Source organism: Bradyrhizobium sp. NC92 (assembly GCF_025200865.1).
Classification (GTDB): domain Bacteria; phylum Pseudomonadota; class Alphaproteobacteria; order Rhizobiales; family Xanthobacteraceae; genus Bradyrhizobium.
In genome coordinates, this window is sequence record NZ_CP104171.1 from 2716172 (window position 1) to 3638917 (window position 922746).

A 922746-nucleotide genomic window follows, 5' to 3' on the forward strand; every position below is an offset into this window, starting at 1 on the left:
CGCTTTGCGGGCCTTGAAGCGTCTTAGCAGGGACAGATTCCGAGCCTATATAGCTGGGATCATCCACCTCCGGATCATCCCATGGCGCCCGTATCCATTCTCCTCAACATCCTCTGGATCCTCATCGGCGGCGCCTGGATGGCGTTCGGCTGGTTGATTGCGGCGATCGTCATGGCGATCACCATCATCGGCCTGCCCTGGGCGCGGGCGGCGTTCAACATCGCCGTCTACACGCTGCTGCCGTTCGGCTCGAAAGCGGTCAGCCGCTACGACGTGACCGGTGTCGAGGACATCGGCACCGGCCCGCTCGGGGTGATCGGCAACATCGTCTGGTTCGTGCTCGCCGGCTGGTGGCTGGCGCTCGGCCACCTCGTGACCGCGCTCGTTCTCGCCGTCACCATCATCGGCATCCCCTTCGCCTGGGCGCATCTCAAGCTCGCCGGCATCGCGCTCTGGCCGATCGGCAAGGTGATCGTGCCGGCATAGGGCGAACGCGGTAGGATGGGTAGAGCGCCAGCGAAACCCAACATCTGCTCTCGGATGATGAAACATGATCGGTTTCGCTTCGCCGGGATGTCCCGAGCACTGCGAGACCGCGAAGGCATGTTTGTTGACAAGGCCGGCCATTCTCGTGCGCTGGACGCAGCGCAGCGCTCCCCCGGCGATGCGGAGCATCGTCCGGTTCAGCGATGCGCTGCAGAGCCGGGGCCCATGTCACGGCACATGTGCTCTGTCGCTCCTCGGTCCCGGACGCGCTGCAACGCTAAGGGGCGTTGCAGCGGGACAAGAAATCTTCGCCCTGCCGCGCCGCCACCAACTTCATCTTGCACTGCGGCAGAAAAATATCGCACACTCCGCCGGACCGGGCCGCCAAGGGCGCGAGCAGGGGAGCGAGCCATGTCCCTCCAGACCGTAACATCCGACGCCACTGAGCTTCGCCCCAACCGCCCTGAGGATGTTCAGGCGATGGAGGCCGATGCCCGGCTGCGGGACGACATCCGCCTGCTCGGGCGCATTCTCGGTGACACCGTGCGCGATCAGGAGGGCGCCGAATTGTTCGACCTGGTCGAGCGCATCCGCCAGACCTCGATCCGGTTCCACCGCGACGAGGACCGGCTCGCCCGCCGCGAGCTCGAGCAGATCCTCGACAGCATGTCGACCTCCGAGACGGTGCGGATCGTCCGCGCCTTCAGCTATTTCTCCCACCTTGCCAACATCGCCGAGGACCAGAACAACATCCGCCAGATGCGCGCGCGCAGCGCGGCCAAGAATGGCGGCTCCGGCGTGCTGGCGGAGACACTGGCGCACGCCAAGGCGGCGGGCATTGGTCCCGACCAGCTCCGCAGCTTCTTCAAGACCGCGCTGGTCAGCCCGGTGCTGACCGCGCACCCGACCGAGGTCCGCCGCAAGAGCACCATGGACCGCGAGATGGAGATCGCAGCCCTGCTCGACCGCCGCGAGCGTGTCGCCATGACCGCGGAGGAGGCCGATGCCGGCGACGAGCAGCTGCGCCGCGAGGTGCTGACGCTGTGGCAGACCAATCTCTTGCGCCGAACCAAGCTCACCGTGTTGGACGAGGTCGCCAACGGCCTGTCGTTCTACGACTACACCTTCCTGCGCGAGGTGCCGCGGCTCGTCAACGCGCTGGAGGACCGGCTTGAGGAGGGCGGCGAGGCGGCCGCGAGCGAGCTTGCCTCGTTCCTGCGGATGGGCAGCTGGATCGGCGGCGATCGCGACGGCAACCCCTTCGTCACCGCCGACGTGATGCGCGGCACGCTGCGGCTGCAGTCGAGCCGGGTGATGCAGTTCTATCTGAACGAGCTGCACGTGCTCGGCGCCGAGCTGTCGATCGCAGCCCATCTCGCCGACGTCTCGGAGGAGCTGCGCAATTTGGCGGAGCGCTCGCCGGACACCTCGCCGCATCGGAGCGGGGAGCCCTATCGCCTCGCGGTCTCAGGCATCTATGCCCGGCTCACCGCGACGGCTGAAAAGCTCGAAGTCGAGATCACGCGCCGGCCGGTCGGCAAGGCGGCGCCTTACGAGAGCGTCAGGGAGCTGCAGGCCGATCTCGACGTGCTGCATCGCTCGCTGATCTCCAACAATGCCCGCGTCATCGCCCGCGGCCGGCTGCGGCTGCTCCGCCGCGCGGTGGACTGCTTCGGCTTTCACCTCGCCCGGCTCGACATCCGCCAGAATTCGGCGGTGCACGAGCGCACCATCGCCGAGCTGATCGACGCCGCCAACCCCGGCATGTCCTATCTCGCGCTCGGCGAGGAGGCCCGCATCTCGCTGCTGACCAACGAGCTGCGCTCGACGCGCGCGCTGGTCTCTCCTTTCGTCAAATACAGCGACGAGACCATGGGCGAGCTCAACGTGTTCCATGCCGCCGCGGAAGCGCATGCGAAGTTCGGCTCGGACGCCATTCCCCAATGCATCATCTCGATGTGCAAGGGCATGTCCGACATGCTCGAGGTCGCCGTGCTCTTGAAGGAGGTCGGCCTCGTCCATCCCTCCGGCCGCAGCGCCATCAACATCGTGCCGCTGTTCGAGACCATCGAGGATCTGCAGGCCTCGAGCAGCATCATGGATCGCATGCTGTCGCTGCACGATTACCGTCGCCTCGTCGACAGCCGCGGCAGCGTACAGGAGGTCATGCTCGGCTATTCCGACTCGAACAAGGACGGCGGCTTCGTCACCTCGGGCTGGGAGCTCTACAAGGCCGAGATCGGCCTCGTCGAAGTCTTCGAGCGCCATCACGTGCGCTTGCGCCTGTTCCACGGCCGCGGCGGCTCTGTCGGACGCGGCGGCGGGCCGAGCTATGACGCCATCGTCGCCCAGCCCGGCGGCGCCGTGAATGGCCAGATCCGCATCACCGAGCAGGGCGAGATCATCTCGTCGAAATATTCCAACGCCGAGGTCGGCCGCAACAATCTAGAGATTCTCGCCGCGGCGACGCTGGAGGCGAGCCTCCTGCATCCGCGCCAGAGCGCACCGCGCCGCGAATATCTGACGGCGATGGACGAATTGTCGAACCTCGCCTTCAAGGCCTATCGCGGCCTCGTCTACGAAACCGAAGGCTTCGTCGATTACTTCTGGTCGTCCACCGTCATCAACGAGATCGCCACGCTCAACATCGGCAGCCGTCCGGCCTCGCGCAAGAAGACCCGCGCGATCGAGGACCTCCGCGCCATTCCATGGGTGTTCTCCTGGGCGCAATGCCGCCTGATGCTGCCCGGCTGGTACGGCTTCGGCAGCGCGGTCGAGCAGTGGATCGCGGAGCATCCCGATAAGGGCATGCCGTTCCTGAAAGAACTCTACAAGGAATGGCCGTTCTTCCGCATGCTGCTGTCGAACATGGACATGGTGCTCGCCAAGAGCTCGATCGCGATCGCCTCGCGCTATGCCGAGCTCGTGCCCGACGAGGCCTTGCGCGAAAAAATCTTCGGCCGCATCCGCCGCGAATGGCATTCCTGCATCGAGACACTCTTGGACATCATGGGCCAGGACCGGCTGCTGCAGGGCAACCCGCTGCTGGAGCGCTCCGTGCGCCACCGCTTTCCTTATCTCGATCCGCTCAACCACGTGCAGGTCGAACTCTTGAAAGAGCATCGCGCGCAGAACCCGGACGAGCAGGTGCTGCGCGGGATCCAGCTGACGATCAACGGGATCTCGGCGGGGTTGCGGAATACGGGGTAGCTGCAACGTCGTTCCGGGGCGCCCGAAGGGCGAACCCGGAACCTCGACGTCACCAACTCACGGCTTCATCGCGCCCTGCACGCTGGTGTAGACGGCATAAAGCGATGTCGAGCCGCAAATATAGAGTCTGTTGCGCTGCTGGCCGCCGAAGCACAGGTTTGCCACGGTCTCGGGAATGTGGATCTTGCCGAGCAATTCGCCCGAGGACGTATAGCAGCGCACGCCGTCTTCGTTCGGATCGCCCCAACCGACCGAGCACCAGACCCGCCCCTCGGTGTCACAGCGAACGCCGTCGGTGATGCCGGGCTTCGGCATGTCTGCAAAGACCTTGCTGTTGGAGACCTTGCCTGCCGCGACGTCGAGGTCGAACACGCGGATATGCGAAGGATTGTCCGGCCCGTCGGTGAACCCGGTGTCGCAGACGTAGAGCTTCTTCTCGTCGGGTGAGATGGCAAGCCCGTTGGGCTCGACAAAATCGTCGACCACGACCTTGACCTCTCCGGACTTCGGATCGACGCGGTAGACGTTCTTCTTGTCCTGCTCGGGGTCGGCCTTGATCCCCTCATAGAAACCGCCGATGCCGTAAGCGGGATCGGTGAACCAGATCGCGCCATCGGCGGTTACGACCGCATCGTTCGGGGAGTTCAGCCGCTTGCCGTTGTACTTGTCGGCAATGATCGTGATCGAGCCGTCGAGCTCGGTCCGCGTCACACGCCTGCCGCTATGCTCGCAGGTGATCAGGCGTCCCTCGCGATCGATCGTGTTGCCGTTCGAGTTCATCGACGGCTGGCGATAGACGCTGAGGTGACCGTCGTCCTCGCAGAAACGCATGATGCGGTTGTTCGGAATGTCGCTGAACAGCACGTATCGCCCGGCTGCGAAATAGACGGGCCCCTCGGCCCAGCGGAAGCCGGTTGCGACACGCTCGACCGCCATGGTGCCGGCGAAGGCCGGAAAGCCGGAAGGACCGAAAGTCGGCGGTCCCTTCTTGGCCGATTCCAGATGAGAGTCGGGGTAGCGGCTGCCCGGCAATGGTCCGAGCGGCAGCGGCGCCGTCGATCTCGTCGGTGCGCCGGTCTGGCCGAGGGGCGCGACGGAAGCCGCCAAGGCTCCGTTCAAGGCTCCGTTCATGGTGACGCCCGTCGCCGCGACTGCGGCGGCAGCGCCCTTCAACAGCGTGCGGCGCGCGAGAGAGGGCTCGCTGCTATTTGCGGGAATGGTCAGTGGTTTTGTCATGGTTGCCTCCCGATTTTTTTTATTGGGAGCAAACCATCCGCCCGCAATCGGGCGTAAAGCGGGCGATCTCCGGCTGGACAACCGGAGATCGCAATGCAGCAAAGGCAGGGATCGGTTACACCGGATCCCAGGTGAAGATGTCGGCGGAGCGGTCGAGCTTGTAGAACGAGCCCTTCAGCGCCGGCATGCCGTGTTCCGCAATCGACTGCGGCGTCCAGCCTTCGCTCCGCTGCACCGAGCGGATCGGGCGGTTCTGGCTGAACAGGAAGATCTCGTTCATGCGCACGCCGAAGATCTGGCCGGTGACGTCCTTGGCGGAATCGCCGAGCAGATAGCCGCAGAGGGGGGCGATCTTCTCCGGGCCCATCTGCTTGATTTTCTCGACGCGCGCCTTCTCGGCGTCGGTCTCGGTCGGGATGGTGCCGATCATGCGCGTCCAGGCGAACGGCGAGACGCAATTGGAGCGGACGTTGAAGCGGCCCATGTCGAGCGCGATCGACTTCGACAGCCCGACGATGCCGAGCTTGGCCGCCGCGTAGTTGGCTTGGCCGAAATTGCCGATCAGGCCCGAGGTCGAGGTGAAGTGCACGAACGAGCCCGACTCCTGCTCGCGGAAGATGCGCGCCGCGGCGTGGCTGACGTAGAACGAGCCCATCAGATGCACCTTGATGACGGCCTCGAAGGCTTCCACGCTCATCTTGTGGAAGATCATGTCGCGCAGGATGCCGGCATTGTTGACGACGCCGTCGAGCCGGCCGAAATGATCGGTCGCGGTCTTCACGATCTTGCTGGCGGGAATAGCTTCCGCGACGCTTTCGAAATTGGCGACCGCCGTGCCGCCGCGCTTCTTGATCTCCTCGACCACCTCCTCGGCGGGCGCCGCGTTCGCGCCCGCGCCGTCGGCAGCTCCGCCGGGATCGTTGACGACGACCTTGGCGCCCTCGGCCGCGCACAAGAGCGCAATCTCGCGCCCGATGCCGCGCCCTGCGCCGGTGACGATGATGACCTTGTCTTGCAGTGATTTGCTCATGTGGGTTCTCCTGTTTTCTTACCTCGCCCCGCTTGCGGGGAGAGGTCGAATTCGAGCAAAGCTCGAATTCGGGTGAGGGGGACTCTCCGCGAGTCTGGTGTATGTGGATGCAGCCCCTCACCCCAACCCTCTCCCCGTAAGAACGGGGAGAGGGAGAGGCGAGCAGCCATTACCTCTCGTTCGTGAACACGATCGTGCCACTCGCCGCGAACATGCCGCCGACGCCGTGGCACACCGAAATCTTCGCGTTCGGCACCTGCGCCGGCGCGATCCCGCGCATCTGGCGCACGCTCTCCTGCAGCGCGTACATGCCGTACATGCCCGAATGCATGTAGCTCAATCCGCCGCCGTTGGTGTTGAGCGGCAGCTTGGCCCCAGGCCGCGTGTTGCCGTCGGCGATGAATTGGCCGGTTTCTTCGTACGGCATGAAGCCGAGATCGCCGAGGCCGAACAGCGGCAGATGCGCGAATGCGTCGTAGATCATGAGATGATCGACGTCCCCGTGCGCGATGCCGGCCTCCTTGAAGGCCAGCGGCCCCGCCGTCTTGAACGCACGCGAGGAGTTGAACGTCTCCATCTGGCTGACCATCGGCGTCTCAACGCTCTCGCCGGTGCCCATGATGTAGACCGGCTTCCGCGGAAAATCCCTGGCGCGGTCGGCCGAGGTCAGGATCAGCGCGCCGCCGCCGTCGGTGACGAGGCAGCACTGCAGCAGCCGGAACGGATAGGCGATCATGCGCGAGTTGAGGACATCGGCAACCGTGATCGGATCCTTCATCATCGCCCGCGGATTCTTCGCCGCCCATTCCCGCTGCACCACCGCCACCGAAGCCAATTGCTCGTGGGTGATGCCGTAGGTCTTCATGAAGCGCAGCACGGGAATCGGGAACATGCTGGGCGGGCCGTAGACGCCGTAGGGCGCCTCGAACTGACCGTTGAGGCTGTCGGCCGGCGTCGAGCGCGGCAATTTGCCGATCATCGACTTGCCGCTCTCGGCGTGGGTGATCAGCACCGTCTTGCAGAGACCCGCCTCGATCGCCGCCGCCGCGTGCCGGACGTGCAGCATGAAGGAGCAGCCGCCGACCGAGGTGCCGTCCACCCAGGTCGGCTTGATGCCGAGATAATGGCAGACCTGCTGCGGCGTTTCGACCGCGGTGGCAAAGCCGTCGATGTCGGAGAGCTTCAGCCCGGCGTCGGCAATGGCGTTGAGCGCGGCGTCCGCATGCAGCTGGAGCTGCGAGGCGTTGGGGATGACACCGAGCTCGGTGGTCTCGGCTGCGCCGACGACGGCAACCTGGTTCTTGCGCATGGTCTACCCCTTCGCCGGACGGAAGACGGGAAGGGTGATCTTGTCGTCGAGCTCCTGGAACGCGACCTCGAGCTTCATGTCGAGCTCGAGTGCCTCGGGGGTCTGCGGGCAGTCGATGATGTTGCTCATCATCCGCTGGCCTTCGTCGAGCTCGACCACCGCGATGGCGTAAGGCGGCGTGAAGCCCGGTGCCGCGGGCCGGTGGTTGATCACGTAGCTGTAGAGAAAGCCCTTGCCGCTCGCCTTGAAGATGCTGACCTTGCGCGAGGCGCAGGAGGGGCAGAACGGGCGCGGCGGGAAGTAGACATGGGCGCAGGCATCGCAGCGCTGCAGGCGCAATTCGCCGGCCTTGGTGCCGTCCCAGAAATGCTGGGTTTCCGGCGTCGGTTTCGGTCGCGCGCGCTGCGGTTCGGCCATGTTGGCGGCTCCTCCCAAGAGTCTCCCGAGCGACAGGCCTCGCGCCCGCCGGTTTCGAACTTGATGCGACAATCGACCATGGCGCGTCAACGGTCCAGCAATGCGCATGCATGCCATCATGCGCACAATGCTTGTGTCGAGCTGAGTCAGCGCTATAGATTGCGCGCGAATATTCCGTGAGACAGACATGCCCGATTTTCCGACACTGGCGCAGCTCGCCGATGACCTCGAAAGCGGCCGCACCACCTCCCGCAAGTTGGTAGAGGCCTGCCTCGCCAGGATCGCCGACCCCGCCGGCGAAGGCCAGCGCGCCTTCATCCACGTCGACAAGGACGCCGCGCTCGCGGCGGCCGACGCGATGGATGCCTTGCGCAAGGCCAAGGCGGCGCCGTCGCGCTATGCCGGCATCCCGATCTCGATCAAGGATCTGTTCGACATCAAGGGCCAGGTGACGCGCGCCGGCTCGCGCGCGCTCGATGACTCAGCCCCGGCCGAGCACGATGCCGCGACGGTGGCGCGGCTGCGCGGGGCCGGCTTCGTCGTCATCGGCCGCACCAACATGACCGAGTTCGCCTATTCCGGTATCGGCATCAATCCGCATTATGGCACGCCGAAGGGGGCCTGGAACCGGTCCGAGGGCCACGTGCCCGGCGGCTCGTCGGCCGGCGCGGCGGTGTCCGTGCTCGACGGCATGGCGCATGGCGCGCTGGGCACCGACACCGGCGGCTCCTGCCGGATTCCGGCCGCCTTCAACGGCATCGTCGGCTACAAGCCGACGCAGCGGCGCGTGCCGCTCGACGGCTCGGTGCCGCTGTCGTTCTCGCTCGACAGCATCGGGCCGCTGGCACGATCGGTCAGTTGCTGTGCCATACTCGATGCCGTGCTCGCGGGCGAGCCGATCGTCACGTTGAGGCCGCGGCCGATCCAGGGCATGCGTCTCGCGGTGCCCACCACGATCGCGCTCGACGATCTCGACGCAGAGGTGGCCAAGACCTTCGAGCGCGCGCTGAAGACGTTGTCCGATCACGGCGCCATCATCGAGCGGATCGAGATGGCGGAGTTCCACGACGTCGGCCCGATGAATGCCAAGGGCGGCTTCGCGGCCTCCGAGAGCTATGCCTGGCACCGCTATCTCATCACGGCCAAGGGCGACGTCTACGATCCCAGGGTCGCCGTGCGCATCATGCGCGGCGAGGCGCAGAGCGCGGCCGACTACATCGACCTGCTCAACGAACGCCGCTCGCTGATCGCGCGCGTCAACGCGCGCATCGCGCCCTATGATGCCCTGGTGCTGCCGACCACCGCCAATACGCCGCCGAAGATCGCAGATCTTGCCGACGACAAGGCGTTCACCACCGAGAACCTGCGCGCGCTGCGCAATTGCACCCTCATCAACATGATCGACGGCTGCGCCATCTCGCTGCCCGCACATCGCGCAGGCGATGTCCCGGTCGGCCTGATGCTGGCGGGCGCGGGTGGCTCGGACCGTCGTATCTTTGAACTTGCTGCCGGCATGGAGGCCGTCATTCGTGTTTGATCTCACTTTCACCGTCGATGCCCAGGACACCACCACGCCGCTGACGCTGGCGATCGACCAGCTGGTCATCGCCGGCTGGACCGGCCGCGACACGGTCGCGCGCGACAAGCACATCGCCGAGCTGGAGGAGATGGGCATCGCCCGCCCGGCCTCGACGCCGATCTACTACCGCGCCTCGGCGCGGCGGTTGACCCAGGAAGACAGCATCGAATGCACCGGTGGCGATTCCTCCGGCGAGGTCGAGTTCGTGCTGATCGGCTGGCAGGGCCGCATCTTCGTCGGCTGCGGCTCCGATCACACCGACCGCAAGGTCGAGGCCTACAGCGTCACGGTCTCCAAGCAGATGTGCGACAAGCCGGTTGCCTCGACGCTCTGGGATCTAGAGGACGTGATCGGCCATTGGGACAAGATGATCCTGCGCTCCTACGCCACCATCAAGGGCGAGCGTGTGCTCTACCAGGAGGGCACGCTGGATGCGATGTTGCCGGTCGCTGACCTCATCGCGGGCGGCTTTGACGGCGGCAAGTTCCCCGACGGCAGCGCCATGTTCGGCGGCACCTTCGCCGCCAAGGGCGGCATCCGCCCGGCGGATCGCTTCGACTTCGAGCTGGAGGATCCCGTGCTGAAGCGGACGATCCGGCACGGGTATGACGTGGTGACGCTTCCGGTGAGGGGGTAGGTCACTCCACACGAGCGGCGGGGGATAGTCGCTTCACAAGCGACGGTCTCGTAGGGTGGGCAAAGCGAAGCGTGCCCACGTCTTGCGAAGGCGTGGGCACGGCGCAAGAGCGCCTTTGCCCACCCTACGAGATCTCTCCTCCGTCATTGCGAGGAGCCCTTGCGACGAAGCAATCCAGACTGTCTCCGCGTAGAGATTCTGGATTGCTTCGCTTCGCTCGCAATGACGGGGAGATAGTCATCGGAAATCGGGTGGCGGAGGGCGAGTCTGCTTTGCGAAGGTCGCAGCCATGACAGCAACAGCACGCAAATCGCCCCAGAAGCCATCCGCCGACCTCGCCGCCCACGTCGATGCCTTCGACTGGCCCCAAATCACCGCCGAGCTCGACACCCAGGGCTGCGCCGTCCTGAAGAACCTGCTGACGCCGGACCAATGCCGCGCCATCGCCGCGCTCTACCCGGACGATGCGCACTTCCGCAGCCGCATCGTCATGGGCCGCCATGGCTTTGGTCGCGGCGAGTACAAGTACTTTTCCTATCCGCTGCCCGATCTGATCGCGCAGCTCCGCCCCGCGCTCTACCAGCATCTTCAAGCCGTCGCCAATCGCTGGAACGAGGCGATGGGGATCGACATCCGCTATCCCGCCACACACGAGACGTTCCTGAAACGCTGCCACGACGCCGGGCAGGCGCGGCCGACGCCGCTGCTGCTGCAATATGAGGCCGGCGACTACAACTGCCTGCACCAGGACCTCTATGGCGAGCACGTGTTCCCGCTCCAGGTTGCGATCCTGCTCTCCGAGCCCGGACGCGATTTCACCGGCGGCGAGTTCGTGCTGACCGAGCAGCGCCCGCGCATGCAGTCGCGGGCCGAGGTGGTGCCGCTGATGCAGGGCGATGCGGTCGCCTTCGCTGTGCATCATCGCCCGGTGCAGGGGACACGCGGCACCTACCGCGTTAATCTCCGCCACGGCGTCAGCCGGATCAGGTCCGGCCAGCGCCACACGCTGGGTGTGATTTTCCACGATGCCAAATGAGCGCTGCGATTGACGGGTGATTTGTTCGACAGCGTCGCCGAGGCGCAGCCGCAGCGCGAGGCGATCGCCGACGGCGCCGTGCTGCTGCGCGGCTTCGTCAAGCCGATCGAGAGCGGGCTGATCGACGCGGTGCGCGCCATCGTGGCGCAGTCGCCGTTCCGGCGGATGACGACGCCGGGCGGCCATCAGATGTCGGTGGCCATGACCAATTGCGGCGAGCGCGGCTGGATCACCGATCACACCGGTTACCGCTACGACCCCATCGATCCGCGCACCGCTGCGCCATGGCCGGCGATGCCGCCGCTGTTTTGCGATCTCGCCCGCCGCGCCGCGGAGCAGGGCGGCTTTGAAGGCTTTGCCCCCGATGCCTGCCTCGTCAATTGCTACGAGCCGGGCACGCGGCTGTCGCTGCATCAGGACAAGGACGAGCTGGATTATTCCGCGCCGATCGTCTCTGTCTCGCTCGGCCTGCCCGCGACCTTCCTGTTCGGCGGCCTCGCGCGCAGCGACAAGCCGCGCCGCTTCCGCCTCGTCCATGGCGACGTGGTGGTCTGGGGCGGGGCCAGCAGGCTCGCCTATCACGGCGTCGCGCCGCTCGCCGACGGCGAGCATCCGCTGCTCGGCCGGAAGCGGATCAATCTGACTTTCCGCAGGACGCGCTGACGCGTTTCCTTCTCCCCTTGTGGGAGAAGGTGCCTTCCCGAAGGGAAGGCGGATGAGGGGTCTCGATCCGCGGAGACAGACCCCTCATCCGTCTCGCTGCCGCTTCGCGTCAGCGATCCACCTTCTCCCACAAGGGGAGAAGGGAAGAGTCCCGGAACGACGACGCTTCGTTTAAGGCTTCGGCGGGTGAATGAAAGCCCACGGGCTGACTTCGGAATCCCTGGGCACCTCGACGGAAATCAGCACCGGCCCGCCGTGGCCGAGCGCCTTCTCCATTGCCGCCCTGAACTGCTCCGGCGCGGTGACGCGCGCAGCAGTCACGCCAAAGGACTCCGCGAGCTTGACGAAATCCGGATTGACGAGATCGGAGGCCACGACGCGGCCGTCGAAGCGTTCGCGCTGGTCGCGGCGGACATTGCCATAGGCGTTGTTGTTGAACACCAGCGTCACCACGCCGATGTTGAACTGCACCGCGGTGGCAAGCTCCTGCACGCCGAACATGAAGCCGCCGTCGCCGGTGATGGCGACGACAGGCTTGTCGGGATTGGCGACCTTGGCGCCGAGCGCAGTCGGAAAGCCCGAGCCGAGCGTGCCCTGGTAGCCCGAGGTGATGAAGGTGCGCGGCTGGTAGACCGGAAAGCCGTACCAGGAGGCGAAGCCGACCTGCGACAGTTCGTCGGTGACGATTGCGTCCGCCGGCAGCACCTCGCGCAGGATGTTGAGATAGGCCATCTGCGGCTGGACGCGCTGGATCTCGGCTTGCGCTGCTGCGGTGGCCTCGCGAATGTCTTCGCGTCGGCTGCGGCTCTTGGCGTAGCCGGCCTTCTTCACGGCCGCGACGAGATCGGCCGTACCGGCCTTGGCATCGGCGACAATTGCAACATCGGCGGCGAGCCGGCGCATCTCGGCCGGATCGATGTCGATGCGAATGGATTTCAGGCCGCTCGGTTGATAGGGCCAGCGGAAGCCGGAGGCCGGCAGCTCAGCGCGCGTGCCGATCGCGATCATCAGATCGGTCTTCGGCCACAGCCTGTACGCCGCGGCCATGGTGAGCCCGAGCTCATGCGCATTGGAGACGATGCCGCGGCCACTGCGGAAGGCGACCACCGGCGCATCGATCATCTCGGCGAGCTCGAGGATCTCCTCACCCGCTTCGATCGCGCCGCTGCCGACGAAGATCATCGGCGCCTTGCTCGCCTTGATCAGCGCTGCCGCCTGCTTGATCATATCAGGATCGGGCTGCGGCGCCGACAGCGGCTCCAGCACCTGCGCAGGCACTGTTGCCGCGCGCTGCGTGAAGACGTCCCAGGGCATCTCGACCGAGGCGGGACCGCGCCGCCCCGACATCATCTCCTGGAACGCGCGCGACACGATTGTCGGCGCGTTGCTGGGATGTTCGATCCGCTCGGCCCATTTCACATAGGTGCGCAAGGTCGCGAGCTGGTCCGGCATCTCGTGCAGATGGCCGCGGCCCTTGCCGAGAAATTGCGTCGGCACCTGGCCAGTCACGCAGAGCACCGGCTCGTTGCAGCCGAAGGCGGTGAGCAGCGCCGCGCTGGCGTTGAGCACGCCCGGGCCGGGCACCACGCTGAACACGCCGGGCCTGCCGCTGGCGCGCGCGTAGCCGAACGCCATGTAGCCGCAGGCCTGCTCGTGTCGTGCGCCGATCACCTTGAGCTGGGCCTGATGGAAGGCGTCGAACAGGCCGTAGACCTGCGCGCCGGGCAGGCCGAACACGGTGTCGACGCCGTGGGCGACAAGCCCGCTTACGATCGCTTCGCCGCCGGTGAGGGTGGTCATTTTGGCACTTCCATTTCGGTTGTTGGTCAGGCCTCGTCGACGACGCCGTTGCGCAAAGAGCCGATGCCCTCGGCCGCAACTTCGATCACGTCGCCCGGCTTCAAATATCGCGGTGGATCGAACCGCGCACCGGCGCCGGTCGGCGTCCCCGTGACGATCACGTCGCCGGGAACGAGCGTTGCGAAGGTCGAGATATAGCTGATGAGGTAGCGGAACGAAAACATCAGCCGGCTGGTGCGGTCGTCCTGCCTGAGCTCACCGTTGACATGCGTGGTGAGGCGGATGTCGGCGATCTGGGACTCCTTCGTGTAGGGCACCAGCCACGGACCGAGGCTGCCGCTGGAATCGAAGTTCTTGCCCTGCGTGACGTTGAACTTGGCGTGGCGCAGCCAGTCGCGCACCGAGCCTTCGTTGCAGAGCGTGAGCGCGGCGATATGGTCGAGCGCGCTGCTTTCGGGGATATGCCGGCCCTGCTTGCCGATCACCAGCACGATCTCGCCCTCATAGTCGAGCTGCGCGGAGGCACGCGGGCGCACCAGCGGCGTGTCGTGGCCGACGAAGGAGCGGGGCGAGCGCATGAACATGCTCGGATATTTCGGCGCCTCCTGCCCGTCCTTGTACTCGGCATTGCGATCGGGATAGTTGACGCCGATGCAGATGATCTTCTCCGGCGCGGGGATCGGCGGCAGCCAGCTGATCTCGGTGAGCGCGTGATCCGGCGTGCGGCCGGCGGCCTCTTCGGCAAAGCTGATGAGCTTGCCCGCAGCGATCACCTCGCGCAGCGTCGGATAGGTCTTGGCATAGCGGGCGGAGAGATCGACGATGCCGCCCTCCAGGACGGCGCCATAGCCGACATCACCCTTGACGGAAAAAGTGGCGAGACGAGGCAGCTTCATCAGTCCGCCACCAGCACATCGGCCACGAATTTCGGCTCGCGCACAGCCTGGCCCGTGAAGGGCGAGCCCTGCTCGAACCAGGAGCGCGGGGCAGGGGCGCCCCACAGCGTCTGGCGGCGCGGATCGCGCAGCGACCAGCGCAGCGGCTCGTGGTCGTGATCCCCCGTGAAATAATCGCTGGTGTAGAGCTCGAGGCGGTGCCCGTCGGGATCGCGCACATAGAGGAAGAACGCGTTCGAGATGCCGTGGCGCCCCGGGCCGCGCTCGATGTTCTTCACAAAGCCTTGCGAGGCCATGACGTCGCAGAGATGGATGATGTTCATCGCCGTCGGCGTCCAATAGGCGAAATGGTGCAACCGCGGGCCCTTGCCGTTGGTGATCGCAAAATCGTGGACGTTGCCCTTGCGGTGCATCCAGGCCGCGGCGATGCGTCCATTCGGCCCGTCCTCCTCGGCATATTCGGTGAGGCGGAAGCCGAGCCGGGCGTAGAATTCCATCGTGTCCTGCACTTCGGCGGCGAAGACGTTGAAATGGTCGAGCCGCTGCGGGTGGCAGCCCCGGTAGAGGTCGTAGCGGCGCAAGAGATGCGGCCGCCGCTCCATGGCAGCATAGAGCTCGATCTGGAAGCCGAAGGGGTCGGTGAATTGCAGCGTGCGGCCCTGGAACGGCTGATCGACGAAGGCGTAGGAAAGGCCGGTCTCGGACAGGAAAGCGGCGGCCTTGTCGAGATCCTTGTCGTTGCCGACCTTGAAGCCGAGCCGGGCGCAAGCCGGCACGGCTGCCTTGCGCAGCACCAGCGAGTGATGCTGATGCTCCTCGGCCGCGCGCAGGTAGACGGCGTTATCGTCGGCGTCCTCGACATGGAGGCCGACAATGGTCTCGTAGAACGCGCGGCTCAGCTTCAAATCGGTGACGTCGAGCACGACGTGGCTGGAGCGGATGATGTTGAACGGCGGCTCGAAGACGTGTTGCGGTACGGGCATGTGCGTTTCCCCTCGGTTCTGTCATTCCGGGGCGGCTCGCAGAGCCGAGCCCGGAATCCATCGCGCAGCAGAGTTGGTGGATGAATGGATTCCGGGCTCGCGCTCCGCGCGCCCCGGAATGACAATCAAATCCCCAGCTTCTGAATCTTGTGCGTGCCCCGCGCCAGCGAGACGTGCTTGGTTTCCATGTAGAAGTCGAACGAGTAATCGCCGCCGTCGCGGCCGATGCCTGAAGCCTTCATGCCGCCGAACGGCGTCGGCAGATGGCGGACGTTCTCCGAGTTCAGCCAGATCATGCCGGCCTCCAGCGCGTCGGCAACGCGCAAGGCACGGCCGACGTCGTTGGTCCAGACATAGCCTGTCAGGCCATAGCGGATGTCGTTGGCGATCTCGACGGCGTCCTTCTCGTCCTTGAAGGACAGCACGGTGAGGAACGGGCCGAACACCTCCTCCTGCGCCACGCGCATCTTGCCGTGCGCGCCGGTCACCAAGGTGGGCTCGACATAATGCCCGCCACCCGGCCCGTCATAGGCCTTGCCGCCGACCGCGATCGTGGCGCCGTCCTGGCGCGCGACGTCGAAATAGGAGCAGACCTTTGCCAGATGCCGCTCGTGGATCAGCGGCCCGATCTCGGTGGCGGGATCGAGGGGATGGCCGACCCTCAGCGCCTTCACCCGTGCGGTCAGCTTCTCCACGAACTTGTCCGCGATGCTCTGCTGGATCAGCAGCCGGCTCGATGAGGTGCAGCGCTCGCCGTTGAGCGAGTAGATCATGAACACGACGGCGTCGAGCGCGCGGTCGAGATCGGCGTCGTCGAACACGATCACCGGGTTCTTGCCGCCGAGCTCGAAATGCACGCGCTTCAAGGTCGGCGCGCCCTGCATCATGATGGCCGAGCCCGTCGCGCTCTCGCCGACGAAGCCGATCGCCTTGATGGCGGGATGCTCGGTCAGCGCCTTGCCCGCTTCCTCGCCAAAGCCGTGCACGGTGTTGAGCACGCCGTCGGGAACGCCGGCGTCCTTGACGAGCTTCGCCAGGATAGAGGCCGTCACCGGCGACCATTCGGCCGGCTTGTGCACGACGGTGCAGCCGGCGGCCAGCGCCGGGGCGATCTTCCAGGTCGAGAGCATGAACGGCGTGTTCCACGGCGTGATCACGCCGACGGGACCGATCGGCACGCGCGTGGAGACGTTCCAGTGCTCGTCGCTCGGCGTGTTGAGGCCGTCGCGTGCCTCGCTGCATTTGTCGGCGAAGAAGCGGAAATTCTCCGCGGCGCGGATCGCGGCCTTGGCCATGAAGCGATAGGCCTGGCCGGTGTCGATGCATTCGAGCACCGCGATGTCGTCGGCATTGTCCTCGATCGCGTCGGCCACCCGATGCAGCAGCTTCTTCCGCATCGCCGGCCCCATGTCGCGCCAGGACTTGAACGCGAGCGCCGCCGCGGTCGCCGCCGCGTCGATATCCTCGGCATTGCCCCGCGCGACGCTGGCGAGCACGGCACCATCGACCGGCGATCTGGTCTCGAAGGTCTCGCCTGAGATCGAGGCGACGGTCTTGCCGTCGATCATGTGGCCGATGCCGTCCGCGCGCAGAGTCTTCAGCAGCGGCGCGACGCGGTCGCGGTTAGCCTGGAATAGATCGGCTTTCGGCGTGGGCTTATCCATGAGCGGCCTCCGCTTTCAGGGCGTCGTGAATATTGTTGCGCTTCCAGCTGGTGTCCTTGTCGTTGATCTGCATGTCGAACGACAGAGCGAACTTGCTGGCGGCGAAGACGGGGTCGAGATGCTTCGAGAGCGCCTGAAAAACATGCTCGCCGGCTTTCTGGCGGGTGGGAAGGTCGCGGCCCTCGCCGATGCGCAGCACCATGTCCAGGAACCCGTAGTCCTGCCGCGCATCCGCGATCGCATAATGCTCGCACCTGACAGCGCGAACGCGGATGCCGCCGAGCGGGAAGATGCCGGTCTCGCTGGCTGCCTTGCGCACGACCTCGCATACCGCGGCGATGTCGAGGCGGCCGTCGAGATTGGCCGAATATTCGATGGTGAAATGCGGCATCGCGGTTTCACTCCCTGTCGTCTTTCGTTTACGCGAAGTAGCAGCTCACCGAGCCGTAGGCGCCATAATCGGCCTGGATTGTGTCGCCCTTGCGGGTCTCGATCGGACGGATGAACGAGCCGGCGAGCACAACCTGGCCCGGTTCGAGCGCCAGCCCAAGCGGCGCGATCTTGTTGGCAAGCCACGCCACGGCGGTCGCAGGATGATTGAGCACGCCGGCGGCAAGGCCCGTCTCTTCCAGCTGGCCGTTCTTGAAGCACAGCGCGCCGATCCAGCGCAGGTCAGCATCGAGCGGGCGGATCGGCCGCCCGCCGAGCACGATGCCGGCATTCGCCGCATTGTCGGCGATGGTGTCGAAGATCTTGCGCGTCGCCTTGGTCTTGGGATCGACGCGCTCGATGCGCGTATCCAGGATCTCCAGCGCCGGCACCACGAAGTCGGTGGCGTTGAGCACGTCGAATAGCGTGCAGTCGGGCCCTGAAAGGCGCTTGCTCATGACGAAGGCGAGCTCGGCTTCGACGCGCGTCGCGATGAAGCGCTCGGTCGGCACCAATCCGCCATCGGCGAAGAACATGTCGTCGAGCAGCACACCGGAATCCGGCTCGTCAATGCCAAGCGCGCTCTGCATCGCCTTCGAGGTCAGGCCGATCTTGTGGCCTTTGACCAACCGCCCCTCGGCGATCTTGACGTCGACCCAGGCCTTCTGAATCGCGTAGGCGTCCGCGATGGTGATGTCGGGGAAGTCTTGCGAGAGCTGCCGGATCTGCGTGCGGGTTTTCTCCGCCTGGTGCAGACGCCTCGCGCAAGCCTGGATATCGTCGTTGGAAAGCGCCATCCGTGATCTTACAAATCGTGGTGCCGCGAGATACTTAACATGTTAAGTGAATGCGTCAAACACAAATTCGACTTGCTGCACTGCAAACGTTTTGCGGCTTGAAAGGGCGTCATGACCAAGAAATCCGCCGATCCCGCCAACGGTCACCCGCCGGCCGCGCGCCAGGTGCCGATGCGCGATTTTTCGCGCTCGCTGCCGATGTCGTTGCTGCGGGCCCGGGAAGCGGTGATGCGGCAGTTTCGTCCCTCGCTGCGCGAGCACGGCCTGACCGAGCAGCAATGGCGCATCCTGCGGGCGCTGGCGGCGATCGAGGCGGTCGAGGTCACGGAACTCGCGCGCACCGCGTTCCTGCTCGGGCCGAGCCTGTCGCGCATCCTGCGCGATCTCGAGGCCCGCAACCTGATCGAGCGAAAGACCGCGAAAGCCGATCAGCGCCGCAGCATGGTCTCGATCTCGAAGGAAGGGCTGAAGCTGATGGCGTCGGTCGCGCCGACGTCGGAGGCGATCTATGCCGAGATCACGCGGCGCTTTGGCGCCCGCAAGCTCGCCGAATTGCAGGAGATGCTCGGCGAGCTCGAACGGAGCCTTGCGGAGCTCGGAGGCGCGGACGAGACAATAGCCGAGGAGTGAAACCAGATATGCGTGCGTGCGCGGCGAGAGCCATGGACATTCACGCTTTTTTTCGCTCAAAGTGCGGCCCAACCCGATCCGCGGCGAGTGAGAGCAACAGGGAAGGAAAGGCAACGTGGCGAATAAAGTCAAAGAGATCTGGAAGTCGGGCAAGGCCGTCGTCAACGCGTGGCTTGCCATACCCTCCGGCTTCTCGGCCGAGATGATCGCGCAATGCGGCTTCGACAGCGTCACGGTCGACATGCAGCACGGGGTGCAGGACTATCTCTCGATGGTGCAGTGCTTCCAGGCCATGGACAAGCATCCAATCACCCCGATGGTCCGCGTGCCCTGGAACGAGCCCGGCATCATCGGCAAGGTGCTCGACGGCGGCGCCTATGGCGTGATCTGCCCGATGGTCAACACGCCGCAGGAAGCCCGGAACCTGGTCTCCTATTCGAAATATCCGCCCAAGGGCGTGCGCTCCAACGGTCCGATCCGCGCCGGCATGTACGGCACCGCGGGTTCGTACCAGAAGACGGCCAACGACGAGATCGTGCTGCTGCCGATGATGGAGACGCGGACTGCCGTCGAGAACATGGAAGCGATCCTCGACGTCGAAGGCATCGACGGCGTCTATATCGGCCCGTCCGATCTCGGCTTCTCCTACGGCCTCGAGCCCAAGCTCGACCGCAGCGAGCCCGAGATCCTCGCGATCTACGAGAAGATTATCAAGGAATGCAGCAAGCGCGGCCTCAACCCGGGCATTCATTGCAGCGGCGCCGAAGGCGCGGCGCGCGCCATCAACATGGGCTTCAAGCTGGTGACGCTGTCCAACGAAGTCGGCCTGATGACGACCTACGCCAAGATGCAGGTGAACGCGACCCGCAAGGATTCGGGCGGTAAGGCTTGAGCTCTTTCCCTCTCCCCGTTCTTACGGGGAGAGGGTCAGGGTGAGGGGCCTCTCTCAACACGACTAATCTAACGATCGAACGCGCGGCTTGCCCCTCACCCGGATCGCTGCGCGATCCGACCTCTCCCCGTAAGAACGGGGAGAGGTGAAGTAAGAGACCCAAGGAGACTCGCATGATCATCAGCCCCGTCATCCGCCTGCATCCCGATGATGGCGTGGTGATCGCGCGCGCGAGCCTGCCGCCGGGAACATTGGTCGCCGACGGCGTGAGCACGGTCGATCGCATCCCCTCCGGCCACAAGGTCGCGATCAAGCCGATCGCGGTAGGAGAGCCGATCAGGCGCTACGGTCAGATCATCGGCTTTGCCACGCAAGCGATCGCGCCGGGCCAGCACGTGCACGTGCAGAACTGCGGCATGGGTGATTTCTCGAAGGACTATGCCTATTGCGTCGACGTCAAGCCGACGCCGAACTTCGACCTGCCGGCGACCTTCGAAGGCATCCGCCGTCCGGACGGCCGCGTCGCCACGCGCAACTATATCGGCATCCTCACCTCGGTGAATTGCAGCGCGCATGTCGCGAGCCTCGTCGCCGACGTCTTCAAGAAGAATCCGTTCACCGGCGACAATCCGCTCGCCGACTTCCCCAACGTCGACGGCGTGGTCGCGCTGACCCACAAGACCGGCTGCGGCATGACGCAGAACGAGCCGCTGGCATTGCTCCGCCGCACGCTCGGCGGCTATGCGCGGCACGTCAATTTCTCCCACGTCATCGTGCTCGGCCTCGGCTGCGAGGTGAACCAGATCGGCGGCCTGATGGAAGAGCAGAAGCTCGCCGGACGCCTGCGCGCGATGGACATCCAGGAGGTCGGCGGCACCCGCAAGACGGTCGAAGCCGGCATCGCCTTCGTGCGCGAGGCGCTGACTGACGCCAACAAGGTCAAGCGCGAGACGGTGCCGGCGAGCGAGCTCACCGTGGCGCTGCAATGCGGCGGCTCGGACGGCTATTCCGGCGTATCGGCCAATCCCGCGCTCGGCGCGGCCAGCGACCTCATCGTGCGCCACGGCGGCACCGTGATCCTGTCGGAGACGCCGGAGACCTACGGCGCCGAGCACCTGCTCACGCGCCGCGCCGTCAGCCGCGAGGTCGGCGAGAAGCTGGTCGATCTGATGCGCTGGTGGGACGAATACACGACGCGCGAGGGCGCCGAGATGAACGCCAATCCCAGCCCCGGCAACAAGGCCGGCGGCCTCACCACGATTCTGGAGAAGTCGCTCGGCGCGATGGCGAAGGCCGGCACCACCAACCTCGTCGAGGTGCTGCGCTACGCCGAGCCCGTCACCAAGAAGGGATTCGTGTTCATGGACACGCCCGGCTACGACCCCGTGGCCGCGACCGGCCAGGTCGCAGGCGGTGCCAATCTGGTCTGCTTCACCACGGGCCGCGGCAGCGTGTTCGGCTGCAAGCCGGCGCCCTCGATCAAGCTCGCCACCAACACGCCCATGTACAAGCGCATGGAAGAGGACATGGACGTCAATTGCGGCACCATCCTCGAAGGCGAGGAGAGCGTCGAACAATGCGGCCAGCGCATCTTCGAGCTCATCCTCAAGACCGCCTCGGGCCAGCCCACCAAGAGCGAGAGCTTTGATTTCGGCGGCGCCGAGTTCGCGCCCTGGGTGCTGGGCGCGACGATGTAATGGTGCTGATGCACCTCGCTGCAGGATGCCGACACCTACGTACTCATACGTAGGTGTCGTATGACCGCAGGAGTTTCCGCGGTCACTCGGGATTAACATTTCGCACCGTATTCGTGAGGTGCGGGCTACCCTTCGAGGGCACTGCCCTTCGACAGGATTCGTCAACGATGACGCATGCGATACGGCCGACTGGCGTGGAAAATCTCCTCGGCGAGGAGGAGCTGATCGTGTCCAAGACCGATCTCAAGGGCCGCATCACCTACGCCAACGACGTCTTCATCCGGATGGCGAAATATTCTTACGCCGAGCTGATGGGCGCGCCCCACAGCCTGATCCGCCATCCCGACATGCCGCGCGCCGTCTTCAAGCTGCTCTGGGACACGCTGCAGTCCAAGCAGGAGATCTTCGCCTACGTCGTCAACCTGGCGAAGGACGGCAGTCATTACTGGGTGTTCGCCCACGTCACGCCGACGTTCGACGAGCGCGGCAACATCGTCGGCTATCACTCCAACCGTCGCAAGCCGGATCCCGCGCAGATCGAGCGCATCAAGCCGATCTACAAGACGCTGTGCGCCGAAGAGGCGCGGCATGCCAATGCCAAGGAGGGCATGCAGGCAAGCTTCGAGGCGATGATCGGGCTGCTCAAGCAACAGGGTGTCGGTTACGATGAATTTGTGCTCTCTCTCTAAGGCGCAGGGAGCGACCGCGCTCGCGTGTGGTCTTGCCGTCGTCGCGTTCGTTCTCTCTCTTCTCGGCATGACCGGGATCACGAGTGCCGCTCTGCTTGGCGCGACGATCGCCCTCTCCGGCTATGCCGTCTGGTGTCAGCACCGCACCGCGGTCGCCGTCGACGAGGTCGCCGATGTGTGCCGCAAGGCGGCGGGCGGCGATCTCGAGGCGCGCATCCTCAGCGAGCGGCAGGCCGGGCGGATCGGGGCGATCCAGAAATCCGTCAACGACATGCTCGACATCACCGATGCGTTCCAGCGCGAAGCCTCGGCCTCGATGGAGTATGCCAGCCACGGCAAGCATTTCCGCAAGATCCTGGCGCGCGGATTACCGGGCTCGTTCCGCCGCTCGGCCACCGTCATCAATGCCGGCACCGACAGCCTCGGCCGCAGGGTCGTCGAGATCGCGGATCTCGCCAGGCAGTTCGGCACGCATCTCGACCAGGTTGCGGGCACGCTGATGGGCGCCGCGACCGATCTCGAATCCGACGCCGGCCAGATGGCGGCGGCGGCGGAGAAGACCAGCCTGCAGACCTCCGGCGTGCTCTCTGCCTCCGACCAGGCCTCGCGCAACGTTGCCACCGTCGCCAGCGCCGCCGAGCAGCTCGCATCGTCGATCGCCGAGATCAACCGCCAGGTGGCCGGCTCGACCGCGAGCACGGGGCGGGCGGTGAACGAAGCCAATCGCGCCGGCAGCGAGATCCGGAGCCTTGCGGACGCCGCGATGCAGATCGGCGACGTCGTCAAGCTGATCAGCGAGATCGCCTCGCAGACCAACCTGCTCGCGCTCAACGCCACCATCGAGGCGGCCCGCGCAGGGGAGGCCGGCCGCGGGTTCGCGGTGGTGGCCTCCGAGGTCAAGAGCCTCGCCAACCAGACCGCCAAGGCGACCGAGGAGATCAGCGCCAAGGTCGGCGAGATGCAACAATCGACCACCAATTCGGTCGCGGCCGTCGAGGCGATCGCGCAGACCATCGCCGAGATCAACGGCATCACCGCCTCAATCGCGGCCTCGATCGAGCAGCAGGGGGCGGCGACGCGCGAGATCGCCCGCAACGTTCACGAAGCCTCCGCCGGCACCTCGCAGGTGTCCTCCAACGTCACAGGCATCAGCGAAGCCGCTGCCGACACCGGCCGCGTCGCTGTTCGCGTCAACCACGCCTCCGAGCGCGTCCACGGCGAAGTCGAGATACTCCGCCGCGAGGTGACCCAGTTCTTGCAGCGGTTGACGTCCGCGGCGTAACGCGCTCTCTCTTTCCCTCTCCCCTTGCGGGAGAGGGTGGCTCGCCGCGAAGCGGCGAGACGGGTGAGGGGTCTCTTTCCTCACGACCGATCTTGCGACTGGAGAGATACCCCTCATCCGGCGCTTCGCGCCACCTTCTCCCGCAAGGGGAGAAGGAAGAAAGGCGCCCACAATCACCCGCCCCGCATCTTACCTAGGCACCCTGTGCCCGTTGTTAGTGCTTGATCGCGCTGTCCTCAGGTGTTCTGCTCAAAAAAGCTGCTGGAGCACCGCATACCGTGTCGATCTACGTCGCGCTACACCACGTCACGCACTACAAATACGACCGCCCGATCGACCTTGGTCCGCAGACCATCCGCCTGCGGCCGGCGCCGCATACCCGCACGCCGATCCTGAGCTATTCGCTCAAGGTCACGCCTTCAAATCATTTCGTGAACTGGCAGCAGGACCCGCAGGGCAACTGGCTGGCGCGCTACGTCTTTCCGGAGAAGACCACCGAGCTGAAATTCGAGGTCGACTTCACGGCGCAGATGACCGTGGTCAACCCGTTCGACTTCTTCGTCGAGCCCTATGCCGACAGCTTTCCGTTCGACTATCCCAAGGATTTGAAGACGGAGCTCGCGCCGTACCTCGAGACCATCAAGCCCGATCGCCTGTTCGCCAAGTTCCTCGATACGATCCCGCACGAGGCCCCGAACACCGTCAATTTCCTGGTCGACCTCAACCGCGAGATCCAGAAGAAGGTCCGCTACATCATCCGCATGGAGCCGGGCGTGCAGACGCCGGAGGAGACGCTTGTCTCCGGCGCAGGCTCATGCCGCGATTCCGCGTGGCTGCTGATCCAGACCGTGCGCCATCTCGGGCTCGCCGCCCGCTTCGTCTCCGGCTATCTGGTCCAGATCCGTCCCGACATCGATCCGATCGAGGGACCACCGGAAGTCGAGAACGATTTTACCGATCTGCACGCCTGGGCCGAGGTCTATCTGCCCGGGGCAGGCTGGATCGGGTTCGACGCGACCTCGGGCATGCTCGCAGGCGAGGGACACATCCCGGTCGCTGCCACGCCGCACTACCGTTCGGCGGCGCCGATCTCGGGAGGGGCCGGCTTTGCCGAGGTCGAGTTCTCCTTCGACATGAGCGTGAAGCGCATCCGCGAGGCGCCGCGCATCACAAAGCCGTTCTCCGACGAATCCTGGGCGCGGCTCAACGATCTCGGCGAGCAGGTCGATGGCGATCTCGCCGCTGATGACGTGCGGCTCACCATGGGCGGCGAGCCGACCTTCGTCTCGGTCGACGATCTCGAGGCGGGCGAGTGGAACACGGAAGCCGTCGGCCCGACCAAGCGCGCGCTCGGCGACCATCTGATCCGCCGTCTGCGCACGCGCTTCGCGCCGGGCGGCCTTTTGCATTACGGCCAGGGCAAATGGTATCCCGGCGAGAGCCTGCCGCGCTGGGCGTTTGGCCTGTACTGGCGCAAGGACGGCGTGCCGATCTGGAAGAATTCCGACCTCATCGCCAAGATCGAGAATCCGCGCCGTGCCGAGGTGAAGGACGCCGAGGCCTTCATGGAAGGCGCGGCGGCCCGGCTCGGCCTCGATGCCGGCTACATCATGCCGGCTTATGAGGACACCGCGTACTGGCTCCAGAAGGAGGCCGAGCTTCCCGTCAACGTCGATCCCTCCGATTCCAAATTATCCGATCCGGAAGCCCGCGCGCGGATGGCACGCGTGTTCAACGAGGGTCTCAACGCACCGCGTGGCTTCGTGCTGCCGGTGCAGCGCTGGAACGCGCCGCCGCGCTGGCGCAGCGAGCGGTGGCAACTCCGGCGCAACCATCTGTTCCTGATGCCCGGCGATTCGCCTCTCGGTTTGCGCCTGCCGATTGGGTCGCTCGGTTACGTCCCGCCCAACCAATATCCCTACATCGTCGAGCAGGACCCGATGGAGGCGCGGGACAAGCTGCCGGTGTTCACGCTCGCCGCGCGTCCGGAATCCCCGCCGCGGGCCGCGCCTGAGCATCTCAACACCTCCGTCCCGGTGCGCACCGCGATGTCGGTCGAAGTCCGCGACGGCGTGCTCTGCGCCTTCATGCCGCCGGTCGAGCGCATCGAGGACTATCTCGAGCTCGTTGCCGCGCTCGAAGCCACCGCGGAGGAGATGCAGCTTCCCGTCCATGTCGAGGGTTATCCGCCTCCGTTCGATCCGCGCATCGAGGTGATCAAGGTGACGCCCGATCCTGGAGTCATCGAGATCAACATCCAGCCGGCGAAGAGCTGGCGCGATGCGGTCGAGATCACCACCGGTCTCTACGAGGATGCGGCCAAGGTGCGGCTCGGCGCCAACCGCTTCCTGGTCGACGGCCGCCACACCGGCACCGGTGGCGGCAATCACGTCGTGGTCGGCGGCTCTTCTCCGCAGGATTCGCCGTTCCTGCGCCGGCCCGATCTCCTGAAGAGCCTGGTGCTGTATTGGCAGCGCCATCCCGCGCTGTCCTACTTCTTCTCCGGCCTGTTCATCGGGCCGACCAGCCAGGCGCCGCGCATCGACGAGGCGCGCCATGACAGCATCTACGAGCTCGAGATCGCGCTCTCGCACGTGCCGCCGCCGGGCTATCAGACGCCGCTGTGGTTGGTGGACCGGCTGTTCCGGCATCTGCTCGTCGACATCACCGGCAACACCCACCGCGCCGAGATCTGCATCGACAAGCTCTATTCGCCGGAGGGGCCCACGGGGCGACTCGGCCTCGTCGAATTCCGCGCGCTCGAAATGCCGCCGGACCCGCGCATGTCGCTGGCACAGCAGCTCCTGATCCGCGCGCTGATCGCCAAGTTCTGGCGCGAATCGCTGAGCGGCAAGTTCGTGCGCTGGGGCACCGCGCTGCACGACCGCTTCATGCTGCCGCATTTCATCTGGGACGATTTTCTCGACGTGCTCGGCGAGCTCAAGCAATCGGGCTATCCGTTCGAGCCGGAATGGTATCTGGCCCAGCTCGAATTCCGCTTCCCCGCTTTCGGCCGCGTCCATCATGGCGGCGTGACGCTGGAATTGCGCCAGGCGCTGGAGCCTTGGCACGTGCTCGGCGAGGAGGGCTCGGCCGGCGGCACCGTGCGCTATGTCGACAGCTCGGTCGAGCGGCTCCAGGTCAAGGCCGAAGGCTTCGTCGAGGGCCGCCACGTCGTCACCTGCAACGGGCGCCGCCTGCCGATGACCCCGACCGGCCGCTCCGGCGAGGCCGTGGCCGCCGTCCGCTTCAAGGCCTGGCAGCCGGCATCCGGCCTGCACCCGACCATCCCCGTCCACGCGCCGCTGACCTTCGACCTGATCGATACCTGGAACGGCCGCTCGCTCGGCGGCTGCGTCTACCACGTCGCCCATCCCGGTGGGCGCAACTACGACACCAAGCCGGTCAACACCTACGAGGCCGAGGCCCGGCGGCTGGCGCGCTTCCAGGACCACGGCCACACCCCGGGGCCGATGCAGCCGCCGCCCGAGGAACGCACAAATGAGTTTCCGCTGACCCTCGACTTGCGGACCCCGCTCCTGCAATGAGTATGATGGTGGGGCAGGGAGAGGCGCATGGCCGAGGGCGCAGCCGAGCAGGACGACAAGGCGGGAAAGGCGCAAGGCCAACGTGAAGGCCAGCGCCGCCTCGCGCAATGGGTCCGCGACTATAGCCGGCTGCCGGGTATCCCCGACGAGTTCTTGAGCCCGGACGGCAGCCCGCGCGCGGTCTGGAGCCGCTTCTTCGACGCCTTCGGCGCGCTGGCGCCCGACGAGATCGAGCGGCGCTTCGGCATGGCCGACCGTCACTTGCGCGAGGCCGGCGTCACCTACCGCGCGCCCGGCGACAGCGCCGACCGGCCCTGGTCGCTCAGCCACCTGCCGCTTCTGATCGATGAAGCCGACTGGCAGCAGCTCTGCGCCGGCATCACCCAGCGCGCCGAGCTGCTCGAGCGCGTGCTGCGCGACATCTATGGCGAGGGGCGCCTCGTGGCGGAAGGCGCGCTCCCGGCTGCGGCGATCGCCGGCAGTCCCGAATATCTCCGTCCCGTCTGCGGCGTGCCGCCGCCGGGCGGACGCTATCTGTCGATCTATGCCGCCGATGTCGGCCGCGGGCCCGACGGCCGCTGGTGGGTGCTCGGCGACCGCACCCAGGCGCCATCAGGCGCGGGCTACGCGCTGGAAAATCGCCTGGTGCTGTCGCGCGCCTTCTCCGATCTCTACAAGTCGATGAACGTGCCGCGTGTCGCGCCGTTCTTCGAGGCGTTCCGCGACAGTCTTCGCGCGCGCGCCGATCGCGACGAGCCGCGCATCGGCGTGCTCACTCCCGGCAGCTTCAGCGAGACCTATTTCGAGCATGCGACGCTGGCGCGCTATCTCGGCTTCCTGCTGGTCGAGGGCGACGACCTCGCGGTCAGCGACAACCGCGTCCACATCCGTACCGTCGCCGGCCTGAAGCGGCTGGATGTGCTCTTGCGCCGGGTCGATTCCAACTCGCTCGATCCGCTCGAGCTCGATGCCTCCTCGCATCTCGGGGTGCCCGGCCTGATCGACGTCTTGCGCAAGGACGGCGTCGTCGTCGCCAACATGCCGGGCTCGGGCGTCTTGGAGGCGCGGGCGCTGCTCGGCTTCCTGCCGGCGCTGAGCCGCCGCCTGCTCGGCGAAGACCTCAAGATGCCGCACATCGCGACCTGGTGGTGCGGCCAGCGCAACGCGCGCGACGAAGTGCTGGCCCGGCTCGACGAAGTTGCGATCGAAGGCGCCTATCGCCGCGGCGTTCCCGGCTTCGGCTCCAGCGGTCCGGTGCTCGCGAGCGAGCTCGACGCCGGCGACCGGCAGCGCCTGATCGATGCGATCAGCGCGCGCGGCATGGATTATGTCGGCCAGGAGGTGGTGCGGCTCTCGACCATGCCGGTGTGGGAGCAGGGCCAGATCACGCCGCGCCCCTTCGTGCTGCGCGTGTTTGCCGCCGCCACACCGGACGGCTGGGCCATCATGCCCGGCGGCTTCTGCCGAATCGCCGAGCAGCCGGACGCGCGCGCGGTGTCGATGGGCGACGGCGCGCGCGCCGCCGACGTCTGGGTCGTCTCCAACAAGCAGGTCGCGACCGCGACGCTTCTGCCCGCGACGGACAAGGTTCGCATCCGCCGCATCGCCGGCGTGCTGCCGAGCCGCGCCGCCGACAATCTGTTCTGGCTCGGCCGCTACCTCGAGCGCGCCGAGGCGACGCTGCGCCTGGTGCGTGCGCTTGGTTCGCCGAGCGGGCCCAACAAGGGCACGGCGGCCTCGGCGCAATCGGCCGAACGCATCCAGCGCCTGCTGGTGGCCTGGGGCGCGGTCTCGCAATCCTCGCGCACGGCCGCGGGGCGCATCGTCGCCGAAGCGCTGCAGAGCGCGGAGCGTTTCGGCTCGGCCCTGTCGCTGGTGCGCGCGGCGCAGCGCACCGCGACCTCCTTGCGCGAGCGGCTGTCGCCCGATGCCTGGCAGGTGATCACGGAAATGGCCGAGCGTCTCGCCTACGAGGTCGAGGACGACGACAGCGTGCTGAGCGCGGCCGAGCTGACCTTGCAGGAGCTGGCGAGCTTCGCAGGCCTTGCGCAGGAGAACATGAACCGCGCCGCCGGCTGGCGGTTCCTCGACATCGGCCGCCGCGTCGAGCGCGCCATCAACACCACGCGCTTCACGCGCCAGTTCGCCTATGACGAGGCCGGCGATGAGGATCTCGACATCCTGCTGACGCTGGTGGACTGCCAGATCACCTACCGCTCGCGCTATCTGCTGGCGCCGATCCTGGCCCCGGTGCGCGACCTCGCGGTGCTCGACGGCTACAATCCGCGTTCGGTGGCGTTTCAGGTGACGACGCTGAACGAGCACATTGCCGCGCTGCCGAGCCTGAAGGAGCACGGCCTGATCGAGAAGCCGCAGCGTCTCGCCGTGGCGATGCAGGCGATGCTCGCGACCGCGGAGGCCGAGAAGCTCGAGGTCAAGACGCTGTTCGCGCTGGAGCAGGATCTGCTCAGCCTCGCCGAGGCGATCGGGCAGCACTACTTCCCGCATGGCCCCAATGCCGCCCGGCCGGAAAAGCTGACGGGGTTGGCGTGATCTACGACATCCGTCACGTCACCACCTATGAGTACGAGAATCCCGTCAGCTTCGCCCGCTGCACGCTGCGGCTGGAGCCCAGAAGCGGCGGCGGCCAGGAGCTGATCTCGCACGAGGTCGAGATCCATCCCCGCCCGTCCGAGCGCAACGTGCGGCGCGACTTCTTCGGCACGCTGACCGAGAGCGTGGTGATCGAAGCCGCGCATCGCAACCTGCGCATCGACTCGCGCTCGCGGGTTTCGATCTCGCGCCGGCCGCCGGCGCGCGATGCGGTCAGCCCGCCCTGGGAGAGCATTCGCGACATCGCGTTCGAAGCAACCAGCCTCGGGCCGTCCTCGCCGGTCGGCTATGTCTTTGCCAGCCCCCTGGTGCCGGTGCTGCGCCCGGTCAGCGCCTATGCCGGGATGAGCTTTCCGCCCGGCGCGGGCATCCTCACCGGCGCCGTCGACCTGATGCGACGCATCCGCGGCGAATTCCGTTACGATCCCAAGGCGACCGTGATCTCGACGCCGCTCGACGAGGTCTTCGACAAGCGTCACGGCGTCTGCCAGGACTTTGCCCATGTCATGATTGCCGGGCTGCGCGGGCTCGGCCTGCCCGCGGCCTATGTCAGCGGCTATTTGCGCACCATTCCGCCGCCGGGCCAGCCGCGGCTGCAAGGTGCCGACGCCACCCACGCCTGGGTGTCGCTGTGGTGCGGGGCCGAGCTCGGCTGGATCGATCTCGATCCGACCAACGATCTCCTCATCGGCAACGATCACATCGTGCTCGCAATGGGGCGCGATTTTTCCGACGTCTCGCCGGTCGACGGCATCATCGTCGGCTCGCCCAAGCAGAAGCTCGCCGTCGCCGTCGACGTGCTGCAGGTGGAGTAGCCGGCCCGCGCGTCCAATTCCCTGCGGTGCCGCGCCCCGAGCGGCGGCAGCGGCTTTCCGGCTGCTTTGGGTTGTGTTAAACTGTGGCCGCAACCGTGATGTTGCGCAGCGAAACGGCGCGGTATTTTCGTATTTTCGTCCCCGACGTTTGGTTACCCGGCCCAAGATGGGCTATGCTCCCCGCTGCGTCGAGGACAAGAATGAGACGTCGGGAGACGGCATGGGACACCAGCGGCGGACGGGGCTGCATCCATGATAACCTTACCGAGACTGGCGGCCGAATCCCTGGAGGAATTCCTCGGCAAGTTCCTGCGTCGCCGGTTCGATGAAACTGCCGCGAGCATCGTGGAGAGTGCGACCCGCACCGCGATGGAGTGTATCGGCAACAGCGATGCGCTCTATCACAACATCGAGCATACGATGCTGGTGACGCTGGCAGCCCAGGCGATCCTCCGCGGCCGAAGTCTTCATACCCATCTGTCGGCCGAGGATTACGTCCACGTCCTGATCGCCTGCCTCGCTCACGACATCGGCTATGTGCGAGGCCTGTTCGAGGAGGACGATGAGGACGGCTTTCTGGTCGACGCGGCCGGCACCAAGGTTTCCCTGCCGCGGGGTGCATCCGACGCCAGCCTGATGATGTATCACGTCGATCGATCGAAATTGTACGTGACGCGGCGACTGCGGCATATTCCGGGACTCGATCCGGAACGCGTCGCCCGTGCCATCGAAGGCACAAGGTTCCCCGCTCAGCAGGGCCAGGACTATGACGACGAAGCTTCGATCCTGCGTGCGGCCGACTTCATCGGCCAGCTCGGCGATCCCAATTATCTGCGCAAGGCCAACGCGCTCTATTACGAGTTCGAGGAGGTCGGCATCAACCGCCAACTCGGCTACGACTCGCCCGCCGACATCGTGAACCGCTACCCGCAATTCTATTGGAACAGCGTCGCACCGCACATCCAGACCGAGATCGGCTATCTCAACAAGACCGAGATTGGCCGGCAATGGATCGCCAATCTCTACAGCAACGTGTTCCGCGCCGAACGCGACATCTCGCTGTCCGGTCCGCAGAAGTAGATCGGGCTCTCGTAGCCCGGATAAAGCGAAATCCGGGATTCGCGGATGCTCGCGGCGCGGCTTGCGCTGCGCTCCATCCACGTGGCCCCAACGCCGTGAGCAAATCATGCAACAAAAAACCGTCACCACGGATATCCTCGAGATCGCCTATCGCGAATACGGTGCGCCGGACGGCTGGTCCTGCATCATGGGGCACGGCTTTCCCTATGACGTGAACGCCTATGCCGAGACCGCGCCGATCCTCGCCGCAGCTGGCGCACGCGTGCTGGTGCCCTGGCTGCGCGGCTATGGGCCGACGCGTTTCCGTTCCACTGCAACGCTGCGCTCCGGCGAGCAGGCGGCTCTTGGCGCCGATCTTCTGGCCTTCATGGATGCGCTTCGTATCGAGCGCGCAATCGTCGGCGGCTATGATTGGGGAGGGCGCGCCGCCTGCGTGATCTCGGCGCTCCATCCGGAGCGCGTGATCGGTCTCGTCTCCGGCAATTCCTACAACATCCAGAACATCGCCCGATCCATGGAGCCGGCTTCGCCACCGGAGGAGGCGGCGCTCTGGTATCAATATCTCTTCCACAACGAGCGCGGCCGCCGCGCGCTGGAGCGCAACCGCCGCGGCTTTGCGCGTCAGCTCTGGACGATGTGGTCGCCGAAATGGACATTCGACGACGCGACGTTCGAGACGAGCGCTGCATCGTTCGACAATCCTGACTTCGTCGACGTCGTGATCCACTCCTACCGCCACCGTTATGCGCTGGTGGCGGGCGATCCCGCCTATGCGGGAATAGAGGCAAAGCTCGCCGCGCAGCCGCCGATCCGTGTCCCGACGATTGCGATCGACGGCGACAGCGACGGCGTCAATCCCGGCACCGCCCACCACGCGGGCAAGTTCGAGGGATTTTTCGAGCGCCGCGTCTTCACCGATGCCGGTCACAACCTGCCGCAGGAGCGGCCCGCCGAATGGGCGCAGGCCGTGATCGACGTCCGGAAAGCGGCTGCGTCATAGGCAGCGCCGACGCGCCTTCGGCGCTCCTCACCTGAGGCCATGGCGCGCCGGCGCCGGGCCAACGACCCCGTTCGCCAAATTTCCCTGATCTGCGGGAACCTTTTCCGATTGCAGCCGTCCAAGCTGTGGGCCGGCTTCCATAGGCGGGCTCGTTGCAGGGAGGATCTTGATGAAGTCATCAGTGCGCAAGCTGGAACGTGTCGCGGTGGCGCAGGCGCCGTCCGATCGGCCGGACAAAGCGGAGGTCGAGCAGGCGATCCGGACCATGATCCGCTGGGCCGGCGATGATCCGGCGCGCGACGGTTTGCGCGAGACACCTGATCGCGTCGCACGCGCTTTCGAGGAGTATTTTTCCGGATACGCGCAGGACCCGACGGAGATCCTGCAGAAGACCTTCGAGGAGATCGAAGGCTATGACGAGATGATCGTGCTGCGCGGCGTTCGCTTCGAGAGCCATTGCGAGCACCACATGGCGCCGATCGTCGGTCGCGCCTGGGTCGCCTATATTCCGCAGGGGCGCGTCGTCGGCATCAGCAAGCTTGCGCGCGTGGTGGACGTCTACGCGAAAAGGCTTCAGATCCAGGAGAAGATGACCGCGCAGATCGCCAACACCATCAACGACGTGCTCAAGCCCGAAGGCGTCGGCGTCATCATCAAGGCGACGCATCATTGCATGACCACGCGCGGTGCGCACAAGCCCGGGACCGATCTCGTCACCAGCCGCATGCTGGGTGTGTTCCGCGACAATGCGCTGACGCGCCAGGAACTGCTGGGGCTCGCCAATTCGGACGATTGACCCCGCGCGCGCAAGGAGGCGTTTGCCATGGCCGAAGACAACAAGCCGAGCGGACCCGACCTGAGCAAAGGCGTGTCGCTGACCGCGTTCAAGGATGGCAAATTGCTCGGTCACGTCGGCGAGGACGACGTTCTGCTGGTGCAAGCCGGCGGCGAGATCTTTGCGATCGAGCCGGCCTGCAGCCATTATCATGGCCCGCTTGCCGACGGCTTGGTGGTGGGCGACAGCATCCGCTGTCCCTGGCATCATGCCTGCTTCTCCTTGCGCACGGGCGAAGCCAGTCGTCCGCCGGCATTGAATGCGCTGGCGGTGTGGGAGGTCGAGCGCGATCGGGACAACATCATCGTTCGGCGCAAGCGCGAGGCACCGAAGCCGCCGGCTGCACATCGCAGCGCGGCAACGCCCGACAAATTCGTCATTGTCGGCGGCGGTGCTGCCGGCTTCGCTGCCGCCGAGACGCTCCGGCGTGAGGGTTTTGCCGGCGCCATCACCATGCTCAGCAATGACGGCGCGATGCCGGTCGACCGGCCCAACCTGTCCAAGGACTACCTCGCGGGCAACGCGCCGGAGGACTGGTTGCCGTTGCGCGGCGAGGATTATTACCGGGACGCCGGTATCGATCTCAGGCTCAACACCGACGTCGCTGCCATCGGTCTCAAGACGCGCAGTGTGACGCTGGGCAATGGCGACAAGCTCCCATTCGACCGGCTGCTGCTCGCGACCGGCGCCGAGCCGGTCAAGCTGCAGATTCCGGGCGCGGACCAGCCGCATGTTCACACCCTGCGGACCGTCGCCGACAGCCGCGCCATCATCAAGGCCGCAGGGAGTGCGAGGCGCGCGCTGGTGATCGGCGCCAGCTTCATCGGCCTCGAAGTCGCCGCCTCCTTGCGGGCGCGCAAGATCGAGGTGCACGTGGTCGCGCCGGAGGAACGGCCGATGCAGAAGGTGCTCGGCGCCGAGATGGGCGACTTCGTCCGGTCGCTGCACGAAGAGAACGGCGTGATCTTCCACCTGAAGGACGCCGTCGACCATCTCGATGGCCTGCGCGCGACGCTGAAAAGCGGCGCCGTCATCGAGGCCGACCTCGTCGTCGTCGGCATCGGCGTCAAGCCGCGCCTTGCGCTCGCCGAGCAGGCGGGGCTGGCGGCTGATCGTGGCGTCAGCGTGAGTGAATATCTGGAGACCAGTGTATCCGGCATCTTCGCGGCCGGCGACATTGCCCGCTGGCCTGACTCGCACTCGCGGCAGACCATCCGCGTCGAGCATTGGGTGGTGGCGGAGCGGCAGGGGCAGACCGCGGCGCGCAACATGCTCGGCAGGCGCGAGCGCTTCGATGCGGTGCCGTTCTTCTGGAGCCAGCACTACGACGTGCCGATCAACTATGTCGGCCACGCCGAAAACTTCGACGACATCGCGATCGACGGCAGTATTTCGGGAAGGGACTGCCTGCTGAAGTACCGCAAGGGCGGTCGCGTGCTTGCCGTCGCTTCAATTTATCGCGATCTCGACAATCTCAAGGCCGAGCTCGAAATGGAGCGGCCACGCGGCTGACGCGCCGAATTCGATCTTGATTTGTGTCAACGTTGCCGCAGGTGGGGGCTGCTCTACTGACTGTCGTCCCGGCATGGGGCGTGCTATCCTGGCGCGTGCCCGCGGGCTTCGCATGCAGGAGTGGCCCATGACAAGTGCTTCGGATGCGTCCCGTCATCCCGGTCTCGGCTCGGGTATCTCTGCGCTACACGGCAAATGGGGCTGGATCGTTGCGCTCGGCGTCGTCTATCTCATCGCCGGCTTCGTTGCGCTCGGCAGCATGGTCATGGCGACGGTGGCGAGCGTGATCGTGGTCGGCGCCATGATGATCGTCGCCGGCGTGACGGAGATCATCGGCGCATTCCAGATGAAGAGCTGGGGCAAGTTTCTGATCTGGGCCTTGCTCGGCGTGCTCTATGTCGTCGCCGGCTTCCTGACCTTCGCGAACCCGCTATTCGCGGCAGTCCTGCTGACGTTGTTCCTGGGCGCGTCGCTGATCGCCTCGGGCGTGGTCCGGCTGTTTCTCGCCTTCAGCATGAAGCGCGAGAGCCCGTGGGTCTGGGTCGCGCTCTCGGGCGCCATCACGCTGCTGCTCGGCCTCCTGATCGTGGCGCGCTGGCCGGTGAACAGCGTCTATATCCTCGGCCTGTTTCTCGGTATCGATCTGATGATGGCCGGCGCCGGCTGGATCAGCCTGGGCTTTGCCTTGAAGCGGCGCGGCTAAAGCATGATCCGGAAAAGTGCGAAGCGGTTTTCCGGAAAGATCATGCGTAAACAACAACCTAAAGCGCGACGATGGTTCATCCCAATCTCATCGCGCTTTAGCGCAACGCCATCAGCAACTCGACGCAAGACCCTCTTGCGGAACTCCGCTGAGCTGAACGTGCTGACAACAAGCAGCACGCCGCGCGATCGTCTCGCGCGGCGATGTTCACCCGGGGAGAAACCATGAAAGCCGCTTTGGCCCTGGCCGCAGCGCTGGCTGCCGCCTGCTTGTCCGACCCTGTCTCGGCGCAAAAATCCTACGGCCCCGGGGTCAGCGACACCGAGATCAAGATCGGCAACACCATGCCCTATAGCGGCCCGGCCTCGCCGCTCAGCATCACGGGACGGGTGATCTCCGCCTATTTCGACGAGATCAACGAGAAGGGCGGCGTCAATGGCCGCAAGCTCAACCTGATCTCGCTCGACGACGCCTTCTCGCCGCCCAAGACCATGGAAGCCGCGCGGCGCCTCGTCGAAGGCGACGGCGTCGCCTTCATCTTCGCCACCATGGGCACCGCGCCGAGCTCGGCGATCGCAAAATATCTCAACAGCAACAAGGTGCCGCAGATCTTCCTGATCAGCTCGGCTTCGAAGTGGAACGATCCCGCCAACATGCCCTGGTCGATCGCGCTGCCCTGGGCGCCGAACTACACCAGCGAGGCCGCGATCGACATCGCCTATGCCCGCGCCAAGAACCCGAATGCGCGCTTTGCGGTGCTCTACCAGAACGACGACGCCGGCAAGGAATATCTTCGCGGCGTCAAGGAGGCGCTCGGTGCCGACGCCGACAAGGCGATCGCGATGGCGTCGAGCTTCGAGGTCGCCGACCCCACCGTCGATTCCCAGGTGCTGACGCTCGCCAACACCAAGGCCGACGTCTTCATGATCTATTCGGTGACGCCGCGCGCCTGCGCGCAGGCGATCCGCAAGGCGCACGAGGTCGGCTGGCAGCCGACGCGCTTCCTGGCCAGCGGTTGCGCCAACAAGGCCACCGTGATGGTGCCGGCGGGGCTCGAGGCCGGCAAGGGGGTGCTGTCGCTCGGCGCGCTGAAGCCGTTCGTCGAGGCACCGAAGGACGATCCGGCGATGGCGGCCTATATCGACTTCATGAAGAAGCGCCTGCCCAATGCCGACATCAACAACGTCGCCGGCCTCTACGGCTACACCGTCGCCGAGGCGCTGGTGGTGCTGCTGAAGCAATGCAAGGACAATCTGACGCGCGAGAACATCATGGCGCAGGCGGCGAACCTGAAAAATGTGCCGCTGTCGCTTCTGATGCCCGGCATCACCCTCAACACCACGCCGCAGGATTTCCGCCCGATCAAGGACGGCTACATGCTCCAGTTCGACGGCAATGACTGGGTGGTGGCGAGCGAGCTGTTGCGGGGGACGTGAGGCGGGGGCTCTCACCGCGAACTCGGAATCGTAGAATCGTAGGGTGGGCAAAGGCGCCCTTGCGCCGTGCCCACCATCTATCAATGATTGTCGAGAGAATGCGTGGGCACGCTTCGCTTTGCCCACCCTGCAGGACTGAAGGGGACGTGAGGGGCGGCCGAGGAGGCGGTGCTCCCTCTCCCCTTGCGGGAGAGGGTGGATGCGCGAAGCGCAGCCGGGTGAGGGGTCTCTCTCCTCACGAACGTTGTCGCCGACGGAGAGAACCCCTCATCCGGCGCTTCGCGCCACCTTCTCCCGCAAGGGGAGAAGGAAGAAGGAGACCCATCATGGACTTTCAGCACTCCGCCCGTTCCTTGGAGCTCCAGGAGCGCGTCCGCCAGTTCATGCGCGCCCATGTCGAGCCGGTCGAGGATCTCTATTACGAGCAGGTCAAGCCGGAGGCCGCGCGCTACAAGACGCCGCCTGTGCTGCAGGAGTTGAAGCGGCTGGCGCGCGAGCAGGGGCTGTGGAATCTGTTCCTGTCCGGCGAGCACGGGCAAGGCCTTAACAACACTGGTCTGACCAACCTCGAATACGCGCCGGTGAAGGAGATCATGGGACGCATCCTCTGGGCGCCTGAAGTCTTCAACTGCTCGGCGCCCGATGTCGGCAACATGGAGGTGCTCGCAAACTACGGCACCAAGACGCAGCAGGAGCGTTGGCTGAAGCCGCTTCTGGAGGGGCGGATCCGCTCCGGCTTCTCGATGACGGAGCCGCAGGTCGCCTCCAGCGACGCCACCAACATCCAGTGCGAGATCAAGCGCGACGGCGACGACTACGTGATCAACGGCCGCAAATGGTTCACCTCGGGCGCGATGAACGAGGATTGCGAGATCCTGATCGTGATGGGCAAGACTGCTCCGGACCATCCCGACCGCCATCGCCAGCAATCCATGATCCTGGTGCCGAAGAATACGCGTGGGGTGCGCATCGTCCGCGACATGCTCACCTACGGCTATGACGATGCGCCCGTCGGCCATCCCGAGATCGTCTATGACGACGTCCGCGTGCCCGCCGAGAACCTTTTGCTCGGCGAGGGCCGTGGCTTCGAGATCGCGCAAGGCCGGCTCGGTCCCGGCCGCATTCATCACTGCATGCGCCTGATCGGCTGCGCCCAGCGCGCGCTGGAATTGATGTGCCAGCGCGCGGTCTCGCGCGTCGCCTTCGGCAAGCCGCTCGCAGAGCAGGGCTCGGTGCGCGAGGACATCGCGCATTCCTTCTGCGAGATCTCACAGGCGCGGCTGCTCACCTTGCAGGCCGCCGACAGGATGGACCGCGAGGGCAACAAGGCCGCGCGCGATCTGATCGCCGCGGCCAAGATCGTGGTCCCCAGCATGGCCGCCCGCGTCATCGATCGTGCCATCCAGATCCATGGCGCCGCCGGCGTGTCGCAGGACACGTTCCTGGCGCGCGCTTACGTCTACGCCCGCTTCATCCGCATCGGCGACGGCCCGGACCAGGTGCACCTCGCCGCGGTCGGCAAGGAGCTGATCAGGCGCGGCGGGGCGATGGCGGGGTAGAGGTGACGTCCTGCGCCAGGATCTGCGCATAGAGGAATGCATTGGACCCGGGCAAGGATTGCGCTTTTCGCTTGTGGCCCATCTCGGACATAGGGACGCGGCTTCGGACATCGGATTGGTTGTCCATTCTCACTAGCTGTGTCGCCGCAAAGTGCTAGGCTTCGGACATGGATGGGCCTTTCCTCCGCGGTGCTCAATGAGACGACGCGAGTTCATGGGGCTGATCGGCGGCGCGGCGGCGACGTGGCCGCTCGGAGCGCGTGCGCAGCAACCGGCAAGGTGGCGCTACAGGGTAGGCTATCTCGCGAGCGCGTCGCGGGAGCAAACACTTCGTAATGTTGGAGCCTTCGAAGCGGGCCTGCGGAGCCTTGGCTACCGCGCTGGCGAGAATGTCGTCATCGAGTACCGCTTTGCCGACGGAGACATGGGGCGGCTGGCGGCGCTTGCCACCGAGGTGGTCGGGCTCGGCGTGGACGTCATCGTGTCCGGGACCAATGCGACCACGGTTGCAGCCATGAAGGCGACCCGGACGGTCCCGATCGTGATGGCCAACAGTGCTGAGCCTGTCAGTGCCGGACTTGTCGCCAGTCTGGCGCGCCCGGGTGGCAATGTCACTGGGTTCAGCTCGGAGCCCGGCGATGAGATCAACGGCAAGCGGCTCGAATTTCTGAAGGACACTCTGCCGAACCTCTCGCGTGTGGGCGTTCTGTGGAATCCGGACTTTGCGCCCAATCAGGACCGGCTGGCGTCGCTGCGGGAAGCTGCCCAAGCGCTGGGGTTGACGCTTGTCGCGGCCGAGGCGCGCGGCCCGGACATGCTTGAACAAGCGTTTGCGACAATGGTGAGGGAACGCGCTCAGGTGCTCGTCGTGTTGAGCGATGGAGTACTGTTCAACCACCGCGGTCTGGTTGGCGTCATGGCCGTCAGAAATCAGCTGCCTGCAATCTCTGCGGTGAGAGAATACGCGGAAGCGGGGCTTCCTCTTGAGCTACGGGACTGATTTGCCAGATCAGTTTCGCCGGTCTGCAATCCTTGTCGACAAGATTCTCAAGGGTACGAAACCTGGCGATCTGCCGGTTGAACGGCCGATCAAGTACGAACTTGTTATAAACCTCCAGACCGCCAAGGCACTCGACATCAACATGCCACCGACCCTGCTGACGCGGGCCGATGTCGTGATCGAGTAGGCACTCTGATGTCGCTTATTGGCCCTTCGCGTCAGTTGGGGCGGTGCTGCAACATGCCCGTAGCCGTGGGCGAGGCGGAGGGGTCGGGATCAGGTACACCGGCGCGATGAATTTCTGGCGAACATCCCGGGATCGTTGCCCATATGCTAGACTGCCGATAGCGAGGATTTGCAAGGTCGCAGCGGCATGAGACGGCGCGAGTTCATCAAGGCCTTCGGCAGCGCGGCGCTCGCGTTTCCGCTTCCGGCTAGGGCGCAAAAATCCGCGATACCGGTGCTTGGCTCTCTGAATCGCCCGAGCCCGGGGACGGAGGCGTTCGGCACCGCGTTCCGTCGCGGTCTCAAGCAGATGGGATTTGTCGAAGGCCAGAACCTTCTGATTGAAGGGCGTTGGCCCAACCCCAACGAAGACTTGCGAGAGGCCGCGGCCGAGCTCGTGCGGAAGCAGGTCGCCGTGATCTTTACGGCCGACAATGGCGGAGCGCTGGCCGCCAAGGCGGCGACCTCGCAAATTCCGATCGTGTTTGTCGTGGGTCTAGATCCCGTTGCCATGGGTCTCGTCGCCACCATCAACCGCCCAGGCGGCAACGCCACGGGCGTATCGTTCCAGGTGAGTGCATTGGAGCCGAAGCGGTTCGAATTGCTGCGTGCACTATTGCCGGCGGCTTCCCTGATCGGAGTGCTGGTCAACCCGGACAATCCGAACGCAGATCCAAGTGCCGTGCGCCTGGCCGCATCTGCCTCGGGGCTGCAGCTGCTCGTTATGGAAGCTCGCAGTCTCGCCGAGGTGGAAAGCGCATTCGCGCAACTGGTTCAACGCGGAGCGAATGCGCTGCTCGTGACCTCCGATCGCCTGTTCAATCTGGAGCGTCGTCAGCTGGTGGATTTCGCGGCGCGAGCCGGCATTCCGACCATCTACCCTTGGCGCGACTTTGCCGATGCTGGCGGCCTGATGAGCTATGGTAACAGTCTCACGGACGCTTTTCGGCAGGGCGGGCTGTATGTTGGCCGCATCCTCAGGGGTGACAAGCCGGCCAGTCTGCCCATCTGGCAGCCCACCAGGTTCGAGTTCGTGATCAACCTCAAAACGGCAAAGGCAATGGGCCTCGACATCCCGCCGGCTCTGCTGGCGTTTGCCGACGAGGTGATCGAGTGATCGTCTCACGATCGTCGAACCGCTTGGGGGTGATGCAGCGCTTCAGATCACTGTAGCACAATAGTAACCAATACTGGCCGAGAGTGACCCTGCACGCCATGGCAGGTTCACCCAGGTGAAAGAGCATAGATCGCTTTCGCGCGAGATAACGTCTGCTGCCGACGTCGCGGGCAGCGCTCGCGCCCCCGATATGCCGGCAAGCCGTTTCCGCATGAGCCTGCGTTGGCTGATCGTTGCGGCGCTCCTCCTGGCCGCCTTGCTCGTCCAGATCCCCATCGTTCTGAACCCGGATTTGGCCTGTCTGCTGACGGAAGGCGAGCAGGTCCTGGATGGGCGCAAGCCCGGCGTCGACCTCCTGGAGCTGAATCCGCCCCTGTCGGTCTATCTGTACATGCCGGCATCGATGCTGGCTCGAACGACCGGCATTGCGCCTGAGCTCATCGTGATCATCCTGATCCTGGTCGAAATCGTCGTCGCGCTTCTGATCATTGATCGTGCCGCTGCGGCAGCGAGGCTGGGGGCTGACGAGCGGATCGTCGCAACCTGCCTGTTCGCGTTCTTGTTCGCGATACTTCCGAGCGGCGTCTTCGGACAGCGTGAGCACATCGCCGTCATTGCGCTGACCCCTTTCGTCGCCGTCACGGCGATCCGCTGGCGCGGCCTCAGCCCCGGACCGGTGGCGGTCGTGGCAGGACTTGGCGCCGGGCTGGCCTTGAGCATCAAGCCCCACCTCGCCCTGGTAATAGGGCTTCCGGTCGTCCTTGCGGTCTTCCGCCAGCGCTCGCTCAGGCCGTTGTTCTCTCCGGAAGCGATGACGGCGGCTGCTGTCGTCATCGGCTACGGAGCGATCCTCGTCATCGTCTTCCCCGCTTATCTGTTCGACTATGCGCCGATGGTCTCTGCCGCCTATCTGCCGCTGCGGATGAATCTGGGCGATCTGTTGTCCTTTCCGGCCACGGTGATGGCCGGATCCATCGTGTTTCTCGGCCTGCTGGCCCCGCACGAGTTCAAGATCGGGGGCAACGCGACCCCGTGGCTGGCCGCGGCGCTCGGCGGCGCTGCGAGTTTCGTTCTCCAGGGCAAGCATTGGACCTACACGGCGTTTGCGATCTGCGTCTTTGCGATCGCCGCGCCGCTGCTCCATGCGCGCGTGAGGACGATGCGGATGCCGGTCATGATCGTCGGCCTTGCTTCCGTTGCGCTCATCGCCTACTGCCTGTCCTTGCAGGTCCGGCCGTTTCCGCCGCTCAAGGAGCGCATCCAGGCTCTCGCAACGCATCCGCGGCTGATCACGATCGGCGATCACATCGCGCTGGGGCATCCGCTCGTCCGTGAGGTCAACGGGACCTGGGTGGGCAGCTCCTGCGTGCAGCTATTGGCGGCCGGCGCGATGATGCTCCAGAAGACTACGCAGCCAACCCAAGGCGAGCGCGCAAGACTGGACAGCATCATCGATTTCGAGCGACGGCACTTGCTCGCGGACCTGCGCGCCGGTCGACCGGATGTGATCCTCGTGGATACCCAGCTGCTGAGCGCGGTCCCGTTCGACTGGCTGGCCTGGGCGAGGTCCGATCCCGAGCTCGAGGCGGAGCTAAGTCGCTACCGCGAAGTCGAGGATGCCGGCGGCCGCGTCCGGATCCTGGTCGCTCGATCGGGTTCGGAGCGGTAACAACCCGTTCGGTTGTGCGCCGGCCGCGGCACGGGCGCCACGCTCGCCATGCTGACATCATGCCAGTGTTTTGCCCGACGAGTCAAAATCGATTCGTAAAAACAGCAAGCTTTGACGCCCGGCCGCCAAGCCATTGAAAAGCCTGACCCCGTCTACTGGGCATGGGGTTGTTTTCGCAGTTTTTTGTTGGGGCGACCGCTTTCGCCGCGGTGGTCCAGCCGCTACCCCGCCCTGGCGATGCGGCCGTCCGCCGACCCCGCACGCAGGTTCTGGAAGAACGTCTCCACCTCGCGCGACAGCGTCTGCGCCGTCTCGGTCAGGCTGCTGGCTGCGGTCAGCACCGAAGCCGCCGCCGTATCGGTCTCGCCGATGGCATCGCGCAGCGAGGTGATGTTCGCAACCAGCGTCTCGTTGCCTTGGGCGGCGCTTTGCGCATTGGAGGAGATCTCGCGTGTGGCCTGGTCCTGCTGACTGACGGCGCCGGCAATCGCCGACGTGACCTCGTTGATCTCGCGCACGGCCCCGCCGATCTCGCGCACGGCGTCGACCGCGTTGCGGGTCGAGGCCTGGATCATCGCGACGTTCTCGCTGATCTCGGCGGTGGCCTTGGCGGTCTGACCTGCGAGCGCCTTCACCTCGTGGGCGACGACGGCAAAGCCGCGGCCGGCATCGCCGGCGCGCGCCGCCTCGATGGTGGCGTTCAGCGCGAGCAAATTGGTCTGCTCGGCGATCGCCTGGATCAAATTGAGCACGCCGTCGATGCGTTGGGTGGCCGCAGCGAGGCTCTCGATCTCGGAGATCGACTTCTCGGTGCGCTGGCCGGTCTGCTCGACCGCACCGGCGCTCTGCCGCACCTGGCGGCCGATTTCCACCACCGAGGCCGAAAGCTCCTCGGCCGCGCCCGCGACCGCCGTGACGTTGTGCGAGGCCTGCTCGGTCGCGTTCGCCGCGCTGCCGGCGCGGCTGCTCGCATCCGCAGTGACCCGCGTGATGGTCTGCGCGGTCTCGCGCATGACCGAGGCGTTGTCGCTGAGGCCGCGCATGATCGCGCCGATCGCCTCGCGAAATTGCTCGACGGACCGCTCGACGTGGCGGGCGCGCTCCTCACGTGCGGCGGCGTCTTGCGATACCTGCGAGGCGAGGTTGCGGTTGCGCCCCATCGCGTCCTGGAACACCTGGATGGCGCGGGCCAGCGCGCCGATCTCGTCGGCGCGGTTGGAGTGCGGCACCACGACATTTTCGGCGCCGTCGGCGACCTGCTTGATGGTGGCCGTGATCGCGGCGAGCGGCCGGGCGATCGAGCGGGCGATGATGACGATGCCGACGACGACGAGGGCGAGCGCGACGCCGCCGAGGCAGGTGAGGACGAACGAAAATGTGCGGTTGGTCTCGGTCTGCTGCGCGATCTGCCTGCCGCGCTCGGCATAGACCTTGGACAGCGCCTCGAGGTCCTTGTTCAGCGCCGAGCGCACGCTGCGATTGGCGTCGTTGTCGCCCCATTCGCGGCCCGCGGCCGCGTTGATCTCGACGCCGCGGCGCACCAGCTCCTTGCGGAACTCGACGAACTGCTCGATGCGCTTCTTGAACGTGGCGAACTGCTCGGCATCGTCGGCCTTGACGATGGTCTCCCAGCGCTTCACGACGTCGAGGATCTGGGCGTTGAACTTGAGCAGGCCGTTACCGTATTTCTTCACCACGGCCGGCTCGGTCGACATGTAGACGCCGCGCGATTCCATCACCACCGCATAGACTAGCGAGTTGACCCGCTCGACGTTCAGCGCGGCGGCATTGGCGGTCTCGATCGCGCCTGCGAGGTCGGCGCTGCGGCGGCTGTTGTAGTCCGACAATATCGCGATCGCCGCCGTGAGCAGCGCGAACAGCGCGAAGATCGCATAGAGCTTGCCGGCAAGCGTGAAGCGGCCTGCCGGCTTGGCGGCATTCCCAGATCGGTCGGATGTCATGATATTCAGGGGCCCGGATTGGCCTGGAGCGGCCGGTGAGCGGGGTTGGGTAAATTGATGCAAAACTATGCAGAACGAAAATGGATACGGCGTTAACGCAGCTCCGGGGAGCCCCCGTCCCTGGTCAAAGGAAAGGCAAGTCATTTCAGCGTCTTGATCCCTGGGTTTAGTTTCAGGATAGTCCTTCGGGATAGTCCTGGAGTCGGCCGTTGGCCGAGCAACCCCGGAGAGACCCTTGGTCTACCGCCACAGCATCAACGCCACGACCTACAGCTTCCCTGATCTGCGCGACCTGCTCGCCAAGGCGACACCCCCGCGCTCCGGCGATCGGCTGGCCGGAATTGCCGCTGCCAGCTCCGAGCAGATGATCGCGGCGCGGATGGCGCTCGCCGATGTGCCGCTCGGCCAATTCCTGCAGGAAGCCGTCGTTCCCTACGAGACCGACGAGGTCACCCGCCTCGTCATCGACAGCCATGACGCCAAGGCGTTTGCGCCGGTGGCATCGCTGACGGTCGGCGCCTTCCGCGACTGGCTGCTGTCGGACGCCGCAACGCCCGACATGTTGAAGCGGCTGGCGCCCGGCATCACCCCCGAGATGGCGGCCGCGGTGTCGAAGCTGATGCGCAACCAGGATCTGATCCTGGTGGCGCGGAAATGCGAGGTCACCACCGCCTTTCGCAACACCATCGGCCTGAAGGGGCGGATGAGCACACGCCTGCAGCCGAACCATCCGTTCGACGACGCCAGGGGCATCACCGCCTCGATCCTCGACGGCATCCTGCTGGGGGCGGGCGATGCCTGCATCGGCATCAATCCGGCGAGCGACGATCCCGCAATCATCGGGCAATTGCTGCGGCTGCTCGACGAGATCATCGCGCGGCTGCAAATCCCGACGCAGGGCTGCGTCCTGACCCATGTCACGACGACGCTGTCACTGATCGGGCAGGGCGTGCCGGTCGACCTCGTCTTCCAATCGGTCGCAGGCACCGAGGCTGCCAACCGCAGCTTCGGCATCGACCTTGCGCTTCTGAAGGAGGCGCACGAGGCGGGGCGATCGCTGCGGCGCGGCACCGAAGGGCAGAACGTGATGTATTTCGAGACCGGCCAGGGCTCGGCGCTGTCGGCGGGCGCCCATCACGGCGTCGACCAGCAGACCTGCGAGGCGCGCGCCTATGCGGTCGCCCGCGCCTTCGCCCCGCTGCTGGTCAACAGCGTGGTCGGCTTCATCGGCCCGGAATATCTCTATGACGGCAAGGAAATCATCCGCGCCGGGCTGGAGGATCATTTCTGCGGCAAGCTGCTCGGCCTGCCGCTCGGCATCGACATCTGCTACACCAACCACGCCGAGGCGGACCAGGACGACATGGACAATCTGCTGACGCTGCTCGCCGCCGCCGGCGTCACCTTCATCATGGGCGTTCCGGGTGCCGACGACGTCATGCTGAACTACCAGTCGACGTCTTTTCACGACGCGCTCTATGTCCGGGACGTCTTTGGTTTGCGCCGCGCGCCGGAATTCGACGACTGGCTGGCGCGGTCGGGCATCACCGGCGGCGATTTCCGGATTGCGGCCGATGCAGGCCTGCTGCCCGATTTTGCCTCGCGTCTGATCGCGTAAGGCGGCACTAAGCGTCAAACTTTCTCCTTTGGGGAAACCGTCGGCGCTGCCCGGAATTGTGCTTGTGCCACAATGTTGAGAAATTCCGGCGACAGCATTACGCTATGTGTCTGGCTGGCAATTTCCGCAACCAGGTCGTGGCGGGGGAGCTTTGATGCGAGCTGAAAGTAACGGAACGTCCCGGCGGATTCTCTGCGTGTTTCCGCGCTACACCTCGTCCTTCGGCACGTTCGAGCATTCCTATCCCCTGACCGATGGCGTCCGCGCCTTCATGCCGCCGCAGGGGCTGTTGCTGATCTCCGCCTATCTGCCGCATGACTGGCAGGTCAAATTCGTCGACGAGAACCTCCGCCGCACCACGAGGGAGGAGTTCGAATGGGCGGAAGCCGTCTTCGTCAGCGGCATGCACATCCAGCGCCAGCAGATGAACGACATCTGCCGCCGCGCCCATGAGTTCGATCTGCCGGTCGCGCTCGGCGGTCCCTCCGTCAGCGCCTGCCCCGACTATTATCCGTCCTTCGACTATCTGCATGTTGGCGAGCTGGGCGATGCCACCAACCAGCTGATCGAGATCCTGTCGCGCGACACCTCGCGGCCCGAACAGCAGGTCGTGCTCACGACCAAGGACCGCGTGCCGATGACGGAGTTTCCGATCCCGGCCTATGAGCTCGCCGAGGTCAAGAAATACTTCCTCGGCAGCATCCAGTATTCCAGCGGCTGTCCCTATCAGTGCGAGTTCTGCGACATCCCCGGCCTTTACGGCCGCAATCCACGCATCAAGACGCCGCAGCAGATCATCGCCGAGCTCGACCGCCTGCGCGAATGCGGCATGACCGATACGGTCTATTTCGTCGACGACAATTTCATCGGCAACCGCAAGGCGGCCATGGACCTGCTGCCGCACCTGATCGAGTGGCAGAAGCGGACCGGCTATGTCGTCCGGCTGGCCTGCGAAGCCACGCTCAACATCGCCAAGCGCCCCGAGATCCTCGAGAAGATGCGCGAGGCCTATTTCATCACCATCTTCTGCGGCATCGAGACGCCCGATCCCGACGCGCTGAAGGCGATGCAGAAGGACCACAACATGATGGTCCCGATCCTGGAGGGCGTGCGCACCATCAACTCCTACGGCATGGAGGTGGTCTCGGGCATCATCATGGGGCTCGACACCGACAAGCCGAACACCTCGGAGGCTTTGCTCGCCTTCGTCGAGGAGTCCCGGATTCCGCTGCTCACCATCAACCTGCTGCAGGCGCTGCCGAAGACGCCGCTATGGGACCGGCTGGAGCGCGAGGGGCGCCTAGTCGATGACGACAGCCGCGATTCAAACGTCGACTTCCTGTTGCCCTATGACGAGGTCGTCGCGTCCTGGAAGCACGCCATGGCGGTCGCTTACGCGCCCGAGAAGGTTTACGCGCGCTTTCAGCATCAATGCGACAACGTCTATGTGCACCGCCTGAAGATGCCGGTGCCGGACGAGATGAAGACCTGGCGGAACATCCGGCGCGGCCTCGTCATGCTGCGCAACATATTCTGGAAGGTCGGCGTGCTCGGCGACTACAAGCGCGTATTCTGGAAGTTCGCGCTGGGGCGCATCAAGCGAGGCGATCTCGAAGGCCTGATCGGCTGCACGCTGATCGCGCACCACCTCATCACCTTTGCGCGCGCGGCCTCCAGCGGCAAGCAGAACGCTTCGAACTACTCGATCCGCCTGCGCGAGGCCGCCGTTCCCGCCGAATGATGCCACATGTCTGATCCGGCCCCGCCGCGCCGCCCCGTCCTCGATCTGCGGGCGTTCACGCCGGCGCGCGTCGCGCTCGGGCGTAGTGGCGCGAGTCTGCCGACGAGGGCGCTGCTCGATTTCACGCTGGACCATGCCCGTGCGCGCGATGCCGTGCATGCGGTCTTCGATACGCCGCGTCTGATCGCCGATCTCGACGCGCTCGGTCTTGCGGTGACCGAGGTGAGGAGCCGGGCGGTCGATCGCAGCGACTATCTGCGGCGGCCGGATCTGGGACGACAGCTCGAGCCCGACTCGGCGCAGCGTCTGGCACGAAGCGTCTCGGCGCCGTGCCAGCTCGCTGTCGTGATCGGAGACGGCCTGTGCGCAGCGGCGGTCCACAGCCATGCGGCGATCGTAGTAGGGCGCCTGTTGCAATTGCTTGCCGAGGGCGATGCTGTTGCGGTCGGCCATGTCGTCGTCGCCTCGGGCGCGCGCGTTGCGCTCGGCGACGAGATCGGCGCCATTCTCGGCGCGCGCATGGTTCTGATGCTGATCGGCGAGCGGCCCGGCCTGTCCGCGCCCGACAGCCTCGGCGCTTATCTGACCTTCGCGCCGCAGCCCGGTCGCACCGATGCCGAGCGCAATTGCGTCTCGAACATCCACCACGCCGGGTTGAGCCATGACGAGGCGGCGTTCAAGATCGCCTGGCTGGTTCGCGAGGGGCTGGCCCGGGAGGTCACCGGCGTCGCGTTGAAGGACGAGAGCGCAGATCGCGCGCCGCGCCAAATTGGCACATTCTCGCCGGGATAACCGGGGACCGGGCCCGAAATCGCCGCATCTTGATCGATTTGCCCACACTTCGCCTGCTTGCGAGAGGGGTGACTGACCTGCTAAACCCCCTCGCGGCGATTTTCCGCGCATTTTCAAGGGGCAAGCCTCCCATTGGTATGGCGTTTTTAAGCCGTTCGCGGGGCGCAATAAGCTCACAGGCCGAGCCGATTTAGGAACTGGACAAGGCATGCTCGAAAAGCACAGCGAGAGTGAGGTTCATGTCGACAAGGTCGAGCAGGGACCTGCGTCCTCCATCGCCTTCGGGCTGGAGCGTCTCGGGCTGATCGCCGTCCGGGCCCCGATCGTCTCCTGCATCGTCCTGCTCGCGCTGATTGTCGGCGCGGTGTTCGGCATCTACCGGATCAAGATCGACGATTCGCTGTCGCAGCTGTTCCGCTCCGACAGCCGGGAATTCCGCCAGTATGAAGAGGTGACCAAGAAGTTCCCGGCGGAGGAGTTCGACGTCCTCGTCGTGGTCGAGGGCAAGGCCCTGCTGGAGCGGAACAACCTGGAGAAGCTGCGCGACTTCGTCACCGACCTGCAGCTGGTCGAAGGCACGCGCGGCCTCGTCTCGCTGTTCTCGGCGCGCCAGGCGCCGGCCCCCGGGAAGCTGCCGGCGGCGCTGTTCCCGGCCGAGCTGCCCGAGGGCGCGGCCTATGACAAGTTCATCGAGACCGTCAAGAACAACGAGATCATCCGCGGCAAGCTGTTGTCCGAGGACGGCACGCTGGCGCTGATCGTGCTGTCGCTCGATCCCGAAGTGGTCGGCTCCAACAAGCTGACCAAGACCGTCGGCGACATCCGCGCGCTGATGAAGGAAGATCTCGGCGACACCGGGCTCAACGTCCAGCTCTCGGGCGTGCCGGTGATGCAGCTCGAGATCCGCAACGCGGTCGAGCGCGACGGGCTGACCTACAACATCCTCGGCATTCTCGCCGGCTGCATCATCGCCATCATCTTCTTCCGCAAGATCTCGTTCATGATCGCGGCGGCATTCCCGCCGATGATCGCGATTCTGCTGGCGCTCGGCGCGCTCGGCTGGGCCAATTTCAACCTCAACATGTTCCTGAACGTGATGACGCCGCTCATCATGGTCATCAGCTTCTCGGACTCGATGCAGCTGACCTTCGCCGCGCGCGACCGGCTGATCGCTGGCCAGGACAAGTTCACCGCGTTCAAGAACGCGGTGCTGGTGGTGGGGCCGGCCTGCGTGCTGACGCACGGCACCGCCGGCATCTCCTTCATTGCGCTGCAATTCTCCGACTCCGACCTGATCCGCAAGTTCGGCGAGGCTGGGCTTGCCGCCACCATCATCGCGCTGGTCGCGGTGCTGTCGCTGGTGCCCGTTTTCGGCGTGCTGTTCGTGCGCAACGAGAAGGTCTTCGCGGTCAAGTTCCAGGGGGCCGATGCCGGCGTCCAGGCGCTGCGCAATTTCTGCTACTGGATCGCGGTCCGCATGGTCGGCCGGCCCGGCCTGTTCAGCCTGATCGCGGTGCTGTTCGTCGGCGGCCTCGGCGTCATCTATGCCAATCTGGAGCCGCGCTACCGGCTCGCCGACCAGGTGCCAGACAAGCGCCAGGCGGTCGCCGCCAGCGACCGGCTCGATGCCAAGCTCACCGGCGCCAATCCGGTCAACGTGCTGATCGTGTTCCCCAAGGGTGAAACGCTCTATTCACCGCAGACGCTCCAGACCATCGCTGAAGTCCACGCGACGGTCGAGAAGGCCGCGGGCGTCGGCAACGTCTGGTCGCTGGAGACGCTGCGCCGCTGGCTGGCGGAAAAGGCCGGCAGTGCCGACGTCGCGACGCTGAAGGAATATGTCAGCGTCATTCCCGAGCATCTGGTGCGTCGCTTCATCGACGCCGAGCAGGACGCCGTCGTCGTCGCCGGCCGCGTGCCGGACAAGGATTCCAGCCAGCTCCTGCCGATCGTCGACAAGCTCGATACCGAGCTCGATGCTGTCCGCAAGAAGCATCCGGGATACGAGGTCGCGGTGACGGGTCTCGCTGCGATTGCGGCGCGCAACTCGGCCAACATGATCGAGAAGCTGAACCGCGGCCTCACCGTCGAATTCGCGCTGGTCGCGATCTTCATCGGCCTCGCCTTCCGCTCCTGGGTCGTGATGTTCGCCTGCATCCTACCGGGCATCTTCCCGGTGGTGATGTCGGGCACGGTGCTGTGGGCGATGGGCGAGGGACTGCAATTCGCCAGCGTCGTCGCGCTCACCGTCTCGTTCGGCCTGGGGCTGAGCGCCACCATCCACTTCCTCAATCGGCTGAGGCTGGAGAGCAAGCCGGGCGTCGGCTCGGCGCTCGCGGTGGAGCGGGCGACCGTGCTGGTGGGACCGGCGCTGATCCTGACCACGGTGGTCTTGGCCTGCGGCCTCGTCGTCACCGTGTTCTCCGACCTGCCGTCGCTGCGGCTGTTCGGCTGGCTCAGCGCCTTCTCGATGGTGATGGCGCTGGTCGCCGACCTCTTCATCCTCCGGCCGACGGCGATGTGGCTGATCAACCTGCACGACAAGCTGCAGGGCACGGACAAGCCGGCGATCTGAGTGTGGGGCGGCAGACGCCGCCTCGCGCTCACGCCTCGACGCGGACGATTCCGTAGGGGTTGAACTTGAAGTCGTCCTCGGCGTAGTCCTGCTCCCGCGACAGCGTCAGCTTGCGGTCGCGCAACGTCGCCTCGACGCCGTGCTCGGCCATGGCGTTGGCGATCTCTTCCATCAGCATCACCGCGGACCATTCGTTGCCGCGCGATTTCGCGACATAGACCTCCGGCAGGCCGACGAGGTGATAGCCGACGGTCTCGTAATAGCGGTCGCCGGCGAGCGGGCGCTTGGCGAAGGCAAGACGACAGGCCTTGGTGACGGCGGGGGTCATGCGCAGGCCCTGGCTGGTGATGGAGCCCTTGCGCGCCTGGTCCATGAGACTTCGCCACCGCGCGAGGCCGTGGGCGACGCCGGCGCTTTCGCCTTTTGCGGCAACGGCGCCCGCGTCGAACATCTCGTCCACGATCTGCAGCGCGGCGGCCGAGTAGGCGGCCGTCTTCTGCTGAGCCATCGGCGGGCTCCGCAGGTAGAGGACCGATTTGTGGTTGGCCACGGCCGCTTCGTCGGACGCGGACCATGCCTTCGGGAAGACGCGGTCCCAGCACACGCCGAACGACCGCTCCATGCGCGGATCGGGCTTTCCTTGCGAATAGGTGCGGTCGATCTCGAAGCCGAAATCGGCAATCGTTTTGGCCACCGCCTTCGGCGGATGCAGCAGGCTTTCATTCTTGCCGAGGAAGCAGAGCACGTGACGCGGCTTCACGGACGAAGGCTGCATGTTCGCTCCCTGCTCACTGGCGAAGGCGCGGCTGGCCACGAACAGCCCGGCGGCTTTCAGCAGATGTCTGCGGATCGGGTCCATCTCAGCAAATCCAGCCGCGCAAGTTCATGTCAGCAAAAAGCCCCCGGCTCGCAGAACCGGGGGCATGTTCCTCGTTGCGGACGAAGAGCCTTCAGCCCTTCGTCATGGTGATGTTGACGCCGCGGATCTCGCCCTTGGACGAGATCTGCACGGTCTGCTTGGTGCCGTTGGTGCGCAGCGACAGATTGGCGGCAAAGCCGTTGGCCTCGACGAAGACCTCGATCTGGCCGCCACCGGCGGTGCCCTGGAGGTTGCCGAAGATGTTGCGGCTGGACTCGCTCCAGTTGCCGGAGATGCGGTCGCCCTGGCTCGTCACGTCGCTGGTCAGGTCGAACTTGTAGCTGTCGGAGGCGCAGTGCAGCGCCTGCTTCAGACTGAGGCCGCTGCCGGCGACCTTGTAATCCGCCTTGCAGCGGATGCGCTCGGTGGAGCCGTCGGACAACGACACCGTGCCGGTGCCGCTCCATGCGCCGTCGAAACCGGCGAACGGTCCGGACGACTGAGCATGGCTTGCCGTAACCGAAAAGAGCAGCGCCGCCCCGATGCCGGCCGCCGTGATTGCCAGTCCAGATCGCCCAAAGAATTTCATCGCAAATATCCCGTTTTGGAACGACGTTCGCTCATCATTGAGAACGTCTCGCCACATCGAAAGTTTAGTGCTCCGAGCAAGTCGCAGGTTCAAAGCCCGGCGGCCAGAGACGGCGGTTCACGCAGCCCCGCCGCGCTTCAGGGCCGCGATTTGCCGCGTTTCGGCATGTTTGCGGCGACCAAGGGCGGGCGAAGAGATGCAGCGCGGCAACAGGTCTGCATTAAAACGCAGCGCTTCCGAATTATGATGTAGTATCAACCCCTTACATCTGCGATTGAAAATGCGGGGAAGACCTGTTTGGCGGGTGCGGCGCCAATTTGGCCGCATTTGCCAGTGCTTGTGCCTTCTCTGAGGCCGCTACAAGCGGCGACTTGCCATCAGAACAATCCGTTCCGGTCATCCGCCCTGTGCAGTCCGGGATCGGTGCGATTCTGCCGTCAGAATGAAGGAATACAATGCGTAATCTTCTCGTCGCTCTCACCCTGCTGTCGGCCTCCCTTTCGACAGCGGCGTTCGCCCAGCAAGGGCGAGGCACGGACGCCGAGCAGAAGGCCTGCACCCGCGATGTGCAGAAGTTCTGCCGTCCGGTCATCGACCAGGGCGATTTCACGATCCTGGCTTGCCTCAAGGAGAACCGGGCCAAGATCTCGCAGGCCTGCGACCAGGTCCTGAAGAACCACAATCAATAAACTCGGCCATTGGCCCCCAAGGCGGCCCTCGGCCGCTTTTTCCGGGCGCGATCCGCGAAGGGGCGGCCGTCGACGGACAGGATTGGTTTTGCGGCCGTATTCCCCTATATGGGGGCCGCGGCGGCATCGCCGGCATGAGCCCGCGCGAGCGAAGAAGCCCTTCCTGTCCAACCGATTGTAAACCAGCCCCTCGATGACCTCTGCGAGCGAATTGCGATCCGGCAAGGGTGACCGCGACGAGAATTTTCCCGTCGCGTCCTGGATCATTCATCCGCGTCATCGCGCCCTGATCCTGGCCTATTACAATTTCGTCCGCACCGCCGACGACATTGCCGACCACGCCACGCTGCCCGCCGACCAGAAGCTCGCTTATCTCGACCTGCTCGAGGCGGAACTGCTCGGCAAGGGCGACACCCAGCCTGAGGCCGTCAGCCTGCGCCGCGCGCTGGCCGAGCGCGGCATGCCGCCGCGCCACGCGCTCGACGTGCTGATCGCGTTCCGCATGGACGTGACCAAGCTGCGCTACGAGACCTGGGACGAGGTCATCCATTATTGCCGCTACTCGGCGATGCCGGTCGGCCGCTTCATGCTCGACGTTCACGGCGAGAGCACCTCGACCTGGGCCGCCTCGGACGCGCTCTGCGCAGGCTTGCAGATCAACAATCACCTGCAGGATTGCGGCAAGGATTTCCGCGAGCTCAACCGCGTCTATCTGCCGCGCGATGCGCTGGCAGCACACGGCGCCTCGGTCGAGCAGCTCGGCCTTGCGCAATCGCCGCCGGCGATGCTCGCCTGCCTGCAATCGCTCGCCGCGCGCAACGAGGCACTGCTCGAGGAGGGCAGGTCGCTCGCTGCGGAAATCCGCGATTTCCGTCTCGGCGTCGACGTCTCCGTCATCCAGGCCTATGCCGACCGCATCGTGCGCCTGCTCAAGGTCCGCGACCCCCTGCGCGAGCGCGTGCATCTGAACAAGTTCGAGCTGCTCGCCTTCAGCCTCGCCGGGATGATCGGCGAAGTCGGCCGCCGTGCGGTCGGCCGCAAGGCCATTTCCAGACCGGGGACTGCCCATGACGCTTGAGGCGACCACGCCCGGCGCCAATTACGGCTCGACCGCATCCGGCAGCTCGTTCTATGCCGCGATGCGCATCCTGCCGCGTGACCAGCGCGACGCGATGTTCCAGATCTACAGCTTCTGCCGCCAGGTCGACGACATCGCCGATTCCGACGGCCCGCGCGAGGAGCGGCTCGCAGCACTTCAGGAATGGCGCAACGACATCGACGCGCTCTATCAGGGCCATCCGCCGCCGCGGCTGAAGGACTACGTCGCCTCGGTGAAGACGTTCGGGCTCAAGCGAGAGGATTTCCTCGCCATCGTCGACGGCATGGAGATGGACGTGCCGCAGGATATCCGCGCGCCCGACATGGCGACGCTGGATCTGTATTGCGACCGCGTCGCCAGCGCCGTGGGGCGGCTGTCGGTGCGGGTGTTCGGCATGCCCGAGGAAGACGGCATTCTGCTCGCGCACCATCTCGGCCGCGCGCTGCAGCTCACCAACATCCTGCGCGACATCGACGAGGACGCCGGCCTCGGCCGGCTCTATCTGCCGCGCGAGGCGCTGCTGCATGCCGGCATCACCTCCAACGATCCGAACCGCGTGATCGCCGAGCGCGCACTGCCGAAAGTCTGCCTGCCGCTGGCGCAGCGCGCCAAGGTGCATTTCGAGAAGTCGGACGAGATCATGAACCGCAACAGGCGCCGCGCCGTGCGAGCGCCGCGGATCATGTCGAAATACTATCATTCCATTCTGGACCTCCTGATCGCGCGTGGCTTCTCCGCGCCACGCGCGCCGGTGCGTGTGTCGAAGATCACACGGATCCTGATCCTGCTCCGTTACGCTTTCGTCTGATGCAAAACACAGCTCACATCATCGGTGCTGGAATTTCCGGCCTCTCCGCCGCCGTGCGGCTCGCCAATGCCGGCTTCAAGGTCGCCGTGCACGAGGCGACGCACCAGGCCGGCGGCCGCTGCCGGTCCTATTTCGACGGTGCGACCAATCTCACCATCGACAACGGCAATCATCTGCTGCTGTCGGGCAACAGCCATGCGCGTGCCTATGCGCGCGCGATCGGCACCGAGGCGGGCCTCGTCGGCCCGGAGCGCGCGCAATTTCCCTTCGTCGACATCAAGACCGGGCAGCGCTGGCAGATCGATCTCGGCGACGGCCGCTGGCCGACCTGGGTGCTCGACGAAGGCCGCCGCGTGCCTGACACCGGCCTTTCCGATTATCTCAAGCTAGCGCCGCTGATCTGGGCGTCGGAGGAGACGCTGGTCGGCAAGTCGATTCCGACCGAGGGCATCCTTTATCAGCGCCTGGTGCAGCCGCTGCTGCTCGCCGCGCTCAACGTCGATCCGCCTGAAGGCTCGGCCGGGCTTGCCGGCGCGATCGTGCGCGAAACGCTGCTTGCGGGCGGGCAGGCCTGTCGTCCCCTGATCGCGCGCGATGGCCTCAGCGCCGTGCTGATCGAGCCCGCCGTGACGTTTCTGCAGGAACGTGGTCACACCGTTCAGCTCGGCCATGAGCTGCGCTCGTTCGTCAGCACGGACGGCAAGGTGACCGCGCTGAATTTCGGCGGCGAGGATTTGATCCAGCTCGGTGCGGGCGATGTCGTCGTGATGGCGGTGCCGCCGCGCGCGGCCGCCAGCCTGTTGCCGGGGCTGAAGACGCCGACCGAATTCCGCGCCATCGTCAACGCGCATTTCCGCTTTGAGCCGCCGCCCGGCTCGGCGCCGATCCTCGGTGTGATCGGCGGCATTGTGGAATGGCTGTTCGCGTTCCCGAATCGGCTCTCGGTGACCATCAGCAACGGCGACCGGCTCGTCGACATGCCGCGCGAGGAACTCGCGCAGGCGATCTGGAACGACGTCTGCGAGGCGGGCGGTGTCTCCGGCGAGCTGCCTCCTTGGCAGATCGTGCGCGAGCGCCGCGCCACATTTGCGGCGACGCCGGCCCAGAATGCCCTGCGTCCGGGGCCGGTCACTGCGCTGAAAAACCTGTTCCTCGCCGGCGACTGGACTGCTACGGGATTGCCAGCAACCATCGAGGGATCGGTCCGGTCGGGTGACCGCGCCGCCGATCTGGTTCTGGCCGCCAAAGGATCCTGAAAGGCGGCCTGACGGGCAAATGTCCCGGTCAACTTTCAATCGACTATCGGAGCAATCGAGCGACATGGATTCCGTGACCGCGACCAGCCGCGAAGCTTTGGAATCGAGCATTGCGTCGGCGACCCAGGGCGTCCTCGGCTTCCAGCAATCCGACGGCCATTGGGTGTTCGAGCTCGAGGCCGACTGCACGATTCCGGCCGAGTACATCCTGCTGCGCCACTATCTCGCCGAGCCGGTCGACACCGTGCTCGAGGCCAAGATCGGCAACTACCTGCGCCGCGTTCAAGGCGCTCATGGCGGCTGGCCGCTGGTGCATGACGGCGAGTTCGACATGAGCGCCAGCGTGAAGGCGTACTTCGCGCTGAAGATGATCGGCGACTCCGTCGACGCGCCGCACATGGTGCGTGCGCGCGAGGCGATCCACGCCCGCGGCGGCGCGATCAACAGCAACGTCTTTACCCGCTTCCTGCTCGCGACCTTCGGCGTCGTGACCTGGCGCGCGGTGCCGGTGCTGCCGATCGAGATCGTGCTGCTGCCGTTCTGGTCGCCGTTCCACCTCAACAAGATTTCCTACTGGGCGCGCACCACCATGGTGCCGCTGATGGTGATCGCCGCGCTGAAGCCGCGCGCGAGGAATCCGAAGGGCGTCGGCATCGACGAATTGTTCCTGCAGGACCCGCGCTCGATCGGCATGACCGCCAAGGCGCCGCATCAGAGCATGGCCTGGTTTCTGTTGTTTCGTTCGCTGGACGCGATCCTGCGCGTGATCGAGCCGCTGTTTCCCAAGAGCCTGCGCAAGCGCGCGATCGACGCCGCGCTCGCCTTCACCGAGGAGCGGCTCAACGGCGAGGACGGCATGGGCGCGATCTATCCGCCCATGGCCAACATCGTCATGATGTACGACGCGCTCGGCAAGGACGAGAACTTCCCGCCGCGCGCGATCACGCGCCGGGGCATCGACAAGCTGCTCGTGATCAAGGGCGACGAGGCCTATTGCCAGCCTTGCGTCTCGCCGGTCTGGGACACGACGCTGACCGCGCACGCGCTGCTGGAAGCCGGCGGCGACAAGGCGGTGCCGGCGGCGAAGCAGGGCCTCGACTGGCTGATCCCGAGGCAGGAGCTCGCGGTAAAGGGCGACTGGGCGGTGAAGCGGCCCGACGTCCGCCCGGGCGGCTGGGCCTTCCAGTACAACAATGCCCACTACCCCGATCTCGACGACACGGCCGTGGTCGTGATGTCGATGGACCGCATGCGCCGGGAGCACGGTGCGGCCGGCTATGACGAGGCGATCGCCCGCGGCCGGGAGTGGATCGAGGGCATGCAGAGCGACGACGGCGGCTGGGCCGCCTTCGACGTCAACAACCTCGAATATTACCTGAACAACATCCCGTTCTCGGACCATGGCGCGCTGCTCGATCCGCCGACCGAGGACGTCACCGCGCGCTGCATCTCGATGCTGGCCCAACTCGGCGAGACCGCAAAGACCAGCAAGCACGTCGCCGCCGGCGTCGCGTACCTGCGGAAGACCCAGCACCCCGAGGGGTCCTGGTACGGCCGCTGGGGCATGAACTTCATCTATGGAACCTGGTCGGTGCTGTGTGCCCTCAACATGGCCGGCGTCGACCACAAGGACCCCATGATCCGCAAGGCGGCCGCCTGGCTGGCCTCGATCCAGAACGACGACGGCGGCTGGGGCGAGGACGCCGTGAGCTACCGGCTCGACTACAAGGGCTGGGAGGCCGCCCCCTCGACCGCCTCGCAAACGGCATGGGCCTTGCTTGCCCTGATGGCGGCAGGCGAGGTTGATCACCCGGCCGTCGCCCGCGGGGTGGAGTACCTGATTGCAACACAGAACGAAAAAGGACTGTGGGACGAGCAGCGGTACACCGCCACAGGCTTCCCCCGCGTGTTCTATCTACGTTATCATGGTTACCCAAAGTTCTTTCCGCTGTGGGCATTGGCGCGGTATCGGAACTTGCGGAACACCAACAGCAGGGTGGTAGGGGTCGGAATGTGACTTTGGGGACGGGGGACTTTGTTACCGCGGGTAATGCCATCGACCCGCGGCCGATACTGATCGTGACTGGACTGGTGCAGGAGGCCCGCATTGCGGCCGGGCCTGGCATGGCGGTCATTTGTTCATCCAGCAGCCCGACCCAGTTGCGGGCGCTTCTGACGGTGGTGGACCCAGAGACGATTCGCGGCGTGATCTCGTTCGGCGTGGCCGGCGGGCTCGATCCGAGCTTGCGCTCTGGCGACGTCGTGCTGGCGACCGAAGTGCTCTCCGGCGACGCCCGCTGGGCTGCCGGCTTGTCGCTCGGTGACGACCTGATCGAGCGCCTGACCTCCGGCCGCCGCCGCGTCGTGCGCGGCAGCCTCGCCGGGGCCGAGGAAGTGGTCACGAAGCGGTCCTGCAAGGCAGCGCTGCACTCCGAGACCGGGGCCGCCGCCGTCGACATGGAAAGCCACATCGCCGCCGCCTACGCCGCCGAGGCCGGGCTGCCTTTCGCCGCGGTCCGCGTCATCAGCGACCCCGCCCACCGCGCGCTGCCGGCGCTCGCCCGCGCCGCGATCAAGCCGAACGGCCAGATCGACCTCGCCGCCGTGCTGCGCGGCATCGTGCGCAATCCGGCGACGCTGCATGCCCTGGTCTCGACCGGCATCGACTTCAACCGCGCGCTGCGGTCTTTGCGTGGCTGCCGCGATTATCTGATCGGGACGGAGCTGATCGAGAGCGAGGAGTTGGTGTCGAAGGCGGCGTGAGCGGGTTCTTCGAGTTGGCAAGACAAAACAGCCCGGTCGTCTGACCGGGCCTTTTGTTTTGAGCTGCCCGATCCCCGTCGCGGGCGAGTGGCGTCCTTCCACTCAGCACGCAACGACAGCGATAGGCTCGCAGGAGCTCAACGCGGCTGGTCAAAATGCCCGTCGGGCAAAACAGCGCGGACCTCGTCAATCCCTTCCTGCAAAAATATTCCACTTTCCCGAATTTCGGATTTGTGGCATAGGACGCTCATCCCGGTCCTGCCAGAGGGGCGCTTCGCGATCGTCACGAGATGCGGGTCGGGGTGCGGTGGACGCGGCAGCGCCGGCGCGAAAGGCGATGACAGGGCGGGCATCCGTGAGTCATGCGCGACGCGTACGACACGGCGCCGTCAAAGCGGCCAGGCTGGATCTCTGGGGCGAGCACACGCGAGCCCCCGATGCTTCCTGAAGGGCCGTCCGCGGACGGAGAAGTCGTGTGGTCCCGACGCCCGGGGTTCTGGCGTCAAGTCTTGCGGTGATGCGGCGGCCCGACCGGGTGTGCACATCGATCAGCCGCGACGACGACGGGGGCAATAGTGCAACGCTCCCCGAGGAGAGCACGAAGGACACCGTTAAAACCAACCGCGCAGGGAAGGCCGGGCGATCGGCAACACCTGTGATCCACCCCGTGTGCATTTTTGTTGCGCACGGATTGCGGGTGCCGCCGGCGCCCGGTCTTCCCTGCGCCCTCTGGTCTTCAAAGGGACGCGAACGAGACGCATAGCCCGGGCGAACGCACCGCGGGAATGCGAAGGTGTGTCTGCGATGGACAGCGCGAATGGCAAGAGCAAGCTGCTGCCGCACTCTCCGTCATTGCGAGCGCAGCGAAGCAATCCAGAACTGTCTCCGCGGAAAGATTCTGGATTGCTTCGCTGCGCTCGCAATGACGCTGGGGCTGATAGCGTGCCTCCAAGCCGCACGGACCCTGCCCAAAGAAAAAAGCCCGGTCGCGCTGGCGGCCGGGCTTTCGTCGTGAGGTCTGATCGTGCGGCGTTTTACGCCGCCGTCGAAGCCTTCTGCGCGGCCTTGGCCTGCGCGGCGGCGGCTTCGTCCTTGCGGATCTCCGACAGCTTCTTCTGGACCTGCTCGGAGAAGATGTACTGCGCCGGGCGCTGCTTGGAGAGGTCGATCTCCGGCGCCATCGGGCCACTGGTCCGCACGCCGCGCAGCGCCACCCACATCGCCTTCAGCGGGTTGTTGAGGGCTGCGGTCGCGGCCGTCGGCTCGTAGCCGCAATGGGCCATGCAGTCGGCACACTTCTCGTACTTGCCGGTGCCGTAGGAATCCCAGTCGGTGGTCTCCATCAGCTCCTTGAAGGTCTTCGCGTAGCCTTCACCGAGCAAATAGCAGGGCTTCTGCCAGCCGAAGATGTTGCGCGCGGGCATGCCCCACGGCGTGCACTCGTATTCCTGGTTGCCGGCGAGGAAGTCCAGGAACAGGCCGGAATGCATGAAATTCCACTTCTTGCCCTTGCCCATCGCAAAGACGTCGCGGAACAGCTTCTTGGTCTTGGTGCGGTTGAGGAAGTGCTCCTGGTCCGGGGCGCGCTCATAGGCGTACCCCGGGGACATCGAGACGCCGACACCGAGCTCGGTGGTGAGGTCGAGGAATTTGGCGATCTCCTCGGCCGGATGGCCGTCGAAGATGGTGGCGTTGACGTTGACGGTGAAGCCGCGCGCCTTGGCCGCCTTGATCGCCGACACCGCGCGGTCGAACACGCCCTTCTGCGAGACCGCCTTGTCGTGGTGGTCACGCAGGCCGTCGAGATGTACCGAGAAGAACAGATAGGGCGAGGGCTCGAACAGATCGAGCTTCTTCTCCAGCAGCAGCGCGTTGGTGCAGAGCGAGACGAACTTCTTGCGCGCCACGAGGCCGCGCACGATCTCGCCGATCTCCTTGTGGATCAGCGGCTCGCCGCCGGGAATGGCGACCATCGGCGCGCCGCATTCGTCGGCCGCGTCCCAGCACTCCTGCGCCGTCATGCGGCGGTTGAGGATCGCATCGGGATAATCGATCTTGCCGCAGCCGACGCAGGCGAGGTTGCAGCGGAACAGCGGCTCCAGCATCAGCACGAGCGGATAGCGCTTGCGGCCAAGCAGTTTCTGCTTGAGCAAATAGCCGCCGATACGCATTTCCTTGAAGAACGGGATAGCCATTACAGGTTTCTTTCTGGGCTTTTCAATTCGGGTGGGTCAGCTCGCGGCCAATTGGGCCGGAAGCCGGAATTCGATGTTTTCCTCGCGGCCCGGCAACACCGAGACCTTCACCGGTCCGATCCGCCGCATCGCTTCGATCACGTCATCCACGAGTACCTCGGGCGCCGAAGCGCCGGCCGTGACGCCGACGGTCCTGGCATCCTTCAACCACTCCGGATTGAGCTCGCTGCCGTCGGCAATCAAATAACTCGCGACGCCGGCCTCAGTGCCGATTTCGCGGAGCCGGTTCGAGTTCGAGCTGTTGGCAGCGCCCACCACCAAGATCACGTCGACCAGCTTGCTCAAGTCCCTTACCGCAGATTGGCGGTTCTGTGTCGCATAGCAGATATCCCGGATATCCGGACCTTGAATGTCTGTAAAGCGGGCTTGAAGGGCGGCGATGATGTCCTTGGTGTCGTCGACCGACAGGGTGGTCTGGGTGATGTAGGCCACTGGCGTATCCGCCGGCAGGGTCAGCGCCTTAACCTCTTCAACCCTTTGGACAAGCTGCACCGGCCCCGGGACCTGGCCCATCGTGCCCTCGACCTCGGGGTGGCCGGCATGGCCGATCAGGATCAGGGTGCGGCCCTTGCCGATGTAGCGCTTCCCCTGATTGTGAACTTTCGTGACCAGCGGGCAGGTGGCATTGAGCACCGGAAGGTCGCGCGCGGCGGCCTCTTCCTCGACGCTGCGGGCCACGCCATGGGCGCTGAACACCGTTACCGCCTTCGGCGGAACCTCGGAGAGTTCCTCGACGAAGATGGCGCCTTTGTTCTTCAGGCTCTCGACGACGTATTTGTTATGCACGATCTCATGGCGCACGTAGACCGGCGGGCCGTACTTCTCCAGCGCCCGTTCCACGATCTCGATTGCACGCACCACGCCCGCGCAGAAGCCGCGCGGTTGCGCCAGATAAACTTCCATGGAACGCCCATCACGCAAGTTGCACCCATCCGCCCCGTGAGTCCCCAAGCGGCACTCCGATACTGACCAATGGGTTGCAATATCCGCACCATTGGTTCGCGCCTGCGGTAACTACCCACCCCTGTCGGGGCTCCGGCGCATGGAGGCGCAGTACTTTGTGTCAAAAAATCGGCGGGAGGGGAAGGTGGAACCGCAGAAGAGGGTTTCTGAGGTATTATAATAGGGCATCCAATGTGCCCACGTGCGCGACATTCCTGCGTAGTCCTTCGTCACTTTCCCGCCTCAACTCCCCGGCTATACCGGCGGCCCGCATGATTTTGCCACGGACCCCGCCGTTTACCCTCGAACCTTCGGGCGGCGAGAACCACCCAAAACAGCAATAGGTTTCGCCCGGGAACTCCGATAAACAGCGGGCGTTTCCGGCAAGCTGATAACCGCAGAAAGAAAAGAAGTGCTGCAAAGCGTCGTCGTTGCCATCGTCAGGGCCTGCACCCGGTTTGCCTCCCTCGTCGTCGTTCTCGGGCTCCTGCTGTCGGTGGGGGCGGGCTATTACGCTGCGCGTCACTTCGCCATCAACACCGACATCAACTCGCTCATTTCCCAGAATCTCGACTGGCGCAAGCGTGACCAGCAATTCGACAAGGCGTTCGACCAGAATGAAACGATCCTTGCCGTGGTCGAGGCGCGGACTCCTGAAATGGCGAGCGCAGCGGCAGACGCGCTCTATGCCAGGCTGAAGGACGACAAGACCAACTTCCAGTCGCTGCAACAGCTGGGCAGCGGCGAGTTCTTCGAAAAGAACGGCCTGTTGTTCCTGCCGACCGAAGAGGTCGGCAAGATCACGAGCCAGTTCGAATCCGCAGCGCCCCTGATCGAGATCATGGCCGGCGATCCCTCGATCCGCGGCCTGACCGGCGCGCTGGAGACCGGGCTTGCCGGCGTCAAGCGCGGCCAGGTCAAGCTCGACAGCACCGAGCGGCCCTTCAACCTGATCGCGCAGACGGTCGAGACCGTGCTCAACAAGGGCAACGCCAGCTTCTCATGGCGCGAGCTCGTCAGCGACGAGCCGCTCAAGGATTCGGACAAGCGCACCTTCATCGAGTTCAAGCCGATTCTCGACTACAACGCGCTGGAGCCCGGCAAGGATGCCACCGACGCGATCCGCAAGGCCGCTGCGGATCTGGATTTTACTGGCAAATACCAGGCGCGGGTGCGGCTGACCGGCCCTGTGCCGATCGCCAACGAGGAATACGCCACCGTTCAGGAGGGCGCGGTCGTCAACGGCGTCGGCACGGTTCTCGTCGTGCTGGTCATCCTGTGGCTCGCGCTGCATTCGTCGAAGATCATCTTCGCCGTGTTCGTCAATCTGTTCGTCGGCCTCGCGATCACGACCGCGGCCGGCCTGATGATGGTCGGATCGTTCAATCTGCTGTCGATCGCGTTCGCTGTGCTGTTCGTCGGCCTCGGCGTCGATTTCGGCATCCAGTACAGCGTCCGCTACCGCTCGGAGCGCTACAAGCACGACGATCTCGCGGGTGCGCTGGTGCTGGCCGCCAAGCGCTCGGCGGTGCCGCTGTCGCTGGCGGCGATGGCGACGGCTGCCGGTTTCCTCTGCTTCATGCCGACCGACTACAAGGGCATCGCCGAGCTCGGCCAGATCGCCGGCGTCGGCATGCTGGTGGCGTTCATCTCGTCGATTACCGTTCTGCCAGCCATGCTGAAGCTGCTGAACCCGCCGGGCGAGCCGGAGCCAGTCGGCTACGCCTTCCTCGCGCCGCTCGACCATTTCCTGGAGAAGCATCGGGTGCTGATCGTCGGCGGCACTCTGCTGCTCGCGCTCGGCGGCCTGCCGCTGCTCTACTTCATGAAGTTCGACTTCAACCCGATGAACCTGCGCAATCCGCACGCCGAGTCGATCGCCACCTTCCTCGATTTGCGCAAGGATCCGAACACCGGCGCCAATGCCGTCAACGTGATGACGACGTCGGAAGAGCAGGCGAGGCAGGTCGAGGCGAAGCTGGAGAAGGTGCCCGAGGTGCTCAGGGTGATGTCGCTCGACAGCTTCGTGCCGCAGGACCAGCCGCCGAAGCTGAAGCTGCTCGCGCAGGGCGCCAAGGTGCTGAATCCCGCGCTCAACCCCGATCAGATCGACGCCGCGCCGACGGACCAGGAGAATGTCGAAGCGCTGAAATCCTCGGTCGACAATCTGCGCCGCACGGCGGGCGAGGCGAAGGGCCCGGGCGCTGTCGCCTCGCGCCGTCTTGCCAACGCGCTCGAAAAACTCGCCAATGGCGACGAGGCCACGCGCAACAAGGCGCAGGACGTGTTCGTCGCGCCATTGAAGATCGTGTTCGACCAGCTCAGGAACGCGATGCAGGCAGGTCCCGTCACCCTGAGCTCGCTGCCGCCCGATCTCGTCAGCGCCTGGAAGAGCAAGGACGGTGTGATCCGCGTCGAGGCGCTGCCCAAGGGTGATCCCAACGACAACGATACGCTGCGCAAATTCGCAGCGGCGGTGCTCCAGGCCGAGCCGACTGCGATCGGCGGGCCGGTCTCGATCCTGAAATCCGGCGACACCGTGGTGAAGGCGTTCATCCACGCCGGCATCTATGCACTGCTGGTGATCGGGCTCCTGCTGTGGATCACGCTCCGCCGCTTCGTCGACGTGCTGATGACGCTGGTGCCGCTTCTGGTTGCCGGTGCGGTGACGCTCGAGATCTGCGTGTTGATCGGCCTGCCGCTGAACTTCGCCAACATCGTCGCGTTTCCGCTGCTGCTCGGCGTCGGCGTCGCCTTCAAGATCTATTATGTCGTGGCCTGGCGCTCGGGCAGGACAAACCTGCTCCAGACCAGCCTGACGCGCGCGATCTTTTTCAGCGCGCTGACGACGGCGACCGCGTTCGGCAGCCTGTGGCTGTCGAGCCATCCCGGCACGTCCAGCATGGGCAAGCTGCTGGCCCTCTCGCTGGTGACGACGCTCGCCGCCGTGCTGCTGTTCCAGCCGGCCCTAATGGGCAAACCCCGCAATCTCAGGGAGTAGGCAGATGTCGCCGACGGGGTCGGCGGCGCCCTTCTGACCGGGCTTGGCTGCGCCGGCGGCCTTGGGAGCTGCGGGCGCAGGCGTGGTGGTGCCGCCCGTGGCTTGGGCTGCCTGGGCCCCTTGCCCCGCTTGCGGCTTCGGCGCAGTGCCGCTGGATTTCGCCGCGCCCTTGGCCATGGCGTTGGCAGGGCTGGAAGGGATCGGCGGGCCGACCCGGGTCCAGGTTTCGCCGCCGCAGAGGAAGCCCATGACGCAGCCCTTGATCTCGAGCTGGTCGGGGCCGGCCGGCGTGATCGTCGCGCTGTAGAGCTGACCGTCCTTGGCGTTGTAGACCTGTCCTTCCCACTGATCGACGCCGGGCTTCTTCTTCATGTCGATCAGGGTTGCCATGCCGAGCGTCGGCCTGTTCTTTTTCGAGGCATCCGGATTGTTCTCGTCGCGCCCGCCAGGCTGTTTTTCCCAGGAAACCGCGCCCCACATGCTGCCGTAGCATTGGGCGACGCGAATGTTGGCAACGCCGTCGGCGACCCGCCAGTCGCCGGTCGGATCCGCGCCGAGCGCGGGCGTCAGGCCGGCGTAACCGCCAGCCAGTATTAGTCCGGTGTAAAGGGCCAAACGCATGTGTGTTCCTTGGCAGTGCAACATGGTCTAAAGCTGTGCTTGCGAAGATGGTCCGAAAAAGGGCAAAAGGCCGCACAGACCGTTTTCAGTAACGGTCCGTTTTCAGTTGACGAGACGGCCCTCAACCGAAGTATGTAGCGGATGCACAGCCCAAATCCAGACATGTCTCAGCTATTCGCGGACCGTCAGGCCCAGCGCAGCACCCTGCATAACCGGTATCTGAACGAGCAGTTCGTTCGGGTGCTCAAGACCATCGGCTACGATGTCGGCTTCCAGAAGGGGCAGGGGCAGTACCTCTACGACCGCGAAGGCGCGCGCTATCTCGACCTGTTGTCCGGCTTTGGCGTGTTTGCGATCGGGCGCAATCATCCCGTCATGCGCGAGGCGCTCAAGAGCGTGCTCGATGCCGACCTGCCCAACCTCGTCCAATTCGACGTCTCGACGCTCGCCGGTGTGCTGGCCGAGCGCCTCCTGAAATACGTTCCCTATCTCGACAAGGCGTTCTTCGCCAATTCCGGCGCGGAATGCGTCGAGGCTGCGATCAAGTTCGCGCGCGGCGCGACGGGGCGTCCCGGCATCGTCTATTGCGCGCACGGCTATCACGGGTTGACCTACGGCGCGCTGTCGCTGACCGGCGACGCCAATTTCCGCACCGGCTTCGAGCCGCTGCTGCCGGGCTGCACCCCGATCCCGTTCAACGACCTGGCCGCGCTGGAAAAGGCGCTGGCCTCGCGCGAGGTCGCGGCCTTCGTCGTCGAGCCGATCCAGGGCAAGGGCGTCAACATGCCCACCGACGAGTTCCTGCCCGGGGCGGCCGCGCTCTGCAAGAAATACGGCACGCTGTTCGTCGCCGACGAGATCCAGACCGGCATGGGCCGCACCGGCCGCTTCCTCGCGGTCGAGCACTGGAACGTCGAGCCCGACATGGTGCTGCTGTCGAAGTCGCTGTCGGGCGGCCACGTGCCGGTCGGCGCCGTGCTGACGCGCAAGAGCATCTTCGACAAGATCTTCAACCAGATGGACCGCGCGGTGGTGCACGGCTCCACCTTCTCCAAGAACGACCTTGCGATGGCCGCGGGCGTCGCCACGCTCGACGTCATGGAATCGGAGAAGCTGATCGATGCGGCCGCCAAGCGCGGCGCCGAGCTGCGCCTCGCGCTGACGCGCATGGTGCCGGGCTACGAGCTGCTCAAGGAAGTCCGCGGCAAGGGCCTGATGATCGGCGTCGAGTTCGGCCCGCCGAAGTCGCTGCGCCTGCGGGCCTCCTGGAACGTGCTGGAGACCGCCAACAAGGGCCTGTTCTGCCAGCTCATCACCGTGCCGCTGTTCAAGGATCACAAGATCCTGACGCAAGTCGCCGGCCACGGCAGCCACACCATCAAGCTGCTGCCGCCGCTCACCATCACCGAGGAAGACTGCACCTGGATCGAGCGCGCCTTCGACGACGTCATCGCCGGCAGCCACAAGGTCCCCGGCGCGATCTGGTCGCTCGGCAAGACGCTGGTGGACAACGCGGTGCGAAGGTCGGCCTGATCTCTTTGCCGAGCCATCTCGGCATTCGTCTTTGCGAGCGAAGCGAAGCAATCCAGGCTGTCTTCCGCGGAGGCAGCCTGTATTGCTTCGTCGCTTCGCTCCTCGCAATGATGCTGGCCCAATCTACCCCTCCACGTTCGCCTTCATTGCCGCCTCGAACTTGTCGACGAATTCGGCAAGTTCGTCGGCGCCGAGATCGCTGACGGCCCAGAAGTTCAGGCCGCGGCCGCCCCAGCGGCGGCAGTTGAAGCCCTGCATGGTCTGGGTCTTCGGCGGCCGATGCTCGGTGCTCGAAGTTTGCGACACGAACAGATTGATCACGTGTTGCCGGCGCCGGTAGACCACGGCGCCGATGGCGCGGGCGTCGATATAGTCGAGCCGGCCGCCGACCAGCGTAAAACCTTGCGCGGTGAGGTCGATCACCGGTGGTGCGACGTCGAGCTTGCCGTTGAACCAGGGCTTGACGGTGTGCTGGTCGGTCGAGACCACGTCGGTGAGATGGCCGGCCTGGAGCGAGCGCAGATGCGCGGAGACGACCTCAGACAGAATGCGCTGCTGGTCATCCTGGCGCAGCACCACCGCGACGATTCCGGTGGCGGCGAGCGCGGAGACGGCCGAGCCCATCGCAAATCCGCGCAGCACGGCGCGGCGGCTCGGCTGCTGGCGCTGCGGCTCAGGCAACGAGGCTTCGATGCGAGCGCGCAGGCTTGCCGGCGCGGTGTAGCGCAAATTGGTACCTGCGAGCACGCGCTGCATCTCGCGCTGCGCCGCGAACTCCGCGGCGCAGGCCGGGCAGCTCGCGATATGGGCCTCGACCTCGCGCGCGTGGCCGGCATCGAGCTCGTTGTCGAGCAGCGCGTGAAGCAGGATCCTTGCTTCGTCGCAGGTCATTTCGCTTGCTCCTCTTCCGTCCAGGCCGCGCGCAGCAGGGCGCGGGCGCGGGCGAGGCGGGACATCACGGTGCCGACGGGGACGCCGACGGCCTCGGCGATTTCACGATAGGACAGGTTGTTGATCTCACGCAGGACGAAGGTTTCCTTGAACGGCTCGGCGAGCGCGTCGATCAGCTTGCGGATTGCGCCGGCATCGCGGCTCCGCAGTACTTCAGTCTCGGGGCTCGCCTCGGTCTCCCGCCAGAGCGGCGTCTGCTCGGCGGCACCTAGCGTATCCTCGATCGCGCTGGGCCGGTTCGCGCGACGCACATATTCGGCGTTGCAGACGTTGCGCAGGATCGCGAACAGCCAGGGCTTCATCGCAGGCCCCCGGTAGCTGTCGAAATGCTTCAGCGCGCGCAGATAGCACTCCTGCACCGCGTCCTCGGCGTCAGAGGCATCGCGCAGCAGGTAGCGTGCGAGCGTGTAGACGTCGTCGAGATAGGGCAGCGCTGCCTCGCGGAAGCGCTGTGCGTTCTGCACATCGTCGGTGGCGGGCATCGCTCCTCGCTTTGCCTCTGGTTCTTCTTTTGCCTTGACCGCGGGCGCATGCGCCCGGCCGGCGTGGGACCACCGGCCGGGCACGACGTTGATGCCTTGGTTGAAGACGTTACTCAACCTTGATCATCCCCGTCATGTGCGGGTGCAGCGAACAAAAATACTTGTAGTCGCCCGCATTGGTGAAGGTGAAGGAGAACTTGTCGTCGGTATCAAGGGTCTTGGACCTGAACTTGCCGGCAGAGACGATGGTGTGCGGGATATCGTCCCGGTTGGTCCAGGTCACGGTGGTGCCGACCTTGATCTTGAGCTCGGCCGGCTGGAACACGAAATTGTCGATGTGCACGTCCAGGTCGTCGGCGCGGGCTTTTGTTGCGGGCAACAGGATGGCGGCGGCCAAAGCGAGACCGAGGTCGACACCGAAGTCGCGGCGATTGAGAGTCTTCATTGTCAGCTTCCGTTCAGCCTTAGCCCTGCAGCGGCGTGTCGATGATCGCGAGCCGCTGCTCGTTCTGCTTGAAGTTGATGCTGGCTACCCCAAGCATGGAGCGCAGCCTTGCGTCCTCGACCTTCATCGGACCGGGCGAGGGCGCGGCCCCCGGCGCCGGCTGCGGGAAGGCGGTCGAGCGCGCGGTGTGGAAGGTGACGTTGCCCTCGACCTTCTGCATCACCTGATGAATGTGCCCGTTCAGCACGGTGACCGAGCCAAAGCCCTTGACGTATTCCAGCGCGCGGCCGCCGTCCTCGGTGCCCCAACCCCATTGCGGATAGACGGTCCAGAGCGGGATGTGCGCGAACAGCACGATCGGCGTCGATTTCGACTTGCCGCGCAGATCGTCCTCGAGCCAGGCGAGCTGCTCGGCGCCGAGATTGCCCAGGCCCCCGGCCTTGAGGTCGACCACGTTGACGAGGCCGATCAAGTGCACGCCGCCGGCGTCGAACGAGTACCAGCCGTGACCTTTGGTGCCGCGGCCGTAGCGTTCGCGATAGAGCTTCACCTCCTCATCGATGAAATCATGCTCGCCGGGCACGTAATGCACGTCGAGCTTGGTCTGCGAGATGATGCGCTCGGCATTGTCGAACTCGGCGGCTTTCGACAGATGCGTGATGTCGCCGGTGTGGATCATGAACGACGGCTTTGCAGGCATCGCGTTGATCTTGTTCACGGCCTCTTCCAGCGTGCCGAGCGCGTTGGGGTTGGCCGGCTTGTCGAAGCCGACATGGCTGTCGCTGATCTGGAGGAAGCTCATGCCGGGCGCGGCCGCGGTTGCAGCTTGCGCCGAATCGATGATGCCGAGCGAGCGCGGCACGCCGCCCGTGACGGTCCAGAGCACCCCGGTGCCGGCCCAGGTCATGCATTCCAGCACCTTGCGGCGGCTGACGCCGTCGTCCCCGTGATTGTCTCCGCTCATCGCGCCTCTCCACGTCGCCCGGAATTGGGCTTCGGGGAGGTGATCGGGGGAGGGAGGGACTTATTCCCGGATGGGATGACGATTTCGTGAGTGCAGTCTCGTGTCCCGGACAAGGCGCAGCGCCGCTTGGCGCTGCGCCGCAGAGCCGGGACCCAGGGCCGCAATGGGTCCCGGCTCAGCGTCGCACCGCTTCGCGCTGCGCGCGTCCGGGACACGATAGCGTCTACTTCGCATCCTCCAGGATCATGGTCGCACCCTTCTCCGCGATCATCGCGGTCGGCGTGTTGGTGTTGCCCGACGTAATCGTCGGCATGATCGAGGCATCGACGATGCGCAAGCCGTCAAGGCCATAGAAGCGCAGGCGCTCATCCACTACCGCCATCGGGTCGTTTGCCGTGCCCATCTTCGCGGTGCCGACGGGGTGGAAAATGGTGGTGCCGATGTCGCCGGCGGCCTTTGCCAGCGAGGCGTCGTCATCGCCGACCGTCGGCCCCGGCAGATATTCGCTGGGCCGGTATTTTGCCAGCGCCTTCTGCCGCATCAGGCGGCGCGTGGTGCGGATGGCGTCCGCGGCGACCTGGCGGTCGTCGTCCGTCGACAGGTAGCTCGGCGCGATGATCGGCTTCTCCTCAGGCGTTGCCGAACGAAGCCGAACGGTGCCGCGCGAGGTCGGCTGCAGATTGCAGGCACTGACGGTGATCGCAGGGAAGCGATGCAGGGGATCGCCGAACTTGTCGAGCGACAGCGGCTGCACGTGGAACTGGATGTTGGCGCGGGCGCGCGTCGCATCGGAGCGCGTGAAGATGCCGAGCTGCGAGGGTGCCATGGTCAGCGGACCGCGGCGGCGGAAGGCGTAGTCGAGCCCCATCAGGCCGCGGCGGAACAGATTGTAATAGGTCTCGTTCAGCGTGCGCACGCCCTCGACCTTGTAGATCGCGCGTTGCTGGAGATGGTCTTGGAGATTGCGCCCGACGCCGGGCTTGTCCATGACGATGTCGATGCCGAGCGGCGACAGCCAGTCGGCAGGGCCGATGCCGGAGCGATGCAGCACCTGCACCGAGCCGATGGAGCCTGCCGAGAGCACCACCTCGCGCTTCGCGCGCGCCTCGATGATCTCGCCGTTCTGGATGAAGCGCACGCCGACGGCGCGGCCCTGCTCGATGATGAGGCGGTCGACCAGCACGTGCTTCTCGAGCCGCAGGTTCGGACGGTTGAGCGCGGGCTTGAGGAAGCCGCGCGCCGACGACCAGCGCCGGCCGCGCTTCTGGTTGACATGGAAATAGCTGGTGCCTTCGTTGTCGCCGGTGTTGAAATCCGGGATGCGCTTGATGCCCATCTCCTCGGCCGCGTCACCGACGGCATCGAGAACAGCCCATGACAGCCGCGGCGCCTCGATGCGCCAACCGCCCCCGGCGCCGTGATGCTCGCTGGCGCCAAGGAAGTGGTCCTCGAGGCGCTTGAACAGCGGCAGCACGTCGTCATAGCCCCAGCCGGTCAGGCCAAGCTGGCGCCAGTGATCGTAGTCGGCAGCCTGTCCGCGCATCGAGATCATGGCGTTGATCGCCGAGCAGCCGCCGATCACCTTGCCGCGCGGATAGGCCAGCGAACGGCCGTTCAGGCCGGGCTCGGCCTCGGTCTTGAACATCCAGTCCGAACGCGGATTGCCGATGGCGAAGAGATAGCCGACCGGAATGTGGAACCAGATCCAATTGTCGTCGCCGCCGGCTTCCAGGATGAGGACGCGGTTGTTGCGATCAGCTGACAGCCGGTTCGCGATGATACAGCCTGCCGTACCGGCTCCGACGACAATGTAGTCAAACTCACCTTCAAGCCGCCTCGGCATTCTGCTTCCACCCGAATGGTCTCTTTGCGTTCGTCTAATAGGCCGACGCAGCCGATCGGGACAAGCCCGGCCATGCCGGGTGAACAGGGCTAGACCCCGATTGCCGGCGGTTGGGTGGACCGACGCTTGCATGGTAGACAGTCCTGTATTTCCAACCAGCTCGAGACCTTCCATGCCCATCGTGAACCGCGTCGCCGACCTTCAACCCGATATCCAGGCTTGGCGGCGGGACATCCATCAGCATCCCGAGCTGCTGTACGATGTCCACCGCACCGCAGCATTCGTTGCGGACCGGCTGCGGGAGTTCGGCTGCGATGAGGTCGTGACCGGCCTCGGCCAGACCGGCGTTGTCGGCGTGATCAAGGGCAACAAGCCGGCCGGCGAGGGGCTCAAGGTGATCGGCATGCGTGCCGACATGGACGCGCTGCCGGTCGAGGAGCAGACCAATCTGCCTTACGCCTCCAAGACACCCGGCAAGATGCACGCCTGCGGTCATGACGGCCACACCGCGATGCTGCTCGGGGCGGCCCGCTATCTCGCCGAGACGCGCAATTTTGCCGGCGATGCCGTGGTGATCTTCCAGCCCGCCGAGGAGGGCGGCGCCGGCGGCGCGGCCATGGTCAAGGACGGCCTGATGGAGCGCTTCGGCATCGAGCAGGTCTACGGCATGCACAACGGCCCAGGCATCCCGGTCGGCTCGTTCGCGATCCGGCCAGGCCCCATCATGGCGGCGACCGACGAGGTCGACATTATGATCGAAGGCCTCGGCGGCCACGCCGCGCGTCCGCACAAATGCGTCGATTCCGTGCTGGTCGGCGCGCAGGTAATCACGGCCCTGCAGTCGATCGTCTCCCGCAGCGTCGATCCCCTGGAATCGGCGGTGATCTCGATCTGCGAGTTCCACGCCGGCAACGCCCGCAACGTCATTCCGCAGACCGCGACGCTGAGAGGCACCATCCGTACGCTGACGCCGGAGGTGCGCAAGCTGGTCGAGAAGCGCGTGCATGAGGTCGTGGCGGGCGTGGCGCAGATCACCGGCGCCAAGATCGACCTGCACTACAAGCGCAACTATCCCGTCGTGAACAACCATGCCGCGGAAACCGAGGTGGCACGGCGCATCGCCACGCAGGTCGCGGGCGAGTCCCATGTGCACGAGATGGCGCCGCTGATGGGCGGCGAGGATTTCGCCTACATGCTGGAAGCGCGGCCCGGCGCCTTCATCTTCTGCGGCAACGGCGACAGCGCCGGCCTGCATCACCCCGCCTACAATTTCAACGACGAGGCGATCGTCTACGGCACGTCCTATTGGGTGAAGCTGGTCGAGGAGCAGCTCGCGGCGTCGTAGCTTTTCGTCACCTCGCCCCGCTTGCGGGGAGAGGTCGGCGCGAAGCGCCGGGTGAGGGGGACTCTCCGCGAGTCCATCTGTCACTATTTTCTCGGATGAAGCCCCTCACCCCAGCTCTCTCCCCGTAAAAACGGGGAGAGGGAGAGGCTCTCAGAACATCCGCGAGAAGATCACATAGAGCGTCGCCGACAGCATGATCGCGCAGGGCAGCGTCAGCACCCAGGCCATCAGCAGGTTGCGGATCGTCGACCATTGCAGGCCCGAACCGTTCGCCGCCATGGTGCCGGCGACGCCCGACGACAGCACATGCGTGGTGGAGACCGGAAGGCCGAACACGTCGGCCGCGCCGATCGTGGCGGCGGCCACGAGCTCGGCGGACGCTCCTTGCGCGTAGGTGAGATGGCTCTTGCCGATCTTCTCGCCGACCGTGATGACGATGCGCTTCCATCCGATCATGGTGCCGAGGCCGAGCGCGATGGCGACCGCGATCTTCACCCAGTTCGGGATGAACTTCGTGGCGGCATCGAGCGATCCCTTGTAGGCGTTCAGCGTCGCGATCTCCTCCTTGGTGAGATCGTTCTCCTTGTCCTTCATCAGGAAGCGGATCGCTTCGGAGGTCATGTACATGTCGTTGCGGGTGTTGCCGACGGCTTCCGCGGGCACCTTGTTCAGCGTGCCATATTTGGCGACCTGGTCGCCGACGTCCTTCACCAGCACGGCAAGCGAGGGATAGGTGCCCTCGTTGATGTGGCGCAGCGTGATGTACTGCGTCACGGCGGGGCGGGGATCGCCGATGATGCTGTGGCCGGCGCCCTTCGCCGAGATCACCTTGGCGGCGGCATCGGAGGTCTTCTGGAACTGGACGACCTGCGATTCCGGCAGCGCGCGGTTGAGCGCGTAGGCCGTCGGTACGGTGCCGATCAGGATCAGCATGATCAGGCCCATGCCCTTCTGGCCGTCGTTCGAGCCGTGCGCGAAGCTGACGCCGGTGCACGTCGCGATCAAGAGGCCGCGGATCCACAGCGGCGGCGCCTTGTTGCCCTCCGGCGCGGAATAGAGCGCCGGGTTGCGCACGATGAACTTGAGCAGGAGCAACAGCGTGGCGGCGCAGATGAAGCCGAACAGGGGCGACAGCAGCAGCGCGTAGCCGATCTCGGTCGCCTTGGTCCAGTCCACGCCCGAGGTGCCGTCGCGGCCGCGCATGACGGCGTTGGCGACGCCGACGCCGATGATCGAGCCGATCAGCGTATGCGAGGAGGAGGCGGGCAGGCCGAAAAACCAGGTGCCGAGATTCCACAGGATGGCGGCGATCAGCAGCGCGAACACCATGGCAAAACCGGCGCTGGAGCCGACCTGGAGGATCAGCTCGACCGGCAGCAGCGAGACGATGCCGAAGGCGACCGCGCCGGAGGACAGGAGCACGCCGAGGAAGTTGAAGAAGCCCGACCACATCACCGCGACTTCGGCCGGCAGCGAATGGGTGTAGATCACGGTCGCCACCGCATTGGCGGTGTCGTGGAAGCCGTTGACGAATTCGAAGCCCAGCGCGATCAGGAGCGCGACGAACAGGAGGATGTAGGGCAGGTAGGTCGTGACCCGCGCGCCGGTGGCATTGACGTCGACATAGATGCTGTAAGCGACGAACAGCAGGCCCGCGGCGAGGATGCCGAAGAACAGGATCATCGTCAGCGGATTGAAGCCCTTGTCGAGATTTGGCCGCGAGGCCGGCTGGACGGGCGCGGGATCTGCTACCGCGCGGTCGAATGCAACATCGGTCATGTCTGGACGCCCCTTAACTTTCAGGTCAAGGCATTGTCCGCGATGGATTTGAAGCCTGGATGACAACCGAGGCGCGAAAGCCGTTTTCCTGCAAGTATGCCGTTGTCCTGCCAGTGCTTAGGCGGCGCGTGCGGCCTTTTTCTGCAAGCCGGCGGCGATCTTCAGATCCTCGACAAAGCGTCGATACTCCAGCACCTTGGCTTCGGGATCGGGCAGCCGCAGCAGATAGGACGGATGCACCGTCACGAGCGCCTTGCGCCCGTCGGGAAGATCGATCAACCGGCCGCGGTTCTTGCCGATGGGAGTGATCTTGCCGAACACGCTCTGCGCGGCAGTTGCGCCCATCGCCACGATAAGATCGGGCTGGATTGCCGAAACTTCCCGCTCATACCATTGCCGGCACGCCCGGATCTCCGGGGTGTTCGGCTTCTGGTGCAGGCGGATCTTTCCGCGCGGCACGAATTTGAAGTGCTTCACCGCGTTGGTGACATAGACCTTCTTGCGGTCGACGCCGGCCTCCTCCAGCGCGCGGTCGAGCATCTGCCCGGCCGGGCCGACGAAGGGGTGACCGGCGAGGTCTTCCTTGTCGCCGGGCTGCTCGCCGACCAGCATGATGTTGGCATTCTTCGGGCCTTCGCCGAACACGGTCTGCGTCGCGTCCTTGTACAGATGGCAGGCGCGGCAATGCGCGGCCTCCTCGCGGAGCGTTTCGAGATCGTCGGCAGCTGGCTTGCGTTTCATCGGAGCCTCCGGCCGCTTCTGAGGCTTATGCGGATCGGTTGCGGCATTGGCGATCATGGCACCGGTCATGCGTTCGGCGTCCTCGATCAAGGGCTTAATGATCGAAGCCTCGGGCAGGTTCCTCCAATATTTCTTCGGCATCTCGGCCTGCATCGCCTTCACCTTGAGCCGGGCCGGATTGAAGATGCTGGCGTAGTAATGCCGCCAGGTTTCCTCGAGACGGTCTTCGCCCGGCGCCTCGCTCTTGCTGACGCCCGGCGTGAACGAGAGCGCATGGCCGTCCCAATGCGCGCAGAGGTCCGGGGTCAGGATCGACCAGGGCATGTCGGCAAAGCGCTTGGCGAAGAACGGCGCGGCGAGCTCGACGATATGATGCTCCGGCTCGAACCAGGCGACGTAATGCGCCTGGCGTTCCCGGCCGATCTCGCGGAAGCGGACGAAGGCATGCATCTTGTGCTCGTCGCGATAGACCGCTTTCGCCATGGAAGTGACGCGCGCGACATCAGGATCGGTCGCGACCTCGATGAGATCGTGGTTGTCCTTCAGCCGGAACAGCAAGCGATAGAGGATCGCAAAGCGCTCGCCGTCGCGGTGCAGGATCGCCGCCTTGGCGAGCTCGACGAATTTGCCTGATACGTTGAAGGTACCGTCGTTCACCTCGAGGATCGGAGACGGCGCGGGGGACGCGAACAACTCGGCTTCGCCGCCTTGCACGGTCCAGGTGACGTCGCTGGGCGGCACGTGGTGAAGCACGAGGCTGCGCGCGGCATTGCGCCAGCCGTCGAAATCGGTTTCGGTGTCGAGGGTGATGTACTGCATCAGAAGCCAAATCCCAGTTGCGTTGCCTTCGGCTTGAACCGTTCGATCAGCCCGGCGGAATCGAGACGATGCGATGAGGGGCGGTGATCGCTGAGGACGATGAACGGCAGCGCCTTGTTGCGTGGCACATGCAGCCGCGCGAGATCGGCGAGGCGGATCGTGGTGGTGCGCCTTGTTGCGATGATGCGGTCGACCGTCCTGGTGCCGAAGCCCGGAACGCGCAGCAGTTCCTCACGGCTGGCGCGGTTGACGTCGAGCGGGAAGCGGTCGCGGTGGCGCAGCGCCCAGGCGAGCTTGGGATCGATGTCGAGCGGCAGCATCGCGCTGTCGTCGACGATCTCGCCGACGTCGAAGCCGTAGAACCGCATCAGCCAGTCGGCCTGGTAGAGCCGGTGCTCGCGCAGCAGCGGCGGCGCGCGCAGGGGCAGTGCGCGGCTGGCATCGGGGATCGGGCTGAAGGCGGAGTAATAGACGCGCCGCAGCCGGTAGGCGCCGTAAAGGTTGGCGCTGGTGTGGAGAATGGTGTGATCGGAGGCGCTATCTGCGCCGACGATCATCTGCGTACTTTGGCCTGCGGGCGCGAAGCGCTGCGGCTTGGCCTTTGTTTTCGTTGTGCGGTTCTCCTCGGCCTCGTCCAGCTTCAGCCGCAGCCGGCCCATGGTGCGGCGGATCGCGCGCACGTCCTTCTCCGGCGCGAATTGCTGCAGGCTCGTCTCCTCAGGCATCTCGATGTTGATCGAAAGGCGGTCGGCATATTTGCCCGCCTCCGCGATCAGCGCGTCGTCGGCCTCGGGAATGGTCTTGAGATGGATGTAGCCGCGGAAGTGATGCTCCTCGCGCAGTTTGCGCGCGACGCTCACCACTTGCTCCATCGTGTAGTCGGGGCTGCGGATGATGCCGGAGGAGAGAAACAGGCCCTCGATGTAGTTGCGCCGGTAGAAGTCGAGCGTGAGCTTGACCAATTCGTCGATGGTGAAGCGGGCGCGTGCTACGTTCGAGGACGCGCGGTTGACGCAATAGAGGCAATCGTAATTGCAGGCGTTGGTCAGCAGCACCTTGAGCAGGGAGATGCAGCGTCCGTCCGGCGCGTAGGAATGGCAGATGCCCATGCCTGGCGCGGTCGAGCCCATGCCCTTGCCGTCGCTGGAATCCCGCTTCTCGGTGCCGCTGGAGGCGCAGGATGCGTCGTATTTGGCGGCATCCGCCAGAATCTCCAGTTTGCGTTGCACGTCCATTTGGAAATCCCTTTGATTCAACTCATGAATCCGACAGCGCGCCAATTCGATTGACTCTTCGAGCACCGTTAGCTTTATATTAGAACATATCATGAACAAATGAGCCAGCCGTTGGTTCTTCTTTTGAAGACCACGGCACCAATTCCTGAAGGAGCGGCGAGCATGAGCGGCGCACGCATCAGCGCGCTTGCGACCTTGCGCAGCCAGATCGAGCGCATCGAGACGGCGGAGGTCGTGCATCAACACGATCGCGTCGCGCTCGGCCACAGCGAGGCCGACAGCGCGCTGAAGGGCGGGCTCGCGCGCGCGGCAATCCACGAGGTGTTTTGCGAGGGGCGCCAGGGCGCGGCCGCGACGGGCTTTGTCATGGGGCTTGCGGGACGCGTGAGCGCGCGTCGGCCGCTGCTGTGGGTGCGACAGGATTTTTCGGAGCTCGAAGCCGGTGCGCTGTCGATGAGCGGGCTTGCCGAACTCGGCCTCGATCCGCGCCGTGTCGTGATGGTGCGCGCGGCCGATGTCGAGAGCGCGTTGCGCACCTCGGCGGATGCGCTCGCCTGCGATGCGCTCGGCGCCGTCATGCTCGAGCTCTGGGGCGAGACCAGACAGTTCGATCTCGTGGCAAGCCGCAAGTTGACGCTGGCCGCGCAAGGCTCGGGCGTTACCGGCCTCTTGCTGCGGATGGCGGCGCAGCCGCTGCCTTCGACCGCGGAAACACGATGGATGCTGCGGGCGGCGCATTCGCCGCCGGGCTCGGTGTGGAGTGCCTGGGGCGCGCCGGTGTTCGATGCCGAACTCTTGCGCAATCGTCATGGCCCATGCGGCCGGTGGATCATGGAATGGAATTGTGATGAGTGCCAGTTCAGTGAACCGTCGACGTATCCTCAGCCTGTGGCTGCCGCGCCTGCCCATCGACAGGATCCAGCGGTTCTTCAACAGCGCCGGGTTGGGTAAGACCAATCATGAGCCTGATATCGTCGTCATCAAGGACAACAATGCGCTGGTGATCCATGCGCTGGACGAGGCCGCCGAGCGCCTCGGCCTGTATATCGGCCAGCCGCTCGCCAATGCGCGGGCGATGTGTCCGGACCTGCGTGTGTTCGACGCCGACCCTGTCGCTGATGCCAAGACGCTCAGCGATATCGCCGACTGGTGCGATCGTTTCACGCCGCTGGTGGCGCTCGATGCGCCGCACGGGCTGTTTCTTGACATCACCGGCTGCGCCCATCTGTTCGGCGGTGAGGCCGCGCTGCTCAAGACGCTGGTCCGCGCGCTCGGCCGGCAAGGCTTTGCCGTCAGCGCGGCGATCGCCGGCACCTCGATCTGCGCCCGCACGCTGACGCGGCAGGCATCCGGCACCATCGTTGCCGATGGCGGCGAGGCGGAGGCGATCAGGTCGTTTCCAGTCTCCGCGCTCGGTGCAGGTGAAGCCAACACCACCGGTCTGCGTCGCGCCGGGCTGAAGACCATCGGCGATGTCGCATCGCGCAGCGCCTCCGAGATCACGGCGCGGTTCGGCGCGCGCTTCTCCACGCTGCTCGCCCATGCACTGGGGCAGGGCGATGCGCCGATTAGCCCGCGAAAACCGCTGCCCGATTACATTGTGGAAAAACGCTTTGCCGAGCCGATCGCGACCGACACCATGATCGCGATGACGCTGTCGCGGCTGGCCGACACGCTTGTTACGTCCATGGAGAAGCAGGGCAAAGGCGCACGGCGACTTGAAGCGGCATTCTTCCGCACCGATGGCGTGGTGCGCACGATCACGGTCGAAACCGGACGTCCCGTAACGCGAAGCGCCGTGATCGACCGCCTGTTCCGCGAGCGGCTCGATGCACTCGCAGATCCCCTCGATCCCGGCTTCGGCTTCGACATGGTGCGGTTGTCGGCGAGCCGCACCGAGACCGTGGTGCAGGAGCAGCGCGATCTCGATGCCCATGTCCACGACAATGACGAGCTCGCCGCGCTGATCGACCGCATCGCCGCGCGCATCGGGGGAAAACGCGTCGTCGTGCACCTGCCTGAGGATACTCATATCCCCGAAAGCGCGGTGCTGGCCGCATCGGCGCAGCATCATCTCACCGCCGCCATGCAGGCGGAATGGCCTGTTCGTACCGAGAGCGAGCCGCCGCTGCGTCCCTTGCGGCTGTTCGACAAGCCGGAGCCGATCAAGGTGCCGTTCGCGACCGTGCCCGATGGCCCGCCGCATCAATTCACCTGGCGCCGCGCGCTGCATGCGGTGGTGCGGGTGGAGGGCCCCGAGCGCATCGCGATGGAATGGTGGCGGCAGGACGGCAAGCAGCTGACGCGGGATTATTTCCGCATCGAGGATGCCGAGGGCCTGCGCTTCTGGATCTTTCGCGACGGTCTCTATGAAGGCGAGGTGTTCGACGGTGACGGCAAGCCTGCGTCTCCCGGCTGGTATGTGCACGGTCTCTTCGCATGAACACGCTTGGCTATGCCGAGATCGGCATCACCACCAACTTCTCCTTCCTGCGCGGCGGCTCGGATCCGCGTGCCTATGTGCATCAGGCCAGCGCTCTGGGAATTCCGGTGATCGGCATCGCCGACCACAACACGCTCGCCGGCGTGGTGCGTGCCTGGAACGAGCTCGACAATGACGAGGTGCTGCACAAGCCGAAACTGTTGATCGGCGCCCGCATCGTCTTCATGGATGGCACGCCCGACATCCTGGTCTATCCACGCGATCGCGCCGCCTATGGCCGGCTGTGTCAGCTCCTCACGAGGGGCAAGCGCGGCGACGACATCACGCGGATCGAGAAAGGCGAGTGCCGTCTCACCTTCGCCGATCTCCTGGAATTCTCGCAAGGCCAGCTCCTGATCCTGACGCTGCCGCATCGTTTCGAGCCGGCGCAGGCGCTGGATGTTCTCGCAAAGCTTAGGGATAGCCGTGCCGAGGGCGTGTGGCTGGCGGCGAGCCTGCTCTATCGCGGCGACGACAGGCGGCGCCTCTCGCGGCTCGATGATCTCGCCGCAAAGGCCAAGGTGCCGCTGCTCGCGACCAACGAGGTGCTGTATCACGATCCTCGCCGCCGTCCGCTTCAGGACGTGCTGACCTGCATCCGGGAAAAGACCACGATCGAGGCGATTGGACGGAAGCTCGAAGCCAATGCCGAGCGCTTCCTGAAGACGCCGCGCGAAATGGCGCGGCTGTTCCGCGATTTTCCCGAGGCGATCGCAGAGACCATGCGCTTTGCGGACGCAATCGAGTTCTCGCTCGATCAGCTCAAGTACCAATATCCCGACGAGCCGGTACCGCCGGGCAAGACCGCGCAGGGGCATCTGGAGGACCTGACCTGGGCGGGCGTCGACAAATATTTCGGCGGCAAGATCGACGACAAGCTGCGCGCGACCTTGAACAAGGAGCTCGCGCTGATCGCCGAGCTGAAATACGCGCATTACTTCCTCACCGTGCACGACATCGTCCACTACGCGCGCAGCCAGAACATTTTGTGCCAGGGCCGCGGTTCGGCAGCGAACTCGGCCGTGTGTTACGTGCTCGGCGTCACCTCGGTCGACCCGACCAAGGTCGATCTGTTGTTCGAACGCTTCATCTCCAAGGAGCGGCTGGAGCCGCCCGACATCGACGTCGATTTCGAGCATTCGCGCCGCGAGGAGGTGATGCAATATGTCTATCGGCGCTACGGCCGCCACCGCGCCGCGATCATCGCCACCGTCATTCATTATCGCCCGCGCAGCGCCATCCGCGACGTCGGCAAGGCGCTGGGCCTGAGCGAGGACGTCACCGCCGCGCTCGCCGACACCGTCTGGGGCAGCTGGGGCAAGGGCCTCAACGACATGCAGGTCCGCCAGGCCGGGCTCGATCCGCAAAATCCCATGATCAACCTCGCGGTCGAGCTTGCGACCGAGCTGATCGAATTCCCGCGTCACCTGTCCCAGCATGTCGGCGGCTATGTACTGACGCAGGACCGGCTCGACACCTATGTGCCGATCGGCAATGCCGCGATGGACGATCGCACCTTCATCGAATGGGACAAGGACGACGTCGACGCGCTTCATATGATGAAGGTCGACGTGCTCGCGCTGGGCATGCTGACCTGCATCAGGAAATGTTTCGATCTCATCGACCAGCACAAGGGCGAGCGTTTTGTGCTTGCGAGCGTTCCCCAAGACGATCCCAACGTCTACGACATGCTGTGCCGCGGGGAATCGCTTGGCGTGTTCCAGGTCGAGAGCCGCGCGCAGATGAACATGCTGCCGCGGCTGAAGCCGCGCACCTTCTACGATCTCGTCATCGAGGTCGCGATCGTGCGCCCCGGGCCGATCCAGGGCGACATGGTGCATCCCTACTTGCGGCGGCGGAACGGGCTGGAAAAGGTGAGCTATCCGTCTCCGTCGCCGGACCATGGCGACAAGGACGAGCTTTACAAGGTGCTGCACAAGACGCTCGGTGTCCCGCTGTTCCAGGAGCAGGCGATGCGCATTGCGATCGAGGCCGCGCACTTCACCTCCGAGGAAGCCAACGGCCTGCGCCGCTCGATGGCGACCTTCCGCAACGTCGGCACCATCGGCCAGTACGAGGAGAAGCTGATCGGCAACATGGTCGCCCGCGGCTACGATCCCAATTTCGCCAAAAGCTGTTTTGACCAGATCAAGGGATTTGGCTCCTACGGCTTTCCGGAGAGCCATGCCGCGAGCTTTGCACAGCTGGTCTACATTTCGTCGTGGCTGAAGCACTATCATCCCGACGCCTTCTGCTGCGGTCTGTTGAACTCGCAGCCGATGGGCTTTTATGCGCCGGCGCAGATCGTCGGCGATGCCCGCAAGAACGGCGTCGAGGTGCGCGACATCGACGTGTCCTACAGCTTTGCGCAGAACACGCTGGAAAATACGGATGGCAAATACTGTGCCGTGCGCCTCGGCTTCCGCCAGATCGATGGATTCCACTGGCTGGACGAGGACGAGGAGAGGCTGAAGCGCTCCCAGCTGTCATTCCGAGACTTACCTGAAGAACTTTCCGTGATTGAGCCGGTCTTGCCGCAGGCTCCGTACACCTCTCCCCAAAGGGGAGAGGTCGATTTGCTCCTCGCGATGCGAAGCATCGTCGAGTGCAAATCGGGTGAGGGGGTTCAGGTCCCTCGTGAGACCGTACCCCTCACCCGCGCCTTCGGCGCGACCTCTCCCTATGGGAGAGGTGTAGCACCGCCGATGCCTCAGCAGGACTGGGCCGACCGCATCGTCGCCGCGCGCAACCGCCGGCCCTTCACCTCGCTGGAAGATTTCGCCCGCGACACCGGCCTGCCCAAGCGCGCGCTGATCCTCTTGGCGGATGCCGATGCGTTCCGCTCGCTCGGGCTCGATCGCCGCGAGGCGTTGTGGCAGGTGCGGCGGCTGCCCGACGACGTGCCGCTGCCGCTGTTCGAAGCGGCCACCGCGCGCGAGCAGCCGGACGAAGGCGCAAAACCGCTGCCGGTGATGCCGCCCGCCGAGCAGGTGGTCGCGGACTACCAGACCATCCGCCTGTCGCTGAAGGGCCATCCGATGGAATTCCTGCGCGAGATGTTGACGCGCGAGCGTATCGTCGCCTGCAAGGAGATCAGCCATGAGAACGAGCGGCGCCGCGTCCGCTGCGCCGGTGTGGTCCTGGTGCGGCAGCGGCCGGGCAGCGCCAGCGGCGTCGTGTTCATGACGCTGGAGGACGAAACCGGCATCGCCAATGTCGTGGTGTGGCCCAAGATCATGGAGCAGTACCGGAAAGAGGTGATGGGCGCGCGCCTCATCCTGGTCGAGGGCTACATCCAGAGCAGCCCGGAGAAGGTGACGCATCTCATCGCCCAGCGCATGGTCGACCGCTCGCAGGATCTGGTCGGATTGGCCAACGATGCGCTAAGCCGCAAACATCCGGTGCCCGCAGGCGCCACCGTCGTGGAGCCACTCAACGAAGACCCCCGCGCCCTCGCGGACATGCCCGCGCAAAAAGTCCGTCACCCCCGCAACATCCGCATCCTGCCGCCGTCGCGGGATTTTCATTGAGCGTCGTAAGGCGAGCTGCCCACCACGCCGTCATTGCGAGCGCAGCGAAGCAATCCAGACTGTCCCCGCGGAAAGATGCTGGAATGCTTCGCTACGCTCGCAATGACGAGTTTGCTGACGCGATCGCGCGCCACACTCTCAGCTGCCGTAGGGTGGGCAAAGGCGCGTAAGCGCCGTGCCCACCTTCTGGGATCTCGTCGCGAAAGCGGTGGGCACGCTTCGCTTTGCCCACCCTCCAAGTTCGTCGATGATGATGCCGCCCCTCAAAAATTCACCCGGTTCGAGATCGCACCATCCACGACGAGATTCGAGCCCGTGGTGAATCCCGACACCGGGCTTGCCAGAAACACCGCCGCGTTCGCGATCTCCTGCGGCGTCGCCATGCGGCCGGTCGGGTTGCGCTTCATCGCGTCCTGGTACCGCTCCGGCATGTTCTTCTCGATCATCTCCCAGACGCCGCCCTTGAAATAGACAGTGCCGGGTGACACGACATTCACGCGAATCTTCTTCTTCGCGTATTGCCGCGCCAGTCCCTTGGCCATGTGGATCAGCGCGGCCTTGATTGGGCCGTAGGAGCCGGCCGCGTCCGCCTGCGCCGCGGCGATCGACGAGACGATCACGAAGGCCGCATCGCCGCCTTCGGCGCCGCTTGCCTCGAGGGACGGCCGGGCGGCCTCGAAGGCGTGCACGGCGCCGAGCACGTCGAGCCGGAAATTCTGCTCCCAGGATGCGGGATCGTGCCCTTGCGCCATTGCGCCGGCATTGGAAAACAGCAAGTCGATGCCGCCGAGCGCTTTCCCAGCCGTCTCGATCCAGCTTTTCAGCGCCGCGCCGTCGGTGACGTCGACCGTGCCGCCGGTGGCGTTGATGCCGCTCGCCTTCAACTCCGCGACGGTTGCCGCAACCTGATCGGCGTTGCGCGCGCACACCGCGACATTGGCACCTTCACCGGCCAGCGTCGCCGCAATCGCCCGTCCGATGCCGCGCGTGCCGCCGAGCACGACGGCGTTCTTGCCCTTGAGACCGAGATCCATTGTTGGCTCCTTTTTGGTGGTCGCAGGGACTGTAGCTGTTTCGAGAGACGCCCAGAAGCCCCCACGTCGTCATTGCGAGCGCAGCGAAGCAATCCAGATTGCATCCGCAGAAACAGTCTGGATTGCTTCGTCGCAAGGGCTCCTCGCAATGACGCGGAGAGACGTGGGACTCCTCACTCCGGCGCAGCCCCCACCGGCGGGCCACCGGGCGGGCGGTGCAGGAAGGTCAGCGAGGCATAGGCGCCGGCCCAGGAGCCGATCGCGGCGAAGGCGACATAGAAGGCGTTTTCGGTGTAGCTGATCACGGCGTAAGAGGAGAGCAGGTACCAGACCGCGCTCCAGTTCGCGGCGGGGATGCGCTTGCGCGCGATCACGGCCGAGGTGAACATGACATAGACTGCGTCGGTGGCCGCTGTCGCGATGAACACGGCACCTGCGATGAGGGGATCGATGGCGGCCATTGCATTCCCTTATGTGCTGATGGATGGTCGCGAAACTACAGCATGATCCGGAAGAATGTGCAGCGGTTTTCCGACGCGACAAACGCGGAACGCGCTTGTGCAGAGATCATGCTCAACTGCAAGGGAGAGAAGTGGCCATGCAAAGCCCCGCCGATATTCTCAAGGATATCTGGACCTCCGCCGGTGGCGATCAGGCCGCGCTCGGCCGCGTGCGGCTGACCGGCGAGGAGCCGCAAATCCCGTCCTCGTTTCGCGTTGCCGTCGCCGGCCAGACCACGATCGCGGCGGCCGGCCTTGCCGCCGCCGAGATATGGAAGCTGCGCAGCGGCGAGGCGCAGGACGTCTCCGTCGACATGCGCCATGCCGTCGCCGAATGCCGTTCCGAGCGTTATCTGCGCCGCGACGACAAGCCGCCGCCACCGGCCTGGGACGCCATCGCCGGCGTCTACAGAACCGGCGATGGCCGCTTCGTTCGCTGCCACACCAACTTTCCGCATCACCGCGACGCCGTCTGCAAGGTGCTCGATTGCGAGCCCGAGCGCGAGAAAGTACAGGCCGCATTGATGCAGTGGAAGGGCGAGGATTTCGAAAGCGCGGCCTATGCCGCGGGCGGCGTCGTCGCCTTGATGCGCTCCTACGACGAATGGTCCGCGCACCCGCAGGCGCGCTCCCTCGCGCAATTGCCGCTGCTCTCGATCGAGAAGATCGGTGAGGCGCCGCCAAAGCCGTGGCCAAAAGGCGATCGTCCGCTCTCAGGTCTTCGCGTGCTCGATCTTTCCCGCGTCATCGCCGGCCCCGTCGCCGGCCGCACGCTCGCTGCGCACGGTGCGGACGTGCTGCTGGTGTCAGGACCGGATCTGCCCGCGATCGACTGGCTCACCATCGACACCGGCCGCGGCAAGCTCACCACCTTCATCGAACTGAAGAGCGAGGCCGGCAGGGCGCAGCTGCGCGGGCTGTTGAAGGACGCCGACATCTTCTCGCAAGGCTATCGTCCGCGCGCGCTCGCCGCGCTCGGCTTTGCGCCGGAGCACGCAGCGCAGATCAATCCCGGCATCGTCTATGTCACGCTGTCGGCCTATGGCCACGCCGGCCCCTGGGCCGAGCGGCGCGGCTTCGACTCCCTGGTGCAGACCACGACGGGCTTCAACCATGCCGAAGGTCAGGCCGCCGGCATCGATGGCCCCAAGGAATTGCCGGCACAGATGCTCGACCACGCCACCGGTTATCTGATGGCGTTCGGCGCGATGATGGCCAAGGCACGCCAGGTGCGCGAAGGCGGCAGCTGGCACGTGCGCGTATCGCTGGCGCAGACGGGGCGCTGGCTGTGGAATCTCGGCCGGCTCGAGGGCGGATTGAATACCCCGGATACTACGGGAGAGGCCGTACATGCTGCGTTCATAGAACGCATGCAATCTGGCTTCGGCACGTTGAAGGCGGTGCAGCATTCCGCACTGCTGTCGAAGACGCCGGCGCAATGGAGCCGTCCGGCGATGCCGCTCGGCAGTCATCCGGCGCACTGGCCGGCGCGAAGCTGACATGAAGCTGACGTGTCGCAAAATTTTAACGCAAACGGAAAGGGGCGAGGCGTTTTTTAGGTTGTTTGAACTCCCAATTCGGCACTATTAGCGCGATCGATCAGGCCGTCATTTGCCGAGATCGTCGCAGACACGACCGGGCCCCATGGTAGTTGAGAATACCAAGCGATTGCAGGTGCTTACAAAACAACGGGTGATCGCATCCGTAGTTTTACTAGCTCTCGCCGGCGCCGGTGCCGGAGCGTACGGCTTCTTCTCTTCGGGGGCGAAGGAAAAGAAGCACTCCGAAATCTCCAGCCAGTCGCGCAGGAATGCGCAGACCTTCACGCCGACGCCGTCCGAATGGGCGACGCTGACGATCGAGCCGGTCGCCGCCAGGAGCTTCCGCGCCGAGTATGTCACCGAGGGCAAGGTCGCAGTCGACGAGGACCGCTCGACCCCGGTGTTCTCGCCCTATGCAGGCCGTGTCACCAAGCTGCTCGCAAAGCCGGGCGAGACGCTGAAGCAAGGTCAACCGCTGTTTACGATCGAGGCCGCCGACACCGTGCAGGCCCAGAACGATTTCATCGCGGCGATGACCTCGCAGAACAAGGCGAAGTCGGCGCTCGAGCTTTCCGACATCCAGTTCAAGCGCGCCAAGGACCTCTACGAGGGCCACGCCATTCCGCTGAAGGATTACCAGCAGGCGGAAGCGGCCCAGGTGCAGGCGCGCAACGACATGCGCTCTTCGGTGACGGCGCTGGAAGCCGCGCGCAACAAGCTGCGCATCCTCGGCTTCACCGACGAGGCGATCAGGACGTTCCAGGAAAAAGGCGTCATCGATCGGGAGATCACGATCTATTCGCCGATCTCCGGCACGGTCGTGCAGCGCAAGATCGGCCCGGGCCAATACGTCAATTCCGGCGCGAGCGATCCGGTCTTCGTAGTCGGCGACCTCTCCACGGTCTGGCTCACCGCCTTCGTGCGCGAGAGCGATGCGGCCGCGGTGTGCATCGGGCAGGACATCACCGTCAACGTGATGGCGCTGCCGGGCCGTCCGTTCAGCGCCAAGATCAATTACGTTGCCGCCGCGATCGACCCCGCCACCCGCCGCCTGCTGGTCCGCGCCACGATCGACAACAAGGACGGGCTGCTCAAGCCGGAAATGTTCGCGAACGTCACGATCTATTCGGCCGGCGACCGCGCCGCGCCGGCGGTGCCGAAGCAGGCGCTGATCTACGAGGCCGACAAGGTCCGCCTCTGGGTCGCGCGTGAGGACAAGTCGGTCGAGCTGCGCCAGATCAAGACCGGTCTCATCAACGGCAATCTCGTCGAGGTCACCAGCAATCTGAAGCCCGGCGAGCAGATCGTCACCAAAGGCAGTCTGTTCATCGACCGCGCGGCGTCCGGCAGCTGATCGACGACCCAAGAAAATTGAAGACCTGAATGGATCGTCTCGTTGCCCTTGCCGTCAACCGGCGTTTCCTGATGGTCGGCATGTTCGCCGCCGTGCTGATCGGCGGACTGATCGCGTTCAACCGGCTCAACATCGAGGCCTATCCCGATCCGACCCCGCCGATGGTCGACATCGTGACGCAGAGCCCGGGGCTATCGGCGGAGGAGATCGAGCGCTACATCACGATCCCGATCGAGACCCAGGTGGCGGGCCTGAAGAACATCACGACCATCCGCACCATCTCGCTCTACGGTCTGTCCGACGTCAAAATCCAGTTCTCCTTCGCCTATACCTATGACGAGGCGCTGCAGCAGGTGCTGAATCGCCTGGCGCAGCTCGCCCCGCTGCCCGGCAACGTCCAGCCGCAGATCTCGCCGCTCAGCCCGATCGGCGAGATCTTCCGCTATCGTCTCGTCGGCCCGCCGAACTACAGCGTGCTCGACCTCAAGACCATCCAGGACTGGATGCTGCAGCGCCGCTTCCGCGCGGTGCCCGGCGTGATCGACGTCACCGGCTGGGGCGGCAGGAGCAAGACCTACGAGATTCAGGTCGACTTCAACAAGCTGGTCGCCAACGGCCTGACGCTGCCGCAACTGCTCCAGGCGGTCGGCAATTCCAACGTCAATGTCGGCGGCAACACCGTCAATATCGGCCAGCAATCCGCCGTGGTGCGCGGCGTCGGCCTGATCCGCTCGATCGACGACCTCGCCAACACCATGGTGGCGCAGACAGGCGGCAATCCGGTGCTGGTCAAGGACGTCGCCACCGTCACGGTCGGCCAGAAGCCACATCTCGGCATTGCCGGCCTCGACGATTCCGACGACATCGTGCAGGGCATCGTGCTGATGCGGCGCGGCGAGCAGAGCTCGCCGACCATCAAGCGCGTCCACGAACTCGTCCAGCAGATCAACAACTCCAGCATCCTGCCGCCCGGCGTGCGCATCGAGCGCATCTACGACCGCGGCGACCTCATCGAGCTCACCACCCACACCGTGCTGCACAACATGGTGATCGGCATCCTGCTGATCGTGCTGTTGCAGTGGATCTTCCTCGGCGATCTCCGCAGCGCGCTGATCGTCGGCGCCACCATCCCGTTCGCGCTGTTCTTCGCCGTCATCATCCTGGTGCTGCGCGGGGAATCGGCCAACCTCCTGTCGGTCGGCGCGATCGATTTCGGCCTGATCGTCGATGCCACCGTGATCATGGTTGAGGCGATCTTCCGCCGCCTGACGCAAACGACACCGATGTCGGAATCCGAGCATATGTCCCCCGAAACGCTGTTCGGCATGAAGAGCCATGCCATCCTCAGCGCGGCCGCCGACGTCTCGCGATCGATCTTCTTCGCCGCCGCGATCATCATCGCGGCCTTCCTGCCGCTGTTCACGCTGTCAGGCGTCGAGGGCAACATCTTCGGCCCGATGGCGCGCACCTATGCCTACGCGCTGGCCGGCGGCCTCCTTGCCACCTTCACCGTCACGCCCGCGCTGTCCGCAATCATCCTGCCCGCGCATGTCGAGGAGACCGAGACGAAGGTGATGCTGATCCTGCACCGGCTGTACTCGCCGTTGCTGAATTGGGCGGTCGCCAATCGCAGCATCGTCCTCGGCGGTGCGGTCGGCCTCGTGCTGATGACGGTGGCGCTCGCCCGGCTGCTCGGCCTCGAATTCCTGCCGAAGCTGGAGGAGGGCAATCTCTGGATCCGTGCCACGCTGCCGCCGACCATCTCGCTCCAGGAAGGCAACAGCTACGTCAACGAGATGCGCAAGGTGATCCGGGCCCGGCCCGAGGTCGAATCCGTCGTATCGCAACACGGCCGTCCCGACGACGGCACCGACGCCGCCGGCTTCTTCAACGCCGAGTTCTTCGCGCCGCTCAAGCCCGTGAGCCAATGGCCCGGCACCCGCGACAAGGAAGAGCTGACCGCGCAATTGCTCAAGCAGCTCGACGATCGCTTCCCCGGCGTCGAGTTCAACTTCTCGCAATATCTCCAGGACAACGTCTCCGAAGCCGTCTCCGGCGTGAAGGGCGAGAACTCGATCAAGCTGTTCGGCAGCGACCTCCAGGCGCTCACCGACACCGCCAACAAGATCAAGCAGGTGCTGTCGACCGTGCAGGGCGTCACCGACCTTGCGGTGTTCACCTCGCTCGGGCAGCCGACCGTTCAGATCGACATCGACCGCGCCAAGGCCGCGCGTTACGGCCTTGCGCCGGGCGACATCAACGCCACCATCAAGGTCGCGATCGGCGGCGACACCGCCGGCGACCTCTATGAGCCCGGAAGCGACCGCCACTTCCCGATCATCGTCCGCCTCGCGCCGGAATATCGCCGCAGCGCCGAGGCGATCCAGAACTTGCGGATCGGCGCGCCCGGGCCGAACGGCACCGTCACGCAGATCCCCTTGAGCGAGGTCGCGACCATCAGCCTCGTCTCCGGCGCTGCCTACATCTATCGCGAGCAGCAGGAGCGTTATCTGCCGATCAAGTTCTCGGTGCGCGAACGCGATCTCGGCAGCGCGATCCGCGAGGCGCAGGACAAGATCGCCGCGCAGGTGCAGCTGCCGCCGGGCTCGCACATGGAATGGGTCGGCGAGTTCGGCAATCTCCAGGACGCGATCCGGCGGCTCTCGATCGTGGTGCCGATCTCGCTGGCACTGATCGGCGTGCTGCTCTGGTTCAACTTCGGTTCGATGACGGACACGCTGCTCGCGATGAGCGTGATCCCGATGGCGATCTTCGGCGGCGTGCTGGGCCTCTTGATCTCGGGCACCGCATTCAGCGTCTCGGCGGCGATCGGCTTCATCGCGCTGTTCGGCATCGCCGTGATGGACGGCATCATCATCCTGTCGCAGTTCAACCAGCTGATCGAAGAGGGCATGGACCGCATGAGCGCGGTGGTGCGCACCGGCGAGCTGCAGCTCCGGCCCGTGCTGATGACCTGCGTCGTCGCAGGCGTCGGCCTTCTTCCGGCGGCGCTGTCGGAAGGCATCGGCTCGCAGGTGCAGAAGCCGCTCGCGGTCGTTGTCGTCACCGGCATGATGCTGGCGCCGGTCGTGATCCTGGTGACCTTGCCGGTCCTGATCTCCTTCTTCTCGCGCCGCGCGCGCTGATCGTCAGAACCCGTAGAGCCGCGCCGGATTGTCGACCAGGATCTTCTTGCGCACCTCGGCATCCGGCGCCCACACCGGAAGCTGGTTGAGCAGGCGGCCGTCATCGATCTGATAGAGCGGCGCGATGTCGGTGGGCTTGCGTCCCTCGACGCGGCTCGAATCCGGATGCGGCCAGTCGGTGCCCCAGACGATGCGGTCGGCATTGGCTGCGATCAGCGCGCGGGCATAGGGCACCATGTCCTGATAGTCGGGCGCGAGCTTCGACGAGCGATAGGCACCGGAGATCTTCACATGGGCCTTGCCGGACTTCACCAGCGCGACGAGATCGGAGAAGCCCGGCTGCTCCAGCCCGAGCGAAGCCTCGAGGCCGCCGAAATGGTCGAATACGACCGGCACCGGCGCCGTCTCGACGAGGTCCTTGATCGCCGAGATCATGGCCAGCGTGGTGTAGAGCTGCACGTGCCAGCCGCGCGCCTTCATGCGCTCGACGGCGGCGGTGAAGCGCGGCCGGCCGACATTGGGATCGTTGACGCCGCCGGTCGCCAGATTGAGGCGGATGCCGCGGAAGCCGTCCTGGTGCATCGTATCGAGCGCGCTCTCCGGCGTCTTGTCGTCGATCACGGCGACGCCGCGCGCGGTCGCGCCGCGCGCCTTCATGCCGAACAGCGTGGAGGAATTGTCGGTGCCGTAGACGCTCGGCGTCACGATCACCACGCGCTCGATATGCAGCGCCTTGTGCAGTGCGGCCATTTCTTCCGGCGAAGCCGGCTCCGGCGTATAGACGCGTCCGGCGAAGAACGGAAACTTTTCGACATCGCCATGAATGTGGGTATGGCAGTCGCAGGCATGCGCCGGGACGTCGAAATTGATCGGCGTCGCGGGCTGCGCCGCGCGGGCATGGGCTTTGCTGGTCATGGCTACTCCGGCCGCAAGGGAGGCAAGCAGGACGCTGCGTCGGCTGAGCATGGTTTCTCTCCCGGTTATTTTTTTGTAGGCGGGTGGAAGAAGAATATCACATCAGCCGGGCAACCGCTCCGCTTCGCTGCATAGCTGCTCGACGAGACCAGCAAGCGGACGTGAGCCGTCCACGCGCACGACCGGGCAGGGCAGGCCCGAGAGCCACGCTTCATGCTTGGCGAGACTGCGGCCTTCGCGATCGCCGGCTTCGTAATGGGATGCCCATTCGACGAAGTCTTCGGTTTCGCCATGGCGCCAGCCGCCTGGCGCGACGGCATCAGCGCCGAAATGGGCGGCCTCGCGGGTGCGCAACCGCTTCATCCGGATCTCGCGCGGCGCGGTCACGAAGACGACCAGGTCGAAGAAACGAGCTCCTCACCCCAGCCGGTGACGGATCCGCTCAGCACCCAGTCGAGGCGCGGCAAGAACATCTCGCGCATCAGGCGCAGGCGGTCGGCGGCGGGGCGGGTCGTCTGATAGGGCGGCACGGTCGGCAGCCAGAAATAATCGTCGCTGTCGTGATGCGGCAGCGCCAGCTGGTCCGCGAGCGCGCGACCGATCGTGGTCACGCCGGAGCCCGAGGCTCCCATCAGATGGATGCGGCGGCTTTTCATCGGCATCCACCAGAGAGATTTGAAGGCTACTGCCCCGACGGCGTGCGCAGGCCGTGCCAGGCGTCGCGGACCTGGTGGTAGTGCACCTCGGGCAGGTAATCCGGCGTGTTCAGGTTCAGCGTCTTGACGTCGAGATGGCCGATGGCGCTGAGCAGCGTGTAGGAGGCGATCACGCGGTCGCGTTGCGCGCCGATCAGGCGGGCCTTGGCCTGGATCAGATCGGCCTGCGAGTTCAGAACGTCCACCGTCGTGCGCTGGCCGCCCGCAGCCTCGCGCTGTACGCCCTGCAGCGCGACGGTGGCCGCCTTCACCTCGGATTCGGAGGCCGAGACCGTGATCTTGGCGCCTTCATTGGCGACCCAGGCGCTGACCGCCGCCGTGCGCGCCTGGTTGCGCACCTGGTCGAGCACGAGGCGGCTCTGCGCCGTGATCTCCTTGGCCTGCCGGGTCTGCGCCGCGGCCTGGCCGCCGTCGTAGATCGGCGCGGTGACGTTGGCGACGATCGAGGCCTGGTCCTCGGCGAAGGTGCCGAGCGTCGGGTCGTTGTTACGGCTCTTGCTGGCGCTGCCCTGGATGGTCGCGCTCGGCAGCAGCGTGCCTTCGGCGATGCGGATGTTGGTGGAGGCGACATCGACATCGAAACTGGCGGCCATCACCGCCGGATGCTGGCGGATCGCCATCGTCATGGCGTCCTCGCGACTCTTCGGCAGATAACGGTCGACGGCCTCGGCAGGCCTGAGCTGCGAGGGCGCATTGCCGATCACTTGCGCATAGGTGGCCTGGCTGACCGCAAGCGCGACCTCGGCCGCGTTGAGATCGGCAAGGCCACGATTGAGGCGGGCTTCGGCCTGCGCGGTGTCGGTCGGCGTGACGTCGCCGGCATTGAGGCGGCGCTGGGTGACGGCGAGCGTCTCGCGCAGGAAGGCGACGTTGGAGCGCTGCGCCTCGACCAGCGACTGGTTGGCGAGAACGTTGGTGTAGGCCGTGACCGCATCGAGCAGCACGCCCTGGCCGACATTGCGCAGCGCTTCACGGCCCGACTGGACCTGGAGCTCGGCGGCCCGCACGCCGTTGGCAGTGCGGAAGCCGTTGAACAGGCTCTGCGTCACGGTGACGCCGATGATCCAGGGCTTCAGATTGCCGGTCTGGATGGTGTTGTCGGGCAACAGATTGCGGACCGATTGCAGCCCGGCGCTGAGGCTCGCCACGATCTGCGGCCGGTAGCCGGCGAGCGCCTGCGGCACGTTCTCGTCGGTGGCGCGCTGGCGAGCGCGCTCGGCATTGAGCTGCGGATTGCTCTGGTAGGCTTTTGCCAATGCTTCCGGCAGGGCTTCGGCCGATGCCGTCGCGGGCAGGGCGCAAGAGAGCGCCAGCGTGGTCCATGTCGCAAGCACAGGACCCGCGCCCGATCGACGTCGCGTCCCTCCGCGACCAGCTCTGGCGGTACGCCCAATCATGTATTCCCGCTTAACCCCGGCTGTCCGCCCCCGCCGACGATGGCCTCTTAACTGTTTAGCCAGCCGAGGTCCCGCAGGCAAACTGCCGCGGGGGAAACCCCCATGTATTCCGTGCTTGTTGCAGGCGCGTCACAGGATGTATGCGGCAAAGCGCCAGTGCCTTACACCAGCCTGACCGGTTTGTGCGCTACCGGTTTTTGTTCATCGGCTTGCGCTTCTCGATGAACGCCGCCATGCCCTCCGAGCGGTCCTCGAGCGCGAAGGTCGAATGGAACAGGTTGCGCTCGACGCTCATGCCTTCGGAGAGCGTGGTCTCGAAGGCGCGGTTCACCGCTTCCTTGGCCATCGCGGCCGCGGGGCGCGACATCGCGGCGATCTTCTCGGCGGCCGCCATGACCTCGTCCATCAGCTTGTCGGCGGGTACGATGCGGCTGACGAGGCCGGAGCGCTCGGCTTCCGCCGCGTCCATCATCCGGCCGGTGAGGCAGAGGTCCATGGCCTTGGACTTGCCGATCGCGCGTGTCAGCCGCTGGGTACCGCCGATACCTGGAATGGTGCCGAGCGTGATCTCGGGCTGGCCGAACTTCGCGGTGTCGGCGGCGATGATGAAATCGCACATCATGGCGAGCTCGCAGCCCCCGCCGAGCGCGTAGCCCGCGACCGCGGCGATGGTCGGCTTGCGGCAGCGCGCGATGCGGTCGCCGCCGATCGCGGCGAAATCCTCGGAGAACATGTCGATGAAGCCCTTGGGCTGCATCTCCTTGATGTCGGCGCCGGCGGCAAAGGCCTTCTCGTTGCCGGTCACGACGATGCAGCCGATGGCGTCATCGGCCTCGAGATCGTCGACCGCCGCGGCGATCTCGCGGAAGACGCCGAACGAGAGCGCGTTGAGCATCTTTGGCCGGTTCAGCTTGACGATGCCGACCGCACCGATGCTCTCGACGATGATGTGTTCGAACGTGCTCATGCTCCACCCACGCTTTTGATTGAGTGGGCAATGTGCCCGCTGGCGCGGATGCCTTCAAGGGGGCCGGACGCGGGACGCGCGCGGCGTGCGTCCCGCGGAACAGCCAATCAGGCCATGAACATGCGCGCGGCGGAGGCCAGGGTCAGCAATGTGCCGACGCCGATGAAGATCTTGCCGATCAGGGAGCTCTGGTCCCAGGCCGAGCTCTGCTGGGCGCTGGCCATCACCGGCGCCGGCCGTGGCTGCGCCTCGATCGCCGCGATCACCGTCTTCTGCGGCGGCGGGTTCTCCTGCAGGGCGCGATCGATGTCGTTGAGCTGATCGGGCGCGACGACCTGGTTTTCCGGGTTCTCAGCGTTGGTATTATCGGCGGCTGCCTGGACGTTGTCGTTGGCGCGGTTCGTCATCGCGGAGACGGCTGCGGCAGTCGGCGTCTCAGCGACGAGCTGCGCATTGGCGTTGGCGACCCCCGGGGGCATCTGGCTCGCGGCCGGCACCTGACTGTCGGTCTTGTCGTTCCTGGCCTCGTCGGCCTTGGCCGCCCCGTCCTTCTTGTCGGCCTTGTCGTCGGATTTCTGCACCGTCTTCTTGCTGTCGGTGCGGCGCGAGTCATGGCGCCGGGGCTTGGCCGTATCGGCCCCTTTGTCCACGCTCTCCGATCTGTTGCCGGCGGCCGAGTTCGGCGCCGCCTGTGCGACGCCCCCGGACAGCAAGACAAGCCCGGCCAAACCGATCAGGGCCGCGCGCGCGCTGGTTTTCATCATGTCGACGATCTCCCCAATTCCGCCCGTCCCGGCAGCGAACAGAGACCCCGGGGCGTGACGACAGCGCGGCAAAAAATGGGAATCTTCGGGCAACACCCGCCAAAAACGCGGCAAATCCCCTCCCGCAGCCACCCGCCCGATGCAGGACGCACCGATCGGTGTTATGAGCCGTCGCAGATGTTTGCGGCCGCATCGGTCGCGCGGCCCGAATCTCGATCACGAATTCGTGATATGCTCGGTGCCCGCGTAACAAATTGAAAGAGCGGCCGAATTGCATGGTGAGGGGCGCGGGTGCGCGGACGTGAGGACGAATGGACCGGCCTGATGCGGTCGGCCATGGCCGGCGATGATGCCGCGTATCATCGCCTGTTGAAGGCAGTCACGCCGGTGCTGCGGGCCGCCGCGAGGCGTGGCCTGGCGCGGGCGGGTCAGCCCCCCGACCAGGCCGAGGATATCGTGCAGGAGATTCTGTTGGCGGTGCATCTGAAGCGGCATACCTGGGACAGCGAAGCGCCTTTCGCGCCCTGGCTGTTTGCGATCGGCCGCAACAAGCTGATCGATGCTCTCCGCCGGCGCGGCAGGCGCGTGTTCGTCAACATCGACGATTTCGCCGAGACGCTGCCGGGCGAAGCGCCGCAGGAGACCGCTTCGGCCGGCGAGGTCGCCGCCCAGCTCGGAACCCTGCCGCAGCGTCAGCGCGACGTGCTGCAGTCGATCGCGGTCGAGGCCGCCTCGATCAAGGATACCGCGGCAAAGTTGTCGATGAGCGAGGGCGCGGTCCGGGTCGCGCTGCATCGCGGACTTGCGGCGCTGACGGCCAAACTGCGGGACCATTGATCATGGACACCGATCAACTCATTCGCTCGCTTGCGGTCGACAACGCGCACCGCGCCCCACGGGTCGGCGCCGTGCTGACCATGGCGCTGCTGGTGGCCGCGCCCTTGTCGATCCTGATCTTCGCGACGTTCCTCGGTATGCGCGCCGACGTGATGAGCGCCATGCGCAATCCGTTCTTCGACATGAAGTTCGCGGTGACCCTGTCGCTCGCAATCCCCGCCATCATCGTCAGCCTGCATTTGTCGCGTCCCGAAGCCCTGCTGCGCGGCTGGGGCTGGCTGCTGCTGCTTCCCGTCGGGCTGCTCGCGGTGGCGATCGGCAGTGAGGCGATGATGGCGCCAGCCATGCCGATGACGATGCGCCTGATGGGCAAGAACTCCAGGGTGTGCCTGGTCGCGATCCCCGCGATGTCGCTGCCGCTGCTTGCGGGGGCGCTGTTCGGCCTGCGCCACGGCGCGCCGTCCCGCCCCGCGCTCGCCGGAGCGCTCGCCGGGCTGGTGTCGGCCGGACTTGCGGCGACCCTCTATGCCTCGCACTGCACCGACGATTCCCCGCTGTTCGTCGCGACCTGGTACACGCTCGCGACCGCGCTGGTGACGGCGATCGGCGCGGCGGTGGGATCGAGGGTGTTGCGGTACTAGCCGCGCCTGCTTCAGGCCACCGTCGTCGCATTCTGCATGCGGTGGAAGCGCAGGACCTGTTGTGCGGTCGATGCGCGCAGGCTCTCGTAGGTGTCGCGCAGCTTCAGCATGTCGGTCTGCGACCCGCCGGAGAGCTTCTCGCGCATGGCGATGATCGCGCGCACGCTCGGCCATTGCATGCCCGCGACCTTGGCGAGGATCATCACGCCCTCGGTACGGCTTTCGATCATCATGGTCTCGGCGGTCTCGACCGCAACGCCCGCGAGCGCCGCGAGCCCGGCATTGGTCTCGTCGAACTTGCCTTGTTCGGCGAAGGTCGTGATCTGGAGCTCGTTGAGACGGCCGTCCTCGTGCAGCGACTTCACCAGCGCGCGAGCCATGTCTGTCTGCTTCGTCCTCGCAACGGCGCGAACCCGGTGGGCCGCTTCCTCGACGGCTCTCGACACCTCGTCCGCGAGCTCAGGATGTGCGGCCGCGAGCTTCCTGTGCACACTCGAGGATGCCTTGGCGACCAGCCTCAGATAGTGATGGCGCGGCAGGTCGGGCCGCAGGCCGATGCAGCCGGCGAGGTCGTCGTCGCGCTCGGCGCGGACGACGAGGTCGGCGAGACTCTCCTCGGACAATTGCGCGCCCGGATTGCCGACGGTCGACTGCACCACGTCCTCGTCGCCCCGCGCCACCAGCACGTCGGTCAGGGCCTCCGACAGCGTCCGCCGCAGCGAGATCGCCTTGAGATGCGCCTGGCCCCTGGTGCGCGCGATCTCGATCAGTGTCGCCTCGTCCAGTCGTTCCGACTTCGACAGCACGGGGCCGGAGACCTCGATGATCTCGTCGAGCGCGAGCGTGCGGATGATCTGCGGGGGCGCAGCCGCGATCGGTGCGAGCCGTTCGGCGAGCAGCGCCCTGGCCGACGTCTCGATCTGCTCGACCAGGCACTGGAACACGTCGTCGAACACGCGGATGTGGTCGTCGGAATAGTCGACCGCGTTGCCGACGAAGAGGTCGGTGACGCGGCGCAGCGTCTCCACCCGGCGCGCGACGGTGCCGTGCGAGAGGGCAGCCTGCAATTCCTCGATCAGGTTTTCGGATGGTCTTGCGGAATTGGATCTCATTGCCCTGTCCTGGAGCGTTCGGGCCGGCGGCGGCTTCTGCCGCACCGGAGGAAAATGGGTCGGTCAGCTCGTTGCAATGCAGTTGCGCCCTTGCGCCTTGGCGGAATAGAGCGCGCTGTCGGCGCGCGCGAGAAACGTGTCGGCAGTATCGGCGTCGCGCAGCGTCACGACGCCCGCGGAAATGGTCACCCGCATGCCCGGAGAGAATGCGCTCCAGTCCAGATCGGCGACGATGCCGCGCAGGCGCTCGAGCACGCGGCGCGCGACGTCGCCCGACGTGTCCGGCAGCAGCAGCAGAAATTCCTCGCCGCCGTAGCGGCCGAAACTGTCGGTCGGCCGGGTGTTGGCGAAAATGGTGATCGCGAAGGTGCGCAGCACCTCATCGCCAATGGGGTGGCCGTAAGCGTCGTTGATGCGCTTGAACCAGTCGAGATCGATCAGGGCGATCGCGCAAGGCGTGGATGCCTGCCGCGAGTTTTCGATCTCGGCGTCGAGAAGCCGCATGATGCAGCGGCGGTTGTACGAGCCGGTGAGCTCGTCGAGCTCGGCCAGTTCCTCGATGCGCCGATAGGCGGCCTTCAATTCGATGCTGCGCCGGTACAGGATCTTGCGTAGCGTGGCGCCGAACAGGCCGAGGAAGGCGCACTGGCCGATCACCAGCACGAAGCAGAGCATCGAGGCGGTTCGCTGCAGCCGGGTCGCGACCGGCAGTCCGATCGGCAGATCCAATCCGAGGAAAACCAAGGTGAGCCCGCAGGTGGCAAGGCCCCAGGTGACCATTGCCTGGCTCGACGTCATGCGCAGCGTGCCGAACGCGAAGATCAGAAACAACACGGCGAGGAACGCGACCCCGACCGTCGGCACCGCGAGCAGGAACACCAGTTGCAGCGCCATATGCGCCGAGATCTGATAGACGGTGAGGTAATGATCCTCGAAGCGGTCGCCGAAACCGGCTTCCGACAGCACCGTGAACGTCCCGATGATCAGGAGGCCGCCGAGCCAGAACAGCGACGGAACGCCGATGGAGATCGTCCCGTCATAGGCGTAGAGCAGCAGGACCGAGGCGCCCAGCGAGTAGCTTGCGACCTGGCCGATATACATCTGGCGGCGCTGCCGGGCCCGGCGTGCCCTGACCTCGGGAGCTGTCGTCTCGGACGCGAGGACGAGATCCGCGACCTCTGCGGCATTCCTCTCCGGAAAGGACGTCGCGGCCGTGCTCATGGTCCCGCCAATGGTGGATGTCAGCGTAAAAACCTACGTGGCAAGCCTTTAGGTTTGGTATCCTTTGAAATCGAATCCGAACCGTGCAGCGCGGAACAAGGCGATAAGCCAGTGTGAGATTTTTACCGGCGATCAGGTATCGTGTGCGCTGCGGTCGAGCCGAAGCAGCGCTTGGCGCGACAAAGGTGGTGCAGGGCTGCTATGGAACCGGTGAGGCCGGGCCGCCTGTACCCCGGACAGGGCATTCCGCAGGGAAATTCGCAGTATTATGGTACCGATTCGGACTTGCGACGCTGACCACCGCGGGTGGGACGAGAAAAAAGCCTGTATGTGGGGTAGCTCACACAGGCCCCCGTATGAGTGCGGTAGGTTGAACAATTTTGCCCCCCACGTCGAACCGTCCGCCGCATCGACTCGACCAACTTTGCGAGACGGCCATTGAGCGCGACACAGGCGGCTTCGGACGAGATCCTGATCGCCAGGATCGCTCAAGGTGACCGGCTTGCCATGCAGGTGCTGTACGGGCGGCACCATGTCAGGGTTTACAGGTTCGGACTGAGGCTCGTGCGGGACGAGCAGGCGGCGGAAGACCTCATCAGCGAGGTGTTTCTCGACGTCTGGCGTCAAGCCGGCAAGTTCGAGGGCCGATCCGCCGTTTCCACCTGGCTGCTGGCAATCACCCGATTCAAGGCCCTGTCTGCGCTCCGGCGCAGGAAGGATTTCGAGCTGGACGAAGACGCCGCCAACGCGATCGAGGATACGTCCGACGATCCGGAAACGGTGGTGCAGAAGAAGGATACCAGTGAGGCGTTGCGGGAGTGTCTGACGGGCCTTTCGCCGGATCACCGGGAAATCGTCGATCTCGTCTACTACCACGAGAAGTCCGTGGAAGAGGTGGCCGAAATCGTCGGGATACCGGAGAACACTGTGAAGACGCGCTTGTTCTACGCGCGCAAGAAACTGGCCGAACTGCTGAAGGCAGCCGGCGTTGAGCGAGGCTGGCCATGATGGCTTTGAGCAAGAAGATGCTGGAGCAAGAGCCCAGTGAAATTGAACTGCTGCTGCCCTGGCACGCTGCCGGCACGCTGAACGCGCGCGATGCGCGCCGTGTCGAGGAAGCGCTGGGGCGCGATCCCGAGCTCGCCAGGCAATATGCCGCGATCCGCGCCGAGTACGAAGAGACCATCCACCTGAACGAGAGCTTGGGGGCGCCGTCGGCGCGCGCGATGCAGAAGCTGTTCGCTGCGATCGACGCAGAGCCGGCCCGGGCGAGCGGCTCGCTGCCGCTGTCGGCGCGCATCTCGACCTTCTTCGCGAGCCTGTCGCCGCGCACGCTGGCCTGGTCGGCGAGCCTCGGCGCCGTCGCGCTCGTGCTGCAGGCCGGCATCATCGGCGCCGTGCTGATGAAGAAGCAGCCGGCGACCTTCCAGACCGCCTCGCTCTCGACCAGTGCGCCGATCACACGCGAGCTTGGCAGCGCGGCCGCACCGGCGCGTGCGCTGGTGCGCTTCACGCCCGAGGCGCGCGTCGCCGACATCACCGCGCTGCTCGACAGCTACCAGGCTTCGATCATCGGCGATGCCAAGGGCGGCATGTTCCGCCTCCAGTTCGACAAGGCGATGAGCCAGGACGAGCTCGCTTCGCTGCTCGGCAGGATGCAGCGCGAGAAGTTCGTCAACCTCGCCGTCGCGGCGCCGTAGGCGCGCCGCTGAACCGATGACGGGCAAATCCGAGAGCTGGGTGCGCACCGGGATCCGCGCTTCATCCGTCGGCGTTGCCTTTTTGGTCGCCTCCTGTCTCGGCGTCGAGGTTGCGCAGGCGCAGGCGATCATGCGCACCCCCACGATCAGTGTGCCCTCGCGCACGCCGACCATCTCTCCCAACATCACCCCGCGGGTCAGCCCGAACATCGCTGCGCGCGCGGTAAGCGTCGACCGCGGCCCGCGGACGATGGCGACCATTCCGCGTACCACGACGTCGCGCATCCGCCCGACGACGCCGGTGCTGCCCTACGCGCGTTACTCGCCGAACCTCTATCCGGCCTGCACCGCGCCCTACCGTGCTGCCGACGGCGAATGCCTGGCGCAGCCGAACGCGGGCGGCGAGGGCACCGGAAAACCTGGCAAGAAGAGCGCCGGCAAGGGGCGCGGCAACGATACGCCGGTCGCGCTGACCTCGCGCAGCTTCGCAGGCGAATTCGTCGCCGAGATCGACGGCGTGCTGTCGACCGCCGAGGCCGACGAGCTGGCGCGTCGCCACGGCCTGACCCGCCTCGCTTCCGAGAATTTCCCGCTGATCGGAGCCACGTTCGGCCTGTTCCGCATTGCCGATGGCCGGCCCTACGAAACCGTGCGGCGCGAGTTCGCGGCCGACGGCAGCGTGCGCTCGCTGCAGCCGAACTTCCGCTACGTGCTCCAGGACCAGAAATCGGCTGCCACGACCGAGGGCGATCCTGCGCAATATGCGCTGGCAAAGCTCCGCCTGCCGCAGGCGCATACGCTGGCGCACGGGGCCAACGTCACGATCGCCGTGATCGATTCCGGCGTCGACGCCCGGCATCCCGAGCTCGCCAATTCCATCGCCGACAATTTCGACGCCCTCGGCAGTGCCGAAGGACCGCACGTCCATGGTACCGGCATCGCCGGGGCGATCGCGGCCCATGCCCGTCTGATGGGCAGCGCGCCCGAGGCCCGCATCATCGCCATCCGGGCCTTCGGCGGTGCCAATGGCGGCGCCGAGAGCTCGTCCTACATCATCCTGCGTTCCCTGAATTACGCCGCCGAGCACGGCGCGCAGATCGTCAATATGAGCTTTGCCGGTCCGAAGGACGCGGTCATCGAGCGCGCGATCGCCGCGACGGCCGCGCGAGGTCTCGTGCTGATCGCGGCCGCCGGCAATGCCGGCGCGAAATCGCCGCCGCTCTATCCGGCCGCCAACCCCAACGTGATTGCAGTCAGCGCGACGGATCAGCAGGACAGGCTGTTCGCCGCCTCCAACCGCGGCAACTACATCGCCGTCGCGGCCCCCGGCGTCGACATCTTCCTGCCGGCACCCGACGGCAAGTACCAGATGACGTCGGGAACCTCGTTCTCCGCCGCCTATGTCTCCGGCGTCGCGGCGCTGCTGCTCGAGCGCAATTACGCACTCAAGCCGGAAGCGCTGCGCATGACACTGGTGAAGACCGCGCGCGACCTCGGCTCACCCGGGCGTGACGACCTCTTCGGCGACGGTCAGGCCGACGCGTTTGCCGCCGTCATGGCTATTCCCGTCGACAGCGCGACGCCGGTCGCTGCTGCCTCGGGTACAACAAAACGTGAAGATGCCGACAAGCGTCGCGACGAGCCCGGCATTCGCGCGATCGAACAGCCCTCGCTGTCGAGCGCAGCCGATAAAGCCGCGATTTCTCAGGCAGATAGGCCGGCGACGCGATAGTCGCTGCGACAACTTTGCGCGCGCGCCGATGGTCAAAAAATCAGACCCCGCATTGAACGTTGAGCCCGCTGCCACGACCAACTGATGTGGGAGCGGTCATCCCTCCCCATCAGTCATATCAGGCGCGAGCGCCCATCCACCCCAAGCGCCCATATGGCTCGACCCGTCCGGTTGTCCCCCCGGACGGGTCTTTTCTTTTCAGAGCGTTTTTGACCGAAGTGGATGCCGGTTCGCGTGAGGAAAAACGCGTCAAAACAGGAATCTGGCGTCCGATCTTTTGAAGCTTCGCTTCCGTTCAGCTTGCGGTTGAAGGTCGCCGCGGCGTCGGTCGCCGCCGCGCGCGCGGCGCGCCGCAACTCCGTTATGCTTGTGCGAAGCTTGACTCGAAAACACAGCAATTCTCCGCACGACTACGGTGTTTGACGACCAATGCCGCGTCGTTGCTGGACAAGTCAAAACTTTTCCACAAAATATTCATGTCGCGTCTAAATTGATTCGTGTGCGTTGCGTCCCCCGCGTCCGTGTTTTCTCCTGACGGGCTGGTTCATGACACATCGCCAAGAGTTCGTTCGCGACGCGGCTGGCAGCCGCCAAATCGCGGCGCGCTGGTGCGCTCTCGCCGAGCAGCGCCTGCAACATCTCTCCGAGATGTTCGAGACTGGCCGCTGGCGCCGTTATCATTCCGAGATCGCGTTCCTCGAAAACATCCAGGAGGCCAAGCGCGCCGTCCAGACCTGGCGCGCGCTTGCGACCGGCGGGGACGTCGCCGAGGCGGCCGCGAGCGTGACGCCGGCATTCGGTTGGTCGCCGGCGACGATGCCCCGCATGGCGCCGCGCGAGCAGGCGCAGACCGTGCAGCCCAAGACCTTGCAGCCCAAGGCCGTTCATATCGCTCCCGAGACCGCCACGCCGGTCAGGCTCGATCCGAAGCCCGACGTGCTCGCGGAGATCACCGAAGCCCCGATCGCGCCGCTTGCCATGCCGGTGGCTTGGCCGTCGTTCACCGCGCCTGCCGAGATGCCGCCGCTCAAGGCTCCCGCTGCGAAGGCACCGTTCACCGCACCTGCCGTGAGATCGCCGCGCGCGGAGCCGGCCGCAACCGCGCCATTCACCGCGCCGGAAGTGAGGCCGCCGGTGCCTGCCGCGCAGCCGCCGAGGACGGCGCCTGCAGCGATGGCGGCCCTCCTGCCGCAGTTCGCTCCGCCCGCCGAGGAAATCGTCGCCGCCCCCGAGCGCGTCGTCGAATTCACCTTCAGCCTCGACGGCCTGGAAGCGAAATACCCGCTGCTGCGGAACGCGTTCTAACGCTCCGTCGCGAGGGCAAAACGGGAGGCAGCCGCACCTGTCGCTCCGTCATCCTGAGGTGCGAGGCATGGGACGCAGTGCGTCCCATGAGGAGCCTCGAAGGATGCAGGGCCCGGCCGTCAACCACGCCTACCTTCGCACCGCATTGCCGCCGACCAGCAGCTGCGCGAAGCGTTGTGCGCCGTCGGCCGACAGGTCCGACGTCACCGCACGGGCGTGATCGAGGCCGACCACGGCACCGCGCGGCGTCTCGGAGATCATGTTGTTGTTGACGAGCGCGGTGCCGGCGCCCGGCACCACGGAGACGCCGACGCCGGCCAGCGCCTTGCGGATCACGTTGCCCGTGATCGCGACATCGCGCAGATATCTGCCCCAGCCGGCGACGATGCCGTAGGACGGCGCGTTCTCGATGACGTTGCCGGTCACCGAGGAGTCCGCCTCGATGTAGATGCCGACGCCGGCATCGTCGTCAGGCGCGGTGCCGATCGGCCGCTTCGGGACCAGGTTGCGGATGATGTTGCCCTGGACCACCGCGATGCGGCCGCCCTCGTTGAAATTGCAGACGGAGACGCCGACGGCCGCGCCGTCGACAATGTTGTTGGCGATCACGGCGGCTTCGAACGCGAATTCGGAATAGAGCGCGACCTCGCGCACGTCGCTGACGCTGTTGCCCGTGATATGGATGTTCGAGGCCGAGTTGCCGCGCACAGCCGAATAGTCGCAATTCCTGATGCGGTTGCCGCGCACGATCACATTGCCGGCGCGAAAGGCGTTGATGGCATTGCCGTATTGGCCCGAGCCGCCGGGGCCGGCCTTGATGTTCTCGATGCGGTTGTCGGCGACCAGCGTGCCGTCATCGCCGATCGCATTGCGCAAGATCTCGATTCCGTTGTCGTTGGTGCCGAGAATCGTGTTGCGGGAGACACAGAGGCCCCTGGCGTCGAACGACACAACCGCCGTCACCGCGATGCCGGTGAAGATATTGCCGGAGATGTCGCCCGCGACCTGCTCGAGCCAGATGCCGCTGCCGCCCGAGCTCGTGATCTCGCAATCGGTGATGCGCACATCGCGCCCGCCGAGGACGTGGATCAGGCCGCGCCGTGTCGGCAGCGCAATGCCGCCGCCGTCGAAGGTGATGCCGGTGATGCCGATCGCATCGGAGCCGTCGCTCTGGATCGCCGCGGCCCCGCCGGTGAAGACGAGCTTGGTCGCGCCGCGCACGCCGATCAGCTGCGCGCCGTTCGGCAGCCGCAACAGGCCGGTCCGGTACACGCCCGGTGGCAAGGCGAGCGGCATTTGCGCGCGCGCGGCCTCGTCGATGGCGCGCTGCAGCGCGCGTGTTTGATCCTCGCTGCTGCCGGGCCGCACACCGTATTGCGTGGCATCGCGGCCGAGCATCGACGTCAGCGGCGCGGCGCGCGCGGCGTCAACAGGCATGGCGAGGGCACCGGCAATGCCGGCGGTCGAAGCCCCGATGAGATGACGGCGATTGAGGTCCATGACGCGTCCTCCGGCGGACGCGGGGGTCCGCAGCGGTTTCGTAGCTCAGCAGGGCGAGGACCGTGAGGATTGTTGGCGGTAGGGTTAAATGTTTACGCAAGAGACGGTGCCGTAGGGTGGGCAAAGCGTAGCGTGCCCACCATTGTCCGCGCCCAAGCGATGCATGGTGGGCACGGCGCTGCGCGCCTTTGCCCACCCTACGAGACTGTGAATCTTTTGTACCGCGCGTCAGACGAATGTGATTCTCTGGGCAGACTGATCTGCTGGAGAGGATGATGGCTGACGACGGACTTTTTGGTGAATTGCCGGAGCAGTCGGCACGAACCGAAGCGGTGCCGCAAGGCGCACCTCGGCTGCGCGAGCCTGTGCGCAATCAGGTCGAATTGCGAGCGGTCGATATCGACAGCCTGATCGGGCAGGATCATCCAGCGCGGGTGATCTGGGCTTATGTCGAAGGGCTGGACCTGAGCGAGCTGGAAGATCGCGTCAAGGCACGGGAAAACAGGCCGGGCCATCCGGCGCCATCGCCACGGTTGTTGCTGGCGCTTTGGCTGTACGCCGCGAGCGATGCCGTTGGCAGCGCGCGGGCGCTGGACCGGCTCTGCGACAGCCACGACGTCTACCGCTGGCTCTGCGGTGGCGTGTCGTTGAACCATCACGGGCTGTCGGACTTCCGGGTCGGCTGTGCCGACTTGCTCGACCGTTTGCTGGTTGAACATCTGGTGGCCCTGAACGAGGCAGGGCTGGTCGATCTGGAGAAGCTGACCCAGGACGGGGTGCGGATACGAGCGAATGCCGGGACCGGATCTTTCCGGCGGGAGGCGACGCTGGATCGGCAGATGGCGCAGGCCGAGGCCATTGTGGAAGAGCTCAAGCGCGAGGTCGATGCGGACCCGGAAGCCAGCAATCGGCGGATCCGGGCCGCCAAAGAGCGGGCGGCGCGCGAACGCAGCGAGCGGGTGCAAGCCGCGCAGGCCGCGCTGGCCGAGATCAAGCGCAAGCGAAAACAGCTCGACGACAAGGGCGGCAATGGCAAGAAGCCGAAGGAGCCTCGGGCCTCCACCACCGACCCGCAGGCCAGGGTGATGAAGATGGCCGATGCCGGCTTCCGTCCGGCCTATAATGTGCAGGTGGCTAGCGCGGCTGGCGAACTGATCGTGGTCGCGATCGATGTCGACAACAGCGGCTCAGATCGTGGCTTGATGCGCCCGATGCTGGAGCGAACGCGCGCTCGGCTGAAGCGCTTGCCACGCCGCTACCTCGCCGATGGCGGGTTCTGCACTGGCGACGACATCGAATGGGCGCATGGCGAGGGCATCGAGGTTACTGTCCACCGCCCCAATCCAGGAGCGGTGTCGATCCCTTCTTACCCCGGAGCAGCGACGGTCCTGGCATAGCGGCCTGGCGTGCTCGCATGGCCAGCGAAGCCGGCAAGGCACAGTACCAGGCCCGTACCATCTGCGAATGCATCCATGCCCGCTGGCGCAACTGGGACCTCAGGCAACTGACCGTGCGCGGCATCGAGAAGGTCCGTGCCGTCGTGCTATGGTACGCCCTCACCAACAACATCCTGCAAGGGCATCGTCTCGCAAAAGCATAGATAACCAACAGCCTGACGCCGCCGGCTTCCCCCATCAAGGGGCGATACCACCCCTTGATGCCGAAGCCGAAACAAAACGAATTGGCTCACAGGCTCTACGAGACCGGTATGTTCCGCGCCTTCCGTGCCAATTGCACCATCTCCATCAGCATCGCTTCCCCCGCATCCACCAGCTCCTCCAACGTGATGCGGGCTGCGCCCTTGCGGCGAACGGCGCCGCTGCGCGCAAGCAGGGGAATGTGGATGAACGCCGCGAGCTGCGGCCCGCCCGCCTTCACGTGCTCGATCGCGCGCCAGCTCAGGTAGTTGCAGAGATAGGCGCCGGCATCGCGCGAGGGGCGCGCGTCGATGCCGGTGAGGCGCGCGGCGCGCAGCAGCCTTGCCGTGTGCGGGCCAAACATCATCGCGTCCGCATGGCCGGCGATGCCGCGCTTTGCCGAGCGGGTGTTGGCGGCATCGGGCCAGAGCATGGTGACCGCGTTGCGCGCCCGCGTCTCGATGCGCAGGTAAGGCGTGCGTGCGGCGAGGCCGAACATCAGCAGCGCGTCGGGTTTTTGCGCAGCGAGCATTTCAGGCAATTGGCGGTCGACCGCGGCATAGGTGACCGGGAAGATGTGGCTCGATAGCGCGACATCGTCGAGCGCGGGCCGGCGCAATTGCGCCAGCCGCGCCACCAGCGGCTGGGTCGGATTATAGGGCGCGCCGGGAAACGGACCGAAGCCGGTGAGGAGAATGCGGAGCTTGTCGCTCATTGCAGCAACTCCAGGATCTGCTCGGCGGCGAGTGCCGGCGTGAGATGGCCATCGGCGACCTCGGCCTCGATCTTGCGGACTTTCGTTCGCACCGACGCCTCGCTGCGCAGCCGCGCCAGCATGCGCTGTTCCAGCATCGACCACATCCACTTCACCTGCTGATCGCGTCGCCGCGCGGCGAAATCGCCGGACGCATTCATGGCCTTGCGGTGATCCAGAACCTTCTGCCAGATCCTTGCGATGCCGTCGCCGGTCAGCGCCGAATAGGTCTCGACCGGCGGATGCCAATGCTCCGATCGCGGCGCCAAGATATGCAGCGCGCCGCGGTAGTCGGCAGCGGTGATCTTGGCGCGCTTGAGATTGTCGCCGTCGGCCTTGTTGATCGCGATCATGTCGGCGAGCTCGACCAGGCCCTTCTTGATGCCCTGCAGCTCGTCGCCGCCGCCCGGCAGCATGAGGGCAAGGAAGAAGTCGGTCATGTCGCAGACGGCGGTCTCGGACTGGCCGATGCCGACGGTCTCGACCAGCACGACGCCGAAGCCGGCGGCCTCGCACAGCAGCATCGCCTCGCGCGTCTTCGCCGCAACGCCGCCGAGCGTGCCGGAGGAGGGCGAGGGGCGGATGAAGGCGTCGTTCGCGGCCGACAGCCGCGCCATCCGGGTCTTGTCGCCGAGGATCGAGCCGCCGCTGCGCGCCGAGGACGGATCGACCGCGAGCACCGCGACCTTGTGGCCCTGTTCAATCAGATACGTACCCAGCGCATCGATCGTGGTGGATTTGCCGACGCCGGGCGAGCCCGTGATGCCGACGCGGAACGCCTTGCCGGTGTCGGGCAGCAGCATCTGCACCAGCTCGCGCGCCAGCGCTTGGTGGTCGCCGCGCCGGCTCTCCACCAGCGTGATCGCCCGCGCAAGCGCCGCGCGGCTGCCGGTGCGGAGGTCGCGGGCGAGGGATTTGATGTCGATGGATTTGGGAGTGGTCATCGTTGCTTTCGCGTCCAGCCGCTAGCGGCCTGACATGCGAACGTGTCTCTCAGCGCAGGATTTCAACGGTGGAAGGTGTGTTTGAATGATATCCCAAACGATCTCGGCCTTCGTCATATGATAGGCATGACGCAGAAGATTTCCAAAGTCGATCATCTTGCGCCAGTCGATTCCAGGCTCCGTTCGCTTGACCTCATCCGGGATGAATCTCGATGCCTCGCAGATGATCTCGAGAAGCCGTTCGATTGCGAGGCGGGAGGTCTTTTCGGAGACAAATTGATCGAATGTGAGGCCCTTCGTGACGCTTTCGATGTCCGATATGGCTTCCAGAATGTCGAGTAGCCGGTCTTCGACGGTCGGCGGCATTCAGAAGACCTCGATCAGATCGTCCGCGATCCGCTCGGCCATGCGCGGCTTCAGCAAGTCGCGCATCGATACCTGCACTCGAACGCCGACATGATCCTCGATCAGGTGTAGGACCTCAAAATAGTCGAACCGCGGCGCTTCCTCGCGCGAGGTCGTTTCGACCAACACGTCGAGGTCACTGTCCGGCCGCGCGTCACCGCGGGCACGCGATCCGAAGATGTGCAGCCGTTTCACGCCCGCAGCCCTCAAGGCGGGAGCAAGCTCTCGGAGCTTCCCGATGAGAGTTTGGAGTGGAATGTCTGCGACATCGGTCATGGCCGGATATTAGCACAGGGCAGCCGCCCGGCCCAGCGATACGGAGACAGTTCTGCTGACCCGGCCGGGGGCAGGCGAGGCCCGCGCCCGGGCGATATCACCGGGTCGTTGCGGCGACCGTCTGCGCTGGTTTCACCTTGCGCCAGACCCACACCATCACCGGCCACAGCAGTGCGCCGATCGCCATGGCAGCGAGGATGGCCGCGACCGGACGCTCGAAGAACGGCAAAATGCTGCCGTCCGACTTGATCAGCGAGGTGACGAAGGCCTGCTCGACCATGGTGCCCATGACGATGCCGAGCACCATCGCGGCGACCGGATAACCGTTCGCCTCCATGACATAGCCGATCACGCCGAAGGCGGCGACGGTGACGACGCCGAACATGTTGTTGCCGATCGCGAACGAGCCGACCGCGCAGCACAGCATGATGATCGGCATGATGGCCGAGCGCGGCGCCAGCAGGATGTAAGCCGCGATGCGGATCATGGCGATGCCAAGCGGGATCATCATGATGTTCGCGATGATGAACATCAGATAGATCGCGTACATGCTCGACGCCTTCTCGGTGAACAGCGTCGGGCCGGGATTGAGCCCCTTCATATAGAGCACGCCGATCGCGATCGCGGCGATGGTGTCGCCGGGAATGCCGAACAGCAGCGAAGGCACCCAGCCCGACGCGATGCTGGCATTGTTGCTGGCGCCGGCCTCGACCAGGCCCTCGACGTGGCCGGTGCCGAACTTTTCCGGCTCCTTGGAGAAGCGCTTCGACATCGCATAGGAGACCCAGGCGGCCATGTCGGCGCCGGCGCCGGGCAGTACGCCGATGATGATGCCGACGATGTTCCCGCGCGTCATCTGCCAGTGATAGAGCTTGGTCAGTCTCCACTGGCCGGCCATGATGCTCCCGAATTTTCGTCGCGGCAGGGGTGGTGGTTCCGGCGTCAGCATCGCGCGCATCACCTGCGCCACCGCGAACACGCCGACGAGGGCCGGGATCGGCTCGATGCCGCCGAACAGATCGGTGAGGCCGAAGGTGAAGCGCGGGATGCCGCCGGGATTCTCGATGCCGATGCAGGAGACGAGCAGGCCGATGAACATGCCGGCGATCGCCTTCACCGGCGAGGAACGCGCCACCAGGGTGGCGCACATCAGGCCGAGCAGCGCCAGCCAGAAATATTCGAAGGTCGAGAACGACAATGCGATCTCGGCCAGCGGCGGCGCCAGGATCATCAGCGACAGCACGCCGGCGATGCCGCCGACGGCGGAGAACCAGACGCCGGCCCCTAGCGCCAGCTCGGCCTGGCCCTTGCGCGTCATGGCGTAGGCCTCGTCCGCATAGGCGGCGGAGGCGGGCGTGCCCGGGATGCGCAGCAGCGCGCCGGGAATGTCGCCGGAGAAGATCGCCATCGAGGAGGCCGCGACGATGGTCGCGATCGCCGCGATCGGCGACAGATAGAAGGTGACGGGGACGAGCAGGGCGGTCGCCATCGTCGCCGACAGGCCCGGCAGCGAGCCGATCACGAGGCCGTACACGGAGGCCGCGATCATCGCGATGATGACCTCCCAGGTGGAGATCAGCGCGAAGGCATCAATCAGGGTCTTCAGCATGGGATTACCAGGGCGTCGGCAACAGGCCGGCGGGAAGCGGCACGCGGAGCAGCTTGCCGAAGATGAGGTGAATGGCGAACGGCGAGAGCATCGCGAGCGGCAGCGCCAGCTTCCACTTGGCTCCGAGCGCGGTGGAGGTCACGTAGACCATGATCGCCGCGGTGATGATGAAGCCGAGCCGGTCGGCGGCAACGACGTAGAACAGCAGCAGCGCCGGTGGCAGCAGCGCGCGCAGGCCGTAGAGCTTGCTCTGCGGCGGCGGGGCTGCCGCTTGGCCGTCCTCGAACGGCACCAGCTCTTCCTCCTCCTCGAAGGAATGGCCGATGCCGAACACGATCGCGAGCCCGCACAGCGCAAGGCCGCAGCCGATCACCAGCGGAAATACGTTGGGGCCGACCGGCTGCCCCGGCACCGGCGGCAGAATGTAGCCGCCATAGGCGGCAGCCGCGCCGAGCACGACGAGAAACGATCCCGTGACGGAGTCGGGAAGACGCATGAGGAGGGCCCTGTGAGAGATGTTCTGCCTCGCGCGCGGCGGGGCTATCGAATATGCACTCCGTCATTGCGAGCGTAGCGAAGCAATCCAGAGTCGTTCTGCGGAGGGATTCTGGATTGCTTCGCTGCGCTCGCAATGACGATGTGGCAAGAGCTCAGTCCTTCACGCCTTGCTCAGGCCCGCGGCCTTCATCGCCTCGCCCATCTGGGCATCGCCCTTGTCCATGAAGCCCGCGAAGTGGGCCGCATCGCCCCACACGGTGCCGAAGCCGCGATTGCTCATGAAATCCTTGAACTCGGCAGAGTCGTAGACCTTCTTCAGCGCCGCGGTGAGCTTCGTTGCGATCTCCGGCGGCAGATTTTTCGGCCCGGCAATGCCGCGCCAGGCGCCGGTTGCGTAGTCGATGCCCATGGCCTCCTTCAGCGTCGGCACATCCTTGAACACCGGGTTGCGCGCGGGCGCCATGATGGCGAGGCTCCTGGCCTTGCCGGCCTCGATGATCGCGCGCGCCTCCGGCACCGAGCAGGTGGTGAGGTCGAGACCGCCGGCGGCGAGATCCTGCATCGCGGGTGCTGCGCCATTCGACGGCACCCAGGCGACCTGGTTGGCAGGCAGGCCCATCGCCTGCATCCAGCCGACCAGCGCCAGATGCCAGATGCCGCCCTGGCCGGTGCCGGACGCCTTGAACTTGCCGGGAGGCGCCGCCTTGATCGCGTCGGCGAGCTCCTTGACCGTCTTGTAGGGCGAGGAGGAGGAGACCTGGATGCCGGGCGGATCCTCGTTCATCAGCGCCAGCGGCGTGTAGCTCTTCGGCGTCAGGTCGGTGAGCCCTTGCCAGTGCATCATCGAGATTTCGACCGTGAGCATGCCGATGGTGTAGCCGTCGGGCTGCGCGGTCGCGATCGCGCTGTGGCCGACCACGCCGGAGCCGCCGGTGCGGTTGACCACGTTGAACGGCTGGCCGAGGTCCTTCTCCAGCAGCGCCGCGACGATGCGCGCGGTGGCATCGGTGCCGCCGCCGGCGCCCCAGGGCACGATCACGGTGACCGGCCGGGCCGGATAGGCTTGCGCAAGTGCGGGCTTGAAGCCGAAAGCGGCGGATGCCGCGGCTGCGGCGGTGGAAGCCGCAAAGGTGCGGCGCGAAATCTTGGACATTGAATGCCTCCCAGCGGCGCCTGTGATGTCGGGCGCTCTTGTCAACGCCGGCATTCTAGTCGGCTTTGCGTCGCCGCCGCAAGGTAGCGCTACCAACTGGACGCGCCATGTTGTGAAGAGCAGACGGCCGATCGAATGGGTGGTCGGAAATCGGGTGGGTTTTGTCCGCGCGCGAAGCCAACTTCAGCGCGTAACGAAAAACCAAAGGCAAGCCATCGATGACCCAAGCCTATTACAGCGCCGTGCTGGACCACCCGCTGAACGACGTCTGGTCGCTGATCCGCGATTTCAACAACTACCCCGCTTATATCGACGGGGTGAGCGAGAGCGAGATCGAAGATGACAAGCGCGGCGATGAAGTCGGCGCCATCAGGCGTTTCTGCTATCTCGGAAACTGGATCCGCCAGCGCTTGGTCGATCACTCGGACCGGCAGCACACTCTCACTTATGCCGCTCTCGAAGCGATACCATACCCGCAAGACGACGGCGGTCCGAGTCCGGCGCCGACGCGCTATCAAGGCACCATGCATCTGCGTCCGATCGTCGAAGGCGACCGTACCCTCATCGAATGGTCGGTCGCGCTCGAAACCGAAGCTGCGGATGCCGAGCGCTGGAAAGCCCTGTTTGCCGCCTGGATTCCTGATTGGACGAATTCACTGGCACGGACACTGGCCCGGACCCGTCCGCGATCCAGCTAAAGCATAATCTCGAAAAGTGTGAACCGGTTTTCCGAAGGGATCACGCTCAAACAAGGACCTAACGCGCGATTACGATTCGTCCAAATCTCATCGCGCTTTAGAAGATATCGACCGCGAGGCTACTCCGCCGCCTCGCTATGCCCCAGCCGGGCGTTCAGCTTGCGGATCAGTTCCTCGGCGGCGTCTGCGATCACCGTGCCGGGCGGGAAGATCGCCTCGGCGCCGGCGGCGTAGAGCGCGTCATAATCCTGAGGCGGCACCACGCCGCCGACGATGATCATGATGTCGTCGCGCCCCTGCTTCTTCAGCGCGGCCTTCAGCTCCGGCACGGCGGTGAGGTGGGCGGCGGCCAGCGAGGAGACGCCGAGGATGTGCACGTCGTTCTCGACCGCCTGCCGCGCGGCTTCGTCGGCAGTGGCAAACAGCGGCCCGATGTCGACGTCGAAGCCGATATCGGCGAAGGCCGACGCAATCACCTTCTGGCCGCGGTCATGGCCGTCCTGGCCGATCTTGGCGACCAGGATGCGCGGGCGGCGGCCCTCGGCCTCCTCGAAGGCGTCGATCAGCGCCTGAACCTTCTCGACCTGGGTGCCCATGCTGGACGCCTCCCGCTTGTAGACGCCGGTGATGGACTTGATCTCGGCGCGGTGCCGGCCGAACACCTTCTCCATCGCGTCGGAGATCTCGCCGACGGTCGCCTTGGCGCGCGCGGCGTCGATCGCGAGCGCCAGCAGGTTGCCGTTGCCTTCGCCGGCCGAGCGCGTCAGCGCGGCGAGGGCGGCATCGACCTCCTGCTGGTTGCGTTCGGCCTTCAGCCGCTTGAGCTTGTCGATCTGAAGCCGGCGGACATTGGTGTTGTCGACCTTCAGGATCTCGATTTTGTCCTCGTCGGTCGGCTTGTACTTGTTGACGCCGATCACCGCCTGCTTGCCGGCGTCGATCCGCGCTTGCGTCTTGGCCGAGGCCTCCTCGATGCGCAGCTTCGGCACGCCGGCTTCGATCGCCTTCGCCATGCCGCCGAGCTCCTCGATCTCCTGGATATGGTCCCACGCCTTGGCGGCGAGGTCGCGCGTGAGCCGCTCGACATAATGCGAGCCGCCCCAGGGATCGATGATGCGGGTGGTGCCGCTCTCCTGCTGCAGGAACAGCTGGGTGTTGCGGGCGATGCGCGCCGAGAAGTCGGTCGGCAGCGCCAGCGCTTCGTCGAGCGCGTTGGTGTGCAGCGATTGGGTATGGCCTTGCGTCGCCGCCATCGCCTCCACGGTGGTACGCATCACGTTGTTGAAGACGTCCTGCGCGGTCAGCGACCATCCCGAGGTCTGGCTATGCGTGCGCAGCGACAGCGAGCGCGGGTCCTTGGGGCCAAACGGCTTGAGCAGCTTCGCCCAGAGCAGGCGCGCCGCGCGCAGCTTGGCGACCTCCATGAAGAAGTTCATGCCGATCGCCCAGAAGAACGACAGGCGCGGCGCGAAGCGGTCGACGTCGAGCCCCGCGGCAAGACCGGCGCGCAGATATTCGACGCCGTCCGCGAGCGTATAAGCGAGCTCGAGATCCTGCGTCGCGCCGGCCTCCTGCATGTGATAGCCGGAGATCGAAATGGAATTGTACTTCGGCATCCTCGTGGAGGTGTAGGCGAAGATATCCGAGATGATCCGCATCGAGGGCGCCGGCGGATAGATGTAGGTGTTGCGCACCATGAACTCTTTCAGAATGTCGTTCTGAATGGTGCCCGACAGCTTCTCCGGCGGCACGCCCTGTTCCTCGGCGGCGGCGACGTAGAGCGCGAGGATCGGCAGCACCGCGCCGTTCATGGTCATGGACACGCTCATCTGATCGAGCGGAATCCCGGCAAACAGCGTGCGCATGTCGTAGATGGAATCGATGGCCACGCCGGCCATACCGACATCGCCGCCGACGCGCGGATGGTCAGAGTCGTAGCCGCGATGGGTGGCAAGATCGAAGGCGACCGAGAGACCCTTTTGCCCGGCCGCCAGGTTGCGGCGGTAGAACGCGTTGGAATCCTCCGCCGTGGAGAAGCCGGCATATTGCCTGACGGTCCAGGGCTGGTTGACATACATGGTCGGGTAGGGACCGCGCAGATAGGGCGCGATGCCCGGATAGGTTTCGAGGAAATCGAGCCCGGCGACATCAGCCTCGCCATAAGCGGGCTTCACCAGAATGCCCTCCGGCGTCAGCCACGGCTCGGCGCTGCCCGCAGGCGCAGCGACGGTTGGCCGCTCAAAGGCAATGTCGGCGAAATTCGGAATGCGGCTCATGGCTTCAACCATATCGTAAGCTCAATCATGATCCGGATGCTGATGGCTGACGATGGTCGCCATCTTCTCCGGTCCGTAATTCTGCTGCGTGGTCTGGCTCGGCAGATTGGCGATGCCGACCACCCAGCCGAGGCGGGATTCGGTGCCATATTGCCGGGTCGGCACCACGTGGTCCGGTCGGTCGAAGGCGCCGGTCATGATCTCGATGCGCGGGCCATCGATGCGGCGGAAGCTCAGGGGCGTGCCGCAGGCGGCGCAGAAATCGCGCATCGCGATCGACGAAGATTGGAACGCCGACGGCGTGCCCTTGGTCCAGGCAAAGTCCGTCTTCTCGATATCGGCGAAGGAGGCAAACGGCGCGCCGCTGGCCTTCTGGCACATCCGGCAGTGGCAGATCGAAATCTTGTTCGGCGACGCCGTCAGCGCAAAGCGCACGGCGCCGCATTGGCAGCCACCGGTGAGAACGGGTTTGCTGGTCTCGGTCATGCCATTTCCATCCGTCGATAGGCGTCTTGCAACGTGACAACCGCATCACCCCCGGCGAAGACAAAACCCGTGACGCCGGCGGCCCGCAGCGCCGCCTCGGCCTCAGCCGGGCGGCCTGCCAGATAGATATGTCGCCCGCCGCTCGATTGCAGGGCCCTTGCCGCAGCTTCGGCGTGTTCCGCATAGACCTTGTCGCTGGAACACAGACAGGCCAGCTCGGCGCCGGAGGCCTTGAAGGCCGCGGCCAGCTTGGCCGGATCGGCAAAGCCCTCGCTGTCGACCGCCTGGATGCCGCCGGCCTCGAAGAAGCTCTTGGCGAACGTCGCGCGCGCGGTGAAATCGGCGGGCGTGCCGAGATTGGCCAGGAACACCTTTGGCCGTGCGCCCCGCGCCTTCAACATCGCGTCGGATTTGTCGCGCAGCGCCTCGAACGGTTCCGCGAGACGGATCGGCGCCAGCGCCTCGAACTTGTATGTCTGTTCGCCATAGGGCGGAAGCGCAATCGGCGTTGCCTTCAGGACAGTGGCTTCGCTCTCCTGCAGGTTCGGAAACTCGCTGGCGCCGGTCAGCACGTCGCGGCGCTTCGCGATATTGGCCTCGCGCGCCTTCCGCGTGGCCGCGACCTTGCTCTGGAACACACCCTGCTGAAGCGCGGCGAAGGCGCCACCGGATTTCTCGCTCTCCTGGAATAGCGCCCAGGCCGCTTCGCACAGCTGCGCCGTCAGCGTCTCGATCCCGCCGGCGCCCGCCGCAGGATCGCTGACCTTGGCGAGGTTGCTTTCTTCCAGCAGCAAAAGCTGGGTGTTGCGCGCCACGCGCCGTGCGAACGGATCGGGCAGGCCGAGCGCCAGCGTGTGCGGCAGCACGGTGATGGCGTTGGCGCCGGCGAGCCCCGCGGCGAAGGTCGCCACGGTCGCGCGCAGCATGTTCACGTAGGGATCGCGCTGCGTCAGCATGCGCCAGGACGTATCGGCGGCGATGAACAGCGGTTTCGGCGCGAGCCCGCAAGCGGTCTCGATGCGCGCCCACAACAGCCGCAGCGCGCGGAATTTGGCCATGGTCAGGAATTGGTCGGCATCAGCGGCGAGCCGCGCATAGACCATGCCCTGCGCGGTTTCCAGCGGAATGCCCGCGCCTTCGATCGCGCGCAGATAAGCGACGCCGCAGGCGAGCACGAAAGCGAGCTCCTGCACTTCCGAACCACCGGCATCATGGATCACGCGGCCGTCGGCGGAGGCGAACGGCCCCCTGAAGCCGAGCCCGGCGAGGCCCTTGATGGCGCCCGTGATCGCGGGGGCAATTTCGTCCCAGGTATAGGGGCTGTGGCCCCACACTGCGCCAGCCGCGAGCGGATCGAGCCCGAAGCGGATGTTGCAGGCGGCAGGATCGAGGCCGTTGCTCTTCACATATTCCGCGACATGGATCGCCGCCATCCGCGATTGCGGTCCGATCTCGAGCTCGATGCCGATCCCGGCGTCGAGATGAATGTCCTTCAGGACCTTTGCAACCGCGTCGGCCGAAGGTTCCAGGCCGAAACCGCGCGCGCCATTGGCGCCGGCGAGCACCAGCGCAAGCCCGGTTGCACCGTTCTCCAGATCCTGCAGCGCCTGCGCATTTGCGAGCGCCGCATCGGGATGGTCGATCCGCTGGATGATCTGCCACGGCGCGGCCGGCAGCCGGCCCACCACCGGCGTAACGCCCTTCGCACGCGGATAGAGCGGTTCGATCTTGATGCCGTCATAGGTCTTGCCGACCAGCTTCTCGAACGGCGCGCCCTTCAGCACGCCGTCGACCAGCTTGCGCCAGTCCTCAGGCGTAGCCTTGGGAAAATCCGCCGCCAGCGGCAGGTCGTCAGTCACGGAGGTCATGCGGCGCGGGGCTCCCGAACGTCTTGTTATTCGCAGGCGAAATTGCCACGGCGGACCGTTCCTGCAAACGGTTGTTTTTGGTTAACCGGTATCCGGAAGCCGCTCAATGCCTTGCGTCGAGACGCTGGCGAGCCCGTCACGCACACGAATGCCCGAGATCACGCGGTCCGGTGCGATTTCGGCCAGCGGCACCAGCACGAAGGCGCGCTCGAACAGGCGCGGATGCGGCAGCGTCAGGTCGGGCTTCTGCAAGGAGACATCGTCGTAGGCGATCATGTCGAGATCGAGCGTGCGCGGGCCCCAGCGCCGCGCCTTGGTGCGCGTACGGCCGAATTTCTGCTCGACTTTCTGCAGCACGAACAATAGCGCGTGCGGATCGAGACTGGTCTCGATCTCGATGCAGGCATTGATGAAGGGATCCTGGTTCTCGTCGCCCCAGGGCGGGGTCGTATAGTCGGACGAGCGCGCGATCAGCGCCGCCTGTGCCATGCCGCAGGTGTGCGCGATCGCCTTTTTGAACGTCGCGCGGACATCGCCGACATTGCCGCCGAGTGCGATCAGCACGCTCGCCATATTAGGGGTGCCGCGAGCGTGTCAGCACGATACCGACATCGTCGAAGATCGCGGCGATCGGCGCATGCGGCTTGTGCACCGTGACCTTCACGGCGCGGATGCGCGGGAAGTGCGACAGGATCGCATCAGCCACTGCGCCCGCCGCGCGCTCCAGGAGCTTGTAATTGGTATTCTTGAACGCCGCCGTCGTAGTCGCCACGACTTCAGCGTACGACACCGTGTCGGCGAGCCGGTCGCTGCGCGCAGGCTCCGACAGGTCGGTATAGAGCTCGAGATCGATGACGAAACGCTGACCGACCTCGGTTTCGTGATCCATGACGCCGTGACGGGCATGGATCGACAGGCCGGTGACGAAGATCGTATCGGTCATTGCTCGCTCTCGATGGCATGCGCCACCCGCAGGGCCTGCAGGGTTTCGGCGACGTCATGGGTCCGGATGATCTTGGCACCGCGCTGCGCGGCGATCAGATGCGCCGCGATCGAGCCGGCGAGCCGCTCCGAGGGCTCCGACGGCGACACCGTGGCGATGAAGCGTTTTCGCGAGGCGCCGACCAGGATCGGCAGGCCGAACATGTCGAGCTCGCGCAAGCGCGCCAGCGCGGTCATGCTCTGCTCGGCGGTCTTGCCGAAGCCGATCCCGGGATCGAGCACGATCTTGTCGCGCGCGATGCCGGCTTTTGCGGCAAGGTCCAGCGAGCGCAGGAAGAACGTCTTGATGTCCGCGACGATGTCGATGGCGGGATCGACGCTGTCGCGGTTGTGCATGACGATCACGGGCACGCCCCTGGCGGCGATCAGCGGCGCCATCTCGGCGTCGCGTTGCAGGCCCCAGACGTCGTTGGCGATCGCCGCGCCCTGGTCGAGCGCGAAGGCCACCACCTCCGCCTTCATGCTGTCGATCGAGACGGGCACGCCGAGTGCCACGACGTCCGACAGCACCGGCTTCAGCCGCGCGAGCTCCTCCGCCGCCGTGACCGGCCGGGCGCCCTGGTAGGGCCGGGTGGATTCGGCGCCGATATCGATGATGTCGACGCCGGCGGCGATCATCGCCCGCGCCCGCTCCAGCGCCTGCGCGGGCGCGATGAACTCGCCGCCGTCGGAGAAGGAATCCGGGGTGATGTTGAGCACGCCCATCACCGCAGGAAGCGGCCGGCCCACGAGCGTCCGCAGCGCGTCGATCCCGGCCGAGCCGGCCGGCGGGACGGAAGGGGAGGGCGAGGCATTCATGCGGCCCGCTTTGCGCGGTCGCGAAGAGGGTGTCAAGCCGGGATTGAGGGCGATTCGCGGCCATTCCGATGCGCACAGACGGCCGAGAGGACGCGATGTTCTTGCCCACACTCCGTCATTGCGAGCGCAGCGAAGCAATCCAGACTGTCACCGCGGAAAGATTCTGGATTGCTTCGCTGCGCTCGCAATGACGATCTGGGAGCAGTGATGCCCCACCTCTCCAGCTTGGCCCGCAGACCTAATACGTAATCTTCGGCGGCAGCTTCTTGGCCTTGGCGATGATGTCGCCGACCGACTTCTCGGAAGGCAGGAGGCGGACGAGCTTCTTCTTCTCGTTGGCCTCGCGCATGCTCTGCGCCAGTCTCGCCGGATTTCGATAGGCGAGCTCGCGCACGGTGGTGACGCCGGCGGCGCGGACGAGCCCGACCTTGGCCCTGCCCATGCCGGGGATGCGCATGTAGTCGGAGACGTTGGCCCATTCCAGCAATTGCTGCTCGCTGATGCCGGTCTTGGCCGAAAGCGCCTTGCGGCCCTTCACCGTGGAGGCCGCCTCGAGCAGCGCGTCCGTGGTGCGGATTCCTTGCGCCTTCAGCTTGTTGGCGGCAAAGGCCGGCAGGCCCTCAATCTCGGAGATCGGATATGTCATGATGCTCGATATGAAAAGCGTCGCTCAGGCGAACTGGCTGAGGCCCGGCGTCCCCGCAATGATCTTGCCCATCTGATCCGCTCCGATTTTGTCTCGCCCGTAGCGGAAAAGTTCACGGGAGACGTTTTGAATCTCGGACACGCCGAGCCCGAGGCTCATCAGGCGCGTGCCGACGGCCATCAAGCCGCCGCCCATCAGCCGCGACAGGGCGCCACCGCTCTTGGACGCTTCGATCGCGGCTTCCGCTCCGGGGATCTGATCGATCAGGGCCTGCACGCTGTCGGAAGGACCCTCGTTGCGAAGGAAGGCCAGGATGATGCCGACGGTCTTTTCAGCGACAGCACCATCTATGCTGGCGTTTGTCGCCAGCCGTCCGATCAGCTCGTCCATAAGACCCGCCCCTCAGCCGGTTTACATTCCGGAATATTGCTTTCGAAAACGATCTTGAGCCGGTGTGACGTGAAATACAAGCGATGAACGCATGCGCCGTCGCGAACGCGCGAAAAGTGTTGCCGCCGTGCAAGAGCCTAGAACGAATCGGCAAAAAATTGCCGCGTTGCGAACGCCGCGTTCCGACTTTCGGCTGATCTCGCCCATCGGTGTCCGACAATGTCGCATGCGCAGGAGCCGCTGAACCGATTTAATCGGCGCGCGAGATGCGTTAAACTACGGAACTGGTGCATTTGAGTTTCAATACGCGAAACTCGGCAGAGAGATCAGAGAGAATAATGACCGCACAGGACAGCAAGCTCGGCGATACCGACGCCAAGATCTTCGTCGGCAAGGGAGACGAGCAGGCCTGGCTGACGCTTGCGCTCGCCAATCGCCACGGCCTCGTCACGGGTGCAACCGGAACCGGCAAGACCGTGTCGCTGCAAGTGATGGCGGAAGGATTTGCACGCGCCGGTGTTCCGGTCTTCGCGGCCGACATCAAGGGCGACCTCGCCGGGATCTGCCAGATCGGCGAACCCAAGGACTTCATCGTCAAGCGCGCCACAGAAATGGGGCTGAGATTCCAGCCCGATCAGTTCTCGACGGTGTTCTGGGACGTATTCGGCGAGCAGGGCCACCCCGTGCGCGCGACCGTCACGGAAATGGGGCCGCTTCTGCTCGCGCGCATGCTCGATCTGAACGACGTGCAGGAAGGCGTGCTCAACGTCGCCTTCCGCGTCGCCGACGACAACGGCCTGACCTTGATGGACATGAAGGATCTGCGGGCGCTGCTCGACGCCATCGTGCCCGACAGCGGAAAGAAGGCTGCGGACGCGGAGCAGGACCCGCTCGCCGCCATCCGCAAGGCCGCTCAGGGGTTCGGCAACGTCACCAAGGCGACCGTCGGCACCATCCAGCGCCAGCTCCTGGTGCTGGAGAACCAGGGCGGCACCAAATTCTTCGGCGAGCCGGCGCTGACGCTCAAGGACTTCATGAAGACCGACAGCGACGGCCGTGGCATGGTCAACATCCTGGTCGCCGACAAGCTGCTCCAGAACCCGAGGCTATACGCGACCTTCCTGCTCTGGATGTTGTCGGAGCTGTTCGAGGAGCTGCCCGAAGCCGGCGATCTGCCCAAGCCGAAGCTGGTGTTCTTCTTCGACGAAGCGCATCTGTTGTTCAATGACGCGCCCAAGGCGCTGATGGACAAGATCGAGCAGGTGGTCCGCCTGATCCGCTCCAAGGGCGTCGGCGTCTACTTCGTGACGCAAAATCCGATCGACGTGCCCGACCGCGTGCTCGGACAATTGGGCAACCGGGTGCAGCACGCTTTGCGCGCCTTCACCCCGCGCGACCAGAAGGCGGTCGCCGCTGCGGCGCAGACCTTCCGGCCCAACCCGAGGCTCGACACCGCAAAGGTGATCACGGAGCTCGGCAAGGGCGAGGCGCTGGTGTCCTTCCTCGAGGGCAACGGCACGCCTTCGATGGTGGAGCGGGTGATGATCCGGCCGCCGTCCGCCCGCATCGGACCGATCACGCCGGACGAGCGCAAGGCGATCATGGCGGCAAGCCCGGTGAAGGGCAAATATGACACGGCCGTCGATGCCGAGTCCGCCTACGAGATGATACAGAAGCGCATCGCCGGCACGGCGGCGACCGCCGATGGCCCCGCGGGCGGAGGCGGCGGTGGCGTTCTCGGCCAGATCGGCTCGATCGTCGGCACCATCTTCGGCACCAACGTCAAGCGAGGCCGTCTGTCGACCGGCCAGGTCATCGCCCGCGACGTGACGCGATCGGTCACCAACCAGGTGATCGGCGGGATGGCCGCCAATCTCGGCAAGTCGATCGGCGGTCAGCTCGGCGGCTCGATCGGCCGCACGCTGGTCCGCGGTGCGCTCGGCGGATTGCTGCGGCGGTAGGCAGAACGCCCCACGGCAAGGCAATCGATCGACCGCTCCCGCGATCTGGGAGGGCCGAAGGTCACACATTCAGGTGAGGGGACTCTCCAAGCCCTTGCCGGTCTGCTACGTCCTGTGTCATCGCCGCTCAGGACCGCACCGTGACCACGTCCTCCCCGTTAGCCAAGCCTGACCTGCCAAGACGCCCGTCGTTGCGGGCGCCGCTGGATCTGCTTTTTCTGTTCTGCTGCATCCTCCTGGCCGCCGACGTGCTCGTTCCCGAGATTTTCGGACGCGGCAAGACCAAGGACTATTCGCTCTGGTACTGGGCTGGACAGCAGGTCTTGCAGGGTGAGCCGCTCTATCCTGCCGCGCCCGAGGACTATTTCGATTTCATCTATCCGCCGCTGCCGGCGATCCTGCTGGCGATCCCGAGCTGGTTCGGCAAGATCCCGCTCTATGTCGTCCTGTCGATCCTGAACGCCGTGGCGTGGTGGTGCACCGGGGCGCTCTCCCAGGTCATGACCGGCTCGGGCCGCGCGCCGGGTCGGTGGCTGGAGGCGCTGCCGGTCGTCGTCACCGTGTCCTTCGTGTTCGACATGTTCGACCTCGGCCAGCCGAACCTCGTGCTGCTGGCGATGATGCTCTACGGCTTCTGGAGCCTGCGGCATCAACGGTCGTGGCTCGCCGGCTTCATGTTCGCACTCGCCATCGCCATCAAGGTGTTTCCAGTCGCAGTGCTGCCTTATCTGGCGTGGCGGCGCAAATGGGCCGCCCTTGTCAGCACGATCGTCTTCACCGGCATACTTCTCTACCTCGTGCCGGCGCCGATCCGCGGCTTCGAGCGCAACGCCGCCGAGCTTGCGAAATGGTACCAGGGCATGGTCGGGACGAGCTCGGAAAAAGGCTTTGGCCAGCGTGGCGAGCAGAACTGGTCGTGGGTCAACCAATCCCTGATTGCCGTCACGCATCGCCTGGTGCGGCCGATCAACTACAATCAGGACGATCCCAAGAAGCCGCCGCGCACCATGAACGTCATCGACGTCGACTACAGGACGGCGAACTGGATCGTGCTCGCGCTGTCGGCGCTGCTCGGGCTCGGCTTCGTCGCAATCATGCCGCGGCAAGCGCGGCGAACGGCGCGCTCGGATGCCGAGGAGCTCGGCATCCTGTTCTGCCTCATGACGGTGGCCTCGCCTCTGGCCCGGCAATACTACTTCATGTGGCTGTTCTTCCCGATGACGGTGTTGATGCATCGCGCCGCCTTCGACGAGCGAGCGCATGTGCGCCTGGGAACCTGGCTCGCGCTGGGTGCCGCCGGCATCCTCATGCTGCTGTCGTTGCCGTGGTTTCCCATTGTCATCCAGGCCTGGGGCAACAACCTCGCTGCGACCGTAGTCCTCGCAGGGTGCCTCGCCTGGCACATCCGGCATCCGCCGCTTGCGGCTAGCCCCGAGGCCGCGCCGGCGTTAGAACCCGGGACCTCGTGAGACCCAACAACCAGGATAGCAATCATGGCCAACGCGCAGCTCCAATCCGTGCTCGACCACATCGACAAGGATTTCGACAACAGCCTGGAGCGCCTGTTCTCGTTGTTGCGGATCAAGTCGATTTCGGCCGATCCCGCCTTCGCCGATGATTGCAAGGCTGCCGCCGAGCATCTCGCCAAGGACATCGCCAGCCTCGGTGTGGCCACCGAGGTGAGGCCGACCGCGGGCCATCCCGCCGTCGTCGGCAGGACCGGCGCGGGCGGACGGCCGCACGTGCTGTTCTACGGCCATTACGACGTGCAGCCGGTCGACCCGCTCGATCTCTGGCACCGTCCGCCGTTCGAGCCCGTCGTCACCGATCATGCCGATGGCCGCAAGATCATCGTCGCGCGCGGCGCCGAGGACGACAAGGGCCAGGTGATGACGTTCGTCGAGGCCTGCCGTGCCTGGAAGAAGGTGACGGGCTCGCTGCCGGTCGACGTCACCTTCCTGATCGAGGGCGAGGAGGAGGTCGGCTCGAAGAACTTCGTGCCCTTCATCGAGGCCAACAAGGACGAGTTCAAGGCCGACTACGTGCTGGTGTGCGACACCGGCATGTGGGATCCGAGCACGCCGGCGATCACGACCTCGCTGCGCGGCCTGCTCTATGAAGAGCTGAAGATCACCGCCGCCAATCGCGATCTGCATTCCGGCGTGTTCGGCGGCACCGCGATGAACCCGATCCGCCTGCTCACGAAGATCCTGGGCGGCCTGTTCGACGATGACAACCGCATCACCATTCCCGGCTTCTATGACGGCGTGAAGGACACGCCGCCCGACATCCTGGCGCAGTGGAAGAAGCTCGATTTCACGCCCGAGACCTTTCTCAAGCCGATCGGGCTGTCGCTCCCGGCTGGCGAGAAGGGCAGGCTGCTGGTCGAGCAGGCCTCGACGCGTCCGACCTGCGACGTCAACGGCATCTGGGGCGGCTATATCGGCGAGGGCTCCAAGACCGTGATTCCCTCACATGCCTCGGCCAAAGTCTCGTTCCGTCTGGTCCAGGGCCAGGACCCGCAAAAGATCCGCAAGGCCTTCCGTGATTACGTGACGGCGCGCATTCCCGGCGACTGCAAGGTCGAGTTCGGCGACCATTCCGCCGCGCCCGCGGTCGCGCTCGACTGGACCATGAAGCCGCTTGCCGCCGCCAGCAAGGCGCTGACGGAGGAATGGGGCAAGGAGACCGTGCTGATGGGCTCCGGCGCCTCGATCCCGATCGTCGCCGACTTCAAGCGCACGCTCGGCCTCGACTCGCTGCTGGTGGGGTTTGGCCTCGACGACGACAACATCCACTCGCCCAACGAGAAATACGACCTGAAGAGCTTCCAGAAAGGGATCCGCTCCTGGGCTCGCATCCTCGCCGCGCTGGCGGAGGTGAAATAGGCACGGTGCCGTAGGGTGGGCAAAGGCGCAAAAGCGCCGTGCCCACCATCTCCCAGTGATTAGGAAGGAAGAAGACGTGGGCACGCTTCCCCTTCGCTCTTCGAGCTACGGCGGACAAGTCGCTTTGCCCACCCTCCGAGAGCTTCATTCGCTACGAAGATTCTCTCATCGTCATTGCGAGCGAAGCGAAGCAATCCAGAAATCCCTCCACGGAAACAGTCTGGATTGCTTCGTCGCAAGGGCTCCTCGCAATGACGAGCGGAGAGGTCGCCACACCAAATAAAAACGCCGCCCGGGATTGGGCGGCGTTTCATTCCAAAAATGCGTAGAGGTCCGTTGAGTGCTACTCTACGCCAAATCTGGAAAATCTCAAGACCTGTAGCCGGGATTGACGCGGTCGAGCTTGCGCAGCAAGGGCGGCCACACGAGGTTGTTCGCGCGCAGCTCGGCGCGGTCGCGGTTGGATAACAGCTCGGTGTTCTTCTCGATCGCGATCTCCTCGACCGGATAGACCGGCGTGCCCAGTGCGCGCGTGCGCACCTGCATCGAGCAGGCGCGTTCGAGGTGGTACATGCGCTCGAAAGCGGAAGCGACCGAGCGGCCGACCGTCAGCGTGCCGTGATTGCGCAGGAGCATGTGGTTGTGGTCGCCGAGATCCTTCTGCAGCCGCGGCCGCTCCTCGTGGTCGAGCGCGATGCCTTCATAGTCGTGATAGGCGAGGTCGTGGGTGACGAGCTGGGCGGTCTGGTTCAGCGGCAGCAGCCCTTCCGCGCTGCTCGACACCGCGGTGCCGTCGAGGGTGTGGAGATGCAGCACGCAGATGGCGTCTTCGCGCACCTCGTGGATTGCCGAATGGATGGTAAAGCCGGCGGGGTTGATGCTGTACTCGCTCTCGGAGAGCTGGTTGCCGTGCAGATCGACCTTGACGAGGCTGGAGGCCGTGATTTCCTCGAACATCAGCCCGTAGGGATTGATGAGGAAGTGATGGTCGGGGCCGGGCACGCGCGCGGAGATGTGGGTGTCGACCAGATCGTCCCAGCCGTACAGCGCGACCAGGCGATAGCAGGCGGCGAGATTGACCCGTTGCTGCCACTCCGCCTCCGTCATGTTGGAGGGCACTTCCCTCACGCGGGCTTCTGCTGGCGACATGGCTGATCTCTCCGAACGTCGTTGTTGCGGGAAGCGAGCGTAGTCGCGGGTGAGGCTGGCGGCAAGGCGCAAGGAGCGTGGCTGTCGCGCGTAGCCCGCATGGAGCGAAGCGGAATGCGGGGCAGCTCGCACGACGCCACAGGTCCCCGGATTACGCTTCGGTCCATCCCATCTACGGAAACGGAGAATAATCCTACGGCGCCGGGATCGAGAGCAGGCTGGAAATGCCGCGGCCGCGGATGTCGTAGACGCGGGCGAACACCACGTCGTCGCGCTTGATCTCGACCATGACCGGCGCCGTGAGGCCCTTGCAGTAGAACTCGCCGAGCGTCATGGCGAAATCGGCGGCATTGGAATCCCAGCCGATGGTGAAGTCCGGCCCGAGCGCGACCTGGGCCGGGCGCTGCGGTCCGCACACCGCGACCTTCCATTTGCGGTTGCTCGGTGGCACTTCCTGGCGCTCGACGAGCTGCTCGCGCAATCCGTCCGAGGCCTGCTTCAAGGCGAGACCCCAATAGTCCAGCATGAAGCGGTCGTCGGCGCCGCGCACCGTGCCCGCGATGTGGTTGAAGTGCGTGTACTGGTAGGGGTGCAGCCGGATCATCTCGGCGAGCGACAGCGCGAGGCCGAAGCAGAAGGTGGCGAGCACGACCGGCTGCCAGGTGCGGTGGTTGGCGCGCAGGCGCTCCATGGTCCAGGCGAAGGCGACGCCGCCGAGCACCGCCATCGGCGGGATCACGAAGACGAAATGGCGGATGCCGTTGTAGAGCGCCGGGCGCTTCACCATCGCGATCGCGAGCGGCAGCGTCGCAGCCAGCGTCAGCATCAGGAGGATGGTCTTGCGGCGCGCCGGAACCTCGCGCCGCGGCAGCATGGCGAAGGTGCTGACGATGGCACCACCCATCAGCACCAGCATCACCTCGGGCAGCTGCAGCGCGAACAGCGTCGGCAGATACGACCAGGGCATGTCGGGCACCGACACGATCGCGCCGTCGAACATCTCCTTCCATGGCTTCTCGAAGAAATGCGAGAAGTAGGTCAGCGCCTCGAAGGGATTGCCGGGCTCCATGATCGACCACGGCCAGATCAGGCCCATCACGAGGTAGCCGAGCACGAGGCCGGGCAGCAGCACATAGACGACATGGGCGAAGCGGCGAACCGACTCGCGCAGACCTTCGCTGCGCAATTCCTCCAGGAGCAGCGGCATGAACCCGACCGTGGCGTAGACCAAAGCGAGCCCGCCGAGAACGCGGCAGCCGAGCGAGAGGCCGGCCCCCAGGCCGACGATCAGGATCGTGCGCGGCGACGGCTGCGGATATTCCTCGGCGAGCCGCACGAGGCCGAGCATCAGGATGATCATGGCGACCGCGAAGGGCGCATCCTTCGGGTTCATGAACATGTGGCCGTAGAAGATCGGGCAGAGCGCGAGCAGGAGCAGCGCGGCGAGGCCTGCGAGCGGTCCGCCGATGCGGCGGCCGAGCCGCCACGTCACGGCAAGCCCGATCACGCCGACGATGGCACCGACCAGGCGGCGCGTCTCGAACAGCTCGAGCGGAATGACCTTGTGCAGCAGGGCCGCGACCATGTCGAAGCCGCCGCCATACATGTAGAGATTGGCGAAGGAGAGCGCCGCGGTATCCTTGAAGCCGGAACCGAACATGCGCAGCAGCAGGTCGGCGTATTCGGCGTGGGTGTAGTCGTCCCAGCCGAGCCCGTAATCGCGGAAGGTCAAGCCTGCAATGACGGCGACCGCGGCCAGCACCAGCATGGCGAGATCGTCGCAAGTCCGCTCGACCGAGCGCCGTGAAGGCGTGTCGATCGCCGAAGTCGTGATGGATGTCATGGCTATCGGTGCCCCGGAATCCCCTCTTGGCCCTGCTGGTGCGCGCGGGCCTCAACCCCGGACTCCCTATAGCGCAGTTCCATTACCAAGTAATTGGGCATTATGGCTAAATTCCTGATGCGACGCAGCAATTCCGGTTGGCACCAATTCCGATGACTTGAGAGCAGCTCTAGCAGTAGCGAGCCGCAGCTGAAGGGAATGTGAATAAGTCCCTGATTTCCTTCCCTTTAGGAACACCGCCCAGAATTGGCCGTTGGCGTGGAACAGCGTATGACGGTATCGTGGCGTAGCGGTTCTCGCGTGCAGATGCGCGGCCGGGGGTGAGTTCGATGAATTTGGCATTGCTGATCGTGGGGATTTGCGCCGTCCTGGCGGGTCTCCTCGCGATCATTTTCGGCATGACGATCAGGGAATTCAGTCTCGGTGGGACTCTCATAATCTCCGGCACCATTGGCGTCTGCTCCGGAATGTTACTGGTCGGCCTGCGTCTGGTGCTGCTCGAGCTCAAGGGCCTCGCGCGCCGGCTGGCCGGTGCGGTCGCGCCATCCGAGGTTCGGGTCAGGCCCGTGCTGCCGGGTCTCGCCGCGCCTGGCGCAGTCGCGCCCGAGTCGGTGTCCGCTGCGGCGGTGAGAGCCGAGCCGGCGCCGCCGCCACCGCCCGCAAGTCCGCCGCCGTGGCAGAGCGAAGCTGCTGCGCGCGAGCGTCCGCGTGCCGAGGCACCGCAGCAGGAACCGGAAGCACCGACACCACCTGCCGCTCCGGAAGCGCCGCGCCGGCGCAACCTGCTGTTCGCCTCGACCTCGCGCAAGGAACGCGAGCGCGCCGAGGCGAAATCCGGTGAAGCTGCGCCGCCGCCTGTGGAGCCCAGTGAGGCCCCGAACCTTCCGCCAGCGAGCTTTGACGTGGCCTGGCCGAAGCCGGACCGTACGCGCCCGCCAGAACCGCCGGCCGCCCCGCGCCGTCCGCCGCCGCCGCGCTCGCCGTCGACCTTCGCGGAGACCGCTCCGGCGCCGGCGCCCGAGCCGCCGCCACCCGTGGAGTCCGCACCACCCGTGACGGTGCTCAAGTCCGGCGTCGTCGATGGCATGGCCTATTCGCTCTATTCCGATGGTTCCATCGAGGCGCAGATGCCGGAGGGCATGATGCGCTTTGCCTCGATCGACGAGCTCCGCGCCCATCTCGACCAGCGCGGTTGAGGCGCCGGCGTTCAAGTAGAGCGGCGCCCTTCACCAGTAATCAGCGCATCGCCCTCAGTCGTCGTGTTTCAGCCGAATGTATTCTTGACAGGGAATACTTCGGTGTCGTCAATCCCGTGACCACAAGCGGGAGAAGGGGGGCGCATGTCGGATGCGGGGGCGAAGAATTTCATCGAGCTGACCGCGAGCATCGTGTCGGCCTATCTCAGCAACAATCCGACGCCGGCGGCCGAGATTCCGAACCTGATCAATCAGGTGCACGGCGCCTTGGTGCGGGTCTCGTCAGGCCGCACCGAAACCGCGCCGCTGGAGCCGGCCAAGCCGGCCGTGTCGCTGAAGAAGTCGATCGCGCCCGATTATCTCGTGTGCCTCGAAGACGGCAAGCGCTTCAAGTCGCTGAAGCGCCATCTGCGCACGCAGTACAACATGACGCCGGAGCAATACCGCGAGAAGTGGGGCTTGCCGGCCGACTATCCGATGGTGGCCCCGAACTATGCGGTGGCGCGCTCGCAGCTCGCCAAGCAGATGGGTCTCGGGCAGCAGCAGCGGAAGCGGAAGTAGTCGGGGGATATTGTAGGGTGGGCAAAGCAAAGCGTGCCCACCAGCTCCAGCGCAATCGAAGAAAAATGGTGGGCACGGCGCAAGGGCGCCTTTGCCCACCTTACGGCGCTCCTCACGCGAGGGGGCGTTCTTTACGAAACTTCCGCGAGCGCTTCTCTCGCGTCGGTCTTGATGCGCTCGACCATCGAGCGCAGGCCGTTGGATCGCTGCGGCGTCAGATGGTCGCGAAAGCCGAACTCGTTGAACACGGCGATCGCGTCGGTATCGAGGATCTCCCGCGGCGTGCGGCCCGAATACAGCGCGAGCACGATCGCGACCAGCCCGCGCACGATGTGGGCGTCGCTGTCGCCGCGATATCTCAGGACCGGCTCGCCATTGCCGCGGTCGACCAACTTCTGCAGCCAGACCTGGCTGACGCAGCCCTGCACCTTGTTCTCGGCCGAGTGTTCCGCCTCCGGCATCGGTTCCAGAGTGCGGCCGAGCTCGATGACGTACCGGTAGCGGTCGTCCCACTCGTCCAGAAGCTCGAAATTGTCCCTGATGTCGTCGATCGTCGTCATATCGGCCCACAGTTCCTGTTAAGGCCAATATAGAGACGCGAAGCCCTGAAATCGATAGGGTTTGGACGCTAATTCGCCGGCCCTGGTCCGCGCCATTCGAGCGCAAGATCATCCTGGGTCAGGGTATCGCGCGGCGCCTCGTTCGCGGCAAGATCGCCTTCGCCGGCCAGCGCGATCGAGCCGGTATGGTCGGGCGCCTTCTTGTTCTCGTTCTTGCTGCCGTCGTTCTTGTCGTTGGTGATCTGCTCTTTCTTGTCGTTGATGATCTGATAGAGCTTCTTCGCGCCGTCCTGGGCGCGCTGGCCGATGATGGTCGCGGCCTGGCCGCCGACCTCGCAGGCCGCCGGCTGGCGCTTGCAGAACTGGGTCATGTCGGAAACGGCCGCGGTCGCGGCCTGCACCGCATCGGCGGCGCCGATCTGCGGCAGCTTGTCCGATTCGGGCGTCTTGTCCCGCGGCAGGAGCACCAGCACCAGCCCGAGCCAGAATGTGATGCGGAGCAGAAAGCGCATCTTATCGACCTGTCCGTTAGAGTCCGCCCGCGGCGATCTCCCGCGGATGTCGGACCTAGCAACCCTCGATAAATCGCAAGTGATTGCCTTGAGCTTAATTCGCGGAAAATTGACGCAAGAATCTTTGGAAGCGACGTTCCGGTGAATTTTCAGTTGACGCCCGCGCCCGTGGTTTTGCTGGCCGTCCCGCATCCACCAATTCGAAACCATGCGGAGCAAGTGAAACCCTGTGTTCACCATCCGCAGCGAAGACGTCGCCAAATCGTCTAAAAAGCTCCGCGATAACGCGGTGTCCGGCCGCGCGCTGTGCCGCCTTAGCACTCGTTTAAGGTCGCTCTGACACGGTGGCGCAACGACAAGGAGGCGTTCCGGCGCGTCTTCTCAAGACGATTGAGCCGAAGCGCGAGACCCGTGACAGCTTTGAGTATCATCCGCGATTGTCTCGATGCACTGCTGCATCCCTCCGCGCGCTACGATGCGCTGACGCGCGCGCGCCATCGCGCCTTCATGGCACCGCGGCTGCTCGGCAGCCTCGCCGCCTTTGCCGCATTCCCGGTCTATCTCGCCATGCGCGGCGCGCCGAGCGCGATCGAGGTCGCGGCCTTCGCCTGGCTGATCGCGCCGATCATGTTGTCCTGGTTCCTGTCACGCACCGGCCGCTACGAGGGTGCGCATGTGCTGTCGTCGCTGGCGCTCGCCGGCCTGATCATGGCCGTCGCGGTCACGACGGGCGGCATCGAATCCTTCGCCGCGGTCTGGCTGGTCGTAGTTCCGCTCGAAGCTGCGCTGTCGGCTTCGCGCCGCGTCGCGGCTTTCGCCTCGCTGCTCGCGCTGTCCTGCGCCGGAATGCTGATCCTGGTCAGCCAGCTCGGCTGGCTGCCCGTGGCGGAGCCGAGCGCGGCCGAGCGCGGCGTGCTGATGGCGTTCGGCGTTGCCTCGGCTACTCTCTATGCCGCGGGCCTCGCCTTCGGCGCGGAATCGCTTGCGCGCACCAGCGTCGCGCTGCTGTCGCGCGAGGAGGAGCGCTATCGCCTGCTCGCGCGCAACATGAGCGACGTCATCTCACGGCATCAGCGCAACGGCGCGGTGCAGTTCATCTCGCCGGCCGCCGAGACCATGCTCGGCATGCAGGTGGCGCAACTGCTCGGCCACGGCCTGTTCGACCGCGTCCATGTCGCCGATCGGCCGGCTTATCTCACCGCGTTGTCGGATGCGGCGCGCGGCGAGGTGCGCAGCGTCGAGTTCCGGTTGCGGCGCGAGCCCGTCTCCGAGCGCGGTCAGGTCGATTTCATCTGGGTCGAGATGCGCTGCCGTCCGCTCGACCAGGACAGGGCGCGTGACGTCACGTGCGAAGCCGAAGTCGTCGCCGTGATGCGCGACGTCACCGACCGCAAGCTTTTCGAGCAGGCACTGGACCAGGCGCGCAGCGCCGCCGAGGCGGCCGATGCCGCCAAGACGCGCTTCCTCGCCACCATGAGCCACGAGCTGCGCACGCCGCTCAACGCCATCATCGGCTTCTCCGAGATGATCGCGCAGGAGCAGAGCCTGATGCTGGGTGCGGCCCAGCGCAAGGAATACGCCCAGCTGATCAACGATTCCGGCCAGCACCTGCTGTCGGTCGTCAACGGCATCCTGGACATGTCGAAGATGGAATCGGGCACTTTCGAGATCGCGTCCGAGCCGTTCGCGCCGCGCGCCTCGCTGCTCCATTGCTGCAATCTGCTGGCGCTGAAGGCGCGGGAGAACGGCATCGACCTGATCACCGACGCGCCGCAGGACCTGCCCGTCATGACCGGCGACCCCAGGGCTTTCAAGCAGATCGTGCTCAACCTCGTCGCCAACGCCATCAAGTTCACCGAGCGCGGCGGCCAGGTCTGCGTCTCTGCCGCGGTGTCCGGCTCGCAGCTGACGCTGCGCATCAGCGACACCGGCGTCGGCATCGCGCCCGACGATCTCAAGCGCATCGGCGCGCCGTTCTTCCAGACCGGCACGACCTATCAGCGCCGTCACGAGGGCACCGGCCTTGGACTTTCGATCGTGAAGAGCCTCGTGGCGTTGCATCTCGGCGAATTGACGGTACAAAGCCGGTTGGGCGAGGGCACGGCGGTCACCGTCAAGCTGCCGCTCGTCTACACGCCGCCGCAAGTCAAGCCGGCCGAGCGCAAGATCGCGACGCTGACGCCGGCGCTGCGCCAGGATATTCAAGACCAAGCTCACGACCAGTCCCAGGACCAACCTCAGGATCAACCCGCTCTGGTGAAGAAAAGTGCCTAAGAAGTCTGCCAAGGACGAAGCCGCTCCGCGCCGCCGTGGCGCCAAGGCCGCGGTCATCGATGTCGAGACCGAGCGCAACCTCGTGATGCGCGTGCTGCTGCACAGCCCCAAGGATACGCTGGCCGGTCTCGTCGCCGTCGCCGCGATCGCCGCGATCGTCGCCAATGCGCTGTTCCTCCAGACCGGCCGGCACCCCGCGCCGATGTTCGGCACGGTGATCAATCTTCCCGCGCCGTCCTCCGTGCCGCTGTCGAACCCGTTGCCGCGTCCGCGCCCCGTCGGCGCCGATACCTCGCCGCTCGAGCCGCGCGCGACCGAGTTCCGCGTCGAGCCCAAGCCTGCTGAGCCCAAGCCTGCCGAGTCCAAGCCTGCCGAGCGTGCCGCCGAGAAGGCGACCGAAAGGCCGGTCGAGGCGACCGCCTCGACGCGCTCCAACGATCCGATGACCAATCTGGTCAAGGCGACGACCTCGACGCCGCCGGCGGCCGTGCGTCCGCCGGCGCCGATCCCGGCGCAAAGCCCGGCCGCGCGGCGCATTGCCGGCGTGCAGCGTGCGCTGTCCGAATATGGCTACGGCAATTTGAAGATCACGGGCAGCATGAGCAGCGAGACCCAGTCCGCGATCCAGAAATTCGAGCGCGAGCACAAGATGCAGGTCACCGGTCAGGTCTCCGACCGCCTGCTGCGCGAGCTCGCCGCTGCGATCGGCCACCCCGTCGAATAAGCGCCAGGCCGGCGCAGAGGCACAATCCCAAGCGCGCCCTCGGTGCCTCCGCGCGGCGGGATGTCGCTACAATTGACTTCAGATTATTTTGTAGTTACAAAATAATCTTGTGAAGATCGTTTGGGACGAGCCAAAGCGCCGAGCCAATCTCGACAAGCACGGGATGGATTTCGCAGATCTCAACGAGACCTTCTTCGACAATGCTTTGGTTTTGGCCACCCATGGCAGTCGCTGGCGCGCGATCGGCATCAACATTCGTGGCGTGATCTCGGTGATCTTCGCGACCCGTGGAGCTGAGGGCGTCAGCATCGTCAGCATGCGTCCTGCCAGCAGGAAGGAAAGGAGGCTCTATGAAGAAAACCGTCGCTAAGAAGGGTTACACCGCACGGGACATGCGTGCTGTGAGCGACAATCCGGAATGGACCAAGGGCGACTTTGCCAGGGCCAAGACTTTCGATGAGGTTTTCCCGGGCATGCGGAAGGGACGCGGTCCCAATAGAGCCCCGACGAAACAACAGGTGACCTTGCGCCTGAGTCCGGCCGTGCTCGATCACTTCAAGGCGGAAGGTCCGGGTTGGCAGAGCAGGATCGACGAAGAGCTGGTCAAGGTGGTGAAGCGCAAGCGCACCTCTGCCGCAGGTTAGCTCATGCGTTTGAAATCCAACATTTGGGTCGCGGCCTACTTGCGGCGCTGCCAGACCGAGGGCGTGTTCGGCGCCGTGCGGCGTCGCGGTGCCGAGGAGGCGGGCGCGGTGTTCGTCAAGGTGTCGCTGCTCGACGGCAATGCGATGCTGTATGCGCCGGCGCCGCAGACCGTCTATGACGACGGCCGGCCCATCGATCGCTTCTTCGTGCCCGTCGCGCCGCAGCCTCTGCCGGAGCACACGATCGAGGAGCGGCTGACCAAGGAAATCCGGTTCGATCCGGACGCCTGGATCGTCGAGACCGAGGATCGCGCCGGGCGGCATTTTCTGGAATTGGCGAAGGCTTAGCGCCAACCGTCATTGCGAGGAGCGAAGCGACGAAGCAATCCGGAAGCTCTCTGCGGAGGGACTCTGGATTGCTTCGCTACGCTCGCAATGACGCGCTTGGGGCAGGCGTCGCGCACTCTCCATCCAATGTCGCTGCGTCTGAAGGCCGGCCTTATCGCTCCGACGACCCGCCGGTCCCGGTCTTCACCCCGGGCGCCGAGCCCGGCTGCACGCCGGGGCGCGTCTGGCTTGCGCCGGCACGGGCGCGCTGGCGTTCGCCGTCGTGTAGCGCGGATTGATACTTCGCGCGGGTGACGGCGAGCGTCGAGCCGCGCCAGGCCGCCAGCATCACCAGCGCCGATCGCTCGGGGAGGCGGTCGTAGAGCCGCGACAACCGGTACACCGTGTTCACGGACGTTCCGATCTCCGGCTTGAAGAACAACAGGATGCGCTGGAACACCGGGCTCGGCATGTCGAGCGCGCGCGCGGCGATCGCAAGCGCCTCGCCGCCGGCATCGTCGACGATCTGGGCTGCGACGCGCGAGGGCAGGATCAGGCTGTCGCCGAGCTCGAAGGTGAAGTTTTCGACATCGCCCGCGATCGCCGCCATCTCCAGGATCTGGATCGCGCGCTTGGCGCGCACGGTCGGAATCCGGGGGGCGGCCTTCAGCGGGGTCTGCGCCAGATTGTGCAGGATCAGCGCGCGCTCGGAGGCTCCGGCGCGAAAGAACATGTCGTGGATCTCGGCCGCCTCTTTCGGCTGCATCGCCATGTTGGCGGCCATGCGCTGCTCGGCCTCGGTCGGCACGCGCGCGGATGCGGGCGTGCGCGGCGGAGCGGGGATCTCCCGGGCCAATGGAACCCTGCGGCCTTCCTGGGCCGCGACCAGGCCGAGCTTCTGCAGGATCGGGACGGGCGTCTGCGGATAGACCGCGAGCCGCGCCTTGACGGCCGCGCGCGTCGCATCGTCGACCTGGTCGATCAGCCGCGTGGCGAGCTCGACGAACTGCCGCTGCTCGTCGTCGCTGTGGGTGCTCGTCTGGACGTAAAGGTCGGTCAGCACGCGCAGCAGCGTCGGACGGACGTCGACACCTTCGCGACGGGACAGGGTCATCAGCCCGTCGAATTCGGGAAACAGCGACTTGGTCATGGAGGCGTACGCAACTCGGGAAAGAGACTTGGGGGCGAGCCTAGCGCAGGTTCTTTTAAAGCCTCGTTAAGGAAAACGATGCGTGAAGCCGGCCCTGCAAATTCAGCAATTGTCGTGCCGCAACGGGACGGCGCGGTCCGTGCGCTTACGGTCGAAGGGGCGCGTTTACACCCCGTTAACCATGAACTGATCTTAATGAAATGCATGTTGCAGGGGCGCGTTCGGTCGCGCGGCAATTGAAGAGAGCTGACATGGGGACCATCATCGAATTTCCGGCCGGTCGCCGGGTGGGCTCGTCGGGGGATGTCGCTCCGCGCGCGGACATGGGAACGGTCGTGATTCTTCCCGTGATCCGTATCGAGCGTGAGGCGGACGAAACCAGTGGCGATCGCGGGCCGGAGCAGGGCACAGCGCCGGGGCGCCGTCGTCGCCGCCGCTGACATCCGGCTTCATGCAATGCCGGGCTCCATCCGCCAGATCCGGCCTGTCCTATCGGCCGTCCTGCTCACGCTGCTGGGCGCCTCGCTCGCGGCGTGCAGCGGCGGCGACTTCGGCCGCACCCGCGAGAGCATGCGCAGCGACGACATGCATCGCTGGCTCGGTGCGGAGGTCACCTCCAGCGTCGGCCTGAAGCCCTCGCAATTCCAGCTCACCGACGAAGAGCGCCAGCTTCGCGATCTCGCCTATCCCATGATCGAGCCGCCGCTGTCGCGCCCGGCATGGAAGAGCGTGTTCGGCGATTACAAGGCGCTGCCCTCGCCCTGGCGGCAGAAGATCGTGTTCGACCGCACCATGTACGGGCGCACGCTGATCGACGAGCCGCACCGCTCGCATTCCTCGCGCTATGCGCAGCTGATCGAGGACGTGCGCAACGACATCACCCGCTTCGAGCCGTTCTTCGCCAGCGCGATCCGCGTCATCGATCTCGACAGGAAGCGCGATGCCAGCATGGCGCGCGTCTCCGCGCTCTCGCCGAGGGAGAGGGACGATGCGGTCGCGCGCATGCAGGAGAACTCGCTGATCGTGCAATGGGTGCAGCAGTGCCTGGAGCAGCGCGTCTCGTCCTACCGCTGGGCGCTGGAGCGCCTGGTGATCCAGGCCCCCGACGGCATGGCCGCCGATGCCGACCGCCTGATCGGCGAGCTCGCCGCCCAGACCGCCAACCCGCCGGTCGCAGGCCAGCCGCCTTACGGCCGCGCGGTGATCTCGAAGGGCTGAGCGCCGGTCCTCACGCCTGCCAGTTCCGCCGGGACGGTGCTGCCGCACGCGCGCCCGCCGCGGGCCTCGCGGTTCAGCATAATGGGCGAATCGCCCCGATTGGCGCTTGTTCTCCCCGGCCGTAGCGATAGGATTGCGCTGTTACACCAAGTCATTTTGCACGAAGGTCTTTTGCGATGAGCAGCAATTCCGGGATGCGGCTTGAGGTCCGTCGAAATTCCACACTTGCGCGAAAACTGCCAATTCTTGCCATTCTCTTCGGATCAGCCGGCCCGGCCGCCGCGCTGACCCAGGAGGCCGCGCTCGAGAACTGCCGGATGACGGTCGGCAAGCCGATCGTGCAAGCCTGCATGCAGGCACAAGGCGGCCGCAAGGCCGGTGCCGATATCGAGGGTTGCCGCGCCAAGGCCAAGCCGCAGGTCAAGGCCTGCGTGATGGCGGCTCTCAACGCCGCCAATGGCCGGGCCAATGTCGCCGTCGAGCTGCCGAAGGAAGCGGCGCCGAAGCTGGAGCCCGGCACCGCACTGCCGAAGGGCTTCATCGCGCCGCCCCGCACCATCGCCGACATCACGGCGATCCTCGATAGCGAGAAGCCGAACGAGAAGTTGATCGTGCAGCTGAAAGCGGACGCCGATTCCACGCCAAAGGGCAAGGAATCGCGCGAAGATCTCGCGCAGTTCTATTTCGATCGAGCCAATGCGCGTGCGCAGCTTGGTCGGCTTGCTGAATCCATTGCGGATGCCAGCAAGGCCGTCGAGGTCGGACGCGGCGCCGTCGAGCCTCGGCTGATGGGCCGCATGCAGCAGCTCCTCTCGCTGCAATACGCCGCAGCCGGCGACCCAAAGCGGTCGATGGATGTGATTCAGAAGTTGTTGCGTGAGACCGCCACCCAGCCTGGCGCAAAAGGATACCAATTGAGCGCCAACCGGTCCGTTGTCGGCAACCTCGTCCAGATGGGCGATGTCGCCCAGGCGGAAGCCTATCTGCGTCGCACACAGGCCGCAATCCAGGAGGCGCGCACCAGCGGTCTTCCGGGGTGGCGCACCTCCTATGCGCGCTTCGGGCAGAACTGGGAAGGGGAGCTCGAAGCGACCAGGGCGATGATCTTCGAAGCGCGCGGGCAGTTCGCGGAGGCCGAGGCTGCCTATCGCGTGGCCGAGCAGCGCAAGCGGGCCGGCATGAAGGGCGTGATGGAGTCGGACAATCCCCCGGCGGAAACCGTCTTCCTGCAGTCGATCGACAACCTGGTGCTCAGCCAGGCCCGCATGAAGGCGCGACAAGGCCGGCTCGCCGAAGCCGAGGTCGACGCCCGTCGCGCTCTGCTGGCGCGACTGAAGGACACCGGCAAGTACAATCCGGTGACGCCGCGCTACGTCATGGGCCTCGCGGGCATTTTGGTCGAAGAGGGCCGCTACGAAGAAGCCGAGCAGCTCGGCCGCGTGGCCCTGGAGATCAACAAGACCGTCGGTGTTCCCGACGATTCTCAATCCACCGTGCAATGGCTGTCGCAACTGGCCGGCATCCTGGCGCTCCAGCGCAAGACGCCGGAAGCCAACGCGATGTACGCGGCGATCGACAAGGCGATTGCGAATTGGGAGCCGCAGCGCCGCCAGGTGTTCGAGCTCAATCCGTCGCGCATTCTCTCGCTCTACGCCTCCGGCCAGCTCGAGGCCGGCATCGCTGCGGCCGAGCAATTGGTGAAGAAGCAGGTCGGCCGCGTCGGCGAAAATCATTTCGATGCCGCCTCGGCGCGCGGCACGCTGGCGGTCGGTCTGATGCGGGCGCGGCGCGATGCCGAGGCGATCCGCGAGTTCAAGGCCGCCATCCCGATCATGATGGCGAGTGCGCGGGAAAATGCCGACGACGAGAACACTACCGTGGTCGCCGCGCGCAGCCAGCGCCTGCAGAGCATCGTTGAAAGCTATTTCGTGCTGCTTGCACGTACCGAAGCCGCAAGCGGCGGGGTCGGCGAGGAGACCTTCAGTCTCGCGGACGCCATCCGCGGCCGCTCGGTTCAGCAGGCTCTGGCGGCATCGAGCGCGCGGGCGGCCGCCAAGGATCCGGCGCTGGCCGATCTCGTCCGCAAGGAGCAGGACCTGACCAAGCAGGTCAACGCGCAACTTGGAACGCTCAACAACGTGCTGGCGCTTCCGTCCACCGAGCGGGACGAGAAGGGCGTGCAGCAGATCCAGGCCTCGATCGCCGCCTTGCGCACCGAGCGCGACAAGGCGCGCCAGGAGATCAAACAGAAGTTTCCGGTCTACGCCGATCTCGTCTCTCCCAAGCCGCCCAGCGTCGCCGAAATCCGCACGACGCTCGCCGACGGGGAGGCGATGCTGTCGTTCTATTTCGGCCAGAGCGGCAGTTTCGTCTGGGCCGTGCCGAAATCGGGCCCGGTGGCGTTCGCGGCGGTCAACGCCAGGATCGGCGACATCGAGACCAAGATCCGCAAGCTGCGCGAAGCGCTCGAGCCGCAGGCGGCGATGATCTCGGACATTCCGCCGTTCGATCTCAAGCTGGGCCACGAGCTCTACGAGCTGCTGCTGAAGCCGGTCGAGAGCGGATGGAAGCCGGCCAAGAACCTGATCGTCGTGACCAACGGCGCTCTCGGGCTTCTGCCGCTGTCCCTGTTGCCGACGGCACCGGCGGAGGTGGCCGCGGACGAGGACCCGCTCTTCGTCGGTTATCGCAACGTACCGTGGCTGGCGCGAAGCCATGCCGTGTCGACGGTGCCCTCGGCCGCGGCGCTGCGCACGCTGCGGCAATTGCCGCCGGGCAAGCCCGGTCGCGGCGACCTCGTGGCCTTTGGCGATCCTTATTTCAACCGCGAGCAGCAGGCCGAGGCGGAAGGCGGCGGAGAGAAGATTCAGGTCGCCGACGCCGGCGGCAACATCACGCGCGGCGGTCCGCTGAAGCGGCGCAACAGTCCCAAGCTCGAAGGCGTCGACAGCGCCGAGCTCGGTCTGCTGCCCCGTTTGCCCGACACCGCCGACGAGTTGAAATCGATCGCGCTGGCACTGCAGGCGGACCCCTCGAAGGTGTTGTTCCTCGGCAAGAGCGCGACCGAGAGCGCGGTTAAGACCATGAACCTGTCCGGCTTCAGGATCCTGGCCTTTGCCACCCATGGGCTCGTCCCGGGCGAGCTGAACGGGCTGACGCAGCCGGCACTCGCTCTGTCGTCGCCGACGGTGACGGGCGAGGGCGGTGACGGCCTCCTGACCATGGAGGAGATCCTCGGCCTCAAGCTGGATGCGGACTGGGTCGTCCTGTCGGCCTGCAATACCGGGGCCGGCGCCGGCGCCGGGGCAGAGGCCGCATCCGGGCTGGGGCGCGCCTTCTTCTACGCCGGAACGCGCGCACTGCTGGTGACGAACTGGTCGGTGCATTCGCAGTCGGCGCGGCAATTGGTGACTGACCTGTTCAAGCGGCAGGCCGACGATCCCAAGCTGTCGCGCAGCGAGGCGCTGCGCCAGGCGGCAATGGCCCTCGTCGACGGTCCGGGTTATCTCAACAGCGAAGGCAAGACCGAGTTCGCCTATGCGCATCCGCTGTTTTGGGCGCCGTACACGATCATCGGCGATGGCGGCTTGCGGTGATGAGACGGGAAGGAGGGCAGGGGAAATGAAGCGGAATGTCTTGCTCGGAATTGTGGCTGCAGCTTTGCTGGTCTCGGCGCCATCGCGTGCCACGCTGTTGATCACGGAGGAGGAAGCCAAGCTGCCGCCTCCCAAGGGAGCGGTTGCCGTCGAACAGCGCGGCATCCTGCGTGGCCCGAAGGTCGAGTTCGTCTCGCCGGGCGACGCGGCGAGCTCGCCGCTGCGGCTGGTGTTGAAATTTCAGTCCTATGGCGGGGCAAAGGTCGACCCGAACTCGGTCAAGGTGATCTTCCTCCGCACGCCTAACGTCGACCTGACTCCCAGGGTGAAGCCCTTCGTGCAGGCTGATGGCATCAACATGCAGGATGCGGAGCTGCCGCCCGGCGAATACACGGTGCGCGTCGATATCAAGGACAGCGATGGCCGGCCAGGCACGGCCGTCTTCACTCTGAAGGTCGCGCCCAAGTGACCTTTGCCCAAGTGATCTGCCCTTACTGCCGGTCCGAAAGTGCCGAGGGCGCGCTGGTTTGCGCCTCGTGCGGGCGCGACATCGCCGTTCCCGCCACGCTGCTTGCCGAGCGCGACGATCTCTTGCGCAAGCGCGAGGATCTGCGCGATGAACTGAAACGGGCCAGAGACGAGATCGAAGCGATCATGAGACGAAGGAAGTCGCGCTAGCGATGGAGTGCCCGTTCTGCGCCGAGACGATCAAGGACGAAGCCATCGCGTGCAAGCATTGTTCGCGGGACCTGCGCGTCGTGCGGCCGACGCTTCTCGAGATCGACGAGATCGTTGCGGAGCTGGACAAGCTCAGGCGCGATCTCGATCGCGTCAACGTCCGTCTCGAGCGCTACAACAATCCGTTGCGCTATTACGGAACGCATGCGGTGCTCTACGTTGCGATTCCGTCCCTGCTGCTGGTGATCGCGCATGTGCTCGTGACCATCGCCTTCAACCTGTCGCCGATCCCGCTTCGGATCGCGTCGATCGCCGTGCCGCTCCTGTTCGGATTCGTCGCCTATCGGCTGCACCGGGTCTACATCCTCGCGGCATTCGTGCTCGCGTTTCTCACCGCGAGTGTCAGCATCCTGGCGATGCTGACGATCACCGGGATCCACGATCATGTCCCGATCCTTCCAACGGTATGGATCGAATGGCGGGAGGTGTTCGAATATGGCGCCAGTATCCTGCTCGCCTTCGTCTCGGGTAACATTCTCAGCGTCGTGATCTTCCAGATATTGCCGCGCGTGCTGACCCAGGGCGGCAAGCCGAACGCGTTCGCCTTCCGCATGGCGCGTCTGCTGGGGCAGCATGTCGGGGAGGAGCAGCTGCGCCGCCGCGCCCGCTTGATCCAGGACCTGATGCAGACCGTCGGGCCACTGGTCGGCGTTGCCGCGACCGCTGTCGGCTCGATCTATGCGGGCTTGAAGGGCTTGCTGGGATAGCTGACCTTCCGACGCGCGCTTGCAGGCCTATCGCGCTTCCACCACTTCGCCGTCTTCCTTCACGAAGCGGCCGAGCGGATTGTCCAGGAGATCGATCACGGCTTCCGACGGCCGGCACAAGCGCGTGCCCTTTGGCGTCACCACGATCGGACGATTGATGAGGATGGGATGGGCGAGCATGAGATCGAGCAGCTCGTCGTCGCTCCATTTGGGATCGTCTAGCCCGAGCTCCTTGTAGGGCGTTCCCTTCTCGCGCAGCAGCGCGCGGACCGTAATGCCCATGGTCGCGACCAGCTCCTTGAGCTCGTCCCGCGAGGGCGGCGTCTTGAGATATTCGACCACGACGGGCTCGGTGCCGCTCTGCCGGATCATCGCCAGCGTGTTGCGCGAGGTGCCGCAGGCGGGGTTGTGATAGATCGTGACGGTCATCGACTTGTCTCCGTGATTGCAACCGAGGCGGACGCGCGTGAGCGTCCGAGCAGCCAGTTCATCAGCAGCATGCCGGCGAACGCTCCGCACAACTCGGCAATGACGAAGCCGGGCAGGTCGGCGGGACGAATGCCTGAGAACGTGTTGGTCAGGGACCTCGCAATGGCCACGGCCGGATTGGCAAACGAGGTGGAGGCCGTGAACCAATAAGCCGCGGTGATGTAGAGGCCCACCAGCCAAGGCACGGCCGTCCGCTGAAACCGGATGCCGGCCAGGATCGTCGCAACCAGCCCGAACGCGGCCACCGCTTCGGCAAACCATTGCGGCCCTCCGGTTCGGACCTTCGTCGAGAGTTCGAGCAGCGGCAGCCCGAACATCAGATGCGCCGCCACCGTTCCCGCGATCCCGCCAGCGATCTGCGCGACAATATAGAACGCAGCCTCGTGTCCCGGCAGCTCGCGCTGGCCGGTGAAGACGAGCGTCACCGCGGGATTGAAGTGTGCGCCGGAGATCGGGCCGAGCACCGTGATCAGGACGACCAGGATGGCGCCGGTCGGCAAGGTGTTGCAGAGCAGCGCCAGCGCGACGTCCTTGGTCAGTGTTTCCGCCATGATGCCGGAGCCGACCACGGTGGCGACGAGAATGCCTGTGCCGAGCGCTTCGGCTGCGAGGCGCCGCGACAGATCGAAACTGTCCATCAGCCGGCCTTCGGCGTCAAATCGGTTGCACCTTCGGAGCGGCCGATTTCGCGCAGCTTGGTGCCGAGCGAAAGCTTGTCGATGCTCCTCAGCGGGAGGTTCACGAATGTAGCGATGCGGTTTCTCAGATAACGAAACGCGGTGACGAATGCCGCCTGTTTATCCAGTTCTGAACCCTCTGCCGCGGCAGGATCCTCGATGCCCCAATGCGCCGTCATCGGCTGGCCCGGCCAGATCGGACACGCCTCACCCGCTGCGTTGTCGCAGACGGTGAAGACGAAATCCATCACCGGCGCATCCGGAGCGGCAAACTCCAGCCAGCTTTTCGAGCGCATTCCCTCGGCGGGGTAGCCCATGTGTTCCAGCGTGCGCAATGCCAGCGGATGGACTGCGCCTTTCGGGGTGCTGCCGGCGGAGAAGGACTGAAAGCGGCCGCCGCCGTCCTTGCGCAGGATCGACTCAGCCAAGATCGATCGCGCCGAGTTGCCGGTGCATAGGAACAAGACGTTGAACCTGTGATCAGACACGGCTTCGCTCCTTTCGTTTTGGCGAGCAGCACGATTGCAAAGTCTCGACGACGGGGTCGCAAACTTCCGGCCGTCCGCCGCAGCAATCGCGCAGCAGGAAGAGCGCGACGTCGCGAAATTCACCGAGATTGGCGCGGTAGACGATCGAGCGGCTGTGCCGCTCGGAAGACACGAGGCGGGCGCGGCTGAGAACCGACAGATGCGCCGACAGCGTGTTTTGCGGGACCTCCAGCAGACGCGCGAGGTCGCCGGCTGCAAGACCTTCAGGTTCGTGCCTGACCAGCGTCCGGAACGCCTCCAGACGGGTCGGTTGAGACAGCGCGGCGAGCGCCAGGACGGCTTGTTCTTTTTCCATATATCCAGATTTATGGAATTATTGAGGCCGAGTCAATCTGGAAAACCTCCGGCGGCCACGACGTGAGTCGTAATTTCGAATATTCTAGAAATACCGTTTGACACTCGATGTGCAGGCGCGCATCATGGCGTTCATGAAGATCGACGACGCAGCAGCACGCCTGGAAGCCCTCGGAAATCGGACCCGCCTGCAGATTTACCGTGCGCTGGTTCGGGCCGGGCATGCGGGCATGCCGGTCGGCCGCCTGCAGGACAAGCTGAAGATTCCGGCCTCGACGCTGTCGCACCACATCAAGACCCTGGTCTCGGTCGGACTGGTCGGTCAGAGCAGGGAATCGACGACCCTGATCTGTCGCGCCAATTTCGACGCCATGCGGGGGCTGGTCGATTTTCTGGTCTCGGAGTGCTGTGCGGAAGAAGCGGGGTGTAGGGATACCCAGACCGCAGCCTGAATCATTTGGTCAGTTATTCCATAATTCTAGAAGGATGGAGCATACGAAATGGACAAGACGGTAGCGATCATCGGGGCGGGCCCGGTCGGCCTCGCAGCCGCCGCTCATGTGCTCGAACGCGGCATGTCCCCTGTGGTGCTCGAAGCTGGACCGGAGGCCGGGCATGCGGTGCGGCATTGGCAGCATGTCCAGCTCTTCTCGCCGTGGGAATACAATGTCGACAAGGCGGCGGCGCGCCTGCTTGCGCCGACTGGATGGAATTCGCCGGACCCGAGCTCCTATCCGACCGGCGGCGAACTGATCGATCACTATCTCGCGCCGCTGGCAACGCGAACGCCATTGCGCGAGACGATCCGGACCTCGAGCCGTGTCACGGCGATCAGCCGCGCCGGCTTCGACAAGGCGAAGACGAAGGGGCGGGGCCAAGCGCCGTTCGAAATCCGCTACCAGAACGGCAAAGGCGACGAGCTGCTGCGCGCCGATGCCGTCATCGACGTCTCCGGCACGTGGTTCTCGCCCAATCCCGCCGGCAGCAACGGCCTGCCGGCGTTCGGCGAACGCGAATGCGCCGGCCGCATCGTCTATGGCATGCCGGCTGTGAGCGGCGCCGCTCGCGGCAGATATGCGGGCAAGACCGTGGCCGTGCTCGGTGCCGGCCATTCCGCCCTGGGCACGCTGATCGATCTCGCGCAGCTCGCCGAGGAGGCGCCCGGCACCAGGCCCGTTTGCCTGTTGCGCGGCGACGATCCGGCAAAGGCTTTTGGCGGCGGCCGCAACGACAAGCTTGCCGCGCGCGGCGAGCTGGGGGCAACCTTTGCCGCGCTCGTGACCACCGGAAGGATTGCGGTCGAGACCGGCTTCGCTGTCACCGATATTTCGGAGTTCGAAGGCCGCCTCAGGATTTCGGCAGGCGCCGGCCCTGCTGCGCGGAGTGTGGTTGCCGATGAGCTGGTGGTGTCGACTGGCTTCCGGCCCGATCTCTCGTTCCTGTCCGAGCTGAGGCTGCGGCTCGATCCGGCGATCGAGGCGCCCCTCGCGCTCGCGCCGCTCATCGACCCCAACGAGCATAGTTGCGGAACCGTGCGGCCTCACGGCGCGCGCGAGCTGGCACATGATGAGCCGGGCTTCTATCTGGCTGGCATGAAGTCCTACGGCCGCGCGCCGACCTTCCTGATGATGACCGGATACGAGCAGGTCCGCTCGATCGTTGCGGACATTGCCGGCGACCAGGAGGCTGCGGCACGGGTCGAGCTCGTGCTGCCGGAGACCGGCGTCTGCACACGCGGTGGCGTGGAGTCCACCGGCGCGGCAGGATGCTGCGGTGGTCCGCCCAAGGCCGAACCCTCGGCCTGCTGTGCCGCCGATGAATCCGCGAAGAAGGCGGGCGGTGTGGGGTGCGGTTGCTCATGAGCCGAGGCACTGCGGGCCCGCTCACCGTCGTCGTCGCGCTCGGCACCGCGCAGACCATCGCGTGGGCGTCGAGCTACTATCTTCCTGCGATCCTGGCCGCGCCGATTGCGGGCGATCTCGGTCTTGCGCCGACTTACGTGTTCGCAGCGCTGTCGGGCGCGCTCATCATCTCCGGCCTGCTTGGCCCGAGAGTTGGGCATGCCATCGATACGTTCGGTGGGCGCAGCATGCTTGCCGTCTCGAACCTCGTTTTCGCGGCGGGCTTGCTGCTGCTGTCCATGTCCTATGGCGTAGCGGTGCTGATCACAGCCTGGATCCTGCTCGGGATCGGCATGGGCATGGGCCTCTATGAAGCCGCGTTCGCGACGCTTGCGCGTATTTACGGCGCCAATGCGCGACGATCGATCACCGGCATCACCCTGATCGCCGGTTTCGCCAGCACACTCGGCTGGCCGCTCACGACGTGGCTCGCCACGGAATACGGCTGGCGCGCCGCCTGCCAGCTATGGGCGGTGATCCACATCGGTCTTGCCTTGCCGCTCAACCTTTCGCTGCCCCGTGCCGCTCCATTGCATCAGGAGGCCGGACCGAGCACGGGCGCAAGCCGGCAATCCGGCCGCCAGAGCGAAACCTTCGCAATGATGCTGCTGGCGTACATGTTTGCGGCCGCGAGTTTTGTCAGCTCCGGCGTCTCGGCCATTCTGCCCACCATGCTGGTTGCGTTCGGCGCCACGCCGGCACAGGCGTTGTTGGCAGGAGCATTGGTCGGGCCGGCGCAGGTCGGCGCCCGCCTTCTGGAAGCAGGATGGCTTGGCCGGTTTCATCCGCTGCTGTCGGCGAGGCTCGCCATGCTCATGAATCCGATCGGCGTGCTTGCGCTGGTCGCAGGCGGCCCTTTGCTCGCACCGGCCTTCACGGTGCTGTATGGCGCGGGTAACGGCATCATCACCATTGCCCGTGGTACGCTGCCGTTGGCGCTGTTTGGGCCGGTCGGGTTCGGCAGGCGTGTCGGGATGATTTCGCTGCCTTCCAGGGCAACGGGCGCTTTCGCGCCCCTTGCGCTGGGACTGATGGTGGAGCATCTCGGCAGCAGCGCGCTCTGGATCAGCGCCCTGGCCTCGGTCTCTGCGTTCTTCGCCCTTCTGCTGCTTCGTGGGGATCAGACGGCATGAGTCCCTGTCCGAGGGGAGGAGAACATTCGTAGCTTGCGCGGCTGGCCGCTGATTGCGGTGATGTGTATCGGCCAGCTCGGCAATCTGCTGCCGCACGTGACGTTGTCCGCAAATCTCGCCCAGCATCTGATGCCGGCGTGGGGGTTGTCGGCCGCCGAGGGCGGGATGATGGCGAGCGGCTATGCGTTTGGCTACATGCTGGCGGTGCCCGTGCTCACGACGCTGACCGATCGCATCGACGCACGGCTCGTGCTCCTCTGCGGCTCTGTCGTCAGCGGAGTAGCGACCGTTGCGTTCGGTATCTTCGCGCAAGGGTTCTGGTCGGGGACCATCATCTGGTCGCTCGCCGGCCTTGGTTTTGCCGGTGCCTACATGCCCGGGCTCAAGGCACTGACGGACCGGTTGCCCGCCGGCGACAGCTCGCGAGCGGTCACGCTCTACACGTCGAGCTTCTCGGTGGGCGTCGGCCTGTCGTTCCTGATCGCGCAAGTCCTCGCCGACGGCTGGGGATGGCGGACCGCGTTTTACGTGACCGGCATCGGCCCCATCGCGATGGTGGTCGCGTGTCTTTTGATCGAGAGCCGCAGTCCCGCTCCAAGAACAGGACGCCTTTTGAACTTCGCGCCCGTTTTCGCCAACCGCGAGGCGCTCGGCTACATCTTCGGCTACGGCGCGCACTGCTTCGAGCTCTACGGCATTCGCACCTGGCTGGTCGGCTTCTGGACCTACGTCGTCGCGCATCAGGGCGCGCCCTCGTGGCTGAGCCCGGTCCTGATGAGCTTCTGTTTTGCAGTGATCTCCATGCCCGCCAGCATCCTCGGCAACGAGGCCGCACTGAAGTTCGGGCGACATCGGGCGATCACCGTGGTGATGATCGCTTCGGCCTGCGTTGCGCTCGTCATCGGCCTGAATGCGACGGCTCCGGCATGGGTGCTGGCGCTGCTGCTGGTGATCTATGGCCTGACGGTGCCGGCGGATTCCGGTGCGTTGACGGCCGGCATGTCGGCTGCAGCTGTCTCGGAGCATCGCGGCGCGCCCCTGGCCCTGCATTCGACCGTCGGGTTCGGCCTGTCGGCGATCGGAGCGTGGGGAACCGGGGTTGCCCTCGATGCCGCTGGCGGTCCGCAGAGTGCAGAGGGCTGGTTGCTGGCCTTCACCGTGCTCGCGACCGGGATCGCACTCGGCCCGCTCGCGTTGATATGGTCGCGGACGGCTCGGTCCGACGAGCTGGTATCGAGGTCGCAATAGGCGAGCAGGATGCGGGCGATCGGGCTGACAGGGATCCGAGCCTTGCTCACGAATGCTTGACCCGGATCAAAGAATGCTTTCGGCCGCAGACTATGTTACTCAGGCTGCATTGCGGGTTCCAAAGGGTATCCAAAAGGTTAAAGCACGTCTGATGCGGATCGTTCGGACCATCCTGGCACTCGCCATCGCCATATCCCTGGCGATGCTGCCGGCTGGTGCGTCCGCTTCCAGCCTTACGATGTCGTCGGGTAATATGCAGGCGGCCATGCCGGTCGGCGGCGACGGCGACATGTCGATGGACGATTGTTGTCCCGACATGAAGGGAACGGGCTCCGACAGCAGCTACAAGTGCGGGATGGGCTTCTGCTGTGTCGGCGGTACCGTTGCACTTGCGGACATTCGTCCCCTGGCTTTCGAATTCCTTGCCGTCGCGGCAGCGGAAGCGGCTATTCCCGCCGATCAGGTCGTCGCCTCCCGCGGCGGCAGTCCTCCCTTCCGGCCTCCTCGAATCTGATCTCCGTAAAAGACGCGCGCGGGCACGCCCCGCGCGACGACGGCTGATGTGCGCGTTCCTGCGTCACGGTCGAGATCAATTCATGAGGACAGGACAATGCTTTCCAAATTCAGCACTGCGGCTGTTGCCGCCACCCTTTCGCTTGCCGCCTCGGCCGCGTTGGCGGGCGCCGGCGACTATGCTTTCGAGCCGATCAATCCCGAGATGAAGAAGGGCGACGACGTCACGCTCGCCGTTCGTTTGACCAACAAGCAGACCGGCAAGCCGGTGCCGGACGCCGTCATCTTCAAGACGCGCGTGGACATGGCGCCGGACGGCATGGCCGAGATGGAATCGGCGGTCGCACCGCTGCCGTCCAAGGAGCCGGGCGTCTACGCCTTTAGGACGGACCTGCCGATGGCCGGCCGCTATCAGCTCACGCTCTCGGCGAAGGTGCAGGGTGAGGCCGAGACGGTCACGGGCAAGGTCGTCGTCAAGGCGATCAAGTGAGCTTTCGGGCGCCGCCGGATGGCGCCCGAACTTCTCTTTCCCATTCACATGGACGCGCTCTGAGCGCGCGAATTCAACCATGAAGACGTTGCGTCTCTTGACTGCTCTCGCTCTCGGCGGCGGCCTCGCCCTTGGCGCGTACTGGTCCTCGAACGAGGGGCGCTGGTCGGTCCATGCCGAAGTGACCCCGGCTGCGGCGCCAGCGGACCGGACTCCGCTCTACTATCGCGATCCCAGTGGCGCGCCGCTCTGGTCCGCCGGGCCAAAGAAGGATGACCGCGGGCGGGACTATCTGCCGGTCTACGATGACGACAAGGCCGCCCAGGCAGAGCCGAGACCAGCGCAGGTGGCTTCATCGCGCAAGATTCTCTACTACCGCAATCCCATGGGCTTGCCCGACACCTCGCCGGTGCCGAAGAAGGACCCGATGGGGATGAACTATGTCCCCGTCTACGAAGGCGACGACGTCGATGATGGCTCGGTGAAGCTGTCGTCCGGCAAGATCCAGCGCAGCGGCGTGAAGTCCGAGCCGGTCGCGCGGCGATCGGTCCGTGCCCTGGTCAAGGCACCCGGTACGATCCAATTGGACGAGCGCCGCGTCTCGGTGATCGCGATGCGCGCCGAGAGCTTCGTGCAGAAGATCGCGGACGTCACCACCGGCACCCGCGTCAAGGCGGGCCAGCCGCTGATGGAGATCTACAGCTCGGCGGTCGCCTCCGCGGCGGCCGAATATCTCGCGACCATCACCTCCAAGACCGTCGGCGGTGTCGAAATGTACGGCCGCGGCTCGCGGCAACGGCTGGTCAATCTCGACGTCCCCGAGCGGGTGATCGCCGAGATGGAGAAAACGCATGTCGCGCCCGTCACCATCCATTGGTCGGCGCCGCGCGACGGGATCGTGCTCGAGCGCAACGCGATCGAAGGCATGCGCGCCAATCCCGGCGACGTGCTGTTCCGCATCGCCGACACCTCGCTGGTCTGGGCGCTGGTCGACGTCGCCGAGCGCGATCTCGGCAACATCGCGGTCGGGCAGTCCGTTGCGGTGCGCGCGCGCAGCTTCCCCGGCCGCAGCTTCACCGGCAAGATCGCGGTGATCTATCCGCAGGTGAACCGCGAAACCCGGACGGTACGCGTCCGCATCGAGCTCGCCAATCCCGAGGCGGTGCTGCTGCCGGACATGTATGTCGATGCCGACGTCGATACGGCAGATGGCGCGCCCGTCCTGGCGATCCAGGACAGCGCGGTGCTCGACACCGGCACGCGGCAGGCCGTCCTCGTCGACAAAGGGGACGGGCGCTTCGAGCCGCGGGAGGTGAAGCTCGGCCGTCGCGGCGGCGGCTTGATCGAGGTCCGGGATGGCCTTGCCGAAGGCGAAGCGGTGGTCACGTCCGCCAACTTCCTGATCGATGCGGAAAGCAACCTGAAGGCCGCGCTGAAAGGCTTTGCCGCGGCTGCGCCTCAAGCCTCCGACGCCGGCCATGCGACGGGAGAGCATAAATGATCGCCCGCATCATCGCCTGGTCTACGCGCAACCTGCTGCTGGTGTTGTTCGGCACCGGCTTTGCGGCTGCCGCCGGCCTCTACGCGCTGCTTCATCTGCCGCTCGACGCGATCCCCGACCTCTCGGATACCCAGGTCATCGTCTACACCGAATATCCCGGCCAGGCGCCGCAGGTGATCGAGGACCAGGTCACCTATCCCCTGACGACGGCGATGCTGACCGTGCCGAAATCGAAGGTGGTGCGCGGCTTCTCCTTCTTCGGCGTGTCGTTCGTCTACGTGATCTTCGAGGACGGCACCGACATCTATTGGGCGCGCTCGCGCGTGATGGAGTTTTTGAACAGCGCCACGTCGCGGCTTCCCGCCGGCGTCACACCGACCATCGGGCCCGATGCGACCGGCGTCGGCTGGGTCTACCAATACGCCGTGATGTCGAAAGAATTGAACCTCGCCGACACGCGCACCATCCAGGACTGGAATCTGAAATTTGCGCTGGCCAAGGCCGAAGGCGTCGCCGAGGTCGCCAGCATCGGCGGCTTCGTCAAGCAGTACAACGTGGTGCTCGACCCGCAGCGCATGCGCGACCGCGGCATCAGCATGCAGAAAATCCGGGAGGCGATCCGCGCCAGCAATTCCGACGTCGGCGGCCGCACGGTCGAGCTGTCGGAATTCGAATACGTCATTCGCGGCAAGGGCTACATCAAGGGCATCAACGATCTCGGCAACATCGTCCTGAAGACGAGCAACGGCACGCCGGTGCTGCTGCGGGACGTCGCCAATGTCGAGCTCGGACCCGACGAGCGGCGCGGCATCGCCGAGCTGAACGGCGAGGGCGAGGTCGCAAGCGGCATCGTGCTGCAGCGCTTCGGCGTCAACGCGCTCGACGTCATCGAAAACGTCAGGAAGCGCCTCAAGGAGATCGCGAGCAGCCTGCCGAAATCGGTGGAGATCGTCCCGGTCTACGACCGCTCGGGCCTGATCTATGCGGCGATCGACACGCTCAAGCACACCTTGTTCGAGGAGAGCATCGTGGTCGCGCTCGTCTGCATCGTGTTCCTGCTCCATGTCCGCAGCGCGCTGGTCGCGATCCTGATGCTGCCGGTCGGCGTGCTGATGGCGTTCGGCGCCATGAAGCTGCTGGGCCTCGGATCCAACATCATGAGCCTCGGGGGCATCGCGATCGCGATCGGCGCCATGGTGGATGCCGCGATCGTCATGATCGAGAACGCGCACAAGCACCTCGAGCGCGCCGAGCCCGGTCAGTCGCGCGTCCAGATCCTGATCGATGCGGCATCCGAGGTCGGCCCGGCGTTGTTCTTCAGCCTGCTCATCATCACCGTCTCGTTCATGCCGATCTTCACGCTGGAATCGCAGGAGGGGAGGCTGTTCAGCCCGCTGGCCTTCACCAAGACCTTCGCGATGGCTGCCGCGGCCCTGCTGTCAATCACTCTAGTGCCGGCACTGATGGTGATCTTCGTTCGCGGCAGGATCGTTCCCGAGAGCAGGAACGTCATCAACCGCTTCCTGATCTTTATCTACCGGCCGGTCATCAAGGGCGTGCTGCGCGCCAAGACGCTGGTGATCCTCGCCTCGCTCGTCGTGCTCGCCGTCACGATCTGGCCGGCGCGGCAGCTCGGCACCGAGTTCATGCCGACGCTGAACGAGGGCACGCTGCTCTACATGCCGACCACGCTGCCCGGCATCTCCGTGACGAAAGCGGCCGAGCTGATGCAGACGCAGGACCGCATCATCAAGTCGTTCCCGGAGGTCGAATCGGTTTACGGCAAGGCGGGGCGGGCGGCGACCGCGACCGATCCGGCGCCCACCGAGATGTTCGAGACGGTGGTCAGCCTGAAGCCGAAGGAGCTTTGGCGCCCTGGCGTCACCATCGACAGCCTGATCGCGGAGATGGACAAGGCGCTGCAGTTTCCGGGCGTCTCAAACGCCTGGACCATGCCGATCAAGGCGCGCATCGACATGCTGTCCACCGGCATCCGCACCCCCGTCGGCGTCAAGGTGATGGGCACCGACCTCGTCGAGATCGACCGGCTGGCGAAGCAGGTCGAACGCGTGATCAAGGCGGTCCCGGGCACCGCATCGGCCTACGCCGAGCGCGGCATCGGCGGCTATTATCTCGAGATCGTCCCGGATCGCGAGGCGCTCGCCCGCTACGGCATCCTGATCCAGGACGTTCAGGACACCATCGCGGCCGCGCTCGGCGGCCAGACCGTCACGACGACGGTGGAGGGGCGGCAGCGGTTCACGGTGAACATGCGCTATCCGCGCGACCTGCGCGACAATCCCAAGGCGATCGCCAGCGATATCCTGGTGCCGATGCCCGCAGGCGGCGCGGTGCCGCTCGGCGAGGTCGCGAAGGTCGAGCCGGCGCGAGGACCGACCTCGATCCGGACCGAGAACGGCCAGCTCGCGACCTACGTCTACGTCGACATCCGCGATCGCGACATCGGCAGCTACGTCGCCGACGCGCAACGCGCCGTGACTGACAGCATCCAGTTCCCGCCCGGATATTACGTGGTCTGGAGCGGCCAGTACGAATATCTCCAGCGCGCCGCGGCACGCCTGAAGATCGTGGTGCCGGTGACGCTGACGATCATCTTCCTGCTGCTGTACCTGAATTTCAGGGCCATGACCGAAACCCTCATCGTCATGCTGTCGCTGCCCTTCGCGCTGGTCGGCGGCATCTGGATGATGTGGTGGCTCGGCTTCAATTTGTCGGTCGCCGTCGCCGTCGGCTTCATCGCGCTCGCCGGCGTCGCCGCCGAGACCGGCGTCGTGATGCTGATCTACCTCGAGCATGCCCTGGCCGAGATGAAGGCGACGTGCCGCGCCGAGGGCAGGGGCTTCACCCGGCAGGATGTCCACGAGGCCATCATGGTGGGCGCGGTCGAGCGCGTGCGTCCCAAGATGATGACGGTCGTCGCCATCATGGCGGGCCTGCTGCCGATCATGTGGAGCACCGGAACCGGGTCGGAGATCATGCAGCGGATCGCGGTGCCGATGATTGGCGGCATGATATCGTCGACGCTGCTGACGCTGATCGTGATCCCCGCGATCTTCGGATCGGTGAAGGGCGTCCGCTTGCCGCCCAAGCGCGAGGACAAGGCGCCATCGACCGAGACGCCAAAGCCGATCGGCGCCAGATTGCGCGTCGTGGAGCCGGCCGGATGACACGAGCCATGATGCACGATCATGTGTTGAAGCTCTGGAGTGACAGCGAAAGGAATCCGAAGATGAAGCAACGCGCCTGTTTGATGACCCGCCGGTCGCTTGTCGGGCTGATCGCCGCGGCCGCTCTTGCAAGGCCGGCCGCGGCGGCGCCCGACGCAGCCACACTCACGGTGCACCGTGATCCGAGCTGCGGCTGCTGCGCCGGCTGGGTGCAGCATCTGCGGGATGCAGGATTTACCGTAGAGGTGGAGGAGACCCCCGACCTCGACCCGATCCGGGCTCGTCTCGGCATCCCATCGAACCTGGTGGCCTGTCATACGGCAGAGGTCGCCGGTTATGTCGTCGAGGGGCACGTGCCGGCTGCGGCCGTGCGGCGCCTTCTCTCCGAGCGTCCCAACGCGAAGGGACTCGCCGTGCCGGGCATGCCGGTGGGCTCGCCCGGGATGGAAGGCGGCACGCCGCAGCGTTACGAGGTCGTGCTGTTCGGTGCCGATGGCCAAAGCCGTTCATGCGCTTCATCGGCTCGCAGGCGATTGATTGAGGGTGCTGCGCGATGCCTAGCCGCCGCTATGGCTGTGGAGGATAGCGCTCGAACGCCGGCAGTTCGTGCGCATGCTCCATCCAGCGCAGGCGCTCGGCGACCTGGATCTGCATCGTGGCAGGCACGGCCTCGGGATCGTCGTAGGTCGCGCTCTGGATGTCGATAATCCCCGGCATCATGTTGGTATTGACGTAGAACAGTCCGGTTCCGCAGTCGCCGCAAAAGTGCCGCCGCCCGTGTTCCGAGGAGCGGTAAACCTTCGGCTCGCCCTTGGTCACCTTGACGGCGCTGTCCGGGTACATCGTCCAGCCGACGACCGGAGCCCCGGCATGAAGCCGGCAATCGCGGCAGTGACAAAGCGCGTGCACGATCACCTCGCCCTCGACCTCGTAACGGATTGCGCCGCAGTGACAGCCGCCCGTGATGGTGCTCATGCGTTCCTCCGATCGAAGTCGAGTTTTCAGATCGATAACTCTCGCGCCTTTTGGCTTCAACAACGCAGTCAGCTCGCGATTGCGTCGTACTGTCGCCTGACAGCTGCTGCCATTCCCGACGAGCGCGACCAGGCTATCTTCGCGCCCGTGTGCTCTCAGGTAGCCGCAGGCGTTGCCTCACCGTCCGCGCGATCGCCGCCGGCGCTTCCTCGGGGATCGCAAAGCACGAGCTCGCGTTGATCTCGCAGAGCACATAGGTGTCCGCGCCGGTCGCATCTTTCGGCCCGTACAGGAAGTCCGCGTCCCAGATCACCGGCAATGACGCCTCATCGATGCCGAGCGTTGCCATCATCTGCGGCGTCCATTCGTCCTCCATCGACCGTCGCAGCCCCTGGAATTGCGGAGCATCGGGCCCGTGCATGATCCGCGGCCCGGGCTGCGCCTCGGGCGTATCAGGTCCCTCCGGCGGCGGCGGGATCAGCGCCTTGATCTTCTGGTGTCCGAAGCCGGCGACTTTGGCGCCGCTCATGTAGCAGCGGATCATGCCGTCGGGCAGGCGCGGCTGAAACGCCTGGTCGATGATGCAGCCGCCCCAGCCGAAATAGGGCTCGCACCGGGCGAACAGGGCGTCCATCGGCATGTCCTCCGGCATGCTGCCGCGCTGCGCATGCAGCACGCGAACCATGCCGTCCGTGCCGGGCAGCGCCTCCACCTTCCAGACGCCCTGGCCGCCATTGCCGCGGTTCTGCTTCAGCACGCGTGGGCCGCTGGCACGAAGGTTCGCCGGAAACTGGCCGCGGAAGCTTGCCGCGGTGTCGTAGCGATGCGTGTCGGCGCCCCAGCCCAGATGCCGTGTCCGGTAGAGCACTTCCTTGACGCCCATCTTCAGGATGACGTCCGGATGCGCGCTCACCCATGGTCCTTGCGCTGCGACGTCGCGCAGCAGGGCGTCGAGATCGGCGCGGGTCTTGCCTTGATGGATCGGATCGACCCAGACCAGCACGCCGTCGGCTGTGAGCAATTGTTCGCGGACCGCGCCCGCAAAGCTCTCGTCGTAGATCGCTGGGAAGGCGTCGATGCCCGCGGCGGCGAGCGCTTCGAAGACGCGGACGAAGCGGCTGTTCTGCGCCGTCGCCTCGCGCCGCGCGGCAACGTCGCCGCGCGAGAGGATGGCTATGGTTCGGAGGGGAGGGGAATGACGTTCGGTGTCCATGCGCAAGCTCCACGTATTTGCGTGCTGCGCAGAGCTTGGACCTGGGTCTCACGGGGAGTCTGCATCGTCCCCGTCAGGACAATGTATGTGAAACCGCCTCGTCGTTTCAAGATGGCAGGTGGCGGGTTCCTTCGCAGGGTGAACTCTTCGTGACGTGGCGCGGTCGTGCGTCGGTTGACAGTGCGGTCTTCCGGGTTTCTAGTCGGCGCGACGGGGATGTGCGATCTCCCCGCGAGGCGACATGCCCAAGCATCGCGTCCTGATCACCAAGGGCGCAGCATGTCATCACACCGCAGCTCCATTCCACAATCCTCCCGACTTGCCAGGATCGGCCGCCGCATCGCCATGGCATGCGCCTCGGCGGCGAGTCCGCTGCGTCTGGCGGAACGGCCGGAGCCGGCCCCACATATCCGGCGTCACCTGGGGCAGGGACACACCCAGAGCTCAAGGGAGCTGATCCATGCATAAGACTGTTTCCGCACTGATCGGCGTCGCTGCCTGCTTCATCACGAGCGCTCACGCGCAGGGCATCGACTGGCAAAAGGTCGATGAGACACTGGGGCGAAAGCCGATGGTTGCGGACGATGTCCATCGCTACGGCTTTCCGCGCACCGATCTCACCGTGACTTTGGATGGTGTCACGATCAAGCCGGCGCTGGCGCTTGGCGGCTGGCTCGCGTTCAAGCCCGCGCATGGCGGAACCATGGTCATGGGTGACCTCGTGCTGCTCGAGACCGAGGTCAACCCTGTGATGGCGAAGATGATTGCGAGCGGTCTCGAGATCACCGCCGTGCACAACCATCTGCTGCGCGCAAGCCCGGCGACCTTCTACATGCACGTCGCCGGACATGGCGACCCGGTCAAGCTGGCGTCGGCAATCCATGATGCCCTCGCCGAAAGCAAGACGCCCCTGACGGTCGCCGCGGCAGCGAACTCGCCCTCCATCGATCTCGACACGGCGAAGCTCGATCAATTCATCGGCGTCAAGGGGCAGGCCAATGGCGGCGTCTACCAGTTCAACGTCAAACGGCGAGACCCTGTCTCCGAAGACGGCATGCTGCTGACGCCGGTCGGTGCGATGGGCGTCGCGACCGCCATCAATTTCCAGCCGACCGGCGGCGGAAAGGCGGCCATCACGGGCGACTTCGTCCTGACCAGCGACGAGGTGAATCCGGTCATCGTGGCGCTGCGGACACATGGCATCGAGGTGACGGCGCTGCACAGCCACATGCTGAACGAACAGCCGCGACTCTTTTTCATGCACTTCTGGGCCAACGACGACGCGGTCAAGCTTGCCGAAGGCTTGCGTGCGGCGATCGAGAAGACCGCCAGCAGCAAGAGCTGAGCCAAGGCATAGAAAATGCAGCGTGAGGCGTTTCAATGATCGAATGTCAGAGGTTGGGACAGCCGACGATGCGCGCCGCTTTGGCCTTTCGGTCGCGGCCGTCTGCATGGGCCAGTCTCGTCCTGGCGCTTATGCTGGCTTTGCTGATGGGAGGGAACGCCATGGCCGAAACCCTGAATTTCGACAACGCTCCTGCTGGAACGGCGCCGGCAGGCTGGACTCTCACGATGACCGGCAAGGGTGAACCGAAATGGACCGTCGAGGCGGAGCCCACGGCGCCGAGCAAGCCCAACGTCCTCAAGCAATCCGGACGGGCGACTTTTCCCGTCGCCATCAAGAGCGATACCAACATCCGCAACGGCTTCGTTGAAGTGAAGTTCAAGGCGGTGTCCGGGTCCGAGGATCGCGCCGCGGGAATCATCTGGCGTGCCAAGGACGCCGACAATTATTACGTCGTCCGGGCCAACGCGCTGGAGAACAACGTGGTGCTCTACAAGACGATCAAGGGCATACGAAGTTCGCTGGAGATCGTCGGACGCAAGGGTGGCTACGGCGTCAACACGCCGGTGCCATCCGGGCAATGGCACGCGCTGCGTTGCGACTTCGCGGGAAATCGGTTCAAGGTGACGTTTGACGGAAAGCCATTGTTCGAGGTTGAGGACGCCACAATCACGGACGCCGGCATGATCGGCCTGTGGACCAAGGCAGATAGCGTGACCTTGTTCGATGATCTGACATATGGTGAGACCAAATAGAAATTGTCCACCTCTGTCGGAGATGACCATGAGCTTTCGCCGTCTGTCGGTCGCGACGATGCTGCTGGCTGCGTTTGTCGGCCCAATGCGGGCGGAAGAGACTCTCGTCACCTACAAGTCGCTGAGTCCGGAGCTGGCGCTCGATCTCGCGCGTGCCGCGTTGGATAGCTGCCGCAGCCGTGGATATCAGGTTGCCGTCGCCGTCGTCGATCGCTTCGGTATCACGCAAGTGATGCTGCGCGATCGCTTCGCTGGCTCTCACACGCCCTCGACGGCATCCGGCAAGGCGTGGACGGCGGCGTCGTTCAAAACCAGCACGACCGAACTGAACGCGATCAGCCAGCCCGGCATGATGCAGTCAGGCATTCGTAGTCTTCCCGGAGCCGTCATCATAGGCGGAGGGCTGATCGTCGAAGCCGGCGGCTCTCTGGTCGGAGCGGTCGGCGTTTCCGGCGCTCCGGGCGGTGACGCGGACGAAGCGTGCGCGAAAGCCGGGATCGAGGCCATTCGCGACAAGCTGGAGTTTTGAGGGGCGAAGGATTTCAGATCATCCGCTAAGTATACGTGTCCGTCTGCAACGCGATCGAGAACCCGTCGCCGATCGCGGCATTGATTGGCACGTCTCGCAATCCCGCTGGCGCCTTCTGCCGCTGCCAACGCTGTTCCTGAAATCTAAGACACCTGCGAGACCAGCGAGCGGCCTGATCGCTCCGCCAACCGCAGACCAAGGAACAGACCATGCAAGCATCCCCACTATCCCGTCGATCCGCCATCTTCCTGCTGATGGCAACCCTGAACATCGGACTGATGCCGATGGCGCACGGCGAGGCGCCGGTCCCCGATGCGATCGTCGGGACATGGGAGGCGGACGACGGCACCGTGAAGCTCGACATGTTCAAGGCCGGCGCAGAATTCCAAGCGCGCATGCTCTACGGCAACGAGATCGTGGAGGCTGACAACGTCACCTTTAAGAAGGACGCCAAGAACCCCGACCCGACTCTACGTGCGCGGTCGCTCAAGAACATCGTCTTCATCACCGGTTTGCGTTGGGAAGGCGGCGAGTGGAGCGGCGGCACGATCTATGACGCCTCGTCGGGGCGCACCTACAACTGCAAGGCCACAGTCAAGGACGGCAAGATGCATCTGCGAGGCTATCTCGGCCTGCCGGCGATGGGACAAACCCGCACATTCCACCGCGTCCGCGGATAGCGGTCTTCCGCCAATACCGAACCGTTCTGCCGAAGCGCGGTCGCCCGAACCGCGCTTTTTTCTTGCGAGACCGGCAGCTTGAGCGGTCGCCAGGATTGGCGCGTTGTGCAAGTCTATTGGCGCGCTTGGTCAGTCAATCCCTACCGAGGAGGCGGCAGGATAAGGACCGGAACGAAGAGAGGTTGATATGTTCGACAGATCGAAAAGAACAGCGCTCGTCACCGGAGCCTCCTCCGGCATGGGCAAGGAAATCGCACGGCGTCTGATCAAGGACGGCTTTCAGGTCTTCGTCGCCGCGCGGCACGTCGACAAGATGGATGACCTCGTCAGGCTCGGGGCGAGGTCCCTGCGTATGGACATATCGAGCGAGGCCGACATCCAGGCCGCGGTCGATGCCATCCTGCGCGAGGTGGACGGGGTCGATGTGCTCGTCAACAACGCCGGCTTCGGCCTCTACGGTCCCGTCGAGGAGGTCGGCATCGACGAGGCGCGTTACCAGTTCGAGGTGAACCTGTTCGGCGCCGCCCGCCTGACGCAGCTCCTGCTGCCGAAGATGCGTGAGAAGCGCGCGGGCACGATCGTCAACATCACCTCGATGGGCGGCAAGATCTACACGCTCCTGGGCGCCTGGTACCACGCGACCAAGCATGCGCTGGAAGGCTGGTCCGACTGCCTGCGGCTTGAACTGGCGCCATTCGGCATCAAGGTCGTCGTCGTCGAGCCCGGCCTGATCGAGACGGGATTCGGCGATGTGGTCGCCAATGGCCTGCTCAAACGATCGGGTGAAGGCCCTTACGCCAAACTGACCCAGGCGGTCGCGAAATCGACCCGTGAAGCCTATGGACAGGGACGCGGCACCAATCCGAGCGTCATCGCCGAAATCGTGTCGAGGGCGGTGACGGAGCCGAAGCCGCGCACGCGTTACGTTGCGGGCAAATATGCGCTTCCCATGATCAAGATTCGCGAATGGTTCGGCGATCGCATGTTCGATCGCGTCATCATGAGCCAGATGCGCGCTAAGGTTCAGTCATGAGCGGAACGGCGGCGGACAGGTGCAAGATTCCCCGGGCCTTTTGGCAGGCCGTTGAACATATCGGCGTGCCGCCGGCCGTGCTGTTGCGGCAGGCGAAGCTGCCGGCGACCTTGCACCTGAACGATCAGGGGCAGGTCACCACGGTGCAATATTTTGCGCTCTGGCGAGCGCTGGAGGAGCTGAAGCCGGAGCCGGGGCTCGGCTTGATGCTGGTGCAGAGCGTCGAGACGGCGGTGCATCCGCCGTCGAGCCTCGCTGCGTTCTATGCAAGGGACTATCGCGATGGACTGAACCGCCTCGCGCGCTTCAAGCGGTTGTGCTCGCCCGAGCAGCTGCACGTCGACGATGGCAAGGACGAGTGCGTCGTCACGACGGAGTGGCCGTACGCAACCGAGTCGGAGCCCGCGATTTCGATCGACGTGACCTTCGCATCATTGGTCGAACTCGGGCGCCGCGGGACGGGACAGCATCTGACACCGAAGCGGGTGGAGCTGGTTCGTCCTCGCCCCAAGAACGACGTCCACCACACATATTTCGAATGCCAAATCCGCTATGGCGCGGCGCGGAACCTGCTGGTCCTGAAATCTGCCGACCTCGATCGTCCGTTTTCCGGACACAACAAGGAGCTGCTCGAGATCCTGACGCCGGCCTTGGCGTCGGCCTTGGGCGAGCTGGAGGCGCGCAGCTGAAGGTCGTCCTCAAGCGGAGCCTTGCGAGCGGGCGGCCGGAATTGTCAGACGTCGCGCGCGATCTCGGCTTGAGCGAGCGGACCCTTCAGCGCCGCATCACCGAGGAAGGTACGAGCTTCCGCGAGCTCCTCGTCGAGGCGCGTCAGGAGCTCGGGCGGCAGCTTCTGTCGGATCCGACGGCTGACATCGACGAGGTCGCCTGCCTTCTGGGTTATCAGGACGCAAGCTCGTTCTATCGCGCTTTCCGGTACTGGGAAGGCGTGACGCCGAGCCGCTGGCGCGAGCTGCACGGCAGCAAGATTCACTGACCGCTGCGGCGTCTTTTTGGCGTCTCCGGCAACTTCGTTGGCGCACCTCGCCAATGCCGATCCTGACCGGCGAGGATAGGACTTGCCGAGTAAGCCCAACTCAATCGATCGAGGATATCGCATGTCTGGCAAAGTCTGGTTCATCACCGGGGCATCCCGCGGCTTTGGCCGCGTCTGGGCGGAGGCCGCCCTCAAGCGCGGCGACAACGTGGCTGCCACCGCCCGCGTTCTGGCTGACGTGGCCGATCTTTCGGAAGTCTACGGCGATGCCGTGCTGCCGATCGCCCTGGACGTGACCGATGCCCATGCGGTGCAGAATGCCGTGACCCGGGCTCACGCGCATTTCGGACGGCTGGACGTCGTGCTCAACAACGCCGGCTACGCGCTGGTCGGGGCGATCGAAGAGGCACACGAGGCCGATGTCCGTGCTGAGTTCGACACCAATTTCTTCGGTACCCTCCGCGTCATCCAGGCCGCGCTCCCCTTGCTGCGACGGCAGGGCAGCGGCCACATCATCGGCGTGTCCAGCGTTGCGGGCATCGTCGCCGGGCCCATCACCGGGTTCTACAACGCCTCGAAATTCGCCATCGAAGCTCTCCATGAAAGCCTGGCCCAGGAGGTCAAGGGTTTCGGGTTGAAAGTCACGCTGCTCGAGCCTGGCGCCTATGCGACGGGGTTCGCCAGCACGGCCTCGCTCAGGATCGCGCCCGTCATCAACGCCTACAGCAACACGCGGGCGGAGGTGTTTGCCGCCGGCGCCAAGCTGGATTTTGGTGAGCCGGAGGCGACGGCCGATGCGATCCTGAAGATCGTCGACGCCGAGAATCCGCCATTGCGGTTCTTTGTCGGAACCGAAGGTCTGCCGCGCGCCCGGGCCGCCTATGCCGATCGCCTCGCGATGTGGGAAGCGTGGGAACCCCTTTCCAGCGCGGCTCAGGGCGAGGCCCGGCAACACAACATCGCATCGTAGTCGCACCAGCCCTTTCCGGACAGGATCGCTCCCTTCGCCAGCGGGAAACAGAGGATCGCAATGAACGCGACCGCAGTTGCAGACTTCTTCCAGTTCTTCCGCTCGTACCTGTCCAACCCCTGGCAGGTCTCCGCCATCGCGCCATCGGGCCAGTCACTGGCGCGCCTGATGACGCAGGAGATCGTGCCCGGGACCGGGCCGGTGATCGAGCTCGGGCCGGGCACCGGGATCTTCACCAAGGCGTTGCTCCGGCACGGCGTCGCGGAGCGTGACCTGTTGCTGATCGAATACGGTTCGGATTTCGTCCGCCTGTTGCAGGAGCGCTTCCCGAGAGCGCGCGTGCTCTGGATGGATGCGCGCCAGCTAAGTCAGTACGAGCCGTTCATGGCGCCAGCCGCGGCCGTCGTCAGCGGCCTTCCGCTCCTGTCGATGTCGCCGCGCAAGGTGATCGCGATCCTGACGGGCGCCTTCCGCCACATGCAGGAGGGCGGCACACTCTATCAGTTCACCTACGGACCGCGCTGCCCGGTGCCCCGGCCCATCCTCGACCGTCTCGGGTTGAAGGCGAGCCTGGTCGGGCGAACCGCGCTTAATATTCCGCCGGCATCGGTTTATCGGATCCGTCGGCGACGGCAGTTGCAATCGCAGGCCGGAACGCCTTATGCCTGAGGCCGTCTCACTCGTGCCGCCAGATTTTCACTGCCGAAATAACCAGGATCACAGCCAATCCCGGCAGAAGAATCGAATTCGGGACTACGCCGAGAAGCAGGCCGCCAATGAATGTGCCGGTGATGGATCCAATCGCCATTGCAAGCATGAACCGCCAATTCGCGCGCAGCACCGAAAAGCTCTGATCGCGACTATAGCGCGCAAATCCCACCAGCATTGTCGGCAGGCTCACCGCGAGTGAGAGGCTGCCTGCCAGCTTCACGTCCGCGCCGAACAACAGGATCAGGGTGGGGATCAGGAATTCCCCTCCGGCAACGCCGAGCAACGATGCCACGATCCCGATCGTAAAGCCCGCTGCGATGCCCGCGACGATCAGGCTCGCGCCGGTCAGCGCCGGTGTGGTCGCGGCCTCGTTGCCGTGTGCGAACAGAAGCATGCCCGCGATCACGAGCAGCAGGACGGCAATGATCCTGTACAGCGTCCCGGACTCGAGACGCGTCGCCCAGGACGCCCCGGCGTAGGCGCCGACAAGGCTGCCCGCCAGCAGGTTCAAGATGATCGGCCAATGGGCATGTATCTCGTCGAACGGAACGGCGCCTGCGCGAAACGGCAGCGCACTCGCCACCACGATCAGGCTCGTCGCCTTGTTGAGAACCACGGCTTCAAGGCCGCGAAACCTGAATAGACTGATGAGCAGCGGCAGCCGAAATTCCGCGCCACCAAGACCAATGAGGCCGCCCAGAGTGCCGATGATTGCGCCCGAGCCGAACGCGGCGGAATTGTTTCGCATGGACACGACAGAAAAATGCGCCAATGCGCAAAATCAAGCTTGCCCGTAATCCGTCGTGGCGGGGAGCTTCACACCTGCTTACGGCAGGGCGTGGGGCTGAGCTAAAGCGTAGTCCAGAATTTTGCGTGTTGCAAACGCGCATTGATTTGGCTTCAGAGAACCACTGTCGAAGCATGGCGCTCCGTGCTCCCCCAAATGAAAACACCCGCGACGGATGGCTCCGCGCGGGTGTGACGAACTCTCGATGATGCCAGTATGACCCTGTTTTGCCCGACGAGTCAAAGAGCGGCGCACGCACGGCCAGCAGCCTCAATATCACCGATCCGAAGAGCGTAATGATTTCAACACCCCCGCTACTGTGCATGGGGTTGTTTTCGCACTTTTGTTCTAGCTCGCCGAAACGGCCGCGCTCACCGCCGTCCGCGCGGCGCCTCGGCCTTGGCTGGCGGCTCGGTCTGCGGAGCGCAGGTCGCAGCTTGAAGCGAGCCTTGCGCCTGCTGCATCAGGCCGGGCTCGGGGGCGAGCGCCTTCATCAGGATCAGGCCGGTCGTGGTTGGGGAATCGATGATCAGGCGGTCGGCCGCGGTGACCTCTTCGTCCTCCGGCAGCTCGTTGTGCTGCGCCTCCGTCATCAGGTCGAGCTCGATCACCTTGCGGCCCGCGGAGCGGTCGTTGATGGCGTAATAGGCGATCTCGTTGCGGGTGTAGAACGACACCGAGGTGTAGGCCTGGCTCACCGGCACCGTCAGCTTGATCGGCCCGCCCGACAGGTCATAGCGGCAGATTGCCAGCGCGAAGGCCGGATCCATGAACGGCATCGGCGAATTGTTGGGATCGGCGAGAGGAAGCTGGGTGACGGCGTTCACCCTGGTCATCGGCGTCAGCCGCGAATAGGCATCCTGGGTGGCGATCCGCGGCAGCGCCAGCACGCTGACGAGATGGACCACGAGGCCCAGCACCACGCCGGCAACGATGGTGAAGACGAGCCGGATCATGAGCAGCCCACCGTTGTGATGCTCGGCATCGGCGCATCGCGCTGGGTGCGCGTCGCAACGCCGACCGGCGTGTCGTAGAGACGCAGCATCAATGCGTAACGCTCGATGCCGCCGGTCGGCAGCCAGTTGCCGGCGCGCGAGCGCGAGGCGATCCGGATCTCGAACGAGCCGTCGGACGAGCGCACGATCTCCTGGCTGGTGAAGCCGTAGCGCTGCAGCGAGTTGGCGACGAGGTGGCCCTTGCGGTCGTAGAGCGTCAGCGTCCAGAACCGCGCCGGCGGCGTCACGCCGGACACGATCACGTCGCAGCGGCCGTCGAGCGCCTTCTTCTTGTCGTCAGTGGTGGCGGTGAAGGCGACGCCGTCGCCGGTGCCGATCGGCAGCTCGCCGTTGCGGACGATGGTGGCGCGCGAATAGGGGTCGACGTCGGCGGTGCCGGTGCGCGGCCGCGCGGTCCAGGCGCCGATGGTCAGCGCGCCGATCTCGGTGCCGCGCGTCGTGGTCATCCACGTCGCGCCGACGCCGACGACTGTCGCAAGAAGAAGCGCCGTCAATGTGATCAGGATCAGCCGCACGGGTTTCGATCAGTTCTTGCGCGGGGCGGAGGTGTTGGCGTTCTCTTCCGCATAGTTCTGCGGGAAGGCGAGCGCGCTCGTCGACGAGGACGGCTTGCCGTCATTTGCCGTCGACTTGTTCGCAGCCTTGGCCGCATCATCCAGCAGCTTCTCGACGCGCACCAGGATGTCGGCGCCGCGCTTGGTCAGCACCGGCGGCGGACCGGGCTTGGTCTCCAGAACCTTCGGCGCCGCACTGGCGTGCGCGGCCATCGGCTGCGGCGGCAGCTTCTGGCCCATGCCGATGCCGGGGATTTCCCGGACCTCGACGCCCTGATGCGCGGCGAGCATGATGTCGTGCCAGGTCTGCGCCGGCAGTGAGCCGCCGGTCATGCGGTTGGTCGGCGAGTAATCGTCGTTGCCGTACCACACTGCGCAGGTGAAATTGCCGGTGTAGCCGACGAACCAGGCATCGCGATACGCATTGGTCGTGCCGGTCTTTCCCGCCGTCGGAATGCCGTCCAGCGCGGCGCGCCGCGCGGTGCCTTCGCTCACGACGTGGCTCATCATGCCGGCCATGTCGGCGGCGACGGAGGCGGGGATCGCCTGCCGCGGCTTCGGTCCGTCGCGGTCCCAGCGCCAGACCAGGTCGCCGGCGCCGGTGCGCACTTCGAGCACCGAATGCGGCGTCACCGCCTTGCCGCGGTTGGGGAAGGTCGCGTAGGCCACCGCATGCTCGAGCACGGTGACTTCGTCCGAGCCGATCGGCAGCGAGGGCGTGTCGGGCAGCGGCGCCTTGAGGCCGAAGCGGCGCGCGACCTCGACGATCTTGGCGCGGCCGACCTTGGCCGGGTTCGGCGCCTTCGGCTCGCTCTTCCGGCCAATCTCGATCGACAGCTTCACCGGCACGACGTTGATCGAGCGGGTGATCGCCTGCGTCAGCGTCACTGAGCCGGAATAAGAATGGCCATAGTTCTGCGGGCACCAATTGCCGATGCAGACCGGACCGTCGACCACGACCGAGTTCGGCGTGTAGCCGTTCAGCAGCGCCGTGGTGTAGACGTAAGGCTTGAACGAGGAGCCCGGCTGGCGATAGGCATCGGTGGCGCGGTTGAACTGGCTGGCGCCGTAGTCGCGGCCGCCGACCATGGCGCGGATGCCGCCGTCGAGATCGGCGACGACGGTCGCCGCCTGCGTCGCGTGATAGTCGCGGCCGAACTGGCGCAGCTGGTTCTCGACCGCGTCTTCCGCCGCCTTCTGCACGTTGGTGTCGATCGCGGTGCGGACGACGAAGACGCGCTCGGTGTAGGACTTCGGGAAGGTGTCGACCAGCTTGCGCATCTCGTCGAAGGCGTAGTCGAGATAATAGTTCGGCGAGGCCTCGTCGCGGCGGTCGACTGCGAAGGCCGGGTTGCGGCGGGCGCCGAACACCTGGCCCTCGGTCATGAAGCCGGCATCGACGAGGTTGTCGAGCACGACGTTGGCGCGGGCGCGGGCGGCGGGCAGGTTGATGTGCGGGGCATACTTCGTCGGCGCCTTGAACAGGCCGGCGAGCATCGCCGCTTCCGCCAGCGTCACGTCGCGTGCGGACTTGTTGAAGTAGAAATGCGCCGCGCCGTCGACGCCGAAAGTGCCGCCGCCCATATAGGCGCGGTCGAGATAGAGCTTGAGGATCTCGTTCTTGGTCAGGCGCCATTCCAGCCAGATCGCGAGGAAGGCCTCGTTGACCTTGCGCTCGATGGTGCGCTCGTTGCTCAGGAACAGGTTCTTGGCGAGCTGCTGGGTGATCGAGGAGCCGCCCTGGCGCACGCCGCCGGCTTGCGCGTTGGTGACGAGCGCGCGCGCGGTGCCGGCGATGTCGATGCCGAAATGCTCGTAGAAGCGGCGGTCCTCGGTCGCCAGCGTCGCCTTGATCAGGACGTCCGGAAAGTCTTCCAGCGGAATGGAGTCGTTGTGCTTGATGCCGCGGCTGCCGATCGGATTGCCGTAGCGGTCGAGGAACGTCACCGCGAGGTCGGACTTCTTCAGCCAGTCCTCGTCGGCGGTCTCGCGGAAGGCGGGAATGGCGAGGGTGAGCATCACGACCAGGCCGCCGAGCCCGAGGGTTGCGGCCTCCGACAGCGGCTCGATGAATACCCAGCGCTTCCACCGCCCGACATAGAAGCGGTCCATGAAGGTCGAGTAGCGCTCGTAGAGCTCGCGGATACCCTTGGCCGAGGAGAACAGCGAGGAGTCGATGCGCGCATCGAGATCCAGGAAGAAATTCCGGATCCTCTGTTTCCAATGCGGTGGTATGATCTGGCGCACCTAGAACCCTTGAGGCTTGCTTCGAAAGCGTTCAAGCACCCGGCCGGGGCGGCATCGAGACGTCTTGCGGGAATGTTGCGGCAAACCCAAGGCGCCCGGCCAGCATCCGAGGGACTTGCTGTTCCTTCTAGCCGAGCGGGCCCCATAAACCAATGGTCACGCTCGCGATTTTGAACAACAGGCCTAATTGACCCCGGTTCATTACGGGCCTCAAAGGGGCCTCGCTTGCACCCTTGCCGCCGCGCGCCCTAGATGGCGTTGCCGTAGCTCTTTCGAACCGTTGTTGAGGCGCATGACCGCAGCTCCCAAACGACCTTCCGGACAGGAAGGATTCTTCTGGAAAACCAAGACGTTGGAACAGATGTCGGGGGCCGAATGGGAAAGCCTGTGCGACGGCTGCGGCCGCTGCTGCCTGAACAAGCTCGAGGACGAGGACACCGGACAGATCTACTTCACCCATATCGGCTGCAAGCTGCTCGATGGGATGAGCTGCGCCTGCAAGGACTATCCGAATCGCTCCGACAAGGTTCCGGACTGCGTCCGCCTGACCCCGGCCAATGTCCGCACCCTGAACTGGCTGCCGCCGAGCTGCGGCTACAAGCTCGTCGCCGAAGGGCGCGACCTCTATTGGTGGCATCCGCTGGTTTCGGGTGACCCCAACACCGTGCACGAAGCCGGCGTCTCCGTGCGCGGCCGCGTCGAGGGCAGCGAGGAGGAGGTCCCGGACGAGGAGCTCGAGGACCACATCGTGCACTGGCCGGCGACCTTGCCGAAACGGGCGCGTCTGAAGAAGCGACCTTGAATAGCTGTGCGTAGAGGTCGCACGGAGATACGCTTCACATTCAAGGGTTGAGGTGATATTCTGGTTGTAGATTTTGATCTGGATATACTTAGGTTGTTTGAATGATTGAGGTACCCTAGAATTTTTGGGGGGCCGATGAATACTGATCCGGTTGATCCGATACCGACGGACGACGAGAACAAGCCACTAGAACCAACCACTGCGCTTTGCCTTTCCGGCGGAGGATATCGCGCGATGGTGTTTCATATCGGCGTCCTGTGGCGGCTATACGAAACGGGACTGCTGCAGAACATCGAGCGCATATCGAGCGTTTCCGGCGGGTCGATCACTGCTGGCATGTTGGCGCTGGCGTGGCCCGAGCTCAGCTTCAAACCTGGCAGCATCAACAGCGATTTCATTCCGAAATTTGTCGCGCCGTTGCGCACCTTCGCCGGCGTCACGATCGATGCCGAGTCGGTGATCCTGGGGGCGCTGTTGCCTGGCAGCATCGGTGATCGTATCGCCGAGGCGTACGACGATCACCTGTTTCACGGCAAGACACTGCAGGACATGCCTGACGAGCCGCGCTTCGTAATCAATGCAACGAACGTGCAATCAGGCGCGCTCTGGCGTTTCATGAAGCCTTATATGCGCGACTACCGCGTCGGCGAGGTGAAGAATCCCGAAATTCCGCTGGCGCAAGCCGTGGCGGCTTCCTCCGCTTTTCCCCCGGTCCTCTCTCCATTTGAATTGCGTCTCAAGGACAGCGATTTCGTGCCCGGTACGGGACTAGACCTGCAGCGGCCTCCATTTACCACGCGCGTCGTTCTCAGCGATGGCGGCGTCTACGACAATCTCGGCCTCGAGACGGCATGGAAGCGCCACCAGACGGTTCTGGTCAGCGATGCCGGCGGCAAGATAGAGGCTGAAGAGCAACCGGAGACGGATTGGCCGCGGCATTCCTACCGCGTCCTCAATCTGATCGACAATCAGGTGCGTTCGCTGCGCAAGCGGCAGGTCATCGACTCCTTCAAGTCGGGAACGCGCAAGGGCGCCTATTGGGGCATCCGCACCGACATCGCGGACTACGGGCTGGCCGATGCTCTGCCGTGTCCTTTCGAGCGTACGTTGCAACTTGCGGAGGTGCCGACACGTCTGAAACGGCTGGACGCGACGACGCAGGAAAGATTGATCAACTGGGGCTACGCCGTGTGTGATGCGGCCCTGCGCAAGCATGTTGCGGCGGTCAGGCCAGCGCCTGCCTTTCCCTATCCGCAGTCTGGTGTCTGAGGAAGACGACAATGGCGGATGACAAGGGGCGTAAGCGGCGCGCAAAACCGCAAAGCGGCACACCCAAAAGCCGCGGGCCGACTTGGCCGGTCTCGGCCGACGGAAGACCCAAGCAGTTCTCTATTCCGCCCGAAGTGGTCGAACACATCCTCCTGGGTCCCCGCGACGACAGGCGCGTGCTGCAGGACTCGCCGCTGCTCGGCGATGTCTGGGCGGCTTACGCTCTCGATCCGGGCATCGCCCAGGACGTTCTGATTACGCCGCACAAAAATGCGACCGCGGTGAGCGTGGCCCGTACCATCGCAGGCGCGCTGAAACTGCCGGTGGAATCTGCCCCGCCTGGCCGGCCTCCAACAAAGGCCAAGGTCGCCTATTTGCAGGGGCTCGTCGGTGCGCGGCTCTATTTCGACCAGGTGCTCCGCATCCTGGTACCGCGGACACAATGGTGGCGCGAGCCGAAGGTGGCCGAAAGGATCGAAAGCGTAGATGCCGGCGACAATCAGGGGACGATCAAAAAGCTGCTCCAGCAAGGGCCGAGGAGGTCCAACGCGCCGCGCGAACGCACATTGGACAATGCCACGTCGCTCCAAAGGTATATCGCGCTTGCCGGATTGATCTACTGGATTTGCAAGCTGGAACGTCCCGTCGGTTGGGACGAACCGCTTGAGCCACTGACCTTTGAGCAGGCATTGGAACGATACCGGGACTACGCCGACGAGATTCTCTCCGGCATGTTCGCACTTTATGAGGTAGTCAAGGCGGACGAGAACGTTCGGCAGGAGAACGACATCGTCGATGCCAGGAGCGAGCCGGCGGAAGAAAGACCAGCTTGTATTTTCCAGGTATCGCTCAACCGATCGGCCGTTCCCGCGCTCGATCGGTCGGTGCCTGCGGTCAAGGCCGACGCTGCGAGGTCGCTGTTCAACGTCCAGTGCAAGAATATCGTTTGGGCAGTTCTTGATTCCGGTATTCAGAACAATCACGACGCGTTCATGACGTCCGGCGAGAAGCCGGCGTCGCGTGTCAGGAAAATCTTCGACTTCACGAATATTCGCGAGATCGTTAGCAGTGAGACGGGTGACGTCGATGCTCAAACCCGCGAGAAGCTGATCCGAGCGTCCGGGCTCCCTGAAGCCGAGGTGGACGTCAGCCTGGAGAAGATTGCCGAAGACTTCGAGAAGGAGCGCCCCATCAACTGGGCGACCGTCGAAAGGCTGATCACGGTCAAGAGGCCGGATCCAAACGACAAGTCTGAAAAGCTGCCCAGTTCGCACGGGACCCACGTTGCGGGAATCATCGGAGCGGACCAGAAGGACGGCAAATACGCTGGCGGCATGTGCCCGGACATCGGACTCTACGATTTCCGCGTGCTGGGTGCGAGCCTGGAGGAGACCGAGTTCGCCGTCATTGCTGCCATGCAATACATCCGTTACGTCAACGAGCGGCATAACTACATCACGATTCACGGCGCGAATCTCAGCCTCTCAATTCCGCACAACGTGCGCAATTTTGCATGTGGGCGGACGCCGATTTGCAACGAATGCGAACGTTTGGTCGAAAGCGGAGTGGTGGTCGTGGCCGCAGCAGGCAATCGCGGCTTTCAGAAATTCGAAACGAAGGATGGTCCGTTCGAAAATTATGCCGCCTTCAGTATCACCGATCCCGGAAATGCCGACGGCGTCATCACCGTTGGATCGACCCACGGGAATTGGCCGCATACATACGGAGTCAGCTTCTTCTCGAGCCGCGGTCCGACCGGCGATGGCCGCGCGAAGCCGGATCTCGTCGCGCCCGGTGAGCGGATTCTATCGACCGTTCCGAATGATGATTGGGCTCCGGAATCGGGCACCAGCATGGCGGCTCCCATGGTTAGCGGAGCCGCGGCGATGCTGCTCGCCCGATACGAAGAGCTGATCGGGCAACCGCGCCGAGTCAAACGCATCCTGTGCGACAGCGCGACGGATCTTGGCCGCGAGCGCAGCTTTCAGGGGCACGGCATGCTCGACGTGTTGCGGGCACTTCAATCGATCTGAGGAGGAATGCGATGCATTTTAGCCTTGACGTCTTGCGCGCCCGCAAGGGCGATTGCCTGATCCTTCATTTCGGAACAGCTGACGATCCGCACCTGATGCTGATCGATGGAGGACCTGCCAAGGTCTATAAGCCACATCTGGCGCCGAGAATCGCGCAGATTCACCGTTCGCGCGAATTGGAGCCGAATGATCCCTTGCCGATAGACGTTGTGATGGTCAGTCACATCGACGACGATCACATTAGGGGCATTCTCGAACTAACGGCGGATCAGCTGGGGAACAGTCCCGATCTCCGTCTCAAGGTCGCCAGCTTGTGGCACAACAGCTTTGACGATCTGCTCACGACTGCGCCTGAAGAACTGTTGTCCGGGTTTGGGCCGGCGTCATTCGAGGCAGGCACTGCGCGAAGGCCGGATTTTGACTCAATCGAGCCCGACGAAGAATCCGACGAGGAAGAGGTGCATCAGACAGTGGATGTTCTCGCCGGCATATCGCAGGGCCGTCAATTGCGTGATGATCGGGAAGTGTTGCAGCGACGCTCGGCGGCGCGTCGGCAGTGGAAACTGAACCACAAATTCGACGGCGAGCTGATCCTCGCGACCGAGGATACGGACGCGGTCATGTTGGATGGTGGCCTCAAGATGACCGTGGCCGGACCGATGCAGCCGGAATTGCTGGCCCTACAGGAAGCCCATGACAAATGGCTGCGGGAGCAAAAGCATGGGAAGAAAAGCCCGGAAGCAATGCTGGCGGCATTCGTCGACAAGTCGGTGCCCAATCTCTCCAGCATCGTCGTTTTGGCCGAAATGGGCGGCAAGTGCATGCTGCTGACCGGCGACGCGCGTGGTGACAAGGTCTTGGAGGGACTTGAGCTGGCCAGGTTGCTTGCCCCCGGAAAGACGCGCCACGTCAATCTTCTCAAGGTGCCGCATCACGGCAGCTCCAACAATCTGGAGCAGGTCTTTTTCGAGCGCCTGCCTGCCGACCACTACGTCTTCTCGGGTGATGGCGAACACGGCAATCCCGAACGTGAGACGCTGGAGATGCTGCTGAAAGCGCGGGGCGTTGACGCCGAATACACGATCCACCTAACCTATCCGATTGACGAGATAGATATCGAGCGCCAAGCCGACTGGGAAAAGGAGCAGGCCAAGGAGAAGGCGCGCAAGAAGAAGAATCCGGCGACCAAGAAGCCGGTCCGAGAAAACTGGTCGCCGGAAAAGCACAGCCTCGGCGCTCTGTTCCAGAGCAATCCCAAGTTCGGCAAGAAGGTGGTCATCGTTGATCCTGGCAAACCACATCTGATCAACTTGCTGGACCCCATCAAGCTTTAGTGGGCTCGGGGGCGCTCAGGCTCCAAGCAATACCTCAATACGGCCCCGCTCTGTCGACCCCGGAACCGCGAGGATGCATCGGCGGGATGCACCCATGCGCCGCGGTGCCTGCCTGGGAAGAACTTTCCTCTCTACATTGTCTGCATAGAACGAATCCTTCGCGGCGTTGCGCCGCGTCACGACGTCCGATCGAGATGAACAAGTTCGACCGGCAGAGCAATTCTGCCGACATCCAGGCCTTGCCCGACGATATTGCCGAAGAGCTGTCCCGCCTGCCGAGCGAGGTCATCAGCGTCGACGACGCGCCGTCGATCGCCCCGCCAGTGCCGCTGAGCTCCGACGAGGTCCGCACCATCGTCATCAGCCTGATGCTGACGATGTTCCTGGCAGCCCTCGACCAGACCATCGTGGCGACCGCGCTGCCGACCATCGGACGCCAGTTCCAGGACGTCTCCAATCTCTCCTGGGTGATCACCGCCTATCTGCTCGCCTCGACCGCGGTCGCGCCGGTGTTCGGCACGCTCAGCGACATCTACGGCCGCCGCGTCATGATCATCATCTCGCTCAGCCTGTTCGTCGCGGGCTCGGTGCTGTGCGCGATCGCGCCGAACATGCCGATGCTGATCCTGGCACGCGGGCTTCAGGGCCTCGGTGGCGGCGGCATCATGCCGGTGGTGCAGACCGTGATCTCCGACGTCGTGAGCCCGCGCGAGCGCGGGCAGTATCAGGCCTATTTCTCCAGCGTCTGGATGGTCGGCGGCATCCTCGGCCCGGTCATCGGCGGCGTGTTCGCCGAGCATCTGCACTGGTCGATGATCTTCTGGATCAACCTGCCGCTTGCGGCCGCAGCGCTCGCATTGCTGCTGCCCAAGATGAGCAAGATCCCGGTGTTCCATCGCAAGCGCAAGGTCGACTGGCTCGGCGGCGTCTTGCTGATGGCCGCCGCCGTGGTCTTCATGCTGGTGCTGACCTGGGGCGGCACGCGCTATCCCTGGCTGTCGCCGACGGTGCTGGCGATGGTGGGCGGCGCCGTCGCGCTCGCGGTGAGCTTCGTGTGGCACGCCCGGCGGGCCGACGAGCCGTTCCTGCCGCTGCCCTTGCTGACGGGATCGGTGGCGCCGTTCGCGCTGACCGCCGGCGGCTGCGGGCTCGGTGCGATCACCGGCCTCACCGTGCAGCTGCCGCTTTATTACGAGCAGGTCTACCATTTGAGCGCCAGCGAGGCGGGGCTTGCGCTGATCCCGCTCGCGGCGGTCTCGACCGTTGGCGCCGCCGTCGCCGGCCGCACCATGGCGCGGGCCAAGCACTATAAGCGCGTCGCCATCATCGGCACGTCCTGGGCCGCGCTGTGCGGCCTCGGCCTCACGGTCACCACCTTGCCGCTGTGGGGGCTGCTGCTGCTGATGGCCGCGTTCGCGCTCGGTCTCGGCACGACTTTCCCGGTCTGCGTGGTCTCGCTGCAGAACTCGGTCGCGCGTCCGCAAGTCGGCACCATCACCGGCGCGATGAACTTCTTCCGCTCGCTGATGTCCTCGTTCACGGTGGCGGCCTTCGCGGCGATCCTGCTCATCGCCCTCGGCACCGACATCCCGCTCGCCGGCGAGCACCATGCCGCAGGCAGCGTAGCGATTCCCGCCGACGACATGCGGCATGCGTTCCGCTACGTGTTCGGCGCCGCCACCGCACTGATGACGATAGCCGCGCTGTGCCTGATCGCGATGGAGGAGCGCCCGCTGGCCGGCCCCTCGGCCAAGCAACCCGTCGAGATGGCCGAGTAAGGCTCAGCGGCCTGCGTCCGGGAAGCCGCTCTTCCGCGGCAGCCGGATCGTGAACTCCGTGAACGCACCGAGCTCCGTTGCGACGTCGATCGTGCCGCCGTGCTGCTTCACGACGATGTCGTGGGTCATCGACAGCCCGAGACCGGTGCCTTCGCCGGCCGGTTTGGTGGTGAAGAACGGATTGAACATCTTCTCCTTCACGTCGTCGGCAATGCCGGTGCCATTGTCACGAATGGAGATCTCGATCTGGTCGCCGCGGTCGCGCGTCGCGGCGGTCACCATCGGCTCGTAGCCGGCGGCGCCGTCGGCCTTGCGCCGGGTGACCGCGTGGAAGCCGTTCGAGATCAGGTTCAGGAGCACGCGGGTGATCTCCTGCGGAAACATTTCGGCGTGTCCGGCCGCCGGATCGAGCTCGCGCTTCAGCGTCACGTGGAATCCCGGCTTCTCGGCGCGTGCGCCGTGATAGGCGAGGTTGAGGCTTTCCTCGACCAGCGCGTTGATGTCGCTCAGCCCATGCTCGCCGCCGCCTTCGCGCGAATGCAGCAGCATGTTCTTGACGATGGAATCGGCGCGGCGGCCGTGCTGCACGATCTTGCCGAGGTTGTTCTGCAGAAGCCCCGTCAGCTCGTCGACCTCGCTGCGGACGTTCTCGGGGAGGGGGACCGGCGCGAGCGCCTCGTTCAGCTCCTCGGTCAGCTCGGCAGACAGCGAGGCAAAATTGTTGACGAAGTTGAGCGGGTTCTTGATCTCGTGCGCGATGCCGGCCGTGAGCTGGCCCAGTGATGCCAGCTTCTCGGTCTGGATCAGCCGGTCCTGCGCGGCGCGCAGATCGTCGAGCGATTGGGCAAGCTCGCTGGTGCGGGTCGCAACTTCGTTGAACAGGCGGGTATTCTCGACCGCGATCACGGCCTGGTCGGCAAAGGTCTTGAGCAGGTTGATGGCCTTGTCCGGGAAATGACCGGGCTCCCGCCGCGTCACGGCGATGGTGCCGATCGCAACGCCGTCGCGCAGCATCGGCACCACCAGGATGCTGCGATAACCGCGCGTTCGCGCCAGCTCCTTCATGGCCTCGGTAAGACCAGGCTCGTTCTGCATGTCGCTGCGGAAGGCAAACTCGCCGCTCGTCGCCACGCGGCTGTGAATGCCCGACGATGACAAGGGTGTCGGAAATGAGCTCAGCAGATCCGCATTGCCGGCCTCATTGGCGGTCGTGAAGGCGGCCAGATGCAGCATGCCGTCGACGACGCGGGTGACGGTGGAGGAATGCGCTCCGATCAGCGCCTTGGCGCTGTCGGAAATGGCCTGGAACACCGGCGTGACATCGGACGGTGAAGCCGCGATCACCTTGAGAATGTCGGCAGTCGCAGTCTGACGTTCCAGTGCTTCCCTGGTCGCGTTGAACAGGCTGACATTCTTGATCGCGATCACGGCCTGGTCGGCGAAAGTCTGCAGCAGGCGCACATGATGCTCGGCGAAGTTGCCGGTCGCGCGTCGCGTCGCGATGATGATGCCGATGGCCTCGCCTTCGCTCATCAAGGGCGCAAACAGCATGCTGCGATAGCCGCGGACGCGCGCGATGTCGCGCGCGGCGGGCTCGAGCTCGGTGTCGGGCAATTGCGCCGCGGCACCATTGGCCACGAGCTGATAGGGCGGGAATTGCGCGAACCGCACCGGAAACGAGGCCTGGAGCACGCGATCGCCGGTCGGATCGGTCGGGGTGAATGCCGCGAGGTGCGCGGCGCCGTCGATATAGCGCAGCACCGCGGTGGAGAAGCCGCCGATCAGCCGGTTGGCATTGGTCGCGATCGCCTCGAACACCGGCTGCACGTCGGACGGGGAGGCCGCCATCACCTTCAGGATGTCGGCCGTCGCGGTCTGGCGCTCGAGCGCCTCTCTCGTCTCGTTGAACAGACGTGCATTCTCGATCGCGATCACGGCCTGGTCGGCGAAGGTCTGCAGCAGCTGGACCAGGTCGGGCGCGAATGCGCCCGTTACGGCGCGCGTGACGCTGATCATGCCGACCGGCGCGCCCCGGTTCATCAGCGGCATGAACAGCACACTGCGGAAGCCGCGCAGCCGCGCCAGCTCCCGGTTCAGTTCCGGAACGTCGGCAGCCTCGCTGTCGGGAAACTGGATCGTCTCGCCCTCGCGCACGAGGGCAAAAGTCGGGAAGTCCGTGATCTTGCGCGGGAACGACGCCTTCAGCCCTGCGTCCGCCTCCGGGCTGGTCGGCGTGAACGCCACGAGGTGCAGTTCGTCGCCAATGAACTGAAGCACGGTGGCGGAGAAGCCGCCGAGCAGGCGCTTCGCGCTGGAGGCGACCGCCGCAAAGACCGGCCGCGCATCGGACGGCGAGGCCGCGATGGTGCGCAGGATCTCGGCGCTGGCGCTCTGGCGATCCCGCGCAGTCGCAAGCTCAGCGCGCAGCTGCGCATTCTCGGCCGCGGCCGACTGCAATTGGCGTTCGAGTTCCTCGATGTCGTGCGAAAGCGTGGTCATTCCTCATCCAGCTTGATGCCGCGACGTGCGCGGCACCGGGCCGGATTATCACATCTTTCGCGGCCGGAGCCAGCGCTCGCAGCCATGCCCCCCCACCGGCCCGCCTCACGTCCCCGGCCGCGACACCTCGGTCTCCTTGGCTGTGATGAACTCCAGCAGCACCGGGACGCCCTCCCTCGTCTTCTGGATGCCGCGCTTGATCGCGGGCACGATGTCCTCCGGCCGCGTCACCCGCTCGCCATGGCCGCCGAAGGCGCGCGCCATCGCGGCGTAGTCGCCGGAGATGTCGGTCGAGCGATATTTTTCGGTCGAGATCGGCATCACCTTCAGCTCGATCGCCATCGAGAAATTGTTGAGCAGGATCGACATGATCGGGATGCGCTCGCGCACCGCGGTCTCGAAATCCATGCCGGTGAAGCCGATCGCAGCATCGCCCCAGACGTTGATGCAAAGCTTGTCGGGCCTTGCCAGCTTGGCGCCCATCGCAAGACCCAGGCCATAGCCGAGCTGCGTCGTCTTGCCCCAGCCGAGATAGGTGAGGGGCTTTACTGCTTTCCAGAACGGCGAGAGCTGGTCGCGCGGACTGCCGGCATCGTGGGTGATGATCGTATTCTCGATATCCACGGTGTGCTGCAAGTCCCACAGCACGCGATAGGGGCTGAGCGGCGCGTCATTGCTGGTCAGCTTCGGCATCCATTTCGCCAACCATTCCTTGTGCGAGGCCGCGATCTCGGCCGCGATCGCCGATGCATCGCGATCCGCAGTGACGGTCTTGCCGATCTCCTCCAGCAGCGCGTCGAGCACGAGGCCGGCATCGCCGACCAGACCGATCTTCGCTTCCACATCCTTGTTGAGATGATTGGGATCGAGCGTCGAATGAATGATGGTCTTGCCCTTCGGCATCGCGATGCCGAAATTGGTCTCGGTGAAGGAGCAGCCGATGCCGAAGATGACGTCGGCCTCGGCCAGAAACTTCGGCACCGCGCGCGGCACTGCGAGGCCGCCGGAGCCGAGCGACAGCGGATGCGTCTCCGGAAACGATGATTTGCCCCCTAAGCTCGTGGTGACGGGGATCGCCAGCCGCTCGGCGAGCCGTTTCAGCTGCGGCCAGGCCTGCGCATAATGCACGCCCTGGCCGGCATAGATCACCGGCCGTTTTGCATTCACCAGCAGGCCGGCGGCGTCCTTGACGTGAACGGGGTCGGCGCCGTAGCGGGTGCGCAGCACCGGCGTGTAGTTCAGCGGCTCCGGCACCTCCTCGTTCCACATGTCCGAGGGGATCTCGACGATCACGGGTCCGCCGCGGCCGTTCTTCAGCTTGGTGAAGGCGCGGCGGAAGATGTTGGCGACTTCGGTCGCGAGGACGATCGGCTCGGACGATTTCGCGAACGGCTTCATCGCCTCGCTGGAATTGAAGTTCGGCTCGATATGCGCCAGCCTGCGCTGATAGCCCATCGGCAGCACCAGCACGGGGACCGATTCGCCGAAGCATTGCGCGACGCCGCCCATCGCATTCTCCGCGCCCGGCCCGTGCTGCATGCAGAAGGCGCCGATGCTGCGCCCCGACGTCACCCGCGAGATCGCGTCCGCCATGTGGATGCCGACGCGCTCCTGCCGCACCATCACGGGCCGGATCTCGGCCTTGGCCGCGTGCTCGATCAGATGGTTGACCGGATAGCCGCAGAGGATCTCGATGCCCTCGCGCCTCATGATTTCCGCAATGGCGGTGCCGAGCTTCATGGCGTCTCTCTCCCTGGCAAGGCCGGTTGATCCGGCTTGTTGCGAAGAGAGGATCAGGAATTTCCGGAAGCGTAAAGCGCGCGCGGCGAGCGTGGCGGTAGGCCAGCTATGCGTCGCGAGCGTGCACCGGCTCCATCCTGTGATGGTCGCCGTAGCCGCGCGCGGTCGGCCGCACGCGCTGCAGCAGATGCGTGGCCGCAAGCAGATCCGGCGTCTCGAAGCCCTCGGTGAACTCGCCATAGATCGGCGTGAGCAACCGGACAGCCTTGGATCTGCGGCCGGTCGCGATCCAGTGTGCCGCGAGATCGGTCGCGATCCGCAACTGGAATGTCATCGCGCCGATTGCGCGCGCTTCGGCCAGTGCTTGCTGCAGCCGCTTTTCGGCGCGCAGCGGCTCGCCCGCCTGGAGAAGGATCGCGGCGTCAACCCGCTGGAGCTCCGCGCGGCACCAGCGCTCGCCCTGGCGTTCCTGATGCTCGATCGCCCGGGTGATGGCCTGGCGCGCTTCGGCTATCTGTCCCTGCTTCAGATAGACGCGGGCGAGGACCGCAAGATAGCTGCCGATCCGCATCAAGAACCGGCATTCGATCAGCTCGTCGATCGCACCGCGAATTTCCTCCACCGCGCGTGGATCGCCCCTGAGGTCGCTAAGGCAGGCGGAGAAATAGCGCTCGACCGGAACCCAGCGTGAGATGCGCTCGCGTTCAAGGTTGCGGCGCAGTCGCTCAGTGTAGCCTGCGAGCGCGTCCAGATTGCCGGTTTCGAGCGCGACGGGAAGTGCGGCGAGCCCGAGTGCGTTCGACTGCGACACCCAATGGCCACTGCGATCAGCGGCGTCGACGGCGTCCTTGGCCAGCCTCGCCGCGTAGTCGGCTTGTCCTTGCATCCACGCCACGAACGGCAGGTTGAAGCGGACGGTGATGAACCGGTAGACTTCGTTCGCATCCTTGCGCGAACGGCTCTCTGCCAGCGAATAAGTCGCCGCGAGGCGATCGAGAACCGGGCGGCTCTTGCTCAACTCGCCGGCAAAAGCGCGGGCCCAGGCGAGTGCCCGATCGGCTTCGGACGTTGCGGTGAGGTCGCGGTCGCGGTCGGCAAGCTCCGTTGCTTCCTCGAGATAAGTCGTGGCGCGCGGCACCTCGCCAATCTGCAACAGGTAGAAGCCGAAGCCGACCAGCGCCCGCTGCTGATATTCGATGTTGCCGGCCCGCCTTGCAAAGAGGATGGCATCGAGCCAGGCAATCTCGTTCTCGTTCGACATTTTGCGGGCGTAGAATAGGCTCCATCCAAGGGCGCAGGCGAGTTTTGTCTTCGACAGATCGTCGCACGGGACGGTCTTGGCCAATGCGAGCGCATCCGCCAATCGCGCCTGCGCTTCCGACAGGATCGACGTTTCCGACCACAAGGTGATCGCCGCAACCGTGAGCCTGATCCCGAGCACGGGATCGCCGTGCTCGCCGAATGCCCATGAAAGAGCGGCGCGCAAATCGGCGATGCGGCCAAGGTAACGCTGTGTCCAATCGGCCGGCTCGCGCCATTTCCACTCCTCCTCGGACTGCTCGAACAGCGTGAGGACACGTTGCGCATGACGGCGCAGCGCCTGGTCGCAGGCAGGATCGGCCCGGCGCCGCTCGCCGGCGTAGCGGCACGTGCTGTCGAGCAGGCGATAGCGAAGGCTCGCGCCATGTGCCTGCGCGCTCAAGAGCGACTTGGCAACGAGACTGCCAAGGCCGGTGACGACGTCGACCGGCGTGAGTCCTGCCGCCTCGGCGACGAAGACCGCGTCCTCAACCTCGAACGCGTCACTGAACACCGAGAGCAGGCCGAACAGTCTGGCTTCGCGCTGCGGCAGCAGCCTGAAGCTCCAGTCGATCGTCGCCATCAGCGTTTCATGGCGCGGCGGCGCGCCATCGGCGGCGGGGGCACGAAAACCCAGATTCTGGTCGAGCAACTCCACCAATTGGCGAGGATTGAACCTGCCGATTTGGGCTGCCGCCAATTCGATGGCCAGCGGGAGGCCGTCGAGCGAGTGGCAGATTGCGGCGACGGCCTCGCAATCATCGTCGACGAATTGGTAGTCCGCCCATTCGGCGGCGCGGCTGACGAACAGCTGCACTGCCGGAAACCTGACGGCTTGATCGGCGGTCAGGGCGTGGCCGGGTTTTGGTGAGACCAGCGAGCCGAGCCGGACCACATGCTCGGTGGCGGTGCCGAGCGGTTCTCGGCTCGTCGCAAGCAGCCTCGACGGCGATGTGTCAGCCATGAATCTGCTGGCGAAGATCGTCGCGGCCGGCAGGACGTGCTCGCAATTGTCCAGAATGACCAGCATCTGCCGCGGTCTCAGATAGTCGATGGCCGCAGCCAGGCTGTTGTCCGGATTGCCCCTGATGCCGAGGGCCGTCACCAGAGCGGCGCCGAACAGCGTCGGGTCGGAGATCGTTGCGAGATCGACGAAGCACACGCCGTCGCGGCACTGTGGCGAAAATGCCTGGGCTACAGCCAAGGCAACCGTCGTCTTGCCGATTCCTCCTGCGCCAACCAGAGTCACATGCCTGTTGCCGGTCAACCGACCCGTGATTTCGTCGATTTCCGCTTCACGACCGACGATGCCGCGCAGCAATGGCGGATTGGACGAGGGGAGCGGTTCGGCGAGCGCAAGATCGTCCTCGACCTCGCCGATGCTGATCTGCACCTCCGCGATGAACTTGTATCCGCGGCGTGCCACGGTCGCGATGTAGACGGGCTCGATCTGGGTATCTCCCAGCGAACGCCGCAAGCTCCACATGTTGACCTTGAGATTGCTGTCGTGGAGGAAGGTGCCCGGCCAAGCGGCCGCCATCAGCTCATTCTTGCTGACCAGCTCGCCGCAGCGTTGCACCAGCAGCTGCAAAAGCTCGAATGCGCGTCCACCCAGCTTGACGGGGCGCCCTTTGAGAAGAAGCAACTGGCGGCGGGGGACGAGTCGAAAAGGGCCGAAGCAGTAGGTGAGCTCCCGCCGGTCTGTGCCCCGTTGTCGTATCTCCGTGGCAGCCCGCATTGCTCATTGCCAATCGATCGAACCGATCGACCGTAATTATCATGCACTGCAATATTTTTGAAGAGAGCGGTTCCGAATTCGTACGATTTGCCGCAGGACAATTGCGACAAAACGCTCGCGCGGGACGGTTCGGCTATTTCTTGGGCTTGCCAAGAGTGGCCATGCGCATGATTTCGACACCGCCGTCGGCAAGTTCCGGAAGCTTGGCGAACCAATCCTTCACATAGGGCATCGCGTTGTGTGCGTCGAAATCGGCCTGGCTGGCGAACACTTCGTAAAAGATGAAGTGGCCGGGCTTGGCGCGGTCTTCCTGCAGGAAATAGACCAGGTTCTTGGGATCGCTGCGGACCAGGTCGATCAGCGGCAAGGTGGCGGCGCGCAGCATGTCTTCTTTTCCAGGCTTGGCGCGCACCTGCGCCACCACGGAATATGCACCCTCCGGGATCTCCTGATAGTGCACGCGCGGCGTTTCCTGAGCCACGGCCGGAAGCGTCGCCGGCGCCGTAGCGGCGGCGATCAGCAGGGCGGCAAGCGAGTTGCGGACGAGAGTTTGCATGGTGAAGTCCTTCTAGCGCACGATGGTCTGTTGCCGTTTTGCCAAGGCCTCGCTGAAGCGCTTCTTGACGGGACCGAGCGCCTTGACGAACTCGAGCTGCTCGCCCTCCGGTCCCTTGCAGTAGATCAGCTCCCAACCGTTCGAGGGTTCGGCGGTCACCCGGTTCGTGTTGCTGCTGCGGGGAGCGGCCTTGCGATCCGCTTCCGTCATGACGCGGACGGTGCGGTTCGCTCTCACCTGCGTCATGCCGCGGCGTGCCGATTCCGCTTCGAGATCGGCAATGAACTTGTTGAAGTCGACATCGTCGCGAACATAGAAGCAGATATGCATCATGCGCGGGAAAGCAGGGCTCATGTGCTCCACCGGTTCGGCGAAGCTCTTCGCGCTGCCCATGGGCTGATCAGCCTCGCGATATTGCAGCAGCTCCAGCACCATGTTGTCGAACTGGATGAAGCGGACATCGAGCCGCTGTGCTCCGCTTCGCAAGTCGGGCACGCCGATGGTTCGCGGATTGACCCCGCGTGCGTTCGCCTCGATCTCCTGGTCGGCCAGCAGCGTGTTCTGCACCCCGTCGCCCTGGAAGTCGCCGTGCCGGAACACCTCGGTGCCGCCAAGCACCTCCGTGTAGAACTGGTAGGCCCGTTCCATGTTCTGGACCGTCAGCCCGAAATGCTGGACGCCCTGCAGTCGCGCGCCGAGCGGCGCCTCGTCGCGCTCGGCGTCCTGTGTCGCGGCCCGTGCGTCGATTGCCGTGCCGGCGACGAGGCCCGTGACGACGGCTGCGCCGGCGGTCTGGAGCAGGGCGCGGCGATCCATGTCGGTGGCGTTGTCGGTTTCTGTCATGTCGCTCTCCTTGCTCGTTCGGTGGATTGGTCTGCGTTGTCCTGCCGGCGGGAGCAGTGCTCGGCCGGGGTGAACCTGCCGCGCCCTCGGGCTTTCAATCGGCGGCGGGAAGCGGGGCTGCGGGGCTGACCAGCCCCTCGGCGCGGAGCTCGCGCCAGAAATCCGCCGGGATGGCCTCCTCGAGCGCAGCGCGATCCTCGGCGATGCGGCCCGGGCGGCTCGCACCGGGAATGACGGCCGCGACCACCGGATGGGCGAGCGCGAACTGCAGGCCGGCCGCCTTCATGCTGATGCCATAGCGGTCTGCGATCGCTTTGATCCGCGCCACCTTCTGGAGGATTTCGGGAGGCGCCGGCGCATATTCGAAGTTCGGGCCGCCAACGAGTGCGCCGGAACTGTAGGGTCCGCCGACGACGATCGCGAGCTCGTGCTCCGCGACCACCGGCATCACCCGCTGCAGCGCCCTTGCGTGGTCGAGCAGCGTGTATCGGCCCGCCAGCAGAAAGCCGTCCGGGCGCGGCTCGTCCAGCGCGAGCAGCAACTCGATCGGCTCGACCCGGTTGACACCGAGTCCCCACGCCTTGATCACGCCCTCGTCGCGCAGCCGGTCGAGCGCTCTAAAGGCGCCCTTGCGGGCGCTTTCGAACACCGAGAGCCACTCGTCACCGTAGAAATCCTGCGCAACGTCGTGCACGAAGGCGACGTCGATGTGGGAGATCGCGAGCCGCTTCAGGCTGTCCTCGATCGAGCGCATCGTTCCGTCCCGGGAATAGTCGTTCACGATCCGGTTCGGGCGTCCGTGTCTGAAGACGCCGCCCTTCTCGCCGAGATCGCGGGCATCGACATCCTCGATCTCGTCCAGGATCAGGCGGCCGACCTTGGTGCTGACGACATAGTCGCTGCGCGGCCGGCCGGCGAGCGCGGCGCCGATGCGGATCTCGGCAAGACCCGCGCCGTAGAACGGCGCGGTGTCGAAATAGCGGATGCCGTCGTCCCAGGCCGCATTTACCGTCGCGAGCGCTTCCTGCTCCGGGATGTCGCGGAACATGTTGCCGAGCGGGGCCGCGCCGAACCCCAGTTTTCCCGGCAGAATATCCTTCAGGGCCATGTTGCAAGTCCTTGTCTGCGGCAGGAAAGTCCGTCGGTGTGCGGCGCAGCCGATCTCAGTCGGTCGCGGACGTGTCCGCGCTTCTGATGAAGGCCGCGACCTCGCGCGGATGCGACAGCATCACCGCGTGGCTGCTTTTGATCTCCGTCACCTTCGCGCCCGAGCGCTTGGCCATGGTGCGCAGCAAGCTCGGAGGGATAATGTGATCCTCCATCGTCACCATGTAATAGGTCGGCTTCGTCTTCCAGGCCACGCGCTCGACCTTGGTCTGCACCGCCTGCAATCCAAACGGCAATTGCGCCGCAGCCATGAAGCGGGTCGTGGCCGGGTCGACACCGGCGGCGAAGGAGCTCGGGAATTTATCGCGCTCGACGAAGAGATAATTGCCCTCAGTGACCAGCGGGCCCTTGTGCTCGCCGGGCGGCACGGGTGCTTCCGACAGCGAGCTGACCGACTCCCCGACATCGGGCGCATATGCCGCGAGATAGACGAGGCTGCGAACCTTCGGATTGTCGCCGGCCTCCGTGATCACCATTCCGCCATAGGAATGGCCGACGAGAATGACGGGATGCCGCGCCCTGGCAATCACGCGTTCGGTCTCCGCGACGTCGTCACGAAGCGAGATCGTCGGCTGCTGCACGACGAGCACCTCATAGCCGGCCTTCGAGAGAATGTCGTAGGTGTCCTTCCAGCCCGATCCGTCGACGAACGCGCCGTGGACGAGGACGATGGATACGGTCCTCTCGGCCGCGACGGCGGCGGAGGCCGTTGCGATCGACATTGCAGCAAGCGCAAAGATAAGCGACTTCATAACAGGCTCCGATCTCGATACGGCGACATTGCCGTTGATGCGCCTTTCACTAGCGCACGCCCGCATTGCGGTATTTCCGATTCCTGCGCGATGACGTACGCATCTTGCTGAGGTGCGCCGAGATCAGCTTTCGAAGCCGAACACGCCCGGCTCCAAGCCTTTGCATTGCCTGGCTTTTACCTCTTTTAACCGCGCCGCCTCTGGACTCTGCCAACGAGGCTTGTGAGTAATTCACGATCGGCGTGGCAGCGACCGGGCTGCAATTCACCACCGGATGGAATGATCGCTCGCGCGATACGGGGCCGGGATTCGCCGCAACGAAGCGGAGGTCGTGATGGCGCTCGTGACGCATGGAGATCAGAAGTACGAGAACAGCGAGAAGCTCGCGCAGGCCAGTGATTGGCCAGGGCTGAGCATCGAGCATCGCAAGTTCGAGGCTGGCCGTCAGGCAACGCCCGTTCCCATCTGCACCGAGCTCGTCATGCTGTTGTCGGGCGGCGGGATGGTGTGCCGCGCCGGCAACGGCGAAGTGCAGAAAAGCCTGGCAAGGCCGGGGATGAGTTATCTCGTGCCCGTGGGGACGCAGGAGAGCCATCTCGAGCTTTCCGACCGCATGGAATGTCTTCATCTCTATCTGCCGCCGGCGTTGCTCGACCACAGCGCACTTGCGGATTTCGACATCGATCCGACGAAGGTCGAGATCGCCTACGCCCACGGCCTGGCGGACCAGGTGCTCTTCCACATCTGCTCGCCGCTTCGCGATCTGCTCCATCGCCCGCGCCAGCCGACCGACGCGCTGTTCGTCGAAGGGATCCAGGTCGCCCTCGCGGCGCATCTTCTTGGCAATTACACGATCGACCGTTGGCGCGCGCCCGACAAATCGCCGGCGCTCGACCCGCGGCGCCTCCAGCGCGTGCTGGACTATGTCGAGGCTTCTCTCGGCAGCGATGTCAGGCTCGAGGATCTGGCGGCCCAGGCCTGCCTCAGCCCCTATCATTTTTCCCGGCTGTTTCGCGAAGCGACCGGACTGTCACCGCACCGTTACGTCACCGATCGCCGCGTCCACGCCGCGCGACAGGAGCTCGCGCGTGACCGCTTGTCTCTGGTCGAGATTGCCCTGGAGTTCGGTTTCGGCTCGCAGGCCAATTTCACGCGCGTATTCCGCAAGGCCGCAAATCTCACGCCGGGGCAGTATCGCGAATTGTGCTGCGGCCAGGCCGACGTGAAACCCGATTACGTCGAAAAGCCATTTCGCACGGATTGCGCATGATTCCGCAGGATTCGGGAATACGGCTCACCGTGCATCGGGCAGTGCTGTTGCAGCGACCAGGCAGGCGAAGGACACATCGACATGATCGAGCTCACGGTGAACGGGATCAAGCGCCAGGTCGACGTCGTTCCCGAGATGCCCCTGTTGTGGGTGCTGCGTGACGAGCTCGGCATCACCAGTGCCAAATACGGCTGCGGGGTCGCGCAATGCGGTGCCTGCACCGTTCACATCGACGGCAGGGCGGTGCGGTCCTGCCAGTCCCATATCGGCGAGGTCGCGGGCAAATCGGTCGTCACGCTCGAAGGACTGCACAACAAGGACCAAAATCCGGTCCTGCAGGCCTGGATCGCACATCAAGTGCCGCAATGCGGCTACTGCCAGACCGGTCAGATCATGCAGGCCATCTCGCTTCTTGCATCGATCCCCAAACCGACGGACGAGCAGATCAATCAGGCGATGTCCGGCAATCTCTGCCGCTGCGGCACCTATCCGCGGATTCGTGCGGCAATCCATGCGGCTGCGGCCAACAAGATGGCGGAGAAGTGAGATGGGCCAGATGCAGGCCTTTTCGCGTCGGGCTTTCGTTTTCGGCTCTGCTGTCGTCGCCGGCGGCATCGCTTTCGGTGCCTATGGTCGGGCCGAAGCGGCCGCGACGAGCGCCGATGGCAATCCGCTGGCCGCCGGCCTCGGCCCGAATTCGGTAACCTTCAATCCATGGGTCGAGATCAGCCCCGACAAGATCACGTTGATCGCGCAACACGCCGACATCGGCCAGGGTGTCGGCTCGGTGCAGCCGATCATGATCGCCGAAGAGATGGATCTCGACCCCGGCCAGTTCGAAATCCGGTTCGCTGAACCAAGCCCCGCCTATTTCAACACGGGCTTCGCCGACGAGTTCGCGCCGTTCGTGGCCGCGGACCAAAGCCCTGCTGCGGAGGAGGCGCGCGCGGCCACGCTCGAATGGCTGCGCAAGTCCGGCCTGCAAATGACGGGTGGATCGAGCTCGATTCCGGACACGTATCAAAAGCTGCGCGTCGCCGGTGCGGTCGCGCGCGAGACGCTCAAGGCCGCCGCGGCCAGACGTACGGGCGTCGCGGTGGCCGACCTTCGCACGCAATCAGGCCATGTGATCCTGCCCAACGGGACCAAGATCGCCTATGTCGCACTCGCGGCGGAGGCATCGAAAATTCCGCCGGTGCTCGATGCGCAGCCGCGCGATCCGTCCAGCTGGCGCATGCTCGGCAAGCCGATGATGCGGCTCGACGTCCGCGCGAAGGTGATGGGCGAGCTGAAGTTCGGCATCGACCTGAAAACGGACGGCATGCTGTATGCTTCCGTCAAGCTAAATCCCAACAAGGGGCAGCCGCTGAAATCGTACGACGCCAGCAAGGCGCAGTCGATGCCGGGGGTCAGGAAGATCCTCGAAATCAAGAACGGCGTCGCGGTGATCGCCACGAACAGCTGGTACGCGATGAGGGCGGTCGACGCCATCGCTTGCGAGTGGGCGCCCTCGGCCTATCCCGCCGAGCAGGCCGACCATTGGAAGGTTCTGGAATCCTCCTTCAAGCCCGAGTTTCTCGGCAAGGAGTGGCGGAAGATCGGCGATATTGACACCGGCCTGAAGACCGGCAGGCTCGTCGAAGCCGAATATCGCGCGCCCTATGTGGCGCATCAGCCGCTCGAGCCGCTGAACGGGATCGGCCTCGTCACCGACAAGGGCATGGAGATCTGGGTCGGCCATCAGAGCCCACGCTTCGTGCAATGGGTCGCGGCGACTGCGATCGGCCTCAAGCCGGAACAGATCACCTTCCACAATCAATGGACCGGCGGAAGCTTTGGCCACCGTCTCGAGTACGAGAACGTCCGCGTTCTCGCCGAGATCGCCAATCAGATGAAGGGCACGCCGATCAAGCTCGTGTTCTCGCGCGAAGAGGATTTCCTCCAGGACATTCCGCGGCAGATCGCGATCGCCCGGCACCGCGGCAGCATCGACAAGGGCAAGATCCTCGCTGCCGACCTGCAGCTGGCCTCGACGGCGCCGCTCAAGGGACTGCTCGAGCGTTCGGGCACGCCCTCGAAGGATCCGGATGGGCAATTGGCCGCCGGCCTGTGGAACGTCTACTACGACATTTCCAATTTCCGGGCCACCAGCTACGAGGCGCAGGGCTTGTCGCCAAGCACCACATGGCGCTCGGTCGGCGCTTCGACATCCGGTTTCTTCACCGAGAGCTTCATCGACGAATTGATCCATGTGGCGGGTCTCGATCCGATGAAGGCGCGCATCGCGATGTGCACCGTGCCGCATTATCGCAAGGTGCTGGAGACCGTCGCGCAGATGTCGGACTGGAAGGGACCGCTCGGGAACGGCCGTGGCCGCGGCGTCGCTTTCGTCGAGTCGTTCGGGACACCGGTCGCCGAGGTCGTCGAGGTGACGGCGACGGACCGCGGCATCAGGATCGACAAGGTCTGGGTCGCGGTCGACGTCGGCAAGGTGATCGATCCCGTGAATTTCGAGAACCAGGTGCAGGGTGGCGTCGTCTGGGGACTCGGCCACGCCATCAATTGCGAGCTCACTTATTCAAAAGGCGCGGCGCAGCAGACCAACTATAACCACCATGAGGCGATGCGGATCTACCAATGCCCGGTCATCGAAGTTCGCGGGCTCGAGAACGACCCGAAGGTGAGGGGCGTCGGAGAGCCGCCGGTGCCACCCGCCGCGCCAGCGCTCGCCAACGCGATCTTCGCGGCGACCGGAAAGCGCATCCGTGAAATGCCGTTCAACAAGTTCATCGATTTCGTGTGAGACGCGCCATGCAGAGATCTCTGATCGCGTTCGTCCTGGCAGCTTCGGCCGTCGCGGCCCTCACCGGGATCGTCGCGGCCAAGGACGAGGCCGCCAAGGACGTGCTGCCGTCCGGCAGCGTCAGTCGCGCCGAGGGGCTGGAGGCGTGGAAGCGGATTGAGGCCGTCGTGACACATCCACGGTGTGCCAATTGCCATGTCGACGCCAAGGCCATCCCGATCTGGACGCCGGCCGGCGAAACCAAGCCCCGCCTGCATGGCATGAACATCCACGGCGGCGAGAGCCGCATCGGCACGGAAGCCATTCCGTGCTCGACCTGTCACATGACCTCCACCCAGGCGAACGAGCCGGCGCCGTCGCCGCCGCGCGCCGGCATCGACTGGCAGCTGGCCCCGGTGGCTTTCATCTGGTTCGGCAAGAGCGGTGCCGAGATCTGTGCGCAGTTGAAGGATCCCAAGCGCAATGGCGGTCGCGACGCCGCCGGTCTCGTCGGGCACTTGCGGCACGATGCGTCGCTGAGTGGCTTCATCCCGCGCGGCTGGGCGCCTGGGGCCGGCCGCTCGACGCCGCCGGGCACCTTCGAGGATCACGTCAAGGACATGGCCTTGTGGGGCGCGGCCGGGCAGCCCTGTCCGAACTGATGCGTTCTCCGCGTCGCGGAAGCGCGATCACACACACAGCGTCATCGAAAGGAGAAAACCGTGACCCAACATGTCCTCTTCATTGTCACCAACGCAGCCGTGATCGGTCCGCATAGTCGCAAGACCGGCTTCTTTTTCGCCGAGGTCGCCCATCCTTTCGAGGTGCTCGACAAGGCTGGGGTCGCAGTGGAGTTCGCGTCCCCGGCCGGGGGGTGGACGCCTTACGATGCGTACGACGAGAAAGATGCCGCTCAGAAGGAGTTTCTCGCGAGCAAAGCCTTTCGCCGCTTGAATCACAGTCGCAAATTGTCCGAGGTGGACGCCGCCGACTACGACGCCATCCTGGTGCCCGGCGGTCTTGGGCCCATGGTGGACATCCAGCGCAATGCTGCGGTCCAGAGTGCCATCGTGCGTGCCTGGAGCACTGGCAAGCTCGTCGCCGCTGTCTGTCACGGACCGTGCGCGCTGCTTGGCGTTGACCTTGGCGATGGCGTCCCTTTCGTGCGCGGCAAGAAGCTCACGTCCTTCTCGAAGAAGGAAGAGTACGACTACGCCCGCGATGACGTGCCTTACGAGCTTGAGGACGCGTTGAGGGCAGAGGGTGCCGAGTACTCGTCCGCAGCCAACTGGCAACCTCACGTCGTCGTCGATGGCCGGCTCATCACGGGGCAGAACCCCGCGTCGGCCGGAGCGCTGGGAATAGAGTTGCTGGCCGCCCTCAAGGATAGGAGCAGCGCCGCGAAGATTTGAAGATTCGCAAGTGTGGAATTCGAGAGGGATGGGCTCCGCATCTGAAGCCGCGCTTACCCTCTCATGGGGAGCCATCGAATGACGCAATCGCCATCCAAGATCACCGCTATCCTGGTTGCTCGCCCGGGCAAGTCCGCTGAACTCAGCGCATTGCTTGTCGGCATGGCACCGCCTTCCAGGGCTGAGCCCGGCAACCTGCGTTGGGATGTCTGGCGCGACATATCGAACGAAGATCGCTACGTTCTCGACGAGCTGTACCGCGATGTTGCGGCCGTCGAAGCTCACCGAGCCTCGCCGCATTACCAGGCCTACCTGGCCAAAATTCCCGAGCTGGCTGATCGGACGGCCGTGGTCTTGGAAGCGCTCGAGGTTGGAGACAGGTGAACGGCGTCGGCGAACCTTCGAAGTAGCCGCATCCCTATTTGCAGTAGGGCTATCGCTTTTGGGAATTTTTCCCCGCTGCCATCCTTCGAGACGCCCGCTTTAGGCGGGCTCCTCAGGATGAGGGCGGAGTGCGCGGCAGCAGGTTCAACGAGCACTCATGTGATTCGCCTCATCCTGAGGAGGCGCGCAAGCGCCGTCTCGAAGGACGAGGCGTGCGCGCAGACCGCCGCCACAAGTCATATGCGATTGCCCTGCTATTTGCAGTTCTGGCAGATCATCAGCTTTCGCTTCAACGCCTCATCTTCCTGATCGAGGCCATTTGCATCTGGATTGGACCTGGCGTCCCTTGCTGCGCGTGAACGCATAGGTGGCGCCACGCGGCTCGGGGTGTCAACGTCATCGACGGTGCCGACGCTGAAGCCATCGTAGTCGGCGGCCGGATTCGGCATCGGTTGAGGCCCGCCAATCACGGAAGGCTCTCTGCTGGACGCCGCCGGCGGAGCTCTGTTCGTCGTCACCCGCGCGGGCTTGGCGGCACCCGGGCGTGGCGGCGATGCATCGGGCGGAGCAAGCGAAACCGGCGGCGCGGCCGAAGTCTGGCCTCGCGCGCTGTCGTGCGACCACGCGACGACAAACACGAGGCCGAGAGCCAGGAGCGTCACGTTTCTCATCCGCATCCTCTCGGCAGCGCTGGTTGATCGATTGACGGCACGGCTCGTCGAGCCCGCTCCGCCGAAGATATCAGCACTCACAGGGCGGTCAAAGCGCCGTAGCCTGGATGGAGCGAAGCGCAATCCGGGGTGTTGTCGTGAACCAGGAACAGATGCTGTTGGCCCAGATCATGGCCCGCAAGTCCGGCAGGCACGGGCCAGCCGCTGCGCAGGCCGTTGGCCGGCGGTTACTTCATCGCCGTGCTGACTGAGTTGAACTTGTTGTTGAGCAGCGCAGCGCCCGTGCTGTTGACGATGGTCACGATTGCCAGGGCGATCCCCGCGGCGATCAGGCCGTACTCGATTGCGGTTGCGGCATTCTCATCGGCAAGAAAGGACCTAACCAGACGCATTGCCAACTCCTGTTCATCCGATCCGATGGAAGGTCGCGTCGTTATCGGACTTGCAAATCGATCGAATAAGTCTTCGTGCGCGCCAAATGAACCGAGCGAGGGCGATCGCACCCTATCTCCTACGACGGCATTCATTAAATTAAGGTTCCGTGGTTCCGTCCAAATGAAGTCAAATCGGCCGCCCGGCGCGGGCATTGCCCTCCGTGCTGTGGCCCTTAACCGATTGTTGAGCCTGTTCGTCAACGAACAGGCAAGGACATCTCGATCGCGCTCATCCGCGCCGGCCGTCCGCATTCAGCGCCCGCAACATCGCGATGCGCGCGAACATCACCCAGCCGCCGCCGGTCTCGGCCGCATTGATCAAGGTCTCGATCGCGGTCTGCCAATGCGCCTCGTGCTGGGCGTCCTCGGGCAGCTGCATGATGTAGTCGGCGGCCTCTTGAAGCGTGAGCAGCTTGCGCTTGTTGCTTACGCGAACGGGATCGTCGAACGCCGTCGACCAGGGCATGTCAGGCCGGCCGATCGGCGAGGAGAGACATCACGGCGCGATCTGCGGGGTGTGATGCTGTTAGCCGGCCTTCTTTGCCCGCGCGGGGGCCCGTACCGGCTTGTCGGCGGCCTTCTTCGGCGTGGTCGCAGCCTTGGCCGCAGCGTCCTTGCCGCCCTTGCCTGATATCGGCAGCAGCATCTCGCGCTGGCCCTCGACGCGCTTCTTCGGCTTCTTGGCCTTGGCGCTTTCCTTGGCCGTGTCCCTGGCGACCTTCGCCGCGGGAGCAGCCTCCTTCTCGCTCGCGATGCTCTTCTTCAGCGCGTCCATCAGGCTGATGACGTTGCCGCCGGTCTTCGGTGCGGCCTTGGCGGTGATCGGCATGCCGCTGCGCTTCTTGTTGATGAGATCGATCAGAGCGGACTCGTAATGATCCTCGAACAGCTCGGGCTCGAACGCGCCGGACTTCTTCTCGACGATGTGCTTGGCAAGGTCGAGCATGTCCCTCGTCAGCTTCACGTCCTGGATGTCGTCGAAATATTCCTTCTCGCTGCGGACCTCGTAGGGGTAGCGCAGCAGCGTGCCCATCAGCCCGTTCTCGAGCGGCTCCAGCGCGATGATGTGCTCGCGGTTGGTCAGCACCACGCGGCCGATCGCGACCTTGTCCATGCTGCGGATGGTCTCGCGGATCACGGCATAGGCGTCGTGGCCGACCTTGCCGTCCGGCACGAGGTAGTAGGGGCGGATCAGATAGCGGTTGTCGATGTCGGCCTTGGGCACGAACTCGTCGATCTCGATCGTGTGGGTGGAGTCGAGCGCGATGTCGTCCAGCTCGTCCTTGGTGACCTCGATATACGTGTCGGTGTCGACCTTGTAGCCCTTGACGATGTCCTCGGAAGTCACCTCGTCGCCGGTCTCGACGTCGACCTTGAGGTACTTGATACGGTGGCCGGTCTTGCGGTTGATCTGGTTGAACGAGACCTTCTCGGTATCCGAAGTGGCCGGATAGAGCGCGACCGGGCAGGTCACGAGAGACAGACGCAGAAAACCCTTCCAATTGGCGCGGGGGGCCATGGGCTACTCCAGACGCAACAGAGGACAAGCCCTGAAGATACCATCGCCCAGTTGCGAATCATAGCAAGCGCCGACGCGGAATCTTGCAACGGCGTTAATCGTCGCCTGCACCGCGTCGTCTGGCGGGCCCATGGCCCGGAACATCGCCCGAGATGACGCGTTGCCCCGGCAGTTCATCGCCGCGAGGAGGTCGCGGCCATCCGACGCGACAGCCACAGATTGAGGTCACCATGGCAACCACGCGAGAGCAGAACCGGATCGTCGAAACTCCGACCGAGGCGCGCCAGGGCGAGCCTGGGCCTTCGGTGGCGGCGCTGCTCGCCATCTCGACCGGGCTTGCGATCCTGATCCTCGCCGTCGTCTGGTTCGTGTTCTTCCGGACCTGACGGCCGGCAAGGCACGCCGGCACCTTCCGGCTCGCCGCGCGATGCGGCACCTTGCGCCCACCATGCCGCCGGCTCCTCCGGCGGCATGGTGGGCGCAGTCGCATTTACGCGCGGCAGGTCGTATATGACCAAAAAGTAACGTCGGCCGGTTCCCCGCGTTCATATTCGGTTCACGCCGGAATTGCTCATCTCTGGCGGTGTTCAACTCGCCTGTTCTGGCAGCCCATCTTTGGAGAGAAGCGTGCGCCTGCTCGTTGTTGAGGACGACCCCGATCTCAATCGCCAGCTCACCAAGGCGCTGACCGACGCCGGCTATGTCGTCGATCGGGCCTTCGACGGGGAGGAGGGGCACTATCTGGGCGACAACGAGCCGTATGACGCCGTGGTGCTCGATATCGGCCTGCCCAAGAAGGACGGCATCTCAGTGCTGGAGGCCTGGCGCCGCAACGGCCGCACCATGCCGGTCCTGATCCTCACCGCACGCGACCGCTGGAGCGACAAGGTGCAGGGCTTCGATGCCGGCGCCGACGATTACGTGGCAAAACCGTTCCATCTGGAGGAGGTGCTGGCGCGCATCCGCGCCCTGCTGCGCCGCTCCACCGGCCATGCCCAGAGCGAATTGACCTGCGGCCCGGTTACGCTCGACACCCGGACCGGCCGGGTCAGCGTCTCCGGCAATCCCGTCAAGATGACCTCGCACGAATATCGGCTTCTGGCCTACCTGATGCACCATTCCGGGCGGGTGGTCTCGCGCACCGAGCTCGTCGAGCATCTCTACGACCAGGATTTCGACCGCGACTCCAACACCATCGAGGTGTTCGTCGGCCGCATCCGCAAGAAGCTCGACGTCGACATCATCCAGACCGTCCGCGGCCTCGGTTATCTCCTGACTCCGCCGCCGGCGCCGGGCGCTTGAGGCGTTCTCGGGCTTGACGGCAGGCCGAACAGGGCCCTTGGTCCGGTCATGACGTCCGACCACCTGCCATCCTGCGTCGCCCGGGATCATTCCGATGGCCGCTAGTTCGCTTGCGAACCGACTGTTCCTGTCGGCGACCGCCTGGCTCGTGGTGATCCTGGCCATCACAGGAATCGTGCTGTCGTCGGTCTACAAGAACGCCACCGAGCGCGCCTTCGACCGCCGGCTCAATCTCTATCTGCGCACTCTCATCGCCGAGGTCGCCACCCCCGACGAGCCGCCGGACCGCCAGTTCCAGTCGCTCGGCGAGCCGCTGTTCGAGCTGCCGCTGTCCGGCTGGTACTGGCAGATCACCCGCACCGACACCGAAAAGCCGGAAGTGCGCTCCTCGCGCTCGCTCTGGGACAAGAAGCTGCCGAAGCTGGAAGAGCAGGGCGCCGAGCTCACCGCCGCCGGCATCCGCCTCGCTTACGTCGACGGGCCGGAAGGGCAGAATCTGCGCATGGTGGAACGGCCGGTCGATCTCGGCGCCGACGGCAAATTTCTGGTCAGCGTCGCCGGGGACGACACCGAGATCTTCGACGAGACGCGCAGCTTCGACTACTACCTCGGCGGCACCTTCACCGCGCTCGGCATCGTGCTGCTGCTGACGACCGTGTTCCAGGTCCGCTTCGGCCTCGCGCCGCTCAAGCGCATCTCGGAATCGATCGCCGACATCCGCTCCGGGCGGGCGGAACGGCTCGAGGGTGAATTCCCGGTCGAGATCGCGCCGCTCGCGCGCGAGACCAACGCGCTGATCGACGCCAATCGCGAGATCGTCGAGCGCGCGCGCACCCATGTCGGCAATCTCGCTCATGCGATCAAGACGCCGCTCTCGGTGATCGTCAACGAAGCCAGCGCGCATGCGGCCGATCCATTCGCGGAGAAGGTGATGGAGCAGGCGGATGTGATGCGCGACCAGGTCGCCCATCATCTGGAGCGCGCCCGCATCGCGGCACGGGTCTCGGTGGTTGCGACCGTGACGGAGGTGGCGCCCGCCATCGAGGCGCTGCGGCGGACCATGGAGAAGATCCATCGCGACCGCGGCATCGTGGTCGAAGCCAAGGCCGATCCGTCCGCCAGGTTCCGGGGCGAGCGGCAGGATCTGGAGGAGATGGTCGGCAATCTCGTCGACAACGCCTGCAAATGGGCGGCCTCGCGCGTCTTCATCGAGGTCCTCGTCGAGCCGCCCCCCAAGGCCGGCGCCGGCCCGCGTTTGCGGGTCATCGTCGATGACGACGGCCGCGGCCTGTCGGAAGCGGAGCGCGCCCAGGTCGCCCGGCGCGGGCAGCGCCTCGACGAATCCAAGCCGGGGTCGGGGCTGGGACTGTCAATCGTGACCGACCTCGCCGCCCTCTATGGCGGCAGCCTTTCGCTCGGCAGCGCGCCGACTGGGGGCCTGCGCGCCGAGCTGGTTCTTCCCGGCCTATAATCCCTTGTTTCGACGACAGTTTCCGGCATGGCCGACGCTCCTCCAGGGAAAAGCGGGGGCATTCGAGGCGGCTTCCTAAACGGCTTCTTAAGTGGGGACCTCCTATGATCGTGCCGGACCCATCCCATGTCCGCCATTTTACCGTGCATTACCCGGGCGCATGAGCCAGACATCGATCGAGCGGCTGAGGGAATATCTCGCGCAGCTCCCGCCGCAGTCGCAGGCGCTGCTGATGCGGGAGTTCGAGCGTGCGCTGGAGCGCGGCCAGGACACGGCGGTGGCCACCCTCGTGCTCGAGCAGCTGCGCAAGATCGTCCGCAAGAGCGAGGCCGAGGAGGCTTTGCCGCCGCGTACGGACGATCTGTCGCGGCTGTTGTTCCAGGTGTTGGAGCCGTTCCTGGTCGAGGCGGGCACTCCTGTCAGGGCCGGGCAGATTCGCCGCTCCTCGCTGCAGCCGATCTGGCAGTGGCTTGGCCGAGACGGCGCACCGGCCAAGGTGAACGAGTTCGAGGCGGCGCTGGCGCGCATGCCGGCGGACAGTGCAGGGCAGGTCGAGGCCCTGGCGCAGAAGCTTCAGGCCGTGGCGGCGGATGCCATCTTCGAGCTGACGGGGCCGGGCGGCGGCGACAAGTCGCGGGCGCTTGCCCGGGTCGGCCCGCCCAACGTGATCGAGGATCTCTATTCGATCGGTGCGGTGCTCCAGGTCCGGGACGCCATCGCGACGTTGAACGAGAAATTGCCGCGCACCTTGCGGGCCTTTGGGGATTCCCAGATCGCCTCGGTGACGTCGGCGCTCAACATTCCGGCGCTTCAGACGCCGCAGATGCTGCCTTTCGCCTTGTCGATCGTCGTGCAGCGCATGACCGCGCCCTGGCAGATCATCCGCCTTGCGGTCAAGATAGCGGCATCCGACGACGAGATCCGCGTCGCGGCGACGCCCTACGGTATCGCCGTCACGATGGCCTTGCATGATCTGTCCTGCGTTGCCGCGATCCTGCGCATGGACATCAAGCGCGGCCATTTCGACAATGTCGCCGGCAATCTCAAGACGCTGCACGACGGCGTGCGCGGCCTCCGCACCGAGCTCGACCTGCGCAACGATTCCGCCTGGGGCAAGCAATTGACCTCGATCCGGGCCGACATCTCCAATGCGCTGCAATCCGAGATCGACAGCGTGCCCGGCCGCGTCCGCCGCATCCTGCGCCAGCGTCCCGAAAAGGACATTCCGCCGGGCGCGCGGATCGACAGCACCGAAGTCGAGGAGACGGTGGCGCTGATCGATTTCGTCGCGACTTGCCGCAACTATGCGAGCGAGCTTGCGATCAACGAGGTGACGCTGCGCACCTATTCCGATCTCCAGCAATATGTGGAACGCTCGACCGAGCAGTTGGTGCAGTCGCTGCGCGCCGCCGATCACAAGGTCCGCACCTATCGGCAGCAGCAGGTGCAGGCCGCGATCCGCTTCTGCCAGGTGCTGTTCGGCGACGACTATGCCTCGTTGATGAGCCGGGCCGCGGAAAACGCACTCACGGGCGAGCGCAAATCGTCGCGCGCGGGTTGATCAGCGCGCATCTTTTTTTGATCACAATTTGAGGTTGACGACACATGTGGCGCGCCCTACGCTCCCGCCGCAAGTCCGGGGAATTTCTATCTGTGGGCGCATGAAACCCGTTATCAGCTCGATCGAAATTGAGAACCGCGTCATCGTGGCCAAGTATCAAAGGCTGATGGTTGGGGCCAAGGTGGTGCTGGTCGAGAAGGCCAGCGATCGGCAGCTGCCTGAGACCATCACGAGGGTTGCATCGAGGGTTCCGGTCGGAGCGCTGCGCATCAGATTGCCCGATGCGATCAAGCCGGGAACATACTTCCTGAAGGCCTTCGACGGGCACGGCGAGCACGCCGCCCAAAGTGTCGACTTCGAGATCGGCTAAGCCGTTGGATTTTCACCCTTTCGGGACGACGTGCGGGTCGCGCCGAATTGACAATTGTCAATTGCCGCATCCTCCGGCCGTGGTGTAAAGGCACCTATAGGCGCGGTTCGGGCGCCGCCGGAAGCTTGCCAGATGACGCTATGGTTCGTGTTCGCGCTGATGACGGTCGCGGCGATTTTCGCCGTGCTCTGGCCGCTTGGCCGCACCAGCCGCGCGCAAGATCAGGGCAGCGAGGTCGCGGTCTACAAGGACCAGCTGGCTGAGATCGAGCGTGATCTGGCCGCAGGGTTGATCTTGGCGCCCGAAGCCGAGGCTGCGCGCGTCGAGATCAGCCGCAGGCTGCTTGCGGCGGCGGCCAGCGAGCCGGCAACGGCGCCGATGTCGAACCTCAAATGGCGCCGCGCGGCGGCCGTGCTGGCGCTTGCCGGCCTGCCGCTCGTTGCGATCGGCGTCTACATGCCGCTCGGCTCCCCCCGGCTGCAGGACTTCCCCCTCGCGCAGCGGGAGCGCGGGTCCGGCATGGCGCAGTCGCTCGAGAACCTCGTCGTGCAGGTCGAGCAGCATCTGGAAAAGAATCCGACGGACGGTCGCGGCTGGAACGTGCTCGCGCCGGTTCTGGAGCGGCTCGGCCGCTTCGACGACGCGGTGCGCGCCTATCGCAACTCGCTCACCTACAATGGCGAGAGCGCGGAGCGCCGGTCCGATCTCGGCGAAGCGATATCGGCCGCCGCCGGCGGCGTGGTGACCGCGGAGGCCAAGGCCGAATTCGAGCGCGCACGCGGCTTGAACGCCGACGACCCCAAGGCGAATTATTTCCTGGGTCTTGCCGCCGAGCAGGATGGGCGCAAGGAGGATGCGGCCAATATCTGGCGCGCGCTGCTTGCGAAAGCGCCTGCGGACGCACCGTGGCGTGCCCTGGTGCAGTCCTCGCTGGCGCGAGTCGGTGGGGGCGGCACGATGCCCGCGCTGTCCGACGAGACGGTTGCTGCCTCCAAGGACATGGCCGAAGTCGATCGCAATGCCATGGTGCGCGGCATGGTCGATCGTCTGGCGACGCGGCTGAAGCAGAACGGCGACGATGTCGAAGGCTGGCTGCGTCTGGTGCGCGCCTATCTGGTGATGGGCGAGCGGGACAAGGCAATGGGGGCGTCGGTCGATGCCCGGCAGGCGGTTGCCAGCAACGCCGAGCGGCTGCGCCAGCTCAACGAAGGTCTGAGGACTCTCGGGATCGGCGGTTGACGATTTCGGGACGAGAGATGCGGAGAACGGATACGCCATGACGCGCAAGCAGCGACGTATGACCATTATCGGCGGATCGCTCGCCGTGCTCGCGCTCGCGGCCGCGCTGGTGCTCAACGCGCTGCGCGACTCCATCGTGTTCTTCTCGACCCCGACCATGGTCGCCGAGAAGCATGTCGAGCCCGGCAAGCGGTTTCGCCTTGGCGGCCTGGTGCAGCCCGGCTCGCTCCAGCGCGGCGACAATCTCGCGGTGACGTTCGAGGTCGCCGACGGCAACGCCAAGCTGCCGGTCGCCTACAAGGGCATTCTGCCCGACCTGTTCCGCGAAGGGCAGGGCATCGTCGCCGAAGGCGCGCTCGACGCCAACGGCGTGTTCAAGGCCGATACCGTGCTTGCCAAGCACGATGAGACCTACATGCCCAAGGACGTCGCCGATGCCCTGAAGAAGCAGGGGCACTGGAAGGACGATTACGGCGCCCAAGGCTCTGGTACCCAAGCCTCTGGTACCCAAGCCTCCGGTGCCAGGCCCGCGGCGACCGCGCAGGGCAATCCGCAGGGAGCGGTGCGGTGATCGCAGAGTCCGGACATTACGCGCTGGTGCTGGCACTCGCTCTGGCCCTGATCCAGTCCATCGTGCCGCTGATCGGCGCGCGCCTCGGCGACGCCGCCCTGATGAACGTGGCGCGCTCGACCGCGCTGGCGCAGCTGCTGTTCGTCGGCGCCTCGTTCACGGCGCTGGTGATGCTGCACGTGTATTCGGATTTCTCGGTCGCCAACGTCTACGAGAATTCCCACTCCATGAAGCCGCTGCTCTACAAGATCACCGGCGTGTGGGGAAACCATGAAGGCTCGATGCTGCTGTGGGTGTCGATCCTCGCGCTGTTCGGCGGATTGGTCGCAGGCTTCGGCAACAATCTGCCGCTGTCGCTGCGCGCGCACGTGCTGGCCGTACAGGCCTGGGTCGCCAGCGCCTTCTATCTGTTCATCCTGATGACGTCGAACCCGTTCCTGCGCATCGCCAGCCCGCCGATCGAAGGTCGCGACCTCAACCCGGTGCTTCAGGACATCGGCCTCGCCGTGCATCCGCCGATGCTCTATCTCGGCTATGTCGGCTTCTCGATCTCGTTCTCATTCGCCATTGCGGCGCTGATGGAGGGCCGGATCGATGCGGCCTGGGCGCGCTGGGTGCGGCCCTGGACGCTGGTCGCCTGGATCTTCCTGACCCTCGGCATCGCCATGGGCTCGTACTGGGCCTATTACGAGCTCGGCTGGGGCGGCTGGTGGTTCTGGGATCCGGTCGAGAACGCTTCGCTAATGCCCTGGCTCGCCGGCACCGCGCTCTTGCATTCGGCGCTGGTGATGGAGAAGCGCAACGCGCTGAAGGTCTGGACCATCCTGCTTTCGATCCTGACCTTCTCGCTGTCGCTGCTCGGCACCTTCCTGGTGCGCTCGGGCGTCATCACCTCGGTGCACGCCTTCGCGACTGATCCGACCCGCGGCGTGTTCATCCTCTTGATCCTGTGCCTGTTCATCGGCGGCAGCCTGTCGCTGTTCGCGGGCCGCGCCACCTCGCTGAAGCAGGGCGGCCTGTTCGCGCCGATCTCGCGTGAGGGCGCGCTGGTGCTGAACAATCTCCTGCTCACCGTGGCCTGTGCGGTGGTGCTGTTCGGCACGCTCTATCCGCTGGCGATGGAGATGCTCGCCGATTTCAAGATGTCGGTCGGCGCGCCCTTCTACAATCTCACCTTCGCGCCGCTGTTCGCGCTGCTGCTGCTCGCGGTGCCGTTCGGGCCGATGCTGGCGTGGAAACGCGGCGACCTGCTCGGCGTGATGCAGCGCCTGCTCGCGGCCGGCGTTGCCGGGCTGGTCGTGGTCGCCATCGTCTGGGCCTGGGTGCGGGGCGGCAGCGCGTTGGCGCCGCTCGCGATCGGGCTCGGCGTCTTCGTCATTGCCGGCGCCGTCACCGACCTCGTCGAACGGACGGGCCTGGTGCGCCTGCCGTTCGCAACGGTGCTGCACCGGGCGCGCGGCCTGCCACGCTCGGCCTGGGGCACCGCATTCGCGCATGCCGGCCTCGGCGTCGCGCTGATCGGGATCGTCTGCGAGACCACCTGGAACAGCGAATACATCGCGACCATGAAGCCGAACGACGTCGCCCACGTCGCCGGCTACGACCTGAAGCTCGACGGGCTGTTTCAACGCCAGGGCCCGAATTACCGCGAGATGATCGCCGAGTTCAAGATCAGCCGCGATGGCGAGGTGGTTACGGTGATGACGCCGTCCAAGCGCAGCTTCACCACGCGCGGCTCCTCGACCACCGAGGCGGCGCTGCTGACGCGCGGCGCGAGCCAGCTTTACGTCTCGCTCGGCGATGCCACCACCGAAGGCGCCATCGCCGTGCGCATCTATCACAAGCCGTTGGTCCTCTTGATCTGGTGGGGGCCGGTGCTGATGGCGTTCGGCGGCGTGCTCTCGCTCTCCGACCGCCGCCTGCGGGTCGGCGCGCCGAAGCCGGCACGGGCCAAGCAGCGCCTGCAGCCCGCGGAATGATCCGATGCGCTGGATGATGGCCGCGTTCATCGCGCTGCTGCTGGCTTTGCCGGCGGCCCACGCGGTGCAGCCCGACGAGATCATGTCGGACCCGGTGAAGGAATCGCGCGCGCGCGAATTGTCGCGCGAGCTTCGCTGCATGGTCTGCCAGAACCAGTCGATCGACGATTCCGATGCGCCGCTGGCACGCGACCTGCGCCTGCTGGTGCGCGAGCGCATCGCGGCCGGCGACAGCAATTCGCAGGTGCTCGACTTCCTGGTGGCGCGCTACGGCGAGTTCGTGCTGCTCAAGCCGCGCTTCGAGCGGCAGACCCTGCTGCTGTGGCTGCTCGGGCCGGTGCTGCTGCTTGGCGGCGGCCTGGCGCTGTGGCTGCAAATCCGCCGTCGCGCGCGAAGCGGTGTGGACGTACCGGCCCCGCCGCTCACGCCCGACGAACAGGCGCGGCTCGCGGCCTTGATGTCGGACGAACCAAGTCGTCCTGAAACCAAGTCGTCCTGAAGCCAAATCGTCCTGAAGCCGTCGAGCTACGTGGTGCCACGTAGGCCGCGGCAGCGGCTGCGTGGTTCATGCTAAATTGACCTTTGTCTGGAAGCTTGTCGCGAGATCTGATTCCAGCGCCTGAGTCCCCCGATGTTCGCGAACAGCAATCTGACGATCCGCTTCCTGGTCGGCGCCGTCGTCGCTGCTTTATTGTTCCTGCTTGGCATCGGCGGCGGCACCGGCTTCATCGCGGTGCTCTATCTCAACAACGAGATCACCAGCCTGTCCTCGGACTTCGCCGCACTGAGCGGCCCTGCGCGCGACCATGCCATGCAGATCTACCAGCAGGCGCAGACCGCGTTCTTCTATTTCCTGGTCGCCTGCGGCGTGATCGCCGTCGTCGCTTTCGCGATCTGCTTCACCACCTGGTTCGCCGTGCGCAACGGCATCCTCAATCCCCTGGCGGCTATCGTCCATGCCATGCGCGAGGTTGCCGATCAGAAATTCGACACCTCCGTTCCGGGGCTTGGCCGTAGCAACGAGATCGGCCTGCTTGCCGGTGCGCTGGAGGTGTTCAAGACCAACGGCATCGAGCGGCGCCGCCTCTCCGAGCAGCAACTGCATGAAGCGCAGCATCAGGCCGAGCGGTCGAAATTCCTCGATAACAGGATCAAGCGCTTCAACGATCTCGTCGCCAGCGTGGTCGCCAGCGTGGCGTCATCGGCCGTGCATCTGAAGACCAACGCGGAGACGCTGTCGCGGACCGCCAACGACACCAGCACCAAGGCCAATGCGGTGGCGAGCGCTGCGGGTCAGGCCAGCGCCAGCGTGCAGACGGTCGCAGGCTCTGCCGAGGAGATGACGAATTCGATCGGCACGATCAGCCGCCGCGTCACGGACGCGACCCAGCGCGCCGAAGGCGCCGCAAGCCAGGCCGAGAAGAGCCGCGATACCATTCACACGCTGTCGGATGCCGCCGAAAAGATCGGCGAGGTCGTCCAGCTCGTGCAGGCGATCGCATCGCAGACCAATCTCCTGGCGCTCAACGCCACCATCGAGGCGGCACGGGCCGGCGAAGCGGGCAAGGGATTTGCGGTGGTCGCCTCGGAAGTGAAGAATTTGGCGCATCAGACCAGCAAGGCGACGGAGGAGATCACCTCGCATGTCGCCAGCATTCAGGGCATCACCGCGGAGACCCGCGGCGCGATTGACGGCATTTCCAAGACGCTGTCGGAGATCTCGTCCATCATGTCGGGCATCGAGATCGATACCGCCCAGCAGCGCAACGCCACGCAGGAGATCACGCGCAGCGCCCAGGACGCCGCGCGCGGAACCCTCGACGTCTCCAACCATATCGTCCAGATCACCTCTACCTCCGCCGAAACCGGCCGCATGGCGGCCGAGGCCAGGGATTCGGCGGTCGATCTGTCGCAGCAGGCCGAGACCTTGAAGCGCGAAGTCGACGAGTTCATCGTCAGTGTCAGGGCGAGCTGAGGGGAGAAATCGCGCCCGCCGCTTAGTCAGCGGAACTCGATTAAGTTCCTGTAAGACCATGATTTTCGGCCTGTGCTAAACTGCCGCATCCGCTTCGTCCGTTCATTACGAAAGTTTAACCCCGCCGCCAGCGCGCGGTAAGGCGGGAGTCCCCATCTTCAGGTCCGCAAGGTGCCGACATCCGGCATCAAAAGGAATTCAGGGCCCTGGAGATTTCTGCATGAACGATCGTATCGACCTCTCGAACCTCCCGTCCTACCGGCAGCCGCGCCGGTCGGTGTTTTCCGCGCGCAAGTTCGCGCTGATGGCCTCGGTCGTCGCCGGTCTCGGCGCGGCCGTCTATGGCTTCAGCCCGTCGACGTCGCCGGCCGACCTGTTTTCCAGCCCGGCGCATGCGCAGGTCAACAACGAGGTCCGCAAGGTCGAGCGTCCCATCGGCTTTGCCGACATCGTCGAGCGCGTGAAGCCCTCGGTGATCTCGGTCAAGGTCAACATCAAGGAGAAGACCGCCAGCAACGATGACGGCGACGATTCGTCCTCGCCGTTCCAGCCGGGCTCGCCGATGGAGCGTTTCTTCCGCCGCTTCGGCGGTCCGGATGGCATTCCAGGCCTGAAGGGCGGCGGTCGTGGCCGCGTCGTGCAGGGCCAGGGCTCCGGCTTCTTCATCTCGGCTGACGGCTATGCCGTGACCAACAACCACGTGGTCGACGGCGCCGACAAGGTCGAGGTCACCACCGACGATGGCAAGACCTACACCGCCAAGGTGATCGGCACCGACCAGCGCACCGACCTCGCGCTGATCAAGGTCGAGGGCAGCACCAACTTCCCGTTCGCCAAGCTTGCGGATAGCAAGCCGCGGATCGGCGACTGGGTGCTCGCGGTCGGCAATCCCTTCGGTCTCGGCGGCACCGTGACCGCGGGCATCGTCTCCGCCAGCGGCCGCGACATCGGCAACGGCCCGTATGACGATTTCATCCAGATCGACGCGCCCGTGAACAAGGGCAATTCCGGCGGTCCTGCGTTCGACACCAACGGCGAGGTGATGGGCGTCAACACCGCGATCTACTCGCCCTCCGGCGGCAGCGTCGGCATCGCGTTCTCGATTCCGGCCAACACGGTCAAGAGCGTGGTCGCGCAGCTCAAGGACAAGGGCTCGGTCAGCCGCGGCTGGATCGGCGTGCAGATCCAGCCCGTCACGTCCGACATCGCCGACAGCCTCGGCATGAAGAAGGCCGAAGGCGCGCTGGTGGCGGAGCCGCAGGCGAACGGTCCGGCGGCCAAGGCCGGCATCGAGTCCGGCGACGTGATCACGGCGGTCAACGGCGAACCCGTCAAGGATGCCCGCGAGCTCGCCCGTACCATCGGCGGCATGGCGCCCGGCGCGTCCGTGAAGCTCAACGTGCTGCACAAGGGCCAGGACAAGGTCATCAACCTCACCCTCGGCCAGCTGCCGAACACGGTCGAGGCCAAGGCCGACACCGACAATGACAGCGGCAAGGGCGCCAGCAAGGGCACCGACGTGCCGAAGCTCGGCATGACCGTTGCGCCCGCCAATTCCGTGGCCGGCGCCGGCAAGGAAGGCGTCGTGGTCACCGAGGTCGATCCGAAGAGCGCCGCGGCCGAACGCGGCTTCAAGGAAGGCGACGTGATCCTCGAGGTCGGCGGCAAGAGCGTGGCGACCGCCGGCGAAGTCCGCGACGCCATCAACGCGGCGCGGACCGACAACAAGAACAGCGTCCTGATGCGCGTGAAGAGCGGCGGCCAGTCGCGCTTCGTCGCGGTGCCCCTCGCCAAGGGCTGAGGCCTTCAGGAGGCCCACGAGATGAAGGGTGTCGCCGGCATCAGTCGCCCCCGCCGTCGGCGCCCTTCGGGGAAGCAGCGCAAAGCTGGCTTCCCTCATCTACCTTCCGGTGGAATTACGCCCCCCTCCGTCGGAAGGCCTAGGGCGGTGAGGTCCCCCCAGCTTCACCGCCCGCCTTTTTCCCGCTTCGAGCTTCTCCCGCTCGGCTTGCATGCGATTGCCGCCCGCGCCATGTTTAGAGAAGGTTGACCTCCTTGATCGCCGCCGAACGCACGATGCGCCTCCTCATCATCGAAGACGACCGCGAATCCGCCGACTACCTGGCCAAGGCGTTTCGCGAGGTCGGACACATCGCCGACCACGCCGCCGACGGCGAGGAAGGCCTCGCCATGGCCGAGAACGGCGAGTACGACGTGCTGGTGGTCGACCGCATGCTGCCCAAGCGCGACGGCCTGTCCCTGATCGGCGCCTTGCGCGACAAGGGCAACACGACGCCGGTGCTGATTCTCTCCGCGCTCGGGCAGGTCGATGACCGCATCAAGGGCCTGCGCGCCGGCGGCGACGATTATCTGCCAAAACCCTATTCCTTCGCCGAGCTCTTGGCCCGCGTCGAAGTGCTGTCGCGCCGCCGCGGCGGTCCCGCCGAAGAGACGCTCTATCGTGTCGGTGATCTCGAACTCGATCGGCTCTCGCATCGCGTCGCCCGCGGCAAGGACGAGCTGACGCTGCAACCGCGCGAATTCCGCCTGCTCGAATATTTGATGAAGCACGCCGGCCAGGTGGTGACGCGCACCATGCTGCTGGAGAACGTCTGGGATTATCATTTCGATCCGCAGACCAACGTCATCGACGTGCACATCTCGCGGCTGCGCTCCAAGATCGACAAGGGTTTTGAGCGGCCGCTGCTGCACACGATCCGCGGCGCGGGATATATGATCCGTGACGGCATTCGGTAAACTCGTCCGCACCACGGCGTTCCGGCTGACGCTGGTCTATCTGCTGCTGTTCGCGATGTTCGCGGCTTCGCTGCTGGCCTATTTCGCCTGGAACACGCGGCGGCTGATCACCGAGGAGATCACGCAGACGGTCAATGCCGAGACCTCGGAGATCAACGAGATCTACGGCCGCGGCGGCATGGTTCGCCTGGTGCGCACGATCGAGTACCGCGCACTGCGGCCGGGCGCCAACCTCTACCTCGTGACCACGCCGACGGGCCAGGCGATTGCCGGCAATGTCGGCTCGCTGGCGCCGGGGGTATTGGCGACGCGCGGCTGGTCGGAGACGGCCTACCGGCGGATCGAGGACAGTGATGACCGCGATCATCGCGCGCTGGTTCGCGTCACCGAATTGGAGAACGGCTTCCGGCTTCTGATCGGCCGCGACCTTGCCGAGCGGCGGCGCCTGTTCGGCATCGTCGCCAAGGCGGCGCAGTTTTCGGTGCTGATCGTCGTCGTGCTCGGCCTCGGCGGCGGCATCTTCGTCGCACGGCGGGTGCTGAGGCGCATCGACGCGATGACCGGCACGGCGCAGCGCATCATGACGGGCGATCTCAGCGAGCGCCTGCCCGTGGGGCGCAGCGGCGACGAGATCGACCGCCTCGCCGAGAACCTCAACGCCATGCTGGAGCGGATCGAGGCGCTGATGGCGGGGCTGAAGGAGGTTTCCGACAACATCGCCCACGACCTCAAGACGCCGCTGACGCGGCTGCGCAACCGCGCCGAGGAGGCGCTGGCGAAATCGGGCTGCGAGGCGGATTATCGCGCCGCGCTGGAGCGGACCATCGAGGAGTCCGACGGGCTGATCCGGACCTTCAACGCGCTTCTGATGATCGCGCGGGCGGAATCCGGACAAGCGCGGGGCAACATGGACGACTTCGACGCCGCGGAGGTCGCGGAGGGCATCCACGAGCTCTACGAGCCGCTCGCCGAGGACGACGGCATGACCTTGAAGGTCAGGTGCGAGCCGACACCGGTTCATGCCAATCGCGAGCTGATCAGCCAGGCGCTCGCCAATCTCGTCGAGAACGCGATCAAATACGGCAAGCCCGCGGCACAGGCCGCGGGAACCGTGGTCAGCATGGACGCAAGGCAAATCACGATCGAGGCGAGGCGCGATGGCGACCACGTGCTGCTCAGCGTCACCGATCGTGGTCCGGGGATCCCCGAAGCGGATCGCAAGCACGTCATCGAGCGATTCGTGCGGCTGGAGGCCAGCCGCACGCTGCCGGGCTCGGGCCTCGGCCTCAGCCTCGCCTCGGCGGTTGCGACGTTGCACGGCGGCGAATTGCGCTTGGGCGATGCCCATCCCGGCCTCGTCGCCACGCTCGTGCTGCCGGCGCGCGCGGGTGCCGGCGACAGGGTTGCTCCGCCAATACCGGATGTGCCACAGAAGGTGGCATGAACCACTCCGCGCCGGGAAACGCGGACAAGCATGGTGAGAGGCTGGCCGCACGCTTCGCGGAGGCTCCCCATATTGCCGCTTCCGCAACCGACGAACGCCGTTTCGAAAGCTGGCTGGCTGAGCTCGAGCCGGCACAATCGGCCCGTCTCGAAACGCACCTGGGCCATCCCTTCGCCCGCGACATCCTCGCCGGGATCGCGGAATTTTCACCCTATCTGTTCGATCTCGTGCGCGCCGATGCCTTGCGCCTGATCCGGCTGCTCGACTGCGATCCGGATGTGCATCTGGCGGCGCTGGTCGCGGAGGCGCGCAGCGCGGTGCTCGCGGCCTCGGATGAGGCCGAGGTGATGCGGCTGCTCCGCCGCATGAAGGCGGAAGCTGCGCTCCTGATCGCGCTGTGCGACATCGGCGGTGTCTGGCCGGTGATGCGGGTGACGGCGGCACTGACCGATGTCGCGGTGTCCTCGGTGCAGGCGGCGCTGCAATATCTGCTGCGGCAGGAAGCCGCACGCGGCAAGCTCTCACCGCCCAATCCCGAAGCACCCGAAGAGGGCTGCGGCCTGATCGTGCTCGCGATGGGCAAGATGGGCGCGGGCGAGCTGAACTATTCCAGCGACATCGATCTCATCGTGTTCTTCGATCCCGATGCGACGACCCTCGCGCCCGATATCGAACCGCAGCCGTTCTTTGTCCGCGTGACGCAAGGCATGGCGCGCATCCTGCAGCAGCGCACCTATGACGGTTACGTCTTCCGCGTCGATCTGCGGCTGCGGCCCGACCCGTCCTCGACGCAGGTGGCGATCTCGCGGGACGCCGCGCTGAACTATTACGAGCGGGAAGGGCGCACCTGGGAGCGCGCCGCGATGATCAAGGCGCGGGCCTGTGCCGGCGATCCCAGGGCGGGCGAGGCGCTGCTCGCCGAGATCGCGCCGTTCGTCTGGCGCAAGCATCTCGATTTCGCAGCGCTTGCCGACGTGCACGACATGAAGCGGCAGATGCAGACCTATCGCGGCCAGAGCGAGGTCGCGGTGGAGGGCCACAACGTCAAGGTCGGGCGCGGCGGCATTCGTGAGATCGAGTTCTTCGCGCAGACCCAGCAATTGATCGCCGGCGGCCGCCATCCGGACTTGCGGGTTCGGCCGACGCTGAAGGCGCTCGACGTGCTCGCTTCCAGCAACTGGATCACTGCGGCGGCGCGCGACGAGCTGACGATCGCCTACGAATTCCTGCGCCGGGTCGAGCATCGCCTGCAGATGATCGCCGACGAGCAGACCCACACGCTGCCCGAGGACAAGCAGGCGGTCGAGCGCTTCGCATGGTTCTTCGGATATCAGAATCGCGAGGCCTTTGCGCGCGACCTCTTGCACCAGCTCCAGATCGTCCAGGGCCACTACGAAAAACTGTTCGAGGGCGACGACCCCACCGGCACGGCCAAGCTGCCGGCGCTCGACTACGGTGCGGGCCCCGACGATCCGCGCCTGCTGCAGCACCTGGCGGCGCTCGGCTTCAAGAAGCCGGCCGCCGTCGCGCAGACGGTGCGCGACTGGATCACGGGCGACTATCGCGTCTTCCGCGTTGAGGCGACGCGAAGCGCCTTCGTCGAGTTCGTGCCGGCCCTGATCGACGGCCTTGCCCATGCCGAAGAGCCGGATCGCGCCGTCGTTTCGTTCGATCACTTCCTCGGGGCGCTGCAGCGGGGTGGCCGGCTGATCACGCTGCTCGGCCAGAACCGCGATCTCGTCGCGCTGGTGGCGCTGGTGCTGGGAGCAGCGCCCCGGCTCGGCGACATGCTGGCGCGGCAGCCTCAGCTCATGGACGGCCTGATCGATCCGCGCTTCTTTGGGGCCATGCCCGACAGGCAGGAATTGTCGGGGCGGCTCGCGACAACGGTGCAGGACGCCGGTTCATACGAGGAGTTCCTCGATCGCCTGCGCCTGTTCGGGCAGGAGAGCCTGTTCCTGATCGGCACGCGCATTCTCTCCGGCACCGTCTCGGCGCAGCAGGCGAGCACGGCCTTCGCCGACGTCGCGGAGGGAATCGTCCACACCGTGCACGGCCTCGTCGCCGACCGCTTTGCCGCCCAGCACGGCCGGATCAAGGGCCAGGAGACCGCGATCATCGCGATGGGCCGGCTCGGCAGCCGCGAGATGACGGCCTCGTCCGATCTCGACCTGATCCTGCTCTACGATTTCGACAGCGACAATCCTGACTCCGATGGGACGAAATCGCTGCAGGGTGCGCATTATTTTGCGCGGCTGACCCAGCGCCTGATCAGCGCTTTCACGACGCGCACCAATTACGGCGTGCTCTACGAGATTGACATGCGGCTGCGGCCCTCGGGACGCGCGGGCCCGGTGGCCTCGAGCCTCACCTCGTTCGCGGACTATCAAGCCGACGAGGCCTGGACCTGGGAGCACATGGCGCTGACGCGTGCGCGCGTGGTGTCGGCGTCGCCCGAATTCCGGGAACGGATCGAGCGCGTCATCCGCGATGTCCTGACTCGCCGCCGCGACCCCGCCATCACCGCCAACGACGTCGCCGACATGCGGCGCGCGATCGCGCAGGAGAAGGGCGAGGCCGATTGCTGGGATCTCAAGCACGCCGCCGGCGGCATGGTCGATATCGATTTCATCGCGCAATACCTCCAGCTCGTGCATGCGCACGACAAGCCGGAGATCCTCGACGTCAGCACCGTGCAGGTGCTGGAGAATGCCTGCAGGATCGGCGTGCTCGCGCAATCGGAGACGGAGATCCTGCGGGCTGCGGCGCGGCTCTATCACGACCTCACCCAGATCCTGCGGCTCTGCGTCAGCGAGCGCTTCAAGCCGGAAACCGCCGGCACCGACCTGCAGCGCGTCATGGCGCGCGCCGGCGACGCGCCGGATTTCTCCTCGCTCGAGGCACGGGTGAAGGAGACGCAAAGCGAGGTGCGGCGCGTGTTCAGGGCGCTGCTGGAAGGGTCATAGCCTGCTTCAGCGCGGTAATGGCCTCGCGCACGTTGGGCTCCAGGCCGACGCCGCCCGCATCGAGATGGGCGAAGATCGCGCGCTTCATGCGGGGATCCCAGAACTTCCTGATGTGCTCGGCAATACCAGGCACGTCCTTGTCATGGCCCTGGCTGCCGAAGAACTTGCCGATCTGGTTGGCCATGTAGATCAGGCGGTCAGGCGACATCGGCAACCTCCGTGGCATGGCGCACGACGATCCGGCCGCCATGCGAAAACACTTCGAACCCGTCCTGGCGGGCAATGGCGATCAGCGTGATGCCGGCGGCCTCCGCCGTGCGCACCGCGAGTGCGGTCGGCGCGGATACGGCGACCATCACCGGCGCGCCGATCGCGGCGGTCTTCTGCACCATCTCGACCGAGACGCGGCTCGTCAGCAGCACCATGCCGCCGCGCGGCTCGTTGCGGCTGCGGGCGAGGGCGCCAGCGAGCTTGTCGAGCGCGTTGTGGCGGCCGACATCCTCGCGCAGCGCGACGATGTTGCCTGTAGGAGACCAGAACGCGGCGGCGTGAACGGCGCGCGTCTGCAGATTGATCGATTGCAGCGGCGCGATGGCCTGCATCGCCGCCATGACCTGCTCGGGCGTGAAGGTCTGCCCGTTCGGGACGATCGCCGCGGGCCGCACCGCTTCGGCGATGGACTCGACGCCGCAGATGCCGCAGCCGGTGGGACCTGCGATGTGGCGGCGGCGCTGGTTGATGTGCGCGGCATCTTCCGACGCGAGCCACATGCGCAGCTCGATGCCGTCGTCGAGGCGGACCATTTCGAGTGATTTGATGTCGTCGACCGACTTGACGATGCCTTCGCTCACGCTGAAGCCGATCGCAAAATCCTCCAGGTTCTGCGGCGTCCCCATCATGACGGCATAGGTGCCGCCATTATAGGTGAGCGCCAGCGGCGTCTCCTCGGGAACGAAACGCGTTCCTTCGGAGGCTGCGCCGTTGCGCCAGATGTCGCGATCGATGGCCTGGACTGCTACGTGCATGCGCCTTACTCCGCGGCTTCGGCCGGCACGATGCGACGGGATTGGCGCGCCTGTGCATCATAGGCCTTCTGCCAGTCGGACGGGCCATTCGAGGGCGAGACTTGCACCGCCGTGACCTTGTACTCGGGGCAGTTGGTTGCCCAGTCCGAATAGTCGGTGGTGATGACGTTGGCCTGCGTGTCCGGATGGTGGAAGGTGGTGTAGACGACGCCCGGCGCGACGCGGTCGGTGATTTCCGCGCGCAGCGTGGTCTCGCCGGCGCGGCTCTTCAGCCGCACCCAGTCACCGTCGCGCACGCCGCGCTGCTCGGCATCATGCGGGTGGATTTCGAGGCGGTCCTGGGCGTGCCAGACCACGTTCTCGGTGCGCCTTGTCTGCGCGCCGACATTGTACTGGCTGAGGATGCGGCCCGTGGTGAGCAACAGCGGATAGCGCGGGCCGGTGCGCTCGTCGGTCGCGACATATTCGGTGACGACGAACTTGCCCTTGCCGCGGACGAAGCCGTCGATATGCATCACCGGCGTGCCCTCGGGCGCCTTGTCGTTGCAGGGCCATTGCACCGAGCCGAGCTCGTCGAGCCTGGCATAGGAGACGCCGGCGAAGGTCGGCGTCAACGCCGCGATCTCGTCCATGATCTCGGAAGGGTGGCTGTAGTTCATCTCGAAGCCCATCGCCTTGGCAAGGCCGATGGTGACCTCCCAATCGGCCAGGCCGTTCTTCGGCGTCATCACCTTGCGGACGCGCTGGATGCGGCGCTCGGCGTTGGTGAAGGTGCCGTCCTTCTCGAGGAAGCTCGAGCCGGGCAGGAAGACGTGGGCGTAGTTCGCGGTCTCGTTCAGGAAGAGGTCGTGGACGATGACGCATTCCATCGCCGACAGCGCCGCGACCACGTGGCTGGTGTTGGGATCGGACTGTAGGATGTCCTCGCCCTGAACGTAGATCCCCATGAAGGTGCCTTCGACCGCGGCATCGAACATGTTGGGGATGCGCAGACCCGGCTCGGGGTTGAGCTTGACGTTCCACAGCGCCTCGAACTGGTCGCGCACGGCATCGCCCGAGACGTGGCGATAGCCGGGCAACTCGTGCGGGAACGAGCCCATGTCGCAGGAGCCCTGCACGTTGTTCTGGCCGCGCAGCGGGTTCACGCCGACGCCAGGACGGCCGATATTGCCCGTTGCCATCGCAAGGTTCGCGATCGCGATCACCGTGGTCGAGCCCTGGCTGTGCTCGGTGACGCCGAGGCCGTAATAGATCGCACCGTTGCCGCCGGTGGCGTAGATGCGGGCAGCTTCGCGCAGGTCTTTCGGATCGACGCCGGTGAGGATGGCGGTGGCTTCGGGGCTGTTGTTCGGCTGGGCGACGAAGGTGGCCCATTCCTCGAACTCGCTCCAGTCGCAGCGCTCGCGCACGAAGGCTTCGTTGACGAGCCCTTCGGTGACGATGACATGCGCCAGCGCGGTCATGACTGCGACGTTGGTGCCGGGCATCAGGGGCAGGTGCAGCGCCTTCACATGCGGCGATTCCACCATCTCGGTGCGGCGCGGATCGATCACGATCAGCTTGGCGCCCTGGCGCAGCCGCTTCTTCAGGCGCGAGGCGAACACCGGATGGGCCGAGGCCGGGTTGGCGCCGATGACGACAACGACATCGGTGTCCTCGACCGAGTCGAAATCCTGCGTGCCGGCGGAGGTGCCGAAGGTGGTGGCGAGCCCATAGCCGGTCGGCGAGTGGCAGACGCGGGCGCAGGTATCGACATTGTTGTTGCCGAAGCCGGCGCGGATCAGCTTCTGCACCAGATAGGTCTCTTCGTTGGTGCAGCGCGAGGAGGTGATGCCGCCGATGGCGTCGCGGCCGTATGTCTTCTGGATGCCGCGCATCCTGGCGGCGGCAAACGAGAACGCCGCGTCCCAGGACACTTCGCGCCAGGGATCCTCGATCCGCTCGCGGATCATGGGCTTGAGGATGCGCTCCTTGTGGTTGGTGTAACCCCAGGCGAAACGGCCCTTGACGCAGGAATGCCCGCGATTGGCCTTGCCGTCCTTGTAGGGCACCATGCGCACCACTTCCTCGCCGCGCATCTCCGCCTTGAAGGCACAGCCGACGCCGCAATAGGCGCAGGTGGTGACGACGGAGTGCTCGGGCTGGCCGATCTCGATCACCGACTTCTCGGTCAGCGTCGCAGTCGGGCAGGCCTGCACGCAGGCGCCGCAGGAGACACATTCGGAGCCCAGAAAACTTTCGCTCATGCCGGGCGAGACGCGGCTGTCGAAGCCGCGGCCGGAGATGGTCAGCGCGAAGGTGCCTTGCACCTCCTCGCAGGCGCGGACGCAGCGCGAGCAGACGATGCACTTGGAGGGATCATAGGTGAAGTACGGGTTGGACTCGTCCTTCGGCATCCAGTGGTCGTTGTCGCAGCCGTGGGACTTGCCAGGTGTTTTGGCGAAGACGTGGTTCTCGCCCTCATAGCCGTAGCGCACGTCGCGCAGGCCGACGGCGCCGGCCATGTCCTGCAATTCGCAATCGCCGTTGGCGCCGCAGGTGAGGCAGTCGAGTGGATGGTCGGAGATGTAGAGCTCCATCACGCCTTTGCGCAGCTTCTTGAGCCGCTCGGTCTGGGTGTGCACGACGAGGCCGTTCATCACAGGCGTGGTGCAGGAGGCCGGCGTGCCGGCGCGGCCCTCGATCTCGACGAGGCAGAGCCGGCAGGAGCCGTACGCGTCCACCATGTCGGTCGCGCAGAGCTTCGGGATCTGGTGGCCCGCATCCATCGCGGCGCGCATGATCGAGGTGCCCTCAGCCACCGTGACCTCTCTGCCGTCGATGGTCAGCGTCACCATCGTCGTGGATTTGGAGCGCGGCGTGCCGTAGTCGATTTCTTCGATCAGAGACATCGTCGTTCTCCTATTCCGCGGCCTGCAGCGTGGTTGGGATGGGTGCGAAATCCTCCCGGAAGTGCTTCAATGCGCTGAGCACGGGGTAGGGCGTGAAGCCGCCGAGCGCACAGAGCGAGCCGAATTTCATGGTGTTGCAGAGGTCCTCGACCAGCGCGATGTTTTCCTGGACGCGCTCGCCTCTCATGATCTTCTCGATGGTCTCGACGCCGCGGGTCGAGCCGATCCGGCACGGCGTGCACTTGCCGCAGGATTCGACGGCGCAGAACTCCATGGCGAAGCGCGCCTGCCTGCGCATGTCGACGCTGTCGTCGAACACGACGATGCCGCCATGGCCGATCAGGCCGTCGCGTGCGGCGAAGGCCTCGTAGTCGAAGGGGGTGTCGAACAGAGCGCGCGGGAAATAGGCGCCCAGCGGACCGCCGACCTGCACCGCGCGGACCGGGCGGCCGGTGAAGGTGCCGCCGCCGATGTCATCGACGAGCTCGCCGAGCGTCACACCGAATGCCGTCTCGAACAGGCCGCCGTAGCGGATGTTGCCGGCGAGCTGGATCGGCATCGTCCCGCGCGAGCGACCCATGCCGAAATCGGCATAGGTCCTGGCGCCCTCGGAGAGGATGAAGGGGATCGCGGCAAACGACAGCACGTTGTTGATGACGGTCGGCTTGCCGAACAGGCCGTGATGCGCCGGCAGCGGCGGTTTTGCACGCACGATGCCGCGGCGGCCTTCGAGGCTCTCCAGCAGCGAGGTCTCCTCGCCGCAGACATAGGCGCCGGCGCCGACGCGGACTTCGAGATCGAAGGTTTGCTTCGAGCCGCCGATCTTGTCGCCGAGATAGCCGCCGCGCTTCGCAACCAGAATGGCGGCGTTCATCGCTTCTACGGCGTGCGGATATTCGCTGCGGATGTAGATATAGCCCTTGGTCGCGCCGACAGTGAGACCGGCGATGGTCATGCCCTCGATCACCAGGAAGGGATCGCCTTCCATGATCATGCGGTCGGCGAAAGTGCCGCTGTCGCCTTCGTCGGCGTTGCAGACGATGAACTTGCGGTCGGCCTTGGCCTGCGCGACGGTCTTCCACTTGATGCCGGTCGGAAAGCCCGCGCCGCCGCGGCCGCGCAGGCCCGATGCGGTGACTTCGGTGAGGACCGCATCCGAGCCAAGCGACAGAGCCCGCGCGAGGCCCTTGTAGCCGCCATGGGCGCGGTAGTCGTCGAGCGAGCGCGGATCGATCACGCCGCAACGGGCGAAGGTGAGGCGGGTCTGGCGCTTCAGCCAGGGGATCTCGTCGGTGGCCCCTAGCCGCAACAGATGCGGCGTGTTGCGGGCGAGCGTGTCGAGCAGCGAGGGCACGTCGGCCGCGGTGACGGGGCCGAAGGCGATGCGTCCCTGCGGCGTTGCGACCTCGACCAGCGGCTCCAGCCAGTACATTCCGCGCGAGCCGGTCCTGACGATCTCGACGGCAACACCATGCTTGGCGGCGGCCTGCTCCAGCGCCAGGGCGACCTCGTCGGCACCGACGGCGACCGCGCCGGCATCACGTGAGACGTAGACACGCATGCTCATCGCTGCGCCTCCGCAACCAGTGCATCGAGGCGCTTCTGGTCGAGCCGGCCGATCAGGCGGCCGTCGAGCATCGCGGACGGCGCGGTCGCGCAGAGGCCAAGGCAGTAGATCGGTTCCAGCGTGACGCGATCGTCGGCCGTGGTGTTGCCGAGCGACACGCCGAGCTTCGCCTCGGCCCGCGCAGCCAGCGCATCGCCGCCGGCAGCCTGGCAGGCCTCGGCGCGGCACAGCTTCAGAACGTGACGGCCGGCCGGTTTGTGTCGGAAGTCATGATAGAAGGTGAACACGCCATGCACCTCGGCGCGCGACAGGTTGAGCGCTTGCGCCACCATGGGAATCGCCGCCTCCGGCACATGGCCGAACGCCTCCTGAAGCGCGTGCAGGATGACGAGCGTCGCGCCCTCCTGGCCGGCATGTTCGGCGATGATCTCGGCGCCGCGCGTCTCGTTCCAAGGCTCAAAAACCGCTGTCATACTTCGTTCTCAACCAGAGCGTTTCCTTCGCCGCAAACTAGTTGGAATCATTCGCAGATCAATAAAGCTGTCCCGTGCTGCGATTGCGGATTCCGATCGATTTGCAACCGCGATTGATCGATACGGATTGGTAATGAAAGTTGGATCGGCTGCCGGTTTTTACGTGTTGGTGCAGGCCCGGCGTGCTAACTTGCATGCCACGATGGAATTCGAGGGGACGACCGGTTGATTGACAAGCTTGAGCTATTGCTGGCGTTGGCCAAGGAGCGACATTTCGGACGCGCGGCCGAAGCCTGCGGCGTAACGCAACCGACGATGTCGACCGGGCTCAAGCAGCTCGAGGAAATTCTCGGCGTGATGCTGGTCCAGCGCGGCTCGCGCTTTCAGGGATTTACCCCCGAAGGCGAGCGGGCGCTCGACTGGGCGCGGCGGATCGTCGGCGATGCCCGCGCGATGCGCGACGAGATCAACGGGCTGAAGCAGCAGCTCTCCGGCGAGATCCGCATCGCGGCGATCCCGACCGTGCTCGGCATGGTCGCCGCGCTGACGACGCCGTTCCGCGCCAAGCATCCCGAGGTGCGCTTTCGCATCCAGTCCACCACCTCGTCCGAGGTGCTGGGGCTGCTCGAAAATCTCGAGGTCGATGCGGGGCTGACCTATATCGAGAACGAGCCGATCGGCAAGGTGCGCACCATCCCGCTCTACAACGAGAGCTATCGCCTGCTCACCGCGCCGGACGCGATGTTCGGCGACCGCGAGACGGTGACCTGGACCGAGGTCGGGCAGGTGCCACTGTGCCTCTTGACGCCCGACATGCAGAACCGCCGCATCATCGACCGCGCGCTGCGATCGGTCGGTGCGGAGGCGACACCGACGCTGACGTCGAACTCGCTGCTGGTGCTGTTCACGCACGTCAAGACGGGGCGCTGGGCGAGCGTGATGCCGGCGAAGCTCGCCGAGACGCTCGGTCTGTCCGACACCGTGCGGTCGATTCCGATCGTCGATCCCGAGGTCAATTACAGCATCGGCATGGTGGTCCCGCAGCGCGATCCCATGACGCCGCTGATCGCAGCTTTGGTCAACGTCGCGCGGGAAGTGGCGCCGACGCTGCAATTGTAGGATTCAAGCCGCAGCCGATATCCCCGACGCCGCCTTGATCGCATCGCGCGGCAGGGTCACGCGCACGACGGTGCCGACGTCGATCTTCGAGCGCAGGCGCATCGAGCCGCCATGGAGCTGCGCCAGCGAGCGGGCGATGGCAAGGCCGAGGCCCGAGCCGTGATAGGTCTTGGTGAGCTGGCTCTCGACCTGCTCGAAGGGACGCCCGAGCCGCGCCAGCGAATGCGGCGCGATGCCGATGCCGGTGTCGGCGATCATCAGCACGATCCTGTCGTCGAGCTGCCGGCTGCGCACCACGACGCGTCCGCCGTCGGGCGTGAACTTCACGGCGTTGGAGAGCAGGTTGACGATGATCTGCTTGGTGGCGCGTCGGTCGGCGACGACCGAGATGGATTTTGCGATGTCGGCATCCAGCGTCAGGTGCTTGTCCTGTGCGCGGCCGGTGACGACCCGCAAGGATTCGGCCAGCGTCTGCGCGAGGTCGAGCTCTTCCATGTCGAGCTTCATGCGGCCGGCCTCGATCTTGGACATGTCGAGGATGTCGTTGATGACCTCGAGCAGATAATGGCCGCTGGTCAGGATGTCCTGGCAGTATTCCTGGTACTTCTCGCTGCCGAGCTCGCCGAACATGCCCGAGCCCATGATCTCGGAGAAGCCGATGATGGCATTGAGCGGCGTGCGCAGCTCGTGGCTCATATTGGCGAGGAATTTCGACTTGGTCTGGTTGGCTTCCTCGGCGCGGGTCTTCTCGCGCTGATATTTCTCGGCGAGGTCGGCGAGTTCGACCGCCTGGCGCTCCAGCGCGGCCTGCGAGCGCTTGAGGTCGATGACGGTGGCGCGCAGGCGCAGATCGTTGTCGACCAGCTTCTGCTCGTGCTCCTTGATGCGGGTGATGTCGGTGCCGACCGAGACGTAGCCGCCATCCTTGGTGCGGCGCTCGCTGATGTGCAGCCAGCTGCCGTCGTCGAGCTGCGCCTCGAAGGTACGTGCGCCCGGGCCTTGGGCCGCAGTCTCGTTGTGGCGGGTGCGCACCTCCGGCATGCGGCCGACCTCGAGCACGGTCTCGTAGGAGGTGCCGGGGATGACGGCGGTGTCCGGCAGCTTGTGCAGGCGCTGGAAGTGCGAGTTGCAGAGCACCAGGCGGTCGCTCGCATCCCACAGCACGAAGGCCTCCGGAATGGTCTCGATCGCGTCGCGCAGGCGAAGATCGGCTTCCACGGTCTTTTCGGCAAGGCTCTTCTGCTCGGTGATGTCGACCGCGATTCCGATCAGGTGCACGCTGGAATCCGTGGCGCCGCGGGTCTTCTCGCAGCGGACGCGGAGCCAGATCCAGTGGCCGTCGACATGCTGCATGCGGAAGGTCTGGTCGATGTGGTCGATCTTCTCGGAGATGAGCTGGTCGGCAATCTCGAACAGGTCGATGTCGTCGGACTTCACCAGCGCGTTGACCTCGCCGAAGGTGAGGAGCTCGTGACGGCCGTCGAGGCCGAGCATCGAGAACATCGACTGCGACCAGAAGATCCGGCCGCGCGACAGGTCCCAGTCCCACAGCCCGCAGCGGCCGCGGTTGAGCGCGGTGTCGATGCGGCCGCGCACGGCGTCGTTGATGAGATCGCCTTCGCGGGCGCGGGTCGACTGCCAGTGGAAGGCGAAGCCGAGGATCAGGACGACGAAGCCCGTGGTCGCCGACAGCGTCACCGAGAGCGCGGCGTCCGAGCCCCAGATCGGCTCGTTGCGCTCCTGGATCACGGTGACGAAGCCGGGCAGCGACTTGATCTGCCGCGATGTCGCCATCGCCGCGTTGCCGCTCGGCAGCGTCATGTCGGCGATGTTGCCGTCGCGCGGCGGCGCCGCGATCAGCTGCGCGGTCGTGATCGCATCGAGCAGGCGGTCGTTGCCTGAGGGGTCGCTGTCGGCCGGGATGCGGGCGAGGATGCGGCGGTCGATGCCGGCGGAGGTGACGATGACGTGGCGGCCGGAGGCCGTGGCCCAGGACGGAATGAGATCGGGCAGCAGCGTCGGCAGGCTCTCGATGTTCCTGAGCCGCTCCTGACGAACCGAGGTGAGGCGGTCGATGCGCTCGGCGAGCAGGTCGGCGAGCGCCGAAATGTCGTGGCGGACCACCAGTCGCTTCTGGCGCGTCTGATCGACCACCTGCACGAACGCGCCGAGGCAGATCGTGATCAGGAAGGCGATGATGAGCGTCGGCACGGCGCGGCGCAGCGCCGGCTCCGCGATCAGGAGCCGGTGATAGGCAGGTTTCGCGATCGATTGCGCCAATCCTTTGATCGAATCGGATTGGACGCACGCGCTCGCGGCGTCTGCGCGCGACATGCCTTCGGCCCCCTGAAAACCAGCTTGCAACTGAAGTCCGGAAGCAGCCCCACATCGCTTCCGAATCACACCGATTTGAATCCAGTTTTCGCGGGCTGTCGAGAGTCAACGAATCGTTAACGCGAAATTATTCTTATCCAACGCGCAGTTTGTGCATCGCGCGTCCGCAAACTCACGGACGCGAGGAGTCCGAAACGAGAACGTGTGACTCGCCGCGCATTCTTCGTCACGCACGCGGCGGCTCGGCGTGGCTGATGACGCGCTTCACGCTCGGGAACGCGCGCCGCAGCGCGCGCTCGATCGCGTCGACATGCTCGTGCACCTTGATCACGCTCATCGACGGTGCCGCGCGGCAGTGGAAGTTGACGATCTCGCCGGCGTCGGTGTTGCGGACCCGCACATTGTGGATGTCGTGGATCTCGCCTTCGCCGGCGAACTCGGCCAGCGCGGCGGCGATGGTCTGCACCCTCTCGGGCGCGGCATCGACGCCGAACGGCAGTTCCGGTTCCAAGGGCTCGATGTGAACGTCGACCTCGACGTCCTCGCCGAACTCCTCCTGGATGTTGCGCTCCAGCGTGTTGGCGACGTCGTGGGCGGCCTCGAGTGCCATGTCGGCATCGACCTCGAGGTCGATGCTGACGATCAGCTTGGCGCCCAGATCGTGCACCGTGACGTGGTGGACGGCGAGGGCGGAATTGCGCGCGATCACCATGATGCGGTCGCGCACGGTTTCGTTGTCGCGCGCGACGGGCACTGCGGCGAAGGTGAGGTCGGCATCGCCGAAAGCCTTGGCGACGGCGGCCTGCGCGTTGCGCTTGATGTCCTCGACGCGGTCGATCGGATAGGTTCGCGGCACCTTCGCGATGGTGTCGATGAACGTGGTCGCTCCGACCATGCGCACGCGCAAGCGTTCGACGTCGATCACACCAGGCACGCCGCGGATCGCGGCTGTGGCCTTCTCCTGCGCGCCTTCGGGCGCGCGATCGACCAGCGTCTGCACGGTCGAGCCGGCCATGCGCAGGCCGAGCGCTGCGATCATCACGGCAACCGCTGCGGCAGCCGCGGCGTCGCCCCACCAGAAGCCGAGCCCGGCCAGGATCAGGCCCACGATCACGGCGCAGGAGCCCATCACGTCGGAGGCGAAATGCAGCGCGTCCGCCGCCAGTGCCTGGCTCCGGGTCTCGCGCGCGGCGCGGTGCAGGGCGCGGGCGCGCCAGAGATTGACGACGATGTCGATCACCAGCACCACGAACGGCACGGCCGAGATGGTCGGCGGCGGGGTTCCCTCGCGCAGCCGGCTATAGGCCTCGACCAGGATGCCGCCCGCGAGCACGTAGAGCAGGGCCGTGACCCCGAGCGCGGAGACGCTTTCCAGCTTGCCGTGGCCGTAATGGTGCTCCTCGTCGGCGGGCTTGTCGGAGACCCGCACCACCGCCCAGGTGATGATGGTCGCAACCAGGTCGATCGAGGAATGCAGGGCCTCGGAGATCAGCGCCAGCGAGCCGATCGCGATCCCGACCACGAATTTGGCCGCCGCCATGCCGCCGCTGGCGAAGATCGAGATGGCCGCGACCGAGGTCTTGTTGTGCTGGGAGGTCATGGCGGGGATTTAGCAGCCCATGGCTGAACATCAAGCGCCGATCCACAGCTGTAGTCGCGAGTGAGTTGCAGGAGCGAAGCTATTGCGAATGCTTCTGAATTGAATGGTGGCTCCCTGCCACGAGCGCCCGGTCTGGTAGGGTGGGCAAAGCGCAGCGTGCCCACCTTGCGAAATAATCCGGAAAGAGCGGTGGGCACGGCGCTCTGCGCCTTTGCCCACCCTACGAGACCGAGACTGGATCGACGGTTACGGCACCGTCACCACGATCTTCCCCAGATGCTTGTTCGCCTCCATGTGTGCGAACGCCTGGTCGATGTCGCCGAACGCGAACACCTTGTCGATCGGCAGTTGCAGCTTGCGCGATTCCACCGCGCCCCAGATGTCCTTGCGGACCTCGGCAAAGATCTCGCGGACCTCCTCGATCGTGCGGGTGCGGAAGGTGACGCCGACATAGTCGATGCGGCGGGCCGCGTGCAGGTCGAAATTGAAGTCGGCGTGGGTGCCGCCGAGCCGGCCGACATTGACGATGCGACCCTTCACCTTGGTTGCGGCGAGGTTCTGATTGGCGACCTTGCCCGAGACCTGGTCGACGATGAGGTCGACGCCTTCGCCGTTCGTCGCCTTCAGCACCTCGTCCACCCATTTCGGATCGGAGCTGTCGACGGCGAGGTCGGCGCCATATTCCTTCAGCCGGCCGCGGCGAGTGGCGTCGGTGGACGAGCCGATCACGAGTTTTGCGCCTTTGAGCCTGGCAATCTGCATCGCCATCAGGCCGACGCCGGAGCTCGCACCTTGGATCAGCACGCTCTGTCCTGCCTGCACGCCGCCAACGGTGACGACGGCGTTGTGCATGGTCGCGAGCGCGACGGGGAGGGTGGCGGCCTCCTCGAAATTCATGTTCGAGGGCGCATGGAACAGCCGGCCGTGATCGGCCAGCGTATACTCGGCGAAGGCCGCGCCGCCCGAGCCCATGATGCGGTCGCCGATCTTCACGCCCTTCGCGTCGGGCCCGAGCTCGGCAACCTCGCCGGCCCATTCCATGCCGAGCACGGTGCCGACGCCGCCGGCCGCGCCATGGGCGTGGCCCTTGCGCATGCCGGTGTCGGCGCGGTTGAGGCCACAGGCGCGGACGCGGACGAGCACCTGCGTGCCCTTCGGCTTCGTTTGAGCGACGTCGGAAATCCTCGCGCCTTCAGGGCCGTAGACGTAGGCTTTCATGCAATACTCTCACGTGTTGCAGTGATTATTCCGCTGCTTCGCGTTGTTGCTGAACGATCATCCCCTCCAGCCGGCTGCGAATGATCGCCTCCGCCTCGCGCACGATGCGGGAGACGAGTTCGGCACAGCTCGGGATGTCCTGGATCAGGCCCTGCACCTGGCCGGCCGACCAGATGCCTTCGTCGGAATTGCCGGTAGCATAGACCATCTTGCCGCGGGCGCCGGCAACCAGCTCGCGGATATCCTCGAACTTGGCGCCTTCCTTCTCCATCGCGACGACCTTGGTCGAGACGGCGTTCTTGGCCACGCGCGAGGTGTTGCGCATGGTGCGGAAGATCAGCTCGGTCTCGCGCTCGTCATTGGCGACGATCTTCTCCTTGATGGACTGGTGGATCGGGCTCTCCCTGGTGGCCATGAAGCGGGTGCCCATGTTGATGCCCTCGGCTCCCAGCGCCAGCGCCGCGACGAGGCCGCGGGCATCTGCGAAGCCGCCCGAGGCGATCATCGGGATCTTGATCTTGTTGGCAGCGGCCGGGATCAGGATCAGGCCGGGCGTGTCGTCCTCGCCGGGATGGCCGGCGCATTCGAAGCCGTCGATCGAGATGGCGTCGACGCCCATCCGCTCGGCCGAGAGGGCGTGACGGACGCTGGTGCATTTGTGCACGACCTTGACGCCGTGCCTTTTGAACTCGTCGACGTGCTCCTGCGGCTTGTTGCCGGCGGTCTCGACCACCGTGATGCCGCTCTCGATGATCGCGGCGCGGTACTCGGCATAGGGCGGCGGCTTGATCGCCGGCAGGATGGTGAGGTTGACGCCGAACGGCTTGTCGGTCAGGTCGCGGCAGCGCGCGATCTCCTTGGTCAGGTCCTCCGGCGTCGGCTGGGTCAGCGCCGTGATGAAGCCGAGCGCGCCGGCATTGGCGACCGCCGCCACCAGCTCGGCCCGTCCGACCCATTGCATGCCGCCCTGAACGATCGGGTGCTGGACGCCGACGAGCCTGGTGAACCGTGTCTGCAACATGATCTGTTTCCCCCTCGCCCGGCGTGGCGCTCTGTTATCCATTGACTGGCGGCGAGGATGCCGCCGGGGGTGGGAAAAGTCTATTGCGCCGCCGGGCGGGGCGACCATGCGGAAGGCGAGGAGATTCCGCAGGGCGGACAATTGGCGTGCGCTGCTGTCTGCACAAGCCTTTGCTCAAGACACCGTCGTCATGCCCCGGCTTGACCGGGGCATCCAGTACGCCGCGGTGTCTCGGCTCTAGCCTCGCGGTCTCTGGAATACTGGATTGCCCGCCTACGCGGGCAATGACACCGAGTATGGGGCGAGGAGCTACTTCGCCGACAACCGCACCATCTGGCGCCCGCCGTTGATTTCCTTGAGGCTGTTGACGAAGTTTTCCGGGCGTTGCCAGCGATGGGGCACCTTCAATCCCATGAACTCCGCGATGTCGCCGATGAAGCCGGTGCAGTTCACGGTCTCGGCGTTCCAGACCGGAGAGCTGGCCTGCAACTCCTTGATGTAGGCGAACACACGCTTGGCGTCGGCTTCGTTCAGGTAGACCCGATAGCTCGCGGTCAGATATTCCGGATCGAGATCGCCGTAGCTGGCACCCGTCTCGGATGGCACAAAGGTGATGTGACCGAGCACGTAGGCGAGCGTGTCGCCGGCCGGCGTCAAGCCCGCAACCTCGACGGCCTTCTCGCTGGTCTTGCCGTACCAGACGAAGGCATGGCCCCAGCTCGCGGCCGTGCGGGCGCGGAAGTCGACATAGTAGGGGCCTCTCTCCGCACGCGCGACGGAGCGCCGCGTCGATTGCGGCTGAGGCCGCGCGGCGGCGTCGGTCGTAGCAAGCGCGTTCGCATCGGCAACGCGCCTGTCGGCTTCGTGAGCCGAGGCCGAGGGCGTCGTGCACGAGAGCATAGCCGCAAGCGCGAAGCCCGCGAGGATGCAGGATCCCGATCGACCAGCTTTGTTCGTCACGTTATTCCCCCTCGACCATCGGCCGCAAATGTCTCGCGCGGACTTCGCCGCGCGTCAGTAGCGCGCCGCGACCGGGCCCGGCGCCTTGCCGATCGGGGCCTTTCCAACCGGGCTCTTGCCAATTGGCATCTTGCCGATCGGTGCTTGCTCGGCCGGGTAGACCGGCACGGGCTGGCGGCGCGGCAGATCCGCGGCGTTCGCGGCCGTCGCAAGAGCAAGCGTGGCACCCAGAGCAAATACAATCTTCTTCACAGCGATACCCCTAGAAGGTTTGGTCCAAACACGGTCATGCCGTGCCCCCAGACACGCCTCCCAAAAGGGCGACCGAATGCGTCCAAGTTGCGGCGCGCACGGGACATGTTGGCGGCATTGATCGGGCGCGCGGAGATGTGATGTGTCTGGATGTTTCCGGGGGCGGGTCGACGCTGCGGCCTACGAAAGCGTCACCCGATCCGGTTCAGGCTGTTCCTGATCGTCGCGAAGATGCCGCCGATGTCCTTGCGAAGTGCATCGAGCGCGTTGAAATTCTCGAAGACGCGGGCGAGGCGGTCTTCGACTTCGCGCTTGCTTCTGGTCAGCATGTCGACGCGCGAGGCCAGCGTCATGCCGGCGTTCGCCTCGATCTCGCCGACGGTTTTTTCCAGGAGATCGCGGGTGGCGCCGACCTCGGCGATCATGGCCTCGATGCCGAACACCGGCGCCTTGAGCGGGATGAGGTCGGCCTGCGACTTCGACAGCTCGGCCTTGAAGGCGTTCAGCGTCGCCAGCGTCTCCTGCAGCGCGCCGAGGCGCTGGCGCGACTGGAGCACGAAATCGTTCAGCGCGTTCTGGCGGTCGGCCAGCGTCTTGCCGTCCGCATCTGTCTCGACATCGGCGAGCGCGCGTTCGAGCTCGACCCGGCGCTGGCTGAGCTCCTCGAAATCGAGCCGGATTCCTTTCAAGACGTTGAAATTGTCGTCGATGCGGGCGAGGCGCTGCTCGATCACGATCTTGTTCTGCGACAGCGTCTCCACGCGGGTGGGAAGCGGCGCCTCGCCGCCGGTCTCGAGCTCGTCGATGCTTTTTTCGAGGCGGTCATGGCTGAGGCTAAGCTCGCCGATCAAGGCATTGATGCCGGTATCGGTCGAGCGCAGTGGCGCCAGCTCCGCGTGAGATTTCGCCAGATCCTCCTTGTACCGGTTCAGGGTCGCAAACGTCTCCTGGACCGCGCTCACCCGTGTCAGCAGTCCTGAGACGTCGCGTGCGATGTCCTTGAGCCGGTCGGCGAGGTTGTTCTTGCGGTCGTCGGTCTCGAGGTCGTGCAGGGCGCGCTCGAGCTGGTTCTGGCGGTCGCGGATCTCGGTGAAGACGGGCTCGACCGCACGGCGCTGCTCGGCGACCTTGCCGACCATCTCGCGCAGCGCCTGCTGGCGGCGGCGGATTTCGGCGAGCTGGTCGTGCATGTCGGTGGATTCGTTGCGGCCTTGCTGGAGCAGGGCGCGCCGCTCGGTCTCGCCCAGCTTGTCGTGGAGGGCTGAAACCGCTTCCCGGGGATCGCTCTCGATCAAATGCTGGACGGTGGCATCGAGGTGGTTTTGCAGGGCGTGGGCGACCACGACGTCCTCGCGGGTCCTCCTGAGGCGATCGCGGAGCGTCTTCAGGCTGCGGTCCTGCCGCGAGAGCCGCCAGGCGGAGCCGGCGATCAGGGCCAGGGCAAGGACAGGGATGGCGCCGGTGGCAATGCGCTGCGGCACGGACAGGCCTGCGAACCAGGCGGGCAGGTGGGCAATGTCGTAACCGAACGCCTGCTGGGCAAAGACTGCGATGACGGCGAGCAGGGCGATCCAGGCAACCAGGAAAAACAGCCACATCGTGAATTCCTCACGCCGGCGCACTCCTGTGTTGCTATTGAAGAGCGGAACCGAGATCAAGAGGCCGGGGCGACGCGGGACGTTTGTGGCCAAACGATCCACAGCCGGCTCGGGCTCGGCGGCGCACGGGGAGAAGCCGGATTATCCGAAATTCGGCTTGGTGCTGACGGGGGCCGCTGGCTCGCCCGGGGGCGCGCAGCACCGGGATCCCGTCAACGCCAGGCGCTGCGGAAAGATGCGAGGTGGCGCGCACGTCGCTCTGCCGGCCCGCTTGCACCCAGGCCAGCCGCGAGCGCCAAGACGAACCAACGTGCTCTGGGCTATTGCTTCCCGAGCAGGTTCGACCGGATCTTGTCGGCGAACCAGACCACGAAGATCGCGGCGAACGAGAGAGCGAAGTACAGGGCCGTCCACAAAAGCGCGTTGCCGGCATTCGTCATTGCGTCCTCCCTTGCATCAGAAATCAATTTTGCCGGGGAGGATAGCGTTGGCCGCGACGGCCGATTTGCGCCGGATCAATTTTGCTGCGCTGCGGCGGCGAAAGATTACAGTCGAAACTCGTTGGTGAGCTCGCCGATGCCGTCGATCGCGACGGTCACACTGTTCACGGGCTCCTTCATCACGCCGACGCCGACAGAGGTACCCACCGCGATGAGGTCGCCGGGCAGCAAGGTCATGTCGTGGGAGATCCTGCTCACCAGCTCCTGCGCGCTGAAGATCATGTCCGAGATCGGGTAGTTCTGTCGCTCCGCGCCGTTGAGGATGGTGCGCACCGTGAGTTTTGCGGGATCGAGACCGGTCGCGATCACAGGGCCGAACGGGCCGTAATCGTCGATGCCCTTGGCACGGGCCCATTGCGGGAAGGTGGGGTCGCGCGTCAGGATGTCGTTGGCGGTGATGTCGTTGACGCAGGTGTAGCCGAAGATGAAGCCATCGGCCTCATCAGGCGAGACGTGCGCGCAGGTCTTGCCGATGACGATGCCGAGCTCGCCCTCGTAGGTCGTCTTGCCGTCGTAGTAGGAGGGGCGGCGGATCACGGCGCCGGGTGCGGCGATGCTGGTGGTGGCCTTGAGCAGGTAGAGCGGCTCCGGCGGTTCGGGCTGGTTCAGCTTGGCCGCGAGCGCATGGAAATTATTCCAGAGCGCGACGATCTTGCTGGGCACGCAGGGCGCAAGCAGCTCGACCTCCGACAGCGCGAGTGTCTTGCCGGTGCTGGCATTGCGGCCGAACATCTCGCCCTCGTGCAGGCTGATGCCCGATGACGTCAGCGTGCCGAAGCCCGTGGTGCCGGCATGGCGGAAGCGCAGCCATTTGGTCGCGGTTGCCATCACGCCACCGCCAGTGCGCGCGGATCAGCCGGCGTCGAGACGCCGTCATAGAGGCCGGCGATGCGGGCGCGCTGGGTCACCATCGCCAGCACCGAGTCGAGCGCAGGCGTCGGGATGCCGGTGAGCCTGCCCATCTCCTGCACGACGGTGACGAGCGGATCGATCTCCATCGGGCGGCCGCGCTCGAGATCCTGCAGCATCGAGGTCTTGTGGGCACCGACCTTGCGGGCACCCTCGATGCGGCGCTCGACGTCGACGCGGAACTTGACGCCGAAGGTCTCGGCGATGGCTTGCGTCTCCACCATGATCGCGCGCGACAGCGCGCGCGTGGCGGGATCGGTGCAGATCACGTCGAGCGTGGCATGGGTCAGCGCGCTGATCGGGTTGAAGCAGACATTGCCCCAGAGCTTCAGCCAGATCTCGTCGCGGATGCGGTCGAGCACGGGGGCTTTCAGGCCGGCCGCGACGAAGAGATCGGCGAGCCGCTGCACGTCGGAGGTGATCTCGCCCGAGGGCTCGCCGAGCGGAAAGTTGTTGCCGTAGACGTGGCGGATCACGCCGGGCGCCTCGATCTCGGTGGCGGGATAGACAATGCAGCCGATGGCGCGCTCGGCCCCCAGCTCGCGCCACTGCCGTCCGCCGGGGTCGATGCTCTCCAGCGTCGAGTTCTCGTATTGGCCGCCGTGCTTGTAGAAGTACCAGTAGGGGATACCGTTGACCGCGGTGACGATGCGGGTGTGGGGCCCGAGCAGCGGCTGCATCTTCTCGATCACGCCGGTGATCGAATGCGCCTTCAGCGTGATGATGATGAAGTCCTGCACGCCGAGTTCGGTGGGATCATCAGTGCAACGCGGATGAACGGTGTGCTTTTCCTCGCCCGCGAGCAGCGTCAGGCCGCGCTCGCGCATGGCGGCAAGGTGCGCGCCGCGCGCGATCAGGCCGACGTCGGCGCCCGCGCGCGCGAGCTGAGCTCCGAGATATCCGCCGATCGCGCCGGCGCCGTAGATGCAGATCTTCATGAAATCCTCGCGGGACCAATTTGGTAGTTGGGTGGATCGATCGGGCCATAGGCTCCCTGCACCTCTCCCGCTTGCGGGAGAGGTCGACGTGCTCGAGAGCGCGGCGGGTGAGGGCTCTATCCTCGTGGGGAGTCTCGCTGGCGGAGACAGCCCGCTCCCCAACCCTCTCCCGCAAGCGGGAGAGGGGGCAGCTCTTCCGTGACTGAAAGTAGGGCGAGCTCTTTTAGGCTGCCGCTTGCGGCGTACCGTTGAGCGCCTCGTCCATCGCAGCGGCGATGTCGCGCATGCTGATGACGGAGACGAGGCTGTAATCGTCGATGACCGGCAAATGGCGGATGTGATGACGGTTCATCAGATGCCGGACCTGCTCGATCGTATCCGAGGAGCTGCAGGACACCAGCTGCTGCACCGAGACCAGCTGGGAAACCTTGACGTTGACGGCGCCCGCGCCGTGCTCGGCGACGGCGCGCACCACGTCACGCTCGGTGAACATGCCGACCGCGGTGTTGCCCTCGGAGCGGACCACGTCCTTGACCACCAGCGCGCTGATATTGTTGGCGCGCATCAGCTTGGCCGCGATCCCCACCGTTTCGTTCATACGCACCGTGACAACGCGCGGCGTCTTCTTGCGCAGAATGTCTCCGACCAGCATTGCAACCTCCCTGGGGTGAACGTTGGGAGAAGTGTGGTATACATAATGCCAATCGTCAAGCGCTGGTTTTGGCTGATCCGAAAAATCTTGCGACAGGAATGCTGACGTTTACATCCAGCAAAAAGAAAGGGGCGCATTGCTGCGCCCCTTAGCAAGCCTTGCAAAATGCGCGGCTTAGGCCGTCTCGGTCTTGGCCGTGCCGGTCGCGGCCTCAGTGTGCTCGGCTTCCTTGCCGAGGATGAAGGCGCGGCGCAGCGGCTTGATCACGAACAGCGCCGTCAGCGCCGCCGTTGCGTTCAACGCCACCGCGACCACGAACACGGCCTTCCAGCCATAGGCGGTCGAGATCACGCTCGCGAGCGGGACGAGCAGGGAGGCCGTGCCCTTGGCGGTGTAGAGCATGCCGTTGTTGGTGGTTGCGAACTTCGCACCGAAGGTGTCGCCGCAGGTTGCGGGGAATAGCGAGTAGATCTCGCCGAACACGCCGAAATAGACCGCGGTCGCCAGCACGAAGACGACAGGCACGTGGCCATAGGCCGAAAGCGTCAGCAGCATCAAGGCGGCGGTGCCGAAGGCGATGAACATCGTGGGCTCGCGGCCGATCGTGTCGGAGACCCAGCCGAAGAAGGGGCGCCCGAATCCGTCGAGGATGCGGTCGAGCGAGATCGCGAAGGTCAGCGCCGCCATCTGGAAGCCGGCGAGTGTCACCGGCGTGTCGGCGATCCCAAAGTCGTGCGCGATCGGGGCGATCTGCGCCGCAGTCATCAGTCCGCCGGAAGCCACCATGACGAAGACGAGATACATCACCCAGAAAACAGGGCTGCGCAGCACTTGCGGCGGGGTGAAGTCGATCTTGGTCTGCGGCAGGTTGAGCTGCTTCTTCTTCGGCGGGATGGAGAGGCGCGGCGGCTGGACGAAGAAGGCGAGCGCGAACACGACGAGGCCCTGGCCGATGCCGAAGGTGAGGAAGGCGTGCTGATAGCCGCTCGAGACGATCATGCTCGCGATCGGCACGATCGTGATCGCGGCACCCGCGCCGAAGCCGGCGGCGGTCGCACCCGCCGCGAGGCCGCGGCGGTCGGGAAACCATTTCAGCGCGTTGCCGACGCAGGTGCCGTACACTGCGCCCGCGCCCATGCCGCCGATGATCGCAGCACTGTAGAGCAGGGTGAGGCTGTCGGCGTAGGCGTTGAGGATCCAGGACAGCGCGATCATCACGCCGCCGAACATGATGACGATGCGCGGGCCGTATCTGTCGACGAACCAAGCCTCGACCGGCACCAGCCAGGTCTCGGTGACGACGAAGACGGTGAAGGCGAGCTGGATCGCGGCGCGCCCCCAATGATGGGCGGCGTCGATCGGATCGACGAACAGCGTCCAGCCATATTGCAGATTGGCGATCATCGCCATGCAGACGATGCCCATGCCGAGCTGGAGCCAGCGGAAACCGGTGCGAAGAGGCGCGGCGGTGACGACGCCGTCCGGGCTGGAAATCATCGAGAACCTCCCAACGCGCCCGTTTGGTCGCGCATCAGTTTGCCAAGATGACCTGATGTCGCAAATGTTGTGGCTTATCGTCGCAGGCGCGGGGCGGAGATTGGTATACCATATTCCAGTTTGCAAGCCCTATCTTGGTTCCCTTTCCACAAAATGCGCGGGTCTGCCTGACTCCTACGGGAGCGCGGGATCTTTGCGTCCAAACGAAAACGCCCGGCCGTTGAGGCCGGGCGGTGGTGTTTGGAAGCCGCTGTTTGGGGCGGGTCAGATCGTCGATTTGGCGACCACGACCTTGCGCCAGGGCTTGAGCACGGCGATCGCCAGCAGCGAAGCCAGGATGTTGGCGCCGGCCGCGATGATGAACACGCTGTCCCAGGTGCCCGACGACTGCTGCATGTAGTTGGCGATCGGCACCAACAGCGCGGCGGTGCCCTTCGCGGTGTAGAGCAGGCCGGCATTGGTGGTCGCGAACTTGGCGCCGAACGTGTCGGTGCAGGTCGAGGGGAACAGCGAGTAGATCTCACCCCAGGCGAAGAACACGAAGCCCGAGAGCAGCACGAACCAGACCGGATCGTGACCCCAGAGATAGAGCATCCAGATGCCGAAACCTTCCATGCCGAAGGCGATGAACATCGTGTTCTCGCGGCCGATCATGTCGGAGATCCAGCCGAAGAACGGACGCGTCAGGCCGTTGAGCACGCGGTCGATCGTGGCCGCGAAGGTCACCGCCGTCATCGTCACCGCCATCAGCGTCACCGGCACGCTGTCGACCTTCCAGTCAACCGCGATCGGCTTCAGGTTCGCGGTGACCATCAGTCCACCCGCGCCGACGATCACGAACATGAAGTACATCAACCAGAAGATCGGCTGGCGCAGCACTTCGGTCGGCTGATAGTTGCGCCGGGTCTGGATGATATTGGCATTCGCCACCACGTTCGGGACCTGACCCGCTTTTGGCGCGAGCAGGAAGAAGGCGAGGATGCAGATGATGATGCCTTGCCCAAGGCCGAAATACAGAAAGGTGGTCTGGAATCCGCTGTCCTTGATCATCGCCTGGATCGGCGCGACGGTCAGCGCAGAGCCTGCGCCGAAGCCGGCCGCCGTGATGCCGGCCGCAAGACCGCGCTTGTCCGGAAACCATTTCAGCGCGTTGCCGACGCAGGTGCCGTAGACGCCGCCGGCGCCGATGCCTGCGATGATCATGCCGAGGTAGTAGCCGTTGAGCGAGGTCGCCTGCGCGTTGATCGCCCAGCCGATGGCGCAGAGCACGCCGCCGACCAGCACGACGATGCGCGGGCCGTATTTGTCGACGAACCATCCCTCGATCGGCACCAGCCAGGTCTCGAACAGGACGAAGAGCGTGAAGGCCCATTGGATCGAGGCGCGATCCCAGCCGAACTTCTTCTGGATGTCGGGGACGAAGAACGTCCAGCCATATTGATAATTGGCGATCATCACCATCGCCGCCACACCGATTGCCAATTGCGCCCAGCGATAGGCATCGCTTACGCGTGCGGCACTAGGGGCCGCTGCCGACTGCACCATGTCCGTCATCAAAAACCCTCCCGAACGCGCCGATCATTTTTATGCATGCGCTGGCGGGCATCCTGGTATGCAATATGCCAAGATTCAAGCTGGGATGGGAGGGTGCGGCGAAATAACGCGGGCTTGTTCACATGCGCCAGGAGGGCATGATTGTAAAGCCCCGATCGCGCTCGGCGGACGGCGGCGATGCAGCTTGTCCAAGATAAATCGTTGGTTTTGCGTTGCTTTTTCTTGGTTCAGCGATACCGCAGGACGCTATTGAAAGCTTATGCGCTCGGAGATTTTTCCACGCCTGCATTGGTCGCGTCCGCCGACGCGCAGTCCGTGGCGGCGGCGCAATTCCTGGAATTCTATATTCCAGAATTCTGGAGTGCGGCAATTTGGCGTTCGCGCCGATGCAGTTTACGCAGATCCCGGCCTTACGCCATCGACGTGCGGAGCCGGCTGTAGCCTTCCTGGATCGCGGACCAGAACAGGGCGACCAGGCCGAGCGCCATGATGGTGCTGACGAGGCCGTTGGAGAAGAACACCCCGAGCGAGCCTTGCGAGCCAAGCAGCGATTGGCGGAATGCTTCCTCCGCCTTGTCGCCGAGCACGATGGCGAGCACCAGCGGTGCGAGCGGATAATTGCACTTCTTCAGGAGATAGCCGAGCACCCCGAACACCAGCATCAGCATCACGTCGAAGGTGCTGTTGTGCACCGAGTAGGCGCCGATCGCGCAGAGCACCAGGATCAGCGGCGCGATGATGCCGAAGGGCACGCGCAGGATCGCGGCGAAGATCGGCACGCAGGTCAGCACGACGATGAGGCCGGCGAGATTGCCGAGATACATCGAGGCGATCAGGCCCCAGACGAATTCCTTCTGCTCCACGAACAACATGGGGCCGGGCTGCAGGCCCCAGATCAACAATCCGCCGAGCAGCACGGCGGCGGTCGGCGAGCCGGGCACGCCGAGCGACAGCATCGGCAGCAGCGCCGAGGTGCCGGCGGCATGTGCGGCCGTCTCCGGCGCGATCACGCCCTCGATCTCGCCCTTGCCGAAATTGTTGCCGCGTCGCGCCAGGCGCTTGGCGATGCCGTAGCTCATGAAGGAGGCGGGCGTGGCGCCGGCGGGCGTGACGCCCATCCAGCAGCCGATCAGGCAGGACCGCAGCGAGGTCATCCAATAGGCGGGCAGCTCGCGCCAGGTCTGCAGCACGACGCGAAGGTTGATGCTGGCATTGCCGCCGCGGAATGCCAGTCCTTCCTCCATGGTCAGCAGGATCTCGCCGATGCCGAACAGGCCGATCACGGCGATCAGGAAGTCGAAGCCGTTGAGCAGCTCGGTGACGCCGAAGGTCAGCCGCAACTGCCCGGTGATCGAATCGAGGCCGACCGCCGCGAGCGCAAAGCCCATCATCATCGCCGCGATGGTCTTGAACGGCGGCTCCTTGCTGAGGCCGACGAAGGAGCAGAAGGCGAGGAAGTACACCGCGAACTTCTCCGCCGGACCAAATCGCAGCGCAAAGCCCGCGACCAGGGGCGCCACCAGCGTGATCATGATGACGGCAAACAGCGCGCCGACGAAGGACGAGGTGAAGGCAGCCGTCAGGGCTTCGCCGGGCTTGCCCTGCTGGGCCATCGGATAGCCGTCGAAGGTGGTCGCCACCGACCATGGCTCACCCGGTATGTTGAACAGGATCGAGGTGATGGCGCCGCCGAACAATGCGCCCCAATAGATGCAGGACAGCATGATGATCGCCGATGTCGGCGGCATGCTGAAGGTGAGAGGAAGCAGGATCGCGACGCCGTTGGCGCCCCCTAGTCCCGGCAGCACGCCGATGATGACCCCGAGCGTGATGCCGATCACCATCAGCATGATGTTGTAGGGCTGCAGGGCGACCGCGAAGCCGTGAAACAGGTTGGCCAACTCTTCCATGTCAAAACGTCCTGCAGCAGCAATTGAATGAATGCGTAGCTCTTACAGACCGAGCCATTCCTCGAGCGGCCCCTTGGGCAGCGGGACAAGAAACCAGCGCTCGAAAACGAGATAGGTCACGACGGGCATGCCGACCGCCACTGCGACGACTGTCAGCCAGCGATAGCCGCCGAGCCAGCGCATGAACCAGGCGATGAACACCATCGAGGCGACGTAGAGGCCGATGAACGGCATTGAGCCGACATAGATCGCCGTCGGCACGACGACGCTCATGACCTGGCGCAGCTGCCCCCATTCCGTGAATAGCCGGCCATCGTCGTCGCGCCGCGCATGCCAGAGGTTGATGGCGCTTGCAACGACGATGGCGCTGCCGACATAGAAGGGGAAGAACCCGGCGCGCGGCCCCTCCGCGCCCCAGTTGATGCCGGCCTTCAGGCTGCCGACGATCACGATCAGGCCGAACACGCCGATCAGCAGCGCCGTGCCGATTTCCAGCGTCTTGTGTGCGGGGCCGGACTCGGATCCGGATCGTTCAGTCATGAGCCCTCCAGGCGGAATCGCAGTGCTGCGCAGTCGAGGAGACGGCCGGAAGCAGCGTCCTCAGCCGTCATCGATGTCGCGGGTCAATTCGCGGATCAATTTCCCGGCGCGAGGAAGCCGGCTTCCTTCATCAGGCCTTCGTGGCGCTTCTCCTCCGCCTCGACCCACTTGGCGTAGTCGGCGCCGGTCAGGAAGGTCGTGTTGAAGGCGCCGCTCTTCATGAACTCCTGCCATTCCGGCGTCGCGCGGACCTTCTTGAACAGCTCGACATAATATTCGATCTGGTCCTTCGTGGCCTTGGGCGACATGAAGATGCCGCGTAGCATGAGATATTCCATAGCCAGGCCCTGCGACTTGCAGGTCGGAATGTCCTTCCAGGCCTTGCCGTCGGCGATCGGCTCGTCATAGGCCATCGGCTGGGCGTCGAAGACGCAAAGCGGACGGAGCTTGCCGCCGCGCCATTGCGCCACCGCCTCGATCGGGTTGTTGACGGTCGAATCGACGTGGTTGCCGACGAGCTGGACCGCGACCTCGCCGCCGCCCTTGTAGGGGATGTAGGTGAACTTGGCGTCGATCGCCTTCTCGATGCCGACCGTGATGATCTGGTCTTCCTGCTTCGAGCCGGTGCCGCCCATCTTGAACGAGCCGCTTGGCGCCTTCTTCGCGGCTTCGACGTAGTCCTTGACGCTGTTGTAGGGCTTCTCGGCATTGACCCAGAGCACGAACTCGTCGAGCGCCAGCATCGCGACCGGGGTCAAATCCTTCCAGTTGAACGGGATGCCCGTCGCCAGCGGCGTCGTGAACAGGTTCGAGAGCGTGATGATGATCTTGTGCGGATTGCCCGACGAGGTCTTCACGTCGAGGAAACCTTCGCCACCCGCACCGCCGGCCTTGTTGATGACGACAAGCGGCTGTTTCATCAGATTGTGCTTGGTGACGATGCCCTGGATGGTGCGCGCCATCTGATCGGCACCGCCGCCGGTGCCCGCGGGCACGATGAACTCGACCGGACGGACCGGCTCCCAGGCAGCCCGGCTTGCGGTGCTGCTCGCGCATGACATCGCGATTGCCGCCAAAGCGACATTCAGAACGAATGGCTTCATCTGTTTCTCTCCCTGTCGAACCCTCAACGCAGCCGCTCTTTGTCGGCTTGCGTCAGCCCATCTCGATTCAAATGCCTGGTGTCACCCATGGTGCCGATTCTCCCATGGCAGTCCCGGTAGAAACTCTATGAGCAGGGACAACGCGCGGCATCCGCTCCTTTCGGCTAAGCCTCGGCCAGGGTTCGTGCAAATGTGCCCCTCGGCTGCTTCCGCTGCGCTACGTCGTCCCCCGCCTTACACCTTTGATTGTTCAATTGGGCTTGCTGGTCGAATGGTATGCGAGATGCCAAGGGGCAAACAATCGGATCGGCGGGCACGTCGGTGGACGAATCGTCGCAGCTGGGGTCGCGCGGAGGCAGCGCGTAAAACGAAAATGGCCCCGACGTGCGGGGCCATTTAATCCAAACAATTGGGTCTCGGGTGGTCTGCGGTCCCGCCGTTGGGCGGGGCCGCCAAGCTGTCTTACAGGCCGAAACGCGGCAGGTCGCCATTGTGGTTCGAGATCTCGGCGCTTGCCAGCAGGAACCGATCGACCGCGGCCATGAACCGGGCGAACAGCGAGGAGGAGGAGGGGGCGAAAGCGACGGAGGCGGTCTTTGACATCGGAATTCCCTTTCTTGAGACGGTCAGCCTTGCTGTCTCATTTCTAGGGCAATCTATGTATACCAGATGCCAGTGTCCATGCCCGTGGTTGCATAGCAGCATGCAGCCTATCGCATTGCAGCATAATAGTGGGTTAAAGGGTCCGGTTCGGACATAAAGTTGCCGATGCGGACACACGGCTGCGCCTTTCTTGAACAAACGGGCACTAAAGCCGGCTGAAAAAGCGGTCCGAGAGGGGCGACCTGGCCCTAGGCGGTCCGGGTTCCGGCCGTGCTGCAATGCCAGGGCCCTTGGCATGGTCATGCAAAGCCGCTAGTGGTCCGCCCCCTTATCCAATCCTCCCTCAGAGTGGTTCATGTCGAGCGCCTCGCCCGCCGTCTCGATCGGCATCGATTTTGGGACCAGCAATACGGTCGTTGCGCTGGCGGCGGACGACCGCCGGGTCGAGGCCATTCGCTTCGACCATGGCGGGCAGCGCCACAGCGTCTACGTGTCGGCCCTGTGCTTCTGGGAGGATCGGCCGGGCGCCGGCGCCCAGGCCGAGGGCGGGCCGTGGGCGATCGAGCAGTTTCTCGAAGGGCGCCACGTCTATCGCTTCCTGCAATCGTTCAAGACCTTCGCGGCGAGCTCCAGCTTCAATACCACGCAGGTGTTCCGGCAGCGCTACAAGTTCGAGGACATCCTGGCGGCTTTCCTGCGCACGCTGGCGCGCCACGGCGGGGCCAAGTTCGGCTTCGAGGCGGCCAACATCACGGTCGGTCGCCCGGTGCGCTTTGCCGGCGGCAATCCCGACGAGGCGCTGGCGATGCAGCGCTACCGCGCCGCGTTCGAGCGCTTGGGCGCGGGCCATGCGCGCTATGTCTACGAGCCCGTGGGCGCGGCATTCTCCTTCGCCCGCAGGCTGGAGCGCGATGCCACCGTGCTGGTCGCCGATTTCGGCGGCGGCACCAGCGATTTCTCCGTGATGCGTTTCTCGCGCGCGGGCGGCGTGCTTCGCGCCGAGCCGCTCGGCCACGCCGGCATCGGCGTTGCCGGCGACACCTTCGACTATCGCATCGTCGATCACATCGTCTCGCCGCGGCTCGGCAAGGGTTCCAGCTTCCGCTCCTTCGACAAGGTGCTGCCGGTTCCGACCGGCCACTACACCAACCTCGCGCGCTGGCATCAGCTGGCGATGATGAAGAGCAACGGCGATCTGCGCGAGCTCCGCGAGCTCCAGCGCACCGCGCTGAAGCCGCAGCTGCTCGAGGATTTCATCACCATCGTCGATCTCGACCTCGGCTTTGCGCTGTACCGCGCGGTGTCCGACGCCAAGGTCGCGCTGTCGGCGCAGGACGAGGTGGACTTCCGCTTCAAGGGCGGCGGCGTCGACATCGGCGCGGCCATCACGCGCAAGAAATTCGAAGCCTGGATTGCAGACGACATCGCCCGGCTCGGCGCCACCGTCGACAAGGTGCTGGCCGAGGCCCGTATCGCCTCGCGCGAGGTGGAGAAGGTGTTTCTGACCGGCGGCACCTCGTTCGTGCCCGCGGTCCGGAAATTGTTCGCCGACCGCTTCGGCAACGAGCGGCTGATGTCGGGCGACCAGTTCGAGTCGATCGCCTACGGCCTTGCGCTGATCGGGCACAGTCCGGATCCGGACAGGTGGACCGCGGACGGCGAGCTCAAGCGGAAGGCGGGCGCGTAACGATCATTCGTCATTGCGAGCGAACCGAAGCAATCCAGACTCGTTCTGCAGAGGGACTCTGGATTGCTTCGCTTCGCTCGCAATGACGACGTGGGTAGAGCGGCGCATCTGACCGAACAGCCGTAGGGTGGGCAAAGGCGCGCTCTTCGCGCGCCGTGCCCACCATCTTTGAGAGGTTTAGAGAGCGTTGGTGGGCACGCTGCGCTTTGCCCACCCTACGATGCTGATGTCGTTGCTACTGGTTGATCTCCGGCTCGACCAGCCGCGCCAGATTCCGCAGCGACTCCTGCCAGCCGAGATAGCAGGCCTCGACGGGAATGACGTCGGGCAGGCCCGACTGCGTGATCTCGACCTCGGTGCCGACCGAGACCTTCTTCAGGCTCACGGTCACCTCGATCAGGCCCGGCAGGTTCGGGTCGTCGAACTTGTCGGTGTAGCGGAGGCGCTCGCCGGGCACGAGCTCGACGAATTCGCCGCCGAACGAATGGCCGTTGCCGGTCGTGAAATTCCGGAACGACATCTTGAACGTGCCCCCGACCTTGGGCTCGAAATGATGCACCGTGCAGGTAAAGCCGTTCGGCGGAAGCCATTTCGCCATCGCGTCCGCTTCCAGGAAGGCGCGATAGACCTTCTGCGGGCTGGTGGCGAGAACGCGGTGCAGGCGGACGGTATTGGGCATGGTTGTTATCCCTAGTGATTGATGGGCCCGAGTTGGCCTCTATGGCCCATTCATGTCACGAGGACGACGGGCAAGCCGCCGATCCGACAGGTGGTTTGGATTTTTTTTGGTGCCCTGTCCGCTAGACGGCTGCGACATCCTGCGGTGTCATCGTGAATGCCAGCCTGTAGCGGCCAGTGATGAAATTCTCGCGGGCCCCGGCTGCCTGAAGCGATGACGCCGAAAACTGGCCGGCGATCACGTCCTCGACCACATCGGCATCGTAATCCGATAGCAGCACGATCCAGTCGGCGGTGCTGTCCTTGCCGCGGATCTGCTGTTCGGTGGTGGGCGCACTCGTCCGGGGTGTGTCGGTGAGGAGGAGGTGGGCACCGGTCAGCCCCCGCTTCTGCGCCAACGCGCCGAGCATGTCCGAAAGGTGCGCCTGCAGCGCCGCCTCCCGTCCGGCCTCCGGCGATAGCCTGATGGTGGCCAGCGAAGTCGCCACACCCCCGCCAAAGCTGGCGACGATCCGGCACTGGCTGCGGATCATGCCGAGATGATGCGGCATCATCTTCGTCGACAATGGCGTCGGCGCGTTGAGCCGGTCGAGATAGCCTTTCGATGTGAGGACGTCGTAATGCTCGAGTTCATAGAGCACGAAAAAGCCTTCGGCGTCGGTCGTGCTGGTCCATCGCGACCCGCGCCGAAAGCCTGGAATGCTCATCCGCTCGGGAAAGTGCTCATGCGAATGCCAGTCGCCGAACTCGGTGCGCTGCTCGGGGTGAACGCTCCACCACATCGCAACGGCGGCCTTGCCGAGCAGTGACATGCTGATCTCCCTCTCGTTGTCCGGCAGATTGCTTCAGGATGCGCTCCCGATCAATCAGCCACAATTCCGCTATCCTGCGCCGGCTACCCTGACGCGGGAGAACCTCGCTCTCGTCAAAGTGCCTTTCCAGTTCTGGCGATCGCAGTTCGGCGGACCCGGCGTCGGCGACGGTTCGGGCAACGCACGCGTTGCTGAAAGCTTGCCGGGTAAGTCTGACATTCACGTCGTGCCGGCCGGCCACTATGCGTTCCTCGCACCGTGTTCGGCCGATCTCGCTGCGGCCGTTCCGCGCATCTGCACCGATGTGCCGGCAGGCTTCGACAGGGCCGGATTTCACCGCGAGTTCAACGCGGCGGTGGTGGGGTACTTTCATCAACAGCTCGCCGGTGGAGTTCAGTGAGCATCGGGCATTCGCGAGGAGCGAGGATGAGGCGACTTGGCTCGGTAATCGGCTGACGCGCTGTCGATGACATTTCGCCGTGCTTTCCCCGCTGGCCGGCGGCGCTCGGCAGGCAGCCAAACGCGCCTCTCCATCCCGCGCGGCTCACAAGCGACCTCAGAGGCCACCTATGCGCCGAACATGCCGTATGGCGCGGTGAGCGAACTGTAGGACGGACTCTTGATGATATTGTGCAGGTTCCTGCGGCGAGCGCCCATATTGCCGCCATCGTAGAGCGGGAAGCACATCGCATCATTCATCAATTCCGCCAGCGGGTGCATGTCGGTGTAGCTGTCGACACCGACCAGCCGCATGGCGTCATAGACGACATCGACGCAGGTTTCCGAGCAGAACACTTTCGTCATCACGGCAAGTTCGTGCTCCCTGCCTTTGGACAGGTCGAATTGCTGGCAGGCCTTCCAGGTCAGGTACCGGCAGGCCTCGATCTTCATCTTCATGTCGGCCAGCATGTAGCCCACCGTGGAATATTCGATGATCGGATGCGGCCCGGAGCGGGCATCCTTCCGCGCGAACGCGACCGCATGGTCGAACGCGGCGCGCATGACCCCGACGCAGGCGGCTCCGATCAGCGCCGCAGTCCACGCAAAATTGGTCGAGACGATCTCGATCCCGTCTCCCGGCTTGCCGATGATATTGCCGGCGGGAACGCGGACATTCTCGAACTTCATTCGCGGCGAGATCGTAGCCCGATGCCCGGCCGTATCCAGAATCCCCGTCACCTTGACGCCCGGCGTGCTGCCCGGAACCATGATCACGGCCAGCGAGTCCTGTGCGCCCTTGCTCGGATCGGTCCGGCAGACCACTGCGAAGAGATGGCAATTCTTGCCATCCCAGCCGGTGCCGTTGGTGGTGTAGTGCTTTTCACCGTTGATCACCCACTCATCGCCTTCGCGGATGGCGAAGGTCTTCACGCCGAAGCGCGGATCCGGGGCATCGAAATTCGCGCCACCCGTCACCTCGGTGAAGGCGAGTGCGCCGAGCAGGGATCCGTCCTGGATGAAATCGGGAAGCAGGCGCTGCTTCTGCTCCTCGGTCCCGAACATGATGACGGGCCTGACGCAAAGGCCGGTTCCGAGCATCGCACTGGGAACGTTGACGTCGACGACGCACAACTCTTCCGCCGCAAGCGAGAAATCGAGCGTCGAAACGTCGGTGCCGCCGACCTCCTTGGGAAACAATCCCTTCACGAAACCGGCGTCGACGCCCATCTTGTGGAACGGCCTGATCGCATAGAAGCGGTCATCCGGCTTGGCGTAGTTGCGAATGGTCGCTCGGACGTCCTTGAGAGCTGTTTGCGCGAAGGCACGCGCGCCGTCACGAAGCGCGATCTGATCTTCGCTGAGCCTGAAGTCGATTGCCATGGCGATCTCTCCCCGCGAGAAATGAATGCGCGCCGAAGCTAACGCCACGGCGGCGTTCGATCTTGGCTGGGAGTGACGAAAGAGTTGACCTGGAGTGCACTTCTCGCGGGATCGCGCGGGACGTCGCCGGAATCTATTCCTGCCGTTGCCTCAGTCGATATGCGCGCGGCGAAGCTCCGAAGCGCTGGCGGAAACTTCGGTTGAAATGGGAGATGTCGTTGAAACCCCAGCGGTATGCGACATCGGAGATCCGCGATTGCGCTGAAATATCGAGATCGCCTGCGCAACGGAGCAGTCGGCGCTCCAGCACGACTTGGCCGAACGATCTGCCCTTTTCCTCGAAGATCCGATGAAGATAACGAACGGAAATCCCGAAATGCGCGGCAACGGACGATGCCGATAGCCCGGCATCGGCCAAATTCGTTTCGACGAACTTCACGATGGCCGCGTAGAGGGCGCGTTGCGCGGATCGGCGCTGCCCAATCCGCGTCGCCTCGGTGGCACCGAGGGACAGTGCAGCCAGGTTGACCACATCGGCCGCGAGCGGCTCGATGGCCTCCGATGGCAGCTCGGCCACGCGCATTGCGATCGATTTCAGGAATCCGATCGTGATCTCGCCCAGTGCCTGATCACCTGACACGCATATGCCGGTCGAACAGTCGGGCGTCTGCAGCAACGGCCGCAACATGTGGCGCGGGATACGAAATGAGAATACGTTCCAGTCGTCCATGAAGTCGAGGAAGTAGGGCCGCGTCGAATCCACGATCGCAAACTGGTTCGGGCCGACGATCGTTTCCCGGCCTTCGGTCTCGTAACGGCATCGGCCGCTCAATTGAAGATTGAGGAAATAGACCTCTTGCGGCGACCTGCGGATTTCCGCCTCGTCACGGATGACGTGGTGCGCTTTGGACTGGACCGTCGTCACGTTGATGGTTGACAGCGGATGCGCGGTGACGCGACTGGGAAAGCGGCCTCTGTTATGGTCTCGAGGCCGCTCCGGTCTCAGCGTCACGAAGGCTTCGCAGAGGACCTCGCGCCAATAGACGAACTGTTCGTGGTCGGGCAACTCTTCGGTGTTCCAGACTTTCATCGACCACCTCTCTCGGCGCGATGGTTCATCGACAAGCAAAGCCAGTGCCATTCCAGTGGGGTTGCGGCCGCTTCGTTTCTTCTGATCGCCAACGGCTCATCCGAGCCATGACGCGGTCGAAGCTGGCGTGTCGCTCAAGTGTAGTCCGAGCGCCCGTTGTGCCGGAGCCGGCAGCCCCGGACGCTTCACCAGCGTAAAGGCCGCGCGGCCAACGGGCAGAGGACCCCGACGAGAAGAAACGCGGGCACGAGGCTAGGCCCGGGCCAATCCCCGCTCAAGGGCAAATCGACGGCAGAACAGCGAGCGCTCCCCGTTCAACGCTACCGCTTCAACTTCCCGGAGAATCGGCGAAGAGTTCGCGCCCCGTTCGCCCGCCTCCACTGGATCAACTCCAGTGGGTTTGACTTACGCTCGTCAGCGGAGATCGCTGAGCACCCGGTCCAGGTGTTCCGTCATGTCGGAGCTCTCAGGCCAGGAGAGTTCAGCCATGCCTCGATCTCGATGGCCGTCTCGTCCTGCCGTACCCTTCGTAGCAGCCTTTCGCGATGCTGACCGGGAGGAAGCAAGTGGGCTTCATCTCGCGAGCGTCTGGCGTCGTCTGTCAGACGTTGCTTGAGACTTTCGGTTCGCTTGATGTCGTTTTGACGCCGTCCCATGGCGCTGCTCCATGCTGGAGGAGGCGGGAGCGCTATGCGTTCTCATCACCGGTAGATGCCACGAGCCGGGCGGTGATGACGAAGTCTACCACAGATCGCGAGAGGATCGATCATTTAGACTTGTCATCTGCCTGGAACTCCGGAGGAGATCATCGCCGTGTCGAAGTGACGCGCGCGCTTTGTGACGATCTCGTCTGGCACTTGCGCCAGAGATCAGGAGGCGAATCCTCAAACGCGAAAACGTTCCACCGCAGGCGGGCGCAATTATATACGGCTCGAGCCTTGTAAGTGCTCGCGATGAGGTATACCTTCAACCTATTCGTTCAGCCGCTGTGCTTGTTGAATGCGCCTGCGGGCTCCTTTTCCAGAGACATCGACGAATTGAATCGATCTGCGTGAACGTCACGCGGAATGCGCCCGTGCGCGCTTTGGAGAAGAGAATGACGACAGGTACTGTGAAGTGGTTCAACGGCCAGAAGGGCTTTGGATTCATTCAACCCGACGACGGCGGCAATGACGTGTTCGTTCACATCAGCGCGGTCGAACGGGCTGGTCTTGCGGGTCTCGCCGAGGGCCAGAAAGTCAACTTCGAGACCAAGACCGATAAAATGCGGGGCAAGGTCAGCGCAGAGAATCTCTCGCTGGCTTGAGCTCTGTACGGCCGTTTCACGGATGTACTGAAACGGCTATGTGACCCGCTCGATCGTAAGGGATTGAGCGGGTTCTATCCGTTGCCGAGTAGGCGAAAGACGAGCGCGACCCGATGAGCGCCAGGAAATCGGCCGAACCGTCTCCCGAATCCATCGCGCGATCCGAGCGTCAACGCTTGGCCGCCGAAGAGGGCGCGCGGGCGATCGCCGATGTCGAAAGGCGCGCTGTCGATATCCGCAGCAACATGGCGCGGCTGCGCGAGCTGCGTGAGGCCAAGGAAGCAGCCGAGCAAGCAGCCAAGCAAGCAGCCGATGCCAGTTTTCGCGCATCGGCGCCTGCACCGAAGAAGCGCACGAGGAAATTGCCGAGATAGCCGAATTCGACAGTGCAGACGATGGATCTGAAAGGGGCCGTTCACATGCGAATGAGTGCAAGTCGTGCCTAGGATCAAACCGGACGGCGGCGGCACAATCACCTTCTTTCTTGCGCTCGGCGCGGGCCGACAGCTGTGCCGTCTTGCGACGACCTTCCAGACGCAGAAGCAGGCCTTCAGCTACCTTCAGAAATATCGGACGGAGTTCGAGCGCATCGCGCGGGCGCGGCTGGCTTCCGGGGAGCTCGAGGACGGGGTCATCGTGCTCTCGATGCTCTGAAGCTTACCAAGGTCGGTCTCTCTTCGTCCACAGAGATTGCCTGGCCGTGTCAAAGTAATAACGCGGGCACCGGCAATCCCTTATCTGCGACGATTTCCCTGCTCGGCCTCTCGCGCCAGCCGTTCCGCTTTCAGGCGTTCGCGATTTTCGTGATGGGATTGTTGCGCCTTTGCATAGTCGGTCATCGGCTTCTTGGTCTCGACCGGCTTGAATGCCTTGTTGGCCTCCCGCAGAGCCCGGGACGCGGGATGATCTCTCGTCATGTCGACCTCGATGTCGGCGTAGGGGAACGCGGCTCGAAACACGCCCGAGCCGGCGTGTCCAGCTCGCGAGCCGGTAGCGTTAGACTTGTCGTCGGATGGCCGGCTGCGCTCCGAGCGTGCGCCGGTGCAGGAGACAACGAGGCGCAACCCGGTCGGTTCCAATTAGGCGGCTTCAATTCGGCATTGATGCTTGCTCGGCTCGCACTGACTCGCCTGGCGACCATGGCATAATACCCCTGTTTTGCCCGACGGGTCAGGATTTTTTTCGTCGAATCAGAAATCCCGTTGCGTGCCAATGGGATGGCTACTGTGCATGGGGTTGTTTTCCGAGTTTTGATTTCGAGCCTGCGGCTGCACGCCTTCCCAAGCAAAAAGGGCCGCCCCTTCGGGCGGCCCTTTCGTCTCGTGCAATGTGGGGCCGCTTACTCCGCGGCCTGCTTCTGCGGCGGGTCGAGCGCGCCGGATTTGTGGATCTCGGCGACCTGGTGATCGCTGAAGCCGAGCACCGAGCGCAGGATCTCGTCGGTGTGCTCGCCGAGCAGCGGCGAGCGGGTCACGTCCGCCGGCGAGTCCGACAGCTTGATCGGGTTGCCGACCGAGACGTACTTGCCGCGGGTGGGGTGATCGACCTCGACCACGGTGCCGGTGGCGCGCAGCGACTGGTCTTCGGCGATCTCCTTCATCGACAGGATCGGGCCGCAGGGGATGTCGTCCTTGTTGAGGATCTCCATCGCCTCGAACTTGGACTTCGTCATCGTCCATTGTTCGATGCGGGCGAAGATCTCGTTGAGGCGCGGCAGGCGGGCGGCCGGCTTGGCGTAATTCGGATCGGTCTTCCAGGTGGGCTCGCCGATCACGTCGCAGATCTTCTCCCAGACCGGGGCCTGGGTGATGAAATAGATGTAGGCGTTGGGATCGGTCTCCCAGCCCTTGCACTTCAGGATGCGGCCGGGCTGGCCGCCGCCGGAATCGTTGCCGGCGCGCGGCACGGCATCGCCGAACGGCACGCCTTCGCCGAACTGGCTGTATTCCTTGAGCGGGCCGTGGGCGAGGCGCTGCTGGTCGCGCAGCTTGACGCGGCAGAGGTTGAGCACGCCGTCCTGCATCGCGGCGGTGACGCGCTGGCCCTTGCCGCTGTGGGTGCGCTGATAGAGCGCGGTGACGATGCCGAGCGCGAGGTGCAGGCCGGTGCCGGAATCGCCGATCTGCGCGCCGGTCACGAGCGGCAGGCCGTCGCGGAAGCCGGTGGTGGAGGCGGCGCCGCCGGTGCACTGCGCGACGTTCTCATAGACCTTGCAGTCTTCGTACGGTCCGGGGCCAAAACCCTTGATCGAGGCGACGATCATCTTCGGGTTGATCGCCTGGATCTTCTCCCAGGGGAAGCCCATGCGGTCGAGCACGCCGGGGCCGAAATTCTCCACCAGCACGTCGCACTTCTTGATCAGCTCGGTCAGGACTTCCTTGCCCTTGGGGTTCTTGGTGTCGAGCGTGATCGAGCGCTTGTTGTGGTTGAGCATGGTGAAATACAGGCTGTCCACGTTCGGGATGTCCTGCAGCTGGCCGCGGGTGATGTCACCCACGCCCGGGCGTTCCACCTTGATCACGTCGGCGCCGAACCATGCCAGCAACTGCGTGCAGGTCGGTCCGGACTGGACGTGGGTGAAGTCGAGAATGCGAACGCCCTCGAGCGCTTTGGTCATCATATTGCTCCGTACTCTGTCTGCCCCTGCTAACCACAGGGAATAAGGGTTGAAGGGGTGGACTTACTTCTTCTTCTGCAGGACGCTCTGCGGATTGAGGTTGCCGATGCGGCCGCTCTCCGAGCCTGCGGCCGGATCGATCACCGCGTTGATGAGCGTCGGCTTGCCGGACTTCATGGCGTCGTTGACGGCACGCTTCAGTTCGTCCGGCGAAGTCGCGTTGACGCCGACGCCGCCGAAGGCTTCCATCATCTTGTCGTAACGTGCGCCCTTGACGAACACGGTCGTCGCCGGATCGTCGTTGGCGCCGTTGACGTCGGTGCCGCGATAGATGCCGTCATTGTTGAAGATGACGACGCAGATCGGAAGGTTGTAGCGGCAGATGGTCTCGACCTCCATGCCGGAGAAGCCGAACGCGGAGTCGCCTTCCACCGCAAGCACGGGATGGCCGGTCTCGAGCGTGGCCGCGATCGCCTGGCCCATGCCGATGCCCATCACGCCCCAGGTGCCGACGTCGAGACGCTTGCGGGGCTTGTACATGTCGATGACGCCGCGGGCGAGGTCGAGCGTGTTGGCGCCTTCGTTGACGAGGATCGCCTCGGGATAGTCCTTGATGACGTTCTTCAAGACGCCGAGCGCGCCGTGATAATCCATCGGCGATTTGTTGTTCATGAGCTTCGGCGCCATCTTGGCGACGTTCTCTTCGCGCTTGGTCGAGACGGCCTTGGTCCATTCGGTGGGCGGCGCGGTCCAGCCGGAGCCCATCGCCTGGTTGAAGGCGGAGACCACCGAGCCGATGTCGCCGACGACGGGCGCGACGATCTCGACGTTGGAGTCCATCTCCTTCGGCTCGATGTCGACCTGGATGAACTTCTTCGGCGTTTCGCCCCAGCTCTTGCCCTTGCCGTGCGACAGCAGCCAGTTCAGCCGCGCGCCGATCAGCATGACGACGTCGGACTCCTTCAGCACGGTCGAGCGGGCGGCGCCGGCGCATTGCGGATGGGTGTCGGGCAGCAGGCCCTTGGCCATGCTCATGGGCAGGAACGGCACGCCGCTCTTCTCGACGAAGCTCTTGATCTCCTCGTCGGCCTGCGCGTAGGCCGCGCCCTTGCCGAGGATAATGAGCGGACGCTTGGCGCCCTTGAGCACGTCGAGCGCGCGCTTGACCGAAGCGGGCGAGGGGAGCTGCGCGGGCGCAGCATCAATCACCTTGACCAGCGACTTCTGGCCGGCCTCGGCGTTCATCACCTGGCCGAACAGCTTTGCCGGCAGGTCGAGATAGACGCCGCCCGGACGGCCCGAGACCGCCGCGCGGATGGCGCGGGCGAAGCCGATGCCGATGTCCTGGGCGTGCAGCACGCGATAGGCCGCCTTGCACAGCGGCTTGGCGATCGCGAGCTGGTCCATCTCCTCGTAATCGCCCTGCTGGAGGTCGACGATCTCGCGCTCGGAAGAGCCCGAGACCAGGATCATCGGATAGCAATTGGTGGTGGCGTGGGCGAGGGCGGTGAGACCGTTGAGGAAGCCGGGCGCCGACACCGTGAGGCAGACGCCGGGCTTCTTGGTGAGATAGCCGGCGATGCCTGCGGCGTAGCCGGCGTTCTGCTCGTGACGGAAGGAGATCACGCGAATACCGGCGGCCTGCGCCATGCGACCCAGATCCGTGATCGGGATGCCCGGCACATTATAGATGGTGTTGATGCCGTTCAGCTTGAGCGCGTCGATGACGAGATGGAAGCCATCCGTCAGTTCCTGCTCGGTGCCCGGTGCTTCGGACTTGGTCGCGGTATTCAGCATGGGCCTTGTCTCCCTGGTCTCAAGGTCGTTGGGGCGAATTGTTCGCCCTTCTGGTGAACGTTGCTAAGCGAAGAGTTACGTAAACAGTTCTTGGCCGTGCGCTTCGACGTAAGCGGCAAGGCCGAGGGTGTGATCGCGGGCGCGCTTCTCGGCGAGCTCGGTGTCGCGCGCCTCCAGCGCTTCGATGATGCCGAGATGCTCGGGCAGTGACGTCGCGGTGCGGTCCTTGCGTCCGATGGTCAGCTGGCGATAGCCACGCACGTGCAAGAGCAGGTCGTTGGTGAGATCGACCAGCACCGGCGATTCCGACAGCGAGATCAGAGCCTGGTGGAAGGCGATGTTGGCGCGCGAATATTCCTCGACGTGATCCTCGGGCAGGCGGTCCTTGCCGAAATCCTTGAAATAGTCGCGCAGCGCCGTGATGTCCTTCTTCCGCGCGGTGGTGGTGATGAGCCGCGCCGCCATGCTCTCCAGCGCCGCCCAGGCGCGGATCATGTCGACGATCTCACTCTTGGTCCGGCGCACCACCATGATGCCGCGGCGCGGAACCGTCTTCACGAAACCGTCCTGCTCGAGCATCGCGATGGCTTCGCGGATCGGGGTGCGACTGACGCCGAGACGTTCGGACAGCGCGCGCTCGTCGAGCATCACCGGCTCGGGCGTCGAATAGATGTCCATCTTGAGGATGGCTTCCTTCAAGGCGTCATACGCCTTGTTCTTGAAGCTGCTCTCCGGGGCAATACGAACGATTGCGATGTCTGCCTCGGCCATGTTCGGCAACGCCTTGGTTGGTTTCCGTAGTGACACGACGAATCTCCTCCAGTGGGAGTCGTCTTTTACAGGAATATTAACGGGAAAGTTTTTGGCATACCACATGCCAGAATGTCAAGCTGCCTATTTTTTGCGGCGTTCTGGGGCGTGCACCAGCTTGACAAGTTGGCTTCTGGCATACCAAATGCCATCGCCAGCCATTTTTGATCCAAGCCGGCGGAGTAGTCTTGGCTTTATGCCACTCCGTTCCGCCGCATGGAACAGAGCGCGGCGAATGGCAAGCATCACGGGCAGCCGCAAACTCGCGCGCGCTTTGAAAAGAACGAACTCAGGTCAAGGGAGAAGCCACATGTCCAATTCCAAAGATGCCGTCCGCAAGGTGCTTGACCAGGTCAAGGCGGACAACCGCACCAGCCTGACGGCGCCGGAAGGCAAGCTGGTCTGCGACGCCTACGGCATTCCGGTGCCGAAGGAGGGCGTGGCCAAGTCGGCGGGCGAGGCCGGCAAGATGGCTTCGTCCATGGGCTTCCCGGTGGTGATGAAGATCGTCTCGCCGGACATTCTCCACAAGACCGAAGCCGGCGGCGTCATCGTCGGCCTCAAGACGGCTGAAGAGGCCGAGAAGGCCTACGAGACCATTCTCGGCAACGCCAAGAAGTACAAGGCCGATGCCAAGATCGAAGGCGTCCAGGTCCAGCAGATGCTGGCCGGCGGCACCGAGGTCATCGTCGGCTCGATCACCGACGGCTCGTTCGGCAAGCTGGTCGCCTTCGGCCTCGGCGGCGTGCTCGTCGAGGTGCTCAAGGACATCACGTTCCGCCTTGCGCCTGCCACAAAGGAGGACGCGCTCTCAATGCTCGACGGCATCCAGGCGCATGAGATCCTCAAGGGTGTGCGCGGCGGCGAGCCGGTGAACCGCAACGCGCTCGCCGATGTCATCGTCAAGGTCTCGCAGCTCGTCACCGATTTTCCCGAGATTGTCGAGCTCGACCTCAACCCAGTGTTCGCAACCGCGAAGGGGGCCACGGCCGCCGACGTCCGTATTGTCGTCGACTTCGCTTATGTGCCGAAGCCGAAGCCGCGTCCGACCGAAGAGATCGTCGCGGCGATGAACCGCATCATGCAGCCGAAGGCTGTCGCCGTGGTCGGCGCCTCCGCGGAGGACGGCAAGATCGGCAATTCCGTGATGAAGAACCTCATCAACGGCGGCTACAAGGGCGAGATCTATCCGATCCATCCCAAGGCCGCCGAGATCCTCGGCTACAAGGCCTACAAGAGCGTCAAGGACGTGCCTGCCGTGATCGACGTCGCGGTGTTCGCGATCCCGGCGAAATTCGTCGCCGCCGCGCTGGCCGAATGCGGCGAGAAGAAGATCCCGGGCGCTGTGCTCATCCCGTCGGGCTTCGCTGAAGCCGGCGCGCCTGAGCTGCAGGCCGAGATCGTCGAGGTCGGCAAGAAGTACGACATCCGCCTGATGGGGCCGAACATCTACGGCTTCTATTATACGCCCGCCAATCTCTGCGCGACCTTCTGCACCGCCTATGACGTCAAGGGCCATGCGGCGCTGTCGTCGCAGTCGGGCGGCATCGGCATGGCCATCATCGGCTTCTCGCGCTCGGCCAAGATGGGCGTCTCCGCGATCGTCGGCCTCGGCAACAAGTCCGACATCGATGAGGACGATCTGCTCGCCTTCTTCGAGCAGGACCCGAACACCAATCTGATCGCGCAGCATTGCGAAGACCTCAAGGACGGCCGCGCCTTCGCGGAAGCCGCCAAGCGCGTCTCCAAGAAGAAGCCTGTCGTGGTGCTCAAGGCCGGCCGCACCTCGGCTGGCGCGAAGGCGGCATCGTCCCACACCGGCGCGCTCGCCGGCAACGACCGCATCTATGAGGACGTGTTCAAGCAATCCGGTGTGATCCGTGCCCGCTCACTTCGCCAGCTGCTCGAATTCGCCCGCGGCGTGCCGGTGCTGCCGACGCCGAAGGGCGAGAACGTGCTCATCATCACCGGTGCCGGCGGTTCGGGCGTGCTACTGTCGGACTCCTGCGTCGACAACGGCCTGTCGCTGATGTCGATGCCGCCGGATCTCGATGCGGCCTTCCGCAAGTTCATCCCGCCGTTTGGAGCTGCCGGTAATCCCGTGGATATCACCGGCGGCGAGCCGCCGATCACCTATGTCAACACCGTGAAGCTCGGGCTGTCGGATGAGCGCATCCACGCGCTGATCCTCGGCTATTGGCACACCATCGTCACCCCGCCGATGGTGTTCGCCCGCAACATGGTCGAGGTGAAGAAGGAGATGGAGGCCAAGGGTTTTGTGAAGCCGATGGTCGCCTCTCTCGCCGGCGACGTCGAGGTCGAGGAAGCCGCCGAATATCTCTACCAGAACGGCATCCCGGCCTACGCCTATTCGACCGAGCTGCCGGTCGAGGTCCTCGGCGCCAAGTACAAGTGGGCGCGCGGGGCAGGGCTGCTCTGAGCTTGCGTTCGCCTCTCCCCGCTTGCGGGGAGAGGTCGGAATTTGCGCAGCAAATTCCGGGTGAGGGGGACTCTCAACGAGTCTGTCTCTCACCGTCTTTGTGGAGATAGCCCCTCACCCCCGCCCTCTCCCCGTAAGAACGGGGAGAGGGAGAAGAGGCGGCTCGCGTCTTGTCTGATTGGCAAATGCAGGTCGCGATGAGCAAGAACGTGATCCGGCGCAAATCGTTCGAGCCTAAATCGGCCGCGGAGGCTGATAACGAGGGCCGCGACGGTGGCGTGCAGTCGGTCGACCGCGCGCTGTCGATCATCGAGACGCTGGCCGAGGACGACGAAGGTTATCGTCTCAGCGATCTCGCGATCCGCACCGGCCTGTCGGCGTCCACCGTGCACCGGCTTCTCGCAACGCTCGAAAGTCGCCGTTTCGTGCAGTTCGACCGTGGCGAGTCCAAATGGCACGTCGGCGTGCGCAGCTTCACGGTTGGCGCCAGCTTTGCGCGGCGACGCAATTTCTCCGCACAGGCCATTCCATATTTGCGCAAGCTGCGCGATCTCACCCGCGAGACGGCCAATCTCGCCGTGGTCGACGATGAGTTCATCATCGTGCTGACCCGCATGGAAAGCCGCGAGATCATGCGCTCGCTCACCAAGGTCGGCGGCCGCGTCCCCATGGTGACCTCCGGCGTCGGCAAAGCGGTGCTCGCAACCTATTCAGACGAGGACGTCGGCGCCGTCATCCGCCATCACGGCATGCCCCGCCTGACCGAGAAGTCGATCGTGCGCCCGAGCGACCTGTTCAGGGAGCTCGAGAAAATCCGCAAGCAGGGCTTTGCCGTCGACGATGAGGAGGCGCAGATCGGCCTGCGCTGCGTCGCGGCGGTGGTATACAACGCGTTGGCCGAACCGCTTGCCGCGATCTCCGTATCCGGCATGACCAGTCGGGTCACCGACGAGCGGTTGCCGGAGATCGGACAAATCGTCCGGGAAGTGGCGGCCGAACTGACGGCTGCGCTCGGTGGGGTCATCCCGGCGCCCCGCTGACCAAAAACCCTGAGGCATGTCACTGGACAGCATCGGCCGTTTTGGTTGATATGCGACCAAACGACACAATGCGGCGAACGTCCGCATGAGCCCTGGAGATGCCCCCATGTTCCGATTTCCCGCGCGCCTTGTCGGCGCAGCCGTCGCGTTCACCCTGGCGGCAGCCAATCCGGGCTTTGCCCAGCAGCTCGAGCTCAAGCTGATGGCGCCGGCGGCTCCGGGCGGAGGCTGGGACCAGACCGCGCGCTCGATGCAACAGGCGCTGGTGGCTGCGGGCATCGCCCGCAGCGTGCAGGTCACCAACGTTCCCGGTGCAGGCGGCAGTGTCGGCATCGCGCAGTTCGTCAATGGCGCCAAGGGTGACGGCAACCAGATGATGGTCAACGGCTTCGTCATGGTCGGCGCGCTCGCCATGAACAAGTCGCCGGTGACGCTGGAGCAGGTGACGCCGATCGCGCGCCTCACCGAGGAAATCCAGGTGATCGTGGTTCCCGCGAATTCGCCGATCAAAAATGCGCAGGATCTGGCCGCGGCGGTGAAGGCCGATATCGCCAAGGTCACTTTCGCCGGCGGCTCGGCCGGCGGCGTCGACCATGTGATGGCGGCCTTGTTCGCCGGCGCGGTCGGCGCCGACGCCAAGAAGATCAACTACATCCCGTTCTCCGGCGGCGGCGAGTCGCTCGCGGCGATTCTCGGCGGCAAGGTCACCGCAGGCATTTCGGGCCTCAGCGAATATGAAGGGCAGATCAAGTCCGGCAAGCTGCGTGCGATCGGCGTGACCTCGGAGAAGCGAATCGCAGGCAGCGATCTCCCGACCTTCAAGGAGCAGGGCATCGACCTCGTAATCGCCAATTGGCGTTCGGTGGTCGCGCCTCCCGGCATCACGCCGGAGCAGCGCAAGACTTTGAGCGATGCGGTCGAGAAGATGGTGAAGTCTGACGCCTGGAAGGAGATCCTCAAGCAGAAGGGCTGGGAGGATGCCTATCTCGGCGGCGACGCCTTCGCCGACTTCCTGAAGAAGGAAACGGCCCGCGTCACCGACGTGTTGAAATCGGTCGGCTTGGTCAAGTCATGATCTCAGGCGATCCCGTCCAGCCGCCGCGGCGCGTCGACCGTGCCGGTCTCGTCATCGCGGCATTGCTTGCGGTGCTCGCCGTCGTGCTGGTCTGGGACGCGCGCGGCCTGCAATCTGCGGCGATGTACGGGATGGGACCGGAGGCGATGCCGGTCGTGGTCGCCAGCGGCCTTGGGCTGCTTGCGATCGGCAACTTCATCGACGCGCTGCGCGGCAATCTGCCGGCACGCGAGAGCGCCGATCCCGTGCCTGTGGTTCTGATCCTCGTCGGGCTTGCGCTGCTGATCGCCATCATCGGCATTGGCGGCGGCTTCATCCTGGCGACCTCGGCGCTGTTCGTGACGACCTCGGCGGCCTTCGGACGCCGTGCCATCCTCATTGACGCCATCATCGCCCTCGTGATGTCGACCCTCATTTACCTGGCGTTCGACCGGTTGTTGACGCTGAGCCTGCCTGCCGGCCCACTGGAGCGACTGCTGTGATGGATACCTTTGCCGCGCTGGCTCACGGCATGGCGGTCGCCGTCCAGCCGATGAACCTGCTTTACGCGCTGATCGGCGTGTTCCTCGGCACGGCCGTGGGCGTGCTGCCCGGCATCGGCCCGGCACTGACGGTCGCGCTGCTGCTGCCGGTGACCTACAAGCTCGACCCCGGCGGCTCGCTGATCATGTTCGCCGGCATTTATTACGGCGGCATGTATGGCGGCTCGACCACCGCGATCCTGATCAACACGCCCGGCGAGAGTGCCTCGATGGCCACCGCGCTTGAAGGCAACAAGATGGCCAAGGCGGGCCGCGGCGGGCCGGCGCTCGCGACCTCCGCAATCGGCTCCTTCGTCGCCGGCACCATCGCCACCATTGGCCTGGCTTTCCTCGCACCATGGCTGGTCGATGTCGCCGTACGCTTCGGCCCCGAGGATTACTTCGCGCTGATGTGCGTCGCCTTCGTCACGGTGTCGGCGACCTTCGGCGATTCCCCGATCCGCGGCCTGACCAGCCTGTTCATCGGTCTGACGCTCGGCCTCGTCGGCATCGACAAGCTGACGGGTCAGGCGCGGCTTGCATTCGGCGTCCCCGAACTGCTCGATGGCGTTGAAGTCACAACGCTTGCCGTCGGCCTGTTCGCGGTGGGCGAGGCGCTTTATGTCGCATCGCGCCGCCACCACACCGAAGAGAAGCTGGAGCCGGTGCGCGGCTCGCTGTGGATGACCAAGGAGGACTGGAAGCGGTCCTGGAAGCCATGGCTGCGCGGGACCATGTTCGGCTTCCCGATCGGTGCGCTGCCGGCAGGCGGCGCGGAGATCCCGACCTTCCTGTCCTATTCGACCGAGAAGCGGCTGACGAAGCACCCCGAAGAGTTCGGCAAGGGCGCGATCGAAGGCGTCGCCGGCCCCGAGGCCGCCAACAACGCTTCCGCAGCCGGCACGCTGGTGCCGCTCTTGACGCTGGGCCTGCCGACTTCGGCCACCGCCGCGATGATGCTGGCGGGCTTCCAGCAATATGGCCTCAACCCGGGCCCGCTGCTGTTCGCCGAGCGGCCTGACCTCGTATGGGGCCTGATCGCCAGCCTCTTCATCGCCAACATGATGCTGCTGGTGCTCAACCTGCCGCTGGTCGGCCTGTGGGTGCGGCTGCTCGCGATCCCGCAGCCCTGGCTCTATGCCGGCATCCTCGTGTTCGCGACCATGGGCACCATCGCGGCAAAGCCGTCGGTGGTGGAATTGTCGATGCTCGCCGGTTTCGGCGTGCTCGGCTTCCTGATGCGCCGGTTCGATTTCCCGATCGCGCCCGTCGTCGTCGGCCTGATCCTCGGCCCGATTGCCGAGAGCCAGCTGCGCCGCGCGCTCGCCATCAGCCTCGGCGATCCCATGACGCTGCTGCAGAGCCCGATTTCGGCAACGCTTCTCGGCGTCGCGCTGATCGCGCTGGTGGCGCCCTTTGTGCTGAAGGGGTTGGGACGGTTCAAGGCAAACGAGGACTAGGGCGTGTACTCATAAGTCATGTCGGCTCCTGAGGCTGAGCGGAAATCTCTGATCGGCGAGAGCATTGGTGACACTGAGCCGAAGTCGGATTGCGGCAGCCGCGCATCCATTGCCGGCGGAGTTGCCCAAGCCGTTGGCATCGTTCCTAGGCGGCGCGAACGTAGCCGTAGCGCAGGTTCGACGGTTGCTTCGAAGCTTGCGTGTACTCGTTCTTGAGCGCCGCGAGGCGGTCCTCGGAAAAGGCCGGCATCCTGGTATTCTCAGCCGCCTTCAGCTTGATCTTGTAGAATCTGGTTGCGTTGCCCGCGAAGATCAGCTGCTTGGTAGCGCTGTTGGCATCGCCAAGCGCCGCAAAGCCGTACTTCCTCTGCATGTCCTCGGGGATTTCGAGCCGGCGCAGCGCCTCGATCTGCCACTGTGGTGAGCCGTACCAGACCGAGTCGGTGCCCCACATGACGTGGTCAACACCCATCCCCTTTATCAGCGTGCCGATCAGCGCGGCGCAGAACTTCGGATGCGCGACCGCCGAGTTGGCAAAGGACGTGCCGAGCTCGGCATAGACGTTGGCGACGCCGAACTTCTGCGGGACTTCCGCGAGATCGGTGGCCCACTGGATACGGCCGGTCTGTTCGAAATCCGCCCACGCGTGATCAGGTAGTTCGAGGAACGGCCGCAGCGCCGAGTGATAGATCACGAAGTTCATCTGCGGCCAATCCTTCGCGGCTTTTCCGATGTCCCACGCCGTTGCGTATTCCCAGACGCCGGCGAACGACTTCTCATAATCGGGCGGCAGCAACCCCTTGTGGATACACAGCGTGTTGATGCCGGCCTTCACTGCTTTATCGTAGAACGGATACATCACCTGCTCGTCGTCGAGCCGCCATGGGAACTTCGAGGGCGCCAGCGGATCGCCAATCGTGTAGGACTTCCAGGAATCCGGTTTGTAGACTTCGATTGCCTTGTCCACCTCGTCCATCCAGCCGGGTTGCTTGGGAGTGATGACGCTGTGCGCCAGCAGGCGGCGCGAACCGGCGAAGTCGTTGATCAGTTCTCGCGCCTTGACGATCTGCTCATTGGACAGCAGCCACCAACTCGGGTCGTCGAAGGGCGCGCCGCTCAGGAGCGCCATGTTGGTGTCGCTGTCGTAGTAGATCTCTTTCACATAGTTTTGGAACTTGTAGCGGGCTAGCGAAGAGACGCCTTCCTCCTTCATCTTCGGATTCCAGTGCTGGCTCGCAAAGTCCGCCAGCCCCAACAGCTCCTTATGATCGAAGTCGTCCCGCACGAAATGAGTCTGGACGTCGAAGATGAATTGGCCTGCAAGGCTCTGCGCGCGGGCCAGCATCAGCTCGGGTTCGCGGGCTTCAGCGGGCGCGACCCGGAAAACATTGCCGTAGATGTCGTTCATGGCGAGGAAAGCTGCTGCCATGCCGCAGCTCGTGTGTAAGAACTGCCTGCGGCTCAAGCCGAGGTGTCTGCCGTTAACATCAGCGAGCTCGTTGATCCGTGCCTCGACTTTCTTTTGCGTATCGCTCTGCGGGGGCGGGAGATACTCGCCATTGGAAACAATCTGGGTCGGGATAGGCGTTGCCGCCGATGCCGCCTCCGCGCCCGCGACGAGACGCTGTTCTCGCTCACTAAGCCAGGTGCTCATTGTTCTCCTCCCCGTTTGTTGGCCGACCGTGGCAGGCGGGCATGAGACGCGTATGGCTACTCCCAATCAGTTGGCAGGACCGACTAGGCGTACCTCTCCGGTTCAGCTACGCATGAAGCCATCACGCGCCCGAAGCCTAGGCGAATCTCTGCATCGCCTTGCTCCTGCGAGAGCGGCCGGCATACCCGAGAAACCACTTGCAGTTGTGGGTATCCCCGCTGATTCAATGCTCAAACTTCTATTCGCGCAACCAATGTGAATCGACAGTCACGCTGTCCCAACGCCGCATCACTCTTTCATCTGATCAATCTTTCATTTGATCGATTTCAGCCGAAGTGAAAGGCTCGTTTCTCAAATGGACTGCGTCGGCTCATGTCCCCGAGCCGAACACCGCAGCAGCGGCTGCCATCTCGACTCTCTGCCGGAGATCCTCATAGGTGGCTGCGTTAACTGCTGCTTTTGGACCCTGGCTGTGTGAAAAGCCGCGAGTCGGTTACGATTCCTCCGTTTCCTAATGGGGGGATACGGATGGGACGCTTCGTTGAAGGCGCGGACAGATCCCAGCTGACGCTCTTGCCGGAATGTCTGGAGGATTGGGTAGACGAGGGCAACGCGGTCCATGTGATCGACGTGTTTGTCGAGGCGCTCGACCTGCATGGAATGGGAGTGAGCGTGTGATCGCCAAGGAGACGGGCCGGCCTTCCTATCATCCGGCAGTCCTTCTGAAGCTTTACATCTACGGTTATCTCAATCGGGTGCAATCCAGTCGCCGCCTGGAACGTGAGGCGTGCCGCAATATCGAGGTGATGTGGCTGATCGGCCGCCTGGCTCCCGATCATAAGACGATCGCCGATTTCCGGAAGGACAATGGTGCGGCGCTTCGGAAGGTTTGTGCGAAGTTCGTTGCGCTATGCCGGCAAATGGGCCTGTTGCAGACCCCAAGCGTCGCAATCGATGGCAGCAAGTTCAAGGCAGTGAACAACCGCGATCGCAACTTCACACATGCCAAGATGGCGAGGCGGATGGCGCAAATCGAGGAAAGCGTCGGGCGATATCTGCGTCAACTGGATAGCGCCGATCGGCAGGAGCCATCGGAAGCGATCAGCATCAAGACACCGAGGATCAAGGAAAAGATCGCTCGACTGAAGCAGGAGATGAGCCGCCTGGAAGTGCTTGACGCGCAGATGCGCAAGACGCCGGATCAACAGATATCGCTGACCGATCCGGATGCCCGTTCGATGGCCACCAGCGGACGCGGATCGGGTGTCGTCGGCTACAATGTCCAGGTCGCGGTGGACACCGAACACCATCTGATTGTTACGCATGAGGTCATAAACGTCGGCAATGACCGTGGGCAGCTTGCTCGGATGTCGAAGCAAGCCAAAGAAGTGCTCGAAGTGGACAAACTCGAGGCGGTCGCCGACCGTGGCTACTTCGACGGAGAGGAGATATTGGCCTGCGAAGAGGCTGGCGTTGTAGTCACGCTGCCCAAGCCCATGACGTCGAACGCCAAGGCGGAGGGTCGGTTCGGCAAACAGGACTTCGCCTACCTGTCTGATGAGGACGTCTACCGCTGCCCGTCCGATCAACTGCTGCCCTATCGCTATACCAACATCGAGCATGGAATGACGCTGCGCCGTTACTGGTCGACAGCAGCGTGCCAAGGCTGCGCAATCAAGAGCCAATGTACGCCATCCAAGGAGCGCCGCATCACTCGTTGGGAGCATGAACATGTAGTCGAGGAGGTCCAGAGACGGCTCGATTCCAATCCCAAAGCCATGCGGACGCGGCGCGAGACGGTCGAGCATCCCTTCGGCACGATCAAAGCCCGTATGGGTGCGACCCACTTCCTGATGAAGCGCTTACGGAATGTTGCCGCTGAGATGGCGCTGCATGTTCTCGCTTATAACCTCACGCGGGTGATGAACATCGTCGGCAAACCGCGCCTGATTGCAGCCATCCGCGCCGCCTGAAGCCCGGAAAGTGCGTCCAAAAGCGCAATACCGCGTCGCGATACCTACTTTGGCCGGTCATTGGACGATCCGACGCGAGAACATCGGCCGCCTGCAATGATTGGCGACCCACGGCCGCGTGCCGACCATCCGTTTGCACACAGCCAAGACCCATAGCCGACCTCAACGCGCAGTGTTCGAATAGCGCATCCGAGATGGACCAATTCAGCGCTTGAGTCGCTGCGCCGGCGGGTCATTGACCAGCGCTTTTGACCCGTTACGGACGTTGGCTGGGAGATCCTCACCGCATTGGGCCGCAGCCCGGTCAGAAGGATGCGCATCCGGCGATGCTATTCGAGCATCGTGCCCGCCGGCTTTACCCGGACGCGCCGAAACGGCTAGCATCGCCTCGTTTCATCTACCGGATCGGCAGATCGAAAACGCGAGATGGCGCTGTACCCGTAGAGAAGATCTTCTCGAGTTCGAGCCGCATGGTGTCGTGGCATTCGCACGCCACCGCAGCGAGCCGCGATGAGTCGATCTCGATTTCGCCTCGCCGCTCAGATCTGATCGCTCCGGAAGCGCGCAGATTGCGCATCAGGAGCGTCACCGTCGTTCGTCGCACACCCAACATCTGCGAAAGCGCGTCCTGCGTGAGGGGCAGGACGTCGTGGTTGATGCGGTCGTGAAGTTGAAGCAGCCAGCGTGCCATACGCGCTTGGACCGGATGCAGTGCATTGCAAGCCCCGCCCAATTGAAACTGTATCAGCACCGCCTTGAAGTGAAGCTGGACTACGTGGCGGATCGCGGGACTCCGGCTGAAAGCGGCATGGAATCGCGCCGCGGGGATCCGCGAGGCCGTCCCCGCGGCACGAACGATAGTCGTAACGGCCGCAGGGGACGGTCCCAGCACGGAAAGAGTGCCCACTGCCCCCTCGCGCCCTATTGCGGCGCTGGCGACCGTCTGCCCATTCGCCATGTCGACCATCACCGAAACGGCGCCACTGTGAGGGAAGAGGACGTGCTCGGTATGATCCCCCACCCGCGAGACGACCTCTTCCCGATCGAGGGTTACCATCTGTAGGTCGGGTGCCAAAAGATCGAGATCAGCGATCGGCAGTGCTGACAGAAGCCGGTTGCCAACTTCGCTTACAAGCATCACTGCAGCCCGATGCGAACGGTCCGCCCCATCGCATTTCGAGCGACAAACGGCAACAGCCTCAAACTTTGTTTGAATTCGCCTGTGCGTGTCGCCTCGAAATCCAATTCAGATGCGAAAGCTCTTAATCGCAAAAATGAAACTCCAAGCAGGCGAATTCTGCTGGTGCAGGATCATTCAACTAGATCCGGGCGCCACGCGCAGACAATTGCAAAATGGGTATGGGTAACATCATAAGGGTTCCAGTTTCGGCGCGTGGCAAACGCCACAATCAGTGATGCGTAAATTGGGGCGATTGCGCCGCAAGCTGGTTCCCGTTGAGCCCTCGAGCTCAAGCTTGGCACCGCTTGCAAAGGGGCGACCAAGCCGCCGCATCTGCGACTTACCTCAGTGGGTAGTTGGGGGCCCGATGCCTCAAGTACGTCGGGGGCCCTTTCGGCCCTCAGCTCTGCGAGAGAACAAGGCCTCAGGTTTGGCGGCTTTAAAATCGATAAGCGCAGCATGGCAGGCGAACGCAATTGGCGCATTGGCGGCGTCTAGGCAAAGTCCGGTTATGGCCCATCGGCGCCTTCAACGTTGTGCACTGTTGAGAGACGAGCCGACATCTGGCGCGCCCAAACTCAGCGTATGATTTTTAAGCACATGCCCTAGCGGAAATTAAGAAGGCGGAGCGCGTCTGCCTAATGCGTAAGCACCGGTGACGTATTATTTGAGTTGCTCTCGCCGCCAGCGGCGGCAACCATCGCGGCGCTGTCCATTCCCACGCGAGAGCCCCGATGACCAAGCTCACCCGCTTCTCCGTCGCGCCGCTGCACAGCATGACGCGGCGTCTGGCTGACGTCGCCTCGGCGCGTGTGACGCCGGATCTCGTCATCACGGGCGCGCGCGTGCTCTCGACCTATTCCGAGCGTATCCATCCGGGGCGGGAGGTCTGGATCTCAGGCGGCCGCATCGCGGCGGTGAAGCCGGCCGGTACAGCGAAGAAGGCGTGGGGCGATGTTCCGCTTTATGACGCGGCCGGCGGCATCATCGCGCCGGGCCTCGTCGATCCGCACATTCACATCGAATCCTCGATGGTGACGGCCTGTGCCTATGCCGAGGCCGCGCTGCTCAACGGCACCACGACGATCTTCTGCGACAGCCACGAGATCGGCAACGTCATGGACGTCGCCGGTGTGGAGGCGATGCTGGAAGATGCGCGCGAGGCGCCGCTCTCGATCTTCCTGACCGTGCCGAGCACCGTTCCTGCGACCTCGGCTGAGCTGGAGACGGCGGGCGGCGACCTCACGCCGGACAAGATCGCCGGCCTTTTCGACCGCTGGCCCGAAGCGGTGGCGCTTGGCGAGAAGATGGATTTCGTGCCCGTCACGATGGGTGACGAGCGCAGCCACGCCATCCTCGCCGCCGCCTTGAAGCGGGGGCGTCCCGTGTCCGGCCATGTCTACGGCCGCGAATTCGTCGCGGCTTATGCGGCATCCGGCGTCACCGACACCCACGAGGCGATCGACCGCGACATTGCCGATGACTTGCTCGATGCCGGCGTCTGGGTGTTTTTGCGCGGGGGACCGCCGACCACGCCGTGGCATTCGCTGCCGCAAGCGATCCGGACGATCACCGAGCTCGGGGCTTCGCACAAGCGCACCGCCGTGTGCACGGACGACCGTGACGCCGACGATCTCCTGCTGTTCGGCCTCGACTGGGTGGTGCGCGAAGCCGTGAAGGCGGGGATGTCGCCGGAGCAGGCCTGGTCGATGGGCTCGCTGCATGGCGCGACCCGCTTCGGCATGGAGGGCGATATCGGCGGCCTCGGCGGCGGCCGCCGCGCCGATCTCGTGCTCATGGACGATCAGCTCAAGCCGCAATGCACCTGGTATGGCGGCGAGCTCGTGGTCGAGCGCGGCAAGATCACGTCGCGTCTCGATCGGGCGCTGTCGCAGCGCTATCAATATCCGAGGGCAGCCTATGCGACCGTCAAGCTGCCGCAGACGATGAAGCTGACGCCGGAATTGCCGGCCAAGGCCTGCACCGTCAACGCCATCAGGACCGCGCTTCCCGGCATCACGCTGATCCACGAGAAGGTCGCGATCGAGCCGGCCAAGGACTGGCCGTCGCTGTTCGCGCGCTATGGCCTCTGCTTCGTCGCGGTGGTCGAGCGCCACGGCAAGTCCGCCGGCAATGTCGCCCACGGCCTTCTCAAGGATTTCGGCCTGAAGCGCGGCGCGGTCGCTTCCAGCGTCGGGCACGACAGCCACAACCTCATCGTCGCCGGCACCAACGAGGCCGACATGCAGGTCGCGATTGCAGCGATTAGGGAGCAGCAGGGGGGCGTTTGCGTCGTCGCCGATAGCGAGGTGAGGGCGCTGGTTCCGCTGCCGATCGCAGGACTCCTGTCCGACAAGCGCGTCACCGAAGTGGCTGAAGAGGTCAAGGCGTTGAAGAAGGAATGGGCCGAGGCCGGCTGCACCATCCCTTACATGGGCTTCAATTTGATTCCGCTATCGGTCATTCCGGAAATTCGCATCACCGACAAGGGCCTCGTGCTGGTGCCGCAGATGGAGCTGGCGCCGCTGTTCGAGTGAGGCGGCTTTCACGCGTCTCACGGTCTAACTGGTTGAGAGCACCGCGATTTTTTCCGCGGCTGCCGCATCGTGGAAAATAAAATCGATCTCGTTGAGATCGCATCCTGCGCATCTGATGATCCCCTCGCTGACTTGAACCCGAGCGAGGTCCGATATGGCGAAGATGCGAGCTGTCGATGCGGCCGTGCGTATCCTGGAGAAGGAAGGTATCTCGACGGCCTTCGGAGTTCCCGGCGCTGCGATCAATCCGCTTTACTCGGCGCTGAAGAAGCGCGGATCGATCCGTCACATCCTGGCGCGCCATGTCGAGGGCGCTTCGCACATGGCCGAGGGCTATACGCGCGCCAAGGCCGGCAACATCGGGGTCTGCATCGGCACCTCCGGGCCGGCCGGCACCGACATGATCACCGGACTCTATTCGGCGATCGCCGATTCCATCCCGATCCTCTGCATTACCGGGCAGGCGCCGCGCGCGCGGCTCTACAAGGAGGATTTTCAGGCGGTTGACATCGAGTCGATCGCAAAGCCTGTCACGAAGTGGGCGGTGACCGTGCGCGAGCCGGCGCTGGTGCCGCGCGTATTCAGCCAGGCCTTCCATGTGATGCGCTCAGGGAGGCCGGGGCCGGTGCTGATCGACATGCCGCTCGACGTGCAGCTCGCCGAGATCGAGTTCGACGACGAGACCTATGAGCCGCTGCCGGTCTACAAGCCCGCCGCGACGCGCAAGCAGGTCGAGAAGGCGCTCGAGATGCTCAACACCGCCGAGCGGCCGCTGATCGTGGCAGGCGGCGGCATCATCAACGCCGACGCCTCTGACCTGCTGGTCGAGTTCGCCGAGATCGCCAACGTGCCGGTGGTGCCGACGCTGATGGGATGGGGCGCGATCCCTGACGATCACGTGCTGATGGCCGGCATGGTCGGGCTTCAGACCAGCCACCGCTATGGCAACGCCACCCTGCTGGAATCCGACTTCGTGCTCGGCATCGGCAACCGCTGGGCCAACCGCCACACCGGCTCGGTCGAGACCTACACCAAGGGTCGCAAATTCGTTCACGTGGACATCGAGCCGACGCAGATCGGGCGTGTGTTCAATCCCGATCTCGGCATCGTCTCGGACGCCAAGGCCGCGCTCGAGCTGTTCGTCGCCGTCGCCAGGGAGTGGCGGCGGTCGGGCAGGCTCCGCGAGCGCCAGGCGTGGCCCGCTTCCTGCCGCGACCGCAAGAAGACGATGCTGCGCAAGAGCCATTTCGACAACGTTCCGATCAAGCCGCAGCGCGTCTATGAGGAAATGAACAAGGCATTCGGCCGCGACACCACCTATGTTACGGTGATCGGCCTGTCGCAGATCGCCGGCGCGCAATTCCTCGGCGTCTACAAGCCCCGCAACTGGATCAATGCAGGGCAGGCGGGGCCGCTCGGGTGGACGCTGCCGGCCGCGCTCGGCGTGCGCGCGGCGTGTCCGGAGCGCGAGATCGTCGCGCTGTCGGGAGACTACGACTTCCAGTTCCTGATCGAGGAGCTCGCGGTCGGCGCGCAGTTCAATCTGCCCTACATCCACGTCGTCGTGAACAATTCCTATCTCGGCCTGATCCGCCAGGCCCAGCGCGGCTTCGATATGGACTATCACGTCCAGCTCTCCTTCGAGAACATCAACGCGCCCGAGATCGGCGTCTACGGCGTCGACCATGTCGCGGTCGCTGAAGGTCTCGGCTGCAAGGCCATCCGCGTCACCGACCCGAAGGACACGCAAGCGGCGTTTGTGACCGCCCGCGAATTGATGGCGAAGCACCGCGTGCCAGTCGTGGTCGAGTTCATCCTCGAACGGGTCACCAACATCGCCATGGGCACGGAGATCGACAACATCGTGGAGTTCGAGGAGGTGCTGGACCTTCCGCTCGACGAAGTCGAGACCACGCGCGTGCTGCAGCCGGCGGAATAGGGGAAGAAGCACCATGCCGAAGTTTGCCGCCAACCTTACCATGCTCTTCAACGAGATGCCGTTCCTCGACCGCTTCGCGGCGGCGAAGGCGGCGGGGTTTGCCGGGGTCGAATATCTCTTCCCCTATGATTTCGACAAGGCGCAGCTGCGCGAGCAGCTCGAGGCCCACGGGCTGACGCAGGTGCTGCACAATCTCCCCGCTGGCAACTGGGCCGGCGGCGAGCGCGGCATTGCGATCCTGCCCGACCGCACCGCCGAATTCCGCGATGGCGTGTTCCGCGCCATTGATTATGCCAAGGCGCTCGATTGCGAGCAGCTCAACTGTCTCGTCGGCATCGCGCCTGTTGATGCCGATCCGCGCGAGCTTCAGGAGACGCTGGTCGGGAATCTGCGTTTTGCGGCTTCGACGCTGGCGCGGGAGAACATCAAGCTGCTGGTCGAGCCCATCAACACGCTCGACATTCCCGGCTTCTTCCTCAACGGCACCGAGCAGGCGGTGCAGCTGATCTCCGAGGTGAGGTCGAACAACCTCTTCATCCAGTACGACATCTACCACATGCAGATCATGGAGGGCGACCTCGCCCGCACCATGCAGGAATACCTGCCTCAGATCGCCCACGTCCAGCTGGCCGACAATCCCGGCCGCCATGAGCCTGGCACCGGCGAGATCAACTATCCCTTCCTGTTCCGCCACCTCGACGCGATCGGCTATCGCGGCTGGATCGGCTGCGAATACAAGCCGCGCACGACGACGCTGGAAGGCCTGTCCTGGCACGCGGCACAGACGTTTGAGACCTGAGGAAACGCAAACATGACCAATATCGGCTTCATCGGACTCGGCACCATGGGGCGGCCGATGGCCGGCCATCTCCTGGCCGCGGGTCATCGCGTTTTCCTGCATGACATTGCGCCGATCGCGCCGGATCTGATGTCCGCGGGCGGCATCGCCTGCACGTCGTCCAGGAAGGTCGCAGAGCAGGCGGACGCGGTCATCATCATGGTGCCGGATACGCCGCATGTGGAGGCCGCGCTGTTCGGCAAGGACGGTGTCGCCAGCGGCATCTCCAAGGGCAAGATCGTCGTCGACATGAGCTCGATCTCGCCGCTGGCGACGAAGGAGTTCGCGAAGAAGATCGAGGCGCTCGGCGCCGACTATCTCGACGCGCCGGTGTCGGGAGGGGAAGTCGGCGCGAAAGCTGCGAGCCTCACCATCATGGTCGGCGGGCCGGAGCGGGCCTTTGGCATCATGAAGCCGATCTTCGACAAGTTGGGCAAGAACGTCACCCATGTCGGCGCCAACGGCGACGGACAGACGACGAAGGTCGCCAACCAGATCATCGTCGCGCTCACCATCGAAGCTGTGAGCGAGGCGCTGTTGTTCGCATCCAAGGCAGGTGCGAATCCCGCGCTGGTGCGCAAGGCGCTGATGGGCGGCTTTGCCTCCTCGCGCATTCTGGAGGTGCATGGCGAGCGCATGGTGAAGCGCAATTTCGATCCGGGCTTCCGCATCGAGCTGCACCAGAAGGATCTCAATCTCGCGCTCGAAGGCGCTCGCTCACTCGGCCTGTCGCTGCCGAGCACGGCCGTGGCGCAGCAATTGTTCTCGTCCTGTACCGCACATGGCGGCAAAGCATGGGATCATTCGGCGATGGTTCGGGCGCTGGAACTGATGGCCGGCCACGAGATCGCAGCTAGCTGAACTGTTACGCCGTAACAGTCTCCAGATGCGGGGTGACTTTCGCCGCAGGGGAACCGGAACAATGATCTGGCCCCGCGGTTGAAGGCGCAGGACAATCACTGGAGACAAAACACCATGAAAACCCGTCTTGCGATTACGTTGGCTGCAGCGTCGCTGCTGGCGTCGAGCGCAGCCTTTGCCCAGTCGACGACCGAACAAGGCGCCAGGGACGGCGCGCGTGCGGGGGGCGACATCGGCGGCCCGATCGGAGCGATGGTCGGCGGCACCGTGGGTGCAGCCGTCGGCGCCGGTCTTGAAATTCCGAATGCGGTCCTGGGCGGAATTCCGCGCAGCGACTCCGTCGTAGTCCACGAGCGCGTCGTGGTCGGCGAGCCCCTGCCACCCACCGTGGTGCTCCGCCCGGTGCCGAATTACACCGAGTATCGCTATGCGGTCGTGAACGATCGCCGCGTGATCGTCGAGCCGCGCACGCGCCGCGTGGTCAAGATCATCGACTGATTGACGCAATCCTCTGTGCTGAGCAGGGCCCTGCGGAGTGTCACTCCGCGGGGCCTTCGCTTGCCACGGCGGAGCTGGTGCAAAAGCGCGAGAGCAGCCGGTCGGCCGTGGCGGCGAGCGCAAAGCCGAGGCAGGCGGTGGCGGCGTCGACCAGATAATCCTCCAGCCGCGCATGGCGGCCGGGTGCCCAAAATTGCATCAGCTCGAGCACGCCGATCAGGATGACCGCAGCCGCCGCAATCAGCAGACGCCGGCGTGGATAGGCGAGGCCGAAGGCCAACCCCACCATGATGAAGGCAAGCGCATGTTCGCCGTCCTGACCGAGGGTGGAACGGGGGCGAAGGCCGGGAGGACCGAGAGTGGCGAACGTAACGGCAGCGGCGAGCAGCCAGGCAAAGGTACGAATGAAAAGCGACATCTGGGTCGCTTAGCACGAATTTGGTCGGGTTGTCGCGAGGCTCGTATCAGATCGCCGTGTAGTTAATGACAAAATGTTAAAGCGGATCGCGCACGCCAAGGCCATGCATGAAACGTTCCCGGATCTGCACGGGGTCGCGACGGGTGGTGCCTACGCCGGGCTTGTCGTCGATCCTGACCGCGATCAGGCAGGGCTCGGAGGCCGCCATCGCATCGTCGACCAGTCGCTCGAAATCCTCCTCGTCCGCGGCCCAGGCGCTGCTCGCGAGACCGCAGCCGATGGCGATGGCGACGATGTCGGCGACGCTGGCTGCCGGTGTCGGCTGCGCGCCGGTGATCTGGTAGATGCCGTTGTCCATCACGATCATCGTGAGGTTTTTTGGCTTCAGAGCCGCGATCGTCGAGAGCGCGCCGAGCTGCATCAATAGCGAGCCGTCGCCTTCGAGCGCGAAGACGCGGCGGTCGGGCTGTGCCAGCGCCACGCCGAGCGCGATCGGGAAGGCGAGGCCCATGCTGCCCAGCATGTAGAAATTCTGCGGCCGGTGGCCGGCGGCCCAGAGGTCGAAATTGGTGTTGCCGATGCCGCCGATCACGGCTTCCTCGTGCTCGAGCTTTGCGATCAGCCGCGAGGTCACGTCGAACCGGTTCATCACCTTGGTATTGCCAGTGTTCATCGCCGGCCTCACTTGTCGAAGACCTTGCCGCCCGTGAGCAGCGGGTTGAGGATCAACGCCACCGGTGCCTGTGTGGTGACAGCCTGCCTGATCGAGCGGTCGGTGATGAATTCGAGCTCGTCGAGCCGGGTGATGGTGTGGTGCTCCAGCGCCAGCGAATCCAGCACCGGTCGCATGGTGCGGCAGACCAGCGACTGGCCGTAGTTGAACTCGCCGAGCGTGCCGCGCTCGGAGACGAACATGATCAGCGGAATCTGGTAGGGCACTGCGAGCGAGGCCAGCACGTTGGCGAGCGTGGCAAAGCCGGAGGTCTGCATCAGCACCGCGCCGCGCCGTCCGCCCATCCAGGCGCCGGAGACGATGCCGACGGCCTCTTCCTCGCGGGCGGTCGCGAAGGTGGTGAAGAAGGGATCGGCGTGCAGGTTCTTGATCAGCGGCGTGAGCACGCGGTCAGGCACGTAAGGAATCAGGCTGATCTCGTTCCGCTTCAACGTTTGCAGGACGATGCCGTGCCAGCTTCCGTCGCGGCTCCCCTGCGTCTGCTGTTCCGCAATCGCCATTGCGCTCTCCCTGCGGCCGCACATGCTTCTTGGTTCTGGCCGTCGCGGCAGTCTGCCGAACTTGACGCGAACAGCGGGATTGTCAACATGTCCGCGCCGTCACCATGATCTGCGCCAGCAGGCCTGCCGTGGCCGGCACCGCCATGGCATAAGCGGCGATAACCAGAACACGGGGGGGCACGGGCGGGCGCGCATCGCGCTGACCTTGCGGCTCTCCCTCGCAAGAGCCGGAAGGGTCCTGATGTCCGTCAACAACAAGCGCGTCGTCTACTCCAATTACTTGGCCAATCCGATCTATATCGACATCCTGAAGGCGCGGCCCGACGTGCGGCTCGATCGCATCGAGAACGCAAGCCCCGAGGACGTCTATGGGCCGCTCCTTGGCGCTGCCCACGTCTACCAGGTCGGTGCCGCCCGCGATGAGCTCGCCCCGCATTTCCATGTCGATGCCGCCTTCCTGAAGCGCACGCCGAACTTGCTGCTGGTCTCCAGCAACGGTGCCGGCTTCGACCCGGTCGACGTCGAGGCCTGCACGGCCGCCGGGGTCGTGGTCGTCAACCAGTCCGGCGGCAATGCCCATTCGGTCGCAGAGCACGCGCTGGCGATGATGCTGACGCTGTCCAAGCGCATCATCCAGTCGGATCGCCGGCTGCGCCGCGAGCGCGACGTCAACCGCAACGATCTCGTCGGCAACGAGGTCGAGCACAAGACCGTCGGCATCATCGGCCTCGGTAATGTCGGCCGGCGCATCGCCGCATTGTGCAAGGGTCTGCTCGGCATGACGGTGCTGGCCTACGATCCCTATTTGTCGGCCGAGGTGATGGCCGAGCGGGGCGGGGAGAAGGTCGAGCTCGACGAGCTCTTGCGCCGCGCCGATTTCGTCTCGATCTCCTGCCCTCTCAATAAAGGCAGCCGCAACATGATCAGCACGCGCGAATTCGCGCTGATGCAGCCGCATGCCTATTTCATCACCACCGCGCGCGGCTTCATCCACGACGAGGATGCACTGCTGCAGGCTCTGCGCGACAAGCGCATCGCCGGGGCCGGCCTCGACGTCTGGTCCAAGGAGCCGCCGCCGCCGGAGCATCCGCTGCTCCAGCTCGACAACGTGCTGGCGAGCCCACACACCGCAGGCGTCACCATCGAGGCGCGCCAGAATATGGGCCGGATCGCCGCCGAGCAGGTGCTGGATGTGCTCGACGGCAAGCGCCCGCCGCGCATCATCAACCCCGAAGCCTGGCCGCGCTATGCGGAACGTTTCAAGCAGGCCTTCGGGGTGACGCCGGGGTAGGGGCGCACCAAGCGCTCTGGATGATGGCCGGGAACTGAGCCCCGGCCTTGATCCGCGTCAAAATCTCCTTTCCCCGTCCGGCCTAAATGGGACTAGAGTGCCGGCGGGCAGGCAGGGAGGTCCCATGTCAACTTATGTCGTCAGGTTCATGAAGGACGTGCTCGGCGAATACGGCCGGCAGTGCGAGGTCTGCCAGGGCACGCTCGAGATCGACGCCGCCGACGAGGACGAGGCCAGGGAACGTGCGAAAGCGAGGTTCTGCAAGGACCAGGCGTTGCACCACTGGTCGCTGCATGCCGACCGCATCCATGTCAAAGCGGCCGACTTCCCGTCGTAGGGCCTAACGCCCGGGTGCCGTGACAGGCGGGGGCGTCGTCGTCCCCGCGCCGAGCGAGCGTTGCACCATGACGGTGTCGGACCAGCGGCCGTGGCGATAGGCAACGCCGCTGAGCAGGCCGGCGCGCGCGAAGCCAAACCGCTCGTGCAGCGCCAGCGAGGGCGCGTTGTCGGCATCGATATAGCCGATCATCTGGCGAAAGCCGGCCGCCGCGCAGGCGTCGATCAATTCTTGCAGCAACAGCCGTCCGACCCCGCGGCCGAGATGGGCGTGGTGGACATAGATCGAGTGCTTGGCGGCGTAGCGATAGGCCGGCCGCTTGCGGAACAGCACGGCATAGGCATAGCCGACGACCTCGCCGCGCCAGGTCGCGACCAGATGCGGCAGGCGGGTCTGCTTCAGGTTCTTGCGCCGGTCGCGCAGATCGTCCGGCTCCGGCGCACCGGTTCCCTCGACATCGCGCGGCACGCCATTGCGGACGTGATGGCGGTAGATCGCCAGCATCGCCTCGACGTCGCTCTCGCGTGAGGTGCGCACCAGGACCGCTTCGTCGCTCGCGCGCGCAGCTGTCTCGTTCATCGGCACCTACTCGGTCACGACATAAGTGTAGAGCCCGATGCGCCCGTTCGCGTCGACCTCCTTGTAGACGCCCTGGATCTCGACGTCGAAGCCCGGGAATGTGTTGAAGCAGGTCTCGAACATCTTGAGATAATCGATCATGGGCTTGGCCCGTTCCGTCAGTCGCTCGCCGGGCACGATGGTGGCAATGCCGGGCGGGTAGACCACGAAGGGCGTGGTCGCGATACGGCCGGCGATCGCCTCGATCGGGAGGTAGTCGACGTCGTTCTTGAACAGATAGCGCGCGGCATCGCGGGGCGACATCGCGATCTCGGGCATATGCTCGGGCATGAACTGCCGGGCCTGGAGCGCGCTGACATCGGCGGCGCGGAAGAAACGGTGCATCTCGCCGCAGAGGTCGCGCAGCCGCGCGCCGGCGTAGCGCGCCTGCCGCCGCTGATAGAATTCGGGGATGACATCGGCCAGCAGCGCATTGTCGTCATGCAGCCTCTTGAACGCGACGAGGCCGGAGATCAGCGTGCCCGCCTTGCTCGCCTCGACGCCGGGCGTCAGCAGGAAAAGCAGGGAGTTGAGGTCGTTCTTTTCTGGGACGATGCGGTTCTCGCGCAGATATTGCGCGACGACCGGCGCGGGAATGCCGTGCTCGGCATAGGCCCCGGTCGTACGATCGAATCCGGGGGTGAGCAGCGTCAGCTTGTTCGGATCGGTCATGGCAAAGCCTTCCGCGAGATCGGGAAAGCCGTGCCAGTTGGTATCCGGAGAGAGCTGCCACAGCGCGGGATTGGTGGCGAGCTCGTCGGTCGAGAGGGTCTCCCAGGCGACGTTATGCGCCGCGCCGGGGCGGCTGACATCGGCAATGGCGACGCGATCGGGAACGAACGGCTCGAAGAACCAGCGGCGATCCGGATTCTGCTCCTTCTCCTCGAACTCCCGGCGCATCGCCCGGATCTTCTTGCGCAGCTCGATGCCGAGCCGGATCGTGTCATCCCACAGCACTTCGCCGGAGCGGCCCTTCATCATCTGCGCGCCGACGTCGAGCGAGGCGAACAGCGGGTAGAACGGCGAAGTCGAGGCGTGCTGCATGAAGCTCTCGTTGAAACGGCGGTGCTCGACGCGACGCTTCTGGCCGCGGATGTGGCGATCCTTGATGTGGATCTGCGAGGCCTGCGAGAAGCTTGCTAGCTGCTTGTGGGTCGACTGCGTCGCGATGATGCCGGGGGCGTCGGGCGGAAGATTTGCCAGTCCCATGGCGAAGCGGCCGGCATAGAGCGGGTGGAATTTCATGAAACCGGCCCAGGCCTCGTCGAACAGGATATAATCGCAGAGATGGCCGATGCGTTTGATGATCATCTCGGCGCTGTGGATCGAGCCGTCATAGGTGCACTGCTCGACCACAGCGACGCGGAACGGCCGCTCCCTGCGCCAGGCGTCGCGGTCGTTCACCAGGGGATGGTTGCGGATGGCCTCGCGCAGAGCCTTCTCGTCGAGCCTGTCCCAGCGCATCGGGCCGATCAGCCCCCAGGCGTTGCGGACGGTCGGCACATAGACCGGGATGCCGCCATTGATCATCAGCGCGCCGTGATGGGCGGCCTTGTGGTTGTTGCGGTCGAACAGCACGAGGTCGCCGTCGGTGACGAGGGCGCCCAGCGCGACCTTGTTCGAAGTCGAGGTGCCGTTGAGCACGAAATAGGTCTTTTCCGCGCCGAAGATCGCCGCCGCTTCCTTCTGCGCCTTCAGCGCCGGGCCCTCATGGGTGAGGAGGTCGCCGAGGTCGAGCACGGAATTGTCGAGGTCGTCGCGGAACACGGATTCGCCGAGATGCTCGACGAACACGCGCCCGATCGGGCTGCGATTGTAGAACACGCCGCCATTGTGGCCCGGGCAGGTCCAGAGCTGGTTGCCTTCCTCGGCATAGTCGACCAGCGCGCCGAAGAAGGGCGTCTTCAGCGTCTCGGCATATTGCTTGAGCCGGCTGATCAGGTTCTTGGCGATGAAGGTCGGCGTCTCCTCGGAGAGGAAGACATAGCCGTCGATGAAGTCGAGCACTTCGACCGGCAGGTCCTCGAACCGCTTGCGACGGATCAGGAGAATGATTGGGAAGTCGAGGCCGCGGCGGCGCATCAGGTTGATCAGCGCCGAGGTTTTTCCCTCAAGCCCTTTCTTGCCCCAGTCCACCACCATGCAGCCGATCGCGGCATCGGTCTGCACCGCCATCTCGGCATCCTCCAGCTTGCGGGCGCGGACTACCTCGAAGCCGGAGCGTTGGATTTCCTCGATGATCTGGTTGAAGCGGACGCCTTCGAGATCGTCGGCGTCGAACACAGGTGCGGCGAACAGGAAGTTGAAGCGTTTGAAATAGTCCATGTCGGATCCCGAATGTGCAGGAAGATACAGCTCTCGACACATTCGATGACATTTGGATGACATGCCCGAGTGCTGCGACAGGGTTAGCCTGCCGCCTCACTCCAGCAGCTTGTCCAGCGTAATCGGGAAGCGCCGGATGCGCTTGCCGGTGGCATGATAGACGGCGTTCGCAATCGCGGCCGGCACGCCGACGGTGCCGATTTCGCCGAGCCCCTTGATGCCCAACCGGTTGATGCGGTCGTCGGGCTCGTCGACGAAAATGACGTCAATGTCGTGGACGTCGGCGTTCACGGGAATGTGGTATTCGGCGATGTTCGCGTTCATGATGCGGCCGAAGCGGTGATCCATCACCGTCTCCTCGTGCAGCGCCATTCCAATTCCCCAGACTACCCCGCCCATGATCTGGCTGCGGCCCGTCTTGGTGTTCAGGATGCGTCCAGCCGCGACCGCACTCACGATCCGGGTGACGCGAATGACGCCGAGCTCTTCATCGATCTTGACCTCGACGAACACGGCCGAATGGGTGTTGCGCGCGTGCGACTTGTCCTCGGGGAACTCGTTCAGCTTCTCCTTCTCGATCCGCTCGACCTTGCCATGGCGCATCGCATCAGCAATCGAAACTGAGCGGCTGCGGTCGGCGGCCTTAGCAACCGTGCCGTCGAGGAGAATAATGTCTGGCACATCGACCCCGGCAAGCGGCGAGGCAGGCATCGCCTTGGCGTATCGCGCTAGCTCGCGGCGAATCTCTTCGGCTGCTCCCAGCACGGCGTGCGCGCTCGAGGCGGCCATCCATGAGCCGCCTTCCACCGGTGCCTGCGGCAGGCTCGAGTCCGCGAGCTTGACGCTGATGTTCTCGATCGGCAGCCCGAGGGCATCGGCCGCGACCTGCGCCACGATGGTGTAGGTGCCGGTGCCGATATCGGACGCGGCGCAGGAGACCTCGGCATGGCCGTTGGCCGTCAGCACGATGCGGACGGCGACCGGCATCTGCAGCGCTTCCCATACACCTGTCGCCATGCCCCAGCCGACCAGTTCCTTGCCGTCGCGCATGGAGCGCGGTGCCGGATTGCGCCTGCTCCAGCCGAACGCCTCCGCGCCGCGGGCGTAGCATTCGCGCAACTGCTTGCTGGTGTAAGGGAGGTCTTCGGTCTGGTCGCGATCCGAATAGCACTTCAGGCGCAATTCGAGCGGATCGAGCTTCAGCGCGACGGACAATTCGTCCATGGCGCATTCGAGCGCGCACACGCCCGTTGCCGCACCCGGTGCGCGCATGTCGCAGGGCGTCGAGACGTCGAGGTCGACCAGCTTGTGGGAATAGTGGCTGTTGGGGCTCTTGTAGAGCTGCTCGGCCCAGCCGGTGTCATTGCGAGAGAAATCCTCGTAGCGGGAGGTCACGGCAATCGCTTCATGGCTGACCGCATCGAGGGTGCCGTCCGGCTTTGCGCCGAGCGCAAGGCGCTCGATTGTCATGGGACGATAGCCCAGGCCATACATCTGCTGCCGCGTCAGCACGACGCGAACAGATCGCTTCAGTGCGAGCGCGGCAAGGGTTGCCAGCACGACCTGGTGTTGCGGCCGCAGGCCTGAGCCGAAGGCGCCGCCGACGTACGGCGAGATCACGCGGATGTCGTCGGGCTTCTTGCCGAAAACGCCGCAGAGAAACTTCTGGACGTTCTGGACGCCTTGCGTCTTGTCGTAGACCGTAAGCCCGCCACTGCCGTCCCAGACCGCCGTCGTCGCATAGAGCTCCATCGGATTGTGGTGCTCGCTCGGAATGACGTAGTCCGCCTCGTGGCGCACGGCCGCGCGCGTCAGGGCTGCTGCCGCATCACCACGCGGCTTGTGCGGCTGATCCACTTTGGAAGCCTTGCCGCGTTCGGATTCGAGATCGGTCGCAAACGCCTCCTGCTCATATTCGACGCGAACACGGGTTGCGGCGAACTTGGCGGTCTCCCAGTCCACCGCGACGACCAGTGCGATCGGCTGGCCGTTGAACTTGATCCTGTCGTCATAGAGCGGACGGAAGGGCGAGCCCTTCTCCGGCGCCACCTCATCCTTCCAGGCTTCGTCCTTGTCGGCGAGGGGCGGCCGATGTGCAGGGGTGAGCACGTCGACCACGCCCTTCACCTTCAGAGCCTCGCTGGTGTCGAGACGAGCGATGCGCCCGCGCGCGATGGCGGCCTCGACAACGAAGCCGTGAAGAAGACCTTCTGCTGCGAATTCGCCGGCATATTTGGCGGCCCCGGTGACCTTGGCCCGGCCGTCGACGCGCGACGTTGGTGTTCCGACATAGGCGTTCATCGGGACCTCATGCGATCTTCTTGTAAGCTTGTGACTGCGGTGTGGCGCTTGCGGCCTGCATCAGCGCACGCAGGACGGCTCGGCGCGCCAGCTCGATTTTGAATCCATTATGGGAGCGGGCAGTCGCTCCCTGCAGCAGCAGGTCGGCGGCGCGCCCGAAATGATCCGGTGTTGCCGCCTGGCCGCGCAATGCGGCTTCGGCCTCGAGGCTTCGCCAGGGCTTGTGAGCCACGCCGCCCAGCGCAAGGCGCGCTTCGCCGATTGCGTTGCCCTCCAGTTCGAGCGCGGCCGCGACGGAAACCAGAGCAAAGGCGTAGGAGAGCCGGTCGCGGATCTTCAGATAGCTGTAGTTTCGGGCAAAGCCGTGCGGCGGCAGCTCGATGGCGGTAATGATCTCGCCGCTGCCGAGATTGGTATCGAGATGAGGCTTGTCATCGGGAAGCCGATGGAAATCCGTCAGCGCGATGGTGCGCTGCCCCGAGGGGCCTGCGATGTGCACGAGCGCGCCGAGCGCGGCCAGCGCCACGCTCATGTCGGATGGATTGGTCGCGATGCAGGACGTGCTGGTGCCGAGGATGGCGTGGTTGCGGTTGAGGCCGTCGATGGCCGAGCAGCCCGTGCCGGGGGTTCGCTTGTTGCACGGCGTCGTGGTGTCATAGAAGTAGGGGCAGCGCGTTCGTTGCATCAGATTGCCGCCGACCGAGGCCATGTTGCGCAATTGCGCGGAGGCGCCGGCCAGGATGGCGCTGGCAAGCAGGGGATAGCGCTGCTCGATCGACGGATGGTAGGCGAGGTCCGAATTCGGCACCAAGGCGCCGATACGCAGGCCGCCGTCGGCGGTCTCCGCGAAGTCGCGGAGCGGCAAGCGGGAAATGTCGATCAGCCGGGAGGGCTGTTCGACATTCTCCTTCATCAGGTCGATCAGGTTGGTGCCGCCGGCAATCAGCTTCGCGCCGGGATCGGCGGCGAGCAGGCGGATGGCGTCGGCCACGTCGCTTGCGCGGGAATATTGGAAGTTGTTCATGACCGGCTCATTGCCTGCTCGATCGCAGCCACGATGTTGGGGTAGGCACCGCAGCGACAGAGGTTTCCGCTCATCAGCTCCCGGATCTCGTCCGCATCGCGCGCACGGCCTTCGGCCAACAGGCCCGCGGCGGAGCAAATCTGTCCCGGCGTGCAATAGCCGCACTGAAAGGCATCGTGGTCGATGAAGGCCTGTTGCAGGGGATGCAGCGCGCCGTCCGCGGCCAAGCCTTCGATCGTCGTGATCTCAGCGCCATCCTTCATGACGGCGAGGGTGAGACAGGAATTGACCCGTCTTCCGTCGACCAGCACGGTACAGGCACCGCATTGGCCGTGATCGCAGCCTTTCTTGCTGCCGGTCAGCTCCAGGCGATCACGCAGCGCATCCAGAAGCGTGGTCCAAGGCACGACTTCGAGCGCATACCTTTCGCCATTAACGACGAGGTTGATCGGAATGCGTTCGGGGATCGTAAGGTCGGCCATGGTCGGTTTCCCTGCGGAAAGGCCGAGTCGGGCAAATTGGGCAAGTGACGCGAGAATGCGTTGCCGCCGCTGGCCAATAGCGCCCAACGGATGAGGAGTTGCTTGGTTCCTGACCGGTTCTCCCGATCTGGATCGACGAGATCAGCGCTTCGTCTCGCCGAACACGACGGTCGGCACCGCGCGGTTAACGATCTCGCGCAGCGCGAAGCTCGATTGCACCCGCGCCACGCGTGGCAGGCGGGACAGCTCGGTGCGATGGATGCGCTCGAAATCCTGGATGTCGCGGGCGAGCACGATGAGGATGTAGTCGTCCGTCCCCGACATCAGGAAGCAGCGCACGACAGAGGGACATTTCGTCACCTCTGCCTCGAATGCCTTCAGCGCCTCGTCGCTCTGGCTTTCCAGCGCGATGCGAACCAGCACCGTGGTGGTAAGGCCGAACTGGCCGAGGTCGAGCGCGGCCTGGTAAGCCTGGATGTAGCCGTCATCCTCCAGCGCCTTCTGCCGCCGCGCCAGCGCCGTGCTCGACAAGCCGATCTTGTTGGCAAGCTCGGTGTGGCTGGCTCGCGCATTGGTCGTGAGTTCCGCGAGGATGGCGAGGTCTTTCCGGTCGAGGGCCAAGGTTTCGTTTCCAGCGCCAAAGGACGTTTTCGCGCCTGAAACCGGCGCGGGTGCCGCCAAGGTAGCGGATATTTGCACGAAACCAAACCGACGCTCTCGCTACGATCAACAATGGAATCAAAGCATTGGCGAAGGAGAGCAAGATGCGCGTCGGGGTGCCGAAGGAGATCAAGGTGCAGGAATATCGCGTCGGGCTCACCCCAGGGGCGGTCCGCGAATATGTCGCCGCCGGGCACCAGGTGATGGTCGAGAGCGGCGCCGGCAGCGGCATCGGTGCGTCCGACGAGGTGTACCGGCGGGCTGGGGCGTCCATTGCCGAGACGGCTCGCGAGATCTTTGCAAAGTCCGACATGATCGTGAAGGTGAAGGAGCCGCAGAAGAGCGAATGGGCTCAGCTTCGCGAAGGCCAGATCCTTTTTACCTATCTTCATCTTGCGCCGGATCCCGAGCAGGCCAAGGGCCTGCTTGCTTCCGGCTGCACCGCAATCGCCTATGAAACCGTCACGGACGCGAGTGGTCACCTCCCGCTGCTCGCCCCGATGAGCGAAGTCGCCGGCCGCCTCGCCATCGAGGCCGCCGGCGCCGCCCTCAAGCGCTCGGCCGGCGGCCGCGGTCTGCTGCTGGGCGGCGTGCCCGGCGTGCAGCCGGCTCGCGTCGTCGTCCTCGGCGGCGGCGTGGTCGGGACGCAGGCGGCGCGCATGGCCGCCGGCTTAGGTGCCGAAGTCACCGTGATCGACCGCTCGATTCCGCGCCTGCGCGAACTGGACGATCTCTTCGTCGGACGCGTGCGCACCCGCTTCTCGACCATCGAGGCGGTCGAGGACGAGGTGTTCGCCGCCGACGTCGTCATCGGTGCAGTGCTGGTGCCCGGCGCCAGCGCGCCGAAGCTCGTCACGCGCGCGATGCTGAAATCGATGCGGCCGGGAGCCGTGCTGGTCGACGTCGCGATCGACCAGGGCGGCTGCTTCGAGACCTCGCACCCGACCACGCACGCGGAGCCGACCTACGAGGTCGACGGCGTCGTGCACTATTGCGTCGCCAACATGCCGGGAGCGGTGCCGGTGACCTCGAGCCAGGCCCTGAACAACGCGACGCTGCCGTTCGGCCTGATGCTCGCGAACAAGGGCTTTGCGGCGGTCCTGGAGAATCCGCATCTGCGCAACGGGCTCAACGTGCATCGCGGCCGGGTGACGAACAAGGCGGTGGCGGAGAGTCTGGGGCTGGAGTTTGCGCCAGTAGAGAGCGGGCTGGCGGCTTAGCGAGATGGGCTACCGCCAATGCGGTGCCATCAACCGACTGGAAGATGGCGCTGCCGCCTTGCCCCGGGCCGGGAAGCCTGGCGCGGGAAGGGCGTTGTGACTGGAGTGGCGGTATCCAAATCGGCGGGAAGAAGAAAACTATTGCCGCGGTCCTGTCAGGAGGAAGGAGTTTCCCCTTACGAGGGCAAAAACGCCAATCGCTTCCATTGCTGTTTGGAGCCGAAACGACGACATTTGCGCCAGAAATTGGTGGATCGGCAGCCATGGAACGCACTGGATTTGAGCCCTTCGGCGAGCAACTGGTGTCCGCAACGGACACACAGCCGAAGTCTCGTGCGTCGAAGCTCCTGCTGCGGGCCGGCACCACCCTGTTCTGGTCGCTGGTCGCCGGCATCGTGCTGGCCCGTGCCGTCTTCTTCGAGCCGGGCATCTATGACGGCTTCAGCCGCGTCGCCTCGCTGGCCAAGAACCTGATCTTCTGAGGCCGCTTATTCCGGGCCGAGGACAGAACTTCTCTCGGTCCTGATATGTCGAAAACATATTTCCCAATTGGGTCGCACTGCGTATAAATCTTTCTCCTTCGGGAGAGATTTGTGTCGCAGAATCAAGCATCCAGCCCGGCCGATTCCAAGCCGGCCACCGCCGCGAGCCGTATTGCGGCGCTGATCCCGGGCATTCTCCTCTGTATCGCCGTGGCCGGTGTGTCGGCCCTGCTCGAGCGGGCCGAACTGGGCGTGTTCGAGCATCCCTATGTCGAGGCGCTGGTCATGGCGATCCTGCTCGGCATGGCGGTGCGCAGCTTCTGGAAGCCGGCCCCGCGCTGGCAGGCGGGTATCGCCTTCAGCGCCAAGCAGCTGCTCGAGGTCGCGGTCATGCTGCTCGGGGCCTCCATCAGCTTCGCTGCGATCGCGGCTTCCGGCATTGCGCTGCTCGCCTCCATTGCCGCGGTCGTCGTGGTCGCGCTCTGCGTCTCCTTCGGCCTCAGCCGGCTGCTCGGCCTGTCGACGCGGCTGTCGATCCTGATCGCCTGCGGCAACTCGATCTGCGGCAATTCCGCCATCGCCGCGGTGGCCCCCATCGTCGGCGCAAGCAACGACGAGATTGCATCCTCGATCTCCTTCACGGCGATCCTTGGCGTGATGATGGTGCTGGGCCTGCCGCTGCTGATCCCGCTGCTGCAATTGTCCGCAACGCAGTACGGCATCCTCGCCGGGCTCACCGTCTACGCGGTGCCGCAGGTGCTTGCCGCCACGGTGCCGGCAGGCCTCGTCTCGACCCAGATCGGCACGCTGGTGAAGCTGATGCGCGTCCTGATGCTCGGGCCGGTCGTTGTCGGCCTGTCGCTGGTCGCCTCGCGCTGGCAGAGCGATGCCCGGAAGACCAGCGTCGGCTTCTTCCGCCTGGTCCCCTGGTTCATCCTCGGCTTCCTTGCGCTTGCGACCCTGCGCTCGCTGGAGATCGTGCCGGCCACGGTGGTCGGCCCCGTGACGAAGATCACCGGCTTTCTCACGGTGGTCTCGATGGCAGCCCTCGGCCTTGGCGTCGACGTGCGCGTGCTCGCCAATGTCGGCGGCCGGGTGACGGCCGCCGTGACGCTGTCGCTGATGCTGCTGCTGGGGATCAGCATCGCACTGGTGCACTGGTTCAAATGATCATGGCATAGGGTGGGCAGAGGCGCGTAAGCGCCGTGCCCACCAGTTCTATAACAGACGGAGAATGGTGGGCACGCTTTCGCTTTGCCCACCTACGAGACCGTCAATGCTGCGAGCGGGAAGCTAAATCACGTCCGCCAGCGAATGGCCCTGCAGCTCGATGTTCAGCCCCTGCATGCCCATGTCGTTGATCTCGCCGCCCATCGCCTTCAGGCTCTCTTCGCGAATCAGCGACATCAGCCCGCGGCGGAGCGCCAAAAACTCCGACGACATCATCATCGATTGCTGACGCGGCCGCTCCAGCGGAATCGGGATCTCCGCCTTGATCGAACCGGGCCGCGCGGTCATGCAGTACACGCGGTCGGAGAGGAAGATCGCCTCGTCGATGTCGTGGGTGACGAACAAGACCGAGATCTTCAACCGCTGCCACATGTTGGTAAGGATCTGCTGCATGATGACGCGCGTCTGCGCATCGAGGGCGCCGAACGGCTCATCCAGTAGCAGCACCTTCGGTCCCGTAGCCAGCGCGCGGACGATGCCGACGCGCTGCTTCATGCCGCCGGAGAGCTTTTCCGGATAGTGCTTTTCGAACACCTCCAGACCCGCGAGCCCCAAGAGCGTGCGCGCCGCCCGCTCGCGCTGCGATCGCGGCATGCCGCGCATCTTCAGCCCGAACTCGACGTTCTCCCGCACCGTCTTCCAGGGAAACAGTGAATATTGCTGGAACACCATGCCGCGCTCGGCGCTAGGGCCGTTCACGCGCTCGCCGTCGACCGTCACGATGCCGGTAGTCGGCTTGAGGAAGCCGGCGACGGCGTTGAGAAGCGTCGATTTTCCACAACCGGAAGGACCGACGATCGAGACGAACTCGCCCGGCTTCACATGGATCTGCGTGTCAGTCACGGCCTGGACCGCTCCCTCGATCGTCTCGTAGGCGAGGGAGAAGTTTTTGACCTCAATGTGGCCCTTCGGCGGACTCGCAACTAATTCGCTCATGTCGATCTCCACGGCATTACCAGCTTCCCTGCACCCCGGATCAGCAGGCTCGATCCGAGCCCGAGCACCCCGATCGCGATCATGCCGAGGGCGATGTCGGCGTACTGGACCAGCGAATAGGCCTCCCACGTGAAATAGCCGATGCCGTATTGGCCCGAGATCATCTCGGCGGCGATCAGCGAGACCCAGGCGACGCCCATGCCGACAGTAAGGCCGGTGAAGATGTGAGGCAGCGATGCCGGAAAATACACTTCGCGGAAGATCGAGCGCTCGCGCGCGCCGAGGCATTGCGCGGCGCGCACCAGCACGGGGTCGACCAGCGACATGCCGTGCAACGTGTTGACCAGGATCGGGAAGAACGAGCCGAGGAAGGTAATGAAGACGATGCTCTGCTCGTTGGTCGGCCACAGCATGATCGCCATCGGCACCCAGGCGATCGCCGGAATCGGCCGCAGCACCTCCGCGACCGGGAAGATTACCTCATGAACCAGCTTGAAGCGGCCCATGATGAGGCCGAGCGGCACGCCGATGATCGCCGCCAGCGAGAAGCCGATGAAGATGCGCCGGCAGCTGAGCAGGATGTGCATCAGGAATTTGGGATCGTGGATCGCCTTGGTGAAGCTCGCATAGACCGCGAGCGGCGAGGGCACGTTGGTGAAGCGCACGAAGAACACGACGCGATAGGTCGTGAGCAGGTGCCAGACCAGCAGGAACGCGAACAGCGAAATCACGCCGATCGCGGCCGCGCGCAGACCTGACCGATTGAGCCGGTACCAGCGCAAGGCGAGTGTGTCGAAGGACGGCGGCGTCGTAGGCGGGGTGATGGCAGCGGGCGAGGAGCCCGCCTCTGCAAGTGCTGTTGCCGGCATGCTGTCCTCGGGAGGTCTGACGAGGGCGGGGCTGCTCACGTCTTGCCTCCGACTGCGGCCTTTAGGGCGTCGTCGAAGCCGAGCACCTTACCGCTGATCTTGGCGGCATAGGCTTCGGCATCCTTCTTCAGCAGGAACGGGGCGAGTTCGCCATTGCCGACCGCAAAGAAGGCCTGATCGGCGAACAGCTTGATGCCGCGCGTGGTGTCGAAGACGTAGGCGACGTTGATCTTTTTGCCCTTGGCCTTGTAGTCGGCATAGGCACCGAGTGTGCAACTCGCGGACGAGAACGGCAAGATACCGGCGTCATCGACCCAGACCTCGCCGGCCTTGCGGGGATCCGCGATCGGCTTCTTGCAGAAACCATCTTCACCCGAAATTTCATAGTTCTTGGTGCTCGCAAGCTGCGCATCATAGTCGAGCTTCATATCGGCATAGGCTTTGCGGATGTAGCTGTCGTCGACCCATTTCTTCGGATCGAACTCCTTCATGCGGCCGAGATTCTGCAGCACCTTGACGTCGGTCGTGGCCGCATCGATCAGCGCCGGCTTGATGGTGGGATCAGTGGTCATGTTGCCGCTGGGGCCGAGGAAGATGTAGACGACTTCCTTGCTGATGCCGGTCCATTCCTGGATCTTTTCCGCGGCGAGCTTGGGATCGTCGCGCAGCCACTGATTGGCAGCGATCAGCGCCTTGAAGTAGGCGACGACGACCTCCGGATATTTTTGGGCGAAGTCGGTGCGAACCACGATGCCGTGGAAGGTCGGCAAGTTCGTCTCGACACCGTCGAAGATCTTTCGCGCGAAGCCGCGGAACGGCAGCAATTCCGCAAAGGGGACGAAATCGGCATGCCCGTCAATCTTCTTCTCCTGCAGATTGGTTGAGCCCACTTCCGGGCTCTGGCTGACGAGCTGGAAGAAGTCAGATGCGTAGCCGCGATCCTGCATAGCCTTCAGCACCATGCCGTGCGCGGCGGAGCCGAAGGGAACGCTGACCAACTTGCCCTTGAGATCGGCGAGGTCGTAATAGGGCGAGTCCTTGTGGACGACGAGGCCGTTGCCTGAGCCGGACAGGCTGTAGGCGGCGATGCCGATCAGGCGGCTCTTGCTCTCGGGGTTACTCTCGAAAGTGAAGCCGTTCACGATCAGCGGATAGTCGCCCATCATGCCGATCTGCAGCTTGTTAGCCATCATCGCGTTGGTGACGGGCGGACCTGAGGTGAAGTTCTGCCACTCCAGCTCGAACTTGATGTTGGCGTATTTGCCGTCCTTCGGCAGGTATTTTTCCAGCAGACGCAACTGGCGGATGACGACCCCGGCGGTCACCGTGTTGGTTGTGGTGTCCTGGGTTCCGATGCCGAGCGTGACGGTTTCCGCGGCGGCCGGCTGCGCGGTGAGAAGCGCCAGCGACGTCACTGACATCGCGATCGAGAGCGTGGGAAGATGGCGGACCATTCTCATCCTCTTTCGGTTGGATGTGCTGTGGTTGCCATGATTGGTTGAGGGCACCGGCAGGGCAAATCCGGAATGACGACAGCGGTCGATTAGTTGCCCGGAAAAGGTGATTGCATACTCCTTGAGCAGTTCTGCACTATAAAGCCGCTTGCCTGTGCATCGGTCTTCGCTGCAAATTCTCCTAGTCGGATGCGTGACCGCGCATCTCCTCCAGCACGTCGGTACGGCAGACGACGATCTGCGACCGCTTGGTCAACACGATTCCCTTCTCTTGCATGCGCTTCAGGCTGATCGTGACCCATTGCCTGGTGGCGCCGACCATGTGGGCGATGTCGGCGTGGGTGAAGGCGGCGGCGATGACGGTGCCGTCAGCATCCTCGACGCCGTAAAGCTCAACGAGGTGCAACAACAGATGCGCGAGGCGTTGGGTGATCGAGCGCGTGCCCAGCATCTGCGCGAGCGCCGAATAGCACTTCCCCTTGAACGTGAGGCCCTCGATCAGGCCGATCGCGAGGTTCGGGATCTCTGCGGCAAGCGACCGCAATTCCTTTCCGGGCAAGTGCACGACGCTGCAATTGCTGGAGGCGACGCCGGACCATTGATGCACGGTGCCTTCGAACACTTCGGGGCCGCCGACGAAATTGCCGACGTGCCAATAGGCGAGCGTGATCTCGCGCCCGAGCGGCGAGGTGTAGAACACGCGAATGCGGCCGCTCTCGATTAGCCAGATGCCGTCATGCTTGCCGCCCTGGCTGAACAGCGTCTGGCCGCGGTTCAGAACTTTTCGCCGCCCCTGCTTCAGCACCAATTCGCGCTCGTGCGGCGAGAGCTTGTCCATCAGCGCCGGCGGACCGCCAATCCATTGCTGGTTCTCGGTGAGCAGCAGGGAGGAACTGCCTGCAGGCCGGGCTGCTGGGGGAGCGGCCCCACGAACCACATTCGCCGCCTGCAACATTGTCTGCCTCCGGAACGTTCAAATCGTTCTAAAGAGGAGCAATGTCCGTGCCAGATTTACTCCGGCGTCATCGCCCGGCTTGGTCGGGCGACCCGGTATTCCAGAGACTTCATTGCGATACGGAGAGGCCGCGGCATACCGACTTCCCCGCCTTCGCGGGGAATGACAGCGGAGTTTGTGGAGCGGCCCGTAGCCCCTACCGCCCAGCCAGACTGAGCAAATACGGCTTCGGATATATCCCCCGGTTGTGCCCATCCGAAAACGAGATGTTCAGACCATAGCCGAGATCGCCGATCCCGGTGATCGCAATCCCGGGAAACGCCTCCGGGAAGCGGCCGTCGAAACGGGCGCGGGTGCAGTGGGCGCATTTGCATGAGAGGCGGAGTTTCTCGGCGGGCACGCTGAGCGCGCCGTCCTGCGTGGTGCGGACGAGAAGGGCGGCGAGATCGGCGCTGGCTTCATAGTTGGCAACGGTCGGTGCCACCAAGGTCATGGTCATGACGAACCTCCGACTTCTATCTATGCCGGCACCGGCGCGGCGAATAGCAACTAATTGCCGGCGCCGGCATGACCGCGTGCCTGGTCTTCGATCACCACGCGCGAAATGTGAAACTAATCGACCGGGAATTTCACTTCTGAATTGCCGGGCCCCCCTCTCTCCATGACCTTGTCGTCATCGACAAGGAGAGACCATGAGTTCATTTCAGAAGGAAACGGTTTTGTCAGTCAGGCATTGGACCGACTCCCTGTTCAGCTTCACCGCGACGCGCGATCCCGGCTTTCGTTTCCAGAACGGCCAGTTCGCGATGATCGGACTGGAGGTCGAGGGCAAGCCGTTGATGCGGGCCTACAGCATGGCCAGCGCCAATCACGAGGAGGCGCTCGAGTTTTTCTCGATCAAGGTACAGGATGGCCCGTTGACCTCGCGCCTGCAGAAGATCAGGGAGGGCGACATCATCCTGGTCGGCCGCAAAGCGACGGGCACGCTGATCACCGGCAATCTCATTCCGGGAAAGCGCCTGCTGCTGCTCTCGACCGGAACCGGCCTTGCCCCCTTCGCCAGCCTGATCAAGGACCCGGATGTCTATGAGAACTACGAGACCATCGTGCTCGCTCATGGCTGCCGGCAGGTCTCCGAACTCGCTTACGGCGAGCGCCTCGTCGAAGGTCTGCGCGATCACGAATTCTTCGGGCCACTGATCCGCGACAAGCTCGTCTACTATCCGACCGTCACCCGCGAGCCGTTCCGCAACCGCGGCCGCATCACCGACCTGATCGCCTCGAACCAGCTGTTCGACGATATCGGTCAGTCCGCCCTCGATATCGGGACCGACCGCATCATGCTGTGCGGCAGCCCGGCGATGCTCGAGGAACTCCACGCGATGTTCTCCGCGCGCGGCTTCGTCGAGGGCAACCACAGCCAGCCCGGCCATTTCGTGATTGAAAAGGCTTTTGTCGAGCGCTGAGGCCAAATCGCTGTCCGGCGACAACTAATTGCTATCGCCGGACATCCACCTGAACAAATCTGATGCACAGGCGCCGCGGGTCGGCGAACCAGGAGCAAGTGATGTCACTAGATCAGATCGTCGACGGACTTTCGGAGGTTTCCTGCGATGTGCTCGTGATCGGCGGCGGCACGGCCGGCCCGATGGCGGCGCTGAAGGCGAAGCTGAAAAACCCGAAGGCCAACGTCGTTCTGCTCGAAAAGGCCAATGTCAAGCGCTCCGGCGCGATCTCGATGGGGATGGACGGGCTGAACAATGCCGTCATTCCCGGTTACGCCACGCCGGAGCAGTACACCAAGGAAATCACTATTGCTAATGACGGCATCGTCGACCAGAAGGCGGTCTATAAATACGCGCAGAATTGCTACAAGATCATCGAAGAGCTGGACAGCTTCGGCATCCGCTTTCTGAAGAACGAGAACGGTGACTACGCGGTCAAGAAGGTGCACCACATCGGCACCTATGTGCTGCCGATGCCGAACGGCGAAACCGTGAAGAAGGCGCTGTACCGCCAGCTCCGCCGCGCGCGCATCCTCATTTCCAACCGCTACATGGCGACGCGGCTGCTCAAGTCGACCGACGGCCGGATTGCCGGTGCCATCAGCGTCAACACCCGCACTGCCGAGATCCTGGTGATCAAGGCCAAGGCCGTGATCCTCTGCATGGGCGCCGCCGGTCGGCTCGGTCTGCCGACCTCCGGCTACATGTTCGGCACCTACGAGAACGCCGCCAATTCCGGCGACGGCTACGCCATGGCCTATCACGCCGGCGCAGCGCTCGCGAACCTCGAATGCTTCCAGATCAACCCCCTGATCAAGGACTATAATGGGCCCGCCTGCGCCTATGTCGCTGGTCCCTTCGGCGCCTACACGGCGAACAATGAGGGATCGCGCTTCATCGAATGCGACTACTGGTCCGGCCAGATGATGCTGGAGTTCTACAACGAGCTGCTGTCAGGCAAGGGCCCGGTGTTCCTCCAGCTCAGGCATCTCCATCCCGACACCATTTCCGAGATCGAGTCCACGCTGCACAAGGTCGAGCGTCCGACGCGCGGCCTGTTCCAGCAGGGGCGCGGGGTCGACTACCGCAGCGAGTCCATCGAGATGCACATCTCCGAGATCGGCTTCTGCTCCGGGCATAGCGCCTCAGGCGTGTTCGTTGACGACAATGCCCGTACCACAGTGCCCGGCCTCTATGCCGCCGGCGACATGGCGAGCGTCCCGCACAATTATATGCTTGGCGCCTTCACCAACGGCTCGGTCGCCGGCATCGACGCGATGGAGTACGCCGACAGCCAAGACTTCGCGGAGTTTGACGCGGCCGACGTCGCGATGGAGCGCGAGCGCGTGATGGCGCCGACCAAGCGTGAGGACGGCATTCCGCCGAACCAAATCGAGTACAAGACCCGCCGCTTGGTCAACGACTATCTCCAGCCGCCGAAAGTCACGCGCAAGTACGAGCTCGGCATGCGCCGGCTCGCTGAGGCGAGGGACGACATGCAAGAGCGCATGATCGCGCGCAATGCGCACGAATTGCTCCGCGCGCTCGAGGTGCAATCGATCATGGACTGCGCCGATATGGCCGCGCACGCTTCGCTCTACCGCGAGGAGAGCCGCTGGGGACTCTATCACTGGCGCACGGATTTCCCGGAGAAGGACAACGAGAACTGGTTCTGTCACACGCTGCTCTCCAAGCGGGACGGCAAGATGACCAGCGAGAAGCGGGCGGTCGAGCCCTACGTCGTGCCGATCGCGGACGACGAGAAGGACCTCTACGACAAGCAGCGCATTCGCGCCTCCGCCTGACCACCAGAACACAGCAATAGGAGACATCAAATGCCTCTCGCGTCCTATCAGACATCGGTTCCGGTGGTCGTCGACGATGCCAAATGCATCGCGGACAAGGGCTGCACGGTGTGCGTCGACGTCTGCCCGCTCGACGTGCTGCGCATCAGCGACATGACCAAAAAAGCTTACATGGCCTATGATGAGTGCTGGTACTGCATGCCCTGCGAAGCGGATTGTCCGACCGGCGCCGTCACCGTCAACATTCCCTATCTGTTGAGGTGAGCATGTCGAGCCCGTTCGAAGCCTACGACGACCTTGAAGATGCAGACGAGCGGCTGCAGGCCGCCGATCCCGCCGAGCGCCGCGTCGCCATCATCGCGCTCGGCCATTCCGGAGACCCGGCCGCGGTCGCTCATCTCGCCGACATGGTCGCCGATCCCGATGCCGGCGTGCGCCAGCAGGTCGCGATGGCGCTCGGGGAGTTCGACGGGCCGGAGGCGGCAAGCGCGCTGGTCAAACTGCTGGTCGATCCCGAGAGGATCGTCGCGGCGGCTGCGGCCGACAGCATGGCTGAATTCAAGGATCCCGCCTGCGCCGACGCGATCCTGCCGCTGATCAGGCATACCCACGCCTTCGTCCGCATGGGCGCTCTGCGCGCACTGAAGGAACTGCGCCGCAGGGATACACTCAAGCCCGCTCTGGAAGCACTCCAGGACACCGACGCCGCCGTACGTGTGCAGGCGATCGGCGTGATCGGCTTCCTCAAGCTGGAGGAATCGATTCCGGCGCTGACCGCGCTGATCAACGATCCCGATGCCCATGTGCGCCGCGCCGCCGTGAGTGCGCTAGCCTTTTCTCAGATGAAGCCGGCGGCAGAGACCATCACCCGCGCGCTGAAGGATCCGGATTGGATGGTCCGTGAGATGGCCGCGGAGACGCTGGGTCTGAACGTGAACGGTGCAATCGCGGCTGATCAGCTCGTCGCTTGTCTCGCGGACGAGTTTTGGCAGGTGCGGCTCAAGGCGATCCGCAGCCTTGGAAAGATGAAGATCGAGCGCGCGGTGCGGCCGATTGGTAGTTGCATCAATCACGACCAGGCGAACCTACGCAAAGAGGCCGCCGCCGCGCTAGGCGAGATTGCCCATCCCGACGGCGAGGCATTCCTCGCCGTAATCGCCGATGATCCTGATCCCGATGTCCGTAAGAATGCGCGCTGGGCACTGCACCAGATTGCGGCACGAAAGGCGCGGGCAGGGGCATAATTGCACGGCGGGTCGCCGCTCTGGACTTCCCCCGCCAGACGTTTATTGGTCTTCGCCAACGGGAACGGCCGCTGCGAACGCGGCCGATCCCTAAAAACAGCGAGGACGCGGCCATGACGACATTGACGGTAAAAGACCTTCTCCCCGAGGACGGCACGCGGGGAACATTGGCTGGCCGCGTCTGGCTGCCGCAGGTGAATGGGCCGGCCGTGGTCGCCGTGCGCGACGACGGCGTGTTCGACGTCACTGCGAAGTTTCCGACCATCAGCGCGCTCTGCGAGGCGGACGATCCCGCCAAGGCGCTTGCCGCCACCAAGGGCGAGCGCATCGGTGATCTCGAGGCGATCGTGGCCAACACCCCGCCGGACCGTCGCGATCCCCAAAAACCCTGGCTGCTCGCGCCCGTCGATCTCCAGACGTTGAAGGCCGCCGGCGTCACCTTCGCGATCTCGATGCTGGAACGTGTCATCGAAGAGCGCGCCAAGGGCAATCCGGCCTCGGCCGAAGCGATCCGGAAAGAAGTGACGCGCCTGATCGGCGACGATCTGTCGAAGCTCAAGCCGGGATCGGACCAGGCGATGCACCTGAAGCAGGTGCTGATCGATCAGAACGCCTGGAGCCAATATCTCGAGGTCGGCATTGGTCCGGATGCCGAGGTCTTCACCAAGGCGCCCACCTTGTCGTCGGTCGGCACCGGCATGGACGCCGGCCTGCATCCGAAATCGACCTGGAACAATCCCGAGCCCGAGCTGGTGCTGTTCGTCTCGAGCCGCGGCAAGATCGTCGGCGGCGCGCTCGGCAACGACGTGAACCTGCGCGACTTCGAGGGTCGCTCGGCGCTGCTGTTGTCGAAGGCCAAGGACAACAACGCGTCCTGTTCGATCGGCCCGCTGCTGCGTCTGTTCGACGACACCTTCACGCTCGACGACGCGCGCAGGCTGGACATCAGCCTGAACGTCACGGGCACGGACGGTTTCGTTCTCGACGGCCATTCCTCGATCAGCAAGATCAGCCGCGATCCGACCGATCTCGTCGCGCAGACCATCGGCAAGGTGCATCAATATCCCGATGGCTTCGTGCTGTTCCTCGGCACCATGTTCGCGCCCGTGAAAGATCGCGATGCGCCGGGGCAGGGATTCACCCACAAGCGCGATGACATCGTCACGATCGCGGCGCCTCAGCTCGGCAAGCTCGTCAACCGCATGCGCACCAGCGACGAGTGCGAGCCCTGGACGTTCGGCATCGGCGCGCTGATGAAGAACCTGGCGCAACGGAAGCTGATTTAGCGCTGCTGCCCTTAGCCTCCCGCAAGCGGGCGAAGGTCGCATCTTCGCCGCGCTGACAGCTGAAGCTCAAACGAGCCCGCCTTACTTTTTTCATCTCCTCGTTGCATGAGGGGAACAAAATCGCGCTGAGCGTGTCATAATCAGCTCGCCGCCACCTACCTGCGTTTTCCTCCAAATAGTAAAATAATATGACTAGTCGGAACTCCACTTCCGTGAAATAGTGCCCAGCGCTGGCCCGAAGGCCGGCCTGTGGGTGCCATGATACCAATGGGCGCCCCGGATAACATCTTGGGAGACACGCCTGATGACCCCTAAAGCCCTCTTTGCGGCCAGCGCCATGGCCGCCTTGTTGCTCGCGACCCCGGCCAGCGCCGGCGAGCTCACCATCGGCTTCTCGCAGATCGGATCGGAATCCGGCTGGCGCGCGGCCGAGACGTCCGTGTCCAAGCAGGAAGCTGCCAAGCGGAAGGTCAACCTCAAGATCGCCGACGCCCAGCAGAAGCAGGAGAACCAGATCAAGGCGATCCGCTCCTTCATCGCGCAGAATGTCGATGCGATCTTCCTCGCGCCTGTCGTCTCGACGGGATGGGATTCGGTGCTGAAGGAAGCCAAGGAGGCCAAGATCCCGGTCGTGCTGCTCGACCGCGACATCGATCCCTCCGGCAAGGAGCTCTATCTCACCGCCGTCACCTCCGACAGCGTGCATGAAGGAGAGGTCGCCGGCGACTGGCTGGCGAAGACGGTCGGCAACAAGGCCTGCAACATCGTCGAATTGCAGGGCACGGTCGGCGCCAGCGTCGCGGCCAACCGCAAGAAGGGCTTCGACACTGCGATTGCCAAGCACGCGAACCTGAAGGTTGTGCGCAGCCAGACCGGCGACTTCACCCGCGCCAAGGGCAAGGAGGTGATGGAGAGCTTCATCAAGGCCGAAGGCGGCGGCAAGTCGATCTGCGCGGTCTATGCCCACAACGACGACATGATGGTGGGCGCGATCCAGGCGATGAAGGAAGCCGGCCTCAAGCCCGGCAAGGAGATCCTCACCGTCTCGATCGACGCGGTGCCCGACATCTTCAAGGCGATGGCCGCGGGCGAAGCCAACGCCACAGTCGAATTGACGCCGAACATGGCCGGCCCCGCGCTCGATGCCATCGCGGCGTTCAAGGACAAGGGTACGGTGCCACCGAAATGGATCCAGACCGAGTCGAAGCTCTATACCGCCGCCGATGATCCGCAGAAGATCTACGACAGCAAGAAGGGCCTCGGTTACTGAGGTGGGCTCCGCCGGACCGCGTCTTGCGGTCCGGCACCCCCTTTCAAAACCGCTGCGCGAACGAGTAGGCTTGGCGTCCGCGCTGTCCGCGGGCGCCGGTGGGAGTGACGTCGCGATGGAAAACAGCCTTGATCCTGCTCTGCCGCTGCTGGAGGTGCGCGGGATCAGCAAGAGCTTTGGTGCGGTGCGCGCGTTGCAGGAGGTCGACTTCACGCTGCGCGCCGGTGAGATTCATGCGCTGCTCGGCGAGAACGGCGCCGGCAAGTCCACGCTGATCAAGGTCGTCACCGGCGTGTTTCCGCGCGATGTCGGCATCGTCAGGCTCGGCGGTGAGGAGATCGCGCCGCGCTCGGCCAAGGCAGCACTCGCAGCGGGCATCGCGACCGTCTACCAGGAGGTCAACTTGCTGCCGAACCTTTCGGTGGCGCAGAACCTGTTCCTCGACCGCCAGCCGATGCGTTTCGGCATCGTGCGCGAAGGCGAGATGCGGCGCCGCGCCAAGGCTCTGCTCGCGGATTTCGGCCTCGACATCGACGTCGCCGCGCCGCTCGGCAATTATTCGGTGGCGATTCAGCACGTCACCGCGATTGCGCGCGCGGTGGATCTCTCCGCCCGGGTGCTGATCCTGGACGAGCCGACCGCGAGCCTCGACCGGCACGAGGTCGAGATTCTCTTCCGTATCATGCGCCAGCTCGCGGGGCGCGGCATCGGCATCGTCTTCGTCAGCCACTTCCTCGACCAGGTCTACGAGATCTCCGACCGCATCACCGTGCTGCGTAACGGCCGCCTCGTCGGCGAGCGCGAGACCGCCTCGCTGCCGCGGCTGGAATTGATCCGGATGATGCTCGGCCGCGAGCTGGCGGAAACCACCGCGCGGGCGGCGACGCGTGAGCGCCAGGCCGGCGAGGTGTGTGCGAGCTTCGAGAGTTACGGAAAGGCCGGCTATGTCGCGCCGTTCGATCTCGAGCTGCGTCACGGCGAGGTGGTCGGTCTGGCCGGGCTGCTCGGCTCAGGCCGCACCGAGACGGCGCGGCTGGTGTTCGGCGCCGAGCGCGCGGATCGTGGGCAGGCGAGGGTGGCGGGCGCAGCCGTTCGGCTGCAGTCGCCGCGCGACGGCGTTCGTCACGGCTTTGGCTATTGCCCGGAGGAGCGCAAGACCGACGGCATCGTCGCCGAGCTCAGCGTGCGCGAGAACATCGTGCTCGCGCTCCAGGCCAAGCGCGGGCTGCATCGGCCGCTGTCGCGCCGCGAGCAGGACGAGATCGCGCGCCGTTACGTCAAGATGCTCGACATCCGCCCGCCCGATCCGGAGCGCCCGGTCGGCCTGCTCTCCGGCGGCAACCAGCAAAAAGTGCTGCTGGCGCGCTGGCTCGCGACCTCGCCGCGGCTGCTCGTGCTGGACGAGCCGACCCGCGGCATCGATGTCGGCGCGCATGCCGAGATCATCCGCCTGATCCGCGAGCTCTGCGACGACGGGCTTTCGCTGCTCGTCATCTCCTCCGAACTGGATGAGATCGTTACGTATTCCGATCGCGTGGTCGTGCTGCGCGACCGCGCCCATGTCGAGGAGCTCAAGGGCGAGGCGATCGACGTCGGCAACATTCTCGCCGCCATTGCCGCCGATAGCGTCGCTGTTGCGCTTGAGGCCCACACATGACAGCGCTGTTGCCGCGCCGCGGCCTTGCCCAGATCCTGGCGCTGATCGTCATCCTCGCGGTCGATCGCGTGGTTTCGCCGCAATTCTTCGACCTGCGCCTGCAGGATGGCCGTCTGTTCGGCAGCCTTATCGACGTGCTCAACCGCGGCACGCCGGTGGCGCTGCTCTCCCTCGGCATGGTGTTGGTGATCGCGACGCGCGGCATCGATCTGTCGGTCGGTGCCGTGATGGCGATCTGCGGTGCGATCGCCGCGAGCCTAGCCGACAGTCATAGTCTCCCGATCGTGCTGGCGGCTGCGCTTGCGGCGGGCCTCGTCTGCGGCCTCTGGAACGGCTTTCTCGTCGCCGTGCTCGGCATGCAGCCGATCGTGGCGACCTTGATCCTGATGGTCGCGGGGCGCGGCATCGCCCAGCTCATCACCGAAGGACGCATCGTGACGTTCTCCTCGCCGGATCTGGTGTGGCTCGGCAATGGCTCGGTGCTCGGCCTGCCGGTGCCGGTCGTGATTGCGTTGGGCATGCTCATCCTCACCGGCGCGGTCGTGCGTGGCTCCGCGCTAGGTCTCCTGATCGAGGCAACCGGCGGCAACGCGCGGGCGAGCGAGCTCGCCGGCGTCGGCACACGCGCAATGATTTTGGCCGTCTACGTCTGGTGCGGCGTCTGCGCCGCGCTCGCCGGCGTGATCGCGGCGGCCGACATCATGGGTGCAGACGCCAACAATGCCGGCCTCTGGCTCGAGCTCGATGCGATCCTCGCCGTGGTGATCGGCGGCACCTCGCTGTTCGGCGGCCGATTCAGTCTCGTGCTGGCCGTGCTGGGTGCGCTGATCATCCAGACCATGAACACCGGCATCCTGCTGTCGGGCTACCCGCCGGAGTTCAATCTGCTGGTCAAGGCGGTGGTGGTGCTCGCGGTGCTGCTGCTGCAATCGCCGAAATTCTCCGGTCTCGCCGGAATCGCCACGTGGCTGCGGAGGGCCAAAGCATGAAAGGCCTGCCGCCCGTCCTGATCACGGCGATCGTGCTCGTTGCGGCCTTTGCGCTCTGCGCCATGCAATTCCCCAACATCGCCTCCACCCGCGTGGTCGGCAATCTGCTCACCGACAATGCCTTCCTGGGGATCGTCGCGACCGGCATGACGTTCGTGATCATCTCCGGCGGCATCGACCTCTCGGTCGGCTCGGTGATCGGCTTCACCACCGTATTCGTCGCGCTGGCTATCGAGCGCTGGGGCGTCCCGCCGCTGGTCGCTTTCGTCGCCATCCTCGCGCTCTCGGCGGCGTTTGGCGCGGCGATGGGCGCCGTCATCCACGTCTTCGATCTGCCACCTTTCATCGTGACGCTGGCCGGCATGTTCCTGGCGCGCGGCGCGAGCTTCCTGCTGTCGACCGAATCGGTGCCGATCAACGCGCCGATCTATTCGACGGTGTCAGATTTTGCACTGCGGATGCCCGGCGGCGGCCGGCTGACGGCCATCGCGATCATCATGCTCCTGATCGTGATCGGCGGCGCCCTGCTGCTGCATCTCACCCGGTTCGGCGCCAACGTCTATGCGCTCGGCGGCAGCCGGGCCACCGCGAGCCTGATGGGCGTTGCCGTCGGCAAGATGACGATCAAGATCTACATGCTGTCGAGCCTGCTCGCGGGGCTCGCCGGGATCGTCTTCTCTTTCTACACCAGCGCCGGCTATTCGCTCTCCGCCGTCGGCGTCGAGCTCGACAGCATCGCCGCCGTTGTGATCGGCGGCACGCTGCTCACCGGCGGCCAGGGCTCGGTGGTCGGAACATTCCTCGGCGTGCTCATCCAGGGCCTGATCCAGACCTACATCAATTTCGACGGCACGCTGTCGAGCTGGTGGACCAAGATCGCGACCGGCGTGCTTCTGTTCGCCTTCATCGCCCTGCAACAGGGGCTGGTCACGCTTGCGCGCCGGCCGGCGGTGAAACATATGGGAGCGGCGTCATGACCTCGCGGATCGTCGTTATCCCGACGCGGCGGGCCCACTCCAACCATGCGGAGGTGGCGCGTTCGATCGGCGTCGACATCATCGCCGGCCGCTATGCGGAAGGCACGCGCCTGCCTGGTGATGCCGAGATGATCGCGATGTTCGGTGTGTCGCGGCCGGTGCTGCGCGAGAGCGTGAAGACGCTGGTCGCCAAGGGCCTGCTCACCACCAAGGCGCGGGTCGGCACGGTCGTGCGCGAGCGCGGCGCCTGGAACATGTTCGACGCGGACGTGCTGGCCTGGCACCTCGACGCCGGCATCGACAAGCGCTTCCTCAACGACCTCGCCGAGATCCGTCTGGCGGTCGAACCGCGCGCGGCGATGCTGGCGGCCACGCAGCGGTCCGCGGAGGACATCAGCGAGCTTCGCCGCTGCATGGATCGCATGCGGCGTGAAGCCTCCGACTCGGTCGGCTTTGCCGATGCCGATCTCGCGCTTCACGTTGGTGTGGCGCGCGCCTCCGGCAATCTATTCATGCGCTCGGTCGGGCATGTCATCGAAGCAGCGCTGCGTGCATCGTTCCTGCTCAGCGCCCCGGTCGAAACCGAGGACCGCGAGACGGTGCTGCTGTGGCATCAGAGGATCGTCGATGCCATCGTCGCGGGCGATGCCGACGCCGCATCCGAGGCCATGGTCTATGTCATTCACAATGGCATGCGCCGCCACGACAGTACGGTGATCGAGACCGCCCCGGCCGATCCGCTGCCATCGACCGATACCGGAGAACAAGCGTGACAGACCTTCGCATCGCCATCGTCGGCTTCGGCAAGATCGCGCGGGACCAGCATGTGGCGGCGATCGCCGCCACACCGGGTGCAATGCTCGCCGCCGTGGCCAGCCGCAATGCCTCGCTACCGAGGGTGCCGCATTTTGCAACCATCGAGGAATTGCTTCAGAAGGGGCCGCCGATCGACGCCGTCTCGCTCTGCACGCCGCCGCAGGTGCGACGGGTCCAGGCCGCGGCGGCGCTCGCCGCCGGCAAGCATGTCATGCTGGAGAAGCCGCCGGGCACCGGGGTTGCCGAGCTTGATCCGTTGATTGCGATGGCGGCGGGTGCGAAGCGGACATTGTTTGCGACCTGGCATTCGCGCTCTGCGCCGGCGGTCGAGCCGGCCCGGCAATGGCTCGCCGAGCGGTGCATCAACTCGGTGCACATCAGCTGGAAGGAGGATGTCCGCGTCTGGCATCCCGGGCAGGGCTGGATCTGGGAGCCGGGCGGCCTCGGCGTGTTCGATCCCGGCATCAATGCGCTGTCGATCCTGACCAGGATTCTGCCGAAGCCCGTGTTCGTCACCGCGGCCGAGCTGGCCTTTCCCGCCAACTGCCAGGCGCCGATCGCGGCCAACCTGAACCTGACGGATATCAGCGGCCTGCCCGTGACTGCCGAGTTCGACTTCCGCCAGACCGGGCCGCAGAGCTGGGATATCCTCGTCGAGACCGATCAGGGCCGGCTGACGCTATCAAGCGGTGGCGCGCGCATGGCCGTCGACGGCAAGGTGCTTGCCGAAGGACCTGATCAGGAATATCGCGGACTCTACCGGCGCTTCGTCGAGCTTGCAGCGGCCGGCGCAAGTGACGTCGATCTGACGCCGCTCCGTCTCGTCGCCGACGCCTTCCTGCTCGGCAAGCGCACGATCGTCGAACCGTTTGTGGATTGAGCATGGCCGCATCAACAATCACAAGAGACGTCTTCGGGACGCTGCCCGACGGCCGCAAGGTCGAGCGCGTCGCGCTGCGTGGGGAGGGCGGTTTCGAGGCGCGTATCATCAGCCACGGCGCGGTGCTGCAAGCGCTGATCGCGCCGGATGCCAACGGCGGATACGATGACATCGTGCTTGGCCATGATGTCTTCGCGGGCTATCTCGCCGAACGGAAGTTTCTGGGTGCTACCGTCGGCCGCTATGCCAACCGCATCGCCAAGGGACAATTTTCGTTTCAAGGCGGGACGGTGCAGCTTCCCGTCAATAACGGTCCGAATGCGCTGCACGGCGGGCTCGAGGGTTTTGATCGCAAGCTCTGGGAGATCGCGGACATCGACGAGGGCGCCGAGCCCGCGGTGACGCTCACCTATGTCAGCCCGCATGGCGAGGAGAATTATCCGGGTAAGCTCGACGTCCGCGTGACCTATCGCATCACCGGTCCGACCGAGCTGTCGTTGCTGATGGAAGCGCGGACCGACCGGCCGACCATCGTCAATCTGACCAACCACAGCTTCTTCAATCTCGAGGGTGCGACGTCAGGTACGTCCATTCTCGATCACAGCCTGATGGTCGCGGCCGAGCAGTTCCTCGCCATCGATCCCACCGCAATTCCGCTGCCGGAGCCGCCGCGCAGCGTTGCCGGCACGCCGTTCGATTTCCGCAATCCGCGGCCGGTGGGCGAGCGCATCCGCGAGAGCGACCCGCAATTGCGAAACGGCAGGGGCTACGACCACACCTATTGCCTCGGCCGCGACGGCAAGCTTGCGCTCGCGGCGCGGCTGGAGGCGCCGCTCTCCGGGCGCATCATGGAGCTGCTCACCGATCAGCCCGGACTTCAGGTCTATTCCGGCAATTATCTCGACGGGACGATGGCGGGCAAAGGCGGCAAGCTGATCCGGCAATCGGACGCCATGTGCCTGGAGCCGCATATCTGGCCCGACGCTCCGAACCGGCCGGACTTTCCGAGCCCGCGCCTCGATCCCGGCGGGGTCTATCGCCATCACACGGTCTATCGCTTTTCGGTGAGGTCGCCATGATGGAGCAAGTGCCAACGACTGTCCTCTCGGACCATCCTTGCCATCTCGGCGAAGGTCCGACCTATGACGTGACCACTAACACGGCCTGGTGGTTCGACATTCGCGAAGGCAAGCTGTTCGAGGCGCAACTCGGCAGCGGTTCTGTCCGCATCCACGCGCTCGGCCGGATGGCGAGCGCGCTCGGGCGCATCGACGCCGAGCGGCAGCTGATCGTCGCCGAAGACGGCCTCTACATCCGCAAGCTCGCTGATGGTGCGATGACGCTGTTCTGTCCACTCGAAGCGGACAATCCGGCGACGCGCTCGAACGATTGCCGCGTGCATCAATCGGGTACGTTCTGGATCGGCACCATGGGCAAGAAAGCCGAGCCGAAGGCGGGCGCGATCTACGCGTTTCATCGCGGCAAGATCTCGACCCTGTTTCCCGGCATCAGCATTCCCAATTCGATCTGCTTCTCGCCTGACGGCGCCACTGGCTACTTCACCGACACCCCGCGCGCGGTGCTCTATGCCGTGCCGCTGAACCCCGCGACCGGCCTGCCGCGCGGCGAGCCGGAGGTGCTGCTGCGCCACAGCGGCATCGGCGGTCTCGACGGCTCGGTGTGCGACGCCGACGGGCAGATCTGGAATGCGTGCTGGGGCGCGAGCCGGATCGATGTCTATTCGCCGCAGGGCGAGCGCCTGCGGTCACTCAGCGTGCCGGCGAAGCAGGCGAGCTGCCCCGCCTTCGTCGGCCCCGACCTGTCGCGCCTGCTCGTCACGTCGGCCTGGCAGGACATGGACGCGACGGCACGCGCCGCCGATCCGCAAGCCGGCTGCACCTTTCTGCTCGAAGCAACCGCGCGCGGGCGCGCGGAACCCGACGTCAAGCTCGCATAGGAGGCCCAAGCCGTACACCACCGTCGTTCTCGACACTACGAAGAAAGTCTGACACCCAAAGGGAGTGAAACATGCTGAAACTGAAGACGACATTTCTCGCGCTGGCGCTGGCCAGTGCCGCTACGATGGCCACGGGCGTCGCTGCCTTCGCCCAGAAGGCGACGGTCGGCATCGCCATGCCGACGAAATCTTCGGCGCGCTGGATCGACGACGGCAACAACATGGTGAAGGTGCTGAAGGAGCGCGGCTACAACACCGACCTGCAATATGCCGAGGACGATATCCCGAACCAGCTCTCCCAGGTCGAGAACATGGTGACCAAGGGCGCCAAGGCGCTGGTGATCGCCGCGATCGACGGCACCACCTTGTCCGACGTGCTCAAGCAGGCGAAAGCGAAAGGCATCACCGTCATCGCCTATGACCGCCTGATCCGCGGCACACCCAACGTCGACTATTACGCGACCTTCGACAATTTCCAGGTCGGCGTGCTCCAGGCAGAGTCGATCGTGCAAGGTCTTGGCCTGAAGGACGGCAAGGGTCCCTTCAACATCGAGCTGTTCGGCGGCTCGCCCGACGACAACAATGCCTACTTCTTCTACAACGGCGCCATGAGCGTGCTGAAGCCGTATATCGACAGCGGCAAGCTCGTCGTCGTGTCCGGCCAGATGGGCATGGATAAGGTCGCGACCCTGCGCTGGGACGGCGCCACCGCGCAGGCCCGCATGGACAACCTGCTCAGCGCCTACTACGGCAACAAGAAGGTCAACGCCGTGCTGTCGCCCTATGACGGCCTCTCGATCGGCATCATCTCTTCGCTGAAGGGCGTCGGATACGGCAGTGCCGGCCAGCCGATGCCCATCATCTCGGGCCAGGACGCCGAAGTGCCTTCGATCAAGGCCATGCTGCGCGGCGATCAGTATTCGACCATCTTCAAGGACACCCGCGACCTCGCCAAGGTGACCGCTGACATGGTCGACGCCGCGCTCGCCGGCAAGGAGGTCACCGTCAACGACACCAAGACCTACGAGAACGGCGTCAAGACCGTGCCGTCCTACCTGCTCAAGCCGGTGGTGGTCTACAAGGACAATTGGGAGAAGGTGCTGGTCGACAGCGGTTACTACAAGAAGTCGCAGTTCCAGTAAGACTCTCTCTTTCCCCTCTCCCCGCTTGCGGGGAGAGGGTTAGGATGAGGGGCCTCTTTCCATGCGGGCAGTGGTTGCTATGCACTCCGTCATTGCGAGCGCAGCGAAGCAATCCAGTCTGCCACCGCGGAAATAGTCTGGATCGCTTCGCTGCGCTCGCAATGACGATGTGGATGCAGCGATATCATTCTACCTCTCCCCGCACGCGGAGAGAGGCAAAGTAAAGCAAGGGACACCAAAGCCATGACCGCCATGCTGGAGATGCGCAACGTCAGCAAGAGCTTTGCCGGCGTGCAGGCGCTGCGCGACGTCAACTTCTCGGTTCGCGCCGGGCAGATCCATGCGCTCGTCGGCGAGAATGGCGCCGGCAAGTCGACGCTGATGAAGGTGCTCAGCGGGGTCTATCCGCACGGCAGCTACGAGGGTACCATCGTCTTCGACGGCGAGGAGCGGCGCTTTCGCGACATCAACGATTCCGAGGCGTTGGGCATCATCATCATCCATCAGGAGCTGGCGCTGATCCCGCTGATGTCGATTGCGGAGAACATCTTCCTGTCGCATCCGCCGTCGAAGCTAGGGGTGATCGATCGCGACGAGGTCTACCGGCGCACGCGCGAGCTGCTGGCGCAGGTCGGCCTGAAGGAATCCCCGGATACGCTGATCACCGATCTCGGCGTCGGCAAGCAGCAGCTGGTCGAGATCGCCAAGGCGCTGTCCAAGCGGGTACGGATGCTGATCCTGGACGAGCCGACCGCGAGCCTCAACGAGGCCGACAGCGCCGCGCTGCTCGATCGCCTGATGGCGTTCCGCGAGCAGGGCATCGGCTCGATCCTGATCTCGCACAAGCTGAACGAGGTCGCCAAGGTCGCCGACCACATCACCGTGCTGCGCGACGGCCGCACGGTGGACAGCATCGATTGCCATGCCGAGCCGATCCAGGAAGACCGCATCATCCGCAGCATGGTCAATCGCGATATGGCGCACCGTTTCCCGGAGCGCAATGTGAAGATCGGCGAGCCGGTGCTCGACGTCGAGAACTGGTCGGTCTATCATCCCATCCATCCCGAGCGGCAGGTGATCAAGAACGTCAGTTTCGGCGTCAGGCGCGGCGAGGTCGTGGGCATTGCCGGCCTGATGGGGGCAGGGCGTACCGAGTTTGCCATGAGCCTGTTCGGCCGCTCCTGGGGCACCAATGTCAGCGGCATTATCCGGCTCGAAGGCCGTGAGATCGCGCTGCCAAGCGTCGCCGCCGCGATCGACGCCGGTCTTGCCTACGTCACCGAGGACCGCAAGCAGCTCGGCCTAATCCTCGCCGACGACGTCCGCAAGAACATCACGCTGGCGAGCCTCGACCAGGTCGCACCTAGCAGGGTGATCGACGACATCGCCGAGCTCAAGGTCGCCAGCGACTACCGCAACCGGATGCGCATCCGCTGCTCCGACGTCTACCAGGAGACCGGCCAGCTCTCCGGCGGCAACCAGCAGAAGGTCGTACTATCGAAATGGCTGATGACCGACCCCAAGGTCCTGATCCTGGACGAGCCGACAAGAGGTATCGACGTCGGTGCCAAATATGAGATTTACTGTATCATCAACGAGCTTGCGGAAGCCGGCCGCGGCGTCGTGGTGATCTCCTCGGAGATGCCCGAGCTGCTCGGCATCTGCGACCGCATCTGCGTCATGAACGACGGCGCTTTCGTCGGCGAGTTCAAGGGCTCGGAGGCGACACAGGAAAAGATCATGCGCGCCATCATGCGCAACGAACGAAGCATTGGGAACGCCGCGCCCGCGGCCGCGGAGATGGGAGGATCGCAGCCATGACCGACAAGACGGTTTCGCTGCCCGAGGAGCGCCGGCACGGCAGCTTCATCAAGAACAATTTGCGCAATTACGGCATGTTGATGTCGCTGGTTGCGATCATGCTGTTCTTCCAGGTCGTGACCGGCGGCACGCTGCTGCAGCCGCTCAACCTCACCAACCTGGTGCTGCAGAACAGCTACATCGTCATCATGGCGCTGGGCATGCTGCTGGTCATCGTCACCGGCCATATCGACCTCTCGGTCGGTTCGGTCGCGGGCTTCATCGGTGCCGTGGCGGCCTTGCTGATGGTGACCTACAAGGTCGATTACACGCTCGCCTTCCTCGCTTGCCTCGCGCTCGGCGCCGCCATCGGTGCGGCGCAGGGTTATTGGGTGGCCTATTTCAAGATTCCGTCCTTCATCGTGACGTTGGCGGGCATGCTGGTCTTCAAGGGCCTGGCGCTCGCGGTGTTGCAGGGCCAGTCGCTCGGCCCGTTCCCGGCGACTTTCCAGAAACTGTCGTCCGGTTTCATTCCCGAATTGCTGCCCGAGGCCGGCACGCTGCATCCGACATCCATGCTGATCGGCGCCTTGCTCGCGCTCGGGCTGGTCTATGCCAGTGCCAAGGGAAGGTCGCGCGAACAGTCGCATGGCATCGAGGTCGAGCCCTATGCGTTCTTCCTCGGCAAGAGCGTTGTGCTGGCCTGCGCGGTGCTCTACTTCACCTATCTGATCGCGACCTATCGCGGCCTGCCCAACGTGCTGGTGATCATGAGTATCCTGATCGCGCTGTACGGCTTCGTCACCCGCCGCACCGTGATCGGCCGGCAGATCTACGCCGTCGGCGGCAACGCCAAGGCGGCGAGCCTGTCGGGCATCAAGACGGAGCGGCTGACCTTCCTCACCTTCGTCAACATGGGCGTGCTCGCCGCGCTTGCCGGCCTCGTCTTCGCCGCGCGCCTCAACACGGCAACTCCAAAGGCCGGCCTCGGCTTCGAGCTCGACGTCATCGCCGCCTGCTTCATCGGCGGCGCCTCGGCCTATGGCGGCGTCGGGCGGGTCGGCGGTGCCGTGGTCGGCGCCATGATCATGGGCGTGATGAACAACGGCATGTCCATCCTCGGCATCGGCATCGACTATCAGCAGGTCATCAAGGGCCTGGTGCTGCTGGGTGCCGTGTGCATCGACGTGTACAATCAGCGGCGATAGGCGGTCTCGTAGGGTGGGCAAAGGCGAACGCGCCGTGCCCACCAATCGCTAACGCTTTGGCCATCTCACTCCACCCCGCTCGCGCCGCGCTCATCCTCAGGATTGCATCACAGGAACCAGCCCGTAGCGCAGCATCGTTTCCTTCATTTTGGCCGGATCAGGCGAGCCGGCCGATAGCAGGCCCGCCATGTCCCTGAAGTATTGCGGACCGAGTACGCCGGGGCTGAGGATGCACAGGCAGGTTGCCGGTCGGGGCGAACGGTTGATGAAGCCGTGCACCACGCCGCGCTTGATGTACAGACTTTCGCCCGGCGCGACGTCAATGTCCTTTGCTTCGATCCGCCAGGTCGAGATGCCGCTGAGTCCATAGATCGTTTCGTCCCAGCGATCGTGATAGTGCGGAATCGGCATGCGCGCGTTCGGCTGCAATGTCATCTCGAACAGATCGAGGCCGCCGGCGGTCTCGTCCTTGCTCTGTAGAAATGTCAGCTGCAGCGCGCCAAGGTTGATGATCTCAGGCATGGCCAACTCATCCAATCGTGGAGCGCAATATTAGCGCACGACGTCAAGAAGCCAAAACCGAGGAATGGAACTGTCTGACACCACGAACAGCAAGTGCTTCCTGCTGTGCAGCATCGTAATGACGCCCTGCATGGCGCTCGGGGCGCGGGCCGCTACTGCGTCGTGAACAGCACCGTCGCGATCGCGACGGAGAGGCTCACGGCCGAGACCGTTGCCACGGTCGACAAGACCCCCATGCGCCTGAGCGCGATGGCAAACGCGATGATGATGGGGGTCGCAGTCATCAGCCCGATTTGTGCATCACTCATGTGATCGTTCGCCAGTCCTGGGAACCCAGCGCCGGTTCGTACCGCGAGCCGGCCGGCCGGACGTTGCGTCGGCGCAAACAAGGGCTCTGGCGATCCCCAGTTTGTCCGCCGACAAATTCGGAACCGAGAAGCCGGGCTAAGTCTGGCCGGTGTCATGGTCCGGAAAGACGATGTCGACGACCGAGTGCGAACAACAGGAAACCGGCTGGGGAATTCTGCAAGATCTCCCCGGCGATCCCATGATCTGGGTGCTGATCTTCAGCGAGCTCGTCGCCTTCGGCCTGTTCCTCGGCGCCTTTTCGGTCGCCCGTGCGATCCACCCGGCTGTGTTCGCGGCCGGGCAGGCCGCGCTCAATTCGAATCTCGCAGGCCTCAACACCGTCGTGCTGGTATCCAGCGGCTGGGCGGCGGCAAGAGCCACGAAGGCTGCGCGCGCCGGAGAACGGCAGGTGGCGCGATCCTGGATTGTCGGCGCCATCGTGCTCGGCGGTCTCTTCATCGCGATCAAGCTTGCCGAATATGCCGAAGAAATTGGAGGCGGGGTCGGGCTCGAAACCAGCCCGTTCTTCACGCTCTACTTCCTGCTGACCGGCTTTCATCTTCTGCATGTCGGCCTCGGCATCGTCATTCTCGCCGTGGTCTGCCGCCGCGCCGAAATATCAGGCATCGAGACGGGAACGGCCTTCTGGCACATGGTCGATCTGGTCTGGATCGTCATGTTTCCCATTCTCTACCTGGTGAGATGACGATGCCGGATCGCATCGACATCACCTGGATCGTGCTGATCGGCATCGCGCTCGCGACCATCCTGCTGCCGCCGCTGATGCCGCGGGCGCTGCTCGGCAATGCGCTGCTGCTCGCCTTCGCAGCGCTCAAGGGGCACCGCATCGCGCTCGATTTCATGGATCTTCGCGTCGTGCCCGGGCTCTGGCGCGGTCTCGTCGTGAGCTGGATCCTGATCGTGCTGCTGCTTGCCTGGCTCGCCTCGGCCGTCGCCGCCCTGATCTGACGCGCTCATTGCGCCCTGACAAAGAACGTGCCGGGCAAAGCGGCAATAAATCACACCATCGCATGTCTTCGGAATCAAACCGGAAAGGATTGGCAATGGCTGAACGCCTGACCAAGTCGGCCGCTCGGAACGTCTTCTACGGCGGCTCGGCCTTCTTCTTTGCGATCTTCATAGGGCTGACGGCGCACAGCCATTACTACATGGCCACGTCCTCCACGGACGCGACGATGCTGACGTCGTCGGTCGCCCGCGGCAAGCACGTCTGGGAAAAGAACTCCTGCATCAACTGCCACACGCTGCTGGGCGAGGGCGCCTATTTCGCCCCTGAGGTTGGCAATGTCTGGGATCGCTGGGGCGGCAACGAGGACCCGGCCGCCGCACGTGAGACGCTGAAGGCCTGGATGCAATCGCAGCCCTCCGGCGCGCCGGGTCGTCGGCAGATGCCGCAATTCAACCTGACCGACCCGGAACTCGACGATCTCGCCGACTTCCTGCAGTGGACCAGCAAGATCAAGCGCCAGGAATGGCCGCCGAACAAGGCTGGCTGAGTGCCTTCCTCTTTCCAGACAGAGAGAACCCGAGATGAAATACCAAACCCAGAAAGTCGCGATGCTGTATTTCTACGGCGCGTTGACGCTGTTCCTGGCCCAGGTCCTGTTCGGTCTTGTCGCCGGAACCATCTACGTCCTGCCCAACACGCTGTCGGCCCTCCTGCCGTTCAACATCGTCAGGATGATCCACACCAACGCACTGATCGTGTGGTCGTTGATCGGCTTCATGGGCGCGACCTATTACTTGCTGCCTGAGGAAACCGAGACCGAGCTTTACAGCCCGCTGCTCGCCAAGATCCAGTTCTGGATGTTCTTCGGCGCTGCGGGCGTGGCCGTGGTCGGCTATCTCTTCCACTACCACGAGGGCCGCGAATTCCTCGAGCAACCCTTCATCATCAAGGTCGGCATCGTCGTGGTCTGCCTGATGTTCCTGTTCAACGTCACCATGACGGCGCTGAAGGGCCGCAAGACGACGATCACCAACATCCTGCTGTTCGGACTGTGGGGCGTTGCGATCTTCTTCCTGTTCGCCTTCTACAACCCGGCGAACCTCGCGGTCGACAAGATGTATTGGTGGTACGTCGTGCATCTTTGGGTCGAGGGCGTTTGGGAGCTGATCATGGCCTCCGTGCTCGCCTATCTCATGATCAAGCTCAACGGCATCGATCGCGAGGTGGTGGAGAAGTGGCTCTACGTCATCATTGGGCTGGCGCTGTTCTCGGGCATTCTCGGCACTGGCCATCATTTCTACTGGATCGGCGCGCCCGGCTACTGGCAGTGGATCGGCTCGCTGTTCTCCACGCTGGAGGTCGCGCCGTTCTTCACGATGGTGATCTTCACTGTACAGATGACCTGGAAGGCCGGCCGCAAGCACCCGAACCGCGCTGCGCTGTTGTGGTCGGTCGGCTGCTCGGTGATGGCATTCCTCGGCGCCGGTGTGTGGGGCTTCCTGCACACGTTGTCCTCGGTGAACTATTACACCCACGGCACGCAGGTCACCGCCGCGCACGGCCATCTCGCCTTCTTCGGTGCCTATGTGATGCTGAACCTGTCCGTGATGGCTTATGCGATCCCGCAGCTCAAGGGACGTGCGCCCTACAACCAGTGGCTCTCCATGGCGAGCTTCTGGATCATGTGCACGGCCATGATGGTGATGACCTTCGCGCTGACCTTCGCTGGCGTGGTCCAGGTTCACCTCCAGCGCGTGCTCGGCCAAGGTTACATGGACGTGCAGGACCAGCTTTCGATGTTCTACTGGGTCCGGCTCGGGTCCGGCGTGTTCGTCGCCATCTCCGCACTGATGTTCGTGTGGGCCGTGCTGGTGCCCGGCCGCGCCAGGCAGCCCGTCATCCCCGGCGCGTTGCAGCCGGCCGAATGAGCGTAAAGGCGGCCGCGGTTCGCCGCGGCCGTCATCTCGATGCGAATTGCGGAGAATGATTATGAAAGCTGCCCTTCAGGCCGTTACCGCGCCGGCGCTGCCGGCCTATGTCGCAAGCGGCAATGAATGCGCGCTGTTCGAGCACGCCTGGCGGCACCAGCTGCCGGTGCTGCTGAAGGGACCGACCGGCTGCGGCAAGACGCGCTTTGTTGCGCATATGGCGGCGCGGTTGGGATTGCCGCTGCACACCGTCGCCTGCCACGACGATCTCACCGCGGCCGATCTCACCGGCCGCCATCTGCTCAGGGGCGGCGATACGGTGTGGAGTGACGGCCCGTTGACGCGGGCGGTGCGCGAGGGCGGCATCTGCTATCTCGACGAGGTCGTGGAGGCGCGCAAGGATGTCACGGTCGTGCTGCATCCCCTGACTGACGATCGCCGCATCCTGCCTCTGGAGCGCATCGGCGAGGAGCTTTCCGCACCGAACAGCTTCATGCTCGTCGTGTCCTACAATCCCGGTTACCAGACGCTGCTGAAGGCGCTCAAGCCGTCGACGCGCCAGCGCTTCGTCGCCATCGAGTTCGGCTTTCTGCCGCCGGAGCAAGAGATTGCGGTGGTCGCCGCCGAGAGCGGACTATCGCCGGAGCGCGTGCGGCCGCTGGTCGGGCTGGCTGGCCGGCTGCGCGCGCTGAAGGGGCACGACCTGGAGGAGGGCGTCTCGACTCGGCTCGTGGTCTATTGCGCGACCCTGATCGCGGCCGGCATGCCGCTTGCGGATGCCGTGCTCGCGGGCATGATCGAGCCGCTGACCGACGATGCCGACGTCAAGGCGGCGCTTCTCGACGTCGCGCGCGCGATGATCGGCTGAGGTACGACCATGCTCGATTTCCTCGAACTGGAGGAGACGGTCGGCCGCGCCTGGCACCGCGTGGTCGGCGGCACCGCCAGCTATCCGGTTCATGCCGAACATGCGGTTTCCCTTGCAGAAGTGAGGAGCCGCCTCGCGGTAATGTTCCGCGCGCTGGGCGGCGAGGCGGGCGTGCAGATCGCGAGCGCCCGTGCGCGCAAGTCCGGGCACCGGCTCGGTTGGCGGCAACGCATCGGTCTCGGTGACGAGCGCATCGAGCAGCCGGGCCGCGACGCCGCGACCATCTTCCTGCCGGACAGCATCGGGATTTTCGCCGACCGCGAACTCAATGCAAGCCTCTATCGTTGGCTCGCGGCATGGTTCGCGGTTGCGCCGGTCGAGGCGATCGCCGAGACCGATCCGCTCCGGCGCGATCTGCTCGTGCTGCGCCGCGCCGCTGAAACCGCGGTCTTCGTGCTGACCCAGTTTCCCGGGCTTGTCGCCGACTACGCGCAGCTTGCCGCCGCGACCGCAGCGGCGCGGCCCCGGCGTCCCCTGCCGCGCATCGAGCAGGAGATCGAGCAGATTATTCTCGCCCTGCTCGGCGCGGAACCTGCACCAGCAGGGAAACTGTGGTCGGCGATGATGGGGAATGGACCGCTGCCGGGCAAGTCTCCGCCGGGCTATCGTCCGATTCTGCCATGCCCAGTCTGGGGCGATTGCTGGACCCGCGAGCTGTCGCCTACGCATGCGGGAGAGGATGAGTGCGCTGGCAGTGCGGAGGTCGCGAGCGAGGACAATCGCAAGCGCTTTGCCGTCCGCGAGCGCGAGGACGGAGCCAATCGCCGCGATCCCTTCGTGCTCAATCGTTTCGAAAAGATCCTGGCGATGGCCGAGATGGTCAATGTCGATCGCCCCTCGGATGACAGCGAGGACGAGGACGCCCAGAAGGCGGCCGACGATCTCGAGGAGATCACGCTCAGCCGCCGCGGCAAGCCGGCGAGCCGGTTCAAGTTCGATCTCGACCTGCCGCCGGAAGCGCTCGATGCATCGCCGCTGACTGCGGATTTGACCTATCCCGAATGGGACTATCGCAGCCGCTCCTATCTGCCCGATCATTGCCGCGTGCTCGCATCTGCCGCGTCTGAAGCCGGTGAAAGCTGGACGCCTGACGAGACCATGCGCCGGCACATGCGCCAGGTGCGCCGCCGCTTCGAGGTCCTGCGGCCGCGCCATGAATTGATGCGGGCCCAGGCCGACGGACATGACCTCGACCTCGACGCGCTGGTGCGCGCGCGATGCGACCTCCGCGCCGGCAGCAGCAGCGGTCTTGATCGTGTCCACGTTGCGATGCGCCCGCAAGGGCACGATCTCGCCGTCACCCTGCTGGTCGACGTCTCACTCTCCACGGACGCCTGGCTTGATGGTTACCGCGTGCTCGACGTCGAGAAGGAGGCGCTACTCGTGCTTGCCCACGGCCTATCCGCCTGCGGCGATCACCACAGCATCCTGACCTTCACCTCGCGTCGGCGGTCCTGGGTGCGGCTCGAGACGGTCAAGGCGTTCGGCGAGCCGATGAGCGGCGTGGTCGAGCGCCGCATCGGCGCACTCAAGCCCGGCTACTACACGCGGATCGGCGCGGCGGTCCGCCATGCCGCCGCCGAGCTTGCACGCCAGCCGCAGCGCAAGAAGCTGCTGCTCGTCCTCACCGACGGCAAGCCGAACGACGTCGATCATTATGAGGGGCGCTTTGCGGTCGAAGACACCAGGAGGTCTGTGCAGGAAGCGCGCCTATTCGGGATGGTGGTGTTCGGCGTGACGATCGACGCGGCGGCGCAATCCTATTTTCCGACGCTGTTCGGGCGAAGCGGCTATGCGATCGTCGGCAACATCAAGCGATTGCCCGCGGCGCTGCCGGCGATCTACCGGCAGGTGGCGCACTGATGCGGGAACGCCACGGCGCCGTGTTCTCGGCTGAACTATTGCTCATAGCGTGGGTATATGATCGAATGGCCGGATGGACCAGGGCCGGCCAAACCCCGATCTGATCATCTTCGACTGCGACGGCGTGCTCGTCGACAGCGAGCTCTTGAGCTGCCGCTGCCTGTCCGAGGTCTTGGCTGAATTCGGTCTTTTGCTCAGCGAGGAGCAGGCGCTCGAACTGTTTCTCGGACGCAGCACCACGGCGATCGAGCAGCACTATCGCGATCTCAGTCAGGTCGTGCCAGATGGCTTCCTGCCGCGATTGAAGTCGCATGTGCTGGAGACGTTCGCCGCATCGCTCGCGCCGATCCCCGGGGTGGAGGCGGTGATCTCGGCGCTGACCGTGCCGTTCTGCGTGGCCTCGTCCAGCGACCTCGATCGCGTGTCGCTCTCGCTCGACGTCACCGGTCTTCGGGGATATTTCGGCGACCGGATCTACACTGCGCAGATGGTCAGGCACGGCAAGCCGGCGCCCGATCTCTTTCTTCATGCCGCCGAGAGCATGCGCACACCGCCCACACGCACGCTGGTGATCGAGGACAGCGTCAGCGGGGTGCAAGCGGGCAAGGCCGCCGGCATGACCGTCTGGGGATTTGTCGGCGGCGGCCATTATCGCAGCCGCGATGGCTGCGCTATATTGACCGCGGCCGGAGCCGATCGGGTCTTCGCGCGCATGAGCGATTTCTGGGAGATGTGAGCCCGCATGGCCGCCGAGAACGACAAGTCGAGACTCGACGACGCCGCGCGCGCCGGTTGGCTCTATTTCATTGCCGGCCACACCCAGGACGAGATCGCAAAGATGCTCCAGGTCTCGCGCGCCTCGGCGCAGCGGCTGGTCTCGCTGTGCCTCGCCGAGCGGCTCATCACCTTCCGGCTCGAACATCCCATCGCGGCCTGCATGGAGCTGGCGGCGCGTTTGAAGCAGCGGTTCGACCTCGTCCATTGCGAGGTGGTGCCGGCAGATCCTGCCGCGCCACAGGCCACGGCGGGCATTGCCGAGCGCTGCGCCAATCTGCTCGATTCCACCCTGCGCTCGGAGACGCCTGTCATCGTCGCGCTCGGGACCGGCCGGGCGGTGCGCGCCGCGGTCGAGCGCGTCACGCCGATCGAGCGGCCCAATCACCAGATCGTCTCGCTGGTCGGCAACATTTCCGCCGACGGCTCGGCGAGCTTCTACGACACCGTCGGCCGGCTCGCCGACCGCACCGGCGCGCGGCACTATCCGATGCCGCTGCCGTTCCTGATGTCGTCGGAGGACGAGCGCAACAGGATGGTGCGCATCGAGCCGATCGCGAAGGTGAAAGCGGTCGCAGCTAAAGCGGATTTGCGCCTCGTCGGCATCGGCCAGATGGACCAGAAGGCGCAGGTGCACGTCGACGGCTTCGTCACCCGCGACGAATTGTTCGAGATGATGCGCCTGGGTGCGATCGGCGAGATCACCGGTTGGGCCTATGATGCCAAGGGGCGCCTGCTCAAGGCCGGCACCAACAAGCGCCTCACCAGCATCCCGCCGGAAGTGCCGGCGAAAACCACGACGATCGGCGCGGCGGTCGGCGCGGCCAAAGTGACGGCGATCGCGGCGGCACTGAATGGCGGCCTGATCAACGGCCTGATCACCGACGAAGCGACGGCCAGGGCGATTCTGGAGCGGTAGGACGGTTCGCGCGGCAATAGACACTGCGCTCCCTCTCCCGCTTGCGGGAGAGGGCTGGGGAGAGGGTGTCTCCTCGGTGGGACTCTTCAAGAGAAGAGAGCCCTCACCCGTATCGCATCTGCGATGCGATACGACCTCTCCCGCAAGCGGGAGAGGTGAGCAAGCCGCGGCGTTCGTTCCCAACAATGCCGTCGCTTCCGCCTGGGTCCTTCCACCCTCCCGCACTGCAGCACTCATAAGTTGCGCAAACACCCGCGCGCGTGCTTGACAACTGACGCGCCCCCGTTGAACATACGCCCAACGCGTGGGCATATGCTCAAAACGCGAATTGAGGGGAGGTCACCGTGAAACATGTCCTGGGCGCCGTCTGCGGCGCGTCTGTCCTGCTGGCCGTCCCTGCGATGGCCGAAACGACCCTGACCATCGCCACCGTCAACAATGGCGACATGATCCGCATGCAGGGGTTGACGGGCGAGTTCACCAAGAAGAACCCCGACATCACCGTGAAGTGGGTGACGCTGGAGGAGAACGTGCTGCGCCAGCGCGTCACCACCGACATCGCCACCAAGGGCGGCCAGTTCGACGTGCTCACCATCGGCACCTACGAGGTGCCGATCTGGGCCAAGAAGGGCTGGCTGGTGCCGCTCGCCAATCTCGGTGCCGATTACGACGTCGCCGACCTTCTGCCCAAGATCAAGGACGCGGTCTCCGCCGACGGCAAGCTCTACGCCGCGCCATTCTACGGCGAGAGCTCGATGGTGATGTACCGCACCGATCTGTTCGAGAAGGCCGGCCTGAAGATGCCGGAAAAGCCGAGCTGGGACTTCGTGATCGACGCCGCCAAGAAGCTGACGGACAAGAGTGCCGGCACCTACGGCATCTGCCTGCGCGGCAAGGCGGGCTGGGGCGAGAACATGGCGTTCCTCTCGGCGATGGCCAATTCCTACGGCGCGCGCTGGTTCGACGAGAACTGGCAGCCCCAGTTCAATACGCCGGAATGGAAGACGACGCTCACGACCTATGTGAACCTGATGAAGGAAGCCGGCCCTCCCGGCGCGAGCTCCAACGGCTTCAACGAGAATCTGGCGCTGTTCAACGCCGGAAAATGCGCGATGTGGATCGACGCCACGGTCGCGGCGTCCTTCGTCACCAACCCCAAGGACTCCAAGGTTGCCGACAAGGTCGGCTTCGCGCTCGCGCCCAACACCGGGCTCGGCAAGAACGCCAACTGGTTGTGGGCCTGGAATCTCGCGATTCCCGCCGGCTCCAAGAAGACGGAAGCCGCCGAGAAGTTCATCGCCTGGGCGACCAGCAAGGACTACACCAAGCTGGTGGCGTCGAAGGAGGGCTGGGCCAACGTGCCGCCGGGTACGCGCACCTCGCTCTACCAGAACGATGAGTACCTGAAGGTCGCGCCGTTCGCGAAACTGACGCTGGCCTCGATCGACGCCGCCGATCCCAACAAGCCGACGGTGAAGCCCGTTCCTTACGTCGGCGTGCAATACGCCGCGATCCCTGAATTCCAGGGCATCGGCACGCAAGTGGGCCAGCAGTTCTCGGCGGCGCTTGCGGGATCGATGACCGTCGATGCAGCGCTCACGGCTGCGCAGTCTGCTACCGAGCGCGAGATGAAGCGCGCCGGCTACATCAAGTGAACCCGAGCTCTCCCTGAGCTCAAACTTGCGGCCATCCATCCTTGCTGGATGGCCGTCTTCTTCCTCCGAGCGGAGCGCCAAGAAATGGCAACCCGGCAGACGCAGTTTCTTGCGCGGTCGCTCCTGACCCCCGCCGTCGGGCTGCTGTTCATCTGGATGATCGTCCCGCTGGCGCTGACGATCTATTTCTCGACGCTGCACTACAGCCTGCTCGATCCCGGTTCGGAATCGTTCGTCGGCCTCGAAAACTTCCGCTACTTCCTCACCGATCCCGCTTTTCTGGCCTCGCTCCAAAACACGCTGGTGCTGGTCGGCTCGGTGCTGGCGCTGACGATCCTGCTCGGCATTCCGCTGGCGCTGCTGATGGACCAACCCGTGATCGGCCGCAATTTCGTCCGGCTGATGGTGATTGCGCCGTTCTTCGTGATGCCGACGGTGAGCGCGCTGGTCTGGAAGAACCTGTTGATGCATCCGGTGTCCGGGCTGTTCGCCTGGCTCGCCTCGCTGTTCGGCCTGACGCCGATCGATTGGTTCAACGACGTGCCGCTGTTTGCGGTGATCCTGATCGTGACCTGGCAATGGCTGCCGTTCGCGACGCTGATCCTGCTGACGGCGCTGCAATCGCTCGACGAGGAGCAAAAGGAGGCCGCCGAGATGGACGGCGCGAGCGCCATCTCGACCTTCATCTACATCACGCTGCCGCACCTGGCGCGTCCCATCACCGTGGTGATCCTGATCGAGACCATCTTCCTGCTCACGGTGTTCGCCGAGATCTTCGTCACCACGGGCGGCGGGCCCGGCCTGCAGACCACCAACATCGCCTTCCTGATCTATTCCCAGGCGCTGATCCAGTTCGACGTCGGCAGCGCCTCCGCGGGCGGTCTCGTCGCGGTGGTGATCGCCAACGTCGTCGCCTTCTTCCTCGTCCGCATCGTCGGCCGCAATCTGGAGGCTTGAAGCATGGCGCGGATGGCGACGAGACAACGGGTGGTCATCTCGACGATCGGAGCCTGGCTGTTCGGCTTCCTGATCTTCTTTCCGATCCTGTGGATGGGGTTGGCGAGCTTCAAGACCGAGCTTGAGGCCTTCGCGATCCCGCCATCCTTCCTGTTCTTCCACTGGACCACGGAAAACTACGCGACGGTGCAGGAGCGCAGCGATTATCTGCACCACGCGATGAACTCGATCATCATCGCCGGCGGCTCGACGCTCATTGCGCTGTTGATCGCCATTCCCGCGGCCTGGTCGATGGCGTTCTCGCCGACCAAGCGCACCAAGGACGTCCTGCTCTGGATGCTCTCGACCAAGATGATGCCGCCGGTCGGCGTGCTGGTACCGATCTACCTGATTTACAAGAGCTTCGGCCTGCTCGATTCCCGCATCGGCCTCGTCTTCATCCTGTGCCTCGGCAACCTGCCGATCGTGATCTGGATGCTCTTCACCTATTTCAAGGAGATCCCGCGCGACATCCTCGAAGCCGCGCGCATGGACGGGGCCACGATCGGCCGCGAGCTCGTCTACGTGCTGACGCCGATGGCGATCCCGGGGCTGGCGTCCACGCTTCTGCTCAATCTGATCCTGGCCTGGAACGAGGCGTTCTGGACGCTGAACCTGTCCACCTCGAGCGCTGCGCCGCTGACCACGTTCATCGCATCCTATTCCAGCCCCGAAGGGCTGTTCTGGGCAAAGCTGTCGGCGGCCTCGACGCTGGCGATCGCGCCCATTCTCGTCCTCGGTTGGTTCAGCCAGAAGCAACTCGTGCGCGGGCTCACCTTCGGTGCGGTGAAGTAGAGGGGATCATGGGTCAGATCACACTTCAGGGCGTGCAAAAGTCCTTCGGCCCCGTGCACATCATCAAGGGCGCCGACCTCGACATTGCCGACGGCTCCTTCGTCGTGTTCGTCGGTCCCTCCGGCTGCGGCAAGACCACGCTGCTGAGGCTGATCGCGGGGCTCGAGGACGTCAGCGGCGGCAAGATCCTGATCGACGGCAAGAACGTCGTCGATACGCCGCCCGCCAAGCGCGGGCTGTCGATGGTGTTCCAGTCCTACGCGCTCTATCCGCATATGAGCGTGCGCGGCAATATCGGCTTCGGCCTGAAGATGGCGGGCTTGCGGAAGGACGAGATCAACCGCAAGGTCGAGGCGGCCGCCGCGACCCTGAACCTCACGCCCTACCTCGACCGCAAGCCACGCGAGCTCTCCGGCGGCCAGCGCCAGCGCGTCGCGATCGGCCGCGCCATCGTCCGAGAGCCAAAGGCATTCCTGTTCGATGAGCCGCTCTCCAACCTCGACGCCGCGTTGCGCGTGCAGATGCGCATCGAGGTGACGCGGCTGCAGAAGCAGCTCGGCACCACCGCGATCTACGTCACCCACGACCAGGTCGAGGCCATGACCATGGCCGACAAGATCGTCGTGCTCAACGGCGGCAAGATCGAGCAATATGGCTCGCCGCTGGAGCTCTATGAACGGCCCGCCAATCTCTTCGTCGCCGGCTTCATCGGCTCGCCCAAGATGAACTTCGTCACCGGCGAGCCCGCCTTGCAGAAGGGGGCAGCGACGATCGGCGTCCGGCCGGAGCATCTGAAGATCGAGCGCGACGGCGGCGGAGGCTGGCAGGGCACCATTGCGGTGGCCGAGCATCTCGGCAGTGACACCTTCCTCTACGTCGATGCCGGCGCGCTCGGCATGCTGACGGCGCGCTACGTCGGCGAATTGAGCCTGCATGCCGGCGACCGGGTGTCGCTGATGCCGGACCCAGCGCGCATCCACCGCTTCGACGAGAGCGGCAACGCTCTTCGGGGCTGACAAGAAACGGCAAGAAAACGGAAAGACGATCATGTATCTGGAAAAGTTCAGGCTGAGCGGCAAGACCGCGTTCATCACCGGCGGCGGGCAGGGCATTGGCCTCGCCTGCGCGGAGGCGCTGGCGGAGGCCGGCGCGAAGGTCATCATCGGCGACCGCGACGGCAAGGTCGCCGATAGCGCAAAAGCCAGCCTGAAGGCGAAGGGCTATGACACCGAGACCGCAATCATGGACGTCACCGACACCAAACGCGTGGCCGAGGTGGCAAATGATCTCGTCGCCCGCCATGGCAAGGTCGACATCCTCGTCAACAATGCCGGCATCGCGCGCAGCGAGACGCCGGCCGAGACCGTCACCGACGAGCACTGGCTCAACGTCATCGACGTCAATCTCAACGGCACCTTCTGGTGCTGCCGCGAGTTCGGCAAGCACATGCTCAAGGCGAAGAGCGGCGCCATCGTCAATGTCGGCTCGATGAGCGGCTTCATCGTCAATAAGCCGCAGGAGCAGTGCTTCTACAACGCCTCCAAGGCCGCGGTGCACCATCTGACCAAGTCGCTGGCCGCCGAATGGGGCGCGCGCGGCATCCGCGTCAACGCGGTGGCCCCGACCTATATCGAGACGCCGCTCAACGCCTTCGTGAAGAGCAATCCGAAGATGTACGACGCCTGGATCGGTGGAACCCCGATGGCGCGGATGGGGCAGGTCGAGGAGATCGCCTCCGTCGTCCTGTTCCTCTCATCCGAGGCCGCGAGCCTGATGACCGGCAGCATCGTGCTGGTGGATGGCGGCTACACTTGCTGGTAGGCTTACGTCAAAACGGACGGAAAGCGACCGGGAGCGACAATGCCGCGAGCGTATATCGGCGTCGACGTGGGGACCACGAGCACGCGGGCAGGGGTGTTTGACGAGGCCGGCACACTGCTCGCGACGGCCCGGCATCCGATCAGGATCTGGCACGAGGCCGGCGATATCGTCGAGCAGTCGTCGGAAGACATCTGGAAGGCCTGTGTCAAATCGGTGCGGGCGGCGATGGCGGAAGCTGCCGTCGTCCCCGACAGCATTGGCGGCATCGGTTTCGACGCCACCTGTTCCCTCGTGGTGCTCGATCCGCAAGGCGAGCCGCTCACCGTCAGTGCGTCCGGCGAGGCGCAGCGCAACGTCATCGTCTGGATGGATCACCGCGCCACGGCCGAGGCGCGGCTGATCAACGAGACCGAGGACGCCGTGCTGCGCTATGTCGGCGGCTCGATCTCGCCGGAGATGGAGATGCCGAAACTGCTCTGGCTGAAGCGGCATCTGCGCGCGAGCTTCAATGCCGCCGGTCACTTCTTCGATCTGGCAGACTATCTGACCTGGCGCGCGACCGGGGCGCTGCAGCGCTCGACCTGCACCGTCACCTGCAAATGGAACTATCTCGCCCATGACGGCGGCGGCTGGAGCGCGCCGTTCTTCAAGCGCATTGGCCTGTCGGACTTCGTCACCGAACAATACGCGCGCATCGGCACCGAGATCGTTGCGCCCGGTACGCGCCTCGGCGCCGGGCTCACGCCGGCAGCAGCAGTCGAGCTCGGCCTCGCTCCGGGCATCCCGGTCGGCGCCTCCCTGATCGACGCCCATGCCGGCGGCATCGGCGCGATCGGTGGCCGCGACGGATCGGGGGGCGCGAGCGATGTCAGCGACCGTCTCGCCTACATCATGGGAACGTCGGCCTGCATCATGGCGACGACGAAGGAGCCGTGCTTCGTGCCGGGCGTGTGGGGCCCCTATTATTCCGGCATGGTGCCGGAGTTCTGGCTCAACGAAGGCGGGCAGTCCGCCGCGGGCGCTGCGATCGATCATCTCCTCAAGTCGCATCCTGGCCATGGCGAGGCGAGCGCGGCGGCGCGCAGTGAGGGCCTCGATCTCATCGATTTCCTCGAGCGCCGCATCATCGCGCGCGCCGGCGATGCCAGCGGCGCCGCGCTGCTGGCGCGCGACGTCCACGTGCTCCCGGAATTCATCGGCAATCGCTCGCCTTATGCCGACCCTGACACGCGCGCGGTGATCGCGGGCCTCGATCTCGACACCGACATCGCCTCGATGGAACGGCTGTTCGTTGCCGGTCTCTGCGGTCTTGCCTATGGTCTCGCCGAGGTGATCGAGGCGTTTGCCGCGCATGGGGTCCGCTCCAGCATCATGATCATGGGCGGCGGCGCCAGCCGCAGCCCGCTAGTTCGCCAAATCATGGCGGATACCACCGGCCTCACGGTTGCGTTGCCGCAAACGAAAGAGCCGGTCCTGCTGGGCGCCGCGATGCTCGGGGCGGTCGCTGGCGGCGCCTATGCCTCGATCGGCGAGACCATGGCAAAAATGTCGGCGCTGGGGCGCAAGAGCGAGCCGACCGCGCCCGACATGGCCGCATTTCACACCCGCAAGCGCGAGGTCTACAAGCTGCTGCGCGAGGTCGATCGCGGCAGCCGCGCGGCGATGAGCAGTGTCGCGAGAGGTTGAAAGACATGCTGATTGCCTGCGGCGATGCGCTGATCGATTTCGTGCCGACGCGAAACGTCGACGGACGCGAGGCCGTGATGCCCGCGGTCGGCGGCTCCTGCCTGAATGTCGCGATCGGCATGGCGCGGCTGGGTGCGCCGACCGGCTTTGTCGGCGGCATCTCGACCGACCTGTTCGGGCGCATGATCGCCGACCATGCCACCGCATCGAACGTCGCGCTCGATCTCGCCACCCGCAGCGACCACCAGACCACGCTCGCCTTTGTCCGTATTATCGCAGGCGAATCGCACTACGCCTTCTACGACGCCGAGACTGCGACGCGGAGCTGGACGTACCGGCGCGGGTCCATTCCGTTCGATACGATCGAGGCCGTCCATATCGGCTCGACCACGCTGGTCAACGACCTGGGTGCGGCCGAGACCAAGGCGCTGATTGCAGACGCGCGGGCGTCGACCACGATCTCCTTCGATCCGAACTGCCGACCGAACCTCGTCAAGGACAAGCCCGCGTATCTCGCTAGCATGGCCGAGTTCGCCGGAAGCGCCGATCTCATCAAGATGTCGGACGTCGATTTCGCCTATCTGTTCGGCGAGGAGCCTTGTCAGCAGCGCGCGAACACATTGCTGGCGCAGGGCACGAGCCTTGTCGTCATCACCCGCGGCAACAACGGCGCCATCGCCTGGCATGCGCGAGCAGGCCAGATTGAAGTCGCTGCGCCCAAGGTCGAGGTGGCCGACACGATTGGCGCTGGCGACAGCTTTCAGGCGGCGCTGCTGTTCGCCCTGTACAAGCAGGGCCGCATCGCCCGGCCGCGATTGAAGGACATCGGCGCGGACGAGCTCCGCCGTGCGCTGTCCTTTGCGGCCAATTGTGCCGGCCTGACCTGCACGCGTCCGGGTGCCGATCCGCCCTGGAGCCACGAGATCCATTGGAGCTGGTAGTCCGCGTCACATCCGCGCGACGGCCTTCTCGGCACATTTCAGGAAGGTTCCGATCAGCGGACTTTGCGAGTCCCGCCGCCAACAGACTGCAACGTCGAGGGAGTCGGCGACGTCACGCAGGGGTCTGAACACGACTCCGCGTGGCGCGCCGAGCTGTGCGCAGGCCGGCAGGATGGCGAGACCTTCACCGGCCAGGACCAGGCTCATCGCCGAATGCACCGTCTCCACCCGGCTGGCGATCGGCATCACCACTTGGTGCCGACGCAACAAGGGGACGACCGCCGAGGAGGCGGGTCCATGGTCCGGATGCGGCAGTGCGATCAGCGGACAGCCCTGCAGCCGGGCCATCGGCACGGAGCTCAAGCGGGCGAGGGGCGAGCGGATCGGCATGGCGAGCATGAAAGGCTGTGCCCCGATCTTTGCCACCTGGATCTCGGGATGATTGATTGCGGGCATGCACAGCGCGACCGTGACGCTGCGGTCGAGCACGCGGGCCTCGCGCGTCGAGGCGCTGAGTTCGGCGAAGCTGAGGTCGACGCCGGGAACCGCGCGGCGCAGTTCGGGGATGAGCCGCGGCAGCATCGCATTCGCCAGCACGAACATGTAGCCCACCGACAACCGGCCGCGCCGTCCCGAAGCAACCGCGCGCGCGGCTTCGGCGCCGTCGGCCGCCAGCGCCAGCGCTTCGCTGGCGCGCGCCAGCAACGCCTGGCCCGCCTCGGTCAGATCCATGCCTCGGGTGCCGCGGCGGAACAGCGGCGCGCCGATCTCGGCCTCGAGCTTGCGGATCTGGACCGAGAGCGGCGGCTGCGCCATCCGGAGCCGCTCGGCGGCCTTGCCGATGCTGCGCGCCTCGGCGACGGCGACGAAATAGCGGAGCCGGCGAAGATCCATTGGCATACCGAGAGCGTATGGGTTGGCCACAAAAATCGTATTGGACGGCGAGTTAACAAAACTGTCATTCTCGCTGTCAATGTCTTCGGGCCAATGGCGGCCCGCTTCGGAGCGAGATGTGACGATGAACGGCGATCCCTGTCTGTTGTCCGCAACCGAGCTGCGCGGTCTCATTGCGGCAAGGCGGATATCGCCGGTCGAGCTCACCCGCGCCGTACTTGCCCGCGCCGAGGCGCGCCAGCCCGAATTGAATTGCTTCATCACTCTGTGCGGTGACGAGGCGATCGCAGCGGCGCGCGACGCCGAGCGCAAGGTGATGGCGGGCGAACCGCTCGGCCTGCTGCACGGCATCCCCGTCACCGTCAAGGACATCGTCAACACCAAGGGCGTCAAGACGACCTTTGGCGCTGTTCCCTACAAGAACAATGTGCCGACCGAGGATGCCGTCGCCGTCGCACGGTTGCGCAGCGCAGGCGCGATCCTGATCGGCAAGACCACGACGCCTGAGTTCGGCAGCAAGTGCCTCACCGATTCACCTTTGTTCGGTCGGACCCGCAATGCGTGGGACGCCTGCCGTTCCTCCGGAGGCTCCAGCGGTGGCGCGGCGGTCGCTGTCGCCAGCGGCATCGCTCCGCTGGCGATTGCTACCGACGGCGGCGGCTCGACGCGCATTCCGGCGGCCTGCAACGGCGTGGTGGGCCTGAAGCAGAGCAACGGCGTGATCCCGCACAGCCAGGCCCTCGACGTCTTCGGCAACCAGACCTATGTCACGCCGACCACCCGTACCGTCGCCGACACCGCGTTGATGATGCAGGCGATGGCGGGCGAAGATCCTATCGATCCCTGGTCGATCGGCGTGCCCGTGCCTGACTTCATCGGCATCGCCGCACCGCGCGGCGATTTGCGCGGGATAAGGATTCTGTACTGCCTGACGCCGCCGGGCCGTCCGGTCTCCGCCGAAGTCGCCGCCAGTTTCAAGGCGAGCCTCGACCGGCTGGCCGGATTAGGGGCCGAGCTCGAGGAATTCTCCGGCGAGGGCTTCGACATCGAGCCGATCTGGCGCGCCATCAACCACACCGTCTGGCGCACGCGCTTTGCCAAGCTTGCGGCCGAGCATGGGGGCGAGCTGAGCGAGGCTTTTCTCAAGCAGCTCGCGCTCGCCGGCGAAGTCAGCGGCGTCGATTATCAGGAGGCGATGTTCGCGCGCACCGCGTTGTTCCGCCGCGTGCAATCGCTGCTTGCGCGCGGTCACCTCCTGGCGATGCCGACCCTGTCGCGCACCGCGTTGCCGATCAAGCAGGACCTGTTCGGCAGCATCGAGATCGATGGCAGGCACTACGACAGCGTCCGGCCGCATTGGTTCCCCTGGACCATGCCGTTCAACATGACCGGCCATCCCGCGATCAGCCTTCCCTCGGGTTTTGCCCGCGACGGGCTGCCGATCGGGCTTCAGCTGGTCGGCCGTTTCCGGGCCGATGCGGAATTGCTGCGCGTGAGCGCACTGTTCGAGGCGTCAAGCGATCTTCTGTCCCGCTGGCCGGCTTGAGGAGATGGGCGTGCAGCAAAGAGCTTGCTTAAGGCGTCCGGACATGTTGATCGTGGCGTTGGTGAGCCCTGAAGCCGAGCGCGCATGAGCGTCTTTGTCCTCCGACGTCTGTTGACCCTGCTGGCGACGCTGGTCGGCGCATCGCTGATCATCTTCCTGGTGCTCGACGCGCTGCCCGGCAACGCGGCGCAAATGCTGATGGGTGCCGACGCTTCGCCGGACGCGGTCCGCGCGCTCACCGTCAAGCTCGGGCTCGACCAGCCGCTGGCCGTTCGCTACGTGCAATGGATCAAGGGCCTCCTCGTCGGCGATCTCGGCAATTCCTACGTCTACGGCACCCCGGTCGCCAGCCTGATCGCGGAGCGGCTGGTGCTGACCATTCCGCTCGCGATCATGGCGATGACGATCACGGTGACGCTGGCGCTCTCCGCCGGCATCTACACCGCCGCCAATCACAACAAGCTCGGCGACGTCGGCGTGATGTCGCTGACGCAAGTTGGCATCGCGCTGCCGAACTTCTGGTTCGCGATTCTCCTGGTGCTGTTGTTCTCGGTGCGGCTGCAATGGCTCTCGGCAGGCGGCTTCGCCGGCTGGGAGGACGGCATCTGGCCGGGGATCAAGTCGCTGCTGCTGCCGGCGATCTCGCTCGCGGTGGTGCAGGCCGCGATCCTCGCGCGCGTCACGCGCTCGGCCGTGCTCGAAGTGCTGCGCGAAGACTTCGTCCGCACCGCGCGCGCAAAGGGCCTCGGCAAGCGCGAGGTGCTGTGGAGCCACGTGCTGCGCAATGCCATGATCCCCGTGATGACGGTGATGGGGCTGCAATTCGCCAATCTGCTCGCCGGCACCATCGTGATCGAGAACGTGTTCTACCTGCCGGGCCTCGGCCGCCTGATCTTCCAGTCGATCGCCAACCGCGACCTGATCGTGGTGCGCAATTGCGTGATGCTGCTCGCCGCGATGGTCGTGATCGTCAACTTCGTGGTCGATGTGCTCTATGCCTTCATCGATCCCCGCATCAAGGTGCACGACCTGTGAGCGCGCCCATCACCATCGACGCGCCCGTCGCAACGCGTCCGATGCCGGCGCGCACGTTCTGGCGCCGCGCGCTGCGCCACCGCAGCTTCGTCCTCGGTGGCGCGCTCAGCCTTCTGGTGCTGGCTTCGGCATTGGTGTCGCTGGTATGGACGCCGTGGTCGCCCTATGAGATCGATATCGCCGCAAAGCTCCGCCCGCCCTCGGCGGCGCATTGGCTCGGCACCGATTCCTTCGGCCGCGACATCGTCTCGCTGCTGCTTGCCGGCGCCCGATCCACCATCATGGTCGGTGTCATCGCCGTCAGCATCGGTCTCACCTTCGGCGTCACGCTGGGCCTGATCGCCTCGGCCCGGCGCGGCTGGACGGAGGAGATCATCATGCGCTTCTCCGATTTCACCTTCGCCTTTCCGGCTGTGCTGTCCGCGATCATGCTCGCCGCCGTGGTGGGGCCGGGCATGGTGACCTCGATCGTCGCGATCGGCATCTTTCAGATCCCGACGTTGACTCGGCTGACGCGCGGCTCGGCCAATGCGATCTGGGCGCGCGAATTCGTGCTTGCGGCACGCGCGGCGGGCAAGGGGCGCTTCCGCATCACCATCGAGCATGTGCTGCCGAATATTCTGTCGATCCTGATCGTGCAGGTTACCATCCAGTTCGCGCTCGCCATTCTCGCGGAGGCCGCTTTGTCCTATCTCGGCCTCGGCACGCAGCCGCCGCAGCCGTCCTGGGGACGGATGCTGAACGATGCGCAGACGTTGCTGTTCCAGTCGCCGATGCTCGCGGTCTATCCGGGTGCTGCGATCGCAATCTCCGTGCTCGGCCTCAACCTGCTCGGCGACGGACTGCGCGACCTGCTCGATCCCCGGCTGGCGCGGGAGCGATGACGATGGCGGAGCGCTCCAACATGCCGCTGATCGAAGTCGACAATCTCGGCGTTCGCCTCAACACCAGCCGTGGGCCGGCGCAGGCCGTGCGCGGTGTCAGCTTTGCGCTGAAGCGCGGCGAGACGCTTGGGCTCGTCGGCGAGTCCGGCTGCGGCAAGTCGGTCACGGCGTTGTCGTTGATGGGGCTGCTGCCGGACAGTGCCGTCGTCACCGGCAGCATCAAGCTGGACGGCGACGAGCTCGTCGGACTTGCGGATGCCGATTACTGCCGCCTGCGCGGCAACCGCATCAGCATGATTTTCCAGGAGCCGATGACTGCGCTCAACCCGATGCACACGATCGGCAACCAGGTCGCCGAGCCGCTGCGGCGTCACAAGAAATATTCGGCGGCGCAGGCGCGCAAAGAGGCGATCGCCTTGCTCGACCGCGTCGGGCTGCCTGACCCCGCACGTCGTGTCGATGCCTATCCGCACCAGTTCTCCGGCGGCCAGCGTCAGCGCATCACCATCGCGATGGCGCTTGCCTGCGAGCCGGACCTGTTGATCGCGGACGAGCCGACCACCGCGCTCGACGTCACCATCCAGGGTCAGATCCTGGATCTCATCGACGACCTCGTCGAGGAGCGCGGCATGTCGATGATCCTGATCTCGCACGATCTCGGCGTCATCGCCGAGAACGTCCAGCGCATGATGGTGATGTATGGCGGCACCGTCGTCGAGAGCGGGCCGACCAACGAAGTCTTCCGTCGCATGGGCCATCCCTACACGCAGGGCCTGTTCCGTGCCCGGCCCAAGCTCGGCGCGCGCAAGGGGACGCGGCTGAAGACGATCTCGGGCACGGTGCCGGAACTCGCCGATCTGCCGTCCGGCTGCACCTTCTCCGATCGCTGTCCGCTCGTGATCGAACAGTGCCGCGCCGCGCTGCCGCCGATGGTGGGTGTCGGACCCGGCCATTTTGCGCGCTGCATCCGAACGGACGTGTCGATGGCCGAACGCGTCGGAGCGCTGACCGCATGAGCACCGCGCCGCTTCTCGACGTCCGGGATCTCGAACAGCGCTACACGCTGCCGCGCGAGAGCCTGTTCCGACCGCCGGGGCAGGTGCGCGCGCTCAACGGTGTCAGCGTGCAGGTCCAGGCCGGCAAGAGCCTTGGCATCGTCGGCGAGTCCGGCTCCGGCAAGTCCACCTTCGCGCGCGTCGTGATGGCGCTGGAGCGGCCCACGTCAGGGCAGGTCGCACTGCTCGGGCGTGATCTCAATCGCCTGCCGGCCGACGAGCTGCGCCGCGCCCGGCGCGATTTCCAGATGGTGTTCCAGGACCCCTATGGCTCGCTCGATCCGCGCCAGACCATCGCGCGGATCGTCGCCGAGCCGCTGACCGTGCTGGAAGGTGCCGTCCGCACCACGTTCCGCGACCGGGTCGCAGCGGTGTTGCGCCAGGTCGGCTTGCGCGATGCGGACATGGAAAAATATCCGCACGAATTCTCCGGCGGCCAGCGCCAGCGCATCGCCATTGCGCGTGCGCTGATCACCCAGCCGAAGCTGATCGTCGCCGACGAGCCGGTCTCCGCGCTCGACGTATCGGTGCAGGCCCAGGTGCTGAACCTGATGCAGGACCTCCAGGAGCAGTTCGGCCTAAGCTACATCCTGATCAGCCACGATCTCGCCGTGGTCGACTATCTCTGCGACGAGGTCGCGGTGATGTATCTCGGCCGCATCGTCGAGCAGGGGCGGCCGGAGGATTTGTTCGAGCGCGGCGCCCATCCCTATACGCGGGCGCTGCTGGATGCGGTGCCGCGGGCGCGTGCCGGGGGTGGCCGGCGCCGGCGCGGGGCCCAGGCGATCGCCTCGCAATCGGCGGCGACGGCCGGATGCCCCTATGCCGCGCGCTGCGCCCTTGCCGACCAGCATTGCCGCGAGGTTCCGCCTGCGTTACGCAAGGTGGGCGAGGGACACCTTGCCGCCTGCCACAAGGCCGAGGCCGTGATGGCGTTGCCGCAGGCGGCCATGGAAGGTTAGTGTCCGGGGCAGGATTGGCGTTAAGCTGGAAACAGGATTGGCCGGGGAGTTTGCGCATGTTCAGGAAACTATCGATCGTCGCCTTTGCCGCTGCGCTCGTCGCGGCGCCTTTGCCGGTGTTGGCGCAGAGCAAGAAGGACAGCGTCGTCATGGCGATGGCGCTGGAGCCGCCGGGGCTCGACCCCACCAACGCCGCCGCGGCCGCGATCGCCGAGGTCACGCTCTACAACATCTACGAGACCCTGACCAAGATCAACGAGGACGGCTCGGTCTCGCCGCTGCTGGCCGAGAGCTGGACCGCTTCGCCCGATCTGAAGACCTATACGTTCAAGCTGCGCAAGGGCGTCAAATTCCACAATGGCGAAGCGTTCGATTCCGCGGCGGTGAAGTTCTCGTTCGAGCGCAACGCGGCGCCGACCAGCACCAACAAGGACAAGAGCCTGTACCAGGCCTTCGAGAAGGTCGAGACGCCCGACGCCGACACCGTCGTGATCACCGTGAAATATTCCGAGCCGAACCTGCCGTTCCTGCTCGGCCAGGCGGGCGGCTCGATCGTCGAGCCGAAGAGCGCGGGTACCAATGTCACGCAGCCGGTCGGCACCGGACCGTACCAGCTTGGCGGCTGGGCCAAGGGCTCTTCGATCACGCTGAACAAATGGGCCGACTACCGCAACGCCTCCGCGATCAAGCTGTCCAAGGTGACGATCCGCTTCATCTCCGATCCGGCGGCGCAGGTGGCGGCGCTGCTGTCGGGCGACGTCGATGCATTCCCGCGCGTCGCCGCGGCGCGCGCCTTGGCACAGTTCAAGGCCGATCCGCGCTTCAACGTCCAGGTCGGCGGCTCCCGGGCCAAGACCATCGTTGCGATCAACCACCGCAAGAAGCCGCTCGACGATGTCCGCGTCCGCCGCGCCATCCTTGCCGCGATCGACCGCAAAGCCATGATCGACGGCGCCGTCGACGGCTTCGGCACGCCGATCGGCAGCTTCTACGTGCCGGGCGCGCTCGGCTATGTCGACACCACCGGCATCAACCCCTACGATCCGGAGAAAGCCAAGAAGCTGCTCGCTGAAGCCGGCGTCACCACGCCGCTCGAATTGTCGCTCAAGCTGCCACCGCCGTCCTATGCGCGGCAGGGCGGGGAGATCGCCGCGGCGCAGCTCGCCAAGGTCGGCATCGTCGCCAAGATCGAGAATGTCGAGTGGGCGCAATGGCTGTCGCAGGTGTTCGCCGGCAATGGCCCGCACAATTTCGATCTGACCATCGTCAGCCACGTCGAGCCGTTCGACCTCGTCAAGGTCACGGAGCAGGACTACTACCTCGGCTACAACAACGAGGCCTTCAACGCGCTCTACAAGCAGATCGTCTCGACGCCGGACGAGGCCGCCCGCGCAAAGCTGCTCGGCGACGCCCAGCGCATGCTCGCCACCGACGCGGTCTCCGCCTACCTGTACCAGCCGCAGCTCATCACCATCACAGCCAAGAAGCTGAAGGGCGTCTGGAAGGACGTCCCACAGTTCGAGAACGACTTCTCCACGTGGTATTGGGAGTAAGGCGGCGTCCGTTGCCGTGTCCTCTCCACGCGTTGGAGAGGACAGCGCCAAACAAAAACCTGAAAAACAACCCCATGCACAGTAGCAGGGGTCAGTTGTTTCAATGGTTTGCACGTCGCGCCTGTGCGATCGAGGCGGTGCGCCTGAAAGTTGACCCGTCGGGCAAAACACTGGCATGATGGCATCGTCGCGGTCTCGTGGTCAGGGACGCGCCGCAAGGCGAGACAGCCGTGAAGAAGCCATCCCGCCGCGATGCCGGCATTGCCGCGGCGGCCGTCCGCACCGAGGCGCCGATCTCCCCAAAGCTTGATCATGCAAGGCTCGATCATGCGTCGATGAGCGATATCGCTCATGCCTTGGCCGATGGGCATGTCACTGCCGCGGCGCTGGTCAAAACCTATCTCGCGCGCATCCAAGCCTACGACCGCGGCGGGCCCAAGCTCAACGCGGTACGCGCGCTCAATCCCGACGCGCTCGCGATCGCAGGCAGACTCGACGGCGTCAAGCCGTCGGCCAAGCGGCCGCTGGCCGGCATCCCGATCCTGGTGAAGGACAACATCGCGACCGGCGACGCGCAGCCGACCACGGTGGGCGCGCTGGCGCTGGAAGGCGCGCGTGCGCGGATGATGCGACGCTCGTCAAGCTGCTGCGCGAGGCCGGTGCGGTGATCCTCGGCAAGGCGAACCTGACCGAATTTTCCAACATGATCGCGGTCGACATGCCCGCCGGCTATTCGTCGCTGGGCGGTCAGGTGAAGAACCCCTATGCGCCGGCGCTGGCCGACGATCACGGCATCCCCGTCGTGTCCCCGGGAGGCTCGAGCGCGGGTTCGGCGGTCGCGGTGGCGGCAGGTCTGTGCGCGGCCTCGATCGGCACGGAGACCTCGGGCTCGCTGCTGTTTCCCGCCAGCCAGAACGGCCTCGTCACCGTGAAGCCGACCGTCGGGCTGATCAGCCGATCCGGCATCGTGCCGATCGCGCACAGCCAGGATACCGCCGGGCCGATGACGCGGACCGTGCGCGACGCGGCGCTGCTGCTGAACGTGCTGGCGGCCAAAGACCCGCTCGATCCCGCGACGCAGAAGCAGCGGCGGCCGGACGATTACGCGGACGGCCTTGCCGCCGACGCCATGAAAGGCGCGCGCATCGGCGTGCCGAGCGACCCCGCCGATCCCCTGAACGATTGCTTTTACGGCAAGCTGCTGCCCAACAGGGTCAAGCTGATGGCCGAAGCGATCCAGGTGCTGGAGGATCTCGGCGCCGTCATCGTGCGTGCCAGCATGCCGACGCCCGGCTGGATCGGCGGGCCCGGCACGACCATGGCCGTGCTCAACCGCAATCCGCTGAGCGCCCACAAAGGCACGATCGCCCGACCGCCGGTCGTCTTCCTCTACGAAATGAAGCACGACCTCAATCTGTATCTGAAGGAGTGGGCGACCAACACCGGCATCAAGACCATGACCGACATCGTCGCCTTCAACGAGGCGAACGCGCACAGGGCGCTGCGTTTCGGCCAGGACCACTTTCTCGCCGCGGAGATGACCAGGGGCGATCTCAGCGAGCGCGAGTACAAATCCGCACGCGCCATGGACCTGCTCTCGGCCAAGACGCGCGGCATGGATGCCTATATGAGCCGACACAAGCTCGACGCCGTCCTGTTCGCCGGCGCATACGGCGCCGCAATTGCCGCCAAGGCGGGTTATCCCAGCGTCATGGTGCCGGGCGGGTTCGTTTCGGGGACAGATGACGGCAAGGATACGCCCGACTATCCGTTCGGCGTCACCTTCGCAGGCCGCGCCTGGAGCGAGCACAAGCTGCTGCGCTTGGCCTACGCCTTTGAACAGGCCTCCGCCAAGCGCAAGCCGCCGCCCGGCCTGCCGGCGCTTTAGAGTGCACTGTGGGTGCGCCGCTCTGGCATGTGCTGACAAATCCGCTGTCTGTTCTCGCAGATGCAGCGGACGCGCCGTCCTGCCCTGGGGAGGGCGCTTTGTGACCTGAAGCGGAAGCCAGCCCTAGTCGGCGGGCGGCCCTTCATGCTTTGATTTGCTGTGCTCTGAAACTGGAGGACCACACTCGTGATGTCGGCAGCGTGCACGCGTCTTGGGATCGAACTTCCTATCATTCAAGCCCCAATGGGCGGAGCGGTCGGTCCCGCTCTGGCTGCAGCAGTGAGCAATGCCGGTGGGCTGGGCACCTTGGCTTTATGGGGAGCGGACATAGAAACGTTGCGTCGGCAAATTCGCGAAACTCAAGCCCTTACAAGCAAGCCATTCGCCGTCAATTTAAACCTAGAGTTCGCGCAAGGAGAGCGCCTTGACGCTTGCCTGCAGGAGCGCGTGCCGATTATCTCCTTCTTCTGGCGCGAACCCTCGGCGCTTGTGGCCCGTGCGAAGGCGGGCGGCGCTGTCGTACTTCATACGGTTGGCACCGCCGAAGACGCGCGCCGAGCAGTAGAATGCGGGGTTGACATCGTCGTTGCACAAGGATGGGAGGCAGGTGGCCATGTGCGTGGGAAGGTCGCGACGATGGCACTTGTACCCGCAGTGGTCGATGCTGTTGGCCGTGTCCCAGTCATAGCCGCGGGAGGCATTGCGGATGGTCGTGGACTTGCCGCTGCCTTGGCGCTCGGCGCTTCGGGGGTCTGGATCGGGACCCGTTTCCTCGCGAGCACTGAAGTGGAAATTCATCCCCATTATCGCGAGCGATTATTTCGAGCAACAGAAGACGATACCGTTTATCTCGAAGAGCTATTTGACATCGGATGGCCAAAGGCTCCTCACCGTGTATTGCGCAACAGCACTGTCGCGGCTTGGGAAGCGGCCGGGCGTCCAGTTTCGGGAAAGCGGCCGGGTGAGGGCGAGGTCGTCGCCACCTCGAAATCTCGTGGCCCAATCGTCCGTTATCGATCCTATACACCAGCAGCCGATGCCGAGGGTGACATCGATGCACTATCGCTCTGGGCCGGGCAGAGCGTTGCGCTCGTCCATAAGACACAGCCTGCAGCGGAGATCGTGCAGGAGATTTTTGACGAAGCTCAGGCTATCTTAGGTCGGCTAAGCAACGCCCGTTAAGCTTCAGTGAATTGCCATGTCCGCTTCTAGCCCTTAGCCGAACCGGGCTGAGGCATTTGCTATGTCGGCTAAGGGAGCCAGAGCGGACGCGGGCTAGAGCTTGCCCGACCGCCGCTTGTGACCCTGGCTGTGTGAAAAGCCGCGAGTCGGTTACGATTCCTCCGTTTCCTAATGGGGGGATACGGATGGGACGCTTCGTTGAAGGCGCGGACAGATCCCAGCTGACGCTCTTGCCGGAATGTCTGGAGGATTGGGTAGACGAGGGCAACGCGGTCCATGTGATCGACGTGTTTGTCGAGGCGCTCGACCTGCATGGAATGGGATTTGAGCGTGTGATCGCCAAGGAGACGGGCCGGCCTTCCTATCATCCGGCAGTCCTTCTGAAGCTTTACATCTACGGTTATCTCAATCGGGTGCAATCCAGTCGCCGCCTGGAACGTGAGGCGTGCCGCAATATCGAGGTGATGTGGCTGATCGGCCGCCTGGCTCCCGATCATAAGACGATCGCCGATTTCCGGAAGGACAATGGTGCGGCGCTTCGGAAGGTTTGTGCGAAGTTCGTTGCGCTATGCCGGCAAATGGGCCTGTTGCAGACCCCAAGCGTCGCAATCGATGGCAGCAAGTTCAAGGCAGTGAACAACCGCGATCGCAACTTCACACATGCCAAGATGGCGAGGCGGATGGCGCAGATCGAGGAAAGCGTCGGGCGATATCTGCGTCAACTGGATAGCGCCGATCGGCAGGAGCCATCGGAAGCGATCAGCATCAAGACAACGAGGATTAAGGAAAAGATCGCTCGACTGAAGCAGGAGATGGGCCGCCTGGAAGTGCTCGATGCGCAGATGCGCAAGACGCCGGATCAACAGATATCGCTGACCGATCCGGATGCCCGTTCGATGGCCACCAGTGGACGCGGATCGGGTGTCGTCGGCTACAATGTCCAGGTCGCGGTGGACACCGAACACCATCTGATTGTTACGCATGAGGTCATAAACGTCGGCAATGACCGTGGGCAGCTTGCTCGGATGTCGAAGCAAGCCAAAGAAGTGCTCGAAGTGGACAAACTCGAGGCGGTCGCCGACCGTGGCTACTTCGACGGAGAGGAGATATTGGCCTGCAAAGAGGCTGGCGTTGCAGTCACGCTGCCCAAGCCCATGACGTCGAACGCCAAGGCGGAGGGTCGGTTCGGCAAACAGGACTTCGCCTATCTACCTGACGAGGACGTCTACCGCTGCCCGTCCGGCCAGGTGCTGCCCTATCGCTATACCAACATCGAGCATGGAATGACGCTGCGCCGTTACTGGTCGACAGCAGCGTGCCAAGGCTGCGCAATCAAGAGCCAATGTACGCCGTCCAAGGAGCGCCGCATCACACGCTGGGAGCATGAGCATGTGGTCGAGGAGGTCCAGAGAAGGCTCGATTCCGACCCCGACGCCATGCGGAGGCGGCGCGAGACGGTCGAGCATCCCTTCGGCACGATCAAGGCCCGTATGGGGGCGACCCACTTCCTGATGAAGCGCCTACGGAACGTCGCCGCCGAAATGGCGCTGCATGTTCTCGCCTATAACCTCACACGGGTGATGAACATCGTCGGCAAACCGCGCCTGATTGCAGCCATCCGCGCCGCCTGAAGCCCGGAAAGTGCGTCCAAAAGCGCAATACCGCGTCGCGATACCTACTTTGGCCGGTCATTGGACGATCCGACGCGAGAACATCGGCCGCCTGCAATGATTGGCGACCCACGGCCGCGTGCCGACCATCCGTTTGCACACAGCCAAGACCCGAAGCTGACCCAGGCCGGCTCTCCGGCGTGATCCTTATCGCTTTTGCTCACTAGGCTGAGGAAGCGACCTAACCGTTCCCTGGGTAGGAGCGGAACACTTGGACTGAACGTACATTAATCAGCATGAACGACCAATTCAGGAAATTTGGCGTCATGGGTATCGAGCGTATGCACTCGCCTCACTACTGGGAGATGCGAGCGGAGGAGTTTCGGGCGAAGGCGGACAACTGCGAGCATCCTGAGACAAGGAAAAGCTTGCGTAACGTCGCTAAGACCTATGAGGAGCTCGCGCGCCGGGCGGAGCAGGTCCGCACCCTGCGAGACGTAGCAGAGCAGCCAGTTAGGAACTCCGGCAACTAGTGCGGCACTGCTTGTCTCGCCGCGCGTCGGTGGGCAGAGGGGCCGCTCGCCGGATTGGCTATCTTGATGGTGCGACCTTGTAGTTGCCGCTGTTCAAACGTGTGGCAGGGAAGCTTGCGCGATCATGGCCGGATTGAAGGGAAGAACCTGATCATTGACTACTGATCGCCTGTCGCGATTAGACCTACTCTCTGAGCGCCAGGTGCGAGACGCAGGCAAGGCTCGCCGATGCACCTACCTGTTAGACCAGTCCTGACGCTCTTGGATGGCGCGTTCCAACTTGGTGGCGAGCCCCAATAGGTTCGAGGAGAGATCAGCAAACAACTCCTTCTTCGACTGGTCGGCTGCGTGGCGTCTGCTGATAAGCGCGCACTCCTCCGCTTCGGTGAGGAGTTTTTCTAGGTGGGTTTGCATGTCGTGCATGGCTGTAGCCTTGCGGCACTAACGTGCTTGCGCCAGCGTGTCGCGGCACTGACGTCCCTCAATCTTCAATGAGCCGCCGGGTTGGCCGTTCCTAAAGCGAATGTGGGTATTGGCCAATTCGGCTGCTTTTGAGTAGTTCCTGGATAGTTCCGTGTGCGGAACGAAATAAACCGTTTGCCTTGTCTTCTTCCTAGCTCCACTTTGTTCCATCACTGAGTGGTCCGAGACCACTATCGGTGTGTGTGAACGCCAGTTGCGCTCCGCTTAACTTACCAATGGAGCAGCGCCATGATAGAGCGCCGTCGCTTCAAGCAGAGCCATTCTCTCGAAGAACGGCTTCGTCAGGAAGCCAATCGGCTGCGCGACGAGGCGAAGTCTCTGCCGCGCGGCCCCGAGCGCGAGCAACTTCCGCGGAAGGCCCGCCAGGCCGAAACCGGTTCGCATATGAGCGAGTGGTTGACCTCGCCCGGCAAACTCCGTCAGAAGGCGCGTACTGGTTTGGAAAACGCCAAGCGCTTTCGGGACAAGGCCGCCGAAGCTTTACAGATGGCCGATCAAGTCGGCAATGAGTCTAGGCGCGAAACATTACAACATATCGCCAAGAGCTATAGCTCGGTCGCACAAGGTCTAGAAGATATCGCAAGTTCGGATGCCTATTCCAGCGGAATGAGACCTCCAATGTGCTCTGGGTGCGGGACTATCATGAAGTGGTCCCGCTCCCAATTGGTGAAAGATGGTCCGACAATGCGTCACGTCTTTCTTTGCGTCGCATGTGGAAGTAGTATCGAGACTGAAGCCGACATTGAGAGGTCGCGCTGACGGCGGGTCATTCCACCAGCACTTCCGCTGTTGGCCGCTAGCTGACTTCTATCTCAAGAATCGGAATGTCGGCTGTTCGGCCGAAACCCGACCAAGGTCGGGGAGCGCGGCGATACCCGCTTGTGAACAATGCGGACATTCGCTAGCAGGATCTAGAGCCGGTTGTTTGCCCATTCTTGCTCGCCGTCTTGCCACAAGGTGGTAGGCTGCAGGCGCCGATGATGTGGTTCCTAGCGGGGGCTCAATGAGGCGGCGGGAGTTGATCCTGGTGTTGGGAGCCGCGGTGGCCTTGCCGGCGACCGGCCTTGCGCAACAGAAGAAGGTCTTTCGCATCGGCTATCTAAGCGCCCCCACCCGGGAATCAGTCCAGCGTCCGCTCCAGGCGTTCTTGCGGAGGCTGCGCGAACTGGGTTGGGTTGAAGGCGAGAACTTCATCATTGAATATCGATGGGCTGAGGGAAACATCGACTGGTTGCCCGAGCTTGCAAGGGAGCTGGTGGCGCTCAACGTAGACCTGATCGTTGCACCGGCCACCTCAGCGGTCTTGGCGGCAAAAAGCGCGACCAGCCGAATTCCGATCGTCATGACTTTCCCGACCGATCCCGTGAAGCTGGGACTCATTTCCAGCCTTAGCGAGCCCGGTGGAAACGTCACCGGGACGACCGCCTCGGTAGGCATGGAAATTATCGGCAAACTTCTGGAAATTCTGAAGCAGGCCGCCCCTCACATCACCGCAGTTGCGGTCCTTGGCAACCCGGCCGACGTGGGTCTTGCATTACAGATGGAGGAGCTTCAGATCGCCGCGCACTCGTTGAACATTCGCCTTCAATTGTTCGAAGCGCGAGGTCCTGAAGAGTTTGACCATGCGTTTGCCGAGATGGCGCGGGCCCGCATGGATGGCCTTGCAATTATGACATCTCCTTTCACGCCCCATCGCGCCAAACTCGCCGAACTTGCGATAGCGGCGCGATTGCCGGTCATAACCTTCCTCCGGGAGTTCACTGAGGCCGGCACCCTGATGAGCTATGGGGTGAACATGTCCGATTTCATCGGGCGTGCTGCGGTCTATGTCGACCGCATTCTCAAAGGCGCACGCCCCGCCGACCTCCCGGTGGAGCAGCCCACAAAGTTCGAACTGATGATCAACCTAAGGACCGCGAAAGCGATCGGCCTCTCCGTGCCGCCGGGGCTGCTTGCCCGCGCTGATGAGGTGATCGAATAGGGGCGCAATTGCTGCAGCGCATGAGTCCGCTGTTGGCCCATCGGCGAAGTGGTGGCACCTCGCCAGGAGGTCCGCTCACCGAGGCATAGCGGACCAGATTTGCTCACGTTTGAGTTCTTCGCACTTTGACCCAACTCGGACATCGGACCGCGGCGAAGCCGGTTTCATCCCTACCAAAACGCTGGCCTCAGTCATATGATGCCGTCGTCTGCGGTTGAGGTAGGTATGAGGCGCCGGGATTTGCTTGGTGCTCTTGCTGGTCTGGTGGCCGTGCGGCCGGTAACGGGCCGCGCGCAGCAATCCCCTCGATTGCCAACCATCGGGTTCTTGGGTCAGAGCACCCCTTCGGTCGAGCGCCAACGGCTTGCTGCATTCTTGAAGCGACTGAGTGAACTCGGATGGATCGAGGGGCGAACCGTCGTGATTGAGTATGCGTGGGGCGAAGGAAACAGTGAACGCTTCGCTAAATTTGCGACGGATTTCGTTCGGCTTAGAGTCGATGTCATTGTAACCTCGGGGACCGCAAACGTTATCGCGGCGATGCAGGCAACCTCGGTTATTCCGATCGTGTTCGCGGTGGCGGGAGACCCAGTTGCAAACAAACTGGTTGCGAGTTTGGCGAAACCCGGCGGCAACGTCACGGGCCTCTCGACGGTAGCAACCGATCTTGCCGGCAAGCGCCTAGAACTTTTGCGCGAGGCCATTCCAAGTCTTCGGCGTTTGGCAGCTATTGGGAACATTGGCAATTCCTTGTCTGCACTGGAGCTTAGTGAGGTGCAAGCGGCGGCGGCGAGGCTTGGTCTTGAGACCGACATCCTCACAATTCGTCAAGCAGAGGACATCCCGTCTGCCTTCGAGGCGCTAAAAGGTGGTGCAGCGGCATTGTATATAGTTGCCGATCCGCTTGTGAATACCCACCGCGATCAGATCCAGACTTTAGCAATGGGAGCGCGACTGCCAACAATCTACAACGCCAGAGAGCACGTCGAAGCGGGTGGCCTCATGTCTTATGGGCCGAATTTTACGGATTTGTATCGCCGCGCTGCCGAATACGTCGACAGGATTTTGCGTGGAGCAAAACCCGCTAATCTTCCGGTGGAGCAGCCGGCCAAGTTCGACTTCGTCGTAAACTTGAGGACCGCCAAGGCCCTCGGCCTAGCTTTGCTGCCGTCGATGCTTGCCCGCGCCGATGAAGTGATCGAATAGAGCTGTTGTTTGCTGCGGTGCATGAGTCCGTTCATGGCCCATCGCTTCCGTTAGGGCGTAGCGACGAGTTGTCCGGAAACCGGGGTAAACCGGAAGCGCCCGACCGCTGGGCAAATCGAATGAGCCAGTTTCTGTGGGTGCCGAAAGCGATCATCCGAGTGCAAAGACGTCCGCACGTTCGATGATCAGATCGCGGAACAGTCGCGCCCGGTGTGACATCCATTGCGGGTCGGGATAGACGACATGCATGGGCAGCGGCGGCACGACGAAGTCGGGCAGCACATGGACGAGACGGCCGGCCGCGATGTGCTCGACGGTACACCAGTTCGGCAGCACGGCGACGCCGATCCCCTCCAATGCAGCCAACGTCATCACGTCCGCATCGTCGCAGGTCATCGCCGGCGCGATATCCACGACGTAACGGCCGGTTTCGGATTCGAACGTCCACTGATTCTTCTGCGACAGGCGCGAGTAGGTGACGCAGGGCATGCGGCGCAGTTGATCCGGCAGCGAGGGCACCTGATGACGCGCGAGCAGCGCGGGCGCCGCCACCAGCCGGCGTTTGATGGTGCCCACCCGCCGCGCCACCAACGAACTCGAATTGAGGCTGCCGATCCGTATCGCAAGCTCGGTCCCGGTTTCGATGAGGTCGACAAACTGTTCCGTAAAACTGACGTCCAGCCGGACATCGGGATAGCGGCGGGTGTATTCGGCGAAGATCTCACGGAAGAAGAAGCGGCCGAACGACGTCGGCACCGTCATCCGCAACGTCCCTGACGGATTGCCGATCCGGCTCTGCGTCGGAGCGCCGGCGCTCTCCAGCAGCGCGACGATGTCCTTGGCGTACTTCAACACGCGGTCGGCTTCCGGGGTCGGCCGCACCTTGCGCGTGGTGCGCACGAACAGCCGGCAGCGAAACTCGGCTTCCAGCAGCGCGATCCGCTTGCTGATCGCCGGCTGCCCCAGACCGAGATCCTCGGCGGCCTGGGTGAAACTGCCTGCCTCCATGACTCGGATGAAGGTCTGCAGCGCCTCGATCCGGTCCATTCATTCCTCGCCGGAATTTATAATATTCTCACCATTCCATATACGGCATGGCTGGTCCGGTCTAGCTTTCCTGCGTTCAGGGGAGGAAGGCGAATGAGCAAATCGATCGGCATTCTCGGGGCCGGCATCGGCGGCCTGCATCTGGCACTCTACCTGCAGAAGCAGGGCATCGCGGCAACCGTGCTGACGGACCGCGCCCCGGAGCAGTATGCGGCGACACGGCTGATGAACACCGTCGCGCATCACAGCGTCACCATCGCGCGCGAGAACGAACTCGGCGTGAACCACTGGGACGATCCCCAATTGGTCTATCACCACCACGATCATTACTTCAATTTCCCGGACGGTGGGCTCCTGTTCCGCGGTGCATTTCGGCGGCCGAGCCGCGCGGTGGATTATCGGATCTACTTGCCGGCACTGATGAAGGACTTCGAGGATCGTGGAGGTCGGATCGAATATGCCAGCATTCAGGATGACGACATCCCCGCGCTGGTCTCGCGCTTCGACCTTCTCGTCGTCTCCACCGGCAAAGGCGCCCTCGGGCGCATGTTCGCTCACCGGCCCGAACTCTCTCCGTACAGTCGGCCACAGCGCCTGCTTTGTGTCGGCCTGTACGACGGCGTCGATCACGGCAGCCCGGATGGCGACGATCCGCGCGGCGTCACACTGTCCGTCTCGCCCGGCCATGGCGAGATGATCGTCATTCCCACGCTGACCTTCGGCGGCATGAAAACGGCGCTGTTGATGGAAAACATTCCCGGCGGCGACATGGCCGACCTGGTCTCGCTCAGCTACGATGCCAACCCGGCAGCATTCCGCCAGACCCTTCTGGACAAGCTGGAAAAGCATCATCCGCACACCTACGACCGGATCGACACGCACCGCTTCGGGCTGGCCCAGCCGCTCGACCTGCTGCAAGGCGCGGTGGTGCCGACGGTGCGGCAGTCCTGGGTGGCTTTCGACGGCGACAAGCTTGCGATTGCCTTGGGCGACGTTCACTCCGTCGTCGATCCCTTGATGGGCCAGGGCGCCAACATGGCCTCATATGCGGCCTTCGAACTCGGCAAAGCGATCGTCGAGGCGGTGGCATTCGATGCGCGCTTCGTCGAGGACGTCGACCGCGCACGCGAGAACCGCGTGCTTGCCGCTGCCCGCTGGACCAACATGATGCTGCAGCCGCCGTCAGAGGCCATGGGCCGGCTGATTTTCGCCATGTCGCAGGACCGGGAGCTTTGCGACGAGTTCACCGAGAACTTCAATTATCCGGAGCGCCAGTGGGATCGTCTGGCGAGCGACAAGCGCATCCACGCCTGGATCGAAAGCCGCGGCAAGATCGCCGCCTGACGCCGAACCGCCGTGCGAAATCAGTTCCGCTCCCAGGCGGTTGGCTGAACCATGTCTGAGAGGAATACCGATGCACTGCCTGACGGTTCTCTACCCGAGGCCCGACGATCCGTCGGCCTTCAGGGCCTATTACGTCGAAAAGCACGTACCCTTGGCAGCGACACTCCCCGGTCTGGTGCGTCACCATTACGCTTTTCCCCAACAACTCGGACCGGGAGAGGCGCCTTTCTGCATCTTCCAGGCCTTCTTCCCCGACGCTGCTGCGATGGACGCGGCGCTCGGCTCAAGCATCGGCCGAAAGGTCGCAGCCGACGTGCCGAACTATTCGCCCAGGGGTGCGACGCTCTGCCATTTCGAGATCGAAGGCGCGTAATGGGCCATCATGCCGAACCGGCCGGTTTTCGGGCAGCCGCATCGCGGTTCGCGACGGGCATTACAATCGTCGCAACCGTCGACCAGGATGGCGCGCCGCTCGGCATGACCGCCAACAGCTTCACGACCATTTCGGCGAATCCGCCGACTGTGCTTGTCTCTCTCATGCACGGGCGGACGTGGCAGGCTGTGGCCAGGTCCGGCATCTATTCGGTCAATGTCCTGCATGCGGAAGACGCTGCGCTCTGCGCGCACTTTGCCGGAAGGCCTTTGTTGCGCGACGCTCCGCCGCTCGTCCCGCGCCAAGGATTCTTCGTGCTCCCGCAGGCAATCGCGTAGTTCGCCTGCGAGGTGGTCCAATCGATCGATATCGCTGACCACACGCTCTTCATCGGCGCGGTGCGCTGGTGCCGGCACAACGAGGGAGCGCCTCTCGCGTTCTACGCCAGCCGTCTTCGAAGGGGCGTGGGGATGGAAATCTCTTCCGCGGATAGTGTTGCCTATCCCGGTGACGGATGGTGGACCTAGATTTATGTTGTTGCGCCAGGAGCATTTGAGAGCCTTCGCTGCGGCCATCCTTCGAGACGCCCGCTTTGGCGGGCTCCTCAGGATGAGGACGGAGTGCGTGGCTGCAGTTCTAGCAGGCACCGACGCTGATGAGCCTCATCCTGAGGAGGCGCGTAAGCGCCGTCTCGAAGGACGAGGCGTGCGCACCGGTCGCCGCCACGATTCATATGCCGTAGCAGCTATACCTTCCGCCGCCGAACACAACCCAGTGCATTGCAGATGATCCGCGCGACCGCAATCGCTCCAAGATTCTGCACATCGCGCTCGGGAACGAATTCGACGACATCCAGGCCGACTATTCTGGACTTTGCCGCGACACCCCGTATGAGGTCGACCACGTCGAAATAGGACAGGCCGCCGGGCTGTGGGACGAGCACGCCCGGGATGACCGATGGATCGAGACCGTCGCAATCGATGGTCATCAGGCACTCGGCGTCATCCTCGATCGCGTCGAGCACGCTTGCGATCCCGTGATGCTGGACATGCCTTGCCGTAAAGATCTTCGCGCCCCAGGCCTTTGCATCATCGAATTCGGCACGACCGGAGCCGCCGACGCCGCGCAAGCCGACCTGCACGATGCGCTTCACCCAGGGCAATTCGCTGGCGCGCCGCATCGTGCTGGAGAAGGTATAGCCCGATCCGTTTCGCTGATCCCGCCAATCAAGATGGGCGTCGATCTGCACGATCGTCAGTCCCTTGCTGCCCTGGAATGCCTCGAAGAAAGGGATGGGGACGGAGTCATCACCGCCCAGCAGGATCGGAACGGCGCCAACCGAAAGGACGGCTTGCGCGGCTGCTCTGATCGCATCACGGTTGCTCTGCGGAGTCATTGGGTCGGTCGGCACGTTTCCGCCGTCCAAGACCCTCGTTTTGCTGGAATCGAGCAACTCGGCGTCCTGGTCAAAATCCCAACGGGTGAGATCGCTCTCGTAGTGACGCAGCGCGCGGCGGATGACGTCCGGCGCTTTTGCGGCATGGCTGGTCTGACCCGCAAGGTATGGGGTGGCATCCGACGCGCCGAACAGGATCGCGCCGGCCGCCGGCGGTGCGGTGGTCAAGTCGCAGGCCTCAACACCCAGGAAAGTCGTCATGTCGGGATGCACTACGCGTATCCATGGATCACCCGCGCGTCCGTCAACGTGCATCGCTCGGCCGTGTTCCGGTCGGTATCTCCGATGTCCCCTGGAAGCATCGGTGAGCGGCGTGAATATTGCTGTCACGTAGAGGTCTTGAACGTTTGGAACTCTCATGCGTTAGCGGATGAGGGACATGCACCATCCGGCATGACGATGCGGCCACGGAGTTCGGTTCTTGCTCAGGCTTTACAGGTGGCCGTCCGACGACTGGCACGGCATCGGCGCGGAAATGCCCTCTGAGATCATCTGGGCCGATCTCCTGAACGGCACCGACGAGGAAAAGCAGTTCGTCGAGCGGCTGCTCGGCATCCGCATTCCCTCGGAAGACTCGCTCAGCGAGATCGAGGCGTCGAGCCGCCTGATCTTCGATCGCGGCACGCTCTATCTCAGCTCGCCGGCGGTGCGGGTCACGGAGGCCAACGAGGCCGAGATCACGCCGGTGGGCTTCGTCATCGGTCCGCACGTGCTGGTGACGGTGCGCTTTGCCGAGCTGCCGATCTTCGACGACATCGGCAAGCGCGTCGGCTCCGATGACAGCCTGGAGAACGGCATGTGCGTGTTCGTCAGCCTGCTCGAGGCCATGATCGATCGCGGCGCCGATGTCCTGGAGCATCTCGGCGCCAAGGTCGATCAGCTTTCGCGCGGGGTCTTCAAGGGCGGGCTGGTGCGCACCCAGCGCCCGGTGCGCTCCAGCCGCAGGATGCGCGAGGCCCTGGAGAATGTCGGCGAGCTGGCCGAGCGCCTCGCCAAGGCGCGCGATGTCCTGCTCGGGGTGGGCCGCATCGCCGCGTTTGCCGGCGACGTCGGCAGCGAGTGGATCACGGCGTCGTCGAAGAAGCGCCTCGAGGCCGTGTCCAAGGACGTCGTCTCGCTCAGCGACTACGAGACGCGACTATCGGACAAGATCCAGCTGCTGCTCGACGCCGTGCTCGGCTTCATCAACATCCAGCAGAACGAGCTGTTCAAGATCCTGACGATCGTGTCGGTCGTCGGCGTGCCGCCGACGATCATGGTCGGCATCTGGGGCATGAACTTCAAGCACATGCCCGAGCTGGACTGGAGCTTCGGCTATCCGCTGGCCTGGCTCGCGGTCATCGCCAGCGGCGTGCTGCCGCTGATCTGGTTCAAGCGGCGCGGCTGGTTCGAGTGATGGCAGCGGCGCATCGTTCGAACGATGCGCCGCTGCTTGATCATGCGGCCTTGGCCTCGACGCTGCCGATCCAGTCGCGGGCGAGCGTCACGTCGGCTTGCGACAATTGATGGCCCGCCGGCAGCACCTTGTGGGTGACGCTCGCACTTGCCTGCGACAGCAGCGCGGCGAGCCGCGCCGAATTGCTCGCCGGCACGATTGGATCAGCCTGGCCCGAGAGCAGCAGTATCGGCTTGTTGCCAAGATCAGCCTTGGGCGGATCGGACAACGGCACCATCGCGCGAAGCAGGATCGCGCCTGCAAGCGCGTCCGGCTGCAGCAGCAACAGCGCCGCCGCGATGTTGGCGCCGTTGGAGAACCCGACCGCGATCGGCGCGGCGATGCCGTAGCGTTGCCGTGCCTCCGCGACGAAGTCGCCGAGCTCGTTCGCGCGACGGCGTACGTCCTCCTCGTCGAACACGCCTTCGGCGAGGCGGCGGAAGAAGCGCGGCATGCCGTGCTCGAGCACGCGGCCGCGTGGCGAGAGCAGGGCAGAGCCGGGCGAGATCATCTTGCCGAGGCCGAGCAGGTCGTTCTCGTCGCCGCCGGTGCCGTGCAACAGCAGCAGCGGAGGGGAGCCCGCGCTGGCCGCGGGCTCGAAACGATGGATGAATGCAGTCTCGGTCATGACACGGTCTCTTCCAGGCTAGGCAGCACGCCCTCGATCTGCTTGCGATGCTGCTCGAGGAAGCTTGGCAGCTTCAGGTCACGCCCCAGCGTCGCGACCGGCTCGTCGACGGCGAAGCCGGGGATGTCGGTCGCGATCTCGAACAGCACGCCGCCGGGCTCACGGAAATAGATCGAGCGGAAGTAGTTGCGGTCGCGCTGCTCGGTCGGGTGCAGGCCGTGATTGCTCACGAGCTTTTGCGCCATCTGGCCCTGCTCGGCGTCATCGGCCGCGCGGAAGGCGATGTGATGCACCGAGCCGCCGCCCTGGTGCCCGCGCAGGAAGCCCTTGGCTTCGTAGATGTCGACCACGCTGCCTTCGGCATCGCCCGGCGCCTTGAAGCGGATCACCGAGCCCTCGCGCCCGGTCTCCTTGAAGCCGAACACGTCGGCGAGGACGGCTGCCGTCTTCGCCGCGCTGTCGAGCAGCAGGGTCACGCCATGGAAGCCGCGGATCGCATGCTCGGCCGGCACGTCGCCATTGCTCCAGCCCGGCTCGTTCTCGGCACCGGGGACGCCGACCAGCGCGAGCGCCATGCCATCAGGATCGGTGAACGGCAGCACGGACTCGCCAAAACGCTTCTCCAGCGCCTCGTACGCGATGCCCTTCTCGGTGAAGCGCTGGGTCCAATAGCCGAGCGAGCGCTGCGGCACGCGAAAGGCGGTCTGGTGGGTCTCGCCGACGCCGCGGCGCCCGGCCGAGACCCCGGCCCACGGAAAGAAGGTCAGGATGGTGCCGGGGCGGCCGGTCTCGTCGCCGTAATAGAAGTGGTAGGTGCCGGGATCGTCGAAATTGACCGTCTTCTTGACGAAGCGCAGGCCGAGATCCCGGGTGTAGAAGCCGAAATTGCGGATGGGATCGCCGGCAATCGCGGTGACATGGTGCAGTCCAGACATTGTCGTCCTCCAGATTCGGGGAGCGGTCTTGCTCTGGCCGGAAATATCGTTCCGCTTTGGATTGGAGACAATCCATGCAAATATGACGGCTATGTCTACGATTTGGAAACAATCGACGAGGCGACCCCTTGGATAAGCTCGGCAGCCTCCGGGCCTTCGTAAAGGTGGTGGAATGCGGCAGCTTTGCCGAGGCCGGCCGGCAGCTGCGGCTGTCGCGCTCGGCGATCAGCAAGTACATCGCCGACCTCGAGGAGAGCCTCGGCGTCCAGCTCTTGAACCGCACCACAAGGCACGCGAGCCCGACCGAGAACGGCCAGCGCTATTTCGAGCGCGCGGTCGTGATCCTCTCGGAGATCGAGGCGGCGGACCAGGCGGTGACGCAGGCGCAATCGGCGCCGCGGGGGCTGCTCCGCGTCAACGCGCCGATGTCGTTCGGCACGATGCGGCTCGGGCCGGTGCTCGCCGATTTCATGGCGCGTTACCCGGAGCTTCAGCTCCAGATCGTGCTCAGCGACGATCTGCTCGATCCCGTGCAGGACGGCTTTGACGTGACGTTGCGGATCGCGGAGCTGGAATCGTCCAGCCTGATCGCGCGCAAGATCATGCCGGTGGCGCGCATGATCTGCGCCTCGCCGGATTACCTGGCGCGCCACGGCACGCCAAAACATCCGCAGGATCTGCGCGAACATGCTTCGCTGACCTACGGCTTCCTGCTCACAGGCAATCAGTGGAAGCTCACAGGCAGCGACGGCGACCACTGGATCCAGCCGGCCTGGTCGCTCTGCGTCAACAATGCAGAGGTGCTGCGCGACGTCGCGATCAAGGGCCGGGGCCTGGCACTGCTGCCGGAGTTCATCGCCGCCGATGCGTTGCGGAAGGGCGAGCTGCGGACGGTGCTGGATGACTATTCCGCACCGCCGCTAGCGCTCTATGCGGTCTATCCGCCGACCCGGCACCTGTCAGTGAAGGTGCGGCTGCTCATCGATTTCCTGGTGGAGCGGTTTGGGCGGGACGTGGACGAAGCCGGCGGGCGCAAAGCGACGACCCGCTAGAGGGAAGAGGTCAGTGGTGTTGCCGCAAAGCGCGAGACGGGTCGAGCTTGGGCCAGATGCCAGGAGCGTTCGAAGCAGGTTTTGATCAGCTCGATCAGATCGCCCGTGTCGACTCAACTGAGAGTCCCGCATAGTTGGCTGGACACTATTATACCGCAGCGAAAACCTGAACTTTCTTCCGCTCGCTCGGACTCATACTTGCGTCCCGCGCGCCTTAGGACCAGAGAGCTTCAGCCGCTGCCGGGGCGTCGCCGAGGGCTCTCTTCCATGCCGCAGCGAAAAGCGGCGGCACGATGTGTAGCTCGCCGGCACTTCTCGACTTGATTTCAACAAGCGCAGGAGGAGCCTATGCGGAAGTCTCTCACCTTTCTCCTTTCCGGGCTGGCATTGGCGGTCGCGGCGTCACCCGCCTTAGCCGGCGAGCGGGTGCTTGAGTTCAAGCTGATCACGAAGCCGATCGACCTCAAGGTCATCGAGGCCGCAAACGTCGAAGGACAGACGGTTGTGTCTGGTAAGTTCTTTGGGGTTGCCGTCTTCAGCGATGGCCGCATCGGAGTGAAAGAGTTCGTGAATACTTCGGACCTGCTTAAAGGGTCGGGTCCCTTCTTCGGCTATAGCACTTACACGTTCGAGGAGGGCTCGATCACGGCGCGCTACACTGGTTCGGCCAAAGATGGAAAATCAACGGGCGAATACACGATCCTATCGGGCACAGGTGCTTATGCGAACGCCACGGGTACGGGAACAATCGAAAGCGCGCCGAACCCGTTCAAAGGCGTCAACCTGCTAAATATAAAGCTCGTCGTTAAAACGTCGGGCTCATGACAGCGCAATGGTCACAGGTTTCCGGCACGAAGGAAGTTGATTCCTCGTGTGGGTGTTGGCCCGGCCGGCGGCACATTGCTGGCCGGGCGACCCGCTCAAGACCGATTGGAGTCGGAAGATTGATCCTGTTGACCAGCTGACTGGAGACAGTCCGCAGCCCGTGCCTCAGCGCTGATCTGCTGCGGCGACGGTGTCACGGGCGGGCGCCGTCGCCCCACGGGTCTTGATCGTAGGCCTGCAGGATGCGCACAAAATCAGCCATGCTGGATTGATCTTGGTGTTCGGCTTCAGCCGCAACCTGAGCATTGGATGCAGGCTGGCTCCCTTGCCAAAACCGCGTGAGGAGATTGGCGATGTTTCTCATGGCGTACTCTCAGCAGCCAAATGTGACGGTCGACGCCAGGGTCTCGAAGCAGCATGCTGCCGCTCGATCAGGAGAAAGGCCGGCGGGCGCTACGCCACCGGACTTGTCCTGCAACTGCCGGCTCGCGGGGCCGGTTCCGTTGCGTCTCATTCTGCGTTGGTAGATAGCAAGAGCACCTGGTCATCGCCATTGTGCGGGGGTATGACGTGACCATACTGACGTAGGTCAGACGCCATGGCGAATTTGGCTGCTGTCGAGGGATAGCGGGCTCTGGTAAGCCGTCCGCTCTGCAGATTTATGGACTCGCGCTAGCCGAGCAAGCGCTGCTCGGCGGGGCGGAGCAGATCGTCAAGCGCGCTCATCGACGCTTCCCGCAGCGCGGCGAGTTCGCGAGCGGCAGTCGGGCATTCCTGCAGCGGCATCGCGGGCGCGGCTTCCTCGACCTCGCGGCAGCGCTCGAACAGGCGGACGAGGCCGAGCGCGCTTGCCGCGCTGCCGAGCTGATGCGCGGATCGCGCGAGCTGCTTGTGATCGCCGGCCGCCGCGGCCGTGGCGATGTCGTCGATCAGTCGCTCGCCCGTCTGCTGGAGAAGCTGCTGGAGCTTGTCGATTTGCGTCGCGCCCAGCAGCTCCCGCTGGTCGTCGAGGAAAACCCGATCGATCAGTTCGTGGGCCGCGAGTTGCGCGGCTGCCGGCTCGACTGCCTGATCATCCTCGATCGCCTCGCGTAGCGCGTTGATCAGGATCGGCTTGCTCACGACCTTGGCGATGCCAGCGCCCGCGAGCCGATCGCGGGCACTGCGCGAGACGTCGGCGGTCACGGCGACGAGGCGCGGCATCTTGGCAAGACCGAGCTCGCCGATCCGCGAGGCGGCCTCGACGCCGTCCATGTCGGGCATGTGCAGGTCCATCAGGATGACGTCGAAGGCCTGATCGCGGGCGAGCTCGATGGCGGAGGCGCCGTTCCTCGCGATCGTGGCGTGGTGGCCGAGCCGGTGCAGGATGGCTGCGCCGACCTCGCAATTGACGGGGTCATCGTCGACCAGGAGCACGCGGAGCTGCCGCGACGGCGGCGCAAGCGCGCCTTGCGCTACGCTGTTTCCGGCAAGACCGAGCGGCACTTGGAGCGTGAACGTGCTGCCCGCGCCGGGCGCGCTCTCGACCTTGAGCTCGCCGCGCATCAGGCGGGTGAGGCGGCGCGCGATCGCAAGGCCAAGGCCGGTGCCGCCGAACCGCCGCGCGATGCTGTCGTCGGCCTGGACGAAATCCTCGAAGATCCGCTCGTGCAACTCGGGCGCGATGCCGATGCCGGTGTCGCGAACATTGATGCGCAGCAGGAGGTGATCGTCGCGCCGCTCGGCCGCCGCGCTCACGCCGATGCCGCCGCTCGGGGTGAACTTGATCGCGTTGCCGATCAGGTTGAGCAGGATGCGATTGAGCCTGACGGGATCGCCATGCGCGGCGGTGTCGACCGTCGCATCGCAGGCGAGGTCGAAGCGCAGGCCCTTGTCCAGGGCTTGCGGGCGCATCAGGTCGACGGCGGCTTCGATGAGCTGGTCGAGACGGAAGTCGCGCGTCTCCAGAATTTCCGTGCTCGCTTCGAGGCGCGCATATTCCAGCACTGCATCGACCAGCGCGATCAGCGTTTCGCCCGACGCCGCCGCGGTGGCGAGGTGGCGGCGCTGGGCCTCGCTGAGGCTGCCGTCGTCCAACAATTGCAGCACCCCCATGACGCCGTTGAGCGGCGTGCGCAGCTCGTGGCTGACGACGGCTAGGAAGCGCGACTTGGTCTCGTTGGCCGCCACCGCCGCGCTGCGCGCGCGCTCGGCGGCGTCGTGCTCGGCGAGCGCGTGGTCGCGCGCCTTTTCCAGCTCGGAGGTGCGCTCGATCACCTTGCGCTCGAGCGTGGCGTAGGATTCGCGCAAATGCGCCGCCATGCGGTTGAACTGCTCGCCGAGCGCCTCCAGCTCGTCGCCGGTCTTGATCGCGAGCCGCGAGTTGAGGTCGCCGCTGCCGATCCGCTTGGCTCCTTGGGTCAGCAACTGGATCGGCACGGTCATGCGCCGGCTGAGAACCAGCGAGACCAACACCGCACCGGCCAGCAGGATGACGAGGAGGAAGGTCGAGCGGCCGATCGAGGCGTAGATCGGCGCGTAGGCTTCGGTGAGCGGCAGCTCGACGAACACCAGCCAGCCGAGCGAAGGCACCGTCGCATAGGTCGACAGCACCCGTTGGCCGGACAGATCCTCCTTGACGAGGCCGCCCGAAGGCGGCCCGACGCCGTCGAGCGCGGCGCGGACGTCGGCATGGCCGGAGAGATCGCTGCGCTGGAGCGCCCGCCACAAATCGGGATGCGCGATCAAGACGCCCTTGCGGTCGACCACATAGGCCTTGCCGGTGTTGCCGACCCTGATCCCGGCGACCAGGTCCCAGATGAAGCGCAGATTGACCTCGGCGACGATCACATCGGGAGCGCGGCCGGTGCCGCGCGTGGCGAGCGTCATGAACGGTTCGGTGTCGCCGAAGAAGTAGACCGGTCCGTAATAGGCCCGGCTGTCATTGGCGCCGCGGAAGGCGGGCGTCGTGGAGAGATCGATCTTGCTGCCGATCCTGTCGGCGACACGGCGCGACACACGCACCTGCTCGCGGCCCTGCGCGTCGAGCTGGGCGATCTCGGCGATCGCGGGCGAGAGGCGCAGGAGGCGGATGGCGTTCAGCCGCTCGTCCTCGTTGGTCGAGAGCTCCGGCGGCAGGCGCGCAAGCCACCTGATCTGGTTCTCGATCTGGCCGATGAACTGGCCGATCTGAATGGCTGCGGAGGCGGCCTGCTCGCGCTGGGTCGCCGCCAGCAGCTGCTTCTGCTCGCGATAGGAGAACCAGACGTCGAAGCCGGTGTTGATGGCGAGCGCGGCAAAGGCGAGGGCGACGATCGAGTAGAGATATTTCCTGAACAACCGGCCGGGAGGCGTCCGCGAAGGTCCCTGGTCGACCGGCTCGTTCACTCGCGGATCTCGTCGGCGCGCGCGAGCAGCGTGAATGGGATCGTCAAGCCGAGCGTGCGGGCGACCGTGCGGTTGATCAAGAGCTCGTATTTGCGCGGCGATTGCACCGGAAGATCCCCGGCCTTGGTGCCGCGCAGGATGAGATCGACATAATCGGCCGAGCGCACCTCGAGCGTCGGTCCATAGCTCATCAGCCCGCCGGCATCCATGAAGTAATGGAACGGATAGATCATGGGCACGCGGTATTTGGCGGCTGCCGTGACGACCGCCTGCCGGTTGACCACGAGAAAGCTGTCGACCAGCGCAAGCATCGCCGCCTTGGGCGATTCGGAGAAGCGCCTGATGGCGTCATCGATCTCCGTCGGCGCGTTGACGGGGGCGGGCACCGCGGACACGCCGGACACTGCGGCCTCCTGCTCAATCGAGTCGAGAAAGAAGCGCCCGCCGCGCGGCGTGGTCGCCGGGTTGAACAGGACGCCGACGCGCGCGACGTCGGGCACGGCCTCGCGGATCAGCTGGAGCCATTTGCCGCCCATCTCGGCGGTGCTGTTGGTGAAGCCGGTGACGTTGCCGCCGGGATGCGCCAGGCTTTCGACGAAGCCGTTGCCGACCGGATCGTTGGCGGTCGCAAACACGACCGGGATGGTCTTGGTGGCGGCAAGCACGGCGGCGGTCTCGACCGTCGACCCGGTCAGGATCACGTCCGGCCTGAGGTCGAGCAATTCCTGGACGGCCGTCTTCAGCCTGTCCGGTGCGCCGAAGGTCGAACGAAGCTCGAGGCGGAAGTTGACGCCTTCAACCCAGCCGCGCTGGCGCAAGCCGGCGACGAGGTTGCCCAGGCGAGAGCTCGCGCTGTCGATCATGCCGCGTCTGGTCAGCTCGTCGTCGAGCGGCAATGCGGTGAGCGAGGCGACGATCCGCATGCGATCGGTCGTTGTGCCGAGCGCGATCCAGCCCGCGACCGATGCACCTGCAAGGCGAAGGACATCGCGGCGGGCAACCGCCGGCACAGTGTGGGCAGGAGCGCGCCGCTCGATCATGAAATGCTTCGCAAGATTTTCCCCGGGCGGTTGCATAACGCGAAAGGCTGGTGACCACAATTGATCAAAAAATGCGCTTGTGAATGTTCATTCGCAGCGTTTGGCAGCCCGATACCGTATGCCTTTGCTGCCAAGGAGTCGCTGTTTCGAATCTCGTCTTCTCCGTGACTCTTGTAACGCCTTGCGGCGCTGCAACAATTTCCGTCCGGCTGCGACGACGGTTCGGGGAAGCCGGTTTCGCTGCTGCTGATTTTTGAAGCGTTGTTTCAGGTTTTTCGAAGGTTTTCGATGCGCAGAATCTATCTCATTCCGGCCCTCGTCGGCCTGCTCACCTCCGTTGCAGTCGGGCCGGTCGCGGCCCAGGGCGCCGTGCCGAAGCAGAAGGCGGCGCCGGCGCCCAAGGCCAGTGCTGCCGGGACGCCGGTTGCTGCCGGTGCGACATCTGCGGTTGCAGCCGAGACGCCAGTCGCCGACGACAAGATCAAGGCGATCGATGGCTTCCGCTCGGCCAAGTTCGGCATGAACGAGGCCGACGTGCGCGCGGCGATGACCAAGGATTTCAACGCCAAGCCCGACGCCATCAGGTCACAGGACAACGCGTCCGAGCTGACGCACAGCATTCTGCTGTCCGTTCCGGAGCTGCTGCCGAACGGCGGCACCGCCGAGCTCTCCTACGTGCTCGGCTACAAGTCGAAGTCGCTGATCCAGGTCGGCGCGGTCTGGTCGAAGGGGACCGACACCGCGATGACGCCGGAGAAGCTCTTCTCCAACGCCAATATCCTGCGCGCCCATTTCATGGGCGAGGGCTTCAAGCCCGACTCCATCGCGGTCAACATGCCCGTCGCCGGCGGCATCGTGATGTTCCGCGGCAGCGACGCCAAGGATCGCTCGGTGATCCTGCTGCTCCAGGGCACGTTCGAGACCAAGGAGAGCAACCGCGTGCTGACGCCGACCAGCCTGCTGCTGTTCTACGTCGCCGACGCCAAGAGCCCCGACATCTTCAAGCTTCCGCCCGGCCAGTTCTGATGCCGGACGATCGCGACATTCTCCCACCCGGTCGTGGATCGGCGCCAATGCCGATGAAGAGGATCTGAAATGCGCGGGCTATCTGCGAGGCGAGACACTGACGAACGGGGCCTGCGCGGACTTGCGCAGTTCCGCTCGATGTCGCTGCTCTGCGCGATGCAGATGGTCTTCCTGCCGGTGTACAGCGTCCGCGTGCAGGCGCAGACCGCGAACGTCATCGTTCCCGACGGACGGACTGGAACCAGCCTTCAGACCTCCGGCAGCGTCACCAATGTCACGACGTCGACGGTCTCGGGCAACAATGCCTTCAACTCGTTCTCGCAGTTCAGCGTCGGGCAGGGCAACACCGTCAATCTGCAACTGCCGACCGGCACGCAGAACCTCGTCAACATCGTTCGCAACGCGCCAGTCTACATCAACGGCACGCTGAATTCCTACATGAACGGCGCGATCGGCGGTAACGTCTACTTCGCCGATCCCAAGGGGTTCGTGGTCGGCCGCAGCGGCGTGGTCAATGTCGGCAGCCTCAACGTCTCGACTCCGACGCGCGAGTTCACCGACAGTCTGATCGGTCCCGGAGGCGCGATCAACGGCACGGCCGTCGGCAATCTCATGGCGGGCTCGTTCCCGGTCTCGCCGGACGGCAACATCCGCATCTACGGCCGGATCAACGCTCAGGACGGCGTGCGCCTGACCGGGCAGAACGTCTATGTTGGCGGCGCCAGCCAGCGCGACATCGCCAATCTCGACCATGCCGCCAAGTTCGCGGCCTCGGTCAACTCCAAGGGCCTGCGCAGCGCCAGCGCCATCACGGTGAGCAACGGCTCGATCCATATCGGTGCCGTCAACAACGCCAGGGTCAACGGCCGGCTGACCGCGCGCAGCAAGACCACGACGCCGAGCAACATCACGGTGCAGGCCGGCAACAACATCGATATCGGCAGGAACGCCAGGCTGAATATCGCGGGCAAGTCCGGCGATGCCGGCGAGATCCGCCTGAAGGCGGCGCAGAACCTGACCGTGGCGGGCGGGGCCAGGTTCAACGCCAGCGCGAAGACCGGCAATGCGGGCCTAGTCGATTTCAGCGCGAACGGCGTCATCGACGTCGGCCGCGGCGTTGCCGTCAACCTTGCCGCACCGAACGGCAAGGCCGGCACGCTGCTGTTCGATCCGATCGACCTGGTGGTCGGCGACGCCAGCCAAGGCGACACCGGCGTGACGCTCTCGAACAGCTCGATCGCGAATGCGCTCGCCGGGCTCAGTGCCGGCGCCGACTACCTCATCCAGGCGGACAATTCGATCACGCTTGCCGCGCATGCGGTGATCGACGCCCGCCGGCTCGATGGATCCGGCCATTCGACCGGGAACGCCAACAACGTCATCATCGACGCGCCGAATATCGATATCAGGAATGGCGCGCAGATCCTGGCCCAGTCGGTCAATTTCGGCGGGACCACCTATACCGACGGCAATGTGACGCTGAGAGCAACGGCGAGCGACATCAAGCTCTCCGGCCAGGCCACCGCGGCGACGGCAATCACCGTCGACGGCAAGATCACCGGCGGCACCGTCTCGATCACCGCGACCTCGACCGCCGTATCGAGTTTCCTTGACGGTTCGCCAGTCGGAGCCCTGGCGCTCGTCGGCTCGACGCTTGCCGGTTCGCTGCTGGGCCTCAATGGCGGCTATGTCGCCGCCAGCGCCACCGCGACCATCAACATCAACAGCCATGCCGACATCAACGGCCGTGGCGATGTCACCATTTCCGCGCATGCATCGGAAACCGCCTCGGACCCGGCGATCGCGTCCACCTTGCTCGGCAGCCTCACGCCGGTCGCGGCCGGTGTGGTTGTGGGCAAGATCGACGGGGTCGCCACGACCAACATTGCCTCGGGCGCGACGGTCAATGCCGGCGGCAACCTCGAGATCAAGGCGCTCAACGACGCCACCATTGCCATCTCTGCTCTCGCGGCATCGACGAGCGCGCAGATCGTCCCGACGGTGGCCTATTCCAAGGGATCGGTGACGACGGTCGCGAACGTCGAGAGCGGCGCGCATATCGCAGCCGGCACCGTGAACACGAGCGGCAGCACGCTGAAGGTGCGCGCGATCAACAACAATTCCTTCTCGACCAGCGCAACGTCGGTTGCGGCACCCGGATTAGGGGCGAGCGGCGCCGTCGGCGGTGCGTTCGCCATCAGCGACATCACGACGTCAGTGACCGCCACGCTCGGCGCATCGCTCGGAACCGATACCGCTCACCGGATGAACGGTTCCGTACTGGTCGAGGCGACGTCCGACACGACCAGCAATTCCACGATGGCGTCGTCCATCGCGGGCCTGCCGGCGCTGATCGCGGCGATCGAGAGAGGACTGCGCGCCGTCACCGCACCGACGTCGATCATCCAGGACCACATGTCCTCGCTGGTGCCGCTGAACTTCAATTTCAAGGCCGCAGGTGCGCTCTCGCTGGCCAACAGCACCCAGAGCGCGACCGCTGCGATCGCGCAGAATCCGAGCGGCGGCGCGCCGAGCATCTATGCCAGCGGCAACGTCGCCGTCGCCAGCAACGTCATCGATCGCGGCGTTCGCAGCAATGCGACGGCCAGCGCGATCACCAAGGACGTGGTGTCGGGCGAGAGCACGGCCATCAGCGCGGCAGTCGCCTGGGGCAATTTCACCCACAATTCGAACGCCTATGTCGGCAGCGGTACGCTGATCAACGCGGCGAACATCGCGGTCGATGCCACCACCGAACAGCCCATCACCAACACCTGGCTGAAATGGGACGGGTTAGGTGCGACTCTGAGCCATCTCAACGGCAGTCTCGGCGTCGGCGGCAACATTCTGACCAGCTACGCCAATGCGACGGCGGACGCCGGCGACACGATCGGCATCGCCGGTTCGCTGAACCATTTCGTCGTGAACAACAACACGACGGCGTGGGTCGCGGGTGGTGCGAGCCTCACGGCGACATGCACGAGCGCGACCTGCGGCAGCAGCTGGGCGGCCGGGATGGACAATGGTGACGTCCACACCTACAACGCCAGCATCCAGGTGGCGGCAACCACGACCATGGCGTCGATCGACGCTGCCGGCAATGTCGGCACGCTCGGCTTCCTGACCGGCAACACCTCGGGCGGCTCCTCTGTCGGTGGTGCGCTCAATCTCGTCCAGTTCAACACCAATACCATCGCCGGCGTTTCGGACCGCGCGACGCTCCGCGCGGCGGACGACATCGCCGTCAACGCGATCACCTCCGACCAGTTCGTTGCCGTCGCGCCGTCGTCCGGCAAGGCCGCGGGCGCGCTGGCGCTGAACGGCATTACCTCGCTCGGTTTCCTGAACAACACGACGCATGCGTCGATCTCGAGCCAGGCAACCGTCTATGCCCCGACCGTCGGCATCCTGGCGCAGCAGGATCTGTCGGTCGTGACGCTGTCCGGGGCGATGAGCCGGAATGGGGGCGGCGGCTCCGCAGTCGGATTGTCGGTGGCCTATCTCGGAGCCAATACCGACACCGCCGCCTATATCGGCGACAACCATTCCGACATCCGCCCAGGCGTGTTCAGCGCTAACGATCCGTTCGCCGGCACGAGCGGCGGGAGCGGCGCGGTCAATGTCGACAATCTCACGATCAGCGCGACCACCTCCGGGCGCATCACCGCCGCCGCCGTCGCGGCATCGATCTCCGGGCCGGCCGCATCCAGCTTCTCCGACAAGGCGAGCGCTGCCGGGGCCGGCGCGACCGGAGGGGCCACCAGCGTTACGACGGCCGCGAGCAAGATCGGCTCGACGTCGGGATCGAGCACCGACGGCTTCAGCATCGATCTCGCCGGAAGCTCCTCGGTGAGCGACGTCTCGCTCGGCACCAGCGCCTATATCAGGAACACGACGGTCAACAAGTACACCACGGCCACCGCTGTCACGACCAATACGATCGTCCAGGCGCTCAACGACACCATTCTCAGCAACGGTTCGGGCTCTGCGGCGCTCAACCTGGCCGGAGCGTCCGGTCAGGGCGCTGCGATCGGCGGCGCCATCGCGGCGGCGATGTCCAACAATACGACGCTCGCCTATATCTACGGCACCACCGTGAACAACCAGAGTTCGGTGACGGTGCAGGCGCTCAACGGCGGCTCGGAGACCGTCGTCGCCATCGGCATTGCGGGATCGAAATCCAACGCGGCCTCGCTGTCGGCTTCCGTCGGCATCATCACCGACAGTGCCAACGCCTATATCGAGAGCTCGACGATCACGGGGCAGTCCTCCGGCGTCAACCGCGCGCTCGAGGTCGATGCTTACCAGACCACGAACGTCGCGATCGGCGGCGGTTCGCTCTATATATCGGGTGGCCAGGCCGGCGTGGGCATCGGGCTGACCTATGCTTCGATCGGCGATCCCACCGGCGGAAACGCGACCGACGCGCACATCCGCAGCAGCTCGATCTCGAACTACGACACCCTGCTGGTGATGGCCGACAGCGCCAGCGTGATTGCGGCCGGTGCGGCGTCGGGCGGGGCGGGGTCCAACGGGCTTGCCGGCGCGGTCGTGGTCAGCGAGATCACGCCGACCACGACGGCCTATATCAGCAGCGGCGCGACGGTGAACATCAACGTCGGCCGCGTGACGGTGCTGGCGGACAGCGGCGCCGTGTCGGCGCTGGATACGGCGCTCGGCAACCTCGTCAAGAAGTCGAACAACAATCATCTCGCCACGGACACCTGCACGGTCGCCGGCGGCACGGGCGGGCAGAATTGCATCGACTTCAGCGCGGCTGCGCTCAATGACGGCACGGGCAACGGTCCGGGCGCCAGCATCGTTTCCGTTGCGGGCCTGATCCAGGCCGGCAAGAACAATGTCGGCGCCTCGATCGTCTACAACACGATCGCAACGACGCATTCGGCCTCCATCGCCAACGTCCTGATGTCGGCGGGCAGCAACGGCAATGTCAGTGTGAGCGCGGTCGATTCCTCGAAGATCCAGGCGGTCACGATCGGCTTTGGTCTTGCGACCGGTCAGTTCGCGGGCGTCGGCGGCACCACGATCAGCAGCATCTCCAACACTGTTTCGGCGGCCATCGGCAACAGCCAGTCGAGCACGACGCAATCGAGCGTCACGGCCAGGAACGTGTCCGTCACCGCGACGGATAACTCCAGCATCACCGGAACCGCCGCGGTCGCGGGCGCCTCGACGCAAGGCAGCGCCGCGGGCCTGGCGCTCGTCAACAGCAGCATCGCCAACACTGTCAGCGCCGGCGTCACCGGCTCCAAGCTGACCGCCTCGGGCAACGTCGCGATCGGTGCGAACTCGAACGCCAGCATCTCGACGGTTGCCGTCGGCGTCGCGATGTCCTCGCAGGTGGGGTTGGCAGGCTCGGTCGCCACCAATCTGATGGGCACCAACGTCACCGCCAGCATCACCGCGGCCGGCACCAACGGCATCAACGGCGCTGACGTCACCGCTACCAACAATGTCGGCGTGATCGCCGGCAACAACGACAAGGCGGCCGTGTTCGCCGGCGCCTTGTCGATCAGCAAGGGTGCGGCTGGCATTGCCGGCTCGCTGGTGACCAACCAGATCACCGGGACCACGGCGGCCTATATCAGCGGGGTGAACACCAAGGCCGATGCGCTCGGAACCAGCTCGACCGACACGCTGGCGGTCAACAACGGCACACTGGTCCATGCTTTCGATCTCGGCGCCGCCCATGCCCCGACCGACACGACACCTGATCTCTCGGAGAACCAGGACACCGTGCGCGGCCTTGCCGTCGTCGCGAGTTCGCACCAAGCCGTGGTGACCAACGTCGCCTCGCTTGCCGCGAGCAGCGGCATCGCCATCATGATCAACCCGATCACCAACGTGATGAGCGGGGCGACGAGAGCGTATATCGACAGCGCCGCCATCGACACGCGCCTGACCTCGTCGACACTGGCGCCGCAGATCGTGGTCGCCGCGTCGAGCTTCTCCTATTCCGGCGCGTTCGGCGCCGGCATCGTGCCGCCCACCGGCAATGGCGGCGGCGGCGCCACCGTCATCAGCACGACGATGTCGCGCAGCACCTTCGCCACCATCACCAATGCCACGGTCGGAGGGGTGCAGTCGTCGAGCCCGACCGTCGGTGCGGTCACCGTGAAAGCCAATGCCGAGCAGGATGCGTCCTCGATCGCCGTCGGGTTCAACACCGGCTCGGTCGGGTTGAACGTGTTCCAGGCGACGACGGAAGCCTATGTCGACGGCGGCGCGCTGACGGCGGCATCGCTGACGGTGAACGCCAACAACAACACCGGCATCTTCTCCGCGAACGGCTCGGGCGCCTACGGCAGCCAGGCCGCGATCGGCGCGGCCTTCCTGGTGCAGGTCTCCTCGAACCGGACCGAGGCCTATGTCGGCGACGAATTCGCCTATCATGGCGGCACGACGCCGCACACGACCGCGCTCAACCTGAGCGGCGCGCTCGACGTCCAGGCCAAGACCAAGAACCGCTTCGAGGCCTATGCGATCGGCGGCGCGCTCTCGACGGGAACGGCCGCGATCGCCGGCATGGCGAATATCGAGATCGCCAACAACACCACCATCGCCGGCGTCTACGACACCACGCTGCAATCGGTGACCGGCGGTGCGGCCGGAGCGGTCACCATCAACGCCAACGAGGACGTGGCGATCAAGGAGATCGCCGGCGCGCTCGCGGTCGGCGCCAGCGGGGCAGGGGTCGGCGTCGGAGCCGCGGCCAACGTCATCGTCTTCAAGAGCCAGACCATCGCGGAAAGCCGCAACAGCAATCTGAATTCGTCCGGCGCGATCAACGTCGATGCGCTCAGCACCAAGGAAGTGCTGTCCTACGCCGTGACGGCCGGCATCGGCGGCAGTGTCGGCATCGGTGCGACCGTCGGTGTCATCATCATCGGCACCAATACCGCCGACCCCGATACGCAGGGGCAGCAGACCGGTCAGCTCAACCAGAATGGCAACGGCACGATCGCCGCGGTGAACGCGAGGACCAGCACCGCGCAGGGCAGCAACGCCGTCGCGAGCGCGACGGCCGGCAATCCCAACAGCGCCAACGTGACGTCGACCTACAACGTCAGCAGCGTGCTCACCGGCGGCAATGACGGCGTCACCGCGCAGATCGCCGGCGGCAATGTCACGGGCACGCAGGTCAATGTCGGTGCCACCAGCGCCAATGCAGCCAAGATGTACCTGCTCGGCGCCGGCTTTGCGAAAAACGTCGGCATCGGTGCCGGCATCGGCTACACCAGCGTCAACAGCAGCGTGCTCGCTAATCTGAGCGCGATCGTGTCCGCGCCGTCCGTGACGGTTGCAGCGGTCGGCGGGGATGCCAACACCGGACCTTATGCCGGCAAGACCATCGACACCGAGGCGATCGCGGGCGGCGCGGCGCTTTACTTCGGCGCCCAGGCCGCGGTGGCGTTCGGCAACGTCGCCAACACCGTGACGGCCCAGCTCGGCGGCCAGGTCACCGGCACGGGCGGCACCGGCGTCGCCGTCATGGCGCAGGACTCCACGACCCAGGTCGTCTTCACGGGCGGCGTCACTGCCGGAGCCGCGGCGGTCGGCGCCTCGGTCGCGACGGCCGGACGGTCGAGCTCGGTCGCGGCGAAGGTCCTGGACAACGCCACGGTCAATGCCTCGACGCTGGCGGTGGGCGCGGCTGGAGCCGGCACGTTGTCGACGACCGCAACGGCGCTCGGCGGCGGCATCCTCGCCGGCGTCGGCGCGGACGCTGAGGCGCACGAAAATTCGAGCGTGACCGCCGAGATCGGCACTGGTTCCTCGATCACCACGTCCGCGACCGGTGTCGGCACCCTGGTGACGGCATCGATCACGCCCAATCTGTCGAGCGAGGCGATCGGCGTCTCGGTGGGAGGCGGTGCGGTCGGCGTCGCGATCGCCCAGTCGACGGTCGGAGCCACCGTAACGGCCGATGTCGGCGACAACACCGTCTTCTCGGGCGGCGCGCTGGGCGTGACCGCGATGGCGCTCGTCCCAATCATCGGTACGCAGACCAACACCGACGGAACCACGACGACGATCTATGGCACGACGACCTACGCCAAGGCGCTCGCCGGTGGCGGCGGCTCGCTGATCGGCGCGCAGGGCAGCTTGGCGAGGGCGTCGGAGAACGCGACGGTCAGCGCCTATGGCGGAGTCGGGATCCGGCTTCCCAATGCCGACGTGGTCATCGCCGCCGAGAACGACAGCGCCCAATATGCGGAAGCGACCGGCCTTTCGACCGGGTTCCTGGCGCTGGGTGCGACCGTCGCGCAGACGTCCTCGAACGCGCACACCTACGCCTATCTCGGCGCGCCCGCGGACATGGATAGCCTGAACCATGCCGACTACACCGGCATCCTTCAGATCACCGCCACGGGCAAGGATACCAACGTCTCCAACGCGACGGTCGGTGCGGGCGGCACCTACGCCGGCGCCGCGGCGGTCGCCACGACCAGCTCGACCGCGGTCACCAATGCGCGGTTCGACGGCGGTACGTCCGACGACACGCTCTATTTCGGCGGCCTCAGCGTCAAGGCCACGCACACCACCAACTATGCGGCCAACGGCGACGCCTACCAGGCGTCCACGGCCGGCGTCTCCGCCGGCAAGGCGCAGAATGACGTCACCTCGACCACCACCGCCGAGATCGGAACGCATCTGATCATCAACACGGATGGCGGCGATATCGTCGTCATCTCCAGCGACATCGTGAACCAGGCCGGCGGCGGCGCGCGTTCGGGCTCCGGCGGCTCGTTCTCGGGTGCGGCTGCGCTGAGCGATTCCCATGTCACCCAGACCGTCACCACCAATATCGGCGCCGGGACGATCCTGAGCCTCAACGGTGACCCGCGCACGTCGACGGGCGTGATCGACATCGAGGCCTACAACACGCTGAACACCAGGGACACGGCGAGCCTCGCCACGGCCAGCTTCTTCGCCGGCGGCGGCGCCGTGTCCAACATGACGGCGAACGCCACGCTCGCCGTCAACATCCATGCCCGGGAGCTGTTCAGCGTCGGCAAGATCTTCATCGGCACGGCTGCGAAGATGGCCGCGTCCAACAACGCCAACGCCAGTCTCTACGGCGCGATCGCGGGCGTCGGTGCCAGCACCAACACCTGGGTCCACGCCGACCAGGACGTCACCGTCGACAGCGGCACGACGATCCAGGCCTGGCGCGACATCAACATCTTCGCCGGCATGTCGGGCGACACCATCACCTTCAGCAGCATCCAGGCCACGGCGACGACGGTCGTCTACAACAACACCGCCATTCCGATCTCGACCCTCTACCGCGGCACGGCCAATGCGGGCGGCGACAGCAGCCTGACGCTGGCTGACGGCTCGCGCGTGCTCGGCGTGCGCGACATCTATCTGGGCGCGACGCAGGGGCAGGTCACCGCGTCCGGCAACGGCAGCAATTACAATCCGTACCTCGACATCTTCAGCGCCAAGAACAGCGACAACCACAGCCACACCAGCGGAACCGGCGACGTCGCGCTCAACGGCCTTGTGGTGGCGGGCATCAACAGCGACGTGCTCATCACGATCGATCTCGGTGCAAGCGCGCCGACTCTGAGCACGACGAGCCCGTACTCGTCGCTGTCATCCACGCTCGAATACGTCGCCGACGTCGATCATTTCAGCCCGGTAAAGAGCTGGAACCACCAGACGGTGCAGTACACGATCGTCGGCGGGTTCAATCCGTACCAGAACATCGTCAACCAGCTCGGCACGCTGACCGGCCTGACCGATACGCAAATCCGGACCGCGCTGGCGGCGTCGACGTCCACACATCCCGCCACAATGACGCCGTCCGGGGCCGATCCGACCGGCGACATCCAGCGTCAGATCAACGCTTTGATCCAGCAGGCACCATACACCTCCGATGCCGGCGGCAACGCCTTCGCCTTCGGCGACATGCTGGCGTCAGCAGGCAATGTCTCGATCCTGGCGCAGAAGCTGACCGGAAACAGCCTCGCCGGTCATTCGGCGCCAGCGGTCATCGCGCGAGGCTCGCCCATGATCAAGGTCGAGAACCGCGGCCTCGACTTCATGGACTTTGCGAACCTCACGGTTACCACTGTGACCGGCGGCAACATCACCTACCGCCAGATCGACCATGTCGACCCGGATTCGCACTCCAACGTGACCTTCACCGCCACGCCGAGCGCAACGCCGATCATCGACATCTCTGCGACTTACAACCGGGTCGATCCCAGCACCGGGCTTGGCGTCGACGACAACGGCAACCAGCTGACCCGCAAGCCCGACATCTATTTCGATGGCATCGTCAGCAACGAGAACGGTCTGCTCAAGATCACCAGCCAACTCGGCAGCGTCGTGGCGTCGCAGTCGCTCAATGCCGCGACCATCCAGATGGTGGCGCCAAACGGCTCGTTCATCTTCCTCGGCGGCATCGGCAGCTTCTACAATTCCAACCACGACGTCACCGCGCAATGGGCCGGCGTCCAGTACAAGCCGGCGAGCAACGACACGCTGACGGCCGTGATGGCAGCGGCGACCTTCCTCGGGGCCTATGGCGATTACGCCTACAGCCCGCATATCGGCGCGGGCGGCAATCACCCGTATTTCTACTACTGCTGCGTCGACGGCAACACGGGCGTTCAGCAAACGGCCGCCAACAGCACGGTCTTCACCGCGCGCATGCTGATGACCTATTACGACGGCCTGTCGCTCTATTCGGCGATTTTCCTGCCGACGGGTAACGGGACGCCCAACGGAGGCGGCGGCAGCGTGGGCAGCACCGCCACGCTCGCGGCGATGGAAGGGCCGACGGTCCAACCGATCGTCACCGCGCCGTGGGAGCGCAACACCTATGCCGGCCAGGGCGTCTTCAGCAACACAACCCGCGACGTGACCATTACTAACCCCGACGGTTCGACCTCGACCCGCACCTACACGTATTACTCACCGTTCAATTGTGATGGTTGCGGAACCTATTTCCAGGTCGTCAATATCCAGAATGATGTGATCACGCCGAGGACCGCGAACACCAACGCCATCACGAACTGGGCCTCAACCACGCCCTCGGGATACCAGAATCCCGCGAACGCGCCCTTCATCCTCGGACGGGCGATCATCATCTCGGCGGGTGTCATCAACGTCAACGGCCTGATCCAGAGCGGCACGAGCAGCAATTACTCGATCGACATCGGCAGCGGCGCGTTGTCCGCCATCAACGACCTAAAGGGCAACAGCGCGGCCTTCGCCCAGGCGCAGGCCAACGCGCGGAACGGCAGCTATTACGACATCACGGCCGCCGCCGCGCCGCTGGTGAGCAGCGATATCAAAATCGGAGTGCGGTACAACGCGCTGACCGACCAGATCCTCGTCAATGGCGTGGTGCAGGGCTCGGGCGGCTACGTTTATCTGAACGGCAAGATCATCTCGACCTCGACCGACGGCACGCCTCAGGGCACGATCGCGGTCAAGGGCGGTGCCGGCTCGATCACGGTCAACAATTCGACCGGGCTCCAGCTCGTCACCAACACCATCAACACCGGCGTCAGCGCGCCCAGCGTGATCCAGATCGTCGATCAGCTCCAGCAGCAGACGACCTGGTACGTCTACAATCCCTCCGCTGCGGGCAGTCAGCAGGTGTCGACGTACCGGACGGCCGGCGTCAACGCGAGCGCGTACACCGGCTCGATGCTGGCCGGCATGAGCGGCACAGCGGGCATCCAGTACACCGTGAAGCCCAACATGTACTACCAGTGGGTCGACACGGCGACGCTCGATCGTCCGGTGACCAGCACGCAATTCGACTACGGCTGGCACTACACGCCGAATGCGGCGACCGGCGAGAACTGGACCCGCACCATCAGCCTGGTCGAGAACGTGATGCAAGCCACGGGCGGGGGCGGCAACACCGGCCAATTGCAGACTGCGAACTTCCAGGAAGTGGTCACGGCGACCGGCAGCTATCATAACGCCGGCTACAACACCGGGGCTGGCAAGTGCTGCGGCGCGGACGCTCATTTCGACTGGTTTCAGCAGATCTACGATCACCTGACGTTGACGCTGACCAACACGGTCAAGGCGTCGAACCCGATCAACATCCAGTTCAGCGGCGGCGGTGCGAGCACGGTCAATGTCAGCTCGAACTCCGGCATCGTCATCAACGGGCCGATCAACAATCTTTCGGGGTCGACGACGGTGATCGCCACCGGCGCCAATTCGGCCATCACGTCCGGGGCGAATGCGAACAACCCGATGATCTCGGGCAAGAACGTGACGCTGCGGGCCGATGGCGGCATTGGTTCGATCGGCGCAAACGGTGTTCCCGTCCAGGTGCAGGTCTACGGCGGCAACCTGACCGCCACCTCGATCGATCGCGACATCGCGATCGCGGCGGTCGGCTCGCTCTCGATCAACCAGGTCGCCGTCAATTCGGGCGTCTCCGGCCGCGCGCCGCAGGGCAGCGTCTTCATCTCCGCGACCGGCGACATCAACTCGGCGGCCGCTTACAACGTCGCCACCCCGGTCGTGATCGGCAAGAATGTCGAGATCAACTCCAGTGCCGGCGCGATCGGCGCGACCAGCGCCGTCGTCAACGGCGCGTCCACGCTGACCAACATCAACCCCCTGGTGATCCAGGCGACGGGCACCACGCAGACCGACGGCACCGTCGATGGCGGTGTTCTCGACAGCGCTTCGGCCACCGGCACCTACATCGTCCAGTCCAAGGGCGATCTGCGCCTCGGCACGGTGCAGTCGACCGGCGGCCCGGTCTTCCTCGAAGCCGCCGGCTCCGACGGCAACCAGGCCAGCATCCTCAACGGCCGGGCGGCGGTCGGTCTCACCCCGGCGCAGAGCCAGCATCTGCAGGGCGTCTGGGCCAGCCTTGACCTGCTCAGCGGCAACGCCGCCACCAACGCCGTCAACAGCTACCAGTCCATGGTGACCTCGGCCTATAACGACTACTTCCAGCTCAAGAACATCGCATTCCCGAACGGCAGCACCTACGCTCCGACCTCGGTGGGGCAGACGGTGCTGCGGGCGCAGGTGGCGGCCAAGCTCGGCATCGATCCCGCCAGCGTCACGGCGACGCAGATGAAGACCGAGGCCACGACGCGGTTCCTGCGGGATCAGTTCCTGCTCGGCCAGATCACCACCGACCAGCTCAAGAGCTCGCTGACGACCTTGCTCGGCAGCGCGCCCACGGATCCACTGGGGACGCTGTTCGGCAGCTCGCTGTCGTCGACCCTGTTCACCAAGCTGTTCGAGGGCGTCTCGACGGCCAATCAGCGCCTTCCCAGCAACGCGGCGCTGCAGACGGCGCTGAACGCCTACAATGCGAGCTACACCTATACGCTCGCGTCGACCGAACGGGTCTACGGCATCATCACCGCGGGCTCGCAGTGGACGCAGAGCCAACTCGCCTACACGGTGTCGTCGTCGGCCGTCGGCGCGGCTCCGCCGCCGATCGACGACAATGTCATCGCGAACGTCAGCGCCAACCAGATCATGCTCTATGCGCCGCGCGGTTCGGTCGGCAATTCGGCCGCGCCCCAGACCTTCACCTTCACCAGCGTGGATTCCTCGTCGCTGACGCCGGAGCAGAGGGGCTTGCTCGCGACGGCCGGTCCCGGCCAGCTCACCGTCGGCGCGGTCACGAATCCCACGACCCACGTCACGACCTATACGGTCAGCCTGTCGCAGCAGAACCTCGTCGTGGTCGACAACCCGATCGCGATCTCGGCCAAGGCGCTGACCAACATCTATCTCGGCAGCAAGAACAGCCTCGCGCTCGGCGGCGTCACCGCAAACTACGGCCCGATCACGGCCGCGCAGGCCAACGGCATCGAGGTGACCGGCCGCGGCGACGTCAAGCTCGACGCCGTGAACAGCCTTTCCGCCAATGCGGGCGGGGCCGTGATCTCGGGCGATATCGCCAACCTGACCCTGATCGCCGAGCGCGGCAATGTCGGCGCGCCCGGGGCCGCCGGAAGCAATCCCGCAGCCAACGCCAACGCGCTCCAGATCGCGTTTGCCGACCCTGGCAACGACCAGCTCGACCAGGTCTCGTCGGCACAGGGCATCTATGTGAGACAGACCACCGGCGATCTCATCCTCGGCAACATCGCTGCCGGCAATGCGATCCAGCTCGCCGCGACCGGCAGCATCTACGCCGAGGCGGGCTTCACGGACCGCTCTGCGATCCACATCCTTGGCACCGACCTCGATCTGCGCGCCGGCGGCAGCATTGGCTTCAACGGGTCAACCTTCCAGCCGCTGCAGATGAACATCTCCGGCGCGGTGACCGGCTCGGCGATCGGCGATCTCAGCATCCTCGCCGTGACCGGCGATCTCGCGGTCGGCACGAGCGGCCCCTATGGGGCGCTGACGGCTGGCGGTGCGCTGACGCTGAACGTGGGGCGCGGTGCGCTCACCATCAACACCAGCATCACCAGCGGCGGCCTGATGCAGCTGCTCGCCAACCGCGGCATGACCTTTGCGGCCGGCACCAGCGCGGCGCCGGTGGTTGCGACCAGCAGCTCCGATGGTGTCACGTTCGTCGCGGCGACGCTGTCGATGGGCGCCTATTCGGCCATCCATGCGGCCGGACTGATCTCGGTGACCACCACGGGTGATGCGACGATCGGCCAGCTGAACTCGTCGCTGTCCTACGCGGCGGCCTCGAACGCGCCCTCGATCATCGTCACCGCCGGCGGCGTCGCCTCGCTCGGCGCGATCGTCGACAATGGCGACGGCCGGACCAAGTTCGTCGCCTCCGGCGCGGGCGCCGAGGTGTCGCTGAGCGCATCGAACGGCATCGGCAACGCGACCAGCCGGTTCATTCTCAGTGCCGCGCGGCTGTCGGCGAGCACGAGCGCCGGCGACATCTACGTCAAGGTTCTCACCGACACCGAGGCGAGCCTGTTGTCGGCAGTGAAGGGCAGCGTGGACATTATCGGCACCGGTGGCCTGACGCTCGATCAGGTGCTGGCGGGCACGGCAACCGGTGCGAGCGGCAGGTTCAGCGCGGTCGCGAACAACGGCAGCATCGTCATCGGCACCGCCTATAGCAGCGGCTCGCAGACGATCCACGCGACCCAGAATGTGACGTTCAAATCGCTCGCGGCAACCGGCAATAGCGGCGATGCCGGCAACATCAACGTCACCGCCGATAGCGGCTTCATCCTGGCGCAGACGGTGACCTCGGGCGGCGCGACCACGCTGGGCTCGGTTTCGGCCCGTGGCTCGGCGACGCTGCTGGCCGCCACGACCATCACCGGCAACACGCTCGCCGCCACGACCGGCTCGGGGCTGCTGACGGCCAACGGCGGTCCCATCAGCTGGAACGCGCTCAGTGTCGGCACGACGCTGGGTGCAACGGCGAGCCAGGGCAGCATCACCTTCCAGACCGCGCAGAGCGGCGGCACGCAGACGATCCATGCGCGCGACAACGTCACCTTCAACGCACTGACGGCGACCGGCATCACTGGCGACGCCGGCAACATCAACGTCACCGCCGACAACGGCTTCATCCTGGCGCAGACGGTGATCTCGGGCGGCGTGCCGACACAGGGCTCGGTTTCGGCCCACGGCTCGGCGCGGCTGATCGCGGCGGGCACCAACACCGGCCATAACCTCACGGCCTCGACCGGCAATGCAGTCCTCAGCGGCACGGTCGTTCACTGGGACAATCTCAATGTCGGCGGCACGCTCGACGTCACCGCGACAGCCGGAGCGATCACCGTCGGCACTGCTGTCAGCGGCGGCACGCAGACCCTGCACGCCGTGAACGACATCGTCTTCAGCCAGCTCACCACGACCGGCATCCCTGGCGATTTCGGCGACATCGACCTGCGCTCCGATACGGGTGCGATCCGCGGCGGATCGATCTCCGCCAACGGCGACACGCATTTCGTCTCGGCGGGCCCGGTCTCGCTCGACAGGATTAGCGGCAGGACCATCAAGATGACCTCGCCAGGTGACCTGACCATCGGCTGGGTCAGCGTCGTGAAGGAGCTCGACCTCGCGGCGGATACGATCAACGTCAAGGGCGAGCAGATCCGCTCGACGCCGGCAATCCCGCTGGTCATGAACATCACCGGCTATAACGGCGGCGTCGCGAGGTCCGCCGACGTCTCGATCGATCCAGACCACATCATTATCAACCAGTTCAGGGTGGTAGATGCGACCTTCTGGACCGATGCGCCGGCTGTCTCGATCCTGAACGGCTACGTGCCGGGCCAGCTCATGCTCACCACGGCCACCCAGCAGATACTCCTGAACAACCGCACGCCGGCGCCGTCCAATTGGCCGACGCTCCAGCTCTACCAGCCGGGCGGCGTGTTCACGATGAGCCAGGCCGGCAATGCCAATGTCAGCAATGCCTATGTGGTGTTCTATACCGGCGACGTCTCGGCGACGGTGACCAATTACGGGCCGAGTCACGCCTGCTGCAACGTCTTCACCGGCGCCAGCATGGTGCGCAACATCTCGGTCGACGGCGAGGGCAACCAGAGCATCGAGACCTGGCTCGCCAAGAAGGACGGGGGCACATTCTACCTGCTCGGCCTCTCCGGCCAGGCGCGGCTCGACGCGCTGCTGACGCCCCGGCCGGTCGAGGCGGTCGGGTCCGGCCCCGCCGTCAACATCGAAGGGCTCAGCGACATGCGCAAGCTGCGCCAGAAGGGACAGCGCGCGGGACGTCCGGGCTGGAAGGATGCGGCGATCGAAACAGTGAAGCCGGCAATCGGTCGCCTGGCGGAGGCATGGTGACGGGCTTGGGCATGCGGATTCTGCGGGCAGCATTGGCGGTCGTGCTGATAGCATCGTGCATCGCCTCCGCGCGTGCCCAGTCGATCAATCCCGGCGCGATCCAGCAGGACATTGACCGGCAGCGCCGGCAGCTCGAGCAGCAGAGCGCGCCGCCCAAGCTCACCGGGCCCGCAGTGATCGGCGGCGAGCGGGAGAAGTCCCAGCTCCTCAAGCCGGGTGGGCCGAAGTTCCGGCTGCGCAAGGTCACGTTCGACGAGTCCAAGTTCATCACGCCGGCGGAGCTCGACGAGATCGCGAAGAAATATGTCGGCAAGGATGTCGACATCGCCGCGCTGCTGCAGCTCGTCGCCGACATCAATGCCATCTATGTCGCGCGCGGCATCGTCACGGGCATCGCGACGCTGCCGGAGCAGGACGCCAAGGGCGGCATCGTCCGCGTCAAGCTGACCGAGGGCCGGCTCCAGAAGACGACCGTCGAGGGTAACAAGCAGACCCGCACCGATTTCATCCTCGATCGCGTGAAGGAGCCCGAAGGCGAGGTGCTCGACGTTCCCAAGCTCAACCGCGACGTGATCTGGTTCAACCGGACCAACGACGTGCAGATCAAGGCGCTGCTGCAGCCCGGCTCGAGCTTCGGCTTGACCGACCTCCAGTTCGCGGTGATCGAGCCGCCGGTCGACACCTGGCAGCTCTTCGTCGACAATCAGGGCGTGGAGAACACCGGGCGCTGGGAAGGCGGCACCTTCTACAAGCGACACGGCCTGTTCGGTGTCGACGACCGCCTGACCTTCTATGGCGTCCGCTCCGACGGCAATCTCAACGGCAATGTCGCCTACAGCATTCCCTTCAATCCCTGGGGCGGGCGTGTCGGCGTCAGCTACACCGAAGGCAAGATCAAGATCATCCAGGGGCCGTTCGTCGCGCTCGACGTCACCGGACGCTCGAGCCAGGCGTCGGTCAATCTCAGCCAGCCGGTCTGGGTGACCCAGGACTGGCTGGTGCTGCTCAACGCCGCCTTGACCGAGGGCAAGACCGTCAGCCGCTTTGCCACCGTCGCCGTCACCGACGATCATTACGACAAGACCACGGCGGGCGTCTCGGTGACCAAGTCCGGCAATACCTATTCGATCACGGTCTCGCCGGCGGTGAACTACATCGCGTGGCATGACTATGTGCTCGGCAACAACCGCGCGTTCAACACCTATACCGGCTCGCTGATCGCGACCAGCGCCGCGGGGCCCGCGAACTTCAGCGCCAACGTGCTGGCGAGCTGGCAGTACACGCAGGAGAAGCTGCTGCCGGGCGATCAGATTTTTTCGATCGGCGGTCCGACCACCGTGCGTGGCTATCCCTCCAGCGCGGCGTCCGGCGACAGCGGCTATTATTTCAACGCCGAGCTGCACTACAACTGGTCGCAATGGTTGAGGGGTTTCGACACCTACGTCTTCACCGACTGGGGGGCGGTGTATTCGACCTTCCCCGGCGTCACCGAAATGGCCTCGGTCGGCGTCGGCTTCTCCTGGACCTACGCGCCGTTCATGACCTTCGAGGCCAATTACGCGACGCCGCTGAAGATGGCGGTCTCGACCCAGAACCATTACGAGGCCTATGGCCGCGTCATCTTCCGGCCGCTGCTGATGTTCCAGAAGCCGGAAAGCCCCGCGCCGGTGGCGGCGGTGGCCGGCAGGAGCAAGTCGTAGCGGCGGCCTGACGCTTTTTCCCCGTCATTGCGAGCCACACTCTCTCACCACCGTCATTGCGAGGAGCCCTTGCGACGAAGCAATCCAGCCCCTTTCTGCGGAGAGATTCTGGATTGATTCGCTTCCCTCGCAATGACGGAGGATGGATCGACTGCTGGTCTCTGCCCGGGGCGCGATCCGCTTAGCGCAGCAGCGTAAACTCCTCCGCGCCGCGCCGGTGCTCCCATTTCGCCTGCTCCAGCTCGGGCTGGTCACATTCGGCTTCCGGATAGCCGACACAGAGATAGGCGATGAATTTCCAGGTTTCAGGCACATCGAGGATGGCGTGAATGCGATCCGGATTGAGGATCGAGACCCAGCCGATGCCGATGCTCTCGGCGCGGGCGGCGAGCCACATCGCGGTGATGGCGGCGACCACGGAATATTCGGTCGTCTCCGGCATGGTCGCGCGCCCGAGGCCGTGGCCGATGTCGCTGGCCTTGTCGGCAAACACGGCGAGGTGGCCGGGGGCCTGTTCAAGGCCCGACAGTTTCAGCGTGGCGTAGCGGGCCGCGCGTTCGCCGGAATAGCAATTCAGCGCGTCGGTGTTGCACGCCTTGAAATCATCGGTGACCGCCCGGCGCCGCGTGGCATCGTTGACGACGACGAAGCGCCAGGGCTGGCTGAGGCCGACCGATGGTGAGAGGCAGGCTGTCTCGATCAGGCGATCGATCGCCCCCCCCGGCAATGGATCGCTGCGGAAGCGGCGCACGTCGCGGCGCCACACGAACAGCTCGCGCAAGTGCTGGCGGAAGGTATCGTCGAACTCGACCATGAGGTCATCGCCCCATCTGGAAGGACGCGGCCACCAGCAGGATCAGGATCTCGCCCGTCTGCTCGAACGCGCCGAGAATGTCGCCGGTCTGCCCGCCGATCTGGCGGATGGCAAGCCGCGCCAGCATCAGGCCGGCCAGCGACAGCAGGATCAGGCCGACCAGCGCCTTGCCCGGCCCCAACGCCAGGGCAAGCGCGAGCGTTCCAAGCGCGAAGGCGATCGCCACGCTGCGGCCGGGCGGTGCCCCGGCGCCGGCCGATAAACCGTCAGGCCGCGCCGGCGGCACCAGCAACATGAAGGCGGGCACGCCGGCGCGGGCAGCAACGTGCGCCGCGCACAATGCGAGCGTGACGGCCCATGGATTTGCGATCGTGGCAAGCGCGCTCCAGCGCAGACCGAACGACAGGATCAGTGCGCAGACACCATAGGTCCCGATCCGGCTGTCGCGCATGATCTCGAGCTTGCGCTCGCGCGTGCGGCCGCCGCCAAGTCCGTCAGCGGTGTCGGCAAGTCCGTCCTCGTGCAGCGCGCCGGTGATGAGAGCGGTCGTGGCCAGCACGAGCAAAGCGGCAAGGCTCGGCGTCAGTCCGAGGCGAATGGCGATCTTGTAAGTGAGGGCGCCGGCGAGGCCGACCAGCAGTCCCGCGACCGGCAGCGCCCAGGTCGCGCGCGCGATCGCGCCGTCACCGGCGGGCTTCGAAGATGCCACCGGGAGGATCGTCACGAACGATGTCGCCATCCTGAGATCGGCCAAGATGTCTTTGAGCAGCTCGGCGCGCGGGATCATTTCAGCTTCATCGGCAGGCCGGCGACGACGAACTCGACCTCGTCGGCGACACCGGCAATGATCTGGTTCATGATCCCGGCGGCATCGCGGAAGCTGCGCGCCAGCGCATTGTCGGGCACGATGCCGAGGCCGACCTCGTTGGTGACGAGGACGACCGGGCTCTTGAGATTGAAGAGGGTCGCGGCAAGCGCGTTCACCTCGTGCTCCCAGTTGCGCCCGGCATGCATCAGGTTGGAAAGCCAGAGTGTCAGGCAATCCACCAGCCTTGCGCCGCCGCCATCGGTTGCGCGCAGCGCGGGCACGAGATCGAGCGGCACCTCGCGCTCGATCCAATCGGTTCCGCGGCGCGCGCGGTGTCTTGCAATGCGTTCCTGCATTTCGCCGTCGAGCGCCTCGGCCGTCGCGATGTAGACGGGCTGGCCGGCAAAGCTGCGCGCGCGCGCTTCCGCCCGGGTGCTCTTGCCCGATCGCGCCCCGCCGGTGATCAGAATGACGGCCATGAAGGTCTCCTGCGATGAGCACTAATCATCAAACGCGGCCAAAGACAAAGCCGAAATCAGGCGGCGAGGGGCTTGCGCTCGGCCGCCGTCTTGCGCAACAGGGGCGGGACAGGAGACCGATGTGGACTTTGCGGGCGCGATGGTGGTGGCGATGGCGGTGGATGCCCTTCTGGGCTGGCCGGCATGGCTGTTCGCGCGGATCGGCCATCCCGTCACCTGGCTCGGCCGGCTGATTGCTGCCATCGACACCGCCTGGAATCGCGCGTCCGATCCGCCGGCATTGCGTCGAGCCGCCGGCGTCGCCGGCGCGCTTGCGGTGATCGCGCTCTCCGCTGCGCTCGGTTGGGCGCTTCAAGCGCTGTTGCCTTCGGGCTGGATCCAGATCGTGCTGATTGGCATCATGGCCTGGCCATTGGTCGCGCTGCGCTCGCTGCATGATCATGTGGCTGCCGTCGCCACGCCCTTGCTGGCCGGCGATGTCGCCGCCGCGCGCGATGCCGTCTCACGCATCGTCGGCCGTGATCCCGCAGCGCTTGATGAAGCCGGCATCGCGCGCGCGGCGATCGAGAGCCTTGCCGAAAACGCCTCCGACGGCATCGTCGCGCCGGTTTTCTGGGGCGCGCTATTCGGCTTGCCCGGGATCCTCGGCTACAAGGCCATCAACACGCTGGACTCCATGATCGGTCACCGCAGTGAACGGCATGAAGCCTTCGGCTGGGCGGCGGCGTGCATCGACGATGTCGCCAATTTCATTCCAGCGCGGCTGACCGGATTCCTCTTCGTGCTGCTGGCGCCGCAGCGGTCGGAGGCGCTGGCGTGCATGACGCGCGATGCGCGCCGTCATCGCTCGCCGAATGCCGGCTGGCCGGAAGCGGCCATGGCGGGCGGACTCGGTGTGCGGCTCAGCGGTCCCCGCATCTATCACGGCAGTCCGACCGACGAGCCCTGGCTGAACGAAGGTGCGCGCGATCCGCGCGCCGCCGACATCGCGGAGGCGCTGACCGTCTACCGTCGTGCCATGTCGCTGGTCGCAGGCCTGCTTGCGATCCTGGCCTTCGCGTGAAAGAACGGGGCATGCGTGAGCACGGCGGAAATCTGGACCTGGCCCAGCAGCGTTTTGGCGGACGCGCGGAGGATTGGATCGACCTGTCGACGGGCATCAACCGCTTGCCATATCCCGTGGGCGAGGTGAGCGCGCGCGCGTGGAGCGCGCTGCCCTCGCGTGCCGAGATCGAGGCCCTGCATCGGGCCGGCCAGCAGGCCTATCGCACGAGCGCCCCGGTCGTTGCGATGGGCGGTGCACAGGCCGCCATCCAATTGCTGCCGCAGCTTGCGGTGCCAGGGCGCGCGCGCATCCTTGCACCGACCTACAACGAATATGCCGGCGTCCTGTCGGCCGCGGGCTGGGATGTCCAGGAGGCTGCGGAGCTCGATGCGCTCGCGGGTGCGGACCTCGCCATCGTGGTCAATCCCAACAATCCCGACGGTCGACGTCATGCGCCGAAGGACTTGCTGGCATTGCTCCGGCGCGTCGGCCACCTCGTCATCGACGAGAGCTTTGCCGATGCCGATCCGCAATTGTCGCTTGCGCCCGACGCGGATCGGCCGGGACTATTGGTGCTGCGGTCCTTTGGAAAGTTTTATGGGTTGGCCGGCCTGCGGCTCGGCTTCGCACTTGGTGATGCCGCCGATATCGACAGGCTTGCCGCGATGTCGGGCCCATGGCCTGTTTCAGGCGCGGCGATCGAAATCGGCTGCCGAGCCTTGCGCGATAAGGCCTGGGCCGAGGCGACGTCGGCGCGGCTCGCGCGCGACTGTCGTCGTCTCGACGCGATGGCGCATTCGCAAGGCTGGCGGCTGATCGGCGGCACACCGCTGTTCCGCTTGTACGAAACGCCTGACGCGCAGACCGCGCAAGAGAGGCTCGCGCGCGCCCACATCTGGTCCCGTGTCTTCGCGCAACAGCCCACATGGCTGCGCCTCGGGCTTCCCGGCAGGGAAGCCGAATGGACGCGCCTGGCCGAGGCCCTAGCGCGCTAGCGCGAGCAGGCCTTCGACGTCGAGATGGACTTCGATGTGATCGGCCAGCGCCTCGAGCGCGCTTTCGACCCGGTCGTGATAGGGTTCCTCGCCTGCGGGAATGTCGAGCTTGGCGAGGTATGCCTTGCGGAAATCATCCGACGTGAACAGGCCGTGCAGATAGCTTCCCTGCACGCGTCCGTCGCGCGAGATGGCGCCTTCGGGCTCGCCGCCCAGCTTCGCGAAGGGGCGGGCGCGATCCGGGCCGTCGGTGCGGCCGATGTGAATCTCGTAGGCCTGGATCGGCTGATCCGTCGCGGCGTGCACGGCCGCAACGCGCGTGAGGGTTTTTTGCGGGCTCATCACCGTCTCGACATCGAGAAGCCCGAGGCCCGGCGTGTCGCCCGCAGGTCCCTCGATGCCCTCGGGATCGGCGACGCTGCGGCCCAGCATCTGATAGCCACCGCAGAGGCCGAGCACATGGCCGCCCCTGCGGTGATGCGCGAGGAGATCGATGTCCCAGCCTTGCGCGCGCAGGAAGGCGAGGTCGCCGCGGGTGGATTTGGAACCGGGGATGATAACGAGGCGCACGTCGCCCGGGATTGCTTCGCCTGGGCGCACCATTACGAGATCGACGCCCGGTTCGAGCTTGAGAGGATCGAGATCGTCAAAATTGGCGATCCGCGACAGTGCGAGACAGGCGATCTTGCATTGACCGGGCTTGCGTGCGTCGCGCAGGCCGAGCGCATCCTCGGCCGGCAGCTCGCCGGCACGCGCGAACCAGGGCAGCACGCCAAGACCGCGCCATGCGGTCTTTTGCTCGATCAGCCTGTAACCGTCGTCGAACAGCGTGGGGTCGCCGCGGAACTTGTTGATGACGAAGCCGGAGATCATCGCGGCGTCGTCGGGATCGATCACCGTCTTGATGCCCACCAGTTGGGCAATGACCCCGCCGCGATCGATGTCGCCCACCAGCACGACCGGCACATCCGCCTTGCGGGCAAAGCCCATATTGGCGATGTCGGACTTGCGCAAATTCACCTCGGCCGGACTGCCGGCGCCCTCGACCAGCACCAGATCGGCCCGCGCCTTCAGCCGTTCAAAGCTCGCCAGCACCGCGCCCATCAGCGACGGCTTCATCGCCGCGTATTCGCGCGCGCGTGCGGTCGCGATGCGCTTGCCATGGACCACGACTTGCGCGCCGACATCGGTCTCGGGCTTGAGCAGCACCGGGTTCATGTCGGTGTGCGGCTCGACACCTGCGGCGAGCGCCTGCAATGCCTGGGCGCGGCCAATCTCGCCGCCATCGACGGTGACGGCGGCGTTGTTCGACATGTTCTGCGGCTTGAACGGCAGCACCCGCAGACCACGGCGCGTGAAGGCGCGCGCGAGGCCGGCGACGATGAGCGACTTGCCCACGTCCGAGCCGGCCCCCTGGATCATCAATGCGCGTGCCATCGTGCCTTCAGAACTCGACGCCGGCCTGCGCCTTGATGCCGGAACGGAACGGATGCTTGACCAGCGTCATCTCGGTGACGAGGTCGGCGATCTCGATCAGCTCGTCCTTGGCGTTGCGCCCGGTGAGCACGACATGCGTCATCGGCGGCTTCTGCGTCGTCAGGAACTCCACCACCTCGGCGATGTCGAGATAGTCGTAGCGGAGCGCGATGTTGATCTCGTCGAGCACGACCATACGCAAGTTCGCGTCAAGGATCAGCTCCTTGGCTTTCTCCCAGCCGGCGCGTGCGGCGGCGATGTCGCGGGCACGGTCCTGCGTCTCCCAGGTAAAACCTTCGCCCATGGCGTGGAACTGGCAGAGATCGCCGAAATGGCCGGTGAGCAGGCGCCGTTCGCCGGTATCCCAGGCGCCCTTGATGAATTGCACCACCGCGCAAGGGAAGCCATGCGCGACGCAGCGGACGATCATGCCGAAGGCCGAGGAGGATTTTCCCTTGCCCGCGCCGGTATGGACGATGATCAGGCCCTTTTCGCCGCTCTTGGTCGCCATGATCTTGTCGCGGGCGGCCTTCTTCTTCGCCATTTTCTGGGCGTGCCTGATGTCGGTATCCTCGGCTGATTGGGTATCCGGTTCAGACGTCATGGGACCCGGTCCTTCGGCTTGACAAGTGGCGGCCACCGGCAAATGGTGGCCCGGCGTTGGTTCCTGTCCTATGACAGGCGAAGAGGGAATGCGATAGGGTCCGAATCGGCAAGATTTGGATCCAAACTGCAGCCGCCCCCGCGACCGTGACCGGAGAGATGCCCGAAGCCACTGATTCCTTTTGGAATCGGGAAGGCGGGGATCGAAGGGCCAAAACCCTGCTCCGCAAGCCGGGAGACCTGCCAGCGCGGACGAGTTTTGGACCGGCGGACGGGGTGTTCCGCGACGGGGAAGCGGGCCTTCAGGAGAATGGTCCGTGCGCCTCATCGCCTCCCGCTGTTATCTGGAAGAGGCGATGACCGTCACACTTCATGTCTGCATCACCTGCCGCGCCGGCCAGACGCTGGGCGAGGGCGAGACGACGCCCGGCAAGCGCCTGCACGGCGCGATCCTCGAGGCCGGCGTGCCGGAGGGCGTCAACGTGGTTCCCGTCGAATGCCTGTCGGCCTGCAGCCAGGGCTGCTCGGTCGCGCTCAGCGCGCCCGGCCGCTGGTCCTATGTCTATGGCCGCCTGTCCGATGCGAATGCGCAGGACGTGGTCGCAGGCGCCGCTGCCTACGCGGCCGCGCCCGATGGCATCGTGCCCTGGCGCAGCCGACCCGAAATCTTCCGCAAGCAGTCGCTTGCCCGCATTCCCCCCATTGCCGTCGTGCCGGAGGCCGCTGAATGAACTCGCTCGCAAAAGTCCCGGTTACGGTGGTCACCGGTTTCCTCGGCTCCGGCAAGACGACGCTGATCCAGCATCTGCTCAGCAATGCCGGCGGCAAGAAGCTCGCAGTGCTCGTCAACGAGTTCGGCAGCGAGGGCGTCGACGGCGAGATCCTGAAATCCTGCGCCGATGCGAACTGCCCGGAGGAGAACATCGTCGAGCTCGCCAATGGCTGCATCTGCTGCACGGTGGCCGATGATTTCATTCCGACGATGGAGCAATTGCTGGCGCGGCCGGTGCGGCCCGATCACATCCTGATCGAGACCTCCGGCCTGGCATTGCCGAAGCCGCTCTTGAAGGCGTTCGACTGGCCGGAGATCCGCTCGCGCATCACGGTCGACGGCGTGATTGCGCTGGCCGACGCCGAGGCTGTCGCGGCCGGCCGCTTCGCGCCGGATCCGGCTGCGGTCGAAGCGCAGCGCGCGGCGGACGAAAATCTCGATCACGAGACGCCGCTGTCGGAGGTGTTCGAGGATCAGATCGCCTGTGCCGACATCGTGCTGCTGACCAAGGCCGACCTTGCGGGCACCGCGGGCATCGAAGCCGCAAAGGCGGCGATCACCGCCGAGATGTCGCGCCGCGTGCCGATGCTGCCGGTCACAGACGGCGCGATCGATGCGCGCGTCATTCTCGGGCTCGGTGCGGCGGCCGAGAACGATCTCGCCGCGCGCCCCTCGCATCATGACGGCGAGGAAGAGCACGAGCATGATGATTTCGCCTCCGTCGTGATCGACCTTCCGGAGGTGGCGGATATCGAGGCGCTGGTCGCATCGGTGCAGAAGCTGGCGCGCGAGCAGAACGTGCTGCGGGCCAAGGGCTACATCGCGGTCGCGGGCAAGCCGATGCGCCTGTTGCTGCAGGCGGTCGGTGAGCGCGTGCGCCACCAGTTCGACAAGCCATGGGGCGCGGGTCACAGGCAGTCCAAGCTCGTCGTGATCGGCGAGCACGGCGATATCGACGAGTCCGCCATCAAGGCAGGATTGGGAGTCTGATGCACGTCGTCTTCCGCGAGAGCCGCGGTCTCGAGGAGACCGCGACGCCAAGAGACATCGGCCAGGACCCGGCCGATCTCGTGGTGCTCTCGTATTCGGATTCCGACCTTGCCGCGTTTGCGGCCGGCTGGCGGCGCGGCCGAGGCAGCCTGCCGTCGCTGCGGCTCGCCAATCTCGCCGAGCTGCGTCATCCGCTGTCGGTCGACACCTATATCGAGCGCACGCTGTCGCAGGCGCGCGGCATATTGGTGCGCCTGATCGGCGGGGAATCCTATTGGGCGTACGGGCTTGCGGCGCTCCAGCAACTCGCGAAGGAGCATAACATCGTGCTCGCCGCGCTGCCGGCGGACGGCCGCGACGACACGCGGTTGGATGCGTACTCGACCCTGCCGGTCTCGACGCTGCGTCGGCTCAAGGTGCTCTGCGACACCGGCGGTCCGGTCGCCGCGCAAGCCGCGATCGCGCAGCTCGCGCTCGCCTCGGGGCTCTACGCCGGACCTGTCATTGGCGAGATGACCGTGCCCGATATGGGATTCTATGATCCCGCGCGCGGCGTCATTGCCGCGCCGTCGGGCGGCGAGGGGAAGCCGCACGCGCTCGTGACGTTCTATCGCTCCTATGTCACGGCCGCCGATACCGGGCCGGTCGACGCCTTGATTGCCGCGCTGCGCGAGAAAGGATTTGACGCCTACGGCGTGTTCGTCACCTCGCTGAAGGCGCCAGGCGTTGCCGACTGGCTGCGCGCGCATCTGGCGCAACATCCTGCGGCGGCGATCGTCAATGCGACGGCGTTTTCGGCCTTGGGCGATGACGGCACGACGCCATTCGATGCCGCGTCCTGTCCGGTGTTCCAGGTCGCGCTCTCGACGGCGCGGCGCGAGGATTGGGCGGAATCGCTGCGCGGCCTGTCGCCCGGCGATCTGGCAATGCATGTGGTCCTGCCCGAAGTCGACGGCCGCCTGTTCGCGGGCGTGGTGAGCTTCAAATCGGCGGCAGAGCGCGATCCCGATCTGCAGTTCTTGCATCTGGCGCACAGGCCCGACGAAGAGCGCGTCAACGCCGTTGCCGCGCGCGTTGCGGCTTGGCGGCGCCTCGCGGAGAAGCCGATCAGTGAGAAGCGGTTGGCGGTCGTGCTTTCGAACTATCCGGGCCGGCCGCACCAGATCGCGCACGCCGTTGGTCTCGATGCGCTGGCGTCGGTCGAGGCGTTTATTTCCGATGTCGCGGAGCTCGGCTTCGACGTTGCGCCGGTGGATGCGCTCGGCGAGAGACTGTTGAAGCAGAGCTTGAATTGGAGCGTCGCGGATTATCGGGCGGCGCTCTCGTGTCTCCCGCAATCCTTGCAGGACGATCTTGCGCGCGCCTGGGGCGCGCCGGATGACGATCCGAGCTGCCGCGATGGCGTATTCCATTTCGCCGGCATCGCGTGCGGCCGGTCAATCATCGCGGTCCAGCCCGAGCGCGGCGATGCGGCCTCGCGCGATGCCGACTATCACGATCTCGCCCGCACGCCGCGCCACGCCTATGTCGCGTTCTATCTCTGGCTCAGGCAGCAGGGCTGCGATGCCGTCGTGCATGTGGGCGCACATGGCACGCTGGAATGGCTGCCGGGTAAATCCGTGGCGCTGTCGCAAGCGTGCTGGCCGGAAGCGCTGATCGGCGATCTCCCCGTCGTCTATCCCTTCATCGTCAACGATCCCGGCGAGGCCGCGCAGGCCAAGCGGCGCATCGGCGCGGTCACGATCGGCCATCTGCCGCCGCCACTTGAGACATCCGCGGCGCCGGAAGCTTTGCGCCGGCTCGAACGGCTGCTCGACGAATATTCGACCGCCGATGGTCTCGATCCCGCCCGCCGCCAGCGGTTGATCGCGGCGATCCGCGACGAGGCCCGTTCGGCGGGCCTCGAAGAGGATCTCGGCCTGGATGCATCGGCCGCGCCGGCCGAAGCGATTCCGCGGATCGATCGCTTCGTTTGCGACCTCAAGGAGAGCCAGTTCGGCGACGGCCTGCACGTGTTCGGCCGCGGCGCCTGCGGCGAAGCGGAGCGGGATGCGTTGCGTGCCGCGCTCGCCGGACAGCGCGTTGCACCGGGACCATCGGGCTCGCCCTATCGGGGGCGACAGGACGTGCTGCCGACGGGGCGCAATCTCTTCGCCGTCGACCCGCGCGCGGTGCCGACGCCGTCGGCGCATGCGCAAGGCATCAAGCTTGCTGAAGAGCTGCTGCGTCGTCACTTGCAGGATCACGGCGACTGGCCGAAAGGGCTCGTGGTCGACCTCTGGGGCTCGGCGACGATGCGTACCGCCGGTGAGCAGTTTGCGATGGCGCTGCATCTGGCCGGCCTTGCGCCGCGCTGGGATCATGCGTCCGGCCGCGTCACCGGCTACGACATCATCGCGCCGGCCGAGCTCTGCCGTCCGCGCATCGACGTCACGCTGCGCGTATCCGGCCTGTTCCGCGATGTCTTCGCGGGTCTGGCGCAATTGTTCGAAGCCGCCTCCGAAGCGCTTGCGTCGCGAGAAGAGGAGGGTGAGGAGAATCCGTATCGCCACCGCGCGTCCCGCGTGTTCGCGCCGCGGCCCGGACAATACGGCGTCGGGCTCTCGGCTATCCCGGATGCGTTCACGCCGGAGACGCGCGAGGCCGCCGGCGAAGCCTGGCTGTCGGCGTCGTCCTGGGCGTTCTCTGCCGATGGCGCGATGCAGCCGGATCGCGCAGGTATCGAACAGCGTCTCACGTCCGCCGACGCTTTTGTCCATGTCCAGGACTTGCCCGAAACCGATCTGCTGCTCGCCGCCGATTATGCCGCGCATGAGGCAGGTGTCGCTGCGGCAGCCGCGCATCTCGGCGCAGGCGCGCCGTCGCTCTATCACCTCGATGCGACACGGCCCGGCGAGCCGCATGCGCGCACGCTGACGGAGGAGATCTCACGGGTCGTCCGGGCACGCGCGGCCAATCCGGCCTGGATCGCCGGCATGATGCGCCATGGCTTTCGCGGCGCCGCCGAGATCACCGCGACGCTGGAGCACATGGCGGCGTTCGCGCATCTCGCTGGCGCCGTGCCGCCGCATCTGTTCGACCTCTATTACGACGCGACACTCGGCAACGACGACGTCCGCGCCTTCATGGCGCACGAAAATCCGGCGGCGCTCGCCGCAATGGAAAACTGCTTCACGCACCTGCACGAAGCCTCGCTCTGGCGAACCCGCCGCAATTCGATTGCAGCGGCGCTAAAGGAGGCGTCATGAGCGCGGCCACAGTCAAGGGCTGGTGTCCCGGCGCGCTGCGCCCGATGCAATCGGGCGACGGGCTCGTGGTGCGCGTGCGTCCGTTCGGCGGGCGCCTTGAAGCGCCGCAAATCTCCGGGCTTGCGGAACTCGCCGAGCGCTTCGGCAATGGTCTGGTCGACGTCACGAGCCGGGCCAATCTGCAGATCAGGGGTGTCAAAGAGGACGGCCATCGGCCGTTGCTCGACGGTCTTGCGCGACTGGCACTGCTAGATCCCGACGCCGACATCGAAGCCAGGCGCAACGTCCTGGTGACGCCGTTCTGGAGCAGCGGCGACGAAACACAGTCGCTTGCGGCGGAGCTCGAGGAGGCGCTTGTCCATTCCGGCCTTGCGCTTCCCACCAAGTTCGGCTTCGCCATCGATGACGGACGGTCGCGCGTTCTCGCCGGGGATTCCGCCGACATCCGCATCGAGCGCGACCGCTCGGGCGGTCTCCTCGTGCGGGCCGACGGCGCCAAGCTCGGCCGCTCCGTCGATCGCGGCCAGGCTGTGAGCGCGGCGCTGGCGCTCGCAAGCTGGTTCATCATCTCCGGCGGTGCGAAGGACGGGCGCGGGCGCATGGCAGCCCACGTCGCATCCGGTGCCGTGTTGCCTCAATCGTTGCGCGGCGAGACCGAGCCGGCCCCCGTGATGGCCGCGGTGCGGCCCGGGCCCTATCCGCAAGGCGCGATGGTCGGTGTCGCGTTCGGGCAGATGCTGCACGCGACACTTCATCAATTCTCTGCCTGCGGCCATGCGCTGCGCATGACCCCCTGGCGGATGGTGCTCAGTGAGGGCAAGCGCGAGATGCCGAGCGGGGCGGGGCTCATCACCGAGCCCTATGACCCGGCGCTGCGCGTCATCGCCTGCAGCGGCGCGCCGCGCTGCCGCGAAGCCCATGCCGATACGCGCGCGCTGGCAGCAGCGCTGGCGCCGCGCATCGCCGCCGATGCGCGGCTGCACGTCTCCGGCTGCGGCAAGGGCTGCGCCCATTCCGGCGCGGCTGCGGTCACGCTGATTGCGACGCGTGCCGGGTTCGATCTCGTGCGCGACGGCTCGACCCGCGACGCGCCGATCCTGCGCGGGCTGAACGGCGCCGACATCGTCAGGGATCCCTCCATCCTGGTCGGAGGGAACTGATGCCGCACACCTACGAGACCGATGGCGCGGCGATCTACCGGCAATCTTTTGCGACCATCCGGGCCGAGGCCGATCTTGCGCGCTTCACGCCGGACGAGGAGCAGGTCGTGGTGCGGATGATCCATGCCGCCGGCATGGTCGGTCTGGAAGCGTATATCCGCTTCACGCCTGACATGGCGACTGCCGCGCGCGCGGCTTTGCAGAAGGGCGCGCCGATCCTGTGCGACGCGCGCATGGTCTCCGAAGGCATTACGCGCGCAAGACTTCCCGCCGCTAATGCCGTGATCTGCACGCTCGGCGATCCCGCCGTGCACGCGCTGGCCTTGTCCATGCGCAACACGCGCTCGGCCGCGGCGCTGGAACTATGGCGACCGTATCTTAACGGCGCGATCGTCGCGATCGGCAATGCGCCGACCGCGCTGTTTCATCTGCTCAACATGCTGGAGGATCGCGACTGTCCGCGGCCGGCAGCGATCATCGGCTGTCCTGTCGGCTTCGTCGGCGCGGCCGAGTCCAAGGCCGCGCTGATGGCCGATCCGCCGGCGCCGGCGCTGACCGTCGACGGCCGCCTCGGCGGCTCCGCCATCACGGTTGCTGCCGTGAACGCGCTTGCGAGCCGGAGCGAATAGAGATGGGACGCATCATCTGCTGCGGTCTCGGCCCCGGTGATCCCGACTTGATGAGCGTGCGTGCCGATCGCACGGTGCGTGGCGCCAGCCACGTCGCCTATTTCCGCAAGAAGGGCAGGCCGGGTCAGGCGCGGCGCATCGTCGAGGGCATGCTGGCGGGCGGCGTCACCGAATATCCGATGGAGTATCCGGTCACGACGGAGATCGCCTTCGACAGCCCCGAATATGTCCAGCTGCTCGCTGGCTTCTACGACGAATGGGCCGAGCGCCTGGCGCGGCTGTCGCGCGCCGTCGACGTCGTCGTGCTCTGCGAGGGCGATCCATATTTCTATGGATCGTTCATGCATCTGCACACGCGCCTGCAGGGCCGCGTCGAGATCGAGGTGATCGCCGGCATTCCCGGGATGGTCGGTTGCTGGAACGGGGTCGGCCAGCCGATTGCGCTCGGTGACGACGTCACGACGGTGCTGATGGGGACGCTCCCCGAGGCCGAGCTCGAACGGCGCATGCGCGATTCCGATGCGCTGGTCGTCATGAAGACCGGCCGCAATCTCGCAAAAGTGCGCCGCGCGCTCGTATCCGCCGGGCGGCTGGATGATGCCTGGCTGGTCGAGCGCGGCACTATGCCGGGCGAGCGGGTGGCGCGGCTCGCCGAGATCGATGCGGCCGATTGTCCCTATTTCGCGATCGTGCTCGTGCACGGCAAGGGCCGGCATCTGGACGCCGCCGAATGACAGGCACGCTCACCATCGCGGGCCTCGGGCCGGGCAGCGACGCGTTGGTGACGCCCGAGGTCACGGCCGCGCTCGCGACGGCGACCGATATTCTGGGTTATGCGCCCTATGTTTCGCGCGTGCCGCCGCGGCCTGGGCTCACCCTGCATCCCTCCGACAATCGCGAAGAGCTGCAACGTGCGAGCGAAGCCCTGCGGCTTGCCGCCGAAGGCGGGCAGGTCGTGGTCGTCTCCTCCGGCGATCCCGGCGTGTTCGCGATGGCCTCGGCCGTGTTCGAGGCGCTCGAACGGGCGCCGCAATGGCGGGATCTGCCGATCCGGGTGCTGCCGGGCGTCACCGCGATGCTGGCGGCGGCGGCACGCGCCGGCGCGCCGCTCGGCCATGATTTCTGCGCGATCAACCTTTCCGACAACCTCAAGCCCTGGGCGGTGATCGAGAAACGCCTGCGCCTTGCGGCGGAAGCCGATTTTGCCATCGCGATGTACAATCCGCGCTCGGCAAGCCGGCCGGAAGGATTCGGCCGGGCGCTGGCAGTGCTTCGCGAGGCGGGCTGCGGCGAGCGTCTCGTGATCTTCGCGCGCGCGATCAGTGCGGCTGACGAGAAGATCGTGACCGTTACGCTGAAAGAGGCGCGGCCCGAGATGGCCGACATGCGCACGCTGGTGATCGTCGGCAATTCGCAGACACGCCGTGTCGGCCGCTGGGTCTATGCGCCGAGGCGGGCAGAATGACCGAGCCATTGCATCACGTCACTGACGCGCTCGGCCCGTCGGCGCTCGGGCAGCTCTGGTCGCGAGATCATGATTACGGGAAGGCCGAGCCCGCGGGCCGCATCGATCTTGGCGCGCGCGCCGTCGCCGCCGGAATTGCGGGCGACGATCCAGCCGATGCCGCGTGTGCGCAGCATGTTCAGCTCGCCGTCGAAGGTGAACGGGCCGCGCGACACGATCACATCGGCCGCGAAGGGCAGGGGCGCGTCGGGCGGATCGACGAAGCGCAGCGTGTAGGCGTGCTGCGGCTTCGTCGCGAATGGCGCAATGTGCTGGCGGCCGATGGCGAGGAACACGTTTGCAGCGGCGTCAGGCAGCGCGGCGACGGCAGCGTTGACATCCGCCACCTCGATCCAGGTGTCGGCGGGTGCCTTGATCCAGGGCGCGCGCTCCAGGGCAAGCAACGGCGTGCCGGTTTCCGCGCACGCCTCGACGGCGTTGCGACTCATTTCTGCGGCGAAGGGATGCGTCGCATCGATCACATGGGTGATGCCTTCGCGGCGGATGTAGTCGGCCAGCCCGCTCACGCCACCAAAACCGCCGATGCGGGTCGGCAGCGGTTGATCGGCCGGCGCGCGGGTGCGGCCGCCATAGGAATAGACGGCGTCGATGCCGGCGCGCGCGATCTCCGCGGCGAGCAGGCTCGCATCGGCCGTTCCGCCCAGAACGAGGGCGCGAATCATGAGTGAACCCTGGCTGACCATCATCGGTATCGGCGAAGATGGCCTTGCCGGGCTGTCGGAGGCAAGCCGAAAGGCGCTTGCCAAGGCCGAAACCGTGTTCGGCGGCGAGCGCCATCTCGCGCTTGCCGAGGTTGGCAGCCGCGGCCGGCCGTGGCCGGTGCCGTTCGATGCGAATGTCGTGCTGAGCTGCCGCGGCCGACCGACGGTGGTGCTCGCCTCCGGCGATCCGTTCTGGCACGGCGCCGGCGCTACTCTCGCCGAGAAGCTCAATGCCAATGAGTGGATCGCGCACCCCGCGCCATCGACCTTCTCCCTCGCCGCGGCGCGGTTGGGCTGGCGGCTCGAATCCGCCGTTTGCCTCGGCCTTCATGCCGCGCCGTTCGAACGGCTTGTACCCCATCTGGCGGATGGCGCGCGGATCATCTGTCTCGTGCGAGACGGCAAGGCCGCCGTTGATCTCGCGAGATGGCTGACGGAGCGCGGATGGGGTGTTTCGCTATTCTGGACCCTCGCCGCGCTTGGCGGACCCCATGAAAAGGTGCGCAAGTTTCACGCGGAGACCTATACGCGCGTTTCCGCCGAAAGCCTCGTTGCTGTCGCGCTGGAGGCAAGAGGGGCGAACGGTCTCTCTCGCAGTTCGGGACTACCAGATGTTCTCTTTGCTCACGACGGTCAGATCACCAAGCGGCCGATGCGCGCCTTGGCGCTCTCGGCACTCGGTCCATGCCCTGGCAGGAGGTTGTGGGACATCGGTGCGGGCTCGGGGTCGATCTCGGTAGAATGGGCATTGGGGGGCGGGTCAGCGATTGCCGTCGAAGCGCGCGAGGATCGCGCCGCCAACATCCGCAGCAATGCGGAAGCGTTCGGGGTGGAACACAAGATCACGGTTGTTGCGGGCACCGCGCCCGACGCGCTCGCTCCGCTGGACCGGCCGGATGCTGTGTTCGTCGGGGGCGGCTTCGATATCGCGATGTTCGAAGCTGTCTGGTCGCGGATTACGCCCGGCACGCGGTTCGTCGCCCATGCCGTGACGTTGGAGACGGAAGCGCTGCTCGGCCAGCTGCATCAACAGCATGGCGGCGAGTTGATGCGGGTCGAGATCGCGCATGCCGCTCCGCTCGGCCGTTACCGCGCGTGGGAGGCGACGCGGCCAGTGGTGCAATGGAGTACGGTCCGATGAAGGTCGCCGGACTCGGATTCAAGAAAAATGTGACGCTGGCCTCGTTACGGGAGGCGCTTGTTGCGGCCGGCGGTCCCGACGGTCTCGCGGCCGTGGCAACCGTCGGCGACAAGGCCGATGCAGAGGCGCTGCAGCAGCTCGCGCGGGAGTGTGGCGTTCCGATCAAGGCTGTCTCGGCCGACGCGTTGGCCGGTATTGATACGCCGACGCAGTCGCAGCGGATCACCGAAGGGTTCGGCACGGGATCGGTCGCCGAGGCCGTGGCGCTCGCCGCGGTCGGACCTCGTGCCCGTCTGATCGCGACGCGCGTGGTCTCGCAGGATCGCACCGCGACCGCCGCGATTGCCGAAGGAGACGGCCCATGACGGTGCATTTCATCGGCGCCGGCCCGGGCGCGCCTGACTTGCTGACCTTGCGCGGCCGCGATCTGATCGCGGCCTGTCCGGTCTGCCTCTATGCCGGCTCGCTGGTGCCGGAGGGCGTGCTGGCGCATTGCCCGCCGGGAGCGCGCATCGTCAACACCGCGCCCATGTCGCTCGACGAGATCATCGCGGAGATCGCCGCCGCGCATGCGGACGGCCAAGACGTCGCGCGGCTGCATTCCGGCGATCTCTCGATCTGGTCCGCGATGGGCGAGCAGCTCCGCCGTTTGCGCGCGCTTGGGATTCCCTTCACAGTGACACCCGGCGTTCCCTCATTCTCGGCTGCCGCAGCGGCACTGGAAACCGAGCTGACGCTGCCCGGTCTTGCTCAGACGGTCGTGCTGACGCGCACGCCAGGTCGAGCCAGCGCGATGCCCGAAGGCGAGAAGCTCGCCGCGTTCGCTGCGACCGGCGCGGTGCTCGCGATTCACCTGTCGATCCATCTGCTCGACCAGGTCGTCGCCGAGCTGACGCCGCATTACGGCGCGGATTGCCCGGTCGCGATCGTCTGGCGCGCGAGCTGGCCGGAGCAGCGCATCGTGCGCGCGACGCTGGCAACGCTCGATGCGGCCGTGGGCAGCGAGATGGAGCGCACCGCGCTGATCCTGATCGGCAAGACGCTTGGCGCTGCGGATTTCGACGAGAGCCGCCTCTATGCCGCCGACTACGACCGCCGCTATCGCCCGGTCGGTGCCGAGCCGCGCTTTCCGGAGGCGTCGTGATGCCGGCTGCGCTCGTCATCTCCGCGCCGGCCTCCGGCGTCGGCAAGACCACGCTGACGCTGGCGCTCGCCCGCGCCTGGCGCCATCGCGGACTGAACGTGCAGTGCTTCAAGAGCGGGCCAGACTATATCGATCCCGCCTTCCACGCCGCCGCTACGGGACGCGCCTCTGTCAACGTCGATAGCTGGGCGATGGATCGAACGACGATCGCGCATCTCGTCAGCCGCGGCACGGACGCCGACATTGTCCTCGCCGAAGGCTCGATGGGCCTGTTCGACGGCGTCGCCGCACGCGGCGTCTCCGGCACCGGAGCGACCGCTGACATTGCGGAGATGCTGGGCTGGCCGGTGGTTCTTGTGATCGATCCCTCCGGCCAGGCGCAGACCGCGGCAGCGATCGCCACAGGCCTTCGCGATTACCGCGCCGGCGTGCGCCTCGCGGGCGTCGTGCTCAACCGCGTCGCCAGCCCGCGCCACGAGGATCTGGTGCGGCGCGCGCTGAACGAGGCCGGCATCACCGTGTTCGGCGCGCTGCCGCGCCATGCCGAGATCAGCCTGCCGAAGCGGCATCTCGGCCTCGTGCAGGCCGAGGAGCAGGCCGAGATCGGCAAGCTGATCGACGAGGCCGCGCGCTTCGTTGCCGAGCACGTCGATCTCGATGCGGTGCTCAACTCGGCGGGCAAATGGTCGCCGCAAGCTGCGGCGAACGATATGAGCGTAACGCCGCCCGGCCAGCGCATCGCGCTGGCCCGCGATGCGGCATTCTCCTTCGTCTATCCGCACATGCTGGAAGCCTGGCGCGCGGCGGGCGCCGAGATCGTGCCGTTCTCGCCGCTGGCCGACGAAGCGCCCGATGCGAGCGCCGACGTGTGCTGGCTGCCAGGCGGCTATCCCGAGCTGCATGCCGGAAAGATCGCGGCCAATGCGCGCTTTCGCAGCTCCTTGCGCGCTTTCGCCGAGACACGGCCCGTGCATGGCGAATGCGGAGGCTATATGGTGCTGGGCACAGGCCTCACCGACGCCGACGGTATCAGCCATGAGTTGACGGGGCTGCTCGGCCTGGAGACCAGCTTTGCCAAGCGCCGCATGCATCTCGGCTATCGTCTGGCCGAACTCGCCGCGCCGATGCCGGGGCATCGGCCGGGTGCGCGCCTGCGCGGCCACGAGTTCCACTATTCGACCATCCTCACCCAGCCCGATACGCCGCTCGCGGTCGTGCACGACGCCACCGGCACAGTCATTGCAGAGACCGGCTCGCGCCGTGGCCATGCCACCGGCACGTTCTTCCATCTGATCGCGGAGGACCGGTGAGCGGTTTTGTCTCTTTCGTCTCCGCCGGCCCCGGCGACCCCGAGCTCCTCACGGTGAAGGGCGCCGCGCGGCTGCGCGAGGCCGATGTCGTGCTCTATGACGACCTTGCCTCCGGCGCGATCCTCGATCTCGCCCGGCCCGGTGCCAATCTCGTCGCGGTGGGAAAGCGGGCCGGGCGTCCTTCGACCAAGCAGCACCACGTCAACCGTCTCCTGGTCGACTACGCCGCAACCGGCGCGCGCGTGGTGCGCCTCAAGTCCGGCGATGCCGGCATTTTCGGCCGGCTCGAGGAGGAGCTGGAAACACTGCGCGAAGCCGGCATCGGCTACGAGATCGTTCCCGGCGTCACATCCGCTTGTGTCGCCGCCGCCGAGGCCGGCATTCCCTTGACCCGGCGGCATACCTCCCGCCGGGTGCAGTTCATCACCGGTGCTGATGTCACCGGCGAGTTGCCGCCCAATTTGAATTGGGCCGCGCTGGCTGATCCCGAGGCCACGACCGTGGTCTATATGGGCCGGCGCACCTTTCCGGCGCTTGCCGCAAAATTGATCGCGCACGGTCTCGCCCCCAGCACCCCGGCGCTGTTCGCCGAATCTCTCGGGCGTCCCGACGAACGGCTGGTCCGTACCACGATTGCCGAGCTTGCCGAGCAGCTTGGCCGCGGCGGCGCCGCTTCCACCGCCGCCGTGATCCTGTTCGGCGCGCTGGCGGGAGAATATCCGGCATGACGGCTCCGGCAGCGGTTCGCCCCTTGACGCCCGCAATGCGAAAGGGGCACACAAGAGCGGCATGGTGCTCGACGCGGCGCAAAGCGCCGGAGCATAATCGGGAATGGGGATGGGCGGACCCAGTTGCGGCGCCCAAAACCCCAGCCGCCCCCGCGACTGTAAGCGGTGAGGGGCTCCGAACCGCCACTGGACCGCAAGGTCCGGGAAGGCCGGAGAACCCAGTGAACCGCGAGCCAGGAGACCGGCCGTGCACGTATTGAGGCCAAGGCCGTCGGGTGTGACGGCAGGAAGGAATTGAGCCATGCATATCGAACCCGGCGTCGTGACGGGCGCCAAGCTCGTGTTGAGTTACGCAACCGGCATCGCCGCAGGTGGCATTGCCTTGAAGCTTGCGGCCGAGACCGTGCGCGAGCAGGGCGTCGTGTCGTTCGCGGCGCGGACGCTCGCCACCACCGGCCTCGTCTTCACCTTCTTCGAGATCCTGCCGCACTTCCCGGTCGGCGTCTCCGAGGTGCACTTCATTCTCGGCTCGACACTGTTCCTGCTGTTCGGCGCGGCTCCCGCGGCGTTCGGCCTTGCGCTCGGCCTGCTGCTCCAGGGCGTTTTCTTCGAGCCGGCCGACCTGCCGCAATATGGCATGAATGTCACGACGCTGCTGGTGCCGCTGTTCGCGATCCAGGCAATCGCTGCCCGGATCATTTCGCGCAACAGCGCCTATGTTGATTTGAAGTATCGGCAGGCGCTGGCGCTTTCGACGACCTACCAGGCCGGCGTGATCGCCTGGGTGGCGTTCTGGGCGCTTTATGGTTCCGGTTTCGCCATGAGCAACCTCGCCAGCATCGCGACGTTCGCGGCGTCCTATGCACTGGTCATCGTGATCGAGCCGCTGGCCGATCTTGCCGTGCTGGCGCTGGCGAAGTCTCTGCGTGGTGTCACCGCGCCTGGCCTCGTCACGCCTCGCCTGCACAACGCGGCTTAAGAGACAAGGGGCGGCCGTCATGGTCGCCCCGTACGCCCGATGCTCACGCTCTCCCTGATAGGCATCGGTTGCGGCGATCCCGAGCAGCTCACGCGCGCCGCGACCCGCGCCATCAACGCGGCCGATCTCGTCCTGATCCCGCGCAAGGGGAGCGCAAAATCCGATCTCGCCGATCTCAGGCGGACGATTTGCGCGGATGTGCTGACCAACGACAAGACCGTTATCGCCGAGTTCGATCTTCCGGTGCGGGATGCCGGTGAAGCTGATTACCGCAAGGGCGTGGACGATTGGCACGATGCGGTTGCCGCGACCTGGTCGCAGACGATCGCAGATCATCTCGGGATCGAAGGCAAGGTCGCGCTGCTGATCTGGGGCGACCCGTCGCTCTACGATTCCTCGCTGCGCATTGCGCGGCGATTGAATCCGTTGCCGACAATCGAAGTCGTGCCCGGCATCACCTCGATCCAGGCGCTGTGTGCGGCGCATGCGCTGCCGCTCAACGATATCGGCGAGCCCTTTCTGGTCACGACGGGCCGGCGCTTGCGCGAGGGAGGCTGGCCGCAGGGCGTCGACACGGTGGTCGTGATGCTCGACGGCGGCACGGCGTTCCAGTCGCTCGATCCGGCTGGGCTTCACATCTGGTGGGGGGCCTATCTCGGCATGGCCGATCAGATCCTCATGTCCGGTGCGCTCACCGAAGTGGGTTCGCGCATTGCCGCCGCGAGGCAGGACGCACGTGAGCGGCACGGCTGGATCATGGACAGCTACATTCTCAAACGCAGGCGTTGAGCGAGTCAGCATGCTTCCCGAATGGGTCACCCAGAACTGCCCCGAAATCTCCGCGGTCCATCGCGTGGCGGCCGTTGCGCGGCAGGCGCAACTGACGAAGCCGACGGGCGCGCTCGGCCGGCTGGAGCAGCTCGCGATCGAGCTTGCGGGCCTGCAGGCCACCGAGCAGCCGCGCGCCGCGCGCGTCCCGATCATCATCTTCGCGGGCGACCACGGCATCGTCGGACAGGGGGTGTCGGCCTATCCGCAAGCCGTCACCATCGCGATGATGGCGAATTTTGCCTCCGGAGGCGCCGCGATCTCGGTGCTGGCGCGCGAGCTGGGTTCGAGCCTCGAGGTCGTCGATGCCGGTACGCTGTCCGAGGTGCAGATGGCCGGAATCGTCACCGACAAGCCGCGCGGCGGCACGCGCGATTTCAGTGCCGAGGCCGCGCTCACCCCGGCGGAATTGGTCTTCGCCTTTGAGGCCGGCCAGCGCGCGGTGGCGCGCGCCGAGGCCGGCCGGCCTGATCTCTTGATCTTTGGCGAGATGGGGATCGGCAACACCACGACGTCAGCTGCGATTGCTGCGAGCCTGCTCGGTGTGAGCGCCGAAGAGATCGCCGGCAGCGGCACCGGCGTCGATGCGGCCGGCCGCGTACACAAGGCGCGGGTGATCGATGCGGCGATCGCACGCCATCGCGTCGCCGGAGCCTCGGTCGAGACAATCCTGTGCGCGGTCGGCGGCCTCGAAATCGCGGCGATCTCGGGCGCCATCATCGCGGCCGCGCAACGCCGCATTCCCGTATTGATCGACGGCTTCATCGTCTCGGTGGCGGCGCTGGCGGCGGCGCGGCTCAATCCCTCCTGCCAGCCGTTCCTGTTGCCCTCGCATCAATCGGCGGAGCAAGGACATCGGCTGGTGTTGCGCGCGCTGAACGTGCAGCCGCTGATCAGCCTCGATCTCAGGCTCGGCGAGGGATCGGGCGCCGCCATTGCGCTGCCGCTGGTGCGCTCGGCCTGCGCACTTCACAACGGCATGGCGACCTTTGCGCAGGCCAATGTGCCGGACCGGTCTAGCTGATCCGCTGATTGACCGAGACGACGCGCCAGCCGCTGGCGAGCCGGTCGATCCGGGTCAGCGACAACGGATCGATCACGAAGCGCAACGCCGCTTCCGGTGCGAGATCGAGCGCGATGCAGAGCGCGGCGCGGATCGTGCCGGAATGGACGACCAGCGCTGCGGAGCCTGCGCCGATCCGCGACAGGCCGAGGCGGACGCGGGCGACCTGATCCGCAAAGCTTTCGCCGTTCGGCGGCCGTCCGCGCGCCGGATCGCGCCAGAACTGCGCGTAGGCCTCGCCGCCGGTCGCGGCGAGCTCGTCATGCCGATGGCCGGTCCAATCGCCGAAATCCTGCTCGCGGAATTCGCTGACCAGCTCTGGTTCCAGCCCCAGCGCGCGCGCCGTCTCGACCGTGCGCCGCGACGGGCTGGCATAGCTTGCGACATCCGCGGGCAAGCGCTGCTTGAGAGCCACCAATGCCGCGTGATCGCCGAGATTGGCCGGCGCATCGGCTGCATGGATCGTCCCGGCTACGCCCGCGACAACCGCGTGCCGTATCAACCAGAGGAAGGTCTCGCCTTCCATGCTCATCTCCAAGGAAGCTTGTGCGGTCGCCACGACGCCGCAACTGGGACATTGACTCTGTCTTGGTGGTAATCCTAGATGCTCGCGACGGTTTTCCCGAGAGGGAATGAAAAGGGAATGCGGTGCGGGGAAAATTGTCCCCAATGCCGCGGCTGCCCCCGCAACTGTGAGCGGTGAATCCTTCGTCACGAGCCACTGGGTCCTCGGTCCCGGGAAGGCGACGAAGAGGTCACGACCCGCGAGCCAGGAGACCTGCCGTCAGCCGTGGTCACACGCGAAGATGTCGGTCGGGGAGTACAGACATTCGGCTTCATCGGACGGCTGCAAGGCCAAAAGGTGAGACCTCGTTCGCTGTGACGTGCCACTGACGTCATACCGAGGTTTGTACCGTGTCTTCCATCCGTATCGCACGACCGCGCCGCGTCCTGCTGGTTTCCGCCGCGTTCACGTCCTTCGCCGTTCTCGATCCGCCTGCCGCTCTGGCGCAGCAGGTCCGAGAGCCGCTGCCACCCGTCGAGGTCTCGCCCGCCCAGGCGCGCAAGCCGGCCAGACCGGCAGCAGGAGAGGCGGCGAGCGCGCGCCGCGCGGCAGCGCGCAGGCCGGCGGCGGTATCGGCAGCGCCAAAACCCGTCATGCCGGATCTGACGGCGCAAACGCCGCTCAACACCAATGCCGTTGCCGAAAGCGCTTCGCGGCTCGGCCTGACGGTGCGGCAGACGCCCGCGACCGTCGAGGTGATCTCGGCCGAAACCATGCGCGAGCAGGGCTATCGCACCGTGTCCGAGGTGGCGCAGGGCGCCGTCGGCGTCACCTCCGGCGACAACCCGGCCGAACCTTCCGCCTTCTCGATGCGCGGCTTCACCAACAGCCAGATCAACACGCTCTACAACGGCATCAAGATCGGTCCGCAGAACATGACCTCGCGGATCGTCGACACCGCCAATCTGGAGGCCGTGGAATTCCTCAAAGGACCGGCCTCGCTGATCTCGGGCGAGGGTGCCGCGGGAGGCGCCATCAACTTCGTCACCAAGCAACCGCACACGGGAGCGATCCGCAACGAGGCAAATTTCTCCTGGGATTCGCTGAATTCGTTCCGGGCCCATTACGGCTCAGGCGGCAGCACCAATGTGCAAGGGCTGGACTATCGCTTCGACATCAGCCGTTCCACGCTCAACGGCTTTGCCGACGACACCAACGTCAAGACGTTCGGCACGTCCGGCCAGCTCAATTACCGGGTCTCCGACAGCCTCAAGATCTGGGGTGCGGTCGAGTATCGCGAAGACCGCTCGAAGGCCTATTGGGGCGCGCCGCTGGTGCCGGTCGCCTTCAGCGGTTCGCATGCGACGACGGGGATCGTCTCCGGCAATTACGTCTCGAATTACAACGGTACCAATCTCGGTGCCGTCACAATCGACGACCGCACCTTCAACACCAATTACAACGTTCTCGATAACCGCAACGTGGCGCAGGAAGTGTGGCTGCGCGGCGGCTTCGAGCTGAAGCTCGCGCCTGACCTCACGCTGAAAAGTCAGGCCTATGGCTATGGCGCCGAACGGACCTGGTTCAACAACGAGATCGAGGCATTCAACTCCACCACGAACCTGGTCGATCGCGAGCGCTTCTATGTCGCCCATAGCCAGCGGCTGGTCGGCAACATCACCGACCTGATCTGGGACACCAACATCGCAGGATTCGACAACCGGTTGGTCACGACGCTCTCGTCGAGCTATCTCGATTTCGTCAGGCCCGGCGCGGCAAACTTTCCCGGAGATTCCGTTTCGCTGGTCGATCCCAACCGCGGCTTCTACGGCCTGCTCACGACACAGCAGCAGACCGCGCGCATCGACAACGAAGCGTTGTCGTTCGAGGACCGGTTGAAGCTGACGCGCAGCTTCGCGTTGATCGGGGGCCTGCGTGTCGAGCACATCGGACTCGACCGTAACTCGACCGACAAGGCCGGGCTGGAGAAGGCAGGCTTTCCGTACACCAAAGACTGGGCGCCGGTGACGGGCCGCATTGGCTACACCTGGGAGGCCGTGCCCGGCCTGACCTTCTTCAGCCAGTACGCCACCGGGGCCGACGTCGCAGCCAACAACATCTTCCTGCTGTTGCCGACCCAGCCACTGGACCTGACGACGTCGCGAACCTACGAGACCGGCGTCAAGCATCTGTTCTGGGACAATAGGGCGGAGTGGTCGTTCTCGGCCTACGACATCCTGCGCAAGAACGTCTATGCGGCGGCCGGCGGGCAGGCGCTCAATATCGCCGGGCGGCAGGAGTCCAAGGGCGTCGAGCTTGCCGCCTCGGTGCGGCCGATCGAGCCGCTTCGGTTGTGGGGCAACATCGCCTATGTCGATGCGCGCTATGCCGACTACAATTTCGTCGGTGGCTCGTTCTCCGGCAATACGCCGCCGAACGTACCGCGAATCGTGGCCAATGCCGGCGCATCGTACCGGTTCTTCACGCCCTGGCCTGTGGAGCTCGGCATGACCGGCCGTCATGTCGGCGACCGCTACAACACCGACGCGAACGTCGTGACGATGAAGGCCTACACCGTGGCCGACGTCTACGCCTTCGTCGATATCCCCAAGGCCGTGTTCAATGCGGTCGACCAGGCCCGCCTGACTTTCCGCGTCCGCAACATCACCGACAAGCGCTATGCGATCTGGGGCGATCCGTTCTATCCCGACCAGATCCTCCTGGGCGCGCCGCGCACCTACGAGGTCTCGGCCGCGTTCAAATGGTGAGGCCTTGAGCGCATGATGGGCGCGATCGTCCTCTCGCATCGCTGGCTCGGGATCGCGTTCTGCCTGCTGTTCGCGATGTGGTTCGCGAGCGGGATCGTGATGCACTTCGTCCCGTTTCCGTCGCTGACGGAAGCGGAGCGATTTGCCGGGCTCGCGCCGCTGGACCGTGGCGGGACAACGATCTCGGTCGCGGACGCCGTTGCTGCGAGCGGAATCACCGACGGGACGCGTGTTCGGCTGATCCAGCGCAGTGATGGACCGGTCTACGTCGTCTCGGGCCCCGCAGGTTCGCGAGCGGTCCGCGCCTCCGATAGAGGAGACGCATCGGTGACGTCCGCCGATGTCGCGCTCACCATCGTGCAGGGCTATTCCCGTCAGCGCGGGCTCGACGCGCCACGCGCCGCGATCGTCGCGCGGTCGGACCACGATCAATGGAGCGTGCCGAACGGTTTTGATCGCCATCGCCCCTTGTTTCGCGCCGCTCTCGGCGATGCCCCTGGAACGGAGGTCTACGTTTCGTCGCTGACCGGGGAGGTCGTCCTGGATACGACGCGCAGTGAGCGCGCGTGGAACTGGGCCGGCAGCGTGCTGCACTGGATCTATCCGACGGTTCTGCGCAGCAGCTGGGCGGTGTGGGATCGCGTGGTCTGGACGCTGTCGCTGCTGGCCCTGATTGCGGCATTGCTTGGCGCGGTGCTCGGAATCGTGCGGATCAGGTTTCGCAAGGGCCAAATCTCCTCGCCTTACCGTGGCTGGCATGCGCTGCATCACCTGATCGGCCTCGCGGCGACGCTGTTCGTGCTGAGCTGGATCTTCAGCGGCTGGCTCTCGATGGATCACGGCCGCCTGTTCTCGCGCGGGCAATTGACGCCGGCAGAGGCGGGCGTGGTCGATGCCGCCCCGGATTGGCGAGACGCTTCACCGCTCGATCTGCCGCCAATATCGCCGTCGGTGCGCGAGGTCGAATGGTTCGCCTTCGGCGGCAGGGTCTATCGGCGCGATCGGCTCGCGCTCGGCCACCAGACTCTGATCCGGGCAGGGGGCGCGCCGCGCGACCGACAGGCGGCATACCTGGATATGCAGGAGATCGGCAATCTGACGGCGCGCCTTGGCGCCGGCTGTGGCGCACCATTCCTGCTCGCCGACAACAACGACTATCCGGCGCAGTCCGCTATTCCCGGGGCTCCTGTCTACCGCACGACCTGCGGCGATCTCTGGTTCGATGTCGATGCTGCCGATGGCAAGGTGCTGCAAAGACTGGACCCGTCGCGGCGCGTCTATCGCTGGCTCTACAGTGCGCTGCACACGCTTGATTTCCCGATTCTGCTGGCTCACGCGCGGCTGCGTGACGCTCTCATTGTCGGCCTCTGTACGCTCGGACTGATGTTCTCCATCACCGGCGTCGTCATCGGATGGCGACGCTTGCGGGCGTCGCTGGCATCCTGAGGCCGGTGACGTCCTCGCTTACTGACCGTACAATAAAGAGAGGCTGAGCCGACCTGCGTGCATAGCTCCTGGTCAGCCCTCTCCCCCGCACCGCAGATTGATCGCCTGCAAATTAGACAAACGGACTTGCGCAATCCGATTGCAGTGCAACGGGCGCTCCCATTTGTGTCGAAGATTCCAAGGGTGCGCTGCACATTTCTGGCTTCGTATGCTTCTGCTCTCTGCGCGAGCAGCGCTGCACCAAAACGTGCAGCCGATGGTGCGCCGCGCAATGTCGGCGGCTTGCTGGCTCGGTGGTTTGCGACAACTCCGACCCTATCCCGCGGCCATCGCTCTGTCGCACGCTCGCCCGTGATGGCATGACAGGGAATGACGATGAGCGTGCTCGCTTTGGCATTGGATGCGGCAATGGCCGGGAAGGACCTGGCGTCCGGTCCGGACGTCACGCGTAGCTGACTGTGCAGATGAGCTACTCCGACAATCACTGGGAGGTCGGCACCGATATCGGTGGCACCTTCACCGACATCATCGCCATCCGGCGCGATTCCGCGGAAGCGCGAATTGCGAAGGTGCCGTCGCGCCCCGACGCTCCGGTGCAGGCGATGCTGGAGGCGATCGAGGCGGTGGGCCTGCGCAAGAGCGAGGTCAAGCGCTTCGTCCACGGCACCACGCGCGTGACCAACGCGATCGTCGAGAATCGGCTGCCGAAGGTGGCGCTGGTCGCGACCGAAGGCTTCGCCGACGTGCTCGAGATCGCCCGCTATCGCCGGCGCGACCTCTACCGGCTCGACATTCCGCCGAAATCGCCGCCTTTGGTGCCGCCTGAAAGATGCTTCGGGCTCGCCGAGCGCCTCGATCATGAGGGGCGAGTGTTGAAGGCGCTCGAGGAAGCCGAGATCGAGCGCCTGGTGGCGTGGCTGAAAGGGACCGGCGTTCAGAGCGTCGCGGTCGCACTCCTTCACGCCTATGCCAATCCGGTGCATGAAAAGATGCTGGGCGAGCGGCTCAAGGGCCTCGTCGCCCATGTCTCGCTCTCGCACGAGGTCAATCCCGAGGCACGCGAATATGAGCGGACCTCGGCGACCGTGTTCAACGCGGCCGCGATGCCGATCGCGGTGGAATATCTCAGCGAGCTGGAGCAGCGGCTGCCGATCGGGGCCGGCCTGCAGGTGTTTCACTCCGCCGGCGCCATGGTCCCGATTTCGGCGGTGAAGCGGCGTCCGCTGGTGATGGCGATGTCAGGGCCGGCGGCGGGCGTCTCGGCGTCGGTCAGCATCGCGCGCCAGCTCGGCTGCTCGCGCATGTTGACCTTCGACATGGGCGGCACCACGACGGACGTGTGCCTGATCGTCGACGGCCAGGCCGAAATGACCGACGGCCGCATGCTCGGTGACAAGCCGCTGCGCCAGCCGATGCTGGCGGTGCACTCGATCGGTGCGGGCGGCGGATCGATCGTGCGCAACGGTCCCGGCGGGCTGACGGTCGGGCCCGAGAGCGCCGGCTCCGAGCCGGGCCCGGCCTGCTATGGCCGTGGCGGCACGGAGCCCACCATCACCGATGCCAATGCCGTGCTCGGCTATCTCAATCCCGAGACCAAGCTTGGCGATCGCATCGGCATCGACATCGAGAGCGCCAAGCGTGTCATCGCGCCAATTGCGCACGCACTCGGACTGAGCCTGACCGAAACGGCGCTCGGCATCATCAAGGTCGCGAACGCGACCATGGCCCGCGCGCTCCGCCGCGTCACGGTCGAGCGCGGCATCGACGGGCGCGACTGCACGCTGCTGGCCTTCGGCGGCGGCGGCCCGATGCATGCCGCGGGCCTCGCCGATCTCTACGGGATTGCGGAGGTCGTCGTGCCCAGTGCCTCGAGTGCGTTCTCGGCCCTGGGCTGCCTCACCGCCGATTTCAGCTTCCTGCAGCAGCAGACCCTTCGCGCTGCCCTCGACGGCATCGATCTCGCCCGCGCCTCGGAGCGGATCGACACCCTGATTGCCGATGCCTCGGCGCCGCTTCTCGCCAACAATGTTGCAAGAGCGGAGATCCAGGTCGAGCTGGTGGCCTTGATGCGCTATGCGGCGCAGAATGACGCCATTCCGGTATCGTTCACGCTGCCGCTCGACGTCGCCCGGCTGAAGCAGGACTTTCTGACGCGGCATCACGAGCTGTTCGGCTATGCGACCGGTGAGCCCTGCGTCATCGAATCCGTGCGGGTGCAGGCGTGTCGCCCTTCGACGACCATTGTCAGTCGGCCGGCGACCGCGGCGAGGGCGGTGTCTACGGGCACGCGCACCTGCTCGTTCGACGGCTTCCATGACATCGCAACCGCGATCGTCGACCGCGCCTCGCTCACCGAGACCATCAATGGTCCCGGTATCATCGAAGACGCCTGGTCGACCGTGGTGGTGCCGCCGGGCTGGCAGGCAAGGCCAGATAGCGCGGGCAATTTGTTCCTGACGCGGGGAGCAGCATGAAGCTCGATCCGTTCGTCGTCGAGGTTATCAGGCACGGGCTCTCCGCGGCGGCCGAAGAGATGAGCCTGGTGATGACGCGCTCGGCGCGCTCGCCGCTTTTGCGCGAGGCCGGCGACCTTTCGTCAGCGATCACCGACGGCTACGGCGGCCTGGTCGGGCAGGGCCGCGACATTCCGATCCATCTCGGCGCGATGGCCTACACCATCCCCGAACTCCTGAAGGTGATGCCGCGCGATGGCCTGAACGACGGCGACGTCGTCATCTACAATATCGGCGCGCTCGGCGGCAATCATCTCAATGACGTCAAGGTCGTGCGGCCCGTCTTCTTCGACGGCGAGATCGTGGCTTTCGCGGTCAGCCTCGCCCATTGGCCTGATATCGGCGGCACCTGGCCCGGCAGTTATTTCGCCAAGGCGGTCGACACGTTCCAGGAGGCGATGCGGATTCCGCCGGTACTGATCGCAACCGCAGCCGGCCTCAACACGCCGATCGTGCAGTTGCTCAAAGCCAACGTTCGCGATGCCGAATCCTGCGAGGGCGACTTGCTCGCCCAGATCGCGGCGACCAAGGCTGGCGAGAAGCGCATCGTCGAGCTCTGCCGCGAGCATGGCAAGGCGGTCTTCATGGCGGCGCAGTCGCGCCTGCACGATCTCTCCGAAATCGAGATGCGGGAAGCGCTGCGCGACTTGCCGGATGGCGTCTACGAGGGTGAGGATTATCTCGACGACGGCAGCGCAAACAATGCGCCGGCGCGGATCCATGTGAAGATCACCATTCGCGGGAATGAAGCGACCTTCGATCTCTCCGGAAGCTGCGATCGGGTCTCCAATTTCTGCAACACGACGCCGTTCATGGCGCGCTCGGCGGTGGCCTATGCCGCGCGCATCATGAGCGGGCGCGACATGCAGCAGAATGCCGGCGCGCTGCGGCCGCTGACCATCATCACGCGCCCGGGCTCGATCCTCGAGCCCGGCTGGACCGCCTCAGTTGCCGCCGGCAATCACGAGACCTCCATGCGCATCGTCGATGCGATCTTTCGCGCCATGCAGGACACCATTCCCGAGCGCCTGTCGGCGGGCGGGGCGACCACCGCGGGCGTGCTATTCTTCGCCGAGCCGCGGCCGAACGGGTCGTGGAAGATGCTGTACGAGGTCCATGGCGGCGGCGAAGGCGCGCGGCACGATCGAGCCGGTACCTCCGCCACCCGGGTGCATCTGTCCAACACCTCGAACACGCCGGTGGAGGTGATCGAGGCGAATTACTCGATCCGGCTGGAGCAGCAGGCCATCCGCCGGAATTCCGGCGGCGCGGGCGCGCATCGCGGTGGGGACGGCTCCGTCCGCACCTACCGCATCCTGGCGCCATCGATGCACCTGACCACCTGCATCGAACGCATGGTGATGGCGCCTTGGGGCATGCAGGGCGGCTATCCCGGCAAGGCCTGCTGCATCTCGCTGGTCCGGCAGGGCCAAAACGTCGCCATCGACGGCAAGTCGAACCTGGTGTTGCAGCAAGGTGATCTCGTCACGATCGAGATGTGCGGTGGCGGCGGCTACGGCGCTGCGGCTGTGGAGTGAGGCATTGGCGATGAGCAGATTGTTGCGAACCGGGCTGAATGCGGGCGAGGCCGCACCGATGGCCGTGGTCGGCGGCGAGGGCGTCTACTTTCACCTTGCGGACGGCCGCAAGCTGATCGACGGCAGCAACACCGGCGGCGGTCTCGGCCACCGCCATCCCGCTATGGTGGAGGCGGTCCGCCGCGCGGCGGATACGCCCGTCGTCAACGAAGGGTGGACCTGGGTTGGCCGCGAGCAGGCCGCCGGCGATCTGATGGCCACCGCCTTCAAGGGCGAAGAGGATTGGGTCGGCGCGGTGCGCTTCTGCATCAGCGGCAGCGAGGCCAACGACATGGCGCTGTCGCTGTGCCAGGCGCTGACGCAGCGCTCCGCGCTGGCAACGCGCGAGCGCGCCTATCACGGCATCACCGGCCTGTCGCGCAGCATGACGGTGCAGCCGCAATGGCACGGCGGCCTCGCGGTGCACGCCGGCGGCTCAAAATTGCCGGCACCGATGGCACCGGTGCGGATTCTCCCGGCGCCGAATGGCGCGATCTATGGCGCGCCGGCCAACAACGCGCCGCCCAGCGAATATCTGGCTGACGCGCCGCGCCTCTTGTCGGACACGGCAGCGACGATCATCGACTACACGCAAGGCGGCATCTATTACGACGGCGCCTATCAGGACGAGGTCGCGCGCTGCGCGCGAGAGGCCGGTTCGTACTGGATCGCGGACGAGGTCGTCACCGGCGCAGGCCGCGCGGGCCGCTGGTTCGCATTCCAGGGCGCGCAGAGCCGCCCCGACATCGTGACGCTCGGCAAATCGCTGGGCGGCGGGGCGGCGGCGGTCGCCGCGGTGGTGGTGTCCAAGGACATCGTCGAGCGGCTCAAGGGCACGAGCTGGCAGAATTACGGCACGTTGCGCGGCCATCCGATCAGCATGGCTGCGGTGAGCGCCTATCTGAAGGTCGTCAGCGACGACAAGATTTTGGAGCACGTCGCGGGCCTCGAAAGGCTGTTTGCGCGGCGCCTGCTGGCGATCGCGCAAAGGCATCCGAGCGTGCAGCGCGTGGCGGGGCAGGGGCTGCACTGGACGGTCGAGCTGCATGGCCCGGATTGGCGCACCTGGCATGCCGACACCACGGAGGTGCCGATCGCCTCGCGCGTCGCGGAGCGCGCGCTGGAGGCCGGCGCGGTGATCGGCACCAGCGGCGAGCAGACCTCGCTGTTCCTGGCACCGCCTCTGATCATCTCCGAGCGCGAGGCTAACCAGCTTCTGGACGCGCTCGACCACGGTCTCGATGTCGCTGACGAGGAGCACGGGTGAGCCACACAACGTCCCTGAGGTCACCGGCCTGGCCGGCGGACGAGCCCTGGCATCTCGCGATGCCGGAGGGGACGCTTTACGACGCGCTGGCGCGTGCTGCACGTGAACGTCCCTCGCATCCGGCGACGGTGTTCTACGGCGCTAGCCTGAGCTACGCCGAGCTGCGCGACCGGGTCGATGCCATGGCCGGCTTCCTGCAAGGCGTTTGCGGCATCAAGCGCGGCGACCGCGTCATGATCGCGCTGCAGAACTCGCCACAATATGTCGTCGCCTATTACGCGGTGATGCGGGCGGACGCCGTGCTCGTACCGGTCAATCCCATGAACAAGACCGCCGAGATCGCGTATCTCGCTGCGGACAGCGGCGCCAGGGTCGCGATCATCGGCAGCGAGCTGAGCGATGTGGTTGCGCCACTGGTCGGCGAGGCCATCACGCATGCAATCGTCGCGCAATATCGCGACGAGGTTCCAGCCGCCACGCCCTACACGCTGCCGCTGTGCGTGACCGACGCGCCGTCGGAAGTGCCGTCGTCGCCGGGCTGGTATTCGTGGTCGCCCGCGATCACGCAACGCCTGCAGCCGGGTGCGATGGAGGCGGGGCCGGACGATCTCATGATCCTGCCCTACACGTCCGGGACGACAGGCAAGCCCAAGGCTTGCATGCATACCCATCGTAGCGCGCTGTTCACCGCCGTCTTGCAGGCGCGCTGGTACGGGCTCGACGGCAGCGACGTGATGACCGGCTTCATGCCGCTGTTCCATGTCGCGGGCATGCAGGGCTCGATGAATGCCGCCATCGTCGCCGGCGCCACGCTGCTGCTGATGGCGCGCTGGGACAAGGATCTGCTCCCCGACCTGTTCGAGACCTATGGCGTCACGTTCTGGAACGCCGCGCCGACCATGATCGTGGATGTGCTCGCCAGCGCCAGTTTCCGCGAAAAATGCTTTGCCAAGCTCAAGGTGCTGACTGGCGGCGGCGCGGCGATGCCGACCGCGGTCGCCGAACGGCTCAAGGGGCGGTTCGGCCTGGATTTCGTCGAGGGTTACGGCATGACCGAGACGATGTCCCCGACGCACCTCAATCCGATGGCCGCACCCAAGCGGCAATGCCTCGGCATCGCCGTGCACGAGACCGACGCCAGGGTGATCGATCCCGAAAGCCTGATCGAGCTCGACGACCACGTGGTCGGCGAGATCATCGTGCATGGGCCGCAGGTGCTGCAGGGTTACTGGAACAGGCCGCAGGCGGATACTGAGGCCTTCATCGAACGCGACGGCAAGCGGTTCCTGCGCACCGGCGATCTCGGCTACCGCGATGCCGACGGTTATTTCTTCGCCGTCGACCGCCTGAAGCGGATGATCAATGTCAGCGGTTTCAAGGTGTGGCCGGCCGAGGTCGAGGCGGCGATGTACCAGAACCGCGCCATCCGGGAATGCTGCATCATTTCAGCGCCGGACGGCTATCGCGGTGAGACCGTAAAGGCGCTGGTGGTGCTCGATGACGCCGCGCGCGCGACGACTTCGGCCGATGATATCGTCGGCTGGGCACGCGGCGCGATGGCAAGCTACAAGGCGCCGCGCGCCGTCGTTTTCGTCGAGTCCCTGCCGCGCACCGCCAGCAACAAAATCAACTGGCGGCTGTTGCAGGATGCCGAATGGGGGCGGACGGCATGAAAGCTGCTTGGCTGGAATATCGGCACGGAGCCGCGTTATGCTCGGCGCGGCGGAAGATCCCACGAGCCGACCCTTCCCCCCAGACATCACCAGGAACTCGCTGATGCGCATCGTCAATGTCGCCGCCGCCCAGATGGGCCCGATCCAGAAAGCCGACAGCCGCGAGGCCGTGGTCAAGCGCATGGTCGCGCTGATGGACGAGGCGAAAGCGAAGGGCGCCGACCTGATCGTCTATCCCGAGCTGGCGCTGACGACGTTTTTCCCGCGCTGGTACGTCGAGGACCGCGCCGAGTTCGACATCTGGTTCGAACGCGAGATGCCGAACGCGGCAACCAGGCCGCTGTTCGAGCGCGCGGCGCAGCACGGAATGGCGATGAATTTCGGCTATGCCGAGCTGACCCCGGAAGGTCATCATTTCAACACCGCGATCCTGACCGACAAAACCGGCAAGATCGTCGGCAAATACCGCAAGGTCCATCTGCCGGGCCATGTGGAATACGACACCAAGCGCTCGCATCAGCACCTGGAGAAGCGCTATTTCGAGCCGGGCGATCTCGGCTTCAATGTCTGGCGCGAGCTCGGCGGCATCATCGGCATGGCGATCTGCAATGATCGCCGCTGGCCCGAGACCTATCGCGTCATGGGCCTGCAGGGCGTCGAGATGGTGCTGATCGGCTACAACACGCCGTCGGTAAATGCGGAGAAGAGTGAGGAGGGCGTCGAGAAGCGCCTGTTCCACAATCGCCTCTCGGTGCAGGCCGGCGCCTATCAGAACGCGACCTGGGTGGTCGCGGTCGCCAAGGCCGGCAATGAGGACGGTCACCCGCTGTTCGGCGGCAGCCTGATCGTCGATCCCAATGGCGAGATCGTGGCCGAGGCGAAGACAGACGATGACGAGGTTCTGGTTCACGCCTGCGACCTCGACGCCACCACCTTCGGCAAGACCACGATCTTCGATTTCGCCCGGCATCGCCGCATCGAGCATTACGGCCTGATCACCAGCCAGACCGGCGCGGTGCCGCCGCCGGAGAACTGACGCCGATGGCTGACAAGGGCATCTCCCTGCGTGAGCTCGATCCGCGCGATCGCTACAAGCTGCTTTGCGGCGTGGTGGTGCCGCGGCCGATCGCGCTGGTGACCACGCTGGACGAGACCGGGGCGGTGAATGCCGCGCCGTTCAGCTTCTTCAACGTGTTCTCCGAAAGCCCGGCCTTGATCGTGCTCGGGCTCCAGCACAAGCCGGACCACTCGCCGAAGGACACCACTCGCAACATCCATCGCGACGGCGAATTCGTGGTGCATATGGTGGACGAGGCGCTGTCGGTCGCGATGAACGACTGCGCGGTCGATTTCCCCTCAGGCGACAGCGAGGTCGCCGCGACGGGCCTGGCGACGCTTCCCTGCGTGGACGTGAAGGTGCCGCGCCTCGCTGCGGCGCCGTTCGCGCTGGAATGCCGGCGCCATGTCGTGCTGACCTTCTCGCCCGATCGCGAGCTCCTGGTCGGCGAGGTCTTGCGGGTTCACGCCCGCGAGGGCCTGGTCGATACCGCCAACATGTACGTCGATCTCGACGCCTATCGGCCGATCGGCCGCATGTTCGGCAACCTCTACACCACCCAGCGGGACACGTTTGCCCTGGTCCGCGAGAGCCATGCGCAATGGCTCGCGCGCCAGGAAACCAAAGAGCTGAAGGACGCCTAGTGGGCCGAGAACCGCACCGTACCCAGCGCCATGGTGACGGCCGCCTGTGTCGGATCGATCACGGCAATGCGCAGCTCGTCTTCCAGCGCACGGCGGTGGCGGGCCATGCCGGCGCAGCCCATCACGATGGCGCGGGCACCGTCCTCGTCGCGCAGCGCGCGGCCGACCTCGATCATCTTGGCGAGCGTGCCTTCACCGGAAGCGGTTTCGGCGACGCTCATGTTCAGTGGCCGCTCGCCGGAAAAGCGGTCGGTCAGGCCCATCTGCCTGAGATAGCGCATGTGCCGCGGAATCGACCGCTGCGCGATGGCGATGACGCCGAAGGTCTCCGCGCGGGAAAGCGCCGTCAGCACGCCACACTCGGCAATGCCGAACACCGGCCGGTCGGTGCCTTCACGGCAGACCTGGAGCCCGGGATCGCTGTAGCAGGCGATGACGAAGGCGGCCGAGCTGTTGTCGCTTTCGACCAGCTTCCGCAAAGGTATCGCAACGCTATCGGCGTCCGCCTGGCTTTCGATGCCGAACGGACCCTCGGCCAGCGTCTGGCAGACCACTTCGGGTCCGCCTTCGAAATCGAGCGGCTTCAACGCATCCTCCAGCCCCTGCGTGACCTTGTGGTTGGAGTTCGGGTTGATGACGAGAATGCGCGGCCGGGACATGATGATCTTCCTGCGAATTTTAGCGAACGTGCCTTGAGCCTATCACGGAGTGCCTCATGACTGAACCCGCTTACGACCTGATCATCCGCGGCGGCCGCGTCGCCACCACGACCGACGTCTTCGAGGCCGACGTCGCCATCTCCGGCGAGACCATCGCGGCGATCGGCCGCGGGCTTCCGCCCGCAAAGCGCGAAATCGACGCCCGCGGCAAGCTGGTGCTGCCCGGCGGCGTCGACAGCCACGCCCATATCGAGCAGCTCTCGGCCGCCGGCATCATGAACGCCGATACGTTCGAGAGCGCCACCGTCTCTGCCGCCTTCGGCGGCACCACCACGGTGATCCCGTTCGCGGCTCAGCATGTCGGCATGAAGCTGCCGCAGGTCGTCGAGGATTATCACGCCCTGGCGAAGAAGGGTGCGGTGATCGACTACGCCTTTCACATGATCATTGCGGACGCGACCAAGGAGACGGTCGAGGAGCACATTCCCGCGCTGGTGAAGCAGGGCCATGCCTCGATCAAGATCTTCATGACCTACGACCGCCTCAAGGTCGACGACGAGCCGCTGCTCGACATCCTGCTCGCTGCGCGTCAGTCGGGTGCGATGCTGTGTGCCCACGCCGAGAACCACGGCATCATCGCCTGGATGGTGAAGCGGCTGCTGTCGCGCGGCTACAGCATGCCGAAATACCACGCCGTCAGCCACGCCCGCGTCTCGGAAGCGGAAGCCTTCACCCGGCTGATTGGCATGGCGGCGCTGATCGACCAGCCGATCATGATCTTCCATGTCTCGACAGCCGAGGGTGCCAAGGTGATCCGCGACTCGCGCGGGCAGGGGCTCAAGGTCTTCGCCGAGACCTGCCCGCAATATCTGTTCCTGACCGCTGCGGATCTCGACAAGCCGGGTGCTGAGGGCGCGAAGTGGATGTGCAGCCCGCCGCCGCGCACGCATGCCGACCAGGAGGCGCTGTGGCAGGCGCTCTCGCTCGGTGATCTCCAGACCATCTCGTCGGACCACGCGCCGTATCGCTATGACGAGACCGGCAAGTTGCGCGCCGGTCCCAATCCCAACTTCAAGCAGGTTGCCAACGGCCTCCCGGGCCTGGAGCTGCGGCTGCCGCTGTTGTTCGACGCGATGGTGTCGAAGGGACGGCTCGGCCTGGAAAAATTCGTCGAGCTGACCGCGACGGCGCCGGCAAAGATCTACAATCTGCATCCGCGCAAGGGCTCGATCGCCGTCGGCGCCGATGCCGATATCGCGATCTGGGATCCCAACCGCGAGGTCACCATCGCCGACGAGATGATGCACGATCTCGCCGGCTACACGCCGTTCGCGGGCCGCCAGCTGAAGGGCTGGCCGGTCTCGGTGCTCTCGCGCGGCCGCGTGATCATCGAGGGCGACAAGTGTCTTGCGCGCGCCGGCAGCGGAAAATTCCTGGCGCGCAGCGGCGGCGAGGCGGCCAGGCCGACCGGCCGGCTCGTTGCCGACATGGATCCGGAGCGGAATTTTGGAGCCAAGCTGCTGTGATGGTGGATCGCGCGCGATGAAGATCGTCATCTTCGGCGGCACCGGTTTTGTCGGCCTCAATCTGGCCGAGGTGCTGCTCGCGCGTGGGCACGAGGTGACGCTGTATGATCGTGCACCGTTGCCGCCATCCGCGCAGCGATCTCTTGCCGACTACGGCGCACGGCTCAAAGCGGTGCAGGGCGATGTCACCGACGCAGACACCATCGATGCCCTTATCGCAAAGGGCTGCGATGCGATCGTGCTGGGCGCCGCGGTGACCGCCGGGGATGACCTCGAAAGGGCATCGACCGCGCGCGTTCTCGAGATCAACGTCATGGCCCAGATCCCGATCCTGCAAGCCGCGATCCGCCATGGCGTTCGCCGCGTCGTCAATCTGTCGTCGGCCTCGGCCTATGGCGCGGCGGGTGCGCGGGTCGACATTCTCGACGAGGAAACGCCCTGCGATCCCGTCTCGTTCTACGCCATCAGCAAGTTCACTTCGGAACGATCGGTGGCACGGCACGCCGAACTTTTTGGCGGTGATTTCCTGAGTGTGCGGTTGACTGCGGTCTTCGGGCCGTGGGAGCGCCCCGGTTCCGTGCGCGATACGCCGAGCCTCCAATATCAGATATTGGCCGCATTCGCTCGCGGCGAGCCGGCCATCATGCCGGAGCCGGGTCTACGAGACTGGACTTACGCGCCGGACGCTGCCGAAGCCGTCGCGATTCTGGTCGAAGCCGAGCGCACTCGTCACCGGCTGTACAACATTTCGAACGGCGGGGCGTGGCCCGCATTGCAATGGGGCGAGGCGTTCGCAGCGTTGCATCCCGGCCTGGAGTGCCGGCTCGCGGCGCCGGGAGAGAAGACGGCCATCAAGCTGCACGGGCCCTATCGCGCGCCGCTGTCGGTGACGCGAATGGCCGACGAATTCGGTTGGCGCGCGCGGTTCGGCTGCGCCGAGTCCGCTGCCGCGATGAGCGCCTGGCTGAAGCAGCACAAGGAGTGGATCTGAGATGCGGCTGAATGGGCGCACCGCCATCATCACCGGCGCGGGCTCGGGCATCGGCCGCGCCAGCGCAAAACTGTTCGCGGAGGAGGGCGCGCGCCTTGCCCTGGTCGATCGTGATGCCGCTGGCCTCGAGGACACGCTGGGGCTGCTGAGCGAGGCAACGATGCATGTCGGCGACGTCGGCGATGCCGCATTCGCCGAGACGGTCGTCGGCGACGTCGTGGCCCGGCACGGCCGGCTTGACATCCTGATGACGGCAGCCGGCTTCTCCTGTGGCGGCACGGTGCTGACGACGAACCTGGATGACTGGGATGCGGTGTTCCGCGCCAATGTCGGCGGCACCTGGCTGTGGGCGCGGGCCGCGGTGCCGCAGATGCAGCGGCAGAACAGCGGCTCGATCATCACGCTGGCCTCGCAACTCGCCATTGCCGGCGGCAAGGGCAACAGCGCCTATATCGCGGCCAAGGGCGCGATCATCAGCCTGACCCGGACCATGGCGGTGGACTTCGCCACCGACGGCATCCGTGTCAACGCGATCGCGCCTGGCGCGATCGACACGCCGATGCTTCGCCGCAGCTTTGCCCGCCACGCGAATCCGGACGAAGTGCGCGAAGCCTCGCGCAACCGGCACGCCATGAAGCGGTTCGGCCAGGCCGAGGAGATCGCGCAGACCGCGCTGCATCTCGCCAGCGACGCCTCTTCGTTCACGACCGGCACCGTGATGGTGGTCGACGGAGGCTGGCTCGCGGCATGAGTGAGGCGCTCACCCAGCTCGAAGCCGATATTCGCGCCGATCTCTCCAGGATCGCGCATCCCGGCGCTGCCTGGCTCGATCCCAAAACGGGACCCGATGGCAAGCCGGCGCTGGATGTCCTCATCATCGGCGCCGGCCAGTCCGGCATCGCCATCGGCTTCGGCCTGCTGCGCTCGCGCGTCAGCAACATTCTGCTGATCGACAAGGCCGAGGAGGGGAAGGAGGGCCCGTGGCTCACCTACGCCCGGATGCCGACATTGCGCAGCCCGAAGGACTATACCGGGCCCGATCTCGATATCCCCAGCCTGACGTACCAATCCTGGCACGAGGCCCGCTTCGGCAAGGCGAGCTGGCAGGAGCTCGGCCTGATCGCGCGGGAGCATTGGGCAGAGTACCTGCTCTGGCTGCGGCGCACGGTCGGCCTGCCGGTGCGCAATGCTTGTGGGCTGCTGGAGATCGCGCCGGCGGCTGGCGGCCTTCTTGCTGCGCGCGTGAAACGGGCAGGAGGGGACGAAACGCTCTATGCCCGCAAGATCGTGCTCGCGACGGGGCAGGAGGGCATGGGCGATTGGATGATCCCGGAGCAGCTAGCGCATCTGCCGGCGAGCTCCGTTGCAACCGTTGCCGACGACATCGATTTCGAAAGCCTGCGCGGCAAGCGCGTCGCCGTCATCGGTGCCGGCGCCTCCGCTTTCGATAATGCGGCGACTGCGCTGGAAGCCGGAGCCGCCGAGGTGCACCTGCTGTGCCGCCGTGCGCAGATCCAGGTCATCCAGCCCTATCGTTGGCTGACCTTTCGCGGCTTCCTGCGCCATCTCAGCGATCTCGACGATGCCTGGCGCTGGCGCTTCATGCGCAAGATCCTCGAAATGCGCGAGGGATTTCCGCAACCGACCTATGACCGCTGCGCGCGTCACGCCAATTTCATCTTGCACGAGGGCGCGCCGGTCGAAGCCGCGCGCAAGACCGGCAAAGGCGTTGAACTCCAGACGCCACGCGGAGCCATCACGGCCGATTTCGTCATCTGCGGTACCGGCATCGACATGGACTTTGCCGGTCGCGGCGAACTCGCCAATTTCGCCGGCAACATCGCCATCTGGACCGACCGCTACCAGCCGCCGGAAGACGAACGCAACGAACGGCTCGGCCGCTTTCCCTATCTTGCCGACGACTATTCCTTCACCGAGCGCGTGCCGGGAACGACGCCGTGGATCTCCGACGTCCATCTCTTCGCCATCGCCTCCACCATGAGCTTCGGTCCGTCGGGATCGTCGATCAACGCGATGACGACCGCTGTTCCAAAGCTCGTTCACGGCCTGACGCGCGGCCTGTTCCGCGCCGATGTCGAACGGCACTGGGCTTCGCTCAGCGCCTATGACATGCCGCAGGCCGTGGTTGCGCGGCCGGCGCGAAAAATGGGGGAATCGCTGTGATCATCCATGCGCCGCCGCGACGATGCGTCCCCAAAAACGCGCGGTGAGACTGGCGCGCAACTTGCTTCTTTTTGAACCTGCCTTGCTGGCGTTCTGGTTCGAAATTCAGGGAAAAACCAATGCGTTTTGTGTCTTTCAGGTTGGCGTCGTCGGTCCTCGCCACCACCGCGCTGTTGCTCATCGCCGCCGCGCCTTCGCAGGCGCAAACCCGGGCCGAGACCTTGCGCTACGTCACCGGCGCCTCCGTCAACACGCTCGATCCCAACATTCCCGGTTCGACGCGCGAATCCTTCGCGCTGAGCATGAGCACCTATGACCGGCTGGTGGCATTCGGCCGCAAGCAGCTCAACGGCAAATGGGTGTTCGACCTCGATACGATCACCGGCGAGCTCGCCGAATCCTATGACGTCAGTCCCGACGGCCTGAAGATCACTTTCCGCCTGCGCAAGGATGCAAAATTCCAGGACGGCTCGCCCGTCACCGCCGAGGACGTGAAGTGGTCGCTCGACCGCTGCGTCACCGCGCCGATCCTCGGCAAGGCGCAGCTGCTGACGGGCTCGCTGACGTCAGCCGATCAGTTCAAGGTGATCGATCCCCTCACCATCGAGGTGACGCTGCCAAAACCGGACAAGCTTGCGCTGCCTAATCTTGCCACCGTCTATCCGATGATCATCAACTCGAAAGTGGCAAAAGAGCACGCGACGGCTGACGACCCCTGGGCCACGGCCTGGCTGAAGGAGCACACTGCCGGTAGCGGCGCCTATGCGGTCGAAAGCTTCAAGCCCGGCGAGCAGGTGATTCTCAAGCGCGACGAGAGCTGGAACCGCGGCTCGGCCAACAAGCCCGCGTTCTTCAAGCGCATCATCGTGCAGTCGGTGCCGGAGCCGGCGACGCGCGCGAACCTCGTCGAACGCGGCGATGCCGATCTCGTGCTCGACCTGCAGGCGAGCGACGTGCAGTCGCTGGAGGCCAAGGGCAAGCTCAAGGTGATCTCGACGCCGCAATACAACGCGGTCACCTTCGTCTCGATGAACAACCAGATCCCGCCCTTCGACAACGTCAATGTTCGCCGCGCCATCGCTTCCGCGCTGCCCTATGACGACATGTTCAAGGCCGCTCTGTTCGGCCGGGGGGCGCCCCTGTTTGGCGCGACCTGGGCGGACGGCAAGCCGGCGAACGGCATCTATCCGTTCCAGCAGCCGCTGAAGCTCGATCTCGACAAGGCCAGGGAGTACCTCAAAGCCGCTGGTCTTCCCGAGGGCTTCTCGACCACCTTCAGCTTCAACGTCGGCCAGGCCTCGACAGCCGAGCCGATGGCCGCCCTCGTCAAGGAGTCGCTTGGCAAGATCGGTATCAAGGTCGACATCCAGAAGCTGCCGGACGCACAGATGTCGACGCAGATCAACGAGAAGAAGCTGCCGTTCTTCACCGAAGGTATCGTCGCCTGGCTGCCGTCGACCGACTATTTCTACCGCAACTTCTACACCGGCAGTCAGCGCTGGAATTACAGCTCGATCAACAACCCCGACCTTGCGGCGATTGCGCAGGAGGCGCGCTTTGAGCCGGATAAGGCCAAGTACGAGGAAGCCGGCCGCAAGCTCAACGCGATGCATTTCGACCTGATGCCGCAAATCATGCTGTGGCAACCCAATCAGGACGCGGTGATGGCGCCGTCGATCGAAGGCTACACTTACGAGTTCCATCGCCAGGTGGATTATCGCGATGTCAGCCGCAAGTGACATCAGCGGCCAGCAGGGACACTGAATGGTGACGACCGGTCTTGGTGCAACGATGGTGCGGGCGGGCAGGCGGCTCTTGTCGTCGCTGCCGGCGCTGTTCGGTGTGCTGGTCTTCACCTTCCTCTTGATGCGCGTCCTGCCCGGCGACCCCGCGGTGTTCTTCGCCTCGGGGCCCAATGCCGGCAAGGAGGAGATCGAGCAGATCCGCAAGCAGATGGGGCTCGACAAATCCGTGCCGGAGCAGCTCGTGTTCTATCTCTCCGACATCGGCCACGGCAATCTCGGCCGCTCGATGATGACCGGCCAGCCGGTGCTGAAGGACCTCCGCGAGCGGCTGCCGGCCTCCCTGGAGCTCACCTTCACCGCACTCCTGATCGCGCTGATCGCGGCGGTGCCGCTCGGCGTCATCGCGGCGCTGCGGCCGGGATCGATCATCGATCACGGCGTGCGGCTGTTCTGCGCGCTCGGCGTCTGCGTGCCGACCTTCGTCTCGGGCCTGCTGTTGATCTACGTCTTCTATTATCTGCTCGGGCTTGCGCCTGATCCGACCGGGCGGATCGACGTCTTCACCTCGCTGCCGCCGCAGCGCACCGGCTTCCTCTCGATCGATTTCCTGCTCGCCGGTGACGTTGAGGGCTGGTGGGCGGCCTGCAGGCAATTGATCCTGCCGGCGGTGAGCATGGCGCTGTTCGTGATCGCGCCGCTGGCGCGGATCACGCGCGCCTCGATGCTGGTCTCGCTCGGCAGCGATTTCGTGCGCACCGCGCGCTCGGTCGGATTGTCCTGGCGCAAGGTCGTCGTCACCTATGCGCTCCGCAACGCGATCCTGCCCGTCATCACCATCGCCGGCATCGTGTTCTCGACCATGCTGGGCGCCAATGTGCTGGTGGAGAAAGTGTTCTCCTGGCCGGGCGTGGCCTCCTATGCGCTCGACGCGTTGCTGTCGTCCGACTATGCGCCGGTGCAGGGCTTCGTGCTGCTGATGGCCAGCCTGTTCGTGCTGGTCAATCTCGTCGTGGACATCTGCTACGGCATCGCCGATCCCAGGGTGTCGATCGAATGACTAGCGCCACACTTCGCCATTCGGTCTGGATTTTGCGCGGCAATCCGCTGACGGCGGTGGCCGCGGCCGGGGTGACGCTGTTCGTCCTGGTCGCGATCTTTGGTCCCTGGATCGTGCCCGATGATCCCGTGGTCTCGAACGTGTCGGAGGCGCTGTTGCCGCCGAGCGCCGCGCATCTCGCCGGCACCGACCAACTCGGGCGCGACGTGTTCAGCCGTCTCATCATCGCCGCGCGGCTCGACCTTGCCATCGCAGTCTCCGCGGTCGGCATCTCCTTCGTGATCGGGGCCGTCGTCGGTTCGTTCTGCGGCTATGCCGGCGGCAAGCTCGATCGCGCCGTCGGCCGCTTCGTCGACGTGATGATGGCGTTTCCGCTGTTCGTACTGGCGATGGCGATGGTCGCCGCCCTCGGCAACCGGATCGAGAACATCGTGATCGCTACCGCGATCATCAATCTTCCTTTCTACATCCGCTTCGCACGCGCCGAGGTCAATGTCCGGCGCAATGTCGGCTGGGTCGAGGCTGCGCGCGCCTGCGGCGAGAGCCATTTCTCAGTGGTGCTGCGCTTCCTGCTGCCGAACATCCTGCCGGCGATGGCGGTGCAGATCTCGCTCAATCTGGGTTGGGCCATTCTCAACGCCGCCGGCCTGTCCTTCATCGGCCTCGGCGTGAAGCCGCCGACGCCGGAATGGGGCATCATGGTCGCGGAAGGGGCGCGCTTCATCTCGACCGGACGCTGGTGGCTGGTGGCCTTTCCGGGCCTTGCGCTGATGCTGGCAGTGCTGTGCTTCAATCTCCTCGGCGACGGAATGCGGGACATTCTCGACCCCCGGATGCGCACATGAGCGAGGACCTGCTCAGGATCGACGACCTCCACGTCGCGTTCTCGACGCGGCGGGGCATTGTGGAGGCCGTGCGCGGCGTGACGCTCACCGTCAAGGCCGGCGAGATGCTCGGCCTCGTCGGCGAGAGCGGCTCGGGCAAGTCGGTCACCGGCTTTGCGACGACGCGGCTGCTGGATGCCGCCGGCCGCGTCACCGGCGGCAAGATCCTGTTTCGCGGGCAGGACGTCACCAAGCTCCGCGGCGATGATCTGCGACAGTTGCAGGGCGCCGCAATGTCGATGATCTTCCAGAACCCGCGGGCGGCGCTAAATCCGATCCGTGCGATCGGCCTGCAGATCGCGGACGCGATCCTCACCCACAAGCGTATCTCGAAAGAGGCCGCGCGCGCCGAGGCGCTGGAGTTGCTGCGCGCGGTCCAGATCCGCGATCCCGAGGCGCGGATGACCGCTTATCCGCACGAGCTTTCCGGCGGCATGTGCCAGCGCGTCATGATCGCGATCGCGATCTCCTGCAATCCTGCGCTGTTGATCGCGGACGAGCCGACCACCGGCCTCGATGTCACCACGCAGAAGGTGGTGATGGATCTCCTGGCAGACATTGCCGCCGCGCGTGGCATGGCGACGATCCTGATCACGCATGACCTCGGCCTCGCGGCGCGCTATTGCCGCCGCATCGCCGTGATGGAGCGCGGCCGCATCGTCGAGGAGGCGAGCCCCAGCACGCTCTTCGGCGCGCCGCAGCACGCCTATACGAGGCGCCTGGTTGCGGCATCGCCGACGGCGACGTCACGGATCGAAGATCTCGTGACGGAGGAGGAGCGCGAGCGTTATACGGCCGTTCTCGGCAAGCCACGGCAGGAGTCCGCACACGGGACACCGCCATTGCTGGAAGTGCGCAAGCTCGCCAAGCGGTTCGATCAGGGCTCTGCCGCGGTGGCCGACTTCTCGATGACGATGGCCGGCGGCGAGAGCGTCGGTCTCGTCGGCGAATCCGGCTCCGGCAAGAGCACGACCTCGCGGATGATCTGCCGCCTGATCGATCCGAGCGAAGGCGACATCGTGTTCGACGGGCAGTCGATCGGCCACGTGGCGGCGCGCGATTTCCACCGCTCGCCCCTGCGCAAAGACATCCAGATGGTCTTTCAGGACCCGAACGAGAGTCTCAACCCGCGCTTCACGGCGTTCGATTGCATTGCCCATCCCTTGATGCGGCTCGACGGCATGCGCGCGGGCGAGGGGCTGCGCAAACGGGTGGAGGAATGCGCCGAGCGGGTGGGACTGCCGGTCGATCTGTTGCCGCGGTTTCCGCATCAGCTCTCGGGCGGTCAGAAAGCCCGCGTCGGCATTGCCCGCGCCATCGCCTGCCGGCCGCGGCTTCTGGTGCTGGACGAGCCGACCGCCGCGCTCGACGTCTCGGTGCAGGCGGTTGTGCTGCAGCTGCTCGATCGCCTCAGGCGTGAAAACGACATTGCACTGCTGTTCGTCAGCCACGATCTCAACGTCGTGCGCATGCTGTGTGACCGCACCATCGTGCTGCGCAACGGCGGCATCGTGGAGCAGGGCGAGAGCCGGGCCCTGTTCGATAATCCGAAGACCGACTACACGCGCAAGTTGGTCGAGGCGATTCCGCATTTCGAGGCCGGGCCGGTCCTGGCGGTCGCTCTTTGAGGCCGGGATCAGCCCAAATGGCGGTGAGATCCCACTGGCGATGGCGCATTTAGTGGCATACCATTTGCTTGCAAATGGGCTCGGTTTCACTTGCCCTTTGCCAATGAACAGCTGGCATCACGGCATTACTGGGAGGACTTCATGGATCGCAGGACGGTATTGAAGGGGTTGGCGGGCGCGGGCGGTCTGGCATTGACAGGCGGCCTGTCGGCCCCGGCGATCGCTCAGGGCGCCGCGGCCCGCACCCTGCGTTTCGTGCCGCAGGCCAATCTCGCCAATTTCGACCCGATCTGGGGCACGCAATATGTCGTGCGCAATGCCGCCGCGATGGTCTGGGACACGCTCTACGGCATCGATTCCTCGCTGAAGCCGCAACGCCAGATGGTCGAGTCCGAGGAGGTGACCGACGACGGCACGACCTGGACGTTCAAGCTGCGCTCCGGGCTCAAGTTCCACGATGGCGAGCCGGTGCTCAGCAAGGACGTCGTGGCAAGCTTGACGCGCTGGTCGGCGCGCGACCCGATGGGTCTGATGATCAAGGCGCTGCAGCAGGAGCTGACCGCGGTCGACGATCGCACATTCAAATGGGTGCTCAAGCAGCCCTTCCCGAAGATGCTCTACGCGCTGGCCAAGAACAACTCGCCTTGCGGCTTCATCATGCCCGAGCGCATCGCGCAGACCGATCCGTTCAAGCAGATCACCGACTATGTCGGCTCCGGGCCGATGAAGTTCGTCAAGGGCGAATGGGTGCCGGGCGCGAAGGCGGTGTTCGAGAAATTTGCGGACTACGTGCCGCGGCAGGAGAAGGCGTCCTGGCTCGCGGGCGGCAAGCAGATGCAGCTTGATCGCATCGAATGGATCGTGATGCCGGATCCGGCCACGGCCGCCGCTGCCTTGCAGAACGGCGAGGTCGATTGGTGGGAAAACCCGATTGCCGACCTCGTGCCTGTTCTGAAGAAGAACAAGAACATCAGCGTCGACATCGGCGATCCGCTGGGCAATATCGGCTCGTTCCGGATGAATCATCTGTTCGCGCCGTTCAACGACGTGCGGGCGCGGCGTGCCGTGCTGATGGCGCTCAGCCAGGAAGACTATATGCGCGCGATCGTCGGCGACGACACCGCTCTCTGGAAGCCGCTGCCCGGCTTCTTCACGCCGGAGACGCCGCTCTACAGCGAAGTCGGTGGCGAGATCCTGAAGGGCAAGCGCGATTTCGATGCGGCCAAGAAGCTGCTCGCCGAGAGCGGCTATTCCGGCCAGCCGGTGACCTGCATCGTGGCGCAGGATCAGCCGATCACCAAGGCAATGGGTGACGTCACCGCGGACCTGCTCAAGAAGCTCGGCATGAATGTCGATTTCGTCGCCACCGATTGGGGCACGGTCGGCTCCCGTCGCGCGCAGAAGACGCCGCCGGGACAGGGCGGCTGGAACATGTTCCACACCTGGCATGCCGGCGCGGACTGCATCAATCCGGCTCCCTACACCGCCATCCGCGCCAACGGCGACAAGGCCTGGTTCGGCTGGCCGAACAGCCCCGGCACCGAGAAGGAGGTCGCGTCCTGGTTCGAGGCCAAGAGCCTCGACGAGGAGAAGGCTGCCATCGGTCGCCTCAACAAGGCGGCGCTCGACGACGTGGTCTACGCGCCCACGGGCTTCTTCCTGAGCTACACCGCCTGGCGCAAGAACGTCTCCGGCGTCACCAAGGGGCCGCTGCCGTTCTTCTGGGGCGTGTCGAAATCTGCATGATCGTGCGCTGAAGCAAGATGCTCTCCTACATCCTCCGTCGCATCGTCGCGACCTTGCCGGTCATGGCAATCGTCGCGCTGTTCGTGTTCAGCCTGCTTTACATCGCGCCCGGCGATCCGGCCGTGGTGATCGCCGGCGATCAGGCAAGCCCGGAGGATGTGGAGCGCATCCGCCAGAGCCTCGGGCTGGACCGGCCCTTCCTGGTCCAGTTCGGAAGCTGGGTCTGGCGCATCCTGCACGGCGATCTCGGCACCTCGATCTTCACCAACCTGCCGGTCTCGGCGATGATCGGGCAGCGTCTCGGCCCGACGCTGTCGCTGATGATCGTCACGCTGCTGCTGACGGTCGTGGTGGCGGTGCCGCTCGGGGTGGTGGCGGCATGGAAGGCCGGCAGCCTGATCGATCGCGTCATCATGGGCTTTGCCGTGTTCGGATTCTCGCTGCCCGTCTTCGTGGTCGGCTACATGCTCGCCTACATCTTCGCGCTGGAGCTGGAATGGCTGCCGGTGCAGGGCTACACGCCGCTCAGCTCCGGCTTCTGGCCGTGGCTCGAGAACCTGATCCTGCCGGCGGTCGCGCTCGGCTGCGTCTATATCGCGCTGGTCGCCCGCATCACGCGGGCAGCCATGCTCGAAGTGCTGCAGCAGGACTATATCCGCACCGCCAAGGCCAAGGGCCTCGGGCAGGGCGGCATCCTGTTCATCCACGCCCTGAAGAACGCGGCGGTGCCGATCGTCACCGTGATCGGGATCGGCATCGCGCTCCTGATCGGCGGCGCGGTCGTCACCGAGAGCGTGTTCGCGATCCCCGGCCTCGGCCGCCTCACCATCGATGCCATCCTGCGCCGCGACTATCCGGTGATCCAGGGCATCGTGCTGCTGTTCAGCTTCGTCTACGTCCTCGTCAATCTGATGATCGACGTCGTCTACACGCTCGTTGACCCGAGGATCCGCTATTGACCGACACCACCGTCAATCCGCAATCGCTTCCGGCCGGCCTCGTCCTTGCGCCGCAACTGCCCGAGATCCTGCGGCCGGTCAGGATTCGGCGCGGCTTCGTCGGCCTCCTGCGCGGCCATCCGACGGTCGCGATCGGCGGCGCATTGCTGCTGACGCTGGTGCTGATCGCGGTCTTTGCGCCTTACCTCGGCACGGTCGACCCGACCGCGCTTGCGCCCGCCAAGCGCACCCGCGCGCCGTCGGCCGATTTCTGGTTCGGCACCGACGTGCTCGGCCGCGACATCTATTCGCGCGTGCTGTTCGGCGCACGCGTCTCGCTCACGGTCGGCCTGTCGGTCGCGATCTTCGCGTCGGCGATCGGCCTTGCCATCGGCATGGTCTCCGGCTTCATTCGCTGGGCCGATGGCATCCTGATGCGGTTCATGGACGGGCTGATGTCGATCCCGCCGATCCTGCTGGCGATCGCGCTGATGGCGCTGACGCGCGGCAGCGTCGGCAACGTCATCCTGGCAATCACCGTGGCCGAGATCCCGCGCGTCTCGCGCCTCGTCCGCAGCGTCGTGCTGTCCTTGCGCGAACAGCCCTATGTGGACGCGGCGGTGGCCTGCGGCACCCGCACACCGATGATCATCCTGCGCCATATCCTGCCCAACACCGTTGCGCCGATGCTGGTGCAGGCGACCTATATCTGCGCCAGCGCCATGATCACGGAGGCGATCCTGTCCTTCATCGGCGCCGGCACGCCGCCGACCATCCCGTCCTGGGGCAACATCATGGCCGAGGGCCGTGCGCTCTGGCAGGTGAAGCCCTACATCGTGTTCTTCCCGGCGGCGTTCCTGTCTGTCACCGTGCTCGCCGTGAATCTGCTCGGCGACGGCCTTCGCGATGCGCTCGATCCGCGCATGGCCAAGAGCCTGTGATGTTGCCTCTGATGGATCGAGGCTGATCGCGATGGCTTTGCTCGAAGTCGAGAACCTCCAGACCCATTTCCGCACGCCCGGCGGCATCAACCGCGCGGTCGACGGGGTGTCCTTCCATGTCAACGAGGGCGAGACGCTCGCCATCGTCGGTGAGTCCGGCTGCGGCAAGTCGGTGACGTCGATGTCCCTGATGCGGCTGATCCCGGAGCCGCCGGGCCGGATCGCAGGCAGCATCCGCTTCGCGGGCAGGGATCTCCTGAAGCTGTCCGACCGCGAGATGCGCGCGATCCGCGGCAACGACATCTCGATGATCTTTCAGGAACCGATGACGAGCCTCAACCCGGTGCTCACCGTCGGCCGCCAGATCCGCGAGACCTTGATGATCCATCAGGGCCTCGACAAGCAGGCGGCGGAGGCGCACGCGGTCGAGATGCTGACACTGGTCGGCATTCCCGAGCCGAAACGGCGCGTCGGCGAATATCCGCACCAGCTGTCCGGCGGCATGCGCCAGCGCGTGATGATCGCGGTGGCGCTGGCCTGCAATCCGAAGCTTCTGATTGCGGACGAGCCGACCACCGCGCTCGACGTGACGATTCAGGCGCAGATCCTCAAGCTGATGCTGGATCTGAAGCGTCGGGTCGGTGCCGCCATCATCCTGATCACGCACGATCTCGGCGTCGTCGCCGAGATCGCCGAGCGCGTCATGGTGATGTATGCCGGCCGCAAGGTCGAGGAGGCGCCGGTGGCGGAGCTGTTCCGTTCCCCGCGCCATCCTTATACGCAAGGCCTGCTTGGCGCGGTACCGAAGCTCGGCTCCTCGCTCGCGGGCACCGCGACCCGCCTCGCCGAGATTCCCGGGCAGGTGCCTGACCTGCGCAAGCCCATCACCGGCTGCGTCTTCGCCGGCCGCTGCGCGCTCGCGACCGACCTCTGCCGGCAATATGCGCCGGGACTGGAAGAGAAGGGCCCGCGCCACGTCGCCGCCTGCCACTACGCTGCCAAGGGAGCTGTTGCGGCATGAGTCCTCCGCTGCTCCAGGTCAACGACCTCAAGAAGCATTTTCCGATCAACAAGGGCCTCTTCGGGCGGCAAACCGAATTCGTCTATGCGGTCGACGGCGTGTCGTTCGAGATCGCGCGCGGCGAGACCTTGTCGCTGGTCGGCGAGTCCGGCTGCGGCAAGTCGACGGTCGGCCGCGCCATCCTGCGGTTGTTCGAGATCACCTCGGGGCAGGTCATCCTCGACGGCCAGAGGATCGACGACGCCGCACCGAGCACGATGCGCCAGATGCGCCGCCGCGTGCAGGTCGTGTTCCAGGATCCGTTCTCGAGCCTCAATCCGCGCATGCGCGTGCGCGACATTCTCGCCGAGCCGATCCGCAATTTCGGCCTCGCGAAGTCCGCGGAGGACCTCGAGGTCCGCGTCACGTCGCTGATGGACACGGTGCGCCTGCCGCGCGAGGCGCTGAACCGCAGGCCGCACGAATTCTCCGGCGGCCAGCGTCAGCGCATCGGTATTGCGCGGGCGCTCGCGGCCGAGCCCGAGCTGATCGTGTGCGACGAGGCGGTCTCCGCGCTCGACGTTTCAGTCAAGGCGCAGATCGTCAATCTGCTGCAGGATCTCCAGCGCGAGTTCGGCCTCGCGCTGCTGTTCATCAGCCACGATCTCGCCATCGTCGAGCACATGACTCACCGCGTGGCGGTGATGTATCTCGGCAAGATCGTCGAGGTGGCACCGCGCCGCGAGATCTTTGCCGCGCCGAGGCACCCCTATACCAAGGCGCTGCTCTCGGCCGTGCCGCTGCCGGAGCCCGGAGCCCAGCGCAATCCCATCATCCTCAAGGGCGACGTGCCGAGCCCGATCAACCCGCCGAAGGGGTGTCGCTTTCATACCCGGTGTCCCTTCGTCTTCGATCGTTGCCGGACCGAGGAGCCGACGCTGCGCGCGATAGGACCCGAGCAGTGGGTGGCCTGTCACCTCGAAGAGCCGCCGCAGGGGCTCATCCCTGCCGGCGCAGGAAGCCCGTGATCGTCACCTTTTCCCAGATGCCGGCCGCGGCAAAGGGATCTGCACGGTTGAAGGCTTCGACCTCGGCGCGGCCAGGAGCCTCGATCAGGAACAGGCTGCCGATCATGGTCTGGCCATCGTCGGAGACCAGCGGTCCCGACATCACGATCTTGACGCCCAAGCGCGAGGTGTCGCTGAGGAAGGCCTTGTGGGCATCGTAGTTGGCGAGCCGGGTCGGCAACGCGTCGGCGCGATCGACGGCGTGAATGGCGAACAGCATCGTGTCTCCGTTTCTTGCGTCAGTTCTTGGGACGGCCGCGGGCTGCGGCCGTCCAGGCTTGTTGTGATCGGGTCGTCTACTTCGCGCTGAGCTTGCCGGCGTCCTCGAAGGTCGGACAGGTCCGCTGCTCCAGCGGCACGTCGAACGGCCCAAAATTGTCCTTGGTGATCACGGTCGGCTTCAGCACGATCTCGCTGATCACGGGCTGGTTCCGTAGCGACCGGATCGCCATCATGGTGCCGAGGCAGCCTTGCGCAAATCCGTTGTAGTCGCCGCTCGCCAGCAGCTTCCCGGACTTGATCGCGTCGATCGCCTCCTTGGTGCCGTTGATGCCGATCACCTGCGCCTTGCGGTTGGCGCCGTCGAGCGCCTCGATCGCGCCGACTGCCATGGCGTCGTTGGCGGCGAGCACGCCGTCGATCTGCGAATTCGACTGCATCAAATTCTCCATGACCTGGAGCGCCTGGAGCCGCTGATAGTTGCCTGGCTGCGAGGCCAAGAGCTTGGCGCCGGGAGCCTCCTTCAACGCGTCGTTGAAGCCGCGCACGCGGTCGACATTGGTCAGCGAGCCCTTGACGCCCTCGATGATGACGATGTTGCCCTTGCCGCCGAGCGTCTTGAGCAGGAAGCGCGCGGTCTCCAGTCCAAGGCTGTAATCGTCGGCGCCGACGAAGGACAGGAACTTGCCGCCGGCAGAGCGATCGGTGATGTTGACGACCGGGATCTTCGCTTCGTTGATCTTCTCGACCCCCGGCACCATCGCCTTGTAGTCGACCGGCGTGAACACGATCGCGCTCGGCTTCTTCACGACGACGTCCTCGATCTGGCTGAGCTGCTCGGGAATCGAGTCCGGCTTGGTCGGGATGTATTGCAGCGTCTTCGCGTTCAGCGTCTTCGCCATGTTGTCGGCGCCGACCCGCACCGTCTGGAAGAACGGATTGGTCTGGTTCTTGGTGAAGACGGCGATGGTCTCGCCGTCGGCACGTGCCCCAGTCGTGAACGCCGCCGCCATCAGCAGCGGCAGCGCCAGATAGCCCAGTCCTTGTTTCATGTTGCCTCCATCCCTCATTTTGCTTGTTGGATTGCTAGAACTCATTGCGCGCGGCGGCGGGTCTTCATGTCGAGCCAGACGGCGAGAATGACGATGACGCCGGTGACGAGCGGCTGCCAATTGGCGCTGACCGACAGCAGGTTCATGCCGTTCAGCACCAGGGTCAGGATCAGCGCGCCGATGAATGTGCCGAACACGGTGCCGACGCCGCCGAACAGCGAGGTGCCGCCGATCAGCACGGCCGCGATCGCCGGCAGCGTCAGGCTCTCGCCGATGTCGGCCTCGGCCGAATTGAGCCGCGACAGGAAGATGATCGAGGCAAGACCCGCCATGGTGCCCGATACCGCGTAGACCAGCAGCAGGCGCCGCGCGACCGGAATGCCGGAGAGCCTCGCCGCGACCGGATTGGCGCCGATCGCATAGATCTCCTGGCCCCAGATCGTGCGCTGGGCGAAGAACGTCCCGATCCCGAGGAACACCAGCAGCAGGTAGACCGGGATCGGCAGGCCGAACAGATAGCCACTGCCGATCTGGCGGAAGCCGGCCGGGAAGCCGTGCAGGGTCTCGCCCGCCATGTACCAATAGGTGAGACCGTTCAGCACCCAGAGCATGCCGTAGGTGGCGATGAAGGAGGGGATGCGCAGCGCTGTGACCATGACGCCGTTGAGCAGGCCAACGATGCCGCCGCACGCAAGGCCGGTGAGGATGCCGAGCGCCGGCGAGCCGGTCTTGTGGATCACGGTCCCCGCGATACAGGCCGACAGCGCGACATTGGCGCCGACGGAGAGATCGAGGCCGGCGGTCAGCACCACCAGTGTCAGGCCGGAGGCGATGAAGAAGGTCAGGCTCGCCTGCCTCAGCACGTTGAGGATGTTGCCGAGGCTGAGGAAGGAATCGCTGAGCACGGCGAGGACGGCGCAGATCAGGAAAGCCGCGAGCAGGCGATAGAACAGCTGGACCGCGTCCTGCGACAGGAAGGAACGGGGCGGCGCGATGGCGCCCTTGGTGATATCGGTCATGTGCGGCTCCTGAGGCCGTCGAGGAACAGGGCAACGATGACGAGCACACCGACGCTGGCGACCTGCACCGAGGAGGGCAGCGAGATCAGGTTCAGCCCATTCCGCAACACGCCGACGGAGAGAACCCCGAGCAGCGTGCCAAGCAGCCAGCCATTGCCGCGCTCGAACGAGGTGCCGCCGACGGCGACGGCCGCGATGGCATCGAACTCCAGCCCGAGACCGGCGGTGGGGTGGCCGGAATTCATGCGTGCGGTCATCAAGAGGCCGGCGATGCCGGCCATGGCGCCGCCGATCGCATAGACCGCAATCAGCAGCTTGTTGGGCGAGAGGCCGGCATAGCGCAGCGCCTCGCGGTTGCCGCCGAGGGCGAAGATATAGGTGCCGAAGCGGGTGTGATAGAGCAGGCCGTGAAAGGCAGCGTAGGTCACCAGCGCCATCACGATCGGCACGGGAATGCCGAGCAGCGTCGCCGAATAGATGTCGCGCACGCTGTGGGGAATGCCGACCACGCTCTGGCCGTCGCTGACGATCAGCGACAGGCCTTGCGCCATGCCGAGCGTGCCGAGCGTCGCGACAAAGGGCGGAATGCCGAGGATAGCGACCAGCCACCCGTTGGCAACGCCAAAGGCCGCGCCGACCAGAAGGCCGGCGCCAAGGCCCAGCAGCATCGATTTGGTCGCCAGCGACACGATCGCGACGCAGAGCGAGGTCAGCGTCAGCACCGCGCCCATCGACAGGTCCAGCCCCTCCGTCATGATGATCAGCGTCATCGGCAGCGCGAGCATGGTCAGGATGGTCGACTGCACCAGCACGTTGGAGAGGTTGGCGACCGACAGGAAGCCGGGCGCGATCGCGCTGAACAGCGCGATCAGCAGTACCAGCACGATGGCAACGCCGGGAATGCGCTGCAGCGGATTGGGTTGGGCGACGACCGCGGCTTCACGCATGATGCATCCCCAGTCGCACGATGTTCTCCTCGGTCAATTCGTTGCGGGGCAGGTGGCCGGCGATGCGCCCCTCGCGCATCACATAGGCGCGATCGCAGACATGGCAGATCTCGACCTGCTCGGACGAGATCATCAACGCCGCCGCGCCTTCCGCGACGAGGCGGTCGATCAACGCGAAGATCTCGGACTTGGCGCCGATGTCGATGCCGCGCGTCGGCTCATCGAAGATGAAGAGTTTCGAGCCGGCCGCGAGCCATTTGCCGATCACGACCTTCTGCTGGTTGCCGCCCGAGAGCAGGCCGACGGTCTGGCGTGCGCTCGGTGTCGCGACGCGGAGCTGTCGGATCAGGCCGTCGGCGGTACGCTGGGCCGAGCGTTGGTCGAACAGCCCACTCGGGAACAGCTTCCTCAGCGCCGACACCACCAGATTGTCGCTGACGGATCGCAGCAGCGCGAGGCCTTCGCTCTTGCGGCTCTCCGGGATCAGCGCGATGCCGCGGCGGGCGGCGAGATCCGGCTCGCCGGAAATGCTCTTGCCCTCGAAGATGATCTCGCCCGATGTCACGGGATCGGCGCCGAAGATCGCGCGCGCGACCTCGCTGCGGCCGGAGCCGACCAGCCCGCACAGGCCGACGATCTCGCCCCGGCGCACCTCGATGTTGATGTCGGAGATGCCGGTCGGCGCGCTCAGGCCCTTGACCTGCAGCAACACCTCGCCGGGCTTGTCGGCAAAATGGCGCGGGTAGGTCATGTCGACGTTGCGGCCGACCATCATGCGGACAAGCTGGTCCGGCGTGACGTCGGCGGGCCGGACACCATCGATGCGGCGGCCGTCGCGCAGCACGGTGATGCGATCGCCGAGCGCGAACACTTCGGCCATACGGTGGGAGATGTAGACGATCGAGACGCCGTCCGCCTTCAGCCGCGCGATCGATGCGAACAAGAGCTCGGTCTCGCGGTCGGACAGCGCAGCAGTCGGCTCGTCCATGACCAGGATGCGGGCGTTCTGGCTGATCGCCTTGGCGATCTCGACCATCTGCTGCTGCGCGACGCCGAGCTTGTCGACGGTGGTGGAGGGATCGATGTCGAAGCCGATGGTGTTGAGCACGCGTCTGGCGTCGGCCAATATCTTGCGGCGGTCGATGGTGCCGGGGATGCGGCCCTTCGGTTCGCGCCCCAAAAAGATATTCTGGGCGATGTCGAGATGGGGAACCAGCGAGAATTCCTGGAAGATGACGGCAATGCCGAGCTTCTGCGCATCCGCGGTCGAGGAGATCGCGACCTTCTCGCCCTTGTGGTAGAATTCGCCGGCGTCGGCGCGATAGGCGCCGCACAGCACCTTCATCAGGCTCGATTTGCCGGCGCCGTTCTCGCCCAGCAGCATGTGGACCTCGCCGGGGTAGACGGCAAAGGACACGTCGTCCAGCGCCTTGACGCCGGGAAATTCCTTGCTGATGCCGCGCAGCTCCAGCAGCGGCGTGGGTGAGGTGACCTCGATCGGAAGCGCGTCGCTCATGCTTTGGCTCCGCCAGCAAAGATCTTTCCGGGGTTCATCAATCCGGCGGGATCGAGCGCCGTCTTGATCGATCGCATCACGTCCACGGCCTCGCCGAGCTCATCGGAGAGATAATCGATCTTGCCGAGCCCGATGCCGTGCTCGCCGGTGCAGGTGCCGTCCATGGCAATGGCGCGCGCGACCATGCGGGCCTGCAGCGCCTTGGCGCCTTCGGCCTCCTCCGGCTTTGTCGGGTCGATCAGGATCAGCATGTGGAAATTGCCGTCACCGACATGGCCGACGATCGGTGCGGTGAAACCGTGCGCGTCCGCATCGCGCCGCGTCTCGGTCAGGCATTCCGCCAGCCGTGAGATCGGCACGCAGACGTCGGTGATCACCGCGCGTGCGCCGGGCCGCAGGCCGAGGCCGGCATAGAGCGTGTTGTCGCGGGCGTGCCAGAGCCGGCTGCGGTCTTCCTGTGCCTTGGCCCAGGCAAAGCCATGGCCGCCGTGGTCGGCCGCGATCGCCTGCGCGGCCTCGGCCTGTTCGGCGACCGATGTCTCCGAGCCATGGAATTCGAAGAACAGGGTGGGCGCCTCGCGATAGCCGAGCTTGGCGTAGGCGTTGATGCCGCGCATCATGACGTCGTCGAGCAGCTCGATGCGCGCCACGGGGATCGCGGACTGGATCACGGAGATCGCGGTGTCGACGGCGTCGTGCAGGGTGTCGAAGCTGCAGGCTGCCGCCGAGATCGCCTGCGGCACCGGATGGACCTTCAGCGTGATCTCCGTGATGATGCCGAGCGTGCCTTCCGCGCCGACGAACATGCGCGTCAAATCATACCCGGCCGCCGATTTGCGCGCGCGCCTGGCGGTGCGAATGATGCGCCCGTCGGCCAGCACGACCTCGAGCGCCATGACGTTGTCCTTCATGGTGCCGTAGCGCACCGCCATCGTGCCCGAGGCGCGGGTCGAGGTCATGCCGCCGATCGAAGCGTCGGCGCCCGGATCGATCGGGAAGAACAGGCCGGTGTTGCGCAGCTCCGCATTGAGCTGCTTGCGGGTGATGCCGGGCTGCACCACGACGTCCATGTCGCTGTCGTGCAGGCTGAGCACCTTGTTCATGCGCGCGAAGTCGAAGCAGACGCCGCCGGCGACCGCGGCCGCATTGCCCTCGAGCGAGGTCCCGGCGCCGAACGGGACAATCGGCATGCCCGCGCTCGCGCAGAGCTTGACGATTTCGGCGACCTCCTGCGTGGTCTCGGGGAAGACCACGATATCGGGCGGCAGGTTCTGATAATGCGACTCGCTCTGCCCGTGCTGATCGAGCACGCCGCGCGCGACGCTCACGCGCGGGCCGATCATGCCGGTGAGGCGATCGGCCAATGTGCCCGTGCTGACCCGCGGTCCCATCCTCAGCTCCCGTCCCTGTTTTACGGACTCTTGTTGGTCCGTCGTTGAGCTTAAGCGGCTCTTGCGCTGCTTGCGACCTGCTTCAGGCCGAAATCATAGTTGAGATGAAAATAGTCGCGCTCCACCATGCGACCATCCGGCGCACGGCCCGCGGGATGCCGGACGAATTCGCGGATCAGACTGTCCTTGACGCCGAACACCACGTCGCTGTCGAGATATTGGTCGCCGGCAACGAAGACGTGCGTCACCAGTTGCTCGAAACCGGGCGCTGAGATCATGAAGTGTACGTGCGCCGGGCGCCAGGGATGGCGTCCCTGCACCTCCAGCATCTCGCCGACCGGTCCGTCATGCGGAATGGGGTAGGCGGCCGGCTTGATCGACCAAAAATGGAAGCGGCCGTTGGCGTCGGTGTGGAAGCAGGCGCGCATCGCGAGATCGCCGATCTTGTCGAGCTGCTGGACGTCGTAGTAGCCGTCGTCGTCGGAATGCCAGACGTCCACGATGGCGCCGGCCAGCGGCTTTCCGTCCACGGTCGAGACCGAGCCGGTGACCAGCATCGGATCGCCTTCCATCGACCCGGAGATGTCAGCGCCGCTGTCCTTCTCCGGCGCGGCCTGGACGAAAAACGGGCCGAGCACCGTGGTCTCGGTCGCGCCTTCCGGCACCGGATGGTTGATGGCGTCGACCAGCATGGAGACGCCGAGCGTGTCCGACAGCAGGATGAATTCCTGACGCTTGTCGTTGCACATGTGCCCGGTGCGGGTCAGGAAGTCGATGCCGTATTCCCATTCCTTCTGGGTCGGCCGCACCTCGCGGACGAACGCGTGAAGGTGACGCACCAGCGCCTCGCTGACCTGCTTGATGCGTGGATCGGTCGCGCCCGCGATCCGCTCCAGCACCGCGTCCGTGATCGTGTTCTCGTTGAAGTTACGCATGTCGGTCTCCGTTGATCACAGCTTCGGCTCGCCGAGGCCGGACAGCCGCTCGAGATGCTTGACGGTCGCAATGAAGTCGGTGTCGCCGTCGCCCTGGGCGACCAGCGAGCCATAGGTCTCGCGCACTTGCGCGGCGAGCTGCAGCGGCACGCCGACGGCGTGGCCGGCGCCCAGGATCAGATCGAGATCCTTGGCCATCTGCTTGCAGGAGAAGGTGGACTCGAAGTCGCGGGTCCGCAGCGGCGCAGTCTTGTACTTGACCATGGGTGAGGCCACCGCGCTGTCGTCGAGCACCTTCAAAATGTCCTGCCAGGCGATGCCGCCCTTGCGCGCCAGCGCCAGGCTCTCCGCCATCATCGCCGCCGACACCGCGATCATCAGATTGACCGAGAGTTTTGCGTAGCGCGCTTCCTCGGCGGGGCCGAGATAGGTCTGGGCGCGGGTGAAAGCTGCGAACAGCGGCGTTGCGCGCTCGAACGCGTCCGTCGGTCCCGACACGAAACAGGTCAGCGCGCCGGTGTGAACGATGCTGGCATTGCCGGACACCGGCGAGCGCAGATAGGCAATGCCGTGCGCCTCTGCGACGGCCGCAACCTCAGCCGAGGCTGCGACGCTGACGGTGCTGGTTTCGATCAAGACGGCACCGGGGGCCATCGCGGCGATCAGGCCGGCGGGGCCGAGCAACGCGCCGCGCAAAGCGGCGTCGTCGGGCAGGGAGGTGATCACGGCGGCCTTGCCGCTCACGGCCTCGGCCGGCGAGGCGGCGATCGCAACGCCCTGCGCGCGTGCGTCGCTGATCCGCGCCGCGCTCTGGTCGAACGCGGTGACGGTGTAGCCGGCCTTGGCGACGAGCACCGACATCGGCAGGCCCATCTTGCCGATCCCGATGAAAGCAACTGTTTTCAGAACGTCAGTCATTCGTCTTGTCCATTGGCGCCTTCAGGCGGCGCGTCCTTGTCGTTCGATGTCTTGCACCAGCCGCCGGCCGGATTGCGCCAGCAGCTCCTTCTTCGTCTCGAGTCCCCCGACCAGCAGCCGGCCATTGCGTTTCTTCCAGGCGCCGCCGATCATGACGGCCTCGATGTTGGCGAGGCTCGTCTGCATCACGACGGTCGCGACAGGATCGTGCACCGGATGAAGATTGAGATCGGAGGCGTTGATGATCACGAGGTCGGCGCGCTTGCCCGGCGTCAGCGATCCGATCTGGTGCTCGCGGCCGAGCATGCGGGCGCCTTCCGTCGTGATCCAGCGCAGCGCTTCCCGGATCGGAATCGTGGTCGTTGCCGGGATGGTGCCGCTGGTCTTGCGCGACTCGGCGTTGTCGAGCGCCCGCTGCATCGACAGCGCAACGCGCGCGGCGGAGAGCAGATCGCCCGCCAGCACGGATTCCAGATCAATGCCGATGGTCGGCCGCACGCCGCGCTTCAGAAGGCGTCCGGTGATCGGAAAGCCATGGCCCTGGATCATCTCGTTCTCGGGCGTGACCGAGAAGGACACACCGAGATCGACGAGACGATCGAGCAGATCATCCGGCAGATCATTGCCATGGACGATATTGACGCCGGGGCCGACGAGGCCGGCCTCGAGCAGCTTCTCCCAGCCGCCAGGCGTCTTGGCTGGACCGCCGCCCTGATGCATCGAGGCGGTCAAGTTCAGCTCCCGCGCCAGGCGGAAATCGTGCATGGCGACGTCGAGCGTCGAATAGTGGGGACCGAGAATGGCGAGCCCGAGCGTGACGAGGCCGTCGCGGTCGGCGAGGGGGCCCGCCAGCAGCCGCTCGACCTCGCGGCGCGGATGCGGCACTTCCGAGAAATGCGGCTCGCCCGGCTTCGGCTCGGGTTTCGGCGAGCCATGGAAGAACGCGGCGCGGATGCCGCTTTCGATCAGGCCGCGCACGGCGGCGTCGGTATGATCGGGCGTCGGGTTGTTGTGGCACCAGTCGACCAGCGTGGTGATGCCGTGATTGATCTGGTTCAGCGCGCGGACGAGGGTCGCGATGTAGATGTCGTCGGGCCGGAACACGGTCGCGAGGCCCGCATGCATGCGGCGGAAATATTCCAGCAACGTCCAGTTCGCGGCAAAGCCGCGCAAGCCCGTCTGCCAGGTGTGCATATGCGCGTTGATCAGGCCTGGAATGACGATGCGGCCCACGCCGTCGACGACCTCGGTGTCGGCTCCAACGTCGATCGACGGACGCACATCGACGATCCGGCCGCCCTCGACCAGCACATCGCCGGTCAGGAGATCGCCGATCGCGTCATCCATGCTGATGACAATGGCCGATCTGATCAGCGTGCGCCGCATTGCCTTACGCCGCCGCTTTGACGGCGCTTGGCGGCTCGCCGGCGAAGGCGCGCGCAATCAAGTCGCGAATGGCGCCACGCTCGAGCGGGCGCGGGTTCCAATAGGCATTGGTGACGGCGAGATCGGCGGCCTTGTCGATTCCGCTCTCGGGCATGCCGACATCGCGTAGTGCCAGCTTCGCACCAAGCCCCTTGGCGAGATCGTAAAGTCCCTGCGATGCATCGGCCGCACCGGTTGCGCGCGAGATGCGCGCCATCGCATCGGGCACGGCCGGTGCGTTGTAGGCCAGCGCGTGCGGGAGCACGATGGTATGCGTTTCGGCGTGCGGCAGGTCGAACGTGCCGCCGAGCGTGTGGCAGAGCTTGTGATGCAGCGCCATGCCGACGGTGCCGAGGCAGACACCGCACAGCCAGGCGCCATAAAGGGCTTCGGTGCGGGCCTCGCGATCGTCGCTTTTGGCGGCAATGGCGGGCAGGGCACGCGCCAGCGCGCGGATGCCTTCTTCGGCCATCAGCGACGTCACGGGATTGGCATCGCGCGCGTAGAGTGCCTCCACCGCATGCGCGATCGCATTGATGCCGGATGTTGCGGCGAGAGCCGCCGGCAGCGTCAGCGTCAAGTCGACGTCGTAGATCACGGTCTCCGGCAGCACGGCCGCATCGCGCACCGTGGTCTTCAGCCCGTTCTCGGTCTGGCCGACGATCGGCGTCATCTCCGAGCCGGCATAGGTGGTGGGGATGCAGAGCTGGTTCACACCGGTGCGCAAGGCCAGCGCCTTGCCTAGTCCGGTGGTCGAGCCGCCGCCGAGCGAGACGACGCAATCGGCCTCGCATGCCTTCATCGCCGCGAGCGCGCGTTCCGTGACCTCGACCGGCGTGTGCATGGTGGCGCCGGGAAAGATGCCGGCATAGAGCGGACCGAGCGCGGCCCCCAAGCTCTTGCCCTGCGCTTCCTGCTGCGGCGTCGTCAGCACCAGCGCACGCTCACCCCCGAGCCGCTCGACCTCTGCCTTGGCGTTAGCCAACGTTCCGCTGCCGAACACGACGCGGCAGGGCAGGTTTTCGAAGGTGAACGAACCGATCATGCGCCGGTCTCTTTGATGGGATAATCGACCTGGAAGCGCCCGATCCGCAAGTCGCCCAGCGCCTCGCGCACGCGCAGATGTTCCGGGTGGTTGGCGTAGGCGGCCAGCGCCGCCTGGTCGGTGAATTCGGAGAACAGCACGACGTCGCAGGCGTAATCGACCGCGCTGACGTCCATGCCGACTTCGATATGGGTGAGGCCGTCGATCCGGCCCTTGAGGCCCTCGAACAGGGTCTTGACCTTGAGCCGGGCGGCGGAGCGCTCCTCGGGGCTCTCCCCGCGCAGCCGCCACATCACGATGTGCCTGATCGGGCCCGACATTTCCTGATTTCCTCGCCTGCAATGGTGCTTTGTTGGCGCCATTTTGCCTTGCAGAAAACGGAAATAAAGGTCAAAATTTGTAAGTCTCTTTTCCTGTTTTCGCAAAAATGGACCGGCTCCTCCAACTCGAGGTCTTCTCCAAAACCGCTGAGCTCGGCAGCCTTTCCAAGGCCGCCGAAATCCTGCGGATGTCGAACGCGGCCGCGAGCCGCCATCTCAGTGCGCTGGAGGAGCGGCTGGCGGTCCGGCTGATCGAGCGCAACACGCGCCGGCAATGGCTGACCGAAGCCGGGCAGGAGCTCTTGCAGCGTTGCAGCACGCTCCTGAACGAGCTCGCCGAAGCCGAGGACGCCGTCTCCGACCGCGCGTTGTCGCCGAAGGGCATGCTGCGCGTGACGTCTTCGCTGTCCTTCGCGATGATCTATCTCGCGCCGATGCTGCCCGCCTTCCGCGCGCTCTATCCCAATCTCAGCGTGCAGATCATCAGCGCAAACCGCTACCCCGACTTCATCGAAGCCGGCATCGACGTCGCGATCCGGACCCGGGAGCACGAGCCGGATTCCAACATCATCGTCCGCCGCATCGGCCAGATGCACCGCGTGCTTGCGGCGGCTCCGTCCTATCTGGAGAAGCACGGCCGGCCCGAGCATCCCGCCGATCTCGCCCGTCACAACATGCTGATCTACAACCTCGCCAATGATCCATACTCGCTGCGGTTGAGCCAGGGCAGCACGACGCAGACGATCCGGATCGCGCCGACGCTCGACAGCAATGACGGCCAGATCATCTGCGGTGCAGCGCGCGCCGGGCTCGGCATCCTGATCCAGCCGCTCTATATCGTGCAGGGCGATATTGCGGCCGGCCGGCTGGTGCCTGTCCTGAGGGATTGGCAGCTGCCGTTGCTCACCATGAACATCGCCTATCAAAATCGGGTCAGGCTGCCCGCCAAGATCAGGGTGTTCTCCGATTTCCTCGTGAGCTACATCCGGGAGCATTCGGAGCCGGGGATCTGGATCGACGCGGCGAAGTGAGCGGGAAGCATTCATGTATCTCGGCATCGATCTCGGCACGTCGGCGGTCAAGACGGTTCTCGTCGACGATGCCCAGCGCGTGATTGCAAGCGAGAGCCGGGCGCTCGTGACCGTCTCGCCGCGATCGGGATATTCCGAGCAGGATCCGGCGCAGTGGATCGATGCGACCTTTGCCACGCTGGATGCCCTCAAGGCGTCGCACGCCGATGCGTTGGCGGCGGTCCAAGGCATCGGACTGTCCGGCCAGATGCATGGCGCCACGCTGCTCGATAAGAGCTCGAGGCCGCTGCGGCCCTGCATCCTCTGGAACGACGGACGATCGGCCAACGAGTGCCGTATCCTGGAGCAACGCTGGCCCGCCTTGCGCGCGGTGACGGGCAACAAGGCGATGCCCGGCTTCACCGCGCCAAAACTGCTCTGGATCGCCGCGCACGAGCCCGAGATCTTTGCGGCGACGAAGCTCGTTCTGCTGCCAAAGGCCTATCTGCGCCTTGTGCTGTCGGGCGAGGCCGTCGAGGATGTCTCGGATGCTTCGGGATCGCTGTGGCTCGACGCGGCGCGCCGCGATTGGTCGGACGCAGCACTGGAAGCGACCGGCTTGTCACGCGCGCACATGCCGCGCCTGGTCGAGGGATGCGCGCCCGCAACCACGCTGCGCAGCGAGCTCGCGCGCCGCTGGGGCATGGTCAGGCAGCCGGTGATCGCGGGCGGTGCCGGCGACAATCCGGCGGGCGCCGTCGGTATCGGCGCAATCCGGCCGGGAGCGGCATTCGTCTCCCTGGGAACCTCGGGTGCCCTCATGGCCCCGACCGACAGGATCGCCGCCAATCCCGATCGCGTCGTGCATACGTTCTGCCACGCCATTCCCGGCATGTGGATTCAGGCCGGCGCGATCCTCTCGGCCGCCTCCTGCCTCGCCTGGCTCGCGCGCCTGTTCGGCGCCACCGAGGCGGAACTGCTGGCGCCGCTTGCAGCGCGACCGCGGGCACCGTCGCCCGTGAGCTTCCTGCCTTATCTCGCCGGCGAGCGGACGCCGCACGACGATCCCGTCGTGCGCGGCATGCTGGATGGCCTCAGTCATGGCACCGATCGCGCGGCGATCGTGCAGGCGGTGCTCGAAGGCGTTGCCTTCGCGCTTGCCGATTGCCGCGATGCGCTCGCGGATGCCGGCCTTGAGATCGCGGAAGCCGATGTGATTGGTGGTGGTTCACGCTCGGCCTTCTGGCTCGCGGTGCTGGCGAACGTGCTCAATGTTCCAGTCCATCGCTTTGCCGGAGGCGAGACCGGCGCCGCGTTCGGTGCGGCGAGATTGGGGCGGCTTGCTGTCACGGGTGAGGCAATCGGTGACGTATGCATGCGGCCGCAGCGCATCGAAACATTCGAGCCCGACGCTGCACTGGTTGATGCCTACGTCGAACGGCTTCCCGCCTGGCGCGAACTGTATCGGCCGCGCCACTAGCTGGCCCAATCTGGTTTGCATACTTCGGTATACTCGCCTTCGGTATTGCCCTGCGTCACCGCTTTTGTTTAATGACCAAACCGCGTTGCCGAGAAACGAGACGCGGGTGGGAAACGCATTGTGCGCCGGGAGGCACGATGAACGATCCGATCCTCGAGATGCGCGGGGTCTCAAAGACCTTCTTCGGCATCAAGGCGCTGCGGGCGGTCGATCTCACCGTCTATCCCGGTGAAATTCACGCCCTGATGGGTGAGAACGGCGCCGGTAAGTCGACGCTGATGAAGATCCTGTCCGGCGCCTACCGGCCCGATCCGGGCGGCGAGATCCGCATCGAGGGCAGGGCGGTGCGGATCGAAGGCCCGCTCGGCGGCCGCGCGGCGGGCATCTCCATCATCTACCAGGAGCTGTCGCTCGCTCCCAATCTCAGCGTTGCCGAGAACATCTATCTGGGCCGGGAGATGTCGCGCTCGGGCTTGCTGGCGCGCGGCGCCATGCGCGAGGGCGTCGGCCCGATCCTGAAACGACTGGGCGCCGACTTCCTGCCCTCGACGCTGGTGGCGCATCTGTCCATGGGCCAGCGGCAGCTGGTCGAGATCGCGCGTGCGCTGCATGTCAGATCAAAGATTCTCATCATGGACGAGCCGACCACCTCCTTGTCGGCCGCCGAAAGCGAGCGGCTGTTCGCGCTGATCCGCCAGCTTCGCGCCGAGGGGCTTGCCATCATCTACATCTCGCATCGCATGGACGAGGTCTACGCGCTCGGCGACCGCGTCACCGTGCTGCGCGACGGCCGCTTGGTCGGCTCGCTCGACAAGCCCGAAATTCGCGCCGACACCATCGTGCGACTGATGGTCGGTCGCGACGTCTCCTCGTTCTACAAGAAGGACCATGATCCGGAGGCGGGGCGGGGGCATCCCGTGCTCGCGGCGATCGACATGGCCGATGGCCAGCGCGTCAAGGGCTGCTCGCTCACCGTGCATGCAGGTGAGGTGGTCGGCCTCGCCGGCCTGATCGGCGCCGGCCGCACCGAGCTTGCCCATCTCATCATCGGTGCGTCGCCGAAAACCTCGGGCCGGCTCGAGCTGGAGGGGCGTCCGGTCGATATCCGCACGCCGGGCGAGGCGCTCGAGGCCGGTATCGCCTATCTCACGGAAGACAGGAAGGCGCTCGGCCTGTTTCTCGACATGTCGTGTCTGGACAACATCAACCTCGCCGTGCTCGGCCGCGATGCGAAGCTCGGCTGGTTTCTTGATCGCGACAAGGCACGCGAGCGCGCCGACCGCGCCTTTGCGGGCCTCAGCATTCGCGCCACCAATGCCGGCGTTCCCGCCGGCGGCCTGTCAGGCGGCAACCAGCAGAAGGTGCTGCTGTCGCGGCTACTCGCCATCGCACCGAAGGTCCTGATTCTCGACGAGCCGACGCGCGGCGTCGATGTCGGTGCCAAGTCTGAAATCTATTCGATCATCGACAATCTCGCTAAGGCCGGCACCGCGATCCTCGTCATCTCATCCGATCTGCCCGAGATCATCGGCATCTGCGACCGCGTCGTCGTGATGCGTGCGGGGCACATCGCCGGCGAGGTCACCCGCGGCCCGAATTCGCCGCTGGCGCAGGAAGACATCATGGGGCTAGCCACGGGGATGGAGCATCTCGATGCCTGACAATGGTGGTGTGGGGGCGAAGCCGGCATCGACCACGACCAACGGCGCTGCCGCAGAAACAAGGCGCCAGCGGATGCGGATGCTGATCAGTGCGCTGGGCATGTTGCCGGTGCTGCTGATCCTCTGCATCGGCTTCAACGTGCTGTCCGAAGGCCGCTTCTTCACCGGACAAAATCTCGGCATCGTATTGCAGCAGGCCGCTGTGAACACCGTGCTCGCCGCCGGCATGACCTTTGTCATCCTCACCGGCGGCATCGACCTGTCGGTCGGCTCGATCCTGGCGGCCTCCGCAATGGCGGGATTGACGCTCTCCAAGCTGCCGGAGCTCGGGATGCTGTGGCTGCCGGCCGCGCTGCTCACCGGCCTCGGCTTCGGAATCGTCAACGGCGCGCTGATTGCGCTGCTTCGCCTGCCGCCTTTCATCGTCACGCTCGGCTCGCTCACCGCGGTGCGCGGCCTGGCGCGGCTGCTCGGGGCCGACACCACCGTGTTCAATCCCTCCATTCCCTATGCCTTCATCGGCAACGGCTCGCTGACGCTCGTTCCCGGCGTCGCGTCGATCCCGTGGCTCTCGGTGATCGCCTTGCTCGTCATTCTCGTCTCCTGGCTGGTGCTGCGTCGGACCGTGCTCGGAGTGCATATCTATGCAGTGGGGGGAAACGAGAGCGCAGCGCGGCTGGCCGGCATCAAGGTCTGGGCCGTCCTGATCTTCGTCTACGGCATCTCCGGACTTTTCGCCGGGCTCGGCGGTGGCATGCAGGCGGCGCGCCTCTATGCGGCCAACGGCCTCCAGCTCGGCCAGTCCTATGAGCTCGATGCGATCACCGCCGTGATCCTCGGCGGCACCTCGTTCGTCGGCGGCATCGGCTCGATCTGGGGCACGCTGGTCGGCGCACTGATCATCGCCGTGCTGTCCAACGGCCTCATCCTCATCGGCGTCTCCGACATCTGGCAATATGTGATCAAGGGCCTGGTGATCATCGGCGCCGTGGCGCTGGACCGCTACCGGCTGCAAGGCTCCGCGAGAACGTGAGAGGCCGGGCGCGCAACGATGTGCGCATGGCGTGATACGAAATTCCGTTGCGGCAACTGGTCTGCCGCGCCGGGGACGAAGACAGACCAGGGAGGAAGTCCATGTTGAAGACGATCATGCTCGCCGGCGCCGCCATCGCGCTTGCCCTGACCACCACACCATCCTTCGCCAAGGAGCTCAAGTCGATCGGCGTCTCGCTGGGATCGATGGGCAACCCGTTCTTCGTCGCGCTGTCGAAGGGCGCCGAGTTCGAGGCCAAGAAGACCAATCCCAACGTGAAGATCACGGCCGTCGGTTTCGAATACGACCTCGGCAAGCAGGTCACCCAGATCGACAATTTCATCGCCGCCGGCGTCGACCTGATCCTGCTCAATCCCGGCGATCCCAAGGCGATCGGGCCGGCCATCAAGAAGGCGCAAGCCGCGGGCATCGTCGTTGTCGCGGTCGACACCGCGGCTGAGGGTGCCGATGCCACCGTGACCACGAACAACGTGCAGGCCGGCGAGATCTCCTGCCAGTACATCGTCGACAAATTGGGCGGCAAGGGTGACGTCATCATCGAGAACGGGCCACAGGTCTCCGCCGTCATCGACCGTGTCGTCGGCTGCAAGAATGTCTTCTCGAAAAATCCCGGCATCAAGGTGTTGTCCAGCGACCAGGACGGCAAGGGCTCGCGCGAGGGCGGTCTCACCGTCGCGCAGGGCTATCTGACCCGCTTCCCCAAGATCGACGCCATCTTCGCTATCAACGATCCGCAGGCGATCGGCACCGACCTTGCGGCGCGCCAGCAGAACCGCAGCGGCATGATCATCACGGCGGTCGACGGCGCGCCCGATATCGAGGCCGCGCTGAAAGATCCGCAGTCGCCGCAGATCCAGGCTTCTGCTTCGCAGGACCCGTTCTTCATGGCGCGGCGCGCGGTGCAGGTCGGCGTCGGCATTCTCAACGGCCAGAAGCCGGCCTCGACCGTCGAGCTGCTGCCGTCAAAGCTCGTGACCAGGGACAACGTCGCCGAGTACAAGGGCTGGACCTCGGATCGCTCCCAGTAAGGCATCGTCCGCTGCTGGAGACGTTCGAAGCATGAGAGATGACGGGCGGCGGTTCGATCGCGCCGCCCGCCGCCGATACCCTGCGTGCTCACCGGTAGTACGCAGCGATGCCTGTGCTAGCTTTCCACGATCTCGATCGGTCGATTCGGAAAGCAGATCCGGTGAAATCCAGGACGTCAGGCACGGCGTGGCGGCATGCCAATATCGGCCGCCTGCTCAATAACGCGGTGCGGCGCTTCGAAGGCCGTGTGCTCGAATTGATGAGCGAGCGGGGCCACGACGAGACGCGCATCGCCCATGTCAGCCTCACGCGCAATCTCGACGTGGAGGGGACGCGGCTCACCGAGCTCGCCCGCCGCGCCTCCATGAGCAAGCAGGCAATGGGCGAGCTGGTCGATCAATGCGCCGAGCTCGGCCTCGTCGATCGCATCGCCGATCCGACCGACCGGCGCGCGCGCATCGTCATGTTCACGCCCACGGGGCGCAAATGGCTCGATGCGTTCCGCGATGCCGTCGACGTCGCCGAGCGGGAGATGCGCGCCGAGCTCGGCAAGGGCACGATGGACGCGATCCTGAAGGGGCTCGCGGCGTATGGCACGGAGTTCGATACGCTCGACGATCCCGATTAGTCAGGCAGCTTGACGAAATCGTCAGGTAACCTTACCATGCAAGATGATGCTGGCAGGGAGAAGCGTCTTGGAAACTCGTCTGACGGCCACGGTGCTCATCGTGGGCGGGGGCCCTTGTGGGCTGATGCTGGCGAACGAGCTCGGCCGCCGCGGGGTGTCCGCGATCCTGGTCGATGAAAAGCCGGGCACGGCCTTCAATCCGCAAGCCAATGCGACGCAGGCGCGCTCGATGGAGCACTATCGACGGCTGGGCTTTGCCGACGAGATCAGACGCGAAGGTCTGCCCGCGGACTACCCGACCGACGTTGCCTATTTCACGCGCTATACCGGTTACGAGCTGGCGCGGTTCGCGCTGCCGTCGGCGTCGCGGGCGGGCGAGCTGATCAAGGGCCTGTCGGGCTCCTGGAGCGCGGCCGAGCTGCCGCATCGGGTCTCGCAGAAATATGTCGAGGCGGTGCTGCGCCGCCACGCCGAACGGCTCCCCGGCATCAAGCTCAACTACGGTCACCGGCTGATCGGCTACACCGAAAGCGATGACGGTATCGTCGGCGAGGTCGAATGTCTCGACGATGGCAGCCGCTTCCGGATCGGCGCCGACTTCCTGGTCGGGGCGGACGGGCCGCGCTCCATGGTTCGCCAATCGCTCGGGATCGTCTATGGCGGCGAGACCGGGACGCAGCGCGATTTCATGGGCGGCCGCATGCTGGCGGTCTATCTCCGCTCGCCCGACTTCTACGCACGCGTCCCCCACGCGAAAGCGTGGATGTACAATTGCTTCAACGGCGACCGCCGCGCCTTCATGGCCTCGGTGAACGGCCGTGATGAATTTGCGTTCCACACGCAGCTGCGGCCGGGCGAGGACGAAAGTGCGATCACGATCAACCAGGCTAAAGCCGCGTTCCAGCGCGCCTGCGGTGCGCCGATCGATTGCGAAGTTCTGTCCTTCCTGACCTGGACCGCCGGTCACGCACTGGTCGCGAACGGGATGCAGCGGGGCAGGGTCTTCCTCGGCGGCGACGCGGCGCATCTGTTCACGCCGACCGGCGGGCTCGGCTACAACACCGCGATCGAGGATGCGGTCAATCTCGGCTGGAAGCTCGCAAGCGTCGTCCAGGGCGTGAGCCCGGCGGCACTGCTCGGCAGCTACGAGGTCGAGCGGCGTCCGGTAGCGCTCCGCAACACCGATTATGCGCGGCGCTTCGCCGATTCGCTCGGCCTCTTCGCGCCGGCGCCGGAGATCGAGGATGCGACGGACGCCGGCCACGAAGCGCGGCGGATCGCGGGCGCCTATCTCGATCAGCACGCCCGCGCCGAGTTCAACATCCCCGGCGTCACCTTTGGCGGGCGCTACGACGGCTCGCCGATCATCGTCCCCGACGGCAGCGAGCCGCCGCCGGATGCCGCCAACGTCTACATTCCCACCGCCTGTCCCGGCGGCCGCGCACCGCATGCGTGGCTGGACGACGGCATGTCGCTGTATGACCTGTTCGGATTCGAATGGACGCTGCTTCAGTTTGGGGACGTGATGTCGGCCCATGGGTCATTCGCTGAGACGATCCGCGCGATCGGGGCCGATGTAAAGCTCGTCACGCTGCCCAGATCGTTGCGCGATCTCTACGAGGCGGATCTCGCCCTGATACGTCCCGACCAGATCGTGGCTTGGCGCGGCAGCGCATCGCAGGCCGGGACGATCGCACGCGTGCTCGGCCGCGCACTCGCGCGCGGTGCACGCGAAGACGCCGGGCTAGCAAGCGGCAGCTAGCGCGCGGTGGAGGGATTGGTTCGCGCAGGCGAGGCGGCCGACGGAATTGCGCTCGCGAAGAGACTGGTCTTGGGTTGGACGCGCGATCCGTCGATCAGCTCGAGGCGACCGCAGCGGTTCAGGGTATGCAGCTTCCTGCCGGGCCATGCCGGTCCGGGCTTCAGAGCATGGCGGACGATCTGCTTGAATGCCGTCGGCGACAGTTCGACCACTTCCGCCAGGGCAAGCGCTGCGCCGTATCCGTCGGTACAGTCCTGGACCGGTCGCCACAGCTTGTTATCGAGTGTGACGAAGTTTCCTGCCGGCCGCGTGCTTGCACGGTCGATCAGGACGGGATTGCTGGCGTGGGGCAACCAGGGCCCCAAGAGTCGATCGGCGTGGTAGATCGCCAGCGAATCCGAATAGCCAGCCGTTCCGTCGCGCCAGGCGCCAAACAGATAATACAGGCCGTTGTGGCGCGTGATCGTGACGTCGGCCAGCTCGAGGCCGGAAAGGAGCGTTGCGTATCGCTCCCATTTGTCCGGAAACCGAACACATTTGTAGAGGGCGACGTCCCCGCGGGTCGAGCTCTCCGGGATCATCCAGAGCTCGCCATCGTCCTCGATCACGAACGGATAGGAGAGGTGACAGGGCTCCTCGAGCACCGGCATCACCTCGCCGACTGGCCCCGCGTCGGCGAACTCGATCGCCGAGATGATGCCTTTTCCGACGCGGTGATCGAGATCCTCGAAGAAGACGAAGGTCCGGCCCTGCCAGGTGACGGGAAAGGGATCGGCATAGAAGTGGTTTCCAGGATCTCTCAGAACGTTCCAGCCTGGACCTGACAGGTCTCCGGTCTGCCAGACGCCCGCGCCATCGTTGAAGCGCCATCCGATATGCCAATGCGGGGCATAGCAGCAGAGCCGATAGAGCTCCTTGGCGATCGATACGGCAAGGCCGCGCGCGACGTAGCCAACCGCGCCGCGTCGCGAGCCAATTCCAGCGGGGTGCGGCAGCTGCGGCACGATGCGCGGCCTTCCCGACAGGATCGCCGCCAGCATGGTCAGAGTCCGCGCCATGATCGTTTCGAGCCCACCGCTGAGGCCTGCGGCAATCTCTCCGGACGGATGGCCGCGGTCGAGGACTGAGCCGTCGATCTCGTTGACGATCTCGATCACTGGCAGGTCGCCGGCGAGGATGGTGGCGAGTGCGGCATTTTCACCGGCGACGCCGTTGAACAGCGGCCGGAGATACAGCCGGGCAGGGCTGGCCGGATCGCGTGGGGCACTCGTGAAATCGACGATCACGTCGGCCGTGCCGACGCTGGCGCGTGCTGGTTCGGAGCCGATCGTCAGCCTGTCGGCGCCGCTGTGCTTGCCCCTGTGCAACACCAGGCGCTCGAGCTCGAACAGGGCATCGAGACCCGCCGGCCGTGACTCCGCCGTTGCCGTCCATGCAACTTGCACCGGCACGTCCCGGCCGTCGACCGACAGCGTCCTGCGGTCCATCCAGCGTCGCGCGTACTCACGTTCACAGCGAAACTCGATGATCATGTCGAGCCAATCTGTTCCAGCGAATCAGGTCAAACGACCTGGTCGAGAATTCGGATGTATTCCTCGACCATGGCATCTACCGAATAGCGCAGCCGCAGGCCTTTGGCGTTTTGTCGCAGGTCGTCGCGCAATTGCGTGTCGGTCAGCAGCCTCGAGACGGACGCGGAGAGCTGCGCATGATCGGAGGCATCGACGAAGAGTGCAGTTGGTCTGCCTTCGTAGGACAGCACTTCGCGCAGGACGGGAAGATCGGTCACGACGGAGGGAACACCGGCGTTGGCGGCCTCGACGGCAGCCAGACCGAAGGTCTCGGCCTGGGTCGGAAAGACGAACACGTCGAGACAGGCGAGGAAGTCCGCCATCCGGCCGGGAGGAATCTCCCCGAGCAAATGCAGACGGTCCGAGACGTTCAAGTCGTTCGCCAGTTGCCTCAGCCGGGCCTCGTCGGCTCCCTGGCCGGCGAGCGCGAGATGCCAGGACGGTTGATCCGGCAGCAGACGTATCGCCAGATCGAGCCGCTTGTGCGGATGCAGCCGTGCGGCGCAGCCAAGCAGGACGCGATCCGGCGGCAGATTGAATCGCTGCCGCGCCGCCTCCTTCGACAGGGTGAGGGCCTTGTCGTCGAAGCCGTGCGGCACATGCACCATGCGCGACCGGTAGGCCGCGAGGTAGCGCGAATATTCGCGCTCCATGTCCCGCGAATTGAGCGTGATGCAATCGAAGAAGCCGAGGCTGCCCATGGCGATGTCGGCGGTGCGGACCGGCCAGCTCATCGCCAGCGCGGATGAAACCTGATTGGCGACGACCGGTGCACGGCTGACGAGGCGCGTGACGCCGGCGCCGATGACGTTGCCGAAATGCTGGAACGTCAGGACGGCGTCGGGCCTGGTGGATCTGATGTGGCGGCCGAGCGTCCACAGCATCCGCAGCAGCGCCAGCGGATTGCCCGGCCGGCTTGGCGCGCAGTAGAGCGTATCGGGCGGCTCGTCGAAGGAGTCCGATTTGCGGAAGAAGAACAGGTTGGTGACCCGGTAACCGCGCGCGGTCAGGCCGGCGCCGAGCAGCCGGGAGATCTCCTGTGCACCGGCGTTCTCGGCCTGGGTTTGTGCGAGAAGCACGTGAAGTTTTCGCCCATCGCCGTCCGGCCGCGCAGGTGCCGTCGCGCTCGTCTCGCCCAAGTCCTTGTTCGGCTGATAGTGGAGCACGGATCCCGACCCGCTAAAGAAAGGAAATCTTCACCTTCTTAACTCCGTACCTATCATGCGGGCGTCTCGCGGACACCGACTTGCAACAAACGGAGTTAATGCGAGGCTATGGCGACGACGTCGTTCGCGCAGCATTTCCGCTGGTTCCCGGCTGGCGCACAGCGGGCGCGTTAACCAATCGGTCCTGCGCGGATGACCCGAGCGGCACGTGACACCTAATCACGTGATTCCGCGCTGCGAACTGCGTAGTTGCCGCGCCTCGATGCAGGGAAGCGCAACAGCACGAGAACGGAAGGATCGACCCCGCTTCGCCGGCGACAGAGGACGTTCAGCGCAATCGTCGCGAGCGCGAGCGACACGGTCGTCGAAATCGCCGCGCCAAGCACGCCGAGGAAGGGGATGAGGACGAGAAATCCGACGAGCCGCAGCGCGACGCTGGCGGCGACAACCGGCACATAGATTCGTTCATGGCCGGTCAGCTGCAGGATCGCAGCCGACGGGCCGCCCGCTGCCTGGATGGCGGTTCCGATTGCGAGCACGATCAGGACCGAATGCTGCTCGGCGAAATGAGGTCCGAACAGGTTGAGGAGATAGGGGCCGCCGATCCAGATCGTGGCGAGACCGGCGACGACGCAGAGCGCAGTCACTTCCGCCATCAAGCGCGAGGTCCGCTCGAACTCCCTGTGGTTCTTGCTGAAATACAGCGACGGGAGCCGGCGCGCCCCGAACGTGTAAAGTGCCGCGGAAACCATGGCGAAAATGTTGGCGAGGCGCGAGGCGGCAAAGTAGATTCCTGCGGTCGTCGGATCCAGCATCCAGTAGACCAGAATGACGTCGAGATATTGGTTGGCGACTTCCAGGATCGATGCGATCCAGAAGTGCAGGGCACTCGATCGCCAGCGTGACGTCTCGGAGCGCGCCGGCGTACTGCGCAGATCCGGCAGCACGCGGGCGACGGATACGATCTGCGCAACAAGGCCGGCCGACATGGCGACCGTCATCGCCGCGAACATCTCGGCCGGATCGAGTTGGCGATGGGCGAGCAGCATGACGAGCAGGAACAAGACGACGATGGCCCGCCAGAGGAACTCGCGGTTTCCTTCACCCATGAGAATGCTGACCAGCGAGCGCGCGATCTGGCTGCCGAGCATCAATCCGGCATTGACCGCCGTGTAGGCCGACACCGCGAGGATCAGCACCCACCAGTCGCCTCTCATGCTCGCGGCGATCGCGATGCCGCCGATCACGATCAGCATTGCGAGCGAGGTGATCTTCAAGCTCGATTGGAGGACGCCTTTGGTAAGGTCCGGCCTTTCGCCGACCTGATATTCGTTCAGGAATCGCACCAGCAAGGATTCCTGGCCGACCAGTCCCACGACGGCCGCGATCTGCGCCACCGAAAGCCAGGTCGCAAAGATGCCGAAGCCGTCAGGCGACATCGTCCGCGCCGCCAGCGAGAACAATGCGAACGCGAGCACGCCGCTGCCAACCTTGAGCAGGATGGTCCCGACGACACCGCGCGTGACGTCGCGCCGCATGAACTGGAGGATGGATGCGATCATGGAAGGGTTAAGGGGCTGCGCTCCCCTGACGGGACATGTTCCGATACCGGCGGCAACCTAGCATGTCGAGAAATCGCGAGTGTTAATGGACGAGCTGGGGGATTTCGGCGGTCGCGGCGATATCGCGGTGATGCCATTGCTTCGTTCTGGAACATCGCCGTCTCCATTGTCCTGGTTCTGCAAGTTCAGGCCCGCGCGACTGCCGGCATTTGTAGCGCATCGACGACCGAGAAGACGAGATCTGGCGCTCGCGCGCGGAATGGATTCGATGCAGCAAGACGCGTGCCGCGGCGAGGCAGCGAACTCGGCGCGTCCGGTCGTTAACCTCAATCTCAGGAAATGTTCGCACTCGGCCCTGCGATGCGACATCAGGCGAGAGAATTGCACTGCAGACGTCGTTAATCGTGGGAGCCGGAGCCATGACGAGACCCGTGACCGAGCCAGTCGATGGAGGCGAGAGCGCGGCCATCGATTCGGACGTCGCCATCGTCGGTGGCGGCCTTGCGGGATCGCTTGCGGCGGCCGTGCTGGCGCGGGCAGGGCATCGCGTCGCGCTCGTCGACAAGCGGGCGGTCTATCCGGACGAGTTCCGGGTCGAGAAGATCGGCGGCCATCAGCTGGAATTGCTCCGCAAGCTCGGCTTCCTCGACGCACTCGGAGATGTCGCGTGCCGATATGATCAAGTGCTCAACATCCGCGAGGGCAAGGTGGTCGATGTCAGCGTCGGCCAGGCCTACGGATTTCCCTATGCCGATCTCGTCGCCATGGCGCGTCGCCAGATTCCCGATCCCGCCAGTCTGATCGTCGACGAGGTCACGGCGATCGGTCCTAGCGACGACGTCCAGCATGTCGAGCTGGCCTCTGGACGGCGCGTGAGGGCGCGCCTCGTCGTTCTGGCCACGGGCATGGCGGGAGTCCTGGGCTACAAGCTCGGCATCAGGCGGCGCGTGCTGGCCGAGCGCCATTCGGTGTCGTTCGGCTTCACGATCGCTCGCAAGGATGGCACCCCGTTCGATTTCGAGGCGCTGACCTGTTACGGCGAGCGCACGGCGGATGGCATCGACTATCTCAGCCTGTTTCCCGTCCGCGCCGGAATGCGAGCCAATCTCTTCATGTTCCGCGATCCGACCGATCCGATCATGCGCGAGTTGCGCCGCGAGCCGGAAGCGACAGTCTTGCGTCTGCTGCCGGGGTTGCGGAGCTACCTCGGCGATTTCCGTGTGACCGATCGGGTCCAGAACTGGGTGATGGACCTGACCGTCGTCGAGGGGCATCTCCAGCCCGGAATCGTGCTCATCGGGGATGCGTTCCAGACCAATTGTCCCGCGGCCGGAACGGGTGTCGCCCGCCTGCTGGTGGACGTCGATCGTCTTTGCACCGAATATGTGCCGCAATGGCTCATGACCGCAGGCATGGGCCTGGACAAGATCTCGCAGTTCTATGCCGATCGCGACAAGATCGCGGCGGATCAGCAGTCGCTGAAGATGGCACGCTTCCGCCAGGCGCTGACTTCGCGCAACGATATCGGCTGGGACGTGCGACGACGGTTGCACTTCTTGCGGCGCAGTCTTGCACACCGCGTCGATCAGATGCACCCGGGCTGGCTTGGGCGTGTCCGCGGCGCATTGCGCGCCTGAGCTCTAGGGCCCCCGTCCGTCAGCGCGTCGGCCTCGGAGTGTGGGCAGGCTGAACCTTCAGATCCGAGAGCCGCTTGGCCGCCAGCTTGAGCCAGGGCGCCTGCTTCAGCCCGAAGAGCGCGATGGCGCCTACGGCGCTGCCAGCCTGCGTGACCTCCCACACCGGCGAAGGCTGTGCGCCGAACGATTTCTTGTATGGCTCGTCGCCGATGGTGAAGTCGAGCATCTGATCTCCGCGCTCGATACAATCCCGCGCCACCTGTTCGAACATCAGCGCGCCGATGGACTGGCTCTTGTAACCGGCAATGTCGAAGGCGCTCATGATGACGAGGAAGCTGCCGCGGTGGCACAATCCGAGCACGGCGGCGATCACTTCGCCGTCCATCTTCATGGCATAGAGGCGGACGAAGGAGCCGAGGCCGCGAAGGGCGACGTCGGAATAGAAGCCGTAATATTCGGGACGCTGCAGCAGGTCTCCGTCGCCTTGTGCGTGAAAGCGCGGGCCGCGAAACTTCCTCATCACGTCCATCGCCTCGAGCACGGCGGCGCTGTCGCCGCAGCATGCGAAGCTCAGCGCCCCCTTCTTCTGCAGCTGACGAGACTTCTTTGCGAGCTCCTTCTGGTAGGAGCGATCCATCGCGCTGGCCCGCCATTGCTCGTACGGCGCGACCAGAACCGTGGCGTAGGCATTGGTGTTCATCGAGACGCGGCGGGACGTGGCAAGGAGGTCTTCGATCGGAAGCCGTCCGTCGGGCAGCTTGGCCATTCGGAGCAGATCGAAGGGGCGGACAAGGCGGCGAATCTGCGCGCATGCAGCCGCATCCTGGAGCAATCGTGAGAACACGTCCGGGCTGCAAACCGGTGCCAGATAGTCGGAAACGCGGAGGTCGGCGAACTCGACGGTTCGTATCGGACCGCGCCGGATCCGAAGCAGGGGCAGCACCATCGCAAGGGCGCCGGTGTCGCGGTGGCGCACCACGACGACCAGAGCTGTTGCGCCCGTTTCAGGCGCGAGCCTGGCGTAGAGGCTATGCAACCAGACCGGATGCTGGAACGCTGTGGCAGCCGAGCGATCGAATAGCTCGGCGTAGTCCGGAGACAGAAAGTCGAACGACGGCTCGATGGCGATGTCGAAGGTGTTGCTGAGCTTGTTCATGAGCAATCAAGAAAACCGGGTCATTCGCGAGCGTTGCTCGAACCGTAGCTGCGCTTATAGCAAGGGCGTTACAGGTCAGACACCGGTATCGTGCGATTTGCGCCAATGCGTTCAACCATGCTGGTATGGTTACCAAATGCTTAAGACGCGTGGAGGCCGCCTCGCACGACGCTATCGTCCGCATAGCGCAGGGATCTCTGATCCTCAGCTGCAGGCTATGCTTCGCTAGGTCGAACTCGTGCCCTTCGCTCCCATCCTCAACTAGATCGGGTTCAAGCGCGAGTGAGGACCTATCAGAGGCGCACCCCGGTGGTCGCAAACGCCTGCGCGGCGGGCTCCTGCATGCGATTGAGGACCACCATCCCGGCAAGCGCGATCACGACGGCCGCGACGCAGCCAAGCAAAAAAGCCTTCATCCTCAGCCTCCCTCGATTGGACCAGGCCATCTATATGACAGGGCTTGCGGCGAGCAAGCCGGTCGCGGCGATCGCCGTTCGAGCGGAGGATTCCGCGAGCTCGCTGTTGCGCTGCACGATTCGGAACGGATGCAGGTCTTGCAAGTTCTCTGCAAGCCTGGTGAGCGCATCGGAGGCCTTGCGTGAAGTTACCGAGAACGATCCTGTGCTTCGCAGCACTTTGCTTTGTCGAGGGTGCGCTGGCCCAGCCCGCCCAACCCAACTCGTCGGCGCCGCAAACGCCTCCCGAAGACAAGGGCCAGCTCCAGCCGCAAGGTTGGACGGGCCCGATCAATACCGGTTCGGGTGGCGCGCCGCCCGAAAGTCCCCAGGGCCAGAGTCCCCCTGGAATGCAGGCCGCGCCGGAGGGCTCGTCCAAGACCACGACGGCACCGGCCAAGTAGCCCGTTTCAGGATATTCATTTCCGGTGCCTCTTCTGGCAATCTCGAAAGGGTGAATGTCAGCAGGCGGCCAGGAATGAACAGATCAGCTCTGTGCACGAAGGTGGCCGCAGTGCTGTGGGCCCTCTTTGCCGCATCGTCGGTGCAGGCCGACATGGTCGGGCACGGCGGCCCGATACGGTCTCTCGCCATTTCACCCGATGGCGACAGCCTTCTGTCCGGCAGCTTCGACACGGCCGTGATCCGCTGGTCGCTCAAGACGGATACTGCCGAGCAAGTGCTGCGGTATCATGCCGACGGCGTCAATGCCGTCGCGTTTCTCAAAGACAGCCGCATGATCACGGCCGGTGCCGATGCGCGCATTGCGGTATGGACGGCGGGGCGGCCGGAGCCGGACCGGGTGCTGGAGGGACATGTCGCACCCCTCGCGGCGCTCGCGGTATCGCCCGATGGGACGCTTCTCGCATCGGCGTCATGGGACCGGACGGTGCGGCTCTGGTCGCTGTCGGACGGCACATCCCGCGTGCTCGAAGGGCATACGCAGAACGTCAACGGCGTCGCTTTCCTGCCCGACGGCAGGCCCGTCAGCGTCGGCTACGATCTTGCGCTGCGCATCTGGCGTTTGCCGGATGGCCAGCCTGACATCGTGACGTTGCCGGCGCCACTGAACGCGGTGGCTGTCGCGCCGGATGGTGAAATCGTCACAGGCGCCGTCGATGGCAAGCTGCGCATGCTGACTGCGGACGGCAAGGTCAGCGGCGAGGTCTCGGCCGGTCCGACGCCGGTGGTGGCCTTGGCCATGTCGGCGGATGGCGCGCTGATCGCTGCGGCCGGCATCGGCGGCACAGTGGCGATCATCGATCGCAAGTCGCGCAAGCTGCTGCGCACGCTGGTTGGGCCCGGTCTGCCGGTGTGGGCGGCCGCCTTCCTTCCCGATCGCGAGACACTGATGACGGGTGGTGCGGACGGCAGGATCAGGCGCTGGAATGCGCGCACCGGCGATCCCATCGGGTCAAGTCTGATCGGCACACCGGCCGATCCGCTCGCCGCCTACGCCGGAGATCATGGCGCCGATGTGTTTCGGGCGTGTGTTGCCTGCCACACGCTCTCGGACAAGGAGGTCCAGCGTGCGGGTCCCACGCTTGCGGGACTCTACGGCCGCAAGATTGCTTCGCTGCCGGGATATCGCTTCTCCGATGCGCTGAAGACGATGGACATCGTCTGGACGCCGGAAACCGTCGCGAAATTGTTCGAAATCGGGCCGAATGCCTACACCCCCGGCACGAAGATGCCGGAGCAGCGCATCGGCTCGGCCGAGGACCGGCGCGCGCTGACCGAGTTTCTGGGCCGCGCGACCTCGCGCTAACATCCGCTCAGATCGAGTCCCAATTGTCCATCGGGAAATCCCTCATTTCCGGATGCGCCTTGAGGATCTGAATGACGTCGATCGTGGGGTGCTCCCTGAGCGCTTCCGCCACGCAATGGTTGACGTATTTGCGGCGCGACAGCCACGCGATCTTCTTGCCCTTGGCTTCGGCCTTGCAGGCGACGATTGCCTGCTTCACGGCCACTTTCTGCGCCTTGGTCAGCGGAGGCGCGGCAGCTTCGGCCGCTCCGCCGGCGATGGCGATGAAGATCATGGACGTCGACAGAGCTGTGATCAAACGAGACATGGTGATGCTTCCTGGTTTCCGACCCTGCGAAGATGTCTGTTCGTCTTGTTTAGTCCTTGCCGTTGCGTTCGCGGAGATAATCATCCGTCGTTCGCGGCGGCGTTCGTTCCGGAACGCCCTTGAACGGATCGAATTGTTGTTCGCTCATGACCACGACGCGGCAGTCTGCGCACATCCTGAGCGCCTCGATCCGCTTGTCGCCGGCCGGGTACATCCAGTGCCGGCCTTCGAGCTTGGCCGCGATGCGGTCGATCGTGCTCTTGACGCCGAAGGGCGTGCCGCAGCGGACACAGCGCGCGGGCTCCTCTTCCTTGATCGCAGCGGCGGGCGCGCGCGCCGCGCGGAAATCGATCTGCGGCTTGAGGCTGATGACCTTTTCCGGACAGGTGCTCTGGCACAGGCCGCACTGCACGCAGGCGTCCTCGATGAATTTCAGCACCGGCCGCTCGGGATCGTCGCGCAGTGCGCCGGTCGGGCAGGCCGAGACGCAGGAAAGGCACAGCGTGCAGCCATCGGTGTCGACGGCGATTGCGCCGACCGGCGCACCTTGCGGCAGCGCGATGACGTCGACCGGTTGCGGCGCCAGCCGATGCAGCTCGCTGAGGGCGAACCGCAAGAGATCGCGCCGCTTGCCGACGGTCTTGAAGGTTGCCGGCGTCGCGACCGCAGTGAGCGCGCCGATATCGGTCAAATGCTGGCCGAGCGCGTCGGGATCATCGGTTTCGATGGCGGCAAGGCGACGGCCCGCAAATCCAAGGCCGCCGAGGATCGCATCGGCCATCGCGATCGTCTGCGTCAATCCGGTCACGTCGTGGCGCGGCTTGCCACGGAGCAGGAAGCGCACGGCGGAGACGCCATAGGCGAAGGCGCCGACGATCGCCTCCAGCCCGACCTGCGTGAGCTCGTTGACGGCAAAGGGAAGCACGTTTGCCGGCAGGCCGTCGCCATGCCGCGCGAGTGCGTCGATCAGCGGCGTGCCGTGCGGGCTGTCATGAAAGAGCAGCACCGCATCCGCGCCACCGGCCTCGCGATAGGCGAGCAGCATGGCGCGAAGTCTCTGGAGCTGCGTATCGGCGGGCGGCAGCGCGTAGGAGACCGCGCTGGTTGGGCAGGCCGCCGCGCATTGGCCGCAGCCCGCGCAGATGTTCGGATCGATGGCGACATGATCGCCGACCGGCGTGATCGCCCCGGTCGGGCAAAGATCGAGACAGCGATGGCAGCCCGTGCGCTTCGAGCGCGAATGGGCGCAAAGCGCAGGCGCAACCTCGACATATCTGGGCTTGTCGAAGCTGCCGACGAGATCGCGCGCGGTCAGCACGGCGCGCAGCACCGCGGCGGGATCTTTCGCGTCGGCGCGGAGATAGCCGTCACGCAGGTCGTGGGCGGGAAACAGTGGCGGACCGCCGGAAAGATCGAGCACGATATCGCAGCGCGAGGTGACGCCGCTTCGCGGCGGTTCGAATACGAAGCGATCGCGCGAGGAGGGGCGGGGACGCGCATAGTCGTCGATTGCAAGCTCGAACGCGCCGAAATGTCCCTTCGCGGAGCGGATCGTGCCCTTCACGATCGGGAACACCGTTGCCGCCGGCGGAACTGTGTCATCGAGCTGCTTCAGCATCACCGTGACGTCGAGGTGATCGGCAAGCAGGCGGCCGGCCTCGATCGCGGCCTCATCGCGCCCGTAGATCAGGATGACGCCCTCGCTCGACAAGGTGACGAGCGGATAGTCCGGGGCGGGGATGGCGGCGGATGCGAGCAGGGCAGCCATTTTTGGCCCGGCGCGCGCGCCGCCGCGCGACCAGCCGGCGGTTTCGCGGATATTGACGAAGCTGATCGCGTCAGGCCGCTCGCCGGCCTCCTCCGAAAACTGCGCTGCCTGCTGCGTGCAGGCGACCGTCAACACGCCTTCTGTCGCGGCCATCTTGCGGAATGATTCGAGCTCCGCTCCGCAGAGGTGGCGAAAGCTCTTGACCTCACAATTCGGGCATCCGCGCCGGATCGCAGCCACGTCGAGGGGCATCGTGTCTTCGCACGAACAGATCAGGACGGTCTTCGACGGCTGCTCCAGGTTAAACCCTCCGCCCATTCGGACGCCGACGACGGACTCGCGCCGGCCCTTCGCCTCGTATAGACATTATCCATCGGGAAGAAAAGGAAAGCGGAGGACGGCCTGCCGTCGATCCCAGTGAGCCATGTTTCCGCGGCGGAACCGATCCACCTGCCGCCGCCTTTCACATTGGTGCGGTTGCGCGAGAGCGGCGACGCTTTTGCCCATGCATGCCGCATCGCACCGGAGAGGGGCGCCGGAACGCTCGTCTATATCGGCCGCTTTGACCTCGCCGAGTTCGCCGTGGTGCTCGAGCCGGCCGAGCCGTTGCGCAGCGCGCGGCGCGCGTTCTACGCCGGCATGGTTGCGCTCACGGATGCGCTTCGCGCCTACGCGCCGCCGAGCAAGCCGATCACGATCGGCTGGCCGGATGCGGTCAGGATCGACGGGGGGCTGGTCGGCGGCGGACGGTTGGGCTGGCTTTCCGGAGCTGACGAGGACGCGCCGCCGCCCTGGCTGGTGTTCGGCGCCATGATACGAACGGTTGCCATGAACGATGATGATCCAGGCGTCCACCCGCTGGCCTCGGCGCTCGACCAGGAAGGCTTTGGCGAGGCGGGCGCAGCGCAGATCACCGAGAGCTTCGCCCGGCACCTGATGCTGGCGCTGGACGGCTGGCGGGTCGACGGCTTTGACAGTGTCGCACGCGACTACCTCACCCGGATGCCGCGTGAAAGGCAGACGGTGCAGCGCATCGATGATCGCGGCGACCTCCTGACGCGCCGCGTCGGGACGGAGAGGATCGAACGGAGCGACCTCGTCCGGGCGCTCGCGGGCCCGTCCTGGCTCGATCCGGCCCTCGGAGGACCGCGCCTGTGAAGCTCCTGCGTACCATCGCGCTCGATCCCTCCGACACCTTCGTGTTCGACGTGGCGGCAGAGCCGGGCGAATGGGCCGTCTCCGGCGCTTTCCGCTTCTGGGATTGCGGTGGCGCGAAGCTCGAGGGCAAGGCACGCGCGGCGTTTCGCGGCGGTTTCCTCGGGGTGCAATCCTGGGGCTGGTCGACGTTGGCGCAGATCGTTCCGGCGACGGCAGACGATTACCACGGCCTCGTCGATCTCCTGGCGAGGCAACTCGTCGATCGTTTCGGCGCGCCGGACATGGCGGCGGCGAAAACGGCCGCGGAAGAGGAGGTCGCTTTCGCGCAGTCGCTCTGCAGCCATCCCATCAGCTCGCTTATTGCAGTGCACCGCACGTCAAGCGACGGTGAGGTCCGCGAGTCGTTCCGCCGGCTGCAGCTCCGGGAGGGGCAGGGGCATAGCAAGGCGTTCTCGTTCATGGAGATGGAGGACGACGTCCAGCCGGACGGCCATCTCAAGCTTGCGGATCTGGGCCGGGAGCCGACCGACAGATGAATGATTTCTGGATCGCCTGTGGTCATCACCTGCTCGATCGAGACGAGGGCGGCGGGCTGCGTGTCACGGACGAATTTCTCAAAGCCTATTTTGCCCGTCCCGAGCTGATGCCGCCGGACGAGGCGTGCCCGGTCGAACGCCGGCTGCATCGCGAATTGCTCGCCGACCCGCGCCAGGCGGTCAGCGCCGCCGAGATCGCCGCGATCCTCGATGCGGATGCCCGGGAGAATTGGCAGTTCGTGCTGGCGTTCCGCGATCTTCTGCTGCGGCATCCGACGCTCGAAGCCGCCTATCTTGCCTGGGTGCGCTCAGGGGCGAACGATCTGCCGCCGCTGTTCGTCAACCAGCTCGTCCACGTCATCCTGCGCAACGCGCTCGATGGCTGCGACGACCCGTTCGTGCTGCGCGCGGCCGAATTGTTCTTCCGGACCCAGCGCGTCCTGCCGCATGAGCACGCTTTGTTGCTGGGCGACGAGGAGGTCGTCGGCGGCCGGAGCCCGACCCCGGTGCTCTCGCTGATGTCGATGCTGGGCGCCACCACCGATGCGGTGGTGGAGGTGCTGGGCGAGGAGAATTCGGAGGAATACTGGCACCGTAGCGATCAGTTCGACATGGCTCTCGACCTGACCGCGGACGGCCGCGGACCTGTAGCGCTGGCGCAGGCGATGACGCGCTGGGTCGCCCATCTGCTCGGCATCGATGTCGTGATCGAGCCGCTACGGGCGCTGCACGAGGCAAAGCTGGCGTGGTATGTCGGGCTCGATGCCGATGCCACGAGGCTCGGCGACCGTCTGTGGCACGGCGAAGAGCTCGGCGAGCGCGAGGCCGATCGTGTGCTCGCGCTGTTCCGGCTGACGTTTGCGGATTCCGGCCGTGCCCTCGACGAGGTCGGGGATGAACCGGTCTACCTGATCCTGTCGATGACGGCGGATCAGAAGCTCCGGATGAAGCCACAGAATCTGCTGACCGGGCTGCCGGTGAAGCGCCGGGAGATGGCGACATGAGCCCTGCGGCATTGCCGTCCCTCTCGATTGCCGTCGGCGTCGTGGTCGAGCGGCGCAAGGCCGACTCGCCTTGGGTCGATTTCATCTGGCGCGGAATTGCCGTCCTGCCGGACGAGCCGTCGACGCAACCCTGGACCGTGCTTCGCGAGCAGGACGGCACGACCCTGTTCTATGCCGGAAGCGCGACGATCGATCTCTATCCGTCGGAAACGGCGCGCTATCGCGACAATCTCGCCTCCGGCCGTCCGAGCATTTGGATCGTGCTGTCACCCTCGGAGGGCGCCTGGCCCTATGCCGTCACCGCAGTGACCGCCGATCCCGCCGAGGGCGAAGGCTATACCGAAGCCGCCGACAATCTCGTCGAGGCCGCGCCGATGCCGGAGGTGCTGCGCGAAGCGATTGAAAGCTTCGTGGCCGAGCACCATGTCGAGCGGGAATTCGTCAAGCGCAAGCGGCGCCGCGCCGACCCGGAGGCGCTGGCGCGGCGCGAACATGAAGGCGGACAGGAATGAGTGAGGAGGACTTCCTTGCGCGTTGGTCCCGCCGCAAACAGCAATCGCGAGCGGAGCCGGCGAAGCCTGCCGCGGCGCAGCCCGCGTCGCCATCGGAAACCAAAGGGGACGAGACGGAACTCGATCTGTCGAGTCTGCCGTCGATCGACGAAATCAATGCCGCCACCGACATCACGGCCTTCCTCGCCAAGGGGATTCCTCGCGACTTGAGCCGTGCGGCTCTTCGCCGCGCTTGGGCGACCGATCCCGCGATTCGCGACTTCGTCGGGCTTGCGGAGAATGCATGGGACTTCAACGACCCAACGGCGATGCCGGGCTTTGGCCCGCTGGATTGCTCCTCGGAGGAGCTGGCAGCACTGGTCGATCGCATTGTCGGCGGCGTCCGGGAGGCGGCCCAGTCTCTCGCCGAGGGATCGATCGAAACGGGAAATTCTCCGGCGGAATCGTATCAAGCCGATGCGGGACTTGCTGCCAATGTCGTTGAGCCGCCGGATGAGACGGAGCAGCAGGCAATCGCTGCTGCAGTGCAACCGCCAGTGGGTGAAACATCTGCGATTTCTGCGGAACCTGTCAGGTCCCGAACGCATGGCGGTGCACTGCCGCGCTGAACCACGACCAAAGGCTATAGGTACAGGCTATGCCAGGCGATTGACCGTTGCTGGAACCGAGATTACGCTGCCTACTGCTTTGTAACAAAAGCGATAATCAAGCAGACGGGACTTGGATGGGAGGTCCACGTGCGTGATGACGGACTTGATCGCGCGATCGATGCTGCGGGCGGCATCGCTCAGCTTGCACGCAAAATAGGCATCAGTCAGCCGTCCGTGTCGAATTGGACCCGTGTGCCCGCACAACGGGTGGTTGCGGTCGAGATGGCGACCGGCGTTTCCCGAAACGATCTGCGGCCCGATCTTTACGGCGAGCAAGCCGGCTCCGCCGAGCTCGTCGATCCCATCGACGCGGCGCGCGCGCGCGAATACGCGCTGCTGGCGGTGCTGCTGTCTGCGCCTCCGTCGAAGCGTCTGCTCGATCAACTCGCCGCGTTGAGCGGTGACGCGACGCCGCTCGGGCGCGCGCATGCGGCGCTCGCCGACGTCGCCTCGAGCGCCGTCCCGGCCAAAGTCGAGCGGGAATATTTCGACCTGTTCGTCGGGCTCGGCCGTGGCGAATTGCTGCCCTATGCCTCCTATTATCTCACGGGCTTTCTCAACGAACGGCCCTTGTCGCGCTTGCGCGGCGACCTGATGACGCTCGGCATCGAGCGTATCGCCAACAATTCCGAACCCGAAGATCACGCCGCCATCCTGTGCGAGATCATGTCGGGTCTTGCCGATGGCCGCTTCGATGCCGCGCCCGAGGCGCAGCGTGCCTTCTTCGAAAAGCATGTTTCGCCCTGGATGGGGCGGCTGTTCGCCGACATGGAGAACGCGGGAGATGCCCGTTTCTATCGCGCAGTCGGTGCGCTCGGCCGCACCTTCATCGAAATCGAGACGGAAGCATTCACATTCGCCAGCTGACCGAGGCGCTTCGGTCCGGGAGAGATGCGATGAGTGACGAGACGAAAGCAAAGGTCGGACGCCGCGATTTCCTTCGCAAGGTCGGCTTGGGCACGGCCGGTGTCGGCGCGACGCTTGCGACGCCCTTGGTCGGGCCTGCCCAGGCCGACAGCGAAACCAACGATGACAAGCGCAAGGCGCGCTACAAGGAATCCGATCACGTCAAGACGTTCTACCGCGTCAACCGTTATCCGGCTTGAGAGGGGAGGCTGCCCGTGCTTATCAAGCGAACACACCAGCGTTCCGATCGCCGAGGTTCCGTGGCCGAATCCCTTGCGGGCCAAGGCGGGGGACTTGATCGCCGCACATTCCTGCGAAAGTCGGGCCTTGCCGGCGGCGCGCTCGCCGCGCTCGGGGCCATGCCGGTCGGCAACGTGCGCAAGGCGGAGGCGGCCGCAGCCGGCCCGCTCGCGGCCGGCGCCACCGTCAAGAAGAGCATCTGTACCCATTGCGCCGTGGGCTGCACGGTGACGGCGGAAGTGCTCAACGGCGTCTGGATTGGGCAGGAGCCGAGCTGGGATTCGCCGATCAACCGCGGCTCGCATTGCGCCAAGGGCGCGTCAGTGCGCGAGCTCGTGCACAGCGATCGCCGCCTGCGCTATCCGATGAAGCTGGTGAACGGGCAGTGGACGCGCGTGTCGTGGGACACGGCGGTGAACGAGATCGGCGACAAGCTGCTGCAGGTTCGCGAGAAGTCGGGCAGCGATTCCGTCTATTGGCTGGGCTCGGCCAAGATGACCAACGAAGGGGCCTACCTGTTCCGCAAGTTCGGCGCGTTCTGGGGCACCAACAACACCGATCACCAGGCGCGGATTTGCCACTCCACCACCGTCACCGGCGTCGCCAATACCTGGGGCTATGGCGCGATGACGAACAGCATCAACGACATGCGCAACTCCAAGACGATGCTGTTCATCGGCAGCAACGCGGCGGAAGCGCATCCCGTCAGCATGCAGCACCTGCTCGAATCCAAGGAGATCAACAAGGCGAATTTCATCGTCTTCGATCCGCGTCTGACCCGCACCGCGGCACATGCCACCGAATATGTCCGGATCCGTCCCGGCACCGACATTCCCGTGCTCTACGGCATGATGTGGCACATCCTGAAGAACGGCTGGGAGGACAAGGAATTCATTGCCCAGCGCGTCTACGGTTTCGACGACCTGCGCAAGGAGGTCGAGAAATGGAATCCGCAGGAGGTCGAGCGCGTCACCGGCGTGCCCGCCGCGCAGCTCGAGCGCGTCGCCAAGACGTTCGCGACGGTCAAGCCCGCGACCATCATCTGGTGCATGGGCCAGACCCAGCACACGGTCGGCACCGCCAACGTGAGGGCGAGCTGCATCGCGCTGCTGATGACGGGCAACGTCGGCAAGGCCGGGGCCGGCGCCAACATTCTGCGCGGCCATGACAACGTGCAGGGCGCGACCGACGTCGGCCTCGATATCGTGACGTTGCCGTTCTACTACGGCCTCGCGGAGGGCGCCTGGAAGCACTGGTCCCGGGTCTGGGAGGTCGATTACGACTATCTCGTCTCCCGCTTCGACGAGAAGAAGCAGATGGAGACGCCAGGCATCCCGCTCACGCGGTGGTTCGATGCCGCGCTGTTGCCCAAGGCCGACGTCGCGCAGAAGGACAACGTCAAGGCCGTGTTCGTGCAAGGCCACGCCAGCAACAGCATCACGCGCATTCCCGAATCGCTGAAGGGCCTGAAGGCGCTGGAACTGCTGGTGATCGCGGATCCGCACCCGACCACCTGGGCGGCCCTGGCGGTCGAGGCCGGGCGCAAGGACGGCGTCTATATCCTGCCCGTGGCCACGCAGTTCGAATGCACGGGATCGCGCGTCGCCTCCAACCGCTCGATGCAGTGGGGCGAGCAGATCGTCAAGCCGATCTTCGAATCCAAGGACGACCTCGAGATCATCTATCTGATGGCGAAGAAGTTCGGCTTCGCCGACAAGATGTTCAAGAACATCAAGGTCGAGAACAATCTTCCTGTCGCCGAGGACGTGCTGCGCGAGATCAACCGTGGAAGCTGGTCGACCGGTTATTGCGGCCAGTCGCCGGAGCGCATCAAGGCGCACATGAAGAACCAGCACAAGTTCGACCTGGTGACGATGCGCGCACCCAAGGACGATCCGGAAGTCGGCGGCGATTATTACGGCCTGCCTTGGCCGTGCTGGGGCGCGCCCGAGGTGAAGCATCCCGGCTCGCCGCTGCTCTACAACAACGATCTGCACGTCATGGACGGCGGCGGCGCATTCCGCCCGCGCTTCGGCATCGAACGCGAGGAGAAGCTGCCGGACGGCACGACGCGCAAGGTGAGCCTGCTCGCCGACAAGTCCTTCTCCAAGGGCTCGGAGATCGAGGACGGCTATCCCGAGTTCACGCTGGCAAGCCTGAAGAAGCTCGGTTGGGACAAGGATCTCACCGAGGCTGAAATGGCGACGATCCAGCGGGTCAACTCGGCCAATCCGGATGCGGTGTCCTGGGCGCTCGACCTCTCCGGCGGCATCCAGCGCGTCGCGCTGAAGCATGGCTGCGTGCCGTTCGGCAACGGCAAGGCGCGCATGAATGCGTTCGGTCTGCCGGATCCGATCCCGGTGCATCGCGAGCCGATCTACACGCCGCGCGTCGACCTCGTCGAGAAATATCCGACCTTGCCCGACGCCAAGCAGTTCCGCCTGCCCAACATCGGCTTCTCGGTGCAGAAGGCGGCGGTGGAGAAGGGGATCGCCAAGCAGTTCCCGCTGATCCTGTCCTCCGGGCGTCTCGTCGAATACGAAGGCGGCGGCGAGGAAACCCGCACCAATCCGTGGCTCGCCGAATTGCAGCAGGACATGTTCATCGAGATCAGCCCGGCCGATGCCGCCGATCGCGGCATCAAGGACGGCGGCTGGGTCTGGGTGAGCGGCGCCGAGAACAATTCCCGTGCCCGGATGAAGGCGCTGGTGACCGAACGCGTCGGCAAGGGCGTCGCCTGGATGCCGTTCCATTTCGGCGGCTGGCTCGGCGGCAACGACCTGCGCAAGAACTATCCCGCCGGCACCGATCCGATCGTGCTGGGCGAGAGCGCCAACACGATCACGAGCTACGGCTACGATCCTGCAACGGGCATGCAGGAGCCGAAGGTCACGCTTTGTCAGATCGTCGCAGCCTGAGAGGAGCACGCACATGGCTCGGATGAAATTTCTCTGCGACGCTGATCGCTGCATCGAGTGCAACGCCTGCGTCACCGCCTGCAAGAACGAGCACGAGGTGCCCTGGGGCATCAACCGGCGGCGCGTCGTCACCATCAACGACGGCAAGCCGGGCGAGCGCTCGATCTCGATGGCCTGCATGCACTGCACGGACGCGCCCTGCGCGGCCGTGTGTCCGGTGAACTGCTTCTACACCACGGCCGATGCGGTGGTGCTGCACTCCAAGGACCTCTGCATCGGTTGCGGCTATTGCTTCTACGCCTGTCCGTTCGGCGCGCCGCAATATCCGAAGGTCGGAAACTTCGGCTCGCGCGGCAAGATGGACAAATGCACCTATTGCGCCGGCGGCCCGGAGGCCGACGGCAGCAAGGAGGAATACGAGAAATACGGTGCGAACCGGCTGGCCGAAGGCAAGCTGCCGCTGTGTGCCGAGATGTGCTCGACCAAGTCCTTGCTTGCCGGCGACGGCGAGATCATCGCGCAGATTTACAAGGAGCGCGTCATGAAGCGCGGCTACGGCTCGGGTGCGTGGGGCTGGAAGACCGCATATCGCGAGACAATCGAGTCCTGACGTGGGCAGCTGACGGGCGCGCAAGACCGGGGAGGACGTGATGGCGTCGTTTGGAAGGTTCGTTCGTCTGGCGCTGGGCGCCTGGGCGCTGCTTTTGTTGGTGAACATGGCGCCCGCGAGCGCTCAGCAGGTCAACCCGACCGCGAGCTCGGTCAAGGAGCAGCAGCTCCTGCAGGAGCTCAACCGGATCCAGGGCCGCGTCAGTATTCCCGATCAGCGCTCCGGCGTGCTCGAGCAGCCGCAGGGACGGGAATGGCGGGAATTCCGCAATGTGACGCTGCGCTGGATCGGCGGCATCGCCATCCTCGGCGCGATCGCGGCCGTCGTGATCTTCTATCTCACCGTCGGGATGGTGCGTCTCGAAGCCGGACGGTCCGGCCGCACCATCGTGCGCTTCAACGCCTTCGAGCGGTTCGTGCACTGGCTGACGGCGACCTGCTTCATCGTGCTGGCCATTTCCGGGCTGAACATCACGTTCGGCCGGCCGCTCTTGCTGCCGCTGATCGGTTTCGAAGCGTTCTCGGAATGGTCGCAATGGGCCAAGTACGCGCACAATTATCTGAGCTTCCCGTTCACTCTCGGCGTCGTCCTGATCTTCCTGATGTGGATCGGCGGCAATATCCCGAACAAGGTGGATATCGAATGGGCCAAGCGCGGCGGCGGGCTGATCGGACATGACCATCCGCCGGCTTACCGCTTCAACGGCGGCCAGAAGATGATCTACTGGATCGTCGTGATCGGCGGCGCACTGGTCGCAGCGTCGGGCTACGCCCTGATGTTCCCGTTCTACGGCACGGGGATCGAGGGCATGCAAATGGCCCAGATCGTTCACTCCATCGTGGCGGTCCTGTTCGTCGCGGCGATGATCGGGCACATCTATATCGGCACGATCGGCATGGAAGGCGCGTTCGAGGCCATGGGCTCGGGCGAAGTCGACGTCAACTGGGCCCGCGAGCACCATAGCCTCTGGCTCGACGAGCAGAAGGCGCGAACGGGGCCGAACGACGGGCAGCCGCAACCCGCGACCGCAGCGGCCGAATAGGCGGTTCTTGCGCGGACGGGCCGGGCTTAGCGCGCCGGCTCTTTCGCAAACAAGACGGAGCGGTCCTGCAGCTCCTGCTCGGGAAGCTTGTCGGCCTTTCCTGTCTGCATGTCTTGAATGGACGCCATGCCGGGCTGACCGAAATGAGGCACGGCCTGCGGCCTGAACACGCTGTTGGCCGCACCGGCGAGAAGCATGGCTGCAATAAGCGAGAGCATGAGGAGTTTCATGCGCGTCTCCGTCTGCCATCTCCACCCGGCACGATGAATACATCCGGATCGTCAAACCCGATGTGAGCCGCTTCACAACGATCGGTTCCACTTGTGTGGAGACAGAGCCTGTTCTGGAAGCCGAATTCTTCCATCAGGCCAGCCATTTGGCTCCCATTCCGTCGGCTCGTCAGGCGTCACCGCGCAACTGGTCCGGCTCTTGCTCTTGCCAGTATGAGAGATTTTGATAAACCTCATACCGTAAAGGCGGGCGAATGGAACGAGCAGCGATGCGGACTTTGCGGGCGATCGAGCCCGGAACGGTGGCGCTGCTCGGCGGGCTCGTCGCCGCCAACCTCGCCGCATGGGCCTGGGCCTTCACGCTGTTCGGTGAGCGGCCGACGGTGATGGCGACCGCCTTGCTGGCCTGGGTGTTCGGCCTGCGCCACGCCGTCGATGCCGACCACATTGCCGCGATCGACAACGTCGTGCGCAAGCTGATGCATGCCGGTGAGACGCCGCGCAGCGTCGGCCTCTATTTCGCGCTCGGCCATTCCACCGTGGTCGTGATGGCGACCATGCTGCTGGCACTGGGCGTCGTGACCTTTGGCGGCGACAGCCTGCTCAAGGAGGTCGGCGGTCTCATCGGCACCTCGGTCTCGGCGCTGTTCCTGCTCGCGGTTGCCGCGATCAATCTCGTCATTTTCGCCGGCCTGTGGCGGACGTTTCGCGCGGCGCGGGAGCAGGGCGTTCACGACGCTGCGCAGCTCGATGCGCTGCTTGCCGGCCGCGGCGTGCTGGCGCGGCTGCTCGGCCCGATGTTCCGCCTGGTGACGAAGCCGTGGCACATGTACCCGCTCGGCTTCCTGTTCGGCCTCGGCTTCGACACCGCGACCGAGATCAGCCTGCTCAGCATTTCCGCCAGCGAAGCCGCGCGCGGTGCCTCGCTCGCCGACGTGCTGGTTTTCCCCGCGCTGTTCGCTGCAGGCATGGCGCTGGTCGACACGGCCGATTCGGCACTGATGGTGAGCGCCTATCGCTGGGCCTTCGTCGATCCCCTGCGCAAGCTCTGGTACAATCTCACGATCACCGGCGCCTCCGTCGCGGTCGCGCTGTTCATCGGTGGGATCGAGGCGCTCGGCCTGATCAGCGATCGGCTCGGCCTCTCCGGCGGCGCATGGGCGCTGGTCGAGGACCTCAACGAGTCGCTTGCCAATGTCGGCTTTGTCGTGATCGCGCTGTTCGCGGCCGCATGGCTCGTCTCGGTCGTGCTCTATCGCCGCATGTTCGCGAACGGCCGTCGCCGCGCCGGCACCAAGGTTCTGGAATGCACTGATGCGACCGAGGCGGCCTAGGCTGCCCGACCTACGCGACCGTTCGAGCGACGTCTTACGACTGCTCGGACATCGTCAGCCGGGCGCGTGCGGGTTGGCGCGTCCTGCGCGCGGCAATGGCCGGCACGAGCGTGGGCGGTTCCCCGGCGAGGCGGAGCGCAAAATAGGCAATGGTCGCCTGAAGCCCGTCCTTCAGCGCCACCTTCGGACGCCATCCCAGGATCTTCTCGGCGGCATCGATCACAGGCTTGCGTCGCCTGGGATCGTCCTTCGGCAGGGGCTCGAAGCGCAGCGGGGAGGCCGATTCGGTGCATGCCAGCACTTCACGGGCGATCGCCTCGATCGTGACCTCGTGCGGATTGCCGAGATTGCACGGACCACTGACCGAGGCGGGGCTCTCCATCAGGAGCTGTAGTCCCCGCACCAGATCGTCGACGAAGCAGAAGCTGCGGGTTTGCGTGCCCTGGCCGTAGATCGTGATCGGCTCTCCGCGCAGCGCCTGCACGATGAAGTTGGAGACGACGCGGCCGTCATTCTCGAGCATGCGCGGCCCGTAGGTGTTGAAGATGCGCGCGACCTTGATCTCCGTCCCGTGCATACGCCGGTAGTCGAACATCAGCGTCTCCGCGGCGCGCTTGCCCTCGTCGTAGCAGGCCCGCGGCCCGATCGGGTTGACGTTGCCGAGATAGGATTCCGGCTGCGGATGCACTTCCGGGTCGCCGTAGACCTCGCTGGTTGAGGCCTGAAGGATCCGGGAGCCCTTCTGCCGCGCCAGTTCGAGCAGGTTGATCGAGCCGAGCACACAGGTCTTCATCGTCGCGACCGGATCGACTTGATAGTGGCGGGGCGAAGCCGGACAGGCGAGGCTGTAGATCCGGTCGATCTCGCCCTCAATCTCGATGGGATCGCGCACGTCATGCTCGATGAAGCGGAAGTTCGGATGATTGAGCAGGGGCCGGATGTTGTCGGTGGTTCCCGTGAACAAATTGTCCAGGCAGATCACCATGCTGCCGCGTTGCAGGAGCGCGTCGCAGAGATGCGATCCGATGAAGCCGGCGCCGCCGGCGACCAGGACCGTCGGCGAGCGGCGGGACGCTTGGATGCGGGTCTGGAGCGTCATGATGTGGCCTTTCAGAGTTGGGCGACCTGCATGGGGCGAACGACGGGGAGTGGCGCCGTCTTGCGGCGGCGCCGCGCGGCTGCCTCGGCGTAGTAAGTCTCCAGCTGCCGCGCGCGATGGTCGGGCGTGTGATCGGCCAGAACCCGCCGCCGCGCGTTATGGGCGATCGTGCGCCGTTGTTGTTCCGGCATGTCGCGCAGGATCTCGACGACCTCGCGCGGGCTGGTTGCCAGCAGGATTTCCTTCGACGGCGCGAAGATCGTCTCGATCCCCGGCCAGCGGTCCGAGATCACGGGCGTGCCGCAGGCGGCGGCTTCGAACAGCCGGACGCTCGGGGAGAAGCCCAGCGCCTTCATGTCGGCGCGGGTGGCGTTCAGCGTGAAACGCTGCGCCGCGTAGAACTCCGGGTGCTGCTTGGGCGAGAGGTGCTCGATCCGTGCGACGTTGGCGGGCCAGGCGATATCGTCCGGATATTGCGCGCCGGCGACGACGAATTGATCCGACGGCAGCGTGCGCGCGGGTGCAAGCAGCAGCTCGTCGAGAACGGGCTGCCGGTCCTCGCTGTAGGTCCCGAGATAGCCGAGCGCCCATTTCGGCTGCGCCTGCTTCGGTGCGTAGGTCTCCGCATCCGCGCTGCAATAAAGCACGCGCGCGAGCGGACTGCCGTAGCTCTGCTCGATCATGCCGGGCACCGGTCCGCCGGTGAAGGAGAGATAGAGATCGAAGCGCGGGATCATTGCCGCCGAAAGATAGTCGAGGCCTTGCTCCAGCCGCGCCAGGGTAACAGGCGTGTCGATGTCGTAGAACGCCGTCACGCCCCTCGCATGGGTCGTGGTCCATTCGGCGATCGCGATGCCGTCGGGAACATAGGAGCCGATGATGACCAGATCGGCGTCGCGGATCAGCTTGCCGAACTGGCGCGGAACATCCTTCAAGGATTGGTACAGTTCGACCGTCCAGGCAGCGGGCTTGGTCAGGTCGCGGTGGTCCCGATACCAGGGCACGTCCCGCTCCAGGAACGTGACGCTGTGACCTCGTCGCGCCAGCGCTTCGATCAGGGCGCGGTAGGTCGTCGCATGACCGTTGCCCCAGGACGAAGTGACCGAAAGACCGATGGCGACGATGGAGAGGTTCATTCTGCTACCTCGATTCGGGAGCTGTTGGCGACGAAGAGATCGTTGAACTGACGGGCGCGCTGCCGATAGGTGTGCTGGCTGAGGATGCGTGCGCGGGCGCGGCGGGCGATCGACCGGGCTCGCTCCGGATCGAGCGCCGCGAGGTGCTCTGCCACCTCGGCCCCGCCAGCGGCGACCAGCACCTCGCGGCCGGGTTCGAGGAAATGATCGATGCCGGCCCATTGGTCGGTGATCAGGCAGGCGCCGGCGCCGATCGCTTCGAACACACGCGTTGGCGGGGAGAAACCGTAGCGCGCCATGCTGTCGCGATTGACGTTGAGCGTGGCGAGCCCGGAGCCGAAGAACGCGTTGTGATCGGCGGTGCCGACATGGCCGACCTTGCGCAGATTGGCGGAGGCGTCCTTGTCGTCCCAGCCGGAGCCGCCGAGCACGAACGACTTTTCGGGCAGGCGGCGTGCAATGTCGAGGAAGAAATGCTCGACGCGCTTCTCGCGGTCAGGCAGGCGGTTCGCCAGCAGGCTGAGATCGCAGGCGAAGCGCGGATTGGGCGGCGAGGGAAAATGCGTGGCCGGATCGAGCGCGTTGTAGATCGGCACGCAGTCCCGCGCGCCCATCGATCGATACGCGGATACGACGGGCTCGCCGCCGCCATAGGTCAGGACCATGTCGTAGCAGGGGATCGCGCGACGCAGATGATGCTGCGGATCGCTTTCCATCGCCTCGAGCGTGGCGGGAGCATCGACGTCCCAATAGATCCGCGTCAGCCGCGAGGGCAGCTCGGCGACGGCGTTCTCCAGCTCGAGATCAAAGACGCCGACGCCGCTGGCCTTGACCAGCATGTCGGCCGATTGTGCGGCGGTGTCGAGCGAGCGGCGCCAGCCGTCCGCGGTCGCGGGATAGACGACCACCCTGGCCCAATCCGGCTCGTCGATGTCGCGATGCGACTGGCGCTCGAAGGCGTCCGGTTCGTAGAAGGTGACCTCGTGGCCAAGCGCTGCGATCTCCTTCAGCATGCCGCGATAGTAGGTGGCGGCGCCATTCCAGTAGGACGAGACGAGGCTGGATCCGAAGAAGCAGATCTTCATGCAACGGCTCCGATGTCGTGCTGAGGCCGTGCCGAACGACCCGAATCCCTGATGTCGGTGACGATGTCGATGAGCTGCTCGGCGCGGTGGCGGCAGGTATGACGATCCCTGATGACCTTCAGGCCGGTCGCCACCATCGCGGCAGAGAATTGGGGATCGTCGATGACAGTCCGAAGCGCCTGCTTCATCTGCGCGCCATCGGCAACGCTGAGATAGGCGCTCTCGGGGAACAGGCCTTCCGTATCCGACCAGGGCGCCGAGACCAGGGGAATGCCGCAGGCCAGCGCCTCGAACACGCGGATGGTTGGGATGCCCGGAAGCAGGGCGACGTAAGGTCCGCGCGGCACATGGATGGTCGCACGCGCGCCGGCGAAGGCGACGGGGGCCCAGTGCGCCGGCAGCCAGCCACCATAGCGGATGCCTGCGCTCCTGATGGTGTGAAGTGCGCCATCTGAATAACGGACGCCATGGACGCTGGCGCGCAGCTTCAGCTCCGCCACGGGCGTGACCAGGAACTCATTCAGCTCGGCGCTGCGCTCGCCGTCGCCCCAATTGCCGATCCAGACCAGATCGTCGGTGCGCTCGACCTGCGGCAGCGGATGATACAACGCGACATCGGCGGCCTCGTGCCAGGTGAAGACCCGGTCGGCCCAGCCGAGCTTCAGATAGATCTGCCGAAGCACCTCGCCGAAAGCGAGCACGCCATCGAATCCGTCGAGATCGAATTGCGCAAGCTCCTCAGGTGCGCTGACCGCGCGGTGATGGGTGTCGTGAAACAGCAGGGTGAAGGACGCGTCTTGCGCCCGCCTGCGCCCGATCTGCGCGATGAGGTCGGGCGAATTCCATTCGTGCACGATGACGAGATCGGCGCCGTCAAGCGCCCGCGCGAGATCGAGGCCGGTATCGTAGCGGCGGATGTCGATGCCGGAAAAGAGCACGGGAATGTCCTCCATGGCATGACTGCCGCCTTCGCGGATCGCGTTCAGCCGGCTCCAGCCGTCGATGGGTTCGAACACGACGACCTCGTGTCCGAGCGCATGGAGCTCGCGCGCATAGCCACGGAGGAAATGCGCGTTGCCGTTGTTCCAGCAGGAGGTGAAGGCATGGTAGAACAGGACGCATTTCATGCGCGCACCTCGATCTGGCTGGCCGCCGCGCTCGTCCGGCTGGATGCGATCAGGTCCTGGTAGAGCCCGAGATAAGCGCTCGTCATGCGCGTCAAGGAATAGGTCAGGGATTGCTCGTAGGCAGCGCGCTGCAGCTTTGCTCGACCCCTATCGTCAGCGCAAAGCTCTGCCAGTGTCCGATGCAGCGCGACGCTGTCGGCGGGATCGACGAACAAGGCGGCGCCGCGCCACAATTCCCGGAACGTCGGGATGTCGGACAGGACCAGCGCGCAGCCCGCGGCGGCGGCTTCCAGCACCGAAAGGCCGAACGGTTCATAGAGTGCGGGGCTGACGAAGATCGCTGCATGCTGCAAGCGCGTCTCCAGCGCCCCGTGCGGCAGCTCTCCGAGCCAGGTGACGTCAGCTGACAGACGTGCATCGCTAGGACCAGCCACCTCGACCGGCCAATCCAGCCCGGGCGCGGCGGTGGCGAGCGCTTCGATGTTCTTGGCACGATCCCACAGCCGTCCCGCCGCGAAAATCACGCCCTGCTTCCGTCCAGAAGGGGCGCGTGGCGCAATTCCGTTCCAGATCACCGTGCCGCGCGATCGCGGCTGATAGATCGCCGTCATGTCGTCGTGGAAGGCCCGGCTCGGACAGACCCAGGCCTGCGTGATGTCGAGCGCCGCGGCAACCCGTTCGCTGTAGCGGCGCCATCTGGGTTCGCCGAGCCAGGCCGTATCGTGGCAGGCGAGCGCCCAGGAGTTCACGCAGGAATGCGCCACCAGCACGGTCGGGGCGTGCCAGGCAAAGGTCGCCTCGCGAAAGCTGTTCAGATGCACGACATCAGGCACCAATCTGGCTTCGAGGTTCGCAAGCACGCGCCTTGCGTCGGAGACGTTCCGCCCCTCCGGGTCCTGCCATTCGAGTGCGAGGTCCGTCTCGATCAGGTGCACGCTGGTCTCACGCAGCATCTGACGCTGATCGACACGCGCCCGCGGGCCCAGCGTCACGAGCGTGACGTCGGCCCCGGACGCAGCGAGACTGGCGGCAAGGGCGCAGGAATAGGTCCAGACGCCGCCGACCGTGTCGGTCGTCATCATGATCCTGATGTCGGCGCCACGGCTCATGAGGCCACCTGGAGTTCGAGGGTGTCGAGCGGGACCGGGCGATCGTTCTGCACGTCGCTGAACTGGTCGAACATCGCGAGATAGTGCTGGTGCGCGCGCTCCCAGGCGACATCGTCAGGCTCGCCCCAGAGCTTCCGGTAGTCGGGCGAGCCGGGATAGGGATAGAGCGGCACCGGATCGTTGGCCCAGACGCCGGCATCCTGCATCGTGCGGCGCCAGCGCTGCACCACGGGATCGTCGTCCTCGGGCACCTCGATCAGATTGGCCTGCACGAAGGGGACGTGGCGGCGGGCTTCGACCAGCCGGTCGGCGAGCTGATCCGTCGTCATCTTGCAGTTCTTGGCCAGGGCCGCGCGCCCTTCCACGGTGAGGCTCTCGATGCCGGCTTCGATCGAGACGCAGCCGGCGCGCCCGAGCAGGGCGAGAGTGTCGGGCTTCCACAAATCGATCCGCGTCTGCACGCCGAACTTCAGCCCGCGCGTGGTCAGGCCCTCCAGGAGCTCGCGATTGGGAAGAAAGATCTCGTCGATGAAGTAGACGTACTCGATGCCGTGACGGCGCAGACGATCGATCTCGTCGAGAATCATGGCGGGCGGCCGCTTCCGGTAGGCGTTGCGGAAATTCTCCTTGGCGCAGAACGTGCAATTGTACGGACAGCCGCGTGAGGCCTCCACCTCGGCGCCCGGCGCCATCGGCTCGGCCTCAAAGCGGTGATGATGGTGATGGTGACGCCGGATCATCTCGTCCGGCCAATCGAGCACGGGCTGATCGCCGAACGCGACCGCCTGTGGGCCGCCATTGACCCGGAGTGAAGCACCGTCGTCGAAGCACAGGCCGGGAAAGTCCCGTTCGCCATTGGCGAGCCGCAGCAGCGACGCCTCGCACTCACCCATCACGACGATGTCGACGCCGAGCTTCTTCAGGGCGGTCTTCGGCGTGGTCGAACCATGCGGGCCGACCGCGATCAGGGTCGGCGCGAGGTCCCGCGCCGCGATGGCGAGCTGCTGCGGCACACGCAGCTCGGGCGGCGCGCAGCGCCAGAACAGATAGGTCGGTGCGGTGGTGAAGACGATCTGGTCGGGACCAAAGGCGCGCAGCTCGGCCTCGATCTCAGGGAGGGAGAGATCGTACATATGCGCATCGAGCAGCAGCGTGTTGTGGCCCGCCGCCTTCAGATAATGCTCGGAGATGCCGAGCTCGAGTGGCAGGTGAGGCGAGCGGCAGCCGAAATAGATGCTGCCCGAAAAATCCCAGTTGGGATTGATGAGGGCGACCCGCGTCATGCCAGAGCCTCGCTTCTGTCCTGTGATCCGAAGCGACTGTCGAGCCAGGTGTGGAGTGAGCGCAGGCCGTCGGCGAGGGGCATTTGCGGCGTCCAGCCGAGCGCGGTCGCGAGCGCCCGCGTGTCGGTCACGTACCAGGGCTGATCGCCCGGCCGCCAGTCCGCAAAGCGATAGCTCACCTTGCGGCCCGTCAGCTCGGTGATTTGGTCGATCAACTCGAGCAGGCTGACCGCATTCGCCGGACCGCCGCCGAGATTGAAGACGCGCCCGCGGGCCAGCGCGATGTGGTCGAGCGCCGCGAGCCAGGCGCTCACCGCGTCCGACACGTGCAGCGCGTCGCGGACCTGCTTGCCGTCGCCGTAGATCGTCAGCGGATTGCCGCTGATGGCGCTGAGCAGGAAGTGCGCGATCCAGCCCTGATCCTCGGTGCCGAATTGCCGCGGCCCGTAGATGCAGCTCATGCGCATCACCACGGTCTGCAGCCCGAACACCCGGGCATAGTCGTGCACGTATTGATCGGCGGTGCCCTTGGAGCAACCATAGGGGCTGTAGAAATCCAGCGGCGCGTTCTCCGAAATGCCCCCGGCGAGCAGATCATTGACCGGCGTGTAGCGGCGGTCGGTGGGCGCGATCTCGCTGTCCTCGATCAGGCGCCCATAGACCTTGTTGGTCGAGGCAAAGATCACCGGGGCCGAAGCGTTGTGCAGGCGAACGGCTTCCAGCACGTTCAGCGTGCCGCGCGCATTGATCTCGAAGTCGGCCGAGGGATCGCTGACGCTGTCGGTCACCGCGACCTGGGCTGCGAGGTGCAGCACGGCCCGCGCCTCGCGCACGGCGTCGATCACCGGAATCGGGTCGCGGATATCGGCCACAGTGATCGCGACCCGGTCGCCATGCCGGGATTTCAGCCATTGCGCGTTCTCGCGCACGCCGGCGCGGGCGAGATTGTCCAGCACCAGAACGCGATCGCCCCGCTCGGCGAGACGGTCGGCGAGATTGCAGCCGATGAAGCCGCAGCCGCCGGTGACCAGGACGGGTCTGTTGTCTTGCTCACTCATCACGCGACCAACCCTCGTTGCAGCAGCTCACGGGTCGCCCGTTCTGCCTGATCGTCGGCGATCTGGTCAGCGAGGTAGCCGGCGAGCTCTTCAAGGCCGTCCTTGAACGCGACATGCGGCTCGAAGCCGAGCAGGTCGCGTGATTTGCCGATATCGGCGAAGCAGTGCCGGATGTCGCCGGCACGGTATTTCCGCGTGATCTCTGGATCGATCTCGCGCCGTCCCATCACCTGCGCCAGATCTTCGGCCACCGACAGAATGGTGCGGCTCTGGCCCGAACCGACGTTGAAGACGTCCTGGGCGTGGTCGGATTCGAGCGCCATGCGGCAGGCGCGGGCGACGTCGTGCACGTGGACGAAATCGCGCCGCTGCAGGCCGTCTTCGAAGACGAGCGGCGGCCGGCCGTTGAGCAGCCGCGCGGCGAAGATGGCCAGCACGCCGGTATACGGATTCGACAGCGCTTGCCGCGGACCGAACACGTTGAAGAAGCGCATGCCGACGGTCGGAATGCCGTAGGCCTTGCCTGTGATCAGGCACATGCGCTCCTGCGCATATTTGTTCAGGGCGTAGATCGAGCTCAGCGACGGCTGCTTGGTCTCAGGGGTGGGCACGGGATCGAGCGCATGGCCTGCATGATCCCGCAATTCCCACTCGCCCTTGCGAAGCTGCTCGATCGGTCGTTCGTCGCCGGCGACGACGCTTCCAACGGCATCACGATACAGGCCTTCGCCGTAGATGCTCATCGAGGATGCCACCACCAGCCGTGCGACCGGTCGCTTGGCGAGCGCCTGCAGCAGCACGGCGGTGCCAAGCTCGTTCGTCCTGACGTAGGGCTCGATGTCGTACATGCTCTGGCCGACGCCGACGGCGGAGGCGAGATGCAGGACCATGTCGGCGCCGCGCAAGGCCTGTTCGACCGCGGCGGCATCGGTGACGTCGCCGACCACGAGCTCGGCGTCGTCGGCGAGATAGACGGGCCGCTGACGGTTGCCGCCATGGACCTGCGGAGAGAGATTGTCGAGAAGGCGGACCTCGTAGCCGGCCGCAAGCAGCACGTCCGCCGTATGCGAACCGATGAATCCCGCGCCCCCAGTGATCAATACTCGCGTCATTCACCGCTCCGTGCCGCATGGGACCGATCCGTTCGGACCGGCCGATGATGAGAGTTGAAGCGCGCTTTGCTCGGTCGGGCGACCTGCGCGCCAGTCACGTCTGGGAATTAGAAGCGGTGCTAGGAATGTTCGTTCCTGCGAAACCTACAAACGAAAAGTTCTCTAACCTGGATCAATAACCCAGGTGAATCCCGGCTAGAAATGCGCGCCATGAAGCGACGCCGGCAGGTCGAGATGTCTTGCAACGGTCGCGCCGATGTCGGCAAAGCCGGCGCGCCGGCCGATCGGAGACGTCGATTGTGCGGCCCACGTCAGGATCGGGACCTGCTCACGCGTGTGATCGGTGCCGTTCCAGGTCGGATCGCAGCCATGATCGGCGGTGATGATCAGGAGATCGTCGCTTCGCAGCCGGCTCAGCAGCTCGGGTAGGCGGGCGTCGAAGGCTTCAAGCGCCGCGGCGTAGCCCGCTACGTCGCGACGGTGGCCGTAGAGCGTGTCGAAATCGATGAAGTTCGCGAACAGCAGCCCGCCTTCTGCAAGGCCTGCCAGCCCATCGAGCGTGGCATCGAAAAGCGCCGCATTGCCGTCGCCGCGCAGGTTTCGCCCGGTGCCGCGATGAGCGAAGATGTCGTCGATCTTGCCGATCGTCACGATCTCGCGGCCGGCAGTTTCTGCAAGGTCGAGGATGGTTCGCTCGGGCGGCGGGACCGAGAAATCGCGCCGGTGGGAGCTGCGCTTGAAGCTGTCCGCGCTCGTTCCGACGAACGGACGCGCGATGACGCGGCCGATGTTGAGGGGATCGACCAGCCGCCTCGCGACCGCGCAGACGTCGTAGAGCCGCTCGAGCCCGAACGTCTCCTCGTGCGCCGCGATCTGGAACACGCTGTCGGCCGAGGTGTAGCAGATCGGCTCGCCACTGCGCATGTGGCGTTCGCCGAATTCGGCGATGATGTCGGTGCCGGAAGCATGGCAGTTGCCGAGGATGCCGGGCAGTCCGCCTTGTTCGCACAGCTTCGTTACGAGATCGCGCGGAAAGCAGGGTTGGATCTTAGGAAAATAGCCCCAATCGAACGCGACAGGCACGCCGGCGATCTCCCAATGGCCTGATGGCGTGTCCTTGCCCCTCGAGATCTCGCTGGCGCAGCCATAGCGCGCATGTTGTGTCCGGCCGTCGAGCCCGGGCGGGATCCGGCCCGTGGAGAGGCGGCAGGCCTCGCCAAGGCCCTGCGCCACGAGGTTGGGCAGGCGCAGCGGGCCCTCCCGTTGCGGACCATTGGCACGGCCGGCCATGCACGCATCCGCGATGTGGCCGACGGTGTCGGCACCCTCGTCGCCGTAATTGACAGCGTCGGGCGCCGCGCCGATTCCGACGGAATCCATCACCAGGATCAGGGCACGCATGTCGGCTCCCTGATCGGTGGAGAGGCGCCAATGGAGGCGGCGGGACCGGTCTTGGTGCAATAGCGCTCGATCATCTTCGCGCAGAAGTCGGCGAACTCGTTGACGTCGAGCGGCGGGCTGGTGTGATGCGGTTCGAGACCGCGGTGCTCCGGCGTGAAGCAGAACGTCACGGTGACCTCGAACTCGGCCAGCGCATCCATCTGGCGGTCGAACCAGTCCAGCGCGTTGGGACGGAAGCTGTCGGCCCATGACAGCCCGGTCCGCAAGTGCCTCACGCCGAAGCGGCGCATCCAGCGCACGGCGTCATCGAGGCGATGGTCCTCGAAGTGAAACCACTGGCACAGGCCCATGTCGGCGGCATATTGCCCGAACAGCTCCGCGGCGGCTTTCGGCGTTCCATCCTCGCGCAGCAGGCCCATGTGGAAATGCCGGTAGTAGGAGGACCCTTCGGCTTCCTTGTGCCGGGTGGTCGCCTCCCAGGCCGAAGGCAGGTCATAGAGGCTGTACCAATGGATGCGCGGCGCGCGGCCGATCAGGAGCTCGGCGGTGCGCGACAGGCCCCACGCCTGAACCTCCTCGGCGCCGAACGAGGAGACGCCGACCTCGGTCACCCAGACCGGGAGCGAGGTGACGGCCCTGATCTCCTCGATCTTGGCCGGCCATTCTCCGATCAGCCATAAATTCCAGTCGAGCGGAAAGCCGTGCACGGCGACGGCGTCGACGTGATCGAGCACGCCGCGCGCCTGCATGTTGCGCATGAAGGACGGGTCGATCGGCGAGATGCCACCGAGCACGCGCGGCAAGGTCGGATGTGCACTGCGGATGGCCTTTCCGGCCGCGAGCGCCAGGTTGGCGAACATCGCCCAGTCCGGGTCGATCAGGATGTCCCAATGCGACTTGTTGTTGGGCTCGTTCCAGATCTTGGCCGCCTCGATCATCGGCCCGCCTCCCGTGACGGATAGACCGGCCCGTCAGCCTGCGGCCGCGTCGTGCGCTTGCACAGGTAGACTTCCTCCTCGGGATGGGCCGCGATGGCAAAGCCGGCGCTGCGCAGCATGGCCTCGACGCAGGCGCGATTGGGCACCCACCAATTGGTGGGGTCGTCGGCATATTTGTGCTCGATGAAGTGCAGCTTCGGGTAGCCGGAGGAACCGAACTGGTCGGTGGTCCAGAAGTCGTAGTTCTTCTCGATCGCATCGACGTGGCTGTCGCCGCGCTGCATCGACTGGAACAGCAGGAGATCGCCGGCGACATGCTCATGGATCAGGTCCAGCGCCAGCAGCGGGTGTCGCAGATGATAGAGCACGCCCATGAAGATCACGAGGTCGAATTGTTCACGGAGCTGCCCGACATCATAGGCCGACATCTTGCGAAATTCGATCCTGAGCCCGTTGACCTCGGCCGCGAAGCGGGCCTGGGCCAGATATTCCTCGTCGGTGTCGAGGCCGAGCACGCGCTCGGCGCCGCGCCGTTTCATCTCCATGGCGTAGAAGCCGGCATTGCAGCCGATATCGAGCACGGTCTTGCCTTCGAGCCGGTCCGGGATGATGCCGGAGAAGCGCTGCCACTTCACATTGGGATAGTCGCCGAGAAAGTGCGACGGCGCGGTCGGCACGCCCTGGAGGTCGAGATTGTGAAACCATGGCCCCAGCGCATCGACACGCTGGCGGATTTCCTCACGGGAGAGGGCGCCTATGGTCATGCAATCGCTCCGTTGTTGACTATGACAGGTCGGGCCCCGTCCGATGAGGCGTGGGCCCGCGACTTGGAGCGGCCCTCGGCGCTCTCGGCAAGCAGGGCCATCGCCGTGCGATAGCCGTCGATGGTGCCGACATCGACGTAGGATTCGCCGGCCTTGACGCCGATGCCGTTGCCGCCGGCCGCAAGATAGGCGTTGACCAGCGTCCCGAAATATTCGTCGCCGCGTTCGCGTGCGTGCCACAGCGACTGCAGCTGGCGGAAGCCGTGCGCCGACATCTTGAAAGCACCCCAGATCCAGCGCGAGGCTGCATTCGGCTGCTTGACCTGGATCTCCGTCACCTGCTCGCCGTCCAGCACGACCGCATCGAAGAATTCGGGATGCTCGACCGGGAACAGCAGGAACGAGAGGTCTGCGTCGGGCAGGGACTGCAGGGCCGCCTTGGGAAACCAGACCGTGTCGGGCAGGCCGACCATGACATCCTCGTGCTGCCCGACGACGGTGCTTGCCCTGAACACGGCGTCGCACAGGCCGGAGGCTTCGGGCTGCACCACATAGGCGAGCTCGGCGCTGCCGTAATGGTCGCCGAAATATTCGAGGATGTCGGACTTGCCCGGCGAGATCACGAAGCAGATCTTGTCGGCGCCGCCGAGGATGAGGCGCTCCAGCAGATATTCGGAGACGGCACAGGGACGGTCGATACCGTCGTCGCGCCGGCTGCCGACCGGCAGCAATTCCTTCGAGAAGGCAAGCGGCTGGATTCGGCTGCCGCGGCCCGCGGCCGGAACGATGCCCCACATAATCAGGCCTCCTCGATTTGTTGCCGGCTGATGCGGCTCGACGTTATCTGCTCGAGCATCGAGATCAGTTCACGCGCCCGCTTGTCGGATGTGTGCTGGTCCATGGTGCGGTCGTACGCGCGCCGGGCCATGCGCCTGAGCTCGGCGTCCGGCATCGCCAGCGCGGCGAGCGCGTCGTGCTCGTCGCGTGCGATCAGGATCTCCTCTCCGGGCGCGAAGAAGTCCGCTATGCCGGGCCAGTCGTCGCTCAGCAGCGGAGCACCGCAGGCCGCGGCCTCGAACAGCCGGCCGGACGGGCACCAGCCCATCTCCGCCATGGCCCGGCGGGTGACGTTGAGCGTTAGCCGCGACGAGGCAAAAAACGGTGCGTGCTCGGACGGCGGCAGGTGCCGCACGAAATAGATGTTGGGCGACCACGGGAAATCGTTCGGATATTGCGCGCCGCCGATCAGGAAGCGGAGGTCCTGGCGCGCCCGCGCGGGCGCGACGAAAAGTGTCTCGAGCGTGCGCTGGCGATCTTCGGAGTAGGTGCCGAGATAGGACAAATCGGCGCGATAATGCGGCTGCGGCATGACCGGATGGTGGATATCTGTGTCGACATGCCCATAAAGCGGCCGGGTGTCGCCCGCGCCGAGCCTAGTGCGGAATTCATCCGCAACGTGAGGTCCGCCGGTGAAGCTGAGCACCAGCTCAAAATCCTGCAGGCCGCGCGGACCGATATAGGGGACGGGCTCGCCGGCGTCGAGCTTTGCCAGCGTGATCGGCGTATCGAGGTCGTAGAACACGGGAACAGCACGACCTTCGAAGAGGATCAGCTCGGTCGCGGCAATCGCATCGGGACAATAGGAAGTCACGATCGCAACGTCGGCATCACGGATTTCGGCGCTTGCCGCCTGCCGCACATCGTCCCAGTTCGCGAACAGCCGGAGCGCGCCGCCCGGCAGTTCATGGAGATCCCGGGCACCGGCATAATAGGGAACGTCGCGCTCGAAGAAGACGATACTGTGCCCCGACCGCGCGAGATGCTTGCAGAGGCCGCGCCACAAGGTGGCGTGACCGTTGCCCCAGGACGAGGAGATTGTCAGGCCGAAGATGACGATCTTCACGCCGGCACCCGCTGGTTGATCCCGGTGATCTTCATGCCGCGGCTGTCGGCGCGGAGCGTGCTGATGCTGGCAGGATCGATCTCGATCGAAAGAAACTGGTCGAGCGGCGTGCGCGAATAGTGCAGGAGCGCGGCGCGGATCGGCTCGGCGTGGCTGACGAGGACGGCGGCACCGAGATTGCGATCGCCACGCAGCTGCTCCAGATGAGCGACCACGCGGTTCTGAAGCGACCGCATGGTCTCGCCGCCGGGCGGGCGGCTCGTGCCGCGTCGCCCGTTCCAGCGCGACCATCGACGATCCGGCGCCAGGTCGTCGAACGATCGTCCGGTCCATTCGCCATAATCGAGCTCGTCGAGGGCGGGGACGATCTCCACCGGCAGCCTGAAATGCGCGCCGAGGATGCAGGCCGATTGCACGCAGCGCCGTTGCGGGCTGGACTGAATGAGCGATGGCCGCGGCGCGATGGTGCCGGCGCAGCGTGCCATCTCCTCACAGCCGAGATCGCTGAGCTCGACGCCTCTCATCCGGCCGCACAGGATGCGGCCGAGCAAGGCATGATGACCGTGCCGGACGAGATGGATGATCCCAGCCATCACGCAAGCGCCTTGTCGTCGATGAAGGCGCGTGTCCGCCGTCCGGCCTCTTCGTCGGTGAACTGCTGCGGCGGCGATTTCATGAAATAGCTGGAAGGGCCGGTCAGCGCTCCGGCCTGGCCGCGGTCCATGGCGAGCTTGGCACAACGCACCGCGTCGATCACGACGCCGGCCGAGTTCGGGGAGTCCCAGACCTCGAGCTTGACCTCGGCGCTCAAGGGAACGCCGCCGAACGTCGTTCCCTCCAGGCGGATGAAGGCGAGCTTGCGGTCGGTGAGCCATGGCACGTGGTCGCTCGGTCCGACATGGATGTTGTCGGGGTCCATGGGGACGTCGAACTGGCTGGTTACGGCCTGGGTCTTGGAGATCTTCTTCGAGGCCAGCCGCTCCCGCTCGAGCATGTTCTTGAAATCGGTGTTGCCGCCGACATTGAGCTGGTAGGTGCGGTCGAGCCGCACGCCGCGGTCACGGAACAGATTGGCGAGCACGCGATGCAGGATGGTGGCACCGACCTGGCTCTTGATGTCGTCGCCGACGATCGGCAGGCCGGCCTCCTCGAAGCGCCGCCGCCATTCCGGATTCGAGGCGATGAAGACCGGAATGCAATTGACGTAGCCGCAGCCGGCCTCGATGGCGCGCGCCGCATACCACTCGCTGGCGCGCTGCGAGCCGACCGGAAGATAGGATACCAGAACGTCGGTGCGGGACATCGCCAGCACTTCGGACACGTCGGCCTCCGGCACGTCCGCAACCGGAACGTCGCCTGTAAGATATTGGCCGATGCCGTCCAGGACCGGACCGCGCTGCACGATCACGCCTGTCGGCGCGACGTCGGAGAAGCGGTGCGTGTTGTTGGGCGCCGCGAAGATCGCATCGGCGACGTCGCGGCCGACCTTGTTGGCATTGACGTCGAAGGCCGACGCGATCTGGATGTCGCTGATATGGTAACCGCCGAGGTCCGCATTCATCAGTCCCGGGACCGGCTCGTTCGACTTGGCGTTCCGGTAGTAGGTGAGGCCCTGGACGAAGGAGCTCGCGCAATTGCCGACGCCGACGAGTCCGACGCGCACGCGGCGCCTGTCTTGAAGACGAGAATGCATGGAATGAAGCCCTCCGGAAACACGCGGCGTCGGTGCAAGAGTCGGTGCAAGAGTCGGTGTAAGTACGTCGGCGAACGTGCGGAAGGTATGTTCGTTCCTGGAAAGGAGATGCGAGCGGCAGGGCTTGGGCGATTCATCGCGACAAAATGCGACGTGCTTAACATGGGATAGATTCCCGAACCGCCAACCGGGAACGAACAGCTTTCATGATGAAGATGAAGAAGATGATGCTCGCCTCGCACGACCGCTTCGAATCTGCCGCGAAGAACCAATCATTCCGGCCCGCGTTTGTCGGCCAATGGTTCGGTGCGGTACGGGCTCATCGCCCGGTTCGTCAAAGAGAGGTGACATGACGTCGACGGCGCCCGGTTGCTGGGCGGAGGCGATCAGGGCGGGCGATTTCGCGCGCGCCTGGATGATCAACGATCGTGATCTGCTGGAGATCGCACATCCGCCGAAGCACACCGGTCCGCGCCATCTCCAGCGCATCTGGCGCGGCGAGGACCTCAAGGACAAGCACGTGCTGGTGCGCTGCTATCACGGGCTCGGCGACACCATCCAGTTCCTGCGCTTCATGAGCCCGCTTCGTGCGATTGCGCGCAGCGTGACCCTGTGGTGTCAACCCGAGCTGCTGCCGCTGCTCGAGGGCGCGGCCGGCGTCGATCGTGCGATCCCGCTGCATGATGGTGCGCCCGAGATCGCTTTCGAGGTCGACATCGAGATCATGGAGGTGCCGCACGCCATCCGAGCGCGCCGCGATCAGGTCGAGATGCGCGGGCCTTACCTGGCGCTGCCTCCACTTGCCGTTCCGCCGCCCCGAAGAGGACAAGGTCTGGCCGTCGGCCTGGTCTGGAAGGTCGGTGAGTGGGACAAGCGGCGGGAGGTGCCGGCCGCCTTGTTGCGCAATCTCGCAGGGTTCGGCGTCACGCTCCATTCGCTCCAGCGCGGCGCCAGCACCGAAGAGCTTGCGGCGGTCGGGGCGCGGGACGTCAGCACGCCCGACATCACAGCTCTCGGCCATCGCCTGCGGCAGCTCGATCTCGTCGTATGTGTCGATACCATGGTCGCACACCTTGCGGGCGCGCTTGGATGCGAGGCCTGGGTCTTGCTTCATGCCGATTGCGACTGGCGCTGGCCTCCATCCGGCGCGCGCTCGTTCTGGTATCCGAGCCTGCGCCTGTTTCACCAAAGACGGCCGGGCGATTGGGGCCATGTCGTCGCCGAAGTCCGCGACGCGCTGCGGGCGCGCCTCGAAGCAGGTCGAGCCACTGCGGCGACGTGATTTCCAGACCATTATTTCCAAGACATTGCTGAGGAACGAGCGTCGCGCACGCGCTTTGGAGCAACGTCCTCGCGAGGGAAAGACGCTCATGCAAAGTTCCGACGCCGCTGTGTCGACCGCCAGCCTGTCGCGGGTGACGGACGATATCTGGATCCTGGACGACAAGCCAATCAGCGCCGCCGGCCTGAAACTGCCCGTGCGGATGACCGTCATCCGCTTGTCGAATGGCGACCTCGTGCTGCATTCGCCGGTGCGTTATTCGCCCGCTCTGCGCCGGGAGCTGGAGCGGCTGGGCTCGATCAGGTACCTGCTGGCGCCGAATATCGCGCATTGGATGTTTCTGCCTGAATGGCAAAGGCAGCTGCCGCAGGCCGCGATCTTTGCCGCGCGCGGCCTTGCGGCGCGCGGGCAGGTGCGGGCGACCGGCATCCGTATCGATCGCGAAATTGGAGACACGACGCCGGAGGAGTGGGCCGCCGACCTCCAAACATCGTCGGTGAATGCTCCGATGTTCTCCGAGGTCGAGCTGTTCGACCGGCGGAGCGGAACACTGGTTCTGACCGATCTCGTGCAGAACCTCGATCCCCGCCACCTCAGCGCGTCGAATGCGGCGGCGGCGAACCTGCTCGGCATTGCCAAGCCGGACGGCAAGGCCCCGGTCTATCTGCGGCTGCTGCTGCGGCTCGGTGGCCGTTCGGCGCAGGCTGCGGCCCCGCGGCTCGTCAAGCTGGCTCCGGAGCGGGTGATCTTTGCGCATGGCGACTGGTTCGAAACCCAGGGAACGGCGCGCCTGCGGCGATCCCTGCGCTGGCTGCTTCCGGCGGAGGTCTCGGGACGCGTGCAGGGGCAGACGGCCGGCACGCGCGTCGTCATCACCGGCGCCTCCAGTGGAATCGGGCGTGCCGCGGCGCTGGCCTTTGCCCGCGAGGGCGCAAGCGTGGTCCTCGCGGCGCGCCGCGGCGAGGTCTTGATGCGCCTTGCTGCCGAATGTGAGGCGCTCGGAGGCCGTGCTCTGGCCGTGCCGACCGACGTCACTGACGCGCAGGCGATGCAGCGTCTAGCCGGTGCGGCGGACGAGGCCTTCGGCGGCATCGACGTCTGGATCAACAACGCCGGCACCGGCGTGTTCGGGGCCTATCAGGATGCGGATATCGCGCTCCATCGCCGCACCATCGAGGTCAATCTGCTCGGCACCATGCATGGCGCGTTCGCGGTGCTTCCGATCTTCCTCCGCCAGAACCGTGGTGTCCTGATCAACAACATCTCGCTCGGCGGCTGGGCGCCGACGCCGTTTGCCGCAGCCTACACCGCCAGCAAGTTCGGCCTGCGCGGCTTCACCGCAAGCTTGCGTCAGGAGCTCCGGGCTCATCCCGACATTCATGTCTGCGGCGTCTTCCCATCCATCGTCGATACGCCGGGCTTCGTCCACGGCGCCAACGCCTCCGGACGACGGCTCGATCCTGGTCCGCTGCTCTATCAATCCGAGGACGTGGCCGAGACTTTCCTGCGCCTCGCCCACGCGCCTCGTGACGAGGTGGCGGTGGGGTGGCCGGCGCGCGCCGGACAATTGGCCTATGCGATGGCCCCTGAGATCACCGAGAATATCCTGGGAGCTGCATTCCGCTGGCTGCTGTCGCGCGCGCGTCCCGCCGCAAGGAACGAAGGCACCTTGCTCGAAGCGGGTCCGCAGGGCACGTCCGTCGACGGCGGCTGGCTGCTGCGGAAGCAAGTTCCGCCCGCCGCTGTGCTCAGCAAGGGGCTCGTGTTGCTCGGGATCGCTGCCGGCCTGGCGATCGCGGCATCGAGGGCTGGCCGTCCGTACCGCCCCCGCGCGCGGACGCGGCGGCGCCGCGCGTGAGGCCGCCGCTCGTCTGTTGCCGTCGCTCCGGCAAGGCATAGGCCCTGACGCAATCGCCGAGCCTGGTGCCGAACGAGCCGTGGCCTCCGTCCACCGTCACGACGTATTGTCTGCTGGACCGCAGATGGCTCCCACGCCGGAACGAAGCTTCGAGACCGGGCGTTCCTGCGGGAAAAGCTGAGGGCCAGACGTGCCGCGCTATCATTTTGATTTGGTGGATTCTAAACCCGTGGCAGACGAAGGAGGTGCCGAGTTGCCGGATGACATGCAGGCCCTGGACGTCGCCGAAGAAATTGCGCGGCGTCTGCTCGCGCAGCGTCCCGAGCTCAAGGGCCGTCACTTCGCGATCCTCGTCACCAACGAGGATGGTGAGGAAATCGGCCGGGTGCCGTTGGACGTAATGCACTGAAGCGATGATCTGACATGACGTTCAGGATTGGGGTGATCGCCGACACGCATGGGCTGCTGAGGCCCGAGGCGGAGCGCTGTCTCGCCGGCGTCTCGCACATCATCCACGCCGGCGACATCGGCGCCCAGGCTGTGATGGACGGGCTTGGCCGCATCGCGCCCGTCACCGCGATCAGAGGAAATGTGGACCGGGGCGCGTGGGCTGAACGCTTTCCTGAAACGCAAACGCTGCGCCTCGGCGGCCGCAGCTTCTACGTCCTGCACGATCTCAACGGGCTGGCGATCGATCCTGCCGAGCTCGGCATCGACGTCGTGGTCTCAGGGCATTCCCACCGGGTGCGGATCGAGACCAGGGAAGGCGTGCTCTATCTGAATCCGGGCAGTGCAGGGAAGCGACGCTTCAAGCTGCCGATTACGCTGGCAACGCTCGACCTCGAGCCGGGCGGGCCGCTGCGGCCCGTCATTCATGATCTCGACAGGATCTGACTGCCGCAGACTGCCAGCGGCCGCTGCCTAGTGCGTCTTCGATTTCTGCCAACGCTCAAGGTCCACCGGCGGCCGTTTCGGATCGATCTGGTCCTTCTCGGGATTGCCTTGCCACGGCTTGTTCGTTTGCCGGTGCGTCGGCATGTCCGTCTGCTGGCGCGGATCGTCAAGCGGTGTCTCTCGCGGGTCGTTTTCAGTTGCCTTTGGCATATGCGTCCCTGTCGACAAAGCGTTGTGCCACCGCCCTTTAAATAACCCAGGCGGCGGCAGGGTGTTCCTTGCGTGGATGAGGCGCCGCTGCGCAAAACAGGAACCATGGCCGCGGCGCTCGCTTATCGAACGCGAGTTGGAGGCGCTTGATGGGAAAGAAGCAATTTGCCGCTCTGCCGTTTCGTCTGGACAAGTCCGAGCTGCGGGTGATGCTGATCACGACCAGGCGCAAGCGCCGGTGGAGCGTCCCAAAGGGATCGCCGATGCGCAACAAGGAGCCGCACCTGACGGCAGCGCTCGAGGCCTATGAGGAGGCGGGCCTGGTCGGTGTCGTGGCAACGCGCGCCTTGGGCAGCTTCAAGCACCGCAAGCGAAAGGGCGATCGCAAGCGGACCATGAACGTTGCCGTCTTCCCCATGAAGGTGCACGGGCGCGAGCGCTGGTGGCCCGAGAAGGGAGAGCGGGAAGCCATCTGGGTCTCGCCCAAGACGGCGGCCCGCCTGGTGCACAAGGCGCAGCTCCGGCGCCTGATCGCCCGCTTCGCAGCGCAGACGGTGCGCGAGGCATCCTCGCCGACGAGCCGGTGAGGGTAGTCAGCCTTAGGAACGCCTCACGCGCCCGGTCATTCAAAGCTTGATGGACCAACAAACGACAGGGCTCATATCCGAGGAGCATCGCCCCGCCCGACGGCATGGCTGCCGATGACGGTCTCAGGCAGCTGCTGCGCGACATTCGCGAGCGGCTAGGCGGCAAGACAGCGGGCAGCTCGGGTCCCGACACCGACAGACATCACTAAAAGCGTGATGAGATCAGGTTCGATTGCGACAAGGTAAGTGCGCTCCCTCTCCCGCAAGCGGGAGAGGTTGCACCGAGCCCGTGGCAAATGATTCAACCTAAAGCCATTCCGCTTTAGGGCCGCCGCACGCTGCAGATCTCGTTCGGGACTGGCGTGAGGCTTGCGGCATATTGCATGTCCAGAAAGCCGGCGCACCAGCGCTGCGCCATGGCTGTCTCAGACAGATCGAAGGATTTTTCCGGCCCGGCTTCCTCGCGGCCCGGGCGGTAGCTCAGGAGATGGACCTCGTCGTCGTAGTGGAGGTCCTGGAGCTCGGCGCGGAGCTGACGGGCTTCGAGAGCGTAGCCGAGGCGCTGGAAGGTCTGATTGCCGAAGGTCAGGTCACTCTTGCGCTCCGACGCGGCCTCGAGCCCGTCAGGGACCTTGCCGTCGCGCGGAAACAGATCGACCACATAGAGGCGGAGCGGGCCTGCAGTTTCGAGGATCGGGTCGAACGGCGCGTTCAGCGAGAACCCGCCGTCGACGAGCCAGCGGCCGGCGATCTGCACCGGAGCGAATTCAGGGAGAAACCCGCAGCTGGCCACGATATGGTCCATTTCGATCCGCTCCGACGCGGTGTCGAACAACACGGCATCGCCGCTCTCGACGTCGGTGGCGCAGATCGTGACGCGCGGATCGCCGCCGTTCAGACGTCCGAAATCGATCAAGCGCTGCAGGCGTTCGCGGGTCGGGCCGAGATCGTAGAGGCCGCCGTAGTGAGAAGCCGGAATCGGGAGGCGGGGATGGAAGAATCCCGAATGGCCCAGCACGCGCGTACTGATCGAGCTCAGCCACGCGAACGTATGGCGGCTCGCGTTCGGCACGTCGGTTGGACTGCTTGGCGCATGCCAATAGCTGCGTAAATTCCGCAGCCGGTCGTCGCGCGCGCTCCCCGCGATCAACGCAGCCGTGATGGCTCCTGCCGACGAACCGGTCACCCAGTCGATCGGCAGCCGAAGCGAAGCGAGTGCTTCAAACACACCGCCATGATAGGCGCCGAGGCCGAGACCGCCCGAGAACGCGACGGCGGAGAGAGGGCGCTCGGCTGCGCTCGCGCCGCCCGGTCCAGCTGCACGGTCGGTCAAGACGAGCGGCAGTTGCCGGTCGGTTGGTCGGGCCGATCACCGGTAACTCCTGTAACGGCGCCCGCAGGCGTAGCGAGGATTGATCGCGAGAGCGGCGGCGAGCAATCGACATTCATCTCAAGTCTCCAATTCCGACATTGAACGCGGCTCTTGATGCGGTGTTCCAAAGGCTCAAGCGATGGATTTTCCGCTGTAAGGGGCATTGCTGGCGGACGTCCCGGCCATTCTTGGCTCGCTGGCTCATCGTTTTCGGCGAAGTCGATCGCTGATCGCGAGCGAACGGCACGCGGCTACTCGGGCAGGGGCGTGTCGGCGATGTCCATCAGCGCGCCGAGGCCTTGGCGGAGGCGCCGCGTCGCGATGCTGTCGTTCGCAAGGCCAAACACCACCAGCGAGCGCGCGGTCACCGCGTAAGCATGCCCGAACTCGAACTCGGCCATCGGCGCGTCGGGACGATTGGTGTCGATCAGGCCGAGCCAGCTGCGTCCGTCGGTGACTTCCGGCAGGGTGAAATTCACGACGTCATGGTGCGCGTTGTAGACCAGCAGCATGGTCGCATCCGAGCCGCGGCGCTTGATGCCGGTCTCCTGCGCGCGGCCGTCGAGCAGCATGCCGAAGCATTTGGCATTGCCGTCCTGCCATTGCTCCGTCGTCATCTCCTCGCCCGATGGCGACAGCCAGGTCACGTCCTTGACGTCGAGCTCCTCGTTGTGCGAGCCGACCAGGAAGCGGCTGCGGTAGAGGATCGGAAACGCCTTGCGGGTGGCGATCAGCTTGCGCACGAACTCGCGCAAGCTGCGGCCGTTCGCGGTGATGCCCATCCAGTTGAGCCAGGTGGTCTCGTTGTCCTGGGCGTACGCGTTGTTGTTGCCGTTCTGGGTGTGCCCGAACTCGTCGCCCGCGAACAGCATCGGCGTGCCGTGGGACAGCAGCATCGTTGCCAGCAGATTCCGCTTCTGGCGCTGGCGCAAGGCGATGATCTCCGGGTCGGTGGTCGGCCCTTCGACGCCACAGTTCCAGGAATGGTTGTTGCTGTGACCGTCGCGATTGTCCTCGCCATTCGCCTCGTTGTGCTTGTCGTTGTACGAGACGAGGTCGTTGAGGTTGAAGCCGTCATGGGCGGTGACGAAGTTGACGCTGGCCCAAGGCCGGCGTCCGCGCTTGTTGAAGAGGTCGCCGGAGCCGGAGACGCGCTTGGCAAAGTCGGCCAGCGTGCCCGGATCGCCCTTCCAGAAGGCGCGCGCGGTATCCCTGAACTTGTCGTTCCACTCGGCCCAGCCCGGCGGAAACTGACCGACCTGGTAGCCACCGGGCCCGACGTCCCAGGGCTCCGCGATCAGCTTGACGCTGGAGAGCACGGGATCCTGGCGGCAGGCGTCGAGGAAGCCGCCGCCTTCATCGAAGCCATAGGGTTCGCGCGCCAGAATGGTGGCGAGATCGAAACGGAAGCCGTCGACCCGCATCTCGGTCGCCCAGTAACGCAAGGAATCGGCGACGAGTTGCAGCACACGCTGATGCGAGAGATTGACGGTGTTTCCGGTGCCGGTGTCGTTGATGTAGTAGCGCTTCTTGTCCGGCAGCAGGCGGTAATAGCTGGCGTTGTCGATGCCCTTGAACGACAGGGTCGGGCCGAGCTCGTTGCCTTCCGCGGTGTGATTGTACACGACGTCGAGAATGATCTCGATGCCATGGGCATGAAACTGGTTGACCGTGGCCTTGAACTCGTTCGCAGACGTCGCCTTCAGGTAGCGCGGATCAGGAGCGAAGAAGGCGATGGAATTGTAGCCCCAGTAATTGCGCAGGCCTTTCTCGACCAGATAGCTGTCGTCGACGAAGGCATGGATCGGCAGCAGCTCGGCGCTGGTGATGCCGAGCGAGCGCAAGTAAGCCGGGATTTCCGAATGTGCGAGCCCCGAGAACGTGCCGCGGTCGGCTTCCGGCACCAGCGGATGCAGCTGGGTGAAGCCCTTGACGTGCATCTCGTAGAAGATCGTGCGTTCCCACGGCACTTCCGGCTTGCGCGCCATGCCCCAGGTAAAGGCGGGATCGATGACGCGGCATTTCTGCATCAAGGGCGCGCTGTCGCGTTCGTCGTAGGAGAGGTCCTTGTCGGCGTGATCCAGCCGGTAGCCGAACAGCTCCGGTCCCCAGCGGAGCTGGCCGACCAGCTGCCTGGCGTAGGGATCGAGCACGAGCTTGTTGGGATTGAAGCGGTGGCCGGCGTCGGGCTCGTAAGGGCCGTGGACGCGGTAGCCGTAGACGGTGCCGGGGCGGGCGGAGGGCAGATAGCCGTGCCAGACCTCGTCGGTATATTCGGGAAGCTCGATGCGCTCGAGCTCGGTTTCGCCGGCATCGTCGAACAGGCAGAGCTCGACCTTGGTGGCATGGGCTGAGAACAGCGCGAAATTGACGCCGAGGCCATCCCAGGTGGCGCCGAGCGGGAAGGGTCTGCCTTCGGTGATCCGGGTGCGGCGCAGGCGCGAGGCCGTCCGCGTCAGGGTCTCGTCTGAATGTGCTGGCTGGTCCATCTCTGCCCCCGAATTTCTGCCCCCGAATTGCCCGTCAGGATATCGGCGCAGTCGCGGCAATGGGCTCCACGTCGGCCGGCTTGGACAGCACGTTGGCTTTCTGCAGAGCCGATTCCTTGCTGATGGCCGGAATGGAGTTGCCGATGCGCCCGACGATCGCGATCAGCTCGGCGTCCGACAGTCCGAGCCGTTTCTTGACGAGGCGTACCTGGGTGCGGTCGGTCAGGTCGAGCTTGTTACGGATCGGTTGCGGCTTCGGGCGGCGCATGGCGACAGCTCCTGTTGGAACGGTAACCGTCGCGCTGCTGATTCCGTTCCCGTCGCGTTGCAAATGTCCGGCGTCGGCGCCGTGGAGGAACGAACGCGTGCGGCTCCGCTTTGTCGCCCCGACGCGCGCAAGCGATCTTGGAGCGCGCCGAGGGGGCATGCGGCGAAAGGCGACGGGCTTGAATCAAAGACTGGGAAAGGCCGAGCAAAGTCGGCGCCATGGTCCTCAGATCGTCGATCAAGGGGTCTCGTTCAACTTGTGGGCGCCGACGGCGCGATCCGTCGAGCTGCTCGAAATCGGCCAGCCGCCACGGAAGATGCCGCGCGATGCGGACGGCTGGTGTCAGCTGCTCAGCCGGACCGCGCGCGCCGGCACGCGCTATCAGTTCAGGATCGACGAAGATCTCCTCGTCCCTGATCCCGCCTCGTGCTTCCAGCCGGACGACGTCGGCGCGCCGAGCGAGGTGATCGATACGGCCGCGTTGAGGGACTCGGTGCTCTATCCGGGCCGTCCCTGGGCGGAAGCCGTGATCTACGAGCTGCATGTCGGCACGTTCAGCGACGAGGGGACCTATGCCGGCGTCGAGAAGAAGTTGCCCTATCTTCGCGATCTCGGCATCACCGCCATCGAGCTGATGCCGCTCAACGACGTCCCCGGACGGCACAATTGGGGCTATGACGGCGTGCTCCTGGACGCGCCGAATGCCCGCTACGGCCGGCCGGAGGATCTCAAGCGGCTGCTGCGGGCCGCGCATGCGCTCGACATCATGGTCTATCTCGACGTCGTCTATAACCATTTCGGGCCGCAGCTGAACTATCTGCATCTCTATGCGGAGAACTTTTTCAATCCGCGCCACACCACTGGATGGGGCCCCGCGGTCAACCTCGAAGGAGCCGACGGCGCGTTCGTGCGCGGATTTCTGATCGAGAATGCCCTGATGTGGCTGCGCGACTATGGGTTCGACGGATTGCGGTTCGATGCCGTTCATGCGCTGAAGGACGATTCGAAGCGTCATTTCCTGGTCGAGCTCGCCGAGACCCTGCGCAGTCAGCTGGCGGGCCGGCGCGTTCATCTGATGCTGGAGAACGAGGCCAATCAGGCGCACCTGCTCGCGCGGTCACAGGGACGCGCGACGTACTACGACGCGCAATGGGGCGACGATTTTCACAACGCGCTCCACGTCCTGCTCACCGGCGAGGACGAAGGCTATTACCGGGCGTTTGCAGACACGCCGCTCCAACATCTGGCGCGATCCCTGACCGAGGGCTTTGCCTATCAGGGCGAGGTCTTTCCCCTGCACCAGGCGCCGCGCGGCGAGCCGAGCGCGCACCTGCCGCCCGAAGCGACCATCTTCTTCGCCCAGAACCACGACCAGGTCGGCAACCGCGCCTTCGGCGAACGGCTGTCCCGGTTGGTCGGTCCGGACAGGCTGGAGCTGGCCCTCGCCCTGGTTCTGCTCAGCCCGCATATTCCGATGCTGTTCATGGGCGAGGAAGCGGCAGCCCAAACGCCCTTCCTGTTCTTCGCCGACTGGACCGGCGAAGCTGCCGAACTGACAAGGGAGGGCCGCCGCAGGGAGTTTTCGCACTTCAAGGCGTTCGCGACGCCCGAAACGCGCGCCAATATCCCCGACCCGTGCGACGAAAGAACCTTCCTCGCCTCCAAGCTGGACTGGACCAGCATCGACCAGTCGCCTTTCGCCACAAGGTTCCGGGCGCTCACGACGCAGCTATTGACGATGCGGCGCGAGAAGATCGTGCCGCTGATCAAACGCGGGTTCGTTTCGGCGCAGCGACAGCTGCTGGGCACCGATCCCCGCATGGGCGGCGTGGATGTACGCTGGGAGACCGAGCAGGGCGACGTGCTGCAGATCGTCGCCAATTTCGCCGACCACGAACTCCCGATGACCTCGCTGGTCGACGGCGAGAGCCTGTGGCGATTGCGACCTCATGTCGCCGGAGGGCTTGGGCCCGGCGACATGATCGTGAGGCTTGGACGGAAGCGCTGACGAGAGACGAGGTCAGCGGGCTATCCGCCGGCCCGGCTCGCGACGGCCGGTGTGGGCGAGGTCGCGAACTTGCCGAGCCCGAGGTAGACGAGGCCGGCCACACCGATCCCGAACAGCCAGCTGAGATCGGCGCCGCCGAGCAGATTGATCGAGATCGGTCCCTGCAGCGCGCCGACGAGGCCGTCCTGCACCAGCCATCCGGCAACGAGGCCGGCGAAGAACGCGATCATGCCGGCCCAGTTGATATCGCCATAGGCGCTGGTCTCCGGCGAGCGATAGAGCTCGGCCACCTCGATCTTGCCCTTGCGCTTGATGAAGAAGTCGGCGAGCACCACGCCGGCCCACGGGCTCATCCACAACAGCAGGCTGATCATCCAATTGTCGAACGCCTTCGCGAACGACGGCGCGAAGATGAAGTAGAGGGTGCCCAGATAGCCGGCGATGCCGACGATGACGGTAAGCCAAAAGCGCGAGAGTTTCAGCCCCGCGCTCAGCGCCGCCAAGGTCGCCGAATAGACGTTGAGGATGTTGGTGGCGATCGGGCCATGCAGCACCATCAAGAGCACGAGGATGCTGACGGGACCGCCGAACACCGCGCTCACCATCTTGGCGGGATCGGTATCCAGCGTCGTCGAGGCGATGGTCGCGCCGAGGATGCCGAGCCAGACCGTCGGCACGAACATGCCGACATAGCTGTACCAGAACACGGCTTTCGACGGCGTCGAGCGCGGCACGAAGCGCGAATAGTCGGAGGCCCAGGTGACCCAGGAAATTCCCCAGCCGACGCCGATTGCGGTCATCAGCAGCGTCAGCATCGCCAGATGCGCGCCGGGCGGCAGCGAGGTGGTCAGGCCCCAGTTGACGACGCCGGGCCGCGTCCAGGCCAGCACGCTCATCAGCACCATGATGGCGATGGTCGGCGGCACCGTGTATTTCTCGAAGGTGCGGATCGCGTAGAAGCCGTAGACGCCGATCAGCACCTGCACCGCCATCACCAGCGTGATGACGATCATCTCGACCAGCCAGGTGTCGGGCACGCCGAACTGGCCGAGGATGCCCATCGAGACCTTGACCGGGAAGTAGGTGTTGACGCCGATCCAGCCCAGCGTCATCAGGAACATCAGGATGCTCGGCAGGTAGGCGCCGCGGACGCCGAAGGCGGACCGGCTCAGCACCATCTGGTTGACGCCGGTCTTGTGCCCCATCACCGTGAAGGTGGCGAAGATCGCGCAGCCCACGATGTTGCCGACCACGATGACCGCGATCGTCTCCATCAGGCCGAGCTTGAGGATGATGCCGAGCGCGCCGAGCGCCCAGTTCACCGGCGCGATGTTGGCGCCGGCCCAGATCCACATCTGCTGCGGCCCGGTCGAGTCCCGGTCCGCGTCGGGAATTGGCTCGATGCTGTGAATATCAGCGCGAAGTTCGGAATCCGTCATGACATCCCCCAATACGAAGCACGCTTCGCATCATCGCAGCATAAATCGTGCCATGGGTTGCGGGGCGGCCGGGCAGGGCACGTTCGGATGCCGGATGCAACGAGGCTCGCCTCGGATGCGACTGCGTTTTCAAGCGCGGGCGATGCTGACGCGCCGACGTGCTGCGTCACACCCGACCTGACGCCTGATGGTCGCGATCGATGCACGGCCGGGCAGCGGTACGATGATAAATTGAGCAGCCCAACTCAAAAGCGCAGCACGCGCCTCTAGTCGAATAGGGCAGCGGCGCTGTCGCGACTGGGGTTGCCGGCCACGATGCGCTGCATCATCTCGATGAAGAGCGCCTGTTCCCGCTGGCTCAAATCGCCGAGCGTGGCGCGATGCGCCCGCCGTGCCGCGCCCTCGATTCTGATCAGCAGCGCGGCGCCGGCGGGCGTCAGGCGGCACAATCGCGCGCGCCGATCGTCCTTGTTCACCGCGCGCTCGACCAGGTTCCGCGCGGCGAGCCGCTTCAATGCGCCTGTCGTCGTGGTGCGATCGAGCGCGATATCGGCCGCCAAAGTGGTCTGGTCGGCGGTTTCGCGCACCGCCAGCGCCGAGAGCAGGCTGTATTGCAGCGGGGTGACCTCGAATTCGCCGCAGGCTTCCTGAAACAGCGCGACGTGAATCTGATGCAAGCGCCGGATCAAATAGCCGGGCCGTTCCGACAATGGCCAGGGGCGGTGCTTGCCCCCGCTGCGACTTTTCCTGGCTTGCCGCAATGCACGCTCTCCCAACCCCAAACCCTTCGCGCTTAGCTCGATTCGAACGCGCTCGCCACAACAGGATCATGGCACGAAGCTTGCTTTTATCCAAATGCGAAGCATGCTTCGTAATTCGAGAGCGGGGCAACCGCCTGCGCGAGAGCCTTAAGGAGAGCGCCATGTCCGTCACTGCCAGCTTCGATCTTCTGCTGCGAGGTGGCCGCGTGATCTGTCCGGCCTCCGGCGTCGATGGCCTCAAGGACGTCGCCATCCGCAATGGCAAGGTCGCGGCGGTCGCATCCGACATTCTGCCGACCAGCGCGAAGGAGATCGTCGATGTCAGCGGCAAGCTGGTGCTGCCTGGGCTGATCGACACCCACGCCCACGTCTATCAATATGTCTCCGGCCGCTTCGGCATGAACCCCGACATGGTCGGCGTGCAGTCCGGCGTGACGACGCTCGTCGATCAGGGCGGTCCGTCCTGCATGACGCTGCCGGGCTTCCGCCATTTCATCGCGGAAGCCTCTGCCTCGCGCGTCTATGCGTTTATCTCCGCCTATCTCGTCGGCGGCCTCGAGGGACATTTCTATCCGCAGCTCTACAGCCCCGACGGCGTCGACATCGATGCCACCGTCAAGGCGGCGACCGCCAATCTCGATCTCGTGCGCGGCATCAAGGCCCATGCCGAGATCGGCGGCTTCGCGCGCTGGGGCATTCGCGTCATCGAGATGGCAGCCGAGATCGGCAAGCGCGCCGACCTGCCGGTCTATGTGCATTTCGGCCAGCTCTGGGGCCTGCCCGAGAGCGGCGCCAATGGCGAGGACGCCGACACCATCCTCACCCGCGTGATCCCGCTCTTGCGCGAAGGCGACATCCTCGCTCATCCCTTCACGCGCCATCCCGGCGGCTTCGTCAATCGTGAGGGTGAGGTGCATCCGGTGATCCAGGCCGCGCTCGACCGCGGCCTCAAGGTCGATGTCGGCCATGGCAGCCACTTCTCCTATCGGCTTGCGAAGAAGGCGATCGCCGCCGGCATCATTCCGACCACGCTCGGCGCCGACATCCACGGCTACAACACCCATGTGCCCGCGCCGGCGGGAACGCCGGACCAGCACGAGGACGACGAGAACCATCCCTTCGCCGGCCAGGCCAAGTTCAGCCTGGTCCAGGCGATGAGCTCGATGATGGCGCTCGGCCTGTCGTTGGAGCAGGTCGTGCCGATGGTCACCGCCAATCCCGCAAAGATGCTCGGCCGCAGCGGGGAGATCGGCGCGCTCAAGGTCGGCATGGACGCCGACGTCTCCGTGCTCACCGAGCAGAATGGCCGCTTCGTCCTCAAGGACAACGAGAAGAACGAGGTGATTGCCGAGCGCCTGCTGCAGCCGGCCTTCTGCCTGCGCGCCGGCACGCGCTACGACGCGGTCGCACCGATCCTGCCGCAAGCCGTCGCGGCATAAGGCCGGGCCGTGAAGGAGGGCGCGGGGGTGCGCAACGAGCGGGAATTTCCGTCTAGCAGATCCGGGCAGGGCGTGGGCGCGCGGCTGCCACGCAAGGAGGACGACCGCCTGATGCGCGGCCGCGGCCAGTATGTCGGCGACGTCAGGCTCGCCGGCCTTCAGGATGTCGCCTTCGTGCGCAGCCCGCTGGCGCATGCGCGCATCCGCGGCATCCATGTGCCGGAGCGTTATCGCGGCAGCGCCTTCACGGCAGCCGATCTCGTCGGCATCAAGCCGATCCGCGCGGTGTCGGGACTTCCGGGCTTCAATATCTCCGAGCAGCCGGTGCTGGCGACCGGCAAGGTGCGCCAGGTCGGCGAGCTCGTCGCGATGTGCCTCGCGCCGACGCGCGCCGAGGCCGAGGATATCGCGGCCTCCGTGACGCTCGATCTGGAGGAGCTGCCGGCAATCTATGACATGCTGAAGGCGCGCGAGCCCGGCTCGGCGCTGGTGCACGAGCATTGGGGCGACAACGTCTTCCTGGAGACCAACTACGAAGTCGACATCTCCGCCGCGCTCGACGCGCCGATCAAGGTGACGCGCGAGATCTCGACCGCGCGGCAATGCATGTCGCCGCTGGAAGGCCGCGGCGTGGTCGCGACCTTCGACAAGAGGCTCGACCAGCTAACGCTGCATTCGGCGGCGCAGATGCCGCACATTACGCGCAGCGGCCTTGCCGAATGCCTCGGCATGGAGGAGGGCCAGATCCGCGTGATCTCGCCCGATGTGGGCGGCGGTTTCGGTCACAAGGGCATTCTGCTGCCCGAAGAAGTCTGCCTGTCCTGGCTGACCATGCACTGCGGCCATCCGGTGCGCTGGCTGGAAGACCGCCGCGAGCACCTCGTCGCCAGCTCCAATTGCCGCGAGCACCACTACAGGATCACGGTCTATGCTGACAGCGACGGCAGCTTGCGCGGCATCGACTGCGAAGCGACCGTGGATTCCGGCGCGTACTCGTCCTATCCGTTCTCCGCCTGCCTGGAGGCCGCGCAGGTCGCGAGCATCCTGCCGGGACCCTACAAGATGCCGGCCTATCGCTGCCGCACCTTCTCGGTCGCCACCAACAAATGCCCGATCCTGCCCTATCGCGGCGTCGCGCGCACCGGCGTCTGCTTTGCGCTGGAATTGATGCTGGACCTCGTAGCGGCGGAAGCCGGTCTCGAGCCCGGCGAGGTGCGGCTGCGCAATCTTGTGCGCCCCGAGCAGATGCCGTTCGACAACATCACCAGGAAGCATTTCGACAGCGGCGATTATCCGGAAGCGATGCGCCGCGCGCTCGCGGCCATCGATATCGACGCCCTCCGCGCCAGGCAAAAGCAGGGCGAGGCCGACGGCCGCCGCATCGGCGTCGGTGTCTCCATCTATTGCGAGCAGGCCGCGCACGGCACCTCGGTCTATTCCGGCTGGGGCATCCCGATGGTGCCGGGCCACGAGCAGGCCTCGGCTCGCCTGACGCCCGACGGCGGCCTCGAACTGCGCGTCGGCGTGCACTCGCACGGGCAGGGCATGGAGACGACGCTTGCCCAGGTCGCGCACGAGATCCTCGGCGTGGATGTTGCCAAGGTCCGCATCATCCTCGGCGACACCGCCATGACGCCCTATTCGACCGGCACCTGGGGCTCGCGCTCGATGGTGATGGCGGGTGGTGCGGTCGCGACCGCCTGCCGCGAGCTCGGCGAACGTGCCCGCCGCATCGGCGCGAAACTCCTGCAGCACGATCCGGCCTCCGTGGTGTTGCAGAATGGCGAGGTGCGCGGCGTCAACGGCAGTGTCAGCCTGAAGGCGATCGCCCATACCTGGTACCGCCGCCCGCAGGACCTGCCGGCAGACGTCGATCCCGGCGGGCTGGAGGTGACGCAGGGCTACAAGCCCGTGCGCGACAGCGGCACCTTCAGCTATGCCGCGCATGCCGCCGTCGTCGCGGTTGATCCCGATCTCGGCGAGATCGAGATCCTCGACTACGTGATCGTCGAGGACGGCGGCGTGCTGGTCAATCCGCTTGTGGTCGACGGCCAGATCTTTGGCGGCCTCGCGCAAGGCATCGGCACCGCGCTTTACGAGGAGATGCCGTTCGACGCCTCCGGTCAGCCGCTGGCAACGACGCTCGCAGATTACCTGCTGCCCGGCCCGACCGAGGTCCCGGCCGCGCGCCTCGACCACATGGAGACGCCGTCGCCCTATACGCAATTCGGGGTGAAAGGCATCGGCGAGGGCGGCGCTATCGCGCCGCCGGCCGCGATCGCCAATGCCGTCAACGACGCGCTGCGCCCGCTCGGCGTCGAGCTGATGCAGTCTCCGATCACGCCGCATCGGATCGTCGCGGCGGTGCTTGCTGCGCGTGCGGCTGAGAGGAGCGCGGCATGAAACCGGCGCCCTTCGCTTACGAACGCCCGCGTGATCTCGATGCCGCGCTGTCGGTGCTCGCCGCAAGCAATGGATCGACAAAAATCATCGCCGGCGGACAGTCGCTCGGTCCCATGCTCAATCTGCGGCTGGTGCAGCCGGAGCTGATCGTCGACATCTCCGGTCTTGCCGAGCTCAAGCGCGCAGAGGTCTCCGGCGATGAGCTCGTGCTCGGCGCGCTCGTCACCCATGCCGATATCGAGGACGGGCGCACCGCCGACGTGACGCGCGGCGCGATGCGTGGCGTCGCAGCCAATATTGCGTACCGCGCCGTGCGCAACCGCGGCACCATCGGCGGCTCGCTCAGCCATGCCGATCCTGCCGCGGACTGGATTTCGGCGCTGGCGGCCCTGGGCGCACGCGTGACGCTGCGCAGCCTTGCCGGTGCGCGCACGATGGCGGTCGAAGCGTTTGTGGTCGGTGCGCTGGAGTCGGCGCTGCACGCCGGCGAGATCGTCGAGGCGGTCCATGTGCCGGCGCGCACGGCTTCGTCCCATTGGGGTTATGCCAAAAGCTGCCGCAAGACCGGCGAGTTCGCCCATGCGATCGGCGCGGTGCTGGTCGATCACGCCGGCGCGACTGCTCGTGTCGTGATCGGTGCGATCGACACGGCGCCGATCGTCATGACCGATGTGGCCGCGCTGTTCGGCGGACGGATTGCCGACGACTACAAGCAACGTTTCGATGCAAGGGTTGCCGACGCGGCTCTGGCCAGGGCCGGCATCGACGATGCCGCGCAGCGCCACATCCATGTCAGCGTGCTCAAGCGCGCGGTCCAGGAGGCCGCGGCATGACCACGATCGCGCTTCAGGTCAATCGCCGCGCGGTGGAGCTGCCCGCCGAGCCGCGCACCAGCTTGGCTGATTTCGTCCGCGACAAGCTCGATCTCACCGGCACGCATCTCGGCTGCGAGCACGGGGTCTGCGGCGCCTGCACCGTGCTGCTCGACGGCGTGCCGGCGCGCTCCTGCATCACCTATGCGGCAGCCTGTGAGGGCGCCGATGTCACCACCATCGAAGGCCTCGACGAGGACGAGATCACCACCGAGTTGCGCGCCGCCTTCACCCGCGAGCACGCGTTGCAATGCGGCTATTGCACGCCCGGCATGCTGGTCTCGGCGCGCGACCTGGTGCTGCGTCTGCCCGACGCCGACGAGCGCCGCATCCGCGTCGGCCTCAGCGGCAATCTCTGTCGCTGCACCGGCTATGTCGGCATCGTGCGCGCGGTGCAGTCCGTGATCGAGGCAAGGCGCGCGCGCAACGTCGCGCCGGTGGCGGATGGCGGCCGGACAGTCCTTGGTCCTGCGGGATCGGACCGAGCTGCATCCGGTCGAAGCGATCCGCGGCCGGCGCAGCAGGCGTTGGCTCCAGCATCGGAGAGTGCCGCGCCCGGCAGCATCCCCGACTTCATCCCGGCGACCGTTCTCGATCAGCGTTTCACGCTGCCGCATCCGCCGGCCAAGGTGTTCGCGCTGTTCGACGACATCGCAGGCATCGCCGCCTGCCTTCCCGGCGTATCGCTGAAATCGCCGCCAAGGCCGGAGCGCGTGGAAGGCTTGATCCGCGTCAGGCTCGGGCCGATCGCAGCAAGCTTCGAGGGCGCCGCTCGCGTCGAGCGCGATCCCGCAACGCTGTCTGGCCGCATCGTCGGCATCGGCACCGACCAGCGCAGCCATTCGGCAACGCAAGGTGAGATCCGCTATCGCCTGCTTGCGCGCGAAGACGGCGCGGCGACGGCCGTCGAGCTGTCGATCGGCTACACGCTCACGGGAATGCTGGCGCAGGTCGGCCGCCCAGGCTTGGTGCGCGATCTCGCCCGCCGTCTGGTCGCGGACTTCGCCGCCAATCTCGACCGCCACATGTCCGGCATGCCTTCCGGGCAGGCGGCCGCGGCAGAGCTTAGTGGCTGGTCGATTGTCTCGGATGTTTTGCGAGCCCGGCTCGCACGCATGTTTGGCCGCGCCTTCAACCGAAAAGGTGGCGCGGAATGATCGGCGCGCCGGCGCCGCGGACTGAGCCTGGACTGCCATAACAATCAACAGCGTGGGATTTGGAGAGACAGCATGACACGAACACTCGGACTGGTTCCGGCTATCGCGCTGGCGACGGCCTTGTTCGGCGGCGCCGCGGGGGCGCAGACCATCAAGATCGGCGTCAACGAGCCGCTCACCGGCGCTTTCGCCGCGTCCGGCACTTACGTCGTCAACGGTGCCAGGATCGCCGCCGACGAGATCAACGCCAAGGGCGGCATCCTCGGCAAGAAGATCGAGCTCGTCATCGAGGACAACAAGAGCAACCCGACGGAGGCCGCCGCCGTTGCCGAAAAACTCATCACCAGCGACAAGGTGCCGGTCCTGATGGGCGCCTGGGGCTCGAGCCTGACGCTCGCGGTGATGCCGAAGCTGATGGAATACGAGACGCCGATGGTGGTGGAGACCTCGTCCTCCGGCAAGATCACGACGACGGGCAATCCCTTCATCTTCCGCATCTCGCCGCCGTCGGCGGTGGAGGCGGCCGCGTTCAAGGGCATCGTCGACAAGCTCGCGCTCAAGAAGGTCGACTTCCTCGTCATCAACAACGATTGGGGGCGCGGCACCGCCGAGGACTTCAGCAAGATGATGAAGGACAAGGGCATCACCATTGGCCTCGTCGAGACCATGGATCAGGGCGCGCAGGACATGAGCGCGCAGCTCTCCAAGATCAAGAGCTCGGACTCAGAGACCGTGATCGTCACCACCGCCGTCGACCAGCTGACCCTGATCTTCAAGCAGGCCGCTGCGCTCGGCCTGAAGAAGCGCATCATCACCACCGGCGGCTCGCAGAACCCGGACCAGATCATCGCGCAAGCCGGCGCTGCCGCCAACGGCACCATGCATCTGACGACGTTCCTGCCCTGGTTCCCGGACAAGACGCCGAACCCGGAAGCCACCAACTATTTCATCGCGGAATGGAAGAAGCGCGGCTTCGAGTTCGCCGGCTGCACCGAGAGTTTTCGCGGCTATGACGGCATCCGCACCGTGGCGGCCGCGATCGAGAAGGCCGGCAAGGCCGAGCCCGCCGCGATCAAGGCGGCGCTCTGGAACATCAACATCAAGGGGCTGAACGGCGACATCGTGTTCCGCAAGTCGGGCCCCGAAGGCAAGGAAAGCGGTCAGAGCCAGCCGAACGTCTATCTCATCGAGATCAGCGACGGCAAGGTCGAGATGAAGACGCTCTAGAGCGGATGAGATTAGGTTCGACGCAGCGATCAAGGAGGTGCGCCACCTCTCCCGCTTGCGGGAGAGGGTTGGGGAGAGGGTGTCTCCGCAATGGGACTTTCCCCTAGGGGAGAAAGCCCTCACCCGCGCCTTCGGCGCGACCTCTCCCGCAAGCGGGAGAGGTGAAGGAGCCGCCGCAGTCATCGATCCAACCTAAAGCCATTCAGCTTTAGCATCGATCAATCCCGGGCGAGGGCGGCACGTTGCGGCCCTCGCCGGCATCCAGAAATTCAGGGACCAGCCTTGAGCGAATTCCTCCAGCATCTGATCAACATGCTCGTGCTCGGCGGCACCTATGCGCTGCTGGGCATCGGGCTGACCTTGATCTTCGGCATCATGAACGTCGTGAACTTCACGCACGGCGTGCTCTACACGTTCGGCGCCTACATCATGTTCATCGTGGTGCAGCAGCTCGGGCTCAACTTCTTTCTGGCGCTCCCCATCGCCGTGCTGGCCGGATGGCTGCTGGGTGCGGCGATCGAATTGACCTTGCTGCGTCCGCTGCGCGGCTCCGACATCGACACCACCATGCTGGTGATGATCGGTGCCTGGATCGCGATGCAGTCGGGCACGCTGTGGATCTGGGGCGGGGTCGCCAAATCGGTGACGACGCCATTCCCGGAGGCGCCGCTGGTCCTCGGCCCGGTCTCCGTTTCATGGCTGCGCCTGTTCGTGCTCGCCGCCGCGGCCATGTTGATCCTGGTGACGTATCTGCTCATCAACAAGACCAGCCTCGGCCGCGCGATGCGGGCGACCTTCCAGGATCACGACACGGCCTCGCTCATGGGCGTCAACGTCGACATGATTTACACCTCGACCTTCGCGATCGGCTCCAGCCTGGCCGCCGCCGCGGGCGCGCTGCTCGGGCCGGTCTACGTGATCTTCCCGCAGATGGGCGATCTCGCCGCGGTGAAGGCGTTCGCCATCGTCATCCTCGGCGGCCTCGGCAGCATCACCGGCGCGGTGATCGGCGGCTTCATCCTGGCGCTGGCCGAAGAGCTCGGCGCCGGCTACGTCTCGTCAGGCTATCGCGATGCCATGGGCTTTCTGATCATCATCGCGGTGCTGATCTTCCGGCCGACCGGCCTGTTCGCACGCGCGGAGCGCGTCGGATGAGGGCGATCGTCACCATTCTCGCCGTCGCGGCGCTTGCCTCGGTGCCGCTCTGGCTGCGCGATCCTTATCTCCTGAACGCGCTGATCACGACCGGGATCTTCGTCATCGGCGCGATGAGCCTCAACCTGCTGCTCGGCTTCACCGGCCAGCTCAGCCTCGGCCACATCGCCTTCTTCGGCATTGGTGCCTATGTCAGCGCGCTGACATCGCTCGGCTTCGACATCGGCCTGCCCGGAGGTTTTCGCCTGGTTCACACGCCCTGGCCGCCGATCATAGGCTTCGTGCTGGCGATCCTGATTGCGGGATTGTGCGGCTATTTCGTCGGCCTGTTGTCGTTCCGCGTCCGCGGCGCCTATTTCGTCATTGTGACGATCTCCTTTGCCGAGGTGGTCCGGCTGGTCGCGCTGAACTGGGTCGAGCTGACGCAGGGCCCGTTGGCGCTGACCAACATCCCCTCCATCGCGCTGCCGCTGCCCGGCTTTGGCGAGCTGACGCTGCGCACGAAATTCCACAACTACTATCTCGTCCTGGTTGTCGCGCTCATCGCCTATCTCCTGATCGCGCGCCTCGTTTATTCCCATTTCGGCCGCTCGATGCGTGGCTTGATGGAGAACGAAACGCTCGCCGTCTCCGTCGGCATTGACGTGACCAGGACGCTGACGATTGCCGCGGTGATCTCCGCCGCGATCGCGGGTGCGGCAGGCAGCCTCTATGCGCACTACATCCGGATCATCGACCCCGAAGTGTTCGCCTTCATCAACACCGTCACCATGGTGATCATGGTCATCAGCGGCGGCAAGGGCTCGCTGGCGGGGCCCGTCGTGGGCGGCCTGATCTTCGGGCTTCTGCCGGTCGCGCTTCGTCCGGTCATGGCGCCGGAGGCGCAATGGATCGCCTATGGCGGCGTGCTGATCGCGATCCTGTTCGTGCTGCCGCGCGGCATCGTGCCGTCGCTGGCGCAGCGGTTGACCCGACAACGGAGCGGGACGGCGGCGCTGGCACCGGTCGCGCTCAGTGAAACCAGCGCCAAGGAGTCGGCCTGATGACGGCGCGCAGCATCGCCATGACCATCGATCAAGTCGCGGTGCGCTTCGGCGGACTGGTCGCGATCTCCGACATGAGCTTTGACGTCGGCGAGGGCGAGATCGTCAGCCTGATCGGGCCGAACGGCGCCGGCAAGACCACCGCCTTCAACGTCATGACCGGATTCCTGACGCCGAGCGCGGGCCGCGTCACCTATCGCAACACTGCGCTCGCCGGATTGAAGCCGCATGAGATCGCCGATCTAGGCCTGATCCGCACCTTCCAGCGCACCAGCGTATTCCCGAACGACACCGTCTACGACAACCTCCTGATCGGCCTGCACCGGCAGGGTCGGGTTCGGCTGCTCGACGCCATCCTCGGCCTGCCAGGCGCACGCGCCTCGGAGCGCCGCTTACGGCAGCGGGCGAGCGAGCTGCTCGAATGGGTCGGGCTCGAACGCCGCGTCCACGATGCCGCTGGCTCGCTGTCCTACGGCGAGCAGCGTCTCGTTGGCGTCGCGCTGGCGCTTGCAGCCGAGCCGTCGATGCTGCTGCTCGACGAGCCCGTCTCCGGCATGAACGCCTCGGAGACGCACCGCTTCGTCGAATTGATCCGCAGCATTCGCGACCGCGGCATCACCATCCTGCTGGTCGAGCACGACATGCCGATGGTGATGACGGTCTCGGATCGCATCGTGGTGCTCAACTATGGCCGCATCATCGCCGAAGGGACACCGGAGGTGATCCGCAACGATCCCGCGGTCATCGAAGCCTATCTCGGACATGGAGCGGGGCGTGCTTGAGATCCGCGACATGGTCTGCACCTACGGCGGCGTCACCGCGCTGCGCGGCATCTCGCTCGACGTGAAGGCCGGCCAGCTGGTCGCCCTGATCGGCGCCAACGGCGCCGGCAAGAGCACGACGCTGCGCGCGATTTCCGGCCTGGTGCCGCCGCGCTCGGGCCAGATGAAATTCGAGGGCATCGACATCACCGGCGCGAGGCCGCCGCGCGTGCTGGCGAGCGGCATCGCGCATTGCCCGGAAGGGCGGCGCGTGTTTCCGCATATGAGCGTCGAGGAAAATCTCGACATGGGGGCCTACCTCCGTCGTGGTTCGGGCGAGATCGCGGCTGACCGCGACCGCATCTACACGGAATTTCCGCGGCTCGCCGAGCGGCGCCGGCAGGCGGCGGGCACGCTGTCGGGCGGCGAGCAGCAGATGCTTGCGATCGGGCGCGCGCTGATGTCGCGGCCGCGGCTGATCATGTTCGACGAGCCCTCGCTCGGGCTCGCGCCCAACATCGTCGAGCGCACCTTTGCGATCATCCGCGGCATTCGCGATGCCGGCACCACGGTGCTGCTGGTGGAGCAGAATGCCTTCGCCGCGCTCGAGATGTGCGACCATGCCTATCTGCTCGAGAACGGCCGCATCGTGCTGTCGGGCGCCGGCACCGAGCTGATCGCGAACGAGCATGTGCGCAAGGCCTATCTCGGTGGCTGACGACGCCGGGTGGATTGCCGTCTGCGACCTCGACCGGCTGAAGGCGGAGACGATCGTCGGCGTTCCCGGGTGCGACCTGCTCGTGATCTGGAACGAGGGCGATGTCGTCGCCTGCGAACGTGCATGCCCGCATGAACAGGCTGATCTGGCCTTGGGGCAGGTGAGCACGGGGCGGCTGTATTGCCCGCGTCACGCGGCATCGTTCGATTTGCGCGATGGCGCGATCACCGCGGGATGGCCGAGTCCGCCGTTGCGGCTTTATCCGGCGCGGATCAAGGGCGAGAAAATCTGGATTGAGCTGCAGGAGTGGCAGCCGGGGCGATGATGACATCATGCCCCCGTTTTGCCCGACGAGTCAAAGCGGTCACGACGGTGTCGATGGGCCTTCGAAAAATGTCCCTTTGCAAACAACGGCATCGCTACTGTGCATGGGGTTGTTTTCGCGAGTCTTAGTCCAGCAGCCGCCGCGCGGCCTCCACCAGGACACCGTCCGGCCGGCGCAGCGCCTCGAGAATGGTGAAATGGTCGGCGCCTTCGACCGAGATGAGCTTGCCCGGCGCTCCCTCCGCCACGCGCTTGTCGAAGAGATTGATTGAATCGCAAACGAGCGCCGGCAGCTCGCTGCTGCCATAGGCGATGTCGAGGCGCTTCCGGGTGACGGGCAGGCGCAGCGGCGACAGCGTGGCGATCTCCTCGTCGGTCAGCTTCAGCGCATCGTTCAACCCGGTATCGCGGATCGGCGCGAGATCGTAGACGCCCGAGAGCGCCAGCCCCGCATGGACCCGCGGATGGTCCAGCGCCATCGCAGCAAGATGGGCGCCGGCGGACCAGCCCGACAGCACGACCGGTCCGGCAACGCCATAGGACGCGCCGTGCGCCGCGAGCCAGTCGAGTGCGCGCGGGATCTCGCCGACGATGTCGGTGAGGGACACCTCGGGCGCCAGCGAATAGCCGGGGATCGCAACCGACCAGCCATGCGCGGCGACGCCTTCGACCAGCATGGCGAACAGCTCGCGCGAATTGCGCTGCCAGTAGCCGCCATGCAGGAACACCAGGCAGGGCGCATCAGGCTTGGCGGCCGGATAGATGTCGATCTTGTTGTTGGCCCGCTCGCCATAGGGCAGGTCGAGATGGGACTTCAGCGTGCTCCGCATCCGGCTTGAAGCCTCATTGCGCTCGGCGATCAGGGCCGGGCTGTTCTTGACGGCGGCGTTGTTGTCATAGGCCGCGCTGCGCTCCGCCCGGGACAGCTCGGACCAGTGGTCGCGAGGGTCGAGCGGCCGAATTGTCGAATGAGCGTTCTCAACCATGGGAGTCTCCGTTTGCGTCAGGCACTACGCTCGCAAGATCGCTTCGATCTCTTGCGCGGCTGCGAGGAGCGAGCGGTCTTGTCCGCGCGCCGCGATGATCTGAAGGCCGAAGGGAAGCCCGCGCTGATCCGTTCCGCACGGAATCGAGATCGCCGGCAGGCGGGCATGATTGACGAAGGGCGTGAACACCGCGTGGGCCCGCGGGCTTGCGGCTTTTCCACCGATCATATCAGGGCCGAGCTGCGTCAGCGGCCAGGCGACGCACGGGACGGTCGGCGCCAGCAGCAGGTCGGTCTCAGCGAAGAACGCCGCAAAGGTATTGGCGATCGCGGTGCTCGCGAGCAGCGCTGCCGCAACGTCGGCACCCGACCAGGAGAGACCTCGCTCGATCTGCTTGGCGATGTCAGGATCGAAGACAGCCGGATCCTTGCGGAAGGTGTCGCCATGGAGCGCCGCGAGACCGGCATGCTGCAGCGGCATGATGGCGTCCTCCGCGGCGCCTGCCGGCCAAACGGGATCGCGTTGGGTGATGCGCAGACCTGCGGCGGAAAGCCGGTCAACGGCGGCGGCGAGGCCATTCGCGACGACGTCGTCGATCGCGACGTCGAGACCAAGGCGCGGCGAGAATGCGATGCGCTGACCGCCGATGTCTTTGGCTTGCTGCGCCACGACGGCAGAATCCGGATCGCGCGGATCGGCGCCGACCATGGCCTCGAACGCCAGCGCGATGTCGGTCGCATCGGATGCGATCGGCGCGGTGACGGAGAGGCCAAAGAACGGCTCGGCGAAACCTGGCCCATAGGGGATCGCGCCACAGGACGGCTTGAAGCCGGCGACCCCGACATGGGCCGGTGGCCTGCGGCTGGAGCCGCCCGCATCGGTGCCGATCGCGAGCGGCACCAGGCCGGCCGCAACGGCCGCGGCCGGGCCGCCCGACGAGCCGCCCGGCGTCAGTGCGGGATCGAGCGGATGTCGCGTCGGCCCGTATAGCTGTGAGGTGGTGACGCCCTTGCAGGCGAACTCGGATGTCGCGCCGATGCCGACGACGACGGCACCAGCTTTGCGCAGCCGCTCGACCGCGATGGCATCGCGCGGCGCGATGAAGTCGGCGAACAGGCGCGAACCCTGCGTCACGCGCCAGCCGCCGACCCAGATGTTGTCCTTGACGATCACGGGAACGCCGGCGAGCGGCATGATCTCGCCCATACGCAGGCGAGCATCGACCGCTGCGGCATCGTCGAGCGTGCGTGCAGGATCGATCGTGACGACCGCGTTCAAGGCCTTGGCGACCTCGATGCGGCCGAGCGCGGCTTTCGCGGTCGCGACGGCACTCGTCCGCCCGGCGCTGACGTCGGCAGCGATCTCGCGCGCGCTATTCTTCGGCTTTGTCATGGCCTCCCCAGATCAACGCCAATGTGCCGCCGAGCGCAAGGCACGCCAGGGCGAAGAACGCCATGCCGAGGCTGGCCACGCCATCCAGGATCGACACCAGCGCCGGCGCCGCAAGGAGGCCCACATAGGATGCGGTCAGCACCGCGCCGGTGGTCTCGCCGATCCGCTCCTGCGGGGCGAGGCGGGCGATCTCGGCGATGAAGACGCCGTTCCAGCCCGACGCCGTCAGGCCAAACAATGCGGCAACGATGAATTGCCCGTTGCGGCCGAGCGATGCGCCATTGAGGCCCAGCAGCGCGGCGCAGAAGGCCATGCCGAGGCCGATGACGACGAGCACGGCGCGGGAGGCGTCGAGGCGCATGGCAACATAGCCCCAGCCGAGCCGGCCGACGAGGCCGCCGGCTTGTGCGCAGGCGAGCGCCATGCCGGCCTCGATATGGCTGAGGCCGAGCTCGCGCGTGCCGAGCGTGACGAACACCGTGTTGAGCGATACCTGCATCGCACTGAACGGCATCGAGGCCAGCGCCAGCATCGCGATCCGCCGGTCCGCAATCACCAGCGCCAGCCGCGCGCGGAGATCGAGCTTCGGCGGCGGGGCGACCTTGCCAGCATAGGTCGGCCGCAACCATTCGAACAGCAAGATCGCCAGCAGCGCCACGGCAGCTACGGCCGCATAGCACCATGCCGGTCCGAACGCGATGGCGATTGCGGGCAGGGCCAGCGAGCCACAGACCGCGCCGATCTGGTTGCCGGTCTGGCGCACCGAGAACACGAAGGCGCGCCGCTCGGCGGTCACGAGCCGCGCCAGCAGCGCCGCGCTCGCCGGCGTCTCGGGCCCCATGGCAAGGCCGATGCAGAGGCCTGCCGCCAGCAGGGCGGCGCTCGTTCCGAGCGAAGCCAGTGCCATGCCGACGGCGATGGCCGCCGCGCACAGGCTCGCGATCCGCAGCGAGCCAACCCGCGCGATGAAGCCGCCGCCCCAGAACGAGGCGGGGATGCCGACCGCGAACACCGCGCAGGAGAACATCGAGAGCTGCCAGACCTCGATCTGGGCGCGCGGGGCGACCACGCCGGGCGCGAACAAGGCCAGCGCCACGAGGGCCTGAAGCCCGGTCATCGCCCCCAAAGCAGGCAACAGAGCCGGCAGCAGCGCGGGCGCTGGCCGAGCGGCCGTGTTTCCGTCTACCATGGCGGCGTGCTCATGGGAGGAACATTGTGGCAGGCGGTATTTCCATTCACGCGGTCGATGTGGCGAGCGGACGGCCCGCGCAGGGCCTGCGCGTCGAGATCTGGCGGATCGATCCGGAGTCCCAGCGCATCGCCGACGGGCGGCTCGGCGCAAACGGCGTGCTCGATCATGCCGTCGCGCAAGGCACAGGCGTCACGGCTGGCGAGTACGAGGTGCTGTTTCATCTCGGCGAGTTCTTTGGCGAGCACGACGGCTTCCTCACCGTGACGCCGTTCCGCTTTCGCATCAAGAACGTTGACGAGCATTTTCATCTGCCGCTGAAATTCACGCGCTGGGGCTATTCGCTGTTCCGCGGCGCCTGATCAGTTGGTGAGCCGACGCGACAGGCCGGTGACGCGCTCCATGAGTGCGACCAGCGCGACGGTGGCGATGATCAGCACGCCTGAGAGGGCCGCAATGGTGACATCCAGCTTGCCTTCGAGATCCTGCCACATCCGGATCGGCAGCATGTCGGTGGCGGCATCGCGCAGGAACAGCGACACCGGCACGTTGTCGAAGGACGACATGAAGGCGATGAAGGCGCCGGCGATGATGCCTGGCCGGATCAGCGGCAGCACGATGCGGCGGAACGTGTAGAGGCGGCTCGCGCCGAGCACGGCCGAGCTTTCAAGCAGGGTCGGCTCGAGCTGGGCGAGCGCCGCGACCGTGTTGCGCACGACATAGGGCACGCAGACCACGGTGTGGCCGATCACCAGCGTCAGCGGCGACACCGGCAGGCCAACCAGCGAGAACAGCATCAACGCGGCGAGGCCGAAGGCGAGGGCGGGGAGCACCAGCGGCGACATGAACAGGGAATCGAGCAGCCGCGCCGACAGCGTCCGTGACCGTGAGATCGCAAGCGCCGCGGCGACGCCGAGAGCGACGGACAGGCCGGTCGCCCATAGCGCCACGATCAGGCTGTTCTTGGCCGCGAAATGCAGCTGCCAGGCATTCCACAGCTCGACGTACCAGCGCAGCGAATAGCCGGGCGGCGGAAAGCGCAGCGAGAAGCCGCTAGTGAAGGAGACGATCAGCACTACCAGCGACGGTGCGATGATGATGAGAAGCGCGATCACCGCGATCACGGTCATGACGAGCTCGAAGCTGATCGCCTCGAGCGTGCGCTTGCGACCGCTCATCATGCGCCTCCATAGCCGCGCGACATGCGGCCGAGCGTGGTGAACACCGAGACGACCGCGAGCACGGCGAGCAGGAAGATGATCGAGATCGCGGCCGCGAACGGCCAGTTCTGCAACGTCGAGGCCTGCTGGTAGAGATACATCGGCATGAACAGCATCTGGCCACCGCCGATCAGCGACTGGGTGATGAAGGCGGTGATCGCGGCGGCATAGGTCAGCGTGCAGCCGGCGATGACGCCCGGCAGCGACAGCGGCAGCACGATCCGGAAGAAGGTGCGCCAGCTTCCGGCGCCGAGCGAGCAGGAGGCATCGTCGAGATTGGGATCGATGCGGCCGAGCGCGGTGATCAGCGGCAGCGTCATCAAGGGCATCTGCACCTGCGCCAGCGCGATCACCACGCCGAACTGGGTGTAGAGCAGTTTCAGCGGGGTATCGATCAGGCCGAGCGATTGCAGCGTTGCATTGATGATGCCTTGGCGCCCCAGGATGACGATCCAGGCGAAGGTGCGCACCACGACGCTGGTCAGAAGCGGCAGCAGCACGATCAGGATGATGATGGTCTGAAGCTTTGGCCCGACCCGCTGATACAGCCAGGCGATGGGAAAGCCGAGCACGAGGCAGACGGCAGTCACCTCCGCGCCCAGCAGCAGCGTCGAGCCGAGCACGCCAAGGCTGAAGGGGTCGGTGAGGAAGTGCAGGTATTGGCCGAGCCCCCAATGGAGCCCGGCCGTGTCGTTGTGCAGCGAGAGCCAGAACAGTTGCAGCAGCGGCGCGACGAAGAAGACCAGGAAGAACAGCGCCAGCGGCGCTGCCAATCCCATTCCGTAGGACGTCACGTCCCGTGATGCCGGCGCTGCGCCCATAGCTCAGATCTTGATCTCGCGGTTGAAGCGTTCGATCCAGGCCGAGCGCTGCTCGTTGATCTTCTTCCAGTCCTGGAACACGAACTTCTTCTTCAGCTCGGCCGTGTCCTTGGCCAGCACACGCGCGATCTCGCCGCCCATCGTCACCTTGGAATTGGTCGGCACGATCAGATAGGGCGGGTTCATCAGCGTGGTCTGCACCTCCGGCGTCAGCGCCGCCTCGATCAGCTTGAAGGCGAGCTCGCGGTTCGGCGAATTCTTGACGATGTGGATCGTGGTCTTGAAGGCGATCGCGCCTTCCTTCGGCGCCACGAACTCGACCGGCACGCCGCGCGCCTTCAGGATCTGGATGGCGTTGAAATTGCCGGGCGAGATGTCGATCTGGCCCTGCTGGAACAAGGTGGCGAGCGCGCCGGGATTGGCGGCGACCGCGGCGAGGTTGGGCTTGAGCTCCTCCAGCGCCTTGAAGCCGGGATCGACATTGGCCTCCGAGCCGCCGCGCATCTTGGCGATCTCGACCAGCCAGCCGGTGCCGAGCGTCGAGTTGAGGTTGGTGATGCCGACGCGGCCCTTGAACTCCGGCTTCCAGAGATCGGCCCAGGAGGTTGGCGGCGTCTTGACCGCTTCCGGATTGTAGGTGAGGCCGACGACCTGGAAGAACGGTGCAGGGCCCATCGGCTCCTGCGCCTCGGCGATCAGGTCTTTGTAGTACGCGCTCTTCTCGACCGGATAGGGCTCGACCAGATCCTGGCCGACGGCGACGAGGGCGGGGCCGGGATCGTGCAGCATGACGTCGATCGGCGGATTTGCTTTCGCCGCGTTGACCTTGGCGATCTGGTCGACCGAGAGCATGGGATCGAGCACCATCGCGGCATCCGCATTGGCTTTGCGGAACGCGGGCACCAGCACGGCCTTGTGCGCTTCCTCCCAGCTTCCGGTGAAGGTCGCAAACACCAGCGGCCGCGCCTGGGCGAAGCTCAGGCCGGGAAACGCCTTCATGGCCCCGAGTGTGAGCGCCGTGGTCAGCAGGCTTCTGCGGTTCATGATCATGTCAAACTCCCCTCTGGACTGGATCTAAAGCGTTCTGGACTGGATCTAAAGCGTTGCGGGAAAGGCATTGGCGAGCGATGGGGCAAGCGGTGCGAGGCGCACCGCCGCGCCGTTCTCCAAAGCTCGCGTCTCGCCGATGCGTGCCTGAGAAACCTTGACGCCGGACCCGTCGGCCGTGGTGACCTCGTGCACGACGGTGGCGCCGAGCGGCAGCGACATGCCGACGACGCCGGCAAAGCCGGTCTCGTCGCCGACGAATTGCAGATGCTCGGGGCGGATGCAGACGGTGACGCGGCCGCCTTCGCTGAGTGCACCGCCCGCGGGCCGTGCGATGATCTCCGCGCCGGCATCGAGACGCACCTTGGCAGCAGTGCGGTCCGCCGAGACCACGACACCGGGCATGCGGTTGGTGGAGCCGACGAAGGTGTTGACGAATAGCGTCTGCGGACGGTCATAGACGTCCGATGGCGAGCCGAACTGCTCGAGCTTGCCATGGCTCAGCACGGCGACACGATCGGCCATCGACAGCGCTTCTTCTTGGTCGTGCGTCACGATCAGCGTGGTGATGCCGGAGACGCGCTGCAGCCGCTTGACCTCGATCTGCATGTCCAGCCGCAAATTCTTGTCGAGCGCGGCGAAGGGTTCGTCGAGCAGCAGGATCGACGGCTTGATCGCGAGCGCGCGGGCGAGCGCCACGCGCTGCTGCTGGCCACCGGAGAGCTGCCGCGGCAGCCGCTCGGCCATCGCGGGCAATTGCACCAGCTCCAGCAGGCGCTGTGCCTCGCGCTGGCGCGTCGCCTTGTCGATGCCGCGGGCGGCGAGGCCGTAGGCGACGTTCTCGCTGATCGACAGGTGCGGGAACAGCGCGTAGTTCTGGAACACGATGCCGACCGCGCGCTTGTTCGGCGGCAGCGCATCGACGATGTCATCGCCGATGATGATCCGCCCTTGCGTCTGCGCGATGAAGCCGGCGATGATGCGCAGGAGCGTGGTCTTGCCGCAGCCGGAGGGGCCCAGCAGGGCGATGATCTCGCCGCCCTTGATGTCGAGATTGATGTTCTCGACCGCAAGCGCGCCACTCGGATACCGGTGGGTGACCGCATCGACGACGAGCGATCGGCCGCTTGGCGCATCAGCCATGGTGTTGCCTCCCGTTGCCCCCAATGAGAAAGCAAGTCTCGTGCCCGCACCTGTCGCTTTTCGGCGAGCGTTTTGGCATGGTGGCCCCATGACATCGGACCGATCGATCTGCGACCTCACGGCCACCGAGCTTGCCCGCACCATTGCGAGGGGCGAAGTATCCTCGCGTGAGGCCGTCGAAGCGCATCTGGCGCGGATTGCGAGCCTCGATCCGCAATTGGCGGCCTTCGTGACGGTTGATGCGGACGGCGCCCGCCGCGCTGCGCGGATGTGCGATGCGGCCTCCGCGCCGGTCGGCCCGCTGCACGGCGTGCCGATAGGCATCAAGGACCTCACCGACACTGCGGGACTTGCGACGACTTACGGATCGGTGCTGTTCCGCGATCACGTCCCGGCCGAGGATGATCTCGTTGTGGCGCGGCTGCGGCGCGCCGGCGCGATCATTCTGGGCAAGACCAACACGCCGGAGTTCGGCTTCGGCGCGGTCTGCACCAACAGATTGCGCGGACCGACACGCAATCCGTTCGATCCCGCGCTGACCTCCGGCGGATCGTCCGGCGGCTCTGCCGTCGCGGTCGCATCCGGCATGGTGCCGCTGGCGCATGGCACCGATTTCGGCGGCTCGGTGCGCACGCCCGCCAGTTTCTGCGGCGTCGCCTCGATCCGGCCGACGCCCGGCCGCATCCCGTCGCCGCGCCGGCCGCTCGGCTGGGACATGCTGGCGACCCACGGCTTCCTCGCCCGTGGTGTCGATGATCTCGAACTCGCGTTGTCGGTCTGCGCTGGAGGCGATGCGGATGATCCGCTCTCGCTCGGCAGCGCCGGTGATGATCCACCCATCGCTGGCCGTCCCCGGATTGCCGTCACGCCCGATTTCGGTGTCGCGCCCGTTGCACACGAGGTTCGTGTGCGCTTCGCTGCGGCTTGCGAGTCGCTCGCGCGTGTTGCCGATGTCGTGCCGTCCTCGCCCGATTGCAGCGGCGCCATCGAAGCCTTCCGCACCTTGCGAGCCGCGCACATCGCGAACAGCTATGGCGAGTTGCTGAGGACGCGGCGTTCTGAGCTCACGCCGACGGTGATCTGGAACATCGAGGCCGGCGCAAATCTTTCCGCGCAGGACTACCTCACCGCCGAGCGGCGTCGCACCGCGATCTATCGCAGCTTTCGCGAGCTGTTCACTGTTACCGATTTCCTGGTCGCGCCGGCTGCGTCGGTCTTTCCCTGGCCGAATGAGATCAGCGACGTCACTGCCATCGATGGGGCCGCGCTCGAGACGCCGATCGACTATCTCGCCGTCACCTTCATCGTGTCGCTGGTCGGTTTCCCGGTCCTGACCTTGCCGGCGCCGCGCGGGGTGAATGAGCTGCCCTTCGGCATCCAGATCATCGCGCCGCCGCGATGCGAATCCCGCTTGTTTGCCTTCGGCCGCATGCTCGAGAACGAACTGGAGTTTTTGCATCGCCGGCCGCCTCTCTAATCAGCTGTCGCGATGCTCGAGCCGGGCGGCGAGCGCATCGGCAAGGCCCATGGTCGGCTTGGCGGCGGGCCGGCGGAACGTGCCGGCGCTCGCCTTGCGCAGACGCAGCGCATGCAGCGCCTCGGCTTGCTTCACTGACGCTATGACCTGATCGACCACGGGGACGGGGATACGGTCGGCGACGCGCTCGGCAAGGCCCGAGAGCGGGGCGCCGGCAAAGATCAGCACATCGGCCTCGTCCTCGACGATGGCGCGCCGGGCGAGCTCGACCAGTACGTCCTCTTTCTCGGTGCCGACCTCGGAGATCGCCTGAAACGGCGTATCCAGCATGCGGATGCCGGCGCAGCGCTCCCACAGGCCGTGGGCGCGGACGCATTCCTCGTACCAGGGCCCTAGCGCCTGAGCGAAGGTGACGATGGCAAAGCGGCGTCCAGCCATGCACGCGGTCAGCATCGCCGCCTCCGCCATGCCGACCACGGGAATGTCGAAGCTCTCGCGCGCGGCGAACAGGCCGGGGTCTCCGAACGCCGCGATGATCGCGGCGTCGACCTTCCTGGACTGCTCGGCCAGCATTTCCAGCGCGATGGCGCCGCCGATCTGCGCCTCCGTGCGGGTCGCGATATAGGGCACGCCGCGGGTCGCGGTGCAGGGGATCAGCTCGGTGCCTTCTGAGGCCGCGCGCTGCCCGACCTCCAGCATCAGCTGCGTCACCTCGGTGCTGGTGTTGGGGTTGAGCAGCAGCAGCTTCATGGTTCAGGCCGCCGTCCGCTTGGCGTGAGAGGCGGCGAGGACTTCCAGCAGCGCCGTGCCGGTGCGCGCGACATGCGCGCCGAGCAGGCGGCCGGCCGCTTCGCCGTCGCGCGCTTCGAGGGCGGCGAGGATGTCGGCGTGCTCGTCGACCGAATTGCTCCAGCGCCTGTCGGCGCCGAGCGCGAGATAGCGCGCGCGCTCGGCTCGGGAGATCAGCGTCTCGTGCGCCTCGCGCAGCGGCGTGTTGCGCGCCATGCGGACGATGGTGTTGTGGATCTCGCCGTTGAGTGCGAAATAATCGTCGAGCTTGCCGTTGCGGTGATGACCTTCCATCCGGGTCTGCAGCGTGCGCAGGCGGGCGAGATCGCGCTCGGTGGCGCGCTCCGCGGCAAGCTCGGCGGCGAGCCGCTCGATGCCGGCGAGGGCCTCGAACAATTCCGAGATGCCGTCGACCGCGATATCGGCAATGCGCGGGCTGCGGTTGGGACGCAGCTCGATCAACCCTTCCGCCGCCAGCACCTTCATCGCCTCGCGCAAGGGGGTGCGCGATACGCCGAGCTCCTTCGACAGCTTCGTCTCCTGGGTCTGCGAGCCCGGCGGCAGCTCGCCGCGAATGATCATCGTCCGCATCCGCGCGGCGGCGCGCTCATGCAGTCCCATTCGCTTGAGCTTGGGCGACTTTCGCCCCGGGTTCGGTTCGGATTTCTGCTGCACGAGAGATTTCCTGCTTGCAACTCATCCTAGCCATCCCGAGCCGAAGGCGATGCCCAAATAGGCGACGTATGTGGCTTAAAACAAATGCATATCGAACAAATTGCATGCAGTATGCAAATTGCGGGTTGCGCGCACCACGGGGGATGCCGATGATCGTTTCGAGGGAGCGTTCATGCGCTCCACGGCAACGGAGCGATCGTGACCGATGTAGTCTTGCGCAAACGCCTTGGCATGATCACGCCGTCCTCCAACTCGGTGCTCGAGCCCGTCACCAGCGCCATGCTGGCCGGTGTCTCCGGCATCACCGCACATTTCTCGCGCTTCCGCGTCACCGAGATCGCGCTCGATGCCGCCGCGCTGAGCCAGTTCGATGCCTCGGTGATGTTGCCGGCGGCTGATCTGCTGGCGGATGCCAAGGTCGACGCGATCGCCTGGAATGGCACGTCCGCAAGCTGGCTCGGCATCGGCCGCGACCGCAGCCTGTGCGAGGCGATCACGGCGCGCACGAATGTTCCGGCAACGACATCGACGCTGGCCTGCATCGATGCGGCCCGCGCGCTCGGCGCGAGGCGCATCGGCCTGGTCTCGCCCTATACCGACGACGTGCAGCGGCGCATTGCCGACGTCTGGGCCGAGGAGGGGATCACCCCGCATGCCGAGCGGCATCTCGGCTTGCGCGACAACTTTTCCTTTGGCGAGGTCGCGCCGGCGTCGATCGCAGGCATGATCCGGGCGGTGGCGGCGGAGGGGGCTGACGCCATCGTCATTCTCTGCACCAATCTCGATGGTGCGGCGCTTGCGGCCACGCTGGAGCGGGAGCTGGACATCGCCCTGCTCGATTCGGTCGCGGTGACGCTGTGGCGGACCCTCGGCCTCGCGGGCGGAGATGTGACGGTCCTTGCGCAATGGGGGCGGATCTTCCACACAATGCCAAAGATCAAGTGACGGAGACATCAGTGACGCAGCTCGACCTCGCCATCCGCGGCGGCACCATCGTGACGGCCAGCGACGAGTTTCGCGCCGATATCGGCATTCGCGACGGCCGCATCGTCAGCATCGCCGATCGTATCGAGGGCGCGGCCCGCGAGATGGATGCGACGGGTCTATTGGCGCTGCCGGGCGGCATCGACAGCCACGTGCATATCTCGCAGCCTTCGGGCCCCGACGTGGTGATGGCCGACGACTTCGCCTCGGCGACGCGCGCGGCGGCGGCCGGCGGCAACACCATGGTGCTGCCCTTCGCGCTGCAGGAGAAGGGCACCTCGCTGCGCAGCTGTGTCGAGAACTATCGCAAGCTCGCTGAAGGTGAGTGCTACATCGACACCGCCTTCCATCTCATCATCTCCGATCCGACTGCCGTGGTGCTCGGGCAGGAGCTGCCGGCGCTGGTCAAGGACGGCTACACCTCGTTCAAGGTGTTCATGACCTATGACGACCTCGTGCTCAGCGACAAGCAGCTGCTCGAAGTGTTCGACGTCGCGCGCCGCGAGGAGGCGCTGGTCATGGTCCATTGCGAGGGCTACGACGCCATCCGCTTCCTCACCAGCAAGCTGGAGCGCGAAGGTCATATCGCGCCGTACTATCACGGCACCTCGCGGCCGCAGGCGGTCGAGCGCGAGGCGACGCACCGTGCCATCAGTCATGCCGAGGTGATCGGCGTTCCCATCATGATCGTGCACGTCTCCGGACGCGAGGCGATGGAGCAGGTGCGCTGGGCCCAGCAGCGCGGCCTGCCCGTTCACGCCGAGACCTGCCCGCAATACATCACGTTGACGGCCGATGACATGAAGGGCCTCAACATGGACATCACGGGCGCGAAATATGTCTGCTCGCCGCCGCCGCGCGATGTCGAGAGCCAGGAGGCGATCTGGGAAGGCATCGCTTCGGGCGTGTTCCAGACTTTCTCGTCCGATCACTGCCCGTTCCGCTACGACGATCCCAAGGGCAAGCTGACGCCGAACGCCCGCACCTCGTTCCGCTGGGTGCCGAACGGCATTCCCGGCGTCGAGACGCGGCTGCCGATCCTGTTCTCTGAAGGCGTCTCGAAGGGCCGCATCACCCTGCAGAAGTTCGTCGAGCTGACGGCGACCAACCACGCCCGCATCTACGGCCTCTATCCGCGCAAGGGCTCGATCGGCGTCGGTTTCGATGCCGACATCGTTCTCTGGGATCCCAAGTTGAAGAAGCCCATCCGGCAGGCCGATCTGCATCACGGCGCGGACTACACGCCCTGGGAAGGTTTCGAGGTCACGGGATGGCCGGTGACGACGATCGCCAGGGGAGAGGTCGTCTGCAGCCAGGGCCGCATCGTCGGCAGCAAAGGCGCAGGCCAGGTGCTGAGCCGGGGCAAATCGAGCCTGATCTGATCCGGCGCGCCAAGCCGCCATCGCGCTTCCAAAGCGCGATGAGATTGGGATTGATTTGCTGCGACGACGGTAGTGGGCCCCCTCTCCCGCTTGCGGGAGAGGGTTGGGGAGAGGGTGCTTCCGCAATGGGACAATCCCCAAGAGGAGAAAGCCCTCACCCGGCGCTTCGCGCCGACCTCTCCCGCAAGCGGGAGAGGTGACCGACCCGCGGCAATCGATTCAACTAAATCGATCGCGCCTCAGAAGCTCGCGGCCATCTCAGCGAGGCGTTGATGGGCCCTTTCACGGGCGGCATCGATCGGCTGCTGCGGTCCCGTGGTTGGACCGATCAACACGAAACGGACATTGCTGATCCCGATGAAGCGCAGGATTTCCCGCAAGTAGGGCGTTGCCATATCGATGCGACCGCGGTTCATGCCGGTGGCAAAATCGCTGCCGCTGGCGATAATCACCAGCGTCGGCCGGTCCTGCAGCAGCGGGAGATATCCCTGCGATGGGTCGAACCGAAAGGTGAGGCCGGGCTGGACGATGATGTCGAACCATTGCTTGAGCTTGTAGGGAAGGCTGAAGTTCCACATCGGGGTCGAGATCAGCACGCGATCGGCGAGCGAGAAGCGCAGCGCCATTCGCTCGGCCTCGGCAAAGCTGTCGCGTTGCGCGTCGGTGAAGCCTTGAGCCTTCATACGCGCATATTTGGCCTCGACGATCGGACCGGCGAACTCAGGCATCCGCTCACGCCAGATGTCCACGACGTCAACGTCCCAATCCGGCCGGGTCTGGCGGAAGCCATCGAGAAAGACGCGCGCGCCGGCCGTCGAGACGGACTCGGCGCGCGGCGAGCAGGACAGGTGCAGGAGCTTTGCCACAGCTCATCCCAGCGCTCTAATGACGGTGTCGGCCCTGGTCACGATCGCGACGTTCTGCATGGCGAAATTGATCGAGGCGTTGTGCCAGTCGGCATTCATGGTCGAGCAGCAATCCTCGGGGACGATCATGAAATAGCCCTTGTCGGCGCCGGTCCGCGCGGTGTGCTCGATCGACATGTTGGTCCAGGCCCCGGTGTTGATGATCATGTCGCGGCCGGTCGCTTTCAGGATCGTCTCGAGGCGCGTGCCTTCCCATGCGCTCATCCGCATCTTCTCGACGACGAAATCGCCGGGTCGTGGCTCGAGGCCTGAAACCGGGGCCGCGCCCCAGCTTCCGCGCACCATCGCCTTGCTGTCGACGAGGCCTTCGAACAGCGGAGCGTTCAGCGTGACGCCGGGCGCGCCGGGCTCGACGACGAACCAGACATGGATGATGGCGACGCCGCGGGCGCGTGCGGCTTCCGCGAGGCGACGCACATTCTCCACGACGTGCTGCTGCTTGGCGTGACCGGGCGCGCCGGACTCGGCGAAAGCCCCGCCGTCCATGATGACGTCGTTCTGGAGATCCTGGATGATCATGGCGCAGCGTTGCGGATCGAGCCGCATCTCGCCCTCGGTCAGAATAGGCGCGGCTGGCGATGAGCTCGGGCTTGTTCCGCCACCGGCGCGCCGGCCGCTCATATAGGGCTCATGCCGCGGGCCGACCTTGGTCGGAATCGCATACACCGAATGCGTCGAGGTGAGGTAAAGCGTGCGGAAATCCGGCCCGCCCCAGGCGAGGTTGGCGACGAGTTCGGGCAGGCGGACCTTGCCGAGCAGTTCGCCGCGCGGCGAAAAGACCCAGACGCCGCCGGGCGCGGTAACCCAGACATTGCCGTGCTGATCGCACTTCATGCCGTCGGGCAGGCCGGGCTCGAGCTCGGACTTGATGCCGCTCGCAAACACGCGTGCATTTGACAGCGAGCCGTCGCTGTTGACGTCGAACACGCGGATCAGGGCTTGCACGGTGTCGTTGACATAAAGCAGCTTCTCGTCCGGCGAAAAGCACAGCCCGTTCGGCTGGTCGAACAAATTGCGCTCGACCACAAGCTTCGGCTCGCCGCCGGGCACGAGGCGGTAGACGCCCTGGAAGCCGAGCTGGCGCGGCCGTTCGACACCATAGACCGGCATGCGGCCATACCAGGGATCGGAGAAATAGATCGCGCCGGATGAATGCACGCAGACGTCGTTCGGGCTGTTGAGCTCCTGGCCGCCGAAATGCGAGGCCAGCACCTCGCGCCGTCCGTCCGGGCGTTCGCGAACCAGCGACGAGGTCGCGTGCTCGCAGACGATCAGATTGAGCTCGGCATCATAGGTCATGCCGTTGCATTTGTTCGACGGGCGTTTGACCTCGACGACGCCGCGCCGCGCATCCCAGCGCCGCCGCACGTCGCCCGGCATGTCCGAGAACAGCAGATAATGATCGACCGGGTGCCAGATCGGTCCTTCCGTGAAGTCGAAGCCGGTGGCGATCTGGGCGACCGGCGCATAGGGATCGATCAGGGTCTCGAACTCGCTTCGCAGGGTGACATGCGTCATCGGTCGATCCTCGACATTTCAAGCCGGGAACCAGTTGCGCTGGGGCAGCGATTGAACAATGGGGCCGGGGACCTGATCATGCAGCCGCCCCACGACATTGCCGCCTTCGATCTTGGCGGGCCGGTCGTGGACCGGGAGCAGGTAGCGCGAATTGCTGAGCAGCTTCTTGATCGCCGCCTTCTCCGCGCGCTTGGTAGTGCCATGGTTGCCGGTGGTGCGCGGCTCCCAATCGTGGATTTCATGGAAGGGCGTGACGATCTGGTCGTTGAAATCGTAGATCACGTCGCCGCAGATGGTCGCGATGCCGTCGGCGGTGTGGACGATGATGTTCATCGAGCCCTCGGTGTGCGCGTTGGCGGCGTCGCAATAGACGCCGGGCATCAGCTCGATCGGTCCGGTGATTTCGAGATCCAGGAAGCGCAGCGCGCTCTTGGTGTGCAGGCGGTCGATCAGGTGCTTGATGTCGGGCGCCGGATATTGCGGATGCATCAGGCCCGAGACGGAATATTCGAGCTCCTTGCGGTTGAGCACGACGGTCGTGTTCATCGGGAACAGATCGTCCTTGCCGGCGTGGTCGATGTGCAGATGGGTGTGACAGACGAAGCGGACGTCGCCCATGCGCACGCCGTAGCGCGCGAGCTGGTTCTCGATCATGTTCTCATGATATTGGAGCCCTCGCATGCCCAGTGTCTCCATGATCTGGTTGGAGCGATAGCCGGTGTCGACCACGACCGGATAGGGGCCGCCGAGGATCAGGAAGCCGAGGGTGAGGACGCGGCGGGTGCGGCCGCAGTCGCGGCCGAGCACCAGGAAGCTCGATTCCAGCTCGATATCGCCGTAGTCCAGGATCTTGATCTCCAGCGCCATTCGTTTCCCTCCTGTCTCGTTTCTTGTCTGTCAAAGCCGATAGACGCGCGTTGCCGTCGTCCTGAAGATCGCATCCTGCTGCTCCGCACTGAACGGGGCGGCCGCGGCGCGAAAGGCTCCGATGAGCTCGCGATAGCTGGTCCACAATTTCTCGATCGGAAAATTGGAGCCGAACAGGCAGCGCTCGGCGCCGAAGATCGCGACGGTATCGGTGAGCACGGCGGCGATATGCGCGGGATCGTTGCGGTGGATGAAGGTGCCAAGCCCGGACAGTTTCGAGACCACGTTCGGACAAGTCGCGATCCGGGCCATCCCGGCGCGCCAGGCGGCCCGTCCAGCCGGCGAGAGATCCTCGAGCATGCCGGCATGCTGGAGGATGAAGGTCACGCCGGGACAGGATTCGGCGAGCTGCGCAGCATCCGGCATCTGCGGCGTGAAGACCTGGAGGTCAAAACTCCAGCCGTAATCGGCCAGACGCGCGACGTTGCGACGGATCACGGGATCGGCGCAGAGATCCGGACGCGGCGCGAAGCGGTAGAGCGGGTTCTCGTGCCAGTGCAGCTGCATGCGCACCCCGCGCAGCAGTGGGTAGGGCTTGAGGCGGTCGAGCTGCGGGCGGACGTCGTCGGCCGCGAAATTGGCGTAGGCGACGATGGCGTGCGGCCAGCCGTGTTCGTCGGCCGTGCGCTGCACCCAGGCAGCCTCCTCCTCGAAATGCTCGGGCGCCCAGTTGGTCTGCACATAGACCGAACGAGTGACGCCGCTGCCCTCGAGATCGTCGAGATATTCCTGGATCGGATAATCGCGCCGGATCGGCTCGTACGGTCCGAAGATGCGGGGCTGCATGGGGCCGGTCAGCCAGGGCAGATCGGCCTGCCGCCAGATGTGATGATGGCCGTCGACAATACCGTTCACGCGGCTCTCCTTCCCAGTGCCAGGACGTGGGCGACGATCGATGCGCTCGATCCGCCGTCCACGAGATCGTCGACGAAGCGTTCGATCGCGACCAGCGCTTCGGTCTGCGGACGGAAGCCGGGGCCGGTCGCGAGCGGCGTCAGCCAGCTCAGGCGCCAGGCCCGCCGCGATAATTTCGCGACGGCGTCGCGAAGGGCGTCCGGCTCGCCGCGCTCGAGCCCGTCGGACACGATGATCACGGCGGCGCCGCGGGCGTAGCCGCCGAACCGTGGGACCGCCAGGAAGGCTTGCAGCGCGTCGCCGATCCGGGTGCCGCCGTCCCAGTCGCTGACCAGATGGGCCGCGGCGCTCAGCGCCTGCTCGCGGCGTTTCAGCCGCAGCACGCGGGTGACACGGGTCAGCCGCGTGCCGAAGGTGAAGACCTCGACGTTAGGCGCAGCCTGCACCAGCGCATGCGCAAGCTTCATATTCTCCTCGGTGCGGCTCTTCATCGAGCCGGAGACGTCGATCAGCAGCAAGACCTTGCGCGGCCGCTGGCGCCGCTTAATGTGGCCGAGGCGCAGGATCTCGCCGTCGCTGCGGACGCTGTCGCGCAAGGTGCGGCGGAGGTCGGCGAAGGGGCCGCGGCGCGCGCGCATGCGGCGGTGCCCGCGCCGCCGCGGCAGGCGCCGCGGGGCCTCGCGGGCCAGGCGTCGGAGGGCATCGGTCGTGGAGAGCTGCGCGAAGCGGCGCTCGACCAGCGCCTCGGCGCGCGTCGCGGTCAGACCGGACTCGTTGGCGTCGTCGGCGAGCAGGGGCTCTTCGTCGCCGCGACCTTCCTCCTGCAGGCGGACGGTCTCGTCGTCCTCGCCGTCTTCGGCGCGCTCGATCGCTTCGCTGCCGCGGAAATGCAGGTCGAACAGCCGGTCGAAAGTGGCGCGGCGCTCGGGCGGCGGGGCGAGGGTGGCGAGCGCAGACTGCCTGATATCCTCGAGCTTGCGCGGGCCCAGCAGCGCGATCGCGGCGAGGAACGCAGTGGTCTGCTCCGGCGCGACGGCGAAGCCGTTGGCGCGCAGCAACGCGACGAATGAAACAAAGGTGCGGGCGGCGCGTGGGAGCTGCAGATCGGTGCTCATGCGGTCGCCTCCGCGAGCATGGCATCGAGCCGCGGCGCGATGAAGTGCAGATCCTCTTCGTCCTTCAGCGCCACCCCGATCGAGCGCTTGAAGGCATCAGGCCAGCGCGCGCCGCCCTTGTTGAGGAGGGTCGCGGCCTCGGCCCAGTCGACGGCTTCCGCGATGCCAGGCGCCTTGCTCAGCGGTTCGCGCCGCAATCTCTCGACGGCCGCGACGACGGCGCGGGCCGTGGCTTCGGCGACGCTGGATGCGCGCATCATGATGATCCGCGCCTCCCGCTCGGCGCTGGGATAGTCGATCCAGTGATAGACGCAGCGGCGGCGCAAGGCTTCGTGCAGATCGCGGGTCCGGTTCGAGGTCAGCACGACGACCGGCCGCTCGGCGGCGCGGACCGTGCCGCGCTCGGGAATGGAGATCTGGAAGTCGGAGAGGAATTCGAGCAGGAAGGCCTCGAACTCCTGGTCGGCGCGGTCGATTTCGTCGATCAGCAGCACGGTGGAATCGGGCGCGCGCAGCGCGGCCAGCATCGGTCGTTCGATCAGGAACGTCTCGCCATAGATGTCGATGCTCTCATCGCCGGCCTGGCGGATCGCCAGCATTTGGCGCGGATAGTTCCACTCATAGAGCGCGGCAGACGCGTCGATGCCCTCGTAGCATTGCAGGCGGATCAGGCGGCGGCCGAGCACGGCGGCAATGGCTTTTGCGGCTTCCGTCTTGCCGACGCCGGGCGCACCTTCCAGCAGCAGCGGCTTGCCGAGGGCGAGTCCGAGATAGGCGGCGGTCGCGAGGCCCTCGTCGGCGAGATAATACGCTGCCCGCAGCGCCTTCTCCAGCGCCTCGGGGCTGTCGATGCCGACGATGTTGCTGCGAACCGCCACGGCCGAGCCTCTAGCGCCGCGCCTGCGGCCGCGCGCCGCCCTGGGCCTTGATTGCGCGCAGCACCTTCTCCGGCGTGATCGGCAGATCGTCGATGCGGACGCCGACCGCGTTGAAGATCGCATTCGCCACCGCCGGCAGCACCGGATTGGCGCACATCTCGCCAGGGCCTTTTCCCCCGAACGGCCCATCGGGGGCGGGACGCTCCAGCACGGCAATGTCATGCGGGCAGATATCACCGGGACCGGGCATCAGATATTCGACGAAGTCGCGGGGCCCGTGGACGGGATCGGGATAGTAGGGCTCAGGCGTCTCGTAGAGCGCGTGGCTGACGCCCATCCAGGCACCGCCGACCAGCTGCTGCTCGACCAGGCGCGGATTGAGCGCGCGGCCGAGCTCGTAGGCGGAATCCATCCGGACCATCGCGACCTCGCCGGTCTCGTCGTCGACCTCGACCTCGGCGACGAGGCAGGCATGGGCATAGCAGGTCGCCGGCGACATCTCGCCGGTTTCAGGATCGACGTCCGACAGCGGGACGAGGAAGATGCCGCGGCCCGAGATGGTCTTGCCCTGCTTGAACTGCGCGGCAATGGCGACGTCCTTGGTCGAGATCGAACGGTGCGGCGCGCCCTTGACGTGGATGTTGCCGCGCCCGTCGGTCTCGAGATCGGCGGCGTTGACCTCGAGCTCCTCGGCCGCGGCCTCCATCATCACGCCGCGCGCCTCGCGGGCGGCAGCCATCACGGCGTTGCCGACGCGATGAGTGCCGCGCGAGGCGAACGAGCCCATGCAATGCGGGCCGGTGTCGGAGTCCGCCGTGTCGACGTAGACGTCCTCGACCGGCACGCCCAGGGTCTCGGCGCAGATCTGCCGAGTCACCGATTTCATGCCCTGGCCGAGGTCGATCGAGGACAGCGCCACCGTGAACTTGCCGCTGGGATTGGAATGCACGAGCGCCTGGCTCGGATCGCCGCCGAGATTCATGCCGATGGGATAGTTGATCGACGCCATGCCGCGTCCGCGATGCCTGGCCATCTAGCGCCTCCTGGTGCCGAACACGGATGAGAACCGGGTCGCGCCGTGCGATGGTGCGGCCGGGCGCGGCGGGGGAGGAGGCGGCGCCGGCGGCGGTGGCTCGCGCGGCGGCTCCCGCGTCGTCGTAGGCGGCGCGCGGTCATAGCTCGTGCGCTGCTGCGCAGGCGCGGCCGGCCGCGCCCGCGAATCCGTCGGTGTCGGCGGGATGACGGCGCGGCTGCCGCCACCGTCCTTGCGCGAGGAGGCGCGCCTGAACTCGTCGCGGATCGGCCATTTGGCCTTCTCCGCCGCAACCTGGACGCATTCGATCAGCGCGGTGTTCTTGGCCTCCCGCCGGTGCGCCTTCATGTCGCCGTCGCGATAGGCGTTCAGAATCCGGAACTCCATCGGGTCCATGCCGACGAGGCCCGCGAGCTTGTCCATCTGGCATTCGATGGCAAAATCCATCGCGGTGACGCCGAAGCCGCGCATGGCAGTCGCCGGCGTGCGGTTGGTGAAGACGCAATAGACATCGCCATAGACGTTCGGGATGGTGTAAGGGCCCGGCAGGTGGGCGGCGCATTTCACCGCGGCATAGCTCGACAGCCGCGTATAGGCACCGCTGTCGAAAAAAGCGCGGATCTTGCGCGCGACGATGCGGCCGTCGCGCATCACGCCGTCCTTGATGTAGATGCGCTCGGCGCCCCGCGGCGGGCCGTATTGCATCTCCTCCTCGCGGCCGAATACGTAACGCACGGGACGCCCCGTCAGCATGGCGCCGAGGATCGCGAGCGGTTCGGTCAGGGTATCCACCTTGCCGCCAAAGCCGCCGCCGACGGTGCCGCCGATGAAGTGGAAGGTGTTGGAGGGCACGTCCAGGATCTTGGCGCAGGTGTCGACCGAGAAGAACAGCGCCTGCGTCGAGGTGTAGACGACGTAGCGGCCGTTGGTGTCGGGCGCGGCGATGGCGCCGTTGGTCTCGGTCGGAGCGTGCTCGATCGGCGACATCTGGTAGCGCTGCTCGAGCACGTGGTCCGCGGTTGCGAGCGCGGCATCGGCATCGCCAAAGCGCAAGCGCTGGTGATCATAGACGTCGTGATAGATGAAGGCGTTCTTCGGATAGGTCTCGTTGACCACGGGGGCGCCGGGCTTCAGCGCATCCTCGACGTCGAACACGGTCGGCAGCGGCTCGTAGTCGACCTTGACTTTTGCGATCGCCTCGAACGCCTCGCGCTCGCTGTCGGCGACGATGGCGAGGATCGGTTCGCCCTTGTAGCGGACCTTGTCGACGGCGAGCGACGGCTCGTCATCCTTGCCGAAGTTGATCAGGCTGAGCAGCGTGTTGAGATTGCGTGGGACGTCGGCGCCGCGGATGATCCGGCGCACGCCGGCCGAGCGCTCGGCCTCGGTGGTATCGATCCGGCGCAGCCTTGCATGGGCCTGGGTCGAACGAACGACCTTCAGGTGCAGCATGCCCTGCAACTGGTGATCATTGAAATAGCTGGACGTGCCCGTGATGTGGCCGAGCATGTCCTGCCGCTGCGTGCCCTTGCCGATCTCCTTCAGGTTATCGTCACGCTCGTCGGCGAAGATGTCCTTGCGCAGTTCCAGCATGGTCTGACCTCAGGCGCTGGCCCGGCCGCCCGCGGCGGCGAGGATGGCATTGATGATCGGCTCGTAGCCGGTGCAGCGGCAGATGTTGCCGGAGATCGCCTCGACCACGTCGGCCCGGCTCGGGGTGGGATTGCGGTCGAGCAGCGCCTTTGCGGCCATCAGCATGCCCGGCGTGCAATAGCCGCATTGGGCGGCAAAGTTGTCGGCGAAGGCGCGCTGCAGCGGATGCAGGTTCGGGCCTTGCTTCATGCCGTCGAGTGTCTCGACCGAGCGGTCGGCGACGGTCTCGGCGAGCGTCAGGCAGGAGAGGTGAAGCTCACCATCGATCAGGACGCTGCACGTGCCGCAACCTCCCTGGCCACAGCCGAATTTCGGCGTCATATCGCCGATCAGCTCGCGCAGCGCGACCAGCAGATTGGTGCCGCCGTCGACGAAGATCGCGACGTCGCGGCCGTTGTGGCGAAATTGCAGGGGGATCTTTGTCATGGCGAGCTATTCCTGTCCCGATAGCAGGCGCCGCAAATGCACGCCGACGATCTCGCGGCGATACCAGGCGCTGCCGAGCGCGTTGTCGGATGGCGATGTTCCTTCCGTGGCCGCAGAAGCCGCGGCTGCGATGGTCGCGGCATCCAGCGAGCGGCCCTCCAGCGCGCGCTCGGCGGCGCGGGCGCGGATCTGGGTCGGGGCCATCGAGCCCAGCGCAATCCGCGCACCCGCGATCCGTCCGCCGCTGATCGGCAGATGCGCGGCGAGCGTGATCACCGAGCCGCCCTTCGGCTTGATGCGCGCGATCTTGCGATAACGGAACGCCTCGCTGCTGGCCGGCCGCGTGCAGGACACCGACAGCACCAATGTCCCGGCCTGGCGCTCGCGCCCCTGCAGAAACTCCTCGATCGGAATATCGCGCGAGCCGAAGCCGCCTTGCACGGCGACTGTGGCATCGAGCGCCAGCAGCGCCACGGTGAAATCGCCGTAAGGGTTCGGCGCGAACAGATTGCCGCCGACCGTGCCCATGTTGCGCACGGCAGGACCGCCGATCGAGCGGGCAGGGGCATGCAGGAAGGCGAGATCGCGCTCGGCGAGCACGCGCGCGAAGGTGACGCCGGCGCCGAGCGTGATGCGCGGACCCGAGGCATCGATCCGCGTCAGTGCCTGGTCCTGCGCCCGGACGATCGTCGAGATCGATACGTCGCCTTCGTTCAGCGCGCGCATCACCAGCGTGCCGCCGCCGAGATAGCGCGCGCTACGGTCCGACGACAGCGCACCGGCCGCCTCGCTCGCATTCGTAAAGGTCTTTACCGTCACGGCCATGGCTCAAGCGGCCTCCTTCAGATGGCGGCGGATCGCTTCGAATCCGGCCTGATAGATGTCTTCGGCGACCATGTGGGTGATGCGGTCCTTGTCCTCCGGCTTCGTCGTGAATCGCGACTCCCAGTGCCAGAAGGTGCGGTCGCCGTCGGTCACCGGCAGCAGCCGGACATGGGCGACGTAGTTGAACATCGGGACCGGCGTATCGAGCAGGCAGTAGCTGAAGGTCTGCTCGAGGTCGGACAGCGCCAGCAGCTGCTCGCGCAGCTCAGAGCCGTCCTTGAGCTTGAATCGCCTGACGCAGCCGATCTTGTCCGCGGATTGCGCGCGTTCGATCGAGGAGGTCGCAACCGCCGGATGCCAGCGGTCGTGCCCGTTGAAATCGCGCAGCACGTCCCACACCGCGTCGGTCGGTGCGTTCAGGATCGTGCTCTTGACGATATGCGGCACGGCTAGCCTCCGAACACACGCTTCAGGGCGTCGAAGCCACCCTGGAATACGCCGCCGCCGATATTGCTGACGAGCTCGGTCTCCCGTTCCGGCGCGCAGTCGAATTCGGCGGTCCATTCCATGAAGGTCTGGTCGCCGTCGGTGACAGGCGTGAGCCGCAGGGTGGCGACGTAGTTCTCGACGCCCATCGGCGATTCCAGGATCGAATAGGTGCAGAACATGTCGTAGTCGGAGAGGCCGAGCAGCTTTTCGCGGATGCGGTCACCGTTGCGCAGCCGGAAATCCCTGACACAGCCGATCTTGTCGGCGGGCTCGCCGCCCTCGATCCGGCTTTCGGCGATGGCCGGATGCCAGTTCGGCAGGCCGTTGAAATCGCGTACCCGCGCCCAGACGCGGTCATTGCGGGCGTTGACGACAGTGGAGACGTAGACGCGGGCCATCGCTCAAGACCTCAGCTCTTCTTCCGCGGCCCGCGCTCGGCCGGCGGCTCGCCACCCTCGGCCGCGGGCGAGGAGGCCGCCGGCTTGTCGCCACCGCCACCACCTCCGCCGCTACCCTTGCGCGCGGCCTCCTTGATGCCCTGCATGTCGCGGGCCTCGCGGATCAGCCCCGGCATCTTTGCGAGACTGCCGCCCTCGACGCCGATGTCCGACAGGATGGAGTCGATCAGCGGCGCCTGGACGCGGTAGCGCAGGGCCGAGTCGATCACCTCGTCGGTGGCGCTGCGGCCGCCATTGCCGTTGCCGTGGCCGTTGCCATTGAGGCCGTCGACCTGGAGGATGCGGATGCCCTCGATCTTCTCCATCGGCTTGACACTCTCGCGCACGATGCCCTCGATGCGGTCGAGCAGTTTTCTGCGGAACAGCGAGTAGCGCGCCTGATCGGTCAGCACGTTCTCGGCCTCATTCAGCATGCGCTGCGCCTCCGCCTCGACCGCGGCGCGCACACGCTCGGCCTCGGCCGCGATGCGGGTCTCCTCCGCCTGTTTCTCCGCCAGCAGGACCTCGACGGTCTTGCGCCGCTTGGCGATCTCGCTCTCGCGGGCGGTGACGACGCGCTCGGCGGCTTCAGTCGCCCGGATCCGTGCCTCCTCGGCGGCGGCGCGCGCGGCGGACTCCTCCAAGGACTTCTGATGGATGGCGATGGCTTTCTCCATCAGCACCGTCTCGACGTCCTTCTCGCGATTGACCTCGAGCTTGCGCAGCTCGCGCTCGCGGCCGATGCGCGCCTCGTCGAGGCCGCGGTCGGAGGCGATGCGGGCACGCTCGACCTCCTCGCGCGCGGCGATCTCGGCTTCCTGCAGCGACTGCACGCGGGCGACCTCGAGTTGCTCGATCGCACGTCGCCGCTCGATGCGGGCGGCTTCCAGCGCCTGCTCGCGCGAGACGTCGGTGGTCTCGACCTCCTTGCGCGCGACGATCTCGGCTTGCCGGACCTGGCGGTCGGCGTCGATCCGCTCGGACTTCTTGGTCGACAGCGCGATGACGCGGTCCTCGTCCGCGATCTCGATCGCCTTCTTATGCTCGATGTTGAGCACTTCGCGCTTCTTTGAGGAATTGATGCGCTCGGCCTCGAGCGCCAGATCGACCGTGACGCGCTGCCGCTCGATGGCGTCGCGCCGCTTCAGCTCGGCGGCCTCGAGGAGGCCGGTGCGCTCGATCTCCAGCGCGCGCGTCTCGCGTTCGGCCTGGATGCGCTCGGCCGCAACCGCCTTCTCTTGGGCGATGCGGGCCGCCTCGATCGCCTCGCGCGAGGCGATATCGGCTTCTTCGACGGCGCGGTTGCGGGCGATCTCGAGCGAGCGCACGCGCTCCTCCTGCGCGATACGCGAGGCTTCCGTGGTCTCGCGCGCGGCAATGCCGGCGACGTCCAGTGCCTGATTGCGCTCGATCTCCAGCTGCCGCGTGTTCTGCTCGGCGGCGATGCGCTCGGCCGCCAGCGTCCGCTCCCGGGCGATGCGGGCGGCCTCGACCGCGCGCTGGGCCTCGATCTCGGCCTCCTGGATGGTCCGCACCTGCTGGATCTCCAGCGCGCGGGTGCGCTCGTCGGAGGAGATGCGCTCGACATTGACAATCATGGTCTGAGCGATGCGGGCTTTTTCGGTGGCTTCGCGGGCGGCAATCTCGGCCTCGTCGACCGCGCGCGTGCGCTCGATCTCACGGCGGCGCGTCTCTTCCTCGTTGGCGATGCGGGCGTCGGTGACGACGCGGTCCTGCTGGATGCGTGCCTTTTCGATGGCCTCGCGCGCGGCGATCTCGGCTTCCTCGACCGTGCGCATCCGCTCGATCTCGCGCTGGCGGACTTCGCGTTCGGAGGCGATGCGGGTGGTGTCGATCGAGCGCTGGTTGGCGATCCTTGTCTTCTCGATCTCCTCGCGCGCCAGCAGCTCCTTCTCCTCGATGGTCCGGGTCCGCTCGATCTCCTTCTGGCGGGTCTCGCGCTCCGAGGCGATGCGGGCCTCGGCGATCGCCTGCTCATTGGCGATGCGGGCGCGCTCGATGGCCTCGCGCGCGGAAATCTGCGCCTGTTCCGCCTCGGTCTCGCGCAGGGCCCGCTCGCGGGCGACTTCGGTGCGCTGAAGCGCGCGGCGCATCTCGATGTCGCGTTCCTGCTCCAGCCGCGCGGTCTCGCTCTCGCGCTCGATCTCCAGCGCCTGCCGTTCGGCTTCCAGGTTGCGGGAGCGGATCTTGATCATCGAATCCTGCTCGATGTCGTTGCGCAGCTTGCGTCTGGCCTCGATGTCCTCCATCAACCGGGTCAGGCCTTCGGCGTCGAACCGGTTCGAAGGGTTGAAGAACTCAAGGTCAGTCTGGTCGAGATCGGTGATCGCGACCGATTCCAGCTCGAGGCCGTTCTGGGCGAGAGCTTCCGCCGCTTCGGTCTTGACCCGCGCGACATAGTCGCCGCGCCGCTCGTGCATCTCCTCCATGGTCATTTCGGAGGCGACCGAGCGGATCGCGGAGATGAACTTGCCGGCCAGCAGCGCATGCAGCTGCCCGGGTTCCAGGGTGCGGCGGCCGAGCGTCGCCGCGGCGATCGAGACGGCCTCCCGGGTCGGCTGGACGCGGACGTAGAAGTCGGCCTCGATGTCGACGCGCATGCGGTCGCGGGTGATCACGGCATCCTGCTTCGAACGTACGATGCCCATCGGCAGCACGTTCATGTTGACGGGGGTGTAGTCGTGAATGAACGGCAGCACGAAGGCGCCGCCATTGATCACCACGCGTTCGCCGAGGAAGCCAGTGCGGACGAACGAGGTCTCCTTGGAGGAGCGGTGGTAGAGCCAGTTCACGATGTAAACGCCGACCACGATCACGATGATCGCGACGATCAGCCAGAGGATCAATTCACCGACCAGCATCCCTGACATCTTTCCCTCCCTCGAACCTATCAGGCGTTATCGCGCGCCGATCGCCTTGAATTGACGCACCTGTTCCGTCAGCGCCCGCTCCACCGGCAGCCGCTCCATCGAGGACGCCCCGTAGAAGCCGTGGCAATGACGGGTGTTCTTCATGATGAAATCGGCGTCCGCGGGATCGGCGATCGGGCCGCCATGCGCCAGCACCAGGATGTCCGGATTGACGCTGAGCGCGGCAGTGGCCCAGGTGTCGATCCGCGCCGGGCAGTCCTTGAGCTTTGGCGCGGTCTGCGCACCGATCGTGCCGCCGGTCGTCAGGCCCATGTGGCAGACGATGATGTCGGCGCCGGCGATCGCCATCGCCGCGGCTTCCTTCTCGCTGAACACGTAGGGCGTTGTCAGCATGTCCTTGTCGTGCGCCTTGGCGATCATGTCGATCTCGAGCGCATATGACATGCCGGTCTCTTCGAGATTGGCGCGGAAGGTACCGTCGATCAGGCCGACGGTCGGAAAGTTCTGGACGCCGGCAAACCCGAGTGCCTTGAGCTGGTCGAGAAAGACGTCCATGTCGCGGAAGGGATCGGTGCCGTTGACGCCCGCCAACACCGGGGTCTGATCGACCACGGGGAGCACTTCATTCGCCATTTCCAGCACGATGGCGTTGGCATCGCCATACGCCATCAGACCCGCGAGCGAGCCGCGCCCGGCCATGCGGTAGCGGCCGGAATTGTAGATGACGATGAGGTCGACGCCGCCGGCTTCCTCGCATTTGGCTGAGAGCCCGGTGCCGGCGCCGCCGCCGACGATCGGCTCGCCGCGCCTTGCCATGTCGCGAAACCTCTTCAGCAGCGCCGTGCGTTCAAACCTGGCCATCGGTCACCTCGCGAGTCTCCGCCGCCCACCGCTGCGCCCGAACAGGGTTTTGAACGCACTGACGATGGCAGCGGCGAAATCGGGATCGTTGATGTTCTTAGGCGTGCGAATGAGTTGGCGGTTGCCGGTCTGCCGCACGGTCCGCTCCAGCGTGCGGAACAGCGCGGCGTCGGCGTCCGGATCCCAGAACGGCTGTCCCCGCGCGTCGAGCGCGGAGACGCCGCCCTCGGGCAGGAAGAAGCGCACCGGGCCATCCATCTGGTTCAGCCGCTCGCCGATCCAGCGGCCCATGCGCTCGTTCTCTTCCACAGTGGTCCGCATCAACGTCACCTGCGGATTGTGGACGTGGAATTTGCGGCCGCGATAGCGTTCGGGAATGGTGTCGGGCGCGCCGAAATTGACCATGTCGAGCGCGCCGACCGAGCCGACATAGGGCAGGCGGCTGCGAATGATCGCGCCAAAGCGGTCTTCGGTGGCGGGGAACACGCCGCCCATCAAGAGGTCGCAGACTTCGGTCGTGGTGAGGTCGATCACGCCGGCGAGCTGGCCGGACTCGACGAGCTTCTCCATCGAGCGTCCGCCGACGCCGGTGGCATGGAACACCAGGCACTCGAAATCCTCGCGCAGGTCGCTAGCGATCTTCTGCACGGCCGGCGTGGTGACGCCGAACATGGTGATGCCGATTGCGGGCAGCCCGCCGGCTTCGCGCGCCGTTGCGGCACGCGCGTCGAGCCGCGCCTTGACCATGCCGGCGAGCGCATTGGCTCCGTTGGCAAGCACCGCGCGCGAGATCGAGTTCAGCCCCTGCACGTCGGTGACCGAGTACATCATGGTGATGTCGGCCGGACCGACATAGGGCCCGACATCGCCTGATGCGACCGAGGAGATGATCAGCTTGGGCACGCCGACCGGCAGCGCGCGCATGCCCGGGGCGACCAGCGAGGCCGCGCCCGAGCCGCCGGCCGAGATCACGCCGGCGACATTGCCCTGGCGCCGCAGCCAATTCGCAAACGCATCTGCCATTGCGGTCACCGCGGCACCACGGTCGGTGCCGAACACGGCGGAGCCACCGCGGCCGTGGTTCAGGGCGATCTCCTGCGCGGAGACATCGCAGGAAGAATGCTTGCCACTGGTCGAGACGTCGACCAGCCGCGTGCGCAGGCCGCTTTCGGCGATGATGTCGCGGATGTAGCGCAGCTCCTGGCCCTTGGTATCGAGCGTGCCGACGACCAGCACCACCGGCGGGCCCGAGGCCTGCGCCGTCACCGGCTCGCGCTTGCGCCGCGCCGTCTCGTCGAGCCGCGCGACTTGCGTCGAGAGCGTCCGCGCCGCGGCCTCGATGCGCGCGATCGGTACCGGTTGCGACCATCGCGTCGGCAGCGTCGGGTTGGAGATGTAAATCCGCACCGGCCCGTCGCGGCGGGGCACCGGCGTCGGCTTCGTTTCGGCGGCGGATGCCGCGACGTCGATCTCCGGTTCGAGCTCCGCATGAAGCCCGACGCCGAGCAGGCGCTGCTGCAGTTCGCGGTCCGCCGCAAGGCGCGCGGAGTCGATGATGCGATTGATGCGGCCGTTGACCATGATCGCGACGTTGCGCGAAATCGCGGTGGCGACGCCGATGTTCTGCTCGATGACGAGCACGGACATGTCACCGTCTTCGCCCAGCCGCAGCAGCATCTCCTCGACCTGCGCGACGATGACGGGCGCGAGGCCTTCGGTCGGCTCGTCCATGATGAGCAGATGCGGGTTGGTGAGCAGCGCGCGCGAGATCGCCAGCATCTGCTGTTCGCCGCCGGAGAGCTGGCCGCCGCCGTGATCCCGACGCTCGGCGAGCCGGGGAAAGGTGTCGTAGATGCGCTCGACGGTCCAGGCGCCTGAGCGCAGGCCGCCAGCGAGCCGCAGGTGCTCGTCGACGCTGAGCGAGCGCCACAGGCGGCGTCCCTGCGGCACATAGCCGACGCCGAGCCGCGCGATCTGGGCCGGCGGCCGCCGCGTGACATCCTCACCGCGCACGCGGATCGAGCCGCCGCTCACGCCGACCAGCCCCATGATCGCCTTGCACAGCGTGGTCTTGCCCATGCCGTTGCGGCCGACGACGGAGAACACGCCGCTCTCCAACGTGAGATCGACGCCTTGCAGCGCATGCGAGTGGCCGTAGTAGACGTCGAGGCCGCGGACCTCGAGTGCGGCACCGCTGCGGCGGACCTCATTCATGGCCGCCTCCGAGATAAAGCTCCTGCACTTCAGGGTCGGATTGAATTTCTTCCGGCAGGCCCTCCTTGAAGATGCGGCCGTTGTGCATCATCGTGACGCTCTCGACGACGCGCAGAGCAACGTCCATGTCGTGCTCGATGATGATGTAGCCGATATGGGCGGGCAGGGAGGTCAGGATCTCGATCAGCTCGGCCCGCTCCGTCGGCGACAGGCCGGCGGCCGGCTCGTCGAACAGCACGAAGCGCGGCGCGCCGGCGAGCGCGAGCGCGATTTCGAGCTGGCGCTGCTGGCCGTGCGCGAGCTCGGCCACGCGCTGGTCCTTCACGGCGGATAGATGCACAGCCTGCACGAGATTGTCGGCCGCATGCATCAGCGCATCATTCTGTCCCGGACGCAGGAACGAGAAGCGTCCGCGCGAGACGCCGCGGCAGGCGAGATAGACGTTGTCCTGTACGGTGAGGCCGGGGAACAGCGCCGAAATCTGGTAAGTGCGACGCAACCCGCGGCGGATGCGCTCATAAGGCGGGAAATGCGTCACGTCCTCGCCGAAGAAGCGGATGGTGCCGGAGGAGGGCGGGAAGTCGCCCGTGATGCAGTTGAACAGCGTGGTCTTGCCGGCACCGTTCGAGCCGAGCACGGCGCGCCGCTCGCCCGGTCGCACGGTAATGGTGACGTCGGTCAGCGCCGCGAGCGCGCCGAACAGCCGCGTCACGCCGCGCAGCTCCAGTGCAGCGCCGGCACCGACGACGGAGAGGCGTTGGGCGACGCTATCCATGGTGGCGCCCTCCGCCGGAGCGGCTCACCTCGCGCCGTTGATACTGACGCCAGCGCTGCCAGAGGCCGATGACGCCGTCCGAGGACCAGAACACGATGGCGAGGAAGCCGAGCCCGATCAGCAGGCGGAAGCGGTTGCCGTCGAGCCCGAGCCGGACCAGGAAGTCGAGCGCGAAGGTGCGTAGCAGCACGAAGATCAGCGCGCCGATGTAGGGACCGATCGGACGCGTGATGCCGCCGACCACGGCGATGATCAGCACGTCGATGCAGGCCCCGACGCTGACCGAGCCCGGCGAGATCTGGCGATAGTTCCAGACCTGCAGCACGCCGGCCAGCGCCGCGACGAAAGACGCGAAGGCATAGGCTGCGACGCGGTGCGCATTGACGTTGAAGCCGAGCGCCGCCATGCGCCGCGGATTGTCGCGCACACCCTGGAGCGCGAGGCCGAACGGGGCGCGCGAGACATATTCGACCGCGAAGTAGCAGAGCGCGGCGACCGCGAGCACGACATAATAGAAGGGGATGTCGGCGCGCCAGTTCACGCCCCAGAAGTGCGGCGTCGCCACGTTGTTGATGCCGGTATGGCCGTTGAAGATCGCCCAGTTCTGGTTGGTGAAATAGTAGAAGGCGGCGCCAATGGCGAGCGTGATCATGATGGTGTAGATGCCTTCGGTGCGCACCGCGAGCGCGCCGCCGAGGGTGCCGAAGGCGGTCGCCAGCGCCAGCGCCATCGGCACTGCGAGCCACCACGGCCAACCCAGGCTGATATTGGCGTTGCCGCTGACGCCGAACACGGCGACCATGTAGGCCGAGAAGCCCGCAATGGTGAGCTGCATCAGGCTGACCATGCCGCCATAGCCGGCGAGGAACATCAGGCTCAGCGCCATGGTGCCGAGGATCAGCGTCGTCGCGAAGATCTCGATCAGGAAGAAGCCGCTCGCGATTAGCGGCATGACCAGGAGGATGGCCGCGACGGCCCAGGCGGCGGGGTTGTTGATCTCCGGCCATGTCCGGGTCGGCCGCTGCGCCTTGGTGGCGCGGCCTACGGCGACGGGGGCTTCGTGGGCGAGCGACATCTCAGCGCCTCGCCAATAGGCCTTGCGGCCGGATCGCCAGCACCACCACCATGATCAGGAAGGTCACGACGATGGCGTAGGTCGGGATGTAGACCGAGCCGAGCTGCTCGGCGAGGCCGATGATCACCGCACCCAGCGCCGCGCCCGGGATCGAGCCCATGCCGCCCACGATCACGACGACGAGGGACGCCAGCAGGAAGCGGATGTCTTCGCCGGGCGATAAGGACTGGAATGTGCCGCCGACGACGCCGGCGATGCCCGCAAGCCCCGCGCCGAAGGCGAACACGGCGACGAAGACGAGTTGGATGCGTACGCCGGTCGCGGCGAGAATGTCGCGATCGTCGACGCCGGCGCGGACGATCATGCCGATCCGGGTGCGGTTGAGCGCGAGCCACATCGCGACGCCAATGACCACGGAGGCCGCGAAGATCACGAGCCTGACGAGCGGATATCTGAGATAGACCGGCTCGCCCGAGGATTTAATCGCCGTGACCAGCGGCAGCTCGATCGGACCGATCAGCCAGTTCGGGGTCTGGATCTGGTAGAAGTCACCGCCGCAGGCCCACAGCATGAGATCGGCAAACACGATCGACAGTCCGATCGTCACCATGGTCTGCCTGAGATCCTGGCCCTCCATCCGGCGGAACACGATCACCTGCAGCAGCACGCCGACAAAGGCGGTCAGGATAAAGGCGACGATGAAGCCGAGGATCCACGAGCCGGTCGATGTGCTGATGGCGTAGCCGACATAGCCGCCGAACAGATAGAGCGAGCCGTGCGCGAGGTTGACGTTGCGCATCAGGCCGAAGATCAGGGTGAAGCCGCTGGCGACGAGGAAGTAGAGGCCGCCAAGCGTGATGCCGTTGAACACCGCGTTGAGGAAGACGCGCTTGCGGCCGATCGCCTCTTCCAGCCCCGGCGGCCAGACCGCGAAGATCAGCCAGAGCACGACCGCAATCGCGATGATCGTAATCAGCGCCCAGGCCGGATGGCGTTCGACGAAGCGGCTCATGGCTTCACCTCGCCCCGCTTGCGGCGGAGCAATCGCATATCGGAGGTGGAGGCTCCGCAGCCCATCCTTCGAGACGCCCGCTTTGGCGGGCTCCTCAGGATGAAGGCAGAGTATGCGGCAGCAGTTTCAGCGGGCCCAATGCTGATTAGCCTCATCCTGAGGAGACCGCGGAGCGGTCGTCTTGAAGGACGAGGCGCTTGCGCAGACCCTTCCAAGCGGTCGTGTGTGATAGCTTTTGCGCGTGCGTAGAGAGGTCGCGCCGAAGGCGCGGGTTCACCGCAACCCTCTCCCCGCAAGCGGGGCGAGGGGGCATGCAAGCCGTTGCCGGCTGCTGGCCCTGCCATGGACGAACGTCCTCCCTGGACTCGCGATCCTCTTTCGGGATCGCGTTGCCGGCATCCTAGCCAGGCGGCGAGGGCGACGTTTGATCGTGAGTATCTTTTCGTGGCCTGCGCTCAGGCGCGCAAAACCTTGGCGGCGCGACGATAATCGGTCGGGGCCATCCCGACATTGGCGGCGAAGAAACGCGTGAAACCGCTCTGCGAGGAGAAGCCGAGGTCGAAGCCGATGTCGGCGATCGGCGTCTCGCTCGCCACCAGCGCTTCGAGCGCCTGTTCCATGATCAGCGTGTTGAGGTAGAGGTTCGGCGTGACGCCGGTCTGCACGCGGAACAGCCGGTAGAAATGCGGCCGCGACAGGCCGGATTCGCGCGCAATGGTGTCGAGCTCGATTTCGGCGCCTGGACTCTCCGACATCATCTTGATGCACTTGCGCACGCGAAAGTCGGTGACACCGCCTGCGCGCGGATCGCGCGCGATCTCGGCCTGCTGCCAGCTTTCGTCGTAGCAGATGTCGATCAGCCGCCTCAGCTCGGAATCCAGGCTGGAGAGCGATGGTGCGCCGCACACGAGCGCGGCGGTCCGCCTGATGTGCTTGTCGAGCGCGGGTGTACGCCTGAATTGGGTGCGGCCGAAGCGCAACCGGTCGGAGCCGGAGGCATCCGGCGCAAACCATTCGGCGTTGACGTAGAGCACGAAGAAGATCGCGCCGCCGTCGAGATCGGTTGGCAGGAAGTTGTGCGGTTCCCAGGGATTGACGGCGACGACCGACGTCTCGGTGAGATCGTAATGCCCGTCGGAGACATCGATGCATGCGGGCATGCCGCCGACATGGAAGATCAGATGACCTTCGCGATGGGCGTGGATATTGAAAGGGCGGTTCAATTGATAAACCGTCGCCCGGCCGAAGCGGCCATGGAAGACGGCGAGCGCACGGCTCATGCCTTCCCCTCCCGAACGTTCTTGTCTTTTCGGCCAGCCTTCAACAACACCGCCAAGATTGCAAGAGCGGAGAGCGACCGCGTCAGCGAGTCGCTCCCCGGTTGCGTGCCTGATGTGATGCGTCAGTACTTCTTACATTCCGGCACAGTGCGGCTCGGCAGGCCAATCTTGGAGAACACGGCCGGATCGTAGCCGAGCGTCTGGTTCACGTTCGGAATCACCTTCACGACCTTGCTGAACAGTGCGCCCTTGCCGTCGTCGACGACCTCGGTGACGAAGTTGGTACCGATCGCCTGGCGGTTGGAGTCGAGCTTGATCTTGCCGTTCGGCGCGTCGAGCTCGATCTTCGCCAGTGCTTCCTTGTACTTGGCCTGGTTGTTGGAGAGGTCGCCATTGACCTGACGCAGTGCGAGGATCAGCGCCATGGTTGAATTATAGTAGTTGGTGGCGAGCAGCGACGGGCTCGGGAAGCGCTTGTTGGGCGGGAAGGCGTCCTGATAGGCCTTCACGAACTTCTGCCAGCCCGGATCCTCCCAGGTGTCGGCCTGGCCGCTCGCCGCGATGGTGCCGATAAGGGCATTCTTGGCGTTGCCCTTCGACGACAGGATGGTCTGGTCGATCATGATGGAACCACCCATCAGATGCGCCTTGCCGCCGGCCTGCTGATACTGGTTGAGGAAGTTGACGGCATCCGCGCCGCCGAGCCCGAGATAGATGGCATCGACGTCGTCGGGCAGAGCGGCGATGACCGAGGCGAAGTCCTTCGTTCCCAGCGGCACCCATTGCCGGTTGGTGACCTGTCCGCCGGCGCCGCAGAACTCGAGCACCAGCCCGAACACCTGGGTGTAGATGAAGGAATAGTCCTCGCCGACGGTCGCGATCTTGCGATACTTCTTTTCCTCATAGGCGTATTTGCCGAGGCCGATCTGCCACTGCGCGCCGTCCATGTTGTAGCGGAAGAAGTTCGGGGCAGGGTCGACATAGGTCGTTTCCTGCGCACCGGACGCTGCATTGATGAACGTCAGCTCGGGATGGGTCTTGGCGAAATTCTTCACCGCGATGCCTTCGTCGCCGGAGAGCGGCGACAGCAGGATCTGCACCTTGTCCTGCTCAATCAGCTTGCGGACTGCGCGCACGGCCGAGTCCGGCGTCGCGTCGGTAGAGGCGACGATGAATTCGAGTTCCTTGTCGCCGACCTTCTTGCCGAGCACGTTGAGCGCGGTCTGATGGCCGCGCATGCCGTCCTCGCCGAGCACCGTGTAGGTACCTTCGAGCGTCGCGGTCACGCCCACCTTGATCTTTTCCTGGGCGATCGCCGCGCCCGAAAGAAACAGGCTGCTCAACGCGAGCAGTCCGATGCTGCATTTCGACATGTGCTCCTCCCCTGTGTCATCGCTTGTTGCCGCGACGAACCGTGCATGCCCGTGGCTCTTCAAGCCCGCGGCTTTGGAGGAAAGCTAACCGAAGTCGGATGCGCTGCACGCATCGCGGCCTCCTTCGGCTTGACTGGCAGTCTCATTTTTGAATGTTGCGGCGCGAGTGATTTCGCGGTGCAGCAGGGGCCCGCGCCGCAAAAGTGTCCCAGGCGGAAGCGAGGAGCGCGTTAACAATAATCTTCGGCGAGAAACTGGTTGATGGCGTCGAACGCCTGCAGACGGTTTTTCTCCAGGAGAACCATGTGCGTGCCTTCGCCGATCTCGATCCAGCGCCGGTATGGCGCATGTTTCAGTGAAAGGAAGAAGTCCTGCGCCGAGGCGATGGGCACGTCCTGATCCCATTCGGCGTGAACCAGCAGCACGGGGACGCGAATGTCGCCGGCATCATAGAGCCTCTTGCCGGCGGCCCAGTATTCGCGAATGTCCAGGATCGGGCCATTGACCGCACGCATGATCGCAGGCGTCTGCGCGCTGCCTAACGGGTCGGTCGCGAGCGAGATGCTGGCCCAGTGCTCGAAGCCGCCCGCCGGGATCAAGCGCGATCGTGCCGCTTCCGGCGCAGCCGAAAGCCAGCGCTCCCTGAAGTCCAGCACCGGAACCTTGCGATAGCCGCCGAGGCGCCCGCCTGCATCGATCGGAGCCGGGCCTTGCAGCAGCCAGAGCGGCGCGACCAGCGCAAGCTTGACGATCTTGTCGTTGTTGCCTGCGGTGTAAGCACCGGCCACCGAGCCGCCCCAGGACATGGCAACCAGATTGAGGCGCGCGATCTTGCGTCGCTTCAGGATGTGCGCGACGGCGCTGGCGAGGTCACGCACACCGACCTCGGTGCGCACGAGCGGTTCGGACTGCTCCGGCGGCGCGTCCATCTCGGGCGGTCGGGTTGATTGGCCGTAGCCGCGCACGTCGAGCGCGAAGACGTCGTACCCTTGGGCGGCGAGATAATCCATGAAGGAGCGGCCGCCGAGCGGCGTATCGAAGAGGCTTTCCGATGAATAGGTCGCGCCGTGCATCATCAGGATGGTTCGCTCGGCGGAGAAGGTCTCGAGCGCCGCGGGTCGCTTGTTGCGCAAGTGAAGCGAGATTCCGGCCGTGTCGCTCGGGATCATGAGATCCTCGACCACGATCTCGGGCCTGTCGGCGCGCGCATTGGCGTGCTGGTTCATGATCGTCTCCTTTCAGACGAATTGCCAGGTAAAGCGTCCTCCGGTCCGGCTGATGCGGCCGACCGATGACTGTGCGAAATGGGTGGTGAAGACGGTTGCGCCCCGCTCGGCAGCGTCCTCCAGCACGAAGGCGCGCGAGCGCAGCGCGGCCTCCGGGAATTCGCAGAAGCAGGAATTGAGCGAAGGCTCATACACCTGGAGCGGATGGTGCATGACGTCTCCGGCGAACAGCGCCTCCTCGCCGCGCGAGACGAGGCGGATGGAGGCGTGATCGACGCTGTGGCCGGGCGTCGGAACGAACGAGATGCCCTCGATCACCTCGCTTCCGTCCGCCGCGATGAGCTTGGCAAGTCCGGCCTCGATCACCGGCCGGACGCTGTCGTCATAGACGCGGTCGGCCGGCTTGCGCAGCGCGGGCCCGAGGGCCGGGGCAGGGCGGGCCGGTCCGGTCGGCTCTGTGCCTGTCGCGAGGCTCTCGCCATAGGCCTTTTCGATCGCGGAGAAGACGTAAGTCGCATTCGGGAAGGTCGGGACCCAGCGCCCGTCAATGAGGCGGGTGTTCCAGCCGACGTGGTCGGCATGCACATGCGTGAGCAGCACGTAATCGACCTGCTCCGGCGTGACACCCGCTGCGGCCAGCCGCGCCAGGAACGGCTCGTTGAGCCGGTGAAGCGGTGGAATCTCCGGCCGGTTCTTGTCATTGCCGGTGGCCGTGTCGATCAGGATCGTATGGTGCGGCGTCCTGACCAGCCAGCTGTGAATGCTTTGGATGAAGGTGCCGGTCGCAGCATCGAACGAGCCCGCCTCCAGGCGGTCGCGATGGCGCCCCAGCGCTTCCGGCTCGCCTCCTGGATAGAGCGCGTCGAACTTGAATGCGGCAAGCCGCAACTCGTCGATCCGCGTGATGGATGCTTCGCCGACTTGATAGGTCTTGGCCGCGTGAATCATCAAGATGTCCTCCACTGGACCGCGGCTTGGGGCCCTGCTTGCCCGGGCCGCGGTGTCCGTGAGGTACGAGGCGCGCCGCGCCTTGGGGAGAGCCGCGGGTTCGATAGGTCCCATCGACATCGTCGATATCGGAAGGCACGATAGGCCAGCTTTTCACGCCGCCGTTTTGGCCTTAACCCTCACATCGCGGCCCGTTCGAGCCGCGATGTGCCCTAGACGGAGGTGGCTCCGATGCAGGATGCGGAACGCGGCCGGGGTCGGCCGGCCGACGACAATGATCTCGCCGAGATCGACCTCGGTCTGTTGCTGGCTCTGGAGGCTCTCCTGCGCGAGCGGAACGTGACGCGCGCTGCCTCCCGGCTCAATATCGGGCAGCCTGCGCTGTCGGCGCGGCTGAACCGGCTGCGGCAGATCTTTGCCGATCCGCTGTTCGTGCCCGCGGCGAGCGGGCGCGGCGTGGTGCCGACGACGAGGGCTGTGGAGCTCCAGACCGAGCTTGCGGACGTGCTCGGCAAGCTCCGTCGCATGGTGGAGGGGCCGGCTGTGTTCGACCCCGCCCGGAGCCAGCGCACCTTCGTCGTTGCCATCCACGAGAACCCGGCCGTGACGCTGGCACCCGGCTTGGTGGCAAGCTTGACCGCGATGGCGGAGCGGGCGCGGCTCGCCCTCGTTCACCCCGCCCGCGATGTCGTGGATCAACTCGAAAGGGGAGAGATCGATATCCTGGTGACGGGAGCCGACCGCGCACATGGCGAGCTGATGCAGCGGCCGCTGTTCGAGGACGGCTTCCTGTCCGCACAGCGCAAAGGTCACCCCCGCGGCAACGGCCCGCTCGATCTCGACAGCTTTTGCGCGCTCGACCATCTCTTGATCTCCGCCGATGGCGGTGGCTTCTCGGGCCTCGTCGATGACGCGCTGGCCGCGCTCGGCCGCTCGCGGCGTGTCGCCGTCTCGATCCAGACCTATGCGCTGGCGCCGGTCATCCTTGCGCACAGTGACTGCATCTGCACTCTGCCGCGGCGCTTCCTGATCCGCTTCGCCCACGAGCTCGATCTCACGCCCCCGCCGCTCGATCTGCCGCCCGCTCGCATCGTCGCGCTGTGGCATCCGCGCAATCAGGAGGACAAAGGCCACGCCTGGCTTCGCGAGTGCTTGTATCAGGCGGCTGCGGCTTGATCTCGATGTGTGTCCTCACATCGAGCTGATGGCGCCCTGCTGTTTCGTTCGCCTGTCAAGGCCTCTCGGCAAAAACATTCTTCTTTACCGAAATTCGGAAATATCGTATGTGTCGGTCATCCCGGCTCATCCAGAGGGGCGATCGTGATGTCGTCATGTTCGTGAGCCGGGGCTTGCGGTGGACGCGGCAGCGTCGGGCGCGAGAGGTGCGGGCAGGGAGGGTAGTCCCCGGTGAGCCCGCGGCCGCGCGCGGACGAACGGCGCTGCTAGGTTTCGTCTCGTCTGTAAGTTTCCGGCTCTGTCGACGGAGTTGGAAAAACTGCGGCGAAATGGCGGGCCGCGCGTACGGCAAAACCGTGTGGTCCTGGCCGTCGTTGCTACGGTCAAGCCTTGGCGAATGTGACATTGGCGTCAACCGGCGTCGTGTTAGCGACTTTCGCGAAGGTGAGGGAGGCCAGAAGGAATTCGGCTCCCGGGAGAGCGCGGCATAAGCCGTCCGGCCATCGCGCAGGGAAGGCCGAGTGTTTGGCTACACCTGTATGCTGCTGTGCGGTTCTTCCTGCGTGTGCATCTTCGCGCAGCGGACCGCGGGTGCCAGTCGGCACCCGGTCTTCCCTGCGCCCTCTTGCATATGAGGGCGGCGAGACGAAGCAAAGCTCGGGCGAAATGCGCCGCGAGAACGCGAAGGCGTGTCGGACGACGAACAATTTTCCGAACCGATGAGATCACCAAGTTTGCATTCCTCGCGCCCGGTATACCCGCCTGCCGCCTTCCTGAGCTGCCGTGCCGAGATGAAATGCAGTGAGTCGAGTCATTAGTCGCGCTTATGTCGCGAATTTTTACTTCCAATTTTACTTCGCAAAATCCCGCCCATAGCCTCAAGCGCAACTGATCACATCCGCAGGGATCGCTGAAGGTCGTTGCGGCCGCTCATTGTAACCAACGAGGGTTGCCATGCTTGACAGGGATAAGGGGAATGCTGCTGCCGGCCATGCCGGAACGAAGCCGGGGGAAGCAAAAAAGCTGAGCCGCCGCACGCTGTTGAAGGGTGCCGCAGCGATTGCAGGCGCGGCCGCGGGAGCGGATGCGATCCGCGGATTCCCGACCATCTGGGCGCAGGAGATCAAGGACATCGAGCTGCGCCATGTCGGCGTCTCCTATTCGGTGGTGAAGGCGATCGGCGACCAGGCCGCCAAGGACCTCGGCTTCAAGGTGACGATGCAGAATCTCGACACCTCCGCCTCCATCAACCGCTTCATAAGCCAGCCTAATACGGTCGACATCGCCGATCTCGAGGGCTGGCAAGCCAAGCTGGCGGCGAAGCGCGGCGTGATCCAGGGCATCGAGGTCAAGAAGATCAAGGAGTTCGACAACATCCTGCCGATCTTCACCAAGGGCGAGATCGACGGCCACAAGATCCCGCGCCAGGGCATCTCGCCCTATGAGGCCATGTACATCGCCAAGCCCGACGCGACCGACCTCAATGACGGCGTCACCGAATGGGCGACCTTCCTGCCGCAGGTCTACAATGCCGATTCCATCGGCTATCGCCCCGATCTCGTCGGCCATGAAGTGACCGAGTGGAAGGACCTGATCGATTCCAAGTTCAAGGGCAAGGCCGCGATCCTCGACGTGCCCGCGATCGGCATCATGGATGCCGCGCTCTGCTTCGAGAGCGCCGGGCTGATCAAGTACGGCAACAAGGGCAACATGACCAAGGAGGAGATCGACTTCACCTGCAACAAGCTGATCGAGCTGAAGAAGCAGGGCCAGTTCCGCGCGACCTGGACCACCTTCGACCAGTCGGTGCAGCTGATGGCGGCGGGCGAGGTCATCATCCAGTCGATGTGGTCGCCGGCGGTGGCCGCCGTCCGCGTCAAGGAAATTCCCTGCGTCTACGCGCCCGTCAACGTCAAGAACGGCAAGGAAGGCTACCGCGGCTGGTGCAACGGCATGGGCCTGATGAAGCACCTCTCCGGCAAGAAGCTCGATGCCGCCTATGAATATCTCAACTGGTATCTCTCGGGCTGGCAGGGCGGCTTCGTCGCACGCTACGGCTATTACAGCCCGGTGCCCTCGACTGCGAAGAAATTCCTCACCCCGGCGGAATGGGCGTTCTGGTACGAGGGCCAGCCCGCGCCGGAGGTCGTCAACGATCCCTATGGCGTTGCGATGGAGAAGGCCGGCACCAAGCGTGACGGCGGCTCGTTCCTCGACCGCGTCAAGAACATCTCCTGCTGGAACACGCTGATGGACGAGGCCGCCTACATGAACAAGCGCTGGAACGACTTCAAGGTGGCCTGAAACCTGCTTTCCCTGACGAAAGGCGCCGGCGCGGCGACGCGCCGGCGGATCAGATCGACGTCGAGGCATTCGCCGACATGCAGCCAAGTCAAACTCATAGTCCAGCTCAAAGTCCAACTCCATCGCGATCCAATCTGGCCGGCTGGCTCTACGTCTCGCCGCTGGTCCTGGTGCTCGTGCCGTTCTTCGCGGCGCCGATCCTGGTGGTGCTGGCGGCGAGCTTCTTCGCCACCGACGGCTTTGGCGGCCTGACGCCGGGCTTCACGCTGGCGAGCTACGTCGAGGTGCTGCACTCCGCGCTGACGCTGAAGCTGTATCTGGCGACGATCAAGTTCACGGTGCTGACCTGGATCTTCACCCTGATCATCGGCTTCTTCGTTGCTTATTTCCTGGTCTTCCACGTCCGCAACCAGTTGCTGGCGATCGGCCTGTTCCTGCTCTGCACGGTGCCGTTCTGGACCTCGAACATCATCCGAATGATTTCGTGGATCCCGCTGCTCGGCAAGGAAGGCCTGATCAACCAGGTGCTGCTGGCGATGGGTATGATCCGCCAGCCGCTGGAAGTGCTGCTGTTCTCCGACCTTGCGGTGGTCATCGCCTATGTCCATCAGCTCACGATCTTCATGATCGTGCCGATCTTCAATTCCATGGCGCGGATCGACAAGAAGCTGATCGAGGCCGCGATCGACGCCGGCGCCAGCCGTTTCGACATCATGCGCCTGATCGTGGTGCCGATGTCCAAGAGCGGCATCGCGCTCGGCACCATCTTCGTGGTCTCGATCGTCATGGGCGATTTCTTCGTGGTGAAGGTGATGTCCGGCGGCGGCTCCGCCTCTGTGGTCAGCGCCTTCTACGAGGACGTCGGCGTGCTGCAATATCCGACCGCCGCAGCAAGCGCCGTGTTGCTGACGCTTGTGCTGGTCGCGATCGTCTCGCTGATCCTGCGCACCGTCGACGTCAGGCAGGAGATCACGTGATGAGCGCGGTTCTCGCCGACATGCCGGAGACGGTTGCGCCTGCAACCAGCAAGGCGATCGCGCCGAGCAAGGGCGGACGTCCCTGGACTTTCTATGTGCTGGCGGCGCTGTTCACGTTCTACGTGCTCGCGCTCTACGGGCCGATGTTCTGCATCTACATCCTGTCGTTCCAGGACATCCGCGGCGGCCTCGTCTTCCCGATGAAGGGCCAGTCGATGCACTGGTTCGTCGATCTCTTCACTCAGGTGCGCACCGGCGACGTCAAGGGCTCCTTCGACCGCTCCATCAAGCTCGCCGTCATCGTCACCATCATCACGGTGGTGGTGTCGTTCCTCGCCGGACTCGGCTTCCGCAAGCGCTTTCGCGGCGACACGTTCGTCTTCTACATGATGATCGGCAGCCTGGTCGCGCCCGGCCTCGTGCTCGGCCTCGGTACGGGCCTGTTGTTCCAGGCGCTCGGTCTGAATGCCAGCTGGTACACCTCGGCGCTCGGCGCGCAGCTGTCCTGGACGCTGCCGTTCGGCGTGCTCGTGATGTTCGCGGTGATGTCGCGCTTCAACCATGCGTGGGAGGAGGCGGCTTACGATCTCGGCGCCAGCCGCTGGCAATCGATCTGGCTGGTGATGATCCCGGTGCTGGCGCCTGGCCTCGTCGCGGTCGCGCTGTTCGGCTTCACGCTGTCCTATGACGAGTTCGCCCGCAGTCTTCAGACCGCGGGCTCACTGAACACCCTGCCGCTGGAAATCTGGAGCATGACGCTGAACGTCACATCGCCCTCGCTTTATGCGCTGGGCACCGTGACCACCGTCGTCTCCTTCATCGTGATCGGTGCCAGCCTCGGCACCATCGTGCTGATCCAGAAGAAGCGCGGCAGCCGGGCAAAGGGATAGGAATGAAGAACGATCGCGGCGATATCGAGCTGGCAGGCGTCTGCAAGAGCTTTGACGGCGTCACCAACGTCGTTGACGGCGTCAATCTGAAGATCGCAGACGGTGCCTATTGCTGCTTCATTGGCCCCTCCGGCTGCGGCAAGACCACCATCCTGCGCATGATCGCCGGCCATGAGGACCCGACGGCGGGCGAGATCGTGATCGGCGGGCAGAACGTCGTCGGCCTCGCGCCGGTGCAGCGCCGCACCGCGATGATGTTCCAGTCCTACGCGCTGTTTCCGCACCTGACGGTTCGAGAGAACATCGCCTTTGCGTTGCGCGTGCGCGGCCAGTCCAAGGCGGATCGTCTGCGCGCGGCGGATGCCATGATCGAAAAGGTCCGGCTGACGAGCTTCGCCGATCGCCTGCCGGCCCAGCTGTCCGGCGGCCAGCAGCAGCGCGTGGCGCTGGCGCGCGCGGCGATCACCGAGCCGCGCGTGCTCTTGCTCGACGAGCCGCTGTCGGCGCTCGACGAGCAGCTCCGCGTCCAGATGCGCCAGGAGCTCAGGCGGATGCAGCGGGAGCTCGGCATCACCTTCATTCACGTCACCCACACCCAGCTCGAGGCGATCGCGCTTGCGGATCTCGTCGTGGTGATGGAGCAGGGCAGGATCAAGCAGGCCGGGGCGGCGCGCGAGGTCTATGCCCATCCGCACGATCGCTATGTCGCCGAGTTCATGGGGGGCCAGAACGTGCTGTCGGGCAGGGTGGAGAAGGTGAACGGTGCGAGCTTCACGCTCGCGCAGGCCGCGCCTGATGGCATCGAGGTGCCGCTTCAGGCCCGCCCGACCGTCAGCGTCGGGGACAAGGTCGATATCGCCGTGCGACGCGACGACGTCGCGCTGGTGAGGCCCGGCAAGGCGCTGCCGCCGGGCTGTACCACGTCGCTGCCGAGCCGCGTGCTCGCGATCGAATACCAGGGCTATTTCGTCAAGGTCATGCTCGACACCGTGCCGGACGACGAGTTCGTCGCCTATGTGCCGGAAAAGACCTTCTTTGCAGATCCCTTCACCGTCGGTGATGTCGTGATGGCCACATGGGCCACCGGCAGCGCACTTCCACTCGCCTAAAGACCCGTCGCGCACAGGAGCATGACCGTGCAGATATCCTTCAACCTCAACGGACGGCCAACAAGCGTGGATGTCGAGCCGGCAACACTCGTCGCCGAGCTCCTGCGCGAGCAGCTCCATCTCACCGGCACCCATATCGGCTGCGACACCAGCCAGTGCGGCGCCTGCGTCGTGCATCTGAACGGCCTGCCGGTGAAGAGCTGCACGCTGCTCGCGCCCGCGCTCGACGGTGCGACATTGCTCACGATCGAGGGCCTGACGGGCGCCCCCGGCTCGAACCAGATGCATCCGATGCAGGAGGCCTTCCGCGAGCACCACGGGCTGCAGTGCGGCTTCTGCACACCGGGCATGCTGATGACGGCCGTCGCGCTTGCCACCGAGAAGCCGGACCTGACGGAGGCCGATGTCCGCCACGGCCTCGAAGGCAATATCTGCCGCTGCACCGGCTACCAGAACATCGTCATCTCGGTCATGGCCGGCGCTGCCGCCATGCACGCTGCCAAGGGAGAGTGACCATGGGCAATGTGATCGGCATCGGTGCAGCGCCAAAGCGGAAAGAGGACCAACGGTTCCTCACCGGCCGCGGCAACTACGTCTCCGACATCAAGCGCCCCGGCATGGCCGCCGGCGTGTTCGTGCGCTCGCCGCACGGCCATGCGGTGCTGCGCGGCATCGACAAGAGCGCGGCGCTGGCGTCGCCCGGCGTCATCGCGGTCCTGACCGGCGACGATGTCGCCGATGATGGGCTGGGCTCGTTGCCCTGCGGCTGGGGTATCACCGACGCCAAGGGCGTGCCGATGAAGGAGCCGCCGTTCCCGATGCTGGCGCAGGACAAGGTGCGGTTCGTCGGCGATCTGGTCGCTTTCGTCATCGCAGAAACGCCGGAGCAGGCCAACGCGGCGGCTGACCTGCTGCAGGTCGACTACAAGGTGCTGCCCTCCGTGGTCGGCGTGCTGGAAGCCGTCAGGCCCGACGCGCCGCAATTGTTCGACGACGTGCCGAACAACATCTGCTGCGACTGGGAGCTCGGCGACAAGGCCGCGGTCGAGTCCGCGTTCAAGAAGGCGGCGCATGTCGCCCGGCTGAGCCTCGTCAACAACCGCCTGATTGGCAATCCCATGGAGCCGCGCGCGGCCATCGCCGAATACGAGCCGGGCACGGATCGCTACACGCTGTGGACCACCAGCCAGTTCCCGCATGTCGTGCGCTTCCTGATGGGCGCGCTGGTGCTGAACATTCCCCAACACAAGCTGCGCGTGGTCGCGCCCGATGTCGGCGGCGGCTTCGGCGTCAAGCAGTTCCATTACGGCGAGGAGGCCGTGATCACCTGGGCCGCCAAGCGCGTGAGGCGGCCGGTGAAATGGGTGGCGAGCCGCTCGGAGGGCTATGTCTCCGATCGTCACGGCCGCGATCATGTCACCGAGGCCGAGCTCGCGCTCGACGAGACCGGAAAATTCCTCGCCTTCCGCGTCAACACGCTGGCCAATATGGGCGGCTATCTCTCGACCTTCGGACCGAACATCCCGACCAATCTCTATGGTCCCTTGCTCGGCGGCGTCTACACCACGCCAGCGATCTACTGCAACGTGAAGGTGGTCTTCACCAACACCGTGCCGGTCGACGCCTATCGTGGCGCCGGCCGGCCCGAGGCGACCTTCGTGCTGGAGCGCATCGTCGATGTCGCCGCCAGCGAGATGGGAATCGACCGTGTCGAGATCCGCCGCCGCAACATTATCCCGAAGGAAGCCTATCCGTATCAGACGCCGGTGCTGGTGCAGTACGATTCCGGCGATCCCATGGGCTGTCTCGACGGCGCGCTGGTCGCGGCCGACGTCAAGAATTTCGGCGTGCGCAAGGCGGCGTCCGCCAGTAAGGGCAAGTTCCGCGGGCTCGGCTACTCCACCTATGTCGAGGCCTGCGGCCTCGCGCCGTCGCGCTTCGCAGGACGTCTCGGTGCGCGCGGCGGCCTTTATGAGAGCGCCACGGTGCGGGTGCATCCGACCGGCCAGGTGACGGTGATGATCGGTACCCACAATCACGGCCAGGGCCACGAGACCACCTTCGCGCAGATCGTCTCGGACAAGCTCGGCGTTGCCTTCGAGAATGTCGACATCGTGTTCGGCGATACCGACCGCGTGCAGTTCGGCATGGGCACCTACGGCTCGCGCTCGCTGGTCGTCGGCGGCGCCGCGCTGTCGAAGGCGACCGACAAGGTGATCGTCAAGGGCAAGAAGATCGCCGCACATCTGCTCGAAGTGTCCGAGGCCGATATCCAGTTCGAGGCCGGCAAGTTTTCCGTTGCCGGCACGGACCGCATCAAGACGTTCGAGGAGATCGCGGGCGCAGCTTACGTGCCGCACAATTATCCGCTCGAGGTGCTGGAGCCCGGGCTTGAAGAGCAGGCCTATTACGACCCCGTCAACTTCACCTATCCCGGCGGCTGCCACATCGCCGAGGTCGAGGTCGATCCCGAGACGGGCACGGTAACGCTGGTGAACTATACGGCGGTGGACGACGTCGGCACGGTCATCAATCCGATGATCGTCGAGGGCCAGCTGCACGGCGGCATCGTGCAGGGCGTCGGCCAGGCGCTGTTCGAGAACGCGGTCTATGACGAAGGCTCCGGCCAGCTGCTGTCGGGCTCGCTGATGGATTACTGCATGCCGCGCGCCGACCATCTGCCGATGATGAAGGTTGCGACGCATTCGACCCTGTGCACGCACACGCCGATGGGCGTGAAAGGTTGCGGCGAGGTCGGCACCATCGGTTCGCCCGCCGCCGTCATCAATGCGGTGGTCGATGCGCTGTCGCATCTCGGTGTCACCCATGTCGACATGCCGGCGACGCCGAACCGGATCTGGCGCCTGCTGCAGAACGCGTCGCTGCCGGTCGCCGCGGAATAGGGAGGATAACAATGAAACCATTTGCCTATCAGCAGCCGGACCAGATTCCGGATGCGGCCAAGCTTCTGATCTCGATCGAGGACAGCAAGCTCGTCGCCGGCGGCATGACGCTGATCCCGACACTGAAGCAGCGGCTGGCCAGTCCGGCCGCGCTGGTCGATCTGTCGAAGCTCGGAAGCCTCAAGGGCATCACCGACGACGGCGCCACCATCACCATCGGCGCCATGACGCCGCATGCGGTGGTGGCTGCCTCGAAGCTGGTGCAGACCCAGATTCCCGGGCTCGCCGCGCTGGCCTCGATGATCGGCGATCCCGCCGTGCGCAGTCGCGGCACCATCGGCGGTTCGGTCGCAAACAACGATCCGGCCGCGGATTATCCCGCGGGCGTGCTCGGCCTCGGCGCCACCATCGTCACGAGCAAGCGCGAAATCGCGGCAGACAGGTTCTTCCTCGGCCTGTTCGAGACCGCGCTCGAGCTTGGAGAGATCATCACCGCGATCCGCTTTCCCCTGCCGGTCAAGGCGGGGTACGCGAAGTTCAAGGCGCCTGCGTCGCGTTACGCGCTGGTCGGTGTGTTCGTCGCGAAATTTGCCGATGGCGTTCGCGTGGCCGTCACTGGCGCCGGGCCCGGCGTGTTCCGCGTGCCGCCGATGGAGGCGGCGCTGTCGAGCCATTTCGATCCGTCCGCGATCGCGGCGATCAAGATCGACACTGACGGCCTCACCTCCGACATCCATGCCGAAGCCGATTACCGTGCGCATCTCGTCACGGTCATGGCCAAACGCGCCGTCGAAGCGGCGCTCAGCTAGCTCTCTTAGGGTTCATGATGACTGATGGTTCCGGCCGAACGGCCTTCCCGCCGGCGCCGAATGGCCTTGGCGCGCTCTCTGCAACTGAGATCGTGGCCGGCTACCGGCGCAAGGCATTCACGCCGCGCGATGTCGTCGACGACACCATCGCCGCGCTGGAGGTGACGAACGAAGCCTGCAACGCAATCGTGACCCCGATGTACGAGCAGGCGAGGGCGGAGGCCGATCGTCTCACCAAGGAGATGCGCGCGGGCGAAGTCATGGGGCCCCTGGCCGGCGTGCCCGTCACGATCAAGGATCTCGTCTTCGTCGCGGGCGTGCCGGCCTATGCCGGCTCGCCGATGAACAAGGCGTTCGTGCCCGAGGTCGATGCCGCCGTGGTTTCCGCGTTGAAAGCGTCCGGCGCCATCATCACCTGCAAGACCACGACGTGCGAGTCCGGCTACAAGCTCACCGCGGACAGCCCGGTCACCGGCACCACGCGAAATCCCTGGAATCCCGGCCGCACCAGCGGCGGATCGAGCGGCGGCGCGGCGGCAGGCGTTGCGGCCGGCTGCGGCCCGATCGCGATCGGCACCGACGGCGTCGGCTCGATCCGCGTGCCGTCGTCGTTCTGTGGCGTGTTCGGCCTGAAGCCGACCTTCGGGCTCGTCCCGCGCTCGCCCGGCTTCTCGCCGCCGTCCTGGGCCTCGCTCGCGCATACCGGGCCGATTACGCGTACGGTGGCAGACGCTGCGCTGACGCTGGAGATCATCGCTGCTTACGATATGCGCGATGCCGCAAGCCTTCCCGTGCCATCCCGCCGCTTCGATACCGACGCCGCAGCGCTGAACGGCATTCGCATCGCCGCCAGCGTCGATCTCGGTTATGCCGCCGTCAGTCCTGACGTGACGGCCGCATTCGGCAAGGCGCTCGCCATTCTCGATTCCTGCGGCGCGCAGGTCACCATGGATGGCCCCACGCTCGATCCCGGCATTCTGGAGCATACGCTCAAGCCGATCGCCTTCACCGAGCAGGCGGCGGCCGTTGCGAGCAAGACCACGGCCGATCTCGCCGGCTCCGAAGCCGCCTATCGCGATGTCGTCGGCGTCGGCCGGCGCTACAGCGGGACGGACTACGTCGAAGCGGGCTATCGCCGCGGGCAGGCGCGCAACGCCTTCGTCAAACTGTTCGAGCGCGTCGATGCGTTGGTGACGCCGACCGTCGCGGTGACCGCGTTCGAGGCCGGCCAGATCGGCGTCGGCAAGATCGACGGCCGCGAGGTCGACCCGCATCTCGGCTGGTCGCCCTTCACCTGGCCGATCAATCTCGCCGGGCTTCCGGCGGCGACGCTGCCGTGCGGCTTCGACCGCGACGGAATGCCGATCGGGCTTCAGATCGTCGCGCCCTGGCTCGACGAGCCCACCATCTTCCGCATCGCCGCCGCCTTCGAAGCGGCACAACCCTGGGCAAAATTCTGGCCGCAGTTGGCGCTGCGGCGCTAGGACAGCTCGATTGGCGCGCCGCGGCCGCTCAGCTCTTCATCGAGCCGTAGATAGTGCGCGAGATAATCGTGCAGCGCGGTCGCCGCTTTCGAGGTCGCGCCGCTCGACTTGTAGAGCAAGAGCTCGATCTTCGGCAGCGGAGGCAGGCCTTCGTTCGGCCCGATCTCGCGCATCGCCGGCACCAGCGCGCTGCGGCCGAGCACGGTGACGGCCATGCCGGCGAAGGCCGCGGCCTGGAGGCCGCCGACGCTTTCGCTGACGCAGGCGATGCGCCAGCGCAAATTCGCCCGCTCCAGCGTGTCGATGGCGTAGTCGCGATAGATGTTGCCTGGCGGCAGGAGCGCCAGCGGAATCGGACGCTCCTGATGTGCGGCGGACTGTTCGCCGGTCATCCACACCAATTGCTCGCGCCGCACCACCTGGCCGCCGGTGAAATCATTCATGCGGGTGACGAGCGCGATGTCGACATCGCCGCGCTTGACGAGGCCGACCAGCGGCGTCGACAGCGCGCAGTTGAGCTCGACCTGCACGCGCGGAAAGGATTTTCGGAACACGCTGAGGATCGACGGCAGCATGAACGCCGCATAGAGGTCGGGCGTGCCGAGCACGACCTGGCCCTCGATCTCCTGCGACGCCAATTGCGAGATCAGCTCGTCATGCAACCTGAGGATGGACTTGGCGTAGGTGAGAACGGTGGTGCCGTCGTCGGTCAGCGTCAGCCTGCGGCCGCCATGCTCGAACAATTGCTTGCCAGTCAGCTCCTCCAGCCGCTGCAATTGCAGCGTGATCGCCGGCTGGGTGCGGCCCAGCCGGCGCGCGGTCTCGGTGATGCTGCCGGTCTCGACCACCGAGATCAGCGACCGGAGCATGCGGATGTCGAGGCTGATGAGGTTCATGCGGCGTCCATGTCGCCCAGAATTTATGCAAGTTCCGTGCTACTGGCCGCCGAGCGGCGGTGGCCGGCACTGCGATCTGAACGCGCATCCCGGTCGGATGATAACTCATTGTAGTATCAGCGCTATCGCTTCTCCATGGCGCCCATCACGGAGCGCGAGTCCGACATCATCAGTTGATCAGACGGTTACGTGTGCGCGGTGCGTGCGCGGGGACATCAAGGCGGCGCTTGCTTGTCAATTCGTCGGCCCATCCCCACGGATCGCAAACGTCGTCGCCTTCAGCTTGGTCATGCCGAACTTGTCGAACAGCTTGTCATAGGTGCCATCAGTGCGGATCGCCGTTAGTGCCTCGGCAACGGCCTGGGCCAGCAGCTTGTCGCGGAAGGCGAAGGTGATGTCGGTGCCCGCGATGTCGCGGACCCAGATCTTGGCGATGCCCTTCTGCTCCAGCGAGTTGGCGGTCTCGTTGATGTTGAGCGCGGCTTCGAGCTGCCCGGCGCGCAGCGCCGCGGAGGTGGCGGTGACGGTGGTGAAAGTGCGCAGCTCGATCGGCTTGAGGCCCTTGGCTTCCATCGCCGTGCTGAACTCACGCGCCTTGCGCTCGGTGTAGGTCGCCGATTCCACACCGACCACGCGGCCGGCGAGGTCCTCGAATTTCTCCAGCTTCAGGCTGGAGGAGGGGTCGGTGTAGATGCTGATCGCCTGCTGGGCATAAGGCACGAGGTAAAGCATCTTGGAGCGCTCCTCGGTCCAGAACAGGCCGGTGTTGATGGCATCGAAGCGGCCAGAGCGCAGCGCCGGGATCATCGGCGGGAAGTCCATACGCAGGAACACCGGTTCGACGCAGATGCGCTTGGCGATCTCGCGGGCGAGCTCGACGTTGAGGCCCTGCAGCTCGCCTTTGTCGTCGACGTATTGCTGCGGCGGCAGCGTCGGGTTGATCGACATCTGCCATTTCGGCGCCTCGATCAGGCTCGAGGCCGGCACTTTCGGCGTGCAGGTCTGGGCTCCGGCGGCCTGCGTCAGGCCGGCCAGCAGGACGAGGGCGGAGAAGGTTTTTGCAAATCGCATCTGAATACTCCGATCAAATCGTGGATGGCAGAGGAGCCGTTCTCCGGCCCAAAGTCTTCTTCATTGTCTCGTCATGTGGCCGCCGCAGCACCGGCTTGCCGGGTCAGGATCAGCGAGATGTGGCGCGCCGCGGTCACCACCTCGTCGCGTTGGTTGAGGAGGTCGAGCGTCTCGACGACGATGCCGCGCGCGGGGTTTTTGGTCGGCCGTTTCTCGATGAAGCGGAAGCGCACCCGCAAGCGATCGCCGGCGACGATGGGACCCCTAAATTTGACCTCGTCCCAGCCGAGCGAGGCGACCGAAGTCTCCTCATAGAGCTTCAGCTCCGACTTCAACCCTTCCATCAGCGACAGGCCGTACAGGCCATGGCCGATCACCGCGGGAAAGCCGCGGGAGCGCGCATAGGCGCCATCGACATGGAGCGGATGATGATCGCGCGTGACGTCGGCGAAGGCGGCGATATCGGCCTCCGTCACGGTGTGCACGGCGGTCTCGAACTCCGCGCCGAGCGCGATATCTTCGTAGCGGAGATTGGTCGGGGCGCTCGTGTCCATGCTGGTCTCTCAGGCGACCTTCCGTGGCCGCGCCGGGAGCGCCTTGAAGCTCTGCGCAATCCCCATCGGCCCGGAGCGGAAGATGCGCGGGTCCATGTCTTTCAGTTGCGGGCTGATGCGTGGGCGAAAGCCCATATGCGCCAAAATGTCCTCCTCCAGCCGCACGCCAGGCGCGATCTCGGCGAGGGTGACGTGTCCGTTCTCCAGCTCGAACACGGCGCGCTCAGTGACGTAGCTGACGTGCTGGCCGCGCTGCGCAGCGAGTGAGGCGCTGAAGCTGATTTGGCCGACTTGCGGCACGAACTTGCGGAAAGCGCCGTCGCGCCGGATCGCGAGACGGCCGTTCTCGACGCCGATGTCGAACTTGCCGCCGGTCATGGTGCCGCTGAAGATCAGTCGCTTGGCGTTCTGCGTGATGTCGATGAAGCCGCCGGAGCCGTCGCGGCGCTCGCCGAAACGGGTGACGTTGACGTTGCCGGCTTCATCGACTTCCGCGAAGGAGAGGAAGGCGCAGGAGAGGCCGCCGCCGTCATAGAAGTCGAACTGATAGGCCTGGTCGAGAATGACGCGCGGATTGATCGCGGTGCCGAACTCGCGGGCATGACCCGGCACGCCGCCAACGACGCCGGATTCCACCGTCAGCGTGATCAGGTCGGAGATGCCTTCCTCGGCGGCGACATTGGGGATCATCGCGGAGATGCCGACGCCGAGATTGACGACGTCACGCGGGCGCAATTCGAAAGCGGCGCGGCGGGCGATCACCCGCCGCTCGGTGAGCGGATCGGGCGTGATCATCGCCTCCGGAACCCGCGTCTCGCCGCAGCGCGCTGGGTCATAGGCGGTGCCGTAGGTCTGCATCTGCTCGGGCTCGAGCACGACATGGTCGATCAGGAAGCCGGGGATCTTCACCATCTGCGGATGGATCGAGCCGCGCTTCACGATGCGCTTGACCTGGCAGATCACGGTGCCGCCGGCGTTGTGCACGGCCTGCGCAATCGACAGATCCTCGCGCGTCGTGCCCTCGTGCTCCATGCTGATATAGCCGTCCTCATCGGCCGAGGTCCCGCGGATGATGGCGACGTCGGGCGGAGCGGGGACGCGGTAGAGCAGCCAGGACTGGCCGTGCAGCTCGAGCAGGTCGACCAGCGGCGCGGTGGTGCGTTTGTTCAAGCGCCCGCCGTCCTGGCGCGGGTCCATGTAGGTGTTGAGGCCGACATGGGTGAGCACGCCGGGATGCTTGGCGGCCATGGCGCGGCAGAGCTGGCTCATCACGCCTTGCGGGAAATTGTAGGCGTCGATCAGCTCGTCGCGGACAAGGCGCATGAACGGCACCTGGAGCCCGAAATTGCCGCCGATGACGCGCGCGATCAGGCCTTCATGGGCGAGATGACAGAGGCCCTTCTCGGTCACGGCGCCGACGCCGGTGATGTTGATGAGCGTCAGATTGTGCGGGCCCTGGCCGCCAAGGAAACGCTGCTCCAGCGCATCCAGAATGGCTTCGGCGGCACCGGTGCCGCCATTGCCACCGACGATCAGCGTGTCGGCGTCGCGGATGAGGCCGGCGGCCTCTGCCGCTGTGATGATGCTCAGCATGCCCTCACGCGGCCTCCTTCTCGACCTGGCGGGCGATGATCAGCCGCTGGATCTGGTTGGTGCCTTCGTAGATCTGGGCGAGGCGGATGTCGCGGAAGATCCGCTCGATGCGGTACTCGCGCGAATAGCCGTTGCCGCCGTGGATCTGCAGCGCGTTGGAGACGTGCTTCATCGCCATGTCGGTGGTGAACAGCTTGGCCTGTGCCGCTTCCTTGGCGATTGGCTCGCCAGCATCGTGCAGGCGCGCGGCGTGATGGATCAGCAGGCGCGCAGCCGCGATGTCGGTCGACATGTCCGCGAGCATGAACTGCACCGCCTGATAGCCGATGATGGCCTGGCCGAACTGCTTGCGATCCTTGGCATAGGCGGTGGCGTCCTCGAACGCGGCCTGCGCCATGCCCAGCGCCATCGAGGCCATCATCAGCCGGCTGAAGTTGAAGTTGCTCATGGCCATCTTGAAGGCCTGGTTCTCCGGCCCCATCACGCTGTCGGCGGGCAAGCGCACGTCGGAGAAGGTGATCTGGCAGTCGTCGAGGCCGTGCATGCCGAGCAGCTCCTCGTTCTTGCCGCGCGCGATGCCGGGCAGGACGCTGTCGACGAGAAGACAGGAGATGGCGCGGTGGCCCGCGTCTGCGCCGGTGCGCGCGAACACCATGATGCGGTCGGCGACGCCGCCGAGCGTCACCCAGGCCTTGGTGCCGTTGAGCCGCCAGCCATTGCCCTCGCGTACCGCGTTGGTGCGGATACCAGCGACGTCGGAGCCGTGATCGGGCTCGGAGACGGCGGTCGCGGGAATGATGTCGCCGCTCAGAATTTTTGGGATCAGCGCCTTGTGTGCCTCGGTGCCGTGATGATCGAAGAACAGCACGGCCTCGACCGGAATCGCGAAGGCGTTGGCGACCGCGCCGGAGCAGCGCGCCAGCTCCTCCATCGCGATGCAGGCCGCCACCGCATCGAGACCGGCGCCGCCGGCGCCCTCGCGCAGGCAGATACCGAACAGGCCGAGATCGGCCATGCCCTTGTAGAGCACGCGGTCGAAGCGGTCTTCGCGATCGATCGCCGCAGCGCGCGGCAGGATCTCCGCTTCTGCGAAGCGACGGGCGGTCTCGCGCAGGGCTTTCTGGTCTTGGCTGTAGAAGCGGTCCATGGCGTGCTCCCCGTCAGTCGCTGGCGAGCTTGGAATCGTGGGAGACTTCGCTGCGGTCGCGATCGCAGAAGTAGACCGCGACGTCGTCGCCCGGCACGCCATAAGCGCTGCATACGGCGCGGGTCAGCGCGATGGCGGCAGCGCGCCGCTCGGCCTCGCTGCGGCGGAAGGCGTGGACCTTGAGCAGGATGCGCTGACCGGTGGCCTCCGCGCCGAACCTGCCGGCGTGGGCGTAGTCGTCGGGCGCAATGTTCAGGAAATAGAGCGTGACCGTATCAGCGGTGACGCCGAACGCCGACATCAGGCCGTCGGTCACCGACCGCGCCAGCGCGGCCTTGCGCTCGGATGGGACTGGCGGGGCGAGCACTTCGACATAGGGCATCGATCAGACCTTCGCGGACTTGGCTGTAGACGATTTGGATGAAGACGATTTGGACTTGCCGGATTTCGCAGGAGCTGGTGCGCCGATCTGGCGGCAGGAGTCGCGTTGGATCAGCCGCGCGCCGACGCGATATTCGCGGACGCCATCACTGCCATTGCCCCTACTATTTCCCTTGGCGTCCATGCGGTGCAGCAACCGGTCGACGGCGAGGTTGGCGAGATCGCGCGCGCCGTTGTCGACGATGCTGATGGCCGGGCGATGCCATTCGAACCACGGCATGTCCTCGTAGCAGAGCAGCGAGAGATCATCGGGAATGGCGATGTTCCGTTCCGCGGTGACGCGCAGCACGCCGAGCGTTGCCTCGTGATTGGCGACGAAGATCGCGCTGGGCGGGCGGGGGAGGTCGAGCAGCTTGCGCGCGCAGGTCGCGCCGGTTTCGGGCACGTAGTGGCCGGCATGAATCAATGTGTCGTCCCTGGCGATGCCGGCCTCGCGCAGGGCGCGGACATAGCCGGACAAGCGTTCGCGGCCGGACGTGGTGTCCTGACGGCCGACGATCAGCCCGATGCGCTTGTGCCCGAGCTCGATCAAATGACGCGTGCCCAGATAAGCGCCTTGCGGATCGTCGGCGAGCACGGTCTCGAGATCGGTCGCATCGTCGCGCCGCACCAGGCAGACGATCGGCACGTCCTTGGAGAGCGTCTCGAGCTGCGCGCCGTTCTTGCCTGTAGGCACCACGATCAAGCCATCGATGCGATGATCGACCAGCGTGGTGAGGGTGTCGCTCTCGGCTTGCGGATCGTCGCCGCCGATGCACAGAAGCATCTGATAGCCCAGCGCCTTCAGGCGCGCCTGCACCACTTCGGCCATCACCTGGAACGAGGCGTTGGTGAGATTGTGGACGAGAAGAGCAACGAGCCGCGACTGCCCGGTCTTCAATCCGCGCGCGATCGGGTTCGGCCGATAGCCGAGCTCGCGCGCGATGCGCAACAGGCGCTGCTGCGTACGTTCGCTGGTCAGGCCGGTTCCCGTCAGCGCCCGGGAAGCCGTGCTGACTGAAACGCGGGCCGCCTGTGCCACATCTTTGAGCGTGACGCTCATCCAACCTGCCGATAGACTGCAAACGATTGCAGAAACGCTATGAGCTTATTCTACACGGATCAAGCTCAAAAAATGGATGGTGTTGCCCAATGCAGAGCCATTTATGCAAACGTTTGCACAAGAACTGCGGATATTCCGCAGTCTGCCCGCGGCGTCTGGATTCACCCGAGCGCCCGGCATTACCGCGATGAAGACGTTCCGCGGCACCTACACCGTCATGATCACCCCGTTCACGGCAGCTGGCGAGGTCGATGTCGCGGCATTGCGCGCCTTCGTCGACTGGCAGATCGCGCAGGGCATCCACGGGCTGATCCCGCTCGGCTCGACCGGCGAGTTCCTGTCCATGGACGATGACGAGAAGGCGCTCGTTGCGGAAGTCGTCATTCGCCAGGCTGCGGGGCGCGTGCCGGTGCTGATCGGAACCGGCGCGGAGGACACGCGCGAGGTGGTGCGCCTCAGCCGCCGTGCCGAAAAACTGGGCGCCGACGGCGTCATGATCATTCCGCCGTTTTATTCGACGCCGACCGACGACGAACTGGTGCATCACTACAAGACGGTTGCCGATGCGATCTCGCTGCCGATCATGGTCTACAACAATCCGGCGACCGCGAATGTCGATCTCAAGCCACATCTCGTGGCGCGCATCGCCAAGATCGACAATTGTCTCTACATCAAGGAGTCGACGCTGGAGGTGACGCGGGTGCGCGACATCATCCGTCTCTGCGGCGACCGGATGACCGTGTTCGGCGGCATCCTCGGCTTCGAGTCCTTCGTCGAGGGCGCGCAGGGCTGGGTAGCCGTGGCCTCCAACGTCGTCCCGGCGGAGATGGCCCGCATCTTCAGCCTCGTGGCCGACCACGGCGCGATCAAGGAAGCGCGCGAGCTCTATCTGAAATACCTGCCGGTGATCGAATTCGTCGGCGGCCAGGCCTATGTCGCCGGCAGCAAGGCGCTGCTCAATCATATGGGTTTTGCGGCCGGCCTTCCGCGTCCGCCGCGCCTGCCGCTGCCGGCTGCGCAGGATGCGGCCGCGCGTGCCCTGGTCAAGACATTCGATCTGGTGTGGCGCGGCGCGCCGGTTGCGGCTGCTTGAGGTGTGAACGGATGAATCTGCTCGACGGCGTCAAGATCCTCAGCTTCAACCACTATCTCGCGGGGCCCCTGGCCGCACAGACGTTGGCCGATCTCGGCGCCGATGTCATCGCGGTCGAACCGATCGAGGGCGCGTTTCAGCGCAACTGGGCGGTCGCCAATCATTTCGTCGCAGGCGACAGCGTCAATCATCTGGCCACGGGGCGCAACAAGCGCAGTCTCGCCGTTGATCTCAAGCATCCCGACGGCATTGCCGCGGTGAAGAAGCTGGTCGCGACGTCAGATGTCGTGATGGAGAATTTTCGCCCGGGCACCATGGCCAAGCTCGGTCTCAGCTACGACACACTCAAGGAAATCAACCCCGGCCTGATCTATGCGGTCGCCACCGGCTTCGGATCGGAAGGACCGTACAAGGATCGCCCGGGGCAGGACCTGCTGCTTCAGGCGATGTCGGGCCTTGCGATGCGGACAGGGCGCGCGGACGGCGAGCCGACGGCGGTCGGCGCCGTCATCGTCGATCAGCATGCCGCCTCGCTCTACGCCATGAGCATCCTTGCGGCGCTGTTTGCCCGAACGAAGACCGGGAAGGGCCAGTTCGTCGAGGTCAACCTCTATCAGGCCGCGCTCGATCTCCAGGTCGAGCCGCTGACCGCTTGGCTCAACGGCGCGCCGTCGCCGACTTCGCGCGGTCCGGCCGGTATCGCGGCCTGGTTCAGCCCCGGGCCTTACGGCGTTCATGCCACGGCGGACGGTCATATGGCGATCTCCATGGCTACGCCCAGCGCGCTCGCTGTCGGGCTCGAAAACGAAGAGCTGAAGCGGTTCGGGGACACCGAGGGTTTCTCGAAGCGCGAGGAGATCACGCGGATCGTCGCTACCAGGCTGAGACAGAAATCGACGGCCGACTGGCTGCCTTCGCTCGAAGCCGCAAAGGTCTGGCACGCGCCGGTGCAGGATTATCGCGACCTCGAGTCCGATCCCCAGCTCAACCATCTCGGCGTGTTCAAGAGCGCGGAGAGTGCCGGCGGCGCGCCGATCCGGATGGTCGCGCATCCCGCGCGCTATGACGGGCAGACGCCCGAGGTGCGGCTGGTGCCGCAGCGGCTCGGTGCGCAGACGCGCGAGGTGCTAGGCGAGATCGGCTACGACGCCGCGGAGATCGACGCGATGGTTGCCGGCAAGGCCGTCGGAGTGGCGCGATGATCGATTTTTCAATCCCCGAAGAGACGCGCCTTCTGGTCGATACCGTCCGCCGCTTCGTCGAGACCGAGGTGCAGCCGCTCGAAGACGTCGTGGAGCAGACGGCCACGGTGCCGGCTGAAGCGCTTGCGGTCACCAAGGCCAAGGCACAGAAGCTCGGCCTCTATGCCATGAACATGCCGGCGGATGTCGGCGGCGGCGGGCTAACTTGCGTCGAGTATTGCCTGGTCGAGGAAGAATTCGGCAAGACGTCAGATGCGCTGATCCGCCGCGTGTTCGGCCAGGTCTATCCGATGCTGATGGCCTGCAAAGGCGATCAGGTCGAGCGCTATCTGCTGCCGACGGTGAAGGGCCACAAGATCTGCGCCATGGCGATCACCGAGCCCGGCGCCGGCTCCGATGCGGCGTCGATCAGCACCACGGCGCATCTCGACGGCGACGAATGGGTGCTCAACGGCACCAAGCACTTCATCAGCGACGGCGACATCGCCGATTACATCATCCTGATGGCGCTGACCGACAAGGAGAAGCGGGCTCGCGGTGGCATCACCCTGTTCCTGGTCGACCGAGCTACGGCCGGCTTCAAGGTCGCACGCACCCAGCCGATGATGGGCCATCGTGGCTATGGCCATGCCGAGCTGAGCTTCGAGGATTGCCGCATCCCGAAGGCGGCCGTGCTCGGCGAGGTCGGCGGCGGCTTCAAGCTGATCATGCAGAGCGTGCTCCAGATCCGGCTTGCCCATATCGGCGCACGCGCGGTCGGCATGGCGCAGCGCGCGCTGGAGATGATGCGCAGGCACGCCGGCGAGCGGCGCCAGTTCGGCCAGTTGATCGGCGATTTCCAGATGGTGCAGAAGCTGATCGCCGATTCCGCCACCGAGATTTTCGGCGTGAAGATGATGGTGATGAACGCCGCCTGGGACATCGATCAGGGCAGGGATGCGCGCGACAAGGTCTCGATGATCAAGGTCGCGGCATCCGAGATGCAGGGCCGCGTGGTCGACCGCGCCATTCAGGTGTTCGGCGGCATGGGATTCAGCAAGGATTTGCCGCTGGAGCGGATGTATCGCGACGCCCGCGTCACCCGCATCTATGACGGTACCTCCGAAATCCATCGCATGCTGGTTGCGCGCAGCACCATTAAGAACGGCCTGCAGCTTTAGGGAAGCGATCGATGTCTCACGCACCTCTCAAGCCCGGCGCCGCCTTTGTCTTTCGCAAGACCATGACGGTGGCCGAGCAGGCGATGTTCACCGGCATCAGCGGCAATCTCGGCGGTCTCTATGTCGATGCCGTCCGCGCCAAGAGAGCCGGCGCGTCGAACATGGTCGCCTTCGAGTTCGCAGTCGGCGGTCTCGCCACCACCTGTCTCAGCCAGCTCGGTGGGCCCACGCGGCGGATCGGCAGCATCGCGCTGACTTTTGCGGCGCCCGTGATCGTCGGCGACTCAGTGGAGGCCAAAGCCGAGATCGTCTCGGTCGACGGCGATGACGCGGTCTGCCGCGTCACCTGCACGCTGTCGCCCTCCGGCGCGACCGTGGTGGACGGCACTGCAACGCTGGTTCCCTTCGCGAAGGGCTGAGCCATGTACGAGCCAAAATCCTTCGACGATCTCAAGGTCAACGACAGGGTCAGCCTGAGCAAGACCATCACCGAGGCCGATGGCGCGCTCTACATCGCCGCGACCGGCGATTTCGGCCCTGTCCATGTCGACGAGGTCTATGCCGGCGCGACGCGCTTTGGCCGCAGGCTGGCGCCGGGGATCATGGTTGCGGGCCTCTGCACCAGCATCCTCACCTCTGAGCTGGTCGGCACCATCGGCGTGTCGGTGGAGGACCGGTTCTGGTTCACAGGTCCCGTGTTCTACGGCGACACGCTCACCTTCGATGTCTGGATTGCCGAGCAGCACGACGAGACCCGCACCATCATTTGGGAAGCGAGCGCCCGTAACGAGGGCGGCCTCGAAGTGCTGAAGGCGCGCGCTAGCCTGAAATTTCCGCGACGGAAACCGTCATGAGCAAGGCGAGGAAGAAACCGGATCTGCGCGGCGTCACGGTCGCGACCGTGCTGCCCTTCAGAGACGACAGCTCGATCGACTGGGACGGCTATTCCCGCGTGCTGGATTATTGCGCCTGTCAGGACGGAATCGCGGCGGTGTTCGTCAATGGCCACGCGGGTGAGGGCGGGTCGCTGTCGGACGACGAGCGTCAGGCCGTGATCGAGCGGACGCGCAAGCAGATCGGCGCCAAGCCCTTGCTGGCCGGCATCATCGCGCATTCGACCGCGGAAGCGATTCACCAGGCCCAACTCGCGGAAGCGGCCGGCGCCGATTGCGCCGTGCTGTTCCCGCCCGCGCCGCTCGGCGGCGGCGCCTCGGCGACCTCACGCGCGCCGCTGGCTTTCGTGCAGGCAGTCAGCTCCGCGATCGGAATTCCGGTCTCGATCTTCCAGTACCCACTGGCATCCGGCTTCGGCTATTCGCCGGAAACTCTCGCCAAGATCGCCGCACTCGACAGCGTCATCGCGGTCAAGGAAGGCAGCGACACCATGCTGGCCTATGACGAGAACCGGCGGGCGGTGAAGCAGGCCGATCCCTCCGTCGCGATCCTGCCGTCGAACTTCAACTGGTTCCTGCCGCAGCTCGCCGTCGGCGGCGACGGCATTCTCTCCGGCCTCGTCAGCCTCGCGCCGGATTTATTCGTAGCGCTGTGGCAGGCCTCGCTCGCAGACGACCTCAAGGCCATGCGCGCCGTCAACGAGCGGCTTTATCCGATCGTCCGCGCCATCTACGGGCCTGCGCCGATCATGGACATGCACACCCGCATGAAGGTCGGGCTGAAGGCCCTTGGCCTGATCCGCAACGCCGATCCGCGGCCGCCGCTGCTGCCGGTTCTGCCGGCGCTCTGCGATGCCATTGCAGCCACCGTCGGCGCGGCGCGCGCGGCCGGCGACATCCGCACTTAGCGTGAGGGGCAAGCCGATGCCGGACGAAGCCTTCATCCATATCGTGCGGGTCGACATCGATCCCGAGCACGAGGCTGCGTTCAACGCCTGGTACGAGCAGAAGCATTTTCCCGATCTGCTCACTTGTCCCGGCTGGCTTTCGGCCAAGCGCTTCGTCTCGGTGGGCGACGGGCCGAAATACGCCGCGATGTACGAGGTCGCGGGCAGGTGGGCGTTCGAGACGCCGGAATTCCTGAAGGTGAAGGGCTTTGGTCCGTTCGAAGCCCTGGTGAAGAACTTCATGCGCATCCAGCTCAGGCCGATGTCGGGACCGGCTTGAGCAGGTCGAAGCCGATGCTTCCTGCCGTGTCGCGAGATCCGGCCGGCCGCATCCAATAAGCGTCGAGGGGAATCCCGGGCGAGGAACTGTATCAGTCATTGGCGTCTTACTGGAGGTATCCATGGTCTCGACATTGCTTCGCTTGGGTGCGGCTGCCGCACTCGTTCTCGCATCCACGGCGGTGCATGCCGCCTGCACGCCCGCGATCACCGACGACAATCTGATCGCGCCGGGCAAATTGCAGCTCTCCATCAACCCGACCAACCCGCCGCAGCAATTCGTCGACAAGGACGGTCAGCTGCAAGGCCTCAACGTCGAGCTCGCCGCCGAGCTCGGCAAGCGGTTGTGTCTTCCCGTCGAACTCGTCCGGATGGATTTTCCGGCGATGATTCCCGCCTTGGGCGCAGCGCGCATCGACGGCGTCAATACCGGCATGTTCTGGACCGAGGAACGTTCGAAGCTGATGTACATGGTGCCGTACGCCATTCAGGCGATCTCGGTCGTGGTCGCACCCGACAGCGGCACAAAAATTGCTACCGAAAACGATCTGATCGGAAAATCATCCGCCGTCGAGGTCAGCAGCTACCAGATGAACTGGCTCAAGAAGCTCAGCGATGCCAGCGTGGCGAAAGGCGGAGCAGCCGTCGAGATGCGGACGTTCCCGACCGCGACCAACGTCATTAGCGCGCTGCTCGCGGGCCAGGTCGACAATGCGCTACTGGTCGACAGCGTGGCACGCGATCTCGTCGGCCGTGGTCGCGTGAAGGAAGTCCTGAGTGGGCTCGGCACGGCCAGGACCACGCTTGGTTTCCGCAACAAGACGGTCGCCGATACCGTCGTCAAGGCGCTCAACACGATGCGCGCCGACGGCTTTTATCAGGCGCTGTTCGACAAGTTCGGTCTGACCGCCATGCCGGCTGATCAGCCGCTTGCGATCGCCGGCCCCGGTCCGGCCTGAAACCTACGGAGACGAGCCGATGAGCCTTTTCAGTCCGACGGCCGCCGTCAGCTACTTCTTCAACTACTTCCTGATGAAGGGAGTGCTCGTCACCATCGGCTTGACGGTGGCGGCGGTCGTCGGCGGATTGATCCTCGGCATGGGCATCGCGCTATTGCGCATGTCGTCCAATCCGGTGCTTGCGGGCGCCGCGCGCTTCTACATCTGGTTCTTCCGCGGCACGCCGCTCCTGATCCAGCTCGTCGTGATCTACAGCGGCTTGCCGCAGCTCGGCATCAAGTTCAGCGTGATCACCTGCGCGCTCGTTGGCCTGATCCTCAATGAGGCGGCCTATCTCGCCGAGATCGTGCGCAGCGGTTTCATGGCGGTGTCGGCGGGGCAGCGTGAGGCGGCCTGGGCGCTCAGCCTGTCGCCCTGGGTGACGTTCCGCCGCGTGACCCTGCCGCAGGCGTTCCGGCTGATGATCCCGCCGCTCGGCAACTCCATCAACTCGCTGTTGAAGGCGACCTCGCTTGCCTCCGTGATCTCGGTCGAGGAGCTGATGCGCCGCAGCGACATGCTGATGCAGGAGCATTTCCAGATCCTCGAAGTCTATGCCGCTGCTACCGCGTATTACCTGATCCTCACCTCGGTCTGGGACGCGGTTCAGCGCCGGCTCGAAAAGCATTTCGGTCGATCGAGTGCCGCAAAAACCAGGCGGGTCGCAGCGAGCGCGCCGGTTGCACAGGCGAGTGTGGAGGCCCGGGCATGAGCGAGACATCGATGGCGAGGGCCGAAAGTGCAACAATGCAGCCGCAGCTCCGTGAGGTGCCTGCGGTCCGCATGGAGGCGGTCTACAAGCACTATGGCGACTTCACCGCGTTGAACGAGGTCGATCTCAAGGTCGCCAAGGGCGAGAAGATCGTGGTCTGCGGTCCTTCAGGCTCGGGCAAATCGACGCTTATCCGCTGCATCAACCACATCGAGAAGCACGACGAGGGTCTGATCTACGTCAACGGCGTCGAGCTCGATCATCAGCGTAAGAACATCGATGCGGTCAGGCGGGACACCGGCATGGTGTTCCAGAGCTTCAATCTGTTCCCGCACATGACGGTGCTGGAGAACTGCACTCTGGCACCGATGACCGCGAACGGGATGAGTGCGGTCGAGGCCAAGGATCTCGCCATGCATTTCCTGACCAAGGTGCGGATTCCGGACCAGGCGGAGAAATATCCCGGGCAACTCTCCGGCGGTCAGCAGCAGCGCGTCGCCATCGCACGCGCATTGTGCATGCGTCCCAAGATCATGCTGTTCGATGAGCCGACCTCCGCGCTCGACCCCGAGATGGTCAAGGAGGTGCTGGAGACTATGAAGAAGCTTGCGGAGGAGGGCATGACCATGCTGTGCGTCACGCACGAGATGGGCTTTGCCCGCGAGGTCGCCGACCGCATCGTGTTCATGAACGAGGGCAAGGTGGTCGAGCAGGCTGCGCCGGAGCAGTTCTTCAAGCATCCGAAGTCGGAACGGGCACGGACGTTCCTCGATCAGATCATCCATTAATCGGCCAAGATGCGGACATTCAACGACCGCCTACGCGGCATTCACGCCGCTACCATCGTGCCGATGACGCCCGGTTTCGAGGTCGACGAGGCGCAGCTCGCAAGCCATCTCATCTCGGTGGCATCTACGCCTGGAATCAATGGGCTCCTCGTCAACGGCCACGCCGGCGAGAACTTCGTGCTGTCGCTGGCTGAGAAGCGGCGCGTGGTGGAGCTGGCGCGTCAGCACGCGCCGAAGGACTGCCTGATCGTCTCCGGGGTCAACCATGAATCGAGCCTGGAGGCCGCGCGCGAGGCGGCTGCGCTGGAGCAGGCCGGCGCCGACGGGCTGCTGGTGTTTCCTCCCAACAGCTGGGCGCTTGGTCATGCCGATGATTGCGTGATCGAGCATCACCGCCGCATCCGCGATGCCACGACAGGGCCCTTGATGCTTTACGCCGCGCCGGTCGGCGCGGGAGCCATGGCCTACGCACAGGCGCTGCTGACGAGGCTGGTCGCCGATGCCCGCTTCGTCGCGGTGAAGGAGGGCAGCTGGGAGGTTGCGGCCTACGAACAGAACCTCAGGCTGATACGCAAGCTGCGACCGGACTTCGTCGTGCTCGGCTCGGGCGACGAGCATTTGCTGACAAGCTACATCGTCGGCTCGGCCGGTAGCCAGGTCAGCCTCGCCTGCGTCGTGCCGGAACTCGTGGTGGGCCTTTGGAGTGCTGCGGAAGCCGGCGATTGGGAGCGGGCGCGCGCCGCGCACGATAAGCTGTATCCGCTTGCCGTTGCGATCTACCGCGACCCGCCCGGAGGACGCGCGACCGTGCGCCTCAAGGCCTGCCTGAAGCTGCTCGGACGATTGTCGTGCGACGCGGCGCGGCCGCCGCAGCCGGTGGCGACACGCGGTGAGTTGCAGGCGCTCGAGCAGGCACTGCGCGTCGCCGGCGTGCTCTAAGCCGCGAAGCGGCCATCGTCGGATTTCGGACGACGAGGGAGCTATTCGCGCCGCCGAAGTTGCTTCATTGAACATTCAGTAAAGTAGTTTGCTAAACACGCGGCGAGGGCCGACCTTCCGACTCTCCTGCTGTTCGGATGGGCTGGATTGCTCCTGGCAGGCGACAGCGGCGGTCGCATTCGGCAAGTTTTCCGACGTTTTCGCTGCGACTGCGAACATCTCGCTTACACGCGAACGCCGTAAGCCTTCGCCAGACTCGCGACCAACGGGGCTTGACGATCTCCGAAATTTAGTAATACGTTTAGTGTTACAAAAAACTAAACATCACGCATCGGGCCGATGTGTGGGAGGAGCCCAAGCCATTCCGGAGCCGTCTCCGGAAGCGGTCCGTCTCGTCCTTCATTCATCGCTCCTCAAACTCGGTTTCAGGGTCTTGGCGTCGTTCCGGCAGGACGCGCCGAGCGGGTTAGATGCTTCAACGAGAGAGGAAACGGATATGCGGACATTCAATTGGTTGAGAGGCTCGGCGGCCACCACGGTTCTTGGGGTGGCGCTGCTGGGGGGATTTGGCGGAGGCGAAGCTGCGGCCCAAGGTAAGCAGCTCACGCTGTGCTGGGCGGCATGGGATCCGGCCAACGCGCTGGTCGAGCTCGGCAAGGACTTCACGAAGCAGTCCGGCATCGAGATGAAATACGAGTTCGTCCCGTGGACAAGCTATGCCGATCGCTTCCTCAATGAGCTCAACTCCCATGGCAAGCTCTGCGACCTGATCATCGGCGACAGTCAGTGGATCGGCGGCGCCGCCGAGAACAAGTGGTACGTGAAGCTCAACGATTTCTTCGACAAGGAGAAGATTTCGATGGACGACTTCGTCCCGGCGACCGTCGTCGGCTATTCGCAGTGGCCGAAGAACTCGCCGAACTATTGGGCGCTGCCGGCCATGGCGGATGCGGTCGGCTGGACTTATCGCAAGGACTGGTTCTCGCGGCCCGAAATTCAATCCGCGTTCAAGGCCAAGTACGGCCGCGACCTGGCGCCGCCGAAGACCTATGACGAGCTGAAGCAGGTCGCCGAGTTCTTCCAGGGCCGCGAGATCGACGGCAAGAAGGTCTATGGCGCCTACATCTTCACCGAGCGCGGCTCCGAAGGCATCACCATGGGCGTGACCAACGTGCTCTACAATTTCGGCTTCGCTTACGACAATCCAAAGAAGCCGTACCAGATGCAGGGCATCGTCAATTCGCCCGAGGCGACCAAGGGGCTTGAGTTCTACAAGGAGCTCTACAAGTGCTGCACGGCGCCGGGCATGACCAACGCCTACATGCAGGAGGGGCTCGACGCCTTCAAGTCCGGTCAGGTGGCGATGCAGATGAACTGGTTCGCGTTCTTCCCTGGCCTCTACAAGGATCCTAATGTCGGCGGCGACAAGATCGGCTTCTTCGTCAATCCGGCCGGCCCGAACGGACACTTCACCCAGCTCGGCGGACAGGGCATCTCGGTCGTAGCGACCTCCGATCGCAAGAACGACGCGCTGGCTTACATCAAGTGGTTTGCGCAGCCCGCCGTGCAGCAGAAGTGGTGGCAGCTCGGTGGCTACTCGGCGCTGAAGGCGGTGGTCGACGCGCCCGACTTCCCGAAGAGCGCGGCATTCGCGCCGCAATTCCTGGAATCGATGGGCATTGTCAAGGACTTCTGGGCCGAGCCGTCCTACGCGCAACTGCTGCTCGACATGCAGAAGCGGGTGCATGACTACGTCGTCGCCGACAAGGGCACGGCGCAGCAGGCGCTCGATCTCCTGGTCAAGGACTGGACCAAGGTCTTCAAGGAGCAGGGCAAGCAGGTCGCCTCGCAATAGGTCTTAGGCCTCGCCTCGACCGAAACGGTACCCCGGGGCGTATGCGCCTCGGGGAACCCGAGCCAGCCAGCCGATGGACAAGATGACCACGATCCTTCAACCCGACGATGCTACATTTCCCGGCATGAGCGAGCCCGTCAAACCTCGCACTGCGCGACCTGTCCGCGGACTGTCGGACCGGACCATCGCCTGGCTGTTCGTCGCGCCGACCATCGCGCTGTTGCTGGCGATCAACATCTTTCCGCTGGTGTGGATGATCCGGCTGTCCTTCACCAGCCTCAATCTCAGCATGTCCTATCTTCCGCTGCGCTTCGTCGGTCTCGACAATTTCACCGACATCCTCACCGACGAGGACGTCTGGTTCCGGCTGCAGACCACGGCGCAGTTCGTGATCTGGTCCGTCGCGTTTCAGGTCGTCATTGGCTTCGGCCTGGCGCTCCTGATCAACCGCCAGTTTCGCGGCCACAGCTTCTGGACCACGATCATCCTGCTGCCGATGATGCTGTCGCCGGCCGTGGTCGGCAATTTCTGGACGCTGCTGCTGCAGCCGCAGATCGGGCCATTCAACTATCTGATCAGTCTGTTCACCGGCGTGCCGCCGAGCTCGTTCAGCATGACCGGGCAGGTTTCGCTCGCACCCTGGACCATCGTGCTGGTCGACACCTGGATGTGGGCGCCCTACGTCATGCTGATCTGCCTCGCCGGGCTTCGCTCCATTCCCGACTACATCTATGAGGCGGCCGAAGTCGATCGCGCCTCGGCCTGGCGGCAGTTCTGGTCGATCACGCTGCCGATGACGGTTCCATTCCTGATGCTCGCCGTGCTGTTCCGCGCGATCGAGAATTTCAAAATGTTCGACATGGTCAATCTGTTGACGTCCGGAGGCCCGGGCTCGACCACCGAGCTCGTGTCGATCACGCTGAAGCGCGCGGCGTTCGAGAAGTGGCGCACCGGCTATTCCAGTGCGCTCGCCATCATCTTGTTCGTCACCGTGTTCGGTGCGGCGAACATATACGTGAAAGCGCTCAACAAGGTGAAGCAACGATGACCGCCGCCCTCACCAAGTCCACCGCGCACTCCATCGTCGAAGCGTCGCCGCGCGCAAAGATGGTGGCAGGTGGTCTCGTCATCCTCTACGCCGTGATCACGATCCTGCCGCTGGTCTGGATCGTCGCCACCGCCTTCAAATCTCAGAGCGATGCGATCGCATATCCGCCCAAGGTCATCTTCGAGCCGACCCTCGAAGGCTATGTGAACCTGTTCACCGTGCGCACCCGGCAGACGCCGGACTTCATCGCCAAGCTGCCGCCGCCGGAGACGTGGTACGACAAGCTCGTGCGTCAGCGCGACATGGTCATTGCCGGACCGTCGAAGGTCGTGCCGCGCTTCGTCAACTCGCTGATCATTGGGTTCGGCTCGACCTTCCTGGCCGTCTTTCTCGGCACGCTCGCGGCCTACGCTTTCTCGCGCTTTCGCATTCCACTGGCTGACGACCTTCTGTTCTTCATTCTCTCGACGCGCATGATGCCGCCCGTTGCCGTCGCAATCCCCATCTATCTGATGTACCGGCAGCTCAATCTGACCGACACCAGGCTCGGAATGATCCTGCTCTACACTGCCGTGAACGTCTCGCTCGCGGTCTGGCTGCTCAAGGGCTTCATCGACGAGATCCCGCGCGAATACGAGGAGGCCGCTCTTGTCGACGGCTACACGCGGCTGCAGGCGCTGCGCAAGGTGGTGTTGCCGCAAGCCGTCACGGGCATCGCAGCCACGGCGATCTTCTGCCTGATCTTCTCCTGGAACGAATATGCGTTCGCGGTTCTCCTGACCAGCGGCGAGGCGCAGACCATGCCGCCCTTCATCCCCTTCATCATCGGGGAGGGTGGGCAGGATTGGCCGGCCGTTGCCGCGGCCACCACCCTGTTCGTCGTGCCGATCGTCCTGTTCACCGTGTTGTTGCGCAAGCACCTGCTGCGCGGCATCACCTTCGGAGCTGTGCGCAAATGAGCGGTTCTGCTGCAGTCGCCAAAGGCGTGGTCTCTCGCTGGTTCCGACGCGGCCCCTGGGAGACGGCTGCGATGACCCTGATCAGCGGAGGCATCGTCATGCTGGTGCAACCCTGGTCGATCGATCTCTACGGCTATTCCTTCGTGACGATCCTGGCCGGCACGCTCGGCTACGTCGTCGTGAGCCATTTTCCGGAATAAGGCGGCAGACATGGCACAAATCCGCGTCGAAAACCTGCGTAAGTCGTTCGATCAGTTTACCGCCGTACAAGGCTCCAACTTTACGATCGAGGATGGCACCTTCTTTGCGATGCTCGGCCCCTCCGGTTGCGGCAAGACCACCACCTTGCGCATGATTGCGGGCCTGGAGCTGCCGACTGAAGGCAAGATCCTGCTCGACAATGAGGACGTCACCTTCCAGCGCGCATCCGCGCGCGATATCGCCTTCGTATTTCAGCTTTTCGCACTGTATCCGCACATGAACGTGGCCGAGAATATCGGCTTTCCCCTCAAGTGCCAGGGCATGGCCCGGCGCGAGATTTACCAGCGGGTGCAGGAGACAGCCAAGCTGCTGCGGATCGAGCATCTGCTGTCGAGCAAGACGTCGAAGCTGTCTGGCGGCGATCGGCAGCGGGTTGCGCTGGGCCGCGCCATGGTGCGGCGGCCAAAGGCCTTTCTGATGGACGAGCCGCTGGGCGCGCTCGATGCCGAGTTCCGTCATCTGATGTGCAGCGAGCTCCGCGACCTGCACGATCGCATCGGGGCGACCACGGTCTACGTGACGCATGACCAGCTCGAGGCGATGTCGATGGCGGATCGGATCGCGGTCATGAACCAGGGACGCGTCGAGCAGATCGGCCTGCCGCAGGAGATCTATGATCGGCCCGCGAGCATGTTCGTGGCCGATTTCATCGGCTCACCGCCGATGAATTTTCTGCGCTTCGATGCAGGTCTGCGCTCTGGCGATCGAACGATCAGCTTCCATGACACGAGCATCGCGGTGCCGGAGATCCGGGAGGATCGTGCCAGCGCCCGTATGGCACTCGGCGTTCGTCCGGAGCATATCCGCTTCGCCGACGCGGCGCCCGTCCGCGGCGAGGTGTTTGGCGCCGAGTATCTTGGGACCACGCAGATCGTCACCGTCGACACCGCGCATGGGCGCATTGCGGCGCGGTTGCCTTCCAGCGCGCCCGTGCGCATCGGCGAGCGAGTCGGCCTTGAATTCCGTTCGGAACGACTCGCCTTGTTCGACGTCGCCAGCGGCCTTGCGATACGAACGGCCAACGAGGGGAGCGCAAACCATGGCTGACGTCGCCCTACGCAACATCAGCAAGCGGTTCGGCACGGTGGCGGCGGTGCGCGAGCTCTCGCTCTCGGTGAACGACGGAGAATTCATGGTGCTGCTCGGACCGAGCGGTGCCGGCAAGACCACGACCTTGCGGCTGATCACCGGGCTCGAGACTCCCGATTCCGGCTCGGTCATGATCGACGGACGCGACGTGACGCTGGCTCCTCCGGGAGCGCGCGATATTGCCTTCGTCTTCCAGCAATATTCGCTCTATCCGCATCTCACCGTCTATGACAACCTTGCGTTCCCGTTGCGCTCGCCCGCGCGACGGATATCGGAGCCGATCATCAAGAAGCGTGTCGAGCAGACGGCGGAGTTGCTGCATATCGCGAGCAAGCTGAACAATCGCGCAACCCGACTTTCAGGCGGCGAGATGCAGCGGGTGGCAATCGGTCGTGCGCTGGTCCGCGATCCCTCGATCTATCTGATGGACGAGCCGCTGTCGTCGCTGGACGCCAAGCTCCGTGCCGAGCTTCGGCTGGAGCTGAAGCGGATCCAGCTCGAGCTTGGTGCGACCATCCTCTACGTCACCCACGATCAGGTCGAGGCCATGACGATGGCGTCCCGGATCGGGGTGATCAAGGACGGCGAGCTGCTCCAGCTCGGCAAGCCCCGGGAGATCTACGAGAGTCCGTCGTCGAGCTATGTCGCCTCGCGCCTCGGCACGCCCCAGATCAATTTCCTCCCCGCGCGGCTGTTGTCGGACGTGCCGCTGCCGCCGGGAACGGAGACTGTCGGCATCCGCACCGAGCACCTCCGCCTCGCGGCGCGCAATGGCGGGCCGATGGTCGGCCGGGTGCACCGGGTCGAGCACCTCGGCGAGCAGAATCACGTTCACCTGGACTATAAGGGAGAGATGCTGGTCACGCTTGCGGATCCGCATCAACCGCTGCATGCCGGTCAGGAGGTCGAGCTGGATCTGGTGCAACCGCTCTGCTTCGACGGCGCCGGGCAGCGCCTCCCGGCGGTTCATTAGAGGATCAAACGCGATGTCGTTGCAACCCGAGACGTTCAAATCGCTGGTCAGGGTGGCCGCAGAGCGGGTCATTGCCAGCGCGCCCGAGCTCACGAGCCTGGACCAGGCGATCGGTGACGGCGACCACGGATACAATATGAAGCGCGGGTTCGAAGCCGTGCTCGGCAAACTCGATGCGATCTCCGAACAGCCGTTCGACGAGGCTTTGAAGACGATCGGAAAGACGCTCGTGATGACGGTCGGCGGTGCTTCCGGCCCGCTTTACGGCAGCTTCTTCCTGGCCGCAGGCGAGGCCCTCTCGCACGACAAGCACCTGCCTGAGGACATCGCCGATGTCTTCGGCAGCGGCGTGAACGCCGTCTGCGCCCGCGGCCGTTCGCACGCCGGCGAAAAGACCATGCTCGACGTGCTCGTTCCCGTGCTGGAGACGCTGAAGAATGCGGCCGGCCAATCGGACCTGATCGCGCGAGTCAGCACAACGGCCGCAGAGGCGGTCGAGCGGACCGCGCCGATGCAGGCCACCAAGGGGCGGGCGTCGTTTCTCGGGCCGCGCAGCGTCGGTCACATCGACCCCGGCGCGCGCTCGAGCTGTGTTCTCGTGCAGGCGGTATGCGCGAGCCTGGAGGGAAAGCAATGACTGATGCCGTGGGAATCGTGATCGTCTCGCATTCGAAGGACATCGCCAAAGGCACCGCCGACATGGTGCGGCAGATGGTCGGCAGCGAGGTCAAGGTGGCCTTCTGCGGCGGCAATCCCGATGGCGGGCTCGGCACCAGCGTGTCGCTGATCGTCGATGCCATCAACGATGCCTGGTCGGCGAAAGGCGTCGCGATCCTCGTCGATCTCGGCGGCGCCGAAACAAACAGCGAGATGGCGGTCGAAATGCTGGAGCCGGCACGCCGCGATCTCGTTGTCGTATGCAACGCGCCGATCGTCGAGGGCGCCGTGATGGCTGCGACCGAAGCGGCGGGCGGCAGCTCGCTGGCCCAGGTCAAGGCCGTGGCCGAGGAACTCTCTGCCGACTGACGCGTCGGCGAAACGATGATGGAATAAAACGATGCTGGATAAAGCGGACGGCCAGATTATCACCGAGAATGTGCGGCTGGTGCACGCGGTTGGCATGCATGCACGCCCGGCGGTCAAGCTGACCAAGCTGGCCAAGAAGTTCCAGGCCCAGATTTCCGTCCGGGTCGCGGGCGCGGCCGAGTGGATCAATGCCAAGAGCGTGGCCAAGATCATGGCCATGCGCGCGGCTTACGGCAGCACGATCGAGATCAAGGCGTCGGGCAGCGACGCGGAGACTGCCGTCGCCGCCCTGGTCAACCTGATCGCAACAGACTTTCCGGACGAGGCGTCGTAGCATGCAGGGAAGCGCTGCCGGACTGGCTTATCGCGGCAGGACCGCCTCGATCGGCTTTGCCCACGGCCCGCTCGTCCGTGTCGATGCGGGCACGAATGGCGAGCGGATCGCAGGCTCGCTGGTCGAGGAGGCGCTCGATCTTCGCAAGGCGATCGACGCGGCGAGCGGGCAGATCGCCGAGCTCGCCGCGATCGCGGGAGGTGAGGCCGCGCAGATTCTCGAGTTCCAGGTCGCGCTGCTGGAGGATGAGGATTTCATCGAAGCGATCTTCACGGCAATAAGCGAAGGGGATGCCGCCGACGTCGCGTGGCGTTCCGCGCTCGACGAGCAGATTGCGGACTATAATTCGGCCGAGGACGAGTATCTGAAGGCGCGTTGCTCCGATCTTGCGGATCTGCGCGACCGCATCATCAGCATCTTGCGCGGAGGCGGGGGCGAGGCCCCCAAGATCCCGAGCGGTGCCGTCGTTTGCGCCGACGATCTGCCGCCCTCGCGTTTCCTGGAGATCGACTGGTCGGCCGGCGGTGGTCTTGCGCTCCTGCGCGGTAGCCCCACGAGTCATGTCGCGATGCTGGCGCGCGCGCGGGGCATCCCCATGGTCGTGCAGCTCGGCGCCGTTCCGGAGATCGGCGCGACGGCGCTGCTCGATGGCGAGGCCGCTACTCTCGAGCTCGATCCCAGCGTCGAGCAGCTCCGGCTATTCGAGAAGCGGCGCGAAATTCATCGCAAGAGCCGGGCGTCCGCGCGGGCGATCCTGCGACGGCCGACCGCATCTTGGCGCGGGGAGCGGATCAAGCTGCTCATCAACATCCAGCGCGTCGAGGATCTCGATCATGCCGACGCACAATATGCTGACGGCATTGGGTTGATGCGCACCGAGTTTCTGCTCGCCGAGCGCGGCGGCCTGCCGGACGAGGAGACGCAGTATCGCGCCTACGATGCCGTTCTGCGCTGGGCCGATCGACGCCCGGTTACCATTCGCACCTTCGATGCCGGCGGCGACAAGCCGGTACCTGGATTCACCATCGACGGTGAGGCCAATCCCTTTCTGGGCGTGCGCGGCCTGCGGCTTTGCCTCGCCCGCCCCGAGATCTTCAGCGTGCAGCTCCGCGCGCTGGCGCGTGCGGCCGTGCATGGAAATCTCAGGGTCATGTTTCCGATGGTCACGGCGCCGGACGAGTTCGAGTCCGGACGGAAGCTGTTCGCCGAAATCGTGCAGCGCTTGCAGGCCGAGGGCATTGCCGCGATGCTTCCGGAGCTGGGAATCATGGTCGAGGTCCCGGCGGCGGCCCTGGCGACCGCGACCTTCAAGGCTTCCTTCTTCTCGATCGGTTCGAACGATCTCGCGCAATATGTCTTTGCGTGCGACCGTTCCAATGGAGCTCTCGCCCCCTTGATAGACCCCTTGCATCCGGCCCTGCTCGAACTGATCGCGCGAACCGCGGAGCACGGACGCCGCACTGGCACCAGCGTCAGCCTGTGCGGCGACATGGCGGGCGATCCGCGCTGCCTGCCCGCGCTCCTGAACTGCGGCCTGCGCGAGTTGTCGGTGAATGCATCGGCGCTGGCGCAGATCAAGCAGACCATCGACCGCTTGAGCAGCGGAGGCGGGCTTGGCTGACATGGCGATCGATGAACCGGCGGAGGCCGGCGCCGTTGCGGTTTACAAGCGCATCTTCAAGGAGGTGCTCGAGAGCCGCCCGTCAGGCATGCGGTTGCGGCTGGCCCATGCCATGGGCAAGAACCGCAGCTTTGTCAGCCAGATCAGCAACCCGGCCTATCCGGTGCCGATTCCCGTGCAGCACCTGAACACGATCTTCGACGTCTGCCATTTCCCGCCGCAGGCGAAGGCGGCGTTCCTTCGCGCCTACACCCGTGCGCACCCGCGCCGGATCGGCCGCCTGACGGAGGGGGCGCATGAACGGACGCTGACGCTGCACCTGCCGGACCTCGGCAGCTCGAAGCGCAATGCGGAGCTCGATGCGCTGCTGCAGGAATTCGCGCGGCGCTTGAGTGCGATCATACGGGAAAAATGAGCGCCAAGCTCAGGGAGACGAAGCGGGGAGGAGACCATGAAAAAATTCATCAATTCGGTTGATGGCGTGCTCGCGGAGAGCCTCGACGGGTTGGCTGCGGCGCATGCCGATCTCGTGACGCTCGGGCCCGAGCGGAAGTTCGTGCGGCGCCGCGAGCTCAATTCGCGGAAGGTCGCGCTCGTATCGGGCGGCGGGAGCGGGCACGAGCCGCTGCATGCGGGCTTCGTCGGCTATGGCATGCTCGATGCGGCCTGTCCGGGACAGGTCTTTACCTCGCCGACACCGGACCAGATCGTCGAGGCGGCGCAGGCCGTTTCGGGCGAGGCCGGCGTGCTCTTCATCGTGAAGAACTATGCGGGCGATCGCATGAATTTCGAGATGGCGGCCGAGATTTCCGAGGGACACACGGCCACCATCGTCACCGACGACGACGTCGCGGTCGAGAATTCCACCCACAGCATCGGCCGCCGGGGTGTGGCCGGGACTCTGATCGTCGAGAAGATCGTCGGCGCGGCGGCCGAGAAGGGGGCCGACCTCCAAGCTTGCGTTGCACTCGGCGAGCGCGTCAACGCCCGGACGCGCTCGATGGGGGTGGCACTAACGAGTTGCACGGTTCCGGCTGCAGGCACGCCGACCTTTGTGCTCGCCGACGATGAGATGGAGGTGGGTGTCGGCATCCATGGCGAACCGGGACGCCGCCGCGTCAAGCTGGAGCGTGCCGATGCGATCGCTCTTGAGATGACCACTGCCATTGCCGGGGATCTCGACGCCCGCGAGGGCAACGAAGCCCTGCTTCTCGTCAATGGATTTGGCGGAACGCCCGCGATCGAACTCTATCTGATGTACAATGCGGCGCGGCGGATGCTCGAAAAGCGCGGCTTGCGCATCGCCCGCTCGCTGGTCGGCAGCTATGTCACCTCGCTGGACATGGCGGGGTGCTCGCTCACCGTGAGTCTGCTCGATACCGAGACCCGTGCGCTTTGGGACCATCCCGTGCGCACGGCCGCGTTGAAATGGTGACGGCGGCTGCTAACGACTGCTGATGATTTCGATCGTGCTCCGGCGGATGATTGGCTGGGGCCACGCCTCACGCATGCATCGGGAATTTTCCCGGTTCACCCTCCCTGAAACTTGCCGTGTCCTTCGGACACGGCTTCTTTTTGAGGCGGTAGAATATTTCCCTGGCCGTCCCAGGCGCGGGGTGCATAGCGGCTGAAAAGGACTCCGTGTCGGCCGAGCATCCAAATCGATCCATCTCGGTCCGCGCCGATTGCTGCTCGTGCTTGGTTCCGAGGGTCTTCATGGTCAAGTGGGCCGCGCCTGCCGGGTAGCGACAAGGAACAAGATGCCGGCGATCACGCCCAAGATCCCCGGAGATGGGACCAGCAGCAACGTCAACAATGCGAACCAGATGGTCACCGTCCAGCCGAGCCACGCCCCAGGCGTGATGCCCCTTCCGGCAAGCGTCCACTGGAGAACGCCCAGCAACATCGAGGGTATCGCAAAGCTGCCTATGCTTGCCCAGAAGACGACTGCGTTCTGCAATGATTCGATACTGGGCTGCGTGCCCTTGAGCGGCACCGCCGCCCAGAGGCCCTGGGTGACCCAATCAAGCATTTTTGGCCCTCGGAAGATGATCATGAGGATGAGGTGACCAACGCCCAGTGTGATGAGGAGTGCCGAGCCAATTCGTTGCAAAACCTTCGTTGCCATCATGGAATTCTCTGTGTGTGGGTCGCTCGCATTGTCCAGTCGGAATTTACGCGCGTGTTGGATAGTTTTGTGATGCATGAATAAAAGCACTGGCTCGCCCACATCCGGTGGACACGAAGGCGCAGCGATTGGCCTGGAATGTTGCCTCCGCGAAATGGAAGCCGAGGCGACCATGCGCCCATGCGCATTCATAGGAGATTGACTGGGCATCGATCACGGGGCGGTGGGGCGACGTGCTCCGGTTAGTTCAGCGTAGGTTTCGCGCGTTGCGCGAATGCTCGCTATTGCTGCCGCGCGCACGAGATTGTCGATCTCGGGCGGCGGCGCTTCACCGCGCGAGATGTGCGGGCGCACCCCGGCATAGGGGATGTCAATGATCGCGAATCTAGTCGCGCGTCTCAACGTGGGCGAAACCTCGCCGAATAGCCGTCGGGTTATGTCGTCCAGGACAACGTCAAACTCCTTTCCCAGGCGCCGTGCTTCGCGCTCCATATCTGGCGGCCAGCCACCTCCTACAAACTCCTCCCTCCGATGCATGATCGCGATCCGAGCACCTGTTCGATCCGACCTGACCCACTGAGGAACGAACAGACTGGCGGCGATGGCGGCCTCGTTGGGATCGTCGTGTTGGAGCGCCGCTGAAAACCCCCGGTGAAATGCCGCAATCTTACCGAGCCACAGGCGGCCCAGCAGTTCATCGCGTGATTGAAACCGGTGATAGATCGATCCGGACGGCGCCCCAAGCGCATGGGCGATCGCGGACATCGTGGCGGCGGCTATGCCAGAGTTCGCGATGATACGCGCTGCGCTATCCAGAATCTGATGTTCGGTGAACTTCGATGGCCTGGGCATCCGAATTAGATACTAGATTCTATAATTAAAAACAAGTAGAGTCGCGAACGCCGTGCAAACCAGGAGGTTACCGATGACTGTCGCCGTCACGGGCTCATTGGCAGATCAGGTCAGACACGACAGAGTTCCATGGTCGATCGGCCCTAACGCTAACTCGCGCAGTCAGCCGAATGCGTCAGAGCGCAGGGCGTCTCACGCAAGCCTTCGAGGTCACGGGCGATGACCTTGCCACCTGGCCAGCGCCCGATCGCTTCCTTTCCGCGTTTCGGGTTACTGCGCTTCGCGAAGCGCTTTCCCAGGAAACCAGACACGGTGCGATTTGAATTGAGCAGTGATGGTCGTGTCGTCGGCGAAGTAGGGCCGGATCGTTGGGGAGCGTTGCCGCGAACGATCCAGCTCAGCGACTTCCATTGCGTCACAACCTGGAGCAGTCTCGGCCACCGCTGGGAAGGCGTTGGCTTTCGGGACTTCTGCACCGCGTTCGCTTTAATTCAAGCGTGCGAAGACCAACTGGTTGTGTTCCGCGGAAGCGATGGCTACCACGCCGCTTTGCCGCTGGTCGACCTGTTGCAGCCGGAGGTGCTGCTGGCCGATCGTTTGGACGGCGCGCCGCTCCCGGTGGCCCATGGAGCGCCGCTGCGGTTGGTGGCACCGGCCCACTACGGCTACAAGAACGTCAAACATATCGAGCGAATAGAGTTCGGCGTCCATCCGCGTCGCTATCGCCCGGCAGGGCCGGGCTTCATATTCCATCCGCGGGCTCGTGTCGCGATGGAGGAGCGCGGTGTCGGGTTTCCGGGGTGGCTCCTGCGGCGTGCATATCGGCCTTTGATCGCCCCCACCATAATGCGTTGCGCGGAAGCGCTCGAAATGTATCAGGCGAAGAATCATTCGCCAACGACGTCTGAGCATACGCCGAGACAACCTGCGTCGAAGTTGAGGTCAGGCGGTCAATGACTGATAACGGCCCGACATGAACGCGTATAAAACCTAATACCCGGAAGGCCACGTGAAGTTCGTCGCCGTCACCTATGGCACCGAGGGCGATACGCGCCCCATGGCGCTGCTTTGCCGGGCACTGATGGATGCCGGCCACCGTGTCCACCTGCTGGCCGACGTCGCCACGCTCGGCTACGCCGCGGCCCTCGGTGTACCGGCAACCGGCCTCGCCGGCGACATTCGCTCCGCGCTCCGGCAGGACACGCTTGCTAAAAGCGGCGGCGGTTTCGCCGACACGGCGAGCGCATTTGCCCGCATCGCCACCGCCAGATCCGAAGCGTGGCTCCGCACCGCGGCCGCCGCTGCAGAAGACTGCGACGCCGTGGTTCTCGGCGGTCTGGCCGCCTTCGTGGGCCTTTCTGCTGCGGAGGCCTTCGGCATTCCGGCCATCGGCACCGGGCTCATCCCGATTACGCCGACGCGTGAATTCGCCTCACCATTCGTGCGCCCGGGTACTGTGCCGCGCTGGCTGAACCGGACGAGCCACAGGCTGGTCAATGCATTGCTCTGGCGCATCTTCAAAACGTCCGTCAACGCGGCCCGCGCTGCCGTGTGCGGGCTGCCGCCACGCCGCAGTGTCTGGACCGACCATCCGATGCTCTACGGCATATCCCCAAGCCTCGTGCCGCAGCCAGCCGACTGGCCACCAACCGCGCGGATCTGCGGCCAGTGGCTGGCGCCCGTGACCGACTGGTCGCCACCAGCAGCGTTGGGCGAGTTCCTCGCCGCAGGCGAGCCGCCAATTTATTTCGGTTTTGGCAGCATGGGGGGCCTGGGCGGCGCGCAGTTGATGCGCGAGGCGCTGGCGGCGCTGCGCGGTCGGCGCGCGCTGTTCTACCCCGGCTGGGGCGGCGCAGTGGCCGCCGACTTGCCTGCTAACGTCCATCTGTTGGCGGACGTGCCACATGGCTGGCTATTTCCCCGCGTGGCGTTGGCGATCCATCATGGCGGTGCCGGCACTACCCACGCCGCGGCCCGTGCCGGCGTGCCCTCGGTGGTAGTCCCATTCGCGGGCGACCAGCCTTTCTGGGCTGATCGCCTGCACAAAGCTGGCGCTGCCCCGTCGCCTGTGCCCGCCAAAAGCCTGAGTACGGATCGGCTTGCGCGCGCCATCGACGAGGCGAACAGGGACGCTCCACGCGCCAGTGCCACGGCGCTCGCCGTGTCCATCGCGCGGGAGGATGGGTTGAAGGCGGCCGCCACGGCGATCGTAACTCTGGCGCGGCGCGACGTCTCGGGATGCGGCCTTCAGTGAAAATCGATTTGTATCGCTAGTGGCAATGCCCCTCGGTGACGCATAGGTTTGTGCGCGCCAGGTTGTGTCCTGAGGTGAGGGGCGCCGGTCCGAGTTGAAAAGTCCGTTGGACCGCGGCAAACCAGACGCGATCCATTCAGCCCAGCAATGCTGATTGTCCCGCTGCCCCCGGGAAGTAGGTAAGGTCGAGCGCTGGCGGCGTCACGGCCGTCTGCGAAAGCAGGGCGTGGACCTGTCCGCGATGGTGGGCGTGATGCAGGAAGAGCTGCGACAACACGAGGGCATCTGCCTTGGCGTGCCGTCCATGCTGTTGAATGACAGGTTCCCAGCGCAGCCATCCTTATCCAAGATGACGTCGGTAGTTTCGACGATCCGCACGTCTTCCACGAAGCGGGCATCGCGGAGGCTGGAGAAATCGACGCAGACCTCATAATCGAGCGATGGAATGTTGTGCGGCTCGCCGGTCAATCGAGCGAGCCAAATTCTGTCTGTGGCCAACAGATGGTTCAGCGTGCGATGGATCGATCCAAATGCACAAGCGCGGGGGCGAAAGTATTCGGTCGGATCTAATTCGGAGCACGCGGAGTAAATCCGCTGATTGGCCCAGCCTGTCCAGCGTGCTAACGTTCGGAAGCTGTCGAACATCACTTACCCCCAAGTTGCTGAAAGCTAGCCAGATCAGACGGGGTGTGTCGAATCGATTTCCCTAATCGAGAGAGAAGCCTCGCTAATGCCCGTGCGCCGCGACCTTTCGCCGACCCATTTGCTGCGCGCTTTCTCCGTATTGGCCCGCACTCGGAATTTTGGACGGACGGCCGCGGAACTCGGACTTACCCAGAGCGCCGTAAGCCAACGAATTGCGGCGCTGGAAGCTCGTCTCGACGTCCGTCTGTTCGACCGTCAGTCGAGCGCCCTTACCAAGGCGGGCGAGGCCTACCTTGAGGCGGTCGTGCCTCTGCTTGAGCAACTGGCAGCCGCGGAGGAACGCCTCGCGTCCGATTGGTCGCGAAGTCGGAAGAACGTCGTTCGGCTAAGCATCGCGCCATCCTACGCGCGCTGCTGGTTGATGCCTCGTTTGTCAGCCCTGACCATGGAGTTGCGCGAGATCTCCCTCTACGTCCATGCCACGGACGCCCGAGTCTCCCTTGATGACGGAGAATTCGATCTCGCGATCCGTGTGCAGCCTACCAATGCGGCTGCGGGCGATCGGATGACCCGAGAGGAAGACGTATTGGTTGCGGTCGCCCCGCCGACAATGGTCAAGTCTGCTCAAGCAGATCCTTTTCAAGACACCGTTTTGTTTGATGATGACTGCGGCCTTTTGGGCGTAGCGCCCGGTCATTCCTGGCAGGAATGGTACAGTGCGACAGGATACGAACGTCGACAGACTGGTCGCATGGTTCAGTGCAGCGACGCTGGATTGATCGTGGAGGCGGTACGCAACGGTGCGGGCGCAGCGCTGGTCCGTCGTTCACTTGTCCAGGGAGACCTTGAGTCCGGCCACCTCGTTCAGGTCGGTCCTTCCGTCGCCAGCGCGGGCCAAACTGTTTTGCTGCAAAGGCCAAAGCAAAAACGAAGCAGAGCTGCTACGTCGGTTGCGCGTTGGCTCTCCGAAGAGGCCCTCAGCACCTCAACATAGCGGGGCACCTGTCGCCGATCGCGCTAGGCGACCGAACGCCTGGCTTGATCTGGATCAAGCCTCCGCGGTGGCCGCCCCGCTAGCTGCTCAGCAGCCGTCTGCCGGCCCGGAGGCAATGAGCCTTGAAGACGCTTCGTCAGCTTCTGTCCGCGGAGGACGTTGTCCAGCTCGTGATCCGGCTGGGCTTGCTCGGGCTGCTGATCTTCTGGACCTTCCTCGTGATCCGGCCGTTCGTGCCGATCCTGAGCTGGAGCGCCGTGCTGGCCGTGGCGTTTCATCCCGTCTTCGCCTGGCTCGCCCAACGCCTCGGTGGCCGGCCCCGGACAGCTTCAGCCGTTCTCACCCTGGTCACGCTGGGCACCGTCATCGGTCCCGCCGCCTGGCTCGGCCTCAGTGCAGTCGAAGGGATCCGGGACCTCGCGGGCCAGATCGGCAGTGGCGATCTCGCGCTCCAGGCCGCACCGGAGCAGATCAAGAGCTGGCCGTTGATCGGTCCTCAGCTCTACGCGATCTGGAACGAGGCCTACACGAACATCCGTGCGGCGTTGCGCGAGGTGACGCCGTACTTGAAACCGCTCGCCGGAATGATGCTGTCGTTTGCCGGTGACACCGGAATTGGAATGCTCCAATTCCTGCTGTCGGTGATCGTCGCGGGTTTTCTGCTTCCGCACGGTGCGCAGTTCGTCGCCGCGCTCCGCGGCTTCCTGTTGCGCATCGTGCCCGGCCAGAGCGAGCACTTCCTCGAGCTCGCCGGCGCCACCATACGCGCCGTCGCGCAAGGCATCATCGGCGTCGCCATCCTTCAGGCCCTGCTGGCGGGCATCGGCTTCAAGCTCGCAGAGATCCCGAGCGCGGGACTGCTCGCGCTCGTCGTGCTCCTGCTGTCGATCGTCCAGATCGGCGCCGCCCCCGTTCTTCTCCCCGTGCTGGTCTGGATCTGGATGGACAAGGACGTGACCGTCGCCGTGCTGTTGACGGTCTATCTCGTCGTGGTCGGCCTGCTCGACAACGTGCTGAAGCCGCTCCTCATGGGGCGGGGCCTGACGACGCCGACGCTCGTCATCCTGATCGGGGTCATTGGCGGTACGCTCGCGCATGGGATCATCGGCCTGTTCATTGGGCCGATCATCCTGTCGGTGGCCTGGGAGCTTTCGACCGCGTGGATGGGGATCGGCCGCGCTACGCCCGCACGCGTCGATCAGGCGACCGTTGTCGCGAAGGATGCCGTCGAGGCGCGATTGACCTAGATTGAAAGGTTGACTTCAACCCGATGATGCTCCAATTCCTTGTCGGCACGCTCGTCAGCGTGATCAATATCGGAATCCACGCGCTCGTGACGGTGGTCGCCGTCACCATCGCCCGCAGTGCCGTCCCGCGCCATACCAGGCGGCCGCGATTGCACCTGATGAGCGCCATGATCGCGGTCGCCGTCGTGTTGAAGGCCGCCCACATGCTCGAAATTCTGACATGGGCGGTGACCTATCATGTCGTGCAGGCCGCCGCCGCCGACGCGGATATGCTCTACTTTGCGTTCGTCAACTACACCACGCTCGGCTATGGCGATGTCACGCCGGTACGCGAATGGCGGCTGATCGGCCCGCTGACTGCCATGAACGGTGTTCTTCTGTTCGGCTGGTCCGCCGCCATTCTGTTCGAAGTCTTGCTCAAGTCCCTCGACCGTCTCGGGCTCACGGAAAAACCCGGTGCGGACCTGCCGCGCACCTGATACTGTCGCCTCGGTCAATCGCGACCTTACGGATCGCGAACGGCATTTCGCCGGCTCAGGACTGCAGATCGAGGCTTGCGAGCTGGTGCCGGTCGAGCAGAACGATCTGGCGTTGGGTGTTGCCGATGAAGCCGAGAACGCCGAGCTCATGCAGTCGCGACAAAGCCCGCGAGACGGTCTCCAGCGTCAGGCCGAGATAGTCGGCGATATCGCGTCGCGACATCGGAAGCGCCATGACGCCGGCGGCCGTCAGGCGCTTGTCCATTTCGAGCAGGAACGCGGCGACGCGCTCCAGGGAGGTCTTGCGGCCGAGAAGCAGCATGTGGTCTTCCGCGTGCTGGAGGTTGCTCGTGGTCATGCTGAGCAGGTTTCTGGCCACCATGGCATCGCCCTCGGCCACGGTTTCCAGGCTTTGGCGTTTGATCAGCCGCACCGTGGTGTCGACGATGGCTTCCGTCGTGAACCGATGCTCGCTGCCGTTCTCGAGCCCGAAAATGTCGCCGACGAGGTGAAATGCGCCGATTTGCCTGCGGCCGTCCGACAGCAGTTTGTAGCTTCGCACCGCACCGGACTTGACCTGGTAGACATACTCGGCCGGCTCCTTCTCGCCGTAGATCTCGGAGCCTTTTCGGTAGGAAAATTCGCTTAAATTGACCAGCGCATTTGAATGACTTGCCATGCCGAGGTCGCGGAGAGTATTGGGACGCAGCGTCGAATCCGTCGTGATGCGAACGAACATAGGCCAACTCCTCAGCTTTTCCGCCGAATTGGTCTGTCAAACGAAATACTTTGCCGAGAATGCGCCGCGCAATCCCACTCCCGCCGAAGTTGATTTTCGGCCAAGGAAGTATTCTTATCCATTGTCCCGAGGTTCATTGTACCAAAGGACAGCACTGGCGATTGCTGCGCTGGATGATAAGCCCGGCCACAGGGCGATGCGACATATTGCGAAGCAGATATTTCGACCTTCAAACGTGAAGATCGATTTGAAAAATGAGAAGGACGTCGGGCGTCCCAATTGATTTTTGGTGAGAGGTAGAGTTGCCAGGCCTTGTTCACGTTGTTGACGACGATGCGTCCTTTCGGACCGCGATCGAGCGCCGGCTGAAGCTCGCGGGATACGAGGTAGCGACCTATGCTTCCGCACTGGAGCTGCTGGACTCGCTATCGGATGAGGAGCAGGTCGGGTGTATCCTGCTCGACGTCCGGATCCCTGGCCTGAGCGGTCCGGACCTGCAGGCCCGGCTGGTCGCGTCCGGTTCGATGTTGCCCATCATCTTCCTGACCGGTCATGCCGACACGCCAACGACGGTACGTGCGATCAAGGCCGGTGCGGAAGACTTCCTGACCAAACCGGTGTCGTCCGAGCAACTGCTCGATGCCATCGAGCGGGCGCTGGCCAGTCAGCGGACGGCGCGCGCCCAAGCCAGCAGGCTCGATTTGCTTCGTCGTCATCTGGCCGCGCTGACGCAGCGCGAGCGGCAGGTGTTTGATCTGATCGTGCGCGGCCGGATCAACAAGCAGATCGCGCATGAGCTGGGGACCACAGAGCGCACGGTGAAGGCGCACCGCCATCAAGTGATGGAGAAGATGCAGGTTCGCTCGCTGGCGGAGCTCGTTTCGATCGCAGAGCGTCTCGGAATGCTCGATCCGGACGAAGGCTGACGGCTTCAGGACGGCGTGAAGTTCCCTCAATCTGCCTGTCCCAAAGGACAATGCCAAGACGTGTTGACAGTGCGCGGCGAGCTGTGTGCTATAATGCACATACACCCGCGCAAAGAACGCGGAGCGATCGTATCCAATATCCCACCGTGGTCTTCCAGAAAGGCAAGTCGCCTTGCCCCTGCGCGAGTCCGTCTTTGTCGTAGACGACGATCTGTCCATGCGTACCAGCATGGACAGGCTCCTGCGAGGACACGGCTTCGCTACCACCCTGTTCGACACGGGTAGCGCCTTGCTCGATCACGGCAGGTTCCACACCGCGATCTGCATCATCCTCGACGTCAATCTGGGTGCAAAGTCCGGCATCGAGGTGCGGCGAAGCCTGGCCGACAAGGGGATCGCGGCGCCGGTGATCTATGTCACCGGCAATGACAGCCCGGCAAACCGCGCCGCGGCGATTGCCTCAGGCTGCATCGCCTATCTGATCAAGCCCTTTGCGGCGCAGTCCTTGATCGAGTCCGTCGAGCGCGCCCGCGTCTTTTAGCTCCACGCCGGCCGTCATTCGTCGACATATTGCTCGAACGTCCTGGTCGGCGCCCCCGTGTGGGCGGAGGCAAATTGCGCCAAGGGAATCGAGGCCGTCAGGGCAAGAAGATTGGAATCGACGAGTTCGAGCAGAAGCGTCTGACCCTTTTCCATCTCCTCGACGATTGTTGGCGCCACGACGTCGGCCGCGATGCATAAATTGGTGAGACACCAGGTATAGGGAATGCGGAACGCGGCGCCATGGTCGACGGCCAATTTCGGTGATTGTTGCAGGTACATCCCGACCGGTACGAAAAGTTGCAGGCGGGCCGTGGGCGCGTCCTCCCGCTCGATCAGATCGATGCGCACGGCCGTCTGCCCGGTCGCGAACCGGCCGGTGATCGAGGTTCGGCAGAGGGTGGGCGCGCCGCCGGCCTTGAAGCACAATTTTTGCCAGCTGCCATAGCTGATGTCGTTTGCATCGCGCTGGCCGCGCGTTGCGAACTCGGGGGGCTTTTCGGATTGTGCCGCCTTGGACGAAGCGACAGCAGCGATCGTGGCGGCCCCGACTGCTGCAACAACCAGAAGGCCAGAGAGACAATCAAGAGCACGGGCCATCGCTGCAACTCCGAGATCGAGACTCAGTTCTGCGCATCGAGAAATTTGGCAACCAATGGCGACCAGAGCGGAACCGCGTCCGGCGAACCGATGAAGAAATGTCCCTCGTTGCCGAACGGCGGCATCAGGTGATATTCGGCCCGGCCGCCCGCGGCGATGAAGGCAGCGTGCATGCGCTTTGACAGGTCGGGACCGAAAAACGTGTCGTTCCCGATGTAGATCCACAGCATCGGCAAGCGCGATGTGCGGCCGAAATCGGCGGTGGCCTCGACCAGGCGGTCGGGAGCGCAATTGTTGTTCGGCTTGCCGTCGACGCGTCCACCGCGGCCCCCGGCAAAGACAATGATGGCCTTCACCTGCGGCGGGTTCATGCTCGACAGGGCGATTGCAGCCCAGCCGCCGGCGGACTGCCCGACCACGATCACGTCTGTGGGAATGATGCGCTTCTCGGCGGCCATATAGTCGATGATCCAGAGATCGACCTGGGCGATCGCAAGGCCGGCGTCATGGAAGTTCGGATTGGTGCATTTGCCGACCTTCGAGAAGAACGGCCCATAGAGCGCCCGCTCGGGGATATCGATCGCTGCTGCGCCATACCCGCTGCCGACGGGCGCCACGACGAGATAGCCTCGCCTTGCGAACCATTTGGCGGCGTCGCGAAATTCCACCAGCGGAAAAAAGCTGCGATTGGTCGGGTTGAGCGAGACACCATGGTTCATGATCACCAGCGGAAACGGTCCGTCGCCGACCGGGCGCACCAGATAGGCGAACATCGGCAGCGGCAGGGGCAGCGCCCAGATTTCCTCCTGGATGCGGACCTCGTCCCCGGCGCGCGTGGGCGATACGGCCATGAAGAGGGCGAGGAAGGTGATCGCGAGACAATGGAGCAGGGCAGGTCCGCGTCGCATCCCCCCCTCCCTCAACCTGCGTAGGTTGCGGCCACGACGATCGGGCCGAGTACCGTGAGCACGACATTGCCGACCGCGTAGGGGACGGCGACGCCGAGCACCGGTGTCTGGCTCTCGGCAACGTCGCACGCGCCGGTGACGGCGGCATCGACCGTCATCGCGCCGGCGAGCGCACCGCAGGTCACGACGGGGTTCATGCGCAGCAAATAATAGGCAACGAGCGTTCCGACCACCATCGGAACCAGCGTGACCACGATGCCCATGCCGACCAGCAACAGGCCGTGGGCCTGGATCGCCGACCATGCGGCGAGGCCGTTGCCGAGTCCGATCGCCGCGATGAAGCCGCCGAGGCCGATGTCGCTCAGGGTCTGCTGCGCCGCCGGCGGCATTGCGCCGATGCCGGGCCGGCGCGTCCGCAGCCAGCCGCAGACGAGCCCTGCGATCAGCGCGCCGCCGCCGCCACCCAGCGTCAATGCGACAGTGCCGATTTTGAAGCTGGCAAGGCCGGCCAGAAGACCCACTGCAATGCCGGCGGCGAGATAGGCGATGTCCGTGCGGTCGCTGGTATTCAGGGCGTGTCCCACGTGCGCCGTTGCGCGCGCGATATTGCTGGTGCTGCCGACCAGCGTCATGACGTCGCCGAGATAGACCCGCGTGTCGGGACCGAGAGGCACTTCGCGGCCCATGCGCCTCAGCGCACGCAGGAATACGCCGCGTGCATTGTCGCCGAGCCGGTCAACGATCTCGCGAAGTGAGCGGCCGTGCAGCTGGGGATCTTCGACGAGCACCTCGATCACGTTGCCCGGCAGGTTGCGCAGCAGCTCCTCCGCGTCGATCTCGGCCCCGAGGATCGGTTTGGCCGCGACGATCGCGGCGGTCGGACCGGCAATGACGATGTCGTCGCCGGCCTCGAGCACGGTGTCCTGCTGCGGCTTGATGTCGGCCCCGCCGCGCACGATCCGCTCCACGACCGTGCGACTGCCGATCTCCGCCTCGATGGCACCGATGGCACGACCAGCGGCGGCCGAGACGCGATAGGCGCGGGCCTGGAATTTGCGATAGGACAGGTTTTCCGTCTTTGGCGGCGCACCGCCGGCGAGCTCCGCCTCGAGTTTTTTCGCCTCCGTCTTCAGATCGATCCGCATCAGCCGGGGCGCGATGAATGGCACGAACAGGAGCGTCAGGATGTAGCCGAGCACGTAGGTCACTGCGTAGCCCGCCGCGATGTTGGCTTCCTGCTGCTTCAGCACGTCGCTCGGCAGGCCGAGCTGCGCCAGGGCGCCAGATGCGGTGCCGATCACCGAGGATTGCGTCAGCGCCCCGGCCGTCAGTCCCGCCGCTGTCCCTGTATCCAACGTGAAGACACGCGCGAAGATGAGCACCAGGACGAGCCCGGTGGCGCCGATCACCAGCGCCAGCACGACCTGCGCCAGGGTCCGCAGGCTCAGCGAAGCGAAAAATTCCGGTCCAGAACGGTAGCCGATGGTGAACACGAACAGGCTGAACAGGATCGCCCTGAGGATCGGCGGGAACGTAAAACTCCCGAGTTGTCCGATCAGCACGGCGACAATCAGGATGCAGGCGGTGGTTCCGATCGAGAAGCCGCGGATCCTGATGCGGCCGAGGATGGTGCCGATCGCGATCGCGAGCAGCAGGAAAATTTCCGGTGCGGTGGCAATGATCCACCTGACGGTTTCCATGGCATTCCCCGGCGCTTTGGCATGATTTGATTGATGGCGGCGGGGGTGTTGCTTGATCCAGATCAAGCCTTCGCGGCAACGTGGCGTCGCCTATGACGCAATGGAATGTGCGCGACAGCCCGTATTGCCGACATGAGTACCTTTGACGTCGCTGCCGGCGCGATCCGCCGCGATGAGACGGTCGAGATCGTCCTGCTGCTCGCCTTTGCCGGCGGCTATATCGACGCTTATACCTGGATCATCCACGGTGTGATGGCGAACGCCCAGACCGCAAATCTGGTCTTCCTCTGGGTCTATGCGACGGCCGGCAACTGGGCGAAGGCCTTGCACTTCGTTCCGCCAATCCTGGCTTTCGCGATCGGAATCGTGCTTGCAGCCTGGCTGCGCCGCGTCGCGGGCGAGCGGGCCAGCGCGATCAGCACATTGATCGAGATCCTGCTCTTGATAGCGATCGGTATCCTGCATAATCGGCTGCCCGATCTGGCCGGAACGCTCGGTATTTCCGCCGTGGCGGCGATGCAGGCCGCGATGTTCCTCAAGGTCGAAGGCACAGCGTGCAGCACGGTGATGATCACCGGCAATATGCGTCAGGCTATCGAGAACGTCTTCGCAGTCGCAGCAGGGGGCGCGCCACTGGGAACGCTGCGGCGTTCGGGCATCTTCTTCGCACTATGTGCCGTGTTCGGCTTCGGTGCCGCGGCCGGCGCTCTTGCCACCAAGAACATTCCCGATCTCGCGTTGGGCCTGCCCGTGGTCGCGCTGTTGATTGTGTTGCTGCGCTGCGAAGCGTCCCGCTCGGAGGACGGGCGATGAACCGCTCGATGTCCGTCAGGAGTTTCTGGGACTGGGCGCCGAACCTCGCGGCCGCCTTCGGCCATGGCTATCCCGTTGCGGGCGGCCTATCGCGATCGGCGCTGAACGACAATGCCGGCTGACGGACGCCGCTGGCACTGGTGACCTGCCCGGCGATGATCAGGCGAGTGTCGCACAACGAACGGCCTGATGTTGTCGTGTTGCGCTGCGAACGCATGGCATCGGGTCGCATAATGCATGCGACCGTTGACTTGGATCAACGGAGCGAGCAGCGCCGCACCCACCATCCCGCATTACCTTCGGTAAAAAGGATCGGGAGAGAGAGATGTCCAAAGACGCCAAGCCCGCACAGAAGCGTATCGACCAGTTCTTTTCCGGCCCTGGTGCACGGGCAGACGACTGGCGCGACCTAGTGGAAGCAGCAAAGACCTGGGCGCGCGTCGGCAATCGCACAGCCTATGACGCGGCACTGGCCGATCTTTCGATCACCGAAGAGTTTCACGGCTATCCCGGTCCGCACCTCATGGCGGCGCTGCGGGAAGCTGCGGCCGCCGGCGACGGCGCGTCATCGTTCGCCCTTGCGACGAGAATTGCCCAGGCGCTGGCGACCCGGTCCTTCCGCCAGCATGCCGGCGACTGGAACGCCAAGGACGACGGCAATGGTGACGCACCCGAACTGGTGCCGCCGGCCTTTGGCGCGCACAGCGCGCGCAGGCCGTATTTCGAGACCCTGATCGTCACCGGCGTATCATCCAGCCAATGGCCGGCGCTGGCCGCCGAATGGCGCAAGCTGCGGCGCCCGGTCGACGCATTCATCTATGAACCCGTCATCGTCGGCAGCCTGGAGGACGCCTTCTGCGCGACGATGCTCAATCCGAACATCGGAGCAGTCATCATCAACGAGGGTTTCGGCCTGCGTTCGCGCCACGATGCGCCGGTGTTGCGCTCGATCATGGCCACGGCCGGTCTCAACGACGAAACCGATGCCTCGGCGCTGCGGCTCGCCCAGATCATCAAGCGCGTCAGGCCCGAGCTCGACCTTTACATGATCTCGAACCGGGACGTGGAGGAATTGGCGGGCAATCCCGAGGCGGATGTGGTCCGCCGCATCTTCTATTCCGTTGAAGAGCTGCTGGAACTGCATCTGTCGATCCTGGAAGGCATCCAGGATCGCTACGACACCCCGTTCTTCGACAATCTCAAGAAATACGCCCAGCGTCCGATCGGCACCTTCCATGCGCTGCCGATCGCGCGCGGCAAGTCGATCTTCAAGTCCGACTGGATCCGCGACATGGGTGAGTTCTACGGCCCGAACCTGTTCCTGGCCGAAAGCAGCGCCACCACCGGCGGTCTCGACAGCATGCTGGAGCCGACCGGCAACATCAAGAAGGCGCAGGAGAAGGCGGCGAGGGCGCTCGGTGCCGATCGCGTCTTCTTCGTCACCAACGGCACCTCGACGTCGAACAAGATGGCGGTGCAGGCGCTGCTAGCGCCCGGCGACATCGCGATCGTCGACCGCAATTGCCACAAATCGCATCACTACGGCATGGTGCTGGCCGGTGCGCAGCCCCTCTACGTCGAAGCCTTCCCGATGACGGAATATTCGATGTACGGCGCGGTGCCGCTGAAGACCATCAAGCAGGCGCTGCTGGGCGCCAAGGCCGACGGCCGGCTCGACCGCGTCAAGATGGTCGACCTGACCAACTGCACCTTCGACGGCCATATCTACAACACAAGGCGGGTGATGGAGGAATGCCTCGCCATCAAGCCCGATCTGATCTTCCTCTGGGATGAAGCCTGGTTCGGCTTCGCGCGATTCTCGCCGTTCCTGCGCCGCCGCACCGGACTTGGCGCCGCCAACGAGATCGAGGCATGGATGCGCCATCCCAAGTCGGTCGAGGCCTATGAGAAGCAGCAGGCCGAGCTCGGCAAGAACCCGTCCGAGGAGGCGCTGCTCAAGACCCGCCTGATCCCGGATCCCAGACAGATCCGGCTGCGCGTCTACCAGACCAACTCGACCCACAAGTCGATGTCGGCGATCCGCCAGGGCTCGATGCTCTCGGTCAAGGACGTCGAATTCCACACCGTCGAGCAGCAGTTCAAGGAGGCGGTGTTCACCCATGCCTCGACCAGTCCGAACCAGCAGCTGATCGCCAGCCTCGACATCTCGCGGCGGCAGATGGAGCTGGAGGGCTATGGCCTCGTCGCCAATGCAATCGAGATTGCGTTCGCGATCCGCCAGGCCGTCAACAACAATCCGCTGATCTCGAAATACTTCCGCATTCTCGGTGCCGACGCCATGGTGCCGGCGCAGTATCGCCAAAGCGGCTTCACCGACTTCCTCGCCCCCGGCGTCAACTGGGCGAATACGCTGAAGAGCCTGAACGAGGACGAGTTCTGCCTCGACCCGACCCGCATGACGCTGGTGTGCGGCATGGCCGGCTATGACGGCACGCAGTTCAAGGGCATTCTCGCCAACGAGTACAACATCCAGGTCAACAAGACCTCGCGTAACTCGGTGCTGGTCCAGTCCAACATCAACAACACCCGCAGCGATGTCGCGCATCTGGTCCGCGTGCTCGCCGAGATCGCGGGCGAGATCGACCGCGGCCTTGCCCAGGGCGGTACCAATGCGCGGAAGGTCTTCGAGACACGGGTGACGAGCCTCATGAAGGATGTGCCCGACCTGCCGAACTTCTCGCATTTCCACCCGAGCTTCCGCGGCGACGCCGGCACCAAGACCAATGAAGGCGACATCCGCAGCGGCTTCTACGCGGCCTATGACGTTGCCGGCTGCGAGCACATTCGCCTCAACGATCCAGAGATCGACCGGCGGCTGAAGGCCGGTCCCGAGCTCGTCTCGGCCAACTTCGTCATTCCCTATCCGCCGGGCTTCCCGATCATGGTGCCCGGCCAGGTCATCACCCAGGAGACCATCGACTTCATGCGCAAGCTCGATGTGAAGGAGATCCATGGTTACGACGCCAAGGAAGGGCTGAAACTCGTACGGACTGAAGCCTTGGCCAAGCTCGGCAGGCCAAAGCCCAGCGCGCAGCCAAAGCTCAAGGCCGCGTCATAGGCCGGGAGGGGACGAACATGCAGGCATTTTTCGAATTCTTGCAGCAGTACCCCTATTTGCTGCTGTTCTTCGTGGTCGGTCTCGCCGTCTATATCGGCCGGGCCAGCATCAAGGGCTATGGCCTCGGCATGGTCGCTGGTGCCATCGTGGTCGGCGCGGGCCTCTCGGTCTGGGCATCCAGCTATGGCGTGAAGCTGGAGCTGAATAACTTTGCCAAGAGCCTGTTCTACTATCTCTTCATGTACGGCGTCGGCCTGCGCGTCGGTCCTTCCTTCGTCAACAGCCTGAGGGGCGACGGGATCAAGTTCCTGTTCCTCGCCGTGGTGTCGAGCGTGGTCGGCCTGGCGCTGGTCGTGATCGGTGCAAAGCTGTTCGCGCTTCCGCCCGGTGCGGCCGGCGGCATGCTGGCGGGTTCGCAGACCATGTCGGCGGCGATTGGTTCGGCCGAGCAGGCCGTCACGTCGGGCGTCGTGAAACTGCCTGCCGGGATGAAGCCAGAGGATGCCTCCGGCATGATCGCCTTGTCCTACGGTATCACCTACATTTGGGGCACCGTCGGCATCATCCTGATCTGCAAATATCTGCCGCGCTGGTGGGGCGTCGATGCCAAGGCTGCCGCGAAGCAGTATGAGCAGGAGTTCGGCGTCAAGGATCTCGAAGGCGGCGCTCTGACCGGCTACCGTCAGTTCGGTCTGCGGGCCTACCGGCTCGAAAATCCCGCGACGGTGGGGATGAGCATCGCCAAATTCCGCGCGGTCAATCCGGAATACCGGATCGTCAACGTGGGGCGTAATGGCGAGCCGCAGGGTGCTGATCCCGAGCTCGTGCTGCAGAAGGGCGATATCGTCGCGCTGGGCGGCTCGACCGAGCATCTGACCGAGAAGATGGGCCTGATCGGTCCGGAGGTCGCCGACGCCAAGACGCTCGGTATACCCATGGACCAGGCTGAAATCGTCGTCTTCAACAAGGACGTCGTCGGGCGTACTTTCGAATCCTTCCGCGACACGGCCATCGCCGGCCAGCTGCAGGTGACCAAGGTCGAACGGGGCGGCGTGCAGATCCCGGCCGGTCTCAAGACCAAGCTGGAACGCATGGACATCGTCTCGGTGGTCGGCCTGAAGTCGGCGGTCAACGAGCTCGGCGAGATGTGGGGCCGCATCGCGCGCGCCAACACCTCGACCGACCTGCTGACCCTGTCGGTCGGCATGATCATCGGCTTCCTGATCGGCATGATCGAATTCCCGGCCTTCGGCGCCAAGGTCGGCCTCGGCAATGCCGGCGGCCTGTTGCTGTCGGGCGTGATCGTGTCCTCGGTCGTGTCGCGTCTGCGCTTCTTCGGCAATACGCCGAATGCGGCGCGAAACGTGCTCGAGGATCTCGGCCTCGTCGTGTTCGTCGCGATCGTCGGCGTCAATGCCGGCGCCGGCCTGTTGGCTCAGCTCACCGGCGCGCTCGCGCTCAAGATCTTCATCGTCGGCTTCATCGCGTGCACGATCCCGCCGTTCATCGTCTGGGCGATCGGATTCCACGTCTTCAAGATCAATCCGGCGGTGCTGATGGGCGGCGTTGCCGGCGCGCGCTCGCATTCCGGCCCGTGCCGCGAGGCCGCGGTCGAGATCCAGAGCTCCGTGCCCTGGATCGGATTCCCGGTCGGCTATGCCGTCTCGGGCATCCTTCTCACCATCTTCGGCTACTTCGCCATGATCCTGGCTCAATAAGGGGAAGACACGTCATGAGAAAACTGATCTTCGGCGCCGTCCTGGTCGCCTCGCTCGCAACCGTTGCCGGCTTCAGCACGCCGACGCATGCCGATACCGGCCAGGTTGCGGTCGTCTTCACCAAGGGTGGCTTCATCGTCGGCGCCGGTGGCGGAGAGGGCGTTTTGGTCTACCGGGGCAAGAAGTATCCGTTCACGGTGTCTGGCATGAGCGTGGGGCTCACCATCGGGGCGTCGACGACGAAGTTCGTCGGTCGGGCGCTCAATCTGAAGGGGCCGGCATCCATCGAAGGCTCCTATGCCGTGGGAGGAGCGGGTGGGGCAATCGCCGCAGGTGCTGGCGCGGTTCAATTGCAGAACAGCAATGGCGTCATCCTCCAGCTCAGCGGCCCCAAGGTCGGTGCGGAAGTATCGGCTGCCGTCGGCGGCGTCACAATCCGCCTGAAATCGAGTTGAACGAGCCGCGCAGCGCGCCCGTTCACGCGCGCGCTGCAGGAGCCCGCCTCACAAAGCCTTCGTCTTGTTGATTCAAATCAAGCTCGAATCGGATCGGTACCCGACCTTATCGTCGGGTGCCTATCGCGGTCGTGCGGCGGCATCATCCAACAGCGAGTGATGGCACCCCAATCATAGGAGGAGATGCCATGCTTCGTTATCTTCTGGCTGCTCTTGCGGCCTTTGTCCTGCTCACCGTCAGCCTCATTCCCGACGATGCTTTCGCTCGTCGCGGTGGTGGCGGCTTTCATGGCGGCGGCGCCCGTGCAGGTGGCTTTCATGGCGGAGGTGTCCGCGGTGGTGCTGTTCATGCGGGCCGCATGCATGGTGGCCATCGCGTCGCCGGAGGTCCGCGCCCTGCTCATCCGATAGCCGGTCGTCCCGGCCGCTATCCAGTCGCAGGTCGTCCGGGTCGTCCGGTCGCCGGCTATCCGGGATATCGTCCTGGCTACGGCTACGGCTGGGGCCGCGCGGCCGGCGCCGCCGCAGTTGGGGCTGCAGCAGCGGGCGCTTACGGCGCTTACGGCTACTACAACAACAGCTGTTATCAGGACACCTACGGCAATTGGGTCTGCCCGCAGCAAAACCGGTATGGCTATTGAGCGATTGACGGCAAAGCGCGATGACGATTCATACTAATCGCATCGCGCTTTAGCGGCCTGATGCTGCTCAAAAGCGCTGCGCGACGAAATTCATCCCCTTGAGGCTGGTCTGGTCGTTGTAGCGTCCCTTGTCGGAGCGCTTCGGCAGCTTGATCGTGTCCTTCTTGATGCGCTTGTAGGGGATGGCGCCGAGAAGGTGGGCGATGCAGTTCAGCCGCGCCCTTCGCTTGTCGTCGGAGCGGACGATGTGCCAGGGTGCTTCCTTCGTGCTGGTCTTCTTCAGCATCAGGTCGCGTGCCCGCGAATAGTCGTACCACCGCCTGAAGGATTCCAGATCCATCGGACTGAGCTTCCACTGCCGGACCGGGTCTTCGATACGGGCCTTGAAGCGGCGCTCCTGCTCGTCCATGCCGACCTCGAGCCAGATCTTGATCAGGATGATGCCGCCGTCGATGACGTATTTCTCCATCTGTGGGCACAGGTTGAGGAAGCGCTCGTGTTCGGCGGGGGTGCAGAAGCCCATGACGTATTCGACGCCGGCGCGGTTGTACCAGCTCCGGTCGAAGATCACGATCTCGCCGCCGGCCGGAAACCGCTCCATATAGCGCTGGAAGAACAATTGCGTCTTCTCGCGGTCGGACGGCGCGGGGAGGGCGACAACCCGGAATACGCGCGGGCTGACCTTCTCGGTGATCGCCTTGATCGTGCCGCCCTTGCCGGCGGCGTCCCGGCCCTCGAACAGGATGATGATCCGGAGCTTGTTCTCCCGCACATAGTCCTGGAGGTGGCACAGCTCGACCTGCAGCTTCTCGAGCTCTTTCTCGTAATCCTTCCGCTTCATCCGCTCTGCAGCTGCGTCCTTGGCCATGCCTACCCGTCCTAATCGTCCCAGGATATGGTCACGCCGATGTCGCCGGGCACGCCGCCGGGAAAATCGATGACCTGATAGGCAATGCGATAGCCGCGCGGTTTCAGGTAATCGGTCCAGAGCTGGAAGATCTCCTTGGGGATTCCGGTCAGGGTGTTCTCCCAGCCCTTCTCCATCTGATTGATGGCGCGGCCCTTGTCCGTGCAGAGCGAGTTGGGGAAGCGATAGACCAGCACTTCCGTCAGGCCGTTTCGCACCGCGCGCTGGATGATGGTCGAGGCGAGCTTGATCTTCTCTTCCTCGGTCTTGCCCGACGGCTTGCTCAAGCGCTCGATCAGCGCACGCTTCTCGGCCTCGGCGGCGGCGGCGAGGCGGACATATTCCTCCGCCTTTTCAGCCTCCTTGAGGGCGGCTTCCTTTCGGATCTGGGCGGCGTTGGGGATGAGATCGTCTAGGCCGGGCATGGCGGGCGGCTCCTGATGGTTATCCAATCAGCACGCAGAAAACGCTAGGTCCGGCGCAAAAGCGTTCCCTTGATTCAAATCAAGCAAACGCGGACCTATCCGCACACAGTGCTGCACATGCATGTCTTGACCGGGAGAGACGCTTGAGCGACCAGCTTCATCCGATGGCCCCGCATCATCTGCCGTTCTATCTGGCGCCCGGGAGCGGGACCGACACACTGATGGTGGTGATGGGCGTATTCCTGATCGGGATCGTGCTCTGGGTCGGCACGCTCTACTGGAAACTGCACAGCCTGCCCGAGCGGATGGCGCACAAATCTCAGAAATTGCAGTTCGAGCTCGTTGCGGTGCTCGGCTTGATCTCGCTGTTCACGCATATGCATATCTTCTGGATTGCCGGACTGCTCCTTGCGTTGATCGACATCCCGGATTTCGGCACGCCGCTGCGCAGCATTGCCGGATCCGTCGAAAAGATCGCGGATGCAACGCCGGTTTCCGATGGCGGGGATGTCTTGCCCGAGGCCGCTGCGACGCCGCTTCTGCAGGATAAGCCGGGACCCGCCAAGGAGAAGGAGCACAGCCATGTTTGAGCTGATGTTCTGTTCGCTGCTGACGATCCTGCCCGATTACCTCTACCGCCGTTATGTTCAGGGCAAGCGGTTCGGCAAGGAGATCACCTTCTTCTCGATCTGGTACGAGTTGCGCTGGGGCATCACCGCCTGCCTGATGCTGACGATCTCGTTGATTACGATGATCTTCTACTTCCATCCCGCAACCTCATCCGCGACGTTGTACTTCCGCACCGTGCCGATTCTGCCCGAAGGCTCGGGCCGTGTCGCCGAGGTGAAAGTCGGGTTCAGCGCGCCGGTCAAGAAGGGCGATGTTCTGTTCACGCTCGACAGCTCGAAGCAGCAGGCTGCATTCGAGACCGCCAAGCGGAAGGTTGCAGAGGTCGATGCCGCTATGCAGACCGCACAGGCGGATGTGGTCAAGGCCGAGGCGCAGATCGGGGAGGCGAAGGCCAACTACCAGCAGGCCAAGGACGAACTCGAGGTCAAGTCCGAGCTCCAGCGCCGCAATCCGGGCATCGTTCCGCAGCGGGATATCGAAAAGCTCCAGGTCCTGGTCGACCAGCGCCAGGCGGGCGTCGACGCCGCAACGGCCGTGAAACAATCCGCATCTCTGCAGGTCTCCGTCCTGCTGCCGGCCCAAAAGGCCAGCGCCGAAGCCGCGCTCGACCAGGCTCAGGTCGATCTCGACAAGACCCTCGTACGCGCCGGCGTCGACGGGCGCGTCGAGCAGTTCCTGGTTCGCCCCGGCGACGTCGTCAACCAGCTGATGCGTCCGGCCGGCGTTCTCGTTCCGGAGGGTGCGGGCCGCAAGGCGCTCCAGGCCGGTTTCGGCCAGATCGAGGCGCAGGTGATGAAGACCGGCATGGTCGCGGAAGCGGCCTGCATCTCGAGGCCATGGGTGATCATCCCCATGGTGATCACGACAGTGCAGGACTACATCGCGGCCGGACAGTTCCGCTCCGGCGAGCAGCTCATCGATCCGCAGAATGCCGTCCGCCCCGGCACGATCCTCGTGTTTCTGGAGCCGCTCTACAAGGGCGGCCTCGACGGTGTCACGCCCGGCTCGAGCTGCATCGTCAATGCCTACACCAGCAACCACGAGGAGATCTCGGCCAAGGACACCCCGACCAGCCGGAAGATCGCGCTGCACGTCGTGGATGGCGTCGGCCTCGTGCATGCGCTGCTGCTGCGCATTCAGGCGCTGTTGCTGCCGATCCAGACACTCGTGTTGAGCGGCGGCCATTGAACGAGAGAAGCGGACGGAGCAGACTATGGGCGGGTCGTCACGCGCTGCTGAGGCCCGCCTCGGGGCTGTCCGTGCGCTGCAATCCGCGCTAAAATTGCCGGAGATCGCAGCCGGCGAAAGCTGCGGGGAGTGGAGCTGAGCGGGCGCATGTCCAGGGATGCGGTCAGGCCGGTTGCGGCTGCGTGGCTTTGTCTCGGCCTCTTGCTCGCCGCGTGCATGCTATGCGGTCCTGCGCGCGCGCAACCGGCACCGCGCAGCGAGCCCAAGCGTGTGCTGATGCTGCATTCCTTCGGGCGCGATTTCTTGCCCTGGAGCGAGTACGCACGCAGCATCAAGACCAATCTCGAGGAGCGCTCTCCTTGGCCGCTCGATATCCAGGAACATACGCTTCTTACCGCCCGGTTCATCGCGCCGGGTCCTGAGGGGCCCTTCGTCGAATATCTTGGCTCGCTGTATGAAGGGCGGCCACCTGACATCGTGATGAGCATTGGCGGGCCAGCGGCGGGATTCGTGCAAAGGCATCGCGAGAAGCTATTTCCGAAGGCGCCAATGGTCCTTACGACAGTCGAGGAACGATTGATCGACCGCTCACGCCTGACCCGGAACGACGCGGTAGTGTCAGTCCGTAACGAATTTGTCACGGCCTTCCGCAACGTTCTGCAGGTGCTGCCGGACACGCAGACGATAGCACTCGTCATTGGCGCGTCTGCGTTGGAGAAATTCTGGCTCGAAGAGGTCAAGAGGGACGTCAAGCCGCTCGAAGGCCGGGTTTCGTTCGTTTGGTACGGCGATCTGTCGTTCGAGGACATCCTGAAACGGGCATCGACGCTTCCCCCGCACACGGTTCTGTTCTGGGGGTTGATGTCGGTCGACGCGGCGGGTGTCGTTCATGATGGAAATCTCGCCCTGCATCGCCTTCAGGCCGTCGCGAACGCCCCAATTTTCTGCTTTGAGGAGTCGTTTTTCGGACGCGACATTGTCGGCGGTCCGATGCATTCAATTCCTGAACTCGGCCAAAAGACCGCCGATGCGGCACTGCGAATTCTGGGCGGGGAAGAGCCTGCAAACGTCAGAATTGAACCGATCGCATATGCCGCTCCTAAATATGATTGGCGGGAGTTGCAGCGCTGGGGCATCAGCGAGAGTCGCCTGCCGCCGGGAAGCACCATCCTGTTTCGCGAGCCGAATATCTGGCAGCGCTATCACTGGCAGATGTTGATGATCTCGGCCGTATTCCTGGTCCAGGCCGGACTCATCAGCGGGCTCCTGCACGAGCGTCGCCGCCGGCGGGTTGCCGAAGTCGAATCGCGTCAGCGGCTGACGGAACTCGCCCACGTCAACCGCTACTCGGCCGTTGGCGAGCTGACGACCTCGATCGCGCATGAACTGAACCAGCCCCTCGGATCGATTCTGACCAATGCCGAAACGGCAGAGCTCATGCTGAGGGCTGCCCAGCCCGATCTGGTCGAGCTCCAGCAGATCCTCGCCGACATCAGAAGGGACGACCAACGGGCGAGCGAGGTGATCCGCAGGCTGCGCAGCGTTTTGAAAAAGACCCCGTTCGAGGTCAAGGACATCGAGCTCAACGATACGGTGCGCGAAGCAATTGGTCTGGTGAAGGCGCTCGCCCAAGGGCGCCGGATCACGTTGAGCTATCTGCCGGTCATGGTCGACCTTCACGTCAAGGGCGATCCGGTCCAGCTTCAGCAGGTCCTCCTCAACCTGATCATCAACGCGTTGGATGCGATCTCCGATGCGGACACCGGAAAGCGGGAGGTCAGCGTCGCGACTCTGCGTGCCGGCCATCAGGCCGAAATCAGGATCAGCGATACCGGGCCTGGAATGGCCGCCTCCGACGTCGCGAACGTCTTCGATCCATTTTTTACGACGAAACCGCAAGGCATGGGCATGGGACTGGCGATCGCCAGGACCATCGTCGAGGCCCATCACGGCACGATCGCTGCTGCGAACCAGCCTGCGGGCGGCGCGCTGTTCACGATCCGGCTTCCGATCGCGCGCTGAGAGATGATGCGCGTTTCTCAGGGGCGGGCTGTCTCGACCGAAAATCCTTGTCGAATGCTCGTGCGTCCTTGCGCTGCAGCAGCCGCGACGGCCTGGTTTCGTTGATCTCGATCAACAAATGCTTGCGCCCCGGCTTGATCCTGCCGCACTGGAAGTCAGACGGAGGATGTGATGTTTCGTTGCGGCAAGACCCTGATGGCGCTGGCGCTCTTGATGGCGACTTCGGTCGCTGCAACGGCACAGACCACAACGACACCTGCAGCGCCGGCGCCGCAGGCGCAGCCTGCCAGTACGCCTGCGCCGACGGCCGAGCTCTTGAAGCCCGAGCAGCTCGAAGCCCTCGTCGCGCCGATCGCGCTTTATCCCGACGAGTTGCTCGCCAACGTACTGGCCGCCTCGACCTATCCGCTGGAAGTGGTGCAGGCCGACCGCTGGCTGAAGGAGCGCAAGAGCCTGAAGGGCGATGCGCTGAAGACGGAAGTGGAGAAGCAGGGCTGGGACGACAGCGTCAAGGCGCTGGCCAGCACCGCCGACGTCCTCGCGATGATGAGCGAGCAGCTCGACTGGACCAAGAAGCTGGGCGATGCCTTCCTCGCGCAACAGCCCGACGTGATGGACGCGATCCAGCGTCTGCGCAACAAGGCCTATGACAACAAGAAGCTCGTCACCACCAAGCAGCAGAAGGTCAGCGTCCAGTCTCAGGAAGGCAAGCAGGTCGTCGTGATCCAGCAGGCCGATCCCGCGGCGATGTACGTGCCGTATTACGACCCGGCGACGGTCTACGGCAGCTGGCCCTATGCGGAATATCCGCCCTATTATTGGGGCTACCCGTCCTATATCGGCGCCGGCATGGTCGCGGCCGGCATCGCCTTCGGCACGGCCTGGGCGATCGGACGCTGGGGCAATTACTGGGGCGGCGGCTGCAACTGGGGCAACCGCAACGTTTATGTCAACCATCGCACCACGAACATCGGCAATGGCTGGCAACACAATCCGGCACATCGCGGCGGTGTCCGCTACAACAACAGCAATGTTCAGCAGCGCTTCGGCAACAACAATCTGAAGGCCGGCGTGTCGGACCGGATGGATTTTCGCGGCCGCGACGGCAACCAGGTGCTGCGCCCCAATCAGGGTGGCGGGGACCGTGCGGGTGATCGCGGCGGTCCAGGTGATCGCGCCGGCAATCGTGGCGACCGTCCGGGCGCGGGCGATCGCCCCAGCGCAGGTACGCGCGACCGGCCCGGCGGCGGCGATCGTGCCGGTGCGGGCGATCGCGCCAAAGGTGCGAACAAGGGCGCGAGCAAGGGCGGCGGCGATCGCGCCAAGGCTGCGAACCGCGCCGGCGGCGGTGCGGCCAATCGTGGCGGCGGCGCCAATCGCGGCGGTGCCATGAACGTTTCCTCCGGCCGCTCGGCTGCCGCCGCATCCGCGCGCGGCCGCAGCAGCATGGCGAGCATGCCGCGCGGTGGCGGCGGCGGACCAAGCTTCGCCGGCCGCGGTGGCGGTGGCGGCATGGCGATGCGTGGCGGCGGTGGAGGAGGCGGCTTCCGCGGCGGTGGCGGCGGTGGCCGGCGTTCCGACATCGCGTTGAAGCATGATGTCGTCCTGCTCGGTCATCTCTCGAACGGCCTTGGCTATTATCGGTTCAGCTATATCGGCAGCGGCAAGGCCTATGTCGGCGTGATGGCGCAGGAGGTCGAGCAGGTGATGCCCGATGCCGTGACCCGCGGCAGCGACGGCTATCTGCGCGTCCATTACGAAAAACTCCGCCTGACGTTCCGCACCTATCGCGACTGGCTCGCTCGCGGCGCGAAAATTCCTGCGGAGGTGATGCCATGAGTGCTCTGAAATCGTTTAACCGTGCGCTGCTCCCCGGCGTGCTCGCGCTCGTGCTGCTCGGATCGGCCTCTCTCGCGCAGGAAACCTACAAGACACCGGAAGAGGCCGCCTCTGCCCTTGCTGCCGCGGTCAAGAGCGGCCCGAAAGACATTTTGAAGGTGCTCGGCAGGAACGCGGAGGACATCGTCTCATCCGGTGACGAGGTCGCCGACAACGATATACGTCAGCGTTTCACCTCGATGTATGACGCCAAGCATAGCATCAAGGCGGAGGGCAACAAGTCTGCCACCTTGATACTCGGGCCGGACGACTTCCCGTTCCCGATTCCGCTGGTCAACACCAGGACGGGCTGGGCGTTCGACACCGACGAGGGACGGATCGAGGTGCTGCGCCGTCGCATCGGCCGCAACGAGCTCGACGCGATCCAGACCGCGCTCGCCTTCGTCGACGCGCAAAACGAATATGCCGAAAAGGACCGCGGCGAGGGCGTCGGCGTCTACGCGCAGCGCATCGTCTCCTCGCCCGGCAAGAAGGATGGTCTGTTCTGGCGCGACGACAGTGATCCGAGCCCGCTCGGTGCGCTCGCGGCCGAAGCCTCGAAGGAGGGCTATCGCGGCGGGGACGTCGGACCTGAACCTTATCACGGCTATTACTTCCGGATTCTCAAAGGGCAGGGGCGGGACGCGCCTGGCGGCGCGCTCAACTACGTCGTCAAGGGCAAGATGATCGGCGGCTTCGCCCTGATCGCCTGGCCCGCGGAATACGGCAATTCGGGCGTCATGACCTTCCTCGTCAATCATGACGGCGTCGTCTATCAGAAGGATCTCGGCCAGCGCACCGAGTTCATCGCGCAGCGCATCACGCTGTTCGATCCCGACCAGACCTGGAAGAAGGTCGATGCCGCAAAACCCTGAGCCGCGCCTGCGCGGGCGCGCATTTCGCCTGATCGTGTTGCTTCTGCTCGCGTTCGGGCTGACCCTGCCGGCGACGCCGTCCTTCGCGCAAGCGGCCGGTCAGGTCAGAGTGAAGATCGTCAAGGCAGGCCTCCTGGTCGGCGGTGGCGCCGGCAGCGGCGTGTTGACGTACCGGGGCAAGACCTATCCCTTCAAGGTCAGCGGCCTGAGCTTCGGCGTCACGGTCGGTGCAACTTTCAGCCGTCTCGACGGCTGGGCATCCGGCATCCGGGAGGTCGGTGATTTCGCCGGCACCTACAGTTCCGTCGGCGGCGGCTTTGCGCTGGTCGGCGGTGCCAACGGTGTGCACCTCCGCAACGAAAAGGGCGTCACGATGGTGTTGCAAGGCCCGAAGGCGGGACTCGAGCTGGCGGCCAATATCAGTCAGATCACGATCGCTTTGAGGTGAAGGCTCAGGCCGGGCGCGCGGATGCAAGTGAGAGCGACAGGCGCACCGTTCTCGGATCTTCACTCCGTCCAGGCCTGAATCCCGCCTTCGCGAACACGCTGCGCATGGGCGTGTTGTCGGACAGAACCTCGGCCGTGAGCTCTCTTATGCCCTGTTCGCGCGCGATGTCTGTCAGGTGTCTCAGCAGCAGCGAGCCTACGCCGCGACCTTGCCAGGCATCCACCACGACGAAGGCCATCTCGGCCTGACCGGGCTCGACGACAACGTACCGGCCCCCGCCGATAATGGCGTATCGACCCTGTTCTTCTGCGAGAGCGGCCAGCGCAACGTGATTGCTGAAATCCACGTCCATAAAGTAGGCGCGCTCCTTCTCCGAGAAGTGCCGTTTCAAAACGAAGAACCGGCTCTGCAGCGACTGCGGGCCGGTACGCGCGATGGCAGCGAGCATATCCGCCTCGTCGCTGGCGCGAAGCGCGCGGATCTGGATCGGAGTGCCGTCCTTCAGGACGGTTTGCACGCTGTAAGTTGCAGCTTGTGACATGACGATGTTGCTCGTCCAAACCGTCCAGCCGGGTCTCATGCCTTGTGATGCAGGATAAAGGCCTCCCAAGCGTGCAGATGATCTTGACCTAGATCAACGTTCGTCCTCGCCCAGCGCCGTCAATTGGCGAGGGCGACGGAGAGGTCGAGAACATGTCCATGGACAACGTACAAATTCCGGGCGGCCCCATGTCGGGGCTGGTCGCCTCGGCAGTCGAATACCTGGTCGATGCGGGACAGCGCAGTGTCCTGTTCCTGGATATCATGCGCCGGCGCGGGGATCAGTACAGGCAGCATGTCGCGCAAACCGCGCCGCATGTTCTGCAATATGCGGCCGAATTGATCATGGACGGGCGCCAGCTCGCCGAACCCGTCAATTACGCGCTGGTACGCATCGTTCCGCCTGCCAACGTCGAGATCGACATGAGCCGGCGGCCGTTCGTCGTGGTCGATCCACGTGCGGGCCACGGCCCCGGCATCGGCGGCTTCAAGGCCGACAGCGAGATCGGGGTGGCGATGAAGGCAGGCCATCCCTGCTACTTCATCGGATTCCTGCCGGACCCGATGCCCGGTCAGACCATCGAGCGCATCGCGCGTGCCGAAGCCATCTTCATAGAAAAGGTCATGAGCCTTCACCCGGATGCCGACGGCAAGCCCTGCGTGATCGGCAATTGCCAGGCCGGATGGGCCGTCATGATCCTGGCCTCGCTGCGTCCCGAACTGTTCGGCCCGCTGATCATCGCCGGCGCGCCACTGGCCTATTGGGCCGGCGTGCACGGAAAATATCCGATGCGCTACTCGGGCGGGCTACTTGGCGGAAGCTGGCTGACGGCGCTGACGTCTGACCTCGGCGCTGGCAAGTTCGACGGCGCATGGCTGGTGCAGAACTTCGAGAACCAGAACCCTTCGAATACGCTCTGGACCAAGCAGTACAACGTCTATTCCAAGGTCGACAGCGAGGCAGATCGCTACCTCGAATTCGAGCGTTGGTGGGGCGGCCACGTCAATTTGAACGCCGAGGAGATTCAGTTCATCGTCGATGAGCTGTTCGTCGGCAATAACCTCGCCGCCGGCAACATCGAAATGTCCGATGGCCGGAAGGTTGATCTTCGCAACATCAGATCCCCGATCGTGGTGTTCTGCTCGGAGGGCGACAACATCACACCGCCGCAGCAGGCGCTGCATTGGATCCTCGATTGCTATGCCGATGTCGATGAGATCAGGGCCTACGGCCAGACCATCGTCTACACCGTGCACCAGAGCATCGGCCATCTCGGCATCTTCGTCTCCGGCGGCGTTGCCAAGAAGGAGCACGCGGAATTTTCCAGCAACATCGACCTCATCGACGTTCTGCCGCCCGGGCTCTATGAAGCAACATTCGAGGCGAAGGACGAGGAAACCGCAAGTTCGGATCTGGTCGTCGGCCAGTGGGTGATGCGATGCGAGGCACGGACGCTCGACGACATCCGCGCCATGGGCGGCAATTCGCCCGAGGACGAGCGACGCTTTGCCACCGCCAAGCGGATTTCGGAAATCAACCTGGCGGCCTATCAGAAATTCGTCCAGCCGTGGGTCAAGCGCATGGTGACACCACGGATGGCGGAATGGGCTCACAACATGCATCCGCTGCGGCTGCAATACGAGCTGTTCAGCAGCCAGAATCCCTATATGGCGGCGGTGAAATCATTGGCCGAGAAGGCCGCCGAGGAGCGCAAGCCGGTCGCTGCGGACAATCCGTTCCTGGCGTTCCAGGAGCAGATCTCGAAGCAGGTCGTTCACGCCCTCGACAGCTGGCGCGATTCACAGGAGGCACTCAGCGAAGCGATGTTCCTCAGCGTCTACGGATCCCCGGCACTCCAGGCGGCGGTCGGGATCGACCCGACGTCCACGCCGTCGCGTCGGCGTGAGATGTCCGCCGAGCATCGCGCCATGCTCGAGAGGCGAATCGCCGATCTGAAGTCGCGGATCGGTGAAGGCGGCCTCCGTGAAGCGGCGCTGCGCGCTTTGCTCTATGTCGGCTCGGCACGGGGGATGGTGGACGAGCGCAGCATCGAGGCTCTGCGCCAGGTTCGCCGGGATCATGGCGGCGCACGCATGTCGCTTGCCGAGTTCAAGATGCTGGTACGCGAGCAGTTCTTCATGCTGTTGCTCGATCGAGAATGGGCGCTCGCCGCAATACCGAAATTGCTGCCTGACGACATGAACGTTCGTCGCGCAGCATTTGAAGCGATCGAGCAGGTGCTGTCAGCCAGTGCGGATGTCACGGGCGAGCGCGCAAACCGGCTGCGGCAGATCGCTGGCCTGTTTGGCCTCGAGACCGCGGACGGTTCCGAAAGGGCGTCGAACGTTGCCCCTTTTGATCCCAAGGCGAAGGCATCGTAGCGCGAGTTGTGAGGATCGGGAGCGACATCATGTCAGCAGATGCGACGGCCACGCAGTCTCCCAGCAAGTATGATCGCCTGATCGCCGCGGCCAAGGCGATCCCGCCGACGCCGACCGTCGTCGTGCATCCCTGCGACGAGACATCCTTGCGGGGCGCCGTCGACAGCGCGTCTGCCGGCATCATCCGGCCGCTCCTGGTCGGGTCGGAGCGCAAGATCAGGGATACGGCTGCCAGGTTCGGCCTGGACATCGCGGGTTGTGAGATCGTGGATGCCGCACACAGCGACGATGCCGCCGCGAAGGGTGTCGAATTGATCCATGCCGCGCGCGGCGAATTGCTCATGAAGGGCAGCCTCCACACCGACGAGCTGATGCGGGCCGTCACGGCCAAGGTCGGGGGATTGCGGACCGACCGGCGCATCAGCCACGTTTTCGTCATGGATGTGCCGGCCTACGCCGAGACGATCTTCGTCACTGACGCCGCGATCAACATCTTCCCCGATCTGGACGCCAAGCGGGACATCATTCAGAACGCGATCGACCTCTACAATCAGGCGGGCTTCGGCAAGTCGCCGCGGGTGGCCATCCTTTCAGCAGTCGAAACCGTCACGTCGAAAATTCCCTCCACCATCGAGGCCGCGGCGCTCTGCAAGATGGCGGATCGCGGCCAGATCACGGGCGGCGTGCTCGACGGGCCGCTGGCCTTCGACAATGCGATCGACCTCGAATCGGCGCGGATCAAGGGCATCAAGTCCGAGGTGGCCGGCCGCGCTCAGATCCTGGTCGTGCCCGACCTCGAAGCGGGCAACATGCTGGCCAAGAACCTCGCCTATTTCGCCAAGGCCGACGGCGCCGGCATCGTGCTCGGCGCGCGTGTACCCGTGGTCCTGACCTCGCGTGCGGACAGCCCAAGAGCGCGGATGGCGTCCTGCGCGGTTGCTGCACTTTATGCTCACGCGCGGCGCCAGAAGGCGCCGACTATCGCGGCGTGACCGCCATGGACAGCATCCTCGTCGTCAACGCCGGCTCATCCAGCGTCAAGTTCCAGGTCTTTGCGATCGAGGGAGAGGGCATTCTGCGCCGCCTGATCAAGGGGCAGGTGGACGGCATCGGCAGCCGGCCGCGCTTGCGGGCAAGCAGGCCAGGCAACGATCCCATGGCGGATCGGGCCTATCCCATCGAGGCCATTCCGGACGTGCCGGCGGCGATGGACATCGCGGGGACATGGCTCCGGAACGAAGCGCGTATCCATCCGTTGGCGGTCGGGCATCGCGTCGTCCATGGCGGGCCTGATTATGAGCGGCCGGTTCTGATCGACCACGGCGTGGTGGCGCGGCTGGAGCGTTTCGTCACGCTGGCGCCGCTGCATCAGCCGCACAATCTGGCGCCGATCCGCTCGATCCTGGCCAATTTCCCGACGATACCGCAGGTCGCTTGCTTCGATACCGCGTTTCACCGCACCCACGGTCCACTGGCCGATCACTACGCCATCCCCCACCAGCTCCACGCTGAAGGTGTGCGGCGCTACGGCTTTCACGGGCTCTCCTATGAGTACATCTCCAGGACCCTGCCGCAGATCGCGCCAGACATCGCAAAGCGCCGGGTGATCGTCGCCCATCTCGGCAGTGGCGCGTCGATGTGCGCGATGAAAAATGGGCTGAGCGTCGAGAGCACGATGGGATTCACCGCGCTCGACGGGCTGCCGATGGGCACGCGCCCGGGCCAGCTCGATCCGGGCGTCGTGCTGTATCTGCTGTCGGAGAAGGGAATGACGGCAGCGAAGGTGCAGGATTTTCTCTATCGCGATTGCGGATTGAAGGGGCTTTCCGGGATCAGCAACGACATGCGCGAGCTGGAGGCGAGCCTCGATCCAAAAGCGAAGCTGGCGGTGGACTATTTCGTCTATCGCATCGGCCTCAATGCCGGCATGCTGGCGGCGGCGCTGCAGGGGATCGATGCCTTCGTCTTCACCGCCGGCATCGGCGAGAACTCGAGTGGCATCCGCGCACGTGTGGCGGAGCAGCTCGGCTGGCTTGGCGTGGCACTCGACCCTGCCGAGAACACGCGCCATTCGCGGCTGATATCGACAAGGACGAGTCTCGTTCCGGTCTACGTCGTCCCGACGGACGAGGAGCTCATGATCGCGCAGCACACGCTGACGCTGTTGATGAACGGCCAATCGCCCACCAGACAAGAGAGGGTGTCATGATTCCAGTATTTCCGGACAGCAAGGTCGCTCTGAAGGGGAAGAAGGGCCTCGTCGTCGGCATCGCCAACGACCAGTCGATCGCCTGGGGCTGCGCCAGGGCGTTTCGCGCCCTCGGCGCCGATCTCGCCGTCACCTATCTGAACGATCGTGCCAAGAAGCACGTCGAGCCGCTGGCGCAGGCCCTCGAAGCGCCGATCTTCCTGCCGCTCGACGTCATGGTCGAAGGCCAGACCGAGGCGGTATTCGAGCGGATCAAGTCGGAGTGGGGGCAACTCGATTTCCTGCTTCATTCGATCGCCTTCTCGCCGAAGGAAGCACTGCATGGTCGCGTGGTCGATGTCGGCCGCGACGGCTTTCTGAAGACCATGGACGTCTCCTGCTGGTCGTTCCTGCGGATGGCACATCTTGCCGAACCCCTGATGAAGAACGGCGGCACGATGTTCACCATGACCTATTACGGCAGCCAGATGGTGGTGGAGAACTACAACATCATGGGCGTCGCCAAGGCGGCGCTCGAGGCCGCGGTTCGCTATGCCGCGGCCGAGCTCGGTCCGAAGGGCATCCGCGTGCACGCGATCTCGCCAGGACCGCTAGCGACCCGCGCGGCCTCGGGCATTCCGGAGTTCGACGAACTGATGGACAAGGCGCAATCCAAGGCACCCTCGCGCAGCCTCGTCAGCATCGACGATGTAGGCAATGCCACCGCGTTTCTGGCGCTCGACGGCGCCAAGCTGATCACCGGTGGCGTGCTCTACATCGACGGCGGCTATCACATCATCGATTGAGCGCGGGTTGCCGCCGCGCTGAGCAGACCGGCGACCCATGGGCTGATGTGGCATATTGCAGGTGTTTTGCCCGACGGTGCAACCGGGCTCTGGAGCGAAAAAAGAAAACCGCAGTCAAATCAACCACATGTCTACTGTGCATGGGGTTGTTTTTCGACTTTTTGATTCACCGATAGTGCAGTGCGATCAATTCGGCCACGCAGGCCGGCTTCTTGCCGCTCTCGATCTCGATCACGAGGTGGTAGTTGACGCGCAGCCCATCCGGCGGCACGTCCTCTGCTTCCGCAATCGTGACCCGGCCGCGCAGCTTCGAGCCCGCCGGCACCGGCGCGAGATATCGGATGCGGTCAGCACCGTAGTTCAGCGTGTTGCGCAGGCCTTTCAGGCCGATGACCGAGCGGATGAATAGCGGGGCAAGGGCAAGCGAGAGCAGGCCATGGGCGATGGTCTTGCCGCCCGGCATCTCCTGCTTGGCGCGCTCCTGGTCGACATGGATCCATTGCTCGTCGCAGGTCGCCTCGGCGAACTGGTTGATGCGGTCCTGCGTGATCTCGATCCAGTCGCTGGCACCGATCTCAGTGCCGACCGCGGATTTGATCTCGTTGAAGTCGCTGAATATTCGCATGAGTTGACCCGTTTAGATCCTCATCTCCGGAACATTGTCGGGAATGGCGAGGTCGGCCTCCGTCAGCGCCAGAACCTCGCCGACGCTCAGGCCGGGCGCTGTTTCCAGCAACGTCGGCTTGCCATCGGGAAAACCGATCACGGCCATGTCCGTCACGACGAGGTCGACCGGGCGTGCCGAGGTCAGCGGCAGCGAGCATTTCGCCACGATCTTCGACTTGCCCTTGGCGGCGTGCTGCATGGCGACGATCACGCGCTTGGCGCCGGTGACGAGGTCCATTGCGCCGCCCATGCCGGGAACCATCTTGCCCGGGATCATCCAGTTGGCGAGATGGCCATGCGCATCGACCTGGAGGCCGCCGAGCACGGTGATATCGACGTGGCCGCCGCGGATCAGTCCGAACGACATCGCGCTGTCGAACGTGGAGGCGCCCGGCAGCGCGCTGATCGGGCGCCCACCGGCATCGGTGAGTGTCGGATGCGCCATGCCCTGCTCGGGGATCGGCCCGGTGCCGATCAGTCCGTTCTCTGACTGGAAGAAGACCTTCAGGTCCGACGGCACGTAATTGGCGACCAGCGTCGGAATTCCGATGCCGAGATTGACGAGATTGCCGTTCCTCAGCTCCTTGGCGACGCGCCGGGCGATGATGATCTGGGGATCCATGGTGTCACCCATTGGTGATGAGATAGTCGACGAGCGGCGCGGGGGTGACGACGTGATCGGGTGCAATCACGCCGACCGGGACGATATGCTCCGCTGTCACGATGACGGTGTCGGCCGCCATCGCCATGACCGGGTTGAAATTTCGGGACGTGAGCGCGTAGGCGAGGTTGCCGAGGTAATCGGCGAGGAAGGCGTGCACCAATGCGAATTGCGCCCGCAGCGCCGTCTCCAGCAGGAACGGCTTGCCGTCGACTTCGATCTGACGCTTGCCTTCGGCCACGAGCGTTCCGACGCCGGTCGGCGTCAGCACGCCGCCGAGACCGCATCCGCCGGCGCGAATGCGCTCGACGAAGGTGCCTTGCGGCACGAGATCGACGGCGATCTGGTTCGCCAGCATCTGCTGCTGCGCCTTCGGATTGAGGCCGATATGCGTTGCCGTCAGCTTCGACACGAGGGCCTGATCGAACAGCTTGCCGACGCCCTTGCCGGGCGTGGCCGCGTCATTCGAGATCAAGGTCAGACCTGTCTTCCTCTGGCGCACGACCTCGTCGAGCAGCCGCTCCGGCGTTCCGACTCCCATGAAGCCGCCAACCATGACGCTGGCGCCCGCCGGGATCATCGCAACGGCTTCTTCGACGGATACGGCCTTCATGATCGAAACTCCCGGTCGGCCGACGATGGCTGAAGGGCGGTAAAGTGCGGATGTTGGCGGGTGGGGGGCGGGCTCCCTTGATCTGGGTCAAGGCTTCCGGATCATTCCGCTCCGGCTGCGTCGATGCCGAAGCTTTCGAGTGTCTCGCGCCAGAGCTTGCGAACGCCGACGTGGCGCTGCTCGAGTGCCGCGCTTGCCGCAGCTCGGCATGGAGCGCGGTCGGGGCTACGCAGCCGCGCTGCACAGATTTGCTGCATGGCGATACGAATTGCAGCAATCTGCGCTGCAATAACGCGCTTCGCGGCGCTCGCGCGCAAGCATGACAGCTACATCGTCGTCGGCATGCCTGACCGCTGGTCGACACCACCAATCTCGATAGCATCTATCCGACCAATGTCGCGGCGTGCAGCTGCAGGCAGGCCGTATCGACACTTGTTTCTCGCTAGAGCTTGCTGTTCCAAATTGGCCCGTGATGGATTGGAGCGCGACCGCGGCCTTGAGACGCCGGGAGCGCCGAACTCCCCTACATCAACGAAGATCCAGAAAGAACGCTTGCAATTCCATGCGGGTCTTCAATTCCAGGGAGCATGGTCGTCAGAAATGCCTTGAGCTGCGGATACCTTGCATGTGATGTCTCATGCTCGGGCCCTTCGGGCGCGCGATGCCGACGCTGATCGTCGTCTTTGTCCGGAGCGCCGTGCTTCCGCCCTTCGTACTCTCTCGCGGAGCCGCCTCAATTGAGCCAGCAGGCTCACGAGCTTGATCTTTGTGTCACGCAGAACAGCCAGGCTGCAAACCCCACTACTCACTACAACACCCCCAAACAGGCCCTTGCCGAATTCCTGACGGAAGCTCGGATTTGTGGCGACATGCCAACAACGTCTAAGCGATGGCCGCCGGAGGCGTCGGTTCGTTTTGCGACAATGCGCGAAAATATTCTCAGGGGTTGCAATGCGTTGCAGCAGCAACGCGCTATCGGAAGGAGCATTTGGATACGCTCTCCGAAGCGCGCGCGTCATTTGCATCAGCACGTTGGCGCCGTACCAGCGGCCGCTACCGTTCTGACGATCGCCTCCTCGACCCAGGCCTCGCGGGCAAACCAGTTGTGATTGGCCCGACAGTCCGGACAAAGAGTATTGCCGAAAAACACGATGCTTCGCAGGAAAGTCTCACGATCGGATTTGATGCCGGTAGGAATCGCGCGGCCGGATTGCGGACACTTGACCATGATCATGCCCATACGAGCCTCCCTGAAACAGGCGTTTGTCGAGCAAAAGGGCCGGCCGGCTGGAGTGCGCTCTCGTCGGTGCGGGTGACTTGGGGGGCATCGCACCTGGGGTCGTTGTTCGAGCAAAGGGCAGCTTGCTCGTGACGACGCTTCTCCAACCGACCGGATTCCTGCTTGGCGAATTCTTGGGATACTGCCGGCTTTCGCCGCAATACCGAATGATGTCCGACCTCAACCGAAAGCTTCTGGAAGGCGCCAAATAATCGTCGTGTCGAAATACCCGCGACTTCGTGCGGAACGTTCCCCCTGCAACGAAACCATCAATTTCCCCTCGACGGACAGGTCAGCCAACCGGATCACTGGTGTCACTCCCCTCGGTGCAGTTCGTTAACTATTCTCTTTTTCATTTAATGTGCAAATTAAAATTGGCGTTGTCGGTCTGATTTGCGACTCTCGGCTGATTTATTTTATGCGCGGCGCGATGCATTGCCGAAGAACGTCAGTCCTTTTCTCCAGGCTTCAGCAGCCCTCATTCTCAAGTCAGTTCGGCGCGTGCTGCGCTTTACCGGTTGTGCTGAATGGTCGCACCAGGTTCAAATATGAAACAAATTTTGATTATAAGAAAAATCAGTAAATCTCGTTGTTAATTGCTGCCGATCACGTAAGCTAAAGTCGTCCAGGTTTCTTCGGCTGGAGGAGACGATGTGGGAATTAATTCTTAACGAGTACAACCTCACCTCGGAGCCGCTGCAGTTGGCTCAGATGCGCGCAGAATTGGTCAACATTGGCGAGAAGGAGCGTATTCTGAGAGAACGAAGTGCCGATCGCGAAGCTTATCGGTACCTCTTGGATGCTCATCGGTTGACCGCCAGAGCGAGCCTCCCTGGAGAGCAGGGGTTGAACATTTCTCCTCAAGACGGGGGCAAGGACGGTCAGCTCGCGGCATGACCGGCCGGATTGACGTGTCGAAGCGAGCCGGACCGGGTGGCGTGTATTCGGGTGAATGGAAATCGCAGCGTCGCAGGCCGGGCTAGATTGAATGTCGCAGGCGGCGGCCGTTCGCTTGTCGGGTGCCGCGACAACATCGCATCCCGGAGGCTGTCGCCGCCTCGCCGGCACAGGCGCGGCAGAATGGGTTCACATTGGTGGAAGGCGTGCTGGAAAGATCGTCGGCAGAGATAGAGATAGTGTTGAGACCGGCTCCGGATGCAGTATTCGCGCTGTTGGATGGCCGAGCAATGATCTTCAGCGAAGCCGGGCAGAAGATCTTTGAACTCGACCGAGTAGGGGCATTCATCTGGTGTAAATTGGGGAAAGGCGCCTCGCTGGGAGACGTTTATCGGGCGCTTGCAGCGCAAGGCATTGACGAGCACGCGGCACGCCAGTTCACGCGACAGGCCGTAGATGTCTGGATCGATCGAGCGTTGCTCGAAGTCGATTGGCGAATGCCGACCGATTGCGTCTTCTCAGCTCATCTGGGTCGGCACAAAATAAGCGTCCGGGCTGCAAATCGGGACCTCTTGAGACGGCTGCTGTCGCCATTTTGTGTTTCGGACCAGAGTGCCGGCGGCGACGGCGACATCGCGATCGAGGCAATGATGCTGGATGAGCAAGTGTTCCTGCGCGCGGAGGATTCCACCATTTCCAGATGCGAAGTCGAAGCATTGGCCCCTATGATCAAAGCTCACGTCACCGAGCGGCTTATTCGAAGCGATCGTTGGGTATTCTCCCTACATGCCGCTTCTCTCGTGAAAGACGGCATGGGCCTGCTGTTATGCGGCCATCCGGGAGCTGGAAAATCTACCCTCACGCTGCAGCTGGTGGACGCCGGATTCCGGTACGCAGGCGATGACGTCGCGCTGGTTGGCGCCGACGGAACGATCTGCGGAGTCCCGTTTGCGATCACCCTCAAGGAGGGATCGTGGGACTTACTCTCGCGACTACATGGCGATCGCTATGACGCGACGCATTGCCGCTCCGACGGCGTTCGGGTGCGGTACGTACCCATTCCGGATGCACAGAACGAAAGCTTCTCCACAGGCTGGATCATCTTCTTGAACCGGGTCGCGAGCGGGCCGGCCGAACTGACCGCAATAGATCGTTTGGACGCGATGAAGCGGCTCATCGAGAACGCATTTTCCAGCGATGGTAGACTGTCGCAGACTGGCTTTTTGGCTCTAAAGCGGATGGTCGCGGGCGCGCAATCGCTTCAACTAACCTACTGCGAGGCTGGAGAGGCTCGGCATCTGCTTAGGGAATTGTGCTATGGCAAGGCATAGCAGCGCGCTCACGAGCCTCTGCAATTGCTTGCGGGGCATGCCGCCGGTCGAAGTAGAGTGGACGTCCGTCATCGGACTTGCAAATCAGACCCTGACGACGCCGGCGCTCATCGACCTTGTCGACAAATTCGCATCGATGCTGCCGGAGGACGTCTGCGCCTATATTCGCCATATCCACCGCCGAAATGGGTTGCGCAATGACCGCCTCGTCGTTCAACTCGAAGAGGCCGTCGTTGCTCTGAATGGTCACGGCATTACGCCGGTTCTACTCAAGGGGGCATCGACACTGGCGACCGCGCCCGAGGCGCGAAGAGGCGTTCGGATTATGTCCGATCTGGACATCATGGTCATGCCGGACGACGCCAGAACGGCAGTCGCCGCGCTAAGTGGAATTGGTTACGATATTCATGAGCAGACCCCTCCCGAAAGCCGGAGATGGCATGTCGATCTGAATCGCCCGCAGGACGTCGGGTCCATCGACCTGCAAGAGGCAGCTCCAGGGCCTGCGTACCTCTACCAGAACTTCGGGCATGTGCTGAACCATTGTGTTCCTGCGCCGCTCGGACAGGCGAGCGTATATATCCCCACGCCTATCTTCCAAGCGGTCACGTTGATCGTCCACGATCAGTTTCAGGACTATGGTTATTGGCTCGGCGACCTCGACCTGCGGCACCTTGTTGAATTGCGCGATCTAAACGCTTCCGCCGAACCTCTCGATTGGGAGAAGCTGACCTCTCTTGCCTCGAGCGACTTGATGAGGAACGCGGTCGAAACTCAGCTGATCGCTCTTGCCGAGCTGCTTGGCGTCGACATTCCGCATGCGTTGCGCTCCCGACTGATTCCTCGCCTCCAGTTCATGCGACAGGTGATGCAGGCACGTTTTCCGGCTACACGCGTTCCCTTCCTCGCAATGATGGTACTGGATCTCGGAAATCATCGGAAAGCGGCACGCGGCGCCGGGCAAGCTGCTGTGCATCCGCGTGGACTGTGGTCCCTACCAAGGGTGGACACCGTGCAGTTCCTGTTGAAGGCGGCCTTCGCGGAGCGCGCAGGGAAGGTCTAGATCACAAATGCGTTCGGTCGGGCGGCAGGGCCATCAATGCTCGTGACCACCAGCATTCCGGCTCGGCGCTTCGCCGTTCTCGCGAATCCTGAACTCCTCCAGCGTGTGCCCTGATTGGAGCGCTGCGACCAACCAGCGCGGCTGTTTGCCACGCCCAGACCAAGTCTCTGTGGGCTTGAGGGGATTGAAGTATTTCGGAACGACCTTCGGGTATTTGCGACGAGGGGGCTGACTTGAGCCAGTCGTTGTCGCCCCGCCCTCCGCCCCGGCGAATTGATCCGGCTGATTGAGTTGCGCAAGGCGCTTTTCCAATTCCCGCTTTTCGGCTGTGATCTTTTCAGCAAGAATCTTCGTCAGCTCCTCGTGGAGGAGCCAAAGTTCTTCAAAATCCATGGCTTCGAGATCCTGCCTGCGCATAAGCATTCTCGTCACCGTTCGACCGGCACCTTGCGTACCTGTCTGTCACCTACGTCGAAGATCGCGGCGAACAATGGGCAGGGGAGCAAGGCTTGGTCTTCAAAATTGCCACGACAATAAATAAATAATATATTATTTAATATATATTGCGAGGATTATTTTCATGTATTTATTGCGGAGGAGAAAACCTTGCCGGAGCCTCGAAGAGAAGCATTGGAGATTCGCGACTGTCCACCGATCCGTCCTCAAGCGGCGATCACTCGGTTTATCGCGCCCTCGGCCGCAGTGGCCGATATCGAGGCGTCGAAGCTACAAATGCTGACGTTGCCGACGGGGCGGCGGAGCAGAGTGAGCTCGCGCTCCGCTTTCCGTTTAATGAGACGCCCCTCGCTTGAACCGCGTCTCGATACTCGCGCAGCGCGTGTTGTTACTGCAACCGCTATTAAATTCAGCGGATAATCACATTTTTAGTCTTGATTGGAACCGGCGACGCAGCTATGTGGAGCACCGAACTTGCCATTCGGTTCCACGTTTTTTTACACCGACCCAACCTAGCTTCTTGATTACTAGGCCGGGATTGTATTAAATGGGCGCAACCACAGGATGCCAGTATGTCGACCAAGAAGCTCGAACTAGAAGCGATGTCCCTTGATGATCTCTGGTCGCTTCATGAGGAGATTAGCGGCATTTTGTCGGATCGGATAAAGGCGGAAAAGCAGGAACTTGAGAAGCGTCTGGCGGTTCTCGGCGGCGGAATGGCTGCGTTAGCCGAAACGAGCGGGTTGGGCGTCTCTCCCAACGGCAAGCAGAGACGAAAATATCCGCGTGTACTGCCGAAATATCGTAACCCGCAAACTTCCGAAACTTGGTCGGGACGCGGCAAGCGACCGCGTTGGCTGGTTGCTGCCATGAAATCGGGCCGGCGGATCGAGGAGTTTCGCATCGGAGAGGCGGCTCCGAAGCTTCGGCAGCGGGCGTGAGAACTTGCTGCGCCACGAACTGGTGCAGCTCGGCGCCTTACGTCGAGATCGAGCCTAGTAGGCATTGCGCCCTCGCAATACTTCCATGGGAGTTCGCAACAGGATTGCGAGATCCAGTCGAATACTCCAATTGTCGATGTACCAGAGGTCGTACTGGACACGTGTTTCGACCATGACTGCTGTAGGGGTTGGGCCCCGGCACCCATGGACTTGGGCCCAGCCGGTCAATCCTGGCCTGACCCGGTGGCGGAGCGCGTAGTTTCGCACGAGCTTGTCAAATTCACTGTCGTGAGCCACGGCATGAGGACGCGGGCCCACCAGCGACATGCTGCCGTCGAGAACATTTAGGAGCTGTGGCAGTTCATCGAAGCTCGTCCGGCGCAGCCATTTGCCGACGCGGGTAACGCGTCGATCGGCGCGGTTGGCCTGGAGGATTACAGGCCCGTCCTCGAGCACATGCATGGTCCGGAATTTGCGGATCAAGAATATTCGGCCGTTGAAGCCACAGCGTTGCTGCCGAAAGAATATAGGGCCGGGAGAATCCAGCTTGATCGCGACTGCAGCCAGCGCAAGCAGCGGGGCGAGCATCGCCAGGCAGAGGCCAGCCCCCATAATGTCAATCGTCCGCTTAATCGCGCGCTCCAGCGGCGTCAGGGGGCCACGCTGGAGTTCTACACAAACGGCACTTCCAAGACTTCGCTTGGGGTGTCGAAGCAATTCGGACGTTGTGCCGACGGGCACGAAAATGATCGGGAACGGCAAAACGCGCAAATCGGCAACAAAGGCTCGCAATTCGGGCCATCGCTCCGGGTCAGCTTCCACCACCACCTGATCGAGCCGGTAGGTGCGGATGTGGTCGATGACACGGGCCGTGAGCCGCCTTCGGCAGGCAGGACCGAATCCGAACGGAGGCAAGCTGAACCTTTCTTTGACGAGATACCCGTGCATCGACAAGGTTTCGGACAATCCCACGTTCTTCGACAAGGGTTGATCGCTGATCAGGACAATATTCGTATTGGCGAACTTCCTGCCGCTCAGGGCCCTCCCGAGAAGCACCTTAACTCCCCACCGCTCACCCAAAAGTAAGCCCAGGGCCAAGACGGCGAAGAGCAGGCCTCGGTGCAGAGAGCTCTCCGGGCGGATTGCGAAGCCGAACACCGCCAAAATGAAAAGCACCGAAGACATCCAAGCCAAACAGACCGCGCGGATCTGATTTCGGAGCGCGAGGAGCTCAACCGGCTGATAAAGCCCGTAGGCCTTCAGCAGGCAAACGAGACAAACCGCGCTAACCAGCGCCAAGCCAAGCGCGTTGCCCAAGTTGGCCGCGGCTTGGCCATTCTGCGCTTGGTACAACAACGTGGAGACGATGCTCGCAAATAGGATGGTCGCAATATCAGCACCGAGCACTACGTGCTCGACCGCGTCATAACGGAGGGGCCATTTGGGCTCGGGGGATACTGTCGCTTCGGGACTGATACGATCCGTAACCTCCCGATCGGGGAAATGTCGGTTCACGAAATTCATGGCCGGGGCTCTGCGATTTAATATTAATTATTTATTAATTAAAGGGGTTTATCAAGTAAAATCCGCAGCTCCGCCTATTTAATGACGTGTGCCCCTTTGTCGCCGATCTGCGATCGTGGCTTGGGCTGAGCTCGCGGCTCTTGAGATTATCGAGAACCCATGCGGGAACTCCGCGCGTGCACCTGGTCGAGGAACGCCGGATCGAGTTCCGAAATCAGGCCCTCGAGATAGATCTTCCCATCAGCCGAGGCTGACCGGTAAGCGGTCACAAGGGCTGGCTTGAGGGCAGGCCGATGTCTAACGACGAGGCTGACGTCCCGTTTGATCAATTCACGCAGGTCAGTGTCCCGCACCATGGCATCTGCGGCGAGCGCGACCGATACGCGCAACGGAAGCAGGTCCAAATCATTCGGCGCGGTATAGTATGACATTCTGAGCATCGCTGCCGTGCTGGGCTGGGGCGAACTGTGCTTCGACGTCGCCGCGAGCAGGAGCCAAATGTCACCGCGGAGCGGCGAAGAGCGCAATGCACGAGCAAACTGGTCCGAAGTCATGGGAGGAGCCGTCCTTTGCTCGTCGGCAGCCAGAGCCGAATCCCGGGTAAAGCTTGGTCCCCCGCGGATCCATAAGTCTTCACGCGCTGCCGCGAGGGAAACCGTCTTCGACATCGCGTTCGGCCCTGCCGCTGCAGTCGAAAGAACTGACGGCAAAGACGATCTTGCACCGAAGTACCGGTCGGGGAGCGCCATCCATGCTGCCTGCACGATCAACACAATACCAAGCACCATCAGGCTAACGCGGGGCCAAATGGTGACTGACGCTGAGGTCAACCTTCGGCGAGGCGCAGGTGCTTGATTTGCAATTTGGTCGGACGTCGCTTTCGTCTCAGACGATATGGCGTCACGTTCCGCGCCGGAGAGGCTTTGACCGAAGGCCAGGCCAAAAAGCGCAGCGACCAGAAGCGATGCTCCTAAACCAAGAATTCCATGATCGGAAAACGCGAGTATCGTCACTGCAATCAAAGCGCCGGCGCCCAGCGCTGGGAAGACGTAATCGTAAGTACGTGACAGAGCACGTCTGATCAGAATAGAAGCGCAGAGCAACGCAGCAACCACCAGCGCGCAGAGAAAAGCCCACCCCATGTCTATAACGATCGTGGCGGCGGCGGTTGGCCTTTCTGGCGAGTCGCCAACTCCAGCGTCCTGGTAAATCGGCAAAAGTACCGTCGAAGCACCCGCACCGGATCCTGCCGGCGCGACGTCCTGCAGCATCCGTTCTGTTGCGGCCTGACTGCTCGTTGACAAGACGATCGTCAGATCGGTGTTCGTTCTGAAGGGAATGACCGTAGCCGTGGCAATAAAAATAATCGTGGCAGTTGCAAGGACGCCAGCAGTACCCCACAATCCCGGGAACCACCTGCGAACCGCGAACACCGAGAGCAAGATTTCTGAGCCGAGGAGCGCCGCGACGACTGCAGTTGAGTTGGCTCGAATGAGCAGCGCGGCCATGCAGATAATCATTGCGATGATCGCGGCGGACAGCGCAGGGAGCGGGCTTAGCGCAATTGTTCCTGGCCGACTGCGTCGGAGTACCTGATCGACCGCACGAATTGCCGTTGCGCAGGAGAGCAACACACCGAGCACCGCGATGGTTGAGCCGTCGGGCCCAGCCACACCGGTTATTTCCCTGCCGAACCACATGGCGGTAACGATTGTGGCTATCGACAGCAGAATATGTAGCAGTTGAGCTGCGCGATATCGGTCAAGCGCAATGGCTGCAGCAATGAGAGCTGCAGCGAGCACAGCGCAATACTGCACGAGCGACAACATGGTCGCCGTGGTGTCGACTGTGATTTTTTCAGCGAGGGGCTCGTTTAAGGTCGCCGATGCAGTTGCCCAAATGGGATTGCCGAGTTTGTCAATCGGCATCGGCACCGCCTGCAAGGCCATCCAGAGCGCCGGAGTCGCGAGTACAGCGACGAGACTAGGACGGAGCAGTCTGGCAAGCCCGAGGGAGGAGGGCGGTAGAAAGATCGCGACCATTAGCGCCGCCGTTGCGAGTACCAACGACATCAACACCCAGCCTTGCAGGCTTTCCGGCATTGCGAACGCCGCGGCAATCGCCACCAACTCGGCCAATATGACAAGCCGGACCATCATGTAAACACCGTGGTGTGGTGCGGCCACTCCGCTGGTCCCTCGGGCCAGCTAACGGGTAGGCCGCTATGAACCAGCCTCAAGAGCCAGAAAGACCATAACGGATGTAATGGCTATCATGGTAATAGTAGCTCCGATGTCCGTCATATCGAGCCATCGCCTTGGTATCGGTCTTGCTGAGAACTGCCCCAATCAGAGATTCGTGAATGTTTGGTGCCGTGTGCAGTGCGTGTTGCACTACATCAATTTTGGTCCGGCCCCATTCGACAACGAGAATGTAGCAGTCAATCAGAGATGAAGTGGCTCGAACATCCACCAACGGTGTCAAGGGCGGAAGGTCGACGATGACGTAGTCATACTCGGCCCGTAAACGGTCGAAGAGTTTGCTTATCGAGTCCGCGCAAAGAATTTCGCTGGTGTGGAGCAAAGGTCCCCGACGCACGGCGGGCAGAAATGCAAGATTGGTCGTCGGGTCCCTCCAAACAGCGTCGGCGAGCGACCGGCTACCGTTTGCAACTTCGATGATGCCGCAGGCCGCCTTGGGCGCAAAGATGCCGGTCAGCGAGGGATTCCTGAGGTCGCAATCGACGATAATGGCTCTCTTTCCGGTGTGTCCGATCAATTGCGCGAGCGAAGCTGCAATCGTGGTCTTTCCCTCATTCGGTAACGCAGAGGTAATGCCGATGACCTGGGAAGAGATTTTCGCCGGATTGTGGTCGATGGCTAGCTTGATGGAACGAATGGCCTCCGTATATCGAGATAGCGGCATCCCGACCACCGTCTGATGAATTGCGGCTGGAGACGAAGAGATCCGTCGCTGAACATCATCGTCGGTTTTCTGGAGGCGGATTGGTGGCTTGGGAGATTTGCGGGCCGGCAACAACGGGACCAAAGACAGACAAGGCAACTCCAGTACGGTTTCCACCTGTGAAGAGGTCCGAAAGACGCGGTCCATGAGGTCTCTGAGGAGCGCCAAGCCGATGCCCAGCGCGAGACCACCGAGAATGCCAAACGCCAGGATCAACCTTGTTTTCGGCTTGCTCTTGCTCGCCGGTGGCGAAGCCGGAAAAAGTACCCGCGTATCCGAGGTGGGAAACGTCTCCTGCTGTGTGGAGCCCATGTAGCGCTGAAGGAAAGTCTCGTACAAGCTATGCAGGCCCTTTGCCCTGCTTTCCAAGTCTTTGATGGTCAGCTCAGCAGAATTGACCGAACGGGACTGCGAAACGGCTTTGGATAATTGCTTTTCGATTTCTTCCTGGCGCTGTTTGGCCAGTTCGAATTCGCTTCGGCTGACCTCGGCAAGTCGCCTGACTTCGTCAAAAATGGAGACGCGGAACTCTCGCGCGCGGTTCCGGATATTGACGACTGCCAAGTGGTCACGACCGACCCTCGCGGCCAACTCGGCCTCACGTCTGGTGAGCTCCAGATATTGCTGGCGCAGCCCCGTGATGATCTGGCTGTTCAGCGCATCGGTCCCGATAGCATCCAGATTGTCTATCGAGGACGGCTTTTTCGGGTCGATGGCAAGGAGAGTTTCATAACGAGCCAACTTGGCCGTGGCTTCAGATGTCTGAGCACGTGCGGCGGCCAATCGATTGTTGATCTCCGTGATCTGCTGCTCGTCGATGGGTTTCCCACCCAGAGAAACAATGTTGTTTTGAGCCTTGTAGACGTCGACGGCACGTTGCGCGGCGAGGGCTTGGTCGCCCAGATCACGCAGCCTCTCCTGCAGCCAGCTGGTTGCCTTGCGATTGGCCTCGAATTTTGCATTGAGCTGGTCTGCAACATAAGTGTTGGCGATCGCATTCACGATCTCCGCGGCTCGAGCTGCGTTGCTCGAGCTGAAGCTGATCTCAATGACGTGGCTGTACCCGACGCGTCCAGCGGAAAGCCGACTGAGGAATGCGTCTACGAGAGTGTCCGATGGTTCGCCATTCGTCTCGAGTGGCGCATCCTTCTTCGATTTAGTCGAGGCCCAAGGCCAAACTCGTTGCCAGAGCGCCTGCAAAGAGAGGCCGGATGCACTAAAGTCCGGATCGTCGGCCAGTTTCAACTGCTCGATTACCGCAACCGCATTGGCCTTTGATCTCAGGAGCTGAAGCTGGGTGTCGATTTGACTGAGATCGAAGGCCGGCTCGGCGACGAGTGACTGCTGCTGGACAAACTGAGGCCTGGGATTGGCCAACAGGATCTGAACCTGCGCCGTATAGGTTGGAGAAACCAAACGGAGATAGAGCAGGCTGGCCGCAGTGGCGAGTACGGCAGTAACAAGGATCACGAGATACTGGCGCCGTAGAAGCCCGATGCCGAAATTGATGACGTCGGTGATTCCTCCGCCGTCTGCCTGGGCGGGTTGAGCCGGTCCGTTCACCGGCAGCCGCATCCTATCCGCATGTTGAAGATTGTTCTGAAGCATCACGTACCTGTCCGACGATTGGTCACGTTGCGGCCGCCCGCCCGCAGGCGGCATTTAAAGCGATCTGCGAGATAGTACGAATTATATACCTTATAAAAACTCACTTGCCAAATTAAATAAACAATATATTAATCGAGGCGAAGATGGAAAATGCAGGTCCTGGCGGTTTTGCTTAGGCGTGCGTTCGCGAATTCCCAAATTATTACGTGACTTACGTCTGGTCTAATGGCTTCCGCCGAAATCGTGCGACCGTTTTCGTGGTGGATTGTGAGGGTGGAAAATTAATCTCGACGGGGATTATGGTCCACCTTATCGAAGCCCGATCTGAATTGAGAGGGCAGAAGGGTACCCAATGTTGGAACTGCGATCCTTGGCGATCCCTGATGTCAAAGTCATTCGCACAGATCGGTTTTCCGACGCCCGCGGCTACTTCTCGGAGACCTTCCAGCGATCAGCGTTTGCAGAGAAGGGAATTCTCCATGACTTTGTTCAAGACAATCAGTCCAGCTCGGATCGGATCGGCACGGTGCGCGGCTTGCACTTCCAGCGGCCGCCCTTCGCCCAGGCGAAGTTGATACGGGTGTTGAGCGGGGCGATTCTGGATATTGCAGTTGACCTTCGGCGTTCATCGCCCAGCTTCGGCAAGCACATCGCGATCCAGTTGGATAGCGAAAGCGGCGAGCAGGTGTTCATTCCGAAGGGATTCGCGCACGGCTTCTGTACGCTGCAGCCCAAGACCCTCGTCTTATACAAAGTCGACCAGGTCTATGCCCCAAGTCACGACGGTGGAGTCTATTGGGCCGATTCAACGTTAGCGATCGAGTGGCCCGTGAGGCCCTCAGAAGCCCAGGTGTCGCCAAAGGACCAGGCCCTTCCTACGCTCAGCCAGCTCGGTTGCGTTTTCGACTAGTGGAGGCGGTAGTATGCGTATCTTGGTGACCGGCGGAGCGGGATTTATTGGTTCTGCGGTCTGTCGCCGTTTGGCGCTCCAGGTGGGTGCCGCAGTGATCAACATCGACAAGTTGACATACGCAGCCAACCTGACGTCGCTCGCGAGCATCGAGAGGCTGGAGACCTATGTGTTCCTGCAATCCGACATTTGCGATCGCGAGACTATGGATTGTGCGTTCGCCGACTACGAGCCGGATGCGATCATACATTTGGCCGCCGAAAGCCACGTCGACCGCTCGATTAACGGACCTCAAGCCTTCGTCAATACCAATGTGGTTGGCACCTACACGCTATTGGAGGCGGCCAGAGCCTACTACGAACGTCAACCAGCTTCGAGGCGGAAGCATTTCCGCTTCATCCACGTGTCGACGGACGAAGTCTACGGCTCATTGGGACCGGACGACTTGTTTCGAGAGGATACGCCCTACAGGCCGAGCTCGCCCTACTCGGCGAGCAAGGCCGCCTCGGACCACCTCGCGCTCGCGTGGTTTCGAACCTACGGCCTGCCCGTGATCGTGTCGAATTGCTCGAACAACTATGGGCCGTATCAGTTTCCGGAAAAGCTCATCCCGCTGACGATTCTCAATGCGATCGATCGGAAGCCTCTGCCGGTCTATGGCGACGGAAGGAATATCCGCGACTGGCTTCACGTCGATGATCATGCCGCGGGCTTGATACGACTTTTGCACCAAGGAAGGCCCGGCGAGAAGTACAATTTCGGCGGAGATGCCCAGCGATCCAACCTGGAGGTCGTCACCCGGATCTGTGACGTTGTGGATCGATTGTCTCCGGGCGCGGGGTGCAGACGTTCTCTGATTACGTTCGTGCCGGATCGTCCGGGCCATGATGCGCGCTATGCAATCGACGCATCGAAAGCACATCGCGAGCTCGGCTGGAAACCGACCAGAACCTTCGAACAGGGCCTGTTCGAAACCGTCGGATGGTATCTCAAGAACCGAGCGTGGTGGGAGCGTGCTCGCAGCGGTGTCTATGACGGCTCGCGTCTGGGTCTCCTGGCGGCCCAAGGCTGAGGTGAAGATGACAGATCGACCAATCCTCTTTGCTGGACGGAATGGTCAGCTGGCAATGTGCCTTCGTGATCTTGCCACAGTGCGCGGCTTGCCTGCGGTGGCTCTCGGGCGCCCAGAACTCGATCTAGAGAACCGGGAAGGGATCGACAAGCTCATTGCGTCGATCGGGCCGTCTGCAATCATCAACACGGCCGCCTATACGGCGGTAGATCAGGCCGAATCTGAAGCAGCGAGGGCCTTCAGCATCAATCGTGATGGCGCGGCCGCGCTGGCGGATGTCGCGTGGCAACTGAACATTCCGCTCATCCATCTGTCGACCGACTATGTCTTCGACGGTGCGAAACCGGATGCGTACGACGAAAGCGACATTCCAGCGCCGTTGAACGTCTACGGCGCTTCCAAGCTTGCCGGGGAGGCTGCTGTATTGGCAGCGCACCCGCTCGCGACCGTGATCAGATGCTCCTGGCTTTACAGTCCCTATGGCAGCAACTTCGTCCGAACGATGCTGCGGCTATGCGAGACGCAGCAGGTCGTAAGGGTTGTCAGTGACCAGCATGGTAACCCGACTTACGCGTTCGACCTTGCAGACGCCGTCCTCCGGATCGCACAACGGTCAGTAACGGACGATCGCAGGGCCACGGCCGGCATCTTTCATCTCGGTGGCCAAGGCGAGGCAAGCTGGCACGATTTTGCGCAGGCAATCTTCCACGAGTGTTCCCGTCGCGGTGCCCGGATTCGGGCGCTCGAGGCGATCACGACCGAGCAATTTCCGACCGCTGCGCGTCGACCTCGGAACTCGCGCCTTGACTCATCCAAGGCCGAACGCGTGTTCGGGATTCGCTTGGCGCCTTGGCGCCATTCACTTCAAGCTTGTCTGGACCAGCTGGTCGGAGAAGGAGAAACCGATGCTGAAGGGAATCGTGCTGGCTGGCGGCAGCGGAACGCGCCTCTATCCGATCACGCGCGTGGTCAGCAAGCAGTTGCTCCCGATCTATGACAAGCCGATGATCTACTATCCGCTGTCGACGTTGATGTTGGCAGGGATCCGCGAAATTCTGATCATCACCACGCCTTCAGACCGGTGTCAGTTCGAGCGATTGCTGGGCGACGGCAGCCAATGGGGTATCCGGCTCAGCTACGCGGAACAAACCCGACCCGCCGGTCTCGCGGACGCGTTCATTGTCGGTGCCGACTTCATCGGAAACGATCGCGTAGCGATGGTGCTTGGAGACAATATTTTCTTCGGCGACGGCCTGAGCGAATTGCTTGCCAGGGCAGCAGGTCGCGAAGAAGGCGCAACGGTTTTTGCCTATCACGTGCGAGACCCAGAACGATATGGCGTGGTCGCGTTTGATGAAGCGGACCGCCCGGTGTCGATCGAGGAGAAGCCCAAACGGCCGGCTTCGAACTGGGCGATCACGGGGCTGTATTTTTTCGACAACCGCGTCGTTCGCTACGCTCGCCGCGTCGAGCCATCGGCGCGCGGCGAGCTCGAGATTACCGATCTTCAGATGCGTTACCTTTCGGCCAATGCGCTCCACGTTGAACGCATGGGGCGGGGATTTGCGTGGCTGGATACCGGCACGGTCGAATCTCTCATCGATGCAGGGACGTTCGTGCAGACCTTGGAAAAGCGACAGGGAATGAAGATTGCCTGCCTCGAGGAGGTCGCGTTCAGGCTCGGCTTCATCAATCGCGATCAACTTCTTGCGCTGGCGCAACCGCTGGAGAAGAGCGGCTACGGCAAATATCTCAGCGAAATCATGCGACTGCCGCAATTCGTCCCGCGCTAGCGCCACTCAGTCGATATTCGAAACCGAGTTAAATTATGTGTATTGAATTGACCGCAGTTTAAAAGGCAATTAAAATATAGAGAGGCGATTATTTATTTAATCGGTATGGTCATGCTGGTTCAAAAGGCGAACGCCTTCGGCCGGGGAACTCGGTACGTTTGGGGGGAGGATATTCCAGCCCTTTGGCCGGAATCGCCGTTCGTGAGCGCTTTCGCGGGTTTCGACGCACTTGGCCTCTGGGCTCCGCGGCTCGTTGATCGGCCAGTAAGCGGATCATTCACTCCCGGGGGGGGCGCCTCGTTCTTCGAACAGACGTTTCGGACCGACTCGGGTGATCCGTCGGGCTTGCGCGGCGCTATGCCCGCTCTCTTCGCCGCACCTTCCCGGTCGCGGTTGTCTGCGCTTCTGTCTTCGACGTCTTTGACGAGCGGTCATAATGGCCTGACGCCAACGTTCTCATCTGTGGCGAACGAAGCGGCGCAGAAATCTCAATCGGTTTCCACTCCTGGCGCCACTCACTGGGTCCATCCGACTGACGGAGCCTGGAATGTCGCAACGAATTGGAGCGCCGGGCTTCCGGGGATCATCGATGCCGCGTTCCTCGATGCAGCAGGAACGTATGTCGTCACGAGCTCGGCCGGTGTCGACATTGGGAGCCTGGTCCTCGATGCAGGTGCGACGCTTTCGTTGGGGGCCGGCTCGCCGTTTGTCGTCGAAGGCGATGTGCTGAACAATGGGACAGTCGAGGTTGGAGCGTTCCTTGGCAATCGCATTACGACCGGGGAGTTTAGGGGTGACGTCAGCGGTACTGGATCTTTCGAGATTGCAGACAAGGCGATCCTGGAGATCGGAGGGTCGGTTTCCGGCCAGTTCCTGAATGGATCGTTCTCCGGCATAACCGTGTCGTTCGAAACGGGAACTGGTACGCTTGTCCTCGATCAGTCGGCCAACTTCGCCGGGTTGATCACAGCTTCATCGCCGGGAGCATCGCTTTCGCCGGGGAATCTAGTCGACCTGAGGGATCTGCCCTTCACATCGTCGATGTCGGCGACCGTCTCCTACGATAGTAGCTCGAATATCAGCACGGTGGATTTCAGCAACGGTGCGGCCAATGTCACCTTGCTGTTCTCAGGGATGGACTTGAACTGGAATTTCAAGAGCGATGGGCTGGGCGGCACCATCGTCTCCGATCCTCCGACGAATCCCACCGTATTGGAAAACCAGAAGCCAGGCACGCCGAGAAGTGTTTGGGAGATCCAGCCGGGCGACAATTCGACTCTGACCCAGGGGTTTGCGACAGCAATCAGCACCAATGTCGGGGGGACGGTCCAATTCAAGATCAACAACCTGACCGGAAATCCGAATTATCGCGTCGATGTTTACCGGCTGGGCTATTACGGTGGCAATGGTGCCAGACTGGTTACGAGCCTGCAGCATCAGGCTGCAGCCGCGGTCGTCCAACCCGCTCCCTTAAGGGACGCGTCGACCGGTCTCGTAGATGCAGGCAACTGGAGTGTAACCGATTCCTGGAGCGTGCCAACCGATGCCGCCTCGGGCGTCTACATCGCCAACGTCATCAACGGTACCGAGATTTTCCAGATTCCATTCATCATAAGGAACGATGCTTCGCACAGCGACATCGTCCTGCAGACAAGTGATCAGGATTGGCAAGCCTACAACGGTTGGGGAGGGGCCAACCTGTATTTCGGGAACGGCCCCGGCATCAATGGATCGGCCTACGCGGTCAGTTACAATCGCCCCCTCGTGACGCGCGACGGCACCGGAACCTTCTCCGAGGGGGGAGATTCCCCCTTCACGGCTGAGATCGCGGCCATCTATTGGCTCGAGCAGAACGGGTACGATGTCTCTTACATTTCTGGGATAGATGCTGCGACAAACGGCTCGTTATTGCTCAATCACAAAGTCTTCATGGACGCGGGGCATGACGAGTATTGGACCGAAGCTCAGCGCGCCAACGTAGAGGCCGCAGCGCACGCCGGCGTGAACCTTGCGTTTCTCACAGCCAACGAGATCTTTTGGAAAACGAGGTTAGCGCCCAGCATCGATGGCAGCGCGACACCCAATCGCACGCTCATTAGCTACAAGGATACGCACGCAAATGCGCTGATTGATCCGTCAGGACAGGCGACCGGAAACTTTTCCGACCCGCGGTTCGGGGCTCCTCTTCCCTCGAATCAGCTGACCGGCACATTGTTCGCGGTCAACGCGTTTCGGTACGATACGATCACGATACCGTACCCGATGACCCAATTGCGCTTCTGGCGCAATACGGCCGTCGCGCAAACCCCAGCCGGGCAGACTGCCTCGCTCGTACCTGGCTTATTGGGCGTTGAGTGGGACATCGCGCCGGACAATGGATTCCGTCCAGCCGGGTTGGTCAGTGTCTCGTCTTCCACAATCAATGTGGACGGGAAGTATCTGCTTGACTACGGCAACACTTTCGGAGCGGGCACGGCGACCCACAATCTCGTGCTGCATCGTGATCCTGTCAGTGGTGCACTGATCTTCTCGGCCGGTTCTATCAACTGGCCATGGGCGCTTGCTAGCGACCACGACGGACCGGCGACGCCTGTTGATCCGAACGTTCAGCAGGCGATGGTTAATCTTTTCGCCGACATGGGGGTTCAGCCGGCGACGCTGCAGGCGAGCTTGACTGCCGCAATCCGGTCGACAGACGCTGCGGCGCCGAACTCCAGCATCACCAATCTTTCTGCCGCCACTGTTGTCGAGGGGCAGTCGATCACGGTGACGGGGACGGCCAGCGACGCGGGTGGAAAGATTGCCGGCGTCGAAATTTCCACGGATGGTGGAACAACCTGGCACCCAACCAACAGCAATGTTGGCGCGACGAACGTGACGTGGTCATATACGTTCGTCACAGGCGCGCAGGGGACATATGGTCTCAAGACCAGGGCGGTCGACGACAGCTTGAACCTGGAAACACCTGGTGCGGGCACGACCTACACGGTCACGCCATCTTCCAACCTGACACTCTTCAGTCCGACTGATACGCCTGCGGTGATCTCAAACAGCGATTCCGGAGCAGTCGAGGTCGGCGTCAAATTCATCCCCGCTGTGTCGGGCAAGATCACCGGCATACGTTTCTACAAGGCGTCTGATAATACCGGAACTCACATCGGTGACCTCTGGACCACCAACGGGACGCTGCTTGGGAGCGCCACGTTTAGCAACGAAACAGCGAGCGGCTGGCAGCAGGTTGATTTCGCGACTCCTGTCAATGTGCAGGCGGGCGTCACGTATGTCGCTTCCTATCACACGAACACTGGCCACTATTCGTCGACCGACTACTACTTCATCGACTACGACGGCCTGACGAAAGGTGCGCTCACCGTACCTGGTAGCAGCCTCAACGGCGTCTACGCCTATGGGAGTAGCCCCGTCTTCCCCAGCAACGTTTCCTATGTCAAGGCCGCGAATTACTGGGTCGACGTCGTTTTCAGCGATTCAGGCCTGACGTCGCCGCAAGCTCACGAAGACAGCGGCTTTACAGTCAGCCAAAATGGCGTGCTGAACATTCCGGCATCGACGCTGCTTGCGAACGACACCAACCCGTCCGGGCTCGCTTTCTCCATTACCAGTGTCGGTAACCCGGCCAACGGAAGCGTAAGCTACAATTCACAGAACCAGACGGTGACCTTTACTCCCAGCGCCGGTTATGCCGGGGCGGCCAGCTTTACCTACACGATCACGGACACGAGTGGCCAAAGCGGGTCCGGCCAGGTCTCGCTCAAGGTCAACTATCCGGCCTCTGCACAGAGCCTGTTCGGCACCAATGATGCACCGAGCGCGCCTAATTCCGGCGACACCAGTCCTATCGAGGTTGGCGTCAAGTTCACCGCATCCGTGAGCGGAACGATAACCGGCCTGCGATTTTACAAGGGATCGTTGAATACCGGTCCCCATATTGCGAATCTATGGAGCTCGACCGGAGCCCTGCTTGCGACTGCCACGTTCACCAACGAGACAGCCAGCGGCTGGCAACAGGTCAGTTTTTCCAATCCCGTCGCCATCACGGCAGGGGCAACCTACGTCGCCTCCTATCACACCAACGGCAACTATTCCGGCACTCAGAACTATTTCGTGACATCGCTTGCCAATGGCCAGTTGACGGCTCCGGCTGGCGCCAACGGAGTCTACAGCTACGGATCCGGAAGCGCGTTCCCGACCAACACGTACAAATCCTCCAATTACTGGGTCGATGTCGTCTTCAACGGCTCCTCCTCGACCAGCGTGCCGCAAGCCAACGCCGACGGCGGCTTCACGGTTAGCCAAAATGGTGTGCTGAACATCCAGGCATCTGCGCTGCTGGCGAACGATACCAACCCGTCCGGGCTGGCTTTCTCGCTTACCAGTGTCGGCAATCCAGCCAATGGAAGCGTAAGCTACAATTCGCAGAACCAGACTGTGACCTTTACCCCCACCGCTGGCTATGCCGGGGCGGCGAGCTTCACCTACACGATCACGGACACGAGCGGCCAGAGCGGGTCCGGCCAGGTCTCGCTCAAGGTCAACTATCCGGTCTCCGCACAGAGCCTGTTCGGTACCACTGATGCGCCAAGCGTCCCCAACTCCGGCGATACCAGCCCGGTCGAAGTCGGGGTCAAGTTCACCGCATCGGTGAATGGGACAATAACCGGCCTGCGGTTCTACAAGGGATCGTTGAATACGGGTCCCCATATTGCCGATCTCTGGAGCTCGACCGGAACCCTGCTTGCAACTGCCACTTTCACGAACGAGACAGCCAGCGGCTGGCAGCAGGTCAACTTCTCCAATCCCGTCGCCACCACGGCAGGCGCCACCTATGTCGCGTCCTACCACACCAATGGCAATTATTCCGGTACCCAGAACTATTTTGCGACGTCGCTTACCAATGGTCAGTTGACGGCTCCGGCTGGCAGCAACGGAGTCTATGCTTACGGATCCGGAAGCACGTTCCCGACGAATACATTCAAATCCTCCAACTACTGGGTCGATGTCGTCTTCAACGGCTCCGCCGCCAGCAACAATACCCCGCCAACCGCGGTTGCTGACAGCGCGGACGCCATCGAAAAGGGTGGCATGAACAACAGCACTGGCGGTTCGCCCGCGACCGGCAACGTGCTGGCCAACGACACCGATCCCGATTCTGGGGACACCAAGACCGTCACTGCATTCAGCTTTGGCACGACCAGTGGGACGTTCCAGACGCCTCTCGCGGGCGCGCACGGCACGCTCTTGCTCACTGCCTCGGGTGCCTTCACCTACACGGTGAACGAGAACGATCAGGCCGTGCAGGCCTTGCGGCAGTCGACCAATACGCTGACCGATGTCTTCAGCTATACGATGCGGGACGCCGTGGGCGCCGCCTCGTCGACCACGCTTACTGTCACCATTCATGGTGCCAACGACGCGCCGGTACTGGCGATCCAGACTAGCAACCAGGCCGTGACCGTTGGCTCGGCGTTTTCGCTAACGTTGCCCGCCGGCACCTTTACCGATGTCGATGCCGGGGACTCGCTCACCTACAGCGCAACCGCTGGCAGTTCAGGGCTTCCGGGCTGGCTCACGTTCACTCCATCGACCCGAACCTTTACCGGCACGCCGACGTCCGCGGACGTTGGCACGTTCAGCGTCACGGTGTCCGCTGCCGATCTCGGCAACCTCACGAGCAGCGAGACATTCAATATCGCAGTTTCGGCGGTTCCTTCGACCGTGAGTCTATTCTCGAGCACCGATACTCCGGCGATCCGATCGGGGTCGGACACTTCCCAAGTCAACCTCGGGATGCAATTCACGTCGTCCGTCGCAGGCACGATTACCGGCATCAAATACTACAAGAGCGCGAATGACCCCGGAACCCATACGGGTTCGTTGTGGAGCAGCACCGGCGCGCTACTGGCGACCGCGACTTTCACCAACGAGAGCAGCAGTGGTTGGCAGACAGTCACGTTCAGCAATCCGGTGTCCATCACAGCCGGCACCACCTACGTCGCAAGCTATCACAGCAACGGCCACTACGCCTCCACCACCAGCTACTTCACTGCCGCTCGCACCAATGGGCCGCTCACGGCTCCCGCGAACGTCAACGGCCTTTATACCTATGGAACGAGCAATCTGTTCCCAACCAGTACCTATAACGCGACCAATTACTGGGTTGACGTCGTGTTCAACAGCTCCAGCGGCGGCCCCAACCGGTCACCCGTCGCCGCGAACGACAGCGGCTTCGACGCCACGCAGAACGTGCCCTTCGGGATCCCGGCCTCGGCACTGCTCGCCAACGATACCGATCCGGACGGCAATACGCTTACGATCACGGGCGCGAGCGGCGGTGTGAACGGCGTCGCCAGCTACAACGCCCAAAGTAACAGTGTGGTCTTCACACCGACGACCGGCTACACGGGGCCGGCGTCGTTCAACTACAGCATCTCCGACGGCCAAGGTGGCTCCGCCAGCGCATCCGTCGCCCTCGATGTGAATGCTGCGTCTTCAACGGCTGTGCGCCTGTTTAGCGCAAGTCAGGAGCCTAGCATTGTGGCGGCCAATGATCCTAAGTCTGTGGAGCTGGGCGTCAAATTCCAGACGTCGACCCCGGGCGATATCATCGGCGTTCGCTTCTACAAGGGGCCAACCAACACGGGCACTCACGTTGCAGATCTCTGGAGCAGCACCGGGACTTTGCTGGCAACTGCGGTCTTTACCAACGAGACGGCCGACGGCTGGCAGCAGGTCAATTTCGCCACGCCCGTGACGATCATGCCGGGAACCACCTATGTCGCCTCCTATCACACCGCCGGGAACTACGCGGCCGATCCAGGCCTGCTCGCCAACGCAATTACCAACGGACCTCTGACGGCCCCATCCTCGGGCTCGATCGGCGGCAACGGTGTGTTTGCGTACGGGACAGATAGCCTATTCCCGACCAACACCTACAACTCAACGAGCTATGGCGTTGATGTTGTTTTCAGGCCTCAGCTAGCAGCATAGGAGACGTAAAGATGCACGCCGAACTTTATACCGATGGAATCGAAGAAATTACCGTCAGCGGAACCATCGTCCGCATCGATCTGGTCAGTCTTTCACCGACAGAGCGTGACGCCAACAACGCCCCGAAGCGCGTATTTTCTCAGCGGCTGATCTTTTCGGTCGAAGCTTTCGCCAATTCGGTCGACGTGATGCAGAAGGCGCTTCAGGGCCTGGTTGATGCGGGCGTGGTCCGGCGGAACCAGCCAGCTGGATCGCAAAACGGTGCGTCGGGAGTACGTGATGCGCTGGCGCCCAACACACGGTCTCTGAATGTCTCTTCGAATTTCCGCTGAAATCGATGCCGCTGGCGGCGCGAAGGACCGGGTTGCGGACGCGCCCGCACCCGGATTGTCAACCCAGACGGCATTGGAATGCCTGTCCAAGGTATCCAGTCACCATGGCATAGATCTGCCGGTCGAGCGCTTGAAGCACGCCTATGCGGTAGCCGGCCCGCTCTCGTTGAATCTCCTGTTGCGCATGGCGAAGGATGCAGGCCTGCGCGCGAGAAGCACGAAGCTCGATTGGAGCGCACTGATTCGTCTCGGAGAGGCCTATCCTGCGCTGGCGAGGCTCGCCAATGGCAACTGGATCGCCGTCCTTGGTGCGGGGCGGCGAACTGATGGCACCGAGGTCGTCAGCATCTTCGACCCGCTCGCCGACCGCAAGCACGAGGTCTTGGTTGTCGACCGCGATCGCTTCTGTGCGCAGTGGGCCGGTGACACGATCCTGATCAAGCGCGAGCAGTTGACACAGGATAGTCGAAGGAGTTTCGGCCTCCGGTGGTTCGTGCCGGAACTGCTTCTTCAATGGCGGCTGTTCAGGGACGTCGCCATTGCCGCCATCCTGCTCTATGCGTTGGGCCTCGTCGTCCCGATCTTTTTCCAGCTCGTCATCGACAAGGTTTTGGTTCACGAGAGCTTCACCACTCTGTACGTACTCGCGGCAGGCGCGGCCGTGGCGCTCGTCTTTGACGCGATATTCGGCTTTCTGCGGCGCTACTTGCTGCTATATGCGACCAACAGAGTCGACATTCGCGTTGCGACGAAGACGTTCGGTCATCTCCTCGGGCTGCCGGTCACGTTTTTCGAACATATGGCCGCGGGGGTTCTGGTCAAGCACATGCAACAAGCGGCGCGGATCCGTGAGTTTCTGACTGGCCGCCTGTTTTTGACGACCCTCGATGCGCTCTCGTTGTTCGTCTTCCTGCCGGTCCTTGCGCTGTACAGCGTCAAATTGACTTTGATGGTCCTGGCCTTCACCGCCGCGAGCGGCGCTGTTGTCGGCCTGCTCATGGGTCCATTTCGGCGACGACTGTACGATCTATACCAAGCGGAAGGTGCGCGGCAGGCCCTCCTCGTCGAAACAGTTCACGGCATGCGCACCGTGAAATCGCTGGGGATGGAGCCAGTGCAGAGCAGGGTTTGGGATAGCCGCTGCGCGCAGTCCGTGACCATGCGATTTGGTGTCGAGAAGATTTCCGCAGGCGCCCAGGCGCTCACCGGATTTCTCGAGAAGATCATGACGCTTGGAATCATTTCTGTCGGAGCACTCGATGTCTTCGCTGGAGAAATGACCATCGGCGCCCTGGTTGCTTTCAACATGTTGGCCGGCAGGGTCTCCGGACCGCTGGTCCAGCTCGTGACCATGGTGCACGAGTACCAGGAAGTGGCTCTTGCCGTGAAAATGCTCGGCGAGGTGATGAATCAGAAGCCTGAGCGCGACGGTCGGAAAGATGGGCTGCGGCCCGACCTTGCCGGCAAAATCGAGTTCGAAAGTGTCTCTTTTCGCTACGGATCCGACGGATCGCCGGCGCTTGATGATGTCTCCTTCACCGTCGAGCCAGGATCGATCTTCGGGATCGTGGGACGGAGCGGCTCAGGCAAGACGACTCTCACCAGGCTGATTTCGGGCATGTATCCGGTGCAGCAGGGGCTCCTGCGCATCGACGGATATGACTCGAGGGAGCTCGACCTCGCGCATCTGCGCCGAAACCTTGGAATCGTCCTGCAAGATAATTTCCTGTTTCGCGGGACGGTTCGCGACAATATCGCCTGCGTGAAACGTGATGCCACTTTTGCCGAGGTCGTCGCTGCAGCGCAGCTCGCAGGCGCCGACGAGTTCATCGAACGGTTGCCGCGTGGCTTCGACACCATGCTTGAGGAAGATGCCTCGAACCTGTCCGGCGGGCAGAAGCAGCGGCTCGCGATTGCAAGAGCTCTGATCGTCAATCCAAGGATCTTGATTTTGGATGAAGCGACGAGTGCTCTCGATTCCGAAAGCGAAATGATCATCAGGCGCAATCTCCGCCGCTTGGCGGCAGGGCGTACTGTCATCATCGTCTCGCATCGGTTGTCGATGCTCACTGAAGCAAGCCAGATACTGGTGATGGACCGCGGCCGAATCGTCGATGTGGATCGCCACGACCACCTCCTGTCGAAATGCACAATTTACAGGCACTTGTGGAATCAACAGATGAAGCAGATTGCATGAGGGAGACAGGGCCATCACGCGCGGATGTGAAGCCGACCGCTCTTGTTCCGGCCAGGCCGGTCGAGCGCCGCCGCAAGCTATTCAGGCCAGGGCCGAGGCGAGCGCCAGTCATCGCCGAATTCCAGTCCGATGCCACCGAACTCGAGCAGCAAGCGCCACCGCGGCTCGCGCGTTTCACCCTTTACGGCGTACTTGCACTGATTGCTTTCGCGGTCATCTGGGCTTCCGTTTCGCAGGTGGAGATGATCGTCACGGCGCAGGGAAAACTCACCACGACGCGTCCCAACCTGGTTGTGCAGCCGTTGGAAACGTCGGTCATACGCGAGATCCACGTCAAGGCCGGTGATCGCGTCAACCGCGGCGACGTTCTGGCGACCCTCGATCCGACGTTTTCGCAGGCGGATTTCGACCAACTGCGCGGCAGAGTGGCTGGATTCGATGCGTCGATCGATCGTCTGAGCGCTGAATTGAATGGAATCGAGTACGCCGTCAAGGAGCTGACGAATTCGGATCAGATCCTGCAAGGCAAGTTGTTCTTGCAGAGGAGAGCCGCCTACGAGGCGCAGATCCAGAACTACGACGCACAGATCGCTTCCGCGCAAGCCAATCTCAAGACAGCACAGAATGAAGAGGCGGTTCTCCTTCAGCGGCTCGACACGATGCGTTCGATTGAAGCGATGCGAACCACGCTGATGGACAAAGAGGTCGGTTCGAGGCTGAACTTCCTACTGTCTCGCGATGCACGGCTCGAGGTCGAAAGCAATCTGGCGCGTGTTCGCGGCAGTATCGCCGATAGTACCCATCGGCTGGAGAAGGCACGCGCTGATCGGAAAGTATTCGCCGAGGAGTTTCGTCGCACCACCTATCAGGAACTGGTGGAGACGCTGCCGAAGCGCAATAGCGCAGCAGAGGAATTGAAGAAGGCCGAGCTTCGTCGACAGTTGATCGTCCTGCAGGCGCCGGCAGATGCCGTGGTGCTGGATATCGCGAACCGGACCGTCGGCTCGGTGGTTCGCGAAGCCGAAACGCTGTTCGTCCTGGTTCCGCGCGACGTTCCGCTTCAGGCGGAGGTCAACGTCGAGGGGCGGGATATCGGTCAGGTGACGCTCGGACAGTCGGTTCGGATCAAGTTCGAAGCGTTTCCCTTCCAGAAGTATGGAACTGCAACGGGAGAAGTCCGCGTCATCAGTCAGGATACGTTCTCGCCGGATACGAAGGCCGAAGGTGCGCGCCGCGCGCCAGCTCCCTATTACCGCGTACTGGTCGATTTGTCGGACACGCACCTTCGGCTGCCGGCTGAGCGCATCCAACTGATTCCGGGTATGGCGGTGACGGCCGAACTGAAAGTCGGCAGGCGCACCGTGATTTCGTACTTCCTTTATCCGCTGCTGCGCGGATTGGATGAAAGCATTCGAGAATACTAACCCGGCTTGGAATGGCGATCGACCATGATGATTAGTCCGAATTTTGGAGTGAAGCTCGTGGTGCCTACCGTGGAGAGTAAGCTCTCGCGAAATGCACCATTGGTGGACTACGCGCTCAAGGGGCTGGAACGTTGTTGGTTGCCTGAATACCGCCGGTGGTCGCACATCTACCATCTCGATCGACGTTCTTCACCAAACGAATCGGTACCGAGCAGCGACGTATTTTATACTCTCAATGTGCTTCTTGGAATGTCGCGCGTTGCCGAAATCCCAAGTGGCATTGATATACCCGAGATATTTCATCGCAACGTTCTGCAACTCACCAAGCTTCCTGTACGCAAGTATGCCTTCGGTATGGCGCTATGGAGCGCGGCCGAGCTCGGGCTCGAAATTCCGGACCCGGTTAAATGCGAGTTGAGAGCCATTCTTTCCGATGAATCCCGGTGGAGGAGCTTCCGTGCGCAGGATCTTGGCATGTTGCTCACGGGAGTCGTGAGTCAGGCGAGGGCAGGCGAGAACGAGTGGTGGCGCTATGCCAAGCCGCTTTATCGCCTCCTGAAGGAGCGCTTTCACAGCGAATCGGGAATATTCTTCGATGCACCGTTTGGGCTTCGTCGCCGTTTCTCGTCCTTTGCAACGCAGACCTACCTCTCGATCGCCTGTTATCAGTATGGCGAATTTTCCGGTGATGCGTCCGCACTTGTCATGGCCGATACTTGTGTGCGCAATCTGATCGCGCTTCAAGGCTCGCAAGGCGAATGGCCTTGGTTTTTCGACGCGCTGAGCGGCCGCGTCATTGACTATTACGAAGTCTATTCGGTCCATCAGTATGGAATGGCTCCGGCGCTGCTGGAATGGGCCGAGCGCTTTGGGCAGAGGCAATCGCGGGATGCCTTGGTCAAGGGATTCAACTGGGTCCTTGGGTGCAATCAACTGCGCCGGCCCATGCTCGTCCCTGAACTGAACCTGACTATCCGCTCGCAAGTTCGCAAGGGTGAATTGACAACAAGGACGCCGAGGGTGTTCCGCGCCCTCAAGAACGCCTGGCTCGGACACGGGGAGCGGCTGATCGACGCTGCGGATGTGGAAGTTCGGCTTGAGTGCCGCAGCTACGAGCTGGGCTGGATTCTGTGGTCATTCGGCCGGCGCACCGACTTGCCGGAACTGACTTACAATGTCGCCTTTGGCTGCCCCTGACAGAATTGCCGTTGCGCTAGTCTAACGATTCCAGGCTACTGCTCGCCTGCTCCGTAGGTGCGAGAGCATCGTCATGGCGCGGTGCGCCCGGACGGCACACAATACGGCAATGGCTTTGAGGCGGACGCCGCTGCCATGCAGACGGTCGCTGGTCAGCACGGTCACAGCGTTTGGCGCGAGAGATGCGAAGACGAGCAAGGCTTGCGCGAGCCAGCGCAATTGCCAAACAGGTTTGCCTTCCGCCATGTTGCGATAGTGCGCGATGTGTCGATCCCATTTGGCGTAGAGCTCCTGCAGAGAGCTCCGGGCCGGGTGGAAGACGATCATCTCGGGGGTGTATCGAAACCGAAGCCCCGCACGCAACGCACGCTCTCCCCACTCCATATCTTCGGCGACCTCGATGCCAGCAAAAGGGCCGACGCGATCGAAATCGCGGCGAAACACCGCCATGTTGCCAGTGCCGGAATAACCGTGGCGCTCAATATAGAGTTTGAAGCGATAAGCGAAGACGCTCTCGTAAGCCGCAATGGCATCGAGCTCCGCATTTTCCGCGCGCCAAATGCGAACGTCGCCCCCGAGAACTGTGCCCGCCGGCGACAAGTTGGACCATTTCACCACGCTGCTCAGCCAATCCGGATGCGCCCTGCAGTCGGCATCGATGAAGGCGAGGATCTCGCCGTTGGCCGCAGCGACGCCTGCGTTTCGCGCCGGTCCCGGACCCGGCTGCGATTCGTGCTGCAGCCGTACACCAGGATGGCCGGCAACGATGTCCGTTGGGGGCGTTGACGAGCCGTTGTCCACCACGATGACCTCGAACGCCTGACGAGGCAGGCTCTGCGCATCCAGGGTGCGCAAGCAGACTTCCAGCGCATCAGACTGGTTCAGATGCGGAATAATGACTGAAATCACTAGTTAAATCCTCTATTTAATTTGCGTTGGGTTGTGTCGTCCGTCCTCTAGCGCTGGAGCCCCGATATCCGGCTTCCAATGATGCAGTCAGTCCTATTTAAATGTTGCAATTAAATATCTCGCGCGTATTATCTAGATAATAATCTTAAATGCAAACTTAAACAGGTCGTATTTTCCGAGAGGTAACTCCAATGCGCGCCTCGTTCCTGGGATGTCCCGTCGACCTGCTGACAATGGCAGAAACCGTGGATCTTGCGCGCGGGGCCATGCACAGCCGGATAAGGCTGCAACATGTGGCGCTGAACGTCGCCAAATTCGTCAATATGAGGGCTGATCCGGTGCTCGCGGCCGACGTCGCCAACAGCGATATCGTCGGCCTGGACGGCATGGGAATCGTTTGGGGCGCTCGAGCGCTGGGGCTTCCGGCCACGTCGCGCGTCGCGGGCGTGGATCTCCTCGCCGAGTTGCTCGCAGTATGCGCGCGCGAAGGCTTCAAACCTTATTTCCTGGGAGCGACTCCCGGCGTACTGCACCAGGCGATGCAGAACGCGCGCGAGAGCCATCCCTCACTTGTCTTTGCGGGCTGGCACGACGGCTATTTCAAGCGCGAGCAGGAGAATGACGTCGTGCGGGACATCCAGTCCAGCGGCGCCGATTGCCTTTTCATCGGCATGCCGACGCCCCGGAAGGAGCGCTTTCTGGCCGCTCACCGCGACAATCTCGGCGTACCTTTCATCATGGGCGTGGGTGGTGCATTCGACGTTCTGGCAGGCACCGTTCGGCGCGCGCCGGTCCAGGTTCAGAAGCTCGGCCTCGAATGGCTGTACCGGATCTATCAAGAGCCTGGGCGGATGTGGTGGCGATACGCCAAAACGAACACGCTGTTTGCGGGCGTCCTGGCGCACGCGCTCATCAGGCAGGGGCTTCGGCACCCGCTCGGTGCGCCCGGCGCCGTTCCCCCTGGTCCGAGCCGGATCGGGGGGTGAAGCGTGCGCAAGCATTTTTTCATCCTTCTGGGAACCCGTCCGGAAGCAATCAAGCTCTTTCCGGTCATCAACCGGCTCAAGGCCGAGAAGCGTAAGGACATCTCCGTAACGATATGTGCGACCGCACAGCATCGGCAGCTGCTTGATCAAGTCCTCAAGTTGGCCAATGTGGTTCCGGATTTTGATCTCAACGTCATGACGACAAATCAGACGCTGGATCATCTGACCGCCCGGCTGCTCGGACAAGTCGGCGAGCTCCTCGAAAAAGTGAAGCCCACCAGGGTCATTGTCCAGGGCGACACCGCGACTGCTATGACGGGTGCACTGGCATCCTACTATCACCGTATACCGGTCTCGCATATCGAGGCCGGACTGCGCAGCGGCGACATCTTCGCTCCATGGCCGGAGGAGGTGAACCGCAAGATCGTCGGCTCGATCGCCGATCAACATTTTGCCCCGACAGAACGCGCCGCCCGAGCGTTGCGTTCTGAGAACGTGGCCGACGATCGCATTCACGTCACCGGAAACACGGTGGTGGACGCTCTCATCCTCGCGAAAGCGATGGTCGAATCCGATCCGGGACTGGCGTGCCGCTGGGACGGCATCAAGCAGCGTCACGGCAATCGGCGCATCATCCTGGTGACCTGCCATCGCAGGGAAAATTTCGGTGGCGGCGTGACCAACATCGTGAACGCGTTGGAGACCATCCTGCAGCGGGAGGACGTCGCCGTGGTGCTGCCCGTGCACCCGAATCCGAATGTCCGAGACCTGTTTGCGTCTCGGTTGTCGGATCACCCGCGAGTTGTCCTCATTTCTCCTCAGGAATACACGGATTTCGTGAGCCTGCTCTCGATGTCATATCTGGTTCTGACAGATTCAGGCGGCGTCCAGGAGGAGGCCCCCACCTTCGGGAAGCCGGTCCTGGTGATGCGCGAAACAACCGAGCGTCCCGAGGGCGTGGAAGCGGGAACGGCGCGCCTGGTCGGCGCCAATTACGACAGGATCGTTGCAGAGACATTTCGCCTCCTTGATGATGACGAGACCTATGCTGCCATGGCGCGTTCGCACAATCCGTTTGGTGACGGGCACGCGAGCGAGCGGATCGTGAAGGTGCTTCTCGATGCCTGAATTCCAGAAGATAAATGTCGTTGGGCTTGGTTATATCGGGCTGCCGACCGCGGCTTTGATCGCGAGCCGTGGACTGCAGGTGGTTGGCATCGATACAAACGAACGCATCGTCGACACCGTTGCGTCTGGCAAAATTCACATCGCCGAGCCCGATCTGGACGGTCTCGTCTCCAAGGTCGTGTCAAGCGGTGCGCTCACGACGTCCAGAAAGCCGCAGCCGGCCGACGTGTTCATCATCGCGGTGCCGACCCCGATCGACCACGAGCACCGTCCAGACTTGGCGAGCGTCAACGCCGCAGTCGAAAACATCATAGATCTTCTCGCGCCAGGTAATCTTGTCATTCTTGAATCGACGTCGCCGATCGGGACAACCGAAGCCATCGCAAAGCGGATCGTTGAACGCAGGCCAGAGCTGCACATAGGCGTCAACGGCAGGGACGACGGGGCGATCTACGTCGCATACTGTCCAGAACGCGTGTTGCCGGGAAGGATCCTGACCGAGCTCATCAACAATGACAGGTGCATTGGCGGGATCACGCCAACCTGCACGCGACGTGCTCAACGTTTCTACAAGATGTTCGTTCGCGGCGCTTGCGTCGGCACCACGGCGCGCGCGGCCGAGTTGGTCAAGCTGACTGAAAACGCCTTCCGCGACACCAACATAGCATTTGCCAACGAACTGTCGTTGATTTGCGACCGGTTCGACATCAACGTCTGGGAGGTGATTGATATCGCCAACCGTCATCCTCGCGTAAACGTACTGCGGCCGGGCCCTGGTGTGGGCGGGCACTGCATTGCGGTCGATCCCTGGTTCATCATTGACTCGGCGCCCGACCTCGCGCGTGTGATGCGGACAAGCCGCGACGTGAACAACGCCAAGACACGGAAGATCATCGAGCACGCAGAGGCGCTGATCGACGATCATCCCTACGCGAACGTTGCCTGTTGCGGATTGACGTTCAAGGCGAATGTCGACGACGTGCGTGAAAGCCCGGCTTTGGAGATTGCTATGCATCTCGCGGCCAAATACGGCGAACGGATCAAGGTTGTCGAACCGAATCTGCGCCGTCTGCCGTCTCAGTTGGCCGATTATCGCGTCGCATTCGTGACCATCGACGAAGCCCTGCGCAGCTGCGAAATTGCGGTCCTGCTCGTTGATCACGATGAATTCAAAATGGTGCCATTGGCCGAGCGCCGGCACCTCGACGTCATCGATACGCGAGGCATTTGGCAGGATATGCCCGCGCGCACCTAACCAACAAAATCGAAGTTTCCCGAATGGATCGAGGTCAGTATGCGAGATAGTCAGCTGGGAATCGGGGTCGTCGGCTACGGCTATTGGGGCCCCAATCTCGTTCGCAATTTCTCGATCAATCCCGCCGCCCGCGTTGTCGGCGTCAGCGACCTTGATCCAGGTAGGCTGGCCGCCATCAGGCAGCTGTACCCAGGGGTAGCGACCACCGCTCGATATGACGATCTGCTGAAGGACTCCTTGATCGACGCAATCGCCATCGCTACGCCGGTGCACACGCATTACGAGCTGGCAATGGCGGCGTTGAGAGCTGGCAAGCACGTGTTGGTCGAGAAACCACTTGCGCCGAGCGCGGAGCTGGTGTCCCGCTTAATCGACGAGGCGGACCGACGCGGATTGACGCTGATGGTCGATCATACCTTTCTCTATACTCCGGCGGTCCAGAAGATTCGTGAGCTCCTGCTGAAGAGAGAGCTCGGGGACATCTACTACTACGATAGCATACGCTCGAGCCTCGGACTGTTTCAAAGAGATGTAAACGTGATCTGGGATCTGGCGGTACACGACATCTCGATCATCCATCATATCCTCGATCAAGAGCCGGTTGCGGTCTCGGCGACGGGCTCGTGCCATGTTGTCGGTTCGCCGGAGAACATGGCCCATATCACTTTGTTCTTTGCCAACGCATGCGTGGCTCACGTCAGCGTCAACTGGCTCTCGCCTGTCAAGGTGCGGCAGACGTTCATTGGAGGCAGCAAGAAGATGATCGTCTACGACGATCTCGAGCCGACCGAGAAGGTTAAGGTCTACGACAAGGGAATTACACTCGATAGGCCTCCCGAGAGTGCACATCAGTTCCGGATCGGATATCGCGCTGGTGACATGTGGGCTCCGCATATCTCGCCCAAGGAGGCGCTGCAAACGGAGGTCGAGCATTTTGTCGACTGCGTCCGCACGGGGACGAAGCCGATTTCCAGTGGCATGTCGGGGCTGCGGGTGATCGAGGTGCTCGAAGCAGCTTCTCGTTCGATCGCCAAACAGGGCAGGCCAATCCCGATCAGGCAGTTGCCGCGTATACTACCGGAGGAGACCCGGGCCACGGCTTGATTGGCGCCTTGGCCGTGGCTGTTGGCCAGCCGAGCCCCGCGACGGAGTCTCGATGAATTCAGTGCATCGTTCGGTTCTATTTTCTGGGGTGGACCGCTATGCCGCCCTTGTGCTGTTCGTTGTCTCGACCGCGGTGCTCTCGCGTCTGCTGACGCCGAGCGAGTTCGGGGTCTTTGCGGTTGTCAACGCGCTTACCGCTATTGTCGCAGCCGCATTTCAGGAATTTGGAGGGGCGAACTACCTGATTCAGAAGCATGAGTTGTCGCGCGGAACCATTCGCACGGCGTTCACTGTGATCTTGGGGGTCTCGCTGGCAGTTGCCCTGATCCTGTTAGCCTCGGCCGACGTCGTATCGCAACTCTTTGGGCAGGACAGCCTGAGGCGAGGTATCCAGGTTTCTACGCTTAACCTTCTCCTTCTGCCGGTCTCCGGAACTTTGATCGCCTTGTTTCGCCGTGACATGCAGTTTGGGACGCTCGCGATCTGCAATCTTGCAAGCAACATGACGGTTGCGCTGGTTTCGATCGGACTGGCGGTATTGAACTTCAGCTATATGGCTCCGATCTGGGGTGGTGTGGCGGGGAGCATCGTTCTCACGGCTACGCTGCTGGGCTCCTATCAGGATTTCGGCGTGTTGCGCCCTTCGCTATCGGAATACCGCGACGTCCTCAGATTCGGTCTCTATTCCAGCGGCGTCAGTGCCATCAATATCTTCTACAACCTCGCCCCCCAGCTCTTTCTCGCAAAGATTCTCGATTTTTCTGCTGTAGGTCTCTATAGCCGGGCCACCAGCCTTACCCAGGTTTTTGACAGGCTCGTCACGCAGGTGCTGAACCCGGTCATCATGCCGGCGATCGTGACGAGGCGTGCAACCGGGGCAGATCTAAAGGGCGTATATCTGGACGCGGTCCAGCTGCTTTCCGCAGTGCAGTGGCCGTTCCTCACATTCGTAGCGATTATGGCAAAACCGATCGTTTTGATCTGGCTTGGTCAGGCTTGGCTGGAGGTCGTGCCGTTAGTGCGCATTCTCTGCCTCGCAAATCTGGCATTGTTCGCTGCGTGCCTGACTTATCCTGTGTTCCTGGCGGTTGGTGGCGTGCGTGACGCGCTTGTCTCGTCCTTCATCTCGCTGCCACCGTCGCTCCTTGCGCTCCTGGGCGCGTCCTTCTTTGGCGTGGAGGCAGTCGCGGCGTGCGCGTTGCTAACCTTGCCGTTCCAAGCGGCAGTAGCGATATACTATCTCAGTCGGCATCTTGCGCTGCGGCCGCGCGAGTTTGGCCGTGCCGTTCTGAAGAGCGGTGTCGTCACGATGGCGACCGCCTCGGGCGTAGCCGCCTGTGCGGTGTTGATCGAGACAGGAATTCTCAATTTCTTCGTCGGCCTTCTGTCAGCGTTTGTGGTCGCCGCCTTCTGCTGGGGGTGGGGACTGATCGTCACAAGGCACCCTCTGCTGCAGCACCTTCGTCAAGCGGCCGCGGGTCTCGTCGAGATGGCGCCCAGGCTGCGCCCGTCACGCTCAGTACTGTAAGGGTTTTGCCGGACTGTAGAGACAGGGAAACTGACATGCCAATAAAGGATACCCAGCTTGGTCGCGATGTCCGCATCCTGCATCCGGACCTGGTCAATCTGTATGGTTGCACCGTTGGTGACGAAAGCAGGATCGGAACTTTCGTCGAGATCCAGGCGGGGGCGGAGATCGGTGCGCGTTGCAAGATATCGTCGCACAGCTTCGTCTGCGAGGGCGTCACGATCGAGGACGAAGTGTTCATCGGTCATGGCGTGATGTTCACAAACGACAAATACCCGAAGGCAACAACCGCGGACGGTCGTCTTCAGCAGGCGTCGGACTGGACGCTTCAGCGCACTCACGTCGGCAAGGGGGCGTCCATCGGTTCGAACGCCACCATCCTCTGCGGTGTGACGATCGGAAAGGGAGCCTGCATAGGCGCGGGTGCAGTCGTGACGAAAGACGTTCCGGACGGCGCCATCGTCGCGGGAGTGCCCGCTCGGGTTCTGTCCGCAGCTGAGGAGACGGTCCTGGGTGCCCTCGGCTCATTCGAGGCGCAGCGGAAAGAGCGTCGTTAATATTCATCCCGTGCGAATTTAATGCTTGATTTAATATGATGATTATATTTAAATGTGGATATAATTTCAATCCAATCCAAGGTCTTGAATCTTGATACCCTTCCTGGATCTGAAAGCCCAATATAGCCAGATTAAGCCCGAAATCGACGCGGCTGTGGCGAGGGTCATCGGGAGCGGGCACTTTGTGCTCGGGCCTGAGGTGACGGCCTTCGAAGGACGCTTTGCGGAATATTGCCGGACTGCCCATTGCCGCGCGGTGAACAGCGGAACTTCGGCGCTTCACCTTGCCTTGCTGGCGGCGGGCGTAAGGCCCGGTGACGAAGTCATCACGGTCTCGATGACCTTCGTCGCGACGACCGCGGCCATTCTCTACAGCGGCGCCAGGCCGGTGTTCGTCGACGTCGACCCTGTGACGTGGACAATGGATCCCGGCTTGGTCGAAGCTGCGATAACGCCGCGAACCAAGGCTATCCTGCCGGTTCATCTCCACGGGTTGATGGCCGACATGGATCCCATCATGGAGATCGCGCGTCGTCACGGCCTGGTCGTCATCGAAGACGCCGCGCAGGCGCACGGCGCGGAGTATCGCGGACGTCGCGCAGGCTCGATCGGCGATCTGGGATGCTTCAGCTTTTATCCCGGCAAGAACCTTGGAGCGTTTGGCGAGGGTGGGGCGGTCGTCACTGACCGGCCTGAATTTGCACGCCGCGTGTCCCTGTTGCGGGATTGGGGGCAGGAGGCGAAGTACGACCACGTCATTGCCGGATACAACTATCGCATGGACGAAATCCAGAGCGCGGTACTGAATGTCAAGCTGGACTATATTGAGCATTGGACCGATGCACGTCGGTCGCTGGCTGAGCGATACAATGCACTGCTTTCTGGTCTTCCATTCGCGCGTCCCCAGCCGCCCCAGTACGCCCGCCACGTGTATCACGTCTATGCGGTCAGATTGGAGCGCCGCGACGACGCGCTGAAGCTATTGCGTGATGCCGGAATTGGCGCCGGGATTCACTATCCCGTCCCGGTGCATCTGCAGAGGGCGTATGCAGAACTCGGCTATCGCGCCGGTGATCTCCCCGTCACTGAGATGCTCGCGAACGACTTCCTTTCTCTTCCCATCTATCCCGAGTTGCTGCCGGAACAGGCGGCCGAGGTTGTCGGAATATTGAGGAGTGCGACGGCGCTGCAGCCTAGCGTAGCCATCAGCACCCGGTCGGAGCATCCACAAAGCTTCATGACATGGTCCCACAACAGGAGAGCGTCTTGATTGATCTCAAGGGTAAACGCGTTCTGGTCACCGGCGGGGCCGGATTCATCGGCTCCCACATCGTTGATCTGCTCTGCGACGAGGGCTGCATCGAGATTGTTGCCCTCGACAACATGATCAGAGGCCGGCCGGAAAATCTCCGGCGCGCGCTCGGGCGTGGGCCGGTGAGACTGGTTCATGGCGACATTCGCGATCGCAAGCTGATGGAAGCGTTGGTCAAGGCGGCCGATATCGTCTTCCACCAGGCCGCGCTCCGCATTACTCATTGTGCGGCCGAACCGCGTCTGGCCAAGGAGGTCATGGTGGATGCCACCTACGACCTGCTGGAACTGTGTATCAAGCACGATATTGAGAAGATCATCGCGGCCTCTTCGGCATCGGTATATGGCATGGCCGAGGAGTTTCCGACGACAGAGCGGCAGAATGCCTACAATAACCGAACTCTCTATGGGGCCGCCAAGGCGTTTAACGAAGGGCTACTGCGGGCTTTCAACGATGCATGCGGCCTCGACTATGTGGCATTCCGGTATTTCAACGTCTATGGCAGCCGGATGGACATCCACGGACGGTATACCGAGGTCTTGATCCGCTGGATGGAGCGGCTGGAAGCTGGATTGCCTCCCGTTATCTTTGGCGACGGCCGTCAGACCATGGATTTCGTTCACGTCCGCGACGTCGCGCGTGCCAACATCCTTGCCGCCAGGGCAAAGATTACCGATGAGGTCTTTAACGTCGGGAGCGGCACTGAAACAAGCCTGACCGAGCTGGCTACGGTGCTCGCGTCGGTGATGGGACACCGCGGCCTCACGCCCGAATTCGCGCCGGAGCGCTCGGTCAATCCAGTACCGCGACGTCTGGCCTCGACGGGCAAGGCAGAGCGCTTGCTGGGCTTCCGCACCACGGTTTCGCTGGAGCAGGGGCTCTCCGATCTCGTGAAATGGTGGCGATCCGAGCGCGAGCTCGCTTCGGATCATCATCGGCAGGCGGCGGCATCGTGATTCCGATCGCTGCGCCGCTACTTGCGGAGGAAGAGGCTGACGCTGCGCGCGCGGCCGTGCTGTCGGGCTGGGTGTCGCAAGGTCCGCAGGTGGCCGCGTTCGAGCGCGAGTTCGCTGCGCTTGTCGGCGCTCCGCACGCCTGTGCCGTCGCGAACTGCACGACGGCCCTGCAACTCGCCTTGGCGGCATTGGACATCGGCGCCGGCGACGAGGTGATCACGGTAAGCCACTCCTTCATCGCGACCGCAAACGTCATCCGACACCAGGGCGCCACTCCGGTTTTCATCGATATCGAGCCGGAGACATATAATCTGGATTGCGCTCGGCTGGCCGAAGCGATCTCGGATCGCACGCGTGCCGTGATCGTCGTCCATCAGATGGGCATGCCCTGTGACATGGCCGCGCTTCTGCCGATAGCGCGCCGCCACGGCATCGCCGTGATCGAAGACGCGGCCTGCGCCGCCGGATCGCAGATCCGGATGAACGGGGAATGGGAGCCGATCGGAAAGCCGCATGGAGACATTGCTTGTTTCTCCTTTCACCCGCGAAAAGTGATCACCACGGGTGAGGGGGGGATGCTCACCACGGCGAATGCCGAGCTTGACCGCAAGTTCAGGCTGCTGCGCCAGCACGGCATGAGCGTTCCGGACACGGTGCGGCACAATTCGTCGTCCGTGATCTTCGAGGAGTACGTCGTTCTGGGTTACAACTACCGAATGACGGATATGCAGGCCGCAATTGGCCGCAAACAGCTCGAGCGGCTTCCGGAGCTGGTAGCACGCCGGCGGGCCGTTGCCGCCAAATATGCCGAACAGCTCGGCAATCTGGAAGGACTGCGGTTGCCAACCGAGCCGACGTGGGCCAGATCCAACTGGCAGAGCTATTGCGTGCGTCTTCCAGATCGGCTCGACCAGCGCATCGTTATGCAACACCTCCTCGATGACGGCATCGCGACCCGGCGAGGCATCATGTGCGCCCACCGTGAGGCGCCATATTACGATGTCACGCAGGGTCAGGATCTGCGCCAATCCGAGCTCGCCCAGGATCGGGCCATTTTGCTGCCCATCTACGCACAGATGAGCGCGGAAGATACCTCGACGGTGAGTGCTGCGTTGCGGGCAGAGTTGGAGCGATGACCTCGGGGATCGCCGAGCGAAAGTCATTGCGACTTCTGGTCGTGATCGCGAGCTATGGGACTGCAAACAACGCCTACCTGGATCGGGTGATCCAGGAGTACCGGTCCATGTCGTTCGATGTGGACATCGTCATTATATCAAACATTGATAAAAGGCCCGCTGCAGACGTCGAATGCATCGTTGGCCTCCCCAACAAGAATCCGTGGTCGCTCCCCTTCGCGCACAAGGAGCAATTTGTAGCGCGAGCTGATCAGTACGACATCTTCATATATTCCGAAGACGACATCTTGATAACTGAAAAGAACATCAGAGCGTTCCTTGACGTGACTTCAGTGCTGCATGAAGACGAGGTTGCCGGGTTGATGCTCGTCGAGCAAGCTTCAAGCGGCGAACTGAATTATCCGCAGGCCCATGGCTCCTTTCATTGGGATTGCACGTCGGTAAAGATCAGGGGGGATTACTGCCTCGCCCAATTTACCAACGAGCATGCCGCTAGCTATATACTCACCCAGCAGCAGCTTGCGAGAGCGATCGCGTCCGGCGGATTCCTGGTCGGACCGCACGAAGGCAAGTACGACCTGCCTTGCACCGCTGCAACTGATCCATACACCCAGTGTGGTTTCAAGAAGCTGATACCGATTTCCAACATCGATGATTTCTCGGCCCACCATTTGCCGAACAAATATATTAACCGGCTCGGAGTCGATCGCCAGCAATTGGACGCTCAACTCTCGGTCCTGATGCAGATTGCGCGTGAGGGCAGCAATGCGGTCCCGCTATTCAGCGCCGAGACCCGGCTTTGGCATGGCATGTATTCAAAGGACTATTACGAGCCGGCCAGGGACGAAGTGTTGTCCGGTGTTCCGGAAGGCGCGGTGGTATTATCGATCGGATCATGCTCGGCTGCAAACGAGCGTCGACTCCTGGAACGAGGACACCGTGTGGTAGCTGTACCCCTCGACCCCGTGGTGGGCGGTGGCTTGGCCCAGTTCGGGGCTGAGGTCGTGTTGGGCGACGTCACGATGGCACCCGCGAAAATTGCAGCGGAACATTTCGACCGGTTGCTCTACGTTGATGTTCTGCAATTCGTCCGTGATCCGGCCTATCTGCTCAGGCTATTTTCCGGTCTCTTGGCTCCGGACGGCAAAGTGATCATCTGCGCGCCCAATCGCCCCAGCCTTCGTTACGCCTGGGAATGCGCGAAATCCGGCAAAGTCTTTCGGCCATGGGGGACGTTCGAGGCTGTAGGGATTCACGATACGACAATCGGTAGAATTCAAAGGTGGTGCGCGGAGGCCGGTCTGGTGATCGAAAAGATCGAAAGATGCGGTTCAAAAGGAACTGGTCCGATGTTGCAGCTCCTGTCGCCTATACTTGCGACAGACCTGATTGTAACCGCCAAGAGACACGAAGCGTGGAAGCCTTTCTTTCGTGGCGGGCACGAGATGGAAAGAATGGAGGTTTCCAGAAGGAGCGTCGCTCAATGAGCTTGGAGACCGCCAAAAGAATCGAAATGGGTGACATGCAGGGACACAGGGGTCCTGCGCAAGTCTCGGCTGCGAAGGACTACTATAGCCGCTCTCGCCGCGAGATACGGTCGTTGCTGCCCAGCCGCGCCTCCCGCATACTCGAAGTGGGACCTGGCGCAGGCTTCACGCTTCTGTGGCTTAAGTCGATCTACCCTGATGCCACGACGTTCGGGGTCGAACTCAATCAAGCGCTCGAGGCCGACCTGCGAGAGCATGCCGATGTCGCGATCATCGGAGACATCGACGAGTTGATATCCCGCGTAGGCAGCAAGTTTGACCTAATTCTGTTGCTTGATGTGCTTGAGCATGTCCCGGACCCAACTCGCACGCTTCAGGCGATCACCAGAAAGCTCCTCATGGACGGTGGTCGCGTGATTGTTTCTGTTCCGAATATCGCGCATCTGAGCGTGACCGTTCCGCTGCTTTTCCAACGTCGATTTGCCTACACGGATTCTGGAATTCTTGACCGCACCCATCTGAGGTTCTTTGTCGAAGACACCGCCGTTAAGCTTTTCAACGACTCAAATCTGATGGTCAAGGATGGTCTGATCACGGGCCTTGAAGGTCCAAAGTCCATGATGTTGGACCGATTGACCCTCGGCCTCCTGACCCACCACTTGGCAAAGCAATACATCATGGCGGGCGAGCTGACTGGTGGGCCTGTCGCACAGCCAAGAATAAATTGGAAGAAGAGCCGGCTGATCAGCTAGAAACACGATAGGTAAGAGGTGGACTGCCTTGCTTCCCGAAGGTGCCTAGCACGCTCCCGGGACCATCGGCTATGGGCGACCATAATCGGCGAGCTGACTTTCGGTCGCAGATCGTGAAATCGCCGAAAGAAGGACTTCCGCGTGGCGTCTGGAACATATGACGGGATCGAAGATGCTTTGTGAATCCGCGGATAGTTGTTCGCGTACTGCGGACCAATGATCTCGACGTGCGAGCACTGACTTCATGGCAGAGACGAGTTCTTCCTTATTTTTCTGTGGCCGAAATCGCATAAGACAGGAGCGATGCCAATTCGCCCTTTCGGGATCGCCGACGGGGTTCGCCACAACGAATCCGCGGCTGCCGTCCATACCGATTTGCTCACGCGCGCCTCCGACATCACTCACGATTGCGGGCAGCCCCGCGCTCAAGGCTTCCATAGAGGCCAGAGACCATCCCTCGAAAAATGAGTTTAGAACAAAGCAGTCGGCGGCGGCTAGCAGGATCGAAGGAGTCGGAAACGACTGCCGGAGGTGAATGCGGTCCTTGCAAGGCATCGTGTCGCGAAGAGTGCGCACTTGACGCGTGTACACTGCATCATCCAGGCGGCCGGCGATCAGCAGATGTGCCTTGCGATCATTCTCGGCGACCTCGGCAAAGGCCCGGACCAGGCCGTAGGCATTCTTCTGAACCGTATGACGACCGAGCGAGAGAAAGAGAAACTCGTCGTCAAGGCCTAGCCAAGCTCGGGCTTTCGAGCGGTTCACCGCCGGGCGGTGTGTCTGGTTGAACGCGTTCGGGATGGTGATGACCGCGGAATCGGGATAGGACGGATTGCCTGAAAGGTACTGGCGCCTCACGAGCTCGCTTACCGCAACAAAGCGGACAATGAACTTCGATCTCCGGCGTTCTTCCCTCCAATTCGTGCTTATGGGCGTTGGAATGCCATGGAGCGTTTCCACGACCGGAATGCGGGCAGCGCTGGCTGCCCGCAAGAGCCAACCGGGCGGATCGTGCGCGCTGATGACGTCAGGGCGGTTCGTCTCGAACCATAGACAGGCGTCGTTTGGCGAGGCGGCAACCGCTTCGGTTCCCTCCCTCTGCAAAGTTGTGAACAGTTCTCCGGCAGGCGCCGCCGATGGATGTGCGCACATAACCGTCACGCGAAATCCGAAGTGAGGGAGGCGTCTTGCAAGAAACGCGACAAATTCATCAAGCCCGCCGGCATCGAGCACGGGAGTGACGATCAGGCAGTGCACACTCCCTGGCGGTACAAGCAAGTCGTCCTGCTTCCACACGCCGCCGGTCGGAATCGAGGCGGGCGCAACCGGTGGATTCGGTGTGACGCTCTTATCGTATGGCACGAGGGGTCTGGACCAGTCGTCAACAATACCGTCACTTGCGGAAGCCAGCTGGGTGCTGATCAAAAGCTTTTTTGCGATACGTCTCACGCCTCGCGGCAGCCGCCAAGAGTTTCGTTGGGCCCAAAGTGTCACGCGTCCGCGCAAAGAGATGTCGTTTTGACTGAGGCCCATGGGTTCGAATGCCGTTGTCTCGTGCCGTCGGGGAATGGCAGTACGTCAATTAAAAATAATAATATATTGCCTTAATACAAATATCCAATTAAATGAGGGTGGTTTTATTTGGGCTGCCACTTTGGGTGTACGCGATCGTATGTCGGTTCGTGACCTGATGAACAGCCGACCTAACATCGTGCGCAACCGATTTTCTCTTGCAGGGCTCTGAGACCAACCAAACCGCTTCCCCCGGAGACCTTCATGAGTTCCGTCGATGCGATCATTCCTTGTTATCAGTATGGGCATTTCCTCAGGGAGTGCGCTGAAAGCATATTGAAGCAGTGCGGACCCGAGTTGCGCTTGCTGATCATTGATGATGCGTCCACGGATAGTACAGCCCAAGTAGCGCAAGAACTGGCCTGTTCAGATCCTCGGGTCGAGTTTCGCAGACATGCCACTAATCGCGGCCATATTGCTACCTTCAATGAGGGGATCGACTGGGCCGCTGCCGACTATATGATTTTGCTCTCCGCGGACGATTACTTAATGCCCGGCGCGATTGAGAGGTCAGTGAGGCTGATGGATGACAATCCGTCGGTCGGCCTCACGTTTGGCGGGGCGGTCGCACTCCAAGAGGGGCGGGAGGAGATCCTGGCACCGCCGGCGGAACTTGGGCCCGGAACAAGGATACTGTCTGGCCACGATTTCATCAGAATTAGCGGCGCCAGGAATATAGTGTTGGCGCCGAGCGTGGTGGTGCGAACGAGCCTGCAGAAGAAAGTGGGGGGATACTTACCCGATTTGACGCACAGCGGTGATATGGAGATGTGGCTCCGGTTCGCAGCGCATGGTCCCGTCGGGTATATCGATGCCATCCAGGCTGTGTATCGGCGACATTCAACTAACATGTCGGGCGGATATTCCGCCGAGCAAGACTTCCATCAACGCAAATTGGCGTTTGAGCGGTTTCTGGATCGCTGTGCCGCCGTGCTTCCCGACGCCGATGAGCTCAGGTTCTGGCTGATGCGCCATTTAGCGCTCGACGCGATCAGTTGTGCGAGCCGTGCCTTCAATGAGGGAGACGTTGGGTTATCGGAACGGCTCTCGGCGCTTGCGTCGAAGCTGGACCCGGAGGTTACGCGATCGCGTCGTTGGTGGCTTCTCGCCTGCAAACGGCGATTAGGATCGCGGGGATGGCAGTTGCTGCGGCCGGCAATCGAGCGGTTAAGGACGCCGTGATCGGCTCCGAGCTTCTGGGATGCGTCAAGATCGGCATTCAACGCCGATCGCAAACGGCTCACGGTGCTGCCGCGAGAACATTCTGGCGCGTTTGCCGGGTTCAAGCCTGGTACATCGAGAACTCGCGCAGCGACGCCCTGATGCCGATGCAAACTCCCCAGAATATCCAGAGGTAGTTCCAGTAATGAACCGTTAGCCCGGTGAACATGAGCATCACCACCGCGATGGTGAACGCGATGCGCAGAGTTGGCGCGCTGGGATCCTCCATGACGCCGTTGAAGCGGCGTTTTACCGGCAGGACGCTCGCCATATTTGTCAGGGCAAGAAGGAAAATCATCGGAAGTCCGAACCGGAGCGCGAATACCAGCCACACAGAATCGATGGTGGTATCGAGAATGTCGTGATTGAGTCGGTCGAACGCGTATCCGGTGAGAGGAGACTCCATGATCTTTTGGGTGGCCGCGTCCCAGATCAACATTCGAAAGTATCCCGACACTGGATCGAAGGTCAGGTGCGAGATGATCCAGCCAAGCGGGTGATTGGCGACGGCCATTATCACGACAACGATGGTAGCGAGACACATCTGGAGCGCGGACCAACGCCCGGAATATTCCTTCAGTGCCGCATTATAGAGGTAGAGCATCAGGACAATGAGACACGACAAAAGGGGCGCGGAGGACAACGACAAGAGGCAGCCGAAAACACAAAGTCCCGCCCAGAGCAGTTTTGACAACGGGCGTTGCTCCGAAAACAGAAAGATGCCGCAAGCAACGGTGCAGTAGGTGCCCAGCAGAATTGGGTGGTCAAACGTCGAGGCAGCTCTTACCCAGTACAGCCTGAAGTCGGGCGAGAGTGGCGCTTGGCCGCCGAAAGCGGCAGAAAACGCTTCTTGAACAATGAGCCGGCCCGAAAGGTTATCGAAGAGCGCCAGCAGGACGACGTAAGCAGTCACGATCCTGAATGGTTGGATGAAGCTATAGATCGCCGCCGGGCCAAAGAAGAAGCCGCGCGCCACAAGGTAGCCCCCAAGAAACTCGAGGCTCTCGGCGCCCGTCGACGAGAGCGCACTCGGGCCGCTCGTGTAGTAGGCTGCCGCGAACATCCATGTTGCCACGCCGAATGCAAGATAGTCCGAGGCGAGCATGTGACGACCGGCCCTGACTAGCCTTGCCACCGCAGGTACTATGAGGAGCAGGATTCCGATCCGCCCAATCGTCAATTTCGCATCGGCGAGGTATAGCTGGACTTGCGCCGCCGGCAGAACGAGTCCGATCAGCAGCAGCCAAGCCGGCAGCGTACTGCATCGCTCGGGAACTCTCGGAGAGGCTGTTCTCGTCAGCCCGAACTCGCCGCCTGTAACCGTGACGCTCATGAGAGGGTCGCCTTGCCCGGCGATGCGGTTTCGATCTGAGCGCGGCGTCTGTGATCGTCAGTCAAATACCACGTGAAGGTGACTGAACGCGGCGCCAGCCCCTTCACGAAGCGTCGATCCTGAAAGACGTAAGGCCGATAGCCGATGTCGGAAACGAAGTGAGAAATCTCGTCCGATGCAAATGCGCACATCAGTGCTGGTTTGTATCGGCCTAGCGTGTGTACTGATCCTCGCAGGATGTCCAGTTCGGCCCCCTGAGCGTGCACCTTGATCAGGGAGGGTGCCATCGCAAAGGAATCGAGGGTGCGACATTCGATTCTGTGTTCGCCCACGGTCAACTTGGACTGATCGAAGCGGTACATGCGGCCGGAATCGCTCAGCCATTCGGTCGCGGCCTCGCGGGAGGTGGCCGCCATACCATCGCACGCCCACCAACCGTATGATGGAACGAAGAATGTAATGGTGCCCGGCCTGGCCCCCAGCGCGTAAGGCAATACCGAGATGGACCGATCTTCGGAGAATCGAGTCTTGAGCCGCTTGGCCGAGAGGGGTTCCGGCTCGAAAGCGACGATGCTCGATTGTGGTCTAAACCTCTTGAAGGCCTGAATGCTTTGTCCGCGGTTCGCCCCGATATCGATAATCAGACCATCTGCTCTGGCGGTCCACGTGACACCCCTATACTCGGGTTTCGGGAGGTATGAGGCCGCCGCGTCCTTGAAGGCAAATCGCGCCGCCGCCACGCCGGGGATGTTTGCATATGCAAAACGGGCAAAAGGCTTCAGATTCATCAGGATAGGACCTCGGCCCCATTGCGCGGCAATCACTGCGTCAGATTAAACAAAATAAATCCAATTGCAATAAGTGGCATTTAAAGATATCGAATATATATAATAATTTAAATGTCAACGTGGAAGTTCCCATGGCGATCGGATTGAAAACAACCGAGATGGATGCCTCGTATGGATTGGCGGAAAGTCTCGTTTCCGAGGTCGCGGTGCTTATCGTTGGCTATCGCAACCCGCATGACATCGTCGAATGTCTACTGGCATTGTCCCGTGCGACCACTTCGCCGGCCTTCGACGTCTTCATTTGCGAGAATGGTGGCGAGGATGCCTATTACCACTTGGTCTCAGCTCTGGTCGGCGAGGGAGGCCCTTGCCTGCGGGGCGAAGCTCGCGGAACCGGAATAGGTGATAACATCAGCCGATTTACCGGCGTGGAGCGCCTGGTTCTGCGAGCGAGATCGTCAAATGTCTGGGTTGCGTGCGCCTCCGACAATTTTGGCTATGCCGGTGGGATAAATGCGTGGTTGCGCCCACTCTCTGCAATTCCCACTTGGCGGGCGATCTGGATCTTGAATCCAGATACCCAGCCGACCGAGTCCGCGCTGGCCGCGCTACACAAACGGGCGGAGTCCGGTCGAAAGGCAATGGTGGGCAGCACTATTCTCGACAGCCTCGATGCGGATCACGTGAGATTCCGCGGTGGGCTCTCCTGGCAGAAGCTGGCCGCGAGAGACGTTGCCATCGGCCTGGGAGACCTTCTCAATGCATCCTGCAACACCGCGGCCGTCGAAGACGCGATGGATAGCCCTTCGGGGGCATCGATGTATGTGACCCGCTGGTGCATCGAACGGATTGGTCTCATGGATGAGAGCTATTTCCTGTTTTACGAGGATATGGATTGGGGACTGCGCGCAAGACATTTGGGACTCGGTTATGCCGCCGACTCGATCGTCGTTCACAAGCGCGGCACCACGACGGGATCCGCCAAAGGTTCATCGGCCATACCGGTGCTCTCCGTTTACCTCCAGCACCGCAACTGCGTTCGCTTTGTACGCCGACATTTCCCATGGTCACTGCCTCTTAGAGTTGCGGTCTCCGTCCTTTATGCACTCAGGTTCTTACTGCAGGGAGCCCCAAGCAACAGCCGTGCAGCGATCGAAGGGCTCGTCGCTGGATTGAGAGGCGAGATGGGCCGGCCGAAGGAGCGGATGGCACAATAACGGACGCAAGGGCACCTGCGGATGCGACGGTCGATCTTCATTCAATCGCTCTTGTTGCTTTTAGTCGTGAGCGCCGGGGAAGACGACATTGTTGCGCGCGCGGCGGAGCGCGACCCGATACCCACGGCCGAATGGCCCAACCCTACGAATACGGGGGTGCGTCCGCATGTCAAGCTAACGCGTTCCGGCGACGTTGTAGCGGACCAGGCCGGCGTCACGATTTCGGGCCTCGATATTGAAGGCCGCGTCTATATCAAGGCACCGAACGTAACGCTGATCGATTCCAAGGTGACTTCCGCCTCCTTCTACATCGTGAGAATCGAGCCCGGTGTCACTGGCACAGTGATCAAGAACTGTGAGATCAACGGCGGTGGCTCCGGCAATGATGGCTCCTATGGCATAGTAGGTCAGGGTACGTTCATCGCAAACAACATCTACAATGTGGAGAACGGAATCGGTGTGTCTGGGTCTGATACGCTCATTCAGGACAACTACATTCATGATCTCCTTGCGTCCGGCTCTCCGCACTATGACGGCATTTCGATCGATGGCGGCAACGCCAACATCGTTGTCAGGCACAACACGGTCATCAACAGGCACACGCAGACATCCGCGGTCATGATCGACAATTATTTCGGACCGATCTCCAACATCGAAGTCGACGGCAACCTGCTGATGGGCGGTGGATACACGGTTTACAGCTCGGCGCAGTTCAATGGCGGATCGGTCGAGGGGGTTTCGTTCACCAAGAATCGCATGGGCAGAGGGAGGTGGGGCTATAGTTCGATTGTGAAAAACCTCCCGGTGTGGCGGGAAAACGTAGATAGCGCGACCGGGCGCACCATTGGTCCTCGGTAGATCATCTGCGGCCTCAGGTCGCCTACTTATCCACACGCCGGAACCAGAATGATCCTGGCTCCCGGCACGGTTCGCGCATCAGAACCGGACATGCGTTGTTCAGCCTAGTCTTGTGATTGCGTGCAAGCCAGTTAACTGCGCCAATGATCTCGAAATGTGCGTTGAAACTCAGGAAGGCCTCCAGGAGATATTGCTCATTCCATAGCCAGCGATCGCGAAGGAGCCATTGAGCAGGGTAATCGTGCGGCGTGAAGACGTCGTGGACATGCACGATCACGTTGGGACGGAGGAGGCCGAGTACGTGCAGGTATTCGTGCAGGACGTCGCCCTGCGGGCGAATGATGTGTGAGGAGTCGATGAAGAGAATGTCGTTCTCCCCCAGCGCCTCAAAAAGGCTGTCTGGGCAGCACTCGACCTTTCTTCTCAGGACCGTGACGCCCGCCGATTCGAGCCACGGTTGCTCAAACGGTTCAATACAGATCTGCTCGCATCGATAGCCCGGGCTGTCCCTCCCGTTCGCCTCTATCGCGAGGCGGGCCATGAGGGTCGAATTGCCACTCCCGACCTCGACGATCCGTTTGGGTTTGAAGTGACGTATCATGTTATAGAGAAATTCGGCGTCTCCAGGCTCGAACGAGCCGTTGTGGTATCCGAATTCGTCGGGTCCCTTTTGAACGGTTGGAATTTTGAGCAGTTCGTCGCGGTACTTAAATTGCTCGACCAGCTCAAGCTGTGTCGCTTCGTTTAGATCCAGTCCGGCGATTTCTCGCGGAAGATCTAGGTCGCGCTTCAGGTCTTTCGCGAGAACGATCGGCTCATAATAGTGATGCCGCACGATGGCGAACTGAAATCTGTCACAGATTGACCTCGACAAGGGAGCTCGATCACGGAGGCGACCAAGGAGGACTGCTAGTGGAGCAAAAAGTAGAACGACCGGCGTCAAGATCAGATCGAGTACTCGGTAAACGGACTCGCGGAAATAGTGCATGGATCATCACTTCCGATCTGTAGAAATGGGACAATCTTCGGCCTAGCAAGGCTCCACTTCGATGCACGAGAATATTGTGGCCCATTGCCATTCCGCCGTCCAGACCAGATCGCTCGCATGTGAGGTCGTCCAGGGCAGTGGAAAACCGGCGTCTTCACCGGGAGGGAATGGCTGTATTCTCATTCGCTACCGTGTCCCGACTACGCGGCGAGCCTCGCCTCAGCGGCGATCGATTTCCGGGCATGAGGACTCGCGCGCTTCAAGGCTACGGATACGCAACCGAATTGATCTCCCTCCAAATAGCTCCTCGACAGCCTTCGACTGCCACACCTCAGAAGAGCGCCTGTGTTCCGCTGTCCCCGGCAGAACTCTGCTGACGAGTTCGCGCGAGATCCGTCGAACGGAGAGAATCGATTCCCACCCAATCGTGGTCTGGCGGTCTTTTTGAAGCGAGCCTTTGGTGAGGTTGTTAAAAATATATATCCGCAATTAAATTGCGAAAATGCCAAGAGGCGATGAGAAGCTGCGCGCTCGTTGCCGTCTTCGAAGATAAAGGTGAATAAGTCGGCAGTGTGCTCTTGCGGCAACGCGCGAACACTCGCACTCTGCCGCGGCTTATATCGCGGTGTTACTTCGGGTTTTTTTAATCGCGTTGAATTTGGTCGCGCGTTGCACCCAAAAAATGACCCAAGTGGCGCCCCCATCTTGTCCCAAAAAAGCCCCCGCCGATGGAGCATGACACCGGCCGTGGCGCGCCTTTGGGGATGGCGCACCTGCGTGCGCTGCACGTTCGATTTAACTGCGAAGGAGAAAAATATCTTGGCAACGACGACTGCGTGGCCTGATGCTACGAACACTGGAGTGTCGGCGGGCGTGACCCTCACTCCTTACTATGGGGACCTCGTCATCAATACCGCGGGAGCCGTGATCAGCGGCCTCGACATCCATGGATCGGTCTACATCAACGCTCCGAATGTCACCTTGGAGAACTGCAAGGTCACGACGGATGCGTTCTACGCCGTGAGGGTTGCGACGGGGGTAACGGGTGCGGTGATCCAGCACAATGAGATCAATGGCGTCGGCTCGGGCAACGACGGCGACTATGGAATCATGGGTCAGGGAACGTTCATCGCCAACAACATCTACAACGTTGAGAACGGGATCGGCGTGGATGGAGGGAATACCCTCATTCAGGACAATTACATCCACGACATGATCGCATCGGGATCCCCGCACTACGACGGTATCTCGATTGACGGGAAAAACTACGACATCACGATCCGCCATAACACGGTCATTAACGACCACACTCAAACGGCAGCGATCATGATCGACAATTACTTCGGACCTGTCTCGAACGTCGTTGTCGACAACAATCTATTGTATGGTGGTGGCTACAACATCTACAGCTCGGCCCAGTTCAACGGCGGTTCGGTCACGGGGGTCTCGATCACGAACAATCACATGGGCGGAGGTTATTGGGGCCCGACCGCATTCACCGGCAACACCCCAGTTTACACCGGCAATGTGGATGACAGCGGGAGCCTTATCGCGACCCTCAACACATCGGCGAACAGCGGCTCGGGCTCGACGGCCCCAACTGTGCCGGATGCTCCCATCATCGCGTCGTTCTCGACCGACAGCGGCACCGCCGGCGACAAGATCACCAACGACAATACGATCGAGCTCAAGGGATCCGCTGCTGCCGGCAGCACCGTCAAGTTCTACGACGGTGCGACCCAGATCGGTTCGACCACTGCGGACTCGAGCGGCGCCTGGGATTACATCACAAAGGTCCTGACCGACGCCAAGCATACGCTGACCGCAACGGCAACCAGTTCGTCGGGTCAGACCAGCGTGGCGTCGTCTGCGTTGGCAATCACCGTCGATACCAAGGCTCCGACTGCACCGACCATTGCTAGCCATACGGTGAACACCGCCAATCAGGTGGTGATGTCGGGCAGTGCCGAAGCGAGCAGCGTCGTGAAGGTGTTCGACGGCACGACCCAGATCGGGACCGCGACGGCAAGCAGCACTGGCGGGTGGAGCTATACAAGCAGCGCCCTTGCGGCCGGTTCGCATAGCCTTACCGCGACGGCAACGGACGCAGCAGGCAATACCGGCGCGGCGTCCACCGCCTTCACGGCCAGCATCACCGGCACCTCCGCGCCAGCCACACCGACCTCGCCGACGTCACCCTCGTCGCCGACTGCCGGCACGGTCGTCGAGTCAGCTGGCGCCACAACTCTCGTTGAGAGCGGCGGCAAATATTACCTCAAGGGCAGCACCGGATCGGGCCCCACGCTGAAGGATAACGGTGTGGAGTTTGTGAACGGGTCGGATGGCACCTGGGCACCGATTGGTGCTGAGAAGACCGCGACGGGCTATGAGGTTGTCTGGAAGGAGGCGAGCACCGGTCAGTACACGGCGTGGAATACTGACAACAATGGCAACTACGTGTCCCATGTCGACAGCCTGACCGGCTCCACGTCGGGTGGTTCGGTGTCGGGTACGGACTCCGGCCTTAAGTCGCTCGAGACGAGCTTCCATCAGGATCTTAACGGTGATGGGCAGATCGGTACTTCTACTGCAACTACCCCGACATCGCCAACGCCGACGACTGGCAAGGTCATCGAATCGGCTGGTGTGACAAGTCTCGTTGAGAGTGGCGGCAAATACTATCTCAACGGCAGCACCGGATCGGGCCCCACGCTGAAGGACAACGGTGTGGAGTTTGTGAGCGGGTCGGATGGCACCTGGACTCCCATTGGTGCGGAGAAGACGGCGACGGGTTATCAAGTTGCCTGGAAGGAGACGAGCACCGGTCAGTACACGGCGTGGAACACCGACAACGATGGCAACTACGTCTCCCATGTCAGCTCCCTGACCGGCTCCACGGACGGTGGCTCGGTCTCGGGTACGGACTCTGGCCTCAAGACGCTGGAGACCAGCTTCCATCAGGATCTGAACAGTGACGGGCAGATCGGTACTTCCAGCGTAGCTACGTCGTCCACTGCAACCAATAGCACCGCTCCCATTGCGGGCAGTACGTTCATTGCTTCGCCGGGCAACACTACTCTGACGAGCACGTCCGGCGATGACACCTTCGTTGGCAGCAGCCAGGCCGACACTTTCGTGTTTGGCGCGAACTTCGGCAACGACGTGATCAAGGGCTTCGTTGCCCGCGGACCTGCTCACGACACGATCGAGTTCAGCAAGAGTGTGTTCGACAGTTTTGCCAGCGTTCTCTCCCACGCGACCCAGTCAGGTACCGATGTCGTGATCGCGACGGGGAGCGATACGCTTACGCTGAAGAACACCAAGGTCGGCGCGTTGACCAGCAACGACTTCCACTTCGCGTAAGGGACGGCATCCACACAGAGTAGTCTTCAACAACTGCCTTGGTGATCTCTTGGGAGATCTTCCAACAATGGCGTAGTTCAAGGGCAGCAGCCATGATTGACTTTGGACGGCGGGGGGTATTCCCCCCGCCCGCGAATCTCTATCGAATTCCACTTCTTCACATATCAGCACTCTGGACAGCCGGACGGCAGCGAGCAGAAAACGCTCAACTGCAGACGCCACAGCTGATTGGCTGGGCAAAGGACCTGCTCGAAGCGGTGCGGCAACGGATATTCGCTGGTCGACCCCGGCCAGAGGATCACTATGACGAGTCGCAGTCAGAGTTGTCCGCTTTCCTGCGGTCTTGCCGCCGGATTTTCTGGGCACTCGCGGCCTTCAGCGGCATGAGCAATCTACTCATGCTCACCGGCTCGTTCTTCATGCTGCAAGTCTATGATCGGGTGCTGCCCGGACGCAGCATACCGACTCTGGTCGCCTTGATGGCTCTGGCGACGGTGCTTTACCTGTTTCAAGGCGGGCTCGATCTCGTGCGGAGCAGGATTAGCTCCCGGGTCGGACGGTATTTCGATGAAAGTCTCGGCATTCGCATCTTCGATGCGCTTGTTCGCTTGCCTTTGAAGACCAGAGCGGATGGCGACGGCCTGCAGCCGGTGCGGGACCTCGATCAGGTCCGCAGCTTCCTGTCGAGCGGAGGGCCGACGGCGCTCTTCGATCTGCCCTGGATGCCGATCTATCTCGGCGTCTGCTTCTTCTTTCACTTCTGGATTGGCGTCACTGCGCTGGTTGGCGCGCTGGTGCTGGTCGGCATTACGATGCTCACGGAAACGCGTACCCGAGGCCCAGCGAAGGCGAGCTCGCGTCTCGCCGTTTCGCGAACTGCCCTCGCGCTCGAGGGACGGCGCAATGCCGAAGTTCTGCAGGCCATGGGCATGCGGCAACAAGCGGCCTTGCGTTGGCGGGATGTCAACGCGAAGTACCTCGCGGCCCATGAACGGGCCAGCGATGTCGCAAACGGACTCGGTGGTGCCTCGAAGATTTTCCGGGCGATCTTGCAATCGCTGGTTCTTGCCGTTGGCGCCGTCCTCGTCATCAACCAGGAATCGACGGCCGGCATCATCATTGCCGGATCGATCCTCACCGCGCGGGCCCTTGCGCCTGTCGAAATGGCCATTGCGAACTGGAAGGGATTCGTCGCCGCGCGACAATCGGGGCAACGGCTCGATCACTTGCTGAAGCTTCTGCCTCACGAGGAGGAGCGGTTGGCATTGCCTGCGCCTGTTGCAACCCTTACCGCCGAGAACCTCTATATCGGTGCTCCGAACTCCGAGAGACCCACTCTCAGCGAAGTGTCATTCCAGCTGCGCAGTGGGCAGGCGGTCGGAATCATCGGTCCGAGCGGATCCGGCAAGTCGACGCTGGCGCGTGCGCTGGTTGGGGTGTGGCCGTGTATTCGCGGCAGGATCCGGCTCGACAACGCCGCCCTCGAGCACTGGTCTTCGGACGCCCTCGGCAAGCACATCGGTTATCTGCCCCAGGACGTAGAATTGTTCGACGGCAGCATTGCGATGAACATTGCGCGCTTCGACCCGAACGCAACCGCCGCCGCTGTTCTGGAAGCCTCTCATGCCGCGGGCGCACACGAGCTCGTCCTCTCCCTGCCGGACGGGTACGGCACGAAGATCGGCGAGGGAGGGCTGGCGCTGTCGGCGGGGCAGCGGCAGCGTATCGGGCTTGCGCGCGCCTTTTACGGCAAACCCTTCCTGGTCGTGCTTGATGAGCCCTCTTCCAATCTCGATGCGGAGGGCGAGGAGGCCCTGACCGAGGCGATCCTGAACGTGCGGCGACGCGGAGGGATTGTGGCCGTTGTCGCGCATCGGCCGAAGGCGCTGGAAGGTGTGGACCATGTCTTGTGCCTCGGCGAAGGCAGAGTTCAGTCCTTCGGCAAGCGAGAGGAGGTTCTCAAGAGAGTGTTGCGGAATCCGGTACCGCTCAAGGTCGTCGCGGAAGCTCAAGGAGGCGGCCGATGAACGGTCAGGTAGCGCCGGCGTTGCAGTCGATCCAACGTTACATGATCGTCGGAATGATCATGCTCGCTCTGGTGACCTTTGGGGTCGGCGGCTGGGCGACGACGACCCAGTTGTCTGGCGCGGTCATCGCTCAGGGCGTGGTCGTGGTGGATTCGAGCGTCAAGAAGGTCCAGCACGCCACTGGCGGAATTGTGGGAGAACTGCGTGTGCGCCAGGGCGATCGGGTGAATGCAGGCGACGTTTTGATCCGCCTCGACCAGACGCAGACGCTCGCGAATGCGACGATTGTCACCAACAGCATCGATGAGCTGCTGGCGCGGCAGGCTCGTCTCGAAACCGAGCGCGATGGTGCCGAGCAGGTCGTGTTTCCCAAGGTGCTGCTCGACCGGGCCAAGGAGAGCAACTCCGAGGCGAGCCGTGCGATCACTGCGGAGCGGAAGCTGTTCGACCTCCGGCGCCAGGCAAGGAGCGGCCAGAAAGCGCAGTTGCAGGAGAAGAGCGCGCAGCTGGAAAACGAGATTAAGGGCTATATGGGGCAGTCCGAGGCCAAGCAGAAGGAAGTGGAATTCATCCGCCAGGAGCTGGAGGGCGTACGCAGCCTCTGGCAAAAGAATCTGGTGCCGATCACGCGGCTCAATTCCCTCGAGCGCGACTCCGCCCGCATCGAGGGCGAGCGCAGCCAGCTTGCAGGGATGATCGCGCAGTCGAAGGGCAAGATCTCCGAAATTGGACTCCAGATCATTCAAATCGACCAGGACCTCCGGACGGAGGTCGGCAAGGACTTGATTGAAACGCGCTCGAAACTCTCCGAGCTGGGCGAGCGCAAGACGGCGGCGGTGGATCAGTTGAATCGCGTCGATATCAGAGCGCCACAATCCGGTCGCGTCCACGAGCTCAGCGTGCATACGGTTGGGGGGGTGATCTCTCCCGGCGAGCAAATCATGCTGATCGTCCCTGATGCGGACTCGCTTGCGGTCGAGGTCAAGATCGCGCCGAAGGATATCGACCAGGTCTATGTGGGGCAGACCGCGACAATGCGCTTTGCAGCATTCAACCAGAAAACCACGCCCGAAATCGATGGCGAGGTCAGCATGGTCTCGGCAGACATCACGCAGGATCAGCGTGCCGGCACCAGCTACTACACAGGCCGCGTCCTGCTAAAGCCGGAAGAGCTGGCGAAGCTCGGCTCGGCCAAGTTGCTGCCCGGCATGCCCGTCGAGGTCTTCATCAAGACTGCAGGGCGGACCGCGCTTTCATACTTGCTCAAGCCGCTGCAGGACCAGGCGGGGCGGGCGTTCAAGGAGCGCTGAGCTCGTGCAAGATGGCAGCAGCGCTCGACTGCATGTTTTCGCAACCGGCGCCCTTTCCCTGGGCGTCGGTGTTGCGACCAGTTCCTGAAAGCAAGGCCGGACGGTCGCAAGCATGAGGGGCGGGCGTGTCGGCCCGACGCGCGCGCGTCCCAAACCGGACCCGCGTCTGCACTCCGATTTGAAGGATCCGCCGTAGCATTTGGGCGATCGGCGCGCCGTGACAAATCCGGTGGAACGAACGTGACGAGATCGCCCACCTCGCGGTCAACCCCACTAAATTGCGTACCTTTCGATCGGGCGAGCGCGGTGGTTGCCCGTTCCCTCCATGCGGGACGATGGGGCGCTCGAACGATCGTCCGCTCAGAACGTCCATTCGCTTGGCATGCAGGGTCATGGCGGCGACGAAGCCGAGTATGGAAGCTTCAGCTCCCAGAATGACGAGTAGCTCGACCGGCATGCGAATGAGGTCCTGTTCGAGAAGGCCCGTTTGGCGCGCATAATGATTTAAAGCAATGATTAAAAATATTTGGTGGCAAATAATTGTCCACCGGTGCACAGAGCGCGACTTGGGGCGCGCCGCACGTCAACGACTCTCGCCGAGAACAACTGGGCGTCGATTGAGGCCGTCTCGCTCCATCCCCTTCATTCATTCTGCTCGTCTTCCCCAGTGTCACTGCTGTGTTCTCGCGGTCGGCGGCTTATTTAATATTTATTGTCATTTAAATATATTTGAATTATAAACGATGAATTAAATTGTTTTGTGTGACTCGGCGCGCGCCGGGTGGACCCGACACGGTTTGGCGTACGGAGGGGGATCCGCAGATGCAGCGAACCTCGGGCCCGGTCATCGCGGCAGCCATAGCAATTGTGATCGGTGGCGTTCAGTGGGCGCGTGCGGCATTGCTGGTCATGCCAAGGGCCCCCCAAGCGGACCTTGCGCATATCGAGCTGGGGCGCCCCGCTCTTCCGCCCCTCACTTACACGGTGTTTTGCCTGCGCTATCACGCCGAATGTCGCCCGCGCCGCTTCTTCCGCGGCGGGCCGGTCGGGTTGACGAGGGAACGATGGGCAGAGCTGAAAGCAGTCAATCGCGCCGTGAACCGCGCCATTGTTCCGCAGCCCAATCAACTGGGCCTTGCAGGTGAGGAGTGGATCGTCAACCCCGATCGCGGTGATTGCAACGACTATGCAGTAAGCAAGCGTCACGAACTGCTGCAACGCGGCTGGCCGGCGCGGGTCCTGTTATTGAGCGAGGTGGTCACCAGTTCTGGAGATCATCACCTTGTGCTGGTGGTGCGCGCCAGGAGCGGCGATCTGGTCCTCGATAATCTGACGCCCGAGATCAAGTCCTGGTCGCAAGTGCCATACGGCTGGGTCCGCATGCAGATGCCGAGCGATAGCCGGATGTGGGCGACGATTGGCCGCCCGGGAGCTTGAGCATGCCTCCTGCCATGCCGCCGGAATCACGCTGGGCTGCGCCGGCGGGACGCCTGAGCCAAGCGTGCAAGTGCGGTGTTGGCATCGGCTCTGTCGTGCCCCGTTGACCTACACAAGTCTTTCAAGCTGCACCTTCTCCAGGCGCGCCCGCCGTCATGACGCCGCGAGGCCCAGCGCGTTGGGGGCGGCCGAGGGGTCGACCCAACGTCGGATCGTGCCGTCGTATATGTCGGCGCCGTAGAGCCAGCCGTCGGGCCCCTTCTGTAGATCTACAATGCCCGGCACGGTGTCCACCAACTGGACGGTTGCGACCTGGCGGCTCGCATTCAATGTCGCGGCGAAGATCGTTCCATTGTAGACGTCATCGAAGAACATCGTGTTCTGATTGTAGAAGTCTCCCGCGGTGATCACATGGGCATTGTCTGGCGCCCCGTGGCTGAGAGGCAGGATCGGGAACACGGCAGGCGGATCGGACAAATTGTTGCGGTTGCCATTGTTGTAGAAGGTGATCGCCTGAGCGAGATTCTGATAGCTGGCTGTTCTGTCCGGACCTTCAAAGTAGGGCCATCCGAAATTGGAGCCGGCGGGACCGGTATCGATCTCTTCCCAATTGTTCCAGCCGACGTCTCCAAGCACAGGCAGATTCGTGACGGGATCGAAGCTGAAGCGGTAGGCGTTGCGGACACCGTAGTAGAACACTTTCGATTGATTGCTGTTTGGATCGCTGGCCTGATAATACGGATTGCCCGGCGCTCCCTCACCCGTGACGGGATCGATCCGCAAGAGCTTGCCCGAGAGATTGTGGATGTCCTGGACCCGCACTGCGCGGGGATCGACGAAGTTGTACGACGTGCCATCCCCGACCGTGAGGTAGAGGTAACCGTCGGGCCCGAAATGAACGGCACCGATCGAATGCGAGTCGCTGTCGGTCGCAAGATAATCACGGATGTTCTGGTTCTGGATGCCGGACCTGTCGGGATCGTTGTCCTGCGCTCCTGTCTCGATCTGGCTCACGGGAGCCGTGATTGTGGTGCCGTTGACGATCCCGGAAGGAGCGATGCTGGGATCACCTCCGCTGTTTGCGTCGGGACGGCTGGTATAGGCCCATACGCTGTTCTTGCCGACCAGCACCACTTTACTGGCTGGATCGGCAATCATTGTGGTGGGGTCGACGGTGACTCTCACCAGACGACTGGGTCGGTTGCCGCCCCCATCGGCCGCCGCGAGACCGCTCTGGGTCGCCGTCTCGGGCGGATCATAGGTGTAGAGCAGGTAGACGTAGTGGTTACTTGCGAAATTCGGATTCACCGCGATTCCCAGCAGCCCGCGATCGCCGAAATCGTTCACTTCACTCGCGAGGTTGATGAGCGGAGTCGATCGCAATGTGCCGTTGTCCACCACGCGCACCACCCCGTCCTTCTGCGCGATCAGCATGTAGCGGCCGTCGGGCGTCCAGTCCATCGCCGCAGGCTGGTTCAGACCCGTCACCGCTGTCTCGCCCACCAGGTTGCCGAGAGCGGGGTTGTCATTATCCAGGATCTTCACTGTCGTCGTCGCCTGGGATCCGAGAGTGGCGCCCGTCGGGTTGCTCAAGGTGACGGTGAAGGTCTCGTCGTTCTCCGGAGTCGTATCATTGACGATCGGCACAGAGATGGTCTGGCTCGCCTGTCCGGCGGCAAAGGTCACCGTGCCTGATGTGGTCGTGTAATCGGATCCCGCGAGTGCGCTGCCGCTGCTCGTCGTGAAGCCGACCGTTGCTGCTTGATTGACGGGCCCGCTGCGCAGCAGCGTGATCGTCGCGGTCGGACTAGTCTCTGCAACACTCAGCACAACGTCAGCCATTGCGATTGTAGCGGGTGAGTCGTCGTCGATGATGGTCACGAGCACAGTGCGTGGAGCTCCGAGGGATCCGGAGCCGGGATTTTGAAGTCCGACAGCGAACGTTTCGTTGCCCTCGGTCAGTTGATCGTTGACGATGGGGATGGTGAAGCTCTTGGTGCTCTCTCCCGGTTGGAACACGATCTGGCCGGTGTTCGCCCGACCATTGAAGGTGGGCTGGATAAAGTCCGATCCGGCCGTCGCACTTCCGCCTGCGCCGACTTCGTTCGTCGTGTACTCAACGGTGTTTTGAGACTGGAGGTCGCCGGAGCGGGTGACGGTGACGGTGACCGTGCCGGCCGCTTCACTGACGTAGATCGTGGAAGTGTTGAGCAGAGCGATGACGTTGGACGGGGCGAACACGACGTCGCGGAAATAGTTTGCATTCTGATAGACGTTGGTGGGGAAGACGCCCGCGCTGTAGTCGAACACGCCAGCGCCGACGGGCGCGTTCAGGCCGCCGTTGCTGATGCCGGACGCGAAGCCCTGGGTGGTGGAGACGTAGTAGCTGTTGATGTTGACCGAGACCACGTAGGTCGTGCCGGCCGCGATGGTGAGCGGCGTGGCCAGCGCCTGCTGCTGCCAGCCCGATGTGCTTTCGTTGGTGAACGTGACGGTCGCCAGCTCCTGGCCCGTGGCCGACCAGATGTGGCCGACATGGGTGCCGGTCTCGTTCGAGGCCTTGTAGTACCGGATCGCCTGGATCACGCCGGACGTGTCGGCGGTGAAGCGCATCCCCAGCTCATAATCCGCCCCAATTCCGTCGGTGGCATTGGTGTTGGCCGGCGTCTGGGTGGTGAACAGGGTGGTGGTGGCACTGGCGGCTGCAACGATCGCCGTGGCCGCGCTGGTTGTGTTCTCGTTGGTGCTGAGCAGATCTGTATAGGTGGCATTCACCCGGATCCGCTTGCCGACAAGGCTGCTGTCGAGGGTGAGGCTCGCGGTCGTGGCGGACAGATTGGTCCAGGTGGTGCCGTCGGGGCTACTCTGCCAGCGATAGGTGATGTTTGCCGGGACGCCGTCGGGGTCCGTGACGCTGGCCGTCAGCGTCTGGTTCTGGGTCGCCGTGCCGTTGATCGTGACGACACCGACGTCGTTGACATTGGCCACTTTGGTGGCGGTCGCAGCGCTCACTGGGGTCTCGCTGCTGCCCAGCTGGTCCGTGTAGAAGGCGGTGACACGTACGAAGCTGCCGACCTGGGCCTGCCCGAGGGTCAGTGTGCTCGCCGTGGCGCCCGTGATGTTGCTCCACGTGGTGCCGTTCGTGCTTTGCTGCCATTGATAGGTGACGGTGGCCGGCACGCCATCGGCATCGCTCACGGTCGCGGTCAAAGTCTGGTTCTGCGTCGGGGTCCCGCCGACGCTCACCGTACCGGGGTGATTGTTGGGCGTCGAGGAGCTCGCAGCGAACACGACGTCGCGGAAATAGTTTGCATTCTGATAGACGTTGGTGGGGAAGACACCCGCGCTGTAGTCGAACACGCCAGCGCCGACGGGCGCGTTCAGGCCGCCGTTGCTGATGCCGGACGCGAAGCCCTGGGTGGTGGAGACGTAGTAGCTGTTGATGTTGACCGAGACCACGTAGGTCGTGCCGGCCGCGATGGTGAGCGGCGTGGCCAGCGCCTGCTGCTGCCAGCCCGATGTGCTTTCGTTGGTGAACGTGACGGTCGCCAGCTCCTGGCCCGTGGCCGACCAGATGTGGCCGACATGGGTGCCGGTCTCGTTCGAGGCCTTGTAGTACCGGATCGCCTGGATCACGCCGGACGTGTCGGCGGTGAAGCGCATCCCCAGCTCATAATCCGCCCCAATTCCGTCGGTGGCATTGGTGTTGGCCGGCGTCTGGGTGGTGAACAGGGTGGTGGTGGCACTGGCGGCTGCAACGATCGCCGTGGCCGCGCTGGTTGCGTTCTCGTTGGTGCTGAGCAGATCTGTATAGGTGGCATTCACCCGGATCCGCTTGCCGACAAGGCTGCCGTCGAGGGTGAGGCTCGCGGTCGTGGCGGACAGATTGGTCCAGGTGGTGCCGTCGGGGCTACTCTGCCAGCGATAGGTGATGTTTGCCGGGACGCCGTCGGGGTCCGTGACGCTGGCCGTCAGCGTCTGGTTCTGGGTCGCCGTGCCGTTGATCGTGACGACACCGACGTCGTTGACATTGGCCACTTTGGTGGCGGTCGCAGCGCTCACTGGGGTCTCGCTGCTGCCCAGCTGGTCCGTGTAGAAGGCGGTGACACGTACGAAGCTGCCGACCTGGGCTTGCCCGAGGGTCAGTGTGCCCGCCGTGGCGCCCGTGATGTTGCTCCACGTGGTGCCGTTCGTGCTTTGCTGCCATTGATAGGTGACGGTGGCCGGCACGCCATCGGCATCGCTCACGGTCGCGGTCAAAGTCTGGTTCTGCGTCGGGGTCCCGCCGACGCTCACCGTACCCGGGTGATTGTTCGGCTTCTTCGAACCGGCCGTGTACACGACGTCGCGGAAATAGTTTGCATTCTGATAGACGTTGGTGGGGAAGACACCCGCGCTGTAATCGAAGACGCCGGCGCCAACGGGCGAATTCAGGCCGCCATTGCTGATGCCCGACGCGAAGCCCTGGGTGGTGGAGACGTAGTAGCTGTTGATGTTGACCGAGACCACGTAGGTCGTGCCGGCCGCGATGGTGAGCGGCGTGGCCAGCGCCTGCTGCTGCCAGCCTGATGTGCTTTCGTTGGTGAACGTGACGGTCGCCAGCTGCTGGCCCGTGGCCGACCAGATGTGGCCGATATGGGTACCGGTCTCGTTCGCAGCCTTGTAGTACCGGATCGCCTCGATCACGCCGGAGGCATCAGCTGTGAAGCGCATCCCCAGCTCATAATCGGCCCCAGTCCCGTCGGTGGCATTGGTGTTAGCCGGCGTCTGGGTGGTGAACAAACTCGCCATTTTGTTCTCCCGCGCAGTCGAATTCCCGAACTTGGTGATTTACAAACCAAACGGCAGACAGTGCATTTAAACCAAATTAAGATTAAATGTGTCTCATTCTTTATTGCACTTGGGAAGCAGCCAGCGTGAGCAAGGATGTCAATTTCTCTTGAAGGATGTAGTCGCTGTCGGCCTCTACTCAAGAAAAGCTGGTTGGCGGGCGTCCGCTCGCTCTCAGACGAGCGGTCGCCGGGGCGGCTTTGCGAAGCGGTGCGGAGTACGCCGACAGATTGGGGTGCGAGACACCAAAAGCGGCGGTGCGCCACGTATTCCCGCGTTTTACCCTCGAGGTCCACCTTTTATGGTTCCATCCGCTTCGCGATCAGGTCGGCGAGCTCACCCAGGTTCCGCGCCGCCTCGACCTCGCCAATGCGAAAGCGGACGCGAAACTTCTGCTCGACGGCGATCACGAGCGAGATCTGCATGAGCGAGTCCCACTCATCGACATCCGCCGCCGAGAGCTCGGGCGTGGCCGCGACCTTCTCGAGGAAGATGCCGTCGAATACCTCCTGCAACTTCGCTAATACTTCAGCCTGCATCATAAGCTCTCCGGGCCACATCTATCATTGTCGAACGCAACTGATACTTTCTCACCTCCAGCTCGAACACTTTTCGGGCTGCGGAGTCTTCCGTACGCGCGAAACCAAACTCCTCGTAAATTTCCGCGACGATACCGTTCTTGGTTGTCGGAAGATAAATGCCGCGTACTGTCGTGCAACCAGCCACCTCTGCGAGCCGAAAAATCTCATTCATGATCTCGTCCTCGACCTGGCGCTTCAGCACGCGGCAGCTCATGAGCCAGGTATCGAGAACGAAGACGCCGCCCTCGATCTTTGCAATGACTACGGAGATGAGCCCGGAATCACCGAACCTATCCTCGAGCCGCATCGTGAAGCACCGGTAGTCCAGCCTTCCTAGGAGTGCCTGGATCTCAGTCTCGGACCGACGGATCGTCGTCAGGTTGAACTGGTTGCTGCGCGCGATCAGCTGGGCGATGCGGGGAACGTCGAGCGAGTCGAACTCTTTGATCGTGCCTCGCATCTCAAGCGAGGCGAGGTAGGCAGGCATGTCGGTTACGCTCGCTGCGAGCTCCGTACGTCGCCGTTCTTGCCTGTACTGCGCCGTCCGTTCGAGATCCTCCTCGGTGACGGTCCGTGGCTCGAAATGACGTCCGGCCTGGATGCGAACGATGAATTCGGCGGGGTCCGGCCCGAGGAGTACACCTGTAACCAAGGGCTGAAACTGGCGCACGATCTCGATTTCCGCCGGGTTGTCGTCGGCAAACACGAAGCTGTCCAGGCCAAGGCGGAGTTCCTCCGCGATCCTCTGCAAGTTGTCGGACTTCGGGTCCCAATTGGCTTTGAAGGCCGCGAAGTGCTCCAGCCGGAGAACCATCTCGGGATGCTTCTCGAATACCTGGATTGCGCGTGCATGGTCGTTCTTGCTGCATACCGCAAGCAGGACGCCGCGTTGGGAAAGTCCAAGCAGGTATCTCTGGAAAGCCTTGAAAGCTTCACCGCGGGGGGATGAGTCGCCAAGCTCGATTCCCTCGATACCGTCTTCCGCGATCACGCCGCCCCATAGCGTGTGATCGAGGTCGATTGCCAGGACCTTCTTGGGGCCCTGCTTCCGGGAGGCGATCAGATGGCTTAGCTCTTGCGCAATGTCGACGAGAAAGTCAGGTGAGCCGAGCTGCTTCGATTCATACCACGCTCGCGCATCCGCCGCGGCTGAGATCCCCCGGCGCGCCGAGAGGAACTCGACGTCGCAGATCTGCACTTCAGCTGGGGCCCGAAGCCCGAGCTCGAGATTGACCGCCTTTCGGAAACTCCAGTCGGTGCCAAGCGTGCGTGAACGAAACGAGCCGAGATCGAGGTCGCCGGGCAGCGCAAGGTTGGCGAGGATCGCCGCCGCACCGGAGCGCGCGGTGAAAGTCTGCGCGAGGTTGAGGAGGTGCTCGGCGGCGCGGACTGCGGCTTCGCGCTGATGTTCGACGGCATCGAGGAGCGAGCCGGAAAACCGGGAGTGGCTCGCGTTCGGCAGTATGAAGGCGAGATCCGGCCTGAAGGCGTACAGTGAGCTCGAGCCGTCAAGGATCTCCGAGACGAAATTATCGTACTCGCCGAGGAAACGTTCGCACTCGATCCCACGAATGGCCAGGAGATGTTCAACCAGTTCGTGCAACGGATAAAGGTTGTAGCCGCCTATCAGGGCGAGGCGGAGTCTTGGCTGGACGCTTTCGGGTGCATAAAGCTTCGCCTTTTTTCGAAGCGTCGACAGAAAGAGCAGCTCGGAGAAGCTCGTCGCTTGCCGCGAGCGCGCGACAAGATGCCCCCAGAACGTGGCATCGCCCGACAACGCCCGGGACTTGAGTTCGGCATCATTGATGGGCCGGTCCGGCACGGGTACTGCAGCGAGAATGGCGAGCCTCCGTCAGAACAGCGGCATCATTTGATTGTCCTTCACATTAAATGATGATAAGGTTCTGGTCAATTAAATGTATTTAAATTACACATTATTAGGGTGTAATAAATAGATGGTGGCGAATATCAGACCGAAGCCGGTGAGCCCAAGCACGCTTTCCACCAAGGCTGAGAATCTCAAGCAGCTTCCCGGAGGAAATAACCTGCTTCTCCGAGAGGTCCGGCTGGAGGACTCCGCGCAAATCATCGCTTGGCGGAATGATCCCGTTCTCGGCAAGTTCCTGACTCGCGAGAAGCTGACCTTGGCTCAGCAGGAAGAGTTTTTCCGGAAATATCAGGCGAGAGTGGACGATTACTATTTCATTGCCGAATTCAAGCGCTCGAAGAAGCCGGCTGGCAGCATCGCGCTTGCGAACCTGGATTTCGCGGCGGGACAGGGCGAAGTTGCGCGGTTGATCGTCGATCCTGGCGCGCGCCTCTTTTTGGCAGAGATATTCGACCTTTTACTCGAATTCGCGTTCGAGCAGCTGGAGCTTACGGCCGTCGTGGCCAACGTTCAAAGCAGGAATAAGGCCGCGAAGAACTTTCATATCCGCCTCGGCTTCCAGATTAAAAAGGTTGCGCCGAAAGCTTGGTGGAACGGCGACGACGTGATTACGTTTCGGATGTCGCGCGCAGACTATCCACGGCTAAAACAGGTCTGGTCGGCGCTGCTCCTCGATGCACGAGAAAGTTAACTGTCGGAGCAACCGGCCAGATTCCGTTCGACGCCGCCCGTCTCCTTTGGCCGGCAGGGAAGGGAGGAGCAGCGCATGGACTTGCGCTTTCATCACGTGGGAATGGCGTGTCGAAAGATCGCGGCGGAGCTGCCCGAGCTCGCAGTCGTTGGTTACAGTGCTGAAGGCCCCATGTTCGAGGACCCGATCCAGCAGGTTCGGATTCAGTTTGTATCAGGCGGCGGTCCGCGCCTGGAGCTCATTGAGCCGGCCGGCGCACAATCGCCGGTGGCGGGTATCTTGAAGCGCGGCAGCAAATTCTATCATCTTGCTTACGAAGCGGCTCGCTTCGACGACGCGATCGCCAGCTTCAGGGCGCAGCAGTATCTTCCTGTATCGTCACCCGCGCCGGCGGTCGCGTTCGACATGCGCCGCATAGTGTTTCTTGCCTCCGCGACGCTCACGCTCGTTGAGCTCATCGAGGCGAGGACCTAGCGCGAATTAGCGATTGATCCGGATGCTGGGGTAACGATTTGCGCGAATCCGTCAGACGAGACAGATCCGCTGCGCCGAACCCATTCAGCAGCGCGCAGGCCGCCGGCCTGCAGTCTCACGACCGGCTCGGGGCCAAGCTCCGACAGTAGAATGCCCATGTGCCCCAATCCCGGAGGCGTTGTTGGCCAAACGCCCAACCCGTTTGCTGACAATACGGTTCGATCCATGTCGCCCCAAAACTGCACGACAATGGCGCCAGCGGGCGCGCACGCAGCGAGGTGAGCTGCTTCCGGCGAACCGATGCGAGGCTCAGCCGTCGGTCTCAGCGCGACGATGATTGCGTCCCATTGGTCGCGATAGAGGGTCTGGACGTCCTCGAAGACGTCCACGCTCGCTCCGGAGCTCGCCAGACCGGAGCGAAGCGAGCCAATGAAGTCGTTGTCGCACAGCAGAGCAATGCGATTCTTGTAAACGGATAAACCGCTATCGTGCAGTTGCTTCACGCACAGCGGACCGAGAAACGAGAAGACATCGACTGACGGGTGACGTTCGTTCACGCCGACGATTGGAATTCCGCGCCGCAAGCATGCGTCCATGTCGAGGTCCTCGGAGCGAAATTCCCAGGCCTCGAACATCAAGGCGATGACGGCCTCCCTTGGCAGCTCATCAATAAGCGCGGCGGTAAGAGGCCGAAGATGGCCGCTGTTGGTTATGATGTCCGTTTGATGGAGGATATCCGGGGTGATCTGCTCCAGGATGTCGATGCGATTGGCCACACCGACCGAATCTGCGAGCTTGAGGGTCTGTTCCCTGGCCTCAGCTGAGGTGCCGTGCCGCGTAGTTTTCGTAAAGGCATAGACCTGCCTGGCTCCGGCCATCGCCGCAAGAACGGCCGTCACGGCATACGCGCCGGTCGCAGCCTCGGTGAGAACCGTTAGTTCCGAAAGGTCTAAGAGAGTTTCGGTGAGGGCGCGGCCCATCAGGGCGCCCAGACGTGGCAATGAGAAGCCTGGTCGGAAGGTGGTGTCGAAGCGAGACCGCAATTGCCCGAATGCTACACCGGCCTCGGCTCCGATCATGAACTGCCCCTCGTTCTCGCCAGTTGGGAAGTGGTCGTTTGGGCGCATGTGCCGGGACTGCTCTAGCCTCGTTTTGTGCCGAAGCGGCGGCTAAAGAGGTGCCGTATCATTTAATGTATTTAAAATTATAATAGCTCTAAGAGCGCCCTGTGCATATAAGGCGTTTGGTATAAGCTGCTTCCGAATCTCGCTTTGCGCAGGAGCTCACCTCAACGCTCTGCGCGCGACGGGAGCGTCGGCACGCGATAGCTCTTAAGATGTCGTTTGCGGGCAGACAATTTAAACGGGGATTAACATATTTAACTTGCGACGCATCCAAATCAGCTTATTTTCTATCCTCGACCATCGCAGGGATAGCGCCGATGAACCCGCTCGACTCCAACAGTGAAGACCGCCGTGAGTTCTTGAGAAGCTGCGGAAAATTTGCCGCCGTCACTCCTCCCGTGATGACGCTGCTGCTTTCGACCTCTCTGACCTCGACCGCCATCGCTAGTTCTGGCGGAAAACTTGTGCAGGGCAACAATGGCAAGGGTAACCTTGGTAGCGACGGCAGTCCTAACGGGAAAGAGGACGTTACTCGCTAAAGTGGCGCCTGCGGCCCCGGTCCCGCCACCGCCGTCCCGGTGACGGGTTGGAGGTTCAGCCGGCCCGGCGGCGCCTTTGCCCGGACGGGCGGTCAATCAGAAGGTCATTCAGCTTCTTGCCGGCTCGAAGCTGGGCTTTCAGCCATCGGGGTTGCTTACCGCGACCGGACCAAGTTTCGGACGGATTCTTGGGGTTCTGGTATTTCGGCAACACTGGAGGGTAGGGGCGCCGAGGACGTTCCCCGTTCTGGGCCGAAGCGGCCGTCCCCTCAATCTTGCGAAGCCGCTCTTCGAGCTTGGCTTTTTCCGCGGTCATCCTGCGACTAAGAACAGCAGTGACCTCATCGTAAAGTCGCCACAGCTCAGCTGTGGTCATGGATGCCCAGTCATCGTTCTCCATGGAAGCCGTCCCCACTACCTCCGAACCGAAACAGGAGGGGGGATTATCAGGTCAAACCGGGGTCCGGCAAGCACGATCCACCCGTGCCGCTGCGCCAGCGTGCAACGTGGTGGTCGGAGTTACCGGCTGGGCCCCTGCCTCCGAACCAGCGGTCGCTTTGCCCTCCGCCCCCGGACTCGTCGCCTTGGCGCAAGCAATCGCTGCTCGGCCTTCAACACGCGGCTACGTAAGTTCTGCAATTCAGTGAATTGAACGATGAGAGCCTGATGAGTTTGACGCAAAACTGCTGAAGAATACATGTGACCACCTTACTCATTGCCAACGATGCCCTCCATGACCGCTCGTTGAAGTTGCCGACGAATATGCAGCTCCAATTTGGGTGACCGGTTTTCATCGTTGCTACACACTTGGCTGCGCAACGCAGCCATTTTCCTGCTTCATTGCCCGGCTTCGCCTTGATGAATAGTATTACTTTTCCTCCTTTCAGAAGCGCGGCTTTTGAACGGTCTCGCGTTCGTCGAAATTTCGTCGAATGTTAGATTTGAATCGTGAATAGCCCAATATATCGTTGGTAATAACGGTGCCAACGAAGTTAATTGAATGTTGACCATCATGACACCTTAGCTGATCGGTGCCCCGACGACATTCTCTGGGGGAATTTGTTGATTTAATCTATCAGGCGTTGTCGAAAGTGCGTCGCTTTCGTCGAGGAGCTTGCAGCCTTGAATTTTGAGCACCGCATTCTTACGGTGCTGCGCGCAATTGCCGGTCAAGTTACCGTGGCGCAGTCGTCGAATGTTGGGCTGTCCAGGATTTGAGGCGGTGTGACGCTTTGGCCGAGCGGACTGGTCATCTTCGCGTTTCGAAGAAATTGTTGGATTAAACGGCCGCACGGGGGGTTGTTAGCGATAGGCAGGGGAAGCATGCACCGCACCAGAATTGTCATCGCGGATCGACATCCGATCGTCTTGCAAGGGATCAGGAGCGTTCTTGCGACGCAGCGTGATTTCACGATCGTTGCGTCCTGCAGCGATGGTGCAAGCTGCAATGAGGCAATCCGATTCCTTGTGCCGGACGTCGCACTTGTCGACGCTGCGCTGCCCGATGTCGGCCGGCAGCTGATCCTCGCTCGTGCGAACGATTCAGGCCCAGGACCCGCGGTAGTCTTCTTCGCCGGTGTCGCGGCCGATTGTGAGTTGCAAAGGCTGGCCTTGGAGGGCGGCTGTATCGTCCTCTCGAAGGATTCGGATGCCGAAATGCTGGTCTCAACCCTGCGGAAGGCCGCCCAGGGCCAAGCAGCGGTCTCGCCGAGCGCCCGGCCAGCCAAAGATGAGGCCTGCCCCGATGAGAAGCTCCTGACACAACTGACGGACCGGGAGCGGCAAATCATGCGGCTCGTGTCGGAGGGTCTATCGAATAAGGAGATTGGACGTCGGTTGAACCTTGCCGACGGTACGATCAAGGTCCACCTTCATCATATCTTCCAAAAGCTGGACATCAGCAATCGCACGGTTCTCGCGGCATTGGCGATTTCGCGAAACGAGCTGCATGCCGCGTCACGTGAGATGGATCTCCCTGATCTGTTGCGTCAGGATCCGGCGAGCGTGAAATGATGAGGGTGTCTGGCTTCTTCCGGAGCGTGCGCGGGGGGTTATCGTGGCGCCAGATGCCCAGCCATGTCGCTGCAGGCGTCTTCGGCCTCGGCTAACGTTCGAAAGGGCGAGCCGCCAATCTTGATTGCGGCCTGGTTTTTGTGGAGCGGACGCCAACTCGCCAAATAGCCGGCGCGTCCATGAAAGCCGGGGCCTCTCGGGCTTTCGAAGCTGATCACGAACGAGAAGCCCTCGCTAGTCGCGCTCCAGATCTCCATGTCCCGGACGGACCGATGGAATTGCAGTGGCATCGTCATGATCCGTTGCAATCGAGCTCCGCGCTCGACTTCCGTTAAAAACAAATTAATCGCATTAAATGGCGAGCGCAACTCCGAAACGGCGCCCGACAGGCAGGAGTGAGCCAGGAAGTGCAAGAACGAGCACGGAAATTGCCGACGATCAGCTGATGGCGCACGTTAAATAACGTCAGCAGCATAAAGAAATTATCGGTTGAAAGTGTATTTAATATATAATACCGTAAATAGAATTTTAAACCAAGGAGAGCGTGTTGTGACCCGGGACGGTAACGAAGATGACGACCGGCGGGCGTTTTTGAAAACCTGCGGAAGGTTTGCGGCCGTGACACCCCCAGTGATGACCCTGCTTCTGTCCACTTCCCTGACCTCGAGAGCCATTGCAAGCTCGGGGGGGCTGCATGGAGTGACGCGGAAGGACGGGAGGCAGTCGTCGTTCTTTGACAACGACCGGTCGTCCGTATCAGGGCCGGGGAGCTCCAGCGGCGGGTCATCAGGGGGCGGGGGAGCCCCTGCTGGATCATCTCGCGCCGGAGGGGTAGCCGGCGGTGGCGGATCCAGCGGTAGCGGTGGGTCTGGCGGTGGCGGAGGCAGTGCGAAAGGGCCTTTCGCAACCGGCGGCTCTGGAATTCCAAACGCAACTGGAGGGCTCGATTGCGCAGACGAAGAAAACGAGGAAAAGCGCAAGGCCGATTGCCCGGGAGCTAACACGAGGATTTCGAGTGCGACCGAGTCCGGCCGATAGCAGTCTTCTCAGCCCATGCGTGAGCCTGCGGGCCACCGCATGGCTGGCAGGGCTGGACCCTTTCTCCCTGCCTAAATGCCCGGCCGAGTGATCCCTTGTTGCGCCGCAGCAACGCGTTGGCGGATGCAGCATGCCAAATGTTTAGTGCTGTTAGTGCGATTGTGCCGCAATTGCATAGTTTTCCCGACTCGTCAGTGGGGGACTTCTCCTCAAGACGTCGATCAGGAGGCGTGTCATGAATAGCCGCGTTCGAGCGGAGGGGCCTGCCGCTATGCTTCGCGAGCGTCTCGAGGCGCTGGTCGCACAGCTCGCGGAACTTGAGAGGCTCAGAGAGCGGGTAGGTCGAGAGGAAAATCTTCAGCGCGAGCTGCGTAGGGCGGGCCGCGCCTATAACCGCGCTCGGACCGCGAATGGGCGTTCCAGCTTCGCATAGGCAAAGCTCATGCCTGTGCTGCTTAGTCGCGAGAAGTCGGGCTGTTGTGACGAGCATCCCGAGGCGAATGGGGGACGGACTTCTCGTCCATCGTTCGCTTCGGCCGGGGAGCCCGGCCGCAAAGCTGCAAAAATCTTGAACTCGCTTCTACGCAGGATTGGGTGTTTGCAGCGGCCGAGCCTCACGCGGTTTTGCCGATTGGCGAGGGTACATGCGGTGTGGTTCGCGAAAACGAACCGGTTCTAAGAGCCTGTTCCGGCTATTCGGCTGCCAGGCGAGCGGGAGGCGCTCCGCGCTGAAGGCCTATGAACGAGCCCGACCGTGCTCTGCGAGACTATTCGATCGATTCTGCGGCTCATGACCTTGTAGCATTCGCATGCCATGGCTTCGAGCCGCGGCCGATCGATTTCGAGTTGGCCACGTCGATTGGATCTTAGTGCTCTTGATGCCCGCATTGTGCTCACGACATGTGTGACGGTGGTGCGGCGGACGCCCAGCAATTCCGACAACGTTTCCTGGGTCAGCGGGAGGAGATCGCTGCCATTTGCCCGATCGTGAATGTGAAGCAGCCAGCGCGCCAGGCGGGATTCGACGGAATGTAATGCGTTGCAAGCCGCCACGTGCTGGAGTTGCGTCAGCAACGATCTCGTGAAGACCTGCACCATGGCTCCGACGGGGGCGCTGCAATGTTGCGCCGTGAGGAATTGCGCGGGCGATATTTGCAGCGCGGCCCCCGAGATGCGAACAACGGCCGTCACGGGCGAGTGGGATGCGCCAAGCGCTGTGGTCAGACCCACAGCCCCTTCATGGCCGACTATCGTCGTGGCGACCGTCTGCCCGTTCGGCAGCTCCATGATAGTGGCTATCGCGCCGCTCAGGGGGAAGAGAAGATGCTCGATCCGATCGCCTGATCGGACGAGCACCGAATCGCGCTCGATCACGATCTTCCGCAGATGAGGCGCAAGCAAAGCAAAATCCGCTGGCGGCAACGCTGCTAACAACCGATTACCAACCCTGGTCGCGTGGTCCATCATGGGATCGACCCCCGACGGATGCCCGGCGCGAGAACTCATGCCGGCTCGTCGAACTGCTCGCCTGCGTGCAGCTCAACAGCAGTTAACTGGCAACCACAGATATGGTTCCCAGGTTGAAGGCGGATGCCAATCGCACGGACGGCCTGCGCCCGCGACTCCAGCTTGCGTCAATGCAGACCTGTCGCGGACGCGCAATCAATGCTGTCGACTCGCCGACGGCAGCCTGCGCGGCGGCTGAACAGCGTCCCAGCCAACGATCATTCTCCGAACAGCTGATAGGCCGCGAGTTGTGAAGCGCGCCAGGTGCGGATCGCGAGCGCGCTCTGAAAGTCTCGTCTCAGGTCGAACAATTTCTAAGGTGGTGTTCTGGCCCCGGGACTAACAGTGTTGGAATGAAGGCCGTGACGCGTTCGAGGTGCCCACTCGAAGCCAACCAACGGCGTGGCGTCGCTGTACCGTTCGGCAAAATGAACACATTCGGCAAATGTGCACATTTCCCGCTCGAAACTAACGATTTTAGGTATGGTTAAACCAATTAAATCTCTTTCTTTATTCGATTAGTTGTATTTTAATGCCCTCACTCGGCCTCGGCTATATGCCGAAGGACATAGACGGCCGGGTCGAGGCAGGGTCCATGTTAGACACGTCTGCGAAAGAGCGGATATTCAAGCGCATCCGGCTTGTGATCGTAGACCGACAGCCGATCGTTCTGCAGGGGCTTAAGTCGGTTCTCGGGGCACAGCCGGACTTCGACGTTGTCGCGTCGTGCAGCGACGGGACAAGTTGTATCCAAGCGATCCGGAATTTGACACCCGACGTTGCACTTCTTGCCGACACCCTGCCAGATCTGACGGCATCCGAGATCCTCGCCATTGCGAAAGCTGAGCGCCTGCCCACGCGCCTGGTGTTCTTTACGGATTCCGACACGGACCACGATCTAACCTCGGCCATCGCTGCTGGCGCGTGTTATGCAATCGCGAAGTATGTCGCACCGGACGCTATGCTGCGATCACTGCGACTGATGGCGAAGCGTAGCTTTTTGGAGCAGTCCGATCTCTCGCCAACCGCAGAGGAAACTGACAGCGGCAAAAACGAGAACCTGCTGGAGCTATTGACGCCGCGCGAACGTCAAATTGTACGACTTGTGTCAGAAGGAATGTCGAACAAGGAGATCGCGCACCAGCTAAACGTTTCCGATGGAACCGTTAAAGTACACCTGCACAACATATTTCAGAAGCTTGAAATAACCAACAGGACGGTGCTCGCCACCCTCGCATTGCTACAACGCCCGTCTGGGTTCGGCATGCTCTCGCTGGCTCTCCTGGCGGTCGCCATTGCGGACGAACTCAAGGCGTCGGAGGCGAACGACCTGCTTCCGCACGACGACAGTATCGGCTCCGCAGCGGAGCATGCTGAATATGAGCTCTGGAAGCGAGCTATTCTCCGTCACGTCATCGTCGCGGACTCTGACGAAAAGCCGTCGCTCACTCAGAGAGGTGTCCTGGTCGGGGCGAGCCAAATCTCGACCGCGGCATCGGCAATAGAAGCGCTTCGCACCGCCGAGCAATCCGCAGGTTCGAAATCGTGGAAGGACTACAGTTCTGTTGGATCAAGCACGCCCGGTTCGGCCACACCTTCCCTGCGAGGAATGAACGACGCGCAGATTGGCGGTGAGTCCACCGCGGAAAATCTATTCTCGCGGCTTACATCCAATCCGACGTTGGTTCACGGAGGGTATGGTACTTTCGCCACTCTCACCGGTGCGTTGATCTACGCACTCAGCGATCCCCATTTGGCATTGCTGTCGCATGACCCGGCCAAAGCGCCGCACGACAGCTTCGTGGACGTTACCGGATACAAGGCGGCCACCAAACTGGCTGCGATCAGCAATGCCGACGATAATCATGTAGACGATTCAGTCCCGGGTTTCCGTGCGCACGATTCTCGCCTGTCTTCCGCGTTTGTGGCCGCTGAAAACGAAAGCGCCGCCGGAGAAGTGGAGACCCTCCAAAAACTTGCTGGCCTCGTGCACTTCGGTCACGATGCCGGGAGTGGCGGATATAGTGGCGATAAGCTGATGGGCGGCAACGTCGCTGAAAACGTCGTTCATCGCGACCCGACCGATTCCAATTCTACCTCTTCCGGCTTCCACTTCGCGTCTGGGCCGAGCAGGATCAATCTTGCGGCCTTCGGAGCCCTTGCCAGGCTTCATATGACAGCAGCAAGCAAGTCCATACCGCCACACACCATCGCTTGGATCTTCGACTCCGCAAGCAATGAAACGATCGTCTATGTGAATGCGACCGATCATGTTCTGAAGATCGGAGATCGCGACCTGTTGGAAATCCATCTGCAGGGGGGTGTATCCATCGCAGAATCGGATTTCGTCGGCCAGCCGACGGCCGCGGCCGCCGCTCTCACCTTGGAGCAGCTCGAAGAAGCGCTGACATCGGTGACTGCAACCGAAACTGTTCTGAGTACGGACAGTGTCCATACAGTTATCGGTACGAGGGAGAGCGCATTCGGGACCGCTGGAGTCTGGGACATTCTGGCTGATGTCGACTGGAGGACCGAATTCGCGCCGGCCCGCACAACGGAAGAGAGAGTCGATCGGGCCGACGGGTCGGCTCGAACATCACCGATCGTGCTTGCTCATGCTGCGGCGGTCACGGCAGTTGAAAGTCTTACATTTAAGAGCCAGCGGATCGATGCAGATACCGGTCCTAGCATAGCCGGTAGCGCGGGCGGCAGTAACTCACAGCATGTTCTGGAGCCATGGCCTGCAAAGGAAACGGGGGCGGAGCAGATAGAAGCTGGCTTCATACCTGGGAGTGATGTCGGTGATGAGAACGCGCATCAATCCCCGGCGTCGGACCCTTCGGGAAGGTCAGCGAAGACGGCAGAAACAGACCGCGTGGAACATGGCAATCCGGTGCATTCAACCTCTACAAACGCACCAGAAGCAGCCGAGTTTGGTGAATCGAGCCCCGCGACAGCGCACAGGGACGACCGCGAAGGGGCGCGGCACGCTCCCGAGCAAATGTCTGCAAGGGCGGGCGCCAGAGATGTGGCTGAACTGAAGTCCATGCCGGGCAATCGCGCCGGCAATGACAACGCGCATGATTCACCGGCTTCGGACGATTCGTCAGGGCCAGCGAAAACGGCCGAACCAGGCGGCCTGGACCACAGCAACCCGCACGCATCGGAGCGAGAATCTGCAAAGGCAGCCACGGAGACGGCCGAAGTGAAGTCCATGCCGGGCAATCGCGCCGGCAATGACAACGCGCATGATTCACTGGCTTCGGACGGTTCGTCAGGGCCGGCGAAAACGGCCGAACCGGGCGGCCTGGACCACAGCAACCCGCACGCGTCGGAGCGAGGGTCGGCAAAGGCAGCCACGGAGACGGCCGAAGTGAAGTTCATGCCGGGCAATCGCGCCGGCAATGACAACGCGCATGATTCAGTGGCTTCGGACGATTCGTCAGGGCCAGCGAAAACGGCCGAACCAGGCGGCCTGGACCACAGCAACCCGCACGCATCGGAGCGAGGGTCTGCAAAGGCAGCCACGGAGACGGCGAAAGTGAAGTCCATGCCGGGCAATCGCGCCGGCAATGACAACGCGCATGATTCACCGGCTTCGGACGGTTCGTCAGGGCCAGCGAAAACGGCCGAACCGGGCGGCCTGGACCACAGCAACCCGCACGCGTCGGAGCGAAGGTCGGCAAAGGCGGCCACGGAGACGGCCGAAGTGAAATCCATACCGGGCAATCGCGCCGGCAATGACAACGCGCATGATTCACCGGCTTCGGACGGTTCGTCAGGGCCAGCGAAAACGGCCGAACCAGGCGGCCTGGACCACAGCAACTCGCACGCATCGGAGCGAGGGTCGGCAAAGGCAGCCACGGAGACGGCCGAAGCCATGGCCATACCGGGCAAGGACGTTGGCAATGACAATGAGCATCATTCCTGGACTCCGGCGGATACGCCTGGGTCCGCGAAAATGGCAGAGCCCGGCGGCGTGGAGCACAGCAACGAATGGGGGCACTCGGCCTCTGCCCACGGGCCGAAAGATGACGAAAGTGCTGCAGCGGCCGGTAGCGCGGACCGAGTTGGCACGCAAAATGTCGCGGAGCCGGAGCCTGCAAAGGCGGCGGCAACCGCCGAGTTACCTGAAACTCTCTTCACATCCGAGAAGGGTGTCGGCGATGGCGACAATCATCGTGCATCGAACGCAAGCATGTCGGCAACAGCGGCCACAGCTGACCTGCAGCACAGCAATTCGGGATACAATTTACCCTCGACCTCGCCAAACGCATCAGCAGCAACCGAGATTGCCGAATCGAGCGCCACAAGAGGCGATGGCGCAGGGAACGGAAACCCGCAGCACGCTACGCAACCTGCTGCGATCGCATTAGCGGCCGCACAGCCGGCTAACGCTGCGTTCGAGACCGGCGGCGCCGATCAAGAACGGGTGTTCCGGTTCGATAGCGACGCAACTCCTTTCACTCTCATCGTCAGAGCTGAACCTAGCGAGGTCCACATTCCGCTCGATCCACACGTCCAGCCCGGTCAGGTGGCCACCTCCGATATCCTCGTCAAAATCCTCCCCAATGCACTGGACGAACATGCGGCCAACCACGGCAATAACGGTCCGCATCACGCCACTGTACCTGCGCATCATGACCTGCTGATTTGACGTGTTGCATTGTCGTCGACTCAAACCGAGCAGGACGCAGGGCCGATGTTGAACAGCCTGTTCCGTATACTGGTCTGTTGATATGCGGCCTGGATCCTTATCCGAACTATTCGCACTAGGGCTTCGATGATGAGCAGAAGGAAGCCTCTCGCATCGTGTTGCGACCGCATGGCGACCAAATTCGATGAGCCGCTCCACGGCTTCTTCGACGGAAACGGCCGTCATGATCGAAACTCCCGTCGGCCGAGATGGGCTGAAGCGCGGTAACGTGCGGATGTTGGCGATCTGGGTCAAGGCTTCCGGATCATTCCGCTCCGGCTGCGTCGATGCCTATGCTTTCGAGTGTCTCGCGCCAGAGCTTGCGAACACCGACGTGGCGCTGCTCGAGGGCCGCGCTCACCGCATCCCGGTATGGAGCAAGGTTAGGGCCTCTCAGGAACAGGATCTGCGCTTGCAGCAGCCGGCCGCTCTCGAACTCGATGCGGCGCAACGCCATGACGAAAGGATCCTGCGGATTGGCTTCGACCGGGACCAGCGCCGCCGGCCGGATAGCGGCGTGCACGGCATGGGCGAGCGTTGCGAGGTGAACCGCCTGGGCGAGGGGAGGGTCCGTGATCTCTGCGATCGGCGCAGGAAGCCAAGCGGTCTCCCAGGTCATCAGCATGTATCCCAGGGCAACATCCGGGACCCAGGAGGTGGCGCGCATCAGCAGGGAGACGATCTCGGTCTCGCGATAGAACTGCGCGTTCAATTCGGTTTGCCAAGCCACTTCAAGCCTCGCCGGCAACGCGAGGGCAAATTGCCGCGCGAGGGCACCATGCGCCGAGATCAGGAACGCCGCGACCCGCGTCTGCTGGCGCGGAGGGATGCGGCTGTCAGGATCGAGCGGGCCTAGGAAGCCGCTCATGGCATCGCTCTTCTGACCGGGATGGCACGCAGATGGTCGTAACCCTCGGGAAACGGTGTCAGCTCCCCACCGGGCTCGTCCGACGCCACCCAGACGGTCTTGTTGCCTTGCCATCGCCCAGCCAGCACGTCATCGGCGAAGCGCGCCAGCAGGTCCGCCGTCAGCGCGCCCTTCTCCAGCGTGAACGCGTGATAGGCCTTGGGAATGATCACCAAAGAGCTGTTGGGAATCTCGACACGCAAGGTTTCGTGGAGACCCCGCGGCGTGAGAAAGTCGAACTCGCCGTTGAGGATCATGGTCGGAACGGCGATCGCCGACAGCCGCGGCGTGAGCGGCTGGAAGTCGAGGAAGGATTCCATCAGGTTCTGCAGCGCGTAAACGTCGTTGACCAGCCAACCTTGCCGCTTCACGCTATCGAGCTTGTCCAGCAGCGGCTTCAGCCATTGGTCCGAGAGGTTCATGGGCAACAGGAGGTCCTGGAGGTAACTGGTGCCGCCGAGGATCAGCGCGGTCCGCAGCGCATTGCCGAGCAGCAAGAGTTGTGGCGACAGCTCCGCAAAGCAGCTCATCGGCACGAGCCCGGCCAGTCGCTTGCCCTGCTCGATCGCATATCGCAGTGCAATCAGGCCGCCAAAGCTGATCCCGCTCAGAAAAACCGGACCGTCCCCCAGCTCGTCGATCAGGAGGCGCAAGGCGGCGACCTGGTCGTCCTGGCTGATGAAGAGCCTCGGCTTGTCGGAGGCGCCCTGGCCCAGCAGATCGAAAGTCGCAACGCGAAAGCCTCGCGCGGCCAAGGCCTCGCGATAGGCGCCCCACAATTCGGAATATTGCGTCAGCCCGTTCACGAGGACATAGGCCGGCGCGCCCGCCGGCCCGTCGAGCTCATAGCGGATCCGATATGAGCCGAGGCTGAGGAAGGGCATCGCGAGGGTACTGCCGGTGTTTTGATGCCCGCGATCCTCGATCCCTCCGAACGGATTCCATTGAGTTAGATCAAACCTCCCCCGGCCGCCGCTGCCTAGCGTTTCAGAAAAATCTTCCAGGGAGGACTGCGTCATGGCCGGACAAGACGCGATGAAGCGCTGCTTCATGAGCCTGATCGTGCTGCTGCTCGGAACCGCGATCGCAACCGCACAGCCCTTCACGCGCCGTTCGTCGCAGGTGCAGCATGATGGGCTGAAGAAGACCTATGAGATCGCCAACTTCCGTCTTGGCGGCAAGTACGACCTGTCCGACCCCTCCAAATGGGAGAACGGCGGCGAGGGCGGCGTCACGCTGGAATCGCTCGGCGTCGGCAAGCTGCGCACCGCTTACATCGCCGTCGGCAACGCAAGACGTAACGCCGCCGGCGAGATCACCAATGCCATCGTGATCAACTCCTATTATTCCGGCGATTCTACCGACATGTATGAACAATGGGTCAAGGGTGCGGCGTTGTCGGGTGGCGTGCCCATCATCGGTCCGGGCCGGCCGATCGACACGGATCGTTATTATGTCATCATGGTCGATCCGCTCGGCACTTGGGGCGCGAGCAAGCCGTCCGACGGACTCGGCATCAAGTTTCCGCAATACAGCTACTACGACATGGTGCAGGCGAACTACCGCCTGCTGCGCGACGAGCTGAAGGTCGCGCGCGTCGCACTGGTGACCGGCGTCTCGATGGGCGGCACGCAGACTTACGTCTGGGGCGTGATGCATCCGGAATATGTCAGCGCCCTGATGCCGATCGGCGGCACGACGCAATCGGATGGCGACGATCCCGTCGGCAACTGGACCTTCCAGATGATGACAGCCGCGATCCAGGGCGATCCGGTCTGGCAGGCAACCAAAGGCGACTATTACAAGCTCCCAAAGGAAAAGCATCCGGTGCCTGGCGTGGCCTTCGGCTGGTCGATCCTCGGCATGACGGGTTATGACTTCGCGTTCCGTACGACCCAGAATTGGGCGGCGGTGCAGCCTGAAATCTTCTATTGGGATCCGCCGAACGAGAAGGCCGGTCTCAACGTGACCAACCGTGCCAAGCTCTACGATGCCGTCGACCTCGTCTGGCGCAACAGGGTCGGCGAGACCCACAACGTCAATCCCTATCTCGGCCGCATTCAGGCCCGCACGCTGGTGATGCACATCACCAACGACCTCTGGCTGAACTTCAAACTGGCGCAGAAGGCTGTCGATCGCGTGCCCGGCGCTGATCTCATCGCGCAGGAGAGCCCGGTCGCGCATTATGGCGTGTTCCCGATCATCAACCAGCGCAAGAACGATCCGAAGTTCGTCGCTTTCATGGATGACGTGGCGGCCCTCGATCGCGCCCAGAAGTTCGTCGACAAGAATTACCGCGTGCCCGACGTCGCCCAGACCATCGATCCCAAGAAGTCGTTCTGGAAGGCCTATGTGACCTATCCCTATCCGGTCAAATTCGGCAGTGCCAAGGACAAGAGCGGCAATTCCTGGGAAATCGGCTACATGGACGAGTATGCCGGCACCGACAAGGATCCGAAGGTGCTCGTCATCATCCACGGCAAGGGCGCGTTCGGCGGCCATTACGGCAACATCATGCAGTACGCGCTGCGCAGCGGCCTGCGCGTGATCGTGCCCGACCTGCCGCATTACGGCATGTCGGGGCCTGGCAATCTCGACAAGAACCCTGCTCGCACCATGCAGGACATGCGCGAGGTGATCTACGACCTCGTGGTCAACCAACTCGGCGTCAAGAAGGCGTACTATCTCGGCCACTCGCTCGGCGGCCAGTTCGTCGTGGGCTACGCCCTGACCTGGCCGGATGCGGTGCAGGGCCTCGCCTTGGAAGCGCCCTCCGGCCTCGAGGAATATCCGCGCGAGATCACCATCGCCAAGGACAACAAGGCGCCTCTCTTCGCCGACGGCCTCGGCCGCGACTTCGACAAGTGGAAGCAGGTCTGGGACCAGACCGGTATTCTCGCTGCGGAAAAAGCGCGGAGCGAGCAGAACATCCGCGACTTCTTCTATTTCAAGAAGCGTGATCCCGACACCGGCGTGGTGTCGGCTGCGAAGAGCGGTTACTTCTTCAGTGACAGCGAATATGCCCGCTTCCATACCGAGCAGCGTGTCGGGCTGACCAAGGGCAACCCGAAGGAGCTCGATCAATGGTGCAACGTCTTCATTTTCGACATCTACACGATCGGTGCCGAGCTCCAGCAGGATGATCCGAAGAACCTCTATGAGCGGGTCACCCAGATCAAAGCGCCGATCTTCCTGGCGTTCGGCGACAAGGAGCCGTTCATTCCGACGCCAGCGTTCAACGGGCTGACGGACCTCGGCCGCGACGTCATCACGCCGTTCATGACTCGTATGACCAATTCCGGCAACCGGCCGATGCTCAAGGTCTATCCGGAGACCGGCCACTTCATTCACACCGACAATCCAGTGGAATACGCTGCCGATGTCGTGGATTTCGTGACCAAGGGGGCGATCGACACATCATCGCCGCTCGGTACCGATCGCATGATCAAGGGCGCCGTCGTCTCTGCCCTGCCAGTGGCGCCGACTCCGCCCGGAGCGGCGCCGACGGCTGGCCTCAACAAGTAGGGCCCGGCGATGCCGAGGGTGCAGGCGGGCGAAGTCCAGCTCGGCTGGCGGGAGTGGGGAGGAGGCGACGTCACCGTCGTCTTCATCCACGGAAATCTCGCCAGCAAGGACTGGATCGAGCTCGCCGCGCCGTTGTTCCCGACCGGTCTGCGTGTGGTTGCAATCGATTGGCGCGGCTGCGGCGATAGCGACCGGCCGAAGCCGGCGGCCGACTATTCCAACTACTCCATGGCGCAGCACGCCGAGGACATGCTGGCGGCGCTCGATGCGCTTGAGATCGGCTATTGCCATCTCGCGACACATTCCACCGGCGGCATCATCGCGGCCAGGATGCTGCTCAAGCAGCCGCAGCGCTTCGGCCGTGTGTTCGCGCTCGATCCGGTGACGCCGCTCGGCATGGCCTTCAATGCCGACCAGATCGGATTGTTCAGGGCCATGATGTCGAGCAAGGAGCTGACGCGGTCCGTGATGGCGACAGCCGCTTCTTCGCTGTTTGTCCCGGAGAGCATGGGGCCGAACGTGATCCCCCGCTTTCGCGAGGGGCTAGGGGAGATCCAGGCGCTGTTCGACCGGATCATCGAACAGACCTTCGGCGTATCGGAGGGGATCTGGATAGGCACGCCGGTGAACCTGACGCGGGAGAAGGAGAGCCGTGAGTTGGAGCGCCGAATGCCCGAGATCCGGCACCCGCATCTCGTGCTGTGGGGCGAGTGCGATGGTTGGATTGCACCTGCTGACCTCCGCACCATGGCCGAAGCGATGCCGGTTTGCCGGCTGGTGATCGTGCCCGGCATCGGGCATTCGATGAATCTCGAACGCCCGGCGCTTTATGCCGGCTATTTCGGGGCGTGGTTCGGCGGACTTGCCGCGTAGCAGCCGCGCCAGAGAGGCAGTGGGATCGAGCGAACTTGAGGATGATGTTAGAAAGCGCTAGGAGGTGCAGGTAACATGCTCAAGTCGCACCTTCTTCGTCGCAGGTAAATCGTTGAGATTTCGATATAATCGCTTCTCCGTCGCCCCCATGATGGATTGGAGCGAGACCTCAAGTCTTTCAATCGGTTAGAAGGCGGCGCGTGCACGACGTGTGCACCGGGAGATCAAGAAAAATCTTGTGAGAGCCAATGTGAGCGGGGCTCCGAAGCTGGCGGGGCGCGTCTGATCAGCAGTGGGCATGGGCGCTCGCGCCACTGAGGGCGCCCGTTCCGTTAAATTAGGTAGTTTAGGGGCGCAAAGCGGACGTTCGCGACGGCGCGAAATGGCGCCGTCTAGCTGAAGCTATTGGGACAGACCCGATCTGTAGCGGCAGTGTGTATTAGCCCGCCTCAGAGATCTGCCTCAATTTGAAGATCGTGGCGCGGCAATGCGTGGTGGCCAATCGACGGATCACCGCTCCTCCAAACGGGAATGACCAAGGCGTTGCGGACTCTAAATTTTCGGCGGGGTGAGGCGCGGCTGACGTTAGTAACTACGGTTACAAGCTACAGATTTGCTCGCCGCTACGAGCGGACCCGAAGGGCAGGGCACTACGTATTGCTCAAATCGCAGAATTCGGCCGAACGCTTTCGATAGCGTTTCGATATCAACCAAGCAGACGATGGCTGCTTGCAGCGCATTGCCGAAGTCATCGGGAGTGACTGCCCCGTCTTCCGTCACCCCCGGCAAGACCCGCCGCAAACTCCTCTCCGCCATAGCGCGACGCCAGCCGTCCCGTGTTGGCAGTAGCATGGTCGCCGACGCAATACGTCTGCTGGCGCAGCTCCGCTAGCCCATTTCAATGACTGAGTTGCAGAGGGCGAGTGGATGAAGTCCGGAAAGATCGAGACAAGGCTCGTTACCTTCGAGCGGCCATAGGGGGGACGCCAAACAGGTGTCAGATAAAACCCTCGATGTATGCTCTGACCGCCCAAGTGTCCCCAACCGCGGCGGCACAGATGCCGAATGCATGGATCTCACGAGGCATTGAGCAGCTCGGGCTTTTGAGGATATCCATCATCATCGAAGAAACAGCCTCGCGTATCCGGCCGGCGCTCAGAAGCGCGAGAGCGTTTTCCTTGCTCTGTTCAAGATATTCTTCTCGCGTTAACATCGAAGCCTAGACCCAAGGCGAATGACGTAAAACAGATTGTTCTTTAGTGGCTTGGCGGTCAATCCCTTTAGAATGCCAGCGGCCGAGCCCCCGACGGATGCTGCCGCGCGATGTCTGCTTTAGGGTCAACCTGAAGAATTCAGGTCGAGCAAATTTGGTCCGCTCTGCCGTCATGAGCGGACCTCCGTCAGGCGAGGCGCGACTTCGCAGATGGGCCCAATAGGAGACATCCGCACCGCAGAGGAAGTCAAAGAACTTGCCTTCTTAGTCGCCCGTTGGGGTGATGCGAAACTCAACTACTTCGGGTAGGTCGCGCAAATGTTTTGCGAGTCGTTCGGCGTTGAGCCTGTCGCGGCTTTTGATGGTCATCCGGTACTCAAACTGCTGCCCACCTTCGCTTAATCGCGATGATAAGTTGGCAATCGTAAAACCGTGATCGCCGATCATCTTGTGGACCTCGCTTTCTCCCATCACCCGATCCCGCGCAAAACGCAGCATGTGGTGAGCATAGAACTCGCTCGGCAGTCGCGCCTCGATGAGCCTGAATAGCGCGAGCACCATGAGAGTCGCCAAAGCGCCTACGAAGGCAGCAAACCAGAACCCAATTCCAACCAAAATGCCGATAGCGGCCGTGACCCAAATGGACGCGGCCGTCGTTAGTCCCCTGACAGTCAATCCCTCTTTGAAGATGACGCCCGCGCCCAAAAAGCCGATGCCAGTCATGATGCCTTGGGCCATGCGGGTGGGGTCGGTGCGGATCGCGTCATGCTCGAGCAGGGTCATCCACTGATTTTGGTAAACCGTCACGATCATCAGAATAGAAGAGGCAATGCAGACAAGGGAATGTGTTCTAAAGCCTGCCGGACGTCCGTGAAACGTGCGCTCGAACCCGATCATCGCGCCAATCGCGAGGGCTCCGGCCACTCTGACAATAATCACCAGTTCGTCGTGACCCATGACTTAGCACCTTGGTCGACAGGGCTTACACCACCTCATGCTCATCTCGATTCAGAGCAAGCTCTCGGGCCGGCAGTCGATCAGCCACGCAACCGTTTTGCGCGTGTCCAAGCGTGCCGGAGATATCGCTTTCGAGCTTTCGGCGCATCAACTTTGAGGCCCCAAACCCTCACCACCTGCTTTGAACAGCCGGAAAGCTCCGCGATCTCTTTGTAACTCGCGAGGCCGTTCCTGAGCATGTAAAGCGCAGCGGACTTCGTAGCGTCCCAATCTGGCTTGTGCGTTTTCACCAACAGCCCATGGACAATATCCGATTTGGACAAGAAGCCCGCCTCGCGGCGGGAATTCAGCAGGCGGGAAGCAACTCAGAGCCACAGAGGCACGGCTCCTGCCGCCCAAATTAACGCTAACACACTGATCGTGCACGCCAAAGCGTATTGGCGGCCGATACCATGAGCCAATCCACAGGGAAGGTCGCTTCGCACCACAAAACGAAGTGGTCATTTCGGCCCAGCGCCTGCTCCCGGTCAGAGGCTATCTTTGCCAGCCCTGCATGATCCTGTTCGGGCCACCTTCAGAAAGCAGACCTTATGGCGCTCTGATTTAGGGTTCATCGGGGCCAACAACAGGCATCCCCGCGGCACCTTGGGAGATTTAGCCACGTTCGCCAGAACGCGAAAGGTATCACCGGCGACCTCGGCCGCTTGGCCATAGAATGATGACGCCGATGACGATCGGAGCCAGCCCAAAAGCCAAGGCCACCCAGAACATGGGTTCTTGGACGATGTAGAAGATCTCGAGCATGCGTAAGCATAGCTGCGCCTGAACACGTGGTCACGACGTGTCGGTTGGCGCCGCGACCTTCGTGGTCCTTCGATCTGCATGCGGAAAAACCCCGCCTCCAAGAGGAAGCGGGGTTTAAGTTAGAGGGAGGTACTTGCTTGGCCAGCGCGTACCCCCGCGGCAAAGCTACCACAAGACGGGTATGCATCAACAACCAGGTTGACTGCGAGAAACCTGTCGGCGCCCACCGCTCGGGCTGCGTATACAAAGGCCGCGCCCCTCATTCGTCGTGTCCAATTGCCAGGGCCCGTCAGGGGCGTCGTACTTCGAAGTATGTTTTGCCTCCGCGCTCGAAGCCCGCGCCTTCATAGAAGCGCAGGGTCGTTTCACGCTTCGAACCTGTCGCCAAATGAACCTTATAGCAATCAGCCCGCGCGGCGAGATCAAGAGCGTGGGCAAGAACCCGTCGACCCAGACCGAGCTTTCGGTATTCTGCGTGGGTGACCACATTTTCAATCACCCCATACGATCTACCGCCGCGAGACAGATTCGGCACGATCGCGAGAGTGCACGAAGAGGCGAGCAGATCTGCTGTTTGCGCGACAATCACGGTCATGAAGCTGGAAGCAAGCAGGGTCGTCCAAACGCGCTCGGCTGCTGCCGCCTCCGGTTGAGCCTCATGCGGATGAAGGTGCTGATAAAGTTTCAACACCGCAGGTAGATCGCATTGCGTGGCGGCACGGATAATGATTTCGTTCATTCAATGACCACACAGGCAGGAGTTTGCCGCCGCAGAACGAGGCGCTCACTGAGTCCGCGCGTTAACCCCGCTATTGAGGAGGTGAAGGGCCTCTTCATGAAGACCGGCAGTTGCTGAAGCTAAGACTGGGCCACCCTCCTCGGCCCTTTCCCGTCAATCCGCGTCACCACTCCGCCCGCCTTTTCGATGATCGGGATTAACGCGACGATATCGTAAGATTGGAGCGAAGGTTCGACTGCGAGGTCAATACGGCCAACAGCGACCATCGCAAAGGCATAGCATTCGCCACCGTAGCGAGTCATCCGAACCGAGGCGGCAAGGCGCTCGAAGCCCTGCTTGAGCTCACCTTGATAACGCTCAGGCGAATTCGTATGCAGGATGGCCCGCGAAAGCGTGCCGACGTCTCGGGTGGACAGTCGCTGGCGCTTACCTGCATATTCGCACCAGGCGCCATCGGACGAGGCCCAGAAACGCTCACGCGTGAAGGGCTGGCTCATCATTCCCAGTTCGGCTCGGCCATGTACGGTGAGCCCGATCAGCGTGCCCCAGACAGGAAGGCCGCAGATGAAGGGACGCGTCCCATCCACGGGGTCCAAGACCCAGCGGCAAGAACCGCTTCCGGTTAGACCGAGTTCTTCGCCCAGAATAGCATGGTCAGGATATTCGGCTTCGATCGCTGCTCGAATCGCAATCTCGGCTTGTCGGTCAGCGTCGGTCACCGGGTCGAAGTAACCCGCCCCCGTTTTGGAATCGACGGCAAGGTCGGTTCGAAAGCGTGGCAAGGTTTCGCGATCGGCGATATCTGCTAACCGATGAAGAAAATCGGCGCCCGGCAGTTTCGGCATAAAGTATCTCCAATCGTGCACACTCGCTGCCGTTGTATACGGGCAACTGTCGAATTACATCCTAAACTTGCATAATGATCCCGCTGTGATCATGAAGGTCGCCGCCGACACGCCGCTAGAGCGAGACCAAAGAATGGACCGCGTCAGGGCTGGTTGCGAGGTCAACATAACGAGGCGGTCGCCCGACTTGGCGGAATCTCACCAGTTCGCGGCGACCAGGACGCGATCGAGGAGGAAGGCGAGCCCAGCGACCAGCACGAGCGCGGAGAGCGCCGTCACCGCCCGCCGCTCCCACGCGGCGCGCCGAAACCAGAGTAGGACCGGCAGGAAAGCGGCGATCACCGCTACTTGGCCGGCTTCAACGCCGAGGTTGAACGACACGAGCGCGCCGGCCAGGGCGCCCGGGGGCAGATCGAGATCGAGCAACGCGCCGGCAAAGCCGAAGCCATGCACGAGGCCAAACGCGAAGCCCACGGCCCAGCGCCACGACGCCGTGCGTGTGAGGAAAATGTTTTCGGCCGCGACGTAAACGATCGACAGCGCGATCACCGGCTCGACGATCCAACTAGGCGGCGACGCCGCGCCGAGTACCGCCACGGCCAAGGTGATGCTGTGCGCCGCCGTGAAGGCGGTGATGACGGCGAACAAGGATCCGATTCCTCCGCCGCCCAGGACGAGGGCCAGCACGAACAGGAGGTGATCAACTCCCGTCAGGATGTGCTCGATGCCGAGCCGAAAGAAGGCGAAGACGCCGCTCCCGGCGGTAACCTCGGGCGCCGGGCTCCCGCTCGATGCTGCGACAGCGAGGCGAGCCTCGCGCCGGTCGCGTTCGAGGGTGTATTGCTGCACGCTCCCCAAGGCTTCGACACGGACAAGCGTGTGGTAGTCGTTGCCGAGCGCGTCGGACAGGTCGTCGCGCAGCAAAAGTTCGTGCGGCGGACCGGGGCAGGCGTAATCGACGATTACCACGGCGTTGGCGCGGTCTGGCGTGGGCGGCGTGACCGTCCCGGGCACCGGCTCGCACTTCACCCCGTTTGCGGAAATCGAGACTTTGCGCGCGACCAAATCGGCCAGCGTGGCGTAGCTTTCACGGCGCTGCGGCCATACGCCGGTGGCCGTCTCGGCGACGGCCGCCGCGAGCGCGTCGGGACCGAGCGTGAGGCTGTATCGGACAGTTCCGCCGGACAGGCTCACCGAGGCATAGCCCATCGATCCGGCGACGTGTCCGTGCGCTGTTCCGAGCAACAGCAGCAGGGCAAGAGCGCCCCACGGCGTCGCCCGATGGGGAGAGGCGGGCGGCGTCATCGCGCTTCCGCTCCAGTCATGACCTCGGCCCATTCGCCGCCGACGAAGCGGGACATCAGGTAGAGCCGCGGATTGCCATCGATGCGCATGTACTGGAGGTACCCCTCGGGGTTGAACTCACCGAAGCTGGCGGCAAGCACCAGATCGCCGTCCCTTCCGTAGAGCTTCACGGAGAGCCGCGGCGGGTCGAGGCCGAATGGCGCCGGATCGCTCCCCACGAGCCCTGCCGCCTCGATCTCGCGGACCGGCCCGGAATTGTGCATGATTTGAACGGCCTTGCTGACCTGAAGCCCTGCGGCGCCGATGTTGACGCCATCAGGCGTCACCCACTCAGTCTCGCCCGCACGGAGCAGGGTAACGCGCCGTGTGCCGCGGCTCAACTCCACCCGCTTGACCTCTTCGGGCACGCGCTTGAGCAAGCCCTTAGCCTCGAACCGAACGAGCTGGCGCTGCACCGGCATAGCGCCGCTCACCACCATCGCCGCGAGGTAGAGCAGCGCGAGCGCCGCGAGGACGGGATGCAGGACGTGCCGCCTCATCGCCGCCGCCACCAAACAACGAAGCCGAGCGCGATCACCAGCAGCGGCATTGCAACCACGACCATGAAGAACACCGCGTTCGACTGCCGCCCGGTCAACACGATCAGCGGAGGCACGGGGACGCGCGCGGCGACGGCAGTCGTGCGCTCCTCACGTGCCAGCCACCGGGCTACCGAGAGCAGAAGGTCGCTATTCGCCATATAGGGAAAGAACGAGTTGCTGGCGAAATCGCTGTCGCCGACGACGATGGCGCGCATGGGTTCGGCGCCGCGGTCTAGGCGCCCTTCTACGGCGACGCCCAACACGCGCGCGCCGGAGACCGGAGGGGAGGCCGCGTCCTTCTCACCGGTCGCGTCAGGCTCCACTTTGTGCGACGCCACCGGCTTCACCGGGCGCGTGTAGCTGTCGCGGCTGCTGAGCAGCAGCGGGGTGACGCGGAGGTCGCTCGCCGGTGGCAACAGCGTGATCGAACGGACGCCGGGATAGAAGGTGAGCGAGACCGAGCGCGTAACCGGATGGGGGTCGTAGCCCGTGACCGCCACGATCTCGGGGTTGGTCGAGTAGTGGCTCAACGGATCGACGACGACATCCTGCTCCGGGCGGACGCCGAGCTCGGCCACAAGCCGGGCGAGCCCGGGTTCGAGCACGAAACCCAGGTCCAGCAGGAGAAGGGCCGACCCACCGCGCCGCAGATAGGCGCGCAAGGCCGCGCTCTCAGCCGGCAGGAACGTGGTCCGCGGATTGGCTGCGATGAGGAGCGTGCAGGCGGCGGGCACGTCGCCCTCGGTGGCGAGGATGAGCTTCCGCGCTTCATAACCCTGCGCTTCGAGCGCGCGGCGCAGGCGCCCCGCGCCGTGGCCCGGCATCTCCACCACCTGCGAGCTGGCGTCGTCGTGGCTGTGGCCAGCGCCACTTTCCAGGTGCGTGTGATACTCGAAATTGTCCATCGGCAGCTCGCCGTGGCCCTCGAGGAAGCAGGCCGTAATTGCGCGCCCGCGCAATGCGCGCTGGATACCGATGGCGATCTCCGTCTCGTCCGTGCCTTGCACCAGCACCCGACGTCCCTCCGCCTCCACGACCGCGGCATTGTAGATCTGGATTGCCTTCTCGCGCGCCAGTCTCGGGTCCCGGTCTGGATCGACCGCGACGACTTTGAGCAGCGGGTTGCGCCGGGCCATGATCGCAAGGAGGTCGCGCGCGCGCCGCCCGGCGGGATCCTGCGAGCGATAAAAGTAGGTGACGGTTACCTCGCGGGAGACCTCGTCAATGGCCCGCATGGCCGCCCCTGAGGGCGTATAGACCTTCTCGCGAGTCAGGTCGAAGTGCACGTCATGCAGATGCAGCGCGACATTGGCCAGCACCGCGGCGCCGAACGCGATGAGGATGACTCCGGCCGAATAGGCCCGCCCCCGCCAGCCCGCGAGCCCGGTCTGCAGCGGCAGCCTCAGCCCGGTCGCGAACAGCACCAGGACGGCGGCGAGCCAGCCACCAGCCCAGAGCAACGCGTTCCAGTCGAGCTCCGGGTGCTCCATGGCGTCAGCGCCGGGCCAGCCCGCGCACGGCGAGGAACAGCCCGAGCAGGGTCACCGCGAGGAAGAAGCCGAAATCCGAAGCGTACATGGCGCCGAGGGCAAAGGGCTGGAAGCGCGCCAGCAGCGACAGCCCGAGCACCCAATTGTCGATCGGCGACGGCAGCAACGCGGCCCAGGCGTCAATCGCCCACAGCATCCCGAACACGCCGAGCGAAACGACCGCGGCCACGACCTGGTTGGCGGTGAGCGCGGAAACGGCAAGACCGATCGAGACTAGGGCGCCGGCGAGCAAGGTGAGGCCGAGGTAGCCGCTGTAGATCGGGCCCCAATCGGGAGTGCTGAACCGCGCCAATATCAATGAATACACCAAAGTGAGCGCGACCATCGCGAGCAGCATGCCCATCGAGGCTGCGAACTTGGCCAGCACGATGTCGCCCTCGCGCACCGGCGACGTCAGCAGCAGCTCGAGGGTGCCGCCCCGGCGTTCCTCGGCGAACTGCCGCATGGTAACGAGCGGCACGAACAGGACGAGCTGCACGGCCGCCTGAAAGAAGACGTTCACCAGCGTCGCCTGCTTGGTGGCGATGAGCGTGACGGCGAAGCCGTAGCCGTTGAGCACAAGGAAGACGGCGATGACGGCGTAAGCGATCGGCGAGACGAACAGCGCGCGCAACTCCTTGGCAACCAGGGCGAGGAACGCCGTCACTGGAGCGCTCGGCTCGCCGTTAGCCGGAGGAACAGCTCCTCCAGGTCTGAAGCCGTCTCAACGGTCTCGACGCTGGCGATGCCGGCGAGGCAGAGGACGGCGGCGACATGGGGCGCTGCGCCGGCCTCCGACACCTCCACCCGCCAGCCGGCGAGGCCGCCCTCCGGCTCCTCCCGGGTCACGCCGCCGATCCCCGCCAGGCCGGACAACGCCGCCGCGACCTCGTCCGCCCGATCGGCTCGGGCGCGGACGCGAAGCGAAGTGCCGCGCCCCGCGCCGGCCATGGGGTGGACGGTGAGCAGCCGCCCGTCGAGCAGGATCGCGACCCGATCGGCGACGCGTTCCATCTCGGCAAGGACGTGCGAGGTGACAAGGACCGCGCTGTCGCGGGCCAGAGTCCGCAGCAACCCGCGCAGCTCGATGACTTGACGCGGGTCAAGGCCGTTGGTCGGCTCGTCGAGCACCAACAACTTGGGTTCGTTCAGCACGGCCTGAGCGATTGAGACGCGCTGCCGATAGCCGCGCGACAGCCGGCCAATCACGGCGTCGCCGACCGGCTCGAGCGCGAGTCGCGCGCGGGCGGACTCGATGCCTCGGTGCAACGCATTTCCCCGCAAGCCCCGCAACCGTCCCATGAAGTGGAGAAATTCGTCCACCCTCATATGGCTGTAGAGCGGTGCGTTCTCCGGCACGTAGCCGATCCGCGCACGCGCCTGGTGTCCGTCGCGGACCACGTCGAAGCCGTCGACGCGGACAGTACCTTCGCTCGGCCGCAGATAGCCGGTTATGACGCGCAAGATGGTGGTCTTACCCGAGCCGTTGGGGCCAAGCAGGCCCACCACTTCCCGCTCGTTCACCTCGAACGAGACGCCGTCCACTGCCTGACGGCGGCCATAACGTTTGCCCAGCCGTTCGACGGAGGCGACGGCGACGCCGTGCCGCGAGCTTTCAGCCGGCGCAATGCCAAGCCCCGCCGGGGCTCGGCGCGGTCGATCGGTCAGGTGCAGGTCCAATGTCGGCGTCGATCCGGTCAATCGTAGAATTCCGGCGCCTTCTTCATCGCCTTGAACGCGTCCGGATCGTGGGCGGTGAAGAAATTTGCCTTTTGAGTCGCCATCTCCCGCCTGATCCACTCGAAGGCCGAGTAGAATCCCGCTGTCGAATAGACCAACGGGGTGCTCGGCGGTATGTTCTGCTCGACGTTCTCCCGGAAATAGACGTTGTCCCCGGTGAGGATGGTGAGGCCGGTGTTCTTCAGCCGCACCGTCATCATTTGGCTGCCGGGCGTGTGGGCAACCCACCGCTTCACGACGAGCGTGCCATCTCCAAACAGGTCCTGATCGCCTTCGAGCTGCAACATCTTCACCGCGTTTGCGCTAGGTGTCATGTTCCCGCGCAGCGGCAGGACGTCGCCGAGAACGTAATTGGAGCCGGTGCCGGGCTCCGGCCAAAAGAAGTTCTGAAGCTCGCTCTTTTGCACGACGAGCGTCGACTTCGGGAACTTGGCCACGTTGCCGCCGTGGTCGAGGTGGAGGTGGCTCACCACGACGTAGGTGATATCGTCGGGCGTAAGATCGATTTTCTTCAGCTGCGTATCGATCGCGACATCTGGCGTGTTGACCGGCTTCAACCCGGTGAACGCGGCACCCCAGTAGCCTGGGTCGGTGATAATCTTATCGTTGTTGCCCGTATCGAAGAGAACATTCCCTTTCGGATGTTTGATCACGTAAAAACCGACCGGAACCTGGATCGCCGGCTCCATGGGTGCGCCGTTCACCAAAAATCCTTTGCCGAGAGTCAACGCGCCGGAGCTGAACGCGTAGAGCTTAAGGTCTTGCGCGCTTAGTGCCGTACTCGACAATACGCTCCCGAGAAGAGCGACCATTGCCGTCAAATATTTGCGGGTCATTCTTTGCCTCCCTCGTCGCGAATTTTGTTATGTTTCGCTTCTGTGCAAAGCCGCAGAGGCGCCGGCAGGATGCACTTAAGTTCATCACGCCGCAGTAGACCTGTCAATAATTCTGGACGGAGGCTCGGTTCACCCGACGTACTTCGGGGCCGGTGGTCAGGACTGGCCGAGCTCGTTGCGTGAGTGGATGGCTGGGGGGTAGGGGCATTCCTGCTGAATCCAGTAACCGCAGCTCTATCCTCGCCTTCAACGAAGCGTCCCATCCCTAGGTCAATCCACAGGGAACGTCACTTCGCACGCGCAAAACCAGTGCTCATTTCGACCAGCGCCCAAGTTGCGGACCCAGCGCACCGCCCTCGCCGAAACCAAGGCCAGGAGGCGCGTCTTGCGCTCGCGGACGACCTCGGCGAGCGCGACCGCCAGCTTGCGGACCTGCAGCAGATGCTCGCCTCAACAATGCGAAGCTTGCCGAAGCGCAGAAGGGTCCAGGCGGAGATTATGCGCAGGGAACGCGAGCTGGAGGACTTAGTGGGGGCTGCTATACCTCCGGAAAAGATCGCTACGGGCGCGACCTCGCGAAATGCTCCATCGACAAGCAAAGCGTGAACGCTGGCCGGTACGCGAAGGACAGGCCATGGCCTTTCGAATGGCGGCCAAGAGGGCTGGCAACACGCGACAATTATAGTAGCGTTGTTGCAAGAAGAAGCGAACGGCGGCTGAAGCCGGCCGCAACGAATAGAACAGGGAGGACTTTCGATGCAATTTCTCAAGGCTGCGGTTGCGGCCGGACTTGTAGTTGTGACCTGTACGGGCACCTCGCTTGCGCAGAACAAGCCGTCGGAGCTCAAAATTGGCATCACGACGTTCCTGTCGGGCCCTGCGTCAGTCTTCGGTGTGCCGGCGAAAGCCGCGGCGGAGATGATCGCGGAGGATCTCAACAAGAAGGGTGGCATTGGCGGCGTGCCGGTCAAGCTCTCCTTCATCGACGAAGGCGCGGGAGGCGAAGCGCTCGTCTCGAACTACCGACGCGTGGTGCAGGACGAAAAGGTTGATGCCACGTTTGCTTCGATCTCGTCGGGCAGCTGCACCCAGTTGGTTCCGGTCGCCGAAGACCTCAAAGTCATGAATTTCATGTGGGACTGCGGTGCGGCCTCCATCCTCGAAACCAAGAAGTACCGCTACAATTTCCGGACTCAGGCGAACGGCACGCCGGAGATGCTGGCCGTGCTCCTTTACCTGCTGAAGACCAAACCCGACTTTAAGACGATCGCGGTGGTCAATCAGGATTATGCGTGGGGTCGGGAGAGCTGGGAGATCTTTTCGACAGCGCTCAAGTCGATGAAGCCGGACGTGCAAGTCGTGGCGGAGCTCTTCCCGAAGTTCGGCGCACCGGACTACTCCACTGAGGTTTCCCGTCTGTTGGCGCTGCGGCCGGATGTGGTTCTGACCACGTCTTGGGGCGGAGATCTCGACACGCTGGTCCGCCAGGCCGGTCAGCGCGGCCTGTTGCAGCAGTCGACCTTCGTGCTCGGGATCGGCGAATCATCGATCCAGCGGTTGGGCAAGGACTTGCCTGAAGGCCTGATCGTCGGCGCGCGCGGAGACCACTGGTTCCTGCATCCCGAGAAGAAGAACGACGCGGCCTTCAAGGCGTTCAATGAAGCCTTCAAGGCGAAGACCGGTGCATGGCCGATCTACCCGGTCTATCACATGGCGCAGGCGTTCAAGGCCCTGCAGACGGCCTACGACAAGGCGATCAAGTCCAACGGCGGCAACTGGCCCACGCGCGAACAGGTCGTCGACGCGACGGCGGGCACCGAGTTCGCCACCGGCTTCGGCCGTCCGATTACGCTGCGGCCCGAGGACAACCAGGGTCTCGAAGCTCAGCTGGTCGGCGTCACCAAGTCCGTTCCGGGGTACGACTTCAAGCTGCTCGACAACATTATGATCTTCGATCCGAAGACGATCACCAATCCGGCTGGCGTACGGTCGGTTGAGTGGCTCAAGACGCTCAAGCCGGACTTCGTCAAGATGGATGTGCCGACCTTCAAAGCTCAGTAACGGCACGCTCGACTTTTGATCCCGTCCTCCGAGCCTCGTCCCGGAGGACGGACCTTTTCCGAAGGCGATCATGAACTCGACACTCGCTATCTTGGCTATCCTCGATGGGATCAGCTACGCCGCACTGGTGTTCTTGGTCTCGGTCGGGCTCAGCCTGATTTTCGGCGTGCTGCGCGTGGTCAACGTCGCGCACGGTTCGCTGTACGCGTTCGGCGCCTACCTGGCAGCGACGTTCAGCCTTGCAATCGCGCCGATCTCGCCTTGGCTCACCTATCCCGCGCTGTTGGCCGCTTCCATCGTGATCGGCATCGTGTGCGGCGGTTTCATCGAACGGTTTCTGCTGCGACCGCTCTCCGGACAGGAGGACGTCCTCCAGCTTCTGATCACTTTCGCCGCCTTCATGATCATGGACAACCTGCAGCGTCTGATCTGGGGCGTGCAGCCCATCTTCGCCGCGGAACCGTTGAGACTACTTCCCAACGTCGCCGTGTTCGGCGTCAGCTACACGTCGTACCAGGTTATTCTGCTGCCCGGCGTCGCATTGGCGACGCTGTTCGGGCTCCGCTACTTCCTGCGCAGGACGCTGTCGGGAGCGGTGATCCTTGCAGTCACGGAGGACCGCGAAGCCTCGACCGCCATCGGAATTGACGCAAAACGCGTATATTTCGTGACCTTCGTCATCGGCGCGAGCCTGGCCGCGTTAGGAGGAGCGCTGGCCTCGCCGACCACCTCGCTGGTCCCTGGTATGGGCGCCGATATGATCGTACTTTCCTTTGCCGTAGCTGCGACCGCGGGTCTCGGCCAGATCGAGGGCACCGCGCTCACGGCGCTGATGATCGGCCTGACCCGTGCCTTCGTGATCTATCTCCAGCCGGAATTCGAAGTTCTCGTTCCCTATCTGCTGATGGTGCTGGTGCTTCTCGTGCGTCCGTTCGGCCTGTTCGGCGCCGTGCAGGTAAGGAAAATATGATGAGCGGTCGCATCAAGCCGGTCACCACGGTCGCGATCATCTTCTTTCTGGTCAGCGCCGTCGCGCCCCTTTTGGTATCGAGCTGGGCGACCTTGTTCGCGTTGATCCTCGCGAAGGGCATCGTCGTTCTCGGTATCATTCTTCTGCTGCAGGCGGGGCAGGTGTCGTTCGGACATGCAATGTTCTTCGCTACCGGGGCGTATATCGCGGCATTCTGGGGCAAGTACGTCGGTGGCGGCGACATCGTGCTCTTCATCGCGCTGGGCGGCACAACCTCCGCCGTCTTCGGCCTCATCGTCGGCCTCTTCGTCGTGCGCTACCGGGAAATCTTTTTCGGAATGCTGAATCTGGCGTTTTCGATGGTGCTGTGGTCGCTGCTGGAGAAGATGTTTCATTACACCAACGGCGCCGACGGCATCCGGGTCCCTCGTCCGGCCCTGTTGGGGCTGTCGTTTACACCCGAAACCTTCCAGTACGTCATTCTTTACGTGAGCCTTTTGATCGCGGTCGTCGCCTTCTACGGCGTGCAACGCTATCTCGATAGCCCGCTCGGACACATGCTGCGTGCCATCAAAGCGAACGAGACCCGGCTCGAGTACCTCGGGACGTCCGCACGGCGCGTGCTTCTGATAGGCTACGTGATCTCGGCTTTTCTCGGCGGCATCGGCGGCACGCTGGTGGCGATCGTCCAGCAGATCGCTACGCCCGAGTTCGGGTTCTGGACGAAGTCGGGCGAGTTCGTCTTTATCGCGATCCTCGGCGGCAGCACCCACGCCTTCGGAGCGTTCGCCGGCGCGGCGATGTTCGAGTGCGTGCGCTTCTATGCGGCGGCCCACCTGGCCGACACCTGGCAGCTGATCCTCGGCGTGGTCTTGATCGTCATCATTCTCTATGCGCCTAACGGACTGATAGGTCTCAGGCAGCGCTACGGCCAGGCGAAGCAGGGAGGACATTGATGGCCAACGTCCTCCTTTCCGCGAAGGGCATCAAGATCCGGTTCGGCGGCGTCGTGGCCGCCGACGGTATCGATTTGGACGTGCTCCAAGGCGAGAACCTCGCGATCATCGGACCGAACGGCGCCGGAAAGACCACCTTCCTCAACATCTCGACGGGTTATCTGCGGCCGCAGGCCGGAAGCATCACCTTCCTGGGTCAGGAAATCACGGCGCAGCTCCCGCGCACGATCACCAAGCTCGGCATCGCGCGGGCCTTTCAGATACCGCAGCTTTTTCTCGATCAGACTGTGATGGAGAACATGCTGATCGCCGCGGCCTCGCGGCTGGGAAGCCCTTCCGGCTTCACGGCTCTTTCCGCCCTGCCTGAGCTGCCTGAAATGGAGCGCCTTCTGGATCTCGTCGGCGTCAAGTTGTACGCGTCTCGCAAGGCGAGGGAGCTACCCGAGGGACAACGCAAGCTGGTCGACATCGCTCTGGCGCTCGCGCTGAAGCCCAGACTGCTGCTGATGGACGAGCCGACCTCGGGCGTCGCCTCCGCCGAGAAGCTGGAGATCATGGACATCCTGACGTCCGCGCTCGCCAAGGAGAATGTGACTTCGGTCTTCGTCGAGCACGACATGGACATGGTAGAGCGCTATGCCCACCGAGTCGCGGTGTGGAACGTCGGGAAGATCCAAAAGGTCGGCACGCCGGCGGAGGTTCTGGCTGATCCCAAGGTCCGCGAACAGGTGATCGGCATATGACGGCGATGCTGGACTTCGAGGACGTCAACGTCGCGATCGCCGATGCGCCGGTGCTGCGCAGCGTCAGCTTCTCGCTGCCGCCGGGTGCAACCGCCGCGCTCATCGGGCGAAATGGCGCCGGCAAGACCACGACGGTACGGACCATCATGGGCTTCACGAAGGCGAGCGGCACCGTGCGCCTGGCCGGTCAGGACCTGGGACATGTTCCTCCGCACCGCCGGCCCTTCTTAGGCATCGGCTACGCCCCCGAGGACCGTCGTCTCTTCTCGGCCTTTACGGTGGAAGAAAACATTCTTTTGCCCGGTCGCGTCGCGAAACTTCGCTCGGACGAGGCGCGCCGGCGGCTCGAGCGAGCCTACTCCGTCCTGCCGGAGCTCAAGGAACTGGCGAGTCGCCCGGCGGGCTCCGTGTCGGGTGGCCAAGGCAAGATGGTCGCCCTCGGGCGCGCCCTGATGCTAGGCACCTGCCTCATCATTCTGGACGAGCCGTTCCAGGGCCTCGCCCCTGTGCTGGCGCAGAGGTACGCCGAGGCGCTGCGTCGGCTTCGTTCGCAGGACCGGGACATTACCCTTCTGATCACGGAGTCGAACCCGAAGCTGCTCGAGACCTTCGCCGACGTGACGCTGACGATCGAGCGCGGCGAAATCGAAAGCCGGGTCCGGGTGTAGCGCTCGCCCGGTTCGGCGCGCAAAACAGACGGACAAGCCAAGCTCCATCGAGGCTTGCCGAACAGACGAATCTACTGGCGCTCAATGCAACACGAGACGGCCCGCGCCGGCGAAGCGGCAGGGGATTTGCGGTAGTCGCACAACGGCCGCCTGACGGCCCAGCGGCGAAGCATGCTCGGCGAGACCCGAGACCACCGCGGCACGTCCTTCGGTCATTCTCAAGGGCGCACCATGCTCTTAAAGCGCACTGTGGCGGAAAGAGCGGGACTGTAGGTCCGCATCATCGGCCCGGAGGGCGGCTCCAGCACACACAGGCGGAGGCCAACTCCCCTCTCCGGTGGCGCAAAGAAGGCATCGAACGGCAGGGCCGGCTGCAGCCGGCTGGCGGCCTCTATCCGGCCAGACATGTCCCTTTGGTATGGTAGGGCTGGGGTGTTTTCGGACCGCTCACACGGTTGGGAGCCTCGGGACGATTTTGGTAAGGGATGGTAGGCTGAGAGAGCGTATAGAAAAAAGATGTGGCCTCTCGAGTCCAAGAAGATGGGTTCGATCTCCCTGCGGAGCGCCACGATGCTCGCGCGCCGTCAGTTCGTGGTGACACGACTCTGCGGCGTGCACGCGGGCGACGCGTCACGCACGTCAAAAAAGTATCAATTGCACACTGAAATCGTGGTGGCATGCCCCGACACTGCTCGCTACGATCCTGGGAAGAGGAAACGCTGAGCAAATTTAGCCGGAACAGGGGCGGTCATTGCAAGCCGCGCCGGCCGGGAGGAGCGGACATGGAACCGGACCTGGAAGTTGTCCAGATACGGCGCGGCGAGTCGTTCAAGGCGTGGTCGCATGGCTACCCATTTCACACCGTTCGCTGGCATTTCCATCCTGAGTACGAACTCCACCAGGTTGTGGCGACCAGCGGTCGCTATTTCGTCGGCGACTTTATCGGCGAGTTCGAGCCCGGCAATCTAGTCCTCACCGGCCCTAACCTGCCGCACAATTGGGTGAGCGATCTTCCGGCAGGGGAAACTATCCCGCTCCGCGGCCGCATCCTTCAGTTCAGTGAAGAATTTATTGGCGACTTGACGAAGGTCGTGCCCGAGCTTTCGGGTCTTTCCTCGCTGCTGGAATTTTCCCGGCGCGGCGCGCTCTTCACCCGCAGTACAAGCGACCAAGTCGCGCCACTGATGGAGGAGATCGTGGGCGCGAATGGAGTGCGTCGGATCGAGCTGTTCCTGATGATCTTGGGGATGCTGTGCCGCGCCCGAAAAGCGCGCCCGCTCTCCAGTCCCAACTATCTCCCCGACCCGTCCGGTTACATGTCGGCGGGCATGAACAAGGCGCTCGCCTTCATCCGTACCAACCTAACGCAGTCATTCAGCGAAGCTGAGCTGGCAGCAATCGCGGGCCAGTCGCAAAGCGCGTTTTCGCGCTCCTTCCGCCAGCACACTGGCATGTCATTGGTCCAATACGTCAAACGTCTCCGCATCAATCTCGCCTGCCAGATATTGATGAGCGACGAGCAAGCTTCGATCACCGACATCTGCTTCGAGGTCGGTTTCAACAACGTCTCGAATTTCAACCGTCAGTTCCTGGCCGAGAAGGGCATGCCGCCTTCGCGATTTAGACGATTGTTGGCGCAAAACATCAACGCGGCACGTGCTGCATAGTCGGTAAAGGAGAAAAAGGGGACGAGGTCACTACGGCAAGGAAAGGAAGGACGCGGGCCCGCTGATAGCGGCCTGCGACTGGAAATGTTTGTCCAGATTTTTGGTGGCTTCACTGCATCGGCGTCCATCGCTGGTCACGGAAGCAGCGAAGGCGTGTGTCTTTGATGAATGAACGAGAGCACTCTAACATTCAGTTCCGGAAAGGAAAGTCCGAATGAAAAAGTTGTCGCCTAAATATTGCACGATCGCCTTGGCCGTGTCGCTTCTGGGCACGACAGCCACCTTCTCTCAGGCCGCGGAGGTGAAGGACGCGACGGTGGCCTTCCTTATGCCCGATCAGGCCTCCACCCGCTACGAGCAGCACGATTATCCGGGCTTTGCGGCCGAGATGAAGAAACTCTGCGCCAGTTGCAAGGTGATCTACCAGAACGCCGGCGCGGATGCGGCGCGGCAGCAGCAGCAGTTCAACTCGGCAATCTCGCAGGGCGCCAAGGTGATCGTGCTGGACCCCGTTGACTCGACAGCCGCAGCCTCCCTGGTCAAGATGGCACAATCGCAAGGCATCAAGGTCATCGCGTATGACCGGCCGGTCCCCGATGCGAAAGTCGATTTTTACGTGTCCTTCGACAATGAAGCCATTGGCAAGGCTATCTCCGAATCCCTCGTCAAGCATCTCAAGGCTGCCAACGTCACAGCCAAGGAAGGCGAAGGCGTGCTTGAAATCAATGGGTCGCCGACGGATGCCGCTGCGGGACTTATCAAGAAGGGCATCCATGAGGGCCTCGATAAGAGCGGCTATCCCATTCTCGCGGAATACGACACGCCGGACTGGGCGCCGCCCAAGGCGCAGCAATGGGCGAGCGGCCAGATCACCCGCTTTGGCAAGAAGATCCTCGGCGTAGTGGCCGCCAATGACGGGACGGGCGGTGGTGCAATTGCCGCTTTCAAGGCCGCCGGCATCGATCCGGTGCCGCCGGTGACAGGCAACGACGCGACTATCGCCGCGCTTCAGCTCATCATCGCCGGCGATCAGCACAACACGATTTCCAAACCCAGCGAGATCGTGGCCGCTGCTGCGGCCCAATCGGCGGTGAAATTCCTCTCCGGCGACACGCCCAACGCGGAAACCACGCTCTTTAATGCGCCGTCGAAGCTCTTCGTGCCGGCGGTCGTTACGCAGGAAAACCTGAAGGCGGAGATCATCGACAAGAAAATCCAGACGGCCGATCAGCTCTGCACGGGCCGATATGCCGCCGGCTGCAAGAAGCTAGGCATTACGCCGTAACTACGTTCATCCCGGCCGCTTGACGGCGGCCGGGACGAACGACGAGCAGGGACCTTGGAAATGACCGCGATCTCGGATGTGGATCACCCGCAGGGCGAACCGCGCAAGCCAGTTCTGAGCCTTCGCGGAATTTCCAAGCATTTCGGCGCCGTGTCCGCCCTCACCAATGTCGACCTCGACGTGCATGCCGGCGAGGTCGTCGCGCTCGTGGGCGATAACGGCGCCGGAAAGTCCACGCTCGTGAAGATCCTCGCCGGCGTGCACCAGCCTAGCGCCGGAACGATCGCCTTCGATGGCGAACCTGTCGTCCTGGCCGACCCGGCCGCGGCGCTCAGCCTCGGCATAGCTACCGTCTTCCAGGACTTGGCGCTCTGCGAGAACCTCGATGTGGTCGCAAACATCTTCCTCGGCCGCGAGCTAAATCCATTTCGACTCGACGAGGTCTCCATGGAGCTGCGCGCCTGGACCTTACTTAGCGAATTGTCGGCGCGGATCCCGAGCGTGCGCGAGCCCGTGGCTTCGCTTTCCGGCGGGCAGCGCCAGACCGTCGCTATCGCACGTTCGCTGCTGACCGAGCCGAAGCTCATCCTGCTCGACGAGCCAACCGCAGCACTTGGCGTCGCCCAGACCGCCGAGGTGCTCGACCTCGTCGAGCGCGTCCGCGCCCGCGGCCTCGGCGTCATCATGATCAGTCATAACATGGAGGACGTACGCGCGGTGGCCGACCGGATCGTGGTGTTGCGTCTCGGCCGCAACAATGGCGAATTCGGACCGGACGCCTCCAATCAGGATCTCGTCACTGCCATTACCGGTGCGGATGAGAACTCGGTCTCGCGGCGCGCCGGCCGGCGTCGCGCCCATCAGGCGGCGGAGCAGCAGCGATGACCAGCGACACGCAACGGGTTTCGGCGGCGCGCCCGCTCGACCGGAGCGACGAGCGGCTCAAGCACGCGGACACGCTCGGGAGCGTCGTTAGCGCTTTCGTGGACCGGGTGCGATCGGGCGACCTAGGTTCGCTACCCGTGGTCGTCGGGCTCATCGTCATCTGCACGGTCTTCGAGAGCCTCAACCCGGTTTTTCTGGCGCCGAACAATCTGGTCAATTTGCTGTTCGATTGCTCGACGGTGGGCGTCATCTCGCTCGGCATCGTCTGCATCCTGATGGTCGGCGAGATCGACCTTTCGGTCGGCTCGGTCAGCGGGTTCGCTTCGGCGCTGATTGGCGTGCTTTGGGTGGGTCAGGATTGGCCGGTCGCCCTCGCCATCGGCACGGCGCTGGTCCTGGGCGCAGCCATCGGTGTGCTCTACGCATTTCTGTTCAATCGCCTGGGGATGCCGAGCTTCGTCTCGACGCTGGCCGGCTTGCTGGCCTGGCTCGGGCTGCAGCTGTATCTGCTCGGTTCTTCGGGCTCGATCAATCTTCCTTACGGATCGCCGCTGGTCGACTTCGGGCAGATGCTCGTCATGCCGCCGATCGTGTCCTACGCGCTGGCGGCGGTCGCGAGTCTGATCATGTTCGTGACCGGCTATCGCACGGCCGTGCGCCGCCGCCGGGCGGGACTGTCAGCCACTTCGCCCGGCCGCATGATGCTGAAGGCGCTGCTGGTTACCGTCGTGCTCGAATTCGTCGTCTACTATCTCAATCTCGGGCGGGGCGTACCGTGGATGTTCGGTCTGTTCGTCGGCTTGTGCGTGGTCGTGAACTATGCGTTGACGCGGACTAAATGGGGTCGCTCGATGTCTGCGGTCGGCGGCAATCGCGAGGCAGCCCGACGGGCCGGCATCAACGTTCGCCGGGTCTATTTGAGCGCCTTCATGCTGTGCTCGACGTTGGCAGCCGCTGGCGGCATTCTTGCCGCGGCGCGACTGGCATCTTCCAGCCAACAGGCTGGCACCGGAGACGTCAACCTCAACGCGATCGCCGCCGCAGTCATCGGCGGTACGAGCCTTTTTGGCGGCCGGGGCAGTGCCTATTCTGCGCTCCTCGGCATCATCGTCATCCAGTCCATCGCGAGTGGCCTGACGCTGCTCGATCTCTCCTCGTCGCTCCGGTACATGATCACGGGCGGGGTCCTTGCCGTTGCGGTCATTGTCGATTCGCTGGCACGTCGCTCGCGTCTGTCCCATGGCCGGGCTTGAATAACTCTCACAAGAAGGACAAGCCGTGGCCCAGGAACTCGCAGGGAAAGTCGCCGCGATCACCGGTGCCGCATCGGGCATCGGTCTCGAATGCGCCAGAACATTCGTCGCGGCGGGCGCACGGGTGGTGCTGATCGATCGTGCGGAAGAGGCGCTGGGCAGCGCCTGCGCCGAGCTGGGCGGCCAGGCGATCCCGTTGCGTGTCGACCTGACCGATCCGCAAAGTATGAAGGCCATGATGCCGCAGGTGCTGGAGCAGGTGGGCCAACTGGACATCTTCCATGCCAACGCAGGCGCCTATGTCGGCGGCGAGGTGCTTGGCGGCGATCCCGACGCCTGGGACCGCATGCTCAATCTGAACGTCAATGCGCTGTTCCGGTCTGTCCATGCGGTGCTGCCACATATGGTCGAGCGCAAGAGCGGCGACATCATCGTCACCAGTTCGATCGCAGGTCTCGTCCCCGTGGTCTGGGAGCCGATCTATACCGCCTCGAAGCACGCCGTGCAGGCTTTCGTGCATACGCTGCGCCGCCAGGTCGCCAAACACGGCTTGCGTGTCGGCGCCGTTGCGCCCGGTCCGGTCGTGACCGCGCTGATTAAGGACTGGCCTAAGGCGAAGATCGAGGAGGAGATGGCGGCGGGCGGCTTGATGCAGCCGGTGGAAGTCGCGCAAGCGGTGCTTTTCATGCTGACCCGTCCGAGAAACGTCACCATCCGCGACCTCGTCATTCTGCCGCAGAGCAACGATCTGTAGCCATCTCTAATCGATATCCAAATGAGCAAGCCATCCGCTAACCGCCATTTTCTCGGCATCGATGTCGGCACCGGCAGCGCACGGGCCGGCCTGTTCGATCGCTTCGGCGTGCTCCTCGCGAGTGACAGCGCCCCCATCGCACTTTGGCGGGAGGCCGGCGACGTCGTCGAGCACTCGAGCGAGGATATCTGGCGTGCCGTGTGCCGCAGCGTGCGCAGCACGGTGGCGCAGTCAGGTATCGCGCCAAACAGCATCGCCGGGATCGGCTTCGATGCGACCTGCTCGCTGGTGGTGCTGGGCGAGGGAGGCGCGCCGCTGCCCGTCGGGCCGTCCGGCGATCTCTCCCGCAATGTCATCGTATGGATGGATCACCGCGCCGCCGATCAGGCGCGCCGGATCAACCAGACCGGCGAAAAAGTTCTCGACTATGTCGGCGGGACGATCTCACCCGAGATGGAGACGCCGAAACTGTTGTGGCTCGCCGAAAACATGCCCGACACGTTTTCCCGGGCGTGGCAGTTCATGGACTTGACCGACTTTCTCACCTGGCGTGCGACAGGCAGCCTGTCCCGCTCCATCTGTACCGTGACGTGCAAGTGGACCTATCTGGGCCACGAGAACCGTTGGGACGATCATTTCTTCCGCAAGGTCAGCCTCGGCGTGCTGGCGGACGAGCAATTCCGGAGGATCGGCACGGAGATCGTGCCCGGCGGAACGAGGCTGGCGGCGGGTCTGACGGCGGAGGCCGCGGCCGATCTCGGCCTCACCGCGGGTACGGCGGTCGCTGCCGGCCTCATCGACGCGCATGCCGGCGGCGTCGGCACCGTGGGCGCGCGCGGCACCGCGGGCACGGTGCTGACGCGCATGGCCTATGTGTTCGGAACGTCCGCCTGTACCATGACGACCACGCCGGATCCGTCCTTCGTCCCCGGCGTATGGGGACCCTATTTCTCCGCTATGGTGCCCGGGTTTTGGCTCAATGAAGGCGGACAGTCGGCCGCCGGCGCTGCCATCGAGCATCTGTTGCAGATGCATCCGCATTCTGCGCAAGCGACAGAGGCTGCACGCCAGAAGCAGCAGACGCTCGCCGATTGGCTTGCCTCGGAAACCGAATCTCGCGGCGGTGCCGGAGTGATCCCGCAATTGGTCGGCGAGGTTCATGTCGTCCCCGAATTCCTCGGCAATCGCGCGCCCTTCGCAGATCCTGACGCGCGTGCGCTGATTGCCGGGCTCGATCTGCGCTCGGATGTGGAGAGCCTGCTGGCGCTCTATCTTGCCGGGCTGTGCGGTCTCGGCTGCGGGGCGAGGCAGATCGTTCGCGCCCAGCAGGACAGGGGCATTGCTGTCGACACGATCGTGGTCAGCGGTGGTGCTGCAAAGAGTCCCCTCGTGCGGCAAGTCCTCGCCGATATGACGGGCCTGACGGTCGCTGCTTCGGCATCCCCGGAGGCCGTCCTGCTCGGCTCCGCGATGCTTGGATCGGTCGCCTCCGGCGATCATGCTAATCTCGGCGAAGCAATGGAGGCAATGTCCGCTTTGGGAGACATCTCTCGACCCCAGGCCGCTCTCGCAGGCTGGGCCGAGCGACGCTTTGGAGCCTTCGAAGCCCTGCAGAAGGTGGGCCGGGCAATTCGAAGCGCTTCGTAGCCCCTTTTGTCGAGCTAATCCGGGCCCCTAGGCGGGGCCTGCCTCCGACGCCGGCACGATCCGAAGGAGAGGCGTTCGATCCTCTTTCATCATCTCGACACATATGTCATGATATAAATACAAATGTATAGGCCGAGCATTTTGCCCGGCTAGGGAGGACTGCCTATGGGTAGAAAAGTCGCATTCATTGCGGCCTTGTTCGGCGCGTTGGCATTGGTTGGTCCGGCGCAGGCGCGGGTCGAGGTCCAGTGGTGGCACGCCATGAGCGGCGTCCTCGGCGACCGGCTCAATGAGCTGGTCGAGAAGTTCAACACGTCGCAAGACAAGTACACGGTCGTCGCGGTTGCAAAGGGGAATTATGACGAGGTGACCAACGGGGTGATCGCCGCCTATCGCGCCAAGCGGCCGCCGGAGATGGTGCAGATCGCCGAGCGCGGTTACATGACGATGCTGCTTTCAGGAGCCATTGTCCCCGTGCAAGACCTGGTGGAGCAGAAGGGTTACAAGATCGACTTCTCGGACTTCATCAAACCCGTGGCAAGCTTCTGGAGCTACAAGGGCCGGATGTCGGCGATGCCCTTCAACTCGTCGACGCCAATCTTCTGGTACAACAAGGATCACTTCCAGAAGGCCGGCTTCGACAAGCCGGCCGACACCTGGCAAGAGTTGGAGAAGCAGCTCTACGCCATCAAATCCAAGGGGATCAGCGAGTGCGGCACGGTGCTGCCCGGCGATTTCTACTGGAGTCTCCTCGAGAACTACAGCGCCATCAACAATCAGCCCTACGGCACGCTCGCGAACGGCTTCGACGGGCTCGGCACCGAGTTCGTCTACAACAAGACGAAGGTGGTGTCGCAAGTCGCGCGGCTCAAGAAATGGCTGGACGACGGCGTGATGCAGATCGCAGGCCAGGGCTTCAGTCCCGAGCAATTGTTCACGTCGGGCCGGTGTTCGACCTTCGTCAACTCGACCGCATCGCACGGCAATATCGAGCGCAATGCAACCATCAACTGGAGCGCCACCTTCCTGCCGCACGAGAGCGACATTAATCCGCCTCTCAACAGCACCATCGGGGGTGGGGCGATCTGGGTCATGAAGGGACACACGCCGGAACGATACGAGGCCGTCGCAGCCTTTCTGGACTTCGTCGCGCAGCCGGAAACCCAGGTCTGGTGGCATAGCGCGACCGGCTATGTTCCCGCCACCAACCGTGCCTATGCGCTCGCGCGGGAGAGGGGCTATTACAAGGATCATCCGACCAGGGAAATCGCGGTGCTGCAGCTCTCGCGCGGCACGCCGAACGAGAACTCGCGTGGCTTCCGCTTCGGCAACTTCGTGCAGACGATGCTGGCCCAGCGCCAGGAAGTCGAGGCTGTGTTCGCCGGCCAGAAGCAGCCGCAGCAGGCCATGGATGATGCAGTCAAGCGGGGTAACGAGATTCTGCGGCAGTTCGAGAAGCTCAATGCCGGGAAGAATCCGGAAACCGAGCGTCCATGACGCTGCGCCTGTCCATCCCGTGGCGTGATGCGCGCACACCCGTGCTTTTGCGAAGGCACGGGGGCGGCGGGTCCAAGGCAGTGCCAGCGGCAGCCGCCGGTGGCTCGCGCGTGTCGGCAAAGACGCGGCGGCGTGAGGAGGCCGGACTGAAGCGAGCCAATTTCGGCGACGGTCCCGGCTTGCCGACGCTGCTGTTGCTGCCGCAATTGCTGATCCTGCTGTTCTTCTTCTTTATTCCGTCGCTGCGGGCGCTGATGCAATCCGTCCTGCTCAGCGATCCCTTCGGGACCAATGTCCAGTTCGTCTGGTTCGACAATTTCAAGACGCTGCTCGCGAGCAGCGACTACCGTCAGTCGATCGCGGTGACGTTCTGGTTCACGGCGGCGCAGAACGTGCTCACATTGGGCAGCGCGCTCGTGCTGGCATTTGCCACCGACAGGATCGTGCGCGGCCGTTCGGCCTATCGCACGATCATCCTGCTGCCTTATGCCATCGCGCCCGCGATCGCGGGCATCCTGTGGGCCTTCCTGTTCAATCCTGCGGTCGGCCCGCTGGCGCAGGTGCTGCACAGTTTCGGCATTGCATGGGACCCCAACCTCAATCCAACCGATGCGCTGCTCCTGGTGACGCTGGCCGCGTCATGGAAGCACATCTGCTACGACTATATCTTCCTGGTCGTGGGCCTGCTCGCAGTGCCGGTGTCGCTGATGGAGGCTGCCGCCGTGGATGGCGCGGGACCGATCCGTCGCTTCGTCTCGATCGCGCTGCCGATGCTCGGGCCCACCATCTTCTTCCTCACGGTGATGAACTTCATCTATGGCTTCTTCGAAACTTTTGCCATCATCGATGCCGTGACAAAAGGCGGCCCCGCCGGTGCGACCAACATTCTGGTCTACAAAGTCTTCGTCGACGGCTTCGTCAATCTCGACCTCGGCTCTTCCGCGGCGCAGTCGGTTCTCTTGATGAGCTTTGCCCTGATCTGCACGCTGCTACAATTCCGCTACTTCGACCGCAAGGTCAATTACGGAGTCTAGCCGCATGGTGGAACGCTCACCGGTCCTCAACATGATCTGCCATGCGATCCTGATCGCCGGCGCGCTGATAGTTTGCGTGCCGCTGTATTTCGCATTCGTGGCCGGCTCGCTCACGGTGGCCGAGGTGCAGAAGGTGCCGCTGCCATGGCTGCCGGGGGGGCGGTTCTTCGACAATCTGCAGCTGGCCTGGAACAAGGGCAATTTCAGCCGCACCTTCGCCAATTCGATTATCGTGGCGCTCGGCATCACGGCCGGCAAGATTGCAGTATCGCTGCTCTCCGCCTTTGCCATCACCTACTTCCGGTTTCGCTACAGGATGCTCGCATTCTGGCTCATCTTCATGTCGCTGATGCTGCCGATCGAGGTCCGGATCGTGCCGACCTTCGAAGCTGTGGCAAATGCTGCGCTGCCGCTGCAATGGATCTTGGACACGCTGCATGTCACCGATCTCTGGCTCTGGATCAGCGGGCACGAGGTCCTGATCGCGCTGGAGTGGAACATGGTCAACACCTATCCTGGGCTGATCCTGCCGCTGATCGCCTCGGCCACTGCCACGTTCCTTTTTCGCCAGTTCTTCCTGACGATCCCGGAGGAGCTGTGCGAGGCGGCGAGGCTGGACGGCGCCTCGCCGTTGCACTTCTTCTGGAGCATCCTGCTGCCGCTGTCCGTTCCGAACATGGTGGCGCTCGCCATTATCCTGTTCCTGTTCGGCTGGAATCAGTATCTTTGGCCATTGCTGTTCACGACCGACAAGGACATGGCAACGGCGGTCATTGCGTTGAAGGGTCTGATCCCCCGCTCCGACAGCGAGCCCGCCTGGAACGTCGCCATGAGCGGTGCGCTGCTCACGATGCTGCCGCCGGTGTTGGTCGTCCTGCTGTTGCAGCGCTGGTTCATCAAGGGTCTTGTCGACAGCAGCAAATAGGGGCTGATCATGGTTTTCATCGCCGGGCATCGGGGCGGACGCAATCTTTGGCGGGAGAACAGCCTGACGGGCTTCCGCAACCTGTGCAAGGAGAGCGTCGATGCGGTCGAGTTCGATGTCCATCAGAGCACGGACGGCGGTGTCGTTGTGATCCATGATCCGCTGCTCGACCGCACCACATTCGAGAGGGGGCCGGTGGGCGAGCGCAGTCTGCGACAACTGACGGCAATGCGTCTTCGCGATGCGGACGATGAGTGCATTCCGACCCTGGATGAGGTGCTCGATGTATTCAGCGAAACCACACTCGAGCTCCACATCGAGATCAAAACGGATGCGCTTGGCAAGGCCTATTCGGGCCTCGAGGCGCGGCTGATCGAGCAGATCAAGCGGCGGGGCCTAGAGCGGCGTGCGGTCATCACCTGCTTCGTGCCCAGCGTGATCGAGACCGTGCGGCGGCTGTGGCCGAAGGCGCGGGTGCTCGTTTCGCTCGACCGTCGTTCGGCAGAGATGATGGGCGGAATCGAGCCCGCGTTGGCTCAGTTGGCCGTCATTCCGCGCTGCATCGTCGCGGTCGAAAAATCGCTTCTGGGGCTCGCGTTGCCGCTTGCCCTCAAACTGCTCGGCTCCGAGCGTCTCGGTGCATGGGTGACCAACGAGCCGGAGGATATCGCTTACTGGCTTGCCCAACCGGTGCGGCAGATCACGACCGATCGGCCGGACCTCGCCGTGAGCATTCGCCGCCAGCTCGAAACGATGCCGGAGCGCCCATGATTCCCCGCCGTCGGTTTCTCGTGGGATCGCTGGCGAGCGCTGCGCTCGCCGCGCCCTCCGGGTTCGTGCGAGGAGCGCCGGTGTCGTTCAGCGCAGATCCTTTCACGCTCGGCATTGCCTCAGGATGCCCGCGCGAGGATCGCGTCATCCTGTGGACCCGCCTTGCGCCGCAACCACTCGACGGCGGTGGCATGAAGGATGCACCGGTTGAGGTTGAATGGCAGGCTGCGGAGGATGAGGCCTTCTCACGAATCGCCTCCCACGGCGTCGTGCGGACGACCACGGAGCTTGCGCATTCCGTGCATGCCGAGGCGACTGGGTTGCTGCCGGACCGCGTCTATTGGTACCGCTTCCGCGCCGGTCCGGCGCTCAGCCCCGTCGGACGCACGCGCACCGCACCGGCCGGGTCGGCACGGCCTTTCCGTTTTGCTTTCGCATCCTGCCAGCAATACGAGCAGGGCTATTTCACCGCCTACCGCGACATGGCCGCGCGTGATCTCGACCTCGTCGTGCATCTCGGTGACTACATCTATGAGAAATCCTGGGGATCGCGCCACGTCCGCCAGCACGGCGTCGGAATTCCGACGACGCTCGAGGAATTCCGCAACCGCTACGCGCTCTACAAGATCGATCCCGATCTGCAGGCGGCGCACGCCGCTTTTCCCTGGCTTTCGGTCTGGGACGACCATGAGGTGATGGATGATTATGCCAATGATCGCTCCTACACCATTCGCGATTCCGCCCAGTTCTTGAAGATCCGCGCGGCAGCCTATCAGGCCTATTACGAGCACATGCCGCTGCCGCCCTCGGCGCGCCCACGCGGCGCGGATGCCACGATCTACGCACACTACCGCTTCGGCGACATGCTCGACGTCCTGCTGCTCGACGACCGGCAATATCGCTCGGCATCGGCCTGCGTCGGAAGCGGGCGTCCGACCTGGCTCGCTGGATGTGCAGGCCGGTCGGACGAAGTCCGGACCATGCTTGGCGAACAACAGGAGCAATGGCTCGATGCGCGTCTGCGCGACTGTCGCGGGCTCTGGACGATCATCGCGCAGCAGACGTTGATGGCGCAAAACAAGCGGGAAGGGGATGACGGCGCGCATTTCTGGATGGACGGCTGGGACGGCTATCCCAACGCCCGCCGCCGGCTCCTTGATTCGCTTGTGGCACACCGCCGGCGCAATCCGATCGTGATCGGCGGCGACCGTCACGCCTTCTTTACCGCCGATCTGAAACATGACTTCGCCCGCCCGGATCGCCCGACCATTGCGACCGAGTTCGTCGGCACGTCGATCACCTCGGACGGACCGAGCGAAGCCAGCGTGCGCAAGGCATTGGCGGAGAATCCGCATCTGCTCTATGCGCGCGGCGACAAGCGCGGCTATGCGACCATCGAACTCGACGTTCGGCATTGCACCGTGGGATTCGAGGCGCTCAACGACGTCAAGGATGCCGGAAGCGCGGTGCGCCGGCTGACGAGCTTCGTGGTCGAGGAAGGCGTGCCGGGCGCGAAAGCCGCATGACGAGATCCGGACGGCACAGATTTGACGACCAACGAAAGATCGCCTCAAATGCTCCGACGTCTGACTGTGCCGAGACCGCTGCGGGGGGCTGCGCCGTGACTGACCAGACCATTCTGCGGGTCGCCTGGCTCTACTACATGGAGAACCTGACTCAGGCCGAGATCGGCGAGCGGCTGGGGCTGACCCGCGCCCGCGTCAACCGCATGCTGTCGGATGCCCGCCAGACCGGCATCGTCAACATCCGCCTCAACTCCACCTTTGCGAGCTGCACAGAGCTGGAGCATCGATTGCGCCGGGAATGCGGGCTTGAGGACGCCGTCGTCATTCCGAGCCCGGAAAATCCCGAGCAGGTCGGCAGCCTGATCGGGATGGCGGCGGGAGCCTATTTGTCGAAATTCCTCGAACAGAAGCGGCCGCGCATCATCGGAATCGGCTGGGGCGCGACCTTGCGCGAGACCATCCGTTACGTCACACCGGCGGACTATCCGGAATTGTCCATCGTCTCCATGATGGGCGGCCTGTCGCGCGGCCTTGAGCTCAACACCTTCGAGATTGCCGGTGAGCTCGCGCACCGGCTGCACGCCCAGTGCAGCTATCTGGCCGCGCCGATCTTTGTCAGCAGCCGGCGCTCGCGCGACACGTTTCTGACTCAGGAGGTCTATCAGGAGGTGCTGGACAGCGTCGAGAAGATCGATCTAGCGCTGTTGAGCATGGGAGATCTGACCCCGCGCTCGCTGCTGATGCGGCATGGGTTGCCGCCGGACGTCCGCGCCGAGCACCTACGGGCGGCAGGCGCCGTTGGCGACGTCCTGGCGCAGTTTCTCGACAAAGCCGGCCGGCCCATCGATCATAACATCAACAGCCGAGCCATTGCGCTGCCGCTCGAGAAGCTGGCGCGCGTACCGACGTCCATGCTGATCGCCGGGGGACTCAACAAGGCGCCGATCATCGCCGCGGTGCTGCGCGGCCGGATCGGCAAGGTGCTGATGACGGACGAGAACACCGCCGTCGCCGCCCTGAAACTGATCGACAAGCAGAAATAGCCCGATTTCCTCTGCAGAGAAGGGGATCCGCGCCTTCGAAACCGAGCGCGCGATAGCCGGCGTGTGCGCTGAAAGGCGTGCAAAAGCATTTGTCACCTCGTCATTACATATGTAACATACCGGAGACAATTGCTCAGAAGGATGGCGTCGACATGCGCGCTGCGGTGCTCCAGGACATTCGTGATATCCGCGTCCTCGATATCCCAGAGCCGAGGCCGCTTGCGGAGGACGAGCTCATCCTCCGCGTCAAGGCTGTCGGCGTCTGCGGCAGCGACTTGCATTCCTATCTTGAAGGCGGAACAACCGGCCCGACGCAAGTCAGGCCATTCGTGCTAGGCCATGAGTTCTCGGGTGTTCTCACGCCGGACTCGGCGCGCAAAGCGGGGCTTTCGGCTGACGCGCTGGTGGCGGTCGATCCGTCCATTCCCTGCGGCCATTGCGAATGGTGTCATCGCGGTCACACCAATCTCTGCCCCAATGTGAAATTCCTCGGCTATGCGCCTCACAACGGCGCGATGGCCGAATTCGTCTGCGTGCCCCGATCCGCCGTGCATCTGGTGCCTGACAGCATCGACCCGGCCGGTGCTGCGATCCTGGAAACGCTTGGCGTAGCGATCCATGCGATGGATCTGGCGCGCCCGCGGCTTCTGGAAAGCGTGGCGGTGCTGGGCTGCGGGCCGGTGGGATTGCTGCTCGTGCAGCTGGCGCGACTCGCGGGTACCGGGAAGGTCATCGCGATCGACCCCGTCGAGCAGCGCACGGCGCTCGCCTGCGACCTCGGGGCGGACGTGGCATGCCGCAGCTACGCCGAGGTCGGGGACGCCACCGAAGGCCGCGGCGTCGACCTGGTGATCGAGGCAACCGACTCCTCGCACGGCTTTGAGCATGCTGCGCGCTGCGCCCGTATCGGCGGCCGGATCGTTCTCGTTGGCATCCCGGAGAACAACCAGTACATCCTCAGCGGCGCGGAGTCGCGTCGTAAGGGCCTGTCCATCAAGTTTTCACGTCGTATGCCGGAAGTCTATCCGCGGGCCATCGCGCTTGTGCAAGGCGGCCAGGTCAAGCTGGCGCCGCTCGCCACGCATCGCTTCTCGCTCGACCAGACGCCCGCCGCGTTCGAGCAGCAGGTCGCGCGGCGCGATGGGATTATCAAGGCGATCATTTGCCCCTAATCGAGCGGCATCTCGCCAAAGAGCCTGGGGTAACGGAAGCAGGGATAGATGCGGGGCCGGTCGTGATGGCGAAATCCTCGAAGCTGGTCGTCGCCCGGAAGGGGCGCGTGCTGATGGTGAGACGCAGGCGCGACGGCCTTTGGATGTTTCCAGGCGGACGGAGGCGGGCAGGCGAGAGCGACAGGAGCTGCCTGCGTCGCGAGATCAAGGAGGAGCTTCCCAAGCTCAAGCTCGGGTCGTTGAAACTGTGGACGGAAGTGAGAGCGAAGAAGAGCCGAACCGGCCGGCGGATGAGTGATGCCATTTTCCTGGCCAAGAAGGTAACGGGACGGCTGAAGGTCGGGGACAAGAAGGAGATCGATCGTGCGGTCTGGCGCAAGCCGCGTGGCGCCAGATTGACGCCGACTTCGCGCTACATCCGCGACAAGCTGTTTCCCAGGCGAGGCCGCCGCTAGGTCGCCGGCGCCAGGCGATTCCTTCGGATTAGGGTCTGCCCGTCATGCGCGGCTAAAAATGCTCGTCATTGCAGCGCCTGCAGGCATTCGGCCGGTCTTCAGTTCGTCCGCGTGAGAACCCGCTGGGCTTCGTTGTGCTCTCCTCCGACGTCAGTCATTTCTACGAGAACATGGCCAGCGAGCGCCCGTTCACGACCGCCTTTCATGTCGGCGACATGCTGGCGGGTTTCGACAAGCTCCGCGCTGTCGCACCCGACGCGGACCACATCGTGCCCGGTCACGATCCGCTCGTCATGAAGCTCTATCCGGCGCCGAGCCCGGACCTCAGCGGTGTCGCGGTCCGCCTCGACGTCGCGCCGTCTGTGGGTGCTCATTCCTGAGACGGCCGGTGGGCGCCGGCGTAACCTGGGCTTGGAAAATCGATTTTCTAAGCCGTCGTGCCCGGTTCGAACAAGCCTGCTGGCTATTCCGTCCGGGTAGGGAACGGCTCATACGCGGCTCATGGATTTACGCAAAGCGTCGACCAGTAGCCAAAATTGAGCGTTCGTCGTGTTTTTCCGCTGCCGCCTTGTGTTGATCCCGAACAAGCTTCTACGATAGCTCGTTCCCATCTCGAGTTGGGCGCAGCCGCCAATTCTTGTCTTGTTTGCGATGTTGTCTGGGAGACTGCCGTCAAGCATAGGGTTGCTGGTAACCTCGGCCGGGATTCCTGCAGCATCCAATTCTTCCAGAACGATATCGCGCAACTCGTCGTCCAGTCCGCCGAGCTGAATTCTTCCATTCGCCTGGGTGTCCGTACAGCCGTGCAAGCTGATACAACGTTGAGCGTTTTCGACCAACTTCGTGGCTATTGGCTCATCGTAGTGGGAAGCCGTCACATGCAGGTCGCCGTTGCTGGAGGGCAACAACCCTTCAAACAGCCAGAGGTCATGCAATCCAAGACCATCAACTGCGGTCGCCAGCGTAGCCGGATGATAGCCGGCCGTAGCTAGAGCGATCTCGCTTGTGCCGGTCTCAATGCCACCTCCGTGGAGGGCCATGATGATCTTTTGTGTTTCCGTGTTGTCCGTAACCTGTTCTTCCCCCAGTTGGCGCCACTCATGACGTAGCCATCTTTTTCCATATGCCATCCCTTGGACGTTGTTCGGATCATCGTACAGAGCAGTCATGGAATCATACTTGTCCGGTCCTCGCGGCATATCACCGATCTCCGTGCAGTCGGCTTGAATGATCAAGAGCCAGTCGCGGCGTGCGGCTCTTGCTGGCGAATGGTGGACCTCCGGACACGATAAGGCTGCGGCCCTGACTTCTTCGAGAACGCGTCGCCCGGACCCGACTGGCGATCCGGATCGGACCATTTAGGTTGCAGGTTTCAGTTCGACATTCTTACCCGCCACCCGCCTTCTCGATCATGCGCATGACGGCATGGAGCTCCCTCTCGTAAGTCGGTCCGGTGGCGTAGCCCGCGCGAGCGACTTCGGTTGCGAAGGCGTATGGGTCGTGGGTGACCGCGAACGCCTTGGCGTACCGCTTGTTGCGCGCCAGAAATGAGCCGTGCTCGCTGAACGCGGTGGCAGCGTCGGGATAGACGCGGAACCAGTCGCGCACGACATAGTCGTACTTGCCGTCGGGCCGCGGCGTCACCGAGATCACTTCGGGGAATTTGGCGTCGGGCCGCGACATGACCTCCTTGGTCTTCAGCAACTGCCGCATGTTTTCGGGCATGCTGGCTTTTGCCTTGATACCGAAAAAATTGAAGCCGGGCGCATGCGCACCCCAGCCGGATTCCAGCGCTGCCTGGCCGAGCGTTACCAGGGCGGGTACGCGGCTCGCCGCCTGCGAAGCCCTGGCTGACTCGCCGAACGTGGCGACGAACGCTTTCGGCGCGAGCTTCTTGCCCGGCGCGTAGGGCAAGGGCGTCGGCGCAGGAGGCGTAGGAGCGGGGGCGGGCGGCAGCGACCGGCCACCCAGCGCGGCGCCAATCGCGGCCTTGGTCGCCGCGCCGACGACGCCGTCGGCCTCCAGCCCGCTGCGCGACTGAAACCCACGCACCGCGCGTTCGGTGTTCGAACCAAAATCACCGTCCACTGCCAAATCGTAGCCGAGCCCGACAAGGGCGCGCTGCAGGCTGCTCACGCCGTCGCCTTTGCTGCCCCGGCGCAGCGTCGGTCCGAGCATGAATTCGGCAACGCCTTTGAGGCGGTCCACCAGCCCCGGATCGCCTCCCGCTTCGCTCGCGAGCAGGGCTTCCAGGGTGAGGGTCTCGTCGGCTGGAGATTCGCCCTCGCAGGCGGCGCGCACGTCCTCACCGTCGCTGAAATTCTCCTGCCAGTTCTCTTGCCAAGTCTCCTGCCATCCCTCGTCCTCGGCTTCGCTCTGCGCGCCCGGCAGCGGCGCGAGGTCGAGGTGGAAGTGGATGATAAGGGGATGCGGTCCATGCCAGTTGAGCCCCGTCACGCGCTTGTTCTTGTCTTTGCGCGTTGTGCCGACGAAGATCACGTTGCGCTTGCCGGTCTCCCGGTTGATCTCGTCGGCGACCGCGAAATCGTTGTAGATGATCCGCCATTTGGCCGGCATCGCCTTCGCAGTTTCGTTCACCGCGCGCAGCAACCTCAAGGCATCGTCGCGGAGATAGAAGCCGCGAGCGTCGCGCCTGTTCAGGAACAGATCGAGCGAATAGCCGCGGTCGTTGAAGCTCCCGCCGCCATGTCCGCGATAGGTACCCGCTCCGAGGCCTGCGCCGTAGCGGCGGCGCAGCTCGGCAAAGAAGCGGACCATGATCGGCGCGACAGGCGCCTTGTCGCTTCCGTCAATCGGCGCGTGACTGACCAGCTCCACCCGCTGCGCCGGCGGCCCGAAATCGCCGAGCGAGCCGCCCGATGGCTCGGTGCGGAAGCGCATCTCTTCCTCGCGGCTGATCATCCAGGCGCGGCGGAGAACGTCGTCGGCGTACTTCGTCCCGAAGCGCATGCGGGCGCCCTTCAGCGTATCCTCGTAGTCGCCGCGCAGCGCCGCGCTTCGTTCGTCGGCCGAAGGCTTTCCGCCCGTCCGCCGCGACCACTCCGCAGCCAATCTGGCAATGAAGGCATCGAGATCCTCGTCGACAGGAAGCGGCGCAGGCGGGGTCGGTGCCGGCGGGATGGGAGCAGGTGGAGTAGGTAGCGGCGCGATCTTGCCGCCGAGCGCTGCGGCGATAGCCGCCTTGGTGCGCGGGCCGACCACGCCGTCGGCGGAGAGGCCTGCGCGGGACTGAAAGGCGCGGACCGCTTTTTCGGTTGCATCGCCAAATCGTCCGTCGATTTCGCCCGGCGAATGGCCGAGTTGCGCCAGCGCGCGCTGCAGCGCTTCGACACCGGCGCCGCCGTTGCCGCGGCGAAGCGTCGGTCCGACCACAAGAGCCGAGGCGCCCTGCAAGAGGTCGGCGGCTCCACCGGCCTCGGTGTCGAATGCGCGCACGCCGACGCCTGCAGGCCATCCTGCGTCATCCGATTCCGGTTCGAACCACTCGGCCTCGAATTTTCGGGGCGCCGAGTGGGCGCCGCACCCGCATCCGCACCTTTCGTGCTCGATTTCGTCCTCGGACGATTCAAGCCAGCGCGTGTCGGAGAAGTCTTCGTCGAGCTTGTCGCCAGGAAGGCTTGCTTCCACGTCCAGCCAAGCTAACGATTCCCCGTCGGCTCTCTCGAAATGTGTTTCCGCGCTCGACATCGCATCGAAATTCTCAAAGGCCTCGCCATCCGAGGCTGTGCCGAGCTCGCTCAACAAGGTCGGGAGCAGTTTACCGGGCAGCGCGCAATGGGTGATCGAATTTGGCACGGGGCGCAGCGCCACCGCGCCCGCATTGGCGCGGCCGTCGAATTTGTCGGTCGGAGATTTGGCGCGGTAAACGATGTCCACGCCCAAACCCGGCCGGGCTGCGGAGAGCGCCTTGAACGCCGCGATGGGCGGGCTTCCGTAGGTGGCGTCAAGAACCCACACCTTGACGAGCTTCGCAAGCGCGCCGGTGCCGAGCGCCGTGGATTTGTTCGCGTTGGCGAGCGGATAGAGCACGCCGTAGGCGCGCGAGTGCCCGGAAATGACGAGCCGGCCGATTTGCGTGCCGCTCCGCTCGAGGCGGCGGTCCGCCTCGCCCAGCACTTCGGCAAACAGCGCATTGAGCTGCGCAGGCCGGTCGAGGCCGTGTGCACTCCAGCCTGCGTCGCTCCCAATCTGGAGCTGCGGCACGATCAGCAGCATCGGCCGGCCGCTGTCGGTCACGATCTTGCCGAGCCGGAAGGTCGCCTCCGTCACGATGCCCGCAGGCATGGCTCGCGGCACGCCGCAAGGACTGAGCAGCCCGTGGATGTAGAGCAACATGTCGACCGGCCCGCTGCCTCGAACGGCCGCAGCCGACGCGAATACGGCGATCTTTGTGCCGGTGACGCGGGAGCGGTAGATCCATAACGCGCCGTCAAGATACGGCTTCGTGGACGGAACGACGGCTTCGCTTTCGAACTCGCTCGTGATCGTCGGCTTGCGGCGAAACTCCCAGTGCCATTCCTCGGTCGGCAACTGCTCGAAACCGTAGGCCGCCGCGTTCTGCTTCAGCCATCCATAGAACCAGCTCCTGCGCCAGGCCGCTCGCGCTGCGTCACTGCTACTGTTGGCAACCTCGAATCCCGCTTTTCTGTTCTGATAGAAGTCGACGGCAATTCCGTTCTGGTGATTGCTGTAGCCTGGCGCCGCAATCCGGCCACCCAGGCCAAAGCCGCCGAAGGCCTTCGACTTCAGCATGTAGGCGGCTGCTGCCTTCGAATGTGGACCTTCGGCAAGAGCTTCGCGGTGCGCGCGTGTCCGGTTGTAGTAGCCCTTGAAATACCCGAGCCACAGCGAGCGCTGGTGCTCACTGCCGCGATAGCCGCTTGCTGCCGTCAATCGTTTCGTTCGCAGCGCATCTGCATCAGCCGCAATCTGAGCCTTCTGCAGATCTGCATTTGCAGCGGCGAGCAGGCGGCCTGCGGCCCGCGCAGTCTCCGGCCGCGTCTTGACGCTGGTGCCCGGGATCGTCTCGACCTGAGTGCTGCTCAGGTCGGGCAGGGGAGCACCCCTGGCCTTGCGGCTGCGGGCGATATGCTCGGCGAGCACATTGTTGCGAAAGGCGATTTGCTCCGCTGTTGCGGTCCACGCCTCGGACTCGAGATACTCGTCCTCACCTTCGTGTTCGTCTTCGGCGCAGCGGCTGGCTCCGGACTCCAGCTCGCGAGCCTCCTCGAGCTCGCGCGCCCAAGGCTCCGAGCTTTCGTCTCGCGCGGCATCGTTGTCCGCGGAAAAGCCATCCGAATTCCACGGCTGGGCTTCAAGCCCTGTGAACGAGGTTTCATCGTAATCTTCCGACAGCGAGCCTTCCAGCTCCGGCTCGAAGCTCTCGCTCAGCAGGGTCATGCCCTCGACGGCGAAGAAGGCGTAGCTATCCGCGTTGTTCAGAGCCTGCTTCGGGGACAGGGTCGAGTATTTCGGTTCGTGCTCGTAGGCCTGGTCCTTGATGCCGACATAGCGATGCGCGACCTCGTGGATGAGGGTCACCTCCTGCGTGTCGGGCGCCAGCGCGCTGAAGTTGCAGTGCCTCGGCCGCGTGTCGAAGCAGATGTGGACTTTGCCGAAACCGCCGAACAACTGCGTCGTCAGGGCATAACCGCAGACGGCTCCCTTGCCGTCCGTGGCGCAGTCGGTCTCGCCGCGGAACTTGATTCCATCCTTCAGCGCCTTTTCGATCCGCATCAGCCGTGTGACGATGTGATGGAGATCGTCGTGCTTCGTGGTGTGAAAATGCCGCAGCAGCAGCTGCCGCGTGGCTGCGCCCATCCGATCCGGCCGTCCGTACGCGCTGCCGACGAACGAGGCCGCATGCTGCACTGCGCGCAGACACCGTTCGGTGACGTCAAGCAGCAGCTGCTTTTGCGTCGACGTACAGTTCGCGAAGGAGTGGGGTGAGCCCAGTTCTCCCTCCTCGAGGGACTGGGATTCGCCCGCACCAGTCCACTCCGCTTCGCCCGAAAAGGCCACGAACGGGTTGTCCTCGAGCGTGGCGAACGCTTCAATTCCGCTGTGGTTCTCCGGCTCGGACGTCTCCGCGAACGGAGCGTCGAGGCCGAGCGGGTCGAGCGATTGGAAATCCTGCGTGGACCCGTGCATCGTCTGCCTCCTGCGTTGACCTCAACGTGCGCCGACGAGCAGTGGCGGTCGGGTCGGCGGCCGCATCTCGATCGGCTTTGCGCGTGTCTTCAGATCCTTGCCAGTTGCGGATGCCCACTCAGTGATGACCCGCCTGCTCGAAGCCCCGATCGGCGAAGCTGCGCCCGGCGGCGAACCGACCGGCGGCTGCTCGAGGTAGAGAACCCACGCCAGTTCAGGTCCGGACACGACGCCGGACTCGACGATGCGCAGGAACCGGGAAAGATCGCCAGCCATCGAGAACAGAGCCGACGACCTGCTGTGCGGTGCGAGCCCAACGCGCTCGCCGATCATCCGCAGGCGCTCGTAGGGGCTCGTGGCGTTGGCAACCAGATCCTCGACCACCGGCGTGTTGGCGCTTAGCGTCAATTCGGCCCAGCCGAGGGCCGTTGCCGCGACCAGCTCCTCCCGACTGAGCAACTGATTTTGCCGCCGGGCGCGCAGTGCAAATCGCAGTGCTTCGGCGATCCTGAAAATCCGATCGTCGTCTGAGGCGTTCACGCCGGATGTGTTGCGAACGTTGGTGATCGCCTGCCACAATTCAAAAAGGAGTTCCTCGAACACCTGGATGAATGACGCGTTCGCGTGCGTGGCCTTGTCGTAGGTGGGCGGCCGGTTGTCGTCGGTGCCGAATGCCAGGTCGAGGCCGAAGAGCCGCCAGTATGCGTTGCGCCGTACCGCCTCGGGATCGGGACGGATGACACTGGTGGACAGCCACGGGGCAAGCGGATTGGCGGCACCAAACAGCAGCACCTCGGTGATCTCGAGCCAACGCTGGGTCGCGATTGACGGGATGCCCAATCCCTCGCCGGAGCGATACTCCCGGAGGACGCGGCGCAGGATCTGGATGGCGCGTGTGTTCTCCAGAACGTAGCTGTAGCCGAGGTGGTCCCATTGCGGGACACCGGCCAACGACGGATCCGGGATGAATGGCGCGAATGCGCCGATGTCGTAGCGGAGGAAGGCCAGCCGGGCCGGGCTGGCCGGCTGCGGATTCGGCGGCGGTCCCCATACGCGAAAGGCGTTCCAGACCTGTTCCATGTGGAGCAACAGATCGAACGGATCGCACATGAGCACTATTGCGGCCGCCGCGTCGCGCGACATGTTGGACGGCGGCGCCATCATGCGGTCAATCAGCTGCTGGATCATGACTAGTACCTTTCGTTGTCGCGTGGGCGCGGAACGACCTCGCCGATGAATGGAACGGGACGCGTTGGTATCGGCACGGTCGATGCTCCCGACCAGCTCGGCCGCGCTGTGGCTTCGATCATGCTTGCAAGACGCGCGTTCACAGCGCCATCCGCGATCGGAACGCGATGAGGTCCGATCTCCGCCAGCGGTGCGAGCTTGGTGGACAGTTCCTCGAATCCGTTGGTCAGGATGCATTCGATCGCGCTCATCTGCGACAAGCGGCTCAGCGCCTGATTCAAGTGGCACAGCTCCTGCTCGCGCTTCGCATCGCGCTCGTGCAGTTCGTTGATGGTCTGCTTGAGGAGGTCGATCTCCTCGTTGCGCGGGTGCCCGTCCGATTGGCGTTTGGCAAGCTCCAGCACGGACTCGGATCCTGCCGAAGATGAAGGCTTCTTGGCCATGTCGTATTCCTTTCTCAATTCACGCCGCTTCGGCTTGGTTGATGAACCAGCTGCGTGCGCGTTCAATCCACATCGGTGCAGTCTCCGGACATTCGGCCTCGCGCAGACCGGCGAGTGCGACGATCCGTATTCCCTCACGCTGCCGCCACGCCGGCGACGTCCAGAGCGCTGCGCCAGCGGTGTGTTCGAGCTCGGCAAGCGCCTGGGGGGAGACGCGTTTTGGATCGAGCGCGTCGGTCATCGGCCGGCCGCCGAGCCCCGGTACGGGCGCTGAGAGACACGCTTCTGCGATCCTTGGCATCGCGGCCTTCGAGCGGGCGAGCAGGGGCTGCAGCGTCTCTTCGGCGAGGGCGATCGGATAATGCGCTTCCATGGCCCGTTGCAGGGCATTCCATGGGCCCTTATCGCCGAAGCAGAGGCGTGACATTGCGCAACCGAGGACTGTGCGAAGCCACCCGATCGGGTGCGGGTCGCCCACCGGCCATTGCAGGATGGTGTCGGCATTGCCGACGACGTCGTAGAGCGCCGCCGTCGAGGCATAGCCGGTGTGAAGAAAGGCAAAGACGTCGGCACCGATCTCGGAGGCCCAGGGTGTCCACATCGCCTGAAGCTTTTCATCGTCCTTCAGCGCGCGCGCTATGGCCGCTCGCACGGAGGGCGTCCAGCCGGTGAGGTGAGCGACCTGATGGCCAGTCTCGTGAAAGAGCGAGGTGGGGCGATAGAGATTGTGGCGCACGATCTTGATGGCGGCGACCGGCATGATGACCCCGGGCGCCCAGAGGCGGACGCCCGCGCGCAGGATCGATGCGCCGGTTCCCTTGTCCTGGTACACCAGCACTCTTGGCACCGGCTTCCTCGCCCGCTCGAGCACGCCCTGCATGCTCGTGACCGCAAGCCGGTCGAGCGTCGTGAGCGCCTCGCGCAGAGGCGCACTCGTTCGCGAGTTCACGGCATCTCCGAGGAAATCGAGCGTGGTGTCGACCTGGACGTAGCGGCGACGGAAGCGCTGGACACCGGTCGAGGCGGCTGGAATGCGGGCCGGATTCTTCCGCGCCTCGGCAACGACCCGCTGCGTCGCCTCACCGAGCTCGATGAGTTCCTCGACGACCGCGTTGATCTGCTGGCGCAGCGGCGCACCGGTGTCGCGTTCCACCGACTTCCAGGCCTCGATCGAAGCAAACTCCTCGGCATCGCGAAACGTGCGAGCGGCCGCCAGCCAGTGGGCGACCTGCCGCTGGAGGTCCGAGGTGACGAGATGCTGGTCGATGTCACGCGTCACTTGCAGCCTCGCCCAGGTGTGACGGAGATGGCGATGCTCGGTGTGCCGCGCAGCGCGGCGCCGGACGGCGCGGACGCACCGCCGCGCAGCATCCTGCGGATCGCGTCGAGCCCGGGGACCGCGGTGAGGCGGATGCGAACCGTTACACCGGGATCGGGATGTCCGGCTGCGCGCACGAACGCTTCCGCATTGGCTCGCGCCCATTTCGTCAACGCCGGGATCACCCAGGCGCGCAGGCGCTGGCGCAGCTGAGCGGTCAGGCCGGGCGGCAGCAGCTTGCCCCTGTGGGCAGCGAAGTCCTCGAAAGTCTCGCCGTCCTCGCCATCCTCGCGCAACATCCGGAGAGGAGCCTGGCCGCCGGCGGAGAGTCGCTCCATGTCCTGGTAGGTCCTGGTGAGCGCCTGCAGCAGCGGGAGGCTTCCCTGGCCCTTGCGGATCGCCGCGACGATCTTCTGCGTCTCCGCCTCCGACAAGTAGATTCCGACGGTGATGCGCGCCTGGCGCATATTCACCGAAGCCCAGGCACAGCTTGCGCGCAGACGCCTGGCCGCGGCCTGTCCCGCCGGGCCCGCGGGCAAAGTTGGCGGCGCGCCGGCGCCGACCGGCTCCAGAATGTAGAAGCGCTGGCCCGCGGCGATCCGCTGTCGCGAGCGAAGATATGCGGCGGGCACCGCGACACCGAGCTTCGGTTCACGCAGTAGAACGCCGGCCGCCGCCGGCGTCAGCGGATGGACGTTGGCGGTGTTGATGTAGCCGCGGCCTGCGCCTGCGCCCGACCGGTCGGTGCGCACCATGCGCTGGAGCGTGGTGCCGGGCGCAGACTGATAGATGTGCATGCGCGCGCGGATCGGAAACTGCGCGCCCGCCGCCCGCATCGCCGCGCCGACCGTCGATCCGCCGAAGGTGGGCAGCGTGTCCGCAATCTGCGACGTCACCTGGATATCGGGCGTGCGGTTGTACTTGCGATAGGGCCGGAGGCTACGCGGGCGGCGGCTCACGAAGGTTCCGCCGAGCGACGGGGCCTGCTGCAGCGACGCACGAACGAAGCGAGGCGGGAAATGCGTTGCAACGGCTTGGCTAAACGCTTCTGCGGTCGCGAGCTGGGTCAGCTCTTCGTCCTCGAACACGTAGTCCTCGTTCTCGGCGAACTGGCGGACCGTATCCTCGACGACGCTGGCGAGCGCGACCGGCGCCACCTCGTCGCTGCGCTCGAGCTGCGCCCGGTCCTCGGCCTCGAGCGAGATGAGCCTCAGACCGGTATCTACGATGGCGTTCGACAGAGGCCCTTTGAGCTGCGGTCCTACCCATTTGCCGATCAACTGGCCGAGATAATTGGCGAGGAAGCCCACCACCTTCGGTCGACCGACGAGGTTGATTCCGAGCCGCAGCGCGCCGAGCAGGGCGGGAACGAATTGCTCGATCGCCGGCGCGAGATCTTCGTCCTCGTCGGCGTCGCGCAGCCGTTCGATCAGTGCGCCGCGGGCTTCGGCGAGCACCTCGAGTTCCCGCGTCTCGATCTCGCTCTCGTCCGTCGCACCGAACGCCTCGCCTTCGAACTCGGCTGCCGCATCGGCCGCCAGTACCTCCGCGATGGCCGCGTCGAAGGATTCGGCGAGCGACTCCATGTCGGTCAGGTTCGCCGGTGACACCTGAGCTTCGTCGATGCTCTCCTCCGCAGCCTCGGACGTGAATCGGGCGGCGAGCGCGCGTGCGTGCGGCTGCAGAGGTGCCGGCAGCCGGCCGATGGCGAAGGACAGGACGCGCCGGAGCAGGGGATTGATCAGGCCGCGCAGCTTGTTCAGAACCGGCCCGAGCAGCGACCCCGCGACCTTGCCGACGCTCTTTGCCACATTGGCGACGGTCTTGACGACGCCCTTGGCTTTCTTGATGAGCTTGCCGATGAACTCCTCGCCGGCCGGCGTCAGCTCTCCGATCGATGGGTCGAATCTCTCCAGCACCTCATCGAGCTGTTGCTCTGAAAGGGAGCCGACGTCCAGGCCGGCCATCCCTGCTTCCAGCGTCTGCAGATACTGTTGCGCCTCGAAGCGCACCGGGGCGAGGTGCGCGTCGGCATAGCGTTCGCGCTCCTGTGCGGACGCCGGCGTCTCGCCGACGAACCGCTCGTCGAGTGCCTGCTCGGTCTCCTCTGCCAGAAACGCAAGCGCTTCATCGAACGCTTCGTCGCGAAGCTCGGCATAGACTTCGGCCACCAGGCGGTCGGTCTCGGACTGGCTTGCGCCGCCATCGAGCGTCGCTGTGAATGGTGTGAGATTCTCGCTCCACGGAGCGAAGCCGATCGCCGCGCCGTTGCCGGTTTCGGCGAAGGCTTCAGCGAACGGGTTTTCCTGCGCGGCGAAGAGATGGGATGACTCTTGTTGATTCAGCATCGCGCGACTCCGGCCTCCTGAACATCTGCGGTGCAGTTGAGCATGACCGCCGTCCGCCGCTGTGTGTGCCGCCGTCGCCTTGCCGTCTTGTTCGCGCGCTCAGTGCGTATTGCTGCCGTGGCCGCGGCGCTTTCCGAGGCGTCCACGCAGCGTCGCAGGATCGTCCACGGGCAGACGACGGCCGTCCCTGCAGACTCCGGAAAAGGAAGAGACAAAAAGGGAAGGGGAAGCTAGTGCGCGGTGCGTGAGGCGGGACAAATGCCGGCCACGCGCTTCGCCAGCGCCTCATCCGGGGCCACGCCCAGCTCGCAGGCAAGGCGCTTTGCCAGCGAACGGTAGCACTGGACCGCCTGGTAGCGATTGCGCTGGGCGAGATATGCATCGATCAGCGCTTCGGCCGCCGATTCGCGCAGCGGCTCGGCGGCGAGCGCGGCGACCCCCGCCTGTGCTGCCAGCGCGAGATCGCCACACGTCGTCATGATCCGGCAGGCCGCCTCGAGCGCCTCCACCCGCAGCAGGCGAAACGCCTCCTGCCCGGCGATCAGCCACTCCTCATGCCAGCCGGGCAGAACGTCGTTCGATAGCAATACGATGTCCTCGAAGGTAAGCGCTTCGCCCTTGAGGGCACGGGCCGCGGTGGCCTGTGCGCGCGAGAAATCAACGTCCGCCGACAGCACCAGCTCGTCGCCCATGGTCTCGATCCAGCCGGGCGGAACGTGCCACAGCGCGCGGCGGAGGTTGGCTCGGCCCGCGTCTTCGGCGAGATCCAGCCAGAGATTGCTAGCGGCTGCGGTGCGCGAGACCGGCCGGCCTTGAAGCGCGAGAAAGGCGAGAAGCCGGCGCGCCGGGAGCGAGAGGCGAACCATCGGGTGGACGCCAAGCCGCCCGAGAATGGCGACCTTGCGCTCCACTATCCTCGCACTGATGCCCCCCGTCATGAAGAGCCTTCCTGGTCGCGAGATTATGAAAAGTTCGACCGAGCTCTGGCCGGCCGAGTAAAATCTTCTGTTGGGCCGTTCGTATTCCGGCCGGTCCTTAAATTCTCGACACTAGGCTGACAACCGGCGTGGAATGGTACGCCCGCCGCCCGTCGTGGGCAACAAATCGGGTTGGAGCCCGAGGCCGGGACTTAGCGATAGATTTAGTCGCGTTTTACTGTTCAATGGCGCGGGTGCGTGCGTATGCCGACAACCTTGTCCGAACACTATGGCTAACACGAGGCTTGGTGGCAGTTCGCCGCGCGCGCAGAATTTGCCGCAGATATTGCACATGGGCGTGCCCAGTCCTGTGCACATGTGAACCTCACCACAACTCCGACACGCGTTGACCGAAATCAGGCTCGACGGATTTGCCGCCAGAGCAACCTGTGCTCGCGTGGGATGCGCGAGGCGGAACCCAGAGAAAATTCCGACCCGGACCTCGCCCGATGCAGATCAGTTCGTAACGTAGCGGTGTTTTCTATCCCGATAGTATGAACTAGTTCATTCTTGAGCCGCAACCAGAAGCTTCACGTCGAGTATGGCCGGTTCGATGCAAGGATCGGTTGCAGAAATGAAGCGGCGCACGCATCTGACAAGAGTACTGCCTTGACCGTTTGAGGAGGACGCGGCTGTTCACGCCAGCTAGCCGCAGTATCCAATTTAGTTAAGTAGTGCCGACGTTTGACGCGAAGGCGGCGGTCGACTACCGCTTCGCGGCAAAGAATGAGCCCGGTAAGACCCGAATGCGATCGTCGACGGGATCACGTAAGCGACACGCGCGCGAAGGCGGACCAAGCTCTGCAGGCAGCCTATCGTTCGCAAGGCCTGGAGCCGGACAGTGACTCGAGTGCAGACAATTTAGCGTTTTGTTGAAGCGACGCCCGCGAGCCTGGGTCCGGTGATAAAGTCGATTGGGCTCAAGTCGGGGCAAGTGACTGGCTCGGTCATAGATTGGTGCGCTTTGCGTCCATGAGAGAGCAACCGCGGCACGTCTGAGAAGAATTTCCACGCAAACGCACTTCTTGCGTCAATTTTGTATTGCTGCTTGAGAACTATGGATCCTGGTAGCAAGTCCCTTCCCCTTACCAGCAAAGCTTATGCTGCCGAGTTCTCGCATTGCAGCGGTGCACTTGGACGCCGCGCGCTAGTGTCTGGGATTTAGAGCACTGTTCAGGCCGTCGCCGATGAGGTTGAAGCCGATCACGAGCGTGATGATCGCAAGGCCGGGCCAAAGCGCCATCCATGGTGCCTCGCCGAGAAACTGGCGCGCGACATCGAGCATGGCGCCCCAAGAGGGCGCGGGCGGCAACTGACCTAGCCCGAGAAATGCAAGGCTTGCTTCTGCCAGAACTGCGATCGCCATGGTGAGCGTCGCCTGTACGATGGTGGGCGCCAGAACATTTGGCAGCACTTGCCCGGCCAAAATGGCGAAATGACCGAGCCCTTGGGAACGGGCAGCCAAGATATAGTCCTCTGTGCGCACAACCAGGGTCTCGGCGCGTGCAACGCGGACGAAGACCGGAACGGCAGAAATGCCGATTGCGATCATCGCATTCTCCAGGCTGGGGCCAAGAAATGCGGCCAGCGCAATCGCGAGCACGAGAAAGGGGCAGGCGAGCAGGGCGTCCGCAAGGCGCGAGATCACCATGTCGGCGAGGCCGCCGAAATAGCCGGCGATGAGCCCCAAGGGAAGTCCGACAAAGACCGCGACGGTTACCGAGATCATGCCGGCAGCCAGCGAGGCTTGCGTGCCGAAGACGACACGCGAGAGTACATCTCGACCGAGATCGTCCGTCCCAAACCAATGTGCCGCACTGGGCGCAGCACGCACGGCCATCCAATCGGGTGTGTTTGGATCGTAGGGCGCGAGCCAGGATGCAAACACGGCCAGCACGATGAAGAACAGGATGATCGCGCCACCGATCAATGCGGAAGGCTCGTGGAGCAGCCGGCGAAGTTCGGAGCCGCGCCCATGCGCCTGGGCTGCAATCGGCTGCGTCTCGATTGTGCTCATGATCGAAGCCTTGGATTGAGCGCGGCGTAGGCGAGATCGGCAATGAGGCTCATCAACAGAAAGATGGCTGCGGTACAGAGCACGACTGCTTGCACGACAGCGTAATCGCGGCTGAACACGCCATCGACGACCATCTTGCCAAAACCCGGGATTGAAAACACCTGCTCCGTCAGGACCGCTCCCGCCAGCAGTTCGCCGAATTGAAGCGTGCCGAGGGTGACGACCGGGATCATTGCGTTCGGCAGGGCGTGACGCAGCACGATCGTGCCTTCGCGGACACCCTTGGCGCGGGCCGTGCGCACATAGTCCTGCTTCATGGCCTGGATCATCGCGCTGCGGACATGGCGCATCATGATTGCAGCGGTGCCTGTGCCCAGCACAAGCGCTGGCATCAGCATCGTCAGCAGGTTTTGCCCGATGCTTTCGGAAGGTGGAACGAAGCCGCCTGCAGGCAGCCAGCCGAGATTCACGGAGAACAGCAGGATGAGCATGATGCCCAGCCAGAAGTGGGGAATGGAAAGTCCGGCCAGTCCAAACATGCTGGCGCCGTAGTCGAGTGGCGTCCCGCGCCACAACGCGGCAAAAATGCCGATCGGAAGGCCGATGACCAGGGCGACCAGCATCGAGAGGGTCGCGAGTTCGATCGTCACGGGTAGCTTCTCAACCAGCATCTTGCCGATCGGCAAGCGGGTTCGCACCGACGTTCCGAAATCACCCTGAATCACGGCTTTGAGCCAGATGGCGTACTGCACCGGAACCGGATCGTTGAAGCGATACTTCTGCCGCAGGTATTCCACGACTTCCGGATTGTGCTCTTCACCGGCCAGCGCCAGTGCCGGGTCGCCGGGCAGCAGCTTCTGCAGCCCGAAGACCATCATCGACACCAGCAAGAGGGTCGGCAACGAGATGGCGAGCCGCCGAAAAAGCAGGGCCTTCATCGACGCAAACTGTTGCTCACGCGGTCGGGGTGCTGCATGCGGTGCGCCTCAGTTCGTCGGCTTGACACCAACCAGACGGAGAAGGCCATCCGGAACCATTACGATGCCACCGACCGACTTGCGCGCCGCGAAGAACCAGTTCGGGTGATAGAGCGGGATCGATGAAAGGTCACCGAGATATACATCAGTGACCTTGGCGTAAAGCGCCTTGCGCTTGGTCTCGTCGGCCTCGGCCCGGGCCTGATTCAGGATCACATCGAGATCCTTGTTGCAGTACTTGTTGACGTTCTGCGAGCCCGCGCAGCTGAAGAAGGCAACCAAGGTCGGATCCGGATCCGCGCGGCCGCTCCAGTTGCCGATATAGGCTTCGAAATTGCCGTTCATGTAGCGCTCGATCGCCGTGGCCGTTTCCATCGGCAACAGCTTGACGTCGAAGCCGGCCTCACCCGCCATCGACTGGATGATCTGCGCGACGCGGGAATCTCCGGCCGTGTTCTCGAACTGCAGCTCCATCGGCACGCGGGTCATTCCGGCGGCGGCAATCATCGCATTCGCCTTGGCGACGTCCCGCGCAGGCGCCTTGTGTGCGGCGTCGTAGTAGGGCGAGGAGGGCGGAATCATCTGGTTGTCGGCCAAGAACTCGCCGTTGAAGGCGACCTTGTTGATGACGTTGCGGTCGATCGAGAGCTCAAAGGCCTGGCGCAGCGCCGCGTTCTTGCCCAGCGGCGTGTCGGCCTTTGCGCCGGCTCCGACGTTGAACATCAGATGCGAAACGGCAAGCCCCTTGCCGGAATGCAGCGCAAGATTGGAATCGTCGCGGATGGTCTTGAGGTCGGTCGGCGCGACGCGCTCGGCGAGGTCGAGATCGCCGGCCCTCACCCGTGACAGCCGAACCGTCGAGTCGGGGACATAGAAGTAGACGACCTCGTCATAGCCGATCTGTCCGACGTTCCAGTAGCCCGGATATTTCTTGACGCGAATGAGGTCGCGCGACTTGCGCTCGACGAATTGATACGGACCGGCACAAACCGGCGCGGCGGCAAATTCACCGGCTTTTTCCATGGCGGCCTTCGGCGACACCATCATGCCAGCGCGGTCGCTGAGGTTGGCAAGCAGCGGGACGAACGGCTCCGACAGATTGAACTTCACCTTGTCGGCGGCGAGCGCCTCGACGCTCTGGACCGGCGCAAGCTCTGACTTTCGCTTGGAGTCCGGCATCGTCTTCATGCGCTCGATGTTGAATTTGACCGCGGCCGCATCGAACGCGGTGCCGTCATGAAAGGTGACGTTCTTGCGCAGCGCGAACGTGATCGACTTGCCGTCTGCAGCCCATTCCCATGATTCCGCGAGCTGCGGCACGATTTTCAGGTCGGGCGAGATATCAACGAGCTTGTCGCAGAGCGCCGCGAAGACAAAACGTCCCGTGTAGGTGCCGCCAAGTGCCGGATCGAGCGCATCGGGATCGTCCTGAATGCCGACCCGCAGCGTCGCTGCATTGGCTGAGGCCAGGCTCGATGCAATCGTGAAAAATGCCGCCAGCGCGATTCCGATCCGTTTCATCCGGAGGTCCTTTCGTCCCTAGGCTCTGCTTCCGCGGCGGAAGACAAGCACGGCCGGGTCCATTTGTAAATATGACGAACAAATGGGCGTCCTGATACGAAATGAGGTGCCAGCCCGCTGGGGTATATGACGGAAAATCGAAAAAAAAGACCCTTGACGGAGGGCTGATCGAGCGATTTAGTTCTGAGAGTGGACTAATTGGACAGACTCATGCAGGACGCCCCGTCTTCGCCCGTTGCCCGACAGCAATCCGTGCGTCTTGTGGTCGAGCGTTTGCTGCGCGATCGATCAGTCTCGCGCGCCGAAATCGCGCGCAGCACCGGCCTGTCCAAGCAAACCATCTCCGAAGTGATGCGCGAGCTCGAGCGCGACGGCTGGGTGCGCGAGGACGGGCAGATCCAAGGCAACGTCGGAAGAAGTGCGGTGACGTACGCGCTTCGGCCGGACGCCGCCTTCGTCTTGGGCATCGACCTCGGCGGTACGAAACTGCATGTCGCGCTCGCTGATCTGCACGGCGAGATCGTTGCCGAGAGCATCGAACCCACCTCCAACGACGGCGGCCGTGCCGTCGTCGCCCAGATAGGGCGTATGAAGGATGCGTTGCTGGTGCGGGCCAATGTCTCTGCGCAGCGCCTGCGGGGTGGCGTCATGGGAAGTCCCGGCATGGTTGATCCGGGATCCGGCAGCATCGTCATTGCGCCCAACATTCCCGGACTTGATAGCCTGGATGTAAAGGCTGCCTTGCGCGAGCAACTCGGCATCGAGGTCCTCATCGAGAATGACGTCAATCTCGCTGCGATCGGGGAGCATTGGCGCGGCAGCAGCCGCGCAATCCGCAGTTTCGCCTTTATCGCGCTCGGCACCGGCATCGGCATGGGCATCTTTTCGGATGGCAGCCTTGTGCGCGGCGCACGGGGGAGCGCCGGCGAGATCGCCTATCTGCCGCTTGGCGGCGATCCCTATGACGCACGTGGTCTGAAATACGGCACGCTGGAGACCGCCGTCGGCAGCGCCGGCATCGTCGAGCGCTATGTCGGTCTTGGCGGCGCGCCCGCCAGCACGGTGCGCGACGTCTTCGACCGGCTGCAAGGCGAGGAGGCAGCTCGGATCACCATCGATGAGATCGGCCGGATCCTCTCGACCGCCATTCTGGCCGTGCACAGCGTGCTGGATCCGGAAATCATCATTCTGGGCGGGAGCATCGGAGCGCGGCCCGAGTTGAAGCATCGTATCGACGACTATCTGGAGCGCTGCATGCTTCAACCGGTTCGCATTGAGCTCAGCACGCTCGGCAATCGCGCCACGCTGATCGGCGCGATCGGTAGCGCGATCGACCTCATGCATCGGTCGCTGTTCGGCATCGGCCGCGGGTCGGGCCCCCTCGCGCTGCCATTTGCGGCAGCAGAAGTCGCGGCATGAAAGAGTACGCACCGAGGATCGAGATCGTACGGAGCGCCGCTGCCGCAGCTGCCGCGGAACGGGGGGCTGAACGCATCGTTGCCTGCATGCGCAATCGGACGCAGCTGACCCTCGGCCTTGCGACGGGCGCGACGATGACGCCGCTCTATGCCCGTCTCGTCGCGGCAAGCCGTGCGGGCCTGATCTCGTTTCGCGAGGTGACGTGCTTCAACCTCGATGAATATGTCGGTCTTGCGCCGAGCTCGGGGGGAAGCTTTCATCGCTACATGCATGAACATTTGTTCGGGCACGTGGATATCGAGGCCGGGCGCGCAAGGCTCCCCAACGGCATGGCCGAAGATGTCGCGGCGGAGGCAGCCGCCTATGAAGCGCAGATCGCCGCAAGCGGAGGCATCGATCTGCTGCTCCTCGGCATCGGCGCCAACGGCCATATCGGCTTCAATGAGCCGGGCTCCGATTTCGCCTCGCGGACCCGCGAGGTCGAGCTCGATGAAGCGACGCGTGTTGCGAACGCAGGCGGCTTTCCGGACCTCGCTCATGTTCCGCGGCGCGCGATCACGATGGGGATCGCGACAATACTGCAGGCCAGGAGCATTCTTCTGGTCGCAACAGGGTCGGAGAAGGGGGCCGCAGTCGCAGCCGCAATCGAAGGTCCGATTGGACCCGCGTCCCCGGCCTCGGCGCTTCGACTGCACCGCAACGTCGAGATCATCTGCGACGAGAAGGCTACCGCTGCACTGGCCAAACGGCCCCGGAACGAGACTCGGAGAACCGCTTGAATTGGCGACAGCGCGATTTCATGGTGCCGGGACGGTCGCTCGCGGTCGGTGATCGCGGCATGGCCGCGGCCTCGCATCCTGCCGTTGCGCTCGCGGCGGTGGAGATGTTGCGCAGCGGCGGCAATGCCGTCGATGCCGCGATCGCTGCGATTGCACTCCAGGGCGTCATCGATCCGCACATGACCGGCGTGGGCGGCGATTGTTTTGCAATCTATGCGCCCGCGTCCGGAAAGCCCGTTGCCGTCAACGGCTCCGGCAGGGCGCCGCAAAAGGCCGAGCTCGGTTGGTTTCAGCAGCAGGGACTGACATCGATTCCTGATGACTCACCCCATGCCGTCACGGTGCCGGGGGCCGTCGATGCGTGGTGCCGGCTCTCTGCCGACCATGGATCCAAAAGCTTGGATGAGGTCTTGGCGCCGGCGATCCGCGCGGCCGAGACCGGCTTCGTTGTCACCCCGCGCGCCGCGCTGGATTGGGCGCGCTACGCCAATCGTCTCGAACGACATCAGGCCGGCATTCCCGTCTACCTGCCCGGTGGCGCTGCGCCTGCCGTCGGCGCCAGGCTCAGCCATCCCGCACTCGGCGCGACGCTGCGGCGGATTGCGCGCGAAGGGCGCAGCGCGTTCTACGAAGGCGCGGTCGCAGAGGAAATCGTCGCAACGCTGAAGGCGATGGGCGGGTTGATGCAACTCGAAGACCTCGCGAGCGCGCGACCCGACTACGTCACGCCGATTTCCACCGACTATCGCGGCCACGAGATCTGGCAATGTCCGCCCAACGGGCAGGGCGTCGCCGCGCTATTGATCGCCCGCATTCTTGCCGGCTTCGACATGGCCGACCCGTCGCTGAGCGAAGCGGATCGCATCCATCTCCTTGCCGAAGCGACCAAGGCGGCTTATCGGCAGCGCGACGCGCTGGTCGCCGACCCCGCATTCCATCCGCTCGACGTCGATGCGCTGCTCTCGGAGCGAACAGTCGCGGCCTTGCGCGGCCGCATCAGCAGGGAGCGCGCGAGCGAGCCGACGGTGTTCGACATGCCGGTCCATCGCGATACGGCCTACGTTGCCGTCGCCGATCGCGACGGCAGGATGGTCTCCCTGATCAACTCCCTGTTCTTCGCCTTCGGGAGCGGTATCTACGCCCCGCGATCGGGCGTGCTCCTCCAGAATCGCGGCGCGGGGTTTTCCCTTGTCGAGGGACATCCCAATGCGATCGCGCCGCGCAAGCGCCCCTTCCACACCATCATCCCGGGCCTGCTCTCGAAGGATGGCAAGCCGACCATGGTTTTTGGCGTCATGGGCGGACAATATCAGGCCACCGGACATATCCAGATCCTGAGCGGAGTGCTCGATCGCGGCCTTGATGTGCAGCAGTCCTCTGATGTGCCACGAAGCTTTGCCTTCGATGGTGTGTTGACGCTCGAGCCAACGATTCCCGCGGCTGTCGCCGACGATTTGACCGGGCGCGGTCATCGCGTGGTCTGGGCGGACGAGCCGCTCGGAGGTTGCCAGGTCGTGCACCTCGACAGATCCAGGGGCGTCATGTTCGGCGCGTCGGATCATCGCAAGGACGGCATCGCGCTGGCAGTTTGAGCGAAGGGGCGGGCGACGATGGTGGATCGGATGACATGAACGGGATGGCAAAGGCGATCCTATCCATCGAGCACCTGACCCTGGCGTTGCCGCCGGGCGCGGATCGCGCTTTTGCCGTCGAGGACATTTCGCTCGCCCTCCACCCGCGACAGATCCTTTGCGTCGTCGGTGAATCCGGCTCGGGCAAATCGGTCTGCGCTTCCGCGGTGATGGGGCTATTGTCGAAAGACATTCGCTGGACCGCGGGCAGTATCCGGTTCGAGGGACTGGACTTACGTGCTCTCTCTCCGGCAAAGTGGCGGAACCTGCGCGGCCGGAAGATCGCGATGATCTTCCAGGAGCCGATGACCGCGCTCAATCCGGTGATCCGGATCGGTGCCCAGATCATCGAGGCGTTCGAAGCGCATCACCAGCTCACGCCGGCCGAACGCGAGGTGCGCGTGCGCGCGCTGCTCGAGGAAGTCGGCCTCCGCGATCCCGAGCGCATCATCCGTAGCTATCCGCATCAACTGTCCGGCGGGCAGCGTCAGCGCGCCATGATTGCGATGGCTCTGGCGCTCGAACCCTCGATTCTGGTGGCGGACGAGCCGACCACGGCGCTCGACGTCACCACGCAGGCGCAGATCCTCAAGCTCATCCGAGACATCCAGCAGCGGCGTGGCATGGCGGTGCTGTTCATCACCCACGATTTCGGGGTTGTGGCCGACATCGCCGACCGTGTCGCTGTTATGGAGAAGGGGCGCGTCGTCGAAGAAGCTACGGTCGACGAGGTGCTTGAGCGCGCACAGCATCCCTATACGCAGAGGTTGCTGGCAGCCGTGCCGCGCGGCATTCCGCGGGCAAAAGTCGAGGACGCAGACGCGCCCACCGCCTGCGCGGCATCAGGACTCGTGAAGACTTATAAGAGCAGCGACTGGTTCAGCCCGCCCGCGGAAGTTTCCGCCGTGAAGAGCGTCAGCTTCGAGATTCGTCGCGGCGAGACGCTCGGCCTGGTCGGGGAGTCCGGTTCGGGCAAGAGCACGATCGGCCGGCTTGTCATGCGGCTGACGGACGCGGATGCAGGGGTCGTCCACATCGGAGAATTGAATTTCTCGGACGCCCGCGGATCGGAGCTGCGCGCCGCGCGCAAACACATCCAAATGGTGTTCCAGGATCCTTTCGCCTCGCTCAATCCGCGTCGTCGAGTCGGGCAGATCATCGCCGATGGACCGATTGCGCATGGGGTGCCCGCCGCGCAAGCGTTTGCGCGCGCCAGGGAATTGCTGACGTTGGTCGGGCTCGATTCCGGCGCGGTGCAACGTTACCCGCATGAGTTCTCCGGCGGACAACGCCAGCGGATCGGCATTGCGCGCGCGCTTGCGCTGGATCCCGAGGTGCTCGTGGCCGACGAGCCCGTGTCGGCGCTCGATGTCTCGGTCCAGGCGCAGGTGCTCGCGCTGCTCGAGAGGTTGAAGAAGGAGTTGCGGCTCGCCGTTCTCTTTATCACGCACGATCTCAACGTTGCCGCCCAGGTCTGCGACCGGATCGCGGTGATGCGGTATGGCGAGATCGTCGAAGTCAAGCCGGCCGCGGACCTGTTGAGCCGGCCCGAACATCCCTATACCCAGACATTGCTGGCGGCTATTCCGGGTCGGCAGCGGAGAAAGTCGCATTGAAAAAAGACGGCGATTGTCGCTGAAGGAGGCGTCTTGAATGCAGAAGTTCGCGGAACTTCCGGTGCTGCGCGTCGGTCTCGTCGGAAGCGGCTTCATTGCCGCATTTCATCTGCAGTCCATGCTTGGCGTGCGCAATGTCAGCATCGGCGGTGTCTACAGTCGGTCCGCCGAGCGACGAACGCGCATCGCGGAGAAGGCCCGGAATCTTGGCCTCGGACCGGCGCATGTGTTCGATAGCATCGAGGCCATGGCGACTTCCGGTGAGGTCGATGCGCTTTGGATCCTGACGCCGAACGATACGCGCCTCGATATCATGCGCGAGATCCATGGGGTGACGAAGTCGGGAGCTCCCTTGCGCGCCGTGGCCTGCGAAAAGCCGCTGGCGCGCACGCTCGCCGAGGCGCGCGAGATGCGCAGCCTCGTCGAGGATGCTGGCCTGCTCCACGGCTATTTGGAAAACCAGTTGTTCTCGACCGCGGTGACGCGTGGCAAGGACATCATCTGGCGGCGTGCCGTACCTGGAAGCGGGCGTCCCTATCTCGCCCGTGCCGCGGAGGAACATTCCGGACCGCATGAGCCCTGGTTCTGGCAGGGCGACAAGCAGGGCGGTGGCGTGCTCTCCGACATGATGTGCCATTCGGTCGAAGTCGCGCGCTTCATGCTGACGGCGCCCGGCGCGAGCCGCGACAGCCTGCGGCTGGTCAGTGCCAGCGCCACGACGGCCAATCTCAAATGGACGCGCCCGCGCTATGCGGCCGATCTGAAGACGCGGATGGAGATCGATTTTGCGAAACGCCCGGTCGAGGATTTCGCGCGTGGCATCCTGACGCTGGAAGACATGGATGGGCATCAGGTCCTGATCGAGGCAACGACCTCCTGGGCCTATGTCGGGGCCGGCCTGCGCATCCAGCTCGAATTGCTCGGGCCCGAATATTCGATGGAGTTCTCCTCACTCTCAACGGGCCTCAAGGTGTTCCTGGCCCGGACGCTCAGCGGTTCCGAAGGCGAGGACCTCATCGAGAAGCAGAATGCCGAGCAGGGTTTGATGCCGGTCGTCGAAGACGAAACAGGCATCTACGGCTATACTGATGAAAATCGGCACATGGTCGAAGCGTTTAGGCGCGGGCTCAGTCCTGCCGAAACGTTCGATGATGGCGTCGGCGTCATGGAAATGTTGATGGCGCTCTATCGGTCCGCCGAGCTCGGACGCACCGTGCATTTCCCGGACCAGGAGCTAGAGCACTACGTTCCCCAGGTCGCGCGCTAACAGCGCGCGCAGTGTGCGGGACTTGAAGCATGATCGGTGATCCGGTCCAAGGAGGCCATCGCGGCTTGCCAAATGCGCTCGGGCGCCTCGGCGTTGTCTGAATGAGTCTCAGCGTGGAGTTCTACGGCTGCCGGTCTGCGACGACATAGAGTGGGAGTAGTGCTGCTAGCTCTTATTTCTTACCTTGCGTAGCTTTAGAAATGTCGCTCTCATTAAAAATCCCCCTGACCAAGTACCTTGAAATTGGCTTAGCTTGGTTGGACTCGGCTATCAACGCCGCTCTGAACAAAGAGCGCGGCAGCGCAGTGGCGCGTGCAGAAGCGAAGGGTGTCGCTACGGTGCTCAACACGTGTTTGGTGCGGCGGCAAACGATAGACCGGGATCGAGAAAGTGGAGTGCGCCGCGCAGTTGGTGTGTCCGACACAAACATATGCCCTCAGTGCCTTGGTTCTGCGCGACTGTCTGAATAGACTCGGATTCAAAACATAAAAAGGGGGCATAGGAAATTGCGGCCCGTTTCTCGCAACAGGAAGCAATCTAACCCGTCGCGCGTGGCAGCATACCCCTTGCCGTTATCTGCGCCGAGAGTTCTTCGATCGTCTTGCGCTGCTCCATCGCGGTTCTGCGGGTCAACGCAAAGGCGGCAGGGCTCGGCGAGCGTATGCGAATGCATTACCTGAAGAACGGCGGCAAACACGAGGCGACGTGCCCGCAGACGCTGCTCGAGCTTGAGAATTTGTTGCTTGTGCGTTCGTTCCGCTCGAAAGCCATGACGAGCGCTGCGTAGATGCCGGCCGATCGCAAGGGCTTGATGAGGAACGAAGCTGGATCGAGTTCGAACACCAGCTTGAGTCGGTTTGGTGTCTCGGTGCCGAGCAGGGCGATGACAGGCGATCGCGCCAGGGATGCGCGTTGCGCCGGACTAGCTCCAATCGGAGCTCGATTGCTGGAGCTAGCTCAAATTGGCCCGTGATGGATTGGAGCGAAAGTTCAAGTCTTTCAATGGGTTGGAAGGCGGCGTGTGCACGGCATGTGCACCGGGAGATCAAGAAAAATCTCTTCACAGCTAACGTGATCAGGCGTTCCGTTGTGGATGGCGCCGCATTGGTGCGCCGACTGCTCGTCCGCCTGTACTACTCGAAGATTTTGGTCGAGGCGCGGCGTCGCGGATACGCCGTCCGCCGGTTCGCGGGGGCCGAAAGAGGCTCGCGCGCGGAGCGCAGCGCTAGCTGCATCGAGCGACAATCGACAGAACTCAGGGTCGCCATAAGAAATCGCTATGGCGGCAGACCGCAGTCGGTGCTTCCCCTGTCATCAAACGTAAATCATTTTTTTACCGTCGGCCGCAGCAAAAAATTCCAAGGGCAAGACCACGGAAGTGGCGAGGTTCGCGGGCGCATCATTTTGTAGCAGCAACGGAGCGGGCAAATGACGATCGAGTTGAGCCGACGGGGATTTTGCATCGGAACTGCCCTGATAGGACTCCAGACGGTTTCCTCCAGCGCCTTCGCGGCGCGAAGCGAAGACGGGACGGTCAGACTCGGTCTTGTCGCGCCGATGAGCGGGCCGAATGCCCGCTACGGTGCCTTCTCGCTGCGCGGTGCCCAGATGGCGGCGAAGGAGATCAACGGCGCCGGCGGTATCGGTGGGCGCAAGATCAACATTCTGGCCGGTGACAGCCAGGGGACGCCGGTCGAGGGCGTCTCGGCGACCCGGCGGCTGATCGACCAGGACCAAGTCGATTTCATCATCGGCGACGTCTCGAGTTCGGTGACGCTGGCGATGCAGCCGGTTGCCGAAGATGCAGGCGTGCTGCTCCTCAATGCCGCCTCGTCGAACCCGAAGATCACCTACAAGGCGGGTGTCGGCGGCTTCAAATGGACCTATCGCAACTATCCGACCGACGAGAACCGCGCGTTGATCGTGCTGCAATACGCCGCCGAGAAGAAGGGCTTTACCAAATACGCCGTGCTCTCGGTCGACAGCGATTACGGCCGTGCGGCCATTGAGTTCACCAAGAAGTATCTCCCGCGGTTCAAGAGCCAGATCCTGACGGAAGACTATTACAAGGAAGGCGAGGTCGACTTCCGCAGCGTGCTGTCAAAAATCCGCGATGCCGGCGCCCAGGCCATCATCATGTATGGCAACGCCGATTCTTCGCCGATCGTCGGACGTCAGATGATAGAGGTCGGGATCGCCGGCAAGATCCCGTTGAATACCGCGAGCACCATCAAGGCGGCGCCGAAGGCAATGGAAGGCGCGATCGAGGCGGCGGCCTGGCTGCCGGCCTATGACTCGGAGAAGAGCAAGGCCTTCGTCGAGAAGTTCACTGCCGAGTATCGAGAGGCGCCGAACAACCACGCCTATGTGCACTGGGAGACGACGCATCTTCTTGCCAAGGCGATCGAGCAAGCTCAGAGCATCGATCGTGAGAAGGTCCGCGCCGCACTCTCCAAGATCCACTATGCAAGTGCAGTCGGCGAAGTGACCTTCGACGATCACAATCAGGCGCGGCTGCCGATGATTCTGCTCGAGATCGAGAACGGCAAGCCTGCCATCAAGGGTGCCTATTCCGCCGAGATCGACTATCCCAAATAGGCGGCACGCACATGTTCTACACGATCATCGAGCAGGTCGTTAACGGCATCGTATCCGGATCGGTGTACGCGATCGTTGCCGTCGGCATGACGATGATTTTCGGCGTGCTGCGCGCCATCAACTTCGCCCATGGCGAATACTATATGCTCGGCACCTTCGGCGCCTGGTTCGCCATCGAGTATTTCGATCTGCCGTATCCGGTCGCGGTCGTGATCGGCGTGGTGGCGACTTCTGTCATTGCGGTCGTTGTCGGCAATGTCGTGATGCAGCGCATCGTGGGCGCACCGGCCGAGGCCGGTGTGCTGGCAACCCTCGGTGTCGCGTTGATCCTCCAGAACACCATCATCCTGGTGTTCGGCGGCAGCTACAAGTTCTTCTCCGGCGGCTACATCGAGCCGGTGACGCTGTTCGGCTTCACCCTGGCAGAGCAGCGTATCCTGATCATCATCGTCGGCCTCATCGTCTTCGTCGGCCTCGAGCTGATGGTCACCTACAGCCGGATGGGCAAGGCGATGCGCGCTGTATCGCAGAACATCGAGTGCTGCGCGGTGGTCGGCATCGATGTCCGTCATATCGCGCTCTGGACTTTCATTCTCGGTGCAGGTCTTGCCGCGCTGTCTGGCGTGCTGACCGCGCCGGTCAATGTCAGCGTCTATGGCGGGATGGGCGAGCTCATCACCTTCAAGACGCTGCCGATCATCATCATGGGCGGGCTCGGCAACGTTCGCGGCACCTTCGTCGCCGCGATGATTTTAGGCATCGCCGAGAGCCTGGTTGCCACTTATGTCGGCCTCCAGTTCCGCGACACCGTGGGATTTGCGACCTTGATGCTGGTGCTGATGTGGCGTCCGCACGGGTTGTTCTCCGCGCAGGCGCGCTTCTGATCGCAGGGATGTGACACCTTGACCGAGATCGCCCGAGACCAGACCGTGACCCAAGCCGAGAGCCCAGCTGCGACGGGACGGGATCTCCGCGCTCCCTTCGGCCTCGCGCTGCTCGCGCTGGCCTGCATCGCGCCGTTGTTTCTGGGTAATTATCCGCTGCACGCGATCATCATCGCGCTGATTTTCTTGCTGCCGGCGCACGGGCTCAACCTGCTGCTCGGCTATACCGGGCTCCTCTCGCTGGCGCAGGCGGCGTTCTTCGGCATCGGCGCCTATACGTCGGCGCTGCTGGCGGTGCATTTCGGCACGCCGTTCTACCTGAATTTCCTCGCCGCGGGCCTCGTGACCGGCGCGGTCGCGCTGCCGCTCGGAATTCCCGCCCTGCGGCTGCGTGCGACGTCCTTCGTGATGTGCACGCTCGGCTTCGTCATCATCGGCCAGGCGATCGCCAAGAACTGGATCAGCCTGACCCGCGGTGACATGGGGCTGGCGGCGATCCCAAAGCCTTACTTCGCACTGGGACCGGCGTCGTTCACGGTCTCAGGAACAGTCGGCTTCTATTACCTGGTGCTCGCCATCGCCGTGCTCGCTACGCTTGCCGTCTATCTGATCGTGCGATCGCCGGCGGGGCGCAACATGATCGCCATTCGCGAGAACGAGACGCTGGCCGAATCCGTCGGCATCCCGACCTGGCACTACAAGCTGGTCGTGTTCATGATCAGCGCGGCCTTTGCCGGGCTCGGCGGCAGCCTCTATGCGCATTATTTGACCGTGGTCAGCCCGCTGACCTTCCAGATGTACTACTCCACGACGATGCTGATCATCGTGCTCGGCGGCGGGGCCGGGACGATCTCGGGCGTGATCTTCGGCAGCCTGCTGTTCGTCGGTCTCACCGAGGCGCTGCGCGTCGCCCCCGAACTGCGCATGATCGCCTACGGCTTCTTCCTGCTCGGCCTGGTGTTCTGGTTCCCGAACGGGTTCGCGCCGCTGATCAGCCGCTGCTCGTCGTTCCTGGAGAAGCGCAAATGAGCGGGCTGCCGATGCTCGATATATCCGGCCTCTGCAAATCCTACGGCGCCGTGCGCGCGGTCGACGGTGTCGACCTTCATGTCGATCGCGGCGAGATCTGCGGGCTGATCGGCCCCAACGGCTCCGGCAAGTCGACCTTCTTCGATTGCGTCACCGGGCTTGCCAAGCCGAGCGCGGGCGCGGTGAAGCTCGACGGGCAGGACATCACGGGCTGGGCGCTGAACGATATCGCGCGGGAAGGGCGCATGCTGCGCTCGTTCCAGAAGACTGTGGTGTTCTCCGCGCTCGACATCGAGGAGAACCTCGTGATCGCGGGCCAGATGTTCACCTTTCCCGGCGTTCTGTCGACCTTCGGGATCGGCGCCGCCGCGCGCAATCGGGTCGCGGCGTTGCGGGAGCGGGCGCGCGAGCTGATCAAGATCGCTGGCCTCTGGGATGTCCGTTTCCAGCCGGCCGGAAAACTCTCCGGCGGACAGCAGAAGCTGATCCAGTTCGCCTCGATGCTGATGCCGGAACCAAAGCTCATTCTGCTCGACGAGCCCATGGCCGGCATCAACCCGAAGCTGATCGAGCGCGTGGTGGACAGCATCCGCCTCGCCAACACCTCCTTCGGCGTCAGCTTCCTGATCATCGAGCACAACATCGACGTGGTCACGAGTCTCTGCAAGCGGGTGGTGGTGCTCGACCAGGGACGCAAGCTCGCGGAAGGCACACCGGACGAGATCGTGCAAAACCAGGCGGTACGGGAGGCTTATCTCGGTGGCTGAAACCTCTCTCTCCATCAAGGGGCTGCGCGCGGGCTACGGCTCGCTCGACATCCTCAACGGCGTCGATCTCGACGTGCCGCAGGGCCAGTTCGTCGCGCTGATGGGGCCGAATGGCGCCGGCAAGTCGACACTGCTGAAGACGCTCTATGGCATGACCACGGTCAAGGGCGGCAGCATCAACTGGCAGGGCAAGGATATCTCGGCCTTCAAGTCGCGCGCGATCCTGGCGGAGGGCATCTCCTGGGTGCCGCAGGGCCGCTGCAATTTTCCGGTCATGACGGTCGACGAGAATCTGCAGATGGCCGCCTATACCTTGCGCGACAGCAGGGTGAAGGCGGAGCGCGACTATGTCTACGACCTCTTTCCGATCCTGAAGACGCGCCGCAACACGCTGGCGGGCAACATGTCCGGCGGCGAGCAGCAATTGCTGGAGGTTGCGATGGCCGTGCTGCAGCGGCCAAAGATCCTGCTGGTCGACGAGCCCTCGGTCGGGCTGTCCCCGACCGCGATCGGCATCGTGTTCGACGAGCTCGCGCGCATCAACGCCGCTGGCCAGACCATCCTGCTGGTCGAGCAGAACACCAAGAAAGCCATGCAGGTGGCCCAGCGCGCCGTCATCCTGCGGCTCGGCAAGGTGATCTGGGACGGCCGGCCCGCCGATATCACCCATGACGAGCTCGGCGAGCTCTTCCTCACCGGCCGCATGCGCGGTGAGACCGACGTCGAACACTGACTGCAACTCAAAGGACGACCACAGTGACGATCTTCGTGCCGGCCGCGCGCGTCTCGCGCATCAAGATATCTCCGACAACGGCGGCGTCCGCGCGGGTGCGCGAGCTGAAGGCCGCCGGCCGCGACATCGTCGACATGGCGATCGGCGAGCCTGATTTCGACACGCCCGATGACGTCAAGGCGGCGGCGCATGCTGCGATCGATCGCGGCGAGACGAAATATACCGCCGTCAACGGCACCGTGGCGCTGCGCAAGGGGATTATCGCCGACTACAAGTGGCGCCTTGGCCTCGAATATTCCGACAACGAGATCTGCGTCGGCGGCGGCGCCAAGCAGATCCTGTTCCTCGCGCTGATGGCGAGCGTGGAGGAGGGGGCGGAAGTGATCATTCCCGCGCCCTATTGGGTGTCCTATCCCGACATGGTGATCGCCAATGACGGCAAGCCGGTCATTGTCCGCTGTTCCGAGAATGAGGGATTCAAGCTGACGGCGGAGGCGCTGGAGGCGGCGATCACGCCGAAGACGCGCTGGCTGATCCTCAACGCACCGTCGAACCCGACCGGCGCGGCCTATTCCCGCAGCGACCTCGAAGCACTCGGCGCCGTGCTGCTGCGCCATCCCAACGTACTTGTGCTGTCTGATGATATCTACGACCAGATCTGGTATCGCGACGAGCCCGCGACGACGCTTGCCGCCGCGGTGCCCGCCTTGAAGGATCGCATCCTGCTCACCAACGGCGTGTCCAAGACCTATGCCATGACGGGATGGCGGATCGGTTATGCCGCGGGTCCCGCGCCGCTGGTCTCGGCGATCAACAAGCTGCAATCGCAGATGTCGTCCTGCCCGTCGTCGATCAGCCAGGCGGCAGCGGCCCATGCGCTGACCAGCGACCAGACGTTCGTGCGCGACAGCGTCAAGCTCTACAAGGAACGCCGCGACTATGCCTGCGCGCGCCTCAATGCGATCCCGGGCCTGTCGTGCCTGGTACCTGACGGCGCGTTCTATCTCTATCCCAGCTGCGCTGGCGTCATCGGCAAGTCCACGCCGGAGGGCAAGGTCATCGAGAACGATCTCGACTTCGTGCTCTATCTGCTCGACGGCGTCGGCGTCGCCGCCGTGCAGGGCGCGGCCTATGGGCTCTCGCCGTATTTCCGCCTGTCGATCGCGACCTCGATGGAGACGATCAAGGACGCCTGCGATCGGATCGAGCGGGCCTGCCGGGCGCTGCGCTGAGCGGAAAGCTATGAAACCGATTGAAATCAACGGGCTAGATAAGGGATAGTGCCTGTCAGGAGTTGTTTCCAGAGCAGCATTCGATCCTCATGAGCGTCGATTTCAGGAAGCTGAAGAGCTTCGTCAAGGTGGTCGATGCAGGTAGCGTGTCGCGCGCCGCCGGCCTGTTGCGCACCGCGCAGCCGGCGCTGTCGCAGCAGATTGCGGCGCTGGAGAGTCACTTCAAGCACAAGCTTCTTCTCCGCAGCAATCACGGCATCGTCCCCACCGAAGCCGGCCTGATCCTCTATCGTCACGCGCAATTGCTGCTGAAGCAGATCGAGCAGGCGCAGATCGACATCGATCAATCGACCAAGGCGCTGGCCGGGAGAGTGTCGATTGGCCTAGCGACCTATTCGGCGTCGAGCACGCTGTCGCTGCCGATCCTGAAGGAGATGTCGACGCTGCATCCGCAGATCATCGTCCACATCAACGACAGCTTCGGCCATGTGCTGAGCGAGCTGATCATGACCGGCAAGATGGATATGGCCATGATCTACGGCTCCGGCCCGATCAAGGGCGTCAAGCTGCAGCCGCTGTTTCGCGAGGAACTGTATCTCGTCTCGCGCGCCGAGACGGTGGCGGACAAGCCGGCCAACGAGCCGCTGCCGCTATCGGCGCTGGCCGACGTCAAGCTGCTGCTGCCGAGCCAGGGCCATTTCCTGCGGCGGCTGATCGATGAGTCGCTGGCGCGGGCGCGGGTGACGCCGAACGTCGCCTCCGAGATTGAGTCGGTCTCCGCGCTCGGCGCGGCCGTGACCGAGGGGCTTGGCTCGACCATCCTGCCGGCCTCGGTCGCCGCGGCCAGCGCGTCGAGCTTTGCCGGTGTCGAGGTGCGGCGGCTGGTGCGCCCGGCTATCGAGGCGACTGTCTCCTTGTGCGTCTCCGATCATCTGCCCTTGTCAGAGCCCGCACTTGCCACGCGCTCGGTGCTTCTGACCGTCGTCGAGAGGCTGATGCGAAGCCATCCGCAGGGTATTCGCGCGGTCTAAGCAACACGCCCGCGATTAAAAAGCCGAGTGCAGCCGTGCTCGGAGGCTGCATCGTGCCGGTTTCTCAAGGCCATAAACAAAACCTATGGCGGCAGACGGGAGTTGTGGTGGTCGCGTGCGGGCGCATTCCCTACCCTCGAAGACAATCGCTCCGAGGAAACAGATGGCCAAGCTCGCATTCGATACCGGGGGAACTTTCACCGATTTCGCGCTGCTCGACGACAAAGGCGATCTGCATCTGCACAAGGTACTGAGCACGCCGGCCAACCCGGCAGAGGCCGTGGTCCGCGGCGTGTCCGAACTGCTCACGCAATTTGGCGACGCCGTCGATCTCGACGGGCTGCAGGTCCTCGGTGCGACTACTGTTGTCACCAATGCGGTGCTCGAACGCAAGGGCGTCAAGACCGGCTTCATCTCGACGGCCGGTTTCCAGGACATGCTGCGGATCCGAAACGAAGGACGTTACGATCTCTATGACCTGAACTTGAAATATCCCGATCCGCTGGTGACGCGCGCCAACAGCTTTGGTGCGGTCGAGCGGATGTCCGCAGATGGCGAGGTGATCACGGCGCTGGAGGAGGGCACCGTCCGCGAGATCGCCGGCCGGTTGCGCCATGAAGGCATCAAGTCCGTCGCCGTCTGTCTGCTGCACGCCTACAAATATCCTGACCATGAGCAGCGCATCGCGGCGCTGCTGCGCGAAGAGGATCCCGATATCTTCGTGTCGCTGTCCTCCGAAGTCTGCCCCGAGGTGCGCGAGTTCGACCGCGCGTCGACCACCGTCGTCAACGCCTATACGCGGCCGCAGATGTCCGGCCACGTCGCCCATCTCGAGCGCGAATTCGCCGCCAAGGGCATCGACCGCCAGGTGCTGTGGATGACCTCGTCGGGCGGTCTCGTGCCGAGCAGCCGCGCAGCGGAGCTGCCGGTGCGCCTGATTGAATCGGGCCCGGCCGCCGGCGCCGTCGCCGCTGCGGAATTCGGCCGCATCGCCGGCGAAGGCAGCGTGCTGTCCTTCGACATGGGCGGCACCACCGCGAAATTGTGTCTGATCCCGAACGGCGAGCCGACGATCGGCACCGACCTTGAAGTCGCGCATTATCATCGCTTCCGCAAGGGCTCGGGCTTTCCCCTCAAGATCCAGTCGATCCGGATGATCGAGATCGGTGCCGGTGGCGGCTCGATCGCGGCCAAGAACCCGCTCGGCCTGCTCGACGTCGGACCGCGATCGGCGGGCGCGATGCCGGGACCGGCCGCCTATCAGCGCGGCGGCACCGAGCCGACCGTGACGGACGCCGATATCCTGCTGGGTTACATGGGCACGGAATCCTTTGTCGGCGGATCCTTCAAGGTGTCGAAGGATGCGGCCCTCACGGCGATGACGAAGCTTGCCGCCTCGCTCGATGTCAGCGTTCCCCGCTGTGCCTTCGGCATCCACGATCTCGTCAACGAATCCATGAGCAAGGCGGCGGCGGTGCATGCAACCGATCTCGGCGTCGATCCGCGCAGCCTGCCGATGGTCGCCTTCGGCGGCGCTGGTCCGGTGCATGCCTACGGCATCGCGCGCAAGCTCGGCATCAAGCGCATCATTTGTCCGACCGGTGCCGGCGTCACCTCGGCGATCGGGCTCTTGATCGCGCCGGTCGCGGTCGATCTCTCCGCGAGCTTCCCCATGCAGGTCGACAATTGGAGCTTTGAGGTGATGGACCGTCTCCTCGGCGATCTGTCCGCGCAAGGTGCGGAGGTCGTCCGCGCCGCCGGCGTCGCACCGGAGACGATCACCAACACCTATACCGTCGACATGCGTCACGTCGGCCAGGGCCACGAGATCACGGTCGCCTTGCCGGATCGCAAGCTTCCGCCGAAGCAGTTCCACGAGGAGCTGCTGGCCAACTTCTACAAGCTTTACCGAGAGCTCTTCGGCCGAACCGTTGCGGGCTCTTCCGTCGAGGTGATCACCTGGCGCCTGCGCTCCAGCGGCGAGAAGGATCAGGTGACCCGCCCGCATACGCGCCATGCGGCTGATGCCAAGAAGGGGACGCGTTCGGTCTATTTCAGCGAGCGCGGCGGCTTCGTCGAAACGCCGGTTTACGATCACTACAAGCTGCCGGTCGGCGAGGTCATCCAAGGACCCGCCATCGTCGAGCAGCGGGAGTCGACCGCTGTCGTCGGACCGAGCGGCACCGCTCACGTCGACATCAACGGCAATCTCGTGATCAACATCGCCTAAGGAAGACGCCTCCATGTCCGTGAACGCTGCCGATTTCAACGATCCGATCAACTTGCAGGTGATGTGGAATCGATTGATTTTCATCGCCGATCAGGCCGACATCGTGCTCGGCCGCACCGCATTCTCGCCAATCGTGCGCGAGAACCACGACTATGTGACTGTGCTGCTCGACAGCCGCGGCCGCGCGCTGGCGCAATGCACCTGGTCGATCCCGGTGTTCATCACCTCGCTGCCGGTCGCCGCGCAGAAATACTTCCTGCCGAAGTTTCCGGCCGAGACGTTGCAAGAGGGCGATGTTCTTGCCACCAACGATCCTGAGATTGGCACCGGCCATCTGCCTGACGTCACGATGATCACGCCGATCTTCAAGAACGGCAAGGTCGTGGCCTTTGCCGGGTCGATCGCGCATCTGCCCGACATCGGCGGCGCGCCCTTGCACTCCGAGGCCAGCGACATCTTCGAGGAGGGCATTCGTTTCCCGATCGTGAAGCTGCACAAAGCCGGTGTTCCCAATCAGGACGTGCTCGACATCATCGCCGCCTCCGTTCGCCTGCCGACGGAGGTGATGGGCGATCTCGAATCCATGGTCGCGGCCAACAACGTCATGGGCCGCGAGCTGGTGAAATTCCTCGACGAATACAATCTCGACGGCATCGACGAACTGGCCGACGCGATCCATACCCGATCCGAAGCGCAAACCCGCCGCGCAATCCGGCAATGGCCGAACGGCACCTACAGCGCCGAGGTCCTGCTTGACGGCTACGATACCGATGTGACGCTCAAGGCCGCCGTGATCGTAGGTGACGATTCGATTCACGTGGACTACAGCGGGACATCCGAGCAGATCCTTCATTCAATCAATTGCCGCACCAACTATCGTTACGCCCATTCGGTCTATGCGCTGAAATGCCTGCTCGACCCCGATACGCCGAACAATGAGGGCTGCATCACGCCGATCACGGACGAGGCACCGCTCGGCTCGATCCTCAATCCGGAGGAATGGACGGCGGGTAATTCACGCAACCTGATCGGACATGTGATCCCGTCGCTGATCTTCAAGGCGTTAGAAGGCGTGGTGCCGAGCAAGGTGATGGGCGACAGCGGCGGCGCGCCGATCTGGGCCGCCAATTGTGTCGGGCGGCGCGACGACGGTTCGCAATATGGCTCGGTGCAGAATTTTCACGGCGGGCAGGGCGCCCGCGCCGAATTCGATGGCTTGGATACGTTGAGTTTCCCGTCCAATTGCAAGGTGACGGCGATCGAGATGTTCGAGATCGCGGTGCCCGCGCTCACCGAATGCAAGGAGCTGATTCCGGACTCCGGCGGCGCCGGCAAGAGCCGCGGCGGCCTCGGCCAGCGCGTCGTGCTGCGCAATCTCGGCCGCAATCCGATGAACATCTATCTGGCGTCGGAGCGCGTGCGCCACCCCTGCTTCGGCGTCGTCGGCGGCAAGTCGGGCAGCGCCGGCAAGGTGTACCGGAATGGCGAGCCGCAGTTTCCCAAGGGCAAGGTCGTCCTGAAGACGGGCGATCGCCTGGAAGTCGAGACGCCGGGCGGCGGCGGATGGGGACGCACAGCCGAGCGCGCGGCGGCGGCGATCGAGCTCGACCTCGCCGAAGGCTTGATCACACCTGCGGCAGCGAGGCAGATTTACGGCTATCAGCGCTCAAGCGTGGCGGCGACCGCCGCCGAATAGGAACATCATGGGTCTGCTCGATGGAAAGATCGCACTCGTCACCGGTGCCGGAACGGGCATCGGGCGCGAGACCGCGATCCTGCTGGCACAGGAAGGCGCAACGGTCGTCCTGACCGGGCGCCGGATCGATCCGCTGCGCGACGTCGTCACGGTCATCGAGAAGGCCGGCGGCAGGGCCGTCGCTCATGTGCTGGATGTGGCGTCGCGCGAGGCAATCCTTGAGACGGTGGCCTTGGCCAAGCGCAACGTCGGGGTGATCGATATCCTGGTCAACAACGCCGGCAGCGCGAGCAAGGTGCTGAATGCACGCTTCCTCAGCGAGGACGAGTGGAACGCCACGGTGAACGTCAATCTCACCGGGGTCTTCAACCTGACCCAGGCGGTGCTGGAGGACATGATCGCGAAGAAGGCAGGCACCATCATCACGGTGTCGTCGCTCGCGGTGGTCAATCCGAACCTGCTCGGCGGCGCCGCCTATGGCGCGGCCAAAGCCGGCGTGAAGAATTTCATGACCTTCCTGCACAACACCTACCGGAACCAGGGCATCCGCGCGACGACCATCCTGCCCGGCGAGACCGACACGCCGATCATGGACAACCGTGCGCGTCCGCCGCTCGAGGGTGAGCGGGCCGTGATGCTCAATCCGCACGACGTCGCGCGCGCAGTGCTGCTGTGCGCCAGCCTGCAGCAGGGCGCCATGATTCCCGAGCTGCACATCTGTCCGACCTTCATGCGCGACACATCGGCCGACATCGAGGTGGCCCGCTGGGTTGGTGCGCCAGAAGGCCTGAAGCCGAAGTCTTGAGAGAGGATTGTCCATGAACGGAGCCAAATTGCGCGAGCGTCTCGCCAAGGGCGAGGCGGTCACCATGTTCACGCCGCATCATGCGTCGTCGGGGCTGGCTGTCCGCCTGGTCGAGCTCGGCGCGGACGCGATCTTCGTCGATTGCGAGCATGGCACCTGGAGCTTCGAAGACGTGCGCGTCACCGCGCAGGCGATCCGCGGCGCCGGGGGTGCGGCGATCGTCCGGCCGCATTCGCATGAACGGCCGCTCCTGATCCGCTATCTCAACGCCGGCGCCGACGGCCTGATGGTGCCGATGGTCGATACCGCGGAGCAGGCGCGCGCGATCGTCGACGCCGTGCGCTACGCATGCCCGGCCGATCACGAGAAGCGGTTGATCATCGCTATGATCGAGACGCCCAAGGCGATCGACGACATCGAGGCCCTGCTCGCGGTGGAAGGCGTCGATGTCTTCTTCATCGGGCCCGGCGATCTCTCGCAGAACATGGGCTATCCGCCCGCGCCGCAGTTCGGGCAGCCGCGGCCGGGAGCGGTGATGGAGCGGGTTGCTTACGCTGTGAAGAAGATCCGCGCGGCCGGCAAGGTTGCCGGAACGCTCGTGACGTCGGACGAACTGCCCTCCATGCTCGAACAGGGTGTGCGGTACTTCTACATTCACTCAGATCCATTCTTGCGTGTCGGCCTGGCCGGCGTCAAGAGGCTGCTCGCCCGCTGAGCGCGGAGGTCACGCCATCTGCGAGAGTCCAGATGGCATTCGAATTGTTCAATCTCGCCGGCCGCCGCGCGCTGGTGACGGGATCATCGCAAGGCATCGGTCTTGCGATCGCGCGCGGACTTGCCGAGCACGGCGCCTCCGTGGTGCTAAATGGACGCGATCGCAACAAACTGGACGCGGCCGCAGCGAGCGTCAGGGCCGGCGGACACGAGGTCGCCGTGACGAGCTTCGATGTCACCCGCCCCGACGCCGTTCGCGGGGGAATCTTGCGCATTGAAGAGGCGATCGGCCCGATCGACATCCTCGTCAACAACGCCGGCATGCAGTTCCGGACGCCGTTGGAGGATTTTCCGGCGGAGAAGTGGGAGGAGTTGCTCAAGACCAACGTCTCTAGCGCCTTCTACGTCGGCCAGGCGGTTGCCCGCCATATGATCCCGCGTGGGAAGGGCAAGATCATCAACATTGCGTCGGTCCAGAGTGAGTTGGCGCGGCCCGGGATTGCGCCGTACACTGCGACCAAAGGCGCCATCAAGAACTTAACGCGCGGCATGTGCGCCGATTGGGCCAGGCACGGTCTCCAGGTCAACGCGATCGCGCCTGGCTATTTCAAGACTCCGCTGAATCAGGCGCTGGTGGACAATCCCGAGTTCTCGGCCTGGCTCGAAAAACGCACGCCTGCCTCGCGCTGGGGCAACGTCGACGAGTTGATCGGCGCCGCCGTGTTTCTGTCGGGCGACGCGTCTTCCTTCGTCAATGGCCATACCCTCTATGTCGACGGCGGCATCACGACCTGCCTGTGATTCCGGCGCTCCATCGCCTCCCACAACACGACGGTCTTGCACCGGGTTCGAAAGGATTCGCGCACCATGTCGACGAAACCCGAAGTCTTGATGATTGGACCCTATCCCGCCTGGGATATGGAGGATATCGACGCACGCTATGTCGTGCACAAACTCTGGGAGGCGGCGGATCGCGACCGCCTGATTGAGGCTCATTGCCGCACGATCCGGGCGATCGCAACTCGGGGCGAGCTCGGTGCATCCGCCGACCTCATAAGCGTTTGCCAGCGCTCGAGATCGTCTCCTGCTATGGCGTCGGTACCGACGCCATCGACCTGGCTCATGCTAGAGCGAATGGAATCCGGGTGACCAATACGCCGGACGTGTTGACCGCCGATCAGGCCGTTGGCCTGTTGCTGGCTGTCGCGAGGAAGATACCGAATGCCGACCGATTCGTGCGCGAGGGGCGCTGGGCCTAGGGTAACATGCCGCTGGTGACCAGGGTCACCGGCAAGACCGCCGGCGTGGTCGGGATGGGCCGCGTCGGCGCGGCGGTCGCAAAGCGGCTCGCCGCATTCGATTGCGAGATCGCTTATTTTGACGTCTCTGAGCGAGCGGATCTACCCTATACATTCGTGCCGGACCTCGTGGAATTGGCCCGGCGCGCTGAAATCCTGATCGTCACGCTCGCGGGCGGCGAGAGCACGAAAGGTATCGTCGATGCGCGCGTGCTCGATGCACTCGGACCTGACGGCATCCTAATCAATGTCTCCCGGGGATCGACGGTGGACGAAACGGCTCTGCTTCGCGCGCTCGAGACCAAGCTGATCAAGGGCGCAGGCCTCGACGTGTTCTGGAGCGAGCCGAATATCGATGAACGACTCAAGGCCCTCGATAGCGTCGTCCTTCAACCGCACCACGCCTCGGGCACGACTGAGACACGACGCGCCATGGGCAAGCTCGTCCGCGACAATCTTGCCGCCCACTTCGCAGGTGCGGCCCTCATAACACCCGTTACGTGAAAGCTGCCGTAGTGCGTAGCGCGCTGCTTCTCGAACTACTGCTTCGGTAGTTCAATGCCGAGCGAAATATCCGTATTGTTGTTGTGGCCACCAATAGGAACTGACGCGCTGACTATCTGGTCGGCGACGAGTCGGATACGAAACCGCGCAAGCGGCAGCTCTTGGTGCTAAGCGCATATCTTGAAGACTCACCAGTTCCGCTAAGGGCGAACGGCTGCCTAGCTGACCCGCATGATTTTGGTCCGCTTATCCCTCGTAAACGTGCATCGCAGCAGTCTGACCGAAGGTCACCCACCGGCCAGACGCAGTTAAATCCTACTTGCCGCGATATCTGAGCGCCTCGACCAGCAGGGTGAACGCGGGCGAGGGTTGCCGACGGCTCGGGTAGTAAAGGTGGTAGCCCGAGAACGGCGGGCACCAGTCCGCCAGCACGCGAACGAGCCGGCCCTCCGCGACGTATGGCCGAACGTGTCCCTCGGTGAGGTACGCCAGGCCCATCCCCCTCAGGGCCGCGTCCAGAAGAAGCCCGGCGCTGTTGAACACAAGTTGCCCCTCAACCCGCACATTGAGTTCGCGTCCGTCCTTCTCGAACTCCCAGGCATAGAGACTGCCTCCATGGGTGGGCAGGCGGAGGTTGAGACAGTTGTGATGGGTAAGATCCTGAGGCTTTTTGGGTCGCTTGCGCTCCGCGAAGTACGATGGCGAGCCAACGACGCCATCCGAAGATCCGGACTGACCGGGACAGCGATCATGTCCTTCGCGACAAGCTCGCCGGGACGGATCCCGGCATCGACCTGCTGGGCCACGATGTTGGTGAGGCCGTAGTCGACAATGATCTCGACGTGAATATCAGGGTATTGCGGCAGGATGTTGCGAAGCGCCGGGAGCAAGATCGCGCTCGCGGCATATTCGGTGGCCGTCAGGCGGACGGTGCCGGCGGGCTTCTCGCGCAGTTCGCTTAAGGCGGCGAGATCGGCGTCCATCTCGACGAACTTGGGGCCGATGTTTTGGAACAGCCGTTCTCCGGCATGAGTTGGGGTCACGCTGCGCGTCGTCCGGTTCAACAGCCGGACACCGAGGCGTTCCTCGAGATTCCGTATGATCTGGCTGAGCCCCGATTGGGTTATGCCGAGCTTGGCTGCGGCACGGGTAAAGCTGCGCTCCCTCGCCACAGCGAGGAAGGCAAGGAGATCGCTGGCGTCGTCACGGGTCATTGATAAGCGTGTCTACTGACTGCATTCGAAATCTATCACCTAATCGGCCGAAGGGAAAACGCTTAGGTTCGGTCAGCAATCGGCCAGTCAAACCGCCAGCGAAAAAAGGCCAAGGACCTCATGAGAGACGGAATCAGGCACAAGCCCGTCGCGGTCACGGGAACAAGCAGCGTGTGGCGCAAGCCCACTGTGGGGCTGCCGACTTGGCAGAAGATCTGAGGCATGTCGGTCACAACCGTCCAAGAGCCCGTTCCGGCTGCGAGCATCACCGTCACCTTGCTTCCCATCATGGGGGTGGTGTTCGTGGGCTTCCTGGTCATCGGCATGGCCATGCCCGTGCTTCCTCTCCATGTGCACGACGGACTGGGTCTCGGCACGTTCGTGGTGGGCTTGGTCGCCGGCAGCCAGTTCGCCGCATCCTTGATCTCGCGCCCATGGGCCGGACACGTCTCCGACGCTCATGGTGCAAAGCGCGGGGTCGTCATCGGCCTGTCGGCGGCGACCGTGGCCGGATTGCTTTATCTGCTCTCGTTCGTCCTCAGAGGATCTCCGCTAATTTCGGTCGTGATCCTGCTTGCGGGACGCGCGCTGCTTGGCGGGGCGGAGAGCTTCATCATCACGGCCGCCGTGAGCTGGGGACTGGCCCTCGTTCGTTCCAGCAACACCGGCAAGGTGATCGCCTGGATCGGGTCGGCCTTGTTCGCGGCCTTTGCGCTCGGCGCTCCCGCTGGCTCCGCGATCTATTCGGCCTACGGTTTCACGGCGATCTCCCTGGGTACTGCCTTGGCGCCGCTCGCTGTGCTGCCGCTCGTCGCTCTGCTTCCGGCGATCGCGCCGGTGAAGCACGCGCGCGCTTCGTTCGTCGAAGTGATCGGGGCCGTCTGGGTACCGGGTCTCGGCTCAGCACTCGGTAGCGTTGGTTTCGGCGCGGTGACGACGTTCGTCGCCCTGCTGTTTGCGACCAAAGGGTGGGCAAACGGGTGGATGGCCTACACCGCCTATGCGCTTGCCTTCATTCTGGCGCGAGTGTTCTTCAGCCATCTCCCCGACAGGATCGGCGGCGCGAGGGTTGCTGTCGTTTGCGTGGGCATCGAAGCCAGCGGCCAGGCGCTGATCTGGCTGGCGGTGAGCCCCGAGATGGCGCTCGCGGGCGCCGCGCTCACCGGCTTCGGCTTCTCGCTGGTCTATCCCGGCTTCGGAGTCGAAGCCGTCCGCTGCGTTCCCGCACAGAGCCGCGGTCTTGCCATGGGCGCCTACACCGCTTTTCTCGATCTCGCCCAGGGGGCTCGCAAGCCCCGCCCTCGGATTGATCGCAGCCGGATCGAAACTCAACACCCTTTTTCTGGTCAGTTCGGCGACGGTGTTGTGCGCTTCGCTCGTCGCGTGGCGGCTGATCGCAAAGCCCCCAGTCATGGAAGGATCTCCGCAATGAGAACGTTCGCAGCGACTTTTTTTTACCTATGTCTGTTCGCCGACGCAGCCGTCGCTCAGACGCCTATCAAAGGAGTAAATGCCATGTTCAATCCGGAGGACATCCGCGCCGTCGCGCCGGGGCTCGAAGCATACGCGCAGAAATTCGTTATCGGCGATCTCTGGAAGCGGCCGGGCCTTTCTCCGCGAGACCGCAGCATCGTCACAATTGCCGCGCTGATCGCGCGCGACCAAACGATCGAACTGCCCCGCTACCTGACTCTCGCGCTCGACAACGGCGTGAAGCCGTCGGAGATCTCGGAGATCATCACGCACCTCGCCTTCTACACCGGCTGGGCAAACGCGATAAATGCGATCCCCGCGGCGCGGGAGGTGTTCAAGAGCCGCAACATCGGAGCCGATCAGCTCCCGTCCTCCTCGGGGCCGCAGCTCCCCCTGGACGAAGCGGCAGAGAAGCAGCGGGCCACGCGGGTCGGAGAGCAGTTCGGCCAGTTCACCCCGAGCCTCGTCCAATACACGACAGACGCGCTGTTTCGCGATCTCTGGCTGAGGCCGGCGCTCGCGCCGCGCGACCGCAGCCTCGTCACGGTCAGTGCGCTGATCGCGACCGGTCAGGTCGCGCAGATCACCTATCACCTGAATCGCGCGATGGACAACGGACTGACAAAGGACGACGCCGGCGAGGTGCTCGGCCATCTCGCTTTCTACGCCGGCTGGCCCAATGCGTTCTCTGCGGCACCTGTCGTCAAGGATGTGATCGAGAAACGCCGGTACTGAGGGAGGACGCATGATCTCCCGCCGAGTCGTGCTGATCGCGGGCGTCGCCGTATCAATGAAAACCACAGCGGCATCGGCACTTGCGCCCGAGCTGCACAAGGAGATTCCAATGGACATCGAAATCAAGAGAAACGGGTCCCGTCCTTCCCAAAAAGGATCGGAAGACTGGTTTACGGGGAATGTACGCGTCGACGCTCTGTTTCAGGCGCCGGATCCCGCCCGCGTCGGCGCTGGCCAGGTCACCTTCGAACCCGGCGCCCGCACCGCCTGGCACACGCATCCGCTCGGTCAGACGCTGATCGTAACCGCTGGGTTGGGCTGGTTACAACGCGAGGGCGGGCCGGTCGAAGAAGTTCGTCCAGGGGACGTGGTCTGGTTTCCGCCGGGACTGAAGCATTGGCACGGTGCGTCGCCGACGACGGCGATGACCCACATCGCGATACAGGAGTCCGCCGGAGGCAGGAACGTCGACTGGATGGAGAAGGTCAGCGACGGGCAATATCGCAAGTGATCGGATTCCGCCTGACACCGACCGTCGCGGACGGCGGATTCACCGCCCACTGAGCGCGGGGACCGCATCGTTGGTTGTTTCACGCCTGATCGTTACGGACTGAGGGTTTGGCCAGCCGTCGTGGGAAGCAAAGAGCAGAACACCAAGTCCGCTAGGGAGAACAGGTTGGACACGAAGCAGCTCTTGATGATTGGTGTTTCACTGCTGGCTTCTGCAGCAGCAGGACCCGCGCTTGGCCAGGAAAAGCAAGAGCAGTATATCCAGGTCGCGGAAATCGAAATCGATTCTTCGCAAATCGACGCCTACAGGACCGCGGTCAAGGAACACATCGAGATGGCCGTCCGGGTCGAGCCCGGCGTCCTGACGCTTTATGCGGTTTCTGACAAGGACGATCCCAGTAAGGTGAAGGTGTTCGAGATCTATCGGGATGGAGAGGCCTATAGACGACACCTCGAATCCGAGCACTTCAAGCGATACAAGGCCACGACTCAAAGCATGGTCAGGTCGCTCAAGCTGATCCGAACCGACGCTATTGCACTTGGCGCCAAGGCGAGGTGATCGTTCGAGAGGAGTTGACTATGAAGAGCCTATTCGCAGTGATCGCTGCCTTGCTCTTGGGGATTGGAAGGCGAAACTTCTTACTGCCCAGATGCCTACACTTAGACGTGGAGGGGACCTCGCCTAGTCGGCTGAAGTTGGCTTGTGACGGAGAACTGAGAGCCTGTCCATACTCCGATCAGGCGTGCACCGGCGATTCGCAGTTCGGCCCCATCGGCGTGCCTAGCAGCGGCGACTTTGATCAGCTTGCTTCCTCAGACAATCCCCCGGGCCGCTGTACATCGAGATAAAACGCGGCGCATCATTTTGGACGATAAGGATAATTGGCGCGCCCTACACGATTCGAACGGGTGATCTTTGCCTTCCGAGGGCAAACGGTCATTCGACCGTGCCCGATCGGCACTGTTCTTGCGTCGGCGCGATTGCCGATATCATTAGCTTGGGCCTTGTTTGCTGGAGCTAGCTGAAACGGGCTCATGATGGATTGGAGCGAGAGCTCAAGTCTTTCAATTGGTTAGAAGGCGGCGTGTGCACGACGTGTGCACCGGGAGATCAAGAAAAATCTCATCATCGCCACTGTAAGCAGCCCGAGTACCCTTTACGATCGTGCGCGCTTCGCGCGGCTTTGTACTCGCGCCCAGGTTCACTCGTGATCTGACCTCCCTGCGAGAGAGCGTCGGGATCGCCATCGACGTACGGATCAGCCCAGCGTCATCTGTGCATGTGTTCGTGAGACCAGAACAGATTGGTCACTGATCTTCGCTTGTTCCAGCAAGGCTCGGCCGTGATGATCGGCGTCGAGCGTCTCAACTCGAGTGAGGGGGCAGAGCGCGAAGCAAAGTCAAAGAGGAGACGTCCGCTTACAGCCAGGTTGCCGTCGAATTGTTGGGACGATCCAATCGGGTCAGGTGCATGTCAACCACCCCGAGTGGGACCCCAATGCTCCTTTCGGCGGATACAAGCGGTCCGGCAACGGCCGGGAATACGGGCGCGATGGCATAGAGGACTATCTCGAGACAAAGGCCGTGCTCGGGTTCTACTGACACGAATCCTCATCTATTCGGCCGACCAGCACGTGGCGGCCCGAGCACGCAGATCGGCTTAAACAAGGGGAGAGTATCACGGAAGGTCGTGCTGGGTTTGCGGGAGATCGGAGGGCCTTCTGCTGAACGACCATGCATTGCGGCACATTCTGCCAGATTCCTTAGGCTATGCTCGCGTCGTCAGAAAACTGATAGGACCAACGACATGGATCGCTTCCGACCGAAGTACGTCACGTTTGATTGTCACGGCACGCTGATCAATTTTCAGATGGCGGAAGCCGCGCGTGATTTGTTCGGACATCTTCTGGCTGGGCGACGCATGGATGAGTTCATCAGAAACTTCCAGGCCTACCGCATCGACGAGGTGTTGCAGGACTGGAAGCCCTATGCCGACGTCGTTCACAACGCGCTGGAACGCACCTGCCGCCGCAACAACGTTGCGTTCCGTGCCGGAGATGCTGAAACGATCTACAACCGCATTCCGACCTGGGGACCGCACGAAGACGTTCCCGAGGGCTTGGCAAAACTAGCCAAGGAAATTCCACTGGTGATCCTTTCGAACTCCATGATGGCCCAAATTCCGTCGAACGTCGCAAGGCTTGGTGCGCCGTTTCATGCGGTCTACACCGCTGAACAAGCGGGGGCGTACAAGCCGCACTTCAAGGCGTTCGAATATATGTTCGACATGCTGGGATGCGGCCCAGAGGACGTGACTCACGTCTCCTCGTCTTTCCGCCACGACCTGATGTCGGCCTATGATCTCGGGATCAAAAGCAAGGTCTGGGTCAATCGCGGCCATGAGCCGGCCAATCTCTACTATGAGTACACCGAAATCGCCCATGTGACGCAGCTCCCAGGCGTTTTCGGGCTCTGAGCAACGAAGATGGGCCGGAGCTTTTCACGGCTGGCCGACATGAAAGACGCCGTGTCCGACACGCCGAAACGTCTCGAATTGGGTGCTTGTGATGATCTGATGCCCTGTGGGGAAGCAGGTCAGCGCAACGGCCCGATGGCTGCGACACACGAAGGACCATCTTGCGCGGCAGCCGCGACCGAAACCTATTTTCGCGCCGCCGCTTCGGTCCTGGCCACGCGGTCGGGCGCCTCTGATCCGGACATGTCGGCGACACTACTGAATCGCCACTACGGATTGACGGGATCGGTGGCGACACTGTCCTCCGAGGTCGAACGCACCGTCGGGGTCCAACTATCGAACGGCCATCGGTTGATCCTGAAGACGTCGACAAGACCGGAGGCGGTCGACAGCTTTCGCTTTCAAGCCGCCACTCTGGCAGGATTGCAGGGGGCCGCGGGCTTCGTTGCGCCCGAAGTGCTGCGTACGAGCCTCGGCGAATTGATGTTCGAGCAGGAGGGCGTATGCGGGTACTTGCAGACCCGGATTGACGGCGTTCCGCTGCACCAGGCGATGCCCACTCCAGACTTGCTCTTTCGAGTTGGCCACGCTCTGGCCCGGCTGGACATGGCTCTCGAGCGGATCAGTGTGCCTGCGGCCCATCGGCCGGTTCTCTGGCATGTCGGATGCTGGCCGCGGTTGATGGAACTAGAGCGATATCTGCCATCCGCGAGCGTTGCCGATAACGTTCGCGTCGCTATGGGAGAATATGTGGAGTTTGTTGAGCCACAAATCTCGAATGTGCCTTGGCAGGTAACCCATAACGATCCAAGCCCATTCAATGTGATCATGGCTGGTCGGGGGCTGGCTTTCATCGATTTTGGTGATGGCTGCTGGAGCCCCAGGATTCAGGATCTGGCGATCGCAGCAAGTCACGTCGTGACGGATCCGGCCCTTGCTTTGGGGGGCGCCGAACATCTCATTGCCGGCTATGCCTCTGTCATTGCGCTTTCAAGGCTGGAGGCAAGACTCCTCGTCGGACTGATGCGGGCGCGACAAAGCGCATTGATCCTGGTCAACTACTGGCGCGCCCACCTTTTTCCGGTCGACGCTCAATACATCAAAAAGAACGTCGCGCGTGCCGAGCACGGCCTTTCGATCCTCGCGTCTCTTGATGTCACATCGGCCGAGGCGGCAGTCCTGGCGGCTGTGTCGTCGTTCTTGCCGTAGCGCGTTTGGATCGCTCGATCGACAGGGTCTTAATCTTGCGAAGTGACCAGGGTACTCTTGCAAAGAGGCAGCAGCTCATGTCCACAGATCTCATGCCAAATCGTTACAGGCCCGGCGAATCCGACCTTCCAAGGCGCGAATCCGAACTGATTTGTCGCCGTGACAAAGTTCTCGGCGCTTCTTATCGGCTCCAGTACCGCCGGCCCGTGCACTTCGTTCGCGGTGAAGGCATGTGGCTCTACGATCCTGACGGACGGGCCTACCTTGATTTCTACAATAACGTACCGTGTCTCGGTCACTGCCATCCGGAAGTAAACGCGGCCATGGCGGAGCAGGCGGGCCGAATAAGCGCCAACACGCGCTATCTCGAGCCAAAGCTTATCGACTATGCCGAGCGGCTGGTCGACACGTTCCCAAACGAGCTCGACCGGGTGGTCTTTACCTGCACGGGGAGTGAATCCAACGATCTGGCCCTGCGTATTGCGCGATGTGCAAGCGGCAACGAAGGCGTGATCGTATCCAGCTATGCCTATCACGGCACCAGCGCGGCGACTGCCGCGGTTTCCCCGAACCTGGGTGACGCAGTCGAGCTCAGCCCGTTCGTGCGCATGGTATCCCTCCCTGGGCCAGCGGGCGTGCCGGCAGCCCAGGCTGCGGACCTTTTCGAGACCCAGATTCGTTCAGCCATGATGGATCTGAGCCGTCGTGGCATGGGCGTTGCGGCCCTGCTCATCGACAGTATTTTTTCCAGCGACGGCGTATGGGTAGATCCGCCTGGATTCATCGCGAGCGGAGTTGCGGCGGTGCAGGAGGTTGGTGGTCTGGTTATTGCCGACGAAGTTCAACCAGGCTTCGGACGAACTGGCGCTCATATGTGGGGCTTCGAGCGCCATGGGATCGTTCCGGATCTTGTTACCCTCGGCAAGCCGATGGGCAATGGATTTCCGATTGGCGCCGTCGTTGGTCGCAGAGCATGGATGGACCAATTTGGTGCCACCTCCCGCTACTCGAACACATTCGCTGGAAACACAGTCGGAATAGCAACAGCGAGCGCCGTGTTAACGATCCTGCAGCGCGACCAAATCCCGCAAAAGGCGCTTGCGATGAGCCAGCGCCTCCGCGCCGGACTGGAGAAGCTCGCAAAGCAATGTTACGAAGTTCGCGCGATCCGAAACGCTGGTCTCTTCTTTGGCGTCGACATAGGATCTGAGGGAACCCCGGCGTCAAGCCGTCGTGCCATCGCTTTGGACCTGGTCAACGCAATGCGGGATGACGGCGTGCTTATCAGCACGACCGGGGCCAATGAAGATACGCTTAAAGTGCGCCCTCCGCTCGTTTGCGAAGCCGAGCATGTTGACCTCTTCCTGGCGACCATGGAGCGGGCGCTCATCAAGATCGCAGGTTAGATTGCTGGCTTTATTGGAGCAGCACCCGTTTCCGGTGGGTGCCGCGGCGGAGCTGTCAAACCTGATGCCTCACGATTTAGGGGGAATTTTCAGACATTCAGCAAGACCGTGTGTGGACGGGGGCCACATGCGCGATCCAACGGGCGAGCAGGTCGCGCCGACCTCCGCCGAACCGGGACTCGGTCGGGTTAGAGCAGCATCGTTCGATCAAGCGGTCAAAAGCCTGTACGTCTTGCGAAGTTCTGGAGTTCACTGCCGCCGAGCTGGCCGAGGTTATAAACGCCGTAAAGGCGCGAGGCTATTCCAAGCCGGAGGGCCTGCTCAATATTGGCCATGCCGCCATGTCGTCCCCAATCATTGACTGCGAAGGCAGGCTCGCAGGCGCGCTGACCCTTCTAGGTCCGGCAAGCGATTTTGATCGTCAAACCGAGCTGCGATTCAGCAAGCTCCTGCTGACTCATGCGAACGCGTTTTCGGCATCGATAGGCCACCGCGGATAGTCGCAGTACTCAATCTGGTTAAGTCAAATTCGACAGCTATTTACTAAACGCGGACGAATTGGAGGAGAACAGGAAGGCGGTTAGGGTCGTCGGTGTTCTTGTTTCGACCGGCCCCCTCGCATCACCTCGCCGAGGACATAACGGCTTCGATCGGTCCTCCGCTACGGTCGGCCCGTTGCGCGCACAAGTCGGCGGTTCGTGCAGGTGACCTCGCGTGTCTCAATGATCCCGCTTTGGAAATGCTGACGGCCGAGGATTGCTTGGCCACGAGGGGACCGATCGCCGAACGGAGAGCCCCGGTAGCGGCGTTGGCGGTCGTTGAAGGGCGACAATCAGCCCATCGAACTGGCGGTCTGGCCTAGTCTTCCCCTTGAGCTTTCCTCGAGGTCACCGAGCGCATTGCTCAGAAGGTCGTACATCCCTGCCGATCGCGCTGCGGATCGAAAGCTCCAAGTATCGGGCGCTGCGGCCACGGCTCTCGATCTCGAAGACTGCTGGTTTACGGCAGCGGCCCTTGTGTAGCCGACCGACTACACAATGAGATGATGAGGGTCGTGAAGTAAGGGAAACCAAGGCGACGAGCGCGGAGGGCGCCTCGGACGAGTAGGGGCATCTATGCAGTCATGCCGCTCACTGCAGTTTCGCGATGTTCTGCCAGATAGCGAACCGGAGGCTTGCCTAAGGTCTTTCGAAACATATTGACGAAGCTGCTTGCGTTCTCGTATCCGAGCTCCAAGGCGACTGTCTTGACGCTGTCGCCGCGCGCCATTCTTTGCAATGCCAGGATAACATGAAGCTGGTGGCGCCAGCGTCCGAAGCTCATTCCGTGAGCGGCCCGAGACATAGGTGACAAATCGTACCGGACACATGGGTTACACTTTCCGCTTTTGTTCTGCGGGAGGTGTGGATGCCGTGGAAAGCGAGTTCGGTAATGGAAGAGCGCCTGCGATTTGTCGCCCGGCTTCTAGATGGGGAAGCCATGACCGAGGTGTGCCGGGAGTTCGGCATCTCCCGCAAAACCGGCTACAAGATTTTCGACCGCTACAAGGAGCACGGGCTGGAGGCGTTGAGCGACCGCTCCAGGCGGCCGATACGCTATGCCAACCAGCTCCCGCAGCAGCTCGAGACCCTGATCGTCCGGCTGAAGAGCGAGAAGCCGCACTGGGGCGCCCGCAAGATCCGCGAACTGCTGGTGCGCCGGCTCGATGGCGAGGTCAGGGTTCCCGCCAAGAGCACCATTCATGCGGTGCTCGATCGCCATGGCCTAGTCAAGCGCGGCGGCGGGTCGCGCCACCGCGCGCGCGGCACGCCGCTGTCGCAGGGCACGCTTCCCAATGATCTGTGGTGTGCCGACTTCAAGGGCGAGTTCAGGCTCGGCAATGGCCAGTACTGTTACCCACTGACCGTCAGCGATCATGCCTCGCGCTTCCTGCTGCTCTGTGAAGCGCTGGACTCAACGCGCGAAGACCCTGCCATTACCGCCTTCGAGCGGCTGTTCCGCGAACGCGGTCTGCCGCTGGCCATCCGCTCCGACAATGGCGTGCCCTTTGCCAGCCCCAACGCCTTGTTCCATCTCTCCAAGCTGTCGGTGTGGTGGCTTCGGCTGGGCATTGCCATCGAGCGGATCAAGCCAGGCCATCCACAACAGAACGGCCGTCATGAGCGCATGCATCTCACGCTCAAAAAGGAAGCGACTAGACCGCCTGGGTTCAACAGCCTCCAGCAGCAGGATCGCTTTGACAGCTTCCTGCACGAGTTCAATGAGGAACGTCCCCACGAGGCGCTCGACATGAAGTGCCCTGCCGAGCTCTACACCGCTTCAGCGCGCCACTACGATGGCCTGCCCGAACTGTCCTATCCCTTCCACGATCGCGACGTCATCATCACATCCTGCGGCCGCCTTTGCCTGCATCGCAAGAAAATCAACATCTCCATCGTGCTGGCCGGCCAGAAGCTCGGTATCAAGGAAGTCGACGACGGCATTTGGCTCGTCAGCTTCATGCACTACGACCTGGGATACTTCGACCTGGAGCAAAAGACCTTGCAGCCCCTCGACAACCCGTTTGGTCCGAGGCCTGTCACCGATGTCTCGGGTACGACATCGTCTCTCTGACCGAGATAGGCACTCTTGCTCATTCTTGGCATGGCAGCCACTTGCTTGGCCGCACTGAGCAGTCAACCCCCGAAGCCCGCAGGGGCGCGCCCCTTGGCGCGCGGGGTTGACGGCGAATGTGCGGGCCGAGCAATAGTGGTCCGCGCCATGAGTGCGTGGAGTGACCCCGCAACCTCGACACCCGTTCGGCACGAGGTTGTCACCCATGTCTCAGGTACGTTCTGTTACCTATGTGTCCGGGCTGGACACCGATTTCCTGTACAAGCAGGCAGGACTTGAACCTGCAACCAGCCGGTTATGAGCGGCGCGGCCAAACAGACCTCGCGTAGGGCAGGGCTCTTCTTGAGCGGTTTTGGCAAAAAGGCACTTTTGCGCGCGAAATGCACCCAAACTCAATACCCTCTGCTGTTGAAATTACAGGAAATGCGACCGCCCTCCGAGCGCACTATAAGATGGGTAACTCGCGTCCTTGATCTCTAGTCCCGTTTTCGGACCGCTGCCGTCGCAGGCTCGTTTGTCGCGAGCGTTTGGATAAACTCTTCCAAAGATGGTTGTGGCACTTTTTGTAGCTTGTGGAGCTCTTCCGGCTTCAGCTTGGTGTAGCGCCGCAGCGTGCGCCAATCCTTGTGGCCGGTCACGAGCGCGACCTTCTCAATTGTGAGCCCTGCTTCAAAAAGACGGCTAGTGCCCTCGTGTCGCAGGTCATGAAAATGTAGATCTTCGATCTTCAGCTCGTCGCAGGCCCGCGTGAACGCCGCGCTTACTGAACGGTGGTTGTACGGAAATACGCGACCCCAACCTCTCGTGATGATGCGCTGTTGGAGCAAAATCTCCCACGCATCGAAGCCCGTTAGGTTGAGTAGCGGCACTTTCTGATCGTTGCCGTCTTTAGCTCGCGGATCCTTGCGGTCGCGGATGATGAGTACCCGCGTTTTCAGATCTACGTCCGGCCAACCTGGACGGCATATTTCCTCCTGTCGCATCGTTGTCGCGACCGCATACCGAACGATCCGACCCATCGGAATGACCTGTCGAGGATTGGTCTCAAAGTACTCGATAAGCTCGCCGAGCTCATCTTCGGTTGGGCGTCGGTCCCGCTCTTCCGAGTTGCCCACAAGGCCTAAATGCTTCATCGCGTATCGCGCTAATCGAACCTCTTCGGCCGAGATTTCAATGCCGTGAACGGCTGAAGCGTGCGTAGCGACGGTTCTGATAAAGGAGAAGTCGATTGCCAACGTAGCTGGACCGGCACCTTCCTTCGCGCGCTGGCGGCCAAATTCGATAAGCCGCTCGCGATTGAGCTTGGGCAATTTTACTGTCCCCAAGGCTTCCTTTAGTGCCTCTAACACTGCGGCCTTGGAGCGGCGGGGAGGGCGGCCGACCTCCTGCATGTCCTCGATGTGCAGATCGATGATGTCGCCGAAGGTTTTGGCTTGGACCGCGGCGCGGGGCTTCGGCGATCCACTGCGGTCGATATTGCGCTCCATGTCGAGCGCCCAGTCTTCGCCGTCCTTGCGCCGGCGGAAGGTCTCTGACACGTAACGGTTCTTGCGGCGGACCTGGACGCGCCAGTTCCCGGAAGGCAATTGAGTGAAGCTGGCCACGGCCGTGTGCACTCCCCAATTCGTGTGCGCTACGTGTGCACTGAGAGGTCAAAACAGGTACAAACGTGTGCAATTTCGACTAGTTTGGAGTGCACATGTTCCGGGTTCATCCCATTGAGAACATAAGGTAAATCATTGAAATCGCAAGACTATCGCTTTTCTGTGGCTCCGATGATGGATTGGACCGACCGGCACTGCCGGGTGTTCCACCGTCACCTGACGCGGCGGGGATTGCTCTACACGGAGATGCTGACGACCGGCGCGATCATTCATGGCGACCGGGAACGGTTGCTTGGGTTCGACGCGGTCGAGCACCTCGTGGCGCTTCAGCTTGGCGGGTCGGATCCGCGCGAGCTCGCGCTGGCGGCACGTATCGGCGAGGACTTCGGTTATGACGAGATCAATCTCAATGTCGGCTGCCCGTCGGATCGTGTGAAGGATGGCCGTTTCGGCGCCTGCCTCATGGCTGAGCCGGAACTGGTGGCGAGGTGCGTTGACGCCATGAAGCGCGTGGTCGCCGTTCCCGTCACGGTGAAGTGTCGCATCGGCATCGACGATCAGGATCCGGAGGTCTCGCTCGATGCGCTGGCGCGTGCGGTGGTCGCCGCAGGCTGCGATGCGTTGATCGTGCACGCCCGCAAGGCCTGGCTCAACGGCCTGTCGCCGAAGGAGAACCGCGATATCCCGCCGCTCGACTATGATCGCGTCTACCGGCTCAAGCGCGCGATGCCCGATGTGCCCGTCATCATCAATGGCGGCGTTCGGAGCATCGACGAGGCAAAGGCGCATCTTGCCCATGTCGACGGCGTGATGCTCGGCCGCGCCGCCTATCAGGAGCCGTGGCGGCTGCTCGCGGTCGATGCCGAGATCTTCGGCAGGCCGGCGCCGCACGCGACCATGCAGGACGCGCTCGAGGCGATGATGCCCTACATCGAGGAGCAACTCGCGCACGGCACCCGGCTGCACGCCATCACGCGACATTTCGTCGGCGCCTTCCACGCGGTGCCCGGGGCGCGCGCCTTCCGCCGACATCTGGCCGAGCAGGGTGTGAAGCCGGGTGCAGGTCTCGACGTGCTGCGCGAAGCGATCATGCGTGTTGGTGTCCGCGCGCCGGCTGAGGCGGCGTAAGTCAGCTAGTCGACCGCCGCACGCGCGCGACGGTGGTTGCCCTGCAGCTCCGGATAACCGGTCAGCATCAACGTGTCGGCGCGCACGCCCCAGCTTTCCAGGCGGTCGAGGAAGCTCATGCCGAGCAGATTGGTCTTCATCTGGCCGCGCTGCACGACGAGGGCCGGCACCGACTTCTCGACCAGCTTGCCGACGGAGAGACGGTCGAGCGTGAGCCGGGCCGCCTTGGTGTGGCCGCCCGCTGTCTCGAGGTCGACGTCATATTCAAGCATCTCGAGCGGCAGCCCGATCGCCTTTGCGGTTTCCCATGTCAGCACCACCGACGTCGCTCCGGTATCGATCACCATCGGTGCAGTGACGCCGTTGATCTTCGCACGCAGCGTGAATTCACCGCCCTGGCCGCGCGGGATCTGCACGGCCGGCGCCGGGGCGGCGGCTTGTGCGCGAAAAATGTGCGAGACCTTGTGGCCGGCGCGCGCGATCTGGTCAGGATCGCCATAGGCGACGACGGCACCCGCCGTGCCGGCGAGCATGATCAGGACGAGCAGGAAGCGGATCATCGCGCGCCTCCAAGGGCACGCAGGCGGATCAGACGCGTTTTGGAGATCCCGCGAGCGGCACCAGTCCAGCTTCCGTCATGCGCTCCGGCAAGAGGGCCATGATCGCGAGCCGGTCTGCGCTTTCCATGGCGTGCCAGCGCGCGATCTCGGGCAAGGTGCGGCCGCAGCCGAAGCACAGCTTGGTCTTGGGATCCATCATGCAGACGGCGACGCACGGCGTTTCTTTGCTCATACGGACATAGTGAGGGATGGTCGGGCATGTCTGCAAGCATCTCGTTAAGAGCCTGTGCCAGCACTCATGATCGGCTTGTGGCGCGGCCGGCGCTTCTCGTCCGGCACAACGGAGCTCTCCGGCTGGAGCGGCGGAGAATCGTCCGAGAGCGGCGCCAGCGCACTCATCACGCGCTCCGGCGGGAACGTGACGATCACCTCGGTGCCGATGCGCAGCTTCGATTTCAGCGTGAACGTGCCGCCGTGCAGGTCAATCAGGTTCTTGGCGATCGGCAGGCCGAGGCCGGCGCCCTGTTCGGCCGACTTGATCGAATTGGAACCCTGGCCGAACGAGGCGAGCACGACCGGGATCTCGTCCTCAGGGATGCCGGAACCGGAATCCCTTACCGAGAGATATTGTCCGCCGGAGGCGGTCCAGCCGGCCTTGAGCCAGATCTCGCCGCCTTGCGGGGTGAACTTGATCGAGTTGGAGAGCAGGTTGAGCACGACCTGGCGGATCGCGCGCTCGTCGGCCCAGAGCCGCGGCATGGCCTGCTCGAACACTTCGTGGATGGTGATGCCGCGGCTCGAGGCGCGCAGCTTCATCAGATGATGGCAGTCGGCGACGATGCCGACCAGGGACACCGCTTCCTCGTTGAGCTCGTAGCGGCCGGCTTCGATCCGCGACAGATCGAGGATCTCGTTGATGAGGTTGAGCAGGTGCACCCCGGAATTATGGATGTCGGCGGAATATTCCTTGTAGACCGCCACGCCATGCGCGCCGAAAATCTCGCTCTTCATCACCTCGGAGAAGCCGAGAATGGCATTCAGGGGTGTACGCAGCTCGTGGCTCATCTGCGCAAGGAAGCGCGACTTGGCGACGTTGGCGGCTTCGGCGCGATGGCGCGCTTCGTCCGAGATTGCCTTGGCCTGCTCCAGCTCGCCGATCAGCGCGTCCTTCTCCGCGCGCGCTTCCAGCGTGGCGAAGGTGGAGGAGTGCAGGCGATGCGCCAGCAGGACGAAATAGCCTTCGGCGGCGAGGGCCAGCGCTGCCAGGATGTAATTGTCCAGCGAGCCGGTCGTGACGAAGCTCAGCGCCATCGCCACCGCGACCGGCGCCGTGGCGGCAAGGGCTGCGATCGGCAGATTGGCCGCGAGCATGCTCGATACTGCGATCACCAGCAGCATCAGGAACATCATCAGCGTTTCCGTGACCATGTCGAGCACGGGATGGATCAGGATCGCCATCCAGCACAGACCATAGAGCAGGTCGAGCACGACGAAGCGCGTCCGCCATGCGCGCGTCGCGGCCGGAGAGGCCGGCTCGGTCAGGAAGCGCCGGCAACTGCGGATCATGGCGCTATGGATGCAGAGCATGCCGGCGGTCCAGGCCGCGGCCGGGATCGGTTGCATCCACAGCCCGAACAGTACGCCGGTCGCCACCACCAGCAGCATCACGACATAGGAGGCAGACAGCCGGGTCTGGGCGTATTGCCGCAGCATCTCGGCGTCGAACGCCGGCCGGGTTCCACTGGTCGACGTTAACTTGTCGCGCGCCTCGCGCACCCGCTGCGCCGCAGCCCTTCGGCTGCTCGCCGATGGCACGCTCACCGGCTCGGCCGGAAGCTGCACGACCTCAGGCTTTTCAGCGGGGTTACTCATCAAGCAACACGGATTCCTGCCCGCGCCGGACGCGGGCTTTCTGCATTGTCTATCTCTGGCAAGAAATCCTTAAGAGCTGACTTAAGGAGCTAAAGAATTACGTTAACCCGGCGTTAATTTGGATCCCGCCGGTGCCGCTCAATGCAGCGCCGCGTACTGCGCGATGTAGACCATCGCTCCCGTCAGATAGCCCACGAGTGCGGGGCCTGCAATGCGGCGGGCGTACCAGAAGAACTCGATCTTCTCGAGTCCCATGGCGGCAACGCCTGCGGCGGAGCCGATGATCAGGATCGAGCCGCCGGTGCCGGCGCAATAGGCGATGAACTCCCAGATGAAGCTGTCGGGGGGATAATGCGCGAGATCGTACATGCCCATGGTCGCGGCGACCAGCGGCACGTTGTCGATGACGGCGCTGAGCAGGCCGAGCAAGACGACGATCACGTCCTCGCGGCCGATCGCGGTGTCCAGCCAGCGCGCAAGCATCGACAGCAGGCCGGCATGCTCGAGGCAGGCGACCGCGAGCAGGATGCCGACGAAGAACACGACCGAGCTCATATCGATCCGAGTCAGCGCGTGCACCAGCGTAAGAGGCTTGCGCACGTGTTCCTCCTTGTGGCGATGCACGATTTCGCCGACCAGCCAGAGCACGCCGAGTCCAAACAGGATGCCCATGAAGGGCGCCAGATGCGTGACCGCCTTGAACGCCGGCACCGCGATCAGTGTGCCGAGGCCGAGATAGAACATCAGGTTGCGCTCGAACCGGCCGACGGCGAGCAGTCCGTTATCTTTCGGCGGCGATGCGATGCTCTTGCCCCTGAGCGAGAAGCTGATGAAGACGAGCGGCACCAGCAGATTGAGCAGCGAGGGCAGGAACACCGCGCTCATGATCTTGACCGGCGAGATCTGCCCGCCGATCCACAACATGGTCGTGGTGACGTCGCCGATCACGGTCCAGGCGCCGCCGGCATTGGCGGCAATGACGATGAGGGAGGCGAACAGCAGACGGTCGTCGCGGCGGGCGATCAGCTTCTGGATCAGCGAGATCATGACGATCGTGGTCGTCAGATTATCCAGAATCGCGCTGAGGAAGAACGTCACGAAGCCGATCAGCCAGATCAGCGTGACCTGGCTCGTGGTGCGGATCAGAGAGGTGATGACCTCGAAGCCGTCATGAGCGTCGATCACCTCGACGATAGTCATGGCGCAGATCAAGAAGAAGACGATCTGCGCGGTGGAGCCGACGGACTCGTCGAGCTGGCGGCCGACCAGCGCGTGGTCGCCGGTTGCGACCGCGTAGATGGTCCACAGCAGCCCCGCGCCGAGCAGCGCCGTAGCGCTCTTGTTGACGCGAAGCGGGTGCTCGAGCGCGATCGCCGCATAGGCGAGGACGAAGATGGCGGCGATCGCGATCAGCAAGGTCGTTTCAGGTCGTCAGCTATCAGCGATTAAGGCGTGCGAGCAGGCTCGACGTATCCCAGCGCTTGCCGCCCATCTTCTCGACCTCGGCATAGAACTGATCGACCAGCGCCGTGACGGGCAGGCTGGCGCCGTTGCGGCGGGCTTCTGCCAGCGAGATCGAGAGGTCCTTGCGCATCCATTCGACGGCGAAGCCGAAATCATACTTGTCCTCGTTCATCGTCTTGTAGCGATTTTCCATCTGCCAGGACTGGGCAGCCCCTTTCGAGATGGTCTCGATCACGGCGGCGACGTCGAGGCCGCTCTTCTTGGCGAAATGGATGCCCTCGGAGAGACCCTGCACCAGACCGGCGATGCAGATCTGGTTGACCATCTTGGTCAGCTGACCGCTTCCGGCGGGGCCGAGCAGCTTGCACATCCGGGCATAGGCGCCCGTGATGATCGGCTCGGCGCCGGAATAGGCATCCTCCGCGCCGCCGCACATCACCGTCAGAACACCGTTCTCGGCGCCGGCCTGGCCGCCGGAGACGGGGGCGTCGACGAATTTGAAGCCGGCCTTGGTGGCAGCCGCATCCAGCTCACGTGCGACCTCGGCAGAGGCCGTGGTGTGGTCGACGAAGGTCGCACCCTTCCTCATGCCGGCGAACGCGCCGTCGGGGCCGATCGTGACCGCGCGCAGATCGTTGTCGTTGCCGACGCAGCACATCACGAAATCCTGCCCCTCGGCGGCGGCCTTCGGCGTCGGTGCGGTCTTGCCGCCGAACTTGTCCGCCCATTCCTTCGCCTTGGCCGCGGTCCGGTTATAGACGGTGACCTCATGGCCCCCTTTTTTCACGAGGTGTCCGGCCATGGGGAAGCCCATCACGCCAAGACCGAGGAAAGCGACTTTAGCCATTGTGGTACCTTGTCCGTAGTTTGGGTTTACGGTTCTTGCCAGGCGAGGGATGCCTGGGTTCCGCGGCGGGGCGGATCGGAGGCGCACCATAAACCCTTGAGGCCAGAGGGCAACGGCTTCGTTTGGCGGCCTGCTGTGCTAGGCTGGCGGCCCCAAGGACTTCAAAACAAGGGAGCGAGAGCATGGGCGGCGTGAGCGTGGGCGTCCTCGATCATTTCAACATCCGGACCCGGAATCTGGCCGAGACCGTCCGCTTCTACGAAGACGTGCTGGGCCTGGAAAAAGGCGCACGGCCGAATTTCGCCTTCCCGGGTGCCTGGATGTACAGCGAGGGCAGGCCGGTGGTGCACCTCGTCGACATTTCTCCGACCGCCGAGCCACAAAAGCCGGATTCCGGCGTTGTCCACCATGTCGCCTTCGCCAGCCGCGGCTTTGACGGCATGAAACAGCGGCTGGCGTCAAAGGGGATGAAGTTCGAGTCCCGCCAGGTGCCCGGCGGCGATCTCTGGCAGATCTTCGTCCACGACCCCAACGGGGTCATGATCGAGTTGAATTACGAGGCCGCCCGGGAGCAGGGGGCGGCGCCTGCCGAAAAGGCTGACGATATCGGCAGGCAGTAGCCTTTTGGGCGTTTCCGCTCTAATGGGGCATCCTCAACTCCAGGAGATGCGCTTTGAGCGTGACGCAGCAACAGGTTCTCGACAGCCTCGCCAGGGTCCAGTCGCCCCGCGGGGTCGCGCTTCCCCATGCCAATGTGCTGAGCGCGATCAGCGCCTCCGACGGCAAGGTGTTCTTCTCGATCAATGTCGACGCCGCCGAGGCAAGGGCCTGGGAATCCGTCCGGGCCGAAGCGGAAGCCGCCGTGCGCAGCATTCCCGGCGTCACCACCGTCATGGTGGCATTGACCGCGGAGCGCAAGCCGGGCTCCGCGCCGCCGCCACCCCCGCAGCCGAGCCGCGGCACGCCCGGCGTGCAGCCGGCCCATGCCCACAAGCCGCCGCAGGGCGGTGGGTCGCCGATGGCGCGGCAATCGGAAATTCCCGGCGTTGCCGCCGTGATCGCGGTCGCCTCCGGCAAGGGCGGGGTGGGCAAGTCGACCACCGCGCTCAATCTGGCGCTCGGCCTGCGCGACCTCGGCCTCAAGGTCGGGCTGCTCGATGCCGACATCTACGGCCCCTCGGTGCCGCGCCTGACGGGCCTGCGCGACAAGCCGGAGCTGAACGAGGCGCGCAAGATGATTCCGCTTCGACGTTTCGGCCTTGCCATCATGTCGATCGGCTTCCTGGTCGAGGAGGAAACCGCGATGATCTGGCGCGGCCCGATGGTGATGTCGGCGGTGACGCAGATGCTGCGCGACGTCGAATGGGGCAAGCTCGACGTGCTGGTCGTCGACATGCCGCCGGGCACCGGCGATGCCCAGCTCACGCTGGCGCAGAACGTCCCGCTCAAGGGCGCCGTGATCGTCTCGACCCCGCAGGATCTGTCCCTGATCGACGCGCGGCGGGGACTGGCCATGTTCAAGAAGGTCAACGTGCCCGTGCTCGGGATTGTGGAGAACATGAGCTACTTCCAATGTCCGCATTGCGGCACGCGATCAGACATTTTCGGTCATGGCGGCGCCCGACATGAGGCCGAGAAGCTCGCCGTGCCATTCCTGGGCGAGATCCCCCTGCACATGGCGATTCGTGCCACTTCGGACGCCGGCAATCCCGTCGTCGACAGCGAGCCGGACGGCCCTCATGCGGCGATCTACCGCGCCATCGCGGGCCAAGTCCGGGACCAGCTCAAGGGCGTCATTGCCGCGGCCTGACCGGTCGCCGCGGCACGCTCCGGGGGCATGCGACTTTTGTAGAGCCCCGTCATGCCATTGTCGCGTTCCGAAACCGGGCTGGTCGTGTTAAAGGCCCACGGCAGTCAAGCCCCTTCGGTTCGACGCGACCTCAACGCGTCGCCAGAATGCGCGGCGGCATAAGAGAAGCCAAGGGGAAACGCCCCAGCAAGGAGAGACCTGAAGATGAAGCGTCGTGATTTTCTCAAAGTATCGGCAGCAGGCGCGGCGGCGACCGCGGTGGCCTCGCCGGCGATCGCACAGTCCTCACCCGAGGTGAAGTGGCGCCTGACGTCGAGCTTCCCGAAGTCGCTCGACACCATCTATGGCGGCGCCGAGCAGGTGGCGAAGTACGTCGCCGAGATGACCGACAACAAATTCCAGATCCAGGTGTTCGCGGCCGGCGAAATCGTCCCGGGCCTCCAGGCGCTCGATGCGACCTCGAACGGCACGGTCGAGATGTGCCACACCGTCTCGTACTATTACGTCGGCAAGGACCCGACCTTCGCGATCTTCGCCTCGGTGCCGTTCGGCCTCAATGCGCGCCAGCAGAATTCGTGGCTCTACCAGGGCGGCGGCAACGAGCTCGCCAACGAGTTCTTCAAGAAGTCGAACGTGATCGGCTTCCCCTGCGGCAACACCGGCACCCAGATGGGCGGTTGGTTCCGCAAGGAGATCAAGACCGTTGCCGACCTCTCCGGCCTCAAGATGCGCATCGGCGGCATCGCCGGCCAGGTGCTGCAGAAGGTCGGCGTCGTGCCGCAGCAGCTCGCGGGCGGCGACATTTATCCCGCGCTGGAAAAGGGCACCATCGACGCGGCCGAGTGGGTCGGCCCCTACGATGACGAGAAGCTCGGCTTCGCCAAGGTCGCCAAGTACTATTACTATCCGGGCTTCTGGGAAGGCGGTCCGACCGTCCACGCCTTCGCCAACCTGGAAAAGTTCAATGCGCTGCCGAAGAACTACCAGGCGATCCTCACCAACGCGACGGCCAACGCCAACAGCTGGATGGCCGCGCGCTACGACATGCAGAACCCGGCGGCGCTGAAGCGCCTGGTCGCGGGCGGCACCCAACTCCGTCCTTTCACCAACGAGGTGCTGGAAGCCTGCCTCAAGGCGACCAACGAATTGTGGGCCGAGGTCTCCGGCAAGAACGCCGACTTCAAGAAGTCGATCGACGCCATGCAGGCCTACCGCTCCGACGAATATCTGTGGTGGCAGGTTGCCGAATACACCTACGACAGCTTCATGATCCGCTCGCGCACCCGCGGCTGATCTACGGCTTAGGTCCCAAGACCGGATGGCCCGGCCTCGCTCGCGAGGCCGGGCTTTTTCTTTGCCGCAGTGCGATCGGGATGGCATTCGGTCCCGTGATGTTCCATTCTATCGGCAAGCCTCGGAAAGAAGGCTCCACAATCAGATCCATCAGGGCAGGAAATCATGAAGAGAAGAGACTTCATCAAGGTCACAGGACTTGGTGCGGCCGGCGCCGCCACGCTCGCGGCTCCCGCGATCGCGCAGTCGATGCCGGAAATCAAATGGCGCATGCCGACGAGCTGGCCGAAATCGCTCGACACCTTGTTTGGCGGCGCCGACATGATGTGCAAGATGGTCGCGGAGGCGACCGACAACAAATTCCAGATCCAGATCTTCGCGGCCGGCGAAATCGTGCCGGGCCTCCAGGTGCTCGATGCCGTGCAGAACGGCACATGCGAGATCGGCCACACCGCGTCGTACTATTACTTCGGCAAGGACCCGACCTTCACCTTCGGCTCGGCCGTGCCGTTCGGTCCCAACATGCGCATCAACCAGGCCTGGTACATGCAGGGCGGCGGCCGCGATGTGCTCAACGAGTTCTACAAGAGCTACAACGTCATCTCGCTGCTCGCGGGCAATACCGGCTGCCAGATGGGCGGGTGGTTCAGGAAGGAGGTCAACACGCCCGAGGATCTCAAGGGCATGAAATTCCGCATCGGCGGCTTCACCGGCCGTGTGCTCCAGAAGCTCGGCGTGGTGCCGCAGCAGCTCGCCGGCGGCGATATCTATCCGGCGCTGGAGAAGGGCACGATCGACGCCGCCGAATGGGTCGGCCCCTATGACGACGAGAAGCTCGGCTTCTACAAGATCGCGCCGCACTATTATTATCCCGGCTGGTGGGAAGGCGGACCGATGCTGATGGCCTTCGTCAACCTCGAAAAATGGAACGCGCTGCCGAAATATTATCAGAGCGTGCTGGAGCAGGCCGGCCACTACGCCAACAACTACATGATGGCGCGCTACGACAACGCCAATCCGCTGGCGCTGAGAAAGCTGCTGGCGGGCGGCACCAAGCTGCACGCCTTCTCGCCGGCGATCATGGATGCCTGCTACAAGGCCGCCAAGGAGCTGCACGCCGAAGTCGGCGCGACCAACGCCAACTTCAAGAAGGTGCACGACTCGCTCGCCAAGTTCACGAGCGACGGCTACGCCTGGTTCCAGGTGGCCGAGGTCGGCTACGACATCTTCATGGCGCGGCGGTCGCAGAGCTGATCACGCTGTCCGTCGCATGCAGCGCCCCGGAGCGATGGCTCCGGGGCGCTGCCTTTGCAAGCCTCCGAAGGGTCCAAACAAAAACCTGCAAAACAACCCCATGCACAGTAGACGGGGACAGGTTTATCAATGGCTTGGCGGCGCAGCGCGAGATTTTGCTGAATTGCCGAAAGGGCTTGATGCGTCGGGCAAAACAGTGGTAGAAACTTATGATCGAAAAATCCGAATTGCGGCGGTGCGAGCCCACGGGATCAAATGAGATTCGATCCCGATGAGCTGCCGACCCATCACATCTTAGGCCGCTCCAGGAGTCCTTTCATGTTCGGCGCAATCTTCGTCATCCTCTCCATCGGGTGCGTTCGCAGCCGGTCCGACGATGGTGCTTGAACGCACGTTGTGAAGCCGACACGCGCATGCGCGAAGCGTGACGGGGATCTAACCCTTGACGTCGTACTGCTTGCTGAGATGATCGCCGATCTGAACCAGCATGGCCACACATTCCGGATAACCCGGCCGATCCGCCGTGGCCTGATCTGCGCTGGCTCGAAACTCCCAGGAGCTGCCATCGCGAATGATGGAAATCGTCATTGCGTCCGGACAGTCGGCGTGAACTTTCAACTCGGCTTTGGCCATTGCAATCAGCTCGCTCTCCGTTTTCAACGGTTTGCTCATGAAGCTCATCCTTTCGCCCTGAGGCTAAATTCTGCTGGTGTCGCCCAAATCACCAGAACACATCTGATCGACTTACACGAAGCTGACAAGAGGCGGGCGCGTCACAATTGCCCATGAAATCGTCGCGGAAAGCCTCTTCAGCCTCGGGTCTTCAGCCCCGACGCGGCTACTCATGTTCTCGAACGCTGGAGACTTTGCGCCCAGCATCTCTAGGTAAGCGTGGTAGGTAGTTTTTCGGTGTTCCTTTTACGGAACGATCAAGCTATCGGAATCTGGCAATCGGGCTGAAGTCGCTTGCGGTGTGTTTCGAACCTCCGGCTTCACGGTACGGTATACCGGATTCAACCAGTCCCGACGGGAATGCATCTTTCACCGAACACGGCGGCGTTCGATCGTTGATCGAGGTGCCAGGGCGGCCGTTTCCCGTGGGATCTCTCAATGAGACTGGCAATTGAAATCGTACAACTGCTGATACAATCGGCCGACACCTGGCTCTTTGAAGAGACTTTATCGGGTCTGAGCGATCGGGAATGGATGGCGTTGCGGTTTCTCGCCCGCGCAAACAGGTTTTCGCGGACGCCGACTGCTCTTGCGAGCTTCCTTGGCACGACCCGCAGCGTCGCATCGCAGATCGCCGCCGTGCTGCAGAGCAAGGGATTGATGGTCCGCAAACCATCAGCAGAGGACAAGCGCTCGATTGCGCTGTGCATCACAGGTGAAGGGGAGAGGTTCCTGGAGCGTGACCCCATCAACGCCCTGCGGGATCAACTCGTGTCCCTCGAACTGCCCGATCGATCGCGGTTGCGCGATACGCTTCGCCACGTTCTGGATGGGCTCGATGCTGGCAAGCGCCGTCACCGTGCCGACGTTTGCAGCCAATGCGTGTTCCTGATCGAGAGCGGAGCGGGGAAGGAGCGTAGCTTCAAGTGCCGGCTCTTTCGAAAACCCATCAGGGAGAAGGAGACGACCTTGCTGTGCACCTATTTCGAGGGGCGGAGCTAGAAAGCTCAGGTGCTCACGGTGCCTGTCAGGCAGGATGGATTGCCCCGGGGTTGATTGTCTTACACGAACCTGACAGGCGGCCAGCCTGGTCGGGCACTTTTCGCTGGCCGAGGTGGCCGGAATGGTGGAAGAGAGCGAAGATGCTGTGCGGTGACCTTGGGTATTCGTCGGGACTAGGATGCGCCTTCTGATCGTCGAGGACAATGCCGAGCTGTCGCGGCTCGTTGCCGGCGGGCTGGCGACGGCCGGCTATGAGAGCGACATCGTGGGCAGCGCAGCCGAGGCGCGCGAGGCGGTGAGCTGCGTGAGCTATGCTGCGATGATCCTCGACCTCGGCCTGCCCGACGGTGACGGCCTGTCGGTGCTGCGCGAGCTGCGCCTCAAGATGGAGCCGCTGCCGGTGCTGGTGCTGACCGCGCGCGGCGGGGTGCAGGACCGTGTCAGCGGCCTGCGTAGCGGTGCCGACGACTATCTCGTAAAGCCGTTCGCGATGGAGGAGCTGGTGGCGCGGCTCGAGGCCATCCTGCGCCGTCCCGGCCAGTTGCTCGGCCGTTCGCTCAGTCTCGCCAACCTCGTCTACGACACCGAGAGCCGTCAGATCTTCGTCGACGACCAGCCGCGGATCATCTCCGCGCGCGAGACCTCGGTGCTCGAGATCCTGCTGCGCCGGCAGGGGCGGGTGGTACCGAAGAAGAACGTCGAGGACCACATCTTCGGTCTCGAAGGCGAAGTCGCCTCCAACGCGATCGAGGTCTATGTGTCGCGGCTGCGCAAGCAGCTGGCCGAGCACGGCGCCAAGGTCGTGATCCACACCATCCGTGGCGTCGGCTATCTCATGACCGAGGAGAAATAGCGTGGCCGCCGCGGGCCGTGCCGGATCGCTGACGTTCAAATCGCTGATCTCGCGCATCGTGTTCCTGCACATTGTCGCGGTCGCGGTGGTCGCGATCTTCCTGCCGCTGGTGTTGTTCTGGCTGCTCAACTCCGAGATCGACCAGCTGCATCGCGATGCCATGCGCGCGCAAGCCGAGGTGCTGGCGGAGCGCATCGTCGCGCAGCCGGACGGCACGTTGACCTTCAACCTGCCCGACAGCCTCAAGGGGCTCTATTCGGACGCTTACGGCCGCTATCAGTTCGACATTCGCGATTCCGACGGCCGGTTGCTGTTCTCCTCGCACCGGCGCACCGCCGCGGCGGCGGCGCCACGTTTTTCCGAGACCATCTCGGGCGCGGGCGTCAGCCGGGATATTGCCGGCAAGACGGTGCGCATCCAGGTTGCCGAGGACCTCGCGCACCGCGACGTCATCATCGACGACATCGTCTCGAACTTCTTCCGGCGGGTCGGGTGGATCACCATTCCCATCCTCCTGGTCCTGCTTGCCACCGACATCATCATCTTCCGCCGCGCCATCGCGCCGCTGTGGAAGGCATCGCAGGAGGCCAGCAATATCGGCCCGGCGCGCACCGACATCCGGCTGCCGACGGCGCGGATTCCGCGCGAGATCGTGCCGCTCGTCACCGCCGTGAACCAGGCGCTCGACCGCCTCGAGGGCGGCTTTCGCGTGCAGCGGCAGTTCACGGCGGATGCCGCGCACCAATTGCGCACGCCGCTCGCAATCCTGCGCACGCGGATCGAGACGCTCGGCGACGGCGCCGAACGGCAGGCGCTGCATGCCGACATCGAGGCCATGAGCCGGATCGTCGCCCAGCTGCTGGAGATCGCCGAGCTCGACACCCTGGTGCTCGATCCCGGGGAGACCGCGGATTTGCGCGCCGTCTGTGCCGAGGTGGTCGGCTCGATCGCCCCGTTCGCGATCGCGCAACGCAAGGACATCGCGCTGAAGGGCACTCATGCACCGGTGCTGATCCACGGCAATTCGGAGATGCTGCAGCGCGCGGTTTTCAACCTCGCCGAAAACGCCATCAAGTTCACCGCAACGGACACCGCGGTCGACGTCGAGGTGGGCGAGGACGGCTCGGTGCACGTGCGCGATTGCGGTCCCGGCGTCGCGGAGGCTGAGCGCGATCTGATCTTCCAGCGCTTCTGGCGCGCCGATCGCCGGCGCAGCGACGGCGCGGGACTGGGCCTCTCGATCGTGCGCGCCGTGGCCGATGATCACGCCGCCACGGTCGCGGTGGAGAACCTCCCCGGCGGCGGTGCAGAGTTCACGCTGCGGTTTCGGCTGGCGGATGCGCCAAAGCCTGTTGAGAAGAAACTGGCGCGGCAGTGACGCTGCACCCTCTCCCCTTGTGGGAGAGGGTGGCGCGCCGCGTTAGCGGCGAGACGGGTGAGGGGTTCTCTCCGCGAGTCCCACTCTCGATTGAATGCGCGGAGAGAGACCCCTCATCCGGCGCGAACTGCGTTCGCGCCACCTTCTCCCACAAGGGGGAGAAGGAAAGAAGCGCAGCCGCTATTTCAGCTTGCCCGTGGACAGGTCCATGATCATCCGCGTCGCCAGATAGAGCCGCGGCACGATGCTGTTGACCTGCACATATTCGGCATCGTTGGAGTGCGCGCCGAAGCCCGACAGGCCCATGCCTTCCACCACGGCTCCTTTGGACTGCAGCGCGGCAAAAGCCGCGTCGGTGCCGCCGCCGGTCGCCTTCTCGTCGACCTTGAGGGTTAGTCCGATCTCCCCATAGATCGTCTTGCCATGGGCCGCCACGCGGCGCGCGGCCTCGCTGGCTTCGAGCGGCGGGCGGCGCACCTCGAATTTCAGGTCGACCCTGGAATCGGGCAGCAGGCGATTCTTGATCTTGTCCTGCAGCGCCTTTTGCAGCTCGTCGAAGTCGGACACCTTGAGCGCGCGTGCGTCGGCCTGGGCGGTGGCCTCGGCAGGGATCACGTTGCGGTTGGTGCCGGACTTGGACACCGTCCAGTTCAGCTTCAGGCCCTGCTCGGGCTTGGACAAGTCCTTCATCTGCAGCACCTGGTGCGAGAGCTCGTACAGCGCATTCACGCCGCCCTCGGGCCGTGCGCCGGCATGTGACGACTTGCCTTGCACGCTGAGATAGGCCGAGCCGATGCCGCTGGTGGCGAGGCGCAGCGTGCCGTCGGTGCCGCCGCCCTCGAACGAGAACACCACGTCCTGGTCTGACGCGAGCTTGGTGATGGTGCTGCGCCAGCCGGGCGAGGAGATCTCCTCGTCGCCGTTCGTGAGCACCGTGAGCGTGCCGTAATCCTTGAAGTTCAGCTTCTGCAGCAATGCCACGGTATGGAGAATGAGCGCGACGCCCTGCTTGTCGTCGGCGATGCCGAGGCCGTAAGCCTTGTCGCCGTCGAGGCGGAACGGCTGGTCCTTCAGCATGCCCTTCAGGTACACCGTGTCCATGTGGGCAATCAGCATGATCTTCCTGGTCCCCGTGCCCTTGAACACGGCGTGGACGGCCGGTCCGATCTTCTCAGGGGTGTCGTCGAGGCGATAGATGTCGGTGGGTTGCAGGATCTCCACCGTGCCGCCGAGCTGCTTGAGCTGACCGGCAATGCGCTCGGCGATCTGGTTCAGGCCTTCGAGGTCCTTGCTGCCGGATTCGATATTGACGAGATCGCGCAGCGTGTCGAGCAGCGGCTGCTGCTCCTTTTGCGCCAGCATCTGGACTTCGGCGACCGGCTCGGCATGCACCATCGTTGCGGCACCTGCCAGCCAGAGTGAAGCAAGCAACGGAGCGACGAGCGAGGGAACAGGGTGCGATCGGGGCATGCGCGGCCATCCATGGAGGTTGGGGACGGCCCGGTATGCCTCCGATTCCGGTGCTTGTCACGCGCCGAGGCGTGTCATGTGCCGCTTCAGCGGAGCATGACGGCGAGCCTCGTTCCCGCTACTTCTGCGGCGGGCCGAGATCCAGCGGCGGCAGCTCGATCTGCGGCACCTCGATCTTGACCTTGTCGAGATCGACGTTGAGCGGCTTGTCGAGCAGGCCCGTCACCACGGACGGGAAGATGATCACCAGCAGCACCATGATCATCTGCAAGCCGATCCAGGGCACGGCGCCCCAGTAGATGTCGGAGCTCTTCACTTCCTTCGGCGCGACCCCGCGCAGGTAGAAAAGCGCGAAGCCGAACGGCGGATGCAGGAACGAGGTCTGCATGTTGACGCAGATCATCACGCCGAACCAGATCAGGGCGGCGTCCGGTCCGACCACCGGCGCGAGGATCTTCTGGGCGATCGGCGCGATCATCGGCAGGATGATGAAGGCGATCTCGAAGAAGTCGAGGAAGAACGCCAGGAAGAAGATGAAGAGATTGATGAAGATCAGGAAGCCCCAGACGCCGCCGGGCAGCGAGGTCAGGAGATGCTCGAGCCAGACGCCGCCGGAGACGCCGAGAAATACCACCGAGAAGCAGGTCGACCCGATCAGGATGAAGGTGACCATGCAGGTGAGGCGCATGGTGGACTGGTAGCCCTGCGTGATCAGGTCGCGCAGGTCGGGGATGCGCGCGGCCCGAATGCAGATCCACACGATTGCCAGATAGGTCAGCGCGAAGGCGATCTTGAAGATCAGATTCTCGCTGAACAGGATCGCGACGATGGTGCCGATGCCGGCTGCGATCACGCCGATGATCAAGATCTTGTTGTCGGTCGAGGAGAAGTCCTTGTGGTGGATCGCGGCGAGCACGATGGCGCCGACGGCGCCCATCGCGCCGGCTTCCGTCGGCGTCGCCAGACCCATCATCATGGTGCCGAGCACGACGAAGATCAGCACGGCCGAGGGGATGATGCCCATCAGGCACTTCTTCCACAGCGCCCAGCCGGTCAGCGTGCGCGCCTCCAGCGGCACCGCCGGCACATGGCTCGGCTTGATCAGGCCGAGTACGAAGGTGTAGCCGGCGAACAGAACGATCTGAAACACCGAGGGGCCCCAGGCGCCGAGATACATGTCGCCGACCGACTTGCCGAGCTGGTCGGCCAGCACGATCAGCACCAGCGAGGGCGGCACCAGCTGCGTGATGGTGCCGGAGGCGGCCAACACGCCGGTGATGTAGCGCATGTTATAGCCGTAGCGGATCATCACCGGCATCGAGATCAGCGCCATGGCGATCACCTGCGCCGCCACCGTGCCGGTGATGGCGCCGAGGATGAAGCCGACGATGATCACGGAATAGCCGAGGCCGCCGCGGACCGGGCCGAACAACTGGCCCATCGAATCCAGCATATCCTCGGCGAGGCCGCATCTCTCCAATATGGCGCCCATGAACGTGAAGAACGGGATCGCGAGCAGGAGCTCGTTGGAGAGCACGCTGCCGAACACGCGGCCGGGAATGGCCTGGAGGAAGTTGAGGTCGAAGAAGCCGAGGTGGATGGCGAGGAAGCCGAAGGAGAGACCAACCGCGGCGAGCGTGAATGCCACGGGGAAGCCGATCAGCATCGCCAGAACCAGGCCGCCGAACATCAGCGGCGGCATCATCTCCAGCGTAATCATTGGGTCGGCCTCTCGTACTTGGCGTCGATCGTCACATAGCCCTGGAGAGCCGCGATACGCTTGATGACCTCGGAAACACCCTGGATCGCCAGCATCACGAAGCCGGCGGGGATCACGAACTTGATCGGCCAGCGGATGAGGCCGCCGGCATTGGCCGACATCTCGCCGACGCTATAGGCCTGCATGAAGAACGGCCAGGACAGATAGGCAAGCAGGAGACAGGAGGGAATGAGAAAGAACAGGGTGCCGATCATGTCGAGCCAGAGCTGGCCGCGCTCGGACAGGGTCAGATAGAAGATCTCGACCCGCACATGCTCATTGCGCTTGAAGGTGTAGGCCGAGCCGAACATCACGAGAATGGCGAACATGTACCATTGCAGCTCCAGCCAGCCGTTCGAGGAGTCGTTGAAGGCGTAGCGGATCATGGCGTTGGCCGCGCTGACCAGGCATGCCAGGAGCACGAGCAGGTTACAGACGTACCCAATTTTCTCGTTGAGGGTGTCGATGGCGTTACTCAGCGCCAGCAATGGACGCATCTTACTCTCTCTCCGTCGCGGCCTAATACTTCACGGCAGGCTTCAACATGCATCGCTCGGCTCGCATGCAGAAAAAGCACACGACCGCACGGATCATATTCCGAAGCGATTGCAGCGTCAGTCCTCCCCTCGCGCCTTGCCGTCTTGACCGCGACCGCCGACGGGCGGGCCGGCTTATGTTGCCGGGCAAGCAAAGGCGGTCGCACCAAACCAGCGGCTTGGCGTGCCGTCAATCGGAAAATGGACAAATTGACGCGCCGTCAAAAGCTTAGGTTAGCGAGGCGCGGGGCACGCTTTCAGCCGCCCGTCACGCTCATGTGCCTGGAGACGCTGGGGCGGTCGTGGCGGCGGTCGATGATGAAATCATGACCCTTGGGCTTCAGCCCGATGGCGCGGTCGATCGCATCCGCAAGCAACAGGTCGTCGCTCGATGCACGCAGAGGTTTGCGCAAGTCCGAGGCATCCTCGTGGCCGAGACAGGTGTGCAGCGTTCCCGTGCAGGTGATGCGCACCCGGTTGCAGGATTCGCAGAAATTATGGGTCATCGGCGTGATGAAGCCGAGCTTGCCGCCGGTCTCGGCGACGCTGACATAGCGCGCCGGTCCGCCGGTGCTCTCGGCCAGATCCGTCAGCGTGAATTGCTGGGCGAGGCGGGCGCGCACCAGCGACAGCGGCAGGTATTGGTCGATCCGGCCCGAGCCGATCTCGCCCATGGGCATCACCTCGATCAGCGTCAGGCCCATGCCCATGCCGTGGGCCCAGCGCATCAGTTCGGGCAGTTCGTCCTCGTTGAGGTTCTTCAGCGCGACGGCGTTGATCTTGACGGCAAGCCCCGCGGCGCGCGCGGCCTCGATGCCTTCCAGCACCTTGTCGATCTCACCCCAGCGGGTGATTTCGCGAAACTTCTGCGGGTCGAGCGTGTCGAGCGAGACGTTGATGCGGCGGACGCCGCAATCGGCGAGTTCCTGCGCGTGCTTCGCAAGCTGGGTGCCGTTGGTGGTCAGCGTCAGCTCGTTCAACGCGCCGCTCGACAGGTGCCGCGACAGGGAGCGGACCAGCGTCATGACGTTGCGGCGGACCAAGGGCTCGCCGCCGGTGAGGCGCAGCTTCTTCACGCCCTTGGCGATGAAGGCCGTGCAAAGCCGATCGAGTTCCTCGAGCGTCAGGAGATCGGCCTTGGGCAGGAACGTCATGTCTTCCGACATGCAGTAAAAGCAGCGCAGGTCGCAGCGGTCGGTGACGGAGACGCGCAAGTAAGTGATGGTCCGCCCGAACGGATCGGTCATCGCGCTCGACAGCGCGGCGCGGGGGCTCGCAGGAAGTCCGTTCATAGCAAATGCCTTGTCCCTTACGGCGACGGGCGCACCTTTGCTTCAAAGGTGCGGTCGAAGCAATCTAAGCATCGGACGCGGCTAGGACAATCGGTTGGTATACGTAACTCAGCGCTTGCCTCCATTCAGATCGGGGAAGGGGAGCTCGGTGCGGGTGCAGCATTGGCCGGCGCCGCGACGGGCGCGGCCGGCTGCGGTTTCGGCTTCGGATTCTTGGGCCGGTGCGGCCTGCGAACCGGCTTCGGCGGCACGGCCGGCTGGAGTTCCGCAAATACCGGGTTCGGAACGGTGGTGATCGAGGCGGGCGTGGTGAAATCGCCGGGATTCTTGATCACGTTCACCGGCACGCTGGTCGGCTGGTACTTGGGAAACGCGAAAGCGACGGTGATCCTGTGAATATATCAAATAAATCAGCGGCTTGCGGTGGGTTGAGCGCTCATCAGGCTGATTGCGGCCGCCGGCAGGTCGCGCATGTGATGGATCAGCCGGTCGGGCTTCAGCTCGGCGATCGGCACGTCGGTGTAGCCGAAGCTGACCCCGATCACGGGCACGCCGGCGCGCCGGGCGACGCCGACATCGGTTCCGGCATCGCCGACCATGATGCTGGCCTTCACCTCGCCGCCGGCGCGGGCCACGGTCTCGCGGAAGATGGTCGGATCGGGCTTCTGGACGCCAAACGTATCTGCGCCGCAAATCGCCGCGAAGCGGCGGCTGAGGTCGAGCTGGTCGAGCAGGCGCTTCGACAGCCATTCCAGCTTGTTGGTGCAGACTGCGAGGCGATGGCCTTCTGCCGAAAACTGGTCGAGCGCGGCCTCGAGCCCCTCGAAGGGGCGGGATTCCACCGCGATATGGTCGGCGTAATAGGCGATGAAATCGGCGGTCATCCGGTCCATGTCCGCGGGCGTGACGGTGCGGCCCTCCGCTTCCAGCCCTCGCTCGATCAGCTTGCGGGCGCCGGCGCCGATCATGTTGCGGGCCGAGGCCATCGGCACCGGCGGCAGGCCTTCGCGGTCGAGCACGTAGTTCAGGGCGGTGATCAGGTCGGGCGCCGTATCCACCAGCGTGCCGTCGAGATCGAAGACGATGGTGTGCGGGGCAGTCGTCTTGAAGGAGGTCATGATTCCCAAGCGCTACCGGCCCGGTCATATCCGCGCAAGGGGCGGGCCCATAAGATCACCTTATAGTCCTGTTCCCAGACCCTGTTCTCCGGGGAAAAACGAGGCTACATAGGCCGCCGAAAGCGGCCGGAATCGGCCGCACCTTCGAGACTTCACAAGGCAGGCGCACACGTGAACATGGACCAGTTGAAGCGGCAGGCTGCGGCGCGTGCGCTGGAGGAGGTGCGCGACGGCATGCAGCTCGGGCTCGGCACCGGCTCGACCGCCAAGCATTTCGTCGAGCTGCTCGGCGAGCGCGTCGCCGCCGGGCTCGAGGTGATCGGCGTGCCGACCTCCGAGGCGACGCGCGCCGATGCGGAACGCTGCGGCGTGAAGCTGACGACGCTGGATGAGATCGACCATCTCGACCTCACGATCGACGGCGCCGACGAGATCGATGCCGAGCTCAATCTGATCAAGGGCGGCGGCGGTGCGCTCTTGCGCGAGAAGATCGTGGCGGCCGCCTCGGATCGCATGATCGTGATTGCCGACGACACCAAATGGGTGCCGACGCTCGGCAAGTTTCCGCTGCCGGTCGAGGTCATCCCGTTCGGGCTCGGTGCGACGCGCCGCGCGATCGAAAAGGCATTTGCCGAATGCGGCGTTTCCGGGCAAATGGCGGTCCGCAAGGCCAAGGACGGCCACGTTTTCGTCACCGATGGCGGCCACTGGATCGTCGATGCCCAGCTCGGACGTATTACGGATCCCCCCGGTCTCGCCAAGGCGTTGAGCGCCATTCCCGGCGTGGTCGAGCACGGGCTGTTCATCGGTTTGGCCAGCTCGGCCGTCCTGGCGGGCGGCGACGGAATTCGCGTGATTGAACGGCGCAAGCCGAAAGGAGACCAGGAATGAAGAGCGTGTTGAAATTCTTGCCGGCTGCGGCTCTCGCTGCGGGATTGGCCGTTTCGGCCGCCCCGGCCGTGGCCCAGCAGGCGGGCCAGAAGGCTCCCGCGGCGCCGGCCCAGCCAAAGGCCTCGCCCGCGGCGATTGCGGCGGCCAAGGAGATCTTGCAGATCAAGAACGCCGCCGGAATGTATGCGGGCGCCGTGCCGGGCATGGTCGAGAAGACCAAGGGTGCGCTGATCCAGCAGAACCTGAATTACCAGAAGGACCTCAACGAGGTGGCCCCGATCGTGGCCCAGCAGCTCAACGGCCGCCAGAACGAGATCGGCGAAGGCATGGCGCAGATCTATGCCAGCGAGTTCACCGAGCAGGAGCTGAAGGACCTCGTCACTTTCTACAAGTCGCCGTTGGGCAAGAAGCTGATCGATGCCGAGCCGCGCGCGATCGGGCAGAGCATGGCGTTCATGAACAGCTGGGCCCAGAGCTTCTCGGAAACCGTGATGGGTGCCTTCCGTGCCGAGATGCGCAAGCGTGGCAAGGAGATCTGAGCGCACCTATCTGAAAGGCGTTTCTTGAAAGGGGTCGGAGTGGACAATGGCTGAATTCGACGTCGACCTCTTCGTCATCGGTGGCGGCTCGGGCGGCGTCCGTGCCGCCCGCATCGCGGCCGGCTACGGCGCCCGCGTCACGATCGCGGAAGAGTACCGCATGGGCGGCACCTGCGTGATCCGCGGCTGCGTGCCGAAGAAGCTGTTCGTGATCGGCTCGCATGTCCGTCAGGAGCTCGAGGACGCCGCCGGTTTCGGCTGGACCGTTCCGCCCGCGAGCTTCGACTGGCCGACGCTGATCGCCAACAAGGACAAGGAGATCGCGCGACTGGAGGCGGCCTACACCGCCAATGTCGAGAAATCAGGCGCGCAGATCGTCAAGAGCCGCGCGGTGATCGAGGACAAGCACACCGTCCGCCTGCTCGAAAACGACAAGAAGGTCACGGCGAAGTACATCCTGATCGCGACCGGCGGCGCGCCCAACCATGGCGCGGCGATCCCCGGCATCGAGCACGTGATCTCCTCCAACGAGGCGTTTCATCTGAAGAAGCTGCCGAAGCGGATCGTGATCCAGGGCGGCGGCTATATCGCGCTGGAATTCGCCGGCATCTTCGCCGGCTTCGGCTCCGACGTCACGGTGATCTATCGCGGCGACAACATTCTGCGCGGCTTCGACGAGGATGTCCGGACCCATGTCCGCGCCGAGATGGAGAAGCAGGGCATCACCATCCTCACCGGCTGCACCGTGACCAAGGTCGACCGTCACGGCGAGGACTTCACCACGCACCTGTCGAACGGCTCGAGCCTCGCCTCCGATCAGGTGATGTTCGCGATCGGCCGCCATCCGAACCTCGCCAATCTCGGCCTGGAGAATGCCGGCGTCGCCATCAATCCGGCGAACGGCGGCATCGCGGTCGACCATTTCTCCAAGAGCTCGGTCGACAGCATCTATGCCATCGGCGACGTCACCCACCGCTTCAACCTGACGCCGGTCGCGATCCGCGAGGGCCATGCCTTCGCCGACACCGTATTCGGCAAGCGCGAGGTGCAGGTCGATCACGCCAACATTCCGACGGCCGTGTTCTCGCAGCCGGAGGTCGGCACGGTCGGCCTGACGGAAACCGAGGCGCGCGCGCAATTCAGCCACGTCGACATCTACAAGACGACGTTCCGGCCCATCAAGGCGACGATGTCGGGCCGCGACACCCGCGTGCTGATGAAGCTCGTGGTCGACGGCGCGACCGACCGCGTGCTCGGCTGTCACATCGTCGGCGATGCCGCCGCCGAGATCACGCAAGCCGTCGCGATCGCGGTGAAGATGAAGGCGACCAAGGCCGATTTCGATGCGACCATCGCGCTGCATCCGACCGCCGCCGAAGAACTCGTCACCATGCGCACCCCGACCGCACGGCACGTGCGGCAGGCGGCGGAGTAGCCTCAGCTATACAAATACCCGACCGGCTTGCCTTCGGTGCGCAGGGGACGCACGTCCTTTTGCGTGATGATCTGACCGGCGAGGCCGTCGATCTCGTCGCGCTGGGTCGGAGTCCAGCTGCGCAGCTCGTTCATGCCCTTGAGCAGGCCGAGGCGGAGGACCTGGGTGTTTTCGCCGACGCCGATGAGGCTGATGGAATCCTTGCCCGCCGTCACCACGTCGCCGGCGGAGAGTTCAAAGCTCTCGCCGGACTTTTTCTTGAACTCGGCCGTGCCGCGAATGACGCGATAGATCACGACCTCGCCCTTCGCAAAACAGGTCGCGTCCGCTGCGGCCGACGTGCTCTTCGGCAAGAGTGCGTGGCCACGCGGGTCGGTCGCGATGATGTGGCCCGTGACGAGATGCCCGCTCGGACTCTCGATGCCGATATCGCGCACGTAGACCGGCATCGCCGACCTGACAGAACCATCGGTGAGCGGCTTGAACAGCGCGTCGAGCGCCAGGGGATCCTGAAGCCAGAAGCCGGCATCGGCCGGGCGGTCATGCAGCGGATGGCTCCAGGCCACGCGCGGCGTTTCGTCCTCGTTGATCTGATCCGGACCGACAATGGTCGGATTCGGAAAGGTGGTGGGATCGGTGATGAAGGCTTCGAGGAATTTGCCGGAATAGCCCATCGAGATCGGATCGGGCACCACGGTCTGCGGCGTCTTCAAATTCTCTTCGGTCGACAGGCCCGACCAGGTGTAGAACAGCTGGCGATGCACGATCGCGCTTTGCAGCATCACCGCGCCCGGGCCGACATTGTACCAGCGGCCGTCATAGTCGAAGGTGAACGCGCCCGAGGTGACCAGCACGAGCTGAAAGCCGCCCGGCGGCAGATGCAGATGGAAATCGGTGGGGCCGGTGTCGGGCCGATAGATCGGCAGATTGGTCGCGACTTCGTGCAGGAGGAAGGTTTCGTTGTTGGCGTGGAAGCCTTCGTTGGCGCGATTATAGAGGGCCTGCGGCCGGTAGGTCGCCTCGAATTTTGCATTCTTGTCGCGATCGATCGCCACGAAGTCCTGATCGTTGAGGCGCAGCCGGGCGCCGTTCGGATGGGTGAGACCGGCGAATTTGATATCTCCGGCAGCATGCACGTTCATGGCATTCTCCGATCTGAGGCCAGTCATCCCGGAGCCGAGCGCACGTAACTTGCCGCTCCTCATCGTGGCGGGGCAGGGACTTGGCTTGATGTCATCTTGCGAATTTCAGGCCAGTCGGAGCGCGATGCAGCGCGTCGGCCCGCCGGCTGCACGCGGCGCGCAAATAATCGAGATTGCACGGGGGGTTAGACGATAGGTGCCGCTGACGAGACTTACTCGTCCGCGCGTGCCGCAAGGCGGGTGGGGCGGCTTGCCTTGTCTAATTTGTCGGCATGTCCCGCAAAAGTGCATGCAGCCGCGACGGGCAAACGCCGGCGGCTCAGCGTCTGGTGCGGCTCAGTCGAATGATCGACGGAGCGTCGGCGCGGGCTTGCCGGATGGGCTGTCAGCCCATTTCGCCATGTCCAACGCGCGCGCGTGGAAGCCTTCGCACCAGAGGCAGCTCGGCTCGGCGCGGCCTTTGGCCGTCAGCATCGGGACAAGCGCATGGCCGCAGCCGGTGCAGGATATGATGCGATTCATGTGCTTCTCCACGATCGGCGAATTCAGGAATGGCAACTTCGTCGCCGAAGCTTGCGCGGGCGCTATGACGACGCAGGAGCGCTGCGTTGAACAGGCGCGCTCGTTCCGGACAGCGTCGAGGTAGCAATCCATTGTGACACGGCTGCGATGTCGTCGCCGCTTTCGCGATAGGCGCGAAGCTGGAATTCCGCCGAGCTGCCGCGCTCCACGATGGTTCGGCAATGCTCGATCTCGGCGGAGCAGTTCAGTGCGGCTGCATCCTCCGCAATATCGTCGATCAGGCGAGTGAGCAGCTCCGAGATCGTCACCGGTCCGTCCTTGGAGGCGAAGATGCAGTCGGTGCCATAGCGCTGGGCGCGCCATTTGTTCTCGACCGCAATCGCGCGTTCGACCGCGGTGACCTCCCGGGACAACTGAGGGCGCAGATAGAGGTGCCGCGTCAGGCAGCGGTAGAGCGAGGCAATCGCAATCGCGTCGTCGACGAAGGTGCAGGTGTCGGGCGCGCGAAGCTCCAGGGTCGGATGCTTCATGGAAGGACGCATCGCCCACCAGATGTGGCTTTCGTCCGGGATCACGCCGGAGCGCTGCAACGCGCCGACATAGGCGTCGAAATCCTGCTTGCCCTCGAACAATTCGGGCAAGCCGGTGCGCGGCAGCTCGGAATAGGCCGCGAGGCGGTAGCCCTTCAATCCGGTCTTGTGCGAATTCCAGAACGGTGAGGACGCCGACAACGCGATGAACAACGGCAGGTGCGGCAGCATCGCCCGCATCACCGCCATGCGCTTCTCGGGATCCGGCAACTGCACGTGCACATGCATGCCGCACATCATGTTGCGGTGACCGATGCTGCGCAGATCCTCGATCATCTCCTCGTAGCGCGGTTTCGGACTGGGCTGGGACATGCGCCAGACCGCGCTCGGGTGCGTGCCGGAGGCCATGATCACGAAGCCGTATTGCGCAGCGACGTTCGCGACCTCGCGCCGCAGGAAGCGCAGCTCCTCGCGCGCATCGTTCACATCGACATGAACGTTGGTTGCGACCTCGAGCTGCGATTGCAGCATCTCGCGCATGGCCTGGCCGCCGGTCGACCAGTTTGCCGATTCGAACAGCTCGTTGGGCGTGTGGATCGCGACCTCGAAGCTGCGGCGATCGGCGAGGAAGTATTCCTCCTCGATGCCGAAGGAATATTCCGCCGGATTGCCGCCGCCGCCGGCAGAACGGATGACGACGTGCTGCCTGTCCTCGGAGGGGGTGAGGCGCAGCAGCTTTGAAACGTCTGAAGCAAATGTCATTGGCCACCGGCGCAGTCACTTACCTGCGGGCGATAATCCGTCTGACTGTGGCCGGTTCCGCACCCGATGTACTGGAAATTGCAGGATCGAACGGAACAATTTTGACGGCTTCGGACGCTCGCGCGATCAGGGCGTGATTCGGCGGGACTTCCGCCCAGCTCGATTCCTTGTCGAACGGCTCGGAGACGACGATGACCTGCCCGCCGTCCTCGCGGAAGTAGAGCGTGTTGGCGGCATCGTTGACCGAGACGCGAAAGGCATAGAGGTCGCGGCCGTTGGCGATCGCGCTGGTAAAGCGCAGCCGTTCGCGAAGCCCACCTTCGTTGACCAAGCCGACGAGGGATTGCAGCACGGATTGCGTCGCGCCGAGTGGATCATGCTCGAGACCGGCCCCCATCATCGCCAGGAACACGGCTTCGGAGTCGGTCGTGCCCAGCCGGGACGGGTAATGGGCATCGGGAATCAGCGCCTCGACCTTGCGTCGCAGCCGATTCCAGCTGCCGACGAATCCGTTGTGCATGAACATCCAGTGTCCGCAGGCAAAGGGATGACAATTCTGCCGCGTCACGGCTGTGCCGGTGGCGGCACGCACATGGGCGAAGAACAGATGAGAGCGCAGATGCCGGCAGAGATAGCGCAGGTTTTCATCCGACCACGCCGGGCGCGTCTCGCGATAAAGGCCCGGCTCAGGGTGCTCGCCATACCAGCCGAGACCAAAGCCGTCGCCATTCGAGCCCGCCGTGGACTGAAGCGAGCGGATGCTCTGCGCAATCAGCGAATGCTCGGGTTCGGTGACATAAGGCTCGAACGAGGTGGTTTCGCCCCGGTATGCGATCCAGCGGCACATGCGGGTTCCTGCCAGTCGATTGACGTGTCGCGAGGTGCACCAACACTCGGTGCTGCTGCATGGTTCCCGATGCAAGGGACTGCTTAACCAAAACCAGCAACGCCAATCCGATGCGGCCGCTGGTCGCAGCGGGATCGCCTTGATTCCGACAGGTCCACCTTTATCTCTGAGGCGAACAAGAATCCGGGCCCCTCTGGCGAGGACGCCGACAAACGTCGGCAAACCTCGTGATGTCGGATGACCTGTCCCGCGCGAATGCGATGGATCGGCCGATTGTCGGGCCCCTGTTCCTTCTCTCCGACCATTCGTCTCCATCGCAGCTCCGTGCGGCCATTTCGCAAGCTAAGGGAGCTACGATGTCTGACACCAAAACCTCAAATCCGATCGAGATCACGGAGCCGTCCAGCCTGAACGAGCAGGCCGCGGCCGCGTTGGTGATCGTGGGCGCGCTGGTTGCGGTTGCCGACCGGCGCGTCTCGCCGGTCGAACGAGACGAGGTGATCCGTTTCATCAGGGATCGCAAGCTGGCGCCGCACATCGCCGACGAACGGCTCTTTGCGATGTTCGACGAGCTGGCCGAGCGGCTCGATGAGCCGGATTTTGCCAACGTCGTTATCGACACGCTGCGGCCGGTTTCGAACCTGCCGCTCTCGGCCCATCTGGTGGAGCTGTCGGAGCGCGTTGCCGCCGCAGACGAGGACGTGCATCCGCACGAAGTCCAGGCGATCAAATTGTTGCGCTTGCTGACGCTGGTGCTGCCGCGCGCCAAGCCTGTCTTGGAAAGTGCAGCGGGCCCCAAGCTGCAGGCCGCCGCCAAGGAGTAAGCATGAGCACGGTTTCGAATGAGCGCGCCAGGCAAACCGAGGGCACCACCGGCCAGATCGCCGGTGGAGACCCGCGCCTGGCCAAGCTCGTCGACCGCCTGCCGCCGCGCATGGCCGACACGGTGACATATCTGCTCAAGCCGTCGAGCCGCTGGGTCAGGATTCCCTCGGGCGCGCTGCTGGTCGTCGGCGGTGTGCTCGCCTTCCTGCCGGTACTCGGCGTCTGGATGCTGCCGCTCGGCCTCGCGCTGCTCGCCGAGGATGTGCCTGCGCTGCGCTCCTCCCGTTCAAGGGTCTTCGACTGGATCGAGCGCCGCAAGCCGCATTGGCTCGATCCGTCGGCATCGAAGAATGATCAAACATGACAGAATTAATCACCCCCGAAGCGCTGACGGCGCTGTTCCAAGTCATCCTGATCGACCTCGTGCTCGCCGGCGACAACGCTGTCGTCATCGGTCTCGCCGCGGCGGGCCTGCCGGCCGGGCAGCGCCGCCGGGCCATCATCGTCGGTATTGCCGCCGCCACTGCGCTGCGCATCGTCTTCGCCGGCGTCGCGACCCAACTCCTGCAGGTCATCGGCCTGCTGCTCGCCGGCGGCGTGCTGCTGCTCTGGGTGTGCTGGAAGATGTGGCGCGAGCTGCGCGAGCAATCCGCGCATTCGCGGCAACTCGCGTTCAGCCATGGCGGCGGCCCGGATGCTGCGCCCGTGCAGCGAAAGACCTTCGGCCAGGCGGCGGTGCAGATCGTCGCTGCCGACGTCTCGATGTCGCTCGACAACGTGCTCGCAGTCGCGGGCGCCGCGCGCGAGCATCCCTACATTCTGGTGTTCGGCCTGTTGCTGTCGGTCGCGATGATGGGCGTCGCCGCCGATCTGCTCGGCCGCGTGCTCCAGAAGCATCGCTGGGTCGGCTATGTCGGCCTTGCCATCATCATTTACGTCGCCTTCGAGATGATCTATCGGGGCTCCCTCGAGCTCGCGCCCGTTATCGCGAGTCTCTGAGACGCATGCCTGTCTGCCATCCGGAGTGATCAATGACGTCTGAACCCAAAGCACCTTCGGCGCCGCTGCCGCCGGTCGGCCTGCTTCCAAAGCTGATCTTTGGCTCGCGCTGGCTGCAATTGCCGCTCTATGTCGGCCTCATCGTCGCGCAGGCCGTCTATGTCCTGTTGTTCCTCAAGGAGCTCTGGCACCTCGTCCTGCACTCGTTCGACGCGAGCGAGCAGCAGATCATGCTGGTCGTGCTCGGGTTGATCGACGTGGTCATGATCTCGAACCTCCTGATCATGGTGATCGTGGGCGGATACGAGACTTTCGTTTCCCGGCTGAACCTGAGCGGCCATCCCGACGAGCCGGAATGGCTCGGTCACGTCAATGCCAGCGTGCTCAAGATCAAGCTCGCGATGGCGATCATCGGCATCTCCTCGATCTCGCTGCTCAGGACCTTCATCGAGGCCGGCAACCTCGGCACGACGCGAAGCAATTTCACCGAGACCGGGGTGATGTGGCAGGTGCTGATCCACATGACCTTCATCATCTCGGCGATCGGCATCGCCTGGGTCGACCGCCTCAGCGAGAGCGGCCATCGCAAGGAGGCCGAGCACGGCTGATCTGGCCGCACAAAGACCTCCCGGCGGCCAATCCTGGAGCCCGCCTGATCATCCGCTCGGGCGGGTTCTTCTTTCGAGATCGATAAAATTGTCTGCAATCGGTTCAGCGCCGGCAAACGCTGCGGACAAGAAGCGTGGCGCCTTAAACCAGGCCTTTGGAACCGATCTGCATCCTGCCCGCAAAAGGGCAGGGCTATCGGATGACAATTCTCAGGGAGATGGTCGCAGCGGTCGCGGGAGTCTACGCGCTCCTGCTGGTCTGTGACGCATTGTTCGGCGTCGGCGAGGCGCGCTTCGACGACGCTTATTACCGCGCCAGCTTCTACGCACCGCGGCCGAAGGAGTTTCGGTTCGCGAGCGACACGCCACCGGCGGTCCGCGTCAGCGACGCCTTCGCACAGTTCGCACCTAGCGAGGCCAAGCCGAACCGGCGCTACTCGTCGCTGACGACGATCATCCGCTAGTGGTTGATAATATCGCGCTGGGTCGGCTTGCTCCGCTACACCTCTCCCCAGCGGGGAGAGGTCGGATTGCGCAGCAATCCGGGTGAGGGGCCGCGGTAATTCGGTGAGACCGTAACCCCTCACCCGGATCGCATCTTTGATGCGATCCGACCTCTCCCTTCGGGAGAGGTGAACAAATCTCATTCCCCCTGAATCCATTCCGCGACGCCGCGCCAGAGCGTGTCGCGGTGCTCGGGGCGGAAGAAGCCGAAATGGCCTATTCCCTTGGCGCCGACGTCGGACGGTCTGACCGTCAGCACCTCCGGCTTGATCGCAGTGAACCCGCCCGTGAGCAGCTCGACCGCGGGGCGCGTCGCCCAGGGATCGTCGGCGAAGCACAGCGCCCGCAGCTCGCCCTTGAAATTCGTGAAATTCGCCAGCGCCGGCAGCTTTGAATCGAAGAGATGGCGGGGGCTCGAGACCCATTCGGTCCATTGCAGGAAGACACCCCTGGGCAGGTCCTCGCCGACACCGGCCCAGCCCGGTGCGTAACCGAGTGCATGGACCAGCGGCACGCCGACAAAATTCATGAAGGCGTAGACGCGGTACTTTTCCGGCGAGGTCATCAGCCGCCATGTCGCGGCCTGCGAGGCCACGAAGGCGGCGCGCGAGATCTCGGTGTTGTTCGCGATCAGCCCGAGCGCCTGGCCGCCGAAGGAATGGCCGATGTAAGCGAGCGGCAGGGCATGATAGCGCTCGCGCATCCAGCTGACCGCGGCGGTGACGTCGAGCGCGGCCCAGTCGGACATCGAGGCCTTGAAGCCGACCAGCGATTTCGGCTGGTTGTAGCCGACCATCGCCGGCAGGCGGGAATCGCCGATGCCGCGATAATCGTAGGTCAGCACCGCGCAGCCGCGATGGGCGAGGTAGGAGGCAAAGCCTCGATAGATCTTGCGCGGAACGGCGGTCGCCGAATTGATCAGGACGGCATGGCGCTTGGCGCCGCGCGGCAGGAACAGGGTGCCTGCCAGGGCATAGCCGTCGGTTGCCGGGAAGCTGATCTCGTCGATGAAAACGTCGTCCAGTGCCGCGTCCATGGCGGTCGGTGTCCCGTCGGATTCCTTAGCCGGCCCAAGCAAATGCGAATTCGGCTTTGGCCGCAAGGGTTTGCGCTGCGAAATGGATTTACAACTGGCGGGGCGTGGCCGGCCTGTGTATAAGGCGGCCCTCGCAACCCCTAGATCAGGTTGTGGTTTTTGCTTCACGGAGAGATTGCGATGTCCGAGCGGTGGACGCCCGAGTCCTGGCGCAGCAAGCCGGTGCTACAGGTGCCCGATTATCCCGACGCCAGGGCTTTGGCCGACGTCGAGGCGCAGCTTGCGACCTTTCCGCCGCTGGTCTTCGCAGGCGAGGCGCGCAACCTGAAGAAGGCCTTGGGCCGCGTCGCGGCCGGGGAGGCCTTCCTGCTCCAGGGCGGCGACTGCGCCGAGAGCTTCGCCGAGCATGGCGCCAACAACATCCGCGACTTCTTCCGCGTGCTGCTGCAGATGGCGGTGGTGCTGACCTATGCCGGCGCCGTCCCGGTGGTGAAGGTCGGCCGCATCGCCGGCCAGTTCGCAAAGCCGCGGTCGTCGCCGACCGAGAAGGTGAATGGCGTCGAGCTGCCGAGCTATCGCGGCGACATCGTCAACGACATCGCCTTCACCAAGGAAGCGCGCATTCCCGATCCGCAGCGCCAGCTGATGGCCTATCGCCAGTCGGCGGCGACGCTGAACCTGCTTCGCGCCTTCGCCACCGGCGGCTTCGCCAATCTCGGCAGCGTGCATCAATGGATGCTCGGTTTCCTCAAGGATTCACCGCAGTCCCGCCGCTACAAGGAGCTGGCCGACCGCATTTCGGACGCGCTCAACTTCATGCGTGCCTGCGGCCTCGATCTCGAGAGCCATCCGGAGCTGCGGGCCACCGATTTCTACACCAGCCACGAGGCGCTGTTGCTCGGCTACGAGCAGGCCATGACCCGCGTCGATTCCACCACCGGCGACTGGTACGCCACCTCGGGCCACATGATCTGGATCGGCGACCGCACCCGCCAGCTCGATCACGGCCATGTCGAATATTTCCGCGGCATCAAGAACCCGATCGGGCTGAAGTGCGGCCCCTCGCTCAAGACGGACGAGCTGTTGAAGCTGATCGACGTGCTCAATCCCGACAACGAGCCGGGCCGGCTGACGCTGATCGGCCGCTTCGGCTCCGACAAGATCGGCGAGCATCTGCCGAACATGATCCGCGCCGTGAAGCGCGAGGGCCGGGTGGTGGTCTGGTCGTGCGATCCCATGCACGGCAACACCATCAGCTCGACGTCCGGCTACAAGACACGGCCGTTCGACCGCATCCTGTCCGAAGTGAAGTCGTTCTTCGCGATCCATGCTGCCGAGGGCACCCATGCCGGCGGCGTCCATCTGGAGATGACCGGCCAGGACGTGACCGAATGTCTCGGCGGCGCCCGCGCGATCACGGACGAGGATCTCAACGACCGCTACCACACGGTCTGCGATCCCCGCCTCAACGCCGAGCAATCCATCGACATGGCTTTCCTGGTGGCGGAGCTGCTCAAGCAGGAGCGCGCCGGCAAGACCCAGCCGATTCCGGCCGCAGCGGGGCTGTAAGACCTTGCTGCGGATCTGGAAGGCCACGATCAATTCCCGCAACGGTCTGGCCTTTGCGTTCCAGTCGGAGCAGGCCGTCCGCGAGGAGATCTTTGCGCTGCTGCTGTCGGTGCCGCTGGCCTGGTTCATCGGCGCGACCGCGATGCGCGCGGTCGAATTGGTGTGCTCTGTCGCGTTCGTGCTGACGGTCGAGCTGCTCAATACCGCGATCGAGAAGCTCGCCGACCGGCTGACCATGGATCACGACAAGCAGATCGGCCGCGTCAAGGACATGGGCTCGGCCGCGGTCGGCATTGCGCTCTTGATGACCGGTGCGTTCTGGATCATTGCCGTCATCGAGCGATTGGGGTTCCTGTAACTCGGGATCGGATGGGGCGGCCATGACCGAACGTTTCGACACATTCGCGGTCACGCTCGCCCAGCTCAATCCGACCATGGGCGACGTGGACGGCAATGCGGCCAAGGCGCGCGCGGCGCGGGCGCAGGCCAAGTCCGACGGCGCCGATCTCGTGCTGTTTCCGGAACTGTTCATCGCCGGCTATCCGCCGGAAGACCTGGTGCAGAAGCCCGCCTTCCAGGCCGCCTGCCGCGCCGCGATCGAAAGCCTCGCGCGCGAGACCGCCGATGGCGGGCCTGCGATGCTGGTCGGCACGCCCTGGGTCGAGGAGGGCAGGCTGTACAATGCCTGCGCGCTGCTTGATGGCGGCCGCATCGCGAGCCTGCGCTTCAAGTGCAACCTGCCGAATTACGGCGTGTTCGACGAAAAGCGGCTGTTTTCGCGCGGCCCTGCCGCCGGCCCCGTCACCGTGCGCGGCGTGCGCATCGGCGTGCCGATCTGCGAGGACATCTGGCTGGAGGAGTCCGAGGACTACGAGAACGTGGTCGAGACGCTGGCCGAGACCGGCGCCGAGATCATCCTGGTGCCGAACGGCTCTCCTTATGCCCGCGACAAGAACGACGTGCGCCTGTCGGTCGCGGTGGCGCGCGTGACCGAGAGCGGGCTGCCGCTGGTCTATCTCAACCAGGTCGGCGGCCAGGACGAGCTCGTCTTCGACGGCGCTTCCTTCGCGCTCAATGGCGATCTCTCGCTCGCGGCGCAGCTGCCGGCCTTCGAAGAGAGCATCGTCACGCTGCGCTTCAGCAGAAACGGCGACGACTGGCGCTGCACCGGGCCGATCGCCGAACAGCCCGAGGGCGACAAGGCCGACTACGCGGCCTGCGTACTGGGCCTGCGCGATTACGTCGCCAAGAACGGCTTTCCCGGCGTGCTGCTCGGCATTTCCGGCGGCATCGATTCCGCGCTTTGCGCGGCGATCGCGGTCGACGCGCTCGGCGCCGACCAGGTGCATGGCGTGATGCTGCCTTACCGCTACACGGCCGCACACTCCATCGCGGATGCCGGCGAGCTCGCCGGCCATCTCGGCGTCCGCTACGAGGTGCTGCCGATCGCGGAGGCCGTGACCGGGTTCGAGACGATCTTGTCCGGCATCTTCAAGAACCTGCCGCCCGATATCACCGAAGAGAATCTCCAGGCCCGCACCCGCGGCACGCTTCTGATGGCGATCTCCAACAAGACCGGGCTGATGGTGGTGACGACCGGCAACAAGTCGGAGATGTCGGTCGGCTACGCCACGCTCTATGGCGACATGAACGGCGGCTTCAACCCGCTCAAGGACATCTACAAGACGCAGGTGTTTCGGCTGGCGAACTTGCGTAACAGCTGGAAGCCCGATGGCGCGCTCGGCCCCGCGGGCGAAGTGATCCCGCCCGACATCATCACGCGCCCGCCAACGGCGGAGTTGCGCGAGAACCAGACCGATCAGGACTCGCTGCCGCCCTATGACGTGCTCGATGCCATCCTGGAGCGCCTGGTCGAGCGCGAAGAGCCGCTGGATCAGATCATCGCCGCCGGCTTCGACCGCGAGATCGTCACCCGCATCGACCATCTGCTCAACGTCGCCGAATACAAGCGCCGCCAGGCCGCGCCCGGCGTGAAGGTGACGCGACGGAATTTCGGCCGCGACCGCCGCTATCCCATCACCAACCGCTTTCGTGACAAAGGCGAGCCGTTGCCCGCCGCGGATGAGGCGCTGGTGTCACGTGGCAGCACGGCGTCCATCGACGCGTTCGAGGGCTGAACTCCAGCTTGAGCACCGGCAGGCGCTACGACGGGGTTGCGAAAAACAGCACCCTCAGGAAGTGCGTGTATTCGGATTCGAGCACCATGATCGACACAAAAACCAATACCGCGACCGGCGGCAGCAGGATGGCATAGGTCAAGGCCAGCCGCTCCCAGGCCATGTGCATGAAGACGGCGACGATCAGGCCGGCCTTCAACATCATGAACAGCAGGATCAGCGACCACCGCAGATAGCCATGCAGGCCAAAGTAGTCGACGAGGTAGGAGCACGTGCTGAGGACGAACAACCAGCCCCAGACCACGAGGTAGAGCTTGATCGGGTGCTGTTGCCCCTTGGCGTGAACGGCTCCCGTTGCGACTGCGCCATGCGCCGGAGCGTGGAGCTGTCCTTCCATGTGTACCACCGCGTTTGTCATGCGCCGACCTCACCAAAGATAGAAGAATGCGAAGATGAACACCCACACGAGATCGACGAAGTGCCAGTACAGGCCCGTGATCTCCACGATCTCGTAATACCCCTTGCGGCTCGTGAAGAAGCCGCGCCTCTCGACGTCGAAGTCGCCGCGAAAGACCTTTCGCGCAATGGCGATCAGGAAGATCACACCGATCGTCACGTGGGTGCCGTGGAAGCCGGTGATCATGAAGAAGCTCGCACCAAACTGCGGCGCACCCCATGGATTACCCCAGGGCCGGACGCCCTCCATGATCAGCTTGGTCCATTCGAAGGCCTGCATTCCGACGAAAGTTGCACCGAATGCTGCAGTGATCAGCATCAGGATTGCGGTTCTCACGCGGTCGCGGCGGTAGCCGAAATTGACGGCCATCGCCATCGTGCCGCTGCTGCTGATCAGGACAAACGTCATGATGGCGATCAGGATCAGCGGAATGTGCTGTCCGGCGATGTTGAGAGCGAAGACCTCGCTGGGATTGGGCCAGGGTACGGTCGTCGACATCCGCGCCGTCATGTAGGAGAGCAGGAAGCAACTGAAGATGAAGGTGTCGCTGAGGAGGAAGATCCACATCATGGCCTTGCCCCAGGACACGTTCTTGAAGGCGCGCTGATCGGACGCCCAGTCGGCGGCGATGCCGCGCCAGCCTTCAAGCCGCGCAGGCGATTGCCCCGGATTTGTCAGCACGGTCTCAGCCATCTGGTCTCGCCTCCCTAGCTCAGCAATTGGCGGCAAATGTTGACGAAATCGTCGGTCCAGCCGGTGAGAAGACCGAGCAGGACAAGCCAGACCAACAGCAGGAAGTGCCAGTAGATGGCGCACAGCTCGACGCTCAAGCGCATGTCGGCGATCTCGGCGCCGCGCCACATCTTGGCTGAGGTTCGGCCCAGGGCCACGAGACCGCCCGTCAGATGCAGCCCATGCACTGCGGTCAACACGTAGAAGAAGGAATTCGCCGGGTTGGACGCCACGAAATATCCCGCAGCCCCGAGCCGTTGCCAGGCCAGGAGCTGCCCGGCGAGGAAGATCACGGCAGATGCTCCGCCGGCGAGCAGACCGACCATAACGGTCTCAGTATCGTGGCGGCGCGCGGCCGCGTACGACCATTGCAGCGCGACACTGCTCAGGACAAGGACGCCCGTGTTGACCCACAGCAGCCGCGGTATCGGCAGCGGCCGCCAGTCCACCACGCTCATGCGCATCGAGTAGGCGCTGATGAAGAGGACGAACAATGCGCTCGCGACCGCGAGAAACACGCCAAGACCGACCTTCGCTGCCGGCCAGGTCATGGCATCGCCGCCGGGGAAGTCGCCTGCCGCGCCTTCCTCCAGCCAGGGCTTGGCCGTCAGTCGCTGCTGCGACAGCCACCATCCGGCGATCACCGCAAGCACAGCCAGGAACAGGATGACGGCGCTCACGAAGCAGCTCCTTGAGCGAGCTGCGTCGCGCGCGGCGGCTGGTTCTGCGGAATGAAATCCTCCGCGGCGCCGGGCACACTGTAGTCATAGGCCCAGCGGTACACGACCGGGAGCTCCTTGCCCCAGTTGCCGTGCCCTGGGGGCGTCTCCGGCGTCTGCCACTCCAGCGTCGTCGCCCGCCACGGGTTGCCGCCTGAGGCCTCACCTTTGAACAAGCTCCAGACGAGGTTGAACAGGAACACCATCTGGCTGAAGCCGACGGTCAAGGCCACCACCGAGATGAAGGCGTTGAGTGAATGGGCCGAGGACGGGATGAAGGTCGTATCTCCGAGTTCGAAATACCGGCGCGGGACCCCGAGCAGTCCAAGATAGTGCATGGGGAAGAAGATCAGGTAGGCGCCGAGGAAGGTGACCCAGAAGTGAAACTTGCCCATGGCCTCGTTCAGCATCCGCCCCGTGACCTTTGGGTACCAATGATAGATCGCGCCGAGCACGACCATGATCGGCGCCACGCCCATCACCATGTGGAAATGGGCGACCACGAACATGGTATCCGAGAGGGGCACGTCCACGACGACGTTGCCGAGGAAGAGGCCGGTGAGCCCGCCGTTCACGAAGGTGATGATGAAGCCGAGGGCGAACAGCATCGGCACCGTGAGATGAATGTCGCCGCGCCACAGGGTCAGCACCCAGTTGTAGACCTTGATCGCGGTGGGGATTGCGATGATGAGCGTCGTGGTGGCGAAGAAGTACCCGAATTGCGGGAACATACCGCTCACATACATGTGGTGCGCCCAGACGATGAAGCTGAGCGCGCCGATGGCTACGATCGCCCAGACCATCATGCGATAACCAAAGATGTTCTTGCGCGCATGCGTGCTGATCAGATCCGAGACGATGCCGAAGGCGGGCAGGGCGACGATATAGACTTCGGGATGGCCGAAGAACCAGAACAGGTGCTGGAAGAGCAGCGGGCTGCCGCCGCCATATTTCGAAAGCGTACCCATCTCGACGAGGGAGGGCATGAAGAAGCTGGTTCCCAGGAGACGGTCGAGCAGCAGCATGACCGAGGCAACGAACAGTGCAGGGAATGCCAAGAGCGCCATGACGGTCGCGGTGAAAATGCCCCACACCGTCAGGGGCAGGCGCATCAAAGTCATGCCGCGCGTGCGCGCCTGCAACACCGTGACCACATAATTCAGCCCGCCCATGGTGAAGCCGATGATGAACAGGATCAGGGACGCCATCATGAGAATGATGCCCCAATCCTGCCCGGGCGTTCCGGAGAGGATTGCTTGCGGCGGGTACAGCGTCCAACCGGCGCCGGTGGGGCCGCCGGGCACGAAGAATGTCGAGGCAAGCACCAGGACCGCGAGCAGGTAGACCCAGTAGCTCAGCATGTTCACATAAGGGAAGACCATGTCCCGGGCGCCGACCATCAGCGGGATCAGGTAGTTGCCGAAGCCGCCCAGAAACAATGCGGTGAGCAGGTAAATCACCATGATCATGCCATGCATGGTGATGAATTGCAGGTACTGATTGGCATCGATGAAAGAGAAGGTGCCGGGGAATCCCAGTTGCAGCCGCATCAGCCACGACAGCACCAGGGCCACCAGCCCGATGGCCGTGGCCGTCAGCGAATACTGAATGGCGATCACCTTGGCGTCCTGCGAGAAGACGTATCGTGTCCACCAGCTCCGCGGATGATAGAGCTCGACCTCAGGTACTTCGGCAGGCGGGATGCCGCGGATTCCTTCATATGGAATATCGACCATAGAAACCTCCTCGGTCGTTTCCATCGGGGGTGAGGCGTTGGCCTCTTGCGCCCGATCTATCTGCGGCGGCAGCTTGCTACTTGCCGCCGGATTGGTACGTCGCCTTCACGACGGCTTGCGCCGGCGATAACTCTGCGAACGTTTTTTGTTGCTCCAGCCAAGCGTGATATTCACCCTCTTCGTCGACGATGACCTTGGCCCGCATCTGATAATGAGCAGCGCCACAAAGCTCCGCACAGAGAACATCGAACGTTCCGGTTCGGATCGGCGTTATCCAGAAATAGGTCACCATGCCTGGAACCATGTCCATCTTGGCCCGGAATTCGGGCACGTAGAAATCGTGCAGGACATCAACCGAGCGGAGGAGAACCTTGACCGGCTTTCCGACTTGAAGGTGCAGGTCGCCGTTCTCGATCACGACATCGTCCTGCGCGTGCCGGTCGTCACGATTGAGGCCCATCGGATTGTCGGAAGCGATGTTGCGGACATCCGATGTGCCCAACTTCCCATCCTTGCCCGGAAGGCGGAAGCTCCACTGCCATTGCTGGCCCATGACCTCGATCTCGGTGGCATCCGCAGGCACCGTCACGAACTGGTGCCAGACCACGAGGCCAGGCGCCAGCATGGCCGCGACGCCGACGCCAGTCCCGACGCTCAGCCACCATTCGAGCCTTTTGTTTTCCGGATTGTAGTCGGCCCGTCTTCCCTCTCTGTGGTGAAAGCGGAAGACGCAGTAAGCCATGAAGGCGATCACGGCGACGAAAACAAAGCCCGTGATCCAGAATGTGATGTTGATGGTGTGGTCGATATAGGCCCAGTTCGTGGCGATCGGCGTCCACCACCACGGGCTGTAGATGTGAAACAGCACCGAGCCGATCGCGACCAGAAGCAGTATCAGTGCGACAGCCATCCTGATCCATCCTTGCCATCGAAGGCTACGGATACGAATCCAGGGCGGAGCTCATGTCTGTCGCGATGGCTGGCCTTTCTTGGCATATGCCATCGCCGGCCTCTTGCCTCGCCCATTCCACTGATCGCGAAATCAAGAGAACGCTCGCGACCATCAACTCTAAGGGCGTCTGCGTCTAAAATGATACCAGCCCAATCCGGCGTCAATAGAGCAATGTGGGTGTCCGAATTGGTGTGATTGCCGTGCTGGCAAACCAACCATCAGGTGCGCATGTTTGGGTTTGGGTGATGCAACGCACAAATCCGTTCTGGTGCGCAATTCACCCAACCGTGAGTGCAGCCGTGCTCCGCGCGCGCTAAGCTTGCCAGGCAGGTCGCGACGGGTTCCGTCCGGCCAGGCTCGGTTGCTGAACCTGGGTTGCCGTACCCGACCCATCGCGTTTCCTGCTCGTCAGGCGGACACGCGTGGCTGAAGAGCGCGTGTTGTCGAAAACCGCGATTTTCAGCACGGGAGGCTCCGTACATGGCCACTCTGTACTCCCACGACATCAGGCGGCACGCATTCGGCGAAGCGGCCTCCTATCCCATTCGCAAGATCAGCTTGTCCGACTTGACCGAGGCCCTGCGCCTGGGCTGGGACGATTTCCAGGCGATGCCGAGTCACGCGATCGTCGTGTGCCTGATTTATCCCGTTCTCGGTCTCGTCCTGTTCAGGATGGTGCTCGGCTATTCGGTGCTGCCGCTGCTGTTTCCGCTGGCCGCCGGCTTTGCCTTGATCGGTCCTTTTGCCGCGATCGGTCTCTACGAACTCAGCCGTCGTCGCGAGCGCGGCGAGGAGGTCGAAGCATGGGATGCGATCAAGGTGCTGCGCGCACCGTCGTTCGGCGCCATGATAGAACTCGGCGTGCTTCTGCTGGTGCTGTTCGGGGCCTGGATCGGTGTCGCGAACGCAATCTATGTCGCGATCTTCGGCCACGCTGCGGCCGCAAGCATTCCCGACTTCGCAACGCGCGTGCTGACGACACCGGAAGGCTGGTCGCTCATCATCGTCGGTTGCGGTGTCGGCTTCCTGTTTGCGGTTGTGGCATTGTGCGTCAGCGTCGTGTCATTTCCGTTGATGCTCGACCGCCATGCGACTGCGATCGACGCGATCCGCACGTCGCTCCGAGCGGTCGCGGCGAATCCGGTTGCGATGGCCGGATGGGGCCTCATCGTGGCGGCGCTGCTCGTGATCGGCTCGCTGCCGCTCTTCGTCGGTCTCGCCGTCGTTCTGCCGGTGCTCGGTCATGCCACCTGGCACCTGTATCGGCGGGTGGTCGAGCCCAATCCGAACCCACCGGACGCACCGCCGCCGCCCCCGAAGGGCAGGCGCTACGCAGCAGACTTTCCGGCCAATCTGTTCCCGTGGAGCCGCGAGGGCGAGCCTTAACAGCGGAACGGCTGCGCTGGGACGCCTGCGCGGAGCATGACAGAGTGACGGCCTACTTCTGCTGCTGCGGCAGGAAGGTCGGGCCGACCGAGCGGATCGGCTTGTTCTCTGAACCCGCCGCGGGCGTGCCGGTGTCCGCCGGCGGTGCCGCCGGTGCCGTGGCCGTCGTCGGAGGGGGCGCGCCCTTCTTGGCATTGGCAGGCTGCGGCGCGCCCTTGTTGAGCCGCTGCTGCTGCATCTTCCTGGCACTTTCCTCGGTGACGATGATGTCGCCCTGCTGCTCGACGCTGGTCTTGTCGTCGGCGGATTTCAGCGCATCCGCCCAGGTCTGGCCTGCCGCCTTGCAGGAGCAGGACGGGTTGAACTCGCTGCGGAATTTGAATGCGGTCGGCAGCGCCGTGTAGGGCTGGCCGCCGATCGAGACCGCCGCGTTCATGTCCTCGCCGGGATTGCGATGGGTGTAGAGCACGGCTTCCGCGGCCGGACACAGCGCCTTGCAGGTCTTCTCGTCGTCGCCGAAGCGCGCCGGCACGGTGGCAAAGGAGATCGGGAAATAGGCGCCGTCGCAGGTGCGCACGCAGACGGTGCGGAAGGTGCCGGATTGCGGGCCGAGATCGGAGGGCGGCATGGCTTGCGGATTGTTCGGGTTGTTGCCGCCGAACAGATTGCTCAGGAAATTGCCGCCGCCTTGCGATTGCGCGGCGTTGGCATATTGCGGCCCGCAATTGTTCTGCGCCAGCGCCATCAGCACCGAGCGGCGCTGGTTATCGCGCTCCGGGCTGGCGCCGCTACCGCCGCGCAGCCGCTCGAGATTGCCGGTGATCTGGTCCAGATTGGCCCGCATCTGCTGGATCTGGGTGTTGACCGGACCGCATTGCGCCTGCTGGCCACCGAACAGCGAGAAGAAGCCGGAGGAATCGCAGCCCATGCGCTTGGCTTGCATGGTGACGCGGTCGAGCTCGGCCTGCTGCTTGGCCTGGGAATCCTGATAGCGGCGGATCTGCTCCTCGCGCGCGGCATCACCCCCGCCGCCGCGATCGAGCGCGGCGAGCTGGGCCTCCAGGCGCACGCACATCGGATTGGGTCCGAGCCCGTTCTGGCCCGGCTGGGGCGGCGGGCCGGCCTGCGCGAATGCGCCTTTGGCGAGCACGACGGTGCCGAGGAGCACGGTGCAGGCAAGGGGGGAACGGGCACGGAAGAGAGAGAGGAATTCAGGCATATCCGCCATTCTAGCGAGGTCACGGCCCAGCGTGATCGTCCAAGTGACTTCCCAAGCGAGTTGGGGGCCGAAGCGCGCCCTCCCAATAGCCGCTTCCTGCGGCATCGTCACGTCGTTTCAGGGGCCGAAGACTGGTCCTAAGGTCCGCCAGCTCCGAGCGAATTCAGCGCTGGCAGGTGATTGCGACATATTCGTCGCAATGGCCATGGGAGCAGTTTGTGCCGGTTTTGGGGACGGAGCCGGTAATTTCGTCGGGGTCGACCCGGCGATAGCTTGATGCCTTTGCAAAATCTCGTGACTGGCAATAGGTCCGCGCGGCGGAGGCGCCGCATGTGTCGCCCTTGGTGTCGCTCTTGGCCATGCACTGGTCGGCGATGATGAAGACGCGGCTCTCGGCGCACGCCTGAGGTGTTGCAAGGAGCGAGGCGCCAAAAATGAGCGCGAGCAGGGATCGCATGAAAATACCGGGGGCAAAAAATCAGGGAACCGCAGGTTCCAGAATGGGCTCAAATGGTTAGGGGATCATGAACCCTGAAGGCCGGCCGCGCCCTTTGCGGAGGCAAAAACGGCATTTTCGCGGCCCTTGACGCCGGGGCCCGTGGTGGCCCATATGTGACCGCATGAACGGTCTCCTCGCCATTTGCGCCATTTGCCGCGAGATTACGAGCTAGCGATTCGCTGGCTGGAGCCGTCTTTTCTCAAACACATTGAGAGCCTTGGACGCCCGGCCGAGAGGGATGGGTTGTCATGGAATTGCGTCTTTACGATACGCTGAGCCGGGAAAAGCGCACCTTCGTGCCGCTCGATCCGAACAACGTCCGCATGTATGTCTGCGGACCGACGGTCTACGACTTCGCCCACATCGGCAATGCCCGGCCGGTGATCGTGTTCGACGTGCTGTTTCGCCTGCTGCGCCACCTCTATGGCGAGGCGCATGTCAAATATGTCCGCAACATCACCGACGTCGACGACAAGATCAACGACCGCGCCGCGCGCGATTTTCCCGGCCTGCCGCTGAACGAGGCGATCCGCAAGGTCACCGAGCAGACCGGCAAGCAGTTTCACGCCGACGTCGACGCGCTGGGCGCGCTGCGGCCGAGCGTCGAGCCGCGCGCGACCGAGCATATCGGCGAGATGTGCGAGATCATCGAGCGGCTGGTCGCCGGAGGCTTTGCCTATGTCGCCGAGGACCACGTGCTGTTCTCGCCGCAGGCGATGAATGCGGCCAATTCCGCGCTGCCGCGCTATGGCGCGTTGTCGAAGCGCTCGCTCGACGAGATGATCGCGGGCGCGCGGGTCGATGTTGCGCCCTACAAGCGGGATGCGACCGACTTCGTGCTGTGGAAGCCGTCCAAGCCGGGCGAGCCGTCCTGGCCGTCGCCATCCGGCATCAGGGCGGAGGGGCGTCCGGGCTGGCACATCGAGTGCTCGGCGATGGCCTGGAAGCATCTCGGCGAGCACTTCGACATCCACGGCGGCGGCATTGATCTCGTGTTTCCCCATCACGAGAACGAGGTCGCGCAGACCTGCTGCGCGTTCCACCGCGAGCGCATGGCGAACTATTGGATGCACAACGGCTTCCTGCAGGTCGAGAGTGAGAAGATGTCGAAGAGCCTCGGCAATTTCATCACCATCCACGAGCTGCTTGGGGATTGGCCGGGTGAGGTGCTGCGCCTCAACATGCTCAAGACGCACTATCACTCGCCGATCGACTGGACCATGAAGTCGCTGGAGGAGAGCGCCAGGACGCTCGACGACTGGTATCGTGTCGCGGCCGACGTCGCGCCCGGCGAGCCGGCTGCGCCCGTCGTCGAACCGCTACTCGACGACCTCAACACGCCGCAGGCGATCGCGGCGCTGCACGGCCTGCGCGGCAACGACATCGCCGGTCTTGCGGGCTCGTTGCGGCTGCTCGGATTCCTGTCCGAGAGTGCGGCGCAGTGGGAAGGACGCAAGCAGCAGGCGAGCGGGGTCGATGCCAAGGAGGTCGAGCGTCTGCTCGCGGAGCGGGCAGCCGCCCGTAGCCGGAAAGATTTCAAGGAGTCCGACCGCATCCGCGATCTGCTCGCTGCGATGGGCGTTGCGATCAAGGACTCCAAGGAAGGCACGACCTGGGAGATCGCGCGATGAAGCGGCCCGACACGCCATTTCCGCGGCACTGGCTCTATTACATCGCGCTGAAGATCGCGCTGCTCGCCGGCGCGGTGGCGATCGCGCTCAAGCTCTATGGGATGTGGTGAGGACGATGGGACAGACTTTGCCAAAGCCCGCATTGAGGCCTTTCCTGCCGGCGGATGTGCCGATCCTCGCCGCGATCTTCGCCGCCAGCATCGAGGAATTGACCGGCGACGACTATAGCGAGGCGCAGCAGGAAGCCTGGATGGCGGCGGCCGAGGACGAGGAGTTCGGCAAGCGGCTCGCGTCCGACCTGACGCTGATCGCGACGCTGGAAGGCTCGCCCGTCGGCTTCGCCTCACTGCGCGGCAACGATCATATCCGCATGCTCTATGTGCATCCGGCCGTGGCCGGGCAGGGCATCGCGACCATGCTGGTCGACGCGCTGGAGAAGCTCGCCGGCGGCCGCGGCGCCAAGAGTCTCTCGGTCGATGCCAGCGATACCGCGGAGGGCTTCTTCGCCAAGCGCGGCTACACCGCCCAGCAGCGCAACAGCGTCACGATGAACGACGAATGGCTCGCCAACACCACCATGAAAAAGACGCTCGGAGCGGGGCAATGAGCAAGGAGCGTCTCTATCTGTTCGACACCACGCTGCGCGATGGGGCGCAGACCAACGGCGTCGACTTCACGCTGGCCGACAAGCAGGTCATCGCGGCGATGCTCGACGATCTCGGCATCGATTATGTCGAGGGCGGCTATCCCGGCGCCAACCCGCTCGACAGCGAATTCTTCGCGACCAAGCCCAAGCTCAATCATGCGCGCTTCACCGCCTTCGGCATGACGCGCCGGGCAGGCCGCTCGGTCTCGAACGATCCGGGCGTCGCGGGCCTTTTGGAAGCCAAGGCGGACGCAATCTGCTTCGTGGCGAAGTCGTCGGCCTATCAGGTGCGCGTCGCGCTGGAGACCACGAAGGAAGAGAACCTCGCCTCGATCCGCGACAGCGTCGCGGCGGCGAAGGCGGCCGGCCGCGAGGTGATGCTCGATTGCGAGCATTTCTTCGACGGCTACAAGGAAGACGCCGCCTTCGCGCTTGCCTGCGCCAAGGCCGCCTATGAGGCCGGGGCACGCTGGGTGGTGCTGTGCGACACCAATGGCGGCACCATGCCCGATGAGGTCGAAGCCATCGTCAGAGACGTGACCAGGCACATCCCCGGCGATCACGTCGGCATCCACGCCCATAACGACACCGAGCAGGCGGTGGCCAATTCGCTCGCGGCGGTGCGTGCCGGCGCGCGGCAGATCCAGGGCACGCTGAACGGCCTCGGCGAGCGCTGCGGCAACGCCAATCTCTGCTCGCTGATCCCGACGCTGAAGCTGAAAGCGGGGTTTGCCGAGGCTTTCGAGATCGGCGTCACCACGGAGAAGCTGGCGACTCTCGTCAAGGTGTCGCGCACGCTCGACGATATGCTCAACCGCGTGCCGAACCGGCATGCGGCTTATGTCGGCGAGAGCGCCTTCGTCACCAAGACCGGCATCCATGCCTCCGCCGTGCTGAAGGATCCGCAGACCTACGAGCATGTCTTGCCGGAGCTGGTCGGCAACCACCGCAAGGTGCTGGTGTCCGACCAGGCCGGGCGCTCCAATGTCATCGCCGAGCTCGACCGCGCCGGTATCTCTTATGAAAAGAGCGATCCGAAGCTGACGCGTCTCGTCGAAGAACTGAAAGAGCGCGAGGCGGCCGGCTATGCCTACGAATCCGCCAACGCCTCGTTCGAGCTCCTGGCGCGCCGCACGCTCGGCAAGGTGCCGCATTATTTCGAGGTCGAGCAGTTCGACGTCAACGTCGAGCAGCGCTACAACGCGCTCGGCGAGCGCGTCACGGTGGCGCTCGCGGTGGTCAAGGTCGACGTCGCCGGCGAGCATCTGATCTCGGCCGCCGAAGGCAACGGTCCCGTCAACGCGCTCGACGTCGCGCTGCGCAAGGACCTCGGCAAGTACCAGAAATTCATCGAGGGCCTGACGCTGATCGACTATCGCGTGCGTATCCTCAATGGCGGCACCGGCGCGGTCACGCGCGTGCTGATCGAGAGCGAGGACGAGAACGGCGATCGCTGGACCACGGTCGGCGTATCCCCGAACATCATCGACGCCTCGTTCCAGGCGTTGATGGATTCGGTGATCTACAAGCTGGTGAAGTCGGGGGCGCCGGCTTAGACGGGCGCGACCACAAACACCGTCATTGCGAGGAGCGAAGCGACGAAGCAATCCAGACTGGCTCCGCGGAAAGATTCTGGATTGCTTCGCTTCCGCCGTCGCTCTTCGAGCTATGGCGGACAAGTCGCTCGCAATGACGAGGAGCGAGGGGAGCGCGACCAATGATCGATCACATCTCCGTCGGCGTCAGCGATCTCGATCGCGCCGCAAAATTCTACGAGGCGACGCTCGCCGCACTCGGCCTCACGCGCCTCGTCACGCGGCCGCGGACGGTCGGGTTCGGCAAGGCCTATCCGGAGTTCTGGATCAATCTGCGCGAAGGCATGCCGCCTGTCGCGCCGGAGAGCGGCGTGCATATCTGCCTGCGGGCGAAAACCACGGCCGAGGTCGATGCGTTTCACGCAGCGGCGCTGTCCGCTGGCGGCGCCTCCGACGGCGCACCGGGCATCCGCCCGCACGATCGCGTGCGCTATTACGCCGCCTTCGTCACCGATCCCGATGGCAACCGGATCGAGGCGGTGACGTTCCCGGCAGAGTAGGCGTTACAACTTACGCGCCACTTCCGGCGCGAGATCGCGCTGGCTGTCGGGAATCTGCGCAGCTGCAGAGCGCAGCCGCGGGATGATCTCCTCGACCTTGTCCGCCTTGAGGATGTCGACCGAAAGGCCGGCGCGGATGAACTCGGTCTGGCGCATGTGGTACACCAGCGAGAGCAGCGGCTCCCAGAAATTATCGATGTTGGCGAGCAGCACGGGCTTGGCGTGACGGCCGAGTTGCTGCCAGGTCAGCTGCTCCACCAGCTCCTCGAGCGTGCCGAGCCCGCCGGGCAGGGCCACGAAGGCGTCGGAGCGCTCGAACATCAGCCGCTTGCGCTCGTGCATGTCGGGCGTGACGACCATCTCCTGCACGCGCGTCAAGGCGTTCTCGCGCATCCGCAGGAAGTCAGGGATGATGCCGGTGACCATGCCGCCGTGATCGAGCACGGAGGTTGCGACCGCCCCCATCAGGCCGAGCGAGCCGCCGCCATAAACGAGGCGGATCTTGCTTTCCGCCAGCGCTCTGCCTAGCGCCTTCGCCGCTGCGATGAAGTTGGGATTTGTTCCAGGGCCGGAGCCGCAATAGACACAGACGGTTTTGATCGTGCTCATTGGTGCCATGATGCATTGCAGCGAAGTGGCGTCAAGCCCAAACGGTGATTCGGTACTTCCGGGAATCTACCGGTAAATCGCGACAAACGATCCAGGATTCGCCATCTGGCGGGGTGCGCGGGCATCGGGAAGGCTCTATATGACGGGCGAAAATCGTTAATCGCAGTTGCGCCCGCGCCCGGCGGGCTTTCAGGTTTCTTGATGGACCAACCTCAATCGTTCGACGGCGCCGACGTTCCTGATCCTGCCGCGGCAGGACCGCAGGCCGGGGCCACGCTGATGGGTACGCTCGCGCATCTGTGGCCCTATATCTGGCCGGGCGACCGCTTCGACCTGAAGATGCGGGTGGTCTGGTCGCTGGTGCTGCTGCTCGCCGCCAAGCTGATCACGCTCGCGGTGCCGTTCAGCTTCAAATGGGCAACGGATGCGCTGACGGGCGCCAACACCGCGCCGGTCGCGGCCGACAATTGGCATCTCTGGGTGATCGCCTCGCCCTTGCTGCTGACCGCGAGCTACGGCGTGATGCGCATCCTGATGGCGGTGCTGACGCAATGGCGCGACGGCATCTTCGCCCGCGTCGCCATGCATGCGGTGCGCAAGCTCGCGACCCTCACCTTCATCCACATGCACGAGCTGTCGCTGCGCTTCCACCTCGAGCGCAAGACCGGCGGTTTGACGCGCGTGCTCGAGCGCGGCCGCGAGGGCATCGAGGTCATCGTGCGCATGGTGATCCTGCAGCTGATCCCGACCATCGTCGAGGTCTCGCTGCTGCTGGCGGTGCTGCTCTGGCAATTCGACTGGCGTTACGTGGTCGCGACCCTGATCACGGTCACGCTCTACATGTACTACACCTATATCGCGACCGAGTGGCGGATCGGCATCCGCCGCAAGATGAACGATTCCGACACCGAGGCGAACACCAAGGCGATCGACTCGCTGCTCAACTACGAGACGGTGAAGTATTTCGGCGCCGAAGCGCGCGAGGCGCAGCGCTACGACAAATCGGTCGAGCGCTACGAGGAGGCGAGCGTCCGCACCTATACGTCTCTTGCCGTGCTCAATACCGGACAAGCCGTGATCTTCACGCTGGGCCTGACCGCAACCATGCTGATGTGCGCGATCGGGGTGCGCAACGGCACCAACACGGTCGGCGATTTCGTGCTGGTCAATGCCATGATGATCCAGCTCTACCAGCCGCTGAACTTCATGGGCATGGTCTATCGCGAGATCAAGCAGGCGATCATCGACATCGAGAAGATGTTCGGCGTGCTGGGCCGCGAGGCCGAGATCAAGGATGCGCCTGGCGCGAAGCCGCTGGTCGTCTCCGCCGGCACGGTGCGCTTCGAGGACGTGCACTTTGCCTATGAGCCGACCCGCCCGATCCTGAGGGGCATCAGCTTCGAGGTGCCGGCCGGCAAGACCGTTGCCATCGTCGGCCCCTCCGGCGCCGGCAAGTCGACCATCTCGCGGCTGCTGTTTCGCCTCTATGACATTTCCGGCGGCAGGATCCTGATCGACGGCCAGGACATCCGCGAGGTCACGCAGGCCAGCTTGCGCGCATCGATCGGCATGGTGCCGCAGGATACCGTGCTGTTCAACGACACCATCCGCTACAACATCCGGTATGGCCGCTGGGACGCCGGCGATGCCGAAGTCGAGGAGGCCGCACGGCTGGCGCAGATCGACCACTTCATCCGCATGGCGCCGAAGGGCTACGAGACCCAGGTCGGCGAGCGCGGCCTGAAATTGTCGGGCGGCGAGAAGCAGCGCGTGGCGATCGCGCGCACGGTGCTCAAGGCGCCGCCGATCCTGGTGCTGGACGAGGCGACCTCGGCGCTCGACACCCACACGGAGCACGAGATCCAGGGGGCGCTCGACCGCGTGGCCAAGAACCGCACCTCGCTGGTGATCGCGCATCGGCTTTCCACCATCGTCGGCGCCGACGAAATCATCGTGCTGGACCAGGGCCGCATCGCCGAGCGCGGCACTCACGCGAGCCTGCTCGCGCAGGGCGGGCTCTATGCCAGCATGTGGAACAGGCAGCGCGAGGCCGAGGCGGCCCGCGAGAAACTGGCCAAGATGGCCGACACCAATGCCGCGCCCAACCGGGAGCCGCCGCCGGTCGACGACATCCTGACGACGCCCGCGGCGGCGGAGTGACCTTGTCTCCGGTCCCAAGTCTGGCCTAAACAAGCCCGCGCGACGACCCGTGCCATCAACCCCGAACGGCAGATAGCGATGTCCATTCTCGATTCGATCCAGCGTCAGATCCCGCCGATCCACAAGGAGGGCTATCCCTTCATCGGCGGCTTTGCGGTGGCGAGCCTGATCCTGTTCTGGCTGTGGTCGCCGCTGGGGTGGATCGGCACGGTCCTGACCGTGTGGTGCGCGCTGTTCTTCCGCGATCCGGTCCGTGTGACGCCGGTGCGCGAGGGTCTCGTGGTGTCGCCGGCCGACGGGCGCGTCTCGATGATCACCATGGCACTGCCCCCGGCCGAGCTCGGGCTCGGCGACCGGCCGCTGCCGCGCGTCTCGATCTTCATGAGCGTGTTCAATTGCCATGTGAACCGGGCGCCGGTGGCGGGCAGGGTGGACCGCATCGCCTATCGGCCCGGCCTCTTCATCAACGCCGAGCTCGACAAGGCGAGCGAGGACAACGAGCGCAACTCGCTGGTGATCACGACGCCGACCTCGCGGATCGGCGTGGTCCAGATCGCTGGCCTCGTCGCCAAGCGCATCGTCTGCTTCGTCAGGGAGGGGCAGGCGATCGGCGCCGGCGAGCGCTTCGGCCTGATCCGCTTCGGCTCGCGCCTCGATGTCTACCTGCCCGTGGGCACCAAGGCGCTGGTCTCGGAAGGGCAGACCGCGATCGCCGGAGAGACGATCCTGGCCGACCTTGCCGGCGACGACCCGGGCCGCGCGTTCCGCGCCAATTAACCAATAGTCGGTGCTTGCAGGCCTTCCGCCGCAATGGCGGAGGGCGGCTTGGCTTGCTATATCTCGCCTCGAGATAAGGACGAGCCATGACGCCTTACGACTCTAGGGATCCCGACGTCCGCCGCCGGCGGTTCCGCCCCATTCCGGTGCGGATGCTGGTGCCCAACGTCATCACGCTGCTGGCGATCTGCGCCGGCCTGACCTCGATCCGCCTGTCGATCGAAGGGCGGATGTCGCTCGCCGTCTACGCCATCGTGTTCGCGGCCGCGCTCGACGGCATCGACGGCCGCATCGCGCGCATGATCAAGGGGCAGTCCAAGTTCGGCGCCGAGCTCGACAGCCTCGCCGACTTCGTCAATTTCGGTGTGGCGCCCGGCCTGATGCTGTATTTCTGGCAGCTGCACGAGCTCGGCAATGCCGGCTGGATCGCCGCCATGGTGTTCGCGATCTCCGGCGGCCTGCGGCTCGCCCGCTTCAACGCCACCATGGACGATCCGAACAAGCCGGCCTTCGCCGCCAATTTCTTCACCGGCGTGCCGGCGCCCGCCGGCGCGATCACCGTGCTGCTGCCGATCTATGTCGCGTTCCTCGATCTCGGCCGCACGCCTGCGGCGGTGACCGCGGCCTACACGCTTCTGATCGCGTTCCTGATGGTGTCGCGCCTGCCGGTGTTCTCCGGCAAGACCAAGCGCATGCGCGTGCCGCCGGAGCTGGTGCTGCCGGCCTTCGTCGCCGTAATCGTCTTCATCGCGCTCCTGATCGCCTATCCCTGGCACGTGCTGTCGATCGGCACGGTGCTGTACCTTCTCGCGCTGCCGCTCGGCTACAAATCCTATCGCGACCAGGCGCGCGCGGTGGAAGCCACCGCGCCGGCGGGAGGCGAGGTCCCGTCACCGCCGTCGGCACCGACGCTGGCGAATTTGTCGGAGCCGCCCCAGGACGACAGGCCCGGGCGGCTGCACTAAAGCGCGATGGGATTCCTCGCGCTTTAGGTTGTTGTTTGAGCATGATCTTTTCGGAAAACCGCTACACACTTCTCCGGATCATGCTCTAACGGCCGCACGCAGATATCTGCCATGAGGCCTGCCTGAGTTGGGTCGAGGCCCGATCTCGGCTATATCGCCCCTAGTGCCGGCGGCATCGCGCAATCAACCGCCGCCAATCTGGGAGAGAACGCCGTGACCAATTCCGCGACCGGGCCGCTGCCCGCTTCCGTCCTCGAAGCGCTGGGCCGCTACGACACGCCGACGATCTGCAATGCCATGGAGATCGTGGCGCCCGAGCGGCGGCTGATCGGCTACACCACCAAGCAACTGGTCTGCCCGTTCCCCGACCTGCCGCCGATCGTCGGCTATGCCCGCACGGTGGCGATCCGCTCGGTGCTGAAATCATCGCTTCCGGCCGAGGAGCAGTCCAGGCGCCGCATCGAATATTACGAATATGTCGGCACCGGCCATGGCCCGCGCATCTCGGTGATCCAGGACATCGACGGACCCGATGTCGGCTATGGCGCGTTCTGGGGCGAGGTGCAGAGCAACGTCCACAAGGCGCTCGGCTGCCTCGGCGTGATCACCGACGGCTCGATCCGCGACATCCCGCAATGGGCGCCCGGCTTCCAGGCGCTGGCCGGCTCGATCGGCCCGTCGCACGCCTGGGTGCACGCGGAAAGCTTCGGCGGCGAGGTGCGTGTCGCCGGCATGACCGTGAAGTCGGACGATCTCATCCACGCCGACCGCCATGGCGCCATCGTGATCCCGCTCGACATTGCCGCAAAGCTGCCGGAGGCCGCCGAGCTCTGCGGCCGCCGCGAGACGCCGATCCTGGAGATCGCCCGCAGTCCGGATTTCTCGCTCGAGAAGCTGAAGGCGGCGCTGAAGCGCTCGGCGGAGATCCACTGACGGCCGATGGGGCGATCTACGGCCGCGATTCCGGCCGTAGATCGCCTTGCTCGGTCAGAAACAAGGCGGCCTGATCAGGCTCGCCGAGCACGGCGGCGGCGCATCCGATCAGGGTGAAGCCGCCGGCAAAATCCCACATTGTTAGGTCATCTGCGCTGTCGGGGCTGTGCATCAACCGTGCTGCGATCACGGCGAAGGCGGCCTCGACGAAGAGCAGCACGCTGAACGCCGGAAGCACGAGCTCCGGCTCGAGCAGGTGGAACGCCAGCGCCGCGGGCAGCGCCGTGAGAAGACTGAACAGCGTCAACATTGCGATGGCTCCACGATCGGCCATGTCGCAACGCCAGCAAACACCAGCTGATCCCCGACCACGATGTGGCGGAGGGCCGCAGCCGATGTGACGTCGTGGCGCGGCTCCTTATGGTTAGCGAAATGTTGAAATTCCCATCGCTGGACGGCAATTGCGGCGGTGGGCGGCACGCGGTCCAGACTTAACCTTTACGCGGCTTTAAGGGCGGCGCTCTAGGGTTTCCGATGCGGTTCGGGGTTGGGCCGCGCCAGCGGCCAGGACGGCCGTTGTTGCGTACGCGTCGGAGTTTCCCATGGATATCATGACGAGCGTCGGGCTCATTGCGGGCACCATCGTCATCGTGGCGATGATCTTCATGGGCGGCGATCTTCACATGTTCATCTCCGAACATGCGATGATCATCATCTTCGGCGGCTCGATCTCCGCCACCATGATCCGGTTTCCGCTTTCGGCGCTCCTGCACGGCCTTCCGCTCGGCGCCAAGTTCGCCTTCACCATGAGCCGGCTGTCGGCCCACGACCTCGTCGACGAGCTCGCCCGCATCGCCGAGATCGCCCGCAAGCAGGGCCCGGTCGGACTGGAAAAGGTCGAGACCGACGAGCCCTTCCTCGCCAAGGGCATCCGCTACGTCGCCGACGGCTACGACCTCGACTTCATCCGCGACAATCTCGAGCGCGACCGCGACAACTTCCTCATGCATCTCGACGAGGGCAGCAAGATCTACCGCGCCATCGGCGATTGCGCTCCGGCGTTCGGCATGATCGGCACCTTGATCGGCATGGTGCAGATGTTCGCCAACATGACCGATCCTTCCAAGCTCGGCCCGTTCATGGCGACCGCGCTGCTCGCCACCCTCTACGGCGCGCTGGTCGCGAACCTGTTCTGCCTGCCGATCGCCGACAAGCTGCACGGCAAGCTGCTGGACGAGGAGACCAACCGCACTCTGATCATCGACGGCATCCTGATGATCCGCGACTCCAAGAGCCCGACGCTCGTGCGCGAAATGCTGCTGGCCTATCTGCCGGAGAAGCATCGTCACGCCGATGGCGAGCCGGTGCCGGCGTAAGCCGCCCGCCGGGATTTGAGACATGGCCAAGAAGAAACGCGGCGATGCGCATGGAGGCGGTCACGGCTGGTTCGTGACCTTCGCCGATCTGATGGGCCTGATGATGAGCTTCTTCGTGATGCTCGTCGCGTTCTCGACGCAGGACGCCAACAAGCTGAAGATCGTCGCCGGCTCGATGCGCGACGCCTTCGGCGTGCAGAGCGAGGCGCGCTACGCCGGTATCGTCGAGTCCGACGGCCTGCCGACCCGTCCGCGCCTGAAGAACGTCGATCACATCCAGCCCGAGGACGCCTCCAATACGCCGACGCCGGACCAGGAAGACCGCGACAAGACGTCCGGCGCGAAGATCAAGGTTGATCGCAATTTCGCGCTCGCGGCAGCCTCGCTGCGCCAGGCGCTGCAGGACATGCCGGAGCTGACCGAGATGTCCAAGCACATCATGTTCGAGGAGACCAAGCAGGGCCTCAACCTGGAGATCGTCGACCAGGACGGCCGCTCGATGTTCGCCGACGGCTCCAAGGTGCCCTACGACCGCACCCGCCGCCTGATCGAGAAGCTCGCGGTCCCGCTCAAGGCGACGCCGCTGCGCGTTTCCATCGCCGGCCACACCGCGGCGGGGTTCGTGCCGACCCGCAGCGACTACGGCGCCTTCGATCTGTCGGCCGACCGTGCCAATGCGGTGCGTCAGATCCTCGAACGCCAGGGCCTGCCGCCGTCGCACATCTTCGCCGTCTCCGGCAAGGCCGATACCCAGCCGCTGTTTCCGGACGATCCCTCGCTCGCCGCTAACCGGCGGGTGACCATCACCCTGATGCGCGAAGATCCGCCGCTGCCGCCGAATCTGAAGCCGTAACCCCCTTGCGCTACCATCTTACCTGAGGCATGTCGTCGCGCTGGCGATGAACGTTGCAGCCGCGTCACAGCTTCTGTCCCTGCGCCTGCTAAGGTGATGGGCGATTGACAGGCGCGGCGGAAGCGTCAAAAGGCGCCGGATCAAAATCAGGGACGAAGCGTTTTCCATCCTCATGACGGCGAGCATCACATCGACTGAGACCCATGAAGGGCCGGTCAAGTCGGGCTTTTGGTCCCTTACGCTCGGGAGCATCGGCGTCGTCTTCGGCGATATCGGCACTTCGCCGCTCTACGCATTCCACGAGGCGGTCAAGGCCGCGGCCCATGGCGAGCCGGTCTCGCGCATCATCGTACTGGGCGTCCTATCGTTGATTCTGTGGGCGCTTCTGATCGTCGTCACCGCCAAATACGTCCTCTTGCTGCTGCGCGCCGACAATAACGGGGAGGGCGGCACGCTGTCGCTGATGGCACTCGGCCAGCGCGCGCTCGGGCGGCGAAGCTGGGTTCTGCTTGCGCTCGGCGTGATCGGCGCCTCGATGTTCATCGGCGATTCCATGATCACGCCGGCGATCTCGGTGCTCTCGGCGGTGGAAGGTCTGAAGCTCGCAACCCCCGCGCTCGAGCACTATGTCGTGCCGGTCACCGTCCTCATTCTGGTGCTGCTGTTTGCGGTCCAGAGCAAGGGGACCGCGCTGGTCGCCTCGGCCTTCGGGCCGGTGATGGTGATCTGGTTCACCGTCATCGCGGTCATGGGGGCGGTCCACATCGCCGACGACCCCTCGGTGCTGGCGGCCATCAATCCCTATTACGCGGTGCAGTTCGTGCTGTCGCACGGCACGATCGGCCTCGTGACCCTCGGTGCCGTGTTCCTGGCGGTGACGGGGGGCGAGGCGCTTTACGCCGATCTCGGCCATTTCGGCCGCAAGCCGATCCAGTCGGCCTGGATGTTCTTCGTGCTGCCCGCGCTCCTGATCAACTATTTCGGGCAGGGTGCGCTGGTGCTGTCTGATCCCAGCGCGATCCAGCATTCCTTCTATCGCATGGTGCCCGATAAGCTGGTGCTGCCGCTGGTCGGGCTCGCGACGGCCGCCACCGTGATCGCGAGCCAGGCGGTAATCACGGGCGCCTATTCGCTGGTCTATCAGGCCGTGCAGCTCGGCCTCCTGCCGCGTTTCGAGGTGCGCTACACCTCCGAATCCCATGCCGGCCAGATCTATCTGCCGCGCGTGAACCGGCTGCTGCTGATCGGCGTGATGCTGCTGGTGCTGCTGTTCCACACCCCCAGCAATCTGGCCTCGGCCTACGGCATTGCGGTTTCAACCACCATGGTGGCCGACGGCATCATGGGCTTCGTCGTGATCTGGAAGCTGTGGAACTGGCGTGCGGCTGCGGCTGCGGCGGTGATCATCCCCTTCGTCGTCGTCGATTTGAGCTTCTTCAGCGCCAATCTGCTCAAGCTGCTCGAAGGCGCCTGGGTGCCGCTGCTGTTCGGCATCGTCATGGCGGGGACGATCTGGACCTGGCGCAAGGGCTCCGGAATCCTGGTCCAGAAGACGCGGCGGATCGAGGTGCCGCTGGACGATCTGATCCGCAGCCTGGAGAAGCGGCCGCCGCACATCGTCAAGGGTACCGCGGTGTTCCTGACCAGCGATCCCTCGTTCGTGCCGACCGCGCTCCTGCACAATCTCAAGCACAACAAGGTGCTGCACGAGCACAACGTGATCCTGACCATCGAGACCGCGCAGACGCCCCGGGTCGATCTGTCGGAGCGGTTCAGGATGGAGAAGATCAGCGACAAGTTCTCCAAGGTCCGCCTGCGCTTCGGCTTCATGGAGCAGCCGAACGTGCCCAAGGCGCTCGCGATCGCGCGCAAGCAGGGCTGGCAGTTCGACATCATGTCGACGTCGTTCTTCGTGTCGCGACGATCGCTGAAGGCCTCGGCGCAGTCGGGCATGCCGCTCTGGCAGGATCATCTGTTCATCGCGCTGAGTCGGTCGGCCAACGATGCCACCGACTACTTCCAGATTCCCACCGGCCGGGTGGTGGAAGTCGGAACTCAGGTCACCATCTAGAATGCAACTGGTGCAGCCATGCATATCTGCATGGCTATGGCCCAGAATCGGGCTAGGCTATGCCGGTGGCGCAGGACTATAAGCCGCGCGCTCTTCCGCCATTGTGCAGTGAAGCATTCTAGAGGCCACTGGGCTCTCCCATGACAAGCGACATAGCAGTTCCCGCCCCGGAAACGGTGGCGGCTAATGGGCATGGCGATGCCCACACCACCGCCCGTTTCGGCGCGCTGACGCTCGGCAGCATCGGCGTTGTCTACGGCGATATCGGCACCAGCCCGCTCTACGCGTTCCGCGAGGCCGTGATGGCCGCCTCGGGCGCGGAGGGGTTGCCGACGCCGGCAGCCGTGCTCGGCGTGGTGTCCCTGATCCTGTGGGCCCTCATCGTGGTGGTGACGCTCAAATACGTCGTGATCCTGCTGCGCGCCGACAATAATGGCGAGGGCGGCACGCTGGCGCTGATGGCGCTGGCCCAGCGGGCGGTTGGCACCGGTGGGGCGACCATCGTGCTGCTCGGCGTCATTTCCGGAGCCTTGTTCTACGGCGATGCCGTGATCACGCCGGCGCTCTCGGTGCTGTCGGCGATCGAGGGCATGAAGGACGTCACGCTGAGGTTCGAGCCCTACATCGTTCCGCTGACGGTGGTGATCCTGGTCTGCCTATTCGCCGTGCAGTCCCGCGGCACGGCGCGCGTTGCGGCCTTTTTCGGCCCGATCATGTGCGTCTGGTTCGCGGTCCTCGCGGCCGCAGCGATCCATCCGATCATCCAGCAGCCGCAGGTGCTGTACGCGCTGAACCCGCTCTACGCGGTGAACTTCATGCTGCACCATGGCATCATCGGCTTCGTGACGCTGGGCGCGGTGTTCCTGGCCGTGACCGGCGCCGAGGCGCTCTATGCCGATCTCGGCCATTTCGGCAAGCGGCCGATCCAGACCGCCTGGCTGTTCATCGTGCTGCCCTCGCTGGCGCTGAATTATCTGGGGCAGGGTGCGCTGGTGCTCGGCGATCCCGGCGCGATCGTGAGCCCGTTCTTCCAGCTGTTCCCGCAAGGCTTCTTCCGCGGCTGCATGGTCGTGCTGGCGACCATGGCGACCGTCATCGCGAGCCAGGCCGTCATCACCGGGGCCTATTCGCTGACGCGCCAGGCGATCCAGCTCGGGCTGCTGCCGCGATTCGAAATTCGCCATACGTCGGAAGCCCATTCCGGCCAGATCTTCATTCCGCGCATCAACCAGCTGCTGCTGGTCGCGGTGGTGCTGCTGGTGCTGCTGTTCCGCTCGTCCAGCGCGCTCGCGTCCGCCTACGGCATCTCCGTCACCGGGACCATGGTGGTCACGGCCATGATGGGCTTCGTCGTGGTCTGGAAGGGCTGGCGCTGGTCTGGGCTCGCCGCCGGCGCGCTGATTGCGCCGTTCCTGTTTCTCGACCTGACCTTCCTGACCGCGAACCTGTTGAAGGTGTTCGAGGGCGGCTGGGTGCCGCTGGCCCTCGGTGCCGTCATGATCATCCTGATGTACACGTGGCGGCGCGGCAGCCGGCTCTTGTTCGAGAAATCGCGCAAGCTCGAGTTCCCGCTCGCCGATCTCGTGGCGATGCTGGAGAAGCGACCGCCGCAGCGCGTGCCTGGCACCGCGGTGTTCCTGACCTCGGATCCGCTCAGCGCGCCGACCGCGCTGATGCATAGTCTGAAACACTACAAGGTGCTGCATGAGAAGAACGTCATTCTCACTATCGAGACCGCGCAGACCCCGCGGATCGATCCGGCGGAGCGGGTGAAGCTGGAGCAGATCTCACCGACCTTCTCCAAGGTGACGCTGAAGTTCGGCTTCATGGAATCCCCGAACGTGCCGAAGGCGCTGGCGATCGCCCGCAAGCTGGGCTGGCAGTTCGACATCATGTCGACCTCGTTCTTCCTGTCGCGCAGGGCGCTCAAGCCCGCCGCCCATTCCGGCATGCCGCGCTGGCAGGACCGGCTGTTCATCTCGCTCAGCCGCTCCGCCAACGATGCCACCGACTATTTCCAGATCCCTTCCGGCCGCGTGGTCGAGGTCGGAACCCAGGTGACGATCTGACTCCACCGCTGTCATCGCCCGGCTTGACCGGGCGATCCAGTATTCCAGAGGCCGGCGTTGAAGAGCTCGCTCTCGCCGCATCCGCCGCGGCGTACTGGATCCCCCGTCGCGGGGGATGACATCGAGTGTGAGCCCCGAAAGCCGGACTTCAAGTCGCTGCGATTTAGCTTTAACTTGCGCCGCGCGGCTCAAGCCTTTGTGGCGCTTGATTTTCGTCTCCCGAGAGGCGAGGTTGCCGCCGGCCGGGATCGCCCCGGCACGCGGCCCGCGACGTTGGAGGATGATGTGGCAAATCAAGTGCAGGATCTGACCCCGGACGAGGTCGCCAAGGGTGTCGCGGAAGGGCGCTATCTCCTGGTCGACGTCCGTGAGCCGAACGAGGTCGAGGCCGAGGCCTATCCTTACGGCGTCGTGGTTCCGCTCTCGACCTTTGATCCCAAGGCGATCCCCGATCCCCAAGGCAAGGAGGTCGTGTTCGCCTGCCGCTCAGGCAAGCGTTCGGTGACGGCCTCGCTGGCGGCACAGGCGGCGGGCCTGCCCTACGACAAGCATCTGGCCGGCGGCATGCTGGGCTGGAAGGCGGCGGGGCTTCCCAGCAAGGTCGGTGGCTAACCGCGCAATGACGACCAAGAGCTCTTCGCTGAACAAGGTCTTCGCCGACCTTCCCGTCACCATCTTCGAGGCGATGTCGCAGGCCGCGCGCGACAACAATGCCATCAATCTCGGCCAGGGATTTCCTGACGATCCCGGCCCCGAGGATATCCGCCGCGCCGCGGCCGAGGCCTCGCTGAACGGCTACAACCAGTACCCGTCGATGATGGGCCTGCCGGAGCTGCGCCAGGCGATCGCGACCCATTACGGCCACTGGCACGGCCTCAAGCTCGACCCGATGAGCGAGGTGATGGTCACATCAGGCGGCACCGAGGCGCTGACCTCGGCGATCCTCGCGGTGGTCAGGCCCGGCGACGAGGTGGTCTGCTTCCAGCCGGTCTATGATTCCTATCTGCCGATCATCCGCCAGGCCGGCGGCATTCCGCGGCTGGTCCGGCTGGAGCCGCCGCATTGGCGGCTGAACGAGGACATGCTGAAAAGCGTGTTCAATTCAAAGACCAAGGCGGTGCTGTTCAACAACCCCTTGAATCCTTCGGCGGTGGTCTATCCGCGCGAGGACCTCGAGCTGCTGGCACGCTACTGCCAGGAGTTCGACGTCATCGCGATCTGCGACGAGGTCTGGGAGCACGTCACCTTCGACGAGCACAAGCACATCCCGCTGATCACCATCCCCGGCATGCGCGAGCGCACCATCAAGGTCGGCTCGGCCGGCAAGATCTTCTCGCTGACGGGCTGGAAGATCGGCTTCGTCTGCGCCGCGCCGCAGCTCTTGCGCGTCGCCGCCAAGGTGCACCAGTTCCTGACCTTCACCACCGCGCCGAACCTGCAGGCCGCGGTGGCCTACGGCCTCGGCAAGTCCGACGACTACTTCCTGTCGATGCGCAAGGATTTGACGCGGAGCAGGGACCGCCTGACCAAGGGCCTGGAGAGCCTCGGCTTCCCCGTGCTGAAGTCGCAAGGTACCTACTTCCTCACCGTCGACCTGTCGCCGCTCGGCCTCAACGAAAGCGACACCGAGTTCTGCTGGCGCATCGTGAAGGACTACAAGGTGGCCGCCATTCCGGTCTCGGCGTTCTACGAGCAGGACCCGGTGACCTCGGTGGTGCGCTTCTGCTTTGCCAAGAAGGACAAGACGCTGGACACCGCGCTGGAGCGGCTGTCGGACGCGGTGCGTGGACGCAAGAGGTAGATCGAGATGACGAACGTCGGCCGCTCCGGGATTGGTTTCGCGATCGCCGCGGCACTGACGTTGCTCTCCGCTCCCGCGGGGGCCGAGGAGCGGGTCGTCAACTTCTACAACTGGTCCAACTACATGGCGCCTGACGTCCTGGAGGCCTTCACCAAGGAGACCGGCATCAAGGTGGTCTACGACACCTTCGACGCCAACGAGACGCTGGAGACGCGCCTGATGGCCGGAAAGTCCGGCTATGACGTCGTGGTGCCCACCGCCTATTTCCTGCAGCGCCAGATCAAGGCCAACATCTTCCAGAAGCTCGACAAGTCGAAGCTGCCGAACCTTAGCCATGCCTGGCCGGTGGTGACGCAGCGCCTCGCCACCTACGATCCCGGCAACGTCTACGCCGCCAACTACATGTGGGGCACGACGGGCATCGGCTACAACGTCGCCAAGGTGAAGCAGATCCTCGGGGCGGACGCGAAGATCGACAGCTGGGACATCGTCTTCAAGCCGGAGAACTTGGCAAAATTCAAAGACTGCGGCGTGCACATGCTGGACTCCGCCGACGACATCTTCCCGGCGGCGCTGAGCTGGCACGGGCTCGATCCGAACTCGACCAAGCAGGCCGACCTCGAGAAAGCTGCCGACGCCGTGGCAAAAGTCCGCCCGTCAGTGCGGAAGTTTCACTCGTCCGAATATTTGAGCGCGCTCGCCACCGGCGAGATCTGTTTCGTGGTCGGCTGGTCCGGCGACATCATGCAGGCCCGTGCCCGCGCGGCGGAGGCCAAGAGCGGCGTCGAGATCGGCTACACCATTCCGAAGGAGGGCGCGCAGATGTTCTTCGACAATCTCGCGATCCCTGCGGATGCGAAGAACGTCAAAGAGGCCTACGAGCTGATCAACTATCTCTACCGCCCCGACGTCGCCGCCAAGAACTCGGACTTTTTGTCCTACGCCAACGGCAACCTCGCCAGCCAGAAGCTGGTCGACCCGAAGATCCTGAACGACAAGAACATCTATCCGGACGAGGCGACGCTCGCAAAACTGTTCGTCATCACGGCGCGCGAGCCGGCGACCCAGCGGATCATCAATCGGCTCTGGACCAAGGTGAAGACGGGGAGGTAGGGCAGATGGGTTCCAAATTCGCCGTGCGGCGGGAATTGGTGTACTATCTGCTTCAGATTGAACGAACTAGGCCTTTAGCAATGACCGATCATTCTCGCATCTCGCTCGCACCTGATGTCCTTGCTGGCAAGCCCGTGATTAGTGGGACCCGCATTGCGGTCGAGTTCATCATCGGATTGATGGCAGACGGTTGGAGCGAAGCCGACATTTTGGCCAACTATCCAGGCCTTTCGCGCGAGGACATTCTCGCGTGTCTGGCTTACGCACGCGATTCCCTTAGCGGCGAACGGGTTCACCCGACCGCAGCTTGAGACGCGTTTTCTCGCGGACGAGAATTTTCCTGGCTCCGCCGTCGATGCACTTCGTGCATCAGGTCACGACGTCATCTGGATCAGAGCTTCGGCGCCTGGTAGCAGCGATCGCGAAGTATTGGCGCAGGCGTCGCACGAACAACGGATCCTAATCACCTTTGATAAGGACTTTGGGGAGTTGGCTAAAGCGTCGTCGCTCCCGACCGCATGCGGTATCGTATTGTTGCGCATCCCACCGCCGGCACCCGGGCGGATTGGCAAGGTGCTCGCCGACCTGATCTTGGCCCGTGACGATTGGGCGGGCCATTTTTCCGTGATCGAGCCTGGCCGAGTCCGAATGCGGCCGCTGAGCAAATAGCGCCAGCGCCTACCGCCACCTTCTATGCAGCCACAGCCACTGCTCGGGATGCTCGCGCACCCAGCTTTCCACCACGCTGGTGATCGCCTGCGTCGTGCCCTGGATGTCGATCCTGCCGTCGGCATCGCGCACCGGCTGGATCTCTTCGGTGAGCTCGCCGCGGAAGCGGCCGTCGGGCAGGCGGATGATGCGCACGCCGTGGATCGGGCATTCGACCTGGCGCAAGAGGCGCGCCAGCATCGGATTGGCGCGGGTCTTGCGGCCGAAGAACGTGACCGCGACGCCAGCCGTCAGATACTGGTCGATCAGCATGGCGACGTGCTTGCCGTCCTTCAGCGCCTGCGCGAGCCGCAGCGGCGCCTCGCGGCCGGCCGGAATCAGCGTGCCCATGTTGACCTGGCGCATCTCCTGGATGATGCGATCGGCCGAGGCGATGTTCGGGCGGCGATAGAGGATTGCGGTGTCCAGTCCATGCGCGACCGCGGCGAGCGCCGGCAATTCCCAGTTCGCAAGATGCGCGGCGAAGATCAGCGCCGGCTTGCCGTCGTCGCGGATCTGGTCGAACAGCTCGATGCTGCGCGGGGAAATCTCGATTCGACTCTTCTCCGGGGCATCCCGCTCGTAATTCCAGACCTGGTCGATATGGGCGAACTCGGCGCCGACGCGGCCGAGATTGTCCCAGACGCCCATCAGGATCCGTTCGATCTCTTCCGGTGACTTCTCGGGGAAGGCGGCGGCGAGGTTGGCGCGGCCGATGCGGTGCTCGCGCAGGCGCGGTCCGATCAGCTTCACGGCACGCGCGAAAAAGTCCGAGGTCTTGGCCGGATCGAAATAGCGCGTGGTGCGCAGCATCGCGACGGTCGCGGCGCCGATCAGGCTGCCGCCGAGCGATTTGGCAGCCTCCCGCGCGCGGGCCTTCGTGCTCGCAGGAAGCAGCCTCATGCGTCCGGTCAGGCCGGTTCGCGGGTCAGGATCAGCGAAGCGTTCTGGCCGCCGAAGCCGAACGAGTTCGACATCACCGCAGTGACGCGGGCATCGCGCGCCTTGTTGCCGACGACGTTGAACAGGATCGTGGGATCCGGATTGTCGTAGTTGATCGTCGGCGGAATGCGCTGATGCTCGAGCGTGAGCAGCGAGAAGATCGCCTCGACCGCGCCGGCGGCCGAGATGGTGTGGCCGACCATCGACTTGTTGGAGGTGACCGGAATCTTCTGCGCGAGCTCGCCGAACACCGCCGACGTCGTGTTGAACTCCATCTTGTCGTTCTCGGGCGTCGCGGTGCCGTGCGCGTTGATGTGGTCGATCTGGTCCGGCGTCATGCCGGCGTCGGCCAGCGTCTTGTTCATGCAGCCGATGATCGGCTTGCCGTCGGGCGAGGAGCGGGTGCGATGGAACGAATCCGTGAGCTCACCGCAGCCGGCAATCACGCCGAGAATCTTTGCGCCGCGCGCGGTGGCGGCTTCATAGCTTTCAAGCACGAGCGCGCCGGCGCCTTCGGCCATGACAAAACCGTCGCGGTTCTTGGAGAAGGGACGGGAGGCCGCCTGCGGCGGGTCGTTCTGGGTCGACAGCGCCGACAGCAGCGAGAAGCGCACCAGCGCTTCCGGGTTGACGGTGCCGTCGGTCGCGACGCACAGCGCCGCATCGGTCTCGCCGCGGCGGATCGCCTCGACGCCGAGCTGGATCGAGGTGGCTCCGGACGCGCAGGCCGTCGACAGCGAGATCGGCGAGCCCTTGGTGCCGAAGGTCTCGGCGAGAGAGGCGGCAACCGAGCCGAACATGAAGCGATGATGATAGGCGCTGAACTTGCCGCCGCCGGAGATGCGGAGCAGATCGTCGTAGCTGATGTCTTGCTGGCCGACGGCGCGACCGAGCTCGCGACGCTGCGGCCATTCGACCTCGACCGGTGCAACCGCGAGGAAAAGCGGACCCGGGAAATCGGCCTTGGCGCCGATGCCGGCCTGCTCCAGCGCTTCCTGCGTCACCAGCTCGGCCATCCGCTCGGACAGGGCGGTGGACGAGAACGGATCGGCGCTGACGAAATCGACCGTGCCGGCCATCGTGGTCTTGAGGCCGTCGACCGGAAAACGCGTGATGGTGCGGATGCCGGATTCGCCGGCGACGAGCTTCGCCCAATTGTCGGATTTACCGGCACCGAGCGAGGTCATGATGCCCATGCCGGTGACGACGACGACGGGACGCCCGAGTTTGTCGCGTGGTGCAGTCATGTCGATCCCCGCTTGAGCTGGTTAAACCGCCTCGACCAGCGCCATGCCTTCGCCGCGCCAGTGTCCGGCTCCCACCACCACGATCTGGGTGGGCGCGCCCTGCATTTCAATCTCGGTCCCCGTGGAATCATTCGGTGGGAACAGCGCGCCGCGCGAGATCGACAGTGCTGCGAGGGCAATGCCGAGCGGAAATTGCGTTTCCATGGCGTGGCCGAACACCGTGCCGGTCGAGCGCACCGGAAAGTCGGCATGGCTCTTCAGGAAGTCGCGCTCGTCCGAGGTCGCGGGCTCCGCGCCGGTCGCCCCGGTGATGATCGCGCCCTTGCCCTCGCGCCTGGGCAGCTTGGCCCACAGCTTCTCGAGTGTCGCGGTCATGTCGCCGGGCTGTTTGCGTTTGGCGAGGTCTGCGACGACGCTCGACAGCTTTGCGAACGGCTTGGCGCCGCGCGCTTCCGCATGGGCCTTCGATTCCAGCACCAGGAAGGCGCCGGCCGAGCCCAGCGCGAAGCCGGGATGGTCCTTGCGCGCCCAGACGGGCGCGAACTTGTCCTTCAGGTTGAAATCGCCGAATTCGTAGAGGACGAGCAAGTCCTTGCGCTCGCCATTGTGCGAGCCGCCGACCAGCGCGATGTCGCTTTCGCCCGAGGCGATGCGCGCGAGCGCGATGCGGGCGGCATCCGCGCCGGCGACCTCTTCGCCCATGAAGGTGCGCGAGGTGCCTCCTAAGCCGTGCACGATGGCGATGTTGCCGGCGAGCAGGTTGGAGAGCTGGGCCAGGAACAGCGTCGGCCTGAGATCGCTCATCAGCCGCTCGTTGAGGAAGCCCGGCGCGTTGGCGCCCTTGGCCTCGGCGGTGAGAATGCCGCTGTCCACGTTGATGTCGCGCTCGCCGCCGCCGGCGGCGACGACCATGTCGATCTTCGACAGGATGTCCTTGTTGCCTTTGATGCCGGCGGAATCCAGCGCAAGACCGGCGGCGTAGGTGCCGATGCGCTGCCAGGCTTCCATCTGGCGCTGGTCGCCCTTCTTCGGAATCTGGCTGTCGAAGGATACGGGCATCAAGGGATGCACGATGTAGGGCGCAAAGACCTTCTCGTCGACATTGATGCGCTTCTCAGAAAGCGCGGCCCAGTTGGCGTCGAGGCCCTCGCCGAGCGAGGTGGCGAGCCCAATGCCGGTGATCCAGACCTCGGTCTGGCCGGGCCTCGAAGCGGTGTTAGTCATTGCGATAGGACCTGTTGCGGAAACCCGACGCGCTCGGCGACCTTCGCCATGTATCCGCGCATATCCGCATTGGGGAAGGGGATCAACGTGAAGGTGAGCGCGGAATTGGCGCGCAGCTTGCCGCCGACCCGGATCTTGGCCTCGGTCATGGCATAGCCGGAGCCTTCATGGGTGAGGCTCGCCTCGATGCTCATAAGGTCGCCCGGGAAGACCGAGCCGCGGACCTTGGCCTCCTTCACGGCGGCCAGGATCGGCATGCGTTCGAACCTGAAAACGCCGAGTTGAAGCCAGCCCGAGGCCTGCGCCATCGATTCGATCAGGAGCACGCCGGGCATCAAGGGATAACCGGGGAAGTGCCCCTCGAAAATGGTGCTTTCCTGCGGGACCTGCGCTTCGACGACGATCGTCTTCTCGTCGACCTTGAGGTCGACGATGCGATCGATCATGTGGAAGTATTCGAGTTGCATGACTGCGCCCTTAGGCGCTCGCGCCCTTGGCCGCAACCAGTTCGTCGATGCGGGCGCACAGGTTCTTCAGCACGAAATATTGCTCGGTGGTCGCCTTGCCGTCGTTGACTTCCTGAGTCCACTTCTCCAGCGGCAGCTTGATGCCGAACTGCTTGTCGATCGCAAAAGCGATATCGAGGAAATCGAGGCTGTCGATGCCGAGGTCATCGATGGCATGACTATCCGGCGTGATCGTGTCGCGCGGGATGTCGCAGGTTTCAGCGATGATCGTGGCGACCTGATCGAATGTGGAGGACATCACTAAGCCTTTGATATATTGCAGGTATCTGTCAGATTGTCCAGAGTGGCACGGTGGCTGGGCATCGCGCCCCTGATGACGCCCTCAAACCCCCCTCTGGCCGGGTCGAAAGCCCGTATATCGGAGCGCCGCCCTGAGTTCAATGGAGCCGGGCAGGCCCCGGGGGACAGCAACGGACGGGGCTGGGGATGCCGGCTGGGACCCTTCCGCCGCGAGGTCCGCGCCGGGCCGGTCCTAAATGTGCGGTGTCGTGATCTTGACGCAGTCGCGGCGGCCCATCAGCACGCAATCCTGAGTCCGGCGCAGGTCGGCGATGCTGACCGCGAGCCAGATCCCGATCGCGGTCAGCGCGATGGTGAAGGCGAGCGCCGCGATATTGGCAAGCATGCGCTGGCGGAAATTATCGGGCTCGGCGCGCGGCTGCTCGTAGCGCGACAGGTCCAGCCGTTCGGGCGTGGCGCGCAGCGGCTGCACGCTGGCATCGCCGCGCTGGACCCTTGGGGAAGGCGGGGTGCGCGGCCTGAACTGGAGCACCCGGTGCTCCTCATCAGAGCTTATGGGCCGCTGGTTGTTCATGGGGCGGGGATCACTCCGAAGCAGCAATTTAGATAGCATAGGTGAGGCACGCGTTGCAGAAAAACTTCTCAATTCCCGCGTGTATTCGTGCGTTCGTACCATTTGTGCACGGGCCGGTGTGCAGCGATCTGGAAACCGGCCGTCGCGCCCGTGATCCGCGCGTTGCGCTGCAATGCGGGCACAGCGACACCGTCCTTCGTCCGATCGGTATCGACTTGTGATCTGCGCGTGCTTCGAACGGATTTTGCCGCCCTGGGGCCCATGGCATAGTCGCGGGAACCCGAACCGCTAGTTGCATCCATCCGAGGGGCTTCGATCATGACCACGACCAACGCGCGCGAGCCGAGAGTGCATCCGGTTCCGATCCTGTCGCTTCGGCCGACGCAGATGACGGTCGGCATGCGCGAGGTCAAGGAGAAGCGGAAGCGCTGGCGCGAGCATGACAAGAAGAAGCAGGCGGATCTGCTCGGCAAGCATATGATCCCCGTCGTTTACGGCCCCGATGCACGTTACTACGTGATCGACCATCATCACCTCGGCCGCGCGCTGCACGATGAAGGCGTCAAGGAGGTGCTGGTGACCATCGTGGGCGACCTCAGGATGGTCGAGCGCGAGGCCTTCTGGGGCGTCATGGACAACAAGCGCTGGGTCTATCCTTACGATGCCAAGGGCGAGCGGCGGTCGTTCCGCGACCTGCCGAAATCGGTCGCCGACTTGAAGGACGATCCGTTCCGCAGCCTTGCCGGCGAATTGCGCCGCATGGGCGGCTTCGCCAAGGACACGACGCCATTCTCCGAATTCCTGTGGGCCGATTTCCTGCGCCGACAGGTCTCGCGCAAGGCGGTGGAGGCCGATTTCGACAAGGCGCTCGAGAAGGCGATGGCCGCCGCCAGAAGCAAGAATGCGATCTATCTGCCCGGCTGGTGCGGCCCGGCGGACGACGATTAAAAGTATCTCGTCAGTCGCGCTGGAAGATCCTGGCGCCGGGGTAGGCGCGGCGGGCGTAAGTGACCACCAGCGCGCGGTCCTGGGTGTCCAGGAACGGCGTTCGGATCTGGGACGATCCGACGATGAGGTGCCACAGGCCATTGAGCTTCTGGATCACGATCTTCATTTGCGTAGTCCTCGATGACTCCCATTCCAGCGAATGTTGCTTGTCGCCGCAGTGCCCGGAATCGCGGTCGCGGATACGAAATTCCCAACACGGCCGGCGCTCCAAAACACGTCGACCCTTGTTAGTTGGTTACGGAATGCCCCCAGATAAGCCGGATCTCATCACAGCCGCTTGAGCGAAATCAATTTCCGCGCCCACGAAACCGTCCTGAAACAGAGCCGTCCCATTTCTATGGAGTAGTCGAGCTCACACAGGAGGCGAACATGCGCCGTCTGGCTTTCGTAGTTGCCGTGCTCGCGGTCGCTTCGGCGGGAATCTCTGCATCCTTTGCCGCGGTCCACCACGCCAAGACGTTGACGTTCGCGGAGCGCTTTGCTCCGGCGCTCGAGTTGATGGCGAAGCGCTAGCGGCATAGCGCCGCGCGGCCGTGAGCGCGGCTGCGCGCTCCGAGGCGGACATCGCGTCGCACCCGCCGGCAGATGATGGCCGGGCCAGGCTTGACCTGTCGCAAAGGTGCTTCGCCCTGACCGGCTAAAGTCTGCCTGCATGGTTGCAGAGACAGCGTTGTGCCCCGATGTCGGGCCCGGGCTCCAAGTCATGCAGATTTTGGAGGCACGGCCATGAGCGTCATCTTTCGCATCCTCTTTGTCCTCGCCGGCGCGATCACGGCGCTGTTCGTCGCGCGTGACGCGCTGAATTTCACCATCATCCAGACCTTCGTCGCCGTCCTGCTCGCGACCGCAATCGTCGGTGCCGGCAGCTTCTGGAGCCTGCGGCGGAAACCGTGAGCGAGACGGAACGCCGCAGTTCGGCCGGCCTGAGCGAAACCGAGGCCCGGGCGAAGCTCGCGGCAGACGGCCCCAACGAATTGCCTCGGCCGGAACGACGCAGTCCCCTGCGCATCGTGGTGGAAGTGCTGCGCGAGCCGATGCTCCTGCTGCTGCTTTGCGGCGGGCTGATCTATCTCGTGCTCGGCGATCTCAAGGAGGTGCTGATCCTGTTGGCGTTCGGGGCGATGTCCATCGTGATCACGGTGGTGCAGGAGACCCGGACCGAGCGCGTGCTGGAAGCCTTGCGTGACCTGACCAGCCCGCGGGCGCTGGTGGTGCGCGACGGGGTGCGCCGGCGCATTGCCGGCCGCGAGGTCGTGCAGGGCGACCTTCTCGTCCTCGGTGAAGGCGATCGCGTCCCCGCCGACGTCGCGCTCGTCGAGGCGCGGGACCTGCAGATCGACGAGTCCCTGCTGACCGGCGAGTCGATGCCCGTCCGCAAGAAGACGGCCGACAAGGTCACCGAGGCCGGTCACCGGCCCGGCGGCGAGGATCAGCCATTCGTGTATTCCGGTTCGCTCGTCGTGCGCGGCGAGGGGCTGGCGCTGGTCGAGGCCACCGGGCCGCGCAGCGAGATCGGGAAGATCGGGCTGTCGCTTCGCGGCTTGCAGGCCGAGCCGCCGCGGCTTCAGCAACAGACCGCAAGGCTGGTGCGGCTCTGCTTTCTCGGCGGCGCCATCATCAGCCTGGCCGCGATTGTGCTCTACGGCGTCTCGCGCGGCGACTGGCTGCAGGCGCTGCTCGCAGGCGTCGCCATCGGCATGTCGATGCTTCCGGAAGAATTTGGCGTCGCGCTCACGGTGTTCATGGCCATGGGCGCGTGGCGGATTTCGCAGGCTCGTGTCCTGACGCGGCGAGCCGCCGCCATCGAGGTCCTCGGCTCGGCGACAGTCCTGTGCACCGACAAGACCGGGACGCTGACGCAGAACCAGATGTCGGTCGCCGAGCTGCGGCTGCGCGACGGCGCGCGTCTGCGTGCGGAGGCGTCCGGTCCGGATCAGGTCGGGCCCGAATTCGCCGAGCTGGCGCGCTGCGGGGCGCTGGCAAGCTCTCCGGAGCCGTTCGATCCGATGGAGAAGGCGCTGCACGCGTTTGCGCGTGATGTCCTGCGGGACGGAGACGCGATGGATGGCGGGCGGACGCTGGTGCGTACCTATGGTCTGCGCCCCGAGCTGCTCGCCATGACCCAGGTTTGGCGGACATCCGCAGCGGCGGATCTCATCGCATGCGCCAAGGGCGCGCCGGAAGCGATTGCGCGGCTGTGCAGGCTGAACGAGGCCGATCGGGAGGCCGTGCAAGCTGCCGTCGGGGCCATGGCGAAGGACGGGCTTCGCGTGCTGGGGATGGCGGTTGCCGCGTGCGATGACACTTCCCTGCCGGCATCCCAGGAGGCTTTCGTATTTCGCTTCGTTGGCCTAGTCGGGCTTACCGATCCGTTGCGGCCTCACGTTCCGGAGGCGGTTCGCCAATGCCGTTCGGCCGGCATCCGCGTCGTCATGATCACGGGCGACTATCCGGCGACCGCTCTGGCGATTGCCGGGCAAGCCGGGCTCGACGTCAATGAGGTCGTGACCGGGGAGCAGATCATGCTCGCTGACGACACCGAGCTCGAGGCACTCGTCAGGAAGGTGAACGTCTTCGCGCGGGTTCTGCCGGAGCAGAAGCTGCGGATCGTGCAGGCGCTGAAGCGCGGCGGCGAGATCGTTGCGATGACGGGCGACGGCGTCAACGACGCGCCGTCGCTGAAGGCCGCCCATATCGGGATCGCGATGGGTGGCCGCGGCACCGACGTCGCCCGCGAGGCATCCTCGATCGTCCTGCTCGACGACGATTTCAGCTCCATCGTCGCATCCATCCGGCTCGGACGCCGGATCTACGACAATCTGCGCAAGGCCATGGCCTTCATCTTCGCGGTTCACGTGCCGATCGCGGGTCTTGCGCTGCTTCCCCTGGTGTTTGGGCTGCCACTGGTGCTCGGCCCGGTTCACATCGCCTTTCTGGAGCTGATCATCGATCCCGTCTGCTCGCTGGTGTTCGAAGCCGAGCGCGAGGAGCGCGACGTCATGAAGCGTCCGCCGCGGCGTGCCGATGCGGAGCTGTTCTCGTGGCCCCTGATCGCCTGGAGCGTCCTGCAGGGCGCGGTGGCCTTCGCCTTGATCGCGGTGATCTTCGTCGCAGCGCTTCGTTCCGGGCTTCCGCCCGATGAGGCTCGCACCCTCGCATTCATTGCGCTCGTCGTCTGCGTCCTCGCGCTGGTGCTGGTCAATCGATCCTTCAGCGCATCCTTCTTGTCTGCCTTCTTCCGTCCAAACGCGGTATTGCTCTGGATATTCCTCGCGATTGCCCTTGTCCTCGCCGCAGCCCTGTTCTGGCCGCCGGCCTCCGGTCTCTTTCGCTTCGGTCCGCTGCATCTTGACGATTTGATGATCACGCTCGGCGCTGGACTATTGGTGCTCACGGCCCTCGAACTGCTGAAGCCGTTTTGGGGCCGGCGGTTACGATTCTAGATCGTGACGCGGCAGCCCGGCCATGCGCCGAGCGCGACGAGTCGACGTCCGGAAATCATGCAGGCCGCGGAAGACGCGTGCGAGATGCTGACAGCATTTCATTAGAACGGATCCAGTCTACATAGATTCTACGACGCGAACGTCCGAAACACTTTGATTGTGCGCTCGGAGTCTCTGCATGGTCGTTCCCGAAAGTTCGGGGACTGGGAATGCTGGAATTGGTGTTTGACGCACGCGCAACGAAGCGCGGGCGCGTGTCGATGTTGTGCGGTCTTGTCGCGCTTCCTTCCGCCATCGCCTTCGGCCAAAACGCGCAGGCTCAGAGCGCGAGCGGGGCATCGGTTCTTCCTCCCGTCGTGGTCGAGCAAAGCCGCCCGAGCAAGCGCCAGGTCACCACACCGCGCAACTCGCGATCTGCGGGCGCCCGCCAGACGCGATCGCGTGCGGCAGGACAGGCAGTCCAAGCAGCTTCCCAGCCGGCTGCCGCTGCGGCGGAACGCGGTACCGATCCGGTGAGGGGGTTTGTACCCGTCGTCAGCTCGGCTGCGATGAAGTCCGACGTACCGATCCTGGAGACACCGCAATCCGTTTCCGTCGTCAGCCGCGACCAGCTTGATGCGCGCTCGGTCACGACACTGGTCGAAGGATTGCAGTATGTCGCAGGTCTCGCCATCCAGCCCGGCGGCAAGGATCCGCGCTTCGACAACGTTTACATCCGCGGCTTCGACAACAACGGCTACGGCGCCTATCGCGACGGGCTTCGCGAGGTCGGCGATCCCGCCTTCTTGTCGCTGTTCCGCAACGAGCCCTACGGCTTCGAACGCATCGACGTCATCAAGGGTCCGAGCTCCGTCATGTACGGGCAGGGGGCGCCGGGCGGTCTTGTCGACGTCATCAGCAAGCGCCCGCCCGACAAGGCCTTCGGCGAGATCGTCGGCCAGTTCGGCAACTACGATCGGTTTCAGGGGGCATTCGACTTCGGAGGTCCTGCGACCAAGGATGGCTCGTTGCTTTACAGGCTGACCGGCGTGTTCAGGGATTCCGATGCGCAGATCGCCAATTTCTCGAATTTCGTGAAGGACAACCGGACCTATATCGCGCCCGCCGTGACCTGGAAGCCGACCAACGATACCACGCTGACCATCCTCGCTGACTACACGCACGATGTGACCGGCAACGCCTTTCCGTTGTCGATGGCGCATCTGAGCGGCGGTAAGGTCACCGGCATCACCGCACTGCCGCTGTTCCTCGGTGACCCCAGCTACAATAGGTTCGACCAGGAGCAGGAGCGCATCGGCTATCAGTTCGAGCACCGCTTCAACAACGATCTGATCTTCGAATCGAAGGCTCGCTACGGCCACACCGAGCTCGATTATCGCTATCTGACGTTCATCGGAACGCCGCTCGATACGGCCACGAACTTTCCGCGTCGTCGCGCGATGCGCATCCAGGAGCAAGTCGATACCCTGTCGACCGACAACCACCTGATCAGCAAGTTCGGCACGGGGCCGCTTCAGCACACGGTGGTCTCCGGCGTCGACTATCTGACGTTCAACATGACGGACCGGACCTATTCCGGAAATGCGCCGCCGCTCAGCAAGATCAATCCGGTCTACGACCAAGCCATCGCGGCTCCGACTGCGCTCGTCACCCCCTCGGCGAACCAGACAATCGATCAGGTCGGCGTCTATGTGCAGGACCAGATGAAGATCCAGAACTGGATCTTTACATTGGGCGGCCGCTACGATGTCTCCGAACAGAACACCTACGCCTTGGCGACCAACAAGACGACCGACACCAAGGACACGGCCTTCACCAAGCGTGGAGCGGTCTCGTACGTGTTCGATTCCGGAGTTGCGCCGTATTACAGCTATTCGGAATCGTTCCTGCCGACGCCGGGCACGGATTTTGCGGGGAATCCGTTCAAGCCGACGACGGCGCAGCAGCACGAGCTCGGCGTGAAGTACCAGCCGTCGCGGACCCTGCTGATGACGTTGGCGCTCTATGATCTGACGCGGCAAAACTCGCTCACGAGCGATCCATCGCATCTCGGCTTCTCGGTCCAGCTCGGCGAGGTGAATTCGCGCGGCATCGAGTTCGAGACGCTGGCGCAGATCATGCCCGGACTGAACCTCGTGGCCACCTACACCAACCAGGATGTGAAGGTGACGCAAACCACCACCGCCGCCGATCTCGGCAAGGTGCCGACGCTGGTGGCCCGCCAGATGGCATCGGCCTATCTCGACTACACGGCCCAGGGCGGGACATGGGACGGCTGGGGGTTGGGCGGCGGCGTCCGCTACAACGGGCCGACCTTCGCCGACACCACCAACACCATCGTCAACGAGGGCTACGTCGTGTTCGATGCGGGCCTGCATTATCGCCAGCCCAAGGGTGTCAACCTCGCGCTGAACGTGAAGAACATCGCCGATCGCGTCACCGTTGCGTGCACCACGAATGGCGGTTGCCAATACACCAGCCCGCGCACCATCACGGGCACGGTCAGCTATCGCTGGTAAGGATCGCCATGGTTCAGGTCCGCACGATCCGGCTATGGTCCCGCATTCACACCTGGACCTCGCTCGTGTGCATGCTGTTCCTGCTGATGCTGTGCGTGACGGGACTTCCGTTGGTCTTTCACGACGAGATCGACGATCTGCTCGAGGACGAGATCTCGGCGCCCGCGATGCCGGAAGGAACGCCGCGTTTGTCGCTCGACCGGATGATCGCGGCGGCGCAAGCGCGTTTTCCCGGTCAGTATGTCCTGCTGCTCAATCTCAAGCAGACCGAGCCACTCGTGACTGTGGCCGTTTCTCCGACCGCTGTCCCGGCGCCGGGCAACTTCCATCGCCTGACGTTCGATGCGCGAACGGCCGAAATGCTCGGCGAAGAAGCCCCGCATCAGGACGTCATGGATATCGTGCTCCGGATACACAAGGACATGTTCGCAGGGCTCCCCGGCGAGCTGTTTCTCGGGGCGATGGGACTGGTGTTCGCCGTGTCGATCATCTCCGGCATCGTTGTCTATTGGCCGTTCATGCGGCGGCTGGATTTCGGGACGATCCGTCGGCGGTCGTCGCCCCGGCTCAAATGGCTCGACACCCATAATCTCCTCGGCATCGTCACGTTGACGTGGACGTTGGTGGTCGGTCTCACCGGCATGATCAACACGCTGGCGACGCCGTTGTTCGACCTGTGGCGGGCGCAGCTCATCCCCGTCTTGCTGGCGCCTCATCTGGGCAAGCCCGTGGCTCCGATCCCTTCGGTTCAAGCCGCCGTCGAGCTTGTCCGCACCAGATTTCCGGATCGCCTCGTCACCTCGGTGACGATGCCGACCGCGGCGCGTTTCGGCAGCCCGCAGCACCTCGTGGTCTGGACCAAGGGAGCGACGCCCTTCACGGCGCGCATGCTTCAGCCGATGCTGGTCGATGCCAATGACGGCAAGACGATCGTGGCGCCCGAGGTGCCGTGGTATCTGAAGACGCTTCAGGTCTCGCGTCCGCTGCATTTCGGCGATTACGGCGGGCTTCCGTTGAAGATCGTCTGGGCGGTTCTCGACATCATGACGATCATCGTTCTCGTCAGCGGAATCTATCTCTGGGCGGCAAGGCGAAAGCCGTCGGTCCGCAAGCCGCTGCGCCCAGAACGGACCGCGGCAGTCGGTGTCTGATCCCATGCGTCGTTCCGTGTCCAAGGCGGACGTTCCGAACCTGGCCCGGCACTACAGAAGCGTGTGGGACGTGTTCTGGGCGCCGCTCCTGGTCGGCTTGGTCTGCGCCGTGGGGCTCGGTCTGGCGCTCGTCGGAGATGGGATCTGGGACGGCCTGTCGTGGCTGGCTCTTTCGCTGCCGGTTGGGCTTGCGGCGTTCTACTGGCACCGCGCAGGCCGCCGGCGCTGACGGAGAATCCGCCGAACCGACGGCTATCGGTGCTGCTCTTCCGGGGCGCCTTCGACCTCATGCGCCTCGTCCTTGCCGCCAAGCATGCGATGCAGCCGGCGCTCGAGGCGGCGGCCGATCGTCAGCAGGACGAAGGCCAGCGCAAGGGCGACGATGACGATCCTCCACTGTCCGGCGCCGCAGACGATGCCGAGACAGGCGGCAAGGAAAGTGCAGGCGGCGCTGGTGAGGCCCCGAACGCGAAACCCCGTGCTTTGGTGCACGATGACGCCAGCGCCGAGAAAGCCGATGCCGGTGAGGATGCCCTGGATGACACGGCTGGCGGCGTCGACGACCCTGGCCGGTTCGGCGAGCTGCAGCGCAAGCAGAACCACGCTCGCGGTGGAGAGCCCGACGATGCCGAGCGTCTTCAGCCCGATCGGCTTGCCGTGCAGGTCGCGGTTGAGGCCGATCGCGCCGCCGGCGAGCGTCGCCGTGCCGAGGCGCAGCAGGGTTTCGGGCCAATCGAGCTCGGTCATGGCGCCTCGATCATGTCTTCGGCAGGCGGCCCATCAGATAGAACTCCTCGTTCGGCCGCATGCCCCTGAAATTCGCCAGCCGGTTCGACAGCGCGAAGAAGGCGGAGATCGCGGCGATGTCCCAGATGTCGTCGTCGCTGAAGCCGTGCGGCGCGAGCGCGGCGAAATCGTCCTCCGAAATCCGCTGCGCGTCAGCCGAGACCTTCATGGCAAAATCGAGCATCGCCTTCTGCCGCGGCGTGATGTCGGCCTTGCGGTAGTTGATCGCGACCTGGTCGGCGATGAGCGGGTTTTTGGCGCGGATGCGCAGGATCGCGCCATGGGCGATCACGCAATATTGGCACTGGTTCGCCGCCGACGTCGCCACCACGATCATCTCGCGCTCGGCCTTGGTGAGGCCGCCGTCCTTCTCCATCAGCGCATCGTGATAGGCGAAGAAGGCGCGGAACTCGTCGGGGCGGTAGGCCAGCGTCAGGAACACGTTCGGCACGAAGCCGCTCTTCTCCTGCACGGCGAGGAGGCGCGTGCGGATGTCGTCGGGCAGCGTGTCGAGGGCGGGGGCGGGAAAGCGTTGCGCGGCGGTCTTTGTCATGGGCATGGTTCCGGCTTTTAGGCGGGAACCATAGTCGATGCGGAAGGCGGGCTCAACGTGCCAGCCGTTCTGGCCGCGACGAACGTGTGAGTTATGAGCGACGCTCCATCCGCCGTCATTGCGAGCGCAGCGAAGCCGTCCAGAAATCCCTCCGCGGAAAGACTCTGGCTTGCTTCGCTGCGCTCGCAATGACGGGGTGGAGAGAGCTTTGCCTTACCGCAGCGGCTTCTTCAGCAGCGAGAAGCGGTCCGGGTCGAGGCCCATCGACGGCTGCAGCATCGGCGCTTCGACGCTGGACATGGTCTTCGCCGGCGGCGCCGAGAACACGGGGTCGTTCGGTACGTCGCGCTGCGATGTGGCGCCGCGCCAGCGTTCGAGCACGGCGCTGACGAAATGCATGTCGTGACCGGAGGTGACCGACGGCACGCTGGAGATGGTGGCCTCGCCGCGCGGCAATTGGTGCGGCGGCACTTCCTTGAAGCGCAGGCGGGTCGGCAGCGCCACGCCTTCGCCGAACGCCAGCACCTCGCGGGTGCCGAGCGACGGAACGAAGGAGAGCAGATTCGCGGCGGCATCCGACACCGCGGCGCGCAGCAGCGCCTGGTCGCGGTCGTTGGCGAGGCGCATCGTGAACAGCGTGTTGCACTGGGAGATGATGGTGGCGTCGAGCTCGGCGGGGCGCTGGGTGATGAGGCCGAGATAGACGCCGTATTTGCGGCCTTCCTTGGCAATGCGCGACACCGCCTTGCGGGTCGGGCCGAAGCCGATGTTGCGGTCGGCGGAGGCATAGCGGTGCGCCTCCTCGCAGACGAACAGCAGCGGCGAGACGCCGTCGCTCCACAGGCCGAAGTCGAAGGCCATGCGGCAGAGCACGGACACAACCGAATCGATCACCTCGGCCGGGAAGCCGGCGAGCTGCATCACGGTCATCGGCTTGCCGTTGGCGGGCAGGCGGAACAGATGGCTGATCACCTCGGCCATGGTGTCGCCGCCGACATTGGCGTTGTCGAACATGAAGGCGTAGCGCGGGTCGTTGCGTACCGCCTCGATGCGCGAGATCAGCTTGTGATAGATGATGCGCGAGGAGCGGTTCTCGAGCTTGCCCATGCGCTCGTCGATCAGCGACAGCAGGTCGACCAGGCGATAGGGCACCGGCGTATCGACGGTGTAGCCGATCTGCTTGGGATCGATGCGCTTGAGGCCGATGCGGTCGGCGTTCTGGTACTGGGTGTAGACGCCCTTGGCGAGCGGGATGACCTCGGCCAGGATGTCGAGCTCCTCGGGCACGCCGGCGCGGCCGCCGAACAGCACGTCGACGATTTCCTCGAAGTTGAACAGCCAGAACGGCAGCTTCAGGTTCCGCGGGTTGAGCACCAGCGCGCGGTCGCCGAAGCAGCGGCCATATTCGTTGTGCACGTCGAGCAGGAAGATGCGCAGGTTCGGCCGCGCCTTCAGGATCTCGTTGAGCAGCAGCGAGACGCCGGTCGATTTACCGACGCCGGTCGATCCGAGCACCGCAAAATGCTTGGACAGCATTTCCTCGACGTCGACATAGGCGATGACCGAGCGGTCCTGCTGGAGGAAGCCGACATTGATCTGGTCCGAGCCGGTCGGCGCGTAGATCGTGCGCAGCTCCTGGCTGGTGATCAGGTCGACGGCATCGCCGATGGTCGGATAATTGGTGACGCCGCGCTGGAATTTGGCCTTGTCCGCGGCATTGAGGATCTCGCCGAGCAGGTCGACCGAGGCGATCGCGATGTAATTGTCCGAGCCCGACAGGTTCTCGCAGGAGACCTCCGTGATCATCGCAACGATGACCGAACTGCTGCAACGGATGCTGACGAAGCGTCCAACGGTGGCCCGCACCTCCGAGATCGGCATCCGGCTTTCCGCCAGAAGCCCGACCCGGGCGAGCGATCCGCGAACCGAAATCACGCGTCCAAAGGATGTCACGATGAATGAACCTGGCAAGAGCAAGGGATTTGCCCGGACTATGCCCGGCCGTCGCTGCACAAACGGTTAAACGGCGGGCGCGCCCGCTCCGTTAAATCCGTGGTAATTCGGTCCGGAGACTTGTCGCCGATGCCTGCTCATGGGCGGAATCGCCGGGAAAATACTGCATTTCCGGACCTTGGGGCCGAGATGGTCCTTAAGGAAGAATTTACCATTCGAGCAGGCCCATTCGTCCGGCGGACCGCCATTGGTCGGACAGGCGCCGTTCGCAGCAGCAAAGCTGGTTGCTTTGTTGACGGGACCTAATGATTTGTACATTAGTACAAATGAGGTCCGTCACTGTCGGCACCCGCGCACAAGGGCCCGCCCGCGCGTTGTGCCGTGCGCGTTTCAATTGCGCCGCCCGGACAGGCGGATCGCAGCCATGCTCCAGGAGGAAACCATGCAGCCTGAACCGATCCTCGATCTCGCCCATCTCGGCCACATGGAGCTGCTGACGCCGAAGCCGGACGAGAGCCTGAAATTCTTCGTCGATGTGATGGGCATGACGGTCAGCGGACAGAAGGGTGAGTCGGTCTATTTGCGCGGCTGGGACGATTACGAGCGCTATTCGCTCAAGCTCACGGCGGCGAAGACCTCGGGCATGGGCCACATGGCGCTGCGTGCGCGCAGCCAGCAGGCGCTGGAGCGGCGCGTCGCCGCGCTGAAGGGATCCGGCTTCGACATCGGCTGGATCGGCGGCGACATGGGGCAGGGGCCAACTTTTCGCTGCCGCGACCCCGATGGCCACATCGTCGAGCTCTATTACGAGACCGAATGGTATCAGGCGCCGCCCGAACTCAAGCCCGCGCTGAAGAACCAGGCGCAGCGCTTTCCCGCCCGCGGCGTCAACGTCCGCCGCCTCGACCATCTCAACTGCCTTGCCGTCGACATCAAGGCCAACCGCGAGTTCTTCGAGACCTATCTCGGCTGCCGCCTCACCGAGCAGATCGTGCTCAACAACGGCCGTGAGGCCGCGATGTGGCTGACGATGTCAAACAAGAGCTACGATTTCGCCTATTCGCTCGATCATTCGGGCGTGCCGGGCCGCTTCCACCACGTCACCTACGCCCTCGACAGTCGCGAGGAGATTCTGCGCGCCGCCGACATTTTTCTCGAGAACGGCATTCACATCGAGACCGGGCCGCACAAGCACGCGATCCAGCAGACCTTCTTCCTCTATGTCTACGAGCCCGGCGGCAACCGCGTCGAAGTCGCCAATGCCGGCGCACGCCTTATCCTGGCGCCCGACTGGAAGCCGATCGTGTGGACCGAGGAGGAGCGCAAGAAGGGCCAGGCCTGGGGATTGAAGACGATCGAGTCCTTCCACACCCACGGCACGCCGCCGGTGGAGGTGACGAAACACGCCTAATTGGCGGAGGCGCGCACCTTTGCGATCGTCTCGCGCACGCCGGTCCAGGCCGGCTTGTCCGGCGCGAACTGCCGGCGCAGGAAGCTGACGAGCTCCTCGATCTGAGTGTCGCTCATGCTGTTCCTGAACGCGGGCATGTAGCCGAGATCGCTCGAGACGGGCTCCGCGATGCCGTGCAGGATGACCTGTACGAGATTGTCCGACGTGGCGCTGTGCAGGTTGCTGTTGAGCGCGAGCGAAGGCCTTGTGCCGAACAGCGGCAGGCCGCCGACCTCGTGGCAGACGGCGCAGGCGCCTTGATAGAGGCGCGCGCCGGCGGAGGAGGCGACGGTCACTTGCGTTGCATTTTCGAGCTTGGCGGCCAGCGCATCCTGCGCCTGTTGGTCGACCGCAGTGTCATTGAACGAGTTGAGATAGACCGCCATCGCACGGATGTCCTGGTCGGGCAGCGCCTTGAGGTCCCGGACGATCGGCGCCATCGGGCCGGCGGCGACGCCGTGGTAACGCGAATGGCCGGTGCGCAAATAGGCGTACAGCTCATTCTCGCTCCACGGGATCGGCGCGTGCGAGAGCGAGGTCAGCGACGGCGCTTCCCAGCCCTCGGCGAAGCCGCCGGCGAGATAGGCGTTGCGTTGCTCGGCGCCGAGCGCGTTGCGCGGCGAATGGCAGGCGCTGCAATGGCCGAGGCCCTCGACCAGATAAGCACCGCGATTCCAAGCCTCGGACTTTGAGGGGTCGGGCTTGAAGTCGGGCGTTCGGTGGAACAGCGCATTCCAGCCCGCCAGCAGCGGGCGGAGATTGAACGGGAAGGCCAGCGTGTTGGCCGGCGTTGTCGCGCGCACCGCAGGCTGCGCCATCAGGTAAGCGTAGAGCGCCTGCAGATCGGAATCGCCAGTCTTTGCAAAATGCGTGTAGGGGAAGGCGGGATAGAGCTGGCGTCCGTCGCGATGCAGGCCATCGCGCATGGCGCGCTCGAAGGCGGGATAGGACCAGGCGCCGATCCCGGTCTCGACGTCGGGCGTGATGTTGGTCGCGTAGATCGTGCCGAACGGTGTTTCCAAGGCGCGACCGCCGGCATTTGCTGCGCCGCCGATCTCGGTGTGGCATTCCGCGCAATTGCCGAGCGCGGCAAGCACCTCTCCGCGCGCGATCGTTGCCGCTGAATAGACCGACGCATCGGGCCGCGCGATCGGCGCGATCGCGCGGCCGGGAAGAAGCGCCGCGCCGATGCCGATCGCGGCGGTGCAGACGGCTGCAATCGTTGCGAAGATGCCGGCGCGCTTGGCGAACGGATTTTCCCAGATACGAGACGGAGGCGAGGCTGCGGGCGGGGGCAGGGACTGCGGCGTCGCCGGTGCTTCGCCGTGCAATCCCTTGAGGATTCGCTCAGGCGTGAACGGCGGCTCGCGAAAGCGCACGCCGGTGGCATCGAAGATGGCGTTCGCGATCGCGGCTGCGCTCGGCACCGAGGCGGACTCGCCGACGCCGAGCGGCGGCTGATCCTGCCGCGACAGTATCAGCACGTCGATCTTGGGAACGTCGGGGAAGGGGATGATCGGATACGCGCCCCATTCACGCGCGGCCACCGCACCGCGCTCGAACGACACCTCTTCCATCAGCGCGCGGCTGGTGGACTGGATGACGTTGCCCTGGATCTGGTGGCGCACGCCGTCCGGGTTGATCATCAACCCGGAGTCCTGCCCCGCGACGACGCGCGTCACGCTGACGTCGCCGGTCGTCTTGTTCACCGCGACGTCGGCGACCCACGCCGACCACGCCGCGCCATAGCCCGGAAACTTGCTGTGGACGTAGAGCGCATAGGCAAAGCCGCGGCCGTGCACGACCTCACCGTCCTTGTCCTCGCGGACCGGCCGCGGCATCCAGCCCGCGCGCTCGGCGACCGCATTGACCAGATCGACCGCGCGCGGGTCCTTCAGATAGCGCAGGCGATATTCGATGGGATCGATGCCGGCTTCGGTTGCGGCCTCGTCGATATAGGATTCATGCGCAAAAGTGTTCGGCAGGGCCGAGACGCCGCGAAACCAGGAGGCACGCACGATCGGCGGCGTGTCGTGGGCGACGACGCGCATGTGCTCGTAATCGTAGGGCGGGATCGCGGTGCGGTCGCCCATCTGGAGCACCGCAGGTTCGGGCGAAAGGCGGCCGGTCAGCAGCAGCGCCAGCGTCGGCGCGGCATTCGAGGGATAGCGCGTGGCAAGGTCGTACCCGGCAATGCCGCCGTCAGCGTCGAGGCCGCCATTGACGTCGATGAGTTGTGCGGTGCCTTTGGGCTCCCAGGCGTGCTCCTGCTCGCGCGTCAGCTGGACGCGGACGGGACGGCCGACGGCGCGCGACAGCAGCAGCGCATCGGCGGTGACATCGTCGGCGCAGTTGCGGCCGTAGCAGCCGGCGGCCTCCAGCCGGATCACCTCGATCTCGCTCTCGGGGCGCTCGATCAGCAGCGCCAGATCGCTGCGCAGCACGTGCGGGTTCTGCGTGCCCGACCAGACGCGGATATTGCCGTCCTGGAAATCGGCAACCGCGCACGACGGGCCGATCGAGGCGTGCATCTGATACGGCCAGACGTAAGTGCGCTGCATCGGCTTGGCCGCGCCCGCAATTGCCTTGTCGACCTCGCCCTTGTCGATCAGCGTGCGCGGCGTCGACGGATTGGCGCGCAGCGCGGTCTCGACATCGGCAAGATCGGTGAGGGAGGGCGTCGGCTTCCAGCTCAGCTTGAGCTGTTCGGCGGCGCGAATCGCATTCTCCTCGCGCTCGGCAACGACACCGACGAAATCGCCGATGTGGACGACGGCGACGATGCCGGGAATGTCGCGCACCGAGGATTCGTCGACCGCGAGCAGGCTGGTGCCGACGAACGGGCCGGCATCGACACCGGCATAGGGCGGGCGCACCACGCGGCCATGCAGCATGCCCGGTACGCGGATGTCATGGACGAAGGTCAATTCGCCCGTGGCCTTGGCTGGCACGTCGACACGCGGGACGGAGTGGCCGACGATGGCGTAATCGCCGACAGATTTCACGGCGACGTCGTCTTCGAGCTCGAGCCGGATCTCTTCGCCGGCGATCAGCTCGCCATAGCTGACGCTGCGGTTGTCATGTCCGCGCACGAGGCCGTCCTCGATCTCGAGATCGGCGGCCGGCAGTTCCAGCCGTTCGGCCGCGCGTGCGATCAAGAAGTGCCTCGCCTGCGCTGCGGCCTTGCGCAGGGGAACGGCGGTGATCTGGATGGTCTCGCTCGCGATCGTCGCGCCCTGGTTCGGTACCACGGCCGTGTCGCCGAGCACGACGACGACGCGCGCAAAGGACACGTCGAGCTCTTCGGCGACGATCTGGCCCAGCGCAGTGCGGATGCCGGTGCCGAGATCGACATGGCCGTTATAGGCCGTGACCGAACCGTCCGCGGTGATGCGGACGAAGGTCTCGGATGTGACCTCGTCCACGCTGCGGGCGACGATGAGCGAACCTGCGCGCTCAGCTCCGTTCGAAACATAGGAGGCCATCAATCTGCGGCCTCGGTGAGCTGGCTAGAGGCGCGCATCACCGCGCGGAGGATCTCGACATGCGTGCCGCAGCGGCAAAGATTGTAGCGCAGCGCCGCCAGCGCCTCCTGCTCGGACGGCCGCGGATTGATCGCGAGCAGCGCCTTGGTGGTCATGATCATGCCGTTGAGACAATAGCCGCATTGTGCGGCCTGCTCGTCGATGAAGGCCTGCTGCACGACGTCGGGCTTGTCGCTTGTGCCGAGGCCTTCGAGCGTCACGATGTCGCGGCCGGCGCAGCCGGTCACCGGAATCACGCAGGAGCGTGCCGCCAGTCCGTCGATCAGGACAGTACAGGTGCCGCATTCCCCCAAGCCGCAGCCGTATTTCGGGCCGTTCAGCGCGAGCTCATTGCGCAGCACATAGAGCAGCGGCGTGTCCCGCGCTGCCGTGACCTCGTGGATCCTGCCGTTCACGGTGAGGCGGATCGGTGTCTGCGTCATCCTCGTTCCCAAGCCCAAGACAAAGCCAAGAGACAAACCCAAAATCATGCGATCGCGAAAATTCGACGTCGCGACGATACCGTTTGTACACAAACGTGCAAGCCGTGCATGCCGCACTGCAGCGCGATTGCCTTCTTTGTGGACAGAGCGGATAGGCAAATGAGGTTTTATGCGGCAGCGGCATCTTTTGCGCTGCACCGCCGCTTGACAGCCCCGGGGCACCGCGCGCAACATCGTTCGTATACGAATGATAACTGCGATGTCCGCCGGCTCCGACATGGTGACAGAAACGACGAGCGCCGTCATCGACAAGATCCGCTGCGATGCTTGTCCGGTGATGTGCTACATCAAGCCCGGCGCGGCGGGGGCCTGCGACCGCTATGCCAATCACGACGGCAAGCTCGTCCGCGTCGATCCGCACGTCATCCTTGAGCGCACCGTCTCGCACGGCGGCAAGCTGGTCCCGTTCAGCCGCACCGAGGACTGGGACGGCAAGATCGTCCATGAGCCCTCGACTTTCGTGACGGCGATCGGCGCAGGCACGACCTATCCCGACTACAAGCCGGCGCCGTTCATCGTTTCGGCAGAGGTCGACGGCGTCGACATGGTGACCGTCGTCACCGAGGGCATCTTCTCCTATTGCGGCATCAAGGTGAAGATCGACACCGACCGCTATCTCGGCCCGGAGACTGCGACCGTGCGCGCGCAGGGCGAGGCGGTCGGCCATGTCACCACCAGCGAATACGGCTCGCAGATGCTGTCGCTCGGCGGCGTGCATCATCTCACCGGCGGCTCCAAGAAGGAGGGCCGGGTCACCTGCGACACGCTGATGGACCTCGCCAATTGCAAGGCGGTGGAGCTGACCATCGACGGCGGCGCCAGCGTGGTGGTGCAGGCCGGCCAGCCGCCGATCGTCAACGGCGTGAAGGAAGAGCGCATGCGCGTCGGCTGCGGCTCGGCGACGATCGGCATGTTCGCCAAGCAATGGCACGGCAAGGTGGACGAGGTCGTCGTGGTCGACGACCACATCACCGGCGTGCTCTCGGAGCACCAGGCCGGCAAGCTGCTCGACATCGCCGACACCGGCATCAAGATGAAGGGCCGCCGCTCGACGCCCGGCCGCTATTTCCAGGTGGCCGATCCGGGCACGGGCTGGGGCGGCACCAACATCTCCGATCCCTTGTCGATCCTGGGCTCGTTCGATGCCAAGGAAGCAAAGCCCGGTTTGACCATGCTGATGGTCTCCACCACCGGCGAGCATTCGTCCTATTACGTGCTCGACGAGGCCCTGAAGCCGGTCGAGACCGAGATGCCGGCCGACTTGAAGTTCTCGGTCGAGCGGATCCAGGAAAACTGCGAGCCCGCGCTGTGCACGGTGCTGTTCATGGCAGGCGCGGGCGGCTCGCTGCGCGCCGGCGTCACCGACAACCCGGTGCGGCTGACGCGCTCGGTCAAGGATGCGCTGACGCGCGTCACCAGCGGCGGCGCGCCGGTCTATGTCTGGCCCGGCGGCGGCATCACCTACATGGTCGACGTGACGCAGATGCCGTCAGGCGCGTTCGGCTATGTGCCGACACCGGCCCTTGTCGCGCCGATCGAGTTCACGATGAAGCTGTCCGACTATGCCGCGCTCGGCGGACACATGGATTATGTGAAACCGCTCTCCGAGGTGCAGAACGGCGACGATGTCCGCCAGTTGCCCTGGCAGAACCCGATTCCGGGGCCCCGCAAATGACCAGGCGCCCGCAAATCGCATTGCTGTCTGATGGCCGGCGGCTGCATTTGCAGGATGGACCGATCGATCTGATCGTCGAGGCGAGGGGACGTGCGGATGCGGTGCGGGCCGCCTATGAGGCTGCGGCGCTGCGGTTCACCGGATTGCTCGACGAGCTTTGCGCAGAGCTGCCCGAATTGCGGTCCGGCGCCGGGAGGCGGACGTCGCTAAAGGGCGTCGTCGCGCGCCGCATGCATGCCGCGGTGGTGCCCTATGCCGCCGATTGCTTCATCACGCCGATGGCGGCCGTTGCCGGTAGCGTCGCGGAGGAAATTCTGGCTGCGATGCTGCGCGCTGCGACGCTCGATCGGGCTTACGTCAACAATGGCGGCGACATCGCGCTGCATCTCGGCAAGGGCGAGCAGTTTTCGGTCGGGCTGATGGATCGCCCCGGCCGCGACGGCGTCATGCGGACGATGCGGATCGATGCGGACGATCCGGTGCGGGGCGTTGCGACCAGCGGCCGGCACGGCCGCAGCTTTTCGCTCGGGATCGCCGATGCCGTGACCGTGCTGGCGGCGACCGCTTCGCAAGCCGATGCGGCCGCGACCGTGATCGCCAATGCCGTCGATCTTCCCGGACATCCCGCCATCATCCGCAAGCCTGCGAACGCGCTTCAGCCTGACAGCGATCTGGGCGGGCGCCTCGTGACGCGCGATGTCGGCGAGCTGTCTCACCATGAGATCGCCGCCGCGCTCGAATCTGGCGCAGAATGTGCACGGCATTTATTCGATCGTCGGCTGATCGAGGGTGCCGTGCTGCAGCTTTGTGGTGATATGCTTGTCATCGGACCGAAAGATATTGAGCGGCTGGAATCGCACTCGCGTCAGCTGGAGAACGCGGTTCATGCCTGAGCAGGGAAGTGTCCAGAGGAAGCAGCCATGAGCGCGATCATCCGCAAGATCGTCACTGTCGTCGAAGAGACGCAGATGGAGATGGGCCGACAGGTATCACCGCCGACCCGGCGTGCTGCGGCGATTGCCGTCATCGAGAATCCGTTTGCCGGAAAATACGTCGAGGATCTTTCGCCGCTGATCGCGATCGGCGAGGAGCTGGGCGAGCTCTTGTCAAAACGCGCGGTGGCGGCGCTCGGCATCGATGGCGCCAAGGCGCACAGCTACGGCAAGGCCGCGGCGGTCGGCGAGAACGGCGAGCTGGAGCATGCCGCCGCGATCCTCCACCCCAAGATGGGCGCGCCGGTGCGCAAGGTTCTGGGCAAGGGCGCGGCGCTGATCCCCTCGTCGAAGAAGCGCAGCGGTCCGGGCACGACGCTGGACATCCCGCTCGGGCACAAGGACGCGGCCTTCGTGCGCAGTCATTTCGACGGTATGGAAGTGCAGATCAACGACGCGCCGCGTGCCAACGAGATCATGGTCGCGGTCGCCGTCACCGACAGCGGCCGTCCGCTGCCGCGCGTCGGCGGGCTGACGGTTGCGGAGATCAAGGGCGAAGACGGTCTGAGATAGAAGTCATAAGCGAGTTCAAATTGGAGGTTGGGATGCGAGCAAGAAATTACTTCGTCGGCGCGGCCTTCGCGCTTCTGGCGAGCGGCATGGCTCATTCGGCCCTGGCGCAGGACATCAAGATCGGCGAGATCAACAGCTATTCGCTGCTGCCGGCATTCACCGAGCCCTATCGCAAGGGCTGGCAGCTTGCGGTCGAGGAAGTCAACGCGGCCGGCGGCATCAACGGCAAGAAGCTCGTCGTCATCTCCAAGGACGACGGCGGCAAGCCGGCGGACGCGCAGACCGCGGCCAACGAGCTCGTCTCGAGCGAGGGCGTCGCGATGCTCGCCGGCACGTTCCTGTCGAACATCGGTCTTGCGGTCTCTGACTTCGCCAACCAGAAGAAGGTGTTCTTCCTCGCGGCCGAGCCGCTCACGGACGCCATCACCTGGTCCAAGGGCAACAGGTACACCTTCCGCCTGCGCCCCTCCAACTACATGCAGGCGGCGATGCTGGTGGAGGCCGCCAGCAAGCTGCCCGCAAAACGCTGGGCGACGATTGCGCCGAACTACGAGTACGGCCAGTCGGCGGTCGCGGTGTTCAAGAAGCTGATGTCGGAGAAGCGCCCCGACATCCAGTGGGTCGACGAGCAATGGCCGCCGCAGGGCAAGATCGACGCCGGCCCGGTGGTGCAGGCGGTTGCCGCGGCAAATCCGGAAGCGATCCTCAACGTCACGTTCGGCGCGGACCTCGTCAAGCTCGTGCGTGAAGGCAACACGCGTGGCCTGTTCAAGGGGCGCGAGGTGGTCTCCTTCCTGACCGGCGAGCCCGAATATCTCGACCCGCTCAAGGACGAGACGCCGGAGGGCTGGATCGTCACCGGCTATCCCTGGTACTCGATCAAGACTCCCGAGCATGATGCGTTCCTGAAGGCGTATCAGGCCAAGTACAACGACTATCCGCGCCTCGGCTCGATCGTCGGTTACCAGACCATCAAGTCGGCGGCCGCGATTCTGGCGAAGGCCGGCTCGACCGATCCGGAGAAGCTGATTGCCGCGGCGGAGGGGCTGACCACGCCGTCGCCGTTCGGCGAGATCACCTTCCGCAAGATCGACCACCAGTCGACGCTCGGCGCTTACGTCGGCAAGACCGCGCTGAAGGACGGCAAGGGCGTGATGGTGGAGTCGTCCTACAAGAAGGGCGCGGACTATCTGCCTGGCGATGCCGAGGTCGAGAAGCTGCGTCCGAAGGATTGAGTTCTGCTGCCGTAGGGTGGGTTAGCCCTGCGGACTGCGCGTAGCGCAGACCGCTCGGCGTAACCCACCACTTTCGGTGCCACACGAGAAAAGGCGGTGGGTTACGCCGAGCAGATGCGCTCTGCGCATCTGCAGGGCTAACCCACCCTACGATTTCAACGAACCCGGACCGCCGATGGCCTTTTACGTCGTACAGTTTCTGACCGGTCTCGCCAGCGCGGCGTCGCTGTTCCTGGTGGCATCGGGCCTGTCGATCATCTTCGGCGTGACGCGGATCGTGAATTTCGCGCATGGCGCCTTCTACATGATCGGCGCCTACATCGCCTTCACGCTGACCGAGCGCCTGTCCGGCGCATTCGGCTTCTGGGGCGGCATCGTGCTGGCCGCGTTCGCGGTGGCGCTGATCGGCGTCATCGTCGAGATGGTGCTGCTCCGGCGCATCTATCATGCGCCCGAGCTGTTCCAGCTGCTGGCGACCTTCGGCCTCACCTTGATGGTCGAGGATCTGGTCGTGCTGATCTGGGGGCCGGACGACCTCGTCGGCCGCCGCGCGCCAGGGTTCAAGGGCGCGATCGATTTCTTCGGCCAGAACATTCCGAGCTACGATCTGTTCCTGATCGTGCTCGGCCCCGTCGTGCTCGGCATTCTCTGGCTGCTGTTCCAGCGCACGCGGTGGGGCGTGCTGGTGCGCGCGGCGACGCAGGACCGCGACATGGTGGCAGCCCTCGGCGTCAATCAGAAATGGCTGTTCACGAGCGTGTTCGCCGTCGGCGTCTTCCTCGCAGCGCTCGGCGGCGCGCTCCAGATACCGCGCGATGCCGTGCATCACGCCATGGATCTGCGCATCATCGTCGAGGTGTTCGTCGTGGTCGTGATCGGCGGCCTCGGCAGCATCGTCGGCGCTTTCGTCGCGGCGGTGCTGGTCTCCGAGCTGAATGCCTTCGGCATCCTGATCTTCCCGAAGATCTCCATCATCCTGGTCTTCCTGGTGATGGCGGTGGTGCTAATCGTGCGTCCCTGGGGCCTGTTCGGCAAGCCGGAAGCGGCCGCGCGCAAGACGCCCGGCCTCACCGTCAATCCCTGGCGGCCGCTGACCTCGAGCGAGCGGCTGATGGCGCTTGCGGCGCTCGTGATCGCAGCGATGCTGCCGCTGTTCGCCGGCAATTATCTGCTGACCGTGGGCTCGGAGATCGCGATCTTCGTGATTTTCGCCGTCAGCCTGCACTTCCTGATGTCCGTCGGCGGCCTCGCCTCGTTCGGGCACGCCGCCTATTTCGGCCTCGGCGCCTATGGCATCGCCTTCCTCGCCAAGATGGCGGGACTGCCGATGATCGTGTGTCTGTTGCTCGGCCCGCTGCTCGGCTGCATGGGCGCAGCGGTGTTCGGCTTCTTCGCGGTGCAGCTCTCCGGCGTCTATTTTGCGATGCTGACGCTCGCTTTCGCGCAGATCGTCTGGTCGATCGCGTTCCAGTGGGTGAACGTGACCGGCGGTGACAACGGCATTCTCGGCCTCTGGCCCTCGAGCTGGGTGGCAAGTCCGTCGCGCTTCTACTGGCTTGCGCTCGGCGTTGCGGCGCTGGTGACCGTCGCGCTGCGAGCCATGGTGTTCTCGCCGTTCGGCTACGCGCTTCGCGCCACGCGCGACTCAGGCCTGCGCAGCGAAGCCATCGGCATCGATGCCAAGCGCATCCAGTGGACCGCCTTCGTGATCGCAGGCACGACCGCCGGCATCGGCGGCGCATTGTTCGCCTATCTCAAGGGCAGCGTGTTCCCCGACAATCTCGGCATCTCGCTGTCGGTCGACGCGCTGGTCATGGTGCTGCTCGGCGGCGTCGAGACGGTGTCGGGCGCGGTGATCGGCGCCATCGTCTACAAGGCGTTGAACATCTGGCTGGTGAGCCAAACCGATCTATCGAAGCTCGTGCTCGGCGGCTTCATCATGTTGATCGTCGTCGTCTTCCCCAAGGGCATCGTCGGCATGCTGGAGATGCTGGCGCAGCGCCGAAAGAAGTCATCGCCGCCGGGATCCACCTTGCTCGCCAAGCCGATCGAGTCTGCCGAATGAGCGTTGCACCCCCACTTCTCGCGATCGAAGGCCTGACCAAATCCTATGGCGGCATCCATGCCGTGCGCGGCGTGTCGTTCTCGCTGCGGGCCGGCGAGATCCTGGCCCTGATCGGGCCGAACGGGGCGGGAAAAAGCACCTGCTTCGACATGCTCAACGGCCAGAACAAGCCTGATAGCGGGCACGTCCGCCTGCTCGGCGAAGAGATCACGGGCCGGAAGCCGCGTGAGGTCTGGCGGCTCGGCGTCGGCCGCACGTTCCAGATCACCGCGACCTTCGCCACCATGACCGTGCGCGAGAACGTGCAGGTCGCGCTAATCTCGCATGGGAAGCAACTGTTCAATCTGTTCGGCTCGGCGCCGAAGTTCGACCGCGCCGAGGCTGGCCGCCTGCTCGAGCTGGTCGGCATGGGCGGTTATGCGGACCGGCCCTGCGGCGAGCTTGCCTATGGCGATCTCAAGCGGCTCGAGCTTGCGGTCGCGCTCGCCAACCAGCCCAAACTGCTGCTGATGGACGAGCCGACGGCCGGCATGGCACCGCGCGAGCGCGTCGAGTTGATGCGGCTGACCGCGGGCATTGCCCGGGAAAAATCCATCGGCGTGCTCTTCACCGAGCACGACATGGACGTGGTGTTCGAGCATGCCGACCGCATCATCGTGCTCAACCGCGGGACGTTGATCGCGGAGGGCTCGCCGGCGGACGTGCGCGGCAATCCCCAGGTGCAGGCGGTCTATCTCGGCGAGGGCCTGGTCTACGATGCCCGCCATCGCGAGGGGGCATCGACATGAAGCTCACGGTGCAAGAACTCAACAGCCATTACGGTCCGGCGCATATCCTGTTCGACATCAGCTTCGAAGTCGGCGAGGGTGAGGTGGTGGCGCTGTTGGGGCGCAACGGCGCCGGCAAGTCGACAACGTTCCGCTCGATCGTCGGCCTCGTGGCGCAGCGCTCCGGCCGCATCACGTTCGAGGGCAAGGACGTCTCGTCGAAGCCGACGCACGAGATCGTGCGCGAGGGCCTCGGCTACGTGCCGGAGGAGCGGCGAATCTTCACGGACCTGACCGTCGAGGAAAACCTCGAAGTCGGCCGCCAGCCGAAGCGTCCGAACGCGCCGCACTGGACGCGCGAAAAGCTGTTCGCGCTGTTTCCGAACCTGGGCGAGATGAAGAACCGCCCGGGCGGACGCATGAGCGGCGGCGAGCAGCAGATGCTCACCATCGCGCGTACGCTGATGGGCAATCCCTCGCTGGTGCTGCTGGACGAGCCGTCGGAGGGCCTGTCGCCGAAGATCGTGGAGCAGATGGTCGATGCCATCCTGACCATGAAGAAGGAAGGCGTCAGCATCGTCGTCTCCGAGCAGAATCTGCATTTCGCGCGGCTGATTTCGGATCGCGCCTACATCATCGAGCGCGGCCGGATCTGCTTCGGCGGCACCATGGCCGAGCTCGACGCGCGCCCGGATATCCGCGACGCGCATCTGTCGTTGTGAGGGGCGCGCAGCGGATGGCGAGAAGTGTTACGGCAAAGAAGAGCGTCAAACTGGCGAAACCGCCTTACGTGCTCGACGAACAGGTCGGCTTCATCCTGCGCCAGGTCTGGCAGCGTCACAGCTCGATCTTCACCCGCGATATCGGCACCAATCTGACGCCGACGCAATGGGCGGCGCTGTCGAAACTGGCCGAGACCGGGCCGTGCTCGCAGAACCAGCTCGGCCGCCTCACGGCGATGGACGTCGCGACTATCAAGGGCGTGATCGACCGTCTCACCGCGCGCGGCCTGACCGAAACGAGCCAGGATCCGGAGGATGGCCGGCGCCTGCTGGTGAGCCTGACCCGCGCCGGTCAGCAGCTTGCCGAAAAGCTCGCGCCGAATGCGCTGGCGATCACCCGCGAGACGCTGGCGCCGCTCGATGCGAAAGAGCGCGACACGCTGATGGCGCTGCTGAACAAGCTCAGATGAAGGTGCCGTAGGCTGGGCAAAGCGAAGCGTGCCCACCATCCTTTCCCGAATCGCAAAAATCGTGGGCACGGCGCTTCGCGCCTTTGCCCACCCTACGGCAGTTGAACAAGGTGCCGGAACTGGCGACTAACCTCGATGAAGGATTTATCGAGGTTTTGGTCATGAGAGTTGCGATGCGCTTTGCGGTTGTCTTGAGTCTTGGTGCCGTGCTCGCCGGCCAATGCGCTCCTGCCCTTGCCGCGGAGCGTTACGAAGGCTTCTGGGCCTCGACCAAAAAGGACTGTCGCAACGAGGATAGTCCCAACCGCCTGAGCATCGAGGGCGGCAATCGCCTGTACTGGTACGAGACGCGGTGCCGCGCCAGCGAGATCACGGCCGACGGAAGCCTCGGTTGGAAAATGAAGCTCGCCTGCGAAGGCGAGGGCGAAAAATTTCGCTCCAACCCTCGCGTCTCCATCGCTGCGGATGGCAGATTGGTGATGGACAATGGTCCAGTTGGGCAGGTCAAGCGCCAGACCTATGTGCGCTGTGAGATCGCAAAGAAGCGCTGATCTCTTACGTCTTTCCCGGCCATTTGGCGCGGTAGCGGATCTCGCTGCCGTCACCAAGCCGCCGCCACGTTCCGAATTCCGGCGTATGCGGCGCCCGGGCCGTCAAATCGATCGGATAGATCCGGCTCGGCTGGCCCTGGATGTTGACGGCGAGCTGCCGGTACGAGGTCCGAAACGCCAGCTCGACTTCGCCGGCGATAACGGCCTGATCGCCGTCGCGATAGAACGCGGCCGAGCTGACTTCGCCCGGCATGGTGTTGAGGTCAGTCTGCAATTCGATGGTGATGCCTTGGGCCGACGTTGGCACCGTGACCCCCGCCGGAAAGCGGACCTCGAACACGAGCAGGGGATTGGCGCCGTTGCGGTTGAGCCAGGGCGTGGCGGTCGCGTAAGCGTAGGCGATGTAGGCGCCGATCCCGGCGGTGCAGAGCAGGGCGACGATGCCGAGCGACTTCAAGCTGTTCCGCGCGACGCCACCGATGCCTGCGTCCTGCCCTGTATCTTTGCCCGAACGCGTCACGAGCCAATTGGCGAGGACCGCGCCGGCGATTGCACCCATGGGTGAGTAGACGAACAGCCCCAGCAGACCCGATGCGATCGGGTCCGCCCGGTTGCCGACACCGAGCAGGGAGAACAGCACGAAGATCGCGATATAGCCCGCCACCGCGCCAGCAACGCCGGCGGCTATCCGTGATGAGTTCTTCATGTCTCCTCGATGGTGGAACAATGCGCTGCCGCCGCCGAGGGCTGCCTGCGTTAGACGCAACAGGCTTGCGACTTGTTCAATGCCTTCGAGGGACGATGCGGAGCGGCGGGCCGCTCCGGCTGCGTCACTTCGCCACCACCTCCGGCACCTTGCCGGCCGGCGGCGTGTTGCGGCTGCGCTGGGTGCGCACGATGCCGTCGATGATGGTCATGCCGATGCCGGGGAGGTCGCCGAGCTGCACGCTCTCCAGGATGTTCTTGCCCGGCGAGTGCTGCGCCTTGTCCATGATGACGAAGTCGGCGGAGCGGCCGACCTCGATCAGGCCGCAGTCGAGCTGCCGCATCCGGGCGGTGTTGCCGGTGGCAAGGCAGAACGCGATCTCGGCCGGGAGGTCACCGAGCGAGGACAGCATCGAGACCATGCGCAGAATGCCGAGCGGCTGCACGCCCGAGCCGGCCGGCCCGTCGGTGCCGAGGATGACACGGTGCAGGTCGCCCATCTCGCGCGCGATGCGCAGCGTGTAGAGCGCCGAGCGCTCGTTGCCGTTGTGAACGATCTCGAGCCCGCGCTTGCAGCCCTCGCAGATGCAGCGGATCTGGTCGTCGGGCAGGGCGGTGTGCCCGCCATTGATGTGGCCGACCACGTCGGTGTCGGCCTCTAGCACGACGTCCTTGTCGATCAGGCCGGAGCCGGGGATCGAGGGGCCGCCCGTATGGATCGTGCTCTGGATGCCGTATTTGCGCGCCCAGCCGACCATTTTTCGCGCGGTGGGACCGTCTTTCACACCACCGAGGCCGACCTCGCCGAGCAGCTTGACGCCGGCGGCGGCCATCTCCTTGAAGTCTTCCTCGACCATCTCGCATTCGATCACGGGCGCGCCGGCGTGAACCTTCACGCCGCCCGGACGCAAGGTCCAGAACGCGCGCTGGGCGAAGATCGCCATCGCCTTCAGCCCCACGACGTCGCGAGGGCGGCCGGGCATGTGCACTTCGCCCGCCGAGATCATGGTGGTGATGCCGCCATGGAGGGAGCTGTCGATCCAGTTGATCTGGTTCTGCCGCGGCGTCCAGTCGCCCGCCACAGGGTGGACGTGACTGTCGATCAGGCCGGGGGTCACCGTCGTGCCGTTGGCGTCGACGATGGTGGTCGCGCCTTCCGTATTGAGATCCTTGAAGCGGCCGATCGCGGTGATCTTGCCGTTCTCGGCGACGATGGTGTCGCCGTCCAGGATCGGCTTTTCCAAAGCGCCGGACAGGATCAGGCCGATATTCCGGATCACCAGCTTCGAGGGTCCGGTGGCCTGGGGTGCGTCATGCGCCATGGAAGGGGCTCCTTATTCGTAACTGCAACGCTTCCGATCTTGGTCAGCCTTGACCGCAGGATCAAGCCGGATTATTCATTAGTATACGAATGATCGTGTACAAACGACGCATAGCTGCCGGCCTCGGAACCGCAATTGACGCGACAGGGAAGGTGAGATGAGCAATTTCAATCAGGAAAGCGTTTTGAGCGTCCACCACTGGACCGACACGCTGTTCTCCTTCAAGACCACCCGCAGCCCGACCTTCCGCTTCCGCAACGGCGAATTCACCATGATCGGGCTCAAGGTCGGCGAGAAGCCGCTGCTGCGGGCCTACAGCGTCGCCAGCGCCAATTACGAGGACACGCTGGAGTTCTTCTCGATCAAGGTGCCTGATGGACCGCTGACCTCGCGCCTTCAGCATTTGAAGGAAGGCGACGAGATCATCGTCAGCCGCAAGGCCACCGGCACGCTGGTAATCGACAACCTGGAAGAGGGCCGCAACCTCTACCTGATCGGTACCGGCACCGGCCTTGCGCCCTTCCTGAGCGTGATCAAGGATCCCGAGACCTACGAGCGGTTCGAGAAGGTGGTGCTGCTGCACGGCTGCCGGCACGTCAAGGAGCTCGCCTATGGCGAGATGATCACCGAGCATCTGCCGAAGGACGAGGTGCTCGGCGAATACATCCAGAACCAGTTGATCTACTACCCGACCGTGACCCGCGATCCCTTCCGCAACCGCGGCCGCATCACCGACCTCATCACCTCGGGCAAGCTGTTCGCCGACATCGGCCTGCCGGCGCTGGAAGCCGCCCATGATCGCGTCATGATCTGCGGCAGCCCGGCGCTGGTGGCGGACACCCGTGTCCTCTTGGGCGAGCGCGGCTTCGTCGAGGGCAATCACGGCGAGCCGGCCCAGTTCGTGGTCGAGAAGGCGTTCGCCGAGCGCTGAAGCGTTTTCGAGCGAAGTGGATACCGGTTCGCGTCAAGAAAACGCGTCCAAATAAGAACCTAGAGCCCCGTTCCCGGGGCGCTAGGCCCGGAATTTCTGCGCGAGAAGATCGCATTTTCGCCACCGCCGGGGCGTTGCGGCGCCGATTCGGCGCGCGATACTATGTGGGACCGAATCAGCGGAGTTCCCACATGGTTGCGGACAGCGACAGCAACATCGCCTGGCACCGGGTTCAGTTGAAGAAGAACCGCGCCGAGTTGAAGGCGCTGGAGACCGCGCGCTTCACGATGGGCGAGATCGCCACCTCGAAGCGCAATGGCCAGACGCAGAAGACGATCACGGAACTCAAGCGCAAGATCGCGCAGTCGGAGCGTGTGATCGCCGATCACGACAAGCGCACGCGCCGTCCCCTCGCAACGGACCTGCAGAGCCTCAGCAATGGCAGCTGGAGCCATTGGGACGCCTACACCCAACAGCAGCGCAAGAGCGGCCAGCGCTCCTCCGGGCGCGGATAGAGCTCTCCACGCCTGCGGCCGACGCGCAGACGCGCCCTTGCGCCGGCCGCGCCGTGCACCATCTCGGTGATACGCCACCAATCGCTCCGGTGATCCCATGACAGCGCGCCTCGATTTCACCAGCGAGGCCTTCTTTCGCGATCCGCCCAAGGCGATCGCGAACTTGCGCATGTCAGGCCCTGTGGTCGCGACGCGGTTTCCTCTCGTCGGCAATGTCTGGATCACCACGACCCATGACGCCACCGCGCAGGTGCTGAAGGACGGCGCGACCTTCACGTTGCGCAAGGACGATGGCGACGTCGCGGGCTTGCGCTGGTGGATGCCGAGGTTCGTCAGGACTATCGCCAACAGCATGCTGACGATGGACGAGCCGGATCACACGCGGCTGCGCAGCATCGTGGACGAGGCGTTTCGCCGCCGCGCGATCGTCGCGATGGAGCCGCGCATCCGGGCCCTCTCCGACGGTCTGGCCGACGAGCTGTTCGCGGAGCAATGCCCGGCCGATCTGGTCCAGCGCTATGCGCGCATCCTGCCGCTCGCGGTGATCTCGGAGCTGCTCGGCCTGCCGCTGGCAGATCGTCCAAAGTTCATCGCCTGGGCCAATGCGATGTCCTCGCTGACGAACGTCGTCAGCTTCTTGTCCCTGCTGTTCGCGTTCCGCAAGATGCGCGCCTACCTCGAGCAGCAGTTGCAGCTCGCGCGCGTGCAAGGCGGCGAGGGCCTGATTGCCGAGCTGATTCAGGTCGAGCGCGAAGGCGGTCAGATCACGCCAGATGAAATGGTTTCGATGGTGTTTCTGCTGCTCGCCGCGGGATCGGAAACCACCACCCATCTCATCAGCGGTTCCGTCTACGAGCTGCTCAGGAATCCCGAGCTGCGCGACTGGCTGGAACAGGACTGGAGCCGTGTCGGGCTCGCGGTCGAGGAGTTCCTGCGCTTCGTCTCGCCGGTCCAATTCTCCAAGCCGCGCTACGTGCGGCGCGATGTCGAGGTCGAAGGCGTGCGCCTGAAGAAGGGCGATCGCGTCATGGTGATGCTTGCCGCTGCGAACATGGATCCCACGGTTCATGATCGTCCCGAGACCCTCGATCTCGAACGCAAGCCGAACCGCCACATCTCCTTCGGCACGGGAATCCACTTCTGCCTCGGCCATCAGCTTGCGCGCATCGAGGCGGCCTGCGCGCTGCAGGCGCTGTTCGTGCGCTGGCCGAAATTGAATCTGGCCGTCGATTCCGCCGAGGTCCGCTGGCGCAAGCGGCCGGGCCTGCGCGCGATCGCGAAGCTTCCTGTCACGGTAGAGGGCCGCGGAACAGAGACGACGTCACGCACGGGAACGAGAGACGATCGTTCCCTCACCGCGGCGAACTGACGTCGGCAACGCCCTTTCGGTAAATCTTTGCCGGATGTGAACGATCAGGAACGGTGTGCCGATCGTGCTGTTGTTATCCCGACATGACGCGGAGGAGAGTTCCTTGAGCGCATGTCGCAGATCGACGTCTTAACAGGAGACAAGATCATGGCCAGCAAGATGCCACCTGTTCCACCGGACAATCAGAGCCACAAGGGAACTGGAGATCGCAAGCAAACGCCCGCCGATCAGGTCCCGCACGGTCAGCAACGTGCGCAGAATCCGGATCAGCAGGGACAGCAGGGCAACATCAAGCAGAACACGACCAATCAAGGCTATCAGCAAGATCGCTGAGGAGGCGACATTGTCCACATCCACGAAGACACCGAACAGCATTCGTCAGGGCGGACCCGGCGCCTCGCACGAGAACGCGAAGGCGCCGCTTGAGGTGAAGAAACCGCCGGCGGATGATCCGCAGCGCAGCCACAGCCGGGTTTCCGGCGGCGGTGGCGAGCACGATTCCCATCACAGGCACGACGAGGCCGGAAAGGGCGGAGGTAGGTGACGATTGGAGATCAATATGCAGGGCAAGAAGACTCACGAACAGCAGGTGCGCATCCTCGAGCGGAAGCCCGATGTTCCGGATGCGCGAGAGCTCGAGCAGGCCGCCGGCCATAACCCGCAGGACACGCGCGCCCATCGTGCCAACCCGGAGGTGCGTCACAGCGAGTTTCCGGTGAGCCGCGGCGGCCTCAACCAGGAAAGCGATCACAACAAGCACAACGATCCCGGCCAGAGCGGCCACAAGCCGCCCAAGCCGACGACGGCACAACAGAAGCACTAATCTTCGCAAGACGACTGCAAGAGATCACTGCAAGAGGAGAGACTGATGCCAGGTGGCCACGGCAGCAAGACGCATTTCAGATCGGGCATGCATGGCAAGGGCGACGGCACCGGCGCGTTGACCGACGTGCCGAAGGAGATGATCGGCGACAACATGGTCCTGTCCAACCGAGACAAGAAACAGCATTCGGACATCCGCGGTATGGACAGCAAGGCCATTCAGACCGAGCAGTATCAGGATCACGCGGCCAACCGGCTCGAACGGGAGCCGGACGCCGACGAGACCTGAGAGGGGCGTTCCCCCCGCCAACTTGCGGACCGGCGTTCAGCCGGTCCGCTTTTTTGTGGACGCAAGATCGCGCTCCCAGCCGAACACCGAGCGGCCATCGAGATCCGGTGAGGCCGCACGCTCACCGGCGATGAAAGCCGCAACCGACGGGCCGCGCGCGGTCCGCTCCAGCCGCCGCGCCTGGTCGTCGAGGCGCTTGATCGCCTGCATCTCCTCCTCGCGTCCGAGCTTCGCGTTCTGGATCGCGCCTTTCAGCACCCGGATGGTCTCGTCATAGACCTTGATGGGAACGGGGTAGGGATGCCGGTCCTTGCCGCCATGGGCGAGCGAGAAACGCGCGGGGTCGGTGAAACGATAGGGCGCGCCGTGCACGACCTCTGCGACCATCGCCAGCGAGCGCACGGTGCGCGCGCCGACGCCCGGCGTCAGCAGCAGTTCCGGAAAATCCGCCGGGCCGCGCTCGGCCGCCGCGGCCAGCGTGCCGTGCAGACGGCGCGCGAACACGTCCTTCGGCCGCACATCATGATGTGCCGGCATGATCAGATGCGGCAGCATGCCTTGCGCCGGTGTGGACGCGGTCCCCGCGAGCCGTTCGAATTCTGAGACGATGCGATCCGGACCGAGATCGGAGAGCAGCTCGAGCTGCGCCGTCCGAGACATATCGGCGCGATGATCGGTGAGATTGACGATCTCTCCCTGCTGCGGCCCGTCGATTGCGCTATGCGGCGTATCGACAAAGCTCTTCAGTGCCCCGGAATGCCAGTGATAGCGCCGCGCCTGCCGCTTGTCGCCGTTCATGCCCTGCTGCACCACCGTCCATTTGCCCTCAGTGGTGACGAAGAAGCCGTGCAGGTAAAGGTCAAAGCCGTCCTGGACCGCGGCACTGTCGACCTTGGCGACCAGACGGCTGGCACGCGTCAGCTCGATGCCGTCGAATCCGACGCGCTCGCCGAGTTGCAACAGCTCGTCCGGCGTCTTGCGCGAATGCTGACCGCGGCCGCCGCAGACGTAAATCCCGAGCTCGTCCTGGAGCGGTCCGAGCCCGCGCTTCAGCGCGCCGATCACCGAGGTGGTGATGCCGGAGGAGTGCCAGTCCATCCCCATCACGGCGCCAAACGACTGGAACCAGAATGGATGCGACAGCCGCTGCAGAAACGCGTCGCGGCCGTAATGATGCACGATCGCCTGAGTGACGATCGCCCCCAGGGAGGACATGCGGCTTGCCAGCCAGGGCGGAACCCGCCCGGTGTGAAGAGGAAGATCGGCGCTGCCGGTACGTCGAGTCATGCCGGCAAGCCTAGCGCAGCTCAGCGACGGTTGCACCTGCGGGATGCTGCATTGCACGGAGCGGGGGGAGCGAAGCCGGCCAGGAGGCGTTGTGCGGTTGCGTGAATGCAATGATGGGGACAATCCATGGATTGGCAGGCCCTTACGGCCGAAATCGACGCGATGTTCGGCTGGATACCGTCATGGTTCATCGGGCTCAGCCTGGTTGGCGGTGCGATCCTTCTGGCCTTGGTGGCCTACCGGATCGCCACGTGGGTGCTCACGCGCGCTTTCGGAACGCGCCTTCCGCTGCTGAGCGTGTTCATCGAGCGGACCGCTGGCCCGGCGCAAATGGCGCTCTGCCTTGCCGCGGTCGCAATGGTGCTGCCGCTGGCGCCGCTGGACGACACGATCCGCAACCCCCTGACGCGGCTGTTCGTGGTGGCCTTCATCGCGTTGATCGGCTGGATTTCGATCCGGATCGTCGACATGAGCGCGGCGCGCTACTTGCAGAACTTTCGCGATGTCACCGAGAATTTCGTCGCGCGCAAGCATGTGACGCAGGTGCGCGTGTTCAAGCGCGTCACCGACACCATCATCGTCATCATCACGGTCTCCGCCGCGCTGATGACGTTCGACTCCGTGAAGCAATACGGCGTCAGCCTGTTCGCCTCCGCAGGAGCGGCCGGTATCATCGTCGGTCTTGCCGCGCGCCCGTTGCTGAGCAATCTGATCGCGGGCCTGCAGATCGCGATCACCCAGCCGATCCGCATCGAGGATGCCGTGATCATCGAGAACGAATGGGGCTGGATCGAGGACATCGCCTCGACCTATGTCGTGATCCGGCTGTGGGACTGGCGCCGCATGGTGGTGCCGCTGTCCTATTTCATCGAGAAGCCGTTCCAGAACTGGACGCGCGACACCGCATCCCTCATCGGCGTCGTCGCGCTGCATGTCGACTATCGCGCCGACGTCCCGCGCATCCGGCGCTGGCTGGAGGAGGCGGTGAAGGCGTCAAAGCTGTGGGACGGGGAGGTGGTGAATCTGCAGGTGATCGATGCCGATTCGCGCACCATCGAGCTTCGGGCGCTGGTCAGCGCCAGGAATGCACCGCAATCGTGGGACCTGCGCTGCGAGATCAGGGAAAAGCTCATCGCCTTCATCCGCGACGAGATGCCAGAGGCGCTGCCGCGCGACCGCGCCATCCTGATCCCGTCGGGAGACGAAGACGGCGATTTCGCGCGGCGCTTCGCACTGCCGGAGAAGATGCGGGCGAGCGCCACCAGCTGAACAGCGCCGATCTCTTGCCAGGACGCGCCTTGCCTCATTGCGCGCGGATGTTGGCGGCCTTCAGCACGGGCTCCCATTTGGCCGCCTCCGCACGCATATAGGCATCAAACTCCTTGGGCGATGAGCCGACCGGGGTGGCGCCGATCTTGCCGAGCGTCGACAGCACGCTCGGATCTTGCAGCGCCGCCTTGAGATCGGTCTCGAGCTTCGCAACGATCTCCGGCGGCATCTTTGCAGGACCAAGCACGCCCCACCAGACCGAGACGTCGTAGCCGGGCACGCCGGCCTCGGCGATCGTCGGCACGTTTGGCAGCGCCTTGGAGCGTTCGGCCGAGGTCACGGCGAGAGCGCGGACCGGGCCGCCTTCGAGCTGGCCGATTGCTTCCGCGAGCGGATTGATGCTGAGCGGGATCTCGCCGGCGATGACGGCCGTCAGCGCCGGTGCGCCGCCCTTGTAGGGGATCGCGACGATCTTCGTGCCGGACATGTGCTTCAATAGCTCGCCGGCGAGATGCGCCGAGGTGCCGTTGCCGGACATGCCATAGGAGAGCTTGTCCGGCTCCTTCTTGGCCGCGGCAAGGAGATCGCCAAGTGTCTTGTAGGGGCTGTCCTTCGCCACCACGATCGCCAGTGGCGAGGAGGCGACCTCGGTAATGGCAGTGAAATCCTTGAACGTGTCGTAGGGCACGCTCGGATAGATGAACTGGTTGAGCGGATGACCGCTGGCGACCAGGATCAGCGTGTAACCGTCAGGCGCGGCTTGCGTCAGGGCTTGCGAGGCGACGATGCCGCCCGCGCCGGGACGGTTGTCGATCACCGGCTGCTGCCCCCAGGTCTTGGCCAGCGCCTGGCCCAGCGTGCGCGCGAGCACGTCGACCGCGCCGCCGGCGGCGTAGGGGACCAGAATGTGGACCGGCTTGCTCGGATAATTTTCGGCCTGCGCGGCGCTCCCGGCCAGCAGCAAGCCGGCACCCAGCATCAAGCCGCCGATCTTCTTGTTCAAACCCAACATAATCCCAGCACTCCCTGAGGGCATTCGCGTCCATCGATGGTCTCCACGCGGTCCTGCCATCACCACGTTCTTGTTGACGAGACCTGATCTTTTGTACGATAGTACAAATCACATGGTACGCAAGCCCACCAGCAAGGAAGCGGCCCGCAAGCCGAACATGCGCGAGGCGATCCTCGCCGCCGCCGAGGAGCTGTTCGCCACCAACGGCTTCAACGCCGTGTCGGTGCGCGACATCGCGCAAGCGGCCGGAGCGAATCCGGGCAGCGTGACCTATCATTTCAAGACCAAGGACGGTTTGCTGCTGGAGATCTACCGGCGCCATTGCGGGCCGATGAACCTGCGCCGCTCCGAGCTGCTCGCGGCCGCAAAGCGCGTGCGCGATCTCCAGGACCGGCTGGAGGCGATCGTGCGCGCCTATGTGGTGCCGGCCTTCACCTCCGGCAGCGATCTCGCCGGTGGCGGGGCGCGTTTCACGCGGCTGCGCGCGGTGATGTCGGCGGAAGGCAACGAGGTCGCGCGAAAGATCATCGCGCAGACCTTCGACGACACCAGCCACGCCTTCATCGACGCGGTCCACGAGAGCCTGCCGCACATTCCGCGCACGGACATCGTCTGGCGCAGCCATTTCCTGCTCGGCGCTCTCTATTATTCGCTGGTGACGCCGGAGCGCGTGTCGCGCCTTTCGCGCGGCGAGGCCGACGGCAGCGATGCCGCGGCCGCCATCGAGCAATTGGTGCAGGCCACCGTCGCCGCGTTCCAGGCGCCGGCGCTGGACCGGACCGCGCCGGCGCGGCGGCGGCCGATCGTCGCCAGCAAGACGTGAAGCGAGCGGGCTCGCTTCGGCGGTTTACGTGATGACGATGATGTATACGCCGACCATTCCACCGCCCGATCCGAACACGCGCACGCCGAAGTTCAGGCTGCCGAAGCTGTCATGTGATGCGCATTGCCATATCTTCGGGCCCGGCGCGAAATATCCTTACGCGCCGGAGCGTTCCTACACGCCGCCGGATGCGCCGCTGGAGGATTTTCGAGCGCTGCACGCCAAGCTTGGCGTGGAGCGCGCCGTCATCGTCAATGCCAGCGTGCACGGCACCGACAACAGGGTGGCGCTCGATGCCATCGCTGAGAGCAATGGCGCCTACCGTGCGGTCGCCAACATCGACGATACCATCACCGAGCGCGACCTGCGCGTGCTGCACGAGGGCGGTTTTCGCGGCTGCCGCTTCAATTTCGTCCGCCATCTCGGCGGCGTTCCCGACAAGCGCGCATTCGACCGCATCGTCGCGATGGTCACGCCGCTCGGCTGGCACATCGATCTGCATTTCGATGCGATCGATCTGCCCGAATATGCCGACATGCTGACGAGGCTGCCGCTGACTTACACCATCGACCATATGGGCCGGGTCAAGGCGGCGGACGGGCTCGACCAGCTGCCGTTCAGGATCCTAATCGAGCTGATGCAGCGCGACGAGAAGTGCTGGGTGAAGATCTGCGGTTCGGAGCGGGTCTCTTCGGCCGGTCCGCCGTTCACCGATGCGGTGCCGTTCGCGCGAAAGATCGTCGAGACCGCGCCGGATCGCGTCATCTGGGGCACGGACTGGCCGCATCCCAACGTCAAGGTGATGCCGAATGACGGCGATCTCGTCGATTTGATCCCGCTGTTTGCGCCGGAGCCGGAGCTCCAGACCAAGATTCTGGTCGACAATCCCGCGCGCCTGTTCGAGTTCGAGGCGTGACGCGCCTTCGCGACCGGCACGCTGCGCGGACATGCGCTGTGGCCGCATGCATACGAACGAAAAGGAGTAGCCCATGAAAACAGGCCTCGTCGTCACAGCCCATCCCGGCGATTTCGTCTGGCGCGCCGGCGGCGCCATCGCGCTGCATGCGAAGAAGGGCTATCGGATGAAGATCGTGTGCCTGTCCTTCGGCGAGCGCGGCGAGAGCCAGTTCGCCTGGAAGGAGAAGGGCGCGACGCTGGAATCGGTGAAGGCCGGCCGCAAGGACGAGGCGGAACGGGCGGCCAGGCTGCTTGGCGCCGAGATCGAGTTCTTCGACTGCGGCGACTATCCGCTGAAGCTGACGGAAGCGCATTTTGACCGGATGGTCGACATCTACCGCGAGCTCAATCCGAGCTTCGTGCTGACGCATGCGCTGGAAGACCCCTACAATTTCGACCATCCGAACGCGGCGCATTTTGCGCAGGAGACCCGCGTGGTCGCGCAGGCCATGGGCCACAAGCCCGGCGCGCAGTACAAATATTCGGCCCCGCCGGTTTTCCTGTTCGAGCCGCATCAGCCCGAGCAGTGCAACTACAAGCCGGACACCATTCTCAAGATCGACGAGGTCTGGAAAGAGAAGTACGAGGCGTTCCAGATCCTCGCCGCGCAAAAACATCTCTGGGGCTATTACGAGCGTGTCGCGCTCAACCGCGGCATCCAGGGTAGCCGTAACACCGGCGTTCCCATGACCTATGGTGAGGCCTATCAGCGCCTGTTTCCGACCGTGGCGGAGGAACTCGCGTGAAGCCGGTCGTCGTTCGCAACATCAAGCGGGCCGATCCCGCCGGTATGGCGGAGTACGGCGTCTCCACCGTGCACGAGGCTTACGGCCGCATCGGCGTGATGAAGCCTTACTTGCGTCCGGTCTGGGCGGGCGCGTCGATCGCCGGTCCCGCGGTCACGGTGCTGGCGCAGCCCGGCGACAACTGGATGATCCATGTCGCCGTCGAGCAGTGCCGGAAGGGCGATATCCTCGTCGTCGGCTGCACCACTGACAATACTGACGGCATGTTCGGCGAATTGCTCGCGACCTCGCTTCAGGCGCGCGGCGTGCAGGGGCTGATCATCGATGCCGGCTGCCGCGACGTCAAAGCGCTGCACGAGATGAAATTCCCGGTGTGGTCGCGCGCGGTTTCGGCCAAGGGCACGGTCAAGGCGACGCTCGGCTCGGTCAACGTCCCCGTGGTCTGCGCCGGCGTCAATGTCGATCCCGGCGACATCGTCGTCGCCGATGATGACGGCGTCGTGGTGGTGCCGAAGCGCTATGCGGCCGAAGTCGCGGAGAAGGCGAAGAAGCGCAACGCGGATGAGGGCGGCAAGCGCAAGCGCCTCGCCGCGGGCGAGCTCGGCCTCGACATGTACAACATGCGCGAGGCCCTGGCGAAAGCGGGCCTCGTCTATGTCGACAATCCCGAGGAAGCCTAAAGGTACAAGAAGCGGAGCGGGCGGATGGATCGTCTCAAGCTGAAAGCCGTGCTCGGCAGCCACCCTCACGTCAAGGCGGTGAAGAGCGGCGAGCTCCGCTCCGACCTGTTCGACCTCGACTTCATCGCGTACACGCCGACCAACACGGCATTCAAGCCGATGGTGCGCGAGCAGGCCTTCGACGTCTGCGAGATGGCGATCGTCACCTATCTGATGGCGAAAGCGCACGGCAAGCCGCTGGTGCTGTTGCCAGCAACCATGCTCGGCCGCTTCCAGCATTCATATGCTCTCTATAATCCGGCGCATGGGACGCTCGGGCCGTCCGATCTCGAAGGCAAGCGCGTCGGTATCCGCTCCTTCACGACCACGACCGGCGCCTGGATCAGGGGCATCCTCGCCAACGACTACGGCGTCAATCTCGACGGGATTCGCTGGGTCACCTTCGAGGATCCGCACGTCGCCGAATATGTCGACACCACTGAGCGCGCGCCGAAGGACAAGAAGATCCTGCAGATGCTGCTCGACGGCGAGCTCGATGCCGTCCTCGGCGAGACCTCCGATGACCCCAAGCTGAAGCCGCTGTTTCCTGATCCGGCCGTAGAAGCGGCCAGATGGTACGCGCGGCGCCGGGTCGTGCCCGTCAATCATCTCGTGGTCGTGACCGAGCGGCTCGCGAAATCGCGCCCTGATGTGGTTGCAGGCGTTTATGATCTGCTGAAGCGGAACAAGGAGCAGATGGGGCCTGCGGCAACGCCCGACCTCGTTCCGTTCGGGATCGAGGCCAACAGGAAACCGCTCGAGCTGATCGTCGACTATGCATTCCAGCAGGCGCTGATCCCGCGCCGCTATGCAGTCGATGAGCTCTTCGATGAGACCGCACGAGGACTAAACTGATGGCAGGTGATCCCAGGCGCTGGCAGATCGGGCTGGTCGGCTATGGCGAGGTCGGCCGGATTCTGGCCGAGGATTTGCGCCAGCAGGAGATCAATGTCTCGGCCTACGACATCAAGCTCGGAGGCGAGCAGGGTGTGCCGCTGAAGGAGCATGCGGCGAAATTCGGTGTCGCTCTCGCAACCTCTCACGCGGAGCTGACCGCAAAATCCGATTTCATCATCTCGGCGGTCACGGCGAGCCAGGCCGTTCCGGTGGCAAAGGCCTGCGCCGCGGCGATCAACCAGGGCACCTGGTTTCTCGATTTCAACTCGGCCTCTCCCGGCGCCAAGCAGCGCGCGGCGGCGCTGATCGATGGTGCAGCTGGGCGTTATGTCGAGGGCGCGGTGATGACCTCGGTGCCGCCTTATCGCATCAAGGTGCCGCTCTTGCTCGGCGGGCCCGGCGCCAGAGAGCTCGAGCCGCTTCTGAACGTGATCGGCTTCGCGGCCAAGGTGGCCAGTGACAAGCTCGGCGTGTCCTCGGCCGTCAAAATGTGCCGCAGCATCATGATCAAGGGCCTCGAGGCCATGGTCATCGAGAGTTTTACGACCGCGCGCGCCTATGGTGTCGAGGATGCGGTGCTGGCTTCGCTTGCGGAAACGTTTCCCAGCATCGACTGGGAGAAGCAGGGTGCCTACTGCTTCCAGCGGGTGATCGAGCACGGCCGCCGCCGGGCCGAGGAGGTGCGGGAGGTTGCCGAGACCGTGCGCGAGGCGGGGCTGACGCCGTGGTCGGCGCAAGGCACGGCCGAGCGGCAGGCCTGGATGGCCGATCTCGCCGATGAGGGGCTGTTCGGGTTGAGGGGCAGCAGCGAGTTCGCCCGCAGTGCGGATTGGCGCACCGAGGCCGACCGGATACTTACCAGGATCAATCGGACGAAATAGTCAGCTCAGGACCGGGTCGCTGGCTTCGAAGCTCCCGACCTGGTCACGCGCGCGTTCGATCAGGTCGATCAGATTGCGGGATTTACGGACGAGCTGCTCGGTGGCCGGCTGAGTGCGGAACTCCGCCAGCACGGCGCGAACGCACTTGCTGGCGGCATCGAGCGTCCAGAGCGTACGGTTCACGTCGGCCTGGGTCTGGATGGCCGAGATATCGAGACCCGAGAGAACGTGGCCGATGCCGTCCAGCCGCTTCACCGCCGTATCGGTCGGCGTTCGGGCCTGGACGGAATGATCGATGCTGCTGAATGCGCTGAACAGACTCATACTTCCCCACTGAACGCAGATGGTCAGTGCACGTCCTAGTTATGGCGGGCGTGGCCTGCCTCGCAATGCGTTGGGCTACGGTCCGGGATTCTACCGAACTCGGGTGGGCTCGAACCGGCGGTAAAATCGAACTGCAATGGCTCCGCCGCCTACAGGTTCGGCGCGCGATTGCCGGGATATCGGGCGCCGAACCGCGGTCAGCTCTTGAACAGGGTCGGCCGCGCCCGCGCAAATGTCTGCCGGCCGCCCTTGAAGCCCATCAGGACGTCAGGCAGCTCGGCGATGGCGAATCGGCTGTCCTTCGTATCGAGCACGATCAGATCGGCGGGATTGCCGACCTTGATGCCGTAGTCGGCGAGGTTCATCAGCCGGGCCGGCAGCTCGGTCACGAGATCAAGGCAGATGTCGAAATCGCTGACCGAGGCGTGCGCGACATTGGCGTAGAAGTTCGCCATCCGCAGCAGCGAGGCATCGCCGAACGGCGTGAAGGGGTTGAGCACGTTGTTGGTGGCGACCGAGCAGAGCACGCCGTTGCCGGCAAGCTTGTGGGCGAGGGTCAGCCCGCGCGGCGCGTTGTGCGTGGCCTCGCGCCCCATCAGATAGAGATCGGTCGCGGGCAGCACCGTGACCGCAACGCCCGATCTTGCCAGTTGCGCAGTGGCCGCCTTCATCCGCTCCGGCGGCAATGCCGACAGTTTTGTCGCATGGCCGATCGCGACGCGTCCGCCGTAGTTGCGCTGCTCGGTCTGGCGGCAGACCTCGTCGAGATGCCACCAGGAGGGATCGAGATCGAAGTCGAGATGGAGATCGACGTCGACGTCGAATTCCTGGGCGAGATCGAAGATGCGCGCGAGATGGGCGTTCGGGTCGGTGTCCACGTAGGGGCAGCCGCCGATGACCTCGCCGCCGTCGCGTAGCGCCTGGGCCAGCAGCTCCTCGGCTCCGGGATCGTTGGTCAGGCCTTCCTGTGGGAAGACGCAGAGCTCGAGATCAATCGCCCAGGCGTAATCGCGCTTCAGCGCCTTGACCGCCTCAAAGCCGCGGAGGCCGATGCGCGGGTCGATCTCGACATGCGTGCGCATGCGCGTCGTGCCGTTGACGATGGCGCGTTCGAGCACTCTGGCGCCGCGCGCGTAGACGTCCTCGATTGTGAAGTCCTTCTTCATCCCGGCGACGGCGCGGATCACCTCCGAGACGCTGCCATGATCGTGGCCGCAGCGGCCGAGCAGGCAGGCCTTGTCGAGATGGATGTGGGTGTCGACGAAGCCGGGCAGGGCGAGGAGGCCGCCGAGATCGACCTCGGCGGCCTCGCAGGCCAGCTTTGGCGCGACCGCGGCGAAACGGCCGTCCTTCACGCCGATATCGACGGGTGCGGCGGAAGAGCGCAACAGCACGTTGCGGAAGATCAGGTCGAAGGCGGTTTGGGTAGCCATGGCGTTGGATTCAGCCGGGGCAGCCTAGCGCACGCCGTTGGAGCGGGCAGCTCCAGATTGTGTGCAAGGCTCGGGTCAGATTGTCCAAAAAATGTGCATACACTTTGAGGCTCTGATTGTAGAATGGCGGCATCCGGAGAACCCCGCGATGTCCACTCCCGCAAAAGCCGAAAGCCCGATGACTGACGCAGAGATTGTCGAAGCCTATCTCACCGCTTCGATGATACCGGATCCCGACGCCGCTGCGGCCTATCTGAAGCCGGGCACGGTGATCACGTTCACCGGCGGTCGAACGTTCGACCATCCGCGCGGGCCGACCGGCTTCAACGCGAAGCGCTATCGCTGGGTCAAGAAGAAGATGGACCGGTTCGACGTCTGTCCGGGCCCGGACGAAACCGTCGTCTACAGCGTCGGCACGCTCTATGGCGAGTGGATGGACGGCACGCCGTTCGAGGGCAACCGCTATGTCGATCGCTTCGTGGTGAGGGGTGGGCAGATCGTGAAGATGGACGTCTGGAATGACAGCGCCGAGCGCATCCTCGTCCAGCGCGGGATCGAGGCCTAACTTCTTCGAGCCACCTTCGGCAGCTTGATCACCCGATTGCTCGTCACCTCGTCCGCGTAGGGTGCGAGGATGTCGAGCAGATCGCGGCCGCGCTGCGGAGTGGGGGCGACCAGTGCGCGATTGGCCACGGAATCCAGGTGATGATGCATCAATTCCATCACCTTGGCCGCGTCGCCCTTCGCCAGCGCTGCGATGATGGCGCGGTGCTCGTTGATGGCGCATTCGGTGGAATGCGGCCGGCTGTAGAGTGACAGCGTCAGGCAGCAGCGATAGGCGACCTCGCTGACATAGCGCACCAGGATCGGGCTGTTCGTCATGTGGGCGAGCAGAATGTGGAATTCGGTCGCGAGCCGGATCGACACCGCATCCGTCCCGCCGCGGGCGCGATCCTCGGCATCGACATGGGCGTTCAGCTCGGCGATCTGCGCCTTGGTCAGCTTGCCCGCGAGCTGGCGCACGACGAGGCGTTCGAGCTCGATGCGGATGTCGAAGGCATCGCGCGCCTCCTGCCAGCTCGGCGTCGCCACCACCGCGATCCGGTTGCGGCGGAGCTCGACGAGGCCTTCGGCGGCGAGTTGGCCCAGGGCATGGCGGGCAATGGTGCGGCTGACGCCGAAGCGTTCGCCGAGCGCATCCTCCGGCAGCTTGGCGCCGGGCTCCAGCGCCTGCTCGATGATCGCGCGCCGGAGCGCGCGGCAGATCACGCTGACCTTGTCCGATGATTCAGAAGTCTTGCTGCTGGCGCGCGCCGCCATCGGCGAATCCCATAGGAGGTGACATCTCTCTTTAGCACAGGCTCGCGTCGATTCAGCGCTCCAATTGCATGCAGTTCGGCTCCCAAACTGCCTAAATCGAATCCGGCGGTCTGGCGTGGGTTTGGGCTAGGTCGTTGATTTAGCAGGCCCCGGCCGCTGGCATCCAGCTTGCATGCACTTTGCCTGTGATGCGCATGCAACCCAACGCCCAGTTCGACGGCCAGCCCGTTCCCGAAGGCTCTGCGACGACCGCCATCGAGCTGTCCGAGGCCTCGGTGACCTTCGGACGCGGCGACCGCGCCGTGCCCGCTCTGTCGAAGACCAGCTTGCGGATCGCCGACGGCGAGTTTGTCGCACTGGTCGGCCCGTCCGGATGCGGCAAATCGACCATTTTGCGTCTGGTCAGCGGCCTGGTGCAGCCGACCAGCGGCGTCGTCATCGTCGGCGGCCGCGAGGTCGCGGCGCGGGCGATGCGGGTCGGCATGGCCTTTCAGAACCCGACCATGCTGCCGTGGATGACGATCGAGCGGAACATCATGCTGCCGCTGAAGATCGTCGAGCCGTTCCGCTCGAATTTCCGCAAGCTGCGCAAGACCGAGTTTCGCGATAAAGCCAATGCCCTGCTGGAGCAGGTCGGCCTCAAGGGTTTTGGAAATCGCTATCCCTGGCAGCTCTCCGGCGGCATGCTCCAGCGCGCCAATCTCTGCCGCGCGCTGATCCACGAGCCGCGCATGCTGCTGCTCGACGAGCCCTTCGGCGCGCTCGACCAGTTCACCCGCGAGGAGCTGTGGGCGATCCTCCAGAATCTCTGGATGACGCACAAGCCGACGGTGCTGCTGGTCACGCACGATTTGCGCGAGGCCGGCTTCCTTGCCAGCCGCATCTGCGTAATGAGCGCGCGTCCCGGCCGCATCCTCGACGACAGCCGCGTGGAGTTCGCGCGGCCGCGCACCGTGGCGATGACGTTCGAGCCGGATTTCGTCGCGCTGAACCAGAAGCTGCGCGCTTTCATCGAGGACGCGCGCAGCGCGGCCGAGCAGGGAGCAGGCTGATGTTCGGGATCGATGTCAGGCAGAAGGCGTGGTCGGCGGGGCTGATCGTGCTGTTCTTTGTCGCCTGGGAGCTGTTCTGCCTGATGACCGGCATGTCCGACCTGGTGCTGCCGCGGCCCTCGCAGGTGTTCGTGACGCTGGTCCAGCGCTTCCCGATGCTGTGGCCGCACATCATGCAGACGCTCGCCACCACCATGTTCGGATTTGTGCTTGGCGTCGTGCTCGGCGTCGCCCTCGGCGCGATCATCGGCGTCTCGAAGACGGCCTACGACACCTGCTATCCGCTGCTGATCGGTTTCTCCTCGATCCCCAAGGTCGCGGTGGTACCGATCTTCGTACTGTGGTTCGGCTCCGGCACGGTGCCGGCGGTGCTGACCGCGCTGTCGATCTGCTTCTTCCCGATTGTCGTCAATATCGCGACGGGCCTTGCCACCACCGAGCCTGAGCTGGAGGACGTGTTGAAGGCGCTTGGCGCCAGTAAGCTCGACATTCTCTGGAACGTCGGCTTGCCGCGCACCATGCCGTTCTTCTTTGCATCGCTGAAGGTTGCGATCTCCTACGCCTTCGTCGGCGCAGTGCTCTCGGAGACTGTCGCCTCCAACCGCGGCATCGGCAACGTCATGATGTCCGCGTCCTCCAATTTCAATGTGCCCCTGGTGTTCGCCGGCCTGTTCGTGCTCGCCGGGCTCGGCGTCGCACTCTACGTCGTGTTCTCGCTGATCGAAGGGCAGGTCACCGGCTGGGCCACCCGCAAGAACGACGTGATCGCCACCTGATTTCTTGAACCGTCACGCAACGAAGCTGAGGAGGTCTCGATGTTGAGGAAAGTCACCGCCGCGCTGCTGGGATTGGCGCTGTCCGCAGGCGCCGCCACGGCGCAGGACACCACGATCAAGTTCACGCTGGGCTGGAAAACCCAGGGTAGCGATGCCGCCTTCTTCTATGCCAAGGACAACGGCTTCTTCAAAGAGGAAGGCCTCAACGTCGTCATCGACCAGGGCGAGGGCTCCGGCGCCACCGTCACGCGCGTGATGTCCGGTGCGTACGACGCCGGATTCGGTGACGTCAACGCCATCATCCAGAACGCCTCGACCAAGCCGCAGGAGGCGCCCGTCATGGTCTACATGATGTGGAATCAGCCGCCATTCGCGATCGTCGCCAAGAAGACCAGCGGCATCAACACGATCAAGGATTTTGAAGGCCATACGCTCGGCGGTGCGCAGGGCACGCCGACGACGCGCCTGTTGCCGGTGTTCACCCGCAAGAACGGGCTCGACGGCGAGAAGATCAAGATCTCCAACATGGCGCCGAACCTGCAGGAGCCGATGCTGATCAAGGGCGACATCGATGCGGCCCTGGTCTTCAACATCACCAGCTATTTCAACCTGGTGCTCAACCGCCAGGATCCGGACAAGGACTTCAAATGGTTCTCGTTCGGCGAGTATGGTCTCGATCTCTATTCGAACGGCGTGATGGTCTCCCGCAAGCTGATCGCCTCGAACCCGAAGGCCGTCGCGGGCCTGGTGCGCGCCATCAACAAGGGTGCGATTGCGGTTGCCAAGGACCAGAATGCCGGCATGAAGGCGGCGCTGAACTACGACAACCTCATCAACGCCGAGGTGGAGAAGCGCCGGCTGCAATATTCCTTCGAGAAGCTGATCGTCTCGGCGGAGATGAAGGAGATCGGCATCGGCGACATCAAGGACGACCGCATGACCCGCGCCATCGGCATCGTGGTCGAGGGCTATCAGCTCGCCCGCGCCCCGACGCCGGCGGAGGTGTTCTCGCGCGAATTCCTGCCGCCGCGCTCGGAGCGGGAGCTGGTGTATACTGCCAACTGAACTTGGAGGGACAGCGATGGCCACGGAGATCTCGGCAACCAGCCTGTTCCGTGGCCCTGACCGTGGCGTCAGCGACAACGTCGTGCTGCAGCACGACGGCGGCGTTATCACCGATATCTCGGAAGGAGCGGGGCCGGGGCCGCGCTCCTTCGTCATCCCCGCCTTCGTCAACGCCCACGATCATGCCCGCGCCATCGCCTCGTCCTTCGGCGCTGTCGGCATGCCCCTGGAAAGCTGGATTCTGCGTACCGCGCTGGGCGCGCCCGTTGATCCCTATCTGACCGCCGTCTCTGCGCTGGCCCGCTCCGCCAAGGCAGGCTGCGCGGCGATGATGGTCCACTACACGCGCCCGAGCGGGACGATGCCGCTGGTGGACGAAGCCAAGGCCGTTGCGAAAGCCGCATCCGACGTCGGCATCCGCATCGCGTTTGCATTGGCGGTGCGCGACCAGAACCCCATCGTCTACGGTGATGCCGAGCCGGTGCTTTCAGGGCTCCCCGGGAGCGATCGCAAGACCATCGAGGATCTCTTCGTTCGCGCGCCGATGTCGCCGAAGGCCTATATCGAGCTGACCGATGCGATTGCCGCAGCCATCGCCGGGCCGATGGTCGACGTGCAGCTTGGACCCGCCGGCGTGCAATGGTGCTCGAAGCCGCTGCTGGAGGCGGTGGCGGAGAACTCCGCGCGGACCGGCCGCCGCATTCACATGCATCTGCTGGAAACCGTGTACCAGCGCGCCTGGGCCGACCGGCACTTTCCGGACATGGTGCGCTGGCTGCGCGATGTCGGCTTTCTCTCGGAGCGGCTGACGCTGGCGCATTGCATTCACGCCCGTCCCGAAGAGCTCGAGATGATCGCGGCCTCCGGCGCGCGCATCGTCACCAATTTCAGCTCGAACATGCATCTGCGCTCGGGCCTCGCTCCGATCGCCGCCGCGCACAGATGCGGCTGCGCCATCACCGTCGGCGTCGACGGCCTGGCGCTGGACGAGGATGACGACATCTTGCGCGAGATGCGGCTGGTGCAGATGGTTCATGGCGGCGTCGGCTTCAAGGCGACGTGGACACCGGCCGAGATGTTTTCGCTCGCCGTCCGCAACGGCCGCCGCGCAACCGGCGCGCCTGGAAGTGGGGAGCTCGCCGCCGGCAATCCGGCCGACTACGTCGCGATTGATCTCGATCGGCTCGATCGAGACCAGATCATGCCGGTCGATCCCATGGCGCTGCTGTTTGCGCGTGGCAACGCGTCGCTGGTGAGGGAGGTCGTCGTCGCCGGCAAGACGATCGTGCGGGACGGGATCTGCGCCGGCGTCGACCTGCCAGCCGTCGAGCAGGAATTGCGGGCGATGTACCGCGCCAATGTCGGCAAGCTCGACAGCTTCCGGCGGATGTGGCCGTCCCTGTCGGATCGGCTGAGCGGCTGGTTCGAGCAGCAGCTGACCTGCGAGTGACGCGCCGATGGGCCGCGACGGAATGTATATCAAACAGCGATAGCTGGTAGACGCAGCCGCGTCTGGCGCTCGACTGATCTGTAGGCTATCAGCTCCTCGATAGCTCGACGCCAATTCCCTTCGAGGAGCCCCTGATGCGCTTACCGACCGTTCTCCTGGCCCTGACATGTCTTGCGGGCGCAGCGTCAGCCGAAGACCTCACGGGCACGCTTCAGAAGGTGAAGGAGACCAAGAAGATCACGCTGGGCTATCAGGAGGCCTCGGTCCCGTTCAGCTATCTCGACGGCAACCAGAAGCCGGTCGGTTTTGCCATGGACATCTGCCTTGGGATCGTTGATGCCGTGAAGAAGCAACTCGGCATGCCCGACATTTCGGTCGAAACTGTCGCGGTGACGTCCTCGAACCGGATTCCGTTGATGGTCAACGGCACGCTCGACCTGCATTGCTCGGCGACCACCAACAATGCCGACCGCCAGAAGCAGGTCGCCTTCACCAACACGCATTTCCTCAGCGCGACGCGGTTCGCGGCCAGGAAGGCGGCGAACATCAAGACCATCGACGATCTCAAGGGCAAGGCGGTCACGGCGGTGGCGGGATCTGTGAACCTGACGCAGCTCGCCAAGGTCAACACCGAGCGCAATCTCGGCATCAACATCATGCCCGCCAAGGATCAGGCCGAGGCCTTCCTGCTGCTGGAGACCGACCGCGCCCAGGCCTATGCGCTCGACGACGTCCAGCTCGCGGTCGCGATCGCGCGGTCGAAGGAGCCGCAAGCCTACATGATCGGCGAGGAGGCGTTCTCCAAGCCCGAGCCTTACGGCATCATGCTGCGGCGGGAGGACGCGCCGTTCAAGGCGCTCGCCGATCGCGCCACCGCGGAGCTTTATGCCAGCCCCGAGATCGAGGTGCTCTACAAGAAGTGGCTGCAATCGCCGACGCCGCCGAACGGCCTCAACTACAACGTCCCGATGTCATCCGCCTTGCGCAACGCCTTCAAGAAGCCGAGCTCGAGCGCCGATCCTGACGTGTACGCGGTGAACTGAGGCGAGGCGGCCTGGGCGCTGACGGGCGTTATGCGACCCTGTACTCCCTGAACCGCTCGCGCAGCGCCGATTTCAGCACCTTGCCAGTGCCGGTCATCGGGAATTCGTCCAGGAATTCGACGGCGTCCGGCAGCCACCAGCTCGCGAGCTTCGGACGCATGTGCTCGAGCAGCGTCTTGCCGTCGACCGTCGCTCCCTTCTTGCGGACGACGAGGAGCAGGGGGCGCTCCTGCCATTTCTCGTGGCTGATCGCGACGACGGCCGCTTGCAGCACATCGGGGTGGGACAGGGCGATGTCCTCGAGCTGGATCGAGGAGATCCACTCGCCGCCGGACTTGATCACGTCCTTGGAACGGTCGGTCAGCGTGACGTGGCCTTGTGGGTCGATCACGGCCATGTCGCCGGTGATCAGCCAGCCGTCGCGGTCGAGGCCCTCGTCCAGCTTCATGTAGCCGGAGGCGACCCAGGGGCCGCGGGCGCGCAGATGCCCGACCGTCTTGCCGTCGCGCGGCAGCTCGATGCCGGCGTCGTCGACGATGCGCAAATGCGTGCCGAAGCAGGCGCCGCCGGAGACCTGACGGCGGTCGAATTTCTCCGTCTCGCTGAGATGCTCCGAGCCTGGCCGCAGCCCCGGCATCGAGCAGCCCAGCGCCTCGGTCATGCCCCAGGCCTGGATGTAATCGACATTGTACTCGCGCTTGAGCTTCTCGACCATCGCGCGCGGCGGGGCCGAGCCCGACGACAACGTCGCCCGTAAGGTCGAGAATCTGTTGCCGGTCCGCCCGAGCCAATCGAGCAGGATCAGCCAGAAGCTCGGCACGCCCGCCGACAGCGTCACCTTCTCGCCTTCCAGCAATTCGTAGAGCTTGTCCGGCTCGTAGTTGCGACCGGGCAGCACGAGCTTCGATCCTGTATAGGGCGCGCTGAACGGCATGTTCCAGCCATTGCCGTGAAACAGCGGCGCCATCGGCATCATCACCTCGCGCACGCCTTCGACATGTCCCGACAGGAAGTCGAAATTGCAGCAGGTCATGGTCTGCAGGATCGCGGCGCGGTGCGAATAGATCACGCCCTTTGGATTGCCCGTCGTGCCCGAAGTGTAGCAGATCGTCGAGGCGGATTTCTCGTCGAACTCCGGCCAGGCGAAGCCGGCATCGGTCTCCTTCTCAAGAAGCTCTTCGTAACAATGCACATTCGTAAGCTTCGTCTCGGGCATTCGCTCGCGCGAGGACATCACGACATAAGCCTCGACCGTCTTCAGCTGCGGCGCGATCGCCTCCACGATCGGCAGCGTGGCGCGGTCGATGAAGAGCAGGCGATCCTCGGCGTGGTTGATGATGTAGACGAGCTGCTCGGGAAACAGCCTGGGATTAACGGTATGCAGCACGTAGCCCATGCCCGGCGCCGCATAGAACATCTCGAAATGCCGGTGCGTGTTCCAGGCCAGCGTTCCGACGCGGTCGCCTTGCCTCATGCCGAGCCGCTTCAGCGCCAGCGCCATGCGCCTGATGCGCGGATGGGCCTCGGCATAGGTGTAGCGATGGATGTCGCCCTCGATCTCGCGTGCGACGATCTCGGCTTCGCCATGATAGTCGGCCGCATATTGGATCAGGCCGCTGATCAGCAGCGGCATGTCCATCATCAATCCCTGCATGTTTCCCTCCGGATTGCCACGTCGTTGCATGGCGTAGGCTTGTGATTTGCGCTTGAGGTTAGCGGAACGTCACGCAGCGTTCACGTAAAAAACAATCAGCGTGATTGCATGCCGCGCTTTTTCGGCGCTAACGTGTCCGCGCTTTTTCGGCGCTAACGTGCGGTGAGCTGCCGGCGAAGCAGCATGGGCGGGAGGAATCGAATGTCAGCGGAAAGACACAAGACCGATGCAGCCGGCGCATCTACGGTTGATATTTCCGCCCTGCGTGCCCGTTATCGCGACGAGCGCGACCGCCGTCTGCGCGCCGAGGGCAAGGCGCAATATGTCGAGGCGACAGGCGAGTTCGGCCGTTATCTCGACGATCCCTGGGCCGATCCCGGCTTTGCGCGCGCAGCGATCAGTGAAGCGACCGAAGTGCTCATCGTCGGCGGTGGCTTCGGCGGCCTGCTGTGTGGCGCGCGGTTGCGCGAGGCCGGCATCGCGAATTTTCGCATCGTGGAAAAGGCCGCCGACTTCGGCGGCACCTGGTACTGGAATCGTTATCCCGGCGCCGCCTGCGATACCGAGAGCTATATCTATCTGCCGCTGCTGGAAGAGACCGGCTACATGCCGGTGCGCAAATATGCCCGGGCGCCGGAGATCTACGAGCATTCGCGCCGCATCGGCCGGCATTTCGGGCTGTACGAGCGCGCGCTGTTTCAGACCGTGATCTCGCGGATGACATGGCAGGAGCAGGAAGCGCGTTGGCTGGTCGAGACCGATCGCGGCGACCGGATCGCCGCGCGCTTCGTCATCCTCGCCGGCGGACCGCTCAGCCGTCCGAAGCTGCCGGGCATTCCCGGAATCGAAACGTTCAGAGGTCACAGCTTTCATACCAGTCGCTGGGACTACGGCTACACCGGCGGCAATGCGGACGGTGGCCTGACCGGCCTTGCCGACAAGCGCGTCGGCATCATCGGCACCGGCGCCACCGCCGTGCAATGCGTGCCGCATCTCGGTTGTTCGGCCAAGGAGCTCTATGTATTCCAGCGCACGCCGTCCGCGATCGGCGTTCGCGACGATCGTCCGACGGAGCCGGACTGGGCGCAGAGCCTCAAGCCAGGCTGGCAGCGCGAGCGCATGGACAATTTCACGGCCGTGATTTCAGGCGAGCCGTTCGAGCAGGATCTGGTGCAGGACGGCTGGACTGGCCTGCTCGGCGAGATCCTGCTGGCGCCGCGCCGGCAACCCCAGCCGGTGACCTCGCTGGAGGAGGCGCTGAAGGTGATCGAGCAGGCCGACTACCGCAAGATGGAGGAGATCCGCGCGCGCGTCGACACGGTGGTCAAGGATGAGGCGACCGCGGCAGCGCTCAAGCCCTGGTACAAGGCGTTCTGCAAGCGCCCCTGCTTCCACGACGAATATCTCGATACGTTCAACCGTCCCAACGTGCATCTGGTCGATACCGGGGGGAAGGGCGTCGAACGCATCACCGAGAACGCCGTCGTCGCCAATGGCAAGGCCTACGAGCTCGACTGCCTGATCTATGCCAGCGGCTTCGAGGTCGGCACCGATTACGCGCGCCGCATGGGCTTCGAGGTCTACGGCCGCGACGGCATGAGCCTGTCCGAGCGCTGGCAGGACGGCGTCAAGACGCTGCACGGCTTCTACAGCCGCGGCTTTCCGAACTGCTTCCTGATCGTCACCGTTCAGGCGGGACAGAGCGCCAACTTTCCGCACATCATCGACGAGCAGTCGCAGCACATCGCCTATGTCGTCAAGGAGGCGCGCGAGCGCAAGGCACGCGCCCTGGAGCCGACGCATGCCGCCGAGAACGCCTGGGTCGAGGAGGTCGTCAAGGCCGCGCTCGGCCGCCAGACCTATCTCGCCGAATGTACGCCGGGCTACTACAACAACGAAGGCGTGTTCGATCCGATCGCGGCGAGAAACAGCCAATATTGGCGCGGGCCGGTGGCATTCCTGCGGCTGCTCGAGAAATGGCGCAAGGAGGGCAATCTGGAAGGTCTGGAATTGAGCTATGGGACCGCCGCGCCGGCCCAGGCTTGAGCGGCATGATCCCGGCCCCCACAGGTGCGACGCGACTCTACGTCATCGTCGGCGATCCCATCGCGCAGGTGCGCTCGCCGGCGGGCGTATCGGCCGCCTTTGCCGCGCGCGGGCACGACGGTCTGCTCGTGCCTGTCCAGGTGACGCCAGGGGATCTGCCTGACTTTCTCTCGGTGGCCGGGCGGCTGAAGAACCTCGACGGCATCGTCGTGACCATCCCGCACAAATTTGCCTGCTACCAGGCCTGTGCGAGCGCGACGGCACGCGCGCATTTCCTGCGGACCGTGAATCTGATGCGGCGGCGTCCCGACGGGGGTTGGCACGGCGACATGGTGGACGGCCTCGGCTTCGTCGGTGCGGCGCGGGCGACGGGCATCGATCCAAAGGGCATGCGGGCGCTGCTTGTCGGTGCGGGCGGGGCGGGCTCGGCGATCGCACTCGAACTGCTCGAGGCCGGCGTTCGCGAGCTTGCGATCCACGACAGTCTGTCCGAGCGGCGCGACGTACTGGTCGGCCAGCTCAACAGACTAGGCAAGGCACCGGTCCGGGTCGGCTCGGAGGATCCGGCCGGCTTCGACTTCGTCGCCAATGCCACGCCCGCCGGAATGAAGGATGGCGACCCGCTGCCGGTCGATGTGGCGCGGCTCGTACCGTCGACCTATTGCGGCTGCGTCATCACCAAGCCCGAAGTATCGCCCTTTATCGCAGCGGCCCGCAGGATCGGCTGCGTCACCGGGACCGGCACCGATATGTACCAGCAGCACCAGAGCATCATGGTGGATTTTCTGCTGGGCGCGGAGGGGACGTAAGGCGCCGGTGTCAAGGGCTTTGCGTGTATTGATTGTAGCATCCGGGACTTGAGCGAGTGCAACTGGCGTAGGATCATGCGATCTCGCGCGAGCCGGTCGCGCCATCCAGAGAGGACACGTAATGATGAAGGGCAGGACAGTCGCAACCGCGGTGATTGGCGCGACCGCGCTGCTTCTCTCGCTGCCTGTGGCCGAGGCCGCGCAATGCGGCAGCTCGCCGGCCGGCTTCGAGGCCTGGAAGCGCGAGTTCAGCGCGGAGGCGCAGGGCAAGGGCATCGGTCCCACCGCGCTGTCGGCGCTGATGCAGACGAACTATGCCAGCGCCACCATCGCGGCTGACCGCGGCCAGCGCAGCTTCTCGCTGACGCTCGACCAGTTCCTGGCCAAGCGGGGTGCCACCACCATCGTCGCCAAGGGCCGGCAGCTCAAGCAGTCACAGGCCGCCTTGTTCGCCTCGATCCAGCAGCGTTATGGCGTGCCGCCCGGGCCGCTGATCGCGATCTGGGGCATGGAGACCGGCTTCGGCAGCCAGCGCGGCAACCAGAACATGCTGTCGTCGATCGCGACCCTCGCATATGATTGCCGCCGTCCCGAATTCTTCACCGACCAGCTCTATGCCGCCCTGAAGCTGATCGACCGTGGTACGCTGTCGGGATCGACCCGCGGCTCCATGCATGGCGAGGTCGGCCAGACCCAGTTCATGCCCAAGAACATTCTGGCCTACGGCACGGGCAATCTCGAAGTTGCGGCCAATGCGCTGAACTCGACGGCGAATTTCCTCAAAGGCCATGGTTGGCGCGCGGGAGCCGGATACCAGCCGGGCGAGCCCAATTTCGCCGCGATCGAGGCCTGGAATGCTGCGGGCGTCTATCAGAAGGCGATCGCGCTGATGGGCCGGCAGATCGACGAGGGCGGGGGTGCTGCGGCCTCGCGCTGAGCTCTGGCTCAGCGACGTGTGATGCGACGGTGCGAGAAAGTTGTTGCCTTCTGGAACCGACGGCACGAGGTTTGCTTTGATCAAGTTCAGGGCTGGGCATGAGGAGACTCAACATGGCTACCCAGATCGTGATGGACCAGACTGGCGATACGCGCCACGAGTTTGATCCTGGCAATGCCGAAGCGCTGGCGCGAGCCGAACGGCGCTTTCGGGAGCTCACCGGAGCCGGCTTCACCGCCGCGCTTCGAACCGGACCCGGCGAAGTGACCCGGATCCGATCATTCGATCCGACCGCGCAGGAAACGCTGTTCTATCCCCGCCTGGTCGGCGGTTGATCTGAGCTGCTCATGATCGCGGCAGTTTGGCTTCGCGCGCCAGCGCGTGCGCGTCTGCATGCGCTGCGTGAACTCTATCGCCGCTTCTTCGGCGAGAATACGCCGGATGCCCGCGGCCGCCGGCTTCTGGCCGAATGGCTGTCGCCGGCGCAGCGCGCGCAATTCGAGCAATACCGGTATTTCGACGTCGTCGGTTGCGACACCGGCAGGATCTATCGCATTCACTACGGCACAGCCGCCAACGTCCACGAGGTCGACAGTGACGGGCGTGCGACGATGGGGTGGTGCTTCGTCCCGTCAGGCTTCCTGGTGCCGGGCGACGTGATGCTGGCGCAGAAGATCGCGCTCGAGACGGACGAGAAGGGGGCGCTTGCGCTCGCCAACCGGTTTCCGCCGGCGACGCATTCCGAGCACTTCTACCGACGGCCTTTCTAGCGTCGGGAAGGGGGCAACTTTCAGGAATGCGTGGTGCGGTAGGCGTCGAGCGCATGCGCCGCGAAGACGCCGATGCTGCACAGTGCGAGCAGGGCTGAGATCAGCTCGATCATCGCTCGTCCTCCCGTAGCGGCTGGGCAACGAGGTTCTGGCAGCACGAATATTCGTAGATCAGGTCGAGGATGAACTGCATGGTGGCCGTCCCTGTATTTATTTTGACAACCACTTAAGCCGCGATCTGTTTCAGGCGTGTTTCGTCGCATCGGGAAAGGGGTTTCACGAGGAACCTTGCGCTGGTTTGTGCGCTGCGGGCCCGCTATATCCCTCATGGCTCAGGCGATTTTGAGCCGTCTCTTCGGGAGCGGCGCATCATATTGCGAGGCAAAATCATGGCGCAGGTCGAGTGGTTCGACGATCTCACCATCGGAATGCGGTTCAAATCCCCCGAAGTCGTGGTCACCGAGGCCGACATCAAGCGCTTCGCTGCCGAGTTCGATCCGCAGCCGATGCATCTCGACCACGAGGCGGCGAAGCAGACCCTGTTCAAGGGGCTTGCCGCCTCGGGATGGCACACCGCCGCGATCGCCATGAACCTTGCGATCCAGACCCGTCCGTTCGGCCCGCATCCGCTGATCGGCGCCGGTGTGGACGGCCTGCGCTGGACCATGCCGGTGCGGCCCAACGACCGCCTGCATCTGGTCGGCGAGGTCATGAGCCTGACGCCGTCGAAATCGAAGCCGCAGGGGATCGCGCTGGTGAAATGGACCATGTTCAACCAGAACGGCGAGGAGGTTTACACCTTCACTCCGATCGCGATCGTACCGCGGCCGGGATAGGACGGCCGCCGGCCATTGGCCTCGCCCTCTTGCGAGCCGCCGGCGGAGGTGGTCATCTCGGCGCGGGGAACGCGCTGGAGGCCGACATGAAACGATCTCTTCTCGCCGCCGGAATTCTCGCTTGCGCCTTGAGCGCAACCGTGTTGGGCCCAAGCGCTGCGCTTGCGCAACAATCCAAGGTCGGCGACTGGACCATCGAGAAGCGCACGCAGGACACCCACTGCAATGCCAGCCGCGGCTACAAGGACAAGGATGACGAGAACCGCGACTACGTCATCGTGATCACCTATTCCGAGCAGGCGATCGTGATCGTGATGATCTACGACGGTTGGGAATGGGACAAGGTCGGCGAGATCCTCCGGGCCGATGTCGGCACTGACGATGCCGACATCATGAAGAAGGCCAAGTGGGAGGTCATGGACAAGACCACGGTGCGCGGCATCTTCGCATACGATCAGTCGATCATGGATCGCCTCGCGAAGGCCAAGCGCCTCACGCTGGATTTCGAGGACGACGACGATGACAGCATCGAGATGCAGATCCCGCGAGCCGGCGAGGCGCTGGCGGCGCTGAAATTCTGCGAGGAGAACCGGAAATAATCGATCGACCTTGTTGGTCCCGCCGGGGGCGCGGCGGGACGCTGTTCACTCGGCAGGCCCGTGGACCGGGGCCGCGCCGACGTCGCTGCCGTGATGGATCAGCGGCTTCATGCCCGTGACGGTTCGGAGCAGCACATAGAACACCGGCGTCAGGAACAGGCCGAACACGGTGACGCCGATCATCCCGGAGAACACGGCAACGCCCATCGCGCGCCGCATCTCCGAGCCGGCACCGGTCGAGAGCACCAGCGGCAGCACGCCCATGATGAACGCCATCGACGTCATCAGGATCGGGCGCAGCCGCAAGCGACTGGCTTCGATCGCGGCCCGGATCGGCGTGCGCCCGGCGAATTCGAGTTCGCGCGCGAATTCGACGATCAGGATCGCGTTCTTGGCGGAGAGGCCGACCAGCACGATGAGGCCGATCTGGGTGAAGACGTTGTTGTCGCCCTTGGAGATCCAGACGCCGAACATCGCGGCGAGCAAGCCCATCGGCACGATCATGATGATCGACAGCGGCAGGGTCAGGCTCTCATAAAGCGCGGCCAGCACCAGGAACACCAGGAGGATCGCCAGCGGAAACACCCAGATGCCGGAATTGCCGGCGATGAACTCCTGATAGGTCAGGTCGGTCCATTCGAAGGCAAAGCCCGGCGGCAGCACCTCCGCGGCGATCCGCGTCGCCGCCTCCTGCGCCTGTCCCGACGAGAAGCCGGGCGCAGCCGCCGCGTTGATGTCGGACGACAGGAAGCCGTTGTAGCGGATCGCGCGTTCCGGCCCCGCGCTCTGGCGGATGTTGAGCAGCGCCGACAATGGCACCATGTCGCCGGACGACGAGCGCACCTTCAACTGCCTGATGTCGTCGGCGCGGGCGCGGAACGGCGCGTCGGCCTGCACGCGGACGGAATAGGTGCGCCCGAACTTGTTGAAGTCGTTGACGTAGTAGGAGCCGAGGTAAATCTGCAGCGTGTTGAACACCTCCGTCACGGGCACGCCCAGCTGGAGCGCCTTGGTGCGGTCGATGTCGGCGAACAGCTGGGGCACGTTGACCTGGAAGCTTGAGAACACGCCGGCGATCTCCGGCGCCTTCTGCATCGCCGCCATGAAGGCGTTGGTCGCCTCGTTCAGGGCGTCATAGCCGAGACCGGCGCGGTCCTCGATCTGCAGCTTGAAGCCGCCGATGGTGCCGAGGCCGTTGACGGGCGGCGGCGGGAACATGGCGATGAAGGCTTCCTGGATCCCGGCATATTTCTTGTTCAGCTCGGCCGCAATCGCATTCCCGCTCAGGGCCGCATCCTTGCGCTCGTCGAACGGCTTCAGCGTCGAGAACACGATGCCAGCGTTGGAGGAGTTGGTGAAGCCGGAGATCGACAGGCCCGGGAAGGCCACCGAGCTCTCGACACCGGGCTGGGTTAGCGCGATATCGCTCATCTTGCGGATCACCTCCTCGCTGCGGTCGAGCGTGGCGCCATCGGGCAGGCGGGCGAAGCCGACGAGGTACTGCTTGTCCTGGCCCGGCACGAAGCCGCTCGGCACCTGCTGGAACAGAAACGCCGTCAGTCCGACCAGCACCACATAGAGGCCCATCACCGCGGCCTTGCCCAAGATCACCTTGCCGACGGTGCCGCTGTAATTGTCCGAGGAACGCGTGAAGGCCTTGTTGAAGCCGCGGAAGAACCAGCCGAGGCTCTTTTCCATGATCAGCGTCAGCCGGTCCTTCGGTTCGTTGTGGCCCTTGAGCAGCAGCGCCGACAAGGCCGGTGACAGCGTCAGCGAGTTGATGGCGGAGATCACGGTCGAGATCGCGATCGTCAGCGCGAACTGCTTGTAGAACTGCCCGGTGAGACCGGAGATGAAGGCGAGCGGCACGAACACCGCGATCAGCACCAGCGCGATCGCGATGATCGGGCCCGAGACCTCGCGCATCGCTTGATAGGTGGCATCCCGCGGCGACAGCCCCGCTTCGATGTTGCGCTCGACATTCTCAACCACGACGATGGCGTCGTCGACGACGATACCGATGGCGAGCACGAGACCGAACAGGCTGAGCGCGTTGATGGAGAAGCCGAACACGTGCATCACCGCGAACGTACCGACGATCGACACCGGCACGGCGAGAAGGGGAATGATCGAGGCCCGCCAGGTCTGCAGGAACAGGATCACCACCAGCACTACCAGCGCGATCGCCTCCAAGAGCGTGTGGATCACGGCCTCGATCGAGGAGCGGACGAACTGGGTGGGATCGTAGACGATCTGGTAGGACACGCCCTCCGGCATGTTCTTCTTGATCTCCGCCATGGTGGCGCGGACATTGTCGGAGATCTGCAGCGCGTTGGAGCCGGGCGCCTGGAAGATCGGGATCGCCACCGCCTGCTTGTTGTCGAGCAGCGAGCGCAGTCCGTATTCGGAAGCGCCAAGCTCGATGCGCGCGACGTCGCGCAACCGCACGACCTCGCCGCGCGTACCGGTCTTGACCACGATGTCGCCGAACTGTTCCTCGTTGGCGAGCCGGCCTTCCGCATTGACCGAGAGCTGGAGATCGATGCCTTTGACGTTCGGGGAGGAGCCGACCACGCCGGCGGCGGCCTCGACGTTCTGCGCCTGGATCGCCCGCACGATGTCGCTCGCGGTGAGCCCATGCTCGGCGGCCTTCTGCGGATCGACCCAGACCCGCATCGAATAGTCGCCGGCGCCATAGAGCTGGACGTCGCCGACGCCGTCGATCCGCGCTAGCCGGTCCTTGACGTTGAGCACCGCGTAATTGCGCAAATAAGTCATGTCGTAGCGGCCGTTCGGCGACAGCAGATGCACGACCATGGTGAGGTCGGGCGACGACTTCTTGGTGATGATGCCGAGCTGGCGCACCACGTTGGGCAGGCGCGGCTCGGCCTGCTGCACCCGGTTCTGCACCAGCTGCGTCGCTTTGTCGGGATCGGTGCCGAGCCGGAACGTCACCGTCAGCGTCATCGCGCCGTCGGTGGTCGCCTGGCTCGACATGTAGAGCATGTTTTCGACGCCGTTGATCTGCTCCTCGATCGGGGTCGCCACCGTCTCCGCGATCACCTTGGGGTTGGCGCCGGGATAGGTCGCGCGCACCACGACGGAGGGCGGCACCACGTCCGGATATTCCGAGATCGGCATCGCGAACAGCGAGATCAGCCCGGCGAGGAAGATCAGGACCGACAGCACGCCGGCGAAAATCGGACGGTCGATGAAGAACTTTGAGAGATTCATGGCCTTGCCCCCTCCGTCATTCCGGGGCGCGCGCGAACCCGGAATCCAGAAGTGAAGTAATCGGAGTTTCGTAACTGCGAGATCCCGGGTTCGGGCTTCGCCCGCCCCGGGATGAACTAACTAGCGCTGCACCACGTCCTGGTTGCTGTGGTTTGACGCCTGCTGCGGCCCCCGCGCGCCCATCGCTGCCACCTCCGTCTTGAGGAGGGCGCCCGGACGCACGCGTTGCAAACCGTTGACGACGATGCGGTCGCCGGACTTCAGGCCCGAGGTGACGATGCGAAGTCCATCGACGGCACCGCCGAGGGTGACCGGCCGGTAGACGGCGCGGCTGTCGTCGCCGACCGCCATCACGAACTTCTTGTCCTGGTCGGTGCCGATGGCGCGCTCGTCGATCATCACCAGTGCCTGCTGCTTGGGCTGGCCCATGCGCACGCGCGCGAACTGGCCGGGAATGAGGCGTCCGTCGTCGTTGCGGAATACAGCGCGGACACGGATGGTGCCGCTCTGGCCGTTGACCTGGTTATCGATGAGCTGGATGTGGCCCTTTGCGGACAAGCCGCCCGACGTCGTCATCTCGACCGGGATCTGGTCGAGCTTGCCGCGGCTGCCGGTGCTATCTGCGATCGAGTTCAGTGCGCGCAGCACCAGCTCTTCGTCCGCATCGAACGAGGCGTAGATCGGATTGACCGAGACCAGCGAGGTCAGCACCGGCGAAGCGGTGCCGGCGGCGACGAGATTGCCGACGGTGACCTCGATCTTGCCGACGCGGCCATCCACGGGGGCGCGCACTTCGGTGTAATCGAGATTGAGCTTTGCGGTCTGCAGCGTCGCCTCGGCCGCCTTGACGTTGGCGATCGCTTCGCGATTGGCGTTGTCGCGCTGGTCGTAGTCGCGCCGGGTGACCACGGCGTTGCCGACGAGCTGCGCGCCTCGCTCGAGCTCGCTCTGGGTGAAGACGACGCGCGCTTTGGTCGCCTCGAGCTGGGCCGCCGCCTTGTCGACCTCGGCCGCATAGGGGGCTGGATCAATCTTGAACAGCACGTCGCCGGCCTTCACCAGCGCGCCTTCGGTGAAGTTCGCCGACAGGATCGCGCCCGCGACGCGCGGGCGGAGCTCGACGCGGTTGATCGCCTCGAGCCGGCCGGAGAAATCGTCCCACAGCACGGTCTGCCGCGGCTCGATCATCGCCACCGTGACGGAAACAGCCTGTTCAGCTGCGGCCGCCGGTGCGGTGGCTTGCGCCGCATGAAAATAGCGGCCGGTCACGACCGAGCCGGCGGCGGCGAGGGCGCCCACGATGGCGACGCCACCCAGAAGGCGGCGGAAACGGCCGGTGCGGGAGGTGTTTTGGGAGGGGGGCATTTGCGCGCTCCAGATATGTAGTGTTCACTACAGATGTGGAGCTGGATACCGCAGTGCAAGATACTTATGTACCATTCACTAAGAAAATTGTACGGCGATACCGCGACGATTGGAAGACACAAGAAAAAGAAAGCTAGAACAAATAGATAGGATCCTGCGTTAGGCTGAGGACAAACGCCGATCCGAGGAGACAGGCACATGGGCATGGGACGCCCCCGGGAATTCGACGCCGAAATGGCGTTGGACCAGGCGATGGAAGTGTTTTGGCGCCATGGCTATGAGGGCGCGACCATTGCCCAGCTCACCGAGGCCATGGGCATCAATCCGCCCAGTCTCTACGCCTGCTTCGGCAACAAGGAAGGGCTGCTGAAGGCCGCGCTCGATCGCTACACCAGGCTGCGCAACATCTGGATGGACGAGGTGGTGGCAGCCCCCACCGCCCGAGCCGTGGCCGAGCGCATGTTGATGGGCATCGCCGACAGGCAGACCGATCCCGCCAATCCGCCCGGCTGCCTGCTGGTGCAAGGCGGCATTGCCTGTGGCACAGGCTCCGAGAACGTCCCCTTCGAGCTCGCCGCGCGCCGCGCCCAGAACGAAGACCAGCTCCGCGACCGTTTCGTCCGCGCCAGGGCCGAGGGCGATCTCAAGGAGAGCGCCGATCCGGCTGCGCTCGCGCGCTATGTCTCGGCGGTGTCGGTCGGCATGGGCGTGATGGCGTCCTCGGGTGCCGATCGCGAAGCGCTGCGGCAGGTCGCGAGCGTGGCCGTGCAGGCCGTCGAGGCGCAGTCGGTCGATCGAACGTAGACCAGCGTGGATCAGGCGCGCGCACGGCTCGCGCAGAAGCAACCATGCCTTCCGATCGGTTAATGGCCAGACGGGCGATCATGCAATCGTGCCGCTGTTTTGCCCGACGCATCAAGCGCCCCCACTAGGCTCGACTCACGAGGCGAAATTCTTCAACGATTTCTACTTTGCATGGGGTTGTCTTCGCATTTTTGTTTTGAGTGACGGCCAGGGCATCATCGCCGAAACGGATCGACACGAAAGCTCCTAAGAGTTTCTACACACAGTTCTGGCACGTTCCGCGCGTCAAGACCCGCAACCTGCATCGTCGCCTCTCATTGCGCGCACGAAAAGATGGGACCCGCGGGCATCGAGGGGGCGTAAGCCATGACTGCACTTGCTTCGGACGCCGGTCGCGCCAGGAGTGGGATCGTGCCGATCCTGTTGTGTGTCGTGCCGTTCAGCCAGATTCCGCTCGATGCCTATACGCCAGGCCTGCCGCAGATGGTGGTGGATCTCGCCGCCGATCCGGCCTCGATGCAGAACACCGTTACCGCTTACATGCTCGGTATGTCTCTGGCGCTGGTGCCGGTCGGTATTGCCTCGGACACAATCGGCCGCCGCAACGTGCTGCTCGCGGGCCTGTCGGTGCTGATTGCGATGAGCATCGCCTGTGCGCTCGCCACAAGCGCCTCGCTGCTGCTGGGCTTGCGCTTCCTGCAAGGCATCGGCGGCTGCACTTGTCTCGTTGTCGCCTATGCGGTCGCCGCTGATTGTTTCCGCGGCCGCGAGCTCACCGCGATCTCCGGCCTATTAGGTGCCGCCTGGGGCCTTGCGCCGGTGCTGGCGCCGGCGGCCGGTGGCTTCATCGTCGAGCTGACCTCGTGGCGCGGTGTCTTCGTCGTCATTGCCCTCGCCGCGGCGATCGTTGCCACGATCGTCGTATTCCTTCTGCCTGAAACATTGCCGGCCGAGCGGCGCGCGCCGTTCGATCCGCGCCGCACCGCCGGCATCTTGCGCGATGCGCTGGTGCGGCCGGGCTTCCTCGCTTTCGTGCTGGTCTTTGCTGCCGCAGCCAGCGCGCAGCTGGCGTTCGGCGTCGTAGCGCCGTTCTTCTACCAGACTGGTCTTGGCTATTCGGCGGCCATCTACGGCCTCGTCGCACTCGGCCTTGGCGGGGTCAATCTCGCCGGCGAGCTCGGCTGCGCGCATTTCGCGCGCTTCATGCCGGCGCGCATGCTGGGCTTCGGCGCCTTCGCGCTGTTCCTCGCCGGCGCCGCGGCCCTGACCGCAACAGGCATGACCCTCGGTCTCGATTTCCTGTCGATCACGATCGGCGGCGCGCTGGTGCTCGGCGGCTGCGGTGTGCTGTGCCCGATGATGTACGGCATGGCGCTCGGCCTGTTCGAGCGCGACCACGGGCTGATCGGCGGCCTCATCAGCGCGCTCTGCTATCTCGCCGTCAGCGGCGCCATGGCGATCACGGCGGTGTTGCCCGAAGCGACGCAGGCGCCGATCGGATGGCTCTATCTCGGCCTCTGCGCCGTCGCCGGTACGCTGCTCGCGATCTCGCTGCCGTCGGCGCGACAGGCCACGCAACCTTAAGGAAGGAACCAGTTCATGACCACCGTCGGTATTCGCGGCACGTTCTTCGACTTCGTCGACGATCCCTGGAAGCATGTCGGCAACGAGCAGGCCTCCGCACGCTTTCACCAGGACGGCCTCATGGTCGTCGCGGACGGCGTGATCAAGGCCTTCGGCCCCTATGACAAGATCGCCGCCGCCCATCCGGGCGTCGAGATCACCCACATCAAGGACCGCATCATCGTCCCCGGCTTCATCGACGGCCACATTCATCTGCCGCAGACGCGCGTGTTAGGGGCGTATGGCGAGCAGCTCTTGCCGTGGCTGCAGAAATGGGTCTACCCGGAAGAGCTCAAATACCGGGATCGCGACTACGCGCGCGAGGGCGTAAAGCGTTTCCTCGATGCGCTGCTCGCCTCCGGCACCACCACCTGCCAGGCCTTCACGAGCTCCTCGCCAGTGTCGACTGAGGAATTGTTCGAGGAAGCAGCTCGCCGCAACATGCGCGTCATCGCGGGCCTCACCGGGATCGATCGCAATGCGCCGGCCGATTTCATCGATACCCCCGAGAATTTCTATCGCGACAGCAAGCGGCTGATCGCGCAGTACCACAACAAGGGCCGCAATCTCTACGCCATCACGCCGCGCTTCGCCTTCGGCGCTTCGCCGGAACTGCTGAAGGCGTGTCAGCGCCTCAAGCACGAGCATCCGGATTGCTGGGTCAACACCCACATCTCCGAGAACCCTGCCGAATGCACCGGCGTGCTGGTCGAGCATCCGGACTGCCAGGACTATCTCGGCGTCTACGAGAAGTTCGACCTGGTCGGGCCGAAATTCTCCGGCGGCCATGGCGTCTATCTCTCGAACAACGAGTTCCGCCGCATGTCGAAGAAGGGCGCGGCGGTGGTGTTCTGCCCGTGCTCGAACCTGTTCCTCGGCAGCGGCCTGTTCCGTCTCGGACGCGCCACCGATCCCGAGCATCGCGTCAAGATGTCGTTCGGCACCGACGTCGGCGGCGGCAACCGCTTCTCGATGATCTCCGTGCTAGATGACGCCTACAAGGTCGGCATGTGCAACAACACCCTGCTTGACGGCAGCATCGATCCCGCACGCAAGGACCTCGCGGAAGCCGAGCGCAACAAGCTCTCGCCCTATCGCGGCTTCTGGTCGATCACGCTCGGCGGCGCCGAAGGCCTCTACATCGACGACAAGCTCGGCAATTTCGAGCCCGGCAAGGAGGCCGATTTCGTCGCGCTCGATCCGAACAGCGGGCAGGTCGCGCAAGCGTGGCATCAATCGCTGATCGCCGACGGCGCCGGCCCGCGCTCGATGGATGAGGCCGCGAGCATGCTGTTCGCCGTCATGATGGTCGGCGACGATCGCTGCGTCGACGAGACCTGGGTGATGGGCAAGCGTCTCTACAAGAAGAGCTGAGACGGCCGCCGATGAGCGCATCTCCTGAAACAGCCGGCCAGCCGGTCGCCCTCGTCATCCAGCGCCGCATCGCCGACGACGGCTTTGCCGCGTTCGCACGGTGGAACGGTGAGGTCGGCGAAGTGCTCAAGGCCTGGCCCGGCTTTCTCAGCCAGGAGGTGGTGCCGCCGCAACCCCCCGCGCATGTGGACTGGGTGACGATCCTGCGTTTCGCCAGCCCGGCTGCAGCACGTGCCTGGCTCCAGAGCGATGTACGGGCGCGCCGCATCGCAGAGGTGCAGCGCTTCTTCGTCGGCTCGGAGGACGTCCATATCCTGCCCGACACCGGCGTCCAGCGCGACAGCGCGGTCTCGGCGGTGATCTCCTTCAAGGTCCCCGATGGGCTCGAGGATGCGTTCCTGAAATGGCAGCAGCGCATCCAGGCGGCGGAGGCCGAGTTCAAGGGATTTCTGCGCCACAAGATCGAGCGGCCGATTCCGGGCCTGCACGAGGAATGGATCATCATCCTGTCGTTCGACAGCGATGCCAATCTCAATGCATGGCTCGACTCGCCCTTGCGGCAGACCCTCCTTAAGGAGGGCGAGCGCTTCAATGCCGGAATGCACGTGAAGCGGGCGGGCTACGGCTTCAATTTCTGGTTCCCGGCCGGCAAGACGTCGGCCCCCGAGCAAGGGCCCGGTTTCATCTGGAAGAGCAACCTGATCGTTCTCCTGGTTCTCTATCCCGTGGTGTACCTCTGGGGCTTTTTCATCAGCAGGCCGCTGATCGATAGTCACGGCGTGCCGGTCTGGCTGTCGCTGTTCGTCGGCAATCTCGTCAGCACCCAGCTGCTCGGCTGGTGGCTGGTGCCCGCGGCTTTCAGGGCGCTCGACTGGTGGGTTACGCCGAAGGCTGCGATCAGTCGCCAGATCGGCGGCTACGTGCTGCTCGCCGTGCTCTATGCCGCCTCGATGGGCCTGTACGCGCTGCTGCTCGCGTGGCATTGGGGACGGTGAGACCGTCGACCGCGTTGTCGCGGAGAGGGGCGGTCGCTGGATATCGACGACCATGTTCGCCCTGACATTTCTCGGGACATCGGCCAGCGTTCCCTCAGCGGAGCGCAACCATCCAGCGCTGCTCGTGGAAGCCGCAGGCAAGCGCGTCCTGGTCGATTGCGGCGAGGGCACGCAGCGCCAGTTGCTGCGCAGCGGCGCCGGCTTCCGGCGGCTCGACCGCATCCTGCTCACCCACGCCCATCTCGACCACGTGCTCGGCATCCCCGGACTGTTCTCGACGCTCGGCTTGCGGCAGACGTCCGAGGCAATGACCATTCACGGCGGCGAAGGCACGCTCGACCTCGTCGTCCGCATGCTCGCCGGCCTGTGGGGCCCGGGCAGGGCGCCGATCGCCGTTGAGTTCGCTGTGCTGACCGAGGGACAAGTCATCGACGCCGGTGAATTCACCATCGGCTGTTTTCCGGTCCGCCACCGCGACACCGACAGCTTTGGCTTCGTCTTCCAAAGCCCCGCCCGCCGTCATCTTTGGCCTGATCGCCTCATCGCGCTCGGTGTCCCCGACGGTCCCTTGCGCGGCGAGTTGGCCGCTGGCCGACCGATCGTGCTTGCCAACCGAACCATCGATCCGGAAGACGTCCTCGGTCCGCCGAGCGGCGGCAGCAAGCTCGTCGTGATCGGCGACACCGAGACCACCGAGGGGCTGTCGCAATACGTGGCCGGTGCCGACACGCTGGTGATCGAGGCCACGTTCCTCGATCGCGACGCGCCGACCGCGCGGAGTTACGGCCATCTCACCGCGGCAGAAGCGGCCTGCTTTGCGGCCACGAACAAGGTCGGACAACTCGTGCTGACGCATATGTCAGGACGCTACGAAGACGCGGAGATTCTCGCCGAGGCGGCAGGAATCTTCCCGAACACCCGGATCGCCGCAGATTTCGATCGCATCGTCGTCTGATCAAGCTGGCCTTGGCTCGATCATGCAGCGCTTGCCAGCCCAGATGCGAGCGGGTAGAACGCTGCCACGCCTGAGCCGTGATTTGCGCGCTGCGCTTCCGGCCACAGTCGAGCAAGTCAGGCAAGCCTTTGAATTTGTTCGGCTATTCCGTTGGGGAATGGTGTAACGGTAGCACAACAGACTCTGACTCTGTTTGTCTTGGTTCGAATCCAGGTTCCCCAGCCAGCTCCGGGCAGTTTTCGAGGGCATGATTCCGAAGCGCTCCGGCGTCGACATTCACGCGGCGGTTTGCCTCACCTGACATTCGCATGTCCAAGTCGGATCGCGGCACGCTCCATCGTCCTTGGGCTGGACAAACCCAAGGAGATCGCAAATGCCCTATGTCGATGGTTTCATTCTCGCCGTGCCGAAGGACAACATCGAGGCCTACAAGGCGCTGGCGACGAAAGCCTGCGCGATCTGGATGGAGCACGGCGCGCTCGACTATGTCGAATGCATCGGTGACGACGTTCCCTATGGCGAGCTCACCTCATTTCCGCGCGCGGTGATCGCGAAGGAGGACGAGATCGTGGTGTTCGCCTGGATCCTCTATCGGGACCGGGAGAGCCGCGATGCCGTCAACAAGAAGGTGATGGCGGATCCGCGGCTGAAAATGGAAGGCATGCCGTTCGACGGCAAGCGCATGATCTATGGCGGCTTCACGACGCTGCTGCGGGCGGGCGACATCGCGACGTGAGGAGAACCCGCTACTTGATCTTGTCGTAGGCGGCCGCGAAATCGCCGAGCGGCATCGGGATCGCGATCGTCTCCTTGGCCATGTTCTGGAACGAGACCTTCAGCTGCTTGCCCGAGCGCAAGGCGGCGAGCAGGTCCGGTGCCATCGGCGTCGAGGCGTAGCAGCCGCGGTTCTCGCAGGTCTGGATCTGGAGGTCGAACATCTTGCCTTCGTCGACCTGGAGCTTGGCCCCGACGGGAAGGTTGAGGCCAAGCGGCAATTGCAACAGCGCGATCGGCGTGCGGGTGTCGGGCGCAATGCGGATGTTGATCAGGACGACGGTCTGGCCGGTCTTGGTCAGCACCGCGTTCTGCTCCATCGCGCATTCGAGCGGCGCGTCACGACTTGCGCTGGTGCAGCGGACGATCCAACCGGGCTGTCCGGAAGACCCGTCAGCCTGCGCCTGCGTCGGGGCGGGCGCGGGCTGCGCGGCCGGGGCGGGCGCGGCGTTCTTCTTAGCGCCCTGCTGGGCATGTGCGGCGCCAGCTGACAACAGGACAGCAGCGGCAAGGGCGACAAGTCTGGATTGCATAGGCATGGGAAACCGCATTTGCGAACCGGGGTCTCGCTGTAGCGTCGCGGCAGGCGCGGCGCAAGCTTACTCGGCGGCTTCCTTGACGCTGCCGTGCTCGGGCGCCTCCTGGCCCTCGTCGCCCGAGCGGCCCCAGGTCGAGAACCAGTTGTTGAGCTTGTCGAGATAGAGATAGACCACCGGCGTGGTGAACAGCGTCAGTGCCTGGCTGACGATCAGGCCGCCGACCATGGCGTAGCCGAGCGGCTGCCGGATTTCGGCGCCGGTGCCGTGGCCGAGCATGAGGGGCACGCCGCCGAGCAGGGCCGCCATCGTCGTCATCATGATCGGGCGGAAGCGCAGCAGCGCGGCCTGGCGGATCGATTCCTCCGGCGTCTTGTGCTCGTCGCGCTCGGCGGCAATCGCGAAGTCGACCATCATGATGCCGTTCTTCTTCACGATGCCGATCAGGAGGATGATGCCGATCAGCGCGATCAGGCTGAAGTCGAAGCCGGCCGCCATCAGGATCGCGAGCGCGCCGACGCCGGCCGAAGGCAGCGTCGACAGGATCGTGATCGGATGGATGTAGCTCTCGTAGAGAATGCCGAGGATCAGATAGACCACGACGAGCGCGGCGAGGATCAAGAGCGGCACGGTGCCGAGCGACTGCTGGAAGGCCTGCGCGGTGCCCTGGAAGCTCGAATTCAGCGTCGCCGGTGCGCCGAGCTCGGCCATCGCCCGCTGCACGGCCTCGGTGGCCTGGCCGAGCGCGACGCCTTGCGCGAGATTGAAGCTGATCGTGATCGACGGGAACTGGCCTTGATGGCTGATCGAGAGCGGGCGGACCGGATCAGTGGTCCAGCTGGCGAAGGTCGATAGCGGCACCTGGTCGCCGGTCAGCGGCGATCTCAGATACAATTTGTTCAGCGTCTCGAGATCGCCCTGCATTTCCGGCAGGACTTCCAGGATTACCTTGTAGGTATTGAGCTGCGTGAAATATTGCGTGACCTGCCGCTGTCCGAACGCATCATACAGCGTGTCGTCGATCAACTGGGGTTGGATGCCGTAGCGGGCAGCGGTGTCGCGGTTGATCTTGAGCTGGACCGTCGTGCCCTGCGTCTGCTGGTCGGTCGCGACGTCGCGCAACTCCGGCAGCGTCTGCATCTTGGCGAGGATCTTCGGCGCCCATTCGTTGAGCTCGGCGAGATCTGCGTCCTGCAGGGTGAACTCGAACTGCGTGCGCGTCGGCCGGCCACCGAGCCGGACGTCCTGGGCCGCCTGCATATAGAGGCGCGCGCCCGGCACTTTCTCGAGCTTCGGACGCAGCCGTGCGATGATCTGCTGAGCGGACGCCTCCCGCTCGTTGCGCGGCTTGAGCGTGATGAACATGTTGCCGTTGTTGCCGGCACGGCCGCTGCCGCCGATGTTCATGGCGATCGTTGCGACGTCGGGGTCGTCCATCACGATCTTGCCGAGCTCGACCTGGCGGCGCTGCATCTCCTTGAACGAAATGTCCTGCGAGGCTTCAGACGTGGCCGTGATCAGGCCGACGTCCTGCTGCGGGAAGAAGCCCTTGGGGATCAGCACGAACAGGTAGACCGACAGGCCGAGCGTGACGAAGAAAATCGCGAGCGTGGTGCGCCGCCAGGCCAGGGCGTGGTCGAGCACGTATTCGTAGCCGCGCAGCATGCCGTCGAAGGCGCGCTCGCTCCACTGATAGAGCTTGCCGTGGGTGACCTCGCCATGGGCGCGCAGGAAGCGCGAGGCCATCATCGGCGTCAGCGTCAGCGACACGAACATCGAGACGAAGATCGTCATCGCCAGCACGACGGCGAATTCGCGGAACAGGCGCCCGATGATGCCGCCCATCAACAGCAGGGGGATCAGCACCGCGACCAGCGAGATGCTGATGGAGACGATGGTGAAGCCGATTTCCTTGGAGCCTTTGAAGGCGGCCTCCATCGGAGAGTCGCCTTCCTCGATGTAGCGCGTGATGTTCTCGAGCATCACGATGGCGTCGTCGACGACGAAGCCGACCGCGATGGTGAGCGCCATCAACGACAGATTGTCGAGCGAATAGCCGGCCACCCACATCAAGGCGCAGGCACCCAGCAGCGCCAATGGCACCGTGACCGTCGGTATGACCGTTGCCCAGAAGCTTCGCAGGAAGATGAAGATGACCATGACCACGAGGGCGATGGTCAGCAGCAGCGTGAACTGGACGTCCTCGACCGCGGCGCGGATGGTGGTGGTTCGGTCGCTGATGAGCTCGATCTTGATCGCGGGCGGGATCGCCGCCACGAGGCGGGGCAGGGTCGCCTTGATCCGGTCCACGGTCTCGATGACGTTGGCGCCCGGCTGCTTGAAGATCACCAGGAACACGCCGCGCTTGCCGTTCGCCCAGGCCGCCTGCTTGGCGTCTTCGGCGGCGCTGACCGCCTGGCCGATGTCGCGAATCCGCAGCGGAGCGCCGTTGCGATAGGCGATGATGACGTCGTTCCAGTCCTTCGCGTGCGTGAGCTGGTCGTTGGCGTAGATCGTATAGGCGCGCTTCTCGCCGTCGATATTGCCCTTGGGGCTGTCGACCGTGGTGATCGCGATCTGGCTGCGGATGTCCTCCATCGACAGGCCCTTGGCGACCAGCTTTGCGGGATCGACCTGGATGCGGATGGAAGGTTTCTGCTGGCCGCCGATGAAGACCTGGGCGACCCCTGAGAGCTGGCTGATCTGCTGGGCGAGCTGGGCGTCGACCGAGTCGCTGACGGTCGTCAGCGGCAGCGTCTCCGATGTCGCCGACAGCAGCAGGATCGGCGCGTCGGCGGGGTTGACCTTGCGGTAGGTCGGGGGCGACGGCAGGTTTTTCGGCAACTGGCCGCTGGCCGCGTTGATGGCGCCCTGCACGTCGTTGGCGGCGCCGTCAATGTTGCG

Annotated in this window: 800 protein-coding genes, 1 tRNA gene, 15 pseudogenes and 3 riboswitches (1 of these 819 running past the window's edge); of the genes and pseudogenes, 494 read left to right on the top strand and 322 right to left on the bottom strand. The window is 64.4% G+C overall.

Annotation, left to right across the window (positions count from 1 at the left end; genetic code table 11):
• Positions 1-81 precede the first annotated feature (81 nt).
• Positions 82-486, top strand: coding sequence for a YccF domain-containing protein (locus tag N2602_RS12710; protein ID WP_172784086.1), 405 nt, complete (start codon positions 82-84; stop codon positions 484-486).
• A 411-nt stretch (positions 487-897) separates the two neighbouring features.
• Entirely contained in the window at positions 898-3696 is a 2799-nt protein-coding gene (gene ppc, locus N2602_RS12715) for a phosphoenolpyruvate carboxylase (protein ID WP_172784087.1), read from the top strand.
• A 57-nt stretch (positions 3697-3753) separates the two neighbouring features.
• Here ppc and N2602_RS12720 read toward each other — a convergent pair whose 3' ends face one another.
• From N2602_RS12720 to N2602_RS12735, 4 genes are all read right to left on the bottom strand, one after another.
• Entirely contained in the window at positions 3754-4932 is a 1179-nt protein-coding gene (locus N2602_RS12720) for an SMP-30/gluconolactonase/LRE family protein (protein WP_172784088.1), read from the bottom strand.
• A 115-nt stretch (positions 4933-5047) separates the two neighbouring features.
• Complete coding sequence (locus N2602_RS12725) at positions 5048-5962, bottom strand: SDR family NAD(P)-dependent oxidoreductase (protein ID WP_109144458.1); 915 nt, start codon at positions 5960-5962, stop codon at positions 5048-5050.
• A 169-nt stretch (positions 5963-6131) separates the two neighbouring features.
• On the bottom strand, positions 6132-7271 hold the full coding sequence (locus N2602_RS12730) for a thiolase C-terminal domain-containing protein (protein WP_260382838.1): 1140 nt from the start codon (positions 7269-7271) through the stop codon (positions 6132-6134).
• A 3-nt stretch (positions 7272-7274) separates the two neighbouring features.
• Positions 7275-7688 carry a Zn-ribbon domain-containing OB-fold protein gene (locus tag N2602_RS12735; protein ID WP_260382839.1) on the bottom strand — a complete coding sequence of 138 codons (414 nt, stop codon included), beginning with the start codon at positions 7686-7688 and terminating at the stop codon, positions 7275-7277.
• A gap of 187 nt (positions 7689-7875) precedes the next feature.
• On the opposite strand from N2602_RS12735, the gene N2602_RS12740 reads away from it, so the two are divergent.
• The 4 genes from N2602_RS12740 to alkB all read left to right on the top strand — a co-directional run bounded on the left by N2602_RS12740 (position 7876) and on the right by alkB (position 11603).
• Positions 7876-9225, top strand: coding sequence for an amidase (locus tag N2602_RS12740; RefSeq protein WP_260382840.1), 1350 nt, complete (start codon positions 7876-7878; stop codon positions 9223-9225).
• A complete protein-coding gene (locus N2602_RS12745; protein ID WP_260382841.1) occupies positions 9218-9904 on the top strand; it encodes a DUF2848 domain-containing protein in 687 nt (228 codons plus the stop codon). Before N2602_RS12740 ends, N2602_RS12745 begins: the two co-directional genes overlap by 8 nt.
• A 289-nt stretch (positions 9905-10193) precedes the next feature.
• Positions 10194-10940 (top strand): 2OG-Fe(II) oxygenase, encoded by a 747-nt coding sequence (locus N2602_RS12750; protein ID WP_260382842.1) that lies wholly within the window; start codon positions 10194-10196, stop codon positions 10938-10940.
• Between the two features lie 9 nt (positions 10941-10949).
• Complete coding sequence (alkB, locus tag N2602_RS12755) at positions 10950-11603, top strand: DNA oxidative demethylase AlkB (protein ID WP_172784093.1); 654 nt, start codon at positions 10950-10952, stop codon at positions 11601-11603.
• 171 nt (positions 11604-11774) lie between these two features.
• On the opposite strand, the gene N2602_RS12760 is transcribed toward alkB, so the two are convergent.
• The 6 genes from N2602_RS12760 to hpaH form a co-directional block, all read right to left on the bottom strand.
• A complete protein-coding gene (locus N2602_RS12760; protein WP_260382843.1) occupies positions 11775-13403 on the bottom strand; it encodes a thiamine pyrophosphate-dependent enzyme in 1629 nt (542 codons plus the stop codon).
• A gap of 26 nt (positions 13404-13429) precedes the next feature.
• Positions 13430-14299: a fumarylacetoacetate hydrolase family protein gene (locus tag N2602_RS12765; protein ID WP_260382844.1), complete on the bottom strand. Its 870-nt coding sequence runs from the start codon at positions 14297-14299 to the stop codon at positions 13430-13432.
• Complete coding sequence (hpaD, locus tag N2602_RS12770; RefSeq protein ID WP_260382845.1) at positions 14299-15282, bottom strand: 3,4-dihydroxyphenylacetate 2,3-dioxygenase; 984 nt, start codon at positions 15280-15282, stop codon at positions 14299-14301. Before hpaD ends, N2602_RS12765 begins: the two co-directional genes overlap by 1 nt.
• Before the next feature lie 125 nt (positions 15283-15407).
• Positions 15408-16946 carry a 5-carboxymethyl-2-hydroxymuconate semialdehyde dehydrogenase gene (gene hpaE, locus N2602_RS12775; RefSeq protein WP_260382846.1) on the bottom strand — a complete coding sequence of 513 codons (1539 nt, stop codon included), beginning with the start codon at positions 16944-16946 and terminating at the stop codon, positions 15408-15410.
• On the bottom strand, positions 16939-17337 hold the full coding sequence (locus N2602_RS12780) for a 5-carboxymethyl-2-hydroxymuconate Delta-isomerase (protein WP_172784098.1): 399 nt from the start codon (positions 17335-17337) through the stop codon (positions 16939-16941). Before N2602_RS12780 ends, hpaE begins: the two co-directional genes overlap by 8 nt.
• A gap of 28 nt (positions 17338-17365) precedes the next feature.
• On the bottom strand, positions 17366-18172 hold the full coding sequence (gene hpaH / locus N2602_RS12785) for a 2-oxo-hept-4-ene-1,7-dioate hydratase (RefSeq protein ID WP_260382847.1): 807 nt from the start codon (positions 18170-18172) through the stop codon (positions 17366-17368).
• Between the two features lie 111 nt (positions 18173-18283).
• On the opposite strand from hpaH, the gene hpaR reads away from it, so the two are divergent.
• The 19 genes from hpaR to N2602_RS12880 all read left to right on the top strand — a co-directional run bounded on the left by hpaR (position 18284) and on the right by N2602_RS12880 (position 42474).
• Positions 18284-18802 carry a homoprotocatechuate degradation operon regulator HpaR gene (gene hpaR, locus N2602_RS12790; RefSeq protein WP_260382848.1) on the top strand — a complete coding sequence of 173 codons (519 nt, stop codon included), beginning with the start codon at positions 18284-18286 and terminating at the stop codon, positions 18800-18802.
• Positions 18803-18917: 115 nt separating this feature from the next.
• Positions 18918-19694, top strand: a complete 777-nt coding sequence (locus N2602_RS12795; protein ID WP_212259742.1) for an HpcH/HpaI aldolase/citrate lyase family protein — start codon at positions 18918-18920, stop codon at positions 19692-19694.
• 173 nt (positions 19695-19867) lie between these two features.
• Complete coding sequence (locus N2602_RS12800; RefSeq protein WP_260382849.1) at positions 19868-21391, top strand: UxaA family hydrolase; 1524 nt, start codon at positions 19868-19870, stop codon at positions 21389-21391.
• A gap of 167 nt (positions 21392-21558) precedes the next feature.
• Positions 21559-22080, top strand: coding sequence for a PAS domain-containing protein (locus N2602_RS12805; protein WP_260382850.1), 522 nt, complete (start codon positions 21559-21561; stop codon positions 22078-22080).
• Entirely contained in the window at positions 22058-23362 is a 1305-nt protein-coding gene (locus N2602_RS12810) for a methyl-accepting chemotaxis protein (protein WP_260382851.1), read from the top strand. The genes N2602_RS12805 and N2602_RS12810 overlap by 23 nt, the downstream gene beginning before the upstream one ends.
• A 278-nt stretch (positions 23363-23640) precedes the next feature.
• On the top strand, positions 23641-26910 hold the full coding sequence (locus tag N2602_RS12815) for a DUF2126 domain-containing protein (protein ID WP_260382852.1): 3270 nt from the start codon (positions 23641-23643) through the stop codon (positions 26908-26910).
• Positions 26911-26937: 27 nt separating this feature from the next.
• Positions 26938-29463 (top strand): circularly permuted type 2 ATP-grasp protein, encoded by a 2526-nt coding sequence (locus N2602_RS12820; RefSeq protein ID WP_260382853.1) that lies wholly within the window; start codon positions 26938-26940, stop codon positions 29461-29463.
• Complete coding sequence (locus N2602_RS12825; RefSeq protein ID WP_172784106.1) at positions 29460-30338, top strand: transglutaminase family protein; 879 nt, start codon at positions 29460-29462, stop codon at positions 30336-30338. Before N2602_RS12820 ends, N2602_RS12825 begins: the two co-directional genes overlap by 4 nt.
• A 252-nt stretch (positions 30339-30590) precedes the next feature.
• The gene (locus N2602_RS12830; RefSeq protein WP_172784107.1) at positions 30591-31418 is read left to right on the top strand and encodes an HD domain-containing protein; all 828 of its coding nucleotides are present in this window, start codon (positions 30591-30593) and stop codon (positions 31416-31418) included.
• A 106-nt stretch (positions 31419-31524) separates the two neighbouring features.
• On the top strand, positions 31525-32418 hold the full coding sequence (locus tag N2602_RS12835; RefSeq protein WP_260382854.1) for an alpha/beta fold hydrolase: 894 nt from the start codon (positions 31525-31527) through the stop codon (positions 32416-32418).
• Between the two features lie 169 nt (positions 32419-32587).
• Positions 32588-33214 carry a GTP cyclohydrolase I FolE gene (gene folE / locus N2602_RS12840; RefSeq protein WP_212259729.1) on the top strand — a complete coding sequence of 209 codons (627 nt, stop codon included), beginning with the start codon at positions 32588-32590 and terminating at the stop codon, positions 33212-33214.
• A gap of 27 nt (positions 33215-33241) precedes the next feature.
• Entirely contained in the window at positions 33242-34765 is a 1524-nt protein-coding gene (locus N2602_RS12845) for an FAD-dependent oxidoreductase (RefSeq protein WP_260382855.1), read from the top strand.
• A 127-nt stretch (positions 34766-34892) separates the two neighbouring features.
• The gene (locus N2602_RS12850; protein WP_172784111.1) at positions 34893-35468 is read left to right on the top strand and encodes an HdeD family acid-resistance protein; all 576 of its coding nucleotides are present in this window, start codon (positions 34893-34895) and stop codon (positions 35466-35468) included.
• Positions 35469-35692: 224 nt separating this feature from the next.
• Complete coding sequence (locus tag N2602_RS12855; RefSeq protein WP_260382856.1) at positions 35693-36904, top strand: ABC transporter substrate-binding protein; 1212 nt, start codon at positions 35693-35695, stop codon at positions 36902-36904.
• A 326-nt stretch (positions 36905-37230) separates the two neighbouring features.
• Entirely contained in the window at positions 37231-38463 is a 1233-nt protein-coding gene (locus tag N2602_RS12860; RefSeq protein ID WP_260382857.1) for an acyl-CoA dehydrogenase family protein, read from the top strand.
• 214 nt (positions 38464-38677) lie between these two features.
• The gene (locus N2602_RS12865; RefSeq protein WP_260382858.1) at positions 38678-39463 is read left to right on the top strand and encodes an ABC transporter substrate-binding protein; all 786 of its coding nucleotides are present in this window, start codon (positions 38678-38680) and stop codon (positions 39461-39463) included.
• The gene (locus tag N2602_RS12870) at positions 39447-39650 is read left to right on the top strand and encodes an ABC transporter substrate binding protein (RefSeq protein ID WP_260382859.1); all 204 of its coding nucleotides are present in this window, start codon (positions 39447-39449) and stop codon (positions 39648-39650) included. The genes N2602_RS12865 and N2602_RS12870 overlap by 17 nt, the downstream gene beginning before the upstream one ends.
• A 186-nt stretch (positions 39651-39836) precedes the next feature.
• Positions 39837-40805 carry an ABC transporter substrate-binding protein gene (locus tag N2602_RS12875; RefSeq protein WP_172784115.1) on the top strand — a complete coding sequence of 323 codons (969 nt, stop codon included), beginning with the start codon at positions 39837-39839 and terminating at the stop codon, positions 40803-40805.
• Positions 40806-41016: 211 nt separating this feature from the next.
• Positions 41017-42474 carry a hypothetical protein gene (locus N2602_RS12880; protein ID WP_260382860.1) on the top strand — a complete coding sequence of 486 codons (1458 nt, stop codon included), beginning with the start codon at positions 41017-41019 and terminating at the stop codon, positions 42472-42474.
• Between the two features lie 221 nt (positions 42475-42695).
• Here the strand turns inward: N2602_RS12880 and N2602_RS12885 are convergent, their stop codons facing one another.
• Positions 42696-44435: a methyl-accepting chemotaxis protein gene (locus N2602_RS12885; RefSeq protein WP_260382861.1), complete on the bottom strand. Its 1740-nt coding sequence runs from the start codon at positions 44433-44435 to the stop codon at positions 42696-42698.
• A 235-nt stretch (positions 44436-44670) separates the two neighbouring features.
• Between N2602_RS12885 and N2602_RS12890 the strand changes: the two genes are divergently transcribed.
• The 4 genes from N2602_RS12890 (at position 44671) to N2602_RS12905 (ending at position 51161) form a co-directional block, all read left to right on the top strand.
• The gene (locus N2602_RS12890) at positions 44671-46053 is read left to right on the top strand and encodes an ethanolamine ammonia-lyase subunit EutB (protein WP_260382862.1); all 1383 of its coding nucleotides are present in this window, start codon (positions 44671-44673) and stop codon (positions 46051-46053) included.
• A gap of 154 nt (positions 46054-46207) precedes the next feature.
• Positions 46208-47794, top strand: coding sequence for a B12-binding domain-containing radical SAM protein (locus N2602_RS12895; RefSeq protein WP_260382863.1), 1587 nt, complete (start codon positions 46208-46210; stop codon positions 47792-47794).
• Positions 47795-47800: 6 nt separating this feature from the next.
• Positions 47801-48586, top strand: coding sequence for an ethanolamine ammonia-lyase subunit EutC (gene eutC, locus N2602_RS12900; protein WP_260382864.1), 786 nt, complete (start codon positions 47801-47803; stop codon positions 48584-48586).
• Positions 48587-48794: 208 nt separating this feature from the next.
• Positions 48795-51161: an RND family transporter gene (locus N2602_RS12905; protein WP_212259711.1), complete on the top strand. Its 2367-nt coding sequence runs from the start codon at positions 48795-48797 to the stop codon at positions 51159-51161.
• A gap of 28 nt (positions 51162-51189) precedes the next feature.
• Here N2602_RS12905 and N2602_RS12910 read toward each other — a convergent pair whose 3' ends face one another.
• Positions 51190-52020: a hypothetical protein gene (locus N2602_RS12910; protein WP_260382865.1), complete on the bottom strand. Its 831-nt coding sequence runs from the start codon at positions 52018-52020 to the stop codon at positions 51190-51192.
• 91 nt (positions 52021-52111) lie between these two features.
• On the bottom strand, positions 52112-52609 hold the full coding sequence (locus N2602_RS12915) for a hypothetical protein (protein ID WP_172784123.1): 498 nt from the start codon (positions 52607-52609) through the stop codon (positions 52112-52114).
• A gap of 455 nt (positions 52610-53064) precedes the next feature.
• Between N2602_RS12915 and N2602_RS12920 the strand changes: the two genes are divergently transcribed.
• The 6 genes from N2602_RS12920 (at position 53065) to N2602_RS12945 (ending at position 59224) form a co-directional block, all read left to right on the top strand.
• Positions 53065-53298, top strand: a complete 234-nt coding sequence (locus N2602_RS12920) for a hypothetical protein (RefSeq protein WP_025035011.1) — start codon at positions 53065-53067, stop codon at positions 53296-53298.
• A 193-nt stretch (positions 53299-53491) separates the two neighbouring features.
• Positions 53492-54376, top strand: coding sequence for a squalene synthase HpnC (hpnC, locus tag N2602_RS12925; RefSeq protein WP_260382866.1), 885 nt, complete (start codon positions 53492-53494; stop codon positions 54374-54376).
• The gene (gene hpnD, locus N2602_RS12930) at positions 54366-55205 is read left to right on the top strand and encodes a presqualene diphosphate synthase HpnD (protein WP_260382867.1); all 840 of its coding nucleotides are present in this window, start codon (positions 54366-54368) and stop codon (positions 55203-55205) included. Before hpnC ends, hpnD begins: the two co-directional genes overlap by 11 nt.
• Positions 55205-56461 (top strand): hydroxysqualene dehydroxylase HpnE, encoded by a 1257-nt coding sequence (gene hpnE, locus N2602_RS12935; protein WP_212259705.1) that lies wholly within the window; start codon positions 55205-55207, stop codon positions 56459-56461. Before hpnD ends, hpnE begins: the two co-directional genes overlap by 1 nt.
• Positions 56462-56525: 64 nt before the next feature.
• Positions 56526-58478 carry a squalene--hopene cyclase gene (shc, locus tag N2602_RS12940; protein ID WP_260382868.1) on the top strand — a complete coding sequence of 651 codons (1953 nt, stop codon included), beginning with the start codon at positions 56526-56528 and terminating at the stop codon, positions 58476-58478.
• Positions 58475-59224, top strand: a complete 750-nt coding sequence (locus tag N2602_RS12945; protein ID WP_212259700.1) for a phosphorylase — start codon at positions 58475-58477, stop codon at positions 59222-59224. Before shc ends, N2602_RS12945 begins: the two co-directional genes overlap by 4 nt.
• A 1034-nt stretch (positions 59225-60258) precedes the next feature.
• On the opposite strand, the gene hpnH is transcribed toward N2602_RS12945, so the two are convergent.
• Positions 60259-61419 (bottom strand): adenosyl-hopene transferase HpnH, encoded by a 1161-nt coding sequence (gene hpnH / locus N2602_RS12950; protein ID WP_036006086.1) that lies wholly within the window; start codon positions 61417-61419, stop codon positions 60259-60261.
• A gap of 36 nt (positions 61420-61455) precedes the next feature.
• Complete coding sequence (ispH, locus tag N2602_RS12955; RefSeq protein WP_260382869.1) at positions 61456-62382, bottom strand: 4-hydroxy-3-methylbut-2-enyl diphosphate reductase; 927 nt, start codon at positions 62380-62382, stop codon at positions 61456-61458.
• Between the two features lie 451 nt (positions 62383-62833).
• Here ispH and N2602_RS12960 point away from each other — a divergent pair, with 451 nt between their 5' ends.
• Entirely contained in the window at positions 62834-65422 is a 2589-nt protein-coding gene (locus N2602_RS12960; protein ID WP_260382870.1) for an MMPL family transporter, read from the top strand.
• Here N2602_RS12960 and N2602_RS12965 read toward each other — a convergent pair.
• Complete coding sequence (locus tag N2602_RS12965) at positions 65390-66043, bottom strand: DUF2147 domain-containing protein (RefSeq protein ID WP_212259694.1); 654 nt, start codon at positions 66041-66043, stop codon at positions 65390-65392. The genes N2602_RS12960 and N2602_RS12965 overlap by 33 nt on opposite strands.
• Before the next feature lie 141 nt (positions 66044-66184).
• On the opposite strand from N2602_RS12965, the gene hpnO reads away from it, so the two are divergent.
• A complete protein-coding gene (gene hpnO / locus N2602_RS12970) occupies positions 66185-67576 on the top strand; it encodes an aminobacteriohopanetriol synthase HpnO (RefSeq protein ID WP_260382871.1) in 1392 nt (463 codons plus the stop codon).
• A gap of 123 nt (positions 67577-67699) precedes the next feature.
• Here hpnO and N2602_RS12975 read toward each other — a convergent pair whose 3' ends face one another.
• The 5 genes from N2602_RS12975 to N2602_RS12995 all read right to left on the bottom strand — a co-directional run bounded on the left by N2602_RS12975 (position 67700) and on the right by N2602_RS12995 (position 72261).
• Positions 67700-68467, bottom strand: coding sequence for an anti-sigma factor (locus tag N2602_RS12975; RefSeq protein ID WP_260382872.1), 768 nt, complete (start codon positions 68465-68467; stop codon positions 67700-67702).
• Complete coding sequence (locus N2602_RS12980) at positions 68464-69009, bottom strand: sigma-70 family RNA polymerase sigma factor (RefSeq protein WP_260382873.1); 546 nt, start codon at positions 69007-69009, stop codon at positions 68464-68466. The genes N2602_RS12975 and N2602_RS12980 overlap by 4 nt, the downstream gene beginning before the upstream one ends.
• A gap of 109 nt (positions 69010-69118) precedes the next feature.
• Complete coding sequence (locus N2602_RS12985) at positions 69119-69454, bottom strand: cupredoxin family copper-binding protein (RefSeq protein ID WP_260382874.1); 336 nt, start codon at positions 69452-69454, stop codon at positions 69119-69121.
• 19 nt (positions 69455-69473) lie between these two features.
• Positions 69474-70418 carry a metallophosphoesterase gene (locus N2602_RS12990; protein ID WP_260382875.1) on the bottom strand — a complete coding sequence of 315 codons (945 nt, stop codon included), beginning with the start codon at positions 70416-70418 and terminating at the stop codon, positions 69474-69476.
• Positions 70419-70641: 223 nt separating this feature from the next.
• Positions 70642-72261, bottom strand: a complete 1620-nt coding sequence (locus N2602_RS12995; RefSeq protein WP_260382876.1) for a GMC family oxidoreductase — start codon at positions 72259-72261, stop codon at positions 70642-70644.
• A gap of 172 nt (positions 72262-72433) precedes the next feature.
• Here N2602_RS12995 and N2602_RS13000 point away from each other — a divergent pair, with 172 nt between their 5' ends.
• Complete coding sequence (locus N2602_RS13000; protein WP_172784138.1) at positions 72434-73606, top strand: M20 aminoacylase family protein; 1173 nt, start codon at positions 72434-72436, stop codon at positions 73604-73606.
• A 150-nt stretch (positions 73607-73756) separates the two neighbouring features.
• Here the strand turns inward: N2602_RS13000 and N2602_RS13005 are convergent, their stop codons facing one another.
• From N2602_RS13005 to N2602_RS13015, 3 genes are all read right to left on the bottom strand, one after another.
• Positions 73757-75385: an inorganic phosphate transporter gene (locus tag N2602_RS13005; protein WP_260382877.1), complete on the bottom strand. Its 1629-nt coding sequence runs from the start codon at positions 75383-75385 to the stop codon at positions 73757-73759.
• 117 nt (positions 75386-75502) lie between these two features.
• The gene (locus N2602_RS13010; RefSeq protein ID WP_260382878.1) at positions 75503-76945 is read right to left on the bottom strand and encodes a UdgX family uracil-DNA binding protein; all 1443 of its coding nucleotides are present in this window, start codon (positions 76943-76945) and stop codon (positions 75503-75505) included.
• Positions 76945-78180 carry a putative DNA modification/repair radical SAM protein gene (locus tag N2602_RS13015; RefSeq protein ID WP_260382879.1) on the bottom strand — a complete coding sequence of 412 codons (1236 nt, stop codon included), beginning with the start codon at positions 78178-78180 and terminating at the stop codon, positions 76945-76947. Before N2602_RS13015 ends, N2602_RS13010 begins: the two co-directional genes overlap by 1 nt.
• Positions 78181-78342: 162 nt before the next feature.
• Between N2602_RS13015 and N2602_RS13020 the strand changes: the two genes are divergently transcribed.
• From N2602_RS13020 to N2602_RS13030, 3 genes are read left to right on the top strand one after another with little or no spacing between them, the layout of a single operon-like run.
• Positions 78343-79131 carry an ImuA family protein gene (locus N2602_RS13020; protein ID WP_260382880.1) on the top strand — a complete coding sequence of 263 codons (789 nt, stop codon included), beginning with the start codon at positions 78343-78345 and terminating at the stop codon, positions 79129-79131.
• Complete coding sequence (locus N2602_RS13025) at positions 79028-80623, top strand: DNA polymerase Y family protein (protein WP_260382881.1); 1596 nt, start codon at positions 79028-79030, stop codon at positions 80621-80623. The genes N2602_RS13020 and N2602_RS13025 overlap by 104 nt, the downstream gene beginning before the upstream one ends.
• Positions 80620-84192: an error-prone DNA polymerase gene (locus N2602_RS13030; RefSeq protein ID WP_260382882.1), complete on the top strand. Its 3573-nt coding sequence runs from the start codon at positions 80620-80622 to the stop codon at positions 84190-84192. The genes N2602_RS13025 and N2602_RS13030 overlap by 4 nt, the downstream gene beginning before the upstream one ends.
• 263 nt (positions 84193-84455) lie before the next feature.
• On the opposite strand, the gene N2602_RS13035 is transcribed toward N2602_RS13030, so the two are convergent.
• Together N2602_RS13035 and N2602_RS13040 are read right to left on the bottom strand one after the other, a co-directional pair.
• Complete coding sequence (locus N2602_RS13035; RefSeq protein ID WP_260382883.1) at positions 84456-85226, bottom strand: SDR family NAD(P)-dependent oxidoreductase; 771 nt, start codon at positions 85224-85226, stop codon at positions 84456-84458.
• Between the two features lie 173 nt (positions 85227-85399).
• Positions 85400-85687, bottom strand: a complete 288-nt coding sequence (locus N2602_RS13040) for a hypothetical protein (RefSeq protein WP_057027154.1) — start codon at positions 85685-85687, stop codon at positions 85400-85402.
• Between the two features lie 137 nt (positions 85688-85824).
• Between N2602_RS13040 and N2602_RS13045 the strand changes: the two genes are divergently transcribed.
• The 3 genes from N2602_RS13045 to N2602_RS13055 all read left to right on the top strand — a co-directional run bounded on the left by N2602_RS13045 (position 85825) and on the right by N2602_RS13055 (position 91767).
• Positions 85825-87225, top strand: a complete 1401-nt coding sequence (locus N2602_RS13045) for a CoA transferase (RefSeq protein ID WP_260382884.1) — start codon at positions 85825-85827, stop codon at positions 87223-87225.
• 145 nt (positions 87226-87370) lie between these two features.
• Positions 87371-88621 (top strand): efflux RND transporter periplasmic adaptor subunit, encoded by a 1251-nt coding sequence (locus tag N2602_RS13050; protein ID WP_212259666.1) that lies wholly within the window; start codon positions 87371-87373, stop codon positions 88619-88621.
• Between the two features lie 29 nt (positions 88622-88650).
• Positions 88651-91767, top strand: coding sequence for an efflux RND transporter permease subunit (locus N2602_RS13055; RefSeq protein ID WP_260382885.1), 3117 nt, complete (start codon positions 88651-88653; stop codon positions 91765-91767).
• 3 nt (positions 91768-91770) lie between these two features.
• Here the strand turns inward: N2602_RS13055 and N2602_RS13060 are convergent, their stop codons facing one another.
• The 5 genes and pseudogenes from N2602_RS13060 to N2602_RS13085 all read right to left on the bottom strand — a co-directional run bounded on the left by N2602_RS13060 (position 91771) and on the right by N2602_RS13085 (position 96526).
• Positions 91771-92733: an amidohydrolase family protein gene (locus N2602_RS13060; protein WP_172784151.1), complete on the bottom strand. Its 963-nt coding sequence runs from the start codon at positions 92731-92733 to the stop codon at positions 91771-91773.
• Between the two features lie 51 nt (positions 92734-92784).
• Positions 92785-93338: pseudogene (locus tag N2602_RS38785) on the bottom strand (hypothetical protein).
• 26 nt (positions 93339-93364) lie between these two features.
• On the bottom strand, positions 93365-94795 hold the full coding sequence (locus tag N2602_RS13075) for a TolC family outer membrane protein (protein WP_260382888.1): 1431 nt from the start codon (positions 94793-94795) through the stop codon (positions 93365-93367).
• A 187-nt stretch (positions 94796-94982) separates the two neighbouring features.
• The gene (locus tag N2602_RS13080; RefSeq protein WP_172784154.1) at positions 94983-95762 is read right to left on the bottom strand and encodes an enoyl-CoA hydratase; all 780 of its coding nucleotides are present in this window, start codon (positions 95760-95762) and stop codon (positions 94983-94985) included.
• Positions 95763-95869: 107 nt separating this feature from the next.
• Positions 95870-96526 carry a hypothetical protein gene (locus N2602_RS13085; RefSeq protein WP_260382889.1) on the bottom strand — a complete coding sequence of 219 codons (657 nt, stop codon included), beginning with the start codon at positions 96524-96526 and terminating at the stop codon, positions 95870-95872.
• Positions 96527-96817: 291 nt separating this feature from the next.
• Between N2602_RS13085 and N2602_RS13090 the strand changes: the two genes are divergently transcribed.
• Entirely contained in the window at positions 96818-97363 is a 546-nt protein-coding gene (locus tag N2602_RS13090) for a sigma-70 family RNA polymerase sigma factor (RefSeq protein ID WP_260375538.1), read from the top strand.
• A gap of 2 nt (positions 97364-97365) precedes the next feature.
• Entirely contained in the window at positions 97366-98004 is a 639-nt protein-coding gene (locus N2602_RS13095; protein ID WP_172784157.1) for an NrsF family protein, read from the top strand.
• Between the two features lie 11 nt (positions 98005-98015).
• Here the strand turns inward: N2602_RS13095 and N2602_RS13100 are convergent, their stop codons facing one another.
• Both N2602_RS13100 and N2602_RS13105 read right to left on the bottom strand, forming a co-directional pair.
• Positions 98016-99116, bottom strand: a complete 1101-nt coding sequence (locus tag N2602_RS13100; RefSeq protein ID WP_260382890.1) for a DUF2336 domain-containing protein — start codon at positions 99114-99116, stop codon at positions 98016-98018.
• A gap of 63 nt (positions 99117-99179) precedes the next feature.
• Positions 99180-100337: a GGDEF domain-containing protein gene (locus tag N2602_RS13105; protein WP_260382891.1), complete on the bottom strand. Its 1158-nt coding sequence runs from the start codon at positions 100335-100337 to the stop codon at positions 99180-99182.
• A 438-nt stretch (positions 100338-100775) separates the two neighbouring features.
• Here N2602_RS13105 and N2602_RS13110 point away from each other — a divergent pair, with 438 nt between their 5' ends.
• From N2602_RS13110 to N2602_RS13125, 4 genes are all read left to right on the top strand, one after another.
• Positions 100776-101345 carry a sigma-70 family RNA polymerase sigma factor gene (locus N2602_RS13110; RefSeq protein WP_036006024.1) on the top strand — a complete coding sequence of 190 codons (570 nt, stop codon included), beginning with the start codon at positions 100776-100778 and terminating at the stop codon, positions 101343-101345.
• Positions 101342-102037 carry a hypothetical protein gene (locus N2602_RS13115; RefSeq protein WP_172784160.1) on the top strand — a complete coding sequence of 232 codons (696 nt, stop codon included), beginning with the start codon at positions 101342-101344 and terminating at the stop codon, positions 102035-102037. The genes N2602_RS13110 and N2602_RS13115 overlap by 4 nt, the downstream gene beginning before the upstream one ends.
• A 16-nt stretch (positions 102038-102053) precedes the next feature.
• Positions 102054-103769: a S8 family serine peptidase gene (locus N2602_RS13120; protein WP_260382892.1), complete on the top strand. Its 1716-nt coding sequence runs from the start codon at positions 102054-102056 to the stop codon at positions 103767-103769.
• A 546-nt stretch (positions 103770-104315) separates the two neighbouring features.
• A complete protein-coding gene (locus tag N2602_RS13125; RefSeq protein WP_260382893.1) occupies positions 104316-105074 on the top strand; it encodes a TIGR03809 family protein in 759 nt (252 codons plus the stop codon).
• A 129-nt stretch (positions 105075-105203) separates the two neighbouring features.
• Here N2602_RS13125 and N2602_RS13130 read toward each other — a convergent pair whose 3' ends face one another.
• Entirely contained in the window at positions 105204-106574 is a 1371-nt protein-coding gene (locus N2602_RS13130) for a TIGR03808 family TAT-translocated repetitive protein (RefSeq protein WP_260382894.1), read from the bottom strand.
• 272 nt (positions 106575-106846) lie between these two features.
• Between N2602_RS13130 and N2602_RS13135 the strand changes: the two are divergent.
• A pseudogene (locus N2602_RS13135) lies at positions 106847-108174 on the top strand (IS1182 family transposase).
• A 95-nt stretch (positions 108175-108269) separates the two neighbouring features.
• On the opposite strand, the gene N2602_RS13140 reads toward N2602_RS13135, so the two are convergent.
• From N2602_RS13140 to N2602_RS13170, 7 genes are all read right to left on the bottom strand, one after another.
• On the bottom strand, positions 108270-108926 hold the full coding sequence (locus tag N2602_RS13140) for a pyroglutamyl-peptidase I (protein ID WP_260382895.1): 657 nt from the start codon (positions 108924-108926) through the stop codon (positions 108270-108272).
• Positions 108923-109909 (bottom strand): methylmalonyl Co-A mutase-associated GTPase MeaB, encoded by a 987-nt coding sequence (gene meaB / locus N2602_RS13145; RefSeq protein ID WP_260382896.1) that lies wholly within the window; start codon positions 109907-109909, stop codon positions 108923-108925. The genes N2602_RS13140 and meaB overlap by 4 nt, the downstream gene beginning before the upstream one ends.
• A gap of 21 nt (positions 109910-109930) precedes the next feature.
• Complete coding sequence (locus tag N2602_RS13150; RefSeq protein WP_172784166.1) at positions 109931-110275, bottom strand: DUF86 domain-containing protein; 345 nt, start codon at positions 110273-110275, stop codon at positions 109931-109933.
• On the bottom strand, positions 110276-110590 hold the full coding sequence (locus tag N2602_RS13155; protein WP_172784167.1) for a nucleotidyltransferase family protein: 315 nt from the start codon (positions 110588-110590) through the stop codon (positions 110276-110278).
• A 97-nt stretch (positions 110591-110687) separates the two neighbouring features.
• The gene (locus N2602_RS13160) at positions 110688-112199 is read right to left on the bottom strand and encodes a tripartite tricarboxylate transporter permease (protein ID WP_212259641.1); all 1512 of its coding nucleotides are present in this window, start codon (positions 112197-112199) and stop codon (positions 110688-110690) included.
• A 4-nt stretch (positions 112200-112203) separates the two neighbouring features.
• A complete protein-coding gene (locus N2602_RS13165; protein ID WP_212259639.1) occupies positions 112204-112695 on the bottom strand; it encodes a tripartite tricarboxylate transporter TctB family protein in 492 nt (163 codons plus the stop codon).
• Positions 112696-112857: 162 nt separating this feature from the next.
• Positions 112858-113850, bottom strand: a complete 993-nt coding sequence (locus N2602_RS13170; RefSeq protein ID WP_260382897.1) for a tripartite tricarboxylate transporter substrate binding protein — start codon at positions 113848-113850, stop codon at positions 112858-112860.
• A gap of 218 nt (positions 113851-114068) precedes the next feature.
• On the opposite strand from N2602_RS13170, the gene N2602_RS13175 reads away from it, so the two are divergent.
• A complete protein-coding gene (locus N2602_RS13175) occupies positions 114069-114548 on the top strand; it encodes an SRPBCC family protein (RefSeq protein WP_260382898.1) in 480 nt (159 codons plus the stop codon).
• 119 nt (positions 114549-114667) lie between these two features.
• On the opposite strand, the gene scpA is transcribed toward N2602_RS13175, so the two are convergent.
• From scpA to N2602_RS13215, 8 genes are all read right to left on the bottom strand, one after another.
• Positions 114668-116824: a methylmalonyl-CoA mutase gene (gene scpA / locus N2602_RS13180; RefSeq protein ID WP_260382899.1), complete on the bottom strand. Its 2157-nt coding sequence runs from the start codon at positions 116822-116824 to the stop codon at positions 114668-114670.
• Positions 116825-116845: 21 nt separating this feature from the next.
• On the bottom strand, positions 116846-117310 hold the full coding sequence (locus N2602_RS13185; RefSeq protein WP_018647959.1) for a GFA family protein: 465 nt from the start codon (positions 117308-117310) through the stop codon (positions 116846-116848).
• The gene (locus tag N2602_RS13190) at positions 117307-119178 is read right to left on the bottom strand and encodes a methylmalonyl-CoA mutase subunit beta (RefSeq protein ID WP_260382900.1); all 1872 of its coding nucleotides are present in this window, start codon (positions 119176-119178) and stop codon (positions 117307-117309) included. The genes N2602_RS13185 and N2602_RS13190 overlap by 4 nt, the downstream gene beginning before the upstream one ends.
• Positions 119179-119259: 81 nt before the next feature.
• Positions 119260-119751, bottom strand: a complete 492-nt coding sequence (folK, locus tag N2602_RS13195) for a 2-amino-4-hydroxy-6-hydroxymethyldihydropteridine diphosphokinase (protein ID WP_260382901.1) — start codon at positions 119749-119751, stop codon at positions 119260-119262.
• Between the two features lies 1 nt (position 119752).
• On the bottom strand, positions 119753-120121 hold the full coding sequence (gene folB, locus N2602_RS13200; protein ID WP_025035064.1) for a dihydroneopterin aldolase: 369 nt from the start codon (positions 120119-120121) through the stop codon (positions 119753-119755).
• The gene (gene folP, locus N2602_RS13205; protein WP_260382902.1) at positions 120118-120978 is read right to left on the bottom strand and encodes a dihydropteroate synthase; all 861 of its coding nucleotides are present in this window, start codon (positions 120976-120978) and stop codon (positions 120118-120120) included. The genes folB and folP overlap by 4 nt, the downstream gene beginning before the upstream one ends.
• A 238-nt stretch (positions 120979-121216) precedes the next feature.
• A complete protein-coding gene (locus tag N2602_RS13210) occupies positions 121217-121624 on the bottom strand; it encodes a DUF4332 domain-containing protein (RefSeq protein ID WP_025035066.1) in 408 nt (135 codons plus the stop codon).
• A gap of 24 nt (positions 121625-121648) precedes the next feature.
• Positions 121649-122014: a DUF2267 domain-containing protein gene (locus tag N2602_RS13215; protein ID WP_260382903.1), complete on the bottom strand. Its 366-nt coding sequence runs from the start codon at positions 122012-122014 to the stop codon at positions 121649-121651.
• Positions 122015-122352: 338 nt separating this feature from the next.
• Here N2602_RS13215 and N2602_RS13220 point away from each other — a divergent pair, with 338 nt between their 5' ends.
• The 3 genes from N2602_RS13220 (at position 122353) to N2602_RS13230 (ending at position 126863) form a co-directional block, all read left to right on the top strand.
• Positions 122353-123975 (top strand): DUF853 domain-containing protein, encoded by a 1623-nt coding sequence (locus N2602_RS13220; protein ID WP_260382904.1) that lies wholly within the window; start codon positions 122353-122355, stop codon positions 123973-123975.
• Between the two features lie 140 nt (positions 123976-124115).
• Positions 124116-125444: a glycosyltransferase family 87 protein gene (locus N2602_RS13225; protein WP_260382905.1), complete on the top strand. Its 1329-nt coding sequence runs from the start codon at positions 124116-124118 to the stop codon at positions 125442-125444.
• A gap of 24 nt (positions 125445-125468) precedes the next feature.
• On the top strand, positions 125469-126863 hold the full coding sequence (locus N2602_RS13230) for a M20/M25/M40 family metallo-hydrolase (RefSeq protein ID WP_260382906.1): 1395 nt from the start codon (positions 125469-125471) through the stop codon (positions 126861-126863).
• 369 nt (positions 126864-127232) lie between these two features.
• Here the strand turns inward: N2602_RS13230 and N2602_RS13235 are convergent, their stop codons facing one another.
• On the bottom strand, positions 127233-128012 hold the full coding sequence (locus N2602_RS13235; RefSeq protein ID WP_172784179.1) for a class II aldolase/adducin family protein: 780 nt from the start codon (positions 128010-128012) through the stop codon (positions 127233-127235).
• A 193-nt stretch (positions 128013-128205) separates the two neighbouring features.
• Positions 128206-129855 (bottom strand): glycosyltransferase family 39 protein, encoded by a 1650-nt coding sequence (locus N2602_RS13240; RefSeq protein WP_172784180.1) that lies wholly within the window; start codon positions 129853-129855, stop codon positions 128206-128208.
• Between the two features lie 329 nt (positions 129856-130184).
• Here N2602_RS13240 and N2602_RS13245 point away from each other — a divergent pair, with 329 nt between their 5' ends.
• Together N2602_RS13245 and N2602_RS13250 are read left to right on the top strand one after the other, a co-directional pair.
• Positions 130185-131051 carry a DUF308 domain-containing protein gene (locus tag N2602_RS13245; protein ID WP_260382907.1) on the top strand — a complete coding sequence of 289 codons (867 nt, stop codon included), beginning with the start codon at positions 130185-130187 and terminating at the stop codon, positions 131049-131051.
• 144 nt (positions 131052-131195) lie between these two features.
• Positions 131196-131612 carry a MucR family transcriptional regulator gene (locus tag N2602_RS13250; protein ID WP_172784182.1) on the top strand — a complete coding sequence of 139 codons (417 nt, stop codon included), beginning with the start codon at positions 131196-131198 and terminating at the stop codon, positions 131610-131612.
• Between the two features lie 131 nt (positions 131613-131743).
• Here N2602_RS13250 and N2602_RS13255 read toward each other — a convergent pair whose 3' ends face one another.
• Entirely contained in the window at positions 131744-132172 is a 429-nt protein-coding gene (locus N2602_RS13255) for a SufE family protein (protein ID WP_172784183.1), read from the bottom strand.
• A gap of 68 nt (positions 132173-132240) precedes the next feature.
• Positions 132241-132684: a DUF5330 domain-containing protein gene (locus N2602_RS13260; RefSeq protein WP_172784184.1), complete on the bottom strand. Its 444-nt coding sequence runs from the start codon at positions 132682-132684 to the stop codon at positions 132241-132243.
• 411 nt (positions 132685-133095) lie between these two features.
• Between N2602_RS13260 and N2602_RS13265 the strand changes: the two genes are divergently transcribed.
• The 5 genes from N2602_RS13265 (at position 133096) to N2602_RS13285 (ending at position 136674) form a co-directional block, all read left to right on the top strand.
• A complete protein-coding gene (locus tag N2602_RS13265) occupies positions 133096-134958 on the top strand; it encodes a PAS domain-containing sensor histidine kinase (RefSeq protein WP_260382908.1) in 1863 nt (620 codons plus the stop codon).
• Complete coding sequence (locus tag N2602_RS13270) at positions 134951-135682, top strand: peptidoglycan-binding domain-containing protein (RefSeq protein WP_260382909.1); 732 nt, start codon at positions 134951-134953, stop codon at positions 135680-135682. Before N2602_RS13265 ends, N2602_RS13270 begins: the two co-directional genes overlap by 8 nt.
• A gap of 109 nt (positions 135683-135791) precedes the next feature.
• Positions 135792-136052: a BrnT family toxin gene (locus N2602_RS13275; protein ID WP_172784187.1), complete on the top strand. Its 261-nt coding sequence runs from the start codon at positions 135792-135794 to the stop codon at positions 136050-136052.
• Positions 136033-136326: a BrnA antitoxin family protein gene (locus N2602_RS13280; protein WP_172784188.1), complete on the top strand. Its 294-nt coding sequence runs from the start codon at positions 136033-136035 to the stop codon at positions 136324-136326. The genes N2602_RS13275 and N2602_RS13280 overlap by 20 nt, the downstream gene beginning before the upstream one ends.
• A gap of 3 nt (positions 136327-136329) precedes the next feature.
• The gene (locus N2602_RS13285) at positions 136330-136674 is read left to right on the top strand and encodes a DUF1491 family protein (protein WP_172784189.1); all 345 of its coding nucleotides are present in this window, start codon (positions 136330-136332) and stop codon (positions 136672-136674) included.
• Positions 136675-136825: 151 nt separating this feature from the next.
• Here N2602_RS13285 and N2602_RS13290 read toward each other — a convergent pair whose 3' ends face one another.
• Positions 136826-137803, bottom strand: coding sequence for a DUF2336 domain-containing protein (locus N2602_RS13290; protein WP_260382910.1), 978 nt, complete (start codon positions 137801-137803; stop codon positions 136826-136828).
• 251 nt (positions 137804-138054) lie between these two features.
• Between N2602_RS13290 and N2602_RS13295 the strand changes: the two genes are divergently transcribed.
• From N2602_RS13295 to N2602_RS13320, 6 genes are all read left to right on the top strand, one after another.
• Complete coding sequence (locus N2602_RS13295) at positions 138055-138243, top strand: hypothetical protein (protein WP_172784191.1); 189 nt, start codon at positions 138055-138057, stop codon at positions 138241-138243.
• Positions 138244-138259: 16 nt separating this feature from the next.
• Complete coding sequence (locus N2602_RS13300) at positions 138260-139021, top strand: hypothetical protein (RefSeq protein WP_172784192.1); 762 nt, start codon at positions 138260-138262, stop codon at positions 139019-139021.
• Between the two features lie 176 nt (positions 139022-139197).
• On the top strand, positions 139198-142617 hold the full coding sequence (locus tag N2602_RS13305) for a CHAT domain-containing tetratricopeptide repeat protein (protein WP_311739085.1): 3420 nt from the start codon (positions 139198-139200) through the stop codon (positions 142615-142617).
• Positions 142618-142642: 25 nt separating this feature from the next.
• Entirely contained in the window at positions 142643-143086 is a 444-nt protein-coding gene (locus N2602_RS13310) for a hypothetical protein (RefSeq protein ID WP_260382911.1), read from the top strand.
• Positions 143083-143295, top strand: coding sequence for a hypothetical protein (locus tag N2602_RS13315; protein ID WP_260382912.1), 213 nt, complete (start codon positions 143083-143085; stop codon positions 143293-143295). Before N2602_RS13310 ends, N2602_RS13315 begins: the two co-directional genes overlap by 4 nt.
• 2 nt (positions 143296-143297) lie before the next feature.
• Positions 143298-144062, top strand: a complete 765-nt coding sequence (locus tag N2602_RS13320) for a hypothetical protein (RefSeq protein ID WP_172784195.1) — start codon at positions 143298-143300, stop codon at positions 144060-144062.
• A gap of 27 nt (positions 144063-144089) precedes the next feature.
• Here N2602_RS13320 and arsC read toward each other — a convergent pair whose 3' ends face one another.
• Genes arsC through N2602_RS13340 form a run of 4 tightly spaced genes read right to left on the bottom strand, consistent with a single transcriptional unit; the run spans position 144090 to position 146071 of the window.
• The gene (gene arsC, locus N2602_RS13325) at positions 144090-144491 is read right to left on the bottom strand and encodes an arsenate reductase (glutaredoxin) (RefSeq protein ID WP_260382913.1); all 402 of its coding nucleotides are present in this window, start codon (positions 144489-144491) and stop codon (positions 144090-144092) included.
• Positions 144488-145189 carry an MIP/aquaporin family protein gene (locus N2602_RS13330; RefSeq protein ID WP_260382914.1) on the bottom strand — a complete coding sequence of 234 codons (702 nt, stop codon included), beginning with the start codon at positions 145187-145189 and terminating at the stop codon, positions 144488-144490. Before N2602_RS13330 ends, arsC begins: the two co-directional genes overlap by 4 nt.
• Positions 145189-145716: an arsenate reductase ArsC gene (locus tag N2602_RS13335; RefSeq protein ID WP_260382915.1), complete on the bottom strand. Its 528-nt coding sequence runs from the start codon at positions 145714-145716 to the stop codon at positions 145189-145191. The genes N2602_RS13330 and N2602_RS13335 overlap by 1 nt, the downstream gene beginning before the upstream one ends.
• Positions 145709-146071 carry a helix-turn-helix transcriptional regulator gene (locus N2602_RS13340; RefSeq protein ID WP_260382916.1) on the bottom strand — a complete coding sequence of 121 codons (363 nt, stop codon included), beginning with the start codon at positions 146069-146071 and terminating at the stop codon, positions 145709-145711. The genes N2602_RS13335 and N2602_RS13340 overlap by 8 nt, the downstream gene beginning before the upstream one ends.
• A gap of 133 nt (positions 146072-146204) precedes the next feature.
• Between N2602_RS13340 and N2602_RS13345 the strand changes: the two genes are divergently transcribed.
• From N2602_RS13345 to N2602_RS38790, 9 genes and pseudogenes are all read left to right on the top strand, one after another.
• The gene (locus tag N2602_RS13345) at positions 146205-146522 is read left to right on the top strand and encodes a helix-turn-helix transcriptional regulator (protein WP_172784622.1); all 318 of its coding nucleotides are present in this window, start codon (positions 146205-146207) and stop codon (positions 146520-146522) included.
• A 48-nt stretch (positions 146523-146570) separates the two neighbouring features.
• A complete protein-coding gene (locus N2602_RS13350; RefSeq protein ID WP_260382917.1) occupies positions 146571-147932 on the top strand; it encodes an NAD(P)-binding domain-containing protein in 1362 nt (453 codons plus the stop codon).
• Entirely contained in the window at positions 147929-149104 is a 1176-nt protein-coding gene (locus N2602_RS13355) for an MFS transporter (protein ID WP_260382918.1), read from the top strand. The genes N2602_RS13350 and N2602_RS13355 overlap by 4 nt, the downstream gene beginning before the upstream one ends.
• A gap of 60 nt (positions 149105-149164) precedes the next feature.
• Positions 149165-150352: an MFS transporter gene (locus N2602_RS13360; RefSeq protein WP_260383648.1), complete on the top strand. Its 1188-nt coding sequence runs from the start codon at positions 149165-149167 to the stop codon at positions 150350-150352.
• 151 nt (positions 150353-150503) lie between these two features.
• Positions 150504-150866 (top strand): hypothetical protein, encoded by a 363-nt coding sequence (locus N2602_RS13365; protein WP_260383649.1) that lies wholly within the window; start codon positions 150504-150506, stop codon positions 150864-150866.
• A 96-nt stretch (positions 150867-150962) separates the two neighbouring features.
• On the top strand, positions 150963-151355 hold the full coding sequence (locus N2602_RS13370) for a FixH family protein (protein ID WP_260382919.1): 393 nt from the start codon (positions 150963-150965) through the stop codon (positions 151353-151355).
• A 79-nt stretch (positions 151356-151434) separates the two neighbouring features.
• Positions 151435-152856, top strand: coding sequence for an efflux RND transporter periplasmic adaptor subunit (locus N2602_RS13375; protein WP_260382920.1), 1422 nt, complete (start codon positions 151435-151437; stop codon positions 152854-152856).
• Positions 152853-156044, top strand: coding sequence for an efflux RND transporter permease subunit (locus tag N2602_RS13380; protein WP_260382921.1), 3192 nt, complete (start codon positions 152853-152855; stop codon positions 156042-156044). Before N2602_RS13375 ends, N2602_RS13380 begins: the two co-directional genes overlap by 4 nt.
• An 83-nt stretch (positions 156045-156127) precedes the next feature.
• A pseudogene (locus N2602_RS38790) lies at positions 156128-156430 on the top strand (DUF411 domain-containing protein); the annotation flags it as partial.
• Positions 156431-156611: 181 nt separating this feature from the next.
• Here the strand turns inward: N2602_RS38790 and N2602_RS13390 are convergent.
• Together N2602_RS13390 and N2602_RS13395 are read right to left on the bottom strand one after the other, a co-directional pair.
• Positions 156612-157019 (bottom strand): GFA family protein, encoded by a 408-nt coding sequence (locus N2602_RS13390; RefSeq protein ID WP_260382922.1) that lies wholly within the window; start codon positions 157017-157019, stop codon positions 156612-156614.
• Between the two features lie 133 nt (positions 157020-157152).
• The gene (locus N2602_RS13395) at positions 157153-158232 is read right to left on the bottom strand and encodes a Cj0069 family protein (RefSeq protein ID WP_260382923.1); all 1080 of its coding nucleotides are present in this window, start codon (positions 158230-158232) and stop codon (positions 157153-157155) included.
• A gap of 460 nt (positions 158233-158692) precedes the next feature.
• Here N2602_RS13395 and N2602_RS13400 point away from each other — a divergent pair, with 460 nt between their 5' ends.
• From N2602_RS13400 to N2602_RS13435, 8 genes and pseudogenes are all read left to right on the top strand, one after another.
• Positions 158693-159577 carry a DUF1259 domain-containing protein gene (locus N2602_RS13400; protein ID WP_260382924.1) on the top strand — a complete coding sequence of 295 codons (885 nt, stop codon included), beginning with the start codon at positions 158693-158695 and terminating at the stop codon, positions 159575-159577.
• A gap of 161 nt (positions 159578-159738) precedes the next feature.
• The gene (locus N2602_RS13405) at positions 159739-160332 is read left to right on the top strand and encodes a family 16 glycoside hydrolase (protein WP_260382925.1); all 594 of its coding nucleotides are present in this window, start codon (positions 159739-159741) and stop codon (positions 160330-160332) included.
• A 28-nt stretch (positions 160333-160360) separates the two neighbouring features.
• The gene (locus N2602_RS13410) at positions 160361-160861 is read left to right on the top strand and encodes a heme-binding protein (protein ID WP_260382926.1); all 501 of its coding nucleotides are present in this window, start codon (positions 160361-160363) and stop codon (positions 160859-160861) included.
• A gap of 209 nt (positions 160862-161070) precedes the next feature.
• Positions 161071-161541 (top strand): DUF2147 domain-containing protein, encoded by a 471-nt coding sequence (locus tag N2602_RS13415; RefSeq protein ID WP_260382927.1) that lies wholly within the window; start codon positions 161071-161073, stop codon positions 161539-161541.
• 187 nt (positions 161542-161728) lie between these two features.
• On the top strand, positions 161729-162574 hold the full coding sequence (locus tag N2602_RS13420; protein WP_260382928.1) for an oxidoreductase: 846 nt from the start codon (positions 161729-161731) through the stop codon (positions 162572-162574).
• A pseudogene (locus N2602_RS13425) lies at positions 162571-163571 on the top strand (AraC family transcriptional regulator ligand-binding domain-containing protein). Before N2602_RS13420 ends, N2602_RS13425 begins: the two are co-directional and overlap by 4 nt.
• A gap of 121 nt (positions 163572-163692) precedes the next feature.
• On the top strand, positions 163693-164541 hold the full coding sequence (locus N2602_RS13430) for an SDR family NAD(P)-dependent oxidoreductase (RefSeq protein WP_172784214.1): 849 nt from the start codon (positions 163693-163695) through the stop codon (positions 164539-164541).
• Positions 164542-164601: 60 nt separating this feature from the next.
• Entirely contained in the window at positions 164602-165210 is a 609-nt protein-coding gene (locus tag N2602_RS13435; protein ID WP_260382929.1) for a class I SAM-dependent methyltransferase, read from the top strand.
• Positions 165211-165217: 7 nt separating this feature from the next.
• On the opposite strand, the gene N2602_RS13440 is transcribed toward N2602_RS13435, so the two are convergent.
• From N2602_RS13440 to N2602_RS13455, 4 genes are all read right to left on the bottom strand, one after another.
• The gene (locus N2602_RS13440) at positions 165218-166000 is read right to left on the bottom strand and encodes a sulfite exporter TauE/SafE family protein (protein WP_260383650.1); all 783 of its coding nucleotides are present in this window, start codon (positions 165998-166000) and stop codon (positions 165218-165220) included.
• Positions 166001-166410: 410 nt separating this feature from the next.
• Entirely contained in the window at positions 166411-166995 is a 585-nt protein-coding gene (locus tag N2602_RS13445; protein ID WP_172784216.1) for a DUF1254 domain-containing protein, read from the bottom strand.
• On the bottom strand, positions 166992-167570 hold the full coding sequence (locus tag N2602_RS13450) for a DUF1214 domain-containing protein (RefSeq protein WP_172784217.1): 579 nt from the start codon (positions 167568-167570) through the stop codon (positions 166992-166994). The genes N2602_RS13445 and N2602_RS13450 overlap by 4 nt, the downstream gene beginning before the upstream one ends.
• Before the next feature lie 9 nt (positions 167571-167579).
• The gene (locus N2602_RS13455; RefSeq protein WP_212256933.1) at positions 167580-169856 is read right to left on the bottom strand and encodes a transglycosylase domain-containing protein; all 2277 of its coding nucleotides are present in this window, start codon (positions 169854-169856) and stop codon (positions 167580-167582) included.
• Between the two features lie 292 nt (positions 169857-170148).
• On the opposite strand from N2602_RS13455, the gene N2602_RS13460 reads away from it, so the two are divergent.
• The 5 genes from N2602_RS13460 to N2602_RS13480 all read left to right on the top strand — a co-directional run bounded on the left by N2602_RS13460 (position 170149) and on the right by N2602_RS13480 (position 177072).
• Positions 170149-170658 (top strand): YcgN family cysteine cluster protein, encoded by a 510-nt coding sequence (locus N2602_RS13460; RefSeq protein ID WP_172784219.1) that lies wholly within the window; start codon positions 170149-170151, stop codon positions 170656-170658.
• A 135-nt stretch (positions 170659-170793) separates the two neighbouring features.
• Positions 170794-171927: a patatin-like phospholipase family protein gene (locus tag N2602_RS13465; RefSeq protein ID WP_212256932.1), complete on the top strand. Its 1134-nt coding sequence runs from the start codon at positions 170794-170796 to the stop codon at positions 171925-171927.
• 11 nt (positions 171928-171938) lie between these two features.
• Complete coding sequence (locus tag N2602_RS13470; RefSeq protein ID WP_212256931.1) at positions 171939-173960, top strand: S8 family peptidase; 2022 nt, start codon at positions 171939-171941, stop codon at positions 173958-173960.
• A gap of 11 nt (positions 173961-173971) precedes the next feature.
• The gene (locus N2602_RS13475; RefSeq protein ID WP_260382930.1) at positions 173972-175294 is read left to right on the top strand and encodes a hypothetical protein; all 1323 of its coding nucleotides are present in this window, start codon (positions 173972-173974) and stop codon (positions 175292-175294) included.
• A 194-nt stretch (positions 175295-175488) separates the two neighbouring features.
• Positions 175489-177072: an MDR family MFS transporter gene (locus N2602_RS13480; protein ID WP_260382931.1), complete on the top strand. Its 1584-nt coding sequence runs from the start codon at positions 175489-175491 to the stop codon at positions 177070-177072.
• A gap of 3 nt (positions 177073-177075) precedes the next feature.
• Here N2602_RS13480 and N2602_RS13485 read toward each other — a convergent pair whose 3' ends face one another.
• The 7 genes from N2602_RS13485 to N2602_RS13515 form a co-directional block, all read right to left on the bottom strand.
• Entirely contained in the window at positions 177076-179571 is a 2496-nt protein-coding gene (locus N2602_RS13485; RefSeq protein ID WP_260382932.1) for a GAF domain-containing protein, read from the bottom strand.
• Positions 179572-179676: 105 nt separating this feature from the next.
• Positions 179677-181311: a thiamine pyrophosphate-requiring protein gene (locus tag N2602_RS13490; protein WP_260382933.1), complete on the bottom strand. Its 1635-nt coding sequence runs from the start codon at positions 181309-181311 to the stop codon at positions 179677-179679.
• 106 nt (positions 181312-181417) lie between these two features.
• The gene (locus tag N2602_RS13495) at positions 181418-184348 is read right to left on the bottom strand and encodes a helix-turn-helix transcriptional regulator (RefSeq protein ID WP_260382934.1); all 2931 of its coding nucleotides are present in this window, start codon (positions 184346-184348) and stop codon (positions 181418-181420) included.
• Between the two features lie 133 nt (positions 184349-184481).
• Positions 184482-184904 (bottom strand): putative quinol monooxygenase, encoded by a 423-nt coding sequence (locus tag N2602_RS13500; RefSeq protein WP_260382935.1) that lies wholly within the window; start codon positions 184902-184904, stop codon positions 184482-184484.
• 12 nt (positions 184905-184916) lie between these two features.
• Positions 184917-185747 (bottom strand): VOC family protein, encoded by an 831-nt coding sequence (locus N2602_RS13505; protein WP_260382936.1) that lies wholly within the window; start codon positions 185745-185747, stop codon positions 184917-184919.
• A 94-nt stretch (positions 185748-185841) separates the two neighbouring features.
• Complete coding sequence (locus N2602_RS13510) at positions 185842-186855, bottom strand: aldo/keto reductase (protein ID WP_172784229.1); 1014 nt, start codon at positions 186853-186855, stop codon at positions 185842-185844.
• Positions 186856-186910: 55 nt separating this feature from the next.
• The gene (locus N2602_RS13515) at positions 186911-187666 is read right to left on the bottom strand and encodes an alpha/beta fold hydrolase (protein ID WP_246708743.1); all 756 of its coding nucleotides are present in this window, start codon (positions 187664-187666) and stop codon (positions 186911-186913) included.
• Between the two features lie 334 nt (positions 187667-188000).
• Here N2602_RS13515 and N2602_RS13520 point away from each other — a divergent pair, with 334 nt between their 5' ends.
• The 6 genes from N2602_RS13520 to N2602_RS13545 all read left to right on the top strand — a co-directional run bounded on the left by N2602_RS13520 (position 188001) and on the right by N2602_RS13545 (position 193514).
• Positions 188001-188936, top strand: coding sequence for a helix-turn-helix domain-containing protein (locus tag N2602_RS13520; protein WP_260382937.1), 936 nt, complete (start codon positions 188001-188003; stop codon positions 188934-188936).
• Positions 188937-189017: 81 nt separating this feature from the next.
• On the top strand, positions 189018-189482 hold the full coding sequence (locus N2602_RS13525; protein ID WP_260382938.1) for a (2Fe-2S)-binding protein: 465 nt from the start codon (positions 189018-189020) through the stop codon (positions 189480-189482).
• Position 189483: 1 nt separating this feature from the next.
• Positions 189484-191739 (top strand): xanthine dehydrogenase family protein molybdopterin-binding subunit, encoded by a 2256-nt coding sequence (locus N2602_RS13530; RefSeq protein WP_260382939.1) that lies wholly within the window; start codon positions 189484-189486, stop codon positions 191737-191739.
• 8 nt (positions 191740-191747) lie between these two features.
• The gene (locus tag N2602_RS13535) at positions 191748-192380 is read left to right on the top strand and encodes a hypothetical protein (protein WP_260382940.1); all 633 of its coding nucleotides are present in this window, start codon (positions 191748-191750) and stop codon (positions 192378-192380) included.
• A 60-nt stretch (positions 192381-192440) separates the two neighbouring features.
• Positions 192441-193130 carry a type 1 glutamine amidotransferase domain-containing protein gene (locus N2602_RS13540; RefSeq protein ID WP_260382941.1) on the top strand — a complete coding sequence of 230 codons (690 nt, stop codon included), beginning with the start codon at positions 192441-192443 and terminating at the stop codon, positions 193128-193130.
• Between the two features lie 78 nt (positions 193131-193208).
• Entirely contained in the window at positions 193209-193514 is a 306-nt protein-coding gene (locus N2602_RS13545; protein ID WP_172784235.1) for a putative quinol monooxygenase, read from the top strand.
• 254 nt (positions 193515-193768) lie between these two features.
• On the opposite strand, the gene N2602_RS13550 is transcribed toward N2602_RS13545, so the two are convergent.
• The 4 genes from N2602_RS13550 to N2602_RS13565 all read right to left on the bottom strand — a co-directional run bounded on the left by N2602_RS13550 (position 193769) and on the right by N2602_RS13565 (position 196138).
• Complete coding sequence (locus N2602_RS13550) at positions 193769-194185, bottom strand: hypothetical protein (protein WP_260382942.1); 417 nt, start codon at positions 194183-194185, stop codon at positions 193769-193771.
• A gap of 227 nt (positions 194186-194412) precedes the next feature.
• Positions 194413-194577 (bottom strand): Flp family type IVb pilin, encoded by a 165-nt coding sequence (locus tag N2602_RS13555; RefSeq protein ID WP_172784237.1) that lies wholly within the window; start codon positions 194575-194577, stop codon positions 194413-194415.
• Positions 194578-194848: 271 nt separating this feature from the next.
• Positions 194849-195085, bottom strand: coding sequence for a hypothetical protein (locus N2602_RS13560; protein WP_172784238.1), 237 nt, complete (start codon positions 195083-195085; stop codon positions 194849-194851).
• 60 nt (positions 195086-195145) lie between these two features.
• The gene (locus tag N2602_RS13565; RefSeq protein ID WP_260382943.1) at positions 195146-196138 is read right to left on the bottom strand and encodes a Ku protein; all 993 of its coding nucleotides are present in this window, start codon (positions 196136-196138) and stop codon (positions 195146-195148) included.
• Positions 196139-196368: 230 nt separating this feature from the next.
• Between N2602_RS13565 and N2602_RS13570 the strand changes: the two genes are divergently transcribed.
• The 14 genes from N2602_RS13570 to N2602_RS13635 all read left to right on the top strand — a co-directional run bounded on the left by N2602_RS13570 (position 196369) and on the right by N2602_RS13635 (position 213773).
• A complete protein-coding gene (locus N2602_RS13570; RefSeq protein ID WP_162832009.1) occupies positions 196369-196524 on the top strand; it encodes a hypothetical protein in 156 nt (51 codons plus the stop codon).
• A 241-nt stretch (positions 196525-196765) separates the two neighbouring features.
• On the top strand, positions 196766-197440 hold the full coding sequence (locus N2602_RS13575) for a response regulator transcription factor (RefSeq protein ID WP_036035233.1): 675 nt from the start codon (positions 196766-196768) through the stop codon (positions 197438-197440).
• 94 nt (positions 197441-197534) lie between these two features.
• Positions 197535-198911: a sensor histidine kinase gene (locus N2602_RS13580; RefSeq protein ID WP_212256918.1), complete on the top strand. Its 1377-nt coding sequence runs from the start codon at positions 197535-197537 to the stop codon at positions 198909-198911.
• Positions 198912-199071: 160 nt separating this feature from the next.
• Positions 199072-200472 (top strand): hypothetical protein, encoded by a 1401-nt coding sequence (locus N2602_RS13585; RefSeq protein WP_260382944.1) that lies wholly within the window; start codon positions 199072-199074, stop codon positions 200470-200472.
• Between the two features lie 100 nt (positions 200473-200572).
• Entirely contained in the window at positions 200573-200842 is a 270-nt protein-coding gene (locus N2602_RS13590; protein ID WP_172784242.1) for a hypothetical protein, read from the top strand.
• A 132-nt stretch (positions 200843-200974) separates the two neighbouring features.
• Entirely contained in the window at positions 200975-202081 is a 1107-nt protein-coding gene (gene ccmI, locus N2602_RS13595) for a c-type cytochrome biogenesis protein CcmI (protein ID WP_172784243.1), read from the top strand.
• Positions 202082-202118: 37 nt separating this feature from the next.
• Positions 202119-202652 (top strand): cytochrome c maturation protein CcmE, encoded by a 534-nt coding sequence (ccmE, locus tag N2602_RS13600; RefSeq protein WP_260382945.1) that lies wholly within the window; start codon positions 202119-202121, stop codon positions 202650-202652.
• Positions 202649-204631 (top strand): heme lyase CcmF/NrfE family subunit, encoded by a 1983-nt coding sequence (locus tag N2602_RS13605; protein WP_260382946.1) that lies wholly within the window; start codon positions 202649-202651, stop codon positions 204629-204631. Before ccmE ends, N2602_RS13605 begins: the two co-directional genes overlap by 4 nt.
• A 4-nt stretch (positions 204632-204635) precedes the next feature.
• A complete protein-coding gene (locus tag N2602_RS13610; protein WP_212256914.1) occupies positions 204636-205130 on the top strand; it encodes a cytochrome c-type biogenesis protein in 495 nt (164 codons plus the stop codon).
• A gap of 132 nt (positions 205131-205262) precedes the next feature.
• The gene (locus tag N2602_RS13615) at positions 205263-206606 is read left to right on the top strand and encodes a methyl-accepting chemotaxis protein (protein ID WP_260382947.1); all 1344 of its coding nucleotides are present in this window, start codon (positions 205263-205265) and stop codon (positions 206604-206606) included.
• A 220-nt stretch (positions 206607-206826) separates the two neighbouring features.
• Complete coding sequence (locus N2602_RS13620) at positions 206827-208407, top strand: Do family serine endopeptidase (protein WP_212256912.1); 1581 nt, start codon at positions 206827-206829, stop codon at positions 208405-208407.
• Between the two features lie 275 nt (positions 208408-208682).
• Positions 208683-209363, top strand: coding sequence for a response regulator transcription factor (locus N2602_RS13625; protein WP_036035209.1), 681 nt, complete (start codon positions 208683-208685; stop codon positions 209361-209363).
• Positions 209347-210807 (top strand): ATP-binding protein, encoded by a 1461-nt coding sequence (locus N2602_RS13630; protein WP_260382948.1) that lies wholly within the window; start codon positions 209347-209349, stop codon positions 210805-210807. Before N2602_RS13625 ends, N2602_RS13630 begins: the two co-directional genes overlap by 17 nt.
• Positions 210804-213773 (top strand): bifunctional [glutamine synthetase] adenylyltransferase/[glutamine synthetase]-adenylyl-L-tyrosine phosphorylase, encoded by a 2970-nt coding sequence (locus N2602_RS13635; protein WP_260382949.1) that lies wholly within the window; start codon positions 210804-210806, stop codon positions 213771-213773. The genes N2602_RS13630 and N2602_RS13635 overlap by 4 nt, the downstream gene beginning before the upstream one ends.
• On the opposite strand, the gene N2602_RS13640 is transcribed toward N2602_RS13635, so the two are convergent.
• Genes N2602_RS13640 through N2602_RS13660 form a run of 5 tightly spaced genes read right to left on the bottom strand, consistent with a single transcriptional unit; the run spans position 213748 to position 219729 of the window.
• Positions 213748-213981 carry a formate dehydrogenase subunit delta gene (locus N2602_RS13640; protein WP_260382950.1) on the bottom strand — a complete coding sequence of 78 codons (234 nt, stop codon included), beginning with the start codon at positions 213979-213981 and terminating at the stop codon, positions 213748-213750. The genes N2602_RS13635 and N2602_RS13640 overlap by 26 nt on opposite strands.
• The gene (fdhD, locus tag N2602_RS13645; protein ID WP_260382951.1) at positions 213971-214798 is read right to left on the bottom strand and encodes a formate dehydrogenase accessory sulfurtransferase FdhD; all 828 of its coding nucleotides are present in this window, start codon (positions 214796-214798) and stop codon (positions 213971-213973) included. The genes N2602_RS13640 and fdhD overlap by 11 nt, the downstream gene beginning before the upstream one ends.
• Positions 214799-214803: 5 nt before the next feature.
• Positions 214804-217689, bottom strand: a complete 2886-nt coding sequence (gene fdhF, locus N2602_RS13650; RefSeq protein ID WP_260382952.1) for a formate dehydrogenase subunit alpha — start codon at positions 217687-217689, stop codon at positions 214804-214806.
• A gap of 10 nt (positions 217690-217699) precedes the next feature.
• Positions 217700-219256, bottom strand: a complete 1557-nt coding sequence (locus tag N2602_RS13655) for an NADH-quinone oxidoreductase subunit NuoF (RefSeq protein ID WP_260382953.1) — start codon at positions 219254-219256, stop codon at positions 217700-217702.
• Complete coding sequence (locus N2602_RS13660; RefSeq protein ID WP_260382954.1) at positions 219253-219729, bottom strand: formate dehydrogenase subunit gamma; 477 nt, start codon at positions 219727-219729, stop codon at positions 219253-219255. Before N2602_RS13660 ends, N2602_RS13655 begins: the two co-directional genes overlap by 4 nt.
• Before the next feature lie 225 nt (positions 219730-219954).
• Between N2602_RS13660 and N2602_RS13665 the strand changes: the two genes are divergently transcribed.
• Positions 219955-220848 carry a LysR family transcriptional regulator gene (locus N2602_RS13665; RefSeq protein ID WP_260382955.1) on the top strand — a complete coding sequence of 298 codons (894 nt, stop codon included), beginning with the start codon at positions 219955-219957 and terminating at the stop codon, positions 220846-220848.
• Between the two features lie 3 nt (positions 220849-220851).
• Here N2602_RS13665 and N2602_RS13670 read toward each other — a convergent pair whose 3' ends face one another.
• The 16 genes from N2602_RS13670 to N2602_RS13745 form a co-directional block, all read right to left on the bottom strand.
• Positions 220852-223182, bottom strand: a complete 2331-nt coding sequence (locus tag N2602_RS13670; RefSeq protein WP_260382956.1) for a PAS domain-containing sensor histidine kinase — start codon at positions 223180-223182, stop codon at positions 220852-220854.
• Positions 223183-223408: 226 nt separating this feature from the next.
• Positions 223409-224782: a cation-efflux pump gene (locus N2602_RS13675; protein ID WP_172784258.1), complete on the bottom strand. Its 1374-nt coding sequence runs from the start codon at positions 224780-224782 to the stop codon at positions 223409-223411.
• A gap of 246 nt (positions 224783-225028) precedes the next feature.
• Positions 225029-226000, bottom strand: coding sequence for a zinc-binding dehydrogenase (locus N2602_RS13680; RefSeq protein WP_260382957.1), 972 nt, complete (start codon positions 225998-226000; stop codon positions 225029-225031).
• A 25-nt stretch (positions 226001-226025) separates the two neighbouring features.
• Positions 226026-227021, bottom strand: coding sequence for a nitronate monooxygenase family protein (locus tag N2602_RS13685; protein WP_260382958.1), 996 nt, complete (start codon positions 227019-227021; stop codon positions 226026-226028).
• Between the two features lie 309 nt (positions 227022-227330).
• Positions 227331-227981 (bottom strand): hypothetical protein, encoded by a 651-nt coding sequence (locus N2602_RS13690; RefSeq protein ID WP_172784261.1) that lies wholly within the window; start codon positions 227979-227981, stop codon positions 227331-227333.
• 54 nt (positions 227982-228035) lie between these two features.
• Positions 228036-228233, bottom strand: coding sequence for a hypothetical protein (locus tag N2602_RS13695; protein ID WP_210268228.1), 198 nt, complete (start codon positions 228231-228233; stop codon positions 228036-228038).
• Positions 228234-228424: 191 nt separating this feature from the next.
• The gene (locus N2602_RS13700) at positions 228425-229831 is read right to left on the bottom strand and encodes a hypothetical protein (protein WP_260382959.1); all 1407 of its coding nucleotides are present in this window, start codon (positions 229829-229831) and stop codon (positions 228425-228427) included.
• 545 nt (positions 229832-230376) lie between these two features.
• The gene (locus N2602_RS13705; RefSeq protein ID WP_260382960.1) at positions 230377-231159 is read right to left on the bottom strand and encodes a fumarylacetoacetate hydrolase family protein; all 783 of its coding nucleotides are present in this window, start codon (positions 231157-231159) and stop codon (positions 230377-230379) included.
• Positions 231159-232178 carry a 2-dehydropantoate 2-reductase gene (locus N2602_RS13710; RefSeq protein ID WP_260382961.1) on the bottom strand — a complete coding sequence of 340 codons (1020 nt, stop codon included), beginning with the start codon at positions 232176-232178 and terminating at the stop codon, positions 231159-231161. Before N2602_RS13710 ends, N2602_RS13705 begins: the two co-directional genes overlap by 1 nt.
• A gap of 223 nt (positions 232179-232401) precedes the next feature.
• The gene (locus N2602_RS13715) at positions 232402-232830 is read right to left on the bottom strand and encodes a CBS domain-containing protein (RefSeq protein ID WP_260382962.1); all 429 of its coding nucleotides are present in this window, start codon (positions 232828-232830) and stop codon (positions 232402-232404) included.
• A gap of 174 nt (positions 232831-233004) precedes the next feature.
• Positions 233005-234327, bottom strand: coding sequence for an oxalate/formate MFS antiporter (oxlT, locus tag N2602_RS13720; RefSeq protein WP_260382963.1), 1323 nt, complete (start codon positions 234325-234327; stop codon positions 233005-233007).
• A gap of 264 nt (positions 234328-234591) precedes the next feature.
• Positions 234592-235881: an oxalate/formate MFS antiporter gene (gene oxlT, locus N2602_RS13725; protein WP_172784267.1), complete on the bottom strand. Its 1290-nt coding sequence runs from the start codon at positions 235879-235881 to the stop codon at positions 234592-234594.
• Positions 235882-236291: 410 nt separating this feature from the next.
• Complete coding sequence (locus tag N2602_RS13730) at positions 236292-237791, bottom strand: tripartite tricarboxylate transporter permease (RefSeq protein ID WP_172784268.1); 1500 nt, start codon at positions 237789-237791, stop codon at positions 236292-236294.
• Positions 237792-237833: 42 nt separating this feature from the next.
• Positions 237834-238331 (bottom strand): tripartite tricarboxylate transporter TctB family protein, encoded by a 498-nt coding sequence (locus N2602_RS13735; protein ID WP_260382964.1) that lies wholly within the window; start codon positions 238329-238331, stop codon positions 237834-237836.
• A gap of 95 nt (positions 238332-238426) precedes the next feature.
• Complete coding sequence (locus N2602_RS13740) at positions 238427-239434, bottom strand: tripartite tricarboxylate transporter substrate binding protein (protein WP_172784270.1); 1008 nt, start codon at positions 239432-239434, stop codon at positions 238427-238429.
• 462 nt (positions 239435-239896) lie between these two features.
• A complete protein-coding gene (locus tag N2602_RS13745; protein WP_172784271.1) occupies positions 239897-240037 on the bottom strand; it encodes a hypothetical protein in 141 nt (46 codons plus the stop codon).
• Between the two features lie 355 nt (positions 240038-240392).
• Between N2602_RS13745 and N2602_RS13750 the strand changes: the two genes are divergently transcribed.
• A complete protein-coding gene (locus tag N2602_RS13750; RefSeq protein ID WP_260382965.1) occupies positions 240393-241724 on the top strand; it encodes an Hsp70 family protein in 1332 nt (443 codons plus the stop codon).
• Between the two features lie 235 nt (positions 241725-241959).
• On the opposite strand, the gene N2602_RS13755 is transcribed toward N2602_RS13750, so the two are convergent.
• Both N2602_RS13755 and N2602_RS13760 read right to left on the bottom strand, forming a co-directional pair.
• Positions 241960-242403, bottom strand: a complete 444-nt coding sequence (locus N2602_RS13755) for an SRPBCC family protein (RefSeq protein WP_172784273.1) — start codon at positions 242401-242403, stop codon at positions 241960-241962.
• A 121-nt stretch (positions 242404-242524) separates the two neighbouring features.
• The gene (locus N2602_RS13760) at positions 242525-243214 is read right to left on the bottom strand and encodes a hypothetical protein (protein WP_260382966.1); all 690 of its coding nucleotides are present in this window, start codon (positions 243212-243214) and stop codon (positions 242525-242527) included.
• On the opposite strand from N2602_RS13760, the gene N2602_RS13765 reads away from it, so the two are divergent.
• Complete coding sequence (locus N2602_RS13765; RefSeq protein ID WP_260382967.1) at positions 243213-243614, top strand: hypothetical protein; 402 nt, start codon at positions 243213-243215, stop codon at positions 243612-243614. The two genes, N2602_RS13760 and N2602_RS13765, sit on opposite strands and share 2 nt — an antisense overlap.
• A 167-nt stretch (positions 243615-243781) precedes the next feature.
• On the opposite strand, the gene N2602_RS13770 is transcribed toward N2602_RS13765, so the two are convergent.
• Complete coding sequence (locus N2602_RS13770; protein WP_260382968.1) at positions 243782-245035, bottom strand: acyl-CoA dehydrogenase family protein; 1254 nt, start codon at positions 245033-245035, stop codon at positions 243782-243784.
• 133 nt (positions 245036-245168) lie between these two features.
• The gene (locus tag N2602_RS13775) at positions 245169-246125 is read right to left on the bottom strand and encodes a helix-turn-helix domain-containing protein (RefSeq protein WP_260382969.1); all 957 of its coding nucleotides are present in this window, start codon (positions 246123-246125) and stop codon (positions 245169-245171) included.
• A gap of 1096 nt (positions 246126-247221) precedes the next feature.
• Here N2602_RS13775 and N2602_RS13785 point away from each other — a divergent pair.
• The 3 genes from N2602_RS13785 to N2602_RS13795 all read left to right on the top strand — a co-directional run bounded on the left by N2602_RS13785 (position 247222) and on the right by N2602_RS13795 (position 248085).
• Positions 247222-247431: a cold-shock protein gene (locus N2602_RS13785; RefSeq protein WP_172784278.1), complete on the top strand. Its 210-nt coding sequence runs from the start codon at positions 247222-247224 to the stop codon at positions 247429-247431.
• A gap of 113 nt (positions 247432-247544) precedes the next feature.
• A complete protein-coding gene (locus N2602_RS13790; RefSeq protein ID WP_172784279.1) occupies positions 247545-247805 on the top strand; it encodes a transcriptional regulator in 261 nt (86 codons plus the stop codon).
• A 55-nt stretch (positions 247806-247860) separates the two neighbouring features.
• Entirely contained in the window at positions 247861-248085 is a 225-nt protein-coding gene (locus tag N2602_RS13795) for a hypothetical protein (protein ID WP_172784280.1), read from the top strand.
• A gap of 80 nt (positions 248086-248165) precedes the next feature.
• On the opposite strand, the gene N2602_RS13800 is transcribed toward N2602_RS13795, so the two are convergent.
• From N2602_RS13800 to N2602_RS13815, 4 genes are all read right to left on the bottom strand, one after another.
• Positions 248166-248348, bottom strand: coding sequence for a hypothetical protein (locus tag N2602_RS13800; protein ID WP_025035185.1), 183 nt, complete (start codon positions 248346-248348; stop codon positions 248166-248168).
• Between the two features lie 422 nt (positions 248349-248770).
• On the bottom strand, positions 248771-250048 hold the full coding sequence (gene frc / locus N2602_RS13805) for a formyl-CoA transferase (protein ID WP_260382970.1): 1278 nt from the start codon (positions 250046-250048) through the stop codon (positions 248771-248773).
• Positions 250049-250111: 63 nt separating this feature from the next.
• Positions 250112-251845: an oxalyl-CoA decarboxylase gene (gene oxc, locus N2602_RS13810; RefSeq protein WP_260382971.1), complete on the bottom strand. Its 1734-nt coding sequence runs from the start codon at positions 251843-251845 to the stop codon at positions 250112-250114.
• A 75-nt stretch (positions 251846-251920) separates the two neighbouring features.
• Positions 251921-252616 (bottom strand): GntR family transcriptional regulator, encoded by a 696-nt coding sequence (locus tag N2602_RS13815; protein WP_157282741.1) that lies wholly within the window; start codon positions 252614-252616, stop codon positions 251921-251923.
• A gap of 349 nt (positions 252617-252965) precedes the next feature.
• On the opposite strand from N2602_RS13815, the gene N2602_RS13820 reads away from it, so the two are divergent.
• The 5 genes from N2602_RS13820 (at position 252966) to N2602_RS13840 (ending at position 259191) form a co-directional block, all read left to right on the top strand.
• Positions 252966-255095 (top strand): acetate--CoA ligase family protein, encoded by a 2130-nt coding sequence (locus N2602_RS13820; RefSeq protein WP_260382972.1) that lies wholly within the window; start codon positions 252966-252968, stop codon positions 255093-255095.
• A gap of 197 nt (positions 255096-255292) precedes the next feature.
• Positions 255293-256135 carry an IclR family transcriptional regulator gene (locus tag N2602_RS13825; RefSeq protein ID WP_172784284.1) on the top strand — a complete coding sequence of 281 codons (843 nt, stop codon included), beginning with the start codon at positions 255293-255295 and terminating at the stop codon, positions 256133-256135.
• Positions 256136-256241: 106 nt separating this feature from the next.
• Entirely contained in the window at positions 256242-257210 is a 969-nt protein-coding gene (locus N2602_RS13830; RefSeq protein WP_172784285.1) for a tripartite tricarboxylate transporter substrate binding protein, read from the top strand.
• Positions 257207-257692, top strand: coding sequence for a tripartite tricarboxylate transporter TctB family protein (locus tag N2602_RS13835; protein WP_172784286.1), 486 nt, complete (start codon positions 257207-257209; stop codon positions 257690-257692). Before N2602_RS13830 ends, N2602_RS13835 begins: the two co-directional genes overlap by 4 nt.
• Complete coding sequence (locus tag N2602_RS13840) at positions 257692-259191, top strand: tripartite tricarboxylate transporter permease (protein ID WP_036023341.1); 1500 nt, start codon at positions 257692-257694, stop codon at positions 259189-259191. Before N2602_RS13835 ends, N2602_RS13840 begins: the two co-directional genes overlap by 1 nt.
• A 145-nt stretch (positions 259192-259336) precedes the next feature.
• On the opposite strand, the gene N2602_RS13845 is transcribed toward N2602_RS13840, so the two are convergent.
• On the bottom strand, positions 259337-260911 hold the full coding sequence (locus tag N2602_RS13845) for an amidohydrolase family protein (RefSeq protein WP_260382973.1): 1575 nt from the start codon (positions 260909-260911) through the stop codon (positions 259337-259339).
• 462 nt (positions 260912-261373) lie between these two features.
• Here N2602_RS13845 and N2602_RS13850 point away from each other — a divergent pair.
• Positions 261374-262818, top strand: a pseudogene (locus N2602_RS13850) (IS1182 family transposase).
• 397 nt (positions 262819-263215) lie between these two features.
• On the opposite strand, the gene N2602_RS13855 reads toward N2602_RS13850, so the two are convergent.
• Positions 263216-263956 carry a Crp/Fnr family transcriptional regulator gene (locus N2602_RS13855; protein WP_210268167.1) on the bottom strand — a complete coding sequence of 247 codons (741 nt, stop codon included), beginning with the start codon at positions 263954-263956 and terminating at the stop codon, positions 263216-263218.
• A 776-nt stretch (positions 263957-264732) separates the two neighbouring features.
• Between N2602_RS13855 and N2602_RS13860 the strand changes: the two genes are divergently transcribed.
• The 5 genes from N2602_RS13860 (at position 264733) to N2602_RS13880 (ending at position 270671) form a co-directional block, all read left to right on the top strand.
• A complete protein-coding gene (locus tag N2602_RS13860) occupies positions 264733-266535 on the top strand; it encodes an adenine deaminase (RefSeq protein ID WP_260382974.1) in 1803 nt (600 codons plus the stop codon).
• A 154-nt stretch (positions 266536-266689) separates the two neighbouring features.
• The gene (gene gcl, locus N2602_RS13865) at positions 266690-268474 is read left to right on the top strand and encodes a glyoxylate carboligase (protein ID WP_212256883.1); all 1785 of its coding nucleotides are present in this window, start codon (positions 266690-266692) and stop codon (positions 268472-268474) included.
• A 13-nt stretch (positions 268475-268487) separates the two neighbouring features.
• Entirely contained in the window at positions 268488-269273 is a 786-nt protein-coding gene (gene hyi / locus N2602_RS13870; RefSeq protein ID WP_212256882.1) for a hydroxypyruvate isomerase, read from the top strand.
• Positions 269274-269285: 12 nt separating this feature from the next.
• Positions 269286-270173, top strand: a complete 888-nt coding sequence (locus tag N2602_RS13875; protein WP_260382975.1) for a 2-hydroxy-3-oxopropionate reductase — start codon at positions 269286-269288, stop codon at positions 270171-270173.
• Between the two features lie 114 nt (positions 270174-270287).
• Positions 270288-270671: a DUF1236 domain-containing protein gene (locus N2602_RS13880; RefSeq protein WP_172784292.1), complete on the top strand. Its 384-nt coding sequence runs from the start codon at positions 270288-270290 to the stop codon at positions 270669-270671.
• A gap of 40 nt (positions 270672-270711) precedes the next feature.
• On the opposite strand, the gene N2602_RS13885 is transcribed toward N2602_RS13880, so the two are convergent.
• The 3 genes from N2602_RS13885 to N2602_RS13895 all read right to left on the bottom strand — a co-directional run bounded on the left by N2602_RS13885 (position 270712) and on the right by N2602_RS13895 (position 272322).
• Complete coding sequence (locus N2602_RS13885) at positions 270712-271089, bottom strand: VanZ family protein (RefSeq protein WP_260382976.1); 378 nt, start codon at positions 271087-271089, stop codon at positions 270712-270714.
• Between the two features lie 76 nt (positions 271090-271165).
• Positions 271166-271762 carry a thiamine pyrophosphate-dependent enzyme gene (locus N2602_RS13890; RefSeq protein ID WP_172784294.1) on the bottom strand — a complete coding sequence of 199 codons (597 nt, stop codon included), beginning with the start codon at positions 271760-271762 and terminating at the stop codon, positions 271166-271168.
• A gap of 8 nt (positions 271763-271770) precedes the next feature.
• Complete coding sequence (locus N2602_RS13895; protein WP_212256879.1) at positions 271771-272322, bottom strand: thiamine pyrophosphate-binding protein; 552 nt, start codon at positions 272320-272322, stop codon at positions 271771-271773.
• Between the two features lie 241 nt (positions 272323-272563).
• Here N2602_RS13895 and N2602_RS13900 point away from each other — a divergent pair, with 241 nt between their 5' ends.
• Both N2602_RS13900 and N2602_RS13905 read left to right on the top strand, forming a co-directional pair.
• On the top strand, positions 272564-273613 hold the full coding sequence (locus N2602_RS13900; RefSeq protein ID WP_172784296.1) for a hydroxyacid dehydrogenase: 1050 nt from the start codon (positions 272564-272566) through the stop codon (positions 273611-273613).
• A 124-nt stretch (positions 273614-273737) separates the two neighbouring features.
• Complete coding sequence (locus N2602_RS13905) at positions 273738-273950, top strand: hypothetical protein (RefSeq protein WP_212256877.1); 213 nt, start codon at positions 273738-273740, stop codon at positions 273948-273950.
• Positions 273951-273953: 3 nt separating this feature from the next.
• On the opposite strand, the gene N2602_RS13910 is transcribed toward N2602_RS13905, so the two are convergent.
• The 6 genes from N2602_RS13910 to N2602_RS13935 all read right to left on the bottom strand — a co-directional run bounded on the left by N2602_RS13910 (position 273954) and on the right by N2602_RS13935 (position 281321).
• Positions 273954-274529: a GNAT family N-acetyltransferase gene (locus N2602_RS13910; protein ID WP_172784298.1), complete on the bottom strand. Its 576-nt coding sequence runs from the start codon at positions 274527-274529 to the stop codon at positions 273954-273956.
• A gap of 6 nt (positions 274530-274535) precedes the next feature.
• Positions 274536-276893 (bottom strand): Orn/Lys/Arg decarboxylase N-terminal domain-containing protein, encoded by a 2358-nt coding sequence (locus tag N2602_RS13915; RefSeq protein WP_172784299.1) that lies wholly within the window; start codon positions 276891-276893, stop codon positions 274536-274538.
• 96 nt (positions 276894-276989) lie between these two features.
• The gene (locus N2602_RS13920) at positions 276990-279194 is read right to left on the bottom strand and encodes a xanthine dehydrogenase family protein molybdopterin-binding subunit (RefSeq protein WP_260382977.1); all 2205 of its coding nucleotides are present in this window, start codon (positions 279192-279194) and stop codon (positions 276990-276992) included.
• Positions 279195-279201: 7 nt separating this feature from the next.
• Positions 279202-280218 carry a xanthine dehydrogenase family protein subunit M gene (locus N2602_RS13925; RefSeq protein ID WP_260382978.1) on the bottom strand — a complete coding sequence of 339 codons (1017 nt, stop codon included), beginning with the start codon at positions 280216-280218 and terminating at the stop codon, positions 279202-279204.
• Positions 280215-280700, bottom strand: a complete 486-nt coding sequence (locus tag N2602_RS13930) for a (2Fe-2S)-binding protein (RefSeq protein WP_212256994.1) — start codon at positions 280698-280700, stop codon at positions 280215-280217. Before N2602_RS13930 ends, N2602_RS13925 begins: the two co-directional genes overlap by 4 nt.
• Before the next feature lie 141 nt (positions 280701-280841).
• Positions 280842-281321 carry an Lrp/AsnC family transcriptional regulator gene (locus tag N2602_RS13935; RefSeq protein ID WP_036035057.1) on the bottom strand — a complete coding sequence of 160 codons (480 nt, stop codon included), beginning with the start codon at positions 281319-281321 and terminating at the stop codon, positions 280842-280844.
• A gap of 143 nt (positions 281322-281464) precedes the next feature.
• On the opposite strand from N2602_RS13935, the gene ald reads away from it, so the two are divergent.
• The 3 genes from ald to N2602_RS13950 all read left to right on the top strand — a co-directional run bounded on the left by ald (position 281465) and on the right by N2602_RS13950 (position 284232).
• The gene (gene ald, locus N2602_RS13940; RefSeq protein ID WP_260382979.1) at positions 281465-282580 is read left to right on the top strand and encodes an alanine dehydrogenase; all 1116 of its coding nucleotides are present in this window, start codon (positions 281465-281467) and stop codon (positions 282578-282580) included.
• 263 nt (positions 282581-282843) lie between these two features.
• Positions 282844-283062 carry a hypothetical protein gene (locus N2602_RS13945; protein WP_260382980.1) on the top strand — a complete coding sequence of 73 codons (219 nt, stop codon included), beginning with the start codon at positions 282844-282846 and terminating at the stop codon, positions 283060-283062.
• Between the two features lie 111 nt (positions 283063-283173).
• A complete protein-coding gene (locus tag N2602_RS13950; RefSeq protein WP_260382981.1) occupies positions 283174-284232 on the top strand; it encodes a YeiH family protein in 1059 nt (352 codons plus the stop codon).
• 123 nt (positions 284233-284355) lie between these two features.
• On the opposite strand, the gene N2602_RS13955 is transcribed toward N2602_RS13950, so the two are convergent.
• The 5 genes from N2602_RS13955 to N2602_RS13975 form a co-directional block, all read right to left on the bottom strand.
• Entirely contained in the window at positions 284356-285228 is an 873-nt protein-coding gene (locus N2602_RS13955; RefSeq protein WP_260382982.1) for an ABC transporter ATP-binding protein, read from the bottom strand.
• Positions 285225-286136, bottom strand: coding sequence for an ABC transporter permease (locus tag N2602_RS13960; protein ID WP_409241905.1), 912 nt, complete (start codon positions 286134-286136; stop codon positions 285225-285227). The genes N2602_RS13955 and N2602_RS13960 overlap by 4 nt, the downstream gene beginning before the upstream one ends.
• Complete coding sequence (locus N2602_RS13965; protein WP_260382983.1) at positions 286133-287551, bottom strand: ABC transporter substrate-binding protein; 1419 nt, start codon at positions 287549-287551, stop codon at positions 286133-286135. Before N2602_RS13965 ends, N2602_RS13960 begins: the two co-directional genes overlap by 4 nt.
• Before the next feature lie 181 nt (positions 287552-287732).
• The gene (locus N2602_RS13970) at positions 287733-288506 is read right to left on the bottom strand and encodes a Crp/Fnr family transcriptional regulator (RefSeq protein WP_260382984.1); all 774 of its coding nucleotides are present in this window, start codon (positions 288504-288506) and stop codon (positions 287733-287735) included.
• A gap of 196 nt (positions 288507-288702) precedes the next feature.
• A complete protein-coding gene (locus tag N2602_RS13975) occupies positions 288703-288999 on the bottom strand; it encodes a DUF971 domain-containing protein (protein ID WP_260383651.1) in 297 nt (98 codons plus the stop codon).
• A gap of 199 nt (positions 289000-289198) precedes the next feature.
• Between N2602_RS13975 and N2602_RS13980 the strand changes: the two genes are divergently transcribed.
• From N2602_RS13980 to mmsB, 16 genes are all read left to right on the top strand, one after another.
• A complete protein-coding gene (locus N2602_RS13980) occupies positions 289199-289972 on the top strand; it encodes a ferredoxin--NADP reductase (protein WP_260382985.1) in 774 nt (257 codons plus the stop codon).
• A 101-nt stretch (positions 289973-290073) separates the two neighbouring features.
• Positions 290074-291816 (top strand): fumarate reductase/succinate dehydrogenase flavoprotein subunit, encoded by a 1743-nt coding sequence (locus N2602_RS13985; protein ID WP_260382986.1) that lies wholly within the window; start codon positions 290074-290076, stop codon positions 291814-291816.
• 30 nt (positions 291817-291846) lie between these two features.
• A complete protein-coding gene (locus N2602_RS13990) occupies positions 291847-292080 on the top strand; it encodes a ferredoxin family protein (protein WP_024339914.1) in 234 nt (77 codons plus the stop codon).
• Between the two features lie 2 nt (positions 292081-292082).
• The gene (locus N2602_RS13995) at positions 292083-293060 is read left to right on the top strand and encodes a HEAT repeat domain-containing protein (protein WP_260382987.1); all 978 of its coding nucleotides are present in this window, start codon (positions 292083-292085) and stop codon (positions 293058-293060) included.
• Positions 293061-293173: 113 nt separating this feature from the next.
• Positions 293174-294346 (top strand): fumarylacetoacetate hydrolase family protein, encoded by a 1173-nt coding sequence (locus tag N2602_RS14000; protein WP_260382988.1) that lies wholly within the window; start codon positions 293174-293176, stop codon positions 294344-294346.
• 304 nt (positions 294347-294650) lie between these two features.
• Entirely contained in the window at positions 294651-295616 is a 966-nt protein-coding gene (gene ytfQ, locus N2602_RS14005) for a galactofuranose ABC transporter, galactofuranose-binding protein YtfQ (RefSeq protein ID WP_172784311.1), read from the top strand.
• A gap of 115 nt (positions 295617-295731) precedes the next feature.
• Positions 295732-297273 (top strand): sugar ABC transporter ATP-binding protein, encoded by a 1542-nt coding sequence (locus N2602_RS14010; protein ID WP_260382989.1) that lies wholly within the window; start codon positions 295732-295734, stop codon positions 297271-297273.
• On the top strand, positions 297270-298262 hold the full coding sequence (locus N2602_RS14015; RefSeq protein ID WP_260382990.1) for an ABC transporter permease: 993 nt from the start codon (positions 297270-297272) through the stop codon (positions 298260-298262). The genes N2602_RS14010 and N2602_RS14015 overlap by 4 nt, the downstream gene beginning before the upstream one ends.
• Positions 298259-299239, top strand: coding sequence for a galactofuranose ABC transporter, permease protein YjfF (gene yjfF / locus N2602_RS14020; protein WP_172784314.1), 981 nt, complete (start codon positions 298259-298261; stop codon positions 299237-299239). The genes N2602_RS14015 and yjfF overlap by 4 nt, the downstream gene beginning before the upstream one ends.
• Positions 299236-300012, top strand: coding sequence for a FadR/GntR family transcriptional regulator (locus N2602_RS14025; RefSeq protein ID WP_260382991.1), 777 nt, complete (start codon positions 299236-299238; stop codon positions 300010-300012). Before yjfF ends, N2602_RS14025 begins: the two co-directional genes overlap by 4 nt.
• Entirely contained in the window at positions 300009-300935 is a 927-nt protein-coding gene (locus N2602_RS14030; RefSeq protein ID WP_260382992.1) for a Gfo/Idh/MocA family protein, read from the top strand. Before N2602_RS14025 ends, N2602_RS14030 begins: the two co-directional genes overlap by 4 nt.
• A gap of 2 nt (positions 300936-300937) precedes the next feature.
• Positions 300938-302014 (top strand): aldose epimerase family protein, encoded by a 1077-nt coding sequence (locus tag N2602_RS14035; RefSeq protein ID WP_260382993.1) that lies wholly within the window; start codon positions 300938-300940, stop codon positions 302012-302014.
• The gene (locus N2602_RS14040) at positions 302014-302892 is read left to right on the top strand and encodes an SMP-30/gluconolactonase/LRE family protein (protein WP_260383652.1); all 879 of its coding nucleotides are present in this window, start codon (positions 302014-302016) and stop codon (positions 302890-302892) included. Before N2602_RS14035 ends, N2602_RS14040 begins: the two co-directional genes overlap by 1 nt.
• Positions 302893-302963: 71 nt before the next feature.
• On the top strand, positions 302964-304034 hold the full coding sequence (chvE, locus tag N2602_RS14045; protein WP_172784318.1) for a multiple monosaccharide ABC transporter substrate-binding protein: 1071 nt from the start codon (positions 302964-302966) through the stop codon (positions 304032-304034).
• A 243-nt stretch (positions 304035-304277) separates the two neighbouring features.
• On the top strand, positions 304278-305855 hold the full coding sequence (gene mmsA, locus N2602_RS14050) for a multiple monosaccharide ABC transporter ATP-binding protein (protein ID WP_212256864.1): 1578 nt from the start codon (positions 304278-304280) through the stop codon (positions 305853-305855).
• Positions 305852-307042 carry a multiple monosaccharide ABC transporter permease gene (mmsB, locus tag N2602_RS14055; RefSeq protein ID WP_172784320.1) on the top strand — a complete coding sequence of 397 codons (1191 nt, stop codon included), beginning with the start codon at positions 305852-305854 and terminating at the stop codon, positions 307040-307042. The genes mmsA and mmsB overlap by 4 nt, the downstream gene beginning before the upstream one ends.
• Before the next feature lie 96 nt (positions 307043-307138).
• Here mmsB and N2602_RS14060 read toward each other — a convergent pair whose 3' ends face one another.
• Together N2602_RS14060 and N2602_RS14065 are read right to left on the bottom strand one after the other, a co-directional pair.
• On the bottom strand, positions 307139-307564 hold the full coding sequence (locus N2602_RS14060) for a cupin domain-containing protein (RefSeq protein WP_212256863.1): 426 nt from the start codon (positions 307562-307564) through the stop codon (positions 307139-307141).
• Between the two features lie 152 nt (positions 307565-307716).
• Positions 307717-307872: a hypothetical protein gene (locus tag N2602_RS14065; protein WP_085965373.1), complete on the bottom strand. Its 156-nt coding sequence runs from the start codon at positions 307870-307872 to the stop codon at positions 307717-307719.
• A 170-nt stretch (positions 307873-308042) separates the two neighbouring features.
• On the opposite strand from N2602_RS14065, the gene N2602_RS14070 reads away from it, so the two are divergent.
• From N2602_RS14070 to N2602_RS14140, 15 genes are all read left to right on the top strand, one after another.
• Entirely contained in the window at positions 308043-308618 is a 576-nt protein-coding gene (locus tag N2602_RS14070) for a cytochrome c oxidase subunit 3 family protein (protein ID WP_172784322.1), read from the top strand.
• A 2-nt stretch (positions 308619-308620) separates the two neighbouring features.
• Positions 308621-308881 carry a cytochrome C oxidase subunit IV family protein gene (locus tag N2602_RS14075; RefSeq protein ID WP_172784323.1) on the top strand — a complete coding sequence of 87 codons (261 nt, stop codon included), beginning with the start codon at positions 308621-308623 and terminating at the stop codon, positions 308879-308881.
• Between the two features lie 95 nt (positions 308882-308976).
• On the top strand, positions 308977-309429 hold the full coding sequence (locus N2602_RS14080) for a cytochrome c (RefSeq protein WP_260382994.1): 453 nt from the start codon (positions 308977-308979) through the stop codon (positions 309427-309429).
• A gap of 34 nt (positions 309430-309463) precedes the next feature.
• The gene (locus N2602_RS14085; RefSeq protein WP_260382995.1) at positions 309464-310810 is read left to right on the top strand and encodes a cbb3-type cytochrome c oxidase subunit I; all 1347 of its coding nucleotides are present in this window, start codon (positions 309464-309466) and stop codon (positions 310808-310810) included.
• A gap of 61 nt (positions 310811-310871) precedes the next feature.
• A complete protein-coding gene (locus N2602_RS14090) occupies positions 310872-311678 on the top strand; it encodes a CbbQ/NirQ/NorQ/GpvN family protein (RefSeq protein WP_260382996.1) in 807 nt (268 codons plus the stop codon).
• Positions 311679-311687: 9 nt separating this feature from the next.
• Positions 311688-313601 carry a nitric oxide reductase activation protein NorD gene (locus tag N2602_RS14095; RefSeq protein WP_260382997.1) on the top strand — a complete coding sequence of 638 codons (1914 nt, stop codon included), beginning with the start codon at positions 311688-311690 and terminating at the stop codon, positions 313599-313601.
• Positions 313602-313674: 73 nt separating this feature from the next.
• On the top strand, positions 313675-314337 hold the full coding sequence (locus N2602_RS14100; RefSeq protein ID WP_212256856.1) for an HAD family hydrolase: 663 nt from the start codon (positions 313675-313677) through the stop codon (positions 314335-314337).
• Positions 314338-314343: 6 nt separating this feature from the next.
• The gene (locus N2602_RS14105; protein ID WP_260382998.1) at positions 314344-315294 is read left to right on the top strand and encodes a sugar-binding transcriptional regulator; all 951 of its coding nucleotides are present in this window, start codon (positions 314344-314346) and stop codon (positions 315292-315294) included.
• Positions 315295-315638: 344 nt separating this feature from the next.
• On the top strand, positions 315639-316949 hold the full coding sequence (locus tag N2602_RS14110) for a sugar ABC transporter substrate-binding protein (protein WP_172784330.1): 1311 nt from the start codon (positions 315639-315641) through the stop codon (positions 316947-316949).
• Positions 316950-317033: 84 nt separating this feature from the next.
• On the top strand, positions 317034-317906 hold the full coding sequence (locus tag N2602_RS14115; protein WP_172784331.1) for a carbohydrate ABC transporter permease: 873 nt from the start codon (positions 317034-317036) through the stop codon (positions 317904-317906).
• A gap of 3 nt (positions 317907-317909) precedes the next feature.
• Positions 317910-318740 carry a carbohydrate ABC transporter permease gene (locus N2602_RS14120; RefSeq protein WP_172784332.1) on the top strand — a complete coding sequence of 277 codons (831 nt, stop codon included), beginning with the start codon at positions 317910-317912 and terminating at the stop codon, positions 318738-318740.
• Between the two features lie 8 nt (positions 318741-318748).
• Positions 318749-319756, top strand: coding sequence for an ABC transporter ATP-binding protein (locus tag N2602_RS14125; RefSeq protein ID WP_172784333.1), 1008 nt, complete (start codon positions 318749-318751; stop codon positions 319754-319756).
• A 31-nt stretch (positions 319757-319787) separates the two neighbouring features.
• Positions 319788-320561, top strand: coding sequence for an SDR family NAD(P)-dependent oxidoreductase (locus tag N2602_RS14130; protein WP_172784334.1), 774 nt, complete (start codon positions 319788-319790; stop codon positions 320559-320561).
• Between the two features lie 39 nt (positions 320562-320600).
• Entirely contained in the window at positions 320601-322247 is a 1647-nt protein-coding gene (locus tag N2602_RS14135) for an FGGY-family carbohydrate kinase (protein WP_260382999.1), read from the top strand.
• Positions 322248-322252: 5 nt separating this feature from the next.
• A complete protein-coding gene (locus N2602_RS14140; RefSeq protein WP_260383000.1) occupies positions 322253-323188 on the top strand; it encodes a carbohydrate kinase in 936 nt (311 codons plus the stop codon).
• Positions 323189-323194: 6 nt separating this feature from the next.
• Here the strand turns inward: N2602_RS14140 and N2602_RS14145 are convergent, their stop codons facing one another.
• Positions 323195-324082, bottom strand: coding sequence for a LysR family transcriptional regulator (locus N2602_RS14145; protein ID WP_260383001.1), 888 nt, complete (start codon positions 324080-324082; stop codon positions 323195-323197).
• 124 nt (positions 324083-324206) lie between these two features.
• Between N2602_RS14145 and N2602_RS14150 the strand changes: the two genes are divergently transcribed.
• From N2602_RS14150 to N2602_RS14195, 9 genes and pseudogenes are all read left to right on the top strand, one after another.
• Entirely contained in the window at positions 324207-325628 is a 1422-nt protein-coding gene (locus N2602_RS14150) for an amidase (protein WP_260383002.1), read from the top strand.
• A gap of 84 nt (positions 325629-325712) precedes the next feature.
• Positions 325713-326663, top strand: coding sequence for an ABC transporter permease (locus N2602_RS14155; protein WP_172784338.1), 951 nt, complete (start codon positions 325713-325715; stop codon positions 326661-326663).
• A complete protein-coding gene (locus N2602_RS14160) occupies positions 326660-327547 on the top strand; it encodes an ABC transporter permease (protein ID WP_260383003.1) in 888 nt (295 codons plus the stop codon). Before N2602_RS14155 ends, N2602_RS14160 begins: the two co-directional genes overlap by 4 nt.
• Before the next feature lie 2 nt (positions 327548-327549).
• On the top strand, positions 327550-328563 hold the full coding sequence (locus tag N2602_RS14165; RefSeq protein ID WP_260383004.1) for an ABC transporter ATP-binding protein: 1014 nt from the start codon (positions 327550-327552) through the stop codon (positions 328561-328563).
• Entirely contained in the window at positions 328560-329564 is a 1005-nt protein-coding gene (locus N2602_RS14170; RefSeq protein ID WP_172784341.1) for an ABC transporter ATP-binding protein, read from the top strand. The genes N2602_RS14165 and N2602_RS14170 overlap by 4 nt, the downstream gene beginning before the upstream one ends.
• A 56-nt stretch (positions 329565-329620) precedes the next feature.
• Positions 329621-331117 (top strand): ABC transporter substrate-binding protein, encoded by a 1497-nt coding sequence (locus tag N2602_RS14175; RefSeq protein ID WP_260383005.1) that lies wholly within the window; start codon positions 329621-329623, stop codon positions 331115-331117.
• 335 nt (positions 331118-331452) lie between these two features.
• Positions 331453-333005: pseudogene (locus tag N2602_RS14185) on the top strand (amidase family protein).
• A gap of 189 nt (positions 333006-333194) precedes the next feature.
• Positions 333195-334187, top strand: coding sequence for a nitronate monooxygenase family protein (locus N2602_RS14190; RefSeq protein WP_260383653.1), 993 nt, complete (start codon positions 333195-333197; stop codon positions 334185-334187).
• 185 nt (positions 334188-334372) lie between these two features.
• On the top strand, positions 334373-335818 hold the full coding sequence (locus N2602_RS14195) for an IS1182 family transposase (protein WP_260379597.1): 1446 nt from the start codon (positions 334373-334375) through the stop codon (positions 335816-335818).
• A gap of 746 nt (positions 335819-336564) precedes the next feature.
• Here the strand turns inward: N2602_RS14195 and N2602_RS14200 are convergent.
• Positions 336565-336753 carry a hypothetical protein gene (locus tag N2602_RS14200; RefSeq protein ID WP_172784347.1) on the bottom strand — a complete coding sequence of 63 codons (189 nt, stop codon included), beginning with the start codon at positions 336751-336753 and terminating at the stop codon, positions 336565-336567.
• A gap of 288 nt (positions 336754-337041) precedes the next feature.
• Here N2602_RS14200 and N2602_RS38920 point away from each other — a divergent pair, with 288 nt between their 5' ends.
• The 3 genes from N2602_RS38920 to N2602_RS14215 all read left to right on the top strand — a co-directional run bounded on the left by N2602_RS38920 (position 337042) and on the right by N2602_RS14215 (position 340000).
• Positions 337042-337572, top strand: a complete 531-nt coding sequence (locus tag N2602_RS38920) for a hypothetical protein (RefSeq protein WP_373569524.1) — start codon at positions 337042-337044, stop codon at positions 337570-337572.
• A 268-nt stretch (positions 337573-337840) separates the two neighbouring features.
• Positions 337841-338794: an ABC transporter substrate-binding protein gene (locus tag N2602_RS14210; RefSeq protein ID WP_260383654.1), complete on the top strand. Its 954-nt coding sequence runs from the start codon at positions 337841-337843 to the stop codon at positions 338792-338794.
• 225 nt (positions 338795-339019) lie between these two features.
• Positions 339020-340000 carry an ABC transporter substrate-binding protein gene (locus N2602_RS14215; protein WP_172784349.1) on the top strand — a complete coding sequence of 327 codons (981 nt, stop codon included), beginning with the start codon at positions 339020-339022 and terminating at the stop codon, positions 339998-340000.
• A 150-nt stretch (positions 340001-340150) separates the two neighbouring features.
• On the opposite strand, the gene N2602_RS14220 is transcribed toward N2602_RS14215, so the two are convergent.
• Positions 340151-341047, bottom strand: coding sequence for a LysR family transcriptional regulator (locus N2602_RS14220; protein WP_260383008.1), 897 nt, complete (start codon positions 341045-341047; stop codon positions 340151-340153).
• Positions 341048-341140: 93 nt separating this feature from the next.
• On the opposite strand from N2602_RS14220, the gene styA reads away from it, so the two are divergent.
• From styA to N2602_RS38925, 3 genes and pseudogenes are all read left to right on the top strand, one after another.
• Positions 341141-342391, top strand: coding sequence for a styrene monooxygenase subunit StyA (gene styA / locus N2602_RS14225; RefSeq protein ID WP_260383009.1), 1251 nt, complete (start codon positions 341141-341143; stop codon positions 342389-342391).
• 70 nt (positions 342392-342461) lie between these two features.
• Positions 342462-342764 (top strand): EthD family reductase, encoded by a 303-nt coding sequence (locus tag N2602_RS14230; protein ID WP_260383010.1) that lies wholly within the window; start codon positions 342462-342464, stop codon positions 342762-342764.
• A pseudogene (locus N2602_RS38925) lies at positions 342764-343291 on the top strand (flavin reductase family protein). The gene N2602_RS14230 and the pseudogene N2602_RS38925 overlap by 1 nt, the downstream one beginning before the upstream one ends.
• Positions 343292-343509: 218 nt before the next feature.
• On the opposite strand, the gene N2602_RS14240 reads toward N2602_RS38925, so the two are convergent.
• On the bottom strand, positions 343510-344421 hold the full coding sequence (locus N2602_RS14240) for an arginase family protein (protein WP_260383011.1): 912 nt from the start codon (positions 344419-344421) through the stop codon (positions 343510-343512).
• Between the two features lie 220 nt (positions 344422-344641).
• Between N2602_RS14240 and N2602_RS14245 the strand changes: the two genes are divergently transcribed.
• Positions 344642-345616: a magnesium transporter CorA family protein gene (locus N2602_RS14245; protein ID WP_172784355.1), complete on the top strand. Its 975-nt coding sequence runs from the start codon at positions 344642-344644 to the stop codon at positions 345614-345616.
• Between the two features lie 40 nt (positions 345617-345656).
• On the opposite strand, the gene N2602_RS14250 is transcribed toward N2602_RS14245, so the two are convergent.
• Positions 345657-346283 carry an alpha/beta hydrolase gene (locus N2602_RS14250; protein WP_260383012.1) on the bottom strand — a complete coding sequence of 209 codons (627 nt, stop codon included), beginning with the start codon at positions 346281-346283 and terminating at the stop codon, positions 345657-345659.
• Positions 346280-347218 carry a ring-cleaving dioxygenase gene (locus N2602_RS14255; RefSeq protein ID WP_172784357.1) on the bottom strand — a complete coding sequence of 313 codons (939 nt, stop codon included), beginning with the start codon at positions 347216-347218 and terminating at the stop codon, positions 346280-346282. Before N2602_RS14255 ends, N2602_RS14250 begins: the two co-directional genes overlap by 4 nt.
• Before the next feature lie 128 nt (positions 347219-347346).
• Between N2602_RS14255 and N2602_RS14260 the strand changes: the two genes are divergently transcribed.
• Together N2602_RS14260 and N2602_RS14265 are read left to right on the top strand one after the other, a co-directional pair.
• On the top strand, positions 347347-348270 hold the full coding sequence (locus N2602_RS14260) for a LysR family transcriptional regulator (RefSeq protein ID WP_260383013.1): 924 nt from the start codon (positions 347347-347349) through the stop codon (positions 348268-348270).
• Positions 348271-348618: 348 nt separating this feature from the next.
• A complete protein-coding gene (locus N2602_RS14265; RefSeq protein WP_172784359.1) occupies positions 348619-349095 on the top strand; it encodes a hypothetical protein in 477 nt (158 codons plus the stop codon).
• A 193-nt stretch (positions 349096-349288) separates the two neighbouring features.
• Here N2602_RS14265 and N2602_RS14270 read toward each other — a convergent pair whose 3' ends face one another.
• The 3 genes from N2602_RS14270 to N2602_RS14280 form a co-directional block, all read right to left on the bottom strand.
• Positions 349289-349459, bottom strand: coding sequence for a hypothetical protein (locus N2602_RS14270; protein WP_260383014.1), 171 nt, complete (start codon positions 349457-349459; stop codon positions 349289-349291).
• Between the two features lie 308 nt (positions 349460-349767).
• Entirely contained in the window at positions 349768-352461 is a 2694-nt protein-coding gene (locus N2602_RS14275) for a hybrid sensor histidine kinase/response regulator (RefSeq protein WP_260383015.1), read from the bottom strand.
• A complete protein-coding gene (locus tag N2602_RS14280; protein WP_260383016.1) occupies positions 352458-353501 on the bottom strand; it encodes an ABC transporter substrate-binding protein in 1044 nt (347 codons plus the stop codon). Before N2602_RS14280 ends, N2602_RS14275 begins: the two co-directional genes overlap by 4 nt.
• Positions 353502-353789: 288 nt before the next feature.
• On the opposite strand from N2602_RS14280, the gene N2602_RS14285 reads away from it, so the two are divergent.
• The 3 genes from N2602_RS14285 (at position 353790) to N2602_RS14295 (ending at position 373000) form a co-directional block, all read left to right on the top strand.
• On the top strand, positions 353790-354527 hold the full coding sequence (locus N2602_RS14285; protein ID WP_172784363.1) for a hypothetical protein: 738 nt from the start codon (positions 353790-353792) through the stop codon (positions 354525-354527).
• Positions 354528-354596: 69 nt separating this feature from the next.
• Positions 354597-371300 carry a leukotoxin LktA family filamentous adhesin gene (locus N2602_RS14290; protein ID WP_260383017.1) on the top strand — a complete coding sequence of 5568 codons (16704 nt, stop codon included), beginning with the start codon at positions 354597-354599 and terminating at the stop codon, positions 371298-371300.
• Between the two features lie 11 nt (positions 371301-371311).
• The gene (locus N2602_RS14295) at positions 371312-373000 is read left to right on the top strand and encodes a ShlB/FhaC/HecB family hemolysin secretion/activation protein (RefSeq protein WP_260383655.1); all 1689 of its coding nucleotides are present in this window, start codon (positions 371312-371314) and stop codon (positions 372998-373000) included.
• Positions 373001-373181: 181 nt separating this feature from the next.
• Here the strand turns inward: N2602_RS14295 and bluB are convergent, their stop codons facing one another.
• Genes bluB through cobU form a run of 3 tightly spaced genes read right to left on the bottom strand, consistent with a single transcriptional unit; the run spans position 373182 to position 375101 of the window.
• Positions 373182-373814 (bottom strand): 5,6-dimethylbenzimidazole synthase, encoded by a 633-nt coding sequence (gene bluB, locus N2602_RS14300; RefSeq protein ID WP_260383018.1) that lies wholly within the window; start codon positions 373812-373814, stop codon positions 373182-373184.
• A 4-nt stretch (positions 373815-373818) separates the two neighbouring features.
• The gene (cobS, locus tag N2602_RS14305) at positions 373819-374601 is read right to left on the bottom strand and encodes an adenosylcobinamide-GDP ribazoletransferase (RefSeq protein WP_260383019.1); all 783 of its coding nucleotides are present in this window, start codon (positions 374599-374601) and stop codon (positions 373819-373821) included.
• Complete coding sequence (gene cobU / locus N2602_RS14310) at positions 374598-375101, bottom strand: bifunctional adenosylcobinamide kinase/adenosylcobinamide-phosphate guanylyltransferase (protein WP_212256817.1); 504 nt, start codon at positions 375099-375101, stop codon at positions 374598-374600. Before cobU ends, cobS begins: the two co-directional genes overlap by 4 nt.
• A 121-nt stretch (positions 375102-375222) precedes the next feature.
• Here cobU and cbiB point away from each other — a divergent pair, with 121 nt between their 5' ends.
• Both cbiB and cobD read left to right on the top strand, forming a co-directional pair.
• Positions 375223-376164 (top strand): adenosylcobinamide-phosphate synthase CbiB, encoded by a 942-nt coding sequence (gene cbiB / locus N2602_RS14315; RefSeq protein ID WP_260383020.1) that lies wholly within the window; start codon positions 375223-375225, stop codon positions 376162-376164.
• Between the two features lie 11 nt (positions 376165-376175).
• Positions 376176-377141 carry a threonine-phosphate decarboxylase CobD gene (gene cobD / locus N2602_RS14320; RefSeq protein ID WP_260383021.1) on the top strand — a complete coding sequence of 322 codons (966 nt, stop codon included), beginning with the start codon at positions 376176-376178 and terminating at the stop codon, positions 377139-377141.
• Here cobD and N2602_RS14325 read toward each other — a convergent pair.
• Positions 377130-378578 (bottom strand): cobyric acid synthase, encoded by a 1449-nt coding sequence (locus tag N2602_RS14325; RefSeq protein WP_260383022.1) that lies wholly within the window; start codon positions 378576-378578, stop codon positions 377130-377132. The genes cobD and N2602_RS14325 overlap by 12 nt on opposite strands.
• Before the next feature lie 7 nt (positions 378579-378585).
• Positions 378586-379221, bottom strand: coding sequence for a cob(I)yrinic acid a,c-diamide adenosyltransferase (gene cobO / locus N2602_RS14330; RefSeq protein WP_260383023.1), 636 nt, complete (start codon positions 379219-379221; stop codon positions 378586-378588).
• A gap of 40 nt (positions 379222-379261) precedes the next feature.
• Positions 379262-379483, top strand: a riboswitch (cobalamin riboswitch).
• 93 nt (positions 379484-379576) lie between these two features.
• Here cobO and N2602_RS14335 point away from each other — a divergent pair.
• The 7 genes from N2602_RS14335 to cobJ are packed head-to-tail and all read left to right on the top strand — an operon-like array spanning position 379577 to position 387484.
• Positions 379577-379951: a DUF1636 domain-containing protein gene (locus N2602_RS14335; RefSeq protein WP_260383024.1), complete on the top strand. Its 375-nt coding sequence runs from the start codon at positions 379577-379579 to the stop codon at positions 379949-379951.
• Positions 379948-380982 (top strand): cobalamin biosynthesis protein CobW, encoded by a 1035-nt coding sequence (cobW, locus tag N2602_RS14340; protein WP_260383025.1) that lies wholly within the window; start codon positions 379948-379950, stop codon positions 380980-380982. The genes N2602_RS14335 and cobW overlap by 4 nt, the downstream gene beginning before the upstream one ends.
• Positions 380982-384230 carry a cobaltochelatase subunit CobN gene (gene cobN / locus N2602_RS14345; protein WP_260383026.1) on the top strand — a complete coding sequence of 1083 codons (3249 nt, stop codon included), beginning with the start codon at positions 380982-380984 and terminating at the stop codon, positions 384228-384230. The genes cobW and cobN overlap by 1 nt, the downstream gene beginning before the upstream one ends.
• Positions 384227-385390, top strand: a complete 1164-nt coding sequence (gene cobG / locus N2602_RS14350; protein ID WP_260383027.1) for a precorrin-3B synthase — start codon at positions 384227-384229, stop codon at positions 385388-385390. The genes cobN and cobG overlap by 4 nt, the downstream gene beginning before the upstream one ends.
• Complete coding sequence (locus N2602_RS14355; RefSeq protein ID WP_260383028.1) at positions 385390-386019, top strand: precorrin-8X methylmutase; 630 nt, start codon at positions 385390-385392, stop codon at positions 386017-386019. The genes cobG and N2602_RS14355 overlap by 1 nt, the downstream gene beginning before the upstream one ends.
• A gap of 2 nt (positions 386020-386021) precedes the next feature.
• On the top strand, positions 386022-386753 hold the full coding sequence (locus N2602_RS14360; protein WP_260383029.1) for a precorrin-2 C(20)-methyltransferase: 732 nt from the start codon (positions 386022-386024) through the stop codon (positions 386751-386753).
• On the top strand, positions 386750-387484 hold the full coding sequence (cobJ, locus tag N2602_RS14365; RefSeq protein WP_260383030.1) for a precorrin-3B C(17)-methyltransferase: 735 nt from the start codon (positions 386750-386752) through the stop codon (positions 387482-387484). Before N2602_RS14360 ends, cobJ begins: the two co-directional genes overlap by 4 nt.
• On the opposite strand, the gene N2602_RS14370 is transcribed toward cobJ, so the two are convergent.
• Entirely contained in the window at positions 387460-388206 is a 747-nt protein-coding gene (locus N2602_RS14370) for a cobalt-precorrin-6A reductase (protein ID WP_260383031.1), read from the bottom strand. The two genes, cobJ and N2602_RS14370, sit on opposite strands and share 25 nt — an antisense overlap.
• Here N2602_RS14370 and cbiE point away from each other — a divergent pair.
• From cbiE to cobT, 8 genes are all read left to right on the top strand, one after another.
• Positions 388205-389386, top strand: coding sequence for a precorrin-6y C5,15-methyltransferase (decarboxylating) subunit CbiE (gene cbiE, locus N2602_RS14375; RefSeq protein WP_260383032.1), 1182 nt, complete (start codon positions 388205-388207; stop codon positions 389384-389386). The two genes, N2602_RS14370 and cbiE, sit on opposite strands and share 2 nt — an antisense overlap.
• Positions 389383-389751, top strand: coding sequence for a cobalamin biosynthesis protein (locus tag N2602_RS14380; RefSeq protein WP_260383033.1), 369 nt, complete (start codon positions 389383-389385; stop codon positions 389749-389751). The genes cbiE and N2602_RS14380 overlap by 4 nt, the downstream gene beginning before the upstream one ends.
• The gene (cobM, locus tag N2602_RS14385) at positions 389748-390530 is read left to right on the top strand and encodes a precorrin-4 C(11)-methyltransferase (RefSeq protein ID WP_260383034.1); all 783 of its coding nucleotides are present in this window, start codon (positions 389748-389750) and stop codon (positions 390528-390530) included. The genes N2602_RS14380 and cobM overlap by 4 nt, the downstream gene beginning before the upstream one ends.
• A complete protein-coding gene (locus tag N2602_RS14390; RefSeq protein ID WP_260383035.1) occupies positions 390530-391840 on the top strand; it encodes a cobyrinate a,c-diamide synthase in 1311 nt (436 codons plus the stop codon). Before cobM ends, N2602_RS14390 begins: the two co-directional genes overlap by 1 nt.
• Positions 391837-392568, top strand: coding sequence for a uroporphyrinogen-III C-methyltransferase (gene cobA / locus N2602_RS14395; protein WP_172784384.1), 732 nt, complete (start codon positions 391837-391839; stop codon positions 392566-392568). The genes N2602_RS14390 and cobA overlap by 4 nt, the downstream gene beginning before the upstream one ends.
• Before the next feature lie 45 nt (positions 392569-392613).
• A riboswitch (cobalamin riboswitch) is annotated at positions 392614-392833 on the top strand.
• 36 nt (positions 392834-392869) lie between these two features.
• Positions 392870-393547 carry an energy-coupling factor ABC transporter permease gene (locus N2602_RS14400; RefSeq protein ID WP_260383036.1) on the top strand — a complete coding sequence of 226 codons (678 nt, stop codon included), beginning with the start codon at positions 392870-392872 and terminating at the stop codon, positions 393545-393547.
• A 39-nt stretch (positions 393548-393586) separates the two neighbouring features.
• A complete protein-coding gene (gene cobF / locus N2602_RS14405; protein WP_260383037.1) occupies positions 393587-394336 on the top strand; it encodes a precorrin-6A synthase (deacetylating) in 750 nt (249 codons plus the stop codon).
• Positions 394337-394346: 10 nt separating this feature from the next.
• Positions 394347-395399 (top strand): nicotinate-nucleotide--dimethylbenzimidazole phosphoribosyltransferase, encoded by a 1053-nt coding sequence (cobT, locus tag N2602_RS14410; protein ID WP_260383038.1) that lies wholly within the window; start codon positions 394347-394349, stop codon positions 395397-395399.
• Here cobT and N2602_RS14415 read toward each other — a convergent pair.
• Positions 395392-395964 carry a histidine phosphatase family protein gene (locus N2602_RS14415; RefSeq protein ID WP_260383039.1) on the bottom strand — a complete coding sequence of 191 codons (573 nt, stop codon included), beginning with the start codon at positions 395962-395964 and terminating at the stop codon, positions 395392-395394. The two genes, cobT and N2602_RS14415, sit on opposite strands and share 8 nt — an antisense overlap.
• A 71-nt stretch (positions 395965-396035) precedes the next feature.
• Positions 396036-396239: riboswitch (cobalamin riboswitch) on the top strand.
• Positions 396240-396353: 114 nt separating this feature from the next.
• On the opposite strand from N2602_RS14415, the gene N2602_RS14420 reads away from it, so the two are divergent.
• From N2602_RS14420 to N2602_RS14455, 8 genes are all read left to right on the top strand, one after another.
• Positions 396354-398711 carry a TonB-dependent siderophore receptor gene (locus N2602_RS14420; protein ID WP_260383040.1) on the top strand — a complete coding sequence of 786 codons (2358 nt, stop codon included), beginning with the start codon at positions 396354-396356 and terminating at the stop codon, positions 398709-398711.
• 12 nt (positions 398712-398723) lie between these two features.
• A complete protein-coding gene (locus tag N2602_RS14425; protein WP_260383041.1) occupies positions 398724-400157 on the top strand; it encodes a PepSY domain-containing protein in 1434 nt (477 codons plus the stop codon).
• Positions 400158-400621: 464 nt separating this feature from the next.
• Positions 400622-402631, top strand: coding sequence for a hydantoinase/oxoprolinase family protein (locus N2602_RS14430; protein WP_260383042.1), 2010 nt, complete (start codon positions 400622-400624; stop codon positions 402629-402631).
• A complete protein-coding gene (locus tag N2602_RS14435; protein WP_260383043.1) occupies positions 402628-404208 on the top strand; it encodes a hydantoinase B/oxoprolinase family protein in 1581 nt (526 codons plus the stop codon). Before N2602_RS14430 ends, N2602_RS14435 begins: the two co-directional genes overlap by 4 nt.
• A 10-nt stretch (positions 404209-404218) precedes the next feature.
• Positions 404219-405514, top strand: coding sequence for an aminotransferase class III-fold pyridoxal phosphate-dependent enzyme (locus tag N2602_RS14440; protein WP_260383044.1), 1296 nt, complete (start codon positions 404219-404221; stop codon positions 405512-405514).
• A complete protein-coding gene (locus N2602_RS14445) occupies positions 405511-407187 on the top strand; it encodes a long-chain-fatty-acid--CoA ligase (RefSeq protein ID WP_260383045.1) in 1677 nt (558 codons plus the stop codon). Before N2602_RS14440 ends, N2602_RS14445 begins: the two co-directional genes overlap by 4 nt.
• Before the next feature lie 103 nt (positions 407188-407290).
• Positions 407291-408223, top strand: coding sequence for an N-carbamoyl-D-amino-acid hydrolase (locus N2602_RS14450; protein WP_260383046.1), 933 nt, complete (start codon positions 407291-407293; stop codon positions 408221-408223).
• A gap of 5 nt (positions 408224-408228) precedes the next feature.
• A complete protein-coding gene (locus N2602_RS14455; RefSeq protein ID WP_260383047.1) occupies positions 408229-408888 on the top strand; it encodes a flavin reductase family protein in 660 nt (219 codons plus the stop codon).
• Here N2602_RS14455 and N2602_RS14460 read toward each other — a convergent pair.
• Positions 408885-409547 (bottom strand): aspartate/glutamate racemase family protein, encoded by a 663-nt coding sequence (locus N2602_RS14460; RefSeq protein ID WP_260383048.1) that lies wholly within the window; start codon positions 409545-409547, stop codon positions 408885-408887. The genes N2602_RS14455 and N2602_RS14460 overlap by 4 nt on opposite strands.
• 56 nt (positions 409548-409603) lie before the next feature.
• Between N2602_RS14460 and hydA (N2602_RS14465) the strand changes: the two genes are divergently transcribed.
• The 13 genes from hydA (N2602_RS14465) (at position 409604) to N2602_RS14525 (ending at position 425215) form a co-directional block, all read left to right on the top strand.
• Positions 409604-411073: a dihydropyrimidinase gene (gene hydA / locus N2602_RS14465; RefSeq protein WP_260383049.1), complete on the top strand. Its 1470-nt coding sequence runs from the start codon at positions 409604-409606 to the stop codon at positions 411071-411073.
• A 16-nt stretch (positions 411074-411089) separates the two neighbouring features.
• Positions 411090-412064 carry an NAD(P)-dependent oxidoreductase gene (locus N2602_RS14470; protein WP_260383050.1) on the top strand — a complete coding sequence of 325 codons (975 nt, stop codon included), beginning with the start codon at positions 411090-411092 and terminating at the stop codon, positions 412062-412064.
• Between the two features lies 1 nt (position 412065).
• Positions 412066-412815, top strand: coding sequence for an SDR family oxidoreductase (locus N2602_RS14475; RefSeq protein ID WP_260383051.1), 750 nt, complete (start codon positions 412066-412068; stop codon positions 412813-412815).
• Entirely contained in the window at positions 412812-414248 is a 1437-nt protein-coding gene (locus N2602_RS14480) for an NAD(P)-binding domain-containing protein (RefSeq protein ID WP_260383052.1), read from the top strand. The genes N2602_RS14475 and N2602_RS14480 overlap by 4 nt, the downstream gene beginning before the upstream one ends.
• 119 nt (positions 414249-414367) lie before the next feature.
• Positions 414368-415987 carry an ABC transporter substrate-binding protein gene (locus N2602_RS14485; RefSeq protein WP_260383053.1) on the top strand — a complete coding sequence of 540 codons (1620 nt, stop codon included), beginning with the start codon at positions 414368-414370 and terminating at the stop codon, positions 415985-415987.
• 28 nt (positions 415988-416015) lie between these two features.
• Complete coding sequence (locus N2602_RS14490) at positions 416016-417050, top strand: ABC transporter permease (RefSeq protein WP_212256988.1); 1035 nt, start codon at positions 416016-416018, stop codon at positions 417048-417050.
• Positions 417047-417895, top strand: a complete 849-nt coding sequence (locus tag N2602_RS14495; RefSeq protein ID WP_260383054.1) for an ABC transporter permease — start codon at positions 417047-417049, stop codon at positions 417893-417895. The genes N2602_RS14490 and N2602_RS14495 overlap by 4 nt, the downstream gene beginning before the upstream one ends.
• The gene (gene nikE / locus N2602_RS14500) at positions 417892-419562 is read left to right on the top strand and encodes an ABC transporter ATP-binding protein (RefSeq protein ID WP_260383055.1); all 1671 of its coding nucleotides are present in this window, start codon (positions 417892-417894) and stop codon (positions 419560-419562) included. Before N2602_RS14495 ends, nikE begins: the two co-directional genes overlap by 4 nt.
• 141 nt (positions 419563-419703) lie before the next feature.
• A complete protein-coding gene (locus N2602_RS14505; RefSeq protein ID WP_172784405.1) occupies positions 419704-421308 on the top strand; it encodes an ABC transporter substrate-binding protein in 1605 nt (534 codons plus the stop codon).
• A 17-nt stretch (positions 421309-421325) separates the two neighbouring features.
• On the top strand, positions 421326-422267 hold the full coding sequence (locus N2602_RS14510) for an ABC transporter permease (RefSeq protein WP_172784406.1): 942 nt from the start codon (positions 421326-421328) through the stop codon (positions 422265-422267).
• Positions 422264-423187 (top strand): ABC transporter permease, encoded by a 924-nt coding sequence (locus N2602_RS14515; protein WP_172784407.1) that lies wholly within the window; start codon positions 422264-422266, stop codon positions 423185-423187. Before N2602_RS14510 ends, N2602_RS14515 begins: the two co-directional genes overlap by 4 nt.
• Positions 423188-423218: 31 nt before the next feature.
• On the top strand, positions 423219-424208 hold the full coding sequence (locus tag N2602_RS14520; protein ID WP_172784408.1) for an ABC transporter ATP-binding protein: 990 nt from the start codon (positions 423219-423221) through the stop codon (positions 424206-424208).
• The gene (locus N2602_RS14525; RefSeq protein WP_212256762.1) at positions 424205-425215 is read left to right on the top strand and encodes an ABC transporter ATP-binding protein; all 1011 of its coding nucleotides are present in this window, start codon (positions 424205-424207) and stop codon (positions 425213-425215) included. The genes N2602_RS14520 and N2602_RS14525 overlap by 4 nt, the downstream gene beginning before the upstream one ends.
• On the opposite strand, the gene N2602_RS14530 is transcribed toward N2602_RS14525, so the two are convergent.
• The 11 genes from N2602_RS14530 to N2602_RS14580 form a co-directional block, all read right to left on the bottom strand.
• Positions 425187-425474 carry a YciI family protein gene (locus tag N2602_RS14530; RefSeq protein ID WP_172784410.1) on the bottom strand — a complete coding sequence of 96 codons (288 nt, stop codon included), beginning with the start codon at positions 425472-425474 and terminating at the stop codon, positions 425187-425189. The genes N2602_RS14525 and N2602_RS14530 overlap by 29 nt on opposite strands.
• Positions 425475-425550: 76 nt before the next feature.
• Positions 425551-426525, bottom strand: a complete 975-nt coding sequence (locus N2602_RS14535; RefSeq protein ID WP_172784411.1) for a sugar ABC transporter substrate-binding protein — start codon at positions 426523-426525, stop codon at positions 425551-425553.
• Between the two features lie 41 nt (positions 426526-426566).
• Positions 426567-427544, bottom strand: coding sequence for an ABC transporter permease (locus N2602_RS14540; protein ID WP_260383056.1), 978 nt, complete (start codon positions 427542-427544; stop codon positions 426567-426569).
• Positions 427541-428491, bottom strand: a complete 951-nt coding sequence (locus N2602_RS14545) for an ABC transporter permease (protein WP_172784413.1) — start codon at positions 428489-428491, stop codon at positions 427541-427543. The genes N2602_RS14540 and N2602_RS14545 overlap by 4 nt, the downstream gene beginning before the upstream one ends.
• A complete protein-coding gene (locus tag N2602_RS14550) occupies positions 428484-430007 on the bottom strand; it encodes a sugar ABC transporter ATP-binding protein (RefSeq protein WP_260383057.1) in 1524 nt (507 codons plus the stop codon). Before N2602_RS14550 ends, N2602_RS14545 begins: the two co-directional genes overlap by 8 nt.
• On the bottom strand, positions 430004-431398 hold the full coding sequence (locus N2602_RS14555) for an FAD-linked oxidase C-terminal domain-containing protein (protein WP_260383058.1): 1395 nt from the start codon (positions 431396-431398) through the stop codon (positions 430004-430006). Before N2602_RS14555 ends, N2602_RS14550 begins: the two co-directional genes overlap by 4 nt.
• Before the next feature lie 50 nt (positions 431399-431448).
• Complete coding sequence (locus N2602_RS14560) at positions 431449-432333, bottom strand: intradiol ring-cleavage dioxygenase (RefSeq protein ID WP_260383059.1); 885 nt, start codon at positions 432331-432333, stop codon at positions 431449-431451.
• A 15-nt stretch (positions 432334-432348) separates the two neighbouring features.
• On the bottom strand, positions 432349-433251 hold the full coding sequence (locus N2602_RS14565) for an NAD(P)-dependent oxidoreductase (RefSeq protein ID WP_260383060.1): 903 nt from the start codon (positions 433249-433251) through the stop codon (positions 432349-432351).
• A 21-nt stretch (positions 433252-433272) separates the two neighbouring features.
• Positions 433273-434637, bottom strand: a complete 1365-nt coding sequence (locus tag N2602_RS14570; RefSeq protein WP_260383061.1) for an amidohydrolase family protein — start codon at positions 434635-434637, stop codon at positions 433273-433275.
• 4 nt (positions 434638-434641) lie between these two features.
• The gene (locus N2602_RS14575) at positions 434642-435721 is read right to left on the bottom strand and encodes a maleylacetate reductase (RefSeq protein ID WP_260383062.1); all 1080 of its coding nucleotides are present in this window, start codon (positions 435719-435721) and stop codon (positions 434642-434644) included.
• A complete protein-coding gene (locus N2602_RS14580) occupies positions 435718-436041 on the bottom strand; it encodes a Dabb family protein (RefSeq protein WP_036005173.1) in 324 nt (107 codons plus the stop codon). The genes N2602_RS14575 and N2602_RS14580 overlap by 4 nt, the downstream gene beginning before the upstream one ends.
• Positions 436042-436148: 107 nt before the next feature.
• Here N2602_RS14580 and N2602_RS14585 point away from each other — a divergent pair, with 107 nt between their 5' ends.
• The 7 genes from N2602_RS14585 (at position 436149) to N2602_RS14615 (ending at position 444665) form a co-directional block, all read left to right on the top strand.
• The gene (locus N2602_RS14585; RefSeq protein ID WP_260383063.1) at positions 436149-437072 is read left to right on the top strand and encodes a LysR family transcriptional regulator; all 924 of its coding nucleotides are present in this window, start codon (positions 436149-436151) and stop codon (positions 437070-437072) included.
• 13 nt (positions 437073-437085) lie between these two features.
• Positions 437086-438531 carry a xylulokinase gene (gene xylB, locus N2602_RS14590; RefSeq protein WP_260383064.1) on the top strand — a complete coding sequence of 482 codons (1446 nt, stop codon included), beginning with the start codon at positions 437086-437088 and terminating at the stop codon, positions 438529-438531.
• 137 nt (positions 438532-438668) lie between these two features.
• Complete coding sequence (locus N2602_RS14595) at positions 438669-440192, top strand: sugar ABC transporter ATP-binding protein (protein ID WP_212256748.1); 1524 nt, start codon at positions 438669-438671, stop codon at positions 440190-440192.
• Complete coding sequence (locus N2602_RS14600) at positions 440185-441225, top strand: ABC transporter permease subunit (RefSeq protein WP_260383065.1); 1041 nt, start codon at positions 440185-440187, stop codon at positions 441223-441225. Before N2602_RS14595 ends, N2602_RS14600 begins: the two co-directional genes overlap by 8 nt.
• 101 nt (positions 441226-441326) lie before the next feature.
• The gene (locus N2602_RS14605) at positions 441327-442274 is read left to right on the top strand and encodes an ABC transporter substrate-binding protein (protein WP_260383066.1); all 948 of its coding nucleotides are present in this window, start codon (positions 441327-441329) and stop codon (positions 442272-442274) included.
• Positions 442275-442435: 161 nt separating this feature from the next.
• On the top strand, positions 442436-442903 hold the full coding sequence (locus tag N2602_RS14610) for a MarR family winged helix-turn-helix transcriptional regulator (RefSeq protein ID WP_212256745.1): 468 nt from the start codon (positions 442436-442438) through the stop codon (positions 442901-442903).
• 46 nt (positions 442904-442949) lie between these two features.
• On the top strand, positions 442950-444665 hold the full coding sequence (locus N2602_RS14615; protein WP_260383067.1) for an FAD-dependent oxidoreductase: 1716 nt from the start codon (positions 442950-442952) through the stop codon (positions 444663-444665).
• Here the strand turns inward: N2602_RS14615 and N2602_RS14620 are convergent.
• The 3 genes from N2602_RS14620 to N2602_RS14630 form a co-directional block, all read right to left on the bottom strand.
• Positions 444662-446197, bottom strand: coding sequence for a hypothetical protein (locus tag N2602_RS14620; RefSeq protein ID WP_260383068.1), 1536 nt, complete (start codon positions 446195-446197; stop codon positions 444662-444664). The genes N2602_RS14615 and N2602_RS14620 overlap by 4 nt on opposite strands.
• Positions 446198-446226: 29 nt before the next feature.
• Positions 446227-447402, bottom strand: a complete 1176-nt coding sequence (locus tag N2602_RS14625) for a glycosyltransferase family 4 protein (RefSeq protein WP_260383069.1) — start codon at positions 447400-447402, stop codon at positions 446227-446229.
• Positions 447403-447617: 215 nt separating this feature from the next.
• Positions 447618-448964 (bottom strand): lipopolysaccharide biosynthesis protein, encoded by a 1347-nt coding sequence (locus N2602_RS14630; protein WP_260383070.1) that lies wholly within the window; start codon positions 448962-448964, stop codon positions 447618-447620.
• A 419-nt stretch (positions 448965-449383) separates the two neighbouring features.
• Here N2602_RS14630 and N2602_RS14635 point away from each other — a divergent pair, with 419 nt between their 5' ends.
• Positions 449384-450601: an NAD(P)/FAD-dependent oxidoreductase gene (locus N2602_RS14635; protein ID WP_212256738.1), complete on the top strand. Its 1218-nt coding sequence runs from the start codon at positions 449384-449386 to the stop codon at positions 450599-450601.
• 19 nt (positions 450602-450620) lie between these two features.
• Here the strand turns inward: N2602_RS14635 and N2602_RS14640 are convergent, their stop codons facing one another.
• On the bottom strand, positions 450621-451757 hold the full coding sequence (locus N2602_RS14640) for a GNAT family N-acetyltransferase (protein ID WP_260383071.1): 1137 nt from the start codon (positions 451755-451757) through the stop codon (positions 450621-450623).
• A gap of 293 nt (positions 451758-452050) precedes the next feature.
• Positions 452051-452173 (bottom strand): hypothetical protein, encoded by a 123-nt coding sequence (locus N2602_RS14645; protein ID WP_257187580.1) that lies wholly within the window; start codon positions 452171-452173, stop codon positions 452051-452053.
• Between the two features lie 182 nt (positions 452174-452355).
• Here N2602_RS14645 and N2602_RS14650 point away from each other — a divergent pair, with 182 nt between their 5' ends.
• On the top strand, positions 452356-452616 hold the full coding sequence (locus N2602_RS14650; protein ID WP_212256734.1) for a hypothetical protein: 261 nt from the start codon (positions 452356-452358) through the stop codon (positions 452614-452616).
• Between the two features lie 74 nt (positions 452617-452690).
• Complete coding sequence (locus N2602_RS14655) at positions 452691-453980, top strand: c-type cytochrome (protein WP_260383072.1); 1290 nt, start codon at positions 452691-452693, stop codon at positions 453978-453980.
• 7 nt (positions 453981-453987) lie between these two features.
• Here the strand turns inward: N2602_RS14655 and N2602_RS14660 are convergent, their stop codons facing one another.
• Together N2602_RS14660 and N2602_RS14665 are read right to left on the bottom strand one after the other, a co-directional pair.
• On the bottom strand, positions 453988-454287 hold the full coding sequence (locus tag N2602_RS14660; RefSeq protein WP_246571057.1) for a hypothetical protein: 300 nt from the start codon (positions 454285-454287) through the stop codon (positions 453988-453990).
• A 49-nt stretch (positions 454288-454336) separates the two neighbouring features.
• Complete coding sequence (locus tag N2602_RS14665) at positions 454337-456307, bottom strand: 4Fe-4S binding protein (protein WP_260383073.1); 1971 nt, start codon at positions 456305-456307, stop codon at positions 454337-454339.
• Between the two features lie 165 nt (positions 456308-456472).
• Here N2602_RS14665 and N2602_RS14670 point away from each other — a divergent pair, with 165 nt between their 5' ends.
• From N2602_RS14670 to N2602_RS14715, 10 genes are all read left to right on the top strand, one after another.
• A complete protein-coding gene (locus N2602_RS14670; protein ID WP_260383074.1) occupies positions 456473-457213 on the top strand; it encodes a biotin/lipoate--protein ligase family protein in 741 nt (246 codons plus the stop codon).
• On the top strand, positions 457210-457749 hold the full coding sequence (locus tag N2602_RS14675) for a DUF6505 family protein (protein ID WP_260383075.1): 540 nt from the start codon (positions 457210-457212) through the stop codon (positions 457747-457749). The genes N2602_RS14670 and N2602_RS14675 overlap by 4 nt, the downstream gene beginning before the upstream one ends.
• The gene (locus N2602_RS14680) at positions 457746-458753 is read left to right on the top strand and encodes a DUF6352 family protein (RefSeq protein ID WP_172784434.1); all 1008 of its coding nucleotides are present in this window, start codon (positions 457746-457748) and stop codon (positions 458751-458753) included. Before N2602_RS14675 ends, N2602_RS14680 begins: the two co-directional genes overlap by 4 nt.
• Positions 458750-459265: a DUF3305 domain-containing protein gene (locus N2602_RS14685; RefSeq protein ID WP_260383076.1), complete on the top strand. Its 516-nt coding sequence runs from the start codon at positions 458750-458752 to the stop codon at positions 459263-459265. The genes N2602_RS14680 and N2602_RS14685 overlap by 4 nt, the downstream gene beginning before the upstream one ends.
• Positions 459262-459873: a DUF3306 domain-containing protein gene (locus N2602_RS14690; protein ID WP_260383077.1), complete on the top strand. Its 612-nt coding sequence runs from the start codon at positions 459262-459264 to the stop codon at positions 459871-459873. The genes N2602_RS14685 and N2602_RS14690 overlap by 4 nt, the downstream gene beginning before the upstream one ends.
• A 129-nt stretch (positions 459874-460002) precedes the next feature.
• The gene (locus tag N2602_RS14695) at positions 460003-460782 is read left to right on the top strand and encodes a molecular chaperone TorD family protein (protein WP_212256723.1); all 780 of its coding nucleotides are present in this window, start codon (positions 460003-460005) and stop codon (positions 460780-460782) included.
• A 29-nt stretch (positions 460783-460811) separates the two neighbouring features.
• Positions 460812-461021, top strand: coding sequence for a twin-arginine translocation signal domain-containing protein (locus N2602_RS14700; RefSeq protein ID WP_260383078.1), 210 nt, complete (start codon positions 460812-460814; stop codon positions 461019-461021).
• 15 nt (positions 461022-461036) lie between these two features.
• Entirely contained in the window at positions 461037-463979 is a 2943-nt protein-coding gene (locus N2602_RS14705; RefSeq protein ID WP_260383079.1) for a formate dehydrogenase subunit alpha, read from the top strand.
• 13 nt (positions 463980-463992) lie between these two features.
• Positions 463993-464589, top strand: coding sequence for a formate dehydrogenase FDH3 subunit beta (gene fdh3B / locus N2602_RS14710; protein ID WP_027571966.1), 597 nt, complete (start codon positions 463993-463995; stop codon positions 464587-464589).
• A 40-nt stretch (positions 464590-464629) separates the two neighbouring features.
• On the top strand, positions 464630-465631 hold the full coding sequence (locus N2602_RS14715) for a formate dehydrogenase subunit gamma (RefSeq protein WP_212256719.1): 1002 nt from the start codon (positions 464630-464632) through the stop codon (positions 465629-465631).
• 26 nt (positions 465632-465657) lie between these two features.
• On the opposite strand, the gene N2602_RS14720 is transcribed toward N2602_RS14715, so the two are convergent.
• A complete protein-coding gene (locus tag N2602_RS14720) occupies positions 465658-465861 on the bottom strand; it encodes a hypothetical protein (protein WP_260383080.1) in 204 nt (67 codons plus the stop codon).
• Positions 465862-466115: 254 nt separating this feature from the next.
• On the opposite strand from N2602_RS14720, the gene N2602_RS14725 reads away from it, so the two are divergent.
• On the top strand, positions 466116-467195 hold the full coding sequence (locus N2602_RS14725) for a HoxN/HupN/NixA family nickel/cobalt transporter (protein ID WP_260383081.1): 1080 nt from the start codon (positions 466116-466118) through the stop codon (positions 467193-467195).
• Positions 467196-467229: 34 nt separating this feature from the next.
• On the opposite strand, the gene N2602_RS14730 is transcribed toward N2602_RS14725, so the two are convergent.
• From N2602_RS14730 to N2602_RS14800, 15 genes are all read right to left on the bottom strand, one after another.
• Positions 467230-468294, bottom strand: coding sequence for a UDP-glucuronic acid decarboxylase family protein (locus tag N2602_RS14730; protein WP_260383082.1), 1065 nt, complete (start codon positions 468292-468294; stop codon positions 467230-467232).
• A gap of 11 nt (positions 468295-468305) precedes the next feature.
• Positions 468306-469430, bottom strand: coding sequence for a glycosyltransferase (locus tag N2602_RS14735; protein ID WP_260383083.1), 1125 nt, complete (start codon positions 469428-469430; stop codon positions 468306-468308).
• Positions 469427-470515, bottom strand: coding sequence for a glycosyltransferase (locus N2602_RS14740; RefSeq protein ID WP_260383084.1), 1089 nt, complete (start codon positions 470513-470515; stop codon positions 469427-469429). Before N2602_RS14740 ends, N2602_RS14735 begins: the two co-directional genes overlap by 4 nt.
• A complete protein-coding gene (locus tag N2602_RS14745) occupies positions 470512-471642 on the bottom strand; it encodes a glycosyltransferase (RefSeq protein ID WP_260383085.1) in 1131 nt (376 codons plus the stop codon). Before N2602_RS14745 ends, N2602_RS14740 begins: the two co-directional genes overlap by 4 nt.
• On the bottom strand, positions 471639-472751 hold the full coding sequence (locus N2602_RS14750; RefSeq protein ID WP_260383086.1) for a glycosyltransferase family 4 protein: 1113 nt from the start codon (positions 472749-472751) through the stop codon (positions 471639-471641). The genes N2602_RS14745 and N2602_RS14750 overlap by 4 nt, the downstream gene beginning before the upstream one ends.
• Complete coding sequence (locus N2602_RS14755; protein WP_260383087.1) at positions 472748-474034, bottom strand: TIGR04295 family B12-binding domain-containing radical SAM protein; 1287 nt, start codon at positions 474032-474034, stop codon at positions 472748-472750. Before N2602_RS14755 ends, N2602_RS14750 begins: the two co-directional genes overlap by 4 nt.
• A complete protein-coding gene (locus N2602_RS14760; protein WP_260383088.1) occupies positions 474031-475092 on the bottom strand; it encodes an SDR family NAD(P)-dependent oxidoreductase in 1062 nt (353 codons plus the stop codon). Before N2602_RS14760 ends, N2602_RS14755 begins: the two co-directional genes overlap by 4 nt.
• Positions 475092-476204 carry an NAD-dependent epimerase/dehydratase family protein gene (locus N2602_RS14765; RefSeq protein ID WP_260383089.1) on the bottom strand — a complete coding sequence of 371 codons (1113 nt, stop codon included), beginning with the start codon at positions 476202-476204 and terminating at the stop codon, positions 475092-475094. Before N2602_RS14765 ends, N2602_RS14760 begins: the two co-directional genes overlap by 1 nt.
• 195 nt (positions 476205-476399) lie before the next feature.
• On the bottom strand, positions 476400-477605 hold the full coding sequence (locus N2602_RS14770; protein WP_260383090.1) for a phosphopentomutase: 1206 nt from the start codon (positions 477603-477605) through the stop codon (positions 476400-476402).
• Complete coding sequence (locus tag N2602_RS14775) at positions 477593-478543, bottom strand: beta-xylosidase (protein ID WP_260383091.1); 951 nt, start codon at positions 478541-478543, stop codon at positions 477593-477595. Before N2602_RS14775 ends, N2602_RS14770 begins: the two co-directional genes overlap by 13 nt.
• Entirely contained in the window at positions 478540-479307 is a 768-nt protein-coding gene (locus N2602_RS14780) for a TIGR04290 family methyltransferase (protein ID WP_260383092.1), read from the bottom strand. Before N2602_RS14780 ends, N2602_RS14775 begins: the two co-directional genes overlap by 4 nt.
• On the bottom strand, positions 479304-480104 hold the full coding sequence (locus N2602_RS14785; protein ID WP_260383093.1) for a nucleotidyltransferase family protein: 801 nt from the start codon (positions 480102-480104) through the stop codon (positions 479304-479306). The genes N2602_RS14780 and N2602_RS14785 overlap by 4 nt, the downstream gene beginning before the upstream one ends.
• A 2-nt stretch (positions 480105-480106) precedes the next feature.
• Entirely contained in the window at positions 480107-481210 is a 1104-nt protein-coding gene (locus N2602_RS14790) for a glycosyltransferase (protein WP_260383094.1), read from the bottom strand.
• A complete protein-coding gene (locus N2602_RS14795) occupies positions 481207-481803 on the bottom strand; it encodes a histidine phosphatase family protein (protein WP_260383095.1) in 597 nt (198 codons plus the stop codon). The genes N2602_RS14790 and N2602_RS14795 overlap by 4 nt, the downstream gene beginning before the upstream one ends.
• Positions 481803-482903 carry an inositol-3-phosphate synthase gene (locus tag N2602_RS14800; RefSeq protein WP_172784458.1) on the bottom strand — a complete coding sequence of 367 codons (1101 nt, stop codon included), beginning with the start codon at positions 482901-482903 and terminating at the stop codon, positions 481803-481805. Before N2602_RS14800 ends, N2602_RS14795 begins: the two co-directional genes overlap by 1 nt.
• A gap of 206 nt (positions 482904-483109) precedes the next feature.
• Here N2602_RS14800 and N2602_RS14805 point away from each other — a divergent pair, with 206 nt between their 5' ends.
• The 5 genes from N2602_RS14805 to N2602_RS14825 all read left to right on the top strand — a co-directional run bounded on the left by N2602_RS14805 (position 483110) and on the right by N2602_RS14825 (position 486937).
• Complete coding sequence (locus N2602_RS14805) at positions 483110-483256, top strand: hypothetical protein (protein WP_172784459.1); 147 nt, start codon at positions 483110-483112, stop codon at positions 483254-483256.
• Complete coding sequence (locus N2602_RS14810) at positions 483253-484185, top strand: hypothetical protein (RefSeq protein ID WP_172784460.1); 933 nt, start codon at positions 483253-483255, stop codon at positions 484183-484185. Before N2602_RS14805 ends, N2602_RS14810 begins: the two co-directional genes overlap by 4 nt.
• Before the next feature lie 88 nt (positions 484186-484273).
• On the top strand, positions 484274-486043 hold the full coding sequence (locus tag N2602_RS14815; protein ID WP_260383096.1) for an SDR family oxidoreductase: 1770 nt from the start codon (positions 484274-484276) through the stop codon (positions 486041-486043).
• Positions 486044-486233: 190 nt separating this feature from the next.
• Positions 486234-486452 carry a DUF6894 family protein gene (locus tag N2602_RS14820; RefSeq protein ID WP_260383097.1) on the top strand — a complete coding sequence of 73 codons (219 nt, stop codon included), beginning with the start codon at positions 486234-486236 and terminating at the stop codon, positions 486450-486452.
• A gap of 14 nt (positions 486453-486466) precedes the next feature.
• On the top strand, positions 486467-486937 hold the full coding sequence (locus N2602_RS14825) for a metallophosphoesterase family protein (RefSeq protein ID WP_260383098.1): 471 nt from the start codon (positions 486467-486469) through the stop codon (positions 486935-486937).
• 27 nt (positions 486938-486964) lie between these two features.
• On the opposite strand, the gene N2602_RS14830 is transcribed toward N2602_RS14825, so the two are convergent.
• Positions 486965-487147, bottom strand: coding sequence for a hypothetical protein (locus N2602_RS14830; RefSeq protein WP_212256679.1), 183 nt, complete (start codon positions 487145-487147; stop codon positions 486965-486967).
• A gap of 149 nt (positions 487148-487296) precedes the next feature.
• On the opposite strand from N2602_RS14830, the gene N2602_RS14835 reads away from it, so the two are divergent.
• On the top strand, positions 487297-487734 hold the full coding sequence (locus tag N2602_RS14835) for an NUDIX hydrolase (RefSeq protein ID WP_260383099.1): 438 nt from the start codon (positions 487297-487299) through the stop codon (positions 487732-487734).
• A 322-nt stretch (positions 487735-488056) separates the two neighbouring features.
• Here the strand turns inward: N2602_RS14835 and N2602_RS14840 are convergent, their stop codons facing one another.
• The 3 genes from N2602_RS14840 to N2602_RS14850 form a co-directional block, all read right to left on the bottom strand.
• Positions 488057-489067, bottom strand: a complete 1011-nt coding sequence (locus N2602_RS14840) for a patatin-like phospholipase family protein (RefSeq protein ID WP_260383100.1) — start codon at positions 489065-489067, stop codon at positions 488057-488059.
• 290 nt (positions 489068-489357) lie between these two features.
• Positions 489358-491595 carry a glycogen debranching protein GlgX gene (gene glgX, locus N2602_RS14845; RefSeq protein WP_260383101.1) on the bottom strand — a complete coding sequence of 746 codons (2238 nt, stop codon included), beginning with the start codon at positions 491593-491595 and terminating at the stop codon, positions 489358-489360.
• 34 nt (positions 491596-491629) lie between these two features.
• A complete protein-coding gene (locus N2602_RS14850; RefSeq protein WP_260383102.1) occupies positions 491630-491863 on the bottom strand; it encodes a DUF3606 domain-containing protein in 234 nt (77 codons plus the stop codon).
• A 178-nt stretch (positions 491864-492041) separates the two neighbouring features.
• On the opposite strand from N2602_RS14850, the gene treZ reads away from it, so the two are divergent.
• Positions 492042-493871 (top strand): malto-oligosyltrehalose trehalohydrolase, encoded by a 1830-nt coding sequence (gene treZ, locus N2602_RS14855; RefSeq protein WP_260383103.1) that lies wholly within the window; start codon positions 492042-492044, stop codon positions 493869-493871.
• Between the two features lie 20 nt (positions 493872-493891).
• Here treZ and N2602_RS14860 read toward each other — a convergent pair whose 3' ends face one another.
• Complete coding sequence (locus N2602_RS14860; RefSeq protein WP_212256667.1) at positions 493892-495310, bottom strand: cytosine permease; 1419 nt, start codon at positions 495308-495310, stop codon at positions 493892-493894.
• A gap of 266 nt (positions 495311-495576) precedes the next feature.
• The gene (locus N2602_RS14865; RefSeq protein WP_172784470.1) at positions 495577-496020 is read right to left on the bottom strand and encodes a MarR family winged helix-turn-helix transcriptional regulator; all 444 of its coding nucleotides are present in this window, start codon (positions 496018-496020) and stop codon (positions 495577-495579) included.
• A gap of 212 nt (positions 496021-496232) precedes the next feature.
• Here N2602_RS14865 and N2602_RS14870 point away from each other — a divergent pair, with 212 nt between their 5' ends.
• From N2602_RS14870 to N2602_RS14915, 10 genes are all read left to right on the top strand, one after another.
• Positions 496233-497510 (top strand): amidohydrolase/deacetylase family metallohydrolase, encoded by a 1278-nt coding sequence (locus N2602_RS14870; protein WP_260383104.1) that lies wholly within the window; start codon positions 496233-496235, stop codon positions 497508-497510.
• 9 nt (positions 497511-497519) lie between these two features.
• The gene (locus tag N2602_RS14875) at positions 497520-499913 is read left to right on the top strand and encodes a xanthine dehydrogenase family protein molybdopterin-binding subunit (RefSeq protein ID WP_260383105.1); all 2394 of its coding nucleotides are present in this window, start codon (positions 497520-497522) and stop codon (positions 499911-499913) included.
• Complete coding sequence (locus N2602_RS14880; protein WP_260383106.1) at positions 499910-500746, top strand: xanthine dehydrogenase family protein subunit M; 837 nt, start codon at positions 499910-499912, stop codon at positions 500744-500746. The genes N2602_RS14875 and N2602_RS14880 overlap by 4 nt, the downstream gene beginning before the upstream one ends.
• Entirely contained in the window at positions 500743-501942 is a 1200-nt protein-coding gene (locus N2602_RS14885; protein WP_260383107.1) for a 2Fe-2S iron-sulfur cluster-binding protein, read from the top strand. Before N2602_RS14880 ends, N2602_RS14885 begins: the two co-directional genes overlap by 4 nt.
• 72 nt (positions 501943-502014) lie before the next feature.
• The gene (locus N2602_RS14890; protein WP_260383108.1) at positions 502015-503169 is read left to right on the top strand and encodes an ABC transporter substrate-binding protein; all 1155 of its coding nucleotides are present in this window, start codon (positions 502015-502017) and stop codon (positions 503167-503169) included.
• A 282-nt stretch (positions 503170-503451) separates the two neighbouring features.
• On the top strand, positions 503452-504324 hold the full coding sequence (locus N2602_RS14895; protein ID WP_260383109.1) for a branched-chain amino acid ABC transporter permease: 873 nt from the start codon (positions 503452-503454) through the stop codon (positions 504322-504324).
• Complete coding sequence (locus tag N2602_RS14900; protein WP_260383110.1) at positions 504321-505367, top strand: branched-chain amino acid ABC transporter permease; 1047 nt, start codon at positions 504321-504323, stop codon at positions 505365-505367. Before N2602_RS14895 ends, N2602_RS14900 begins: the two co-directional genes overlap by 4 nt.
• The gene (locus N2602_RS14905) at positions 505367-506149 is read left to right on the top strand and encodes an ABC transporter ATP-binding protein (RefSeq protein WP_172784477.1); all 783 of its coding nucleotides are present in this window, start codon (positions 505367-505369) and stop codon (positions 506147-506149) included. The genes N2602_RS14900 and N2602_RS14905 overlap by 1 nt, the downstream gene beginning before the upstream one ends.
• Positions 506142-506846: an ABC transporter ATP-binding protein gene (locus N2602_RS14910; RefSeq protein ID WP_172784478.1), complete on the top strand. Its 705-nt coding sequence runs from the start codon at positions 506142-506144 to the stop codon at positions 506844-506846. Before N2602_RS14905 ends, N2602_RS14910 begins: the two co-directional genes overlap by 8 nt.
• On the top strand, positions 506839-507171 hold the full coding sequence (locus N2602_RS14915) for a Rieske (2Fe-2S) protein (RefSeq protein WP_311739143.1): 333 nt from the start codon (positions 506839-506841) through the stop codon (positions 507169-507171). Before N2602_RS14910 ends, N2602_RS14915 begins: the two co-directional genes overlap by 8 nt.
• A gap of 124 nt (positions 507172-507295) precedes the next feature.
• Here N2602_RS14915 and N2602_RS14920 read toward each other — a convergent pair whose 3' ends face one another.
• The 3 genes from N2602_RS14920 to N2602_RS14930 are packed head-to-tail and all read right to left on the bottom strand — an operon-like array spanning position 507296 to position 510737.
• The gene (locus N2602_RS14920) at positions 507296-508156 is read right to left on the bottom strand and encodes an alpha/beta fold hydrolase (RefSeq protein WP_260383112.1); all 861 of its coding nucleotides are present in this window, start codon (positions 508154-508156) and stop codon (positions 507296-507298) included.
• 24 nt (positions 508157-508180) lie between these two features.
• A complete protein-coding gene (locus N2602_RS14925) occupies positions 508181-509548 on the bottom strand; it encodes an amidase (protein ID WP_260383113.1) in 1368 nt (455 codons plus the stop codon).
• A complete protein-coding gene (locus N2602_RS14930; protein ID WP_260383114.1) occupies positions 509529-510737 on the bottom strand; it encodes an MFS transporter in 1209 nt (402 codons plus the stop codon). Before N2602_RS14930 ends, N2602_RS14925 begins: the two co-directional genes overlap by 20 nt.
• 26 nt (positions 510738-510763) lie before the next feature.
• Between N2602_RS14930 and N2602_RS14935 the strand changes: the two genes are divergently transcribed.
• Positions 510764-511099: a hydroxyisourate hydrolase gene (locus tag N2602_RS14935; protein WP_172784483.1), complete on the top strand. Its 336-nt coding sequence runs from the start codon at positions 510764-510766 to the stop codon at positions 511097-511099.
• On the opposite strand, the gene N2602_RS14940 is transcribed toward N2602_RS14935, so the two are convergent.
• The 4 genes from N2602_RS14940 to N2602_RS14955 are packed head-to-tail and all read right to left on the bottom strand — an operon-like array spanning position 511100 to position 514968.
• Positions 511100-511915 (bottom strand): ABC transporter permease, encoded by an 816-nt coding sequence (locus N2602_RS14940; RefSeq protein WP_260383115.1) that lies wholly within the window; start codon positions 511913-511915, stop codon positions 511100-511102.
• Positions 511915-512778 (bottom strand): ABC transporter permease, encoded by an 864-nt coding sequence (locus N2602_RS14945; protein WP_260383116.1) that lies wholly within the window; start codon positions 512776-512778, stop codon positions 511915-511917. Before N2602_RS14945 ends, N2602_RS14940 begins: the two co-directional genes overlap by 1 nt.
• 3 nt (positions 512779-512781) lie before the next feature.
• A complete protein-coding gene (locus N2602_RS14950) occupies positions 512782-513828 on the bottom strand; it encodes an ABC transporter substrate-binding protein (protein WP_260383117.1) in 1047 nt (348 codons plus the stop codon).
• Positions 513829-513873: 45 nt separating this feature from the next.
• Entirely contained in the window at positions 513874-514968 is a 1095-nt protein-coding gene (locus tag N2602_RS14955; RefSeq protein ID WP_172784487.1) for an ABC transporter ATP-binding protein, read from the bottom strand.
• A gap of 88 nt (positions 514969-515056) precedes the next feature.
• Between N2602_RS14955 and N2602_RS14960 the strand changes: the two genes are divergently transcribed.
• Positions 515057-516445, top strand: coding sequence for an amidase (locus N2602_RS14960; protein WP_260383118.1), 1389 nt, complete (start codon positions 515057-515059; stop codon positions 516443-516445).
• Here N2602_RS14960 and N2602_RS14965 read toward each other — a convergent pair whose 3' ends face one another.
• Together N2602_RS14965 and N2602_RS14970 are read right to left on the bottom strand one after the other, a co-directional pair.
• Positions 516446-517195, bottom strand: a complete 750-nt coding sequence (locus tag N2602_RS14965) for an aspartate/glutamate racemase family protein (RefSeq protein ID WP_260383119.1) — start codon at positions 517193-517195, stop codon at positions 516446-516448.
• A 3-nt stretch (positions 517196-517198) separates the two neighbouring features.
• Positions 517199-517909 carry a GntR family transcriptional regulator gene (locus tag N2602_RS14970; RefSeq protein WP_260383120.1) on the bottom strand — a complete coding sequence of 237 codons (711 nt, stop codon included), beginning with the start codon at positions 517907-517909 and terminating at the stop codon, positions 517199-517201.
• A 231-nt stretch (positions 517910-518140) separates the two neighbouring features.
• On the opposite strand from N2602_RS14970, the gene N2602_RS14975 reads away from it, so the two are divergent.
• Positions 518141-518854: an aspartate/glutamate racemase family protein gene (locus N2602_RS14975; RefSeq protein WP_260383656.1), complete on the top strand. Its 714-nt coding sequence runs from the start codon at positions 518141-518143 to the stop codon at positions 518852-518854.
• On the top strand, positions 518815-520275 hold the full coding sequence (gene hydA / locus N2602_RS14980; protein WP_260383121.1) for a dihydropyrimidinase: 1461 nt from the start codon (positions 518815-518817) through the stop codon (positions 520273-520275). Before N2602_RS14975 ends, hydA (N2602_RS14980) begins: the two co-directional genes overlap by 40 nt.
• 239 nt (positions 520276-520514) lie before the next feature.
• Here the strand turns inward: hydA (N2602_RS14980) and N2602_RS14985 are convergent, their stop codons facing one another.
• The 22 genes from N2602_RS14985 to N2602_RS15090 all read right to left on the bottom strand — a co-directional run bounded on the left by N2602_RS14985 (position 520515) and on the right by N2602_RS15090 (position 545012).
• Positions 520515-521141, bottom strand: coding sequence for an FMN-dependent NADH-azoreductase (locus N2602_RS14985; protein ID WP_260383122.1), 627 nt, complete (start codon positions 521139-521141; stop codon positions 520515-520517).
• 3 nt (positions 521142-521144) lie between these two features.
• Positions 521145-522719 (bottom strand): isochorismatase family protein, encoded by a 1575-nt coding sequence (locus N2602_RS14990; RefSeq protein ID WP_260383123.1) that lies wholly within the window; start codon positions 522717-522719, stop codon positions 521145-521147.
• A gap of 18 nt (positions 522720-522737) precedes the next feature.
• Positions 522738-523586, bottom strand: coding sequence for an MBL fold metallo-hydrolase (locus N2602_RS14995; protein WP_260383124.1), 849 nt, complete (start codon positions 523584-523586; stop codon positions 522738-522740).
• Between the two features lie 30 nt (positions 523587-523616).
• Entirely contained in the window at positions 523617-524501 is an 885-nt protein-coding gene (locus tag N2602_RS15000; protein WP_260383125.1) for an amidohydrolase, read from the bottom strand.
• Entirely contained in the window at positions 524498-525616 is a 1119-nt protein-coding gene (locus N2602_RS15005; protein ID WP_260383126.1) for a VWA domain-containing protein, read from the bottom strand. Before N2602_RS15005 ends, N2602_RS15000 begins: the two co-directional genes overlap by 4 nt.
• Entirely contained in the window at positions 525613-526494 is an 882-nt protein-coding gene (locus tag N2602_RS15010; protein WP_172784497.1) for a MoxR family ATPase, read from the bottom strand. Before N2602_RS15010 ends, N2602_RS15005 begins: the two co-directional genes overlap by 4 nt.
• A 10-nt stretch (positions 526495-526504) precedes the next feature.
• On the bottom strand, positions 526505-527527 hold the full coding sequence (locus N2602_RS15015; RefSeq protein WP_172784498.1) for a xanthine dehydrogenase family protein molybdopterin-binding subunit: 1023 nt from the start codon (positions 527525-527527) through the stop codon (positions 526505-526507).
• On the bottom strand, positions 527528-529120 hold the full coding sequence (locus tag N2602_RS15020) for a xanthine dehydrogenase family protein molybdopterin-binding subunit (RefSeq protein WP_172784499.1): 1593 nt from the start codon (positions 529118-529120) through the stop codon (positions 527528-527530).
• Between the two features lie 9 nt (positions 529121-529129).
• Positions 529130-529606 carry a (2Fe-2S)-binding protein gene (locus tag N2602_RS15025; protein WP_172784500.1) on the bottom strand — a complete coding sequence of 159 codons (477 nt, stop codon included), beginning with the start codon at positions 529604-529606 and terminating at the stop codon, positions 529130-529132.
• A 6-nt stretch (positions 529607-529612) separates the two neighbouring features.
• The gene (locus N2602_RS15030; RefSeq protein WP_260383127.1) at positions 529613-530431 is read right to left on the bottom strand and encodes a xanthine dehydrogenase family protein subunit M; all 819 of its coding nucleotides are present in this window, start codon (positions 530429-530431) and stop codon (positions 529613-529615) included.
• A gap of 3 nt (positions 530432-530434) precedes the next feature.
• On the bottom strand, positions 530435-530878 hold the full coding sequence (locus N2602_RS15035) for an SRPBCC family protein (RefSeq protein WP_057029889.1): 444 nt from the start codon (positions 530876-530878) through the stop codon (positions 530435-530437).
• 2 nt (positions 530879-530880) lie between these two features.
• On the bottom strand, positions 530881-531318 hold the full coding sequence (locus N2602_RS15040; protein ID WP_018318067.1) for an SRPBCC family protein: 438 nt from the start codon (positions 531316-531318) through the stop codon (positions 530881-530883).
• Between the two features lie 11 nt (positions 531319-531329).
• Positions 531330-534248, bottom strand: coding sequence for a flotillin family protein (locus N2602_RS15045; protein WP_172784502.1), 2919 nt, complete (start codon positions 534246-534248; stop codon positions 531330-531332).
• A 27-nt stretch (positions 534249-534275) separates the two neighbouring features.
• Entirely contained in the window at positions 534276-535109 is an 834-nt protein-coding gene (locus N2602_RS15050; RefSeq protein WP_212256624.1) for a phosphoenolpyruvate hydrolase family protein, read from the bottom strand.
• Between the two features lie 3 nt (positions 535110-535112).
• Positions 535113-537323 (bottom strand): ABC transporter permease, encoded by a 2211-nt coding sequence (locus tag N2602_RS15055; RefSeq protein ID WP_260383128.1) that lies wholly within the window; start codon positions 537321-537323, stop codon positions 535113-535115.
• Positions 537316-538098, bottom strand: a complete 783-nt coding sequence (locus N2602_RS15060; RefSeq protein WP_172784505.1) for an ABC transporter ATP-binding protein — start codon at positions 538096-538098, stop codon at positions 537316-537318. The genes N2602_RS15055 and N2602_RS15060 overlap by 8 nt, the downstream gene beginning before the upstream one ends.
• Positions 538091-539173, bottom strand: a complete 1083-nt coding sequence (locus N2602_RS15065; protein ID WP_172784506.1) for a branched-chain amino acid ABC transporter permease — start codon at positions 539171-539173, stop codon at positions 538091-538093. The genes N2602_RS15060 and N2602_RS15065 overlap by 8 nt, the downstream gene beginning before the upstream one ends.
• A gap of 1 nt (position 539174) precedes the next feature.
• On the bottom strand, positions 539175-540185 hold the full coding sequence (locus tag N2602_RS15070) for a branched-chain amino acid ABC transporter permease (protein WP_172784507.1): 1011 nt from the start codon (positions 540183-540185) through the stop codon (positions 539175-539177).
• A gap of 455 nt (positions 540186-540640) precedes the next feature.
• Positions 540641-541465 (bottom strand): AraC family transcriptional regulator, encoded by an 825-nt coding sequence (locus N2602_RS15075; RefSeq protein ID WP_172784508.1) that lies wholly within the window; start codon positions 541463-541465, stop codon positions 540641-540643.
• A gap of 122 nt (positions 541466-541587) precedes the next feature.
• Positions 541588-542838 carry an ABC transporter substrate-binding protein gene (locus N2602_RS15080; protein ID WP_172784509.1) on the bottom strand — a complete coding sequence of 417 codons (1251 nt, stop codon included), beginning with the start codon at positions 542836-542838 and terminating at the stop codon, positions 541588-541590.
• 230 nt (positions 542839-543068) lie between these two features.
• Positions 543069-544064, bottom strand: coding sequence for an alpha/beta hydrolase (locus tag N2602_RS15085; protein WP_260383129.1), 996 nt, complete (start codon positions 544062-544064; stop codon positions 543069-543071).
• A 12-nt stretch (positions 544065-544076) separates the two neighbouring features.
• Positions 544077-545012, bottom strand: coding sequence for an MBL fold metallo-hydrolase (locus N2602_RS15090; RefSeq protein WP_260383657.1), 936 nt, complete (start codon positions 545010-545012; stop codon positions 544077-544079).
• A 231-nt stretch (positions 545013-545243) separates the two neighbouring features.
• Here N2602_RS15090 and N2602_RS15095 point away from each other — a divergent pair, with 231 nt between their 5' ends.
• The 9 genes from N2602_RS15095 (at position 545244) to N2602_RS15135 (ending at position 556664) form a co-directional block, all read left to right on the top strand.
• A complete protein-coding gene (locus tag N2602_RS15095) occupies positions 545244-546188 on the top strand; it encodes a LysR family transcriptional regulator (RefSeq protein WP_260383130.1) in 945 nt (314 codons plus the stop codon).
• 954 nt (positions 546189-547142) lie between these two features.
• Positions 547143-548492 carry a PotD/PotF family extracellular solute-binding protein gene (locus N2602_RS15100; protein WP_260383131.1) on the top strand — a complete coding sequence of 450 codons (1350 nt, stop codon included), beginning with the start codon at positions 547143-547145 and terminating at the stop codon, positions 548490-548492.
• Between the two features lie 77 nt (positions 548493-548569).
• Positions 548570-549469 carry an ABC transporter permease gene (locus N2602_RS15105; protein ID WP_260383132.1) on the top strand — a complete coding sequence of 300 codons (900 nt, stop codon included), beginning with the start codon at positions 548570-548572 and terminating at the stop codon, positions 549467-549469.
• Positions 549469-550359, top strand: a complete 891-nt coding sequence (locus tag N2602_RS15110) for an ABC transporter permease (protein WP_260383133.1) — start codon at positions 549469-549471, stop codon at positions 550357-550359. Before N2602_RS15105 ends, N2602_RS15110 begins: the two co-directional genes overlap by 1 nt.
• 2 nt (positions 550360-550361) lie before the next feature.
• Complete coding sequence (locus tag N2602_RS15115; RefSeq protein WP_260383134.1) at positions 550362-551468, top strand: ABC transporter ATP-binding protein; 1107 nt, start codon at positions 550362-550364, stop codon at positions 551466-551468.
• 21 nt (positions 551469-551489) lie between these two features.
• On the top strand, positions 551490-551981 hold the full coding sequence (locus N2602_RS15120) for a (2Fe-2S)-binding protein (protein ID WP_260383135.1): 492 nt from the start codon (positions 551490-551492) through the stop codon (positions 551979-551981).
• Between the two features lie 2 nt (positions 551982-551983).
• Entirely contained in the window at positions 551984-554371 is a 2388-nt protein-coding gene (locus N2602_RS15125) for a xanthine dehydrogenase family protein molybdopterin-binding subunit (RefSeq protein ID WP_260383136.1), read from the top strand.
• A gap of 11 nt (positions 554372-554382) precedes the next feature.
• Positions 554383-555180: a xanthine dehydrogenase family protein subunit M gene (locus tag N2602_RS15130; RefSeq protein ID WP_260383137.1), complete on the top strand. Its 798-nt coding sequence runs from the start codon at positions 554383-554385 to the stop codon at positions 555178-555180.
• A gap of 17 nt (positions 555181-555197) precedes the next feature.
• On the top strand, positions 555198-556664 hold the full coding sequence (locus N2602_RS15135) for an amidase (RefSeq protein WP_260383138.1): 1467 nt from the start codon (positions 555198-555200) through the stop codon (positions 556662-556664).
• Here N2602_RS15135 and N2602_RS15140 read toward each other — a convergent pair.
• From N2602_RS15140 to N2602_RS15170, 7 genes are all read right to left on the bottom strand, one after another.
• On the bottom strand, positions 556661-557560 hold the full coding sequence (locus N2602_RS15140) for a LysR substrate-binding domain-containing protein (protein ID WP_025035437.1): 900 nt from the start codon (positions 557558-557560) through the stop codon (positions 556661-556663). The two genes, N2602_RS15135 and N2602_RS15140, sit on opposite strands and share 4 nt — an antisense overlap.
• Before the next feature lie 234 nt (positions 557561-557794).
• Complete coding sequence (locus N2602_RS15145; protein WP_260383139.1) at positions 557795-558631, bottom strand: ABC transporter substrate-binding protein; 837 nt, start codon at positions 558629-558631, stop codon at positions 557795-557797.
• 71 nt (positions 558632-558702) lie between these two features.
• Positions 558703-559185: a MaoC family dehydratase gene (locus N2602_RS15150; RefSeq protein WP_172784521.1), complete on the bottom strand. Its 483-nt coding sequence runs from the start codon at positions 559183-559185 to the stop codon at positions 558703-558705.
• 9 nt (positions 559186-559194) lie between these two features.
• Positions 559195-560778, bottom strand: coding sequence for an acyl CoA:acetate/3-ketoacid CoA transferase (locus tag N2602_RS15155; RefSeq protein ID WP_260383140.1), 1584 nt, complete (start codon positions 560776-560778; stop codon positions 559195-559197).
• 4 nt (positions 560779-560782) lie between these two features.
• On the bottom strand, positions 560783-561925 hold the full coding sequence (locus tag N2602_RS15160; protein ID WP_260383141.1) for an acyl-CoA dehydrogenase family protein: 1143 nt from the start codon (positions 561923-561925) through the stop codon (positions 560783-560785).
• A gap of 13 nt (positions 561926-561938) precedes the next feature.
• Complete coding sequence (locus tag N2602_RS15165) at positions 561939-562307, bottom strand: tautomerase family protein (RefSeq protein ID WP_172784524.1); 369 nt, start codon at positions 562305-562307, stop codon at positions 561939-561941.
• A 3-nt stretch (positions 562308-562310) separates the two neighbouring features.
• Positions 562311-563408 carry a LacI family DNA-binding transcriptional regulator gene (locus tag N2602_RS15170; RefSeq protein ID WP_260383142.1) on the bottom strand — a complete coding sequence of 366 codons (1098 nt, stop codon included), beginning with the start codon at positions 563406-563408 and terminating at the stop codon, positions 562311-562313.
• 187 nt (positions 563409-563595) lie between these two features.
• On the opposite strand from N2602_RS15170, the gene dapA reads away from it, so the two are divergent.
• The 23 genes from dapA to dhaK all read left to right on the top strand — a co-directional run bounded on the left by dapA (position 563596) and on the right by dhaK (position 583020).
• Positions 563596-564501 (top strand): 4-hydroxy-tetrahydrodipicolinate synthase, encoded by a 906-nt coding sequence (gene dapA, locus N2602_RS15175; RefSeq protein WP_260383143.1) that lies wholly within the window; start codon positions 563596-563598, stop codon positions 564499-564501.
• 11 nt (positions 564502-564512) lie between these two features.
• Entirely contained in the window at positions 564513-565703 is a 1191-nt protein-coding gene (locus N2602_RS15180; RefSeq protein WP_260383144.1) for a CaiB/BaiF CoA-transferase family protein, read from the top strand.
• A complete protein-coding gene (locus tag N2602_RS15185; RefSeq protein WP_260383145.1) occupies positions 565700-566863 on the top strand; it encodes an acyl-CoA dehydrogenase family protein in 1164 nt (387 codons plus the stop codon). The genes N2602_RS15180 and N2602_RS15185 overlap by 4 nt, the downstream gene beginning before the upstream one ends.
• An 11-nt stretch (positions 566864-566874) precedes the next feature.
• Positions 566875-567282: a MaoC/PaaZ C-terminal domain-containing protein gene (locus N2602_RS15190; RefSeq protein WP_260383146.1), complete on the top strand. Its 408-nt coding sequence runs from the start codon at positions 566875-566877 to the stop codon at positions 567280-567282.
• 3 nt (positions 567283-567285) lie between these two features.
• Positions 567286-567717 carry a MaoC/PaaZ C-terminal domain-containing protein gene (locus N2602_RS15195; protein WP_011086090.1) on the top strand — a complete coding sequence of 144 codons (432 nt, stop codon included), beginning with the start codon at positions 567286-567288 and terminating at the stop codon, positions 567715-567717.
• A complete protein-coding gene (locus tag N2602_RS15200) occupies positions 567714-568664 on the top strand; it encodes a dihydrodipicolinate synthase family protein (RefSeq protein WP_260383147.1) in 951 nt (316 codons plus the stop codon). Before N2602_RS15195 ends, N2602_RS15200 begins: the two co-directional genes overlap by 4 nt.
• Before the next feature lie 16 nt (positions 568665-568680).
• Positions 568681-568983 (top strand): DUF4286 family protein, encoded by a 303-nt coding sequence (locus tag N2602_RS15205; RefSeq protein WP_260383148.1) that lies wholly within the window; start codon positions 568681-568683, stop codon positions 568981-568983.
• 121 nt (positions 568984-569104) lie between these two features.
• Positions 569105-569941: an ABC transporter substrate-binding protein gene (locus tag N2602_RS15210; protein ID WP_260383149.1), complete on the top strand. Its 837-nt coding sequence runs from the start codon at positions 569105-569107 to the stop codon at positions 569939-569941.
• 19 nt (positions 569942-569960) lie between these two features.
• Positions 569961-570692, top strand: a complete 732-nt coding sequence (locus tag N2602_RS15215; RefSeq protein ID WP_172784534.1) for an amino acid ABC transporter permease — start codon at positions 569961-569963, stop codon at positions 570690-570692.
• Positions 570689-571480 carry an amino acid ABC transporter ATP-binding protein gene (locus N2602_RS15220; RefSeq protein ID WP_373569489.1) on the top strand — a complete coding sequence of 264 codons (792 nt, stop codon included), beginning with the start codon at positions 570689-570691 and terminating at the stop codon, positions 571478-571480. Before N2602_RS15215 ends, N2602_RS15220 begins: the two co-directional genes overlap by 4 nt.
• A 9-nt stretch (positions 571481-571489) precedes the next feature.
• Positions 571490-572419: a dihydrodipicolinate synthase family protein gene (locus N2602_RS15225; protein ID WP_260383150.1), complete on the top strand. Its 930-nt coding sequence runs from the start codon at positions 571490-571492 to the stop codon at positions 572417-572419.
• A 496-nt stretch (positions 572420-572915) separates the two neighbouring features.
• Positions 572916-574274 carry an ABC transporter substrate-binding protein gene (locus N2602_RS15230; RefSeq protein ID WP_172784536.1) on the top strand — a complete coding sequence of 453 codons (1359 nt, stop codon included), beginning with the start codon at positions 572916-572918 and terminating at the stop codon, positions 574272-574274.
• 124 nt (positions 574275-574398) lie between these two features.
• Entirely contained in the window at positions 574399-575322 is a 924-nt protein-coding gene (locus tag N2602_RS15235; RefSeq protein WP_246571106.1) for a carbohydrate ABC transporter permease, read from the top strand.
• Positions 575319-576281: a carbohydrate ABC transporter permease gene (locus tag N2602_RS15240; protein WP_260383151.1), complete on the top strand. Its 963-nt coding sequence runs from the start codon at positions 575319-575321 to the stop codon at positions 576279-576281. Before N2602_RS15235 ends, N2602_RS15240 begins: the two co-directional genes overlap by 4 nt.
• 71 nt (positions 576282-576352) lie before the next feature.
• Positions 576353-576481, top strand: coding sequence for a hypothetical protein (locus tag N2602_RS15245; protein WP_257187333.1), 129 nt, complete (start codon positions 576353-576355; stop codon positions 576479-576481).
• Between the two features lie 10 nt (positions 576482-576491).
• Entirely contained in the window at positions 576492-577589 is a 1098-nt protein-coding gene (locus tag N2602_RS15250; RefSeq protein WP_172784540.1) for an ABC transporter ATP-binding protein, read from the top strand.
• Positions 577582-578604 carry an ABC transporter ATP-binding protein gene (locus N2602_RS15255; RefSeq protein WP_172784541.1) on the top strand — a complete coding sequence of 341 codons (1023 nt, stop codon included), beginning with the start codon at positions 577582-577584 and terminating at the stop codon, positions 578602-578604. The genes N2602_RS15250 and N2602_RS15255 overlap by 8 nt, the downstream gene beginning before the upstream one ends.
• Before the next feature lie 13 nt (positions 578605-578617).
• Positions 578618-579241: a dihydroxyacetone kinase subunit DhaL gene (gene dhaL / locus N2602_RS15260; protein WP_172784542.1), complete on the top strand. Its 624-nt coding sequence runs from the start codon at positions 578618-578620 to the stop codon at positions 579239-579241.
• Complete coding sequence (gene dhaM / locus N2602_RS15265) at positions 579238-579630, top strand: dihydroxyacetone kinase phosphoryl donor subunit DhaM (protein WP_036041954.1); 393 nt, start codon at positions 579238-579240, stop codon at positions 579628-579630. The genes dhaL and dhaM overlap by 4 nt, the downstream gene beginning before the upstream one ends.
• Positions 579631-579661: 31 nt before the next feature.
• Entirely contained in the window at positions 579662-579964 is a 303-nt protein-coding gene (locus N2602_RS15270) for an HPr family phosphocarrier protein (protein WP_172784543.1), read from the top strand.
• Position 579965: 1 nt separating this feature from the next.
• Positions 579966-581585, top strand: a complete 1620-nt coding sequence (ptsP, locus tag N2602_RS15275) for a phosphoenolpyruvate--protein phosphotransferase (RefSeq protein ID WP_172784544.1) — start codon at positions 579966-579968, stop codon at positions 581583-581585.
• Between the two features lies 1 nt (position 581586).
• Positions 581587-582000 carry a hypothetical protein gene (locus tag N2602_RS15280; protein WP_172784643.1) on the top strand — a complete coding sequence of 138 codons (414 nt, stop codon included), beginning with the start codon at positions 581587-581589 and terminating at the stop codon, positions 581998-582000.
• A 36-nt stretch (positions 582001-582036) separates the two neighbouring features.
• Entirely contained in the window at positions 582037-583020 is a 984-nt protein-coding gene (gene dhaK, locus N2602_RS15285) for a dihydroxyacetone kinase subunit DhaK (protein ID WP_172784545.1), read from the top strand.
• 285 nt (positions 583021-583305) lie between these two features.
• Here the strand turns inward: dhaK and N2602_RS15290 are convergent, their stop codons facing one another.
• The gene (locus N2602_RS15290; RefSeq protein ID WP_172784546.1) at positions 583306-583716 is read right to left on the bottom strand and encodes a hypothetical protein; all 411 of its coding nucleotides are present in this window, start codon (positions 583714-583716) and stop codon (positions 583306-583308) included.
• A gap of 210 nt (positions 583717-583926) precedes the next feature.
• The gene (locus N2602_RS15295) at positions 583927-584565 is read right to left on the bottom strand and encodes a TetR/AcrR family transcriptional regulator (RefSeq protein WP_172784547.1); all 639 of its coding nucleotides are present in this window, start codon (positions 584563-584565) and stop codon (positions 583927-583929) included.
• Positions 584566-584784: 219 nt separating this feature from the next.
• Between N2602_RS15295 and N2602_RS15300 the strand changes: the two genes are divergently transcribed.
• Positions 584785-585522 (top strand): molybdopterin-dependent oxidoreductase, encoded by a 738-nt coding sequence (locus tag N2602_RS15300; RefSeq protein WP_260383152.1) that lies wholly within the window; start codon positions 584785-584787, stop codon positions 585520-585522.
• Between the two features lie 52 nt (positions 585523-585574).
• Entirely contained in the window at positions 585575-586819 is a 1245-nt protein-coding gene (locus N2602_RS15305; protein ID WP_260383153.1) for a glycosyltransferase, read from the top strand.
• A gap of 136 nt (positions 586820-586955) precedes the next feature.
• Here the strand turns inward: N2602_RS15305 and N2602_RS15310 are convergent, their stop codons facing one another.
• Together N2602_RS15310 and N2602_RS15315 are read right to left on the bottom strand one after the other, a co-directional pair.
• Positions 586956-587078 carry a DinB family protein gene (locus tag N2602_RS15310; protein WP_260383658.1) on the bottom strand — a complete coding sequence of 41 codons (123 nt, stop codon included), beginning with the start codon at positions 587076-587078 and terminating at the stop codon, positions 586956-586958.
• Positions 587021-587464 carry a DinB family protein gene (locus N2602_RS15315; RefSeq protein WP_260383154.1) on the bottom strand — a complete coding sequence of 148 codons (444 nt, stop codon included), beginning with the start codon at positions 587462-587464 and terminating at the stop codon, positions 587021-587023. The genes N2602_RS15310 and N2602_RS15315 overlap by 58 nt, the downstream gene beginning before the upstream one ends.
• 85 nt (positions 587465-587549) lie before the next feature.
• Here N2602_RS15315 and N2602_RS15320 point away from each other — a divergent pair, with 85 nt between their 5' ends.
• The 3 genes from N2602_RS15320 (at position 587550) to N2602_RS15330 (ending at position 590184) form a co-directional block, all read left to right on the top strand.
• Positions 587550-588458 (top strand): LysR family transcriptional regulator, encoded by a 909-nt coding sequence (locus N2602_RS15320; protein WP_260383155.1) that lies wholly within the window; start codon positions 587550-587552, stop codon positions 588456-588458.
• A 122-nt stretch (positions 588459-588580) separates the two neighbouring features.
• Positions 588581-589705, top strand: coding sequence for an AI-2E family transporter (locus N2602_RS15325; RefSeq protein ID WP_260383156.1), 1125 nt, complete (start codon positions 588581-588583; stop codon positions 589703-589705).
• Between the two features lie 23 nt (positions 589706-589728).
• Complete coding sequence (locus tag N2602_RS15330) at positions 589729-590184, top strand: potassium channel family protein (RefSeq protein WP_260383157.1); 456 nt, start codon at positions 589729-589731, stop codon at positions 590182-590184.
• Between the two features lie 55 nt (positions 590185-590239).
• Here N2602_RS15330 and N2602_RS15335 read toward each other — a convergent pair whose 3' ends face one another.
• Complete coding sequence (locus N2602_RS15335; protein WP_172784554.1) at positions 590240-590923, bottom strand: helix-turn-helix domain-containing protein; 684 nt, start codon at positions 590921-590923, stop codon at positions 590240-590242.
• Between the two features lie 302 nt (positions 590924-591225).
• On the opposite strand from N2602_RS15335, the gene N2602_RS15340 reads away from it, so the two are divergent.
• Complete coding sequence (locus N2602_RS15340) at positions 591226-591849, top strand: response regulator transcription factor (RefSeq protein WP_260383158.1); 624 nt, start codon at positions 591226-591228, stop codon at positions 591847-591849.
• Positions 591850-592021: 172 nt separating this feature from the next.
• Positions 592022-592390: a response regulator transcription factor gene (locus N2602_RS15345; protein ID WP_260383159.1), complete on the top strand. Its 369-nt coding sequence runs from the start codon at positions 592022-592024 to the stop codon at positions 592388-592390.
• 14 nt (positions 592391-592404) lie between these two features.
• On the opposite strand, the gene N2602_RS15350 is transcribed toward N2602_RS15345, so the two are convergent.
• From N2602_RS15350 to N2602_RS15360, 3 genes are all read right to left on the bottom strand, one after another.
• Positions 592405-592989, bottom strand: a complete 585-nt coding sequence (locus tag N2602_RS15350; protein WP_172784558.1) for an invasion associated locus B family protein — start codon at positions 592987-592989, stop codon at positions 592405-592407.
• A 23-nt stretch (positions 592990-593012) separates the two neighbouring features.
• The gene (locus tag N2602_RS15355) at positions 593013-593840 is read right to left on the bottom strand and encodes a S9 family peptidase (protein ID WP_260383659.1); all 828 of its coding nucleotides are present in this window, start codon (positions 593838-593840) and stop codon (positions 593013-593015) included.
• Positions 593841-593908: 68 nt separating this feature from the next.
• Positions 593909-595597, bottom strand: coding sequence for an aspartate:alanine exchanger family transporter (locus tag N2602_RS15360; protein ID WP_260383160.1), 1689 nt, complete (start codon positions 595595-595597; stop codon positions 593909-593911).
• A 132-nt stretch (positions 595598-595729) separates the two neighbouring features.
• On the opposite strand from N2602_RS15360, the gene N2602_RS15365 reads away from it, so the two are divergent.
• From N2602_RS15365 to N2602_RS15390, 6 genes and pseudogenes are all read left to right on the top strand, one after another.
• A complete protein-coding gene (locus N2602_RS15365) occupies positions 595730-596410 on the top strand; it encodes a YoaK family protein (RefSeq protein ID WP_172784561.1) in 681 nt (226 codons plus the stop codon).
• Positions 596411-596414: 4 nt separating this feature from the next.
• Positions 596415-596529 (top strand): annotated as a pseudogene (locus N2602_RS15370) (SulP family inorganic anion transporter); the annotation flags it as partial.
• Positions 596530-596735: 206 nt separating this feature from the next.
• A complete protein-coding gene (locus tag N2602_RS15375) occupies positions 596736-599489 on the top strand; it encodes a decarboxylase (RefSeq protein WP_260383161.1) in 2754 nt (917 codons plus the stop codon).
• 17 nt (positions 599490-599506) lie between these two features.
• Positions 599507-601207 carry an aspartate:alanine exchanger family transporter gene (locus N2602_RS15380; protein ID WP_260383162.1) on the top strand — a complete coding sequence of 567 codons (1701 nt, stop codon included), beginning with the start codon at positions 599507-599509 and terminating at the stop codon, positions 601205-601207.
• A gap of 14 nt (positions 601208-601221) precedes the next feature.
• A complete protein-coding gene (locus N2602_RS15385; RefSeq protein ID WP_172784564.1) occupies positions 601222-601662 on the top strand; it encodes a hypothetical protein in 441 nt (146 codons plus the stop codon).
• Between the two features lie 188 nt (positions 601663-601850).
• Positions 601851-602303 (top strand): hypothetical protein, encoded by a 453-nt coding sequence (locus N2602_RS15390; RefSeq protein ID WP_260383163.1) that lies wholly within the window; start codon positions 601851-601853, stop codon positions 602301-602303.
• Positions 602304-602370: 67 nt separating this feature from the next.
• On the opposite strand, the gene ppk2 is transcribed toward N2602_RS15390, so the two are convergent.
• Both ppk2 and N2602_RS15400 read right to left on the bottom strand, forming a co-directional pair.
• Positions 602371-603171: a polyphosphate kinase 2 gene (gene ppk2 / locus N2602_RS15395; RefSeq protein WP_260383164.1), complete on the bottom strand. Its 801-nt coding sequence runs from the start codon at positions 603169-603171 to the stop codon at positions 602371-602373.
• Positions 603172-603182: 11 nt separating this feature from the next.
• Positions 603183-603635 (bottom strand): hypothetical protein, encoded by a 453-nt coding sequence (locus N2602_RS15400; RefSeq protein ID WP_172784567.1) that lies wholly within the window; start codon positions 603633-603635, stop codon positions 603183-603185.
• Positions 603636-603799: 164 nt separating this feature from the next.
• On the opposite strand from N2602_RS15400, the gene N2602_RS15405 reads away from it, so the two are divergent.
• The 6 genes from N2602_RS15405 (at position 603800) to N2602_RS15430 (ending at position 610676) form a co-directional block, all read left to right on the top strand.
• Positions 603800-604225 carry a hypothetical protein gene (locus N2602_RS15405; RefSeq protein ID WP_172784644.1) on the top strand — a complete coding sequence of 142 codons (426 nt, stop codon included), beginning with the start codon at positions 603800-603802 and terminating at the stop codon, positions 604223-604225.
• The gene (locus N2602_RS15410) at positions 604218-605453 is read left to right on the top strand and encodes an HlyD family secretion protein (RefSeq protein ID WP_260383165.1); all 1236 of its coding nucleotides are present in this window, start codon (positions 604218-604220) and stop codon (positions 605451-605453) included. Before N2602_RS15405 ends, N2602_RS15410 begins: the two co-directional genes overlap by 8 nt.
• A gap of 147 nt (positions 605454-605600) precedes the next feature.
• Entirely contained in the window at positions 605601-607475 is a 1875-nt protein-coding gene (locus N2602_RS15415) for a HAMP domain-containing sensor histidine kinase (RefSeq protein ID WP_260383166.1), read from the top strand.
• Between the two features lie 171 nt (positions 607476-607646).
• Positions 607647-609314, top strand: coding sequence for a DUF3300 domain-containing protein (locus N2602_RS15420; RefSeq protein WP_260383167.1), 1668 nt, complete (start codon positions 607647-607649; stop codon positions 609312-609314).
• Positions 609311-610228 (top strand): DUF2950 domain-containing protein, encoded by a 918-nt coding sequence (locus N2602_RS15425; protein ID WP_260383168.1) that lies wholly within the window; start codon positions 609311-609313, stop codon positions 610226-610228. Before N2602_RS15420 ends, N2602_RS15425 begins: the two co-directional genes overlap by 4 nt.
• Positions 610212-610676 (top strand): hypothetical protein, encoded by a 465-nt coding sequence (locus N2602_RS15430; protein WP_260383169.1) that lies wholly within the window; start codon positions 610212-610214, stop codon positions 610674-610676. The genes N2602_RS15425 and N2602_RS15430 overlap by 17 nt, the downstream gene beginning before the upstream one ends.
• Before the next feature lie 4 nt (positions 610677-610680).
• Here N2602_RS15430 and N2602_RS15435 read toward each other — a convergent pair whose 3' ends face one another.
• Positions 610681-611217 (bottom strand): GNAT family N-acetyltransferase, encoded by a 537-nt coding sequence (locus N2602_RS15435; protein ID WP_172784573.1) that lies wholly within the window; start codon positions 611215-611217, stop codon positions 610681-610683.
• Between the two features lie 152 nt (positions 611218-611369).
• On the opposite strand from N2602_RS15435, the gene N2602_RS15440 reads away from it, so the two are divergent.
• From N2602_RS15440 to fabI, 4 genes are read left to right on the top strand one after another with little or no spacing between them, the layout of a single operon-like run.
• Positions 611370-613598, top strand: a complete 2229-nt coding sequence (locus tag N2602_RS15440; protein ID WP_260383170.1) for a DUF3141 domain-containing protein — start codon at positions 611370-611372, stop codon at positions 613596-613598.
• Positions 613599-613627: 29 nt separating this feature from the next.
• Positions 613628-614590, top strand: a complete 963-nt coding sequence (locus N2602_RS15445; protein ID WP_212256502.1) for a phosphate acetyltransferase — start codon at positions 613628-613630, stop codon at positions 614588-614590.
• A gap of 5 nt (positions 614591-614595) precedes the next feature.
• Entirely contained in the window at positions 614596-615807 is a 1212-nt protein-coding gene (locus N2602_RS15450) for an acetate/propionate family kinase (protein ID WP_260383171.1), read from the top strand.
• Entirely contained in the window at positions 615804-616592 is a 789-nt protein-coding gene (gene fabI / locus N2602_RS15455) for an enoyl-ACP reductase FabI (protein WP_025035483.1), read from the top strand. Before N2602_RS15450 ends, fabI begins: the two co-directional genes overlap by 4 nt.
• Positions 616593-616758: 166 nt before the next feature.
• Here fabI and N2602_RS15460 read toward each other — a convergent pair whose 3' ends face one another.
• From N2602_RS15460 to N2602_RS15475, 4 genes are all read right to left on the bottom strand, one after another.
• Positions 616759-617217, bottom strand: a complete 459-nt coding sequence (locus N2602_RS15460) for a MaoC family dehydratase (RefSeq protein ID WP_260383172.1) — start codon at positions 617215-617217, stop codon at positions 616759-616761.
• Between the two features lie 12 nt (positions 617218-617229).
• Positions 617230-617880 (bottom strand): 3-oxoacid CoA-transferase subunit B, encoded by a 651-nt coding sequence (locus N2602_RS15465; RefSeq protein WP_260383173.1) that lies wholly within the window; start codon positions 617878-617880, stop codon positions 617230-617232.
• A gap of 4 nt (positions 617881-617884) precedes the next feature.
• The gene (locus tag N2602_RS15470) at positions 617885-618532 is read right to left on the bottom strand and encodes a CoA transferase subunit A (RefSeq protein ID WP_035999395.1); all 648 of its coding nucleotides are present in this window, start codon (positions 618530-618532) and stop codon (positions 617885-617887) included.
• Positions 618533-619556: 1024 nt separating this feature from the next.
• Positions 619557-619772 (bottom strand): hypothetical protein, encoded by a 216-nt coding sequence (locus N2602_RS15475; RefSeq protein ID WP_172784579.1) that lies wholly within the window; start codon positions 619770-619772, stop codon positions 619557-619559.
• A gap of 690 nt (positions 619773-620462) precedes the next feature.
• Here N2602_RS15475 and N2602_RS15480 point away from each other — a divergent pair.
• The 3 genes from N2602_RS15480 to N2602_RS15490 all read left to right on the top strand — a co-directional run bounded on the left by N2602_RS15480 (position 620463) and on the right by N2602_RS15490 (position 623102).
• Positions 620463-620708, top strand: coding sequence for a hypothetical protein (locus N2602_RS15480; RefSeq protein ID WP_172784580.1), 246 nt, complete (start codon positions 620463-620465; stop codon positions 620706-620708).
• Between the two features lie 290 nt (positions 620709-620998).
• The gene (locus N2602_RS15485) at positions 620999-622039 is read left to right on the top strand and encodes a serine/threonine protein kinase (protein ID WP_260383174.1); all 1041 of its coding nucleotides are present in this window, start codon (positions 620999-621001) and stop codon (positions 622037-622039) included.
• A gap of 37 nt (positions 622040-622076) precedes the next feature.
• The gene (locus N2602_RS15490) at positions 622077-623102 is read left to right on the top strand and encodes a nucleotidyltransferase family protein (RefSeq protein WP_260383175.1); all 1026 of its coding nucleotides are present in this window, start codon (positions 622077-622079) and stop codon (positions 623100-623102) included.
• 33 nt (positions 623103-623135) lie between these two features.
• Here N2602_RS15490 and N2602_RS15495 read toward each other — a convergent pair whose 3' ends face one another.
• Positions 623136-623519, bottom strand: coding sequence for an H-NS family nucleoid-associated regulatory protein (locus N2602_RS15495; RefSeq protein WP_172784582.1), 384 nt, complete (start codon positions 623517-623519; stop codon positions 623136-623138).
• A 611-nt stretch (positions 623520-624130) separates the two neighbouring features.
• Here N2602_RS15495 and N2602_RS15500 point away from each other — a divergent pair.
• Entirely contained in the window at positions 624131-624499 is a 369-nt protein-coding gene (locus N2602_RS15500) for an H-NS family nucleoid-associated regulatory protein (RefSeq protein WP_172784583.1), read from the top strand.
• Between the two features lie 54 nt (positions 624500-624553).
• On the opposite strand, the gene N2602_RS15505 is transcribed toward N2602_RS15500, so the two are convergent.
• The 3 genes from N2602_RS15505 to N2602_RS15515 form a co-directional block, all read right to left on the bottom strand.
• Entirely contained in the window at positions 624554-626023 is a 1470-nt protein-coding gene (locus tag N2602_RS15505) for an exopolysaccharide biosynthesis polyprenyl glycosylphosphotransferase (protein WP_172784584.1), read from the bottom strand.
• 146 nt (positions 626024-626169) lie between these two features.
• Positions 626170-628209: a hypothetical protein gene (locus tag N2602_RS15510; protein ID WP_260383176.1), complete on the bottom strand. Its 2040-nt coding sequence runs from the start codon at positions 628207-628209 to the stop codon at positions 626170-626172.
• A gap of 49 nt (positions 628210-628258) precedes the next feature.
• The gene (locus N2602_RS15515; RefSeq protein ID WP_212256979.1) at positions 628259-630595 is read right to left on the bottom strand and encodes an AAA family ATPase; all 2337 of its coding nucleotides are present in this window, start codon (positions 630593-630595) and stop codon (positions 628259-628261) included.
• A gap of 352 nt (positions 630596-630947) precedes the next feature.
• Between N2602_RS15515 and rfbC the strand changes: the two genes are divergently transcribed.
• From rfbC to N2602_RS15560, 9 genes are all read left to right on the top strand, one after another.
• Positions 630948-631505, top strand: a complete 558-nt coding sequence (gene rfbC / locus N2602_RS15520; protein WP_172784586.1) for a dTDP-4-dehydrorhamnose 3,5-epimerase — start codon at positions 630948-630950, stop codon at positions 631503-631505.
• A 13-nt stretch (positions 631506-631518) separates the two neighbouring features.
• Positions 631519-632577, top strand: coding sequence for a dTDP-glucose 4,6-dehydratase (gene rfbB, locus N2602_RS15525; RefSeq protein ID WP_172784587.1), 1059 nt, complete (start codon positions 631519-631521; stop codon positions 632575-632577).
• Between the two features lie 7 nt (positions 632578-632584).
• Positions 632585-633574: a dTDP-4-dehydrorhamnose reductase gene (gene rfbD / locus N2602_RS15530; RefSeq protein WP_172784588.1), complete on the top strand. Its 990-nt coding sequence runs from the start codon at positions 632585-632587 to the stop codon at positions 633572-633574.
• Entirely contained in the window at positions 633483-634370 is an 888-nt protein-coding gene (gene rfbA / locus N2602_RS15535) for a glucose-1-phosphate thymidylyltransferase RfbA (protein ID WP_172784589.1), read from the top strand. The genes rfbD and rfbA overlap by 92 nt, the downstream gene beginning before the upstream one ends.
• A 462-nt stretch (positions 634371-634832) precedes the next feature.
• Complete coding sequence (locus N2602_RS15540) at positions 634833-641375, top strand: DUF4082 domain-containing protein (protein WP_260383177.1); 6543 nt, start codon at positions 634833-634835, stop codon at positions 641373-641375.
• 11 nt (positions 641376-641386) lie between these two features.
• Entirely contained in the window at positions 641387-641707 is a 321-nt protein-coding gene (locus N2602_RS15545) for a hypothetical protein (protein WP_172784590.1), read from the top strand.
• The gene (locus N2602_RS15550) at positions 641685-643904 is read left to right on the top strand and encodes a peptidase domain-containing ABC transporter (RefSeq protein WP_260383178.1); all 2220 of its coding nucleotides are present in this window, start codon (positions 641685-641687) and stop codon (positions 643902-643904) included. The genes N2602_RS15545 and N2602_RS15550 overlap by 23 nt, the downstream gene beginning before the upstream one ends.
• On the top strand, positions 643901-645328 hold the full coding sequence (locus N2602_RS15555) for an HlyD family type I secretion periplasmic adaptor subunit (RefSeq protein WP_246571029.1): 1428 nt from the start codon (positions 643901-643903) through the stop codon (positions 645326-645328). Before N2602_RS15550 ends, N2602_RS15555 begins: the two co-directional genes overlap by 4 nt.
• Positions 645329-645352: 24 nt before the next feature.
• Positions 645353-646525: a hypothetical protein gene (locus N2602_RS15560; RefSeq protein WP_260383179.1), complete on the top strand. Its 1173-nt coding sequence runs from the start codon at positions 645353-645355 to the stop codon at positions 646523-646525.
• Positions 646526-646546: 21 nt separating this feature from the next.
• On the opposite strand, the gene N2602_RS15565 is transcribed toward N2602_RS15560, so the two are convergent.
• Entirely contained in the window at positions 646547-647434 is an 888-nt protein-coding gene (locus N2602_RS15565) for a glycosyltransferase family 2 protein (protein ID WP_260383180.1), read from the bottom strand.
• 191 nt (positions 647435-647625) lie between these two features.
• Between N2602_RS15565 and N2602_RS15570 the strand changes: the two genes are divergently transcribed.
• The 11 genes from N2602_RS15570 (at position 647626) to N2602_RS15620 (ending at position 659635) form a co-directional block, all read left to right on the top strand.
• Positions 647626-648420 (top strand): WecB/TagA/CpsF family glycosyltransferase, encoded by a 795-nt coding sequence (locus N2602_RS15570; RefSeq protein ID WP_260383181.1) that lies wholly within the window; start codon positions 647626-647628, stop codon positions 648418-648420.
• A 3-nt stretch (positions 648421-648423) separates the two neighbouring features.
• Entirely contained in the window at positions 648424-649548 is a 1125-nt protein-coding gene (gene wecB, locus N2602_RS15575) for a non-hydrolyzing UDP-N-acetylglucosamine 2-epimerase (protein WP_172784593.1), read from the top strand.
• Entirely contained in the window at positions 649541-650803 is a 1263-nt protein-coding gene (gene wecC, locus N2602_RS15580) for a UDP-N-acetyl-D-mannosamine dehydrogenase (protein ID WP_172784594.1), read from the top strand. The genes wecB and wecC overlap by 8 nt, the downstream gene beginning before the upstream one ends.
• A 39-nt stretch (positions 650804-650842) precedes the next feature.
• Positions 650843-651907 carry a Gfo/Idh/MocA family protein gene (locus N2602_RS15585; RefSeq protein WP_172784595.1) on the top strand — a complete coding sequence of 355 codons (1065 nt, stop codon included), beginning with the start codon at positions 650843-650845 and terminating at the stop codon, positions 651905-651907.
• Between the two features lie 52 nt (positions 651908-651959).
• Positions 651960-653435: an oligosaccharide flippase family protein gene (locus N2602_RS15590; protein WP_172784596.1), complete on the top strand. Its 1476-nt coding sequence runs from the start codon at positions 651960-651962 to the stop codon at positions 653433-653435.
• Positions 653436-653470: 35 nt separating this feature from the next.
• Positions 653471-653992, top strand: coding sequence for an acyltransferase (locus tag N2602_RS15595; RefSeq protein WP_172784597.1), 522 nt, complete (start codon positions 653471-653473; stop codon positions 653990-653992).
• Between the two features lie 91 nt (positions 653993-654083).
• Positions 654084-655262, top strand: coding sequence for a DegT/DnrJ/EryC1/StrS aminotransferase family protein (locus N2602_RS15600; RefSeq protein WP_172784598.1), 1179 nt, complete (start codon positions 654084-654086; stop codon positions 655260-655262).
• Positions 655235-656260, top strand: a complete 1026-nt coding sequence (locus tag N2602_RS15605) for an NAD-dependent epimerase/dehydratase family protein (RefSeq protein ID WP_172784599.1) — start codon at positions 655235-655237, stop codon at positions 656258-656260. Before N2602_RS15600 ends, N2602_RS15605 begins: the two co-directional genes overlap by 28 nt.
• Positions 656200-657396: a DegT/DnrJ/EryC1/StrS aminotransferase family protein gene (locus N2602_RS15610; RefSeq protein ID WP_260383182.1), complete on the top strand. Its 1197-nt coding sequence runs from the start codon at positions 656200-656202 to the stop codon at positions 657394-657396. Before N2602_RS15605 ends, N2602_RS15610 begins: the two co-directional genes overlap by 61 nt.
• Positions 657393-658883: a class I SAM-dependent methyltransferase gene (locus N2602_RS15615; protein ID WP_260383183.1), complete on the top strand. Its 1491-nt coding sequence runs from the start codon at positions 657393-657395 to the stop codon at positions 658881-658883. Before N2602_RS15610 ends, N2602_RS15615 begins: the two co-directional genes overlap by 4 nt.
• Positions 658880-659635 (top strand): bifunctional 2-polyprenyl-6-hydroxyphenol methylase/3-demethylubiquinol 3-O-methyltransferase UbiG, encoded by a 756-nt coding sequence (locus N2602_RS15620; protein ID WP_260383184.1) that lies wholly within the window; start codon positions 658880-658882, stop codon positions 659633-659635. Before N2602_RS15615 ends, N2602_RS15620 begins: the two co-directional genes overlap by 4 nt.
• A 69-nt stretch (positions 659636-659704) precedes the next feature.
• Here the strand turns inward: N2602_RS15620 and N2602_RS15625 are convergent, their stop codons facing one another.
• Positions 659705-661084, bottom strand: a complete 1380-nt coding sequence (locus tag N2602_RS15625) for a glycosyltransferase family 4 protein (protein ID WP_260383185.1) — start codon at positions 661082-661084, stop codon at positions 659705-659707.
• A gap of 327 nt (positions 661085-661411) precedes the next feature.
• Between N2602_RS15625 and N2602_RS15630 the strand changes: the two genes are divergently transcribed.
• A complete protein-coding gene (locus tag N2602_RS15630; protein WP_260383186.1) occupies positions 661412-662389 on the top strand; it encodes a glycosyltransferase family 2 protein in 978 nt (325 codons plus the stop codon).
• Between the two features lie 100 nt (positions 662390-662489).
• On the opposite strand, the gene N2602_RS15635 is transcribed toward N2602_RS15630, so the two are convergent.
• Positions 662490-663761 carry a hypothetical protein gene (locus N2602_RS15635; RefSeq protein WP_260383187.1) on the bottom strand — a complete coding sequence of 424 codons (1272 nt, stop codon included), beginning with the start codon at positions 663759-663761 and terminating at the stop codon, positions 662490-662492.
• On the bottom strand, positions 663758-664549 hold the full coding sequence (locus N2602_RS15640) for an FkbM family methyltransferase (RefSeq protein WP_260383188.1): 792 nt from the start codon (positions 664547-664549) through the stop codon (positions 663758-663760). Before N2602_RS15640 ends, N2602_RS15635 begins: the two co-directional genes overlap by 4 nt.
• A gap of 131 nt (positions 664550-664680) precedes the next feature.
• Between N2602_RS15640 and N2602_RS15645 the strand changes: the two genes are divergently transcribed.
• Together N2602_RS15645 and N2602_RS15650 are read left to right on the top strand one after the other, a co-directional pair.
• Entirely contained in the window at positions 664681-665766 is a 1086-nt protein-coding gene (locus N2602_RS15645; protein WP_260383189.1) for a glycosyltransferase family 2 protein, read from the top strand.
• Positions 665767-665787: 21 nt separating this feature from the next.
• The gene (locus N2602_RS15650) at positions 665788-666624 is read left to right on the top strand and encodes a right-handed parallel beta-helix repeat-containing protein (RefSeq protein WP_172784607.1); all 837 of its coding nucleotides are present in this window, start codon (positions 665788-665790) and stop codon (positions 666622-666624) included.
• Positions 666625-666646: 22 nt separating this feature from the next.
• Here the strand turns inward: N2602_RS15650 and N2602_RS15655 are convergent, their stop codons facing one another.
• Complete coding sequence (locus tag N2602_RS15655; protein ID WP_260383190.1) at positions 666647-667498, bottom strand: class I SAM-dependent methyltransferase; 852 nt, start codon at positions 667496-667498, stop codon at positions 666647-666649.
• Between the two features lie 849 nt (positions 667499-668347).
• Here N2602_RS15655 and N2602_RS15660 point away from each other — a divergent pair.
• From N2602_RS15660 to N2602_RS15675, 4 genes are all read left to right on the top strand, one after another.
• On the top strand, positions 668348-670975 hold the full coding sequence (locus N2602_RS15660; RefSeq protein WP_260383191.1) for an Ig-like domain-containing protein: 2628 nt from the start codon (positions 668348-668350) through the stop codon (positions 670973-670975).
• 92 nt (positions 670976-671067) lie between these two features.
• Positions 671068-673002 (top strand): type I secretion system permease/ATPase, encoded by a 1935-nt coding sequence (locus N2602_RS15665; RefSeq protein ID WP_260383192.1) that lies wholly within the window; start codon positions 671068-671070, stop codon positions 673000-673002.
• Positions 672999-674312 carry an HlyD family type I secretion periplasmic adaptor subunit gene (locus N2602_RS15670; RefSeq protein WP_260383660.1) on the top strand — a complete coding sequence of 438 codons (1314 nt, stop codon included), beginning with the start codon at positions 672999-673001 and terminating at the stop codon, positions 674310-674312. Before N2602_RS15665 ends, N2602_RS15670 begins: the two co-directional genes overlap by 4 nt.
• Before the next feature lie 822 nt (positions 674313-675134).
• The gene (locus N2602_RS15675) at positions 675135-675749 is read left to right on the top strand and encodes a transglutaminase-like cysteine peptidase (RefSeq protein WP_260383193.1); all 615 of its coding nucleotides are present in this window, start codon (positions 675135-675137) and stop codon (positions 675747-675749) included.
• A 153-nt stretch (positions 675750-675902) separates the two neighbouring features.
• Here the strand turns inward: N2602_RS15675 and N2602_RS15680 are convergent, their stop codons facing one another.
• From N2602_RS15680 to N2602_RS15690, 3 genes are all read right to left on the bottom strand, one after another.
• Complete coding sequence (locus N2602_RS15680) at positions 675903-680540, bottom strand: DUF4082 domain-containing protein (protein ID WP_260383194.1); 4638 nt, start codon at positions 680538-680540, stop codon at positions 675903-675905.
• Positions 680541-680878: 338 nt separating this feature from the next.
• A complete protein-coding gene (locus N2602_RS15685; RefSeq protein WP_172789646.1) occupies positions 680879-681121 on the bottom strand; it encodes an acyl carrier protein in 243 nt (80 codons plus the stop codon).
• Entirely contained in the window at positions 681108-682982 is a 1875-nt protein-coding gene (locus N2602_RS15690; protein ID WP_260383195.1) for an HAD family hydrolase, read from the bottom strand. Before N2602_RS15690 ends, N2602_RS15685 begins: the two co-directional genes overlap by 14 nt.
• 133 nt (positions 682983-683115) lie before the next feature.
• On the opposite strand from N2602_RS15690, the gene N2602_RS15695 reads away from it, so the two are divergent.
• Together N2602_RS15695 and N2602_RS15700 are read left to right on the top strand one after the other, a co-directional pair.
• Positions 683116-683739 (top strand): GNAT family N-acetyltransferase, encoded by a 624-nt coding sequence (locus tag N2602_RS15695; RefSeq protein WP_260383196.1) that lies wholly within the window; start codon positions 683116-683118, stop codon positions 683737-683739.
• Between the two features lie 75 nt (positions 683740-683814).
• Complete coding sequence (locus N2602_RS15700; protein ID WP_172789649.1) at positions 683815-684213, top strand: VOC family protein; 399 nt, start codon at positions 683815-683817, stop codon at positions 684211-684213.
• Here the strand turns inward: N2602_RS15700 and N2602_RS15705 are convergent.
• Complete coding sequence (locus N2602_RS15705) at positions 684210-685292, bottom strand: hypothetical protein (protein ID WP_246709121.1); 1083 nt, start codon at positions 685290-685292, stop codon at positions 684210-684212. The genes N2602_RS15700 and N2602_RS15705 overlap by 4 nt on opposite strands.
• Positions 685293-685654: 362 nt before the next feature.
• On the opposite strand from N2602_RS15705, the gene N2602_RS15710 reads away from it, so the two are divergent.
• A complete protein-coding gene (locus N2602_RS15710) occupies positions 685655-685876 on the top strand; it encodes a hypothetical protein (protein ID WP_172789650.1) in 222 nt (73 codons plus the stop codon).
• 55 nt (positions 685877-685931) lie between these two features.
• Here N2602_RS15710 and N2602_RS15715 read toward each other — a convergent pair whose 3' ends face one another.
• Positions 685932-686276 carry an H-NS family nucleoid-associated regulatory protein gene (locus N2602_RS15715; RefSeq protein ID WP_172789651.1) on the bottom strand — a complete coding sequence of 115 codons (345 nt, stop codon included), beginning with the start codon at positions 686274-686276 and terminating at the stop codon, positions 685932-685934.
• Positions 686277-687199: 923 nt separating this feature from the next.
• On the opposite strand from N2602_RS15715, the gene N2602_RS15720 reads away from it, so the two are divergent.
• Complete coding sequence (locus N2602_RS15720; RefSeq protein ID WP_260383197.1) at positions 687200-687889, top strand: response regulator transcription factor; 690 nt, start codon at positions 687200-687202, stop codon at positions 687887-687889.
• A gap of 1713 nt (positions 687890-689602) precedes the next feature.
• On the opposite strand, the gene N2602_RS15735 is transcribed toward N2602_RS15720, so the two are convergent.
• Positions 689603-690394, bottom strand: a complete 792-nt coding sequence (locus N2602_RS15735) for a Crp/Fnr family transcriptional regulator (RefSeq protein ID WP_172789655.1) — start codon at positions 690392-690394, stop codon at positions 689603-689605.
• Positions 690395-691028: 634 nt separating this feature from the next.
• Here N2602_RS15735 and N2602_RS15740 point away from each other — a divergent pair.
• Positions 691029-695090: a LuxR C-terminal-related transcriptional regulator gene (locus N2602_RS15740; protein WP_260383198.1), complete on the top strand. Its 4062-nt coding sequence runs from the start codon at positions 691029-691031 to the stop codon at positions 695088-695090.
• Between the two features lie 304 nt (positions 695091-695394).
• On the opposite strand, the gene N2602_RS15745 is transcribed toward N2602_RS15740, so the two are convergent.
• Together N2602_RS15745 and N2602_RS15750 are read right to left on the bottom strand one after the other, a co-directional pair.
• Positions 695395-695997 carry a hypothetical protein gene (locus N2602_RS15745; protein ID WP_260383199.1) on the bottom strand — a complete coding sequence of 201 codons (603 nt, stop codon included), beginning with the start codon at positions 695995-695997 and terminating at the stop codon, positions 695395-695397.
• On the bottom strand, positions 695994-696920 hold the full coding sequence (locus N2602_RS15750) for an alpha/beta fold hydrolase (RefSeq protein WP_260383200.1): 927 nt from the start codon (positions 696918-696920) through the stop codon (positions 695994-695996). Before N2602_RS15750 ends, N2602_RS15745 begins: the two co-directional genes overlap by 4 nt.
• A 133-nt stretch (positions 696921-697053) precedes the next feature.
• Here N2602_RS15750 and N2602_RS15755 point away from each other — a divergent pair, with 133 nt between their 5' ends.
• Together N2602_RS15755 and N2602_RS15760 are read left to right on the top strand one after the other, a co-directional pair.
• Positions 697054-699561 carry an alpha/beta hydrolase gene (locus tag N2602_RS15755; RefSeq protein WP_260383201.1) on the top strand — a complete coding sequence of 836 codons (2508 nt, stop codon included), beginning with the start codon at positions 697054-697056 and terminating at the stop codon, positions 699559-699561.
• Positions 699562-699570: 9 nt separating this feature from the next.
• Positions 699571-700434, top strand: a complete 864-nt coding sequence (locus N2602_RS15760) for an alpha/beta fold hydrolase (protein WP_260383202.1) — start codon at positions 699571-699573, stop codon at positions 700432-700434.
• 1477 nt (positions 700435-701911) lie between these two features.
• Here the strand turns inward: N2602_RS15760 and N2602_RS15765 are convergent.
• The 9 genes and pseudogenes from N2602_RS15765 to N2602_RS15805 form a co-directional block, all read right to left on the bottom strand.
• Positions 701912-702604 (bottom strand): MgtC/SapB family protein, encoded by a 693-nt coding sequence (locus N2602_RS15765; protein WP_260383203.1) that lies wholly within the window; start codon positions 702602-702604, stop codon positions 701912-701914.
• Positions 702605-703697: 1093 nt separating this feature from the next.
• Positions 703698-704147 carry a GNAT family N-acetyltransferase gene (locus N2602_RS15770; RefSeq protein ID WP_260383204.1) on the bottom strand — a complete coding sequence of 150 codons (450 nt, stop codon included), beginning with the start codon at positions 704145-704147 and terminating at the stop codon, positions 703698-703700.
• A 45-nt stretch (positions 704148-704192) separates the two neighbouring features.
• Positions 704193-704992, bottom strand: a pseudogene (hisN, locus tag N2602_RS15775) (histidinol-phosphatase).
• Between the two features lie 198 nt (positions 704993-705190).
• Complete coding sequence (locus N2602_RS15780) at positions 705191-706297, bottom strand: HupE/UreJ family protein (protein ID WP_260383205.1); 1107 nt, start codon at positions 706295-706297, stop codon at positions 705191-705193.
• Positions 706294-706836 (bottom strand): hypothetical protein, encoded by a 543-nt coding sequence (locus N2602_RS15785; RefSeq protein WP_172789454.1) that lies wholly within the window; start codon positions 706834-706836, stop codon positions 706294-706296. The genes N2602_RS15780 and N2602_RS15785 overlap by 4 nt, the downstream gene beginning before the upstream one ends.
• Positions 706833-708368: a GldG family protein gene (locus tag N2602_RS15790; RefSeq protein WP_260383206.1), complete on the bottom strand. Its 1536-nt coding sequence runs from the start codon at positions 708366-708368 to the stop codon at positions 706833-706835. Before N2602_RS15790 ends, N2602_RS15785 begins: the two co-directional genes overlap by 4 nt.
• A gap of 4 nt (positions 708369-708372) precedes the next feature.
• The gene (locus tag N2602_RS15795; RefSeq protein WP_260383207.1) at positions 708373-709074 is read right to left on the bottom strand and encodes an ABC transporter permease; all 702 of its coding nucleotides are present in this window, start codon (positions 709072-709074) and stop codon (positions 708373-708375) included.
• Positions 709071-710108: an ABC transporter ATP-binding protein gene (locus N2602_RS15800; protein ID WP_260383208.1), complete on the bottom strand. Its 1038-nt coding sequence runs from the start codon at positions 710106-710108 to the stop codon at positions 709071-709073. The genes N2602_RS15795 and N2602_RS15800 overlap by 4 nt, the downstream gene beginning before the upstream one ends.
• Positions 710105-710983: an N-acyl homoserine lactonase family protein gene (locus tag N2602_RS15805; RefSeq protein WP_172789458.1), complete on the bottom strand. Its 879-nt coding sequence runs from the start codon at positions 710981-710983 to the stop codon at positions 710105-710107. The genes N2602_RS15800 and N2602_RS15805 overlap by 4 nt, the downstream gene beginning before the upstream one ends.
• A 756-nt stretch (positions 710984-711739) precedes the next feature.
• Here N2602_RS15805 and N2602_RS15810 point away from each other — a divergent pair.
• The 20 genes from N2602_RS15810 to N2602_RS15905 all read left to right on the top strand — a co-directional run bounded on the left by N2602_RS15810 (position 711740) and on the right by N2602_RS15905 (position 732675).
• Positions 711740-713044 (top strand): ABC transporter substrate-binding protein, encoded by a 1305-nt coding sequence (locus tag N2602_RS15810; RefSeq protein ID WP_260383209.1) that lies wholly within the window; start codon positions 711740-711742, stop codon positions 713042-713044.
• Positions 713045-713114: 70 nt separating this feature from the next.
• Positions 713115-714014 (top strand): branched-chain amino acid ABC transporter permease, encoded by a 900-nt coding sequence (locus N2602_RS15815; RefSeq protein WP_172789460.1) that lies wholly within the window; start codon positions 713115-713117, stop codon positions 714012-714014.
• Positions 714014-714970: a branched-chain amino acid ABC transporter permease gene (locus N2602_RS15820; protein ID WP_260383210.1), complete on the top strand. Its 957-nt coding sequence runs from the start codon at positions 714014-714016 to the stop codon at positions 714968-714970. Before N2602_RS15815 ends, N2602_RS15820 begins: the two co-directional genes overlap by 1 nt.
• On the top strand, positions 714970-715713 hold the full coding sequence (locus N2602_RS15825; protein ID WP_212256425.1) for an ABC transporter ATP-binding protein: 744 nt from the start codon (positions 714970-714972) through the stop codon (positions 715711-715713). The genes N2602_RS15820 and N2602_RS15825 overlap by 1 nt, the downstream gene beginning before the upstream one ends.
• Positions 715710-716381 carry an ABC transporter ATP-binding protein gene (locus N2602_RS15830; RefSeq protein WP_260383211.1) on the top strand — a complete coding sequence of 224 codons (672 nt, stop codon included), beginning with the start codon at positions 715710-715712 and terminating at the stop codon, positions 716379-716381. Before N2602_RS15825 ends, N2602_RS15830 begins: the two co-directional genes overlap by 4 nt.
• Before the next feature lie 782 nt (positions 716382-717163).
• A complete protein-coding gene (locus N2602_RS15835; RefSeq protein ID WP_172789463.1) occupies positions 717164-718048 on the top strand; it encodes an AraC family transcriptional regulator in 885 nt (294 codons plus the stop codon).
• Between the two features lie 214 nt (positions 718049-718262).
• Entirely contained in the window at positions 718263-719333 is a 1071-nt protein-coding gene (locus N2602_RS15840) for a sugar ABC transporter substrate-binding protein (protein WP_260383212.1), read from the top strand.
• Between the two features lie 60 nt (positions 719334-719393).
• A complete protein-coding gene (locus tag N2602_RS15845) occupies positions 719394-720218 on the top strand; it encodes an ATP-binding cassette domain-containing protein (protein WP_172789465.1) in 825 nt (274 codons plus the stop codon).
• Positions 720215-721471, top strand: coding sequence for a sugar ABC transporter permease (locus tag N2602_RS15850; protein WP_260383213.1), 1257 nt, complete (start codon positions 720215-720217; stop codon positions 721469-721471). Before N2602_RS15845 ends, N2602_RS15850 begins: the two co-directional genes overlap by 4 nt.
• Positions 721472-721496: 25 nt before the next feature.
• Positions 721497-722225 carry an SDR family oxidoreductase gene (locus N2602_RS15855; protein ID WP_260383214.1) on the top strand — a complete coding sequence of 243 codons (729 nt, stop codon included), beginning with the start codon at positions 721497-721499 and terminating at the stop codon, positions 722223-722225.
• A gap of 21 nt (positions 722226-722246) precedes the next feature.
• On the top strand, positions 722247-723872 hold the full coding sequence (locus N2602_RS15860; RefSeq protein ID WP_260383215.1) for an FGGY-family carbohydrate kinase: 1626 nt from the start codon (positions 722247-722249) through the stop codon (positions 723870-723872).
• A 165-nt stretch (positions 723873-724037) separates the two neighbouring features.
• Positions 724038-725369, top strand: a complete 1332-nt coding sequence (locus tag N2602_RS15865; protein ID WP_260383216.1) for an extracellular solute-binding protein — start codon at positions 724038-724040, stop codon at positions 725367-725369.
• A gap of 110 nt (positions 725370-725479) precedes the next feature.
• A complete protein-coding gene (locus tag N2602_RS15870; RefSeq protein ID WP_257187345.1) occupies positions 725480-726403 on the top strand; it encodes an ABC transporter permease subunit in 924 nt (307 codons plus the stop codon).
• 4 nt (positions 726404-726407) lie between these two features.
• Entirely contained in the window at positions 726408-727328 is a 921-nt protein-coding gene (locus N2602_RS15875) for an ABC transporter permease subunit (protein ID WP_172788016.1), read from the top strand.
• 9 nt (positions 727329-727337) lie between these two features.
• Entirely contained in the window at positions 727338-728099 is a 762-nt protein-coding gene (locus tag N2602_RS15880) for a glycerophosphodiester phosphodiesterase family protein (protein ID WP_260383217.1), read from the top strand.
• The gene (locus tag N2602_RS15885) at positions 728096-729625 is read left to right on the top strand and encodes an alkaline phosphatase (RefSeq protein WP_260383218.1); all 1530 of its coding nucleotides are present in this window, start codon (positions 728096-728098) and stop codon (positions 729623-729625) included. The genes N2602_RS15880 and N2602_RS15885 overlap by 4 nt, the downstream gene beginning before the upstream one ends.
• 95 nt (positions 729626-729720) lie before the next feature.
• Positions 729721-730668: a sugar-binding transcriptional regulator gene (locus N2602_RS15890; protein ID WP_210268448.1), complete on the top strand. Its 948-nt coding sequence runs from the start codon at positions 729721-729723 to the stop codon at positions 730666-730668.
• Positions 730669-730820: 152 nt separating this feature from the next.
• Positions 730821-731840: a zinc-binding dehydrogenase gene (locus N2602_RS15895; RefSeq protein WP_172788019.1), complete on the top strand. Its 1020-nt coding sequence runs from the start codon at positions 730821-730823 to the stop codon at positions 731838-731840.
• A gap of 65 nt (positions 731841-731905) precedes the next feature.
• Positions 731906-732295, top strand: a complete 390-nt coding sequence (locus tag N2602_RS15900) for an NUDIX hydrolase (RefSeq protein WP_172788020.1) — start codon at positions 731906-731908, stop codon at positions 732293-732295.
• A 68-nt stretch (positions 732296-732363) separates the two neighbouring features.
• Entirely contained in the window at positions 732364-732675 is a 312-nt protein-coding gene (locus tag N2602_RS15905; protein ID WP_246571007.1) for a hypothetical protein, read from the top strand.
• 108 nt (positions 732676-732783) lie between these two features.
• On the opposite strand, the gene N2602_RS15910 is transcribed toward N2602_RS15905, so the two are convergent.
• The 10 genes from N2602_RS15910 to N2602_RS15960 form a co-directional block, all read right to left on the bottom strand.
• Positions 732784-733530 carry a poly-gamma-glutamate hydrolase family protein gene (locus N2602_RS15910; RefSeq protein ID WP_260383219.1) on the bottom strand — a complete coding sequence of 249 codons (747 nt, stop codon included), beginning with the start codon at positions 733528-733530 and terminating at the stop codon, positions 732784-732786.
• 151 nt (positions 733531-733681) lie between these two features.
• A complete protein-coding gene (locus N2602_RS15915; RefSeq protein ID WP_260383220.1) occupies positions 733682-738466 on the bottom strand; it encodes a peptidoglycan-binding protein in 4785 nt (1594 codons plus the stop codon).
• Between the two features lie 21 nt (positions 738467-738487).
• Positions 738488-739654 (bottom strand): hypothetical protein, encoded by a 1167-nt coding sequence (locus N2602_RS15920; RefSeq protein WP_172788022.1) that lies wholly within the window; start codon positions 739652-739654, stop codon positions 738488-738490.
• A gap of 2 nt (positions 739655-739656) precedes the next feature.
• On the bottom strand, positions 739657-740097 hold the full coding sequence (locus N2602_RS15925) for a hypothetical protein (protein ID WP_172788023.1): 441 nt from the start codon (positions 740095-740097) through the stop codon (positions 739657-739659).
• A 19-nt stretch (positions 740098-740116) separates the two neighbouring features.
• Positions 740117-741376, bottom strand: coding sequence for a hypothetical protein (locus N2602_RS15930; RefSeq protein ID WP_172788024.1), 1260 nt, complete (start codon positions 741374-741376; stop codon positions 740117-740119).
• Entirely contained in the window at positions 741373-743763 is a 2391-nt protein-coding gene (locus tag N2602_RS15935) for a hypothetical protein (RefSeq protein WP_260383221.1), read from the bottom strand. The genes N2602_RS15930 and N2602_RS15935 overlap by 4 nt, the downstream gene beginning before the upstream one ends.
• A gap of 230 nt (positions 743764-743993) precedes the next feature.
• Positions 743994-744701, bottom strand: a complete 708-nt coding sequence (locus N2602_RS15940) for a BTAD domain-containing putative transcriptional regulator (RefSeq protein ID WP_260383222.1) — start codon at positions 744699-744701, stop codon at positions 743994-743996.
• 1186 nt (positions 744702-745887) lie between these two features.
• The gene (locus N2602_RS15950) at positions 745888-746757 is read right to left on the bottom strand and encodes an ABC transporter permease (RefSeq protein WP_260383223.1); all 870 of its coding nucleotides are present in this window, start codon (positions 746755-746757) and stop codon (positions 745888-745890) included.
• Entirely contained in the window at positions 746754-747695 is a 942-nt protein-coding gene (locus N2602_RS15955; protein ID WP_260383224.1) for an ABC transporter permease, read from the bottom strand. The genes N2602_RS15950 and N2602_RS15955 overlap by 4 nt, the downstream gene beginning before the upstream one ends.
• A gap of 48 nt (positions 747696-747743) precedes the next feature.
• The gene (locus N2602_RS15960; protein ID WP_260383225.1) at positions 747744-749255 is read right to left on the bottom strand and encodes an ABC transporter substrate-binding protein; all 1512 of its coding nucleotides are present in this window, start codon (positions 749253-749255) and stop codon (positions 747744-747746) included.
• Positions 749256-749465: 210 nt separating this feature from the next.
• Between N2602_RS15960 and N2602_RS15965 the strand changes: the two genes are divergently transcribed.
• From N2602_RS15965 to N2602_RS15985, 5 genes are read left to right on the top strand one after another with little or no spacing between them, the layout of a single operon-like run.
• Positions 749466-750674, top strand: coding sequence for an ROK family transcriptional regulator (locus N2602_RS15965; protein WP_260383226.1), 1209 nt, complete (start codon positions 749466-749468; stop codon positions 750672-750674).
• On the top strand, positions 750671-751453 hold the full coding sequence (nagB, locus tag N2602_RS15970) for a glucosamine-6-phosphate deaminase (protein WP_260383227.1): 783 nt from the start codon (positions 750671-750673) through the stop codon (positions 751451-751453). Before N2602_RS15965 ends, nagB begins: the two co-directional genes overlap by 4 nt.
• 20 nt (positions 751454-751473) lie before the next feature.
• Positions 751474-753045, top strand: a complete 1572-nt coding sequence (ggt, locus tag N2602_RS15975) for a gamma-glutamyltransferase (protein ID WP_260383662.1) — start codon at positions 751474-751476, stop codon at positions 753043-753045.
• Between the two features lie 44 nt (positions 753046-753089).
• Positions 753090-754700, top strand: a complete 1611-nt coding sequence (locus N2602_RS15980) for an ABC transporter ATP-binding protein (protein WP_260383663.1) — start codon at positions 753090-753092, stop codon at positions 754698-754700.
• Positions 754701-754737: 37 nt separating this feature from the next.
• Positions 754738-755967: a Gfo/Idh/MocA family protein gene (locus N2602_RS15985; RefSeq protein ID WP_260383228.1), complete on the top strand. Its 1230-nt coding sequence runs from the start codon at positions 754738-754740 to the stop codon at positions 755965-755967.
• An 825-nt stretch (positions 755968-756792) separates the two neighbouring features.
• Here the strand turns inward: N2602_RS15985 and N2602_RS38930 are convergent.
• Positions 756793-756900 (bottom strand): annotated as a pseudogene (locus N2602_RS38930) (ANTAR domain-containing protein); the annotation flags it as partial.
• Positions 756901-756969: 69 nt separating this feature from the next.
• Here N2602_RS38930 and N2602_RS15990 point away from each other — a divergent pair.
• From N2602_RS15990 to N2602_RS16055, 14 genes and pseudogenes are all read left to right on the top strand, one after another.
• Positions 756970-757377 carry a hypothetical protein gene (locus N2602_RS15990; protein WP_260383229.1) on the top strand — a complete coding sequence of 136 codons (408 nt, stop codon included), beginning with the start codon at positions 756970-756972 and terminating at the stop codon, positions 757375-757377.
• A gap of 18 nt (positions 757378-757395) precedes the next feature.
• Positions 757396-758565, top strand: a complete 1170-nt coding sequence (locus N2602_RS15995) for an ABC transporter substrate-binding protein (protein ID WP_260383230.1) — start codon at positions 757396-757398, stop codon at positions 758563-758565.
• Positions 758566-758576: 11 nt separating this feature from the next.
• The gene (locus N2602_RS16000) at positions 758577-759449 is read left to right on the top strand and encodes a branched-chain amino acid ABC transporter permease (protein WP_260383231.1); all 873 of its coding nucleotides are present in this window, start codon (positions 758577-758579) and stop codon (positions 759447-759449) included.
• An 18-nt stretch (positions 759450-759467) separates the two neighbouring features.
• Positions 759468-760478: a branched-chain amino acid ABC transporter permease gene (locus N2602_RS16005; protein ID WP_172788033.1), complete on the top strand. Its 1011-nt coding sequence runs from the start codon at positions 759468-759470 to the stop codon at positions 760476-760478.
• Positions 760475-761245, top strand: coding sequence for an ABC transporter ATP-binding protein (locus N2602_RS16010; RefSeq protein WP_172788034.1), 771 nt, complete (start codon positions 760475-760477; stop codon positions 761243-761245). Before N2602_RS16005 ends, N2602_RS16010 begins: the two co-directional genes overlap by 4 nt.
• Positions 761238-761978: an ABC transporter ATP-binding protein gene (locus N2602_RS16015; protein ID WP_172788035.1), complete on the top strand. Its 741-nt coding sequence runs from the start codon at positions 761238-761240 to the stop codon at positions 761976-761978. The genes N2602_RS16010 and N2602_RS16015 overlap by 8 nt, the downstream gene beginning before the upstream one ends.
• A gap of 23 nt (positions 761979-762001) precedes the next feature.
• Positions 762002-763210 (top strand): aspartate transaminase, encoded by a 1209-nt coding sequence (locus N2602_RS16020; RefSeq protein ID WP_172788036.1) that lies wholly within the window; start codon positions 762002-762004, stop codon positions 763208-763210.
• Between the two features lie 89 nt (positions 763211-763299).
• The gene (gene nac, locus N2602_RS16025) at positions 763300-764241 is read left to right on the top strand and encodes a nitrogen assimilation transcriptional regulator NAC (protein ID WP_172788037.1); all 942 of its coding nucleotides are present in this window, start codon (positions 763300-763302) and stop codon (positions 764239-764241) included.
• 163 nt (positions 764242-764404) lie between these two features.
• Positions 764405-766471, top strand: a complete 2067-nt coding sequence (locus tag N2602_RS16030; RefSeq protein WP_260383232.1) for a hydantoinase/oxoprolinase family protein — start codon at positions 764405-764407, stop codon at positions 766469-766471.
• A gap of 13 nt (positions 766472-766484) precedes the next feature.
• Complete coding sequence (locus N2602_RS16035) at positions 766485-768167, top strand: hydantoinase B/oxoprolinase family protein (RefSeq protein WP_172788039.1); 1683 nt, start codon at positions 766485-766487, stop codon at positions 768165-768167.
• Between the two features lie 7 nt (positions 768168-768174).
• Positions 768175-768972, top strand: coding sequence for an SDR family oxidoreductase (locus N2602_RS16040; RefSeq protein WP_172788040.1), 798 nt, complete (start codon positions 768175-768177; stop codon positions 768970-768972).
• A 13-nt stretch (positions 768973-768985) separates the two neighbouring features.
• A complete protein-coding gene (locus N2602_RS16045; RefSeq protein ID WP_172788041.1) occupies positions 768986-769687 on the top strand; it encodes an HpcH/HpaI aldolase/citrate lyase family protein in 702 nt (233 codons plus the stop codon).
• 32 nt (positions 769688-769719) lie between these two features.
• Entirely contained in the window at positions 769720-770487 is a 768-nt protein-coding gene (locus tag N2602_RS16050; RefSeq protein WP_172788042.1) for an SDR family oxidoreductase, read from the top strand.
• Positions 770488-770553: 66 nt separating this feature from the next.
• Positions 770554-771488: pseudogene (locus N2602_RS16055) on the top strand (2-hydroxyacid dehydrogenase).
• Positions 771489-771803: 315 nt separating this feature from the next.
• Here the strand turns inward: N2602_RS16055 and N2602_RS16060 are convergent.
• Positions 771804-772702: pseudogene (locus tag N2602_RS16060) on the bottom strand (LysR family transcriptional regulator).
• A gap of 288 nt (positions 772703-772990) precedes the next feature.
• Between N2602_RS16060 and N2602_RS16065 the strand changes: the two are divergent.
• From N2602_RS16065 to N2602_RS16100, 8 genes and pseudogenes are all read left to right on the top strand, one after another.
• Positions 772991-773938 (top strand): annotated as a pseudogene (locus tag N2602_RS16065) (arabinose transporter); the annotation flags it as partial.
• 192 nt (positions 773939-774130) lie between these two features.
• Positions 774131-774910 (top strand): carboxymuconolactone decarboxylase family protein, encoded by a 780-nt coding sequence (locus N2602_RS16070; protein ID WP_260383233.1) that lies wholly within the window; start codon positions 774131-774133, stop codon positions 774908-774910.
• A gap of 115 nt (positions 774911-775025) precedes the next feature.
• Complete coding sequence (locus N2602_RS16075) at positions 775026-775421, top strand: cupin domain-containing protein (RefSeq protein ID WP_260383664.1); 396 nt, start codon at positions 775026-775028, stop codon at positions 775419-775421.
• Positions 775422-775586: 165 nt separating this feature from the next.
• Complete coding sequence (locus N2602_RS16080; RefSeq protein ID WP_260383234.1) at positions 775587-775979, top strand: putative quinol monooxygenase; 393 nt, start codon at positions 775587-775589, stop codon at positions 775977-775979.
• An 893-nt stretch (positions 775980-776872) separates the two neighbouring features.
• Positions 776873-777022 (top strand): annotated as a pseudogene (locus tag N2602_RS16085) (aldehyde dehydrogenase family protein); the annotation flags it as partial.
• Between the two features lie 205 nt (positions 777023-777227).
• Positions 777228-777896, top strand: a complete 669-nt coding sequence (locus tag N2602_RS16090; protein WP_260383235.1) for a haloacid dehalogenase type II — start codon at positions 777228-777230, stop codon at positions 777894-777896.
• Positions 777897-777935: 39 nt separating this feature from the next.
• Positions 777936-779105 (top strand): phosphotransferase enzyme family protein, encoded by a 1170-nt coding sequence (locus N2602_RS16095; RefSeq protein ID WP_260383236.1) that lies wholly within the window; start codon positions 777936-777938, stop codon positions 779103-779105.
• Positions 779106-779182: 77 nt separating this feature from the next.
• Complete coding sequence (locus N2602_RS16100; protein ID WP_260383237.1) at positions 779183-780511, top strand: aspartate aminotransferase family protein; 1329 nt, start codon at positions 779183-779185, stop codon at positions 780509-780511.
• 1113 nt (positions 780512-781624) lie between these two features.
• Here the strand turns inward: N2602_RS16100 and N2602_RS16105 are convergent.
• Entirely contained in the window at positions 781625-781834 is a 210-nt protein-coding gene (locus N2602_RS16105; protein WP_409241906.1) for a helix-turn-helix domain-containing protein, read from the bottom strand.
• An 84-nt stretch (positions 781835-781918) separates the two neighbouring features.
• On the opposite strand from N2602_RS16105, the gene N2602_RS16110 reads away from it, so the two are divergent.
• Positions 781919-783124: an IS481 family transposase gene (locus N2602_RS16110; protein ID WP_260379387.1), complete on the top strand. Its 1206-nt coding sequence runs from the start codon at positions 781919-781921 to the stop codon at positions 783122-783124.
• A 476-nt stretch (positions 783125-783600) separates the two neighbouring features.
• Here the strand turns inward: N2602_RS16110 and N2602_RS16115 are convergent, their stop codons facing one another.
• A complete protein-coding gene (locus N2602_RS16115; RefSeq protein WP_260383238.1) occupies positions 783601-784728 on the bottom strand; it encodes a site-specific integrase in 1128 nt (375 codons plus the stop codon).
• 171 nt (positions 784729-784899) lie between these two features.
• On the opposite strand from N2602_RS16115, the gene dusA reads away from it, so the two are divergent.
• Complete coding sequence (gene dusA, locus N2602_RS16120; RefSeq protein ID WP_260383239.1) at positions 784900-785856, top strand: tRNA dihydrouridine(20/20a) synthase DusA; 957 nt, start codon at positions 784900-784902, stop codon at positions 785854-785856.
• A 5-nt stretch (positions 785857-785861) separates the two neighbouring features.
• Here the strand turns inward: dusA and N2602_RS16125 are convergent, their stop codons facing one another.
• From N2602_RS16125 to N2602_RS16145, 5 genes are all read right to left on the bottom strand, one after another.
• Positions 785862-786416, bottom strand: a complete 555-nt coding sequence (locus N2602_RS16125; RefSeq protein ID WP_260383240.1) for a TIGR02281 family clan AA aspartic protease — start codon at positions 786414-786416, stop codon at positions 785862-785864.
• A 28-nt stretch (positions 786417-786444) separates the two neighbouring features.
• Entirely contained in the window at positions 786445-786648 is a 204-nt protein-coding gene (locus N2602_RS16130) for a DUF1289 domain-containing protein (RefSeq protein WP_212257333.1), read from the bottom strand.
• Positions 786649-786692: 44 nt separating this feature from the next.
• Positions 786693-788288 carry a HAMP domain-containing sensor histidine kinase gene (locus N2602_RS16135; RefSeq protein WP_260383241.1) on the bottom strand — a complete coding sequence of 532 codons (1596 nt, stop codon included), beginning with the start codon at positions 788286-788288 and terminating at the stop codon, positions 786693-786695.
• A gap of 138 nt (positions 788289-788426) precedes the next feature.
• Positions 788427-789704 (bottom strand): sodium:proton antiporter NhaD, encoded by a 1278-nt coding sequence (gene nhaD / locus N2602_RS16140; RefSeq protein WP_172788050.1) that lies wholly within the window; start codon positions 789702-789704, stop codon positions 788427-788429.
• A gap of 22 nt (positions 789705-789726) precedes the next feature.
• The gene (locus tag N2602_RS16145) at positions 789727-790599 is read right to left on the bottom strand and encodes an NAD(P)-dependent oxidoreductase (RefSeq protein ID WP_172788051.1); all 873 of its coding nucleotides are present in this window, start codon (positions 790597-790599) and stop codon (positions 789727-789729) included.
• 182 nt (positions 790600-790781) lie between these two features.
• Between N2602_RS16145 and N2602_RS16150 the strand changes: the two genes are divergently transcribed.
• The 4 genes from N2602_RS16150 (at position 790782) to N2602_RS16165 (ending at position 794956) form a co-directional block, all read left to right on the top strand.
• A complete protein-coding gene (locus N2602_RS16150) occupies positions 790782-791219 on the top strand; it encodes a VOC family protein (RefSeq protein ID WP_260383242.1) in 438 nt (145 codons plus the stop codon).
• Positions 791220-791272: 53 nt separating this feature from the next.
• Positions 791273-792409: an Mrp/NBP35 family ATP-binding protein gene (locus N2602_RS16155; protein WP_172788053.1), complete on the top strand. Its 1137-nt coding sequence runs from the start codon at positions 791273-791275 to the stop codon at positions 792407-792409.
• A gap of 204 nt (positions 792410-792613) precedes the next feature.
• Entirely contained in the window at positions 792614-793702 is a 1089-nt protein-coding gene (locus N2602_RS16160; RefSeq protein WP_172788054.1) for a TRAP transporter substrate-binding protein, read from the top strand.
• A 165-nt stretch (positions 793703-793867) separates the two neighbouring features.
• Positions 793868-794956, top strand: coding sequence for a TRAP transporter substrate-binding protein (locus N2602_RS16165; RefSeq protein ID WP_172788055.1), 1089 nt, complete (start codon positions 793868-793870; stop codon positions 794954-794956).
• Between the two features lie 435 nt (positions 794957-795391).
• Here the strand turns inward: N2602_RS16165 and N2602_RS16170 are convergent, their stop codons facing one another.
• Positions 795392-795628: a hypothetical protein gene (locus tag N2602_RS16170; protein ID WP_172788056.1), complete on the bottom strand. Its 237-nt coding sequence runs from the start codon at positions 795626-795628 to the stop codon at positions 795392-795394.
• 438 nt (positions 795629-796066) lie between these two features.
• On the opposite strand from N2602_RS16170, the gene N2602_RS16175 reads away from it, so the two are divergent.
• From N2602_RS16175 to N2602_RS16185, 3 genes are all read left to right on the top strand, one after another.
• The gene (locus tag N2602_RS16175; protein WP_212257339.1) at positions 796067-796630 is read left to right on the top strand and encodes a MarR family winged helix-turn-helix transcriptional regulator; all 564 of its coding nucleotides are present in this window, start codon (positions 796067-796069) and stop codon (positions 796628-796630) included.
• 178 nt (positions 796631-796808) lie between these two features.
• Entirely contained in the window at positions 796809-797483 is a 675-nt protein-coding gene (locus tag N2602_RS16180; RefSeq protein ID WP_260383243.1) for a response regulator transcription factor, read from the top strand.
• Between the two features lies 1 nt (position 797484).
• Positions 797485-798861, top strand: a complete 1377-nt coding sequence (locus N2602_RS16185) for an ATP-binding protein (RefSeq protein ID WP_260383244.1) — start codon at positions 797485-797487, stop codon at positions 798859-798861.
• Between the two features lie 180 nt (positions 798862-799041).
• Here the strand turns inward: N2602_RS16185 and N2602_RS16190 are convergent, their stop codons facing one another.
• The 6 genes and pseudogenes from N2602_RS16190 to N2602_RS16215 all read right to left on the bottom strand — a co-directional run bounded on the left by N2602_RS16190 (position 799042) and on the right by N2602_RS16215 (position 805036).
• Positions 799042-800331 (bottom strand): M20/M25/M40 family metallo-hydrolase, encoded by a 1290-nt coding sequence (locus N2602_RS16190; RefSeq protein WP_260383245.1) that lies wholly within the window; start codon positions 800329-800331, stop codon positions 799042-799044.
• A 118-nt stretch (positions 800332-800449) separates the two neighbouring features.
• Positions 800450-802051, bottom strand: coding sequence for a TRAP transporter large permease subunit (locus tag N2602_RS16195; RefSeq protein ID WP_172788061.1), 1602 nt, complete (start codon positions 802049-802051; stop codon positions 800450-800452).
• Positions 802048-802587, bottom strand: coding sequence for a TRAP transporter small permease subunit (locus N2602_RS16200; RefSeq protein WP_172788062.1), 540 nt, complete (start codon positions 802585-802587; stop codon positions 802048-802050). Before N2602_RS16200 ends, N2602_RS16195 begins: the two co-directional genes overlap by 4 nt.
• Positions 802588-802883: 296 nt before the next feature.
• Positions 802884-803918, bottom strand: coding sequence for a GTP 3',8-cyclase MoaA (gene moaA, locus N2602_RS16205; protein WP_260383246.1), 1035 nt, complete (start codon positions 803916-803918; stop codon positions 802884-802886).
• 108 nt (positions 803919-804026) lie between these two features.
• Positions 804027-804304 (bottom strand): annotated as a pseudogene (locus N2602_RS16210) (hypothetical protein); the annotation flags it as partial.
• A 24-nt stretch (positions 804305-804328) separates the two neighbouring features.
• On the bottom strand, positions 804329-805036 hold the full coding sequence (locus N2602_RS16215; protein WP_260383247.1) for an HAD family hydrolase: 708 nt from the start codon (positions 805034-805036) through the stop codon (positions 804329-804331).
• 171 nt (positions 805037-805207) lie between these two features.
• On the opposite strand from N2602_RS16215, the gene rpiA reads away from it, so the two are divergent.
• From rpiA to gor, 3 genes are read left to right on the top strand one after another with little or no spacing between them, the layout of a single operon-like run.
• Positions 805208-805927, top strand: coding sequence for a ribose-5-phosphate isomerase RpiA (gene rpiA, locus N2602_RS16220; RefSeq protein WP_260383248.1), 720 nt, complete (start codon positions 805208-805210; stop codon positions 805925-805927).
• On the top strand, positions 805924-806466 hold the full coding sequence (locus tag N2602_RS16225; RefSeq protein ID WP_172788067.1) for a DUF2059 domain-containing protein: 543 nt from the start codon (positions 805924-805926) through the stop codon (positions 806464-806466). Before rpiA ends, N2602_RS16225 begins: the two co-directional genes overlap by 4 nt.
• A gap of 46 nt (positions 806467-806512) precedes the next feature.
• Entirely contained in the window at positions 806513-807901 is a 1389-nt protein-coding gene (gor, locus tag N2602_RS16230) for a glutathione-disulfide reductase (RefSeq protein ID WP_172788068.1), read from the top strand.
• A 2-nt stretch (positions 807902-807903) separates the two neighbouring features.
• Here gor and N2602_RS16235 read toward each other — a convergent pair whose 3' ends face one another.
• From N2602_RS16235 to N2602_RS16250, 4 genes are all read right to left on the bottom strand, one after another.
• Positions 807904-809043: a glucuronate isomerase gene (locus tag N2602_RS16235; protein ID WP_260383249.1), complete on the bottom strand. Its 1140-nt coding sequence runs from the start codon at positions 809041-809043 to the stop codon at positions 807904-807906.
• Positions 809044-809379: 336 nt separating this feature from the next.
• Positions 809380-809565 carry a hypothetical protein gene (locus tag N2602_RS16240; protein WP_260383250.1) on the bottom strand — a complete coding sequence of 62 codons (186 nt, stop codon included), beginning with the start codon at positions 809563-809565 and terminating at the stop codon, positions 809380-809382.
• Positions 809566-809627: 62 nt separating this feature from the next.
• Positions 809628-810857: a carboxylate-amine ligase gene (locus N2602_RS16245; RefSeq protein ID WP_260383251.1), complete on the bottom strand. Its 1230-nt coding sequence runs from the start codon at positions 810855-810857 to the stop codon at positions 809628-809630.
• 19 nt (positions 810858-810876) lie between these two features.
• Complete coding sequence (locus N2602_RS16250) at positions 810877-811704, bottom strand: class II glutamine amidotransferase (RefSeq protein WP_212257608.1); 828 nt, start codon at positions 811702-811704, stop codon at positions 810877-810879.
• A gap of 356 nt (positions 811705-812060) precedes the next feature.
• On the opposite strand from N2602_RS16250, the gene N2602_RS16255 reads away from it, so the two are divergent.
• The 5 genes from N2602_RS16255 (at position 812061) to N2602_RS16275 (ending at position 814600) form a co-directional block, all read left to right on the top strand.
• Complete coding sequence (locus N2602_RS16255) at positions 812061-812528, top strand: tellurite resistance TerB family protein (protein WP_172788073.1); 468 nt, start codon at positions 812061-812063, stop codon at positions 812526-812528.
• Positions 812529-812530: 2 nt separating this feature from the next.
• The gene (locus tag N2602_RS16260) at positions 812531-812893 is read left to right on the top strand and encodes a hypothetical protein (RefSeq protein ID WP_172788074.1); all 363 of its coding nucleotides are present in this window, start codon (positions 812531-812533) and stop codon (positions 812891-812893) included.
• Complete coding sequence (locus tag N2602_RS16265) at positions 812890-813528, top strand: TerC family protein (RefSeq protein WP_260383252.1); 639 nt, start codon at positions 812890-812892, stop codon at positions 813526-813528. Before N2602_RS16260 ends, N2602_RS16265 begins: the two co-directional genes overlap by 4 nt.
• Positions 813529-813560: 32 nt before the next feature.
• Complete coding sequence (locus N2602_RS16270) at positions 813561-814136, top strand: TIGR00645 family protein (RefSeq protein ID WP_172788076.1); 576 nt, start codon at positions 813561-813563, stop codon at positions 814134-814136.
• A 200-nt stretch (positions 814137-814336) separates the two neighbouring features.
• Positions 814337-814600 (top strand): hypothetical protein, encoded by a 264-nt coding sequence (locus N2602_RS16275; protein ID WP_260383253.1) that lies wholly within the window; start codon positions 814337-814339, stop codon positions 814598-814600.
• 179 nt (positions 814601-814779) lie between these two features.
• Here the strand turns inward: N2602_RS16275 and N2602_RS16280 are convergent, their stop codons facing one another.
• Positions 814780-815676, bottom strand: coding sequence for an alpha/beta fold hydrolase (locus tag N2602_RS16280; protein ID WP_260383254.1), 897 nt, complete (start codon positions 815674-815676; stop codon positions 814780-814782).
• Between the two features lie 180 nt (positions 815677-815856).
• Here N2602_RS16280 and N2602_RS16285 point away from each other — a divergent pair, with 180 nt between their 5' ends.
• From N2602_RS16285 to N2602_RS16295, 3 genes are read left to right on the top strand one after another with little or no spacing between them, the layout of a single operon-like run.
• Positions 815857-817245 carry a class II 3-deoxy-7-phosphoheptulonate synthase gene (locus N2602_RS16285; RefSeq protein WP_172788079.1) on the top strand — a complete coding sequence of 463 codons (1389 nt, stop codon included), beginning with the start codon at positions 815857-815859 and terminating at the stop codon, positions 817243-817245.
• 4 nt (positions 817246-817249) lie between these two features.
• Complete coding sequence (locus N2602_RS16290; protein WP_260383255.1) at positions 817250-817603, top strand: diacylglycerol kinase; 354 nt, start codon at positions 817250-817252, stop codon at positions 817601-817603.
• Between the two features lie 22 nt (positions 817604-817625).
• The gene (locus N2602_RS16295; RefSeq protein WP_260383256.1) at positions 817626-819383 is read left to right on the top strand and encodes an NAD+ synthase; all 1758 of its coding nucleotides are present in this window, start codon (positions 817626-817628) and stop codon (positions 819381-819383) included.
• A 25-nt stretch (positions 819384-819408) separates the two neighbouring features.
• On the opposite strand, the gene N2602_RS16300 is transcribed toward N2602_RS16295, so the two are convergent.
• The 5 genes from N2602_RS16300 to N2602_RS16320 all read right to left on the bottom strand — a co-directional run bounded on the left by N2602_RS16300 (position 819409) and on the right by N2602_RS16320 (position 823937).
• Entirely contained in the window at positions 819409-819801 is a 393-nt protein-coding gene (locus N2602_RS16300) for a cytochrome C oxidase subunit IV family protein (RefSeq protein WP_260383257.1), read from the bottom strand.
• Between the two features lie 9 nt (positions 819802-819810).
• Positions 819811-820533 (bottom strand): heme-copper oxidase subunit III family protein, encoded by a 723-nt coding sequence (locus N2602_RS16305; protein WP_172788082.1) that lies wholly within the window; start codon positions 820531-820533, stop codon positions 819811-819813.
• 14 nt (positions 820534-820547) lie between these two features.
• Positions 820548-821252: a cytochrome c oxidase subunit 3 gene (locus tag N2602_RS16310; protein WP_260383258.1), complete on the bottom strand. Its 705-nt coding sequence runs from the start codon at positions 821250-821252 to the stop codon at positions 820548-820550.
• Positions 821249-823027 carry a cbb3-type cytochrome c oxidase subunit I gene (locus N2602_RS16315; protein ID WP_172788084.1) on the bottom strand — a complete coding sequence of 593 codons (1779 nt, stop codon included), beginning with the start codon at positions 823025-823027 and terminating at the stop codon, positions 821249-821251. The genes N2602_RS16310 and N2602_RS16315 overlap by 4 nt, the downstream gene beginning before the upstream one ends.
• Positions 823028-823103: 76 nt before the next feature.
• Positions 823104-823937: a cytochrome c oxidase subunit II gene (locus N2602_RS16320; protein WP_172788085.1), complete on the bottom strand. Its 834-nt coding sequence runs from the start codon at positions 823935-823937 to the stop codon at positions 823104-823106.
• A gap of 522 nt (positions 823938-824459) precedes the next feature.
• On the opposite strand from N2602_RS16320, the gene N2602_RS16325 reads away from it, so the two are divergent.
• Complete coding sequence (locus N2602_RS16325; protein WP_172788086.1) at positions 824460-825365, top strand: DUF2189 domain-containing protein; 906 nt, start codon at positions 824460-824462, stop codon at positions 825363-825365.
• 52 nt (positions 825366-825417) lie between these two features.
• Here N2602_RS16325 and N2602_RS16330 read toward each other — a convergent pair whose 3' ends face one another.
• Positions 825418-826593 carry a DUF2865 domain-containing protein gene (locus N2602_RS16330; RefSeq protein ID WP_260383259.1) on the bottom strand — a complete coding sequence of 392 codons (1176 nt, stop codon included), beginning with the start codon at positions 826591-826593 and terminating at the stop codon, positions 825418-825420.
• A gap of 154 nt (positions 826594-826747) precedes the next feature.
• Positions 826748-827041: a hypothetical protein gene (locus N2602_RS16335; protein ID WP_260383260.1), complete on the bottom strand. Its 294-nt coding sequence runs from the start codon at positions 827039-827041 to the stop codon at positions 826748-826750.
• A 290-nt stretch (positions 827042-827331) separates the two neighbouring features.
• Here N2602_RS16335 and cysS point away from each other — a divergent pair, with 290 nt between their 5' ends.
• The 4 genes from cysS to N2602_RS16355 all read left to right on the top strand — a co-directional run bounded on the left by cysS (position 827332) and on the right by N2602_RS16355 (position 831455).
• Positions 827332-828714 carry a cysteine--tRNA ligase gene (gene cysS / locus N2602_RS16340; RefSeq protein WP_260383261.1) on the top strand — a complete coding sequence of 461 codons (1383 nt, stop codon included), beginning with the start codon at positions 827332-827334 and terminating at the stop codon, positions 828712-828714.
• Between the two features lie 115 nt (positions 828715-828829).
• Complete coding sequence (locus tag N2602_RS16345) at positions 828830-829321, top strand: GNAT family N-acetyltransferase (protein WP_260383262.1); 492 nt, start codon at positions 828830-828832, stop codon at positions 829319-829321.
• Positions 829318-830916 carry a citramalate synthase gene (cimA, locus tag N2602_RS16350; protein ID WP_172788091.1) on the top strand — a complete coding sequence of 533 codons (1599 nt, stop codon included), beginning with the start codon at positions 829318-829320 and terminating at the stop codon, positions 830914-830916. The genes N2602_RS16345 and cimA overlap by 4 nt, the downstream gene beginning before the upstream one ends.
• 161 nt (positions 830917-831077) lie before the next feature.
• Entirely contained in the window at positions 831078-831455 is a 378-nt protein-coding gene (locus N2602_RS16355; protein ID WP_172788092.1) for a VOC family protein, read from the top strand.
• Between the two features lie 3 nt (positions 831456-831458).
• Here the strand turns inward: N2602_RS16355 and N2602_RS16360 are convergent, their stop codons facing one another.
• Positions 831459-832064: a TIGR00730 family Rossman fold protein gene (locus N2602_RS16360; protein ID WP_172788093.1), complete on the bottom strand. Its 606-nt coding sequence runs from the start codon at positions 832062-832064 to the stop codon at positions 831459-831461.
• Between the two features lie 201 nt (positions 832065-832265).
• Here N2602_RS16360 and N2602_RS16365 point away from each other — a divergent pair, with 201 nt between their 5' ends.
• From N2602_RS16365 to N2602_RS16380, 4 genes are all read left to right on the top strand, one after another.
• Positions 832266-834224 (top strand): ABC transporter ATP-binding protein/permease, encoded by a 1959-nt coding sequence (locus N2602_RS16365; RefSeq protein ID WP_212257362.1) that lies wholly within the window; start codon positions 832266-832268, stop codon positions 834222-834224.
• 54 nt (positions 834225-834278) lie between these two features.
• Positions 834279-835001 (top strand): phosphatidylserine decarboxylase, encoded by a 723-nt coding sequence (locus N2602_RS16370; RefSeq protein ID WP_257187591.1) that lies wholly within the window; start codon positions 834279-834281, stop codon positions 834999-835001.
• A gap of 86 nt (positions 835002-835087) precedes the next feature.
• The gene (locus tag N2602_RS16375) at positions 835088-835966 is read left to right on the top strand and encodes a phosphatidylcholine/phosphatidylserine synthase (protein ID WP_172788096.1); all 879 of its coding nucleotides are present in this window, start codon (positions 835088-835090) and stop codon (positions 835964-835966) included.
• A gap of 213 nt (positions 835967-836179) precedes the next feature.
• Positions 836180-836899: an RraA family protein gene (locus tag N2602_RS16380; protein WP_172788097.1), complete on the top strand. Its 720-nt coding sequence runs from the start codon at positions 836180-836182 to the stop codon at positions 836897-836899.
• Between the two features lie 16 nt (positions 836900-836915).
• Here N2602_RS16380 and N2602_RS16385 read toward each other — a convergent pair whose 3' ends face one another.
• Positions 836916-837233 carry a hypothetical protein gene (locus N2602_RS16385; RefSeq protein WP_260383263.1) on the bottom strand — a complete coding sequence of 106 codons (318 nt, stop codon included), beginning with the start codon at positions 837231-837233 and terminating at the stop codon, positions 836916-836918.
• Between the two features lie 268 nt (positions 837234-837501).
• On the opposite strand from N2602_RS16385, the gene N2602_RS16390 reads away from it, so the two are divergent.
• The 9 genes from N2602_RS16390 to N2602_RS16430 all read left to right on the top strand — a co-directional run bounded on the left by N2602_RS16390 (position 837502) and on the right by N2602_RS16430 (position 846851).
• The gene (locus N2602_RS16390) at positions 837502-838275 is read left to right on the top strand and encodes a motility protein A (RefSeq protein ID WP_172788099.1); all 774 of its coding nucleotides are present in this window, start codon (positions 837502-837504) and stop codon (positions 838273-838275) included.
• 22 nt (positions 838276-838297) lie between these two features.
• Positions 838298-839128: a flagellar motor protein MotB gene (locus N2602_RS16395; protein ID WP_212257364.1), complete on the top strand. Its 831-nt coding sequence runs from the start codon at positions 838298-838300 to the stop codon at positions 839126-839128.
• A 172-nt stretch (positions 839129-839300) separates the two neighbouring features.
• Positions 839301-841199, top strand: coding sequence for a potassium transporter Kup (locus tag N2602_RS16400; protein WP_172788101.1), 1899 nt, complete (start codon positions 839301-839303; stop codon positions 841197-841199).
• Between the two features lie 140 nt (positions 841200-841339).
• Entirely contained in the window at positions 841340-843268 is a 1929-nt protein-coding gene (locus N2602_RS16405) for a potassium transporter Kup (RefSeq protein ID WP_172788102.1), read from the top strand.
• Between the two features lie 285 nt (positions 843269-843553).
• Entirely contained in the window at positions 843554-843880 is a 327-nt protein-coding gene (locus N2602_RS16410) for a rhodanese-like domain-containing protein (protein WP_197946948.1), read from the top strand.
• 7 nt (positions 843881-843887) lie between these two features.
• Positions 843888-845069 carry an aminotransferase gene (locus N2602_RS16415; protein WP_260383264.1) on the top strand — a complete coding sequence of 394 codons (1182 nt, stop codon included), beginning with the start codon at positions 843888-843890 and terminating at the stop codon, positions 845067-845069.
• 6 nt (positions 845070-845075) lie between these two features.
• Complete coding sequence (locus tag N2602_RS16420) at positions 845076-846182, top strand: polyamine ABC transporter substrate-binding protein (RefSeq protein WP_260383265.1); 1107 nt, start codon at positions 845076-845078, stop codon at positions 846180-846182.
• 5 nt (positions 846183-846187) lie between these two features.
• Entirely contained in the window at positions 846188-846493 is a 306-nt protein-coding gene (locus N2602_RS16425) for a DUF433 domain-containing protein (RefSeq protein ID WP_260383266.1), read from the top strand.
• The gene (locus N2602_RS16430; protein ID WP_260383665.1) at positions 846453-846851 is read left to right on the top strand and encodes a DUF5615 family PIN-like protein; all 399 of its coding nucleotides are present in this window, start codon (positions 846453-846455) and stop codon (positions 846849-846851) included. Before N2602_RS16425 ends, N2602_RS16430 begins: the two co-directional genes overlap by 41 nt.
• A gap of 9 nt (positions 846852-846860) precedes the next feature.
• Here N2602_RS16430 and N2602_RS16435 read toward each other — a convergent pair whose 3' ends face one another.
• The 6 genes from N2602_RS16435 to N2602_RS16460 all read right to left on the bottom strand — a co-directional run bounded on the left by N2602_RS16435 (position 846861) and on the right by N2602_RS16460 (position 851644).
• Entirely contained in the window at positions 846861-847793 is a 933-nt protein-coding gene (locus N2602_RS16435) for a lipid A biosynthesis lauroyl acyltransferase (RefSeq protein ID WP_260383267.1), read from the bottom strand.
• Positions 847794-847801: 8 nt separating this feature from the next.
• On the bottom strand, positions 847802-849079 hold the full coding sequence (locus N2602_RS16440; protein ID WP_260383268.1) for a beta-ketoacyl-ACP synthase: 1278 nt from the start codon (positions 849077-849079) through the stop codon (positions 847802-847804).
• A 21-nt stretch (positions 849080-849100) separates the two neighbouring features.
• Positions 849101-850303, bottom strand: a complete 1203-nt coding sequence (locus tag N2602_RS16445; protein WP_172788109.1) for a beta-ketoacyl-ACP synthase — start codon at positions 850301-850303, stop codon at positions 849101-849103.
• Positions 850300-850770, bottom strand: a complete 471-nt coding sequence (locus N2602_RS16450) for a 3-hydroxyacyl-ACP dehydratase FabZ family protein (protein ID WP_172788110.1) — start codon at positions 850768-850770, stop codon at positions 850300-850302. Before N2602_RS16450 ends, N2602_RS16445 begins: the two co-directional genes overlap by 4 nt.
• Positions 850771-850780: 10 nt before the next feature.
• Entirely contained in the window at positions 850781-851068 is a 288-nt protein-coding gene (locus N2602_RS16455) for an acyl carrier protein (protein WP_007592476.1), read from the bottom strand.
• A gap of 234 nt (positions 851069-851302) precedes the next feature.
• Positions 851303-851644, bottom strand: a complete 342-nt coding sequence (locus tag N2602_RS16460) for a hypothetical protein (protein ID WP_172788111.1) — start codon at positions 851642-851644, stop codon at positions 851303-851305.
• A 318-nt stretch (positions 851645-851962) separates the two neighbouring features.
• Between N2602_RS16460 and N2602_RS16465 the strand changes: the two genes are divergently transcribed.
• On the top strand, positions 851963-852592 hold the full coding sequence (locus tag N2602_RS16465) for a ParB-like protein (protein WP_260383269.1): 630 nt from the start codon (positions 851963-851965) through the stop codon (positions 852590-852592).
• A 10-nt stretch (positions 852593-852602) separates the two neighbouring features.
• On the opposite strand, the gene N2602_RS16470 is transcribed toward N2602_RS16465, so the two are convergent.
• Positions 852603-852758 carry a hypothetical protein gene (locus N2602_RS16470; RefSeq protein WP_165637160.1) on the bottom strand — a complete coding sequence of 52 codons (156 nt, stop codon included), beginning with the start codon at positions 852756-852758 and terminating at the stop codon, positions 852603-852605.
• A 263-nt stretch (positions 852759-853021) separates the two neighbouring features.
• On the opposite strand from N2602_RS16470, the gene N2602_RS16475 reads away from it, so the two are divergent.
• The 6 genes from N2602_RS16475 to N2602_RS16500 all read left to right on the top strand — a co-directional run bounded on the left by N2602_RS16475 (position 853022) and on the right by N2602_RS16500 (position 859994).
• Entirely contained in the window at positions 853022-853165 is a 144-nt protein-coding gene (locus tag N2602_RS16475) for a hypothetical protein (protein WP_172788113.1), read from the top strand.
• 213 nt (positions 853166-853378) lie between these two features.
• Positions 853379-853546, top strand: coding sequence for a hypothetical protein (locus N2602_RS16480; RefSeq protein WP_167361653.1), 168 nt, complete (start codon positions 853379-853381; stop codon positions 853544-853546).
• Positions 853543-856095, top strand: coding sequence for a cation-translocating P-type ATPase (locus tag N2602_RS16485; protein ID WP_260383270.1), 2553 nt, complete (start codon positions 853543-853545; stop codon positions 856093-856095). The genes N2602_RS16480 and N2602_RS16485 overlap by 4 nt, the downstream gene beginning before the upstream one ends.
• A gap of 548 nt (positions 856096-856643) precedes the next feature.
• Positions 856644-858614, top strand: a complete 1971-nt coding sequence (locus N2602_RS16490; protein ID WP_260383271.1) for a TonB-dependent siderophore receptor — start codon at positions 856644-856646, stop codon at positions 858612-858614.
• Between the two features lie 8 nt (positions 858615-858622).
• Positions 858623-859765 (top strand): PepSY domain-containing protein, encoded by a 1143-nt coding sequence (locus tag N2602_RS16495; RefSeq protein WP_260383272.1) that lies wholly within the window; start codon positions 858623-858625, stop codon positions 859763-859765.
• Between the two features lie 4 nt (positions 859766-859769).
• A complete protein-coding gene (locus tag N2602_RS16500) occupies positions 859770-859994 on the top strand; it encodes a hypothetical protein (RefSeq protein ID WP_260383273.1) in 225 nt (74 codons plus the stop codon).
• A gap of 23 nt (positions 859995-860017) precedes the next feature.
• Here the strand turns inward: N2602_RS16500 and N2602_RS16505 are convergent, their stop codons facing one another.
• The 3 genes from N2602_RS16505 to N2602_RS16515 all read right to left on the bottom strand — a co-directional run bounded on the left by N2602_RS16505 (position 860018) and on the right by N2602_RS16515 (position 862910).
• A complete protein-coding gene (locus N2602_RS16505; RefSeq protein WP_260383274.1) occupies positions 860018-860512 on the bottom strand; it encodes an MgtC/SapB family protein in 495 nt (164 codons plus the stop codon).
• A gap of 10 nt (positions 860513-860522) precedes the next feature.
• On the bottom strand, positions 860523-861104 hold the full coding sequence (locus N2602_RS16510; protein ID WP_260383275.1) for a peroxidase-related enzyme: 582 nt from the start codon (positions 861102-861104) through the stop codon (positions 860523-860525).
• A gap of 213 nt (positions 861105-861317) precedes the next feature.
• Positions 861318-862910, bottom strand: a complete 1593-nt coding sequence (locus N2602_RS16515; RefSeq protein WP_246708867.1) for an ATP-binding protein — start codon at positions 862908-862910, stop codon at positions 861318-861320.
• Here N2602_RS16515 and N2602_RS16520 point away from each other — a divergent pair.
• Positions 862903-863127 carry a hypothetical protein gene (locus N2602_RS16520; RefSeq protein ID WP_246708868.1) on the top strand — a complete coding sequence of 75 codons (225 nt, stop codon included), beginning with the start codon at positions 862903-862905 and terminating at the stop codon, positions 863125-863127. The two genes, N2602_RS16515 and N2602_RS16520, sit on opposite strands and share 8 nt — an antisense overlap.
• A 372-nt stretch (positions 863128-863499) precedes the next feature.
• Positions 863500-864468 carry a catechol 2,3-dioxygenase gene (locus tag N2602_RS16525; RefSeq protein ID WP_260383276.1) on the top strand — a complete coding sequence of 323 codons (969 nt, stop codon included), beginning with the start codon at positions 863500-863502 and terminating at the stop codon, positions 864466-864468.
• On the opposite strand, the gene N2602_RS16530 is transcribed toward N2602_RS16525, so the two are convergent.
• Both N2602_RS16530 and N2602_RS16535 read right to left on the bottom strand, forming a co-directional pair.
• Positions 864465-867992, bottom strand: a complete 3528-nt coding sequence (locus N2602_RS16530; protein ID WP_260383277.1) for a molybdopterin cofactor-binding domain-containing protein — start codon at positions 867990-867992, stop codon at positions 864465-864467. The genes N2602_RS16525 and N2602_RS16530 overlap by 4 nt on opposite strands.
• Positions 867992-868474, bottom strand: coding sequence for a (2Fe-2S)-binding protein (locus tag N2602_RS16535; protein WP_260383278.1), 483 nt, complete (start codon positions 868472-868474; stop codon positions 867992-867994). Before N2602_RS16535 ends, N2602_RS16530 begins: the two co-directional genes overlap by 1 nt.
• A 277-nt stretch (positions 868475-868751) precedes the next feature.
• Between N2602_RS16535 and N2602_RS16540 the strand changes: the two genes are divergently transcribed.
• The 9 genes from N2602_RS16540 to N2602_RS16580 all read left to right on the top strand — a co-directional run bounded on the left by N2602_RS16540 (position 868752) and on the right by N2602_RS16580 (position 877524).
• Positions 868752-870209 carry a 6-hydroxynicotinate reductase gene (locus tag N2602_RS16540; protein WP_260383666.1) on the top strand — a complete coding sequence of 486 codons (1458 nt, stop codon included), beginning with the start codon at positions 868752-868754 and terminating at the stop codon, positions 870207-870209.
• Positions 870206-871102: a UPF0280 family protein gene (locus tag N2602_RS16545; protein ID WP_260383279.1), complete on the top strand. Its 897-nt coding sequence runs from the start codon at positions 870206-870208 to the stop codon at positions 871100-871102. The genes N2602_RS16540 and N2602_RS16545 overlap by 4 nt, the downstream gene beginning before the upstream one ends.
• A gap of 27 nt (positions 871103-871129) precedes the next feature.
• Positions 871130-871714 carry an amino acid synthesis family protein gene (locus N2602_RS16550; protein WP_025035619.1) on the top strand — a complete coding sequence of 195 codons (585 nt, stop codon included), beginning with the start codon at positions 871130-871132 and terminating at the stop codon, positions 871712-871714.
• Between the two features lie 32 nt (positions 871715-871746).
• Positions 871747-872949, top strand: coding sequence for an ABC transporter substrate-binding protein (locus N2602_RS16555; RefSeq protein ID WP_172786249.1), 1203 nt, complete (start codon positions 871747-871749; stop codon positions 872947-872949).
• 175 nt (positions 872950-873124) lie between these two features.
• A complete protein-coding gene (locus tag N2602_RS16560; protein WP_260383280.1) occupies positions 873125-875014 on the top strand; it encodes an ABC transporter permease in 1890 nt (629 codons plus the stop codon).
• Entirely contained in the window at positions 875011-875802 is a 792-nt protein-coding gene (locus N2602_RS16565; RefSeq protein ID WP_260383281.1) for an ABC transporter ATP-binding protein, read from the top strand. Before N2602_RS16560 ends, N2602_RS16565 begins: the two co-directional genes overlap by 4 nt.
• Entirely contained in the window at positions 875799-876503 is a 705-nt protein-coding gene (locus tag N2602_RS16570) for an ABC transporter ATP-binding protein (protein WP_260383282.1), read from the top strand. Before N2602_RS16565 ends, N2602_RS16570 begins: the two co-directional genes overlap by 4 nt.
• A 14-nt stretch (positions 876504-876517) precedes the next feature.
• The gene (locus N2602_RS16575; protein WP_260383283.1) at positions 876518-876973 is read left to right on the top strand and encodes a MarR family winged helix-turn-helix transcriptional regulator; all 456 of its coding nucleotides are present in this window, start codon (positions 876518-876520) and stop codon (positions 876971-876973) included.
• A 161-nt stretch (positions 876974-877134) separates the two neighbouring features.
• Positions 877135-877524, top strand: a complete 390-nt coding sequence (locus N2602_RS16580; protein ID WP_260383667.1) for a hypothetical protein — start codon at positions 877135-877137, stop codon at positions 877522-877524.
• Positions 877525-877528: 4 nt separating this feature from the next.
• Here N2602_RS16580 and N2602_RS16585 read toward each other — a convergent pair whose 3' ends face one another.
• Complete coding sequence (locus N2602_RS16585; RefSeq protein WP_260383284.1) at positions 877529-878230, bottom strand: hypothetical protein; 702 nt, start codon at positions 878228-878230, stop codon at positions 877529-877531.
• A 124-nt stretch (positions 878231-878354) separates the two neighbouring features.
• Positions 878355-879551, bottom strand: a complete 1197-nt coding sequence (locus tag N2602_RS16590) for an amidohydrolase family protein (protein ID WP_260383285.1) — start codon at positions 879549-879551, stop codon at positions 878355-878357.
• A 157-nt stretch (positions 879552-879708) separates the two neighbouring features.
• On the opposite strand from N2602_RS16590, the gene N2602_RS16595 reads away from it, so the two are divergent.
• The 7 genes from N2602_RS16595 (at position 879709) to N2602_RS16625 (ending at position 883477) form a co-directional block, all read left to right on the top strand.
• The gene (locus tag N2602_RS16595; RefSeq protein WP_260383286.1) at positions 879709-880482 is read left to right on the top strand and encodes a ferredoxin--NADP reductase; all 774 of its coding nucleotides are present in this window, start codon (positions 879709-879711) and stop codon (positions 880480-880482) included.
• A 191-nt stretch (positions 880483-880673) separates the two neighbouring features.
• Positions 880674-880997, top strand: coding sequence for a hypothetical protein (locus tag N2602_RS16600; RefSeq protein ID WP_172786257.1), 324 nt, complete (start codon positions 880674-880676; stop codon positions 880995-880997).
• 97 nt (positions 880998-881094) lie between these two features.
• Positions 881095-882366, top strand: coding sequence for a cytochrome P450 (locus N2602_RS16605; protein WP_260383287.1), 1272 nt, complete (start codon positions 881095-881097; stop codon positions 882364-882366).
• Between the two features lie 147 nt (positions 882367-882513).
• Entirely contained in the window at positions 882514-882699 is a 186-nt protein-coding gene (locus N2602_RS16610) for a hypothetical protein (RefSeq protein WP_212257611.1), read from the top strand.
• A 10-nt stretch (positions 882700-882709) separates the two neighbouring features.
• The gene (locus tag N2602_RS16615) at positions 882710-882910 is read left to right on the top strand and encodes a hypothetical protein (protein ID WP_124158690.1); all 201 of its coding nucleotides are present in this window, start codon (positions 882710-882712) and stop codon (positions 882908-882910) included.
• A 15-nt stretch (positions 882911-882925) separates the two neighbouring features.
• Positions 882926-883189 carry a hypothetical protein gene (locus N2602_RS16620; protein ID WP_212257387.1) on the top strand — a complete coding sequence of 88 codons (264 nt, stop codon included), beginning with the start codon at positions 882926-882928 and terminating at the stop codon, positions 883187-883189.
• A gap of 45 nt (positions 883190-883234) precedes the next feature.
• Positions 883235-883477, top strand: a complete 243-nt coding sequence (locus tag N2602_RS16625; protein WP_172786261.1) for a hypothetical protein — start codon at positions 883235-883237, stop codon at positions 883475-883477.
• 36 nt (positions 883478-883513) lie between these two features.
• Here N2602_RS16625 and N2602_RS16630 read toward each other — a convergent pair whose 3' ends face one another.
• Positions 883514-884764 (bottom strand): DUF763 domain-containing protein, encoded by a 1251-nt coding sequence (locus N2602_RS16630; RefSeq protein ID WP_260383288.1) that lies wholly within the window; start codon positions 884762-884764, stop codon positions 883514-883516.
• Between the two features lie 126 nt (positions 884765-884890).
• Between N2602_RS16630 and N2602_RS16635 the strand changes: the two genes are divergently transcribed.
• Complete coding sequence (locus tag N2602_RS16635; RefSeq protein ID WP_260383289.1) at positions 884891-886033, top strand: mechanosensitive ion channel family protein; 1143 nt, start codon at positions 884891-884893, stop codon at positions 886031-886033.
• A gap of 34 nt (positions 886034-886067) precedes the next feature.
• On the opposite strand, the gene N2602_RS16640 is transcribed toward N2602_RS16635, so the two are convergent.
• On the bottom strand, positions 886068-887045 hold the full coding sequence (locus N2602_RS16640; RefSeq protein WP_260383290.1) for a tripartite tricarboxylate transporter substrate binding protein: 978 nt from the start codon (positions 887043-887045) through the stop codon (positions 886068-886070).
• Between the two features lie 112 nt (positions 887046-887157).
• Here N2602_RS16640 and N2602_RS16645 point away from each other — a divergent pair, with 112 nt between their 5' ends.
• The 6 genes from N2602_RS16645 (at position 887158) to N2602_RS16670 (ending at position 892068) form a co-directional block, all read left to right on the top strand.
• Complete coding sequence (locus N2602_RS16645) at positions 887158-887868, top strand: TetR/AcrR family transcriptional regulator (RefSeq protein WP_260383291.1); 711 nt, start codon at positions 887158-887160, stop codon at positions 887866-887868.
• 31 nt (positions 887869-887899) lie between these two features.
• The gene (locus tag N2602_RS16650; RefSeq protein ID WP_260383292.1) at positions 887900-888784 is read left to right on the top strand and encodes an amidohydrolase; all 885 of its coding nucleotides are present in this window, start codon (positions 887900-887902) and stop codon (positions 888782-888784) included.
• Between the two features lie 73 nt (positions 888785-888857).
• Positions 888858-889571 (top strand): PIG-L deacetylase family protein, encoded by a 714-nt coding sequence (locus N2602_RS16655; protein ID WP_025035640.1) that lies wholly within the window; start codon positions 888858-888860, stop codon positions 889569-889571.
• Entirely contained in the window at positions 889568-890251 is a 684-nt protein-coding gene (locus tag N2602_RS16660) for a 4-carboxy-4-hydroxy-2-oxoadipate aldolase/oxaloacetate decarboxylase (RefSeq protein ID WP_311739205.1), read from the top strand. The genes N2602_RS16655 and N2602_RS16660 overlap by 4 nt, the downstream gene beginning before the upstream one ends.
• Positions 890252-890275: 24 nt before the next feature.
• Positions 890276-891145, top strand: a complete 870-nt coding sequence (locus tag N2602_RS16665; protein WP_260383293.1) for a hypothetical protein — start codon at positions 890276-890278, stop codon at positions 891143-891145.
• Entirely contained in the window at positions 891145-892068 is a 924-nt protein-coding gene (locus tag N2602_RS16670) for an NAD(P)-dependent oxidoreductase (protein ID WP_260383294.1), read from the top strand. Before N2602_RS16665 ends, N2602_RS16670 begins: the two co-directional genes overlap by 1 nt.
• Here N2602_RS16670 and N2602_RS16675 read toward each other — a convergent pair whose 3' ends face one another.
• Entirely contained in the window at positions 892069-892392 is a 324-nt protein-coding gene (locus N2602_RS16675) for a hypothetical protein (protein WP_373569491.1), read from the bottom strand. It abuts the gene before it with no gap.
• 197 nt (positions 892393-892589) lie between these two features.
• A complete protein-coding gene (locus N2602_RS16680) occupies positions 892590-893825 on the bottom strand; it encodes an amidohydrolase family protein (RefSeq protein WP_260383295.1) in 1236 nt (411 codons plus the stop codon).
• Positions 893826-893973: 148 nt separating this feature from the next.
• Between N2602_RS16680 and N2602_RS16685 the strand changes: the two genes are divergently transcribed.
• Entirely contained in the window at positions 893974-894390 is a 417-nt protein-coding gene (locus tag N2602_RS16685; RefSeq protein ID WP_260383296.1) for a nuclear transport factor 2 family protein, read from the top strand.
• Here the strand turns inward: N2602_RS16685 and N2602_RS16690 are convergent.
• Positions 894387-895145 (bottom strand): GntR family transcriptional regulator, encoded by a 759-nt coding sequence (locus N2602_RS16690; RefSeq protein WP_172786273.1) that lies wholly within the window; start codon positions 895143-895145, stop codon positions 894387-894389. The genes N2602_RS16685 and N2602_RS16690 overlap by 4 nt on opposite strands.
• A gap of 194 nt (positions 895146-895339) precedes the next feature.
• Here N2602_RS16690 and N2602_RS16695 point away from each other — a divergent pair, with 194 nt between their 5' ends.
• From N2602_RS16695 to N2602_RS16715, 5 genes are all read left to right on the top strand, one after another.
• Positions 895340-896197 carry an ABC transporter ATP-binding protein gene (locus tag N2602_RS16695; protein WP_260383297.1) on the top strand — a complete coding sequence of 286 codons (858 nt, stop codon included), beginning with the start codon at positions 895340-895342 and terminating at the stop codon, positions 896195-896197.
• On the top strand, positions 896197-896973 hold the full coding sequence (locus N2602_RS16700) for an ABC transporter permease (RefSeq protein ID WP_260383298.1): 777 nt from the start codon (positions 896197-896199) through the stop codon (positions 896971-896973). Before N2602_RS16695 ends, N2602_RS16700 begins: the two co-directional genes overlap by 1 nt.
• 39 nt (positions 896974-897012) lie before the next feature.
• On the top strand, positions 897013-898038 hold the full coding sequence (locus N2602_RS16705) for an ABC transporter substrate-binding protein (protein ID WP_260383299.1): 1026 nt from the start codon (positions 897013-897015) through the stop codon (positions 898036-898038).
• A gap of 16 nt (positions 898039-898054) precedes the next feature.
• Positions 898055-899488: an amidohydrolase family protein gene (locus N2602_RS16710; protein WP_260383300.1), complete on the top strand. Its 1434-nt coding sequence runs from the start codon at positions 898055-898057 to the stop codon at positions 899486-899488.
• 134 nt (positions 899489-899622) lie between these two features.
• Positions 899623-900531: an amino acid ABC transporter substrate-binding protein gene (locus N2602_RS16715; RefSeq protein WP_260383301.1), complete on the top strand. Its 909-nt coding sequence runs from the start codon at positions 899623-899625 to the stop codon at positions 900529-900531.
• A 28-nt stretch (positions 900532-900559) separates the two neighbouring features.
• Here N2602_RS16715 and N2602_RS16720 read toward each other — a convergent pair whose 3' ends face one another.
• A complete protein-coding gene (locus N2602_RS16720) occupies positions 900560-902185 on the bottom strand; it encodes a long-chain fatty acid--CoA ligase (protein WP_260383302.1) in 1626 nt (541 codons plus the stop codon).
• 201 nt (positions 902186-902386) lie between these two features.
• Here N2602_RS16720 and N2602_RS16725 point away from each other — a divergent pair, with 201 nt between their 5' ends.
• The 7 genes from N2602_RS16725 to N2602_RS16755 all read left to right on the top strand — a co-directional run bounded on the left by N2602_RS16725 (position 902387) and on the right by N2602_RS16755 (position 908182).
• Complete coding sequence (locus N2602_RS16725; protein WP_260383303.1) at positions 902387-904231, top strand: NAD(P)/FAD-dependent oxidoreductase; 1845 nt, start codon at positions 902387-902389, stop codon at positions 904229-904231.
• Positions 904232-904236: 5 nt separating this feature from the next.
• On the top strand, positions 904237-905040 hold the full coding sequence (locus tag N2602_RS16730) for a shikimate dehydrogenase (RefSeq protein ID WP_172786281.1): 804 nt from the start codon (positions 904237-904239) through the stop codon (positions 905038-905040).
• Between the two features lie 121 nt (positions 905041-905161).
• Positions 905162-905977: a lytic transglycosylase domain-containing protein gene (locus N2602_RS16735; RefSeq protein WP_172786282.1), complete on the top strand. Its 816-nt coding sequence runs from the start codon at positions 905162-905164 to the stop codon at positions 905975-905977.
• A gap of 113 nt (positions 905978-906090) precedes the next feature.
• Complete coding sequence (locus tag N2602_RS16740; RefSeq protein WP_007592399.1) at positions 906091-906312, top strand: hypothetical protein; 222 nt, start codon at positions 906091-906093, stop codon at positions 906310-906312.
• Positions 906313-906324: 12 nt separating this feature from the next.
• Positions 906325-906747: a hypothetical protein gene (locus N2602_RS16745; protein WP_172786283.1), complete on the top strand. Its 423-nt coding sequence runs from the start codon at positions 906325-906327 to the stop codon at positions 906745-906747.
• A 389-nt stretch (positions 906748-907136) separates the two neighbouring features.
• Positions 907137-907583 carry a MaoC family dehydratase gene (locus tag N2602_RS16750; protein WP_212257407.1) on the top strand — a complete coding sequence of 149 codons (447 nt, stop codon included), beginning with the start codon at positions 907137-907139 and terminating at the stop codon, positions 907581-907583.
• Positions 907584-907669: 86 nt separating this feature from the next.
• Positions 907670-908182, top strand: coding sequence for a hypothetical protein (locus N2602_RS16755; RefSeq protein ID WP_172786285.1), 513 nt, complete (start codon positions 907670-907672; stop codon positions 908180-908182).
• A gap of 45 nt (positions 908183-908227) precedes the next feature.
• Here N2602_RS16755 and N2602_RS16760 read toward each other — a convergent pair whose 3' ends face one another.
• Both N2602_RS16760 and N2602_RS16765 read right to left on the bottom strand, forming a co-directional pair.
• Positions 908228-911416, bottom strand: coding sequence for an efflux RND transporter permease subunit (locus tag N2602_RS16760; protein ID WP_260383304.1), 3189 nt, complete (start codon positions 911414-911416; stop codon positions 908228-908230).
• A 120-nt stretch (positions 911417-911536) separates the two neighbouring features.
• On the bottom strand, positions 911537-912781 hold the full coding sequence (locus N2602_RS16765) for an efflux RND transporter periplasmic adaptor subunit (RefSeq protein WP_260383305.1): 1245 nt from the start codon (positions 912779-912781) through the stop codon (positions 911537-911539).
• Between the two features lie 198 nt (positions 912782-912979).
• Here N2602_RS16765 and N2602_RS16770 point away from each other — a divergent pair, with 198 nt between their 5' ends.
• The 7 genes from N2602_RS16770 to N2602_RS16800 all read left to right on the top strand — a co-directional run bounded on the left by N2602_RS16770 (position 912980) and on the right by N2602_RS16800 (position 919268).
• Entirely contained in the window at positions 912980-913585 is a 606-nt protein-coding gene (locus N2602_RS16770) for a TetR/AcrR family transcriptional regulator (protein ID WP_260383306.1), read from the top strand.
• Positions 913586-913951: 366 nt separating this feature from the next.
• Entirely contained in the window at positions 913952-915169 is a 1218-nt protein-coding gene (locus N2602_RS16775) for a multidrug effflux MFS transporter (RefSeq protein WP_260383307.1), read from the top strand.
• A gap of 15 nt (positions 915170-915184) precedes the next feature.
• On the top strand, positions 915185-916582 hold the full coding sequence (guaD, locus tag N2602_RS16780; protein ID WP_260383308.1) for a guanine deaminase: 1398 nt from the start codon (positions 915185-915187) through the stop codon (positions 916580-916582).
• 11 nt (positions 916583-916593) lie between these two features.
• Entirely contained in the window at positions 916594-917577 is a 984-nt protein-coding gene (locus tag N2602_RS16785) for an antibiotic biosynthesis monooxygenase (protein ID WP_260383309.1), read from the top strand.
• Between the two features lie 52 nt (positions 917578-917629).
• Positions 917630-918532 carry a ribonuclease Z gene (locus N2602_RS16790; protein ID WP_260383310.1) on the top strand — a complete coding sequence of 301 codons (903 nt, stop codon included), beginning with the start codon at positions 917630-917632 and terminating at the stop codon, positions 918530-918532.
• 151 nt (positions 918533-918683) lie between these two features.
• A tRNA-Gln gene (locus N2602_RS16795) sits at positions 918684-918757 on the top strand.
• Between the two features lie 148 nt (positions 918758-918905).
• Entirely contained in the window at positions 918906-919268 is a 363-nt protein-coding gene (locus tag N2602_RS16800; protein WP_260383311.1) for a DUF1428 domain-containing protein, read from the top strand.
• 10 nt (positions 919269-919278) lie between these two features.
• Here the strand turns inward: N2602_RS16800 and N2602_RS16805 are convergent, their stop codons facing one another.
• A complete protein-coding gene (locus tag N2602_RS16805; RefSeq protein ID WP_260383312.1) occupies positions 919279-919845 on the bottom strand; it encodes an invasion associated locus B family protein in 567 nt (188 codons plus the stop codon).
• A gap of 60 nt (positions 919846-919905) precedes the next feature.
• Positions 919906-922746 carry the 3' portion of a multidrug efflux RND transporter permease subunit gene (locus N2602_RS16810; protein ID WP_260383313.1) on the bottom strand. It continues 303 nt past the right edge of the window, so only the last 2841 of its 3144 coding nucleotides appear in the window; its start codon lies beyond the right edge, outside the window — the gene reads right to left on this strand; the stop codon is at positions 919906-919908.

What these genes read in the sequence shown, in the direction of transcription:
- N2602_RS12710 (WP_172784086.1), top strand. Translation starts at nt 82, where the DNA reads ATGGCGCCCGTATCCATTCTCCTCAACATCCTCTGGATCCTCATCGGC.
- ppc (WP_172784087.1), top strand. Translation starts at nt 898, where the DNA reads ATGTCCCTCCAGACCGTAACATCCGACGCCACTGAGCTTCGCCCCAAC.
- N2602_RS12720 (WP_172784088.1), bottom strand. Translation starts at nt 4,932, where the DNA reads ATGACAAAACCACTGACCATTCCCGCAAATAGCAGCGAGCCCTCTCTC.
- N2602_RS12725 (WP_109144458.1), bottom strand. Translation starts at nt 5,962, where the DNA reads ATGAGCAAATCACTGCAAGACAAGGTCATCATCGTCACCGGCGCAGGG.
- N2602_RS12730 (WP_260382838.1), bottom strand. Translation starts at nt 7,271, where the DNA reads ATGCGCAAGAACCAGGTTGCCGTCGTCGGCGCAGCCGAGACCACCGAG.
- N2602_RS12735 (WP_260382839.1), bottom strand. Translation starts at nt 7,688, where the DNA reads ATGGCCGAACCGCAGCGCGCGCGACCGAAACCGACGCCGGAAACCCAG.
- N2602_RS12740 (WP_260382840.1), top strand. Translation starts at nt 7,876, where the DNA reads ATGCCCGATTTTCCGACACTGGCGCAGCTCGCCGATGACCTCGAAAGC.
- N2602_RS12750 (WP_260382842.1), top strand. Translation starts at nt 10,194, where the DNA reads ATGACAGCAACAGCACGCAAATCGCCCCAGAAGCCATCCGCCGACCTC.
- N2602_RS12760 (WP_260382843.1), bottom strand. Translation starts at nt 13,403, where the DNA reads ATGACCACCCTCACCGGCGGCGAAGCGATCGTAAGCGGGCTTGTCGCC.
- N2602_RS12765 (WP_260382844.1), bottom strand. Translation starts at nt 14,299, where the DNA reads ATGAAGCTGCCTCGTCTCGCCACTTTTTCCGTCAAGGGTGATGTCGGC.
- hpaD (WP_260382845.1), bottom strand. Translation starts at nt 15,282, where the DNA reads ATGCCCGTACCGCAACACGTCTTCGAGCCGCCGTTCAACATCATCCGC.
- hpaE (WP_260382846.1), bottom strand. Translation starts at nt 16,946, where the DNA reads ATGGATAAGCCCACGCCGAAAGCCGATCTATTCCAGGCTAACCGCGAC.
- N2602_RS12780 (WP_172784098.1), bottom strand. Translation starts at nt 17,337, where the DNA reads ATGCCGCATTTCACCATCGAATATTCGGCCAATCTCGACGGCCGCCTC.
- hpaH (WP_260382847.1), bottom strand. Translation starts at nt 18,172, where the DNA reads ATGGCGCTTTCCAACGACGATATCCAGGCTTGCGCGAGGCGTCTGCAC.
- hpaR (WP_260382848.1), top strand. Translation starts at nt 18,284, where the DNA reads ATGACCAAGAAATCCGCCGATCCCGCCAACGGTCACCCGCCGGCCGCG.
- N2602_RS12800 (WP_260382849.1), top strand. Translation starts at nt 19,868, where the DNA reads ATGATCATCAGCCCCGTCATCCGCCTGCATCCCGATGATGGCGTGGTG.
- N2602_RS12805 (WP_260382850.1), top strand. Translation starts at nt 21,559, where the DNA reads ATGACGCATGCGATACGGCCGACTGGCGTGGAAAATCTCCTCGGCGAG.
- N2602_RS12810 (WP_260382851.1), top strand. Translation starts at nt 22,058, where the DNA reads ATGAATTTGTGCTCTCTCTCTAAGGCGCAGGGAGCGACCGCGCTCGCG.
- N2602_RS12820 (WP_260382853.1), top strand. Translation starts at nt 26,938, where the DNA reads ATGGCCGAGGGCGCAGCCGAGCAGGACGACAAGGCGGGAAAGGCGCAA.
- N2602_RS12830 (WP_172784107.1), top strand. Translation starts at nt 30,591, where the DNA reads ATGATAACCTTACCGAGACTGGCGGCCGAATCCCTGGAGGAATTCCTC.
- N2602_RS12835 (WP_260382854.1), top strand. Translation starts at nt 31,525, where the DNA reads ATGCAACAAAAAACCGTCACCACGGATATCCTCGAGATCGCCTATCGC.
- folE (WP_212259729.1), top strand. Translation starts at nt 32,588, where the DNA reads ATGAAGTCATCAGTGCGCAAGCTGGAACGTGTCGCGGTGGCGCAGGCG.
- N2602_RS12845 (WP_260382855.1), top strand. Translation starts at nt 33,242, where the DNA reads ATGGCCGAAGACAACAAGCCGAGCGGACCCGACCTGAGCAAAGGCGTG.
- N2602_RS12850 (WP_172784111.1), top strand. Translation starts at nt 34,893, where the DNA reads ATGACAAGTGCTTCGGATGCGTCCCGTCATCCCGGTCTCGGCTCGGGT.
- N2602_RS12855 (WP_260382856.1), top strand. Translation starts at nt 35,693, where the DNA reads ATGAAAGCCGCTTTGGCCCTGGCCGCAGCGCTGGCTGCCGCCTGCTTG.
- N2602_RS12860 (WP_260382857.1), top strand. Translation starts at nt 37,231, where the DNA reads ATGGACTTTCAGCACTCCGCCCGTTCCTTGGAGCTCCAGGAGCGCGTC.
- N2602_RS12865 (WP_260382858.1), top strand. Translation starts at nt 38,678, where the DNA reads ATGGGGCTGATCGGCGGCGCGGCGGCGACGTGGCCGCTCGGAGCGCGT.
- N2602_RS12875 (WP_172784115.1), top strand. Translation starts at nt 39,837, where the DNA reads ATGAGACGGCGCGAGTTCATCAAGGCCTTCGGCAGCGCGGCGCTCGCG.
- N2602_RS12880 (WP_260382860.1), top strand. Translation starts at nt 41,017, where the DNA reads ATGAGCCTGCGTTGGCTGATCGTTGCGGCGCTCCTCCTGGCCGCCTTG.
- N2602_RS12885 (WP_260382861.1), bottom strand. Translation starts at nt 44,435, where the DNA reads ATGACATCCGACCGATCTGGGAATGCCGCCAAGCCGGCAGGCCGCTTC.
- N2602_RS12895 (WP_260382863.1), top strand. Translation starts at nt 46,208, where the DNA reads ATGCGAGCTGAAAGTAACGGAACGTCCCGGCGGATTCTCTGCGTGTTT.
- eutC (WP_260382864.1), top strand. Translation starts at nt 47,801, where the DNA reads ATGTCTGATCCGGCCCCGCCGCGCCGCCCCGTCCTCGATCTGCGGGCG.
- N2602_RS12905 (WP_212259711.1), top strand. Translation starts at nt 48,795, where the DNA reads ATGCTCGAAAAGCACAGCGAGAGTGAGGTTCATGTCGACAAGGTCGAG.
- N2602_RS12910 (WP_260382865.1), bottom strand. Translation starts at nt 52,020, where the DNA reads ATGGACCCGATCCGCAGACATCTGCTGAAAGCCGCCGGGCTGTTCGTG.
- N2602_RS12915 (WP_172784123.1), bottom strand. Translation starts at nt 52,609, where the DNA reads ATGAAATTCTTTGGGCGATCTGGACTGGCAATCACGGCGGCCGGCATC.
- N2602_RS12920 (WP_025035011.1), top strand. Translation starts at nt 53,065, where the DNA reads ATGCGTAATCTTCTCGTCGCTCTCACCCTGCTGTCGGCCTCCCTTTCG.
- hpnC (WP_260382866.1), top strand. Translation starts at nt 53,492, where the DNA reads ATGACCTCTGCGAGCGAATTGCGATCCGGCAAGGGTGACCGCGACGAG.
- hpnD (WP_260382867.1), top strand. Translation starts at nt 54,366, where the DNA reads ATGACGCTTGAGGCGACCACGCCCGGCGCCAATTACGGCTCGACCGCA.
- hpnE (WP_212259705.1), top strand. Translation starts at nt 55,205, where the DNA reads ATGCAAAACACAGCTCACATCATCGGTGCTGGAATTTCCGGCCTCTCC.
- shc (WP_260382868.1), top strand. Translation starts at nt 56,526, where the DNA reads ATGGATTCCGTGACCGCGACCAGCCGCGAAGCTTTGGAATCGAGCATT.
- hpnH (WP_036006086.1), bottom strand. Translation starts at nt 61,419, where the DNA reads ATGGCTATCCCGTTCTTCAAGGAAATGCGTATCGGCGGCTATTTGCTC.
- ispH (WP_260382869.1), bottom strand. Translation starts at nt 62,382, where the DNA reads ATGGAAGTTTATCTGGCGCAACCGCGCGGCTTCTGCGCGGGCGTGGTG.
- N2602_RS12965 (WP_212259694.1), bottom strand. Translation starts at nt 66,043, where the DNA reads ATGCGTTTGGCCCTTTACACCGGACTAATACTGGCTGGCGGTTACGCC.
- hpnO (WP_260382871.1), top strand. Translation starts at nt 66,185, where the DNA reads ATGCACAGCCCAAATCCAGACATGTCTCAGCTATTCGCGGACCGTCAG.
- N2602_RS12975 (WP_260382872.1), bottom strand. Translation starts at nt 68,467, where the DNA reads ATGACCTGCGACGAAGCAAGGATCCTGCTTCACGCGCTGCTCGACAAC.
- N2602_RS12980 (WP_260382873.1), bottom strand. Translation starts at nt 69,009, where the DNA reads ATGCCCGCCACCGACGATGTGCAGAACGCACAGCGCTTCCGCGAGGCA.
- N2602_RS12985 (WP_260382874.1), bottom strand. Translation starts at nt 69,454, where the DNA reads ATGAAGACTCTCAATCGCCGCGACTTCGGTGTCGACCTCGGTCTCGCT.
- N2602_RS12990 (WP_260382875.1), bottom strand. Translation starts at nt 70,418, where the DNA reads ATGAGCGGAGACAATCACGGGGACGACGGCGTCAGCCGCCGCAAGGTG.
- N2602_RS12995 (WP_260382876.1), bottom strand. Translation starts at nt 72,261, where the DNA reads ATGCCGAGGCGGCTTGAAGGTGAGTTTGACTACATTGTCGTCGGAGCC.
- N2602_RS13000 (WP_172784138.1), top strand. Translation starts at nt 72,434, where the DNA reads ATGCCCATCGTGAACCGCGTCGCCGACCTTCAACCCGATATCCAGGCT.
- N2602_RS13005 (WP_260382877.1), bottom strand. Translation starts at nt 75,385, where the DNA reads ATGACCGATGTTGCATTCGACCGCGCGGTAGCAGATCCCGCGCCCGTC.
- N2602_RS13010 (WP_260382878.1), bottom strand. Translation starts at nt 76,945, where the DNA reads ATGCAGTACATCACCCTCGACACCGAAACCGATTTCGACGGCTGGCGC.
- N2602_RS13015 (WP_260382879.1), bottom strand. Translation starts at nt 78,180, where the DNA reads ATGGACGTGCAACGCAAACTGGAGATTCTGGCGGATGCCGCCAAATAC.
- N2602_RS13020 (WP_260382880.1), top strand. Translation starts at nt 78,343, where the DNA reads ATGAGCGGCGCACGCATCAGCGCGCTTGCGACCTTGCGCAGCCAGATC.
- N2602_RS13025 (WP_260382881.1), top strand. Translation starts at nt 79,028, where the DNA reads ATGAGTGCCAGTTCAGTGAACCGTCGACGTATCCTCAGCCTGTGGCTG.
- N2602_RS13030 (WP_260382882.1), top strand. Translation starts at nt 80,620, where the DNA reads ATGAACACGCTTGGCTATGCCGAGATCGGCATCACCACCAACTTCTCC.
- N2602_RS13035 (WP_260382883.1), bottom strand. Translation starts at nt 85,226, where the DNA reads ATGGATCTCGGTCTCAAGGGCAAGAACGCCGTCGTGCTCGGCGGCACG.
- N2602_RS13040 (WP_057027154.1), bottom strand. Translation starts at nt 85,687, where the DNA reads ATGGCCGCCATCGATCCCCTCATCGCAGGTGCCGTGTTCATCGCGACA.
- N2602_RS13045 (WP_260382884.1), top strand. Translation starts at nt 85,825, where the DNA reads ATGCAAAGCCCCGCCGATATTCTCAAGGATATCTGGACCTCCGCCGGT.
- N2602_RS13050 (WP_212259666.1), top strand. Translation starts at nt 87,371, where the DNA reads ATGGTAGTTGAGAATACCAAGCGATTGCAGGTGCTTACAAAACAACGG.
- N2602_RS13055 (WP_260382885.1), top strand. Translation starts at nt 88,651, where the DNA reads ATGGATCGTCTCGTTGCCCTTGCCGTCAACCGGCGTTTCCTGATGGTC.
- N2602_RS13060 (WP_172784151.1), bottom strand. Translation starts at nt 92,733, where the DNA reads ATGCTCAGCCGACGCAGCGTCCTGCTTGCCTCCCTTGCGGCCGGAGTA.
- N2602_RS13075 (WP_260382888.1), bottom strand. Translation starts at nt 94,795, where the DNA reads ATGATTGGGCGTACCGCCAGAGCTGGTCGCGGAGGGACGCGACGTCGA.
- N2602_RS13080 (WP_172784154.1), bottom strand. Translation starts at nt 95,762, where the DNA reads ATGAGCACGTTCGAACACATCATCGTCGAGAGCATCGGTGCGGTCGGC.
- N2602_RS13085 (WP_260382889.1), bottom strand. Translation starts at nt 96,526, where the DNA reads ATGATGAAAACCAGCGCGCGCGCGGCCCTGATCGGTTTGGCCGGGCTT.
- N2602_RS13095 (WP_172784157.1), top strand. Translation starts at nt 97,366, where the DNA reads ATGGACACCGATCAACTCATTCGCTCGCTTGCGGTCGACAACGCGCAC.
- N2602_RS13100 (WP_260382890.1), bottom strand. Translation starts at nt 99,116, where the DNA reads ATGAGATCCAATTCCGCAAGACCATCCGAAAACCTGATCGAGGAATTG.
- N2602_RS13105 (WP_260382891.1), bottom strand. Translation starts at nt 100,337, where the DNA reads ATGAGCACGGCCGCGACGTCCTTTCCGGAGAGGAATGCCGCAGAGGTC.
- N2602_RS13115 (WP_172784160.1), top strand. Translation starts at nt 101,342, where the DNA reads ATGATGGCTTTGAGCAAGAAGATGCTGGAGCAAGAGCCCAGTGAAATT.
- N2602_RS13120 (WP_260382892.1), top strand. Translation starts at nt 102,054, where the DNA reads ATGACGGGCAAATCCGAGAGCTGGGTGCGCACCGGGATCCGCGCTTCA.
- N2602_RS13125 (WP_260382893.1), top strand. Translation starts at nt 104,316, where the DNA reads ATGACACATCGCCAAGAGTTCGTTCGCGACGCGGCTGGCAGCCGCCAA.
- N2602_RS13130 (WP_260382894.1), bottom strand. Translation starts at nt 106,574, where the DNA reads ATGGACCTCAATCGCCGTCATCTCATCGGGGCTTCGACCGCCGGCATT.
- N2602_RS13140 (WP_260382895.1), bottom strand. Translation starts at nt 108,926, where the DNA reads ATGAGCGACAAGCTCCGCATTCTCCTCACCGGCTTCGGTCCGTTTCCC.
- meaB (WP_260382896.1), bottom strand. Translation starts at nt 109,909, where the DNA reads ATGACCACTCCCAAATCCATCGACATCAAATCCCTCGCCCGCGACCTC.
- N2602_RS13150 (WP_172784166.1), bottom strand. Translation starts at nt 110,275, where the DNA reads ATGCCGCCGACCGTCGAAGACCGGCTACTCGACATTCTGGAAGCCATA.
- N2602_RS13155 (WP_172784167.1), bottom strand. Translation starts at nt 110,590, where the DNA reads ATGACCGATGTCGCAGACATTCCACTCCAAACTCTCATCGGGAAGCTC.
- N2602_RS13160 (WP_212259641.1), bottom strand. Translation starts at nt 112,199, where the DNA reads ATGCTGAAGACCCTGATTGATGCCTTCGCGCTGATCTCCACCTGGGAG.
- N2602_RS13165 (WP_212259639.1), bottom strand. Translation starts at nt 112,695, where the DNA reads ATGCGTCTTCCCGACTCCGTCACGGGATCGTTTCTCGTCGTGCTCGGC.
- N2602_RS13170 (WP_260382897.1), bottom strand. Translation starts at nt 113,850, where the DNA reads ATGTCCAAGATTTCGCGCCGCACCTTTGCGGCTTCCACCGCCGCAGCC.
- N2602_RS13175 (WP_260382898.1), top strand. Translation starts at nt 114,069, where the DNA reads ATGACCCAAGCCTATTACAGCGCCGTGCTGGACCACCCGCTGAACGAC.
- scpA (WP_260382899.1), bottom strand. Translation starts at nt 116,824, where the DNA reads ATGAGCCGCATTCCGAATTTCGCCGACATTGCCTTTGAGCGGCCAACC.
- N2602_RS13185 (WP_018647959.1), bottom strand. Translation starts at nt 117,310, where the DNA reads ATGACCGAGACCAGCAAACCCGTTCTCACCGGTGGCTGCCAATGCGGC.
- N2602_RS13190 (WP_260382900.1), bottom strand. Translation starts at nt 119,178, where the DNA reads ATGACCTCCGTGACTGACGACCTGCCGCTGGCGGCGGATTTTCCCAAG.
- folK (WP_260382901.1), bottom strand. Translation starts at nt 119,751, where the DNA reads ATGGCGAGCGTGCTGATCGCACTCGGCGGCAATGTCGGCGATGTCCGC.
- folB (WP_025035064.1), bottom strand. Translation starts at nt 120,121, where the DNA reads ATGACCGATACGATCTTCGTCACCGGCCTGTCGATCCATGCCCGTCAC.
- folP (WP_260382902.1), bottom strand. Translation starts at nt 120,978, where the DNA reads ATGAATGCCTCGCCCTCCCCTTCCGTCCCGCCGGCCGGCTCGGCCGGG.
- N2602_RS13210 (WP_025035066.1), bottom strand. Translation starts at nt 121,624, where the DNA reads ATGACATATCCGATCTCCGAGATTGAGGGCCTGCCGGCCTTTGCCGCC.
- N2602_RS13215 (WP_260382903.1), bottom strand. Translation starts at nt 122,014, where the DNA reads ATGGACGAGCTGATCGGACGGCTGGCGACAAACGCCAGCATAGATGGT.
- N2602_RS13220 (WP_260382904.1), top strand. Translation starts at nt 122,353, where the DNA reads ATGACCGCACAGGACAGCAAGCTCGGCGATACCGACGCCAAGATCTTC.
- N2602_RS13230 (WP_260382906.1), top strand. Translation starts at nt 125,469, where the DNA reads ATGGCCAACGCGCAGCTCCAATCCGTGCTCGACCACATCGACAAGGAT.
- N2602_RS13235 (WP_172784179.1), bottom strand. Translation starts at nt 128,012, where the DNA reads ATGTCGCCAGCAGAAGCCCGCGTGAGGGAAGTGCCCTCCAACATGACG.
- N2602_RS13240 (WP_172784180.1), bottom strand. Translation starts at nt 129,855, where the DNA reads ATGACATCCATCACGACTTCGGCGATCGACACGCCTTCACGGCGCTCG.
- N2602_RS13245 (WP_260382907.1), top strand. Translation starts at nt 130,185, where the DNA reads ATGAATTTGGCATTGCTGATCGTGGGGATTTGCGCCGTCCTGGCGGGT.
- N2602_RS13250 (WP_172784182.1), top strand. Translation starts at nt 131,196, where the DNA reads ATGTCGGATGCGGGGGCGAAGAATTTCATCGAGCTGACCGCGAGCATC.
- N2602_RS13255 (WP_172784183.1), bottom strand. Translation starts at nt 132,172, where the DNA reads ATGACGACGATCGACGACATCAGGGACAATTTCGAGCTTCTGGACGAG.
- N2602_RS13260 (WP_172784184.1), bottom strand. Translation starts at nt 132,684, where the DNA reads ATGCGCTTTCTGCTCCGCATCACATTCTGGCTCGGGCTGGTGCTGGTG.
- N2602_RS13280 (WP_172784188.1), top strand. Translation starts at nt 136,033, where the DNA reads ATGAAGAAAACCGTCGCTAAGAAGGGTTACACCGCACGGGACATGCGT.
- N2602_RS13285 (WP_172784189.1), top strand. Translation starts at nt 136,330, where the DNA reads ATGCGTTTGAAATCCAACATTTGGGTCGCGGCCTACTTGCGGCGCTGC.
- N2602_RS13290 (WP_260382910.1), bottom strand. Translation starts at nt 137,803, where the DNA reads ATGACCAAGTCGCTGTTTCCCGAATTCGACGGGCTGATGACCCTGTCC.
- N2602_RS13295 (WP_172784191.1), top strand. Translation starts at nt 138,055, where the DNA reads ATGGGGACCATCATCGAATTTCCGGCCGGTCGCCGGGTGGGCTCGTCG.
- N2602_RS13300 (WP_172784192.1), top strand. Translation starts at nt 138,260, where the DNA reads ATGCCGGGCTCCATCCGCCAGATCCGGCCTGTCCTATCGGCCGTCCTG.
- N2602_RS13305 (WP_311739085.1), top strand. Translation starts at nt 139,198, where the DNA reads ATGAGCAGCAATTCCGGGATGCGGCTTGAGGTCCGTCGAAATTCCACA.
- N2602_RS13310 (WP_260382911.1), top strand. Translation starts at nt 142,643, where the DNA reads ATGAAGCGGAATGTCTTGCTCGGAATTGTGGCTGCAGCTTTGCTGGTC.
- N2602_RS13320 (WP_172784195.1), top strand. Translation starts at nt 143,298, where the DNA reads ATGGAGTGCCCGTTCTGCGCCGAGACGATCAAGGACGAAGCCATCGCG.
- arsC (WP_260382913.1), bottom strand. Translation starts at nt 144,491, where the DNA reads ATGACCGTCACGATCTATCACAACCCCGCCTGCGGCACCTCGCGCAAC.
- N2602_RS13330 (WP_260382914.1), bottom strand. Translation starts at nt 145,189, where the DNA reads ATGGACAGTTTCGATCTGTCGCGGCGCCTCGCAGCCGAAGCGCTCGGC.
- N2602_RS13340 (WP_260382916.1), bottom strand. Translation starts at nt 146,071, where the DNA reads ATGGAAAAAGAACAAGCCGTCCTGGCGCTCGCCGCGCTGTCTCAACCG.
- N2602_RS13345 (WP_172784622.1), top strand. Translation starts at nt 146,205, where the DNA reads ATGAAGATCGACGACGCAGCAGCACGCCTGGAAGCCCTCGGAAATCGG.
- N2602_RS13350 (WP_260382917.1), top strand. Translation starts at nt 146,571, where the DNA reads ATGGACAAGACGGTAGCGATCATCGGGGCGGGCCCGGTCGGCCTCGCA.
- N2602_RS13355 (WP_260382918.1), top strand. Translation starts at nt 147,929, where the DNA reads ATGAGCCGAGGCACTGCGGGCCCGCTCACCGTCGTCGTCGCGCTCGGC.
- N2602_RS13360 (WP_260383648.1), top strand. Translation starts at nt 149,165, where the DNA reads ATGTGTATCGGCCAGCTCGGCAATCTGCTGCCGCACGTGACGTTGTCC.
- N2602_RS13365 (WP_260383649.1), top strand. Translation starts at nt 150,504, where the DNA reads ATGCGGATCGTTCGGACCATCCTGGCACTCGCCATCGCCATATCCCTG.
- N2602_RS13370 (WP_260382919.1), top strand. Translation starts at nt 150,963, where the DNA reads ATGCTTTCCAAATTCAGCACTGCGGCTGTTGCCGCCACCCTTTCGCTT.
- N2602_RS13375 (WP_260382920.1), top strand. Translation starts at nt 151,435, where the DNA reads ATGAAGACGTTGCGTCTCTTGACTGCTCTCGCTCTCGGCGGCGGCCTC.
- N2602_RS13380 (WP_260382921.1), top strand. Translation starts at nt 152,853, where the DNA reads ATGATCGCCCGCATCATCGCCTGGTCTACGCGCAACCTGCTGCTGGTG.
- N2602_RS13390 (WP_260382922.1), bottom strand. Translation starts at nt 157,019, where the DNA reads ATGAGCACCATCACGGGCGGCTGTCACTGCGGCGCAATCCGTTACGAG.
- N2602_RS13395 (WP_260382923.1), bottom strand. Translation starts at nt 158,232, where the DNA reads ATGGACACCGAACGTCATTCCCCTCCCCTCCGAACCATAGCCATCCTC.
- N2602_RS13400 (WP_260382924.1), top strand. Translation starts at nt 158,693, where the DNA reads ATGCATAAGACTGTTTCCGCACTGATCGGCGTCGCTGCCTGCTTCATC.
- N2602_RS13405 (WP_260382925.1), top strand. Translation starts at nt 159,739, where the DNA reads ATGGCCGAAACCCTGAATTTCGACAACGCTCCTGCTGGAACGGCGCCG.
- N2602_RS13410 (WP_260382926.1), top strand. Translation starts at nt 160,361, where the DNA reads ATGAGCTTTCGCCGTCTGTCGGTCGCGACGATGCTGCTGGCTGCGTTT.
- N2602_RS13415 (WP_260382927.1), top strand. Translation starts at nt 161,071, where the DNA reads ATGCAAGCATCCCCACTATCCCGTCGATCCGCCATCTTCCTGCTGATG.
- N2602_RS13420 (WP_260382928.1), top strand. Translation starts at nt 161,729, where the DNA reads ATGTTCGACAGATCGAAAAGAACAGCGCTCGTCACCGGAGCCTCCTCC.
- N2602_RS13430 (WP_172784214.1), top strand. Translation starts at nt 163,693, where the DNA reads ATGTCTGGCAAAGTCTGGTTCATCACCGGGGCATCCCGCGGCTTTGGC.
- N2602_RS13435 (WP_260382929.1), top strand. Translation starts at nt 164,602, where the DNA reads ATGAACGCGACCGCAGTTGCAGACTTCTTCCAGTTCTTCCGCTCGTAC.
- N2602_RS13440 (WP_260383650.1), bottom strand. Translation starts at nt 166,000, where the DNA reads ATGCGAAACAATTCCGCCGCGTTCGGCTCGGGCGCAATCATCGGCACT.
- N2602_RS13445 (WP_172784216.1), bottom strand. Translation starts at nt 166,995, where the DNA reads ATGATCCGGCTCGTCTTCACCATCGTTGCCGGCGTGGTGCTGGGCCTC.
- N2602_RS13460 (WP_172784219.1), top strand. Translation starts at nt 170,149, where the DNA reads ATGACCGCAGCTCCCAAACGACCTTCCGGACAGGAAGGATTCTTCTGG.
- N2602_RS13465 (WP_212256932.1), top strand. Translation starts at nt 170,794, where the DNA reads ATGAATACTGATCCGGTTGATCCGATACCGACGGACGACGAGAACAAG.
- N2602_RS13470 (WP_212256931.1), top strand. Translation starts at nt 171,939, where the DNA reads ATGGCGGATGACAAGGGGCGTAAGCGGCGCGCAAAACCGCAAAGCGGC.
- N2602_RS13475 (WP_260382930.1), top strand. Translation starts at nt 173,972, where the DNA reads ATGCATTTTAGCCTTGACGTCTTGCGCGCCCGCAAGGGCGATTGCCTG.
- N2602_RS13480 (WP_260382931.1), top strand. Translation starts at nt 175,489, where the DNA reads ATGAACAAGTTCGACCGGCAGAGCAATTCTGCCGACATCCAGGCCTTG.
- N2602_RS13485 (WP_260382932.1), bottom strand. Translation starts at nt 179,571, where the DNA reads ATGACCACGCTTTCGCACGACATCGAGGAACTCGAACGCCAATTGCAG.
- N2602_RS13490 (WP_260382933.1), bottom strand. Translation starts at nt 181,311, where the DNA reads ATGAAGCTCGGCACCGCCATTGCGGAAATCATGAGGCGCGAGGGCATC.
- N2602_RS13495 (WP_260382934.1), bottom strand. Translation starts at nt 184,348, where the DNA reads ATGCGGGCTGCCACGGAGATACGACAACGGGGCACAGACCGGCGGGAG.
- N2602_RS13500 (WP_260382935.1), bottom strand. Translation starts at nt 184,904, where the DNA reads ATGCAAACTCTCGTCCGCAACTCGCTTGCCGCCCTGCTGATCGCCGCC.
- N2602_RS13505 (WP_260382936.1), bottom strand. Translation starts at nt 185,747, where the DNA reads ATGACAGAAACCGACAACGCCACCGACATGGATCGCCGCGCCCTGCTC.
- N2602_RS13510 (WP_172784229.1), bottom strand. Translation starts at nt 186,855, where the DNA reads ATGGCCCTGAAGGATATTCTGCCGGGAAAACTGGGGTTCGGCGCGGCC.
- N2602_RS13515 (WP_246708743.1), bottom strand. Translation starts at nt 187,666, where the DNA reads ATGAAGTCGCTTATCTTTGCGCTTGCTGCAATGTCGATCGCAACGGCC.
- N2602_RS13520 (WP_260382937.1), top strand. Translation starts at nt 188,001, where the DNA reads ATGGCGCTCGTGACGCATGGAGATCAGAAGTACGAGAACAGCGAGAAG.
- N2602_RS13525 (WP_260382938.1), top strand. Translation starts at nt 189,018, where the DNA reads ATGATCGAGCTCACGGTGAACGGGATCAAGCGCCAGGTCGACGTCGTT.
- N2602_RS13530 (WP_260382939.1), top strand. Translation starts at nt 189,484, where the DNA reads ATGGGCCAGATGCAGGCCTTTTCGCGTCGGGCTTTCGTTTTCGGCTCT.
- N2602_RS13535 (WP_260382940.1), top strand. Translation starts at nt 191,748, where the DNA reads ATGCAGAGATCTCTGATCGCGTTCGTCCTGGCAGCTTCGGCCGTCGCG.
- N2602_RS13545 (WP_172784235.1), top strand. Translation starts at nt 193,209, where the DNA reads ATGACGCAATCGCCATCCAAGATCACCGCTATCCTGGTTGCTCGCCCG.
- N2602_RS13550 (WP_260382942.1), bottom strand. Translation starts at nt 194,185, where the DNA reads ATGAGAAACGTGACGCTCCTGGCTCTCGGCCTCGTGTTTGTCGTCGCG.
- N2602_RS13555 (WP_172784237.1), bottom strand. Translation starts at nt 194,577, where the DNA reads ATGCGTCTGGTTAGGTCCTTTCTTGCCGATGAGAATGCCGCAACCGCA.
- N2602_RS13560 (WP_172784238.1), bottom strand. Translation starts at nt 195,085, where the DNA reads ATGCCCTGGTCGACGGCGTTCGACGATCCCGTTCGCGTAAGCAACAAG.
- N2602_RS13565 (WP_260382943.1), bottom strand. Translation starts at nt 196,138, where the DNA reads ATGGCCCCCCGCGCCAATTGGAAGGGTTTTCTGCGTCTGTCTCTCGTG.
- N2602_RS13570 (WP_162832009.1), top strand. Translation starts at nt 196,369, where the DNA reads ATGGCAACCACGCGAGAGCAGAACCGGATCGTCGAAACTCCGACCGAG.
- N2602_RS13580 (WP_212256918.1), top strand. Translation starts at nt 197,535, where the DNA reads ATGGCCGCTAGTTCGCTTGCGAACCGACTGTTCCTGTCGGCGACCGCC.
- N2602_RS13585 (WP_260382944.1), top strand. Translation starts at nt 199,072, where the DNA reads ATGAGCCAGACATCGATCGAGCGGCTGAGGGAATATCTCGCGCAGCTC.
- N2602_RS13590 (WP_172784242.1), top strand. Translation starts at nt 200,573, where the DNA reads ATGAAACCCGTTATCAGCTCGATCGAAATTGAGAACCGCGTCATCGTG.
- ccmI (WP_172784243.1), top strand. Translation starts at nt 200,975, where the DNA reads ATGACGCTATGGTTCGTGTTCGCGCTGATGACGGTCGCGGCGATTTTC.
- ccmE (WP_260382945.1), top strand. Translation starts at nt 202,119, where the DNA reads ATGACGCGCAAGCAGCGACGTATGACCATTATCGGCGGATCGCTCGCC.
- N2602_RS13610 (WP_212256914.1), top strand. Translation starts at nt 204,636, where the DNA reads ATGCGCTGGATGATGGCCGCGTTCATCGCGCTGCTGCTGGCTTTGCCG.
- N2602_RS13615 (WP_260382947.1), top strand. Translation starts at nt 205,263, where the DNA reads ATGTTCGCGAACAGCAATCTGACGATCCGCTTCCTGGTCGGCGCCGTC.
- N2602_RS13620 (WP_212256912.1), top strand. Translation starts at nt 206,827, where the DNA reads ATGAACGATCGTATCGACCTCTCGAACCTCCCGTCCTACCGGCAGCCG.
- N2602_RS13625 (WP_036035209.1), top strand. Translation starts at nt 208,683, where the DNA reads ATGCGCCTCCTCATCATCGAAGACGACCGCGAATCCGCCGACTACCTG.
- N2602_RS13635 (WP_260382949.1), top strand. Translation starts at nt 210,804, where the DNA reads ATGAACCACTCCGCGCCGGGAAACGCGGACAAGCATGGTGAGAGGCTG.
- N2602_RS13640 (WP_260382950.1), bottom strand. Translation starts at nt 213,981, where the DNA reads ATGTCGCCTGACCGCCTGATCTACATGGCCAACCAGATCGGCAAGTTC.
- fdhD (WP_260382951.1), bottom strand. Translation starts at nt 214,798, where the DNA reads ATGCACGTAGCAGTCCAGGCCATCGATCGCGACATCTGGCGCAACGGC.
- fdhF (WP_260382952.1), bottom strand. Translation starts at nt 217,689, where the DNA reads ATGTCTCTGATCGAAGAAATCGACTACGGCACGCCGCGCTCCAAATCC.
- N2602_RS13655 (WP_260382953.1), bottom strand. Translation starts at nt 219,256, where the DNA reads ATGAGCATGCGTGTCTACGTCTCACGTGATGCCGGCGCGGTCGCCGTC.
- N2602_RS13660 (WP_260382954.1), bottom strand. Translation starts at nt 219,729, where the DNA reads ATGACAGCGGTTTTTGAGCCTTGGAACGAGACGCGCGGCGCCGAGATC.
- N2602_RS13670 (WP_260382956.1), bottom strand. Translation starts at nt 223,182, where the DNA reads ATGTCGCGCGCAGACGCCGCGAGCGCGTGCGTCCAATCCGATTCGATC.
- N2602_RS13675 (WP_172784258.1), bottom strand. Translation starts at nt 224,782, where the DNA reads ATGACCTCCCAGCACAACAAGACCTCGGTCGCGGCCATCTCGATCTTC.
- N2602_RS13680 (WP_260382957.1), bottom strand. Translation starts at nt 226,000, where the DNA reads ATGAAAGCCTACGTCTACGGCCCTGAAGGCGCGAGGATTTCCGACGTC.
- N2602_RS13685 (WP_260382958.1), bottom strand. Translation starts at nt 227,021, where the DNA reads ATGTTGCAGACACGGTTCACCAGGCTCGTCGGCGTCCAGCACCCGATC.
- N2602_RS13700 (WP_260382959.1), bottom strand. Translation starts at nt 229,831, where the DNA reads ATGTGGCTGTTTTTCCTGGTTGCCTGGATCGCCCTGCTCGCCGTCATC.
- N2602_RS13705 (WP_260382960.1), bottom strand. Translation starts at nt 231,159, where the DNA reads ATGGCAACCGCGACCAAATGGCTGCGCTTCCGCCATGCCGGCACCACG.
- N2602_RS13710 (WP_260382961.1), bottom strand. Translation starts at nt 232,178, where the DNA reads ATGAAGATCTGCATCTACGGCGCCGGCGCGATCGGCGGATATCTCGGA.
- N2602_RS13715 (WP_260382962.1), bottom strand. Translation starts at nt 232,830, where the DNA reads ATGCTGGTCGGAGACATTCTGCGCAAGAAGACGCCGCGCGTTGTCACG.
- oxlT (WP_260382963.1), bottom strand. Translation starts at nt 234,327, where the DNA reads ATGATTTCCAGCCCGGACGGCGTCGTCACCGCCGCGCCTCTTCGCACC.
- oxlT (WP_172784267.1), bottom strand. Translation starts at nt 235,881, where the DNA reads ATGACGGACATGGTGCAGTCGGCAGCGGCCCCTAGTGCCGCACGCGTA.
- N2602_RS13730 (WP_172784268.1), bottom strand. Translation starts at nt 237,791, where the DNA reads ATGGAAGAGTTGGCCAACCTGTTTCACGGCTTCGCGGTCGCCCTGCAG.
- N2602_RS13735 (WP_260382964.1), bottom strand. Translation starts at nt 238,331, where the DNA reads ATGACTGAACGATCCGGATCCGAGTCCGGCCCCGCACACAAGACGCTG.
- N2602_RS13740 (WP_172784270.1), bottom strand. Translation starts at nt 239,434, where the DNA reads ATGAAGCCATTCGTTCTGAATGTCGCTTTGGCGGCAATCGCGATGTCA.
- N2602_RS13745 (WP_172784271.1), bottom strand. Translation starts at nt 240,037, where the DNA reads ATGTCAAAGACCGCCTCCGTCGCTTTCGCCCCCTCCTCCTCCTCGCTG.
- N2602_RS13750 (WP_260382965.1), top strand. Translation starts at nt 240,393, where the DNA reads ATGTCGAGCGCCTCGCCCGCCGTCTCGATCGGCATCGATTTTGGGACC.
- N2602_RS13755 (WP_172784273.1), bottom strand. Translation starts at nt 242,403, where the DNA reads ATGCCCAATACCGTCCGCCTGCACCGCGTTCTCGCCACCAGCCCGCAG.
- N2602_RS13765 (WP_260382967.1), top strand. Translation starts at nt 243,213, where the DNA reads ATGCTGATCTCCCTCTCGTTGTCCGGCAGATTGCTTCAGGATGCGCTC.
- N2602_RS13760 (WP_260382966.1), bottom strand. Translation starts at nt 243,214, where the DNA reads ATGTCACTGCTCGGCAAGGCCGCCGTTGCGATGTGGTGGAGCGTTCAC.
- N2602_RS13770 (WP_260382968.1), bottom strand. Translation starts at nt 245,035, where the DNA reads ATGGCAATCGACTTCAGGCTCAGCGAAGATCAGATCGCGCTTCGTGAC.
- N2602_RS13775 (WP_260382969.1), bottom strand. Translation starts at nt 246,125, where the DNA reads ATGAAAGTCTGGAACACCGAAGAGTTGCCCGACCACGAACAGTTCGTC.
- N2602_RS13785 (WP_172784278.1), top strand. Translation starts at nt 247,222, where the DNA reads ATGACGACAGGTACTGTGAAGTGGTTCAACGGCCAGAAGGGCTTTGGA.
- N2602_RS13790 (WP_172784279.1), top strand. Translation starts at nt 247,545, where the DNA reads ATGAGCGCCAGGAAATCGGCCGAACCGTCTCCCGAATCCATCGCGCGA.
- N2602_RS13800 (WP_025035185.1), bottom strand. Translation starts at nt 248,348, where the DNA reads ATGACGAGAGATCATCCCGCGTCCCGGGCTCTGCGGGAGGCCAACAAG.
- frc (WP_260382970.1), bottom strand. Translation starts at nt 250,048, where the DNA reads ATGACCAAAGCGCTCGAGGGCGTTCGCATTCTCGACTTCACCCACGTC.
- oxc (WP_260382971.1), bottom strand. Translation starts at nt 251,845, where the DNA reads ATGCTGAATACCGCGACCAAGTCCGAAGCACCGGGCACCGAGCAGGAA.
- N2602_RS13815 (WP_157282741.1), bottom strand. Translation starts at nt 252,616, where the DNA reads ATGGCCGAGGCAGACATCGCAATCGTTCGTATTGCCCCGGAGAGCAGC.
- N2602_RS13820 (WP_260382972.1), top strand. Translation starts at nt 252,966, where the DNA reads ATGTCCAATTCCAAAGATGCCGTCCGCAAGGTGCTTGACCAGGTCAAG.
- N2602_RS13825 (WP_172784284.1), top strand. Translation starts at nt 255,293, where the DNA reads ATGAGCAAGAACGTGATCCGGCGCAAATCGTTCGAGCCTAAATCGGCC.
- N2602_RS13830 (WP_172784285.1), top strand. Translation starts at nt 256,242, where the DNA reads ATGTTCCGATTTCCCGCGCGCCTTGTCGGCGCAGCCGTCGCGTTCACC.
- N2602_RS13835 (WP_172784286.1), top strand. Translation starts at nt 257,207, where the DNA reads ATGATCTCAGGCGATCCCGTCCAGCCGCCGCGGCGCGTCGACCGTGCC.
- N2602_RS13840 (WP_036023341.1), top strand. Translation starts at nt 257,692, where the DNA reads ATGGATACCTTTGCCGCGCTGGCTCACGGCATGGCGGTCGCCGTCCAG.
- N2602_RS13855 (WP_210268167.1), bottom strand. Translation starts at nt 263,956, where the DNA reads ATGCTTGTAAGCGAAGTTGGCAACCGGCTTCTGTCAGCACTGCCGATC.
- N2602_RS13860 (WP_260382974.1), top strand. Translation starts at nt 264,733, where the DNA reads ATGACCAAGCTCACCCGCTTCTCCGTCGCGCCGCTGCACAGCATGACG.
- gcl (WP_212256883.1), top strand. Translation starts at nt 266,690, where the DNA reads ATGGCGAAGATGCGAGCTGTCGATGCGGCCGTGCGTATCCTGGAGAAG.
- hyi (WP_212256882.1), top strand. Translation starts at nt 268,488, where the DNA reads ATGCCGAAGTTTGCCGCCAACCTTACCATGCTCTTCAACGAGATGCCG.
- N2602_RS13875 (WP_260382975.1), top strand. Translation starts at nt 269,286, where the DNA reads ATGACCAATATCGGCTTCATCGGACTCGGCACCATGGGGCGGCCGATG.
- N2602_RS13880 (WP_172784292.1), top strand. Translation starts at nt 270,288, where the DNA reads ATGAAAACCCGTCTTGCGATTACGTTGGCTGCAGCGTCGCTGCTGGCG.
- N2602_RS13885 (WP_260382976.1), bottom strand. Translation starts at nt 271,089, where the DNA reads ATGTCGCTTTTCATTCGTACCTTTGCCTGGCTGCTCGCCGCTGCCGTT.
- N2602_RS13890 (WP_172784294.1), bottom strand. Translation starts at nt 271,762, where the DNA reads ATGAACACTGGCAATACCAAGGTGATGAACCGGTTCGACGTGACCTCG.
- N2602_RS13895 (WP_212256879.1), bottom strand. Translation starts at nt 272,322, where the DNA reads ATGGCGATTGCGGAACAGCAGACGCAGGGGAGCCGCGACGGAAGCTGG.
- N2602_RS13900 (WP_172784296.1), top strand. Translation starts at nt 272,564, where the DNA reads ATGTCCGTCAACAACAAGCGCGTCGTCTACTCCAATTACTTGGCCAAT.
- N2602_RS13905 (WP_212256877.1), top strand. Translation starts at nt 273,738, where the DNA reads ATGTCAACTTATGTCGTCAGGTTCATGAAGGACGTGCTCGGCGAATAC.
- N2602_RS13910 (WP_172784298.1), bottom strand. Translation starts at nt 274,529, where the DNA reads ATGAACGAGACAGCTGCGCGCGCGAGCGACGAAGCGGTCCTGGTGCGC.
- N2602_RS13915 (WP_172784299.1), bottom strand. Translation starts at nt 276,893, where the DNA reads ATGGACTATTTCAAACGCTTCAACTTCCTGTTCGCCGCACCTGTGTTC.
- N2602_RS13920 (WP_260382977.1), bottom strand. Translation starts at nt 279,194, where the DNA reads ATGAACGCCTATGTCGGAACACCAACGTCGCGCGTCGACGGCCGGGCC.
- N2602_RS13925 (WP_260382978.1), bottom strand. Translation starts at nt 280,218, where the DNA reads ATGAACAACTTCCAATATTCCCGCGCAAGCGACGTGGCCGACGCCATC.
- N2602_RS13930 (WP_212256994.1), bottom strand. Translation starts at nt 280,700, where the DNA reads ATGGCCGACCTTACGATCCCCGAACGCATTCCGATCAACCTCGTCGTT.
- ald (WP_260382979.1), top strand. Translation starts at nt 281,465, where the DNA reads ATGCGCGTCGGGGTGCCGAAGGAGATCAAGGTGCAGGAATATCGCGTC.
- N2602_RS13945 (WP_260382980.1), top strand. Translation starts at nt 282,844, where the DNA reads ATGGAACGCACTGGATTTGAGCCCTTCGGCGAGCAACTGGTGTCCGCA.
- N2602_RS13955 (WP_260382982.1), bottom strand. Translation starts at nt 285,228, where the DNA reads ATGAGCGAATTAGTTGCGAGTCCGCCGAAGGGCCACATTGAGGTCAAA.
- N2602_RS13965 (WP_260382983.1), bottom strand. Translation starts at nt 287,551, where the DNA reads ATGGTCCGCCATCTTCCCACGCTCTCGATCGCGATGTCAGTGACGTCG.
- N2602_RS13970 (WP_260382984.1), bottom strand. Translation starts at nt 288,506, where the DNA reads ATGTTGCAGGCGGCGAATGTGGTTCGTGGGGCCGCTCCCCCAGCAGCC.
- N2602_RS13975 (WP_260383651.1), bottom strand. Translation starts at nt 288,999, where the DNA reads ATGACCTTGGTGGCACCGACCGTTGCCAACTATGAAGCCAGCGCCGAT.
- N2602_RS13980 (WP_260382985.1), top strand. Translation starts at nt 289,199, where the DNA reads ATGAGTTCATTTCAGAAGGAAACGGTTTTGTCAGTCAGGCATTGGACC.
- N2602_RS13985 (WP_260382986.1), top strand. Translation starts at nt 290,074, where the DNA reads ATGTCACTAGATCAGATCGTCGACGGACTTTCGGAGGTTTCCTGCGAT.
- N2602_RS13990 (WP_024339914.1), top strand. Translation starts at nt 291,847, where the DNA reads ATGCCTCTCGCGTCCTATCAGACATCGGTTCCGGTGGTCGTCGACGAT.
- N2602_RS13995 (WP_260382987.1), top strand. Translation starts at nt 292,083, where the DNA reads ATGTCGAGCCCGTTCGAAGCCTACGACGACCTTGAAGATGCAGACGAG.
- N2602_RS14000 (WP_260382988.1), top strand. Translation starts at nt 293,174, where the DNA reads ATGACGACATTGACGGTAAAAGACCTTCTCCCCGAGGACGGCACGCGG.
- ytfQ (WP_172784311.1), top strand. Translation starts at nt 294,651, where the DNA reads ATGACCCCTAAAGCCCTCTTTGCGGCCAGCGCCATGGCCGCCTTGTTG.
- N2602_RS14010 (WP_260382989.1), top strand. Translation starts at nt 295,732, where the DNA reads ATGGAAAACAGCCTTGATCCTGCTCTGCCGCTGCTGGAGGTGCGCGGG.
- N2602_RS14015 (WP_260382990.1), top strand. Translation starts at nt 297,270, where the DNA reads ATGACAGCGCTGTTGCCGCGCCGCGGCCTTGCCCAGATCCTGGCGCTG.
- yjfF (WP_172784314.1), top strand. Translation starts at nt 298,259, where the DNA reads ATGAAAGGCCTGCCGCCCGTCCTGATCACGGCGATCGTGCTCGTTGCG.
- N2602_RS14025 (WP_260382991.1), top strand. Translation starts at nt 299,236, where the DNA reads ATGACCTCGCGGATCGTCGTTATCCCGACGCGGCGGGCCCACTCCAAC.
- N2602_RS14035 (WP_260382993.1), top strand. Translation starts at nt 300,938, where the DNA reads ATGGCCGCATCAACAATCACAAGAGACGTCTTCGGGACGCTGCCCGAC.
- N2602_RS14040 (WP_260383652.1), top strand. Translation starts at nt 302,014, where the DNA reads ATGGAGCAAGTGCCAACGACTGTCCTCTCGGACCATCCTTGCCATCTC.
- chvE (WP_172784318.1), top strand. Translation starts at nt 302,964, where the DNA reads ATGCTGAAACTGAAGACGACATTTCTCGCGCTGGCGCTGGCCAGTGCC.
- mmsA (WP_212256864.1), top strand. Translation starts at nt 304,278, where the DNA reads ATGACCGCCATGCTGGAGATGCGCAACGTCAGCAAGAGCTTTGCCGGC.
- mmsB (WP_172784320.1), top strand. Translation starts at nt 305,852, where the DNA reads ATGACCGACAAGACGGTTTCGCTGCCCGAGGAGCGCCGGCACGGCAGC.
- N2602_RS14060 (WP_212256863.1), bottom strand. Translation starts at nt 307,564, where the DNA reads ATGCCTGAGATCATCAACCTTGGCGCGCTGCAGCTGACATTTCTACAG.
- N2602_RS14065 (WP_085965373.1), bottom strand. Translation starts at nt 307,872, where the DNA reads ATGAGTGATGCACAAATCGGGCTGATGACTGCGACCCCCATCATCATC.
- N2602_RS14070 (WP_172784322.1), top strand. Translation starts at nt 308,043, where the DNA reads ATGTCGACGACCGAGTGCGAACAACAGGAAACCGGCTGGGGAATTCTG.
- N2602_RS14075 (WP_172784323.1), top strand. Translation starts at nt 308,621, where the DNA reads ATGCCGGATCGCATCGACATCACCTGGATCGTGCTGATCGGCATCGCG.
- N2602_RS14080 (WP_260382994.1), top strand. Translation starts at nt 308,977, where the DNA reads ATGGCTGAACGCCTGACCAAGTCGGCCGCTCGGAACGTCTTCTACGGC.
- N2602_RS14085 (WP_260382995.1), top strand. Translation starts at nt 309,464, where the DNA reads ATGAAATACCAAACCCAGAAAGTCGCGATGCTGTATTTCTACGGCGCG.
- N2602_RS14090 (WP_260382996.1), top strand. Translation starts at nt 310,872, where the DNA reads ATGAAAGCTGCCCTTCAGGCCGTTACCGCGCCGGCGCTGCCGGCCTAT.
- N2602_RS14095 (WP_260382997.1), top strand. Translation starts at nt 311,688, where the DNA reads ATGCTCGATTTCCTCGAACTGGAGGAGACGGTCGGCCGCGCCTGGCAC.
- N2602_RS14100 (WP_212256856.1), top strand. Translation starts at nt 313,675, where the DNA reads ATGGACCAGGGCCGGCCAAACCCCGATCTGATCATCTTCGACTGCGAC.
- N2602_RS14105 (WP_260382998.1), top strand. Translation starts at nt 314,344, where the DNA reads ATGGCCGCCGAGAACGACAAGTCGAGACTCGACGACGCCGCGCGCGCC.
- N2602_RS14115 (WP_172784331.1), top strand. Translation starts at nt 317,034, where the DNA reads ATGGCAACCCGGCAGACGCAGTTTCTTGCGCGGTCGCTCCTGACCCCC.
- N2602_RS14120 (WP_172784332.1), top strand. Translation starts at nt 317,910, where the DNA reads ATGGCGCGGATGGCGACGAGACAACGGGTGGTCATCTCGACGATCGGA.
- N2602_RS14125 (WP_172784333.1), top strand. Translation starts at nt 318,749, where the DNA reads ATGGGTCAGATCACACTTCAGGGCGTGCAAAAGTCCTTCGGCCCCGTG.
- N2602_RS14130 (WP_172784334.1), top strand. Translation starts at nt 319,788, where the DNA reads ATGTATCTGGAAAAGTTCAGGCTGAGCGGCAAGACCGCGTTCATCACC.
- N2602_RS14135 (WP_260382999.1), top strand. Translation starts at nt 320,601, where the DNA reads ATGCCGCGAGCGTATATCGGCGTCGACGTGGGGACCACGAGCACGCGG.
- N2602_RS14140 (WP_260383000.1), top strand. Translation starts at nt 322,253, where the DNA reads ATGCTGATTGCCTGCGGCGATGCGCTGATCGATTTCGTGCCGACGCGA.
- N2602_RS14145 (WP_260383001.1), bottom strand. Translation starts at nt 324,082, where the DNA reads ATGGATCTTCGCCGGCTCCGCTATTTCGTCGCCGTCGCCGAGGCGCGC.
- N2602_RS14150 (WP_260383002.1), top strand. Translation starts at nt 324,207, where the DNA reads ATGAACGGCGATCCCTGTCTGTTGTCCGCAACCGAGCTGCGCGGTCTC.
- N2602_RS14155 (WP_172784338.1), top strand. Translation starts at nt 325,713, where the DNA reads ATGAGCGTCTTTGTCCTCCGACGTCTGTTGACCCTGCTGGCGACGCTG.
- N2602_RS14165 (WP_260383004.1), top strand. Translation starts at nt 327,550, where the DNA reads ATGGCGGAGCGCTCCAACATGCCGCTGATCGAAGTCGACAATCTCGGC.
- N2602_RS14170 (WP_172784341.1), top strand. Translation starts at nt 328,560, where the DNA reads ATGAGCACCGCGCCGCTTCTCGACGTCCGGGATCTCGAACAGCGCTAC.
- N2602_RS14175 (WP_260383005.1), top strand. Translation starts at nt 329,621, where the DNA reads ATGTTCAGGAAACTATCGATCGTCGCCTTTGCCGCTGCGCTCGTCGCG.
- N2602_RS14190 (WP_260383653.1), top strand. Translation starts at nt 333,195, where the DNA reads ATGTCGGCAGCGTGCACGCGTCTTGGGATCGAACTTCCTATCATTCAA.
- N2602_RS14195 (WP_260379597.1), top strand. Translation starts at nt 334,373, where the DNA reads ATGGGACGCTTCGTTGAAGGCGCGGACAGATCCCAGCTGACGCTCTTG.
- N2602_RS14200 (WP_172784347.1), bottom strand. Translation starts at nt 336,753, where the DNA reads ATGCACGACATGCAAACCCACCTAGAAAAACTCCTCACCGAAGCGGAG.
- N2602_RS38920 (WP_373569524.1), top strand. Translation starts at nt 337,042, where the DNA reads ATGATAGAGCGCCGTCGCTTCAAGCAGAGCCATTCTCTCGAAGAACGG.
- N2602_RS14215 (WP_172784349.1), top strand. Translation starts at nt 339,020, where the DNA reads ATGAGGCGCCGGGATTTGCTTGGTGCTCTTGCTGGTCTGGTGGCCGTG.
- N2602_RS14220 (WP_260383008.1), bottom strand. Translation starts at nt 341,047, where the DNA reads ATGGACCGGATCGAGGCGCTGCAGACCTTCATCCGAGTCATGGAGGCA.
- styA (WP_260383009.1), top strand. Translation starts at nt 341,141, where the DNA reads ATGAGCAAATCGATCGGCATTCTCGGGGCCGGCATCGGCGGCCTGCAT.
- N2602_RS14230 (WP_260383010.1), top strand. Translation starts at nt 342,462, where the DNA reads ATGCACTGCCTGACGGTTCTCTACCCGAGGCCCGACGATCCGTCGGCC.
- N2602_RS14240 (WP_260383011.1), bottom strand. Translation starts at nt 344,421, where the DNA reads ATGACGACTTTCCTGGGTGTTGAGGCCTGCGACTTGACCACCGCACCG.
- N2602_RS14250 (WP_260383012.1), bottom strand. Translation starts at nt 346,283, where the DNA reads ATGACCGAGACTGCATTCATCCATCGTTTCGAGCCCGCGGCCAGCGCG.
- N2602_RS14255 (WP_172784357.1), bottom strand. Translation starts at nt 347,218, where the DNA reads ATGTCTGGACTGCACCATGTCACCGCGATTGCCGGCGATCCCATCCGC.
- N2602_RS14265 (WP_172784359.1), top strand. Translation starts at nt 348,619, where the DNA reads ATGCGGAAGTCTCTCACCTTTCTCCTTTCCGGGCTGGCATTGGCGGTC.
- N2602_RS14270 (WP_260383014.1), bottom strand. Translation starts at nt 349,459, where the DNA reads ATGAGAAACATCGCCAATCTCCTCACGCGGTTTTGGCAAGGGAGCCAG.
- N2602_RS14280 (WP_260383016.1), bottom strand. Translation starts at nt 353,501, where the DNA reads ATGATCGAGCGGCGCGCTCCTGCCCACACTGTGCCGGCGGTTGCCCGC.
- N2602_RS14285 (WP_172784363.1), top strand. Translation starts at nt 353,790, where the DNA reads ATGCGCAGAATCTATCTCATTCCGGCCCTCGTCGGCCTGCTCACCTCC.
- N2602_RS14290 (WP_260383017.1), top strand. Translation starts at nt 354,597, where the DNA reads ATGCGCGGGCTATCTGCGAGGCGAGACACTGACGAACGGGGCCTGCGC.
- N2602_RS14295 (WP_260383655.1), top strand. Translation starts at nt 371,312, where the DNA reads ATGCGGATTCTGCGGGCAGCATTGGCGGTCGTGCTGATAGCATCGTGC.
- bluB (WP_260383018.1), bottom strand. Translation starts at nt 373,814, where the DNA reads ATGGTCGAGTTCGACGATACCTTCCGCCAGCACTTGCGCGAGCTGTTC.
- cobS (WP_260383019.1), bottom strand. Translation starts at nt 374,601, where the DNA reads ATGATCCCGCGCGCCGAGCTGCTCAAAGACATCTTGGCCGATCTCAGG.
- cobU (WP_212256817.1), bottom strand. Translation starts at nt 375,101, where the DNA reads ATGGCCGTCATTCTGATCACCGGCGGGGCGCGATCGGGCAAGAGCACC.
- cobD (WP_260383021.1), top strand. Translation starts at nt 376,176, where the DNA reads ATGCGTGAGCACGGCGGAAATCTGGACCTGGCCCAGCAGCGTTTTGGC.
- N2602_RS14325 (WP_260383022.1), bottom strand. Translation starts at nt 378,578, where the DNA reads ATGGCACGCGCATTGATGATCCAGGGGGCCGGCTCGGACGTGGGCAAG.
- cobO (WP_260383023.1), bottom strand. Translation starts at nt 379,221, where the DNA reads ATGACGTCTGAACCGGATACCCAATCAGCCGAGGATACCGACATCAGG.
- N2602_RS14335 (WP_260383024.1), top strand. Translation starts at nt 379,577, where the DNA reads ATGACCGTCACACTTCATGTCTGCATCACCTGCCGCGCCGGCCAGACG.
- cobW (WP_260383025.1), top strand. Translation starts at nt 379,948, where the DNA reads ATGAACTCGCTCGCAAAAGTCCCGGTTACGGTGGTCACCGGTTTCCTC.
- cobN (WP_260383026.1), top strand. Translation starts at nt 380,982, where the DNA reads ATGCACGTCGTCTTCCGCGAGAGCCGCGGTCTCGAGGAGACCGCGACG.
- cobG (WP_260383027.1), top strand. Translation starts at nt 384,227, where the DNA reads ATGAGCGCGGCCACAGTCAAGGGCTGGTGTCCCGGCGCGCTGCGCCCG.
- N2602_RS14355 (WP_260383028.1), top strand. Translation starts at nt 385,390, where the DNA reads ATGCCGCACACCTACGAGACCGATGGCGCGGCGATCTACCGGCAATCT.
- N2602_RS14360 (WP_260383029.1), top strand. Translation starts at nt 386,022, where the DNA reads ATGGGACGCATCATCTGCTGCGGTCTCGGCCCCGGTGATCCCGACTTG.
- cobJ (WP_260383030.1), top strand. Translation starts at nt 386,750, where the DNA reads ATGACAGGCACGCTCACCATCGCGGGCCTCGGGCCGGGCAGCGACGCG.
- cbiE (WP_260383032.1), top strand. Translation starts at nt 388,205, where the DNA reads ATGAGTGAACCCTGGCTGACCATCATCGGTATCGGCGAAGATGGCCTT.
- N2602_RS14370 (WP_260383031.1), bottom strand. Translation starts at nt 388,206, where the DNA reads ATGATTCGCGCCCTCGTTCTGGGCGGAACGGCCGATGCGAGCCTGCTC.
- N2602_RS14380 (WP_260383033.1), top strand. Translation starts at nt 389,383, where the DNA reads ATGAAGGTCGCCGGACTCGGATTCAAGAAAAATGTGACGCTGGCCTCG.
- cobM (WP_260383034.1), top strand. Translation starts at nt 389,748, where the DNA reads ATGACGGTGCATTTCATCGGCGCCGGCCCGGGCGCGCCTGACTTGCTG.
- N2602_RS14390 (WP_260383035.1), top strand. Translation starts at nt 390,530, where the DNA reads ATGCCGGCTGCGCTCGTCATCTCCGCGCCGGCCTCCGGCGTCGGCAAG.
- N2602_RS14400 (WP_260383036.1), top strand. Translation starts at nt 392,870, where the DNA reads ATGCATATCGAACCCGGCGTCGTGACGGGCGCCAAGCTCGTGTTGAGT.
- cobF (WP_260383037.1), top strand. Translation starts at nt 393,587, where the DNA reads ATGCTCACGCTCTCCCTGATAGGCATCGGTTGCGGCGATCCCGAGCAG.
- cobT (WP_260383038.1), top strand. Translation starts at nt 394,347, where the DNA reads ATGCTTCCCGAATGGGTCACCCAGAACTGCCCCGAAATCTCCGCGGTC.
- N2602_RS14415 (WP_260383039.1), bottom strand. Translation starts at nt 395,964, where the DNA reads ATGGAAGGCGAGACCTTCCTCTGGTTGATACGGCACGCGGTTGTCGCG.
- N2602_RS14425 (WP_260383041.1), top strand. Translation starts at nt 398,724, where the DNA reads ATGATGGGCGCGATCGTCCTCTCGCATCGCTGGCTCGGGATCGCGTTC.
- N2602_RS14430 (WP_260383042.1), top strand. Translation starts at nt 400,622, where the DNA reads ATGAGCTACTCCGACAATCACTGGGAGGTCGGCACCGATATCGGTGGC.
- N2602_RS14435 (WP_260383043.1), top strand. Translation starts at nt 402,628, where the DNA reads ATGAAGCTCGATCCGTTCGTCGTCGAGGTTATCAGGCACGGGCTCTCC.
- N2602_RS14440 (WP_260383044.1), top strand. Translation starts at nt 404,219, where the DNA reads ATGAGCAGATTGTTGCGAACCGGGCTGAATGCGGGCGAGGCCGCACCG.
- N2602_RS14450 (WP_260383046.1), top strand. Translation starts at nt 407,291, where the DNA reads ATGCGCATCGTCAATGTCGCCGCCGCCCAGATGGGCCCGATCCAGAAA.
- N2602_RS14455 (WP_260383047.1), top strand. Translation starts at nt 408,229, where the DNA reads ATGGCTGACAAGGGCATCTCCCTGCGTGAGCTCGATCCGCGCGATCGC.
- N2602_RS14460 (WP_260383048.1), bottom strand. Translation starts at nt 409,547, where the DNA reads ATGTCCCGGCCGCGCATTCTCGTCATCAACCCGAACTCCAACCACAAG.
- hydA (WP_260383049.1), top strand. Translation starts at nt 409,604, where the DNA reads ATGACTGAACCCGCTTACGACCTGATCATCCGCGGCGGCCGCGTCGCC.
- N2602_RS14470 (WP_260383050.1), top strand. Translation starts at nt 411,090, where the DNA reads ATGAAGATCGTCATCTTCGGCGGCACCGGTTTTGTCGGCCTCAATCTG.
- N2602_RS14475 (WP_260383051.1), top strand. Translation starts at nt 412,066, where the DNA reads ATGCGGCTGAATGGGCGCACCGCCATCATCACCGGCGCGGGCTCGGGC.
- N2602_RS14480 (WP_260383052.1), top strand. Translation starts at nt 412,812, where the DNA reads ATGAGTGAGGCGCTCACCCAGCTCGAAGCCGATATTCGCGCCGATCTC.
- N2602_RS14485 (WP_260383053.1), top strand. Translation starts at nt 414,368, where the DNA reads ATGCGTTTTGTGTCTTTCAGGTTGGCGTCGTCGGTCCTCGCCACCACC.
- N2602_RS14495 (WP_260383054.1), top strand. Translation starts at nt 417,047, where the DNA reads ATGACTAGCGCCACACTTCGCCATTCGGTCTGGATTTTGCGCGGCAAT.
- nikE (WP_260383055.1), top strand. Translation starts at nt 417,892, where the DNA reads ATGAGCGAGGACCTGCTCAGGATCGACGACCTCCACGTCGCGTTCTCG.
- N2602_RS14505 (WP_172784405.1), top strand. Translation starts at nt 419,704, where the DNA reads ATGGATCGCAGGACGGTATTGAAGGGGTTGGCGGGCGCGGGCGGTCTG.
- N2602_RS14510 (WP_172784406.1), top strand. Translation starts at nt 421,326, where the DNA reads ATGCTCTCCTACATCCTCCGTCGCATCGTCGCGACCTTGCCGGTCATG.
- N2602_RS14520 (WP_172784408.1), top strand. Translation starts at nt 423,219, where the DNA reads ATGGCTTTGCTCGAAGTCGAGAACCTCCAGACCCATTTCCGCACGCCC.
- N2602_RS14525 (WP_212256762.1), top strand. Translation starts at nt 424,205, where the DNA reads ATGAGTCCTCCGCTGCTCCAGGTCAACGACCTCAAGAAGCATTTTCCG.
- N2602_RS14530 (WP_172784410.1), bottom strand. Translation starts at nt 425,474, where the DNA reads ATGCTGTTCGCCATTCACGCCGTCGATCGCGCCGACGCGTTGCCGACC.
- N2602_RS14535 (WP_172784411.1), bottom strand. Translation starts at nt 426,525, where the DNA reads ATGAAACAAGGACTGGGCTATCTGGCGCTGCCGCTGCTGATGGCGGCG.
- N2602_RS14540 (WP_260383056.1), bottom strand. Translation starts at nt 427,544, where the DNA reads ATGACCGATATCACCAAGGGCGCCATCGCGCCGCCCCGTTCCTTCCTG.
- N2602_RS14545 (WP_172784413.1), bottom strand. Translation starts at nt 428,491, where the DNA reads ATGCGTGAAGCCGCGGTCGTCGCCCAACCCAATCCGCTGCAGCGCATT.
- N2602_RS14550 (WP_260383057.1), bottom strand. Translation starts at nt 430,007, where the DNA reads ATGAGCGACGCGCTTCCGATCGAGGTCACCTCACCCACGCCGCTGCTG.
- N2602_RS14555 (WP_260383058.1), bottom strand. Translation starts at nt 431,398, where the DNA reads ATGGGACCGCGGGTCAGCACGGGCACATTGGCCGATCGCCTCACCGGC.
- N2602_RS14560 (WP_260383059.1), bottom strand. Translation starts at nt 432,333, where the DNA reads ATGCGTAACTTCAACGAGAACACGATCACGGACGCGGTGCTGGAGCGG.
- N2602_RS14565 (WP_260383060.1), bottom strand. Translation starts at nt 433,251, where the DNA reads ATGACTGACGTTCTGAAAACAGTTGCTTTCATCGGGATCGGCAAGATG.
- N2602_RS14570 (WP_260383061.1), bottom strand. Translation starts at nt 434,637, where the DNA reads ATGCGGCGCACGCTGATCAGATCGGCCATTGTCATCAGCATGGATGAC.
- N2602_RS14575 (WP_260383062.1), bottom strand. Translation starts at nt 435,721, where the DNA reads ATGATCGGTTCGTTCACCTTCGAAAACCTGCCCTGCCGCGTCGTGTTC.
- N2602_RS14580 (WP_036005173.1), bottom strand. Translation starts at nt 436,041, where the DNA reads ATGTCGGGCCCGATCAGGCACATCGTGATGTGGCGGCTGCGCGGGGAG.
- N2602_RS14585 (WP_260383063.1), top strand. Translation starts at nt 436,149, where the DNA reads ATGGACCGGCTCCTCCAACTCGAGGTCTTCTCCAAAACCGCTGAGCTC.
- xylB (WP_260383064.1), top strand. Translation starts at nt 437,086, where the DNA reads ATGTATCTCGGCATCGATCTCGGCACGTCGGCGGTCAAGACGGTTCTC.
- N2602_RS14595 (WP_212256748.1), top strand. Translation starts at nt 438,669, where the DNA reads ATGAACGATCCGATCCTCGAGATGCGCGGGGTCTCAAAGACCTTCTTC.
- N2602_RS14600 (WP_260383065.1), top strand. Translation starts at nt 440,185, where the DNA reads ATGCCTGACAATGGTGGTGTGGGGGCGAAGCCGGCATCGACCACGACC.
- N2602_RS14605 (WP_260383066.1), top strand. Translation starts at nt 441,327, where the DNA reads ATGTTGAAGACGATCATGCTCGCCGGCGCCGCCATCGCGCTTGCCCTG.
- N2602_RS14615 (WP_260383067.1), top strand. Translation starts at nt 442,950, where the DNA reads ATGCTGGCAGGGAGAAGCGTCTTGGAAACTCGTCTGACGGCCACGGTG.
- N2602_RS14620 (WP_260383068.1), bottom strand. Translation starts at nt 446,197, where the DNA reads ATGATCATCGAGTTTCGCTGTGAACGTGAGTACGCGCGACGCTGGATG.
- N2602_RS14630 (WP_260383070.1), bottom strand. Translation starts at nt 448,964, where the DNA reads ATGATCGCATCCATCCTCCAGTTCATGCGGCGCGACGTCACGCGCGGT.
- N2602_RS14635 (WP_212256738.1), top strand. Translation starts at nt 449,384, where the DNA reads ATGACGAGACCCGTGACCGAGCCAGTCGATGGAGGCGAGAGCGCGGCC.
- N2602_RS14640 (WP_260383071.1), bottom strand. Translation starts at nt 451,757, where the DNA reads ATGAACAAGCTCAGCAACACCTTCGACATCGCCATCGAGCCGTCGTTC.
- N2602_RS14645 (WP_257187580.1), bottom strand. Translation starts at nt 452,173, where the DNA reads ATGAAGGCTTTTTTGCTTGGCTGCGTCGCGGCCGTCGTGATCGCGCTT.
- N2602_RS14655 (WP_260383072.1), top strand. Translation starts at nt 452,691, where the DNA reads ATGAACAGATCAGCTCTGTGCACGAAGGTGGCCGCAGTGCTGTGGGCC.
- N2602_RS14660 (WP_246571057.1), bottom strand. Translation starts at nt 454,287, where the DNA reads ATGTCTCGTTTGATCACAGCTCTGTCGACGTCCATGATCTTCATCGCC.
- N2602_RS14665 (WP_260383073.1), bottom strand. Translation starts at nt 456,307, where the DNA reads ATGCCCCTCGACGTGGCTGCGATCCGGCGCGGATGCCCGAATTGTGAG.
- N2602_RS14680 (WP_172784434.1), top strand. Translation starts at nt 457,746, where the DNA reads ATGAATGATTTCTGGATCGCCTGTGGTCATCACCTGCTCGATCGAGAC.
- N2602_RS14685 (WP_260383076.1), top strand. Translation starts at nt 458,750, where the DNA reads ATGAGCCCTGCGGCATTGCCGTCCCTCTCGATTGCCGTCGGCGTCGTG.
- N2602_RS14690 (WP_260383077.1), top strand. Translation starts at nt 459,262, where the DNA reads ATGAGTGAGGAGGACTTCCTTGCGCGTTGGTCCCGCCGCAAACAGCAA.
- N2602_RS14700 (WP_260383078.1), top strand. Translation starts at nt 460,812, where the DNA reads ATGAGTGACGAGACGAAAGCAAAGGTCGGACGCCGCGATTTCCTTCGC.
- fdh3B (WP_027571966.1), top strand. Translation starts at nt 463,993, where the DNA reads ATGGCTCGGATGAAATTTCTCTGCGACGCTGATCGCTGCATCGAGTGC.
- N2602_RS14715 (WP_212256719.1), top strand. Translation starts at nt 464,630, where the DNA reads ATGGCGTCGTTTGGAAGGTTCGTTCGTCTGGCGCTGGGCGCCTGGGCG.
- N2602_RS14720 (WP_260383080.1), bottom strand. Translation starts at nt 465,861, where the DNA reads ATGAAACTCCTCATGCTCTCGCTTATTGCAGCCATGCTTCTCGCCGGT.
- N2602_RS14725 (WP_260383081.1), top strand. Translation starts at nt 466,116, where the DNA reads ATGGAACGAGCAGCGATGCGGACTTTGCGGGCGATCGAGCCCGGAACG.
- N2602_RS14730 (WP_260383082.1), bottom strand. Translation starts at nt 468,294, where the DNA reads ATGACGCTCCAGACCCGCATCCAAGCGTCCCGCCGCTCGCCGACGGTC.
- N2602_RS14735 (WP_260383083.1), bottom strand. Translation starts at nt 469,430, where the DNA reads ATGAACCTCTCCATCGTCGCCATCGGTCTTTCGGTCACTTCGTCCTGG.
- N2602_RS14740 (WP_260383084.1), bottom strand. Translation starts at nt 470,515, where the DNA reads ATGAAGATCTGCTTCTTCGGATCCAGCCTCGTCTCGTCCTACTGGAAT.
- N2602_RS14745 (WP_260383085.1), bottom strand. Translation starts at nt 471,642, where the DNA reads ATGAAATGCGTCCTGTTCTACCATGCCTTCACCTCCTGCTGGAACAAC.
- N2602_RS14750 (WP_260383086.1), bottom strand. Translation starts at nt 472,751, where the DNA reads ATGAGCCGTGGCGCCGACATCAGGATCATGATGACGACCGACACGGTC.
- N2602_RS14755 (WP_260383087.1), bottom strand. Translation starts at nt 474,034, where the DNA reads ATGACGCGGGTCGCCCTCATCAATCCCAACTGGGATTTTTCGGGCAGC.
- N2602_RS14760 (WP_260383088.1), bottom strand. Translation starts at nt 475,092, where the DNA reads ATGAGTGAGCAAGACAACAGACCCGTCCTGGTCACCGGCGGCTGCGGC.
- N2602_RS14765 (WP_260383089.1), bottom strand. Translation starts at nt 476,204, where the DNA reads ATGACGCGAGTATTGATCACTGGGGGCGCGGGATTCATCGGTTCGCAT.
- N2602_RS14770 (WP_260383090.1), bottom strand. Translation starts at nt 477,605, where the DNA reads ATGCGTGCCCTGATCCTGGTGATGGATTCCGTCGGAATCGGCGCGGCG.
- N2602_RS14775 (WP_260383091.1), bottom strand. Translation starts at nt 478,543, where the DNA reads ATGATCGAGGCGGCCAAGATCTGGAACGAGCCCAACAACAAGTCGCAT.
- N2602_RS14780 (WP_260383092.1), bottom strand. Translation starts at nt 479,307, where the DNA reads ATGACCATAGGCGCCCTCTCCCGTGAGGAAATCCGCCAGCGTGTCGAT.
- N2602_RS14785 (WP_260383093.1), bottom strand. Translation starts at nt 480,104, where the DNA reads ATGTGGGGCATCGTTCCGGCCGCGGGCCGCGGCAGCCGAATCCAGCCG.
- N2602_RS14795 (WP_260383095.1), bottom strand. Translation starts at nt 481,803, where the DNA reads ATGGCTGGGATCATCCATCTCGTCCGGCACGGTCATCATGCCTTGCTC.
- N2602_RS14800 (WP_172784458.1), bottom strand. Translation starts at nt 482,903, where the DNA reads ATGCATTCTCGTCTTCAAGACAGGCGCCGCGTGCGCGTCGGACTCGTC.
- N2602_RS14805 (WP_172784459.1), top strand. Translation starts at nt 483,110, where the DNA reads ATGATGAAGATGAAGAAGATGATGCTCGCCTCGCACGACCGCTTCGAA.
- N2602_RS14810 (WP_172784460.1), top strand. Translation starts at nt 483,253, where the DNA reads ATGACGTCGACGGCGCCCGGTTGCTGGGCGGAGGCGATCAGGGCGGGC.
- N2602_RS14815 (WP_260383096.1), top strand. Translation starts at nt 484,274, where the DNA reads ATGCAAAGTTCCGACGCCGCTGTGTCGACCGCCAGCCTGTCGCGGGTG.
- N2602_RS14825 (WP_260383098.1), top strand. Translation starts at nt 486,467, where the DNA reads ATGACGTTCAGGATTGGGGTGATCGCCGACACGCATGGGCTGCTGAGG.
- N2602_RS14830 (WP_212256679.1), bottom strand. Translation starts at nt 487,147, where the DNA reads ATGCCAAAGGCAACTGAAAACGACCCGCGAGAGACACCGCTTGACGAT.
- N2602_RS14835 (WP_260383099.1), top strand. Translation starts at nt 487,297, where the DNA reads ATGGGAAAGAAGCAATTTGCCGCTCTGCCGTTTCGTCTGGACAAGTCC.
- glgX (WP_260383101.1), bottom strand. Translation starts at nt 491,595, where the DNA reads ATGGACCAGCCAGCACATTCAGACGAGACCCTGACGCGGACGGCCTCG.
- N2602_RS14850 (WP_260383102.1), bottom strand. Translation starts at nt 491,863, where the DNA reads ATGCGCCGCCCGAAGCCGCAACCGATCCGTAACAAGCTCGACCTGACC.
- N2602_RS14860 (WP_212256667.1), bottom strand. Translation starts at nt 495,310, where the DNA reads ATGACGGATTCCGAACTTCGCGCTGATATTCACAGCATCGAGCCAATT.
- N2602_RS14870 (WP_260383104.1), top strand. Translation starts at nt 496,233, where the DNA reads ATGTCCGTCACTGCCAGCTTCGATCTTCTGCTGCGAGGTGGCCGCGTG.
- N2602_RS14880 (WP_260383106.1), top strand. Translation starts at nt 499,910, where the DNA reads ATGAAACCGGCGCCCTTCGCTTACGAACGCCCGCGTGATCTCGATGCC.
- N2602_RS14885 (WP_260383107.1), top strand. Translation starts at nt 500,743, where the DNA reads ATGACCACGATCGCGCTTCAGGTCAATCGCCGCGCGGTGGAGCTGCCC.
- N2602_RS14890 (WP_260383108.1), top strand. Translation starts at nt 502,015, where the DNA reads ATGACACGAACACTCGGACTGGTTCCGGCTATCGCGCTGGCGACGGCC.
- N2602_RS14900 (WP_260383110.1), top strand. Translation starts at nt 504,321, where the DNA reads ATGAGGGCGATCGTCACCATTCTCGCCGTCGCGGCGCTTGCCTCGGTG.
- N2602_RS14905 (WP_172784477.1), top strand. Translation starts at nt 505,367, where the DNA reads ATGACGGCGCGCAGCATCGCCATGACCATCGATCAAGTCGCGGTGCGC.
- N2602_RS14920 (WP_260383112.1), bottom strand. Translation starts at nt 508,156, where the DNA reads ATGGTTGAGAACGCTCATTCGACAATTCGGCCGCTCGACCCTCGCGAC.
- N2602_RS14925 (WP_260383113.1), bottom strand. Translation starts at nt 509,548, where the DNA reads ATGACAAAGCCGAAGAATAGCGCGCGCGAGATCGCTGCCGACGTCAGC.
- N2602_RS14930 (WP_260383114.1), bottom strand. Translation starts at nt 510,737, where the DNA reads ATGGTAGACGGAAACACGGCCGCTCGGCCAGCGCCCGCGCTGCTGCCG.
- N2602_RS14940 (WP_260383115.1), bottom strand. Translation starts at nt 511,915, where the DNA reads ATGAGCGGTCGCAAGCGCACGCTCGAGGCGATCAGCTTCGAGCTCGTC.
- N2602_RS14945 (WP_260383116.1), bottom strand. Translation starts at nt 512,778, where the DNA reads ATGGGCGCAGCGCCGGCATCACGGGACGTGACGTCCTACGGAATGGGA.
- N2602_RS14950 (WP_260383117.1), bottom strand. Translation starts at nt 513,828, where the DNA reads ATGATCATGAACCGCAGAAGCCTGCTGACCACGGCGCTCACACTCGGG.
- N2602_RS14955 (WP_172784487.1), bottom strand. Translation starts at nt 514,968, where the DNA reads ATGGCTGATGCGCCAAGCGGCCGATCGCTCGTCGTCGATGCGGTCACC.
- N2602_RS14960 (WP_260383118.1), top strand. Translation starts at nt 515,057, where the DNA reads ATGACATCGGACCGATCGATCTGCGACCTCACGGCCACCGAGCTTGCC.
- N2602_RS14965 (WP_260383119.1), bottom strand. Translation starts at nt 517,195, where the DNA reads ATGAAGCTGCTGCTGCTCAACCCCAACACCAGCACCGAGGTGACGCAG.
- N2602_RS14975 (WP_260383656.1), top strand. Translation starts at nt 518,141, where the DNA reads ATGATCACGCCGTCCTCCAACTCGGTGCTCGAGCCCGTCACCAGCGCC.
- hydA (WP_260383121.1), top strand. Translation starts at nt 518,815, where the DNA reads ATGGGGGCGGATCTTCCACACAATGCCAAAGATCAAGTGACGGAGACA.
- N2602_RS14990 (WP_260383123.1), bottom strand. Translation starts at nt 522,719, where the DNA reads ATGACGCATGTCACCCTGCGAAGCGAGTTCGAGACCCTGATCGATCCC.
- N2602_RS14995 (WP_260383124.1), bottom strand. Translation starts at nt 523,586, where the DNA reads ATGGCGCTGGAGATCAAGATCCTGGACTACGGCGATATCGAGCTGGAA.
- N2602_RS15005 (WP_260383126.1), bottom strand. Translation starts at nt 525,616, where the DNA reads ATGAGCACCGATCTGCAGCTCCCACGCGCCGCCCGCACCTTTGTTTCA.
- N2602_RS15015 (WP_172784498.1), bottom strand. Translation starts at nt 527,527, where the DNA reads ATGGCCAGGCATCGCGGACGCGGCATGGCGTCGATCAACTATCCCATC.
- N2602_RS15020 (WP_172784499.1), bottom strand. Translation starts at nt 529,120, where the DNA reads ATGCTGGAACTGCGCAAGGACATCTTCGCCGACGAGCGTGACGATAAC.
- N2602_RS15025 (WP_172784500.1), bottom strand. Translation starts at nt 529,606, where the DNA reads ATGACAAAGATCCCCCTGCAATTTCGCCACAACGGCCGCGACGTCGCG.
- N2602_RS15030 (WP_260383127.1), bottom strand. Translation starts at nt 530,431, where the DNA reads ATGGCCGTGACGGTAAAGACCTTTACGAATGCGAGCGAGGCGGCCGGT.
- N2602_RS15040 (WP_018318067.1), bottom strand. Translation starts at nt 531,318, where the DNA reads ATGGCCCGCGTCTACGTCTCCACTGTCGTCAACGCCCGCAATGACCGC.
- N2602_RS15045 (WP_172784502.1), bottom strand. Translation starts at nt 534,248, where the DNA reads ATGTCAGGGATGCTGGTCGGTGAATTGATCCTCTGGCTGATCGTCGCG.
- N2602_RS15050 (WP_212256624.1), bottom strand. Translation starts at nt 535,109, where the DNA reads ATGGCCAGGTTTGAACGCACGGCGCTGCTGAAGAGGTTTCGCGACATG.
- N2602_RS15055 (WP_260383128.1), bottom strand. Translation starts at nt 537,323, where the DNA reads ATGAATGAGGTCCGCCGCAGCGGTGCCGCACTCGAGGTCCGCGGCCTC.
- N2602_RS15060 (WP_172784505.1), bottom strand. Translation starts at nt 538,098, where the DNA reads ATGGATAGCGTCGCCCAACGCCTCTCCGTCGTCGGTGCCGGCGCTGCA.
- N2602_RS15065 (WP_172784506.1), bottom strand. Translation starts at nt 539,173, where the DNA reads ATGTCGCTCGCCCACGAAGCCCCCGTCGCCGTAGGCCGCGCCACCAAG.
- N2602_RS15070 (WP_172784507.1), bottom strand. Translation starts at nt 540,185, where the DNA reads ATGAGCCGCTTCGTCGAACGCCATCCGGCCTGGGCGCTGATTACGATC.
- N2602_RS15075 (WP_172784508.1), bottom strand. Translation starts at nt 541,465, where the DNA reads ATGAGCCGTGCGCTCGCCGTCTTCCATGGCCGCTTCGGCCGGGCGACG.
- N2602_RS15080 (WP_172784509.1), bottom strand. Translation starts at nt 542,838, where the DNA reads ATGTCGAAATGCAGCATCGGACTGCTCGCGTTGAGCAGCCTGTTTCTT.
- N2602_RS15085 (WP_260383129.1), bottom strand. Translation starts at nt 544,064, where the DNA reads ATGAACCAGCACGCCAATGCGCGCGCCGACAGGCCCGAGATCGTGGTC.
- N2602_RS15090 (WP_260383657.1), bottom strand. Translation starts at nt 545,012, where the DNA reads ATGATTCACGCGGCCAAGACCTATCAAGTCGGCGAAGCATCCATCACG.
- N2602_RS15095 (WP_260383130.1), top strand. Translation starts at nt 545,244, where the DNA reads ATGCAGGATGCGGAACGCGGCCGGGGTCGGCCGGCCGACGACAATGAT.
- N2602_RS15100 (WP_260383131.1), top strand. Translation starts at nt 547,143, where the DNA reads ATGCTTGACAGGGATAAGGGGAATGCTGCTGCCGGCCATGCCGGAACG.
- N2602_RS15105 (WP_260383132.1), top strand. Translation starts at nt 548,570, where the DNA reads ATGCAGCCAAGTCAAACTCATAGTCCAGCTCAAAGTCCAACTCCATCG.
- N2602_RS15110 (WP_260383133.1), top strand. Translation starts at nt 549,469, where the DNA reads ATGAGCGCGGTTCTCGCCGACATGCCGGAGACGGTTGCGCCTGCAACC.
- N2602_RS15115 (WP_260383134.1), top strand. Translation starts at nt 550,362, where the DNA reads ATGAAGAACGATCGCGGCGATATCGAGCTGGCAGGCGTCTGCAAGAGC.
- N2602_RS15120 (WP_260383135.1), top strand. Translation starts at nt 551,490, where the DNA reads ATGACCGTGCAGATATCCTTCAACCTCAACGGACGGCCAACAAGCGTG.
- N2602_RS15125 (WP_260383136.1), top strand. Translation starts at nt 551,984, where the DNA reads ATGGGCAATGTGATCGGCATCGGTGCAGCGCCAAAGCGGAAAGAGGAC.
- N2602_RS15130 (WP_260383137.1), top strand. Translation starts at nt 554,383, where the DNA reads ATGAAACCATTTGCCTATCAGCAGCCGGACCAGATTCCGGATGCGGCC.
- N2602_RS15135 (WP_260383138.1), top strand. Translation starts at nt 555,198, where the DNA reads ATGACTGATGGTTCCGGCCGAACGGCCTTCCCGCCGGCGCCGAATGGC.
- N2602_RS15140 (WP_025035437.1), bottom strand. Translation starts at nt 557,560, where the DNA reads ATGAACCTCATCAGCCTCGACATCCGCATGCTCCGGTCGCTGATCTCG.
- N2602_RS15145 (WP_260383139.1), bottom strand. Translation starts at nt 558,631, where the DNA reads ATGCGATTTGCAAAAACCTTCTCCGCCCTCGTCCTGCTGGCCGGCCTG.
- N2602_RS15150 (WP_172784521.1), bottom strand. Translation starts at nt 559,185, where the DNA reads ATGGACACGAGCGCCCCGACCAATCTCCGCTACGAAGATATCGCGCTC.
- N2602_RS15155 (WP_260383140.1), bottom strand. Translation starts at nt 560,778, where the DNA reads ATGCTGAGCATCATCACAGCGGCAGAGGCCGCCGGCCTCATCCGCGAC.
- N2602_RS15160 (WP_260383141.1), bottom strand. Translation starts at nt 561,925, where the DNA reads ATGGACCGCTTCTACAGCCAAGACCAGAAAGCCCTGCGCGAGACCGCC.
- N2602_RS15165 (WP_172784524.1), bottom strand. Translation starts at nt 562,307, where the DNA reads ATGCCCTATGTCGAAGTGCTCGCCCCGCCAGTCCCATCCGAGCGCAAG.
- N2602_RS15170 (WP_260383142.1), bottom strand. Translation starts at nt 563,408, where the DNA reads ATGAGCGTCACGCTCAAAGATGTGGCACAGGCGGCCCGCGTTTCAGTC.
- dapA (WP_260383143.1), top strand. Translation starts at nt 563,596, where the DNA reads ATGAAGACGTTCCGCGGCACCTACACCGTCATGATCACCCCGTTCACG.
- N2602_RS15180 (WP_260383144.1), top strand. Translation starts at nt 564,513, where the DNA reads ATGAATCTGCTCGACGGCGTCAAGATCCTCAGCTTCAACCACTATCTC.
- N2602_RS15185 (WP_260383145.1), top strand. Translation starts at nt 565,700, where the DNA reads ATGATCGATTTTTCAATCCCCGAAGAGACGCGCCTTCTGGTCGATACC.
- N2602_RS15190 (WP_260383146.1), top strand. Translation starts at nt 566,875, where the DNA reads ATGTCTCACGCACCTCTCAAGCCCGGCGCCGCCTTTGTCTTTCGCAAG.
- N2602_RS15195 (WP_011086090.1), top strand. Translation starts at nt 567,286, where the DNA reads ATGTACGAGCCAAAATCCTTCGACGATCTCAAGGTCAACGACAGGGTC.
- N2602_RS15200 (WP_260383147.1), top strand. Translation starts at nt 567,714, where the DNA reads ATGAGCAAGGCGAGGAAGAAACCGGATCTGCGCGGCGTCACGGTCGCG.
- N2602_RS15205 (WP_260383148.1), top strand. Translation starts at nt 568,681, where the DNA reads ATGCCGGACGAAGCCTTCATCCATATCGTGCGGGTCGACATCGATCCC.
- N2602_RS15210 (WP_260383149.1), top strand. Translation starts at nt 569,105, where the DNA reads ATGGTCTCGACATTGCTTCGCTTGGGTGCGGCTGCCGCACTCGTTCTC.
- N2602_RS15215 (WP_172784534.1), top strand. Translation starts at nt 569,961, where the DNA reads ATGAGCCTTTTCAGTCCGACGGCCGCCGTCAGCTACTTCTTCAACTAC.
- N2602_RS15220 (WP_373569489.1), top strand. Translation starts at nt 570,689, where the DNA reads ATGAGCGAGACATCGATGGCGAGGGCCGAAAGTGCAACAATGCAGCCG.
- N2602_RS15225 (WP_260383150.1), top strand. Translation starts at nt 571,490, where the DNA reads ATGCGGACATTCAACGACCGCCTACGCGGCATTCACGCCGCTACCATC.
- N2602_RS15230 (WP_172784536.1), top strand. Translation starts at nt 572,916, where the DNA reads ATGCGGACATTCAATTGGTTGAGAGGCTCGGCGGCCACCACGGTTCTT.
- N2602_RS15235 (WP_246571106.1), top strand. Translation starts at nt 574,399, where the DNA reads ATGAGCGAGCCCGTCAAACCTCGCACTGCGCGACCTGTCCGCGGACTG.
- N2602_RS15240 (WP_260383151.1), top strand. Translation starts at nt 575,319, where the DNA reads ATGACCGCCGCCCTCACCAAGTCCACCGCGCACTCCATCGTCGAAGCG.
- N2602_RS15245 (WP_257187333.1), top strand. Translation starts at nt 576,353, where the DNA reads ATGACCCTGATCAGCGGAGGCATCGTCATGCTGGTGCAACCCTGGTCG.
- N2602_RS15250 (WP_172784540.1), top strand. Translation starts at nt 576,492, where the DNA reads ATGGCACAAATCCGCGTCGAAAACCTGCGTAAGTCGTTCGATCAGTTT.
- N2602_RS15255 (WP_172784541.1), top strand. Translation starts at nt 577,582, where the DNA reads ATGGCTGACGTCGCCCTACGCAACATCAGCAAGCGGTTCGGCACGGTG.
- dhaL (WP_172784542.1), top strand. Translation starts at nt 578,618, where the DNA reads ATGTCGTTGCAACCCGAGACGTTCAAATCGCTGGTCAGGGTGGCCGCA.
- dhaM (WP_036041954.1), top strand. Translation starts at nt 579,238, where the DNA reads ATGACTGATGCCGTGGGAATCGTGATCGTCTCGCATTCGAAGGACATC.
- N2602_RS15270 (WP_172784543.1), top strand. Translation starts at nt 579,662, where the DNA reads ATGCTGGATAAAGCGGACGGCCAGATTATCACCGAGAATGTGCGGCTG.
- ptsP (WP_172784544.1), top strand. Translation starts at nt 579,966, where the DNA reads ATGCAGGGAAGCGCTGCCGGACTGGCTTATCGCGGCAGGACCGCCTCG.
- N2602_RS15280 (WP_172784643.1), top strand. Translation starts at nt 581,587, where the DNA reads ATGGCGATCGATGAACCGGCGGAGGCCGGCGCCGTTGCGGTTTACAAG.
- dhaK (WP_172784545.1), top strand. Translation starts at nt 582,037, where the DNA reads ATGAAAAAATTCATCAATTCGGTTGATGGCGTGCTCGCGGAGAGCCTC.
- N2602_RS15290 (WP_172784546.1), bottom strand. Translation starts at nt 583,716, where the DNA reads ATGATGGCAACGAAGGTTTTGCAACGAATTGGCTCGGCACTCCTCATC.
- N2602_RS15295 (WP_172784547.1), bottom strand. Translation starts at nt 584,565, where the DNA reads ATGCCCAGGCCATCGAAGTTCACCGAACATCAGATTCTGGATAGCGCA.
- N2602_RS15300 (WP_260383152.1), top strand. Translation starts at nt 584,785, where the DNA reads ATGACCTTGCCACCTGGCCAGCGCCCGATCGCTTCCTTTCCGCGTTTC.
- N2602_RS15315 (WP_260383154.1), bottom strand. Translation starts at nt 587,464, where the DNA reads ATGTTCGACAGCTTCCGAACGTTAGCACGCTGGACAGGCTGGGCCAAT.
- N2602_RS15320 (WP_260383155.1), top strand. Translation starts at nt 587,550, where the DNA reads ATGCCCGTGCGCCGCGACCTTTCGCCGACCCATTTGCTGCGCGCTTTC.
- N2602_RS15330 (WP_260383157.1), top strand. Translation starts at nt 589,729, where the DNA reads ATGATGCTCCAATTCCTTGTCGGCACGCTCGTCAGCGTGATCAATATC.
- N2602_RS15335 (WP_172784554.1), bottom strand. Translation starts at nt 590,923, where the DNA reads ATGTTCGTTCGCATCACGACGGATTCGACGCTGCGTCCCAATACTCTC.
- N2602_RS15350 (WP_172784558.1), bottom strand. Translation starts at nt 592,989, where the DNA reads ATGGCCCGTGCTCTTGATTGTCTCTCTGGCCTTCTGGTTGTTGCAGCA.
- N2602_RS15355 (WP_260383659.1), bottom strand. Translation starts at nt 593,840, where the DNA reads ATGGCCGTATCGCCCACGCGCGCCGGGGACGAGGTCCGCATCCAGGAG.
- N2602_RS15360 (WP_260383160.1), bottom strand. Translation starts at nt 595,597, where the DNA reads ATGGAAACCGTCAGGTGGATCATTGCCACCGCACCGGAAATTTTCCTG.
- N2602_RS15365 (WP_172784561.1), top strand. Translation starts at nt 595,730, where the DNA reads ATGAGTACCTTTGACGTCGCTGCCGGCGCGATCCGCCGCGATGAGACG.
- N2602_RS15375 (WP_260383161.1), top strand. Translation starts at nt 596,736, where the DNA reads ATGTCCAAAGACGCCAAGCCCGCACAGAAGCGTATCGACCAGTTCTTT.
- N2602_RS15380 (WP_260383162.1), top strand. Translation starts at nt 599,507, where the DNA reads ATGCAGGCATTTTTCGAATTCTTGCAGCAGTACCCCTATTTGCTGCTG.
- N2602_RS15385 (WP_172784564.1), top strand. Translation starts at nt 601,222, where the DNA reads ATGAGAAAACTGATCTTCGGCGCCGTCCTGGTCGCCTCGCTCGCAACC.
- N2602_RS15390 (WP_260383163.1), top strand. Translation starts at nt 601,851, where the DNA reads ATGCTTCGTTATCTTCTGGCTGCTCTTGCGGCCTTTGTCCTGCTCACC.
- ppk2 (WP_260383164.1), bottom strand. Translation starts at nt 603,171, where the DNA reads ATGGCCAAGGACGCAGCTGCAGAGCGGATGAAGCGGAAGGATTACGAG.
- N2602_RS15400 (WP_172784567.1), bottom strand. Translation starts at nt 603,635, where the DNA reads ATGCCCGGCCTAGACGATCTCATCCCCAACGCCGCCCAGATCCGAAAG.
- N2602_RS15405 (WP_172784644.1), top strand. Translation starts at nt 603,800, where the DNA reads ATGGCCCCGCATCATCTGCCGTTCTATCTGGCGCCCGGGAGCGGGACC.
- N2602_RS15410 (WP_260383165.1), top strand. Translation starts at nt 604,218, where the DNA reads ATGTTTGAGCTGATGTTCTGTTCGCTGCTGACGATCCTGCCCGATTAC.
- N2602_RS15415 (WP_260383166.1), top strand. Translation starts at nt 605,601, where the DNA reads ATGTCCAGGGATGCGGTCAGGCCGGTTGCGGCTGCGTGGCTTTGTCTC.
- N2602_RS15420 (WP_260383167.1), top strand. Translation starts at nt 607,647, where the DNA reads ATGTTTCGTTGCGGCAAGACCCTGATGGCGCTGGCGCTCTTGATGGCG.
- N2602_RS15425 (WP_260383168.1), top strand. Translation starts at nt 609,311, where the DNA reads ATGAGTGCTCTGAAATCGTTTAACCGTGCGCTGCTCCCCGGCGTGCTC.
- N2602_RS15430 (WP_260383169.1), top strand. Translation starts at nt 610,212, where the DNA reads ATGCCGCAAAACCCTGAGCCGCGCCTGCGCGGGCGCGCATTTCGCCTG.
- N2602_RS15435 (WP_172784573.1), bottom strand. Translation starts at nt 611,217, where the DNA reads ATGTCACAAGCTGCAACTTACAGCGTGCAAACCGTCCTGAAGGACGGC.
- N2602_RS15440 (WP_260383170.1), top strand. Translation starts at nt 611,370, where the DNA reads ATGTCCATGGACAACGTACAAATTCCGGGCGGCCCCATGTCGGGGCTG.
- N2602_RS15445 (WP_212256502.1), top strand. Translation starts at nt 613,628, where the DNA reads ATGTCAGCAGATGCGACGGCCACGCAGTCTCCCAGCAAGTATGATCGC.
- N2602_RS15450 (WP_260383171.1), top strand. Translation starts at nt 614,596, where the DNA reads ATGGACAGCATCCTCGTCGTCAACGCCGGCTCATCCAGCGTCAAGTTC.
- fabI (WP_025035483.1), top strand. Translation starts at nt 615,804, where the DNA reads ATGATTCCAGTATTTCCGGACAGCAAGGTCGCTCTGAAGGGGAAGAAG.
- N2602_RS15460 (WP_260383172.1), bottom strand. Translation starts at nt 617,217, where the DNA reads ATGCGAATATTCAGCGACTTCAACGAGATCAAATCCGCGGTCGGCACT.
- N2602_RS15465 (WP_260383173.1), bottom strand. Translation starts at nt 617,880, where the DNA reads ATGGATCCCCAGATCATCATCGCCCGGCGCGTCGCCAAGGAGCTGAGG.
- N2602_RS15470 (WP_035999395.1), bottom strand. Translation starts at nt 618,532, where the DNA reads ATGAAGGCCGTATCCGTCGAAGAAGCCGTTGCGATGATCCCGGCGGGC.
- N2602_RS15475 (WP_172784579.1), bottom strand. Translation starts at nt 619,772, where the DNA reads ATGGGCATGATCATGGTCAAGTGTCCGCAATCCGGCCGCGCGATTCCT.
- N2602_RS15480 (WP_172784580.1), top strand. Translation starts at nt 620,463, where the DNA reads ATGTGGGAATTAATTCTTAACGAGTACAACCTCACCTCGGAGCCGCTG.
- N2602_RS15485 (WP_260383174.1), top strand. Translation starts at nt 620,999, where the DNA reads ATGATCTTCAGCGAAGCCGGGCAGAAGATCTTTGAACTCGACCGAGTA.
- N2602_RS15490 (WP_260383175.1), top strand. Translation starts at nt 622,077, where the DNA reads ATGCCGCCGGTCGAAGTAGAGTGGACGTCCGTCATCGGACTTGCAAAT.
- N2602_RS15495 (WP_172784582.1), bottom strand. Translation starts at nt 623,519, where the DNA reads ATGCGCAGGCAGGATCTCGAAGCCATGGATTTTGAAGAACTTTGGCTC.
- N2602_RS15500 (WP_172784583.1), top strand. Translation starts at nt 624,131, where the DNA reads ATGTCGACCAAGAAGCTCGAACTAGAAGCGATGTCCCTTGATGATCTC.
- N2602_RS15505 (WP_172784584.1), bottom strand. Translation starts at nt 626,023, where the DNA reads ATGAATTTCGTGAACCGACATTTCCCCGATCGGGAGGTTACGGATCGT.
- N2602_RS15515 (WP_212256979.1), bottom strand. Translation starts at nt 630,595, where the DNA reads ATGCTTCAGAACAATCTTCAACATGCGGATAGGATGCGGCTGCCGGTG.
- rfbC (WP_172784586.1), top strand. Translation starts at nt 630,948, where the DNA reads ATGTTGGAACTGCGATCCTTGGCGATCCCTGATGTCAAAGTCATTCGC.
- rfbB (WP_172784587.1), top strand. Translation starts at nt 631,519, where the DNA reads ATGCGTATCTTGGTGACCGGCGGAGCGGGATTTATTGGTTCTGCGGTC.
- rfbD (WP_172784588.1), top strand. Translation starts at nt 632,585, where the DNA reads ATGACAGATCGACCAATCCTCTTTGCTGGACGGAATGGTCAGCTGGCA.
- rfbA (WP_172784589.1), top strand. Translation starts at nt 633,483, where the DNA reads ATGCTGAAGGGAATCGTGCTGGCTGGCGGCAGCGGAACGCGCCTCTAT.
- N2602_RS15545 (WP_172784590.1), top strand. Translation starts at nt 641,387, where the DNA reads ATGCACGCCGAACTTTATACCGATGGAATCGAAGAAATTACCGTCAGC.
- N2602_RS15550 (WP_260383178.1), top strand. Translation starts at nt 641,685, where the DNA reads ATGTCTCTTCGAATTTCCGCTGAAATCGATGCCGCTGGCGGCGCGAAG.
- N2602_RS15555 (WP_246571029.1), top strand. Translation starts at nt 643,901, where the DNA reads ATGAGGGAGACAGGGCCATCACGCGCGGATGTGAAGCCGACCGCTCTT.
- N2602_RS15560 (WP_260383179.1), top strand. Translation starts at nt 645,353, where the DNA reads ATGATGATTAGTCCGAATTTTGGAGTGAAGCTCGTGGTGCCTACCGTG.
- N2602_RS15570 (WP_260383181.1), top strand. Translation starts at nt 647,626, where the DNA reads ATGCGCGCCTCGTTCCTGGGATGTCCCGTCGACCTGCTGACAATGGCA.
- wecC (WP_172784594.1), top strand. Translation starts at nt 649,541, where the DNA reads ATGCCTGAATTCCAGAAGATAAATGTCGTTGGGCTTGGTTATATCGGG.
- N2602_RS15585 (WP_172784595.1), top strand. Translation starts at nt 650,843, where the DNA reads ATGCGAGATAGTCAGCTGGGAATCGGGGTCGTCGGCTACGGCTATTGG.
- N2602_RS15590 (WP_172784596.1), top strand. Translation starts at nt 651,960, where the DNA reads ATGAATTCAGTGCATCGTTCGGTTCTATTTTCTGGGGTGGACCGCTAT.
- N2602_RS15595 (WP_172784597.1), top strand. Translation starts at nt 653,471, where the DNA reads ATGCCAATAAAGGATACCCAGCTTGGTCGCGATGTCCGCATCCTGCAT.
- N2602_RS15605 (WP_172784599.1), top strand. Translation starts at nt 655,235, where the DNA reads ATGGTCCCACAACAGGAGAGCGTCTTGATTGATCTCAAGGGTAAACGC.
- N2602_RS15610 (WP_260383182.1), top strand. Translation starts at nt 656,200, where the DNA reads ATGGTGGCGATCCGAGCGCGAGCTCGCTTCGGATCATCATCGGCAGGC.
- N2602_RS15615 (WP_260383183.1), top strand. Translation starts at nt 657,393, where the DNA reads ATGACCTCGGGGATCGCCGAGCGAAAGTCATTGCGACTTCTGGTCGTG.
- N2602_RS15620 (WP_260383184.1), top strand. Translation starts at nt 658,880, where the DNA reads ATGAGCTTGGAGACCGCCAAAAGAATCGAAATGGGTGACATGCAGGGA.
- N2602_RS15630 (WP_260383186.1), top strand. Translation starts at nt 661,412, where the DNA reads ATGAGTTCCGTCGATGCGATCATTCCTTGTTATCAGTATGGGCATTTC.
- N2602_RS15635 (WP_260383187.1), bottom strand. Translation starts at nt 663,761, where the DNA reads ATGAGCGTCACGGTTACAGGCGGCGAGTTCGGGCTGACGAGAACAGCC.
- N2602_RS15640 (WP_260383188.1), bottom strand. Translation starts at nt 664,549, where the DNA reads ATGAATCTGAAGCCTTTTGCCCGTTTTGCATATGCAAACATCCCCGGC.
- N2602_RS15645 (WP_260383189.1), top strand. Translation starts at nt 664,681, where the DNA reads ATGGCGATCGGATTGAAAACAACCGAGATGGATGCCTCGTATGGATTG.
- N2602_RS15650 (WP_172784607.1), top strand. Translation starts at nt 665,788, where the DNA reads ATGCGACGGTCGATCTTCATTCAATCGCTCTTGTTGCTTTTAGTCGTG.
- N2602_RS15660 (WP_260383191.1), top strand. Translation starts at nt 668,348, where the DNA reads ATGACACCGGCCGTGGCGCGCCTTTGGGGATGGCGCACCTGCGTGCGC.
- N2602_RS15665 (WP_260383192.1), top strand. Translation starts at nt 671,068, where the DNA reads ATGATTGACTTTGGACGGCGGGGGGTATTCCCCCCGCCCGCGAATCTC.
- N2602_RS15670 (WP_260383660.1), top strand. Translation starts at nt 672,999, where the DNA reads ATGAACGGTCAGGTAGCGCCGGCGTTGCAGTCGATCCAACGTTACATG.
- N2602_RS15675 (WP_260383193.1), top strand. Translation starts at nt 675,135, where the DNA reads ATGCAGCGAACCTCGGGCCCGGTCATCGCGGCAGCCATAGCAATTGTG.
- N2602_RS15680 (WP_260383194.1), bottom strand. Translation starts at nt 680,540, where the DNA reads ATGGCGAGTTTGTTCACCACCCAGACGCCGGCTAACACCAATGCCACC.
- N2602_RS15685 (WP_172789646.1), bottom strand. Translation starts at nt 681,121, where the DNA reads ATGATGCAGGCTGAAGTATTAGCGAAGTTGCAGGAGGTATTCGACGGC.
- N2602_RS15695 (WP_260383196.1), top strand. Translation starts at nt 683,116, where the DNA reads ATGGTGGCGAATATCAGACCGAAGCCGGTGAGCCCAAGCACGCTTTCC.
- N2602_RS15700 (WP_172789649.1), top strand. Translation starts at nt 683,815, where the DNA reads ATGGACTTGCGCTTTCATCACGTGGGAATGGCGTGTCGAAAGATCGCG.
- N2602_RS15705 (WP_246709121.1), bottom strand. Translation starts at nt 685,292, where the DNA reads ATGATCGGAGCCGAGGCCGGTGTAGCATTCGGGCAATTGCGGTCTCGC.
- N2602_RS15710 (WP_172789650.1), top strand. Translation starts at nt 685,655, where the DNA reads ATGAACCCGCTCGACTCCAACAGTGAAGACCGCCGTGAGTTCTTGAGA.
- N2602_RS15715 (WP_172789651.1), bottom strand. Translation starts at nt 686,276, where the DNA reads ATGGAGAACGATGACTGGGCATCCATGACCACAGCTGAGCTGTGGCGA.
- N2602_RS15720 (WP_260383197.1), top strand. Translation starts at nt 687,200, where the DNA reads ATGCACCGCACCAGAATTGTCATCGCGGATCGACATCCGATCGTCTTG.
- N2602_RS15735 (WP_172789655.1), bottom strand. Translation starts at nt 690,394, where the DNA reads ATGATGGACCACGCGACCAGGGTTGGTAATCGGTTGTTAGCAGCGTTG.
- N2602_RS15740 (WP_260383198.1), top strand. Translation starts at nt 691,029, where the DNA reads ATGTTAGACACGTCTGCGAAAGAGCGGATATTCAAGCGCATCCGGCTT.
- N2602_RS15745 (WP_260383199.1), bottom strand. Translation starts at nt 695,997, where the DNA reads ATGAGCGGCTTCCTAGGCCCGCTCGATCCTGACAGCCGCATCCCTCCG.
- N2602_RS15750 (WP_260383200.1), bottom strand. Translation starts at nt 696,920, where the DNA reads ATGCCCTTCCTCAGCCTCGGCTCATATCGGATCCGCTATGAGCTCGAC.
- N2602_RS15755 (WP_260383201.1), top strand. Translation starts at nt 697,054, where the DNA reads ATGGCCGGACAAGACGCGATGAAGCGCTGCTTCATGAGCCTGATCGTG.
- N2602_RS15760 (WP_260383202.1), top strand. Translation starts at nt 699,571, where the DNA reads ATGCCGAGGGTGCAGGCGGGCGAAGTCCAGCTCGGCTGGCGGGAGTGG.
- N2602_RS15765 (WP_260383203.1), bottom strand. Translation starts at nt 702,604, where the DNA reads ATGGGTCACGACGAACTGGTGATTATTGTCAGAGTGGCCGGAGCCCTC.
- N2602_RS15770 (WP_260383204.1), bottom strand. Translation starts at nt 704,147, where the DNA reads ATGAACGAAATCATTATCCGTGCCGCCACGCAATGCGATCTACCTGCG.
- N2602_RS15780 (WP_260383205.1), bottom strand. Translation starts at nt 706,297, where the DNA reads ATGACGCCGCCCGCCTCTCCCCATCGGGCGACGCCGTGGGGCGCTCTT.
- N2602_RS15785 (WP_172789454.1), bottom strand. Translation starts at nt 706,836, where the DNA reads ATGAGGCGGCACGTCCTGCATCCCGTCCTCGCGGCGCTCGCGCTGCTC.
- N2602_RS15790 (WP_260383206.1), bottom strand. Translation starts at nt 708,368, where the DNA reads ATGGAGCACCCGGAGCTCGACTGGAACGCGTTGCTCTGGGCTGGTGGC.
- N2602_RS15805 (WP_172789458.1), bottom strand. Translation starts at nt 710,983, where the DNA reads ATGACCCGCAAATATTTGACGGCAATGGTCGCTCTTCTCGGGAGCGTA.
- N2602_RS15810 (WP_260383209.1), top strand. Translation starts at nt 711,740, where the DNA reads ATGCAATTTCTCAAGGCTGCGGTTGCGGCCGGACTTGTAGTTGTGACC.
- N2602_RS15815 (WP_172789460.1), top strand. Translation starts at nt 713,115, where the DNA reads ATGAACTCGACACTCGCTATCTTGGCTATCCTCGATGGGATCAGCTAC.
- N2602_RS15820 (WP_260383210.1), top strand. Translation starts at nt 714,014, where the DNA reads ATGAGCGGTCGCATCAAGCCGGTCACCACGGTCGCGATCATCTTCTTT.
- N2602_RS15825 (WP_212256425.1), top strand. Translation starts at nt 714,970, where the DNA reads ATGGCCAACGTCCTCCTTTCCGCGAAGGGCATCAAGATCCGGTTCGGC.
- N2602_RS15830 (WP_260383211.1), top strand. Translation starts at nt 715,710, where the DNA reads ATGACGGCGATGCTGGACTTCGAGGACGTCAACGTCGCGATCGCCGAT.
- N2602_RS15835 (WP_172789463.1), top strand. Translation starts at nt 717,164, where the DNA reads ATGGAACCGGACCTGGAAGTTGTCCAGATACGGCGCGGCGAGTCGTTC.
- N2602_RS15840 (WP_260383212.1), top strand. Translation starts at nt 718,263, where the DNA reads ATGAAAAAGTTGTCGCCTAAATATTGCACGATCGCCTTGGCCGTGTCG.
- N2602_RS15845 (WP_172789465.1), top strand. Translation starts at nt 719,394, where the DNA reads ATGACCGCGATCTCGGATGTGGATCACCCGCAGGGCGAACCGCGCAAG.
- N2602_RS15850 (WP_260383213.1), top strand. Translation starts at nt 720,215, where the DNA reads ATGACCAGCGACACGCAACGGGTTTCGGCGGCGCGCCCGCTCGACCGG.
- N2602_RS15860 (WP_260383215.1), top strand. Translation starts at nt 722,247, where the DNA reads ATGAGCAAGCCATCCGCTAACCGCCATTTTCTCGGCATCGATGTCGGC.
- N2602_RS15865 (WP_260383216.1), top strand. Translation starts at nt 724,038, where the DNA reads ATGGGTAGAAAAGTCGCATTCATTGCGGCCTTGTTCGGCGCGTTGGCA.
- N2602_RS15875 (WP_172788016.1), top strand. Translation starts at nt 726,408, where the DNA reads ATGGTGGAACGCTCACCGGTCCTCAACATGATCTGCCATGCGATCCTG.
- N2602_RS15880 (WP_260383217.1), top strand. Translation starts at nt 727,338, where the DNA reads ATGGTTTTCATCGCCGGGCATCGGGGCGGACGCAATCTTTGGCGGGAG.
- N2602_RS15885 (WP_260383218.1), top strand. Translation starts at nt 728,096, where the DNA reads ATGATTCCCCGCCGTCGGTTTCTCGTGGGATCGCTGGCGAGCGCTGCG.
- N2602_RS15895 (WP_172788019.1), top strand. Translation starts at nt 730,821, where the DNA reads ATGCGCGCTGCGGTGCTCCAGGACATTCGTGATATCCGCGTCCTCGAT.
- N2602_RS15900 (WP_172788020.1), top strand. Translation starts at nt 731,906, where the DNA reads ATGGCGAAATCCTCGAAGCTGGTCGTCGCCCGGAAGGGGCGCGTGCTG.
- N2602_RS15915 (WP_260383220.1), bottom strand. Translation starts at nt 738,466, where the DNA reads ATGCACGGGTCCACGCAGGATTTCCAATCGCTCGACCCGCTCGGCCTC.
- N2602_RS15920 (WP_172788022.1), bottom strand. Translation starts at nt 739,654, where the DNA reads ATGATCCAGCAGCTGATTGACCGCATGATGGCGCCGCCGTCCAACATG.
- N2602_RS15925 (WP_172788023.1), bottom strand. Translation starts at nt 740,097, where the DNA reads ATGGCCAAGAAGCCTTCATCTTCGGCAGGATCCGAGTCCGTGCTGGAG.
- N2602_RS15935 (WP_260383221.1), bottom strand. Translation starts at nt 743,763, where the DNA reads ATGCTGAATCAACAAGAGTCATCCCATCTCTTCGCCGCGCAGGAAAAC.
- N2602_RS15940 (WP_260383222.1), bottom strand. Translation starts at nt 744,701, where the DNA reads ATGACGGGGGGCATCAGTGCGAGGATAGTGGAGCGCAAGGTCGCCATT.
- N2602_RS15950 (WP_260383223.1), bottom strand. Translation starts at nt 746,757, where the DNA reads ATGAGCACAATCGAGACGCAGCCGATTGCAGCCCAGGCGCATGGGCGC.
- N2602_RS15955 (WP_260383224.1), bottom strand. Translation starts at nt 747,695, where the DNA reads ATGAAGGCCCTGCTTTTTCGGCGGCTCGCCATCTCGTTGCCGACCCTC.
- N2602_RS15960 (WP_260383225.1), bottom strand. Translation starts at nt 749,255, where the DNA reads ATGAAACGGATCGGAATCGCGCTGGCGGCATTTTTCACGATTGCATCG.
- N2602_RS15965 (WP_260383226.1), top strand. Translation starts at nt 749,466, where the DNA reads ATGCAGGACGCCCCGTCTTCGCCCGTTGCCCGACAGCAATCCGTGCGT.
- nagB (WP_260383227.1), top strand. Translation starts at nt 750,671, where the DNA reads ATGAAAGAGTACGCACCGAGGATCGAGATCGTACGGAGCGCCGCTGCC.
- ggt (WP_260383662.1), top strand. Translation starts at nt 751,474, where the DNA reads ATGGTGCCGGGACGGTCGCTCGCGGTCGGTGATCGCGGCATGGCCGCG.
- N2602_RS15980 (WP_260383663.1), top strand. Translation starts at nt 753,090, where the DNA reads ATGGCAAAGGCGATCCTATCCATCGAGCACCTGACCCTGGCGTTGCCG.
- N2602_RS15985 (WP_260383228.1), top strand. Translation starts at nt 754,738, where the DNA reads ATGCAGAAGTTCGCGGAACTTCCGGTGCTGCGCGTCGGTCTCGTCGGA.
- N2602_RS15990 (WP_260383229.1), top strand. Translation starts at nt 756,970, where the DNA reads ATGGGTTGGAAGGCGGCGTGTGCACGGCATGTGCACCGGGAGATCAAG.
- N2602_RS15995 (WP_260383230.1), top strand. Translation starts at nt 757,396, where the DNA reads ATGACGATCGAGTTGAGCCGACGGGGATTTTGCATCGGAACTGCCCTG.
- N2602_RS16000 (WP_260383231.1), top strand. Translation starts at nt 758,577, where the DNA reads ATGTTCTACACGATCATCGAGCAGGTCGTTAACGGCATCGTATCCGGA.
- N2602_RS16010 (WP_172788034.1), top strand. Translation starts at nt 760,475, where the DNA reads ATGAGCGGGCTGCCGATGCTCGATATATCCGGCCTCTGCAAATCCTAC.
- nac (WP_172788037.1), top strand. Translation starts at nt 763,300, where the DNA reads ATGAGCGTCGATTTCAGGAAGCTGAAGAGCTTCGTCAAGGTGGTCGAT.
- N2602_RS16030 (WP_260383232.1), top strand. Translation starts at nt 764,405, where the DNA reads ATGGCCAAGCTCGCATTCGATACCGGGGGAACTTTCACCGATTTCGCG.
- N2602_RS16035 (WP_172788039.1), top strand. Translation starts at nt 766,485, where the DNA reads ATGTCCGTGAACGCTGCCGATTTCAACGATCCGATCAACTTGCAGGTG.
- N2602_RS16040 (WP_172788040.1), top strand. Translation starts at nt 768,175, where the DNA reads ATGGGTCTGCTCGATGGAAAGATCGCACTCGTCACCGGTGCCGGAACG.
- N2602_RS16045 (WP_172788041.1), top strand. Translation starts at nt 768,986, where the DNA reads ATGAACGGAGCCAAATTGCGCGAGCGTCTCGCCAAGGGCGAGGCGGTC.
- N2602_RS16050 (WP_172788042.1), top strand. Translation starts at nt 769,720, where the DNA reads ATGGCATTCGAATTGTTCAATCTCGCCGGCCGCCGCGCGCTGGTGACG.
- N2602_RS16070 (WP_260383233.1), top strand. Translation starts at nt 774,131, where the DNA reads ATGAGAACGTTCGCAGCGACTTTTTTTTACCTATGTCTGTTCGCCGAC.
- N2602_RS16090 (WP_260383235.1), top strand. Translation starts at nt 777,228, where the DNA reads ATGGATCGCTTCCGACCGAAGTACGTCACGTTTGATTGTCACGGCACG.
- N2602_RS16095 (WP_260383236.1), top strand. Translation starts at nt 777,936, where the DNA reads ATGAAAGACGCCGTGTCCGACACGCCGAAACGTCTCGAATTGGGTGCT.
- N2602_RS16100 (WP_260383237.1), top strand. Translation starts at nt 779,183, where the DNA reads ATGTCCACAGATCTCATGCCAAATCGTTACAGGCCCGGCGAATCCGAC.
- N2602_RS16105 (WP_409241906.1), bottom strand. Translation starts at nt 781,834, where the DNA reads ATGAGCTTCGGACGCTGGCGCCACCAGCTTCATGTTATCCTGGCATTG.
- N2602_RS16110 (WP_260379387.1), top strand. Translation starts at nt 781,919, where the DNA reads ATGCCGTGGAAAGCGAGTTCGGTAATGGAAGAGCGCCTGCGATTTGTC.
- dusA (WP_260383239.1), top strand. Translation starts at nt 784,900, where the DNA reads ATGATGGATTGGACCGACCGGCACTGCCGGGTGTTCCACCGTCACCTG.
- N2602_RS16125 (WP_260383240.1), bottom strand. Translation starts at nt 786,416, where the DNA reads ATGATCCGCTTCCTGCTCGTCCTGATCATGCTCGCCGGCACGGCGGGT.
- N2602_RS16130 (WP_212257333.1), bottom strand. Translation starts at nt 786,648, where the DNA reads ATGAGCAAAGAAACGCCGTGCGTCGCCGTCTGCATGATGGATCCCAAG.
- N2602_RS16135 (WP_260383241.1), bottom strand. Translation starts at nt 788,288, where the DNA reads ATGAGTAACCCCGCTGAAAAGCCTGAGGTCGTGCAGCTTCCGGCCGAG.
- N2602_RS16145 (WP_172788051.1), bottom strand. Translation starts at nt 790,599, where the DNA reads ATGGCTAAAGTCGCTTTCCTCGGTCTTGGCGTGATGGGCTTCCCCATG.
- N2602_RS16150 (WP_260383242.1), top strand. Translation starts at nt 790,782, where the DNA reads ATGGGCGGCGTGAGCGTGGGCGTCCTCGATCATTTCAACATCCGGACC.
- N2602_RS16160 (WP_172788054.1), top strand. Translation starts at nt 792,614, where the DNA reads ATGAAGCGTCGTGATTTTCTCAAAGTATCGGCAGCAGGCGCGGCGGCG.
- N2602_RS16165 (WP_172788055.1), top strand. Translation starts at nt 793,868, where the DNA reads ATGAAGAGAAGAGACTTCATCAAGGTCACAGGACTTGGTGCGGCCGGC.
- N2602_RS16170 (WP_172788056.1), bottom strand. Translation starts at nt 795,628, where the DNA reads ATGAGCAAACCGTTGAAAACGGAGAGCGAGCTGATTGCAATGGCCAAA.
- N2602_RS16175 (WP_212257339.1), top strand. Translation starts at nt 796,067, where the DNA reads ATGAGACTGGCAATTGAAATCGTACAACTGCTGATACAATCGGCCGAC.
- N2602_RS16180 (WP_260383243.1), top strand. Translation starts at nt 796,809, where the DNA reads ATGCGCCTTCTGATCGTCGAGGACAATGCCGAGCTGTCGCGGCTCGTT.
- N2602_RS16190 (WP_260383245.1), bottom strand. Translation starts at nt 800,331, where the DNA reads ATGCCCCGATCGCACCCTGTTCCCTCGCTCGTCGCTCCGTTGCTTGCT.
- N2602_RS16195 (WP_172788061.1), bottom strand. Translation starts at nt 802,051, where the DNA reads ATGATTACGCTGGAGATGATGCCGCCGCTGATGTTCGGCGGCCTGGTT.
- N2602_RS16200 (WP_172788062.1), bottom strand. Translation starts at nt 802,587, where the DNA reads ATGCGTCCATTGCTGGCGCTGAGTAACGCCATCGACACCCTCAACGAG.
- moaA (WP_260383246.1), bottom strand. Translation starts at nt 803,918, where the DNA reads ATGAACGGACTTCCTGCGAGCCCCCGCGCCGCGCTGTCGAGCGCGATG.
- N2602_RS16215 (WP_260383247.1), bottom strand. Translation starts at nt 805,036, where the DNA reads ATGACCTCCTTCAAGACGACTGCCCCGCACACCATCGTCTTCGATCTC.
- N2602_RS16225 (WP_172788067.1), top strand. Translation starts at nt 805,924, where the DNA reads ATGAAGAGCGTGTTGAAATTCTTGCCGGCTGCGGCTCTCGCTGCGGGA.
- gor (WP_172788068.1), top strand. Translation starts at nt 806,513, where the DNA reads ATGGCTGAATTCGACGTCGACCTCTTCGTCATCGGTGGCGGCTCGGGC.
- N2602_RS16235 (WP_260383249.1), bottom strand. Translation starts at nt 809,043, where the DNA reads ATGAACGTGCATGCTGCCGGAGATATCAAATTCGCCGGTCTCACCCAT.
- N2602_RS16240 (WP_260383250.1), bottom strand. Translation starts at nt 809,565, where the DNA reads ATGAATCGCATCATATCCTGCACCGGCTGCGGCCATGCGCTTGTCCCG.
- N2602_RS16245 (WP_260383251.1), bottom strand. Translation starts at nt 810,857, where the DNA reads ATGACATTTGCTTCAGACGTTTCAAAGCTGCTGCGCCTCACCCCCTCC.
- N2602_RS16250 (WP_212257608.1), bottom strand. Translation starts at nt 811,704, where the DNA reads ATGTGCCGCTGGATCGCATACCGGGGCGAAACCACCTCGTTCGAGCCT.
- N2602_RS16255 (WP_172788073.1), top strand. Translation starts at nt 812,061, where the DNA reads ATGTCTGACACCAAAACCTCAAATCCGATCGAGATCACGGAGCCGTCC.
- N2602_RS16260 (WP_172788074.1), top strand. Translation starts at nt 812,531, where the DNA reads ATGAGCACGGTTTCGAATGAGCGCGCCAGGCAAACCGAGGGCACCACC.
- N2602_RS16265 (WP_260383252.1), top strand. Translation starts at nt 812,890, where the DNA reads ATGACAGAATTAATCACCCCCGAAGCGCTGACGGCGCTGTTCCAAGTC.
- N2602_RS16270 (WP_172788076.1), top strand. Translation starts at nt 813,561, where the DNA reads ATGACGTCTGAACCCAAAGCACCTTCGGCGCCGCTGCCGCCGGTCGGC.
- N2602_RS16275 (WP_260383253.1), top strand. Translation starts at nt 814,337, where the DNA reads ATGACAATTCTCAGGGAGATGGTCGCAGCGGTCGCGGGAGTCTACGCG.
- N2602_RS16280 (WP_260383254.1), bottom strand. Translation starts at nt 815,676, where the DNA reads ATGGACGCGGCACTGGACGACGTTTTCATCGACGAGATCAGCTTCCCG.
- N2602_RS16285 (WP_172788079.1), top strand. Translation starts at nt 815,857, where the DNA reads ATGTCCGAGCGGTGGACGCCCGAGTCCTGGCGCAGCAAGCCGGTGCTA.
- N2602_RS16295 (WP_260383256.1), top strand. Translation starts at nt 817,626, where the DNA reads ATGACCGAACGTTTCGACACATTCGCGGTCACGCTCGCCCAGCTCAAT.
- N2602_RS16300 (WP_260383257.1), bottom strand. Translation starts at nt 819,801, where the DNA reads ATGACAAACGCGGTGGTACACATGGAAGGACAGCTCCACGCTCCGGCG.
- N2602_RS16305 (WP_172788082.1), bottom strand. Translation starts at nt 820,533, where the DNA reads ATGGCTGAGACCGTGCTGACAAATCCGGGGCAATCGCCTGCGCGGCTT.
- N2602_RS16315 (WP_172788084.1), bottom strand. Translation starts at nt 823,027, where the DNA reads ATGGTCGATATTCCATATGAAGGAATCCGCGGCATCCCGCCTGCCGAA.
- N2602_RS16320 (WP_172788085.1), bottom strand. Translation starts at nt 823,937, where the DNA reads ATGGCTGTCGCACTGATACTGCTTCTGGTCGCGATCGGCTCGGTGCTG.
- N2602_RS16325 (WP_172788086.1), top strand. Translation starts at nt 824,460, where the DNA reads ATGGCCACTCTGTACTCCCACGACATCAGGCGGCACGCATTCGGCGAA.
- N2602_RS16330 (WP_260383259.1), bottom strand. Translation starts at nt 826,593, where the DNA reads ATGGCGGATATGCCTGAATTCCTCTCTCTCTTCCGTGCCCGTTCCCCC.
- N2602_RS16335 (WP_260383260.1), bottom strand. Translation starts at nt 827,041, where the DNA reads ATGCGATCCCTGCTCGCGCTCATTTTTGGCGCCTCGCTCCTTGCAACA.
- cysS (WP_260383261.1), top strand. Translation starts at nt 827,332, where the DNA reads ATGGAATTGCGTCTTTACGATACGCTGAGCCGGGAAAAGCGCACCTTC.
- N2602_RS16345 (WP_260383262.1), top strand. Translation starts at nt 828,830, where the DNA reads ATGGGACAGACTTTGCCAAAGCCCGCATTGAGGCCTTTCCTGCCGGCG.
- cimA (WP_172788091.1), top strand. Translation starts at nt 829,318, where the DNA reads ATGAGCAAGGAGCGTCTCTATCTGTTCGACACCACGCTGCGCGATGGG.
- N2602_RS16355 (WP_172788092.1), top strand. Translation starts at nt 831,078, where the DNA reads ATGATCGATCACATCTCCGTCGGCGTCAGCGATCTCGATCGCGCCGCA.
- N2602_RS16360 (WP_172788093.1), bottom strand. Translation starts at nt 832,064, where the DNA reads ATGAGCACGATCAAAACCGTCTGTGTCTATTGCGGCTCCGGCCCTGGA.
- N2602_RS16365 (WP_212257362.1), top strand. Translation starts at nt 832,266, where the DNA reads ATGGACCAACCTCAATCGTTCGACGGCGCCGACGTTCCTGATCCTGCC.
- N2602_RS16375 (WP_172788096.1), top strand. Translation starts at nt 835,088, where the DNA reads ATGACGCCTTACGACTCTAGGGATCCCGACGTCCGCCGCCGGCGGTTC.
- N2602_RS16385 (WP_260383263.1), bottom strand. Translation starts at nt 837,233, where the DNA reads ATGGCCGATCGTGGAGCCATCGCAATGTTGACGCTGTTCAGTCTTCTC.
- N2602_RS16390 (WP_172788099.1), top strand. Translation starts at nt 837,502, where the DNA reads ATGGATATCATGACGAGCGTCGGGCTCATTGCGGGCACCATCGTCATC.
- N2602_RS16395 (WP_212257364.1), top strand. Translation starts at nt 838,298, where the DNA reads ATGGCCAAGAAGAAACGCGGCGATGCGCATGGAGGCGGTCACGGCTGG.
- N2602_RS16400 (WP_172788101.1), top strand. Translation starts at nt 839,301, where the DNA reads ATGACGGCGAGCATCACATCGACTGAGACCCATGAAGGGCCGGTCAAG.
- N2602_RS16405 (WP_172788102.1), top strand. Translation starts at nt 841,340, where the DNA reads ATGACAAGCGACATAGCAGTTCCCGCCCCGGAAACGGTGGCGGCTAAT.
- N2602_RS16415 (WP_260383264.1), top strand. Translation starts at nt 843,888, where the DNA reads ATGACGACCAAGAGCTCTTCGCTGAACAAGGTCTTCGCCGACCTTCCC.
- N2602_RS16420 (WP_260383265.1), top strand. Translation starts at nt 845,076, where the DNA reads ATGACGAACGTCGGCCGCTCCGGGATTGGTTTCGCGATCGCCGCGGCA.
- N2602_RS16425 (WP_260383266.1), top strand. Translation starts at nt 846,188, where the DNA reads ATGGGTTCCAAATTCGCCGTGCGGCGGGAATTGGTGTACTATCTGCTT.
- N2602_RS16435 (WP_260383267.1), bottom strand. Translation starts at nt 847,793, where the DNA reads ATGAGGCTGCTTCCTGCGAGCACGAAGGCCCGCGCGCGGGAGGCTGCC.
- N2602_RS16440 (WP_260383268.1), bottom strand. Translation starts at nt 849,079, where the DNA reads ATGACTGCACCACGCGACAAACTCGGGCGTCCCGTCGTCGTCGTCACC.
- N2602_RS16445 (WP_172788109.1), bottom strand. Translation starts at nt 850,303, where the DNA reads ATGACTAACACCGCTTCGAGGCCCGGCCAGACCGAGGTCTGGATCACC.
- N2602_RS16450 (WP_172788110.1), bottom strand. Translation starts at nt 850,770, where the DNA reads ATGCAACTCGAATACTTCCACATGATCGATCGCATCGTCGACCTCAAG.
- N2602_RS16455 (WP_007592476.1), bottom strand. Translation starts at nt 851,068, where the DNA reads ATGTCCTCCACATTCGATCAGGTCGCCACGATCATCGCTGAAACCTGC.
- N2602_RS16460 (WP_172788111.1), bottom strand. Translation starts at nt 851,644, where the DNA reads ATGAACAACCAGCGGCCCATAAGCTCTGATGAGGAGCACCGGGTGCTC.
- N2602_RS16465 (WP_260383269.1), top strand. Translation starts at nt 851,963, where the DNA reads ATGACCACGACCAACGCGCGCGAGCCGAGAGTGCATCCGGTTCCGATC.
- N2602_RS16470 (WP_165637160.1), bottom strand. Translation starts at nt 852,758, where the DNA reads ATGAAGATCGTGATCCAGAAGCTCAATGGCCTGTGGCACCTCATCGTC.
- N2602_RS16475 (WP_172788113.1), top strand. Translation starts at nt 853,022, where the DNA reads ATGCGCCGTCTGGCTTTCGTAGTTGCCGTGCTCGCGGTCGCTTCGGCG.
- N2602_RS16480 (WP_167361653.1), top strand. Translation starts at nt 853,379, where the DNA reads ATGAGCGTCATCTTTCGCATCCTCTTTGTCCTCGCCGGCGCGATCACG.
- N2602_RS16490 (WP_260383271.1), top strand. Translation starts at nt 856,644, where the DNA reads ATGAAGTCCGACGTACCGATCCTGGAGACACCGCAATCCGTTTCCGTC.
- N2602_RS16495 (WP_260383272.1), top strand. Translation starts at nt 858,623, where the DNA reads ATGGTTCAGGTCCGCACGATCCGGCTATGGTCCCGCATTCACACCTGG.
- N2602_RS16500 (WP_260383273.1), top strand. Translation starts at nt 859,770, where the DNA reads ATGCGTCGTTCCGTGTCCAAGGCGGACGTTCCGAACCTGGCCCGGCAC.
- N2602_RS16505 (WP_260383274.1), bottom strand. Translation starts at nt 860,512, where the DNA reads ATGACCGAGCTCGATTGGCCCGAAACCCTGCTGCGCCTCGGCACGGCG.
- N2602_RS16510 (WP_260383275.1), bottom strand. Translation starts at nt 861,104, where the DNA reads ATGACAAAGACCGCCGCGCAACGCTTTCCCGCCCCCGCCCTCGACACG.
- N2602_RS16515 (WP_246708867.1), bottom strand. Translation starts at nt 862,910, where the DNA reads ATGATCACGGAGGTCTCCTGCGAGAACCTGTCGGGCTCGGACAATTAC.
- N2602_RS16525 (WP_260383276.1), top strand. Translation starts at nt 863,500, where the DNA reads ATGCAGCCTGAACCGATCCTCGATCTCGCCCATCTCGGCCACATGGAG.
- N2602_RS16530 (WP_260383277.1), bottom strand. Translation starts at nt 867,992, where the DNA reads ATGGCCTCCTATGTTTCGAACGGAGCTGAGCGCGCAGGTTCGCTCATC.
- N2602_RS16535 (WP_260383278.1), bottom strand. Translation starts at nt 868,474, where the DNA reads ATGACGCAGACACCGATCCGCCTCACCGTGAACGGCAGGATCCACGAG.
- N2602_RS16540 (WP_260383666.1), top strand. Translation starts at nt 868,752, where the DNA reads ATGGTGACAGAAACGACGAGCGCCGTCATCGACAAGATCCGCTGCGAT.
- N2602_RS16545 (WP_260383279.1), top strand. Translation starts at nt 870,206, where the DNA reads ATGACCAGGCGCCCGCAAATCGCATTGCTGTCTGATGGCCGGCGGCTG.
- N2602_RS16550 (WP_025035619.1), top strand. Translation starts at nt 871,130, where the DNA reads ATGAGCGCGATCATCCGCAAGATCGTCACTGTCGTCGAAGAGACGCAG.
- N2602_RS16555 (WP_172786249.1), top strand. Translation starts at nt 871,747, where the DNA reads ATGCGAGCAAGAAATTACTTCGTCGGCGCGGCCTTCGCGCTTCTGGCG.
- N2602_RS16560 (WP_260383280.1), top strand. Translation starts at nt 873,125, where the DNA reads ATGGCCTTTTACGTCGTACAGTTTCTGACCGGTCTCGCCAGCGCGGCG.
- N2602_RS16565 (WP_260383281.1), top strand. Translation starts at nt 875,011, where the DNA reads ATGAGCGTTGCACCCCCACTTCTCGCGATCGAAGGCCTGACCAAATCC.
- N2602_RS16570 (WP_260383282.1), top strand. Translation starts at nt 875,799, where the DNA reads ATGAAGCTCACGGTGCAAGAACTCAACAGCCATTACGGTCCGGCGCAT.
- N2602_RS16575 (WP_260383283.1), top strand. Translation starts at nt 876,518, where the DNA reads ATGGCGAGAAGTGTTACGGCAAAGAAGAGCGTCAAACTGGCGAAACCG.
- N2602_RS16580 (WP_260383667.1), top strand. Translation starts at nt 877,135, where the DNA reads ATGAGAGTTGCGATGCGCTTTGCGGTTGTCTTGAGTCTTGGTGCCGTG.
- N2602_RS16585 (WP_260383284.1), bottom strand. Translation starts at nt 878,230, where the DNA reads ATGAAGAACTCATCACGGATAGCCGCCGGCGTTGCTGGCGCGGTGGCG.
- N2602_RS16590 (WP_260383285.1), bottom strand. Translation starts at nt 879,551, where the DNA reads ATGGCGCATGACGCACCCCAGGCCACCGGACCCTCGAAGCTGGTGATC.
- N2602_RS16595 (WP_260383286.1), top strand. Translation starts at nt 879,709, where the DNA reads ATGAGCAATTTCAATCAGGAAAGCGTTTTGAGCGTCCACCACTGGACC.
- N2602_RS16600 (WP_172786257.1), top strand. Translation starts at nt 880,674, where the DNA reads ATGGTTGCGGACAGCGACAGCAACATCGCCTGGCACCGGGTTCAGTTG.
- N2602_RS16605 (WP_260383287.1), top strand. Translation starts at nt 881,095, where the DNA reads ATGACAGCGCGCCTCGATTTCACCAGCGAGGCCTTCTTTCGCGATCCG.
- N2602_RS16610 (WP_212257611.1), top strand. Translation starts at nt 882,514, where the DNA reads ATGGCCAGCAAGATGCCACCTGTTCCACCGGACAATCAGAGCCACAAG.
- N2602_RS16620 (WP_212257387.1), top strand. Translation starts at nt 882,926, where the DNA reads ATGCAGGGCAAGAAGACTCACGAACAGCAGGTGCGCATCCTCGAGCGG.
- N2602_RS16625 (WP_172786261.1), top strand. Translation starts at nt 883,235, where the DNA reads ATGCCAGGTGGCCACGGCAGCAAGACGCATTTCAGATCGGGCATGCAT.
- N2602_RS16630 (WP_260383288.1), bottom strand. Translation starts at nt 884,764, where the DNA reads ATGACTCGACGTACCGGCAGCGCCGATCTTCCTCTTCACACCGGGCGG.
- N2602_RS16635 (WP_260383289.1), top strand. Translation starts at nt 884,891, where the DNA reads ATGGATTGGCAGGCCCTTACGGCCGAAATCGACGCGATGTTCGGCTGG.
- N2602_RS16640 (WP_260383290.1), bottom strand. Translation starts at nt 887,045, where the DNA reads ATGTTGGGTTTGAACAAGAAGATCGGCGGCTTGATGCTGGGTGCCGGC.
- N2602_RS16645 (WP_260383291.1), top strand. Translation starts at nt 887,158, where the DNA reads ATGGTACGCAAGCCCACCAGCAAGGAAGCGGCCCGCAAGCCGAACATG.
- N2602_RS16650 (WP_260383292.1), top strand. Translation starts at nt 887,900, where the DNA reads ATGACGATGATGTATACGCCGACCATTCCACCGCCCGATCCGAACACG.
- N2602_RS16655 (WP_025035640.1), top strand. Translation starts at nt 888,858, where the DNA reads ATGAAAACAGGCCTCGTCGTCACAGCCCATCCCGGCGATTTCGTCTGG.
- N2602_RS16665 (WP_260383293.1), top strand. Translation starts at nt 890,276, where the DNA reads ATGGATCGTCTCAAGCTGAAAGCCGTGCTCGGCAGCCACCCTCACGTC.
- N2602_RS16670 (WP_260383294.1), top strand. Translation starts at nt 891,145, where the DNA reads ATGGCAGGTGATCCCAGGCGCTGGCAGATCGGGCTGGTCGGCTATGGC.
- N2602_RS16675 (WP_373569491.1), bottom strand. Translation starts at nt 892,392, where the DNA reads ATGAGTCTGTTCAGCGCATTCAGCAGCATCGATCATTCCGTCCAGGCC.
- N2602_RS16680 (WP_260383295.1), bottom strand. Translation starts at nt 893,825, where the DNA reads ATGGCTACCCAAACCGCCTTCGACCTGATCTTCCGCAACGTGCTGTTG.
- N2602_RS16685 (WP_260383296.1), top strand. Translation starts at nt 893,974, where the DNA reads ATGTCCACTCCCGCAAAAGCCGAAAGCCCGATGACTGACGCAGAGATT.
- N2602_RS16690 (WP_172786273.1), bottom strand. Translation starts at nt 895,145, where the DNA reads ATGGCGGCGCGCGCCAGCAGCAAGACTTCTGAATCATCGGACAAGGTC.
- N2602_RS16695 (WP_260383297.1), top strand. Translation starts at nt 895,340, where the DNA reads ATGCAACCCAACGCCCAGTTCGACGGCCAGCCCGTTCCCGAAGGCTCT.
- N2602_RS16700 (WP_260383298.1), top strand. Translation starts at nt 896,197, where the DNA reads ATGTTCGGGATCGATGTCAGGCAGAAGGCGTGGTCGGCGGGGCTGATC.
- N2602_RS16705 (WP_260383299.1), top strand. Translation starts at nt 897,013, where the DNA reads ATGTTGAGGAAAGTCACCGCCGCGCTGCTGGGATTGGCGCTGTCCGCA.
- N2602_RS16710 (WP_260383300.1), top strand. Translation starts at nt 898,055, where the DNA reads ATGGCCACGGAGATCTCGGCAACCAGCCTGTTCCGTGGCCCTGACCGT.
- N2602_RS16715 (WP_260383301.1), top strand. Translation starts at nt 899,623, where the DNA reads ATGCGCTTACCGACCGTTCTCCTGGCCCTGACATGTCTTGCGGGCGCA.
- N2602_RS16720 (WP_260383302.1), bottom strand. Translation starts at nt 902,185, where the DNA reads ATGCAGGGATTGATGATGGACATGCCGCTGCTGATCAGCGGCCTGATC.
- N2602_RS16725 (WP_260383303.1), top strand. Translation starts at nt 902,387, where the DNA reads ATGTCAGCGGAAAGACACAAGACCGATGCAGCCGGCGCATCTACGGTT.
- N2602_RS16730 (WP_172786281.1), top strand. Translation starts at nt 904,237, where the DNA reads ATGATCCCGGCCCCCACAGGTGCGACGCGACTCTACGTCATCGTCGGC.
- N2602_RS16735 (WP_172786282.1), top strand. Translation starts at nt 905,162, where the DNA reads ATGATGAAGGGCAGGACAGTCGCAACCGCGGTGATTGGCGCGACCGCG.
- N2602_RS16740 (WP_007592399.1), top strand. Translation starts at nt 906,091, where the DNA reads ATGGCTACCCAGATCGTGATGGACCAGACTGGCGATACGCGCCACGAG.
- N2602_RS16745 (WP_172786283.1), top strand. Translation starts at nt 906,325, where the DNA reads ATGATCGCGGCAGTTTGGCTTCGCGCGCCAGCGCGTGCGCGTCTGCAT.
- N2602_RS16750 (WP_212257407.1), top strand. Translation starts at nt 907,137, where the DNA reads ATGGCGCAGGTCGAGTGGTTCGACGATCTCACCATCGGAATGCGGTTC.
- N2602_RS16755 (WP_172786285.1), top strand. Translation starts at nt 907,670, where the DNA reads ATGAAACGATCTCTTCTCGCCGCCGGAATTCTCGCTTGCGCCTTGAGC.
- N2602_RS16760 (WP_260383304.1), bottom strand. Translation starts at nt 911,416, where the DNA reads ATGAATCTCTCAAAGTTCTTCATCGACCGTCCGATTTTCGCCGGCGTG.
- N2602_RS16765 (WP_260383305.1), bottom strand. Translation starts at nt 912,781, where the DNA reads ATGCCCCCCTCCCAAAACACCTCCCGCACCGGCCGTTTCCGCCGCCTT.
- N2602_RS16770 (WP_260383306.1), top strand. Translation starts at nt 912,980, where the DNA reads ATGGGCATGGGACGCCCCCGGGAATTCGACGCCGAAATGGCGTTGGAC.
- N2602_RS16775 (WP_260383307.1), top strand. Translation starts at nt 913,952, where the DNA reads ATGACTGCACTTGCTTCGGACGCCGGTCGCGCCAGGAGTGGGATCGTG.
- guaD (WP_260383308.1), top strand. Translation starts at nt 915,185, where the DNA reads ATGACCACCGTCGGTATTCGCGGCACGTTCTTCGACTTCGTCGACGAT.
- N2602_RS16785 (WP_260383309.1), top strand. Translation starts at nt 916,594, where the DNA reads ATGAGCGCATCTCCTGAAACAGCCGGCCAGCCGGTCGCCCTCGTCATC.
- N2602_RS16790 (WP_260383310.1), top strand. Translation starts at nt 917,630, where the DNA reads ATGTTCGCCCTGACATTTCTCGGGACATCGGCCAGCGTTCCCTCAGCG.
- N2602_RS16800 (WP_260383311.1), top strand. Translation starts at nt 918,906, where the DNA reads ATGCCCTATGTCGATGGTTTCATTCTCGCCGTGCCGAAGGACAACATC.
- N2602_RS16805 (WP_260383312.1), bottom strand. Translation starts at nt 919,845, where the DNA reads ATGCCTATGCAATCCAGACTTGTCGCCCTTGCCGCTGCTGTCCTGTTG.